Origin of the sequence: Halorubellus sp. JP-L1, from assembly GCF_011440375.1 — an archaeon.
Lineage (GTDB): Archaea > Halobacteriota > Halobacteria > Halobacteriales > Natrialbaceae > Halorubellus.
The window spans coordinates 227,722-1,116,958 of record NZ_JAAOIR010000001.1 but is presented as its reverse complement, the minus strand read 5'-3'; the positions used below and the strand labels follow the sequence as shown (position 1 = coordinate 1,116,958).

Annotated in this window: 878 protein-coding genes, 13 tRNA genes and 7 pseudogenes (2 of these 898 running past the window's edge); 469 read left to right on the top strand and 429 right to left on the bottom strand. The window is 68.2% G+C overall.

Translation table 11 applies throughout. From position 1 onward, the window contains the following. Positions 1–258: the 5' portion of an enoyl-CoA hydratase/isomerase family protein gene (locus tag G9C85_RS05555; protein WP_166037705.1), read on the bottom strand. Its footprint begins 540 nt before the window's first position; 258 of the gene's 798 nt are visible here — the first part of the coding sequence; it begins with the start codon at positions 256–258; its stop codon lies beyond the left edge, outside the window. 181 nt (positions 259–439) lie between these two features. Between G9C85_RS05555 and G9C85_RS05550 the strand changes: the two genes are divergently transcribed. The 9 genes from G9C85_RS05550 to G9C85_RS05510 all read left to right on the top strand — a co-directional run bounded on the left by G9C85_RS05550 (position 440) and on the right by G9C85_RS05510 (position 10,660). Beyond that, entirely contained in the window at positions 440–1,609 is a 1,170-nt protein-coding gene (locus tag G9C85_RS05550) for an ABC transporter substrate-binding protein (RefSeq protein WP_166037703.1), read from the top strand. Positions 1,610–1,611: 2 nt separating this feature from the next. Continuing rightward, positions 1,612–2,685: an FAD-dependent oxidoreductase gene (locus tag G9C85_RS05545; protein WP_166037701.1), complete on the top strand. Its 1,074-nt coding sequence runs from the start codon at positions 1,612–1,614 to the stop codon at positions 2,683–2,685. Between the two features lie 2 nt (positions 2,686–2,687). Next, a complete protein-coding gene (locus G9C85_RS05540) occupies positions 2,688–3,848 on the top strand; it encodes an iron ABC transporter permease (RefSeq protein ID WP_166037700.1) in 1,161 nt (386 codons plus the stop codon). A gap of 200 nt (positions 3,849–4,048) precedes the next feature. Further along, positions 4,049–4,864 (top strand): ABC transporter ATP-binding protein, encoded by an 816-nt coding sequence (locus G9C85_RS05535; protein WP_205254326.1) that lies wholly within the window; start codon positions 4,049–4,051, stop codon positions 4,862–4,864. A gap of 20 nt (positions 4,865–4,884) precedes the next feature. Then, positions 4,885–5,337 (top strand): hypothetical protein, encoded by a 453-nt coding sequence (locus G9C85_RS05530; protein ID WP_166037696.1) that lies wholly within the window; start codon positions 4,885–4,887, stop codon positions 5,335–5,337. 82 nt (positions 5,338–5,419) lie between these two features. Then, the gene (locus tag G9C85_RS05525) at positions 5,420–6,619 is read left to right on the top strand and encodes an ABC transporter substrate-binding protein (protein ID WP_166037694.1); all 1,200 of its coding nucleotides are present in this window, start codon (positions 5,420–5,422) and stop codon (positions 6,617–6,619) included. A 166-nt stretch (positions 6,620–6,785) separates the two neighbouring features. Beyond that, the gene (locus G9C85_RS05520) at positions 6,786–7,931 is read left to right on the top strand and encodes a sulfatase-like hydrolase/transferase (RefSeq protein ID WP_166037692.1); all 1,146 of its coding nucleotides are present in this window, start codon (positions 6,786–6,788) and stop codon (positions 7,929–7,931) included. Further along, the gene (locus G9C85_RS05515) at positions 7,928–9,079 is read left to right on the top strand and encodes a glycosyltransferase (RefSeq protein ID WP_166037690.1); all 1,152 of its coding nucleotides are present in this window, start codon (positions 7,928–7,930) and stop codon (positions 9,077–9,079) included. The genes G9C85_RS05520 and G9C85_RS05515 overlap by 4 nt, the downstream gene beginning before the upstream one ends. 201 nt (positions 9,080–9,280) lie before the next feature. Beyond that, positions 9,281–10,660 (top strand): sulfatase, encoded by a 1,380-nt coding sequence (locus G9C85_RS05510; protein ID WP_166037687.1) that lies wholly within the window; start codon positions 9,281–9,283, stop codon positions 10,658–10,660. A gap of 72 nt (positions 10,661–10,732) precedes the next feature. Here the strand turns inward: G9C85_RS05510 and G9C85_RS05505 are convergent, their stop codons facing one another. The 3 genes from G9C85_RS05505 to G9C85_RS05495 all read right to left on the bottom strand — a co-directional run bounded on the left by G9C85_RS05505 (position 10,733) and on the right by G9C85_RS05495 (position 14,606). Continuing rightward, positions 10,733–11,791, bottom strand: a complete 1,059-nt coding sequence (locus G9C85_RS05505) for a sulfatase-like hydrolase/transferase (RefSeq protein WP_205254325.1) — start codon at positions 11,789–11,791, stop codon at positions 10,733–10,735. A gap of 189 nt (positions 11,792–11,980) precedes the next feature. Beyond that, positions 11,981–13,543: an alkaline phosphatase family protein gene (locus G9C85_RS05500; RefSeq protein WP_166037685.1), complete on the bottom strand. Its 1,563-nt coding sequence runs from the start codon at positions 13,541–13,543 to the stop codon at positions 11,981–11,983. Positions 13,544–13,598: 55 nt separating this feature from the next. Beyond that, the gene (locus G9C85_RS05495; protein WP_205254309.1) at positions 13,599–14,606 is read right to left on the bottom strand and encodes a glycosyltransferase family 4 protein; all 1,008 of its coding nucleotides are present in this window, start codon (positions 14,604–14,606) and stop codon (positions 13,599–13,601) included. Here G9C85_RS05495 and G9C85_RS05490 point away from each other — a divergent pair. From G9C85_RS05490 to G9C85_RS05465, 6 genes are all read left to right on the top strand, one after another. Further along, complete coding sequence (locus tag G9C85_RS05490; RefSeq protein ID WP_166037681.1) at positions 14,532–15,626, top strand: glycosyltransferase family 2 protein; 1,095 nt, start codon at positions 14,532–14,534, stop codon at positions 15,624–15,626. The two genes, G9C85_RS05495 and G9C85_RS05490, sit on opposite strands and share 75 nt — an antisense overlap. A gap of 156 nt (positions 15,627–15,782) precedes the next feature. Then, positions 15,783–17,384 carry an alkaline phosphatase family protein gene (locus tag G9C85_RS05485; RefSeq protein ID WP_166037679.1) on the top strand — a complete coding sequence of 534 codons (1,602 nt, stop codon included), beginning with the start codon at positions 15,783–15,785 and terminating at the stop codon, positions 17,382–17,384. A gap of 83 nt (positions 17,385–17,467) precedes the next feature. Then, complete coding sequence (locus tag G9C85_RS05480) at positions 17,468–19,024, top strand: alkaline phosphatase family protein (RefSeq protein ID WP_166037677.1); 1,557 nt, start codon at positions 17,468–17,470, stop codon at positions 19,022–19,024. Next, positions 19,024–20,487, top strand: coding sequence for an oligosaccharide flippase family protein (locus tag G9C85_RS05475; protein WP_166037675.1), 1,464 nt, complete (start codon positions 19,024–19,026; stop codon positions 20,485–20,487). The genes G9C85_RS05480 and G9C85_RS05475 overlap by 1 nt, the downstream gene beginning before the upstream one ends. A gap of 137 nt (positions 20,488–20,624) precedes the next feature. Further along, the gene (locus G9C85_RS05470) at positions 20,625–23,450 is read left to right on the top strand and encodes an oligosaccharyl transferase, archaeosortase A system-associated (RefSeq protein WP_166037673.1); all 2,826 of its coding nucleotides are present in this window, start codon (positions 20,625–20,627) and stop codon (positions 23,448–23,450) included. Positions 23,451–23,861: 411 nt separating this feature from the next. Next, entirely contained in the window at positions 23,862–24,035 is a 174-nt protein-coding gene (locus G9C85_RS05465) for a hypothetical protein (protein WP_166037671.1), read from the top strand. Between the two features lie 11 nt (positions 24,036–24,046). Here G9C85_RS05465 and G9C85_RS05460 read toward each other — a convergent pair whose 3' ends face one another. From G9C85_RS05460 to glpA, 5 genes are all read right to left on the bottom strand, one after another. Beyond that, a complete protein-coding gene (locus tag G9C85_RS05460) occupies positions 24,047–26,089 on the bottom strand; it encodes a hypothetical protein (RefSeq protein ID WP_166037669.1) in 2,043 nt (680 codons plus the stop codon). 136 nt (positions 26,090–26,225) lie between these two features. After that, the gene (locus G9C85_RS19210; protein ID WP_166037667.1) at positions 26,226–27,371 is read right to left on the bottom strand and encodes an AAA family ATPase; all 1,146 of its coding nucleotides are present in this window, start codon (positions 27,369–27,371) and stop codon (positions 26,226–26,228) included. 15 nt (positions 27,372–27,386) lie between these two features. After that, a complete protein-coding gene (locus tag G9C85_RS05450) occupies positions 27,387–28,895 on the bottom strand; it encodes an anaerobic glycerol-3-phosphate dehydrogenase subunit C (protein WP_166037665.1) in 1,509 nt (502 codons plus the stop codon). Next, positions 28,892–30,334 carry a glycerol-3-phosphate dehydrogenase subunit GlpB gene (glpB, locus tag G9C85_RS05445; RefSeq protein WP_166037663.1) on the bottom strand — a complete coding sequence of 481 codons (1,443 nt, stop codon included), beginning with the start codon at positions 30,332–30,334 and terminating at the stop codon, positions 28,892–28,894. The genes G9C85_RS05450 and glpB overlap by 4 nt, the downstream gene beginning before the upstream one ends. Positions 30,335–30,337: 3 nt before the next feature. Next, positions 30,338–32,179: an anaerobic glycerol-3-phosphate dehydrogenase subunit GlpA gene (gene glpA, locus G9C85_RS05440; protein WP_166037662.1), complete on the bottom strand. Its 1,842-nt coding sequence runs from the start codon at positions 32,177–32,179 to the stop codon at positions 30,338–30,340. A gap of 339 nt (positions 32,180–32,518) precedes the next feature. Between glpA and glpK the strand changes: the two genes are divergently transcribed. Together glpK and G9C85_RS05430 are read left to right on the top strand one after the other, a co-directional pair. Continuing rightward, positions 32,519–34,063: a glycerol kinase GlpK gene (gene glpK, locus G9C85_RS05435; RefSeq protein ID WP_166037660.1), complete on the top strand. Its 1,545-nt coding sequence runs from the start codon at positions 32,519–32,521 to the stop codon at positions 34,061–34,063. A gap of 146 nt (positions 34,064–34,209) precedes the next feature. Continuing rightward, complete coding sequence (locus tag G9C85_RS05430) at positions 34,210–34,896, top strand: HAD-IIB family hydrolase (protein WP_166037658.1); 687 nt, start codon at positions 34,210–34,212, stop codon at positions 34,894–34,896. Between the two features lie 50 nt (positions 34,897–34,946). Here G9C85_RS05430 and G9C85_RS05425 read toward each other — a convergent pair whose 3' ends face one another. After that, positions 34,947–35,150, bottom strand: a complete 204-nt coding sequence (locus G9C85_RS05425; RefSeq protein ID WP_166038951.1) for a hypothetical protein — start codon at positions 35,148–35,150, stop codon at positions 34,947–34,949. A gap of 241 nt (positions 35,151–35,391) precedes the next feature. Here G9C85_RS05425 and G9C85_RS05420 point away from each other — a divergent pair, with 241 nt between their 5' ends. The 3 genes and pseudogenes from G9C85_RS05420 to G9C85_RS19205 all read left to right on the top strand — a co-directional run. Further along, positions 35,392–36,501, top strand: coding sequence for a GTP-binding protein (locus tag G9C85_RS05420; RefSeq protein ID WP_166037656.1), 1,110 nt, complete (start codon positions 35,392–35,394; stop codon positions 36,499–36,501). Between the two features lie 81 nt (positions 36,502–36,582). Beyond that, entirely contained in the window at positions 36,583–37,356 is a 774-nt protein-coding gene (locus G9C85_RS05415) for a VOC family protein (RefSeq protein ID WP_166037654.1), read from the top strand. A gap of 496 nt (positions 37,357–37,852) precedes the next feature. Then, positions 37,853–37,948: pseudogene (locus G9C85_RS19205) on the top strand (surface glycoprotein); the annotation flags it as partial. Positions 37,949–38,029: 81 nt separating this feature from the next. Here G9C85_RS19205 and G9C85_RS18800 read toward each other — a convergent pair. Further along, positions 38,030–38,308 carry a hypothetical protein gene (locus G9C85_RS18800; RefSeq protein ID WP_240148780.1) on the bottom strand — a complete coding sequence of 93 codons (279 nt, stop codon included), beginning with the start codon at positions 38,306–38,308 and terminating at the stop codon, positions 38,030–38,032. Between the two features lie 93 nt (positions 38,309–38,401). On the opposite strand from G9C85_RS18800, the gene G9C85_RS19200 reads away from it, so the two are divergent. Further along, positions 38,402–40,666, top strand: coding sequence for a BGTF surface domain-containing protein (locus tag G9C85_RS19200; protein WP_369680782.1), 2,265 nt, complete (start codon positions 38,402–38,404; stop codon positions 40,664–40,666). Positions 40,667–41,022: 356 nt separating this feature from the next. On the opposite strand, the gene dph5 is transcribed toward G9C85_RS19200, so the two are convergent. Then, entirely contained in the window at positions 41,023–41,826 is an 804-nt protein-coding gene (dph5, locus tag G9C85_RS05405; RefSeq protein WP_166037650.1) for a diphthine synthase, read from the bottom strand. 486 nt (positions 41,827–42,312) lie between these two features. Between dph5 and G9C85_RS05400 the strand changes: the two genes are divergently transcribed. Together G9C85_RS05400 and G9C85_RS05395 are read left to right on the top strand one after the other, a co-directional pair. Further along, entirely contained in the window at positions 42,313–43,299 is a 987-nt protein-coding gene (locus G9C85_RS05400) for a class I SAM-dependent methyltransferase family protein (RefSeq protein WP_166037648.1), read from the top strand. Positions 43,300–43,370: 71 nt separating this feature from the next. After that, a tRNA-Thr gene (locus G9C85_RS05395) sits at positions 43,371–43,442 on the top strand. An 86-nt stretch (positions 43,443–43,528) separates the two neighbouring features. On the opposite strand, the gene G9C85_RS05390 is transcribed toward G9C85_RS05395, so the two are convergent. The 3 genes from G9C85_RS05390 to udk form a co-directional block, all read right to left on the bottom strand. Next, the gene (locus tag G9C85_RS05390) at positions 43,529–43,918 is read right to left on the bottom strand and encodes a pyridoxamine 5'-phosphate oxidase family protein (RefSeq protein ID WP_166037646.1); all 390 of its coding nucleotides are present in this window, start codon (positions 43,916–43,918) and stop codon (positions 43,529–43,531) included. Between the two features lie 157 nt (positions 43,919–44,075). Continuing rightward, on the bottom strand, positions 44,076–44,342 hold the full coding sequence (locus tag G9C85_RS05385) for a hypothetical protein (protein ID WP_166037645.1): 267 nt from the start codon (positions 44,340–44,342) through the stop codon (positions 44,076–44,078). Between the two features lie 125 nt (positions 44,343–44,467). Further along, positions 44,468–45,190 (bottom strand): uridine kinase, encoded by a 723-nt coding sequence (udk, locus tag G9C85_RS05380; RefSeq protein ID WP_166037643.1) that lies wholly within the window; start codon positions 45,188–45,190, stop codon positions 44,468–44,470. 156 nt (positions 45,191–45,346) lie between these two features. Between udk and G9C85_RS05375 the strand changes: the two genes are divergently transcribed. After that, on the top strand, positions 45,347–45,961 hold the full coding sequence (locus G9C85_RS05375) for a DUF6663 family protein (RefSeq protein WP_166037641.1): 615 nt from the start codon (positions 45,347–45,349) through the stop codon (positions 45,959–45,961). A 107-nt stretch (positions 45,962–46,068) separates the two neighbouring features. On the opposite strand, the gene G9C85_RS05370 is transcribed toward G9C85_RS05375, so the two are convergent. Continuing rightward, a complete protein-coding gene (locus G9C85_RS05370; RefSeq protein WP_166037639.1) occupies positions 46,069–47,307 on the bottom strand; it encodes a PQQ-binding-like beta-propeller repeat protein in 1,239 nt (412 codons plus the stop codon). Positions 47,308–47,410: 103 nt separating this feature from the next. Between G9C85_RS05370 and G9C85_RS05365 the strand changes: the two genes are divergently transcribed. The 4 genes from G9C85_RS05365 (at position 47,411) to G9C85_RS05350 (ending at position 51,835) form a co-directional block, all read left to right on the top strand. Beyond that, positions 47,411–48,820: a hypothetical protein gene (locus G9C85_RS05365; RefSeq protein ID WP_166037637.1), complete on the top strand. Its 1,410-nt coding sequence runs from the start codon at positions 47,411–47,413 to the stop codon at positions 48,818–48,820. Between the two features lie 150 nt (positions 48,821–48,970). After that, positions 48,971–50,062 carry a fe2+ transport protein gene (locus tag G9C85_RS05360; RefSeq protein ID WP_166037634.1) on the top strand — a complete coding sequence of 364 codons (1,092 nt, stop codon included), beginning with the start codon at positions 48,971–48,973 and terminating at the stop codon, positions 50,060–50,062. Between the two features lie 129 nt (positions 50,063–50,191). Further along, the gene (locus tag G9C85_RS05355) at positions 50,192–51,187 is read left to right on the top strand and encodes a hypothetical protein (protein WP_166037632.1); all 996 of its coding nucleotides are present in this window, start codon (positions 50,192–50,194) and stop codon (positions 51,185–51,187) included. A 99-nt stretch (positions 51,188–51,286) separates the two neighbouring features. Further along, positions 51,287–51,835: a hypothetical protein gene (locus G9C85_RS05350; protein WP_166037630.1), complete on the top strand. Its 549-nt coding sequence runs from the start codon at positions 51,287–51,289 to the stop codon at positions 51,833–51,835. A 9-nt stretch (positions 51,836–51,844) separates the two neighbouring features. Here G9C85_RS05350 and G9C85_RS05345 read toward each other — a convergent pair whose 3' ends face one another. Next, complete coding sequence (locus G9C85_RS05345) at positions 51,845–53,029, bottom strand: phosphotransferase (RefSeq protein WP_166037628.1); 1,185 nt, start codon at positions 53,027–53,029, stop codon at positions 51,845–51,847. Between the two features lie 101 nt (positions 53,030–53,130). Between G9C85_RS05345 and G9C85_RS05340 the strand changes: the two genes are divergently transcribed. The 5 genes from G9C85_RS05340 (at position 53,131) to G9C85_RS18650 (ending at position 57,579) form a co-directional block, all read left to right on the top strand. Beyond that, the gene (locus G9C85_RS05340) at positions 53,131–53,691 is read left to right on the top strand and encodes a GrpB family protein (protein ID WP_166037626.1); all 561 of its coding nucleotides are present in this window, start codon (positions 53,131–53,133) and stop codon (positions 53,689–53,691) included. A 50-nt stretch (positions 53,692–53,741) separates the two neighbouring features. After that, positions 53,742–54,458, top strand: coding sequence for a carbonic anhydrase (locus G9C85_RS05335; RefSeq protein WP_166037624.1), 717 nt, complete (start codon positions 53,742–53,744; stop codon positions 54,456–54,458). 130 nt (positions 54,459–54,588) lie between these two features. Beyond that, entirely contained in the window at positions 54,589–56,145 is a 1,557-nt protein-coding gene (locus G9C85_RS05330; RefSeq protein WP_166037622.1) for a pyridoxal-dependent decarboxylase, read from the top strand. 122 nt (positions 56,146–56,267) lie between these two features. Then, positions 56,268–57,254, top strand: coding sequence for an arsenic resistance protein (locus G9C85_RS05325; RefSeq protein ID WP_193570596.1), 987 nt, complete (start codon positions 56,268–56,270; stop codon positions 57,252–57,254). Between the two features lie 49 nt (positions 57,255–57,303). Further along, positions 57,304–57,579, top strand: coding sequence for a hypothetical protein (locus tag G9C85_RS18650; RefSeq protein WP_205254308.1), 276 nt, complete (start codon positions 57,304–57,306; stop codon positions 57,577–57,579). Positions 57,580–57,699: 120 nt separating this feature from the next. Here the strand turns inward: G9C85_RS18650 and G9C85_RS05315 are convergent, their stop codons facing one another. Beyond that, positions 57,700–57,966 (bottom strand): chorismate mutase, encoded by a 267-nt coding sequence (locus G9C85_RS05315; RefSeq protein WP_166038950.1) that lies wholly within the window; start codon positions 57,964–57,966, stop codon positions 57,700–57,702. Between the two features lie 182 nt (positions 57,967–58,148). Continuing rightward, positions 58,149–59,078 (bottom strand): shikimate kinase, encoded by a 930-nt coding sequence (locus tag G9C85_RS05310; protein ID WP_166037618.1) that lies wholly within the window; start codon positions 59,076–59,078, stop codon positions 58,149–58,151. 162 nt (positions 59,079–59,240) lie between these two features. On the opposite strand from G9C85_RS05310, the gene G9C85_RS05305 reads away from it, so the two are divergent. From G9C85_RS05305 to G9C85_RS05295, 3 genes are all read left to right on the top strand, one after another. Next, entirely contained in the window at positions 59,241–59,975 is a 735-nt protein-coding gene (locus G9C85_RS05305; RefSeq protein WP_166037616.1) for an MBL fold metallo-hydrolase, read from the top strand. A gap of 283 nt (positions 59,976–60,258) precedes the next feature. Further along, positions 60,259–63,801: an MMPL family transporter gene (locus G9C85_RS05300; protein WP_166037614.1), complete on the top strand. Its 3,543-nt coding sequence runs from the start codon at positions 60,259–60,261 to the stop codon at positions 63,799–63,801. Then, complete coding sequence (locus tag G9C85_RS05295) at positions 63,802–64,575, top strand: TrmB family transcriptional regulator (RefSeq protein ID WP_166037612.1); 774 nt, start codon at positions 63,802–63,804, stop codon at positions 64,573–64,575. It begins immediately after the preceding gene. A gap of 539 nt (positions 64,576–65,114) precedes the next feature. Here G9C85_RS05295 and G9C85_RS05290 read toward each other — a convergent pair. The 5 genes from G9C85_RS05290 to G9C85_RS05270 form a co-directional block, all read right to left on the bottom strand. After that, complete coding sequence (locus G9C85_RS05290) at positions 65,115–66,182, bottom strand: mRNA surveillance protein pelota (RefSeq protein ID WP_166037610.1); 1,068 nt, start codon at positions 66,180–66,182, stop codon at positions 65,115–65,117. A 129-nt stretch (positions 66,183–66,311) separates the two neighbouring features. After that, positions 66,312–66,911 carry a hypothetical protein gene (locus G9C85_RS05285; protein WP_166037608.1) on the bottom strand — a complete coding sequence of 200 codons (600 nt, stop codon included), beginning with the start codon at positions 66,909–66,911 and terminating at the stop codon, positions 66,312–66,314. A 142-nt stretch (positions 66,912–67,053) separates the two neighbouring features. Beyond that, positions 67,054–69,252, bottom strand: coding sequence for a ribosome rescue protein RqcH (rqcH, locus tag G9C85_RS05280; protein WP_166037605.1), 2,199 nt, complete (start codon positions 69,250–69,252; stop codon positions 67,054–67,056). Positions 69,253–69,396: 144 nt separating this feature from the next. Then, a complete protein-coding gene (locus tag G9C85_RS05275; protein ID WP_166036126.1) occupies positions 69,397–69,621 on the bottom strand; it encodes a hypothetical protein in 225 nt (74 codons plus the stop codon). 165 nt (positions 69,622–69,786) lie between these two features. Next, positions 69,787–71,439: a tRNA uridine(34) 5-carboxymethylaminomethyl modification radical SAM/GNAT enzyme Elp3 gene (locus G9C85_RS05270; RefSeq protein ID WP_166037603.1), complete on the bottom strand. Its 1,653-nt coding sequence runs from the start codon at positions 71,437–71,439 to the stop codon at positions 69,787–69,789. A gap of 158 nt (positions 71,440–71,597) precedes the next feature. Here G9C85_RS05270 and G9C85_RS05265 point away from each other — a divergent pair, with 158 nt between their 5' ends. Together G9C85_RS05265 and panB are read left to right on the top strand one after the other, a co-directional pair. Further along, positions 71,598–73,193: a CARDB domain-containing protein gene (locus tag G9C85_RS05265; protein WP_166037601.1), complete on the top strand. Its 1,596-nt coding sequence runs from the start codon at positions 71,598–71,600 to the stop codon at positions 73,191–73,193. 122 nt (positions 73,194–73,315) lie between these two features. After that, on the top strand, positions 73,316–74,128 hold the full coding sequence (gene panB, locus G9C85_RS05260; RefSeq protein WP_166037599.1) for a 3-methyl-2-oxobutanoate hydroxymethyltransferase: 813 nt from the start codon (positions 73,316–73,318) through the stop codon (positions 74,126–74,128). A 24-nt stretch (positions 74,129–74,152) separates the two neighbouring features. On the opposite strand, the gene G9C85_RS05255 is transcribed toward panB, so the two are convergent. After that, a complete protein-coding gene (locus G9C85_RS05255) occupies positions 74,153–74,941 on the bottom strand; it encodes an alpha/beta fold hydrolase (RefSeq protein WP_166037597.1) in 789 nt (262 codons plus the stop codon). Positions 74,942–75,146: 205 nt separating this feature from the next. Here G9C85_RS05255 and G9C85_RS05250 point away from each other — a divergent pair, with 205 nt between their 5' ends. Together G9C85_RS05250 and G9C85_RS05245 are read left to right on the top strand one after the other, a co-directional pair. Then, positions 75,147–75,386, top strand: coding sequence for an Hsp20/alpha crystallin family protein (locus G9C85_RS05250; RefSeq protein ID WP_166037594.1), 240 nt, complete (start codon positions 75,147–75,149; stop codon positions 75,384–75,386). Continuing rightward, a complete protein-coding gene (locus G9C85_RS05245; protein ID WP_166037592.1) occupies positions 75,383–77,650 on the top strand; it encodes a CDC48 family AAA ATPase in 2,268 nt (755 codons plus the stop codon). The genes G9C85_RS05250 and G9C85_RS05245 overlap by 4 nt, the downstream gene beginning before the upstream one ends. A 598-nt stretch (positions 77,651–78,248) precedes the next feature. On the opposite strand, the gene G9C85_RS05240 is transcribed toward G9C85_RS05245, so the two are convergent. From G9C85_RS05240 to priS, 6 genes and pseudogenes are all read right to left on the bottom strand, one after another. Beyond that, a complete protein-coding gene (locus G9C85_RS05240; protein WP_166038949.1) occupies positions 78,249–78,878 on the bottom strand; it encodes a methyltransferase domain-containing protein in 630 nt (209 codons plus the stop codon). A gap of 210 nt (positions 78,879–79,088) precedes the next feature. Beyond that, positions 79,089–79,253, bottom strand: a pseudogene (locus tag G9C85_RS19330) (IS6 family transposase); the annotation flags it as partial. Between the two features lie 133 nt (positions 79,254–79,386). Further along, positions 79,387–79,992, bottom strand: coding sequence for a DJ-1/PfpI family protein (locus G9C85_RS05235; protein WP_166037590.1), 606 nt, complete (start codon positions 79,990–79,992; stop codon positions 79,387–79,389). Positions 79,993–80,046: 54 nt separating this feature from the next. After that, positions 80,047–80,511 carry a thioredoxin-dependent thiol peroxidase gene (bcp, locus tag G9C85_RS05230; RefSeq protein ID WP_166037588.1) on the bottom strand — a complete coding sequence of 155 codons (465 nt, stop codon included), beginning with the start codon at positions 80,509–80,511 and terminating at the stop codon, positions 80,047–80,049. A 150-nt stretch (positions 80,512–80,661) separates the two neighbouring features. Continuing rightward, positions 80,662–81,699: a hypothetical protein gene (locus G9C85_RS05225; RefSeq protein WP_166037586.1), complete on the bottom strand. Its 1,038-nt coding sequence runs from the start codon at positions 81,697–81,699 to the stop codon at positions 80,662–80,664. After that, a complete protein-coding gene (priS, locus tag G9C85_RS05220) occupies positions 81,696–82,871 on the bottom strand; it encodes a DNA primase small subunit PriS (protein WP_166037584.1) in 1,176 nt (391 codons plus the stop codon). Before priS ends, G9C85_RS05225 begins: the two co-directional genes overlap by 4 nt. A gap of 97 nt (positions 82,872–82,968) precedes the next feature. On the opposite strand from priS, the gene G9C85_RS05215 reads away from it, so the two are divergent. From G9C85_RS05215 to G9C85_RS05205, 3 genes are all read left to right on the top strand, one after another. Further along, positions 82,969–83,163: a hypothetical protein gene (locus tag G9C85_RS05215; protein WP_166037583.1), complete on the top strand. Its 195-nt coding sequence runs from the start codon at positions 82,969–82,971 to the stop codon at positions 83,161–83,163. A gap of 40 nt (positions 83,164–83,203) precedes the next feature. Next, the gene (locus G9C85_RS05210; RefSeq protein ID WP_166037580.1) at positions 83,204–83,428 is read left to right on the top strand and encodes a hypothetical protein; all 225 of its coding nucleotides are present in this window, start codon (positions 83,204–83,206) and stop codon (positions 83,426–83,428) included. A gap of 382 nt (positions 83,429–83,810) precedes the next feature. Continuing rightward, a complete protein-coding gene (locus tag G9C85_RS05205; protein WP_166037578.1) occupies positions 83,811–87,749 on the top strand; it encodes an integrin alpha in 3,939 nt (1,312 codons plus the stop codon). Positions 87,750–87,775: 26 nt separating this feature from the next. Here the strand turns inward: G9C85_RS05205 and G9C85_RS05200 are convergent, their stop codons facing one another. After that, positions 87,776–88,609, bottom strand: coding sequence for a class I SAM-dependent methyltransferase (locus G9C85_RS05200; protein WP_166037576.1), 834 nt, complete (start codon positions 88,607–88,609; stop codon positions 87,776–87,778). 86 nt (positions 88,610–88,695) lie between these two features. On the opposite strand from G9C85_RS05200, the gene G9C85_RS05195 reads away from it, so the two are divergent. Next, positions 88,696–89,343, top strand: coding sequence for a helix-turn-helix domain-containing protein (locus G9C85_RS05195; RefSeq protein ID WP_166037574.1), 648 nt, complete (start codon positions 88,696–88,698; stop codon positions 89,341–89,343). Positions 89,344–89,422: 79 nt separating this feature from the next. After that, the gene (locus tag G9C85_RS05190) at positions 89,423–90,127 is read left to right on the top strand and encodes an SDR family oxidoreductase (RefSeq protein ID WP_166037573.1); all 705 of its coding nucleotides are present in this window, start codon (positions 89,423–89,425) and stop codon (positions 90,125–90,127) included. A 37-nt stretch (positions 90,128–90,164) separates the two neighbouring features. Here G9C85_RS05190 and G9C85_RS05185 read toward each other — a convergent pair whose 3' ends face one another. Continuing rightward, positions 90,165–91,895 carry a histidine kinase N-terminal 7TM domain-containing protein gene (locus G9C85_RS05185; RefSeq protein ID WP_166037571.1) on the bottom strand — a complete coding sequence of 577 codons (1,731 nt, stop codon included), beginning with the start codon at positions 91,893–91,895 and terminating at the stop codon, positions 90,165–90,167. Between the two features lie 258 nt (positions 91,896–92,153). Here G9C85_RS05185 and G9C85_RS05180 point away from each other — a divergent pair, with 258 nt between their 5' ends. The 4 genes from G9C85_RS05180 (at position 92,154) to G9C85_RS05165 (ending at position 97,250) form a co-directional block, all read left to right on the top strand. Next, the gene (locus tag G9C85_RS05180) at positions 92,154–93,593 is read left to right on the top strand and encodes a sodium-dependent transporter (RefSeq protein ID WP_166037569.1); all 1,440 of its coding nucleotides are present in this window, start codon (positions 92,154–92,156) and stop codon (positions 93,591–93,593) included. A gap of 233 nt (positions 93,594–93,826) precedes the next feature. Then, complete coding sequence (locus G9C85_RS05175; protein ID WP_166037567.1) at positions 93,827–95,239, top strand: sodium-dependent transporter; 1,413 nt, start codon at positions 93,827–93,829, stop codon at positions 95,237–95,239. Between the two features lie 145 nt (positions 95,240–95,384). Continuing rightward, complete coding sequence (locus tag G9C85_RS05170) at positions 95,385–96,929, top strand: acyl-CoA carboxylase subunit beta (RefSeq protein WP_166038948.1); 1,545 nt, start codon at positions 95,385–95,387, stop codon at positions 96,927–96,929. After that, the gene (locus G9C85_RS05165; RefSeq protein ID WP_240148778.1) at positions 96,930–97,250 is read left to right on the top strand and encodes an acc operon protein; all 321 of its coding nucleotides are present in this window, start codon (positions 96,930–96,932) and stop codon (positions 97,248–97,250) included. It begins immediately after the preceding gene. A 36-nt stretch (positions 97,251–97,286) separates the two neighbouring features. Here G9C85_RS05165 and G9C85_RS05160 read toward each other — a convergent pair whose 3' ends face one another. Next, complete coding sequence (locus tag G9C85_RS05160; protein WP_166037565.1) at positions 97,287–98,549, bottom strand: PQQ-binding-like beta-propeller repeat protein; 1,263 nt, start codon at positions 98,547–98,549, stop codon at positions 97,287–97,289. Positions 98,550–98,639: 90 nt separating this feature from the next. Between G9C85_RS05160 and G9C85_RS05155 the strand changes: the two genes are divergently transcribed. Together G9C85_RS05155 and G9C85_RS05150 are read left to right on the top strand one after the other, a co-directional pair. Beyond that, positions 98,640–98,837, top strand: coding sequence for a hypothetical protein (locus tag G9C85_RS05155; RefSeq protein WP_166037563.1), 198 nt, complete (start codon positions 98,640–98,642; stop codon positions 98,835–98,837). 100 nt (positions 98,838–98,937) lie between these two features. Further along, positions 98,938–100,095 carry a phosphotransferase family protein gene (locus tag G9C85_RS05150; protein ID WP_166037561.1) on the top strand — a complete coding sequence of 386 codons (1,158 nt, stop codon included), beginning with the start codon at positions 98,938–98,940 and terminating at the stop codon, positions 100,093–100,095. 12 nt (positions 100,096–100,107) lie between these two features. Here the strand turns inward: G9C85_RS05150 and G9C85_RS05145 are convergent, their stop codons facing one another. After that, a complete protein-coding gene (locus G9C85_RS05145; protein ID WP_166037559.1) occupies positions 100,108–101,640 on the bottom strand; it encodes a cytochrome P450 in 1,533 nt (510 codons plus the stop codon). Positions 101,641–101,722: 82 nt separating this feature from the next. On the opposite strand from G9C85_RS05145, the gene G9C85_RS19195 reads away from it, so the two are divergent. Beyond that, the gene (locus G9C85_RS19195; RefSeq protein ID WP_166037557.1) at positions 101,723–102,382 is read left to right on the top strand and encodes a helix-turn-helix domain-containing protein; all 660 of its coding nucleotides are present in this window, start codon (positions 101,723–101,725) and stop codon (positions 102,380–102,382) included. Between the two features lie 90 nt (positions 102,383–102,472). Here G9C85_RS19195 and G9C85_RS05135 read toward each other — a convergent pair whose 3' ends face one another. Continuing rightward, entirely contained in the window at positions 102,473–103,312 is an 840-nt protein-coding gene (locus tag G9C85_RS05135; protein WP_166037555.1) for a bifunctional 2-polyprenyl-6-hydroxyphenol methylase/3-demethylubiquinol 3-O-methyltransferase UbiG, read from the bottom strand. A gap of 123 nt (positions 103,313–103,435) precedes the next feature. Continuing rightward, a complete protein-coding gene (locus G9C85_RS05130; RefSeq protein ID WP_166037553.1) occupies positions 103,436–104,065 on the bottom strand; it encodes an isoprenylcysteine carboxylmethyltransferase family protein in 630 nt (209 codons plus the stop codon). A gap of 85 nt (positions 104,066–104,150) precedes the next feature. Here G9C85_RS05130 and G9C85_RS05125 point away from each other — a divergent pair, with 85 nt between their 5' ends. Further along, positions 104,151–104,807 (top strand): helix-turn-helix domain-containing protein, encoded by a 657-nt coding sequence (locus tag G9C85_RS05125; protein WP_166037551.1) that lies wholly within the window; start codon positions 104,151–104,153, stop codon positions 104,805–104,807. 105 nt (positions 104,808–104,912) lie between these two features. Continuing rightward, on the top strand, positions 104,913–106,736 hold the full coding sequence (locus tag G9C85_RS05120) for an acetyl-CoA carboxylase biotin carboxylase subunit (protein ID WP_166037549.1): 1,824 nt from the start codon (positions 104,913–104,915) through the stop codon (positions 106,734–106,736). 27 nt (positions 106,737–106,763) lie between these two features. Here the strand turns inward: G9C85_RS05120 and G9C85_RS05115 are convergent, their stop codons facing one another. The 4 genes from G9C85_RS05115 to G9C85_RS05100 all read right to left on the bottom strand — a co-directional run bounded on the left by G9C85_RS05115 (position 106,764) and on the right by G9C85_RS05100 (position 110,200). Continuing rightward, on the bottom strand, positions 106,764–107,666 hold the full coding sequence (locus G9C85_RS05115; RefSeq protein WP_166037547.1) for an NmrA family NAD(P)-binding protein: 903 nt from the start codon (positions 107,664–107,666) through the stop codon (positions 106,764–106,766). A 406-nt stretch (positions 107,667–108,072) separates the two neighbouring features. Then, positions 108,073–109,353, bottom strand: a complete 1,281-nt coding sequence (locus G9C85_RS05110; RefSeq protein WP_166037545.1) for a hypothetical protein — start codon at positions 109,351–109,353, stop codon at positions 108,073–108,075. 171 nt (positions 109,354–109,524) lie between these two features. Continuing rightward, positions 109,525–109,599: transfer RNA gene (locus tag G9C85_RS05105), tRNA-Glu, on the bottom strand. A gap of 259 nt (positions 109,600–109,858) precedes the next feature. Then, positions 109,859–110,200 (bottom strand): hypothetical protein, encoded by a 342-nt coding sequence (locus tag G9C85_RS05100; protein WP_166037543.1) that lies wholly within the window; start codon positions 110,198–110,200, stop codon positions 109,859–109,861. 175 nt (positions 110,201–110,375) lie between these two features. Here G9C85_RS05100 and G9C85_RS05095 point away from each other — a divergent pair, with 175 nt between their 5' ends. Then, the gene (locus tag G9C85_RS05095) at positions 110,376–110,909 is read left to right on the top strand and encodes a hypothetical protein (protein WP_166037541.1); all 534 of its coding nucleotides are present in this window, start codon (positions 110,376–110,378) and stop codon (positions 110,907–110,909) included. A gap of 36 nt (positions 110,910–110,945) precedes the next feature. Here the strand turns inward: G9C85_RS05095 and G9C85_RS05090 are convergent, their stop codons facing one another. After that, positions 110,946–112,076, bottom strand: a complete 1,131-nt coding sequence (locus G9C85_RS05090; protein ID WP_193570595.1) for a site-specific integrase — start codon at positions 112,074–112,076, stop codon at positions 110,946–110,948. Positions 112,077–112,347: 271 nt separating this feature from the next. Continuing rightward, positions 112,348–113,574, bottom strand: a complete 1,227-nt coding sequence (locus tag G9C85_RS05085) for a hypothetical protein (protein ID WP_166037539.1) — start codon at positions 113,572–113,574, stop codon at positions 112,348–112,350. Between the two features lie 528 nt (positions 113,575–114,102). On the opposite strand from G9C85_RS05085, the gene G9C85_RS05080 reads away from it, so the two are divergent. Further along, a complete protein-coding gene (locus tag G9C85_RS05080; protein WP_166037536.1) occupies positions 114,103–114,474 on the top strand; it encodes a winged helix-turn-helix domain-containing protein in 372 nt (123 codons plus the stop codon). A gap of 133 nt (positions 114,475–114,607) precedes the next feature. Here G9C85_RS05080 and thyX read toward each other — a convergent pair whose 3' ends face one another. Then, the gene (gene thyX, locus G9C85_RS05075; protein ID WP_166037534.1) at positions 114,608–115,351 is read right to left on the bottom strand and encodes an FAD-dependent thymidylate synthase; all 744 of its coding nucleotides are present in this window, start codon (positions 115,349–115,351) and stop codon (positions 114,608–114,610) included. Between the two features lie 91 nt (positions 115,352–115,442). On the opposite strand from thyX, the gene G9C85_RS05070 reads away from it, so the two are divergent. Together G9C85_RS05070 and G9C85_RS05065 are read left to right on the top strand one after the other, a co-directional pair. Next, complete coding sequence (locus G9C85_RS05070; RefSeq protein WP_166037532.1) at positions 115,443–115,802, top strand: cupin domain-containing protein; 360 nt, start codon at positions 115,443–115,445, stop codon at positions 115,800–115,802. A gap of 113 nt (positions 115,803–115,915) precedes the next feature. Next, positions 115,916–116,500, top strand: coding sequence for an MBL fold metallo-hydrolase (locus G9C85_RS05065; RefSeq protein WP_166037530.1), 585 nt, complete (start codon positions 115,916–115,918; stop codon positions 116,498–116,500). Between the two features lie 39 nt (positions 116,501–116,539). Here the strand turns inward: G9C85_RS05065 and G9C85_RS05060 are convergent, their stop codons facing one another. From G9C85_RS05060 to G9C85_RS05030, 7 genes are all read right to left on the bottom strand, one after another. Then, entirely contained in the window at positions 116,540–117,355 is an 816-nt protein-coding gene (locus G9C85_RS05060) for an ATPase (RefSeq protein WP_166037528.1), read from the bottom strand. After that, on the bottom strand, positions 117,352–117,624 hold the full coding sequence (locus G9C85_RS05055) for a DUF5827 family protein (protein WP_166037526.1): 273 nt from the start codon (positions 117,622–117,624) through the stop codon (positions 117,352–117,354). Before G9C85_RS05055 ends, G9C85_RS05060 begins: the two co-directional genes overlap by 4 nt. Positions 117,625–117,729: 105 nt before the next feature. Beyond that, positions 117,730–118,341 carry a superoxide dismutase gene (gene sod / locus G9C85_RS05050; RefSeq protein ID WP_166037524.1) on the bottom strand — a complete coding sequence of 204 codons (612 nt, stop codon included), beginning with the start codon at positions 118,339–118,341 and terminating at the stop codon, positions 117,730–117,732. Positions 118,342–118,507: 166 nt separating this feature from the next. Beyond that, the gene (locus G9C85_RS05045; RefSeq protein WP_166037523.1) at positions 118,508–119,395 is read right to left on the bottom strand and encodes a UbiA family prenyltransferase; all 888 of its coding nucleotides are present in this window, start codon (positions 119,393–119,395) and stop codon (positions 118,508–118,510) included. Positions 119,396–119,621: 226 nt separating this feature from the next. Beyond that, a complete protein-coding gene (locus G9C85_RS05040; protein WP_166037521.1) occupies positions 119,622–121,085 on the bottom strand; it encodes a deoxyribodipyrimidine photo-lyase in 1,464 nt (487 codons plus the stop codon). 121 nt (positions 121,086–121,206) lie between these two features. Beyond that, positions 121,207–121,788: a hypothetical protein gene (locus tag G9C85_RS05035; RefSeq protein WP_166037519.1), complete on the bottom strand. Its 582-nt coding sequence runs from the start codon at positions 121,786–121,788 to the stop codon at positions 121,207–121,209. 176 nt (positions 121,789–121,964) lie between these two features. Next, positions 121,965–123,026: a phosphotransferase family protein gene (locus G9C85_RS05030; RefSeq protein WP_166037517.1), complete on the bottom strand. Its 1,062-nt coding sequence runs from the start codon at positions 123,024–123,026 to the stop codon at positions 121,965–121,967. A gap of 184 nt (positions 123,027–123,210) precedes the next feature. Here G9C85_RS05030 and G9C85_RS05025 point away from each other — a divergent pair, with 184 nt between their 5' ends. Together G9C85_RS05025 and G9C85_RS05020 are read left to right on the top strand one after the other, a co-directional pair. Next, a complete protein-coding gene (locus G9C85_RS05025; RefSeq protein WP_166037515.1) occupies positions 123,211–123,876 on the top strand; it encodes an SdpI family protein in 666 nt (221 codons plus the stop codon). A 41-nt stretch (positions 123,877–123,917) separates the two neighbouring features. After that, positions 123,918–124,622 (top strand): glycerophosphodiester phosphodiesterase family protein, encoded by a 705-nt coding sequence (locus tag G9C85_RS05020; protein WP_166037513.1) that lies wholly within the window; start codon positions 123,918–123,920, stop codon positions 124,620–124,622. A 30-nt stretch (positions 124,623–124,652) separates the two neighbouring features. Here G9C85_RS05020 and G9C85_RS05015 read toward each other — a convergent pair whose 3' ends face one another. After that, positions 124,653–125,042, bottom strand: a complete 390-nt coding sequence (locus tag G9C85_RS05015; RefSeq protein WP_166037511.1) for a secondary thiamine-phosphate synthase enzyme YjbQ — start codon at positions 125,040–125,042, stop codon at positions 124,653–124,655. 138 nt (positions 125,043–125,180) lie between these two features. On the opposite strand from G9C85_RS05015, the gene G9C85_RS05010 reads away from it, so the two are divergent. Next, positions 125,181–127,205, top strand: coding sequence for a BGTF surface domain-containing protein (locus tag G9C85_RS05010; RefSeq protein ID WP_166037510.1), 2,025 nt, complete (start codon positions 125,181–125,183; stop codon positions 127,203–127,205). Between the two features lie 142 nt (positions 127,206–127,347). Then, entirely contained in the window at positions 127,348–129,105 is a 1,758-nt protein-coding gene (locus G9C85_RS05005) for a PGF-CTERM sorting domain-containing protein (RefSeq protein ID WP_166037508.1), read from the top strand. Positions 129,106–129,221: 116 nt separating this feature from the next. Here the strand turns inward: G9C85_RS05005 and G9C85_RS05000 are convergent, their stop codons facing one another. From G9C85_RS05000 to G9C85_RS04985, 4 genes are read right to left on the bottom strand one after another with little or no spacing between them, the layout of a single operon-like run. Further along, entirely contained in the window at positions 129,222–131,222 is a 2,001-nt protein-coding gene (locus G9C85_RS05000; protein WP_166037506.1) for a SpoVR family protein, read from the bottom strand. Further along, positions 131,215–132,531: a YeaH/YhbH family protein gene (locus tag G9C85_RS04995; RefSeq protein ID WP_166037504.1), complete on the bottom strand. Its 1,317-nt coding sequence runs from the start codon at positions 132,529–132,531 to the stop codon at positions 131,215–131,217. The genes G9C85_RS05000 and G9C85_RS04995 overlap by 8 nt, the downstream gene beginning before the upstream one ends. Continuing rightward, positions 132,522–134,816 carry a PrkA family serine protein kinase gene (locus tag G9C85_RS04990; protein WP_166037502.1) on the bottom strand — a complete coding sequence of 765 codons (2,295 nt, stop codon included), beginning with the start codon at positions 134,814–134,816 and terminating at the stop codon, positions 132,522–132,524. Before G9C85_RS04990 ends, G9C85_RS04995 begins: the two co-directional genes overlap by 10 nt. Further along, positions 134,816–136,885, bottom strand: a complete 2,070-nt coding sequence (locus G9C85_RS04985) for a PrkA family serine protein kinase (RefSeq protein ID WP_166037501.1) — start codon at positions 136,883–136,885, stop codon at positions 134,816–134,818. Before G9C85_RS04985 ends, G9C85_RS04990 begins: the two co-directional genes overlap by 1 nt. A gap of 437 nt (positions 136,886–137,322) precedes the next feature. Here G9C85_RS04985 and G9C85_RS04980 point away from each other — a divergent pair, with 437 nt between their 5' ends. Continuing rightward, positions 137,323–137,796: a DUF5820 family protein gene (locus G9C85_RS04980; RefSeq protein ID WP_369680770.1), complete on the top strand. Its 474-nt coding sequence runs from the start codon at positions 137,323–137,325 to the stop codon at positions 137,794–137,796. A gap of 87 nt (positions 137,797–137,883) precedes the next feature. After that, complete coding sequence (locus G9C85_RS04975) at positions 137,884–138,591, top strand: SDR family oxidoreductase (RefSeq protein WP_166037499.1); 708 nt, start codon at positions 137,884–137,886, stop codon at positions 138,589–138,591. Positions 138,592–138,749: 158 nt separating this feature from the next. Here G9C85_RS04975 and G9C85_RS04970 read toward each other — a convergent pair whose 3' ends face one another. Both G9C85_RS04970 and G9C85_RS04965 read right to left on the bottom strand, forming a co-directional pair. Then, a complete protein-coding gene (locus G9C85_RS04970) occupies positions 138,750–139,016 on the bottom strand; it encodes a hypothetical protein (protein ID WP_166037497.1) in 267 nt (88 codons plus the stop codon). A gap of 244 nt (positions 139,017–139,260) precedes the next feature. Beyond that, positions 139,261–139,782: an Lrp/AsnC family transcriptional regulator gene (locus G9C85_RS04965; protein ID WP_166037494.1), complete on the bottom strand. Its 522-nt coding sequence runs from the start codon at positions 139,780–139,782 to the stop codon at positions 139,261–139,263. A gap of 133 nt (positions 139,783–139,915) precedes the next feature. Between G9C85_RS04965 and G9C85_RS04960 the strand changes: the two genes are divergently transcribed. Next, positions 139,916–140,365, top strand: coding sequence for a UPF0179 family protein (locus G9C85_RS04960; RefSeq protein ID WP_166037492.1), 450 nt, complete (start codon positions 139,916–139,918; stop codon positions 140,363–140,365). An 86-nt stretch (positions 140,366–140,451) separates the two neighbouring features. Continuing rightward, complete coding sequence (locus G9C85_RS04955; protein WP_166037490.1) at positions 140,452–141,270, top strand: hypothetical protein; 819 nt, start codon at positions 140,452–140,454, stop codon at positions 141,268–141,270. 127 nt (positions 141,271–141,397) lie between these two features. Here G9C85_RS04955 and G9C85_RS04950 read toward each other — a convergent pair whose 3' ends face one another. After that, a complete protein-coding gene (locus tag G9C85_RS04950) occupies positions 141,398–142,180 on the bottom strand; it encodes a succinylglutamate desuccinylase/aspartoacylase family protein (RefSeq protein WP_166037488.1) in 783 nt (260 codons plus the stop codon). A gap of 148 nt (positions 142,181–142,328) precedes the next feature. Between G9C85_RS04950 and G9C85_RS19190 the strand changes: the two genes are divergently transcribed. Next, the gene (locus G9C85_RS19190; RefSeq protein ID WP_166036125.1) at positions 142,329–142,631 is read left to right on the top strand and encodes a DUF5822 domain-containing protein; all 303 of its coding nucleotides are present in this window, start codon (positions 142,329–142,331) and stop codon (positions 142,629–142,631) included. A gap of 57 nt (positions 142,632–142,688) precedes the next feature. On the opposite strand, the gene G9C85_RS04940 is transcribed toward G9C85_RS19190, so the two are convergent. Next, the gene (locus tag G9C85_RS04940) at positions 142,689–143,228 is read right to left on the bottom strand and encodes an HAD hydrolase-like protein (RefSeq protein WP_166037486.1); all 540 of its coding nucleotides are present in this window, start codon (positions 143,226–143,228) and stop codon (positions 142,689–142,691) included. Positions 143,229–143,393: 165 nt separating this feature from the next. Here G9C85_RS04940 and trmB point away from each other — a divergent pair, with 165 nt between their 5' ends. Beyond that, complete coding sequence (trmB, locus tag G9C85_RS04935; protein ID WP_166037484.1) at positions 143,394–144,458, top strand: HTH-type sugar sensing transcriptional regulator TrmB; 1,065 nt, start codon at positions 143,394–143,396, stop codon at positions 144,456–144,458. 75 nt (positions 144,459–144,533) lie between these two features. On the opposite strand, the gene G9C85_RS04930 is transcribed toward trmB, so the two are convergent. The 3 genes from G9C85_RS04930 to G9C85_RS04920 all read right to left on the bottom strand — a co-directional run bounded on the left by G9C85_RS04930 (position 144,534) and on the right by G9C85_RS04920 (position 147,040). Further along, positions 144,534–144,677 carry a hypothetical protein gene (locus G9C85_RS04930; RefSeq protein WP_166037482.1) on the bottom strand — a complete coding sequence of 48 codons (144 nt, stop codon included), beginning with the start codon at positions 144,675–144,677 and terminating at the stop codon, positions 144,534–144,536. 133 nt (positions 144,678–144,810) lie between these two features. Continuing rightward, on the bottom strand, positions 144,811–145,662 hold the full coding sequence (locus G9C85_RS04925) for a translation initiation factor eIF-2B (RefSeq protein ID WP_166037480.1): 852 nt from the start codon (positions 145,660–145,662) through the stop codon (positions 144,811–144,813). A 70-nt stretch (positions 145,663–145,732) separates the two neighbouring features. After that, entirely contained in the window at positions 145,733–147,040 is a 1,308-nt protein-coding gene (locus tag G9C85_RS04920) for an MFS transporter (RefSeq protein ID WP_166037478.1), read from the bottom strand. Between the two features lie 132 nt (positions 147,041–147,172). Between G9C85_RS04920 and G9C85_RS04915 the strand changes: the two genes are divergently transcribed. After that, entirely contained in the window at positions 147,173–147,544 is a 372-nt protein-coding gene (locus G9C85_RS04915) for a hypothetical protein (RefSeq protein WP_166037476.1), read from the top strand. Positions 147,545–147,556: 12 nt separating this feature from the next. Here G9C85_RS04915 and G9C85_RS04910 read toward each other — a convergent pair whose 3' ends face one another. Then, entirely contained in the window at positions 147,557–148,069 is a 513-nt protein-coding gene (locus G9C85_RS04910) for an NUDIX hydrolase (RefSeq protein WP_166037474.1), read from the bottom strand. 106 nt (positions 148,070–148,175) lie between these two features. Between G9C85_RS04910 and G9C85_RS04905 the strand changes: the two genes are divergently transcribed. Both G9C85_RS04905 and G9C85_RS04900 read left to right on the top strand, forming a co-directional pair. After that, a complete protein-coding gene (locus tag G9C85_RS04905; RefSeq protein ID WP_166037472.1) occupies positions 148,176–148,403 on the top strand; it encodes a hypothetical protein in 228 nt (75 codons plus the stop codon). A gap of 111 nt (positions 148,404–148,514) precedes the next feature. Beyond that, positions 148,515–149,183 carry a hypothetical protein gene (locus G9C85_RS04900; protein WP_166037470.1) on the top strand — a complete coding sequence of 223 codons (669 nt, stop codon included), beginning with the start codon at positions 148,515–148,517 and terminating at the stop codon, positions 149,181–149,183. Positions 149,184–149,231: 48 nt separating this feature from the next. Here the strand turns inward: G9C85_RS04900 and G9C85_RS04895 are convergent, their stop codons facing one another. Beyond that, positions 149,232–150,053 (bottom strand): undecaprenyl-diphosphate phosphatase, encoded by an 822-nt coding sequence (locus G9C85_RS04895; RefSeq protein WP_166037469.1) that lies wholly within the window; start codon positions 150,051–150,053, stop codon positions 149,232–149,234. A gap of 123 nt (positions 150,054–150,176) precedes the next feature. Here G9C85_RS04895 and G9C85_RS04890 point away from each other — a divergent pair, with 123 nt between their 5' ends. Beyond that, positions 150,177–150,596: a hypothetical protein gene (locus G9C85_RS04890; protein ID WP_166037467.1), complete on the top strand. Its 420-nt coding sequence runs from the start codon at positions 150,177–150,179 to the stop codon at positions 150,594–150,596. Between the two features lie 109 nt (positions 150,597–150,705). On the opposite strand, the gene G9C85_RS04885 is transcribed toward G9C85_RS04890, so the two are convergent. From G9C85_RS04885 to aglF (G9C85_RS04860), 6 genes are all read right to left on the bottom strand, one after another. Beyond that, positions 150,706–151,317 carry a hypothetical protein gene (locus tag G9C85_RS04885; RefSeq protein WP_166037465.1) on the bottom strand — a complete coding sequence of 204 codons (612 nt, stop codon included), beginning with the start codon at positions 151,315–151,317 and terminating at the stop codon, positions 150,706–150,708. A gap of 63 nt (positions 151,318–151,380) precedes the next feature. Continuing rightward, a complete protein-coding gene (locus tag G9C85_RS04880) occupies positions 151,381–151,959 on the bottom strand; it encodes a metal-dependent hydrolase (protein ID WP_166037463.1) in 579 nt (192 codons plus the stop codon). A 231-nt stretch (positions 151,960–152,190) separates the two neighbouring features. Next, complete coding sequence (gene glmS / locus G9C85_RS04875) at positions 152,191–154,155, bottom strand: glutamine--fructose-6-phosphate transaminase (isomerizing) (RefSeq protein WP_166037461.1); 1,965 nt, start codon at positions 154,153–154,155, stop codon at positions 152,191–152,193. 2 nt (positions 154,156–154,157) lie between these two features. Continuing rightward, entirely contained in the window at positions 154,158–155,315 is a 1,158-nt protein-coding gene (locus tag G9C85_RS04870) for a sugar phosphate nucleotidyltransferase (protein ID WP_166037459.1), read from the bottom strand. Between the two features lie 118 nt (positions 155,316–155,433). After that, complete coding sequence (gene glmU, locus G9C85_RS04865) at positions 155,434–156,645, bottom strand: bifunctional sugar-1-phosphate nucleotidylyltransferase/acetyltransferase (RefSeq protein ID WP_166037457.1); 1,212 nt, start codon at positions 156,643–156,645, stop codon at positions 155,434–155,436. A 265-nt stretch (positions 156,646–156,910) separates the two neighbouring features. Further along, positions 156,911–157,663: a UTP--glucose-1-phosphate uridylyltransferase AglF gene (aglF, locus tag G9C85_RS04860; RefSeq protein ID WP_166037455.1), complete on the bottom strand. Its 753-nt coding sequence runs from the start codon at positions 157,661–157,663 to the stop codon at positions 156,911–156,913. A gap of 117 nt (positions 157,664–157,780) precedes the next feature. Here aglF (G9C85_RS04860) and aglM point away from each other — a divergent pair, with 117 nt between their 5' ends. After that, complete coding sequence (aglM, locus tag G9C85_RS04855; RefSeq protein WP_166037453.1) at positions 157,781–159,097, top strand: UDP-glucose 6-dehydrogenase AglM; 1,317 nt, start codon at positions 157,781–157,783, stop codon at positions 159,095–159,097. Between the two features lie 198 nt (positions 159,098–159,295). On the opposite strand, the gene G9C85_RS04850 is transcribed toward aglM, so the two are convergent. Continuing rightward, positions 159,296–159,772: a hypothetical protein gene (locus G9C85_RS04850; protein ID WP_166037451.1), complete on the bottom strand. Its 477-nt coding sequence runs from the start codon at positions 159,770–159,772 to the stop codon at positions 159,296–159,298. A 6-nt stretch (positions 159,773–159,778) separates the two neighbouring features. Beyond that, positions 159,779–161,182 (bottom strand): DUF4330 domain-containing protein, encoded by a 1,404-nt coding sequence (locus G9C85_RS04845; RefSeq protein ID WP_166037450.1) that lies wholly within the window; start codon positions 161,180–161,182, stop codon positions 159,779–159,781. A gap of 153 nt (positions 161,183–161,335) precedes the next feature. Here G9C85_RS04845 and aglF (G9C85_RS04840) point away from each other — a divergent pair, with 153 nt between their 5' ends. After that, positions 161,336–162,073: a UTP--glucose-1-phosphate uridylyltransferase AglF gene (gene aglF, locus G9C85_RS04840; protein WP_166037448.1), complete on the top strand. Its 738-nt coding sequence runs from the start codon at positions 161,336–161,338 to the stop codon at positions 162,071–162,073. Positions 162,074–162,396: 323 nt separating this feature from the next. Here aglF (G9C85_RS04840) and G9C85_RS04835 read toward each other — a convergent pair whose 3' ends face one another. Next, positions 162,397–163,332, bottom strand: coding sequence for an SDR family oxidoreductase (locus tag G9C85_RS04835; RefSeq protein ID WP_166037446.1), 936 nt, complete (start codon positions 163,330–163,332; stop codon positions 162,397–162,399). A 139-nt stretch (positions 163,333–163,471) separates the two neighbouring features. Here G9C85_RS04835 and G9C85_RS04830 point away from each other — a divergent pair, with 139 nt between their 5' ends. Then, a complete protein-coding gene (locus tag G9C85_RS04830) occupies positions 163,472–164,599 on the top strand; it encodes a glycosyltransferase family 4 protein (RefSeq protein WP_166037444.1) in 1,128 nt (375 codons plus the stop codon). A gap of 38 nt (positions 164,600–164,637) precedes the next feature. On the opposite strand, the gene G9C85_RS04825 is transcribed toward G9C85_RS04830, so the two are convergent. Further along, positions 164,638–165,843, bottom strand: a complete 1,206-nt coding sequence (locus G9C85_RS04825) for a glycosyltransferase family 39 protein (protein WP_166037442.1) — start codon at positions 165,841–165,843, stop codon at positions 164,638–164,640. Further along, entirely contained in the window at positions 165,843–166,739 is an 897-nt protein-coding gene (locus G9C85_RS04820; RefSeq protein ID WP_166037440.1) for a glycosyltransferase family 2 protein, read from the bottom strand. The genes G9C85_RS04825 and G9C85_RS04820 overlap by 1 nt, the downstream gene beginning before the upstream one ends. A 202-nt stretch (positions 166,740–166,941) precedes the next feature. Between G9C85_RS04820 and G9C85_RS04815 the strand changes: the two genes are divergently transcribed. From G9C85_RS04815 to G9C85_RS04795, 5 genes are all read left to right on the top strand, one after another. Further along, the gene (locus G9C85_RS04815) at positions 166,942–167,862 is read left to right on the top strand and encodes a glycosyltransferase family 2 protein (protein WP_166037438.1); all 921 of its coding nucleotides are present in this window, start codon (positions 166,942–166,944) and stop codon (positions 167,860–167,862) included. A gap of 158 nt (positions 167,863–168,020) precedes the next feature. Next, a complete protein-coding gene (locus G9C85_RS04810) occupies positions 168,021–168,782 on the top strand; it encodes an FkbM family methyltransferase (protein ID WP_166037436.1) in 762 nt (253 codons plus the stop codon). A gap of 6 nt (positions 168,783–168,788) precedes the next feature. Further along, positions 168,789–170,300 (top strand): oligosaccharide flippase family protein, encoded by a 1,512-nt coding sequence (locus G9C85_RS04805; protein ID WP_166037434.1) that lies wholly within the window; start codon positions 168,789–168,791, stop codon positions 170,298–170,300. 134 nt (positions 170,301–170,434) lie between these two features. Continuing rightward, positions 170,435–171,406 (top strand): NAD(P)-dependent oxidoreductase, encoded by a 972-nt coding sequence (locus G9C85_RS04800; RefSeq protein WP_166037432.1) that lies wholly within the window; start codon positions 170,435–170,437, stop codon positions 171,404–171,406. After that, positions 171,403–172,746 carry a nucleotide sugar dehydrogenase gene (locus G9C85_RS04795; RefSeq protein WP_166037430.1) on the top strand — a complete coding sequence of 448 codons (1,344 nt, stop codon included), beginning with the start codon at positions 171,403–171,405 and terminating at the stop codon, positions 172,744–172,746. Before G9C85_RS04800 ends, G9C85_RS04795 begins: the two co-directional genes overlap by 4 nt. A gap of 32 nt (positions 172,747–172,778) precedes the next feature. Here the strand turns inward: G9C85_RS04795 and G9C85_RS04790 are convergent, their stop codons facing one another. After that, entirely contained in the window at positions 172,779–174,191 is a 1,413-nt protein-coding gene (locus G9C85_RS04790; protein WP_166037428.1) for a sugar transferase, read from the bottom strand. Between the two features lie 246 nt (positions 174,192–174,437). Between G9C85_RS04790 and G9C85_RS19185 the strand changes: the two genes are divergently transcribed. From G9C85_RS19185 to G9C85_RS04755, 7 genes are all read left to right on the top strand, one after another. Beyond that, positions 174,438–176,750: an STT3 domain-containing protein gene (locus G9C85_RS19185; RefSeq protein WP_166037426.1), complete on the top strand. Its 2,313-nt coding sequence runs from the start codon at positions 174,438–174,440 to the stop codon at positions 176,748–176,750. Between the two features lie 148 nt (positions 176,751–176,898). Continuing rightward, positions 176,899–178,311: an FAD-binding oxidoreductase gene (locus G9C85_RS04780; RefSeq protein ID WP_166037424.1), complete on the top strand. Its 1,413-nt coding sequence runs from the start codon at positions 176,899–176,901 to the stop codon at positions 178,309–178,311. A gap of 92 nt (positions 178,312–178,403) precedes the next feature. Next, positions 178,404–179,675 carry an ABC transporter substrate-binding protein gene (locus tag G9C85_RS04775; RefSeq protein ID WP_166037422.1) on the top strand — a complete coding sequence of 424 codons (1,272 nt, stop codon included), beginning with the start codon at positions 178,404–178,406 and terminating at the stop codon, positions 179,673–179,675. Positions 179,676–179,682: 7 nt separating this feature from the next. Further along, positions 179,683–180,714, top strand: a complete 1,032-nt coding sequence (locus G9C85_RS04770; RefSeq protein ID WP_166037420.1) for a branched-chain amino acid ABC transporter permease — start codon at positions 179,683–179,685, stop codon at positions 180,712–180,714. Next, entirely contained in the window at positions 180,711–181,925 is a 1,215-nt protein-coding gene (locus G9C85_RS04765; RefSeq protein ID WP_166037418.1) for a branched-chain amino acid ABC transporter permease, read from the top strand. Before G9C85_RS04770 ends, G9C85_RS04765 begins: the two co-directional genes overlap by 4 nt. Then, complete coding sequence (locus G9C85_RS04760; RefSeq protein ID WP_166037416.1) at positions 181,922–182,776, top strand: ABC transporter ATP-binding protein; 855 nt, start codon at positions 181,922–181,924, stop codon at positions 182,774–182,776. Before G9C85_RS04765 ends, G9C85_RS04760 begins: the two co-directional genes overlap by 4 nt. Continuing rightward, positions 182,773–183,651: an ABC transporter ATP-binding protein gene (locus tag G9C85_RS04755; RefSeq protein ID WP_205254307.1), complete on the top strand. Its 879-nt coding sequence runs from the start codon at positions 182,773–182,775 to the stop codon at positions 183,649–183,651. The genes G9C85_RS04760 and G9C85_RS04755 overlap by 4 nt, the downstream gene beginning before the upstream one ends. Before the next feature lie 117 nt (positions 183,652–183,768). On the opposite strand, the gene G9C85_RS04750 is transcribed toward G9C85_RS04755, so the two are convergent. The 8 genes from G9C85_RS04750 to G9C85_RS04715 all read right to left on the bottom strand — a co-directional run bounded on the left by G9C85_RS04750 (position 183,769) and on the right by G9C85_RS04715 (position 192,522). After that, on the bottom strand, positions 183,769–185,001 hold the full coding sequence (locus G9C85_RS04750) for an AAA family ATPase (RefSeq protein WP_166037414.1): 1,233 nt from the start codon (positions 184,999–185,001) through the stop codon (positions 183,769–183,771). Between the two features lie 46 nt (positions 185,002–185,047). Beyond that, positions 185,048–185,923, bottom strand: coding sequence for a transcription initiation factor IIB family protein (locus G9C85_RS04745; protein WP_166037412.1), 876 nt, complete (start codon positions 185,921–185,923; stop codon positions 185,048–185,050). Positions 185,924–186,057: 134 nt separating this feature from the next. Then, complete coding sequence (locus G9C85_RS04740) at positions 186,058–186,750, bottom strand: P-loop NTPase (RefSeq protein ID WP_166037410.1); 693 nt, start codon at positions 186,748–186,750, stop codon at positions 186,058–186,060. Continuing rightward, positions 186,747–187,118: a hypothetical protein gene (locus G9C85_RS04735; protein ID WP_166037407.1), complete on the bottom strand. Its 372-nt coding sequence runs from the start codon at positions 187,116–187,118 to the stop codon at positions 186,747–186,749. The genes G9C85_RS04740 and G9C85_RS04735 overlap by 4 nt, the downstream gene beginning before the upstream one ends. A 65-nt stretch (positions 187,119–187,183) precedes the next feature. Next, positions 187,184–188,377 carry a hypothetical protein gene (locus tag G9C85_RS04730; protein ID WP_166037405.1) on the bottom strand — a complete coding sequence of 398 codons (1,194 nt, stop codon included), beginning with the start codon at positions 188,375–188,377 and terminating at the stop codon, positions 187,184–187,186. Beyond that, a complete protein-coding gene (locus tag G9C85_RS04725; protein WP_166037403.1) occupies positions 188,374–189,591 on the bottom strand; it encodes a potassium transporter TrkA in 1,218 nt (405 codons plus the stop codon). The genes G9C85_RS04730 and G9C85_RS04725 overlap by 4 nt, the downstream gene beginning before the upstream one ends. A gap of 96 nt (positions 189,592–189,687) precedes the next feature. After that, positions 189,688–191,979 (bottom strand): hypothetical protein, encoded by a 2,292-nt coding sequence (locus tag G9C85_RS04720; RefSeq protein WP_166037402.1) that lies wholly within the window; start codon positions 191,977–191,979, stop codon positions 189,688–189,690. A gap of 75 nt (positions 191,980–192,054) precedes the next feature. Continuing rightward, positions 192,055–192,522, bottom strand: a complete 468-nt coding sequence (locus G9C85_RS04715) for a hypothetical protein (RefSeq protein WP_166037401.1) — start codon at positions 192,520–192,522, stop codon at positions 192,055–192,057. 74 nt (positions 192,523–192,596) lie between these two features. Between G9C85_RS04715 and G9C85_RS04710 the strand changes: the two genes are divergently transcribed. From G9C85_RS04710 to G9C85_RS04655, 12 genes are all read left to right on the top strand, one after another. Next, positions 192,597–193,655 carry an ATP-binding protein gene (locus tag G9C85_RS04710; RefSeq protein WP_166037400.1) on the top strand — a complete coding sequence of 353 codons (1,059 nt, stop codon included), beginning with the start codon at positions 192,597–192,599 and terminating at the stop codon, positions 193,653–193,655. A 139-nt stretch (positions 193,656–193,794) separates the two neighbouring features. Then, positions 193,795–194,664 carry a hypothetical protein gene (locus G9C85_RS04705; protein ID WP_166037399.1) on the top strand — a complete coding sequence of 290 codons (870 nt, stop codon included), beginning with the start codon at positions 193,795–193,797 and terminating at the stop codon, positions 194,662–194,664. Beyond that, a complete protein-coding gene (locus G9C85_RS04700) occupies positions 194,661–195,119 on the top strand; it encodes a hypothetical protein (RefSeq protein ID WP_166037398.1) in 459 nt (152 codons plus the stop codon). The genes G9C85_RS04705 and G9C85_RS04700 overlap by 4 nt, the downstream gene beginning before the upstream one ends. Positions 195,120–195,128: 9 nt before the next feature. Then, complete coding sequence (locus tag G9C85_RS04695) at positions 195,129–197,060, top strand: type II/IV secretion system ATPase subunit (RefSeq protein ID WP_166037397.1); 1,932 nt, start codon at positions 195,129–195,131, stop codon at positions 197,058–197,060. 3 nt (positions 197,061–197,063) lie between these two features. Further along, positions 197,064–198,863 (top strand): secretion system protein, encoded by a 1,800-nt coding sequence (locus G9C85_RS04690; RefSeq protein WP_166037396.1) that lies wholly within the window; start codon positions 197,064–197,066, stop codon positions 198,861–198,863. Between the two features lie 120 nt (positions 198,864–198,983). After that, entirely contained in the window at positions 198,984–199,472 is a 489-nt protein-coding gene (locus G9C85_RS04685) for a hypothetical protein (protein ID WP_166037393.1), read from the top strand. After that, complete coding sequence (locus G9C85_RS04680; RefSeq protein WP_166037391.1) at positions 199,441–199,917, top strand: hypothetical protein; 477 nt, start codon at positions 199,441–199,443, stop codon at positions 199,915–199,917. Before G9C85_RS04685 ends, G9C85_RS04680 begins: the two co-directional genes overlap by 32 nt. Further along, positions 199,914–200,873, top strand: a complete 960-nt coding sequence (locus G9C85_RS04675; protein ID WP_166037389.1) for a hypothetical protein — start codon at positions 199,914–199,916, stop codon at positions 200,871–200,873. Before G9C85_RS04680 ends, G9C85_RS04675 begins: the two co-directional genes overlap by 4 nt. 49 nt (positions 200,874–200,922) lie before the next feature. Next, positions 200,923–205,197, top strand: a complete 4,275-nt coding sequence (locus G9C85_RS04670; protein WP_166037387.1) for a ComEC/Rec2 family competence protein — start codon at positions 200,923–200,925, stop codon at positions 205,195–205,197. Next, on the top strand, positions 205,163–206,038 hold the full coding sequence (locus G9C85_RS04665; protein WP_166037385.1) for a hypothetical protein: 876 nt from the start codon (positions 205,163–205,165) through the stop codon (positions 206,036–206,038). Before G9C85_RS04670 ends, G9C85_RS04665 begins: the two co-directional genes overlap by 35 nt. A gap of 338 nt (positions 206,039–206,376) precedes the next feature. Beyond that, on the top strand, positions 206,377–206,964 hold the full coding sequence (locus tag G9C85_RS04660) for an LUD domain-containing protein (protein WP_166037383.1): 588 nt from the start codon (positions 206,377–206,379) through the stop codon (positions 206,962–206,964). Further along, positions 206,961–209,150, top strand: a complete 2,190-nt coding sequence (locus G9C85_RS04655; protein ID WP_166037381.1) for an LUD domain-containing protein — start codon at positions 206,961–206,963, stop codon at positions 209,148–209,150. The genes G9C85_RS04660 and G9C85_RS04655 overlap by 4 nt, the downstream gene beginning before the upstream one ends. Positions 209,151–209,210: 60 nt before the next feature. On the opposite strand, the gene G9C85_RS04650 is transcribed toward G9C85_RS04655, so the two are convergent. Next, the gene (locus G9C85_RS04650) at positions 209,211–209,420 is read right to left on the bottom strand and encodes a ribbon-helix-helix domain-containing protein (protein ID WP_166037379.1); all 210 of its coding nucleotides are present in this window, start codon (positions 209,418–209,420) and stop codon (positions 209,211–209,213) included. A gap of 155 nt (positions 209,421–209,575) precedes the next feature. Here G9C85_RS04650 and G9C85_RS04645 point away from each other — a divergent pair, with 155 nt between their 5' ends. Further along, the gene (locus tag G9C85_RS04645) at positions 209,576–209,902 is read left to right on the top strand and encodes a hypothetical protein (RefSeq protein WP_166037377.1); all 327 of its coding nucleotides are present in this window, start codon (positions 209,576–209,578) and stop codon (positions 209,900–209,902) included. Positions 209,903–210,020: 118 nt separating this feature from the next. After that, the gene (locus G9C85_RS04640; RefSeq protein ID WP_166037375.1) at positions 210,021–210,872 is read left to right on the top strand and encodes a hypothetical protein; all 852 of its coding nucleotides are present in this window, start codon (positions 210,021–210,023) and stop codon (positions 210,870–210,872) included. A 38-nt stretch (positions 210,873–210,910) separates the two neighbouring features. Here the strand turns inward: G9C85_RS04640 and aglJ are convergent, their stop codons facing one another. Further along, a complete protein-coding gene (gene aglJ, locus G9C85_RS04635; RefSeq protein ID WP_166037373.1) occupies positions 210,911–211,981 on the bottom strand; it encodes an S-layer glycoprotein N-glycosyltransferase AglJ in 1,071 nt (356 codons plus the stop codon). A gap of 238 nt (positions 211,982–212,219) precedes the next feature. On the opposite strand from aglJ, the gene G9C85_RS04630 reads away from it, so the two are divergent. The 3 genes from G9C85_RS04630 (at position 212,220) to G9C85_RS04620 (ending at position 215,824) form a co-directional block, all read left to right on the top strand. Continuing rightward, entirely contained in the window at positions 212,220–213,200 is a 981-nt protein-coding gene (locus tag G9C85_RS04630) for an NAD(P)-dependent oxidoreductase (RefSeq protein ID WP_166037371.1), read from the top strand. Positions 213,201–213,237: 37 nt separating this feature from the next. Further along, positions 213,238–214,578: a nucleotide sugar dehydrogenase gene (locus G9C85_RS04625; RefSeq protein ID WP_166037369.1), complete on the top strand. Its 1,341-nt coding sequence runs from the start codon at positions 213,238–213,240 to the stop codon at positions 214,576–214,578. Between the two features lie 94 nt (positions 214,579–214,672). Next, the gene (locus tag G9C85_RS04620) at positions 214,673–215,824 is read left to right on the top strand and encodes a glycosyltransferase (RefSeq protein ID WP_166037367.1); all 1,152 of its coding nucleotides are present in this window, start codon (positions 214,673–214,675) and stop codon (positions 215,822–215,824) included. A 79-nt stretch (positions 215,825–215,903) separates the two neighbouring features. On the opposite strand, the gene G9C85_RS04615 is transcribed toward G9C85_RS04620, so the two are convergent. Continuing rightward, positions 215,904–216,293 carry a type II toxin-antitoxin system VapC family toxin gene (locus G9C85_RS04615; RefSeq protein WP_166037366.1) on the bottom strand — a complete coding sequence of 130 codons (390 nt, stop codon included), beginning with the start codon at positions 216,291–216,293 and terminating at the stop codon, positions 215,904–215,906. 3 nt (positions 216,294–216,296) lie between these two features. After that, on the bottom strand, positions 216,297–216,533 hold the full coding sequence (locus G9C85_RS04610; protein ID WP_166037364.1) for an antitoxin VapB family protein: 237 nt from the start codon (positions 216,531–216,533) through the stop codon (positions 216,297–216,299). A gap of 124 nt (positions 216,534–216,657) precedes the next feature. On the opposite strand from G9C85_RS04610, the gene G9C85_RS04605 reads away from it, so the two are divergent. Then, positions 216,658–217,389: a VOC family protein gene (locus G9C85_RS04605; protein WP_166037362.1), complete on the top strand. Its 732-nt coding sequence runs from the start codon at positions 216,658–216,660 to the stop codon at positions 217,387–217,389. A gap of 34 nt (positions 217,390–217,423) precedes the next feature. Here G9C85_RS04605 and G9C85_RS04600 read toward each other — a convergent pair whose 3' ends face one another. Together G9C85_RS04600 and G9C85_RS04595 are read right to left on the bottom strand one after the other, a co-directional pair. Continuing rightward, positions 217,424–218,635: a nitrate/nitrite transporter gene (locus G9C85_RS04600; RefSeq protein WP_394352717.1), complete on the bottom strand. Its 1,212-nt coding sequence runs from the start codon at positions 218,633–218,635 to the stop codon at positions 217,424–217,426. Positions 218,636–218,791: 156 nt separating this feature from the next. Beyond that, positions 218,792–219,091: a DUF5779 family protein gene (locus G9C85_RS04595; RefSeq protein ID WP_166037360.1), complete on the bottom strand. Its 300-nt coding sequence runs from the start codon at positions 219,089–219,091 to the stop codon at positions 218,792–218,794. Positions 219,092–219,262: 171 nt separating this feature from the next. Here G9C85_RS04595 and G9C85_RS04590 point away from each other — a divergent pair, with 171 nt between their 5' ends. Then, a complete protein-coding gene (locus G9C85_RS04590) occupies positions 219,263–219,718 on the top strand; it encodes a hypothetical protein (protein ID WP_166037358.1) in 456 nt (151 codons plus the stop codon). A 42-nt stretch (positions 219,719–219,760) separates the two neighbouring features. Here G9C85_RS04590 and G9C85_RS04585 read toward each other — a convergent pair whose 3' ends face one another. The 5 genes from G9C85_RS04585 to G9C85_RS04565 form a co-directional block, all read right to left on the bottom strand. Further along, positions 219,761–219,907, bottom strand: coding sequence for a hypothetical protein (locus G9C85_RS04585; protein WP_166037356.1), 147 nt, complete (start codon positions 219,905–219,907; stop codon positions 219,761–219,763). 144 nt (positions 219,908–220,051) lie between these two features. Beyond that, a complete protein-coding gene (locus G9C85_RS04580) occupies positions 220,052–220,195 on the bottom strand; it encodes a hypothetical protein (RefSeq protein WP_166037354.1) in 144 nt (47 codons plus the stop codon). Positions 220,196–220,355: 160 nt separating this feature from the next. Beyond that, positions 220,356–220,910, bottom strand: a complete 555-nt coding sequence (locus G9C85_RS04575; RefSeq protein ID WP_166037352.1) for a class I SAM-dependent methyltransferase — start codon at positions 220,908–220,910, stop codon at positions 220,356–220,358. A 103-nt stretch (positions 220,911–221,013) separates the two neighbouring features. After that, the gene (locus tag G9C85_RS04570) at positions 221,014–221,583 is read right to left on the bottom strand and encodes an NUDIX hydrolase (protein ID WP_166037350.1); all 570 of its coding nucleotides are present in this window, start codon (positions 221,581–221,583) and stop codon (positions 221,014–221,016) included. Between the two features lie 33 nt (positions 221,584–221,616). Continuing rightward, on the bottom strand, positions 221,617–222,624 hold the full coding sequence (locus G9C85_RS04565; protein WP_166037348.1) for an LLM class flavin-dependent oxidoreductase: 1,008 nt from the start codon (positions 222,622–222,624) through the stop codon (positions 221,617–221,619). 97 nt (positions 222,625–222,721) lie between these two features. Here G9C85_RS04565 and G9C85_RS04560 point away from each other — a divergent pair, with 97 nt between their 5' ends. Further along, positions 222,722–223,219 (top strand): cation:proton antiporter regulatory subunit, encoded by a 498-nt coding sequence (locus G9C85_RS04560; protein ID WP_166037346.1) that lies wholly within the window; start codon positions 222,722–222,724, stop codon positions 223,217–223,219. A gap of 23 nt (positions 223,220–223,242) precedes the next feature. Continuing rightward, on the top strand, positions 223,243–224,472 hold the full coding sequence (locus G9C85_RS04555; protein ID WP_166037344.1) for a cation:proton antiporter: 1,230 nt from the start codon (positions 223,243–223,245) through the stop codon (positions 224,470–224,472). Between the two features lie 25 nt (positions 224,473–224,497). Here G9C85_RS04555 and G9C85_RS04550 read toward each other — a convergent pair whose 3' ends face one another. Then, complete coding sequence (locus tag G9C85_RS04550) at positions 224,498–225,394, bottom strand: DNA-3-methyladenine glycosylase (protein ID WP_166037342.1); 897 nt, start codon at positions 225,392–225,394, stop codon at positions 224,498–224,500. 175 nt (positions 225,395–225,569) lie between these two features. Here G9C85_RS04550 and G9C85_RS04545 point away from each other — a divergent pair, with 175 nt between their 5' ends. After that, on the top strand, positions 225,570–226,172 hold the full coding sequence (locus G9C85_RS04545) for a DUF555 domain-containing protein (protein ID WP_166037340.1): 603 nt from the start codon (positions 225,570–225,572) through the stop codon (positions 226,170–226,172). A gap of 240 nt (positions 226,173–226,412) precedes the next feature. Here the strand turns inward: G9C85_RS04545 and G9C85_RS04540 are convergent, their stop codons facing one another. Beyond that, complete coding sequence (locus G9C85_RS04540; RefSeq protein ID WP_166037338.1) at positions 226,413–226,652, bottom strand: UPF0058 family protein; 240 nt, start codon at positions 226,650–226,652, stop codon at positions 226,413–226,415. A gap of 397 nt (positions 226,653–227,049) precedes the next feature. Between G9C85_RS04540 and G9C85_RS04535 the strand changes: the two genes are divergently transcribed. Beyond that, the gene (locus G9C85_RS04535; protein ID WP_166037336.1) at positions 227,050–227,454 is read left to right on the top strand and encodes a translation initiation factor IF-2 subunit beta; all 405 of its coding nucleotides are present in this window, start codon (positions 227,050–227,052) and stop codon (positions 227,452–227,454) included. 51 nt (positions 227,455–227,505) lie between these two features. On the opposite strand, the gene G9C85_RS04530 is transcribed toward G9C85_RS04535, so the two are convergent. From G9C85_RS04530 to G9C85_RS04510, 5 genes are all read right to left on the bottom strand, one after another. Next, a complete protein-coding gene (locus G9C85_RS04530) occupies positions 227,506–227,685 on the bottom strand; it encodes a hypothetical protein (RefSeq protein WP_166037334.1) in 180 nt (59 codons plus the stop codon). Between the two features lie 114 nt (positions 227,686–227,799). Further along, positions 227,800–228,789, bottom strand: a complete 990-nt coding sequence (locus G9C85_RS04525) for a transcription initiation factor IIB family protein (RefSeq protein WP_166037332.1) — start codon at positions 228,787–228,789, stop codon at positions 227,800–227,802. Positions 228,790–228,998: 209 nt separating this feature from the next. After that, complete coding sequence (locus tag G9C85_RS04520; RefSeq protein WP_205254305.1) at positions 228,999–231,413, bottom strand: PGF-CTERM sorting domain-containing protein; 2,415 nt, start codon at positions 231,411–231,413, stop codon at positions 228,999–229,001. Between the two features lie 370 nt (positions 231,414–231,783). Next, positions 231,784–232,173, bottom strand: a complete 390-nt coding sequence (locus G9C85_RS04515) for a hypothetical protein (protein WP_369680767.1) — start codon at positions 232,171–232,173, stop codon at positions 231,784–231,786. A 127-nt stretch (positions 232,174–232,300) separates the two neighbouring features. Further along, the gene (locus G9C85_RS04510) at positions 232,301–232,591 is read right to left on the bottom strand and encodes a winged helix-turn-helix domain-containing protein (protein ID WP_166037330.1); all 291 of its coding nucleotides are present in this window, start codon (positions 232,589–232,591) and stop codon (positions 232,301–232,303) included. A 196-nt stretch (positions 232,592–232,787) separates the two neighbouring features. On the opposite strand from G9C85_RS04510, the gene G9C85_RS04505 reads away from it, so the two are divergent. Both G9C85_RS04505 and G9C85_RS04500 read left to right on the top strand, forming a co-directional pair. Beyond that, a complete protein-coding gene (locus tag G9C85_RS04505; protein ID WP_166037328.1) occupies positions 232,788–233,954 on the top strand; it encodes a PLP-dependent aspartate aminotransferase family protein in 1,167 nt (388 codons plus the stop codon). After that, positions 233,951–235,222, top strand: a complete 1,272-nt coding sequence (locus G9C85_RS04500) for a M20 family metallopeptidase (RefSeq protein WP_166037326.1) — start codon at positions 233,951–233,953, stop codon at positions 235,220–235,222. The genes G9C85_RS04505 and G9C85_RS04500 overlap by 4 nt, the downstream gene beginning before the upstream one ends. Before the next feature lie 69 nt (positions 235,223–235,291). On the opposite strand, the gene G9C85_RS04495 is transcribed toward G9C85_RS04500, so the two are convergent. Together G9C85_RS04495 and G9C85_RS04490 are read right to left on the bottom strand one after the other, a co-directional pair. Then, entirely contained in the window at positions 235,292–236,038 is a 747-nt protein-coding gene (locus G9C85_RS04495) for an MBL fold metallo-hydrolase (RefSeq protein ID WP_166037324.1), read from the bottom strand. 64 nt (positions 236,039–236,102) lie between these two features. Beyond that, positions 236,103–236,387 (bottom strand): DUF357 domain-containing protein, encoded by a 285-nt coding sequence (locus tag G9C85_RS04490; protein WP_166037322.1) that lies wholly within the window; start codon positions 236,385–236,387, stop codon positions 236,103–236,105. Positions 236,388–236,474: 87 nt separating this feature from the next. On the opposite strand from G9C85_RS04490, the gene G9C85_RS04485 reads away from it, so the two are divergent. From G9C85_RS04485 to G9C85_RS04470, 4 genes are all read left to right on the top strand, one after another. Beyond that, a complete protein-coding gene (locus G9C85_RS04485; protein WP_166037320.1) occupies positions 236,475–237,446 on the top strand; it encodes a hypothetical protein in 972 nt (323 codons plus the stop codon). A gap of 91 nt (positions 237,447–237,537) precedes the next feature. Continuing rightward, the gene (locus tag G9C85_RS04480) at positions 237,538–238,872 is read left to right on the top strand and encodes an adenylosuccinate synthase (RefSeq protein WP_166037318.1); all 1,335 of its coding nucleotides are present in this window, start codon (positions 237,538–237,540) and stop codon (positions 238,870–238,872) included. 1 nt (position 238,873) lies between these two features. Continuing rightward, entirely contained in the window at positions 238,874–239,701 is an 828-nt protein-coding gene (locus G9C85_RS04475; RefSeq protein WP_166037316.1) for a sugar phosphate isomerase/epimerase, read from the top strand. 85 nt (positions 239,702–239,786) lie between these two features. Continuing rightward, the gene (locus tag G9C85_RS04470) at positions 239,787–240,695 is read left to right on the top strand and encodes a hypothetical protein (protein ID WP_166037314.1); all 909 of its coding nucleotides are present in this window, start codon (positions 239,787–239,789) and stop codon (positions 240,693–240,695) included. Between the two features lie 42 nt (positions 240,696–240,737). On the opposite strand, the gene G9C85_RS04465 is transcribed toward G9C85_RS04470, so the two are convergent. From G9C85_RS04465 to G9C85_RS04455, 3 genes are read right to left on the bottom strand one after another with little or no spacing between them, the layout of a single operon-like run. After that, positions 240,738–241,436 carry an HAD family hydrolase gene (locus tag G9C85_RS04465; RefSeq protein WP_166037312.1) on the bottom strand — a complete coding sequence of 233 codons (699 nt, stop codon included), beginning with the start codon at positions 241,434–241,436 and terminating at the stop codon, positions 240,738–240,740. Beyond that, positions 241,433–242,254 (bottom strand): inositol monophosphatase family protein, encoded by an 822-nt coding sequence (locus G9C85_RS04460; RefSeq protein ID WP_166037310.1) that lies wholly within the window; start codon positions 242,252–242,254, stop codon positions 241,433–241,435. The genes G9C85_RS04465 and G9C85_RS04460 overlap by 4 nt, the downstream gene beginning before the upstream one ends. Continuing rightward, positions 242,251–242,871: a GNAT family N-acetyltransferase gene (locus tag G9C85_RS04455; RefSeq protein ID WP_166037308.1), complete on the bottom strand. Its 621-nt coding sequence runs from the start codon at positions 242,869–242,871 to the stop codon at positions 242,251–242,253. The genes G9C85_RS04460 and G9C85_RS04455 overlap by 4 nt, the downstream gene beginning before the upstream one ends. A 142-nt stretch (positions 242,872–243,013) precedes the next feature. Here G9C85_RS04455 and G9C85_RS04450 point away from each other — a divergent pair, with 142 nt between their 5' ends. The 3 genes from G9C85_RS04450 to G9C85_RS04440 all read left to right on the top strand — a co-directional run bounded on the left by G9C85_RS04450 (position 243,014) and on the right by G9C85_RS04440 (position 245,845). Next, positions 243,014–243,892, top strand: a complete 879-nt coding sequence (locus G9C85_RS04450) for a helix-turn-helix domain-containing protein (RefSeq protein WP_166037306.1) — start codon at positions 243,014–243,016, stop codon at positions 243,890–243,892. A gap of 136 nt (positions 243,893–244,028) precedes the next feature. Next, on the top strand, positions 244,029–245,393 hold the full coding sequence (gene grxC / locus G9C85_RS04445) for a glutaredoxin 3 (RefSeq protein ID WP_166037304.1): 1,365 nt from the start codon (positions 244,029–244,031) through the stop codon (positions 245,391–245,393). A 164-nt stretch (positions 245,394–245,557) separates the two neighbouring features. Next, positions 245,558–245,845, top strand: a complete 288-nt coding sequence (locus tag G9C85_RS04440) for a hypothetical protein (protein WP_166037302.1) — start codon at positions 245,558–245,560, stop codon at positions 245,843–245,845. A 69-nt stretch (positions 245,846–245,914) separates the two neighbouring features. Here the strand turns inward: G9C85_RS04440 and G9C85_RS04435 are convergent, their stop codons facing one another. Continuing rightward, on the bottom strand, positions 245,915–246,592 hold the full coding sequence (locus G9C85_RS04435) for a 2,5-diamino-6-(ribosylamino)-4(3H)-pyrimidinone 5'-phosphate reductase (RefSeq protein ID WP_166037300.1): 678 nt from the start codon (positions 246,590–246,592) through the stop codon (positions 245,915–245,917). Positions 246,593–246,727: 135 nt separating this feature from the next. Between G9C85_RS04435 and G9C85_RS04430 the strand changes: the two genes are divergently transcribed. From G9C85_RS04430 to G9C85_RS04420, 3 genes are all read left to right on the top strand, one after another. Next, on the top strand, positions 246,728–248,005 hold the full coding sequence (locus G9C85_RS04430) for a Single-stranded DNA binding protein (protein ID WP_166037298.1): 1,278 nt from the start codon (positions 246,728–246,730) through the stop codon (positions 248,003–248,005). After that, positions 248,002–249,750 carry a hypothetical protein gene (locus G9C85_RS04425; RefSeq protein ID WP_166037296.1) on the top strand — a complete coding sequence of 583 codons (1,749 nt, stop codon included), beginning with the start codon at positions 248,002–248,004 and terminating at the stop codon, positions 249,748–249,750. Before G9C85_RS04430 ends, G9C85_RS04425 begins: the two co-directional genes overlap by 4 nt. A 127-nt stretch (positions 249,751–249,877) precedes the next feature. Then, positions 249,878–250,570 (top strand): metallophosphoesterase, encoded by a 693-nt coding sequence (locus G9C85_RS04420; RefSeq protein WP_240148818.1) that lies wholly within the window; start codon positions 249,878–249,880, stop codon positions 250,568–250,570. A 20-nt stretch (positions 250,571–250,590) separates the two neighbouring features. On the opposite strand, the gene G9C85_RS04415 is transcribed toward G9C85_RS04420, so the two are convergent. Then, complete coding sequence (locus tag G9C85_RS04415) at positions 250,591–252,456, bottom strand: hypothetical protein (RefSeq protein ID WP_166037292.1); 1,866 nt, start codon at positions 252,454–252,456, stop codon at positions 250,591–250,593. A 278-nt stretch (positions 252,457–252,734) separates the two neighbouring features. Here G9C85_RS04415 and G9C85_RS04410 point away from each other — a divergent pair, with 278 nt between their 5' ends. Beyond that, complete coding sequence (locus G9C85_RS04410; RefSeq protein ID WP_166037290.1) at positions 252,735–255,620, top strand: DEAD/DEAH box helicase; 2,886 nt, start codon at positions 252,735–252,737, stop codon at positions 255,618–255,620. 69 nt (positions 255,621–255,689) lie between these two features. Further along, on the top strand, positions 255,690–256,358 hold the full coding sequence (locus G9C85_RS04405) for a protein sorting system archaetidylserine decarboxylase (RefSeq protein WP_166037288.1): 669 nt from the start codon (positions 255,690–255,692) through the stop codon (positions 256,356–256,358). A gap of 257 nt (positions 256,359–256,615) precedes the next feature. Here G9C85_RS04405 and G9C85_RS04400 read toward each other — a convergent pair whose 3' ends face one another. Then, on the bottom strand, positions 256,616–258,835 hold the full coding sequence (locus tag G9C85_RS04400; RefSeq protein WP_166037286.1) for an AAA family ATPase: 2,220 nt from the start codon (positions 258,833–258,835) through the stop codon (positions 256,616–256,618). A 75-nt stretch (positions 258,836–258,910) separates the two neighbouring features. On the opposite strand from G9C85_RS04400, the gene G9C85_RS19075 reads away from it, so the two are divergent. After that, positions 258,911–259,045, top strand: a complete 135-nt coding sequence (locus G9C85_RS19075) for a hypothetical protein (protein ID WP_275690762.1) — start codon at positions 258,911–258,913, stop codon at positions 259,043–259,045. A 45-nt stretch (positions 259,046–259,090) separates the two neighbouring features. Here the strand turns inward: G9C85_RS19075 and G9C85_RS04395 are convergent, their stop codons facing one another. The 3 genes from G9C85_RS04395 to G9C85_RS04385 all read right to left on the bottom strand — a co-directional run bounded on the left by G9C85_RS04395 (position 259,091) and on the right by G9C85_RS04385 (position 262,179). Beyond that, positions 259,091–259,342: a hypothetical protein gene (locus G9C85_RS04395; RefSeq protein WP_166037284.1), complete on the bottom strand. Its 252-nt coding sequence runs from the start codon at positions 259,340–259,342 to the stop codon at positions 259,091–259,093. Beyond that, a complete protein-coding gene (locus G9C85_RS04390; protein ID WP_166037282.1) occupies positions 259,342–259,761 on the bottom strand; it encodes a DUF5796 family protein in 420 nt (139 codons plus the stop codon). Before G9C85_RS04390 ends, G9C85_RS04395 begins: the two co-directional genes overlap by 1 nt. A gap of 99 nt (positions 259,762–259,860) precedes the next feature. Next, positions 259,861–262,179: a DHH family phosphoesterase gene (locus tag G9C85_RS04385; RefSeq protein WP_166037280.1), complete on the bottom strand. Its 2,319-nt coding sequence runs from the start codon at positions 262,177–262,179 to the stop codon at positions 259,861–259,863. Between the two features lie 236 nt (positions 262,180–262,415). On the opposite strand from G9C85_RS04385, the gene G9C85_RS04380 reads away from it, so the two are divergent. Continuing rightward, complete coding sequence (locus G9C85_RS04380; protein WP_166037278.1) at positions 262,416–263,153, top strand: metal-dependent hydrolase; 738 nt, start codon at positions 262,416–262,418, stop codon at positions 263,151–263,153. A 159-nt stretch (positions 263,154–263,312) separates the two neighbouring features. Continuing rightward, complete coding sequence (locus G9C85_RS04375) at positions 263,313–263,900, top strand: hypothetical protein (RefSeq protein ID WP_166037276.1); 588 nt, start codon at positions 263,313–263,315, stop codon at positions 263,898–263,900. Here the strand turns inward: G9C85_RS04375 and cutA are convergent. The 3 genes from cutA to G9C85_RS04360 all read right to left on the bottom strand — a co-directional run bounded on the left by cutA (position 263,897) and on the right by G9C85_RS04360 (position 266,170). Beyond that, positions 263,897–264,280 (bottom strand): divalent-cation tolerance protein CutA, encoded by a 384-nt coding sequence (cutA, locus tag G9C85_RS04370; RefSeq protein WP_166037274.1) that lies wholly within the window; start codon positions 264,278–264,280, stop codon positions 263,897–263,899. The two genes, G9C85_RS04375 and cutA, sit on opposite strands and share 4 nt — an antisense overlap. Positions 264,281–264,305: 25 nt before the next feature. Continuing rightward, positions 264,306–264,512, bottom strand: coding sequence for an HEWD family protein (locus G9C85_RS04365; RefSeq protein ID WP_166037271.1), 207 nt, complete (start codon positions 264,510–264,512; stop codon positions 264,306–264,308). A gap of 77 nt (positions 264,513–264,589) precedes the next feature. Then, positions 264,590–266,170: a phosphoenolpyruvate carboxykinase (ATP) gene (locus tag G9C85_RS04360; protein ID WP_166037269.1), complete on the bottom strand. Its 1,581-nt coding sequence runs from the start codon at positions 266,168–266,170 to the stop codon at positions 264,590–264,592. 61 nt (positions 266,171–266,231) lie between these two features. Between G9C85_RS04360 and G9C85_RS18645 the strand changes: the two genes are divergently transcribed. From G9C85_RS18645 to G9C85_RS04350, 3 genes are read left to right on the top strand one after another with little or no spacing between them, the layout of a single operon-like run. Next, complete coding sequence (locus G9C85_RS18645; RefSeq protein ID WP_205254304.1) at positions 266,232–266,369, top strand: hypothetical protein; 138 nt, start codon at positions 266,232–266,234, stop codon at positions 266,367–266,369. A gap of 25 nt (positions 266,370–266,394) precedes the next feature. After that, positions 266,395–266,727 carry an EthD family reductase gene (locus tag G9C85_RS04355; RefSeq protein ID WP_166037267.1) on the top strand — a complete coding sequence of 111 codons (333 nt, stop codon included), beginning with the start codon at positions 266,395–266,397 and terminating at the stop codon, positions 266,725–266,727. Beyond that, entirely contained in the window at positions 266,724–268,424 is a 1,701-nt protein-coding gene (locus tag G9C85_RS04350) for a thiamine pyrophosphate-binding protein (RefSeq protein WP_166037265.1), read from the top strand. The genes G9C85_RS04355 and G9C85_RS04350 overlap by 4 nt, the downstream gene beginning before the upstream one ends. A 110-nt stretch (positions 268,425–268,534) precedes the next feature. Here G9C85_RS04350 and G9C85_RS04345 read toward each other — a convergent pair whose 3' ends face one another. Both G9C85_RS04345 and G9C85_RS04340 read right to left on the bottom strand, forming a co-directional pair. Further along, positions 268,535–269,290 (bottom strand): YihY/virulence factor BrkB family protein, encoded by a 756-nt coding sequence (locus tag G9C85_RS04345; RefSeq protein ID WP_205254303.1) that lies wholly within the window; start codon positions 269,288–269,290, stop codon positions 268,535–268,537. Positions 269,291–269,619: 329 nt separating this feature from the next. After that, positions 269,620–269,910, bottom strand: coding sequence for a hypothetical protein (locus tag G9C85_RS04340; RefSeq protein WP_166037261.1), 291 nt, complete (start codon positions 269,908–269,910; stop codon positions 269,620–269,622). Positions 269,911–270,045: 135 nt separating this feature from the next. Here G9C85_RS04340 and G9C85_RS04335 point away from each other — a divergent pair, with 135 nt between their 5' ends. From G9C85_RS04335 to G9C85_RS04320, 4 genes are all read left to right on the top strand, one after another. Continuing rightward, positions 270,046–271,017: an NAD(P)-dependent oxidoreductase gene (locus G9C85_RS04335; RefSeq protein ID WP_166037259.1), complete on the top strand. Its 972-nt coding sequence runs from the start codon at positions 270,046–270,048 to the stop codon at positions 271,015–271,017. A gap of 121 nt (positions 271,018–271,138) precedes the next feature. Next, positions 271,139–272,182, top strand: a complete 1,044-nt coding sequence (locus G9C85_RS04330) for a hypothetical protein (RefSeq protein WP_166037257.1) — start codon at positions 271,139–271,141, stop codon at positions 272,180–272,182. A 43-nt stretch (positions 272,183–272,225) separates the two neighbouring features. Then, entirely contained in the window at positions 272,226–275,234 is a 3,009-nt protein-coding gene (locus tag G9C85_RS04325) for a hypothetical protein (RefSeq protein ID WP_166037255.1), read from the top strand. A gap of 419 nt (positions 275,235–275,653) precedes the next feature. After that, complete coding sequence (locus tag G9C85_RS04320) at positions 275,654–275,863, top strand: pro-sigmaK processing inhibitor BofA family protein (RefSeq protein WP_166037253.1); 210 nt, start codon at positions 275,654–275,656, stop codon at positions 275,861–275,863. Between the two features lie 62 nt (positions 275,864–275,925). Here G9C85_RS04320 and G9C85_RS04315 read toward each other — a convergent pair whose 3' ends face one another. The 3 genes from G9C85_RS04315 to G9C85_RS19070 form a co-directional block, all read right to left on the bottom strand. After that, positions 275,926–276,570: an HD domain-containing protein gene (locus G9C85_RS04315; RefSeq protein WP_166037251.1), complete on the bottom strand. Its 645-nt coding sequence runs from the start codon at positions 276,568–276,570 to the stop codon at positions 275,926–275,928. Next, positions 276,570–277,301: an EthD domain-containing protein gene (locus G9C85_RS04310; RefSeq protein ID WP_166037249.1), complete on the bottom strand. Its 732-nt coding sequence runs from the start codon at positions 277,299–277,301 to the stop codon at positions 276,570–276,572. Before G9C85_RS04310 ends, G9C85_RS04315 begins: the two co-directional genes overlap by 1 nt. 73 nt (positions 277,302–277,374) lie before the next feature. Beyond that, complete coding sequence (locus tag G9C85_RS19070; RefSeq protein WP_275690761.1) at positions 277,375–277,509, bottom strand: hypothetical protein; 135 nt, start codon at positions 277,507–277,509, stop codon at positions 277,375–277,377. A 254-nt stretch (positions 277,510–277,763) separates the two neighbouring features. Between G9C85_RS19070 and G9C85_RS04305 the strand changes: the two genes are divergently transcribed. Both G9C85_RS04305 and G9C85_RS04300 read left to right on the top strand, forming a co-directional pair. Next, on the top strand, positions 277,764–277,976 hold the full coding sequence (locus G9C85_RS04305; protein WP_166037247.1) for a hypothetical protein: 213 nt from the start codon (positions 277,764–277,766) through the stop codon (positions 277,974–277,976). Continuing rightward, positions 277,973–278,458 carry a VOC family protein gene (locus G9C85_RS04300; protein WP_166037245.1) on the top strand — a complete coding sequence of 162 codons (486 nt, stop codon included), beginning with the start codon at positions 277,973–277,975 and terminating at the stop codon, positions 278,456–278,458. Before G9C85_RS04305 ends, G9C85_RS04300 begins: the two co-directional genes overlap by 4 nt. A 147-nt stretch (positions 278,459–278,605) precedes the next feature. On the opposite strand, the gene G9C85_RS04295 is transcribed toward G9C85_RS04300, so the two are convergent. The 4 genes from G9C85_RS04295 to G9C85_RS04280 all read right to left on the bottom strand — a co-directional run bounded on the left by G9C85_RS04295 (position 278,606) and on the right by G9C85_RS04280 (position 283,463). Further along, complete coding sequence (locus G9C85_RS04295) at positions 278,606–279,319, bottom strand: ABC transporter ATP-binding protein (protein ID WP_166038941.1); 714 nt, start codon at positions 279,317–279,319, stop codon at positions 278,606–278,608. Between the two features lie 79 nt (positions 279,320–279,398). Further along, the gene (locus tag G9C85_RS04290) at positions 279,399–280,157 is read right to left on the bottom strand and encodes an ABC transporter ATP-binding protein (RefSeq protein WP_166037243.1); all 759 of its coding nucleotides are present in this window, start codon (positions 280,155–280,157) and stop codon (positions 279,399–279,401) included. A 61-nt stretch (positions 280,158–280,218) separates the two neighbouring features. Further along, a complete protein-coding gene (locus G9C85_RS04285; RefSeq protein WP_166037241.1) occupies positions 280,219–282,222 on the bottom strand; it encodes an ABC transporter permease in 2,004 nt (667 codons plus the stop codon). Then, positions 282,222–283,463, bottom strand: a complete 1,242-nt coding sequence (locus tag G9C85_RS04280) for an ABC transporter substrate-binding protein (protein ID WP_166038940.1) — start codon at positions 283,461–283,463, stop codon at positions 282,222–282,224. The genes G9C85_RS04285 and G9C85_RS04280 overlap by 1 nt, the downstream gene beginning before the upstream one ends. Positions 283,464–283,745: 282 nt before the next feature. Between G9C85_RS04280 and paaK the strand changes: the two genes are divergently transcribed. From paaK to G9C85_RS04265, 3 genes are all read left to right on the top strand, one after another. Next, positions 283,746–285,038 carry a phenylacetate--CoA ligase PaaK gene (paaK, locus tag G9C85_RS04275; RefSeq protein ID WP_166037240.1) on the top strand — a complete coding sequence of 431 codons (1,293 nt, stop codon included), beginning with the start codon at positions 283,746–283,748 and terminating at the stop codon, positions 285,036–285,038. Positions 285,039–285,159: 121 nt separating this feature from the next. Next, positions 285,160–286,167, top strand: coding sequence for a helix-turn-helix transcriptional regulator (locus G9C85_RS04270; protein WP_166037238.1), 1,008 nt, complete (start codon positions 285,160–285,162; stop codon positions 286,165–286,167). A gap of 90 nt (positions 286,168–286,257) precedes the next feature. Beyond that, a complete protein-coding gene (locus G9C85_RS04265) occupies positions 286,258–286,689 on the top strand; it encodes a hypothetical protein (protein WP_166037236.1) in 432 nt (143 codons plus the stop codon). A gap of 49 nt (positions 286,690–286,738) precedes the next feature. On the opposite strand, the gene G9C85_RS04260 is transcribed toward G9C85_RS04265, so the two are convergent. Beyond that, a complete protein-coding gene (locus G9C85_RS04260) occupies positions 286,739–287,176 on the bottom strand; it encodes a hotdog fold thioesterase (protein WP_166037234.1) in 438 nt (145 codons plus the stop codon). Positions 287,177–287,380: 204 nt separating this feature from the next. On the opposite strand from G9C85_RS04260, the gene G9C85_RS04255 reads away from it, so the two are divergent. Then, on the top strand, positions 287,381–288,649 hold the full coding sequence (locus tag G9C85_RS04255; RefSeq protein ID WP_166037232.1) for a Xaa-Pro peptidase family protein: 1,269 nt from the start codon (positions 287,381–287,383) through the stop codon (positions 288,647–288,649). Positions 288,650–288,722: 73 nt separating this feature from the next. On the opposite strand, the gene G9C85_RS04250 is transcribed toward G9C85_RS04255, so the two are convergent. The 3 genes from G9C85_RS04250 to G9C85_RS04240 all read right to left on the bottom strand — a co-directional run bounded on the left by G9C85_RS04250 (position 288,723) and on the right by G9C85_RS04240 (position 291,436). Next, the gene (locus G9C85_RS04250) at positions 288,723–289,271 is read right to left on the bottom strand and encodes a PaaI family thioesterase (protein ID WP_166037230.1); all 549 of its coding nucleotides are present in this window, start codon (positions 289,269–289,271) and stop codon (positions 288,723–288,725) included. Positions 289,272–289,413: 142 nt separating this feature from the next. Beyond that, on the bottom strand, positions 289,414–289,953 hold the full coding sequence (locus G9C85_RS04245) for a GNAT family N-acetyltransferase (RefSeq protein WP_166037228.1): 540 nt from the start codon (positions 289,951–289,953) through the stop codon (positions 289,414–289,416). Positions 289,954–290,299: 346 nt separating this feature from the next. Beyond that, positions 290,300–291,436 carry a Xaa-Pro peptidase family protein gene (locus G9C85_RS04240; RefSeq protein WP_166037226.1) on the bottom strand — a complete coding sequence of 379 codons (1,137 nt, stop codon included), beginning with the start codon at positions 291,434–291,436 and terminating at the stop codon, positions 290,300–290,302. A gap of 110 nt (positions 291,437–291,546) precedes the next feature. Between G9C85_RS04240 and G9C85_RS04235 the strand changes: the two genes are divergently transcribed. Genes G9C85_RS04235 through moaC form a run of 3 tightly spaced genes read left to right on the top strand, consistent with a single transcriptional unit; the run spans position 291,547 to position 293,857 of the window. Further along, a complete protein-coding gene (locus tag G9C85_RS04235; protein WP_166037224.1) occupies positions 291,547–291,825 on the top strand; it encodes an acylphosphatase in 279 nt (92 codons plus the stop codon). Between the two features lie 54 nt (positions 291,826–291,879). Then, entirely contained in the window at positions 291,880–293,319 is a 1,440-nt protein-coding gene (locus tag G9C85_RS04230) for an NAD(P)H-hydrate dehydratase (RefSeq protein ID WP_166037222.1), read from the top strand. Continuing rightward, a complete protein-coding gene (moaC, locus tag G9C85_RS04225; protein ID WP_166037220.1) occupies positions 293,312–293,857 on the top strand; it encodes a cyclic pyranopterin monophosphate synthase MoaC in 546 nt (181 codons plus the stop codon). The genes G9C85_RS04230 and moaC overlap by 8 nt, the downstream gene beginning before the upstream one ends. A gap of 85 nt (positions 293,858–293,942) precedes the next feature. Here moaC and G9C85_RS04220 read toward each other — a convergent pair whose 3' ends face one another. Beyond that, positions 293,943–294,113: a hypothetical protein gene (locus G9C85_RS04220; protein ID WP_166037218.1), complete on the bottom strand. Its 171-nt coding sequence runs from the start codon at positions 294,111–294,113 to the stop codon at positions 293,943–293,945. A 420-nt stretch (positions 294,114–294,533) separates the two neighbouring features. Between G9C85_RS04220 and G9C85_RS04215 the strand changes: the two genes are divergently transcribed. The 3 genes from G9C85_RS04215 (at position 294,534) to G9C85_RS04205 (ending at position 295,895) form a co-directional block, all read left to right on the top strand. Continuing rightward, on the top strand, positions 294,534–294,896 hold the full coding sequence (locus G9C85_RS04215; protein WP_166037216.1) for a DUF555 domain-containing protein: 363 nt from the start codon (positions 294,534–294,536) through the stop codon (positions 294,894–294,896). A gap of 61 nt (positions 294,897–294,957) precedes the next feature. Further along, positions 294,958–295,509: a CBS domain-containing protein gene (locus G9C85_RS04210; RefSeq protein ID WP_166037214.1), complete on the top strand. Its 552-nt coding sequence runs from the start codon at positions 294,958–294,960 to the stop codon at positions 295,507–295,509. A 173-nt stretch (positions 295,510–295,682) separates the two neighbouring features. After that, positions 295,683–295,895: a hypothetical protein gene (locus G9C85_RS04205; RefSeq protein ID WP_166037212.1), complete on the top strand. Its 213-nt coding sequence runs from the start codon at positions 295,683–295,685 to the stop codon at positions 295,893–295,895. Between the two features lie 21 nt (positions 295,896–295,916). On the opposite strand, the gene purM is transcribed toward G9C85_RS04205, so the two are convergent. The 6 genes from purM to G9C85_RS04175 form a co-directional block, all read right to left on the bottom strand. Continuing rightward, positions 295,917–296,936, bottom strand: coding sequence for a phosphoribosylformylglycinamidine cyclo-ligase (gene purM / locus G9C85_RS04200; RefSeq protein WP_166037210.1), 1,020 nt, complete (start codon positions 296,934–296,936; stop codon positions 295,917–295,919). 317 nt (positions 296,937–297,253) lie between these two features. Then, entirely contained in the window at positions 297,254–298,129 is an 876-nt protein-coding gene (gene arsM, locus G9C85_RS04195; RefSeq protein ID WP_166037208.1) for an arsenite methyltransferase, read from the bottom strand. Continuing rightward, entirely contained in the window at positions 298,122–298,463 is a 342-nt protein-coding gene (locus tag G9C85_RS04190; RefSeq protein WP_166038939.1) for a metalloregulator ArsR/SmtB family transcription factor, read from the bottom strand. The genes arsM and G9C85_RS04190 overlap by 8 nt, the downstream gene beginning before the upstream one ends. Positions 298,464–298,641: 178 nt before the next feature. Then, a complete protein-coding gene (locus G9C85_RS04185; protein WP_166037205.1) occupies positions 298,642–299,268 on the bottom strand; it encodes a hypothetical protein in 627 nt (208 codons plus the stop codon). A gap of 133 nt (positions 299,269–299,401) precedes the next feature. Then, entirely contained in the window at positions 299,402–300,016 is a 615-nt protein-coding gene (locus tag G9C85_RS04180; RefSeq protein ID WP_166037203.1) for a metalloprotease, read from the bottom strand. Further along, the gene (locus G9C85_RS04175) at positions 300,013–301,719 is read right to left on the bottom strand and encodes a TraB/GumN family protein (protein WP_166037201.1); all 1,707 of its coding nucleotides are present in this window, start codon (positions 301,717–301,719) and stop codon (positions 300,013–300,015) included. Before G9C85_RS04175 ends, G9C85_RS04180 begins: the two co-directional genes overlap by 4 nt. A gap of 177 nt (positions 301,720–301,896) precedes the next feature. Here G9C85_RS04175 and G9C85_RS04170 point away from each other — a divergent pair, with 177 nt between their 5' ends. Then, positions 301,897–302,574, top strand: a complete 678-nt coding sequence (locus G9C85_RS04170; protein ID WP_166037199.1) for an MBL fold metallo-hydrolase — start codon at positions 301,897–301,899, stop codon at positions 302,572–302,574. Positions 302,575–302,641: 67 nt separating this feature from the next. On the opposite strand, the gene G9C85_RS04165 is transcribed toward G9C85_RS04170, so the two are convergent. The 6 genes from G9C85_RS04165 to G9C85_RS04140 form a co-directional block, all read right to left on the bottom strand. Continuing rightward, positions 302,642–302,908: an elongation factor 1-beta gene (locus tag G9C85_RS04165; RefSeq protein WP_166037196.1), complete on the bottom strand. Its 267-nt coding sequence runs from the start codon at positions 302,906–302,908 to the stop codon at positions 302,642–302,644. 2 nt (positions 302,909–302,910) lie between these two features. Beyond that, entirely contained in the window at positions 302,911–303,090 is a 180-nt protein-coding gene (locus tag G9C85_RS04160; RefSeq protein WP_166037194.1) for an HVO_2753 family zinc finger protein, read from the bottom strand. A 162-nt stretch (positions 303,091–303,252) separates the two neighbouring features. After that, complete coding sequence (locus G9C85_RS04155) at positions 303,253–304,455, bottom strand: tripartite tricarboxylate transporter permease (RefSeq protein ID WP_166037192.1); 1,203 nt, start codon at positions 304,453–304,455, stop codon at positions 303,253–303,255. A gap of 155 nt (positions 304,456–304,610) precedes the next feature. Then, positions 304,611–304,967: a 50S ribosomal protein P1 gene (gene rpl12p, locus G9C85_RS04150; RefSeq protein WP_166037191.1), complete on the bottom strand. Its 357-nt coding sequence runs from the start codon at positions 304,965–304,967 to the stop codon at positions 304,611–304,613. Between the two features lie 2 nt (positions 304,968–304,969). After that, positions 304,970–306,031: a 50S ribosomal protein L10 gene (locus G9C85_RS04145; protein WP_166037189.1), complete on the bottom strand. Its 1,062-nt coding sequence runs from the start codon at positions 306,029–306,031 to the stop codon at positions 304,970–304,972. After that, positions 306,028–306,669, bottom strand: a complete 642-nt coding sequence (locus G9C85_RS04140; protein WP_166037187.1) for a 50S ribosomal protein L1 — start codon at positions 306,667–306,669, stop codon at positions 306,028–306,030. The genes G9C85_RS04145 and G9C85_RS04140 overlap by 4 nt, the downstream gene beginning before the upstream one ends. Before the next feature lie 219 nt (positions 306,670–306,888). Between G9C85_RS04140 and G9C85_RS04135 the strand changes: the two genes are divergently transcribed. Further along, entirely contained in the window at positions 306,889–308,517 is a 1,629-nt protein-coding gene (locus G9C85_RS04135) for a sensor histidine kinase (protein ID WP_166037185.1), read from the top strand. A 115-nt stretch (positions 308,518–308,632) separates the two neighbouring features. On the opposite strand, the gene G9C85_RS04130 is transcribed toward G9C85_RS04135, so the two are convergent. After that, on the bottom strand, positions 308,633–309,118 hold the full coding sequence (locus G9C85_RS04130) for a 50S ribosomal protein L11 (protein ID WP_166037183.1): 486 nt from the start codon (positions 309,116–309,118) through the stop codon (positions 308,633–308,635). A gap of 168 nt (positions 309,119–309,286) precedes the next feature. Here G9C85_RS04130 and G9C85_RS04125 point away from each other — a divergent pair, with 168 nt between their 5' ends. Then, complete coding sequence (locus tag G9C85_RS04125) at positions 309,287–309,679, top strand: OsmC family protein (protein WP_166037181.1); 393 nt, start codon at positions 309,287–309,289, stop codon at positions 309,677–309,679. Between the two features lie 144 nt (positions 309,680–309,823). After that, on the top strand, positions 309,824–310,354 hold the full coding sequence (locus tag G9C85_RS04120; protein ID WP_205254302.1) for a DUF5799 family protein: 531 nt from the start codon (positions 309,824–309,826) through the stop codon (positions 310,352–310,354). Positions 310,355–310,385: 31 nt separating this feature from the next. On the opposite strand, the gene G9C85_RS04115 is transcribed toward G9C85_RS04120, so the two are convergent. From G9C85_RS04115 to G9C85_RS04080, 8 genes and pseudogenes are all read right to left on the bottom strand, one after another. Continuing rightward, a complete protein-coding gene (locus tag G9C85_RS04115; RefSeq protein WP_166037179.1) occupies positions 310,386–311,366 on the bottom strand; it encodes an isocitrate/isopropylmalate family dehydrogenase in 981 nt (326 codons plus the stop codon). Further along, on the bottom strand, positions 311,363–312,082 hold the full coding sequence (gene leuD, locus G9C85_RS04110) for a 3-isopropylmalate dehydratase small subunit (RefSeq protein ID WP_166037176.1): 720 nt from the start codon (positions 312,080–312,082) through the stop codon (positions 311,363–311,365). The genes G9C85_RS04115 and leuD overlap by 4 nt, the downstream gene beginning before the upstream one ends. Continuing rightward, positions 312,079–313,515 (bottom strand): 3-isopropylmalate dehydratase large subunit, encoded by a 1,437-nt coding sequence (gene leuC / locus G9C85_RS04105; RefSeq protein ID WP_166037174.1) that lies wholly within the window; start codon positions 313,513–313,515, stop codon positions 312,079–312,081. Before leuC ends, leuD begins: the two co-directional genes overlap by 4 nt. Further along, complete coding sequence (locus tag G9C85_RS04100; protein WP_166037172.1) at positions 313,512–313,895, bottom strand: hypothetical protein; 384 nt, start codon at positions 313,893–313,895, stop codon at positions 313,512–313,514. Before G9C85_RS04100 ends, leuC begins: the two co-directional genes overlap by 4 nt. Before the next feature lie 21 nt (positions 313,896–313,916). Continuing rightward, a complete protein-coding gene (ilvC, locus tag G9C85_RS04095; RefSeq protein ID WP_166037170.1) occupies positions 313,917–314,960 on the bottom strand; it encodes a ketol-acid reductoisomerase in 1,044 nt (347 codons plus the stop codon). Between the two features lie 164 nt (positions 314,961–315,124). Further along, positions 315,125–315,877 (bottom strand): annotated as a pseudogene (gene ilvN, locus G9C85_RS18775) (acetolactate synthase small subunit); the annotation flags it as partial. Then, entirely contained in the window at positions 315,874–317,727 is a 1,854-nt protein-coding gene (gene ilvB / locus G9C85_RS04085) for a biosynthetic-type acetolactate synthase large subunit (protein WP_369680766.1), read from the bottom strand. The gene ilvB and the pseudogene ilvN, both read right to left, overlap by 4 nt. A 409-nt stretch (positions 317,728–318,136) precedes the next feature. Beyond that, entirely contained in the window at positions 318,137–319,339 is a 1,203-nt protein-coding gene (locus G9C85_RS04080) for a LeuA family protein (protein ID WP_166038937.1), read from the bottom strand. 367 nt (positions 319,340–319,706) lie between these two features. On the opposite strand from G9C85_RS04080, the gene G9C85_RS04075 reads away from it, so the two are divergent. Both G9C85_RS04075 and G9C85_RS04070 read left to right on the top strand, forming a co-directional pair. Continuing rightward, on the top strand, positions 319,707–320,162 hold the full coding sequence (locus G9C85_RS04075) for a ferritin-like domain-containing protein (RefSeq protein ID WP_166037168.1): 456 nt from the start codon (positions 319,707–319,709) through the stop codon (positions 320,160–320,162). A gap of 67 nt (positions 320,163–320,229) precedes the next feature. Continuing rightward, positions 320,230–321,282, top strand: coding sequence for a S66 peptidase family protein (locus G9C85_RS04070; RefSeq protein ID WP_166037166.1), 1,053 nt, complete (start codon positions 320,230–320,232; stop codon positions 321,280–321,282). 58 nt (positions 321,283–321,340) lie between these two features. Here G9C85_RS04070 and G9C85_RS04065 read toward each other — a convergent pair whose 3' ends face one another. The 4 genes from G9C85_RS04065 to G9C85_RS04050 all read right to left on the bottom strand — a co-directional run bounded on the left by G9C85_RS04065 (position 321,341) and on the right by G9C85_RS04050 (position 326,404). Next, complete coding sequence (locus tag G9C85_RS04065; protein WP_166037164.1) at positions 321,341–321,793, bottom strand: acyl-CoA thioesterase; 453 nt, start codon at positions 321,791–321,793, stop codon at positions 321,341–321,343. A 337-nt stretch (positions 321,794–322,130) separates the two neighbouring features. After that, positions 322,131–324,188 (bottom strand): bacterio-opsin activator domain-containing protein, encoded by a 2,058-nt coding sequence (locus G9C85_RS04060; RefSeq protein ID WP_166037162.1) that lies wholly within the window; start codon positions 324,186–324,188, stop codon positions 322,131–322,133. A gap of 114 nt (positions 324,189–324,302) precedes the next feature. Further along, the gene (locus tag G9C85_RS04055) at positions 324,303–325,469 is read right to left on the bottom strand and encodes a cystathionine gamma-synthase (protein ID WP_166037160.1); all 1,167 of its coding nucleotides are present in this window, start codon (positions 325,467–325,469) and stop codon (positions 324,303–324,305) included. A gap of 71 nt (positions 325,470–325,540) precedes the next feature. Further along, entirely contained in the window at positions 325,541–326,404 is an 864-nt protein-coding gene (locus G9C85_RS04050; protein WP_166037158.1) for an SDR family oxidoreductase, read from the bottom strand. Positions 326,405–326,602: 198 nt separating this feature from the next. Between G9C85_RS04050 and G9C85_RS04045 the strand changes: the two genes are divergently transcribed. Further along, positions 326,603–326,884 (top strand): hypothetical protein, encoded by a 282-nt coding sequence (locus tag G9C85_RS04045; protein ID WP_166037156.1) that lies wholly within the window; start codon positions 326,603–326,605, stop codon positions 326,882–326,884. 406 nt (positions 326,885–327,290) lie between these two features. On the opposite strand, the gene G9C85_RS04040 is transcribed toward G9C85_RS04045, so the two are convergent. Together G9C85_RS04040 and G9C85_RS04035 are read right to left on the bottom strand one after the other, a co-directional pair. After that, positions 327,291–328,007, bottom strand: coding sequence for a hypothetical protein (locus G9C85_RS04040; protein WP_166037153.1), 717 nt, complete (start codon positions 328,005–328,007; stop codon positions 327,291–327,293). Positions 328,008–328,610: 603 nt separating this feature from the next. Beyond that, positions 328,611–329,384 carry a hypothetical protein gene (locus G9C85_RS04035; RefSeq protein WP_166037151.1) on the bottom strand — a complete coding sequence of 258 codons (774 nt, stop codon included), beginning with the start codon at positions 329,382–329,384 and terminating at the stop codon, positions 328,611–328,613. A gap of 177 nt (positions 329,385–329,561) precedes the next feature. On the opposite strand from G9C85_RS04035, the gene fen reads away from it, so the two are divergent. From fen to G9C85_RS04015, 4 genes are all read left to right on the top strand, one after another. Beyond that, positions 329,562–330,542: a flap endonuclease-1 gene (fen, locus tag G9C85_RS04030; RefSeq protein ID WP_166037149.1), complete on the top strand. Its 981-nt coding sequence runs from the start codon at positions 329,562–329,564 to the stop codon at positions 330,540–330,542. A gap of 108 nt (positions 330,543–330,650) precedes the next feature. Next, positions 330,651–331,115: a PH domain-containing protein gene (locus tag G9C85_RS04025; protein WP_166037147.1), complete on the top strand. Its 465-nt coding sequence runs from the start codon at positions 330,651–330,653 to the stop codon at positions 331,113–331,115. A 1-nt stretch (position 331,116) separates the two neighbouring features. After that, positions 331,117–332,928, top strand: a complete 1,812-nt coding sequence (locus G9C85_RS04020) for a PH domain-containing protein (protein ID WP_166037145.1) — start codon at positions 331,117–331,119, stop codon at positions 332,926–332,928. Positions 332,929–333,047: 119 nt separating this feature from the next. Then, positions 333,048–334,253, top strand: a complete 1,206-nt coding sequence (locus tag G9C85_RS04015) for a PQQ-binding-like beta-propeller repeat protein (protein ID WP_166037143.1) — start codon at positions 333,048–333,050, stop codon at positions 334,251–334,253. A gap of 50 nt (positions 334,254–334,303) precedes the next feature. On the opposite strand, the gene G9C85_RS04010 is transcribed toward G9C85_RS04015, so the two are convergent. Next, positions 334,304–334,969, bottom strand: coding sequence for a DUF4013 domain-containing protein (locus G9C85_RS04010; protein ID WP_166037141.1), 666 nt, complete (start codon positions 334,967–334,969; stop codon positions 334,304–334,306). A gap of 246 nt (positions 334,970–335,215) precedes the next feature. Between G9C85_RS04010 and G9C85_RS04005 the strand changes: the two genes are divergently transcribed. The 21 genes from G9C85_RS04005 (at position 335,216) to G9C85_RS03905 (ending at position 350,912) form a co-directional block, all read left to right on the top strand. Further along, positions 335,216–336,574, top strand: a complete 1,359-nt coding sequence (locus G9C85_RS04005; protein WP_166037139.1) for an ABC transporter substrate-binding protein — start codon at positions 335,216–335,218, stop codon at positions 336,572–336,574. Between the two features lie 40 nt (positions 336,575–336,614). After that, a complete protein-coding gene (locus G9C85_RS04000) occupies positions 336,615–337,616 on the top strand; it encodes a carbohydrate ABC transporter permease (protein ID WP_369680781.1) in 1,002 nt (333 codons plus the stop codon). Further along, the gene (locus G9C85_RS03995; protein WP_166037135.1) at positions 337,613–338,656 is read left to right on the top strand and encodes a carbohydrate ABC transporter permease; all 1,044 of its coding nucleotides are present in this window, start codon (positions 337,613–337,615) and stop codon (positions 338,654–338,656) included. Before G9C85_RS04000 ends, G9C85_RS03995 begins: the two co-directional genes overlap by 4 nt. Positions 338,657–338,717: 61 nt before the next feature. Then, positions 338,718–339,857: an ABC transporter ATP-binding protein gene (locus G9C85_RS03990; protein ID WP_166037133.1), complete on the top strand. Its 1,140-nt coding sequence runs from the start codon at positions 338,718–338,720 to the stop codon at positions 339,855–339,857. A 208-nt stretch (positions 339,858–340,065) separates the two neighbouring features. Further along, positions 340,066–340,149: transfer RNA gene (locus G9C85_RS03985), tRNA-Ser, on the top strand. A gap of 74 nt (positions 340,150–340,223) precedes the next feature. Further along, positions 340,224–340,751 (top strand): 30S ribosomal protein S13, encoded by a 528-nt coding sequence (locus tag G9C85_RS03980; RefSeq protein WP_166037131.1) that lies wholly within the window; start codon positions 340,224–340,226, stop codon positions 340,749–340,751. Next, positions 340,751–341,272 carry a 30S ribosomal protein S4 gene (locus G9C85_RS03975; protein ID WP_166037130.1) on the top strand — a complete coding sequence of 174 codons (522 nt, stop codon included), beginning with the start codon at positions 340,751–340,753 and terminating at the stop codon, positions 341,270–341,272. The genes G9C85_RS03980 and G9C85_RS03975 overlap by 1 nt, the downstream gene beginning before the upstream one ends. 1 nt (position 341,273) lies before the next feature. Next, on the top strand, positions 341,274–341,666 hold the full coding sequence (locus G9C85_RS03970) for a 30S ribosomal protein S11 (protein WP_166037127.1): 393 nt from the start codon (positions 341,274–341,276) through the stop codon (positions 341,664–341,666). Between the two features lie 5 nt (positions 341,667–341,671). Then, positions 341,672–342,418, top strand: a complete 747-nt coding sequence (locus G9C85_RS03965; RefSeq protein ID WP_166037125.1) for a DNA-directed RNA polymerase subunit D — start codon at positions 341,672–341,674, stop codon at positions 342,416–342,418. Positions 342,419–342,593: 175 nt separating this feature from the next. Further along, positions 342,594–342,678: transfer RNA gene (locus tag G9C85_RS03960), tRNA-Leu, on the top strand. 30 nt (positions 342,679–342,708) lie between these two features. Then, positions 342,709–343,059 (top strand): 50S ribosomal protein L18e, encoded by a 351-nt coding sequence (locus G9C85_RS03955; protein WP_166037123.1) that lies wholly within the window; start codon positions 342,709–342,711, stop codon positions 343,057–343,059. Beyond that, the gene (locus G9C85_RS03950; protein WP_166037121.1) at positions 343,056–343,496 is read left to right on the top strand and encodes a 50S ribosomal protein L13; all 441 of its coding nucleotides are present in this window, start codon (positions 343,056–343,058) and stop codon (positions 343,494–343,496) included. The genes G9C85_RS03955 and G9C85_RS03950 overlap by 4 nt, the downstream gene beginning before the upstream one ends. Then, the gene (locus G9C85_RS03945; RefSeq protein ID WP_166037119.1) at positions 343,490–343,885 is read left to right on the top strand and encodes a 30S ribosomal protein S9; all 396 of its coding nucleotides are present in this window, start codon (positions 343,490–343,492) and stop codon (positions 343,883–343,885) included. The genes G9C85_RS03950 and G9C85_RS03945 overlap by 7 nt, the downstream gene beginning before the upstream one ends. A gap of 12 nt (positions 343,886–343,897) precedes the next feature. Continuing rightward, positions 343,898–344,092 carry a DNA-directed RNA polymerase subunit N gene (locus tag G9C85_RS03940; RefSeq protein WP_166037117.1) on the top strand — a complete coding sequence of 65 codons (195 nt, stop codon included), beginning with the start codon at positions 343,898–343,900 and terminating at the stop codon, positions 344,090–344,092. Beyond that, complete coding sequence (locus tag G9C85_RS03935) at positions 344,092–344,292, top strand: DNA-directed RNA polymerase subunit K (RefSeq protein WP_166037115.1); 201 nt, start codon at positions 344,092–344,094, stop codon at positions 344,290–344,292. Before G9C85_RS03940 ends, G9C85_RS03935 begins: the two co-directional genes overlap by 1 nt. Beyond that, on the top strand, positions 344,293–345,498 hold the full coding sequence (eno, locus tag G9C85_RS03930; protein WP_166037112.1) for a phosphopyruvate hydratase: 1,206 nt from the start codon (positions 344,293–344,295) through the stop codon (positions 345,496–345,498). Continuing rightward, complete coding sequence (gene rpsB, locus G9C85_RS03925; RefSeq protein WP_166037110.1) at positions 345,495–346,271, top strand: 30S ribosomal protein S2; 777 nt, start codon at positions 345,495–345,497, stop codon at positions 346,269–346,271. Before eno ends, rpsB begins: the two co-directional genes overlap by 4 nt. 202 nt (positions 346,272–346,473) lie before the next feature. Continuing rightward, complete coding sequence (locus tag G9C85_RS03920; RefSeq protein ID WP_166037108.1) at positions 346,474–347,271, top strand: hypothetical protein; 798 nt, start codon at positions 346,474–346,476, stop codon at positions 347,269–347,271. Positions 347,272–347,484: 213 nt separating this feature from the next. Further along, entirely contained in the window at positions 347,485–348,489 is a 1,005-nt protein-coding gene (mvk, locus tag G9C85_RS03915; protein WP_166037106.1) for a mevalonate kinase, read from the top strand. Next, positions 348,486–349,238 carry an isopentenyl phosphate kinase gene (locus G9C85_RS03910; RefSeq protein WP_166037104.1) on the top strand — a complete coding sequence of 251 codons (753 nt, stop codon included), beginning with the start codon at positions 348,486–348,488 and terminating at the stop codon, positions 349,236–349,238. The genes mvk and G9C85_RS03910 overlap by 4 nt, the downstream gene beginning before the upstream one ends. Before the next feature lie 135 nt (positions 349,239–349,373). Then, the gene (locus tag G9C85_RS03905; RefSeq protein ID WP_166037102.1) at positions 349,374–350,912 is read left to right on the top strand and encodes a hypothetical protein; all 1,539 of its coding nucleotides are present in this window, start codon (positions 349,374–349,376) and stop codon (positions 350,910–350,912) included. An 18-nt stretch (positions 350,913–350,930) separates the two neighbouring features. On the opposite strand, the gene G9C85_RS03900 is transcribed toward G9C85_RS03905, so the two are convergent. Continuing rightward, positions 350,931–352,658 (bottom strand): YegP family protein, encoded by a 1,728-nt coding sequence (locus tag G9C85_RS03900; RefSeq protein WP_166037100.1) that lies wholly within the window; start codon positions 352,656–352,658, stop codon positions 350,931–350,933. A gap of 168 nt (positions 352,659–352,826) precedes the next feature. On the opposite strand from G9C85_RS03900, the gene cofD reads away from it, so the two are divergent. From cofD to G9C85_RS03870, 6 genes are all read left to right on the top strand, one after another. Continuing rightward, a complete protein-coding gene (gene cofD / locus G9C85_RS03895; protein WP_166037098.1) occupies positions 352,827–353,819 on the top strand; it encodes a 2-phospho-L-lactate transferase in 993 nt (330 codons plus the stop codon). A gap of 21 nt (positions 353,820–353,840) precedes the next feature. Next, entirely contained in the window at positions 353,841–354,605 is a 765-nt protein-coding gene (locus G9C85_RS03890; protein ID WP_166037097.1) for a tRNA-dihydrouridine synthase, read from the top strand. Positions 354,606–354,705: 100 nt separating this feature from the next. Further along, a complete protein-coding gene (locus G9C85_RS03885; RefSeq protein ID WP_166037096.1) occupies positions 354,706–355,566 on the top strand; it encodes a triphosphoribosyl-dephospho-CoA synthase in 861 nt (286 codons plus the stop codon). After that, positions 355,563–356,282: a DUF447 domain-containing protein gene (locus G9C85_RS03880; protein ID WP_166037095.1), complete on the top strand. Its 720-nt coding sequence runs from the start codon at positions 355,563–355,565 to the stop codon at positions 356,280–356,282. Before G9C85_RS03885 ends, G9C85_RS03880 begins: the two co-directional genes overlap by 4 nt. Before the next feature lie 81 nt (positions 356,283–356,363). Then, positions 356,364–356,558 carry a 30S ribosomal protein S17e gene (locus G9C85_RS03875; protein WP_166037094.1) on the top strand — a complete coding sequence of 65 codons (195 nt, stop codon included), beginning with the start codon at positions 356,364–356,366 and terminating at the stop codon, positions 356,556–356,558. Between the two features lie 180 nt (positions 356,559–356,738). Further along, positions 356,739–357,719, top strand: coding sequence for an aldo/keto reductase (locus G9C85_RS03870; protein WP_166037092.1), 981 nt, complete (start codon positions 356,739–356,741; stop codon positions 357,717–357,719). Positions 357,720–357,819: 100 nt separating this feature from the next. Here the strand turns inward: G9C85_RS03870 and G9C85_RS03865 are convergent, their stop codons facing one another. The 4 genes from G9C85_RS03865 to G9C85_RS03850 form a co-directional block, all read right to left on the bottom strand. Beyond that, the gene (locus G9C85_RS03865; protein WP_166037090.1) at positions 357,820–358,398 is read right to left on the bottom strand and encodes an NADPH-dependent FMN reductase; all 579 of its coding nucleotides are present in this window, start codon (positions 358,396–358,398) and stop codon (positions 357,820–357,822) included. A 72-nt stretch (positions 358,399–358,470) separates the two neighbouring features. Then, positions 358,471–359,250 carry a winged helix-turn-helix domain-containing protein gene (locus G9C85_RS03860; RefSeq protein WP_166037088.1) on the bottom strand — a complete coding sequence of 260 codons (780 nt, stop codon included), beginning with the start codon at positions 359,248–359,250 and terminating at the stop codon, positions 358,471–358,473. 61 nt (positions 359,251–359,311) lie between these two features. Further along, on the bottom strand, positions 359,312–360,016 hold the full coding sequence (locus G9C85_RS03855; RefSeq protein WP_166037086.1) for a DUF3267 domain-containing protein: 705 nt from the start codon (positions 360,014–360,016) through the stop codon (positions 359,312–359,314). Between the two features lie 75 nt (positions 360,017–360,091). Next, the gene (locus G9C85_RS03850) at positions 360,092–361,126 is read right to left on the bottom strand and encodes an A/G-specific adenine glycosylase (RefSeq protein WP_166037084.1); all 1,035 of its coding nucleotides are present in this window, start codon (positions 361,124–361,126) and stop codon (positions 360,092–360,094) included. Between the two features lie 164 nt (positions 361,127–361,290). On the opposite strand from G9C85_RS03850, the gene G9C85_RS03845 reads away from it, so the two are divergent. Then, complete coding sequence (locus G9C85_RS03845; RefSeq protein ID WP_166037082.1) at positions 361,291–361,611, top strand: hypothetical protein; 321 nt, start codon at positions 361,291–361,293, stop codon at positions 361,609–361,611. 83 nt (positions 361,612–361,694) lie between these two features. Here the strand turns inward: G9C85_RS03845 and G9C85_RS03840 are convergent, their stop codons facing one another. Next, complete coding sequence (locus G9C85_RS03840) at positions 361,695–361,841, bottom strand: hypothetical protein (RefSeq protein ID WP_166037081.1); 147 nt, start codon at positions 361,839–361,841, stop codon at positions 361,695–361,697. A 124-nt stretch (positions 361,842–361,965) separates the two neighbouring features. Between G9C85_RS03840 and G9C85_RS03835 the strand changes: the two genes are divergently transcribed. The 3 genes from G9C85_RS03835 (at position 361,966) to G9C85_RS03825 (ending at position 365,378) form a co-directional block, all read left to right on the top strand. Continuing rightward, positions 361,966–363,948, top strand: coding sequence for an ATP-dependent DNA ligase (locus G9C85_RS03835; RefSeq protein WP_166037079.1), 1,983 nt, complete (start codon positions 361,966–361,968; stop codon positions 363,946–363,948). Between the two features lie 136 nt (positions 363,949–364,084). Continuing rightward, positions 364,085–364,546 carry a hypothetical protein gene (locus tag G9C85_RS03830; RefSeq protein ID WP_166037077.1) on the top strand — a complete coding sequence of 154 codons (462 nt, stop codon included), beginning with the start codon at positions 364,085–364,087 and terminating at the stop codon, positions 364,544–364,546. 88 nt (positions 364,547–364,634) lie between these two features. Then, positions 364,635–365,378: an MBL fold metallo-hydrolase gene (locus tag G9C85_RS03825; protein WP_166037075.1), complete on the top strand. Its 744-nt coding sequence runs from the start codon at positions 364,635–364,637 to the stop codon at positions 365,376–365,378. A gap of 127 nt (positions 365,379–365,505) precedes the next feature. On the opposite strand, the gene G9C85_RS03820 is transcribed toward G9C85_RS03825, so the two are convergent. Further along, a complete protein-coding gene (locus tag G9C85_RS03820) occupies positions 365,506–366,603 on the bottom strand; it encodes a DNA topoisomerase IV subunit A (protein ID WP_166037073.1) in 1,098 nt (365 codons plus the stop codon). 2 nt (positions 366,604–366,605) lie between these two features. Further along, complete coding sequence (locus G9C85_RS03815) at positions 366,606–369,056, bottom strand: DNA topoisomerase VI subunit B (RefSeq protein ID WP_166037071.1); 2,451 nt, start codon at positions 369,054–369,056, stop codon at positions 366,606–366,608. A 363-nt stretch (positions 369,057–369,419) separates the two neighbouring features. On the opposite strand from G9C85_RS03815, the gene gyrB reads away from it, so the two are divergent. Both gyrB and gyrA read left to right on the top strand, forming a co-directional pair. Then, positions 369,420–371,345 carry a DNA topoisomerase (ATP-hydrolyzing) subunit B gene (gene gyrB / locus G9C85_RS03810; RefSeq protein ID WP_166037069.1) on the top strand — a complete coding sequence of 642 codons (1,926 nt, stop codon included), beginning with the start codon at positions 369,420–369,422 and terminating at the stop codon, positions 371,343–371,345. Continuing rightward, entirely contained in the window at positions 371,342–373,828 is a 2,487-nt protein-coding gene (gene gyrA / locus G9C85_RS03805; protein ID WP_166037067.1) for a DNA gyrase subunit A, read from the top strand. Before gyrB ends, gyrA begins: the two co-directional genes overlap by 4 nt. Positions 373,829–373,920: 92 nt before the next feature. Here the strand turns inward: gyrA and G9C85_RS03800 are convergent, their stop codons facing one another. Then, positions 373,921–374,343, bottom strand: coding sequence for an HIT family protein (locus tag G9C85_RS03800; RefSeq protein WP_166037065.1), 423 nt, complete (start codon positions 374,341–374,343; stop codon positions 373,921–373,923). 208 nt (positions 374,344–374,551) lie between these two features. Between G9C85_RS03800 and G9C85_RS03795 the strand changes: the two genes are divergently transcribed. Then, complete coding sequence (locus G9C85_RS03795; RefSeq protein WP_166037063.1) at positions 374,552–375,625, top strand: ferredoxin--NADP reductase; 1,074 nt, start codon at positions 374,552–374,554, stop codon at positions 375,623–375,625. 173 nt (positions 375,626–375,798) lie between these two features. Here the strand turns inward: G9C85_RS03795 and G9C85_RS03790 are convergent, their stop codons facing one another. Together G9C85_RS03790 and rocF are read right to left on the bottom strand one after the other, a co-directional pair. Beyond that, positions 375,799–376,614: a GIDE domain-containing protein gene (locus G9C85_RS03790; protein WP_166037061.1), complete on the bottom strand. Its 816-nt coding sequence runs from the start codon at positions 376,612–376,614 to the stop codon at positions 375,799–375,801. Between the two features lie 115 nt (positions 376,615–376,729). Further along, a complete protein-coding gene (rocF, locus tag G9C85_RS03785; protein ID WP_166037059.1) occupies positions 376,730–377,659 on the bottom strand; it encodes an arginase in 930 nt (309 codons plus the stop codon). A gap of 119 nt (positions 377,660–377,778) precedes the next feature. Between rocF and G9C85_RS03780 the strand changes: the two genes are divergently transcribed. Both G9C85_RS03780 and G9C85_RS03775 read left to right on the top strand, forming a co-directional pair. Beyond that, complete coding sequence (locus tag G9C85_RS03780; protein WP_166037057.1) at positions 377,779–378,195, top strand: hypothetical protein; 417 nt, start codon at positions 377,779–377,781, stop codon at positions 378,193–378,195. A 47-nt stretch (positions 378,196–378,242) separates the two neighbouring features. Next, positions 378,243–378,614, top strand: a complete 372-nt coding sequence (locus G9C85_RS03775) for a hypothetical protein (protein ID WP_166037054.1) — start codon at positions 378,243–378,245, stop codon at positions 378,612–378,614. 46 nt (positions 378,615–378,660) lie between these two features. On the opposite strand, the gene G9C85_RS03770 is transcribed toward G9C85_RS03775, so the two are convergent. Then, positions 378,661–379,596, bottom strand: a complete 936-nt coding sequence (locus G9C85_RS03770; protein WP_166037052.1) for an NAD(P)-dependent oxidoreductase — start codon at positions 379,594–379,596, stop codon at positions 378,661–378,663. Positions 379,597–379,738: 142 nt separating this feature from the next. Between G9C85_RS03770 and G9C85_RS03765 the strand changes: the two genes are divergently transcribed. Both G9C85_RS03765 and G9C85_RS03760 read left to right on the top strand, forming a co-directional pair. Beyond that, positions 379,739–380,272: an Rrf2 family transcriptional regulator gene (locus G9C85_RS03765; protein WP_166037050.1), complete on the top strand. Its 534-nt coding sequence runs from the start codon at positions 379,739–379,741 to the stop codon at positions 380,270–380,272. A 126-nt stretch (positions 380,273–380,398) separates the two neighbouring features. Continuing rightward, entirely contained in the window at positions 380,399–381,568 is a 1,170-nt protein-coding gene (locus tag G9C85_RS03760; protein WP_166037047.1) for an NAD(P)/FAD-dependent oxidoreductase, read from the top strand. 227 nt (positions 381,569–381,795) lie between these two features. Here the strand turns inward: G9C85_RS03760 and G9C85_RS03755 are convergent, their stop codons facing one another. The 7 genes from G9C85_RS03755 to G9C85_RS03725 form a co-directional block, all read right to left on the bottom strand. Further along, the gene (locus tag G9C85_RS03755; protein WP_166037045.1) at positions 381,796–382,617 is read right to left on the bottom strand and encodes a nucleoside phosphorylase; all 822 of its coding nucleotides are present in this window, start codon (positions 382,615–382,617) and stop codon (positions 381,796–381,798) included. An 82-nt stretch (positions 382,618–382,699) separates the two neighbouring features. Continuing rightward, positions 382,700–383,098, bottom strand: coding sequence for a cytidine deaminase (gene cdd / locus G9C85_RS03750; RefSeq protein ID WP_166037043.1), 399 nt, complete (start codon positions 383,096–383,098; stop codon positions 382,700–382,702). 83 nt (positions 383,099–383,181) lie between these two features. Further along, on the bottom strand, positions 383,182–384,243 hold the full coding sequence (locus tag G9C85_RS03745) for an ABC transporter permease (RefSeq protein ID WP_166037041.1): 1,062 nt from the start codon (positions 384,241–384,243) through the stop codon (positions 383,182–383,184). Further along, positions 384,236–385,423, bottom strand: a complete 1,188-nt coding sequence (locus tag G9C85_RS03740; RefSeq protein ID WP_166038936.1) for an ABC transporter permease — start codon at positions 385,421–385,423, stop codon at positions 384,236–384,238. Before G9C85_RS03740 ends, G9C85_RS03745 begins: the two co-directional genes overlap by 8 nt. 89 nt (positions 385,424–385,512) lie before the next feature. Next, positions 385,513–387,075 carry an ABC transporter ATP-binding protein gene (locus tag G9C85_RS03735; RefSeq protein ID WP_166037039.1) on the bottom strand — a complete coding sequence of 521 codons (1,563 nt, stop codon included), beginning with the start codon at positions 387,073–387,075 and terminating at the stop codon, positions 385,513–385,515. A 96-nt stretch (positions 387,076–387,171) separates the two neighbouring features. Further along, positions 387,172–388,191: a BMP family protein gene (locus G9C85_RS03730; protein WP_240148775.1), complete on the bottom strand. Its 1,020-nt coding sequence runs from the start codon at positions 388,189–388,191 to the stop codon at positions 387,172–387,174. Between the two features lie 274 nt (positions 388,192–388,465). Next, positions 388,466–389,839 carry a phosphomannomutase gene (locus G9C85_RS03725; RefSeq protein WP_166037035.1) on the bottom strand — a complete coding sequence of 458 codons (1,374 nt, stop codon included), beginning with the start codon at positions 389,837–389,839 and terminating at the stop codon, positions 388,466–388,468. Between the two features lie 192 nt (positions 389,840–390,031). Between G9C85_RS03725 and G9C85_RS03720 the strand changes: the two genes are divergently transcribed. After that, the gene (locus tag G9C85_RS03720) at positions 390,032–390,673 is read left to right on the top strand and encodes a recombinase RecA (protein WP_205254301.1); all 642 of its coding nucleotides are present in this window, start codon (positions 390,032–390,034) and stop codon (positions 390,671–390,673) included. A 223-nt stretch (positions 390,674–390,896) separates the two neighbouring features. Beyond that, a complete protein-coding gene (gene cysE / locus G9C85_RS03715; protein ID WP_166037033.1) occupies positions 390,897–391,496 on the top strand; it encodes a serine O-acetyltransferase in 600 nt (199 codons plus the stop codon). A 4-nt stretch (positions 391,497–391,500) separates the two neighbouring features. On the opposite strand, the gene G9C85_RS03710 is transcribed toward cysE, so the two are convergent. From G9C85_RS03710 to G9C85_RS03700, 3 genes are all read right to left on the bottom strand, one after another. Further along, entirely contained in the window at positions 391,501–392,634 is a 1,134-nt protein-coding gene (locus G9C85_RS03710) for an acyl-CoA dehydrogenase family protein (RefSeq protein ID WP_166037031.1), read from the bottom strand. Positions 392,635–392,709: 75 nt separating this feature from the next. After that, complete coding sequence (locus tag G9C85_RS03705) at positions 392,710–394,023, bottom strand: DHHA1 domain-containing protein (protein WP_166037029.1); 1,314 nt, start codon at positions 394,021–394,023, stop codon at positions 392,710–392,712. 92 nt (positions 394,024–394,115) lie between these two features. Then, positions 394,116–394,625, bottom strand: coding sequence for a multiprotein-bridging factor 1 family protein (locus G9C85_RS03700; protein WP_166037027.1), 510 nt, complete (start codon positions 394,623–394,625; stop codon positions 394,116–394,118). A gap of 212 nt (positions 394,626–394,837) precedes the next feature. On the opposite strand from G9C85_RS03700, the gene G9C85_RS03695 reads away from it, so the two are divergent. Next, positions 394,838–394,922: transfer RNA gene (locus tag G9C85_RS03695), tRNA-Leu, on the top strand. Positions 394,923–395,056: 134 nt separating this feature from the next. Here G9C85_RS03695 and G9C85_RS03690 read toward each other — a convergent pair. Continuing rightward, on the bottom strand, positions 395,057–395,632 hold the full coding sequence (locus tag G9C85_RS03690; RefSeq protein ID WP_166037025.1) for a hypothetical protein: 576 nt from the start codon (positions 395,630–395,632) through the stop codon (positions 395,057–395,059). Positions 395,633–395,755: 123 nt separating this feature from the next. On the opposite strand from G9C85_RS03690, the gene G9C85_RS03685 reads away from it, so the two are divergent. Then, complete coding sequence (locus tag G9C85_RS03685; RefSeq protein WP_166037023.1) at positions 395,756–396,328, top strand: DUF420 domain-containing protein; 573 nt, start codon at positions 395,756–395,758, stop codon at positions 396,326–396,328. A 43-nt stretch (positions 396,329–396,371) separates the two neighbouring features. Here the strand turns inward: G9C85_RS03685 and G9C85_RS03680 are convergent, their stop codons facing one another. The 5 genes from G9C85_RS03680 to G9C85_RS03660 all read right to left on the bottom strand — a co-directional run bounded on the left by G9C85_RS03680 (position 396,372) and on the right by G9C85_RS03660 (position 400,314). Further along, positions 396,372–396,911, bottom strand: a complete 540-nt coding sequence (locus G9C85_RS03680; RefSeq protein WP_166037021.1) for a GNAT family N-acetyltransferase — start codon at positions 396,909–396,911, stop codon at positions 396,372–396,374. A 117-nt stretch (positions 396,912–397,028) separates the two neighbouring features. Continuing rightward, on the bottom strand, positions 397,029–398,510 hold the full coding sequence (gene purF, locus G9C85_RS03675) for an amidophosphoribosyltransferase (RefSeq protein ID WP_166037019.1): 1,482 nt from the start codon (positions 398,508–398,510) through the stop codon (positions 397,029–397,031). Between the two features lie 293 nt (positions 398,511–398,803). Next, positions 398,804–398,977, bottom strand: coding sequence for a 50S ribosomal protein L37e (locus tag G9C85_RS03670; RefSeq protein WP_166037018.1), 174 nt, complete (start codon positions 398,975–398,977; stop codon positions 398,804–398,806). Further along, complete coding sequence (locus G9C85_RS03665) at positions 398,974–399,168, bottom strand: LSM domain-containing protein (RefSeq protein WP_166037016.1); 195 nt, start codon at positions 399,166–399,168, stop codon at positions 398,974–398,976. Before G9C85_RS03665 ends, G9C85_RS03670 begins: the two co-directional genes overlap by 4 nt. An 81-nt stretch (positions 399,169–399,249) precedes the next feature. Then, positions 399,250–400,314, bottom strand: a complete 1,065-nt coding sequence (locus tag G9C85_RS03660) for a M42 family metallopeptidase (RefSeq protein WP_166037014.1) — start codon at positions 400,312–400,314, stop codon at positions 399,250–399,252. Positions 400,315–400,460: 146 nt separating this feature from the next. On the opposite strand from G9C85_RS03660, the gene G9C85_RS03655 reads away from it, so the two are divergent. The 3 genes from G9C85_RS03655 (at position 400,461) to G9C85_RS03645 (ending at position 402,403) form a co-directional block, all read left to right on the top strand. Further along, positions 400,461–400,778 (top strand): hypothetical protein, encoded by a 318-nt coding sequence (locus G9C85_RS03655; RefSeq protein WP_166037012.1) that lies wholly within the window; start codon positions 400,461–400,463, stop codon positions 400,776–400,778. Between the two features lie 115 nt (positions 400,779–400,893). Beyond that, entirely contained in the window at positions 400,894–401,853 is a 960-nt protein-coding gene (locus G9C85_RS03650; RefSeq protein ID WP_166037010.1) for a zinc-dependent metalloprotease, read from the top strand. A 37-nt stretch (positions 401,854–401,890) separates the two neighbouring features. Next, a complete protein-coding gene (locus G9C85_RS03645; protein WP_166037007.1) occupies positions 401,891–402,403 on the top strand; it encodes a hypothetical protein in 513 nt (170 codons plus the stop codon). 30 nt (positions 402,404–402,433) lie between these two features. Here G9C85_RS03645 and G9C85_RS03640 read toward each other — a convergent pair whose 3' ends face one another. The 4 genes from G9C85_RS03640 to G9C85_RS03625 all read right to left on the bottom strand — a co-directional run bounded on the left by G9C85_RS03640 (position 402,434) and on the right by G9C85_RS03625 (position 404,339). Beyond that, positions 402,434–402,709, bottom strand: coding sequence for a hypothetical protein (locus tag G9C85_RS03640; protein WP_166037005.1), 276 nt, complete (start codon positions 402,707–402,709; stop codon positions 402,434–402,436). After that, positions 402,709–403,161: a hypothetical protein gene (locus G9C85_RS03635; protein ID WP_166037003.1), complete on the bottom strand. Its 453-nt coding sequence runs from the start codon at positions 403,159–403,161 to the stop codon at positions 402,709–402,711. The genes G9C85_RS03640 and G9C85_RS03635 overlap by 1 nt, the downstream gene beginning before the upstream one ends. 107 nt (positions 403,162–403,268) lie before the next feature. Further along, positions 403,269–403,823, bottom strand: coding sequence for a hypothetical protein (locus G9C85_RS03630; RefSeq protein WP_166037001.1), 555 nt, complete (start codon positions 403,821–403,823; stop codon positions 403,269–403,271). A gap of 96 nt (positions 403,824–403,919) precedes the next feature. Next, positions 403,920–404,339, bottom strand: a complete 420-nt coding sequence (locus G9C85_RS03625; protein WP_166037000.1) for a universal stress protein — start codon at positions 404,337–404,339, stop codon at positions 403,920–403,922. A gap of 204 nt (positions 404,340–404,543) precedes the next feature. On the opposite strand from G9C85_RS03625, the gene G9C85_RS03620 reads away from it, so the two are divergent. The 3 genes from G9C85_RS03620 (at position 404,544) to G9C85_RS03610 (ending at position 409,241) form a co-directional block, all read left to right on the top strand. Continuing rightward, entirely contained in the window at positions 404,544–407,288 is a 2,745-nt protein-coding gene (locus G9C85_RS03620; protein WP_369680765.1) for an AAA domain-containing protein, read from the top strand. Positions 407,289–407,392: 104 nt separating this feature from the next. Further along, positions 407,393–407,914, top strand: coding sequence for a DUF6789 family protein (locus tag G9C85_RS03615; RefSeq protein WP_166036998.1), 522 nt, complete (start codon positions 407,393–407,395; stop codon positions 407,912–407,914). A gap of 43 nt (positions 407,915–407,957) precedes the next feature. Beyond that, a complete protein-coding gene (locus G9C85_RS03610; RefSeq protein ID WP_166036996.1) occupies positions 407,958–409,241 on the top strand; it encodes a lactate racemase domain-containing protein in 1,284 nt (427 codons plus the stop codon). 15 nt (positions 409,242–409,256) lie between these two features. Here G9C85_RS03610 and G9C85_RS03605 read toward each other — a convergent pair whose 3' ends face one another. Continuing rightward, a complete protein-coding gene (locus tag G9C85_RS03605; protein WP_166036994.1) occupies positions 409,257–412,130 on the bottom strand; it encodes an ATP-dependent helicase in 2,874 nt (957 codons plus the stop codon). A gap of 350 nt (positions 412,131–412,480) precedes the next feature. Between G9C85_RS03605 and rpl7ae the strand changes: the two genes are divergently transcribed. The 8 genes from rpl7ae (at position 412,481) to G9C85_RS03565 (ending at position 417,728) form a co-directional block, all read left to right on the top strand. After that, a complete protein-coding gene (gene rpl7ae / locus G9C85_RS03600) occupies positions 412,481–412,840 on the top strand; it encodes a 50S ribosomal protein L7Ae (RefSeq protein ID WP_166036992.1) in 360 nt (119 codons plus the stop codon). Positions 412,841–412,847: 7 nt separating this feature from the next. Further along, a complete protein-coding gene (locus G9C85_RS03595; protein ID WP_166036990.1) occupies positions 412,848–413,072 on the top strand; it encodes a 30S ribosomal protein S28e in 225 nt (74 codons plus the stop codon). Further along, positions 413,072–413,278: a 50S ribosomal protein L24e gene (locus G9C85_RS03590; RefSeq protein WP_166036988.1), complete on the top strand. Its 207-nt coding sequence runs from the start codon at positions 413,072–413,074 to the stop codon at positions 413,276–413,278. Before G9C85_RS03595 ends, G9C85_RS03590 begins: the two co-directional genes overlap by 1 nt. Further along, positions 413,275–413,739, top strand: a complete 465-nt coding sequence (gene ndk, locus G9C85_RS03585) for a nucleoside-diphosphate kinase (protein ID WP_166036986.1) — start codon at positions 413,275–413,277, stop codon at positions 413,737–413,739. The genes G9C85_RS03590 and ndk overlap by 4 nt, the downstream gene beginning before the upstream one ends. A 137-nt stretch (positions 413,740–413,876) precedes the next feature. Next, positions 413,877–416,333 (top strand): penicillin acylase family protein, encoded by a 2,457-nt coding sequence (locus G9C85_RS03580; protein WP_166036985.1) that lies wholly within the window; start codon positions 413,877–413,879, stop codon positions 416,331–416,333. Further along, entirely contained in the window at positions 416,330–416,668 is a 339-nt protein-coding gene (locus G9C85_RS03575) for a hypothetical protein (protein ID WP_166036983.1), read from the top strand. Before G9C85_RS03580 ends, G9C85_RS03575 begins: the two co-directional genes overlap by 4 nt. A gap of 302 nt (positions 416,669–416,970) precedes the next feature. After that, positions 416,971–417,342, top strand: coding sequence for a helix-turn-helix transcriptional regulator (locus G9C85_RS03570; RefSeq protein WP_166036981.1), 372 nt, complete (start codon positions 416,971–416,973; stop codon positions 417,340–417,342). 98 nt (positions 417,343–417,440) lie between these two features. Beyond that, on the top strand, positions 417,441–417,728 hold the full coding sequence (locus G9C85_RS03565; protein ID WP_166036979.1) for a hypothetical protein: 288 nt from the start codon (positions 417,441–417,443) through the stop codon (positions 417,726–417,728). 120 nt (positions 417,729–417,848) lie between these two features. Here the strand turns inward: G9C85_RS03565 and G9C85_RS03560 are convergent, their stop codons facing one another. The 8 genes from G9C85_RS03560 to G9C85_RS03525 form a co-directional block, all read right to left on the bottom strand. Continuing rightward, complete coding sequence (locus tag G9C85_RS03560; RefSeq protein WP_166036977.1) at positions 417,849–418,976, bottom strand: methionine synthase; 1,128 nt, start codon at positions 418,974–418,976, stop codon at positions 417,849–417,851. Then, positions 418,973–419,971, bottom strand: coding sequence for a 5-methyltetrahydropteroyltriglutamate--homocysteine methyltransferase (locus tag G9C85_RS03555; protein ID WP_166036975.1), 999 nt, complete (start codon positions 419,969–419,971; stop codon positions 418,973–418,975). The genes G9C85_RS03560 and G9C85_RS03555 overlap by 4 nt, the downstream gene beginning before the upstream one ends. Positions 419,972–420,097: 126 nt before the next feature. Beyond that, positions 420,098–420,676 carry a HemK2/MTQ2 family protein methyltransferase gene (locus G9C85_RS03550; RefSeq protein ID WP_166036973.1) on the bottom strand — a complete coding sequence of 193 codons (579 nt, stop codon included), beginning with the start codon at positions 420,674–420,676 and terminating at the stop codon, positions 420,098–420,100. Continuing rightward, positions 420,673–422,163 carry a mechanosensitive ion channel family protein gene (locus tag G9C85_RS03545; RefSeq protein WP_240148774.1) on the bottom strand — a complete coding sequence of 497 codons (1,491 nt, stop codon included), beginning with the start codon at positions 422,161–422,163 and terminating at the stop codon, positions 420,673–420,675. The genes G9C85_RS03550 and G9C85_RS03545 overlap by 4 nt, the downstream gene beginning before the upstream one ends. 66 nt (positions 422,164–422,229) lie before the next feature. Then, complete coding sequence (locus G9C85_RS03540; RefSeq protein ID WP_166036971.1) at positions 422,230–423,063, bottom strand: 16S ribosomal RNA methyltransferase A; 834 nt, start codon at positions 423,061–423,063, stop codon at positions 422,230–422,232. Between the two features lie 117 nt (positions 423,064–423,180). Continuing rightward, complete coding sequence (locus G9C85_RS03535) at positions 423,181–423,744, bottom strand: DUF655 domain-containing protein (RefSeq protein WP_166036969.1); 564 nt, start codon at positions 423,742–423,744, stop codon at positions 423,181–423,183. A gap of 49 nt (positions 423,745–423,793) precedes the next feature. Beyond that, the gene (locus tag G9C85_RS03530) at positions 423,794–424,150 is read right to left on the bottom strand and encodes an RNA polymerase Rpb4 family protein (RefSeq protein ID WP_166036966.1); all 357 of its coding nucleotides are present in this window, start codon (positions 424,148–424,150) and stop codon (positions 423,794–423,796) included. A 1-nt stretch (position 424,151) separates the two neighbouring features. Next, positions 424,152–424,442 carry a 50S ribosomal protein L21e gene (locus tag G9C85_RS03525; protein ID WP_166036964.1) on the bottom strand — a complete coding sequence of 97 codons (291 nt, stop codon included), beginning with the start codon at positions 424,440–424,442 and terminating at the stop codon, positions 424,152–424,154. 1,394 nt (positions 424,443–425,836) lie between these two features. Here G9C85_RS03525 and G9C85_RS03520 point away from each other — a divergent pair. From G9C85_RS03520 to G9C85_RS03505, 4 genes are all read left to right on the top strand, one after another. Continuing rightward, on the top strand, positions 425,837–427,189 hold the full coding sequence (locus G9C85_RS03520; RefSeq protein WP_166036962.1) for a ribonuclease J: 1,353 nt from the start codon (positions 425,837–425,839) through the stop codon (positions 427,187–427,189). Then, positions 427,189–428,244 (top strand): geranylfarnesyl diphosphate synthase, encoded by a 1,056-nt coding sequence (gene idsA3, locus G9C85_RS03515; RefSeq protein WP_166036960.1) that lies wholly within the window; start codon positions 427,189–427,191, stop codon positions 428,242–428,244. The genes G9C85_RS03520 and idsA3 overlap by 1 nt, the downstream gene beginning before the upstream one ends. A 122-nt stretch (positions 428,245–428,366) precedes the next feature. After that, a complete protein-coding gene (locus G9C85_RS03510) occupies positions 428,367–428,984 on the top strand; it encodes a hypothetical protein (protein WP_166036958.1) in 618 nt (205 codons plus the stop codon). Between the two features lie 187 nt (positions 428,985–429,171). Continuing rightward, positions 429,172–430,896, top strand: a complete 1,725-nt coding sequence (locus tag G9C85_RS03505) for a glutamate--tRNA ligase (RefSeq protein WP_166036956.1) — start codon at positions 429,172–429,174, stop codon at positions 430,894–430,896. A 153-nt stretch (positions 430,897–431,049) separates the two neighbouring features. Here the strand turns inward: G9C85_RS03505 and G9C85_RS03500 are convergent, their stop codons facing one another. The 3 genes from G9C85_RS03500 to tmcA all read right to left on the bottom strand — a co-directional run bounded on the left by G9C85_RS03500 (position 431,050) and on the right by tmcA (position 434,674). Then, entirely contained in the window at positions 431,050–431,715 is a 666-nt protein-coding gene (locus tag G9C85_RS03500) for a hypothetical protein (RefSeq protein WP_166036954.1), read from the bottom strand. A gap of 82 nt (positions 431,716–431,797) precedes the next feature. Next, complete coding sequence (locus G9C85_RS03495; protein ID WP_166036951.1) at positions 431,798–432,283, bottom strand: DUF456 domain-containing protein; 486 nt, start codon at positions 432,281–432,283, stop codon at positions 431,798–431,800. A gap of 78 nt (positions 432,284–432,361) precedes the next feature. Further along, a complete protein-coding gene (gene tmcA / locus G9C85_RS03490; RefSeq protein ID WP_166036949.1) occupies positions 432,362–434,674 on the bottom strand; it encodes a tRNA(Met) cytidine acetyltransferase TmcA in 2,313 nt (770 codons plus the stop codon). A 90-nt stretch (positions 434,675–434,764) separates the two neighbouring features. Between tmcA and G9C85_RS03485 the strand changes: the two genes are divergently transcribed. Then, positions 434,765–435,205, top strand: coding sequence for a DUF5518 domain-containing protein (locus G9C85_RS03485; RefSeq protein ID WP_166036946.1), 441 nt, complete (start codon positions 434,765–434,767; stop codon positions 435,203–435,205). Positions 435,206–435,246: 41 nt separating this feature from the next. On the opposite strand, the gene G9C85_RS03480 is transcribed toward G9C85_RS03485, so the two are convergent. After that, the gene (locus tag G9C85_RS03480) at positions 435,247–435,726 is read right to left on the bottom strand and encodes a DUF309 domain-containing protein (RefSeq protein ID WP_166036944.1); all 480 of its coding nucleotides are present in this window, start codon (positions 435,724–435,726) and stop codon (positions 435,247–435,249) included. Between the two features lie 210 nt (positions 435,727–435,936). Beyond that, positions 435,937–436,194: a hypothetical protein gene (locus G9C85_RS03475; protein WP_166036942.1), complete on the bottom strand. Its 258-nt coding sequence runs from the start codon at positions 436,192–436,194 to the stop codon at positions 435,937–435,939. 398 nt (positions 436,195–436,592) lie between these two features. On the opposite strand from G9C85_RS03475, the gene G9C85_RS03470 reads away from it, so the two are divergent. After that, positions 436,593–436,676: transfer RNA gene (locus G9C85_RS03470), tRNA-Leu, on the top strand. 197 nt (positions 436,677–436,873) lie between these two features. Here G9C85_RS03470 and G9C85_RS03465 read toward each other — a convergent pair. Then, on the bottom strand, positions 436,874–437,140 hold the full coding sequence (locus G9C85_RS03465) for a hypothetical protein (RefSeq protein WP_166036940.1): 267 nt from the start codon (positions 437,138–437,140) through the stop codon (positions 436,874–436,876). Between the two features lie 124 nt (positions 437,141–437,264). Here G9C85_RS03465 and G9C85_RS03460 point away from each other — a divergent pair, with 124 nt between their 5' ends. The 3 genes from G9C85_RS03460 to G9C85_RS03450 all read left to right on the top strand — a co-directional run bounded on the left by G9C85_RS03460 (position 437,265) and on the right by G9C85_RS03450 (position 440,040). Then, positions 437,265–438,074 (top strand): inositol monophosphatase, encoded by an 810-nt coding sequence (locus G9C85_RS03460; protein WP_166036938.1) that lies wholly within the window; start codon positions 437,265–437,267, stop codon positions 438,072–438,074. Positions 438,075–438,198: 124 nt separating this feature from the next. Next, entirely contained in the window at positions 438,199–438,648 is a 450-nt protein-coding gene (locus tag G9C85_RS03455; protein ID WP_166036936.1) for an Lrp/AsnC family transcriptional regulator, read from the top strand. Between the two features lie 264 nt (positions 438,649–438,912). Then, the gene (locus G9C85_RS03450) at positions 438,913–440,040 is read left to right on the top strand and encodes a DUF63 family protein (protein ID WP_166038933.1); all 1,128 of its coding nucleotides are present in this window, start codon (positions 438,913–438,915) and stop codon (positions 440,038–440,040) included. A gap of 51 nt (positions 440,041–440,091) precedes the next feature. Here G9C85_RS03450 and G9C85_RS03445 read toward each other — a convergent pair whose 3' ends face one another. From G9C85_RS03445 to G9C85_RS03430, 4 genes are all read right to left on the bottom strand, one after another. Continuing rightward, complete coding sequence (locus G9C85_RS03445) at positions 440,092–440,274, bottom strand: hypothetical protein (protein WP_166036934.1); 183 nt, start codon at positions 440,272–440,274, stop codon at positions 440,092–440,094. A 163-nt stretch (positions 440,275–440,437) separates the two neighbouring features. Continuing rightward, the gene (locus G9C85_RS03440; RefSeq protein ID WP_166036932.1) at positions 440,438–442,216 is read right to left on the bottom strand and encodes a YcaO-like family protein; all 1,779 of its coding nucleotides are present in this window, start codon (positions 442,214–442,216) and stop codon (positions 440,438–440,440) included. A 75-nt stretch (positions 442,217–442,291) separates the two neighbouring features. After that, positions 442,292–443,668: an aspartate aminotransferase family protein gene (locus G9C85_RS03435; RefSeq protein ID WP_166036930.1), complete on the bottom strand. Its 1,377-nt coding sequence runs from the start codon at positions 443,666–443,668 to the stop codon at positions 442,292–442,294. Between the two features lie 151 nt (positions 443,669–443,819). Continuing rightward, complete coding sequence (locus G9C85_RS03430; protein WP_166036928.1) at positions 443,820–445,118, bottom strand: DUF4010 domain-containing protein; 1,299 nt, start codon at positions 445,116–445,118, stop codon at positions 443,820–443,822. 99 nt (positions 445,119–445,217) lie between these two features. Between G9C85_RS03430 and G9C85_RS03425 the strand changes: the two genes are divergently transcribed. Then, positions 445,218–446,519 carry an AI-2E family transporter gene (locus G9C85_RS03425; RefSeq protein ID WP_166036926.1) on the top strand — a complete coding sequence of 434 codons (1,302 nt, stop codon included), beginning with the start codon at positions 445,218–445,220 and terminating at the stop codon, positions 446,517–446,519. 3 nt (positions 446,520–446,522) lie between these two features. Here G9C85_RS03425 and G9C85_RS03420 read toward each other — a convergent pair whose 3' ends face one another. Continuing rightward, entirely contained in the window at positions 446,523–446,807 is a 285-nt protein-coding gene (locus G9C85_RS03420) for a PadR family transcriptional regulator (protein ID WP_166036924.1), read from the bottom strand. A 201-nt stretch (positions 446,808–447,008) separates the two neighbouring features. Here G9C85_RS03420 and G9C85_RS03415 point away from each other — a divergent pair, with 201 nt between their 5' ends. After that, the gene (locus tag G9C85_RS03415) at positions 447,009–447,299 is read left to right on the top strand and encodes an amphi-Trp domain-containing protein (RefSeq protein ID WP_166036922.1); all 291 of its coding nucleotides are present in this window, start codon (positions 447,009–447,011) and stop codon (positions 447,297–447,299) included. Positions 447,300–447,769: 470 nt separating this feature from the next. Here G9C85_RS03415 and tbsP read toward each other — a convergent pair whose 3' ends face one another. Together tbsP and G9C85_RS03405 are read right to left on the bottom strand one after the other, a co-directional pair. Next, the gene (gene tbsP, locus G9C85_RS03410; protein ID WP_166036920.1) at positions 447,770–448,588 is read right to left on the bottom strand and encodes a transcriptional regulator TbsP; all 819 of its coding nucleotides are present in this window, start codon (positions 448,586–448,588) and stop codon (positions 447,770–447,772) included. 305 nt (positions 448,589–448,893) lie between these two features. Next, positions 448,894–450,945 carry a hypothetical protein gene (locus G9C85_RS03405; RefSeq protein ID WP_166036918.1) on the bottom strand — a complete coding sequence of 684 codons (2,052 nt, stop codon included), beginning with the start codon at positions 450,943–450,945 and terminating at the stop codon, positions 448,894–448,896. A 195-nt stretch (positions 450,946–451,140) separates the two neighbouring features. Between G9C85_RS03405 and glyA the strand changes: the two genes are divergently transcribed. Both glyA and G9C85_RS03395 read left to right on the top strand, forming a co-directional pair. Beyond that, positions 451,141–452,397: a serine hydroxymethyltransferase gene (glyA, locus tag G9C85_RS03400; protein ID WP_166036916.1), complete on the top strand. Its 1,257-nt coding sequence runs from the start codon at positions 451,141–451,143 to the stop codon at positions 452,395–452,397. A gap of 226 nt (positions 452,398–452,623) precedes the next feature. Beyond that, positions 452,624–453,388 carry a hypothetical protein gene (locus G9C85_RS03395; protein ID WP_166036914.1) on the top strand — a complete coding sequence of 255 codons (765 nt, stop codon included), beginning with the start codon at positions 452,624–452,626 and terminating at the stop codon, positions 453,386–453,388. Positions 453,389–453,425: 37 nt separating this feature from the next. Here G9C85_RS03395 and G9C85_RS03390 read toward each other — a convergent pair whose 3' ends face one another. Continuing rightward, positions 453,426–453,695: a hypothetical protein gene (locus tag G9C85_RS03390; RefSeq protein WP_166036912.1), complete on the bottom strand. Its 270-nt coding sequence runs from the start codon at positions 453,693–453,695 to the stop codon at positions 453,426–453,428. Positions 453,696–453,937: 242 nt separating this feature from the next. Here G9C85_RS03390 and G9C85_RS03385 point away from each other — a divergent pair, with 242 nt between their 5' ends. Continuing rightward, entirely contained in the window at positions 453,938–454,831 is an 894-nt protein-coding gene (locus tag G9C85_RS03385; RefSeq protein ID WP_166036911.1) for a tetrahydrofolate dehydrogenase/cyclohydrolase catalytic domain-containing protein, read from the top strand. A gap of 21 nt (positions 454,832–454,852) precedes the next feature. Here G9C85_RS03385 and G9C85_RS03380 read toward each other — a convergent pair whose 3' ends face one another. The 5 genes from G9C85_RS03380 to glmM form a co-directional block, all read right to left on the bottom strand. Continuing rightward, complete coding sequence (locus G9C85_RS03380; protein ID WP_166036909.1) at positions 454,853–455,311, bottom strand: hypothetical protein; 459 nt, start codon at positions 455,309–455,311, stop codon at positions 454,853–454,855. 154 nt (positions 455,312–455,465) lie between these two features. Then, the gene (locus tag G9C85_RS03375) at positions 455,466–456,197 is read right to left on the bottom strand and encodes a TFIIB-type zinc ribbon-containing protein (RefSeq protein WP_166036907.1); all 732 of its coding nucleotides are present in this window, start codon (positions 456,195–456,197) and stop codon (positions 455,466–455,468) included. Between the two features lie 89 nt (positions 456,198–456,286). Beyond that, entirely contained in the window at positions 456,287–457,276 is a 990-nt protein-coding gene (locus G9C85_RS03370) for an ABC transporter permease (RefSeq protein WP_166036905.1), read from the bottom strand. A 477-nt stretch (positions 457,277–457,753) separates the two neighbouring features. Further along, on the bottom strand, positions 457,754–459,034 hold the full coding sequence (locus G9C85_RS03365; RefSeq protein WP_166036903.1) for an ATP-grasp domain-containing protein: 1,281 nt from the start codon (positions 459,032–459,034) through the stop codon (positions 457,754–457,756). 123 nt (positions 459,035–459,157) lie between these two features. Further along, positions 459,158–460,501, bottom strand: a complete 1,344-nt coding sequence (gene glmM, locus G9C85_RS03360) for a phosphoglucosamine mutase (protein WP_166036901.1) — start codon at positions 460,499–460,501, stop codon at positions 459,158–459,160. 307 nt (positions 460,502–460,808) lie between these two features. Here glmM and G9C85_RS03355 point away from each other — a divergent pair, with 307 nt between their 5' ends. The 8 genes and pseudogenes from G9C85_RS03355 (at position 460,809) to G9C85_RS03320 (ending at position 465,863) form a co-directional block, all read left to right on the top strand. Next, positions 460,809–461,543 (top strand): YhjD/YihY/BrkB family envelope integrity protein, encoded by a 735-nt coding sequence (locus tag G9C85_RS03355; RefSeq protein ID WP_166036899.1) that lies wholly within the window; start codon positions 460,809–460,811, stop codon positions 461,541–461,543. A 192-nt stretch (positions 461,544–461,735) separates the two neighbouring features. Continuing rightward, positions 461,736–462,119, top strand: a pseudogene (locus G9C85_RS03350) (hypothetical protein); the annotation flags it as partial. Between the two features lie 262 nt (positions 462,120–462,381). Beyond that, positions 462,382–463,431 carry a DUF1028 domain-containing protein gene (locus G9C85_RS03345; protein ID WP_166038932.1) on the top strand — a complete coding sequence of 350 codons (1,050 nt, stop codon included), beginning with the start codon at positions 462,382–462,384 and terminating at the stop codon, positions 463,429–463,431. 57 nt (positions 463,432–463,488) lie between these two features. Next, positions 463,489–464,097 (top strand): hypothetical protein, encoded by a 609-nt coding sequence (locus G9C85_RS03340; RefSeq protein ID WP_166036897.1) that lies wholly within the window; start codon positions 463,489–463,491, stop codon positions 464,095–464,097. Then, positions 464,094–464,759 carry a hypothetical protein gene (locus G9C85_RS03335; RefSeq protein ID WP_166036896.1) on the top strand — a complete coding sequence of 222 codons (666 nt, stop codon included), beginning with the start codon at positions 464,094–464,096 and terminating at the stop codon, positions 464,757–464,759. Before G9C85_RS03340 ends, G9C85_RS03335 begins: the two co-directional genes overlap by 4 nt. A gap of 48 nt (positions 464,760–464,807) precedes the next feature. After that, positions 464,808–465,008: a dodecin gene (locus G9C85_RS03330; RefSeq protein WP_166036894.1), complete on the top strand. Its 201-nt coding sequence runs from the start codon at positions 464,808–464,810 to the stop codon at positions 465,006–465,008. 43 nt (positions 465,009–465,051) lie between these two features. Next, positions 465,052–465,291, top strand: a complete 240-nt coding sequence (locus tag G9C85_RS03325; protein ID WP_166036893.1) for a hypothetical protein — start codon at positions 465,052–465,054, stop codon at positions 465,289–465,291. 86 nt (positions 465,292–465,377) lie between these two features. Beyond that, on the top strand, positions 465,378–465,863 hold the full coding sequence (locus G9C85_RS03320) for a cupin domain-containing protein (protein WP_166036891.1): 486 nt from the start codon (positions 465,378–465,380) through the stop codon (positions 465,861–465,863). 39 nt (positions 465,864–465,902) lie between these two features. On the opposite strand, the gene G9C85_RS03315 is transcribed toward G9C85_RS03320, so the two are convergent. The 3 genes from G9C85_RS03315 to G9C85_RS03305 form a co-directional block, all read right to left on the bottom strand. Next, positions 465,903–466,268 carry an iron-sulfur cluster assembly accessory protein gene (locus G9C85_RS03315; protein WP_166036889.1) on the bottom strand — a complete coding sequence of 122 codons (366 nt, stop codon included), beginning with the start codon at positions 466,266–466,268 and terminating at the stop codon, positions 465,903–465,905. A 385-nt stretch (positions 466,269–466,653) separates the two neighbouring features. Beyond that, complete coding sequence (gene hisD, locus G9C85_RS03310; RefSeq protein WP_166036887.1) at positions 466,654–467,943, bottom strand: histidinol dehydrogenase; 1,290 nt, start codon at positions 467,941–467,943, stop codon at positions 466,654–466,656. A 512-nt stretch (positions 467,944–468,455) separates the two neighbouring features. Further along, complete coding sequence (locus G9C85_RS03305; protein WP_166036885.1) at positions 468,456–468,671, bottom strand: hypothetical protein; 216 nt, start codon at positions 468,669–468,671, stop codon at positions 468,456–468,458. Positions 468,672–468,799: 128 nt separating this feature from the next. On the opposite strand from G9C85_RS03305, the gene G9C85_RS03300 reads away from it, so the two are divergent. Further along, complete coding sequence (locus tag G9C85_RS03300; RefSeq protein WP_166036883.1) at positions 468,800–470,476, top strand: lipopolysaccharide biosynthesis protein; 1,677 nt, start codon at positions 468,800–468,802, stop codon at positions 470,474–470,476. A 13-nt stretch (positions 470,477–470,489) separates the two neighbouring features. Here the strand turns inward: G9C85_RS03300 and G9C85_RS03295 are convergent, their stop codons facing one another. The 8 genes from G9C85_RS03295 to G9C85_RS03260 all read right to left on the bottom strand — a co-directional run bounded on the left by G9C85_RS03295 (position 470,490) and on the right by G9C85_RS03260 (position 477,483). Further along, positions 470,490–471,344 (bottom strand): hypothetical protein, encoded by an 855-nt coding sequence (locus G9C85_RS03295; RefSeq protein ID WP_166036881.1) that lies wholly within the window; start codon positions 471,342–471,344, stop codon positions 470,490–470,492. A gap of 108 nt (positions 471,345–471,452) precedes the next feature. Next, positions 471,453–472,367 (bottom strand): hypothetical protein, encoded by a 915-nt coding sequence (locus tag G9C85_RS03290; RefSeq protein ID WP_166036879.1) that lies wholly within the window; start codon positions 472,365–472,367, stop codon positions 471,453–471,455. A 132-nt stretch (positions 472,368–472,499) separates the two neighbouring features. Further along, the gene (locus tag G9C85_RS03285) at positions 472,500–473,399 is read right to left on the bottom strand and encodes a winged helix-turn-helix domain-containing protein (protein ID WP_166036877.1); all 900 of its coding nucleotides are present in this window, start codon (positions 473,397–473,399) and stop codon (positions 472,500–472,502) included. A gap of 238 nt (positions 473,400–473,637) precedes the next feature. After that, positions 473,638–473,832 carry a cold-shock protein gene (locus G9C85_RS03280; protein WP_166036875.1) on the bottom strand — a complete coding sequence of 65 codons (195 nt, stop codon included), beginning with the start codon at positions 473,830–473,832 and terminating at the stop codon, positions 473,638–473,640. 114 nt (positions 473,833–473,946) lie between these two features. Further along, on the bottom strand, positions 473,947–475,026 hold the full coding sequence (locus G9C85_RS03275) for a phosphotransferase family protein (RefSeq protein WP_240148771.1): 1,080 nt from the start codon (positions 475,024–475,026) through the stop codon (positions 473,947–473,949). An 81-nt stretch (positions 475,027–475,107) separates the two neighbouring features. Then, the gene (locus G9C85_RS03270; protein WP_166038930.1) at positions 475,108–475,686 is read right to left on the bottom strand and encodes an NAD(P)H-dependent oxidoreductase; all 579 of its coding nucleotides are present in this window, start codon (positions 475,684–475,686) and stop codon (positions 475,108–475,110) included. A gap of 154 nt (positions 475,687–475,840) precedes the next feature. Further along, positions 475,841–476,482, bottom strand: a complete 642-nt coding sequence (locus G9C85_RS03265; protein WP_166036873.1) for a halocyanin domain-containing protein — start codon at positions 476,480–476,482, stop codon at positions 475,841–475,843. A 182-nt stretch (positions 476,483–476,664) separates the two neighbouring features. After that, on the bottom strand, positions 476,665–477,483 hold the full coding sequence (locus tag G9C85_RS03260) for a GNAT family N-acetyltransferase (protein ID WP_166036871.1): 819 nt from the start codon (positions 477,481–477,483) through the stop codon (positions 476,665–476,667). 769 nt (positions 477,484–478,252) lie between these two features. Between G9C85_RS03260 and G9C85_RS03255 the strand changes: the two genes are divergently transcribed. The 4 genes from G9C85_RS03255 (at position 478,253) to G9C85_RS03240 (ending at position 483,220) form a co-directional block, all read left to right on the top strand. Further along, positions 478,253–479,026 (top strand): hypothetical protein, encoded by a 774-nt coding sequence (locus tag G9C85_RS03255; RefSeq protein ID WP_166036869.1) that lies wholly within the window; start codon positions 478,253–478,255, stop codon positions 479,024–479,026. A 272-nt stretch (positions 479,027–479,298) separates the two neighbouring features. Next, positions 479,299–480,651: a ribonuclease J gene (locus tag G9C85_RS03250; RefSeq protein WP_166036867.1), complete on the top strand. Its 1,353-nt coding sequence runs from the start codon at positions 479,299–479,301 to the stop codon at positions 480,649–480,651. Between the two features lie 116 nt (positions 480,652–480,767). Continuing rightward, positions 480,768–481,877 carry an alanine--glyoxylate aminotransferase family protein gene (locus G9C85_RS03245; protein ID WP_166036865.1) on the top strand — a complete coding sequence of 370 codons (1,110 nt, stop codon included), beginning with the start codon at positions 480,768–480,770 and terminating at the stop codon, positions 481,875–481,877. A 53-nt stretch (positions 481,878–481,930) separates the two neighbouring features. Continuing rightward, positions 481,931–483,220, top strand: coding sequence for a S9 family peptidase (locus G9C85_RS03240; protein ID WP_166036862.1), 1,290 nt, complete (start codon positions 481,931–481,933; stop codon positions 483,218–483,220). A gap of 65 nt (positions 483,221–483,285) precedes the next feature. On the opposite strand, the gene G9C85_RS03235 is transcribed toward G9C85_RS03240, so the two are convergent. From G9C85_RS03235 to G9C85_RS03225, 3 genes are all read right to left on the bottom strand, one after another. Beyond that, positions 483,286–484,335 (bottom strand): hypothetical protein, encoded by a 1,050-nt coding sequence (locus G9C85_RS03235; protein ID WP_166036860.1) that lies wholly within the window; start codon positions 484,333–484,335, stop codon positions 483,286–483,288. A gap of 94 nt (positions 484,336–484,429) precedes the next feature. Next, entirely contained in the window at positions 484,430–485,599 is a 1,170-nt protein-coding gene (locus G9C85_RS03230) for a zinc-dependent alcohol dehydrogenase (protein ID WP_166038929.1), read from the bottom strand. An 11-nt stretch (positions 485,600–485,610) separates the two neighbouring features. Then, the gene (locus G9C85_RS03225; protein ID WP_166036858.1) at positions 485,611–486,381 is read right to left on the bottom strand and encodes an SRPBCC family protein; all 771 of its coding nucleotides are present in this window, start codon (positions 486,379–486,381) and stop codon (positions 485,611–485,613) included. 406 nt (positions 486,382–486,787) lie between these two features. On the opposite strand from G9C85_RS03225, the gene G9C85_RS03220 reads away from it, so the two are divergent. The 3 genes from G9C85_RS03220 (at position 486,788) to G9C85_RS03210 (ending at position 488,344) form a co-directional block, all read left to right on the top strand. Beyond that, positions 486,788–487,150: a hypothetical protein gene (locus G9C85_RS03220; protein WP_166036856.1), complete on the top strand. Its 363-nt coding sequence runs from the start codon at positions 486,788–486,790 to the stop codon at positions 487,148–487,150. Then, complete coding sequence (locus G9C85_RS03215; protein WP_166036854.1) at positions 487,151–487,480, top strand: hypothetical protein; 330 nt, start codon at positions 487,151–487,153, stop codon at positions 487,478–487,480. It begins immediately after the preceding gene. A 462-nt stretch (positions 487,481–487,942) separates the two neighbouring features. After that, the gene (locus G9C85_RS03210) at positions 487,943–488,344 is read left to right on the top strand and encodes a carboxymuconolactone decarboxylase family protein (RefSeq protein ID WP_166036852.1); all 402 of its coding nucleotides are present in this window, start codon (positions 487,943–487,945) and stop codon (positions 488,342–488,344) included. An 85-nt stretch (positions 488,345–488,429) separates the two neighbouring features. Here the strand turns inward: G9C85_RS03210 and G9C85_RS03205 are convergent, their stop codons facing one another. From G9C85_RS03205 to G9C85_RS03185, 5 genes are all read right to left on the bottom strand, one after another. Then, complete coding sequence (locus G9C85_RS03205) at positions 488,430–489,692, bottom strand: NAD(P)/FAD-dependent oxidoreductase (protein ID WP_193570592.1); 1,263 nt, start codon at positions 489,690–489,692, stop codon at positions 488,430–488,432. Between the two features lie 37 nt (positions 489,693–489,729). Then, entirely contained in the window at positions 489,730–489,897 is a 168-nt protein-coding gene (locus G9C85_RS03200) for a hypothetical protein (RefSeq protein ID WP_166036851.1), read from the bottom strand. Between the two features lie 53 nt (positions 489,898–489,950). After that, complete coding sequence (locus tag G9C85_RS03195) at positions 489,951–491,324, bottom strand: NAD(P)/FAD-dependent oxidoreductase (protein ID WP_166036849.1); 1,374 nt, start codon at positions 491,322–491,324, stop codon at positions 489,951–489,953. Between the two features lie 161 nt (positions 491,325–491,485). Further along, positions 491,486–491,824, bottom strand: coding sequence for a hypothetical protein (locus tag G9C85_RS03190; RefSeq protein ID WP_166036846.1), 339 nt, complete (start codon positions 491,822–491,824; stop codon positions 491,486–491,488). Positions 491,825–491,963: 139 nt separating this feature from the next. Further along, positions 491,964–492,203: a DUF5816 domain-containing protein gene (locus tag G9C85_RS03185; RefSeq protein WP_166038928.1), complete on the bottom strand. Its 240-nt coding sequence runs from the start codon at positions 492,201–492,203 to the stop codon at positions 491,964–491,966. A 179-nt stretch (positions 492,204–492,382) separates the two neighbouring features. Between G9C85_RS03185 and G9C85_RS03180 the strand changes: the two genes are divergently transcribed. Next, on the top strand, positions 492,383–493,822 hold the full coding sequence (locus G9C85_RS03180) for a bifunctional UDP-sugar hydrolase/5'-nucleotidase (RefSeq protein WP_166036844.1): 1,440 nt from the start codon (positions 492,383–492,385) through the stop codon (positions 493,820–493,822). Positions 493,823–494,007: 185 nt separating this feature from the next. On the opposite strand, the gene G9C85_RS03175 is transcribed toward G9C85_RS03180, so the two are convergent. After that, a complete protein-coding gene (locus G9C85_RS03175) occupies positions 494,008–495,369 on the bottom strand; it encodes a hypothetical protein (protein WP_166036842.1) in 1,362 nt (453 codons plus the stop codon). 118 nt (positions 495,370–495,487) lie between these two features. Here G9C85_RS03175 and G9C85_RS03170 point away from each other — a divergent pair, with 118 nt between their 5' ends. The 4 genes from G9C85_RS03170 (at position 495,488) to G9C85_RS03155 (ending at position 497,754) form a co-directional block, all read left to right on the top strand. Further along, on the top strand, positions 495,488–495,877 hold the full coding sequence (locus G9C85_RS03170) for a dehydratase (protein WP_166036840.1): 390 nt from the start codon (positions 495,488–495,490) through the stop codon (positions 495,875–495,877). A 57-nt stretch (positions 495,878–495,934) separates the two neighbouring features. Beyond that, positions 495,935–496,345 (top strand): universal stress protein, encoded by a 411-nt coding sequence (locus G9C85_RS03165; RefSeq protein WP_166036838.1) that lies wholly within the window; start codon positions 495,935–495,937, stop codon positions 496,343–496,345. Positions 496,346–496,458: 113 nt separating this feature from the next. Beyond that, positions 496,459–497,130, top strand: a complete 672-nt coding sequence (locus G9C85_RS03160; RefSeq protein ID WP_166036836.1) for a class II aldolase/adducin family protein — start codon at positions 496,459–496,461, stop codon at positions 497,128–497,130. A gap of 84 nt (positions 497,131–497,214) precedes the next feature. Beyond that, complete coding sequence (locus G9C85_RS03155; protein WP_166036834.1) at positions 497,215–497,754, top strand: NUDIX hydrolase; 540 nt, start codon at positions 497,215–497,217, stop codon at positions 497,752–497,754. Positions 497,755–497,820: 66 nt separating this feature from the next. Here G9C85_RS03155 and G9C85_RS03150 read toward each other — a convergent pair whose 3' ends face one another. After that, complete coding sequence (locus tag G9C85_RS03150; RefSeq protein WP_394352715.1) at positions 497,821–498,825, bottom strand: mechanosensitive ion channel family protein; 1,005 nt, start codon at positions 498,823–498,825, stop codon at positions 497,821–497,823. Positions 498,826–498,946: 121 nt separating this feature from the next. Here G9C85_RS03150 and G9C85_RS03145 point away from each other — a divergent pair, with 121 nt between their 5' ends. Then, positions 498,947–499,690, top strand: a complete 744-nt coding sequence (locus tag G9C85_RS03145; protein ID WP_166036833.1) for a proteasome assembly chaperone family protein — start codon at positions 498,947–498,949, stop codon at positions 499,688–499,690. Positions 499,691–499,829: 139 nt separating this feature from the next. Here G9C85_RS03145 and G9C85_RS03140 read toward each other — a convergent pair whose 3' ends face one another. Then, positions 499,830–500,300: a DUF5793 family protein gene (locus G9C85_RS03140; protein WP_166036831.1), complete on the bottom strand. Its 471-nt coding sequence runs from the start codon at positions 500,298–500,300 to the stop codon at positions 499,830–499,832. 150 nt (positions 500,301–500,450) lie between these two features. On the opposite strand from G9C85_RS03140, the gene G9C85_RS03135 reads away from it, so the two are divergent. From G9C85_RS03135 to G9C85_RS03125, 3 genes are all read left to right on the top strand, one after another. Next, positions 500,451–501,020 carry a hypothetical protein gene (locus G9C85_RS03135; protein WP_166036829.1) on the top strand — a complete coding sequence of 190 codons (570 nt, stop codon included), beginning with the start codon at positions 500,451–500,453 and terminating at the stop codon, positions 501,018–501,020. Between the two features lie 234 nt (positions 501,021–501,254). Then, the gene (locus G9C85_RS03130) at positions 501,255–502,976 is read left to right on the top strand and encodes a type II/IV secretion system ATPase subunit (protein WP_166036827.1); all 1,722 of its coding nucleotides are present in this window, start codon (positions 501,255–501,257) and stop codon (positions 502,974–502,976) included. Positions 502,977–502,979: 3 nt separating this feature from the next. Further along, positions 502,980–505,196: a type II secretion system F family protein gene (locus tag G9C85_RS03125; protein WP_166036825.1), complete on the top strand. Its 2,217-nt coding sequence runs from the start codon at positions 502,980–502,982 to the stop codon at positions 505,194–505,196. Positions 505,197–505,264: 68 nt separating this feature from the next. On the opposite strand, the gene G9C85_RS03120 is transcribed toward G9C85_RS03125, so the two are convergent. Continuing rightward, positions 505,265–506,245, bottom strand: a complete 981-nt coding sequence (locus G9C85_RS03120; protein ID WP_369680763.1) for a hypothetical protein — start codon at positions 506,243–506,245, stop codon at positions 505,265–505,267. A 228-nt stretch (positions 506,246–506,473) separates the two neighbouring features. Between G9C85_RS03120 and G9C85_RS03115 the strand changes: the two genes are divergently transcribed. After that, positions 506,474–507,142, top strand: a complete 669-nt coding sequence (locus G9C85_RS03115; RefSeq protein ID WP_166036821.1) for a class I SAM-dependent methyltransferase — start codon at positions 506,474–506,476, stop codon at positions 507,140–507,142. A 182-nt stretch (positions 507,143–507,324) separates the two neighbouring features. Continuing rightward, positions 507,325–507,395 (top strand) — tRNA-Gly (locus tag G9C85_RS03110). A 299-nt stretch (positions 507,396–507,694) separates the two neighbouring features. On the opposite strand, the gene G9C85_RS03105 is transcribed toward G9C85_RS03110, so the two are convergent. The 5 genes from G9C85_RS03105 to G9C85_RS03085 all read right to left on the bottom strand — a co-directional run bounded on the left by G9C85_RS03105 (position 507,695) and on the right by G9C85_RS03085 (position 512,642). After that, a complete protein-coding gene (locus G9C85_RS03105) occupies positions 507,695–508,054 on the bottom strand; it encodes a hypothetical protein (protein WP_166036819.1) in 360 nt (119 codons plus the stop codon). Positions 508,055–508,159: 105 nt separating this feature from the next. Continuing rightward, the gene (locus G9C85_RS03100) at positions 508,160–509,119 is read right to left on the bottom strand and encodes a hypothetical protein (RefSeq protein ID WP_166036817.1); all 960 of its coding nucleotides are present in this window, start codon (positions 509,117–509,119) and stop codon (positions 508,160–508,162) included. 93 nt (positions 509,120–509,212) lie between these two features. Then, positions 509,213–510,616: an acyl-CoA thioester hydrolase/BAAT C-terminal domain-containing protein gene (locus tag G9C85_RS03095; RefSeq protein WP_166036814.1), complete on the bottom strand. Its 1,404-nt coding sequence runs from the start codon at positions 510,614–510,616 to the stop codon at positions 509,213–509,215. Next, positions 510,606–511,376: a trans-aconitate 2-methyltransferase gene (locus tag G9C85_RS03090; protein WP_166036812.1), complete on the bottom strand. Its 771-nt coding sequence runs from the start codon at positions 511,374–511,376 to the stop codon at positions 510,606–510,608. Before G9C85_RS03090 ends, G9C85_RS03095 begins: the two co-directional genes overlap by 11 nt. Positions 511,377–511,580: 204 nt before the next feature. Continuing rightward, entirely contained in the window at positions 511,581–512,642 is a 1,062-nt protein-coding gene (locus G9C85_RS03085) for a site-specific DNA-methyltransferase (protein WP_166036810.1), read from the bottom strand. Positions 512,643–512,787: 145 nt separating this feature from the next. Between G9C85_RS03085 and G9C85_RS03080 the strand changes: the two genes are divergently transcribed. Continuing rightward, positions 512,788–513,486, top strand: coding sequence for a GNAT family N-acetyltransferase (locus tag G9C85_RS03080; protein WP_166036808.1), 699 nt, complete (start codon positions 512,788–512,790; stop codon positions 513,484–513,486). 30 nt (positions 513,487–513,516) lie between these two features. Here the strand turns inward: G9C85_RS03080 and G9C85_RS03075 are convergent, their stop codons facing one another. The 4 genes from G9C85_RS03075 to G9C85_RS03060 form a co-directional block, all read right to left on the bottom strand. Next, positions 513,517–514,983, bottom strand: a complete 1,467-nt coding sequence (locus tag G9C85_RS03075) for an RtcB family protein (RefSeq protein WP_166036806.1) — start codon at positions 514,981–514,983, stop codon at positions 513,517–513,519. Positions 514,984–515,061: 78 nt separating this feature from the next. Next, the gene (locus tag G9C85_RS03070; protein WP_166036804.1) at positions 515,062–516,138 is read right to left on the bottom strand and encodes a DoxX family protein; all 1,077 of its coding nucleotides are present in this window, start codon (positions 516,136–516,138) and stop codon (positions 515,062–515,064) included. A 97-nt stretch (positions 516,139–516,235) separates the two neighbouring features. Beyond that, complete coding sequence (locus tag G9C85_RS03065; RefSeq protein ID WP_166036802.1) at positions 516,236–516,760, bottom strand: archease; 525 nt, start codon at positions 516,758–516,760, stop codon at positions 516,236–516,238. Further along, a complete protein-coding gene (locus G9C85_RS03060; RefSeq protein ID WP_166036800.1) occupies positions 516,757–518,034 on the bottom strand; it encodes a DUF502 domain-containing protein in 1,278 nt (425 codons plus the stop codon). Before G9C85_RS03060 ends, G9C85_RS03065 begins: the two co-directional genes overlap by 4 nt. A 288-nt stretch (positions 518,035–518,322) precedes the next feature. Here G9C85_RS03060 and G9C85_RS03055 point away from each other — a divergent pair, with 288 nt between their 5' ends. Further along, complete coding sequence (locus G9C85_RS03055) at positions 518,323–518,808, top strand: N-acetyltransferase (RefSeq protein ID WP_166036798.1); 486 nt, start codon at positions 518,323–518,325, stop codon at positions 518,806–518,808. A 186-nt stretch (positions 518,809–518,994) separates the two neighbouring features. Further along, positions 518,995–520,221 (top strand): acyl-CoA dehydrogenase family protein, encoded by a 1,227-nt coding sequence (locus G9C85_RS03050; RefSeq protein ID WP_166036796.1) that lies wholly within the window; start codon positions 518,995–518,997, stop codon positions 520,219–520,221. A gap of 28 nt (positions 520,222–520,249) precedes the next feature. Here the strand turns inward: G9C85_RS03050 and G9C85_RS03045 are convergent, their stop codons facing one another. Continuing rightward, positions 520,250–522,148: a PAS domain-containing protein gene (locus G9C85_RS03045; RefSeq protein ID WP_166036794.1), complete on the bottom strand. Its 1,899-nt coding sequence runs from the start codon at positions 522,146–522,148 to the stop codon at positions 520,250–520,252. 89 nt (positions 522,149–522,237) lie between these two features. Next, positions 522,238–524,148 carry an ABC transporter ATP-binding protein gene (locus G9C85_RS03040; protein WP_193570591.1) on the bottom strand — a complete coding sequence of 637 codons (1,911 nt, stop codon included), beginning with the start codon at positions 524,146–524,148 and terminating at the stop codon, positions 522,238–522,240. A gap of 131 nt (positions 524,149–524,279) precedes the next feature. On the opposite strand from G9C85_RS03040, the gene G9C85_RS03035 reads away from it, so the two are divergent. The 4 genes from G9C85_RS03035 (at position 524,280) to G9C85_RS03020 (ending at position 530,093) form a co-directional block, all read left to right on the top strand. Beyond that, entirely contained in the window at positions 524,280–525,056 is a 777-nt protein-coding gene (locus G9C85_RS03035) for an SDR family NAD(P)-dependent oxidoreductase (RefSeq protein ID WP_166036790.1), read from the top strand. Position 525,057: 1 nt separating this feature from the next. Then, entirely contained in the window at positions 525,058–526,059 is a 1,002-nt protein-coding gene (locus G9C85_RS03030) for a TIGR04024 family LLM class F420-dependent oxidoreductase (RefSeq protein WP_166036788.1), read from the top strand. A gap of 226 nt (positions 526,060–526,285) precedes the next feature. After that, on the top strand, positions 526,286–528,121 hold the full coding sequence (locus G9C85_RS03025) for a histidine kinase N-terminal 7TM domain-containing protein (RefSeq protein WP_166036786.1): 1,836 nt from the start codon (positions 526,286–526,288) through the stop codon (positions 528,119–528,121). Between the two features lie 271 nt (positions 528,122–528,392). Further along, positions 528,393–530,093 (top strand): thiamine pyrophosphate-binding protein, encoded by a 1,701-nt coding sequence (locus G9C85_RS03020; protein WP_166036784.1) that lies wholly within the window; start codon positions 528,393–528,395, stop codon positions 530,091–530,093. 39 nt (positions 530,094–530,132) lie between these two features. Here the strand turns inward: G9C85_RS03020 and G9C85_RS03015 are convergent, their stop codons facing one another. Continuing rightward, the gene (locus G9C85_RS03015; RefSeq protein ID WP_166036782.1) at positions 530,133–531,305 is read right to left on the bottom strand and encodes a tubulin/FtsZ family protein; all 1,173 of its coding nucleotides are present in this window, start codon (positions 531,303–531,305) and stop codon (positions 530,133–530,135) included. Positions 531,306–531,585: 280 nt separating this feature from the next. Between G9C85_RS03015 and G9C85_RS03010 the strand changes: the two genes are divergently transcribed. Beyond that, complete coding sequence (locus G9C85_RS03010) at positions 531,586–532,083, top strand: SHOCT domain-containing protein (protein ID WP_166036780.1); 498 nt, start codon at positions 531,586–531,588, stop codon at positions 532,081–532,083. Between the two features lie 15 nt (positions 532,084–532,098). Here the strand turns inward: G9C85_RS03010 and G9C85_RS03005 are convergent, their stop codons facing one another. The 3 genes from G9C85_RS03005 to folP all read right to left on the bottom strand — a co-directional run bounded on the left by G9C85_RS03005 (position 532,099) and on the right by folP (position 535,593). Continuing rightward, positions 532,099–533,484: an FAD-binding oxidoreductase gene (locus tag G9C85_RS03005; RefSeq protein WP_166036779.1), complete on the bottom strand. Its 1,386-nt coding sequence runs from the start codon at positions 533,482–533,484 to the stop codon at positions 532,099–532,101. 78 nt (positions 533,485–533,562) lie between these two features. Continuing rightward, positions 533,563–534,270, bottom strand: a complete 708-nt coding sequence (locus G9C85_RS03000; protein ID WP_166036777.1) for a 6-hydroxymethylpterin diphosphokinase MptE-like protein — start codon at positions 534,268–534,270, stop codon at positions 533,563–533,565. Positions 534,271–534,402: 132 nt separating this feature from the next. Continuing rightward, complete coding sequence (folP, locus tag G9C85_RS02995) at positions 534,403–535,593, bottom strand: dihydropteroate synthase (RefSeq protein WP_166036775.1); 1,191 nt, start codon at positions 535,591–535,593, stop codon at positions 534,403–534,405. Positions 535,594–535,745: 152 nt separating this feature from the next. On the opposite strand from folP, the gene G9C85_RS02990 reads away from it, so the two are divergent. The 3 genes from G9C85_RS02990 (at position 535,746) to G9C85_RS02980 (ending at position 538,374) form a co-directional block, all read left to right on the top strand. After that, the gene (locus tag G9C85_RS02990) at positions 535,746–536,360 is read left to right on the top strand and encodes a hypothetical protein (RefSeq protein ID WP_166036773.1); all 615 of its coding nucleotides are present in this window, start codon (positions 535,746–535,748) and stop codon (positions 536,358–536,360) included. 1 nt (position 536,361) lies between these two features. Beyond that, complete coding sequence (locus G9C85_RS02985) at positions 536,362–537,180, top strand: RNA methyltransferase (RefSeq protein ID WP_166036771.1); 819 nt, start codon at positions 536,362–536,364, stop codon at positions 537,178–537,180. Between the two features lie 63 nt (positions 537,181–537,243). Continuing rightward, entirely contained in the window at positions 537,244–538,374 is a 1,131-nt protein-coding gene (locus G9C85_RS02980) for a PQQ-binding-like beta-propeller repeat protein (protein WP_166036769.1), read from the top strand. A gap of 31 nt (positions 538,375–538,405) precedes the next feature. On the opposite strand, the gene gatE is transcribed toward G9C85_RS02980, so the two are convergent. The 3 genes from gatE to G9C85_RS02965 all read right to left on the bottom strand — a co-directional run bounded on the left by gatE (position 538,406) and on the right by G9C85_RS02965 (position 541,316). Continuing rightward, positions 538,406–540,277, bottom strand: a complete 1,872-nt coding sequence (gene gatE, locus G9C85_RS02975) for a Glu-tRNA(Gln) amidotransferase subunit GatE (protein WP_166036767.1) — start codon at positions 540,275–540,277, stop codon at positions 538,406–538,408. Between the two features lie 186 nt (positions 540,278–540,463). Next, positions 540,464–540,904, bottom strand: a complete 441-nt coding sequence (locus G9C85_RS02970; RefSeq protein WP_166036764.1) for a DUF4395 domain-containing protein — start codon at positions 540,902–540,904, stop codon at positions 540,464–540,466. Positions 540,905–541,082: 178 nt separating this feature from the next. Continuing rightward, complete coding sequence (locus G9C85_RS02965) at positions 541,083–541,316, bottom strand: transcriptional regulator (RefSeq protein WP_166036762.1); 234 nt, start codon at positions 541,314–541,316, stop codon at positions 541,083–541,085. A gap of 273 nt (positions 541,317–541,589) precedes the next feature. On the opposite strand from G9C85_RS02965, the gene G9C85_RS02960 reads away from it, so the two are divergent. After that, positions 541,590–542,807, top strand: coding sequence for a PQQ-binding-like beta-propeller repeat protein (locus G9C85_RS02960; protein WP_166036760.1), 1,218 nt, complete (start codon positions 541,590–541,592; stop codon positions 542,805–542,807). A 60-nt stretch (positions 542,808–542,867) separates the two neighbouring features. On the opposite strand, the gene G9C85_RS02955 is transcribed toward G9C85_RS02960, so the two are convergent. After that, positions 542,868–544,070 carry a PQQ-binding-like beta-propeller repeat protein gene (locus G9C85_RS02955; RefSeq protein ID WP_166036759.1) on the bottom strand — a complete coding sequence of 401 codons (1,203 nt, stop codon included), beginning with the start codon at positions 544,068–544,070 and terminating at the stop codon, positions 542,868–542,870. A 100-nt stretch (positions 544,071–544,170) separates the two neighbouring features. Then, positions 544,171–545,583, bottom strand: coding sequence for a class II fumarate hydratase (locus G9C85_RS02950; protein WP_166036757.1), 1,413 nt, complete (start codon positions 545,581–545,583; stop codon positions 544,171–544,173). Positions 545,584–545,717: 134 nt separating this feature from the next. Here G9C85_RS02950 and G9C85_RS02945 point away from each other — a divergent pair, with 134 nt between their 5' ends. Continuing rightward, positions 545,718–546,860, top strand: a complete 1,143-nt coding sequence (locus G9C85_RS02945) for an ArsR family transcriptional regulator (RefSeq protein WP_193570590.1) — start codon at positions 545,718–545,720, stop codon at positions 546,858–546,860. Positions 546,861–546,887: 27 nt separating this feature from the next. On the opposite strand, the gene G9C85_RS02940 is transcribed toward G9C85_RS02945, so the two are convergent. From G9C85_RS02940 to G9C85_RS02930, 3 genes are all read right to left on the bottom strand, one after another. Continuing rightward, a complete protein-coding gene (locus tag G9C85_RS02940; protein WP_166036755.1) occupies positions 546,888–547,766 on the bottom strand; it encodes a proteasome subunit alpha in 879 nt (292 codons plus the stop codon). Then, positions 547,763–548,491 carry a proteasome subunit beta gene (locus G9C85_RS02935; protein WP_166036753.1) on the bottom strand — a complete coding sequence of 243 codons (729 nt, stop codon included), beginning with the start codon at positions 548,489–548,491 and terminating at the stop codon, positions 547,763–547,765. The genes G9C85_RS02940 and G9C85_RS02935 overlap by 4 nt, the downstream gene beginning before the upstream one ends. A 235-nt stretch (positions 548,492–548,726) precedes the next feature. After that, the gene (locus tag G9C85_RS02930; protein ID WP_166036751.1) at positions 548,727–549,803 is read right to left on the bottom strand and encodes a hypothetical protein; all 1,077 of its coding nucleotides are present in this window, start codon (positions 549,801–549,803) and stop codon (positions 548,727–548,729) included. Between the two features lie 209 nt (positions 549,804–550,012). Between G9C85_RS02930 and G9C85_RS02925 the strand changes: the two genes are divergently transcribed. The 3 genes from G9C85_RS02925 to G9C85_RS02915 all read left to right on the top strand — a co-directional run bounded on the left by G9C85_RS02925 (position 550,013) and on the right by G9C85_RS02915 (position 552,175). Beyond that, a complete protein-coding gene (locus G9C85_RS02925) occupies positions 550,013–550,714 on the top strand; it encodes a DUF2270 domain-containing protein (RefSeq protein WP_166038925.1) in 702 nt (233 codons plus the stop codon). A gap of 138 nt (positions 550,715–550,852) precedes the next feature. Beyond that, entirely contained in the window at positions 550,853–551,908 is a 1,056-nt protein-coding gene (locus G9C85_RS02920; RefSeq protein WP_166036749.1) for an Mrp/NBP35 family ATP-binding protein, read from the top strand. Between the two features lie 3 nt (positions 551,909–551,911). Then, a complete protein-coding gene (locus G9C85_RS02915; protein ID WP_166036747.1) occupies positions 551,912–552,175 on the top strand; it encodes a hypothetical protein in 264 nt (87 codons plus the stop codon). Between the two features lie 54 nt (positions 552,176–552,229). Here G9C85_RS02915 and G9C85_RS02910 read toward each other — a convergent pair whose 3' ends face one another. After that, the gene (locus G9C85_RS02910) at positions 552,230–552,796 is read right to left on the bottom strand and encodes a heme NO-binding domain-containing protein (protein WP_166036745.1); all 567 of its coding nucleotides are present in this window, start codon (positions 552,794–552,796) and stop codon (positions 552,230–552,232) included. A gap of 165 nt (positions 552,797–552,961) precedes the next feature. Here G9C85_RS02910 and G9C85_RS02905 point away from each other — a divergent pair, with 165 nt between their 5' ends. Continuing rightward, positions 552,962–553,594, top strand: coding sequence for a uracil-DNA glycosylase family protein (locus tag G9C85_RS02905; protein ID WP_166036742.1), 633 nt, complete (start codon positions 552,962–552,964; stop codon positions 553,592–553,594). Positions 553,595–553,648: 54 nt separating this feature from the next. Here the strand turns inward: G9C85_RS02905 and G9C85_RS02900 are convergent, their stop codons facing one another. Continuing rightward, positions 553,649–553,867 carry a hypothetical protein gene (locus tag G9C85_RS02900; RefSeq protein WP_166036740.1) on the bottom strand — a complete coding sequence of 73 codons (219 nt, stop codon included), beginning with the start codon at positions 553,865–553,867 and terminating at the stop codon, positions 553,649–553,651. A 69-nt stretch (positions 553,868–553,936) separates the two neighbouring features. Between G9C85_RS02900 and G9C85_RS02895 the strand changes: the two genes are divergently transcribed. Then, the gene (locus G9C85_RS02895) at positions 553,937–554,698 is read left to right on the top strand and encodes a hypothetical protein (RefSeq protein ID WP_166036738.1); all 762 of its coding nucleotides are present in this window, start codon (positions 553,937–553,939) and stop codon (positions 554,696–554,698) included. Between the two features lie 40 nt (positions 554,699–554,738). Further along, a tRNA-Ser gene (locus tag G9C85_RS02890) sits at positions 554,739–554,821 on the top strand. 350 nt (positions 554,822–555,171) lie between these two features. Here the strand turns inward: G9C85_RS02890 and G9C85_RS02885 are convergent. Beyond that, positions 555,172–555,705 (bottom strand): hypothetical protein, encoded by a 534-nt coding sequence (locus G9C85_RS02885; protein WP_166036735.1) that lies wholly within the window; start codon positions 555,703–555,705, stop codon positions 555,172–555,174. Continuing rightward, positions 555,702–556,301 carry a hypothetical protein gene (locus tag G9C85_RS02880; protein WP_166036733.1) on the bottom strand — a complete coding sequence of 200 codons (600 nt, stop codon included), beginning with the start codon at positions 556,299–556,301 and terminating at the stop codon, positions 555,702–555,704. The genes G9C85_RS02885 and G9C85_RS02880 overlap by 4 nt, the downstream gene beginning before the upstream one ends. 511 nt (positions 556,302–556,812) lie before the next feature. On the opposite strand from G9C85_RS02880, the gene G9C85_RS02875 reads away from it, so the two are divergent. From G9C85_RS02875 to G9C85_RS02865, 3 genes are all read left to right on the top strand, one after another. Next, a complete protein-coding gene (locus G9C85_RS02875) occupies positions 556,813–557,319 on the top strand; it encodes a hypothetical protein (RefSeq protein WP_166036731.1) in 507 nt (168 codons plus the stop codon). Positions 557,320–557,434: 115 nt separating this feature from the next. Beyond that, positions 557,435–558,592, top strand: coding sequence for a signal peptidase I (locus G9C85_RS02870; RefSeq protein ID WP_166036729.1), 1,158 nt, complete (start codon positions 557,435–557,437; stop codon positions 558,590–558,592). A 48-nt stretch (positions 558,593–558,640) separates the two neighbouring features. After that, complete coding sequence (locus tag G9C85_RS02865) at positions 558,641–559,906, top strand: DUF5305 domain-containing protein (RefSeq protein ID WP_166036727.1); 1,266 nt, start codon at positions 558,641–558,643, stop codon at positions 559,904–559,906. Positions 559,907–559,958: 52 nt separating this feature from the next. Here the strand turns inward: G9C85_RS02865 and G9C85_RS02860 are convergent, their stop codons facing one another. Together G9C85_RS02860 and G9C85_RS02855 are read right to left on the bottom strand one after the other, a co-directional pair. Next, positions 559,959–560,600 carry a class II aldolase/adducin family protein gene (locus G9C85_RS02860; protein ID WP_166036725.1) on the bottom strand — a complete coding sequence of 214 codons (642 nt, stop codon included), beginning with the start codon at positions 560,598–560,600 and terminating at the stop codon, positions 559,959–559,961. After that, complete coding sequence (locus tag G9C85_RS02855) at positions 560,597–561,301, bottom strand: HAD family hydrolase (protein WP_166036723.1); 705 nt, start codon at positions 561,299–561,301, stop codon at positions 560,597–560,599. Before G9C85_RS02855 ends, G9C85_RS02860 begins: the two co-directional genes overlap by 4 nt. A gap of 222 nt (positions 561,302–561,523) precedes the next feature. Here G9C85_RS02855 and G9C85_RS02850 point away from each other — a divergent pair, with 222 nt between their 5' ends. Beyond that, complete coding sequence (locus tag G9C85_RS02850; protein WP_166036721.1) at positions 561,524–562,108, top strand: response regulator; 585 nt, start codon at positions 561,524–561,526, stop codon at positions 562,106–562,108. 24 nt (positions 562,109–562,132) lie between these two features. Here G9C85_RS02850 and citE read toward each other — a convergent pair whose 3' ends face one another. From citE to glmS (G9C85_RS02825), 5 genes are read right to left on the bottom strand one after another with little or no spacing between them, the layout of a single operon-like run. Continuing rightward, complete coding sequence (citE, locus tag G9C85_RS02845; RefSeq protein WP_166036719.1) at positions 562,133–563,170, bottom strand: L-malyl-CoA/beta-methylmalyl-CoA lyase; 1,038 nt, start codon at positions 563,168–563,170, stop codon at positions 562,133–562,135. A 6-nt stretch (positions 563,171–563,176) separates the two neighbouring features. Continuing rightward, positions 563,177–564,295, bottom strand: a complete 1,119-nt coding sequence (gene mch / locus G9C85_RS02840) for a 2-methylfumaryl-CoA hydratase (RefSeq protein WP_166036717.1) — start codon at positions 564,293–564,295, stop codon at positions 563,177–563,179. Positions 564,296–564,325: 30 nt separating this feature from the next. Next, entirely contained in the window at positions 564,326–565,597 is a 1,272-nt protein-coding gene (locus G9C85_RS02835; RefSeq protein ID WP_166036715.1) for a methylaspartate ammonia-lyase, read from the bottom strand. Further along, positions 565,587–567,095: a methylaspartate mutase subunit E gene (locus G9C85_RS02830; protein ID WP_166036713.1), complete on the bottom strand. Its 1,509-nt coding sequence runs from the start codon at positions 567,093–567,095 to the stop codon at positions 565,587–565,589. Before G9C85_RS02830 ends, G9C85_RS02835 begins: the two co-directional genes overlap by 11 nt. 4 nt (positions 567,096–567,099) lie before the next feature. Then, on the bottom strand, positions 567,100–567,534 hold the full coding sequence (glmS, locus tag G9C85_RS02825) for a methylaspartate mutase subunit S (protein ID WP_166036711.1): 435 nt from the start codon (positions 567,532–567,534) through the stop codon (positions 567,100–567,102). A gap of 150 nt (positions 567,535–567,684) precedes the next feature. Between glmS (G9C85_RS02825) and mct the strand changes: the two genes are divergently transcribed. Next, entirely contained in the window at positions 567,685–568,974 is a 1,290-nt protein-coding gene (gene mct / locus G9C85_RS02820; protein WP_166036709.1) for a succinyl-CoA:mesaconate CoA-transferase, read from the top strand. Between the two features lie 51 nt (positions 568,975–569,025). Here the strand turns inward: mct and G9C85_RS02815 are convergent, their stop codons facing one another. Continuing rightward, positions 569,026–569,304, bottom strand: coding sequence for a hypothetical protein (locus tag G9C85_RS02815; protein WP_166036707.1), 279 nt, complete (start codon positions 569,302–569,304; stop codon positions 569,026–569,028). 127 nt (positions 569,305–569,431) lie between these two features. Here G9C85_RS02815 and G9C85_RS02810 point away from each other — a divergent pair, with 127 nt between their 5' ends. Next, positions 569,432–569,755, top strand: a complete 324-nt coding sequence (locus G9C85_RS02810) for a DUF5785 family protein (protein WP_166036705.1) — start codon at positions 569,432–569,434, stop codon at positions 569,753–569,755. Positions 569,756–569,839: 84 nt separating this feature from the next. Here G9C85_RS02810 and G9C85_RS02805 read toward each other — a convergent pair whose 3' ends face one another. Continuing rightward, positions 569,840–571,711 (bottom strand): ATP-binding protein, encoded by a 1,872-nt coding sequence (locus G9C85_RS02805; RefSeq protein ID WP_166036703.1) that lies wholly within the window; start codon positions 571,709–571,711, stop codon positions 569,840–569,842. A 165-nt stretch (positions 571,712–571,876) separates the two neighbouring features. Here G9C85_RS02805 and G9C85_RS02800 point away from each other — a divergent pair, with 165 nt between their 5' ends. From G9C85_RS02800 to G9C85_RS02785, 4 genes are all read left to right on the top strand, one after another. Continuing rightward, positions 571,877–572,635: a GTP cyclohydrolase III gene (locus tag G9C85_RS02800; RefSeq protein WP_166036701.1), complete on the top strand. Its 759-nt coding sequence runs from the start codon at positions 571,877–571,879 to the stop codon at positions 572,633–572,635. Positions 572,636–572,759: 124 nt separating this feature from the next. Continuing rightward, the gene (locus G9C85_RS02795) at positions 572,760–573,347 is read left to right on the top strand and encodes a cyclic nucleotide-binding/CBS domain-containing protein (RefSeq protein WP_166036699.1); all 588 of its coding nucleotides are present in this window, start codon (positions 572,760–572,762) and stop codon (positions 573,345–573,347) included. Positions 573,348–573,587: 240 nt separating this feature from the next. Further along, positions 573,588–574,883, top strand: coding sequence for an ABC transporter substrate-binding protein (locus G9C85_RS02790; RefSeq protein WP_166036697.1), 1,296 nt, complete (start codon positions 573,588–573,590; stop codon positions 574,881–574,883). 405 nt (positions 574,884–575,288) lie between these two features. Next, entirely contained in the window at positions 575,289–576,386 is a 1,098-nt protein-coding gene (locus G9C85_RS02785; RefSeq protein WP_369680761.1) for a DUF4397 domain-containing protein, read from the top strand. Between the two features lie 117 nt (positions 576,387–576,503). Here the strand turns inward: G9C85_RS02785 and G9C85_RS02780 are convergent, their stop codons facing one another. The 4 genes from G9C85_RS02780 to G9C85_RS02765 all read right to left on the bottom strand — a co-directional run bounded on the left by G9C85_RS02780 (position 576,504) and on the right by G9C85_RS02765 (position 580,718). Further along, complete coding sequence (locus tag G9C85_RS02780; protein WP_166036695.1) at positions 576,504–577,328, bottom strand: ABC transporter ATP-binding protein; 825 nt, start codon at positions 577,326–577,328, stop codon at positions 576,504–576,506. Further along, positions 577,325–578,092 (bottom strand): ABC transporter ATP-binding protein, encoded by a 768-nt coding sequence (locus tag G9C85_RS02775; RefSeq protein WP_166038923.1) that lies wholly within the window; start codon positions 578,090–578,092, stop codon positions 577,325–577,327. Before G9C85_RS02775 ends, G9C85_RS02780 begins: the two co-directional genes overlap by 4 nt. Positions 578,093–578,193: 101 nt before the next feature. Beyond that, complete coding sequence (locus G9C85_RS02770; RefSeq protein WP_166038922.1) at positions 578,194–579,540, bottom strand: branched-chain amino acid ABC transporter permease; 1,347 nt, start codon at positions 579,538–579,540, stop codon at positions 578,194–578,196. Positions 579,541–579,599: 59 nt separating this feature from the next. Continuing rightward, positions 579,600–580,718 carry a branched-chain amino acid ABC transporter permease gene (locus G9C85_RS02765; RefSeq protein ID WP_166036694.1) on the bottom strand — a complete coding sequence of 373 codons (1,119 nt, stop codon included), beginning with the start codon at positions 580,716–580,718 and terminating at the stop codon, positions 579,600–579,602. Between the two features lie 413 nt (positions 580,719–581,131). Between G9C85_RS02765 and G9C85_RS02760 the strand changes: the two genes are divergently transcribed. The 7 genes from G9C85_RS02760 to G9C85_RS02730 all read left to right on the top strand — a co-directional run bounded on the left by G9C85_RS02760 (position 581,132) and on the right by G9C85_RS02730 (position 585,657). Continuing rightward, positions 581,132–582,352, top strand: a complete 1,221-nt coding sequence (locus tag G9C85_RS02760) for a phosphoglycerate kinase (protein ID WP_166036693.1) — start codon at positions 581,132–581,134, stop codon at positions 582,350–582,352. Positions 582,353–582,355: 3 nt separating this feature from the next. Beyond that, complete coding sequence (locus G9C85_RS02755) at positions 582,356–582,901, top strand: GNAT family N-acetyltransferase (RefSeq protein ID WP_166036692.1); 546 nt, start codon at positions 582,356–582,358, stop codon at positions 582,899–582,901. 7 nt (positions 582,902–582,908) lie between these two features. Next, positions 582,909–582,982, top strand: a tRNA-Thr gene (locus tag G9C85_RS02750). Between the two features lie 248 nt (positions 582,983–583,230). Next, entirely contained in the window at positions 583,231–583,377 is a 147-nt protein-coding gene (locus G9C85_RS02745; protein WP_166036691.1) for a hypothetical protein, read from the top strand. Further along, the gene (locus G9C85_RS02740; protein ID WP_166036690.1) at positions 583,374–584,462 is read left to right on the top strand and encodes a hypothetical protein; all 1,089 of its coding nucleotides are present in this window, start codon (positions 583,374–583,376) and stop codon (positions 584,460–584,462) included. Before G9C85_RS02745 ends, G9C85_RS02740 begins: the two co-directional genes overlap by 4 nt. A 221-nt stretch (positions 584,463–584,683) precedes the next feature. Continuing rightward, on the top strand, positions 584,684–584,971 hold the full coding sequence (locus tag G9C85_RS02735) for a hypothetical protein (RefSeq protein ID WP_166036689.1): 288 nt from the start codon (positions 584,684–584,686) through the stop codon (positions 584,969–584,971). 113 nt (positions 584,972–585,084) lie between these two features. Then, entirely contained in the window at positions 585,085–585,657 is a 573-nt protein-coding gene (locus G9C85_RS02730) for a hypothetical protein (protein WP_166036687.1), read from the top strand. Positions 585,658–585,935: 278 nt separating this feature from the next. On the opposite strand, the gene G9C85_RS02725 is transcribed toward G9C85_RS02730, so the two are convergent. Then, positions 585,936–586,274, bottom strand: coding sequence for a hypothetical protein (locus G9C85_RS02725; protein WP_166036685.1), 339 nt, complete (start codon positions 586,272–586,274; stop codon positions 585,936–585,938). A 164-nt stretch (positions 586,275–586,438) separates the two neighbouring features. On the opposite strand from G9C85_RS02725, the gene G9C85_RS02720 reads away from it, so the two are divergent. The 21 genes from G9C85_RS02720 to G9C85_RS02620 all read left to right on the top strand — a co-directional run bounded on the left by G9C85_RS02720 (position 586,439) and on the right by G9C85_RS02620 (position 606,695). Beyond that, on the top strand, positions 586,439–586,726 hold the full coding sequence (locus G9C85_RS02720) for a hypothetical protein (RefSeq protein ID WP_166036683.1): 288 nt from the start codon (positions 586,439–586,441) through the stop codon (positions 586,724–586,726). Then, positions 586,723–587,268, top strand: a complete 546-nt coding sequence (locus G9C85_RS02715; protein ID WP_166036681.1) for a hypothetical protein — start codon at positions 586,723–586,725, stop codon at positions 587,266–587,268. Before G9C85_RS02720 ends, G9C85_RS02715 begins: the two co-directional genes overlap by 4 nt. A gap of 2 nt (positions 587,269–587,270) precedes the next feature. Next, entirely contained in the window at positions 587,271–587,435 is a 165-nt protein-coding gene (locus G9C85_RS02710; protein WP_166036678.1) for a hypothetical protein, read from the top strand. 59 nt (positions 587,436–587,494) lie between these two features. Next, on the top strand, positions 587,495–588,211 hold the full coding sequence (locus G9C85_RS02705) for a hypothetical protein (RefSeq protein ID WP_205254298.1): 717 nt from the start codon (positions 587,495–587,497) through the stop codon (positions 588,209–588,211). Further along, positions 588,204–589,799 carry a hypothetical protein gene (locus tag G9C85_RS02700; RefSeq protein WP_166036676.1) on the top strand — a complete coding sequence of 532 codons (1,596 nt, stop codon included), beginning with the start codon at positions 588,204–588,206 and terminating at the stop codon, positions 589,797–589,799. The genes G9C85_RS02705 and G9C85_RS02700 overlap by 8 nt, the downstream gene beginning before the upstream one ends. A 3-nt stretch (positions 589,800–589,802) precedes the next feature. Next, entirely contained in the window at positions 589,803–591,596 is a 1,794-nt protein-coding gene (locus tag G9C85_RS02695; protein WP_166036673.1) for a phage portal protein, read from the top strand. A 191-nt stretch (positions 591,597–591,787) separates the two neighbouring features. Further along, positions 591,788–593,005 carry an XkdF-like putative serine protease domain-containing protein gene (locus tag G9C85_RS02690; RefSeq protein ID WP_166036671.1) on the top strand — a complete coding sequence of 406 codons (1,218 nt, stop codon included), beginning with the start codon at positions 591,788–591,790 and terminating at the stop codon, positions 593,003–593,005. Further along, the gene (locus tag G9C85_RS02685; RefSeq protein WP_166036669.1) at positions 593,005–593,937 is read left to right on the top strand and encodes a phage major capsid protein; all 933 of its coding nucleotides are present in this window, start codon (positions 593,005–593,007) and stop codon (positions 593,935–593,937) included. The genes G9C85_RS02690 and G9C85_RS02685 overlap by 1 nt, the downstream gene beginning before the upstream one ends. A 12-nt stretch (positions 593,938–593,949) precedes the next feature. Continuing rightward, entirely contained in the window at positions 593,950–594,255 is a 306-nt protein-coding gene (locus tag G9C85_RS02680; protein WP_166036667.1) for a hypothetical protein, read from the top strand. Next, positions 594,255–594,626, top strand: coding sequence for a hypothetical protein (locus G9C85_RS02675; protein WP_166036665.1), 372 nt, complete (start codon positions 594,255–594,257; stop codon positions 594,624–594,626). Before G9C85_RS02680 ends, G9C85_RS02675 begins: the two co-directional genes overlap by 1 nt. A 6-nt stretch (positions 594,627–594,632) precedes the next feature. Beyond that, complete coding sequence (locus G9C85_RS02670; RefSeq protein WP_166036646.1) at positions 594,633–595,457, top strand: hypothetical protein; 825 nt, start codon at positions 594,633–594,635, stop codon at positions 595,455–595,457. After that, the gene (locus tag G9C85_RS02665; protein ID WP_193570589.1) at positions 595,457–595,942 is read left to right on the top strand and encodes a hypothetical protein; all 486 of its coding nucleotides are present in this window, start codon (positions 595,457–595,459) and stop codon (positions 595,940–595,942) included. The genes G9C85_RS02670 and G9C85_RS02665 overlap by 1 nt, the downstream gene beginning before the upstream one ends. Further along, the gene (locus G9C85_RS02660; RefSeq protein ID WP_166036642.1) at positions 595,939–596,487 is read left to right on the top strand and encodes a hypothetical protein; all 549 of its coding nucleotides are present in this window, start codon (positions 595,939–595,941) and stop codon (positions 596,485–596,487) included. Before G9C85_RS02665 ends, G9C85_RS02660 begins: the two co-directional genes overlap by 4 nt. Before the next feature lie 34 nt (positions 596,488–596,521). After that, positions 596,522–597,451 (top strand): hypothetical protein, encoded by a 930-nt coding sequence (locus G9C85_RS02655; protein ID WP_166036638.1) that lies wholly within the window; start codon positions 596,522–596,524, stop codon positions 597,449–597,451. A 6-nt stretch (positions 597,452–597,457) separates the two neighbouring features. Continuing rightward, on the top strand, positions 597,458–597,967 hold the full coding sequence (locus G9C85_RS02650) for a hypothetical protein (RefSeq protein ID WP_166036636.1): 510 nt from the start codon (positions 597,458–597,460) through the stop codon (positions 597,965–597,967). Between the two features lie 133 nt (positions 597,968–598,100). After that, positions 598,101–599,369, top strand: a complete 1,269-nt coding sequence (locus tag G9C85_RS02645) for a hypothetical protein (RefSeq protein ID WP_166036634.1) — start codon at positions 598,101–598,103, stop codon at positions 599,367–599,369. A gap of 236 nt (positions 599,370–599,605) precedes the next feature. After that, a complete protein-coding gene (locus G9C85_RS02640) occupies positions 599,606–600,205 on the top strand; it encodes a hypothetical protein (RefSeq protein ID WP_166036633.1) in 600 nt (199 codons plus the stop codon). 3 nt (positions 600,206–600,208) lie between these two features. Then, the gene (locus G9C85_RS02635; protein ID WP_166036631.1) at positions 600,209–601,363 is read left to right on the top strand and encodes a hypothetical protein; all 1,155 of its coding nucleotides are present in this window, start codon (positions 600,209–600,211) and stop codon (positions 601,361–601,363) included. Positions 601,364–601,374: 11 nt separating this feature from the next. Continuing rightward, positions 601,375–602,040, top strand: a complete 666-nt coding sequence (locus G9C85_RS02630) for a fibronectin type III domain-containing protein (RefSeq protein ID WP_166036629.1) — start codon at positions 601,375–601,377, stop codon at positions 602,038–602,040. A gap of 524 nt (positions 602,041–602,564) precedes the next feature. Then, the gene (locus G9C85_RS02625) at positions 602,565–603,944 is read left to right on the top strand and encodes a hypothetical protein (RefSeq protein WP_166036627.1); all 1,380 of its coding nucleotides are present in this window, start codon (positions 602,565–602,567) and stop codon (positions 603,942–603,944) included. Between the two features lie 45 nt (positions 603,945–603,989). Then, complete coding sequence (locus G9C85_RS02620) at positions 603,990–606,695, top strand: fibronectin type III domain-containing protein (protein WP_166036624.1); 2,706 nt, start codon at positions 603,990–603,992, stop codon at positions 606,693–606,695. A 408-nt stretch (positions 606,696–607,103) separates the two neighbouring features. Here the strand turns inward: G9C85_RS02620 and G9C85_RS02615 are convergent, their stop codons facing one another. From G9C85_RS02615 to G9C85_RS02605, 3 genes are all read right to left on the bottom strand, one after another. Next, positions 607,104–607,346: a HalOD1 output domain-containing protein gene (locus G9C85_RS02615; RefSeq protein ID WP_166036622.1), complete on the bottom strand. Its 243-nt coding sequence runs from the start codon at positions 607,344–607,346 to the stop codon at positions 607,104–607,106. Positions 607,347–607,568: 222 nt separating this feature from the next. Next, the gene (locus tag G9C85_RS02610; RefSeq protein ID WP_166036620.1) at positions 607,569–608,219 is read right to left on the bottom strand and encodes a J domain-containing protein; all 651 of its coding nucleotides are present in this window, start codon (positions 608,217–608,219) and stop codon (positions 607,569–607,571) included. Continuing rightward, the gene (locus G9C85_RS02605) at positions 608,203–608,448 is read right to left on the bottom strand and encodes a hypothetical protein (protein WP_240148768.1); all 246 of its coding nucleotides are present in this window, start codon (positions 608,446–608,448) and stop codon (positions 608,203–608,205) included. Before G9C85_RS02605 ends, G9C85_RS02610 begins: the two co-directional genes overlap by 17 nt. Positions 608,449–608,635: 187 nt before the next feature. Here G9C85_RS02605 and G9C85_RS02600 point away from each other — a divergent pair, with 187 nt between their 5' ends. From G9C85_RS02600 to G9C85_RS02555, 10 genes are all read left to right on the top strand, one after another. Continuing rightward, on the top strand, positions 608,636–608,959 hold the full coding sequence (locus G9C85_RS02600) for a hypothetical protein (RefSeq protein WP_205254297.1): 324 nt from the start codon (positions 608,636–608,638) through the stop codon (positions 608,957–608,959). After that, positions 608,959–609,306 carry a hypothetical protein gene (locus G9C85_RS02595; RefSeq protein WP_166036618.1) on the top strand — a complete coding sequence of 116 codons (348 nt, stop codon included), beginning with the start codon at positions 608,959–608,961 and terminating at the stop codon, positions 609,304–609,306. The genes G9C85_RS02600 and G9C85_RS02595 overlap by 1 nt, the downstream gene beginning before the upstream one ends. Beyond that, positions 609,306–609,500 carry a hypothetical protein gene (locus G9C85_RS02590; protein WP_166036616.1) on the top strand — a complete coding sequence of 65 codons (195 nt, stop codon included), beginning with the start codon at positions 609,306–609,308 and terminating at the stop codon, positions 609,498–609,500. The genes G9C85_RS02595 and G9C85_RS02590 overlap by 1 nt, the downstream gene beginning before the upstream one ends. Beyond that, positions 609,500–609,781: a hypothetical protein gene (locus tag G9C85_RS02585; protein ID WP_166036614.1), complete on the top strand. Its 282-nt coding sequence runs from the start codon at positions 609,500–609,502 to the stop codon at positions 609,779–609,781. The genes G9C85_RS02590 and G9C85_RS02585 overlap by 1 nt, the downstream gene beginning before the upstream one ends. Next, positions 609,778–610,002, top strand: a complete 225-nt coding sequence (locus G9C85_RS02580) for a hypothetical protein (protein WP_166036612.1) — start codon at positions 609,778–609,780, stop codon at positions 610,000–610,002. The genes G9C85_RS02585 and G9C85_RS02580 overlap by 4 nt, the downstream gene beginning before the upstream one ends. Then, on the top strand, positions 609,999–610,340 hold the full coding sequence (locus tag G9C85_RS02575) for a hypothetical protein (RefSeq protein ID WP_166036610.1): 342 nt from the start codon (positions 609,999–610,001) through the stop codon (positions 610,338–610,340). Before G9C85_RS02580 ends, G9C85_RS02575 begins: the two co-directional genes overlap by 4 nt. Further along, on the top strand, positions 610,333–610,611 hold the full coding sequence (locus tag G9C85_RS02570; RefSeq protein ID WP_166036608.1) for a hypothetical protein: 279 nt from the start codon (positions 610,333–610,335) through the stop codon (positions 610,609–610,611). The genes G9C85_RS02575 and G9C85_RS02570 overlap by 8 nt, the downstream gene beginning before the upstream one ends. A 165-nt stretch (positions 610,612–610,776) precedes the next feature. Continuing rightward, on the top strand, positions 610,777–610,980 hold the full coding sequence (locus G9C85_RS02565) for a hypothetical protein (RefSeq protein WP_166036606.1): 204 nt from the start codon (positions 610,777–610,779) through the stop codon (positions 610,978–610,980). Further along, positions 610,977–611,258: a hypothetical protein gene (locus G9C85_RS02560; RefSeq protein WP_166036604.1), complete on the top strand. Its 282-nt coding sequence runs from the start codon at positions 610,977–610,979 to the stop codon at positions 611,256–611,258. The genes G9C85_RS02565 and G9C85_RS02560 overlap by 4 nt, the downstream gene beginning before the upstream one ends. Beyond that, entirely contained in the window at positions 611,258–611,488 is a 231-nt protein-coding gene (locus G9C85_RS02555; RefSeq protein ID WP_166036602.1) for a hypothetical protein, read from the top strand. Before G9C85_RS02560 ends, G9C85_RS02555 begins: the two co-directional genes overlap by 1 nt. Before the next feature lie 252 nt (positions 611,489–611,740). Here the strand turns inward: G9C85_RS02555 and G9C85_RS02550 are convergent, their stop codons facing one another. Further along, on the bottom strand, positions 611,741–612,463 hold the full coding sequence (locus G9C85_RS02550; protein WP_166036600.1) for a hypothetical protein: 723 nt from the start codon (positions 612,461–612,463) through the stop codon (positions 611,741–611,743). Positions 612,464–612,830: 367 nt separating this feature from the next. Between G9C85_RS02550 and G9C85_RS02545 the strand changes: the two genes are divergently transcribed. The 4 genes from G9C85_RS02545 (at position 612,831) to G9C85_RS02530 (ending at position 616,025) form a co-directional block, all read left to right on the top strand. Then, a complete protein-coding gene (locus tag G9C85_RS02545; RefSeq protein WP_166036597.1) occupies positions 612,831–613,496 on the top strand; it encodes a hypothetical protein in 666 nt (221 codons plus the stop codon). An 81-nt stretch (positions 613,497–613,577) separates the two neighbouring features. Continuing rightward, the gene (locus tag G9C85_RS02540) at positions 613,578–614,585 is read left to right on the top strand and encodes a Cdc6/Cdc18 family protein (protein WP_166036595.1); all 1,008 of its coding nucleotides are present in this window, start codon (positions 613,578–613,580) and stop codon (positions 614,583–614,585) included. Between the two features lie 676 nt (positions 614,586–615,261). Further along, the gene (locus tag G9C85_RS02535; protein ID WP_166036593.1) at positions 615,262–615,642 is read left to right on the top strand and encodes a hypothetical protein; all 381 of its coding nucleotides are present in this window, start codon (positions 615,262–615,264) and stop codon (positions 615,640–615,642) included. Further along, a complete protein-coding gene (locus G9C85_RS02530; protein WP_166036591.1) occupies positions 615,642–616,025 on the top strand; it encodes a hypothetical protein in 384 nt (127 codons plus the stop codon). The genes G9C85_RS02535 and G9C85_RS02530 overlap by 1 nt, the downstream gene beginning before the upstream one ends. A gap of 3 nt (positions 616,026–616,028) precedes the next feature. Here G9C85_RS02530 and G9C85_RS02525 read toward each other — a convergent pair whose 3' ends face one another. Further along, positions 616,029–616,331, bottom strand: coding sequence for a hypothetical protein (locus tag G9C85_RS02525; protein ID WP_166036589.1), 303 nt, complete (start codon positions 616,329–616,331; stop codon positions 616,029–616,031). A gap of 346 nt (positions 616,332–616,677) precedes the next feature. Here G9C85_RS02525 and G9C85_RS02520 point away from each other — a divergent pair, with 346 nt between their 5' ends. From G9C85_RS02520 to G9C85_RS02465, 12 genes are all read left to right on the top strand, one after another. Continuing rightward, positions 616,678–617,013: a PadR family transcriptional regulator gene (locus tag G9C85_RS02520; RefSeq protein ID WP_166036587.1), complete on the top strand. Its 336-nt coding sequence runs from the start codon at positions 616,678–616,680 to the stop codon at positions 617,011–617,013. Beyond that, complete coding sequence (locus G9C85_RS02515) at positions 617,013–617,240, top strand: hypothetical protein (RefSeq protein ID WP_166036586.1); 228 nt, start codon at positions 617,013–617,015, stop codon at positions 617,238–617,240. Before G9C85_RS02520 ends, G9C85_RS02515 begins: the two co-directional genes overlap by 1 nt. 2 nt (positions 617,241–617,242) lie before the next feature. Beyond that, the gene (locus G9C85_RS02510; protein ID WP_166036585.1) at positions 617,243–618,931 is read left to right on the top strand and encodes a hypothetical protein; all 1,689 of its coding nucleotides are present in this window, start codon (positions 617,243–617,245) and stop codon (positions 618,929–618,931) included. Further along, entirely contained in the window at positions 618,931–619,131 is a 201-nt protein-coding gene (locus tag G9C85_RS02505; RefSeq protein ID WP_166036584.1) for a hypothetical protein, read from the top strand. Before G9C85_RS02510 ends, G9C85_RS02505 begins: the two co-directional genes overlap by 1 nt. Continuing rightward, positions 619,131–619,907: a hypothetical protein gene (locus tag G9C85_RS02500; RefSeq protein ID WP_166036583.1), complete on the top strand. Its 777-nt coding sequence runs from the start codon at positions 619,131–619,133 to the stop codon at positions 619,905–619,907. The genes G9C85_RS02505 and G9C85_RS02500 overlap by 1 nt, the downstream gene beginning before the upstream one ends. Before the next feature lie 103 nt (positions 619,908–620,010). Then, on the top strand, positions 620,011–620,157 hold the full coding sequence (locus G9C85_RS02495) for a hypothetical protein (RefSeq protein ID WP_166036582.1): 147 nt from the start codon (positions 620,011–620,013) through the stop codon (positions 620,155–620,157). Continuing rightward, the gene (locus tag G9C85_RS02490; RefSeq protein WP_166036581.1) at positions 620,157–620,483 is read left to right on the top strand and encodes a hypothetical protein; all 327 of its coding nucleotides are present in this window, start codon (positions 620,157–620,159) and stop codon (positions 620,481–620,483) included. The genes G9C85_RS02495 and G9C85_RS02490 overlap by 1 nt, the downstream gene beginning before the upstream one ends. Continuing rightward, on the top strand, positions 620,473–620,952 hold the full coding sequence (locus G9C85_RS02485) for a hypothetical protein (RefSeq protein ID WP_166036580.1): 480 nt from the start codon (positions 620,473–620,475) through the stop codon (positions 620,950–620,952). Before G9C85_RS02490 ends, G9C85_RS02485 begins: the two co-directional genes overlap by 11 nt. Then, positions 620,945–621,235, top strand: coding sequence for a hypothetical protein (locus G9C85_RS02480; protein WP_166036579.1), 291 nt, complete (start codon positions 620,945–620,947; stop codon positions 621,233–621,235). The genes G9C85_RS02485 and G9C85_RS02480 overlap by 8 nt, the downstream gene beginning before the upstream one ends. Next, positions 621,228–621,530, top strand: coding sequence for a hypothetical protein (locus tag G9C85_RS02475; protein ID WP_166036578.1), 303 nt, complete (start codon positions 621,228–621,230; stop codon positions 621,528–621,530). The genes G9C85_RS02480 and G9C85_RS02475 overlap by 8 nt, the downstream gene beginning before the upstream one ends. Continuing rightward, positions 621,527–621,853, top strand: a complete 327-nt coding sequence (locus tag G9C85_RS02470; RefSeq protein ID WP_166036577.1) for a hypothetical protein — start codon at positions 621,527–621,529, stop codon at positions 621,851–621,853. Before G9C85_RS02475 ends, G9C85_RS02470 begins: the two co-directional genes overlap by 4 nt. Continuing rightward, positions 621,850–622,041 (top strand): hypothetical protein, encoded by a 192-nt coding sequence (locus G9C85_RS02465; RefSeq protein ID WP_166036576.1) that lies wholly within the window; start codon positions 621,850–621,852, stop codon positions 622,039–622,041. The genes G9C85_RS02470 and G9C85_RS02465 overlap by 4 nt, the downstream gene beginning before the upstream one ends. Positions 622,042–622,048: 7 nt before the next feature. On the opposite strand, the gene G9C85_RS02460 is transcribed toward G9C85_RS02465, so the two are convergent. After that, a complete protein-coding gene (locus G9C85_RS02460; protein WP_166036575.1) occupies positions 622,049–623,278 on the bottom strand; it encodes a tyrosine-type recombinase/integrase in 1,230 nt (409 codons plus the stop codon). Positions 623,279–623,525: 247 nt separating this feature from the next. Between G9C85_RS02460 and G9C85_RS02455 the strand changes: the two genes are divergently transcribed. Together G9C85_RS02455 and G9C85_RS02450 are read left to right on the top strand one after the other, a co-directional pair. After that, a complete protein-coding gene (locus G9C85_RS02455; RefSeq protein WP_166036574.1) occupies positions 623,526–623,933 on the top strand; it encodes a hypothetical protein in 408 nt (135 codons plus the stop codon). A gap of 283 nt (positions 623,934–624,216) precedes the next feature. Then, the gene (locus tag G9C85_RS02450; RefSeq protein ID WP_166036573.1) at positions 624,217–624,825 is read left to right on the top strand and encodes a HalX domain-containing protein; all 609 of its coding nucleotides are present in this window, start codon (positions 624,217–624,219) and stop codon (positions 624,823–624,825) included. 45 nt (positions 624,826–624,870) lie between these two features. Here the strand turns inward: G9C85_RS02450 and G9C85_RS02445 are convergent, their stop codons facing one another. The 4 genes from G9C85_RS02445 to G9C85_RS02430 form a co-directional block, all read right to left on the bottom strand. Continuing rightward, positions 624,871–626,892, bottom strand: a complete 2,022-nt coding sequence (locus G9C85_RS02445) for a PAS domain-containing sensor histidine kinase (protein ID WP_166036572.1) — start codon at positions 626,890–626,892, stop codon at positions 624,871–624,873. 196 nt (positions 626,893–627,088) lie between these two features. Beyond that, the gene (locus G9C85_RS02440; RefSeq protein ID WP_166036571.1) at positions 627,089–628,243 is read right to left on the bottom strand and encodes an acyl-CoA dehydrogenase family protein; all 1,155 of its coding nucleotides are present in this window, start codon (positions 628,241–628,243) and stop codon (positions 627,089–627,091) included. A 140-nt stretch (positions 628,244–628,383) separates the two neighbouring features. Beyond that, positions 628,384–629,895: a hypothetical protein gene (locus tag G9C85_RS02435; protein ID WP_166036570.1), complete on the bottom strand. Its 1,512-nt coding sequence runs from the start codon at positions 629,893–629,895 to the stop codon at positions 628,384–628,386. 108 nt (positions 629,896–630,003) lie between these two features. Continuing rightward, positions 630,004–631,662: a long-chain fatty acid--CoA ligase gene (locus tag G9C85_RS02430; RefSeq protein WP_166036569.1), complete on the bottom strand. Its 1,659-nt coding sequence runs from the start codon at positions 631,660–631,662 to the stop codon at positions 630,004–630,006. A 140-nt stretch (positions 631,663–631,802) separates the two neighbouring features. On the opposite strand from G9C85_RS02430, the gene G9C85_RS02425 reads away from it, so the two are divergent. The 3 genes from G9C85_RS02425 (at position 631,803) to G9C85_RS02415 (ending at position 636,414) form a co-directional block, all read left to right on the top strand. Beyond that, complete coding sequence (locus G9C85_RS02425; RefSeq protein WP_166036568.1) at positions 631,803–632,576, top strand: creatininase family protein; 774 nt, start codon at positions 631,803–631,805, stop codon at positions 632,574–632,576. Positions 632,577–632,660: 84 nt separating this feature from the next. Then, positions 632,661–633,758 (top strand): aminopeptidase, encoded by a 1,098-nt coding sequence (locus G9C85_RS02420; protein ID WP_166036567.1) that lies wholly within the window; start codon positions 632,661–632,663, stop codon positions 633,756–633,758. A 271-nt stretch (positions 633,759–634,029) separates the two neighbouring features. Then, a complete protein-coding gene (locus G9C85_RS02415; protein ID WP_166036566.1) occupies positions 634,030–636,414 on the top strand; it encodes a methyl-accepting chemotaxis protein in 2,385 nt (794 codons plus the stop codon). Positions 636,415–636,489: 75 nt separating this feature from the next. On the opposite strand, the gene G9C85_RS02410 is transcribed toward G9C85_RS02415, so the two are convergent. Further along, positions 636,490–637,152: an O-methyltransferase gene (locus tag G9C85_RS02410; RefSeq protein WP_166036565.1), complete on the bottom strand. Its 663-nt coding sequence runs from the start codon at positions 637,150–637,152 to the stop codon at positions 636,490–636,492. Between the two features lie 116 nt (positions 637,153–637,268). Between G9C85_RS02410 and G9C85_RS02405 the strand changes: the two genes are divergently transcribed. Continuing rightward, positions 637,269–638,579 carry a PQQ-binding-like beta-propeller repeat protein gene (locus G9C85_RS02405; RefSeq protein WP_166036564.1) on the top strand — a complete coding sequence of 437 codons (1,311 nt, stop codon included), beginning with the start codon at positions 637,269–637,271 and terminating at the stop codon, positions 638,577–638,579. Between the two features lie 51 nt (positions 638,580–638,630). On the opposite strand, the gene G9C85_RS02400 is transcribed toward G9C85_RS02405, so the two are convergent. Further along, positions 638,631–639,578 (bottom strand): mechanosensitive ion channel domain-containing protein, encoded by a 948-nt coding sequence (locus G9C85_RS02400; RefSeq protein ID WP_166036563.1) that lies wholly within the window; start codon positions 639,576–639,578, stop codon positions 638,631–638,633. Positions 639,579–639,671: 93 nt separating this feature from the next. On the opposite strand from G9C85_RS02400, the gene G9C85_RS02395 reads away from it, so the two are divergent. After that, positions 639,672–640,112 (top strand): dCTP deaminase, encoded by a 441-nt coding sequence (locus G9C85_RS02395; protein ID WP_166036562.1) that lies wholly within the window; start codon positions 639,672–639,674, stop codon positions 640,110–640,112. Between the two features lie 51 nt (positions 640,113–640,163). On the opposite strand, the gene G9C85_RS02390 is transcribed toward G9C85_RS02395, so the two are convergent. After that, positions 640,164–640,970 (bottom strand): BtpA/SgcQ family protein, encoded by an 807-nt coding sequence (locus G9C85_RS02390; RefSeq protein ID WP_166036561.1) that lies wholly within the window; start codon positions 640,968–640,970, stop codon positions 640,164–640,166. Between the two features lie 359 nt (positions 640,971–641,329). On the opposite strand from G9C85_RS02390, the gene G9C85_RS02385 reads away from it, so the two are divergent. Together G9C85_RS02385 and G9C85_RS02380 are read left to right on the top strand one after the other, a co-directional pair. Continuing rightward, positions 641,330–642,454, top strand: coding sequence for an NADH:flavin oxidoreductase/NADH oxidase (locus G9C85_RS02385; protein WP_166036560.1), 1,125 nt, complete (start codon positions 641,330–641,332; stop codon positions 642,452–642,454). 162 nt (positions 642,455–642,616) lie between these two features. Beyond that, on the top strand, positions 642,617–643,582 hold the full coding sequence (locus tag G9C85_RS02380) for a hypothetical protein (protein ID WP_166036559.1): 966 nt from the start codon (positions 642,617–642,619) through the stop codon (positions 643,580–643,582). Between the two features lie 49 nt (positions 643,583–643,631). Here G9C85_RS02380 and G9C85_RS02375 read toward each other — a convergent pair whose 3' ends face one another. Then, positions 643,632–644,195, bottom strand: a complete 564-nt coding sequence (locus tag G9C85_RS02375) for a thioredoxin family protein (protein ID WP_166036558.1) — start codon at positions 644,193–644,195, stop codon at positions 643,632–643,634. A 160-nt stretch (positions 644,196–644,355) separates the two neighbouring features. Between G9C85_RS02375 and G9C85_RS02370 the strand changes: the two genes are divergently transcribed. Continuing rightward, positions 644,356–644,856, top strand: coding sequence for a hypothetical protein (locus G9C85_RS02370; RefSeq protein WP_166036557.1), 501 nt, complete (start codon positions 644,356–644,358; stop codon positions 644,854–644,856). 19 nt (positions 644,857–644,875) lie between these two features. Here G9C85_RS02370 and G9C85_RS02365 read toward each other — a convergent pair whose 3' ends face one another. Further along, on the bottom strand, positions 644,876–645,601 hold the full coding sequence (locus tag G9C85_RS02365; RefSeq protein ID WP_166036556.1) for a hypothetical protein: 726 nt from the start codon (positions 645,599–645,601) through the stop codon (positions 644,876–644,878). Positions 645,602–645,701: 100 nt separating this feature from the next. Between G9C85_RS02365 and G9C85_RS02360 the strand changes: the two genes are divergently transcribed. From G9C85_RS02360 to G9C85_RS02345, 4 genes are all read left to right on the top strand, one after another. Further along, a complete protein-coding gene (locus G9C85_RS02360; RefSeq protein ID WP_166036555.1) occupies positions 645,702–646,196 on the top strand; it encodes an Lrp/AsnC family transcriptional regulator in 495 nt (164 codons plus the stop codon). A gap of 9 nt (positions 646,197–646,205) precedes the next feature. Beyond that, a complete protein-coding gene (locus G9C85_RS02355) occupies positions 646,206–647,354 on the top strand; it encodes a pyridoxal phosphate-dependent aminotransferase (RefSeq protein ID WP_193570588.1) in 1,149 nt (382 codons plus the stop codon). Between the two features lie 95 nt (positions 647,355–647,449). Then, positions 647,450–648,760, top strand: coding sequence for an enhanced intracellular survival protein Eis (gene eis / locus G9C85_RS02350; protein ID WP_166036554.1), 1,311 nt, complete (start codon positions 647,450–647,452; stop codon positions 648,758–648,760). 312 nt (positions 648,761–649,072) lie between these two features. Next, complete coding sequence (locus tag G9C85_RS02345) at positions 649,073–650,932, top strand: PAS domain-containing protein (RefSeq protein WP_193570587.1); 1,860 nt, start codon at positions 649,073–649,075, stop codon at positions 650,930–650,932. Between the two features lie 42 nt (positions 650,933–650,974). On the opposite strand, the gene G9C85_RS02340 is transcribed toward G9C85_RS02345, so the two are convergent. From G9C85_RS02340 to G9C85_RS02325, 4 genes are all read right to left on the bottom strand, one after another. Continuing rightward, the gene (locus tag G9C85_RS02340) at positions 650,975–651,457 is read right to left on the bottom strand and encodes a hypothetical protein (protein ID WP_166036553.1); all 483 of its coding nucleotides are present in this window, start codon (positions 651,455–651,457) and stop codon (positions 650,975–650,977) included. Positions 651,458–651,565: 108 nt separating this feature from the next. Further along, positions 651,566–652,138: a HalX domain-containing protein gene (locus tag G9C85_RS02335; protein ID WP_166036552.1), complete on the bottom strand. Its 573-nt coding sequence runs from the start codon at positions 652,136–652,138 to the stop codon at positions 651,566–651,568. A 110-nt stretch (positions 652,139–652,248) separates the two neighbouring features. Continuing rightward, positions 652,249–654,429, bottom strand: coding sequence for a phosphoribosylformylglycinamidine synthase subunit PurL (gene purL / locus G9C85_RS02330; protein ID WP_166036551.1), 2,181 nt, complete (start codon positions 654,427–654,429; stop codon positions 652,249–652,251). Between the two features lie 90 nt (positions 654,430–654,519). Next, complete coding sequence (locus tag G9C85_RS02325; RefSeq protein WP_166036550.1) at positions 654,520–655,182, bottom strand: helix-turn-helix domain-containing protein; 663 nt, start codon at positions 655,180–655,182, stop codon at positions 654,520–654,522. Positions 655,183–655,269: 87 nt separating this feature from the next. On the opposite strand from G9C85_RS02325, the gene G9C85_RS02320 reads away from it, so the two are divergent. From G9C85_RS02320 to G9C85_RS02305, 4 genes are all read left to right on the top strand, one after another. Beyond that, on the top strand, positions 655,270–656,127 hold the full coding sequence (locus G9C85_RS02320; RefSeq protein ID WP_166036549.1) for an SDR family oxidoreductase: 858 nt from the start codon (positions 655,270–655,272) through the stop codon (positions 656,125–656,127). Between the two features lie 113 nt (positions 656,128–656,240). Further along, a complete protein-coding gene (locus G9C85_RS02315; protein WP_166036548.1) occupies positions 656,241–656,927 on the top strand; it encodes a PHP domain-containing protein in 687 nt (228 codons plus the stop codon). Beyond that, the gene (locus G9C85_RS02310; RefSeq protein ID WP_166036547.1) at positions 656,852–657,910 is read left to right on the top strand and encodes an asparagine synthase-related protein; all 1,059 of its coding nucleotides are present in this window, start codon (positions 656,852–656,854) and stop codon (positions 657,908–657,910) included. The genes G9C85_RS02315 and G9C85_RS02310 overlap by 76 nt, the downstream gene beginning before the upstream one ends. A 79-nt stretch (positions 657,911–657,989) precedes the next feature. Continuing rightward, on the top strand, positions 657,990–658,859 hold the full coding sequence (locus G9C85_RS02305; protein ID WP_166036546.1) for a hypothetical protein: 870 nt from the start codon (positions 657,990–657,992) through the stop codon (positions 658,857–658,859). A gap of 50 nt (positions 658,860–658,909) precedes the next feature. On the opposite strand, the gene G9C85_RS02300 is transcribed toward G9C85_RS02305, so the two are convergent. Next, positions 658,910–659,875, bottom strand: coding sequence for a transcription initiation factor IIB family protein (locus G9C85_RS02300; RefSeq protein ID WP_166036545.1), 966 nt, complete (start codon positions 659,873–659,875; stop codon positions 658,910–658,912). Between the two features lie 264 nt (positions 659,876–660,139). Here G9C85_RS02300 and gatC point away from each other — a divergent pair, with 264 nt between their 5' ends. From gatC to G9C85_RS02280, 4 genes are all read left to right on the top strand, one after another. Then, the gene (gene gatC / locus G9C85_RS02295) at positions 660,140–660,418 is read left to right on the top strand and encodes an Asp-tRNA(Asn)/Glu-tRNA(Gln) amidotransferase subunit GatC (protein WP_166036544.1); all 279 of its coding nucleotides are present in this window, start codon (positions 660,140–660,142) and stop codon (positions 660,416–660,418) included. Continuing rightward, entirely contained in the window at positions 660,415–661,683 is a 1,269-nt protein-coding gene (gene gatA, locus G9C85_RS02290; protein ID WP_166036543.1) for an Asp-tRNA(Asn)/Glu-tRNA(Gln) amidotransferase subunit GatA, read from the top strand. The genes gatC and gatA overlap by 4 nt, the downstream gene beginning before the upstream one ends. A 281-nt stretch (positions 661,684–661,964) precedes the next feature. Beyond that, the gene (locus G9C85_RS02285; RefSeq protein WP_166036542.1) at positions 661,965–662,378 is read left to right on the top strand and encodes a hypothetical protein; all 414 of its coding nucleotides are present in this window, start codon (positions 661,965–661,967) and stop codon (positions 662,376–662,378) included. A gap of 110 nt (positions 662,379–662,488) precedes the next feature. Beyond that, positions 662,489–664,246 (top strand): fused MFS/spermidine synthase, encoded by a 1,758-nt coding sequence (locus tag G9C85_RS02280; protein ID WP_166036541.1) that lies wholly within the window; start codon positions 662,489–662,491, stop codon positions 664,244–664,246. 39 nt (positions 664,247–664,285) lie between these two features. On the opposite strand, the gene G9C85_RS02275 is transcribed toward G9C85_RS02280, so the two are convergent. Further along, positions 664,286–664,633, bottom strand: a complete 348-nt coding sequence (locus G9C85_RS02275) for a MarR family transcriptional regulator (protein ID WP_166036540.1) — start codon at positions 664,631–664,633, stop codon at positions 664,286–664,288. Positions 664,634–664,829: 196 nt separating this feature from the next. On the opposite strand from G9C85_RS02275, the gene G9C85_RS02270 reads away from it, so the two are divergent. Beyond that, positions 664,830–665,093: a HalOD1 output domain-containing protein gene (locus tag G9C85_RS02270; protein ID WP_166036539.1), complete on the top strand. Its 264-nt coding sequence runs from the start codon at positions 664,830–664,832 to the stop codon at positions 665,091–665,093. 20 nt (positions 665,094–665,113) lie between these two features. Here G9C85_RS02270 and G9C85_RS19180 read toward each other — a convergent pair whose 3' ends face one another. Continuing rightward, positions 665,114–666,202, bottom strand: coding sequence for a halocyanin domain-containing protein (locus G9C85_RS19180; protein WP_369680758.1), 1,089 nt, complete (start codon positions 666,200–666,202; stop codon positions 665,114–665,116). A gap of 145 nt (positions 666,203–666,347) precedes the next feature. Here G9C85_RS19180 and nirK point away from each other — a divergent pair, with 145 nt between their 5' ends. Further along, positions 666,348–667,433 carry a copper-containing nitrite reductase gene (gene nirK, locus G9C85_RS02260; protein WP_166036538.1) on the top strand — a complete coding sequence of 362 codons (1,086 nt, stop codon included), beginning with the start codon at positions 666,348–666,350 and terminating at the stop codon, positions 667,431–667,433. A gap of 29 nt (positions 667,434–667,462) precedes the next feature. Here nirK and G9C85_RS02255 read toward each other — a convergent pair whose 3' ends face one another. Further along, positions 667,463–668,215 (bottom strand): NRDE family protein, encoded by a 753-nt coding sequence (locus tag G9C85_RS02255; protein WP_166036537.1) that lies wholly within the window; start codon positions 668,213–668,215, stop codon positions 667,463–667,465. Positions 668,216–668,391: 176 nt separating this feature from the next. Between G9C85_RS02255 and G9C85_RS02250 the strand changes: the two genes are divergently transcribed. Further along, entirely contained in the window at positions 668,392–669,165 is a 774-nt protein-coding gene (locus tag G9C85_RS02250; RefSeq protein WP_166036536.1) for a hypothetical protein, read from the top strand. Here the strand turns inward: G9C85_RS02250 and G9C85_RS02245 are convergent, their stop codons facing one another. The 6 genes and pseudogenes from G9C85_RS02245 to G9C85_RS02220 form a co-directional block, all read right to left on the bottom strand. Next, a complete protein-coding gene (locus G9C85_RS02245; RefSeq protein WP_166036535.1) occupies positions 669,166–670,818 on the bottom strand; it encodes a class I adenylate-forming enzyme family protein in 1,653 nt (550 codons plus the stop codon). Beyond that, positions 670,811–671,854 (bottom strand): mandelate racemase/muconate lactonizing enzyme family protein, encoded by a 1,044-nt coding sequence (locus G9C85_RS02240; RefSeq protein ID WP_166036534.1) that lies wholly within the window; start codon positions 671,852–671,854, stop codon positions 670,811–670,813. Before G9C85_RS02240 ends, G9C85_RS02245 begins: the two co-directional genes overlap by 8 nt. Before the next feature lie 76 nt (positions 671,855–671,930). Further along, a pseudogene (locus G9C85_RS02235) lies at positions 671,931–672,881 on the bottom strand (1,4-dihydroxy-2-naphthoate polyprenyltransferase); the annotation flags it as partial. Positions 672,882–673,409: 528 nt separating this feature from the next. Further along, entirely contained in the window at positions 673,410–674,060 is a 651-nt protein-coding gene (locus G9C85_RS02230) for a hypothetical protein (RefSeq protein ID WP_166036532.1), read from the bottom strand. Positions 674,061–674,162: 102 nt separating this feature from the next. Continuing rightward, complete coding sequence (locus tag G9C85_RS02225; protein ID WP_166036531.1) at positions 674,163–675,578, bottom strand: PAS domain S-box protein; 1,416 nt, start codon at positions 675,576–675,578, stop codon at positions 674,163–674,165. A gap of 174 nt (positions 675,579–675,752) precedes the next feature. After that, the gene (locus G9C85_RS02220) at positions 675,753–676,652 is read right to left on the bottom strand and encodes a 1,4-dihydroxy-2-naphthoyl-CoA synthase (RefSeq protein ID WP_166036530.1); all 900 of its coding nucleotides are present in this window, start codon (positions 676,650–676,652) and stop codon (positions 675,753–675,755) included. A 141-nt stretch (positions 676,653–676,793) separates the two neighbouring features. Here G9C85_RS02220 and G9C85_RS02215 point away from each other — a divergent pair, with 141 nt between their 5' ends. After that, complete coding sequence (locus tag G9C85_RS02215; protein WP_166036529.1) at positions 676,794–677,870, top strand: J domain-containing protein; 1,077 nt, start codon at positions 676,794–676,796, stop codon at positions 677,868–677,870. A gap of 31 nt (positions 677,871–677,901) precedes the next feature. On the opposite strand, the gene menD is transcribed toward G9C85_RS02215, so the two are convergent. The 3 genes from menD to G9C85_RS02200 form a co-directional block, all read right to left on the bottom strand. Further along, positions 677,902–679,761: a 2-succinyl-5-enolpyruvyl-6-hydroxy-3-cyclohexene-1-carboxylic-acid synthase gene (menD, locus tag G9C85_RS02210; protein ID WP_166036528.1), complete on the bottom strand. Its 1,860-nt coding sequence runs from the start codon at positions 679,759–679,761 to the stop codon at positions 677,902–677,904. After that, complete coding sequence (locus G9C85_RS02205; RefSeq protein ID WP_166036527.1) at positions 679,758–681,107, bottom strand: isochorismate synthase MenF; 1,350 nt, start codon at positions 681,105–681,107, stop codon at positions 679,758–679,760. The genes menD and G9C85_RS02205 overlap by 4 nt, the downstream gene beginning before the upstream one ends. Before the next feature lie 107 nt (positions 681,108–681,214). Beyond that, entirely contained in the window at positions 681,215–681,811 is a 597-nt protein-coding gene (locus G9C85_RS02200; RefSeq protein WP_166036526.1) for a sulfite oxidase-like oxidoreductase, read from the bottom strand. A gap of 302 nt (positions 681,812–682,113) precedes the next feature. Between G9C85_RS02200 and G9C85_RS02195 the strand changes: the two genes are divergently transcribed. The 3 genes from G9C85_RS02195 (at position 682,114) to crcB (ending at position 683,261) form a co-directional block, all read left to right on the top strand. Next, positions 682,114–682,338: a ribbon-helix-helix domain-containing protein gene (locus G9C85_RS02195; protein ID WP_166036525.1), complete on the top strand. Its 225-nt coding sequence runs from the start codon at positions 682,114–682,116 to the stop codon at positions 682,336–682,338. A 171-nt stretch (positions 682,339–682,509) separates the two neighbouring features. Further along, positions 682,510–682,899, top strand: a complete 390-nt coding sequence (locus G9C85_RS02190; protein ID WP_166036524.1) for a CrcB family protein — start codon at positions 682,510–682,512, stop codon at positions 682,897–682,899. Then, entirely contained in the window at positions 682,896–683,261 is a 366-nt protein-coding gene (gene crcB, locus G9C85_RS02185) for a fluoride efflux transporter CrcB (RefSeq protein WP_166036523.1), read from the top strand. Before G9C85_RS02190 ends, crcB begins: the two co-directional genes overlap by 4 nt. A gap of 71 nt (positions 683,262–683,332) precedes the next feature. On the opposite strand, the gene G9C85_RS02180 is transcribed toward crcB, so the two are convergent. The 3 genes from G9C85_RS02180 to G9C85_RS02170 all read right to left on the bottom strand — a co-directional run bounded on the left by G9C85_RS02180 (position 683,333) and on the right by G9C85_RS02170 (position 685,572). Next, positions 683,333–683,500 carry a hypothetical protein gene (locus G9C85_RS02180; RefSeq protein WP_166036522.1) on the bottom strand — a complete coding sequence of 56 codons (168 nt, stop codon included), beginning with the start codon at positions 683,498–683,500 and terminating at the stop codon, positions 683,333–683,335. A gap of 82 nt (positions 683,501–683,582) precedes the next feature. Then, the gene (locus G9C85_RS02175) at positions 683,583–684,641 is read right to left on the bottom strand and encodes a sodium:calcium antiporter (protein WP_166036521.1); all 1,059 of its coding nucleotides are present in this window, start codon (positions 684,639–684,641) and stop codon (positions 683,583–683,585) included. Between the two features lie 52 nt (positions 684,642–684,693). Beyond that, positions 684,694–685,572, bottom strand: a complete 879-nt coding sequence (locus tag G9C85_RS02170; protein ID WP_166036520.1) for a hypothetical protein — start codon at positions 685,570–685,572, stop codon at positions 684,694–684,696. 152 nt (positions 685,573–685,724) lie between these two features. On the opposite strand from G9C85_RS02170, the gene hisF reads away from it, so the two are divergent. Then, positions 685,725–686,540, top strand: coding sequence for an imidazole glycerol phosphate synthase subunit HisF (hisF, locus tag G9C85_RS02165; protein WP_166036519.1), 816 nt, complete (start codon positions 685,725–685,727; stop codon positions 686,538–686,540). Between the two features lie 55 nt (positions 686,541–686,595). On the opposite strand, the gene G9C85_RS02160 is transcribed toward hisF, so the two are convergent. Beyond that, the gene (locus G9C85_RS02160; RefSeq protein WP_166036518.1) at positions 686,596–686,883 is read right to left on the bottom strand and encodes a DNA-directed RNA polymerase subunit L; all 288 of its coding nucleotides are present in this window, start codon (positions 686,881–686,883) and stop codon (positions 686,596–686,598) included. 140 nt (positions 686,884–687,023) lie between these two features. Between G9C85_RS02160 and G9C85_RS02155 the strand changes: the two genes are divergently transcribed. Further along, entirely contained in the window at positions 687,024–687,830 is an 807-nt protein-coding gene (locus tag G9C85_RS02155; protein ID WP_166036517.1) for a winged helix-turn-helix domain-containing protein, read from the top strand. 199 nt (positions 687,831–688,029) lie between these two features. Here the strand turns inward: G9C85_RS02155 and dph2 are convergent, their stop codons facing one another. Then, positions 688,030–689,076 (bottom strand): diphthamide biosynthesis enzyme Dph2, encoded by a 1,047-nt coding sequence (gene dph2, locus G9C85_RS02150; protein ID WP_166036516.1) that lies wholly within the window; start codon positions 689,074–689,076, stop codon positions 688,030–688,032. 26 nt (positions 689,077–689,102) lie between these two features. Beyond that, on the bottom strand, positions 689,103–689,657 hold the full coding sequence (locus tag G9C85_RS02145) for a hypothetical protein (protein WP_166036515.1): 555 nt from the start codon (positions 689,655–689,657) through the stop codon (positions 689,103–689,105). Between the two features lie 306 nt (positions 689,658–689,963). Here G9C85_RS02145 and G9C85_RS02140 point away from each other — a divergent pair, with 306 nt between their 5' ends. The 4 genes from G9C85_RS02140 (at position 689,964) to G9C85_RS02125 (ending at position 692,351) form a co-directional block, all read left to right on the top strand. Then, a complete protein-coding gene (locus tag G9C85_RS02140; RefSeq protein WP_166036514.1) occupies positions 689,964–690,359 on the top strand; it encodes a YlbF family regulator in 396 nt (131 codons plus the stop codon). 86 nt (positions 690,360–690,445) lie between these two features. Beyond that, positions 690,446–691,090: a triose-phosphate isomerase gene (gene tpiA / locus G9C85_RS02135; RefSeq protein WP_166036513.1), complete on the top strand. Its 645-nt coding sequence runs from the start codon at positions 690,446–690,448 to the stop codon at positions 691,088–691,090. A 61-nt stretch (positions 691,091–691,151) separates the two neighbouring features. Continuing rightward, positions 691,152–691,649: an HNH endonuclease gene (locus G9C85_RS02130; protein ID WP_166036512.1), complete on the top strand. Its 498-nt coding sequence runs from the start codon at positions 691,152–691,154 to the stop codon at positions 691,647–691,649. Positions 691,650–691,733: 84 nt separating this feature from the next. Next, complete coding sequence (locus G9C85_RS02125) at positions 691,734–692,351, top strand: toll/interleukin-1 receptor domain-containing protein (RefSeq protein ID WP_166036511.1); 618 nt, start codon at positions 691,734–691,736, stop codon at positions 692,349–692,351. Positions 692,352–692,393: 42 nt separating this feature from the next. On the opposite strand, the gene G9C85_RS18765 is transcribed toward G9C85_RS02125, so the two are convergent. From G9C85_RS18765 to dgoD, 5 genes are all read right to left on the bottom strand, one after another. Continuing rightward, entirely contained in the window at positions 692,394–693,314 is a 921-nt protein-coding gene (locus G9C85_RS18765) for a J domain-containing protein (protein WP_166036510.1), read from the bottom strand. A 76-nt stretch (positions 693,315–693,390) separates the two neighbouring features. Continuing rightward, a complete protein-coding gene (gene corA, locus G9C85_RS02115; protein WP_166036509.1) occupies positions 693,391–694,368 on the bottom strand; it encodes a magnesium/cobalt transporter CorA in 978 nt (325 codons plus the stop codon). Then, positions 694,365–694,532 (bottom strand): hypothetical protein, encoded by a 168-nt coding sequence (locus tag G9C85_RS02110; RefSeq protein WP_166036508.1) that lies wholly within the window; start codon positions 694,530–694,532, stop codon positions 694,365–694,367. Before G9C85_RS02110 ends, corA begins: the two co-directional genes overlap by 4 nt. 91 nt (positions 694,533–694,623) lie before the next feature. Beyond that, positions 694,624–695,445 carry an SDR family NAD(P)-dependent oxidoreductase gene (locus G9C85_RS02105; RefSeq protein WP_166036507.1) on the bottom strand — a complete coding sequence of 274 codons (822 nt, stop codon included), beginning with the start codon at positions 695,443–695,445 and terminating at the stop codon, positions 694,624–694,626. Continuing rightward, positions 695,439–696,587, bottom strand: coding sequence for a galactonate dehydratase (gene dgoD, locus G9C85_RS02100; protein WP_166036506.1), 1,149 nt, complete (start codon positions 696,585–696,587; stop codon positions 695,439–695,441). Before dgoD ends, G9C85_RS02105 begins: the two co-directional genes overlap by 7 nt. Before the next feature lie 122 nt (positions 696,588–696,709). Here dgoD and G9C85_RS02095 point away from each other — a divergent pair, with 122 nt between their 5' ends. From G9C85_RS02095 to G9C85_RS02045, 11 genes are all read left to right on the top strand, one after another. Continuing rightward, complete coding sequence (locus tag G9C85_RS02095) at positions 696,710–697,207, top strand: hypothetical protein (RefSeq protein WP_166036124.1); 498 nt, start codon at positions 696,710–696,712, stop codon at positions 697,205–697,207. Between the two features lie 104 nt (positions 697,208–697,311). Next, on the top strand, positions 697,312–697,797 hold the full coding sequence (locus G9C85_RS02090) for a YbaK/EbsC family protein (RefSeq protein WP_166036505.1): 486 nt from the start codon (positions 697,312–697,314) through the stop codon (positions 697,795–697,797). 141 nt (positions 697,798–697,938) lie between these two features. Continuing rightward, positions 697,939–699,102 carry a hypothetical protein gene (locus G9C85_RS02085; protein WP_166036123.1) on the top strand — a complete coding sequence of 388 codons (1,164 nt, stop codon included), beginning with the start codon at positions 697,939–697,941 and terminating at the stop codon, positions 699,100–699,102. Between the two features lie 164 nt (positions 699,103–699,266). Further along, the gene (locus G9C85_RS02080) at positions 699,267–701,363 is read left to right on the top strand and encodes an acetate--CoA ligase family protein (RefSeq protein ID WP_166036504.1); all 2,097 of its coding nucleotides are present in this window, start codon (positions 699,267–699,269) and stop codon (positions 701,361–701,363) included. Further along, positions 701,360–702,418: a phosphotransacetylase family protein gene (locus G9C85_RS02075; protein ID WP_166036503.1), complete on the top strand. Its 1,059-nt coding sequence runs from the start codon at positions 701,360–701,362 to the stop codon at positions 702,416–702,418. The genes G9C85_RS02080 and G9C85_RS02075 overlap by 4 nt, the downstream gene beginning before the upstream one ends. Before the next feature lie 161 nt (positions 702,419–702,579). After that, the gene (locus tag G9C85_RS02070) at positions 702,580–702,900 is read left to right on the top strand and encodes a hypothetical protein (RefSeq protein ID WP_166036502.1); all 321 of its coding nucleotides are present in this window, start codon (positions 702,580–702,582) and stop codon (positions 702,898–702,900) included. Further along, complete coding sequence (locus G9C85_RS02065; protein ID WP_166036501.1) at positions 702,900–703,289, top strand: hypothetical protein; 390 nt, start codon at positions 702,900–702,902, stop codon at positions 703,287–703,289. The genes G9C85_RS02070 and G9C85_RS02065 overlap by 1 nt, the downstream gene beginning before the upstream one ends. After that, positions 703,276–703,839 carry a hypothetical protein gene (locus G9C85_RS02060; protein ID WP_166036500.1) on the top strand — a complete coding sequence of 188 codons (564 nt, stop codon included), beginning with the start codon at positions 703,276–703,278 and terminating at the stop codon, positions 703,837–703,839. Before G9C85_RS02065 ends, G9C85_RS02060 begins: the two co-directional genes overlap by 14 nt. Positions 703,840–704,113: 274 nt before the next feature. Beyond that, positions 704,114–705,454 (top strand): S8 family serine peptidase, encoded by a 1,341-nt coding sequence (locus G9C85_RS02055; protein WP_166036499.1) that lies wholly within the window; start codon positions 704,114–704,116, stop codon positions 705,452–705,454. Between the two features lie 411 nt (positions 705,455–705,865). Beyond that, complete coding sequence (locus G9C85_RS02050) at positions 705,866–706,975, top strand: pyridoxal phosphate-dependent aminotransferase (protein WP_166036498.1); 1,110 nt, start codon at positions 705,866–705,868, stop codon at positions 706,973–706,975. Between the two features lie 87 nt (positions 706,976–707,062). Continuing rightward, complete coding sequence (locus tag G9C85_RS02045; protein WP_166036497.1) at positions 707,063–707,353, top strand: PRC-barrel domain-containing protein; 291 nt, start codon at positions 707,063–707,065, stop codon at positions 707,351–707,353. 30 nt (positions 707,354–707,383) lie between these two features. Here G9C85_RS02045 and G9C85_RS02040 read toward each other — a convergent pair whose 3' ends face one another. Next, positions 707,384–708,835 (bottom strand): DHH family phosphoesterase, encoded by a 1,452-nt coding sequence (locus tag G9C85_RS02040; protein ID WP_166036496.1) that lies wholly within the window; start codon positions 708,833–708,835, stop codon positions 707,384–707,386. 161 nt (positions 708,836–708,996) lie between these two features. Here G9C85_RS02040 and G9C85_RS02035 point away from each other — a divergent pair. From G9C85_RS02035 to G9C85_RS02025, 3 genes are all read left to right on the top strand, one after another. Beyond that, positions 708,997–709,070 (top strand) — tRNA-Lys (locus G9C85_RS02035). A 276-nt stretch (positions 709,071–709,346) separates the two neighbouring features. Then, complete coding sequence (locus tag G9C85_RS02030; protein WP_166036495.1) at positions 709,347–709,751, top strand: DUF5518 domain-containing protein; 405 nt, start codon at positions 709,347–709,349, stop codon at positions 709,749–709,751. Between the two features lie 157 nt (positions 709,752–709,908). Beyond that, positions 709,909–710,319, top strand: a complete 411-nt coding sequence (locus tag G9C85_RS02025) for a zinc ribbon domain-containing protein (protein WP_166036494.1) — start codon at positions 709,909–709,911, stop codon at positions 710,317–710,319. Positions 710,320–710,367: 48 nt separating this feature from the next. Here G9C85_RS02025 and G9C85_RS02020 read toward each other — a convergent pair whose 3' ends face one another. Next, positions 710,368–710,529, bottom strand: a complete 162-nt coding sequence (locus G9C85_RS02020; RefSeq protein WP_166036493.1) for a hypothetical protein — start codon at positions 710,527–710,529, stop codon at positions 710,368–710,370. A 146-nt stretch (positions 710,530–710,675) separates the two neighbouring features. Continuing rightward, complete coding sequence (gene guaB, locus G9C85_RS02015) at positions 710,676–712,175, bottom strand: IMP dehydrogenase (RefSeq protein ID WP_166036492.1); 1,500 nt, start codon at positions 712,173–712,175, stop codon at positions 710,676–710,678. 318 nt (positions 712,176–712,493) lie between these two features. Here guaB and G9C85_RS02010 point away from each other — a divergent pair, with 318 nt between their 5' ends. The 4 genes from G9C85_RS02010 (at position 712,494) to G9C85_RS01995 (ending at position 714,268) form a co-directional block, all read left to right on the top strand. Continuing rightward, the gene (locus tag G9C85_RS02010; protein ID WP_166036491.1) at positions 712,494–712,694 is read left to right on the top strand and encodes a hypothetical protein; all 201 of its coding nucleotides are present in this window, start codon (positions 712,494–712,496) and stop codon (positions 712,692–712,694) included. Next, entirely contained in the window at positions 712,691–713,725 is a 1,035-nt protein-coding gene (locus G9C85_RS02005) for a DUF5794 domain-containing protein (RefSeq protein WP_166036490.1), read from the top strand. Before G9C85_RS02010 ends, G9C85_RS02005 begins: the two co-directional genes overlap by 4 nt. 87 nt (positions 713,726–713,812) lie before the next feature. Next, complete coding sequence (locus tag G9C85_RS02000; protein ID WP_166036489.1) at positions 713,813–714,040, top strand: DUF5795 family protein; 228 nt, start codon at positions 713,813–713,815, stop codon at positions 714,038–714,040. A 48-nt stretch (positions 714,041–714,088) separates the two neighbouring features. After that, a tRNA-Trp gene (locus G9C85_RS01995) sits at positions 714,089–714,268 on the top strand. Between the two features lie 766 nt (positions 714,269–715,034). Here the strand turns inward: G9C85_RS01995 and G9C85_RS01990 are convergent. Then, a complete protein-coding gene (locus G9C85_RS01990; protein WP_166036488.1) occupies positions 715,035–715,391 on the bottom strand; it encodes a hypothetical protein in 357 nt (118 codons plus the stop codon). A gap of 539 nt (positions 715,392–715,930) precedes the next feature. On the opposite strand from G9C85_RS01990, the gene G9C85_RS01985 reads away from it, so the two are divergent. Further along, a complete protein-coding gene (locus tag G9C85_RS01985; protein WP_166036487.1) occupies positions 715,931–716,320 on the top strand; it encodes a hypothetical protein in 390 nt (129 codons plus the stop codon). An 893-nt stretch (positions 716,321–717,213) separates the two neighbouring features. On the opposite strand, the gene G9C85_RS01980 is transcribed toward G9C85_RS01985, so the two are convergent. Beyond that, positions 717,214–718,254 carry a site-specific integrase gene (locus G9C85_RS01980; RefSeq protein ID WP_166036486.1) on the bottom strand — a complete coding sequence of 347 codons (1,041 nt, stop codon included), beginning with the start codon at positions 718,252–718,254 and terminating at the stop codon, positions 717,214–717,216. A 324-nt stretch (positions 718,255–718,578) separates the two neighbouring features. On the opposite strand from G9C85_RS01980, the gene G9C85_RS01975 reads away from it, so the two are divergent. After that, the gene (locus tag G9C85_RS01975) at positions 718,579–719,397 is read left to right on the top strand and encodes a hypothetical protein (protein WP_166036485.1); all 819 of its coding nucleotides are present in this window, start codon (positions 718,579–718,581) and stop codon (positions 719,395–719,397) included. A gap of 349 nt (positions 719,398–719,746) precedes the next feature. On the opposite strand, the gene G9C85_RS01970 is transcribed toward G9C85_RS01975, so the two are convergent. Both G9C85_RS01970 and G9C85_RS01965 read right to left on the bottom strand, forming a co-directional pair. Beyond that, positions 719,747–720,958: an iron-containing alcohol dehydrogenase family protein gene (locus tag G9C85_RS01970; protein ID WP_166036484.1), complete on the bottom strand. Its 1,212-nt coding sequence runs from the start codon at positions 720,956–720,958 to the stop codon at positions 719,747–719,749. Next, positions 720,951–721,955, bottom strand: coding sequence for a ring-cleaving dioxygenase (locus tag G9C85_RS01965; RefSeq protein ID WP_166036483.1), 1,005 nt, complete (start codon positions 721,953–721,955; stop codon positions 720,951–720,953). Before G9C85_RS01965 ends, G9C85_RS01970 begins: the two co-directional genes overlap by 8 nt. A 164-nt stretch (positions 721,956–722,119) precedes the next feature. On the opposite strand from G9C85_RS01965, the gene G9C85_RS01960 reads away from it, so the two are divergent. Together G9C85_RS01960 and G9C85_RS01955 are read left to right on the top strand one after the other, a co-directional pair. Next, entirely contained in the window at positions 722,120–722,365 is a 246-nt protein-coding gene (locus G9C85_RS01960) for a hypothetical protein (protein WP_166036482.1), read from the top strand. Beyond that, positions 722,362–723,204, top strand: a complete 843-nt coding sequence (locus G9C85_RS01955) for a 3-keto-5-aminohexanoate cleavage protein (RefSeq protein ID WP_166036481.1) — start codon at positions 722,362–722,364, stop codon at positions 723,202–723,204. The genes G9C85_RS01960 and G9C85_RS01955 overlap by 4 nt, the downstream gene beginning before the upstream one ends. 87 nt (positions 723,205–723,291) lie before the next feature. Here G9C85_RS01955 and G9C85_RS01950 read toward each other — a convergent pair whose 3' ends face one another. Both G9C85_RS01950 and G9C85_RS01945 read right to left on the bottom strand, forming a co-directional pair. Then, the gene (locus G9C85_RS01950) at positions 723,292–723,954 is read right to left on the bottom strand and encodes an HAD family hydrolase (protein WP_166036480.1); all 663 of its coding nucleotides are present in this window, start codon (positions 723,952–723,954) and stop codon (positions 723,292–723,294) included. Between the two features lie 82 nt (positions 723,955–724,036). Continuing rightward, positions 724,037–725,218: a lycopene cyclase domain-containing protein gene (locus tag G9C85_RS01945; RefSeq protein WP_166036479.1), complete on the bottom strand. Its 1,182-nt coding sequence runs from the start codon at positions 725,216–725,218 to the stop codon at positions 724,037–724,039. Between the two features lie 166 nt (positions 725,219–725,384). Between G9C85_RS01945 and G9C85_RS01940 the strand changes: the two genes are divergently transcribed. Together G9C85_RS01940 and G9C85_RS01935 are read left to right on the top strand one after the other, a co-directional pair. Beyond that, a complete protein-coding gene (locus tag G9C85_RS01940; RefSeq protein WP_166036478.1) occupies positions 725,385–726,467 on the top strand; it encodes a GNAT family N-acetyltransferase in 1,083 nt (360 codons plus the stop codon). 36 nt (positions 726,468–726,503) lie between these two features. After that, positions 726,504–726,914 carry a VanZ family protein gene (locus G9C85_RS01935; RefSeq protein WP_166036477.1) on the top strand — a complete coding sequence of 137 codons (411 nt, stop codon included), beginning with the start codon at positions 726,504–726,506 and terminating at the stop codon, positions 726,912–726,914. 21 nt (positions 726,915–726,935) lie between these two features. On the opposite strand, the gene G9C85_RS01930 is transcribed toward G9C85_RS01935, so the two are convergent. Further along, on the bottom strand, positions 726,936–727,910 hold the full coding sequence (locus G9C85_RS01930) for an ornithine cyclodeaminase family protein (protein WP_166036476.1): 975 nt from the start codon (positions 727,908–727,910) through the stop codon (positions 726,936–726,938). Positions 727,911–728,009: 99 nt separating this feature from the next. Here G9C85_RS01930 and G9C85_RS01925 point away from each other — a divergent pair, with 99 nt between their 5' ends. Next, positions 728,010–729,194, top strand: coding sequence for an FAD-binding oxidoreductase (locus tag G9C85_RS01925; protein ID WP_166036475.1), 1,185 nt, complete (start codon positions 728,010–728,012; stop codon positions 729,192–729,194). Between the two features lie 254 nt (positions 729,195–729,448). On the opposite strand, the gene G9C85_RS01920 is transcribed toward G9C85_RS01925, so the two are convergent. From G9C85_RS01920 to G9C85_RS01910, 4 genes are all read right to left on the bottom strand, one after another. Beyond that, complete coding sequence (locus G9C85_RS01920; protein WP_166036474.1) at positions 729,449–729,655, bottom strand: hypothetical protein; 207 nt, start codon at positions 729,653–729,655, stop codon at positions 729,449–729,451. Continuing rightward, entirely contained in the window at positions 729,652–730,137 is a 486-nt protein-coding gene (locus G9C85_RS01915; protein ID WP_166036473.1) for an HTH domain-containing protein, read from the bottom strand. Before G9C85_RS01915 ends, G9C85_RS01920 begins: the two co-directional genes overlap by 4 nt. 311 nt (positions 730,138–730,448) lie before the next feature. Continuing rightward, complete coding sequence (locus G9C85_RS19065; protein ID WP_275690760.1) at positions 730,449–730,574, bottom strand: hypothetical protein; 126 nt, start codon at positions 730,572–730,574, stop codon at positions 730,449–730,451. 90 nt (positions 730,575–730,664) lie between these two features. Further along, complete coding sequence (locus G9C85_RS01910) at positions 730,665–731,318, bottom strand: HAD-IA family hydrolase (protein WP_166036472.1); 654 nt, start codon at positions 731,316–731,318, stop codon at positions 730,665–730,667. Between the two features lie 154 nt (positions 731,319–731,472). Here G9C85_RS01910 and G9C85_RS01905 point away from each other — a divergent pair, with 154 nt between their 5' ends. From G9C85_RS01905 to G9C85_RS19175, 3 genes and pseudogenes are all read left to right on the top strand, one after another. Beyond that, positions 731,473–732,288, top strand: coding sequence for an aldo/keto reductase (locus tag G9C85_RS01905; protein ID WP_166036471.1), 816 nt, complete (start codon positions 731,473–731,475; stop codon positions 732,286–732,288). Between the two features lie 103 nt (positions 732,289–732,391). Next, positions 732,392–733,861: a DNA polymerase IV gene (gene dinB / locus G9C85_RS01900; RefSeq protein ID WP_369680757.1), complete on the top strand. Its 1,470-nt coding sequence runs from the start codon at positions 732,392–732,394 to the stop codon at positions 733,859–733,861. Positions 733,862–733,926: 65 nt separating this feature from the next. Beyond that, positions 733,927–734,115: pseudogene (locus G9C85_RS19175) on the top strand (DnaJ domain-containing protein); the annotation flags it as partial. A 29-nt stretch (positions 734,116–734,144) separates the two neighbouring features. On the opposite strand, the gene G9C85_RS18755 reads toward G9C85_RS19175, so the two are convergent. Continuing rightward, positions 734,145–734,744 (bottom strand): hypothetical protein, encoded by a 600-nt coding sequence (locus tag G9C85_RS18755; RefSeq protein ID WP_240148767.1) that lies wholly within the window; start codon positions 734,742–734,744, stop codon positions 734,145–734,147. Between G9C85_RS18755 and G9C85_RS18750 the strand changes: the two genes are divergently transcribed. Beyond that, positions 734,743–735,363 (top strand): hypothetical protein, encoded by a 621-nt coding sequence (locus G9C85_RS18750; protein WP_240148766.1) that lies wholly within the window; start codon positions 734,743–734,745, stop codon positions 735,361–735,363. The genes G9C85_RS18755 and G9C85_RS18750 overlap by 2 nt on opposite strands. 21 nt (positions 735,364–735,384) lie before the next feature. Here G9C85_RS18750 and G9C85_RS01890 read toward each other — a convergent pair whose 3' ends face one another. Further along, positions 735,385–736,020, bottom strand: coding sequence for a uracil-DNA glycosylase family protein (locus G9C85_RS01890; RefSeq protein ID WP_166036469.1), 636 nt, complete (start codon positions 736,018–736,020; stop codon positions 735,385–735,387). Between the two features lie 123 nt (positions 736,021–736,143). Here G9C85_RS01890 and G9C85_RS01885 point away from each other — a divergent pair, with 123 nt between their 5' ends. From G9C85_RS01885 to G9C85_RS01870, 4 genes are all read left to right on the top strand, one after another. Next, positions 736,144–736,716: a peroxidase-related enzyme gene (locus G9C85_RS01885; RefSeq protein ID WP_240148765.1), complete on the top strand. Its 573-nt coding sequence runs from the start codon at positions 736,144–736,146 to the stop codon at positions 736,714–736,716. A gap of 207 nt (positions 736,717–736,923) precedes the next feature. Next, positions 736,924–737,514 (top strand): Lrp/AsnC family transcriptional regulator, encoded by a 591-nt coding sequence (locus G9C85_RS01880; protein ID WP_166036468.1) that lies wholly within the window; start codon positions 736,924–736,926, stop codon positions 737,512–737,514. A 160-nt stretch (positions 737,515–737,674) separates the two neighbouring features. Further along, on the top strand, positions 737,675–737,875 hold the full coding sequence (locus tag G9C85_RS01875; protein ID WP_166036467.1) for a heavy-metal-associated domain-containing protein: 201 nt from the start codon (positions 737,675–737,677) through the stop codon (positions 737,873–737,875). A 64-nt stretch (positions 737,876–737,939) separates the two neighbouring features. Next, positions 737,940–738,365 carry a plastocyanin/azurin family copper-binding protein gene (locus G9C85_RS01870; RefSeq protein ID WP_166036466.1) on the top strand — a complete coding sequence of 142 codons (426 nt, stop codon included), beginning with the start codon at positions 737,940–737,942 and terminating at the stop codon, positions 738,363–738,365. A gap of 190 nt (positions 738,366–738,555) precedes the next feature. On the opposite strand, the gene G9C85_RS01865 is transcribed toward G9C85_RS01870, so the two are convergent. After that, positions 738,556–739,695 (bottom strand): mechanosensitive ion channel family protein, encoded by a 1,140-nt coding sequence (locus G9C85_RS01865; protein WP_166036465.1) that lies wholly within the window; start codon positions 739,693–739,695, stop codon positions 738,556–738,558. Between the two features lie 176 nt (positions 739,696–739,871). Here G9C85_RS01865 and G9C85_RS01860 point away from each other — a divergent pair, with 176 nt between their 5' ends. The 4 genes from G9C85_RS01860 to G9C85_RS01845 all read left to right on the top strand — a co-directional run bounded on the left by G9C85_RS01860 (position 739,872) and on the right by G9C85_RS01845 (position 743,974). Next, positions 739,872–740,375, top strand: a complete 504-nt coding sequence (locus tag G9C85_RS01860; RefSeq protein ID WP_166036464.1) for a metal-dependent hydrolase — start codon at positions 739,872–739,874, stop codon at positions 740,373–740,375. A gap of 161 nt (positions 740,376–740,536) precedes the next feature. Further along, positions 740,537–742,306, top strand: a complete 1,770-nt coding sequence (locus tag G9C85_RS01855; RefSeq protein ID WP_166036463.1) for an acyl-CoA dehydrogenase family protein — start codon at positions 740,537–740,539, stop codon at positions 742,304–742,306. 181 nt (positions 742,307–742,487) lie between these two features. Next, on the top strand, positions 742,488–743,168 hold the full coding sequence (locus G9C85_RS01850) for a class I SAM-dependent methyltransferase (protein WP_166036462.1): 681 nt from the start codon (positions 742,488–742,490) through the stop codon (positions 743,166–743,168). Between the two features lie 113 nt (positions 743,169–743,281). Beyond that, on the top strand, positions 743,282–743,974 hold the full coding sequence (locus G9C85_RS01845) for a class I SAM-dependent methyltransferase (RefSeq protein WP_166036461.1): 693 nt from the start codon (positions 743,282–743,284) through the stop codon (positions 743,972–743,974). A 62-nt stretch (positions 743,975–744,036) separates the two neighbouring features. Here G9C85_RS01845 and G9C85_RS01840 read toward each other — a convergent pair whose 3' ends face one another. After that, entirely contained in the window at positions 744,037–744,819 is a 783-nt protein-coding gene (locus G9C85_RS01840) for an HAD-IIA family hydrolase (protein WP_166036460.1), read from the bottom strand. A 134-nt stretch (positions 744,820–744,953) separates the two neighbouring features. On the opposite strand from G9C85_RS01840, the gene G9C85_RS01835 reads away from it, so the two are divergent. After that, the gene (locus G9C85_RS01835; protein WP_166036459.1) at positions 744,954–745,973 is read left to right on the top strand and encodes a phosphotransferase family protein; all 1,020 of its coding nucleotides are present in this window, start codon (positions 744,954–744,956) and stop codon (positions 745,971–745,973) included. Positions 745,974–746,024: 51 nt separating this feature from the next. On the opposite strand, the gene G9C85_RS01830 is transcribed toward G9C85_RS01835, so the two are convergent. After that, positions 746,025–746,999: a Gfo/Idh/MocA family protein gene (locus G9C85_RS01830; RefSeq protein WP_166036458.1), complete on the bottom strand. Its 975-nt coding sequence runs from the start codon at positions 746,997–746,999 to the stop codon at positions 746,025–746,027. Between the two features lie 123 nt (positions 747,000–747,122). On the opposite strand from G9C85_RS01830, the gene G9C85_RS01825 reads away from it, so the two are divergent. The 3 genes from G9C85_RS01825 (at position 747,123) to G9C85_RS01815 (ending at position 750,828) form a co-directional block, all read left to right on the top strand. Next, the gene (locus G9C85_RS01825) at positions 747,123–747,902 is read left to right on the top strand and encodes a hypothetical protein (RefSeq protein WP_166036457.1); all 780 of its coding nucleotides are present in this window, start codon (positions 747,123–747,125) and stop codon (positions 747,900–747,902) included. An 85-nt stretch (positions 747,903–747,987) separates the two neighbouring features. Further along, positions 747,988–749,877, top strand: a complete 1,890-nt coding sequence (locus tag G9C85_RS01820; RefSeq protein WP_166036456.1) for a hypothetical protein — start codon at positions 747,988–747,990, stop codon at positions 749,875–749,877. An 81-nt stretch (positions 749,878–749,958) separates the two neighbouring features. Continuing rightward, complete coding sequence (locus G9C85_RS01815; protein ID WP_166036455.1) at positions 749,959–750,828, top strand: hypothetical protein; 870 nt, start codon at positions 749,959–749,961, stop codon at positions 750,826–750,828. A gap of 230 nt (positions 750,829–751,058) precedes the next feature. On the opposite strand, the gene sucD is transcribed toward G9C85_RS01815, so the two are convergent. The 4 genes from sucD to G9C85_RS01795 all read right to left on the bottom strand — a co-directional run bounded on the left by sucD (position 751,059) and on the right by G9C85_RS01795 (position 754,956). Beyond that, positions 751,059–751,928: a succinate--CoA ligase subunit alpha gene (gene sucD, locus G9C85_RS01810; protein ID WP_166036454.1), complete on the bottom strand. Its 870-nt coding sequence runs from the start codon at positions 751,926–751,928 to the stop codon at positions 751,059–751,061. Then, positions 751,925–753,079 carry an ADP-forming succinate--CoA ligase subunit beta gene (gene sucC / locus G9C85_RS01805; protein WP_166036453.1) on the bottom strand — a complete coding sequence of 385 codons (1,155 nt, stop codon included), beginning with the start codon at positions 753,077–753,079 and terminating at the stop codon, positions 751,925–751,927. The genes sucD and sucC overlap by 4 nt, the downstream gene beginning before the upstream one ends. A gap of 244 nt (positions 753,080–753,323) precedes the next feature. Beyond that, positions 753,324–753,854: a 50S ribosomal protein L16 gene (locus tag G9C85_RS01800; RefSeq protein WP_166036452.1), complete on the bottom strand. Its 531-nt coding sequence runs from the start codon at positions 753,852–753,854 to the stop codon at positions 753,324–753,326. 112 nt (positions 753,855–753,966) lie between these two features. Continuing rightward, positions 753,967–754,956 carry an ABC transporter permease gene (locus tag G9C85_RS01795; protein WP_166036451.1) on the bottom strand — a complete coding sequence of 330 codons (990 nt, stop codon included), beginning with the start codon at positions 754,954–754,956 and terminating at the stop codon, positions 753,967–753,969. Between the two features lie 274 nt (positions 754,957–755,230). Between G9C85_RS01795 and G9C85_RS01790 the strand changes: the two genes are divergently transcribed. Next, positions 755,231–756,496, top strand: coding sequence for an ABC transporter permease (locus G9C85_RS01790; RefSeq protein ID WP_166036450.1), 1,266 nt, complete (start codon positions 755,231–755,233; stop codon positions 756,494–756,496). Positions 756,497–756,551: 55 nt separating this feature from the next. On the opposite strand, the gene G9C85_RS01785 is transcribed toward G9C85_RS01790, so the two are convergent. After that, entirely contained in the window at positions 756,552–758,027 is a 1,476-nt protein-coding gene (locus G9C85_RS01785; RefSeq protein ID WP_166036449.1) for a Na+/H+ antiporter NhaC family protein, read from the bottom strand. Between the two features lie 279 nt (positions 758,028–758,306). Continuing rightward, positions 758,307–758,381: transfer RNA gene (locus G9C85_RS01780), tRNA-Glu, on the bottom strand. A 195-nt stretch (positions 758,382–758,576) separates the two neighbouring features. Between G9C85_RS01780 and G9C85_RS01775 the strand changes: the two genes are divergently transcribed. The 11 genes from G9C85_RS01775 to G9C85_RS01725 all read left to right on the top strand — a co-directional run bounded on the left by G9C85_RS01775 (position 758,577) and on the right by G9C85_RS01725 (position 769,651). Then, positions 758,577–759,317: a fumarylacetoacetate hydrolase family protein gene (locus G9C85_RS01775; protein ID WP_166036448.1), complete on the top strand. Its 741-nt coding sequence runs from the start codon at positions 758,577–758,579 to the stop codon at positions 759,315–759,317. 83 nt (positions 759,318–759,400) lie between these two features. Then, complete coding sequence (locus G9C85_RS01770; RefSeq protein ID WP_166036447.1) at positions 759,401–760,000, top strand: twin-arginine translocation signal domain-containing protein; 600 nt, start codon at positions 759,401–759,403, stop codon at positions 759,998–760,000. Next, positions 759,997–761,658, top strand: a complete 1,662-nt coding sequence (locus G9C85_RS01765; protein ID WP_166036446.1) for a GMC family oxidoreductase — start codon at positions 759,997–759,999, stop codon at positions 761,656–761,658. The genes G9C85_RS01770 and G9C85_RS01765 overlap by 4 nt, the downstream gene beginning before the upstream one ends. A 214-nt stretch (positions 761,659–761,872) precedes the next feature. Then, a complete protein-coding gene (gene hflX / locus G9C85_RS01760; RefSeq protein ID WP_166036445.1) occupies positions 761,873–763,156 on the top strand; it encodes a GTPase HflX in 1,284 nt (427 codons plus the stop codon). A gap of 107 nt (positions 763,157–763,263) precedes the next feature. Continuing rightward, the gene (locus G9C85_RS01755) at positions 763,264–764,268 is read left to right on the top strand and encodes an AI-2E family transporter (RefSeq protein ID WP_166036444.1); all 1,005 of its coding nucleotides are present in this window, start codon (positions 763,264–763,266) and stop codon (positions 764,266–764,268) included. 252 nt (positions 764,269–764,520) lie between these two features. Next, positions 764,521–765,639 carry a histidinol-phosphate transaminase gene (hisC, locus tag G9C85_RS01750; protein ID WP_166036443.1) on the top strand — a complete coding sequence of 373 codons (1,119 nt, stop codon included), beginning with the start codon at positions 764,521–764,523 and terminating at the stop codon, positions 765,637–765,639. Continuing rightward, positions 765,636–766,220 carry an adenylate kinase family protein gene (locus G9C85_RS01745; RefSeq protein ID WP_166036442.1) on the top strand — a complete coding sequence of 195 codons (585 nt, stop codon included), beginning with the start codon at positions 765,636–765,638 and terminating at the stop codon, positions 766,218–766,220. The genes hisC and G9C85_RS01745 overlap by 4 nt, the downstream gene beginning before the upstream one ends. Before the next feature lie 40 nt (positions 766,221–766,260). Next, positions 766,261–766,881 carry a CDP-alcohol phosphatidyltransferase family protein gene (locus G9C85_RS01740; protein WP_166036441.1) on the top strand — a complete coding sequence of 207 codons (621 nt, stop codon included), beginning with the start codon at positions 766,261–766,263 and terminating at the stop codon, positions 766,879–766,881. 48 nt (positions 766,882–766,929) lie between these two features. Further along, complete coding sequence (locus G9C85_RS01735; RefSeq protein ID WP_166036440.1) at positions 766,930–767,463, top strand: multiprotein bridging factor aMBF1; 534 nt, start codon at positions 766,930–766,932, stop codon at positions 767,461–767,463. Between the two features lie 95 nt (positions 767,464–767,558). Continuing rightward, on the top strand, positions 767,559–768,524 hold the full coding sequence (locus G9C85_RS01730; RefSeq protein ID WP_166036439.1) for a permease: 966 nt from the start codon (positions 767,559–767,561) through the stop codon (positions 768,522–768,524). 101 nt (positions 768,525–768,625) lie between these two features. Then, positions 768,626–769,651 (top strand): hypothetical protein, encoded by a 1,026-nt coding sequence (locus tag G9C85_RS01725; RefSeq protein ID WP_166036438.1) that lies wholly within the window; start codon positions 768,626–768,628, stop codon positions 769,649–769,651. Between the two features lie 161 nt (positions 769,652–769,812). Here G9C85_RS01725 and G9C85_RS01720 read toward each other — a convergent pair whose 3' ends face one another. Next, positions 769,813–770,463, bottom strand: a complete 651-nt coding sequence (locus tag G9C85_RS01720; RefSeq protein ID WP_166036122.1) for a zf-TFIIB domain-containing protein — start codon at positions 770,461–770,463, stop codon at positions 769,813–769,815. 149 nt (positions 770,464–770,612) lie between these two features. Here G9C85_RS01720 and G9C85_RS01715 point away from each other — a divergent pair, with 149 nt between their 5' ends. Next, positions 770,613–771,017 (top strand): hypothetical protein, encoded by a 405-nt coding sequence (locus G9C85_RS01715; protein ID WP_166036437.1) that lies wholly within the window; start codon positions 770,613–770,615, stop codon positions 771,015–771,017. A 7-nt stretch (positions 771,018–771,024) separates the two neighbouring features. After that, on the top strand, positions 771,025–771,648 hold the full coding sequence (locus G9C85_RS01710) for an METTL5 family protein (protein ID WP_166036436.1): 624 nt from the start codon (positions 771,025–771,027) through the stop codon (positions 771,646–771,648). Between the two features lie 968 nt (positions 771,649–772,616). On the opposite strand, the pseudogene G9C85_RS18745 reads toward G9C85_RS01710, so the two are convergent. Next, positions 772,617–773,225, bottom strand: a pseudogene (locus tag G9C85_RS18745) (rhomboid family intramembrane serine protease); the annotation flags it as partial. Between the two features lie 230 nt (positions 773,226–773,455). Beyond that, positions 773,456–774,289: an MBL fold metallo-hydrolase gene (locus tag G9C85_RS01705; protein WP_166036435.1), complete on the bottom strand. Its 834-nt coding sequence runs from the start codon at positions 774,287–774,289 to the stop codon at positions 773,456–773,458. A gap of 218 nt (positions 774,290–774,507) precedes the next feature. Between G9C85_RS01705 and G9C85_RS01700 the strand changes: the two genes are divergently transcribed. Together G9C85_RS01700 and G9C85_RS01695 are read left to right on the top strand one after the other, a co-directional pair. Next, positions 774,508–776,358, top strand: a complete 1,851-nt coding sequence (locus G9C85_RS01700) for an AAA family ATPase (RefSeq protein WP_166036434.1) — start codon at positions 774,508–774,510, stop codon at positions 776,356–776,358. A 93-nt stretch (positions 776,359–776,451) separates the two neighbouring features. Next, positions 776,452–777,357, top strand: a complete 906-nt coding sequence (locus tag G9C85_RS01695; protein WP_166036433.1) for a hypothetical protein — start codon at positions 776,452–776,454, stop codon at positions 777,355–777,357. A gap of 95 nt (positions 777,358–777,452) precedes the next feature. Here G9C85_RS01695 and G9C85_RS01690 read toward each other — a convergent pair whose 3' ends face one another. Then, on the bottom strand, positions 777,453–778,736 hold the full coding sequence (locus tag G9C85_RS01690) for an AI-2E family transporter (protein ID WP_166036432.1): 1,284 nt from the start codon (positions 778,734–778,736) through the stop codon (positions 777,453–777,455). A 1,087-nt stretch (positions 778,737–779,823) separates the two neighbouring features. Between G9C85_RS01690 and G9C85_RS01685 the strand changes: the two genes are divergently transcribed. Continuing rightward, complete coding sequence (locus G9C85_RS01685) at positions 779,824–780,282, top strand: DUF5805 domain-containing protein (protein ID WP_166036431.1); 459 nt, start codon at positions 779,824–779,826, stop codon at positions 780,280–780,282. Continuing rightward, complete coding sequence (locus tag G9C85_RS01680) at positions 780,279–781,355, top strand: tyrosine-type recombinase/integrase (RefSeq protein WP_166036430.1); 1,077 nt, start codon at positions 780,279–780,281, stop codon at positions 781,353–781,355. The genes G9C85_RS01685 and G9C85_RS01680 overlap by 4 nt, the downstream gene beginning before the upstream one ends. Positions 781,356–781,392: 37 nt before the next feature. On the opposite strand, the gene G9C85_RS01675 is transcribed toward G9C85_RS01680, so the two are convergent. From G9C85_RS01675 to btuC, 4 genes are all read right to left on the bottom strand, one after another. Beyond that, complete coding sequence (locus G9C85_RS01675; RefSeq protein ID WP_166036429.1) at positions 781,393–782,388, bottom strand: hypothetical protein; 996 nt, start codon at positions 782,386–782,388, stop codon at positions 781,393–781,395. Between the two features lie 42 nt (positions 782,389–782,430). Continuing rightward, positions 782,431–783,492 carry a hypothetical protein gene (locus G9C85_RS01670; protein WP_205254294.1) on the bottom strand — a complete coding sequence of 354 codons (1,062 nt, stop codon included), beginning with the start codon at positions 783,490–783,492 and terminating at the stop codon, positions 782,431–782,433. 59 nt (positions 783,493–783,551) lie between these two features. After that, positions 783,552–784,841 (bottom strand): heme ABC transporter ATP-binding protein, encoded by a 1,290-nt coding sequence (locus G9C85_RS01665; protein WP_166036427.1) that lies wholly within the window; start codon positions 784,839–784,841, stop codon positions 783,552–783,554. An 87-nt stretch (positions 784,842–784,928) separates the two neighbouring features. Beyond that, entirely contained in the window at positions 784,929–786,023 is a 1,095-nt protein-coding gene (gene btuC / locus G9C85_RS01660) for a vitamin B12 ABC transporter permease BtuC (RefSeq protein ID WP_166036426.1), read from the bottom strand. A gap of 60 nt (positions 786,024–786,083) precedes the next feature. Here btuC and G9C85_RS01655 point away from each other — a divergent pair, with 60 nt between their 5' ends. The 4 genes from G9C85_RS01655 to G9C85_RS01640 all read left to right on the top strand — a co-directional run bounded on the left by G9C85_RS01655 (position 786,084) and on the right by G9C85_RS01640 (position 789,191). Next, positions 786,084–787,304 carry a PGF-CTERM-anchored ABC transporter substrate-binding protein gene (locus G9C85_RS01655; RefSeq protein ID WP_166036425.1) on the top strand — a complete coding sequence of 407 codons (1,221 nt, stop codon included), beginning with the start codon at positions 786,084–786,086 and terminating at the stop codon, positions 787,302–787,304. Positions 787,305–787,379: 75 nt separating this feature from the next. After that, complete coding sequence (gene srp19 / locus G9C85_RS01650; protein ID WP_166036424.1) at positions 787,380–787,661, top strand: signal recognition particle subunit SRP19; 282 nt, start codon at positions 787,380–787,382, stop codon at positions 787,659–787,661. A gap of 145 nt (positions 787,662–787,806) precedes the next feature. Further along, positions 787,807–788,031, top strand: a complete 225-nt coding sequence (locus G9C85_RS01645) for an H/ACA ribonucleoprotein complex subunit GAR1 (RefSeq protein WP_166036423.1) — start codon at positions 787,807–787,809, stop codon at positions 788,029–788,031. A gap of 101 nt (positions 788,032–788,132) precedes the next feature. Further along, positions 788,133–789,191, top strand: coding sequence for a presenilin family intramembrane aspartyl protease PSH (locus G9C85_RS01640; protein WP_166036422.1), 1,059 nt, complete (start codon positions 788,133–788,135; stop codon positions 789,189–789,191). Between the two features lie 120 nt (positions 789,192–789,311). On the opposite strand, the gene G9C85_RS01635 is transcribed toward G9C85_RS01640, so the two are convergent. Further along, on the bottom strand, positions 789,312–790,310 hold the full coding sequence (locus tag G9C85_RS01635; protein WP_394352707.1) for an ornithine cyclodeaminase family protein: 999 nt from the start codon (positions 790,308–790,310) through the stop codon (positions 789,312–789,314). Positions 790,311–790,431: 121 nt separating this feature from the next. On the opposite strand from G9C85_RS01635, the gene G9C85_RS01630 reads away from it, so the two are divergent. Then, complete coding sequence (locus G9C85_RS01630; RefSeq protein ID WP_166036420.1) at positions 790,432–791,751, top strand: MFS transporter; 1,320 nt, start codon at positions 790,432–790,434, stop codon at positions 791,749–791,751. Positions 791,752–791,774: 23 nt separating this feature from the next. On the opposite strand, the gene G9C85_RS01625 is transcribed toward G9C85_RS01630, so the two are convergent. Together G9C85_RS01625 and G9C85_RS01620 are read right to left on the bottom strand one after the other, a co-directional pair. Continuing rightward, positions 791,775–792,203 (bottom strand): DUF3054 domain-containing protein, encoded by a 429-nt coding sequence (locus tag G9C85_RS01625; protein WP_166036419.1) that lies wholly within the window; start codon positions 792,201–792,203, stop codon positions 791,775–791,777. 145 nt (positions 792,204–792,348) lie between these two features. Continuing rightward, the gene (locus tag G9C85_RS01620; RefSeq protein WP_166036418.1) at positions 792,349–793,782 is read right to left on the bottom strand and encodes an aldehyde dehydrogenase; all 1,434 of its coding nucleotides are present in this window, start codon (positions 793,780–793,782) and stop codon (positions 792,349–792,351) included. Positions 793,783–793,993: 211 nt separating this feature from the next. On the opposite strand from G9C85_RS01620, the gene G9C85_RS01615 reads away from it, so the two are divergent. Further along, positions 793,994–794,506, top strand: coding sequence for a macro domain-containing protein (locus tag G9C85_RS01615; protein WP_166036417.1), 513 nt, complete (start codon positions 793,994–793,996; stop codon positions 794,504–794,506). Between the two features lie 30 nt (positions 794,507–794,536). Here G9C85_RS01615 and G9C85_RS01610 read toward each other — a convergent pair whose 3' ends face one another. Next, entirely contained in the window at positions 794,537–795,514 is a 978-nt protein-coding gene (locus G9C85_RS01610; protein WP_166036416.1) for an aldo/keto reductase, read from the bottom strand. 147 nt (positions 795,515–795,661) lie between these two features. Here G9C85_RS01610 and G9C85_RS01605 point away from each other — a divergent pair, with 147 nt between their 5' ends. After that, positions 795,662–796,177 carry a PKD domain-containing protein gene (locus G9C85_RS01605; RefSeq protein ID WP_166036415.1) on the top strand — a complete coding sequence of 172 codons (516 nt, stop codon included), beginning with the start codon at positions 795,662–795,664 and terminating at the stop codon, positions 796,175–796,177. Between the two features lie 18 nt (positions 796,178–796,195). Here the strand turns inward: G9C85_RS01605 and G9C85_RS01600 are convergent, their stop codons facing one another. The 4 genes from G9C85_RS01600 to G9C85_RS01585 all read right to left on the bottom strand — a co-directional run bounded on the left by G9C85_RS01600 (position 796,196) and on the right by G9C85_RS01585 (position 800,592). After that, positions 796,196–797,278 carry an ABC transporter permease gene (locus tag G9C85_RS01600; RefSeq protein WP_166036414.1) on the bottom strand — a complete coding sequence of 361 codons (1,083 nt, stop codon included), beginning with the start codon at positions 797,276–797,278 and terminating at the stop codon, positions 796,196–796,198. Position 797,279: 1 nt separating this feature from the next. Continuing rightward, positions 797,280–799,130, bottom strand: coding sequence for an ABC transporter permease subunit (locus tag G9C85_RS01595; RefSeq protein ID WP_166036413.1), 1,851 nt, complete (start codon positions 799,128–799,130; stop codon positions 797,280–797,282). Continuing rightward, positions 799,127–800,053 carry an ABC transporter ATP-binding protein gene (locus tag G9C85_RS01590; protein ID WP_166036412.1) on the bottom strand — a complete coding sequence of 309 codons (927 nt, stop codon included), beginning with the start codon at positions 800,051–800,053 and terminating at the stop codon, positions 799,127–799,129. Before G9C85_RS01590 ends, G9C85_RS01595 begins: the two co-directional genes overlap by 4 nt. A 125-nt stretch (positions 800,054–800,178) precedes the next feature. Continuing rightward, a complete protein-coding gene (locus tag G9C85_RS01585) occupies positions 800,179–800,592 on the bottom strand; it encodes a DoxX family protein (RefSeq protein WP_166036411.1) in 414 nt (137 codons plus the stop codon). Positions 800,593–800,730: 138 nt separating this feature from the next. Here G9C85_RS01585 and G9C85_RS01580 point away from each other — a divergent pair, with 138 nt between their 5' ends. The 3 genes from G9C85_RS01580 (at position 800,731) to G9C85_RS01570 (ending at position 803,259) form a co-directional block, all read left to right on the top strand. Then, the gene (locus G9C85_RS01580) at positions 800,731–801,096 is read left to right on the top strand and encodes a helix-turn-helix domain-containing protein (RefSeq protein WP_166038906.1); all 366 of its coding nucleotides are present in this window, start codon (positions 800,731–800,733) and stop codon (positions 801,094–801,096) included. Positions 801,097–801,212: 116 nt separating this feature from the next. After that, the gene (locus G9C85_RS01575; protein WP_166036410.1) at positions 801,213–802,208 is read left to right on the top strand and encodes a tyrosine--tRNA ligase; all 996 of its coding nucleotides are present in this window, start codon (positions 801,213–801,215) and stop codon (positions 802,206–802,208) included. 109 nt (positions 802,209–802,317) lie between these two features. After that, positions 802,318–803,259 carry a biotin--[acetyl-CoA-carboxylase] ligase gene (locus G9C85_RS01570; RefSeq protein ID WP_166036409.1) on the top strand — a complete coding sequence of 314 codons (942 nt, stop codon included), beginning with the start codon at positions 802,318–802,320 and terminating at the stop codon, positions 803,257–803,259. A 30-nt stretch (positions 803,260–803,289) separates the two neighbouring features. Here the strand turns inward: G9C85_RS01570 and G9C85_RS01565 are convergent, their stop codons facing one another. The 5 genes from G9C85_RS01565 to hflX (G9C85_RS01545) form a co-directional block, all read right to left on the bottom strand. Continuing rightward, positions 803,290–803,427 (bottom strand): hypothetical protein, encoded by a 138-nt coding sequence (locus tag G9C85_RS01565; RefSeq protein ID WP_166036408.1) that lies wholly within the window; start codon positions 803,425–803,427, stop codon positions 803,290–803,292. A gap of 63 nt (positions 803,428–803,490) precedes the next feature. Next, complete coding sequence (locus tag G9C85_RS01560; RefSeq protein WP_166038904.1) at positions 803,491–803,931, bottom strand: universal stress protein; 441 nt, start codon at positions 803,929–803,931, stop codon at positions 803,491–803,493. A 105-nt stretch (positions 803,932–804,036) separates the two neighbouring features. Beyond that, positions 804,037–805,059, bottom strand: coding sequence for an amidohydrolase family protein (locus tag G9C85_RS01555; protein ID WP_166036407.1), 1,023 nt, complete (start codon positions 805,057–805,059; stop codon positions 804,037–804,039). Continuing rightward, positions 805,056–806,294 (bottom strand): HD domain-containing protein, encoded by a 1,239-nt coding sequence (locus G9C85_RS01550; protein WP_166036406.1) that lies wholly within the window; start codon positions 806,292–806,294, stop codon positions 805,056–805,058. Before G9C85_RS01550 ends, G9C85_RS01555 begins: the two co-directional genes overlap by 4 nt. 77 nt (positions 806,295–806,371) lie before the next feature. Continuing rightward, positions 806,372–807,673: a GTPase HflX gene (gene hflX, locus G9C85_RS01545; RefSeq protein WP_166036405.1), complete on the bottom strand. Its 1,302-nt coding sequence runs from the start codon at positions 807,671–807,673 to the stop codon at positions 806,372–806,374. 233 nt (positions 807,674–807,906) lie between these two features. Between hflX (G9C85_RS01545) and G9C85_RS01540 the strand changes: the two genes are divergently transcribed. Beyond that, positions 807,907–808,242, top strand: coding sequence for an FUN14 domain-containing protein (locus G9C85_RS01540; protein WP_166036404.1), 336 nt, complete (start codon positions 807,907–807,909; stop codon positions 808,240–808,242). Positions 808,243–808,345: 103 nt separating this feature from the next. Here the strand turns inward: G9C85_RS01540 and G9C85_RS01535 are convergent, their stop codons facing one another. From G9C85_RS01535 to G9C85_RS01495, 9 genes are all read right to left on the bottom strand, one after another. Beyond that, a complete protein-coding gene (locus G9C85_RS01535; RefSeq protein WP_166036403.1) occupies positions 808,346–808,894 on the bottom strand; it encodes a hypothetical protein in 549 nt (182 codons plus the stop codon). A gap of 1 nt (position 808,895) precedes the next feature. Next, entirely contained in the window at positions 808,896–809,621 is a 726-nt protein-coding gene (locus tag G9C85_RS01530) for a ribosome assembly factor SBDS (RefSeq protein ID WP_166036402.1), read from the bottom strand. 46 nt (positions 809,622–809,667) lie between these two features. Beyond that, the gene (gene psmA, locus G9C85_RS01525; protein WP_166036401.1) at positions 809,668–810,522 is read right to left on the bottom strand and encodes an archaeal proteasome endopeptidase complex subunit alpha; all 855 of its coding nucleotides are present in this window, start codon (positions 810,520–810,522) and stop codon (positions 809,668–809,670) included. 3 nt (positions 810,523–810,525) lie between these two features. Next, the gene (locus tag G9C85_RS01520; protein WP_166036400.1) at positions 810,526–811,005 is read right to left on the bottom strand and encodes an Rpp14/Pop5 family protein; all 480 of its coding nucleotides are present in this window, start codon (positions 811,003–811,005) and stop codon (positions 810,526–810,528) included. After that, the gene (locus tag G9C85_RS01515) at positions 811,002–811,667 is read right to left on the bottom strand and encodes a class I SAM-dependent methyltransferase (RefSeq protein WP_166036399.1); all 666 of its coding nucleotides are present in this window, start codon (positions 811,665–811,667) and stop codon (positions 811,002–811,004) included. The genes G9C85_RS01520 and G9C85_RS01515 overlap by 4 nt, the downstream gene beginning before the upstream one ends. Before the next feature lie 44 nt (positions 811,668–811,711). Continuing rightward, positions 811,712–812,503 carry an RNase P subunit p30 family protein gene (locus tag G9C85_RS01510; protein WP_166038902.1) on the bottom strand — a complete coding sequence of 264 codons (792 nt, stop codon included), beginning with the start codon at positions 812,501–812,503 and terminating at the stop codon, positions 811,712–811,714. Positions 812,504–812,507: 4 nt separating this feature from the next. Further along, the gene (locus G9C85_RS01505) at positions 812,508–813,014 is read right to left on the bottom strand and encodes an RNA-binding protein (RefSeq protein ID WP_166036398.1); all 507 of its coding nucleotides are present in this window, start codon (positions 813,012–813,014) and stop codon (positions 812,508–812,510) included. An 18-nt stretch (positions 813,015–813,032) separates the two neighbouring features. Further along, complete coding sequence (locus G9C85_RS01500; protein ID WP_166036397.1) at positions 813,033–813,242, bottom strand: DUF1918 domain-containing protein; 210 nt, start codon at positions 813,240–813,242, stop codon at positions 813,033–813,035. Positions 813,243–813,367: 125 nt separating this feature from the next. Then, positions 813,368–814,048 (bottom strand): DJ-1/PfpI family protein, encoded by a 681-nt coding sequence (locus G9C85_RS01495; protein ID WP_166036396.1) that lies wholly within the window; start codon positions 814,046–814,048, stop codon positions 813,368–813,370. A 229-nt stretch (positions 814,049–814,277) separates the two neighbouring features. Between G9C85_RS01495 and G9C85_RS01490 the strand changes: the two genes are divergently transcribed. Next, complete coding sequence (locus tag G9C85_RS01490) at positions 814,278–814,838, top strand: NUDIX hydrolase (protein ID WP_166036395.1); 561 nt, start codon at positions 814,278–814,280, stop codon at positions 814,836–814,838. Positions 814,839–814,933: 95 nt separating this feature from the next. Here the strand turns inward: G9C85_RS01490 and G9C85_RS01485 are convergent, their stop codons facing one another. From G9C85_RS01485 to pyrB, 3 genes are all read right to left on the bottom strand, one after another. Then, the gene (locus G9C85_RS01485; RefSeq protein WP_166036394.1) at positions 814,934–815,770 is read right to left on the bottom strand and encodes a hypothetical protein; all 837 of its coding nucleotides are present in this window, start codon (positions 815,768–815,770) and stop codon (positions 814,934–814,936) included. 357 nt (positions 815,771–816,127) lie between these two features. After that, a complete protein-coding gene (gene pyrI / locus G9C85_RS01480) occupies positions 816,128–816,586 on the bottom strand; it encodes an aspartate carbamoyltransferase regulatory subunit (protein ID WP_166036393.1) in 459 nt (152 codons plus the stop codon). Further along, a complete protein-coding gene (gene pyrB, locus G9C85_RS01475; RefSeq protein ID WP_166036392.1) occupies positions 816,583–817,497 on the bottom strand; it encodes an aspartate carbamoyltransferase in 915 nt (304 codons plus the stop codon). The genes pyrI and pyrB overlap by 4 nt, the downstream gene beginning before the upstream one ends. Positions 817,498–817,641: 144 nt before the next feature. Between pyrB and G9C85_RS01470 the strand changes: the two genes are divergently transcribed. The 3 genes from G9C85_RS01470 to G9C85_RS01460 all read left to right on the top strand — a co-directional run bounded on the left by G9C85_RS01470 (position 817,642) and on the right by G9C85_RS01460 (position 820,538). After that, positions 817,642–818,493, top strand: coding sequence for a hypothetical protein (locus tag G9C85_RS01470; RefSeq protein ID WP_166036391.1), 852 nt, complete (start codon positions 817,642–817,644; stop codon positions 818,491–818,493). A 25-nt stretch (positions 818,494–818,518) separates the two neighbouring features. Continuing rightward, positions 818,519–819,145: a transcriptional regulator gene (locus G9C85_RS01465; protein WP_166036390.1), complete on the top strand. Its 627-nt coding sequence runs from the start codon at positions 818,519–818,521 to the stop codon at positions 819,143–819,145. 160 nt (positions 819,146–819,305) lie between these two features. Continuing rightward, positions 819,306–820,538 (top strand): digeranylgeranylglycerophospholipid reductase, encoded by a 1,233-nt coding sequence (locus G9C85_RS01460; RefSeq protein WP_166036389.1) that lies wholly within the window; start codon positions 819,306–819,308, stop codon positions 820,536–820,538. 27 nt (positions 820,539–820,565) lie between these two features. Here the strand turns inward: G9C85_RS01460 and G9C85_RS01455 are convergent, their stop codons facing one another. Beyond that, positions 820,566–820,871 carry a MazG nucleotide pyrophosphohydrolase domain-containing protein gene (locus tag G9C85_RS01455; RefSeq protein WP_166036388.1) on the bottom strand — a complete coding sequence of 102 codons (306 nt, stop codon included), beginning with the start codon at positions 820,869–820,871 and terminating at the stop codon, positions 820,566–820,568. A 118-nt stretch (positions 820,872–820,989) separates the two neighbouring features. Then, positions 820,990–821,958 carry a peptidylprolyl isomerase gene (locus G9C85_RS01450; protein WP_166036387.1) on the bottom strand — a complete coding sequence of 323 codons (969 nt, stop codon included), beginning with the start codon at positions 821,956–821,958 and terminating at the stop codon, positions 820,990–820,992. A 137-nt stretch (positions 821,959–822,095) separates the two neighbouring features. Here G9C85_RS01450 and cyaB point away from each other — a divergent pair, with 137 nt between their 5' ends. From cyaB to G9C85_RS01435, 3 genes are all read left to right on the top strand, one after another. Next, the gene (gene cyaB, locus G9C85_RS01445) at positions 822,096–822,692 is read left to right on the top strand and encodes a class IV adenylate cyclase (RefSeq protein WP_166036386.1); all 597 of its coding nucleotides are present in this window, start codon (positions 822,096–822,098) and stop codon (positions 822,690–822,692) included. A gap of 103 nt (positions 822,693–822,795) precedes the next feature. Next, positions 822,796–823,467, top strand: a complete 672-nt coding sequence (locus tag G9C85_RS01440; protein WP_166036385.1) for a GNAT family N-acetyltransferase — start codon at positions 822,796–822,798, stop codon at positions 823,465–823,467. A 139-nt stretch (positions 823,468–823,606) separates the two neighbouring features. Then, entirely contained in the window at positions 823,607–824,827 is a 1,221-nt protein-coding gene (locus G9C85_RS01435) for a methionine adenosyltransferase (RefSeq protein WP_166036384.1), read from the top strand. Between the two features lie 63 nt (positions 824,828–824,890). Here G9C85_RS01435 and G9C85_RS01430 read toward each other — a convergent pair whose 3' ends face one another. Both G9C85_RS01430 and G9C85_RS01425 read right to left on the bottom strand, forming a co-directional pair. After that, positions 824,891–825,370: a hypothetical protein gene (locus G9C85_RS01430; RefSeq protein WP_166036383.1), complete on the bottom strand. Its 480-nt coding sequence runs from the start codon at positions 825,368–825,370 to the stop codon at positions 824,891–824,893. A 2-nt stretch (positions 825,371–825,372) separates the two neighbouring features. After that, a complete protein-coding gene (locus G9C85_RS01425; RefSeq protein ID WP_166036121.1) occupies positions 825,373–825,945 on the bottom strand; it encodes a hypothetical protein in 573 nt (190 codons plus the stop codon). A 112-nt stretch (positions 825,946–826,057) separates the two neighbouring features. Between G9C85_RS01425 and G9C85_RS01420 the strand changes: the two genes are divergently transcribed. From G9C85_RS01420 to G9C85_RS01405, 4 genes are all read left to right on the top strand, one after another. Further along, on the top strand, positions 826,058–827,266 hold the full coding sequence (locus tag G9C85_RS01420) for a tRNA sulfurtransferase (protein WP_166036382.1): 1,209 nt from the start codon (positions 826,058–826,060) through the stop codon (positions 827,264–827,266). Between the two features lie 109 nt (positions 827,267–827,375). Then, positions 827,376–828,851: an HTTM domain-containing protein gene (locus G9C85_RS01415; protein WP_166036381.1), complete on the top strand. Its 1,476-nt coding sequence runs from the start codon at positions 827,376–827,378 to the stop codon at positions 828,849–828,851. Positions 828,852–828,932: 81 nt separating this feature from the next. Beyond that, the gene (locus tag G9C85_RS01410) at positions 828,933–829,424 is read left to right on the top strand and encodes a DUF5804 family protein (protein ID WP_166036380.1); all 492 of its coding nucleotides are present in this window, start codon (positions 828,933–828,935) and stop codon (positions 829,422–829,424) included. After that, positions 829,421–830,350: an alpha/beta fold hydrolase gene (locus tag G9C85_RS01405; RefSeq protein WP_166036379.1), complete on the top strand. Its 930-nt coding sequence runs from the start codon at positions 829,421–829,423 to the stop codon at positions 830,348–830,350. Before G9C85_RS01410 ends, G9C85_RS01405 begins: the two co-directional genes overlap by 4 nt. Before the next feature lie 26 nt (positions 830,351–830,376). Here G9C85_RS01405 and G9C85_RS01400 read toward each other — a convergent pair whose 3' ends face one another. Further along, positions 830,377–830,826 (bottom strand): hypothetical protein, encoded by a 450-nt coding sequence (locus G9C85_RS01400; protein WP_166036378.1) that lies wholly within the window; start codon positions 830,824–830,826, stop codon positions 830,377–830,379. 106 nt (positions 830,827–830,932) lie between these two features. Between G9C85_RS01400 and G9C85_RS01395 the strand changes: the two genes are divergently transcribed. Then, complete coding sequence (locus G9C85_RS01395; protein WP_166036377.1) at positions 830,933–831,244, top strand: hypothetical protein; 312 nt, start codon at positions 830,933–830,935, stop codon at positions 831,242–831,244. A 63-nt stretch (positions 831,245–831,307) separates the two neighbouring features. On the opposite strand, the gene G9C85_RS01390 is transcribed toward G9C85_RS01395, so the two are convergent. Continuing rightward, a complete protein-coding gene (locus G9C85_RS01390) occupies positions 831,308–832,324 on the bottom strand; it encodes a PLP-dependent cysteine synthase family protein (protein ID WP_166036376.1) in 1,017 nt (338 codons plus the stop codon). Between the two features lie 134 nt (positions 832,325–832,458). Here G9C85_RS01390 and G9C85_RS01385 point away from each other — a divergent pair, with 134 nt between their 5' ends. Next, complete coding sequence (locus tag G9C85_RS01385) at positions 832,459–832,848, top strand: thioredoxin family protein (protein WP_166036375.1); 390 nt, start codon at positions 832,459–832,461, stop codon at positions 832,846–832,848. Positions 832,849–832,888: 40 nt separating this feature from the next. Here G9C85_RS01385 and G9C85_RS01380 read toward each other — a convergent pair whose 3' ends face one another. After that, a complete protein-coding gene (locus tag G9C85_RS01380) occupies positions 832,889–833,311 on the bottom strand; it encodes a hypothetical protein (RefSeq protein ID WP_166036374.1) in 423 nt (140 codons plus the stop codon). A gap of 267 nt (positions 833,312–833,578) precedes the next feature. Beyond that, the gene (locus tag G9C85_RS01375; protein ID WP_166036373.1) at positions 833,579–835,756 is read right to left on the bottom strand and encodes a thioredoxin domain-containing protein; all 2,178 of its coding nucleotides are present in this window, start codon (positions 835,754–835,756) and stop codon (positions 833,579–833,581) included. A 166-nt stretch (positions 835,757–835,922) separates the two neighbouring features. Here G9C85_RS01375 and purD point away from each other — a divergent pair, with 166 nt between their 5' ends. Both purD and G9C85_RS01365 read left to right on the top strand, forming a co-directional pair. Next, complete coding sequence (gene purD / locus G9C85_RS01370) at positions 835,923–837,245, top strand: phosphoribosylamine--glycine ligase (RefSeq protein ID WP_166036372.1); 1,323 nt, start codon at positions 835,923–835,925, stop codon at positions 837,243–837,245. A 68-nt stretch (positions 837,246–837,313) separates the two neighbouring features. After that, on the top strand, positions 837,314–837,895 hold the full coding sequence (locus G9C85_RS01365; protein ID WP_166036371.1) for an acyltransferase: 582 nt from the start codon (positions 837,314–837,316) through the stop codon (positions 837,893–837,895). Positions 837,896–837,898: 3 nt separating this feature from the next. Here the strand turns inward: G9C85_RS01365 and G9C85_RS01360 are convergent, their stop codons facing one another. The 4 genes from G9C85_RS01360 to G9C85_RS01345 form a co-directional block, all read right to left on the bottom strand. Further along, complete coding sequence (locus tag G9C85_RS01360) at positions 837,899–838,687, bottom strand: mechanosensitive ion channel domain-containing protein (RefSeq protein ID WP_240148764.1); 789 nt, start codon at positions 838,685–838,687, stop codon at positions 837,899–837,901. Then, positions 838,687–839,499: a diadenylate cyclase DacZ gene (dacZ, locus tag G9C85_RS01355; RefSeq protein WP_166036370.1), complete on the bottom strand. Its 813-nt coding sequence runs from the start codon at positions 839,497–839,499 to the stop codon at positions 838,687–838,689. The genes G9C85_RS01360 and dacZ overlap by 1 nt, the downstream gene beginning before the upstream one ends. 299 nt (positions 839,500–839,798) lie before the next feature. Then, positions 839,799–839,882, bottom strand: a tRNA-Leu gene (locus G9C85_RS01350). A gap of 61 nt (positions 839,883–839,943) precedes the next feature. Then, positions 839,944–841,320 (bottom strand): sulfatase, encoded by a 1,377-nt coding sequence (locus tag G9C85_RS01345; RefSeq protein WP_166036369.1) that lies wholly within the window; start codon positions 841,318–841,320, stop codon positions 839,944–839,946. Positions 841,321–841,583: 263 nt separating this feature from the next. Here G9C85_RS01345 and G9C85_RS01340 point away from each other — a divergent pair, with 263 nt between their 5' ends. Beyond that, entirely contained in the window at positions 841,584–841,892 is a 309-nt protein-coding gene (locus G9C85_RS01340) for a transcription initiation factor IIB family protein (protein ID WP_166036368.1), read from the top strand. Between the two features lie 97 nt (positions 841,893–841,989). On the opposite strand, the gene G9C85_RS01335 is transcribed toward G9C85_RS01340, so the two are convergent. From G9C85_RS01335 to G9C85_RS01315, 5 genes are all read right to left on the bottom strand, one after another. After that, positions 841,990–842,478, bottom strand: coding sequence for a phosphopantetheine adenylyltransferase (locus G9C85_RS01335; protein ID WP_166036367.1), 489 nt, complete (start codon positions 842,476–842,478; stop codon positions 841,990–841,992). Positions 842,479–842,537: 59 nt separating this feature from the next. After that, positions 842,538–843,137 (bottom strand): helix-turn-helix domain-containing protein, encoded by a 600-nt coding sequence (locus G9C85_RS01330; protein ID WP_166036366.1) that lies wholly within the window; start codon positions 843,135–843,137, stop codon positions 842,538–842,540. A gap of 65 nt (positions 843,138–843,202) precedes the next feature. Then, positions 843,203–844,312, bottom strand: coding sequence for a glutamate--cysteine ligase (locus G9C85_RS01325; RefSeq protein ID WP_166036365.1), 1,110 nt, complete (start codon positions 844,310–844,312; stop codon positions 843,203–843,205). Between the two features lie 97 nt (positions 844,313–844,409). Next, complete coding sequence (locus G9C85_RS01320) at positions 844,410–845,051, bottom strand: fibrillarin-like rRNA/tRNA 2'-O-methyltransferase (protein WP_166036364.1); 642 nt, start codon at positions 845,049–845,051, stop codon at positions 844,410–844,412. Continuing rightward, the gene (locus tag G9C85_RS01315; RefSeq protein ID WP_166036363.1) at positions 845,048–845,923 is read right to left on the bottom strand and encodes an NOP5/NOP56 family protein; all 876 of its coding nucleotides are present in this window, start codon (positions 845,921–845,923) and stop codon (positions 845,048–845,050) included. The genes G9C85_RS01320 and G9C85_RS01315 overlap by 4 nt, the downstream gene beginning before the upstream one ends. Positions 845,924–846,115: 192 nt before the next feature. Between G9C85_RS01315 and G9C85_RS01310 the strand changes: the two genes are divergently transcribed. Next, positions 846,116–846,280, top strand: a complete 165-nt coding sequence (locus G9C85_RS01310) for a hypothetical protein (RefSeq protein WP_166036120.1) — start codon at positions 846,116–846,118, stop codon at positions 846,278–846,280. A gap of 31 nt (positions 846,281–846,311) precedes the next feature. Here the strand turns inward: G9C85_RS01310 and G9C85_RS01305 are convergent, their stop codons facing one another. Both G9C85_RS01305 and G9C85_RS01300 read right to left on the bottom strand, forming a co-directional pair. Continuing rightward, positions 846,312–847,127 carry a hypothetical protein gene (locus tag G9C85_RS01305; protein ID WP_166036362.1) on the bottom strand — a complete coding sequence of 272 codons (816 nt, stop codon included), beginning with the start codon at positions 847,125–847,127 and terminating at the stop codon, positions 846,312–846,314. 177 nt (positions 847,128–847,304) lie between these two features. Next, positions 847,305–848,327: a HAMP domain-containing sensor histidine kinase gene (locus G9C85_RS01300; RefSeq protein ID WP_275690758.1), complete on the bottom strand. Its 1,023-nt coding sequence runs from the start codon at positions 848,325–848,327 to the stop codon at positions 847,305–847,307. A 152-nt stretch (positions 848,328–848,479) separates the two neighbouring features. On the opposite strand from G9C85_RS01300, the gene G9C85_RS01295 reads away from it, so the two are divergent. Then, positions 848,480–849,529 (top strand): PAS domain-containing sensor histidine kinase, encoded by a 1,050-nt coding sequence (locus G9C85_RS01295; protein ID WP_166036360.1) that lies wholly within the window; start codon positions 848,480–848,482, stop codon positions 849,527–849,529. Positions 849,530–849,711: 182 nt separating this feature from the next. Here the strand turns inward: G9C85_RS01295 and G9C85_RS01290 are convergent, their stop codons facing one another. The 6 genes from G9C85_RS01290 to paaA all read right to left on the bottom strand — a co-directional run bounded on the left by G9C85_RS01290 (position 849,712) and on the right by paaA (position 853,386). Beyond that, the gene (locus tag G9C85_RS01290; protein WP_166036359.1) at positions 849,712–850,101 is read right to left on the bottom strand and encodes a hypothetical protein; all 390 of its coding nucleotides are present in this window, start codon (positions 850,099–850,101) and stop codon (positions 849,712–849,714) included. 440 nt (positions 850,102–850,541) lie between these two features. Next, on the bottom strand, positions 850,542–850,712 hold the full coding sequence (paaE, locus tag G9C85_RS01285) for a 1,2-phenylacetyl-CoA epoxidase subunit PaaE (RefSeq protein WP_166036358.1): 171 nt from the start codon (positions 850,710–850,712) through the stop codon (positions 850,542–850,544). A 1-nt stretch (position 850,713) separates the two neighbouring features. Beyond that, positions 850,714–851,187, bottom strand: coding sequence for a 1,2-phenylacetyl-CoA epoxidase subunit PaaD (paaD, locus tag G9C85_RS01280; RefSeq protein WP_166036357.1), 474 nt, complete (start codon positions 851,185–851,187; stop codon positions 850,714–850,716). A 33-nt stretch (positions 851,188–851,220) separates the two neighbouring features. Then, positions 851,221–852,093, bottom strand: coding sequence for a 1,2-phenylacetyl-CoA epoxidase subunit PaaC (paaC, locus tag G9C85_RS01275; protein WP_166036356.1), 873 nt, complete (start codon positions 852,091–852,093; stop codon positions 851,221–851,223). Further along, positions 852,093–852,437: a 1,2-phenylacetyl-CoA epoxidase subunit PaaB gene (gene paaB, locus G9C85_RS01270; RefSeq protein ID WP_166036355.1), complete on the bottom strand. Its 345-nt coding sequence runs from the start codon at positions 852,435–852,437 to the stop codon at positions 852,093–852,095. Before paaB ends, paaC begins: the two co-directional genes overlap by 1 nt. Before the next feature lie 4 nt (positions 852,438–852,441). Then, positions 852,442–853,386 carry a 1,2-phenylacetyl-CoA epoxidase subunit PaaA gene (gene paaA, locus G9C85_RS01265; protein ID WP_166036354.1) on the bottom strand — a complete coding sequence of 315 codons (945 nt, stop codon included), beginning with the start codon at positions 853,384–853,386 and terminating at the stop codon, positions 852,442–852,444. A gap of 100 nt (positions 853,387–853,486) precedes the next feature. Between paaA and G9C85_RS01260 the strand changes: the two genes are divergently transcribed. Then, on the top strand, positions 853,487–854,131 hold the full coding sequence (locus tag G9C85_RS01260; protein WP_166038898.1) for a helix-turn-helix domain-containing protein: 645 nt from the start codon (positions 853,487–853,489) through the stop codon (positions 854,129–854,131). Between the two features lie 59 nt (positions 854,132–854,190). Here G9C85_RS01260 and G9C85_RS01255 read toward each other — a convergent pair whose 3' ends face one another. Then, the gene (locus G9C85_RS01255) at positions 854,191–856,359 is read right to left on the bottom strand and encodes a histidine kinase N-terminal 7TM domain-containing protein (protein ID WP_166036353.1); all 2,169 of its coding nucleotides are present in this window, start codon (positions 856,357–856,359) and stop codon (positions 854,191–854,193) included. Positions 856,360–856,562: 203 nt separating this feature from the next. Between G9C85_RS01255 and G9C85_RS01250 the strand changes: the two genes are divergently transcribed. Both G9C85_RS01250 and G9C85_RS01245 read left to right on the top strand, forming a co-directional pair. After that, a complete protein-coding gene (locus tag G9C85_RS01250) occupies positions 856,563–857,993 on the top strand; it encodes an APC family permease (protein WP_166036352.1) in 1,431 nt (476 codons plus the stop codon). 2 nt (positions 857,994–857,995) lie between these two features. Further along, complete coding sequence (locus G9C85_RS01245; RefSeq protein ID WP_166036351.1) at positions 857,996–858,727, top strand: universal stress protein; 732 nt, start codon at positions 857,996–857,998, stop codon at positions 858,725–858,727. Positions 858,728–858,751: 24 nt separating this feature from the next. Here G9C85_RS01245 and G9C85_RS01240 read toward each other — a convergent pair whose 3' ends face one another. Both G9C85_RS01240 and G9C85_RS01235 read right to left on the bottom strand, forming a co-directional pair. Beyond that, positions 858,752–859,138: a PaaI family thioesterase gene (locus tag G9C85_RS01240; protein ID WP_166036350.1), complete on the bottom strand. Its 387-nt coding sequence runs from the start codon at positions 859,136–859,138 to the stop codon at positions 858,752–858,754. 95 nt (positions 859,139–859,233) lie between these two features. Then, complete coding sequence (locus tag G9C85_RS01235; RefSeq protein WP_166036349.1) at positions 859,234–859,971, bottom strand: queuosine precursor transporter; 738 nt, start codon at positions 859,969–859,971, stop codon at positions 859,234–859,236. 233 nt (positions 859,972–860,204) lie between these two features. On the opposite strand from G9C85_RS01235, the gene G9C85_RS01230 reads away from it, so the two are divergent. Beyond that, entirely contained in the window at positions 860,205–860,969 is a 765-nt protein-coding gene (locus G9C85_RS01230; RefSeq protein ID WP_166036348.1) for an enoyl-CoA hydratase/isomerase family protein, read from the top strand. 7 nt (positions 860,970–860,976) lie between these two features. On the opposite strand, the gene G9C85_RS01225 is transcribed toward G9C85_RS01230, so the two are convergent. The 14 genes from G9C85_RS01225 to G9C85_RS01160 all read right to left on the bottom strand — a co-directional run bounded on the left by G9C85_RS01225 (position 860,977) and on the right by G9C85_RS01160 (position 876,117). Further along, positions 860,977–861,810: an alpha/beta fold hydrolase gene (locus tag G9C85_RS01225; protein ID WP_166036347.1), complete on the bottom strand. Its 834-nt coding sequence runs from the start codon at positions 861,808–861,810 to the stop codon at positions 860,977–860,979. A gap of 51 nt (positions 861,811–861,861) precedes the next feature. Beyond that, entirely contained in the window at positions 861,862–862,734 is an 873-nt protein-coding gene (locus tag G9C85_RS01220; protein ID WP_166036346.1) for an amidohydrolase family protein, read from the bottom strand. Between the two features lie 81 nt (positions 862,735–862,815). Beyond that, positions 862,816–863,241 (bottom strand): hypothetical protein, encoded by a 426-nt coding sequence (locus G9C85_RS01215; RefSeq protein ID WP_166036345.1) that lies wholly within the window; start codon positions 863,239–863,241, stop codon positions 862,816–862,818. Between the two features lie 172 nt (positions 863,242–863,413). Next, on the bottom strand, positions 863,414–863,902 hold the full coding sequence (locus G9C85_RS01210; RefSeq protein WP_166036344.1) for a MaoC/PaaZ C-terminal domain-containing protein: 489 nt from the start codon (positions 863,900–863,902) through the stop codon (positions 863,414–863,416). A gap of 79 nt (positions 863,903–863,981) precedes the next feature. Continuing rightward, positions 863,982–864,587, bottom strand: coding sequence for a DUF5518 domain-containing protein (locus G9C85_RS01205; RefSeq protein WP_166036343.1), 606 nt, complete (start codon positions 864,585–864,587; stop codon positions 863,982–863,984). Between the two features lie 228 nt (positions 864,588–864,815). Further along, positions 864,816–865,520, bottom strand: a complete 705-nt coding sequence (locus G9C85_RS01200) for an ABC transporter ATP-binding protein (protein WP_166036342.1) — start codon at positions 865,518–865,520, stop codon at positions 864,816–864,818. Next, positions 865,517–866,281 carry an ABC transporter ATP-binding protein gene (locus G9C85_RS01195; RefSeq protein WP_166036341.1) on the bottom strand — a complete coding sequence of 255 codons (765 nt, stop codon included), beginning with the start codon at positions 866,279–866,281 and terminating at the stop codon, positions 865,517–865,519. Before G9C85_RS01195 ends, G9C85_RS01200 begins: the two co-directional genes overlap by 4 nt. Then, complete coding sequence (locus G9C85_RS01190) at positions 866,274–867,566, bottom strand: branched-chain amino acid ABC transporter permease (protein WP_166036340.1); 1,293 nt, start codon at positions 867,564–867,566, stop codon at positions 866,274–866,276. Before G9C85_RS01190 ends, G9C85_RS01195 begins: the two co-directional genes overlap by 8 nt. Next, a complete protein-coding gene (locus G9C85_RS01185) occupies positions 867,566–868,771 on the bottom strand; it encodes a branched-chain amino acid ABC transporter permease (protein WP_166036339.1) in 1,206 nt (401 codons plus the stop codon). Before G9C85_RS01185 ends, G9C85_RS01190 begins: the two co-directional genes overlap by 1 nt. Positions 868,772–868,835: 64 nt before the next feature. Then, on the bottom strand, positions 868,836–869,966 hold the full coding sequence (locus G9C85_RS01180) for an MFS transporter (RefSeq protein ID WP_166036338.1): 1,131 nt from the start codon (positions 869,964–869,966) through the stop codon (positions 868,836–868,838). Further along, the gene (locus tag G9C85_RS01175; protein ID WP_166036337.1) at positions 869,966–871,756 is read right to left on the bottom strand and encodes a hydantoinase B/oxoprolinase family protein; all 1,791 of its coding nucleotides are present in this window, start codon (positions 871,754–871,756) and stop codon (positions 869,966–869,968) included. Before G9C85_RS01175 ends, G9C85_RS01180 begins: the two co-directional genes overlap by 1 nt. Then, positions 871,753–873,789: a hydantoinase/oxoprolinase family protein gene (locus G9C85_RS01170; RefSeq protein ID WP_166036336.1), complete on the bottom strand. Its 2,037-nt coding sequence runs from the start codon at positions 873,787–873,789 to the stop codon at positions 871,753–871,755. The genes G9C85_RS01175 and G9C85_RS01170 overlap by 4 nt, the downstream gene beginning before the upstream one ends. 106 nt (positions 873,790–873,895) lie before the next feature. Beyond that, positions 873,896–875,263, bottom strand: a complete 1,368-nt coding sequence (locus tag G9C85_RS01165) for an ABC transporter substrate-binding protein (protein ID WP_166036335.1) — start codon at positions 875,261–875,263, stop codon at positions 873,896–873,898. A 296-nt stretch (positions 875,264–875,559) separates the two neighbouring features. Then, a complete protein-coding gene (locus tag G9C85_RS01160) occupies positions 875,560–876,117 on the bottom strand; it encodes a ribbon-helix-helix protein, CopG family (RefSeq protein ID WP_166036334.1) in 558 nt (185 codons plus the stop codon). A gap of 218 nt (positions 876,118–876,335) precedes the next feature. Here G9C85_RS01160 and G9C85_RS01155 point away from each other — a divergent pair, with 218 nt between their 5' ends. From G9C85_RS01155 to G9C85_RS01135, 5 genes are all read left to right on the top strand, one after another. Then, complete coding sequence (locus tag G9C85_RS01155) at positions 876,336–877,538, top strand: beta-ketoacyl synthase N-terminal-like domain-containing protein (protein WP_166036333.1); 1,203 nt, start codon at positions 876,336–876,338, stop codon at positions 877,536–877,538. Next, the gene (locus G9C85_RS01150) at positions 877,535–879,013 is read left to right on the top strand and encodes a zinc ribbon domain-containing protein (RefSeq protein ID WP_166036332.1); all 1,479 of its coding nucleotides are present in this window, start codon (positions 877,535–877,537) and stop codon (positions 879,011–879,013) included. The genes G9C85_RS01155 and G9C85_RS01150 overlap by 4 nt, the downstream gene beginning before the upstream one ends. Positions 879,014–879,188: 175 nt before the next feature. Then, positions 879,189–880,118 (top strand): 3-hydroxyacyl-CoA dehydrogenase family protein, encoded by a 930-nt coding sequence (locus G9C85_RS01145; protein ID WP_166036331.1) that lies wholly within the window; start codon positions 879,189–879,191, stop codon positions 880,116–880,118. Then, on the top strand, positions 880,109–880,921 hold the full coding sequence (locus G9C85_RS01140; RefSeq protein ID WP_166036330.1) for an enoyl-CoA hydratase/isomerase family protein: 813 nt from the start codon (positions 880,109–880,111) through the stop codon (positions 880,919–880,921). Before G9C85_RS01145 ends, G9C85_RS01140 begins: the two co-directional genes overlap by 10 nt. Before the next feature lie 373 nt (positions 880,922–881,294). Next, positions 881,295–882,983, top strand: a complete 1,689-nt coding sequence (locus tag G9C85_RS01135) for a hypothetical protein (RefSeq protein WP_166036329.1) — start codon at positions 881,295–881,297, stop codon at positions 882,981–882,983. A gap of 141 nt (positions 882,984–883,124) precedes the next feature. On the opposite strand, the gene G9C85_RS01130 is transcribed toward G9C85_RS01135, so the two are convergent. The 3 genes from G9C85_RS01130 to G9C85_RS01120 all read right to left on the bottom strand — a co-directional run. Continuing rightward, positions 883,125–883,784 carry a DUF6517 family protein gene (locus G9C85_RS01130; protein ID WP_166036328.1) on the bottom strand — a complete coding sequence of 220 codons (660 nt, stop codon included), beginning with the start codon at positions 883,782–883,784 and terminating at the stop codon, positions 883,125–883,127. Positions 883,785–883,868: 84 nt separating this feature from the next. Continuing rightward, entirely contained in the window at positions 883,869–885,362 is a 1,494-nt protein-coding gene (gene cysS, locus G9C85_RS01125) for a cysteine--tRNA ligase (RefSeq protein ID WP_166036327.1), read from the bottom strand. Between the two features lie 76 nt (positions 885,363–885,438). Then, positions 885,439–889,237: the 3' portion of a CAP domain-containing protein gene (locus tag G9C85_RS01120; protein ID WP_166036326.1), read on the bottom strand. The gene runs 2,120 nt beyond the window's last position; only the last 3,799 of its 5,919 coding nucleotides appear in the window; the start codon falls outside the window, past its right edge; it ends in the stop codon at positions 885,439–885,441.

The following is an 889,237-nucleotide window of genomic DNA, read 5'->3' as shown; positions in this document are numbered from 1 at the left end:
GGCGTCGAGCCGGCGCTGGTCGGTCTCGTCGCCCTCGAACGCGGCGAGGTCGGCGCCCGAGCAGAACGCGCTCCCCTCGCCCTCGAGGACGACGCAGCGGACGTCGCTCGCCGTCGTGGTGGCGGCGAGGGCGTCCTTCAGGTCGATGGCGGTGTCGACGTCCAGTGCGTTGTGCGCGTCCGGTCGCGCCAGTCGGACGTGAGCCACGCCGTCGGCGTGATCGATGTTCACGTGATCGAACTCCTCGTCGACTTGCATGGGAGTGGGTGCGACCGGCGGCGAGAAAAAGCCACCCGGTCCCGGTGCTCGGACGCGGCCGGCGGCGGGACGAGGTGACGCTGCGCCCCGACGGGAGTGGCGTGTTCGTGATACTCACGCACTGGTTTTGGCGTCCCTAAAAACCGCAAGCACTTTATTTGTTTAGGGCAGCCTAACTTCTATGACGGAGGATTCGGATGCAGAGCCACTACGACGTAACGTTCTGAAGATGGGCGGCGCCGCACTCACCGGCACCCTCCTGGCCGGCTGCGCGTCGAGCCTGGGAACGACCGACTCCACCGACGACGACACCACCACGGCCGGCGACGGGTCGACGACGACGGGCGAGAGCGACGACGGCCCGTACTCGGTGTCGATGGTACCGGTCGGCGACGTCGAGTTCGAGAGCGTCCCCGAAACGTGGGTCGCGAACAACGGCTCGTGGGCGGACATGGGCGTCGCGCTCGGCCTCGAACCGCCGAAGGGCCTCTGGCTCCCGAGCCGATACCACACGCAGTACTACGACGAGATTCCCGGCGTCAGCGTCGACAAGAGCGATATGACCGAGCTCTGGGGCGACAGCGGCCTCGGCAAGGAGCAGTTCTACGCGCTCGACGCCGACGTCCACGTGATGGACCCGAACTTCCTAATAAACCGTGGGCAGTGGAAGGAGAGCGACGTCGACGAGATCCGCGAACGGGTCGGCCCGATGTTCGGGAACTGCATCTACGCGCAGCACTACCCGTGGCACGAGGACTACCGGTACTACTCGCTGTACGAGGGCTTCGAGAAGCTCGCGCAGGTGTTCCAGCGCACCGAGCGCTACGAGGCGTTCGAGGCGATCCACGACGACTTCCAGCAGAACCTCGCGCCGGTCGTCCCGCCGGCCAGCGACGCGCCGTCGGCCGCGGTGCTCTGGGGCGTCGGCGACCAACCCGAGGAGTACTACCCCTACATCATCGGTGACGGAACGGGGTTCAAGCACCTCCGCGACCTCGGCGTCCACGACGCGCTCGCCGACACCGACATCAAGGACTTCCACGGGAGCCGCGGGTCCATCGACGTCGAGACGCTCCTGGAGGTCGACCCGGAGGTCCTCCTGCTGCGCGGGTACGAGGCCAAGACTGAAAGCGAGTTCCAGGACACCGTCGTCAGCTACCTCGAAGGGCACTCGACGGCGAGCGACCTCACGGCCGTCCAGAACGGCGACGTCTACCGCGCCGGTGGCCTCTACCAGGGCCCGATCACGAACATGGTCCTCACCGAACGCACCGCCGCGCAGCTCTACGGGCACGACGGCGAGCTGTTCGACCGCGAGCGCGTCGCCGACGTCGTCGACGGGAACCTCTGACGATGACGGACGACGCTGCGCGAGGCACCGACGACGCTTCCGGCGGCAGCGACGACGTGACCGCGGACGCGACCGCGCATCGCGACGTGGTCGTCGTCGGCGGCGGTCCCGCCGGGTCGGCCGTCGCGGTGTTCACCGCGCGGTACGGGCTGGACACGACCGTCTTCGACCGCGGGAACGGCGCGCTCCCGCGGTGCGCGTACCTCGAGAACTACCCCGGGTTCCCCGGCGGCATCGACGTCGACGTCTTCCGGGACCTGCTCGCCGCGCACCTCAAGGACGCCGGTGCCGCGCTCGTCCCGGACCACGTCGTCTCGGTCGAGCGCCCCGCGGAGGACGGGCCGTTCGTCGTCGAGACCCAGGACGATCGGCGGGTCGCCGCCGACGCGATCGTCGCCGCCGCCTGGTACGACGGGTCGCACCTCGACGGCCTCGACGACGACGAGATGTTCGAGGCCCACGAGCACCACGGCGAGGTCGAGGAGCGCTTCGACCCCGAGTACGCCGACGCCGACGGCCGCACGCCGATCGACGGGCTCTACGTCGCGTCGCCCGCCGGTTCTCGGAGCGCGCAGGCGATCGTCGCGGCCGGGAACGGCGCGCACGTCGCGCGATCGCTGCTCGCCGACCGCCGGCGCGACCGCGGGTACACCGGCGGGCTGGTTCCGGAGTACGACTGGGTTCGACGCGACGCGGAGTTCTCCGGCGAGTGGGCGGACCGCGACCGCTGGCGCGAGTGGTACGAGAACGAGACCGACGACGACGCAGACGTCTCGCCCGAACGCCACGAGGAGCTCCGCGAGGCGTACGTCGACGAGGCGTTCGAGACGCGAGTGACCGACGAGGAAGCCGAGCGGCGCGCCGAAGCGGGCCTCGAACGCTTCGTCGAGGTCGTCGGCCACGACCGCGTGCTGGACGCCGTCGACGACGACGCGATCCACGAGTACGTCGACGATACCGCGAGTTCCGAGGGCAGCGACGCCGGCGCGACTTCCGATGACAGCAACGACGACCCGGCTCGCGTAGACGACGACGCGACCTGCGAAGACGACGACCGGACGGAGGCGAGCGACTGACGATGGCGAGCGAGACCGCTCCGTCCTCGCGCGCCGCGACGGAGCGCGAGGGCTTCCTCGGGTGGGTCGACGGGTCGCTGCTCGCGCTCTGTGCCGCGAGCGTCGCGATCGTCGTCGCGAGCGGGCTCGTGCAGGTGAGCTTCGGGTCGTTCGACATGACGCTCGCCCAGGCATGGGGGGCCGTGTTCGACCCGAACGTTCTCCTGAACCCGGACGCCTGGCAGGCTTTCGTGTTCGGTGGCGAGGTACCGGAGATGAACCGGCGGAGCCTCATCGTGTGGAACATCCGGCTGCCGCGCGTGTTCGTCGCCGTCCTCGTCGGCATGAACCTCGCCATCTCCGGCGCCATCTTCCAGGCGGTGACGCGCAACGAACTCGCGAGCCCGTTCATCCTCGGCGTCTCCTCCGGCGCCGGCCTGATGATCCTCGTCACGCTCGTCCTCCTCGCGGGCACGACCATCGCCGTCCCGTTCCTGTTCGGCGGGTTCGTACTCACGCCCTCGGCGCTCCTGCCGGTCATCGCCTCGATCGGCGGTATCGCGGCGTTCGTCGTCGTGTACGCGATCGCGTGGAAGAACGGCACGAGCCCGGTACGGCTCGTGCTCGCGGGCGTCATCGTCGGCACGATCGCGCAGTCGTTCCAGACGACGCTGTTCTTCTTCGCGGACGACATCGGCGTCGTCCAGTCCGCGATCGCGTGGACCACGGGGTCGCTCACGGGCACGGACTGGGAGCAGGTCCGGATGGCGCTCCCGTGGACGATCTTCGCGGTCGGCGCGGCCCTGATCGGATCGCGCCAGTTGAACGTCCTCTTGCTCGGCGAGCGCACCGCGAAGTCCCTCGGGATGAACGTCGAACGCATGCGGTTCGCGCTCTCGGGCGTCGCGGTGCTCGCGGCGGCGGCGAGCATCGCGGTCGCGGGCATCGTCGGGTTCGTCGGCCTCGTCGTCCCGCATGTCGTCCGGAACGTCGTCGGGAGCGACTACCGACGGCTCGTCGTCGGCTGCGTGTTCGCCGGGCCGGCGCTCATGGTGGCCGCGGACGTCGGCGCGCGCCTCGCACTCAGCCCCGTCCAGATTCCGGTCGGTATCGTCACCGGACTGCTCGGCGGACCGTACTTCCTTTACCTGATGCGACGACAGGACGAGATGGGTGAGATCTGATGGGTCGATTCGGGATCTTCGGCGACGACGCGTCCGAGGGGGACGGCACGGACGAGCCGGAGGGCACAGCCGAGCGGAACGGCGCCGTCGAGCGGGACGGGGGCGACGGCGTCGGTGAATCGTCGAACGGCCGAACCGACCCCGACGTGGACGCCGCTCCGGACTCGGAGGCGAGTGCGTCCGGCGTCGAACGGACGACGATGTCGAAGGTCGACCGGTCGCCGACAGAGCTCGTCGGCGAGGAGCTCGCCGTCGGGTATCCGACGACCGAGGAGCCGGTCGTCGAGTGCGAGCGCGTCCTGCTGCCGGCGGGCGAGGTGACGGCGCTCGTCGGCCCGAACGGGAGCGGGAAGAGCACGCTCCTGAAGGCGATGGCCGACCAGCTCGCGCCCGAACGCGGCGGGGTCCTGCTGGACGGCGACGAGATCCGGTCCCTGGAGACGAAGACGCTCGCGCGCCGCCTCGGACTGCTCTCGCAGCACAACAAGGCGCCGGAGAGCCTCTCCGTCGAGGACCTCGCGTACCACGGCCGCTATCCCTACCGGGGGTTCTTCGAGTCGGTGACCGAAGCCGACCACGAGGCCGTGGAGCGCGCGATCGGGCTCGCGGGCGTCGACCACCTACGCGATAGCGAGATGAGCAACCTGAGCGGCGGTCAGAAGCAGCTCGCGTGGATCGCGATGGTGCTCGCGCAGGACACGGACGTCCTCCTGCTGGACGAGCCGACCAATCATCTCGACCTCCACCACCAGTTGCGCGTGATGGAGGTGCTGCGGTCGTTGAACGAGGACGCGGGCGTCACGATCGGGATCGTCCTGCACGACGTCGGGCAGGCGGCGCGGTTCGCGGACAACCTCATCGCGATGAAGGACGGCGAACTGTACGACTGGGGGCCGCCGCGGGACGTCGTCACCGAGGCGCTGCTCGCGGACGTGTTCGAGGTCGACGCCACGGTCGACTCGGAGAGCCCGACGGGCCCGCACATCTCGCCGCACGCGGCGCTCGACGGGGACTGACGGTGACGGGGGAACTGACAGTGACTGGACGACGGACCCGCGCCGCCATCGGCCGGTGGAGTCGTCGTGCGTCGTACGCGCTCGCAGGCGCGTACGGTGCCATCGTGGTGCTCTCGTTCGCGTTCGTCGAGTTCCTCGGGAATGCTCCCGGCGGCGTGCTCGGGTCCGCGGTTCTCGCCGGGGAACCATCGATGGCGCCGGTGTTCGTCGGCTACGCGCTCGTGCTCGCGTCGACCGTCGTCGTTCGCGCGCTCGCGACGCGGACCGGTGGGGACGTGGTGCTGGCGGCGTTCTCGACGCCGGTTTCGTTCGTCGGCGTGCTCGGCGTCGTCGAGTTCCACGCCGCCGTCGGCGGCGTGTACTGGGGCGGGCTCCTGTCGTTCGCCGCGGGGACGCTCCTCTCGGTGGTCGTCCTCGCCGACGGCGTTCTCGCCGTGGGTCTCGGGGTCTGGACCGGATCCGGTGGGGGATGAGCGAGCGAACCACCATCCTGCAAGGGTTTTAGGCTGGCCTAAAATCGAAACGGTCTTCAATGTTTAGGCGAGCCTAAAATACATGTCTCGGGACGACTCCGACCAGGGGGCATCGACGCGTCGCAACTACCTCGCCGGAACGAGCGCAGTTCTCGCCGGGGGACTGCTCGCCGGCTGTCTCACCGACGCCGAGGGCGGCGACGCCACGAGCGAGGCGGACGGGACGAGCGGCCAGTCGACGACGGACGCGACCGCGCGAAGCGATGCCGAGTCCTACACCGTCAGCATGGAACCGGTCGGGACCGTCGAGTTCGACGCCCCGCCAGAGCGATGGATCGCGTACGACGGCGGCTACGCCGACATGGCCGTCGCGCTCGGGCAGGCCGACGGCCTCGCCGGCATCGGCGGCATCGACCGCTACTACTCCGGCGTCTACGACGAACTCGACGGCGTCGGCGTCGACCGCGACGTGCTGGAGGCCCACCCCGAGGTCCGGACGAAGGAGGAGTTCTACGGGATCGACGCCGACGTCCACCTCTACGACCCGCAGATGCTCGTGAACTGGTTCGACTGGGACGCCGCGGACGTCGAGGAGGTCCGCGAGAACGTCGCGCCGTTCCTCGGGAACGTCATCTTCCGGCGCTCGGACGACTGGCACGACTACCGGTATTACACGCTCTACCAGGCCTTCGAGAGAGTCGCGACGCTATTCCAGGAGCGCGAGCGCTTCGAGGCGTTCGCGGACCTGCACGACGAGTTCGTCGCGGACGTCCAGTCCCGGCTGCCCGCGCCGAGCGAGCGCCCGGACGTCTTCCTCACCTTCGAGGGGACGGACGAACCCGAGACGTTCTCGCCGTACCGTCTCCGGGACGACGGTACCAGCAAGAAGCAGTGGCAGGACCTCGGCGTCGGCGACGCCCTCGACGGGACCGACATCGAGAACCTCAGCACCACGAACCGCGGCGAACTCGACTACGAGAACCTCCTCGAGATCGACCCGGAGGTCATCCTCGTCCGCGGGCACGAGCGCAAGACCGCCGCGGAGTTCCGCGACGTCGTGCTCGCGTACATGCAGGACCACCCCGTCGGGAGCGAACTCACCGCCGTCCAGAACGGTCGCGTCTACCGCGGCGGCTACCTCTACCAGGGCCCGATCCACAACCTCTTCCTGACGGAACGCGGCGCGAAACAGATGTACCCCGACGAGTTCGGCGACGTGACGGGCGACGACCGCCTGTTCGACCGCGATCGCGTCGCGAGCATCGTTCGCGGCGAGTTCTGAACCGACCGTCGACCGACCGGTAGCCCGACACGGACCTGCCCGTTAGCCCGACGAAGACCCGACCGAAGCGTTTTTTCGCGCGCGCCGCGTTCGCCGCCGTAACGACGACGCTCCCGTGCCACCGGCTCGCGAAGCCGGCCGGGTGCGTGCGATTTCATCCCCATCTATGACGCGAAAACTCCTCGTCACCGTCGACTCGCTGCGGTACGATCACTTCAGGCACTTCCCGGCGACGCGGGACTACCTCGAGTTCGAGCACGACCGCGCGTTCTCGACGTTCCCGGAGACGTTCGGGTCGTTCCCCGCGATAATCGGCGGTGAGTACGCGCTCCAGCGCGGCCTCAAAGACGGCACGAGCGTCGCGCGACGCGTCGACGGCCACAAGGTCGGCCTCACGACGAACCACTTGCTGTCGCCGAAGTACGGGTACGACGACGCGTTCGACCACTTCGAGTCGCCGAGCGCGAGCGAGGAGGGTATCGCGGGGTTCGTCTCGGACAAGCTCGAACTCGGCTCGACGCCGTACAAAGTCGCGGCGGCGGCCTGGAACCAGTTCGAGCGCGCTCGCTCGAAGGTCGTGAAGCTCGGGAAGTCCTTCCGCAGGGCTGACGACGTGATCGAGACGTTCTTCGAGGAGACCGCTGGCCACGACGACTGGTTCGGGTGGCTGCACTTCATGGAGCCCCATCACCCCTACGACCCGCACAGTTCGCCGGTGTCGCGGGATTACGCCAATCGCGTGAGTCGGAAGGCGATCTCGCATCGCGTGAACGGCGAGGAAGCGGACCTGGTCCGCGAGCTCTATCGGCGCGAGTGCGAGGAGCTCGACGTCGAGTTGCGGCGGCTCTGGGAGGGCGTCCCCGAGGACACCGAGGTCGTCTTCCTCTCCGACCACGGCGAACTGCTCGGCGAGGACGGCGTCTGGGGTCACCCCGGGCTCCTGCATCCGCTCCTGCATCACGTCCCGCTCGCGACGAAGAACGTCGACTGGGACTTCGGCGACGTCGCGAGCCTGATCGACGTCCCGGGCATGCTCGTCGGCGAAGAGCACGGCCTCGGGCGCGAGAACAGGGAGGTCGCGTTCGCGCTCTACGGCGACCGGCGGGCGGCGATGAACCGCGACGGCATCGTGAACTACGACCCCGACGCGGACGCCGGCGAAGACGCGTACACCGCGCGGGACCTGGAGGGGGGAGACGCCCAGATGGACGACGAACTCAGGGACGCGCTCGAGTCGTTCGACGTCGACGGCGGCATCACGCGGTACGACGCCGACGAGGAGACGCTCGCGGAACTCGGCTACCTCGAATGACCGACGGCGACGCCGGAGCCCTCCCAGCGCTCCCCGACGTCGACGCGGACGACGTCCTCGCGGACCGCTCGGTCAGAATCGTCCACGAGGGGTCGTGGCTGCATCCCGGCGGTGCGGGCAGGGTCGCGAAGGCGCTCGCGGACGCGTTCGACGCCCCCGTGACGGTCGGGCACACGCCCGAGCGCGAGTTCTGGGACGGCTACGACGTCGAGTTTCCCTTCCAGGAGCGCTTCCACGAGGGGCTCTCCTCGAAGCTGTTCCTGAACGACGCCGCGCGGCCCGTCTCGGAACTCCTTCGCGCCGCCGGTTTCCGCGGCCTCGACTTCGACGAGGACGTCGTGATCTCGAGCGGGACGGCCGCGAAGTGGTGGGTGCCGAGACACGACCAGCACCACGTCCACTACTGTCACGTCCCGCCGCCGCGGTTCTACGCGCGCCCGACGGACGGCGTCCTGGACTGGGCGAGCACGACGCTCGTCTCCGTCCTCGACCGGCACTTCGCGGACTACTGCACGGGGATGCTCGCGAACAGCGCGTTCACGCGCGAACGCGTCCACCGGCACTATCTCCGGGATCGCTCTGGCGTCCCGGTCGTGAACCCGCCCATCGACGTGGACCGGTTCCGGTACGCGCCCGCGGACGACGAGGACCCGTACTTCGTGATGATCGGCCGGCTGTCGGAGATGAAGCGGGCCGCGGTCGTCGCGGACGCGTTCGCGAGCGCGGACGCCCGCCTCGTGCTCGTCGGCGACGGCCCCCTTCGAAAGCGCGTCGCGAACCGCCCGAACGTGACGGTCCACGAGCGCCTCTCCGACGACGACCTCGCGGACCTCGTCGCAGGGAGCGTCGGCGGCGTCGCGTTCGCCCGCGAGGAGCACTGCGGGATGACGCCAAAGGAGTTCCAGAGCGCCGGCAAGCCCGTCGTCGTCCCGGACGAACCGAACCTGCGGAATCACGTCACCGACGGCGTCGACGGCGTCGTCGTCCCCGCATCGACCGCGGGCGTTCGCGACGGCGTCGAACGCGTCCTCGCAACGGACTGGGACCGCGAACGCATCCAGGCGACGGCCGCCGACTGGTCCCACGACGCCTTCCGCGAGCACGCCCGCGACGCCGTGGCGCGCGTCGTCGCCGCTGACGACGCCTGAATCGGCTGCTATTCGTCGTCGCGGACGAGGTCCGAATCGGCTGCTATTCGTCGTCGCGGACGAGGTCCGAATCGGCTGCTATTCGTCGTCGCGGACGAGGTCCGAATCGCCTCGAGGCGTCGTCGCGCCTCCGAACCCGCCAGCGAGGGCGCGAACGCCCCGAAGCGTCATTCTTTAAGCGGTCGCTTTCGTCTCACCGGTATGAACGTTGCCCTCGTCACCGTCGACTCGCTGCGCGCCGACCGGATCGCGTCGAGGGTGATGCCGGAGACGCGCGCGTTCGCGGACGACGCCGTCGAGTTCACGGAGGCCGTCGCGAACGGGCCGTCGACGCCCGCGTCGTTCCCCGCCATCCACGCGAGCCGGTACTTCGCGAGCATCGACGGCCTGGGCATCCCGCCCGCGGACGCCGGCGGCCCGATCCGCACGCTCGCCGAAGTGCTCTCCGACGCGGGGTACGCGACCGCGGGGTACACGGACAACCAGTTCGCGAGCGGCGCGTATCACTTCGACCGCGGGTTCGACGTGCTGCACGACGCGAGCAGCGACGGCGCGAACGTGAACGAGGTCAAGCAGTTCGTGCAGCGGAACCTCGACAAGGACGGCGCCGTCTTCCGCACGATCGAGCGCGTCTACACCCGCGTGGACGCGCTGTTCGCGACGGCCGGCGGTCGCGAGTTCGAGCACGAGCGCGCGGACTCCCTGAACGAGCGCGCGCTCGAATTCGTCGACGCCCGCGACGGCGAAGACGACGAGGACTGGTTCGCGTGGCTGCACTACATGGACGCCCACCACCCCTACGAGGCGCCCGCGGAGTACCAGCGGCGATTCCTCGACGACCCCCGGAGCGTCGGGGAGTGCCGGCGGCTCTCCCGGAAGGGCACGCATCACCCCGAGGAGGTCACCGACGAGGAGTGGGAGACGATCCGCTGCCTGTACGACGCGGAGTGCGCGTACGTCGACGACCAGTTCCGGGCGTTCGTCGACGCGCTCGAGGACCGCGGCGTCCTCGACGACACCGTCGTCGTGTTCACCGCCGACCACGGCGAGCTCGTCGGCGAGCACGGGCACGCCGGCCATCCGCCCGAGTTCTGGGAGGGCGTCGTCCGCGTCCCGTTTATCGTGCACCATCCCGAGCGGTCGGCGGCGACCGTCGACGGCCAGATCCGCCTCGTCGACACCGCACCGACGCTCGCGGACGTCGTCGGCGTCGATGCACACGACGACTGGGAGGGCGCGAGCGCGCTCGAGCTCATCGACGGCGACGTCGACGCCCGCGAGTGGGCGTTCGGCGACGTCGGGCGGTCCGTCGACTACGGCCGATGCTGTGCGCGCCGCGCGGACGGCTGGAAGCTCCTCCGGCACGCGGACGACGGCGAGCTCTGCTTCGACGTTCGAGCCACTCCCGACGAACGCCCCGAGGACGACCGCTCCGACGCGCCCGAGTACGACGCGCTCGCCGCCGCGCTCGACGACCACCAGGACCGGATGCGGCGCATGCGCGAGGGCGCAGAACGGGGCGTCGACGAGACCGACGAGATGGTGACCGAGCACCTCGAGGACCTCGGCTACCTCGAGTAACGCCGACCGACGCCAGTTCTATCCGCGAGAACCAGTCGATAGCGCTCGCTTCGCGAGGTCGGTGACCGCCGGCTATTCGAGGTACCCGAGTTCCTCGAGTCGGTCGCGGGTCGCGTCGTCGACGTCGATGGCGTCCTCGCCCTGAACGCCGTCGCCGTACCCTTCGAGTGCGTCGACGAGGTCCTCGGGGACGTGTTCGAGCGGGTCGCCCTCGGCGCCGTCGCCGACGTCGAACGCGAGCCGCGTGCCGGTGGCGGGGACGTCGACGAGTTTGCGGTCGTCGACCCAGACCGCGCGTTGGTTGTACCCGTAGGCAGTCTCCTCGCAGAGCGCCCGTTCAGTCCCGCGGGCTTCGTCGAGTGGAGCGGGCTCGAGATCGCCCGCGACGCTGGCGTCGAGCGCGTCGAGGACGACGGGGGCGACCGCGGTCAGTGAGACGACGTCGTCGTCGCACCCCTGGTCGACGTTCGGGGCGCGAATCCACAGCGGGACGCGCGCGACCGGCTCGAGGACGCTGTGGCCGTGGTCGGTCCCGTAGTAGCCGCGCGGGTCGTCGTTCAGGCGGCGTTCCAGGTCGGCGTGCTCCCAGAACGCCTCGCCGTGGTCGCCGCAGACGACGACGGTGTCGTCGTCGAGCGAATCGAGGAGCGCCGCGAGCGCGTCGTCAGCACCCCTAACGGCGGCATCGTACGCGCGGACGCGAGCGTCGCGGTACGCTTCGAAGTCGTCACCGTCGGTGGACTCGCGGTATCGCCAGTCCTCGAGGTCGTCCATCGCGGGGACGTCGAACGTCTCGCGGTGTTCGTCCGGGACGTCGAGCGGCGCGTGCGGGTCGCCGAGCTGGAGGTGACAGCACCAGCGGTCGCGGCCGCGCATCCAGTCGCGAGCGGCCGCGACGCGCTCGTCGGCGGCCGTGTACGTCACGGAGACGCGCTGGAAGCGGTCGCCGGCGGCCTTCTCGGCCATCGGGATGGCGGTGAACATCGCCGTGTCGTACCCCGCGGCCTCTAGGACGTCCGGGAGCATCGGCACGGATTCGCGCGGTCGCGTCGGGAACTCCTCGGCGGCGAGGTTCCGCGGGTCCGACTGCATCCGGCCGCCGTGCTCGTGCGGATAGCGCCCGGAGAGCAGCGACGGGATCGACGGGAACGTCCACGGCGACGGTGCCTTCGCGTTCGAACTCCCGATCGCGGCGCGCCCGCCAGTGTGCGACCCGGTGCTTGACCTCCATCCACGCGCTGTTCACGCGCGGGAATCGCTTGAGTGGGTTCATCGTTCGTGGGGAGTCACTGCTCGTAGGGAGTCGTCAGTCACTGGTGGTCATTCGAGGTACCCGAGTTCGCGGAGCGTCTCCTCGACCTCCTCGCCGGCGCCCCGATCGGAGGCGCCGATGGCGGACGGCGGCCCCTTCTCGACGTCGCGGTTGGCGGCGTCGCCGGCGAGGACGTCCCGGCGGACGTCGCCGTCGACGTCCTCGGGGACGGGGACGTCGAGGTAGTGCAGGAGCGTGGGTGCGAGGTCGTACAGGTCGAGGTCTGCGGTGCCCGAAGCAACGTCGTCGCCGACCCCCGCGAAGATGCCGGTCCGGCGGTGCGTCGCGAGCCACTCGGTCTGCTCTCCGAACACCGCGCCGCCGATGGACTCGGGTGCGTCGACGCCGGTGGTGTACTCGACGACGAGGTCCGGGCCCCGTTCGCGGTCGCCGGTGTAGACGCTCGCGGGGTCGTGGACGGCGCTCGCGACGGGCTGGCCGTCCGGCGTCTCCAGCGCCGCGATGTCCTCGGCAAGCTGCTCGCGGTACGACTCGGCGGCCGCCGCCGGGTCGTCTGCGTCGGCGAACGCGGCGTGGTTCACGTAGACGGGGCCGCGACCGAGCGAGATGGCTTTCGTCTGCGTCCAGTCGATGGCGGCGTCCTGGATGGCGACCCGGCCGCTCTCGCTCGGGAACAACCCTTGCACGGACTTCGGGACGAAGCGCTGGGCGAGACTGACGACTCCGAGGCGGTCGACGACGCGCTTCAGGCGCTCCTCGGTGAGGCCGACGGTTGACAGGAGCGTGCGCGTGCCGTCGTCCGCGAACGCGAGGTCGCCGCGCTCGGCGAGCCACTGGTTCGGGAGGAAGATCTCGTCGATCTCGATGAACCCGTGGTCGCTCATGAGAACCACCGCCTCGGTGTCGTCGCGGTCGAGCAGCGCGCCGAGGCACTCGTCGACGCGCTCGTAGGCCTCCTTCAGATGCTCGGGGTGGTCCCAGAGCCGATGCTGGAGGGTGTCCGTGAAGAACAGCGTCGCGTGGACGAGGTCGCAGTCGCGTTCGTCCGCGAGGAACTCGGCGGCGGAAAAGCGCTGGTCGAACAGCCGCTTCCCTTCGGCGACGAGTTCGTCCGGCGTCGCCTCGTCGAGCACGAGGTCGGGCTTCACGCGGTACTCCGGCACCGCGTCGAGGAGGTCCCGCTTCAGGCTCTCGGGGTTCGTGAGCGTCTTCCGTTCGTTCGCGGGACTGCCCGCGATCACGTCGACGCCGTCCATCTCGCGAGCGTCCGCCGGGTGCGTCGTCGGCATGTTGACGACGCCCGCGTCGACGCCGTGGTCGGCGAGCACCTCCCAGTACTCGCGGGACGTGAAGTCGCTCGCGTCGTTCGCCGAGAGCTCCTGGGCGTCGCGGTCGTACGCGTACCACTCGTAGACGCCGAGCTTCCCCGGCGTCTTCCCCGTCGAGTAGCACTTCCACGCGGGGAACGTCACGGGCGGGAGCGTGCTCTCGAGGTCGCCATCGACGCCCTCGTCGAGTACGCGCTTGAACGCTGGCAGGTCCCCGGCGTCGGCCCACGGCCGGAGGAGCGACCAGTCGGCTCCGTCGAGTCCGACGACGTAGACGGTCATTGCGAGAACGTGGACCGGCCGCGGGTTAAAGCTCTTCGAGAGCCTCGAACACGGACTACAGGTCGGCGAGCACGCGCTCGAACGCGTCGCGGAACGCCGCCTTCCGGGAGTCCGCGTCGAACCGCGCACCGCGTTCGCGGGCGACCGCAGCGAGTCGCCGCCGGTCGTCGACGTCGCGCTCGAAGTAGTCGACGACGCCGTCGGCGAGCGCCTGGGGCGTCGGGTCGACGACGAGCGCGTCGTCGATCGCGCGGGCCTCCGAACGCGTCCCCGCGCCGGTCGTGACCAGCGGCGGGACGCCGGCGCGCATCGCCTCGAGCGTGCTCACGGGGAACGTGTCCATCCGCGACGGCTGGACGAACAGCGCGGCCGGCCGGAACGCGTCCGCGAGCTCCTCGACGTACCCGCGCACCGTCACGCCCTCGGTGTCGCCGTAGGACTCGGGGTGGCCACCGCCGACGACGTGCAGTTCCGCGTCCGGGATGCGCTCCCGTACCTGCGGCCAGGCGTCGACGAGCAGGTCGACGCCCTTGTAGTGCCAGGGGCGCGCGACCGTCACCGCGACGTTCGAACCGATAGCGGGGTCGACGTCGCCGAGCGCGTCGTACGTCTCCGGTTGGACGAACGGATGCGCGACCTCGATGGGGGTGTCCGGGCCGACGACGGGCCGCGTGAACTCGGCGGCGAACTCGCTGACGGCGACGACGCCGTCGATGCCGCGTCGGCCGACGGCGCGGACGAGTGGCGTCCCGAACCGACCGACGAGCGACTTCAGGGCGGAGTCGCCCTCGAAGTCGCCCTCGCCGAGCGCGTACAGGCCGTGGTCCGCACAGAGGTAGATTATCTTCCCGCCGCGCGCGAACCGGCGGACGAGTGCGGCGTACAGCGGCCGCGACCCCTCCACGATGTAGACGTCGTAGTCGGGATACGTCAGGCCGTTCACGAGGTCAGCGACGACGCTCCCCGACAGCGGCCCGACCGACCGCGCGTGGTAGTCGACGAGGTCCGCCCCGACGGCCTCCGCGAACCCGCGATGGGCTGGGTGTGTGTCCTGGTGGAGCATGACGATACTGGCTTCCTCGGCGTCCATTACAACCCCCTTCGTCGTAGTGGTTTAAAAACAGTTTTCACCCGTACCTTCATTCTATCTATCAAGATGGGCGACTCCGAAGCGGCCTGGTCGAACTTCTCGCTCGCTCCCGAGAACGAACCCCTGGTCTCGATCGTCATCCCGACTCACTTGCGAGCCCCGAAGCTCGCCGCCACGCTCGCCGCCATCCACGCGCAAGATTACGAGAACGCCGAGGTCGTCGTCGTCGCCACCCCCGACGCCGACACCGAGAGAATCCTTCGAACGCCACTCTGCGACGAACTCGATGCGACCGTCGTCGTCCAAGAGACCAGCGGGGTGAGCGAAGCACGAAATATCGCGCTTGAGTACGCGACGGGCGACATCGTCGCATTCACCGACGACGACTGCGTTCCTCCGCCTGACTGGGTGTCTGGGATCGTCGCCGTCTTCGACGCGTACGACGTCGTGACGACCGGTGGAATGCAGCTTCCACACGAGCGAGTGTATAATCGATTTCCGGCGCGAGTCGACGAGTCACGAATTCTCCGGAACCAGCTCCCCCACCGCCGCGACCGCGACGATAACGGCGTCGCTGTGGGAGGCATGGAACTACGGACGTTCGCGACGTCGAACGTCGCCTATCGGCGCACAGCGATTGAAGAAACTTCGGCTAGCTTCGACGAAACGCTCCACCGTGGCGAGGACGCGACCTTCCAACGGACGGTCCTCGAGGCATACCCGGAAGGGAATGCGTTCCTCCCGATCCCAGTCTGGCACAACCGAGACTACACCCTCCGGCAGTTTCTCGACCAGCGGTACCGAAACGGCATCGCCGAATCTGGAACGCCGGACGGACGCTCGTTCATGGGAAGCATCGCTGGCATCGCCCTCGCACCGCTCTTGTTAGCTCGCTCGATCCATCGCGAGGACTCGCTGTCGACTGCCATCTGCGCCTGGATTGGAGACGTCACGGCTCGAATCGGTGTCGGAGTCGGGACGCTCCGGAATTGAATCTCCCCTCGATCGACCGGTGGTGTGTTCGTCGAAACGAATGACGGCGAAGTCCTAGATTGGCCCAATAGTCTTCGTTTTGAACGCTAGCGGTATTCGATCAGTAACGGCTAGAGAAAAGCAGCACTTAACCGTACCGCCGATTTTCTCGGGCATATGCAGACGCTCCTCGTGGGGCTCGACGCCGTCTGCTTCCCCGTCCTCGAACCCCTATTCGAGGACGGCGACGTCCCGAACCTCGAGGCGCTGTTCGCCGAGGGAGCGACGGGCGTCCTCGAGTCGCAGGTACCGCCGTGGACCGCGAGCGCGTGGCCGTCGCTGTACACGGGCGCGAACCCCGGAAAGCACGGCGTGTTCGACTTCCTGCGGTTCGACGGGTACGACTGGGACATCGTGAACGCGACCGACGTCCGCCAGCGCACGCTCTGGGAGTACGCCGACGCCGCCGGGTTGACGAGCGTCGTCGTGAACGCGCCCGTGACGAGTCCGCCGCCCGAGATCAACGGCGCGGTGATCCCGGGCTACCTCGCCGCGGAGTCGCCGCCGTGTCACCCCGACGGCGTCCTCAAGGACGTCCGCGACGAACTCGGGGACTACCGCGTGTACGCCGAGCGCGAGACCGGCGACGACGCGAGCGGCGAGCGGTTCGCTGACTACCTCGAACTGTGCCGGATGCGCGGCGAGGCGTTCCGATATCTGAGCGAGCGGTTCGACCCCGAGTTCGGGTTCGTGCAGTTCCAGAAGACCGACGCGGTCTTCCACGACTACCCGGGCGACCGCGAGAAGGTCCGGGACGTGTACCGCGCGGTCGACGAGCAGGTCGGAGCGATCCTCGACGACTGCGACCCCGACACGGTCGTCGTGGCGAGCGACCACGGGATGGGCGAGTACGACGGGTACGAGTTCCGCGTCAACGACTACCTTCGCGAGCACGCCGTCGTCGAGACCACGCGGGACGGCCGGGGCGTCCCGTCGTGGTTCCAGATCAAGGACGAGGAGTTGACGAGTTCGGAGGGCGAACGCGAGGACCACCCGTTCCTGGAGCGCCTCGCCGCCGCCGGCGCGCGCGTGGGCATCACGCACCAGCGCGGGAAGCGGTTCCTCGAACGGTTCGGGCTCGCGACGTTCGTCGGGAAGCACGTGCCCGTCGGGGCGGTGTTCGCCGCGACCGACGCCGTCGACTTCGCGACGTCGACTGCGTACCTCCGCTCGCCGTCCGAACTGGGCGTCCGCCTCAACGTGGCTGGCCGGGACCCCGAGGGCGTCGTCCCCGAAGGCGAGTACGAGCAGGTGCGCGCGGACGTGATAGATCTCCTCGAGCGCGTGGAGACGCCCGACGGCGACCCGGTGTTCGAGTCCGTCGTCCCGCGCGAGGAGCACATCCACGGTCCCTACGCCGAGGAGGCCGTGGACGTGCTCGCCGTCCCCACGGACTTCGAGCACTCGCTGTCCGCGCTCGTCGGCGAGCGATTCGACGCCCCCGAACCATGGAACCACAAGCTGGAGGGCGTCGTCGCCGTCGCGGGCGAGGGCGCGGACGCCGACGCGGACCTCGCCGGCGCGCACCTGTTCGACGTCGCACCGACCGTCCTCGCCACGCTCGACCTCGCCCCCGCCGAAGTGATGGACGGGAGCGCGCTCCCGGCGGTCGACGCACCGAGTCCTCGCGCGTACGACCCGTACGACGCCAGCGACCACGCCGCGACCGAGGACGCCGAAGTCGCCCAGCGGCTCTCGGACCTCGGGTACCTGGAGTGAACGCGCGCCACGGGGCGTGAGGCCGCGGTGTCGGGAACCGAGAGACCAAACCCCTTATAGACGTCCCACGCAACGCGCCAATTATGATACTCCTCGGCCTCGACGGCGCCACGTTCTCGCTCATCGAGCCGTGGGTCGACGCCGGCGAACTCCCGAACTTCGAGCGGTTGCTCGAGGAGAGCGCGTCCGGCGACCTCGAGAGCACGATTCCCGAGATCACCGTGCCGGCGTGGCCGTCGTTCGCGACCGGCCGCGACCCGACGACGCTCGACATGTACGGGTTCACGCACTTCAACCGCGACACGCGCGAGAACGACCTGAGCCACGACGAGTTCGTCCCCGGAAAGATGTGGGACGTCGTCGACGACCAGGGCGGGCGCTCGGTCGTCTTCAACATCCCCGGGTCGTACCCCTGGCAGTCGATCGACGGCACGATAATCGCCGCCGCCCCCGAGCACAAGGAGGCGTACTCGCATCCGCCCGAGGCCTGGGGCGAACTCACCGAGCTCGTCGACGGGTACCGCCTCCGGAACGACGAACAGGCTGGAACGCGCGAGTACGTCGACCGGAGCCTCGACCTCGTCGACAAGCGCTTCGAGGGATTCGAGCACTTCGTCCGAGCCGAGGATCCTGACCTCGCCGTCGGTCTCATCCGCGGCACCGATCGCATCGCCCATCACTTCTGGGGTCCGGATAGCACGCCGCCGGCGTCGACGGACAACGCCATCTTCGAGGTGTACCAACGCGTCGACGAGCACCTCGGCGAGTTCCTCGACGCCCACGGGGACGATGACGTCGTCGTGATGAGCGATCACGGGTTCGAGAAGGTCCGGCGGTTCTTCGCCCCGAACCACGTCCTGGAGGACGCGGGGCTGGTGTCCCTCGAGGAGTCCGGGGACTCGACGAAGGTCGCACTCGGGTCGCTCCGGGACTTGGCGAGCGACGTCCTCGGTCGCGTCGGCCTGCTGACGTTCGCCCGGAAGGTCGTCCCGGCGAGCACCGTCGCGGGCCTCCCGACGGGCGACGCGCTCGGCCTCGACAACGCCATCAAGACGGGTCGCATCGACTGGGCGAACACGGAGGCGGTCGTCGATCAGGGCCAGAAGACCGCGCTCGTGTACGCGCTCGCCGACGATCCGGACGTCGTCGACGACGTCTGCGAGCGCGCACGCGAAGCGCTCGAGACGGCCGCCACGGACGCCGGTCTCGACGTCAGGTTCGAACGCCTCAACCGCGGCGGCCCGCACACGCCCGACCTCGCGATGATAGTCGAGACGCCCGAGGTCCACGTCACCTCGCGGTTCGACGTCGACCAGTCCGTCGTCGACGCGGACACGAGCGGGCACGCACGCGAAGGCATCTTCCTCGCTCGCGGGCCGTCGTTCCGCGACGGTACCGTCGAGGGCGCCGAGATAACGGACGTCGCGCCGACGGTCCTTCACGCGCTCGGGTACCGACTCCCCGAGACGATGACCGGTGACGTCCTCGACGTGTTCGCCGACGACGCCGACGCCGCCAGCCGAGCGCCGGAGACGTACGCGTTCGTCGGCGCGGACGCCATCACCGGGGGCGGCATCGAGGACGAGGAACAGGAAGACGAGGTCAAGGACCGCCTGCGCGAACTCGGCTACCTCGAGTGATGAAGGTCGGCGCGGAGGTCTCCAAGCGGTTCGTGACGAACGTCCTCGGGTCCCTCGCGGGATTCCTCGGGACGCTCGTGTTCACGCGCCTGCTCGGGTTCGACGGCATCGGGACGTTCGCGATCTTCGTGAGCATCCAGATGATCGCCGCAAACCTCTCCAGCTTCGGGTTGTACACGGTACTCACGAAGCGCGTCAGCGAGGGCGACGACCAGGCGGCGTACTTCACGACCGGCGCGCTCGTCCTGCTGGGCGGCGTCGCCGCCATCACGGTCTTGCTCGTCCCGCTCCGGGGGTTCGTCGACGGCGTCGTCGGGCTGGACGTGGCGTTGATCGTCCCGCTCGGCGTCCTCACGTGGGGGCTGTTCCGGCTGTCGACCGCGTACCTGGAGGGCCAGCAGCGCGTCGCGCTCGCCGGCGCCATCGAGAACGGCCGGCACGCCATCATCGTCCCCATCCAAGCCGCGTTCGTCCTGAACGACTTCGGCGTCATCGGACTCGTCTACGGGGTCGTCGCGGGCCAGTTCGTGACGTTCCTCATCGCGTACTTCGGGTACGCGCGCGTCGTCCCGAACCTGCCGTCGCGTGCACTCCTCGGGGACTTCCTCGACTACTCGAAGTACGCGTACGTCCAGAACGTCTCCAGTCAACTGTTCAAGCACGCGGACTACATCATCATCGGCCAGTTCGCGGGCCAGGGTCCGACCGGCGTCTACAAGAACGTGTTCGCGCTCACCGAGGCCGCGATGCTGTTCTCCTCGGCGCTATCGCAGGTGACGTTCCCGCAGTTCTCCGCGCTCTCCGAGGTCGGCGACGACGCCGAGATAAACCGGCTGTTCGCGGCGCTGTTCACGTACGCGGGCCTGTTCGCGATCCCGCTCGTCGGCGGCGGTGCGGTCATCGGGAACGACGTCCTCCTGACGCTCTACGGCGAGAACCCGGGAACGACGACGATCCCGATCGTGGGCGTGGTCGGACTGGCGAACGTCCTCGTGCCCGTGCTCGCGGTCGCGAACCTCCTGAACGGCTACCGGAACGGCCTCGAGAAGTACTTCCTCGGGACGGGGAACCCGCGCGTGTACGCAGCGAGCGGCTTGCTCCTCATCCTCGTGTACGCCGTCACGGCCGTTCCGTTGACGATGGCGTACGACGCGTGGGGGGTGGCGTCGGCGACCGTGCTCGCGTTCGGGTCGAGCGTCGCCGCGATGCTCTACTACCTCGAACAGCCGGTGCCGCTGTCCTCGCTCGGGGACGTCGGGAAGGAGGTCGTGGCGATGGTCGCGATGACGGCGGTCGTGTACGTGCTCGTCGACGCGCTCGGCGCGGCCCACGGCGCGCTCCGCCTCGGGTTCGTGCTCGCGGTCGGCGGCGGGACGTACTTCGCGATCCTGCTCGCGCTCAGCGAACGCGTCCGCGTCGACGTCTTCGCCGTCTCACGCGACCTCATCGACGAGGTTCGATAAGGAGCGTGCGCGGCCACGCCCGTTCGTAACGGGCCAAGTGCGCGATCGACCCCGACGCCATCCTGCGGTCGCCCCGTCCCATCTCGCCAATCACCTTTTCATAAGGCTTATGCGCATTTCCCGGCGATGCACGGACAATGAGTAGCGAAACCGAGACCAGCCAGGAGGTCCTCGGCGAGTCCTCCGTGGTAGACCTCTTCCGGGAGTACTACCACGTCCCCGTCCTCGCCGCCCTCCTCGCGTTCATGCTCTGGCTGCGTGTCCTCCCGGCGGAGAACTTCATCCGACCGGACGGGATCTATTTCAGCGGGAACGACGCCTGGTATCACCTCCGAGAGACGTCGTACGTCGTCCACAACTGGCCGTTCACGATGCCGTTCGACCCGTGGACGCAGTTCCCCTACGGGGTCTCGAACTCGCAGTTCGGGACGCTGTACGACCAGCTCGTCGCGACGGCCGCGCTCGTCGTCGGTCTCGGCGACCCGAGCCAGCGGCAGATCGCGCAGACGCTCCTGTACGCGCCCGCCGTCTTCGGGACCGCGGTCGCCATCCCGACGTACTTCATCGCCCGGCGTCTCACCGGCCGCTTCGGCGCGCTGTTCGGCGTCGCCGTCCTCGCACTGCTTCCCGGCGTGTTCCTCAACCGCACGACCGCAGGATTCGCCGACCACCACGCCGCCGAGGTCCTGTTCCACGCGATCAGCGTCCTCGCGTTCATGGTCGCGCTCCGCGTCGCCGAGCGCGAGAAACCCATCTACGAACTCGCGCTCGACCGCGACTGGGACGCTCTGAAGGAGCCGACGAAGTACAGCGTGCTCGCCGGCGTCGCCATCTCGCTGTACGTCTGGGTGTGGCCGCCAGCGATCGTCCTCGTCGGCATCATCGGGACGTTCTTCCTGCTCGCGCTCGGCGCGAAGTACGCGGTCGGCTCCAGCCCGGACCACGTCGCGTTCGTCGGCGTCGTTTCCCTCCTGACCGTCGCGGTCTTCTCGCTCGTCGGCATCGACGAACTCGGGTTCTCCGCGAGTGCGATCTCGCTCCTGCACGTCCTCCTCACAGTCGGCGTCGCCGCCGGGTGTGCGTTCCTCGCGTGGCTCGGGCGGGCGTGGGACGACACCGACTTCGACCGGCGCCTGTTCCCGTTCTCGGCGCTCTCGCTCGCGCTGCTCGCCGTGCTCGCGTTCAGCGTCGTCCTCCCCGATGCCTGGGGGAGCATCCAGAACAACCTGTTCCGGACGCTCGCACTCGGGCAGAACGACACGACGCTCACCATCGGCGAGGCACAAGCGCTCGTTCCGCTAGAGGAGGGGTACATCCGACGACTGAATCGCGCGCTCGTCGGCTCGTACGGACTCACGTACCTCACGGGTATCGCGGGCCTGTGCATCCTCGCGTACCGTGCCGTCAAGGAACGCGTCCGCGCCGAGTACGTGTTCCTCGGCGTCTGGACGGTGTTCGTGTTCATGATGGCGCTCACCCAGCAACGGTTCAACTACTACCTCGTGCTGCCGGTGGCGGTCCTGAACGCGTACTTCGTCGGGTCGCTACTCGGCTTCGCCGAGATCGATAGCGACCTCGAACTCTCGGACGTCAAGGCGTACCACGTGTCCGTGGTGCTCGCCGCGGTCGTCCTCGTGCTCGCGCCGCTGGCGCCGATCGGCGGCATCGCGATGACCGGGACGGACGTCCACCGGCAGGTCGCGGGGAACCCGGACAACCCCCGCTCGAACGGTCCGGCGCCGCGGACGGTCACGGCGTGGGATTCGACGACGGACTGGATGCAGAACGGGACGCCGGAGATAGAGGGGCTCGAGAAGTACGGAACCTACGAGAAGACGGACGACTTCGAGTACCCGGAGGGAGCCTACGGCGTGATGTCGTGGTGGGACTACGGCCACTGGATCACGGTCCGTGGGGACCGCATCCCGCACGCGAACCCGTTCCAGGCGGGTGCGCGGACCGCGTCGAAGTACTTCCTGCACGAGAACGAGTCGAACGCGAACCTGCTGTTGGACGCGCTGCCGTCGCTGAGTCCGCGCGAGCCGAACGTCGACCAGTACGGGCCGGCGGACTACCGCGAGATGATTGTGAACCAGACCGCCCAGCAGCGGAGCGAGGACGTGCGGTACGTGACGATCGACCACCAGATGGCGACGCAGAAGTTCAGTGCGATCGCGACGTGGAGCGGTCCGCCGCGGAACGAGTACTTCACTCGGGAGCGTCAGAACGTCTCCACGCAGCAGGGGAACACCACGGTACCGTACACGGCGTTCAGTGACCGGTTCGAGGAGACGATGCTCTCGAAGCTGTACTACGACGACGCGGACGGCCTGGAGCAGTATCGGCTCGTGCACGCGTCGGAGCAGCGGCGGATGCTCGCAACGTACAGCATTCTCCGCCAGGGGCAGGTCGCCCAGCAGTACTTCTACCGTGACCTGGGGGCGATGAACGCGACGCAGTTCCAGCAGACGGCTCTCCAGTTCCAGTTCTCGCAGCAACTGGCGCTGCACGACGTCAAGTACACGCCGGCGGTGAAGACCTTCGAGCGCGTGGACGGTGCGAAGCTGACTGGGTCGGCGTCGCCGGGCGCGAACGTGACGGCGTCGGTGACGCTGAACAACACGCAGACGGGCGGGAACTTCACGTACGAGCAGACGGTGCAGGCTGACGAGGACGGCGAGTACGTGGTGACGGTTCCGTACGCGACGAACGACGAGGTGTCGCCGGCCGACGGTGGGACGGATTCGGTCGTCGAGGCGGACGGCGTGTACACGCTGGACGTCGAGGGCGGTGGCGTCACGACGGTCGCGGTGCCGGAGTCCGCGGTCCTCGACGGGGAGTCGATCTCGGTCGACACGTCGGGGTCGGGGAACGCGTCGGTCGCGTCGGGCGACGACGATGACGAGCCGTCTGAGAACGTGTTCGTGCAGTATCGGTCCGTGACGGAGCTGTCGGAGCAGTAGGCTTCGGTTGCCGTCGTGCGCGTAGCGTAGTCGAGGCCGCTCGTTTCGACGGCCGGCCGTGAACTCGCTTTTCTGTTGGTGTTGGTCGTGTGGGTGTCGCTGGGTGGTCGTTCGTCACGTGCGCTGCCCGCCAGGATGCGGCGAGTTGACGTGGGACGTGAGAGGGCAGCGTCCGCGGCGTCACGTGGTTTCTATTAGTCATCGCCGAAGCGAACTGCAACGACGCCGAGACGTGCTAGGTCCGATCGCCTGGGAACGACGTGGATGCGAATACTCTCGTATTCTTTTGCAAGAGGCCATGAGATGGTCGTCTTCGAAATCAAACTGAGGACCGACCACAATCATTAGTGGCTTTAGTGTAGGAAATCAATGAATACTTTCATACCAGTCCCCGAGATACGTTGTACCACGATGTCATTGATAGCGACTGTTCGACGGTGGTCACAGAACAACCCGCAGCTTGCGACGAGCCTCGCGAGCATGATGGTGCTCGGCGCGTTCGCCGCAGCCGGCGGCGACCTCGCGAACCTGAGCGGTAGCAGCTGGGATCCGACCGGTGGGACCACCGTCACGTCCGGGCCCTGACTAGTCGACGTCTAGTCGACGTCACTGGTCCCGAACTGATTGTTCAGCCGCCACTCCCCATTCACGATGACCGGGTAGGTCATCCAAGACAAGTACTCGTGTAGTTCGTCGTACGGCACCGAGTAGACGTCCGTCTGGGCGGGGACGACGTACGCGTCCGTCACCGAATCGAGCGTGACGTTCGCCTGCGACCCGAGCGGGTTGTAGTTCGTCGGGTACACGTCGAACCGAACGTCGCGCTCCACCCGGCCCTCGCCGAAGACCTCGCACACGAGCGGATTCCCGCCCGTGCTCTGTACCATGTCCACGGAGCCGTCGCCAACGATGACGTACTGCTGGCCGATCGTCGACGCGTTCGAGACGATGTCCGTCGCGGATCGAAGTGCGAACCCGAGGTTCAGGAGGTGCGCGAACATCCGTCCGATCTCGATGGCGTAATCGTTCACGACGTCGCCGAGCGTGCCCACGCCACCGAACGCGCCTCGTTCGACGAGCGCCATCGCTTGCGTGTGGGACTGACAGGCGTTCAGAAGGAACGTCTGGACGCTCACGCTCTCTAACTCGCGGACGTCGAGCTTTCCGTCGATGCACCGGAGGCCGTCTCGTTCGGCGTGCCCGATGTAGTGCAGGAAGTCGACGTCTGCCTCGACGAGGAACGTCTCGAGTGCGTCCGTGGACAGTCCGAACCGCGTCGTGACGTCGTAGGGGAGTTCGTCCCGGTCGCCGTACGCCGACTCGAGGGACGCCTGCTCGTCGAGCATGTGCGGGTCGTTACAGATGACGGCGATGTCGATGGAGCCGCCGCGTTCCGCGCGGTCGAGCTGGTTCTCGAACGCGGCCATCGTCGGCATCGACGCGCCCTGCGGGATGTGGTCGCCGAACCACGCGTGCTCGAGGGACTCTCCGGTGTCGTCCGGTTCGACGAACGTCAACTCGGCCCCGCCGTCGTCGTCACCGTTCGCGTCGCTCGTCGTGCGCGTCACCTCCGTTCCACGCGCTTCCCGGACGACGCCCATCTCGTCGGCGACGAACGGCAGGAACGTCGCCGCGTCTGACTTCCCGGGGACGTGTGCCGTCAGCGGCCACCTCGGGAGGTGTGGCTCGACGACGTCGTACGGCACCTGCGCGTACCGCCGTACGCGCTCGCCGAGCGAGCAGTCGTAGGTCTCCGCGAGGTCGAACGGCAGGTCGTCCTCGAGCATCCGCCGTTCGTGGAGTTCCACGGGGAACAGACCGACGGTGCGGACGACGCAGTCGAGGAGGAACTGCTGTTTGAGCGTGCGTGCGACGTGGTCCTCGAACGCGTCGCCGGTCCCCAGTTCGAGTGTGAACCCGTCGTCGGTGACGATGCGGCCCGTGTCCCCGAACCTGACGTCGGCGGCGAGGTAGTACGAGAGCGGCGCGACGGCGAGCACGTGCCGGTAGGACTCTGGCACCTCGATCGTGACGTCCGAGGGTGTCGGTTCGACCTGCGAGGGCACGCGGAACTCGTCGCCGAGTTCGACCAGTGGTGGATGTCCCCGGAGCGTCGGGAACGACCGCTCGGGGGAGGTCGTCTTCAGGGCGGAGGAGAACAGCGAGATGGCGTCGGCGAGCCCGCGCTCGTCTGGCGTCGTGACGATGGTGCCAGTCGGTCGTTCGTGGGTCGTTCGGGCGCCGACGTGTACGTGTTGTCGGCCCTGGAATGCGATCGCGAAGTTGTCGATGCCCTGTTCTATCGTGAACGGGGCGTGCGCGCGAACGTATACCTTGATCGGGCTGTGGATACCGATCTCGTAGGGGCCGCCGTCGCGCATCTCGATGCGGGATTCGGTCTGGAGTTCCGAGATGACCTCGCCGTCGGCGTCGTGGACGTGCACGTCCTCGCGCTGCTCGAACCGGAGTTCGCTGGTCTCGATCTCGACGGCGGCGTCCACGGGGAACCGGAAGTCGTCGGTCGCGGACGCGATCGGGCCGACCGGTTCGGGTGTGTCGATGCGGAGATGTCGCTGCTCCACGGGGTCGGTTATCTCGAGCCCGGGAGGCGTCGTCGTCGCCCGGAAGTCTATCTCCATGCTACACCCACCGCTTGCTGCCTTCCCGTTTCGAGGCCGCGAGGATAAAACGCTCGGGGGGTGTCAGGGGTCTGTCCACTGCGAGCGCGCTCGGTGTCGGCGGTCGTCGCGAGCGTGTCGGGCTCGCGGTGCGGGGTCAGGTGGTGGTGTGGAGCGCCGCGAACAGCCGGGGTGGGAACCGTGGCGTGACGGCGCTCGACCCGTCGTCCTCGGGCGTTCTGGCCAGCAGTCCGACGGTCGCGAGCTCGTAGAGGAATCGCGTGACCGTGCTCTCCGTGAGGTCGGTTCGGTCGGCGATGGCGGCCGCGGCCGCGGGAAGGGCTGGGGCGTCGTCCTCGAGTGCGACGAGCGTCGCGAGGACGCGCTGGCGGTTCCGGGGTTCGGCGAGTGCGCGTGCGACCGACACGGAGTCCGTCGGGAAGGCGGCGACGGCGGCCGCGACGTGGTGAGCGTGGACGCGCGCGGCGTCGTCCGCGTCGGCGCGCGTCGCGGCGCCGTACAGGAGCGCGAGCGCGTCGTGGGCGTTCCCGTCCGCGTGCCGGGCGATCGTGCGGGCGGTCTCGTGGTCGAGCGCGTTCGGCGCGAGGCCGGGGGACGCGCGCTCCGTGACGACTTCGACGAGCGTGTGCGTCCGGTACGGTTCGAACCGGACCGTGGACGTGGGGGGCGTCCCGGGGGCGAGCTGGTGCGCGTCGAGCGGTTCGCGGGTGACGTACCACGGGACGATCGCGGTGTCGTCGGCGAGCGACGCGACGACGCCGACGTCGAGCGTCTCGGGTTCGTCGACGTGGTCGACGGCGACGACGACCGCGTCGTGCCGGTCGACGACGTCGAGGAGTCGCTCGCCGAGTGCGTCGGTGCTCACGCCGCCCTCGGGGACGGAGTCCTCGCCGAGTGCGGCCAGCAGGTGTCGGTACGCCTGGAACTCGCTGTCGGCGTGCCGGCCGTCGACGCGGACGAACCGGACGTCGGTCGGCTGGCGCGCGCGCGTTGCGGTGCCGATCGCCTGGTCGCGATGCCAGAACGCGGCGTCGAGCGACTCGAACAGCGCGTCGACGACGGCGGTCTTCCCGACGCCCGGTGGGCCCCAGACCGCGGTCGGCTCGGGGACGCCGTCGTCGAAGACGACGTCGAGCGCGTCGAGTAACTGCTCGACGAGCGGGCCGCGACCGACCGGTTCGTCGGGGTGCGTGACGGGCGCGAGCGCGACCGGGTCGACGACGACGCCGCTCCCGGCGGTGGTCTGTCGTCGACGACGCGCGATCCTGTCGCGGAGATTCACTCGAACGCACCCACGTTACGACGCCTCGTCTGGCCCGTCGACCAGGACTGCTTCGAGTACCTCCAGGGGGTGTTCGATCTCGTAGCCGGTGCCGTGCTCCATCTGCATCGCGCACGTCGGGCACTCCGTCATGCCCGTCGTCGCGTCCGCGGCCGCCATGTGCTCGAACATCTCGTCCCCGATCTTCATCGACGTGTCGTAGTGCTCCGTCTTCCACCCGTACGTACCGGAGATTCCCGAGCACGAGTCGCCAACGTCCTCGGCGTCGACGCCGTCGACCCGGGAGAGCAACTCGACGGTCTGGCCGTCCAGCCCTTGGTTGCGGGCGTGACAGGGCGCGTGGTACGCGAACGAGTCGACGCCGACGTCGCTCGCGGTCACGTCCGCGGCCGCGAGTTCGCCGTCGAGGTCCTCGTTGATGCGGAGGTACTCGACGGCGTCGTACGTGTTCGCCGCCACCTTCGCAGTCCCGGGGATGGAGAATAGCTCGGGGTACTCTTGGCGGAGCGCCATCGAGCAGCTCGTGCACGAGCAGACGACGTCGACGCCGTCCTCGACGAGTTCGGCGAAGTTCTCGACGTTCACTCGCGCCGCTCTGCGGGCGTCCTCGAGCATGCCGTTCGCGAACATCGGCGTGCCCGAGCAGCGCTGGTCGGGGACGAGGACGGCGTACCCGAAGGACTCGTAGACGGCCACGAGCGCCTTCGCGACCGCGGGCGTGTTGTGGTTCGCGTAGTCGCCGTGGAAGTACGCGACGCGCTTGTCGGCGTCCGGGGGGTCGTCGCGCTCGCGGCGCGCGCGACGGGCGTTCTCGACGCTCGCGGCTTCGCCGCCGCGCTCGGCGTACCACTCGCGGAACGTCTCCGTCGCGAACGCGGGGAACTCGCGCTCGGCCGTGATCCCGAGGAGTCTCTCGTTGAGCGTCTGGACGAGCGAGTTCCCCAGCACGGCGTTCGTGAGTCGCGGGAACGTCGACCCGAGTCGCGCCATCGTCCCGTAGTTCGCGAGCAAGCGATTCCGCCAGTACGTCGCGCTCGTCTTGCTCACTTGCTCGTCGACGTACTGCGCGCGAGCGGTGTTGTGCATCTGACTCAGCGGGACGTCGCTCGGGCACGCGCTGTCACAGCGCATGCAGTTCGAGCACTTCGAGATCGAGTCGTCGACGTCGTGGTCCTCGCTGCGCTTGAGCCGCCACTGCTCGGGCCCCTGGAACTTCGGGCCGGGGAACGCCTCGTCGACCTCGGCGACGGGACAGGTCGTGTCGCACGTCGAGCACTTGTAGCAGTCGTCCGCGCCCGGCCGGAGGTCGGCGTCCTCCGCCTCGGGGAACACCTGGACGGGCTCGAACTCGCCGTCGTCGACGGCGGCCCCACCGTCGGTCGCGCGGTCGTTCCCACCGTCGGTCGCGGGGTCGGTCCAGTCGGCACCAGAACCGCGCCCGCCGGCCGCGCGGTTGGTGCCGTCGGCCGTAGAACCGTCGGCGTGCTGTGCGGCGTCGTCGTGTGGCTGATTGTCGTCGGTCATCGGTCTGCGCTCGCGTCGGTCGGCGTGGTGTCGGTGGTCGTCGTCGATTCCGCGGCGGCGGTTCGGCCGGCGGCGTAGCCCGTGGCGAGGCTCACGCCGCTCGCGGACTTCTCGGCGGCCGCGTCGTAGCCGCCGACGACGCCGCCGGCGGCGAGCACGTTCTCGTAGAGCGGGGTCCCGTCGTCGTCGAGCACGCGGCCGTCGGCGTCGATGCGGACGCCGAACCGGGCGAACGCGTGCGGGCCGAACGGGTCCGCGTCCGACCACGCGTAGCGGTCCGCGGGGTGGTCGACGGGACAGTCGAACACTGGTTCGTAGACGGCGTCGCGCTCGGAGTCGATGCCGCCGCCGACGAGGCCGCCGGTCGCGAGCACCACCGCTCGCGGTTCGAACGGGGCGCGCGACCCGTTCCGGTCGGCGTACACGGTCCCGATCCGGTCGCCGTCGACGTCGAAATCGATTATGGGAACGCCCGTCGTGACGGCGACGCCGGCCTCCCGGAGCGCGTCGCGGAGCCGGTACCGGAGGCGGAGCCCTGGGAGGCTCGGCGGCGCGGGCGGCAGTTCGAACACGGCCGCGTCGAAGTGCCCGGCGAGCGCCTCGCGCACCTGTCGGGGGCGGTCGCGGCCGAGGACCGCCGGGAACCCGACGCGCTCGACGCTCGCCGGATCGAAGCCGTCGCCATCGGAGCCGTCGCCATCGGAGCCGTCGCCGCCGGAGCCGTCGTCATCGGAGCCGTCGCCGCCGGAGCCGTCGCCGCCGGAGCCGCCTTCGTCGAGGCCATTCGCCGCGCGCTTGACGCGGTCGGCGAGTCGACGCCGCGCCTCCGCTTCGTCGGCGTCCAGCGCGTGCGCGAGCCGCGTCGCCTGGTCGGTGCCGTCGAGATCGCCGGGGAACGCGACCGTGACGCCCGCGACGTCGAACGGCACGTCGACCGCGCGGAGATGGGCAGCGATCCGGTCCGCGTCGACGTCCGCGTCGCCCTCGAACCCGACGAGGAGCATCGCGCCCTCGTCGCTCGCCAGTCCGGGCGCGACGCTCGCCGGGTAGCGCGCGGTCGGCTTCACCGTCCCGCCGACGGTCGGCACGAGCGCGTTCCGGTCCGTGTGCGATCCCCGGTACAGGTCGCCCACGGCGTCGTCGAAGACCCCGAGGCCGCCCCGGAGCGCGTCCGCGCCCACGACCCGGTACGGGTGCGACTCGGGGAGGGCCTCCACGGCCGCGAACGGATTCGGCGCCGGGTACTGGCCGGAATCCCCGCCCTCGCCTTCGTGCGGCGTCGGGTACCCGAGGACGTCGACGAGCCCGCTCGCCTGCTGGAGCGTGCTCTCCGAGTCGGTGACGACGCGGACGCTCGCGCCCGCGTCGCTCGCCGCGAGCGCCGCAATCATCCCCGCGAGGCCGCCGCCGACGACGAGCACGTCGTCGCGGATCGCCACGAGTCAGGCACCCCCGTCGTCGCTGGCGCGACGGCCGTCGTCGCCGGAGCGGCCGCCGTCGCCGACGGTGCCGTCGTCGAACGCGGCGAAGTCGACGTCGACGGGCGGCGGCGCCGACCCGGTCGCGTCGTCGCCGGGCGCGGAACCGTCCGCGCCCGTGGGGTGTCGGCCCGCCGGGTCGTGGTCGCGGTTCATCGTCGTCGCGTGCAGGAACGCGTTCAGCGCGGCTTGCGAGAGCTGTTCGCCCCAGAGCGCGTGCCGGTGGCCCTTCCAGCGCTCGTCGAGCAGTTCGTCCCACGCCGCGCGCGTCGTGTCCTCCGGGTACGTCGCCCCGAGGACGTTCGCCAATCGATGACAGCACAGCCCGCCCTGGCAGTTCCCCATCGACGCCCGCGTGCGGATGCGGACCGCGTTCAGGTCGCTGCCGGACTGCGCGATGGCGTCGCTGACTTCCGCGCGCGTCACCGCCTCGCAGTCGCAGACGACCGGGTTCGGGCCGTCGACGGACAGGACGTCCTCGGCGCGCGACCCGAGGCGCTGCCCGGAGCGGCGCGCGATGGGGGACTTCAGCCCGTAGTCGTCCATCGCCGCGTCCAACCGGGCGGGGTGCTCGCTCCCGGGGAGTGCCTCGTCGGCGGTCGAACAGGACGCGCGGACGCCGAGTTGGTCGCAGACGTGGTCGCTGATCTCCTCGGCCATCATCCGGTACGTCGTGAACTTCCCGCCGACGATGCTCGACATCCCCCGGAGGCCGTCCCGTTCCTCGTGGTCGAGCAGGAAGTAGTCGCGCGTGATGTCCGTCGGGTCCGTGCTCCCGACCTCGGGCGGTTCGTAGAGCGGTCGGACGCCCCAGAACGACCGGATCGTCCTGGCTTCGGAGAGGATCGGGACGAGCTCGGCGAGTTCGTCGATGACGAGGTCGACCTCCCAGCCCTCCTCGGGGTACTCGGCGGGATCCGCGACCTCCTCGTCGGTCGTTCCCAGTATCGCCGTGGTCTCGTGCGGGACGAGGATGTCCGCGTCGCCCTTCGGCCGACAGCGGTTCACGACGGTGTCGACCTGCCGGACGTTCATCACCGTCATCACGCCCTTCGACGGTCGAACCTCGACGTCGACGCCCGCCATCGCGCCGACCTGGCCCGCCCACGCGCCCGTGGCGTTCACGACGTACTCGGCGGTGATCTCCTCGCGCTCGCCGGGGACGCCGTGGACGCGGTTCCCCGTGCCGGCCCGGTGTTCGACCGCGACGCCGACGACGTCCCCGCGGTCCTCGTCCGAACCGCCGTCGGCCGTGCTCGCCGGGGAGTCGGTTCCGCCTTCGACGAGGACGTCGACGACCTCGGCGTGCGTCTCGATGCGCGCACCGTGGTTCTCGGCGTCGACCGCGTTCGCGACCACGAGCCGGAAGGGGTCGACGGCGCCGTCGGGGACCGCGATGGCCTTCTCGACGTCCCGGGCGAGATAGGGCTCGACCTCGCGGGCCTCGCGGCCGGTGAGGACCTCCGTCGGAATGTTACACTCGCGACAGCCCGCGAGCTTCTCCTGGAAGTACGATTCGTCGTCCTCGGGGCGCTTGACGAACAGTCCGCCGGTCTCCTCGACGCAGTGACTCGCGATCTCCCGGAGGACGCGGTTCTCCTCGATGCACTCGCTCGCGCTCGCCTGGTCGGAGACCGCGTACCGACCGCCCGAGTGCAAGAGACCGTGCATGCGTCCCGTCGTCCCGTGCGTGAGGTTGCCCTGTTCGACGAGGGTGACGTCGACCCCGCGGCGCGCCAGGTCGCGCGCCACGCCCGCGCCGGTCGATCCACCCCCGAGCACGAGGACGTCGGTATCGCGTGCCATCAGTTCACTCGGACCTCGTCCCCTCGCCACTTGGCTTTATCGTCGACGAACGACCTCCAGTAACTACCGGGATCGTTGCCATGCTTTCGACAGCGACGCGAACTCACTGTTCCTCCCTCTAGTGGCCGCTTAGAGTAGAATTACTGGATGGAACTCACCTAGAGCGGACGAACTGGCTGTGCGTGGGTACATCTATCACAGTACGGGTTGGGCAACGTTTATCACGATAGTCTCGGTTGTTTACGCTCGACACGGCACCGCCAGTAACGAGGCGCTGGTTCGTCTACGGACCGGTACGCGGAGGCATGGGACAGCGCCGTGGCCCACAGGGACACAACGATGACGGACACCACCTACGTAGGCGCCATCGACCAGGGAACGACCGGGACGCGGTTCATCGTCTTCGATCACTCCGGCCAGATCGCCGCGAACGCCTACACGAAGCACGAACAGCACTACCCCGAACCCGGCTGGGTCGAGCACGACCCCATGGAGATCTGGGAGAACACCAAAGTCGTCGTCCGCGACGCGCTCGACGACGCCGGCATCGGCGCCGACCAGCTCGCCGGCCTGGGAATCACGAACCAGCGAGAGACCACGCTCCTCTGGGACGCCGACACCGGCAAACCCGTCCACAACGCCCTCGTCTGGCAGGACCGCCGCACCACCGACCGCGTCGAAGCGCTCCAGGACGCGGGCAAGGTCGAGGCGATCCGCGAGAAGACCGGGCTCGAGGCGGACGCGTACTTCTCCGCGACGAAGGCCGAATGGCTGCTGGACAACGCCGACCCCATCAAGATGGAGCGCACGCGCCCGGACGACGTCCGGCAGCGCGCGAGCCGTGGCGACGTCCTTTTCGGCACCATCGACACGTGGCTCGTCTGGAAGCTCACCGGGAACCACGTCACGGACGTCACGAACGCCTCGCGGACGATGCTGTACGACATCCGGAAGACCGAGTGGGACGACGACCTCCTCGCCGAGTTCGACGTCCCCCGGGAGACCCTCCCCGAGGTCCGCCCGTCGAGCGACGACGACTACTACGGGTACACCGACGCCGACGGCTTCCTCGACGCCGAAGTCCCCGTCGCTGCCGCGCTCGGCGACCAGCAGGCCGCGCTCTTCGGGCAGACGTGCTTCGACGAGGGCGACGCGAAGAACACGTACGGCACCGGGTCGTTCTTCCTCATGAACACCGGCGAGGAAGCCGTGCGGTCCGACCACGGTCTCCTCACCACGATCGGGTTCCAACGCTCGGGCGAGCCCGTCCAGTACGCGCTCGAGGGCGCGATCTTCGCCACGGGCGCCGCCATCGAGTGGCTCGAGGACGTCGGCTTCGTCGACGACCCCGCCGAGACCGCCGAACTCGCGCGGCGCGTCGACTCCACGGACGGCGTGTACGTCGTCCCCGCGTTCACCGGACTCGGCGCGCCACATTGGGATCAGCGCGCTCGCGGCACCATCGTCGGCATGACTCGCGGCACGCGGAAGGAACACGTCGTGAAGGCGACGCTCGAATCCATCGCGTACCAGACCCGCGACGTCGCCGAAGCGATGGAGGCCGACTCCGGGATCGAGATGACGACGCTCCGCGTCGACGGCGGCGCCGTGAAGAACAACTACCTCTGCCAGCTCCAATCGGACATCATCGGAAGCGAGATCGTACGGCCCGAGGTCGACGAGACGACCGCGCTCGGCGCCGCGTACGCCGCCGGGCTCGCCGTCGGCTACTGGGACACCGTCGACGAACTCCGCGAGAACTGGCAGGTCGACCGCGAGTTCCAGCCCGCGATGCAGCCCGACGAAGCGGACGCGAAGTACGCGCGCTGGGACGACGCCGTCGACCGCTCGCTCGACTGGGCCGTCGACGACGGCGGTAGCTGAGCGAGGAGGCGCTGATCCACGTCACGTCCGCGGCCCTCCTCCGGCCGACGGAGTCCCGCGCGGATCGGTTCTGAAAGAGTTACCCGTCCACGGTCCGCAGCGTACGCCATGCTGCCAACGCCACCACGGCGCGGTGGAGGGACCGCATGAGTGGCCTTCCGCCGCTCGCCCTCGACATCGACGGGACGCTCACGCGACCGAGCGGGCACGGCGTCGACCCGCGCGTGTTCGATCCCGTCCGGGACTGGCCCGAACCCGTCGTGCTCGCCACCGGGAAGGCGTTCCCGTACCCGATCGCGCTCTCGGACTTCCTCGACGTCCCGCACCTCGTCGTCGCCGAGAACGGCGGCGTCGTCGTCGCCGGCGACGACGTCCACGTCCACGACGCCGGCGCGCGCATCGACGCCATCGCGGAGGCGTTCCGGGAACGCGGCGGCGACCTCGGCTGGGGCGACGCCGACCTCGTCAACCGCTGGCGCGAGACCGAACTCGCCGTCCGCCGGGACGCCCCCGCCGACCTCCTCCGCGACCTCGCCGACGAGTACGACCTCGCGTTCGTCGACACCGGCTACGCGTACCACGTCAAACCCCGCGAGGTCTCGAAGGGCAAGGCACTCGACCGCGTCGCCGCGCACCTCGACCTGGCACCCGAGGACTTCGTCGCCGTCGGCGACAGCGAGAACGACGTCTCGACGTTCGAACGCGTCGACCACAGTTACGCCGTCGCGAACGCCGACGAGAAGGCGAAAGCCGCCGCCACCGTCGTCCTCGACGACGCACACGCCGACGGTACGCTCGCCGCACTCGATGACATTCGAGCGAACGACGCGTAGTCCACGCGAACCCGGAACCACGACCGCGATCGGGGTCGGCGCGAGTGCAATCAGGCGATCGCGACGCCGTTTCGTGCGAGGAAGTCGCTCACGTCCTTGATGACGACCGGCGACCCGACGAGTCGACAGCGCTCGTCGTCGACGGGTGCGATCGAGACCATGAATCGGTCCTCGACGTCGGCCTCCAGGTCGGCGAGCGTCTCGCGCTCCAGGACGATCTGCGTGCTGTCGCGGAGTTGCGCCGGGTCGGGCATCTTCGAACTAACGGTGATGGCCATCAAGTATTAACGTGGCGAAACTCTCACGAGGCCGTCACGAGTTCGCACGACACGACCCCGCACGGCCACCGGGCCAGCGACGCCACCGCTCGCCCACGGACTCGCCCGGCGTCCCTACCCCAGGACTCGTGGTCTCCGCCGGTCTCCGGGACTGCGCTCGGGGGGACCGCGGCGAGTGAACAGGTTTTTCGGTTCCGCCAGCCGAGTCTCGATAACGATGGGGCTCGAAGACGAGATCGACGAGATCGAGGAGGAGATCCGGAATACGCCCTACAACAAGTCCACCGAGGCCCACATCGGTCGCCTGAAAGCGAAGCTCGCCGAGAAGAAGGAGAAGCTCGAGAACCAGTCGTCCGCCGGCGGCGGCGGCGGGTACGCCGTCGAGAAGCACGGGGACGCCAGCGTCGCCCTCGTCGGGTTCCCGAGCGTCGGCAAGTCCACGCTCGTCAACGCCCTCACGAACGCCGACAGCGAGGTCGGGTCCTACGAGTTCACGACGCTGAACGTCAACCCCGGGATGCTCGAGTACAACGGCGCCGACATCCAGATCCTCGACGTCCCCGGCCTTATCGAAGGTGCTGCGGGCGGCCGTGGCGGCGGGAAGGAGGTGCTGTCGGTCGTCCGGAGCGCCGACCTCATCGTCTTCGTCCTCTCGCCGTTCGAGATCGAGCAGTACCAGCGACTGCGCAAGGAACTGTACGACATCAAGATCCGCGTCGACCAGGAGCCCCCGAACGTCACCATCCGGAAGAAGCACAAGGACGGCATCCGCGTCACAAGCGCCGCCGACCAGGGGCTCGACGAGAAGACGATCACGGACGTCCTCCGCGAGCACGGGTACGTGAACGCGGACGTGAACCTCGGCGAGGCGCTCGACATCGACCGGCTCGTCGACGGCATCATGGACAACCGCGTCTACCTCCCCTCGATCACGATCGTCAACAAGGCCGACCTCATCGACCCCGACTACAAGGACACCGTGTTCGAGAACCTCCGCGAGCACGACCTCGATCCCGACGAAGTCACCTTCATCTCGGCGGAAGCCGAGAAGGGCCTGGACGCGTTCAAGGAACGCATCTGGGACGAACTCGGCCTCATCCGCGTCTACATGGACAAGCCCAATCGCGGCGTCGACTGGGACGAGCCGCTCGTCGTCCCCGAGGGATCGAGTATCGCCGACGCCCTCTCGAAGCTCGGCGGGGACTTCGAGGAGCGGTTCCGGTTCGCGCGCATCCGCGGGCCGAGCGCGAAGCACGACGGCCAGCAGGTCGGCGACGAGCACGTGCTCGAGGACGAGGACGTCATGAAGCTCGTCCTCCGGAAGTAGCGCTCGCCGACTCGACTTCGCCGGCCGAACTCGACTTCGCCGTCCGGTATCGTCTTGGGGCCGCCCGACCAAGCCACGGGCATGACGTACACGCTCGATCACGCGATGATGCGCGTCGAGGACCTCGAGGCGTCCATGGACTGGTACGCGACGCACCTCGAGTACGAGGAGAAGGGTCGCTGGGCGGCCGACACGTTCACGAACGTCTACCTCGGCCCCGAGGACCAGGGCGAGGACGCGGCCGTGCTCGAACTCACGTACAACCACGACGACCGCTCGTACGAGAGGGGTGACGCGTGGGGCCATATCGCAGTACGCGTCGAGGACGTGTTCGAGGCGTACGAGGAACTCATGGACGCGGGCGTCGAGGACTACCGCGACCCCGAGTCCTGCGGTGGGAGTTACGCGTTCGTGAAGGACCCGGACGGGCACGAGGTCGAGCTCGTCGAGCGCGACTACGGCGCGCGCTGGAGCCTCGATCACACGATGCTGCGCGTGGAGGACGCGGACGAGGCGATCGGGTTCTGGACGCGGAAGTTCGAGTACGAGCACACGGGCCGCTGGGAGAGCGACACGTTCGCGAACTACTTCCTGAAGCCCGAGGACGCGAGCGAGGAGGCGATGGCGGTCGAGTTGACGTACAACTACGACGGCCGCACGTACGACCTCGGCGACGCGTGGGGGCACGTGTGCGTGCGCGTAGACGACCTCCACGAGGCCTGGGACGAACTGATGGTTCGCGAGGCAGAGGACTACCGCGACCCCGAGTCCTGCGACGACATGTTCGCGTTCACCACGGACCCCGACGGCCACGAGATCGAACTCCTGAATCCCGCGGACGCACCCGGCGAGTAAGCTGCGGCCGGTTCGAGTCGCTTCTCTGGTCAAACGACTCCGGGGTTCCGTCGAACCTCGTCGACTCTCGCCGGTTTTGGTCGAAATCCATCGATTCACGCCAGTCAAGGGGCTGTCGACGACGGTACTTGCCGGTCACTCGGCGGTCTCTGGAGATGGGTTCGTTAGCCGGAACTGGCCAGGAGCCGGTCAGGTGGTGTTCACTCGCGACCGGGTTCCTTCGTCAGGTTTCGACGCACCGAACCATTCGTTTATATACCGCTCAGTGGGGTCGGGGTGCCGACCGACGAGGATCGGAACCGTGAGAAACCGGCACACAGAGCGTGTGTGAGGCCATCACACGAAACCCGATTCACCACAAGACATTTATAACAATGGGTCGTGCCTTTCTGTTGTACCCCTACCCATGGTGACAGTAGCGAGTATCGGTGCGCCCCGCAGGTCTCGGGCGACATCGAGAAAAGCTGGTGTTGCCGCCGAAGCGAAACAATAACACATGACAGAAGAAAACAACAAACTCCGCGCGCTGATCCTTTCAGTGCTCATGGTCACGTCTGTGTTCGCAGGCACCGTCGCCCTCGCGGGCACGGCTGCCGCCGCGAACAACGCGTCCATTAGCCTGAACACTCAGACGACGGAGGGCGAAACAACGACGTATACTACGGATGCAAACTTAGAATTGGACGATGACCAAACACTTCAGTACATCGAGGTCGACCTCGGTGATGCTGACGTCTCCGGTGTCGGTCCGGGAGACATTACTGTGACGACCACTGCAGACACCGATACCACGGCGTCTGACTTCAACGTCGTTCAGAACGATAGTGGGGTCGTCCGCATTGAGCTCGCCGACTCCCACGACAGTCTCTCCGACGGGAGTAACGTTCAGGTTGAACTCTCGAACGTTGTCAACCCGTCTGGTGGCGACCACAGCTACGAGGTTAACCTCCACGATACGTCCGGCTTCAGCGCGTCCGCGTTCGACAGCTGGAGTGGTACGTACAACACCCAGTACGCCTCTGGCTCCACCGTCTCCGGTGGCGACGTGGTCTTCCAGGGTCAGACCGCTACGTTCAGCGGATTCGACAATGACGCGACGGTTACCCTGCGTGAGAACACGTCTGACGACGGTTCGACGTACCGCAACGAGTACGAGGCCGACAGCACTGGTCAGGTTGAGTTCGACACGTCGGACTACGAGGGCGCCTTCGTCCTCCGCGGTCCGAATAACGAGGTCGGATTCGAGATCGTCGAGCAGACGCTCTCCACCAACCTCGATCCCAGCACGGTCGCTAACTCCGGTGTCGACGACACCGAGACGACCCTCGAGATCGACTCGAACCGCGCAGACAACTTCAACGCGTACGTTCTCTCCGAGAACCTCACGGACGACGAACTGCTGGCAATCTTCGACACGTCCACCACGGGATCCAGCGATGCAGACATCGACCAGGACGGTGACGCCAACGACGACGACGGTATCGTCGTGACCGACCTCACCCGTAACGACAACAACGAAGCAACCCTCAACTTCACTGACGTGGAAGCAGGCCCCAAGGACATCTCGTTCCTTGTCACGGACACGACGGCGTCCGACGAGGCCTCCGTCAACGTCAACGCGCCTGCTGAGGGCTCCGCAGCATTCGTTTCGCAGGCACTCTCCGACGAGCGCGGTGACATCGTCACCGTCAACGTCTCGATCACTGGCGACACGGACCGGGCAACCGTCAACTTCGGTGGCCCCGACGTTCGCTACACGGAGAGCGCAACCGTCGTTGACGACGACGACGACGGCTACGTCGAGTTCTACTGGAACACGCGGCTGGCCGGTACGGGTAGCTCGAACACCTTCCAGCTCCCGTCCGGTAGCGACGACCAGATCGCTAGCACCTCGCTCAGCTCGCAGTTCAGTGGTTCGAGTCAGTCTCTCGGCGCTGCCGAGTACCCCGTGAACGCCACGGTCGGCGGTGAAGAGACTGGCGTCGCAACCATCGTCATCAACAACCCGAGTAACGTCGAGCGCTCCATCACCTCGTGGACCGCACCTGAGGGCAAGAACGCTCTCAGCCCGGACTCCGACGACTACTTCGCGGACCACATCACCCAGGATAGCACCGTCGCGATCGAGGACGAGCTCGTCCTCGAGATCCAGACGGCTGGTATCTACGGTGACCTCGTCCCCAGTGCATCGTCTGACGTTGTCACCACGGGACCGTTCGACCAGATCAACGGTGCACAGCTGAACATCACGCAGACGGCTGACTCGACGCCTGCAAACACGCCGTCCGCAACGATCAACACGAGCAACAAGACCGCGCTCCTCTCGCCCAGCGACAACACGCTGTACATGTTCGTCGACACGGGCACGGACAACTTCTCGGTCTCCGACCGCAACCCGCGCCAGACGTTCAACGTCAACATGACGTTCATGAAGTCCTGGGCGTACGGGAACAGTCAGAGCTCGACGGTCTCGCAGGTCTCCGTCATCCAGCGTACGGGTGACATCGACGGCGCAGAGCCGAACTCGGAAGACCCGCTGACCGTCTCGCAGTCCGACTCCGCGGAGGTCACGGGGACGTCCTCTGTGGCGTCCGGCACGAACCTCACGGTGACTGCCCGCTCGTCCAGCGGTCAGAACCCGTTCCTCCGCCAGGGCACGGCCACGGTCCAGTCCGACGGCACGTGGACGACCACGCTCGACGTCTCGGACATCCCTGAGGGTACCAACTTCTCGGTCAGCCTCAAGGACGGATCGAACACGCTCGAAGCCGTTGACGCCCAGATCGGCGGTGCGTCCGACCTCCAGCTCGCGTCGCTCGACGCGCCGGAGACGGCCGCCCCCGGTTCGAACATCACCGTGACCGCCACGGTCGAGAACACGGGCGACTCCTCGGGCGAGACCGAGGTCGCGTACCAGTTCGACGGTGAGACGGTCGAAACGCAGAACGTCTCCGTCGACGCTGGTTCCACGGCCGAGGTCACGTTCGACTACACGGTTCCGGACTCCACCGGTGACTTCACGCACGGTGTGACGGTCGGTAACAACTCGGCTGTTACGGCCTCCATCACGGTGCAGGACGACGAAGGCACCACGACGACGGAGCCGACGACGACGGAGCCGACGGACGAGCCGACGACGACGGAGCCGACGGACGAGCCGACGACGACGGAGCCGACGGACGAGCCGACGACGTCGGAGCCCGAGGAAACCACCACTGAAGACAGCGGTGGTCAGCCCGGCTTCGGTGTCGCCGTTGCGCTCGTCGCACTCCTCGCGGCTGCGCTCCTCGCGACCCGTCGCGACAACTAACGCTCGCTAACCAACCGAGTTCTACTCGGTCTTCACGTTCGATTTTTCTTCGCGCGCTACGTCGACAGCGACGGCACTCCGCGCTCGGGTCTGCGGGAGTGCGTGGCCGACCGTGGCGTGCGATGCGAGTCTCCGACTGTCGACCGCCTTCCTCGTCCTTTCCAGCCGATGTTGGTGGTCGCGCTCGGGGTACTCGCGCGATCCGCCGGCGTCCTTCGCGGGTGTGCTCGCGACCGCTCACGGTCGTTCGCGGTCGCGTGCGCTCCCGCGCCAGAGCCGGTGGCTGTGGACTCGCTTCCTATCGGCTATCGGACTCTCGAGAAACCCGTCGCTGCAGTCGCGCCAGCGGAGCCGGTTCAGGCGACGTCCAGCTGGTCGCGTGGGGCGTCGGCGAGCGCTTCGAGGGCGTCGGCTTCGAGGAGGTGGCAGTCGCCGGGTATGACGAGGAGATGGAGTGGGTCGCCGAAGTCGCGGTCGGCGAGGTTCTGAAGGGTGTCCGCTTGGACGAGTGGGGTGGGGCTGCCGGCGCGGGCGACGACGACCGCGACGGTGTCGGGGTGGTGGGCGGCGAGTCGGCTGGCGGCGTGGTCGGCGGTCATGTACTCGTCGCCGTCGCGTTCGTCGGCGCCGGCGGTGTCGTCGCCGACCTTGATGTCGAGGAAGACGAGGGTGTGGAGGCCGCGCGCGCGGTTGTCCGTGATGGTGTCGAGGACGCTGTCGGGGACGTCGCTGCCGGCGTGCGCGTACTCGAAGGGGAGCGTGGTGGCTTTCCCGAACCGGTAGTTCTGGAGGCCGGTGAGGGAGGCGGCGGCGGTTTCGGCGGTGACGCCGTGGACGACGCGGGTGTCGATGCCGCGGTCGTGTGCGCGCAGTCGGAGGTCGGTGTGCGTGGTGGCGATCATGGTGTCGCCGGCGGTGCAGAACGCGACGGAGTCGCGTTCGGCGGCGTCGAGGACGCGTTCGGGGTGTTGTTCGACGTCGGCGCGTTCGAGCACTTCGATCTCGACGTCGTGGTGACGTTCGAGGTCGTCGACGGTCGCGCCGAGGAGTCTGCTCGTGTAGAATTCGACGTACGCGCGGTCGGCGTCCCGGAGGGCCGTTCGGCCCTCGACGGTGATCGAGCGTTCGTCGTAGAGGCCGAGTCCGATGAACGTGAGCATACCGACTGCTAGGCGTCGTCCGCGTTGAAGCCGTCGGTCCGCAATGGGTTCGATGCTCGCGGTCGGCTCCGTTCAGTCCCACCTCAGCAACGGCACTGTGGCCTCTCCCTCCCCAGCCGACGACTCGCTCGCCGTGCTCGCTCGTCGACCCTCGCGCGGTATCGACGCGACTGGCTCACCGCCGTTCGCCGGGCGCGACACCGCGCGCCCAGCAGGTCGTCGAACGCGCCGCGTTGCCAGCAATCGGGCCGGTCGAGCGCGCGCCGACGGCGCGCGCTTCGAGCAGGGGGCGGGCGGGGCGTGGTGCGGTGCGGTCGCTGTCGCGGGGACGGGCTGTGAGGTGGGACTGAAAGGGGCGCCGGAGATTTCTGGGCCGGTGACGGGGTGTCGGTGGCGTCGTCCGGGCGAGCGCGCTGGGGCGCTCTGGCTGGTACCGTGCGGGTCAGGTTCGTCAGGTTGAGGGTCGCGCGGCCCTCGAGTCGGGATATGGACGTGCCGTGCGTGCGCGCTGATCGGGCGGCGGGCGAGGAGACGCGGCGAGCGCTCGCTGCGGCGGACGCACTCGCGGCGGATCGCGAGATCGTCGTGGAGGACGATGTCATCTACATTCCCGTCGACGACGCGGACGCGGTTCCGTCGTCGTTCGAGGTGGTGCGTCGGGAGGTGCCCGAGCGGGAGACGCAGTCGACGCCGGCGGACGTGCTCGGGTTCGAGCCGAGTTACGAGCGCCTCGGTGACGTCGTGATAGTGGACGAGGACGACGACGAGCGTGCCAGGGAGCTCGCTGCGGGGATCGTCGAGTCGGACCTGCCGGTGGAGACCGTCCTGAATCGTGCGTCGAAGGTCCAGGGCGAGCTGCGCGTGCGCGAGTGGGACGTGCTCGTGGGCGAGTCGACGGAGACGACGCACCGCGAGTACGGCTGCGAGTACCGACTGGACCTCGCCGAGGTGTACTTCTCGCCGCGGCTCGCGACCGAGCGCCATCGCGTCTCGAGCCAGGTCGAGGCGGGCGAGTGCGTGTTCGACATGTTCGCGGGCGTGGGCCCGTTCGTGATCCCGGCGGCGAAGCGGGGCGCGACGGCGGTCGGCGTGGACCTGAATCCGATCGCGGTCCGGTACATGCGCGAGAACGCCGACCGCAACGGGGTCGCGGACGCGGTGACGGCAGTCGAGGGGGACGTCCGCGACGTAGTCGCGGGCGAGTACGCGGACTGGGCGGATCGGATCGTGATGAATCTCCCGCATAGCGCGGACGAGTCCCTCGACGCCGCAGTCGCCGCGGCGGGCGAGGAGTGCGTGATTCACTTCTACGACATCCAGCACGAGGACGACCCGTTCGGGCCCGGCGAGCGCGCGATCCGCGACGCGGCCGGGGACGCGTACGACGTCGTGGTGGAGAACCGCCACGAGGTGCGGTCGTACGCGCCTCACGAGGTCAACGTCTGCCTCGACGTTCGCCTCGTCTCCGGGTGACACGCCCGCGTCGATTCGCAACCCTTATTGGGGTTATCGCTCCTACGATTGAGTGCAGACAGACGCCGTCTGCCGGTGTAGCTCAGAGGTAGAGCGATTCCTTCGTAAGGAATAGGCCGAGGGTTCAAATCCCTCCACCGGCTTGCTATTCTGCTCCGTCGATCGTTCCTATTGGACGGTAGCGGTGCCGTTGCTGGCTGGTTCGTGAGTGTATGGGTGCGCGGTGTGGTCAGTACTCCCAGTACTGGTGGTCGGCGATGCTGATTCGGATGGGGACGTTGTCGTCCCAGGCGTCGGGTGAGGCGTCGTAGCGGTCGTTGATGCGGTCGTGGATCTGGTCGGCGTGGCCGGGGTCGTTGACAACGTGGGCGGTACCGTGGATGGTGAGGCCCCACTTGGCGTGGCCGTCGTCGTCTTCCTGGAGGGAGAGCGCGACGCGGGGGTTGGCCTGGACGTCGCGGAGTTTCCGGCCGGTGATGGTGGCTTCGACGTGGTCGTCGTGGTAGGTGAACCAGATGGGCGCGCAGTGGGGGGTGTCGTCGTGGCTGGTGGCGAGGTGCGCGATGCGCGGGCGGTCGGTGAGGTGGGCGACGGCGGCGTCTGGGAGGTCCGATGCCATGTCGCTGGTTGGGACTGGCGGCGTTTAGGTCGTGCGCCGGCGTTGGCGAGGGCGAACGCTGGTCGGTCGGTGGGTGGGTGTCGTGCGAGAACGAGTCGTGGCGAGCGTGCGGGAATCGAGCCGGCGTCGTCCGCCGTTGGTGGGTGTCGTGCGAGCGTTATTCCATGAGGTACCGGGCGCCGTTGACGACGAGGAGGATGGCGCTGATGATGAAGCTCATGAAGATGAGGGAGGCGATCATCCCGAACAGCACCTGGCCGAATCGGCCGCCGAGCCACCCCATCGTCGCGTTCGAGGTGATGATGAGCGCGAGCAGCCCGAAGCAGATCAGGACGAAGACCGCGAGCGGACGGATCCACGTGTTCTGGTCGAGGAACCCTTCCTCGTACTGCTCCCGCTTCGTCTGCTGGGATTGCGTACTCATAGCGAATGTTACTCACACCGAACGTGATAAGTGATGTGGAATCTCGAACTCCGCTCGCGCGCCCGCTCCCGTGCCCGCGCTAGAGCTCGCTCCCGCGCTCGCGCTCGCGCGGTGCGGTCGGCCGGTCACTCGTCGTCGTCGTCGCTGGGGGGCGTGACGGTCGTCCGGTCGGTGTCGGTGTCGGCGACGTCGACCGGGTTTCGCCCCCACTCGCTGGCGAGGTCGCGTGCGACGCCGCTGCGTTCGACCTCGACTTTCTCCGTGAGGAGGTTCACTGCGGTCTGGTTCGCGCCTTCGGGGATGATGATGTCGGCCTGGGACTTCGTCGGTGCGACGAACTGTTCGTGCATCGGTTTGACGGTGCCGAGGTACTGCTCGATGACGCCTTCGAGGTCGCGGTCGCGTTCGATGACGTCCCGGCGGATGCGTCTGAGGATGCGGACGTCCGCGTCCGTCTCGACGTACACGTTGAGGTCGAGGCGGTCGGTCACGCGGTCGTCGTAGAGCGCGAAGATGCCTTCGACGACGATGACGTCCGACGGCGTGACGTGGACGGTCTCGTCCTTGCGGTTGTGGATCGTGAAGTCGTACTGGGGCATCTCGATGGCCTGGCCCATGAGGAGGGCGTCGAGCTGTTCCAGAAGGAGGTTCCACTCGAACGCGTCCGGGTGGTCGTAGTTGACGTCCTCGCGTTCGGCCATCTCGAGGTGCGAGAGGTCGTGGTAGTAGTTGTCGATGGGGATGCGGGTGACGGCTTCGCCCACCGAGTCGGCGACTTCGCGTGCGACGGTGGTCTTGCCCGCGCCCGTCCCACCCGCGATGCCGATGACGAACGAGGGGATGGTCATTGCACGAGGAACGGGCGGGCAGCGCCTTGAGTGTGACCTTCTCTCGTCGAGGTACGACGGCAGACGCGCTCCGACGGCCGACGCGTTCCGGCGGCCGACCTGCGGGGGACGGCTCGACCCGCGCGGCTTAACCGTCTCGCGCGCGGAAGTCTCGGCGTGCAGGAGTCAACGGAGACGTTCCGCGTGTACGAGAGCGCGCATCGTGATGGAGGGGTGACGTTCGCGTCGGTGCCGGCTGACCCGACGAGCGACGATCCTGGCGCCTACGAGCTGACGGCGGTCGCGCTCGACGGGCACGCGGCGGCGGGCGTGGACGCGCTCGAGCCGGGGAACGTGGTGTCGGCGTCGCTGTCGTGGCAGACGGAGCCGCCGACGGTCACGGCCCTCGAGGTCGTTCGGGAGACGCGGTTCTGGTTCGCGCGCGAGGTCACGGGGTTGTTCGAGGCGGCGACGGAGACGTGGGCGACGGCGAAGCGCCGTGGCGAGGGCGTGAACTCGCGGGTGACGCGGAACACGGACGGCGAGGAGAACGGCGCGCTGTACGCGTTCGCGGAGCAACCGGGCGGGCGCGACCTGTTCGCGGAGTTCCGGTCGGGCGAACGCCCACTGGATCCGTTGCTCGCACGCGTCGACGCGGGCGACCGCGACGGCGGACCGCGGGACGTGTTCGTGCTCGACCCGGTCGACGAGCGCTGCGTGGTCGTGTACGTCGCGTTGAACCGCGACGGCATGCTGGCGTCGACGGTCCGGGACACGTACGACGTCGAGTGACCGACTGACTACTCGCTCCGTTCGCGGCCGCGGCTCACGCCGGTCGATCGACTGACTACTCGCTCCGTTCGCGGCCGCGGCTCACGCCGGTCGAGCGACTGACTGTTCTAGCGCTCGTGGTCGATGCGGCGGACGGTGCCGTCGGCGTAGAGGACGAAGATCTCCTCAGAACGGTCGCCGTCGACGTCGGCGGTGACGGGGGCTGCGAAGACGGTGGCGTCGTGGGTGACGCTCGCGATCGTCTGTCCGGTCGCGGGGTCGAGGACGGCGGTGGTGCCGTCGTGTGCGGCGACGACGATCTCCGCAGCGCGGTCGCCGTCGACGTCGCTCGCGACCGGTGGTGGCATCATCTGGACGGGTTCGCTCGCGACGGTGGTCTCCCAGACGACGTCGCCGGTCGCGGCGTCGAGGCGCGCGATGGTGCCGTCGCTGGCGGCGACGAACACGCCGGCGCCTGCGTCGTCGACGACGACGGCGGCGACGCTCGTCAGGTCGCTGCGGGTGGTCGTCCACTCGCGCTCGCCGGTGCCGTCGAACGCGAGCACGTGCCCGCTCGGGGTGCCGGCGTAGAACTCGCGGACGCCGTCGTCGTCGACGTCCGCGCTCGTCAGCCACGTCACGGCCCGGTCGTCGAGGCTGGTCGTCCAGTCGACGCCGCCGTCGGCGTCGTATGCGGCGACGCGACCCGTGCTGGTCGCGACGACCACCTCGACGCGTTCGTCGTCGTCGACGTCCGCGACGACGGGCGTCCCCCAGACGTAGCCGTCGTGGTCGGCGGTCCACGCGACGCCGCCGTCGGCGTCCAGCACCTGGAGGAGGCCGCGGGAGTCGACGACGACGACCTCGGGGGCGTCGTCGCCGGTGACGTCCGCGACGATCGGTTTCGTGTAGCCGTACGCGGAGAGGTTCCACGTCCGCTCGACCTCGCCGCCGGGGCCGTGTGCGACGACGCGGCGTTCGGTGGTGGTCGAGAGGACTTCGGTGGTGCCGTCGCGGTCGTAGTCGGCGACGGTCACGTCTGCGACGGCGTGCAGCGTACAGTTCGCCTGCGGGACGGGGTCGCGCCAGCGTTCGGTGCCGGCGTCCGCGTCGAGCGCGACGAGCGCGCACGCGTCGAGTTCGCGCGTCGAACTGATCGGTGCGAACGCGCGCGGTTCGCCGTCGACGGCGCCGACCGCGAGCTCGTGGTGGTTGTTGTCGGAGGGGACTCCCGAGTCGCTCGTCCACGTCACGGCGAGCGAGGCGGCGTCGTCGCCATCGACGAGGCCGTCGGTCGCGCCGAGGACGGCGACGCCGCCGAGGACGGCGACGACGAGGACGACGGCGACGGCGGTGACCGCTCGCATACCCTGCGGTCGGTCGGCCACTGGCTTAAGCGCCCGCTCTCTCCGGTGGCGTTCGACGTGCGAACCACGGGGCACTTGTACCGGCGATGGCGAGTATCGACCGATGCAGACTCGGCTCCGCCGGACCGCACTCGCCGTCGGTCTCGGCTCGCTCGCACTCGCGCTCGCGGGGACGGCGAGCGCGCACGGGGAGACGGTCGAGACGCCCCCGATCCCGTTCTTCGCGCTCGTGGTCGGCGCGGCAGTGGCGGTCGCGGGGACAGCGCTCGCGCTCGCCGTCGGGCCGGATCCGCCGACGGGTCGCGTCCGCCTCGGGTCCGTGCACGGGCGCACGGTCGGTCGCGCCACGCTCGCGATCCGGCTGGTGGTCGCGCTCGCGCTCGCGGCGGCGGTCGCGTCCGGCCTCACCGACCGGGGCGCGGTGACGTTCGCGGAGGTCCTCGTCTGGCCGGTGCTGTTCAAGGGGTCGCTCGTCGTCGCGGCGCTCGTCGGGTCGCCGTGGCGCGTCGTCTCGCCCTGGGAGATGGCGTACGACGCGCTCGCGGCCCTGGAAGGCGAGGACGTCGCGGTCTGGTCGTATCCCGAGTGGCTCGGGCGCTGGCCGGCGGTCGCGGGCCTCGTCGTGGTCGTCGGCGTCGTCGAGAACCTCACGGTCGTCCCGAACTCGGGTCGGCTGACCGTCGCGTTCCTCGCCGCGTACGCGCTCGTCGCCCTCCTCGGGGCGCTCGCGTTCGGACGGGAGGCGTTCGAGCGCGCGGACGCGTTCACCGTCCTCTACGACCTCGCCGGTCGGGTCGCGCCGGTCGCGACCGAGCGCGACGGCGAGCGCGTGGTCGTCTCCCTCCGCCCGCCCTGGGTCGAGAGCGCTCGCCCGCTCGCGGACGCCGGCACGGCCGCGTTCGTCGTCGTCGCCGTCGCGACCGTCACGTTCGACGGCGCCGTCGAGACGACCGCCGCGGCGCGACTCCTCGGCGCGCTCGCCGAACCGGCCGGCGCGTACGCCGGCGTCGTCCTCTACGTCGGGTTCCTCGCCGCGTTCATCGGCGCCGCGGTCCTCGCCCGCCGCGCCGTCACCAGGGCCGCCGCGTCCGCGAGTTCGTCCCGACTCGCGCAAGCTGACGGCGGTCGCGGCGTCCGCAGCGAGGACACCGCACCAGCGGGACGGGTCGGCCGGCACCTGGCCGCGACCCTGCTCCCCATCGCGGTCGCGTACGACGTCGCGCACAACTACCCATACGTGCTCGTGAACGCGACGCGCGCCCTCGAGCGGACGCTCGGCGCAGTCGGCGTCCCGGCCGCGTTCGACCCGGGGAGTGCGCTCGCGCCCGCGGCGGTGTGGACGACGCAGGTCGCACTCGTCGTCGTCGGCCACCTCGTCGCGGTCGTCGCCGCACACCTCGCGACCGACCGCGTCTTCGCCGACGCGAAGCGCGCCCGTCGCGGGCACGCGCCGCTGGCCGCGCTCATGGTCGCGTACACCGTCGCGTCCCTGTACGTCCTCGCCGCTCCCTGAACGCGGACGGACGCAGCGAGAACTGGGGGGACACTCGCCGGACGGTGGACGTCGCGAGAACTGGGAGGATGCGCTGCCGGACGGCGATCGAAACCGATGGTTCGATGGGCGAACCAAACCGTTTTTCTTTCCGAACAACTAGTCGCATGCATGGAACGACGCCGCCTCCTCCAGTCCCTCCCCGCAGTCGCTGGCGTCGGCCTCGCGGGCTGCCTCGATTCGGGCGGTGGCGGGACCGAGACGACGGCGACCGACGGCGACGAACCGACCGAGACCAGCGAGTCGACGACCGCGACGCCGGACGGCCCCACCGGTATCTACGTGCAGACGTTCATGGACAAGATGGTGTCCTCGGGCATGGGGAAAGCGGGCGATCTCCGGGCGATGCTGATGCTCTCCATCCCGCACGACTTCTGGAATATAAACGGGACGAGCGTCGAGAAGACGGCGGCGACCGACGCGGACAGCTTCCACCTGATGGCGACCGTGTTCGACGCGGCGACGAACACCGTCCTGCCCGCGAGCGTCAGCACGGAGGTCCTCCGGGACGGCGAGACGGTGACCCAGGAGGTCACGTACCCGATGCTCTCCCAGCGCATGGGGTTTCACTACGGCGCGAACTTCGAGGTCTCGTCGTTCGGCTCGTACGTCGCCCGCGTGAACTTCGAGGGGCTCGGGTCGACGCGCGGCGTCGGCGACCTCGAGGGCGCGTACGGCGAGGGCGTGACCGTCGAGATTCCCTTCGAGTGGACGCAGTCGGTCGCCGACCAGTTCAGCGTCCGCGACGTCGACGCGGGCGGGAAGGCCGGCGCGGTCAGACCGATGGGGTCGATGGACGCGCCGATGGGCGAACTCCCGGCACCCGACGCGCTCCCCGGGTCGGTCGTCGGGTCGAAGCTCTCCGACGGCGCGAACCTGGTCGCGGGCCGCGTCGACGGTGGCGGTCGGTTCGCCGACGGCAGCGACTACCTGTACGTCTCCGCGAGGACGCGGTACAACGGTTACGTCGTCCCGATGATGGGGCTCGAGGCGACCGTGACGCGGGACGGCGAGACGGTGTTCGACGACCGGCTCGCGCCCGCGATCGACGGCGAGATGGGCTACCACTACGGCGCGGCCGTCGACGCCGTCGAGTCCGGCGACGCGGTCGACGTGCGTGCGACGACGCCCGCCCAGGTCGCGCGACACGAGGGCTACGAGCGCGCGTTCCGCCAGCTACGGGCGGTCTCGTTCGAGGCGTGATCTCCATGACTGGCGTCCGCCGTCGACGCGGCCGGGACGTGCACGCTTCGACTCGCTGCCGCGGCCGGGACGGTCGGTCACTCGAAGCGACCCGACAGCCATTTGAGAATCCGCTCCCGAGGACCTCCCATGCGACGTAGCGTCGCGCCGGCCGTCGCCTGTCTCGTGGTCCTCGCGGCCCTCACCGCGATCCCGGTCGCCGGTCACGGGAACCACGTGACGACCGACGCGCAGGTCGTCGACGACCACGTCGTCGTCGAGCGGTCGTTCGTCCTCGCGGACGGGTACGCGGTCGTTCACCTCGACCAGGCCGGCCAGATGGGGCGCGTCCTCGGGCACGTCGAACTCTCCGCTGGCCCGGACGAGAACTACGAGATCCCCGTCGACGAGGAGTTCCTCTCGCAGGTCGACGGGGCGGCGACGGTGTGGGTGACGCTCCATCGATCCGACGGCGACGGCGAGTTCGAACCGAACCAGGATACGCCACTGACGGGCCTCCAGAACCAGCCCGCGGGCGTGACGGTTCCGATCCGCGTGAGCGACGACGGGAACGTGAACGTCGCCGCGAAGGACTTCTCCAGTCAGCGCATCGACTCGCCGTCGGTCACCGTTCGTCGCGTGGAGTCGAACGCGTCCGGGTTCGTCGCGGTCGAGTCCGGGAACGGGACTGTGGTCGGGACCGCGCCCGTGGAGGCGGGCGTGACTGAGAACGTCTCGGTGCCGCTCTCCGCGTCGTTCTACGAGGGGCTGGCGGAGAACGAGTCGGCGTCGCTCACTGCGACGATGTACCGCGACGACGGCGACGGCGAGTTCCAGGCGGACGCTGACGAGGTGGTTCGTGCGGGCGGGACGCCGGTCGCGTCGGAGTTCGGCGTGACGAAGGTCCGGAACGCGAGCCGGACGACCTCGGTCGTGGTGACGGCCACCGGGACGACGGTGCCGCGAACGACGACGGCGGCGACCGGTGGAGGGGAGTCGTCGGGGAGCGAACCCGGAACGGATGCGGCGTCGGGCTCGACGGACGGGAGCGGTGCGTCGGGCGGGAGCGGCGAGTTGCCCGGGTTCGGCGTCGTAGCAGTCTTGTTCGCTGCGCTCGCGGCGGTCGTGGCCGTTCGGATCCGCTGACTGCGCGGGACCCCTCGACGCGCCGACCCATCGACCCACCGCGTAACATTCGTATATTTTTGAGGAAAATTTAATACGGTGCGTGCTGTTCGTGTGGGCGTGATGGGTGAGCGCGAGGAGTCGTACGGGCGCGCCGGGTCGACGACGGACGAGCGCGTCGCGGTCGACCGCTCGTTCGACGCCCCAGCGACCGTCTTCGAGGGTGAGCGCGTGGACCCGGCAGTCGTCGAGGCGAGCGTCGACGCGCTCTTCGAGCAGTTCGAGGAGGACACGCCCGAGGAGGTGATGCTCGCGGACCGATTTCCGAGCGAGCGAGACGTCCTCCCGGATCCGCCGGCGTTCGACGAGTTCGCGACGGACGTCGACGAACGAGCGGGGCCGCCGGACCCGGCAGACGTCGTCGGGTTCGAGGACGCACCGGAGCCGAACGCCAGTACAGGAGTCGATTCGGACCCCGCTGCCAACCCGGATGCGGACCGCACCGCCGGTGGGGGCGCGGAGGCGGTCGACGAGTTCGAGTGGGTGACGGACCCGGTGGCGTCCGAGACGGTGCTCGCGGACCCGGAGGCGGCGAGGGCGTTCGCTGGCGACGAGCCCTCGGGGAGCGACGGGGTGCTCTCGCGGCTCCGGTCGTCGTTCCCGTTCTAGCGCCGGCGGTCAGTGTCCGGGAGCGGTCTCGACCGTGCTCCACGCCGCGTCGAGTCGTCGGTCCATCTCCTCGCGAACGTCTGCGGCGATCTCGTCGGTCGACGTCTCGAACTCGCGCTCCCACTTCTCGAAGAACCCGCTGACGCCGAGGTACGCGACGGCGTCGTAGATGCGGTGTCGGTCGTCGAAGCCGTCGGGGAGGCCGTCGGCGCGCTCGCGGTAGCCGTCGTAGAACGCGTCGACGTGGCGGTCGGTGCCGGGGTCGAACGTGGAGGTGACGAACTGACGGTTCGCGCGCTGCAGTTCGCGCACGGGGTCGCCGACGTGCGCGAGCTCCCAGTCGAGGAGGCCGACCGTCGGTGTTCCGTCGACGTCCGGCGCTGTCGCCGTTGCGTCCGGCGCTGTCGCCGTTGCGTCCGGCGCTGTCGCTGTTGCGTCCGGCGCTGTCGCTGCGGCGTCCGGCGCGCCCGCCGTCGCGTCGCGAACGAACGTGTTGGGCCGCGCTGGGTCGCCGTGGAGGAGCGCGGCCGGCGCTCGATCGAGCCGGTCGCGCCCGGCCTCGACGAGTTCGACGACGGCGTCGAAGTGGTGCGCGAACCGGCCGTCGCCGGCCTGTTCGCGCGTGAAATCGATCGTGTCGAGGAGGACGTCCGTCCACGCGCCGCGGTCGAGGTCGAGGCCGTCGGCGTCGCCGCCGACGACGTGCCCGTGGTCGTCGAATCGACAGGCGTGGACGCTGGCGAGCGTCCGACCGAGCCCGCGAGCGAGCGCCGCGCGTTCGTCGTCGTCGGCGTTGCGCCACGCTCGCCAGCCGACGACCGCCGGGGCGGCCTCGGCAGTCGCAGAGTGGACGCCTGCGGTATCCTCGGCAGTCGAACTGTCGACGTCCGCTGTCGCGAGGTACGGTCGGTCGCGGTCCAGGTCGCGTGCGAGCACGGTCGGGACGGCCGCGTCGGTGTGGGCGTTCGCGTACGAGAGCCCCGCCGCCTCGGTCGCGGCGCGAGAGCCGTCGCCGTCGACGGCGACCTTGAGGTACGCGCCGTCGCCGGCCGCGAACTCGACGCGGACCGTCCGATTGCCCTCGTTCCAGGAGAGTCCCGCCTCGCCGACCGTCGCCACCTCGCGGTCGGGGAACGCGGCTGCGAGCGCGTCCACCACGACGCCGTCGTCGTCGTCGATGTTCACTTCGGTCACGTGCGACCCGTCGCGTAGCGCCTGAAAGGCGTTTGCGGTCGTCTGGCACTCGTTCGCACGCCTCGGGAACGTTGAAGGACGGGGCCGCCCTCCGCTTACCAATGGTCGACTACGAAGCCGACGCGATCGAACTCGTCGAATCCGAGTTCGACTGCTGGCGCGACCGGTTCCGCGCGGAACGCGAACGCATCCGAGACGCACTCTCCGAGGCGGGCCTCGCCGACGCCGTCGTCCGCATTGAGCACGTCGGATCCACGGCCGTCCCGGACCTCGCCGCGAAGGACGTCGTCGACGTCGACGTCGTCGTCGCCGACGACGCCGTCGGTGACGTCGCGGGCGTCATCGCGGACGCTCTCGGCGGCACTCTACATCGGAACCACGACGGCTGGCATCCCGTGTTCCGCGAGCGCGACGGCCAGCGGTTCAACGTCCACGTGTTCGCGCGCTCGGCCGACGGCTGGAAGACGAGCGTCGCGACCAGGGACGTCCTCCGCGAGCACCACGGCCTGCGGGTGGACTACGAGCGCGAGAAGCGTGCGCTCGCCGCCGAGACCGACGACGTCGAGACGTACTCGCGGGGGAAGACGGACGTCGTCGAGCGGATCGTCGACCGCGCACGGACCGACGCCGACCTCGCGTTCGAGTTCGCCGTGCCCGAGTAGGGCCACCGCGGACCGCAGGAAACTATTCGGTTCGCGCTGAAGGCCTCCGCATGGCGAAACCGATCGTCAGTCTGCTCGACGGGAATCGAACGCACGCCGACGCGTTCGCGGACCGGTTCGACGACCTCCAGGACGCACAGCACCCGGACGCCGTCTCCGTCTGTTGCTCGGACTCGCGCGTCCTCCAGGACGCCCTCCTTGGGAACGACGAACCAGGGCGCGTGTTCACGGTCGGGAACATCGGGAACCGCGTCGTCCAGCGCACCGACGACGGCGAGACCGTCGTCTCCGGCGACGTCGTCTATCCGCTCGCGTACACCGGCACGGAGACAGCGGTCGTCGTCGGCCACACCGGCTGTGGCGCGGTGACGGCGACGTACGACGCCATCAGGGCCGAACGCGGCGACGCGGACGACGACCCGGTACCCGCCAGCGAGCATCCGCCGGGCGTCGAGCGCTGCATCGACCTCCTCCGGCCGCGCATCGAGCCCGGCGTCGACGAACTCCCGGAGGGACTCGACCACGCCGACGCCGTGAATCACCTCGTCGAGTACAACGTCGACCGGCAGGTCGACGCGCTCACAGAGAGCGCGGACGTCCCGGACGGCGTCGACGCGTACGGCGTCGTCTACGACTTCCAGGACGTCTACAGCGGTGATCGCGGCGAGGTCCACGTCGTCAACGTCGACGGGAAACGGGACCCCGACCGCATCCGCGACGCGAACCCCGAGATCGCAGAGCGCGTCACGCGGCGGTTCGCGTACTGACGGGTGACGCGGCGGTTCGGGTACGGGCGGTCGTTCGACTGCCCTCGGAACCACGGAGCGGCGGCGAGAGGTAACCAACCACAGCCATCGAGTGACAATCGTTAGCACATGCTGGGTGGTAGCTGCTGGTATGTCCTCCCAGTCCGGTCGACGACCCGGGGAACTCGACCCCGACGCATTCCGCGAGCTCGGGTATCGAGCGATCGACCTCATCGCGGACTACTACGGATCGCTCGACGATCGCCCCGTCTACGTGCAAGCCGACCCGAGCGACGTCGTCGCCGCGTTCGACGACCCGCTCCCCGAGTCCGGCGAGGACCCGAGCGCCGTCCTCGACGCCATCGAGGCCGACGTTCTCCGGTACGCGACGCACAATCCCTCGCCGCGGTTCTTCGGGTACGTCATGGGCGGCGGCCTCCCCATCGCCGCGCTAGCGGACGCGATCGCTGCCGCCCTGAACATGAACGTCGGCGGCTGGCATCCCGCCCCGTCGGCGACCGAGGTCGAACGCACAGTCGTCGAGTGGCTCGCCGACGCGATCGGGTACCCGACCGAGACGATGGGGCTCCTGACGAGTGGCGGGACGATGGCGAACGTCGTCGCCGTCCTGACCGCGTTCCGCGACCAGACGAACCACGAGACGCGACAGGTGGGACTTCAGGGCGAGGAGCGCCCGACGTACGCGCTCTACGTCGCCGACCACGAGTGTCACTCGAGCATCTATCGCGCTGCCGACATGCTGAACCTCGGTCGCGACGCCGTCCGCCTCGTCCCGTCGAACGACGACTTCACGATGGACGTCGACGCGCTCGAAGCGCGTCTCGACGCCGACGAAGCCGACGGCGACCAGCCGTTCTGCGTCGTCGCACAGGCGGGATCCATCAACGTCAGCGCCATCGACCCGCTCGACGAGATCGCCTCGGTCTGCGACGACCGCGACCTGTGGTTCCACGTCGACGGCGCGTGCGGCGCGGTCGGCGCGATGCTTCCCGAGCTCGCGGACCGGTACGCGGGCATCGAGCGCGCGGACTCCGTGACGCTCGACCCACACAAGTGGCTGAACGTCTCCTACGAGTGCGGTGCCGTCCTCGTCCACGACCGGGAGACGCTCGCCGAGACGTTCGCGATGGACGCGTCGTACCTCCGCGGGTCCGTCGCGGAGACCCCCGAGGAGTTCGACTACTACGAGTTCGGGCCGCAGATGTCCCGCGGGTTCCGTGCGCTCAAGGTCTGGGCGAGCCTCAAGCAACTCGGCGTGGAGGGCTACCGAGAGAACCTCCGCGGTGGCATCGCTCGCGCGGCGCACCTCGACGAGCGCGTGCGCGACCACGACGACTTCGAAGCGGTTCAGGAACCGAACCTGTTCATCTACTCGTTCCGGTACGTCCCAGCGGACCTCCGGGCCGCGCTCGACGACGCACGCGGCGACGAGACCGACCCCGGCGAGCCCATGGATCGCGTCCACCAGTACCTCGACCGCCTCAATCAGGCGATCGTCGACGAGGTCGTCGACAGCGGCCTCGCGTTCCTCACGACCACGACCGTCCACGACCGGCGGACGCTCCGGACCTCGATCTGTAACCATCGAACGACCGACGACGACGTCGACGTCGTGTTCGAGGCACTCGCCGACACCGGCGCGCGACTCGACGCGGACTGGCGACCGGAAGCGAGTCTACCCATCTGACGCCGTCGGCACACTCTCGACGGACGATGTCGTGACTCTGTCGGCCGTCCACCGTACCGAGCGAGACGGCACGTGACGGTGGAGCGACGATAGTTTACCGACGCGGCCGAAACGGGATGAGAATGAACGCGAAGCGGTGGCTCCAGCGACACCAGGTCGTCGTCTACGCGGGCTTCGTGCTCCTCGCGCTCGGCGTCGGCGTTGGCCGTCCGGGTTCGGCGCCGTTCGTCGAACGACTAGTCGACCCGGTGCTGGCGGTCCTGCTGTACGTCACGTTCCTCGAGATCCCGTTCGTTCGACTCCGTCGCGCGTTCCGGAACGGACGATTCGTCGCGGCAGCCCTGGGGATGAACTTCCTCGTCGTCCCCGTCGTCGTCTGGGGATTCACGCCGTTCCTGCCCCAGCGGCCAGCTATCCTCGTCGGTGCGCTCATGGTCCTGTTGACGCCGTGCATCGACTACGTGATCACGTTCACCGACTTGGCCGGTGGCGACGCCGAGCAGATCACCGCGACCACGCCCGCCCTGATGCTCGTCCAACTGCTGGCGCTTCCAGCGTACCTCTGGCTGTTCGCGGGGCCGGACGTCGCGGCGGTCGTCGAGCCACGGCCGTTCGTCGATGCGTTCCTGCTCATCATCGCGCTCCCACTCGCGCTCGCCTGGCTCACCGAAGCGTGGGCGGACCGGTCCTCGACCGGTGACGCCTGGCAGGCGACGATGGCCTGGCTACCGGTGCCGATGATGGGTGCGACGCTGTTCGTCGTCGTCGCGTCCCAGCTCCCCCGCGTCCGGAACTCGATCGAACAGATCGCGGTCGTCGTTCCGGTGTACGTCGCGTTCCTCGTCGTCATGCCGATACTCGGCCGGCTCGCGGCGGACGCCCTCCAGATGGATACCGGTGAGAGTCGGGCGCTCGTCTTCACGTCGGTCACCCGGAACTCGCTGGTCGTCCTGCCGCTCGCACTCGCGCTTCCGGACGCCTACCGACTGGCACCCGCGGTCGTCGTGACGCAGACGCTCGTCGAACTCGTCGGCATGGTCGTCCTCACGCGAGTCGTCCCACGCTGGCTCGTCCCCGAATCCCCCGAGGACGCGCCATCTCCGAGCTGATTCGAGTATTCTTCGGGCCGACTGGTGAACTATCCTTCTCCGAATGCGTATGTTCGACGTCGACGTACCAGTAGCCGTTGACGACGACGAACGAACCGACCTCGAACAGCGAGGACGCATCCACGGAGTCTCCATGACGACGATATATCACGGCGAACACGACAGCGTACTCGATTTCGGCGAGTTCCCTGGCCGCTGGGAGATCACCAGATCGAGGTCGAGCGAGTCCCACTCGAACCGACCGACGAGGAATGACTCTGGACGAAAGATAGAGCGGCTGAAAGCAGCGAGGTACTCAGAGCGGTTGTCGTACCTGCGTGTGTAACAGACCTGGTCGAATCTCCCGGCTGCTCGTCGAGTCACAAAATTCCCAAGGTGGTGTCGGGAATCGCCGCACCCGCATACTACTCCCTTGCTAGAACCCCCCTAACAACTGTTCTCTCGCCTACCGACTCTCTCTTTGTTCGACCTTGTTCAGTTCGATGAGTAGCCGGAAGATTGCCTTGACGAGGTTGGCGTCGACGTCGTACGTCTCGGCGTTCGCGCCGGCGCGGTCCATGACGCGCTGCTCCTGTTCCTCGTCGGTCGTCGGCAGGCCTCGTTCGTCCTTGACTTGCGCGATGGTGTCGGCGACGTACGTGCGGCGCGCGATGAGTTCGACGAGGTCGTGGTCGATCCCCTGGATCTCGTCGCGGAGTTCGTCGAGGCTCATCTCGTCGGGCGCTGGAATCTCGTCGCCGGCGTCGCGGTCGTCGCCGCCGCGGTCGTCGTGGTCGGTGGCGCCGCCGCCGCGGTCGTCGTGGTCGGCGGCGTCGCCGCCGCGGCCGTCGTGGTCGACGGCGTCGCTGCCGTGGTCGTCGTGGGTGTCGTCGTTGGTCTGGTTGGTGTCTCGTGTCATAGGATTCGTGCGCCGTCGCTGCGGGTGGTGGTGCGCCAGCAGTCGCCGTCGCGGTCGCGCCAGCGGGCGGCGACTGCGTCGATGTCGTCAGCGCCGTCAGTCGCGTGGTCGTCGCTGGCGTCTGGGTCGAAGACGGCGACGTAGCTCGGGCCGGTGCCGGAGAGGCTGGCGCCGGTGGCGTCGGGGAGCGCGTCGACGATGGGCGACGGGTCGAAGTCGAGGGCGGCGGTGAACGCGAGGCCGTTGACGGTCATCGCGCTCCCGTACGCGCCGGCGTCGGCGAGTTCGTCGACGAGGACGGCCATCGGGGCGACGCGCTCGCAGCGGTCGACGTCGGCGTCGGCGCTGTACGCGCGCTCGGGGGGCGTCCACACGAGGACGTCCCACTCGACGTCGTCGTGCGCGAGGAGTTCGTCCCGCCGGTTGTCGGTGCGGGTGAGGCCACCGAGCATGCTGGCGCTCGCGTCGTCGAACGCGCCGGTGACGGTGACGCCGGCGTCGCGCGCGGCCTGGACCCCGAGTCGGCAGGCGTCGAGCGGGTCGGGGTCGACGCCGAGCGCGCTCGCGGTGGCGAGCACGGTGGCGTTCGCCGCGGCGCTCGAGGACTTCAGGCCGGCGGCCATCGGGACGTCGCTCTCGGTCGTGACCTCGCCGCCGGTCGTCGCCGGGTCGACGCCGGCGTCCGCGCCCCAGCGCTCGACGGCGAGTTCGACGCAGCGCTCGACGAGCGCGGTGTCGGCGTCGGGCGCGCCAGCGACCGACCCCGAGATGCGGTCGTCGCCGTCGGTCGCTCCAGCGTCGCCGGCGTGGACGTCGAGTGCGACGCTCGCGGTGGTGTCCGCGTCGATGGCGAACGCGGCCCCGACGCCCGTCGCGAGCGCGTTCAGGACGGTCCCCGCCGCCGGTGCCGTGGCACGACCCTGCATACCCGACCGGACCCGGAGGACGCACTTGGGGGTTGTGGTGCGCGCGATTCCCGCCGCCTTCCCTCGGCTCGCAGGGCTCTCCTCGCAGTCTCGATCCGCCGGGAGGACTCGTGGTCGGTTCGAGACGACCGTTTCTTCCCGCTGGCGGTCTCCCCTTCCGGTATGCGTGTCACCTTCCTCGGCACCGGGAGCGCGATGCCGCTCGCGGACCGCCACCAGACCGGACTGCTCCTCGACGAGGACGGCCGGTATCTCCTCGTCGACTGCGGCGCCGGCGTCCTGCATCGCCTCGAAGAGACCGGCGTCGGCGCCGAGAACGTCTCGACGGTACTGCTCACGCACCACCACCTCGATCACGTCTCGGACCTCATGGCGCTCCTGAAGGCGCGGTGGCTCGCGGGCGAGGAGCACCTCGAGGTCGTGGGGCCGCAGGGGACGAAGGCACTCGTCGACGGATTGCTCGACGTCCACGACTACCTCGACGGGCGCGTCGACCTCTCGGTCCGCGAGGTCGGCGAGTACGAGTTCGAGGTCGTGGGGTTCGACGTCGACGCGCACCGGACCGAGCACTCCAAGCCCTGTCTCGCGTACCGCTTCGGCGACCGGTTCGCGTTCTCCGGGGACGGCGAGGCGACCGAGGCGCTGGCGGCGTTCGCGGAGGGCACCGCGGTGTTCGCGCACGACTGTTCGTTCCCGGACGCGGTCGACGTCGACAACCACCCGACGCCGACGCAGCTCGGCGAGGCGCTCGCGGGCCGCGAGTACGGGCGCGTCTACCTCACGCACCTCTACCCGCACACGGAGGGCGTCCACGAGGAGATGCTCGAGTCCGTCGCACGGCACTACGACGGCGACGTCCGGTTCGCCGAGGACATGCTCTCGGTCACGATCGAGTAGCGAGGGGCGCCGGTGGCGAGGGGGACCGGCGACGACGAACGCTGGCGACGACGAACGCTGGCGACGACGAACGCTGGCGACGACGAACCTGGCGACGACGAGCGCCGACGTTTCCTGGCGTTTCCCGTTGGTTCAAACCCGGACTGGGTTGTCCTTCGTTCACGCGCACTGGGACGAACAAGTTTATGAACGGTTCTCTGTTAGTAGGCGAGTAACAACACCACTGTCGTATGTTCCGTACACACACCACATCGTCGACGGATCGGTGGTCCGCGTGAGTCTGATGGACCGCGTTTCCGACGGTATCGCCGACCACACGAAGGTCGTCATCGTCGCGCTCCTGCTCGTCACCGCCGGCCTCGGCTCGCAGGCCGCCGCCGTCGAGTCGGACTCCGGCCTCGGGCAGTTCGAGAGCACGAACGACGCGGCGAACGCCTCCGAATACATCGACGAGACGTTCGTCGCGGACAACACGAGCACGACGAGCGTCCAGGTCATCGTCAGGAACCAGTCCCAGAACGGGAACGTCCTGACGAGGGAGTCGCTGCTCGCGTCCCTGCGCTACCAGCAGGAACTCCGGAGCAACGAGAGCATCAACCGGACGCTCGCGGCCGACCGCGGGCTGTTCGGCGTGTCGAACCTCGTCGCCATCACCGCCATCCAGCAGGAGAAGGCCGGCGACCTCCGCGAGCGCGGCGCGGAACTCGAGGCGCGCTCGGACTCGCTCAACGAGAGCCGGGAGGAACTCGAGGCACGCGGCGAGGCACTCAACGAGACCGGTCGCCTCCTCAAGGACGCGCTCGACACGCTCGCCGAGGACCCGAACGCGAGCGTCCGCGCGCAGTTCGAGCAGGTCGAGGCGAACAGTAGCGTCGAGCTCGACGACGAGGACTACGCCACGTTCGAGCGCGCCGCGACCGCGGTCCGCGAGAACCGCTCGGCGATCCGGCCGACCGTCGAGGACGGCACGGAGCGCGTGCTCGCGAACGAGACCGAGGCCATCCAGGAGCGCAAGGTCGCGCTGAACGAGACCGCCGGCCTCCTCAGGGGAGCGCTGGATACCCTCCGGGAGGACTCCTCGGCTGACGTTCGGACGCAGTTCGAGCAGGTGAACGCGAACAGTAGCGTCGACCTCGACGAGGAGGACTACGCCACGTTCGAGGACGCAGCCGAACAGCTCCGGTCGGCGACCTCGCGCGAGGAGGCCGAGGAAGCGTACCGGCAGGGCACCGAGGGCGTCATCGAGGACGAGGCTGCCGCGCTCGAGGACCGGGCCGCGGCACTGAACGAGACCGCACCGAAGGTCGGAGAGGCGCTCTCCGCGATAGCGTCGAACCCGAACGCGAGCGCACGCGAGCAGTTCGAGGAGCTGAACGCGAACACGAGCGTCGACCTCGGCGACGCGGAGTGGCGGGCGTTCAACGCCACCGCCGGCGACATTCGCGCGATCCAGGCCGACGTCGAGGCGAGCTATCGCCTCGGCACGCAGGGCGTCATCGAGGACGAGTCCGCGGCCCTGGAGGAGCGCGCGGAGGAACTCGAGGCCGAGGGCGAGGCGCTCCAGGAGGACTTCGAGGCGTTCCAGGAACGCCAGAGCGAGCTCCAGTCGTCGGGCACGCCGTCGCTAGACGCGCAACTCGAGCACGTCGAGTCGATGAACGAGAGCCAGGTCGAGAACGTGACGGAGACCGTGCTCTCGAACGGCGACGGGGCGTTCGCCGGGCAAGCGCTCGGGTTGATGCCCCAGGACTTCGAGCCGGGGTCGACGCGAGCCGAGGCGCGGATGCTCGTCGCCACCCTCGAGACCGGCTCGGACAGCCAGGTCTCGAACAGTCAGACCGTCGGCGAGAGCGTGACCGCCGTCCAGCTCGAGATGCAGGACGTCGCCCAGTCCGATAGCACGGGCGCTGGCGACGGCGAGGAGTACGTCGTCTTCGGGTTCGGGGTCATCTCCCAGGAGATCAGTCAGTCCCTGACCGACTCCGTGAACATCGTCGCGCCGATGGCGCTGTTGTTCGTCGTCCTGACGCTCCTGGTCGCGTACCGCGACCTGCTCGACATCGTCCTCGGACTGTTCGGCATCGTCGCCGTCCTCCTGTGGACGTTCGGGTTCATGGGCCTCCAGGGGATCTCGTTCAACCAGATCATGATCGCGGTCCCGGTCCTCTTGATCGGGCTGTCGATCGACTACGCGATACACATATTCATGCGGCATCGGGAGGCCCGCACCGACGACGACACCGTCGACGACGTCCGCGGATCGATGGGCGTGGCGCTCGGCGGCGTCGGTCTCGCGCTCACGTGGGTGACGGCGACGACCGTCATCGGGTTCCTCTCGAACCTCACCAGCCCGCTCCCGCCGATCCAGGACTTCGGGGTCGTCTCCTCGGTCGGTATCCTCGCCGCGCTCGCGGTGTTCGGCGCACTCGTGCCGGCGCTGAAGATCGAGGCCGACGAGTTCCTCGAGAACCGCATCGGGCTGGACCGCCGGAAGCGCGCGTTCGGGACGGGCGGCGGCCGGTTCTCGACCGTGCTGTCCGCGGGCGCGGTCGCGGCGCGGAAGGCGCCCACGGTCGTCATCGCGATCGCGCTCGTCGTCTCCATCGCGGGCGGCGTCGGCGCGACCCAGGTCAGCACGGAGTTCTCCCAGGAGAGCTTCATCGCGGACGAACCCGCCGAGTGGCTCTACCAGCTCCCGGAGCCGTTCAAGCCCGGCGAGTACTCCGCGAAGCAGAACCTCGACTACGTCAACGAGAACTTCCAGCGCGAGGACTCGCAAGCCCAGGTGCTCGTGCAGGCGAACGACAGTCGGTCACTGGACTCGCCTGCGGTCATGACGCGACTGAACGAGACCGAGACGGGCCTCGACGGGATGACGACCGCGTTCCGCGGGTCCAGCGGCGACGTCGCGACGCGGACGCCGCTGTCCGTGATGCGCGACACCGCCGCCCGGAACGAGTCGTTCAACGAGACGTTCCATGCGGCGGACACCGACGGCGACGGCGTCCCCGACGAGAACGTCACCGGCGTCCTCTCCGCGCTGTTCCGCGTGAACGAGGACGAGGCCAGTCAGTACGTCCATCGCGTCGAGACCGACGACGGCTACCGGTACGAGGCGATGCAGCTCGTCGTTCCCATCGAGGGCGGCGCGGACACCGGCGAGGTCACGACGCAACTGCAGGCCGTGGCGGCGACGATGAACGGCGACGGTGCTCGCGCGACCGCGACCGGCAGTCCGGTCGTGAACGAGATCGTCCAGCAGGAACTGCTCGACACCGTCATCCAGAGCCTCGTCATCACGCTCGTCGCGGTGTTCGCGTTCCTCATGATCGCGTACCGGATCCAGGAGGGGTCGGCGACCCTGGGCGCGTTCACGCTTCTCCCGGTCGCACTCAGCGTCTCGTGGATCCTCGGGACGATGTACGCCATCGGGATGCCGTTCAACGTCCTGACGGGGATGATCACGAGCCTCACTGTGGGGCTCGGCGTGGCGTACTCCATTCACGTCAGTGAGCGCTTCAACCTCGAACTCGAGCGGACGGGGAACGTCTGGGAAGCGATGGACCGCACCATCACCGGCACCGGCGGCGCGCTCCTGGGGTCGGCGGCGACGACCGTCGGCGGGTTCGGGACGCTCGCGTTCGCGATCTTCCCGGCGCTCCAGCAGTTCGGGGTCATCACGGGGATGACGATCGTGTACGCGTTCCTCGCGAGCGTGCTCGTGCTCCCGAGCCTCCTCGTCGTGTGGGTGAAGTACTTCGGTCCGGAGGCGGACTTCGCGGTGCCGTCGACGCGTGCGGAGGCGCCCGCGGGGGGTGACGATTGAATGGAGGACGGCGACGCCGTCGCCTCGCTGGAGCGACTCGGACTCACGACGTACGAGGCGAAGGTGTTCATCGCCCTCCAGAAGCTCGGATCGGGAACCGCACGGGAGACGTCGCGAGTCGCGGACGTTCCGCGGTCGCAAGTGTATAGCGTCACGGAGAGCCTCGAGGACCGCGGCCTGGTGGAGGTCCAGCAGTCGAGTCCGATGCAGTACCGGCCGGTGAGTGTCGAGGAGGCCCGGAACACGCTCCGGGAGCGCTTCGAGACGGAGTCCGATCGCGCGTTCGGGTACGTCGAGAGCGTCCGGAACGAGCGCGGCGGCGACAACGAGCAACAGGAGGCCATCTGGACGCTCTCGGGGCACGACCACGTCGCCGATCGCACGGCGGAACTGATCAGGGAGGCCGAGGAACGCGTCGTGTTTGCGGCGCGGTCGCCGGACCTCGTCGCGCCGGCCATCGAGGCGGCGCTCCGCGAAGCGGCAGCCGAGGGCGTCGCGGTCCGCGTCGTCAGCGTGAACCCGGACGTCCGAGCGCTGTTCGCGGCCGACGAGGACGTGGTCGCGACCGGGCCGGCGGACGCCACCATCGACTACGAACGCACCGGTCGCGCAGTGCTCGCCGACGGGAACGTCGTCCTAATCAGCGTGCTCGGCGAACGCGCGGACATCCCCGAACTCTCGACGGAGACGGCGTTCTGGACGGCGCGCACGAACTTCGCGACCGTCCTGCACGAACTCGCGTTGAATTCGCTGACGCCGCCCGAGACCGCCTGAGTCGCTCGCGGCGCGAGAACGCTCGCACGGATCACTCGCGGTGTGTGCGACGTCGGCCGATTCGGTACTCCACAACGCGTCTACTGGTCAGGAGAGAGGGGTGCGAGATGCCGCAGCGACGGAACTCGTTCGGGTCCTGGCGCCCGGGCGCTAAATGTGGGATCTGCGAAGTCGGGAGGCGGATGCTCCCCCTGGAGTGGCAGACGATACGGGGTTGGCAACGGATGGTGACAGCCTTGAGTGGGTGGTGACAGCCTTGAGGTGGGGGTGGGGAGGGCGTGGTCGATGGGAGCGGGTGGCGGCGTGTCGCTATAGCACCGCTGCCGCGCTGTGCGACGGCATGGGGAGTGGCCAGTGGTGACGCCGTGGCACGGATCCGGTCTGTCTGTCGACCCTGTTCGTCCGACCGCGTCCCGAACGACGGACTCCTGGTAGTTGTTCGTCACGCCAAAAGAGATAGGCCGGTCGCGTCCCGATCGATCCTGCCGGCAGCGCTCTCACTCGAGTCGGTAGCGCTCTCACTCGAGTCGGTAGCGCTCTCACTCGAGTCGGTAGCGCAGCAGCGCCGCGATGCCGCCGAGGTTCCGGAGCTGCTGGCCGGGCGGGAACTCCGAGGAGAACACGGTGACGTCGCCGCCCTGGCGTTCGACGCTCGTCACCACGTCGTCGACGTCGATCGCCCAGTCGCCGTCGGGGCCGCGTTCCACGCGGAGCTTGTCGTCGAGGACGAGCAGCCGCTCGACCGCGCCGTACTCCGCGGCCTCCGCGACCGCCTCCGGACCGTACGCGGCCTCGTGGCCCTGCGCGATTCGCTTCGTGAGTTCGTCGATGTACTCCGCTTCGCTCGCGATGCGCGTCTGCTGCTGGACGTCCTCGACCGCACCGCGCTTGAGGACCTCGTGGACGCCGCGGTCGCCAACGCCCGAGGTGTCCACCATCGTTATCAGGTCGGCGACCTCGGGGTACTCGTCCGCGATGTACTTGCGCGCGTCCTGCTTCGTGAACCCGGGGCCCGCGAGCACGATCGCGTCGACGTCCATCCGCGAGAGCGCCGCGCCGAGTTCCTCGAACAGTTCGTTCCGGCCGCGCGCGTACTCGCCCTTCCCCGTCGTCCCCGTGAACCGGCCGTTCTCGTCGGTCCCGTACTGCGCGACCGTGTGGATGTACGCCTCGCCCTCCTCGACGGTCGCGATCGCAACGTCCGGGTTCTCCGCGGCTTCCTCGGCCTCCTCCAGGCGCGCCTCCTGGTCGGGCTTCCAGACCTTCTCGACCTCGATCTCGTCGTGGTCCTCGACGTTCAGCGTATGATGGAACCCGAGTTGGTCCTCGCGCGACGCGTCCTCGATGACGCCCGAGACCCGGAGCCGGTTCGCGAACTTGTGGAACTCGACCTCCTCGACGTCGAGCGTCACGAACATGTGCTCGCGCTCACCGCCCTTGTCCCGGAGTTCCTCGTCGTCGCGCTGGATGCGCCGCGTCGTGTCGCCCGCGACGAGGTCCCCGGGCTCGAGGACGTACTGGAGGTGCCAGAGGTCGTCGAGGCTCTCCGGGACGAGCGTGATGCGCTCCCGGCCGCCCTCGACGCGGTACCGGTCCTTGATCTGCATGCACGTGGCTTGCCCCGGACGGTGTAAGTGTCCTGCTATCGGTCGCGCCGACGCCGCCCGACTCGCGCCCGAGCGGACTGGGAGTCCCGAAGCAGTCCGACGGAGACTACTCCAGGACCAATTTGTGCGCTAGAATCCCCATCGAATGCCAGACATCAGTGCGACGATGGTGACCATGAGGACGAGTTCGACCAGACTCAACATGCCGTACTTCTCGTTCAGCGAGGCAAGTCGCTCGTGGTCGGTCTCGTCGGCGGCGATCTCGTCGAACATCCCGGCCGTGAACTTGTGGAGCGGACCGAACCCGAGCACGAGGAGCGCGACTGCGATGGCGAGCGCCCCCCACAGTGACGGTGTCGGAGACGTCAAGAGCCCCATCATGCTGGCGAGCCCGATCCCGGAACCGACCGCGCCGACCGAGACCGGTTCCATGAGCAGATTCATCTTCGGGACGAACCCTTCGGCGAATTCGACGTTCGCTCCCTCGGAGAGTCCGCCCATGACGGGACCGAGCACGACTGCCCCGAGCACCGCAGTACCGAACCAGAATGCCCCGAGGAAGAGATGGACGGTGAACATGATTCGGACGTCGCTCGAGAGATACCCGAGGACGGGGAGGACGAGTGGAACGGCGACGGCACCGACCGCGAACGGTCGGGACGCCGCGTCGGCCATCAAGCGGTACCGCTCGCGCGTATTCGCTGGTCTGCGTGCGTTCGTCAGCGACATCGAACACCCCTCATCGTGTCGAACAACTCAAAGGTATCACACAAAAAAGTGGTTGCCGCGGCGATGCTAGCGAGCGCTACCAGCGCGAGGACGAACTCACCGCGGCCGTCGCACGTCCACCGTCGTCCCGCTTCGGTTCCCGTCAGTCCTCCTTGATGCGGCTGCCGCCGGGCGGCATGAAGTGCTGGATTCGGTCAGGGCTCGCGACCTTCCGCACGAACGACGTGTCCGCGAACCGCTCGCGGAACTCGCGGTAGATGCGCTTCGCGGCGTCGCCCTGCGCGAACTTCCCGGGTTCGACCTCGATCATCGTCTCCGTGCGTTCCGCGGTCGCCGCCGGCGGCCCGCCGACGACGCGCGTCGACGGCTCGCACTGGATGCCGACCGCACAGCCGACGGGGGTGTCCCGGAAGTACGTTCGGTCGCCCCGGACCGCGAACCCGCCCTTCTCCAGGTACTCGCCGGACTCGGGCGTCTTCGACACCTGGTCGCCGTCGACCATGTAGACGTCGCCCGCGTACACGCCGTTCTTCCAGACCGACGAGTACGTCACCGCGAACTGCGCCGCCTGCTCCAGGGTCGCCTCGGAGAAGTCGACGTCCCTCGCCTTCTCGCTCGGGTCCGTCGCCTTCAGTATCGTGACGGGGCCGCCGTGGGCCTGCGAGTGGAACACCTTGTCGCCGGCCTCGAGGTACTTCTTCACGAGTTCCTCGTTCTGGTCGGCGTTCCGACCGCCGATGACGAGGTAGCCGTCCGTCGTGTGGAACCACCGGAATCGCTCGTACCACTGTTCTTGCTGGCGGACCGGAATCGACGGGTCCGACAGCCAGTCGTGGTCGCCCTCGCCGTCCGCGTCCTCGCCGTCGCCGTCGTCGGCACCGTCGCCGTCACCGTCCTCGCCGCCTTCCTCCTGTCGGCGCTCGTACTCGCGCTTGCGTTCCTCGACGTCCTCGAGGTCCTCTCGCGTGTCCTCGATCGCCGCGAGCGCGCCCTCCTTCTTCTCCTCGACGCGCTTTGCCTCCTGGTAGAGCCGGTCCGCGTTGTGCTCGACGCCCTCGCGGACCTGCACGGTCACGTCGTGGTCGTCGAGTCGGAGCGTCACCGTCCCCTCGCTCCCGTCGACACCCACGACCGCCTCCGCGGCCGCGATGCCCTGCTCGGCGCCCTCCTCGAACCGCTCCGCGATCGCGTCCCACGGCACGTCGTCCTCGCGCGCCGATCGGACGGTCCCGAGGACGTCGTCGACGAGGCCGTAGTTCGCGTACAGCGACTCGGCCTGCTCGCGGTACGCCTCGGCATCTTCCTCGAACCCCTCGATCGCGCCCTCCTGCTGTTCGATGATCCGCTCGTACTTCGCGATCTCGCTCTCGAAGTCCGGCGCGTCGTCCCCGCCCGGTTCCCCGTCGCTCCCCTCGTCGTCCTGGCTGCGGTCGAACTCGTAGAAGTACTGGTCGACCGCGTCGGTGAACGTGTCGAACGCCTCCGCGACGTACTCGTCGCGCTCCTCGAGCGGGAACGGCGTCACGTCGACCACTCGACCCTTCCCGTCCGCGCCGCCCGCGCCGCCCGCGCCGTCACCGTCCGCGTCCGGGTCGGTCCGGTAGAGCCGCGGGTCGACGGTCGCGTCCGCGACGTCCTCGCGGAGCCGGTCGAGCGCGTCGTACACGAGCCGGTAGTCGTCCTCGGTCGCGTCCGCGACGTCCATCGTCTTCTCGACGCCCGCGCGACTACAGATCTCCTCCGCCCACAGCCCGCCGAGGTTGAGCTGGGTCGCGAGCGTGCGGACGACGTCCGTCGTCGAGTCGTTCATCTTCGCGACGAACGGCTCGAACTCGATCGCGAGCGGATTGATGCGCGACTCCGGGAACTCGTAGGTCGACCCCGGCGCGACCGTCCGCGATTTGAGGCGGACGGTGCTCAGGGAGTCGACGACCTCGTACGTCTCGTCGCAGACCGCGATATTCCCCTGCCCGAACAGCTCGGCGACGATGATCGTATCCTGGTCCTCGCGCTCGAACCGGAACTCGAGGATGCGGTCGAACTCGAACTGCTCGACGCCCGCGAAGTCCGCACCGGACAGCCTGTTGCGGAGCATCATCGCGAAGTTCGGCGGCCGCCCCGGTGCGTCGGGGACGTGCTCGGGGTCCGCGGCGTGCGCGCGCTTGACGTCACCGACCTCGATGATGAGTTCGACCCGGCCACGGTCGAAGTCCCGCATCTTCAGTCGCAGCAGATCGTCGCCGTAGAGGTAGGCCTTGTCGACCTTCGCGCCCTCGTACGCTCCGAACTCGGAGACGAGCGCGGCGAGGTCGACGCTGGAGAGCTCGCGTTTCGCGTCCATACCGGCGCGTACCGGTGGCTCGCGGAAAGACGTTCCGTTGTCGGGGCCGGCGACCGCCGCAGCGTCTCGGTCCCGGTTAGCGCGATCGAGTCGCTATTGCGAGTCGCGCCCGACTCACCACGGCGAGTCCGTGACGCGAGTGCCCTACTCGTCTCCGGTCCCGTCGGCGCCCGATTCCGATAGTCGCCCGTCCGGTGCGTTCAGGTCCCGCGCCGGCCCGCCGTCGTCGCTATCCCCGTCGCTCGCGTCCTCGGCCTCGTCCGGGTCGTCTGCCGGAACCAGATCGTCGACGTCGCGCTCGTACGCTGGTTTCGAGAGGAACTCAGCGATGCGCTCGCGGTCGCCGTCGTTCAGGCCAGGGTCAGACACGTTACTACCCTAAAACAGAGTTGGAGAGATAAGCAGCGTGTTGATTCACTTCCTCACAACGCCATCGATGAGTGACGCCTGCGTCGTGGCGCCATCGTAACCGACCGCCTCGATTGGACGTCAACCGTGGCGCTCCGGGTAGCTCCGGGGCCCAGAGCGTTGGTTCTACAGGTACTTGGAGACGTACGGGCCGTCCTGGTGGTAGCCGAGCTTCTCCCGGTAGTACTCGCGGACGCCGATGCCGGAGATGACCGATAGCTTGTCGAACCCGGCGTCTCGCGCCCGGTCCTCGGCTTCGGCGAGGAGTCGCCGGCCGTACCCGCGGTGCTGGACGTCCGCGTCCTCGCCGTCGTCGCCGACGCCGACCTGGTTCCCGTACACGTGGAGTTCGCGGACGATCGCGGCGTTCTGGAGCTCGCGCCGCACGGGGTCGTTCGGGTACCGGAGGCGACAGAACCCCACGAGGAGGTCCTGCTCGAAGTCCTCGAAGCTGATGAACTGCTCCGTGCCGCCCGCGGCCTGGTACTCGATGGTGTCGAGCTCGACGGTCTCCGGGTCCTCGTCGTTCATCCCGACTTCGCGGCAGCGGATGCACTCGCAGGTCCACCCGTGCTCGTCCATCACGTCCCACGCGAGCTGGCGGAGGTTCGACTTCCAGACGCCCGCGTCGATGAAGTCCGCGGGGATGTCCCGCTGCACGCGCTGGAGTCTGGTGTACCGCGGAATCTGGGACATTATCTCGGCGACCAACTCAGCGGCGTCCTCGTTCCCGAGCGGGTCGTAGTCGCCGCGCCGCCACTGGTCGTAGATGCGCGTGCCACGCACGACGAGCGTCGGGTAGATCTTGAGGTAGTCCGGCTTCCACTGCTCGCGCTCGAAGATCCGCCGGAAGTCCTCCAGGCACATCTCCTGGCTCATCCCGGGCTGGCCGGGCATCATGTGGAAGCCGACCTTGAACCCGGCGTCGCGGAGCCGTCGGTTCGCGTCGATGCTCGCCTGGACGCCATGGCCGCGGTGCATCTCGCGGTTGATGCGCTCGAACGTCGTCTGCACGCCCACCTCGACCTTCGTCCCGCCGAGGTCGAGCATGCGGTCGATCTGCTCGGGGTCGCACCAGTCGGGTTTCGTCTCGAACGTCGTCCCGATGCAGCGCACGTCTCCGGTCTCGTTCGCGGCGATCACGTCCTCGAGGTACGAGAAATCGGGGTCGGTCTCCGCGAAGCTCTCGCCCTCGGCGGGGTTCGGTTCGCTGTCGGCGTCGAAGTCGTTCATCGCTTCGAGCGCGCGCTTGACGAACCACTCCTGGTAGTCGTGACTCCGCGCGGTCATCGTCCCACCCATGAGTATCAGCTCGACCTTGTCGACGGGATGCCCGATCTCCCGCAGCTGGTTCAGCCGCAGCGTCACCTGGCCGTAGGGGTCGTAGTCGTTCTGTTCGCCGCGCGCTGCGGCGGGTTCGTGGCCGGTGTAGGACTGCGACGACGAGAACTCGCTCGCGGGCCCGCCCGGACAGTAGAGACACTTTCCGTGCGGGCACATGTGCGGGCTCGTCATGATCGCGACCGGCGACACGCCGCTGGCGGTCCGCACGGGCTTGCGCATCAGGACGCCCTCGAGTTCCTCGCGGCGCTCCTGGGGTGCGTGGTCGAGTATCTCGGAGTTCTTCGGGACCTTCGGCGCGGAGTGCTCCGAGCACGCCCGTAGTTTCGCGGACTCGACGTCGTCGCGTTCCAGTTCGCCGGCGAGGATGCGGTCGACGAGGGTCTCGCAGACCGCCCGGAACGCTTCGGTCTCGGTCGGGTCCGACGCTTCGCTCATCGCCGTAACGTCGTTCCGAGACGCGGTTAAGCGTGTCGTCTACGGGCGACCCCGGCGCGTGCGTGGGCGTTCGCCAGCACGTCGTCCGCGAGACGGTATGAATCGGTTATCGCCCGTCACCTCCGCATAACAAACTCGGTACTGGTCGTGGAACGGCCATGACCAGCGACGATTCGACGCGTGTCGCCGCCGTCGTGCTCGCGACGGTCGCGGTGCTCGCCGTCGCGACAGTCGCCGTCGGCGCGGGTGCCGTGGCCGACGGCTCGCCCGCGCCAGTGACGGACGCCACCGGCGACGCAGCGCCGTCACCGGACTGCGACGAAGACGACGAAGACGACGAAGACGACGAGGGCGACGGCTGGTGGGGCGACGACGACGAGGACTGCGACGACGAGGAAGACGAGGACGACGAGGACGACGAGAACGATGGCTGGTGGGGCGACGACGACGAGAACGACGAAAACGACGAAGACGAGGACGAAAACGACGAAGACGAGAACGAGAACGACGAGGACGAGAACGATGGCTGGTGGGGCGACGACGACGAGAACGACGAAGACGATGACGAGTGCGGTGACGACAGCTGGTGGGGCGACGACGAGTGCGAAGACGAGAGAACGACGGTCCCGGAGCCGACGGAGACGATGGTACCGACGACCGCGGAACGGACGGAAACGACCGCTCCGACGACCGCTGAGCCGACGGAGACGACCGCTCCGACGACCGCTGAGCCGACGGAGACGACCGCTCCGACGACCGCTGAGCCGACGGAGACGGCCGCTCCGCCCACGACCGCTGAGCCGACGGAGACGGCCGCTCCGCCCACGACCGCTGAGCCGACGGAGTCGACGACGCGGCCGCCGTCGACCGAACCGCGGACGACTGCGGCGAGTACGACGGCGTCGGCGGACTCCTCGGGCGGTGAGGAGGACTCGGACGCCTGGGAGGGGGTGACGGTACCGGACACGGTCGGGGTGCCGGTCACGACGACCGACGCTCCGCAGGCGGTGTTCTACGTGCGGAACGCGCGGACGTCGATGTCTGCGGTCCGGCCGAGCGAGACGCTCCTCGTGTCGGCGACCGTCGCGAACCGCGGCGACGGCGCCGGCGAGTTCGCGGCGACGCTCGTCGTCGACGGCACGGTCCGGCGGACGCACGAGGTGTCGCTGGCGGCGGGCGAACGCACGACGGTCCGGTTCCGGCTGTCGCTCTCGGACCTCGGACCGCACGCGGTCGCGGTGAACTCACACCGTGCGGGGACGGTATCGGTCGAGGCAGCCGACCGAGCGACGAGCGCGGAGTCCGGCCCGGTGTCGGTGTCGGCGGCGACGGTTCGCGCGGACTGGGTGCAGGCCGGACGCGAGACGGCAGTGTCCGCGGAGGTCTCGAACCCGACGGATCGCGTCGTCAGGCGCGCGGTTGCGGTGACGGTCGACGGCGCCGTCGTCGCCCGACGGACGGTCGTGCTCGCGCCCGGCGAGCGCACACGCGTCGTCGTGCCGTTCGAGGCGGTCGAGGGCGACGTCGCGGTCGACGGCGTTCCCGCGGGGCGGCTGTCGGTGAGTGCTGCACTCGGCGCCGAGGCTCGCGGCGACCCCCCAGCAGAGCAGCGCGACGACGGCGGTAGCGGGGGCGCGTTCCCGGTGTGGGCGGCGCTCGTCGCGACGGTCGAACTCGCGCTCGTCAGCGCGATCGTCGTCGCCGCCGGACTCGACCGTCGACGGTCCACGGGGCGGGGCGAGTCGAGCGACTGACCGTCCACGGTCCACGGAGCGGGACGAGTCGAGCGACTGACCGCCGAGGCGAGCCATTTAGTCCGGTGCGTTCGTGTGCCGATTCCAGTAGCGGTATAGTGACGCACGAACTACGCGCTCGTATGCGAACGACCGTCCGGGACGTCCTCCAGAAGGCAGGGGAAGAGCCGATCACGATGCTGACGGCGTACGACGCCGTGACGGCGACCCTCGTCGACGAGCAGGGCGTGGACGTGATCCTCGTCGGTGATAGCGTCGGGAACACCCAGCACGGGCACGAGACGACGCTCCCCGTGACCGTGGACCAGATGGCGGACCACACGGCCGCGGTCGCGCGCGGTGCGGAGGACGCGCTCGTCGTCGCGGACATGCCGTTCCTCTCCTACGGCGCGGACGAGTCGGAGAGCATCGAGAACGCCGGGCGGATGCTGAAGGAGTCGGGCGCGCACGCCGTGAAGTTGGAGTCAGGCGAGCACACGGTCGACCTCACCGAGCAACTGAGTCGGCTCGGCATCCCCGTGATGGCGCACCTCGGGTTGACGCCGCAGTCCGTGAACCAGCAGGGGTACGCGCTCCAGGGGACGAGCGAGGAAGCGGCGGACCGGATGGTCGAGCTCGCCCGAGCGCACGAGGACGCGGGCGCGTTCTCGCTCGTGCTGGAGCGCGTGCCGGCGTCGCTGGCGTCGCGGATCACCGAGGCGATCGAGATTCCGACGATCGGGATCGGTGCGGGCCCGCACTGCGACGGGCAGGTGCTGGTGGTGGACGACGCCGTGGGTCTCAGCGACTGGACGCCGTCGTTCGTGGAGGAGTTCGGGGACGTCCGCGAGGCGATGGCGGACGCCATCGAGGCGTACGCGGACGCCGTGGAGTCCGGGGAGTTCCCGGCGGCGGAGCACAGCGAGGGCGTCGAGGAACTGGACGACCTGTACTGAGCGCGAACCTGCCGGTCGCTGGACTTACTCGTTCTCGTCGACGCGATCGCAGAAGTCCGCGAGTGCGGCGTTGAACCCACGGGGGCGTTCGAGCATCGCGAGGTGTGCGGCTTCTTCGACGACCGCGACGTCGCAGTCTGGGAGTTCGCTCGCGAGGTAGTCGTGGTACCGCGGGGGCGTGAGCGCGTCGTGTTCGCCGACGATGGCGCGGCCGGGCGTCTCGATGTCGCCGAGCTGGTCGCGGACGTCGAACGTGTGCGCGGTGAGGAAGTCGCGTTCGACGACCGCCTGTCCGGTGTCGGTCATCGCGTCCCGGGAGACCTCGACGAGGCGCTCGTCGGGGTCCTCGAAGAGTCGACCTGGTTGGTGCAGCCAGTCGACGGCGCGCTCGAAGTCGTTCGCGAACCAGTCACGGAGGTCGCTGAGGACGGCGAGTTTCGCGCCCGTGCCGGCGTATACGGCGCCGTCGACGGCGAGTTCGTCGGTGCGTTCGAGCAGGCAGTGGAGGACGACCGCGCCGCCCAGGGAGTTCCCGCAGAGGACGCGTGCGTCGGTCGCGTTCGCGACGGCGACGACGTCGTCGGCGTACGCCGAGAGCGTCTCGTAGCCGGGGGACGCGTCGACGTCGGGGCTGTCGCCGTGTCCGGCGAGGTCGACGGCGACGACGGGGCGGTCGTCGGCGATGCGGGCCTGGGACTTCCAGACGCGGCGGGTGCCGCCGCTGCCGTGGACCAGGCAGACGGGAGCGCCGTCGCCGCCGCGGTCGAAGACCTCGTATGCTGTCTCGCGGCCCTGGTGGGAGACGGTCTGCATGCGTGTTGGTTCTCCGGGAGCGGGCATAAACCCCGGTTCCCCGACGGGGTTCGGGCGTCGGCATTTCGGTGGGCCGCTGTCGAGGCACTGACGGCCGGGAAAAGTCGTGTGAACTGCGAATCAACTCTTCTCTCTCTACCCATTCGCCCTCGTGCGATTAGTAGGAGAAAGATTTATATACTATAGTGACTAACTAGTAGTTAGGATGAATATTCAGCAGTTCACGGAGAACGACGCGAGATTCGCTCGGCGGTACGACTACGACGACGCGGTCGTCGTCGCTGCCGACCTCGACCTCACCGACGGGAGCGTCGACGTCCTCGAGGACACCGTCATCGTGGTCGGGCCCGAGGACGAACAGGTCGAACTCGCCGTCCCGTCGACGCCGACGCGCGCCTTTATCAGAAATGGCGTGCTAACCATCGAGATGGAGGCCAACGCATGAAACTCACGGTCAAACCCTTAAAGCAGAAGGACGCCGGGCGCGGGCTCGCGGCCATCGACCGGTCGTCCATGCAGGAGCTCGACCTGGAGAACGGCGACTACATCATCATCACCGGCAAGAGCGACGGCAAGGCCGTGGCGCGCGTCTGGCCCGGGTATCCCGAGGACCAGGGACGGGGCGTCGTCCGCATCGACGGTCGACTCCGCCAGGAGGCCGACGTCGGCATCGACGACCGCGTCGAGGTCGAGAAGGCCGACGTGAAGCCGGCAAAGAGCGTCACCGTGGCGCTCCCCCAGAACCTCCGCATCCGCGGGAACATTGGCCCGCTCGTGCGCGACAAGCTCAGCGGGCAGGCCGTCACCAGCGGGCAGACCATCCCGTTCTCGCTCTCGTTCGGTCCGATGGCGGGCAGCGGGCAGTCCGTCCCCCTGAAGGTCGCGAACACGGACCCGGAGGGCACCGTGGTCATCACGGACTCGACGGACGTCCAGATCAGCGAGAAGCCCGCCGAGCAGATCCAGGGCGCACAGGGCGGTGGCGCCAGCGCCGAGGGCGTGCCAAACGTGACGTACGAGGACATCGGTGGGCTCGACGACGAACTCGACCAGGTCCGGGAGATGATCGAACTCCCGATGCGCCACCCCGAGCTGTTCAAGCAACTCGGCATCGAGCCGCCGAAGGGCGTCCTCTTGCACGGTCCGCCGGGCACGGGGAAGACGCTGATGGCGAAGGCCGTCGCGAACGAGATCGACGCCCACTTCCAGACCATCAGCGGCCCGGAGATCATGTCGAAGTACTACGGCGAGAGCGAGGAGCAGCTCCGCGAGGTGTTCGAGGACGCGGAGGAGAACGCGCCCGCGATCATCTTCATCGACGAGCTCGACTCGATCGCGTCCAGTCGCGGCGAAGCGAGCGGTGACGTGGAGCGCCGCGTCGTCGCCCAGCTCCTCTCGCTCATGGACGGGCTCGAGGAACGCGGTCAGGTGACGGTCATCGCTGCCACGAACCGCGTGGACGCGATCGACCCGGCGCTGCGCCGCGGCGGCCGGTTCGACCGCGAGATCGAGATCGGCGTCCCGGACAAGGACGGCCGCATGGAGATCCTGCAGGTCCACACGCGCGGGATGCCGATGAGCGACAGCGTGGACCTCGACGAGTACGCCGAGAACACGCACGGGTTCGTCGGCGCGGACCTCGAGAGCCTGGGTCGCGAGGCGGCGATGAACGCGCTCCGCCGCATCCGCCCCGAGCTCGACCTCGAGCAGGAGGAGATCGATGCGGAGGTCCTGGAGGCGCTGAAGGTCACCGAATCGGACTTCAAGGACGCTCTGAAGGGCATCCAGCCGAGTGCGATGCGGGAGGTGTTCGTCGAGGTGCCGGACGTCACGTGGGAGGACGTCGGCGGCCTCGCCGGCACGAAGGAGCGCCTCCGGGAGACGATCCAGTGGCCGCTCGACTACCCCGAGGTGTTCGAGTCGATGGACCTGCAGGCCGCGAAGGGCGTCCTCATGTACGGCCCGCCGGGCACGGGGAAGACCCTGCTCGCGAAGGCGGTCGCGAACGAGGCGAACTCGAACTTCATCTCGATCAAGGGCCCCGAGCTCCTCAACAAGTACGTCGGGGAGTCCGAGAAGGGCGTCCGCGAGGTGTTCGAGAAGGCGCGGGCGAACGCACCGACCGTCGTCTTCTTCGACGAGATCGACTCGATCGCGACGGAACGCGGCTCGCGCACCGGTGACAGCGGCGTCGGCGAGCGCGTCGTTTCCCAGCTCCTCACGGAGCTCGACGGCCTGGAGGCCCTGGAGGACGTCGTCGTGATCGCGACGACGAACCGCCCGGACCTCATCGACAACGCGCTCCTGCGGCCCGGCCGCCTGGACCGCCACGTCCACGTCCCGGTGCCGGACGCGGAGGCACGCGAGAAGATCTTCGAGGTGCACACGCGGAACAAGCCGCTCGCGGACGACGTCGACCTGGCGTGGCTCGCCGAGCAGACCGACGGCTACGTCGGCGCGGACGTCGAGGCCGTGACGCGCGAAGCGAGCATGGCCGCGACCCGCGAGTTCGTGAACTCCGTCGACCCCGAGGAGATGAACGAGTCCGTCGGGAACGTCCGCATCACCCGCGAGCACTTCGAGCACGCGCTCGACGAGGTGAAGGCGAGCGTCACGGAGGAGGTCAAGGAACGCTACGACGAGATCGAGGAACGCTTCGGACGCGAGGAACCCGAGCCCGAGGCCGAGCCCAGCCGGACGTTCCAGTAGGACCGGGTCGAGTCGCCGCGTGCCGACTCCTCCCACAACGATCCGCCACGTCGGCCGTTCATTCTCGATCACCTTTGTTTGACGAAACAACCGAACGACACGTAGATCGGCTGGCAAGTACTCACGAGAAATAGGGAGAGTCCGAGTACAGTCGTCGCTGACAACGGAGACGCCTGGGACGATCTCCGGCGAGAACTTCGAGAAATCGACGGGAGGCCGGTGATCGAGTACCGCGAGTTCAACCCGCTCGACGCAGGACACGACGATCGGAGTTACGACACGACGTACCACGTCCGGTCGAATTCCGAAGTGGCGTCTTTCGGGCTCCACCGTCGTTTGGGTAGGATCTGTCGAGCACAAATCTGGGACGGACTGTTCCAAAAACTCGCCCACAGAGCTGCAGTTAGAAACGCCGAACAGAGTCTCTAACCCACAACTCCAGCCGTTCGAACGTGGGCCTGGACGTCAGAACTCGGGGCGTGATCGATCGACGGTTCGTTCTGTCGAGGAACGTCGACACGCATGGCGGGAACGCCGAGGCGCGTTCTCGTCGACCGTGCTTCGTCCCGGGTTCGATGTACCGGCGCAAGCGGGCGGTTCAGTGCTCTTCGTCGGGCACGCGTGCGACGGTCGTGATCGCTCTCGGGCTCAGCGGCGTCGCTCGCTGGATGGAGTGGTGGAACTCCTCGAATCCAGCCTCCCTGAACATGCGGTCGGCCTCGTCCTCGTCGTAGAACAGCATGATCGCGTCGGCGGCGCGTCGGAGGAGCGGATTGGACGGGCGGTCGGGACCGACGACGAGTACCTGGCCGCCCGGTTTGGCGACACGGCGCATCTCTTCGAGCCCCTGAACCGGGTTCGGCCAGTACTCGATCGATCCGGACGACCAGACGATATCGAAGGTGTCGTTCGCGAAGGGGAGGCGTTCGGCGTCGCCCACGTGGAACGTGACCTCCCCCTGCTTGCCGAACTTCTCGAAGGCCTTCTCCATCTGGTGAACGCTCTGATCGAGCGCGTGAACGGTCTCGGCGTGTTCTACCAGTCCAGCAGTGCCGAAGCCGGTCCCACAGCCGACGTCGAGGACCGCGTCGTCGTCGCCGAACTCCAGCCATCCCAGCGCTTCCGACCGCATGTCTTCGGTCCAGTTGATCCGGTTGATCTGGTCGTAGACGTTCGAGAGGTACTTGTAGAAGAACCGAGCATTACGTTTGTCTTCGAGGACGCCCATCATCTCGCGGATTCTGTCGGCCATCTACTATAAGTACCGATTCTGCGCGTCGAAGGGCGTCGTACGTCCCGTTTCCGAGTCGCCTCGATACGTTTCTCGTCGACCGTGACCCGCGACGGCGCCGCCGTCACCAGACGTTGGTGACTTCTAGTTGCCTGCACAAGAACTCCGTTCTCGTGAACGTCGTCGGGTCGCTCTATGTGTCGGCCGATGTCTCTTTCCAGTTCCAGACCGCCCGATGACGGCGGCGACACCAAACCAGTCCAGGACGGCCGCGACTTCACGGACCGTCAGTCCCATCGAGTGACGCCGAACCGCGAAGCAGCGTACGGGTGTCGGCGTGCGCTCGTCCTCCCAAACGCCTTGATTCTCGATGTCTACGCGTTCTCCGAGCCGAGCGTCGTGGACAGCACTCTCTGCGGCCTGCTCGCTTCTCGAACTCCCGCAACTGGACCGTGCCGGCGCTCGCGGATTCTCCCGTCCCGACATCGTGCCTGCCAGTGCGATTTCAATCGTGCCCGAAGTGGACGTCGCTGCTCGGTTCGTACTCCATCTCTCGCGTCACCTTGTCGGCGACGTCGCTATCGAACTCGCGGTCGACGAGGTGGACGGCGAGGTCGAGGCCGGCGGTGACGCCGCCGCACGTGAGGACGTCGCCGTCGTCGACGACGCGCGCGTGCTGGACGAGCGCGCGCGTCTCGCGGAGGTCGCGCTCGGCGTCGTGGTGCGTGGCCGCCGGTCGGCCGTCGAGGACGCCCGCGGCCGCGAGGAGCATCGCACCGGTACAGACGCTCGCGACGCTCGCGCCACGCTCGTGAGCGGCGGCGATGGCGTCGGGGATCGCGCCGCGCTCGTGCTCGCGACGCACCCCCGGACTGTCCGGGTCGGTCCAGCCGCCACCCGGCACGAGGAGTAGGTCGGGGTCGACGTCGTCGAGCGTCGCGTCCACCTCGACGCGGAGGCCGTGGCTCGCGGTCACGCGCTCGGCGGGTTCGAGCGTGCAGAGCGTCGTCGAGAGGCTCGCGCCCGCGTTCGCGGCGTTCTGGAACACCTCGAACGGCCCGACCGCGTCCAGTTCGTCGAACCCGTCGAACAGCAGGATGGCGGCGTTCATAGTGGGACGACGTGCGCCCGCCTCCTATCGGTTCCGCTATTCGAGACGGTTCCGCTATTCGAGCTCGTCGAGGTCAGCGAGGATCTCGTCCGCGTGCGCCTCGGGGTCGACGCCCTCGTACGCGAGTTCGACGCGGCCGTCCGGGCCGACGACGTACGTGTTCCGGAAGACGCCGTCGAACGTCTTCCCGAACATCTCCTTCTCGCCGTAGGAGTCGTAGAGCACGCTCACTTCGCCCTCGGGGTCCGAGAGGAGTTCGAACGGGAGGTCGTACTCGCCGGCGAAGTCCGCGAGGTCGTCGACGGGGTCGTCGCTGATCCCGAGGACGGCGACGTCGCGCTCGCCGTACTCGTCCCACCGATCCCGGAAGCTACAGGCCTCAGTCGTGCAGCCTTCGGTGTTCGCGCGTGGGTAGAAGTACACGACGACGCGCTGGCCCTCGTAGGAAGAGAGCGCGATGGGGTCGCCGTCCTGGTTCTGGAGTTCGAAGTCTGGTGCGTCCACGCCTGGTTCGAGCATACCCGTCCCCGAGCGGCGCGCGCAAAAGTGGATTTCGCTCTCGACCCGTCGAAACCAGCAGAAACTGCCGAGAACTGGCGTCGAAACGGCAGGAACCGATCGCGAGCGTCCGCGGAATCGGGTCGGCTCGTCCCGCTCGTCCGTCTCGCGTCAGTCGAGCCGTTCGGCCGCGTCCTGCGCGACGAGGACGTCCGCATTCTCCTCGGGGAGCGTGACGACGTCCTCGGCGCTCAGTCGGTACTCGCGTTCGTCGACGCCGAAGATCTCGCCGACGTCCTCCGTGACCCGGAGCGTCGCCCGCTCGCCCGCATCGCTCGCATCGGCCGCATCGCCCGCGCTCGTCGACGCCCCGGCTTCGCCTGCGGCATCGGCCGCCGCGTCCCCGGCGTCGTCGTCGACCGCGCCCTCGCTGGTCGCGTCCGTCGCCGCGTCGTCGCCCTCGCGGCCGGTGGCTGTGTCGGCCGCGTCCGCGTCGGTATCGCCGCCCATGAGGTCGGCCGCCGACACGCCGTCGGTCGCCGACTCGTCCGCGCCCTCGGTCGTGTCCTCGGTCGTGTCCTCGTCGGGGTCGTCCACGCCCGCGACCGCCGCCGCCTCCGACCGCCGCAGGTCGTCGTCGGTCGCCGACTCGCCCGCGTTCGGATCCTCGTCGGCGCCCGCATCCGAACTCGCGTCCGCGGCCGGATCCGCGTCCAGGCCCGCTTCCGGGTGCAGGTCCGCGTCCGCGGACGCGGCCGCCGACGTCGCGTCCGGCGCGCCAACGTCGCCCGCGTCAGCCGGCGCGCCCGGCGTCGCGTCGCCCGCGATGACGTCAAGCATGTGCGCCTTGTTCTCCTCGATGCGCGCCACGAGGTCCGAGAACAGCGCTTGCTCTTCGGCGGTCAATCCGTTCACGTCGTTCGGGTTCGCCATCTCCGCGGACACGAGACTCGCCTTCTTGACGATCTTCCCGAGCCGGCGCTCGTAGATCGCCTCTGCCGTGTCCTTCGCCGTCTCGATGTCGTTCGTGAGTTGCTGGACCTCCGGCGACCCGAACGGGTCCTCGGCCGCGTCCGCGGCACGCTCGCGTTCGGCCTCCAGCTCCTCGACGTACTCTGCGACGTCGCCGTAGAACGACTCCCGCAGCTGCTGGAGGTCGGACTTCTGTCGTTCCTTGCTCTGCGCGGAGCGGAGTTCGTCGATGTTCATTCTCGAGCTTTCTCGGCGCGTCCGCGAGCCATCGCGAAGATGCCCACGTATTCCGGTACGGACTGTGCGCCCGCCTCCAACCTAAATGTATCGCCGAGTAACTCGACGGTACCTGGGTCGTGCACGTCGACGTTGATCGTCTCGCCCGTGAACGTCTCCGGGACGGCGTCGACGAGCGGGTCGAAGTCCGCGACCTCGTCGCGCTCGATGCGCTCGACCGACAGGCCGGTGCCGCCGTGGAGGCTCCCGGGGAGCCGGATCAAGCGATTGATGTCCGTCGTCACTGGTTCGTCGATCGGCGCGGACTCCTCGCGGAACGTCTCCGCGGCGACCTGGCGGGCGAGCGTGAGGAATCGCCCGTGGACCTCGACGTTCCCGTGACGGATCTGGTCGTCGTTCCGCTCGAAGACGTCCACGAGCTTCGACGCCGAGCCCTCGCCGATGCCGTCGTAGGACTGGAGTCGCTCCATCGCGTCGTCTTCGTCGAGCGCGCGGACGTCGTCGACGAGCGCGAGGAGGTTGTCGTGCACGCGCTTCCCCCACCCGCCGGTCGTCGACAGCGTGCGCTTCTCCGTCGGGTTCTCCAGGCCCATGCCCGCAACGAGTTCGCGCTCCAGGAGCGCGTCCAGGTCGAGGTCTTCGGCGAGGACGTACTCGACGATCTCGCGACGGTCGCCGCGGTCGAGCGTGCGCAGGCCGTCGTCGCGGACGTGCACGTGGTAGCCGCGGCCGCCCGAGAACACGACGGTGAGGTCCTCGAACCCGAAGTCGGTCTCCAGTATCGAGAGGAGATCGAGCAGTTCGCCCTTGCACGCGGCGAGCATCTCGCCGTACGTGGTCTCGTCGGGGTCGACGCCGGGGAGGTGGTCGGCGTCGAGGTCGAACACGAGGTCCGCTCCCCGCCAGCCCTTCCGGCTCATCGAGCTCGCGCCGGGGTCGTCGTACGTCCCGGCGGAGAAGTAGACGTGCCGGGGGCGCTCGCGTTCGAGGAACCCCTCGAGGTCGCCGACGTCGAGCCACGACCGATGGCGGACCATCGTCGTCCCCGACCCCGACGTCCACGGGATGTGCCCCCACTCGCGCTCGTTCGGGGCCGGCGGCGGCGACACCGACGCGCGGCCGTAGTGGTCGCCGAAGCGACCCCGGAGGTACGCTCGCGTGCGCTCTTCCATCTCAGAGACCGTACAGGTGGTACCGACAAGAACCCACCGTTCGCCGACGGGTGCGGACTTCGAAGCGCTCTTGACCGACACGGTCGTCGCGCCCACCATGCATCCCAGCGAGTGGTCTCGAACGCGTCGCGTCCTCGTCGCGGTGTTCGCCTTCCTGACCGCGTTCGGTGCGTCGCTGGTCGCGTTCTCCCCGGACGGTCAGTCGCCCACGATCGCGTTCGTCCTGCTGGACGTGCTCGTCCTCTACGCGCTCGTCTTCCACCCCGAGTGGCTGCCCGGCGTCGATCCGTAGCGTCGACCCTCTCGGCGAGCGGGCCGCGGACTCGTCGAAAGTGAGCCTGCCCGTGGACGCGATGGTGACGGGCGAACGCGAGTTCTACGGGTCCTACGGCTGCCCGCAGGTCGAGTACGAGGAGATCTTCCGCATGATGGACACCGGCAAGCTCGAACCGGGCCGCATCGTCGGCGACACCGTCGCCCTGGAGGACGTCCCCGGCGTCGTCGAGAACCTCGGCGAGTACGACACCGTCGGCATCCCCGTCTGCACGACCTTTTGAAGCGACGACCGGACCCGAGCGCACCCGTTGCGACCGGATTCGACGCGGCCTCGAGCTTTGGTCCGTGAACGCGATCGGAAACGATACGGCCTCGAGCGTCGCGTCGGTGCATGCGGGCGGAGTCGACGCGGCCTCGAGCGCGGTGTTCGTGGTCGCGGGCGATCTCGACTGGCGCGAACGCGTCGTCGCTGCAAGCCCCGATCGTGTGGGGGAGTAACACGCCGTTTCTCCGGTGCGTGACGGCGTCTACGCTCGGCGCAGAATTGCCGTTTCGAGGCCTTTCAGGCGGTAGTAACGGTATTCATTGATTCGGAACCGGCGGCGTTACTTCGGGATTGACCTCTCATAACAAAGGGACTTTCCGTCGGAGGATAGAGACGAGATGCCAGGTAATACGGATCCATCCTCGCGAGAGGGCCGCCGCAAAGAGTGGCTGGCGGTCGCTCTCGCGTTCGTCACGGTGAGTAGCATGCTAGTGGCGGGTGCCGTACCGCTGCCAACAGCGGCGTCGGCCTCGCCACTCGAACGACCGAACGCCGACGGGGCGTCATCGGAGGCGACCGTCGGCGACGGCCCAAGTGCGTCCACGACCGGAGCGTCGGCAGTTCCCGCGGGCGTCTCAGGACTGATCGAGCTCGCGGACGCGAACACGACGTTCAGGGGAGCGAACGCGAGCGACCAGTTCGGGTCGGCCGTCGCCGAGGTCGGTGACCTGAACGGCGACGGCGTCGCGGACGTCGCGGTCGGCGCTCCACGGAACGACACTGGCGGCCCGAACGCCGGCGTCGTCTACGTGTTCTACGGGCCCGTGGAGCCGGGCGAGACGAACGCGAGCGACGCGGACGTGACGCTCTACGGCGACGCGGGCAACAGTCGCGCCGGCGCGGCGCTCGACGCCGCGGACGTCGACGACGACGACCAGACCGAGCTGCTCGTCGGCGCACCGCTCGACGACCAGGCCGGCGAGAACGCCGGCGCGGTGTACGTCGTCGACGTCGACGAGGACACGCCCGCGAACGCGTCGCTCGCGGACGCCACCAAGAAGTTCCTCGGCGCGAACGCGGGCGACCGCGCGGGGACGTCCGTCGCCGGCATCGGGAACGCGAGCGACGACGTCACCGACCGCGTGCTCGTCGGCGCGCCCGGGAACGACACGGCCGGCGAGGACGCGGGCGCGGCGTACCTCCTCGCGGACGCGACGGCGTCGACGGAACGGAACCGGTCGCTCGCGACCGCGAACGCGACGTTCACGGGCGTCGGCGACGGTGACCGCGCAGGGGAGTCCGTGTCGACCGCCGGCGACTTCGATGGCGACGGCGACCACGACCTCCTCGTCGGCGCGCCCCGGAACAACTCGACGGGCACGGACGCCGGCGCGGCGTACGTCCTGACCGACGACGACTTCGACGCCGAGCAGTCCCTCGACTCGGCACAGGTCACGTACACCGGCGCGCAATCGTTCGACCTCGCCGGGTTCGCGGTGGCCGACGCCGGCGACGTGAACAACGACACGTACGGCGACGTCGTGATCGGTGCGCCGTTCAACGACACGAACGGCGACCAGTCCGGCATCGCGTACGTCGTCCAGGGGTCGGCGACCGCGAGCGGGACGGTGAACCTGAGCGAAGCGGGCGTGGAACTCCGCGGGAACGGCGCCGGCGACCGCGCCGGCTGGGACGTCGCCAGCGCTGGATCCGGCGACGTCACGTGCGACCCGCACGCGGACGTGCTCGTCGGCGCGCCCGGGAACAACTCGACCGCGCCGCGAGCCGGTGCCGCGTACGTCGTCGCCGGCGACGGCGACTTCGGCGACGACCGGAACCTCTCGACCGCGCAGGCGACGCTCGTCGGCGCCGGCGAGGACGACCGCGCGGGCTACGTGGTCTCCGGCCTCGGTGACGCGACCGGCGAGGGGTCGAAGGACGTCGTCGTCGGCGCGCCGTTCAACGACAGCGCCGCCGGGGACGACGCCGGCGCGGCGTACCTCGTCAACGGGACGTGCGTCCCGGACGAGGAGGAGCCCGAGCCGGAGCCCGAACCCGAGCCGGAACCGACCGGCGACGTCGTGGACGTGACGTGCGACGAGGTCGTGGTCGAGGCGGCGAACGTCGACGCGGAGTCCGTCACGGTCGAGGTGTCCTTCGAGGACGGCTCGTCGACGAGCGAGTCCGCCGCGGTTGCGGGCGGCGAGTTCGACGGAGCCATCGCCTACGACAACCCCGACGAGAAGAACGTCACTGGCGTGACGCTCTTCGCCGGCGAGACCGGTGACGAGGAGCTCGACGACACCGGCCGCATCGACGTCACGTGCAGCGAACCGGAGCCCGAACCCGAACCGGAGCCCGCTGGCAGCATCCGCGACGTGACGTGTGACGACGTGAGCGTCGAGGCGAGCAACGTCGACGCGGACGCCGTCACGGCGAAGGTGTTCTTCGAGGACGGTTCGTCGACGACCGCGACGGAGTCCATCGGTTCCGACGGCGAGTTCGACGGTCGGATCTCCTACGACAACCCCGACGATAGGAACGTCACCCGCGCGAAGCTGTTCGTCGGGTCCGGGACGAGCGGCGAACTGCTGGACGACACCGGCCCGATCGACGTCACGTGCAGCGAGCCCGACCAGGAGCCCGAACCAGAACCGGAGCCCGCGGGTAGCATCCGCGACGTGACCTGCGACGCAGTCGAGGTAGAGGTGAGCAACCTCGAGAACGACGCGATCTCGCTGACGATCGAGTTCGAGGACGGGTCGACGACGCAGGTGAGCAAGGCCGTCGGCTCGGACGGCGAATTCAGCGGCGACGTCGACTACTCGAACGGCGGTGATCGGAACGTCACGAACGTCAAGCTCTACGACGGAGCCGGGAACGACGCGACGCTCCTCACGGAGACTGGGCCGATCGACGTCACCTGCAACGAGCCGGACCCGATCCCCGCAGGAAGCATCCGCGACGTGACGTGCGACGACGTGAGCGTCCTCGTCAGCAACGCCGACGAGTCCGATGTTACGATAAAGGTCGAGTTCGCGGACGGATCGTCGACGACCGCGACGGAGTCCATCGGTTCCGACGGCGAGTTCGACGGCCGGATCTCCTACGACAACCCCGACGACAAGAACGTCACGCGAGTCGTCCTCTACGACGGGTCGAGCACGAGCGACAGCATGCTCACCGAGACCGGCCCGATCGACGTCACGTGCACGCAGCCGGAGCCCGAGCCGGAGCCGGCGGGCAGCATCCGCGACGTGACGTGCGACGCCGTGACCGTGGAGGTGAGCAACCTCGAGAACGACGCGATCTCGCTGAAGGTCGAGTTCGAGGACGGCTCGACGACTCAGGTGAGCAAGCAGATCGGCTCTGACGGCGAGTTCAGCGGCGACGTCGACTACTCGAACCCCGAGGACAAGAACGTCTCGCGGGTCGTGCTCTACGACGGCGCGAACGCGAACGACCGCACGCGTCTGACCGTGATGGACGACGTCGACGTGACGTGCAGCGAGCCGGAGCCTGAACCTGAGCCCGATCCGTCCGGGTCGATTCTGGACGTGACGTGCGATGACGTAACGGTGGAGGTCGCGAACCTCGATGCCGACCGCGTGACTGCCGTCGTCCAGTACGAGGACGACTCGACGGAGACCGTCGGCGTCGAGACCGACGACGACGGGAACTTCTCGGGCGACATCGTGTTCGAGAACCCCAACGGCGAGAACGTCACGAACGTCAAAGTCTACGCGGGCACCGACACCTCCGGCGAGCTGCTCGACGACACCGGCGACATCGACGTGACGTGCAACGAACCGGAGCCGCCGGCCGAAGAGGAGTTCGAGGTGGTGTTCTTCGGCTGTGGGAACGTCGAGCTCTCCGGCGACGACGACGACTTCCCGGTCACGGTGCAGCTAGTGACGTACAACCCCGGTCAGGGCGAACTGACCGTCGGCCAGGAGCAGACGCTGGACGAAGGCGAACGACCGGGGAGTCCCGGGGGGATGCTCGTCGGCATCCTCACCGAGTCCCATGGCGACTACGTCAACCCCAACTTCGACTCGGACGGCGAGAACTGTAGCGGCGCGGCCGGGAACAACCCCGCCGAGGGCGACCCGGGCGACCCGACCGAAGTGTTCGACGACGACAGCGACGACAGTGACGACAGCGACGACAGCGACGACAGCGACGACAGCGACGATAGCGACGATAGCGACGATAGCGACGACAGCGACGACAGCGACGACGGTGACGAAGACGATGACGAGGAGAGCGTTGTCGTTGCCGAATCATTCGTTCCGAGCGTCCTGACCGGCGCACCCATGCTGTCGGCGGTGCACTGAGTCGGTCGGACTCGCGGGGCGTTCGCTCAGGCGTCGGATTCTTTTCTCGCGTGGAGGACGTAGCCGCTGCCGGCGTCGAACGTGTCGACGACGGTGACGTCGTCGAAGACGCTGCGGGTGGCGGCGAGCGTGTCGGCGCCGACGTGGTGGCTGACGGTCAGTGCGAGGACGCGCTCGAAGAGGGGGTTGAGCCAGCGGGTGCCGGGAGCGCGGAGGCCGCCGCCGTCGAGCGCGACGAAGCGGCCGCCGGGGGCGAGCGCGTCGTGGACGTTCTCCAGGACGGCCTCGGGGTCGTGCATCGTGTGGAGCGCGAACGTCGTGAAGACGGCGTCGTACGCGTCGTCGGGGCCGACGGTCTCGGTGGCGTCGGCGCGGGCGACGTGGACGTGCTCCCAGCCGTGGTCGCGTACGCGGTCGCGGGCGCGAGCGACCATGCCCTCGCTGTAGTCCACGCCGACGACGGCGCCACTCGATGTATCCGCGTCGGGGCGTTCGCACGCGACGGCGGTCGCGAGCCGCTGGAAGTTCCGGCCGTGCCCGCAGCCGAGGTCGCAGACGACCTCGCCGGGGCTCGCGTCGAGCGCGTCGAAGGCGACGTCGAACAGCGGTTCGGCGAGGTCGATCAGGGCCGCGTAGACGCGCGGGTGTCGACTCCACCAGTCGTACAGCTCCTGGCCGCGGTGGCGGTCGTCCGCGGCGGTATCTGGACCGTCTGCGGCGGTATCTGGGCCGTCCGCGGCGGCGGCGCCATCGCCGAGGTCGAGTCCGGCGGCCGCGAGCGCGGCCCGGAGGTCGTCCTGGTTCGCGAGCGTCGGGTCGTCGCGTGCGTCGACGGTCGGCGACTCGTCGGTGCACTCCATGTTCGAGTGGTCGGTACCGACGCGGGTGTTCGTTGCCGCGAACCCTATCGTCAGTTTAAGTACGTTCGGTGGCGTGTCGTCGGTTCGTGAAGTCCCTGCACGTGCGCATCCGGCACACCGCGGACACGATCAATCCGATGCATCGGTTCGTCTGCGAGTCGCCCGCGGTGGACCGCGAGGTGCTCGTGGAGGGGAAGACCGACGGCGACGTCCGCACGCTCCTGTTCTACGTCGATGGCGACCGCGAGGCGTACGAGGGGACGCTCGCGGAGCGCGGTGACGTCCTCGAGTACGACGTGACGCCGGACGGCCCGGACGCGTTCTTCCTCTACGTTCGAGCGCGGAACGACGACGCCGAGCGCGACCTGCTCGGGGCGTTCGAGCAGGACACCGTCGTCGTCGCCGGCCCCGTCGTCTTCCACCCGGACATGACGATGGAGCTCACGGTCGTCGGGCGCGCCGCGGACCTCCAGGCGGTCGTCGAGTCCCTCCCCGCGGCGATGGACGTGGACGTGACGCGCGTCGGCGAGTACGCCGGCTGGGACGAGCGCGGGTTGACGGACCGCCAGCGCGAGGCGTTGCAGGCGGCGTGGCGCGTCGGCTACTACGAGGTGCCGCGGGACGACGGCGTCGAGGCGGTGGCCGCGGAGATGGACTGCGCGGTATCGACGGCGTCGGACCTCCTGCGCAGGGCGGAGTCGACGCTCGTCGCGAACGCGCTCGACGCGCCCTGAACGATGTTGCGTGGACGGTTCGACCCCGGCGCGGTCGACGACCCCGAGGCATTTCACGAATCGGACCGTCCTGTAAGGTATGCCAGTCGAGTTCGACTTCAGCGAGCAGGTCGCGGTCGTGACCGGTGCGTCGGGCGCGCTCGGGAGTGCGGTCGTGGACGCGTTCCGGGACGCGGGCGCGACCGTCGCGGCCGTGGACGTGCGCGAGCCGAGTCACGAGGACGCCCTCTTGGACCCGGACGACGCAACGGCGTTCTACCAGGCGGACCTGACCGAGGAGGACGCCGTCGCGGACTGCTTCGAGTCGGTCGTCGCGGACCACGGGCGCGTCGACGTGCTCTGTAACGTCGCGGGGACGTGGCGCGGTGGCGACGACGTCGCGGACACGGACGTCGACGAGTTCGAGTTCCTGTTCGACGTCAATCTCAAGTCGATGTTCCTCGCGAGCAAGCACGCCGTCCCCCACCTCCGCGAGACCGAGGGCGCGATCGTCTCGATCTCGTCGCGGTCGTCCCTGGAGGGCGGCGAGGGCGACGGCCCGTATCGGGCGTCGAAGGCGGGCGTCAGGACGCTCACGGAGACGATCGCCGAGGAGGAACTCGGCGACGTGCGCGCGAACGCCGTCATGCCGAGCGTGCTCGACACGCCGATGAACCGCGAGATGATGGAGGCGAGCGACGATTGGGTGGATCCCGCGGACGTCGCGGACGTCATCTGTTTCCTGGCGTCGGACGCGGCGTCCGTGACGAGTGGCGCGGCCGTCCCCGTCTACGGCGAAGCCTGAGCGGGCACTGGCGGTCCCGAGGAACTGGCGAGCGCGCTCACGTCGACACTGCGTCGTCCGCGGTCCGGTCGGCGTCGGGAGCGCCTGGGCCGGCGTCGGGAGTGTTCGGGTCGGTGTCGACGCCGCGGAACTCGAATCGCGCGCCGCCGTCGGTGCCGTCGGTCGCGGTCACCGTCCAGCCGTGGGCGTCGGCGATGCGGTCGACGATGGCGAGCCCGAGGCCCGTGCCGTCGCCGCCCGTGACGCCCGTCTCGAAGAGGTCGTCGCGGACGTCCGGGTCGATGCCGGTGCCGTCGTCGGCGACGTAGAACCCCGCGTCGTCGAGGACGCCGACGGATACGGCGACGTCCGGCCCCCCGTGCTCGACCGAATTCCGGAAGAGGTTCTCGAACAGCTGGACGGTCCGGTCCGGGTCCGCGTGTAGGATGGCGCCGTCGGCGGCCGACGCGTCGAGCGTCGCGTTCGCGGTGTCGACGGTCGCCCACGCGCGCTCGGCGAGGTCCGCGAGCGCGACGGGTTCCGGGTCGGTCGACGTCTCGCCTTCGCGCGCCATCAGGAGGACGTCCTCGATGAGCGACTCCATGCGGTCGTGGGCCGCGTGCACTTCCGCGAACGCGTCCGGGTCCCCGGTCTCTTCGGCGATGTCGGCGTACCCCTTCGCGACCGAGAGCGGGTTCCGGAGGTCGTGGCTGACGACGCTCGCGAACCGGTCGAGGCGCTCGGTCTTCCGCTCGAGCTCCGTCCGGTACGCGTGCTGTTCGGTGACGTCGCGGACGACGAACACGCGCCCGGTCTCGTCGTCGTCGCCGAACGGCGTCGTCTCCACCTCGAGCGTCCGCGAGTCGTACGTGACGCGCTCTCGCGTGGGTGCCGTCTCGGGGTCCTCGAACGCGTCGAATGCGCCAGGGAGAACCGTGAATGCGTCCGCACCGAGCGCGTCCTCGTCGAGGTCGAGGAGGTCGCGTGCGCGACTGTTCAGGTCGACGATGCGGCCGTGGGCGCCGACGACGAGGACGCCGTCGGCGACGGCCTCCATCACGACGGGGCGTGCGACGGGCGTGACGTTCGACAGTTCGAAGCGATGGACGGAGAGCGCGAGGAGGATACCGGAAACGCCGAATCCGAGCGCGAGCAGGCCGTTGACGTTCTCGAAGAGGAGGAACTCGACGACGTCCGCGAGCCACGGGACGAGGATGGCGATCCCGACGGTCACGCTCTGCCAGCGGTACGTGTCGTTCGACGTGAGCGTCGTCTTGAGGATGAGGACGGAGCTCGCGGCGACGAGGACGTACGCGTACGCGACGTGAACCCAGAACCCCCACGCCCACTCGATGCTGCCGTCGTCGTACGCGGCCATGTCGACGTACTCGTAGAGGAGTTCGTGCCCGCCGACGCCGAACAGTTCGACGCCCGAGCCCTGGCTCGTGAGTGCGAGGAGCGCGATCGCGACGGGATGGACGGCGAGGACGAGCGCGCGTCGCCCCGCGAGGACGTCCACGTACCCGGCGTACCGGAGCGCGAACAGGAACAGGAAGGCGACGGTGAGCCCGGTCCCGAGGAACGTGATGGCCGCCCACTGGAGTCTCGGAGCGAGCGCCGTCGTCGTCTCGGCCGCGACGATGGCGACCAGCCAGAACGTGATCCCGGCGAGGATTCCGGTGAGCGCTCGCGACCCGTCGCTGTGCTGATTCCGCCAGGTGAGAACGGCGAGTCCGCCCGTCAGCACCGCCGACGCGGTGTAGACGAACGGCAGCAAGCCGTCTATCATTGGTCGTAGAATGGACTCGGTTCGTATGATGCTTCTGGCTGGGGACCCGAGGACCGCTCCAGTCGATCATGTGCTGACGTCCGGAACGGTTCGTTCGAGCGCGTTCGAGGTCTCGAGTGCCCCGTTCAAACTCGATGGTCGTTCTCGGCCGTCCAGTCCGAACTCGGTTGTGGTCCTCGATCGTTCTGGTATCTTCGCTCCAAGTGTCGGAAGAAACAACCGCCACGTTTAGGGCTCAGCCGCGGCGAGCGAAGAGAGATGGCGGAGAGAGAAACGTGGAGTAGCCGCGTCGGGTTCATCCTCGCCGCGGTCGGGAGCGCAGTCGGCCTCGGGAACATCTGGCAGTTCCCGTTCCAGGCCGCGAACAACGGCGGGGCCGCGTTCCTCGTCGTCTACCTCGCCGCCGTCTTCCTGATCGGGTTCCCCGCGCTGCTCGCGGAGTTCGTCGTCGGCCGCAACACCGAGAAGAATCCCGTGGACGCGTTCCGCGAGTACGCCGGTGGCTCGTGGGGCGTCGTCGGCGGCGCCGGCGTCTTCGTCGCGTTCTGGATCCTCTCGTTCTACAGCGTCGTCGGCGGGTGGGTGCTCCGGTACGCCGGAGGGAGTCTCACGGGCGCGTACTTCGGGGACCCGTCGGCGTACTTCGACTCGATCGCGGTCGGTCCGGGCGCGCTCGCGCTGCACTTCGTGTTCATGGCGCTCGTCGTCGGCATCGTCGCGCTCGGCGTCGAGGACGGCATCGAGCTCGGAACGAAGGTGATGGTGCCGAGCATCGTCGTCATCCTCGTCGCGCTCGCCGCGTGGGCGAGCACGCTCCCGGGCGTCGCCGACGGGTACGCGTACTACCTCGATCCCGACCTCGGGACGCTCGCGGCGAACCTCCCGGACGTCCTCCCGAACGCCGTCGGGCAGGCGTTCTTCACGCTCAGCCTCGGGATGGGTGCGATGGTGACGTACGCGAGCTACCTCGGCGACGACGACTCGCTGCCCGCGGACGGCGCCATTATCGTCGTCCTGAACACGGTCGTCGGCGTGCTCGCTGGCCTCGTCGTCTTCCCCGTCCTCGCCGCGGAGGGCATCGGGTTCGACACCGCGGGCACCGGCGCGGTTTTCGAGTCGATGGCGGCCGCGTTCGCGACCCTCCCCGCCGGCGGCGTCCTCGGGCTGTTGTTCTTCCTCGTCCTCCTGCTCGCCGCGCTCTCCTCTGCGATCTCGCTCCTCGAGGTCGTCGTTGCGTACGTCGTCGAGAACACCAGTCGCGACCGCAAGCCGGTCGCCACCGTCCTCGGCGCCGGGATCTTCCTGCTCGGTGCCCCGACCGCCTGGGGATTCTCGTTCAACGGCGTCGGCGCGCTCGACTGGTACAACGTTCTCGCGTACAACCTCTTCCTCCCGCTCGTCGGTCTCGGCGTCGCCGTCGTCGTCGGCTGGACGCAGGGCGCGCGTTCGACTCGCGAACTCGCGCGCGGCTCCGGCGGGAGCGAGACGCTCGGGCTCGCGTGGCTGTGGGCGCTCCGTACCGTCGTCGTGCTCGCGCTCACCGTCACGCTCGTCCTCGGCGTCAAGACCATCCTCGTGACCGCCGGCGTCCTCGACCCGGCGGTCCTGTCGTCGATGCCGGTCGTCGTCGCCCTCGCCGTCGCCATCGCGGTCGTCCTCGTCGGCGGTGCCCGGCGCGTCGCCGGCCACGGCGTCTGAGGCGACGCTCGAACCGGTTCGTCGACGATTCCGGACCGACGCTCGAATCGGTTCGTCGACGATTCCGGACCGACGCTCGAATCGGTTCGTCGACGATTCTTCACCGTTCGTTCGAGGAGGCGTATTCGTTCGTCCGGGAACCGTCAATACTGGCCGCAAGAACCGTGATAATCGAACGCTGACGAATCGCCGGTCCGTAACGTACTTTGGTGGGGGCGCGCCGTTGGGTACCAATGGCACGTGAATCCTGGACGGGTCGCATCGGATTCGTTCTCGCCGCCGTGGGGAGTGCGGTCGGCCTCGGGAACCTCTGGCGGTTCCCGTGGATGACAGCGGAGAACGGCGGGAGCGCGTTCCTCGTCGTCTACCTCGGTATCGTCCTCGCGGTCGGCGTCCCCGGACTCCTCGCGGAGTTCGTCCTCGGGCGTCGGTCGCGCAAGAGCCCCGTCGGCGCGCTTCGAGAGCTCTCCGGGTCGCGGAACTGGGGGCACGTCGGCCTCCTGAGCGTCGTCGCCGGCGTCGTCCTCCTCTCGTTCTACAGCGTCGTCGGCGGATGGATCCTCCGGTACCTCGTCGCGTCACCGACCGGCGCGTACTTCGACGCCCCCGGCGCGTACTTCGACTCGATCGCGTACGGCCCCGAGGCCGCCGCGTTCCACGTCGCGTTCCTCGCGGCGACCGCGGGCGTCGTCTACGGCGGCGTCCGCGACGGCATCGAGCGCGCCACGACCGTCATGATGCCCGTCATCGCGATCGTCCTCGTCGGGATGGCAGCGTGGGCGAGCGGCCTCGCCGGCGCCGGCGACGCCTACGCGTTCTACCTCGCGTTCGACCTCGCGACCATCCAGGAGAACGCCGTCGACGTCGCCCTCGCCGCCGCCGGACAGGCGCTGTTCACGCTCTCCGTCGGCGCGGGCACGATGATCACGTACGCGAGCTACGTCGGCGAGGACCGCTCGCTCCCCGCCGACGCAACCATGGTCGCCGTCCTGAACACCGGTCTCGGCGTGCTCGCCGGCCTCGTCGTGTTCCCGCTCCTGTTCTCGACGCCCGGCGTGGACGTCGCGACGAGCGGCCCCGGCGCGCTGTTCGTCGGCGTCGCCACCGCGTTCGCGACCCTCCCCTACGGCACGCTGCTGGCCGTCGGGTTCTTCGCGGTCGTCGCGCTCGCCGCGCTCTCCTCCTCGATCAGCATGCTCGAGATCGTCGTCGCGTACCTCGTCGACGAACGCGACCTCGACCGGAAGCGCGCGACAACCGGCGTGGCGGCGGTCGTGCTCGTCACCGGAGCCGCGAGTGCGTTCTCGCCGTCGCTTTTCAGTGCACTCGCCGGTCCCGTCGTCGACGTCGTCCTCACGACGGGCCTGCTCGCGTTCGTCGTGTTCGCGGCGTGGGTCGTCGGCGCGGACGCCGTCGAGGAGTTCGCTACCGGAACGCGGTACACGACGGGGCTCGGGGACGCCTGGCGCGTACTCATCGGCGTCGCGCTCCCGCCGTTCCTCCTGTTCACGCTCGGCGTCGGGCTCCTCGACGCGGCGGGCGTCGACGCGCCGACGTGGCAGGTCGCCGTCGCTGCCGTCGTCGTCGCCGCAGCCCTCGTCGCCGGCGTCGCCCGCCGACGGCCGAGCGGACCCGCCGAGCACTGACCGACGGTTCGAGCGCGGCAGTCGAACCCTGACTCGTAGTCGTTCGACGTCGACGATCGTCGTACCCGTTTCGGTGTGATTAACGGGAAACCTTTAGTCGCCGGTGGGCGTCGATTCCTCCAATGACTAGGTGGTCGCCGTGACGATGGAGGACCGCATCGAGGAACTCGAGGAAATGCGCGAGGAGGCGCTGCTCGGCGGTGGCGAGGACCGCATCGAGTCCCAGCACGAGAAGGGGAAGATGACGGCTCGCGAGCGCATCGAGTACTTCCTCGACGACGGGACGTTCCACGAGTTCGACCAACTCCGCACGCACAACGCCCACAACTTCGGGATGGAGGAAAAGCAGATCCTCGGCGACGGCGTCGTGACGGGCTACGGCGACGTCGACGGCCGGAAGGTGTTCGTGTTCGCGCACGACTTCACGGTGTTCGGCGGGAGCCTCGGCGAGGTGTTCGCGGAGAAGGTGACGAAGGTGATGGACATGGCGATGGAGGTCGGTGCGCCCATCGTCGGCCTCAACGACTCCGCGGGCGCCCGCATCCAGGAGGGCGTGAAGTCACTCGCGGGGTTCACGGACATCTTCCACCGGAACCAGCAGGCCAGCGGCGTCGTCCCGCAGATCTCCGCGATCATGGGGCCGTGCGCCGGCGGGGCGGTGTACTCGCCGTCGATTACGGACTTCATCTTCATGGTCGACGAGACCAGCCACATGTACATCACTGGCCCCGGCGTGATCAAGACGGTCACCGGCGAGGAGGTCACGCAGGAGGAACTCGGTGGTGCGGGGACGCACACGTCGAAGACGGGCGTCGCGCAGTTCCACTGCGACGACGAGGAGGACGCGCTCGACCGCATCAAGCGCCTCCTCTCCTATCTCCCGCAGAACAACGTCGAGGACCCGCCGCGCGTCGAGCCGTGGGACGACCCGGAACGTCGCCCGACGGAACTCAACGACATCGTCCCGGAGAGCCCCCAGAAGCCCTACGACGTGACGGACGTCATCTCGTCGACGGTCGACGAGGGGTCGTTCATGGAGGTCGCGGAGAACTTCGCGAAGAACATCGTCGTCGGGTTCGGTCGCCTCGACGGGCACTCGGTGGGGATCGTCGCGAACCAGCCGCGCGTGAACGCCGGCACGCTGACGGTGGACGCGTCCATGAAGGGATCGCGGTTCGTGCGGTTCTGTGACTCGTTCAACATCCCGATCGTGACGCTCGTGGACGTCCCCGGGTACATGCCGGGGACCGAGCAGGAGCACCGCGGGATCATCCGGCACGGCGCGAAGCTCCTGTACGCGTTCAGCGAGGCGACCGTCCCGCTCTTGACGGTCATCACGCGGAAGGCGTACGGTGGCGCGTACTGCGTGATGGCGTCGAAGAACCTCGGCGCGGACGTGAACTACGCGTGGCCGACGGCCGAGATCGCCGTGATGGGGCCGCAGGGCGCGGTGAACATCCTCTACCGGGAGGAGCTCGCGGAGGCGGAGAACCCCGACGAGCTCCGGGACGAGCTCATCGAGGAGTACCGCGAGGAGTTCGCGAACCCCTACACGGCGACGGACAAGGGGTTCCTCGACGACGTCATCGAGCCGGTGGAGACGCGTGCGCGCCTCATCGACGACCTGGAGATGCTGAAGACCAAGCGGGAGAGCCAGCCGGACAAGAAGCACGGCAACATCCCCCTGTAGATGACCGAGGACAAGCCAGGATCCGCGGCTGCGGCCGACGAGTCCGGGGATGCGTCGACGGACGTGGCGTCGCTGCTGTCGGCGCTGTCGATCCCGGCGGACGCGGACGACGCGGAGGCGGCGGCGATCGCGGCGGCCGTCGGTGCGCACCTCTCGGACCTCGAACGGGCGGCGGCTGCGGAGGGCGAGGCGACGTCCTGGGCGGGCGAGCGCTGGACGTTCGCCGGCCGCGTCCGCGGCCTCCAGGGCCGCGAAGCGCGCGTCCCCGACCGCGCGCCGCGGGACCCGTGGACGGCGAGCGCGCGCACCGACCGGTTCTGAGGCGGCGGTTCTCTATCTGTTCCTGTCCGTCGTCACTCACTCGACGCCGACGGTGTACCCGGTGTTGTCGAGTCCACCGAAGAAGGCAGTGTCTCCGACGAAGCAGAAGGGAGTGGGCTTCGTTGACGCTGATTCGACCGCAGCGCCTTCGTTGTTCAGATCGAACGCGCGAACCGCCTTCGAGTCGTCGACGACGACTGCGAAGCCCCGCCACCGTTTCGGTGGCGTGGTGACCTTCGCTGGCATCGTCTGCTTCCAGCGGAGCGCACCGGTCTCGCTGTCGAGGCTCACGACCCGGCCCGTGCGTGTTCCGAAGACCACCTGGTCGTGGTCCCGGGCGACGAGGCAATCGGTTCGATCGACAGTCTCGGGAAGCTCGGTGGTCTCCCACAGCGTCTCGCCCGACTCGACCGAAATCGCACGGTCCGAGCGGTCAGACGTGTAGAGTACTCCATCCGAGAGTGTCATGCCGCCGCCGAAGACACCACTTTCGCTGAGTTCGGCCATCTCGTCCCCGGTATCAGGGTCCAACAAGATGACTCGGTTGGACGTTCCCACGACGACGCCTTCGTCTACGCGCTCCACTCCCTCGATGAATGCAGCATCGAACGTTTCGTTCTGCCACATCACCGTCCCGTCCGTGGGGTCGACGCCGTAGACTCGCCCTTGGTTCTCGCCCTCGTAGTGCACGTCGTACGAGTTCGTTCCCACCACACAGAGGTTGGGAGCGGCGTCCACGAAAATCACCTCTCCGTCTACCGTCATTTCCCACTTTGGCGTCTCGCCTGGATCGGTCGTCGAGCAACAGTACAGTCTCCCCGTCGAGACGGAACTCTCTCCTTCGGCTTCGTCATAGCCGCCGAAGTATAACTGCGAGTCACCGATTGCCAGTTGCTCCTGCTCCATGTAATTGAGCCCACCTGCCGTTACGGTAAACAGTGACTTGCCGTTCGTGTCGACCCTGTCGACTCGACAGCCGTCCTCGTCCGACTCGATCAGGAAGAACGACTCGGCCGTCGATTTCGCGACGTCGCCCCCGAGTGCCGGCTTCCACTGCTGGCTCAGCGACAGTTCGACCACCTGTTGCTGGGTCGATTCCTCGGTTGTCTCGACCGTCTGCGTGTCGTCGCTCGCCGATGGGGCCCCTTCATCACGCGTCGAGTTCGTCGTCGGCTCTTCCTCATCACGCGTTGCATCCGTCGAATCGCTCGTCAGTCGTAAGCAGCCCGCCGTTCCGAGTCCACCGAGAGATGCACCCGCACACAGCAACCTCCGACGTGTCAGATCCGTGTCGGACATCCTGTGGGCGATATTACAGCCATCGCCTTCAATCCTATCGTCGACTGGGACGGCGGAAAGGTACTTCTGAGTCGCGGGTATAGTTCGAGTATGAACCCGAAGCGGACTGCGGTCCTCTGGTTCGCGGGCGGCCTGCTCGCGCTCGTCGTCGTCCTCGCACTCGAGGCGGGCGGCGTCGTTCCGCTGCTCGACTCCGAGCACGTCGTCGCAGTCGTCGGCGTCGCCGGTGCCGCGAGCGCAGTTCTCGGCGAGCGACGCTACCTCCGGCGTCGCGACGCGCTCCGCTAGCTCGGGGGTCGGCGACGGTACAGATCCGCTGCGATAGCGGCGTGCGCTCGCGTGCCACACCGTCGTGAGCCTTTTTGAACCGTCTCTCCTCGGTCGGCGCATGATCGACGAACGCCCCGACGTCGACGCCGCGGCACTCGAAGCCGCCATCGAACGCGAGCTCGACGTCGACGTCGCGAGCATCGACGTGCTCGCGGACGGCCTGAACCTCCTGTTGTCAGTGTCGACGCGCCCGGCCGACGACGCGGACGACGACGTGACGGACGACGCGGCCGACGCGGCCGACGCGGTCGACGACGCGTACGTGGTGCGAGCGCCGCGGAAGCTCCGGAACGCGAGCTACATGAACGACGTCCGCACGGAGTACGCGGTGATGGAGGCGCTCGCGGACGCGCCAGTGCCGACGCCCGAACCCGTGCTGTTCTGTGCTGACGCGTCCGTGCTCGACGAGCCGTTCTTCGCGATGACGCGCCTGGACGGCGACGTGGTTCCCCTCGGATCGGACCTCCCCGAGCGCTGGCGGACCCCCGCCGCTCGCGAGCGGTTCGGGGCGGTGCTCGTGGACGCGCTCGCCGACGTCCACGCCGTCGACGTCGACGCCTTCGAGGGAACGCTCGAGCCGGTCACGCCCGCCGAGCAGGTCGAGCGGTCGCGGGCGCGACTCGACGCCGCGACGAACGCGACCGAGCTCGACGTGCCGGCGCTCGACCGCGTCCGCGGCTGGCTCCGCGAGCACGCCCCGCCCGCGGACGACGTCGACCGGACGCTCGTCCACGGCGACTTCCGGCCGGGGAACGTCCTGTTCGCGGACGACGACGAGCCCGCGGTCGCGGGCGTCCTCGACTGGGAGACTGCACTCCTCGGCGACCCCCTGACCGAACTCGGCTACCTCCTCCTGCGGTGGCGCGACGCCGGGGACCCGACGCCGTCCCTCGACGACGTCGTCGCGCGCTACGGCGAATACGAGGACGCCATCGAGCACCTCCGACGGGTGAACGACAGGGGGTTCGCGCCGTACACGTCCGACCCCGGGAGTCCCTCGCGACGTGACCTCGTCGAGCGATACGAGGCCGCGAGTGGCCGCAACGTCGCGGACCTCCGGTTCTACGTCGCGCTCGCGGCGTTCAACCTGGCGACGGTCTGGGCGGACCTCCACCGGCACGCCGTGCTCGCCGACGCGCCCTCTGACCACCCGCCGCACGTCGAGCACCTCGCCGCCGTCGCGGAACTCGTCGTCGACGGCGACCTCGAGATATGACTCTCCGTCGGGTCAGCGCCGTTCGCGGGCGCGGATGCGGACGTCGCCGGGGTCGAGAGCGATCTTGACCGTCGGGTCGAAGCCGCCGACCTGCTCGAACTCGAGGCGGTTCGCGAGCGTCGCGAGCGCGAGGCGGAGTTCGAGGCGCGCGAACCGCATCCCAATGCAGTGCCGGGGGCCGCCGCCGAACGGGAAGAACGCGTACTCCGGGCGGTCCTCGCGGCCGAACGCGGCCGCGTCCACGTCCGCGTCGAGACCGGCGACGGTCGCGTCAGGGTCGAGACCGCCCACGGTCGCGTCAGCGTCGTCCAGCCAGCGCTCGGGACGGAACTCGGCGGGGGCGTCCCACCAGCGGTCGTCGCGGTGGACGTGGTACGTCGACAGCTGGAGGACCTCACCCGGGTGGACGCGGTACCCGTCGACGGTCGTCGGCGACTTCGCCTCGCGGTAGATCGTGGTCACCGGCGGGTAGAGCCGGAGTGCCTCCTCGACGACGGCCTCCGCGTACGAGAGCTGCGGGACGTCGGCGAACGACGGGTCCCCGCCGTCCAGGACGGCGTCGAGCTCGGCGTCGAGGCGCTCGCGGACGCGCGGGTGGCCGGCGACGAGCCAGACCGCGTACGTGAGCGCGGTCGCGGTCGTCTCGTGGCCGGCGAACAGGAACGTGACGAGCTGGTCGCGCAGCTCGTCCTCGCGGACGCCCGCGTCGTCGGCGTCGACGCCGTCTCCGTCACCGCCGTCGGCGACGGCCGCGAGCATCGTGCCGAGGAGGTCGTCGCCGAAGTCACCGCTCGCGTTCGCGTCGGCGCGCCGTTCCGCGACGAGGTCGTCGACGAGCGCGTCGAGGTCCGCCATCGCGCGGCGGTAGCGGTGCTCTGCGGGAAGCGGAATCCAGTCCGGGACGGCGAGGCTCGCGGGCGACGCGTAGTCCGAGATGGCGTCGGCGGCGGTCGAGACGACGTCGCCGCGCTCGTCGTCGAGGTCGACGTCGAGCAAGGTGCGAGCGAGCACGTCGAGCGCGAACCGGGCGTTCTGGTCGCGGAGCGCGACGTCGCCCGGGGTCGCCGTCCAGTCGGCCGCCATCGCGCTCGCGCGGTCGACGATGTCGTCCGCGAACCCCTGGACCGTCGCGGGCGTGAACGACCCCTGGAGGGCGTTCCGCTGGCGGCGCCACTGCTCGCCCTCGGTGAACGCGAGCCCGTCGGCGGCGATGATGGCCCCGAACTCGGTCTCGAACTCGCCCTTCCGGAACGCGTCGTTCCGGGAGACGAGGATCGACTCGATGGCGTCGGGGTCCGCTATCCCGACGAACCGTCGACCGAACGCGTCGTAGGAGACGACGTCGCCGCGTTCGAAGAGTCGTTCGCCGAAGTCGAGGGCGTCGCGGACGACCCCGAGCGTGCAGCCGACGACCGGGAGTCCGTCGACGTGGGGCGGCCGGCGCGCGTTCGAGACGGTGTCGGCGCGTCCGCGGTCGCTCCCGGACGCCGGTCGGTCGTCTTCCTCGCTCGAGCCGTCGACGGTCGCGTTCCTCGCGTCGCTCATGGTCGAACTGACGCAGGGACGAGCGGTGTCGATTGCCCCGAAGCACTGAACGCTTTTATTCGTGGTCGGGGTACGTCGACGCGTGCAATCCGCGGACATCACGCTCACGCTCCCGGAGTCGATGCAGCTACCCGTCCCGGACTGGGTGGACGACGACGTCGTGGACCGCGAGGAGGTCCTGTCCTGGCAGGTGCGACCGGACGAGGACGCAGTGTACTTCCTGTCGCTGGTCTCGGGCGACCTGGACGTCATCCGGGAGCTCGGAGAGGCGACGGACGTCGCGCGGACGGCCGACGTCACGCCGGTCGAGGGCGCGGACGCGTTCTACGTCTACGCGGAGCTACCGTTCCGCGACGCCGACAGCGCCCTCATGTCGACGTTCGACGCGCCCGGGCTCGTCGTCGTTCCACCGATCGTCTACACCGCGACCGACACCGTCCAGGTGACGGTCCTCGGTGAGGACGACGCACTCTCGGGCGTCCTCGACGGGCTCCCTGAGGCCGTCGACGCGACCGTCGACCGCGTCAGCGAGCACGGCCGCCTCGGCGGCGCGCTCGCCGGCCGCCTCACGCGCCGCCAGTTCCAGGCCATCGCTGTCGCGCGCGACGTCGGGTACTACGACGTCCCGCGCGAGGGCGACCTCGCCGCGGTCGCCGACGAACTCGACGTCTCCGAGAGCGCCGCGTCCACGCTCCTCCGGAACGCCGAACGCGCACTCGTGGACGCGGCGCTCGGTCGGTAGTCGGTCAGTGAACGCGGCGCTCGGCCCGTGGTCGAATCATCGACGCGGGGCTCGATCGGTCTCGACAGAAACTCGGACCCCTGACCGTCACTACGCTCGTGTGAGTACGAGAAAGTGCTCGCTGACGTCGGCGAGCGCCCGGTCGTCGCGGAACTCGGCGGCGACGGCCCGGGCGGCGTCGGCGACGTGTTCCAGCGGGTCCGCCAGTTCCTCGTGGAGCGCAGCGGTCGGTCCCTCGAGCGCGACGACGCGCTCCGGGTCGAGGCCGCCGGCCTCGAGGAGCGATTCCAGTTCGGCGACGCGGAACGCGTGGTTCTCGGCCCAGCCATCGCCGAGGTCGAAGCGCTCGAGGACGCCCTCGGTGAAGTCGCCGGTCCGCGCGTAGTGCTCCAGGACCTCGCTCCGGCCCGGGTGGGGGTCGTCGGCTTCGCCGAGGGACTTGAGCGCCCTCCGGACTCCGCCGACGCGGCCGATGACCGACACCGCGACGGGTGCGCCCGGCCGTGCGACCCTGTGCAGTTCCGCAACTGCCCGCTCTCGCTCGCGTTCGTCGAGGACGTGACTGAGGACGCCGCCGAGACAACAGACCGCGTCGAACGCGTCCGCCTCGTAAGGGAGGTCGCGGACGTCGCCGACCTGACTGTCGACTCGGTCCGCGACGCCGGCGTCGGCGGTCTTCTCGCGAGCGAGCGCGACGAGTTCGGGCGTGAGGTCGCAGTGCACGACGTCGTGGCCGCGGTCTGCGAGCCAGATGCTGTACCGGCCCGGGCCGCCGCCGGCGTCGAGCACGCGCCCACCGTCGGGGAGGGCGTCCTCGAGCGCGGCGACGGTGTGCTCCCATTCGAGGCGCTTCGGGAGCGTCTCGGTGAGGCGATCGAACTCGCGTTCGGCGTTCTCGGTGTAGTACTCGCGGGGGTCGAGGTCCGCCATCGATGTCGCGTTCGCGGACGACCGGAAAAACCGTTCGGGCGCCAACCGGCCGCCCTCGAGTTCCTCGCGAGAACGAGGAACGCGAGTCGAATCGATTGCAGTCGGCCGGCTCGGGTCGTCGCGTCAGCGCTCGCTGCCGGCGGCTTCGTCGCGGTGCTCGCCGCGGCCGAGGGCGGCGAGTTCGCGGAGCGTGTGGACGCCGACGAACCGCGGGACTCGATCGGCGTAGCGCGCGTAGGCGTCGCCGTACTGCTCCCGGAGCCACGGTTCCTCGGGGAAGGGGAGCGCGACCCAGATCGCGAACTGGACGGCACAGAGACCGAGGACGAGCGCGGAGTTCGCGACGAGGACGAACCCGGCGGTCGCGACCATGTAACAGACGTACTGGGGGTTCCGCGAGAACCGGTACCAGCCGTCCGTGCGGAGCTCCCCGGAGAGCCCCTTCGTCTCGTCCATCCCCAGGTCCAGCCCGGCGGCCATCGCCGCAGCGTACGACGGAACGAAGACGGCCAGCCCGACGTACAGGGACAGCGGGCGAGCGAGCCCCAGCGAGTTCCAGTCGAGGTATGTCGTGACGGCGATGCAGACCGTCAGCGTCTGCGCGACCGTCCACTGGAGGTAGTACCGCCAGTCCCGCTCGCCCGGCGGCCAGTACCGGCGCTCGGGGACGAGGACGCTCCAGGCGAACCCGGCGAGGTTCGTGATCCCGGCGACGACCCCGACCCCGAACGCGACGAGTGCGACGTCGACCATGCCCGGCCTTTCGCCGTCCCGACCGGTCAGACCGCTGCGGTAGTCGCTAGGTGATTGAAGTGGGTGGGGAGACGACCGTCGACCGATGAAGTACCTCGACGTCCGCCTCCGATTGCCGCGCGACCTGATGCATCCGATGGTCGAGTTCATCGCGGACGAGGACGTCGTCGCCTACGAGGAGCTCCTGACGTGGAACGTCCTCCCGGACCGCGACGTCGAGTACGAGCTCTTCTACGTCGTCGCCGACCGCGACCCGTACCGCGAGCAGGTCGCGTCCGTCGACTCCATCCGGTGGTTCGAGCTGACGCCGATCGATGGGGACTCGTTCTACGTGTACGTCTGCCAGGAGTCCCGCGAGGCGGACGCGGCGTGGCGCGAGGCGTTCGCCGCGCTCGACATCCTCGTCGTCCCACCCGTCCGGTACCAGGACGACGGGAGCTTCGACATCACGCTCCTCGGCGACGGCGAGAACCTGCGCGCAGTCGTCGACGGCCTCCCCGACGCCGTGGAGACGACGGTGCTCGAGGTCGGCGAGTACGACCGCCGGCATCCACGCGTCACGAGCGACGTCACCGACCGCCAGCTCGAGGCCGTGCGCGCCGCGGTCGACGCGGGGTACTACGAGCGACCGCGAGAGGGATCGCTCGCGGACATCGCCGACCGCCTCGGCGTCGCCGAGAGCACCGCGTCCACGCTCCTCCAGGAGGCCGAATCCCGCGTCATGCACGCGCTCGTCGGGTGAACGACCACGGACGCGCGACGGACGAGTCAACCGCCTGTCGAACTTTGGTTGACCGACTTTTAGCGTAAGAGTAAGGTGGCTACTCTGTGTCGATTCGCGCAAGAAATGTTCAGGAAGGTTCTCGTCGCGAATCGAGGGGAGATCGCAGTTCGCGTGATGCGAGCGTGCGAGGAGTTGAATATCTCGACGGTCGCCGTCTACAGCGAAGCGGACAAGAACGGCGGGCACGTCCGGTACGCCGACGAAGCGTACAAGGTCGGCCCGGCGCGAGCCGCCGACTCCTACCTCGACCACGACGCCGTCATCGAGGCCGCACAGAAGGCGGACGCGGACGCCATCCACCCCGGCTACGGGTTCCTGGCAGAGAACGCGCGGTTCGCGCGGAAGGTCGAGGAGACAGACGGCATCACGTGGATCGGACCGCGCGGCGACTCGATGGAGGAACTCGGCGAGAAGACGAAGGCCCGGAAGACGATGGACGCGGCGGACGTCCCCATCGTCCCCGGGACGACCGACCCCGTGACCGAGGTCGAGGAGGTCACAGAGTTCGGCGACGAGTACGGCTACCCGGTCGCGATCAAGGCCGAGGGCGGCGGTGGCGGACGCGGCATGAAGATCGTCCGGAGCGAGGACGAGGCCGCCGACCAGCTCGAATCGGCGAAGCGCGAAGGCGAGGCGTACTTCGACAACGACTCCGTGTACCTCGAGCGCTACCTAGAGAACCCGCGGCACGTCGAGGTCCAGATCGTCGCGGACGAGCACGGGAACGTCCGGCACCTCGGCGAGCGCGACTGCTCGCTCCAGCGCCGTCACCAGAAGGTCATCGAGGAGGGCCCGAGTCCCGCGCTCTCCCAGGAGCTCCGCGAGGAGATCGGCGAGGCGGCGCGACGCGGCGTCGCGGCGTCGGACTACGTGAACGCCGGGACCGTGGAGTTCCTCGTCGAGGAAGATACTGAGCGCAAGGCCGGCGAACTCCTCGGGCCGGAGACGAACTTCTACTTCCTCGAGGTGAACACGCGCATCCAGGTCGAGCACACCGTCACCGAGGAGCTGACGGGCATCGACATCGTGAAGTGGCAGATCAAGGTCGCGGACGGCCAGGAGCTCGCGTTCTCCCAGGACGACGTCGAACTCGACGGGCACGCGATGGAGTTCCGCATCAACGCGGAGAACGCCGCGAAGGAGTTCCAGCCGGCGACCGGCGGCAAACTCGTGACGTACGACCCGCCGGGCGGCATCGGCGTGCGGATGGACGACGCACTCCGACAGGGCGACAAACTCGTCACGGACTACGACTCGATGATCGCGAAGCTCGTCGTCTGGGGCAGCGATCGCGAGGAGTGCATCGAGCGGTCGCTGCGCGCACTCCGCGAGTACGACCTCGAGGGCGTCGTCACCATCATCCCGTTCCACCGGCTGATGTTGACCGACGAGGAGTTCGTCGCTGGAACGCACACGACGAAGTACCTCGACGAGCAGATCGACCGCGAGCGCATCGCGAAGGCCCAGGAGCAGTGGGGGACGGAGACGGTGCAGGCCGACGACGAGGACGTCGTGGAGCGCGAGTTCACGGTCGAGGTGAACGGGAAGCGCTTCGAGGTGGAGCTCGAGGAACGCGGCGGGATGGCGATCCCGACCGGGAGCGGCGGCGACGACCGGCCCGAGCAGGCCGGGCCGAGCGGCGGTGACGACGCCGGCGGTGGCGCGGTCGCCGGCGACGGCGCCGTCACCGCGGAGATGCAGGGCACCATCCTCGACGTCGAGGTCGAGGTCGGCGACGAGGTCGCCGCCGGCGACGTCCTGCTCGTGCTCGAAGCGATGAAGATGGAGAACGACGTCGTCGCCGACGCCGGCGGCACCGTCAGCGAGATCGCGGTCGAAGAAGGCGAGAGCGTCGACATGGGCGACTTGCTCGTTCGGCTGGAGTAGCGACGGGCCGCGAATCGCGGTCGGGACTTAGTTGGGGAGGGCTTCTTCTTCGTCGGTGTCGGGCGCCCAGCCGGTGCGCTGGAGGGCGTCGTACAGCGAGCGCGGGTGGAGGTCGAGGTCGGCGAGCGGCGCGGGGTCGAGTCGGTGGCCGCCGTTGGCGTCGAACCACGCGTAGCGTTCGGCGGTGAGGTCGCCGAAGCGCTCGCGCTCCCGTCGGTCGGTGACGTGCTCGGCGGTGACGTGGTGGCCGCGGACCTCGGCGAACCCGTCGGCGATCTCCGCGAGCGTGAGGACGTCGCCGGCGACGTCCACGTGGACGCCGTCGAACCGCCCGGGGTCGGCCATCGCGCTGGTGACGACGCTCCCGACGTCGTCGGCGTCGACGACCGCGAGGCGCGTGTCGGGTTCGACCGGCCAGGCGACGGTGCCGTCCGCGATGGCGTCGCGCTGGCGTTCGAACCGCTGCACGAGCAGGCCGGGTCGGACCACGGTGTACGAGAGGTCGACCTCGCGGAGGTACGCTTCGACGCGGCGCTTCCCGGAGAGCGCCTGTATGCCGTCGGCTCCGGGGCGGTCCGTGCCCATCGCGGACCCGTACACGAGGTGGTCGACGCCCGCGTCCATGGCCGCGTCGACGAACCCGCGGCCGCGGACCGCTTCCGTGTCGGCGCCGCCGTCGCCGGTCGCGGTGACGAGGAACGCCGCGTCGGCGTCCGCGAGGTGCGTGCGGTACGACGCCGGATCGTCGAGGTCGCCCCTGACGACGTCGACGCCGCGGTCGCGGAGGCTCGCGACGCTCCGACGAGCGTTGTAGGGATGTGGCGTCGACGCGGTGACGGCGACGTCGCCGACGGCGCCCGAGAGCAGGTGGTCGACGACGGCAGCGCCCTGCTCCCGAATCCCGTCGACGACGAACACGTCCCGTGTCATTGGTCGACGTAAGCGCCCTCAGAACGTAACTAGGCGGGTCGTACTCGCGGTAACTGCGGGTTTTTGCGACGAACCCCGAATGGAGCGATCGATGGCGAGAAGCCGCGCGTGCGGTCATAGCGAACGGGAATGACCGACTCTGGACCGAGTCCGCGACGGTTCCCGGCCGGTCAGGTCTCCTCGGCGTGGAACCCCTCGACGACTTCGATGTCGCTCTTCGTCTTCGCGAACGCCGCGAGCGACCGCTCGTCGCCGCACTCCGGGCGCGCCCACGCGGAATCCGGTTCTGGGAGATCGGGCGGTCGGCCCTCTCAGGCCGATTCGCACGACGGACGGTACAGGTCGACGAACGCCTCCTCCATACACGATCGTACCGTCTACAGCCTCTTCGGGTGAACTCGCGTTCTCACTCGACGAACGACCCGGCCGGATCACGACGGTCCCCTACCGGGTTCCGGAGTCGCCAGACGTCCGCCGTCGGATCGAGGTTCGACGGTTCCGCGCCGCGCTCCGTCAGGAACCCGGCGTGGTACAGCATCGCCTTCAGCTGGAACACCGTCGGCGAGTGATACACGGAACCGTCGGCGAGCGAGGCCACCTTGAGGTCGCCGTCGCGGTCGAGCACGCGCTCGCGAGCGCCCTCGGTTCCGCGTACGAACAGCTCGATCGCGAACGACGGATGGAGCGCGTGCAGGTACTCGACGACGTCGACGAGCGACGGCGACGCGATGCCGTCGTCGTGCATCGACTGGAGCTCCTCGACCAGCAACTGCGTCGCCGGATACGCCCAGAGCACGCGTCGCGCGAGCAGCCCCCAGCGCGGCGCGAGCTCGCAGAACCGCCGCTGAGAGCCCTTCCAGTCCGCGAACGCGTCCAGTGCCGCGTCGACCGACCCGTACTCGTCTAGCGCGAACCGCACCACCTCCCGGCCCAGCGGCGTCACCGACCGCCCAGCCGGCGCGTCGTCGACGAGCCCGAGGAACGCCGCTCCGCGAGCCGCATCCTCGGCCGCGCCCACGACCCGCTCGCCGACGACGTCCGCCGTCGACCGGTCGTGCGCGACCGCGAGCGCGTACCCGAGGTAGTTCTTCGGGTGATTCAGGCCGAACGACCGCTCCGCGACCCCCTGGGCGCTCGCCTGGAACCGGATCGCGGTCGTCTCCGTCGTCGTCCGCGTCCCGACCACGCGCGGATGCTCCAATGTCACCACGCCGCCGTCCGCGTCTACGCCGAGCACGCCCACGTTCAGCTCTCGCGCGAGCGACCGCGCCGACTCGGACACCGCCACCGACGGCGCCGCGACGAACGCCACGTTCGCCTCTCCGAGTCGATCGTGCGCCTGCACGACACCGCGACCGACGTCAACGCGCCCGCTCGCCGAGAACCCCTTCGCCTCCACCACCACCAGCGGCGGCTCCTCTCCGTGCCGAGTCACCCCCAGCAGGTCGTCGTCCAGGGACCCGACGCCCACGACGTCCGGGTACCCCGATCCGACGCGAACGTGATTGAACGGGGCCAGCACCTCCCGAACCCCCTCGTCCACGCGCTCGCCAGCCATCCACTCCTCGGTCGCGAACTGCGTGTCCGTCACCGCGTACCCCTCGCGTCCCTCCACCTCGGGGAACAGCCGGCGCTTCGCGTGCGCGAGCACCCGCGGCTCCGTCAACGCATCGGACGTGGCACTCATCTAGCAGCCCACCACTCGCCTCCAGCTGAAATGTCTACCGGGCACCCACGACACACAGGACGACGAACGGACGACCCGCGACAGCTCTGCGCTCCCCGCTTCGCATCCTCTCCGTCCGCGCTTCGTTCCAGCAAACCGGTCGCTATCGCTCGCGGTTTGGGTTGCAAAAAGTGCTCCGTCAGGGATTCGAACCCTGGTCCTTGCCGTGAGAGGGCAAGATGATTGGCCGGACTACACCAACGGAGCTTGCCTCGTCGTCAGGCCGGTATTCCCCGGTGGGAAGCGGCTTCACTCGACTGGATGTACCGGTAACATAAAAACCTCACTTTTTGGGTTCGCGGGCAGTTGCCATTCGCCGGAATGCCCTCGGGAGACGACTCGACGGAAGCTCTATTCTTAGATCCGGCCTCGGTCTTGCCTCCGTCTCGGCAATCTGACTGATTCGATCTCCTCGATGGAGCCAGATTGGAAACGGCCAACAAACCCTGTTATATAGACAAATCTATCAACTGTGGATTTTCACCCGTAGTGCAATTGCACTCACTGCAGCGCCTCCGTAGAGGAGTAAGTCGAGTCCACCAATAAACCGTGTCTGAAGAAAGAGTGGTAATGCTATGAAGATCCCGATACAAAACCCTGCTAAGTAGCCAAACGACCAGTATCTCGACTTGTCGATTGTTAATACTATACCAAGGATGGAGAACACCACCAAGCCCGAAAATAGATTCTTCGGGAGTAAGCCAGCTTCGACGAGTACTGGCACCACTTCTCCTATGAGGATTGCTACGATCAGAGTTTCGACTATTACCGAGACACCGCGCTCATAACCGTGTTGAATGCCTGGCATAATTATTCGGTCATTGTTCGGTCTTTCATTTGGATCATTATCCAGTTTCCACTTCAACTGGCAATAGTATAAACTCTAAAGATAGTTCAGCAACGAGATGGGTTGTGACAGTCATCATGGGTGCTCAACAAGGTCATGACAACCATCACGACCCGTCGCCCTTGGGGGGTTTAGAATGAACACCAAGGAACAGCTCTTGGAAAAGTACGACGGAGGAAATCAAGACACCAAACGGGAGATTATCAAACACCTCTATAATCACCCTGACATGGAACATGAACCGGAAACGATCTTCGAGGCGATTTCTGATGACTGTCGGGCCAGTAAGGTGGGGACGGTTGCTAACCAACTTTCTGACCTATCTAAAAAGGAAGAATCTATTGGAAAAGAAAAACGATTTTTCTATAAGTGGAATGGTCAGGGGCGTCGCCGTCCAAACCGTAGACTGCAGAATGTCCGAATCTCCATCTTCCAGTGGCTCGATTCGCTTAATATCTCGTTTGGGACGGCGATTATGGCGTTCATTATTTGGACTCTCGGGATGGCGAGTGCAGTCGGTAGCCTCATCGCTCTCTTTATTTCTGACCCGTTCCTCGGAATCTCCTTTCTACTCTGGTTCCACGTCGCAGGTTTGTTGACTATCCTTGGCTCCTCCGTAGTGATGATCTGGATTCCTCTGTATATACTCGACTTAGTCAGTGCGAAATAAATACTCCAAATTTCCTCGCCGTTTGCCGGAATAACGCTATCCGATTTTATCTTGTCCATCCCGAATCTGATTCTCATCCGGGTGATTGTACTTCATTGTAGTCTCTGTCCGTTTGTGTCGTAGAACTCGTTGAGCGTGCTTCAAGTCCTTCGTCTGAGCCAGGTGAGTTCCGACTGAATGACGAATCGCGTACCAAGACATTCGGCGGTCTTCGACCTCAATGCGTGCTTCCTCGCAGAGCTGAATTAGTAGATAGCGTAACGATGACGAGGCGTAGGGATTCGACTCCCGCGTGAGCCACATCGTATCGGTGTCGTCGTACTTCGGGTAGGCATCGCGCTCCGCGATCCATCGTTTCACCGCTTCGCCCGTTTTCCGGGTTAGGGGAACGTCCCAATGCTCCGTGTTCTTCGTAGAATCGTCAGCCGGAATAACGACTTTCGGATTCTCCGTATCTTCAACACGGAACCAACTCGTCTTCGCTCGCTCGACTTCTACCGGACGTAACCCAACGTCGAGACTCACCCAGATGAGGCTCGTGAACTTCCAACCATTCGCACGCTCGAAGTCAGCGGGGGTGATCTCGGACTTCGACTTCTCGAACCGGACTGCGAGGTGAGCCTTCCACCGGCTCCGCTCCTCCGGAGTCAGACTCTTGTAATGAGGGACTCCACGGTAATCCAGAGCTGCATCTCGCAGTCTCTCTCGCTCCTCGATGGAGAGATACTCCTGCGGTTTCGTACTGGACGGATCGTTGAAGCTGTACTGTGGGTCCCACTCCGTCCCGTTTCGCTCGTGAACTTGCCACTTGAAGTACCGCTTGAGCGTCTTGAATATCGAGGCGAGATAGTAGTCAGAGTAGTCTGTTTGGGTTCCGAGATGGAATAAGTAGTCGTCCGCGTGGTCGTGGGTGAAGGTCGAGGTGTATCCTTCCTCATCCCACACCCACCGCGCCCACACGTCGATGTGGTTCGTGCTCGTGTAGATGGTGCTCTGAGCGTATCCCTTGAGTCGCTCAGGATCTTTTCCGGCCGATAGCAGCCACTTCAACAGGGAACGAATTTCCTCCCCATAGTCCACTCGTTGCTTCTCGGAGAGTCGGCCTGCGGTGTCTTTCGTCATCAGGGGAATCCCCTGAACTTCGTCGATGTTTGGGTCGTTCGCCATTGTCTAACCTGTAGTTGCTCTTACTGGTTAGACACCCCGGCGCAGTCTTGCGATTACGCATTCAACGCAATCTACTCGCCAGCGTGTCTTGGCGACGAGGAAAACAACGCGATGCCCGCTGGCGATTTTGGCCCTTCCCACTCAGGCGAAATCGGCAGCGCCGTGAGAGGGCAAGATGATTGGCCGGACTACACCAACGGAGCGGTGTGCACGCTTAGATAGCGAGTGGTTACGTAAAACCGTTCCGTTTCCGTGGAGCCGTGTGTGGGTTTCACGTGTCGCCGTCGTCGTCGAACGGCGATCCGGCGACGTCTGGCTCGTGGCCGTCGAGACTCACGATGTTCTCGCGGCCGACGCGGAGCTTCGAGATGACGTCGTCGTCCTCCATGTCCGAGAGCAGCATGCTGACCTTCGACTTCGACCACCCGGTTTGATCCACGATGTTCACCTGACGCATCCGGCCGCCGTGCTCCTCGAGCAGCGACACGACGCGGTCCTCGTCCGTGAGGAGCTCCTCGTCCGCGACCGCGGGCGCCGCGTTCGACGCGTCGGGATCGCTCGCGCCCGAACCGGCTGCGCTCTCCGTGGTCGCGTCCGCAGTCGCGTCGGCGTCGTCCCCGCGGGAACCGTCGGTCGTGACGAGGTCCCCGCCGTACTCGCGGACGGCGAACGCGGCGACGAGGACGGCGACGAGCGCCAGGACGACCATCGGGAGCATCCCGAGGCCGTCGCCGCCGGCCGCGTCGTCCGTCCGCGACCCGGCGTCGGTGCCGTCGCCGCCGGGCGCGGTCGTCGATCCGTCACCGGGGGTGGTCGTTCCGGAGCCGGCGGGCACGAACGTCGCTCGCGGTCGCTCGTCCGAGAAGTCCTGCTCGCCCTGCCACGTGACGGAGTCGCTGCTCGGGAGCGTCTCGCCGGACGCGGACCCCGCTGGGTCGACGCGCTGGAACTGGAGGCCGGGCCCGTGCTGGAAGACGAGCGCCTGGTTCGGGCCGAGGTAGATGCCGCCGTCGAAGACGTCGCCGACGACGACGCTACCGTCGTCGCGGACGACGCCGAACGCGGACCACTGGAACGATAGCTCGACGATCCCGAGCGTGTTGAACTGCTCCTCGACGCGCGCGTCGCGAGTGAAGCTGGATGCGGTCATGTCCCGGCCCGTGGCGTTCCGGCCGGCGGCGGTGAGTGACGTCGCGCGCGACTGGAAGTTCTCGGAGAGGTCGGTGGACTCGTTCTCGAAGCGCTCGGCGAACGTCTCGAACTGCTCGCGCTCGCTCTGGTTCGCCAGGCGACGTTCGTACCTGATGGTGAACGTCGCGGTCCCGTTCGCGTACGGAGTGACGATGAACGTCGTACTGTCGAACTCCTGTGCGTTCACGTCCGCTTGGCTCCCGATCGTCGCGCTCGCGCTATCCGGGGCGTCCTCTACCGCGACGAGTCCGGCGACTGGTAGCGAGAGCACGAGCACGACGACGACGAGGCGACTCACCCGACGCATTCACACTCGCTTTCGGGGGGCGGTACAAAAGAACCTATGCCCTCGTCTCGTCGGTCGTTCGTGTCCGCCGACAGCTTCCCGGCGTCGGTTCGTCGTCATCCGTTCGAGTCCGACTCTGGTGGGATGCGCCGGCTGTTCGAAGTGGACGGCTCCTGGTGTTCGTCGGCGGTGTCGGGTCACGCGGTGACGGGTCACGGGCGCTTTGGGTGCCAGCGCTGGTCGTTCGAGTGGTGGTGTGGTCGAACCGAGGGGGAATGGGGGTCGCCCGCTCGCGAGGGGAGTGAGGCGGGCGATTCGGGGTGGGGATTCCGTCGTAGGTGGCAACGGGTTTGGGTCGCTGACAGGAGTGCGAGGTCGGTTACGGTTCCACGCGTCGCGTGGGGCGTCGTCCTCGCATCCTACTTCCACCTTGTAACTCCAACACCATAAAATCACCGATGGAAATTCGCAAGGACGATACGCCCGGTAGATTGCCATTAGATAGAAATAAAAGGAGGGACGTTCTATGTGTTAGGAAGGGACAACCCAATGAGACTCCGACGACCAACCGACTTCCTGATCCTCGAGGCGCTACAGGCACACGGCCGGAACGTGGCGACGAACCTGGCCGAACACACCGGCAAGAGCCGGAAGAACATCAACAGCCGACTCCCCGTCCTGGCGGACTACGCGCTCGTGGACAAGATCGGGCCCGCGAACCGCTCCGGGCTCTACGAACTCACGAAGAAGGGGAAGGTCGCGCTGATGTACCAGGACAAGTACGACGAGGTCGAGGACTTCGGCGAACTCGTCGAGGGTCCGCACGCGGCCGACGCACCCTCCGCCGCCGACGCCGACGCCGGCGCGGAGGCAGCGATGGTCCGCGGCGAGAACGAAGACGAGTTCGACGACGACGAATAGTCGCTCCTCGCACCGCACCGAAGCCACGGGCGCGTTCGGTACGTCCAGTCTCTCGATTTCCTGCCCGCGATAGTTCGCGGATCGATCCGCAGACCGAATGAGCTATCGCCGACTGACGACCCTGGAACCGTTCTCAGGGCGCGAGGCGGTTCTTCCGGTTCTTCATGTGTTCCTCGTAGTACGCGAACGTGATCGGGCACCACTCCGCCGCGTGGTCGAGCACGCGCTCGGTCATCTCGCGGATCTCCCACTGCGCGTCCGCGGCGGCGCGCATGTCGGCGACGTGCATCAGCATCCGCGCGTTCATCGACATCACCATGTTCACCTCGGTCCCGATCGGGAGCACGAACCTGGCGTCCTCCGGCGGCATCCCGAGGTCGAGCAGACGCTGGTACTCTTCGACGCTTCGACTCACGGACTCGCGGAACAGTTCCTCGCGTTCGGCGACCGTCTCCTCGTCGACCTGTCCCGTCGACTGGTTCCGACCGACCCAGTCCGGGTCGGTGGCCGACGGCGGCGTCACCACCATCTCGCCGTCGCGGACGTCGTCGGGGTCGACCTCGTCGAAGCTCACGTACCGCATCGACTGGACGTCGAAGCTCACGTGCCGGTGGCGCGTCATCTGCGCCATGCACGAGCGACTGATGCCCTTCACGGCGAACACCGCGTTCGCGTGCTCGAACGGCCCGTAGTGGCCGTGGTCGAGCAGGTGCCCGATGAGCGTCTCCTTCTTCTCCTCGAGCGTCTCTCCGTCGACGGTCGCCATCGTCTCCGCGAACGTCTGGTCGCCGACGAACGGCTCGCTGTAGTCGTTCCGCGCGCCCTTGCAGATGACCTCCTCGGGGTCGTCCGTCGCCTCCAGTAGTTGGACTTCCATCGGTTGCGTGAGTGGTCGCGGGCCGCCGACAAAACCCTTCCCTCATCGGTCACCGTCGACTTTCAAGGCAGCGGTCGTCGTACGTTATGGTATGTCGTACACGCACGCGGCGGCGTCGGACGTTGAATCGGTCATGGACCCGGACTACGGCGGGATGTGGTTCCTCCGGGACGCGCTCGCGACGGACGAACTGGGCGTCACCATCCTCGAACTGGAGCCGGGGGCGCGCGGGAAGGAGCACGACCACGCGGACGACGGCCAGGAGGAGGTGTACGTGTGCGTTCGGGGCGTGGTCGACGTCGACTTCGACGGCGGCGGCGACGACGGTGGGGAGACGGTGTCGCTCGCGACGAACGAGGCGGTGCGCGTGAGCGCCGACCAGACTCGCCAGCTCCAGAACCGGGGCGACGAAGCGGCGAAGCTCGTGCTCGTCGGGACGGCAGTCGAGTAGGCGGAGCGGCGAGCGGGCGCGGAGATGGGCTCGCGACCGCGGGGAGCGTCGGGACCGAGCGCGCCCTGGCCGGGACCGCAACGGGTAACGGCGCACCCGTCGTACGGCCGGGTATGATCTCGAATCTCGCGCAGGGCGTCCGTGCGTTCACGAGCAACGCGTTCCACGTCGCCGGCGAGCGGGACGTGCTCGTCGACGCGGGCGCGAACTTCGACGTCGTGGAACGCGTCGCGGAGGCGGGCGGCATCGACGCGCTCGTGTTGACGCACACGCACCGCGATCACGTCGGGAACCTCCCCGATGTCGTGGACGCGTTCGACGTGGACGTCTGGGGGTACGATACGGACCAGCCGGGCGTCGACCGCGCGATCGCCGACGAGGAGCGCGTGCAGCTCGGGGACGACGAGTACGTCGCGTACCACACGCCCGGACACAAGGACGACCACCTCTGCTTCCACAGTCCCGACGCCGGAGTGCTGTTCGCGGGCGACCTCGTCTTTCAGGGCGGCTCGTTCGGCCGAACGGACCTCGAGGAAGGCAATCATCCGGTGCTCGTCGACAGCATCGAGCGCATGGTCGACGTCCTCGACGACGACCTCGAAGCGATGCACACCGGCCACGGGCCCTCGGTCACCGACCAGCCCTACCGGCACGTCGAGGCGGCGCTCTCGGCGGCGCGCTCGGCAGGCGGGTTCTGAGGGCTCGTTGCGGTTGCGTCGACCGCGTTGCGATCGGTTTCAGGCGAGTGCGATGGAGACGAGGGCGTCGTACGCGAGCTCGTACGCGTCGGCGACGGCTTCGGGATCGGCGCGGTCGTCGCTCGCGAGCGCGGGCAGCGAGACGGTCGCCTGCGGGTCGCAGTGTTCGAGGACGTCGCCGGTGGTCTCCTCGAGTCGTCCTTCGCGAGCGGTCCCGCCGACGACCGACCGCGCTTTCAGGTAGCGGTCGCCGTCGTAGACGCGGGCACGTCCCGGGTCGACGACCGCGACGGCGTCGAACGCGACGTCCGCGAGCGGCACGGCGACGTCGCCGTAGGACTCGACGACGACGCGCTCGCACTCGCGGACGCTGCCCGCGACGCTCGACAGGGCGTCGGCGTGCAGGTCGCGCATGACGTCGTTGAACGCGGGCAGAGAGTCGACGACGGTTGCGTCCGCGAGCGGCAGGCGCTCGCGCGCCGAGGGCGGGACGTCCGCGTCGGCGTGCACGACGTACTCGTCCGCGCCGTCGACGGTGACGCGGTCGAGGACGAACTCGCGGTGACCCGCACCGACGAGGCCGCTTCCCGTTCCGTGACTCGGCCGCCAGAGCCGATGCAGCGGGTTGATCGCCTCCGGGGCCACGTCGCTCGCGCTCGCGGCCGCGAGCCGCTTCGCGTCCTTCCCGTACAGGCGACCGTCGTCGACGGCGCGCTCGTAGTCGTCGTGGTCGAACCAGTAGTCGTTCCCCGCCCGCGGCTTGAACCCGACCGCGTCGGCGTACGCGAGCAAGCCCGTGCTGAACGTCGTCTTCCCCGCGTCGACGCGGTCGCCGCCAGCGACCAGCAGCCTCATTCGGTGGTCTTCACGCCGTAGTACCCGGGTTCGTCGTCGCTGCGCGGGTCCGCGATGACGAGGTCGTCGCCGTGGTGGACGACCCACGGGATCGCCCAGTCGAGCAGCACCGCCTCGGTGGCCTCCTCGATGGCGGCGTCGGGCTCGAGGCCCTGCATGAGGCGCGCAATCTCGTACACGGTGTACATCTCGTTCGGCTCCAGCAGTTCTTCGGGCGTCGAGAAGTCGCACGGCAGGAGTTGGTCGAACTCGTCCTTCGGGACTGGCATACCCCCAGCTATGGTGACTGCCGGTGTAAACGGACTGGTCTGGGTGCGCGGTCGAGCGCGAAGAAAGTGCGGTGGTTTGTTCGACGTGCGCGAGTGGGACGCGACTTACTCGTGCTTGCCGACCGTCTTCTGGTACTGCTCGGCGACGTTGTCCCAGTCGATCACGTCGAAGAATCCGTCGACGAAGCTGCCGCGGTCCGGGCCGTAGTCGTAGTAGTACGAGTGCTCCCAGACGTCGCACGCGAGGATGGGGTGGCTGCCCCAGAGCGCGCCCTGGTCGTGCTTGTCGACCTTGACGTTGCGGAGCTGCTTGGCGACGGGGTCGTAGACGAGGAGCGCCCAGCCGCCGGCGGCGCCGGCTGCGGCCTCGAACTCGCCCTTCCAGCCCTCGTAGGAGCCGAAGTCGTCCTCGATGCGGTCGCGGAGCTCGCCCTCGGGCTCGCCGCCACCGTTCGGGTCCATGTTCTCCCAGAACAGCGTGTGGAGGTAGTGTCCACTGCCGTTGTGGGTGACGTTCCCGAGCGCGCCAGCGGTGGAGCCGTAGTCGCCGGAGGAGCGGTTCTCCGCGAGCGTCTCCTCGGCGGCTTCGAGGCCGTTCACGTAGCCCTGGTGGTGGGTGTCGTGATGCCACGTGAGGACCTGTTCGCTGATCGACGGCTCGAGCGCGTCGTAGTCGTACGGGAGCGGCGGCAGTTCGGGGTTGGAGTGTTCAGACATGAAATCTCACCTACGGTCTCACCAACTCGCGTAAGCCACTTAACGGTTTAGTCGGCGTATGATAACATGTGGCCCGCAACGGCGGGCGATACGGGCGAAGTACCACTCGCTCATGGCCGACCCTCGATCGCGACGCTCGTCGCTCGCGCTGCGCCAGACGATCGCGTCAGCCGGCGAGTGCGACGACGAGGAGGACGAGCCCGTAGTTCGCGTCCCGGAGCAGGCAGATGCGGGCGTCGTCGTAACCGCGGTCGACGCTCGCGGTGACGCCGATGGAGACGACGGTCGCGAACGCGAAGACGGCGCCGACGGCGACGGGGAGGACGCCGGCGGCGGTCCCGGCGGCGTAGAGCCCGATGGCGGCGACGTCGACGGCGTAGAGGAGCCGGCGCGTGGTGGGGACGCCGAAGACGACGGGGACGGTGTCGACGCCCTCGGCGCGGTCGCCGGCGACGTCGCGGACGTTCCGCACCTCGAACGCGACCGCGGTCTGGGCGAGGTAGAACGCGAAGGTGATGCCGGCGGTGGCGGTGAACGTGGCGTCGACCCAGACGACGGGGAGGGCGACGACGGGGAGCGCCCACGAGCCGGCGACGAGGAGCGTGCTGACGCCGAGGACGTCCTTGAGGCGGCGCTCTACGAGCGGGAGGTCGACGCTGTACGCGACGGCGGCGACGCCGGGGAGCGCGGTGAGCGCGAACGCCAGCGGGCCGGCGGTCGCGGAGAGCGCGAGCGCGAGCGCGACGGCGCCGGCGGTCGCGACGGTCAGCTCTCGCCGGTAGCGAGCCACGAACTGCGCGCGTTCGGGAGCGTTGACGGCGTCCTCGTCGTCGACGAGCTTGTTCGAGGCGTAGATCGCGAACGTCGAGAGTCCGCCGACGGCGACGGCGGGCGTGAGCGGGATTTCCAGGAGGAGAACGACGGTGAGTACCTTCGCCGCGCCGACGGCCGCGTCCACGACCGAGGCGTGGACGAGCGCGCGACCGACGGATTCGACCGTCGGGAGATCGAGGGTCGGGCCAACCTGCTGGACACGCTCGCGGGCAGATGACATACCGTAGATGATGGCCGTTGACTATTTAATAATTCCCTGACTATAACTCGTTCTATATAACGAATTCGGTCCGAAAACTGGGTTACGGGAAAGAGTCGAAAATATTGCCGCATCCTGACGGGTAGTCGTTACGTCTTCGACGAGCGAGTCCATCGCAGATCGCTCGCCGCGAGCGAACCCGGACGCTGTCGCGGACGAAGGTGGAGGGTCGTCGCGGCGATGGCGGTCAGTCGCCGCGGGCGGCCTCGTACATCGCGAGCGCCGACTCGCGGCGCTCGCCGTGGTCGACGATCGGTGCGGGATACCCGGGCGCTTGCCGCTGGCGCTCGCTCGGCGAGAGCTCCGGCCAGTCGTGGATCGCGGCCGCGTCGGCGTCCCGGAGCTCGGGCACGTACGTCCGGATATACTCGGCGTCGGGGTCGTAGTCCTCGCCCTGCGTCGTCGGGTTGAAGATCCGGAAGTACGGCTGTGCGTCGGTGCCCGTGCTCGCCGCCCACTGCCAGCCGCCGGCGTCGTTCGCGGTGTCGTGGTCGACGAGGTGCTCGCGGTAGTGCGCGTAGCCCTCGCGCCAGTCGACCTGGAGGTCCTTCGTGAGGAACGACGCGACGATCATCCGCACGCGATTGTGGACGAACCCCTCCTCGCGTAGCTGGCGCATGCCGGCGTCGACGACCGGGTACCCGGTCTCGCCGCGCTTCCAGGCCGCGAGCTCGTCGGGGTCGTCGCGCCACGCGATCTCGTGCGCGTAGTCCTTGTAGTTCTCGACGACGACTTCGGGGTTGTAGTGGAGGACGTGCGCGTAGAACTCGCGCCACGCGAGCTGGCTCCTGTACTCCTCGACGCTCTCGTAGTCGGCTTCGGTGTCGGCGAAGTCGCGCGCGGCGACGACCTCGTCGTGGACCTCGCGGATGCCGATGGTGCCCCACTTCAGGTCGACGGAGAGGTGGCTCGTGCAGTCCGCGGCGGGGTAGTCCCGTAGGTCGGCGTAGTCGTAGACGTCGGACTCGAGGAACGACGTAAGGCGGTCGCGGGCGGCGTCGGTGCCGGCCGCGGGGAGATTCGCGGTCGGCTCGTCGAACCCGAGGTCGGCCTGCGACGGGACGTCGCCGGGATCGATTGCATCCGCGTCGCTCGCGCCAGCGTCGACCGGATCGACGTCGACGTCGTCGGGCGACCAGAGCGCGTCCGGGTTGGGGGGGTCGTATGGGGCGTCCTTCTCGCGATCGCGCCACTTCTTCCAGAAGTACGTGTACACCTGGTAGGGCGTGCCGTCGTTCGTCGTGATGGAGCCGGGTTCGTGCAGGATCGCGTCCTCGAAGTCGGCGTGCGCGACGTCGGCGTCGTCGAGCGCGTCGCGGACGGCGGCGTCGCGCTCGCGGGCGAGCCCGGAGTGGCCGCGGTTCCAGACGACGCGGTCGGCGCCGACGGCGTCGGCGAGCGCGGGCAGGACGTCGCGGGGGTCGCCGCGGCGGACGACGAGGTCGCTGCCGCGAGCGCGGTAGTCTGCGCGGAGCGCCGCGACGGCCTCGCGCATGAACGCGACGCGGTTCGGCGAGGCGTGCTCGAGGACGGCGTCGTCGAAGACGAACACCGGCAGGACTCGCCCGCGGTCGTCGGCGCTGGTCGCGGCCGCGGACAGCGCGACGCTGTCGCTACACCGGAGGTCGTCCCGGTGCCAGTGCAGTTGCATACGGCTCCAGAGGACCCGGACCTCCCTTAGGGTGATGCCACACGCGTTGGGTGTGACTCGCGGTACCAGTCTGCGGGACGGCGATGCGTCTGGTTCGTGGCCACGTCGATCCCGCGGTGTGTCAGGGCGTCTTCCGGTCCGGTGGGACGACGCGGTCGGTGTTCGGGCTCGCGAACGGGTTGGTGCGGATGCCGGCGCCGAACCCGAGGAGCGCGGCGAGTGCGAGCACGGCCGCGCCCAGCGGCGGGTAGAGCGCGCCGGCGGCGACGATGACGGCCATCGCGAGGGTCCCCCAGGTGGCGTCGTCGCGGCCGCCGCGGGCGGCGACGAACTCGCCGAGCGCGACGAGTCCGATGCCGATCCAGACGACGGCGACGCCGACGAGCACGAACAGGACCGGCATGGCGAGCATCGAGACGACGTCGCTGCGCGCGGCGCCGTACCAGAGCGCGCCCACGGAGCCGGCGAATAGGCCGACGACGACCGCGCCGACGAGCGTCGTCGTCACGGAGTGCCGGCGCGCTTTCGCCGCTCCGCGAGCGCCGTACTCCGGGAACAGGCCGACGAGGACGGCGGCGAGTGCGACGGTCGCCCCCACGACCGCCACCGCTCGCGCCGCCGCCGGCAGCGTCCAGAACGCGTCCCAGTACCTCGCCCATGCGAGGATCGGTTCCACTCCCGCGTCGAGTGCGATTCCGTCCATTCTCCCCCTCGTCTTGCCTAATGCTACCACGCAACTTAGTTGTGGAGCATGAGTATGACGAATTCATCGCATCTCGGTCGGTAATACAAGGTGGAAATGGCTGATTCTGTCGGGGCGTCGACGGGCGAAAACCGCATAGAGCGGGGCGTCGCCGTCGATGGGGTCGGTCGAAGCGATTAGAGCGGGGCGTCGCCGTCGATGATGCGTTGGGCGCGGTCGGCGAGTGCGGGGACGGTGTCGCGCATCCTCGGGTAGAGGGGGTCGTCGGCGTCGCCCTGGAGATGGCGGGCGTAGAACATCTCGCCGAGACCGGCGAGTTTGTAGACGGCGAGTGCGCGGTAGAAGCGGTCGTGGTCGTACGCGTAGCCGGTGGCGTCCTCCCAGCGGGCGACGAGGTCCTGGCGCGTGGGGTAGCCGGGTTCGGCGACGAACGTCGGCAGGAACGCCTCGGCGACGGCCGGGTCGTCGTCCGGGTCGCGCCAGAACGACAGCAGCCACCCGAGGTCGGTTCGCGGGTCGCCGAGCGTCGACATCTCCCAGTCGAACACGCCGACGAGCTCGGGTGGCGTCCCGGGCGCGAACATGACGTTGTCGAGTTTGTAGTCGCCGTGGACGAGCGCGTGCGGGTGCTCGGCTGGTACGTGTTCCTGAAGCCACGCCATCACGTCGTACAGCGCCTCGACCTCGCGCTCGTCGGCGGTGGTGTCGAACGCCCACATGAGCTGCTGGCTCCAGCGCTCGACCTGCCGCTCGGCGAACCCCTCGGGGTGCCCGAACTCGCCGAGGCCGACCTCGGCCGGCTCGACGTCGTGGATCGCCGCGAGCGAATCCACGAGCTCCTCGCCGAGCCGACGGCGGTGCCCCGCGCTCGCGAACCGCTCGGGTTCCTCGTCCCTGACGACGTCGCCGTCGAGCTTCCGCATCAGGAAGAACTCCGCGCCGATCACGGACTCGTTGTCGCACGCCAGCACCGTCTCCGGGAGTGGCACGGGCGTGTCCTGGAGCGCGTCCATCACGCCGTACTCGCGGAGGACGTCGTGAGCCTTCTCCGCGGTCTCGCCCGCCGGCGGTCGCCGGAGGACGTACTCGTCGTCGCCGCGGGTCACGAACAGCGTCTCGTTCGAGTGGCCCGCTCGATGTCGCCGCACCGAGAACGCGTCGACCGCGCCGAGTTCGTCGTCGAGGAACGCACGGAGCGCGTCCTCGTCGACGAGCCGGTCCGCGTACGAGTCGGTCATGCCCGATTCGTCGGGCGGCGGTACCCTAAACCCTCGCCAACCGGCAGCAGCGTGCTAGCAGTTCACGCGCCGCGACGCGGTGCGAAGGACCGAGTGCCAGCGTGTTCCGGACTACGGCAGGACGGACTGCAGCGCGTGAAGTCGCGACGACCGGTTTATCGTCCGTCACGTTCGAGTCGCTCGTATGCGTTCGAGATTCCGACTCGTCGGTGGCCTGGTGCTGGTCGCCGTCGCGGCCGTAGCGAGCGTGCTCGCCCTCCCCGACCTCCCCGAGCGGACCGCCATCCACTGGGGGCCCGGTGGCTCGCCGGACGACTTCGCGTCGCCGGCGTTCGCCGCCGCGTTCGTCCCGGCACTCATGGTCGTCGTCCTCGCGCTCTTCGAGGGCCTCCCGAGGGTCGACCCGCTGAAGGAGAACTTCGAGGAGTTCGCGGGCGTCTACGACGCGCTCGTCCTCGCGACGCTCGGCTTCCTCGCCGGCGTGCACGGCCTCGTGCTCGCTTTCAACCTCGGGTACGGCGTCCCGATGGACGTGGCGGTCGCGGTCGGCGTCGGCGGCCTCTACGTCGTCCTCGGCGCCGTCCTCCACCGCGTACAGCGGAACTGGGCGGTCGGCGTCCGCACGCCGTGGACGCTCTCGGACGACGTGGTCTGGGAGCGCACGCACGACCGCGCCGGGAGCGCGTTCGTCGTCGCCGGCGTCGCGTCCGTCGCGGCCGCGCTCGCGGTCCCAGAGTACGCGACGCTCGTCGTCGTCGCGAGCGCGGTCGTCGTCGCGGTCGCCGTGTCCGCGTACTCGTACGTCCTCTACCGGCGACGACACCCCGAGGGCGAGCGGACGTCGCCCTGAGCGACCCAACGTACTTCTCCGGTCAGTTCGTGGACGGCATCGTGCAACTGGTCGCCCACCGCGGGTTCGCTCGCGAAGCCCCGGAGAACACACTCGGCGCTGTCGCGTCCGCCGCCGACGCCGGCGCGAACGCCGTCGAGGTCGACGTTCGCGCAGCCGAGGACGGCACGCCCGTCGTCGTCCACGACGCGACCGTCGACCGCGTCACCGACGGCTCCGGACCGGTCAGCGAGTACTCGCCCGGCGCGCTCGCGGCGATGGACGTCCTCGACTCCGGCGAGGGCGTGCCGACGCTCGACGCCGTCCTCGAGTGCGCGAGCGACCGCGGCCTCGCCGTGAACGTCGACGTCAAGGAGCCCGGGGTCGCGGCGGCGACCGTCGACGCCGTCCGCGACGCCACGCTGCCGACGGCCGCGGTCTGGGTATCGTCGTTCCACGCCGACGCCCTCCAGCGGGTCGCGGCCGCGAGCGAGGCCACTGACGGTCCCGAGATCGATACCGCGTACCTGTCGTGGACGCGCCGCGAGGACCCGGTCGCGGTCGCGCGCGATTGCGGGTGCAGTGCCGTCCACCCGCAGTACCGGACGACGATCGCGGGCGACCTCGTCGAGCGCGCACACGACGCGGGTCTCGACGTGTTCGCGTGGACGCTCGACAGCCCGTGGGTGGCCCGGGTCGTCGCGAACGCCGGCGTCGACGGCCTGATCGCCGACGTCGCGCTCGACGAGTACGCCGGACTGCGCTAGAATGGTCGGAGCGGAGACGACGATAGTCGGTCAGTCGCCGACGAACTGGACGCCGAACTCGCGCTTGCGCGGGCCGTCGCACTCGACGAACAGCACGGACTGCCACGTCCCGAGCTGGAGGTCGCCGTCCTCGACGGGGATCGTCTCGCTCGCGCCGAGGAGCGTCGCGCGGAGGTGCGAGTCGGCGTTCCCGTCGAGGCGGTCGTGCGTCCACCCCTCGTCGGCGACGACGTCCTCGAGGAACGCGACGACGTCTCGCCGCAGGCGGTGCTCGTCCTCCTGGAGGACGACGCCCGCGGTCGTGTGCCCGACGAACACCGTCGCGAGGCCCGACCCGTCCTCGGGGACGGCCGAGGCGACCTCGTCGGTTATCTCCGCGGTCGTCAGGGACGCGTCGGTCTCCAGCGTGAACGATTCCATCTCGACTCGGTCACTTGACGCGGTCGTCGGTTAAGCGTTCGCCCGCCACGACGCTGCGGGCGACGACGCGCCGTGGCCGGCGAGCGCGCGGCGACGGGTGACAAGACACTTATCTGGACGTGACGCAGGCACGGCGTGATGACTCGCTCCGCTCGCGGCGGGGTCGCCGTCGCCCTCGCCGCACTCGCGGTCCTCTCGCTTGCGGCACCCACGGCCGTCGGTGCGAACGGTGCCGGTTCCGCGGGGAGCGGCGCCGCCGACCTCGGCGGGACCGTCGAGGCTGCCGACGCCAGCCCCGTCGCCGACGGCGTCGCGGACCCGACGCTCTCGGTGCCCGACGCCGCGAACCGGTCGCGGAACCTGACCGCGTCCGTCTCGCTGCCCGCGGACGCGAACGGGTCGCGGACGTTCCGCGTCACCCTCGACCCGGTCGCCGGGGAGTCGGTCGCGGCCCGGAGCGTGACGCTCGCGCCCGGCGAGAGCGCGACCGTCGACCTCGGCGCGTGCCATCGCGCCCAGTCATACGTCGTTCGGCTCGCGACGCCAGACGGCGACGTCCTCGTCGCCGCCCAGACGGAGGTCCATCAGGCGAATCCGCTCGTCGCGCTCGCCGAGGACTCCCGCGAGATGTTCGCGGAGACGGTCTCGCGTAGCGAGACGTTGCGCGTCGACGCGCGCCTCCACCGGTGCGTCGACCGCGCCGCGTTCTCCCTCCGACCCGACGACGGCGGCGACTCCGGCCCGCTCTGGCGGGCGAGCGCGGTCGACGAGGACGACGACGGCCGGGTCGCGTTCGCGTGGGACGTCGACGCCGCGGCCGACACCGCGCTCGTCGCCGCCGACGGCACCGAGCTGTCCGCGGGCGTCGCCGTCGACCGACCTGTCCCCTACGGCGCGTACGAACTCGAGACGACGACCGGCGACGGCGAAGACGGGCGATCCGGTCGCGTCACCGTGTCGTTCGCGGACCCGGACGCGAGCGTCTACACCGCCGACGGGCGACTGTCGGCGACCGAGGCGATCGACGCGGCGCGCGACGGCGACCCCGTCCGGGGCGAGTACGCCGCCGAGGTCGTCGCCGACGACTGGGTGGTCCTCCGGGTGGACGTCGACGGCACGCTCGACTCGCTGCCCGCGGACGCGTCGCTCCTCGCACCCGCTCGCCACGAGAACGCGACCGTCCGCGCTCGCGGCGTGCGCGGCGGCGTCCACGGCGACCCCGCACCCGTCGACCTCGCGAACGCGACCCGTCGGTTCGACGCGGACGCGGGCACGCTCTGGTACGCGTACCGCGCGGACAGCGACCAGGACCGTACGCGGTTCGAGTACGTCGCGCTCGGCGAGTCCTGGAACGCGACCGCGAGCGCGGAGGTCGTCGCGGTCGACGCGGTGACTCTCGACCTGGACAGCGATGGTCGACTTTCGCCCGAGCACGTCTCGCTCGACGGCCACACCCCGCTCCCTGACGGGACGGCACTCTCCGTCGGCGTCCGCGTCGACGGCCGCGCCGTCGCGACCGACGAGGTCACCGTCTCGGACGGCCGGTTCGAGGCTGCACTCGACCTCTCCGGCGTCGCGAACGGGACGAACGCTACCGTCGTCGTCCGCGAGGACGGCGAGACGGTCCACGAGCAGGCCGTCACCGTCGTCGCAGAACCGGCGTTTACCCTGCGCGGCGTTCGGATCCCGGATGGGATCGCGGCAGACGAGCCGGTGCCGGTTCGCGCGTTCGTCCTGAACCGCGGAACGATCGCGGGGAACGCCACCGTCGCGGTCACGCTCGGGAACGTCACCCGCGAACGCACCGAGTCCGTCCCCGCCGGCGAGGACGCCATCGTCGAGGTGCGGTTCCCCGCGAGCGACGTCCCCGACGACGAGGCCGCGGTCGTCGTCTCGATGGGCGAGACGCGCGTCGAACGCACCGTGGAGTTCGACGAGGCCCAGCCGACCCCGCCCACGACTGGGTCGCCGACGACGACGCCGACGCCGACGGGGTCGGAGCCGTGGCCGACGCTCGCCGACGGCGAACGCCGTCCGGCGAGCGACCCGCTCCCCGGATTCGGGCCGGTCGCGGCGCTCGCCAGCCTCGCCGCCGCGCTCGCCATCGTCGCTCGCCGGATCAGTCCCGGCGCCGGCGCCAGCGCCGACGCCGACGGCGACTGAAGGCGGCGACGCGGTTCCGGCGCCATCTGACCGAGGGAGGTGATGCGGTTCCGGCGCCATCTGACCGAGGGAGGCGATGCGGTTCCGGCACAATCTGGCGGAAGCCGTGGGATTCATCCACGCAGCCACGAAAGCCACTCGCATGCGATGGGTGTGGGGGGTGCTGGCGGCGACGACGATGGTGGTGGCGGCCGTCGCGGGCGGCGCGAGCGCCGGTCTCGGCGCGGCGTCGCCGACGGCCGAGAGCGCTGGCGCTACGCAGACGGAGAGCCCCGCGGGGAGTGGGACCGGATCGAGCGCGGCGGGCACCGTCGAAGACCGACCCGGCGATCCGGACGACGACCTCGTGTCGGTCTCGACGAACGCGACGTACGGGACCGACGAGAACGTCCGCGTCACGGTCTCCGGCGAGCGAGGCCGCGTGTACGCGGTCTACCTCTACGACGAGAACGGCACGCGAACAGCGACGCGCCACCGGAACCTCGGCGGGGAGTCGCGGACGTGGTCGTTCGGCGACCTCGACGCCGGCTCGTACCGCGTCGTCGTCGTCGACGCCGCGACGGGCACCCAGGCGAACGCGACGTTCGGCGTCGGCGGCTCGTACGACCCCGGACTCGCCCCCGAGGTGACGGTCGACCAGCCCGCGGACGTCGTCACCGTCCCGCTCTCGCTCCCGAACGGGACGACGCGCGCGACGCTCGCGCTCGCGGACGACCGCGGCGACTACCGGGTGACGGCGACCGTCGTCGACCGCGACGGCGACGGCACGGTCGTGCTCGACTGGAACACGTGGTACGCGGGCCGCGGGCGGGTCTCGCTCGCCGCCCGCGGCGACGACGCTGTCGTCGACGCCGAACGCGAGCGCGACCTCGACGGGTTCCTCCGCGAGGCCGAGTACCACCTGACCGTCCGCGCAGGCGGACCGAACGCGACGGACGACGCCGCCGAGACGAACGCCGCCGCCGAGACGACCGATTCGAACGACCCGAGCGAGGTCGTCCGCGACCGCGGGGCGGTCGTCGTCGACCTGGAGCCGTTGCACACCTCCCGCATCGACGTGTACGAGGCACCGGACGCGGGGTCGCCCGAGGCGAGTCTCGCACGGGGCGTGTCGACGGACACCGTCGAGACCGACGAGTGGCTGTTCGCCGTCGTCCGCACCGAGGGCGTGTTCGGCGCGGTGAACGCCACGCGCGACCTCCGGTCGGTCGGCCCGGACCAGGTCGTGCTCACGATCCGGCCCGAGGACGGCGGCGACGCCGTGAAGCTCACCGACGCCGACCACGTCCACGTCGAGGAGGGCCGGATCGTCGTCGGGTTCGCGCCGGGGAACGACGCGCTCGACGTCGGCACCCAGTACGACGTCGACTTCCTGATCACGGGAGCGCACCCCTACCGCGGCGGCGACGAGACCAAGAGCGCGAACGTCCGCGTCGTCCCCGCCGGCACCGAACCCGACCGACCGGTCGTCGACGTCGCGTCCATCGACGCCCCCGCGAGCGTTCCCGCCGACGCCGTCGCGAACTTCACGATAACGCTCGTGAACCGCGGGAAGCGAACCGGGAACGTCCCTGTCTCCGTCGGCATCGGCGGACACGTCGTCGAGCGGAACGTCTCCGTCCCCGGGAACGGTCAGACCGTCGCCGTGCTCTCGTTCGACACCGGTCGCATCCTCGAGGGCAACCGGACGTGGGTCGTCGAAGCGAACGGCTCGCGGTCGACCGGGACCATCGTCGTCGGCGACGCGAACGCGAGCGACGGCCCGACGTTCGGCGACCGCGACCGCGAGAACGACGCGCTCCCGGGGTTCACCGGCGCGAGCGCGCTCGCAGCACTCCTCGCGGTCGCCGCACTCGCTCGGCGTCGCAGTCGCACTCGCGGTCGCTCGCCGTCGGAGTAGCGCGTGACCGCCGCTCGGCGTCAGCCGTCGCAGTAGTACGTGACCGCCGGTCGCCACCCTCCCAGTGCGAGAGACGATCCGACCGCGGGCGTCGCCGGCACGTCCGGCGGCGCCCCCTACGCGAGCCACTCGTCGGGTTTCGTGTCGTAGTCGACGTCGTCCGCGGCGAGGTGACTCACCTGCTCCCACGGCACGTCGAACTCCTCGAATCCCTCGCCGTCGAACCGGATGCGCTTGCCCTGCTCGGTCGGCTCCGGCTCCTTGTTCCGGCGGCGGGCGACCTCGCGGTCGTGGTCGCTCAGCTCCTTCACGATCGTCAGGAGGTTCACCGGTCGCCCCCAGAGCTCGAACACGCGCTCCAACACCTGTTTCGCTTGCTTCACGTCCAGCATCACGCCGTTGTACTGGTGGCCGAGCAAGAGCTCGTTCCGGTTGTCGAAGTTCCCGTCGTAGACGGCGACCGTCGGCTTCCCGAAGTTCGTGAACTGCAGCAGGAGCTTCTTCTTCACGTCCGCCGCGTCGACGCTCGCGACGCGATTCTGGCCGGTCGCGTGACTGAACTCGTACGTGAAGTAGTCGTTCGCGTCCACGAACTCCTGAGTGAGGAACTCGTCGAGGAACGTCACGTCGTTGTGACTCTGTCTGATCTCGCGCATCCGCTTCCAGCCCGCTCCGTAGTCGACGTCCGCGAGCGCTTCCTCGACGCTCCCGTAGCGCGCGTCGTCGAACAGGTACCGCCCGATCTGCTCGAGTTCGCTGTCGGTCGCGCTCGCCAGGAACGTCCGAGACCCGCGCTCGACGAGCGAGAAGTGCCGGCGCGCCAGCCCCGCCGTCGTCAGCACCTTCCACGGGTACTGCTCGACGTCCACGTCACCGGCCAGGGCCGCGTCGAGCGCGTCTCGGTCGACGTACTCGTCGGGGAGGTCCGCGAGGGCCGACAGCGACTCCGGCGTGATCCTCGCCAGCGCTTCCGGTGGTTCGAGCACGTCGAGGACGTCGTCGAAGTCGACGACCTCGTCGAGGTTCTGCCACGTCACGCCGTCGACCCGAAGCAGGTGCTCCAGGACCTCGCGGCGGTTCGTGCGGTTCTCGACGTACTCCCAGATCTCCATCCCGAGCTTGTACGGGTTCAATCCGGGCGACCCGAGGACGCGCGCCATGTGGTCCGCGTAGTTCAGGAACTCGTCCGCGGCCGCGAACCCCTCGTCGGTCATCATCAGGGATTCCCAGTACGCCGCCCAGCCCTCGTTCATGACCTTCGTCATCTTCTGGGGCGCGAAGTAGTACGCTTCCGCGCGCAGCATGTCGAGCAGGTCCGTCTGCCACTCCGTCATCTCCATCGCGCGCCCGGCCTCCTCGTCGAAACGCTTCCCGTGTTTGCGGAGGAACCCGAGCACGTCCTTCTCGGGCGTCTCCGGGAACGACGCCGGTTCGTCGTCGTCCGCCGCGAGGAACTCCTCGTCGAACACCTGGTCGCGGACCTCGTCGGAGAGGTCGAGGTCCGCGAGCTTGTCCTGGACCTCCTCGTCGACCGCCACCTCCTCGCCGTCGCCGTCGTCGTCGGTCTCGACGGGCGCGTACGGCTGGTGCTGGTCGATGTTGTCCTCGAGCACGAGCGCGTTGTCGATCCAGCGCTCGACGGCCGCCCGCTCGACCTCGGGGTCGCTCATGTAGTCCGCGATCGCGTTCGCGTGCCGCTCCAGCATCGCCGCCGCGTTCGCGTCGTCGCCGAACAGCCCGAACCACTCGTTGTTCGCGAAGAAGTCGCTGTGGGCCTCCACGTGCGTGATGACCGCCTTCTGGTCTGCGATCGTGTTCGACTCCTGCAGGAACGCGTGCGCGGGGTCGTCGTTGTTCACGATCTCGAACGCCTTCCCGCCCGCGTACTGGCCCTGCTTCTGCTGGCGGTCGTACTGCATCCCCCACCGCCAGTGCGGGTACCGGTGCTGGAACCCGCCGTACGCGATGAGCTCGTTCATCTCGTCGTAGTCGACGACCCAGTAGTTCACGTCGTACGGGTCCAGCCCGAGCTTCACCGCGAGGTTCCGGGCCTCCTCGACGGGCTCCGCGAGGTCGTCCGCGATCCGCTGCTTCGCGAAGCGGTCGCTGTCAGACATCGCCATCTCCCTCCGTGGAGAGGATGTCGTAGATCGCGTCCGTCACGTCCTCCGGACCGGAGACGTACGCGACGGCGACGTTGTCGCTGTCCCCGAAGTGACTCTGTACCTCCTCGGCGTGCGTCGCGTTGATCGCCGTCCCCGTCGGCTGGGTCTCGACGTACGCGTGCAGGTTCGCCGGAATCTGCTCCATGAGTGGTATCACGTTCTCCTCCGTGTCGTTGCTCGAGTTCTCCGAGTCGCCCGCCGCGAACACGTACCGGTTCCACTCGCTCCAGGGGTACTCCTCCAAGAGTTCGGCGGCGAGCTCGTACGCGCTCGAGATCTTCGTGCCGCCGCCGCTCCTGATGCCGAAGAACTCCTCGCGTTCGACCGCCCACGCCTCCGCGTCGTGCGCGATGTAGACGAACTCGGCGTTGTCGTACTTCCCCGTGAGGTACCAGTCCAGGGGCGTGAACACGCGCTCGACGAGCTCGCGCTTCTTCTCGCGCATCGACCCGGAGACGTCGCGGATGTTCACCACGACGACGTTCTTCTCCTTCTCCTCGACTATCTCCGGGTGCCGGTAGCGTTCGTCCTCCCGGCGGAACGGCACGTGCTTGATGCCCTCGCGCTTGATCTGCTGCTGGATCGGCTCCCGGTCGACGTTCGCCTCCACGTCCTCGATGCTCGCCCACTTCGTCTTCTCGTCGTCGGGAACGTCCGAGTACGCGTCGACGAGCCACGCCTTCGACACGGGAATGGACTCGCCGCGCGCCCACTCGAACGCCTTCTGGGGGCCGACGCCGTCGACCTTGAGGACCTCCTTCAGGTAGTCCTCGTCGAAGTCCATCGCCATCTTCCGCTTGAGGCCCTCCTTGAACATCCGCTCGAAGTCCAGCGTCGAGTTCGGCCCGGAGCGCGTCAGGTCCGTGTACGGGCCCTCCTTCTCCTCGACGACGCGCTTGCCCTTCGGGTCGAGGTCGAGCCCGAGCTCCTCGTCGAGTTCCTCCGCGAACTCCTCGGGGTCCATCTCGTAGTACTCGTGCTCGCCGCTCTCCTCGCCCGGGTCGCCCTCCTCGTCGCCGTCGCCCGGCTGGGGCTGGGGTTGCCCGACTGGGTCGCCGGGCTCGGCGCCCTCGCCCTGGCCGACGCCGCCCTGGTCGAGCTGGTCGTACTCGAACGCCGGGAGGTCCACGATCTTGATCGGGATGCGGACGTCGTCGCTCCCGCTCGCCCCGAGTTCGCCGTACTGGATGAACTCCGCGAGGTCCTCGCGGCGCTGTTCGCCGACGTCCCGGAACCGCTCGAGGTCGTCCTTCAGTCCCATCTGTAAGCCACCTGTCCCATGACGTGTCTGCTCGTGAGTTCCGCCGACGCCGCCGTGTAGCCGTAGTGCTCGACGAGCGCCTCGATCGTTCGTTCCTTGAGTCGCTCCGTCTCCGTCCCGCTCGGCGGGTCCTCCCAGTGGCGGGGGTCGAAGTCCTCGTAGGTGCGACGGACGTCGTCCCAGTCGTTCGACTCCAGCACCGCCTTGACGACGGGGATCGCGGTCAGTTCGACGTCGGCGACGCGGAAGTCTTCGCCTCGTTGCTCCCACGCGTACCGGTTCAGGGCCGTGATGACCTTCTCCCGGCGGAACGCTCGCACGTCCTCCGACGGCGACCCGCCAGGGCCGTAGTCGCTCTCGCCGAACTGCCCGAGGTGCTCGACCTCGAACACCTTCATCAGGAGCGGGTCGGGGTCGACGCGCTCACCGCGATCGTTCGTGATCGGGTCGTCCGTCTCCAGCGCGTACACGTGCTCGACGTACTCCTCGACGGTGGACTCGTCGACCCGGCGGTCGTGCATCATCGCGTCCAGGACGTCCGTCTCCTGCTCGCCGAACACGTGGTTCTTCACCTCGGCGACGCGGGACTCGAACTCCGAGCGCTCGCCCGCCGAGAACACGGGCGCCGTCGAGAGTCCCTCGACCATCGCGTTCAGGACGTCGCGGGGCATGACCACGCTCGCGACGTCGTACTCCGGATGATGTCGATCCCGTTCCTCGTGGAGGAGGTCCGCGAGCACGTCCCGCGTGAACGTCACTGGAATGCCGTGCTTGCCGTCCTCGGCGTCGTCCACGAAGTCGAAGTCCTCGGCCTCCAGGCGCGTGTCGCCGTCCTGGAGGTACCCGCGGTCGTACAGCATCGCCTTGTCGACGAGGTCGAGGTCCGACGGCAGGTCGCCGTCCTCGAGCCGGGAGACGACCGCGTACAGCGCCGCCGCCTCGATCGCGTGCGGCGCGAACTCGCGGTCGACGAGGTCCCCACCGCCGGTCTTCACCGCGACGACGACGGGCTCGCGGATGCGCTCGGCGAGGTCGTCGTACGTCGTCGCCGTCCACACCTCCGTCTCGCCGGTCAACTCGCGACGGATGAGCTCCGTTTCGAGGGAGAGGTTCGTCAGGTACCGGAACTCGTGCTTGTCCAGCCGGCGCTTCAGCGCCTTCAGCGGGTCCATCCCCTGGCGGTCGGCGTGCTGGTTCAGCGTCGCCTCCAGGTCCGGGTTCGAGATGATGAGGAGCTGCGTGTCGACGTCCATCCCGATGCCCTTGTCGAGCTTCACCGACCCCTCGTCGGGGACGTTCAGGAGCTTCTGGAGGAGGTCCGCGTGCTGCGCGGCGTCCTCGACCACCGTCAGGAGGCCGTTGCCCTGACTGAGGACGCCGTCGTAGGAGAACGCCTGCGGGTTCTTCCGCCCGCGCGAGTCGAGCTTCTGGAGCATCCCGCGCATCCACGACCCGACGAGGCGCTCCTTCGGACTGCCGTCGTCCTCGCTGTGGAGGATGCCGATCCCCTGCCCGACCTCCACGACGTAGTTCTTCACGCGCAAGTGCTGGGGGTCCGCGATCGCGCTGAACAGGTCGCTGCGGCCCTGTCGGCGATAGCGCTCCTCGAGCACGTCGTACGCCTCCCGCGAGAACGGGTCCAGCCGCTCCTCGACGCGCACCGGCAACTCCTCGCCGGCCTCGTTGACCGCGTCGAGGACGTCGCCGCGGACGGGGTCGGGGAACACCGAGAGCGGATGGGTCTGCACCGGGCTCTCGTACCAGTTCTCCTCGACGTCCGCCGCCGCGCTCGCGTCCTCGCCGTACGCGAGCCCGCGACCGCTCGCGCTCGCGCTCGCGACGTTCCACTCCAGCGTGTACCGCCGTCCAGCGGGCGTCTTCGAGTACTCGCGGAGGCCGTTCACGAGACACCGCTTCAGTTCGGACTTCCCGGTCGCGGTCGGGCCGTCGAACCACAGGATCTTCTCGTGCTTCCCGCGACCCGCGGCGATCGTCCGGAGGTCGTCGACGAACGCGTTCAGGATCTGCGTGTTCCCGAGGACCGCGTGCTCGCCGTCGTTGTGCGGGTCGTCGAAGAACCGGTATCGCTCGGTCTCCTCGCCCTCCTCGATCACGGTCCGCGTTCCCATCGACTCGATAGCCTCCAGGAGGTACTTCGACGCGTGACTCGCGACCGTCGGCTGCTCGAGCACGCGGTCGACGTACGTCGAGAGCGCCATCGGCTCCTCGTAGGTCGACTCGAGCTCGCGGTCGACCGCCGTGACGAACGCTTCGCCGTCCGTCATCAGTCCTCCATCTCGGATTTGGCGACCTCCGCGCCCGCGAACTCGAGGACCTCCTTCGCACCGCCACGCGAGTACCCCTGGTCCTCGAGCGCGTCGACCCACGAGTTCCGCTCGTCGTCGTCGCTCTCGTTGGCCGACACCAGCGCGGAGAAGTTGATGTTGTGCTTCTTGTCCTCCCAGAGCTTGCGCTCCAGCGCGCGACGCAGACGCTCGTTGTCCGTCGGGTCGAACGTGTCGCCGGTGCGCGCACGCCGACTCACCCAGTTACTGACCTCCTGCCGGAAGTCGTCCTTGCGGTCCTCGGGGATGTCGAGCTTCTCCTCGACGCTCCGGAGGAAGGTCTCGTCGGGCTCCTGCATCTGCCCGGTGAGTTCGTCCTCGACGCGGTCGTCGTCGATGTACGCCATCACGTGGTCCATGTACTTCTCGCCCTGGCGCTGGATCTCGTCGACGTCGTACGCGAGCGCGTGCCGGACGTCCTCGATCGCACGCTCCTTGTACTCCTCGCGCACCAGTTCGAGGTAGCGGTAGTACGTCTCGAAGTTCTCCTCGGGGATCGACCCGTGGTGCTCTAAGTTCTCCTCGAAGAAGTTGAACACCGTCAGCGGCGACAGGAACCCCCTGCTGCGGTGCTTGGAGTCCATGATCGCTTCCGCGATCTCGTCGCCGACGAACCGCGGACTGATCCCCTCCATGCCCTCGCCGATCTCGGCCTTCGCCTCCGCCTCGTCGCGGAGCTTCTTCACGTCGATGTCGTCCCCGTCGTCGATCTCCCCGTTGTATGCCTTGGCCTTCTGGAGCATCTCGACGGTGTCGTTGTCCGGCTCCTCGATCCGCGTCAACACCGCGAACAGGCCCGCCATCTCCATCGCGTGCGGCTCGATGTTGATGTCCGGAACGTCCGCGTTCGCGAGCATCTTCCGGTAGATCTGGGCCTCCTCCTCGTACCCGAGGACGTACGGGAAGTCGATCCGCTTCGTGCGGTCGTTGAACGCCTCCATCTTCTCGTCGCCCTTCTTGTCCTTGTACTCGGGCATGTTCGTCCGCCCGACGATCACCTGGTCGATGTCGATCCGCGGGTTGTTCTTCGGCTTGATCGTCATCTCCTGGGTGGCGTGCAGGAAGTCGTAGAGGAACTCGCGCTGCAGTTTGAGGAGCTCTTCGCCGGAGAAGAGGCCGCGGTTCGCGTTACAGAACGCGCCCGAGTAGTCGAACGCTCGCGGGTCGCTCTCCCCGTAGATCGCGATCTTCGAGTAGTTGACGTCCCCAGTGAGTTCGGTCTCGTCCTGGTTCTTCTTGTCCTTCGGTTCGAACGTCTCCAGGCATTGGCGCTTGTTCTCGTTCGCGACGAGCCGCACGACCTCGACGTGGTTCGCGAGGACGCTCTCGAGGTCGTCGTCGTAGTACGCGAGCAGTTCGTCCATGTAGAACTCGCTCTCGGGGTCGAGGCTCTGGTCGTTCCGGATGGTGTAGGGGGCGTCCAGGGCCTCGTTGAGGTCGGCGATGACGTCCTTGCGCTGTTCGTAGGGAAGGAGGACGAGCGGGTCCTGGTTCATCGGCGAGCGCACCGTCGCGTCCGCGGGGTCCTGGTCGTGGATGACGTCCGTGAGGTTCGTCCACCGGAACGTGTACATTCGGCCGTCGTCGGTGAGCGTGTAGTCCTCGAAGTACGCGCGCACTTGCTTGTCGAAGTGGCTCTTCCCGGACCCCACCGGTCCCAGCAAGAGCTTGATGCGGCGTTCTGGCCCGAGGCGTCGCGCCCCGGACTTGACCTTGTTGACGAACTCGTGGATGCTCTCGTGGATGACGCGCCCGAAGAACGTGTTCTCGCCGTCGTTCAGCGGGTCCTCGCTCGCGAGCTCGTACTCGACGACGCCGGCTTCCTCGTCGTACTCGGTGCCGTAGTGGTCGAACATGTCGGCGACGCGCTGGTGGGCGTTGCGCGCGACCTTCGGGTCGTCGTAGCACTCGTCGAGGTACCACTGGAAACTCCTGGTATCCCGCAAGTCTGCGGGCATCGACTCCTTGTAGTCCTGGCTGAGGTCGGTCAGTCTCGTGTTCTTGGTCATGCTATCGGGGGCGAGCGCGAGACCGCGTGGAGTCCCCCACACCTCCACTCGGAGTCCGCGCGCGCTGTGCTCGGTCGTCGACCGGTGCCGTCGTCGGTTCGATCGGGCGGCTGACTGTACGCCGACGCCTATCGTGGTCGTCGTTACCGTTTGACATGCTCGCCGGCGTGGCCGGCCTTCGAGGCGTGGTGCAACAGTGGCCGGGGCCGGCGAACGGGGGTGGGCAGGCGGTCGGTCGACCGAGTCGTACACTAACGTCTGGACTCCTCGGCAATAAGCCTGCCCCCAACAGTTATGTGCCGTCCGTCGACCCCATATAAATGCTACCGATTCCGTCCGGTGGGGGACGCCCGGTCAGCGGTCCACGCTTCCCCGCCGCGATCGCTGTCGCGAGCCGAACCGGGAACCCCTTACACCACCGCCCCCTACCCCGGTCCATGAGCGACCTCCCCGACCCGCCGTCGGGATGGACGGTCTGGAACGAGGACCCCGACGGCCGCGTCGTCCTCGCCTACCGCCCGGACGTCTTCAACACGACCGCCCACCCGCCGGAGTGCCTCCCGACGCTGTACCTCTCCCAGGGCCGACGCAACCACCGCCGCCCCGGCGTCGACCGCCCCGAGGCAACCACCGGCGACTGGTTCGTCCGCCTCTACTTCGAACCCGACGTCTCCCTCGACGAGACCATGCGTTACCCCGACCGCGACGCCGCCGTCGACGCCGCCTACGACCTCGCCGCCGACTTCGCCGCCGGCGACGTCGACCCGCGCGACACCTACCAGGTCCCCCGCCCCGACTACTTCGACGCGCTCGACGAACACACCGGAACCGACGAACGCGCCGATAACGACGAACGCGCCGGAAACGAGGACCGCGCCGATAGCGACGAACGCGCAGGCAGCGGAGACTGACCCACCGAGCGCGCCGCTACCGCGGTCACTGCAACGGCCTCCCACACCACCACCGAGTTTTACAGGGTCGCCGCCGTCGACCGACGCATGAACCAGCCAGACGACGTCGCGGTGGTGACCGGCGCGTCCTCCGGCGTCGGCGCGGCGACCGCTCGCGCGCTCGCCAGCGACGGGTACGCGGTCGCGCTCGCGGCGCGACGCGAGCACCGACTCGAGGACCTCGCCGCCGAGATCGAAGCCGAACGCGACGCGGACGCCCTCGCGGTCCCGACCGACGTCACCGACGAGCACGCGGTCGAAGCGATGGTCGACGCGACTCTCGAGGAGTTCGGTCGCGTCGACGTCCTCGTGAACAACGCCGGCGTCCTCGAGGGCGACTACGTCGCCGACGCCGACCCGGCGGACTTCCGCTCGCAGGTCGAGGTGAACCTCCTCGGGTCGATGTACGCCACCCGGGCCGCCCTCCCCGCGCTCCGCGACGGCGGGCACGTCGTGGGAATCTCCTCGATGAACGCCGACGAGCCGGCCGAAGGCGGGAGCGCGTACAGCGCGTCCAAAGCCGGGGTCAACGGATTCTACGACGCCTTCCGGAAGGAGATGGCCGACGACCCCGTCCGCGTCACCGTCGTGAACCCCGGCCCGATCCAGAGCGAGATGAACGACTGGAGCGACTGGGACGGCAGACCCCTCGATCCACGGGACGTCGCGGCAACCGTCGCGTTCGCGATCGGTCGACCGCAGCACGTCGAACTCCCCCGCCTCACCGTGAACACGACCGACAAGTTGTCGTCGTGAGGAACGCGCCCGCATCGCGAGAAGTGAACGGGTGAGGTCGTCGCTGTAATTGCCAGCCAGAAGCCGTCGCCGCAGTCACGACGGCGAGTCGGCGTCGATCTCGCGTTACTTTCCGACGCCACCGAGAAGCGGCTCCCGGACCTGGTCGAGCGCGTGGTCTAGGACGTCGTCCTCGCCGCGAGCGCGTCGAGAACGGACTGGAGTTCATCGAATCGAGTCCCCTGCCGTACTTCGCCCGAATCGGCGTTCCACGAGACGAGCTCCGACGACTGGAGTTTCGGGAGGTGCCGATGGTACATCTCGATTCCGAGCTCGTCGTCGGTCGCTGTCGGGTCCAGCGCTATCGCTCCGTCCGTCTCGTGTAGCGCGAGGAGGACTTGGCGCCGTCGTTCGTGCGCGAGTGCATTGAGTTGAGTGTCTTTCATTTGAAAGGAGGGTGTCCCAGTGGTCCCCGACTGGCGTCGTGAACGGAACCACTCCTCCTCGTTCTCGTTCGGGCACGAACGGGGATAAGGCTGGTTCGACAGCCCACCAACCGATACGGGATTCCGCAATTCTATCGCGAGAGATCCCAAAAGCCACAGGTATGACTGCTGAATCCGCACGAGTTCCATTGTAAATCTGCGGAAACCCGAACGACGGTCCTTTCCAGTTGATGACTCTTCGGGACTACTCGTCGCTCGTCGTCTCGGACGCGTCTGCCCCGTCGGCGGTCTCCCCGGCCTCGGAGCCCTGGAGGAAGAAGTGATTGAACGGCTGGACGTGACGCTGCCGCATCATCTCCGAACTCTCGATCTCCACGCCGATGTCGTGGATCGCGTCCGTGATACGGGTCACGTCCTTCGTACTCGTCCCGACGACGTCGACGTGGAGGTTGCGCCGTCCCGTAAGCATCTCGCGGACGTCCACGACGCCCTGGACTTGCCGGATCTGCTCCGAGAACTCCTGGAGTTGGGACGGCGACGCGGTGATGACGAACGTGAGCTGTAACGGCAGGTTCGCGGCCTCGTAATCTATCTCCGGATGATACCCCCTGATGATGCCGTCGGCCTCCATTCGATCGATGCGATTCCGAACCGTGCTCGCGGAGACGCCGGCGCTGTCCCCGATCTCCTGTGCGGTCTTGTTCCGCGCGTCCCGTTGCAAGAGAAAGAGGATGCTCCTGTCGACGTCGTCGAGGTCTCGCGCCATGAAGATAGATAGCACACCCCACGACTAACGTCTTCCCCGAACAGGAACTTGCCGACGATCTGCTCCCCCGGTTCCTCGCCGTCCGGTCAGCCGTGGGGACAGCCTGATACGCCTCCGCGGTGTACGGTCTGGCATGTCGACCGTCACGCTCCTCGGCTCTCGGCTCGTCGACGAGGGCACGGAGTTCGTCTACCAGGGCGAAGCCCCAGGCTGCGAGGGCTGCCCGTACCGCGACCAGTGCCTGAACCTCACGGCTGGCGTCAAGTACCGCGTCACGACGGTTCGGGATGGCGCGCAGACCCTCGACTGCGCGGTCCACGACGAGGGCGTGCGCGCCGTCGAGGTCGAGCCCGCGACCGTCGTCGCGAACGTCCCGAGCGCGAACGCGTACGCCGGCTCGAAGACCCAACTCGCCGGGGACTGCCCGTACACCGAGTGCCCGAGCCACGAGTACTGCGTGCCAGACGGCGCGGACTTCGACGAGGAGTACCGCATCGAGCGAACGAAGGGCGACCCACCACACGAGTTCTGCTACCTCGACCGCGACCTGACGATGGTCGAGTTCGAAGCCCCCGACGAGTGACCTGGCGATAGTCGCGCTCGCGGTTTCGGGGAGCTACCGCGAGCGAGACCCGATGACTTTTGGACTCGCCCGCGCGAGATTCCCGCATGACCGACGGGTCCGGCGACGAAACAGCGGACGGCGACGTGCCGGCGGCGGTGCCGCCGCGGCAGGTGCTCGCGGAGGACCTGGCGTCGATGCGGGACCTGCTGTCGCGAGCGAGCGCGTTCGTCGCCATCCCGGAGCCGAGCGTGCTCGTCGACGACGTCCGGTCGCGGCCGCCCCACGAGCGATTCCAGGCCGTCGCGCGCGACCACGCCGAGCGACTCGGCGCGACCGAGGTGACGCCAGCGGGAATCGAGGACCTCGTCGCTGACCTCCCAGTCGACGACCCGATGGAGCGCGCGACGACGTTCCTCGTCCGTCGCGCCGGCCGCCTCCAGGGCCGCCTGCTCGGCCAGCTCGCTCGCGAGCCCGAGCGACCGCGCGAGTACCTCGTGCTCGCGGTCGCCGCCGGCCACCTCCAGCGGGCCGCCGCGGACTGCCAGCACGCCTACGAGACCGGCGACGGCGACCTCGCCCATCACGCGAGCGTCGTCCTCGCGCTCGCCGCCGCGCTGTTCGCGCTCGCCGAGGACGGCCTCGGCGCGCCCGCCGACCGCGACCCCGCCGCCGCCGCGACCGACGACCCGCTCCCGGAGTGGTTCCTCCGCGAGGTCGCGCTCGCCGACCACCACCGCACGCTCGCCGCCGGCGACGACCCCGCGACCGACCCGCTCTCGCGCGACCGCGCCGACCTCGAGCACCTGCTCGTCGTCCAGGGTGCAGCGTTCGCCGTCACCGAACTCGACGCCGACCCGGCAGCGGTCGCGGAACTCGCGGACCTCCCCCTGGAGCACCTCGTGGGCGTCCTCGCGAGCGAGTGACGAGACTCGCGGATGCAGTCACTCAACCAACGGTTCCGGCGATGAGAGAGCAGTCGCTCAGCCGACGGTTCCGGCGATTAGGGAATAGTCGCTCAGCCGACGGTTCCGGCGATTAGGGAACAGTCGCTCAGCCGACGCTCCCGATGCGTTCGGCGGAGTACCCGAACACGTCCTCGTAGCCGTTCGCGGACATCAGCACCGGATAGAACTCGGTCTCGGCGACGCGGTCCTCGCCGTCGACGCTCGCGAACCGCGTGCCGGGCGCGACGCGCGTGAAGTTCTCGACGTGGACCTCGTGCCGGGACCCCGGTGCCTTCGCGACGCGCTCGAACAGCCGGTAGACGGGTACCTCCCGCGGTTGCGTGTCGCCGGGGAGGACGTCGAGCGCGGTGAGGAACGCGCGCGTCAGGCTGTAGGCGTTCTCCGCGGCCTGCTCGGACCCCTGGAGCCCGCACTCGACCTCGACGCACTCCGGCGCGGACGCGAAGATGCGGCCCTCGACGAAGTTCGCCGAGTCGACGAGCGCCGCGACCGGGAGGTGCGGGACGACTTCGCGCGCGAAGTCGTGGACGCCGTCGACGACCGCGAACGGCTCGCCGTGGCTCTGCGTCGAGTGCATCGCGAGCACGCGACAGCCTTCGAGTTCCTCACCGAGGCGGTACGCGAGCCGCGCCTCGTGCGTCTCGGCTTCGGGCGCACCGGGGAACGCGCGGTTCATGTCCTCGTCGACGTACCTGACGCCGCGCTCCAGCGCCAGTTCGTTCGCGACGACGAGCTTCGCGGGCTCCTTCACCGCTGGGTCCTCTTCGAGGACGCGTTCGATAGCGCGGACGCCACAGGGCTCGTCGCCGTGGATGGCCGCGACTACGGCCACCTCCGGGTCGCCGCTCCCGAGCGTCTCGACGCGCATGATTCGTTCGTTCGGAGTGCCCACACCCCGAAAAACCGTGCGGTCGGCGACGAAGCTGCCCGCGACCGCCCGAACTCGCCGTCGCGAGCCCGCGCGGTCGGTGGCCGGAATCGGCAGGTCCTTACTCGGGGCGTCCGAGTCGTCGGGCGTGAGCGGCGACGCCGACTCGGCCGATGCGACGACCACTGCGGACGGCGACAGTGCACTCGCCGACGCGAGCACCGAGCAGTCGGACGACGAGGCGTCGGTGGAGGGCGTGGACACCGAGCACGTGATGAACCTCACGTTCGTGCTCACGCTCCTGTTCGGCGTTCCGACCGTGGTCGTCCTCTCGCTGTTCGTCCCGCTCGACGGCTGGGGTGAGATAATCGGGTTCGTGGTCCGCGTCGGCGCCGCTATCTGGTTCCTGACGGCCGTCGGGCTGTACGTGCGGGAACGACTCCGGCTCTGAAATTCGCTCGCGGTCGAACGCTGGATCGCGCTCGCGCTCGCTCTACTCGACTGTGCCCTACTCGAGTGCGACGGCGTCGGCGTACGCGAACGCGACGCCGGCGGCCTCCGCGGTCGCCTCGTCGCGTTCGCTGTCGCCGACGAACACGACGTCCGCGGGAGCGAGGTCGAGGCGGTCGACGGTCGCGAGCAACGGCTCGGGGTGTGGTTTGCGGGTCGCGACGGTGTCGCGGCCGACGACCGCCTCGACGTCCGCGTCGAGTTCGTGGACGGCGAGCGCGTCGCGGGCGGCGGCCTCGCAGTTCAGCGTGCAGACGCCGACGGGCCGGGTCTCGGGAGCGAGCGCGTCGGCGAGCCGGAGTCGCGTCGAGGTGCGGGCGCCCTCGCACTCGTGGCGCGCGATCACCGCCTCCACGTCCGCGCCGAGTCCGTTCGCGTCCGCGTCCGCGAGGAGCCCCCAGAGGTCTCTCTCGCCGGGATCGACGCCCGCGTCTCGGTACGCGGTGGCGGCGTCGGCGCGCACTGCGTCCCACGCGACGTCCAGTCCCACGAGCGTCCCGTCGAGGTCGTACACCACGCCGTCGTATCCCGAGAGCACGCCCGGCCGTAGGTTCTCGGTCGTGTTACTCGTATCGGTGCGTCGCTCCGTCTCGGGCGGCTCCGCGCCAGCGAAGCATCACCCGCTCGAACGTACCCGCTTCCGAAACGCGGTGCTACTCGGATTTTAGTAAATGGTTTAATGCAGGAGGTCATCTTGCGGGACATGCCAAGCGACGACCTCCGCAACACCATCGAGCGAGTGGGGGACCGGTTCAACCTCGGCGAGTACGAGATCGACGCCTACCTCACCGTGCTCGAGCACGGCCAGCTCACCGCCAGCGAGATCGCCGACCGCACCGAGATCCCGCAGCCCCGCGTCTACGACACCGTGCGGTCGCTTTCCGACCGCGGGCTCGTCGAACTCCGCGAGTCCCGCCCGATGAAGATCATCGCGGTCGACCCCGACGACGCGTTCGCCGACGTCACGTCGTCGCTCGACGAGATGATCGACGAACTCGAAGCGCGCTACACCGCACCTGCGCGGGACACCGAGGCGGTGTCGCTCGTGAAGTCCCGGTCGACGATCCTGCGCTACCTCGAGGAGGTAATCGACGCCGCGGACTACGAGCTCGCGCTCTCCCTGACGCCGGACCTCCTCGAGCGGTTCTCGGACCTCCTCAAGCAACGGAACCACGAGGGCGTCAGCATCGAACTCCTCGTCACGCCCGCCGCGGGCGCACCCGACCCAGAGGAGTACGACTACGCGCAAGTCGCGACGACCGCGCGCGCCCGCCGGGGCATCACGACGCCCGTCATCGCCGTCGCCGACGGCGAGTACTCGATCTACGCCACCCAGGACGCCCTCCGCGACGACCAGGACCGCTACGGCGTCATCTTCAATCGCTCCGCGCTCGGGTTCCTCGTCTCCGGGTTCTTCGGGACCGTGCTCTGGACGACCGCCGAGGAGCTGTACGCCGACGGCGAGGACCGCCCGTACCCGCGCCGGTACGCGAGCATCCGCCGGTGCGTGAAGGACGTCGTCGCCGAGGGCGGCGAGTTCTACGCGACGATCGACGGCCGCGACGTCGAGACCGGCACGCCGAGAGTCGTCAGCGGGAAGGTCAGCGACGTCGCGTTCGAGACCACCGAGGAAGTCGCGACCCTCACCCTCACCGACGACGACACCGGCGAGGACGTCACGATCGGCGGGCAGGTCGCCGCGTTCGAGGACATCGAAGCCCACGAAATCCGTGTCGGACGGGACAGCCCGCCGAAGCAACTGGAGTAGCTGCCATCGCTGGTAGCGGTCGCGACGCTGTCGCTGTCGACTGTCCGGTCTCGACGGAGTGAGCGTTCGGCGCGGTCAGAGACCGATGACGTCGTCGAGGTCGACGTCGTCGACGTGACCGTCGCAGACGACGCAGCTGTCGATATAGTCGGGGGCCTGTCCGCCTTCCATGTGGAGGTTCCCGCAGTCGGTGCAGACGACTGGTTCGGCGTCGAGCATGCAGGCAGGACGACGCGGCTGGGGTAGTTCATTCTTGGGGGTTGATACCTCGGGTTGGAGTCACGGCTCCGTGTTCCGAAGTTCTTCGCGGAGTGCGATGGCGCGTTCCTCGAAGCGATCGCGGGGGAGGGCGTCAGGGCGAGCGAACGCCCTCGTCGGTGATCACCTCGTCGACGAGGTCGACGGGCGTGGCGTCGTACGCGGGGTTCTCGACGGTGAACCCCTCGGCGGGTTCGCGCATCACTTCGCTCGGCGACCGGAACTCGTTCTCGAACACGAACCCGTCGTCGATAATCTTCGCCGCGGACCCGACGACGACGACGGGGACGTCGCAGCGGTCGGCGACGGCCGCGATCGGGAACGTCCCGACGCGATTGTACAGGGTGTCGCCGACGATGCAGTCCATGCCGACGACGACGAGATCGCACTCGTCCATGTAGTAGCCGGCGGCGCTGTCCGCGAGCAAGTGCGGGTCGACGCGGTCGAGAGCGGCGAGCTGGCGCGCGGTCTTCCGGCCGAGGTACCGGGGGCGTGCTTCGGTGACGTACGCCTCCAGGAACTTCCCGCCCTGCGTCGCGGCCTCGACGGCCTCCAGGACCGTCGACGAGTAGTCGTGGGTGAGGATCGTCTGCTCGTCCTCGAGGTACGTGGCGGCGTTCTCCGCCGCAAGGTGTTTGCCGGACTCGACGGTGTCGACGACCCGCTCGATCGCGTCCGTCGTCGCTTCCTTCGCCGCCTCGACGTCGGCGAAGTCGCCGTCCTCGACGCTGTCGACGATCTCGCCCATCGCGTTGTGGAGGCTCGCGTGACTCGGGTTCGCTCGCTGGAGCGCCTGCGCGTTCCGGCCGAGCGCGCGCTCGTACTCCTCGACCGTCGCGAACTCGCGCTCGGTGAGGTCCGCGAGCGCGCGAGCGGCCTTCACGGCGACGACCGACGACGAGTGCGTCTGCATCTCCTCGATCTCTTCGACGGTCTCGTCTATCATGCCAGCATCGTCGCCCACGGACGGCATAGGCCTTTCCACCTCGCCGACGCCGCGCGGACTCGAACGCCGCCTACTGGCGCTCGGCGCTCGGGGTGCCCCTGGCTGGCGGGTTCGCGATGCGAGCGATGGCGGTGCTCGCGACGACGGCGATCGCGACCTCGAGGCCGCCGGCGACGAGGAACGCGGCGAGGAAGCCGTACTCGGCGGTGACGAGGCCGCCGACGAGGAAGCCGCTGAGCATCCCGAGGCTCCCGAAGACGTTGAATCCGCCCATCGCTGACGCGTTCTCGTTCGGCGGGACGACGTCGGTGACGAGCGCCATCGTCGCGGGGGAGACGAACGCGCCGCAGACGCCGACGGCGACGAGGAGCGCGGCGGCGACGACGTACGATGGTGCGAGGCCGACGGCGACGATGGCGACGCCGTAGAGGACGGAGCCGCCGACGACCGGCCGGTACCGGCCGATGCGGTCCGACAGCGAGCCGACGGGGTACTGGAGCGCGGCGAACGGGAGGAAGAACAGCGCGAGCGTGAGGCCGGCGGTCGCGGCGTCGATCTCGAACGCGCTCCGGAAGTACGAGACGCCGGCGAGCGCGAAGAACCCGGCGGTGAGGCGGTCGACGTACCCGAACGCGTACGGGACGAGGAGCACGGGGCGGCTGCGGACGCGGTCGACGACGGTGCCGACGGGGAGGCCGCCGCCGGTCGAGCGGTCCGGGACGGTCGCGGCGAGCGCACCGGCGGCGAGGAGGACGGCCGCTCCACCGTAAAGCGGGAAGAGCGGGTCGAGGGCGGCGAGCTGGCCGCCGACGACCGCGCCGAGCGCGGCGCCGAGGCCGATGGCGGTCCCGGCGGCGCCCATGTTCCGGCCGTGGCCGCCGCCGAGGTCCATGAGCATGGTGATCGCGAGCGAGAACGCACCGATGGTGAACGCGCCGCCGACCACGCGGAGGCCGAGCACGACGCCGAACCCGAGCCCGAGGCCGGGCGAGAGCGCGACGGCGACGTAGCTAGCGGCACCGCCGAGCGCGCCGAGAACGACGAACGGTACGCGGCGTCCGAGCGAGTCGCTGAGGAGCCCCCACGCGACCGCGAACGCGACGAACGCGCCGAACTCGGCGACGAGGAACCACGTCGGCGCGAGGATGCCCTCGCCGCCGCCGAGCGCGGCCACCGTCTCCTCCAGGCCGGGGTAGAGGAACACCTGCGAGACGAGGACGCCCCACACGACGAGGCCGAGCCTGGCGCGCTCACCGCGGGCCCCGCGGGTCCCCGACCCACCGTCGGCGCCCTCGTCTGGGTCCGCGTTCGCGTCGGCGTCGGGGCTCGCGTCCGGGGTCGCGTCCGCGTCCCCACTCGCGGCGACTCCGTCGGTCACGCGCGACGATACGCGTCGAACCCTCACCACGTTGTCGGTTCGCCGAGCACCCGCGGCGTTCGCCGACGGCCGCACCGACGACTCCCCGCGGGGGCCGAGCCTTTGGTCGTCCGGCTCCTACGACGAGGCGAGATGGTCTGGGTCACGTACCACTGCCCGTACTGCGGCGCGGTTACCGGCGTCGAACGCGACGCGTACCTGAACGACAAGTGCGTGACGCGCGAGCCCCTCGACGGCTGGACGTACGCGTCGACGACCGACGACGACGTCGAGGCAGCGGACGGCATCGAGTTCGTCTGCCTCGGCGACGGCGCCGACCCGGACGCGGTCGAGTCGTCCGAGTCGCCCCCGGACGCCAGCGGCGGCGGCGCGAACGACCCGCGTCCCGACGAGGACGGCTGCGGGCGGACGTTCTACCTCAGCTTCGTTCGGTACGAGGACGGGGAGGAGGTCGAGCACCGGACGCCGGACGTCGACCGGCCGCGGTTCGACTTCTCGCCCTGACGCCGCGCTCGGTCAGTCCAGGAACAGCCGGATGTCGTCGGCGAGCGGTCCGTCCTGGCCGGCCGGGACGGCGTCGAACCACGCCAGCGCGTCGTCGCCGTCATTGGCATCCTTTCCATCGTGGTCTGCGGCCGGAATCTCGCCGTCCACGTTCGCCGGGAAGACGACGTCGTACGTGTCCGCGCGCCGGGAGTCCTGGGCGTCGTCGACCACGAACGAGAAGTGGCGGACGCGCACGGGGTGGTCGAGCGCGACGGTCGCACCGAGCAGTTCGCCGAGGTCGCGACGGGCGGTCGCCGCCCAGTCGTCGCCGGCCGAAACGGTCGCCGCCGGGAGCGTCCAGCCGTGCGAGCCGTCGTCGTGACAGAGCACGCGTCCGTCGTCGTCGGTGATTCCGACGATCGCGTGACTGTCCACGTGCTCGCGGGTATCCTCGAACGTCGCGGCGTCGACCTCGTGCGTCCGATCTCGCCAGTCGACGGCGTCGTCGTTCAGGAGCCGACCGGGGTCCGTGAGCGAGTCCATATCCGTCATCTGGGCGCGTCACTGAAGAACCCCCGCCGCGGCGAGCGCCCAGGACCCCTGACTTTGCACCCGACGAACCCAAGTCTCTGCCAGCCGTTGGACCGGTATGCGCGACGACGTACTCGACGAGCAGCGAGAACTCGTGGCACTCCTCGAAGAACGCGACTGGGACGTCACCGAGGCGGAGGTGTCGGTGTACGAGTCGCCGTGGGAGGACGACGACGCCCCGGAGGCGACGCTCACGCTCACTGCCAGGAAGCCCTTCGGCGACCACGGCGGCGGCGACGAGGGCGACGACGGCGAGGACGACGACAACCCGTTCCGCGTCAAGTAGCCCGGCGAATCTTGGGCCGCGAGCCGCGAACGAGCGCGTCGGTCTGCAAGTCGCACCGTCGGCGGTGGCGTTGGCCCGCGGTTTATGGCGCTCCCGCCCCTAGCGGGTGGTATGCCACTGAAGAAGACGGGGTCCGCCGAGGCCTACGAGGTCGTCCGCGAGGACGACGACGGCTTCGGGTGGATCGCGCACCCCGAGGAGGGGATGCAGCGGGCGAGTCACGCGTTCGACACCGACGAGGGTGTGTACGTCGTCGACCCGGTGGACGTCGACGGCCTCGACGACCACCTCGCGGCACTCGGGGACGTCGCGGGCGTCGTCCTCACGCTCGCGCGCCACGAGCGCGACTGCGCGGCGGTCGCGAACCGACACGACGTCCCCGTGTTCGTCCCGGAGTTCTTCGGGTCGACGGACCTGGACGCGGAGACGGAGCCGCTCCGCGGCGTGCTCGCGCGCTTCGACGTCCGGCGGGTCCTGAACACGCCGTTCTGGAACGAGGTCGCGCTCTGGGACGCCGACTCGGGCGAGCTATGGGTGAGCGAGGCCGTCGGCACCGTCGACTACTACACGACCAAACCCGAGGAACTCGGCGTGCACCCGATGCTGCGTGCGTTCCCGCCACGGAAGCAACTCGGCGACCTCGCGCCGGGCGAACTCTACTGCGGGCACGGCGCCGGCATCACGACGGGTGCGCCGAAGGCACTCGAGGACGCGCTCGCCGGCTCGCGCAAGCGGATGGTCGGCCTGTACGCGAAGACGCTGAAGAACGCGCTCTCCTGACGACGGTATCGGCTCGCTGACTGCGAGCACCTACGTGACCGCGAGCACCTACGTGACCGCGAGCACCATGAGGCCGCCGACGACGGCGAGCGACCCGAGGCCGACGCAGACGAGCCAGAACGAGACGCGTTCGACGACGCGCATGAGGGCGTCGATGGTCGCGTACCCGACGACGGCGGCGACGACGAGCGCGGCGAGCGTCGCGGTCGGGTCGACGCCCGGGATCCCGCCGCTCTGGTAGACCTCGAGCGCGCCGGCGGCGAGCGCCGCGGGCACCGACAGGAGGAAGGAGAGCCGGAACGCGCTTTCGCCGTCGTGTCCACGGAACAGGAGTGCGCTCGCGGTCGTCCCCGACCGGGAGACGCCGGGGAGGATCGCGAGGCCCTGCATCGCGCCGACGAACACCGCGTCGACGGCGTCCGGCTGGGCTTTCGCGGCCTCGACGTCGGCGTTCGCGTACCGCTGGAGGAGGCCCGTGAGTATCAGGAGGACGCCGACGAGCGCGACGAACGCACCACCGGCGAGTTCGGAGACGACCGCTTTCAGCCCGGTGTACGCGGCGATGCCGACGACGCCCGAGACCGCCATCGCGAGCGCGATGTAGGAGGCGGTGGCGTGCTCGCCGAACGCGGTCGCCGGCCGCCACCCGGTGACGCCGTCGAGGACGTCGGCGAACTCGTCGCGGTAGTACGCGGTCGCGGAGACGGCAGTACCGACGTGCAAGAAGAGCGCGTAGCCGACGGCGTCGTCCGCGGACCGGCCGAGCGCACGCAGTGCGATCGCGACGTTCCCCTCGCTCGAGATCGGCAGCCACTCGAACACGCCCTGGACGAGACCGAGCAGGACGCCGACGACGAGTTCCCCAGACATACCGCGTCCTCGCACGGGGAGCCCCATAGCCCCCACGGTTCCGCCGGGAGGTCGAGGAGTGTCCGGGGGCGTCGCGAACCGATACCCGGTGGGCTTACCAGTCACCGCCGTCAACTGTCACTCGTGATATACGCGACGCGCGGGCTGCTGACGGTGCTCTGCGAGTTCGCCGCGGACGCGGAACCGGACACGGTGACCGCGAGCCTGGCGACCACCGCAGCGGGCGACCTCGAGGGCGACGTCGGCGACGCCGACCCCGACACGCCCGTCTTCACGGACTTCTACATGCCGGCGTCCGGCGAGAGCATCACCGCCGTCTTCGGCATGGACCTTTCGACGCCGTCGGCCCAGACCCAGGGCCGGTACGTCTCGCACCCGAAGGGGAACCCCGAGCTAACCATCGAGGACGACCTGCACGCGATCGTGTTCGTCGGCGTCCCGCCGTGGACGCCCGAGAACGTCGCCGCGTACGACCGCCGCAGCACGCCCCAAGAGCTCGTCGTCCTCGACGCCGAACCGCCCGAAGTGAGCGTCGGGGAGTAACGGCCAGCAGCCGGCTACGTCGCCCGGCTGGGGATCACGTCACGTCGGCTGGACGTCACTCCGGCCGCACGCCCGAGGGGTCCCGGCCAACGGAGACGCACCGTCCGCGTCAGGGGTCGGTCCTGGTGAGGCGGTCGGGGAGTCGCCCCGTGTCCTCCCTGTCGAGTTCGCGTTCGAGGTGTTTCAGGAACCCGAACAGCATGACGTAGTACCCGGCGATGCAGACGACGAGCAGTCCCGCTGGCTGGAGGATGCTCGGCGCTGTCGCGGGAGCCAGGGCGCTCCAGAGCGAGTCGTACTCGTAGATCAGGAGTGCTGTGGCGAGTGAGACGATGGCGTGGTGGTAGTACGAGACGGGTCGGTAGCCGTCGATGAGGATCGCTTCGTACTCGTCGACCTCCAGCAGCGGAAGGAGCGCCCAGATGACGAACGTGATGATCGAGACGAGCAGTCGAGTCAGACCGGTGAGGCTCGTGCTGACGAGGACGAACCCGAGCATGAGGATGCCGAGGTTCGCGCCGTGGAGGAAGTTGAACCGGCCGAGCTGCGGAACCCCGACCGCGTCCTGGGAGCCCGTATCGAGCAGGAAGAACAGCCCGACGAAGAACGGCGGGAGCTTCTGCTCGGAGATCGTCTCGAGGTCCAGCGAGCGCGCGATGCCACCGATCTCCACGACGACGACGAACAGCAGCGAGACGAACAGGGAGATGTCGACGGCCATACCGGTTCCTGGTCGTCGGCTGTCATCAACGTACGGGTCACCGAAGGCGTCCGCGTCGACGGGTCACAGTTTCTCCTGGATGAACCCGGAGAACGTCTCGTGGTCCTCGGAGATCCACTCCGTGATGCGGCGACGAACGAGCACGTAGACCGCGCTCGCTCCAACCAGCCCCGCGAGCACGCCGTCGAACCGCGACGGGAGGACCCACCACGCCAACGCGGCGGCGACCACCGCGACCGCGAAGTCGGTCTTCGAGCCGTCGTAAAACACTCGTCGAGGGCGAAGCCATCGCTGCCGAACGTGGTCGTACGCTGCCCGGTCGTCGCGTTCGAGCCACGGTCGCATCTCCTTGCCGCCGCCGAGCAGGTCCATCAGGCAATGGACCGCTGCGGCAGCAAACGCGACCGCGAGCACGACGACGATGGGGAGCGACACCGCGACGGCACCGACGCCGGTTACGACAGCGAGCGCGGAGTACGCGACCGGATAGTGGAGCGTCTTCCGATGCACGAACACCATGTCGCCGTCGGGGAGCGCGCCACCGACCGCGCCCGCGAGGACGAGCGTTCCGACGGGCCCGCCGCTGGCGACGGCCGCGGCTGCTCCCACGAGAACGCCGACCAGCACGTGCGTGAAGACCATCATGGTTCGGGGACTTTTCGCGGACTTGCGTGGTGTCTACGCTCGACGATACGGCCGGGCGTGTACTTGATTCGTTCGGCGGGTGGTCCTTCGTTCGGCGGGTCGTCCCGTGGGGAGTCGAGCGGAGACGAAAGCGGACGATTCCGGAGGGCCGCCGACGCTACGAACGCGCGCGACAGTCGGCGAACGCGGACGGCGTCGGCGAACGTAGACGCCGTCGGCGACGCGCAGTTACTCGACGGTGACGCTCTTCGCGAGGTTCCGGGGTTTGTCGATCGCGCGTCCGAGTTCGTTCGCGACGTGGTACGCGAACAGCTGGAGGCCGACGTTCGCGACGAGCGGTTCGAGCACGCCGAGGTCGGGGATGGGGATCTCGACGTCGAGGTAGTTCGCGGCGGCATCGTACGACGAGAATCCGATCACGGGTGCGCCGCGGGACTCGACTTCCTTGACGTTGTTCAGGGTCTCGCCGGGGCGTGCGCCCTCGGTGAGGACGGTGAGCACGGGCGTGTTCTCGGTGACGAGCGCGAGCGTCCCGTGCTTGAGTTCGCCCGACGGGAAGCCCTCGGCGTGCACGTACGCGATCTCCTTGAGCTTGAGTGCGCCCTCGAGGGCGACGGCGCTCCCGAGCTGGCGGCCGACGAAGAAGTACGCGTCCTCGTCGACGTACTCGGTCGCGACCGCTTCGAGGCGGTCGGAGGCGTCGAGGAGTTGCTGGACGGCACCGGGGAGTCCGCGGAGGTTCTCGAGGAGACGTCCGGCGCGCTCGGACGTGAGCGTCCCGCGCCTGCGGCCGACGTGCACCGTGAACAGCGAGAGAGCGGTGACCTGTGCGGCGAACGTCTTCGTCGCCGCGACCCCGATCTCGGGGCCGGCGCGGATGTACAGCGCGTCGTCGGCCTCGCGGGCGGCCGTCGAGCCGACCGTGTTCGTGACCGCGAGCGTCCGCGCACCTGCTTTCGCGGCCTTCCGCATCGCCGAGAGCGTGTCCGCGGTCTCGCCGGACTGCGTGACCGCGACCACGAGCGTCTCCCACGGGTCGCGTCCGCCCTGGAACTCGTACTCGCTCGCGACCTCGACGGTCACGCGAACGTCCGCGAACGACTCGAGGAGCCGGCGCGCGTACAGGCCGGCGTGATAGCTCGTCCCGCACGCGACGACCTGGATCTCGTCGACGTTCGCGAGGAACGACTCCGGAAGGTCGAGTTCGAGGTCGACGTCGCCCCCGACCTCGTCGATGCGGCCCGAGAGCGTCTGCCGGAGCGCGCCGGGTTGCTCGTGGATCTCCTTGAGCATGTAGTGGTCGTACCCGCCCTTCTCGGCGGCCTCGGCCTCCCAGTCGACGGTCTTCGTCTCGCGCTCGACGTACTCGCCGTCGCTGCGGACGTCGACGCCGCCGGCGGTGACGCGCGCCACGTCGCCGTCCTCGAGGTAGACGACGTCGCGCGTGTGTTCGACGAACGCCGTCACGTCGCTCGCGACGAAGTTCGCGTCCTCGCCGACGCCGAGGACGAGCGGGCTGTCCTGGCGCGCGACCACGACCTCCTCGCGGCCCGCGATCGTCACCGCGACCGCGTAACTCCCGCTCAGGCGGTCCACGACCGCCTCGACCGCCTCGACGAGGTCCACGCCCCCTATCTGGTCGTCAGCGACGGTCGCGTCGTCGGCAGTCGCGCCGTCGGGAGTCACGTCGTCAGCGTTCGCGCCGACCTGCCCGCCGTCGCTCGCGCGCCGCCGCCGCGCCGCGAGTTCCTCCTCGAGGAGATGCGGGACGACTTCGGTGTCCGTCTCGCTCGTGAACTCGTGGTCGTCGAGCTCCGCGCGAAGGTCGTCGTAGTTCTCGATGATGCCGTTGTGGACGACCGCGATATCGCCCGAGCAGTCCGTGTGGGGGTGCGCGTTCGCGTCCGTCGGCTTCCCGTGCGTGCTCCAGCGCGTGTGCCCGACGCCGGACGTCGCCGGGTGGTCGTCGGGCAGGTCGAGGTCGTCGATCACGCCCGCCTGCTTGAACACCGACAGGTCGTCGTCCTCGACGAGCGCCACGCCCGCGGAGTCGTACCCGCGGTACTCGAGGTTCCGGAGGCCCTCCGCGAGCACAGGCAGCGCGCGACCGTCGCCGGTCCCGCCGTCGGCGGCCGTGGTGCTCTCGTTCTCGGCGTCGATACCGCTCGAGACGTACCCGATGATTCCGCACATTGTTAGCCTCTCCTCACCTCGGTTCCGCTCGGAATCCGGCCGGAGACGGTACAGCCCGCCTCGACGAGCGCGTCGTCACCGACGACCGTTCCGGCCTGGAGCGTCGATCCGCCCCCGACGCGGGCGTTGTCGCCGACGACCGCACCGAGGGTCACGTCCTCGTACGCCGTCCCGTCGACGACGACGTCGCTCTCGCCGCCGACGACGGTCGCGTTCGGGCCGACCGTTGCGTTCTCCGCGATCACTGCGTCCCGAACGACCGCACCGTCGGCGACGTGCGCGTCCGCGAGCACGACCGCGTTCGACAGCACGGCGTTCGCGCCGACCGTGACGTTCTCGCCGAGCGAACACCCGCGCCGTACCGTGGCGTGCACGTCGACGGTCGTACCGGCGCCGACGTGCGTCGCGTCGGCGACGTTCGCGTCGGGGTTCTCCACGCCGAGCCGACGCCCGGCACCGCCGTCGAGGATGCTTCGCGTCACGCGCGTCACGTCCCAGAGGTGCGAGACGTCCTGCCAGGTGCCGCTGTACCGGACGGCGCGGACGCCGCCGTCCTCGACGTACGACAGGAGGGTGTCGGTGATCTTGCGTTCGCCCGCCTCGTCGACGTCGGTCTCGCGGATCGCGTCGAAGATCGACGGCTCGAACCCGTACACGCCAGCGTTGATGAGCTCCGAGGACGCCTCGTGGGGTTTCTCGGCGAGGGCCACCACGCGGTCTCCGTCGAGTTCGACGACGCCGTACGCGCCCGGGTCCGCGGAGCGAGTCACCGCCATCACGGGCGAGCCCTCGTACTCGAGCGCGTCGCAGACGCCGGTGATGCACGTCGGTTCGAGGATGCGGTCGCCGTTCAGGACGACGAACGCGTCGTCGACGGCGTCCTCGGCCTGCGAGATCGCGTGCGCGGTCCCGAGTTGCTTGTCCTGCACGACGTAGGAGAGGTCGACGCCCCAGTCGTCGCCGTCGCCGAAGTGCGTCTGGATGCGGTCGCGCGCGTACCCGACGACGAACACCACGTCGTCGATGCCCGCCTCCGCGATCGCCTCCAGCACGTACTCGAGCAGGGGCTTCCCGGCGATCGAGAGCATCGGCTTCGGACGACGGTTCGTCAACGGCTCCAGTCGCCGGCCCTCGCCGGCCGCCAGCACGACTGCCTTCACGCCCGCACACCTCCCGAAGTCACTCGACCGCCCTCCTTCGGCGTTCGTTCGGTGGTCTGCTGTTGGTCGCTAGCTGTCGCCTCGTCATTCGTCTTGGTCGTCAAACATCTGTTATCGGTCATAAATTTTCTCCCCGGTCGCGCGTCACGCTCTCTCCCGGTTTCGTCGTCGCGTCGACGCCGAGCTTCACGCCCGCGTTCAGGCTCGTGTCGATGCCCGTCTTCACGCCGTCGGCGACGACGACGCCGAGCTTCCGCCGGCCCGTGTCCACGCGGTCGCCCTTGACGCCCATGCGGACGTTCGCGTCGTCGTGCCGGAGGTTCGCGACGATCGTTCCAGCGCCGAGGTTCACGTCTCGGCCGAGGACGGAGTCGCCGACGTACGAGAGGTGCGGGACCGTCGCGCCACGCATCAGGATCGAGTTCTTCACCTCGACGGACGTCCCGACCTTCCCGTCTTCGCCGACAACCGTCGCGCCGCGCACGTACGCGTTCGGCCCGACCGTCGCCCCCTCCTGGATCACGACGGGGCCCTCGACGACGCTCCCCGTGCGCACGGTCGCGCCGGACTCGACGACGACCGACCCCTCGAGGGTCGCGCCGTCCTCGACCTCGCCTCGAATCTCGCGCTCTACGTCCTCGAGGAGTATCTCTTGAGCGTCCAGGAGTTCCCACGGCCGGCCGACGTCCAGCCAGTGCCCGTCGTGCTCGACGACGCGGAACGCGTGCCCCGCCGCGAGCATGCGCTCGATCGTCTCCGTGATCTCGTACTCGCCGCGCTCGGACAGCTCCGTCGCCTCCACGAACTCGAACACGCCCGGGTCGAACGCGTACAGCCCGAGGTTCGCGAGCGTCGACGGCGGGTCCGCGGGCTTCTCGACGATCCCCGTCAAGTAGCCGTCTGCGACGTCGACCACGCCGTAGTTCCGCGGGTCCGGGACGTCCATCGTCGCGATAGCGCTCTCGCCGTCGCGGGCCGCCGCCGCGAGCGACGCGACGAGGGCCTCGTCGACGACCACGTCGCCGTTCATCGCCACGAACGGCTCGTTCACCGACTCTCCGGCTTTCCCGACCGCGTGCGCAGTCCCCAGTTGCTCGTCCTGCTCGACGTACTCGACGGGGTGTCCGGCGTGTTCGATCCCGACGTGCTCGCGGATGACCTCGGCCTCGTAGCCCACCACGAGCACGTAGCCGTCCACGTACGGCGCGCACGCGTCGAGGACGCGCTCGACCATCGGCACGCCCCCGATCGGGAGCATCGGCTTCGGGCGACTGTCCGTCAGCGGCCGCATCCGCGTCCCCTCGCCCGCTGCGACCACCACCGCCTTCATGCGGTAATGGTCACCTCCTTACCAGCTGTCGTCCGCTGACCGACCAGGTCGTATCCCGCGTCGTCGTTCATATCCACACGTTCCGCCGTCGCCACAAAAGTCACACCCTTGCTGCCAGCGAGGGACGGGGTCGAACCAACTCCCCGACGGGCGTCGCGCCGGTCCACGCTCCAGCTCGAACCACGATGGTCGTCCGGGTGCAGGGTGCTGCTCGGGTCGGCGGCGACGCTGCTCGCGTCGCCGGTCGACGACTCGCGGGCCACGGTCAGTCGGCGGTCTCGGCGCGTTCCTCGGAGGCCGGGTCGACGTCGCCCGAGAGCAGCGCCTCCGCGCGGTCGCGGTCCTCCGGGTAGCCGACGTCCACGCGCCAGCCCTCCAGTCGGAGCGCGTCGATCGTGCGACCGCTCCGCAGCAGCAGGTCGATCGCGTCGCTGATCTCGTACTCGCCGCGGTCCGAGGGCTGGACGAGGTGGCAGGCGTGGAAGATCGCGGGCGTGAACGTGTAGAACCCCGTCATCACGAGGTTGCTCGGCGGGTCGTCGGGCTTCTCGATGACGTCCGTGATCTCGCCGTACTTGTTCGTGTCACAGACGCCGTAGCGGGAGGCTTCGTCCCACGGCACCTCCTCCATGAGGAACGCCGCGTCCGCGCGCGACTCCTGGTGGCGGTTCACGACGTCCGCGAGGTTCGCGTCGAACACGTTGTCCCCGAGCATCAGCATGAAGTCGTCGTCGAGGTACTCCTCGGCCTGGAGGAGCGCGTGCGCGATCCCGAGCGCCTCCTCCTGCTCCGCGTACGTGATCGGGATTCCCTCGTACTCGTCGCCGTAATACTCGACGATCTGCTCCTTCTCGTACCCCACCACGACCACGAACGCCTCGGCGTCGAGCGCCGCCAGTTCGTCGAAGCAATGCGAGAGGATCGGCTGCCCGTCAACCTCGACGAGCGCCTTCGGTTTGTCGTCCGTCAGCGGCCGCAATCTCGTCCCTTTCCCGGCCGCGAGTACAACAGCCTTCATACCCAACGCATGCCGGTCTCCCGGCATTACTACGCACTCGCTACTGGAGCGAAGGCACCACGACACCGCCCCCGTAGGAACGGTATAATTAACCGCCCGGCGGGGGTTCGAGGAGACATGCACGTGAGCGTCGTCGGGAGCGGCTACGTCGGGACCACGGTCGCCGCCTGCCTCGCTGACCTCGGCCACGACGTCGTCGCGATCGACATCGACGAAGCCGTCGTCGACGCGATCAACGCCGGTGACTCCCCGATCCACGAACCCGGACTGGACGACCGCATCGAGCGAACCGCCGGCGAGCGACTGCGCGCGACCACCGACTACGCCGCATTGCCGGAGACCGACGTGACGTTCCTCGCCATCCAGACGCCGTCGAACCCAGACGGCAGCATCGACACGAGCGCGCTCGAAGCCGCCAGCGAGATGACCGGCGACGCGCTCGCGAGTCCGCCCGAAGTCGACGGCAGTCGGTCCGTCGACGACCACGTCGTCGTCGTCAAGAGCACCGTCGTCCCCGGCGTCGTCACCGAGCGGCTGAAACCACGCCTGCAGGCCGAGGCCGGCGACGCTGTCTCCGTCGCCGCCAACCCCGAGTTCCAGCGCGAAGGCTCGGCCGTCGCGGACTTCCTCGACCCCGACAAGCTCGTCTTCGGAACCGAAGACGGCGACGAACGCGCACTCGCCGCGCTCCACGAAGTGTACGCGCCTGTCGTCGAGCGAGCGGACGGCGACGTTCCCGTCGTCGAGACCGACGTCCCGACCGCGATGATGACTAAGTACGCGAACAACGCCTTCCTCGCCTCGAAGGTCAGCCTCATCAACGACCTCGGGAACGCCTGCAAGGAGTTCGGCATCGACACCTACGAGGTCGCCGACGCGATCGGGCTCGACGACCGCATCGGCGAGAAGTTTCTGCGGAGCGGCCTCGGCTGGGGCGGCTCGTGCTTCCCCAAGGACGTCGCCGCAATCATCCACGCCGCGAAAGAGGCAGGCTACGACCCCGCGATGCTCGAAGCCGCCGTCGAGATCAACGACCGCCAACCAGAACGCATGCTCGGCCTCCTCGAGGAGCACGTCGACGTCGACGGCGCGCGCGTCGCGGTACTGGGGTTGGCGTTCAAACCCGGCACCGACGACGTCCGGAACTCCCGAGCGATACCCGTGATCGAGGGCCTCCGCGAGCGCGGCGCCGACGTCGTCGCGTACGACCCCGTCGCCACCGAGAACATGCACGAACACTACCCCGACCTCGAGTACGCCGACAGTGCTGTAGAGGCGCTCGACAGCGCCGACGCCGCACTCGTCACCACCGGCTGGGACGAATTCGAAGCGCTCGACGACGAGTTCGACGCGATGCGTCAGCGCGTCGTCGTCGATGGTCGACGGAGCGTCGAGCCCCGCGACGGCATGACGTACGAAGGCCTTACCTGGTGACTCATCTCGGGTTCGAGACGCGTCGTCGCCGGGTCGCATCGTGCCCGGATTAGGACAGACTGAATTTCGGTTGCTCGCGCCCTCGACCCATTCGAAGTTCGTCTCGATCACCGCCAGACTCCCGTGAACTCGCCGTGGGTGTCGACGTGAGCGCGTCGCGGCCGTCGAGCGTCCCCGGCGAATCAGAACTGGAGGGCGTCAGGGCCGCTCCCGATCCTCGCCGGTGTCGTCGGCCGACTTCGGGTCATCTTCTCCATGGTCACTCCCCGGGTCCGCTCGCGCTGGTGGTTCCGGGGGTGCCAGTATCGACGCGAGGACGCGACCGGGCTTCGTCTCCGCCGCCCGCTCCATCCCCCTGACGAAGGTTTCTGTCGCTCGCTTGATCGTGGACGCCTCCCAGTACGGCTGGAGGCACTCGATTATCGCGTCGAGCAGTCGAATGAACGGCCCTATCGTGTACGTCTCCCGCAGGTCGATGACGACGACGTCAGGTTCGGGTTCGGCCGTCAGCCAGCGATACAGGGACGATCCCCGCACGAAGTTCGCGACTCTCTCGACCACCCCGGTCCCCTTCGCGGCGGCGCTCGATACGACGCTCCCCACCCGCGAGTTCTCCACCACGGTCCCAGCAAACCCCCGGTCGCGTAAATCCTCGTCGGCCGTTCGTTCAGTCATGCGAACTCACAGGGAGGTGACCGTCGCGCGGATCGTGACCGTCCCGAGGTCAATGAGGACGGTGTCGCCGGCCCGGATCGATTCGCCCTTGAACGTTACGCCGTTGATGGACTCGCGCACTTGGAGGTCGGCCGTGATCGCGACGTCCTTCTCCACTGGGTGCTCGCGGAGGTAGACGTTCCCGTCGTCGCTCGTTAGTACGATGTCAGCGGGTTCAACCGAGACGTTCGACAGGCCCGCGATGGTCTCGCCGTTGACTCGCTCGGCCATTCCGGCTTCGAGACTGTTCGCGACGTCGGGCTGCGCGCTCTCGATTTCGAGCGTGACGGTCCGGGTCGTCTCCTCGCCGCGCTGCTCGAGTGCATTCTCGCGGACGACGCGACCCTCGAACTCGTACTCGTCCGTCCGGAACGGGAGCTGTGCGCCCTCGCGAACCACCTGTCCGGCGAACTGCGGTTCCGCACGCGGCTCGTACGTCACGTACGATACGCCCACGTAAACCAGCCGGCGCTCCGGGTTCCCCGTCCCGTACGCGTCGACGGACTGCACCGTCGCGACCGTCTGCCCGTTCACCTCGTACTCGTCGCCGACTGAGAGCGCTGACGCCTCGTCCGCGGACATCCCGGTTCGGAGGAGGACGTCTCGCTCCGAGATCGGGAGTTCACCGACGCCGATACGGAGGATCGAACCGCTGAGGGAGTACTCCTCGGTGTTCAACTGCACCGATTCACCGAGCCGGAGCGGCGTCGACCCGAACTGCGGTCGGTCACCATCTCGGTGGGCGAGCAGGTCGACCGCGACGATCACGCGGCGCTCGTTCGGATTATCGGTTCCATACAGTTGGAACGAATCGACGGACGCGATCGTCTGGTTCCCACGCACGACCGAATCGTTCGTCGACAGGCGCTCGGCCTCTTCGATCGAGAGCGTCCCCTCCAAGAGCACCGTCCGATTCACGAGGGCGAGCGTCGGGTCGCTTTCACTCACCGACGTGATGCGTCCTGAGGTACTGTACTCGTTCGTCGAGATCGAGAGTTGGCGACCGACGCGTGGTGGGTTGCCGTCGAAAGTGAATTCTGAATTCTCCGTTGCTGGACTCTCCAGCTCCACTCGTGCGAGTACGCGCTTGTCGTTCCCGTGATCGGTGACGTAGACGTCCGTCACGATCAGGCTCTCGCCGCCACCGTACCCCATCCGGTCGCCGCTCTCGATGAGATTGGCGACGTACGACTGCTGCGTCCCCAGGTCGACGGTCGCGTACCGGACCTCCGGTTCGGGTGGCTCTTCGCCATCTCCCCCGAGAACCAGGGCAGCACCAGCAGCCACCACGGCGAGAACGAGGAGCACCACGAGCGCGTCGACGACGTTCACGACGCCGAAGAGGTTCGCCTCGTCGTCGATCACGTCCATCCCTCCACCATCTGACTCATACTATCCAAGCGTGCAGAACAAACGGACAAAACCGTTCCGGAAAATCCTGCTCCTATCCGCAAGCACCGATTCTTTATCATAGACGTGAGCCGGAATGCACAAGTCGGGTCGATAGGTAACCGTGTTTAGACTATGAAAGCCGTCGTGCTCGCTGCAGGGGAGGGGACGCGACTCCGTCCGCTGACTGAAGACAAACCCAAGGGGATGGTGGAAGTCGACGGGAAACCGCTAATCACGCATTGCTTCGATCAACTCATCGACCTGGACGTCGACGAGTTCGTGGTCGTCGTTGGCTACCGCAAACAGGACATCATCAGTCACTACGACGACGAGTACGAGGGCGTCCCCATCACGTACACTCACCAGCGCGAACAGAAAGGGCTCGCGCACGCACTGCTCACGGTCGAGGAACACATCGACGACGACTTCATGCTCATCCTAGGGGACAACGTCTTCCAGGCGAACCTCGAAGACGTCGTTCGACGACAGCAAGAGGACCGCGCGGACGCCGCCTTCCTCGTCGAGGAGGTGCCGTGGGAAGACGCGGGCCGCTACGGCGTCTGCGACACGAACGACTACGGCGAAATCACCGACGTCATCGAGAAACCAAAAGAACCCCCGACGAACCTCGTGATGACCGGGTTCTACACGTTCACGCCCGCGATCTTCCACGCCTGCCACCTCGTCCAACCATCGAATCGCGGCGAGTACGAGATCAGCGAAGCAATCGACCTCCTCATCCAGTCTGGTCGAACGATCGACGCCATCCGCATGGATGGCTGGCGCGTCGACGTCGGCTACCCCGAAGACCGCGACAAAGCAGAAGAACTGCTCCAAGAGAACGAGAGCGCAGTCGAAGTGACCGATTGATTTCTGAAAATAATCTGTCATTCTTATCATTCGAGCACTTGACTGGAGGCCTCTTTAGTTCTCATAGGCTCCCGAACTTATCTTGAGTTTGAGGAGTACAGGCGTGTTCTGTATACTAAAATTTGGATTGTTGATATGAGATGCTTTTTTTGTATCTCTATGGGCTGTCTTCCGACTTCGTGATGGAGAGTTCGTGTTTGACTCTCCGTGAACAACCGTCGTAGGTGGTGTTGCCCCTAGCTGGTTCCCCTCTAGTGAAACCCAGACGGGATTCATTCATTGGTCGCACCACTTACGCTATCAGTCCATTCAGAACGGTTGCGTTACTCGTCCTGGTAGAAGGAAATAGTTCGCTCCAACCCTTCAGAGAAGTCAACAGTTGGCTCGTAGCCGAGTAGTTCTCTGGCCTTTGAGATATCTGCATGGGAGTGCCGTACGTCTCCAGGTCGCGGGTCGTCGTACTCGGGTTCAATATCGGTCCCCAAGAGGTTATTCAGGGTTTCGACGAGTTCGTTGATTGTCACTCGTCCACCACATGCGGCGTTGAACATCTCACCACTCACGTCACCCTCTGCTGCCAGAATATTCGCTTGAATCACGTTCTCGACGAAGGTGAAGTCCCGCGACTGTTCACCGTCGCCGTAGATGACGGGGCGTTCCCCGTCTAGCATGAGGTCGATGAACTTGGGAATGACTGCTGCATACTCTCCCTCGGGGTCCTGATGCGGGCCGAAGATGTTGAAGTACCGAAGTGCAACTGTGTCTATATCGTAGAAGTCGCTGGCTTGGAGTGTCAGGTTCTCGGTGTAGTACTTCGAGAGTGCATACGGTGATTCGGGACGTGAGTCCATTGTTTCGACCTTCGGTAACTGTTCGGTCGATCCATAGACTGAAGACGAGGACGCAACGACCACGGTATCGACGTCTGCGTTTCGCGCAGCATCTATCACTGTCGCTGTACCTGTACAGTTTGCGTCGGTGGTCGTCACCGGGTCCTCGACGCTCCGTGGAACGGACGGTACTGCTGCTTGGTGGAAGACGTAGTCGGCTCCGGCAGTGATCTCGGCCATGACGTCAGCGTCCCGGATGTCTCCCTCACGGAACGTATAGTCGGCTTCAGATTGGAGCCGTTCGACGTTTCTCGCTCGTCCAGTTTCGAGATTGTCGATACCACGTACGTCGTAGCCACGGTCGAGTAACGACTCGACGAGATTCGATCCGATAAATCCGGCAGCACCGGTGACGAGGGCTGTGGGCATAGCCTCCGATTCCGACGGCGGGGTCGTTAGTGTGTCGAATCAGGATAGCAGATATTCCACGCGAACCTCTATGGGTTGAGGATGGCGAAGATGGAATGACTCTTGTTCCTCACCCCATACTGCCAATCGTGTGAAAGCGATGTCTGAAGGAGAATCCCCTCGCGTCTTCCATCTCATCACGCGTTTGATTAAGGGTGGGGCTGAGGCGAAGACGACCGCCACCGTGCTTGGACTGGATGGATACGAGTTCACCGTCGGATATGGGGCGTCGTACGATCAGGAGCCGGTCAACCGATTCGAACGGAACGGAATCGAAACGGTGCAGTTCCCGTTGATACGACATTATAATCCCGTAACTGCTGTCCCTGCAACGATTTCGTTGGCGAGGTATCTCCGTCAGAGCGATTTCGATATCGTCCACACCCACAGCACTGAAGTAGGTATCATCGGTCGGTTCGCTGCTGCTATAGCTGGCATTCCCAATGTCGTCCACACCGTTCACGGTGTGCCATTCACCGATGACAGGAACGAGGTACTGAACCGGTTCGTTCTCTTCTGTGAGCGTGCTGCAGCGAACTATACCGATTGCATCGTCACGAACGCTGATGCTATCGCAGACGATTACCTTGAGCGCGGTATTGGAACGCCCGATCAGTATCGCACGGTCTACAGTGGAATCGATATCGACGCATTCGCCGACGCTGAGCCCGCGGAAGATCTACCTGGTGATCGACCGCGCGTCGTGATGGTCGCCCGGCTTGCGGACGGGAAAGGCCATGACGTGCTACTGGACGCTATCGACTCGTTGGGGGAGTGGGAGGGCTCGGTATGCATCGTCGGCGACGGCCCATTATACGACTCGTTAGCGCACGAGATCACGGAACGTGAACTGTCGGATCAGGTCTTCCTCACTGGGTACCGCGACGACGTCCCGCGAATCCTCGCCGCGAGCGACATCCTCGTCTTGCCATCGTTCCGAGAGGGCACACCCAGAGTAATCACAGAAGCGATGGCAAGCGAACTCCCCGTCGTGGCGACCGACATCGCTGGCATTCCAGAGCAAGTCGCTGACGGGGAGAACGGCTATCTGATTTCGACCGGCGATGTCGAGGCATTGGCCGACCATCTGGAACTATTGCTGAAAAATAAGCGTCAGAGAATGGAGATGGGTGAACGGGGACTTGAACGTGTCGAACAGCTCTCGGTTGACACTATGGTCAACAGTCTTGATGAAGCTTATCAAGACCTACTAAATAATCGGCTATGATTCTCTCAAAACTGGCGAGGAACCTATTCTGATCGACATCACGTAGAGGGCTCGCGCGTTTTACTTGAACGATGGCTCGAATAGGAGAAAGGCCATACGATTCTCACACGCTCCGAGAACCCGATACCGCCGAAGAGGAAGACGACCCAGAGGAACATCTGTCGGTGACGCATCCCGGTCCCGTAATTAGCAGTTCCCACCCCGTATAGAACGAGAGCAACGCCAAGTCCAACAAGTAAGGCGATTGTCGCTGGCCAATTTTTTCGGCCCAAAGAACGAATCCCCCACACTGCGAAGAGCGTATAGCAGATGCTGATTAGTCCCTCAAACCCGACGAGGAGGTCCGGAATCGTCTCAATCATCCACGGGAATGGTGCATAGAGGAAGTACGCACCGCCAATCCAACTGAACACACCGAGTTCGAGCACGGTCTGAGGGACGATCTCGGGGAGATATACAGCACGGCCTTTCGCCCGAAGTTCGCGGGTTCGGGCGAGGAACTCAACACCATCTCGTACGAATGGGAGGGCGACAATGAATACAGCGGACGAGAGGATGACACCAACTCCCAGCGATTGCTTCGAAATATACTCAGATTCGAAAGCATAAACCGCGAGTCCGGCCCCAATCGCTGATGCGTAGATGAAGACGTTGTCGCTACGTAGCAACAACGCGACGTGCAGTAGGCCTCCAGCCATTGCATAAGTGAGTAGTCGGGACCGTCGATTAGAAGGAATTATTAGAAGTTGGGCTGTGGTCGTTATCGCGAACAGGATGACGGCTTCTCGGAGGAGGGTACTGTGAACCGCGACGAAGCTTGGATAGAATATCATCGGGAGCGCAGCGAGAAACCCTGCCTGATGAGAGTGGTAGTATCGGGCGATAACGTACACGTTGTAAATGGCGAGGGCCCCTAGAAGCGCGTTTCCAAGTCGAGCGTAGAAGCCACTCGGGCCCGGAAGTAACCAGAATGGAGCAAGGAGTGTTCCCCAGAGTTCATAGATATTGACTGAAGTCAAGGGGATCAGAAACTGGGTTGGATCAACGGAACTCGGCGTATTCGAGTATGGATTTCCATTGCGTAACCCGAATGCAATCATTTCTGCATAATTTCCAAATTCGACAGCATCTCCAGCCGATTCTGGATTAAAAGCCGTGGCGGTAGTTAAAATTACTGAAATTATCCTCGCTGTTAGTGCTAATCCAAAACAATAGATTGCTGATTTAGCGGTTTCGTTGTTCATCAGTCTTCGGATGGATTGTTTAGTACTCCGAGCATAAACGACCAAATTATCCCTGCAACATCTTCAACAGATTCAATGCAGGCATTTCTTAGATAATTCACCCCTCGTTTGAACTGGCCCTCTCGGAGATACGCTTTGCCAACTACATAATTATGCTTGCAGATAACGCTATATCCCTCGGACTCAAGTTCATAGACTGTATTTGAGAACTTGTTCAAAAACTTCTCTTTCTCGCGTTTTATCGTGTCCCCGTCCACATAGTTTGATCGATGTATTATCGAAAGCTGCTCGTCAAAATAAGCTAACTTACCTCTACTTAATATTTCTACAATGAATGCCAAATCCTCATTGATATGGATGGATTCGTCAAAACCTCCAATAGATGTCGCGATGTTTCTTTCTATCAATAACGTTGACCCTGGATGAATTGATGCCCTGGTTGATAGAACTTCCTTGATCAATTCTGTGCCGCCCTCTTTTTTGCTGCCTGAATTGAAAACTGCCCCCGCAATTTGCTCAAGTACGTTTCTCCTTTTTTGCGTGACTCCACAGTATGCTGCTACCCAGGAATCAGGTTTCGAATTGAGATATTGAAGTTGATGTTCAAGTTTCTCTGGAACCCACTGATCATCAGAGTCCAAAAAGGCGATGTAGTCTCCGCTGGCGGCATTTATTCCTGTGTTGCGGGCAGCACTTCGTCCTCTGTTCACATCATGTTTTATACAACGTACCCTGCTGTCGTCGTAGCTCTCCACCCTTTCTACTGTATTATCTTCTGACCCATCATCAACTACAATGCATTCGAGCTCTTCGTATGTCTGTGCTAGCACACTGTCGACCGCCCTCAAAATATTCTTAGATTCATTGTACGCAGGAATAATAACACTCACCGACATTTTGTTGAGACAGTGGGTGTGTCTCAATAAGAATTCCCATTTGTGTTGGGCGTGATTTGTTGATGGAACAAAGTATATAAAATAGATATATAAACCAGGTGAGATATAGCTGGTGCGTTTTCTGGGGCGTCAGCTACCCCCATCGATTGGACCGCAGCAGTCATCGAAAATTATAATCTATCCCAACCCTATCTTTCTTTTGATGAATCCTTGTGTCTCTGTGATTATCCCTGTGTACAATCGGTTTGGTAAAGCACAAAGGGCAATCAATTCGGTTGCAAACCAAACCTACGACAATATCCAACTGATTATTGTTGATGATAATTCAGAAGGGGAAATTGAAGAACACATATCTATAGACAGTCAAAAGTTATCGGATACTAGTATATATAAACATTCTAAAAATAGGGGTGCGAATGCAGCAAGAAACACGGGGATAGATGAAGCATATGGCGATTATCTAGCCTTTCTAGACTCAGATGATGAATGGGAAGAAACCAAGATTTCTAAACAAGTAGAAAACATTTCAAGCTCTGAAGCGGAGTTCAGTTATACATGGGTCAAACAAGTTGATGAATCTAATAAATATAATTCAATGAACGCCCCGCGTGTCCACGGAAATGCTACAAAAAATCTTATAAATGGTAACGTTATTGGTACCTTTTCCTCTGTGATGGTGCAACACGGTGTGATCAAAATGGCTGGGAAGCCAAATGAGAGCTTACCCCTTTGGCAAGATTGGGAATGGTTTCTACGGTTGAGCAGGTGTACGGACTTCACTGGGGTAAAGGAGCCGCTTACAATACGTCATAACGAAGGCGAGCAAATTAGTGATAACTTCGAAGTGAAAAGAGATGAGGCATACCCCCAGATGTTGGATTGTTTAAAAGAATTCACATCGGAGGGGAGTGAGAGAAAAGAGGCGATTGCTAATTTGGATTATAGTCTCGGCTACTCCGCGTTATCTTCGCACCGATATCCAGAAGCTCGAAAATGGATAGCCAGAGCAATCAGAAAAGATCCAACAGTCGCTAAGTATTATATATATCTTTTATGTTCGAGTAGTCATTATCCCTTGCTTCAGAAGTGTAAAAGAAGCCTCGTCAGGATAATAAATAATTAAATATAATGGGATATCGTGTGTCTTATAAAGGGTCGAATCATGTTTGTGAATATTCGAAGAACTCTGTGAGTCCCATGTTGAAAATGAGGAATCCTCGATCCGGCCTGTTTGCTTGTTTTTAGAATATAATGGTATTAACCAATGAGCTGTAACTACACATGAGAACCGAACTTGTTTTCAGCCCAAGTGAGCTTCTACAACTCCTTTATTGGAAACTAAAATACTTGGTCTCAAGCGACAGTACCGAATATACAATTGGCGGAGAATCTGTTGCATTTATAACATCCTCTTATACTGAATTTATGCGTTTTATTGACCTCGTAGGCGAAGAACCCGTAGTTGAGGATTTAATCAACTCGATGAATAGAACTGATGTGTTCTATGATATTGGAGCTAATGTCGGTACATATACTTGTTTCGCCGCATCGAAATCACCCAAGGGGAGCGTAATCGCCTTCGAACCAGAACCAGATAACGCAACACGCCTCCGAGAGAACCTAACCCTCAATCATTTAGACGCCCAAGTATTTGAGGTTGCTCTCTCGGACAGAACTGGAACCGTTGATCTTGAACTCACAGGTGATCAAGCCGGTGAAGGCGAACACACTATCGTAGCAAGCGGGGCTGACTCAGACTCTATCGAAGTACCGACTATGAGAGGTGATGATATCATCAAGAAACGTAGCCTACCAGCTCCGAACATAATAAAGATAGATGTCGAAGGAGCCGAATTCTTGGTTCTACAGGGGCTTGCCAAGACGATCGAAGAGAGTTGTAGACTCATCTATGTGGAGGTTCATCCAACAAAGATGCTGAGTGGGTCCGAAGATCAAATAGTTTCGTTCTTGGAAAAGAGGGGCTTTGAGATTGAATACATCAACCAGCGTGGCGACGAACAGTTTTTACGGGCTTCGAAATAGAATTTAATGGTTCAAAGTCTCGTTCGTCGCTTCGCGTCAATACTTGGTGGACGGGTATCGTCTCTTCTATTAGGGCTGCTCATCACCCCTGTATTGGTTCGTCTCCTCGGTAGTAGCAAATATGGTGACTACGCGTTCTTACTGTCCTTGCTTGGCATCACGATGATTCTCGTAAATGCCGGTATCTTTGATGGAACGCGGAAATACATTGCCGAGAATCGCGAGACAGCAAATTGGACAGAGCATGTCTTGGGTTTCTACATCCGAGTCGCTGGAGTATTTGCGATTGTAGCAGCCATTGGATATGGAGTACTTGCATGGTCTCCACTCTCAACATCAGTCTTAGGACCACAGTTCGGAACATATCTGTATTTGACCGCCGCGCTGATTCTAGCCCAACAAGCATTCTCCCTCACACGTACCGGTCTAATGGGGTTGGGGTTAGAAAAACGAAGTGAACCACTGAAAGTCCTGCAGAAATTGCTGTTCGGTATTTTTGCTCTTTCTTTAGCGTATCTGAATTACGGAGTTACGGGAGTTCTCATCGGACACACCGCTTCAAGTATTGTTGTCACTATTATGGGCGGAGTGCTGATTTCGACAGAAATCAATGTCTCGGCGGTCTTCAAACGGATTCCTGCTGAATTTCCGCGACGTGAACTACTCTCGTTCAATGGGCTCAGTGTAGTTTTAATCTTATTGACTGCTTCGTTATATCATGTTGACATACTCCTGCTTCGAGTGTTAGTCGGAAGCCAACAAACGGGTTACTATCGTGCATCATTAGTCGTCGCAGAGTTTCTTTGGTTTGTTCCAAATACGCTCCAGATGGTACTACTCCATTCCTCGTCTGAGTACTGGACACAGGGAAAAGTGGACCAGATCTCGGAATTAGTCTCCCGAACGACCCGATATAATCTTTTATTCACGATGCTACTGGCTATCGGAATCGCTGCACTGGCCAGTGATTTTGTCCCCTTATATTTCGGTGCCGAGTTCCAGCCTGCAGTTCTTCCATTACTGTTGCTACTACCTGGGGCAGTTGGGTTCGCTCTTGCCCGTCCTATATTTGCTGTTGGTCAAGGAAAAGGCAGCCTCAGACCCTTGATTGGTGCGACAGGGAGCGCCGCCATCCTGAATATAGTCTTCAATCTCATTTTGATTCCTCGTTATGGAATAGCTGGAGCGGCAGTAGCTACCAGCATAAGTTATGGACTGATGATACTATTCCACGTGCGAGCAGCGCAGAGGATCGGCTTTAATCCTATCCGGAACCTGCGTCTCTCTAAAGTCTTTCTAGTGGTACTACTGGCCACCCCCGTTATTTTTCTGTCCTCCATCATGTTTGAATCCTCGATAAAATCCTTATTAATAGTACCTCCAACCGGTCTACTAGTTTATTCTGTAATATCCTTGAAAATTGGGGCTATAGAACCGGCTGAGGTAATACCCGTATTGAATAGGCTCCCAGAGCCGTTTTCACACCACACGAAAGGAATGATTCAACGTTTGGAGTAATCCAATTCGGTGGTACAGAATGTCAATCCCGATATTATCAACCAGTATTCATCCTTCCAACAAAGAGTCTCTTGACGGGGCGTCGTCAAGATAGTCAATGACTTGTAGTAGGGGAAACTGACCGTAGGTAGAACATGACGATTTTGGTGACGGGTGGCGCAGGATTCATCGGGTCACATCTTGTCGAGTATCTCCTGGTGGAGACCGGCGAGTCTGTGCTTGTACTCGATGATTTCTCGACAGGCCGTGAAGGGAGTCTTCCCGATTCGAATCGGCTGGAACTGGTCGATGGTGACGTCTGTGACCAGGAGTCGATCGAGGACTTGGTGGAACGGTCCAAATCGGTGTATCATCTCGCGGCTGCGGTTGGTGTTGAGAAGGTAGTCGACGAACCGCTGGATTCCTTGCGGACGAACGTGGAGGGAACGAGATACGTTCTCGATGCAGCTGCGGCGGATGGAACGCCGGTCTTCGTTGCGTCGTCGTCGGAGGTCTACGGAAAGTCGACCGCGATTCCCTTCGGGGAGGACGATGATAGAGTAATCGGTCCGACGTCCGTCCCGCGTTGGGGGTACGCGAACGCGAAGGCCCTGGACGAGTTCTACGCACTCGCTCATCACGACGAGAACGATCTCCCGGTCGTTATCGGACGCTTCTTCAATACTGTTGGTCCTCGTCAGATTGGAGAATACGGAATGGTCATCCCGACGTTCGTCGAGCAGGCTCTTGATGACGACCCTATCACGGTCTACGGCGATGGTACCCAGACGCGGACGTTCATGCACGTACACGAAACCGTCGAGGCCGTTCACGAACTGATGAACGAACCGGAAGCAAACGGCCGCGTATTCAACATCGGGTCGTCCGACTCCGTCAGTATCAATGACCTTGCTCAGCGGGTCAAGAACCTGACCGAGTCGGAATCAACGATTGAGCACGTTCCGTTCGAAGAGGCGTTCGACGAGGACTTCGAGGAACCAGACCACCGACAGCCAGATATCACACGGCTCCGAGATACCCTCGGGTGGACACCGGATAGCGACCTCGACCGGATTCTAGAGGACGTCATCGCTGAACGCCGGGACGATGTGGAGGTGTCCTCGTGAGTAACGAAACTCTCCTTGATAGAATCGCGAGCCGTGACGCGACGGTCGGTGTCATTGGACTCGGCTACGTCGGACTTCCTTTAAGTCTCTCGTTCGCTGAGAGTGGATTCGAGGTTAGAGGATTCGACATCGACGACTACCGGGTGGGTGAACTCGAGGCGGGGAGCAGTTACGTCGACGACGTGACCGACGAGCGACTCTCGGCTGCCCTTGAGAGTGGATTCGCGCCGTCGACCGAGGCGCGAATCGTCGACGATTGTGACGTGTACGTCATCGCGGTGCCGACGGGGATGAGCGGCGACGAACCTGATATGTCCGCGGTGGCAGCAGCGGCGAGGACGGTCGCCGAGCGCGCTGGCGCTCGCGAGACGCTCGTGGTGGTCAGCTCTACTGTCTATCCAGGAGCGACCAAGGAAGTAGTGCGCCCGATCGTGAAAGCCAGTCGAAGTGAGCTGACTCACTTCGCGATGGTCCCGGAGCGTCTGAATCCCGGTGGCGGGTACGAGTTCTCGGAGATTCCGCTCGTCGTGGGCGCAGACAGCGAGGAAGCAGGTGCCACGGCGACCGAACTGTTCGAAGCCGTCGTCGCGAGCACATACCCAGTCGATTCGACTGAAACAGCCGAACTCACGAAGACGCTCGAGAACACGTATCGGATGGTAAACATCGCGCTCGTGAACGAGCTCGTCGCGCTCGCGGAGGGACTCGATGCCGACGTCTGGGACGCGATCGACGCGGCGGCCACGAAACCGTTCGGCTTTCAGGCGTTCCGTCCCGGCCCTGGCGTGGGCGGTCATTGCATCCCGATCGACCCGCAGTTCCTGTCCTGGCGGGCCGAAGACCTCGGAATTGAACTATCGCTCCTCGATGGCGCACAGCGCGTCAACGATCGAATGCCGGAATTGGTAGCCGATCGAATCGAAAAGACTCTCACCGAGCGTGGAATTACCGTCGAAGATGCATCCATCCTCGCACTCGGAGCGGCCTACAAGCCGAACGTCGGTGACACACGGAACTCCCCAGCGCTCCAGGTCGTCGAAGAACTGTCGGATGCAGTCGACGTCACGGTCGCTGACCCGCACACCGATTCAAGCGAGGTTGCCCGAAAACTCGTTCGTTCCCCTTCATTTGATACGGTTCGTGCGGCAGATGTCGTCGTCCTCCTCGTCGACCACGACGAGTTCGACCTCAAAGCCGTCGGACGTGAGGCCTCGCTCGTCTTCGATGCAAAGAACGCGATGCCCGAAGACGTTCCCGCGGAAGTCATCACGCTCGGTGAACTTGACGCTCACGTGGAGAGCGACCTAACTCGAAAAGAGAATCGCGCCGAAACCCGATAAAGGTTCGACTACGGCGTATTCGCAACTTTCCCTCAGTTACCCTCCTCGCGGTCGCTTTTTGTGAGCGAGAGGACGTCTCCGAAGACCATCCAGAGTTGTCGAACGACGATCTTGAGGTCGTACCAGAATCCCTGGTTGCGGATGTACTGGAGGTCGTACTGGATCTTCTCGCGGGGGTTCTGGCTGTTGGCGCCGTTGATCTGGGCGAGTCCGGTGAGGCCTGGTTTCACGAACCAGCGTTTACGCCATTGTGCGGTCTCTGCTTCGAAGTCGGCTTCGAGTTCGGTTTGTGCTGGGCGTGGACCGACGACGCTCATGCCGCCGGAGAGGATCGACCAGAGTTGTGGGATTTCGTCGAGGTGCGTCGCGCGGAGGAAGTTCCCGAGGGGCGTCTCTCGGTTGCCGTCGAACGTCGTTCCGACCTCGCCCTCTGGGTCGGGCTTCAGCGTCCGGAACTTGTAGACGGTGAAGGTCTCGCCCAGGAGGTAGGTCCGGTTCTGGCTGAACAGGATTGGTCCGTTCCCTTCCAGTTTGATCGCGAGTGCGATCAAACCGATCACGGGTGAGAGGACGAGCAGTGCGGCACCGGCGAAGGCGACGTCGAAACCGCGCTTGAAGACGTAGTCCTGGATGTCCCAGGGTTCCACCTGAACGTCGACGAGGGTCCCGAGGTCCTCTTCGGCGGTGAGCACGGTATCTGCATGGTCTCGATGGACCTTGGCGGCGACGCCGTGTTCGTAACAGGCATCGAGCGCCCCGAAGAACTCCGCTCTGTCCGTGTGTTCGAACGCGAGCACGACCGTGTCGACGTCGTACTCGACGAGGACGTCCTCGATGCGCGAGAGCCCGCCGAGGCGTTCCAGTTCGACAGTGCCACCGTCCGCGACTGCGGTCGAGGGTGCTGCATACGCCTCTTGCTCGTAGGCGATCGTGGGGCAGAGATATCCGAGCAGTGGAATATCCACGTCTCTGGCCAGTGCTCCGACCTGTCTGGGACTGTCTCCGACGATAATCGCCCGTTCGCCACCGCTGGACGGTCGTCGCCGAATCCAGATGAACCAAGCAGGCAATGCAATCAGCAGGAGGGGTGCGACGCCGAGCAAGGTCAGGCGTGGAAGCCGGTACGTGTAGTCGAAGTAGCCGATCGCAGCGAGCGCGAACATCGCGACGACGACGCGCTTCTGGGCTAACGCGATGGTGTCGTAGATGCGCCGCGGGCGCGGTTTGTAGAGTGGAACGAACGAGGCGGTTACGACGGCTACAGTCGTCGCAATCTCGAAGATGCTTTCTACACCGGTCGGTGCGTCAGCATCGAGCCGATCGAGTAACGGAATCGAGCCGAGAATCGCCTGTACTGACGAACTGTTCACCAGCGCTACTGCGAGCGCAGTGAGCCCCACCACGCCGACCACGCTCGCCACCCGATACCGCCATCCCCCATTCATCGTCCACCAGCAAGACGCGAATCGTGTTAAACCCTCCGAAGGTGTCGGGAAGCCGACGCCTGACTACGTTTCCATCCAGAGGGCGCCCTGTCGGGTTCCTGAAGCGACGGATTGATTAACCGAGTCGGACAGGACTCGGGTATGGTTTCCGCCCGAGAGGTCCGTGAACTCCTCGACGAGCGACCGGACCTCGAACCGGCTCTCGAGGCGGTGCTGGAACCCGACCCGCCGTGGACGTTCGACGACGTGGACGTGGACTCGGGCAAATTCGGCGAACTGGTTTCGCGCGGACTCGTAGAGGAAGAGGACGACGGATATCGCGTTGCGGATCCCGCTAGCGTCGATCAGGCCCTCGATGGAGCAGTTAATGATTCTTCTGACTCTAGGGGCTTCGACATCGATATCTCGTGGCCTGAGCTGGGTCGGTTGGAACTCGCCGGACTGGTCGGGGCACTGGTGCTCGTCGTCGCACTCAGACTCGTCTCGTATCCCGCAGTCTTCCAGGACGACGCCATCGTTCTCTCCTCAAACGACCCGTACTACTATCGGTACTGGCTCGAGCAACTCTTGACCGACCCGGAGACGACGCTCACGACGCTTCCGCTCCGTGTTTCGGCGGGCGAACCGCTCATGCTCGCAGTACTGTGGTTTGCAACGATCGTCCTCGGCGGGACGACAGAGGTCGCCGGGAGCGTCCTCGCGTGGTTCCCAGTCGTCTCCGCAGTCGTGACGGCACTGATCGTTTACGCCGGAACGGTGACCGTTACCGACGACCGTCGAGTTGGTCTCGCGTCGGTCGCCATGCTTGCAGTCGCTCCAGCGCATGCCTTCCGGACGAGCCTTGGGTTCGCCGACCACCACGCGTTCGACTATCCGTGGCTTGCACTCACGCTCCTCGGGACGATATTGGTCGCGTCGTGGTCACGGTCGAACGAGAGAGCGCACGCGAAAGTCCTCGGTGGTGTCGCAGCGGTTGCGGTCGGTGTCAGCGCCCAGACGCTCGCCTGGGAAGCCGGCCCGCTTCTCGTCATCGCACTCGGGGCGACGATTGCAACGATGACACTCACTACAGCGTATCGAGGTGACTCCGTTCTCGCGTCCACCGGTCCTCTGGTCCTCGGGGTCCTGATCGCTGCAGGGCTCACGTGGTTCGTCCATACGGAGTTCGAGTGGCACACGACGCTCGTGGCGAGCGCACCCCTGCTGTTGGCCGCCGGCAGCGTCGGCGTCCTTATCACTGGAATACTGTGGAACCGGACTGACATGCACGTCGCCGGGTTGGTCGTCGTCGATCTGGTTGGAGTAGGCGTGGGCGCGTTCGCCCTTCGTTCGATGCGACCCGAACTCTGGGAGCGAATGTCGACGCAAGTCACCGAGCGATTGCTCGCCACTACGGAGATCGCCGAGTTCCAGAGTCTGTTCGGGAACTCAGCGGGCTGGCTCCTCCTTTTCGGGTTCCTGCTCTTGCTTGCGCTCCCCTACATGGTGTGGGCGTCTCGCCGGATGTTCGAGGATGACCGATGGACGCCGCTGGTCGTCTATGGCTGGTACTTCCTCGTACTCGCCGCGATCAGCGTTCGCTTCGCCGGTCAACTTTCCATCGTCGTCGCAGTCTTCGCCGGCCTCGGCTTCGTGCATCTCGCAGCGTGGATCGACGTCGCGCGACGACCCGCGCCGTTCACCAGCGACGTCGTCGATTCGATCGATCTGCCTGACAGACGACAGGCGTTCACTCTCGTCGGTCTCTTCTTGCTCGTTACAGGACTCAGCATCGTTCAGGTCCCGATCAAGACGAGTCAGATAACGTCGCCGAATAACGGCTACGATGCGGCAGCTTGGATGGCCGACTACAGCGAGGCCGAGGACATGGAGCATCCGGAGAACTACGTGTTCAGTCAGTGGGGCCACAATCGAATGTACAACTACTTCGTGAGTGGCGAATCCAGTTCGTATGGCTTCGCGCAGAGTAACTATAGAGACTTCGTCACGTCGACGAACGGAACAGAGTGGTTCGATAGACTCCAAAACCGTGTGGGATTCATCGTCACGACATCGGACGTCCTCACCAACGATTCTACGCTCGGCAATCAACTCCATCGCCACAATGGGAGTCGTTCGGGGTCGACATCCGGGCTTGCGAACTATCGCCTCGTGCACGTCGAGCGCGGTGGCGAGTACAAGGTGTTTACGCTCGTCGAGGGTGCCGAAATTCGTGGCGTTGCAGAGCCGAATTCGTCGGTGACGGTGCGGACGACGGTCGAGTTGGAGTCGTATTCGTTCGAGTACGTCCGCGAGACGCAGACGGATGCGAACGGGACGTTCTCGGTGGGCGTCGCTCAGCCCGGGACGTACTCGGTGGACGGGACTTCGGTGACGGTGAGCGAGGAAGCGGTCCGGAACGGGACGGTCGTCGATGCGACCGCGAACGCTTCGACGGCGGTCGAATCGCTGGGAAGCATCGAACCCAATGTACGTACGGTCGCGAGCGACAATTCACTACCGAGAATCCGTTGGAATCCTCTGGTTTCGACGGTTTCGAGACCAGACCGTGCCGAATAGCTGCCTCTCGATCGTCTATCGGTTTCTGGTCCAGCGGCTGTCTCCCTATGACGGTGAGGGATGCGTATCGAACGAGGTCGCGGCAAACCCTTACGCGTCTGTGGTTCGTCGCCTCCACTTATGATTCGTCTCCTCGGAGTCGGTCGGTATGACTGAAGGAACCAACGACTACGACTGCGCGTTCCTCGCGGACGTCCTCCCTGAGGACCGCGTCTCTTTCGACGACTCGCGTCGCGAGCAATTCGCGATGGATGCGAGCGTGCATGACCCGGTGCTCCCGGATGCAGTAGTGTGGCCGACGTCGACGTCGCAGGTCTCGGACGTCCTTTCGGCAGCACACGAGCGTGGGGTGCCGGTGACGCCGTGGTCGGGCGGGAGTGGGTTGGAGGGTGGTGGTATCCCGGTCGAGGGCGGCATCGTTCTGAACGTGAAGGAGATGGCGGGTGTGGAGGTCGAACCCGGTAATCTGCAGGCGACGGTTGGCCCTGGAATCGTCTACGACGACTTGAACGAAGAACTCGCCAAGCACGGCCTCCGGTTCCCGCCGGGTATCTCCAGCGGCGACATTGCGACCATTGGCGGAATGATCGCGACGAACGCGAGCGGGTTCAACGCGGTGAAGTACGGGGAGACGCGCGACCACGTCCGCAGGCTCGAAGTCGTCCTTCCCGACGGCGACGTCATCGAGTGCGGACGCGGCGTCGTCAAGACCTCCTCTGGCTACAGTCTGAAGGACCTGTTCGTCGGGAGTGAGGGGACGTTCGGCGTCGTCACCGAAGCGACCATCGCGGTGAGCGGCATTCCCGAACACGAACGCGCGGCGCTCGTCACCTTCCCGTCGCGCAACCAGGCGTGCGCGGCGGTCGCGGACGTCATCGGCGCTGGGCTCGTTCCGGCAGCGATCGAGTTCATGGATACGCTTACGGTCGAGCTCGTGAACGAATATCGTGACTCCGCAACCTTCACCGAACAGCCGACGCTCATCCTGGAGTTCCACGCGAACAACTCGGGGATCGAGGAGGACGTGGCGTTCGCGCGCGGGATCTGCGAGGACCACGACGCGGCGTCGTGGGACGCGCCGGGTGCGGGCGAGATGGACGCGGTCTGGAGCGCGCGCCGGGACGTGCTGCCGGCATATCGCGCGCACGGTGAGGACCTAGAGCCGGCGATGCTCGGGGACGTCGTCGTCCCGATCTCGAACTATCCGGAGATGGTGGAGGCGGTCGCGACGGCGAGCGAGGAGTTCGACGTCCTCACGCCGTGCGTTGGGCACGCGGGCGACGGGAACCTCCACTACGCGCCGCTGGTTCCCGAAGACGACGACGCGGCCCGCGAGCGCGCGTCGGAACTCCACGAGCGCGTGGTCGAGACGGCGATCGACCTGGGTGGGACGGCGACGGGCGAGCACGGCGTCGGGCTGGGGAAGCGCAAGTTCATGCGCCGCGAGCACGGCGGCGCGGTCGAGTTGATGCGGACGCTGAAGGACGCGGTCGACCCGGCGGGGACGATGAATCCGGGGAAGGTGGTTCCCGATCGAGACGACGCTGTGGACGAGGACTGAGTTCGACCCAGTCCCCGCTTCCGGTAATTTTCGCCAGCTAGCGCGCCGATGGATGGGATAGCGTTATGAAGGCGAGTGATGTTGCTTGCCCTATGGCAACGAATGACGGTCAGTCGCATGTGCGGAGGCGGACGGTTCTCAAGAGTGCGGGGGTCGCGGGCGTCGCCGGGATCGGGGGGCTGTCGGGCTGTCTCTCCTCGCTCTCGGGCGGCGACTCGGACGTGAACGAACTCTCGGTAGGGTACGCGACGTCGCTGTCGGGGCCGTTCGCGGTGTTCGGGCAGGCGGGCCTGGACGGCGCGCGCCTCGCGGCGAGCGACCTGGAGGAGGAGCTCGGCGTCACGATCGACGTCGCGACGGGCGACACGGAGGTCGACCCGGCGACGGGCCTCCAGCGCATCAAGCGCCTCGTCTCGGAGGACGACGTCGACATGACGATGGGTGGGGTGTCGTCCTCGGTGGCGTTGAAGATGGGGACGTGGGCGTCGGAGAACAGCGTGACGTACATGGCGACTGGCTCGCACTCGGACGCGATCTCGGGCGGGTCGTGCGCGCAGTACATGTACCAGCCGACGGCGTCGAACTCGATGCTCGCGAACACGATCGGCGAGCAGATGGTGGGCGCGGCGGACTCGTGGTACCTCATCTACTCGGACTACACGTGGGGCCAGACCGCGCAGTCGGCGGTGACGAGTGCGCTGGAGGACGGCGGGAAGGAGGTCGTGGGGAAGGCGGCGGCGCCGTTCCCGAGCGACGACTACACGCCGTACCTGAACGAGGCGGCGGACTCGGACGCGGACGGAATCGGCCTCCTCGTCGCGGGCCTGGACCTCCGGAAGGCCGCGAACCAGGCGATGGCGAAGGGCATCCAGGACGACTTCACGCTCGCGATGCACCAGCTCGAGGACGTCGTCTACTGGGGGCTGGACAAGGAGAACGCGGGCATCCTCGACACGGCGGGCCAGGTGTGGGGGCCGGCGGTCGACAACGACGCGAGCAACGAGTTCTGCGAGCGCATCGCGGAGAACTCCGAGACCGACCCGTACGTCCGGCACCTATTGGGGTACATGTCGATGGATCAGTCGGTGCGTGCGGCGGTGCGCGCGGACTCGACGGCCGCGGAGGACATGCGTGGCGAGCTCGTCGGGCACGAGGTCGAGTCCGACATCAAGGCGATCAAGGGCGGCGGCGACATGTACTGGCGGGAGAACAACCAGCTGGTGCAGCCGACGTTCAGCGTCGAAGCGCGCTCGCAGGACGAGATGACCGACGACCCCTACAAGAACTGGTTCCAGACGACGAAGACGTTCGCGGGCGACGACGTCGCGCGTTCGCTCTCGGAGACGGGCTGCAACCTCGAGTAACGAATCGATGAGCACGTCTTCGCTCTCCAGTCGGTCCCGAGAGTGGCTCGCGGGTGCGTCGCCGGCGTGGCTCGCGTTCGGGGTCGCGCTCGCCGCGGTGACGATCGCGGGGTTCGTCCACCAGCCGGGGCTGTTCGTCACGCAGGCCGTCGGCGGTCTCGTGTACGGCGCCATCCTCGTCCTCATCACGCTCGGGTTGTCGCTCATCCTCGGCCTCATGGGCGTGGTGAACTTCGCGCACGGGTCGCTGTTCATGCTCGGCGCGTACGTCTCGTACTCGGTCGTCGCCGCGTGGGGGCTTCCGTTCTGGGCGGCGCTCGTCGTCGCACCGGTCATCGTCGGCCTCGTCGGCGTCCTCGTCGAGGTCACGGTCCTCCGGCGACTCTACGGTTCGGAGCCCATCGTCGGCCTCCTCGCGACGTTCGGGTTGACGATGATGATCGACGAAGCCATCCAGTACCACTGGGGCACCACGCCACTGGGTTACTCGAAGCCGGCGGTGCTCCGGCAGAGCGTCGACCTCGGCGTCACGCAGGTCGCGTCGTTCCGCCTGTTCATGGTCGCGATCGCGACGATCACGGTCGCCGCGGTCTACGTCCTCATCTCCCGCACCGACTTCGGACTCACCGTCCGTGCGGGCGTCCAGGACGGCGAGATGACGGAGTTCGTCGGCGTGAACCTCCCCGTGCGGTTCACGGCGATGTTCTTCCTCGGGTCCGCGATCGCGGCGCTCGCGGGCGTCCTGCAGGCCGCCGAGTACGGGATGAACGCGCAGATGGGGCAGACGTTCCTCATCCTCGCGTTCGTCGTCGTCGTCGTCGGCGGCGTCGGCAGCCTCTTCGGGAGCGTCGTCGCGGGCATCGTCATCGGCGAGGCGACGTACCTCACGCCCGTCCTCCTCTCGGGGCTCGCCAGCTACTCTGGTATCGCGGCCGTGAACGTCTCGGGCATCCGCGGGCTCGTCCCCTACCTCGTGATGCTGTTCATCCTGCTCGTTCGCCCGCGCGGCCTCTTCGGCGAGGAGGGACTGCTCGAATGACCGACCACAACCCGGAGGCGGACGCGGCCACGGCCGACGCCACGAGCACCGACGCGGGGACGTCGGGTGCGACGGATTCGGCTCGCGACCGCGCAGTCGGCGAGTCCGCACTCGACGTCTTCCCCGACTGGGTCGGTCGCTACCGCGTCCCGATCGGTCTCGTACTGTTCGTCCTCCTCCTCCGCCCGGTGGTCGCGCTCCCGTTCATGCTCGGGTTCGAGAGCATCGCGTCGACGATTCTCATCCTCGTCCTGTTCGTCGCCGCGTTCAACCTCCTGTTCGGGTACACGGGCCTCCTGTCGTTCGGGCACGCGATGTTCTTCGGGTTCGGCATGTACGGCGCCGCCATCGCGATGTCCGGCCACGGTCCCGCGCCCGAACTCCCGTTCCTCGTCGGCGCCACCGTCGGCGTCGCCATCGCCGCCCTCGTCGGGTACGGTCTCGGTCGACTCACCGTCGGGAAGGGCGAGATCTACTTCGCGTTCCTCACGCTCGCCGCCGCCGAAGCCGTCTACTTCGTCGCGAACCGGGACCCGCTCGGGCTCACCGGCGGCTCCGACGGCATCTCCGGCGGCGCACAACCCGGCTGGGTGGAGTCGTTCCGCGGGGAACTCACCGTGACGCTCGTCGAGTGGCCCGACCCGATACTGGAGGTCGCCGGCTGGCTCGACGACTGGTACCTCCTCGTCGGGATCGTCTTCCTGCTCGGGATGGGCGCGCTCTGGCAGATCGTTCGCTCGCCGTTCGGCCGGTCGCTGATCGCGATCCGCGAGAACGAGAACCTGGCGCGCGCGATGGGTATCGACACCGCCCGCTACAAGGTGTGGGCGTTCACGTTCAGCGGCGCGTTCTCCGCCGTCGCGGGCGCGCTCATGGCGATCAACAACCACGGCGCGAGCCAGGAGTGGCTCGGCGTCTACACGAGCGGCGACACCGTCCTCATGGCGGTCCTCGGCGGCGTCCACTACTTCTTCGGCGCCGTCGCCGGCGTGTTCGTCTGGGAGTTCGTCGCGGACTACCTCACGGACTTCGCCGTCATCGACCTCGGGTTCGTCGCGTTCGACGTCTCCCGCGAACTGTCCCACTGGCAGTTCCTCCTGGGCGCCGTCTTCGTCGTCATCGTCCTCGTCTCGCCGAACGACGGCATCTGGGGGTACGTCCGCGCGTACGTCGGCCGCGCCACCCGGCGCGTCCTGGAGGTGGTTCGATGACGGACGCGACCGAGCAGCGCCAGGGCACGCCGGACGCAGCCGACGGCCAGCGCGCTCGCGACGAACCCATCGACCCCGCCGTCGAGCCGTCCGAGGCCGCGCTCGCCACGCGGGACCTCCGGCGGACGTTCGGTGAGGTCGTCGCCGTCGACGACGTCTCCATCGGCGTCGAGTCCGGCGAGCTCCGCGCGATCATCGGCCCGAACGGCGCCGGGAAGACGACGCTGTTCAACTCCATCATGGGGTCGCTCTCGCCGACCGCCGGTACCGTCTTCCTCGGCGGCGAGGACGTCACCGACCGCGACGAACACGAGCGGCCCCACATGGGGCTGGCGCGGTCGTTCCAGTCGAACGAACTCATGGCCGACCAGAGCGTCCTCGAGAACGTTCGCGTGTTCGTCCAGACCGCGAGCAAGGGCGCGTTCAGCTTCGACCTGTTCCGCGACCACCGCGACGTCGGCCGCGACAGGGCGCTCGAACTCCTCGACACGGTCGGGCTCGACGCGGACCCGGGCGCGCTCGCGAAGAACCTCAGTCACGGCGACCAGCGCCGCCTCGGCATCGCGATGGCGCTCGCCACCGACCCCGAGGTCCTCCTCCTCGACGAACCGACGTCGGGGATGAGTCCCGGCGCCACCAAGAACACCGCCGCACTCATCGAGCGCGTCCAGGAAGCCCTCGACCTGACCGTGGTCCTCATCGAGCACGACATGGACGTCGTGCTCTCGATCAGCGACCGCATCACCGTCCTCGACCGCGGCTCGGTCATCGCGACCGGCCCGCCCGAGGCCGTCCGGGAGAACGACGCCGTCCAGTCCGCCTACCTCGGCGGCATGCGGGAGGAACTATGAGTCACGACGACACCACCACGAGCGACGACACCACCGCGAACGACGCGACCACCGCGAACGACGCGGCCACGACGAGCGGCGATACTTCGAGCGGCGACGCCGCGTCGACCGAGTCGGTGCGTGCGAACGAGAGCGCGGTCGAGGCCGAGGCGCGCGAGACACCGCCGTCGTCGGTCCTCCGCGTCGACGGTCTCGACGCGGGCTACGAGACCGGCCAGGTGTTGTTCGACGTCGACGTCGACGTCCGCGAGGGCGAACTCGTGAGCCTCCTCGGCCGGAACGGCGCGGGGAAATCGACGACGCTCCGCGCGATCATGGGCGCGGACGAACCGACCGTCCTCGACGGCACCGTCAAGTACCGCGGCACCGACGTCAGCGACTGGCCGCCGTACAAGCGTGCGAACGCCGGGATCGCGCTCGTCCCCGAGAAGCGCCGGTGCTTCCCGCGCCTCTCGGTCACCGAGAACGTCCGGCTCGCGATCAATCACGCCGCGGACCCGAAGCCGCTCGACGACGTCCTCGAGCTCTTCCCCGAACTCGACGACATGCGCGCAAAGCACGCGCGGAACATGAGCGGCGGCGAACAACAGATGCTCGCCATCGCGCGCGCACTCGCCGCGAACCCCGACCTGATGCTGCTCGACGAACCGTTCGAGGGCCTCGCACCGTACATCGTCCGCCGGATCGAGGACATCATCGCCGACATCAACGACCAGGAGGACATCACGGTGTTCTTCGTCGAACAGAACGTCGCCGCCGCACTCGCCATCGCCGACCGCCACTACGTCCTCGACGAGGGCCGCATCGTCGACACCGTCACCAGCGAGAAACTCCGCGAAGACGACGAGTTCAGGCAGACCTACCTCGGCGTCTGAGCCCGACGGTCACTCGTCGGTGCCGCGATTCGACTCCTCCTCTGCGCCGTCGCGTTCGGATGCTTCCGCGTCCGTCTCGGCGACCCCGTCGGCGACTGACTCGAACTCGACGGCCGGTCAGAATCCGCCACCGGTCGTCCGTCGCTTCGCGAGGTTCAGCGTGCCGTTTGCGATCAGGCCATCGTCGCCGGGATCGACCAACAGCACGACGTCCGCGAACTGGTCGGTGAGCGCACGCATCTGCGGGTCGGCCGCCGGCTCGAGACAGTGCAGGACCGCGAGCCCGCCCATCTCCTTGATGTGCTCCGAGAGCGCGTTCAGGAACTGGCGGTACTCCGCCCGGCCCGCGCGCTCGAGCGAGGTCACCGAATCCACGACGAGATTCGAGTTCGCCGGCAGTTGCTCGACCAGCGAATCCGCCTCCGCGAGCGGGTCCTCGTCGAGCGACCGGATTGTCGGACTCCCCGTCTCGACCGCGGTCTCGTCGATCGCGTCCTTCACGAGCGCCTCCGACCGTTCCGCGGTCAGATACAGCGTCCCCCGGACGCTCGTCGCGCCGTAGAGTAGCGACTCCGACTGACTCGCCGGGGGAGCGTGCAGCGCAACGACCGTCCCTGGACCGAAACTCGACAGCACTCCCTCGCCCGCCTCCACCCGAACGTCACTGGCGTCCGGCGAGTCCTCGCTCTCGGTACCCGCAGCCTCCGTCTCGGGCGTATCGTCCTCAATCTCGACGATCGCCGCCACCGCAGCGTCGTACGCGGACGCAGCACGCCCATCCGAGAGCGGCGACTCGCACTCCGGGACCGTCGACAGCACGGGCGCCTGCAGGTCGACGTCGACGTCCTCGACCGCCTGCTCGCACTTCGTCACCACGACCCCCAGCACCGGCACGTCGAGCTGTCGCGCAACGTCGACCGTCTTCCGCGCGGCATCCACGCCACGGTTCGTCGGCGGCGTCGCGACGACCACACCGTCGGCGGCAGCGAGCGGGTCGATGACGTCGGGCCCCGACCCGGACGGACAGTCGACGAGGACGCGCGTCGACTCCCGACGCAACCCCTCGAGCGTCGACTGGAGGTCGATGACGTCGCCGGACTCCGCGCCCGGCAACACGTACGCGTCGTCCACGTTCGGGAGGCGTCGAGCGGTCGTCCGCCAGTCGCCGCCGCCGTCCACGTCCGCGATGGTCTGCGCTCGCGTCACGCCAGCAGTCACGTGGAGGTCCGGGAGCTGCCGGTCCGCGTCCACCGCGAGCGACTGCTCGCCGGCGCGAGCGAACGCCGCCGCGAGACCGAGTGTCGTCGTCGTTTTACCACTGCCGCCTTTCGCACACGCGATTGCGATCATGATTCTGTCGAGTGAGTGATCTGGTTCGAACCGGGATCGGACACGGTCACACCACCGCCTTCAGATCGGAGACCGTGGCTGAGATCGTCATTCGAGACACGTCAGCGAGGTCCGCGAGCGTCTGCTGGTTCACGTCGTCGTCCCGCTCCGCCGCCGCTTTGTAGAGGCACGCGGCCGCGACACCGCTCGGGTTCTTCCCGCCCATCCGACCGCTCTCAATCAGCAACACGACGTACTGGCGCGCGATCCGCTCGACCTCCTTGCAGACCCCGATCTCTGACGCGTACCGCGGCAGGTACTCGACGGGATCGATCGGCCCGATCGGGAGCCCGAGTTCCTGATTGAGGGCGTCGTACGCGGCTTTGAGTTCGTCGCGGTCCGCGCGCGACACCGCGACGATCTCGCCCATCGTTCGGGCGACCGACCGACTACGGCACGTCGCGTAGACGACCGCGGCAGCGAACCCCTCGAGCGACCGCCCACAGAGCAGGTCCGCGTCCTGCGCCGAGTCGAACAGCGAACAGGCCTGGTCCTCGATGCTGTCGGCGAGCGAGAGCGACGAGCGGATGCGTCCGATCTCCGTGTACGCGTACACGCGATTCCGTTCGGCTTTCGACGCGATCTGCGCTCGCTTGTGTTGCTTGCGCATCCGGACGAACTGCCGTTGTCGGTCGCCGCTGACGTCGCTCCCGCACCCGTACCCGATCTCGGTGGAGAGCCCGCGGTCGTGTCGGTTCCGTCGGCGCGGTGCGCCGGTACGGCGACGGTCCTCGTCGTCGCGCCCGTCGCCGCGACGCCATTCTGGCCCATGGTCGACGTTCGGTTCGTCCGAGACGATCCCGCAGGAGTCACAGACGAGTTCGTTGCCGTGGTCTCGGAGTCGCCCCTCGCACTCGGGACAGACAACCTCGGAGCGTTGCATGTAGATTATGAACTTCAAAACGGTACAGGGGAATATTAAATTTTATATTCTATATACAGATTTAATATCTCCTCTGCTGCCGGTTCTGGACGTTGCGACGAGGCTACAGCTTCGAGGAGGACACGGTCGCTCGATCACCGGGACGCCGACCTGATGTGTTCGCCACACCGAACGACCTCGGCAGCGACGTCGTCGAACGTCTCCAACCCATCGCAGTCCGGGGCCACGTGGTGAACGGGATGTCCGTCGTCCTGACTCTCGAAGATGGCGTCGTACTCCTCGAGCACGTGCGTCGGCGTCCCGATGCGTTCCTCCACGCGATCCGCGACGATGCCCGCAGCGTCCGACGTCGCCTTGTTCACGACGATGCACGCGATCGGCGTCTCCACGTCCATCGCGAGCTGGCGCGTCTTCAGCGCGTTCCAGAGCGCCGGCCGGTTCGCCATCGTCACCAGCACCGCCGCATCCGCACACCGCAACTGGTGACCGACGTCCCGAGCGAGGCCAGCGGGACAATCCACGAGCACGTACTCGAACCGCCGGTCGAGCAACGACACCGCGTTCTCCAGGTTCGAGACGTCCGCCGCGGACGCCCCGTCCAACGTTCGCCCACACGGCAGGACGTGGACGTCATCGAACTCCTCGACGGCCTCCATCGGGCCAGCACGCCCCGCGAGCACGTCGTGCATGTCCGGCCCGCGACCACGCGGCAGATCCGGCGTCGTCAGATCGCCGTCGACGACGACGGCATCGAGCGCCCGAGCGAGATTCAGCGAGACCGTCGTCTTCCCGACCCCACCCTTGCCGCCCGAGATAGCGACGATCATCTGTCCCGTCGAAGGACGGCACTCGGCGGCGCCCACTCGTCGAGCGACGCGAGCACCGCCTCAGCGTTCTCGGTCTCCGAACTCGAATCCTCGGCACGCTCCGTCGACACCACGCGAACCGGGTCCGCATCGGGAACGGCGGGCGTCGAGAACCCGACGCCACAACAGCGCCCGGGCTCGATCGTCTCGACCCACGTCCCGTTCTGCCATCGCGGGTCACGCATCCGGCCGGTAACCGGCGGCCACGTCGCTCCATCGAGCGCGTTCTCGATCGCGACGCGCTGCGGTGTACGACGCGTGTTCCGAACCGTCGCCCAGACGAACGTCACGTCGTCCTGCCGCTCGGTCGACGCCGTTACCTCTACCATACTATCTTTCGAACGCTATTGGTATATAAAATTCTACAGACGGTCCGGCGACGTCCCGCTCGCGCTCACGCGCTCGCCGGCTCGTCCGCTTCCTCGGGTGCCCCAGCCCGAGACCTCTCGGTCACGTCCGCTCGCTCCCCAGTGAGCGACCGAAGCTCCCGGGGCGTCCCCAGGAGGTACAGGTCGTCGCCCGCCACCAGCGTCTCGTTGTCCGCCGGCAGCCCGACGACGTCGCCATCGCGGACGAGCACCAGCACCGTCGCCGAGAGCCAACTGACGAACTCGCCCTCCAGTGGCCCGTCCGCCTCGACAGTCACCGACGACACCGTCTCCGGCGCGTCCCAGATGACGGAGACGAACTCGCTCACGTCGTCGATCGTGTCCGGTCGCGTCACCAACCGATACGTCTCGTCGCTATCGAACCCCACCGTGTCGTCCTCGGGCACGACGACCGTCGCCACGTCACCGTCCTTCGACCGGAACACGCCCGTCGCAACCAGCCGATTCCCGCTCTCACCGACCGCCCACACCTCAATCGGGTCGCCCGTCGTCGCATCCCCAGCAGGATCGCTCTCCACCGCGACCGCGGCCGTCCCCGGCGGGAGCGTCGACCCGATACCACCAGGTCGATTCCCGACCGCGAACCGATCCACGTCGTACGCCTCGTTCACCGAGACGTCGACGTGATCCACGTCGAAGTCGTCCTCGATGCGTCTCGTCATCCGATCCGCTATCTCGCCGACGGACAACCGATGCGGGAACCGCAGTTCCTTCCCCGAGAGCGCTCGACGCTCGGCGTCGTCTACCGCACGATACCCGTCGAGCGTCTCGACGGTCTCTGGTACCGTCACGGTCACGACGAGTCCGGCGGACGCCACGAGGTCGCCGACCTCGTCTCTCGTCTCGAACCGCGCGATCCCGTACACGTCCGCCGCGAACTGATCGCCGATGCGACGCCCCGCCTCCGACGCGACCGCGACGCCGAGGAACACTCCCAGGATGTACGACGCCGACGCGTAGTGCTGGAGCGGCGTCGAACCGATCACGGACGTCTGCAGGACCGTCTGCGCGGTCAGGGAGATGGCGACGAACGACACGCCGATGAAGACCGCCGGACCAGCCGGCATCGACCGCGTACTGTACGCGCGGTAGATGAACGCGATACCGAGCGTCACTACGGCCCCGTACAGACCGAACCCGAGGATGCGCAGCAGCGCCTCCATCGTCCAGTCGGAGACGATCGCGGCCGGTGCGATCATGCCTCACCTCCCGCTTCGGCGGTCGTCTCCTCGGCCGTTTCGGACGCCTCCATCGCGGTCTCCTCGGCCGTTTCGGACGCCGCCATCGCGGTCTCATCGGCCGTTTCGGACGCCGCCATCGCGGTCGCGTCGCCGACGAGGAACGCCGCGCGGCCCGGTACGAGGTCGTCCCCGGTCGGGTCGAACGACCAGCCGCCGACGCCGTCACGGCCGACGTCGGCCTCCACCGCGAGCGCGTACATGTCGACGGATTCGTTCGCGACGGCGTCGACGAGACCCGCGTCCAGCGTGACCTCTCGCACCGTCTCGCCCGCGCGCTTCAGGTAACTGAGCGCCTCGTACTCGTGACTCGTGTCGTTGGAGTGCGCGACGACGAGCGTCCCGTCGGCCTCGAGGAGGACGCGAGCGTCGGCGGTCGGGACGGCGACCGTCACCCGTCGCTCCGGACCAGACGCCGCCACCTCGCCGACGCTGACGACGGTCCCGGCGACGCTCGACGATTCGGCGTCGACGGACACGTGATCTCCCGGCGAGAGGTTCGTGGGCGCGAGCGCTGCGACCGACACCGCGCGATGCCCTTCGGGAACGCGTCGCGCCAGGTCCTTGGACTGCGGTGCCGCGTCGATCGTCGCTCGACCGCGGGCGTCGACGGAGACGGCGATCGCCGCCAGGTCGTGCGTCGACCGGAGGTCGTCCGCGAGCCGCGTCTCGATCTCCGAGAGCGGGAGGTCCGCGGGGAGCCGCCACGCGGTCTCCGAGAGCGACGCGGCGAGTTTCGGGCCGACGGCCGGGTAGCCGTCGAGCGACCCGACGTCGCCGGTCGGGCGGATCGTCACCTGTCCGAGGCCGTCGACGTCGTCAGCGGCTTCCTCGGAGAGCGTTCGTTCGCTACGGGACGCGTCCGCGAGGTCCGTCGGCATCCGATGGGCGAGCTTCTGGCCCTGGCTGTTCGCGTAGATGGTGATCATCACGACGACGAACGACGCGATGACGTACCGCGGAAGGTAGTTGACGTTCCGTTGCACGATACTCGCGAGGTACCCGAGCCCGCCGGCGAGCGGCAGCGTCAGGAGGACGGCTGCGAACTGCGGGAGCGATCGGTCCACGTACTGTTCGAGCGAGAACCCGATGAGGCCAGCGAGAGACGCTGGAACGACGCCCAGCACCAACCCGAGCGAGATGCCCACGAGTACCTCGACGGGAAGCGAAACCATATTCCACGTATATATTCTTTGTAATAAAAAACTATCGGGTTGCTGATCACAGGGTCCCGGGTCGACACCAGAGTGGTGGTGGCGTCGAACCCGAAGTCAGCGTCGACGGAACGCGACGACGACCAGCGCCAGCGCGGCGACGACGATGCCGAAACCGGGCGACCCCCCCGACCCCGAGTCGCCGTCGTCGCTGCTGTCCGCAGCGGTCGTCGAACCGCCGCTGGTTCCGCCGTCACCGCTCGTCGTGGTGGTCCGTGGTTCCGAGACCGAGAGTTCTGCGGTCTGGGACGCGTTCCCGGCGGTCATCTCGACGCTGGCCGACCCAGCGGACTCGACCGCTGTCGACCCCGAAACGGTCGTGGACGCGCCGGGGTCGAGCGTCACCGACTCCTCGACGACGACCTCGCCGCCGACCGTGACCGTGACGGGCGTCGTCGTCGCGACGCCACCGGTGTTCGCGACCGTCACCGAGAACGACCCGGACTCGCCAGCGACGATCGCGGACGGAACCGACGTCGATTCGATGCCGATCTTGGCCGGTTCGACGACGTTCGTCGTGGCGTTCGCGGTGCCGTTGACCGACGAGAACGCATGGGTGCGCGAGGTGCCGGCGTCCGCGTCGGCCATTGCCGACACCGTCACGGTCGTCGACCCCGGCGCGGCGGTGACCTGTTCGGTGACGCGCTCGCCGTCGACGACGTGCGTGACGGGAACCGCGACCGCGACGTCCGCGTCGTTCTCGATTGCGAGCTCGACCTCGTAGGATGCGCCCGCCGCGACGTTCTCGGGGGCGTTCGCGCCGGTGAGGGTGACGCTGTCGCGGTCGACGACGGTTACCGTTCCGGCGTCGGCGCTGCCGACGGCGAGGTCGTAGTCGCCGGTCTTGGTGGGCGTCCAAGCGAACGAGGCGTTCGCTCGCTCGTAGCCATCGACGGAGACCTGCGTGGCCGCGATCGAGCCGTCGGTGGCGTTCAGCGACACCGTTCGAACACCGCTCGCCCCACCCTCGTTCCTGGCTTCGAACGCGATGGCGGCCGTCGAGTCGTTCAGGACGGCCGTCGGGGCGTCGACGCTCGTGACGTCGACGTCGGCCGGATGAACGATATCGACGGTCGCTGAGTCGCTGAAGCCGGCGAGCGACGCGGTGACGTTGACGGTGCCGTTGTCGGTGCCGGCGGCGATGGCGCCCTGGCTGGTGGAGGCGAGCGAGTTGTTCGTCTCGAACTCGGCAGGCGCGGTGGCGGTGACCGTCCGACCGGATTCCAGGGTGAGCGTGACCGTCGCTGCGGTCTCGTTGCCAGTGACGAGCTGGTTCGTGCCCGGCTCGAGGTCGAGGGACTCGATCTGGAGGCGATGAACGGGATACTCGTCGGTCGCCACGAAGACGTCACCCCACGGGAGGCGCATGTTCTGGCGGGCGTTCGCGCCCTGCATCTCCGTCGCCGAGAGTTCGGTCACGACCTCGTCTCCGTCCAGGTCGACGGCGCCGTCTGACTGTCCGGAGACGCTCGGATTCCAGTAGTTGGCTTTGAACTCGCCCCGTTGCTGTCCGGCGAATGCACCGGCCCTGTATTCCTCGGACACGGAGACGGAGACCGCCGCGTAGTTCCGAACGACTTCGTCGTCCTCGTACGGATCGACGGAACCTGCGAGCCCACCGGACCACTTCTGCGCAGTGACCGAACCGATCGCGTAACTTCCGATCACTTCGCTCGCTGAACCGACGAGGCCGCCGACGTACTCGGTCCCCTCGGCGTGAACGTTCGCCGACGAGTAGCGGATACTGCTTGCGAAGCCGGCCACGCCGCCCACGTAGTCCTCCCCATCGACTCGTCCCTGGACGTCGACGTATTCGATGGAGTCGTCCCCCCAACCAACCAGGATGCCAACGTACCCTTCGCCCGTAACCGTCGCGTCGACGATCTGGACGTTCTCGAGAACTGTTCCGGAGCCCTCAGTGTTGGCGATGAGACCGACGAAGCGGGCACTGGGTCGATCGATGTAGAGCCCCGTAATCGTGTGATTCCGGCCATCGAACGACCCGGTGAACGGGTCTTTGGTCGTGCTGATAGGCTCGAACCCGCCACCGTAGTTCCACTCTTCGGTCGGGGTTGCGTCGATGTCGTTACCGAGCGCGTAGTGCGCCGAACGGTCCTCGTCCATCGCTTGCAGCTGCGTGAGATTCGTCACGACGTACGGGTCGTCCGCCGTGCCGAAGCCCTCCATCGCCTCGAACGCCGCGTCAAGGGTCGCTGCCGACGGCGCCGGGTTTTCTGTCGGTTGATTCGCCTGGTCCGTCTCCATCGCCAGGACCGGTGCCACCATCGACACCGTCACGAGCACGACGACAAAGAGGACGCGCAAACGCCGTAAATTTTCGCCTTTCATGTATCAACCACTAAGAAGTATTCTAATAAATTTCACGATAAAACTTCAGGGGTTAATAAGGGGTTGGCGAAACCCTTAGGGGTCGAGCACGACGACGCCGCCGTCGTCCTCGTCGTTCTTGTAATTCCCGTCAGATGGCGGAATGACCTCGATGATGATCTTCCCCTGGTTCTGTTTGTTCAAGTCGATATTATTGATCGTACTCGTCGTTATCTCGAACGTCCCAGTCCCAGTATTCGATATGTCCGTCGAACCCCCGGGGACCGTTGCCGTCCCACTCTTGATGAGGACGGTTGCGCCCTCGACTTTCTCGCCTTTCTCGTTCACGACAGTGACCGTTACGGTGTCGCCGTTGCTCTGCTGGACGACTTCGTCGCTCAACTCCGCACTGACTTCCTCTTTCTGGAGGCCGCCGCCGAAGCCGCCGAGCATGCCCATCATCAGCGTCAGGCTCGCGACGCCGACGACCAGGGCGATGATGAGGCGGATCGGGAGCCCTTCTATCGCTCGATCGTCCTCGCGCAGGGTGCTTGTCTTCCGCATAGTTCGATTCGTTTCGCCATCGTATTTAAAGTCTTAATGGAAAGATAGAAATGGGGCGAAATTTAGTATCGGGTGTGACGTTCGTACTTGGCCGCGGTGACGACGAGGACGACGACCGACCGACCGGGTACCTCGGGACGTACCGGGCGCTCGACGGGAGTAGCGGCGCACCGCTACACCTCGACCTTGACGGCCCGCACGCCTCGCTCGTCGTCGGGAAGCGCGGATACGGGAAGTCGTTCACGCTCGGCGTCGTCGCGGAGGAACTCGCGCGCGGCTACGGCGTCGCGCCGGTCGTCGTCGACCCGATGGGCGTGTTCACCACGCTCGCGGAGCCCGCCGAGGACGACGCGAACCCCGTGCCCGCGGACGTGATTTCGAACCCGTCGGTCACGCCGAACTCGCTCGACCCGCGCTCGTGGTGCGCGCTCCTCGACCTCGCGCCCGAGAGCGGCGCTGGCGGTCTCGTCTGGCAGGCCGCGCAGTCCGCGGACTCGATCGCGGGGATGCGCGAGCACGTCGCGCAGGCGGACGCGAAGGAAGCCGACGAGCGAGCGGCGAAGAACCACCTTGACCTCGCTGACGCCTGGGACGTCTTCGACCCCGACGGTCTCGACGCCGCCGACCTCGCGAGCTCGGCGGTGACCGTCGTCGACGTCTCCGGCCTGGATCACGCCCCGATGAACGCGGTCTGCCGCGGTATCGGCGAAGCGCTCTATCGGGCGCGCATCGACGAAGAGATAGAGCGACTCCCGTGGTTGCTCCTGGACGAGGCGCACGCGTTCTTCGACGGCGTCGCCGAGGCCGCCCTCGAGATGATCCTGACGCGAGGGCGCGCACCGGGCGTGAGTATCGTGATGGCGACGCAGCGGCCGAGCGTCGTCCCCGAGGTAGCGATCTCGCAGTCCGACGTCATCATCTCGCATCGACTGACGTCCACGACGGACCTCGACGCCCTCCGGTCCGCGCAACCGACGTACATGGACGGCGGGCTCGACGAACGGATGCCGACCGTACCGGGCGAGGTCCTCATCGTCGACGACGCGACCGAGACGGTTCACACGGCGAAGATCCGCTGGCGCGATACGCCCCACGGCGGGGACGATCCGAACGCGAGCGACGCGGACGTCTGATGGAACCGCTGCGGTCGACTCGATCCCATCAGTGGTTCGCTGCCTCCAGGGGTTTGCTGTTCGTTCCGCGTGGCCGCGTTCGCACCGTCGACGCCGGAACGAGTTGGACTTTAAATACGAAGGGCTGAGAAATAGAACCATGACCGATATCGACCGCATAGAAGAACGATTAACCGCCGTCGAACGGACCGTCGTCGACGGCGACTACGAACTGGACGAACTCGCGGACGTGGCTGCGTTGGCCGACCAGTTCGAGGAGGTCGAGGAACGCCTGGCCGAGGTCGAGGATCGCCTGGCGAAGCTCGAAGGTCGGTCGCAGGCTCTCGGCGGGTACGTGTCGAACGTCCAGTCGGTGAACGACGACGTGGCGGACCAGGCGAGTGCGGCGCTCGCGACCGTCGACCGCCTGGAGGACCGACTCGCCGAACTTGAGGGGGCACCGGGCAGCGACGGCGACCGTCGAGAACCGTCGAACGAGAGCGCAGGCGACCGGTCGACCGACGCCAACCGAACGCCGGACGCGTCGCGGTCCCGTTCGCCGTCGACCGCTGGGTCGTCCGTGTCGGACACCGTGGACGACCTCTTCCCGGAGGACGACGCGAACGCACGCAGTGCGGGGTCGGGGAACGCCACATCGCCCAGCCAGCCTCCCCACGCGTCGAACACCGGTCCAGACGAAGGTGGTCGGCGGACGCGGAACGACCGCGCCGACGACGCGGCCTCGCCCCGTCGCCCCGAACGCGGACCCGCGAACGGATCCACCGGTGGACAGCAGCCCCCGGACGCGACCGCGAACAGCTCCGTCGACGGTTCGAACGGGCACCGCGACGTCGCAGGCGACCGGTCGCGTGACGACCAACGGGAGGGTGCGGACGACCGAACCATCGAACAGCGGTTCGGAGAGGACGCGGAACGCGACGACGCTCCCGAAGACGGCACGACCACGGACGCCGACGCCGACGACGACGACGGTGGCTTCTTCGGGTCGCTTCGCTCGTCACTGTCGTGATCCGGACGATCCTCGCCGTCCTCATCACGGTCGCGCTGTTCGCGGTCGCAGTGCCGGCCATCGACCAGGCCGCCGGAGCGCGCGGCGACCAACAGGCGGAAGCGACGGCCGCCGAGATCGAACACGCGGCGAAGTCCCTGTACGTCGCCGAGGACGCACCGCCGGAGGGAGTGACCGGCCCGCGTCGACTCGTCTCGGTGTCGCTCCCGACCGACGGCCTGACCCTCGACCCGGTCTCGTCGTTCACCATCGAACCGGTCGCGACGAACCACACCGTCATCAGGTACAGCGTCGACGGCCGGCAGACGAAGGTCGTTCACGTCGAAGCGCCGCTGGTCGGCCCGGACTACGGGAGCATCGAGTACGGACAGATAACCGGCGAACACCGGTTCCGGTTGACGCTGGAACGCCACCCCGACGAGGGCTATCCGGTCGTCGTCATCGAACGCCTCTGATCGACATCCATGAGCGAGGAAGAGAACGCTTCTGACGATTCGTCGATGCTCGAACGCTTGGGCCTGAACGCGGTCGCGGACTGGTTCGGGTCGTCCGATTCGGCCGCGGACTGTGCGTGCACGGTCTCCATAGACGGCACGACGGCGCACGTGGACGCGAGCGATTGCGACGGCGACCTCGCGACCGCGGACGCCTGTCGCCGAACGGCCATCTCGGGGATGACCGAGCGGTCCATCGAGCGCATCTTCGTCGAGTCACAGGGCCTCCAGCATCGATACGCTGGCGATGGCGTGCGGGTGCTCTCCGCCGCTGCCGAATTCCACCGGCTCGTCGAGAACCGCGACGAACGGCTCGCGGAGCTCGTGCAAGTCGACCCGCTCGCCGTCGCGGAACGGATCGAGACGCGCGTCGGGCCGATCGCTGAGATCGGTCGCCAGTCCGGGCTGACGCGTGCGGCGGACGGCATCGAGAGCCTCGAAGCCGCACTCGACCCCGGGGTCGGGTTGAGCGTCGGGCACTACTTCGTCCGGCAATCCATCGACGACGGTGCGAGGCTCGAGGACATGGAGTCCCTCGACACCGGGAGCGAAGCCCGCGTGTACGAACGCCCGAACAGCGTTCCGCTGTACGCGGTCGACGTCGTGGACACGTCGCTGTCGGCGAAACAACGGACGCTCCTGCTCGAATGCTACGAAGCGATCGCGAACGGGAAAGTGACGGGTGAGCGGGCGGCGTCTCGCGCGCTGGAGTACGTGACGGACGAATCGGTGGAACCGCGCCTCGCTGCGGTCGTCTCGAAGCACACGCAAGGGTACGGCATCCTCGAGGACCTCTTCGCGGATCCGCGAGTCACGGACGTGTACGTGACGTCCCCCGTCGGCGAGAACCCGCTCCGGGTCGTGGTCGACGGGCAGTCGATGACGACGAACGTTCACCTGACGCCGGAGGGTGGCGGTGCGCTCGCGTCCCGCATCCGGAAGATAAGCGGGCGTGCGTTCTCTCGCGCGCAGCCGACCGTCGACGCGACGGCGACGCTGGACCGTGGGACCGGCGTCCGCGTCGCGGGCGTGAAATCCCCGGTCGCCGAAGGGACGGCGTTCGCCTTCCGCGAACAGGCCGAGGACCGGTTCACGCTCCCCGAGCTCGTCGCGAACGGAACGATGCCGTCGGAAGCGGCGGCGTTCCTGTCGGTGGCGATCCAGCGGAACGCCGCGGCACTCATCGCGGGGACTCGTGGTGCGGGGAAGACGACGCTGCTCGGAACGCTCCTGTACGAGCTGACGCCGGATACGCGAACGGTCGTCATCGAGGACACGCCCGAACTGCCGGTCACGCAACTCCAGAACGTCGATCGGGACGTGCAGGCGCTCCGGACGGGGACGGGAGACGGTCCGGAGATCACTGCGGCGGATGCACTCCGGACGGCGCTCCGGCTCGGTGACGGGGCGCTCGTCGTCGGCGAGATCCGCGGCGAGGAAGCGGAGGTGCTGTACGAGGCGATGCGCGTCGGTGCGAACGCGAACGCGGTGCTCGGGACGATTCACGGGGACGGCGCGGAGGACGTGTACGAACGCGTCGTCTCCGACCTCGGCGTCGAGCCGTCGTCGTTCGGCGCGACCGACCTCGTCGTGACCGTGCAAGCGTACAGGACGCCCGACGGCCGGAAACGACGGCTTTCCGCGATCGAGGAGGTGATCGTGGACGACGACGGTATCCGGTTCGCGCCGCTCTACGAGATCGACGGTGACCAGGCGGTGTCGACGGACCGCGTGGACCGCGGGAAGAGCCGGTTCCTGAACCGGTTGACGGGTCCGGCGGAGTCGTACGCGGACCTCCGCGCCGACGTCGCCGAACGCGCCGCGGAACTCGAGGACATCGCCGCGGACAGGCGGACCGCTCCGTCCGAGGTCGCTGCCGCGTACGCGACGCGAGGTCAGTGACCGATGTCCGGAACGGAGCGCACCGTCCGGTTCCTCGCGAAACTGTACCCATACGAGGTCGAAGCGAGCCAGGAGCTGATCGAATCGCTGGCGTTCGTCGAGTCGCCCGTGGACGCGAGAACCGTCGTCCGGAGCGGCTACGGTGCCGGCATCGTGACGCTGCTGGTGGTCCTTCCGCTGCTGGCGCTCCCGATTCCCCTCTGGGGCGTGTTCCTGTTCTCGTTCATTGCCGCTCTCGGCGCGATCCAGGTCGTTCACTCGTTCCCGCGTCTCCTCGCCGCGTTCCGGCGAACGCGAGCGCTCGGTGAGACGCCCGACCTCATCGGGCGGGCGGTCCTCCGGATGCAGATCCAGCCCTCGACTGAGACGGCGATTCGGTTCGCGGCGGAGACGGGGTACGGGCCGCTCGCGAAGAGCCTGCAGGCGCACATCGATCAGTCCCTCGGCACGGCCGAATCCGGACTGCTCTCGTTCGCGGACGAATGGGCGGAGGAGTTCCCGGCACTTCGCCGGTCCGCGCACTTGCTCTCCACCGCCGAAGACGCACCGGAGGGCGAACGCGGCCGGACGCTCGAACGGTCGCTGCACGCCGTGCTCACCGGGACTCGCGAGCAGATGGCGGACTTCACCGAGCAGATCCGTGGCCCGACGACTGCGCTCTACGCGTTCGGCGTGATGCTCCCGCTGGCGCTCGTCGCGCTCCTCCCCGCGATGCGTATGGCGGACATCCGGCCGGGTATCGGCGCGTACGTCCTGCTCTACGACGTCCTCCTGCCGACGATGCTCGTGGTGACGAGCGTGTGGTTACTGCAGCGGCGACCCGCTGCGTTCCCGCCGCCGCAAGTCACTCGCTCCCATCCGGACGTGAATCAGAACCTCGCGCTCATCGCGCTCGCCGCCGGCGGGTCCGCAGCGGCCGCGTTCGCGAGCGTGCAGGCGTTCGCCGTCGGGTACCTGGCACCGATCGTGGCACTGGGGATCGGGCCGGGAGTCGCACTCTACCTCTACTTCAAGCCGATCAAGTCGGTCGGCGATCACGTTCGCGCCATCGAGAAGCACCTCGTGGACGCGCTCTACCTCGTCGGCCGACAGGTGTCGGAGGGCGAATCGGTCGAAGCGGGCCTAGAGCAGGCCGCGGACAAGGTCCCGGCCGAGACCGGCGACCTGTTCGAGCAGGCTGCGGGCGTGCAACGTCGACTGCACGTCGACGTCGACGAGGCGTTCAACGGAGCGTACGGCGCGCTCAACGACGTTCCGAGTCCGCGAGCGAACGGGACGGCAGCGCTGCTGTCTATCGCGTCGAACGAGGGGAAGCCAGCGGGCCGGGCGGTGGTCGCGATGGCGGACCACCTGGAGGAACTCCAGGAGGTCGAGCGGGAGGCGAAACGACAGCTCTCGATGGTGACGGGAACGCTCGATCAGACGGCGTCGTTCTTCGGGCCGATCATCGCCGGTGCGACCATCGCACTGAGTAAGGTCATCGAATCGCGGAGTCAAGGTGCGAGCCTGTCGATGTCGGGTAGTGCGGAGGTCGCATCCGGGAGCGTGGACGCGGCGGGGCAGGCGGCGAACTCGGCGGGCGCGGCGAGTTCGCAAGCCACTGTGGCGTTCCCGACGGAGAGCCTGGCCATCGTCGTCGGCGCGTACGTCCTCATGATGTCCGTCATCTTGACGACGCTCTCGGTCGGTCTCAAGCACGGACTCGACCGGACGCTCGTCGGGTGCGCAGTCGGGAAGGCGCTGTTCACCGCGATGCTGTTGTTCACGGGGACGTTCCTCCTCACGAACGGCCTCATCGGTTGACCGGGCGTCTCGTCTGCTCGTCCCGGACCCGTCACAGCCGAGCGCCACCCGCGGCCCACTTATTATTATCTGGGAAAGATAGTATGTAAGTTTAAATAATTGCGGGCGTAGAAATCACTCATGGACTTCGAGGCGCCCGCCGACGGATGGTACGTCTTCATCGGCGTCGCCATCTTCAGTATCGCAGCGATGGGGCTGGCGCTCTCGATCCCCTCGACGCCACCACCGAACGCGAACGGCGTCGCGAACACGATCGACAAGGTCGGCGCACAACCGTACGGCGGCACCGCTCGATACGAACACGACGCCGACCGCTACTGGGTGAACCGAGACACCGTCGTCCTGAAGAACGACGGTGGGACGTCCCGCGCACTCGTCCGGTTCGGGACCATGGCACCGGCCTGGCCGGACGAGGATCTGGCCGCCGTCGTCCACGGCGATTCGCCGAAGGACGTCTTCGCAGACCAGGCCGCGTTCGAGGCCGCCGTCGAGGCCGCACAGGGCCACGTCCGCGATGCGGACGGACGCGTGTTCACGTCCGCGAGCGGGACGCTCGAAGTACGCAAGGTAACTTGGGGTGATTACTCTGTCATTCTCGTACTCGCCTGACGGAACGACCCGCGGCCAGACCGAACCGCTCGCCGCACTCATCGCCATCTCGACGATCGCACTCGCGATCGGCGTCTACGGCGGGTTCTTCACGGACGTGATGGACACGCGAACGGATCGGGACGTGAGCGAACCGACGCTCCAGAACGTCTGGCACACTATCGGTGAGGACTCGGTCTACACGGAGGGCGAACTTGCGGCCACGACCCTCCCGGACTCCGCAATCCCGACCCAGTACAACGTGTACGTGAACGTCACTGTCCTCGAAGACAGCGGCTGGGAGCAAGAGGAGGAAGCGCTGTACGGGTCGAGTGACGATGCGAGTTCGGTAACCGTCTCCGACCTCGTCGGCGTTGCGGACTTCGCGAGCCGCTCGATCCCCTATCAGACCGACGACGGGCGGGTGCGGAGCGCCCGCCTCAACGTGGTGGTGTGGCGCAAATGAGACCCGAGAACAGAGCGGTGAGTACGGTCGTCGACGTCGCACTCGCACTCCTCCTCGTCACCGCATCGATCGCGACGATGGTCGTCTTCCTCGGCGAGGACGATCAACCCACTGAGACCCGAAACCCCGACGAACTCGCACAGACGCTCTCCGCGACCACCATCACCGCCGAGTACTCGCTCGAGTCGCTCGAGAACAGTGACCAGTTCGAGGACGAGGAGTACTACGAGTACAGCCGACGGAATCACGGCACTGCAGTCGAACTCGTGGCGGACGCCACCGTCCGAAGCGTTACGTTCGACACCCCTGGCGACCGCACTCCCCTCAACGAGGGGAGCGAGCCGTACGTCGAAGCCGTCGAAGCGGGCGTAAACGAGCGCGTCACCGGCACGAACGAGAACGCGCACGTCGTTGCACTCTGGCGGCCGTACAACCGGTCGGACATCCAAGGTCGCATCGAAGCGGGGCCCACCCCGCCCGGCGACGCCGACGTCAGTACCACGACGATCCGCGTCGACAGCGGCATGGACCGGCTGACCGACGCCCGCATCGAGCGAGCGTACGATCGAGGTGGGAAACGGGCCGTCGCCACCCTCGTCGCCGAAACCATCGTCGACGGGCAGTTCCCACCGACAGCCACGCAGCTCGCCATCGAGAAACGCGGCTTCCAGGGGTCACTCGCCCGATACCGGTACAAACGGATGCGAAATATCCTGCAGTCGTACCCCGAGACGAGCAGTTTCAAGTATTCGACTGGGCCGTACGGTGCACCAGTGTACGAGCGCGACGTCGCAGACGCAGCGCAAGCGAACGAGGAGGTCGTCGACGAGCTCGAAGAGATCGTCCTCGAAGAGCTCGACGACAAGTACTTCGACGAGATGGATACCGTGACCGGGCAGACGCTCGCGGACGCCATTCAGACCGGACACGTCGTCGTCGTCGTCCGAACGTGGTGAACAGCATGCGAACGACTCCAACAGGACTACCGACTTCCCTCACCGACACATGAGTAAACGCCGCCGGAACACCATCACTATCGCATCGGACGACAGCGCGCGCGTGCCGTTCGCCATCATCGGCGTCCTGCTCCTTGTGAGTAGCGTCGCGGTCGTCGCCGTCAAGCAAACCCAGCCGGAGTCGACGGCCGAACAGTCCACGTCGACGGCGGAGGCGCTCCGACAGACCGAGGCCCTCTCTAGAACGGCCGTTCAGAGTGCTGCGAAGCAGGCGTTGAAGAAGGCAGCCAGGAAGCCGGTGACGGAGCCCTCCGACGGTCCAGCCGGCGAAGCGTTCGACGCCGGGTCCGCTGGGATGGACGATGATTCGTACGAGTACGACCGGCACGTCTTCCGGCGGTACGTCAAGCTCCGAATCTACCTCGCCGTGCAGGAGCAGCTGGCTTCGACCGGGCAGACGTTCCAGGGCGACGTCCGGACCGTGAGTTCGACGCCGGACGTCAGTTACTCGCAGGAGGAACTCGAGGCCGCGATCGATCGCGTGGAACTCACCGCCGGAATCGAGTCCGACGAGGACGACGTGGAGACGGGCGAGGTCGAGGTGACGGTCGAGGACGTCTCCGTCACCGCAATCAGGGAGGATGGGACGAAGGACACGCGGACGCGAGAGATCTCGCTCACGGTCCCGAGCACCGCGTTCGCACTCCACAACCGGACCGTGAAGTACGAGAAGCGACTCGACATGGGGTTCTTCGAGGCGGACGGCATGAACGGGTTCGGACGCCAGTTCGCGGCCCGGATATACCCGCTCGCCTACGCGAAGGCGTACTACGAGCGGGTAAACAAGGAATCGACGTTTGCCCCAGTCAAGGATGCCGAAGCGGACTTCCCGAGCATGGTCGAGAACTACGAGGCGGAGATCTTCGCGAACGATGCCGTCTACGGCGTTCAGAAGAACGTCTTCGGGACGAGCGACGAAGGTGCGAGGAACGCGATGGCCGGTGCCTGGACTTGCCTGTTCGCGCGCACCGGCGGGAAGCTCTTCGACCTGAAGAAGAAGATGAAGGACAGGTACGTCGAGTCGAGCCCGAAGGACCTGTGCCGAGCGACCCAGTTCATCGTCGGCGGCCCCAGCGGCGAACGCAAGAGCCTCACCGAACTCCTCGATGAGATCGGGGGTGGCGGGATGGCTGGAGAGGCACGCGACCAGTTGAACAAGCAAACGACGGTCCACATCCGCAACTTCTCGAACCCGTCCTACAACTGGGTGCTCAGTCGGAGCTACGAGTGGAAACAGAACGATCAGGATTGGTCGGAGGACGGAGCTGGTGACAGTCAGGAACCACCGAACAGCGACAAGGACGCCGTCTCCGGCGACAACGAGATGGAGATGCCGGACTCGAACTTCGAGACGGACGTTCTCGACAACATCATCGACCGGACGTACGAGGTCGACATCGGATCTGACGTCAGGACGTCCTCGAGCGGAAGTGAGAACCCCACCGTCACCACGCCGTCGTTCGAGGATTCGGAGAACTGGAGCGTCGACAGCGACAACAAGGTCCGGACGGACAAGTCCATCTCCGTCGAGAAGCGCTCGAGGATGGACGGTAGCGCGGACAGTTCGTGGCAGGACCTCCACACGGTCGCGGTCACGGTGGAGAAGTCGTACAAGCGGACGAAGGTGTGGGAGTACGACGGCCCGGAGGACCTGGGCCCGACCGAGACGCGGGAGTCGACGTCCTCGGTCACGTACGAGGTGGAGGTCACCACGAAGGCAAACCACAGCGAGCGGTCCATCATCGCCGACAAGGGCGTGTCGAACATCTACGAGGGTGGGCCTTCGGACGCAGACGGCCGGCCACCGCGGTACTTCGACGACGTCCCTGAGCGAGCGCTCACGACGGTCCTTTCGGTCGGAGGCGCGAGTTCCGTCGAGTCGGAGCTGGAGGACATCTCGCCGGAGGACGTTCACGGCGAGGGGGCCCTGCGGTCGAAGGTCGTCAACGACGACGACAAGATCGTCCTCGGTCCCAGTGAGCTGTTCGAGGACGGGGAGCGCGGGGAGGTCAGGGATTGGCTGCGGGCAGAGATCACGGAGACGAACGACCGCGTGAACAGTTCGACCGCGGATTGGGCGACGATGGAGGTCTCTCGGATGGACATGGCGACGGACGACGACGTGTTCTCGACGCTCAAACAGCGACTCAGGGACCGGCGGGACGCGATCGTGTACCGGGATTCGCGGACGGGCTACGACACGATCACGGAGAAGGCTCGCGCGGAGTTACGGCTCGTGTACGTTCGCCAGATGCGTCGGTGGATGGACGAGGTCGAGAGCCGCCGGAACGACGCTCGCGGGAACGTGAACCAGAATCTCTCCGATTCGGTCGAGGGAACGGAGAACGCGCTCACGGATGGGCTCCAGTTCGCGAACGGCGCGCTCGAGGATGCGCCGGACCTGGTCGGAACGTCGCCGCCCGGCGAGATCGGGAACTCAGACGTGTACGACGACGTGACGTTCCGCGTCGAGACCGCGCCGTCGTACCTGAGTCTGTCACCGGTGACGCGGAATACGGTTCCGGAGGTGCGGCCACGGGGTGAGACCGTCAGTGATCCGGAGAACACGTTCCACGCGTCGATGGCGGCCCGGAACAATGCATTGCTCCCGAATCCGGGCGCGCCGGTCGTGCCGTGGCCGAGCTTCTGGTACGTCTCCGTGAACAACGTGAACGTCCGCGTGAATGGCGAGTACGCGCGGTTCGCGGCGAGTGCGCGCACTGGCGGGCCGAGTGCTGAAAGTGCGACGACGTACGTCCGGCAACCCCAGCCCGTGCATCTCGAGATCAACGGGCTCCGGCATCGGGTCGGTCGGGTCGAAGCGGTCAACTTCTCGAGCATGACGTCGGTCGTGCTCGCGACACCGGGTGGGACGGTGATGCCGTACGGGAGTCTCGGCGCTGGTGACCGGGTCAGCGAGAAGCCCGGTGCGACGAAGCACGAGCTGACGGAGTGCTCGGTGACGTGGCCGTACGTCGGCCCCGGGTTCAGTCCGGAGAAGCAAGATCCCTCGAAGTGCGCGAACATCCCGAACGACGGCGGCACCACCGCCAGTAACGAGGAACTCCTCATCGGTGCACTCAGTGGCGACGGCGACGACATGATCGACCTCGCGTTCGGCGATGACGACGACTTCGAGACGAGCGCGTGCGACCTCCCGGACGAGGACGACGACAACAAGGTCCGCGCCAGCGTCAACGTGGCCGGTGACGCTGGCAAGCACGTGTTCAGCGACGTCGAACAGGTGCGCGTCCGACCAGCGGACGACGACGACGAGGATGAAACGGACGGCTGTCCAGACGAGCACTTCGACGTAACGTTCATTGATCTGGGGAAAGGGGATAGCGTACTCTTCGAGTACCAATCGAAAGACGGAGAAACGGAAACGATGCTCGTCGATGCCGGCGCGAACGCTCCCGCCCGGTACGAGGACGACCTCTCGAACACTCTCGCAGCGGAGATGGACGGTGAGGATCACACCATCGATCACCTCGTCGTCTCGCACAATCACTCGGATCACCTGAACCTGATAGACGACCTACTCGAGGACGAGGAGAACGACTTCGATATCGAGAACGTGCACTTCTCGGGGTCGTCGACCGGGAGCGGTACTGAAGCGGACATTGCCGAAGCGCTCGATGGGGAGGCGTCCACGGAAATCCTCCGAGCGGGGGACTCGATACGTTTCGGGGACGCCACTGCAAGAGTACTCAGGCCGGAAGGTACGGGTGACGTCGACGAGAAATCGGTCGTCATGAAAGTGATCTACGAGGATTTCACCGTCTTGACGACTGGAGACATACGTCAAGACCAGGAGCAAGCTCTGGTTGAGGAGCAGTATCTGGCGGACGTAGACGTACTCCAAGCATCGCATCACGGGACGAGCGCGGAGGGCGAAACGGTCGTCAGTGAGGAATTACTTGCTGCGACCACGCCCAAGAGCATCGTCATCTCGAACAGTAACAGGAGACGCCGTAATCAAGAGTTCGCACCGGATTGTGGCGTCTTCGACAGGGCGGAAGTAGCGGACATTCCCGTCTATTGGACGGCCGTTCACGAAGACGTCACGTTCGTCACTGGCGTCTTCGGTCCGGTTGTCGGACCGATGGATGGCGAGACGGCGCCGAGTGCACTCCGGGAAAGGCTCCCGTATCCCTGCGGAGACGACGAGGAGGCGATCTATCTCGTTCAGGACCAGCATCAAGTAGTATGGCCGAGCAGAGTGAAGTATGCGGATAGAGGTACGCACTCTGGGGTGGCTTGAGCAAACTCACGGTGACTTCAGGCGGTTCTGGACTGCCGAATGTGGGTCGTTCGACTTCCTGAACTCGATCGTCCCGTATCTCGGCCGCTACGATCCGGAGGCCCGGTATTATATTTCGGTGACTGTTTCAGATGCGGGGTTCGACGTGAGCGAGACAGTTGGCGACCACTACTCGACGGCAGTGCTGAACGCGGCGGTCGAAGGACCGGAACTGGCCCTCAGCGACCCTGACACCGCCCAGTCGGTTGGATACGTCGGGCTCGACTTCCTGCATCGGTCCTGGGCGGAACACGTTCGTGGGGACGGGTTACTACCCGAATCCGACCTCCAGGCGTGCATCGTTCTGGAGTACGACGAAGCGCTCACGCTCAGCGAGACGGAGATCACTCGGGCAGAGATAGCCGAGAAACGTGCGGCCACTGAAGAGCCGAGCCACTCCGGTTCCGCCGGTCGAGCTGATGAGTCGTCGGGCGGGGACCGCCGGTCTGGAGTGCGCCGGGTGCCGGGAACTGCCTTCGAGGTCGACTACGAGGGCCGGATATCGAACGAGGAAGCAGGGATGCTCGAGTTACCTGCAGGGATTTCGTCGGCATTCCCGCACGACGACGGACTCGTGGCTCTCGTTGGGGAATCCGATATCGAGAATAGGCGTGTGGAGGGGAACGTGCTGCGTCTCACGCGGGACTGCGAGGTCGACTGGTGGATGGACTCACTCCCGGATGAGTCCGGCCGCGTGACGTCCATCTGGTTCCTCGACGGTCGCCTCTTGGTGAGAACGTCGTCGGGGCCGGTGATCGAGGTCGACACTGCAAACGGGGCCGTCCTCGCGACCGACGTCTGAGGGTGGCATCCGAGCGACGGTGGTGCCGTACGGGAGTCTCTGGCTGCGCGACAGAGTGTCCCGGAGCAACGCCGGGGAGCACGAACTGCGGGGCCCCACGAACTGCGGGGCCCCACGAACTGCGGGGCCCCTCGAACGGCGAGTTGCTCATCGGCGACCAAATAGTTCGGTCGCGATCGGTTCGTTCCACCGGAGCGGTTCGATCGGGGGCGTCCGAACTCGGATTCCGCGAGTGCGCTGTCGGACCCGAAGATACAACGTGCCGACCGCGGTATGACCTATAGAATCCCTCGCAGTAGGGCGGCCGCTGGGGCGGGCGTCCGCGATAGATTACAACCATGACTGATTCAGCTATCGACCACTTGGATGCGTTCCGGACGTCGCTCGACGACGCGGGCGTGACGCACGAGACCGTCGGTATCGACGAGGCGACCGCCGCGATCGAGCGCGCTATCGAACCGCCTGCGGTCGGCGTCGCGTTGCACGTCGATGTATCGCTTCCCGCGGCGGTCGAGCGGGAGTTCGCGCCCGCGGCGCTGCAGGCGGCGCGGACGGGCGTCACGCCCGGGCGCCTCGGCGTCGCCGAGACGGGGTCGGTGCTGGTTCGGTCGACGGCCGACGCCGACGAACTCGTCTCGCTGTACCCGGACCGGCACGTCGCGGTCGTTCGCGCCGATGACGTCGTCGGGGACGTGTCGACGGCGACGGCGTGGCTCGACGACGAGGTCGCGGCTAGGGTCGACGCGGACGCCGACGGTGACGACGACGCCACCGCCGACGGAGACGACCCGGACGCGAACGCGGCGGGTGCCGGCCGCGACTCGCACGTGGTCGCGACGGGCGTGAGCGCGACCGCGGACATGGGTGCGCTCGTCGAGGGCGTCCACGGCCCCACGGAAGTACACGTCGTCGTCATCGACTCATGAGTTCGGAATCCAGGCGCGAGACGGCGGCGAAGATTCGTGCGCTCCTCGACACCGAGGGGCCGAACATCGAGGCGCAGGCACGGAACCTGAACGCGGGCCGGGTCGCCGCGACCGAGGACCTCGCCGAGTACGAGGACCTCCGGTCGCGCGCGAGAGCGATCAAGGAGGACGCGATCGCGAACGTCCCCGACCTCGTCGAGCGGGTCACCGAGGCGGTGGAGGCGAACGGCGGAACGGTGTACGTCGCCGACGACGCCGCGGACGCGAACGCGTACGTCGAGTCCGTCTGCGCGGACGCGGGGGCGGAGACGCTCGTGAAGTCGAAGTCGATGACGACCGAGGAGATAGACGTGAACGACGCGCTCGCCGACGCGGGCGTGGACGTCTACGAGACCGACCTCGGCGAGTTCGTCGTCCAGCTCGCCGAGGAGTCCCCGAGCCATCTGGTCGGGCCCGCGATGCACAAGTCCCGCGAGGAGATCGCGGACCTCCTCAACGACCACTTCGAGCCCGCCGAGCCCCTGGAGTCCGCCGCGGACATGACGGCGTTCGTCCGCGACTACCTCGGCGACAGGATCCGGGAGGCGGACGTCGGGATGACGGGCGCGAACTTCGTCGCCGCCGACTCGGGATCGATCGCGCTCGTGACGAACGAGGGGAACGCTCGGAAGTGTGCGGCGACCCCGGAGACGCACGTCGCGGTCGCGGGCGTCGAGAAGCTCGTTCCCTCCGTCGCGGACCTCGAGCCGTTCGTCCGACTGCTCTCGAGGGCTGCGACCGGGCAGGCGATCAGTCAGTACGTCTCCGTGCTCACGCCGCCCGTCGACACGCCGATCCCGGACTTCGACGCCGACGAGTTCGTTCCCGCGGACGCCCGCGACTTCCACCTCGTCCTGCTCGACAACGGCCGCATGGACATGCGCGAGGACGACGACCTCCGCGAGACCCTGTACTGCGTGCGCTGCGGTGCGTGCTCGAACTCGTGCGCGAACTTCCAGCAGGTCGGCGGGCACGCCTTCGGCGGCGAGACGTACACGGGCGGCATCGCGACCGGCTGGGAGGCCGGCGTCGAGGGCGAGGACGCCGCCGCGGAGTTCAACGACCTCTGCACGGGCTGTACGCGGTGCGTGAACGCCTGCCCGGTGAAGATCGACATCCCGTGGATCAACACGGTCGTCCGCGACCGCATCAATCGCGGCGCGGACTCCGGCGAGTTCGACGCGCTCGTCGAGGGCCTCACGCCCGACGAGGAACCCGCTGGTCTGGACCTCCAGAAGCGGTTCTTCGGGAACGTCGACGCGCTGGCGCGACTCGGGAGCGCGTTCGCGCCCGTCTCGAACTGGATCGCCGACACCCGGCCCGCTCGCGCCGCGATGGAGCGCGTGCTCGGCGTCGACCGCCGCCGCGACCTCCCGGCGTTCCGGCGCGAGACGCTCGTCGACTGGTTCGACGCCCGCGGCGGCCCCGCAGTCCCCGAGGGCGAGGCCGCACGGAGCGCGGTCCTCTACCCGGACACGTACACGAACCACGTCACGCCCGAGCGCGGCAAGGCCGCCGTCCGCGCGCTCGAGGCGCTCGACGTCCACGTCCGCGTCCCCGCCGTCCCCGGCTCCGGGCGCGCGCCGCTCTCGCAGGGCATGATCGAGACCGCGCGCTCGCAGGCCGAAGCCGTCAGCGACGCGCTCGCCCCGCACGTCGACGCCGGCCGCGACGTCGTCGTCGTCGAACCGAGCGACCTCGCGATGTTCGCCCACGACTACGAACGTCTCCTCGACGCCGACGCCGCCGACACGCTCGCCGACGCGAGCTACGAGGTCTGCGAGTACGTCTACGGCCGACTCGACAACGGCGCCAGCGCGGACGTGCTCGCCGAACTCGACGGCGACGTCGCCTACCACAGTCACTGCCAGCAACGCACCCTCGGCCTCGAAGCGCACACCGTCGCCGTCCTCGAGACACTCGGCGCGACCGTCCAGACGAGCGACGTCGAGTGCTGCGGGATGGCGGGGAGCTTCGGGTACAAGGAACAGTACTACGACCTCAGCGTCGACGTCGGCGAACCGCTCGCCGAGGACTTCGCAGACGCCACCCAGGTCGTCGCCAGCGGCACGTCCTGCGTCGACCAGCTGGAATCGCTCCTCGACCGCCCCGCCCCGCACCCGATCGAACTCGTCGCACCTCGCTGAACCGTCGCGGGCGACCGGACACTGCATCCCGTCGCGTCCTGCAGATCCGCGGATCCAGAGCTAATCGAGGTAGCCGAGGTCCTGGAGCTGTTCGGCGATCTCCTCGAACTCGGACTCGGTGAGCCCGCCGGACTGCTCGTGCTGGATGACGATGCTTCGCAGGAGGAATCGTACGAGGTCGCTCGTGGAGGAGAAGCTCGTGCCTTCGATGGTCTCGTCGACGCGGTCGGCGAGGTCCTTGGGGATGGAGACGGTGGTGTAGTCGGTCATGGCTTGGGTGAGGACGCGGAGGGTGAAGGGGTTTGCGTCCGCGGGTCGCGCGGTCTCGAAGCGGTTCGGTCGCGCGGGCGGGGCTGGATCATGGCTGTGGGAGCCGTCGGCGACGGGTGGACAGTTTCTTCTTGGTTCGTGCGATAGGGTGGGGTATGGGTATGCGGCCGCCTGCCGACGACGACGACGAGGAACCGGCGGTCGTGGCGTTCGGGATCGCCGCGGTCGACGACCGCCTGGACGGCTACGACGTGTCGTATCCTGCGACCGCCGACGAGATGCGCGAGACGGTGGGGCACGTGGAGGTCCCGTTCGACACGCGGGGGCACACCGTTCGCCTCGAGGAGGTGCTCGCGGACTGCGAGCAGTCCCGCTTCGAGGACGAACAGGACCTCCTGAACGCGCTCCATCCGGCGTTCGAGCGACGACGACAGCAGGGCGCGAGCGTCCTCGATCGCGTCCGGCGCGTCCTCCCGTTCTGACCGACGAACCCCGACGGCCGTGCGACGCGACTCGTGATCCATTCTACCGGCGGTTTCCGCCTCGCGTGTCGTGTCGGCCCCAGAACAGTTACGGAAGTCGACCGCAGAAGGGGACGTGATGAATCGACGGGCGATCCTCGCGAGCCTCGGCTCACTGTCGGTCGGCGGCTGCCTTCGACTCGCGGACGGCGCGTCGACGACGCAGGACGGGACGCGGTCCGAGGAACCGGACGTGGACACCGGGACGACCACGGGGCGGCCCGATCCTGCAGTCGAGGTGTCGACGGTCGACCCGCCCGCCAAGCTCGGTATCGGGACGACCGAGCAGGTGACGGTACGCGTCGAGAACCGGACCGAGGGCGTGTTCGACGGGGAGATCCTCCTCTTGTTCGACCGGGAGGTCCAGACGGCCGAATCCGTGACCGTGGCAGGAGAGTCGACCGTCCAGCAGACGATCACGTTCGAACTCGAAGCCCTCACGGAACGGACGGTCGAGGTCGAGGTCCGCGCCGCCGGGTTCCGGAAGGTGGTGTTCAGGCGGACGGTCGCACCCGCGACGTACGCCGTCCGCCTCGAATGGGGGGCAGCGGAGCAGAACAGCGCCGAAAGCTGGACGAGTATCAAATCGTTCAGATGCTACGAGATTCGCGTCGAGACCGAGTGGGAGACGCTCGCGGTCTACGACGTCGGTAACCCCGAAACGGAACCGCGATTCCTCACGGACACCGGGTTCGCAACAGAGGATACTCACGGGACCTTCCGTTGGTTCGGCGGCGGCGACACGGGGACGAGTATCGCGTTCGAGGGCGTCGACGTCGCAGACGCAGCCCGGCTCGTACTCGTTGGAACACCGGCGTCGGAACTCGACGAACTCCCCGTCGAAGGGTACGTCGGTGAGATCCAGACGGACGCGACGACGTGGACGAACGAGTTGCAAGCGCACACGCTCTCGCTCAGCCTCGAGGACTGACTTGGTCCCACGACAGTCGGTTCGGCTCGCGGAACGCGTTAGTCGTCGTTCGGCCGATTCTCGGACGGTTTCGCGGTGCTTCCGTCGGTGGTGCTCGCGGGTCTCTCCTCGGGCGCGTCGTCGCGGAGTGCATCGTCGACGTCGTGTTCGTGCGCTCCCGGTCGCCGGGTCTCGCTCGGGTCTCGGCGCGCGATGCGTTCGAGGCGCTGGCGTTGCTCCTCGTGAAGCGAGACGAGGAGGTCGGCGAGGACGCCGAAGATGAGGAACTGGACGCCGAGGATGAAGATGAATCCGCCAGCGGGCGCGAGCACCTCGTGAGAGATCCGGTTGACGAACCAGTCGTAGAGGACGTAGAACCCGATGACCGTCCCGAGGAGCGCGAAGACCCCGCCAACGGACCCGAAGTAGAAGAGGGGGTTGTGGGTCTTCGCGCGGAGGTAGAGCGTGAGGAGGATGACGCCGCCGTCGCGGAACGGCCGGAGGTTGGACTCGCTGGCGTCGGGGCGGGAGATGTACGAGACGTCGACGACCTGGACGCGCTGACCGTTCCGGCGGGCTTCGACCGCCATCTCGGTCTCGATCCCGAAGCCGTCCGCGTTCAGGTTCATTTCGCGGAACGACTCGCGCGTGAACGCGCGGTAGCCCGAGAGGATGTCCGCGAGGTGCTGGCCGTGGATGGCCGCGAACCCGTGATTGATCATGCCGTTCCCGAACTGGTTGAGTTTCGGCATCGCGCCGGCCTCCATGTCCGCGAACCGGTCGCCGACGACGTGGTCGGCGCGTCCCTCGATGACGGGTTCGACCATCGCGTGGGCGTCCTCGGGCCGGTACGTGCCGTCGCCGTCCAGCATGAGGATGTACGGGCGGTCCGTGTACGCGACGCCGTCGCGGACGGCCTGGCCCTTCCCGGAGCCGCGGCCGCCCTCCGTCTGCGTGATGACTTCCGCGCCGGCGTCGCGCGCGAGCGCTCGCGTCCCGTCCGTCGAGTGACCGTCGACGACGAGCACGTGGTCGAATCCCTCCTCGCGCATGCCGGTGACGACCTCCTCGACGGTCTCGGCCTCGTTGTACGTCGGCACCAGCACGCAGACGTCGTCGTACTCGCCCATTCTCTCTCGGTCATCCTCGCCACAGCGGGAAAAACCCCTAGCGTTCTCGCAGACGGTCCAAGACGGGTCGGGCGCTGGCAGGCGGAGTGGACTCGTCCTGCGGAAACGGACCCTCGGCCGGACCGTCGGTAGTGGCCCGTTCCAGTCGAGTAGTCGCTGCATAGGCGGCGACGGACGACGTGTTCCGTGCGGTAGATTCTCCATTACTTTGCGGGTTTCTCGCGGAGTGTGTCTCGAAATGGAGGTCCTCGTTACCGGCGGCAGTGGCTTCATCGGGTCGCATCTGGCCGAGCACGTGCTCGCGGAGACCGAGCACGACCTGCACCTCGTCGACGACTTCTCGACGGGCGATCGCGGGAACGTCGCGGGACTGACCGACGAGGCACGCGTCACCGTCGACGAGCTGGACGTCCGGAACGCCGCCGCGGTCCGCGAGGCGGTGGCGGACGCGGACGTCGTCTACCACCTCGCGGCCGCGGTCGGCGTCGAACTCGTCGTCGACGAACCGCTCCGGTCGCTACGGACGAACGTCCAGGGGACGGAGAACGTCCTGGACGCGGCCGCGGAGGACGGAACGCCCGTCTTCGTCGCGTCCTCCTCGGAGGTGTACGGGAAGTCCACAGCGGTGCCGTTCGGCGAGGACGACGACCGCGTGCTCGGCCCCACGACCGTCCCGCGGTGGGGGTACGCGAACGCGAAGGCGATGGACGAGTTCTACGCGCTCGCCCACCACGCGGAGAACGACCTTCCGGTCGTCGTCGGCCGGTTCTTCAACACCGTCGGCCCCAGACAGATCGGCGACTACGGGATGGTCGTCCCGACGTTCGTCGAACAGGCGCTCGCGGGCGACCCCATCACGGTGTACGGCGACGGCACGCAGACGCGGAGCTTCACGCACGTCGCGGACACCGTCCGGGTCGTCCACGACCTCATGACGACGCCCGACGCGATGGGGAAGGTCGTCAACGTCGGCTCGGCGAACCCCGTGAGCATCAACGAACTCGCCGAGCGCGTCCTCGACGTCACGGACTCGGACTCCCGCATCGAGCACGTGCCGTTCGAGACGGCGTTCGGCGACGACTTCGAGGAGCCACGGGACCGCGAACCGGACGTCTCCCGGCTCCGCGAGACGATCGGGTGGGCGCCCGACGGCGACCTCGACCGCATCCTCGCGGACGTCGTCGCGGAGCGACCTGAAGAGACCGAGGTGTCCGCATGACGACTGAACCCTCCCGCACGGAGACGGAGGTGCCGGCATGACGACTGGCTCGCTGCACGAAGCCATCGCCGACCGGTCGGCGACGGTCGGCGTGCTCGGCCTCGGGTACGTCGGGCTGCCGCTGAGTCTCGCGTTCGTGGACGCGGGGTTCGCGGTCCGCGGGTTCGACGTCGACCAGTATCGGGTCCGCGAGCTCCAGGCGGGCTTGAGCTACGTCGACGACGTCACGGACGAGGAACTCCAGCGCGGGCTCGAGTCCGGGTTCGAGCCGTCGGACGACCCGAGCGTGCTCGCGGACTGCGACGCGTACGTGCTCGCGGTCCCGACCGGGATGGACGACGCCCCGGACATGTCCGCGATCGAGGCCGCCTCTCGCACCGTCGCCGAGCAGTCCGGGCCGGGCGAGACGCTCGTCGTCGTGAGCAGCACCGTCTACCCGGGCGCGACCCGAGAGGTCGTCGCACCGATCGTCGACGACGCCAGGGACGCCCCGACCCGTTTCGCGATGGTCCCCGAGCGCCTCAACCCCGGTGGCGAGTACGCGTTCGGCGACATCCCGCTCGTCGTCGGTGCCGACAGCGACCGATCCAGAGCAATCGCCGAGGCCCTGTTCGACGCGGTCGTCTCCGAGACGTACCCGGTGTCGTCGACGCAGACCGCGGAGCTGACGAAGACCCTCGAGAACACGTACCGGATGGTGAACATCGGGCTCGTGAACGAACTCGTCTCGCTCGTCGAAGGCATGGACGCGGACCTCTGGGAGGCGATCGACGCCGCGGCGACGAAGCCCTTCGGCTTCCAGCCGTTCCGCCCCGGCCCGGGCGTCGGCGGGCACTGCACGCCCATCGACCCGCAGTTCCTCGCCTGGCGCGCGCGACGCGACGGCACCGAGCTCTCGCTCGTCGAGGGCGCACAGACCGTGAACGACGACATGCCGGCGCTGGTCGCCGAGCGCGTCGAACGCCTCCTCCGCGCTCGCGGCGTCGACCCCGCGGACGCCAGCGTCCTCGCACTCGGCGCGTCGTACAAGCCAGACGTCGGCGACGTCCGGAACTCGCCCGCGCTCGACGTCCTCTCGGCCCTCCCCGAGGAGGCAGCGGTCGTCGTCGCCGACCCCTACGTCGACGCGAGCGACGTCCCCCGGGAACTCGTCCGCGACGTGACGCCCGCCGACAGCGAGCGCGCGGACGTCGTCGTGCTCCTCGTCGACCACGCCGCGTTCGACCTCCACGCCATCGGCGACGCCGCCGACGTCGTGTTCGACGCCCGGAACGCGATGCCCGACGACGTCGCCGCCGACGTCGTCGCGCTCGGCGACCTCGGCGACGACCCCACGGCGGACAGCCGCGGCGAAGGCCTCCTCCTCGAAGGCGAGTGACCCGACCGGGTTCGCCACCATCGACGTGTGAGACGGTCGCGCCGTCGGACCGGATGCCGTCATCGTTTTGCCCCCCGCCGGGGAATCGAGGGGTATGAACTGGCTCGTCTTCGCTGCCGCGGTGGCGGTCGCGCTGACGCTCGCGCCCTACGTCGCGTTCGGCGTCCTCTACGCTATCGTCCGCCCGTCGGGATCCCCGGCGGCGAAGGAAGCCGCCGAGCCCGAGGTGAGCATCGTCCTCCCGACGTACAACGAGTCCGGGATCGTCGAGCAGAAACTCGAGGACGTCATGGCGCTTTCCTACCCGATGGAGAAGGTCGAACTCGTGGTCGTCGACTCCTCGGAGGACGAGACGCCCGAGATCATCCGGGAGTTCTTCGCGGACCGCGAGCACCCCGAGTTGAACCTCATCGAGGAGACCGAGCGACGCGGGCTCGCACCGGCGCTGAACGACGCGTACGCGGCCGCCGAGCACGAGATGGTGGTGAAGACCGACTGCGACTCGCTGCTCCCCGAGGACGTCCTCAGGGAGGCCGCGGCGAACCTCGCGGACGACGACGTCGCCGCCGTCACGGGCACGAACGTCGAAGTCCTCGGGGGGAGCGAGGTCGAATCCGGCTACCGCGGCGTCCAGAGTCACATCCAGACGCTCGAGAGCCACCTCGACTCGACGTTCATCTTCCACGGGCCGTTCTCCGCCTTCGAAAACGACGCCATCACGCCGATCGACCCGAACTCGCTCGCGGACGACACCGAACTCGCGCTCCGGATCCGTCGGCAGGGCCCCGAGAACAGGGTCGTGTTCGACCCCGCGGTCCGCTACAAGGAGGCGAGTCACTCCGCGTTCCGGAAGCGCCGCACGCAGAAGGACCGCCGCGGCATGGGCCTCATCCGGCTGCTCGCCCAGCACCGCGACGCCCTCGGCAAGCACGGCAACTACGGGACGGTCGTCCTCCCGTTCAACTGGTGGTTCATGATCGTCTCCCCGTGGCTCGTCATGCTCGACGTCCTCCTCGTCGGCGCCGCCGCCGCGTCCGTCCACGTCCTCGCCGGCGTCGGCGTCCTCGCCGCACTCGCCGGATTCGTCGCACTCGGCTCGCGGGACAGCCTCGGCCCGCTCGCCCCCCTCTACTCGCTGTTCGACACGCAGGTGTCGCTGTTCCGCGCCAGCATCGAACTCCTCCGCGGCAAGGGCGACGGCACCTGGGAGGTCGACGAGGAACTCCGCGAAGCGTTCGAGAACTGAGCGAATCGAGTGACTCCGTCGACGAGCCCCGGACGGCCTCCGCTCCGAACGTCTTCGTCCGAGAAGTCGAACGCTGGCCTCAGTACGTTTCGAGTTCGACGTCGAGTCGTTCGAAGTCGTCGACGTTCCGCGTCAGAACGGGTTCTTCGAGGACGGCGGCCGTTGCTGCGATGATGACGTCACCGTCGCCGACGGCGTTACCGTCGTTCATGAGTTCCCCCGAGAGTCGACCGGCTTTCCGCATTACGGCCGAGTCGGCTGGTTGGATCGGTTTCGAGGCGAGCACGTTCTCTATTTTCTCCCGTTCAGATCCGGGCTGGTTCGAGCGGGCGGCTCCGTAGTACAGCTCGAACAGCGTCATCGCCGAGAGCCGCTGCTGGACGAGATTTGACTCCAGTTCGCGAGCCTTCTCGACGGCGCCTTCGTCGCCGTTCATGAGGTCGATGAGGAACGACGTATCGAGGAGCACGTCCTAGGCCTCCCGCATCTCGTCGGCGACGTCTTCGAGTTCGTCGCTACGGCGTTCGCGTCGCTCGTCGACGGCGGCGCGCATCGCGTCGGCGTCGTCGTCGTCCAGGATGCCTGCGAGTTCGAGGAGCGACCGTTCCCCGGCGAGCCGGAGCACGACGTCCGAAAACGTCTCCCCCTCGCGTTTATGGGCCGCAAGCCGCTCGTAGGCGTCCTCGGATAGACGGATGCTTTTCGACATATGCATACGGTTGTATGCAGTCGCAGTTAGGCGTTTCGCCGCGGCGACCTGGAGTGTTCCAGAGGTTCGACCGACTCGATGTGATGCGCCGAACTTTCTTGCCGTCGTCGCTCGAAGTCGACGTATGCTCTCGGGGTTGTCGTGGCTGGCGCTGGAAGTGAAGGAGGTGCCGGTGGCGAGCGAATTCTACGCGGAGACGCTGTCGATGGGTGCGCTCGAGGACGCCGACCTGCCCGCGTCGCTCGCGCGCGCCGGCGAGCAGGCCGCGTTCGCAGCCGGCGACACCGCGCTCGTGCTCCGTCGGCCGAACGCGGTCCCGCGCGGCGGCCTGCACACGCACTACGCGATGTCGATCCCCTCCGAGGAGTACGACGAGTGGTGGGAGAACCTCGAGGCGGCGGGTTTCGACCTCGACGAACACGTGTTCGGGGACGCGCGGTCCCTCTATCTCTACGACCCGGACGGGAACTGCGTGGAACTCGGCCAGCAGGCCGTCGACGGTCCCGGCGTCGACGGCGTGTTCGAGGTCGTCCTCGAGGTCGCGGCCCTCCAGCGCGCGGAGTCGTTCTACGCCGACCTCGGGTTCGAGACCGTCGACGAGGGAGCGGGCCGGAAGCGCGTCCGCATGCACGGCCCGATGGCGCTCGAACTCTGGGAACCACACCTCGGGCTCGCGGACGCTCGCGGCGGCGTCCACGTCGACCTCGGGTTCGCGACCGACGACCCCAGCGAGGCGGTCGACGCGGTCGCGGACCGCGTCACCGACCGAGAGGAACTCGACGACGCCGCTGGGTCCTGCGGCGCCGTTCGCGTCCACGACCCGGACGGGCACGTCCTGACGTTCCACGCCGAGTGATCCACAGACCGGTCTCGCTCGACCACGCACCGGATTATACTTCGACGTCGGGCGCGCGCCACGCCAGGACGACACCGGCGAGCGCGACCACCAGACCCGCGAGGAACGCCGCCTGGTAGCCCGAGCGCTCGATGAGTTCCCCGGCGACGATGGGGGCGAGGAACGCGCCGAACAGGCCGACGCTCGTCATCGTCGAGATGGCGGTCGTCGTCACCTCCTCGGGGACGACTTCGGTCACGTACGTGAACAGGAGGCCGAGCGAGAGCTGGATCGTGAACCCGGAGACGACGGTGAACGCGACGACCGCGGGGACCTCTGCGATCGCGACGAACCCGACGAGCGCGGGCGTCGTCCCGAGGAACGAGAGGACGACGACGGGGCGTCGGGCGCCGCCGAAGAAGCGGTCGGAGAGGACGCCACCGCCGGTGCGTGCGACGACGCCGACCGCGGGGAACAGCGCGGTGAGGGCGCCGGCGAGCGCAAGCGAGACGTCGAGCTGGTTCTCCAGGTAGCTCGGGAGCCACGTGTTGAGGAAGAGGTACAGCGAGAACGCGAGGAAGGACAGCGTGGCGAGCGTCCAGACCGCGCGGTTCGCGAACACGCTCCGGAACTGCGCGCGCGACGCGGGTGGCGTCTCGACGACGTCGCGGAACGACTCGCCGGCGGTCGCGGCGAGGAACGTCGCCATGCCGAGGACGGCGACGGTCGCGAAGAACGGGAAGATCGCCGGCCACCCGAAAGCGTCGGCGACGAGCGGGGAACCGAACTGGCCGAACGCGAACCCGACGGGCGCGCTCGCGGTGAACGCGCTCACGGCGGTCGCGCGGACGTCGGCGTCGACGGCCTGCCCGACGACGTCAGCGCCCGCGTTCCAGAACACGACGTACGCGAACCCGCCGAGCGCGCGGGACGCGAACAGCGACCAGTACGACCCCTCGGTGGCCGCGACCCACCCCCAGACGCCGGCGACGAGGAGCGCGAGCGCGGCGGCGGTGACGGCGTTCCGGACGTCGAACCGGTCGAGCGCGACGCCGACGGGGACGCTCAGGACGACCGCGGTCAGGTACATCACGCTCACGAGCCAGCCCGCCGCCGTCGGTCCGATCTGGAGGCCGTCGCGGACGAGCGGAATCACGCTCGCGGGCGCGATCTCGTACGCGCCAGCGGCAGCCGACAGGACGAACATCCCGGCGACGAGCGCGATCGTTCGCACGTCGACGCCGCGGACTCGATAGCTATCGCTCACTGCGTTGACGTTCGGGGCCGACGATATAATACGACGGAAAGCGGCGGACGCGGCCGCGGTCGCGGGCGGCGCAGTCGTCGAGGGGGTCCGCGTCGCGGTGCCGTCAGCGGCGGCGGGCGTCTCGTGGCGGTCTGCGCTCGGGAAGCCGTCTGGCGTTCAGAGGTCGCTCGTGTCGATCTCGATGCCCGGCGGTGCGACGATGAGGAACCCCCGGAAGTGGACGAGTTCGCCGTCGTCCTCGCGGACGTCTCGCGCGAATCCGGCGGCGAGTTCGTTCACGTCGCCCTGGACGTCGAGCACGAGGACGTTCCCGGACATGACGGCGTCGTGCCACTCGCGGCTGGGCGTCGTCCCGTCGAGGACGCCCAATCGGATGCTGCCCGCCATCTCACCCTCCGCTTCCTCGTCTTCGAGGTGGTCCTCGACGGCCCGCAGGTCGAGGTCGAAGTCGCTCATACGCCACTCCTTGGTGGGCCGGAACTAAACAGTTCCGTCCACGCGAACGCCGGAACCGCCCGATTTCGTCCGTGAGAACGACCGTCGTCGGCCGGTCGTGCAGGCGAGTACGCGACCGACGCCGGTCGCTCGTGGAACAGGTTTATCGCCGCCGTCGCCGTCGTCCCCACTATGAGTCTCGACGTGGACGTCCCCGAGCCGCCAGAGCTGGAGTCCCACGACCCGAACGAGTACGAGGACGCCGAAGTCGTCGGCGACACGGACTATCGGCGCGACGAGATCGAGGGGTTCCTCGAGGACGGGGCGTGGGAGCGCGCGTTCGACGAGTGGAGCGACGACACCGGGATGGACGACGACGAGTACGCGATCGTCGAGGATCTCGGGTTGCTCGGCGAGTTCGACTTCTTCTGGGACTCGTACGCGGAGCGCGTCGGCTATCACGCGCCGGGCATCCCGGAGGACTGGAAGGAGCGGAACTATCACCCGGATATCGACTCGTGGGGCGTGGCCTCGAGCATCAACGCGTCCCTGACGGAACTCGGCCAGGTCGTCTGCGACGTCCTCAAGGCAGAGTACATCGACTGGGAGGGCGACTACGAGGAGCCCGACGACCTCCCGGACTTCTGACGACGCGGACTCCCTCGTCGAGCTGGGTCGCGCTGGCGGCCGCTACTCTCGCCCGGTGGCGACGCTGCGGGGGTCGCCTTCGCACAGCGGGTCCGAGCAGTCGTCGTCGGGGCCGTCGAGGCGCTCCCCGCAGCGCGAGCATTCGAACGCCTGTACCGTCTCGTCGGGAGCCTTGGTACGTTCGCCCATCTTTCCAGGATAGCTATTGATATCCACGGTAATAAATCCTGTTTCGGTGCGACATCTCGACACCTAGCGCTGTGTCCGGGCGACCGGTGCGCGCACTGGGGTCGGATCGACTGTCGGCGTCGAGTGGCGACTACTCTCTGCCGACTACTCTCTGGCGACGGCGATGTTCCGCGGCGTCCCGTCGCAGAACGGGTCGTCGCAGGAGTCCGCTTCGCTCTCGAGGCGCGCGCCGCAGCGCACGCACTCGTACTCGGCCCCGTTCGGCGTGTACGCGTCCGTTCGTACCATCGTGGTTGTGTGTGACTAACTCACGCAGTTAAGGCTCACCCTGAATGAACACCACATCCTCCAGAAGAACCCATATTGTTTAATGCTGTCCAAGGGTGGTGCCCGACCGTCCAGTTTTGCCCCGGGAAACGACGCTTGGCGGGACAGCTCAGGCGCTCGGTCAGGCCGACGCGACCAGTCGGTACGTCTCCGGTCGTTCGCTCCCGGCAACCACCTCGAACCCCGCCGTCTCGAGTGCGTACGCGGCGTCCTCGAGCGCGTACCGCTCGTCGGTCGGCGGCCCGTCCTCCCCGATGCCGGTCGCCGACCAGTCGACCGTCACCAGGCGCGCGCCCGATGCGAGCACGCGTCGCAGCTCCGCGAACGCGGCCTCGCTCGCGTACTCGTGGTGCGTCATCGTCGAGAACGCAGCGTCCAGCTCGCCGTCGCCGAACGGCAGGTCGTCGACCGCGGCCGTCACCGTCTGGACGTTCGCCGGCACGCCCTTCTCGCGGTACGCGTCGTGCATCTCCGACTGGACGTCGACCGCGTACACTGACCCCGCGAACGGCGCGACGTCGTCCGTGTAGAACCCGGTACCGGAACCGAGGTCCGCGACCGTCTCCGAGCCGTCGAGCGCGAGCGCGGCGACGAGCTCCTCGCGCGAACAGTACCGGTAGCGAGACGGGTCCTCGAGCGCGTCGGCGCGCTCCACGGGGAACGTGTGGAATCCCATACCGACGCTACCGCGGCGAGCGACAAGAACCCCGCTGTCGCGGCACCCAGACCGGCTCGCGACCTTGACCGACGACCCAGAGCAACGATGGCCGCAGGCGATCTCACTCCGCCGGTGGCGCGACGCGTGACCGGTCGCTTTCGAGGACGTCGCGCAGTCCCGGAGGGTAGAGAGGTTCCGCGCGCGCTTCGAGGTCGTCGAGCGTCGCCCACTCGGTCTCGTACGTGACGTCGGTGTCGTGCTCGACGCCGTGCATCGACCGTCTCGCGTACCGGTCGTCGTCCGTGAACGCGACCTCGTACACGAAGCAGAGCTCGTGGTTGCGCTCGCCGCAGAACTCGAAGCGGTTCTCGACGACGCCCGCGAACCCCTCGACGGTCACCGTCGCATCGAGTTCCTCGTCGTACTCGCGAACGACGGCCTCGGTGGTCGTCTCCCCGAACTCGACGCCGCCGCCCGGCGGCCGATGGAACACTTCGCCGTCGTCCTCGAACGGACCGAGGCGCGAGACGAGCAACTCGCGCCTCCCGTGCTCGTCACCAGTGCGGTCGCGCTCACCAGCACGGTCGCGCTCACCAGCACGGTCGCGCTCGCCCGCCTCGACCGTCTGCGGGTCGCGCCAGACGACCCCCAGGACCATCGGTCGAACGTCCCGCTCGTCGGCATCAGTCATGGACGCAGGCGAACGACAGCGGCGAGGAAGAAGTTATCGGAGTTCGGGCGCGACCTCGCTCCCGAGGCGGTCGATGCACTCGATCATCTCGTCGGTCCCGACGCCGGGGTGGTACGTGCGGAAGATGAAGTGGACGTCGTCGCCCAGCGCCTCCCGGTACGTCTCCAGTTCCTCGACGACCTGCTCGGGCGTCCCGTAGATCGCCTGCTCCTTGAGCTCCCGCTTGCGTTCGTCGTCGAGTTCGTCGACGGGCTCGCCGCCGAAGATCTCCGCGTACCGCCGCTGGATGTAGAAGTAGCCGTCCTTCATCGTCTCCCAGGCCTCCTCCTTCGAGTCGCCGACCCAGCCGTGCTGGAGGACGTAGTTCGTGAACTCGCCGTCGACGCCCTCGTGCTCGCGGACGTTCTCGATGTCCTCGACGCGCTTCTTCACGCCGCCGATGGAGAACTTCGAGGGCGCGCACCAGCCGTCGGCCTCGCGGGCCGCACGCCGCACCGCGGGCTTCGCGCCGCCGCCGAGCATGATCGGGACGTCGTTCCCGACCGGCTTCGGCGTCACGTTCACGTCCGAGTCGACGTCGTGGAACTCCGCGTCGTACTCCAACGGGCCCTCGCTCCACGCCGCCTTCAGGAGCGCGACCTGGTCGGCGAGGCGCTCCGCGCGCTCCTCGATCGGGACGCCGAACGCGTCGAACTCCGCCGGATTCGACCCGATCGCCAACCCGAGGGTCACGCGGTCGCCCGCGATGTTGTCCACGGTCGCGACGTCCTCCGCGAGCCGCACGCCGTCGTACAGCGGCGCGAGCGCGATGCACGTCCCGATCTCGATCTCCTCCGTCGCCGCGGCGAGCGCGCCCAGGCTCGGCATCGTCCCCGACAGGTAGCCGTCCTCCAAGAAGTGATGCTCCGAGACCCACACCGAGTCCAGGCCCGCGTCCTCGGCGGCGCCCGCGACGGTCAGCATCTCGTCGTAGAGCTCGTCCATCGAGCGGTCGTCGTCCGGCCGCGACTGACAGGTGAAAAGGCCCGTACCGAGTTCCATACGTCGACCTCGAACCCCGCCGACATTAAGGGTTCGCGACGCGGCGCCGGTGCCGAACTCGCACCAGATTCATACTACCCCGTCCGAATGAATCGATATGACCGTCTACGAGACCGACCTTCCGGGGGTCGGCAAGAAGTTCGAGGTGGAACTCGGTGGCGGGGAACGACTCGTCGTCGTCGTCCACAACACCGGGAAGCGCGAGGTGTTCCGGAAGGACCACCCCGACGCCGACGCGAACAAGGTCCTCGAACTCTCCGATCGCCTCGCGCGCACCGTCGGCTCCATCCTCGAGGGCGCGCACTTCCAGCCCGTCGAGAGCGACCGCGTCGAGACCATGCTCGCCGACGGCACGCTCCTCGAGTGGTACACGGTCGACGCGGACGCCGAACTCGTCGGGCAGACGCTCGCCGAAGCCCGGATCCGGGAACGCACGGGCGTCTCCGTCGTCGCGATTCAGCGCGAGGGCGACCTCGTCCCGTCACCGGGGCCGGATTCGACGATCGACGCCGGGGACACGCTCGTCGTCATCGGTGCACAGGGAGACGTCGACGACTTCGACGAGCTCGTGACCAGCGGTACCGTCGAGAACTGATGGGGGCCTCCACGTGATCGTTCGTGGCGAGTGAATTCGCCCTCCTGGAACTCGGCGTGCTGTTCGCGACGGTCGCCGTCGTCGGCGCCGTCGCGAGCCGCGTCAGACAGTCCGTCATCCCGTTCTACATCGCCGCCGGAATGCTCCTCAACCCGTACGTGAGTGGGCGACTCACGGCGTACTCGCTCGCGGAGACCGAGTTCGTCGCGCTCGGCGCGGAGCTCGGGATCGTCCTCCTCCTCCTGTTCCTCGGCCTCGAGTTCAACCTCCAGCGGCTCCTCGAGAGTCGAGACCGCATCGGGAAGGCGGGAACCGTCGACTTCGTCGTGAACTTCGGCGTCGGCCTCGTCCTCGGGTACGTCGTGTTCCGGGCGGCTCTCCCGGCGTTCCTGGTCGCTGGCGCGGTCTACATCTCGTCGTCGGCGATCATCTCGAAGTCCCTCATCGACCTCGGGTGGGTCGCGAACGACGAGGCCAGCCCCATGCTCGGCACGCTCGTCTACGAGGACCTCGTCATCGCCGTCTACCTCGTCGTCGCGTCGGCGCTCCTGCTCGGCGGCGGCGACATCGGGGACGCACTCCAGTCGATGGGGATAGCGGTCGGCTTCATCGTCGTACTGCTCGTGGCCGTCCACTACGGCACGCCGTTCTTCGAGCGCGTCCTCGACACTGGCTCCAAGGAGTTCCTCGTTCTGCGCGCCATCGGTATCACCGTCCCCGTCGCCGGTCTCGGGCTGGCGCTCGGCGTGAGCGAAGCGGTGACGGCGTTCTTCGTCGGGATGGCGTTCTCCTCGACCACTCACGTCCACGACATCGAGTCGATCCTCGAACCGCTCCGGGACGTGTTCGCCGCGATCTTCTTCTTCTGGATCGGGCTCGTCACTGACCCGTTGCTCTTCGGTGACGTCCTCTGGCTGATCGCGCTCGCCGTGGTCGTGACGACCCCGACGAAGCTCGCGAGCGGGTACATCGGCGGTCGGATCTACGACCTGGACGTGAAACGCTCGACGCGCGTCGGACTCGGGATGACGACGCGCGGCGAGTTCACGCTCATCATCGCCACGCTCGCGCTCTCGGGCGCCGGCACGACGCTCCCCGAGGACGTCGCGAACACGATCTACGCGTTCGCCGTCGGGTACGTGCTCGTGATGAGCGTTCTCGGCACGACGCTGATGCAGTACTCGGACGTGATCGAGGACGCCGTCGTCCCGCGCATCGAGGCGATGTCGAGCGAACGCGGCGCCGAGGAGTGACCCGCCCGTCGAGGGTCGTCCGCAGTCAGGCGGTCCGGAGGTGGTGGAAGACGTACGTCTGGACGTAGCCGGCGTACTGGCCGCCGAAGCGCTCGCGGAGCGCGCGCGACGTCTCCGCGTAGTTCCCCTTCTCGCAGTCGGGGTAGTGGTCGGCGACGACGGTCTGCATCCACGTGTCGAGCGGGATGGCTTCGAGGTAGTCGAGCGAGAACAGGAGGACGCAGTCCGCGACCTTGTCGCCGACGCCGACGAACCGCGTGAGGTACTCGCGGGCGGCCTCGTACTCGCGGCCGCGGGCGTCGGCGGGGTGGGCGGTGCCGTCGGCGACCATCTCCGCGGTCCGCTTCACGTACGGTGCGCGATAGCCCAGTCCGAGGTCGCGCAACTCGGCTTCCGTGGTCGCGGCGAGTTGCGCTGGCTTCGGGAACGCGTGGTACGTATCGCCACGGAATTGGACGGAGTCGCCGTAGGCGCGGGCGAGACCGCTCACCATCTCGTGGATGCGTTCGACGCGCATCTGCGTCGAGCAGATAAAGGAGATCAGGCAGCCGAAGGGCGGGTCGCGGACGAGCCGGAGCCCGGGGAACGCGGCGAGCGCGTCGTCGACGAGCGGGAGGTCCGGGGCGTCGGCGAAGATGCCGTCCAGGTCGTCGTCGAGCCGAAGCAGGCGTACGAGGCGGTCGTGCGCGTCGACCGTGGCCTCCCAGACGAGCGCGTCGTCGGTCTTCCGGACCCGCACCACCTCGCCGTCGGGCACCGCGTAGTACCACGGGTAGGCGTCGAACTGGCGGTCCGTCGTCACGTCGCCCGCGTACGCGCCGCCGTCCTCGCGCCGCCAGAGGTACGACTGGCCGCTCTCGAGCGTCGCGGCGAGGTCGACGCCGCCGGCGAGGTCCGCGAGTGGGATGCGCCCGGAGTGCATACCAGTCGGAGGGGGCCGTCCGTGTATCGGGCTTTCGGTCCCTCGGCCAGGTGCGGCCGTCGCCCGCGCCCACTTGAACGTGCCCGATCCGAGGCCGGAACCGCCCGCCGTCACGCGATACCGCCCGGGTCAACGCCAACCTTGATACCGGTGGCAGGTGTACGCACACCTAGCTATGGACTGCAGAGTCGTCGTCGAAGCGGCGGTACCCGTGTACGACGTGTCGACGGCCGACGAGGCGGTACGGATCGCGATCTCGAAGACCGGCGAGATGCTGAACCCCGACCTCAACTACGTCGAGATCAACATGGGCGAACGCGTCTGCCCGCACTGCCACGAGGACCTCGACCCGGCGTTCCTCGCCGCCGACGAGAGCCTCGTCGCGCTCGAACTCGAGCTGAAGGTGTTCAACGTCGAGCGCGAGGAGCACGCCTCCCGGATCGCCCGGAAGGAGATCGGCGGCCAGCTCGAGAACATCCCCCTGGAGGTGCTCTCCGTCGAGGTCGTCGAGGACGACGACGACTCGTCGAGCGACGAGGAGTCCTCGAGCACCGACGAGGAGTCCTCGAGCACCGACGAGGAGTCCTCGAGCACCGACGAGGAGTCCTCGAGCGACGAGGAGGCGTCGGACGACGACGATGTCTCGAGCACGACCACGGAAGAGTCCGTCGTCGACGACGTCTCCACCGACCTCGCGGACGGCGGATCCACGACGACCGACGCGGACGACGGTGGCGGCGAGGACGTCCTCCCCGAGTTCGAGGACCTGATCGAGTAACCGACCGCGCGCGACGACGTCCTGCATCGAACACCCGCCCTCCGCGTCCGAAGCGGAGCCCAACTGTGTTTGTCCGCGAACGAGTCGTAGCAACCGATTAATGCGAGATAGGTTGCGTCTTCGAGACGCTGGACCTCGCGCGCGGCCGCGCCAGTGATGCGTAGTGAGCGGTCGCGCTGGCGCGCGCAGGAGATGGCCGAGGCTGGTCGACGTGAGTAGCGCAGAACGCGACTGTGATCCTCAGTCGGCGGTCGGAGCGACCGTTTCCGTCTCCGGCTCGTCACTCATGTCGGACGTGATGCCACCTGCGAGTGCAAACACCGCCGCCTTGTGATCGGTTTTGGATTTGTGAATGGAGGTTGGTCGGATCCCGAGGGATTCGTATTCCTCGAGGTCGAGGTCGCCGTCGCTCCATGTGTCGTACTGTCCGGATACCTCGGCAAGAAGGCCGTGAAGGTGAATGAGCTCCTGCTTCTTCATAACCAAAACCATCTATCGGCCCCAGGGTTATATTATTATCCCGTGTCGCGTTAACACACCTCTCTTGAATACCCGGTGATATCGCGGGTAGCGGCCATGTGAAAATCTCGAATAGATTGAATTTAGGCCCATCGGTTCTGGAATCGAATCGGGCGCGCGAGGCCACTGGTCCGTGCCAGTGGCAATGGCGAGAGGGTCTTCGCGAGTCGGATCGAGAGCCGGGTCGGCGGACGCCCCAGTAGGAGGGACTAACCGCACAGTACGCGGTCCCTACCGGTCTGCGCCGGGGTCGGTTCGTGCGTTCGTCGCGCGCAGGATGGCGGGCGTCGTTCGCGCGCGGTCGGAAGTCGTGGTGGGAGTATGAAGATTTTTGGCTCGCTCGTCTCGTAGTGAGGGTATGGACTACGACGAGAACCTCGAGCGAGCGCTTTCGGAGACGCCCGACATCGAGGCGGCTAGCGACCGGTTCGACGTTCCCGACCCCGAGATCCGTCAGGAGGGCAAGCTCACGGTGTACGAGAACTTCCAGGCGACGGTCGACCGCCTGAATCGCGACGAAGACCACGTGATGCAGTTCCTCCAGAACGAGCTGGGGACGAGCGGGCACATCGACGAGAGCGGGCGCGCTCGCCTCAAGGGCGAGTTCCGCGTGGTCCGCATCGAGGAGGCCGTCGACGACTACGTCGAGGGGTTCGTGCGCTGCTCGGAGTGCGGGCTGCCGGACACCGTGTTCGAGCGCGAGGACGGCGTGCTCCTCATCCGCTGCGAGGCCTGCGGCGCGCAGTCGGCGACGGGCACCTGAAGGGACGGACTGTCTTTCTGCGTTCTCTCGAGAACGAGACCGCGGAGTCGGTCAGCCGAGTTGCTTGAGCGTGGAGAGGTCGTGGTCGGTGCGCATGAACTCGGCCGTCGGCCGGCTCGCGTGACAGTTCGGACAGTGGAACGTGTCGCCGGCACCGGGGAGGTCGTCGGGGGCGGTCTCCCAGTCCTTCGCGCACTCCGGGCAGAGAAGTCTCACGTACGTCTCGACCATGCCACTCTCTAACACTACCGGGCATGAAAAACTTTGCCGCCCGCGACCGCGCTCCGATCACCGCTCGCGACGTCGCCGTCGACAGTCACGCGCCCACTGCGAACGTGCTCCAGTTCAGGCGGCCGCCAGCCCCGCGTCCGAGGCGTCCAGGAGTTCCTTGTAGCGGTTGCGGATGGTGACCTCGCTGACGTTCGCGACGTCGCCGACCTCGCTCTGCGTGACCTTCTCGTTAACGAGGAGCGCGGCCGCGTACACCGCGGCGGCGGCGAGACCGACCGGGGACTTCCCGGAGTGTAGGCCCGCGGTCCGTGCGTCGTCGAGCAGCTGGCGCGCGCGTCGCTCGCCCTCGTCGCTGAGGCCGAGTTCGCTCGCGAACCGCGGCACGTACTGGGCGGGGTCCGCGGGCTGGATCTCGAGGTTGAGTTCGCGGACGACGTACCGGTACGTCCGCGTCAGCTCCATCTTGTCGACGCGCGAGACGAGCGCGATCTCGTCGAGGCTGCGGGGGGTGCCGGCCTGGCGGGCGGCGGCGTAGAGGCTCGCGGTCGCGACGCCCTCGATGCTCCGACCGGGGAGCAGGTCCTCGTCGAGCGCGCGCCGGTAGATGACGCTGGCGGTCTCGCGGACGTTCTTCGGGAGCCCCAGCGAGGACGCCATGCGGTCGATCTCGCCGAGGGCCTGCTTGAGGTTGCGTTCCTTCGAGTCGCGCGTGCGGAAGCGCTCGTTCCAGGTGCGCAGGCGCTGCATCTTCTGGCGCTGGTTGGACGAGAGGCTGTTGCCGTAGGCGTCCTTGTTCTGCCAGCCGATGTTCGTCGACAGCCCGTCGTCGTGCATCATCTTCGTCGTGGGCGCGCCGACGCGGGACTTCTCGTCCTTCTCGCTCGCGTTGAACGCACGCCATTCGGGACCGCGGTCGACGGCGTCCTCCTCGACGACGAGTCCACAGTCGCCGCAGACGGTCTCGCCGCGGGCCTCGTGGCTCTGGAGCGAACCGCCGCACTCGGGGCACGTTCGCTCGTCGACGCTCTCGGTCGTCTCGTCGACTGTCGTCTCATCCGTGCGGGCTGTACTGTGTCGTTCCGTCGTGGTTGTGGTGTCGGTCATGTGTGTTCCTCGAATCGGGTTGCGGTCGACTGCGGGGCGAGAAGATAGACGAGCCCTGCAGGACTGTTCCTCACCCATAGTAAGTGCGATAACTATATAAAAGTTTCGCCTTCTTTAAATACGGTAGTCCATGTATACTTGAATCCGTTGGCGGAGCGCGAAACGTTCAAGTAGGATTCGGTGTGGAGACCGATCGGATACGGTCGTGGTCAGCGACGGCGTGCGAGGAACGCGGCGCCCAAAAGCGCCAGCACGGCCACCACGACGCCGAACCCGGGCGAGCCGCCCGCGTCACCGTCGGCACCGTCGTCCATCGCGGTCTCGTCGGTCGTCTCCGCGCTCGTCGTCGCTTCGTCGTTCGTCGACGTCCCCTCGTCCATCCCAGTCTCCATCTCGACGCTGAACGTCACCTGACCGGCGGCAACGACGGCGCCGCCATCGGCGACGTAGGGCCCGTCGTTCGCGCCCTCACTGGAGACGAAGTCGTACGCCTGATTCGCGTTCGTGTCCTGGTGCGGCATCGCGACGAGCGTCGTGTCCTCCTCGACCGGCGAGTCGAGCGTGACTTCGACGTCCTCGTGCGTGCCCGCCTCCAGGTACGTGCTCGTGCCGCGGACGCTCTCGAACACCGCACCGTCCTGGAGGGACGCGTCGTGGATCGTCACGAACCCGCCCTTGTTCAGCGTCACCGAGTCGACGACGACCGTCTGGCCGTCGGACTCCTGCGCACCGAAGGACACGGTCGCCTCCGGCGTGACCGTGACCTGCGACGTCGTCACGACCGCACCGCCAGCGGCGACGTACGGGCCGTCTTCAGCGCCCTCGCTTGTGAGGAAGTCGTACTGCTCGTTCTCGTTCGTGTCGCGGTGCACCATCGGCACGATCGTCGCGTTCTCGCTCAGCGCCGAGTCGAGCTCGACCGTGACGTTCTCGTGCGTGCCCGGCCCGAGGTACTCGCTCGTGCCGCGGACGCTCTCGAACACCGCACCCTCGGTGACGGACGCGTCGTGGATCGTCACGAACCCGCCTTCGTGGAGCGTCACCGAGTCGATCGTCACCGTCGACCCGTTCGTCTCCTGGTCGCTCGTCTCGAGGACCGCCTGCACGCTCACGCGAGCCGTGTCGACGACCGCGCTGCCGTTCGCGACGTATGGGCCGTCGTCGCTGCCCTCGCTCGTGAGGAAGTCGTACTGCTCGTTCTCGTTCGTGTCGCGGTGCGCCATCGGGACGAGCGTCGCCGTCGACCGGACGGACTCGTCGAGCGTCACCGTCACTGCCTCGTGGTGACCGGCTTCGAGGTACTCGCTCGTACCGATCGCGCTCCCGAACGTCTCGCCCGCGAAGAGGGAACTGTCGTGGATCGTCACGAACCCGCCTTCGCTCAGGTCGACGTCCTCGACGACGACCGTCCGGCCGTCGCTGGACTGGTCGGCCATCGAGACGGTCGCGCTGACCGAGACCGTCCCGGCGTCGACCACCGCGCTACCGTCGTCGGTGTACGGCCCGTCGTCCGCGCCGTCGCTCGTCACGAAGTCGTACTGGTCGTTGCGGTTGGAGTCCTCGTGCGGCATCGCGACGAGCGTCGAGTCGTTCTCGATGGACTCGTTCAGGAGGACCTCGACCTCTGCGTGGTAGCCCGGCGAGAGCTTCGCGCTCGTGCCGGCGACGCTATCGAAGACCGCGCCGTCCAGGAGGCTCGCGTCGTGGACCGTCACGAAGCCACCCTTGGGGACGAACACGTCCTCCACGACGACGCGCTCGCCGCCGGTGGTCTGGTTCGCGAACGTCGCGGCCGCGGTGTCCGTCTGCACGACGGACATCGTATCGACGACCGCCGAGCCGTCGGCGTTCGCGTACGGCCCGTCTGCACTGCCTTCGCTCGTCGCGAAGTCGTACTCCTGGTTCCCGTTCGTGTCCATGTGGGCCATCGGAACGAGCGTGGCGTTCCGCGTCACCGCGCTCTGGAGGTTGATGCGGACGTTCTCGTGCACGCCGGCCTCGAGGTACGCGCTCGTGCCACGGATGCTGTCGAACACCGCACCCTCGGTGACGGAGGCGTCGTGGATCGTCACGAAGCCGCCCTCGGAGAGTTCGACGCGGTCGACGACGATGGCGCCGCCGTTGGTCGGGATGTCGGTCGCGGAGACGCTCGCGGACACCGTGACGTTCGCGGACGCCATCACGATGTCGCCGTCGGTCGTGTACGGGCCGTCGACCTCGCCGTTCGAGGAGACGAACTCGTACGCGCGGTCGCCGTTCGTGTCCCGGTGCGCCATCGCGAACAGCGTGTCGTCCCCGCTCAGGGGTTCGTCGAGCGTCACGGTGACGTTCTCGTGGGTTCCCTGCTCGAGGTACTCGCTCGTGCCGCGGACGCTCCCGAGCACGTCGCCGTCGCCGAGCGAGCTGTCGTGGATCGTCACGAAGCCGCCCTCGTCGAGCGTCACCTGGTCGACCGTGACCGTCGTCCCGCCGGTGGTGCCGCCGGAGAACTGCACCATCGCTTGCGTCGCGTCGTTCGTCGCGTCCTGTGCGTCGACTGCTGGCGTACTCACAGCCGTCGCCGTCGCGACCCCGGAGATCGCGAACATGCAGACGACCAGTAGCACGGGTATGCGTGACCGCATACTTCCTGCAACCACGACCCACTTAAAGAGGATATTCCGAACTACGGCCCGCCTCTCACCCAAATCTCTCCCGAAAGTCACCCCCGTCCCGCGTTTGGGCGCCGGAGGCGCTGGAACGAGGCTGCGACCAGTGGACCACGGCTGGCTTATAAACTAGCCGGTGCCAGGCCGGGGGCCTCCGGGTCCAAATTCGCGCTACCGGAGGAGATCGAGATACCGGTGCGCAAGCCTGATCTCGATCGGCGAGTACGCCATCGAGCCACCAACGACGCCATTGAGCCACCAACGACGCCATCAAGTCACCAACGACGCCATCGGGCCAGCGAGAACGCGAGAACGAGGCCGCGCTAGGGAGTGTGGTCGCGAGCGGTCAGTCCCACGTCACCCACGTCAGGAACGCGAGGCCGACGGCCTCCACGACGTGGAGCGCGAGCTGCCACTGCCAGACGACCTGGGGGACGAGGCTGTCGTCGTGCCACCACGCCGAGAGCATCGGATCGAGCAGGTAGTAGTACACCACGGCGACGTTCTCCAGGAGCAGGAGGCTCGCGAAGACGAGTAGCCCGAGCGTATGCTTCGAACGGAACTTCAGGTAGTTCCGCCCCCACACGTACGTCAGCGCCAGCAGCAGGACGACGTTCACGCCCGCTGCAACTTGCGCCACGGTTACCCAGAGCCGCATCTCACCCGCGACTTGCGCCACAGTCGTCAGGAGCCGCATCTCACCCGCGACTTGCGCGACGGGCACCCAGAGACTCATCTACACCACCATACCGTACTGTCGTGGATATACTCTTTCCCAATTTCGGCCACAGTCTCTCCCCTCTTCGTCGATTTCGTTGTGCGAGCGCCTCGACGGACGACCTCGCGGTGCGTTCTCGAGTCGTTCATGCGTCCACCTCCACGTCGACCTCCGTCGCGACCTCCTCGACGACGTGCCAGTGATCCCGGGACTGCTGGGTCGGGAGGTAGACGGCGCCGTAGTCGTCGCCGCTCTTCTTCACGACGTCGTTGTCCACGAGCACGTCGAGGTGATGCCGGACGGTCTTGTAGTCGAGGTCGAGAGCCTCGGCGAGCTGGTTGGCGTTCCGTGGTCGGTCGTCGATGGTCGCGAGCAGGCGAATGCGGTTCTCACCGCCTCGCGTGCCGGTCAACACGTACCACAGGACGCCCTCCATTCGTTCCCCTCGACTCGCCCCCACCACATGACTCTAACGACGGCGGGCGATTCGGGCGGAGAACCGTCGACCGTCTCCACGATCACTCTCGGCCGTTCCCTGGAGCACGACCGCGGGCATGCTCGACGCGTCGAGGGTCGCGAGCGGTTGCCGGTTCTGGCGGTAGTTATTAGCGCTCCTCGTGAGAGGATTGTGCATGGACGACCACCGCTTCGAGACGCGGGAGGTACACTCTCACGAACGCAGGGACCCGTATGGGGCGCTCATGCCGCCGATCTACGCGAACTCGACGTACGAGTACGCGTCGCCGACGGAGACGAAGGCCGGGTTCCGGTACTCGCGGGACGCGATGCCGACGCGGACGGCGCTCGAGGAGTCGTTCGCGAACTTCGAGGGCGGCGAGCACGCGAGCGCGTTCGCGTCCGGGATGGGCGCCATCGACGCCGTGTTCACGGCGACGCTCTCCGCGGGCGACCACGTCGTCGCAGCGAACAACCTGTACGCGGAGACCCACGACCTCCTGACGGACGTCTACAGCGAGTACGGCGTCGAGCTGACGCAGGTCCCGATCACGGACGTCGACGCCATCGCGGACGCGATGCGCGAGGAGACCGCGCTCGTGCACTTCGAGTCGCCGACGAACCCGATGCTGAACGTCGGGGACGTCGCGGGCGCGGCCGAGGTCGCGCACGAGTACGACGCGAAGCTCTCCATCGACAACACGTTCGCGTCGCCGTACCTCCAGCGGCCGCTCGAACTGGGCGCGGACCTCGCCGTGGAGTCGCTCACGAAGTACCAGTGCGGGCACTCGGACGCCATCGCGGGTGCGGTCGCGACGAACGACGCCGACCTGGCCGAGGAACTGGAGTACGTCCAGTACCGCCGGGGCGCCATCCCGAGTCCGTTCGATTGCTTCCTCGTCCTCCGGGGGATGAAGACGCTCTCGACCCGGATGGAGCGCCATTGCGCGAACGCGCGCGCCGTCGTCGACGCGCTCGTCGGGAACGAGCACGTCACCGAGGTGTACTATCCGGGCCTCGAGTCCCACGAGAACCACGACGTCGCCGCCGAGCAGATGGACGACTTCGGCGCGATGGTCGCGTTCGAACTCGACGGCGACGTCGACACCGTCACCGAGTTCGCTGCCGGCCTCGAACTCATCACGCTCGCGGAGAGCCTCGGTGGAGTCGAGAGCCTCGTGGAGGTCCCGGCGACGATGACTCACCAGGACCTCTCGTCGGAGGCGCTCGCGAACGCGGGCATCCCGGAGACGCTCGTGCGCCTGAGCGTCGGCACCGAGCACCCCGACGACCTCGTCGCGGACGTCGAGCACGCCATCGCCGCGGCGTTCGACGAGCGATGACGGGCGAACCCGGAGCGAGTGGCGGCGAGTACCCCGACGACGTCGCGGGCCTCGCGCGGGAACTCGTTCGCATCCCGAGCGAGAACCCGCCGGGCGAGGAGCGTGCGGTCGCCGAGTACGTCGTCGACTGGTGCGAGCACCACGGCCTCGACGCCGAGCTGGTGCCGACGCCGGAGGCGCCGGAGCGACCGAACGCGGTCGCCGTCGTCGGCGACCACGACGGCGCCGACGACGCTGGCGGTCCGACCCTCGTCCTGAACGGGCACACGGACGTCGTGCCCGCGGGCGACCGGGGCGCGTGGACGCACGACCCCTACGCTGGCGAGATCGTCTCGGCGGAAGGCGGCGGGGACGTTCGAGGCGGCGGGGACGTGCTGTACGGTCGCGGGAGCGCCGACATGAAGACGGGCGTGGCGGTCGCGCTCGCGACGGCGCTCGAGCTGGCGCCGCGCTTCGAGTCCGGCGATCTCGACGGTGCGCTCGTCGTGCACGCCGCCGCGGGCGAGGAGACCGGACTGCCGGGGACGCGAACGCTCGTCGACGAGGGGTACGGCGGCGACTGCGCGATCGTGCTCGAACCCACCGAGTTGCGCGTGGCGACGAGCGCGAAGGGCGTCGTCACGTACCGCGTCACCGTCCGCGGCGAGTCCGCGCACGCGAGCCACCCGGACGAGGGCCGGAACGCGCTCGACGGCGCCCGCGCGCTGTTCGACCGGTTCGACGCGTACGACGCCGAGGTGCGCGAGCGCGTGGACGACCTCGTCGGTCGCGGGTACGCGACCGTCACGAGCGTCGAGGGCGGCACGGACGGGAACATGGCGGTCGTGCCCGATGGCGTCGAGTTCCTGCTCGACCGGCGGGTGCTTCCCGCGGAGTCCATCGAGGCCGTCGACGCCGAGGTCGAGGCCGTCCTGGACGCTGCCGCGCGCGAGGACGGCGTCGACGCCGACGTGGAGACCGTGCAGTACTATCGCTCCGCGAGCATCCCGAGCGACCACGCGTTCGCCGAACTCGTCCGCGACTGCACCGGCGACCGTGCGCCGCGCGATCCGTGGGGGCTGGAGGCCGCGACCGACGCCCGCGAGTTCGTCGCCGACGGCATCCCCGCGGTCGTCTGGGGGCCCGGCAGCCTCTCGCAAGCACACACCGTCGACGAGCACGTCGACCTAGACGAGGCCAGGGACGCCCGCGGGGTCCTCGAGTCCGTCGCCGAACGCGTCCTCGATGGCGACCTCGACGACGCACTCGACGGCGACCTCGCGGACTGACGTCGTGCGCGCGATGTGTGACGTCGAGGGCGCGCGAGGCCGGTCCGGGACGCGTGCGAGGGTGCGCCGTCAGCGCGCCCGGTCGATGATCGCGTCCACGTCGCCCTCCATCGGATTCCCGTGCCCCGGCAGGAGCGTGACCGTGCCGAGACCGGCGAGTCGGTCGAGCGACGCCCTGGCGGCCTCGTGGTCCTCGTCGGCCGCGCCGAGCAGTTGCGGGCCGCTCTCTCGCCCGGTGAAGATGTTCCGCGTGGCCAGCACGTCTCCACAGAACAGGACGTCGCGGTCCTCGACGTAGAGCGCGCAGGACCCGGGCGTGTGCCCCGGCGCGAACAGCACGCGCGGTTCGCCGGGAACGGGCAGCACGTCGCCGTCCGAGATCGGTTCGAACTCCGCGACGGGGTCGATCGACGTGATGCCGTCGCGGACCAATTCGGCGGCGTACCGGAGGAATGCGGGCCGCCAGAGGTTCCGATAGAACCAGCCCGGCGCTCCGTCGGAGGGGTTCCGCAGGTGATGGCGGTCGTCGGGATGCAGGTAGACCGGGACGCCCTCGTCGGCCAGGCGTCTCGCGAACCCGACGTGGTCGGGGTCGCCGTGGGTCAACGCGAGCGCGGCGACGTCCTCGAACCCGTAGTCGTGCACTACGAGCCAGTCCTCGAGTTGCGGCCAGTGAGCGGGGAGGCCGGCGTCGACGAGGGTCAGGCCGTCGTCGGCCTCGAGGACGTACCAGTTGATGCGCCGGGTCCCGAACCGGTAGACGCCGTCGGCCACCCTGCGGTCGTCTCCGTCCCGAGCCGTCACTGTTCGTGCCATGCGTTACGTTCGCACGATAGGTACTTCATCGATTCGTCGCGCACCAGCCAGCGCAGCGGCTCGCTCACTGCGTGAACAGGTGGCCGTCGCGCGGGACGTCGAACAGGCCGACGCGGGCGCCCGCGTCGAGCCACGCGTGCCCGTAGGAGAACGCGGCGAGCGCGTTCACGGGGTCGTCGTTCGCGCGGAAGTGCTCGCCGTCGTCGAGGTACGAGGTCGCCATCTCCAGGCACTCCAGGGCGGCCTCGCCCATCGGCGTGTCCTCGGGCGCGCACACCTCGACCTCGTCGACGGCTTCGGCGAGCAGGTCGTGGTAGCGGTCGGTCTTCTCCTCGAGGTCCGCGGGCATACCCCGAGCGTCGACCGGCCGGGACGTAAGCGCGTCGCCTCGATGCAGGACAAGGCTTACGCGCCAGGCCCGCGACGCCGTGGCTACATGCTGCCCTCCGAGTCCCGCCTCCCCGCCCTCCTCGCCGTCCTCGCGATCGTGAGCCTCGCCGTGGCCGTCCCCGCCGCGTTCCCCGGACGGCTCGGGTACGGCTGCGGCGGCCCCCAGGGTGCGGACCTCGACCAGAACGTCCGCGGCCAATGGCTCGTCCTCCGCGGCGGTGAGACCGACGGTGGGTCGCCGCCGGTCGTCGCCCGGTACGACGCCGACTGGCGCGAACTCGCGCGGTACGAACTCGAACCGCCGGCGAACGCGACCGGCGACGACGAGGAGCTCCGTGCGACCGCACTCGTCCCCTCGGAGGACGGCTGGTGGCTCCTCACAGCGGACGACCGCGCGTACAGGTACGACCGGAACGGCTCGTTCACGGGCGGCGAGAGCCCGGCTGCGTCTGTCCGCGAGGGCGATGACCCGAGCGCAGCCGCCGCGCCAGAGGACGCCGTCGACTGGGAGATAGAGCAGTACGGCGACGCGACCGACGCCGAACGCGGCCCCGACGCGAACTACGTGCTCGCCCAGGACGGCACCGTCCTCGAGTACACGTCGAACTGGCAGTACACGGGCGTCACGCACGCCGTCTTCGCCGACATCGGCTGTTACGGCGAACGGCCGGCGTGGCCGTCGGCGTGGGAGCTCCTCGTCGCGTCGAGCGCCGTCGGACTGCTCGGCCTCGCGCTCGCGAGCGTCCTCGCACGCGACGACCTCCGGACGGCGGCGCTGCTGGCCGTCGGCGGGCCCGTCCTCGCCGGGACGTTCTCGATGTACCTCCTCCCGGACGCGGTCGGCACCGTCTACCGGCTCCCCGACGTCGCGATCGGCGTCGGCCTCCTCGCACCCGTCGCGTGGGCGGCGTGGACGACCCGCAAGGACCCGGTGGTCTCCGTGCCCGTCCTCGCACTCAGCGGTGCGGCGCTCGTCGCCGCGGGCGTCCGCTACGTCCTCGCGAGCGGCCTGCTCTGAGCGCTCGACGGATTCGAGTGCCGGTTCCGCCCCGTCGCTGTGAACCGCGCTTCACAGAACGGTTAATGAGCGTCCTGCCGTCGACTGTCCCGTGAACGCGACAGTGATCGGTTCCCAGTTCGGGGACGAGGGGAAGGGACGGATGACCGATATCTTCGGCGAGGGCGCCGACGTCGTGGTTCGATTCCAGGGCGGGAACAACGCGGGGCACACGATCACCGTCGGCGGGGAGGAGTACGCGCTCCGCCTCGTTCCGAGCGGCGTCGTCCGCGGGAAGACGGGCGTCGTCGGCAACGGCTGCGTCGTGGGCCTCGACACGCTGTTCACCGAGATCGACGCCCTCCGCGAGCGGGGACTGGACCCGGACGTTCTCGTCTCCGACCGGGCGCACGTCGTCCTCCCGTACCATCGCGTCCTCGACGACGTGGAGGAGGCCGCGAGGGACGAGGAGACGACCGCCGTCGGGACGACGGGGAACGGCATCGGGCCCGCGTACGCTGACAAGGCCGGGCGTCACGGAATCCGGGTCGGCGAGTTGCTGGACGCGGAGGCGCTGCGAACGCGCCTCGAGCACGTGGTCTCGCGGAAGCGCGCGTACGTCGAGGCCGCGTACGACGTCGAGACCGGCGACGAGTTCGACGTGGAGGGGCTGTTCGAGGAGTTCCGCGCGTACGGTCGGCGACTCGACCGCGAGGGCCTCGTCGTGGACGCGAGCTCGTTCCTCGCCGAGCGCGAGGACGCCGCCGTCCTCTTCGAGGGCGCGCAGGGAACGCACCTCGACCGCGACCACGGCGGGTACCCGTTCGTGACGTCGTCGAACCCGACCGCGGGCGGTGCGGTCGTCGGCTCGGGGGTCCCGCCGCAGGCGGTGGCTGATGGCGAGATAATCGGCGTCGTGAAGGCGTATCTCTCCCGGGTCGGGGCCGGCCCGATGCCGACGGAGTTCGAGGGCGAGGTCGCCGCGGAGATCCGAGAGCGAGCGGGCGAGTTCGGCACGGTCACCGGGCGACCGCGACGGATCGGCTGGCTGGACCTCCCGATGTTGCGGCACGCGGCTCGCGTCAACGGGTTCACCGCGATCACGCTCAGTCACCTCGACGTGCTCGCGGGCCTCGACGAACTCGTGGTCTGCGACGCGTACGAGCTAGACGGCGAACGCGTCGAGACCGTTCCGTCCTCGCCCGACGAGTGGACCCGCTGCGAACCCCGTTTCGAGCGGTTCGAGACGTGGGACGACCGGGACTGGATTGCCGTGGCCGAGGGGGGCTACGGGGCGCTGCCCGAGAACGCCAGGGCGTACGCGGAGTACGTCGCCGACGAACTGGACGTGCCGATCTACGCGCTCGGCGTGGGCCCGGGTCGCGAGGCGACGATCGTCCGAGAGAACCCCCTCGTGCAGGGACGAGAGCGCGAACTGGAGGCCTGAGATGCAAGTCCGAACTGGACTCAGCGTGCCCGAGGGGTACGGCGTGTCGTTCGACGACGCGGTCGAGATCGCGTCCCAGGCGGAGTGCGACTTCGTCGAAGTCCTCTTCGACGGGCGCGCACGCCCCGAGCGCGTCGACGCGACGCTCGGGGCCGCGCTCGACGACGCGGACGGCGTCGGGCTGGTCGCGCACCTCCCGTTCACCGTGCCGGTCTGGTCTCCATTCGACGCGCAACGGCGCGGCTGTCTGGAGACGCACAGGGCCTGTCTCGATGCCGCGGCCGCCCTCGACGCGGAGGCGGCGGTCGTCCACCCGTCCCACGCCGCGATGGGGGACGCGTACGACGAGCCGACGATCGTCGACGGCGTCCTCGAGTCGCTCACCGAACTCCACGCGTACGGCGATCGACTCGGCGTCGACGTCTGCGTCGAGAACGTCCAGTCCGGGCCGTTCACGCTCGACGGACTCGCGCGCGTCGTCGACGGGACGCCCGCCGGACTGGTCGTCGACACCGGGCACGCGCGGGTGTCGGGACACGGGGACGAGAGACTCGCCGAGTTCGTCGCCGACCACCGCGATCGAATCGAGCACGTGCACCTCAACGACACGCGCGGTCCGAGCGACGAACACCTCCCGCTCGGCGTCGGAACCGTCGACTTCCGCTCGGTCCTCGGCGCGCTCGGCCCGACGTGGACCGGCCGCCTCTGTGCCGAAGTGATCACCGGCGACCGCCGCGCCCTCGAACGGAGCCTCGACAGACTTACGACGTACGTCGCGGAACACCGAGACGAACGCGACTTCGAGACAGACGCGGAACGACGGGACTGACGCGGTCCCGAGACTGACGCGGTATCGAGACTGACGCGGTATCGAGACGGATCCGACACAGGACGATGTCGACCACCACGCACCGATGAGCGACGAGGGATTCGACCACGAGACGGCGTTCTCGCTCCTCGCGGACGAGACCCGAGTCCGGATCGTCGAGGAACTCGGGCACGCGACCGTCTCGCCGGACGCGGGCATCCCGCACCTCACGTACGCGGACCTGAAGTCGCGCGTGGACGTCCGGGACTCCGGGCGGTTCAACTATCACCTCACGAAGCTCCTCGGGAACTACGTCGCGAAAGGCGACGCCGGCTATCGCCTGCGGTGGCCGGGGATGGTGCTGTACCGGGCGCTCGTCGCCGGACTCCTCACTAGCGACGCCGACCTCTCGATCGACCGCTTCCCGACCGGCACGGACTGTCATCGCTGCGGTGACCCGGTCGAGGCGCACCTCTACGAGACGCTGTTCCGCGTCCGCTGCTGGTCCTGCGACGCGAACTACGCGGACATCTACGTTCCGGCGCAGGGGCTCGTCGACGAGACGCCCAAGGAACGACTCCGGACCGTCCACCGGCGGAGTCGAACCGTCCTCGACGCCATGACCGCCGGTCAGTGCCCGTGGTGTGCGAACGCGGTCGCCGTGGAAGTCCACGCCGGAGACGGGTCCCTGCCCTCTCTCCACGACACTCGCGACCTCGACGCCTACGCCATCCTCCGATGCACGAACTGCACCGGGTTCCACTACCTCCCTGTCTCGCAGGTCCTCCTCTATCATCCGGCGACGATCGCGTTCTATCACGACCACGGGGTGGACCTGTCCGCGATCCCGAAGTGGGAGCTCCGGTGGGCAGTCACGGACGCGACGACGGAGGTACGTGGCACCGACCCGTGGCGGTTCACCGTTCGCGTGCCGCTCGACGACGACGTGCTCGTCGCGGAGATAGACGACGACCTGGACGTCACCGCGACGCGAGTGGAGGAGAAACGCCGGTAGCGGGTCGCCGCCGCGGTCACGACGAGTGCAGCACCGCTGCAGTCACGACGAGAGGATCTCCGGGAGGTCCGCGAGCGATGACAGCGTGTACGTCGGCTCAGGGTCGTTCGCGCCCCGGCGTCCGTCGCCGAAGGGGACCCACGCGGTGTCGATGCCGAGTTCGTTCGCGCCGTCGACGTCCTTCGAGAGCGAGTCGCCGACTTTGAGGACCGAACCGGGGTCGACGTCCAGGCGGGCGAGGGCCAGTTCGAACGGATCGCTCGCCGGTTTCACTCGCGGCACGTCGCTCCCGTAGACGACCGCGTCGAACCGGTCGGTCAGGTCGACCGCTCGGAGCTTCTTCGCGTGCGTGTCCTCCGGGCCGTTCGTCACGACGGCGGTGGCGAGGTCGGTCGCCGCTTCGACCGCGGCCTCGGCCCCGGGACGGAGGGCGACCGCGTGGTTGTCCAGGACGTCGTTGTACGCCCGGACGAGGTCGCTCGCGGGCACGTCGGACCCGGTGGCCGCCGCCGCGGTCGCGAACACGCGGCGTTCGTAGCTCTCGGCGTCCAGCTCGGCGGCTCCTTCCCGGACGACGTCGGCGGCGAGTTCCAGCGTCTCGGGGCGACAGAACGGCTCGATGCCGACGTCGGCACACGCGGCCTCGAACAGGGCCGCGGCGTCCTGGACGTGCTCGACGAGGGTCCTGTCGAGGTCGAAGACGACCGCCTCGTACTGCCGCTGGGAAGATCGGGCCGTCATGCGCGGCCCTCCGAGACGCAGTCGAGCAAGCGCGCTTTCAGTTCCGGCGTCGTCGCCGCGACGTACGCGTCCCCGCTGGCGGCCGTGCACAGCCCGGCCTCCGCCGCGAACAGCTCGCCGAGGCGCTGCTCCTCGCGGTCGGGGTGATAGCAGTAGATGCCGTCGAGCCGGCCGCGAGCGAGCAGCGCCCAGTGAAGCGTCGGGCACCAGCTCTCCAGTCGTCGCTTGCACCGGGCCTCCACGAGCCGGTCGATCGACGCGGCCGCGTCGCGGCGGCGTTCGTCGCGCTTGACGTCGTGTCCGATCACGGACGCGACGGTGGCCGCGGCCGGGTCGAGGCGACGCCCCGAATCCGTCACCGATACCTGCCGACCGTCCCATCGGACCCCGTCCGTGACGCTCGCGACGTAGGTGTCGTCCGTCGCGGGGACGTAAATCGCGCCGACCACGGGACGGTCGTCCGAGAGGACCGTGGCGGCCGCGGTGAACGTCGGGAGTCCGGCTTCGAAGTTGTTCGTCCCGTCGAGCGGGTCGACGATCCACTCGAACCGGGAGTGGTCGCCGTGTCGCCCGGACTCCTCCGCGTATATCTCGTGCGTCGGGAACGCGTCGCGGACGACGGAGAGCATCGCGTCCTCTGACGCGCGGTCGGCGGCGGACTTGACGTCGTGCGCGAGGAACTCCGCCGTCGTGTCGGTTCCGAAGAGTTCAGCGAGGCGGTCGCCGCCCGCTCGAACCGCCTCGGTCGCGACCGATTCGAGTCGAGCGATCGGGACGTCGTCGAGCCTCGACTCGGCTCCGGGTTCCGTTCGCGTCATGCTGCCCCCGCGCCGCTCCACTCGGGTGCCAGCAAGCCGAACCGGTGCGCGTCCACGAACTCGGCGCGCGCGAACCGGGCGTCGCGAGCGGTGCCTTCGTGGTCGAACCCGAGCCGGTCGAGGAGGCGTTCGGAGGCGTCGTTCCCGTCGACCACCTCGGCTTCCACCCGGCGAAGTCCGCGCTCGTCGAACGCGTGGTCGAGGAGCAGCGACACCGCCTCGGTCGCGTACCCGGTCCCCCTGTACGCCTCGAAGAGCCAGTAGCTGAGCGTCCCCGACGTCCCGTCGACGTCGAACAGGTTCACCGCTCCAGCGATCGGCGTCTCCGGCCCGGAATCGGCCGTGGCTCCCTCCGCTGTCGTGCGTGCTGTTTCGCGTCCGTCTCGGTGCCGTTCCTCGCCGCACGGGCAGACGAAGAGATTGACGCTGGAATCGTCCGCGGCGACCGACTCGACGAACTCGCGAACGCTCGACCGCGTCCACGGCCCGTCGATCCGGAGGTCGTGCCGGAACGTCGGCTCGTTCCGGACGCGACCGAGGACGTCGAAGTCGCGGTCGCACTGTTCGATCACTCGCAGGACGACGTCCGTCCCCTCGAGGAAGATGTGGCCTGGCATGTCTGTCTTCGATAGAACGTGCTCGGCGACGCGGCAAGTTGATTTGGAGAAATTGGCTTCCCCCGCTCGCTGCAACGAGCCGATTCTCGCCGTTCGCCACCAAAGGAGGGCTTCTAAGACAGTCTGTCGTGTGCGTCCCCGTATGGGGCGAGAGGGCGAGAATCCGGACGGGAACGAGCGCTCCGGGGGCGCGAACGACGGCGACTCGTTCGGGCGACTCGCGAACGCGACGCGCCTGGAGATCGTGGACGCGCTCGCCACGGACGAGACCCCGCTCGACTACACGGCGTTGTTCGAACGGGTCTCGGTCGACGACAGCGGGCAGTTCAACTACCACCTCCGGCAACTCGTCGGCGAGTACGTTCGGAAGACCGACGAAGGGTATCTGCTCGACCAGGCGGGGCTGCGAGCGGCGAACGTGATCGCGTCGAGCTCGCTGGAACTCGGCGCGAACCGCCAGTTCCAGCGGATCGACTCGCGGTGTGGCGCCTGCGGGTCCGACGGGGTCGATATCGGGTATCGAGCGGGCGAGGGCGTCGTTCGCTGTCCCGACTGCGAACGACGCCTGACGCGGTTCGACTTCCCCCCGGCGGCCGTGGAGACGTACGCGCCAGCGGCGTTCGCGGACGCGTTCGCCCAACGGACTCGGTCGTACATCGGGCTGGCGGACGACGGCGTCTGTCCGTTCTGTGCGCACTCGATGTCGACCGAGGTCGAGCCGTCGGCCGCGACGCACCCCGACGCGGTTCCGGTCGTCGGGCGCTGCTCGGCGTGTCCCGCAGGAATCCGAGCGCCGGTCGGGCTGGTCCTCTCGAATCGCCCCCGGATCCAGTCGCTGGTCGCGGACTCGGGCGTCCCGTTCCGGGAGACGCCGTTCTGGGAGTTCGAGTGGTGTACGTTCGACGCTCCGGTGATCCGGAAGACGGATCCACTCGTCGCGGAACTCGGCGTCGACGTGGGCGACGAGTCGGCTTCGATATTGGTGAACGCGAACGTGGAGATACTGGAACTCGACCACTGACGGTACCCGACCGGGACCGTCCGCTGGTCGACGCCAGGGGCTCCGTTCGACTACGGATGCGTATAATTGACGGGGGTGCGGTAGACGCGCAGTCGAGCACAATCGTAAAAGCGGTCCGGCGAGTAGGACGACGTACATGACAGATTCGCCCCGCGTGGAGGTCTACACGAAGGAGAACTGTGGGTACTGCGAGAAAGCCAAGGATCTGCTCGACGAGAAGGGCGTCGAGTACGAGACGATCAACGTCACCGGCGACGAGGACGCGTTCGAGGAGATGGTCGAGCGCGCCGACGGCCGTCAGACCGCGCCCGAAGTGTTCATCGACGACGAACTCATCGGCGGGTGGGACGAGACGAGCGCCCTCGACCAGGAGGGGAAGCTCGACGAGAAACTCGGACTCGTGACGGATGGTGGGAGCGACGACGAGGACGTCGAGGAGCACCGGAAGATGATCGTCGCGGGCACGGGCATCGCGGGCCTGACGGCAGCGATCTACGCGGCGCGGTCGAACAACGACCCGCTCGTGATCGAGGGCGACGAACCCGGCGGCCAACTCACGCTGACGACGGACGTCGAGAACTACCCGGGGTTCCCGGAGGGCATCTCCGGCCCCGACCTCATCAACAACATGAAAGAGCAGGCGACGAAGTTCGGTACCGACACGAAGAACGGCATCATCGAGGACGTCGTCGCGGGCGACCCCGAGAACGGGACGCCCCATCGCGTCGAGATGAGCAACGGCGACGTCTACACCGCCGACTCCGTCATCGCCGCCTCCGGTGCGTCCGCGCGAACGCTCGGCGTCCCCGGCGAGGACGAGATGATGGGGTACGGGCTGTCGACGTGCGCGACCTGCGACGGCGCGTTCTTCCGCGACGAGGACATGCTCGTCGTCGGCGGCGGCGACGCCGCGATGGAGGAGGCGAACTTCCTCACGAAGTTCGCGGACACGGTGTACATCGCGCACCGTCGCGAGGAGTTCCGCGCCGAGGACATCTGGATCGACCGCGTCATGGACAAGGTCGACGAGGGCGAGATCGAGATCCTCAAGAACACCGAACTCACCGAGATCCACGGGTCGCAGGAAGGGGGCGTCGACCACGTCACGCTCGTCTCCCACCCCGACGGCCACCCGAAGGAGAAACTCGACGCGGGCGACGACACCGTCGAAGCGTACGAGATGGACGTCGGCGCGGTGTTCTACGCCATCGGTCACACGCCGAACACGGAGTACCTCGAAGGAACCGGCGCGGAGATGGACGCCGACGGCTACCTGAAGACCGAAGGCGGCTTCGGCGGCGGCCAGACGAAGACGGGCGTCCCCGGCATCTACGGCGCCGGCGACGTCGTCGACTACCACTACCAGCAAGCCGTCACCGCCGCCGGCATGGGATGCAAGGCCGCGCTCGACGCCGACGAGTTCCTCGAGGACCTCGAACGCGCCCGCACCAAAGCCGACGCCGACGCCGACGCCGACGCGACCGCACGGGCCGACGACTGACGGCGCAAAGCGGTTCACGTTACAGGAACGGCCGCCTGGAGGCGGCTGTATGCTTGCGGAGTCGGTGTGAGAAACGGCCGCCTGGAGGCGGCCGTACGCTTGCGGAGTCGGTAGTCTGCTCGCGGAGTCAGTAGGGTTTTCAGGCTGGTCGTCCTCCATCGGGTATGGCAGACGACGTCGAAACTATCACGGTCAGTATCGAGACGGACGAGGACGCGGACGAGGTCGAGCTCCCGAGCGGGCTCGTGGACGTCCTCGCGGAACAGGGCCAGTCGCCGTCGGAGGTCGTCGGCGACATCACGCTCCTGTCGTTCGCGTCACGCGCGCACCACCTCGTGCACCACGACGAGGGCGACAACCCCGAACTCGACGCGATCGAGCAGGAGACGATGGCGCTCTTCGAGGAGCGCTTCGGCGTCACGTTCGGCGAAGCGACCGGCCACCAGCACTAGCGCCCTCCAGACTTCTCCGTTCGCTTCGCGTCGCCGAGCGACGGTCGTCCCCGCAACGACTCCGTCAGCTCACTCGTTTGCGTCCTCGACGTCGTACGCGAGGAGGACGCCGTCGTCGACGCGGTCGACGTCCTCGAGTTCGAGGTCGACGAAGTCGGGTTCGCGGAAGCCGTCGCCGTCCGCGAGCGTCGGGGCGTCCCGGCCGCCGATCACCTTCGACCCGACGTAGACGGTGAGTTCGTCGACGAGGCCGGCGTCGAACAGCGAAAAGACGAGTTCGCCGCCGCCCTCGACCATGAGTTCGGAGACGCCGCGGGATTCGAGCGCGTCGAGGCCCGCGGCGAGGTCGACGCGCTCGCCGCCCGCCTCCACGACCTCGGTTGTGTCGGTCCCGAGGCGCGCGCGACGGTCGCCGGGCGCGTCCGCGCCGACGAGGACGTACGTCTGCGCGCTGTCGTCGACCACCGCCGCGTCCGGCGGCGTTCGAGCGCGCGAGTCCGCGACGACGCGCGCCGGCTGCGCGGACTCGCCGCGGCCCTCGCGCGCCGCGACGCGCTCGTCGGACCTCACGGTGAGACTCGGGTCGTCCGCGAGCACCGTCCCGACGCCCACCATCACCGCGTCCGCATCCGCGCGGAGCGCGTCGACGCGCTCGAAGTCGTCGTCGCCGGAGATCGCGACCTGCCGGCGCTCCCGACTCGAGAGCTTGCCGTCGACGCTCGTCGCCGCGTTCACCACCACGTTCATGCCCCAGCGTTCGCGGGGCGGTCGTAGGAGGGTTTCGGTGCGCTCCACGACCGCCATGCGTCTCGCGAAGGGCCGCCGCTCGAGAGGGACGCCAGCCACGAACCATTTATATCCGAATGGGGCGAAAGCGCGTGCATGAGTCTCGAAGACCGCGCCGAGGAGCTCTCCTCCGACCTCGGTGTCGACAAACAGGAGGTCAAAGAGGACCTGGAGAATCTGGTGTCGTACAGCGTGCCGATGGACGAGGCCGTGCAGAGCCTTCGCCGGAAGTACGGCGACGGGTCGAGCGGTGGCGGGAGCTCTGGCCCGACGGCGATGGACGTCGCGGACGTCACGACAGAGAGCGGGTCGGTCACGCTGACGGGTCGCGTGCTCGTTGTCGGTCGGCGCTCCATCCAGTACCAGGGCGACACGCAGACGATCTACGAGGGCGAGTTCGCCGACGAGACGGGGACGATCGACTTCACGGCGTGGAACGACTTCGGGCTGGAGACCGGGCAGACGCTCCAGGTCGGGAACGCGGGCGTCCGCGAGTGGGAGGGCGAACCCGAACTGAACCTCGGGGAGTCGACGAGCGTCAGCGTCCTCGACGACGCGCTCGAGGTCCCCTACGACGTCGGCGGGGACCGCACCGTCCGCGAGCTGTCGCCGGGCGACCGCGGCCGGAACGTCGAGGTGACGATCGAGGAGGTCGAGCGCCGAACCATCGACGGCCGGGACGGCGAGACGGACATCCTCAGCGGCGTGCTCGCCGACGAGACCGGACGGTTGCCGTTCACGGACTGGACGGCGAACGCGGCCATCGAAGCCGGCGGGAACGTCCGCATCGAGAACGGGTACGTCCGCGAGTATCGCGGCGTCCCCGAACTGAACGTGAGCGAGTTCTCGACGGTCACGGAACTCGACCGTGAGATCGAGGTCGGCGACGCAGTCGCCGCGGACAGCATCTTCGACGCCGTCACGGGCGGTGGCGTGTACGACGTCGAGGTCTCCGGGAACGTGATCGAGGTCCGGGACGGCTCCGGGCTCATCCAGCGCTGTCCGGAGTGCAATCGCGTCGTCCAGAACGGCCAGTGCCGGAGTCACGGGGAGGTCGACGCGGAGGACGACATGCGCGTGAAGGCGATCCTCGACGACGGCACCGCGACGACGACGGTCGTGCTCGACCGCGACCTCAGCGAGCGCGTGTACGGCGGCACCTTGGAGGACGCGAAGGAGCAGGCGCGGGAGGCGATGGACCAGGAGGTCGTCGCGGACGACATCCGCGAGGAGATCGTCGGCCCCGAGTTCCGCGTGCGCGGGCACCTGTCGGTCGACGAGTACGGCGGGAACCTGGACGCGAGCACGTTCGAGCGCGTGGAGGACGACCCCGCCGAACGCGCCCGTGCCTTCCTCGAGGAGGTGAGAGCATGACGGAGCTCCCCGGCAACCGCGAGACCGCGTACCGCGTGTTCGCGGCGGAGTTCGACGACGCGAACCTCGACTACCAGGAGGGCGAGGAGGAGCGCGCGCCGAACTACGTCGTTACGCCGACGGGCGCTCGCGCGAACCGCCTGTTCGTCGTCGGCGTCCTCACCGAGATCGAGGACGTGAACGACGACGTCCTGCGGGCGCGGATCGTCGACCCGACGGGCGCGTTCGTCGTGTACGCCGGCCAGTACCAGCCCGACGAGATGGCGGCGCTCGAACGCCTCGACCCGCCGGCGTTCGTCGCGGTGACGGGCAAGGCGCGGACGTTCTCGCCGGAGGACTCCGACCGCGTGTTCACGAGCATCCGCCCGGAGAGCATCAACACGGTCGACGCGGACACGCGCGACCGCTGGGTGGTCCGGACCGCAGAGCACACCGTCGACCGCGTCGGGACGCTCGCCGCCGCGGCCGAACTGGACGCGACCGGCGACGACCTCGAGGCCGCGCTCGACGCGCGCGACGTCCCCGCTGCGGCAGCGTCCGGCTCGGCGCTCGCACTCGACCACTACGGGACGACGCCCGCGTACCTCGCGGGCCTGTACGATCTCGCGGTGGACGCCGCGGAAGTCGTCGCGGGCGACCGCGAGGAGGTCGACGCGTACGACCGCTCGCCGAGCGACGCCGGCGACGGCACGCACACGTACGCCGACATCGCCACGGACCTCGGCGACGCCGTCGCTGCCGTGACCACGACTGACGAAGGCGCGGTCACGGCGGACGCACCCGAATCCGCTGCGAGCGCCGACGACGAGTCGAGTGCAGCAGCGACCGACGCGGACTCGACCGACGCGGTTTCGACCGACGCAGACGCGACGGTCGAGGGGTCCGAGACGGCGTCCAGCGTCGAGAACGACGCGGAGCCGGCGGCGGCCGACCCCGCCGACGCGGACGCCGCGGCGGATACCGAGTCAGAGTCCGACGCAGAACCGGAGGCTGCAACGGATGCGGTTGCGGAAGCGGACGCGGATGCGGACGCAGACGTAGATGCGGAACCGGATACTGGTGCGGACGCGGACGCCGGTGCGGAACCGGACACCGGTGCAGCCGCGGACGCCGGTGCAGCCGCGGATCCGGATTCGGACGCCGACGGGGACGTCGACGCCGATGCGGACGAGGGGGCGGGCGTCGGCGACTTCGAGCCGGGGAATCTCGGTGGCGAGGCGGACGCGACGTCGGACCAGATGTACGAATTCGACGAGGAGGAGCGCGAGGAGATCGAGGAAGAGTACGGGACGGAGTTCTCCTCGGGGAACGACGTGCCCGAGCCCGAGGAGAGCGATCTCGACGCGCCCGAGCCGGAGGACGTCGTCGCGGACGACGCGGAGGAGGGCGACGACTCGGACGCGGTCGACACCACGGCCGAGACCGAAGTCGCGGACGCGGCGGCGGAGGAGTCTGCCGTCGACGAGACCGACGACGAGAGCGTCGACGAGGCGGCCGAGGACGCGGCCAGCGACGACACGGCTGGCGACGACGCGGCGGACGCCGAGGACGTGGACCTGGACGCGTTCGTGATGGACGCGATGCGGGACCTGGCGGACGGCGACGGCGTCGAGCGGAGCGCGCTCGTCGAGCACGTCGTCGCTGAGACGGGCGCGTCCGAGGGCGACGTCGACGACGCAGTCCAGGACGCGCTGATGGGTGGGCAGTGCTACGAGCCCGACGACGGCGTCCTCAAACCGATCTGACGCGATGGCCCCGGTCGATTCGGACGCTGACGGTCCAGAGGCGGTCGACCCGGGTGCGGACGCCCAGGGTGCGGTCGAGCCGATTCCTGACGCTCCGGCGGCGGTCGTCCAGGCCGACGGCCGCCGAATGCTGGCGCTCGCGGACTTCCACGCGGGCATCGAGACGGCGCTCCGGTACGAGCGCGGCGTCAACCTCGACTCGCGCGCCGAAGCGCGTCGCGAGCAAGTGACGTCGCTCGTCGCCGAGCACGCGGTCGACGAACTCGTCGTCGTCGGCGACTTCATGCACTCGATCGGCGGCCCCGGCGGCGCGGAACGCGGCGAGATCGAGGTGCTCCTCGAATCGCTGCGCGTGCCCGTGACGGTCGTGAAGGGCAACCACGACGGCGACCTCGCCGAGTGGGCCGAGGTTGCCGTCACCGACCCGGGCGGCGTCCGCATCGGCGACGTCGGGTTCGCGCACGGCCACACGTGGCCCGCCCCAGAGGTCCTGCGGGCGGACGTCGTCTGCGTCGGCCACGAGCACCCGCAGGTCCGGCTCACGGACGAGGTCGGCGGGTCGCGCGTCGAGCGCGCGTGGCTCCGTGGCGGCCTCGACGCCCGCGCGTTCGCCGGCCAGTACGACGACGACGCGGGCCTCTCCCCGGGCTCCGTCGACGGCGACCTCGTCGTGTTCCCGGCGTTCAACGACCGCTGTGGCGGGACGTGGGTGAACGTCGACGGCCGCGGGTTCCTGTCGCCGTTCCTCCCGGACGCGCTCGTCGACGGCCAGGCGTACCTGCTGGACGGTACCAGACTCGGCCGCTACGAACGGGTCTAAGAGGAGGGGGGCGCGATCGGTCAGTCGACGTCGTCGCCGCCCTCGACCGCCTCGACCGACTCCGGCGGGTCCGGCATCGCGGTCGCGGACTCCTGGCGGCGCTCTCGCGCGAGCTCCTGGCGGACCGACACGAGATCGGATTCCAGCGCCGCGACGCGATCCCGTAGTTCGCGCATCTCCGCGCGCACCGCCGCGAGCTCCGACGCCGGAACCTCGACGAGGCGGTCCTCCGACTCGTCGCCGTCGGTCGGCCACGCCTCGGCGTCGTCGAAAGCAGCTCCCGGCTCGGTGTCGACGCCATCGAGCACCTCGTCGCCATGGTCTTCCCCTGCGTCTTCGGCCGTGGCGGCGTCGTCCAACGTTTCCGTCTCGACGTCGAACTCGAACGGGGCATCGTCGACGGCCGCCTCGGAGTCGGCGTCGTCGGTAGAGAGGTCGAACGCGTCGTCGTCGTCATCGGTTGCGTCGACAGTTTCCTCGTCGGCTCCGTCAAACGCGCTGTCGGCGGCGAAGTCCAGTTCGGTCGCGTCGGCCGCCTCGCCGTCGAAGGAGAGGCCGTCGGCGCTCTCGACGCTCGCGGGCACGAACCCGCCGTCCTCGCCGTCGCCGCCGTCGAACTCGTCGCCGTCGACGAGCTCGTCGATCGTCGGCTCCTCGCTCGTGTCCACGCCCGGGAGCTCGAGGTCCGCGAGTTCGTCCTCGAGCGCGTCCGTGTCGGTCTCGTGCTCGAACTCGGACTTGAGTTCGGAGAATCGTTCGCCGTCGGCGTTCAGGACGACCTCGACGTCCTCGCTGTCGGGCTCGATCGAGACCTCTTCGGTGCCGTCGCGGTCGGCGACCGCCGTCTCGCCCGCTGGTTCGGCGTCGATCCCGGTCGCGTCGTCGCGGTCGCCGACGAGCGGCGACACGAGGGCGTCGGTCACCTGGTCGCGGTCCGCGAGCGCGCCGAGGACCGCGTCCGTGCCCAGCGGCGTGACGACGACCGCGTCGACGGTCGCGCGCTCGTCGTCGCCGGTGACGCGGCGCGCGAGCACCTCGAACGCGTTCGCGAGCTCCTGCAAGAGGAGTGCGCCGCCGCCGCCGTGGTGGGTGTCCGCGAGCGCGGCGCGCAGGTAGACGTGGTCCTCGCCGACGTCGCCCGCACCGCGACCGCGCTCGTCGTCGGCGCCGGGTTCGCCGAGGAGGTCGTCGAGGTCCGCGTGCGTCGGTGCGGCGACCCGGCCGGTCCCGAGCCGCTCGACTGGGTACGTCCACGCGTGATCGCCCATCGTCGCCGCACGTTCGGGATCGTCGCCGCCGTCGAACCCGTCGCCGCCGTCGCCGTCGTCGCCGTCCACGCCGGGTGCGGGGAGTGCGGTGGCCGGCTCCGACGGTTCGGCGCGAGCACCCGTGAGTGCCTGCTCGACGTCGGCGCGGAGGTCGGCGAGCGCGTCGGGGCCGACGCTCCGGAGCGAGTCGTCGACCGTCGGCAGCCGCACCTGGTCGCCGACGGGCGAGAGCGACGGCGCGTCCGGGTCGTCCGTGACCGCGACGTCCGGTCGACCGAGGAGTTCGTGGACGCGACTCGGGTCGTCGATCCAGATGCCGTACAGGGTGACGACGGGTCGTTCGGGGTCGAGGCGCGTGGTGAACGTGACGCGGCCGTCCTCGAACGCCGTCCACTGGTCGGCGGCGAAGTCGGTGTGCACGCCGACCCGGCTCGGGTCGACGTTCGTCGGCAGTCGGTCGACGACGCGGACGCCGACCGGGTCGTCGCGGTCGCTCCGGATCTCGAACTTCAGTGCCGGGAGTGCGAGGGTGTCCAGGTCCAGTCCCTTCCGGACCGTCACCCCGTCACTGGTGGCGTCGACCGTGTGGTCGCCGTACCAGCCGGCTGACGCGTGCATGAATACTCCATCGGAGATACAGTGGTATAGGATTGCCGTTCGGTTGAATACAAGCCCTGGTTGAAACCAATGGTTATCGGGTTAGGCCGAAAGCATGAGTCGGCAAGCCGACCGCATCTGGCCGGTATCCGGTCGAGTGGAATCGCCAGCGGCGAGTCCGGCAAGCTCCGCTTGAACGCTCCCGTCGACGATCGGAGCCCGTTCAAGTCTCGCCTGAAGGGGCCGTCGACGCACCTCGGGGCGGGGCGCTTATGCTCGCGTGGTGGCTAGGCCCGTCGATGACAGCACGCGCGGGGTCGGCGTTCGACGCGCTCGGCGAGTCGGTCAGCGAGGCGCTCGCCGACCGCGGGTTCACCGAGCCGACCGCCACCCAGCGCCGGGCCGTCCCGCCCATCGCTGCCGGCGAGCACGCGCTCGTCGTCGCCCCGACCGGGACGGGGAAGACCGAGACCGCGATGTTGCCCGTCTTCGACGCGATCACAGCCGAGGACGCGTTCGGCATTCGCGCGCTCTACGTCACGCCGCTACGAGCGCTCAACCGCGACATGCGAGACCGCCTGGAGTGGTGGGGCGAGTACCTCGACCTCGACGTCGACGTCCGTCACGGCGACACCACGGACTACCAGCGCCGGAAGCAGGCGACGGACCCGCCGGACGTCCTCGTGACGACGCCCGAGACCGTGCAGGCGATGCTCACGGGTTCGCGGCTCCGGGAAGCGCTCGCCGACCTCGAGCACGTCGTCGTGGACGAGGTCCACGAGCTCGCGGCCTCCAAGCGCGGCGCGCAACTCGCCATCGCCATGGAGCGGCTGCGCGCGCTCGCCGGCGGCTTCCAGCGCATCGGCCTGTCGGCGACCGTCGGCGACCCCGAAACCGTCGCCGCGTTCCTCACCGGGAACCGGCCCTGTGCGGTCCGGCAGGTCGACGTCGGCTCCCAGCTCGACCTCCGCGTGTACGAACCCGAGATCGACGAGGAGGACGCGAGGCTCGCGGGCAAGCTCGCGACGACCGAGCGCGTCGCGAGTCACGTCCGCGCGATACGGGACCTCGTCGCCGAGAACGAGTCGACATTGATCTTCGTGAACACGCGCCAGACCGCGGAGGCGCTCGGGTCGCGGTTCACGGAGCTGGACCTCCCCATCGGCGTCCACCACGGTAGCCTCTCGAAGGACGCCCGCATCGAGGTCGAGGACGCGTTCAAGGCCGGCGACCTCGACGGCCTGCTCTGTACGTCCTCGATGGAACTCGGGATCGACGTCGGGCGCGTCGACCACGTCGTCCAGTACCAGAGCCCGCGGCAAGTGACCAGGTTGCTCCAGCGCGTCGGTCGCGCCGGCCACCGCAGCGACCAGGTCTCGCGGGGCACCATCGTGACGACGCGCGAGGACGACACGTTCGAGGCCGCCGCCATCGCCCGCCGCGCGAAGACCGGCGAGGTCGAACCGGCGGGCATCCACGAGGGGAGCCTCGACGTCGTCGCGAACCAGATCCCGGCGCTGGCGATGGACGGCGACCACGCCGACGGCGGCGCGGACGCCATACACGGACCCGGCACGGTCGGCGACGAGCACGACGGCGTCTCCGCCCGAGCGGCGTACGAACTCGTCGCGAGCGCCCAGCCGTTCGCGGACCTCTCCGAGGACGCGTTCCGCGACGTCGTCGAGGAACTGCACTCGAACCGGATCGCGTGGCTCGACGAGGCCGCGGACCGCATCGAGACCGCGGGCGGGTCCCGCCAGTACGTCTACCAGAACCTCTCGATGATCCCCGACGAGGAGACGTACGACGTCAACGACGTCGCCTCCGGTCGGCAGGTGGGGACGCTCGACGAGCGGTTCGTCGTGAACTTCGCCCAGCCCGGCGAGGTGTTCGTGCAGCGCGGCGAGATGTGGCGGATCGTCGAGGTGGACGACGACGACGGCGAGGTGAACGTCGCGCCGATCGAGGACCCAGCTGGCGAGGTGCCGTCGTGGACGGGCTCGGAGATCCCCGTTCCACCAGGGGTCGCCGGCGAGGTCGGCGAGATGCGCGCCGTCGCCGCGCCGCAGTTCGAGCGCGGCGCACCACGCGAGTCCGTCGCGACCGAGTTCGCGAACCGCTATCCGACCGACGAGAGGACGGTCGCGAGCGCGCTCGACCAGCTCGAACGCCACGCCGACGCGGGCGCGCCGATGCCGACGGATGACTGCATAGTAGTCGAACAGCACGGCCGCACCGTGGTCGTCAACGCCTGTCTCGGGCACAAGGCGAACGCGACGCTCGGGCGCGTGCTCTCCTCGCTGCTCGGCCAGCGCACCGGTTCGTCGGTCGCGCTCGAGACCGACCCGTACCGGATCGAACTCGAACTCCCGAGCGGCCTCGGCACGCCGGAGGTCATCGAGGTACTCGAGTCGACGGATCCCGAGCACGTCGAGGCCATCATCGAGCTCTCCCTGAAGCGCTCGGACGCGCTGAAGTTCCGGCTGAGCCAGGTCGCCACGAAGTTCGGCGCGCTCCGCACGTGGGAGGGCTCCACCGACGTCAGCCCCCAGTACCTGGTCGCCGCCCTCGAGGACACGCCGGTGTACGACGAGGCGGTGCGGGAGGTGTTCCACGAGGACCTCGCGGTCGAGCACGCCGGGCGCGTCCTCGAACGCGTTCAGTCTGGCGACCTCGCCATCGAGACGGTCGGCGAACGCACGCCCGTCGGGACCGCCGGCCACTCCTCGGGCAAGGAACTCCTCGCGCCAGAGAACGCGGACGCGAGCGTCGTCCAGACCGTCAAGGACCGCCTCCAGGACGACAGGGTGGTGCTCCTGTGCGTGCACTGCGGCGAGTACAAGAAGAAAACGAAGGTCCGGCGCGTCCGCGACCAGCCCGAGTGCGCGGAGTGCGGGTCCACGCGCATCGCTGCCCTCAGTCCGTGGGACGACGAGACCGTCCCCGCCGTCCGCGCCAGCGAGAAGGACGACGAACAGGACGAACTGACGAAGAAAGCGCATCGGCGCGCGAACCTCGTGCAGTCCCACGGCAAGCAGGCCGTCGTCGCGCTCAGCGCGCGCGGCGTCGGCCCGCACAACGCCGCGCGCATCATCGGTCAGCTCCGCGAGAACGAGACCGACTTCTACCGCGACATCCTCGCCCAGGAGAAACAGTTCGCCAGGACGCGGTCGTTCTGGGACTGATCGCGCGCGGCCGACGACTGACCACGCGCGACCGAAACGCCTTCCCGCGTGCCGCTCCCGGTTGCGGGTATGCGACTCGCGCCCGGTGCCTACGACTACGCGGCGATTCCGGCGGTGCTCGCGCTCGTCGCACTCGTCGCGTTCCCGCCGGCAAGCCTCGTCGCGCTCGCGCTCGCCGGGTTCGTCCTCCTGTTCTTCCGGGACCCCGAGCGGGTGCCCGTCGAGGGCGCGGCGCGGTCCGCCGCGCTGGCGGCCGCGGACGGCACGGTCTCCGTGATTCGAACCGAAGAGGACGACGACGGCCGTGAGCGCGTCCGCGTCGGCGTGTTCATGAACGTCACCGACGTGCACGTGAACCGCGTCCCGCTCCCCGGGACCGTCGCGGACGTCGAGCACGTCCCCGGCGGACATCTGCCCGCGTTCTCGAAGGAGGCAGAGCGAAACGAGCGCCTGCACGTCGACCTCGTCGACGAGAGCGCGCCCGCCGACTCCGAGCCGTACCGCGTCACGCAGATCGCCGGCACCGTCGCGCGACGCTGTCACAGCTACGTCCAGTCCGGGGACGCGCTCGCGCGCGGCGAGCGGTTCGGCCACATCGCGTTCAGCTCGCGCGTCGACGTCCTCCTCCCGCCACGATTCGGTCCCGAGGACCTCCTCGTCGAGGAAGGCGACGGGACGCGCGCCGGCCGGACCGTTCTCGCAACCGACCCCGCCGCACGCGTCAGCGACGACGACTGACGCCGCACGCATCGCTCCCCCTGGAAGTCACCACATCGAAGAGCCGTCGAGCGCCGCCGCTCGCGAACGTGGAATCGACGGGGTAGGCCGCCCGGGTCTCGTAGCGTTGCGTGTCAAATGCACGCGGGCAGTTCGCCGACCGGCCGTGCCGTCCTCTCATCGTCGGCGGCGTCGGTACAAGACACCACCGGTCTCCGGGTCACGACGGGCCGAGTCGGGAGACCGCGAGCGTACCGGGGGCCGCGAACCGACGTCGACTACCGGTCCAGTCGAGCGCGAGCGGCCTCGAAGTGCGCCGTCGTGATCTCGAGTTCGTCGGTCATCGCGTTCGCCTCCTCGGGCGACCGCCCGTCCGCGAGTTCGCGGATGGCGCGCATCGAGGCGTCGCGGACGAGCGCGTCCAGTTCCGCGCCCGAGAACCCCTCGAGGTCGGCCGCCATCGCGTCCGTGTCGACGTCCGACGCCAGCGGGCGACCCTCCGTGACGACGTCGAGGATGGCGCGCCGTCCGGCCTCGTCCGGCTCCGGCACCTCGATGTGCGTGTCCAGGCGACCCGGCCGCAGGAGTGCGCGGTCGATGGCCTCCTTCCGGTTCGTCGCCGCGACCACGACGAGGTTCGGGTTGTCGGCCAGCCCGTCGAGCTCGGTGAGGAGCTGGGAGACGACGCGGTCCGTGACGTCGTCGCCACCGCCACCGCCGCCGCCCTCGCGGGTCTTCGCGACGGAGTCGATCTCGTCGAGGAACACGATGGAGGGCGCGGACTGGCGCGCGCGATGGAACAACTCGCGGACCGCCTTCTCGCTCTCGCCGACGTACCGGTCGAGCAACTCGGGGCCCTTCACCTCGATGAAGTTCACGCCGCTCTCGCCCGCGAGCGCCCTCGCGAGCAGGGTCTTCCCCGTCCCCGGTGGGCCGTACAGGAGCACGCCCGAGGGCGGACTCGTGTTCGCCGCCTCGAACAGCGGCCCGTACGCGAGCGGCCACTCCACGGCCTCCTCCAGCGTCTGCTTGGCCTGGTCGAGTCCGCCGACGTCCGAGAAGTCGACGTTCGGTTGCTCGGCGACGTACTCGCGCATCGCCGACGGCTCCACCTCCGCCATCGCGCCGTCGAAGTTCGCGCGCGCCACGCTCGGGTCCTCGCTCCAGGCCTTCCGGGCCTCCCCCTCCGTCGGTCGATTTCGGATCGCGTGCATCGCCGCCTCGCTCACGAGCACGTCCAGGTCCGCGCCCACGAACCCGTGCGTGCGAGAAGCGAGGGTATCCAGGTCCACGTCGTCGGAGATCGGCATCCCGCGCGTGTGGACGTCGAGGATCTCCCGACGGCCGCTCTCGCTGGGGACGCCGATCTCGATTTCGCGGTCGAACCGGCCGCCGCGGCGGAGCGCCGGGTCGATGTCGTCCACGCGGTTCGTCGCGCCGATGACGACCACGTCACCGCGAGACTCGAGGCCGTCCATCAGACTCAGGAGTTGCGCGACCACGCGGTTCTCGACGTCGCCGTCGTCGTCGCGCTTCCCCGCGACCGAATCGATCTCGTCGAAGAAGACGATCGAGGGCGCGGTCTCGCGGGCCGTCTCGAACACCTCCCGCAAGCGCTCCTCGCTCTCGCCCTTGTACTTCGACATGATCTCCGGCCCCGAGACCGTGTGGAACGCCGCACTCACCTCGTTCGCGACCGCCTTCGCGATCAGGGTCTTCCCCGTCCCCGGCGGCCCGTACAGCAGCACGCCCCGCGGCGGGTCGATGTTGAGCTTCTGGAAGAGCTCCGGCTCCGAGAGCGGAAGCTCGATCATCTCGCGGACGCGCTCCAGTTCCTCTTCCAGCCCACCGATGTCCTCGTAGGTCACGCCCGACTGGGCGTCCTCGTCCGCATCCTCGTCGCGTGACTCCCAGCCCCCCGACGACTCGGCCTCGACGCCACCGCTGCTCGCCTCGTTCGCGCCCGGCGTCGGATCCGTGGTCGCGTCGAACGCCTCGTTCCGGACCTGGACGCTCGTGTGATTCTCGATGCGGACCGGGCCCTCGGGCGTCGTCTCGACGACGTGGAACGGCGACTGGCTGATGCGCTCCAGGCGGACGTGCTCGCCGACGGACACCGGCCGTCCGTCGAGGTCCCGCCGGACCGCGCGCTCGACGACGCTCGACGGCACCGCCCCCATCGACTCCGGCGGCGCGAGCGTCACCGCCGTCGCGTCGCTGATCTCTCGCGCCCGCACCGTCACGAGGTCCCCGACCTTCGCGCCCGCGTTCGTCCGCGTGTCCGCGTCGATGCGAATGGTGCCCGCGTCCTGGTCGTGGTCCGACGGCCAGAACTTCGCCGCCGTCACGTGCGACCCCTCGATGACGACCGTGTCGCCGCTCAGGATACCGAGCTCTCGGCGTGCAGCCTCCGAGAGGCGCGCGACGCCGCGGCCGGCGTCGCGCTTCTCCGCCGCCTGCACCGTCAACGTCACGCCGTCGTCGTCGTCCGTACTCATGCCTATTTTTTCTCGCCGTACTGCCTTGAATCGCTCGGGACAAACCACTTCACGGAGGCCGGCGTCGCTCTAGGCATGGTCAGCGAGACTGAACGTGACGGCGAGACGTGGTACGAGTGCGACGCCTGCGGACTCATGTTCGACGACCAGTCCGACGCGAACGCACACGAAGCGAACTGCGACGCCGAAGACCCCTCCTACATCCAATAAGCGACTCGCAGCCACTCTCGACTCCGGGGACCGATAGCTGCCCGTTCAGTCCAAGCGCTCGCGGTGCTCGGCCGCGAGCGACTCCGCTTGCTCGCGCGTCTGCGCCACCTCCCAGCGCACCTGGGTCGCCCCACGCGGCCCATAGGATAGCGCGTCCTTCAGTTCGTCCGGGAGCACGCCCCAGTCGACCTCGAGCACGTTCCCGTCGTCGTCGCCGATCTCGTACACGCCCAGTCGGTCCGGCGCCCCAGCGACCGTCGACCGGTCGAGCGAACGCCACTGCTTCGCTAGCGGCATCAAACGATCTCGTACGCGTGCTCGCTGATCTCGTCCTCCGCAAACACGAACACGCGACCGCGAGCGACCTCCGGGTCCGCCTCGACGACGGTCGCGTACGCCTCCGACCGCACCGTCACCCCCGGGAACAGCTCCTCCTCGTCGTCGCCCTCGAGGAGGACGCGACCGACGCCGGTGTCCTCGAGGATGTCGTCGTGCGTGTCGTGGTCGTTCACGTACACGAGCACGCCCTCCGTCTCCGTCGGGTCCGTCACGAGCACTTGCGTCAACTTCCCCGGCGGCGCCCGCACCGACCCCTCGGCCTTCTCCGGCGGGCCGTGATAGAACACGTTCCGGCCGTCCAGGTACTCCACGACGACCCCGTCCTCGTTCAGCTCCACGCCGAGCGTCGACGGCGCCACGTCGCCTCGAAAAGTCATACCACCACGTAGACGGCCGCACGCAAAAACGACTCCGTTTCGCCACGCCGTTCCACTCCGCCACGACGCTCGCGCCCGCCCAATCCGGACGCTTCCGCGTCAGGCGGGCTTGAACGTCTTCGCGATCGCGGCGATGACCGCGTTCTGGACCGCGTCGCGCTCGCCAGCGAGGTACTCGACGTGGCCCTCGCGACCACCGACCACTTCGATCCCGGCCTCGGGAACCGTCGACGCCGCCTGCTCGGCGACGCGACGCACGTCCAGGTCTTCGTCCGACCGCAGACGCATGTCGTCGCCACCCAGCCCGATGGTGACGACCGGTTCGTCGTACTCCTCGCGGAGCGTCCGGTGGAGTTCGTCCACGAGCAACGCCTCCGGCGGGAAGTCGAACCGGTGCGTGAACGCGTCCGTGTCCACGACCGCGAACGTCACGCCGTCGGCCGTGCGCTCGGTGAGGTTCCGGCGCGCCGTCTCGACTTCCTTGCGCATCTTCTCGCGGAACTGATCGCTCACGTGCCCCGAGAGGCCTTCACGGCGACCGAACAGGAGGTCGTCGACGAGCTCTCGCTTGTCCTTGTAGGACTGATAGAACGCCTCCAGCGCCATCGCCTGCCGGAGCTCCGTGACGTCGTCGACGTCGTAGTCGGCGTCGCGAGCCAGGTCCACGTACACCTCCGGGGTGTCCTCCCAGTAACTCACCGCGGGCAGGTGCGAGAGGTCCACGCGAACGTCGTCGTTGACGTGCGCCGCGACGTTCGCCGCGAGCGCCGTCGAGGACACCTCGTCGTCGACGCCCGCGACGTGCGGGTTCACGACCGCCGAGAGGTCGTCGAGGACGGCGTCGTCGGGGTACGTCGCGTCGATCGCGACGCGCTCGACGCCGTACACGTCGAGGAACTCGTAGCCCTCCTCGGACTCCGCGGTCGACCCGGCGTCGGCGAGGACGACGAGCGGGAACTGCTCGCCGTGTCGCTCGCGGTCGCCGAGCATGTCCGTCACGTCGTCGGTCGCCGCGTCCATCCCGTAAAACGGGTCGTCGAGCGGCCGGCGCTCGAAGAAGTGGTACTCCGCGTCCTCGCGCGCGTGCTCCTCGCGAACGAGCGGGAGGACCGCGCGCTCGATGGCCGCCCCGGCGACGTAGCCGTCCGCGGTCGCCGTGTGTCGAACGACGACCGGTCGGCCCGTGAAGACGGCCTGCCGGATGGTCGACGCCACGTCGCGGATCTCGCTCTCGACCGCCGCGACCGCGTCGTGGTCCGCGAGCAGGTCGACTTCGCCGGGATCGGCTTCGGCGGCGAGCGCGTCCGCGAGACGCGTTCGCACCACGTCGGCTTCCTCGCCCTCGAGCACGTCGAGGACTTCCGTCTCGATCTGGAGGTCGTCGTGGTGGCGCTCGACCTCGCCGTCGATGCGTACCACGTCGTCGACCTCGACGTCGGGGTACGCGCGAACGCCCGCGGACTCGAACGCCGCCGCCTCGACGACGTCCGACTCGTCGCGGACCTCGAAGACGGTCGGCCCGGACGTCTGCCGGATGCTCACGACTTCGCCCTCGACGCGCACGACCTGTCCGACGTCGTCCGCGACGTCGCCGAGAGCCGTCCGCGACAGCCCCTCGCTCGCGCTCTCGTCGGCTGTCGCTGCCTCGTCGCCCACCGGTGCGTCGTCCTCGTCGCTGTCGGTCGACTCGTCGTCCGTCGCGACGTCGCCGGACTCGGAAGCGCCAGCGTCCTCGACGGCCGACGTCGCCGTCACGTCGGACGTCGCTTCGTCGCCGGCACTCGGTGCGTCGTCTTCGTCGGCTGCGGCGTCGGCACTCGGTGCGTCGGCAGAGGTATCGGCACTCGCTTCGTCGGTGGCGACCTCGGACGTCGCTTCGTCGGTGGTCGTCTGGTCGGTGTTCTCGGCTTCGCCGGCACTCGGTGCGTCGTCTTCGTCGGTCGGTTCCGGCTGGGCGTCCTCCGAAGAGGGCGTGCGCGTCTCGGTGTTCCCCGAGCGCGACGTACTGTCAGAAGGGTGGTCGTCGTCCCCGTCGTCCCCTTCGGGGAGCTCGTCGCCCTGGGGCGTCTGGACGAGGTGGCCGCGGAACTCGCGCTTGCGCTGGCGGATCGACCAGCCGAGGTCGACGTTCCCGTTGTCGCGCACGTCCGTCACCTGCACGTAGACGGTGTCGCCCGCGTCCCAGTCGAGGGAGTCCAGGCGTCGGTCCAGTTCGCTCCGGTGCAGGAGGCCGGTGACGTGGTCGCCGATGTCCACGAACACGCCGAACTCCGCGTAGCCGTCGACGGTGCCTTCGTAGTAGCGTCCGGGCGTCAACTGTTCGGGGGAGTTGCCTTCGAACTCGAAGACGGCGTCCTCCTCGTGACTCGAACAGATGTGCCCGTCCACGGGCGTACCGCAGATGATACAGTTACCCATTTGCTCTGGTAGAGGAAACCCGGCCTAAAACTGTTGTCGAAACTCGCTCGCCGTCGTTCGTCCGCGTCGAACCCCGGTCGTAGCTGGCGCGCGGGCGGCAGGTGGCCCGCCCGCGACCGCTCGTAAGTGCCTGCGGGGACCGATCTGCGGGAGCCGAGGAGGGGGTTGGGGGTGGCCGAGTAGCGTCCCCCCCTCGCGAACTTTTACGGGACGTGCAGGCGTAGGTCAGTACGACTATGGAACTCACCTGGTACGGTCACTCCACGTTCGGCGTCGAACTCGGCGACACCAGCCTGCTCATCGACCCGTTCTTCGACAACCCGAAGACGGACACCGACCCCGGGGCGCTCGACCCCGACTACGTGCTCCTCACGCACGGGCACGCGGACCACGTCGGCGACGTCGACGCGTACGAGGGCGCGACGCTCGTCGCGACGCCCGAGGTCGTCGCGTACTGCCAGGACGAGTTCGGGGACTTCGACGCCGTCGGCGGCATGGGAATGAACCTCGGCGGGACCGTCGAGTGCGGCGACGCGTACGTCACGATGCACCGCAGCGACCACACGAACGGCATGGAGACGGGCTACGAGGCCTCCGGCGGGATGCCCGCAGGGTTCGTGATCTCGGACACGAAGCCGACGCAGGTCGCGGACGAGGACTCCGTCTCGTTCTACCACGCCGGCGACACCAGCCTCATGACGTCGATGCGGGACGTCATCGGGCCGTTCCTCGAGCCGGACGTCGCCGCGCTCCCGATCGGCGACCACTTCACGATGGGGCCGATGCAGGCCGCGGTCGCCGTCGACTGGCTCGACGTCGACGCCGCCATCCCCATCCACTACGACACGTTCCCGCCGATCGAGCAGGACCCCGAGGCCTTCGCGAAGGAAGTGAGGGCGACCGGGAGCGACGCCGACGTCGTCGCGCTCGACGGCGACGAGTCCTTCGACGTCACCGAGAACCTCATGGACTGAGCGGCCACCCACCTCGTTCTCCCGGTCGCTCGCGTTCGCCCTCGCGACCCGCCCTCTCACCACGGGAGTCAGTTCGCACGGGAGCGTGTGCCGAGGGGGTCCGGCGACGAAACCCCTAAGTAGCGACGGCCATTGAGACGGTGGAAACGGTGATTCTCTATGGAGCTACGTGTCGACGATACGGCGGCGGAGGACGAGGCGATCAGTACGCACAGCGGTCGGTCGTTCCGGCCGCTCGACCCGGAACCGGAGCAGATCGCGCTCGCTGACCTCGCGCACGGGCTCTCGAACGTCTGTCGCGGTGCGGGCCAGACCGCGTTCTTCTACAGCGTCGCGCTGCACTCGATCCACGTGACCGAGGAGCTCGCGAGCGCGGGCGAGAGCGACCGCGTGCAGTTCTACGGGCTCCTGCACGACGCGGCGGAGGCGTACGTCACGGACGTCCCCAGCCCCCTCAAGCGTCACCTCCCCGGGTACCGCGAGATCGAGGACGACATCCAGGCTGCCGTCTGGGCGGCGTTCGACGTCTCCCCGCCCAGCGACGAGCAGTACCGCGCGGTCAAGCGCGCCGACCGCGCGCTCGGCCAGTACGAACTCCCCGAGCTGTTCCCCCAGCAGACCTGGGAGGGCGAACGCCCCGATCTCGACTACGACCTCCGCGCCGACGCCCGCTTCGACGTCCCCCGACGCTTCGAAGTGATGGTGGCGGACCTCGCCGATCGCGCGAACGCGACCGTCCCGAACTAGTCGGGTCCCGACTGCTCGCTCGATTCTCCGCGGTCCTCCACGCTCTGGGACTCGGTCGCGTCCGCGACCCAGTCCGCGTACGCGGGAAGCATCCCCGATTCGTCGAACCGCTCGATGCAGGGCACGTCGTAGGGGTGGAGTTCCGCGATTCGCGCTTCGAGTGCGTCGTAGCGCTCGCTCGTTGTCTTCGCGAGCAGGATCACTTCGTCGTCGCGCAGGATGGCGTCCTCGCCGGTGGCGTCGCCGCCGTCGGCGTCGGTCCAGCGGTACGTAGAGCGACAGTCGACCCGGTTCACGCACGCGGCGAGGCGCTCCTCGACGAGCGCGGTCGCGAGCTCGTCGGCGGCCTCGGGCGGCGCGGTGACGTACGCGGTCGGCATCGTCAGTCGGACGCTCCGGACATCGTCACTCGATCGGGCGGAACGACCCGTCGATGTCCCACTCGTGCACGCAGTGGACGTCGCCGATCGCGTCCGCGTCGGCGCTATTGCCGTCCCCATTATCGTCTCGGTCGTCGCTCGCGACGCGCCACGTGTCGTGGCGGTCGTCCCAGACCTCCCGTCGTCCGCAGCGCTCGCACTCGCGTCCCTCCGGCTTGCGTAACTCGGTCATGTGCGACAATCGATCGTCCGAGAACTTGAAGCTTGACCGTGCGGCGGGGTTCGCGACGACCGACCCCCGCGAGTGAGTCAGTAGACGCCGTCGGCGACGTCGTCGTCGAGCGCGTCGAACTGCGCGAGGTACTGGAGGCGCTCCCGCCGCAGCTCGGTGGCCGCGCGCTCGTAGTCATCGACGTGGTCGGGGACGTAGAACTCGGAGACGTCGATGCCCGGGACCGACGACGGAATCTCGAGGCCCATGCGATCGTCGCGCGTCCAGTCGACGCTGTCGCGCGCGATCTCGCGGAGGAGGGTGACGGACTCCTCGACGCCGACGTCGACCGCGTCGTCGCCGGTGCCGACGCAGCCCGTGTTGAGGACGTAGCACTCGACGCCGAGTTCGCTGACGAGATCGCGGAAGCGATTCCCTTCCTCGCCCTCGCTCCCCATGATGAACGGGTTCGTGCCGACGACGCGGATCGCTTCGCCCGCGGCGTCCGGGTCGCCCGCGCTCGTCTGGATGGACTCGCCGAGCATGAACGCGACCGCGGCCTCGGTCTCGTCGAGCTTCGCGACCGGCGGCATCAGGGGGTTGCGCGTGATGAAGAACACCTGGTCGACGCCGTCGAGGTCGACGTCCTCGTCGGCGCTGTCGAGGTGCTCGCGCTGGACGACCGCGCGCGAGTTCGTCGTGTACCGGTCCTCGTCGAAGTGGACGGTGCCGTCGTCGTCGACGGCGACGTTCTCGAGGACCGCGGACTCGTGGGTCGCGGCGTCGTACAGCGCCGCCTGCTCGTCGCGGTCGAGGCCGATGGTCTTGATGAACAGGCCCTTGCCCTCGCTGCCCGCGACCTCGCCGTCGCGCGTGAGCGCGCAGACGTCGTCCTGGAGCATCGCCGCGGACTCGCCGTTGGCCTCGTCGAGCCAGCAGCTGTGCGCAGTCAGCGTCGACTTCCCGGTCGCGGATAGCCCGAGGAACACCTGGCCGACCGTCGCCAAGTCGCCCTCGTCCTCGCCGTCGGCGTCGTCCGCGTCGGCGTCGTCGGGCGACTGGCGGACGGTGACGCGCTTCGACCCGGCGTGCAGCCCGAGGCCGCCCTGGCGCTTCGCGTCGAACATGAACAGGCGGAGGAACGACTTCTTCGCCTCGCCCGTGTAGTCGCTCCCGACGACGGCGGTCACGCCCTCCTCGGCGAGCACGCGAATTGCTGTCTCGTCGGCGTCGGGGACCTGGACCGTGACGTAGTCCGGTTCGACGGGCTCGTCGGCGTCGACGGGCTCGAAGAGCTTCGCCCACGCGAGCGCGATTCGACCGTACGCCTTCGGGACGAACAGCCGGCAGACCGCGGCGACGTCCTCGTGCCGGCCCATCCGCCGGTCGAGGCACACCCACTCGCCGTCGCCGATGCAGTCCACGGCGTCCGCGACGAGCCCGTAGTCGGCCTCGTCGAACTCGTGGTCGACCGTGTTCCTCGTGCGGTCGGCGCTCCGCGACCGGTACTCGCTCACGTAACTGGGCGAGTCGTACTCGGTCGTGGTTTCGAGGTGCGTGGAGAAGGAGCGGAGTTCGTCGAGTGCTGGCGCGTAGGTCACGTTCGGTGTGGATTTCGGGTCGGGGAAGTCCGACCGTCGTGTCGAGGTCGCCGGGCGTTCCATCCCGATGTCTGACATCGTGATTGAGTAGATTGCGTAATGCCGTATAAACATGCTGCTTGTACTCGCTCCGTAACCGATGGCTTCGAACGATGCAGGCGTCCCGTACTCGCACCTGGCGGCCCAGGGCGGCCTCGAAGCGGTCTCGAAGCGACCCCGAAGTGGTATCGAAGCGTGCCTCGAACCGGTCGATGACTCCGGGAACCGTCACCTGTAAGTCATGCCCCTGCGTCGGTCTGTCCATGATTAAGCTTGTGAACATGCTCGTCCGCGCGGACGACCTGACCCACGAGGAATTCGTCGACTACTGGTACGACGAGCACGTCCCGCTCGCGAAGGGACTTCCCCACGCGAAGAAGTACGCGACGAGCGTCCCGACGGACCCGGACCGCAGCGAGTACGACGGCGTCGTCGAACTGTACTTCGAGGACATGGGCGACCTGCAGGCGGCGTTCGAGTCCGACGTCGGCGAGGCCGTACAGGCCGACCTCGCGGAGTTCGCGAAGCCCGACGAGGGGGCGACGCTGTACGTCGAGGAGACCGTCCAGTTCGACGACGAGTCGGAGGACCGATGAACACCGCCGAACGGGTCGTCGAGACGCTCGACGCGCTCGACACCGAGTACGTGTTCGGGTATCCGGGCGGGCGCGTCATCGAGCTGTTCGAGACGATCGCGCACGGCGACAGCGACGTGGAGGTCGTTCGGCCGCGCGACGAGCGCGAGGCCAGCCAGATGGCGGAGGCGTACGGGCGAATGACGAGCACGCCCGCCGTGCTCGCGGGCCAGGGTCCGTGGATCGGGAGTCTCGGGAACATGGGCCAGATGGAGGCGCGCCTCGCGTCGTCGCCGCTCGTGACGCTCACGGAAGCGAGCGAGCGCGGTGACTACTCGACGCTCGCGCCCTATCAGCAGTCCCGCGGCGACTACGGCGGCCTCTCTCTGCCGAAGATCCTCGACGGCGTGACGAAGGAGTGGTGGTTCCCGCGGTCGTCGACTGAAACTGTTCGGTCAGTACAGCTCGCGTTCAAGCACGCGACCGCGGGCCGGCCCGGCCCGACCGCGGTCATCCTCGACGGGGACGCAGTCAGCGACGACTATCCCGAGGACGCGGTGCCGCCGGTGTGGGACGACGAACGGCAGGTGCAGAACTGGCAGAGCCAGCCGACTGACCGCGACGTCGCCGCCGCCGTCGAGCACCTCGAGGCCGCGGAGAAGCCCGTGATAATCGCGGGCAACGGCGTGCACGCGGCGGACGCGTACGACGAACTGAAGGCCGTCGCGGACGCGTACGACGCAGTCGTCGCGACCTCGTACCTCGGGAAGTCGACGATCGCGGAGACCGACGAGCGCGCGGCGGGCGTCATCGGGTCGTTCGGCCACGAGGGCGCGAACCAGGTCGTGAGCGAGGCGGACGCGCTCCTCGTCGTCGGCTGCCGGATGAACCCGATGGACACGAACTGGCAGGCGGCGTCGTTCATCGACCCCGACGAGCAGACGATCATCCACGCGGACATCGACACGCGCAACGCCGGCTGGGTGTACCCCGCCGACGTCGGTCTCATCGGCGACGCCGCCGAGAGCCTGCGCGCGCTCGCCGCGACCGGCGACGGGGAGAGCGGCGAGGGCGGCGACTGGGCGCTCGACCGCGCGGAGGAAGCCCGCGAGGACTTCGCGGTCGAGAAGTGCGAGAGCGACAGCGTCCCCATCAAGCCCCACCGGGCGTGCAAGGCCATCGAGCAGGTCGTGGACGAGGACACCGTCGTCACGGCGGACTCGGGGAACAACCGCTTCTGGCTCCTGAACTACCTCCAGACGGACTCGACGCAGTCGTACTACGGCTCCGGGGGCGTCGGCGGCATGGGGTGGGCGCAGCCCGCCGCCGTCACCGCCGCGCTCCTCGGGCACGACGCGATCGCGGTCGCGGGCGACGGCGGGTTCACGATGACGATGACCGCCGTCGAGACCGCGGTCGACCACGACGTCGCGCCGACGTTCGTCGTCCTGAACGACACGAGCCTCGGGATGGTCCGCCAGATGGACGAGGACATCGCGGGCGTCGAGTTCCACGACACCGACTTCGTGAAGATGGCCGAAGGCATGGGCGGCCGCGGCGTCCGCGTCACCGAACCCGACGACCTCGTGCCCGCGCTCGAGAACGCGAAAGCCGCGAGCGAGCCGACGGTCGTCGACGTCCGCATCGACCGCGACGAGGACATGGCCGAACAGCTCGCGTCGTCGTTCTACAACGAAGTCGGCGGGCTGCACGAGTAAGGCGCTCGCGCGAGCGTCACCGTAGCGGTTCTCGCACGTTCCCTCGGGAACCCCGGTTCGATCGATGCGGGGAATCGAGGTGACGCAACGACCGCCGTTCTCCCTGGGGATTATTGTCTTCGGGACCTACGCGACGATCCCTCGCTGTCGTCCGTATCGGCAATTACAGTGTTCACGATCGCTCCGATCATGAGCACGATAGCGCCCAGATAGAAGCTCGTGAGGATGATGATGATCCCACTGAGAACGCCATAGAGCGCGTATCGAGGGGCATTAGCGGCGTACGCGCTGATTGCTGTCAGCAGGACGGTCCACCCGGTCGCGGCCGTCAGAGCCCCTGGGAGCGCCTCTGTAAGTGAAGTCACCACTCGCGATGGGGCATAATAGAGGGGGAGGAACGCGATCGTCAGCATGCCGAATTGAACGAACGGCTTGCTAGAAGAAAGAACTCGGCCGATCGGTACGAGCGCAAAAATCAGGTTCGTGAGGATTATCGCGACGACGACCAGGCCGAAGGAGCCCAGGATACTACTGGCATCGTGAAGCTGCGTGCGAAGTGATTCTCGGGGAGCACGTTCGACCCGGTTAACGACCGTCTGGAAGCCGATCACGATGTTTGCGCCGCTCCAGGCAAGCACGCCGACTGCGAACAGTGCCGCCCAGGCTCGCCCCGATGCGGTAACCAATGCCTCGGAGAGTAGCTGCTGGGCATCGGGGGTGAGAAAGTCGGGCGTGATCCCCTGGACCTCACTGACGAGTTGGTCGCCGATGAGAGCGACCACCAATATCAGGAGTGGGATCTGGGATACGAACGCATAGTACGCGAGCGCGGCCGCCGGATACTTGACGTGGTGCTCGTGAGTCATCCGACCTACAGTCAACGCGAATTCGAAGGCGCGGCTCACGCGTCTCATAACTCACCTACGAAAATTCAGCCAAAAAGTACTGTCTCGCTCCGACACTCCCAAACGACCTATACACGGAGCAGAACCAACCACATAGAGATAGTTGCTAGCGTTTTCAATCCAGGGAGTAGTGCTGAATAGGCCCTCGGTATCCGGTACTGCCTTCTCAACCCACTCGACGCCCAGATAGGACCAACGATGGATACGCACGCTGCCTATCGGCTCGTTCTCCGAGCAGATCGCCGTAATCATCCCGCGAAGAGGGCATTATCGACGTTCCTCTTCGAGGTCTAGAACGGAAGGAGCGACCGCACCATCCAGTACGGTCCCTCGATCTGGTTCTTGAGGAACCCCACGACGGTCCTGCGGGGTGCGCTCGCTGGCACGAGGTCGCTGGCGGCGTCGGCGCCGACGCGGACCAGATCGCCAGTATGCGTGCGACGACCGTTCTCGTCGGTGACGCGGAGGCAGACGAGCGCGTCCCCGGGCGTGCCGACGACGCGGTAGACGCCCGCCTGGACGGTCGCATCCGCGGGCGCTTCGACGAAGTCGCCGACGGCGACGCCGTTCGGGTCGACCATGTGTCGCCGTTCTCGCGTCACCGAGATAATGGTTGGCGGTCGAAGCGGCAAACGGCAGGGGCGAGGTCGTTCCGGCCCGTCGTCGGTTTCGCCGAGTGTGCAACCTTTTTCGTGCCGCTGGGTGAATCGACGACCATGAGCGACAATACTGTCCTCGTTACCGGTGGCACGGGATTCATCGGGTCCTACGTTGCGAAGGACCTCGTCGAGCACGGACACGACGTGGTCGCGTACGACCTCTCGACGGACGAACGCATACTCGAAAAAGTCGGGATCGCCGACGAGGTGGAGACGCGTCGCGGCGACGTCTCCGACCCGACGGACGTCGTGAGCGCGGTCGCGGACACCGGCACGACGCACATCGTGCACCTCGCGGCGCTCCTGACGAACACCGCCGAGGAGAACCCGCGCGCGGCGATGGAGGTGAACGTCGAGGGCACGAGCAACGTCTTCGAGGCCGCGCGGACGCTCGACGACCAGGTCGAGCGCGTCGCGTGGGCGTCGAGCGCGGCGATCTACGCGCCGCCACACCACTACGACGACGGCGGCGACTGGTGGGTGACTGAAGAGGACCTCACGTACCCGGACACGCTCTACGGCGCGACGAAGGAGTACAACGAGCACCAGGCTCGCGTCTACCGCGAGGAGTACGGCGTCAGCGACGTCGCGCTCCGGCCGACGGTCGCGTACGGCCCGTACCGCGAGACGGGCGGGTCGGCGTTCCTCGCGAACATCGTCGAGAAGCCCGCGCTCGGCGAGCCGTTCGAGGTCGACTACGGCACCGAGGAGATCGACTGGCAGCACGTCGCCGACATCGCGCAAGCCTTCAGGCTCGGGGCGTTCGCGGACGAGGACGACCTCACGCAGCGTGTGTACAACGTCCGCGGCGAACTCGCGAGCGTCCGCGAGGCCGCCGAGACCGTCGAGCGCATCGTGCCGGACGCGGACATCACGGTGAACGACGACGGCGAACTCCCGTGGACGCAGCGCCTCGACATGACGAAAGCCCAGGAGGACCTCGGGTACGAGCCCGAGTACGGGCTCGAGGAGGGCTTCCGGAGCTACATCAACACGCTCCGGAAGGAGAACGGCCTGGACGCCGTCTGAACTGGGTCTCTTTCTGTCCGGTTAGCGTTCCGCGTAGGGCCGCCCGATAGCGCGGGACGGCGCGCCGGTATCGAACACTGCCGGCCGTACTGGTTTGCGTGTCGCGACCGAACCGATCGGCATGGACCTGACCGAATCGAGTACGCGAGCGGAGTCCGAATCGGACGTCGGCAGCGAGGGGGCGACGGACAGCGGTGGGGGCTATCTCTCGACGCTACCGCGGTCGCTTTGGCGACGCGTCGACCCTGGCGCGGTAGCAGCTGTCGTCGGCGGCACGAGCGCCCTGCGCGGTCTCCGGGCGTTCCGGCGCGGCGACCGCCGGCGCGGCCTCGGGAGCCTCGCCCTCGGAGCGGCTCTCCTCGGGGTCGCGTTCGTCCAGGGGCGGCGGTCGCGCGACCATGGCGGGGGGTCGGGCGTCGACCAGACTGACGTGGTCGACACGGCCCCCGATGTCGACGCGGTCGCCAGCGAGGACGGCGACGTCGGCGCGGACGAACACGTCGGCGGCGACGCGGCCGAAGCGGTCGCGGATACGAGCCCGGACATCGAGGCGGCGAGTTCGGGACTCGAATCCGAGACCGACGACGAGACCGAGTCCAGCGGCGCGGACGCGTCGGGGGAGGCGAGCGACATCGGCGAGATGGACGAGTCGGGCGAATCGATCGAGCTGGGCGAACCGGGCGACGTGAGCGAGGAGAGCCGGTCGGGAACGACGGGCGACGCGGGTGACGCGAGCGAGGTCGGCGAGACGACGCTTCCCGATGACGCCGACCGCCTTGGCGAGGCGGCCTTCGACAGGCAGAGCCGAGAGGTCCCGGTGCCCCAGCGGGCGTTCAACCAGGGGTTCCTGTCGCATTCGGCCGAGGCGTTCTGGGGGATCCGGTCGGACGACGACGCGGTGCTGGTCTCCGGGGACTACGACGCGGTCGAGGCCGGCTCGGGAGTGCGGTACGTCGCGAGCAGCGAGATCGGCGCCGACGCCCGCGAACTCCCGATCCCGGACGCCGTCCTCGACCACTGGGACGAGGTGCTCCGCGGCGGGACCGCCGTCGCCGGCGGCGACGACATCCTGTTCGTCACGACCGAGGACCTCGAGCGCGACGGACTGCTGCGCGTCCTCCCGGCGGCGTGGGTCGACGAGTCGTTCACGCCGGGGACGCCCTGAGAGAGGGGTAACGACTTAGACGGCCGCCTCTGAATCGGGGGGCATGGCTACGGGTTTCGACATCGGGACGCGGGGGTTCAGGGTGGCACGCGGCGACCCGGCGACGCCGACGGTCTCGGAGACGTCACCACTGTATCTGCGAGTATCGGACGCGGACTTCCTGGAGACGGACCTCTCGAAGGCCGCGCTCTCGACGGTGCGCGTCGACGACGCGACGTACGTCGTCGGGCCGGACGCGACGCGAGCGGCGGCGGCCGTCGACCGGGACCCGGAGCACCTCCTCGAGCACGGCGTGCTCGCGGACCGAGAGGACGTCGCGGACGTGTTCGCCGCGCTCGCGTCGGAGTTCCTCGGCGAACCCCCGCGGAGCGCCGCGACCGGCGGCGACGGCGATGACGCCGACAGCGATGACGCGTCGCGGTTGGCGTACTCGGTACCGGGGACGATCGTGGACGCGGCCGTGCCGACGGCGACCCACCGGGAGGCCGTGCAGTCGGTGCTCGCCGGCCTGGGGTACGAGCCGACGCCGATCACGTCCGGGTTCGCGGTGGTGTACGACGCGCTCGCGGGGTCGAACCTCACGGGCGTCGGCGTCGCGGTCGGGGCGGAGTCGACGTCGGTGGCGCTCGTCTACTACGGCGTGCCGGTGCTCGCGTTCTCGGTCGCGAAGGGTGGCGACTGGGTCGCCGAGCAGGCCGCGACGGCCACCGGGGAGTCGGTCGACCAGGTCCGGGGCGTGCAGGCGCGGACGACGATCGAACCGGGCGCCGAGGGCGGCGTGGAGGGCGCGCTCGCTCGCGGCTACGACGCGCTCGTCGGCGACGTCGTCGACGCGACCGTGGAGGAGGCGACCGAGGGCGACGTCCGCGAGGGCGTGAGCGTTCCGGTGGTCATCGGTGGCGAGGCTGCCGTCCCCGGATTGGAGGTGCTCGCCGCGGGCCGGTTCGACGAGGGCGCGCTCGACCTCCGCGTGACCGAGGCGACGCTCGTCGACGACCCGGCGGTGAGCGTCGCTCGCGGCGCGCACGCGGCGGCGACCGACGGCGTGGACGCGTTCGAGGACGTGACGTGGGGCGCCGACGGCGGCTTCAGTGGCCGTGGCGACATCGACGCGTCCGACGCCGGGACCGCCGCGGGCGACGACGGCGACGATGCCGACGACGAAGACGAAGGCGACGGTAGCGGGACCGACGGCCCCGAACAGGCGACGCTCGCGGCCGCCGCGACCGCCGCGACCGACGCGACCGACGCGACCGATTCGACCGACGCGACTGACTCAATCGATTCGACCGACGACGCCGCCATCACGAAGCTCTTCGACCGCCTCGCGAACCGCGACGACGAGATTTCCGACCTACGTGACCGACTCGAGGACGTCTCCGATCAGCTCGCGGCCGTCTCCGCGGAGATGGCGACCGCCGACCGCGTCGAGACCGTCGAATCGGACGTCGACGCCGTCGCCGCCGACATCGACGCGGTGGAGGCGAACGTGGACGCGGTGGAAGCGAATGTCGACGAAGTGGAAGCGAATGTCGACGAAGTGGAAGCGGACGTCGACGCGGTGGAGGCGAACGTGGACGCGGTGGAAGCCGATGTCGACGAGACCGGCGAGCGCGTGACGGACTTGCGGGGAGAGCTGTCGGTGCTCGACGATCGCCTGGCGGACGTGGGGGATGCGCTCGACGACGTGGAGGCGGACCTGGCGGCGGAGATCGACGACGTGGAGTCGCGGATGGCGTCGGCGTCGACCGTCGAGGCGCTCGACGAGCGGACGGCTACGGCGGCGACGGTCGACGACCTCGAAGCGGACCTGGAGGCGACGCGAGATGCCGTCGACGCTGACGTGCAGGCGGTCGCGGACGACCTGCACGCGCTGGAGGGCGCGCTCGACGAGCTGGAGGTCGCGCTCGACGACCTGGCGGGCGACGTGGCGAGCGTCGACGACCGCATGGGCGAACTCGCGTCGACGACCGATCGCCTGGGCGACCGAGTGGACGACGTCGACGAGCGTGTGGCCGGCATCGACGACCGAACCGAGGCGCTCGCCGAGCGCACGAACGACCTCGAAGCCGTGCCCGCGCGTCTCGAGGACGTCGCCGACGACGTCGTGGCACTCGAGGACCGGTTCGCGGACCGCGCGGACGACCTCGAGGAATCGGTGTCGTCGCTCGCTGACCGCACGGACGCTGTCGAGGACCGCCTCGACGCGAACGAGGACTCGATTGGAGCGGTCGAGGACTCGGTGGGCGACGTCGATTCGCGCCTGGACGCGGTCGACGAGCGCGTGGACGACGTCGCGGCGGACGCCGAATCCCTCGAGGTGGACGTGGCGGCGATCCGGGAGTCGGTCGCGGCGGTGGACGAACGGGTGACGGCGGTGGAGTCGGCGGCCGACGACCACGCGACGGAGGCGGCGCTGGACGCGGTCGGCGAGGACGTCGCGTCGGTGCGCGAGCGCGTCGAGGACCTGTCCGCGTCGATGGTCGACGACGGCGAGACCGCGGACGCGGAGGCCGTCGAGACCGTCCGGGCGTCGCTGTCGACGCTCCGGTCGGACCTCGCGGACGCGACCGAGCGACTGGACGCGGTCGAGGCCGAGGCGAGCGACGCGCGAGAAGCCGCGGAGGCGGCGTCCTCCGAGGTGGACGCGGCTGCGGCGGACGCGGAGACTGCGTTGTCGACGGCAGAAGCGGCGGCAGCGGAGGCGGAGACGGCGGCGTCGGACGCGGATGCGGCGGCGTCGGACGCGGATGCGGCGGCGTCGGACGCGGCTGCGGCGGCGTCGGACGCGGAGACGGCGCTGGACGCGGTCGCGGACTTGCCGGAGTCGGTGGCGGCCGGCGACGAACTGGCGGCACTGGACGAGCGAGTGGTGGCGCTGGAGGAGCGCGAGTCCGGCGTCGGCGTCCGGGCGGCGCTCGCGAGCGCAGTCGGCGGCGGGGGCGTCGGCGCGGGCGCGCTCGGGATGGCGACGGGCGCGACGCTCGTCGGGGCCGGGTCGCTCGTCGTCGGCGCGCTCGTACTCGTCGGCGTCTGGGCGAGCGAACGCTAGGGCGTGAAGAAGCAGGGGCCGTCGTCCACACCGGGCCCGGGGCGGACGCGTGGCCGACGGACGGCGATCTGAGTCGTGGGCGGGTTCGTTCGTTATCGTTTGACGGCGGTGTCGTGCATCTCGCCGCCGCACTTCCGGCAGGTCCGTTCGACGTTCTGTGTCTCGCGACCGCACGCTGTGCACTCGTACCGAGACATCACCTGTGTCATATGGTAACAATCGTTTCTATTACTGATAAGGGTTGCCCTCGTATCCAGCATCGAAACGGCACCAACGATAACGAGGCCCCCTGGACGGTCCGCGCGGTAGCACTGAGATACCGGAACGCTCGGCGAACGCTTGCGGTCGCAGGCCGATAGCGTCAGGACTCGCGAAGACAACGGCTGGCTAACAAAGAGTGGGGCGGTCCAACTCGGGACATGGTCTCCGCACGCGCACTCGTCGTCAACGCCATCGTCGGCCTGCTCATCCTCTTCCTCGCGAACGTGCTCGGTCTCGGCGTCCAGATCTCGCTCATCACCCTCCTCATCTGTGCGATATTCGGCGTACCAGGAGCGATACTCGTCATCGTGCTCGCGCTGCTCGACGTCGCGTTCGCCGCGATGATCGTGCCCCAACTACCGGTCTGAGACGCCACGCGCCGTTCGAAAGCGACGCACTCCCCCCCGCGTGGAGATGCACTCCGTGCGAGCTAGTTCTGGGTCTGGCTGTACTCGTCGACCCACTCCTTGAGCGTGATGCCCATCGCGGCGTCCGTGATGGCGTTCGAGGACGCCGAGTTCGCGGACTTCACGAGCTCCGCCTCGAGCGTTCGCTGGGGTACCTCGCCGAGGAAGTGCGGGATCGCGCGCTGGACGCCGATGGGGACACCGACCTCGTGCGCGAGCGCGTACCCCGAGAGCGAGTGCGGGATTTCGTCGGTCGCGTAGCGCTCGCGGTCCGGGTCGACGAGCGTCTCCGCGGGGACGTGCTCGACGTACTCGTAGCACTTCCCGACGTCGTGGAGCAAGCACGCGGCGACGACGACGTCCACGTCGACGTCCGCGCCGTGGAACTCGCGCTGGACGCGCGCGGACTCCAGCGCGACCTTCGTCACGCCGCGGACGTGCTCGACGTTCGTGACGTCGTGGATGTTCCACGCGTACGGGATGTCGTAGACGTCCTGCCAGCCGCCGCGTTCCAGCGCGAGCACCCACGCCTCCACGACCCGCTCGCGGAGGTCGTCGTCGCCGATCTCCTCGAGTTCCGGGAACGCCTCGCGGACCTGCGCGTCGTAGTCCGGCGTGCCGCCGTCGTCGGCCGCCGCCTCGCTCGCCGGGGCGTCCTCGTCGGCCATCAGTACCCCTCGGCGTCGACCTCGTCCTTCTGGACGACCTCCTCGCCGATGAAGCGCGGGCGCTCGTTCACGGCGAGGAAGTTGTTCACGTCCTCGCGCGCGGCCGCGGCGACCTCGCGGGTGGGGTCGTAGTCGCGACTGCCTTCGCTGCCGAGGGCCTCGTGGAGGTCGTCGAGCGTCTCGAAGTAGAGCTCGGCGACGCCGTCGAACTCGGCGTTCTCCGGGTCGGTGGGGTAGACGGTCTGGTAGCGAACGACGCCCTCGATGTCCTTCGCGAGCGGACTGTGGTTGTCCTCCCAGTACTCGCGGAACTCGTCGTGGCTCATTCCCTCCTTGCGGACGAGGAACGCGGAGTGCTTGTAGAGACCGTCGGTGTCGCCGTCGACTTCGTCCTTCCAGACCTTCTCCTCGCCGATGAAGCGCGGGCGCTCGTTCACGGCGAGGAAGTTGTTCACGTCCTCGCGCGCGGCCGCGGCGACCTCGCGGGTGGGGTCGTAGTCGCGACTGCCCTCGCTGCCGAGGGCCTCGTGGAGGTCGTCGAGCGTCTCGAAGTAAAGTTCCGCGAGCCCGTCGAACTCGGCGTTCTCCGGGTCGGTGGGGTAGACGGTGTGGTAGCGGACGACGCCTTCGATGTCCTTCGCGAGCGGACTGTGCTCGTGCTGCCAGTAGTCCATGAACTCCTCGTGGGTCATGTCGTCCTTGCGAACCAGACAGGCGACGTGCTTATACATACGTTCGAGTCGACGCCCGGAGGCCCGATAAAATGCCGGGAAAGCGTCGTCGCTATCGGGTTCCTGCCGGGAGCTATCGCATCTCGGGGAGCGAGTGCGCGGTGTCGGACATCAGCCAGGCGTCGTCGTTCTCGGGGTCCTCGATGGAGATCGCGTAGAACGAATCCCGTCCGTCGTCCACGGTGATGTGGAACCCACGACTCGTCAATGCTCCCGACTCGGCGGGAGCGGATTCAGGGGTATTCACACCCCCTCTCAGGGACAGGCATTGATAACGACCACGATTTCGGCGTCTACCCCCGCGAGAGGGCCGCTATCGGTGCCCTTGGTCGGTTCAGGCTGGCGGTTTCGAGGTCGATGAGGGAACGTCCGAGGGTGAGCGCGACGCCGGCTGACTCCAGCGCACGTGCGTCGCCCCAGTCGACGCCAACTGTTAACCGCTCCCACGATGAAAGCCGTCGCATGTCGACCGATCCACCAACGGCGGACGAACCGGGTGCCAGCGCTGACGGTGAGCGCGCCGACGCAGCGGTCCTCGGGGGCCTGCTGGCGGACCTGCTCGTGCAGGACGCCGACCGGAACGAACGCGCACTCGACTCCGACCTGCACGACGACGTGACCGTCGTAGACGGGAACGAACCGACGTATCCCGCTGGTTCGGAGGGCGAGCGGTGACCCACGACACCCCGATTCGCGTCGAGCACGTCGGCATCGCCGTCGAAGAGTTCGAGGAGGCAGAGGCCGTCCTGCACGCGCTCGGCGCCCGCCAGTACGTCGACGACACCGGCCCGAACGACGACTTCCGGTGGGCGGGCTACCTGCTCGGGGACGCCTCACGGCTCGAACTCGTCACGCCCCTCAGCGACGACAACTTCATCCGCGATTTCCTCGACCGCCACGGCCCCGGCCTCCACCACGTCACGCTCGAGGTCGAGAACATGGACGCCGTGATCGCAGCGCTCGAGGCCGCGGACGTCACCGTCGTCGACCGCGCCCAGCACGAGACCTACGAGGAGGCGTTCGTCTCGCCCGCGAACCCGACGGGCGCGCTATTCCAGTTGATGCGGTACCGCGAGGGGTACGTAGAGAAGTACGACAGCCCCGACACGTACGTGAACGGGATGGCCGTCGCGAACGCGTTCGACGACCGGAACTGACGCTTCGATTGCGGCGCGAACGAGCGGATCGCTGGGCGAGCCCGCGCGATCGACGACGGCCGCGAGAGCGACTGCGGCCGGGACGCCCTTGCTGTCTCGAAGTAGAATTGACGGAGTCGAGTTGCGGTCGCGTCGACCGCGATCGCGTCAGTCCGCGAACGACACGCCGAGGTAGCGTTCGACGGTCTCGGTGTCGGCACGCAAGTCCTCGGGCGTGGCCTCGTGGACGATCTGGCCGTGCGCGAGGACGTACACGCGGTCGGCGAGGTCGAGCGCGACGCGGACGTTCTGCTCGACGAGCAGGACGGTGACGCCGGCGTCGCTCACCTCCCGGACGACTTCCTGGACGCGGTCGACGATGAGCGGCGCGAGCCCCTCGGTCGGTTCGTCGAGCATCAGGAGGTCCGATCCGGCGACGAGCGCGCGAGCGATCGCGAGCATCTGCTGTTCGCCGCCCGAGAGGTCGCTCCCGCGGTTGTGGCGCCGTTCGTCGAGGTTCTCGAACGTGTCGAACACCCACTCGAGGTCGCGGCGGTTGTCGGTGTCGGCGCCGCCGTAGCTCGCGAGTTCGAGGTTCTCCTCGACGGTGAGTCCCGGGAAGATGCGGCGTTCCTCTGGGACGAGTCCGATGCCACGCCGGGTCGTCTCCACGGGACCGATCCCGGTGACGTCGTCGCCGCGATAGTGGACGCTCCCGCTCCAGGGTTCGACCGACCCGAGGATCGTACGGAGCGTCGTCGTCTTCCCGACGCCGTTCCGGCCGACGAGCGCGACGATCTCGCCCTCGTCGACGTGCGCGTCGATGCCGTCGAGGACGCGCGTCTGGCCGTACCCCGAGACGAGATCGTCGAGTTCGAGCATGCTCACGAGTGGTCACCTCCGATGGCCGCGGTCGCGGTCGCGTCTGCGTCTGCGGTCGCATCTGCGTCTGCGGTCGCGGTCATTGGCCGTGCCCTCCGAGGTACGCGGCCTGCACGTCCTCGTCGTTCGCGACCTCCTCGGGCGTCCCCGTCCTGACGATGCTTCCGCGGTTCAGGACCGTGATGCGGTCGGAGACGTCCATCACGAGGTCGATGTCGTGCTCGATCAGCAACAGGGTCTGTTCGGCGAGGACGTCGTCGACGAGCGCCATCGTCGCCGCCGTCTCCTCGCTACCCATCCCCGCGGTCGGCTCGTCGAGCAGCACCACCTCCGGGTCGGTCGCGAGCACGAGCCCGATCTCGAGGCGACGCTGGTCGCCGTACGCGAGCGTCGACGCCTCCTCCTCGGCGACGTCCGCGAGCCCGACCTGTTCGAGGACCTCCTGGGCGTGCGCGTTCACGTCGTCGAACTCGGTCTTCGGGCGGAACAGCTGCGCGCCCTGACTCATCTCGCGGCTCGGGATCGACTGCGCCGCCAACCGGACGTTCTCCAGGGCCGTGAGGCCGCCGAAGACGTTCGTGATCTGGAACGACCGCCCGATGCCGCGGCGGACGCGCTCGTAGCTCGGGAGGTCCGTGACGTCCTCGCCGTCGAAGACGACCTCGCCCTCCGAGGCGCGGAGCGCGCCCGTGATGCAGTTGAACAGCGTCGTCTTCCCGGCGCCGTTCGGGCCGATGACGCTCCGGAACTCGCCGGCCTCGACCGCGAGGTCGACGTGGTCGACCGCGACCAGTTCGTCGAACCGCCGCGTCAGTCCGTGCGTCTCGAGGAGCGCCATCAGTCGCTCACCTCCGGTGGCGCGACCGCGGCGAGCGGTCGCGCGAGTCCGCTGTTGCGCATCAGTCGCTCACCTCCGTGTCGGTCGCCTCCGCGGTGGGTTCTCCGCCGCTGCCACCGCCGCCCGCGCCGAAGCGAGCGCGGAGCGTCGCCGGCAGCGACACGAGGCCCTCCGGAACGTAGATGACGAACACGACGAAGATGAGGCCGAGGATCCCCTGCCACTGCGAGAGGAACTCGCCGAGCAATCCGGGCGTCCCCTCGCCGAGCGTGAGCAGTATCTCCTTCAGGCCGAGGAACGCGCCGGCGCCGACCATCGGCCCGTACAGCGTCCCCATGCCGCCCAGTAGCGTCATCACGATGACTTCGCCGGACTTCAGCCAGAACAGGAAGCTCGGGCCGACGCCGAAGCTGTTGATCGTCGCGAGGCCGCCCGCGAGCCCGGCGAGGCCGCCGGAGATCATGAACGCGCGGCGCTTGTACGCGACCGTGTCGTACCCGAGGAACTCCGCTCGGTCCTCGGATTCGCGGATCGCCTGCAGGACGCTCCCGAACGGCGCGCGCATCATCTGGCGCGCGACCAGGTAGGAGACGACGACGAGTGCGAGCACGACGTAGTAGAACAGCTGGATGTCGCCGAGCAAGTCGACGCGACCGACCTGACCGATGCCGAGGCCGTACGTGGGGTCGTAGCCCGTGTAGAGACCGTCGCTCCCCCCCGTGGCGTCGAACTTCGTGACGGCGTTGTACGCGAGCTGCGCGAACCCGAGCGTGATCATCGCGAAGTAGACGCCGGAGACCCTGATGGAGAGGTAGCCGACGAACCACGCGATGGCGAGCGCGAGCACGATGCCGACGAGCAGCCCCACCCAGAACACGGGCGTGAGGTACAGCGTCACCATCACGGTCGCGTACGCGCCGACGCCGTAGAACAGGACGTGCCCGAGCGACACGAGGCCCGCGTACCCCATGACGAAGTCGAGGCTGAGCGCGAACAGCGCCCAGATGAGGATGTTGATGACGAGCGCGTTCGCGAAGTAACTCGAGTAGACGACGCCGATACCGAGCGGGACGAGCGCGAGCACGCCCACGAGCCCGATGGCGAGGTACCGCCGCGTCGAGTCGTCGAGGATGCCACCGCCGCCGCCGGTCAGCAGGTCGCCCTCCTCGCCGCCGTGATTCTGCCACTCGGGGTTCCCGAACAGCCCCTGGGGTTTGGCGAGGAGGATGCCGACCATGAGGAGGTAGACGACGACGCCCGTGAGTTCGTTGACGTACGTCTGCGTGAACGTCTGGACGATCCCGATGGTGAGGCCGCCGACGACCGCGCCCCGGAAGCTCCCGAGGCCGCCGAGGACGACGACGACGAACGCCGGGATGATGATCGAGTTCCCCATCCCGAGCGCGACCTCCTGCTTCGCGCCGAGGATGATGCCCGCGACTGCGGCGAGCACGCACCCGAACGCGAACACGAGCGTGTAGTATCGGTCGATGTCGATGCCGAGCGCGCGCACCATCCCGCGGTCCTGCGCCCCGCCGCGGATGATGATGCCGACGCGCGTCTCCGTCAGCGCGAGCCACGTCGCGAGCGCGAGGACGCCGCCGGCGACAATGACGAAGTAGTTGTACAGCGAGTACTGGAATCCCGCGATCGTGATCGGGCCGGCGAGCAGCGCCGGCTTCGCGAACGTCTGGGGCTGGGTGCCCCAGATGAGTTCGATGCCGTCGGCGATGACGAGCACCAGCCCGAACGTCAACAGGATGTGGTAGAGTGGATTCCGGCCGTAGAGCGGTCGGATGGTGACGCGCTCGACGAGCCCGCCGAGGACGCCGACGATCAGTGGCGCGACGACGAGCGCGATCCAGAACCCGCCGGTGACGCCGGCGAGCGCCGCGACGATTCCGACCGCGAGGTACGCGCCGAGCGCGTAGAACTCGCCGTGCGCGAAGTTGATGACGTCCATCACGCCGAAGATGATGGACAGTCCCGCGGCCAGCAGCACGTACACCATCCCGACGCTCAGGCCGTTCAGGAGCTGCGTGAGGAGCGCACCACCTGAGACCATTATAGCGAGCAGTTCGTGGAGTCACACGACGGGATGGCGTCCTCGCCGGAGAACTTCTCGATGAGTTCGACGTCGGCCACCTCGCCGGAGTCCGGTTCGACGTTCTGGCCGACCCAGACCGGATTCATCGCTTGCTGGTCGCACTCGCGGTAGCGGTTGTCGCCGAGGACGCTGTTCGTGTCCAGGCCGGCGAGTGCGTCCTTCACTTCCGTCGGGTCCGTCGAGTCGGCTTCCTTGATGCCTTCTGCGGTCATCCGGATGGAGTCGTAACCGACGCGCGCGAAGTTCCCGGGGGCGCCGTCGTCCGGGTACTCGCTCGTGTACGCGTCGACGAACTGCTCGTTCCAGCCCGTCGAGAGACTCGCGTTGTACCGGACGCCGCTGTAGATGCCGTACCCGGCGGTGCCGAGGCCGGCGCGCAGCGACTGGAACGACGCGGTCGTCGTGATGATGTCGATGTCCTCCCCGAGCCCGGCGCTCGCGGCCTGGTTCCCGAAGCGAACGAAGTCGCCGCCCGTCGACCCGACGACGAGGACGTCCGCGTCCGAGTTCTGGATCTGGGAGATGTAGGACTCGTAGTTCTGCGCGCCGAGTTCGGCGCGCGTGACGCCGACCTCGTTGAACTCGGTGTCCGAGGCCTCCATTCGCGACCGCCACTCGCGGAGGACCGATTGCCCGTACGCGTAGTCAGCGATGTGGAACCAGACGTTCGACCCGAGGTTCTCGAGCGTCCAGTTCGCACAGCCCTCGGCGATCTGTGCCGTGTTCGTCTCCGAGCGGAACACGTACTCGTTACAGCTCTCGCCCGTGATCGGGATCGCTGCCGCGCCCGGATTGTAGATGACCTCGTTCTCCTGGGCGAACGAGTTCAGGGCGAGCCCGACCTGGCTCGAGATGGCGCCCATGATGAAGTCCGCGCCGTCTTGCTCGACGAGCTGGGACGCGGCCTGCGTCGCCGTGGACGGCCCCGTCTCGGTGTCGCCGTAGACGCCTTCGATCTCGTAGTCGAAATCGTCGTCCTCCTGGAGGTGACTGATCGCGAGTTCGGCGCCGTGTCGCTGGAACGGCCCCAGCGACGAGTAACTCCCCGAGATGGGGCTGACGACGCCGTAGGTGACGGTGCCGCTGGCGCCACCGCCGATGTTCGAGAGACAGCCGGAGACGCTGGCGACGCCGGCGGCGCCGGCCGCGGCTAAGACGTCTCGTCTGCGAACGGTCCCGCCGGTCGCGTCCGCTCCCATGTCACCACCAGACCGATTGTTGTCAGCTGGCATGATATGCACTCAGTTGGGAGACGGCTAAAGCCTAGTCCTTTTTCTCACGAACTTTTACTCGAAAAACCGGCACCGCTGGTGATTTCCCGGCAAGTCCTGCGCGAGCGCCGACCGGCATCCAGACCTCGTAGTGTGCGCCCGCCCCCGACGAAGGCCCGTCGACGGCCGTCGATTTCCTGTCGGGCGACCAACCGTCGAGTTCCTGCCGCGGCATCAACCCTTTTACTGGCGGACGCAATCCGTTCATACATGGTCTACAACGACGTGGAGACGGCCAGCCGATCGGAGCTCGAGGAGCTCCAGACCGATCGTCTCCGTGAGACCGTGGAGCGCGTCTACGAGAACGTCCCGTGGTACCGCGACCACCTGGAGAACGCAGGCATCGCACCCGAAGACGTCGACACCATCGACGACGTCTCCGACCTCCCGTTCACGACGAAGGAGGACATCCGCGACAACTACCCGGACGGTCTGTTCGCGGTCCCACACGAGGACCTCCAGCGGATCCACGCGTCCTCGGGGACGACCGGGAAACCGAAGATCGTCGCGTACACCGAGGACGACCTGGGCGTCTGGCACGAGGTCATGGCGCGGTCGCTGTACGCCGCGGGCGTCCGCTCCGACGACGTCGTCCAGAACGGCTACGGCTACGGCCTGTTCACGGGCGGCCTCGGGTTCCACGACGGCGTCGAAGAACTCGGCGCGTGCGTCATCCCGACGGGTGGCGGGAACACGAGCCGCCAGATCGACATGCTCCGGGACATGGAGTCCGACGTCCTCTCCTGTACGCCCTCGTACTGTCTGTACCTCGACGAGCGCGCCGACGACATGGGCTTCGACCTCGCGGACCTCCCGCTGGAGCGCGTGATCATCGGCGCGGAACCGTTCACGGACCCGATGCGGAACGAGATCGAGGACGCTCTCGGCGTCACCGCGATCGACGTCTACGGCCTCTCCGAGATCATCGGCCCCGGCGTCTCCATCGAGTGCGAGGAAGCCCAGAACGGCCTGCACGTCTGGGAGGACCACTTCTATCCCGAGGTCGTCGACCCCGACACGGGCGAGGTGCTCCCCGAGGGCGAGGAGGGCGAACTCGTCCTCACGAGCCTCACCAAGCAAGCGTTCCCGATGATCCGCTACCGGACCGGGGACATGACGAGCCTGAACTACGACGAGTGCGAGTGCGGTCGCACCGTCGTCCGCATGGACAACGTCAGCGGTCGCGCCGACGACCTCATCATCGTCCGCGGCGTCAACGTCTACCCGAGCCAGATCGAGGAAGTGATGGTCGACATCGACGCCGTCGCCCCCCACTACCGCATCGACCTCTACCGCGAGGGGAACCTCGACACGCTCGAACTCACCGTCGAACACGTCCACGACTACGACGGCACCCACGAGGAACTCGAGGCCGAGATCGACTCTCGCCTCCGCGACGTCCTCGACGTCAAACCCGACGAGATCGAAGTCGTCGGCCCAGGCGTCATCGACCGCACCGAGGTCGGGAAAGTCAAGCGCGTCTACGACCACCGTGAAGACTAGCGTCTTCACGTAATCCCGTTCGCTGACGTTCACGGAACGAACGACGACCGTTTTCTTCGACCGCCGTGCCGTCGTCCCCTCCCGCCGTAACGCCTTCGGGGGACGGCGTTGAAGCGCGACCATGAGCGAGGACGACCCGACGACGTACGGCGGCCTATCGCCGGTTGCCGCGCTCTCGCTCGTCGGGAACGACACGCGCGCCGGCGTGCTCTGGGCGCTCTCGGAGGCCCGCGGGAGCGAGGGCGACCCGCCCGTCCTCTCGTTCAGCGACCTCCGCGACCGCGTCGCGCCCGAGATGCCGTCTAGTCAGTTCAACTATCACCTCCAGGAGCTCGTCGGCCAGTACGTCGAACGCCGCGAGGGAGTGGGTGGAGACCGCGACGGCAGTGGTCGAGACGGCGGCGACGCGGCGACGCTCCACGCCGACCGCGGCGCCGGGTACGCGCTCCGCTCGGAGGGAACGTTCCTGACGCGGCTCGTGCGCGCCGGCACGTTCACCGGTGAGGGCACGCGCGAGGGCATCCCCGTCGGCGTCGACTGCTACTTCTGCGACGAACCGCTCGCGGTCACGTACGAGCACTGGATCGCGGAGGTCCAGTGCGACGGCTGCGAGCACGTCTACGACCACAACTTCACGCCACCGGGCGTCCTCGCCGACGACCCCGACGCCGTCCTCGCGCAGGTCGCGGCGTTCAATCGCGCGCACCGGCTCGCGTTCGCTCGCGGCGTCTGCCCGCTCTGCGGGAGCGAGCCGAGCGCGTCGTTCGTCGACCCCGCGACCCTCCCGTATCCGCGCCCGGACCACCGAGAGGTGCTCGTTCACCGCGGCTGCGGTCACTGCGGGCACCTCGACTACCTCACCGTCGGCGAGACGCTCCTCCGCGATCCCGCCGTCGTCGCGTTCTGCTTCGCGCACGGCGAGGACGTGACGACGACGCGACTCTGGGAGCTCGAGTTCGCGATGACCGACGACGTCGTCGACGTCCGCGACCGCGACCCCTGGCGGGTCGCGTTCGCTCTCGAGCGCGGCGACGACCGCCTCGGGATCGTCCTCGACGACGACGTCGCCGTCGTCGACCGGACGTGGAACGGCGCCGAGCACCGTCCACCGAGTAGCGACCCGTTCTGAACGCGCCGTGGCGTATCAACGCGACTGTCTTTGTTCCCTCCTGAACTCCAAAGGCGTATCTTTATATCGTCGAGGGCTGGAATCTACGGCATGATGGACGAGCGGACGCGACGGGCCGGGGAGCGCGCTGCCGCCGCGCGGCGACGCGCGTTCTCGGTGGGCGACGCCAGGCCGGCGTCGGCGAGCCCGATCGGCCTCGTCCCGGTACTCCTGCTGTGTCTCGTCGGCGCGGTCGTCGACGCGTACGGCGTGCTCGCGTTCGACGCCGGCGTGGCGGTCGAGGCGGCAAGCGGCGGGCTGGCCGCGTTCGCGGTCGTCGCCGCGTTCGCGCTCGCCATCGGTCACTCGTGGGCGTGGACGATCACGTGGTTGTACCTCGCGGTGCACGTGTTCTTCGACATCCTCGCGGCGACGTTCGTCGGCCCGATCGCGCTCGCGGTGGCGGTCGTGTATGCGCTGGCGTTGACGTACGCGACGACGCGTCGCGTCGTCGAAGTCGCCGGGCAACAGTCTATGGAGTAGACGCCGCCGCGTAACGGTGCGCCTCGCGTGTCGCGCCGCGTGTCGACAGTCAGGCGTCGATGCGGTAGACGCGGCCGCGGAACGTCGCAACGCGTTCGTCGTCCGCGGTGACGACGACCTCGTACTCGGCGGTGCGACCGCTGACGTGGGTCTCTTCTGCCGTGGCGGTCAGGGTGTCGCCGACGTCGACCGCGTCCAGGTACGACATGTTCGTCTCGAGTGCGACCGCGGGGTCGCCGCGGGAGTTCGACGCGGCCGCGAACGCCGCGTCCGCGACCGAGTACACCGCGCCGCCGTGGGGCGTGCCGTGGAAGTTCAGGAGGTCCTCGGTGACGACGAGTTCCGTGACCGCGTGCCCGGGTTCGAGGACGGCGAGGTCGATGCCGAGCGTCTCGCAGTACGCGTCCCCGTCGATGCGCTCGGCGACGTCCGCGTCGACGTCGAAGTCGCGCTCGGAAGCGTCGTCGTCGTTCGCGCGTTCGTCCATGGTTCGCTCGACGACGCGCGACCCCAAAGCCGTGACGGCACCACCAGTCCTTGCGGCTTTCCCTCGACCGTGGGGCGAGTCGTTCTCGTGCGATTTCGGGCGTTCGCGTCGATGGCGTCAGGTGCGTTCGCGTCCATGACGTTTGGTGCGTTCGCGTCGATGGCGTCAGGTACTTTGATGTGCTCGTGGGTCGGGGTTTCGAGTATGTACGAACGCTCGTTCATGGAGGGCACCCGTGGGACGCAGGCCGTGGACTGGGAGGAACGCATCGACGTCAAGCGCATGCGGACCGAGCGCTACGAGAAGGCGCTCGACCGACTCCAGGACTCGCCGCTTGGGTCGATGCTCCTGGTGTCGGACCCGAACATCCGGTACGTGACGGGACTCGCGATGACTGGTGGGTCGGGCGCGGACCATTACACGCTGCTGACGGAGGACGGCGACGTCGTGCACTGGGACACCGCGGATCACGCGAGCAACCAGCGGTTCAACTGTCCCTGGTTGACGGACGTCCGGTACGCCGCGCCCGGGCTGGGGAACGTGCCGCGAGCGTCGGGTCGTGACTCCGCACGGGACTTCCTCAAGCAGAAGATGGCGGACCTCGTCACGGAGGCGATGGCAGAGTACGGGGTCGACGATGCGCCGATGGGGCTGGACGTCGGGAACGCGGGACTCATGGAGGCGTTCGACCGTAACGGCGTGGACGTGCGGACGAAGGAGTGTGTGGACCTGATGCACGACGCGCGGAAGGTGAAGACGCGCGACGAGGTCGAGTGCCTGCGGATGGTCGCGGCGATCTGCGAGGCGGGCTTCCAGCGGATCACGGAGACGGCGAAGCCGGGGATGAGGGAGTCGGAGGTGTGGGGCGAAGCGGTGCAGGAGCTCTGGCGCCATGGTGCGATGGCTCAGGGTGGATACGTCACTTCGGGGCCCAATACGTGGCCGAAGCACCAGGCGAACACGACCGACCGCCAGATGCGGCCGGGCGACATCGTGTACGCGGACTTCTACAACATCGGGTACCTCGGCTATCGGTCGTGCTACTACCGCACGTTCTCCCTGGGCGAGCCGACGCAGGCACAGAAGGACGCGTACGAGATCGCGCGGGACAACCTCTACGACGTCCTCGAGCGCATCGAGCCGGGCGCCACCACTGACGAGATCTGCAAGGGCTTCCCGGACATGGAGGGCGAGCACGCGGACTGGTACGACGCAGACGAGCACTGGCAGATGACGACGAATCACTGGGCGCACGGGCTCGGCCTCCAGCTCTACGAGCAACCGCTCATCTGGCGTGGTCTCAGCCCCGAGCACCCGATCGAGATCGAGGAGGGGATGACGATGGCGGTGGAGACGATGGAGCCCGCGGAGCGTCAGGGCGTCCGGGTCGAGGAGATGGTGGTCGTCCGCGAGAACGGCGTGGAGATCCTCAGCGAGTGGCCGGTCGAGGAGATCACGCGCATCGATCACTGACGGCAGTTCGAGACGCCACTGACTGACGGCAGTTCGAGACGCAACTGGGGAGGCGGTCGGGTCGGTGCGACTCTCAGTGGCTGGCGTGCGGCCAGTCGCTGGCGGCGTCGAGCGCGGGCGGGTCGCGCATCTCGACGGCGGTCGCGCGCGCTTCGACGGTCGGGTCGCCGCCTCGTGGGCGGACCTCGCAGACGACGTCGGTCTTCCTGCCGACGTCGCCGTCGATCCGGGCTTCGAGTTCGATCGGTCGGTCGAGGGGTGTGGGCGCGAGGTAGCGCGTCGTGAGTTCGCCCGTGACGTACATGCGTAGTGGGTCGTCGGCGAGCAGTCGGCGGCCTTCGGTGGCGTACCGGGCCGCGATGGCGGTCCAGATGACGTGGCAGTCGACGAGGCTCGCGAGCAGGCCGCCGTACGCGAAGTCGGGGTAGCCGGCGGCGTGCGTGGGCTCGGGGTCGAACGTCGCGAGGAGGGCGTCGCGGTCGGGTGCGGGGTAGCTCTCGAGCCCGAATCCGTCCGGGTTGGCTTGCCCGCAGCCGTAGCAGGTGTTGTCGGGCCACGCGGCCTGGACGGGGTCGTCTGGCGGGCAGACGTCGGCGAGCGAGCGCGGGCGTGAGTCGGTCACGTTGGGTGTGCGTTCGCGCGGTCGGGACTTGAGCGTTCGCCACGCTGGGTGCTGGTTCCGGGTGGGTGGTGGATGTCGCGACTGGGTCGTGAATGTCGGGGGGTGTGTCGTGGGTGTCGACGACGGTGGCGGTGGGGGCGTGCTAGATGTACGTGAGGTAGACGTGTTCGTCGTAGCCGTCGCCGCCGACGAGCGTGGTGTCGGTGGCGACGTGCTCGAATCCGAGGGCGTCGTAGAACGCGTTCCCTGGGGCGTTCCGTGCGAGCACCATCGCTTCGGCGCGGTCGCAGCCGCGGTCGCGGAAGGCGTCGAGTGCGGCGTCGACGAGACCGCGGCCGAGTCCGTCGTCGCGTGCGTCGGGGTGGACGTACGCGCGGAGGATGGTGCCGCAGTCGCCGTCGACGACGCCGTGGACGAAACCGCGGATTCGGACGCCGGTGACGTCCGCGTCCGATTCGGCGTTCGCGTCGTCGGTCTCGGCGACGAGGACGAGTGCGTCGCCGCGGCGGACGTCCGCGGCGAGCTGGTCGTGGCCGTACCAGGACTCGACGGTGTCGGTCACCGCTTCCCTGTTCACCACGTCCGGGTAGTCGCGTTCCCAGGTCGTCCGTGCGACGTCCCTGACGGCGTCGACGTCGTCAGGCGTCGCTTCGCGATACCTGGCACGCACGGGTACTGTCATACGTTACCATTCGACGGGCGGCGTCCAAAGTGTTACGACAACCTTTTTTCTTCCTCGGGTGGCCCTGCGGGCCACCACTCGTCGAAAAAACGTTGATGAAAAAATGCCGCTCGCGCTCTCCGAGCGCTCACGGTGGGTGCACTGGACGAATCCCGCAACCGCACCGCCGCCGCAACCACACCGCCGCCGCAACCGCGCCTCGCCCTCCCCAGCCGACTGCGCGCCGCGGCTCACTCCGTTCGCCGCGGTGCTCGTCCCTCACGCGGTGTCGGCTCGCCGGTGCGAGCACCGGCTCGCCAGCGCGCGCCAGCGACGTGGTCGAGTGCTCGCGTCGCTGCGGGTATCGTCAACCGCAGCGCCAGTCGCGCGGGGAGTCGTTGAGGCGCTCGCAGCCGTCGTCGGTGACGGCGACGAGGTCCTCGATGCGGACGCCGAACTCGCCGTCGAGGTAGATCCCTGGTTCGATCGAGAACACCATCCCGGGTTCGAGGACGCGGTCGTTCCCGGCGACGATGTATGGTGACTCGTGGACGTCGAGGCCGACGCCGTGGCCGGTCCGGTGGAAGAACGCGTCGCCGTAGCCGGCGGCCTCGATGACTTCGCGTGCCGCGGCGTCGACAGCCTGGGCTTCGACGCCGGGTTCGACGGCGTCGACGGCAGCCTGCTGGGCCTCCCGGACGACGTCGTGGACCTCGCGGAATCGCTCGGGTGGGTCGCCGGCGAACACGACGGTGCGCGTCTGGTCGCCGGGGTAGTCGTCGACGGTTCCGCCGAAGTCGAGCACGACCGGGTCGCCGCGCCCGATCTCGCGGTCGCCGTGCGTGTGGTGGGGCATCGCGCCGTTCGGCCCGGAACCGAGGATGACCGGGAACGCGACGTCGCTCGCGCCGCGCGCTCGCAACTCCTCCTCGATCTCGTCAGCGAGTTCGGTTTCGGTCGATCCGACGACGTCCTCGCCGCGCGAACGCAGCCACTCGCTGACGTCGTCCGCGACCCTGCCCGCTCGGCGGAGCGCGTCGAGTTCCGCGTCGTCCTTCCGCACCCGCACGTCCGCCACGGCCTCGCTCGCGAGCCCCCAGTTCGCGTCCGGGAGGACGCCGCGGAGGTCCTGCGTGAACGTCGCCCACATCGAGTCGTCGACGAGCACGCGCGGGACCTCGTCGACGCCCCAGAGCAGGTCGTCGAGCACGTCCTCGACGACCGAAAGCGGGTCCTCGTCGTCCCCGTACGCACGTACCGTCTCCACCCACGACTCCGCGCGAACCTGCGTCTCGTACAGCGTCGGGACGACGAACGCGGGGTCGCCCTCGCGGGGGACGAACAGGAACAGGTGGCGTTCCGCAGGGTCCTCCTCGAAGCCCGCGAGGTAGTGGAGGTTCGAACTCGGGAACAGGACCGCGAGGTCGGCGTCCGCGTCGCTCATCGCGGCCTGGACGCGCCCGGTTCGCTCGCGGAAGACGGCTTCGTCGAAGTGCTCGCTCATGCCCGAACCCTCGACCGGGCGGGGCTTCAGGGTTCCCAAGTGGGCGCGTGCGAGTGGGGACGGGCGCCGGCTGCCGAAGATTTAGGGCCGAGGACGATGGACCCTCGACCATGACCGACCGAACGCGAGCGCACGTGTACGTCTCCGGGCGCGTCCAGGGCGTGTACTTCCGGGCGACGACGCGCGATACCGCCCGCGAGCACGGCGTCGACGGCTGGGTGCGGAACCTCGACGACGGCCGCGTCGAGGCCGTCTTCGAGGGCGACCGAGACGACGTCGAGGCGATGGTCGAGTTCTGCCACGAGGGATCGCCGGCGGCGAACGTCGCGGGAGTCGACGTGGAGTGGAGCGACCCCGAGGGCGAGGACGGCTTCGAGATACGGCGCTGACCCCTGGGGCGTGCCGACCACTCCTTTTTCACGACGGCGGCCGAATCGTCGCGCATGATTGGAAGCGACCGGATGGCCGTCGTCGACGAGAACGCGGCGGCGCTCGGTGTCCCCCGGAAGCAACTCATGGAGTCCTCCGGGCACGCCGTCGCGCGCGTCGTCCGCGAGCACGCCGACGCCGGCGACCGCGTGGTCGTCGTCGCGGGGCGCGGGAACAACGGCGGGGACGCGTTCGTCGCCGCGCGATTCCTCGACGAGTACCACGTCACCACCGTCCTCCTCGGTCGCGCGGACGCGATCGGGACCACCATCGCTCGCGAGAACTGGGACGCGCTCCAGCGAGCGGAGTACGACACGAAGACGGTCGCGGACTCGACCACGTTCTCGCTCCCCGAGTGCGACGTGGTCGTGGACGCGATGCTCGGCACGGGCGTCACGGGCGCGCTCCGGGAACCGGAGGCGACCGCCGCCGAAGCCGTCAACGACGCGGACGCGACGGTCGTCTCCGTGGACGTCCCGAGCGGCGTCGACGCCGACACCGGCGACGCCGAAGGGGTGGCAGTCGAGGCCGACCACGTCGTGACGTTCCACGACCAGAAGCCGGGCCTCGAGGCCGTGGCCGCCGAGGTGACGGTCGCGGATATCGGGATCCCGGAGGCGGCGGAGACGTTCGTCGAACGCGGCGACCTCCGGGCGCTCTCCCGGCCGGAGGACGCGCACAAGGGCGAGTTCGGGCGCGTCCTCGTCGTCGGCGGCGGTCCGTACGCGGGCGCGCCGGCGCTCAGCGGGCAGGCGGCGATGCGCGCCGGCGCGGACCTCTCGTTCGTCGCCACGCCCGGTCGCGTCGCCGACACCGTCCAGGGCTACGAGGAAGGCCTGATCGTCCGCGAACTCGCGGGCGACCTCGTCCTCCCGCGGCACGTCGACCAGTTGCTCGACGAGGCGCTCGACGCGGACTGCGTCGTCATCGGCCCCGGCCTGGGCGCGTCGGAGGGCACGCTCGACGCCGTCCGCGAGTTCCTCGAACTCTACGACGGTCGCGCGGTCGTGGACGCGGACGCGCTCCAGGTCGTCCCCGACGTCGACACGGACGCAGACCTGCTCTGTACGCCTCACCAGGGCGAGTTCGCGGGGATGGGCGGCGAGCGGGCCGACGACTGGCGCGAGCGCGCCGAGAACGTCGAAGCCCTCGCGGCCGAGCTCGGGCAGACGCTGCTCGTGAAGGGCGCGCACGACGTGATATCCGACGGCGAGCGAACGCGCGTGAACCGCACGGGGAACCCGGGGATGACCGTCGGCGGCACCGGCGACGTGCTCGCGGGGATCTGCGGGGCGCTGTTCTCGACGCACGACGCCGCGACCGCCGGCGCCATCGGCGCGTACGTCAACGGTCGCGCCGGCGACGCCGTCGTCGACGAACAGGGATACGGGCTCCTCGCGAGCGACCTGCTTTCGGCCGTCCCGCCCGCGATGTGGGGTGACGACGATGCCTGAGGACGCGGACCGCGCCGGGGAGGACCCCGAGGCATCGGTCGAGACCGATGGGCCTGACGGGAATCGCGAGGCGCTCACGCACGTCGAGGACGGAGCCGCGAGCATGGTGGACGTCGGCGACAAGCCCGATACCGCGCGGCGAGCGGTCGCCCGCGGCCGACTCTCGCTACGTCCGGGGACGGTCGCGGCGGTTCGCGCGGACGAGGTCGAGAAGGGCGACGTGCTGGCGACCGCTCGCGTCGGCGCGATCCAGGCGGTCAAGCACACGTGGGAGACCGTTCCGCTCTGTCATCAGATCCCGATCACGAACGTCGACACCGAGTTCACACTCGAGGACGACGCCGTCGCGCTCTCGGTGGCGGTGGAGACGACGGGGAAGACGGGCTGCGAGATGGAGGCCGTCGAGGGCGTCACGACGGGACTGAACGTCGTCTTCGACATGGTGAAATCCCTGGAGAAGGACGACGACGGCGAGTACCCGGTCGCGGAGACGAACGAGGTGCGGGTCGTCGAGAAGGAAAAGCGGTCGCTCGAGTAGCAGCGGCGAGCGAACCGCGGGCTGGTCGTGGTGGCGTGGTCGAAGAACGAGTCGTGTCGGTCGTCGGTGTGTCCGGCTTTCCCGTTCAGGGCGCGGTTTGCTCGTAGGCGTGCTCGGTGGCGTCGACGACGCGGTGGATCGGGAGCGTGAACCCGAACCGGCTGGTCGCGAGTGCGACGGGGAGCAGCGCGATCCCCATCGCGATGGTGAGCTGGTACAGCGTGAACAGCGTGGCGGCGAGTGCCCGTTCTATCATCGAACTTCGACCGGACACTACCCGCACCAGTATATAAGCTTGGCGGGCGAGGCGGGCGTCGAACTGCGTGTGTTTGGCTGGCACGGGGCGTTGCAGTCGGGCGATTCAACTGGAGTTGTCTCCGGGGCGACCTGAGTGGGGCTCCGACCGTCACTTCGGGTCTCCAACCTCGTGCCAACCCGGGTCGTTTACCACTCGTCGCTGGAACCAACGCATAACTTACGCAATGATGCTCGAGGAGTATCGACGCGACTCGCGACGTTCTCACGACCGTCGGCGACCACCGTGGGAGCCAGCGTCGCTCGCGGGCGGGTGCGTCGCGTGCGAAAGCTAGACGCGGGAGGGTGTCTGGCACGCCAGCGCGGGTCGTGGGGCGGACGAACCGCAAACCTAGCCTTGCTCGAACCCACACGCTTTGGTATGAGCAATTACCTCGTTGCGATGGAAGCCGCGTGGTTGGTTCGTGACGTCGACAACGTCGAGGACGCCATCGGGGTTGCGGTCAGCGAAGCCGGGAAGCGACTGAACGACTCCGGGAAGGAGTACGTCGAGGTCAACGTCGGTGGGACGCAGTGCCCCGCGTGCGCGGAGGTCTTCGACAGCGCGTTCGTCGCGGCCGATACCGCGCTCGTCGGCCTGCTACTGGAGATGGACGTGTTCAACGCGGACAGCGAGGAGCACGCCAAGCGCATCGCGAAGAGCGAGGTCGGGGGTGCGCTCCGGGACGTCCCGCTGTCGGTCGTGGAGACGGTGCTGACCGAGGAAGACGAGGACGAGGACTGAGCGCTCCTCGGTCGAGCGCGACCGACAACACTTTTATTACCTCGGGTAATACTGTCGGGGTATGGAACTGCCGACGGACGAGGAACTCCGCGAACGCCGGGAGGACCTCGAACTCACCCAGAGCGAACTCGCCGACGCCGCCGACGTCTCCCAGCCTCTCGTCGCTCGCATCGAGGGCGGCGACGTCGACCCACGACTCTCGACTCTGCGACGCATCGTCGAAGCACTCGACGCGGCCGAGGGCGAGATTCGGCGCGCTCGCGACATCATGCACGAGGACGTCGTCGTCGTCCGCATGGACGACAGCATCGCCAGAGCCGTCGACATCATGGGCGAGGAAGGATTCAGTCAACTGCCAGTCGTCGACGAGACCGGGACGCCGGTCGGCATCCTCTCGAACAGCGACATCCGCGCGCACCGCCAGGACCACGACGTCGAGGAGCTCCCCGTCGCCGAAGTCATGAACGAGGGGTTCGCGACCGTCGCGCCCGAGGCGACCGTCGACGAGGTCGACAACTACCTCGACCACCAGGACGCCGTCATCGTCAAGGACGGCGGGTCGCTCGTCGGCATCGTCACCGACGCCGACATCGCCACGCACCTCTCGGTCTGAGGCGACCCGCGATCCCCGAGACGGTTCTCGGCGCGAGTCGACTGACTAACGTTGCGTCGCCGTCCTCCTTGCTGCGTCGTCCTCCCTGCTGCGTCGTCCTCCCTGCATCGTCGTCCTCTCTGCGGCGTCGAACGAACGCACCGCCTAAGTGTAACCAACGGTAATCTCTCGGTATGGTGTCCGAATCGACGATTCGAAACGCCGCCGGCCTCGCGATCATCGTCGGCGCGTTCGTCCTCCTCTACGCACTCGCGGCGACCGGCGACCTCACCCCGACGTTCGTCGCCAGCACGCTCCCGCTATTCGGTCTCGGCGCGGCGCTCGTCGTCGGCGGCGGCGTCGTCCGCAGGTACCTCCACCACCTCCACGGCGCGACCTCGAACTGACCGCCAGCGCCGTCGCCGCAGCTACAGTTCCATCCCGCGGACCGCGACGCAGTCGCCCTCCTCGACCTCCCCGATCACGCGCCCGTCCTCGGTCGCGTCCGCGAGCGCGTCCGCCTCCTCGGCGGGAACCGCCGCGACGAATCCCGTCCCCATGTTGAACGTCTCGTACATCTCCCGCGGTGCGACGTCGCCGAGTTCCTGGATGACCGCGAATACGTCCTGCGCCGGGAACGGGTCCGCGATCTCGTAGCGGTGGTCGCCCATCCGCGAGAGGTTCCGCCACCCGCCGCCGGTCACGTGCGCTGCCGCGCGAACGTCGTGCTCGCGCATCGGCTCCAGGAGGTCCGAGTAGATCCGCGTCGGCTCCAGGAGCACTTCGCCGACGGTTTTGTCGGGGTCCGCGGGGAACGGGTCGTCGTACTCGTACTCGGCCGTGATGGCTTTCCGCGCGAGCGTGAGACCGTTCGAGTGGATGCCCGAGGACGGCCACGCGACGAGCGCGTCGCCGACCTCGGCCTCGCCGTCGAACACCTCCTCTTTCTCCGCGAGCCCCGCGGCCGTCCCGGCGAGGTCCAGGCCGGAGACGACCTCCGGCATCACCGCCGTCTCCCCGCCCAGGAGCGAAACGCCCGCGCGCTCCGCGGCGACGCGCAATCCCTCGCCGACCTGCTCGGCGAACCCCTCGTCGGGTTCGTCGACCGCGAGGTAGTCCACGAACGCGACCGGCGTCACGCCCGCCGCGACGAGGTCGTTCACGTTCATCGCCATGCAGTCGATCCCGACCGTCGAGTAGTCCGCCATCGCCTCCGCGACGAGGAGCTTCGTGCCGACGCCGTCGGTCGCGAGCGACAGGAACTGGTCGCCGACGTCCAGCAGTCCGGCGTACTCGGTCTCGACGACGTTCCCGACCGCGTCGAGCAGGGCGGCGGTCGCCTGCTCGCTCGCCTCGACGTCCACGCCAGCGTCCGCGTACGTCATCCCCTCGCCGTCACCAGTCGATTTCTCTTCGCTCTCCCCTGGCTCCGTGGCGTCCTCGGTCATGCCTGAACGGCCGCGTGGCCGCCACATAGGTCCGTCGGAATCCCCGACTCCCTCGACTCCCCCTCGACTCCCTCTCCCCTCTCCCGACGCCGCTCGCGCGTCGAGCGGCCGAGAGACCGCGGTCCCATTCGATGCCGCGAGATGACGAGAACGCGGTGGCCGTCGCTCCGTGGTGTTAGAGCGACGGTGTAGGTCGGCGAGCGGGCCCGGCGTGGCGAACCACGCGGGCTGAAAGGAGCCCCCCGACCGTGCCGTCTACCTCCCACTCACCGACGTGCACGTAAAACGCCTCCGGTCGAGTGCGGACCTCGGTCGCTTCAGACCGGTTTGCGCGCCTCGATGGTGGCGGAAACCAGGTACTCGCCGAGGTCGCGGTCGGCGTCCCACTCGTCGATGAACTCGGTGCTCTCGGCCTTCGGCGCGATCTCGACGGCCTCGAACCCGGCGCGCTCCAGCATCACCTCGAGTTCGCCGACGGTGGCCGCACCGGCGACGCACCCGGTCACTGAGTCCGGGTCCATCCGGACGTCATCCGGGAACGGCGCAGTCTGGACGACGTCCGAGATGGCGACGCGACCGCCGGGCCGGAGGACGCGGTACGCGTCGTCGAACACGCGCTGCTTCTCGGGCGCGAGGTTGACGACGCAGTTCGAGATGACGACGTCCACGACCGCGTCCGCGATGGGGAGGTGCGAGATCTCGCCGAGGCGGAACTCGACGTTCTCGGCGTCGTTCTTCGCGACGTTCTCCCGGGCTTTCGAGACCATCTCGGGCGTCATGTCGACGCCGACGACCCGTCCGTCGGGGCCGACCTCGTCGGCCGCGAGGAAGCAGTCGAAGCCAGCGCCCGAGCCGAGGTCGAGCACGGTCTCGCCCGCGGACATCGCGGCGAACGCCTTCGGGTTCCCGCAGCCGAGGCCGAGGTCCGCGCCGTCGGCGACCGACGCGACGTCCGCGGCGTCGTACCCGACGCGTTCGCTCCCGGTCGCGTCGCCTCCCGCCGCCTCGGTCCTCGAGTCGTCCGCGTCGCCACCGCTACAGCACCCGCCGTCGCCGGTAGGCTCGACGCCGACGTCGCCACGGCAGTCTCCCGAGTCGGTAGCGATGGATTCGTATCGCTCGCGCACCATTTCGCGTACCGCCTCCGGGTCGCGGTCGGCGACCGACGTCGTCGTCGCGTCGTCGTCAGTCATCGCTCCCTCGGAGGTCGTCGAGCGTGTCCAGTAGGCGGTCGGCGGTCTCGGTCGGCTCGTAGTACCGCCACGACCCCTCCTTCCGACGGGTGACGAGTCCCGCCGAGTAGAGCCGGGAGAGCGCCTGACTGACGGCACTCTGGCTGACTCCCACTGCCGTCTCGAGGTCGCACACGCAGACGCCGTCCTCGACCGACGCGATCCGCCGGAGGAGCTCGTACCGCGTATCGTTCCCCATCGCGGACAGCACCTGGAGGTCCGACGCCAACGCGGCCGGGTCGACGTCGCCGGGCTGGACGCAGCAGGCGTCGGTCTCGTCCGATGGACCGGCCATCGTCCCATCGTTCGTCGCCGCATCGTCCGACTCGACGTCGTCAGTCGCGGGTTCGGCTGCATCATGAACCATATCAACGCTAGATTATACAAGCAATCACTAATACGTTTCGCCGGTGGTCGGCGTCAGGACTCGAATCGAAGAGCGTCGCTGGCGCGTCACCGGGCCCGGCGACTCGCTAGCCGTTCTGCGCGAACGCGAGGAGCGACGCGACGAACACCTGCTGCCAGACGAGCCACGCGCCGGCGACGACCGCGAGACCGCCGAGGCCCGTGAACGCGACCGCATCCCAGTTCGTCACCGCGAGCGCACACGCGAGCGTCTCGGCGAGGCATCCGCGCGCGAACAGTTCCCGAACGAACGCGCCGAGGTAGACGAGTACCGCACCGACTAGGACCGACCCGACGCCCGCGACCGCCTTCGCCGCGAGCTCCGCCCCCGTCGGTGGGTCGGCAAGAACCGCCGCTCGGGCGGCCTCGCGCGACCTCGCTCGCTGCGAGGCCACGGCAGCCGCGAGCGAGAGCAGTGCCGCAGGCGCGACGAAGATGCCGATGGACAACAGTCCGACGACGACGATCGCGGTCAGGGAGAGCGCCCCCAGCCACGCGAGCGGCGGTCGGTTCGTCCACGCGCCCACCGCGCCGACGCCGGCGACGATCACGCTTCCCACGACCCACGCCGCGAAGAACGCGTCCGCGACCGGGCCACTCCAGAGCAAGACGACCGCGGCGACGCTCGCAGCCAGGACGGCGAGTGCGCTCGCCACGCGAGCGAGGGTCGACGCCTCGAAACTCGAACGACTCATACCTGAGCGTTCGAGTGCCGCCGTGTTTACGTCACTCCCCGTCGGCGACGACAGTCGCTGTCGCTCCGAGCGCCGTCGTCGTTCCAGAAACCGCGGTCGTCCCGGACGCAATCGCCGCGAGTCCGGGCTGCGCTCAGATCACGATCGGGACGACGTTCGTGAACATGACGAGCGCGGCGAGTCCGCCCATCACGGCGAACGCGACCGCGAACACGCCGAGGTTCCAGTCCTTCACCGTCTTCCCGTCGAGCGGCCCGAAGGGAATCATGTTGAACCCGGCGAGGAAGGCGTTGATCCAGACGCCGAGGCTCGCGACCGTCCCGGCGACGCCGCCGGTGCCGACGACGAGGAACAGCGCGAAGAACGCGCCAGTGAGGACGAGATTCGTCACGGGGCCCGCGAGAGCGATGAGACCGTTCTCCTTCGGCGTGATCCGGCCGCGGTGGTAGACCGCGCCCGGTGCCGCGAACAGGAACCCGAGCATCGCCGAGAGGATCGCCGCGCCGAGCATCTTGTAGTCCGCGCGGAACTCTGCCGCCTGCCCGAAACGCTGCGCGACGACCTTGTGCGCGAGCTCGTGCAGGAGGAACCCGACGCCCGCGGTCAGCGCGCACATCCCGAGGAACGTCGCGACGACGGACGGGGACTCGAGGAACACCCCGCCGCCGAAGATGAAGATGACGAACGCGACCGAGAGCGCGACCCACGCCGCGCCGAGGTCCCGCAGTTCCGTCGAGGACGTCCTCATACGCCGACCACCCCGCGGACGATGCGGACACCGTTCTCGACGCCCTGCACGAGCAGGTCGAGGACGCCCTGAACGCCGCCGACCTCCGGAGCGAGCGCGGGAAGGACGACGACCGGGAAGAGGACGCTCGCGACGAGACTCCCGACGTTCGCCGCCGCGACCACCATGATCAGGCGGAACAGCGGCACGTCGAACATCCGCCCGATCACGTCGCGTAGCGGCGACTCGTGGTCGTTCAGGATCTCGTTGAGCGTCCCGATGTCCGAGACGTTCACTGGCTGCTGCTTCAGTTCGACGTACCCCGCGAACCAGCCGGGCGCGAGCAGGGGGTTGAGGCTCGTCATCCACGCGACCGCGCCCGCGACGCCCGCGCTCCGCCAGTGTCCGCCGGCGAGCTTCGTCAGGACGAACGCGAACGCGCCGTTGAACAGGAACCACGCCGCGAACAACCTGAGGAGGAAGGCGTCGTTCGCGCCGCCGAGGACGAGCAGGCCGAAGAACGCGACGAACCCGAGCGTGAGCAGGTACCCGAACAGCTTCCCGAGCGAGAACCGCGACCCGGACTCGGTGCCGACGAGGTCGTCCATCGGCGGGAGCGACGCCGGGTCGTCGAGGTACGCCTGGATGCCCGCGCGGTGGCCGGCGCCGACGACCGCGACGACGTCGTACCCCTTGTCGCGGAGCGCGACGAGGTTGTGCGCGATGTACGCGTCGCGCTCGTCGATGAGCGCGCTCGCACCGCCGGGGCTGAACTGGCGGAACTCCTCCATCATCACCGTCACCACGTCTGAGTCCGTCATCTGCTCGATGTCGAACTCCTCCATCTCCTCGTCGCTCCCGACGCCGAACGCGTCGAACGCGACGCCGAGCAGGACGCCGACGGCGACGCCGAGCCCGATGCCGACGAAGCCGCCGGCGAGCAGGTTCCGTATCGGGCTGACGAGCACGCCCGCGAGATACGGGTCGAGGACGCCCGTCACCGCGACGGCTGCGCCCACGCCGACGCCGACGGCCGTCGCCGCGAGCAGGCTCGTCCACTCGTCGAAGTGGTCGTCCGTCACGGTGAGTGCGGCGTATCCGACGACGCCCGCGACGAGACCGCCGGAGGCGATCGAGAGCAGGCCGGCGTCTGTGACGACGCCCGCGAGCGGGAGCCCGAACCCGAGTAGCGGCGCGAGGAACACACCGAGGACGAGACCGACCGTGATACCGACCAATCGTGGGTCGGCCGCGCCGAACGCGAGCCCGCTCGCGGTCTGTATCTTCTCGAAGACCGTCATGCGCTTCCAGAACCGCTGGATCGTCGTCTGGATGTCGCGGTCGACGAGCGCCACGCCGAGTCCGTTCGCCTCTGCGGTCTCGACGGCCGCGAGCATGTCCGCACCCGGGTTCACGTCGAAGCGGTCGCCGAGTCGCGCCTGGACGTAACTCAGCATCCAGTACGCGATGAACTGGAAGACGGTGTTCCCGGAGAGGAGGTCCGTCGGGTCGAGGTCGTCGGGCGTCTCTCCGCGCAACTGCCGGTACCGGCCCTCGTCGAGTTCGACGGCGACGACGTCCGGGTGGCGGTCCTCGATGGTCCGCTCGACCTCGTCGACGGACGCTTGCGAGACGTGCGCCGTCCCGAGGACGTGAACGCTCCCCTCGCCGTCGTCGGGTTCCGGGGCCGTCGGCCCGGGCGTCGGCGGCGCGGCTTCAGTCATCACCCCACGCTACCGCGTGACCTCATAAACACGTGTCGGACCGTTCCTCGCCCGCCTTCTCCGGGCGAACGCACGCCGACTGGATACTCTCGACCGCTCGAACGGTCGACGGGCTACCGACCGGATCGTGGGTTCGACGACCCGAACCGATACGGCCCGTGCGTGCGAACTGCCCGCATGGCTCTGCCAGCAGGCGTCCACGACCTCGCCGTTCGCTACGACGACCGCGACCTCGACCTCCATCCCGTCGCCGTGGAGACCGATCACGGCCTCGTCCTCGTCGACGTCGGCCTCCCCGGTGCAGTCCCCCGACTCCGGGAGGCCCTGGACGCGCACGGGTTCGCGCTCTCGGACGTCGAGACCGTCTTCCTCACGCACCACGACGGCGACCACGCCGCCGCGCTCGACGACCTCGAGGCCGAGACGGACGCGTTCGTCGTCACCCATCAGGACGAGGCGTCGTACGTCGACGGCCGCGAGCACCCCGTGAAGACCGACCCCGACGACGACCGGTACCCGCCGGTCTCGGTCGACCTGGAGCTCGTCGGCGACGAAACGTTCGACACCGCCGCCGGCCCGATGCGGGTCGTCGAGACCCCCGGCCACAGCCCCGGGCACTGCTCGCTGTACCTCCCCGAGGCCGGACTCCTCCTCGCGGGCGACGCACTCGTCGCCGACCACGGCGACGGCCGCCTCCACGGTCCGAAACCCCAGTTCACGCCCGACCGGGAACGCGCCCGCGAGTCCGTCGCATCGCTCGCCGACCTCGACGTCGACCAGACGCTGTGCTACCACGGCGGCCTCGTCGACGACGGCACCGACCGCATCGCCGCCATCGCCACCGGCTCGACCTGACGAAGGAACCGGGCGGGATGGATGGCGGTCGCTACTCGGGTGAACGAACGCGAAAAGCGGAGTCGGCCTAGATGCGGCCGACGTTCTCGACGCTGACGGACTCGACGCCCTCGACCTTCTCGAAGCCCTCCTCGACGGCCTCCGTGCCACCCGCGTCGTCGGGCACGATGACGGTCGGGAGGAGCGCCACCAGGCCGAACGCGACGTCGTCGCGCTCGACGCCGTTGATCTTCGCGCCCTCGGGGAGGGAGTCCTCGAGACGCTCCTGGAGGTCGTCCAGGTCGATCTCGGGGTCCTGCGGCATGACCTTGATCTTCGCGGCTACCTTCCCCATCGTTAGGGGCCCTCGAACCCGCAGTCCGGGCACTCGTAGAGGTTGCTCTGTTTCCGGCACTTCGCGCATCGGAAGATCAGGTGCCCGCAGTCGGGACACTTGAAGCGCGCGGCGTTCGTGCCTGCGATGTTGATGCCGCAGGAGACGCACCGGCGCTGCTCCGCTGATTGCGACTCGCTCATACAACACCCTGCGAGTCGTTTGGGTATAACGGTTGTCTTTCTCACCGACTCTTCCAGCATCCGGCGACCGCCAGGTCGCCGGTTCCGCGGGTCGGAATCGACTCCTCTAGCACCCGGCGACCGCCAGGTCGCCGGTTCGGGTGACGAGTCCCGCTGGTGCGGTCAGGGTCCGAACGCGATGGGGAGCGTGAGGACGGCCATGAGGTGGACGCGTTTGACGCCGAGGCGGGTGGGGAGGAGGCCGAGTGCGGTGGCGGTGGCGAAGAGACAGAGGCCGACGACGCCGGCGAAGGTGTAGGCGGCGAGGACGAGTGCGACGAGTGCGAGCGCGACGACGCGAGTGGGGTCGGCGTCGCCGACGACGGCGAGGTAGCGGTCGCCGACGGTGACGACGACGACGGCGCCGGTGACGCCGGCGACGAGGACGGCGCCGAGGAGGACGGGGAGGACGAGCGGGGCGTCGATGGTCTCGTAGGCGACGAGGACGCCGGTGCGTGGGGTGTCGAACGCGAGGAGCGCGAAGACGGCGAAGATGGCGTTGGCGGTGTTGACGCCGGAGACGGTGGCGAGGTAGCCGCGGTCGGTGCCGTTGCCGGGCGCGAGTGCGAGGGCGAGGACGGCGGCGACGCCGCTGGAGACGCCGGGGAGGTAGCCGACGGCGCCGCCGCCTGCGGTGCCGGCGAGTGCGGCGGCGGCGAGCGCGAGCGGCGAGCTCCGGAGGGCGGCGTCGCCCTGTGGTGGGACGCCGTCGCCGGCGAGCGCGTCGAGGAGGACGGGTGCGCCGAACAGGCCACCGAAGAGTGCGGCGAGGACGCTCTCGCCGAGGACGCCACCGACGTCGAGGTCGAGCGCGAGCGCGCCGAACCCCCCGGCCGCGGCCGCGACCATCACGGCGGCCGCGCGGTGGGGCCACGAGCGTTCGGTCGCCGCGAGCGCGAGCGTCGCCACGCAGAGCACGACCGAGAGGTGCGCGTTCAGCACTGGGACGAGCGTCCGCATCGCCTCGGTCACGGGCCAGGCCGCGACGAGCGCGAGCGCGCACGCGCCCAGGCTCCCGAGCGCCGACACCCGCAGCGCCTCGCGGCCGCGGCCCTCGAGAACGAGCCGATGCCCGGGGAGCGCCGTCGCCGCCATCGCCGCGTCCGGCACCCCGAGCGACACCGCCGGCACCACGTCCACGAACGAGTGCGTCACGCCAGCCGCGAGCACCGCCACGCCGACCGCGAGCGAACTCCCCGGCACCGACGGCGCCACGCCCGCCAGCGCGAGCGCGAACGCGTTCGCGTGCACGCCCGGCGTCAACCCCGACACGGACCCCAGACTCACCCCGACCACGACACCCACGGCGACGTCCACGCCCACCATTCCACGGCACTCGCCGCTCCCTCCCTCAAGAACCCACGCACCCACGGCTCACGCGAACCGTCGCCGGTCGACCGGTGTCGTCGCTATCGTGCGAACGCAGTAGCTACCCGGTATCGCGCGAAAGAAAGAACTGAATCTGGTCGTGACCGGCGCGTTCAGCCGAAGAGGTCGCCGAGGCCCTCGCCGCTGGCCTCCTCGTCCTCGTCGTCGTCGGCCGTGTCCGGGACGTCCGACGTCTCCTCGACGTCCTCGTCCTCGTCGTCGCCGCCCTCGTCGGCGGACTCGTCGCCACCCTCCGCGGCCGCGCCGCCCGCTGCGGCGCCACCGGCGGGGACTGCGGCCGCCTCGGCGACGGCCTCGTCGACGTCCACGTCCTCGAGCGCCGCGACGAGCGCCTTGACGCGGGATTCCTCCACGTCGACGCCGGCGGCCTCGAGCACGCCCGTGATGTTGTCTTCGTTGATCTCTTCGCCCGTCTCGTTCAGGATGAGTGCTGCGTAAACGTACTCCATTGTTAGTCTCCGAACATGTCGCCCAGCGCGGCGCCACCGTCCTCCTCGTCGTCGTCGTCGGAGTCCTCGGCGTCCGCCTCGGCGTCGTCTTCTTCAGTAGTCGATTCGTCCTCGGTATCCTCGGCTGGCTCGTCCGCCGCGGCCGCGTCGGCCGCGGGCGCCTCGACGTCCTGGAGGTCCTCCGGCAGCGCCTCCGGGTCGTCGACCTGCGCCGCGAGCGCACGCACCTGCGCGTCCGCCTTCGCGACGAGGTCGTCCGCGAGGTCCGGGCTCTCGATCGCGGCCTGCAGGCCCACGGACTTCGCGTCGCCCGTCGCCTTCGCGAGTAGGGTCGACGCCGTCTGCGCCGTCGGGTAGACGGCGTTGACGGAGAGGTTCCGTGCTCGCGCAGCGGCCGTCGCGACGTCGTCGCGGTACGCGTCGACGTCGATGTCCAGGTCCTCGGGGTCGAACATGACGCCCTCGGAGAACACGGCACGCAGGTCGAGCCCGACTTCCTTGGGCTCGATGCCGAGTTCGCTCAGGACGTTCGCCAGGTCGTCGGAGACCTCCTCCCCGGCCGAGAGGACCGTCGAGTCCTCCGTGACCTGGATGGAGCCCTCCATGATGCGTGCCGCCGCACCGACCTGCTGGAGTTCGCCGACGAACGGACCGGGGTCGACGCCGGTGTCGCCCTCGGGGATGACGACGTCGTTCGGCGCCACTTCGCCCGCGTTGATCGGTGCGGGCGTCTTCGACGCTTCCAGCGTCTTGTAGAGCGCGAACGGGTTGTCGTTCGTCCCGATGAGGCCGACCTGTCCGGCGATGTGCTCGGTCAGTTCCTCGACGCCCTCGTTGACCTCCTCCAACGCACGCACGAGGAGCGTGTTCCGGCTGACGCGGAGTTCCGTGTCCGGCCAGAGGTCCGCGCGCATCGCCTGGAGCTGTCGGCTGGGGATGCCCGCGATGTTGACGACACCGACCGAGTCGTAGGACTCGACGGTCTCGACGAGGTCCGCGACCTCCTCTCGCTTCCACTCGGGGAGGTTCTCCGTCTTCCGCTCCGCTTCGGCGCCGGCGCTCATGCCGGCACCTCCACGCTCGGTCCCATCGTCGTCTTCACGTAGATGGAGTCGATGTTGAGCGGGCCCTTCTCGAGGTTCGCCTCGAGACGGCGGATGATGACGTCGATGTTGTCACCGATGTCCTCGTCCGGCATGTCCTCGGCGCCGACGCGCGTGTGGAACGTGCGGCGGTCGCCGGAACGGAGCTGGACCGTGTTCTTCATTCGTTCGACGGTTTCGACGACGTCGTCGTCCGGACCGAGCGGGGTCGGCATCTTCCCGCGCGGGCCGAGGATCGTCCCGAGGTAGCGACCGACGTCCTGCATCTTCGCCTCTTCGGCGATGAAGAAGTCGGTCTTCCCGGCGAGGTCCTTCGCCGCGTCGTCGTCGTCTCCGAGGTCGGCCAGATCGTCGCCGTCGAGAACGTCGTCGGCGACGTCTTCGGCTCGAAGTCCCGTTTCGCCGTCTGCGATGACGACGATGCGGGTCTCCTGACCTGTGCCGGCCGGCAATACCACTGACTCGTCGATACGCTTCGACGGGTCGTTGAGGTCGAGGTCGCGCAGGTTAATCGCGAGGTCCACCGTCTCCCGGAAGTTCCGGTCGGGCGAATCCTCGAGTGCGCGAGAGACTGCATTCTCTATGTCCTGGTCTGCCATCGTTCACCTCCGTAGTACGCGTCGTGCTCCTACGGGTCAGTGAAACAGGCGAAGCCTGTCTCGCTTGGAACGTGACCCAACGGAGTCTTAAACCCGTCGAAGTACCGGACCCACGGGAGGACGTGACGGGCCCGGACGCCCCCTCTCGTTGGCGACGGCGGTCTCGGCGACTCGAACGCCCAGTGCGTTCTTTACCCCCTGTCGCGTGGTGTGGAGCAGATGCGTCTCCGGACGACCCTCCTGGGGCTGTTACTCGTACTCTCGCTCGTCCTCGGGAGTACGGTCTACGCGGGGTTCGCACTCCACAAGGATGACATCGTCGCGAGCGAGCGCGCGAGCGTGAACGAGACGGCGGCGACGGTCGCGCACGACCTCCACGAGGAGCTGGAGGCGCGCGAACAGGAGGTCCGCATCGGTGCGCAAGACGAACGCCTCGAGGCGCACGGCTCGGATCGACAGTCGACCGCGCTGGCCGGATTCCTGGCGACGTCGTCGTTCGACGGCGCGTCGGTCGTCGCCAGGAACGGGACGGTGATGGCGTTCGACGCGGAGCGAACGAACGCGACGGAGCGCGACCGCGTCCTCGGGTCGAACTTCAGCGACCGCTCGTACGTGCAGGGCGCGCTCGACGGCCGCGTGTACGTGAGCGACCCGATGCGGGCCGAGTCCGGGAACTTCGTCGTCGTCGTGAGCGCGCCAGTCCGGAACGGGACGGCGGTCGTCGGGACGCTGAACGCCGCAATCCACCTGCGGGCGCCGGACGAGGACCAGCAGTCGGTGTTCGCGGACCTCTCGCACCTCGGGGACGTCGGGCAGGCCATCGCGATCCGATCGGGCGGGGAGACCCTCTTCGAGACGGGGCCGGCTCCCGAGCGGTCGTTCCGCGGACAGGATCGCGTCGCGCAGACGAACTGGGTGGTCGCCGTCGAGCAGGACCGGACGGTAGTCGCCGACCGCATCCGGACGGTGTCGCTCGTGCAAGCGGGCGCGCTCCTGGTCGTCCTGTGTTCGGTCGGCGCGGTCGGGTACTGGACGTATCGAACGAACATCGAACAGATCGGGGAGCTGCGTGCGGGACTGACCGCGCTCGAGGCCGGGGACTACGACGCCAGCGTCGAACTGTCGGGGACCGAGGAGTGGGACGAGATCGGCGAGCGCTTCGATCACGTCGGTGCGCGCCTCGAGCAGCGCGAGAGCCAGTTGCGCGTCCTGAATCGCGTCCTCCGACACAACCTCCGGAACGAGATGAACGTCGTCCTCGGGCACAGTCAGTCGATCACGGAGTACGGAGCTGACCCGGAGACGCACGCGCGAGCGATCGAGTCCGCGGCTCGCGAGACGCTCGACATCAGCAACAAGGCGCGGATGATCGAGGACCGCATCCGGGAGGCGACCGAGAGCCGCGAACCGGCGGCGCTGTCGACGGTCGTCTCGGAGGCGATGGCGCTCGCGGACGGCCCGTCGACCGTCGACGTTGCCGTCGACGTGCCCGACGACGTCGTCGTGGCGGACGGCGACGCCATCCGGACGGCGCTCGCGGAGATCGTGGAGAACGCGCGCATCCACAGCGACCATCCCCCGGCCGAGCGCGACGTCGCGGTGCGTGCGTCGGCGTACGACAGTCGCGTCCGCGTGTCCGTCTCGGACAACGGCCCCGGCCTCCCCGCGATCGAGCGCCGACTCCTCGCGGGCGAGCTCGACGCGTCGCCGGTCGACCACGGCGAGGGCCTCGGCCTGTGGATCGCGCGCTGGCTCGTCGATCGCGCGGACGGCGACCTCTCCATCGACGTCACCGACGCCGGCACCACCGTCCACGTCGACGTCCTGACCGTCTACGTCGACGAGTGATCGACTGCGAGCGCGACTCGGCGGGCGTGATCGACTGCGAGCGCGGCTCTCTCGCTGGCTCGACGAAAGTCGTCACTCGCGGGTGCGAAGAGCGGAGTCAGAGAGACCGCGGTCGTCAGGCTTCGGCGTCGACGAACGTGTCGTCGTACTCGCCCGCGTCGATGCGTTCCTTGAACTCGCGGGGGTTCTCGCCCTCGATGGTCACGCCGAGGGACGTGCACGTGCCGACGACCTCCTTCGCGGCCTGTTTGGCGTCGTAGGAAAGCAGGTCGGTGAGCTTCTGCTCGGCGATCTGCTTGACCTGTTCGACGGTGAGGTCGGCGACGAACTCCTCCTGGGGTTTGCCGCTACCGGTATCGAACCCGGCTTCGTCCTTGATGAGTTCGGCGGTCGGCGGGACGCCGACTTCGATACTGAACGAGCCGTCGTCGTCGTAGTCGACGGTGACCGGCACTTCCGTGCCGTCGAAGGCCTCCGTCTGTTCGTTGATCTCGCTGACGACAGCCTGCACGTCCACGGGTGTCGGACCAAGCTCGGGACCGAGCGGCGGGCCAGGGTTGGCCTGTCCACCCGGAACGAGCACTTCGATGGTTCCAGCCATACTCGCAGGAAGTCTCGCACGAGTTTTAACAGTTACCTTTCGACGGCGACCTGTCGGCTCGCCACCACCGGCCGAACGTGGTGCGTGCGAGTTCTCGGCCCGTCCTGCGGCGTGACAGCGTTCCGCAACGGTAACGCTTACCCGGAGTCCGAGTGTAGTTGCGCGTGCATGTCCAAGGAAGTTCACTCCGTCTCCGAGGAAGGGTTCAGTACCACGAACGAGATCCGCGACTTCGAGACGACGATCGACGCGACGGGCGAGGACGCCCCGGACACACTCGAGAGCCTGCTCGCGGCGTACTCCGCGTGCTTCGTGCCGGCGCTGCGCGTCGCCGCCGAGCAGCGCCAGGCCGGCGAACTCGGCCACATCGAGATCGACGTGACGGGCGACCTGAACGAGGACGACAAGCTCGCCGCCGTCTCCTTCGACGTCTCCGTCGAGGGCGACGTCGGCGACAAGGCCGACGCCGTCGTCTCGCGCGCCGAGGAACTGTGCAAGGTCCACGACGCTCTGAAGACGGACCTCTACGCCGACGTTTCGCTCGAGGGCGACGCGTTCTAGACCGGTTCGCGCCTGGTCGACGCACGCATCGACGCGTTCGAACGCGACCGCGGTCGCCGCTATCCGTTCTCTCGGTTGCCGCTCTCAGTTCTCGCGGAGTCTCTGGGCGGAACCCTGATACGGGACGTCTGCGTACTTCGACGCATGACCGAGGAGTGGACCAACAGCGTCGTCGCCGAGCGGATGGCGGTCGACCAGGAGTTCAACGACCGCGTTCGCGCGTCGGAGTTCTCCAGCCAGGAGTGGAGTCTCATCATGAGTGCGACCGAGTACACGATCGACGAACCGTCTGATCCGGCGGCGGCGAGCATCGTCGTCGACCGGGAGGCGACGAACCTCGAGGCGATCATGCCCGAACTCGAGAACATTCAGGAGCAGATGAACGCCCTGGGCGGCGCGGGCGGCGGGCAGTCCGACGTCGGCGGCCAGAAGGGAGGCCTCTTCGACGGCGTGAAGAGCGCCCTCGGGATTGGCGGCGGTGGCTCGAGCGGGACGGACCACGATGCGCGCGCCCAGACCGCGCGCGAACTCGCCGGCGAGTACGGGCGCGAACTCCAGTCGCACCTGGAGTCGAAGGGGCGCTGGGAGGAGATCTGCGCGATCGCCGCCGCTGGAGCCGGTGGCGTCGCGGAGAGCGGGCGCGGCGACGGCGACGCTGACGAAGACTCGATCTGAGGGAGTCGACGGCGACGAAACGCGACCGGCGTTAGAGCTCGTCGAGGATCGCCGTGGCGACGGCCTCCGTACTGGCGCCGCCGCCGAGGTCGGGCGTCCGCGGGCCGTCCGCGAGGACGCCCTCGACGGCGTCCCTAACGCTCGCTGCTTCCCGGTCGTATCCGAGGTGTTCGAGGAGCATCGCGGCCGAGAGCACGGTCGCGCTCGGGTTCGCGATGCCGTCGCCGGCGATGTCCGGCGCGCTGCCGTGGACGGGCTCGAACAGGCCGTTCGCGTGGCCGACGTTCGCACTCGGGAGGAGGCCGAGGCCGCCGACGAGGCCGGCTGCGAGGTCAGAGAGGACGTCGCCGGCGAGGTTCGGACAGATGACGACGCCGTAGTTCTCGGGGCGCTGGACGAGGTGCATCGCGAGCGCGTCCATGAGCGCCTCGTCGAACTCGGCGTCGCGTGCGTCGGCGACGGCGCGCACGTTCTCGAGGAACCGGCCGTCGGTCTCGCGCATCACGTTCGCCTTGTGCGCGACGGTGACGTCGTCGTAGCCGTTCTCGGCGGCGTAGTCGAACCCGAACTCGGCGATGTCCCTCGAGGCGCGGTCGGTGACGACGCGCGTCAGCGTCGACACGCCCTCGGTGATCTCGTCCTCGATGCCGCTGTAGACGCCTTCGGTGTTCTCGCGGACGAACACGAGGTCCGTCTCGGGTTTGAGCGCGTTCGCGCCCGGGTGCGCGCGCGCCGGGCGCACGTTCGCGAACGAGTCCACGGCCTCCCGCAGCGGGAGGACGACGTCCGCGGCGGTGTCGCCGGCGGCGCCGAAGACGGTCGCGTCAGCGTTCGCCACCGTCTCGAAGGTCTCTTCGGGGAGCGCCTCGCCCGTCTCCGCCTTCACCGCGTCGCCGGCGTCGGCGTGCACGAACTCGAAGTCGCCGACGGCGTCGAGGACGTCCACGGCGACCGGCACGACCTCCTGGCCGATGCCGTCGCCGGGAACGACCGCGATGCGTTCCTCGCTCACGCGTCGCCCCCGTCGTTCGCAGTCGCGTCTCGACTCGCGATGCGCTCCCGAGCGTTCGCGACGACCGCGTCGTCGACGTACGGGAGGCTCTCGGCGGTGTCCGCGACCGCGGACGCGTTGCTCGCCATGAGCGCGGTCGTGTCCCAGACGCCCTCGACGAGCGCCTTCCGCTGGGCGTCGTCGACCGTCACGTCCACGGTCGCATCGCCGTACGTCACCGTCTCCGCGGCGACGTCGACGTCGATCTCGCCGTCCGGGTGGTCGTCGACCCAGTCCTGGAGCGCCTCGACGGTCGCCTCGTCGGCGGTCACCGTCGGGATGCCGAGCGCGAGGCAGTTCCCCGCGAAGATCTCCGCGAAGCTCTCGCCGACGAGCGCGTCGATCCCCCACCGCATCAGCGCTTGCGGGGCGTGCTCGCGCGAGGAGCCACAGCCGAAGTTCTTGTTCGTCACCATCACGCTCGCGTCCCGGAACCGGGCCTCGTTCATCGGGTGGTCCTTCTCCTCGTCGTCGTCCGTGAACCGCTGGTCGAAGAACGCGAACTGGCCGAGGCCGTCGAACGTCACGACCTTCAGGAAGCGCGCGGGGATGATCTGGTCGGTGTCGACGTCGTTCCCGCGAACGGGCACGCCGGTACCGGAGACGTGCTCGACAATCTCCGCGGGGCCGTCGTTCCGCGATTCGGCGGCGTCGCCGCCAGCGTCGCGCTGACTCATGCCTCGGTCACCTCCTCGACCGGCGTGGTCTCGACGTCGCGGACGTCAGTGACCTCGCCGTGGATGGCGGCCGCGGCGACCATCTGTGGGTTCATGAGGACGGTCTTGCCGTCCTTGCTCCCCATGCGCCCGACGAAGTTCCGGTTCGAGGAGGACGCACACGCCTCGTCGCCCTCCAGTTGGTCCTCGTTCATGCCGAGGCACATCGAGCAGCCGGCGTTCCGCCACTCGAAGCCGGCGTCGCGGAAGACGTCCGCGAGCCCCGCCTCCTCGGCGGCGCGCTGGACGCGCTGGCTGCCGGGGACGACGAGCGCGCGAACGTCCTCGTCGACTTCGCGACCCTGGACGACGCTCGCGGCTCTGCGGAGGTCCGGCAGGCGCGCGTTCGTGCACGACCCCAGGAACGCGACGTCGACCGGGTAGCCGTCCATGGTGTCGCCGGGTTCGACGCCCATGTGTTCCTGCGCGCTCCGTGCGGTGTCCTGCTTGTCCGCGGGCAGGTCCTCGGGCGCGGGGATGGGTTCGTCGACGCCGACGCCCTGGCCGGGCGTCGTCCCCCACGTCACCATCGGCGCGAGCGCGTCGCCGTCTATCTCGACGACGTCGTCGTACGTCGCGTCGTCGTCGCTCGCGATGGACTTCCAGTACGCCTCGAGTTCCTCGAACCCGTCGCCGCGGTCCGGGACGCGGTCGCGGCCCTCGAGGAACTCGTAGGTCGTCTCGTCGGGGTTCACGTACCCGGCGCGAGCGCCGCCTTCGACGCTCATGTTGCAGATGCTCATCCGGCCTTCCATGCCGAGCGCTTCGACCGCGGACCCGCCGTACTCGTAGACGTACCCGACGCCGCCGTCGGTCCCGAGCTTCCGGATGATCTGGAGGATGACGTCCTTCGCCTCGACGCCGTCGCCGAGGTCGCCCGTGACCTCGATGCGGCGGACGTCCTGCTTCTCCATCGCGATGCAGCCCGTCGCGAGCACGTCCCGGATCTGGCTCGTGCCGATGCCGAACGCGAGCGCGCCGAACGCGCCGTGCGTGCTCGTGTGCGAGTCCCCGCAGACGATCGTCTTCCCGGGCTGCGTGAGGCCCTGCTCCGGGCCGACGACGTGCACGATCCCCTGGTTCCCGGTGTCGGGATGCGAGAACTCGATGCCCGCCTCCGCGACGTTCGCCTCGAGCTCGCGCATCATCGTCTCCGCGGCGTCGTCGTCGAACGGCCGCGACTGGTCCGCCGTCGGCACGATGTGGTCGACGGTCGCGTGCGTCAACTCGGGGTACGCGACCTCCATGTCGCGCTCTTCGAGCATCCCGAACGCCTGCGGGCTCGTCACCTCGTGCACCAGGTGCAGGCCCACGAACAGCTGGTCCTGCCCGGTCGGGAGCGTATCGACGCGGTGGCGCTCCCACACCTCGTCGTACAGCGTCCCCTCGCTCATTCTTCGTCTACCACGTCGGCCGTGTCGCCGACGCGTTCGAACATGCGATTCCCGTGCCCGCCCTCGGGCGCTTCGTGCGATACGTCCTTCATCGGCGTCCCGTCCTCGGGCTCGGCGTCCTCGTCGAACGGCTCGTCGCCGTCCGCTTCGGTGTCGTCGAACGGTTCGTCGTCCGCGTCCGTGGCGTCCGGCTCGTGCTCGTCAGCCGGCTCGTGTTCGTCCGTCGGCTCGTCGGCGGCACCGCGTTCTCCGCCGTCGGCGACGATCGTCACGCCGTGCTCGAACACCGACCCCATGGACTCGTTCGTGTAGGGATTCGTGTGGCTGACTGCGCGCATCTGGGTCGATTCGTCGTCTCTCTCTCGTCGGTTTCGGGTCATGTTGGGGCTCTCTCCGCTCGGTCAGTCGTCCGCTGGCGCCGGATCGTTCTCCTGTTCGTCCGCCTCGTCGCTCCACGAGAACAGCGCGCGGAGCTCCTCGCCGACCTGCTCGATCTCGTGCTCTTCCTCGGCCTGCACGCGCTGCTCGAAGCTCGGCCGACCAGCCTGGTTCTCGAGGATCCACTCGCGAGCGAACTCGCCGTTCTGGACCTCCTCGAGGATCTCCTCCATGTTCTCGCGGACGCCCTCGTCGACGACGCGGTCGCCGCGCGTCAGCCCGCCGTACTCCGCGGTGTAGCTCACGGAGTGCCACATGCCGGCGAGCCCGTCCTCGTACATGAGGTCGACGATGAGCTTCAGTTCGTTCAGTACCTCGAAGTACGCCATCTCGGGGCTGTAGCCGGCGTCGACCATCGTCTCGAACCCCTGCTTGACGAGCGATGTGACGCCCCCGCAGAGCACGGCTTGCTCGCCGAAGAGGTCGGTCTCCGTCTCCTCCTGGAACGTCGTCTCGATGACGCCCGCTCGCGTGCAACCGATCCCCTTCGCGTACGCGAGGCCCTCCTTGGCGGCCTCGCCGGTCGCGTCCTGGTAGACTGCGAGCAGTCCGGGCGTTCCCTCGTCGCGCTCGTAGTTCCGGCGGACGATGTGCCCCGGCGACTTCGGCGCGACGAGCGTCACGTCCACGTACTCCGGCGGCTGGATCTGGTTGTAGTGGATGTTGAACCCGTGCGCGAACTGGAGCGTGTCGCCCTCGGAGAGCGCCGCTTCGATCTCCTCATACACCGCCGGCTGGACGGTGTCCGGGACGAGGATGGAGACGACGTCCGCCTGCTCGGCGGCGTCGTACGGCGTCGCGACCGCCAGCCCGTCGTCCTCGGCGACCGGCCACGAGTCAGAGGACTCGCGGAGGCCGACGACGACGTCGAACCCGCTCTCGTGGAGGTTCAGCGCGTGCGCGTGCCCCTGGCTCCCGTAGCCCAGGACCGCGATCGTCTTCGATTCGAGGTACGATTCGTCTGCGTCGTCGTCGTAGTAAACGTCGGTAGTGAATTCGTCGGTCATGCGTCGTGCGTATCTGCGGTCTCGTTCGATTCGCTGTTCGTCTCGCCGCCGGTGGCCGCGTCGGTCGGTTTGCCACCGTCGGTCGCTGCGTCGGTCGGTTCGCCACCGTCGGTCGCTGCGTCGGTCGGTTCGCCGCCGTCGGTCGCCGCTTCGGCCGCTTCCGTCTGACCGGTCGTCCCGGCGGGCGGCGTGCCAGCGGTCGCGTCCGCACCGCGTGCCTGCGCGGCAGTCCCGGTCCGCGTGATCTCGCGGACGCCGAACTGCGAGAGCGTCTCGATGGCGCCCTCGATCTTCTGGCGCGACCCCGTCACCTCGACGGTCACCGTCTGCCTGGAGGCGTCGACGGTCCGACCGTCGTACATCTCCGCGACCGCCGCGACCTCGCTCGGTGCGCGCGCGTCGACCTTGATGATCGCGAGCTCCCGCCGGACCGCGTCCGGCTCCAGCTCGCGCACCGAGATGACCGGAATCAGCTTCCGCAGTTGCTTCTCGACCTGGTCGATGCCCGGGTCGGGCTCCTCGACGACGACCGTGATCCGCGCACGGTCCGGGTCGTGGGTCGCGCCGACGGTCAGGCTCTCGATGTTGAACTGTCGGCGACTGAAGAGGCTCGACACCTCCGACAGCACGCCGGGTTCGTGCACGACGAGCACGCTGATCACGGCACGCCGCGGTTCGCGCTCCGCCTCGACCTCGGGATCGATGCGGATCCCCTGCGAGTTCCGCTTGCCGTGCGGCCGCGGTCGGTCCTCCGGCTCCGGTCCCGCGAGTCCCTCGCGGGTCGCGTCCGAGCGCGCTCGCGGCGCCACGGCCGCGTCGTGCTCGCCGGGCGAGGGCTGCGCGTCCGCCTCGCCGGTCGTTCGCTGCTCGTCGCTTCCACCAGCCGGATCCCGTCCGTCGGTCGCGTCGTCGCTCATAGCTGGTCCTCCGCCAGCGCGAACTGGCCGTTGTCCCCGCCGCTGGGAACCATCGGGTAGACGTTCTCCGCCGGGTCGACGCGGAAGTCGACGACCGCCGGCCCGTCGTAGTTCACGGACTCCTCGACGGCGTCCGCGACCTCGTCGTACGCCTCGACCGCGATGCCCTTCGCGCCGAACGCCTCCGCGAGCTTCGCGAAGTCCGGGCACCAGCCGTAGTCGCTCGCCGAGTGCCGGCCGTCGAAGAACGCGTCCTGCCACTGACGGACCATCCCGATGTACTCGTTGTTCAGGACCGCGACCGTGACGTCCAGGTTCTCGCGGACCGCGACGGCGAGCTCCTGCATCGTCATCAGGAACGACCCGTCGCCCTCGAACGCGATCACGGCCGCGTCCTCGTTGCCGTCGGCGTCCGCTGCGATGCGCGCGCCGATCGCGGCCGGGAGCCCGTACCCCATCGTCCCGAGGCCGTGACTGGAGACCCAGGTGCGAGGTTCGGTGTACGTCCAGTACTGCGCCGCCCACATCTGGTGCTGGCCGACGCCCGTCGTCACGATGGCGTCGTCGCCGGTCGCGGCGTCGTACGCCTCGACGACGAACTGCGGCTTCACGGGCTCGTCCTCGGGCGCGGCGTACTCCATCGGGTACTCGGACTGCCACTGCTTGCAGGTCGCGCGCCACTTCGTCGCCTTCGGCGCGGACTCCATCGCCGCGTCCAGCTGGTCGAGGACGGTCGCGGCGTCGCCGACGAGCGGGTGATCGGCTTCGATGTTCTTGCTGATCTCCGCCGGGTCGATGTCGACGTGGACGACCTCGGCGTCGGGCGCGAACGTCTCGATGCCGCCCGTGAGTCGGTCGTCGAACCGGCACCCGACCGCGATCAGGCAGTCGGTGTGGGTCAACGCCATGTTCGCGTACCCGGTGCCGTGCATCCCGCCCATCTCGAGGCTCAGCTCGTGGTCCTCGGGGAACGACCCGAGCGCCGGCATCGTCGTCACGACCGGAATCTCGTACTCGGTTGCGAACGCGCGCGCCTCCTCGGTGGCCTCGCCCTTGACGACGCCACCGCCGACGAGGAGCACCGGCTGGTTCGACTCCTCGACCGTACGCGCCGCGTCCGCGACGTCCTCGGCGGGCGCTCGCTCCTGGACGTGGTACGTGTCCGGGAGCGTAGGCGACCCCGGCTCCTGGTCGGTGTCGCCGTTCGTGACGTCCTTCGGGAGGTCGACGAGCGTCGGCCCCGGTCGGCCGCTGCCGGCGAGCGCGAACGCCTCGCCGACGTCGTCGCCGACGCGGTCCGAGCTCGACGCGAACGTGTTGTCCTTCGTGATCGGTGCGGTGACGCCGGTCGTGTCCGTCTCCTGGAACGCGTCGTTCCCGACGAACTCCGTCGGCACCTGCCCCGTCAGCGCGATCATCGGATCGGAGTCCATGTTCGCGTCCGCGATGCCGGTGACGAGGTTCGTCGCCCCCGGCCCGGACGTCGCCAGGCAGACCCCGGGCGTCCCGGAGACGATCCCGTACGCGTCCGCGGCGTGCGCCGCCGCCTGCTCGTGCGCCATCATGTAGTGCGTCATCTCCGAGTCGTACACCGCGTCGTACACGGGCATGATGGCGCCGCCCTGGACGCCGAACAGGTGCTCGACGCCGGCGTTCTCGAGCGACCGGACGACGGACTGCGCGCCCGTCCGGACCGGTGCCGGCGCGTCGGCGTCCTCGGACGACGGTTCGGTCTCGGCCGTCTCCGCGCCCTCGGCCGGCGGTTCCGTCTCGGTCGGCTCGGCGTCCGCGTCGGTGGCGTCAGCGTCGGTCGCGCCCGTCTCCGTGGCGGGCTGCACCGGCTCGCTCACGGCCGACACCTCCGTTCGGGCGTCGTCGCTGTCCGACGAGCCGGTTGGCTCCGTGGTGTGGTTGGCGAACGATACGGCCGATGGTACGTCTGATCTGTCGGGTGTGTTGCGGGCATCTGTCGTCGTGCTGCCGTGCGGACTCGTGGCTGGTGGTCGAACGATACGCGGGGTCGAGGAGGAGAGGTGGTAGGGGCGCTTACGCCCCTACAATACCGATAGTCCGGACGACAGCACCGTCGCTCGTGGCGAGACGCTCGCCCGCGACAGCGACGGTGGACTGCATGTACGTCGCTCTCAGAGCGAGCGAACGTAAAGCCTTTGCGGGGCCTGCAATCGTTACCGCCGATCGCGGCGGGCGGCGTCGCCCACCGGTCGCTGCCGGTGGGGGCTGCCGAACGGACCGCGGCGTTCACGCGCGAACCTCCTCGTCCTCTCGCGCGACGCCGACGTCGATCGCGAACCGCTCGACGTCCTGCATCGTCACGCGCTCGTCGTCCGCACCGCGGTCCTTGACGCGCCGCGTCACGGCCCGCACTTCGTCCTCGGTCGGGTCGAACCCGGCGTCGCGCAAGCGCTCGCGGACGCTGTGCGTCCCCGTGTGCTTGCCCATCACGAGCTCGCGGGTCGCGCCGACCATCTGAGGCGTCATGACGCCCGGCTCGAACGTGTCCGAGTTCTCGATGACGCCGGCGGCGTGGATGCCGGACTCGTGACTGAACGCGTTCGAGCCGACGACCGGCTTGTTCCCGGGGACGTCGATCCCGGACTTCGCCTCCACGAGCTTCGACAGCTTCGTGATGCCGGTCGTGTCGATCCCGGTGTCGACCTGGTACAGGGACTCGATCGCCATCACGAACTCCTCGTAGGCGGCGTTCCCGGCGCGCTCTCCGATGGAGTTCACGCTCACCTGCGCCTGGTCCGCGCCCGCCTCGATCCCGGCGATGGCGTTCGCGGTCGCCAGCCCGAAGTCGTCGTGCGTGTGCACGTCGATGCGCGCGGTCGTGTGCGCGTCGACGACCTCGATGAGGTCACCGAACCGCGAGGGCGTGGCGACCCCGCACGTGTCGGGGATGTTGATCCAGTCGACGCCGACGTCGGTGACGGCCTCGATCATCTCGATCAGGTAGTCCTCGTCGGTCCTGGTCGCGTCCATCGGCGAGAACATCACGCTCGTGCCGGTCTCGGCGACGCGCTCGACCGCCTCGATCGAGCGCTGCTTGACGTCCTCGCGCGTCGAATGCATCGAATCCTCGATCTGGACGTCGCTCGTGCTCGCGAACACGTGGACGATGTCCACGCCGGCGTCCAGTGCGGCCTCGACGTCCTCGTCGACGACTCTCGCCAGCCCACAGGTCTCTGCGGTGGTCGCGTTGGCGATGTCGCGGACGGCCTCGAACTCCGCGTCGGAGTTCACGGGGAACCCGGCCTCGATGACGTGGGTGCCCATCTCGTCGAGCGCCGCTGCTATCTCGCGCTTGTCCTGGTAACTGAAGGAGGTCCGCGGACTCTGTTCACCGTCGCGCAGCGTCGTGTCGAAGACGCGCGCGGCGTCGATCTCAGTCGTAGCGTCCAAAGTGCCCTTGAAGAACTCGATCGCCCTGACTGGTGTCAGAGCGGGACGTGTCGTTGGATGACATCGTACTCCCTCCCAGGGGGAAGGTGGTATTAAAGCGTTCCGCCCAGACAGTTCTTGCCGCCCCCACCCTTGCTCCCGTCCATGGACGGCGCTTGAGAAAACCGCCGGACGGCAGCGTATACATATGCCTTATATCTCCTTGGTCGCTACCGTGTGGTACGACTTCAGACCACGTCCGAACGATCGTGACGTACTTTCCTGCACTCGTCCGCTCTGACAACGAACCGTCGACGAGTTCGCGCGCACCTCGCGGGGCCGGCCGAGCGTCCCCGGTGACCTCCCCGTCGAGGCACGGAACAATGCTTGGTCGACCGTTAAGAGGCAGGCGGCCGTACGTTCGCGCATGGCAGATCAGGAAGTCGTTCGACTCCTCAAGAAGGCGTACCAGGACGAGATCGAGACCGTGATGAACTATCAGACGAACGCGATCGTCCTCGACGGCGTGCGCGCCGAGGAGATCAAGGAGAGCCTCCAGACGGACGTCCAGGAGGAGCTCGGGCACTCCCGGCAGCTCGGCGAGCGCCTGAAGCAACTCGACGAGGCGCCGCCGGGGAGCGCGGAGTTCGAGTCGACACAGGATAGCCTCCAGCCGCCGGAGGACTCGACGAACGTCATCCAGGTCATCGAGGGCGTGCTCGAGGCCGAGGAGGACGCCATCTCGACGTACCGCGCGCTCGTCGACGCCGCCGAGGAGAACGACGATCCCGTCACCGAGGACCTCGCCGTCACGATCCTCGCGGACGAGGAGGCCCACCGGAGCGAGTTCCGCGGGTTCCGCAAGGAGTACAAGCAGGACTGACTCGCACACCGTCACCGAGTGACAAGCCAGGGACACGACTATATTGCGCGGGCGAGACCGAGCGCACATGCCCGACTTCGTCACGCCGCCGCCGGTCGAACCCGGCGACAAGGTCGCGGTGATCGCACCCGCGTCGACGAACCCCAAATTCGCCAGTCACGTCTACGAACTCGGCCTGCAGCGGATGCGAGACGTCTTCGACCTCGAGCCCGTCGAGTACCCGACCGCGACCGCCGACCCCGAGTCCCTCGCCGACGACCCCGAGGCGCGCGCCGAGGACGTCATGGACGCGTTCAGGGACCCCGAGATATCGGCCGTCGTCGCGAACATCGGCGGCCACGACCAGATCACGGTCCTCCCGCACCTCGACCCCGAGGTCCTCCGCGACAACCCGACGCGGTTCTACGGGTGGTCGGACAACACGAACCTCCACACCGTCCTCTGGAACCAGGGCGTCGTCTCGTACTACGGCGGGTCGACGCTCCTCGAGTACGCGATGGACGGCGAGATGTTCGACTACACCGTCGAGTACCTCGGTCGCGCGCTCTTCGACGAGTCCATCGGCGACTGGGAGGAAGCGGACGTCTTCACCGACGAGGCCGGCGACTGGGAGAACCCCGACGCGCTCGAGGAGCGCCGCGACATCGAGGAGAGCGACGGTCGCACGTGGCGCGGCGGCGAGAATGCGGTGTCCGGTCGGATCTGGGGCGGCTGCTACGAGGTGCTCGTCGAGCAGTTCCTCGCCGACCGCTACCTCCCCGACGAGCGCGACCTCGACGGCGCCGTGCTCGCGCTGGAGACCGCAGAGGGCATCCCCGACCCAGAGTACGTGAAGGCGAACCTCCGCGCGCTCGGCGAACGCGGCCTCCTCCAGCGCTTCGACGGCGTCCTCGTCGGTCGCGCCGCCGCCCGCAGTCACGTCGAGGACAACCCGCCGGAGTGGCGCGCCGACTACCGCGAACGCCAACGCGACGCCATCACGAGCGTCTTCGAGCGCTACAACCCCGACGCACCGGTCGTCTTCGACTGCGAGTTCGGCCACACGTACCCGACCTGCCCGATTCCCATCGGCGGGGAGGTCGAGATCGATCCCGGGACGGAGACGATCCGACTTCCGTGACCGGACTCGCCCGCCCGGAGTCGACGAGCGACTGCAGTCCCGGCTCTCGACGGGCGATTCAGTCCTCGGCGTTCCCGTTGTCGCCCTCGAGCGCCGCAGTCCGCAGGCGCTCGCCCTGGTCGGACTCGACCGTCAGATTCGGGACCTCGACGGGATCGCCGTCCTCGTCGATCGCGACGAACACCATGTAGCTCTCCGTCGTGAGTTCGGTCTCGCCGGTGCGGAGGTTCTCGCGGAACACCTTCACGCGCACCTTCACGCTCGTCCGGCCCGCGTCGTACACGTACGCCTCGACGAGCGCCGCGTCGCCCTGCGGGATCGGTCGCCGGAAGTTCGTCTGGTCCATGCGCGCGGTCACGACCTGATGGCCGGCGAATCGCATCGCACTCATCGCCCCGACCTCGTCCATCCACATCATCACGTTCCCCCCGTGAGCGGTCTCCAGGATGTTCGCGTCGTTCGGGTTCACGATGTGCCGGTTCCGGATGTGCGTGTCCATCAGCGTGGGCATACGTCGCGTTCTCCCGGCGGTCAGTTGAGGATGTCGAACCCGTCGCGAAACGACCGCGTCCCCGACTCGGCGCCTTCGCTGAGGGAACGCGATCGGTGTCGTCGTCGCGGAGATGCGACGCACGCACACTACGTAGCTAGCGTCTAACTATAACCCCTCGCCGCTCGGGACTGTACTTGGGGGACGGCGTCGCCCCGCGCACGGACGATTACGATGCAGCCCCATCGACCTGTCGCGGGGGAGCGACCACACACGGGATGCCCACCACGCAACGGACTCGCCCTCCGCGCCGCCCACCGCTGGCTCGTTCGGCCACCACTCGCCACCGCGCTCGCGGTCAGTTCTCCGTGCGACTCGACTCGAACAGCGCGTCGAAGACCGCGCGTTCGGCCTTCCTGATGTGCCCGTGGAGCGTCGGCGCCGCGACGTCCAGCGAGTCGGCAACCTCCTCGGCGGTGCTCTCGCGCGGCCACCGGAAGTAGCCCGCGTGGTACGCCGCCCGGAGCGACTGCCGCTGGCGGTCGGTCAACTCGCTCAACGGGCCGTCCGCTGGCGCCGTATCGTCCATCGACCGGTCGCGTTCGCGCCGCGCGGCCAGCTCGAGCGTCGGGTGCTCGCGGCGGATCAGGCCCGTGACGCTCCGGACGTCCGCGCCCGCCGGCAGTTCGACGGTCACGTACCCGGCGCCGTCCGTGGCGACTTCGCCCGTGACCGCTGCACCCGCGTCCGACACCGTATCAAAGAACGACGAGTCGGTCAGCCGCAGTTGCACGCGCTTCCGGTCGGCGGCGTCGCTCACGACCGACGCCGCCGCGACCCGCTCCACGCCCTCGGCAGCGGCCACGACCGCCTCAGGGGTCGCGTCCGCGACCGCGAAGTACAGCACCCACTCCGACCCGGCGGGCACGTACCCGTCGAGTTCGAGCGTGCACGCGAGCGCGTCCGAGAGCCTGGCGGGCACGGGTCCGGGGTCGTCGTGCCGGAACTCGAGTTCCACCGCTGACTCCGCGTTCAGGAGCTGCTGGCTCTTGACGGCGTGAATGACGAACCCGACGGTCCGTCCGAGGACGTCGAACCCGGCCTGCTCGCGCTCTGTGAACGCGTCGGCGTCCGCGGCGTACACCGAGAGGACGCCGTACACGGTGTCGTCGTAGTGGAGCGGGACCGCCGCGACCGAGCCGAACCCGCGCTCGGCCGCCGCGTCCTGCCACGGCTCGAACGCGCCGTCGTCGACGGTCCCGACCTGGACCGCTCCCGTGCGGACCGCTCGCCCACTGGGGCCGCAATCCGTTTCGCTGTCGTGGGCGGGCACCGTGATCGCGTCCAGGTAGCCGTCGTCGTCGCCCGCGGACGTCCGCGGGACGATGCGTTCGCCGTCGATCGACCGCTCGCCGACCCACGCGAACTCGTAGCGGTCGCTCGACGCCAGTTGCTCGCAGACGCGGCGCTCGACGGCGTCGCGATTCGCGGACGCAACGAGCTCTCGCGTCGTCTCCAGGAGCAGTTCGTTGATGTGGTCGAGGGTCTCGAGTTCGTCGCGTCGACGCTCCAGCGCGCGCTCGCGGTGCTCGCGGTCGGTTACGTCGCGGATGACGCCGACGCTCCCGCGGTACTCGCCGTCGGGCTCGGGGTAGAGCCGGTAGTTCGACTCGAGCGTCCGCGGCCCCGCTGGCGTCTGAACGTCGGCCTTAACGGTCCCGGTACTGGTGTCGCCCTCGACGACGCGCTCGCGGATGTCGTCCGCGAGCGCGATCTCGTCCTCGTTCGCGAACAACTCCTTCACGGGCGTTCCAAGGAGCTCTTGCTTGGTCGTCCCGAACATCCTCGCGAGCGCTTCGTTCACGAACGTAAAGCGGAGGTCGCCGTCGAGCGCGTATACGCCGTCGAGGACGGTCCCGATGATGTTGTTCGCTCGCGCCAGTTCGTCTGCTGGGGCGTCGCCGGACGCCACCCCCGGAGCCGGCTGCGCGAGGTCGGGCGAGCCGGCGGGACCGTCCTCTGCCGTCCCGCGCTCCTCGTCCGCGTCGGCGTCGGCGACGTCTTCGGGACGGTCGGCGCGCGTCCAGACGACGTCGTTCCCCTCCGTCGCCCGCAGCGTCACCGTCCGGGCGGCGTCGTCCTCCCCGTCGTTAGCGAGCAGTGGCCCCGTCCAGGAGCCGTCCTCGCGTGCGGCGGCGACGGGCGTCCGTTCGCCGCGCGCCAGCGCCTCGGGGTCCTCGACCGCGAGGACCGTCTCCCAGCGAGCGCCGGCGAGGTCCTCGACGGGCGTCCCGACCGCCGCCGCGAGTTCGTCCGCGACGGCGGCGAACTCCTCCCCGGTCTGCACGGCGAGCACGCCGGGGACGGCGTCGAGGACGTCCACGAGGTCGGTCGTCGTCTCCACCGAATCGGCCATACCCACCTATCAATACGCACTCAAATAAGTTCGACGTGCGAAGACGGGTATCGCCAGCGACGTCACTGCGGCCGCAGAGAGCGCGACGCAGTGAACGTATCGGCCTCCCAGTGACTACTCGAGCGCGTACTCCATCGCCTGCTGGAGGTCGGCCTTGAGGTCCTCGACGTGCTCGATGCCGACGCTCGCACGCACGAGGCCGTCGGTGAGGCCGGCCGCGATCCGCTCCTCGCGCGGGATGGCGGCGTGAGTCATCGGCGCGGGCTGTTCGATCAGGGACTCGACGCCGCCGAGGCTCTCGGCGAGCGTGAACACCTGCGTCGAGGAGACGAACTCGCTCGTCGCCTCCAGCGAGGCGTCGAGTTCGAAGGAGAGCATCCCGCCGAAGTCGTCCATCTGGCGCGCGGCGACGTCGTGGCCGGGGTGGCTCTCGAGGCCGGGATAGTAGACGGTGTCGACGCGGTCGTGGTCGTCGAGCCACGAAGCAAGGTCGCGCGCGTTCTCGCAGTGGCGGTCCATCCGCACCGGGAGCGACTTGGTGCCGCGGAGGACGAGGAAGCACTCGAACGGCCCGGGCGTCGCCCCCACCGAGTTCTGGTAGAACCCGAACTGCTCGTCGAGGTCGGGGTCGTCCGTGACGAGCGCGCCGCCGACGACGTCCGAGTGCCCGCCGAGGTACTTCGTCAGCGAGTGCGAGACGACGTCCGCGCCGTGCTCGAGCGGCCGCTGGAGGTACGGCGTCGCGAACGTGTTGTCGATCGCGCAGATGGCGTCGTAGTCGTGCGCGACGTCGCTCGCGGCCTCGACGTCCACGATACTCATCAGGGGATTCGTCGGCGTCTCCAGCCACAGCAACTCGGTGTTCTCCTGCATGGCGGCGTCGATCTCGTCGACGTCGGTCATGTCGACGAAACTGAACTCGACGTCGTACTTCTCGTACACCTGCGTGAAGATGCGGTGCGTGCCCCCGTAGACGTCCTCGCCCGTGACGACGTGGTCACCGGATTCGAGGAGGTTCAGGACCGTATTGATCGAGCCCATCCCCGAGGAGAAACAGCGGCCGTACTCGCCGCCCTCCAGACTGGCGAGGTTCGCCTCCAAATCGGTACGCGTGGGGTTCCCGGTGCGGGAGTACTCGTACCCGCGGTGCTCGCCGGGCGCGTCCTGCTCGTACGTCGAGTTAGCGTGGATCGGCGTCATCAGCGCGCCCGTCTCCGGGTCGGGCGCCTGGCCGGCGTGGATGCTCCGCGTCTCGAACCGGAACGCGTCGTCGTCGTCCATGCGAGAGGCGTCGCGCGCCCCGCAGGTACCTCTTGCGTTCCCCGAACCGCCAGCGGCGCCCCGCTCGTCGTTCAGGTCGCCGACTCGTCGTCGGGATGAAGCGCACTCGTAGCGGACTCGTCTTCGGCCGTACGCGACTCCGACCCCGCTCCACTCGTCGCGCCGTCCGGAGTCGGCGGCGCGTCGAGGAACCGCCGCGTCCCCCGCTTCACGAGACCGGGGAACCGCTCGGCGACCGCGAGACCGATGCGCGTCTTCCAGTCGGCGTAGACGACCGGCTTCGTCGACTCCAGCTTCCGCGCGAGCTTCCGCCCGACGTCGGCCGGGTCGTCCATCGTGGATTCGGGGTACCCGAGCTCGACGGCGCTTCGCGTCCGCGCGAGCGCGGGATGCATCACGGTGCACGTGACGGACTCGAGCTGGAGCTCGAGGCGGAGCGAGCGCGCGTACGCCTCCAGCGCACCCTTCGTCGCCCCGTACCCCGTGAGTCCGGGGTTCCCGACGCGCCCGACGCCCGAACTCACGAAGTGGATCTTGCCCTCGCCGCGCTCGCGCATGTGCGGGAGGACGGCGTGGACGAGCCGGAGCGGCCCGAATACGTTCACCTCGAACTCCTCGCGGGTGTCCGAGAGCGACCGGTCGCGGACCAGGCCGAACTCGAATATCGCGGCGTTGTTCACGAGCACGTCGATGCGTCCCCAGGCGTCCATGACGTCCGCGACGCTCGACTCGACGTCCTCGTCGCTCGTCACGTCGCACTCGTAGACGCGGAGTTGCTGGCCGTACTGGTCGGCGAACGCGTCGAGGTTCGACGTGTCGACGTCGAGCGCCGCGACCCGGTACCCGTCCTCGAGGAGCGTCGCGAGCATCCCGCGGCCGATGCCCTCGTTCGCGCCCGTGAGGACGACCACTCGGCCCGTCGTTGCTGCTTCCATGAGGGTCTCTACGGCCGGACGACGCATTATCTTGTTTATAATTCTCGCGGGGCGAGGTACAGAGCCCCGTGCACCCGTGAGTTTCTTGCCGGTCGCCCGTGGGCTTCGGACCGTGACCGACGACGCGACTCACGCCCCGATCTGCCGCCCGACACACCGTAGTCGCGCCGACGCGCTGGGCGGGACGGAGGTGCGGCGATGACCGTCGAGAGGTTGGACGACGCCGTCGACGGCTACCACGACGTCGCCGACCAACTCAGCCAGTATCTCCTCTCGCACGCGAGCGAAGCGTGCGAGCGCGAGCGAGCGGCGACCCGCGACCTCGACTCCCTCGAAGCGTTCGAACGCCTTGTGCTCGAGGTCCTCCCCGACTACCACGTCACCGCGAACTGCTACGTCCCCGCCGGCGACGGCCCGCACCCCGCCGTCGTCCTCTGCGGCGGCCATCACCCGTTCCCGAAGGCCGACGGCCAGAACTAGCTGACCGGCGTCGAACTCGCCCGTCACGGCGTCGTCGTCCTGATCGTCGACCCACCCGGGCAGGACGAACGCACCCAGTACCCCGGCAACGTGCAAACCTAGGATTCCGAGTCCAGCGACGACGGCGTCCACCCCGTCTTCCACGGGTCGGGCGTGTACGCGCACTCGCGAACCGGCCAGCAGGCGGCGTACGCCGGCGCGAACGTCGCGAGCTGGTTCGTCCACGAGGCCCGGTGCGCGCTAGATTACCTCGCCGCGCGACCGCGCGACGAGCGCGGACGCGGCCTTCGACCCGCGCCTCGACCCCCGCGACGTCCTCGACTGCGACCTCCCGCGCGTCTGCGACGCACTCGTCGACGCCGACATCCGAGTCGATGGAATCCTGAATGCCGACGAATGAGTTCCTCTACGGCGTCCGAAGTGCGACGACTGAAGCCGTCGAGTTCGTTCGTGTGTCCGGCGGTCTGACGACGACCCTTCCCTCACCCATAACGATGGACGCATCGCCGACGAACGCCTCAGAGCCAGCGCCGAGCGCGACGACTGTCTCGTTGACGCGGACGAGTTCGAACGCGGCGTCGGTTGTCGCGTTCGTCTCGGCCATCTCGATGTGAGCTTGCATCGCGGACGAGAACTCGTCCGCTTCGCCTGGGTCGTCCCATCGAGTCACCCACACCCGGTTCGTCTCGGAACCGTTCCCGTATTTCACGACCGTGTCGTTACCCCAGCCGGTTGCAGCACGGTCTGCGCGCTCGTCGGATAGGTACGCTGTCAGGACTGCGTACGTCCAGAGCTCTCCCTGTCGGCGCAATCCAGTCGGCAGTCCCGCATTCGTAACCGTCCACTCGTCGGTTGCTCTGGGGGAGACCGACAGGGGACGCGCGGGTTCGGTTCCCGGATCGAGTCGGTGCCGGATCTGTTCCGTCGTCGTCGGTGGGCTCTCGTAGACAGCCGTAAGCTCCTCTGGCGAATCGATTCTGTCATCGATGTACCGGGCACCGACGCAATACGGACTGAGGTCGAGCTTCGTCGCTGGAGCGCCGGCGTCGTACGCCGCACAGGCTGACGCCTGCTGATTCCTGACCCCTTCGTACTGCGCCGCGTACTGCTGGGTCAGGTACACGGCTGCACCCTCTGTAACTGTTTGGCCGGCACCCGCCGACGATTCCACACCGACTCGTCTGACCGCCGCGTACGACTCGAGTTGGAACTGAATCGAGTGTACGTACTCGTGAACGAGCAGACTTCGAACGTCGCGTTGGCTCGATGCCTCCGTAACAGTAACTTCGATCACTCCATTCCGTTTCGCTCGTCCTCTCGTCGGCGACGCTTGCTCCCGCGTCGCGTTAGATACGCCTAGGACACGCGCGAACCGATCTGGCGTCGCACGCACTGGTCCGAGCGACTCTTCCCGACTCACCAAGATGGAGGGCCTGGTGGCCTCCACCGACAGGAGCGCTCTGACGTTACTGAATAGTTCACCTTCATTGACCCCGAGCGGTCCATCATCTCCCGGCTCGTGCTCCGTCGTTTCCGTACCCACTCCCCCGGTCGTAGTCGTATCCACACCGTCTGTCGTGGCAGTATCTACTTCCGAATATCCCTCGGTCGTCCTTTCGGATTCGACTGTCACTCGCTCCGTATCTTGCACTGGCCCCGTACAGCCAGCTATCACGACGAGGACCAAGACACTGAGAATTCCGAACTGATTCATCGACAGGTATTCTCAGCAGCCGAACCTCTCACAGGGGTCCCACCATGGCGTGCAAGCAGAGTTGAAGCTACAATCCTTTCCACAGCCACTCCTAATGGTGACGGTACAGGCCGGGCAGTAAACCCTTTTGGTCACACAGGTTCCGCTGTCAGGACCAGTGATTCCAGCGGCACAGATGTCTATGACGCAACCCTGGATCCGGGCCTCCTGCGTTCCGATTCTCTCCGTCTGGACGTCCTTCTCGCGCTGGGATTCTACCATCGTGGACACCTGTTCTTCATCCGAGATGAACCGGTACTCCGTCTGATGCTTTTTTACACCGTCTTGCACTTGAATGGTCGCTTGTGCTTTAAGCGGTTGTTCGATGAAGTATGTGTTGTCCTTTTCAGGCACGACAACGAGCTCTCCTCTTCGATCTTCATTTGTCAAGGTTACCTGAATCGGGGTCACGAATCCTCCCCCAGAGAATCGTTTCGTGACGACCACGCCTTGTCTGCCTTCGAACGCGTCTAGCGACTTCCGATTTGCCGCCACCCACTCCTCGTTAGTGAGAGAATGTACGTCGACGTCGAATTCCTCGAGGGTATCCTCTCGCTGAAGATGGGATAGGACGCCGGAAGCATGATCCCGGATGTAATCTGCCAGGTTGGGTGCCGATTCGACGTCCTCGCTCGAACCGGCGCTCACCGCTATGCTACTTGCCGCGATGACACCGGCGCTGGCAGCACTTGATTTCAAGAGCGACCTTCGCGAAGCATTCACCGTGCCATCTTTCTTATTCGACATCAATTGAAAAAACTATTAGTATATTTAAGTTTTAATATTTATAAAATTGTGTATTTTTCTCTCGTTGCATAATATTTCTAGGAAATGGGGCGGCTTAACTACGGTCCTATGACTTGAGGTCGGTTGACCACCACCCAGATCGGGTCGTCTTTATGGCCTGGGACCAATCCACTGACGATGGGCAATGCAGACCTGCGCGACCTCGCGACCATCGAGGAGGTCCCCTGGGAGTCCGTGGACCCGGGCGTGGTGGCGGTGGACGCGCACAACTGGCTGTACCGGTACCTGACAACGACGGTGCGGTTCACGAACGAGTCCGTGTACACGACCGCGGCCGGCGACGAGGTCGCGAACTTGATCGGGATCGTGCAGGGCCTCCCGAAGTTCTTCGAGCACGACCTGACGCCCGTGTTCGTGTTCGACGGCGGCCCGTCGGAGCTGAAGGCGGACGAGATCGCCCAGCGCCGCGAGGCACGCGAGGAGCTCGAGGACCAACTTGAGGACGCTCGCGAGGAAGGTGACGTCGCGGAGATCGCGCGCCTGGACTCGGCGACGCAGCGGCTCACGGACGTCATCCAGGAGACGAGCCGAGAGCTCCTCTCCCTGCTCGACGTCCCCGTGGTCGAAGCGCCCGCGGAGGGCGAGGCGCAGGCCGCGCACATGGCGGCTCGCGGGGACGCGGACTACGTCGGGACCGAGGACTACGACGCGCTCCTGTTCGGCGCGCCCGTGACGCTCCGCCAGCTCACGAGCAAGGGAAACCCCGAACGCATGAGCCTCCAGCGGACGCTCGACGACCTCGGGCTGACGCGCGAACAGCTCGTCGACGTCGCCATCCTCTGCGGGACCGACTTCAACGACGGCGTCCGCGGGTACGGCCCGAAGACCGCGCTGTCGGCCGTCCGCGAGCACGGCGACCTCTGGACAGTCATGGAGGCCGAGGACGTCGTCGTCGAGAACGCAGACCTCGTCCGCGAGCTGTTCTTCGACCCGAACGTCACCGACGACTACGCGTTCGACGCGACGATCACGCCCGACGTCGAGGCCGCGAAGGCGTACGTCACCGACGAGTGGGAGGTGCCCGCCGACGAGGTCGCACGCGGGTTCGAACGCATCGACGACGGCCTCACGCAGACCGGGCTCGACGACTGGACCTGAGGACCCCAGACCCGCGGTGGGGGCTCGCGCTCGAACCCGCGGTGGCGTCGGTTCGACGGCGGGTCCGAGGCACGCGTTTTCAAGTCACCGGAGCGAGACGACGGGAACATGGAGACTCTGCACGAGCGCGTTCGCGTCCAGTGGACGGTTCGCGCCGTCCTCGCCGCCGCCGTCCTCGCGGGCATCGCGTACGGCGCGACGGTACTGCTCGACGTCTCGCCGGCGACCGCCGTCGTCGCCGGCGTGTTCGTCGTCGTCGTCGCCGTCGGCGCGGTCCACGCCGTCCTGCTGTACGCTCGCTGGCGATTCGACCTGGAATCCGACGCGCTCTACCTCGAACGGGGCGTGTTCACGCACGTCGAGACCGCGGTACCGTACGTCCGCGTCCAGCACGTCGACACGCAACGCACGCCGCTGGATCGCCTGCTCGGCATCTCGCGCGTCGTCGTCTACACCGCCGGGTCGCGCGGCGCGGACGTCACCGTCCCGGGACTGACCGTCGACCGCGCGCGCTCGCTCCGAAACGAACTCCGCGAACTCGCCGTGGACGCGGAACCCGACGACGCCGTCTAGCATGACGATGGAACGCCTCCATCCGCTGTCCGCGGTCCTCCGCGTGGCGTCGTACGGCGCGAACGGCTTCGCCATCCCGGCGGTGCTGTCGCTCGTCGCTGGAGGGTTCGTCGAGGCCCGCGTCGGGGTCGGCGGCGGCGACCTCTTCGCCGTCCTCGCACCGGCCGGCCTCGTCGCTGGAGCGACGTTCGGCTACCTCTCCTACCGCCGGTTCGCGTACGAACTCACGCCGGACACGTTCGACGTCGCGTCCGGCGTCGTCGGCCGCACCGAACGCGAGATCCCGATCCGCCGCATCCAGAACGTCGACATCCAGCAGAACCTCGTCCACCAGCTGTTCGACGTCGCCGTCATCCGCATCGAGACCGCCGGCGGTGGCGGGACCGAGGCGACGCTGTCGGTCGTCGGCCTCGACGAGGCGCACGCGCTCCAGCGCGGCATCCGCGAACGCCGGGCGCGACTCCGCGCGTCCGACGACGGAGACGGCGACTCGACGACCGAAGGTGCGTCGGTCGCCGACGATGCGAGCGCCGCGGGCGACGTCGCGGGTGCGAGCGGTGCGACGGTCGCCGACGACGCGACCGCTATCGACGACGGAGCGGCCGCCACGCGAGCGAAGGACGAGGAGCGGTGGGATGGGGACCCGGACACCTGGGAGGGGGATTCGGACACCTGGGACGAGGACGCGGCTCCCGGCCGAGAGGGCGCCGAGGACTGGTCGGACGAGCGCGGCGAGTGGACGGCGGAGTCATACGAGCCGCTGCTCTCGCTGCGCGTAACCGACTTGCTCGTGCTCGCCGCGACGAACTTCCAGCTCGGCTCGCTCCTGTTCGTGCTCGTCGGGTTCCCGCTCGCGGGCGACCTCGCGACGAACGTCCTCCTCGCCGTGGCCGAACCCCTCGGCGGCCCCGAGAGCATCGACCCGAGTGCGATGACGGTCGACCAGTACGTCGTCCTCGGCGGGACCGCCGGCCCGCTCGTCCTCGTCGCCGGGTACGTCCTCAGCGCCGTCCGGGCTGTGCTCGAGTACTACGAGTTCGAACTCGGCCGCCGCGGGAACGACCTCGTGTACGAGCGCGGGCTCTTCCAGCGGTACTCCGGGTCGATCCCCACGGACAAGATTCAGACGCTCACGGTTCGCGAGACCGCGCCGATGCGGTGGCTCGGGTTCGCCGCGCTCGACGTGGAGACCGCCGGATACGGGAGCGGGTCCGGCGGCGGCGGCGGAACGCAGGCCGCGGTTCCCGTCGCCGTTCGCGCTCGCGTCACCACGCTCGCGCACGACCTCTTCGAGTACGACGACGTCGCCCTGGAACGGCCGCCCAAGCGCGCCCGCCAGCGGTACGCCGTCCGGTACGCGCTCGTCGTCCTCGCCGTCCTCGCGATCGCATACGGTGCGTCGGCGCTCCTCTCGGGGTTCACGCTCTGGTACGTCCCCGCCGTCGCGCTACTCGTCGTTCCCGTGGCCGCGCACCTGAAGTGGGTGCACCGCGGGTACGCGCTCACGGACGACCACGTCGTCGTCCGCACCGGGTTCTGGCGGCGACGCACGCACGTCGTCCCCTACTATCGACTGCAGACCATCGTCGGCGAGGCGACCGTGTTCCAGCGCCGCCGCGACCTCGCGTCGCTCGTCGCGGACACCGCCAGTTCCGCGACGCTCGCCCGGTCCGCGCCGACCGCGCACGACCTCGACGCGGACGACGTCAGCCGCCTCCAGCGCGACCTCCGCGACCGACTGCAGGCGCACCTCCGCGGCGACCGCCGACCGGTCGACACGGACGCGAGCGCGGACTCGAACGCGGACGCCTGATCCCTCGCCCGGTGGGGTTCCCGGAGGACGGCAGGATGGATCGTGCCGAGATGGATCGTGCCGAGATGGATCGTGCCGAATCAGTTACTGATTAGTCGAGGGAGCGTGGTACTCGATGCATGAATCGACGCAGTCTCCTCGCTGGGGTGGGCCTGTGCTCGCTCGCCGGTTGCCTCCGACTCGACCAGGCGTCGGGCACCTCGACCCGAGCGACGACCGCACGAACCGAGCGCGAATCGAGCACCGAGACCGTCGATGGCGACGCGGAGACGACCGAGACGGACTCGACGGAGGACGCGGAGCCGACCGAATCGAGCGATGCGATCTCGCTCGAACTGACGTGGCGGTTCTCGAACCAGTACGTCTCTCATCTCGCCGAGACCGACGACGCGTTCTACACCGTGCGCTCCGGAGGGGTCGAGAAGCGAGCGGTCGACGGGCGGCGACGCTGGCAGAAGACGGAGCTCTCGGAGTCGCGGCACGGTGGAAGCGTCGTCGCAGATGGCGACATCGCCGTGGTCGCACTCGAGCCATCGACGGAGTCGGAGGGCGTCCGCGTTATCGTGCTCGACGACGCCACCGGGGACGTCCGCTTCGAGCACGCCGCGCCGTCCGACGGCGACCACTACAGCGTCGGCTCGGTCGTGCTGACCGACGAGGTCGTCGTCGTCGCTACGCAGGGAAGCGGCTCGGGCGACGACCAGCGACCGCGCGTCACCGCGATCGATCGCGAGACCGGCGACGTCAACTGGCACGTCGACTTCGACGACGGGTTCGTCAGCGGACTCCTCCCGTACGAGAACCACCTGTTCGTCACCGTCACCGACCACGTCCTCGACGTCGACCTCGCCACCGGGACGACGAACCAGCGACACGACGTCTTCTGGGGGTTCTCCGAGCCGACGGTCGCCGACGGCACCGTCTACGGCGGGAAGGGCCCGTTCGAAGCGCGAACGCTCCCCGAGTTCGTCGAGGAGTGGAGCCACGAGCCTCTCGCGGACGTCAGCTCGCAGACGTCGCCGCTCGTCGCCGAGGGAACCGTCGTCTTCGGCACTGACGCCGGCCACGTCGTCTCGCTGAACCGGACCGATGGCGAGGCTCGCTGGCAGGACCGAGTGAACGGCAAGGTCGTCGGCGTCGAGCGCGTCCGGGACGCCGTCTGGGTGCTCGACGAAGCGGGGTACGCGTACGCGTTCGACCTCGACGACGGCACCCGGCTCTACGAGGAGCGCTTCGACGACGAACGACGGAGGATCGCAGCGATCGACGACGTGGTCGTCCTCGGGAACGAAGCGTACCGCGTCGAGCGCACCGCGGAGAACTGAGCGCGTCGATGGAATCGGAGGGGCCCGACGGCGTCGACCGACTGACTGGTTCAGCGTTCGCGGGCGAGGCGGACGCCGACGCCCCAGAGGTGCGCGGCGAGGACGACGCCGTACGCGACGACGAGGGACGCGATGACGGGCCCTGCGCGGTCGACCTGGACGGCGACGTTGGCGAACGCCGCCGTCAGTACGAGTGCGACGGTGCCGGCCATCCAGCGCGCGAAGTACGCGGCGTGACTGGCGACGGGGGCGATGCCGCGGGCGCCGAACGCGGCGCGGAACCCGTCGTCGGCGTAGCGGGCGAGCGCGATCGGGACGAGGAAGACGGCGAGCAGGAAGACGGCGAGGACGACGGTCGATCCGGCGTAGAGCACGAGCGAGTCGGAGAAGCCGACGTCGACCGCACCAGCGCGTTCGCTGGCGCCGTAGACGGTGACGAGGAGCGCGAGGACCGGCGGGAGCAAGTAGGTGGCGACGATCACGCTCCCCAGGATGCCTTGCGTGAGGAGTCCGACGGGGTCGGTCCGGATCGGTGGCGTCGCGTCCTCGCGCGAACTCGCGGCGAGGACGCGCACGAGGTACCCGAGGTAGGGAACGAGCGGCGCGACCGGGATCACGAACGAGACCATGACCAGTATCCACCCGACGACGACCGGCCACTCGCGGTCCTTGCCGGCGATCGGATACTCGAAGACGCCGAACCGATTGGGGCGCATCGTCACCCCCGTCGCCTCCCTCCCACGTATGCCCTCCGGTCGCGCACTCGCGACCGTTCCCTCGGTCCCGACGACTTGGCGAGCGATACGGCGCGCACACCGGCGAACGGTCTCGCAGTGTGATGGTCCGTGACTTCGCTTCCGTCCGGCGAATCCTCTCGAGGTTATAGGAGCCTATTACGGAACAACGTACACCCTATGCTTATAATCTATGCATAGTAAACATATACTGAGAGGTGTGAGAATATGACACAGCAAGACCGCGACGACGTCTCACGGCGTAAGTTCGTTGCGACGGCATCGGTCGCTGGCGCATTCGGGCTCGCCGGCTGCATGGGGAACGACGAAGGCACCGCAACCGACGGCGACGGCGGCGACGGTGGCGACGGTACCGACGGTACCGACAGCGACGGCGGCGACGGCGGCGACGGTGGCTCTGGAAACGAGCTCAACGTCCTCCACGGATGGACGGGGAGCGACGGCTCCAGGGCAGCCGAAGCGCTCGTCTCCACGTTCGAGGAGAAGCACCCGGACGTCCCGATGAACGTCGAACCCATCGGAGGGGGCGGGAACCAGAACCTCGACACCGTCGTCGCGAACCGACTCCAGGCGGGCAACCCGCCGAGCGCGTTCGCGAACTGGCCCGGCCCGAACCTCCAGAAGTACGAGGGCGTCCTCGGCGACGTCGGCGACGTCTGGGAGGAGAACGACTTCGCCGACGTCCACATCGAGGAAGCGGAGTCGCTCCACCAGATGGGAGGCACGTTCCGTGCCGTCCCGCTGGGCTCCCACCAGCTGAACTGCCTGTTCTACAACGTGTCCGTCGTCGAAGAAGCGGGCGTCGACCCAGACAGCCTCACCGACGTCTCCTCGCTGCTCTCCGCACTCGAGACCGTCGGCAGCGAGACGGACGCGGTCCCGATGACCCAGGCCATGAGCGGTACGTGGACGATCACGCAGCTCTGGGCGCAGGTCATGCTCGGTCAGGAGGGCTACCAGCCGTACATGGACTTCATCGAGGGCAACGGCTCCGAGAGCGCCGTTCGCTCCTCGTTCGAGACCGTCGCCGAGATCCACGAGAACCACATCTCGGACGACGCGTCCTCGCTCAACCTGACGACGTCCATGGAGAACATCGTCAACGGCGACGCCGCGTTCATCCACCAGGGGAACTGGGCCGCCGGCGCGTTCCGCGGCGCGGAGGACTTCGAGTACGACTCCGAGTGGGGGTACGTGCCGTTCCCCGGCACCGGGAACATGTACACGCTGCACTTCGACTCGATGCTCTACCCGAGCGACAACCCCTCGCCGGAGAACTCCAAGACCTGGATGGCGTACGTCGGCTCCGAGGACGCCCAGATCGCGTACAACCAGTACAAGGGGTCAATCCCGACGCGAACCGACGTCAGCATGGACGCGTTCGGTCCCTACCTGCAGGAGGCGGCCGAGCAATTCGCGAACGCCGAACACCGTCCGCCGACGCTCCAGCACGGCCTCGCGGTCCCCGCCAGCACGATGACGTCGCTCAACGACGTCATCTCGCAGAACTTCACGGGACCGTACGACGTCGACGGTGCGACCTCCGGGTTCATGGACGCAGTGTAGTCGCCGGATGACACCATAAATGACCGACATTCTTTCCGCGTTGCGACGAGCACTCACCGAGTCAGACGACGAGCGAGAGCCACGCACGGACGGCGGCGTCACCGCGGGCGGCGACCAGGGGCGCTCGGTCGGCCCCGTGACGCGCATCAAGGACCGATTCGAGGGACGCTTCGGGAGCGACTTCCTCGAATCCGCGCCGTTCTGGCTCCCGCCGTTCCTCCTGATGGCGCTGTTCGTGTACGGCGCCATCCTCTGGAACTTCTTCCTCTCGCTGACCGACTACAGCGGGTTCGGCGGCGCCGACTACTCCCAGCTGGACTTCGAGATGTACACGCGAGCGTTCGGGGACCCGAACGTCTGGAACGCCGTGACGAACACGTTCCTCCTCGTCGTCGGCTTCACGGTCGGCACGCTCGCGATCGGGCTCGTACTCGCGATCCTCATCGATCGCGGGATCCGGTTCGAGAACGCGTTCCGCACGATCTACTTGCTCCCGATGAGCCTCTCGTTCGTCGTCACCGCCCAGTTCTGGCTGTGGATGTACAACTACAACGAGGGGATCATGAACCAGTTCTTCGGGCTGTTCGGACTCGGCCCGTTCTCCTACCTCGGGAATCAATCGATCGCACTCTGGGCGGTCGTGTTCGCGCTCATCTGGCAGTTCTCGGGGTACGCGATGGTCGTCTACCTCGCCGGCCTCCGCGCGATCCCCGACGAGATGTACGAGGCCGCGAAGACCGACGGCGCCTCGACGTTCCGGATGTACTGGCGGATCATCATCCCCCAGTTGAAGGGTGCGACGATCAGCGCCGCCGTCATCCTGATGGTGTTCGCGCTGAAGGCGTTCGACTTCCTCTACTCGCTCGTCTCGGGCTACCGGCCGCCGACGGGCACGGACATCCTCTCGACGCTGATGGTACGGACCGCCTACTCGAACACCGAGTGGGCGTACGGTGCCGCGATCGCGATCATCCTGTTCGTGCTCGCGCTCGGCATCATCGGCCCGTACCTCGTCTACGAGTTCCGGAGGGACAACCTATGACAGAGATCGATCCGACGGACGACACCAGCGAGACCACGAAGACGGACGACGCGACGACGGCCGCGCAGGCCGACGGCGGGGATATCGACGCGCGCACGGACGGCGGGACGACCGCGGACGCCGATCCCGCGCCGGGCGTGACCGAGGACGCCCGCGGAGGACGCTTCCAGGTTGACCCCTCGCGCGTCGTCCTCTACGCCGTCCTCCTGCTCGTGACGGCGTTCTACCTGACGCCGCTGGAGTCCGGCGTCGTCACGTCGTTCAAGACGAACACCGCGGTGACGCAGACGTTCCCGTTCGCGCCACCGCTCGGCGACGGCTTCACGACAGATAAGTGGGCGACAGCGTTCGACATGCTCGGACGCGGCCTGCTCAACAGCGCGCTGTACGCCATCCCGGCGACGCTCCTCTCCGGCTTCCTCGGGAGCATCGCCGCGTACGGCCTCACGCAAGCGACCTGGAAGCGCCGGTACAAGGCGATCTTCCTGGCGCTGTTCGTCGCCGGCGTGTTCATCCCCTACCAGGCGGTGCTCGTCCCGCTCACGGAGTTCTGGACGAACGTCGTCAACCTCAACGACTTGCTCGGCTTCCTCTGGTCGTCGGGCATCCCCGAGTCGTACGCGAACCTGATCGAGCTCTCGCTCACGCACGTCGCGTACGGGATCCCCGTCTGTACCGTGCTGTTCCGGTCGTACTACAAGAACATGAGCGAGGAGATGATCGAGTCCGCGCGCCTCGACGGCGCCACGCTCCGGCGCGTCTACCGGCGGATCGTGCTGCCGCTGTCGACGCCGATGTTCGCGGTCGTCCTCATCTACCAGTTCACGCAGATCTGGAACGACCTCCTGTTCGCGCTCATCCTCGTCTCCTCGGCGACGAGCGAGGCCGCACCCGCGACGCTCGTGCTCGCGGGCCTCGGCGTCGACCTGTCGGGGACGAACTTCGGCCTCCAGATGGCCGGCGCGCTACTGACCGCACTCCCGACGATCGCGGTCTACGTCATGTTCAGCGAGGAGTTCTCCGAGGGGGTGGCGACGTGACCGAACGACCGAAGACGCCGCGGACCGACTGTACGGACGATCGAACACGGACGGTGAATCCATGACAGAACTCGAACTCGACTCGGTGACGAAGGTGTTCCAGGACGGCGACGACCACATCGTCGCCGTCGACGACGTATCGCTCACGCTCGGCGACGAGGAGTTCCTCGTCGTCGTCGGCCCATCCGGCTGCGGGAAGTCGACGACGCTCCGGATGGTCGCCGGCCTCGAGACGGTGACAAGCGGCGAGATACGGCTCGGCGGGCGGGTGATGAACGACGTGAAGTCCCAGCATCGGGACATCGCGATGGTGTTCCAGTCGTACGCGCTATACCCGCACATGACCGTACGCGGTAACATGGCGTTCGGGCTCGAGGAGTCCACGGACCTCCCGAAATCGGAGATCCAGTCCCGCGTCGAGGAGGCAGCGTCGATGATGGGCATCGAGGACCTCCTCGACCGACGGCCGCGCGAACTATCTGGCGGCCAACAGCAGCGCGTCGCCCTGGGTCGCGCGATCGTCCGCGACCCCGAGGTGTTCCTGATGGACGAACCGCTGTCGAACCTCGACGCGAAGCTGCGCTCGCAGATGCGGACGGAACTCCAGCGGATCCAGGAGGACCTCGGCGTGACGACGATGTACGTCACGCACGACCAGACCGAAGCGATGACGATGGGCGACCGGATCGCCATCCTCAACGACGGCGAACTCCAGCAGATCGCCACGCCCCTGGAGTGCTATCACGAGCCCGCGAACCGGTTCGTCGCGGGGTTCGTCGGCGAACCCTCGATGAACTTCTTCGAGATGACCGTGACCGACGGCCGCCTCGAGAGCGAGGCGTTCAGTTACCCGCTCGGCGCCGACCTTCGCGAGTCGATCGGGGACGCGAGCGAGGTCGTCCTCGGCGTCAGGCCTGAAGCGGTCGAACTCGTCTCGGACGCCACGGGCGCGCACGACTTCGAGACCGTCGTCGACGTCATCGAGCCGATGGGGAACGAGAACACGCTGTACCTGGACTTCGAGGGGTCCGACGAGACGCTCGTCGCGACCACCAGCGGGATGCGACGGATCGCGGAAGGCGACAAGGCGGTCGCTCGCATCAGCGAAGACTCGATCCACCTGTTCGACGGCCGGACGGGCGAGGCCCTCCACAACCGACCGATCGCGGGCGAAGAACCCGCGGACGTCGCGACCGACTGACTCGCCGATCCGTCCGGCGTCTTCGCCTCCGAGTCCGCTCCTCTGTCGTTCGGGTTCGCGCACCGAACGCCGACCACGCGACGGCGTGCGAAGCCGGCACAGGCGGCCGCCGTTCCGTGGGGCTTAAGTAACAGACCAGAGTATCCGTGAGTGCAATCGATGTAGGGGCGTCGGCCCCGAGTCCGCACAGGGCGACGATAGACAGCGAGTCGTGGTAGCCTAGCCTGGCCCAAGGCGCAGGGTTGCTAACTCTGTGGCGTAAGCCTCCGGGGTTCAAATCCCCGCCACGACGTCGGATTCCATGCCGCACCAGGCCGGCCGTGGAACCACAACCGAGAGTGCATCAGCACTCCATACACGCAACACATGAGCGAAGAACAACCACAGGGCGACACCGAGGACGACGAAGACCTTCGTTACTTCGTCCGAATCGGCCAGACAGACCTCGACGGGACGAAGTCCGTCGAGCGGTCGCTCATCGAGATGAACGGCATCGGGCGACGCACGGCGAGAATCATCGCCCACGAGGCTGACGTCGACCGGACGGCCACCTTCGGCCGCCTGGAAGACGATGAGATCGACGCCGTCGTCGAAATCGTAGAGAACTACGCCGAGGAAGTCCCCGACTGGCTCAACAACCGCCAGACGGCCTTCTACTCCGGCGAGACCACGCACGAGGTCGGGAACGACCTCAACATGGCTCGCCGCCACGACATCAACCGCCTCAAGATGATCGAGGCGTACCGTGGCGTCCGCCACAAGCGCGGACAGAAGGTCCGCGGCCAGCGGACGAAGTCCACCGGTCGTACCGAGGGGACCATCGGCGTCAACGTCGAAGAGATTCGCGAAGAACAGGCCGAGGAAGAGGCCGCAGCCGAGGGTGAGGACGAATAATGGCAACCGGAAAGAACACCAAAGCCTACGAGACGCCGAACCACCCGTGGCAGGGCGAACGCATCGCCGAGGAACACGGCCTTCTCGACACGTACGGCCTGAAGAACAAGGAGGAACTCTGGCGCGTGCAGTCCCAGCTGCGGTCGTTCCGCCGGGAAGCACGTGACCTGCTCGGGTCCGCACAGACTGCGGAAGCGGCCGAGGAGGCCGGACAGGAGTTCCTCGCGCGACTGAAGCGCATCGGCGTGCTCGACGAGGGCGACGAACTCGACGACATCCTGAGTCTCGAGATCAACGACCTCCTCGAACGCCGCCTGCAGACGGTCGCGTACCGCAAGGGCCTCGCGAACACCACCCAGCAGGCACGACAGTTCATCGTGCACGGGCACGTCACGGTCGACGGTGCCCGCGTCACGCGACCGTCGTACACGGTCGCCGTCGACGAGGAGGACGCCGTCGAGTTCGACGAGACGAGCGAGCTCGCGGACGAACTCCACCCCGAACGCGCGGAGGGTCAGTAACATGGCAGAACAGGAAGACGACAAGTGGGGGATCGCCCACGTGCACGCATCGTACAACAACACGGTGATGACCGTGACGGACCTCACGGGTGCCGAGACCATCGCGAAGTCCTCTGGCGGGACTGCCGTCAAGCAGAACCGCGACGAGGCGTCGCCGTACGCGGCGATGCAGATGGTCGAGAGTCTCGCCGACGAGATCCGAGCGTCCGGCATCGAGGGTCTCCACGTCCGCGTTCGCGGACCTGGCGGCAACCTCCAGAAGTCCCCGGGCCCGGGTGCGCAGGCCGCGATTCGCGCGCTCGCTCGCGAGGACTTCGAGATCGGTCGCATCGAGGACGTGACTCCCATCCCGCACGACGGTTCCCGTGCCCCCAAGGGCAAGGGCGGATTCTGACAAGCATGGACGAGGAATACGACGTCGAGTTCATCGAACACGAGGACCGCGCTGCGAAGTTCCTCGTACGGGGCGTCACGCCCGCGTTCGCCAACGGTATCCGTCGCGCGATGATCGCGGACGTGCCGACGCTGGCGATCGACGAGGTGCGCTTCATCGAGAACTCGTCGGTGATGTTCGACGAGCAGATCGCGCTGCGGCTCGGACTCGTTCCGCTGTCGACGCCGCCGAACGAGTTCGACGAGGACGACGTCGTGACGCTCTCGCTGGACGTCTCGGGTCCGGGGACCGCGTACTCGGGCGACATCCGGTCGTCCGACGAGATGGTCCAGCCGGCCGAGGCGAACGTCCCGATAATCGAACTCAAGGACGGCCAGCGCCTCGAGCTCGAGGCGGACGCCGTCCTCTCGGACGGGAAGGACCACGCGAAGCACCAGGGCGGCGTGTCCGTGGGGTACCGGAACCTCCAGCGCGTCGAGCCCGTCGGTGACCGTGGCGAGTTCGAGGACGCCGATCCCGAGATCTATCGGGGCGTCATCGAGGACGACGGCGAGCTGGTCGACACCGCCGAGTTCGACCACGACATCACGAACCGATACCCCGACCGGGAGGTCGAGGTGACGGACGTCGAGAACGCGTTCGTCTTCAGCGTGGAGACGGACGGCTCGATGTCCGTCGAGGAGCTGTTCGCGCGCGCCGTCGAGTCGCTCGACGTGCGCGCCGCCGAACTCGAAGACGCGGTATCGCTCTAAGGAACTATGACCCCTTCCAATCACACCCTGACGGTCGCACGAAACGCCGGTCGACGCGCGTCGACTGGCACCCGGAGTGACGACGCCGAACGCGGCGCCGTCGCCCGTTCGTGTGCCGTAATCGAAAGTGGTTTGAAGGGGGGCACGGAACTAGCAGGTGCCTACGAGGGCACGCGCAGGGATAGCCAAGTCAGGCCAACGGCGCAGCGTTCAGGGCGCTGTCCTGTAGAGGTCCGCAGGTTCAAATCCTGCTCCCTGCATCCGTTCTTCTCACATTCAGGAGGAAAGTCATGAGTAAGACGAATCCGAGGCTCAGCAGTCTCATCGCCGAGCTGAAGTCGGTGTCGCGGACAGATGACGCCGACGTTTGGAGCGACGTCGCCGAGCGCCTAGAGAAACCCCGCCGCACGCACGCGGAGGTCAATCTCGGGCGTATCGAGCGGTATGCGCAGGAAGACGAGACCGTCGTCGTCCCCGGGAAGGTCCTGGGGAGCGGCGCTCTCCAGAAGTCGGTCACCGTTGCAGCGGTCGACTTCTCGTCGTCCGCCGAGACGAAGATCGAGCAGGTAGGCGAGACGCTCCAACTGGAACAGGCTATCGAACAGAACCCCGAAGGCAGCAACGTGCGGGTGATCCGATGAACACGTCCGAGTTCGACGCGGACGTCGTCGTCGACGCCCGCGACTGCATCCTGGGGCGGGTCGCGTCGCAGGTCGCCGAGCGGTCGCTCGACGGCGAGTCGATCGCGGTCGTGAACGCTGAGGACGCCGTCATCACCGGCAGCGAGGACGACATCATGTCGACGTACCGCCAGCGTGCCGCGATCGGTTCCGATCAGGGACCGGCGACGATCAAGCGCCCGGACCGCATCTTCAAGCGGTCGATCCGCGGGATGCTCCCGCACAAGTCCGACCGTGGCCGCGAGGCGTTCTCGAACGTCCGCGTCTACGTCGGCAACCCGTTCGACGACGACGAAGGCGACGTCCTCGAGGGGACGTCGCTGGACCGCCTGTCGAACATCAAGTTCCTCCAGCTGTCGGAGGTCTCAGAGCAACTGGGTGCTAACGTCACATGGTAACGAACACGTCCGGAAAGAAGAAGACCGCTATCGCGCGAGCGACCGTCTCCGAGGGAGAGGGTCGCGTCCGAATCAACGCAAAGCCCGTCGAGCTGGTGGAGCCGGAGATGGCTCGCCTGAAGATGCTGGAGCCGTTCCGCATCGTCGACGGCGTGCGCGACGACGTCGACATCGACGTGTCCGTGCAAGGCGGCGGGTTCGCCGGGCAGGCTGACGCCGTCCGCACCGCGATCGCGCGAGGTATCGTGCAGCACAGCGGCGACGCGGAGCTCCGGGACGCGTACCGGGAGTTCGACCGGTCGCTGCTCGTGAACGACGTGCGCCAGTCCGAACCCAAGAAGTGGGGCGGACCGGGTGCGCGTGCACGCTACCAGAAGTCCTACCGCTAAGGTGATCGAGTCATGATGGTACCAGTCCGGTGTTTCACGTGCGGTAACGTCGTGGGTGAGCACTGGGAGGAGTTCAAGGCGCGGTCTCGCGAGGGCGACGAGGACCCGGAGAAGGTCCTCGACGAACTGGGCGTCGACCGGTATTGCTGCCGGCGGATGCTCGTGTCGCACAAGGACCTCGTGGACATCGTCTCCCCCTACCAGTGATGCCCGGGAAACAACGCTACAACCGGTACGAGAAGGCTCGAATCCTGGGTGCGCGAGCGCTCCAGGTGTCGTACGGTGCGCCCGTGCTGATCGAGACGGCGCAGACGGAGCCGATCCTCATCGCGGCCGAGGAGTACGACGCGGGCGTGCTTCCGTTCACGGTCCGTCGGGAGACGGGCAAGGGTCGAGGTGACGAGTAGATGACGCGCATCACGGACGTCCGACTCCGGCGCGTGCTCGATTCGCGCGGGAACGGGACGGTCGAAGCGGACGTGTTGACGGAGAGCGGTGGTTTCGGTCGGGCGGCGGCCCCGAGTGGGGCGTCGACCGGCGAGTACGAGGCCGTCGAGCTCCCGCCGCAGGAGGCGATCGCGAAGGCTCGCGAGCTCGCGGTGCCGCGCCTCGAGCGGTCGGTGTACGCCGGCAATCAGCGCGACGTCGACGCGGCGTTGCACGCGGCCGACGGAACCGACGACTTCGGCGAGATCGGTGCGAACAGCGCGGTCGCCATCTCGATGGCGGCGGCGAAGGCGGGTGCCGACGTGCTCGGTGCGCCGCTGTTCCAGCATCTCGGTGGGGCGTTCCGTGGTGCGTCGTTCCCGACGCCGCTCGGGAACGTCGTCGGTGGTGGCGAGCACGCTGCCGACGCGACGGACATCCAGGAGTTCCTCGCTGCGCCCGTGGGTGCGCCGAGCGTTCAGGACGCGGTGTTCGCGAACGCGGCGGTCCACGCCGAGGTCGCCGACTTGCTCGCCGAGCGCGGCGTCGCGTGCGGGAAGGGCGACGAGGGCGCGTGGGCGCCGAGCATCGAGGACGCGGCGGCGTTCGAGGTCGTCGACGAAGCGACGAGTACGGTCGAAGACGAGTTCGGGTTCGAGGTCGGTTTCGGGCTCGACGTCGCCGGTGCGGAGCTGTACGACGAGGACGAGGACGCGTACGTGTACGGCGACGAGACGCGCTCGACGGCGGAGCAAGTCGAGTACGTCGCCGGCCTCGTCGACGAGTACGACCTCGTGTACGTGGAGGACCCGCTGGACGAGGACGCGTTCGACGCGTTCGCGGAGCTCACTGAGCGAGTGGGTGATCGCACGCTCGTCTGCGGTGACGACCTGTTCGTGACGAACACGGAGCGCCTGTCGCGCGGTATCGACGCCGAGGCTGGGAACAGTATCCTCGTCAAACCGAACCAGATCGGGACGCTCACGGACGCGTTCGACGCGGTCGAACTCGCGGTCCGTGAGGGGTACGCGCCCGTCATCTCGCATCGGAGCGGAGAGACGGAGGATACGACCATCGCACACCTCGCCGTGGCGACCGACGCGCCGTTCATCAAGACGGGCGCGGTCGGCGGCGAGCGAACCGCGAAGCTGAACGAACTCATCCGAATCGCAGACGACGCACTATGACAGCACAAGACGACGAAGGGCTCGACGCCGCCGAAGACGAGATCGACGAGGAGCCCGCGGAGGGCGCCGGTCCGGCGGCCGAAGCGGCCGACGCCGAGCCCGCGACCGAGGAATCGACCGCCGACGCCGAGGAGGCAGAGGCCGAATCAGATGCTGGTCCCGCGCTCGACGACGACGTCATGGGGGACGAGGAGGCGGACCTCCTCATTCCCGTCGAGGATTACCTCGGCGCTGGCGTCCACATCGGGACCCAGCAGAAGACGAAGGACATGGAGCGGTTCATCCATCGCGTCCGCACGGACGGCCTGTACGTCCTGGACGTGGCGAAGACCGACAGCCGCATTCGGACGGCTGCGGACTTCCTGTCGAACTACGCGCCCGAGCAGATCCTCGTGACGAGCTCGCGCCAGTACGGTCGGTTCCCCGCGGAGAAGTTCGCGGAGGCCGTCGGTGCGCGCGCTCGCACGGGCCGGTTCATTCCGGGGACGCTCACGAACCCGAAGTACGACGGCTACATCGAGCCGGACGTGCTCGTGGTGACTGACCCGATCGGTGACGCGCAAGCGGTGAAGGAGGCTATCACGGTCGGTATCCCCGTCATCGCGATGTGTGACTCGAACAACCAGACGAGTAACGTCGACCTCGTCGTCCCGACGAACAACAAGGGTCGGAAGGCCCTGTCGGTCGTGTACTGGTTGCTCGCGAACGAGACGCTGGACCGCCGCGGTGCGGAGCCGGCGTACTCGCTCGACGACTTCGAGTCCGGTATCTGAACGCGTTTTTCGCTCGTTCGTCCTTTCGGTCGTTTTCGCGGCACTCGATCCCGAGTAGCGCTGGCGTCGTCGACCTCGACGCGGTCCCGTCGTCGGGCGACGAGTTGGCGGCGTCGGGCTGGGCTGAGTCCGGGGGACGCGGGTGCACCCAAACGTAGTAGGTCGGTATTTGATTCCAACTGGCCGTCGTCCGTGTTGTACGATGAGAGAATCCTATAGAACGATGTTCGTCGTCGCGATGACGATGTGCGTGGCGTTCGCCGGGTCGGCCGTTGCGGCGAACGCAGTCACGGAGGACGCGGCAGAGAACGTCCACGACGGCACGGTGTCGCCGGACGCGGTCGAGGGGTCGACGACGGTCGACCACACGGCGTCGTTCCACGTCGACGACGTGAGCAAGGACGGCGGCACGGATCGGTTCTACGTCGAGTTCCCGAACGACGCGAACCTCTCCGTGAACGGCGCGACGGTCACGAACCGCTCCGACGGGTCGTCGGTCGCGATCTCCTCGAGCGCCGAGGTCGTCGATGGCCCCGACGAGGACGGCGTGATGGACACGGTCGCGTTCGCCGTGAGCCCGAGCGGTAGCGGCAAGTCCGTCGACGTGAACGCGACGGTGTCCGTGACCGTCGAGTGGCCCGCGGTCGACGCCGACCGCTCGATGGCCCTCCACGCGGCCGTCGAGGATTCCTCGCTCGCGAACGTCGAGCGCACCCAGTTCGCGTCCGTCACCGTCGAAGCCGTCGACGATACCACGGAAGCGACCACGACGGAAGCGACCGCGACGACGGCGCCGACCACCACGGAAGCGACCGCGACGACGGCACCGACCACCGACGGGACGATGACCACGTCCGCGAACGGTGACGTCACCATGACCACGTCCGCGAACGGCGGCGTAGACGCCGGCGACGGCTCCGGCGGCTCGCCCGGCTTCGGGCTCGCCGTCGCCACCCTGGCGCTCGCACTCGCCGCCGGAATCGCACTGAGGCGGACCTGACGCGCGACCCGAACCGAACCACACACCTTCTTCGGTCGGGACCGCAGCCGCACCGCTGCTCGCGATAGACGACACCCCCGCAGCCTCCCGATGGTCGGGACCGCAGCCGCACCGCTACTCGCAGAGTCAGTCGACTGCCCCGCGGTCCCTCCCTGCGGTCGGGACCGCGGCCCTTCTCACAACACTCTTTTTCCCGGGTGCGAATTCCCGGGTATGGTAACTGCGAGTGCGCCCGGGAAGGTCTACTGCTTCGGGGAGCACGCGGTCGTCTACGGCGAACCGGCGGTCCCGTGCGCCATCGAGCGGCGAGCGACCGTGACTGTCGAGCGCCGCGACGACGACCGGTTGCGCGTCGAATCCGAGGACCTCCGCATCTCGGGGTTCACGGTCGAGTACGACGGCGCCGGTGGGAAGGCACCTGACGTGGACGCACCGACGCGCCTGCTGGAGGCCGCGACGGGGTACGTCGACGCTGCCATCGAGCAGGCGCGCGACGCCGCGGACGCCCCCGATGTGGGGTTCGACGTGCACGTCGAGAGCGCGATCCCGCTCGGCGCGGGCCTGGGGTCGTCCGCGGCGGTCGTCGTCGCGACCATCGCCGCGGCATCGCGCGCGCTCGACTGCGAGCTCGACGAGCGCGAGATCGCCGAGCGCGCGTACCGGAGCGAGCACGCCGTCCAGGACGGCGAGGCGTCGCGCGCGGACACGTTCTGCTCGACGATGGGCGGCGCCGTCCGCGTCGCGGGCGACGACTGCCGCCGCCTCGGCACGCCGGACCTGCCGTTCGTCGTCGGCTACGACGGTGGCGCTGGCGACACCGGCGAACTCGTCGCCGGTGTGCGCGCGCTCCGCGACGAGTACGACTTCGCGGCCGACACCGTCGCCGCGATCGGCGACGTCGTCCGTCGCGGCGAGACGCTCATCGAGGACGCGAACGCGGTCGCGAGCGAGGAGACCGTCTCGGAACTCGGTCGCCTGATGAACTTCAACCACGGACTCCTGGAGGCGCTCGGGGTGTCGTCGCGGTCGCTCGACGAGATGGTGTGGGCGGCCCGCGAGGCGGGTGCGGCTGGCGCGAAACTCACCGGCGCGGGCGGCGGCGGGTGCGTCGTCGCGCTCGACGCCTCCGACGCGACCGAGACCGCACTCGAACTGACGCCGGCGTGCGAGGACGTGTTCCGCGCCGAACTCGCGTCCGAGGGGGTCCGGTACGAATGATCGTCCTGAAGCTCGGCGGGAGCGTGGTCACGGAGAAGGACCGCGACGAGACCGTCGACGGCGCGTCCCTGGAGCGGGCGGCGGCGGCGATCGGGGCGTCGCTCGCGGACGGGGGCGCGGACGACGACCTCGTCGTCGTCCACGGCGGCGGGTCGTTCGGGCATCCCCACGCCGAGGAGTGGGGGGCGAGTACGACCGCGGGCGTGGACGACGTCCGCGCGGTCAACGCCATCCACGGGGCGATGACGACGCTGAACGAGTTCGTGCTCCGCGCGCTCCAGGACGCGGACGTCCCCGCGGTGCCCGTCCACCCGCTCTCGGCCGGGAGTCGCGACGCGGACGGCGAGCTTTCGCTCCCGAGCGAGCAGGTCCGCACGCTCGTCGACGAGGGGTTCGTGCCCGTCCTCCACGGCGACCTGGTCGCGCATGCTGGCGCGGGCGCGACCGTCCTCAGCGGCGACGAGATCGTGACGAGCCTCGCCGCGTCCCTCGACGCCGACCGCGTCGGCGTCTGCTCGACGGTCCCGGGCGTGCTGGACGCCGACGACGCCGTCGTCCCCGAGATACGGTCGTTCGAGGACGTCGCCGCGGTCCTCGGCGGGAGCGAGGCGACGGACGTCTCCGGCGGGATGGCCGGGAAGGTCCGCGCGCTCCTCGAACTCGGGTCGCCGGCGAGCATCTTCGAGCTAGATGCTCTCGAGGCGTTCCTCGACGGGGACCGGCCGGGGACGACCGTCGACGGCGCCTGACCGGGAACGGTCGACGGCGCCTGACCGTGGACGACCGTCGACGGCGCCTGCACGACTACTTCCTCCCGCGGGCGTCGCCGCGACCCGACGTGCTTCACCGGGGGTTTGATACGTCGGTAGCGTCTGCACTCGCGCATGTCATCCGGGGACCTCGCGACGCGAGTCGAGGACGCCCTCGCGGTCGACCAGGACGCCTTCCAGTCCCGGGTCCGCGAGGACGCCGAGGTCATCAAGGCGGAGTTGCACGACGGGACGTTCGACAACCCGCAGGCGATCGTCGGGTTCGAGTACGAGTTCTACGCCGTCGACGACGAGACGACGGCGTTACGACGCGTCCCGCGACGACTACTCGAGTTCATCGGGTTCGAGAAGGAACTCGGTCTGCACAACGCGGAGATGTCGACGAGCCCCCAACCGTTCAACGCACACGGGCTGCGGGCGCAGGAGTCGGAGGTACTCGCGCGCCTGCAGACGGCTCAGGACTGCGCGAGTGCGGAGGGAATGCGGCTCGTGAGCGACGGGATGTGGACGATCCCGCCCGAGGGCGAGACCGCGACCGGGTACCTCACGGACAGCGTCGACGACGGCGGCGTGCGGGTCGCGACGAACATGTCCGATAGCGCGCGGTACCACGCGATGGCGAACAGGGACGCCGCGGACGCCATCGCGGGGATGCGATTGGACGCACCGCACGTGAACCTCGACGCGGACACCGTGATGCCCGAGAGCCTCATCACGAGCATCCAGCCGCACTATCAGGTGCCCCACGCCGAGGACCTGCCGACGTACTTCCGGTACGCGCTCCGGATCGCGGGGCCGTTGCTCGCGGTCGGCGTGAACAGTCCGTTCTTCCCGCCGGACCTCTACGACGACGGCGTCGACGCGGAGACGCTGCTCGCGGACGCGTGGATGGAGCACCGCATCGGCGTGTTCGAGACCGTGCTGAACGCGGAGACGGGGACGACGGGGAAGGTCCGGTTCCCGCGGGACTTCGACGACGTGGACACCGCCGTCGACCGAATTGCGGCCGACGACACGCTCGTGCCGATGCCAGTCGAATCCTCGAACCGGTTCGACGACCGGTTCGCGGCGTTCCGCATGAAGCACGGGACGTACTGGCGGTGGGTGCGGCCCGTGTTCGGCGGGCCGACGCGGTCGTCGGCGAACGCCCGCATCGAGTTCCGCCCGATCGCGGGCCAGCCGACGGTCCGGGACGCCATCGCGTTCCAGGCGGTGTTCGCGGGCCTGATGGAGGCGCTCCCGAAGCTCGAGCACCCGGTCGCGGACCTCGACTGGGAGGTCGCGCGCGACAACTTCTACAGCGCGATGCGCGAGGGGCTGGCGGCGGACCTCGTGTGGATCACGAACGACGGGCAGACGGTCCGGAACACCGGCCGGATGTACGAGGACCTGCTCGCGTACGCGGAGGAAGGTCTCCAGATGCGTGGGTTGGACGAGGACGAGGCGGCGCGGTACACGCACCCGCTGAAGGCGCGGGTGCGGCGGCGGATGACGCCGGCGCGCTGGAAGCACGAGCGCGTCGCCGCGACCGTCGACGACGGCGCGTCGTTCGAGGACGCGGTGTACGACGCGCAGCGCTCGTACGTGGACGCTCAGCGCAAGACGCTCCTCGACTCGAGCTTCGCCGAGTGGCTCCAAGACGGCCGACAGTAAAGAGGTCCGCGCGGGCGTTCAGGCGGCGTCGCTCTCGGGCTCGTCGGCGGCGTCGTCCTCGGAGCCGCCAGTAGCGTCGCCTTCGACGGGCGCGTTCGGGGCGTGTCGCTTCACGCCGTTGACCGCGTCGACCGCACCGGATCGGCTCGCGTAGCCTTCGCCAGACGTGCCGAGGATGGTTCCGTTGCGGTGCCGGAGCCGCCAGCGGAACTCGCCGCTGCCGTCCTCGTGGACCTCGATCACGGCCGCGGCGATCGTGAGCCGGTCGGCCTGCGGGGCGAGGTCGCGGACGCGATCGATGGCGTCGGTCAGCGCGGAGCGCGAACTGTAGCCCTCGCCGGAGTCGGCGATGGGTTCGCCGTTCGCGGCGACGAGTCGCCAGCGGTGGCCGCCCGCGGCGTCGGTGGACGTCTCGAACCGGACGCCGCTCTCGGTATCGACCTCGGCGTCGCCGGTCGCCTCCTGGAACCGGTCGGCGGCGCGGCGCGCGTTCGACCGGCTGGCGTAGCCCTCGCCGGAGTCGCCGAGGATGTTCCCGTTACGGGCGACGAGTCGCCAGCGGTACTCACCGACGACGTCCTCGTACACCTCGATGCCCGCGGGGTCGAACTCGAGGTAGTCCGCGGGCGCGACGTACTCGCTCACCGCGTCGACGCTCTCGCGTGCGCCGGCCTTCGAGGCGAACCCGCGCGTCGCGGCCGCGATGATCTCGCCGTTGTCGTGCCGGAGCCGCCAGCGGTACTCGTCGTTCGCGTCCCGGTAGAGTTCGAACGACGCCGAGGGGTCTTCGGCGACGGGATCCGGGACGGGTTCCGGTTCCTCCTCGTCGCGCTGCCAGACGACGGCGGCACCGAGCGAGTTCCGCTTGACGCTTCGCATCCCGCGGCGCGCGTTCCGGTCGTTCGAGTACGACTCGCCGGAGGTCGCGATGATGTTCCCGTTCTGGTGGACGAGCCGCCAGCGCCACTTCCCGGCCTTGTCGCGATAGACGTCGAACGTCGCGGAACTATCCTCCAACGCTTCGACGTGCGCGGTCACCTCCGCGAGCGACGCCTCGGTCGTCTCGGCCTCGCTGCGTGCGTCCGCGGCACTCGCTTCGGCGGCCTCGGCCTCGCGGCGGGCTTCCGTCGCGCTGGCGTCGGAGGTCTCGGCGCGCTCGCGTGCCTCCTGGAGCGACGCTTCGAGTTCCTCGATCCGGCTCTCCCTCTCGTCGACGGTCTCCTCCAACGCCGCGATCGTGTTCGCGTCGGCCTCGTCGTCGGCGCGCGCGGCGTGGAGCCGTTCCTCGACGGCGAGCCGGGCTCGACTCTGCCCGACGGAGATCGGTGCGATCGCGCCCGAGACCGTGATCAGCGCCAGCCCGAGGGTGTAGACGAGGACGACGGTCTGCGCTCCGCTCGAGTCGAGCGCCCAGTCGGCGGGGAAGACGGTCGTGAACCACGCCATCGCGGCGAGGCACACGACGAGGCCGACGTAGACGAGGCGCTTCGCGTTCGCGTGGAAGGACTGGCCGACGACGAGGCCGGCGAGTGCCGCCGCGAGCCCCGATCCGGCGAGGAGGTACGCGATCCCTCGCGTCCCCGTTCGGCCGTCACCCATCGACGTGAGGAACAGCGCCATGCCGACGATGGCGGCGACCACCCCCACGACGAACAGCCAGTAGCCGTACACCTCGTCGCTCGTGAACGGTTCCCCGAATCGGTCGGCGTACGTCGACACCAGTACGTTACCACTTTCACTTGACATGGTCTCTGTTACCACTTCGCACGCAACTGGTATGAAAGCTCTGCCGCTGGCAGTCGTCGAGCCCCCGGCGTGGAGCGGTTCGCGGTCGTCCGCTCGCGGGAGGCGGTCGCGGTCTCGCGCACTGAATGGGCCGGAACCGTTTAGACGAGCGCCCGGGAACGGGCTGGCATGGTGACGTTTCTCTCCGGTGGCACCGGAACGCCGAAGTTGCTTGAGGGAGCCGCGGGCGCGTTCTCGCCGGACGAGACGACGGTCGTCGCGAACACGGGCGACGACGTCGAACTCGGCGGACTGATCGTGTGTCCGGACCTCGACACGCTCATTTTCCAGGGCGGTGGCGTCCTCGACCGCGACCGTTGGTGGGGGATCCGCGGGGACACGACGCGAACGCACGACGCGCTCATGGACGTGGCCGAGGCCGCGGGACTCGAGGGGGGTCCGCAGTTCCTCTCGGAGGAACGCCAGACGGAGGGGCGACCGCTCTCGCGGTGGCGTCGGTTCTCCGGCGTCGCGGAGTTCATGGAGATCGGCGACCGCGACCGGGCGGTGCACGTGACGCGAACGAGCCTCCTCGACCAGGGGTACACGCTCGCGGAGGTAACCGACGAACTCGCCGCCGGCTTCGGGCTGGAACTTGACTTGCTCCCGATGACGAACGACCCGGTCGCGAGCCTCATCCACACGCCCCAGGGCGTGATGCACTTCCAGGAGTTCTGGGTGGGGCGGGACGGCGAGCCGACCGTGGAGAACGTCGAGTTCCGCGGGTCCTCGAACGCCGAACCCGCACCGGGCGTACTCGACGCGCTCGACGACGTCGTCGTCATCGGGCCGTCGAACCCCGTGACGAGCATCGGGCCGATGCTGTCCGTGCCCGGCATCGGGGCGGCGCTCGAGGACGCGACGGTGGTCGCGGTGTCGCCGTTCCTCGGCGACGAGGCGTTCAGCGGCCCCGTCGCCAAACTCATGGACGCGGTCGGCGGCGAACCGAGCACGCAGGGACTGTCGAGTGCGTATCCGTTCGCGGACGCGTTCGTCGTCGACGACGAGGACGACGCGTCGTTCGACGTGCACACGGAGCGGACGGACGTCCGCATCGACGGCCGCGAGGACGCCCGGCGTGTCGTGGGGGCGGTGACGCGCGCCATCGACGCAGTTGAGTGACCGCACCGCGTAGCCAGCGCCGTGACCGACTCGTTCGTTCCTGGACCGTTCGAACCGCGGCTCGCGCTCGCGAGCCTCTCCGGCGAGTCCGACGCGGCCTGGGCACACCGGGGAGCCGACTACGCGGGTGCGGCGTTCCTCGGCGGCATCGCGCTCGACGAGCCGTCGCGCGAGGCGGCGCGCGCGCTCGTCGAGCGCGACAGGACGGAGTTCCTGCCCGCCGACCCGCTCTCGTGGATCGACGACCAGCTTGCGGCGCTCGCTGACGCGGACCTCCGCGCGGGCGTGAACGTCCGCGCGACGACGCCCGAACCGGTCCGCGCTGCTGCCGAAGCCTGCGCCGCCCACGACGCCATCCTGGAGGTGAACGCGCACTGTCGCCAGCCCGAGCTGCGGGCGGTCGGCTGCGGCGAGACCCTGCTCGCGGACACCGACCGCCTCCGCGAGTACGTCGCTTCGGCCGCGGCCGCGGACGCGACGGTGAGCGTGAAGGTGCGCGCCGAGGTCGACGGCGTGGACCTCGCCGAGACCGCCGCCGCGGTCGCAGACGCCGGCGCGAGCGTCCTCCACGTCGACGCGATGGACTCCGAGTCCGTCGTCGCCGACGTCGCGACCGCAGCGCCCGAGCTGTTCGTCGTCGCGAACAACGAGGTCCGGGACGCCGTGAGCGTCCAGGAGTACCTCGCGTACGGCGCGGACGCGGTCAGCGTCGGCCGACCGAGCACCGAACCCGTCGTCCTCGACCGCGTCCGCGACGCCCTCCGCGAGGCGCGCGTCGACGCGTAACACGGCAGGTTCGACCGCTCCGAACGCACGGTACCCGCCGGGGCGGCCAGTGCGGCCGCTACCCGGCGGACTTTTTCCGGTCGGCCGCGAACGCGCTATCGTGTACTCGACCGCCGCGAACGCGGAACTCGCGCTCCTCCTGGAGGTCGCGGGGACGCCCAAGCCGGGGAACGTCGACCGAGAGCGCGACCTCCCCGACCTGCGCTTCGAGCACTTTCTCGCGGGCGCAGTCGGCGCGCGTCCCGGTCTGGACGCGCTCGCGGACCCGTCCGTCGGCGTCGGCGAGGGATTCGAGCGAGCGGTAGCGGGGATGAGCGAACAGTCCGGCGGGAACACGCAGTTCGGCGCGCTCCTCGTCCTCGCACCGCTCGTCCGCGCCGCCGCGACTGGTCCCTGCACCCCGGGGCGCGCTCGCGAGGTGGTCGCGGCGACGACCGTCGAAGACGCCGCGGCGTTCTATCGCTCGTTCGACCACGTCGACGTGTTCGTCGGCGACCCGCCACCGGACGCCCCGGACCTCGACGTCCGCCGCGGGAGCGCGGCGGTGCCGGCGGTCCGCGACCGCGACCTCACGCTCGGGGACCTCATGGCGGAGAGCGCGGACCGGGACGGCGTCGCCGCGGCGTGGACGACCGGCTTCGAGCGCGCGTTCGACGCCGCCGACGACGTCGCGGCCGCGGACGGCCCGCTCGCCGACCGCGCGGCCGACGCGTTCCTCGCGCTCCTCGCCGAGGAACCGGACACGCTCGTCGCCGAGAAGCACGGCGACGCCGTCGCGCGCGAGGTCACCGAGCGCGCGAGCGACCTCCGAGAGGCGGGCGTCTCGGTCGCGACCGACCGGGACGCGGTCGACGCGTTCGCCGACGACCTCGTCGACCGCGGCGTCAACCCGGGGACGACCGCGGACCTCGTCGCCGGCGCGCTGTTCGTCGCGCTCGAAGCCCACGGGGTGAGGCCGTGAGCGACGACCGCGCGAGCGCGTCCGACGACCACTGGCCCGCGGACCTCCGCGGCGTCACCGAGACCGTCGTCGCGACGCGCGGCCCGAACGACAGCTGGAACCACGCCGCCCTCGGCGTGCACGCTCGCACACCCGACCCCGGCGATGGCGCGTCGAGCGAGAGGGGCACGACTGAACCCGACGATGGCGCGTCGAGCGAGAGGGGCACGACGGAATCGACCGAGTCGGACGCGGTGACGGCGTTCACGTACGGGCGGACGCGGACGTGGCGGAACTTCCACGCCCGCGGTGGCGGCGTCGTCCAGTTCACGATCGACCCCGTGGACTTCGCGGAGGCCGCGCTCGGCATCCACGAGACCGACGACGCCGTCCTCGACTCCGCGGACGCCTGGGTTCGCGTCGAGGCGACGCCGATCGACGCGACCGACGAGGACGGGACGCGCGTCGAGACGTGGCGGCTCGACCCCGTCGAATCCGAGGAACGCCGACGCGTCGTCCCCGTCGTCAACCGCGGGCACGCCGCCGTCGTCGACGCGACCGTCGCCGCCTCCCGCATCGGCGTCCCCGGGTTCGACGACGACGCGCTCCGCGAACGACTCGACCGCGCCGTCCAGGTCGCCGCGACCTGCGGCGGGCCGCGCGAGCACGAAGCCATCCGCAGGGTCGCCGCGCTCGCCGACGACTGGACGCCCACGCCAGACCTCCCCGGGGACTGATCGGTCAGCACTGACACGAGCCACCTGGAGTCCCCGCGGGAGAACGAACCCTTTTTGGGGGCGAACGGGGAACAAATCGGTATGGCCATCAAACCCGACTACGTCAAGAAGACGGGTACTATCCTCCTCGACCAGTACCCGACGGCGTTCACGACCGAGTTCGAGACCAACAAGCAGAGCGTCCAGAAGCTCACGAACATCGAGTCCAAGGGCGTCCGCAACCGCATCGCCGGCTACGTCACGCGCAAGAAGAACACCGCCGCGGCCGAAGCCTGACGACGGACCTGACTCCCGCACTCGCCTCCGTAGCGGCCGCACTCTCTCACTGCGTCCGCGGACCACGTACGCTGGCTCCACCGTTCACACACGCCGGATTCGGCGACGGGACGCTTCCCTCCACTCTGAGGCCCTGCCGCTGTCCCAATCCTTAGGCCCCGTGCCCGCTACCGTTGAATCATGGACGAACGACCGCTCGGGACGACGGGCGAGACGGTGACGGAGGTCGGACTCGGGACGTGGCAGATCGGCGGCGACTGGGGCGACGTGCCCGCGGACACCGGCCGCGAGGTCGTCCGCACGGCGCTCGACGAAGGCGTAACCTTCCTCGACACCGCGGACGTCTACGGCGACGGCCGGAGCGAACGACTGATCGCGGACGTGCTCGCCGAGCACGACGCCGACCCGTTCGTGGCGACGAAGGCCGGTCGACGACTCGACCCGCATCGCGCCGCGGACTACGACCTCGAGCACCTCCGCGAGTTCGTCGACCGGTCGCGCGAGAACCTCGACGTCGACGTCCTCGACCTCGTCCAGTTGCACTGTCCGCCGACTGACGTCTACTACCAGCCGGAGACGTTCGACGCGCTGGAGGCGCTCGTCGACGAGGACCGCGTCGCGAACTACGGCGTCAGCGTCGAACGCGTCGAAGAGGGCCTGAAGGCGATCGAGTACGATGGGGTCGAGACCGTCCAGATAATCTTCAACCCGTTCCGGCAGCGCCCCGCCGAGCACTTCCTCGACCGCGCCGCCGACGCCGACGTCGGCGTCATCGTCCGCGTTCCCTACGCGTCCGGCCTCCTGACGGGCGCGCTCTCCGCGGACGACGAGTTCGCGGAGGACGACCACCGAAACTTCAACCGCGACGGCGAGGCCTTCGACGTCGGCGAGACGTTCGCGGGCGTCCCCTTCGACGTCGGCCTCGACGCCGTCGACGAACTCCAGTCCCGCACCGGCGTCGACGACCTCGCGGCGTTCACGCTCCGCTGGATCCTCGACCACGACGCCGTCACGACCGTCATCCCGGGGACGACGACGCCCGCGCACGTCGAGTCGAACGTCGCCGCCGCCGACCGGCCCGCGCCGACCGACGACGAACGCGACGCCGTCGCCGCCGTCTACGACGAGTACGTCCGCGAGCACGTCCACCACCGCTGGTAGCGAAGCCACGACGCTATACGCAAGCAGTCACCTGGCGCCACCGTTCCGCGGCGTCTCGGAGCAGTCAGCGGGCGCGTCTGTCCGCGGAGTACCGGGGCAGTCAGCGAGCGCCGACGTTCTCCTGGCTCTCGAAGCTGTGCGGGTCCGGTTCGATGTTCGCGTACTGGACCGCGCGCCGGCCGAGCGTTCGCACGCGCTCCTCCAGGCCGTCGTCGACGAACGCGCCGTCCTCGAACGCCCGCGAGGCCTTCGGGATCGCGGCCTGATGTGGAATCACCCACGCGTCGAGCGCCCGGCACACCGACCGCAGGTGCTCGAGCGCGGTGACGGGGAACCCGCCGCCGGCGACGGCGAGCAGGCCGACGGTCTTGTTCTCGAACTCGTCGAACCCGCAGTAGTCGAGCGCGGTCTTCAGCGGCGACGAGTACGACCCGTGGTACATCGGCGAGCCGAGGATGATGGCGTCCGCGTCCCCGACCGCCGCGCGGAGCGCGTCGGCGTCGCCGGCGTCGTCGTCGTCCGCGTCGAACACCGGCAGGTCGAGCGCGCGGAGGTCGACGAGGTCCGTGCTCGCACCCACGTTCTCGGCCGCCGCGAGCGCAGTTTCGAGCGCCGTCCGCGTGTGGCTGTCCTCGCGGAGACTCCCGCAGAGCGCGACGACGTGCACGTCCGATGGCATACTCGACCCGACGCGGACCGGCGTCAAAAAACCCCGTTCACCCGGAGGAGGTCGACGCCCCCTGTCGTCGGGCTACAGCGGGATCGGGTCCGCGCGCTCGAACTGTTCGTCGACGAAGTCCCGCGCCCACGCGACGGCGTCGGGCGCGTCGTTCGTCACGACCGCGGACAGACTCGATCCGTCGTGGACGCCCATCGCCACGACCGGCCCGGCGTCCCCGCGTTCGAGGACGACCACGCCCGCCGTCGGTAGCGTCTCGACGCGATGCACGGTCACCCGCCCGGTGCTCGCGGCGCGCTCGATGGCGTCCCGGTGCGTCGTCGTCAACTCGGTGAGCGCCTCGTCGCTGAACGCCAGTTCGGCCGTCAACTCGCCCGCAGTGACGCGGCGCTCGAACGCGTCCACGTACGCGCCGTACGCCGCCGGCGAGAACCCCCTGGCGTACGTCGCCTCCTCGACGAGGTCGACGAACGCCATGATCGGTCGGTCCGGTGCCGACACCGACGCCCGGACGACGTCCGCGTCCGCCAGGAACACGGGCGGCGCGAACTCGCGCGACGGCAACTGCGACACGACGTCGTGGCATTCCCAGAGCGCCTCCAGTCGCGCCGTGAACGCTCCGTAGACGTCGAGCGCCACCTCGCCGCACGTCGTCAGCTCGATGCCGTCGGGACCGCGCTCGGCGAGTCCGCACGACTCCAGCTGGCGGACCGCGCGGTCGACCGTCGACCGGGCGACGCCGAGTTCCCGGACGAGCGCCGGCTTGTCCCGCGGTCGTTCGTCGAGCGCCCCCAGGATCTCGCGTCGCCGGGTCAGCGTCCCCACGAGGTCGTCGCGCTCACCCGAATCCATACCACCCACACTCGGCGGACGGTCCTTACGCCTTACGGCAGTTCGCTCGAATCGTCACAGGTCACGACCGTCGCGTCTGCCGGTTCTCGTCCTCGCCCCCGCCCCGGTAGAAGACGTAGCTGTGCCGCGCGTCGCTGTCGTAGAGGAGGACGTCGCCGGGCATCCGGAGGAGCGTCGCGACGAGGTAGAGGTCGCCCGCGGCACCGGTGGTATTGAACAGGAGGCCGACGAACGCGACGAACGCCACCGTCGGGTTCGGAACGAACAGGGCTGCGACCAGGATGGCGTCGATGACGACGAGCGGGGCGGCACCGACGAGGAGGTTGTGGTCCCGGCGCTGGAACTGGTGGAAGGCGGCGGCGTAGAACGCGCCCATTCCGACGAGGACGCCGTAGGACACTTCGTAACCGAGCAACCGATACGCGAGCCCGTGCACGAACTCGTGGAGCGCGGTGACGGCACCGACGCCGAAGAGGAGTGCGAGCGCGAGCACGCCGAGATCGGTCGTGAACGTCACGCTATCGGCGGTCTCCTCGATGGCGACCGCGGCCGCGAGCGCGTCCGGCCCCTGCGCGACGTACAGCAGCCACCCGAAGAGGGCCAGCGAGAAGACGGTGAGGGCGGCGACGAGGGCGACGAGGCCGACGAGCGGATACCGGAACTCGACGGGGTCGGCGTACCCCGGTGGCGTCTCCGGGAGCAGCGTCGCGTCCGGGTCGTGCTCGCTCTGAACGGGCGTGCCTCTCGGCCCCTCGAGCGACGTCATATTCCCGTCGTCACGGAGCGAGGACTAATCGTTGGCGGCGCCGACGGCGGTCTCGTACCCGCTGTCGACCGGCGCTCAACGAGCGAGGTGCGCGGTCACCTGGTCGCCGTCCGTCCGGAGGTCGACGAGGCCGTCGTCGTCGAGGTCCGCGAGGAGGCCGTGGAGCCAGTCGCGACCGTACGTTCCGCCGGCTCCCCCATCTCCGTCGGCCTCGCCGGGCACGTAGTCGACGCGGATCCGTGGGCCGAGTTCGTCGAGCGCGAGCTCGCCGTGCTCGCCGAGGACGTTCACGACGCGCCCGCGGAACTGGCGGCGACTCCCCTCGAAGCTCGGCTGGGTCGGGACGTCGGGCGCGGTGAAGTCCCCGGTCTCGTACGCGTGACACCACGTCCGCCACGGACACCCGGCCTCGTCGCAACTCGGCGTCTTCTCGCACGCCACGCCGCCGAGCTCCATGATGGCGTTGTTCCACACCCGGGACTCGCCCGCGGGCATCAGCTCGCTGGCCGCCGCCTCGAACGCGTCGTCGTCGTCCGGCACGTCGAACGCTCGGTACAGCACGCGCTTGACGTTCGTGTCCACGACCGCATCTCCCTGATTGAACGCGAAGCTCGCGACCGCGTTCGCGGTGTACGGGCCGACGCCCATCAGTTCCTGGAGGCCGTCGGGCGTCGCCGGGAACTCGCCGTCGTGCTCGGAAACTACCTGCTGGGCGGCCTCGTGCAGGTACTTCGCGCGGTTGTTGTACCCCAGGGAGTGACTCGTCCAGAACCCGACGACGTCGCCGCGGTCGGCGGCCGCGAGCGCGTCGACGTCCGGCCACTCGTCGAGGAAGTCCGCCCAGGCGTCGACGACGCGGTCGAGCTGGGTCTGCTGGCTCATCACCTCGGAGACGAGAATCTCGTAGGCGTCGTCGGTGCGACGCCACGGGTAGTCGCGGTGGTCGGCCTCGTACCACTCGACGAGCGCCGCCCGCACCGCGTCCACGTCGTCCGGGAGCGCCCACGCGTCGCCCTCGGTCGCCGTTCCCGAATCCGCGTCGCGTTCGCCGTCGCCTGGAGCTTCCGCGTCGCGTTCGCCAGCGGCGTCGCCGCCGTTGCCTGCCGTCATCGGTCCAGATTCGGGAATCGACGGACAAGGGCGTGCCGGTCTCGGGGCGCCATCTGGGCGATCGCGATCGCGGCTTGGACTGCGAACGCGCTCGCGCCTGCGAACGCTTGCGACTCCGTCGCCGAGGCGAAAGGCGTAGGCGTCCCGCGCACCCACTACGGGGCATGACGCTCGACGACCTCGCCGACGACGTGGCCGAGACCGCGGACGACCTCGAGACCGAGACGTTCCACCTCGACGCGGAAGCGCGCACCGAGCTCGCGATGCTCGCCGCCGCGTTCGACAACGACGAAACGAGCGCGCTCCTGGAACGCGCCGTGCACGCGCTCTTCCAGACGACCGTCGAGACCGGGAAGCTCGACTTCCACCTGCGCGCGAACTACGACGTCACGTACGACGAGTACCTCTCGGGGATGACCTACGACGAGATGACGGGCGGGGCGACGTACCCGACCGACGACGGCGACCGCCGCTACCAGTTCTGACTCGCGGGGCGACGGCTCGCTCCCGCAACGGCTCGCTCCCGCAACGGCTCACTCTCGCGACAGCCCGTACTCTCGGAAAGCGGTCACATGTGCTCTTCGTCCAGTACCCAGCCGATCGCGCGCTTGTAGTACGTGAACATCTGCCTGACGCCTTCGTGGTTCATGTTCTCGTCCTCCAGTTGCTCGGTGAGGAACTCGTACTGCTCGCGGATCTCCGCCTCGTCCTTCATGCAGGGCGATAGCAGCGCCGAGGACAAAAGTCCAATCACGCTCCAGTCGTGGGGCTCCGGTGCCGCCGCAGTGGGTCACTCGAAGCCGCGATGCTTTTTGACCCCCCGTTTGTAGAGGGGTGCGATGGAGTTCGCCGCGTTCGCCGACCGGGCACGGGCAATCGAGGAGACCGACGCGGACCTCGCGGTCGTCGCGGCCGTCGCAGAGCTGTTCGCGGACGCCGACGACGACCTGGCGACGGTCGCACGATACGTGCAGGGCCGTCCGTTCCCGGCGTGGGACGACCGGACGCTCGCGGTCGGGCCGTCGCTGTGTCACGAGGCGCTCGCGCGCGCCGCCGACCCGAACGTCGACGCTGACGACGTCGAGGACCGCCTCGCGGACGTCGGCGAGATCGGCGCGGTCGCCGCCTCGCTGGAGTTGGGTGGCCAGCAGGGACTGAGCGCGTTCGGCGCGGGCGGCAGCGAGGACCTCACCGTCGCCGAGGTCGGCGCGGAGTTCGAGGCGATGGCGGCCGCCACGGGCAGCGGAAGCGAGGGCAATCGACGCGACCGCCTGTTCGGCCTGTTCAACCGCGCGAACCCGACCGAAGCACGATTCCTCGCGCGCCTCGTGCTCGCGGAGATGCGCATCGGCGTCGGCGAGGGCACCGTCCGCGACGCCATCGCCGGCGCGTTCCTCGCCGACGACTGGCCGAGCGCGCCCGACGCCACGGAGGCAGCGGCCGGCGGCGCTGGGACCGAAGACGACGACGCAAATGCGGACGCTGACGACGGCGGGGTCGAGCAACTCACGCTCGCTGACGCTGCCGCGACGGGCGACGGGGACGAGGGAGGGGACGACGACGAAGACGACGACGAGGGAGGCGACGAAGACGAGGGTGCCGGCGAAGACGAGGGAGCCGACGAGGCTGGAGGAGCGGCCGAGGACTCGACTCCGGCGGCGGTCGAGCGGCCGCCCGCGGACGCGGTGGCGGCGGTCGAGCGCGCGCTCCAGGTCTCGAACGACTGCGGGCGCGTCGCGGAGGTCGCGCGCGAGGAGGGCCGAGAGGGCCTGGAACGGATGGAACTGGAGGTGGGACGGCCGGTGCAGGCGATGCTCGCGCAGGCGGGTGCGGTCATGGACGTCGTCAAGTCGTGGGACGGCGTCGCGGTGGAGACGAAGTACGACGGCGCGCGCGTCCAGGTCCACCACGACCCGCGCGGGGAGACGCGGCTGTTCTCGCGGAACATGGAGGACGTCACGGCGGCGCTCCCGGAGATCGTCGACTACGTGCGGGCGACCGTGGACGTACCCGTCATCCTCGACGGCGAGGTGATCGCGGTCGACGACGGCGACGTCCTGCCGTTCCAGCGCGTGCTCGAGCGGTTCCGCCGGAAGCACGACGTCGCGGCGGCTCGCGAGGACGTCGCCGTGGAACTGCGTGCGTTCGACTGCCTGCACCACGACGGCACGGACCTGCTCGACGCGCCGCTCCAGGACCGCCGGCGGCGTCTGGAGCACGCGATGGACGGCGCGAGTGCGACGTACGCCGTGATGTACGACCCCGACAAGATCGACGCGTTCGAGGCGGCGGTGCTCGATGAGGGCCACGAGGGCATCATGCTCAAGGACCCGGACTCGACGTACTCCGCGGGCAAGCGCGGCCAGGAGTGGCTGAAGCGCAAGCCCGACGTGGAGACGCTCGACGTCGTCGTCACGGGCGCGGAGTGGGGCGAAGGCCGCCGTGCGAACGTCTTCGGGACGTTCGAGGTGAGCGTGCGCGTCCCCGACGACGACGGTCGTGGGGACGCCGGGGACGGTCGTGCGGACGCAAGCGACGGGTCGCGGTACGCGACGATCGGGAACGTCGCGACCGGGATCACGGACGCGGAACTCGACTCGCTCACCGAGCGCCTCCGCGAGCACGTCCGGACCGAGGACGGCCAGACGGTGACGTTCGACCCCGCGGTCGTCTTCGAGGTCGGCTACGAGGAGATCCAGGCGTCGCCGACCTCGGAGTCGGGGTACGCGCTCCGGTTCCCGCGGTTCGTCGCCGTCCGCGAGGACAAAGCGCCCGCGGACGCGGACGACCTGGCTCGCGTCGACCGGCTCGTCGAGGACTGAACGACTCGTCGAGGACTGAACGACTCGTCGAGGACTGAACGACCCGTCGGGGACGACCGTACCACGGCGTGAGCGACCACCGGACACGGCCACAATCATAATGTGGTCCGCTGCCGGCGTTCATACCTATAGACGCATGAGTCCGGGGGATTTCGTCGACTCGCGCTCGCCGGGGGACGAGCGCGTCGACACCGACCGCAGCCCGCACCGCACGGCCGCACGCAGGCTCGAACGCGCGTTCGCGCGGCACCTCGATCGCGACAGCTTCGCCGACTGCGCTCGGGTGGTGGTCCACGACGGGCCGGCGGGACGGTACGAGTACGTCGACGGCGTCCACTACGTCGCGGACGTCGCGGACGACGTCCGCGAGCGCGTCGAGGCGTTCGTGCACGAACGCGACCTGGAAGTCGTGATGGACGGCCACGCCGGCGTCGCGTTCGGGTACGACGATCCCGCCGCGGCCGCCGACGTGCACGTCGCCGGCGCCGTCGTCGCCGCAGCGTTCGACCTGTCGTTCGTCGACCTGACCGACGTCGTCGAGGTGCTCGACGCCACGACGCGCGTCTCCTGGACGGAGCCAGGACCCCAGACCGCCTGAGTCCTGGCGGAGTCACCGGTCGACTGGCGCCTGCGTCCTCGCGTCGGCGTTCGACACGTCTATCCTCCCGACCCGACTACTGGCGTGCATGACCGTCTCGCACGACTCCCTCGAACTCGACTGGCTCGGGTACGCGACGCTCCGCATCGCCAGCGACGACGCCGTCGTCTACGTCGACCCCGGCCGCTACGGCGTCCTCACCGGCGAGTGGACGCCCGACACGCCCGGCGTCGCGCACCCGCCAGCGACCGACTACCGCCCCGAGGACGGCGACGTCGTCTGCGTCACGCACGACCACCACTACGACCCAGACGGCATCCGGCGCGTCGCGGGCGAGGACGCGACGCTCGTCGTCTTCGACGGCCTGAACACGCACCGCATCGACCGCGTCGACGACCGCCCGGTCGACCTCGACGTCGACGTCCGCTGGGTGGACGCCGAAGCCGACTTCGCGGTCGGCGAACCCATCGTCCGGACCGTCCCTGCGTACAACACGCCCGACGGCCACACGCGGCCGAACGGCGACCCATACCACCCCGAGGGCCGCGGCTGCGGGTTCCTCCTCACGCTCGACGACACGACCGTGTTCTGGCCGGGCGACACGGACGTCCTCGACGGCCACGCCGAACTCGACGTCGACGTCTTCTGTCCGCCCATCGGCGGGAGCTTCACGATGGATCGTCACGAGGCCGCCGACCTCGCCGAAGCCATGGCGCCGGACCTCGTCGTCCCCATCCACTACAACACGTTCGCCGCGCTCGAAACCGACTCCGCGGCATTCGCGGACGAGCTCGACGACCGGGGCGTCGCGGTCGAACTCGACGAGGACTAACTGACTGCGGAGCATACGGCGACCACGAGGTCGCCGTTTTCGTGCTGTGGTTCGGTGGCGAGCGCGATCGGTGAGAGAGCGTGCTGAGAGAGACGAAGTAGCGGGTGGGGGCGTCTTCGCGGGGGCTTCAGATGACGTCCATGTCGTCGAGCCGAGACGGCAGGTAGGTGTCCGTCACGAAGTCCAGGCCGCGGGCGGCGAGCGCCTGCTGCTCGGCTTTCTTCTCGATGTCGAGCTGGAGTTCGATCTGTTCGGTCCAGAACTCGTCCTGGAACCGCGGGTCGTCCAGTTCGCTCTCCAGCGCGTTCACGTCCGAGTCGCTTAGGGGGTCCGTCGGGAGGTCGTACTCGACGATGTCCTCGGGCCGGATGCCGACGAACTCCGCCTCCGGCGTCGCCAGGTACTCCGAGAGGTGCGCGGACTTGATGGAGCCGTAGGACACCGACCCGAAGATGCGGTACGACCACGGGTCGCTGTCAGTGAACACCACGACCGGTAGCCCGAGTTCGTCGTGCAGTCGCTTCGTGATGCGCCGCGTCGCTCTCGCCGGCTGGCCCTTCAGGTGGACGACGAGGCAGTTGTACTCCGTGTCGAACCCGTTCTCCACGAGGCGGTCCCGCATCCCACCGGTCTCCACCGCGAGCACGAAGTCGATGTCGTGGTCGAGGAACTCGATCGTGTCCGGGTTGTTCGGGATCTGGTACCCGCCCTCGCCGACGTCCTTCTGGCAGTGGATGACGCGCTCCCCGCGACGCGTCTGCTCGCGGAGTTCGAGCGGGCCGATGAGCGTCGCGCCGGACTCCTCGGGCCGCATGTGGAAGTCCTCGCGCTTCACGTCGCTCACGATCTCCAGGTCCTCCACGAGCTTGTTCGACTCGTCCTGCCCGTTGAACTGCGCCTCCTCGTTGTCCCAGGACTCCGACAGGTAGTAGAGTTCACGCAGCGTCGACGAGCGGTCCTCCTCGAGCTGGCGCGCGAGGAACTCGATCGTGTACGCCGCCTTCAGGAGCTTCCGCGCGCCACGCACCGAGTTCGCCGACCGCGTCGACGTCCGGTCGCCGTACACCCAGACGTGCTTGTCCTCGTCGAACACGATGTTGCTCTTCGTGCGCGTCGGGAGCGTCATCTCCGGGATCTCCCCGCGCTCGAACTGGTCGTAGAACTCCGCCGCCAGGTCCACGAGCTTCTCGCGGGCCATCGCGTTCGAATCTGTAGCGTCACTCATTGTCAGTCACTCACCGTCAGCTTCGGTCCCTCGACCGCCGACACCGACAGGTCCAGGGTCGCGTCCGTCTCGACCGTATACGTGAGGCGAGCCTCCTCGCCCGCCGGCACGTCCGGCGACCACTTCACGAACCACTCGCCGTCCATCTCCACGACGGTCGCCCCGTCGGTCACGTCGCGGGGCTCGCTGTCCACGATGTCCGTCACGTCCGGCGACTCGTTCCGGTCCGAGTGGTTCTCCACGACGACCGTCACCGTCTGCTCGTCACCGTCCGCCACCACGTCGCGCTCGACGAGGACGTTGTTCATGATGCGCGCCAGGGCGTCCCCGATGTCCGGGTTCGGCCGCCCCGTCACGTCCGAGACCTTCTGGGCCATGACGGGGAGGATCTCCCCGAGGACGTTCTGCTTCTGCTTTCGCTTCCGCATCGACTGCTGCTTGTTCAGGTAGGACTTCAGTTCGCGAGCGGCCTCCCGCACCGCGAGCTCGATCTCGTCCTCGATCTCCTCGACGCTCGCAACCGCGTCCTTCGACTCGCTCGTGAACGGCACGTTCGTCGACGCGACGTGCACCATGATCACCGCCGGCCCGGTCGGGACCCCGGTGCCGCCGGGCTGGTCGAGGTTGTAGTTCCGCCACCCGATGCCCTTGATGGTCTCCGTGATCGCGCAGCCGCCGCGCTTGTACACGAGCGGTACGCGGTTCGCGTACCGCAAGAGGTCCGCCTGTCCCTCCGCCTCGATCTCGCCGCCGTACGCGATCCCGGCCTCGACGACGAACGGGTCGCCGGCGTGGACCTCCGCGTCCCGCGACGACGCCGAGTAGAACTCCGCGTCGTACTCCTTTCGCAGCCCGGCCTCGACGAGCTCCGCCGAGATCGGGGAGAGACACGACGTCGGCGGGGCGATGATGTCCGTCGCTCGCATCCCCGCAACCAGCTTGCTGGTCGCGTCGCGGTCCTCGGCGAGCTCGCGAGCGAGCGGCGGGTCGTCGCTCACCGTCCGCATCACGCGCCAGAACGCGTCCGTGACGTTCTCGCGCGCCGTGTCGCCGAACGTCGCGTCCTCGCGGTCCTCCGTCATGTCCGCCGACCGGTCGACGAACTCGCGGACGTCGTCGCGCGTGAATCGACCGCGCCACGCGTCCGCGTCCTCGGGCTCCGGGACGAACTTCGCCGCGAGCCGCTCGGCGAACGCGCGGATCGTCTCGTCGTCCTTCCGCGTCGACGTCGCCTCGTCGGCGAGCGCGAACGCGTCCGAGATCAGGCGCTCGTTCGCGGCCTGATCGGGCTCGTCCGGGTCGAACCCCGTGATCGCGCGCCACGCCGCCTCGACGGCGTTCTCGCGCACGGTCTTCCCGAAGTTCTTCCCGTGATCGGCCTCGACCGCGTTCGCCTCCTCGGCGACGAACCGCTCGACGTGTTGGTAGGCGACGCGGTCCATCTCGTCGACGCGCTTCGCGACCGCGTCCGCGAACGCCGCCGTCGCGTCCGCGCCCTTGTTCGACACCGCTCCCGACACCGCACGCGCGACGTCGCCGTCCTCGTGGGCACGAGGCGGCGTCCACGACATCTCCCGGCCGTAGTGGCGGTCGCGGAACTCGTCGATCACCTTGTCGGCGGTCTTCTTCCCGACGCGCGTGAACTCGTTCTGGAGGAACCCCGACACCGAGTGCGAGTCCGTCGCCGACAGCATCTTCAGGACGTTCCCGAGCTCGACCCCGTGGGGGTGAGGTTTGATCTCCTCGGTCTCCGCGGGGAGCTCGTCGGTCGCGCGCTCGAACTTGAAGTGCTCGCGGGGCTCCTTCAACTCGAGTCTCGCGTGCGGGTTCACGACCGCCGTGTGCTTCACGTAGTCGTGGAGCTGCTGGCGAGCGCGCATGTTCCCCTCCATCTCCAGTTCGATGCGCGTCCCGTGCGGGCGGTCCCAGGACGTCGTGCCCTCGTCGCGGATCTCGGGCTCGTTCGTGTCCGTGTCGATGACGAGCTCGAAGTACTGCGCGGTGTCGCTGCCCTGCGTGCGACTCGTCACCTTCGCCGGCTTCCCGGAGGTGAGCTGGGAGTACAGGACGGCGGCAGAGATCCCGATCCCTTGCTGGCCGCGCGCTTGCTCCCGGGCGTGGAACCGGCTCCCGTACAGGAGTTTCCCGAATATCTTCGGGATCTGTTCTCGCGTGATGCCCGGTCCGTTGTCCTCGACGACGAGCCGGTAGTAGTCCCCGGCCTCCTCGATCTCGACGTAGATGTCGGGGAGGTGCCCGGCTTCCTCGGTCGCGTCGAGCGCGTTGTCGACGGCCTCCTTGACGGCCGTGACGAGCGCCCTGGCGCCCGAGTTGAACCCGAGCATCTGCTTGTTCTTCTCGAAGAACTCGGCGATGGAGATGGCGCGCTGGTTCTCCGCGAGCTCCGCGGCCATCCCCTCGTCTTCGCCGAGTGACGACTGGAACGAGGTCATTCTGTGACTGCCCTTACCCCCTCGGGGATTAAAAGCCGTTCCCTACCTCGGTGAAAGTGAAACGTACGACGCGGCGATCGCGAATCGGGCGGGCGGGGACGCGGACTCGAGTCGCAGGTCGTCGCTCGATGAACGAGGCGCCCGCTCGTCGACTACTGGTACCTGGCGCCCCGACACGTCAGATGTCGAGAACGACGAGCGTCCGTCGTGGCGACCGGCGACCCCGGGCCAGATTGCCGTCGGCGCGCATCGTACGGAACCGGCTCCCTGCGTGGCGTTCGAACGCTGACTCCCACGCGCGTGGGCGAGCGCGCACACGGTACTTTTATCAGTAGCAGTCGTCTATGCGAGAGCAGGTATTACATGTCCGAGGAAAGTGACTACAGCGCCGGGCAAATCCAGGTCCTCGAGGGCCTGGAGGCCGTTCGGAAGCGTCCGGCGATGTACATCGGCTCTACAGACTCTAGAGGGTTGCACCACCTGGTGTACGAGGTGGTGGACAACTCCATCGACGAGGCCCTGGCCGGGCACTGCGACACCATCGACGTGTCCATCCACGAGGACGGCTCGATCACCGTCAGCGACGACGGCCGCGGCATCCCCGTGGACACGCACGAGGAGTACGACCGGCCGGCCCTCGAGGTCATCATGACCGTCCTCCACGCGGGTGGGAAGTTCGACAACAAGTCCTACCAGGTCTCGGGTGGCCTGCACGGCGTCGGGGTGAGCGTCGTGAACGCGCTCGCCGAACGCCTCGAGGTCGAAGTCAAGCGCGAGGGCGTCGTCTGGCGGCACGCGTTCGAGCGCGGCGAACCGCAGGGCGACATGGAGCGCGTCCGCGACATGCGTGCCGACGAGGACAACGGGACGAGCATCCAGTTCTGGCCGGACACCGACATCTTCGACGCGACCGAGTACAAGTACTCGACGCTCGCGAACCGGCTGCGAGAGCTGGCGTTCCTGAACTCCGGCGTCGCCATCTCGCTGTCCGACGAACGCGACGAGAGCGGCGAGACGTTCGAGTACGAGGGCGGCATCCGCGAGTTCGTCGAGTACCTCAACGAGACGAAGACGCCGCTGCACGACGACATCATCTACTTCGACGACGAGGAGGCCGTCGACGACGGCGTCATCCAGGTCGAGGTCGCGATGCAGGCGACCGACGAACTCCAGGGGTCGATCCACGCGTTCGCGAACAACATCAACACGCGCGAGGGCGGTACGCACCTCACGGGGTTCAAGACCGCGCTCACGCGCGTCGTGAACGACTACGCGACGGACCAGGGGATGCTCGGGGACCTGGACGAGAACCTCAAGGGCGAGGACATCCGCGAGGGGCTCACGGCGGTCATCTCCATCAAGCACCCGGACCCGCAGTTCGAGGGGCAGACGAAGACGAAGCTCGGGAACGGCGAGGTACGCGGGGTCGTCGAGTCCGCGATGCACGAGAACCTCGATACGTACTTCGAGGAGAACCCGAGCACGGCGAAGGTCATCGTCTCGAAGGCCGTCGAGGCGGCGAAGGCGCGCAAGGCCGCGAAGAAGGCCGAGGAGCTCACTCGACGCAAGTCCGCGCTGGATTCGACCAGTCTCCCCGGGAAGCTCGCGGACTGCCAGACGAAGGACCCCTCCGAGGCGGAGCTGTTCATCGTCGAGGGCGACTCCGCGGGCGGGAGCGCGAAGCAGGGTCGGAACCCCGAGTTCCAGGCGATCCTTCCCCTCGGCGGGAAGATCCTGAACGTCGAGAAGCATCGGCTCGACCGCGTGCTTGAGAACGAGGAGATCCGGAGCATGATCACGGCACTCGGGACGGGCGTCGGCGACGAGTTCGACGTGGACAACGCCAGGTACGAGAAGATCATCTTCATGTGCGACGCCGACGTCGACGGTGCGCACATCCGCACGCTCCTCCTGACGTTGTTCTACCGCTACATGCGACCGCTCGTCGAGGCGGGGTACGTGTACGCGGCCCAGCCGCCGCTGTACCGCATTCGGTACAACGGGAACACGTACGACGTGATGACGGAGGCCGAGCGCGAGCGCGTCGTCGAGGAGAAGTGCAACGGGAACCCGACGCAGGTCCAGCGGTTCAAGGGCCTCGGGGAGATGAACCCCCAGCAGCTCTGGGACACGACGATGGACCCGGACAACCGCGTGCTGAAGCAGATCACGATCGAGGACGCGGCGGCGGCGGACAAGATGTTCTCGGTGCTGATGGGTGACGCCGTCGGGCCGCGCAAGCAGTTCATCAAGGATCACGCCGCCGAGGCGGAGTGGGTGGACATATGAGTTCGGAACCAGCCGACGACCCCGACGTTCCGGCCGACCGCGTGAAGCACGTCCGCATCGAGGACGAGATGGAGCAGAGCTACATCGACTACGCGATGAGCGTCATCGCGGGTCGCGCGCTCCCGGACGTCCGCGACGGCCTGAAGCCCGTGCATCGCCGGATCCTGTACGCGATGCACGAGATGGGCGTCTCCCCGCGCTCCTCGCACCGGAAGAGTTCCTCGATCGTCGGGGAGACGATGGGTGACTACCACCCGCACGGGGACCAGGCGATCTACGACACGCTCGTCGGGATGGCCCAGGACTTCTCGATGCGGTACCCGCTCGTCGACGGTCAGGGGAACTTCGGGTCGATGGACGGCGACCCGGCGGCGGCGATGCGGTACACGGAGGCGCGGATGGCGCCGATCGCCGAGGAGTTGCTCGCGGACATCGAGAAGGACACGGTCGACTTCACGCCGAACTACGACGACCGCCTGACGGAGCCGGACGTCCTCCCTGCCGCGTACCCGAACCTCCTCGTGAACGGGAGTACGGGGATCGCGGTCGGGATGTCGACGAAGATTCCGCCGCACAACCTCGGGGAGGTCGTCGACGCGACGATCGACCTCATCGAGAACCCCGACTGCGACGTGACGGACCTCATGGAGCACGTGAAGGGGCCGGACTTCCCGACGGGCGCGAACATCGTGGGGAAGAACGCGGTCCGGAAGGCGTACGCGACGGGCCGTGGCCGACTGCGCGTTCGCGCAGAGTACGAGGTCGAGGAGTGGAAGAACGGGCGGGAGCGCATCATCGTGACCGAGCTCCCGTTCCAGGAGAACAAGGCGCGGATGGTCGAGCGCATCGCCGACGACGTGAACGAGGGCAAGATCGAGGGGATCACGGACCTCCGCGACGAGTCCGACCGGAACGGCGTGCGCGTCGTCATCGAACTGAAGCGCGGCGCGAACGCCGACGTCGTCGAGAACAAGCTCCTCGAGCATCACCTCGAGAAGACGTTCGGCGTCATCAACCTCGCGCTCGTCGACGGTCAGCCCCAGGTCCTGAGTCTGAAGGAGACCCTCGAGCACTACGTCGAGCACCGCAAGGAGGTCGTGACGCGGCGCTCGCAGTTCGAGCTCGACGAGGCCGAGGATCGCGCGCACATCCTCGAGGGCCGACTGAAGGCGCTGGACAACATCGACGACGTCGTCGACCGCATCCAGGACAGCGAGGACCGCGACAGCGCGAAGGAGAACCTCCGCTCGGCGTACGACTTCAGCGAGGCGCAAGCCGAGCACATCGTCCGGATGCAGCTCGGGTCGCTGACGTCCATGGAGCGCGCCGAGATCGAGTCCGAGTACGAGGACGTCATGGACACCATCGAGTACCTCGAGTCCGTGCTCGGGAGCGAGGAGAAGCTCCTGTCGGTCATCGTGGACGAACTCGAGGCCGTCAAGGACGAGTACGACGACGACCGACGGACGAGCTTCGTCGAGGACACCGGGACGGTGACTCACGAGGACCTCATCCCCGAGGAGGAGGTCGTCGTGGTCGTGACGGAGGACGACTACGTGAAGCGGATGCCCGTCGACCAGTTCGACGCGCAGAACCGCGGCGGGAAGGGCATCATCGGCGCGGACGTCAAGGAAGGCGACAGCGTGTCGAAGGTGTTCCGCGCGAACACGCACGACTACGTGCTCGCGTTCACGAATCACGGGCAGGTCTATCGCCTGAAGACCTACGAGATCCCGGAGGTCTCCCGGACCGCGCGCGGCAAGTCCGCGGTCAACCTCCTGAAGCTCGACGACGGCGAGGAGATCACGGCGGTCGTGACGACCGACGACTTCGAGGCCGAGGAGTGCGTGACGATGGTCACGAAGAACGGGTACGTCAAGCGGACGACCGGCGAGGACTTCTCGAACATCCTGACGACGGGCATCATCGCCGCGGACCTCGGCGAGGACGACGCGCTCGTCGACGTGGAGGTGACCGACGGCTCGAAGGACCTCGTCGTCGCGACCGAGGACGGGATGACGATCCGGTTCGACGAGCAGGAGGTGCGGACGATGGGTCGGAACGCCAGGGGCGTCCGCGGCATCGACCTCGAGGGCGACGACCGCGTCGCGGGGCTCGTCGCGACCGACCACGACGACGAGAAGAGTCTCCTCACCGTCACGGAGAACGGCTACGGGAAGCGCACGCGCCTCTCGAACTACCGCCAGCAGGGCCGGTACGGGAAGGGCCTCATCGACATCAAGACAAACGAACGCAACGGGCGCGTGACGAGCGTGAAGGCGGTCGCGGACGACGACGACCTCGTCGTGATGAGTGACCGCGGCCAGATCATGGTCACGCACGCCGCCGACGTCAGTCTCGTCGGCCGGAACACGATGGGCGTCACCATCATGGACCTCGACGACGGCGACAACGTCGCGAGCGTCGACGTCCTGCCCGCGGCGACCGGCGCGGCCGACGCGGTCGACGCCGACGACGACTGAGCGAGCGAGCACCGCGGTCGCTCGGGCGGTGTGGTCCTCCAATGGACCCCGGCGCGGCGTCCGACTCGTTGGCACCCAGGGATGCGTTTCGGTCAGGAGCGACCCGCTAGCTCGTCTCGAACCGTTGCAGCGACCTCCCGTTGGGTCGTCTCGTCGGCGGGCTCGGCGTTCCACCCCAGAGACAGCGTATCGTCTTCGTATCGCGGAATCACGTGGACGTGAGCGTGAAAGACGTCCTGTCCTGCAGCGACGCCGTTCGACTGAACGACGTTGAAACCGTCGAGCTGGTAGACGGATTCGAGCGCACCTGAAACGCGATGCACGGTTTGAAATACCGCTCCCGCGAGGGGCCTCGGCGCGTCGGTTAGCGTCTCGTAGTGGGGCTTTGGAACGACGAGCGTGTGCCCGCGAGCCGCGGGTTCGATATCGAGGAACGCGAGCGTCTGCTCGTCCTCGTACAGCCGGTACGCGGGCGATTCCCCGGCGACGATGCCGCAAAACACGCAGTCTGACATGACTGGCACGTTCTCCGCGCGACGGAAAACGCTACGGGCTCTCGGCCGGCGCCGTCGTGGGGTGTCCCGCGCGCGGCATCGAACGTCCGTTTCGGTCGAGACTCCGACCGACGGATTCGTCCGGGGACGACCGTCCCGTCGCCCGTCGCGACGTCGCGGTCGCTCGTCGCCCCGGTGTCTTTTCTCCCCTGCCCGAGTATCCCCGCGCATGGACGTCCCAGAGCACCTCGGGCACCACGAGGCGGCCGAGGAGTTGCCGCTGGTGACGGAGTCGGCGGTGGTGACGGCGGTCGAAGCGATGGACCGCAACCGCACGGCGGATATCGAGAACGCCGTCGGGCGCATCCTCGACCGGAACGACGCGAGCGACTGGTATCGCGACCCGGGGCGGGGAGCGGACGAGGGCCTGCGGAGCGAGCGCGTCGACTGGGACGACCTCGTCGGTCGCGCGACCGACGCCGGGTTCCCGGACGACGACGTGGACGCCCTCGCGGACCTCGCCGTGCGCTTCCAGCGACCGTACCCGTCGCTCCTCCGGGTGCGCGTTCGACTGGACGACGACGTCGACCTCTCGTTCGCGCCCGGTCAGTACGCGACCGTGACGTTCGACGGCCACCCGCGGCCGTACTCGATCGCGAGCTCGCCGACCGCGGACGAACTCGAGTTCTGCATCCGTCGCGTCCCCGGCGGTCGTCTCACGACCGACATCTTCCAGTACCTCGACGTCGGCGACGAGGTGACGATCCGCGGGCCGAACGGCGAGATGGTACTCGGGGCGCCCTCGACGCGCGACCTCGTCTTCCTCGCGACCGGGACCGGCGTCGCGCCCTTTGCGAGCATGATCGACTACGTGTACGCGACCGACCGGCACGTCGTCGACGGCCACGAGCGCGACGTCTGGCTGTTCCTCGGCGCCGCGTACGAGGACGACCTCGCGTACCGCGAGGCGTTCCGCGACTACGACCGCGAGCGGGACGGCTTCCACTTCGTGCCGACGCTCACGCGCGAACGCCGCCTCACCGACTGGCGCGGCGAGACCGAGTACGTCCAGCGCGTGCTCTTGAAGTACGTCGACGACGACGCCGTGGACGCGAGCGCGCTCCCGGCGAGACTGGCGGCGTACGCGAGCGCCGATCCGGCGTTCGACGTCGACGCACGCATCGACCCGGGCAACGTCGACGTGTACGCGTGCGGGATCACAGCGATGGTCGACCAGCTCGTCGACGCGACGCGCGCCGTCGGCGTCCCCGCCGAGCGCACGCAGTTCGAGGGGTTCGGGTGACCGCCGCCGCGCGAACGACCCCTCCAGGGGCGAGGAGTCACGCGAGCGTGCTGTAGAACAGGACGAGTGGAATCCACGAGAACAGCCCGCCGAGGACGAGTCCGCCTCGTAGGTGTCCTCGAGGACGAGGTCCGCGCCCGTCGGGTCGACGCCGACGCTCCCCGTCCCGTCGCTCACGCACCGACCATCGAGTACACGACGAACGCGGGGACGGCCGCGAACACCGCGCCGAACGCGACCGCGCCGATCCCTCGCTTGAGGTACCGCCACTGTGCCTCGCCCTCGCCCGCGTCCGCGACGACGAACGGCCGTCCGAGCACGCCGCCCAGGACGCCACCGTCGCCGCCGTCAGCGATCGACGGCGTCGCACCGGCCACGGCGGTCGCGGTCTCCGCGACGCCCGTGACGAACGTCTCCATCCCCGGATCCAGACGGCGTTCCGTGAACCGTTGTTTGTCGCCCGTCGCGAGCGAGAGCGGCCCGAGGTCGAACGACCCCGTCTCGTGGTCGAGGTCGTCGCGACCGTCGACGAACGCCCGCACCCGCTCGGGGAGCTCCTCGTCGTGCCCCACGACCACGCGGTAGTCCCGCTCGAGGGAGAGACTCGACTCGGCGGGGTCGACGCCGACGGCGCCGGTATCGTCGGCGACCCGGAACGGGACCGACTCCGTCCCGGTCGCTCGCGTGTGCCAGTTCGAGCCGTCGTCGTCGTGCTGGTACTCCTCGACCTCGAACTCGTACGCGAGACAATCCTCGCCCGAGAACGGTGCCTCGAGCGTCCGGTCGCCGTCCTTGGCTTCGCCCTCGACCTCGACAGCACCGGCGTCGACGCTGTGAACGTCCGTCGGCGTCGTCGCCTTCATCGTCGCGTACGTCCGGAGACTCAGCAACCCGTACCCAACCATCGACAGCCCGACGAGGAGGAAGACCCCCAGGAACGCGAGCGGGAGGAGTTCCACGCCACCGAACTGCAGGACTACTCCGAGCATGCCGTCGAGTGACGGCATCCCTCGTCATAGACCTAGGGGCACGATATCGGAGACGAATCGGGGCCGCTCTCGCGATCGGGGCGGTTCGGGAGACGTCTCGAGAAACGGGGTCGGCCTACCTGCGGCCGAGGATGCGCTTGCCGAGCGCGCTCGCGGCGAGTTCCGTCGCCAGCTCGGCGGTCTCGTTGTGCTCGTCGAGGATCGGGTTCACCTCGACGACCTCCATCGACCGCAGCGAGTCGTGCTCGCCGTCGTGCTCGGCGACCAGTTCCAGCGCGTGGTGGGCCTCGCGGTACGTGACGCCGCCGCGGACGGGCGTCCCGACGCCCGGCGCCTCGTTCGGGTCGAGCCAGTCGAGGTCGAGACTGACGTGCACGCCGTCCACGCCGTCGCTCGCGATCGACATCGCTCGGTCGACGACCTCGTCGATGCCGTGCTCGTCGATGTCGCTCATCGTGAACGCCGTCCCGGCGCTCTCGCGGACGGCCTCGGCCTCCCGGTCGTCGACGCTCCGCAGCCCGACCCAGACGACGTTCTCCGGGTCGAGTCGCGGCGCGGTCGCCCACTCGACGCCCTCGAACTCGTCGTTCCCGAGTGCGGCAGCCAGCGGCATCCCGTGCACGTTCCCGCTCGGCGACGTCGACGGCGTGTTCATGTCCGCGTGCGCGTCGAACCACACCGTCCCGACGTCCGCGTCCGCGGCCGCACCGCGGAGCGACCCGATCGCGACCGAGTGATCGCCACCGATGACCAGCGGGGTCGCCCCGTCTCCGATGGCCGCGGCCACCTCGTCGGCGACCTGGTGGCTGACCGCCTCGACCTCCTCGACGAACTTCGCCCGCCCCTGCTCGGGCACGCGCTTGTCCGCGTCCTGGGTCTCCGCCGGCGGCGCCGTCACGTCACCGACGTCAACGCACGCGACGCCCGCCGCCTCGAGTTGCTCCTGGAGGCCCGCGTACCGTATCGCGGACGGCCCCATGTCGACGCCTCGTCGATTCGCGCCGTAGTCCGACGGCGCCCCGATGATGCGCGCTTCCTCGCTCATGCGCCAGCGTACTCGCGGTCCCCGTATCAAACGCCCGGTTGCGAATCCGGGAGACGAAAGCGGTCGTTTGACCGAACGAGTTACTTTAGTGGTCGGTCCCGGTACGTCGTCGCATACCGATGAGCAGACAGTACGAGGGCTGGCGGTACGCGCCGCTACGGTTCGCGGTGTGGGTGCTCGCGGTCGTCTACCTCGGTCGGGTCCAGTACGACAACACCCTCTGGGACCTCAAGCAACTCACGGTCGGCCGCGTCCTCGTCCGCACGACGTGCATCGGTCTCGTGCTCGCGTTCGTCTACTGGAACGTCGCAATCGTCCCGCCGCGCGTCGCGGCAGTGCTCTGGACCGGCGTCGCCCTCATGTACGGCGCCGTGTTCGCGCTCTACGTCGTCGTCGAGACCGGCGTCGACTACGTGGACGCCGCCGACCCCCTCGACCGCCGTGCAGCAACCCGGGCCATCGACCCCGACGAGAAGCAGAGCGACGTCGTCGGCGGCTACCGGTTCGGCGACATCGCGGACGAGCGCTCCGACTAGCCATCTCGTCACAGCGCTTAATCCGACAGCCATCCTCTATCCGCTCGATGCCGACGTTTCGCGAGTACCGCGGCTGGGAGTACGCCCCCCTTCGCTTCGTCGTCTGGGTACTCGCCGCCGTCTACCTCGGTCGCGTTCACTACGACAACACGCTCTGGGACCTCAGGCAACTCTCTGCCTTCGAGGTCGTCGTCAAGACCCTCTCGATCGCGGTCGTGCTCGCGTTCGTCTACTGGAACGTCGCGCTCGCCGACCCCGACGTCGTCGCGATCGTCTGGGCCGGCGTCGTCGTCTTCGGCGCGAAGGTACTGCTCGTCCTCGGCGTCGTCCGTGCCGGCACCGCGCTCGCGGGCCGCCGACAGTTCGCCGACCGTCGGCGGTTCGAAGCCGCCAGCGGACCGGACGACGACGGCGAGTAGTCGCCCCCGCCGCCACCACCGGCCCGTGGTCTTCGCGTGCCCGCAGTCAGTTCTCGAGGTACGGCTCGCAGACGAGCTCCATCCCTTCGCGGAACGACACCTGCGGCTCCCAGTCCGTCGCCGCCTGCATCTTCGAGTAGTCCGCCATCGTGTGATGCACGAACACGTCCTCGTCGATCGGGTTCTCGACGTGCTCCGGCTGGACGTCCGTCCCGAGCACGTCGTTCAGGGTGTCGACGATCTCGTTCGCGGTGTACTGCTCGCCCGTGCCGAGGTTGTAGATGCCCGTCAACTGGTGGTCGGCGGCCGCCTCGCAGCCGCGGACGACGTCGCTGACGTGCGTGAGGTCCCGCGAGTGCGTGCCGTCGCCGTAGACGACCGGCGACTCGCCGTTCGCGACGTCGTCCGCGAACTGCGCGACGATGTTCGCGAACTCGCCCTTGTGCGCCTCCGCACCCCGGTAGCCCTGGTAGACCGAGAAGAACCGCATGCCCGCACACGCCATCCCGTGGTAGTTCGCGAAGTACTCCGCGTACCGCTCGCGGGCGAGCTTCGACGCCTCGTAGCCCGTGTTCGCCTCGACCGGCATCGACTCCGGGGACGGCTCGTGGCGCGACCCGTAGATCGACGACGTCGACGCGTACACGACGGTGTCACAGCCCGCCTGCCGGCACTGCTCGACCGCGTTCGCGAACCCCTCGACGTTCACGCGAAGGCCCCGCAGGAGGTTCTCGCGGGAGTCCTCGTGCATCTTCAGCGACGACAGCGCCGCGAGGTGGAACAGGACGTCGACGTCCTCGACGGGCAGGTCGTCGTCGAGCACGCTCGCTTCGACGTACTCGACGGCCTCGTCGAGGTTCTCGGGCGTCCCGAGGTAACCGTCGTCGAGCGCAACTACGTCGTTGTCCGCGGCGAGGTAGTTCGCGAGGTTCGAGCCGATGAAACCCCCGCCGCCGGTGACGAGGACGCGTTTGCCTTCCATGTGACCGAGACCACCGGCGACCGACTAATCGGTGTCGCTTGTCGTCGACCAAAGCGATCGTCGTCCGGGCGCGCCTGAAAAAATCGCCCCATGGCCGCGCCGTCCCCACGGTTTTAAGGCCGGACGTGACCTACCTGCCTGCATGTCGTCGATCGAGCTCACCCCGAGCCAGAAGAACATCCTGCAGGCGCTCATCAACCTCCATCGCGAGAAGGAGGACGCCATCAAGGGCGAGGACATCGCCCAGCAGGTCGACCGGAACGCCGGCACCATCCGGAACCAGATGCAGAGTTTGAAAGCCCTCCAACTCGTCGAGGGCGTCCCCGGCCCGAAGGGCGGATACAAGCCGACGGCCGCGGCCTACGAGGCCCTGGAGATCCAGCAGATGGACGAACCCGCCGCGGTCCCCATCACGCACGAGGGCGAGCCGATCGAGGACGTCATCGTCGACGAGATCGACCTGTCGTCGGTCCACCACCCCGAGCTCTGCCGGGCGGAGATCCACATCCAGGGGTCGGTGCGGGACATCCACGAGGGCGACGCGGTGACGGTCGGGCCGACGCCGCTGTCGAAGCTCCGCATCGAGGGGACCGTCGACGGGAAGGACGACACGAACAACATCATCATCCTCCGCATCGACAGCATGGTCGCTCCCGCGGAGGAACCCGAGCACTAGCCCGGCGACGATCGATTCGGCTCGCGTCGACCGGTCGCCTGCAGACTCGGTCGGCGGGGTGACAAGCAATCGCACGACGACGCGCGTTTCAACACCTTTGTACCCGAGGGTTACCGACGTGCCGATATGGCTACGAACGTCACCGTACTCGGCGCCGGCTACGCTGGCGCTGGTGCGGTCTCGGAACTCCAGAACCGCGCGGGCCCCAACGTCTCGATCACGTGGATCGCGGACGTCGACTACCATCTCGTTCTCCACGAATCGCATCGCATCGTCCGCGACCCCTCGGTCGCCGAACACATCAAGATTCCCGTCCGCGAGATCGCGGACCCGAGCACGGAGTTCGTCCAGGGCGAGGTCACGAACCTCGACGAGGACGCCCGCGAAGTCGAACTCGCGAACGGCGACACCGTCGACTACGACTACTGTCTCGTCGCACTCGGCAGCCAGACGGCGTTCTTCGGCATCGAAGGCCTCGAGGAGCACTCGCTCACGCTGAAGTCCGCCGACGACGCGATGGCGATCCACGACGCCGTCAGCGACGCGGCGACCGACGCGACGCGAAGTGACCCGGCGGACGTCGTCGTCGGCGGCGCCGGCCTCTCGGGCATCCAGACGGCCGCGGAGATCGCCGAGTACCGCAACGAGAAGCGCGCGCCGCTCGACGTCCACCTCGTCGAAGGCCTGGACTCGATCTTCCCCGGGAACGACCCCGAGGTCCAGGGCGCGCTCCGGAAGCGCCTCGAGAACCTCGACATCAACATCCTCACGGGCGAGTTCATCGGCGAAGTCGACGAGGACACCGTCTACATCGGCGACGACGCCGAGATGGACTACGACGTCCTGCTCTGGACGGGCGGCATCACGGGCCGCGACGCCCTCGACGAGACCGACGTCGACAAGGAACACAACCGCCTGCAGACCGGGCAGGACTTCCAGACGACGGACGACCGCGTGTTCGCGATCGGCGACTCCGCGCTCATCGAGCAGCCCGGCGAGGACCCCGCACCGCCGACGGCGCAGGCCGCCTGGCAGGCCGCCGACGTCGCCGCCGAGAACGTCGTCCGCGCGATCGAGGGCCGCCGCCCGAAGACGTGGGTGCACGAGGACAAGGGTACCGTCATCAGCGTCGGCGACAAGGCCGTCGCGCACGACGTGCAGGCGTTCGGGATCAGCGCGCCCGTGACGACGTTCGGCGGGTTCCCCGCGAAGAACCTGAAGAAGGCGATCGCCGCCCGCTGGATCGCGGACGTCTCCAGCTACCAGCGCGCACTCAGCGCGTGGAGCATGCTCTAGCTCGCCCGCGACACGACGCGACGCGTCCCTTCTTATTCCGACGGTTCAAGTGCGAAGCCGCGGCCAAAGCCCGCGTGTCCTGACGACCGAGGCTGGGAGGGCCGAGGCGGGTGCGCGGCGACCCCTCCCAGCGACAGCCGCTCGCCGCCTGTTCGCCAACTCTCGATGCGCCACGGATCGATCAACGGAGATCCGAACCGTTCGACGGCCAGCGCCCACGGCCGGGGTCAGTCCAGGTCCAGGCCGGGATGCCAGTGGTCGACGCCCGCCTCGGCCTTCGCGGCGTCCATCTTCCGGAGGAGCTTCACCGCGAGACTCGCCGTCTCCGCCGCCCTGGACTCGCCTTCGGTCCGGAACTCGCCCGTGACGCGGTTCGCGTACACCGAGCAGATGGCGCCGGCGCGCAGGTCGTAGACGTTCGCGAGCGTCAGGATGGCGGCGGCCTCCATCTCGATGTTCTTCACGTTCGCGTCCTGGAGCGCCTCGACGAGTTCGGTCGAGCCGGCGGCCTCGAACCCCTCGAAGCCCGGGCGGCCCTGGCCGGCGTAGAACGAGTCCGCGCTCATCGTCAACCCGGTGTGGTAGTCGTAGCCGAGGCGTTCGGCGGCGGCCACGAGCGCCGACACGACCTCGTGGTCCGCGACCGCCGGGTAGTCCTCGCGGACGTACTCGTCGCTCGTGCCCTCCTGCCGGACCGCGCCGGTGGTGATGACGAGGTCGCCGACCTCCATCTCCGGCTGGATCGCACCGCAGGACCCGACGCGGACGTACGTCTCCACGCCGACGCGCGCGAGTTCCTCGACCGCGATCGCGGCGCTCGGGGATCCGATGCCCGTCGACGTCACCGAGATGTCCGCGCCCTCGTACCGACCGGTCGCGGTTCGGTACTCGCGGTGATAGGCCCGTTCCTCGTGGTCGTCCCAGAGGTCGACGATCTTGTCGACGCGCTCGGGATTCCCCGGGAGGAGCACCGCGTCGCTCACGTCGTCGGGGCCGACCTCGACGTGGTACTGGACGTCCGCGTTCGGGTCTTCGCTGTCGTCGGTCATACCACGCACGTAGCCGTGGCGCGTTCAAAAGGCTACTGCGACGGCGTCGCACCCTGGCGGTGCCAACTGTCGCGTCGCGGTCCTACTTCCCGAGGGTCTCGCGCGTGATCGTCTCCGGGAGCAAGTCGCCGAGCGCGTGCTCGCGGACGCCGTCCGCACCGGCGTCGCAGAGCACGCGGAACTCCTCGTCGCAGAACTCCGCGAGCGTCTGCCGGCACATCCCGCACGGCGTGACGGCGTCGCGTTCGCCCGAGGACACCGCGAGCTTCGCGAACGACCGATGGCCGTCCTTGAGTGCTTCCGCGATCGCGACCTCCTCGGCGTGCAGGCTGTTCGAGTAGTTCGCGTTCTCGAGATTACACCCGACGTACACCTCGCCGTCGGCGGTCTCGATGGCGGCTCCGACCTGGTACTCCGAGTACGGGACGTAGGCTTCCGTCTGTACGTCCCTGGCGGCGTCGAGGAGTGCGTCGTCGTCCATGCGTCGGAGAACCTCCGCCAGCAGCAAGTAACCACCCGGTTCGACCGCGAGATCGGTGTGGCCGAGGACTACCGTGACGGCGGTCAGTCGTCGCCGGACTCGTAGTGGTCGCCGGCGGCGTCGGGGAGTCTGGTCTTCCCGACGAGCGCGAGCACGACGATCACGGCGACGAACGGCACCATCTGGACGAGCGACGGGGAGATGTTCAGTTCCGAGATCTGCTGGACGCGGAACTGGAGCGCGTTCAGGCCCGCGAACAGGAACGACGACAGGAACGCGCCGATGGGGTTGTAGTTCCCCATGAGGTACGCGGTGATGCCGATCCAGCCGCGGCCGGAGACCATCGTCTGGCCGCTCCCGATGAACTGGCCGACCTGACCGAGTGCGAGTCCGGCGCCGCCGACGCCCGAGAACACGCCCGACAGCAGGACGCTCGCGTACCGGATGCGACTGACGTTCACGCCCGCCGTGTCGAGCGCCTTCGGGTTCTCGCCGCTCGCGCGGACCCAGCGACCGAACGCCGTTCGATTCAGGACGAACCACGACGCGGGAACGGCGAGCAGCATCAGGTACACCGTCGGGTTCGAGTCGAACACCGCCGGGCCGAGCACGGGAACCTCGACGAGACCGGGCACGACCCAGTTGTTCAGGGTCGGCACCGCGGGACTGTTCACGGAGTTCCAGACGATCTGGCTCGCGAACGGCGCGAGACCGAGTGCGACCAGCCAGACCGCGAGCCCCGCGATGATCTGGTCGGCCTCGTACCGGATGGTGACGACCGCGAACAGTCCGGCCAGCAAGGTGCTCGCGAGGATCGCGGCGATGAACCCCGCCCAGGCGGCGGTCGTCGGTCCGACGGACCCCGCGAGCCCCCACGCGACCGCGATCGACGTGAACGCGGACGCGATCAGGAGCCCCTCGAGGCCGATGTTGATGACGCCGGACTTCTCGGCGAAGATCCCGCCGAGTGCGGCGAACGCGATCGGGACCGAGAGTCTGAGTGCGGCCGAGAACAGGCTGGTGTCGAACTGTGCGGCGAGCGCGACCACCCACGGGACGGGGACGAGGAACGTGAACACGAGGCCGGCGAGCACGACGAGCGCGCCGATAGCGCCACCGGCGACGTACGCGGTCCGGTTACGCATCGTCCTCACCTCCGTCGGTCGCGACCGGACGATCCGCGTCGGGTCCGAACGACGTGTAGCGGGCGAGCATCCTGAAGAACTCGGGCATCGCGACGAAGAGGATGACGAGTCCGCGGAGCACGCCGACGAGCTGTTTCGGGACGCCGAGACTGAAGTCGATGGAGAGACTCCCGGCCTTCATCACGCCGAACAGGAGTGCGGCGGGGAGGACGCCCAGTGGGTTGTTGCCCGCGAGGATCGAGACCGTGATGCCGTCGAAGCCGAGCGCTGGGATGCCGGTCCGGTACCGCGACATCACCATGAGGACGTACACTGCACCGCCGAGCCCCGCGAGTGCGCCCGAGAGCGTCATGCTGGAGACCACGAGGCGCTTGGCGTCGACGCCGGCGTAGTCCGCGGCCGTGGCCTGCACGCCGCTCGTCCTGAGGTCGTACCCGAACGCGGTGTTCGCGAGGACGTAGTACGTCCCGCCGACGAGCGCGAGTCCAAGCACGAGTGCGACGACGGAGAACTGCGCGCCCTCGAAGAACGGCAGGACGGGTGTCAGGCGAGCGGCTTCCGGAATCGCGACGGTCTGTACGCTCCCGCTCTCGGGGTCCTGGTAGTACGTCGAGATCAGGAAGAACGCGAGGTTCGTCGCGACGAAGTTCAGCATGATGGTCGTGATGACTTCGTTCGCCTCCGCGTACGCCTTCAGCGCACCGGGGATGGCGGCGTAGAGGCCGCCGAAGACGGCGCCGACGACCAGCGCGAGCGGGACGAGTACGAGCGTCCCGACCGGCCCGGTCGGCGCGAACGGGGCGGCGAAGATGACCGCGAGCGCGGACGCGAGCCCGCCGAGGACGAGCTGTCCCTGCGAGCCGATGTTGAACAGGCCGGCGCGGAACGCGACCGCGACCGACAGGCCCGTGAAGATCAGGAGGACGGTCTCCTTCATCACGAGCGCGACGTTGAACCCGCCGACGAACGGGTCGACGAACAGATAGTAGTACACGAGGAACGGATTGTAGCAGGATCCGAGGAACCTGCCGCCGGCGCAGTCGACGACCAACCCGGAGAGGTAGACGAGGACGCTCCCGACCAGAACGGACGCGACGAACGCCGCGACGCTGATGTAGATGCGTTCCTTCGCGCTCGCCGTCACGATCTTCGACGCCGCGGACTCCGACCACGACGGGATCTCGCCCGAACCAACGTCCGTCTCGTCCTGCGTCGTCTCGCCGTCGACGTCCGTCTCGTCCGGCGTCGTCTCGTCGTCGTTTGCGTCGGTCACGCGACGTCACCCCCGGGCTGGGGCGGGTCGACGCTCTCGACGCGCTCGCCACCCATCAGGAGCCCGAGTTCCTCCTCGGTCGTCGACGCCGGGTCGACGACGTCCACGAACTCGCCGTCGTGCATGACCGCGAGGCGGTCCGAGAGCGACTGGACTTCGTCGAGCTTCGAGGAGACCAGGAGGACGGCTTTCCCGCGCGCTCGCAGGTCGAGGATCCGTTCGTGGATGAACTCGACGCTCCCGATGTCGACGCCGCGCGTTGGGTGGGACGCGACGACGACGTCGGGGTCCTGACTGAACTCGCGGCCGACGATGAACTTCTGCTGGTTCCCGCCCGAGAGGCTCTTCGCGCTCGCACTCGGGTCCGGTGGGCGGACGTCGTACTCCTCGATGACGTCCGCGACGTGCCCGTACGTGCCCTCCCAGTCGATGCGACCGCTCGGCGCGAACTCCGGGTCGTGTTGCTTCCCGAGCAGGCCGTTCTCCACGAGGTCGTAGTCCATCACGAGCCCGCGCTCCTGGCGGTCCTCGGGGACGAACGCCATCCCTCTCGCGATGCGTTCCCGCCGGGACGCGTCCGTGACGTCCTCGCCGTCGAACCGCACCGTCCCAGAGACGACGTCCCGTAGGCCGGTGACGGTCTCGACGAGCTCGCTCTGCCCGTTCCCGTCCACGCCAGCGATACCGAACACCTCGCCCTCGTGGACGTCGAACGTCACGTCGTGGACCGCCGGAATGCTGCGGTCGTCCTCCACGCGCAGATCCGAGATCGACAGCGCGGGGTCGCCGCGCTCGACGGGATCCTTGTCCGTCGAGAGGAGGACCTCGCGACCGACCATGAGCTCCGCGAGCTCCTCGCGACTGGTCGCGTCCGCGTCGACCGTCCCGACGTTCACGCCGTCCCGGAGGACGGTTATCTCGTCGGCCGCGTTCATCGCCTCGTCGAGCTTGTGCGAGATGAAGATTATCGTCTTCCCTTGTGCGGTCAGCTCCTCGAACACCGCGAACAGCTCCTCGACCTCCTGTGGCGTCAGGACCGCCGTCGGCTCGTCGAGGATGAGCACGTCTGCGCCACGGTACAGCGCCTTCAGGATCTCCACGCGCTGCTGTTCGCCGACGCTTACGTCCTCGACCGATGCGTCCGGGTTCACGTCGAACCCGTACGTCTCCGCGAGGTCGACGACCGCTCGCCTGGCGGCGTCGCGGTCGACCGCGAGGCCACCCCACTTCCGGGGTTCGTTCCCGAGGACGACGTTCTCCGTCACCGTCATCGGGTCAACGAGCATGAAGTGCTGGTGGATCATGCCGACGCCCGCGTCGATGGCGTCCCGCGGCGAGTCGAAGGCCATCGCCTCGCCGTCCAACCGCACGACGCCCTCCGTCGGCTGGTAGAGGCCGTAGAGGACGTTCATGAGCGTCGTCTTCCCCGCGCCGTTCTCCCCGAGCAGGGCGTGCACCGACCCTTCCTCGACCCGGAGGTCGACGTCGTCGTTCGCCACCACCCCTGGGAAGCGCTTCGTGATGCCGTCGAGGTGCACGGCGAGAGCGCCGTCGCTCACTCGCAGTCACCTCCGGGGACTCCCGTATGGGCGCTTCCCTGCCTGCCCGTCGTCGTGGATTCGGTCATGAAAGTGAGAGGTTGGTTGCCCTGGCGTTCAGGCGTCGTCCGGGTTCGTCGGCACCGAGATGTCGCCGTTCACGATGCCGGACTTCGAGTCCTCGAGCGCGCTCTTCACGTCGGAGGGGATCTCCGACTCGAGCGTCTGCCCGAGCACCGCCTCGACGCCACCCGCTTCGAGACCGAGCGCGCTCACTTCGCCGCCCGCGTGCTCGTCGTTCACGACGTTCTCGACGCTCGTGTACACGGCCGTGTCGACGTGCTTGACCATGCTCGCGAGGATGACGTCCTGGTACTCCTCAGCGCTCTTGGACTGGTCGGAGTCGACGCCGATCGCGTACCGACCCTGCTCCTGGGCCGCACCGAACACGCCGGTCCCGGTCCCACCGGCGGCGTGGTAGACGATGTCCGCACCGTCCTCGTACATCGAGAGCGCGATCTCCTTGCCCTGCGCGGGGTCGCTCCACGAGCCGGCGTACGCCGAGCGAACGTCCACGTCGCCAGCGTGCTTCGCGCCGGCGATGAAGCCCGCCTCGAACTTCTTGATGAGGGAGTTCTCCATCCCGCCGACGAAGCCGACCGTCGCCGCGTCCGTGTTCGTCGACGCCTCCGTCGCGTCGCCGCCACCCGTCGAGAAGTCACGCTGCGTGAGCAAGCCCGCGAGATGCCCGACCTGGAACGACCCGAGGTGCTCCTTGAACACGTAGCTCGCGACGTTGTCCTGCTCGACGACCGCGTCGACGATCATGAACTGCTGGTCGCCGTACTGGTCGGCGTTCTCCGTCAACGCTTCCGCTTGCGCGAACCCGATGCAGGACACGAGGTCGTAGTCGGGACTCGAGGACTCCGCGAACCGCCGCTGGAGCGTCGGGAAGTCGCTGTTCCCCGAGGGCTCGGCGCCCTGGTAGTTCATCTCGTACTCCTCCTGTGCCTGGTCGACGCCCTGCTTCGCCATGTCGTTGAACGCCTTGTCGCCGAGGCCACCGAGGGCGTACACGACCGCCACGTTCGTCCCGCTCCCGCCACCGCCGCCGAGCGTCGACAGACACCCCGCCATTGTTGCTGCACCGATGCTCCCCGCGCCCGCCAAGAAACGCCGCCTGTTCGAAGGCATTACCTCCAATTCATGCATGATGCCGAATTAAACCCGTCGGAACGGCCGCCGATGGTTGCGACTCCTAACTGTATATTTATACTGGATTAAAATATAAAAACCAGATGCGTGCTTGTGAGAAAAGTATCTGGTGTGGCACTCGTTGGACTGCTGCCTCGACTACGTCGCGTGTTCGACCGCTGCCTCGACTACGTTGCGTGTTCGACCGCTGCCTCGACTACGTCGCGTGTTCGACGGCTGCCTCGACGACGTCTCGGGCACGCTCGACGAGCGCGTCCACGTCGTCGGCCTCGGCGTAGAGGCGGACGTACGGCTCCGTCCCGCTCGGGCGGACGAGCACCCACGATCCGTCCGGGCGGTCGACGCGGACGCCGTAGTCCGTGTCCACGACACCCTCCGGGAACGCCTCCGGGAGCCGCTCCTCGAGGGTCGCCATCGCCGGTGCCTTCGCGTCGTCCGGACACGACACGCTCACCTTCCGGTACGGGCGCTCCGTCACCGGTGCGCGCAACGCCGCGAGACCGCCCTCGCGAGCGACGAGCGCCGACAGCACGCCCGCGCTCGCGACGCCATCGATCCACCCGCCGAAGGCCGTGTGGACGTGCTTCCACGGTTCCGCCGCGAACGCCACCGCCGTGCCGTCGTCGCCGGCCGCACGCTCCCGGGCGATGCCCTCGTGGAGCGCACCGAGTCGAACGCGCTCGGTGCGCCCGCCCGCCGCCGCGACGCGCTCGTCGATGCGACCCGACGCGTTCGGCGTCGTCACCACCACCGGGTCCGGGGCGACGCTCTCCGACACGTAGTGCTCGGCGAGCACCGCCAGCACCGTGTCCTCGTGGACGACGTCGCCCCCTGGCGTCAACACGACGATCCGGTCCGCGTCCCCGTCGTGGGCCAGCGCCAGGTCGACCTCCGACGCCGCCACGAACCGCGAGAACTCCGCGAGCGTCTCCGGCGTCGGCTTCGACGGCCGCGCCGGGAAGTGTCCGTCGACGTTCGCGTTCGTCGCCCGGACGTCCGCACCGAGCGCCCCGAGGACCTGCGGCGTCGCGACGCTCGCCATCCCGTTCCCGCAGTCAACCGCGACCGTCACGCCCGCAAGCGGCTCCTCGGCACCGTCGGCGACGGACTCCCGAACGAACCCCGCGACAGCGTCACGGTACGGCCCCAGCACGGACCCGTCTCGGCCGTCGCCGAACGCGTCCCAGTCCGCGAGCGCCGGCCCGGACTCGACGCGGTCGGTCACGCGCGCCTCGCCCTCGCCGTCGTACTCCTCGCCGTCCACGAACAACTTGATGCCGTTGTCCGCTGGCGGATTGTGACTCGCCGTCACCATCACGCCACGGCGGCCTCGCGACGCGAACGCGAGCGCCGGCGTCGGCACCTCCCCGACGCGCTCGACGTCGGCACCCGCACTCTCGAGCCCGGACTCGACGGCCGCGGCGAGCGCCGCCCCCGTCTCGCGGCCGTCCCGACCGACGACGAACGACGACCCGTCCGCACCCGCGGCCTGCCCGACCCGTAACGCCAGTTCCGGCGTGACCGACGTGGCCACCGGGCCACGGATGCCAGCCGTCCCGAACAGTGTCATGCCACGGGCTTTCGTCGGCCAGCACTTAGATGATGGCATCCGAGCGCCCTCGACTCACCCGTTCCCAGTGGATTCGAACGCGGTATCCGTTCCGAGCAGCGTGGGAAGACTCCCCGTGGGTTTATACAGCCGTACGCGCTACAGGTGAGCAATGCAACGGGGCGTGGTGGACGGCGAACTCGGTGGTGGGACGTGTACGCCGTAGCGGACTCGCTCCCGGTCGCGGAGGCCCGTCCCGGGACGAACCTCCTCGTGATGGGGCCGCCGATGACGGGCAAGTATGACCTGCTCTGTGACGTCCTCGCGGACGGCCACCGACAGGGAGACGCCGGCCTCGTCGTCACCACTCAGCACAGCGCCAGCCGGCTCCGCGAGGACGTCGGGAGCCGGGTGGCAGACGACGCGGACCCGACGCTCGGCGTCGTCGACTGCGTCTCCCAGGAGCGCGGGATGGGACAGGACGAGAACCCGCTCACGCGGTACGTCTCATCGCCCGGCGACTTCACCGGGATCGGGATGGCGTCATCGAAGCTCCTCGAGCGCTTCCAGAACCAAGATTATCAGACGCGCGTCGCCCTGGACTCCATCAGTCAGCTCCTGATGTACGCGGACGTCAAGACCGTCTTCAGGTTCCTCCACATCCTCACCGGCCGCATCAGCGCCGCCGACGGACTCGGGTTCGGGACGCTCGACGCGGACGCCCACGACGACCAGACCGTCAACACGATCCGACAGCTGTTCGACGGCCTCGTCGAGACCCGCACCGGCACGACCGACCGAGAGTATCGCGTCCTCGGTCTGCCGGGCGGCCCGACCGACTGGGAGCCATTCTAGCGCCTGCCGGCGATACCGTCCGTTCGTCGCTCTTGCCCGGAACCGATTCGCTTTAGGCCGTGGCCAGGCGACGCCACGGTATGCTCGAGGCCGCCATCGAGGCCGACCGCATCGACGTCGAACAGCCGTCAGGCTCGACGACTCGGTGCCGTCGGTGCGGCGGCCGTGTGACGTCCGCGAGCGCGACCCCGTCCGGTGACATGCAGTCGTCGCGTGATTCGCCGTGACCGTCCTCGGTCGCCTCCGCGACGTCGTCGCTCGCGTCCGCGAGGACGTGACCGCGGTCCACGACGCCGACCCCGCGGCGAAGTCCCGACTCGAGGTCCTCCTGTGCTATCCGGGCCTGCACGCGGTCTGGGCGCACGCCGTCACGCACGCCGTCTGGACCGCGGGCTTTCACCTGTCGGCACGAGTCCTCTCGCAGGTCGTTCGCTTCCTCACGGGCGTCGAGGTGCATCCCGCCGCGACCATCGGCGAGCGCGTCGTCGTCGACCACGGCATGGGCGTCGTCGTCGGCGAAACCGCTGAGATCGGCGACGACGTCCACATGTACCACGGCGTCACGCTCGGCGGGAACTCGCCCGAGCCCGTGAAGCGACATCCGACCGTCGAGGACGACGTCACCATCGGCGCGAGCGCGACCATCCTCGGCGACGTCACCGTCGGCGAAGGCGCACGCGTCGGCGCCGGCGCCGTCGTCACCGACGACGTCCCCGCCGGCGCGACCGTCGTCGGCGTGCCCGCCGAACGCGTCGACGAATCAACGGACTCGGACGCCGGCGAGACCGACTCGCCGTCCGACCGCCAGCCCGCCCACGACTGACCCGTCAGTCGAGCAGGTGGCGGGCGATGATCTTCTTCTGGATCTCGCTCGTCCCCTCGTAGATCGTGAGGATCTTCGCGTCCCGGTAGAGGCGTTCGACGGGGAAGTCCGTCGTGTACCCGTACCCGCCGTGGATCTGGACGGCCTCGTTCGCGACCTCGAGCGCGCTCTCGCTCGCGAAGTACTTCGCCTGCGACGCCGCCATCGCGGTCGCCTGTGGGTCGCCGCTCGCCTTCTTCCGCGCCGCATCGTACGTGAGGAGCCGACCCGCCTGCACCTTCGTCTGCATGTCAGCGAGCTTGTGCCGGATCGTCTGGATGTCCGAGATCGGCTCGTCGAACTGCTCGCGCTCCTGGCTGTACTCCAGTGCCAGGTCGAGCGCGGACTGCGCGAGCCCGACCGACTGCGCGCCGATCGCGACGCGACCACCGGTCAGGATCGAGAACGCCGCCGAGAGCCCGCGGCCCTCCTCGGTGAGCTGGTACTCGGCGGGGATGCGCGCACCGTCGAACTCGAGGCTCGTCGTGTCGCTCGCGCGCAACCCGAGCTTGTCCTCCTTCTTCCCCACGCTCAGGCCGTCGACGTCCTTCGGAACGAGGAACTGCGTGACGCTCGCCGGGTCGTCGCGGTCCGTCTTCGCGAACAGGATGACGACGTCGCTACGTCGCCCGTTCGTGATCCACTGCTTCGTCCCGTCGATCACGAACTCGTCGCCCTCCTTCCGCGCGACCGTCGACATCTCCGCGGGGTTCGACCCCGCCTGCGGCTCGCTGAGCGCGAACGCACCGACGGGTCGCCCCGTCGCCATCTCCGGCAGCCACTCCTCGCGGACGTCCTCGTTCCCGAACTCCGCGATGCACGACGTCGCCAGCCCGTGCACGCTGAGTGCCGTGGCGACCGACAGCATCCCGTACGCCAGCTCCTCGTTCACGATCGCGTACGTCACCGGGTCCGCGTCGTACCCGCCGTACTCCTCGGGCACCGTCAGTCCCGTGAGGTCCATCTCCGCGAGCGCGTCCCAGACGTCCTCGGGGAACGACTGCTCGGCGTCGCACTCGCGGGCCACCGGCCGGAGCTCCTCGACGGCGAACTCGCGGACGACGTCGCGCACCGCCTCCTGCTCGCTCGTGAAATCCATACCGTCGCTTCGTGCGGTCCCCGAAAAAATTGCCCGGTTCCACCGGGCCGTCGTCGCGGTCGAACGCGGTGACGGTCACGCGCGGTCGCGGAACCAGTCGACGACGCCGTCCGGGTCGACGCTCAACCCGCCGCCCTGCGCGAACGTCGGACTGCCGCCACCGCCGCCGCCGAACTCGTCTGTCGCGCGGTCGACCACGTCGCCCGCGTCGACCGTCGCGTCCTCGGCCGCCGCGGCGACGACGAACGTGCTCCCGGCCTCGCCGACGAGCACCACGACCGCCGCGCGCGACCCCGCCGCCTCCCGGGTCACCGGCTCGACGTCGTTCGCGTCCACGCCCTCGACGGTCCCGACGAGCCACCGCTCGCCGTTCCGCTCCACGACCGGGAGCTGGTCGAGGCGCGCGTCGACGGCGCGACGCTGCGCGGCGGCCGCCTCCTCGCGCAAGTCCTCGACCTCCGACTGGATTCGCGCGACCGCGTCCGGGACGTCCCCGACGCCCACGCCGAGCGTCCGGCTCGCGTACAGCAACGCCCTCTTCTCGTCGGCGCGACGCGCGACCGCACGCGGCCCGACCGCGAACTCGACACGCGTCATCCCCTCGCCCGGATTCGACCGGTCCAGAACCGTGATCGGGCCGACCTCGCGCGTGTTCCGGACGTGCGTCCCCCCGCAAGCCGCGACGTCCCACGCCTCGCCAACTGGCTCGCCGGCCGCCGCCTCCGCGGCCCCGACCGTCACCACGCGCACCGCCGCGTCCGCGCCGAACACGCCCTCCTCGGTCTTCTCGTTGAACACGATCCCGTCGCGCTCGCGCGCCTCCTCGGTCGACAGCGTCTCCCAGGAGACGTCACGGGACTCCCACACCGCCCGGTTCGCGTACCGCTCCAGGTCGACGAGCACGTCGTCGTCGACGGTCGTCGACGTCACGAAGTCCACCCGTACTCGATCCGCGTCCGTCGGCGTCGACCCCGTCTCCACCGCCGATTCTGAACTCGTATCCGAGGCCGGGTCGCGGTCCGCGGCCGCGCGGATGTCGAACCCGCCGTAGCCGAGGTCGTCCATGCACCGTCGCGCCGCCCCGTAGAGCACGTGACTCGCGGTGTGCGCTCGCATGCAGTACATGCGTCGCGTCCAGTCGACGCGACACAGCACCGACTGGCCCTCGCGGAACGACGGCGCGTCGTCGAGCGTGTGCACGACGTCGCCGTCTTCGACCTGCACGTCCACGACGCGACGGTCCCCCAGCCGCCCGCGGTCGGCGGGCTGGCCGCCGCTCTCCGCGTAGAAGAACGTCTCGTCGAGCCGCACCTCCCGGTCGTCGACGTGCTCGACTGTCGCCTCGAAACTCGTCGTGTACGGTTCCGCGGCCGCGCGCTGTACGGTCATCGTCCAGAGACGAGTCCCGGAACCAGCAAAAGCACTTCGGCGACGTACCCGCACCGTCCTCGCTACCCCTGGGCGGTCCGACGGCGACGTCGCTACTTCTCGGAGATGTCGACGTCGAGGAAGTCCTCGATCGCCGCGACGAGGCCGCCGCCGATGCCGGCCTGGGTCGCGCGACCCTGCTCGACGGCGATGATGTCTGCCTCCGTCGCGCCGAGTTCGTCCGCGAGTTCCTCGCGCTGGAGGCCGCGCTCCTGGCGCGCATCGGTCACCGTCTTCCCGTAGTCCTGACGGAGGTAGGGGAGCGGGTCGTCGTCGTAGTTCGTTCCCTCCTCCTCCCAGTGGCCGGAATCGGAGTCCCAGACGTCGTTGGCCTTCGCGGCGTTCTGGACCGCGCGCCGCTTCCGGTCGGTCTCGCTGTCGCCGTCACTCCCGCTGGAGTCGGTCTTCGTCTCGGTGTCGTCGTGGGGGGCACAGGACGTACACACGTTCAGTTTCGCGCCCGCGACGTTCGCCAAACTGAGGTTCTCGCTCGCCGCGCCACAGAGCTCGCACGTGTCGCCGTCGCCGCCACCCGACGAACCACCCGTCGAGTACTTCGCCATACCACTCCTTACCCACCACGGCATTTCAACCCCCCGCTTCGGGCGACCCCTGCGCGCCACTCGCGTACCCCCGCCAGTCGCCGTCACGGGGCTGCGTTCGTCGGTGCGCGCTCTGCCCGACGACGGCGTGCGAATCCTCGCCACCGCGCCCGGAAAAGAAAGGGCTTTTATTCGTCCCCCGGAAACGAGGGAGTGCGTACAAGACACAGCGAGCGTGGGTAGCCAAGCTAGGCCAACGGCGCAGCGTTGAGGGCGCTGTCCTGTAGAGGTCCGCCGGTTCAAATCCGGTCCCACGCATCGCTTGACCCCGAAGGGGGCAACGGTACCGAGGCGGCTTCGCCGCCGAGGTGAGGCGATGCGGGTGCTCTCCCTCGTGGACAGCACCCACGCACATTCCTTTCCGACGCAACTATCGACCAGCGGTTGCTCCTTCAGGGGTCGCGCACGAGCGCGGTTCCGGCGGCGAACGTGACGATGGCGCCGGCGACGCCGAGTGCGAGCACCTGCCAGTCCGTGGCGAACGCGGTTCGAGCGAGGTAGAACCTCGTCGTGCTCAGTACGATGTGGCCGGGGCCCTGGACGGTCGGGAGCCAGTGCGTGAGGGCGTCGGGGAGGACGGTGACGAGGACGCCGGACGCGACGCTCAGTCCGGCGACGACCTGGAGGACGCGACCGTAGGTCCCGGCGCGTGCGGTGCCGTCGTACAGGCGTTTGGCCATCACCGCGTACGCGACCGGAAAGCCGACGAGGACGACTCGCGTCGCGACGAAGCCGACGACGTCGACGCCGCCGAAGTGCTCGGCGATCGTCGGGAGGTACGTCAACGACCGAAGCAGGCTGAACGCGCCGAGGAGCGTCGCGACGGCGAGGAACGCCGCGACCGCGCGGTGGAGCGGGGTGGCGACCGGTGGGACGGCCTCGCGACCGTCGGAAGCGTCGTTCGCGCACGCCGTGCAGTACGTTCCGTCGCCGTCGACGTCCGCGCCGCAGGCGGCACACGGAGGCATGCTCGAGTCTTTGCTGTTCGCTGACAAAATCCCGTCGGACCGACGAGACCCCTCGAGTTTCTCAAGCGTCTCGAGTCGACGGAGACGGCAAGCGGTAAACCGACTCGGTCCCGACGGTCGGGCATGGAAGGGACGGTTCGCCGGAATCTTCGCGAGGTGACCGCGGTGCTGTCGCTGGTGTCGCTCGCGCTCGTGTTCGCCGCCGCACGCCAGGTCATCCCGACTGCGGTCTTGCCGGGTGCGCCGGCGTGGTTGCTCGACGCGATTCCGCACGCGAACGCGGCGATCAGCGTCGTCGCCGTCGTCTGCATCCTCCTCGGCGTACGCGACGCGAGAGCGAAGCGGTACGACCGGCACCGCAAACTCATGCTCGCGGCGTTCGCGCTGTTCGTCGCGTTCCTCGCGCTCTACCTCTGGAAGGTCGCGCTCAAGGGCCCGCAGTCGTTCCCCGGCACGGGCGTCGTCGAACTCGCGTACTTCGCGATACTCGGCGTCCACATGTTGCTCGCGATCGCCTGCATCCCGCTCCTGTACTACGTCCTCCTGCTCGCGTGGACGCACCCAGTGAGCGAGATCCCAGGGACGAGCCACAAGGCGGTCGCGAGGGTCGCCGCGCCCCTCTGGGTGATCTCGTTCGTCCTCGGGACCGTCGTCTACGTCCTCCTGTACCTCGTTCCTCCCGGGTTCTACGGCTGACCGCGGCCGGCGACGGCGATTCGCCGACGGTGCGTTCGCTGGCTTACCGCTGGGCGCGCCACTGGTCCTTGGTCACGGCGTAGACGTGCTGGGCCTGCTGTTCGCCGTCGACGAACGCCGCCTTCGGGACGGTGCCGACGTGCTCGAAGCCGACCGAGGACAGCAGGGCGTTCGACTTCTCGTTCATGTCGTAGGCGTGCGCGCGGAGGCTCTCCATGCGGCGTTCGTCGAACAGGTAGTCGACGAACGTGCTCGTGGCGTCGGCGCCGTACCCCTGCCCGTGCGCGTCGGCGGCGAGCCACGCGGACAGGTACGCGTGCCCGTGGCGTTCGTCGAGCCACGGTGTCCCGAGGACGCCCAGGGGTTCGCCGTCGGCGACGACGAGGAGGTCGAACCTGTCGTCGCCGCCCGCGACCTCCTCCTCGATCCACTCCTCGTGGTGCGTTCGATTCCGCGGCTCCGCGACACCCAGTGGAACGCGGACCGCCGGGTCGTTGATGGCTTCCGTGATGAATTCGGCGTCCTCCGTCTCGATCGTGCACAGTTCGACGTCGTCGCCCTCGAGAAACGTTGCGCCGGGCATACCGGGGACGTCTCCTCGGCGACGCATAAACCACCGTCTAGGTGTGGTATCGAGTGACGAACGGCACGGGGTGGGGTAGGTCGACGTCGTCGATCAAATCACCCGTCCGCCGGTGCGTCAGTCGTCCGCCGGCGCGTCGATGCCGTCGATGACGGGGCGGGAGACGTCGCGGTCGGTCGGCTCCCCCTCGATGTCGTAGGGATACTCGCCGGTGACGCAGCCCAGGCAGAGGTCGGCGCGCGAGGACTCCAGTGCGTCGCTGACCGCGTCGATGGATAGGTACGCGAGCGAGTCAGCGGCGATCGCGTCGCGGATCTCCTCGGTGGACTTGTCCGACGCGATGAGTTCCTCGCGCGTCGCCATGTCGATGCCCATGTAGCACGGCGCGACGATCTGGGGTGCGCCGACGCGCATGTGGACCTCCTCCGCGCCGCAGTCCTTCAGGAGTTCGACGAGTTGCGTGGACGTGGTGCCGCGGACGATCGAGTCGTCGATGATCGTGACGGACTTCCCCTCGACCGTCGACTTGATCGGGTTGAGCTTCAGGCGGACGGCGCGTTCCCGCTCGCCCTGGGTCGGCATGATGAACGTCCGTCCGACGTACCGATTCTTCATGAGGCCCTCCGCGAACTCGGTGTCCGCACCGTCCTCGTCCGCGGCCTCCGCGTACCCGCTCGCGAACGCACGCCCCGAGTCCGGCACGGGCATGACGACGTCCGTCTCGATGCCGGACTCCTCCCAGAGGTTCCGGCCGAGCTGGCGGCGGACCTCGTAGACGAGCGAGTCGTCGATGACGCTGTCCGGTCGCGCGAAGTACACGTGCTCGAAGAAGCAGTGCGCGGTGTTGTCCTGCTCGACGAGCTGGTACGAGTCGAACCCGCTACCGTCCTCGTGGAGGACGACGAGCTCGCCCGGTTTCACGTCTCGGACGAGCTCGCCGTCGAGGGTGTCGATGGCGGCGCTCTCCGAGGCGAGGATGTAGCCGTCCTCGAGCTCGCCGATGCAGAGCGGCCGGTTCCCCTCGGGGTCGCGGACGCCGAGGACGGTGTCGTCGTGCATGATGGTGAGCGAGTACGAGCCGTGGATGCGTCCCATCGTGCGCTTGACCGCGCGAACGAGGTCCTCCTCGAGGAGGTTCCGCGCGAGGTCGTGCGCGATGACCTCCGTGTCGCCGTCGCTCGTGAACGCGTGCCCGAGGCCGGCGAGTTCGTCCCGGATCTCCTCGGCGTTCACGAGGTTCCCGTTGTGGCTGAGCGCGAGCGACCCGCTCTTGAAAGACACCGTGAACGGTTGCGCGCAGGACTTGTCGACGCTGCCCGCAGTCGGGTACCGGACGTGCCCGATGCCCGCGGCGCCGTTCAGGGACTCGATGTCTTCGGGCGTGAACGCGTCGCCGACGAGCCCCATCTCGACGTGGTCGTGCTGCTGGAAGCCGTCGTGCGTGACGATGCCCGCGGACTCCTGACCGCGGTGCTGGAGTGCGTACAGCGAGTAGTAGAGCGGTCGTGCGGCCGCCCGGTCGGCGAGCGCGACGCCCACCACGCCGCACTTCTCTGTCGGACCCTCGGAATCGGGGGTTTCGCCCCGCCCGTCTGTCATGGGAGACACTCAGGCACCGGCCACCAAAAAAGGACGTGATTGTGGTCTAAATCAGGACAGAACCCCAGGAAGTATGCACGAACGTGAGCAAATCTGCTGCGTCCTCGTGCCGCGTCCACCCCCGATAGCGGCTCACGTTCGACCCAGAGTACGCGACGGCGCTACCGTCGGCATACTAGCTGGAGAACTCGGAGAATCACCTGGCACGGTCACCGACCGACGTTGAACGACGCAGTCGCTGGGTCGACGAGGTCGAGAGAAGGGACCGGAGGTCCGGTCGAGAACGCGAGTCGTTATTCGCCGGCCTTCGACTGCCACTCGTAGTCCCGTCGCTTCGCGGACGTCCCGAAGCCACAGGACGAACACTCCTTCTTCTTCGTGTGGTAGGACTTCTCGCCGCAGCGGCGGCACTTCGTGTGCGTCTTCGTGTTCTTCTTGCCTTGCGAGGGGGTTCCTGCGCCAGTCATGGAGTTATCGAGACGACGTTATCGCCACGGATAATCGTTGTGTTGTCGTCCGACTCGATGACCAGATTCATGTGCTGGTCGTACCCCGTCAAGGTACCCTCGTGCTCCTCGCCGTCCTTGAGTCGCACACTGACCGTCGTCCCCACGGCCGCGTCGAGCACGTCCAGGGGTCGTCCGCTCTCGTCGTCCATACACCAACCGGGTCGTAGCGGTTCCTTAAACGTACCGGGTCGGCGACGCATCCCACCCCGATACGGCGCGGTCGATGCGAGTCAGACGTCGACGGCGAAACTCTCGCGGTCCTCGACGAGTTCGGCGAACGCCGCGAGGAGGTCCGCGACGGCTTCCACGTCCGTCGTGTCCACGACCTCGACGGGCGTGTGCATGTAGCGGTTCGGGACGCTGACGTTCAGCGACGGGACGCCGCCACCCGAGACGTAGAACTCGTCGGTGTCCGTGCCCGTCGTCAGGCCCGCCGCCTGCAACTGGACGTCCACGTCAGCGTCCGCACCCGCCTTCCGCGCGAGCTGGGAGACCACGGGATGGTTCGCGCTCCCGCGACCCACCACGGGGCCGTCGCCGAGCGAGACGTCGCCCGTCTTCGCCGTCGGGGACTTCGGGTAGTCGCCCGCGTGCGTCACGTCCACGACGAGCGCCGCGTCCACGTCCAGTCGATCCGTGACCATCATCGCGCCCTTCTTCCCGAGCTCCTCCTGGACCGTACTGACGGCGTACACGGTCGCGTCCACGCCCGCCGCCGCGGCCCGCCGCAGCCCCTCGATGGCGGTGTACGTCCCGACGCGATTGTCGAGGCCGCGCGCCGCGATCTTGTCGCCGACGAGCCCCTCGACGGTCGAGGAGAACGTGATCGGGTCGCCGACCTCGACGAGTGCCGCGGCCTCCTCGCGGTCGTCCGCGCCCACGTCGACGATCTGCTCGTTGATGTCGTCGTACTCGTCGCCGTCCGGATCCCGGAGGTGGATGGCGGTCTGGGCGACCACGCCCGACACCGCGCCGTCGCTCCCGTGGATCGTGACGTGCTGGCCCTTCGACACCGTGCGGTCGCTCCCGCCGATCCGCCCCAGGTGGACGAAGCCGTCGTCGTCGATGCGGCGCACGATGAACCCGATCTCGTCGCCGTGCCCGGCGAACGCGACCGTCGGCCCGGTCGCGTCCTCGTTGTAGACCGCGATGGCGTTCCCGTACGCGTCCGTTCGCACGTCGTCGGCGTACTGTTTCGCGTACTCCACCCACACCCGCTGCCCGCGGGTCTCGTAGCCCGACGGGCTCGGCGTCTCGAGCAGTTCCGTGAGGAACGCCCACCGTTCGTCGTCCATGCCAATTCGGTTCGTCGGCGGGGACTTAACACCCGGGAATCCCCGCGTCCCGACTCTGACCGGCCCGCGCCGCGCGGCGGGTGCGTCGCCGCCGACCCAGCGACCGTGGGGGAACCGATAAGTGACGACTCCACGAACGATACGGTATGTCAGACCGCAAGCTGACGTTCTTCGAGTTGCACTTCGACGGCCCGCTCCGCATCGGCCCCAGCTTCGGCGACGACCCCGCGCCCGAGTTGGACGCGACCGACGGCGAGGGCCGCGCCGAGAAGCACGTCTCCATCGAGTCCGGCGTCGACGCCGACGACGAGGGCGGCGCACCCGTCAAGGGCGCCATCGTCGGCGTCCTCCTCCTCGTCCTCCTCGCCGTCGCCGCACGCGTCCTCCTCGGCGGCGACGACGACGTCGACGACGTGGAGATGGTCGAGCTCGAGGACGACGACGACGTCGAGATCGCCGACTGAGTCCGGACCCGGCTCGGGCGGCTCCGTTCGCGGACTGTGGGCACCCCTGGCGACCGACCGCCCACGATACCGAGAGACTGAAAGCGTTTACGTGTGCGCGTCGTACGGTTTCGACATGAACCTGTTTCGGAGCGTCCAGGCCGTCGCCGGCGCGTCCGGTGACGGCGCCGTCGACTGGCGAGCGGTCGCGGACGCGGCGAAGGCCGCGACCGAGCCCGGCGACGTCTCGCTGTCGGCCGACCAGAAGCGAGCGTACGCGACCGACGTCCGCGACGCCCGCGACCGCGTGAGGGACGTCGCTCGCATCGACTTCGACGTCCCGGACACCGTCGAGATACAGCACCGCCACCACTGGGTCGACGCGAACGTCGACACGTTCCGTCGCGTCCTCGAACCGCTCGAGGCCGAGGAGCTGACGGCGTTCCCGGGCGTCGCCCGGACCGTCAACACGGGAACGATGGCCGTGATGTTGACGTTCCTCGCGAAGAACGTCCTCGGCCAGTACGACCCCCTCCTGCTGGCGGGCGACGACGACCCCGATCACGCGCTGTACTTCGTGCACCCGAACATCGAGCGCGTCGCGGACAGCCTGGACGTCGACGCACCGCGGTTCCGGCGGTGGATCGCGTTCCACGAGGTCACGCACGCCGCGGAGTTCGGGGCGGCGCCGTGGCTCTCGGGGTACCTCGAGGACCGCGTCGAGTCCGGACTCTCGGACCTGTCCGGCGGCGGGTTCTCGACGCGGGCGTTCCGGGAGATGAACGCGGCGATGACGGTCGTCGAGGGGTACGCGGAACTCCTCATGGATCACGCGTTCGACGACGAGTACGCGGACCTCCGCCGGAAGGTCGACGAACGCCGCGGCGGCCGCGGCCCGATCGCGAAGCTCGCACGCCGCCTGCTCGGCCTCGGATTGAAGCGCAAGCAGTACGAGCGCGGGAAGGCGTTCTTCGAGCACGTCACCGACGCCAGCGGTCTCGACGCCGCCGGCCGCGTCTGGGAGGGCCCCGAGAACCTCCCGAGCGACGACGAACTCGACGACCCGGCCGCGTGGCTCGCTCGCATGGGATACTGACCACGACCGATGTACTGGTACGGTCTCCGCCCCTGACATGGACCGACAGGCCGTCGGCATCGCGGACACCGACGCGTCACCAGATCGATCGGTCGGCATCGACGTGGACGTGGTCGAGCAGCCATCGGCGGCGTCGCCAGCGATCGTCCGCATCGGGTTCCGGAACGATGCACTCGAGACTCGGCGGTTCTCCTTCGGCGCCGTGGTCCCGTTCGGGCCGCTGTCGAACGGTGGTACGGACCAGCCCCAGGTCTCCCTGGTTCCCGTCGGCGAGACTCGCGGTGCCGGTCACTATTGCGACCGGATACCTGACTCGCCGGGCTCGACCGGCTGGCGGATCGAGGGGGACGTACTACGCCTCATGAGCGAGACGATCTGTCGCCTCCGATCCGGCGAGACGCTCGCTGGAACCTACGGGCTCTTTTGGCATCGCCCGCCGTCGGACCCGCCCCGGTCGATGGAGTTCCGCTTCGAGGCCGAATGGCGGGAACTCCACGAAGACCGGACAAGGAGCGAGTACGCGTGGGGATTCTCGCTCCGGGTCGAGTAGCCTGGCTCGAACTGGCAGGCCACTACTGGCTCAGTCGAACCGCTCTCGCTTCTCGAAGTCGTCGGACTCGCTCCGGTCGCGCTCGCCGCGCCGCGAGGTACTGTTGTGGAACGTCCACACGAGGTAGTACCAGAGCCCCAGCCCCACCAGTCCACCGCCGACGGTCGCGCCGGCGACGACCGCGAACGACGCGTCGGCGTACAGTGCGACGAGCGCGCCGGAGGCGGCGACGAGGCCGACGACGAACGCCTGGAGGCGGGACATCCCCAGATCGCGGTCGGCCTCGGAGAGCGACGGCCCCACCATCAGACCGCCTGCGCGGCACTCACGTGCAGTTCGAGGAACAGCCACTCGCCGCCGCGCTCGACGAGCGTCCCGCTCCAGCGCGTCTCGTGCTCGTGACGCGTTCGCGACTCGTCGCCACCGTCGTTCCCGTCGCCGTTGGCGTCGTCGCCGTCCGTCGACGTCCACGCGAGGGCGACGTCGTCGTTGAACGTCGCGCACCCTGGCTCGCCCTCGACCGCTGCCAACCTCGACTCCTCTCCCGCCTCGACGACCGAGAGCCCTCGGCTGTCGACCGTCCAGTCCTCGGTGGTGCGGGACTGCTCGCGCAGCCCCTCGGCCACCGCGTCGTACCCGTCGTACGTCGTCGAGATGGCGGCTTTCCAGGTGTCCGGCGACTCGACGAAGTACGGATACAGGGGTTCGCCGCGACGCAACGCCTCGTAGTACTCTCGGATGGCGTCCTCGGCGCTCATGTACGACGCGAGGGCCGGTGCGGGTATCAAACCCTCGCTTCGGGCACCGCGAGCGCTCGGCCAGTGGCGCTCGCGACAGAGTGCGAGCGACCGCTGGCGCTCCCGGCCTACATGAAGCCCTTGTCGACCTCGTCGGTCTCCACGAGGTCGTCCAGTTCCGCGTTCAGGACGTCCTCGGCCTCCTCGAACGTCGTCGCGAGTTCGTCGAGGCCGTCCGGGCGGTCGTACTGGTCGTACTCCATCGGGCCGAACGCTGGCGAGTCCAGCGTCTCCATCACGTCGTCGAAGAAGTCCCCCGGCGTCGTCGGCGCGTCCGCGTGCGCCTTCACGACCTCCTCGAGCGCGGTCGCCTTCTCCTTCGCTTCGTCCTCGTCGATACCCTCCGATGGTCCCTGGACGGCGAACCGGCCCGAGCCGTCCGTCGGGAGGTAGCTCCCGATCTCGTCGTCGAGACTCCGCGCGACCTGCGACCCGACGCCCTTCACCTCGAACGGATTCTTCGCATAGGTCTTGAGCTGGAACATTCCGCTGTCGGGGTGACCGAGGTAGAGGTCCTCCCCGAGGCCGTTCGCGCGGTCGCCGGCGACCGCGCGCCAGCCGTCCGGGTCCACGTTCGACTCCACGACGTCCTCGACGATGTCGTCCCAATCCCGAACCCGCATGCGTCGACGTACCCGCTCGCGCGGCAAGTGCGTATCGGTCGTGCGAGTACGCCGCGAGGGAGCCGGTTCGACGAACCCGTCGACCAGCGGGACGCGCTACCTGACGACGGTGACCGGGACCGGCGACCGCCGGAACACTCGCTGCGCGACGTCGCCGACGAGGAGCCTGTCCGCGAGCGTTCCGCCGTGGCTGCCGATCACGATCGCATCGTACTCCTCGGCATGGTTCAGGATGGCGCGAGCCGGTGACCCGACCTGGACCCTCGTGCCGACGGTCGCGTCGTGCTCCGCGGCGATCGCTTCCGCTCGTTCGAACACGGGTGCGGCCTTCTCTTCGGCCGCCTCCTCGAGGTCGTCGGCGAGCGCGAGCGTCGTCGCGGCGCCCCACATCGGCCCGGGTTCGCCGGCGACGTGCAGCACCGTGACGTCGGCCTCGGGGTGGTTCTCCAGGGCGTACTCGAGCGCCCGCTCGGCCATCTCCGAGTCGTCCATCGGGACCAGGATTCGAGCGATCATACCCTCGCTACGGCCGGCAGCGTGATAATTCGACAGGTGTCTCGGCGGCGGAACGAACGCGCGTCGCGCTCGCCGACGTGGAGCGATGGTCGTGGAAGCCCGCGGCGGTGCACCTCGTCGAGTGCGGAACGCGAACGCGACTGTCCTGGGGGTCGGATTCCGGGAACCGACACCCCTAACCCGGTCGCTGCCGTGCCATCGAGCGTGACAGACGCGGGCCGCGACGTCGTCGAGGGAACGATCACGAGCGTCGGCGACGCGAAGGAGGTGTCGACGCAGTACGGCACGTCCGACCTCGCCGAGGTGACCGTCGAGACCGACGCCGGCGAGGAGCAGGTGACGTGCTGGGGGAAGTGGACGGAGACGACGGCCGTCGCCGAACCCGGCATGCGGTTGCGGGTGACGAACCCCGAGGAGCGCGAGTACCAGGGGGAGACGAGTTACTCGACGACCGGGGACTCCTACGTCGTGCTCGAGCCGCAGTTCCTCGTGGACGTGACTGACGTCCGCGAGTACGTGCAGTGCCCGCGCATGTACTACCTGAACAAGCTCTCCAGCGCACCCCTCAAGTATCCCGTCATCAAGGGGACGATCGTCCACGAGGTGTTCGGCGACCTCCTCCGGGGCGTCGAGTTCGACGCGGCGGTCGACGACCGCGTCGAAGAAGCCGGGCTCGACCTCGGACTGCTCGGGATGGACGCCGACGAGGTGCGCGAGGAGGTCGCGGAGAACGCGCGAGCGATCGACGCGTGGCTCTCGCAGGGCAAACTCAGCGACGAGGACGAGTGGCGCTCGGAGATGACGCTCATCTCGGAGACGTTCGGCATCAAGGGACGCGTGGACGCGGTCCGGAACGGGATGCCCGTCGAACTGAAGACCGGGAAGCGACTGAAGAGCGACCCGCGGTTCGAGGACAAGATCCAGGCGGCGTCGTACGCGCTCCTGCTCGAAGAACGCGGCGTCGACGTGGACACGGCGACCCTGCTCTACACGAAGAACGCGGCGCTCGACCGCTCGGAGTTCTCCGGGGACTTCTCGCCGGCGAAGGAGTTCAGCGTCGGCGACGGCCTCACGAAGTACGTGGTGCGGTCGCGGAACGCGATCGCGGCGTTCGAGTACGACTTCTCGGTGCCGACGGGGTACGAGGCCGACGCGGTCTGCGAGTACTGCTTCGAGCAGGACACGTGCCGCGTCGTCGCTGGTCGCCTCCAGCAGGAGGCGAAGGCCGGCGAGATCGGGCGGGCGCTCCCCGACGACGAACTCGCGTACTACGAGGAGACCTATCGCGCGATCGAGGAGGAGCGCCGCGAGACGCACTGCGAGTACGCGAAGCTCTGGGAGCAGACGCCCGCGGAGCGCGCCGAGGACGACCGGGCGCTCGTCGACCTCGAGTTCGAGGCAAAGCGCGAGCGCGCGGACGGTCGCTGGGAGCTGCGAGCGCGCCGGACGAGTCCGGCGGTGTCGAAGCTCCGCGAGGACGACCTCGTGCTCGCGAGCGACGGCGACCCGATCCGGGGCAACGCGGAGCTGGCGTACATCGAGCGCCTCGGGGACGACGAGGTCGTGCTGAGTGCGGACGAACCCATCGAGGTGTCCCGCATCGACGTCTACCCCTCGGAGTTCTCGGTGGCGCGGATGCAGGTCGCGCTCCACGACGCGCTCCTGAAGGGCGACCCGGACCAGAAGGACGTCCTGTTCGAGCGCCGCGAGCCCGCGTTCGACTCGGAGCGCGCGCTGCCACCCGAGCGAGCGGTCGCCTCCGACGGCCCGCCGGGCGAGAGCGGCGAACCGGCGGAGGGCGGCGAGCCGGAGACGTTCGTCCCGAACAACGACGCGCAGGACGAGGCGGTGCGGAAGGCCGTCACCGCGGAGGACGTTGCGCTCGTGCACGGGCCGCCGGGGACGGGGAAGACGTACACGATCGGGCAGGCCGTCCGGGCGATGGTCGCGCGCGGCGAGCGCGTGCTGCTGTCGGCGTTCACGAACCGCGCGGTCGACAACGCACTGGAGGCGCTGGCCGAGCAGGGGTTCACCGAGTTCGTCCGCGTCGGTACCGAGTCCGGCATCCGCGAGGACATGCTCGAGCACAGGTTGGAGACGCGCGGCGACCCCGAGGAATGCGCGGACCGGCTCCAGGACGCGCAGGTCGTCGCGGCGACGACGGCGACCTGTGGCTCCAGGGTGATGCGCGAGCAGTCGTTCGACGCGGCCCTCGTCGACGAGGCCGGCCAGCTCACGGAGCCGGACGCGCTGGCGGCCGTCAATCTCGCGGAGCGGTTCGTGCTCGTCGGCGACCACCAGCAGCTGCCGCCGGTCGTGCGCGCCGAGAACCGGCTCCAGGAGTCGCTGTTCGAGCGGCTCGTGGAGGCGTACCCCGAGGCGGGCGTGATGCTCACCAAGCAGTACCGGATGAGTCAGCGCATCCAGGCGTTCGCGTCCGCGGAGTTCTACGACGGCGAGCTCCGGCCGGCGACGGGCGAGGTCGCCGCGCAGCACCCCCGTCAGCTCGTCGACCTCGACGGCCTCCCCGAGGCGTTGCGCGACGGCGTGGCGTTCCTCGACACGCCCGGTGACGGCGGCCGGAATACGGACGCGGTGGAGGCCGAGCGCGTCGCCGAGGTCGTGTCGTCGTACCTCGGGGCCGACGTCGACCCCGGGGACGTCGGCGTCATCGCGCCGTTCCGCGCGCAGGTCGCGGAGATCACGCGGCGCGTTCCCGAATCGGTGACGGTCGACACCGTCGACCGCTTCCAGGGGTCCTCGAAGGAAGTGATCGTGGTGTCGTTCGTCGCGTCCGGCGACCTGGAGTCACCGATATTCGAGGACTACCGGCGCGTGAACGTCGCGCTGACGCGAGCGAAGCGCGCGCTCGTCCTCGTCGGCGACGCGGACGCGCTCGCGACCGACCCCGTGTACGGCCGAATGGTCGACTGGGCGGACGGCGTCTAGCGGGCGAGACGCCCCGTTCGACCGGTTCGAGAGTCCTTCGTGGTGTCGTTCGCCGAGCGAACGTGTGAGGTTCTTTTATGAGCATGGCGCGCGTTAGCACGCCCATGGCAAGTGATAACGCAGGACACGACGATGCGGCCATGGACGACCCGTCCGTGGAGGAGTCGTATCCGACGCCGGAGGCCAACGAACTGGAGCGCGCGCTCGGCGGCATCGCCGGCGGCATCGTCGGCACGATGCTCATGATCGGCGTGCTGTTCATCGTGAACGCCACGCTCACGCCAGGCATCGACGTGTTCGGGACGCTCGCCGAACTCGCCGGGGTCGGCAACACGCCCGCGATCGGGCTCGCGCTGTTCCTCGGCGCCGGCACGTTCGCGTGGCCGCTCCTGTTCGTCACCCTCGGCGCGTACCTCCCCGGCGCGACCCGACCCCAGCAAGGCATCGTGTTCGCCGCGATCCTCTGGACCGGGTTCATCACCGCGTTCTACTCGCACTACGCCGGGTTCGATCTCGCCGTCTTCGTCGTGTTCTCCGTCGTCACGCACCTCGCGTACGGCTGGGTGCTCGGGTTCGTCTCCGCGCGGCTCACCGGCCAGTACGAGGCCCCCGAGATCGCGGTCTGAGACCGTCGCCGTCCTTTTTACTCGTCCGCGCCGACCGTCCCGCATGGAGCTCCCACTCGGCGATGGTATCGTCGCCGTCTCGCTCGATTCGGTCGACGCGACCGTCGCCCGCGCCCCAGGCGCCGACTCCGTCGACGTCGAGAGCGCAACGGGGAACGCGCTCGCCACCCCGCACGGCCCGCGCCTCCGCGAGCGCGCCGACCCCGAGGACTCGGTCGCGGTCGTCGTCACGGACGGTACGCGCGCCGCCCCCACCGACGTCCTCCTCGACGGCCTCCTCGCCGAACTCGACGCCGCCGGCGTCGCCCGCGAGCAGGTCGCGGTCGTCGTCGGCCTCGGCCTCCACCGCCCGATGACCGACGCCGAACTCGACGCGATGCTCGGCGCGAACGCCGACCTCGCCGCGAACCACGACCCCGACGACGTCGTCGACGTCGGTGCGGTCGACGGCGTCCCGATCGAACTCGCTCGCACCGTCGCCGACGCCGACCTCGTCGCGGCCACTGGCGTCGTCGAACCCCACCAGTACGCGGGGTTCTCCGGCGGCGCGAAGACCGTCGTCGTCGGCGCCGGCGGCGAGTCACAGATCCGGTACACGCACGGCCCCGACCTCCTCGCGCGCGACGGCGTCCGCCTCGGGCGCGTCGAAAACAACCCCTTCAGGGGGTTCCTCGACCGCGCCGGCGACCTCGCCGGCCCCGACTTCTGCATCAACGTCACGAAGGGCCCCCAGGGCGTCCTCGGCGTCGCCGCCGGCGACCCACGGGCCGTCGTTCGCGACCTCGCCGCGACCGCCCGCGACGCCCTCTCGGTGCCGATTCCCGACGCCGACGTCTACGACGCCGTCGTCGCCGGCGTCGGCGCACCGAAGGACGCGAACCTCTACCAGACCACCAGAGCCGCGACGTACGTCGCCCTCGGCGACCGCAACCCGCTCGCCGACCCCACCGACTCCGAACGCGAGACAGGGACGCACAGCGGCGAGCGTGCGCGCGGTCGCGTCGTCGTCCCCGCGGAACTCCGCGAGGGCGCGGGCGAGGGCACGGGCGAACGCCGCTTCCACGACTGGCTCTCGAACGCCAGCGACGCCGACTCGCTCTACGAAGCAATGAAGCAGGGATACGAACCCGGCGCGCAGCGCGCGTTCGTCGTCGCGCGCGTCCTCCGCGACCACGACGTCTCCGTGACGAACAGCCAGCATCCCGACGTCGTCGACGACTGCCTCATGCACGCCAGCGAGTCGGTCGAAGCCGCCCTGGAGCCAGGGGCGGACGTCCTCGTCGTCCCCGACGCACTGAACACGCTCCTCGTCCGCGAACGCGACTGACCCGTTCGGGGCCCGCTACCGGCCTGCGGTCGGCTCCGTCGCCCCGTCCTCGCCCTCGATGTCCTCGACGACGCGCTCGTGGAACTCCTGGAGGACCGCGGACTCGTCCTCCGCGAGCACGACGTCGCTCGCCATCAGCGTCGCCAGCCCGAACGCGCGCGGCGACGGCGAATCCACCCGCACGTGCGACACCTCGACGTCGCCCTCCAGGACGCCGCGCGCGAACGCCTCGATGCCCGCCACGTGGAGCTTGTCCTCCAGTATCTCGCGGTACGTCTCCTCGATCACCGCGAAATCGTTCAGGTCCTCCGCGAACCCGAGCAGCATCTCGCTCGAGACCTGCTGTTGCTTCGCGGACTTCTCGTAGCCCTTGTAGCGCTTGAGAATCATCAGCGAGCGCGTCGCGTCGATGCGGAAGTACCGCTGGAGGAGGTCCGTCCCACCGACCGCGTCCCGGAGCGTCGACCGCACCGAATCCGGGTCGAGGCTCTCGACGATCCCGACGAGGTCGACCTTGCGGTTCAGCGGCATCTTCAGCGTGAATCCGTCGTCCGCGACCGCGACCGTCACGTTCGCGTTCGTCTCCTGGGCGACGCGGTACGCGAGCAGCCGCGAGAAGCCGTCGTTGAACCGCCGCCCGTAGTTCGAGTGCACGTAGTAGTGGCGCTCGTAGGCGTCCCGGTCCTTCGCCTCCTCGATCGCGAGCCGATTCGGCGTGCTCACGCTCTCCGCGCCCGCGTACCGGACCTGCTCGTCGTACATCCGACCGAGCGCGCGCACCGCGTTCTCGTCGATCGGCATCTCCCGCAGCCAGTGCCGGACCGCGGGCGGCCCGCCACGCTCGTACTTCTCCAGCAGCGTCTCCTGGAACGCGAGCACCTCGCAGCCCAGGTCGTACGCGAGCGGCAGTCGCTCGCTGAACCACGACGGCACCGTCGGGGAGGAGGCAGTAGGATCGACGTACACCTTCGACCCGCGCCGGTACCGGTACTCGAAGTTCGACCCGCCGAGCACGAACACGTCCCCCGAGTCCAGCGTGTCAAGGTACGACTCGTCGAGTTGCCCCACCCACTCGTCGCTCGACCGCGTGAAGACGTCGCACGCGAACGAGTCCGGGATCGTCCCGATGTTCGTCATGTAGATGACCCGCGCGAGCCGGCCGCGCTTGCCCATCAGGGGCGTACCCGGCTCGTAGTCGTCGTAGTGGTGCTCACCGCCGGGCTCGTCGTTCTCGTCCCGCCACACCTTCGCGTACACGTTCTTCTCCTCCAGCCCGCCGTAGTCCGCGGTGAGGTACCGCATCAGTTGCTCCCACTCGTCGTCGCCGTAGTGCCGGTACGGATACGCGCCCTGGAGGACGCGCCGGATATCCGCCTCCGGGCGGATCTCGGCGATCGCCATCCCGTACACGTGCTGGGCGGCGACGTCCTGGCACCGCTCGGGGACGTTCACGGAGTCGACGAATCCCTCCATCGCCTTCTTCAACATAACCGCGCACTCGACGAGTTCGTCCCGGTCGAGCGCCACGACGCGACCTTTCACGGTCTCCCCGACGCGATGCCCGGCGCGCCCGACGCGCTGGAGCATCGCCGCGACCGACTTCGGACTCCCGACCTGCACCACGAGGTCGACGTGCGGCATGTCGATCCCCAGCTCCAGGCTCGTCGAGGACGTCACCACGTCCAGCTCGCCCTCTTTGAGCTTGCGCTCGACCTCCTGGCGGACGTCCTTCGAGAGGCTGCCGTGGTGGCACGCCGAGTTCCCCTCGTCGTACTCGTCGTAGCGCTCCCGGAGGTTGTGCAGGACGCGCTCGGCGCCCGAGCGCGTGTTCGTGAACACGAGTGTGTTCGTGCTCGACTGCACGTGCTCGTGCAGCGACGCGTAGAACTCGCCCGTCACGACGTCCCGCGGCGTATGCACGAGGTCGTCCGTCGGACACTCCAGTTCCAGGTCGAACTCGCGCGCGAACCGCGCGTCCACGATCTCGTAGTCCCGCGGCACGCGCTCGCCGACGAGACCGGACCCGCCATCGCTCTCGCCGTCGTCCGCGTCGCCACCGCTCTCGCCGTCGCCTGCGTCGCCACCGTTCTCGCCGTCGCCCGCGTCGCTGTCGACGGCAGCGCCGTCGACGGGCTCGTACCCGACGAGGAACTTCGCCATCTGGCTCAGGGGCTCGATCGTCGCCGAACACCCGATGCGCGTCGGCGACCCGTCCGCGAGCGCTTCGAGTCGCTCCAGGCTCACCGACAGGTGCGTCCCGCGCTTGGATTCCGCGAGCGAGTGAATCTCGTCCACGACGACGTACTCCACGGTGCGGAGCTTCTCGCGGAACTTCGGCGAGTTCAGGAGGATCGCGAGCGTCTCCGGCGTCGTGTTCAGGATGTGCGGCGTCTCGCCCAGCATCTTCTGGCGGTCGCTACTGCTCGTGTCCCCGTGCCGGATCGCGTGGCGTATCTCGCCGACGTCCTCCCCGCGCTCCTCGGCGATGCTCGTGATGCCCGCCAGTGGCTCCGCGAGGTTCCGGTGGATGTCGTTCGCGAGGGACTTCAGCGGCGACACGTACAGGCAGTACACCGAGTTCTCCAGGCCCTCCTCGCGCTCTCGCTCGCGTTCGAAAAGCGCGTCGATGATCGCCGTGAACGACGCGAGCGTCTTCCCGCTCCCCGTCGGCGCACACACCAGCGCGTTCTCCTCGTCCCTCACCAGCGGGATCGCCTCCTTCTGCGGCGGCGTGAAGAACCCGCCGTTCTCCGGGACGAACTCGCCGAACTCCTCGACCCACCACTGCCTGACCGACGGCGACAGCGACGCCAGCACCTCCGCGTCGTCGACGTCCACCGCGTCGACGTCGACGTCCGTCACGGCCTCCAGCAGGGGAAGCGGCCTCATTCAAGCCACCCTCCGGGCCGAACACGGAAGAACGTCACGTCGCACGCACCCGCCCGAGGCCACATCCCACCAGCCCGAACGAGCCCTCACTCCACCAACCCGCACGAGGCCGGGAAATCGCGGGACGAACCACCCGTTCGAAACGTGAGAGGGCGCCCCACGGCAATCGACGATTGAACATCCTTATAAGGTGTGCCCAGCAAATCACGAGGTACACCCTACGCGGGGTTGATGATGCTCCTAGCCTCACAGGACGAGGGCCGGACCGCCCAGCTGGACCGGCCCAAGCGGACGATCGAGTCCGCGACGGCAGGGGAGCGCGAGCCCACGCGTAGAACAGGTGAACAACCATGCCAGTCTACGTCAACAAAGAAGTCCCAGTCGACCTCCAGGACGACGCCCTCGAGGCGCTCGAGGTCGCACGAGACACAGGAAGCGTAAAGAAAGGAACGAACGAGACGACCAAGGCCGTCGAACGCGGGAACGCGGACATCGTGTACGTGGCCGAGGACGTCCAGCCCGAGGAGATCGTCATGCACCTCCCCGAGCTCGCCGACGAGAAGGGTATCCCGGTCGTGTTCGTGGAGACCCAGGACGACGTCGGGCACGCCGCCGGCCTCGAGGTCGGCAGCGCTGCCGCCGCCGTCGTCGACGCCGGCGACGCCTCGGACCAGGTCGACGACATCGCCTCGAAGCTCGAGGACCTCTGAGCCGGCCATGAGCGCAGAAGAAACAGAGAGCGGCTCCACGCCCGCGGAAGTTATCGAGATCGTCGGCAAGACCGGCATGCACGGTGAAGCCATGCAGGTCAAGTGCCGGATCCGCGAAGGCGAGAATCAGGGTCGCATCATCACGCGAAATTGCCTCGGTCCGGTCCGCGAAGGCGACGTTCTCCAGCTGCGAGAGACCGCCCGCGAGGCCGACTCCATCGGAGGGCAATAATGCCGCAGACTCGAGACTGTGACTACTGTGGGGACGACATCGAGCCCGGTACCGGGACGATGTTCGTCCGCACCGACGGTTCGACGATCCACTACTGTAGCGCGAAGTGCGAGAAGAACGCCGACCTCGGCCGCGAACCCCGCGACCTCGAATGGACGGAGGAGGGTCAGCGCGACGGGGGGCAGGGCGAGGAGGACCAGGAATGAGCGAGCTCGAGCGGACGTTCGTCATGGTCAAGCCCGACGCGTTCGCGCGCGGGCTCGTCGGGACGGTCATCTCCCGACTGGAGGACCGTGGCCTGAAGCTCGTCGGGATGAAGGTGGAGCTCCTCGACGAGGAGACGGCTCACGAGCACTACGCCGAGCACACCGACAAGCCGTTCTTCGACGACCTCGTCGACTTCGTGACGAGCGGTCCCGTCGTCCCGATGGTCTGGGAGGGCCAGGACGCGACGCGGCAGGTGCGCCAGATGATCGGTGCGACCGACCCGCTCGAGGCGGACGCTGGCACCATCCGCGGTGACTACGCGCTCGACCTCGGCCGGAACGTCGTGCACGCGGCAGACCACGAGGACGAGGGTGCGAACGAACGCGAGATCGCGATCCACTTCGACGAGGACGAACTCCTCTCGTACGAAGCCCACGACGAGACCTGGCTGTACGAGTAAGCCACGTCGCGTCTTCTCGACGTTCTCTCGATTCGGTAGCGGCGGCTGCGTCGGTGGTTTCGAGCGGTCGCCTCGTGGCCGCCACCCACGCGACGTGCGGGTGAAACTATTAGTGCGTGGCCTGTTTTCGTCTCGCCGTGACGTCTGATACGACGCGGCGTGCGCTCCTGTCCGCGGTGCTGGGAGCGGGCGTCGGGGGGATGGCGCTGTCGGACGCGCGCGAGGTGCTCGCGGACTTCGCGCCGCTGTCCGGGTCGCTCTGGGACGCCGAGGGGCGAGCTATCGAGGGCGATGTCGAGTCGCCGTACGGGCCGGCGTCGGTGGCGTACGACGACCGTGGCGTGCCGCACGTGACCGCCGCGGACGAGCGGGCAGCGTACTACGCGGTCGGGTACGTACAGGCGGCGGATCGGTTGTTCGAGATGGACCTCCTGCGGCGGGTGATGCGCGGGACGCTCTCCGAGGTGGTCGGCGACGTGGCGGTGAACTCGGACCGTTTCAACCGCCAGATGGACTTCGCGCGGGCCGCCGAGGTGACGTGGGAGCGCGCGAGCGACGGGCCGACCGCGCCGGCGAGCGAGGCGTTCGCCGAGGGCGTGAACGCGTACCGCGAGACCGCAGCGCGGCCCGTCGAGTTCGAGCTATTGGACTACGACGCGGACCCGTGGACGCCCGTCGACTCCATCCTCGCGCAGAAACAGATCTCGTGGGGGCTCACGGGGAGCTTCGCGACCCTCCGCAGGGCCGCGGTCGGGGACGCGTTCGACCGGGAGACGGCGGAGGCGCTGTACCCGCTCCCGGACGCGAGCAATCACGACGCGCCGATCCTGCGGTCGGACGACCGCGAACCGAACCCGCCGGGCGGCACGGACGGTCGAGCGATCTCCGCCGCGACCGGGGGTTCGGGCGACCCCGTCGACCCCGGCCTCGTGTCCTGGCTGGAGGCGTTCGAGCCGCCGGAGGGAATCGGTTCGAACTCGTGGGTCGTCGGCGGGGAGTACACGGCGTCCGGGGATCCGGTGCTGGCGAACGACCCGCACCTCGACCTGCGGGTGCCGCCGATCTGGTACGAGCAGCACGTCGTCGTCGAGGGAGAGCGCGACGTCCGCGGCGTGACGTTCCCGGGCGTCCCGTTCGTCGTCATCGGTCGGAACGACGCCGGCGCGTGGGGGTTCACGAACACCGGCTACGACGTCATCGACTTCTACACGTACGAGACCCGGAACGACGGGCGCGAGTACCGGGACGGCGACGAGTGGCGGGAGTTCCTGACGCGCGAGGAGACGATTCCCGTCGCGGACGGCGAGGACGTCGCGGTCCAGGTCGAGAAGAGCGTTCACGGCGCGGTGCTCTCGCGTGGGAGCGACGGGGACTCGCTGTCCGGGACGACCGGTCGCGTCGGCGTCCAGTGGTCGGGGTTGTCCGCGACGCGGACCGTCGAGTCCATCTACGAGATCGGGCGGTCGACGGGCGTCGACGACGTCCTCGACGCGCTCCCGAAGTTCGACGAGCCGACCCAGAACTTCGTGTACGCGGACCGCGACGGACGGACGCTCTTCTACACGACGGGCAAGGTCCCGATCCGGACGACCGACGGCAACCCCGTCGCGGGCACTCGCGTGTTCGACGGGTCCGCGCGGGAGGGCGAGTGGGAGGGCTTCGAGCCGTACGCGGCGACGGACTGGGCGACCGCGAACGTCGTGCCGTTCGACGAGAAACCCCACAGCGTCGACCCGGGATACCTCGCGACGGCGAACCAGCGGATCGTCGACGACCCGGCGCACTACCTCTCGGAGGGGTACGCGCCGCCGTTCCGCGGGGCGCGCATCTACGAGCGCCTCGACGAGCGCGCCGACAGCGGCGAGCCGATGACCGCCGAGTTCCTCCGGGACCTCCAGCTGGACGCGGTCGACCGTCGCGTCGACCACCTCGAACCGCTCCTCGAGGACGCCCGGAGCGAGGTCGCGGGCGACGCTCGCGAGGCACTCGATGCCGTGCTCGCGTGGGACGGCGAGACGAGCACCGACCGGCGCGAACCGCTCGTGTTCGCGTTCTGGGCGCGGAAACTCGGCGAGCGCGTGTTCGACGCGCGGTTCGAGGACGCGGGCCTGGACGTGAACACGCCGAACGACTGGGTGCTCGGCCGGCTCCCGGCAGACAGCGAGTGGTTCGTTCCCGAAGACGGCAGTGACCCCGATCGAGGGGTGGTTGCGGCGCGAGCGCTCCGCGACGCGCTCGAGGCCATCGAGGCGGCGGGGTACGAGACCTACGGCGACTACAGCACGACCGCGCTCACGCATCCCTTCGATCAGGGGTTCCTGAACTATCCCGAGTACGCGACGGACGGGTCGCCGACGACGGTGAACAACTTCCGGCCGGAATCCATGCGCGGGAGTTCCTGGCGGCAGGTCGTCCCCGTCGGCAACGACGCCCCGGACGCGGCGGCCGTCCTCCCCGGCGGGAACGACGGCGACCCGCTCTCGGCCAACTACGCGGACCAGCTCGAGGACTGGGCGACCGGCGAGTTCCGCGAGTTCTCGCTCGCCGTTCCCGACGACGTCGACGTGGAGTTCACGGAGGGCGACGGCGAATGACGGACCTCGCGACGGAACTCGGCGCGACGCTCTCGAACCCGCGACGAGTGGGGTTGACGGCGCTCGCGGTCGTCGTCGGGGTCGCGCTCGCGACCCTCCATCCGCTCGGGCTCGTCGCGGGCGGTGCGCTCGTCGCCCTCCCCCAGCGCTCGCTCCCCCGGGGACTGCTCGCCGGCGTCCTCTTCGGCGGCGTCGTCCTCGCCGTGTTCCTCGTCGACCTGGCCGCCGCCGGCGCCGCCGGCGGCTTCCTCCGGTTCGGGCTCCCGCGGAACGTCGCGATCGCGACCGGATTCGGACTGCCGACGTTCGGCGCGCTAGCGCGGGGCCTGCGGTAAGCGGGGGGCGGTGACGCCGAACTCGGCGCGCTAGGGAGAGGGCTGGACTGGATGCGGGCGGTGGCGTCGACGGTGTCGGTTCCCGATGGTGGGTGTGGCGCGAGTGTCGTCGGTCAGTCTTGAACTGTCGGGATGGACCATTTCGTCGAGTTCGTCGATTCGTGGCCTCTTTCGAACCCGCTGAGCGGTCCGCTGCCCACCACGAGAGGTCCGTCGAACGCCTCGAGAGCATCGGGTTCGACCGGGTCGCTTTCGACCCCCAACCTTTACATTAGCGCACGCTAATATTAGAATGTGCTAAAATGGATGTGGACGAACCCGATACCGTGACGACGGACGACCAGACCGACGCCCCGAGCGACTGCTGTTCGGTCGCAGAACGGCCGTCGACGCAGGCGGTCGCCGAGGACGTCCAGACGCTCGCCGCGCTGGGGAACGACACCCGATACGAGGCGCTCCGGATGGTCGCCGACGCCGACGCAGACGGCGTCTGCGGATGCGACCTGGAACCCGCCCTCGGCGTCAGCCAGGGCGCGGTCAGTCAGGCGCTCTCGAAGCTCCACGCCGCCGGACTCCTCGACCGCCGAAAGGAGGGCCGCTGGCGCTACTACACCGCCACCGAGCGCGCACGGCGCCTCCTCGACGTCCTCGAGGAGACCAGAGACGCCGACTGACGCCGTAAGCGCGCACTGCACCGCCCGCCACCACGACCGACCGCCGACCGAACTCCACCCAGAATCGACTCCCGACCGACCCCACCCAGACCGATTCCATGTCACAGCCGCCACTCGACCCACGCGACCGCCACACGTACCGCAATCCGACCTGGCGCGGCGTCCTCGTCGCCTACGGACTGCTCGCCGCAGTCCCCGCGAGCCTCTGGCTCCTCACGCACCCACTACTCGGCGCCGTCGCCGTCGCCGCCTTCGGCGGACTCTCCGTCGCCAGCCACCGCACCTTGGAGCTGTATCGCTGCGTCCAGACCTGCGGTGGCTTCGCGCTCGACCTCGGCGATAGCGTCCAGATCTGCGTCGGCCAGCCAGCCGCAGTGAACTGCTAGCCGCGCGGCGACCCGCTCCGTCTCTTCGACCTGCGCGCCAGCACGACCAGCGTCGCCACTGCGGACGGAGCGTTCGAGTAGAAGCGAACCGGCGCCGGGAGCGACCGACCGTTCCCCGGGTCAGTCGTCGGCGCTTGCCGGGGCGGCGTCGACCTGGATTTCGCCGGCGTCGAGTTCGGCCTCGAGCTCGCGCGCGGCGGCGACGAGGTTCGCCATCTTCTCGTAGGCGACCTCCCGGGGGAGGAGTTTCAGGCCGCAGTCCGGGGAGACGACGAGTTGCTCGGGCGGGACGACTTCGAGGCCCTTGCGGATGTTCGCCTTGATCTCCTCGACGGTCTCGACCTCCGCGACGTGTGCGTCGACGACGCCGAGCGCCAGGTCGGCGCTGAACGCGGGGTCCTTGAACACGTCGAGCTGGTCGTAGTCGCCGTTGCAGAGTTCCAGGTCGAACTCGTCGACGGGATACTCGAGAATTTCGGGGTAGATCCGCGAGTAGTCGCCGTAGCAGACGTGCAGACCGACGCGGACGCCCTCGGGGATGTCCGCGACGATGTGCTCGAGACACTCGCCGACGATCGCGTGGTCGTCGGGCGTCGTCGCGAGCGCCGGCTCGTCGATCTGGATGTAGCGCGCGCCGGCGTCGACGAGCTTCTGGATCTCCTCGTTCACGAGGTCCGCGAGGTCCACGGCGAGACTCTCGAGGTCGTCGTACGCCTCGTTGAACGACCAGTTCGCGAGCGTGTACGGCCCCGTGATCGGGACTTTGACGGGACGGTCGGCGACCTCAGCGGTGAACTCGTACTCGTCGACGAGCCACGTCTCGTCGTACTCGACCTCGCGCACGACGGAGGGCTTGTCGAAGTAGTTGTGCCCCCAGACCTTCACGGGGCCGTTGAACTCGTAGCCGTCGATGCGGTGCGCGAAGAACTCCACCATCTCGTTCCGGCGCATCTCGCCGTCGACGACGACGTCCAGGCCGGCGCGCTCGTGCTCGTTAGTGATGAGCCGGCTCGCGTCGTCCTTCGCCTCCGCCCACGCGTCCTCGTCGAAGTCCGGGAGCTCCTCGGCGTGCTCGCCCTGATGCTCGCGAGGCTTCGTCGTGTCGCCGCCCTGGTAGAGCTCGCGGGCGCGGTCGAGCCACTTCGGCTTCGGGTAGCTCCCGACGACCGTCGTCAGGAGGAAGTGCTCGTTCTCGTGACCGGTGGGCCGGAACTGGTCCTTGCCGACGTCGGCAGTCGGTTCGCTCATGCTTCCACCTCCGAGAGCGCGACGGCGTCACCGAGCACGTCGAGCTTCGCCTCGTACTTCGGGTACGGCAGGTAGAACAGTTCGGTGTTCGTCGTCACGTACGTCGTGTCGAAGTCGGCGCTGACGGCCTGCTCGTGCACCCAGTCCACGCGCTCGCGGACGGTGTCGGGGTCCTCGACGAGCGTGTTCTGGCCGTCGACGAGCCCGAGCGAGACGTCGTCGGTGGTGCCGTACTCGTTGATGTTGTAGAGGTTGTCCTCGTGATTCGAGACGAAGTCGTACCCGATCGCGTCCACGTCCGCGTCGAGGACGTGCGCGTGGGTCTTCTCGTCGAGTGCGCCCCAGTACGGCTGGACGACGACGTCGGCGTCGACGGCGTCGGCGACCGTCGTGAGCGCCTCCGGGACGTCGCCGGCGACGTCGTCGCCGGGGGCGTTCTCGACGAGCGACGGCTCGAGGAGGTACAGCGTCTCCACGTCGGGGAAGGCGTCGGCTTCGCCGGCGAGGAACTCGGCGATTGCGGCGAGGAACTCGGCGTCGTCGCCGTAGTGCTCGTCGGTCGCGAGGTCGGCGAGCGAGTACGGGCCGGGGAGGACCGCTTGAACCGACTGCTCCGTCAGTGCAGAGAGCGCGTCGAGTTCGGCGGCGACGTCGCCGGAGAACGAGAGCTCGCTCTCGACGACTGGCTCTCGGTAGAAGTTGTTGTTGTCGTAGTAGCGGACGATGCCGCGCGTCTCGACGTCGTCGTGGACGGTCAGCGGGTGCGCGAGCATGTCGTCCCAGCGCAGCTGGCCTTCGACGACGCGGTCGAGGCCGGCGTCGGCCTGCGAGTCGAGTACTTCGCCGCGAGCGGTCGCGTACGCGTCCTGGACCGCGTCGGGCTCGCTGCCGTCGACGAGGTCTTCCTTCTGGTGGCCTTTGAGATCGGAGAGGTCCGACTTCGCCCAGTCCGGGAGCGGGAACAGCCCCGGTGTGGTGGCGACGAGTTCTGTCATGCGTGATACCGCGTAGGAAATGCGGCTGTTTAATATTTTCTATCCCTACTAATGAGTGTCAGTAATCACGCGCCGTGTGAACGGTCGTCTGGGCCGCCGGGAACTCGCCCGCGTTGGGACCTGCGGTCACGCGGGCACGAGCTTCAGCACCGACAGCGTCTCGAAGGGATAGGACTCCTCGCGGAGCGCCACCGCCGAGAACCCGCGCTCGCCCGCGAACGCCACCACCTCCTCGACGCCGGTGAGACTGCTCACGAGCACGAGCGCGAACCCGTCGACGGCGAGCACGCGCCCGACGGTGTCGAGGAACGGCTCCACGACCGCGCGGCCGTCCTCGCCACCGCTCAACGCGCGCTCCATCCAGTCGTCGCGCGCCGCCGCCGCATCCTCCGGGAGGTACGGCGGATTGAACAGCACCACGTCGAACGCACCGTCCCGGAACGGCGAGACGAGGTCCGCCCGCACCGCCGGGAGGCCGCGCTCGCGAGCCTGCCGCGTCGCGTGCGGGTTCAGGTCCGAAGCGATCACGTCCGCACCCGTCTCGTCGCGCACGCGCTCGGCGACCCACCCCGATCCCGTCCCGACCTCCAGCACGCGATCTGCCGACTCGACCTCCTCCTCCGCGACCGCCGCCAGGAGCGCGGAGTCCTCCGCCGGCTGGTACACCGCCGTCTCCACGCCGCGACGCTCCGCCAGGTCCGTCACGACGACCCCCCGCCGGACTCGGGACTCTCGCCCGACTCGCCACCATCGCCCGACTCGCCACCATCGCCCGACTCGCCACCATCGCCCGACTCGCCACCCTTGCTCGACTCGCCGTCGCTTCTCTCGCGTCCGTCGCCCGCATCCACGTCCCCGCTCTCGTCGTCGTCCGCGTCAGCGGTCGCACCGTCCCCACGTGCGCTCGTGAACGTCATCGCGAAGTCGCTCGCGTCGAGCCCGAATCCGCCCGACGACGCCCCGGATACGCCGGGCGTCGGCACGTCCTCGTCGCTCGGCTCCACGACGGCGTCTGGGTCCGGGTTCGCGTCGACGTCCGCGTCGACGGCAGCCTCGTCGTCGTCCGGCACCGACTCGGTCGCCTCCGCGTGCCGGAACCCACCCGCCTCCGCGCGCCCCGACAGCTCGCGCTGCGGGAACGGAATCTTCACGCCCGCCTCGTCGAATCGCGCCTTCACCGACTCGACGACCGCAGTCCGAGCGCGCCACTTCCGGCGCGCGCTCGGCTTGTCGATCCAGAACCGACAGCCGAGGACGATCGCCGACTCGCCGAACTCCTTGACGACGACCTGCGGCGTCGGCACCGACAGTATCTCGTCGAGGTCGTCCATCGCCTCCCCCGCCAGCGCCGTCGCCGTCGAGACGTCCGCGTCGTAGTCCACGCCGACCTCCACCTCGATGCGGAGTCGGCCCTTCCGCGACCGGTTCACGACCTCCTGGCCGCTCACGATGTCGTTCGGGATCATCACGTACTCGCCGTCGAACGTCTGCACGCGCGTGTTCACGATCGAGATGTCCGTCACGATGCCCTCGCGCCCGCCGATCTCGACCCAGTCCCCGATCTCGAACGGTCGCGCGAACATCAACACGAACCCCGCGAGGACCGCCCCGAGCGTCTGGCGGGCCGCCATCCCGACGACGATGCCGAGGAAGCCGGCGCCGACGAGCAACCCAGTCAGGTCGACGCTCCACAGCCCGAGGACGACCGAGATCGCGCTCACCCAGAGCGTGAACTGGACGACGCGGTACGTGATCTCGACCTCGTGCTGACCGAACGCCTCCCGGCGACGCACGAGGTTCTCCACCAGCCGCCGGCCGGCGCGCGACAGCAGGTGCGTGACGACGAGGATGACGAACGTCGCCGCCAGCAGCGGCCCCGTCCCCTCCTCGGGCGCGACCCCGGCGATCGCTCGCTGGACGTCGTCCGCGAGCCGCCACACGCCCAAGGTGACGCCGACCGCGGCCGCGAACGTCGACCCGACGACGACGACCGTCAGGACGTCCGCCGCGAACTCGCTCGTGCGCTCCCGGAGCCACGCCTGGACCCGCGAGGACACCCACCCGATGCCGGCCAGTACCGCGAGCGCCGCGAGCGTCACCGCCGTCCGCATCGGCGTCGTCTCGAACGTCTCCGAGAGCCCGTTCAGGGCGTCGACGAGCTGGGCCACGATCGTCGGCTCGGCCGCCGTCATTCGTCGTCACCCGTCATCAGTCGTCACCAGTCATTCGTGGTCACCATCTTTCGTCGTCACCCGTCATCAGTCATTGCGGCCGACGTCGTCGGCGAGCGTCGCGAGCGCCGCGAGCCGCGACGGCGAGACCTTTCCGGGACGCATCCCCATCAGGTCCTCGTCGGCGGCGTCGACGACCGCGTCGCCGTCGTCCAGTCCCGAGATGTGGACGGTGTTCCGCACGGCGTTGCGCATCGTCTTCCGGCGCTGCGTGAACACCGCCTTCACGAAGTCGAGGAAGAAGTCCTCGTCGTCGACCGCGTACTCGGGGTCTCTGGGCGTCGCGCGAACCACCGCGCTCTCGACGGCCGGCGGCGGCGAGAACGCCTCCTTCGGGACCGGCTCGACGATCTCGACGTCCGCGTAGTGCTGTGCGGACACCGACAGCCGCCCGTAGTCGTCCGTGCCCGCATCGGCCACCATCCGCTCCGCGAACTCCTTCTGGAACATCAGGACGAGCGGGCGCTTCAGGGGGAGCAGTCGGAACGCGATCTGCGAGGACGCCCCGTACGGGAGGTTCGATACCGACGCCGAGAACTGCGGGAGGTCGACGTCGAGCGCGTCGCCCTCGACGACGGTGAGGTCGCCTGCGGCGATCTCGTCGGCGAACTCCTCGCGGAGGAAGGCCGCGAGCTCGGGGTCGCGCTCGATCGCCGTGACGCGCTCGCACTCCGCGAGCAGTCGCGCGGTCAACGCGCCGTTCCCGGCACCGATCTCCAGGACGTGCTCGCGAACGCCCTCGCCCTCCGGCAGGTACGACGGCAACCGGTCGAGCACGCGGTCGTCCACGAGGAAGTGCTGGTCGCGATTCGGATCCCCACGCACGCCGGCACGAGCCAGTAAGCCCTCGGGGTCTCTCATCGATTACCCGCCCGTAACACGCCCGACCGGGTAAACCCAGCGGGACGCACTCGACGACGCACGCGAGAGAACCAGTCCCGGAGGACCGCGAGTGCGCGTTCGTCGTAGGTGCCTCCGTCAGGCGTCCTCGTCGCGGCCGACGAACGTCTTGTACTTCAGGTCGTCCTCGCGGATCTCCTCGAGAATGCGCTCGACGAGCACCCCCGCGGGGTCGTGGAGCCCGGCGACGCGGTCGTCGAGGTCCGCGAAACTCTCGAACGGCTTGCGCTTGCGTTCGTCGAGGATGCCGTTCCGGAGCTTCTTCCCGATCCCGGGCAGGAGATTCAGCTGGTGCAAGCGGAGCGTGATCGGTTGCGCGTCGTTGTAGAACGCCACGAACCGGTCCTCCTCGTCCTCCACGAGCTCCGCCACGATGTACTCCAGTTCGGACTGCGCGCTCGAGGACACGTCCTCGTACTCGATCGGGTACACGCCGCGCACGCCCTCGCCGGGCGGTTCGACGACGAGTTCGTCGTCCATCCCGACGTCGGGCGTGTCCTCGAACACGACCTCCTTCAGCGTGAAGTCCATGACGTCGAGCGCGTACGCCATCGGTCGAGAACCGTGCCGACCGTCCGAGCGGCCGTTCGGGAAGATGTCGAGGACGACCGCGACCCGCTCGTCGTCCGTTGAATCACTCATGATACCAGCACGTACGACGACGACGTATTTAAAAGATGGCGGCGGGGACTCAGACGTACTTCGCGATGACGTTCAGGATCTCGTCGAGTTCCTCGCCGTCGAGCGTGTACCGCTGCTTCGCGTACACCGACCGCAGCTCCGTGCGGTCCTCCGGCAGGAGGTTCGCGATCTTGTACGCCGTCGCCTCGTCGACCTTCTCTAGCGTCTGGAGTTCCTCGACGAGTTCGAGGGACTCCTCGGGGTCGAGCACCGTGAAGCGGTTGACGTGCTCGATGGCGCGCGCCAGCTCGTACCGCATCTCGCGGTCCTCGTCCAGCGCCCGGTCGGCCTCCACCTCGTCGAGCAGTTCCTTCGTCTCCGCGAACGTCAGGAACTCCTCGTCGAGCTTCTCCTTGAATATCGTCATCCTACTGCTGGGCCTTCAGGTGCGCGGCACTGGCGATGATGGTCTTCTCCTTCCCACCGTCCGTGATGGCGACCTTGAACGCCGCGCCCTGTTTGCCCTCGACCTCGCCCGTCAGTCCGTGGAAGCGCGGGTGGAACCGGCCGTCTGCCACCGAGGGGTCGATCTTGAGGTGGACCTTCTGGCCCTGCTCGAACTCCTGGATGGCTCGCTGGGGGGCGGACGTGCCCCGGTCTCGGGGATTGTTCTTCAGCTTGTTCCGTGTCTTCTTGCGGGGGCCGTGCGAGTTCGGCATAGTCGTACGAACCAGTTCCCGCGTCGGCGTTATAAAACGCACGTTCCTCGGATCAGGGGGTGTGACCGAATCAACGGCATTCGAGGAGCGGCTCGTCCCCCCACGAGCTACAGAGCGGCGGGACCATTGAACGCCTCACGACGTAGAACATTTCGAGGATCTCGTAGCGAACCGCCTGGTAGGTGGAGCGTGCGGAACCATCTTTTTCCGCCTCGGGTTCCCTCGCTCACTCCGTTCGCAGCGGGAACCGCTCAGCGCAAAAACATGGGTGAAAAAGACCGGACGACTCGCTCCCTGCGGTCGCTCGCGTCCGGTGAACCGCCTCGCTCGCAGTCGCTCGCTCGGCGGATGCACTTGTGGTCGGTAGTTCAGCTGTATATAGGACGCCGCTCCTGACAGGTTCCGTTTCGGTCACATCGTTCGGGTATGGAATTCTCGTCTGCTGTCGTGGATTGGTGGTGCGAACGATTTCGGCCAGAATGCCCTGCTCGCTCGATCTTGTTCGCGGCATTCGGCCGGTTACACGCCACGAGGCGACTACGACGCTTCGCTGGCCGGGACCCCGCTGCGCTTCTCGCTTCGCTGTCGACGGAGGGAGCGCGTGCGCTCTTTCGTGATGACGGACGGTGGCTTGCCCCCGTTCGAACCAGGGTGCTTGCGGGGTCCGGGCAGGGTCGAGCGGTGGGCGCTGTGCTTCTACCCCACCGCACCAGCACCGCGACCGCACCGCAGCCTCACCCTCCCCAGCCGACTCCCGCGACGACTCCCTCCGGTCGCCGTCGGGGTCGTCCCTCGCACGATATCAACGGGACGGCGCTCACCTTCGTTCGCACCGTCCCGATACCGCGCGCCAGTGCATCGTCGAAAACTACTCGCCGCCAGCAACCGGGCCGGTCGAAGCACGCGCCAGCTGGCGCGTGCTTCGAGCAGGGGAAGGGCAAGGTCCGGTGCGGTCGCGGATGGAGTGCGGTCGCGGGTGCAGTGCGGTCGCGGGTGCAGTGCGGTCGCGGGTGCAGTGCAGTCGGGCGGGATTGAAAGGGGCGGCGCGCTCGACGGAGCTCTCTGGGTGGTCGTGTTCGAGGATATGTCGCGTGCCACCGTCGAGGTTCTGGGTGTCCGTCTGCGGAGACAGTCGCGGGCGGCTGATACCGTCGAGGCAACCCACGGTCTTTTTAGGGTCCGAGCGTCATGGTTCAGTCACCAATACGCCCGCGGGCAAGTGCTGCGTCCGGAGTCGGACCCGCTGCCGGCCGACTTCCGACCGTCGACGGACGTGGCATAGCGGGTTGCACGCCGACGCGCTGCAAGACGCCGGGGCCACTGCAATCGGACAATCGCGGGTATTTACATACAGGAGTCGCCCGTCGTCGCGACGGGCTTTCGGTGCAACAGCCATGGAAATCGAAATCGCCACGATCGGCGGCTACGAGGAAGTCGGCCGCCAGATGACCGCCGTACGGGCCGGGAACGACGTCGTCGTGTTCGACATGGGGCTGAACCTGTCGAAGGTCCTCATCCACGACAACGTCGAGACCGAGAAGATGCACAGTCTGGACCTCATCGACATGGGGGCGATCCCGGACGACCGCATCATGAGCGACCTCGAGGGCGACGTGCAGGCGATCGTGCCGACGCACGGCCACCTCGACCACATCGGCGCGCTCAGCAAGCTCGCGCATCGCTACGACGCGCCGATCGTCGCGACGCCGTTCACGAACGCGCTCGTGGAACAGCAGATCGAGGGCGAGCAGAAGTTCGGCGTCGAGAACGACCTCGTGGAGATGGAAGCGGGCGAGACGATGTCGATCGGCGATTCGGGGCAGGTCGAGCTCGAGTTCGTGAACGTCACGCACTCGATCATCGACGCCATCAACCCCGTGCTGCACACGCCCGAGGGCGCCGTCGTGTACGGGCTGGACAAGCGCATGGACCATACGCCCGTCATCGGCGACCCGATCGACATGGATCGGTTCCGCGAGATCGGTCGCGAGGGCGAGGGCGTGCTGTGTTACATCGAGGACTGTACGAACGCGAACAAGAAGGGCCGAACCCCGAGCGAGGCGACGGCGCGACGGCACCTCAAGGACGTCATGTACTCCGTCGAGGACTACGACGGTGGGATCGTCGCGACGACGTTCTCCTCGCACATCGCGCGCGTGAAGAGCCTCGTCGAGTTCGCGAAGGACATCGGGCGCCAGCCGGTCTTGCTGGGTCGATCGATGGAGAAGTACTCGGGGACCGCGGAGCGCCTCGGGTTCGTGGACTTCCCGGACGACGTCGGGATGTTCGGGCACCGCAAGAGCGTGGACCGGACGTTCAAGCGAGTGATGAACGAGGGCAAGGAGGACTACCTCCCGATCGTCACCGGTCACCAGGGCGAGCCCCGCGCGATGCTGACGCGGATGGCCCGCGGCGAGACGCCGTACGAGCTGGAGGACGGCGACAAGGTCATCTTCAGCGCACGGGTCATCCCGGAGCCGACGAACGAGGGCCAGCGTTACCAGGCCGAACAGCTCCTGGGGATGCAGGGCGCGCGCATCTACGACGACATCCACGTCTCCGGGCACCTGAACCGCGAGGGCCACTACGAGATGCTGCAGGCGCTCCAGCCCCAGAACGTCATCCCCGCCCACCAGGACATGAGCGGGTTCAGCGGGTACGTGAACCTCTGCGAGGACCAGGGGTACAAGCTGGGTCGTGACCTCCACGTCACCCGGAACGGGAACCTCATCCAGCTGGTCGAATGATGACGGACGCGAGTTCGCGGGAGGAGGCGGTGCTGTCGGCGGTCGAGGCGCGTCGAGAGCACGTCAACGACGCCATCACGGAGGAACTCCCGATAAAGCGTCCGGAGCGCCTCTACGAGGCCTCGAGATACCTGCTGGACGCGGGCGGGAAGCGCCTGCGGCCGACGGTGCTGCTCGCGGTCGGCGAGGCGCTGACGGACGTCGACGGGCTGTCCGCGGACGTCGACTACCGCGAGTTCGAGGACGTCACCGGCGAGCCCGTGGACCTGATGGCGGCGGCGGTGAGCGTGGAGACGATCCAGTCGTTCACGCTCATCCACGACGACATCATGGACGACGACGAACTCCGGCGTGGCGTGCCGGCGGTCCACGAGGAGTTCGGGCTCGATACGGCGATCCTGGCCGGTGACACGCTGTACTCGAAGGCGTTCGAGATCCTCACGCAGACCGGTGCCCCTGCCGAGCGGTCGGTGGAGGCGCTGCACACCCTCGCGTCGACGTGCACGAAGATCTGCGAGGGCCAGAGTCTCGACGTGGCGTTCGAGCAGCGCGGCGACGTGGTGCCCGAGGAGTACATGGAGATGATCGAGCACAAGACGGCGGTGCTGTACGCGGCGTCGGCGGCACTCGCCGGGATCGTGCTCGGTGCGGACGAGGAGACCGTGGACGCGCTGTACGGGTACGGACTGGACGTGGGGCGTGCGTTCCAGATCCAGGACGACGTCCTCGACCTGACGGTGCCGAGCGAGCAGCTCGGGAAGCAGCGCGGTTCGGACCTCGTGGAGAACAAGCAGACGCTGATCACGGTGCACGCTCGCGAGCACGGCGTGGACGTGGATTCGCTCGTGACGACGGACGACGTCGAAGCGGTGACGGAGGCCGAGATCGACGACGCCGTCGACCGATTGCACGAGGCTGGGAGTATCGAGTACGCGAACCGGACGGCGATCGACCTCGTCGAGCAGGGGAAGGCGCGTCTGTCCGTGCTGCCGGAGAACGACGCGCGGACGCTGCTGGAGGATCTCGCGGACTACCTCATCGAGCGCGACTACTGAGCGCGTTCGGGGTTCGGTCGTGTGGTGTCGCGTCGTCGTGCGTTCTCGGCGTCGTTTCGAGTCCTGAGTCGAACCGTGATTCTGTACTCGCTTCTTTTTGGGTATCCGTCGTAGTGTGGGGTATGCCAGGGGACGAGACGACCACGGGTGAGGAGGAACCAACCGCCGAGGAGCACGCGGCCGCCGAGGTGGTCGACGACGAGGCAGTCGACGGCGAAGCGGTCGACGGCGAGGCGGGTGACGACGGGTTCCCGGTGTCGCGTCGGAAGGCTCTCGTCGGCGGCGTCGGGCTGTTCGTCGGCGCGGGCGTCGGTGCGACGGCGACGTTCGCGACGAGCGGCGACGACGAGGTGCGGAAGGTCGAGCCGAACAGCGACGGGAAGGGGACGCTCGGCGAACTCCGGTGGATCCTCGAGGAGAAGCACGCGCTGGCGGTGACGAGCATGGTGCGCGACGATGATACGGTGCGGCTCGCGTACGAGTCCGCTGCGTCGTCGAGTTCGGAGTCCCGCCGAGAGATCGGCGCGGTCATCTCGGCGTACGGACTCATCGTCGCGAACGACGGCCCGACGAAGACGCTGTCGGCGGACATCGCGCGAGCGTTCGAGGATCAGGCGACGAACTATCACGTGCAGGCGACGTGGGTGAAGAAGTGGCGGTCCGGCGACCTGTCGAACGCGGGCGTCGCCCAGCGCGTGTTCAACACCCGGACGTTCCCCGAAGGCGCCGGGCCTGGATAGCGCGACCGGTTCGAGTAACGCCGGGCCTGGATGGCGCGACCGGTTCGAGTAACGCCGGGCCTGGATGGCGCGACCGGTTCGAGTGAGGCGTGCCGGCGGACCGTGCGAGCTGAGTGGACTGCGCGGGGAGGTGGGTTATCGCGGAACATCGGCGCGGTTTTTACGTGGCCGCGAGTACGCTGGCGTAATGGACGAGGAACTCCGCGAGCGTGTGGAGACGGCGGCAGAGACGGCCGCGCTGTTCAACGCGGTCAAGCACGAGAGCGACGCGGCGGTCGGCGCGGTGATGGGGCCGTTGATGGGCGAGAATCCCGCGTTCCGCGAGCACGCCGACGACGTCCCCGGCGTCGTCGGTGGCGTCGTCTCGCGCGTGAACGAGATGAGTCACGAGGAGCGCGTCGAGCGCCTCCAGGAGCTCGCGCCCGAGCGCTACGACGAACTGACGAGCGAGGACGAGGATGACGACGGGCCGCTGCCGGACCTGCCGAACGTCGACGCGTACGACGAGATTCGGATGCGGTGTGCGCCGAACCCGAACGGCCCGTGGCACCTCGGGAGCGCCCGCATGCCGGCGGTCATCGGCACGTACAAGGAGATGTACGACGGCTGGATGCTGGTCCGGTTCGACGACACGGACCCCGAGACGAAGCGCCCGGACCTCGACGCGTACGACGAGATCCTCGAGGCGGTCGACTACCTCGGGTTCGAGCCCGACGAGGTCATGAAGGCCAGCGATCGCGTGGAGACGTACTACGAGCACGCTCGCGACCTCGTCGATCTCGGTGGCGCGTACACGTGCTCGTGTACCGGCGAGGAGTTCTCGGAACTGAAGAACGCCGGCGAGCCGTGCCCGCACCGGGACAAGGACCCGGAGACGACCCGCGAGGAGTTCGAGGCGATGGTCGACGGCGAGTACGGCGCGGGCGAGATGACCCTGCGCGTGAAGACCGACATCGACCACAAGAACCCGGCGCTCCGGGACTGGGTGGCGTTCCGGATGGTCGACACCCCGCATCCGCGTGAGGAGGCCAAGGAGTACCGCTGCTGGCCGATGCTCGACTTCCAGAGCGGCGTCGACGACCACCTCGCGGGCGTCACGCACATCGTGCGCGGCATCGACCTCCAGGACTCCGCGAAGCGCCAGCGGTTCGTATACGATTACTTCGACTGGGAGTACCCGGAGGTCGTCCACTGGGGGCACGTCCAGATCGACGCGTACGACGTGAAGATGAGTACGTCCACGATCAAGCAACTCGTCGCCGAGGGCGAACTCGACGGCTGGGACGACCCGCGCGCGCCGACGGTCGCGAGCGTCCGCCGACGCGGCATCCAGGGTGAGGCGCTCGTCGACGCGATGCTCGAACTCGGGATGTCCACGAGCGACGTGGACCTCGCGATGTCCTCGGTGTACGCGAAGAACCGCGAGTACGTCGACGACGACGCCACCCGGCGGTTCCTCGTCCGCGACCCCGTCGAACTCGATATCGACGGCGAGCACCCGGAGCGCGCGCACCCGCCGCTGCACCCGGACCACGAGGAGCGCGGCGACCGCGACATCCCGGTTGGCGACGCGCTCGCGCTCGAACCCGACGACGTCCCGGAGGCCGGCGAGCGCGTCTGGCTGAAGGGCCTCGGGTGCGTCGAGTCCACGGACGAGGGCCTCGCGTTCACCAACGACGACCTCTCCGTCGTCACCGACGGCGACGTCGACGTCGTCCACTGGGCACCTGCCGACGGTCCAACCGTCCGCATGCGAACCATGGACGGCGACGATCACGGCGTCACTGAACCCGGGCTCGCCGACCACGACGTCGACGACGTCGTCCAGTTCGAACGCGTCGGCTACGCACGAGTAGACGACATCGAGTTCGACGGCGACGCCGACGTTCAGACGTACTTCGCACACCCCTGACGCAGGAGCAGGGCACCGACGAAACTTTTCTCGGCCGGGTCTCCGACGAGCGAGTCGTTTTCAGGCAGTCCTGTCGCCGCTCGAAACGTAGTCAGGCAGTCCTGTCGCCGCTCGAAACGGTGTCAAGCAGTTCTGTCGCCGCTCGAAACGGTGTCAGGCAGTTCTGTCGACGCTCGCTGGGTCGAGATAGCGAATGGCGCCGTCGGCGGGCGGTTCGAGCGTCCAGCCGTCGCCGTCGCGGTGGAGGACGCCGACGACCGCGACCGCTTCGTCGAGGGGGACGGTGCGGATGCGGTACGTGCGGCGTGTGAGGCCGGGGAGCGTGCGCCCGGAGAGGAGGCGGGCGAGCGCGGAGCGGTCGGCGTCGTGCGCCGTGAGCGAGTCGACGGTGGTGGCGTCGAGGTCGTCGCGGTCGTCCTCGATGCGGCGGTGTTGGGTGCGCTCGTCGTCGATTACGATCGCGCGCGGGTCGCGTGGGGCGACGCGGACGTCGTGGCCGTCGACGTCGAGCGCGAACGCGGTGCTGGCGCGGACGGTGGCGACGTGCCCGAACGGGCTTCCGACGTCGACCTCGTAGGCGACCGCGTCGTTCCCGGTGAACGGCGTCGAGAGCGGCGCCTCGCACGACGGCGTGCCGACGACTGCGACCGGCTCGCCGGTCGATTCGAGGGCGTCGGCCGACGAGACGGGTCGCGTCGGCTGGACGACCGGGGGCCGGTTCTCGCCGAGCGCGAACAGCGCGAGGAGGACGAACGCGAGGGCAGCGACGGCCGCGAGCGCGAACGCGTTTCCGACGAGGAACTCGAGGAACGTCGTCATTTTCGGTCGTGCCGACGAGGGCGTCGCGGTCGGGGCGTTCGGTTGCGTGTCCGAGAGCGTCGCCGTCGCGGGCTCTCGACCGTCATACGGCGAGTGCGAGCGCGAACGTGGCGAGCATCCCGAGGGTGAGCGCGACCTGGACCACGATGCTCCCGAGTGCGCCGATCGTCGAGTAGACCGTGGCCTTCGTCGCGTGCTGGGCGTCCTCGCGGTACGCTTCGACGAGGAAGACGGTGGCTGCGAGCCCCAGGATGACGCCGAGCGGCCCCCAGACGAAGAACATGACGACGCCGACGATACCGCCGAGGATGCTGGCGGTCCAGGACGCGCCGCCGTACTTCGCGGCGAGGCTCCCGGAGAGCCAGTCCGCGAGGACCGCGACGACGCCGACGATGCCGAGTGCGACGAGCGTGACGACGCCGACGGCGTTGCCGCCGCCGAAGGCGTACACGAGGACGCCGGCGAGGGATACGAGCGGGCCGGGGACCGACGGAACGGCGCTCCCGACCACGCCGGCGACGAGGAGGAGCACTGCGAGGACGGTCACGAGGTCCAGTCCGAACAACATGCCACGTGGTAGCGCGAGAGCGCCGAAGAACGTTCCGGTGACTCGCGACTCGGCAGGGCGACGACTTCTGGACTGGCGTCAGTCCCGGTAGCGGTCGCGGTCGGCGAGCGCGTCGTCGGTGCCGTACGCGTCGACGAGCGGCACGAACGCGTCGCCGAGGCTCCGCATGCACGCGCCGGGCGAGACGTACTCGAGGGCGTCGGCGACCGTCGGCCACGACCGGGCCTGGAGGACGCGCCGGACGAGCAGTCGTTCCTCGCGGTCGGTGAGTGCGCCAACCGTTCCGTCGGGGTCGACGAGGTGCTTCACGGCGAGGTCGCGGAACGGCGCGGGTGCGACGTCGAACAAGCCTGGGCCGTAGGACGCACCGACGACGGTCCGCCACGCCGCCGGGCCGAGGTCGACGTCGACGTCGGCTGGGCACGCGCGCAGCGTCGCGCGGACGACGTCCGGGTCGGCGTCGTCGAGCGCGTCCGAGAGCACGCTCGGGACGCGCTCGGCGAACCACTCGCCGTGGCGTTCGAGGAGTGCGTGCCCGGCGTCGCTCGTCGGGTCGAGGACGATCGCGGAGTACTCGCCGCTCGCGTCGTTCCGCGTCGTCGACAGGTGCACGCTCCGGTAGCCGTTCTCGCGCCAGAAGTCGACGAGGCCGGGCGTGGCGCCGAACCCGGAGCCGAGCCAGTCGACGTCGTCGCCGACGGCGTCACGGATCCGGTCGAGGAGGTGCGAGGCGAGGCCGCCGCGGCGGACGGCGTGGTGCGTGGCGATGCGGACGACGCGGTAGCCGACGGTTGCGGCGGCGGCTTCGTCGCGGAGCTGGCTCGTGAGGACGTCCGGGAGCATGTTCCCCTTCACGCGCCCGCCTTCGTACATGTTCGCGCGGAGGCCCTCTGGGAGGTCGCCTTCGCGAGCGAGGAGCGCGACGCACGCGACGTGGCCGTCGTGGACGAGTGCATGCACGGAGAGGTTCGGCGCGTCGAGCAACCTTGCGAGGTCGTCGGGCTCGGTCCGGTAGTGCGCGAGCACGAGCGACCCGAACGTCTCCCGGAGCAGGTGCTCGTCGGCGAGGAGCTCCTCGGCATCGAACTCGCGGTACGCGACCGACTCCGGGGTTGCGTCGGCGACGAGGTCGTCGACGGGCGGGCGGGCGTCGAGGAGGAGCGCGCGGAACGCCCAGACTTCGACGGGGTCGCCGGCCGCGTACCGGATGGGGTCGACGAGCCGGACCTCGGTGACGTCGTGCCGGGCGTCCTCGAGGCGACCGCGGAACCGGACGTCGAACCCGCGGCCGGTGCCCTCGTAGCCGTGGACGGTCGTCGCGTACGCCACCCGGTCGGCGTCGAGCGTCGCCTCCAGGCGCCGGACCGGGACGGTCGCGGCCTCGTCGACGACGAGCACGTCCCCGTCGGTCGGGGACGCGACCACGTCCGCGACGCTCGCGAACCGCACGCTCCCGCCCGAGGCGTCGTCCATAGTTTCACGAGCGGCGTCGGCGACGAGGTGGTACTCGCCCGGGTGGTCGCCGTCGGCGTCGAGCGCGTCGAGGAGTTCGCGGGCGCGCTCGAACACCTCGCGTGAGCCCCGTCGTTCGGCCGCGGTCACGACGACGTCCTCGCCGCGCGCGGCGAGCGACCCGGCGGCCAGCCCCGCGGCGCTGGACTTCCCGCGACCGCGGTCGGCCTCGACGACGACCGCGGCCTCGTCGTCGAGGAGCGATTCGAGCGCGTGCACGGCGTCGGCCTGGTCGGTCGTCCGGCAGGCCTCGTACGCCGCCGCCGGGAACCGAGCGTCCGCGGGTATCGTCACGTCGGCCGCCGGCCGCGCCGGTGGCGGAGCAGTCCGCCCGTCGGAGACGAGGCGGTCTGACCCAGCCTCGGAGTCAGGGTCGCCGACGGCGACGATGCCGACGCCGCGGTGCGCGCGCGCGAGTGCCACCAGACGCTGCCGGAAGTGCCCGGTCACGTCTTCGAGTCCGAACGGCGGCACCGCCAGTCCCTCGTCGAAGCCGTCGCGGCGGTCCGGCCACTCGCCGATGGGGGGTGCGAGCACGAGCAGGAGGCCGCCGCCGTCGACGACGCCGGCGACTCGTCCGAGCGCGTTCGGTCGGAGCGCCTCGTGGCAGTCCAGTACGACGACGTCGCGCGTGCTGCCGAGGAGCGACCCCGCCTGCCGTTGAGGGACGTGCTCGCCGGGCAGGAAGTCCACGGGGCCGACGACCGTCGTCCCGGCGACGCCGACGTCGAGGGCGTCGACGGCGTCGTGCGCTCGCTCGCGCGTTCGCTCGGCGCTCCCGGCGAGGACGAGCACGCGTCGCTCGTTCGCACGCTCGGCCTCCGCCCGCAGTGCTCGGGCGACCGACCGGACGTCCACCGCGTCGTCGTCCGCGTTCATACCCTGGTCGTCGGGCCGGCGCGTCAAGTTCGTGTCCATCCACCGGTGGCCGCCCAAACCGATAAGTGGCGAGTTGACATATTGCGGACGATGCACTCCTCGGGGAACACGTTCATGAACGCGGTCGTGGGCGCGGTGGTGTCGCTCGTGCTCGTCGTCGTCCCGCTGTCGCCCGCCGTCGGCGGCGCGACGGCCGGCTACCTCCAGCGCGGGTCGCTGCGGGACGGCGCGAAGGCCGGCGTCGTCACCGGTCTGTTCGTCTCGTTCCCGCTGTTCGTCGCCGCGACCGCACTCGCACCGATCGCGTTGTTCGCACCCGCCGGCGTCCCGTCGATCCCGATGAACGCGCTCGCGTTCGTCGGCCTGGTTGCCGTCATCGTGCTCGCGTACGCAGTCGGCGGCGGCGCACTCGGCGGCGCCGTCGGCGCGTACCTCGGCGCCGTCCGCGACGACGCCGCCGCGAGCGCCGACCGCGACTCGACGACGACCGTCGGCGGCGTCGACGACGCTGGCACCGCCACCGACGACTGATCCCACCGTCGACGACTGCTCCCGGGACCGCATTCGCGCGACTACTCGAGCGCTTCGGCGTACGCGTAGTCCGCGTCCGTCGCCTCGACGGCCGCGCCGTCGAGTCGGATCTGCCAGCCTTCGACGACGGTCGGGTCCGAGAGCGCGTTCGTCATCGTCGTCCGCACGTCCAGCAGTTCGACGCCGTACATGTCCCTCGGCAGGCCCTGGAAGTACTGGAGTGCGGTGCGGAACAGCGACCGCATCCCGTCGTCGTCCTCGAAGTCGACGTGCTTGTAGGTGCCGGCGGCGACCTGCACCATCCCGTGTAGGAACATCGACTCGCGGGACCCGCGGCCGTAGTTGTACCACTCGTCCTCGAAGCAATCGTGGGAGTCGTGGTACGCGCCGTCGTTGAAGAGCCCCACGCCGTGCTCGACGGCGCGTCGGAGCGTCGCGTGCTCCCACCCCGTCTCGGGGTCCCACCCCGTCGGGTTTCCCACCGGCGCCTCGATCGACGGGTCGTTCGTGTGCTCGTCCATACTCGTCCCCACGGCCTCCCGTGGGGAGAACCTTCGCCTCGCGCGCCACCGGGTCGTTCGGGATTACTCCGACGAATTCGTGGAAGCGACGGATACGGTCGGGGGCGAACGACTCGACGAATAGAGCGTCCGTTCCCGGCGCGCGCGGGGTCGTAACGTCGCGTTACCGCCCGGCGTAGGGGCGTCGCGGCGGTCGCGATTGCGGTCGATTCAGGCCGTCTCGGAGACGGGCGACCTCGGCGAGCGGAACAGCGCGATGAGGCTCCAGATGACGCCGGTCGCGAACGCCCCGACCGCGGACAGCACCATGTCCATGGTGAAGAACGCGGACCCGTAGACGAGTCCGATCGCCGCCGACGGCGCGGCCGTCCCGAGCGGGACCGACGCCATCTGGTCCTTCAGCGTCGGTAGGAGGACGATAATCCCGAACGCGCTCCCGGCCATGAACACGAGGTCCTGCCACATCATCGCGACCCTCCAAACGAGAACTTACTCGAATACGTGTTGTCTACCATACTCGGTTCGAAGCCGCTGGCGTAGAAAAGTGTTACTACCTGGAGCATTTGGTATGGCGTCGCAAGACGCGATAGAACCGACTCAGAAAGCCCCATACAAGGAGTAATCGAATTAGGACCGAATGAAACTCTGAACGTATCAGAAGAACCCATATAGGTAACGACTCGTCGTAACCGGTCGAAGCAGCGGAGCAACTGACAGCGTCTGGTCGGCAATAGGTAGCGTCTCGGGGGAGCCGCCCCGTCGCGACGCGGATGGAGGGTGCCGTGGTCGGGTACGACGAGTCCCGTCGTCGACGCCGGTGAAATCGTAGCGTTAAACCGTCACCGACGCCTCGTCGCGAACTGCGTGCGAGGGTAGCCAAGCTAGGAAACGGCGGCGGACTCAAGATCCGCTCCTGTAGAGGTCCAAGGGTTCAAATCCCTTCCCTCGCATCGCGCCCGCCGTCAGGCGGGCAAGATGCACGGGGAAGCGGTTTGAATCAGGGAGCAGCTCGCTGCGACCGTGGTTCAAATCCCTTCCCTCGCATCGCGCCCGCCGCGAGGCGGGCAAGATGCGGGAGGGCGCTCTGGGAGCGCTCTTCCCTCGCAAAACTACTCACTGGTGCTACTCGGCGAGCGACGGCTGGCGGTCACTCGTCGGTTGCGCGATCGACGGCGGTGACGTCGCCGACGACCGTCCAGCCGTCTGCGGTCTCGCGGGCGACGAGGAGGGTTTCGTCGTCGTCGCCGTCGACGATCCGGTGCGTGGTGCCGTCGTCGGTCTCGCCCTCGGCTTCGAGTTCGTCCTGGAAGAACTCGGCGTGGTGCATGGCGAGGTCGAGGGTGGTGTCGTCGGCGAACGTGAGCGTCACCGGTTCCGGTGCGACGTTGTAGAGGCGCTTGGCGAGCGTGTTCATGCCTGGAGTCTCTGTGCGAGGCGTAAAGTCGCCGTCGGTCCCGGCGGCGGCGCAGTCGTCGAGCACGCCGTCTCCGGGCGGGGGAATCGGTGGGTCTTTTGGCGCGGCTCCCCGCAGTGAGTGCATGACCGAGGACGCTCGCGCCCGCGCCGATGTCGCGCTCGCCGCCGCTCGCGCCGGTAGCGCCGTGGCGGAGTCGCGGTTCCGGACGGACATCGACGTCGAGACGAAGGACGGGAAGACGGACGTGGTGACGCAGGCCGACCGCGACGCGCAGGCGGCGGTCGTCGACGCGATCCGCGAGCGGTTCGACGCGGACGCGATCGTCGGCGAGGAGGACGACGAACTGAAGTCGGTGCCCGAGGAGGGACCGGCGTGGGTCGTCGACCCGATCGACGGGACGAACAACTACGTGCACGGGATGCGGTTCTGGGCGACGAGCGTGGCAGCGGTCGTCGACGGCGAACCGGTCGCGGCGGCGACGATCGCGCCGGCCCTGGGCGACGCGTACGTCGTCGGTCCCGACGGCGTGCGTCGGGACGACACCCAGATATCGGTGGCGGCGGAGACGGACCCGGAGCGCCTCGCCGCGGTGCCGACGATCTGGTGGGACTTCGACCGCCGCGAGGAGTACGCGGCGGCGTGCCGGGCGGCCGTCGAGCGGTTCGGGGACGTCCGCCGGTTCGGGTGCGCGCAGCTCGCGCTCGCGTCAGTCGCAGAGGGTGCGGTCGGCGGGACGTTCACGAACGTCGCGGCGAACCCGTGGGATACCATCGCGGGCGTCCACCTCGTCCGGGAGGCCGGTGGGCGCGTCACGGACCTCGAGGGCGAGCGCTGGCGGCACGACTCTCGAGGGCTGGTCGCGTCCAACGGCGCCGTCCACGACGCGGTGCTGGCGGCCGCGCGCGAGACTGACGCCGCGCGCGACGACTGACGCGTCCGCGAGATCCGACGGGTCGAACGGGACGGAACGAGTCGTCGATTCGACGAGTGCTCGCGGCCAGCGGTGAGCGTTCGCCGCCAATCACTTGTACCGTGGCGACGAACCGTCGGCAGTCATGGAGCTCGACGAGACGGACCGACAGATCCTCCGCATCCTCCAGGAAGACGCCCGGACGCCGTTCTCGGAGGTGGCCAGGCGCATCGACATGTCGAGTGCGACCGTCCACGACCGCGTGAACCGCATGGAGGACGCCGACGTCATCGAGGGCTATCACGCCAAGGTCGACCCGCGGGCGGTCGGGTTCGGGGTGTCCGCGATCGTCGGCCTCCGCGTCGAACAGGGCCGGGAGAAGGACACGCTCGACCGCTTGCAGGCGATCGACGGCGTCCAGGAGATCCACTTGACGACCGGCGAGTGGGACGTGATGGCGCGCGTGTACGCCGCGGACGCCGACGCGCTCCGCGAACTCATGTTCGAGGAGATCGCGCAGATGGACGGCTTTTCGCGCTCGCAGACGATGGTCGTCCTCGGAACCGAGCACGACTCCGAGGAACTCCCGGTCTGAGGGCCGCGAGCCCGCAGGCGCCGCGCCGTCGCCCGGAGCGGTCGGGTGCCAGTGACGCGAGAGACCGGAAGGATGAAACGCCGGCCACCGTTTTCTTCGGGCATGACGAGTGACGACTCCAGCGACGGGGACGGTCAGTCGCCCGACGGTGGCACGCCGTCGGTCGACGACGGCGTCGACGTCGCGGACTCCGACGCCCCCGAGGACGCCGATCCCGGCGACACCGATCCCGGTGGGGGCGTCCTCGACCGGCTCGGCGTGACGATGGGGCAGGCGTGGGCGGTGGCCGTCGGCGCGCTGCTCGCGGTGTTCGGCCTCGGATCGATCGTGTTCCCGCGAACCGTCTACGCGAACTTCGTTTGGCACTACTTCTGGGGGCCGGTGTACGCCGACGCCCACGGCTGGTCGTACGCGGCGTGGGCGGACGGCGAACAGGTGCGGGTGTCGTCGTCGGACGTCGCGAGCGGCATGGGGCCGGTCGCCGAACCCGGCTACACGATCTACTCGGAGGTCGGGTACGCCGTCATCCTGATCGTGATGCTGGTCGGCGTCGCGCTCCTGTTGCGCCGCCTCGATATCGAACGCTACCGGAGGCTGTTCTACGCGCTGTTCCCGTTCGTCCCGCTCGGTGGCGCGCTCCGCGTGCTCGAGGACGCGAACAACGTGTTGCCCGCGGAGGCGAGCGCGTTCGCGCTCGACTACCCCGCGAACACGCTGTTCATCAGTCCCCTCATCTACTTCACGATGTTCTTCCTCACCCTCGCCGCGCTCCTGGTCGCGCTCTGGGTGCATCGGAACGGGTACGCGGACACGTACGAGTACCCGCTCGCCGCGATGGGGACCGCGATGCTCGCCGCGACGCTCGCGGCCATCTTCGCGCTCGCGTTCACGACCGAGGGACTGTCGCCGCCGCGACTCGAGTTCTATCCGATCATCACGGTCCTCACGCTCACGTTCGCGACCGTCGCGACCGGCGGCACGTGGGCGCTCCTCGAGCGGTTCGCGCCCGAGGTGAACGAGGGCACGGGCTACATCGGGCTCGTCATCATCTGGGGGCAGTCGGTCGACGGCGTCTCGAACGTCATCGGCCTGGACTGGTACGACGAACTCGTCCCGGTCGCGACCGCCGACCTCGACCCCAAGCACCCCGTGAACAAGTTCGTGCAGGACTTCACGGGCCAGGTGCTCCCCGAGTCGATCACGGCCGTGACGGGCGACGCGTGGACGTTCCTCCTGGTGAAGCTCGTCGCAGCGGTGTTCGTCGTCTGGGTGTTCGACGAGGAGATATTCGAGGAGAGTCCGCGGTTCACGTTCATGCTCCTGCTCGCGATCCTCGCGGTCGGGCTCGGACCGGGGACGCGGGACATGCTCCGCGCCACCTTCCTCGTCTGAGCCTCGGGGGCGTTCTCGTCCGAGAGCGTTCTCGAGGCGCGGTCGCTCGCGTCAGCTCGCTTCCTGACCGATGACCTCGAGCGCTTCGTCCGGGTAGTGGCGGCTCCCGCATCGCTTGCAGGTGGCGACGGGGACCGGGCCGGTGGCGTCGACGTCGAGTTCTTCGGGTGGAATCGTCTCGCGCGCGAGCGGCCCGTCGCAGTCCGCGCACGGGAGGTCGTACTCGGTCGTCATACTCGCACCTCTCTCTGGGAGCGGGCGTGCATCGGGAAGAACACCGTGGTACGTTCTACCACTACCCGGCGCTTAAATCTAGCGCCGTCGCCCACGCGAGCCGCTGGAACTCGACCAGGTCGCCGCCGACACTCGACCGCGCGAGCGACCGGGACCGGACCAGTCAGGGATAGGGGTGGTGGCGGCGGTCGAGTCGCGGCTCGAACCCGAGCGACGCCGGGACCGTCCGGGCGCGCTCGCCGAACGCGGGGTCGTCCGTGAACAGCGGTTGCGCGCCGGGGACGACCACGCGGACCGCCTCGAACCCCATCTCGTCGACGTCCCGCGTCGTCACCCTTGCAGCGTACGGCGTCAGCCCGGCGTCGACGACGGCGTCCACGAGCGCGTCGACCCTGGCCTCGCCCGACGGCACCGCGTCGGGGCCGACGCTCCCAGCCGGCACCGGCCCGGACGCGTCCAGGAACGCGCTCGCGGCCTGCGGGAAGTCCGCGAACGCCCCGATCGCGCCGTCCTCCGCGCTCGCCGTCGACCGCCCCATCCCGCGCAGCTCCATCCAGTTCTGGAGCGCCTCCGCGAGCGCGTCCGTCGCCGCCCGCTCCGGGTCCAGTGCCGCGTCCGACCCGACCGCGAACTGCGGCCAGTCGCCGTCCTCGCGATGCACCGCGACGGCGACGACGGGCACGTCCACGTCCTGCGTGACGAGCAGCGCCGTCACCTCCAGCCCCTCGCTGCGCGCTCGCTTCGCCAGCGTCCGGTACCCTTCGGCGTCGACGCGCAACTCCAGGGGCTCGAACGTCGAGTACCACGCGAGTATCGTCGCGTCCCGTTCGACGACCTCCGTGAGCCCGGCCGCGAGTGCGTCCGCGCCCGACGAACCGAGCCCGAGCCCGGTCGTGATCGCGGTCGCGTAGCGCTCCTCCGGCGGCGGGAACTGGACGAGCTCCGCCGCGAGGAACCGCTCCTCGCGGGCGTCGAGGTCGACGCCGGGCACCCACCGGATGGGGTCCTCGGGGTCGACCGCGGGCGCGTCGGCGTCCCGCACCACGTCGCCGGGCGTCACGCCACCGTCGACGACCGCCGGCGGGGCGGTCTCGAAGTCGCCGGCGTCGTAGACGCCAGCGCAGTACCGCTCCAAGCCCTCGCCGAGGGCCTTCATGAACGCCGCGTTCCAGTCCGCGTCCACGCCCGCGCTCTGTGGTGCCGCGCGTGCCGCGGCGAACGCCGACGTGTCGCAGGTCCGCGCCAGGTAGTACGGCGCCGGGTACGACTCCGCCTCGCCGACCTCCGCGACCAGACCGACGCGCTCGTCGAGGCCGCGCTCGGCGGCCGCGAGCGCCACGTCGAGGTCGGCCTCGCGATAGTCCGTGCGAACCCGCCTGTCGCGCTCGTCGTCGTCGCAGCCACAGCCGGGCACCGGCAGGAACTCGCGCTCGGCGTGGGGGAGCTCGAACACGGCTCCGAGGACCGCCGACTCGCTCGCACCGGACGACTCGCCCGCTTCCGACGATTGCCCCGCTGCGAGCGACGCCGCTTCCCGTCCAGCGAGCGCGCCAGCGAACCGCGACGCGCTCGCGTCCAACGATCCCTCGTCGTGGGCGTCGCCGTTCGTGCCAGCTTCCGGCGACCGGTTGGCCGCGACGCGCGACGCGAGGCACTCGAAGCAGCCCGTCTCGGGACCGAACCCGGAGACCGCCGCGTCCACGTCCGCGAGCGCGTGCCCGCCGACGCCACCGAGCTCGACCGCGAGCCACGTCGCACCGGTCGAGAGTGCCGCGTCGTTCGCCGCCGCGAACGCGCTCGCGCCGACCTCGTCCACGACCACCCCGAGGTCGGCGTCACCCACCGCGTCCGCGTCCGCGCGCTCGACGTCGCAGTCCACGTCCGCGAGCGCCGCCGCCACCGCGTCCACCGCCGGTCCATCCCCGGCGAGCAGTACGTGCATGCCTCACCACTCGCGGGAGGAGGGGAAAAAGCCGACGAGTCGGCTGTCGCGACGGGCCGTTCCCTCGCTGTCGGTCTAGGAGACGTCGCTCGCGTCGCTGGTCGCGAGCGGTGCGTCGCGGCCGGCGGCGTCGACGGCGTCGAGGAAGATGTCGGCGCCGAGTTCGATCTCGCGCTCGGTGACGTCCAGCGGCGGGAGGAGTCGGAGGCTCTTGTACCCGCAGCCGAGCGTGAGGAGGCCGCGGCCGAGCGCCTGCTTGACCACTTCCTCGCGGCGGTCCTTGGTGTCGAACTCGACCGCGAACATGAGCGCGCGCCCGCGAACGTCCGTGATGCAGTCGGGGTCGGCGTCCGCGACGAGTTCGCGGAGCTGGCGGCCGCGTTCGCGCGCGTTCTCGAGGAGTTCGTACTCGTGGATGGCGTCGAGCGTCGCCACGCCCTGGGCCGCGGAGATGACGTCGCCCGCCCCCCACGTCGAGGAGAGCCGTCCCTTCTCCTCGGGGAAGACGTCGGAGTTGGCGACCGTCGCGCCGACGCGCAGGCCCTTCGCGCTCGTCACGACGTCGGGTTCGAGGTCGACGTGGTCGATCCCCCACATCTCGCCCGTGCGGCCGAGCCCGGCCTGGATCTCGTCGCTGATGACGTGGATGCCGTACTCGTCGCGGATGCGCGCGACGTCCGCGACGAAGTCGTCGTTCGGGACGCGGTACCCGCCCTCGCCCTGGACGGGTTCGAGGATGACGTACGCGACCTCGCTCGGGTCGACGTTCCCCCGCTCGGGGTGGAGTCTGTCCGCGAGGACGTTCCCTCCTGGACCGTTCGTCTTCCAGCCGCACTCGCACTCGTCGGTGCACGAACAGTACGGGACAGACATGATGCCCGGCACCTCGGGGTAGCCCTTCCGGTGCACGGTCTTCGAGCGATTCAGGCTGAGTGCGCCGAGCGTCCGGCCGTGGAACGCGCCCTCGAACGTGACGCCTCTATGGGCGTCCCGGTCCTGGTACGCGACCTTGATCGCGTTCTCGACCGCTTCCGCGCCCGTGTTCGACAGGAAGACGGTGTCCATGTCGTAGTGATCGAGCGCGCTCGTGATCCGCTCCATCAGCTGCGTCGGCGTCGCGTGCTCGGGGTCCTCGGGCGGCCAGCCGGCGCTCGCGTAGAAGTCCTGCCCCGCGATCTTCGAGGGGTCGAAGACGTCCAGCCCCTCGAGCTGGTCCATGATCTTCGGGTTGTTGTACCCGAGCGGTGCCGCGGCGACGTGACTCGTGAAGTCCATGAGGACGTTCCCGTCGACGTCGACGCAGAACGGGCCCTCGGACTCGGCCGTGACGTCCCACACGAAGTCGTAGACGTACGTGCTCGGCGCGGCAAACTGTTGATGAAAGTCGACCCATCGTTTCGCCTTCTCGCCCGGCATCGAATCGACGTCGGGCACGGCCGTCTCTCGGTCCATATCTCCAGTATGGAAAAGAGGTGTTTAAATTGTCCGTTACGGTTCGCGCGAACGTTGCCACAGGAGTGCGGGGCGTCGCGCGGTCGACCGACGACGAGAGTGCGGCGGCGTCGCGCGGTCGACCGACGACGAGTGCGGCGGCGGTGCCGGGTCAGACGATGACGAGTGCAGCGGCGGCGCCGGCGGCGGCGAGCAGGCCGGTGGAGTACGTCGCGACGCGGTGGGCGAACTCGCGGTTCGGACTCGTCCACGTCAGGAGGCTCTTGACGCCGATGGAGGAGGCGGTCGCGAGGAGGACGGCGAGCACCGTCGCGGGCTCGTCGATGGTGCCCGCGCGGAACAGGAGCACGGCCGAGGTCGTCGCGCCGGCGGAGGACACGAGTCCGGTGACGAACGCGGTGGCGACGAACGCGCCCGCGCCGACCTGTGCTTGCGCAACGCTCCCGACGACGAGGACGACGAGGAACACCGCCCCGAACCCGAGCACGTACCGGAGACTGAACGGCGATTCGAGGTCGATCTCGACGGTCTCGGACCAGTCGGCGGTCGCTGCGGCGATGGCGAACGATCCGACGATAACCACCACGAGCGGGACGATCGCGCCGACGAGGACGCCCGCGGAGAGCGTGAACGCGACGGCGATGACGAGGTTGCGGCTGGCCATCGCGGCGTTCGCGAGGAGGATGGCGGCGACGGCGTACGTCGTCGCGTTCTCGTCGTCGCGGACGTGATCGAGCATCGTTCCGACGACCGCGGTCGAGGACGCGAGGCCACCGAAGAATCCCGTGATGGCGATGCCGCGGCCGCCGTACGTGAGGACGACGGCGTAGTTCACGATGCCGATGCCGGCGACGGTGACGACCATCAGCCAGACGATCTGTGGTTCGATGGCGATCGGTTCGAGGCCAAGTGGCGGGTACGAGAACTCGACGGTGCCGGATGGTAGCAGGGGGTAGACGACGAACGCGAGGATGGCGAACTCGGTCGCGGAGCGGACCTCTTCGCGGGAGAGGTTGTCGGCGAACGCGTGGAGTTCGCGCTTGAGGACGAGGAGGAGCGAGGAGATGACGGCGACGGTGACGCCCTCGAGGACGTACCCGCTCGCGACCATCGCGCCGACGCCGTACGCGACGAGCATGGAGACGGACGTGGTCAGCGAGAGTCCGGACTGGTCGTCGTCGACGAGGCCGCGGACGGCGAGGAGGACGCCCTGGGCGATGACGAGGACGCCGCCGACGACGACGAGGGAGGTGCCGTACGCGAGGTCGTCGGCGAGGAGGGCGAAGACGGCGCCGAGGAGGGCGATGAGGGAGAACGTTCGGACGCCGGCGGACTTCTGGGACCACTCGCGTTCGAGTCCGAGGAAGAGTCCGAGCGCCGCGGCGAGCACCAGTCGAACGACCGGACTGGACAGGGGCGCCTCGGCGAGCTGCAGGACGAACCAGTTCACTCTATAGACTATATATCTCTTCGGCGTTAAGGGTTCTGCCTGCGACGGCCCCTGCGGCCACGCGGAGGTTATTTACATGGTGCGAGTGCTGTATGGGCCATGCTCGGTGGGATCGACGTCAGTCGCTCGCGCGCCCAGTGGGTGGTCGCTGGACTCCTGCTCGCCCTGACCATCGCGTTCGTCCTGTACTCGTTCGTCGGCACGTTCGTGTTCGGGCTCTTCATGTACTACGCGACCCGGCCCGTCTACCGGCGACTCAAGCGCCGCGTCCGGCCGCCCAGTCTCGCCGCAGCGATCGCCATCTTCACGCTCGCACTCCCGTTCGTCCTCCTTGCAGCGTACACGATCGCCATCGGCCTCCAGGAACTCAGCGCGTTCACCGGACAGCTCCGTGCGAACAACACCACGTTCGGCCAGTACCAGGGTGTCCTCCAACCGTACTTCGACGTCTCCCAGGTCGCGGAGAACCCCGCGACGCTCGTCGAGGACAGCGCCGGTAGGGAGGCGATCCAGCGGATCGTCGTCGAGAGCCAGCAGTACCTGTTCTTCATCGGGAACGCACTCCTGCACCTGTTCATCATGGCTGCACTCGCGTTCTACCTCCTCAGGGACGGCAGTCGGCTCTCGCAGTGGACGAAGGCGAACTTCGGCGACGACCGCGGCGTCATGGACGCGTACTTCCGCGCCGTCGACCGCGACTTCTCCTCGATCTTCTTCGGGAACATCCTGAACGCGTTCATCACCGGTATCATCGGCACGCTCGCGTACAGCCTCCTCAACGTGTACGCCCCCGGCGACCTCTTCGTCCCGTACGCTGCACTCGTCGGCCTGCTCTGTGGCGCCGCGAGCCTCATCCCCGTCGTCGGCATGAAACTCGTCTACTTCCCCGTCACCGCGTACCTGTTCGTCCGCGCGGCGATGACGGATGCGACCGGCGTCCTCTGGTTCCCCGTCCTCTTCTTCGCCGTCTCGTTCCTCGTCGTCGACGTGATCCCCGACCTCGTCCTCCGCCCGTACGTCTCCGGTCGGAACCTCCACGTCGGCACCGTGATGTTCGCGTACATCCTCGGCCCGCTCCTGTTCGGCTGGTACGGCCTGTTCCTCGGGCCGGTGATCCTCGTCCTCGGCGTGCACTTCGCGCGGCTGGTGCTCCCCGAACTCCTGCACGACGAGCGACTCCAGCCGTACGCGGTCGACCCGACGTACTTCGCGGGAGAAGCGGGACCGCAATCGACGACCGTCGGTAATGCGTCCGCTCGCGAAGCGACCATCGAAGGAGAGTCGGTCCGTGAAGCGTCGGCCCAGGGGGAGTCCGCCGTCGAAGATGCCCCCGCGGACGTCGCGGACGTCCCGGTCGACGACGGCGCCGGCTCCGTCCCTGGCGGGAACGACGACGCCTGACAGCTACTCGGCCTCGTCGGGTACGTACTGGGCTTCCCACTCTCGTCGCGCATCGATCTCGCGACTGCCGCGTCGCGTCAGCGAGTAGAAGTTCGTTCGACGGTCGAGTTCGCCCTTCTCGACGAGGCCCTTGTCGACGAGCGTGTCGAGGTTCGGGTAGAGGCGCCCGTGATGGATCTCTTTCTCGTAGTACTCCTCGAGTTCTTCCTTGATAGCCAGTCCGTGTGGTTCGTCTGCCCCCGCGATGACGTACAGCAGATCACGCTGGAATCCTGTCAGGTCGTACATCTATCTACCTACGATAACCGATTATTGTCTGAATTTAATAAACATATCGGCCTCGGTCGCACAGAACGCCTCTCAGGCGCTATTACCGCTGGTTAGGGGTGGCCTCTGGGAGTGGCCGAACTGGCAACCCATTGGACGTATCAACTGAACTAATACTACGCCGAGGGAGGTATTATCCTGCACCGGCGCGTACACGTCCACATGCCAGAAGAGGTACTCTTCGAGACCGAATCGCACATGAGCCGCGAGGACATCGCCGCCGTCCTCCGGAACGCCGCCGACAAACTCGACGCAGGGGACGCCATCACCCTCAGCGCCGGCAGCGACTCCATCACGGTCACGCCACCCGCCACGCCCGAGTTCGAGGTGAAGGTCGAACGCGAGACCAGCACCGGCGCCGACACCGGCGAACTCAGCGTCGAATTCGAACTCGAGTGGGACGAGAACCAGAGCGGGAGCGACGGCACGGACGGCACGCTCAGCGTCGAGTAACCCACTCCTACCGAACCCCTTCGGGACACGACGGTCGAGCGGTCGCAAGTGCCGCATGGTCGAAGGCTCGCAAGTGCCCGCATCGACGTTCACGCGTTCGAGAACAGAGCAGTCGCTGGTCGAGTCGTGATCGTCGAAACAGGAAAGCAGGGCACGCGGGGAAAAACCGCGTGCCCGCTTGCCGCCCTGATTGGTCCCCGCTGACGCTTCGGCCCTCCAAGCGAAGCGTCACTTAGGCCAAGCCCCCACATGATATTAAAAGTACCGACCACGCCCGGTACCACGGGGTCGTCGGTCCGTCGAAACCGCCGGACGCGACCACCGCCTCAGCACCTCCCATCCGGACGAACTCGATCGAACGCACTGGCACGTCCCTGGACGCACACCACACGACTCGCGCCACGGCCTGCGCGGAGGAACGCAGTCGCTTTCGGCCGTGGCGAGAGCGGAGAAGTCGAGAGAGATTCGGACTAGTTGAGGATGGACTGCGCGACCGTCGCGAGCTGGCCGTTGTCGGCGTTCCGCAGGCGGTCGTCGCCGATCTTCAGGCGCAGGCGCGGTCGACCGACGTCGATCGGCACCTTCTCGGTGTCGATGAGGCCCATGTCCTCGAGCTTCGTCTTCGTCCGGGAGAACGTCGCCTTCGACGCGATGCCGACGTCCTCGCCCCACTTGCTGATGTCGTAGAGCAGCGCCTCGTTCTTCGCTGCGACCAGGAGCGAGATCGTGACCTCGTCGAGGCCGTCGCCGTCGCCGCGAGCCGTCTCGAGCGACGCGAGGATGTTGTCGAAGTCCTCCTCGGCTTCCGGGGAGATGTCGGATTCGAGCGTTTCGCGGACGCGACTGATCGGCGGCGTGCGGAGCGTGAACGCTTCGGCGTCCTCCCACTCCGTCATGTACGCGTCGTAGGCCGTCGTCACGAACTCCTCGTCGTCCGTCGAGAGACCGCCGACGCGGTTGCCCGCGCGGACGAGCGCCACGACCTCGTCCTCGGTGACGAGCAGCGAATTCTCGGGGCTCTCCTCGATCGTGCGCAGTTCGAGCGCGTCCTGGTGGATGAGGTCCGCCGCGTTCGACGCCACGATGAAGTCGTCCATGACGTCCTTCAGCGTTCGTTCGTCCGCGAGCATGCGCACGTTCGGCAGGTCGCCGTCGAACGAGGTGGCGACGCGGACGAACTCCTCGATCGCGTCGGCCGACGGGTTAACCACGACGAGGTCTCCCGTGGTATCTTCCAGCACGGTGCGGAGGATATCGTCAATTTGTTGGTCCAGTAAATTCGAACTCATGCGTCTACCGAACACAACGCTAGTATCGTACTTAATTTTGTTGGCTAATCTAACCGCAATACTGCCGGTATCGGAAAGGAATCCGCTGACGGCGTTTGTGAGTCGGCGGTCGTGCGAGACCCTGGCAAAGGTATAAGTCCCACTGGGAGCGTGTGTACCGACGACAGATGCGAGGCGCTCGAGCGAACGCACGTGTGGCAGCGAACCGCGACGGAACCACGCTCGACGGGTCGTCGAGCCCGTACACCGGCCCCTAACCCCGCAACGGCCACGCCGTCGACCACCGCGCGCCAGTCTCTCGAAAGTCAGGTCGATAGCTGTGCGGCCAGGTCGTCCGACCAGTAGAACTCCCCGTCGAAGATGACTGACGTATCCGCGCGCGCGAGGAACTCGACGGTCGTCCGTCGGTCGAGAGCGAACTCGGCGGTGTTCCCGCACAGGTACGAGTACTCGTTGTCCGCGACGTACGGGTGATAGTACGCGCCGATCTCGCGGATCGAGAACTGGTCGAACTGGAGGAAGAACCGGTCCTCTGAGAGTCGTTCGAGTTCCGCGGTCGTCGGCATCCGGTTCGTCGTCTGACTGAGCGTGTGCGTGCCGTCGCCGACGACCGCGTAGTCCTTCCCCATCATGATTCGGCGTCGCGCGATGCGGAGCGCGCGCTCGAAACTGAAGCCGTGGATGAGCAGGCGCGCGAACGCCGACCCGACTTTCACTGCGTGGTCGTTCAGGACCTGCGTGAACGTCACGCCGCCCGTCACCGCACCCTTCTCGACGAGCGCCATCCCCTCGTGGAACGACCCGCACGCGTTCAGGAAGAACGTCTGCGTGTTCACGACATCGAGGACGCTCACGGACATGTATCCGTCCGGGCACCGGAGTCCGTCTTCCTCGCAGTGCCCGATGTAGTGAACGAAGTCGTTCTCGCTCTCGAACACGCTCGCGAGTTCGTCCGTCGACAGCTCCTCGTACACGTCGACGGTGATCGGGAGGTCGTCGCTGCCCTCCCGGTAGATCCGCGCGACGTCCGCGTGCTCCTTGTCCATCTCCTGGTCGTTCAGGACGACGCTCACGATCGTGTCGTCGTGCTCGCGGTCCATGTACGACAGTCGGTTCCGGTACGCCGACGGCGTGGACTTGAACACGTCGATCGGGACGCCGTCGGCGAGCCAGCCGTGGACGCGCCCGCCGCGGAGTTCGGGTTTGACGACGTCGACGCTCGCCACCTCGCCGGGACCCTGCGAGCGGTAGAAGTCGTCGAGCGAGCGCTCGACGAGTTCCGAGCCCTCGAGTTCGCTCGTCTTCGGCGGGAAGACGAGCGACAGCGAGTCCAGGAGGAACGGAAGCGTCTCCACGTACCTCGGTTCGGGGTCGACGTACGTCGAGAGGTGCCAGTCCGGGAGCCGGTGTTCGACCGCCTGGAACGGCACGTCGAGGTACGTCTCCAGTCGGTCGACGGGGTCGGCGTGGTAGAGCGCGTTCCCGTCGAGGTCGAGCGCGTCCAGCAGGCTCTCCTCGGCGAGGTTCGTGCCGTACGGCCCGGCGTTCCGGACGAGGCAGTCGAGGAAGAACGCCTTCCGGAGGAGTCGTTCGACGTCGCTCTCCAGTCGCGGCATCGACGACAGGGACCGCCGGATGCCGGCGCTTGGCGCGCAGAGCTTCGGCCGGTCGACGCCCGCGGTCTGGACCTCCGCCTGGAGGTAGTACGCGAGCGGCGCGGTCGTGTACAGCGTCTCGTAGTCCGGCGGGACGAGCAGTTCGATGCCGACGTCGGGGGTCGCGTCGCGGACGTCGTCGGGGACGTCGAGCGCGTCCCCGATCTCGACGAGCGGCGGGTGCCCGCGCAGCGTCGGGTACGTGCGGTCCGCACCCGTGGTCTTGTGTGCGCTCGAGGCGTGCGTGACGGCCGCGGCGAACCCCGACGGCGTCCCGGGGACGGTGACGGTGTCGGTCGGGCGCTCGTGTCGACTCCGGAATCCGAGCGTCATCTCGCGACGCTCCGGGAACGACACGACGACCTGCTCGAAGTCCGGAGTCTTCGAGACGGAGAGTGGGCCGTCGACCTGGAGGTACGTCTTCACGCTGGCGTCCAGGTCGAGGACGTACTCGCCGGCGGGGAGCTCGAGGGGGCCGGTGTCGTTCTCGAGTTCGTACGTCGCGTCGCTCGCTTGCGAGGCGACGTAGACGACGGCGATCGGGAAGCGAAGCTCGGTGGCTTCGCAGTCGACGGTGACGTCGACGGGGCGCGGGATGGTGGTGTCGCTCGCGCGCACCGAGAGGTCCGGCGAGGCGACGCGGAGTTCGGTGTTGGCCGCGTCGACGACCGTGAGTCCGTCACTGCGCACCCGCCACTCCATGCTCGTCGGTACGTGACTGCCGGGGCCAGTTAGGTGTATCGGGCCCGTCACGAGACGGCGTCCCGACGCCGGTTCGCGGTCGCTTTCGCGGGGGATGGCCAGCGCCGCCGAACGCGGTGTGTGCGTGCGTAACGTAGCTCGGGCGTTCTGGCCGTCAAGGGTACACTTATGCGGGCGCCGGTGCGGGTTTCTGGTATGGACTACGACCGCGTTCGCGAGACGGATCCGGATGTGGCGGCGGCGCTCGATGGGGAAGTGACGCGACAGCAGGAGTCGCTCGCGATGATCGCGAGCGAGAACCACGTCTCCGAGTCGGTACTGGAGGCACAGGGGAGCGTCCTCACGAACAACTACGCGGAGGGGTATCCCGGCAAGCGCTACTACGGCGGGTGCGAGTTCGCGGACGACGTCGAGCAGCTCGCGATCGACCGCGCGAAGGAGCTCTGGGGTGCGGAGTACGTGAACGTCCAACCGCACTCGGGGAGTCAGGCGAACATGGGCGTCTACCTCGCGGTGCTGGAGCCCGGCGACAAGATCCTGTCGCTGGACCTCACGCACGGCGGGCACCTGAGTCACGGCCACCACATGAACTTCGCGGGCAAGCACTACGAGGTCGAGCAGTACGAGCTCGATGAGGAGTCCGGGCGCCTGGACTACGAAGCGATCCGCGAGCACGCCGAGGAATTCGACCCGGACGTCGTCGTCTCGGGGTACTCGGCGTACCCCCGCGAGGTCGACTGGGAAGCTATCCAGGACGCCGCCGAGGCCGCGGACGCGTACCACCTCGCGGACATCGCGCACATCACTGGCTTGGTCGCGGCGGGCGAGCACCCGAACCCCGTCGGTATCGCGGACTTCGTGACCGGGTCGACGCACAAGACGATCCGCGCGGGACGGGGCGGCATCATCATGTCGAGCGACGAGCACGCGGACGCGATCGACTCCGCGATCATCCCCGGCATGCAGGGCGGGCCGATGATGCACAACATCGCGGGGAAGGCCGTCGGCTTCGGCGAGGCGCTCGAGCCGGAGTTCGAGGAGTACGCGGCACAGACGGTCGCGAACGCGAAGGCGCTCGCGGACGGCCTGCGCGAGCGCGGGTTCGATCTCGTCGCCGACGGCACGGACAACCACCTCGTGCTCGTCGACCTCCGCCCGAGCCACCCGGACACGACGGGGAAGACCGTCGAGGAGGCCCTCGAGGACGTCGGGATCGTCCTGAACGCGAACACGGTCCCCGGCGAGACGCGGAGTCCGTTCAACCCGTCCGGGTTCCGCGCCGGCACGCCCGCGCTGACGACGCGCGGGTTCGGCGAGGACGAGATGCGGACGGTCGCGGACTGCATCGCGGACGTCGTCGACCACCCCGACGACGAGGACGTGCGCGGCGAGGTCGCGGAGATCGTCAACGGCCTCTGCGAGGCCCACCCGATCTACGAAGACCTGGCCTGAATCGACTGCTCGCCCGAACGGCATCTCGACCGAATCGACTGCTCGCCCGAACGGCATCTCGACCGAATCGACTGCTCGCCCGAACGGCATCTCGACCGAACCGACTGCTCGCCTGAACGGCATCTCGACCGAATCGACTGCTTTCGGAAAGCTCGGCTCACCTTGGCGTGGCAGGATTCTAACGGGTGGATACAGTCTTTTCTCCGCTGCGGCCGTAGCGTCGCGTATGAGGCGTTCGTCCTCCCGGCGGTGGTTCGTACTCGCAACCACGGCTTGCGTGGGTTCCTTCGCGGGTTGCGTCGACGCGGACGGCGACGATCCAGGTGGGTCGGGCGCTGACGCCGATTCGACGACCGGTACCGACGGGACGGCGACGGTGACGTCCGAGGGCGGCGCGGCCGGTGCGACGACGACCACTGAGGGCGAGGGTACCGACGGCGATTCGACGACGAGCGACGGCGGTTCGACGGCGAACGACGACGACTCGACAGGGAGTGACGCCGATTCGACGACCGACGACGAATCGGCGGCGACCAGCGAGACCGACGAGGAGGCGTCGACGACGACCGACGAGGGAGCAGAGACGGCGGACGGCGGCGGGACCCGGACCAAGGCCGACCTCGACCTCCAGGAGGCGAACGTCACTGGCGTCGAGATCGAGGAGCAGGGCGGGGGCGAGATCCTGTTCTCGGTGACGCTGTACCACGACGACGACGGCGAGGACGGGTACGCGAACTGGTGGACGGTGGAGACGCTGGACGGCGAGGAACTCGGGCGTCGCGAACTCCTGCACGAGCACGGTACCGGCGAGTTCACGCGGGAGCAGACGATCTCGGTCCCCGACGACGTCGACTGCGTCGTCGTCCGCGGTCACGACCAGATGCACGACTACGGCGGGCAGGCGGCGATCGTGTCGGTGCCGTCCGGCGAGACCCGGTTCGTCGACCAGGGTCAGAAGCGGAAGTCGTTCGCGGACACGTACTGTCCGTGATCGAGAGCAGTTCCGGTGACGGTCGGTGGGGTGAGAGTCAGCGGTTGCGACCGTATCGGTTCCAGCCCATGTCGCGACGGACGCCGCTCCAGACGCGTCCTGCGTTCCAGACGACGGCGATTAGGACCACGCCAGGGACGACGACGTAGATTGGTGGGAAGAGCGCGAGCACCTGGCCGGCGGTGGTCGATTCGGCGGAAAGCAGTTCCTGGAGTGCAGTCGGTCGCTGACTGACGAGGTAGAGGACGCCGATCACTGCGACGACGCCCGTCGTCGACGCGAGTGTCGACAGTGGGCGCGTGAACACACGGCGGGTGCGCCGACGCAGGGAGTCGCGGAACCGACCTGCCTCCCTGGACGTACGTCGAGCCTGTCGCCGTACCAGCCAGGAGGCGAGTCGTCGTATCATGCGACTCGAACGCACCGCCGGCGCATAACTGTATCGTCGCCGACACGGACGATGCACACATTTGCATATATTTGGAGTCTGAGTGGGTGTTTTGAGCACGAATCCGAGGGTTTTAGGCGTGGACTGCCGTGGTGTCGACCATGACAGACGTCATCGACGGGAACGCGCTCGCGGACGAGATATTCGACGGCGTGGCAGCGGCAGTCGACGAGTTCGAGGCCGAGGGCGTCACGCCGGGGCTGGCGACGGTAATCATGGGCGAGGACCCCGCGAGCCAGACGTACGTGAACATGAAGCACCGCGACTGCGAGCAGGTGGGCGTGAACGGCATCCACGTCGAGGTCGACGGCGACGCCAGCCAGGACGAGCTCGTCGCGACCGTCGAGGACCTGAACGACCGCGAGGACGTGCACGCCATCCTCGTGCAGACGCCGCTCCCCGACCACGTCGACGAGCGCGAGGTCATGAACGCGATCGACCCGATGAAGGACGCAGACGGCTTCCACCCCGAGAACGTCGGGCGGCTCGTCGCGGGCGAGGCGCGCTTCAAGCCGTGCACGCCCCACGGCGTCCAGCGGATGCTCGCGCACGCCGGCGTCGAGACCGAGGGCGCGGACGTCGTCATCGTCGGTCGCTCGAACATCGTCGGGAAGCCGCTCGCGAACCTCCTCGTGCAGAAGGCCGACGACGGAAACGCGACCGTCACCGTCTGTCACTCCCGGACGAACGACCTCGAGGCGAAGACGAAGGCGGCGGACGTCGTCGTCGCCGCCGCGGGCGTCCCCGAGTTCGTCACGGGCGACATGCTCACCGACGGTACCGCGGTCATCGACGTCGGCATCAACCGCGTGGATGCAGACACGGAGAAGGGCTACGAGCTCGTCGGCGACGTCGAGTTCGAGAGCGCGAGCGAGAAGGCGTCGGTCATCTCGCCGGTCCCCGGTGGCGTCGGCCCGATGACCCGCGCGATGCTCCAGTACAACACCGTCAAGGCGACGCGACTCCAGACGGGCATCGACGCGACGCTCCCGTGAACGAGGCCGCTACAATTCGTTCTACTCGCCGAAGGACCCAACGAGCCATCCCGCGACTGCCAGCATCACGAGTCCAGCAGCGGCGGTGACGAGGACTGGCGTCGTCTGGGACGTGCCAAGGAGGACGCTGAGGGCGAACAACAGCGATAGAACGCCCACGATCGAGAGGGCACCGGCGACCCCGACCCGCCAGCGAGGGACGTCTCGCGCCAGACCGCTCAGTGCGTGAGCGACGGTCGCACCCGCCACCCCGAGCGCGAGGAGATACGCGGCGAAGAGGAGATCGTAGTGGTCCCCTGCCGATCCGAACGCGACTTCTAGCAGGTCGAATCCGACGATGAGGAGATATCCTGGAATCTGGAGTGGCTGAAACTGGACACCGACGGCGAGTCCGTAGAGACCGACGAGCACTCCGGTCGCGATACCGGTATCGCGGACGAAGGTCCGGGCGCGGTTCCCGATGGATTTCGCGGCGCTCATATCCGATCCTTGCTGTCATCGCAGCAAAACGTCACCGGCTGTCGGGAACGACACCGCCTGTCGTGAACGATATCGCGCTCGAACCTGCAGCTCGTCGCCTCCAGCCGACGCCCAGTGAAGACATCTAACGGCGGAGAACTCGCTATCCTGGCGGTCAGTCGCGGAGTCGGCGGAGGCGTTCGGTCGCGGTCACGACGGCGTCCTCGTCGCCGTCGCGGAGGTACGCGTTCAGTCCGCGGGCGGCCTCGTAGAGCGCGTCGGCGTCGTGGGGGTCGACGTCGCCCTGGAGCGCCTGCATGCGCTTCTGGTGGCTCTCGAGGCCGGTGAGGACGTCGGTCGCGGCCGGAGCGAGGTCGCGGTCGGTGGCTTCGAGCCAGTCCCGGACGTCTCGCCGGTACCGTTCGACGACGGCTGCGGTCGCGAGGCCGCGGGCCGCTCGCATCGACTCTGGGACCTCGCTGGCGTCCGGGCGATCGCCGGCGTCGGTGCCCTGCAGGAGCGAGAGGAGGTAGTACTCGACGGCCGACTCGTCGTCGAACGACTGCGTGCGACCGACGACGTCGACGGCGTTCGCGAGTTCGCGCGCCGCGATGCGGCGGCCGTCGAGTTCGACGAGGTCGCCGGCGTGCACGAACCCGTTCCCGCGCACGAACTCGCGGCACGCCGCCTTCACGACGTCGACGGCCTCGTCGCGCGGTCGGTCGTCCCACGCCGCGCGCGCCTCGGTCAGGTCGAACTCGGCGGGCGTCGTCGTGTGGAGCGCGCGGTCCTCGTCCAGGCCGACGCTCCGCATGCTCCCGCAGTCGGGGCACGCGACCGATCCGGTGTCGTAGTACGACCACCGCCGCTCGCACTCCGTGCACTCTCGCTCGCCGCGTATCTCCATGCCCGCCGGTTCGACCGGCAGGCGCAAAGGACCTCCGCCTCGTCGCCGGTCACGGAGATGGATTCCGCGGCCGAGGACCGCGGCGCGCCTCAATCCGTGTCGACGCGTGGGTCGACTGCGCCGAGGCCGACGTCCTGGAGGAAGTTCGCGACCACGCCGACGGCGGCGACGAGGACGACGATGCCCATCGTCGTCGAGACGTCCCGTGCCTTCACGGCGAGGATGCCGAGGTTGCCGATGCCAGGGAGCGCGAACACGAACTCGAGGACGAACACGTGCACGACGAGGATCGTCACGAGGTCGTCGAGGAACAGCGTCAGGAGCGGGAGCGCTGCGTTCCGGGCGACGTGGGCCATCACGCGCCACTCGCTCGCGCCCTTCGCTCGCGCGAGCGTCACGAAGTCGGCGGAGACGTATTCGAGGCACTGGGCGCGCGCGTACCGGACCTGGCTGCCGACGAGCGCGATCGTCAGGATGGTCGCGACGACAGCGAACTGGATCATCGCGTCGACCGTCCAGATGTCGAAGGGAACGCCGGGCACGTAGTACTTCCCCTCTGGCGTGCCGAGCGTGAACTCGACGAGGCCGAGTTCCGCGGAGAGCACGACGAGCGAGAGCTGTGCGAGCACGAAGCTCGGGACGCCGAACGCGAGGTAGCCGACGGACTGGACGAGGCGGTCGACGTACCCGCCGCGTTCGAGCGCGGCGTACGCGCCGAGGACGACGCTCGCCGCGAACCCGACGACGACCGCCGGAACGACGTACACGAGCGTGTACGGCAGGTGTCGTTCCAGGAGCGTCGCGACCGGTGGGCCGACCTCTCCGACCCGACTCACGGAGCGCCCCCAGTCGAGCGTGAGGAGGTTCCCGAGGTACGCGACGTAGCGGTCGAACAGCGGCTGGTTGCCGTTCTTCGCCGCTATGAGCGCCGGGATCTGGTCGGCGTTCACGTTGTAGTAGTTCAGGATGGCGGGCGCGGGGTCGGGGACGTTGACGACAGCGACGAAGACGGCGGTCAGTACAGCGTAGAAGGAGAGCGCGGCGACAGCGGCGCGCTTGAGGACGTACGTTCGACTCACCGTCTCTCACCGCCTTCGGGCTCGGCCACCCCGTTCGGTTCCGTGGGAACGCGACGCATGTCATGCCGCTGCGTCCGCGCCCCCTAAATGTGATACGAAGTGTCAAACGTCTCTTTGAGACATCGGCCAGCCGTGGACCGCGCCTGCCGGTGCGCTCCGACGCTTCCGTCGTCCGCGGGCCATCGGTCGTCCCCGCTGCGCCTGCCGGCGCGCGCTTCGAGTCTCGATTCGAACGTCGAAGCCGTTCGTGGGTTCAAGGAGCTGGTTCGCGACGTTCGAACTGCGGAGGACGTACCGTCGACCGCGCACGCCACGGGGGTGGCGGGCGGACAGGCTTGGATTCGCTTCGGCGACTCGGCTCGACGCGGCGGAGGACGCCGCCGCAATTCTCGCGTCGACCACGCACAGCGAGCGACCAGACCCCGCAGCGCGTTTCGCGACAACGGTGCACGGCGAGCGACGGCCGCGACGTCGTTCTCACCTCGATCGGCCGTCTCGGTCGTCGCCGGGTAAGACCACGCGGGCGGTGCGCTCGAGGAGCTGGGCGAACGGCCGCGGGTCCGAGAGCGAGAGCACGTCGAAGTTGGGTGCCGCGACGAGCGAGACGAGGACGGCAACGGACGCTCGGGCGAGCGACGGCGGCGTGGCGTGGGGGTATCGGTCCCTTGCGACGCTCAGGAGGTAGCTGCCCTCGCCGAGGAGCGCGTGGCAGCCGACGCCGGCGTCGTACTCGTCGGTGGCGACGCCACCGTCCGTCGCTCCAGGTGGTTCGCTGTCGACGGCGACCGGGCCGACGCCACCGTTTGGTTCGTCGGTCGCGAGCAGCCAATACGCTCGTGGGAAGTCGACGCCGGCCGCGACCGCGAGGGGGATCGACCCCCAGAACCGCGGGTTCACCTCCAGGAGCCGGTACGTTCCGTCGCGGGCGTCCCGGCGGAACTCGACCATCGCCGGGCCGTGCCACTCCAGCGCGTCGAGGACGCGACGGCCGGCGCGCGCGAGCTCGGGGTCGCGGTACGACTCCCGGTAGACGCTCGCCCCGCCCGCGTAGGAGTAGCTCCGGACGCGTCGATGCTGGAACGTCCGCACGGGCCGCCCGCGGTCGTAGAGCGCGAAGAACCCGAACTCGCCGTCGGACGGGACGTACCGCTGCGCGATGGGTTCGTGCCCCATCTCCGCGACGAACGCGTCGACGGACGGCTCCGTCCCGCCCTCGAACACCGCCGCGTCCAGCCGACGGGTTCGTCCGTCCTCGACGACGACCGTGTACCGGGGTTTGACGACGTACCGGTCGTCCCAAGCGTCGAAGTCCCCGACGAGGCTGGTGTCGGGCATCGGGACGCCCGCGGCCGCTGTGCGCTCGAACAGCCGACAGCGGTCCTGCGCGAGCGTCATCCGTTCGCGGCCCGGCCACGGCGTGCCGACGTGCTCGGCGAACTCGTCGCGGCGCGTGGACAGCACGTGCGCGTCGGCCTCCGTCAACGGCACGACCGTACGGACGTTCGGTCGTCGCGCGAGTTCGAGGAGGGCGTCGCCGTACCCGGAGACGTCCTCGCGTGGGTCCGGGACGATATGGGACTCCCCGCAGTACCGCGAGGCGAACGTCGGATGCCGTGGCTCCGTTGCGGCGACGACGACGCGGACGCCGTGGCGACCGAGCGACCGCACGACGGCGAGTGCGCTCCCGGTCGTGCCGGCCGGCACGACAACCGCGTCTGCGTCCTCGTTTCGGGAACCGGTACGCGTCGGTTCGGGCATTCGTCAGTTATTGTGACGTACATACACATCGTTATCCGTCGTCCTATTGGCTGCGTTCCCGGATAACGACAGCCTACTGACGCGTCGCTGGCATCCAACTCCCGATCGCCGAGTGGAGCATCGTTACGGCTCGCTCTCGAGCGCCGCGACGGCGTCGTCGAGGTACGCCCTGGCCCTGGCGGCGAGGGCGTCGCTCCGGTCGGCGTCGCGCGCCTCCGCGGTCACGCGGACGAGCGGTTGCGTCCCGCTGGCGCGCACGAGGAACCAGCCGTCGTCGGTGTCGACGCGCACGCCGTCGCGGTCGTTCACGCGCCCCGGGTCGTGGTCGGCGTGGACGGCGTCGGCGACGTACCGCATGACCGCACGCTTGTCGTCGACCTCGACGCTGTCGCGGCACGTCGGGTACGTGGGGACGTCCGCGGCCAGCTCCGCGAGCGGGCCGTGGTCGGCGACGAGCGCGCCGAGTCGCACCGCCGCCAGCGGTCCGTCCGGGCACTTCGTCTGGTCCGGCCAGATCCACGCGCCGCTCATCTCGCCGCCGAAGACGACGTCGTCGTCCTCGGTGCGTTCGGCGACGAACCCGTCGCCGACCTTCGTGTGGACGAGGGACGCCCCGACCTCTGCGAGCGCGTCGTCCACCGCGAGACTCGTGTTCAGTGGTGCGGCGACGACGTCGCCCTCGCCGGCGGCCGCGGTGGCGAAGATCGCCAGGAGGACGTCGCCAGGAAGGAACTCTCCGTCGGCGGTGACGGCCATCGTCCGGTCGGCGTCGCCGTCGTGCGCGATGCCGAGGTCCGCGTCGGTCGCGGCGACGAGCGCTGACAGCGACCCACAGTGCTCGGCGGTCGGCTCGCTCGGCCGGCCCGGGAACGTCCCGTCCGGCTGGGCGTTCAGCGTCTGGACGCTCGCACCGAGCCGGTCGAGGACGGTCGCCGTGACGCCGCCGGCACCGTTCCCGACGTCGACGACGACGGACAGCCCCGCGAGGTCCGCGTCGACGGCCGACTGGAGCGCTCGCACGTGCCGCTCGGTCGCATCGTCGAGTCGGGACTCGGTCCCGAGCGCGTCCGCCCCGACGAGGTCGTAGTCGTCCTCGCGGACGCGGCGCGCGATCGCGTCCTGCTGGGCGACGTCGAACGCCCGCCCCGTCGCCGTCCAGAGTTTGAGGCCGTTGTCCGGCGCCGGATTGTGCGAGGCGGTCACCGATACGCCCACGTCCGCGTCCGTCCAGCCGACGGCGCGCGCGACCGTCGGCGTCGCCGCCTGGCCGACGCGGACCACGTCGGCGCCGCCCTCGCGGAGCCCTGCGGCGACGGCGTCCGCGAGCATCTCCCCGCTCTCGCGCGGGTCTCGCCCCACGACCACGCGCTCGTAGCTCTCTGCGGCCACCGCACGCCCCACCGAGAGCGCGAGCGCGCACGTCACCTCGTCGCCGACGCGACCCCGAATCCCACTCGTTCCGAACATGCTATCGCGTAATCGCGTCCGGCAGGTAGTTATGCGTGGCGTAGCACCGCCGCCGTCGACCGGTCGGCACCGCCTACGCACCGCGACGGCCCCGCGAGTAACGGGATCGTACCCAGTCGACTGGCAGCGAATGTGTTACGGTACCAGACGAATAACGACTTTCTTCCCCGGACGAGGGTACACTGATGCCAGACGCTTCGTCCGACGAGCGGTCGCCGACCGGGTGCTGGCTCCGGGCGTCGACCGCCCCGTCGACCACGACCACCACCAGGGGTGTCGCTTCGGGCGTTCACGCCCGTGAGCGGTCGTGAGCGCGCCCTCGGAGACGGTCGAGCGGGCGCGTCGCGCGGACGTGACGTTCGTCGCCGCCGCCGTCGCGTACTACTGGCTCGGGTCGCTCGTCCCCGTGGCCGTCCTCGCGTTCGTCGTCGTCCAGGTCGCGTACGGGAGCGTGCTCGCGGACTGGTCGGTCCAGCAACTCGAGATCGCGCTCACGCCCGCCGGCCAGGACCTCCTCCATCGCGCGCTCCTGGACTCGACCGGCGCGACGGGACTCGGCGTCGTCGGAACCGTCGGCCTCCTCTGGGGGTGGTCCCGTCTCTACCGCGCGCTCGAATCCGCGTTCGAGCGCGTCTACGAGACCGACCACGAGGAGAGTCTGCCCGCGCGCGCACTCGCCGCGTGCGTCGTCGTCCCCGCGATCTGCATCGGGATGGCGCTCGCCGCCGCCGGCGTCGTCTCGACGTTCACGGGCGTCGTCTGGGACGCCCTGCTCGTCGTCGCGGTCGCGTTCGCGCTGTTCCCCGTGTTCGTGACGCTCCCACCGGAACGCCCCGGTCTCCGCGCCGCTGTCGCGGGCTCCATCGCGACCGCCGTCGCGTGGTCGCTCCTCCGGTACGCGTTCGACCTCTACGCGACGTACGGGACGTTCTCGCTCGCGTACGACCTCCTCGGCGGCGTCATCTTCGTCCTCACGTTCCTCTACCTCGGCGCGCTCGCGCTCCTCGTCGCCGTCTCCCTCACCGCGACGCTGGATTCGTAGAGCATCCCGGGAACCGCGACGCCCGGTGCGCGAGAAACGGGCGGGGGTCGCGACGACCGGCGAAACCTGCACGACCACCAGGCTTTTTGTCCCTCGGTCTCGCTCGTACGGACGCAATGACACGGAGTTCCCAGGCTCCTGGTCGAGAAATTCTCCGACGGTAAGCCGACCGTCGTAGCCGACGACCACGACCTGTCCCTGTGCGTCGGCGACGAAACGCACGACCTGAGCCGCGACGAAGCAGCACAGTTACGCGACGCGTTGTCGAACGCTCTCACGCGCACCACCGAGTACGTCCACACGACGGGCACGCACCGCGAGGACGGCAAGTACGTGGTCGCGCGCCGCGGCGCGGACTCCGCGGGCCACGAGAAGGTGTTCGAATCCTTCGAGGCCTGCGAGCGCCGCTACGACCGCCTCCCCGAGTCGTTCACGGCCGAGGACGTCGGCCGGAGCGGACTCACGGGCGGGCGTCGACACATGCTCGTCTGGCACTACGCCGAACATCCCTCGTTCGACTGCGAACTCGCCTCGCGACAACCGCTCACCGTCGAGAAGACCGGCGACGACGCGAGCGGAACGCCCGAGTCGGAAGACGCGCCCGAGTCGTCGAACGCGACCGAGTCGACCGACTCCGCGGACGCGACCGAGTCGACCGACGACGACCACATGGGGGTGCTACCCGCGGACGACTGAGGACTCCGGGCGCGGCAGCGACCACGTCCGCGCCCGCCCGAAGACCGCCACTCCCGGCCTATCGACCGATCCGCGATTAGCTTCCGGGACGACAGGGCTTTTGCCGGACTGCCGCGTGCCGTCGCGTATGTCACGGAAGCACATGGGGAGCGACGACCTGGAGCAGTCGAGGGCCCGACCGCGAGACAGCGACGACCTGGAGCAGCCGAGGCCCTCGACGTTCTCGATCGTCGCTCGCGACCCGGAGACGGACGCGGTCGGCGTCGCCGTCCAGTCGAAGTTCGTGAGCGTCGGGAGCGTCGTCCCGTTCGCGAGCGCGGACGCCGGCGCGGTCGCGACGCAGTCGTTCGCGAACGTCGCGTACGGCCCGGACGGCCTGGAGTTGCTCCGGGACGGCCACGACGCCGAGTCGGTCGTCGACGAACTCACCGAGGCGGACGACGCGGCCGAGGACCGCCAGGTCGGCGTCGTCGGCCAGGACGGCTCCGTCGCGGCGTTCACGGGCGACGAGTGCTTCGACGTCGCCGGCGACGTCCAGGGCGAGGGGTACACCGTTCAGGGGAACATCCTCGAGAACGACGAGACGCTGCCCGCGATGGCCGACGCGTTCGAGTCGACCGACGCCGGCCTCCCCGAGAAGCTGCTCGCGGCGCTGCACGCCGGGAACGACGCCGGCGGCGACTCGCGGGGCGAGCAGTCCGCCGCGATGTACGTCGCGAAGCCCGACGGCGGGTACGACGGGAAGAACGACCGCTGGATCGACGTGCGCGTCGACGACCACGAGCACCCGATCGACGAACTCGAGCGCGTGTTCAGGATCTACGACATCACGCTCCTCTCGCGCGAGGAACCCGACGACGTCCGCGAACTCGACGGCGAGGTCGGCCGCGAGGTCGCCGCGACCCTCGCCGACCTCGGGTTCTACGACGACGACCCCGAACCCATCGCCGACGAGGGGTTCGGTGACGCCGAGCGCGAGGCGCTCGAGGCGTTCCGCGGCATGAACAACTTCGAGAACCACGATTTGGCAGTGATCGAGGACGCGCTCGCTCGCGGCTGGCGCGACGCCGCCGAGGACGCCGATGCCGACAGCGATGCCGATGCTGACGCCGACGGCGATGGCGCGGCCGACGGAGAGTCGCGGATGATCGAGGCGATCTGGCACGGCCTCCAGCGCCTGGACCGAAAGTAGCGACCCGTCGACGACCGTGAACGTACCTTTTTGAGTGGTGGCCAGCAAGGGGCGTCCATGAGTGACGACGCCGCTGGCGGTTTCGACGACGACCTCGCCGGGCTGTTCGAGGATCATCGCGTGAACGCGGTCCTCGCGTGGCTCGTGATCGGGGCGGTCGTGGCGAGCGCCGCGACCGAGCTCGCGCTCGCGGACCTCACGTCGGCGCTGTTCGCGGTCGTCGTCGCCGGACTCGCCGTTCTGCCCGCGGTCGCGTACCGGAATCCGCGCATCATGCTGCCGTGGGAGGTCCTCGTCCTGGCGGCGCTCCCGGTGCTCGGCCGGCTGTTCGCGACGGTTCCGATCACGGAGGCGCTCGCGACGTACCTCGCGGTCGCCGCGGTCGCGCTCGTCGTCGCCGTCGAACTCCACGTGTTCACCGCGGTCCGGATGACGCTCGGGTTCGCCATCCTCTCGGTCGTCGTGTTCACGATGGCGGCCGCCGGCGCGTGGGCGGTCGTGCGCTGGGCGATATTCGGGCCGACGTTCGTCGCGTCGAACGAGGCGCTCATGATCGAGTTCGTGTACTCGATCCTCGCGGGCGTCCTCGCCGCGTTCGTCTTCGAGTTCTACGTCAGGCGGACCGCGAACCTCGACCGTCTCCCGCCGGAGGTGAGTCGGCGATGAGGATCCGCGACCGCTTCGGGATCTCCGAACGCACGCAGGTCAAGGTCACGCGCCTGATGGAGCTCGCGCTCGTCGGCCTGCTGTTCGTCGGCGTGTACGAGCTGAATCCGGGAATCGTCGTGAACTGCGCGGTCGGCCTCCTCGTCGTGCAGCTGCCCGCGATCGTCGAGCGCGACTACGAGGTGCCGATGGACGCCGCGCTCACGCTCTGGATCACGACCGCGGCGTTCCTGCACGCCCTCGGGACGGTCGGGCTCCCCGGGATGGAGAGTTCGTTCTACCGCACGCTACCGGTGTGGGACGACGTCACGCACGCGCTGTCGGCGAGCGTGGTCGCCGCGGTCGCGTACGCGACGGTGCGCGCGTTCGACGAGCACTCGGAGTCGATCTCGCTCCCGCGGAAGGTGACGTTCGCGTACGTGCTGGCGTTCACGATGGCGTTCGGCGTCGCCTGGGAGGTCCTCGAGTACGCGATCACGCTCGCGACGGGCGTGGTCGGCGTCGACACCGTCCTCACGCAGTACAGCGTCGAGGACACCCTCGGCGACCTCGTGTGGAATACCGTCGGTGGCCTGCTCGTCGCGCTCTGGGGCCACCTCTACCTCACGGACGTCGTCGGCGCGCTCCGCGAGCGCCTCGCCACCAATTCTCGCGAGGCATGATACCACGCCCCTAGGCTTACGTCGGCCGCGGTCGACCACCAGAACGCGATGGTATTCAAGAAGATCACCCTGATCGGCACCAGCCCGGAGAGCTTCGACGCCGCGGCCGACGACGCGATCGAGCGCGCACAGGACACCCTCGACAACGTCCACTGGATCGAGGTCGAGGAACTCGGCGTCGAGGTCGCGAGCGTCGAGAACCGAGAGTACCAGGCCGAGGTCGTTGTGGCGTTCGAACTCGAGGGCTGACCGCCACCGAAGACTCTTCTCGGTCCACACGGAATCGAGAGCCGTGTCCGGAGTCCCCAATCGCAGCGACGTCCTGCTCGCGGCACTCGTCCTCCAGGGTGCGATGGTCGTCTGGTACGTCCCGCACCTGGCCACTGACTTCGCGACCGGTGCGTCCGATCTGGTCGCGCGCCTCGTCGCGGTCGGGACCGGCCTCGCCGCGATCAGAATCATCTACTACGCACGAGACGGGTCCGACGGCGACTCGTCGCGACGGCCCGGCGACGGGCCGCGCGGGCGGTGACGGCGCGGGCCGCCGCGGACCGCTCCGGCGCGGTGTCGACCGGCGGACCCGAACTTCTTTCGCGAATCTCCGCGAACCGCCCGCGCATGGAGCCAGTCGACGAGAGCGACCTCGAGTGGGAGGAGTTAGAGCGCGGCGACGCGGCGTTCCGACGGAAGCGCCTCGCGGACGCCGCCGGCGCCGGCGACGACCTCGGCTGTAGCCTCTACGAGCTCCCGCCAGGGAAGCGCTCGTGGCCGTACCACTACCACACCGCGAACGCCGAAGCGATCTACGTCCTCGACGGCGACGGCCTCGTTCGACTCGGCGACGACGAGTACCGCGTCTCCGCTGGATCGTACGTCCATTGCCCCGCAGCGCCCGAGGGCGCGCACCGCGTCGTCAACGACGGCGACGACCCGCTCCGGTACCTGATGGTGTCGACGATGGACGAACCCGAGATCATCGAGTACCCCGACAGCGAGAAAGTCGGCGTGTTCGCCGGGTCGCCGCCCGGCAGCCGCGCGGACCGCAGCGTCCACGGCTACTTCAGGACCGACGACGCCGTCGACTACTGGGACGGCGAAGAGTGAGAAGCGAGCACGCGAGTAAGAGCCGCAGTCGGCGAGCGATCAGGTCCGGAACGATTCGCCGCAGCCGCACTCGCTGACGACGTTGGGGTTCTCGACGTGGAACCCCTCGCCCTGGAGGCCGCCTTCGTACGCGAGGTGGCTGCCCTCGACGTAGTCCAGACTCGCGGGGTCGACGAACACCCGGAGGCCGTGGTGGTCGAACACCGAGTCCTCGTCGGCGGGCTCGTGCTCGAACCGCATCCCGTAGGACAGGCCCGCGCACCCGCCCTGTTTGACGAACAGGCGAAGTCCGGACTCCTCGACGTCCATGCCCTCGCTCTCGATGAGCGAGAGCGCCTCCTCGGCGGCCTCCTCGCTCACGGTGAGACTGCCACCCGGTTCGGCAGACGCGCTTTCCGTACTCATGGTCGTACAACGGACGGGGAGCGAGTTAAGGCTGGCGTACAACCTTTTTTCTGCGTCGGGTGGCCCTTCGGGCCACCACTCCTTGAAAAAACGTTGATGAAAAAAAGGCCGCTCGCGCCCGCTGGGCGCTCGCGGTGAACCGGCGGCGGAGCCGCCGGACACGGGACATCGGCACTACCGTGACGGCTCAGCCACCGCGACGGCACCGCGACCGCTCAGCCACCGCGACCGCCCTGCGACCAGCCCTCGTCCTCCCCAGCCGATTCGTCCGGCGGCTCCAGTCGGTCGCCGCCGGACTCATCCCTCGCACGGTATCGACGCAGCCGCGCTCGTCGTCACTCGCGCGCTGCGTCACCGCGCGCCGAACGGGGTGGTGGTCGCGGCGTCAGTCGCCCTCGGCGCGGTCGAGTCGCTTGCGGACGCTCTCGGCGTGCGCTTCGAGGCCTTCGGCTTCGGCGAGCGTCGTGATGGTGTCGGCGAGGTCGCGGAGCCCGGTGTCGTCGAGGCGCTGGACGGTCGTGGAGCGAACGAACGCGTCGACGCTCAGGCCGCCGTGGCGCTTCGCGCCGCCGTTCGTCGGGAGGACGTGGTTCGTGCCGGAGGCGTAGTCGCCGGCGGCCACCGGAGTGTTCGGGCCGAGGAAGACGCTCCCGGCGTTGTCGACGCGGTCGAGGAGCGATTCGTCGTCGTCGGCCTGCACGACGAGGTGTTCGGCGGCGTACTCGTTCGCGAACAGGACGGCTTCGCTCATCGAGCGCGCCAGGAGAACGCCGGAGGCGTCGTTCGCGAGCGCGTCGCGGATCGTGCTCTCGCGGTCGCGTCCGTCGACCTGGGCTGCGACGGCGTCGACGACGTCGTCCGCGAGGTCCGCGTCGTCGGTGACGGCGACGACGCTCGCGTCCGGGTCGTGCTCGGCCTGCGCGACGAGTTCGGCGGCGACGAGTGCGGGGTCGGCGGTGTCGTCGGCGAGCACGAGCACCTCGCTCGGGCCGGCGAGGAAGTCGATGTCGACGTCCCCACGGACTTCGGCCTTCGCCGCCGTCACCCACTTGCTGCCCGGTCCGACGACCTTCTGGACGCGCGGCACGCTCTCCGTGCCGTACGCGAGCGCCGCGATGGCTTGCGCGCCACCGATGCTGTACACTTCGTCTGCGCCCGCAGCGTGCACCGCGGCGAGCGTCGCTGGATTCATCTCCTCGGCGGGTGGTGTCGCGACTGCGACCTGGTCGACGCCAGCGACCTTCGCCGGCACCACGCCCATGATGGCGCTCGATGGATACGCTGCCGTGCCACCGGGTGCGTAGACGCCGACGCGCGAGAGCGGCCGGAATCGTCGTCCGAGTTCGCGCCCCGGCGAGAACTCCTCGCGCCAGTCCTCGGGGACCTGGCGCTCGTGGAACTCGCGGACGTTCGCGACCGCCGCGTCGATCGCGTCCCGCACGTCGTCGCTCACGCGGTCCTCGTACGCGCGCTCGGCGTCGTCGCCGACGTCGAGGTTCCCGACGGTCACGTCGTCGAACTCCTCGGTGAACTCGCGAACTGCGACGTCGCCCTCTTCGCGCACGCGCTCGACCACCTCCCGTACCGCGTCCCGGGCGCCCTCGACGCCGGCGTCGCGTTCGAACAGCGCCGCGCGTCGCTCGGTCCCGAGGTCCGCGATCTCGTTGACGTCCATGCCCGAGCCTTCGCCACCCCCGCGAAAAGGCGTTTCCTTCGCGCGGCCCGCCGTTGGGGTCGCCCAGGCGTCGCCGCTCTCGGTGGGGAGCGACGGCCCTGGCGTGCCGTCTCCCACAGGTGCGAGTTCACTCGATTGGAAGAAGATGCGGGTCGAGCGGCCGGTCGCGCTCGAGACGCCGTCGACGAGTCGTCGCGATGCCGTGATCGCGACGACAGGCACCCGACCCAGAGGTCGGCTCGCTGCGGCGTCCTCGACGGGACGCCCGCCCGGGGGGGAGGGTCGGACGTCCGACGCCGAGGCCATGCCCGTGGTCGGGCACGACGCGGACCGCTCGCTGCATTTTGCAAAACGAACGAGCTTAACTAAAGCCTATTGCTTACGGAAATCTATGGTGCGGTCGTCCGCCACTCGGGGCCCACGACGAACGCAGGCCACCACTCCGGCCAGTATCCACGACGAGCGCACGCCGCCACTTCAGTCGGTATCCTCGCCAATGCCTCGCAATCTCTTCAATCAGTGTCCTCGACGCCGGAGACGAACGTCGTCCACACCGACGACGCGAAAAGCACCACCACGAGCGCGAACGCGACCAGGCCAAACGGCGCCGCGAGCAACTGCGCGGTCCGGAACCCGAACGCGAGCCGACCGAACCCAAGGGTGACGAACGACGCCAGCACGCACCCGAACGCGACGAACGCGAGCACGACGAACCGGTTCCGATCCATGCACTCGAATCGACGCGGCGCGACCAAGTCCGTTTCCGTTCGACCGCGACTCGACCGCTAGCGATTACCACGAGACGCCGTCTCTAGGCATCACTGGACTTATTCCGGAGAGTACGGAAGGGGGTGGCGTGACCGCGGACGCGACCGACGACGAGCCCGCAGCGCCCTCCAGCCCCGACCCCCGCGACGACGGCGACGACGAACGCGCCGCCATCGTGAGCGACGGCGACGACGAACGCGCCGCTACCGTGAGCGACGGCGACGTCGAGGCGCCGACGGACGCGCTCGTCGAGTCGCGCCTCGAGGACGCGCTCGAACGCGTCGCTCACGGTGCGACCGTCTCCGTCCCCGGCATCCTCGCCGAGCGCGGGCTCTCGGTCGCGTTCACGGCCGTCCTCACGAACGGCCTCGGCGCGAGCGCGTACGGCGTGTTCGCGCTCGCACGCCGCAGTCAGTCGTACCTCCTCCACCTCGCGTTCGGGTTCAAGAGCGGCCTCAGTCGGTTCCTCCCGAACGCGGCCGACGACGCCGAACGCGACGCGCTGATCGCGTTCGCGAGCGTCCTCCTGCTCGCCGTCTCCGTCCTCTTCGGTGCCGTCCTCTACGTCGCCGCGCCGACCGTCGCCGGCCTCGTCGACGTCGGCCGCCCCGGCCAGTTCGAGACGCTGTTGCGGGTGTTCGCCGTCGGGATGCCCGCGATGACGTGGCTGTTCGCCGTCGGCGAGGTGATGCGCGGACTCGAGGCCGTCGGGCCGCTCACGCTCACGATGCGCGTCGGCTTCCCGCTCGCGCAACTCGCGGTCGGTGGCGTCGGCGTCCTCGTGTTCGACGACGCCGTCCTCGTCGCGGTCGGCGTCGTCGCCGCGTACGGCGTCGTCGGCGTCGGCGCGATGGCGTGGCTCGCACGCGACCGCGGCATCCGCCCGCGACTCAGGGGGCCGGACGTCCGCGCGCTCTGGCACCGGTACGTCGCGTACACGCTCCCGCTGTTCGTCGGCGGGTTCGCGACCGTCACCCAGCGCCTCGGGTTCTACCCGCTCATCGCGTGGTTCCTCACCGGTCTCGCCGGCGGCGTGTTCGCGGTCGGGGTCCTCGTCGGCTCGCTCGTCCGCCTGCCGCTCATGGCGATCAATCAGTTCATCCCGCCCGTCGCGGCGGAACTCAACGAGTCCGGGCACGCCCGCGCACTCAGCCGACTCTACCACGTCACGAGCCGGATGGTGCTCGTCGGCGTCACCGGCCTCTCGGTCCCCGTCGTCGTCTACCGACGCGACGTCATGGCGGTGTTCGGCGACGCGTTCGTCCCCTACGCCGACCTCCTCGCCGGATTCGTCGTCGCGCAGTACGTCGCGTGCGCCGCCGGGAGCGTCGGCATTCTCCTCGCGATGACGGACAACCAGCGCGCGCTCCTCGTCGTCAACACCGCCATCACCGCCGCGCTCGTCGTCGTCGCCATCCCGCTCACCGCCGAGTTCGGTCTCCCCGGCCTCGTCGGGACGTACGTCCTGATGCTCACGCTCAACAACGCCCTCGAGGTCGTCGTCCTCTACCACCTCGAAGGGCTCCAGCCGCTCACGCGCCGGCACGGCTACACGCTCGTCGCCGCCACCCCGCTCGCAGCCGCCGCCGTCGGCGCGCGCGAACTCCTCCCTGGAGCCGCGGGCATCGCCGTCGGCGTCCTCGTCGGCGTCGCCGCGTACGCCGCCACACTCCGCTGGTTCGGGTTCACGCCCGTCGAACGCCGCCTCGTCGGCACGCTCGCCGACCGCTACCGCGGCGCGCTCGACGGCATCGTCGTGAGATGAGGACCGCGAGCGGTCACTCGAACAGCGTCAACGGTATCGTATGCTCGCCGTCGCGTTCCCACGTCCGTTCGGCGACCTCGAGGCCACTCATCCGACACACCACGGGGAGCGAGTCGATCGTCTTCGCGAGATGCCCGGTCAACCGCATCGTCGTCGCCGCCTCGAGGTCGACGTCCTCGAACCCCATGACGGTTCCACGGGCGCTCCCACCGAACCAGCGGCTGACGTCTTGTCGCTGCTCCGGATTGAACCGGTACGTCCCTCCGTAGAACGTGAGGCCTTCTTCGGGGCCACCGACGTTGTAGGTCGCGAGCGTCCCGGTCGGCGACTCGATGGCGATCTCGTAGCAGACGTACGACCACGCCCGCGTTCTGTGCGACGGCGAGTAATCGGCCCCCCACTCGAGCGCGAGGGGGGTCGTGGGCGTTCCGAGCGTCTCCTCGAACACGACCTCGCGGCGGTCCGATGCGCGCAACTCGACGGAGACCGTCCGTTCGCCGACGTCGAGCGCGTCCACCGGGACCACGGCCGTCGTCTCCGCTCCCGCGTCGACGGTCACCGACTGCGTCGACTGGACCTCGCGGTCGAACAGCAACAGCAATTCGCCGTCGAACGACGTCGCCGCGCTGTTGTCTATGTGGACGGTGATCTCGCCAGCTGTCGCGCTCCCTATCTGTTCGGTCATCTCCGCCGACGCGACCAGCTCGGATGCAGTCGTCGTCACCTCCGCGGTCGACGCGGGCGCCGTAGTGATCGACTCCCCCCGAACCGTCGACTCGCCAGTGCTCGTCCCCCGGCCGCCCTCGAGCCGGAGACACCCCCCGACCACCGTCGGGACCAGCGCCCCAAGCACTCCCCTTCGTTTCATTCGTAGGTAGGTACCAGCCTCGTGACCTAAAAGTTCCGTCCGTCCGTGCTCGGGGACGGGACGGCTGACTCGCAGCGAGCGGACCGCTCGCTCGAGCGTGCGGCGACGCTACTGGTCGACCGCGATGGAGACGACGTACTCGTCCGTCGATTCGGTCCAGGTCCGCTGATCCGTCTGGCGGTCGCCGACCTCCGCAGTCACGGGCATCTCGTCCGGCTCCGGTGATACGTGCCCGACGAACCGGAGCGCGTCCGCGTTCGCCAGGAGGCCCTCCTCGAACCCGACGACGGTCCGCTGCTCGGGGCCACCGAACCAGCGCCACTTCTCGCCGTCGTTCTCCTCCGGGTCGTACGTCCCCTCGAGTCGCCTCGGTTCGTCCTCGATCACGCCGACGTCGTACGTCTCGATGGCTTCCCCGGCGCGTTCGAGCACGAGCTCGCGACAGTAGAACGCGAGCCTGCGGTCGTCCGTCGAATCGGAGTCCGGGTCGTCGCTGGGCACGTACGACGCACCCCAGTCGACCGTGACGGCGTGTCGCGCCGGGGGGAGAGACCCGTCGACGAGCACCTCCTCCGTGGACGCGCCCGTAACGACCAATCGCATGGAGTGGGTCTCGAGGGACTCGACGGTCAGATCGAACGCGACGGTCGCCGCGGTCCGAGATCTGAGCGTGACGGATTCGATGGCTCGCAGCTCGCCGTCGAGACGCAACTCGATCTCGCCGTCGAACTCGACGTCACGGTCGTTCTCCACGCGAACGGCGATGCGCTGCGTTCGACCCAGGACGAACGGCTCGGGTGCCTCGACGACTTTCGCGTACACGCCCGGTTCGCGGGTGGCCTCTACCGACGACTCCGTCGAGGCCGCGTCCGCGTTGGTCGACGTCGCCGCGGTGGTCCGCGACGCGGTCTCGATGCTCGCCGACGCCCCCGTGTTCGTGGCCGTCCCTCCGGAGTCAGTCAACCGGAGGCATCCCGCGAGCGACAGCGACACCAGTCCCCCGACGACGCTTCGTCGCTTCATCGCCGTGGACAAGCGCCCCCGTGACCCTAATCCTTCCGAACGAACACCTCACGGAACCGGTTCGAGGTCGAGTCGGTGCCCCTCCAGCGGTGACTGCCCCTGCCTTCTCACCGGCAGTTCCCGCACTCTGCGTCAGTCTCCGACAGGTTCCCGACGCAGGTCGCTCACGGTCGCGTCCGACTCGACGGTCGCGACGACGCGCTCGCCCTCGTGCGCGACGACGACCCGGAGCCGGGGCGGGTCGTGCGAGACGACGTCGACCGACGGCACCGGGACGTCCTGCCAGACCGCCCACGACGGCTGGCGGTGCACGTCCAGTCCGTGCTCGTACAGGAACCCCTCGACGGCGGGATGCATCGTGACCGGCGTCGCTCCGCCGGTCCGGACGCGGTCGCCACAGCGCCCGCACGCGAACTCCAGGTGCGCGGGCTGCCCGGCGAACGCCCCGTCCTCGGCGTCGCCCACGACGACGCGCCCGGTCATCCGTCCCGCGCACGTGTGACAGAACCCGGCGAGGACGCCGTCGACGACGTGCAGCATCCACCGGTCGAACGCGAGCGGTAACGCCGCGCCGTCGAACTGGTCCAGACTCCCCGGCGGGAACGAGAACTCGTTGAACCACTCCCCGCAACTCGTACAGGACGTCGACACCGTCTCGTCGGCGTACGACGCCTCGATCGCGGCCCCGCAGAACGGGCACGCGCCGTCGACGGGCAGCGAGTCGACGGTCGCGTTCGCCGTGTACGTCCCGGCGTGCATCGCGCCGACGATCTGTCGCCCGGCGTACGTCAACTCGTAGCCGTCCGCGGCCTTCCGGACGAAGGACCCGACGAGCTTCCGGAGGTGGTAGTTGAACTGCCCGGAGTCCTCGGTGCCGACGCGCTCGCGGAGCGCGGAGAACGACAGCGCGTCCTCGGGCGCCTCGCCCATCGCTCGGAGGATGGCGATTCGCGTGTCGTCGCCCAACAGGGCGAACGTCTCCTCGGGCGACCGACGCCGGATCGCGGCGGTCGTACTCGTCGTCTCGTTCATGCCGAAGAATCGTCGGGAGACGATATCTCGCTATCGGTGAACTCGCAACCGCACGCTACCGATTCGCTCCGAGTACGGAATCGTCGATAGCGCGTCGCTCCGAGTCGAACCTCGGCGCTCGCGCTGTCGAGTGATAGTGTGTGTGACGAGTGTTACCCCGTCAGAACGGAATCGTCGTCGCCGCGAATCGCCTTCGAAACCGCATCGAACGACACCGACGGCGGGTCGGAAACCGAGTTTAAAGTCGCGTCAGGTTCGTCGCACGCGGACCCTTGTCCGCCTGCTCGATGCTGAACTCGACCTGCTGTCCCTCTTCGAGGTCCGGGCCGCCGACGTCTTCCATGTGGAAGAACACGTCGTCGTCCGCTTCGTCCGTCGAGATGAAACCGTAGCCGCCAGTGTCGTTGAAGAAATCAACTTCGCCTTCTGCCATTGCGACCGTACTGAATGCCGGGGGACCATTAAGACTTGCGCGAGACGCGCTACCACGACCACAGGCGGGGCGTCGGCCGAACGGAGTTGTTGCTCTCGTCCCGGGAGCGTGCGGTTAGATGCGTTCGTGGACGAACTCGCGGTGTTCGGCTTCGACGGCGTCGCGTTCGGCGGGCGTGGCGTCCCGGTACCAGAGCGGGAGACAGGCCATCGCGCCGAGGCGCGCGCCGAACTCGTAGGCGGCTATGCGGTCGCGGACGGCGTCGGTGAACGCCCAGTCGTCGCTGCGGGCGTCGCGGTACGTACGCCGGAACAGGTCGCGGCGCGCTTCGAGGGTCGACTCGTCGGGGTCGTCCGCGTCGAGGAGGTGGAACTCGGCGTTCGCGAGGTTGTTCGCGGGTTCGCGCGCGCTGAGGTTCGCCCAGTCGAGGACGGCGTTCGTCGCGCCGGTGTCGGGGTCCACGAGGAGGTTCCCGTACCGGTAGTCCCAGTGGCAGTACGTCGGTGGATCCGGTTCGGAGAGCGCTCGCACGGTCTCTTCGACGTGCGCGCGGAGGTCGTCGGCGAGGTCGGCGAACCGCCGGGGGTCCTCGGCGAGTTCGGGGAAGTAGCCGCCGTCCTCGAGCGCGTCGATGGTCTCCATGCAGTCGTCGTGGAGCTGCTCGCGGTCGTCCTCGTACCGGGGGTGGTCGTCGGTGTCGAGCACCGCGAGGTCGCCGTCGTGGACGCCGACGGTGCCGACCGCGGGAAGCGGCCCGCACTCGTGGAGTGCCGCGAGGTGCTCGGCCGCGGCCTCGATCACGCGTCGCTGGGCGGCCGCCGAGAGCGCGCTCGCGTCGCCCTCGTACGTCTCGCCTGGGACGTGCTCGGCGAGGTAGAACGGCGCGGGGAGGTCGTCGTGGGCGTCACAGAACCCGTACACGTCCGGGACCGGGATCTGGGTCTCGCTGGCGACGAACTCGAACAGGCGCGGTTCCGAGCGAGCGACCTCGGGGTCGACGAGGTCGGCGGTCGTCGCCTTCAGGACGACGCGACGGTCGCCGGTCGGCGTCTCCACGTCGAGCGTCGCGACGAAGTCCGTGCCGTGCTCGCTACGCTCGACGCCGCGCACGGTCCACGCCGGCCGGAGCGCGGCGACCATCTCGCGCACCGTCGCGTCGTCGACCGCTCCACCAGGTCCCTCCGCGTCGGTCATGAGAGAGGGAGGCGCGGCCACCGGCAGAAACCTTTGGGTGCCTCGCGACCCGCTGGCATGCAACACGCCACCGTGGGCCTGTCAGTCGCCGGTCGCTGGCGCGCGCCGGATTTCCGGGTGCTCGTCGACGCGCGCGTAATCGACGACGTCGCGGCCGAGTTGCTCGACGCGGGCGGCGACATCGTCGTCGGCGATGCCGTCCGCGCGAACCGTCGAGTGCGAGGACGGGACGGCGACCTCGACGGGGAGCGTCCACGCGTTCAGCGTGCGGGCGACCGTGCGGAGGTGCGCGAGCGCGCTCCCCGGGAAGGTCCCGCCCGCGACCTCGAGGAGGCCGATGGTCTTCCCGGCGAACTCGTCGCGTCCGAGGTAGTCCAGTGCGTTCTTGAGCACGCCCGAGTACGACCCGTGGTAGTTCGGGGTGCCGAGGACGATCGCGTCCGCGTCGTCGACGATGTCGCGGAGCGTCGGTGCGTCGCCGGCGTCGCCGTCGTCGGCGTCGAACGGCGGGAGGTCGTACGCGTCCAGGTCGACGAGGCGCGTCTCCGCGCCGCGTTCGCGGGCCGCGTCGAGCGTCGCGTGGAGCGCGACCCTGGTCTTGCTCGCGTCGCGTCGACTGCCACAGAGCGCCACCACCGTCGGTGCGTCCTCACTGAGCATCGTCATCGTACTCGTCGTAGCACGGGAACCGGGAAAAGCGGTCCCTGAAACGCGTTCCTGTATGATTCCTGAGATTCCCGCGTGAGGTGCGCGAGCATCGCGACGGGGAGCGCACGCATCGCGACGGGGAGCGCGGGCGCGCTCGCTCGATGGCTCACTCGACCGCGACGCCGCCCTTCATGCCGACGGAGAGGTGTGGCTCGCAGTGATAGAGCGCGACGCCGGCGGAATCCATCGTCTGCTCGAACGTCTCGCTGTCGCTCTCGACGGGGTCCCCGGAGGAGAACTCGTAGTCGGACGCGTCGATCTGCTCGCCGGGTTCGGCCTCGACGTTGTGCGCGCCCCCTTCGCCGGTCCACTCCCACGTGACCGTCGTCCCCGTGGAGACGACGACCGCCGGCGGGTCGAACGCCAGTCCGTTCTCGCCCGCGCCGACGGCGATCTCGAGCGCGTCCGCGTCGCGCTCGTCGACGACCGACCCGTCGTAGTTCGGGGCGGCCGCGCCGACGCTCTCGGTCGTCAGCCACTCGTCCAGGTCCGGGTACTCCGACCCGGCGACTCCGTCGCCACCGTTGCCGTCGGTCCCGGTTTCGTCCCCGTCACCGTCGGTCTCGGTGTCGCCGGCGTCCGTCTCGGTGGCGTCACCGGCACCGTCGCCATTCTCGGCCCCGCCATCGTTTCCTTCCCCGTTCCCGTCACTGGGGCCGGAACAGCCGGCGAGGCCGATGGTACCCGCTGCTGCGCTCGCCCCGAGCGTTCGCAGAACCGTGCGACGTCGTACTGGATCGTCCGACATACGTCGACGGACGCTCCGACGGGGAAAATAGCCCACAGAGCGTTCATCGCCATACACGACCGCTACCGGAACCCGACGATGCCCTTCGGACGCTCGCGCGACGATCGTTCACGGGGACGAGCCGTCCCCGTCGCGACCCGTAACCCCTTGCTACCACTGGTCGATCAACTTTCCGTCGCGAGTTACTCCAGCCAGATCGCGAGCTGGGCCTCGTCGACGAACGCGTCGTCGATGCAGTAGTGGTCCTCGCGCGTCGACTCGACCGCCCAGCCCGCGTTCTCGAGGAACGCGATGGCGCGTTCGTTCGACGCCGGCACGTTCTGGTACACCTTCCGGAGCCCGCGGTCGCGCGCCCAGTCCAGCCCGTGCTCCATGAGCGTCGACCCGATACCGTGCCCGCGGTACGCCTCGAGGACGCCGACGGTCAGCTGTGCGGTGTGGTCCATCATCGGCACCTGCACGGCCTCGACGTGCAGCCACCCGACGATCTCGTCGTCGACGGTCGCGACGAAGAACACGCGGTCCTCGCGGTCGTTCTGCCTGAGCAATACCTCCTCTCGGGTCACGTCCGACGCCAGCCGCGACGCGACGACGTACTCGTCCGCCACGGCGATGGTCTCGACCACGTCGACGATGCCCTCGATGTCCTCCTGTACTGCGGCGCGCACCGTCGCCTCGGCGTCCTCGATGCCGTCGTCCTCGACGTCCTCGACCGTGACCGTCGTCGCGTCGGCCTCGACGGGGTGCGCGACCCTGAGCTTCCCGTCGCGCTCCGCGAGGTAGCCCTCGTCCTCGAGTCCGGCGACGTGCTCCGCGAACACGCCGGGCGGCATCGGGATTGACGGGTCGAGTTCCGCGCCCGAGCGCGCCGGCTTCGAGTTCGACGGCGCCTGGACGAGGAGGTTCCGTCGCGCCGTCTCCGGGTCGACGGCGCCGTTCCGTTCGACGTACTCGTAGATCTGTCGACGCCGGTCGCTGTCGAAGTCCGTCGTGGAACCCATGTCACTAGCCACCACATCGACGAGGAAAGTTCTTCGTCCCCTTCTCGAACGGTCGACGTCGAAGGCGCGACGGTACCGACTCGTTACCGCGCGATCGGCGACGCCGAACAGCAGGTTGGTCCGCGCCGGCCGCACCGGACGGACCGACGAGTCGTGCAGTCCCGCGATGGCTAGCGCGGGTCAACGGTCTCCAGCAGCGACGCACTCGCGCGCTGCGGTGGCGTTTCCAGCCCTCGGCCACGTGGGCTTCATCGGGCGACTCGCCTCGTACTGGGTGGACGCCTCGCTACTCGTCCAGGGACACGCCACGGTTGCACTGGGCACCGCTTAGTGCTTGGGGTTTCAACCGCTGGCTCCGCTCGCTCTCTGCGCCGATCGGTTCCCCGGTCGGCGTCCGCCGACGCGTGCGTACTGGACGCCGATGAGCCCGCACCGACTCGAACGAAAGCGGAGCCTGCACCGACCCGAACGAAACGTATATACTCCGACCGGCGATAGTTTCGGGGAGAAACCGGGCGTGTCCCGTCCTTTCTCCGGTAGCCCATCGGTGGGCTCGCGGCCCGGCGAGCTCATCTCTCTGCGACGTACCGCTTCGATCGCCGGTCCGCTCCGGTGGCGGTGGTCTCCCGCGACGGGACTCGAACACACGTGTCCACCACTCATGACCGACCCACGCTCACGTCCGTCGACCGATCGAATCGAACTGGCCGCGCGTCGCACGTCGACCGACTCCGCGGGACGCGTCCTCGCGGACGGAGGTGCGTGACCGATGCCGTCCGACGATCGCGCTCTCGAAGCTCTGCCGGTCGTCTCCCCGGACAGTCTCCCGAACACGCTCGCCGACGGCCAGACGCTGCTCGTCGCCTGCCCCGGACGCCCCGCCGAATTCGCGTTCGGACTGCAGGCGCTCTCGCACGTGGTCGAAGCCGACGACACGGCCGTCATCGTGACCACGGCCGAGAGCGCGAGTCGCGCCATCGAGACGTACGACTACTTCGCGGCCCATGCGGCCGACGCGACCGACGCGGCCGATGCCGCCGATGCGACCGATGCGTCCGATTCGGCCGACGCGGCCGATGCCGCCGATGCGACCGATGCGTCCGATTCGGCCGACGCTCACGACGCGAACCTCGAGGTCGTCGACACGGCGTCTGAGGTCCAGTCGCTCGACGCCGTCTACGACGAGGTCCCGACGATCTTCACGCCCGCGCCCGGCGACCTCGAACGGCTCGCAGTCGCGCTCTCGGACCTCACCGACCACCCCATCGCGGCCGACACCGACCGGCACCTCGTCGTCCGCTCGCTGACGCCGATCCTCGAGTCGACACCCACCGAGCGCGTTCGCGCGGTCCTGGAGCGGCTCGTCGGCATGCGAACGAACGGCGGCGTCTGCCTGCTCGGCATCGACTACACCGCGCACGACCAGGCGACCGTCGACGAGATCGCCGCGCTCGCAGACGGCGTCCTCTGGCTCTCGCAGCCGACACCGGGGACCGTCGACGTCGAGTACGGGCAGCCGGTCGACAGACACCGCACGCGCTGACTCTCGCTGCGACCCCCTCGATCCAGCGACCGAGCGCCATCGGGGGACGCCAGCGACGGTCGCTCCTCGACGAACGCTTCCGGATACTACTTACGTCGGGGTGCGTTACGTGCACGTAACCGTAACGCGCGTCGTCCCCGAGAAGGACGAGGTGAGGCAACTGTCGACGCCGGACCGAACCGGCCGCTGACGCTGTGCTCGTTCGTCCTGCTCTCCTCCCCACAGGCGATCCCGAAACGGGTTCTGGGATAGCGTCGAGCGGACACATACCTATGGAAATCGAAATTGCGACAATCGGCGGCTACGAGGAAGTCGGTCGGCAGATGACTGCGGTCCGCGCGGGCGAAGACATCGTCGTCTTCGACATGGGCCTGAACCTGTCGAAGGTCCTCATCCACGACGACCTCCGTACCGAACAGATGCACAGCCTGGACCTCATCGACATGGGGGCGATCCCGGACGACCGCGTCATGAGCGACCTCGAGGGCGACGTCAAGGCGATCGTGCCGACGCACGGCCACCTCGACCACATCGGCGCCATCTCGAAGCTCGCGCACCGCTACGACGCCCCCGTCGTCGCGTCGCCGTTCACGATCGAGCTCGTTCGCGACGAGATAGAGGACGAGAACAAGTTCGACACCCAGAACGACCTCGTGGAGATGGAAGCGGGCGAGACGATGACGATCGGCGATTCGGGGCAGGTCGAGCTCGAGTTCGTGAACGTCACGCACTCGATCATCGACGCCATCAACCCCGTGCTACACACGCCCGAGGGCGCCGTCGTGTACGGGCTGGACAAGCGCATGGACCATACGCCCGTCATCGGCGACCCGATCGACATGGAACGGTTCCGCGAGATCGGTCGCGAGGGCGACGGTGTCCTCTGCTACATCGAGGACTGCACGAACGCGAACAAGAAGGGCCGCACGCCGAGCGAGAGCGTCGCCCGGGAACGACTGAAGGACGTCCTCTACAGCGTCGAGGACTTCGACGGCGGAATCGTCGCGACGACGTTCTCCTCGCACATCGCGCGCGTGAAGAGCCTCGTCGAGTTCGCTCGAGAGATCGGCCGCGAACCGATCCTGCTCGGTCGATCGATGGAGAAGTACTCGGGGGCCGCGTCGCGACTCGACGGCGTCGACTTCCCGGACGTCGAGATGCAGGGTCGCCGCCAGGGCATCGAGCGGACGTTCCAGCGCATCATGAACGAGGGCAAGGAGAACTTCCTGCCCGTCGTCACCGGCCACCAGGGCGAGCCCCGCGCGATGCTGACGCGGATGGGTCGCGCGGACACGCCGTACGAACTGAGCGAGGGCGACAAGGTCATCTTCAGTGCGACCGTGATCCCGGAGCCGACGAACGAGGGCCAGCGCTACCAGTCCGAGAACCTGCTCGGGATGCAGGGCGCTCGCATCTACGACGACGTCCACGTCTCCGGCCACCTCTCGCGGGAAGGCCACTACGAGATGCTGCAGGCACTCCAGCCCCAGAACGTCATCCCCGCCCACCAGGACATGAAGGGCTTCTCGGGGTACGTCGACCTCGCGAGCAGTCAGGGCTACAAGCTCGGCCGCGACCTCCACGTCACCTCGAACGGGAACATCATCCAGCTCGTCGAAGAGTAAGTATCCCGTCGGAGGCCGCCGCTCTCGACGCCGTCGCTGGCGGTCGCCACATGGGCCGGTATCACAACTACCATGCGCCCCGGCGACGCAGGTCCGCGTAGTAGGTGGCACCCCACATGGAGAAACGCGAATACGCCGAGGACTACCCCGAGAAGACGCTGTACATCCCCGGTCCGACCGAGGTGCGCGAGGACGTCATCGAGGAGATGGCACAGCCGATGTTCGGACACCGGATGGACCGGATGACGGACCTCTACACGACCATCGTCGAGGACACCAAGGCGTTCCTCGGCACGAACAACGACGTCGTTATCCTCACGGCTTCCGGCACCGAGTTCTGGGAGGCGTCCACGCTCAACCTCGTCGACGAGAACATCCTCGTGCCGACGTGCGGGAGTTTCAGCGAACGGCACGCGAACGTCGCCGAGCGCCTCGGGAAGGACGTCGACCGCCTCGAGTACGAGTGGGGCGACGCCATCAAGCCGGAGGACGTCCGCGACGTCCTCGAGTCGAGCGAGAAGCAGTACGACGTCGTCGCGACCGTGATGAACGAGAGTTCGACGGGCGTCCGCAATCCGATCGAGGAGATCGGTGACGTCGTCGCGGAGTACCCGGAGACGTACTTCGTCGTGGACGCGGTCAGCGCGCTCGGCGGCGACCACGTCGACATCGACGCGCACGGCATCGACGTTATCTTCGCGTCGTCCCAGAAGGCGTTCGCGATGCCGCCGGGGCTCGCGGTCTGCGCGGTCAGCGAGGAGGCGTACTCGCGCGAGGTCGGGAAGGACTCGGCGTCGTGGTACGGCGGCTTCCAGCGCACGATCGACTACTACGACCGGAAGGGCCAGACGCACTCGACGCCCGCGATCCCCGTCATGCTCGCGTACCGCGAGCAGATGAAGCACATGCTCGAGGAGGGCCACGAGGAGCGAAGCGAGCGTCACCGCGAGATGGCGGAGTACACGCGCGACTGGGCTCGCGAGCACTTCGATACGTTCCCCGAGGCGGGCTACGAGTCCCAGACGGTGTCCTGCATCGAGAACACGCAGGGGATCGACGTCGCCGCTACGATCGAGGGGGTCAGCGAGGAGTACGACTACGTCTTCTCGAACGGCTACGGCAGCCAGCTCGGCGAGGAGACGTTCCGGATCGGGCACATGGGCGAGCACGACCGGGACTCCATCGAGAAGCTCACGGACGCCATCGAGGACGTCGCCGGCCTCTGACCGGTCCCGTCCAGCAAGTTATTTGTCCACCGTCCGATGAGTTCCAGGGTGGGATGACACGAACGCGCAAGTCGACGGAGACGGTGCGCGAGTTCGCGACGCTGTTCCTCGACGGTTCGTTCGAGGACGCCGCTGCATCACTCAGCGACGACGGCCGCGACGCCGTCGTCGACTCGTTCCCGGCGGAGTTTGGCGAGGCGGAGATGGACGCCGCGGACGCGCTGGAGGCGTACTGGTTCGGGCTCCACAGCCTGTACGGCGACCCCGAGGGCGTGGACGCGTCGGTCGTGGACGACGAGGCGACCGTCGAGTTCGCGTTCGCGGACGGCACCGAAACCGCTACCGTCTGCGTCGCCGACGACGGTGTCGCGGGGTTCTCGTTCGACCCGAGCTACGAGCCGCCGGCGTACGCCGACCGGGATGCGTTCACAGAGCGCGAGACCACCGTCGACGCCGGCGACGTCGAACTCGACGGCGTCCTGACGGTGCCCGAGGGCGAGGGGCAGTTCCCGGCGGTCGTACTCGTCCACGGCGCCGGCATGCACGACCCCGACGGGGGCGACGGGGCGTACAAGCTTCTCCGGGACGTCGCGTGGGGGCTCGCGTCCGAGGGCATCGCCACGCTCCGGTACGCGAACCGGCAAGCCGAGCACGAAGTCCCCGACGACGAGTACACGCTCGACCGCGTGGTCGTCGACGACGCCGTCGCAGCGCTCGACGCGCTCGCCGCTGTCGAGGGAGTGGACGACGACGCACTGTTCGTCGCGGGCCACAGCCAGGGCGGGATGGCCGCGCCTCGCATCGCAGAGCGCTACGGCGACGTCGCCGGTATCGTGAACCTCGACGGCCCTCCGCGTCCCATACTCGACCCAGAGGACGCCGACATCATCAAGTACGAGTTCGACCGCGACGGCGACCTCGACGAAGAGCAGCAGGCGCAACTCGAGGAGGACCGCGAGACGTACCGGCGACTCAACGCCGGCGAGTTCGACGACGACGAGACCCTCATGGGTCGTCCCGGGTCGTGGTTCCGGAGCCTGCTCGCGTACGACCCGACCGCCACCGCGAGCGACCTCGACGCTCCGGTGTTCGTCGCGAACACGCACGTCGTCGACCCCGACGAGAAACCCGAGATCGACGCGTTCCTCCGGAAGAACCACGAGGGCTGGCGGACGGCCGACCTCCCGGCCGGCAGCCGTGTCGAACTCTACGAGGGGCTCTCTCACCTGTTGCAGCCTGCGCACGAGCCGTGGACGCCCGTCAGCCTCTACTTCGGCGGGAACGTCAGCGAACGCGTCGTCGCGGACGTCGCGGAGTGGATCGACGCCGCCGCGACGCGGTGAGTACCGGCAGCAGGCGAACGCCAGACGACGGTGGCGACGCCGCGATCGGACGACCGCGGTCTGCCTCAGTCCCAGCCGAGTCCGCGCGGGTCCGGCGGCGGCGCGAGCGGGCTCTCGGGGAGGTCGCCGCTCGGGTCGGGGTCGTTGTACGCCCTCGGTGCGACGTCGTTCGGCGAGTCGGGATAGAACAGGGACGCGAACGCGTGTAGGTGCTCGCGGCCGACGTCGAGCTCGAACTGGCCGCCACCGAAGCAGTCGATGTCGTGCCCGCGGCAGTAGTCGAGCGTGTCCAGGAGCGCCTCGACGGATCCGAACCGCGAGGGCTTGATGTTCAGCCACTCGGGCTCCCATGGGAGGTCCTCGACGGTCTCGACGCTCCGGATCGGGTAGTCCCACGTGACGCGTGCCTCCTCGCCGTCGAACACCGGTCGCGTCTCGTCGGTCAGCGCCGGGTCCTCGACGAGCGCGTCCGGGAACCCGTCGACGACGCGCTCGTAGAGGTCGGGGTCGGCGGGCTGGTCGACGGTCGTTCCGTGGTACTGGCCCTTGAGGTCGAGGGTGCGGACGGCGCCGGTCGCCGCGAGGCGGTCGACGACGGCGTCCGTCCAGTCCGAGGTCGGGTCGAGCTTGAACTCGAGGTCGGGGTTGCGGTCGAGCCACGCCAGGACGCGGTCGCCCGTCGGCGGGTCCTCCAGGCGCGTACTGACCACGAACCGCACGGGATCGTACGTCCTGTCCAGTCGCTCGGCGAGGTTCGCGTCCGCCTGTCGGAGTGCGAGGTCGAGTGCCGCGCTCTCTACCGCCCACCGTCTGTAGTTACGGAACACGTCCTGGTCGGGTTCGGTGCCGAAGAAGAGGTCGAGATCGTCGACGTGCGCGGAGAACTCGTCGAACGCGTACTCGCCGGCGACGTCGAGCGGGTCGGCCTCGGCGTGGAACGCGTCGTGCGCGTCGGTCTCGTACGTGACGTCCTCGCCGCGGCCCGTCTCGCCGTCGCCGTGCAGGACGACGACGGTCGTCGTCCGCGTGAACCCGCTGGACGTGTCTCGCTCGTACCGCTCGAGGTCGTAGTCGTCGATCCGGAGTTCGAGGTCGGCGACGGCGTCGTAGGTCATCGTGTAGGCCTCTACGACTGCCGGCCACAAGAATGTGGCATCGACGGCGGTCGCGGCCGGGTTCCGGTCGCCTCGAGGCCACGAGGGCGGATCGCTACGGCGTCAACACGACCTTGATGCAGCCGTCCTCCTTGTCGTTGAACTTCCGGTACATCTCCGGGCCGTCCTCGAGCGACGCGCGATGCGTCACGACGAACGACGGGTCGATATTCCCCGACTCGATCTGGTCCAGAAGCGGGTCGAGGTAGCGCTGGACGTGCGTCTGACCCGTCTGTATCGTCAGCGCCTTGTTCATCATCGCACCGATCGGGACGTTGTCGGCGCGCCCGACGTAGACGCCGGGGATCGACAGCGTGCCGCCCTTCCGACAGCACTTGATCGCTTCGCGGAGGACGTACGGTCTGTCGTCCTCGAGCTTCGCGCTCCGCTTCACGCGGTCGGTGGCGTCGACGACGCCCGTACCGTGCGCGTCCGTCCCGACCGCGTCGATGCAGCGGTCCGGGCCGCGACCGCCGGTCATCTCCATCAGGCGGTCGTAGACGTCCTCGTGCTCGTAGTGGATGGTCTCCGCGTCGCCGTGCTCGCGCGCCATCTCGAGACGTTCGGGCCAGCGATCGATCGCGATCACGCGATTCGCGTCGAACAGCCACGAACTCTGGATCGCGAACTGGCCCACGGGCCCGCACCCCCAGACCGCGACGGTGTCCTCTGGTTCGATCTGGGCGTTCTCCGCCGCCATGTACCCCGTCGGGAGGACGTCCGAGAGGAGGAGCACCTGCTCGTCGGGGAGGTCGGCGTCGACCGCTATCGGGCCGACGTCGGCGTACGGCACCCGGAGGTACTCCGCTTGCCCGCCGGCGTACCCGCCCATCATGTGCGAGTACCCGAACAGGCCGGCCGGGGAGTGGCCCATCATCTTGCGAGCGATCTCGGCGTTCGGGTTCGAGTTGTCGCACAGCGAGTAGAGGTCGTTCTCGCAGAACCAGCACGCGCCACAGCTGATCGTGAACGGGACGACGACGCGGTCGCCGACTTCGAGGCTCTCGACGTCCGGCCCGACTTCGACGACTTCGCCCATCGGCTCGTGCCCGAGGATGTCTCCCTCGCGCATCGACGGGACGTTGTCGTTGTAGAGGTGGAGGTCCGAGCCACAGATCGCGGTGGCCGTGATCTCGATTATGGCGTCGCTTGGGTTCACGACCTCCGGCCTCGGGACGTCCTCGACGCGGACGTCTCGCTTCCCGTGCCACGTGAGCGCTCGCATCGTCGCGTCGCTCACACCAGGTCACCCGACCCGCGACCCGAGGGGTTCCGTTCTCGCGTCGGGATCTCGTCGCTCTCGGCGAGGCTCTTGAATCGGTCCAGGGCGGTGGCGACGAGCGCCTCGGGGACCACGTCGAGTCGCTCGAGTGCCGCCGTCCCGAGCGCACCGCCCGGGGGGTGGAACTCGACGGCGAGCGTCACGACCGTCCCCCGGCCGCCGGACGCGCGGTGGAAGCGGATCGATCCTTCGTTCGGGACCGTCGCGTCCGCGGGCGTCTCCCAGCGGATGCGCTCTCCTGGCTCGTCCTCGACGACGTGCGTCTCCCACGTGAACTCGCGGCCACGTGGGCCGTCGACGCTCCAGCGGAGGCGGTCGTCGCCGAGCGGCGTCACGTCCGCGAAGTGCCCCATGATCTCGGACAGTTTGGTGGGGTCGCGCCAGAGCTCGTGGAGCTCCTCGGCCGACCTGTCGACGGTGACCGAGCGGCTGGCCTTCGTTCCATCCGGCGTCTCGTCCCAGCCCTCGGTCCCGACTTCGTGGCTGGATCCGGACTCGGTCGGCGACTCGGCGCGGAGCAGTCCGCGGAGGCCGCGGGCCACCAGGCCCGCTCCCGCGAGCGCCATCGCCGCACCCCGAAGCGTCCGCCGTCTGAGGCCGGCGAGGAGCAAGGCGCTGCCGAACGCGACGGACGTCGCTCGCCTCGCGAGTCGGCTCTTCGATGCGCCGTCCGTGCGATCGGACGTGCTCCAGTGCCCGCCCTCCGGCGCGTGTCGGTCGGTCATCTGCCCCTCGCTACCCGTCGTCGGACGTTCGTGTAGTGACCGTCGGCTTCCGGTCGCCGGACTGTGCAGTGAGCTACCATACGGCGTGCACTCGTCGGCGGAGAAAACCGATTCTGCCTGCAACCGCAGGCGAAGGCGCTGCCGCACTCGTCGCCGGGGGACCAGGGAGCCCTCGATGACGGCGATCGGCGCTGTCGCGCGCAGCGTCGGTTGTTCGCCCGGAACACTACCGGGTGAGAATCTACTACTGAACCGCGTCGGGGTCGAGCCCCGAGGCACTCGCCTTGCCCATCTGTAGAGGTGGTGAAAGTAGACCGGAGTCAATACTGGGCAAGTTCCGGTATACTTCCGATCGAGACTGAAGCACGTCAGTACATTGATTACGTTGGCACTCCAAGTACATGATATGCCCGTTCGCATCGAGGAGTTCGAAACCGGGAAGCTCCCAAGCGGCCCAAGCGTGCCGGAACAAGTGATCGCATATTTATATGCAAATCGGGACCAAGCGTTTACCCGCTCGGAAATTGCCACCGGCATCGGCGAGGATCCGAACACGGTCGGAACGGCCCTCTCACGGCTGAAGCAGCGCGATCTCGTCAGACACAAGGGAGAGTACTGGGCGATAACGAACGACCTCGAACGGGTGGCGGACGCGTATGCCCTCCACTCGACTACGGAACGGTTCGACGATGACGATGGAGGAATCGACCCCGACGAGTGGGACGCAGTCGCTCCGGACGAACCGCATCCCAGCGAACGAAACGAATAGATGGACCCGGAACGAGGAGACGTCGTCAGGAGTTCGGATCCGTTCAAACTGGGCGAAGACAGTCAACGGCCGTGGCTGATAGTCAACAACGAATCGCATCCATTCGGTGACGAACAGTACGTTGCTGTCGCAATCTCGACGAAGGAGTACGGCGATTCGGTTCCTTTGCAATCCGACGTTTGGAAAACCGGTGGTGTACCGCGGGAATCGTTCGTCTCTCCGTGGGCGGTTCACTCACCCCGTATCGAAGACCTGGTTGCGTGGCAGGGCCGGGTCACGAAGGAGTTCGTCGATACCGTCGTCGACACGGTAGAGACGTATCTTCAGTGACGGTAGAATGTTCGCCCGGAACACTAACGACCGACGTCATCCCTGGCGGCGTGCCGAGTCTGCCGGGAAACCCTCGTGCCGGGCGGGCCGTACGCGGCCAACGAGCACTCTCGTGCCGGATGTCGCGTGCCCGGGTTCTCCGCACCGTCATCGCACCCGGTTGCCGGGTCTACTGGGGCGGGGACTGAGGCACGCGGTCGTGAGTTCGCCGTCGTCGCGGTAATGTCTTGCGGGAGCGTGCGGTCGTCGAATAGTCGGCGTCCTCCCGTCGACACCGCGTCGACTCCTCGGCGTCCGTAGAGTGGGTGCAATTCGTCGGGTTCCGCGTCGTCGCTGGTAACGAAACCGGTCGTTCCTCTCAGGTACCGCTAAGATATCTCGTGCGAGACGTTGACACGGGCGTCGCTGTTCGTCGACGACGAGCGACGAGGACGAGACGCCCACGGACGAGAGAAACACACCATGGTATCCGAGCACACACGCAGCGAACTGGAAGAGTACATCGGACAGGTCCCGAGCTTCATCGAGGCGCTCCCCGAGTCGGCGGCGGACCACGCCTGGGGGATGATGCGGGACCTCGAACTGTCCGAGACCGACCTACCGACGCGAGAGAAGGCGCTCGTCGGGCTCGGGGCCGCGGCGGCCATCCAGTGCCCGTACTGCGTCCACTTCCACCGGGCGGAGTCGAAGATGGAGGGCGTGACCGACGACGAGCTCTCTGAAGCGATCGGCGTGGCGAGCACGGTCAGGTACTTCTCGACGGTCCTCCACGGCACCGAGATCGACATGGACGAGTTCGAGCGCGAGACCGCGGAGATCGTCGAGTACGTCGAGCAACAACAGGCAGCACCGGGCGACGACTGAACCCACCGCGGTACCTTTTTCCACCCCGGTCGCGGACGCCTCCCGAAACGCCCACACCGAGCTCCGTCGAGTTGCTGGTGCTCCCTCACTGGGCTCCGTCGAGGTGTCGGTACTCCCAGTCGTCCGTCCACGCGCGGTACGCTCGCCCGAGCATCGGCCTGCTCCCGAGCATCCGTGCGACCAGGAGCGGGTGGCGCGCGAGGCGCGCGAACGCCTTCCGCGGGCTCCGGTCGACGTCCTCCACGTCGATGCCCGAGACCGCCTGCATGACGCCGGAGAGGATGTCCGGTCGGCCGTCCTCGAGCGCGCCACGGACGACGTACGCGAGCCGGTACTCGTCGCGGAGCCGCGAATAGAGGGCCTCGTGGTACGAGGCGAGCGAGTCCGTCGCCGCGTGCACGGCCGCGAGGTACGCGGACTCGATCGCCTGCGAGATCCCCTTCCCCGTGAATCGGTTCGCGATCCCTGCCGCGTCGCCGACGCGAACGACGTTCCGCTCGGGCAACCACGCCCGCGACGGTTCGAGCGACGGGCCGCGCGGGATCGTGTAGACGTTCGCCTGCTCGCGCGTCGGCACCGGCCAGTCGTTGCGCTCGCACGCCGCCTCGAACGCCGCCATGTAGTCGTCGGGCTGTCGATCCTGCGCCCACCCGATCCCGACGTTCGCACGCGACTCGGACTTGGGGAACACCCACGAGTACCCGAGGTAGTTCTCGAAGACGATGCGCGAATCCGGGTAGACGTCGGCGAAGTCGCCCTCGACGTCCGCGTTCAACGCCGTCATCGCACCGGCGTACTCGCTCGTCCGCCCCTCTACCTTGCTCGCCATCGAGGGTTGGCCGGTCGCGTCCACCACGAGGTCCGCTGTCCCCTCGAACTCGCGGAACTGCGCCTTCGTCACGCCAGTCCCGTCGCGGACGTCGACGCCGTCGTCCCGGAGTCGCTTCGCCCACGCTCGCTCGACGAGTCCGCGGTCCGTGACGTACGCTCGCGACGCCGGAAACCGCCCCGACCCCGCGAGCGACCGATCCGTCTCATCGCCCGTGAACACCTGCACCTCGAACGCCGGCGTGTCGTTCGCGAACCCGTTCTCGGGCGTCTTCGCGAGCGGAATGCGCGTCACGTCCGTCATCGCCTCCCCGCAGTTCACGCGCTTCTCGTCGAACCGCTGGCGCTCGTAGAGCGTCACGTCCCACTCCAGGCGCGAGAACGCGTACGCCGCCGCGAGCCCCGCCATCGCGCCCCCGACGACGACTACGGACCGCTGCCGGTCGCGCTCGACTGACTCCGCACCAACCTCCTTCGCGAACGCCTCGAACGGGTCCCCCGAGTCGCCTCCCTGCGTCATTGTCCGCCCGTTCGAGCGCCCGTACTAAAACACGTCGTCACGCGGCACGCACCGGCTCGGTCACCATCAGTCGGTTCGCGGCACGCACCGGCTCGGTCACCATCAGTCGGTTCGCGGCACGCACCGGCTCGGTCACCATCAGTCGGTTCGCGGCACGCACCGGCTCGGTCACCATCAGTCGGTTCGCGGCACGCGACGCCGCCACCGTCGTCGCCGGTTTTCCAGCAGAACGAGTCCACGACCGTCGACGAGGCCCCGTCAGATCACGTACTCGTCTTCGGTGATCTGGACGTAGCCGTCCTTCTTCAGCGAGCGCTTGCGCCACTTGTACTTCGCGAGCAACTTCAGCGCGCCCGGGCCCGCCGTCAGGCGCCGCGCGAGGAGGCTCCCGTCCGAGCCGTCGCCGAGCATCCGGCTCGCCACGCTGAACGTCCGATCCCAGTCGTCGGGCTCGTACTCCCCGACGAGGTCCGCGAACGCGACGTTCCGGATGAGCTCCGTCCCGATCGCGCGCTTCCACTCGTCGTTGTACCGCTCCAGGGCGTCCGTCGCCGCGAGCTCGCCCGCGATCTTCCCCGAGCGCACCGCGACGTGATAGCCGCCCTCGTGGAACGCGCTCGTCGTCCCCATCGCGCCGCCCGCGACCGCGATGCCGGCCTCGACCGGCGAGTCGATCGGGCGCGTCGACGAGATCGGGTACGTCTCCGTCCCCCCGGACTTCCCGCGGTCCTCGACTCGGGGGAACTCCTCCTCGATATCGTACTCGTCGCCGTACACGCGCTCGAGGAGTCGGGTGACGTACTCGCCCGCTCTCGGGAGGCTGTCGTCCTCGGGGTCGAGCAGTCGGTACGCGCTCGGGTTCTCGACGTCGTCGAGCGTCATCCCGATCGGCATCGTCAACCCGACGCGCGCGACGTTTCCGTCGTTCGGGAACACCCACGGGTACGCGGTCTCGCCCGGCATCCACCCCCACCAGAACTTGAGTCGGTCGTCCTCGAACGCGCCCTCGGGGAACTCGCGGTGCTCCTGGTACGCGATGTGGTTCGCCGTCGGCGGCGACATCACGTCGCTTGCCGCGCGGTGCTCGGGGAGGAACGAATCGAGGACGCCCATCGACACCTGGCGCTGCGGGCCGTCCGCGAGCACGACGTACTTCGCCTCGACGTCCTCGCCGTCCGCCAGGTGGACGGTGTGGCGGTACTCGGCGTCCAGATCGGTGTCGACGCCACGCACGGAGACGCCAACGTCGTACGTCGCTCCCGCTTCCTCGGCTTGCTCGCGGAGGAAGTCGTCCATGCGGGCGCGCTGGAACGTGTACCCGAACCTGTCGTAGGAGGACTCGATCCCGGTCGCGTACATCGTCGCCGTCTCCGACGGCCCGATGAACTCCACGCAGTCCAGTTCCTGGAGGACGACGCCGTCGGGCAGGTCGTCGGGGTCGATCCCCATGATGTCTATCCAGTAGTCGAGCATCCCCGCTGCGTCCGTCGAATCCGGCCCGAGGCCCTCGCGGTCGGCACGCGGCACGCCCTTCTCGAGGAGCAGGGCGTCGGCACCGTTCCGCGCGGCCTCCCAGACCGCACTCGTGCCCGCGGGGCCCCCACCGACGACGGCGACGTCGACACGCTTCATACGCCACTACCGGATGGGCCGGGATAATAAACGGTCCGAACCGCGGCCGCACGAATCGCGCCGACGCAGTCGCTATCGACCGCGCATTCGGTGACGAGCAACAGTCGGGAATCGCGATGGGCCGGAACCGCGATGGGCCGGGGCCGCGATGGGTCGGTTAACTACCGGAGCGGGTCCTGTGGCGGGTGGATGACGTCGTAGCCGCCGTCCGTCCCCGCGGCCGGGTTCTCGTCGACGGAGACGATCGCCCAGTCGTAGTCGGGCTTGTCCGAGAGCAGCTTCTCTCGGAGCGAGTCGGCCGTTCCCTCGGGCGTGACGAAACAACGGAGGTCGCCGCCGGTGGGGGTCTCTGGCACGTTACGCGTCGGGTTCACGTGAACCGTCTTCCAGTCTCGTTCGGCGCGGAACTCGCCCGGCGCGTCGGTCACGTCGTAGCCGAGTCCGCGGAAGATGGTCTTTGCGCGTTCGTGCAGGTTCTCGGTCGTACTACCAGAGACCATTCGTTACGTGTTATCACGCACCTCGTGCTTAAAGTTATTGTATAAACAGGTCGTCGATTTCAAAGGCGTAGCGGGCGGTCCGACGCCGCCGCTGGGCGTCTCGCGTCCGACAGGAACCCGCGTCGACTCTACCGGGCGGTCACTCGTGGGCGGCGTCCCACTCAGTCGGCTTCCGGAAGTTCCCGCACTCGTTGCACTGGATGCGACCCATCGAGTCCATCGCGTTGTCGAACGTCGAGCAGTTCGCACAGAACCAGCCGTACTTCTCCTCCGCGTCGGCAGTCCGGTACGCGACCATGAACGGCGCCTTCGACCCGCGGTCGCCCTCCTCGGTCGAGACGTACACCGTCTCGCCGTCGTCGGTCTCCCTCGACTCCAGTTCCATGTACGACGCGAGTGCCCGCCGGTGCTTAGGTCTGTTCGTCCAGCTTCGCCCGCCTGCGAACGGCCCTCCCACGACCGCAACTGGTCGCGACCGAGGCGACTGCGTCATCGCACCGCGGGACGACGTCGGAGTCGATACTCTCAAACCTGACGAGTGCGTCCGTTCGCATCCGTATGCCTGCGCGTCTCCTCCACTACTCCGACGTCGAGAACGCCTTCGACGACCCCGAGCGAATCGGTCGTCTCGCCGGCCTTCTGACCGACCTCGACGGCGACGACGCCGTCGTCGTCGGGAGCGGCGACAACACCGCGCCCGGCGTCCTGTCGCTCGTCACCGAGGGCCGACACTCGCTCCCGTTCTTCGAGGCCGTCGGCGCCGAGTTCGACACGTTCGGGAACCACGACTTCGATTACGGCCCGGACGCCACGCGAGCGCTCGTCGCGGACAGCCCGCAGACGTGGCTGACCGCGAACGTCCACGAAACCGACTGCACCGCGTACGACGGAGCGACCGACGGTGGGGACGCACCTGCCGGGACCGCGGACGCGCCGTACTTCGCGGCCGAGCACACCGAACCGTGGGTGGTCCGCGACGTCGACGGCGTCCGCGTCGGGTTCTTCGGGGTGACGACGCCGGCGACGAACTCCATCAACCCGAACGCGACCGACGTCGGGTTCGCGGACCCGATATCGGCGGGCGTCCGGGCCGCCGAGGCCTGCCGTGACGCGGGCGCGGAGTACGTCGTCGCGGTCTCGCACCTGGGCACGGACGACGACGACCTGGCGGTCGCGGCGGACGTGGACGTCGTCCTCGGCGGGCACGTCCACAGCGAGGTCGTCGAGCGCGTGAACGGCGCGGTCCTCCTCCGCCCCGGCGTGAACGGTCACGTCGCGTACGAGGTCGAACTCGCCGAACTCGGCGACGACGGCGACGGCAAGCGCGTGGACGTCACGCGGCACGTCGCCGCTGACGCGCCCGTCCACGAAGGCGTCGCGGAGGCGATGCGCGACCAGATGAGGGCGGCGGACCTCGACGAGGTCGTCGCGCACGTCGCGGACCCGATCGAGCGCTCGCACACGGCGGCGTTCCGCGGCGAGAGCCGGATCGGGAACTTCGTCGCGGACGCGTACCGGTGGGCTACCGGCGCGGACGTCGGCCTCCAGAACTCCGGCGGCGTCCGCGAAGGCGACCCGCTCGAGGGCGAGGTGACGATCGCGGACGTGATGAGCGTCGTCCCGTTCCAGGAACCCGTCGCGACCGCGGAGCTCACGGGCGCGGAACTGCGCGAGACCGTCCGGCAGGCCAGCGGCGCGAACCTCGCGTTCGGCGAACCGGACTGGTGGCACGCGCACCTCTCGGGCGCGAGCGTCGTCTGGGACCGCGAGCGCGACGAGATCGTCGCGCTCCGCGTCGACGGCGAGCCCGTCGACGACGACGCCACGTACACGCTCGCCACGACCGACTACCTCTTCCACACCGACCACGAGTTCCCCGCGCTCGACGCCGACCACCGTCTCGACGTCGGCGACGTCCAGTACGAAGTTCTCGCCGCGTACGCCCGCGAGAACGGACTCGACCCGCGACTGGAAGGGCGGGTCGCATGGTCGGACTGACGTACTGACTGAATAGCATCCGCCGGCCGCCAGGCCGGTGTTTCCGCGCCCGCCTCTCTAACGTACGCCGGCCGTCAGGCCGGCGTTTCCACTCCTGACTCTCTAGCATACGCCGGCCGCCAGGCCGGCGTTTCCGCTCCTAAACCGCTGGCGTCCGGCTGCTGTCAGCCTGCCGACGGGGTGGTTCAGGGGCCGTCGACGATGCGCTGGTAGAGCCTGGGGTGGTGGTGGAGTTTGGCGCGGCCGAGGAGTGCGTAGAGGTAGGCGTTCAGTCGTTCCTTCCAGATGGGGTCGCGGTAGCTGTCGGCGAACCCGACTTTGGCGACCTGGAGGTCTTCGATGGCGCGGCCGGCCTGCTGGGCGAGGAACGGCGGTGGGGAGTCGCCGAGGGCGTCCTGGTAGGTGCTGCGGGCGCGGCGCTTCTCGGCGAGGACGTGTCCGGAGTCGAAGCCGGTGGTTGATTGGTCGACGACGAGGTGGTCGACGGCGAAGTCGTGCGCTCGCCAGTCGACGATGGCGGTGGCGAGCGCGAGGGTCGTGGTGGCGTGCATCGAGGCGTCGACGTCCGTCTCCCAGGGGACCGGGATGGCGGCGTCGAAGCACGAGCGGGCGAGGTGGGCGTGCGCGAACTCGTAGGGGCCGTGCTCGTCGGCGTCGTCGAGGCCGTAGCGGGCGCGGACGTCGTCGCGCGACGGGCGGTCGGCGAGGGTGGTGCGGAATGCGTCGGCGACGCGTTCGAGGTGCGCGGCGTAGGGCGTGGGGTCGTCTCCGAGGCGGTCCTGGAGGTGCTGGGAGTAGCGTTCGGCGTTCGACGCGCACACTTCGGCGAGGTGGACGTCGGCGGTCAGCGACCCGACGGCGTGTGCGTCGAGGTCGCCAGCCGGCGGACCGTCGTCGTCGTCGACGCCGTTCGCGGCCGCGGCCGCGTCGCCCCACCCGGCGTGGTTCTCCGCCCGGAGGGTCTCCGTCTCGATGCGGTGATACCACGCGAGGTCGACGCCGGGGTCGTCCACGTTGTACGGGTCCAGGGCGTCGCGGACGGCGGCGATGCGGTCGCGGACGGCGAGCGTGCGATCGGCGAGCGCGGGGACGTCCGTCTGGTCGAGTCTCGCCCGAGCGAATCCGAGTTCCTCGGCGGCGAACTGGAGGCCGTACGTCGCGTCGAACAGCGCGTCGTTGTAGTTCCCGTCCTCTAGTTCCTCGCGAGCGGTCTCCAGCCAGCCGCCCGCGCCGGTGTTGTGCCGGTCCGTCTCTACCTCCGGCCAGAGCGCTTCGGCGCTGGCCGCGACGTCGGCGAGACGCTCGATCACGCTGCGGGCGTGCGCTTCCGTTACGGTCGGTTCCCAGTGCGCGGCCACCTCTGGCGGCGTCGGGTAGTGCTTCGTCGCCTCGTCGGTCAGGGCGTCGGGGAGCGCGGTCGGTGCCGTCGCACCGACGGCGACCGTGCCGCCGGCGCCGAGGCCGCAGAGTGCGGCGAGGAATCGGCGTCGGCTCCACGAGGAGGGGTCGGGGAGCGACACGTCGGGGAGGGAACTGTCGGGGACCATGCTGTCGGACGGCCGTTGCGACGGGCTCGGCATAAGTTCGGTGTTCGATGCCCCCGTGACGGCGGTCGGGACGGGACTGGCCGTGGGTTGATGAGCGAACGCGCCGAAGCACGACCTGATGTCGTCCAGACCGACGGAAGGCGAGACGCGGACGTACGAGCGCACGTTCACGAAGGGGGACGTCGAGGCGTTCGCGGACGTCTTCAGGGACACCCAACCGCGGCACACGGAACCGGACGCGGACGGTCGACTGCTCGTACACGGGTTGTTGACGGCGACGCTCCCGACGAAGATCGGGGGCGACCTCCGCGTGCTCGCCGAATCGATGACGTTCGAGTTCCGCCACCCGGTCTACACGGGCGAGCCGGTGACGTGCACGTGGACGTTCTCGACCGTCGAGGCACGACCGGAGCGGTTCGACGTCTCAGTCGAGGTCCGCTGCGAGAACGACGCTGGCGACATCGTGCTGTCGGGCGTCCTCGATGGCCGAATAGCGAAGTCGACGTGACCGATCGGCGAGGTCGAGACCGAAGGTTTAGGTCCGCCCCGACGTACCGTATCGACGATGACGCGCGTCCTCGTGCCGGTCCGGTATCCCCTCTCGAATCACTCGAAGCGGACGCTCTCGGCAGCGGTCGACCTCGCCGCGGAGCGCGACGCGGCACTCACCGTCCTCCACGTCAACCTCTACCAGGACGGTGGGAGCGTGACGCGGTCGGACCTGAAGGCTGCGGCGGAGCGTGCGGTCGACGTGGACGTCGACACGCGCTACGTCGTCCGGAAGGGGTTCCTCGTGGAGGAGACCATCCTCGACGAGGCGGCTGCGGAGGCAGCAGACGTCGTGGTCATCGGCACGAAGCAGGCTGGACGCTGGCGGCGGATGCTCCGACGACTGTTCGACGACCCGGACGTTGACGCGTACCTCCGCGAGCACCTCGACTGCGAGGTCGTCACAGTCTCGCACGCGGACGCCTGAGGTCGAGCGCGTGATGCGGTCCGTCGCCGCGCCCTCCCCGCCTATCGCCACGGAACTTTGCTTCGCTGACATGCGGGGGAAGCGTTAACGTCCCGCCGGTCGAACCGCCGCGCGTGACCACCCGACGCGACCTCGTTCGCGCCAGTCGCGCCCTCTCACAGACCGGGATTCTGGACGCGTTCGGACACGTCTCTGCACGCGACGGCGACCAGGTCGTACTCCCGCCGGCGGTCCCCCCGGCGCGCGCAGACCGCGAGGATCTCCTCCAAATGGACGTCGCGGGTCGCATCGTCCGCGGCGACGGTCGCCCGCACGACGAACATCCCCTCCACCGCCGAATCTACGCGGCCCGGGACGACGTCGGCGCGGTCGTCCACCACCACGCCCCCGCCGTCCTGCCGTTCGTCAGCGCCGGCATCGACCTCCGACCAGTGAGTCGCCTCGGAACGCCGTTCCGAGACCCCGTCCCCGTCTTCGACGACTTCGACGCGGACGACGGCCACCTCGTCACGACCGACGCGGAGGCCGACCGGCTCGCTGACGCGCTCGGCGACGGCCTCGCGGTCCTCCTGGCGGGCAACGGCGCTGTCGTCGTCGGCGAAACCGTCCGCGAAGCCACCGTCTTCTCGTGGTACATGGCCGCGAACGCCGAGGTCCAGTACCGCGCCGCACACCTCGGCGAGCCCCAGCCGGCTGGCGACGAGACGGCGCTCGCCGAGACCGCGGCGAACTTCACGAGCGCCATCGCCGTCGACCGCGTCTGGTCGTACCTCACCGGCGAATAGACCACACTCGCCCGGCGCCGGACAGTACCTCCCCGTGTGCTCCGCATCGGTGCGTTCAGTATCCACCCGGTCGAAGCGTCGCGCATGACCGGGTTCGAGGGGTACGCGGGAGCGTCGGACCCGCGAGAGAGTCACGGGGACCTCCTCGAGGAGTCGAAGTTCGAGGCACACGACGCGGAGACGTACCGCGAGTACGCCGACATGGAGGCGTTCCGCTCGGGATGGGTGGCGACGGGCGTCGTCCTGGACGACGCGGGCCGCGTCCTGCTGGCGTACGACGCCGACGACGACGTGTGGCTGCTCCCCGGCGGCACGCTCGAGCGCGACGAGTCGCTCGTCGACGGACTCGTCCGCGAGGTCTGCGAAGAGACTGGCGTCGCCGTCGACCCCGTCCGACCGCACGCCGTCAGCGAGTACCGCATCGAGAACGCCGCAGTCGACGACGAGTGGACTGGCTTTCGCGTCGCGTTCCTCGAAGCGACCGCGACCGACGCGACCGTCGGCGACGACCTCGGCGTCGACGACGAGCACATCACGCGCGCCGACTGGTTCCTCGACCTCCCCGACGTCCTGTTCAACGACGCGTTCACGCGACGACTCGTCGACTACGTCCGCGAGGAGTAGCGACTCCGGCGAGTGGCGTCCGCGAGGAGTAGCGACTCCGGCGAGTAGTCCAGGAAATCCGGCCGCTCAGGGTTCCTCGCCGGGCGGGAACTCCTCCCGAGGGAACTGGCCGGCGGCCGGCTCGTCGCGTTGCGAGACGTTCAGTTCGCCGCTGGTGTCGTCGAACACGACGTGACTGTGCGGGTACGCGATCTCGACGTCCGCGTCGGAGAGCGCCGACCACACGTTCGTCTGGACCTTCGACCGGAGCGTCAGGAGCTTGTACGGCTGCTTCGCCCAGTAGCGTAGCGTCAGGTGGACGCCGTGATCGCCGAACTCGTCGATGTAGCACGTCGGCGCGGCCGGATAGCGCGCACTCCCGATACGGATGTCCGGGCCGCCCGTGATGACCTCGTCGACCGCGCGTGCCGAGGACTCCATCAGATCTCGCGCCTCGTCGAGGTCGCCCTCGTAGGTCACGACGACGGTCAACTCCAGTCGCGTCCGCTCGTCCTCCGCGGAGTAGTTGATGACGTCGCGGTCGCGGATCGAATCGTTCGAGATGACGATGAACGTGTTGTCGAGCGTGAAGATCTTCGTGTACCGGATGGTGATGTCCTCGACGAACCCCGTCTGGCCGCGGTCCGCGAGCTCGATCATGTCGCCGATCTCGTACGGCTGGTCGGCGAGCACGAAGAACCCGTTGATGATGCTCCCGACGATGGGTGCGAGCACGATACCGAGCACCGCCGAGAACACCGTCACCGACAGGAGGATGTCGCCCGCGCGGAACCCGACGAGGCCCGCCGCGACCGCGACGCCGAGTAACACCACCACGAGCTGGACGAGCCGCAGGACGGTTCGCGTGACGCTCGGGCGCTTGATTCGGCGTGCGATCGTCCGGCCCGCGAGCCGTACCGCGAGCTTCGAGACGGACCACGAGAGCACGAGGACGACGACCGCGAGCGCCCAGCCGAGCGCCTCCGGCGGGAACCACCACGGAAGCTCCACGCCTACCCAGTCGGCGATCGCGTTGCCCGTCGACCCGCCGTCCGTCGCCGTCTCGTTCCCGGTCTGCCAGCCCGTAGTCACGTCCCAGTCCTCACGTCCACCCACGATAAAACGCACGGCGTCGATGCGCCGTCGCGACCACGGCGTCGCTCCAGGTTGGGTCTCCATCGGGACTAAGCCCTCGCCGACCGAACCGTCACGCATGACGACCGACGACACCGAGGCGTTCTCGGTCTGCGACGAGGGAGCGGACGTGAACCACGTCGTCGCGGGCTTCGCGACGTTCGGGCTCGCCGGCCTCACGGCCGTGGACTACCTCCGGGAGCGACTCGACCTGGAACCGTGCGGGTACGTCACGACCGACGCACTCCCCGCGATCACGCCGTTCGAGAACGGGCGGCCGCATCACCACACGCGCATCCTCTCCCGGCCGGACCTGGACGTCGCCGTCCTCCACGGCGGTCTGTTCGTCCCGCCGAACGCCGCGAACGACTTCTCGCGAGCGATCCTCGACTGGACCGGCCGCAAGGACGTCGACGAGGTCGCCGTCCTCAGCGGCGTTCCGGTCGCGCACGGCCCCGACGACCATCGGACGTTCCACGTCGCGACCACGGACTACCACGAGGCGCGTCTCGCGGACCTCGACCCGGCGGTCCCGCCGATGGCGAACGGCTACCTCGACGGCGTGAACGCCTCGCTCGTCGAGCGCGGCATGCGGACCGACCTCGCCGTCGGCGTGTTCGTCACGCCAGTCCACGACCGCGTCCCCGACGCCGACGCCGCCATCCGGCTCGTCGACACCATCACGTCCGTCTACGACCTCGACGTCGACACGAGCGCGCTCGAGGAGTTCGCGGCGGACGTCGAAGCGTACTACGCGCGACTCCACGAGCGCCTCGAGGAACTCCCCGAGGAGGACCGCGTCGAGGACCGGATGTTCATGTAGTCCACGTCGCATCGCACGAAGCAGCCGCTCGCTACTGCGTCGCTCGGAGCAGTCGCTCCAGAGGCACTCGTCGCGACCGAACCAGATCCGAAAAGACTGTTCCAGAGAACGCAAACCGCGTGATTGGGCGGGCTCGAACTCAGAGCTCCACGCCGCTCGGGATGAGCGAGTGGTTCCGGAGGAGGTTCCCGTCGTTGTCGTACACGAGGAACGTCGACTTGTCGTAGGAGACGAACGCTTCCCCGTCGAGTTCGATGTCCACGCAGTACTCGCCGTCGTCGCCCGCTTGCTCGCCGTACCGGCGCGCGGCCTTGATGAACTTCAGGACGTCTCCTGCCTCCTCGTTCAGTTCGATGATGAAGTCGCCCGTGAGGCGGTTCGTGACGCTCACGACGCCGCTCGCGTCGTCGGCACCGGCCTCGTCCTGGTACCGGAACGCCACGTCCGTCTCGCCCGCGTCGAGCGGTTCGCCGTCCGGTCGTGTGAGGCGCTCCTCGAGCGTCGCTACCGGCCCCTCGAAGTCGATCGATACCGTCGGTTTCGAGGGCTCGCCGCCGTCATCGACCCAGTCGACGTTGCTCACAGCCAACGTGAAGTAGTCGCGCCTCATTCCACGGTCGACCCTACGATAGCACGCGGTATGAACGTAACGCCCCGCGCCGACTCAACCGGGACCGCAAGCGTGTTCCGCGCGGACCGAGCCCGCCTCCTCGACGACGGCATCCGATACGTTTTACTCGCCGCCGCGTCGGGAGTGTGTATGGTCTGGGTGAAGTCGGAGTACGCCGAGGAACTCGCGGTCCTCTTGACGTGGCTGGCGGCGCTCGTCCCGTGGTCGATATCGTACGGGTCGTTCGCCGTCACGAGCTCGCAGGACCTCACGCTCGTCATCCTCCGATTCCCGTTCGTCGCGATCCGATACCAGCTCGGCGTACAGCTCATGAGCGGCACGGACGTCAAGACGCCGGTCGGCTTCCGGCAAGAGGTCGTCAGCGCAGGCGGGAACGCGAGCGCACAGATTCCGGGGTACGACCTCTGGCTCGTCGGCGTCGCCGTGCTCGCCGTCGCCCTCCTCGTCTCGTTCCTGCTGTACTTCGAGGTGGACGCACTCGACGACCTGCCCGTCGACCCCGTGCGCCTCCAGGGTGCGCTCCTGCTCGCTCTCTCGCTCTCCCTCCTCGGGTCGTCGGCGTACCTGTTCACCACGCAGGCCGCGCTCTTCGTGCCCTTCGGCGTCCTCCTCCAGCTCGCGTTCGGCGTCATCCTCCTGCGCGCCGACCGCGCCGTCGACGAGGACGCCGCCGACGTGGACGCCAGCGCCGACGCCTGACCGGACATAGCGCCGACGCCTGACCGGACATAGCGCCGACGCCTGACCGGACATAGCGCCGACGCCTGACCGGACACAGCGTCGCCGTCGGACCGGACACAGCGTCGCCGTCGGACTGGACGCCGGCACCGATGGTTCACTCCTCGCGGCAGCTTCGATTCTCGATGCCGCTGGCCACCTGATTTAAGTCAACGGTCCACTTACGGTCTCGAAACCCCTCTCTGCGGAGCTACGATGTCTGGACATCCACACGAACGTCGCGACGACGCCCCCTCCCACGAGCGGATCGAATCCGACGCCTCGAAGGAGCCGGAGACGCGCCTTGCGTCCCTGAAGCGCCGCGTCGTCCGGACCGTCCAGATGCTCCGCGGCACCACCATCGACCACGCCCGCTACGACCCCGGCGAGCACGGGCGGCTCGTGAACTTCGACGGCCTCGACGGCTACGAGGAGCTCGAACGGTACTGGGTGAACCCGCCGTTCGCGTTCGTCTCCGTCAACCACGACGTCGACGCGAACGAGCACCTCTACTACGTCGTCGAACCCGAGCTCACCGAGTACGAGCACGCGCTCCTCGAGACGCTGTTCGAGGACGTCCGCGACCCGCTCGTCTACCGTCGCGACATCGACGAGGCCGACACCGAGGCGGTGCTCGACGAGGCGCTCCACGAGCACCTCGAACGGTACGGCGCCGAGGTCGACATGACGAGCTACTACAAGCTCTACTACTACCTGTGGCGTGCGTTCCGCGGGTACGGGAAGCTCGACCCCGTGATGCACGACCCGCACGTCGAGGACATCTCCTGCGACGGCTACGACCTCCCGCTGTTCGTCTACCACGACGAGTACACGGACATCGAGACGAACGTGAAGTTCGACCAGGAGAGCCTCGACAACTTCGTCGTCCGACTCGCTCAGCACTCCGGGCGGCACATCTCCATCGGCGACCCGATGGTCGAGACGACGCTGCCCGACGGCTCCCGTGCCGAACTCGCACTCGGCGAAGAAGTGACGCCGAGAGGGTCGGCGTTCACGATCCGGAAGTACGCGGACGAGCCGTTCACGCCCATCGACCTGCTGGACTACGGGACGTTCAACATCGACCAGATGGCGTACCTCTGGCTCGCGATCGAGCACAACAAGAGCCTCATCTTCGCCGGCGGGACGGCGTCGGGGAAGACCACCTCGATGAACGCCATCTCGATGTTCATCCCGCCGCGCTCGAAGGTCCTGAGCATCGAGGACACCCGCGAGCTTTCGCTGTACCACGACAACTGGCTGTCGAGCATCACGCGCGAGCGCCTCCACGAGGGGACGGACGTGACGATGTACGACCTCCTGCGGAGCGCGCTCCGGCATCGCCCGGAGTACATCATCGTCGGCGAGGTCCGCGGGGAGGAGGCTATCACGCTCTTCCAGGCGATGAACACCGGGCACACGACGTACTCGACGATGCACGCCGACAGCGTCAGGACCGTCATCAACCGGCTCGAGAACGAACCGATCAACGTCCCGCGGTCGATGGTCCAGAGCCTCGACGTCCTCTGCGTGCAGACGCTCACGCGGATGGACGACGAGCGCGTCCGCCGGAACAAGACGATCGCGGAGATCGAGGGCATCGACCAGCGGACGGGCGAACTCGACTACTCGACCGCGTTCAGTTGGTCGGCCAACGACGACCAGTTCTCCTCGTCAGGTAGCGGGCTCCTCGACGAGATCCGCGCGGACCGCGGCTGGAGCCAGGAGGAACTGCTCACCGAACTCCGGAACCGTCGGCGGTTCCTGGAGTACCTCTGGGAGCGCGACATCACGGACTACCGGCGGTTCACGGCGCTCATCAACGATTACTACGCGGACCCCGAGCGCGCGCTCGCCCGCATCGAGGACGTCGTCGATACCGACTCCCGGGATGGAGAGGACGACGGACTGGACGTCTCGCTCGCAGAGGGCGACTGAGCGATGTCGTGGGCGAACTGGATCCCGCTCGCAATCGCCGTCGTCCTGGTGCTCCCCGTGGCGCTCGCGCCGTACTCGTCGTACGCGAACCGCATCGTCAGTCGGTTCGCGCTCGTCGGGTTCGGGTCGTACGTCGAACGCATCGACCGGAAGAAGACCCAGCGCAAGAACACGCTCCGGGCGGCGCACCTGCCGACGACGTACCGGATCTACGCGGCGAAGACCGTCTTCTACAGCGCGGTGTTGGCGATCGTCGGCTCGATGTCGGGGATGTACGTCATCTGGGGGACGTTCGGGTTGCTCTCGATCGACGAGGCGACGATCCGGTCGACGCTCCCCCAGCAACTGCACGTGCTCGCGGACTTCACGGGCCTGCCGAGCCTGACGATCTACGAGCTGTTCGTGCTGATGCTCGTGACGAGCGCGACCGTGGGCCTCGTCTTCGGCGGGTTGACGTACTGGCTGCGGTGGTGGTATCCGTCGTATCGGGCGGACGAACGGGCGCGTCGCATCGAGGCGTCGCTCCCGCAAACGATCGCGTTCGTGTACGCGCTCAGTCGCTCCGGGATGGAGTTCCCGAAGGTGATGCGCATCCTCGCGGCGAACAAGGCCGTCTACGGGGACGCCGCGGACGAGGTGAACGTCGCGGTCCGGAACATGGACATGTTCGGACAGGACATGATCTCCGCGATCCACACGATGGCGCATCGAACGCCGAGCGGCCAGTTCAAGGAGTTCAGCGAGAACCTCGCGAGCGTCCTCCAGTCCGGGCGGTCGCTGTCGTCGTTCCTCCAACAGCAGTACGAGGACTACCAGGAGGAGGCCGAGAGCCAGCAGGAGAAACTGCTCGACCTGCTCGCGACGCTCGCCGAGGTGTACGTCACCGGGCTGGTCGCCGGGCCGCTGTTCCTCATCACGATCCTCGTCGTCATCGGGATCGCAGTCAGCGACACGCTCCAGCCGCTACAGGTGCTCGTGTACGTCATCGTTCCGAGCGCGAACCTCCTGTTCATCATCTACCTGCTGTCGGCGACGGACACCATCAGTCAGATACAGCGCATCGACGACGTGCAGGCGCCCATCGAGAAGATGACGGAAGTCAGGCGCGCGGAGTCGACGCGAACCGACGGCGGGACCGGCGCCAACGGCGACACCGACACCGTCACCGGCGCCAACGGCGACACCGACACCGTCACCGGTGGCCCTAGCGACACCGACACCGTCACCGGCGCCAACGGCGACACGGGCGTCGTTGACGCCTCCGCGGGCATGGAGCGCCTGCGCGAGTACCGACGACTACGGTGGCTTCGGGCGCGCCTCGGGAGTCCCGGTCGGACGGTGATCGAACGGCCGGTGACGCTGTTCTGGGTGACGGTCCCGATCGCGCTCCTCGTGACGGCGCTCCGGTTCCCGGAGACGCTCGTCGACGGCCAGGTGTCGATCCGCGCGTTCGACGACCTGCTCGTGCAGGGGACGCTGTTCGTCGTCGGGACGTTCGCGATCGTCTACGAGGTCCATCGGCGTCGACTGGAAGCGATCGAGTCCGCTGTTCCCGACCTCATGGATCGCCTGGCGAGCGTGAACGAGGCGGGGATGACGGTCGTGCAGTCGATCGAGCGCGTTCGTCGGAGCGAACTCGGCGCGCTCGACCCCGAACTCGACCGGGTGTGGCGCGACATCGAGTGGGGCGCGGACGTGGAGACGGCGCTGAAGCGCTTCGAGTCTCGGCTTCGCACGCAGATCATCTCGCGGGTCGTGACGCTGACGACGAAGGCGATGAACGCGAGCGGGGACCTGTCGACGGTCCTCCGGATCGCCGGGTCGCAGGCGAAAGCGGACCGTCGCCTCAAGCAGCGCCGGCAGCAGGAGATGTTGACGTACATGGTCGTCGTCTACGTGTCGTTCTTCGTGTTCCTGTTCATCATCGGCGTGCTGTCGACGGTCCTCATTCCGAACCTCCCAGACGGCGGGACGAGCACGGCACTCAACCAGACTGGTGGTGGGGCGACGGGCGCGGGCGTCGGCGGCATCGGCGGCGTCGGTGGCGGCGGCGTGAACACGGAGGCGTACACGCTCCTGTTCTTCCACTCGACGCTCCTCCAGGGCGTCCTGTCCGGGCTCATCGCGGGCCAGCTGGCGACGGGCGACGTTCGCGGCGGCGCGAAGCACGCCGCGGTCCTCCTCGCGATCGCGTACGGCGTCTTCCTTCTCCTCCTCTGAGTGCAATCTCGTGCACTGCTCGCCCGAGCACGATCACCGTCCCGTCGGGGTGAGTGCGGTCCTCGCGCTCAGTCCTCCTCCAGGACGTCGTCTCCGCCGACGGAGTCCCCCTCGACGGAATCCTGCGCGGACGACATCCAGTCGTCGACGTTCTCGGCGACGTAGTCCTGGCCGCCGAGGCCGACGGCGAGACCGATACCGATGGCGAGCGCGAGCGCGAGTGCGCCGAAGAACGCGACGACGAACGCGGTGAACAGGCTCGTGAGGATGGCGATCTCGAAGCCGATCGCGGCCAGCGCGATCGTCACCGTGATGTAGTAGATGAAGACCTTCACGGCGAGGCTGGCGAGGCGTATCGAGCGACCGTCGCCCATATCGAGGACGGCGTCGCCGACGAGTTCGGCGACCCAGATGCCGACGAGGAGCACGAGCAGTCCGCCGGCGAGCGCGGGCAGGTAGCTCACGAACGTCTCGAGGAGCTCCGAGAGGGCATCGACCTCGAGGATGTCGGCGACCGCGAGCAACGTCAACAGGTAGATGTAGTACGTGACGAGCAGGCCGACGATCCGACCGAACTCGCCTTCGGTGTCGCCCATGCGTTCGAGGGGAGTGCCCGTCAGGTACGAGCCGATGTCGAACCCACCGACGAGGTCGGCGACGACGTCGCCGACGATGCGGGCGACGACGAACCCGACGACGAGGACGACGAGTGCGCCGAGCACCACCGGGAGGAATTCGGCGAGGTCGGTCAGGATCTCGGTGAGCTGTGCGATCTGGAGGACGTCGGCGGCCGCGACGAGTGCGACGAAGTAGACGTAGTACGAGACGATCTTCCCGAGTGCGTTCGCGGCGGTATCGCCGTCGCTACTGTCCTCCATCGCCGTCCCTTCGGCGTAACTGCTGAGTCCGATCCGTTCGACGATTCGCGTGACGATGCCGCCGAGGACGCGGCCGACGACGTAGCCCACGATGAGGATGAGGAGTGCGGCGACGACCGACGGGAGGTACTCGATCGCGTCGGCTATCGCCTGATCGATCGCGTCGCTCACCTGCAGTACCGGGGTTACGGATGGTACAAGAGTCATGCAACTGAAATAGCGACGGACGAACGTATTGTTAGTCGGTCGGAAAGGCAGGTAACTCGCCTGTACTCGGTCCCTTCGGGCACGTCCGGTCTTCTAAAGGTGGTTCTGTGGCTGCGAGTTGCACTGCGATCTTCCCAGATGGCTGCGGACGCTACCGCGAGCGTTATGGGCGTCGTGGGCGGACGCCTCGTCATGGATCGGTCCCGGGGGCGAACGCGCGACGTGTACGACCGGATCGCGGATCACTTCGCGTCGACGCGCGAGTACGCGTGGCCGGAGGTCGAGTCGTTCCTCGACGGGCGGTCGGGTTCGCTCGGTCTGGACGTCGGGTGCGGGAACGGCCGGCACGCGCAGCAGCTCGCGGAGTGCTGCGAGCGCGTCGTCGGCGTGGACGCGAGCCGCGGCCTGCTCGCCGCGGCCCGTGAACGCGCCATCGACCGCGGGTACGACGACCGGCTGGCGCTCGCCCAGGGCGACGCGAGCCGCCTCCCGGTCGCGACGGACGAGTTCGATCTCGCGGTGTACGTCGCGACCCTCCATCACCTCCCCGACCGCGAGTCACGCGTCCGGAGTCTCGACGAACTGGCGCGCGTCCTCGCTCCCGGTGGCGTCGGCCTCGTGAGCGCGTGGTCGACCGCGCACGATCGGTTCGAGGACGCGGACGCAGACGACGAGACGGGGTTCGATACGTTCGTCGACTGGACGCTTCCGGGCGGCGAGACCGTCGAGCGATTCTATCACGTGTACGCGCCGGCCGAGTTCGAGACGGATCTGGAAGCGAGCGCGCTCGGCGTCGAGACCGCGTTCGTCTCGAGCGGGAATTGTTACTCGGTCGTCACCTTCGAACGGAAAACGTCATAAGGCCTCGGACGGAACGATTTAGTGCGCACACCCGTTGGTGTGGGACCTACGCGTCCCGGTGGGCCCTCGCGCACGGCTCCCGGGACACAGCGCACCCTGCGCTGTTCCGTACCGTAACCATCAAATGCGAGCAACGGCTCCGTCGAATCGGACGCCGACGACGGGGTCGGCGACGACCGCACGCGCCGGTGGTCTAATGGCAAGACCTTGGCCTTCCAAGCCAATGATCCGGGTTCGATTCCCGGCCGGTGCATACCGCTCGGAACGAAGGTGACGAGCGGTTGCAGCAGGCGGCGGATCGAAGCCTACCAGTCGCGCGGAGCGAACGTGAGCGAGCACCTCTGGTTTCGGTTCGATTCCCGGCCGGTGCATCTCGTCTCGAACGATTGTGAGAGACGAGTCTGCACCACGCCGGCGAATCGAAGCCTGCGAGTCGCAGCGCCCGAGAGTAGCGAGGGCGACCGTCTCGATTCGGTTCGATTCCCGGCCGGTGCATTCCTCCCGCACACGCGAGCGAGGAGTGACGGCGATGGGGGGAGTGCGTCGCGGTTCTCAGTTCGCTCCCGGCGTAAAGGTGAGGATGAGTGTGCTGTAGGCGCCGGTCGTGGTCTTCGTGGTCTCGGGGTTGCCGTCGGCGTAGAAGGTGGCGGTGAGTTCGGCGTTCTGCCGTGGGCCCTTCTTGATGCTCGCGCGGACGTTGCTCGGGAGTGGCTGGGTCCACTCGATGGTCGTCTCGCCCTGGCCGTTGACGTTCTCGGTGCCGTCGTCGGTCCTGATGGTGCCCGACCAGGAGTCGGTGGTGTCGAGTTCGAGCGTGATGGTGTCGGGTTCGGGCGTTTGCTCGTTCGTACAGCCAGCGAGTACCGCCACGGCGGCGCTAGTGGTGGTCGCGAGGAGGAGTCGGCGTCGCATCGGATCTCGTCCCGAATAGCGAGAGTGGTGACATATTAGTGGTTCGGTCGTGGGTCCCGGGGGAGGCGTACGGTCGCGGCTGCCAGCACGATTCGAGGTCGTGGGCTACAGTTCTTGGAACGGGACGCGTCGGATGTCGAGGCCGCCGGTCGGTTCGACGAGCACGCACAGGGGTGGGTCGTCCCACGTCGGTTCGCGGTCGAGCGTCCAGTCGGCCGAGTCGTGGGCACCGTTTTCGAGCGTCGCGGTGATGCGGTAGGTTCCCTTCCGGTACGTGACGCTACCCTGCTGGACGGCGTCGGTCGTCCCGACGAAGTACTCCTCTGCGAGGACGTCCGTCGCGCCGCTCTCGTCGAGGTAGTCGACGTCGACCGTGACGGTGTGCGCGTCGGGGTGGAGGTTGTACGCGCGGAAGGCGGCGTCGCCGCCCTCGCAGATTTCCGCGAAGTTCTCGCTCGGGTCGTCGCTCGCGAACACGTCCTCGCAGTCGCCGTAGTAGTCCTCGTAGCGACCGACGCGGACGACGAGGTCCGCGCTCACGTGGTAGAGCGCTGGCGCCTGTCCCCAGTCGGCGTGGACGCCGTCGGCGTAGTTCGCGTACCCCGTCGTCGTCGCGAGCGCGTAGTGGCCGCCGTGGGCGGCGCGGTCGTACTGGGACTTTGCGGACACCGAGAGGTCCTCGACGTCGTCCTCGTGGAGACTGTTGTACGTGCGAGCGTGCTCGAACGCCTCGACGAACTCGACGGCAGTAGCCCGGTCGGGGTCGCTCGGTCGGCTCGGGTACGACTCGGGCCCGTCCGGGGCGTCCGCGTACGTTCCCGAGTCGGTCACCTCGCGCGTCGTCTCCCGGGCCGTATCGGGCGGGGTCGTCTCGGTGGAGGTCGTCGTCTCGGCGGGCCCGGAGTCGGGCGTCGACGGATCGGTCCCGATGGCGTCACCGAGACAGCCGGCGGTCGACGCCGCGGCCGCGCTCGACGCGATTGCGGCGAGCAGTCGCCGCCGCGACCGGAGGGCTCGTTCGGTCAGCGCCGCAGGCGTCGAGGGATTGGAGGGCGGGGAGGGCATACACGACCGTGCTGCTCGTACGGCCGGCATAGGTCTTGTGTGGCGCGTCAGCGGGTTCGAGGGCGTCGTCGATGGGGGCGGCGGTGCGTCGCGTCAGCGGGGGTCGGCGAGCGAGCGCTCGAACCGCTCGAGGACCCGCGGCCAGGCGGCGGCCGCGGCGCTGGCGGCGTCCTCCGGCGTACCGCCGAACGCGACAGGGACGTCGTCGTGTGCTGGCCGCCACGTCGTCGGGTCGTTCGCGACGCCGATAGCGTGCCCGGCGTCGTGATAGACGTCGTGCTCGTACTCGCGCTCGTATCCGAGAGCGTCGAGGCGAGCGAGCAGCATGTTCCCGAACGTGGCGGCCGGCCAGTTAGCGTCGTCGCTCCCGGAGAGCCAGAGGAGGTCCGCGCTCGCGTCCTCGAAGGGGACGGTCGCGGCGTCGCGTTCCTCGCGATCGGCGGCCTCGAGCATCTGCGTGAACAGCTCGCGGCCGACCGTCGCGCCGTCGCGCTCGGACTGGAACGTCGTCGGGGGAGCGCGGCGGCGGTCGACGTAGGGGAGCACGTCGCCGTCTTCGGTCCAGGATCCGGTGTCGCCGCCGAAGTACCGGACGTGGCCCCCGGAGTCGGCGACCACGGCGTCGACGGCGTCGTCGCGGACCGCGAGGTGGAGCGCGAGCTGGGCGCCCATGGAGACGCCCCAGATGCCATAGCCCGTGCTCCGGACGACGTCGCGGTCACGGAACCAGTCGATGGCCTCCGCGACCCGTTCCAGTGGGACCTCGCGGGGCGCCTCGGGGAAGTCGTCCGCGCCGAGCCAGCGGCACGCGAACGCCGCGAACCCGTGGGCGGCCAGGAGCGCCGCTGTGGCCTCGACGGACTGTCCGCCGGAGCCGTGGAGGACGACGACGGCGGGATGCGGGCCGTCTCCAGCGGGCTCGAACCACCCGTCCGGGTGGCCGGCCGCCGGCGCGTGACGTTCGACGTCGGGGTCGGTGTGGTGGACGGTCGTGGTAGCGCGCGCCAGCGGTTCGGCTTCCGTGGCGGTCGCCGCTGCGTCGGTCGCAGCGTCATCGTCCGTGGGTCGAACGGTCCATTCGAGATCGTGACTCCCCGTCGGCGTCCAGTCGAACGCGCGAGACGCGTCGCTCTCTGGCGCGAGCGACCAGACGAGCCCCATCGGGTCAGCGGGCGCGCGTTCGACGGTCGGCGCGTCCGGGTCGACGGTCGGCCGGCCGGCGTACGAACCGGCCTCAGGTGCGGTCGTCTCGAGGTCGACGACGCCGTCGTCGTCGGCGACGAACGTCCCCGTCGAGCGCCACTCGCCCGCTCCATCGCTCGTCGTCAGGTCGATGCGGACCCTGGCCTCGGGCGAGAGTCCGGTGACGCGCGGGACGAACCGCTCGTCGCGACGGACCGACGCGGGGACCTCGATCGTCGGCGTCGTCGGCGCGACGTCGTCGTTCCGATCGTCGTCGCCAGTGGCGCCAGCAGCGGTATCGCCATCAGTCGTCATTCGTCGCCCTCCGCGGTCGCGTCCTCGGGTTTCGGGAGCCAGACAAGGGGGCGTGGCGCCACGCCCAGCGTTCTTCGGGCTTCTCCGCGAACTCCCAGAAGCTCCGCGGCCAGGCGCCGGTGGCGTCGTGGATGGCGTCGTACGACAGCGTGCTCCTGCCGTCGAGGACGAGTCGCCAGCGGCGCTCGAACTCGGCGCGGTCGAACGCGTCGAGGTCCTTGCCGTGGCCCGCCGGGTCGTCGAGGACGCCCTGGAGGTGCCTGGAGAACCCGTCGTTGACGTACCCGAGGACGAGGTGGCCGCCGGGTTCGACGGCGTCGTAGAGCGCGCCGAGCGCGCGTGCGGAGTCCTCGACGTACGCGAGCGTACCGTAGCAGAGCACGCACTCGAACCGTCGGTCGGGGTCGAACGTCGGGAGGACGCCCTGCTCGAAGTGCGCGTTCTCGATGCCCTCGTCGGTCGCGCGCTCGCGGTTCTCGTCGACGATGGATCGTGCGGCGTCGTATCCGTGGACGGTCGTCTCGGGGAAGGTGTGGGCGACGTCGAACGCGACGACGCCGGGGCCGCAGCCGACGCTCACGAACGAGTCCGGGACGCCCTTCGCGTCGAAGAACGCGTCGAGGAGGTCGCGGACGTGGTGCGTGCTCGGCGTCGCCGACTCGCGCTCGGCGTCGTCGGCGTCGCGCCAGAACGTGTTCCAGTCGATGGTCTCGGGGTGGGTGTCGTCGCTGCCGTTGGATGGCTCTCTTGTCTCTGTCATGTTGACGTGGTGGTGACTGGTCGGACGTGGCGGTGCGTCGCGGAGATCGTCGGGTTGTGGGGGTCCTGCGTCGACTTCAGGGGATAGCAGTCGCTACCGGAAAAGAATTACCATATTAATTCACTTACTACTTCACTTACAACTTCGCACGCTGGGGATTTATATCTTATGGAGTGGTGGACCGGTGCCCGCCGAACCGACGCGTCAGGGGTCGTGAGGAGCGTGCTCGACGCGGAATCGTCGGTCGGTCGAATCGGACGCATCGGTCACGTCGGTTACGGACGCGGCGTCGTACAGTCGCAGGTCCGTCTCCTGGCGGGTCCGCACGGGGACGTCGTAGTGCTCGTTCACGTATCCGAGGTCCTCGCCGGACGCCCGCCGCTCCGCGACGAACTCGCGGTGCGCAGCGAGACGGTCCGCGTTCACCTCCCGGGACACCACCGGTGCCTCCGTCGCCCGGTCGTCGAACGCCGACACGAACCCGCGGTCGCGCTCCACGCCCACCGACGACCGGCCCGCGACCATCGCCGCCAGGCTCGTCGTCCCCGTCCCCCAGAACGGATCGAGGACCGTGTCGCCGTACACCGAGTACATAGAGACGAGTCGATACGGTAACTCGAGCGGGAACGCGCCCGAGCGCTCCCGGAGTGCGTCGTCCGCGAGGGTCTGGCGCTCCCCGCCCACGTCCGTCCACACGTCGCTGAACCACCGGTTGCGTTCCTCCCAGAAGTACGCCGATTCGTAGCGCTGGTCGTCCCCCGGCGGGAACGACCGCCGCCCGCCGTTCCGGAACACGAGCACGTACTCGTGCTCCAGGGTCACGTACGCGTTCGGCGGCACCATCCCGCTCCCCATGAACTTCGCCGCCGAGTTCACGGGCTTGCGCCACAGCACCTCCGGGAGCGGGTCGAACCCGAGGTCCTGGAACGCGTCCACCACGCGGGCGTGGTTCTGGTACACGCGGAATCGATCGCCGACCGACCGCGTCGCGTCACCGACGTTCACGCACGCGATCCCGCCCGGGACGAGCACGCGCTCGACCGCCGCCCAGACCTCGCGGAGGACGTCGTGCATCGCCTCGAACGCCACCTGCCCGTCGCCCGCATCCAGCGCGTCGCCGATATCGGGGTCGAGTTCGGCGAACACGTCGTCCCACATCTCGATCATCGGGTACGGCGGCGACGTCACGACCAGGTCCACGCTGTCGTCCGCGAGCGCAGACAGGTCGCGCGCGTCGCCGACGTGCACGCGATGCGTCGTCTCCATCACTCACTCACTCCAGACGCCACACATATAGGTGGTTCTCCACGACTGCGCCCCGGCGGCGGCGCTCCGACGACCACGCGAAGCCGTCGTCGCGGCCGCGGGCGCGGACGAAAGCCACAGGTCGCTGGCACCACTACCTCCTCGCGTGCACTGCGAGGTCCTCGGGTGGCCGCCGGACGGCCCGACGCTCCGCCTCGACTACCGCCGGTTCGGGTACGCCGGCAAGTTCGTGATGTCCTCGACCGGCAAGGCGGTGTGTCACGACCGTACTCGGCCGGTCGCCGAGACCCACGACGATCCCGCGGACGCGTTCGCCGACCGCGACAGCGACGACTACGCAACCGGCGTCCTCGCCGCCGTCGCGTTCAACGAGGACCGCACCGACTCCGCCACCCTCTGGCTGCGGTACGTCACCGTCCGCAACGACCGTACCGGCGAGGGCCTCGGGCCACGACTGCTCGCGTTCGTCCGCGACGAAGCACTCGCCCGAGGCTACGACCGTCTCCGCATCGCCGTCAACAACCCCTACAGCTACGAGGCGCTGTACAAGACCGGGTTCGCGTACACCGGCCGCGAGACCGGCATCGCCGAACTCGTCCTGGAACATCCCGCGCCGGCCGTCCTCGACGACGGCGACAACGGCGACGACGGCGACAACGGCGACAACGGCGACAACGGCGACGATGCCGACGATGCCGACGACGGGTACGACGGCGACGTTGGCGCTATCGAACGCTACCGCGAGGGCCTCGACGTCTTCGACGCACGGGTCTCCCTGAGCGTCGCCGAGCGCGAGTTCGTCGCCAAGAAGCGAGCGCGCGGTCCGCCCGACGTCGTTCGCTGACTCGCAGCTCGTGGTGCGCGGCCCGAGCCCTCACCCCTTGATGTTGCAGACCGGGAACGTCCGCGCGACGCGATCCCCGATGCCGAGTTCGTCGCTGACGCGCACCACCTCGTCCACGTCCTTGTACACGCCCGGCGCTTCCTCCGCGATCGTCGCCCCCGACTGGGCCTTCACGTACACGTGCTGTTGCTCGCGGAGTTCGGTCTGGACGTCGCCGCCCCAGTAGTCCTGCTTCGCCTGCGTCCGACTCATCAACCGGCCCGCGCCGTGAGCGGTCGAGCCGAACGTCTCCGCCAGCGAGTTCTCGCCGCCTCGGAGGACGTAACTGCCAGCGCCCATGCTCCCCGGGATGATGACGGGCTGGCCGACGTCGCGGTACGCCGGCGGCAACTCGGGTCGACCCGCGGGGAACGCCCGCGTCGCACCCTTCCGGTGCACGAACAGCTCCTTCTCCTCGCCGTTCACGTTGTGCATCTCCTTCTTCGCGATGTTGTGTGCGACGTCGTACAGGAGCTCCATCTCCATCGCCTCCCAATCCCGGTCGAACACGTCCTCGAACACCTGCCGCGTCCGGTGCATGATGAGCTGGCGGTTCACCCACGCGAAGTTGATGCACGCGCACATCGCGCCGTAGTAGTCCTCCGCGAGCTGACTGCCCGCCGGCGCCGCCGCCAGGTCCTTGTCCGGCAACTGGTCGACGAACCCCGAGTGGCGCTTCTCGATGTCCCGCACGTAGTCCTGACACGTCTGGTGGCCGAGCCCGCGACTCCCGCAGTGGATGAGCACCACAACCTGGTCCTCCTCGAGCCCGAACTCGGCCGCGACGTCCTCGCGGAACACGTCCGTCACGCGCTGGACCTCCAGGAAGTGATTCCCCGACCCCAGCGACCCGACCTGGTTCCTCCCGCGCTCTTTCGCCTCCTCGGGCACCTTCGACGGCTCCGCGTCCGGTCGCTTCCCCTCGTCCTCGCAATGTGCGAGATCCTCCGGGACCGCCCAGCCCTCCGCCAGCGCCCACTCCACGCCACCCTGCAGGATGCGGTTCACGTCCGCCACCGACCCCTCGAAGATGCCGCCACCGCCCAGGCCGCTCGGGACGTTCTCGAACAGCGCCTCGACGAGTTCCTCCTCCTTCCCACGGACGTCCTCGTATGAGAGGTTCGTCCGCATCATCCGCACGCCACAGTTGATGTCGAAACCGACCGCTCCAGGCGATATGCAGCCGGTTTCGGCGTCCGTCGCGCCGACGCCGCCGACGGGGAACCCGTACCCCTGGTGGCCGTCGGGCATGCAGAGCGCGTACTTCTGGATGCCGGGGAGGTGCGTCGCGTTCTTCAACTGCTGGAGGGTCAGGTCGTCGGCGATCTCGTCTAGAAGGGCTTCGCTGGCGAGGACGCGCGCCGGCGCTCGCATCCCCTCGCTTTCGTCCTGGGGGATCTCCCACACGTAGTCCCGGACTTTGTGGAGCGTGATGCCGTCGGCGTCGTACGTGGTCATGCGTCGAGGTTCGCTCGCGGCGGCGGAATAGGTTTCGACGTGTTGGCGTCGGGGCGTCGACGCACGCGGCGTCGGCGGTTACGCGTCCGGGTCTTCGGGCGATGCCGATCGCGTTCGGAGCAACTCGTCGACGGAGAATGGGCCCGCGCCGGTGATCACGAGCGCGGACGCGAGCCCGAACAGCGAGAGGTGCGCGAGTACGGGGTCGTCGGGGAGACCGAAGAGCGTGAGCGTGAACAGCACGAGCGAGAGGCCGGCGGCCGCTCGCGTGTAGAGGCCGACGGCGAGGACGACGCCGACGGCGATCTCGGCGAGAGCCGCGCCGACCACCCAGAGTTCGGGCGCGACGGGGACGATCGCGGTGAGGTCGTACTTCGCGACGACCGCGAGCGCGTACCCGGGATTGAGGAGTTTCTCGACGAGGCCGAGGTAGACGAACGCGCCGGCGAGCGAGAGCCGGATCGCGACCGGCGCGTACGGTTCGGCGGGCGCGACGCGTTCGCGGAACCGCGTCGCGAGGGCGTGGACGGGGTCGACGCGCGCGTACGTGCTGTCGTCGTCGGACGCGACGCGTTCGAGGACGTCGTCGGCGCTCGGACGACCGCTTCCGACGAGGACGAGCGCGAGGAACCCGCCGACGTACTCGAACTGGAGGAGGAGGACGGCGTCGACGGCCACGCCGGCGAGGTAGAGCAGGAGGCCGACGGCGGCGACGAGCCGCGTCGCGAGCCCGAACAGGAGCAGGAACCCGAGACCGATGAAGAGGAGGCGGGCGTCGCTCTCGAGGAGCGGCGTGAAGTAGTAGCCGGAGAAGCCGGCGCCGACGAGCGGGATACCGATGGCGAGCCGCAGCAGCCACGGGAGGAGGTCGCGGTAGTCCGCCATCGCGTCCGCGAACACGTCGCGGTCGCGCTGGAACGGCCTGACGCGGCGGAACGCCAGCAGCCCGGTGGCGGTCGCGAGCGCGCTTCCGCCGACGATTGCGGCGTGAGCCGGGACCGCGAGCGTCGACGCGACGAACGAGACGATCGAGCCGACGTCCGCCGGGTCGTCGACGACGTACCGGACGTGCGCGCTCGCGGTCCCCGCGAGCGTCGTTCCCGCGAGTGCGACCCCGAACAGGAGCGCCGACAGTCGCCGCTGAACGCTGGCCATGGCCCGGCTACGGACTGCATCGCCCTAAGCGGTCCGCGGTTCGCGGTACCGAACCACAGGTATCGGCTGCGCGATTCGGTCGGGCGTGTGCGCCCGATTAGACGTCGAAGACGACGTACGCGTACCACTCGCCGTCGCGTTCCTCGACGACTATCTCCGAGTACGTGACCGCCTTGACCTCTCGCGCGTCGACGTCCGCGAGCGGGACGCCCCGAGCGCTCGCCGACACGCGGTACGCGCCGGTCTCGCCGTCGCCGCCGTCCGCGTCGCTGCCGCCCGCTTCGTCGTCGTCCGCGTTGCTGCCGCCCGCTTCGTCGTCGTCCGCGTCGCTGCAACCCGCTTCGCCGTCGGGGACCGTCACCGTCGCGTCGTTGTCGACGGGGAGAACGAGCCTGACGTCGCGCTCGTAGATGAGTCGCCCCAGGTAGTCGTAGAGCAACCCGTCGAGCGACTCTGCCTCGATCTCGACTTCGAAGGTCTCGCCGCCGGCCTCCGGGATGTCGTCGCACATCGCGGCGGCGAGCCCGTCCCCGACCGCGCCGAACACCGCCGATGGCGACGACCCGGTCGCCTCCACCGCGACGTCAGCGGTGTGCTCGCGCAGCGAGAACGACCCCGTCATCGTCCTTCCCCCGCGTCGTGGTCGGCGTCCGGTCGCGGCGACCGCCAGCGCGCGTTCGCGCCCGGCTCGTATTCGTCCTCGAGGTCCTCGACGGACTCCACGTCCCCGTCCGCTGCTCCCCGCTCGCCATCAGCACCCGGAGCGGCGTCGGCGTCATCGGTCGTGGGGGCGTCCCCGTCGGGTCGCGTCTGATCGCGCCACCGGCTCGCTGGCCGCCCCCGCGTGTCGACGTCCGACGGCGTCTCGAAGTCCCGGCCGAGCGACCCGTCGGCGCTGTCCGCCGCCACCGTCGACGGCGTGTCGTGCTCCTCGCCGAGCGTCCCGTCGCCAGCGTCGCCCTCGACCGCATCCGGCGTGTCGTGGTCGTCCCCGAGTGTCGTCTCGTCGCCGTACTCCTCGACCGCCGACGGCACCGTCTCTTCGTCGGCGGAATCCGGTTCCGCGTGCGATTCGTACGCACTCCGGCGGTCCGCCGCCGACGCACTCTCGCGGGACCGTCCGTCGCCGGAACTGCTCGACGCCGCCTCCGCACCGGCCACGACCTCTGAGGACGCCCCCAACCGTTCCAGTTCGTCCGCGGACAGCCCCGACTCCCCGGCGCTCCCCTCCCTCGGCCCGCCCGTCGCCACGCCGCTCGTCACGACCGTACGAATGCCCTCGTCCACCGTCATGTCCACGTCCATCACGCGACCCGTCGGCACGTGCACCAGGTGCCCGCCCATCACCGGGTTCGGCGCGAGCGGCAGGAACAACGTCACCAGGTCGTCCCGGCCCGCCGCCGTCTGCAGCTCCGGCGCCGACTCCGCCGTCAGGAATCCCAGCGTGTACGCGCCCTCGTGCGGGAACTCCACGAGCTTCACGTCCCGGAACGACTGCTCGTCGCTCTCCATCATCACGTCACTCATCTCACGGAAGCTCTCGTAGATCGCCCCGAACCCCGGAATACGCGCCAGCCCACCGTCCACGTACGCGATGAACGTCTCCCCGTACCGGAACTGCGTGACGAACCCCACGACGAACACCAGCGCCAGCAACAACCCGATCGCCACCCCGAACATCACCGGACTCGCCCCCTGCTCGCCTGTCGGCGCAACCACGATCACCGTACTCAGGTAATCGACGACGTACTGCACGATCGTCGCGAGCACGATCAGCGTAATCACGAACGGCACAACCACCGCCAGCCCTCCGATGAACGCATCCCGCACGTAATCTACCGCGCTCCGCCCGGCCTCGCGCGGCGACGCGTACTCCTCGGTCGGCGACGACTTCATTGTCACCTCGAACAGCGCGAACGACGAAAGGAGTTGGGGGGATGCAGTTAGGCCCCCACCTTCACCAACCCCGAACCCAGCACTCGTCCACGCACGAACCGACGACGACCCAGCGTCCTGGCGGACGCCGTATGCTGGCGGAGTCGGGAGGAGTGAAACGGCGTCCTGGCGGACGCCGTATGCTGGCGGAGTCGGGAGGAGTGAAACGGCGTCCTGGCGGACGCCGTATGCTGGCGGAGTCGGTGCTGCCGATGGAATTATACCTGTGTGACTCGGAGTGCCATCCTAGTGAGCGTCAACGTCGATACACGCGTCGTCGGTCCCGGGAATGACGATCTCGTGACCGACGCGTGGGAACTCAAAGAGCAGATTCGACGGGCCGAAGGCGTGCTCAAGCAGCGCCGAGACTTCTTCACGGACGCCTACCGACGGTCGACGGTGCAGGCGATCGTCGAAGACGGCTTCGAGACCAGACTCCTCGGGTTCGTCGCCGTTCGCCGCGACGGCTACATCCTCTTCCTCGCCGTCGACCCCGAGCGTCGCGGGGAGGACATCGGGAAGAAACTCGTCGCGCGCGTCGCCGACGACCACCGCACGGTGACGTGTCACGCGCGAACGACGAACGAGAACGCCCTCCAGTTCTACGAGCACCTCGGGTTCGAGGTCAAGCGCCGCATCGACAACTACTACGAGGACGGCGGCGACGCGTACTACCTCAAGCTCGGCGACGACGGCGGCCTGACGACGCGCCTCCAGGACATCCTCCGCGGCTGAGAACGCGGCAGTCTCCCGTAAGCTCCTTCGACAGTCCCGACTGAAATCGGATGCCTCCCTGCGCTCGGCTAAGCAACCGCCTCCCGTGGCGCGTTGCCAATCGACGGCTGTGGTCGCCCCGGAAACGCCCGACAATGTGCCACCGGTTGCCACAGCGTTTAGGCGGCGGCGTCCGACGGTCGACGCATGGACTACGACGACCCCGAGCGCGGACGCGAGGTCGCCCAGCGAGCGCGCGAGTTCGTGCGCGAGGAAGTGATCCCCGTCGAGCGCGAGCACCTCGGCGAGACGAACGTCCCGGACGACGTGATCGCGGACCTCCGCGAGGCGGCTCGCGAGTACGACGTCTACGGCCCGCAGCTCCCCGAGGCGTACGGCGGGCTCGGGATGGACTTCCGCGCGATGCTCCCGGTGTTCGAGGAGGCGGGACGGAGCCTACTCGGCGGTACCGCGATGCGGTGTGCGGCGCCCGACGAGGGGAACATGCACACGTTAGAGCACTTCGGGACCGACGAGCAGAAGGAGCGATGGCTCGCGCCGCTCGCGCGCGGCGATATCGACTCCGGGTTCTGCATGACCGAGCCGATGCAGGGCGGCGGCTCGGACCCGAAGATGCTGCGGACGACCGCGGAGAAGGACGAGGACGCCGGCGAGTGGGTGCTCTCGGGCCACAAGTGGTGGACGACGGGCGGGAGCGAGGCAGCGGTGTTCCTCGTGATGGCGCGCACGAACCCGGACGCGCACCCGTACGAGGGGACGAGTCTCGTCATCGTCCCGCGGGACGCCGACGGCGTGGAAGTCGTCCGGGACGTCCCGCACACTGGCGGCGAGCCCGTCGGGTCGAGTCACGCCGAGGTGAAGTTCCACGACGTCCGCGTCCCGCTCGAGAACACGCTCGGCCCAGAGGACGGCGGGTTCGCTGTCGCGCAGGCGCGTCTCGGGCCGGCGCGACTCACGCACTGCATGCGGTTCGCGGGGATGGCCGACCGCGCGCTCGACATCGCGACCGCGTACGCGAGCGAACGCGAGGCGTTCGGCGAACCCCTCAGCGAGAAGCAAGCGTTGCGCCACGAGATAGCGGACCACCGGACGCGCCTGCACGCCGCGCGAACGATGATCCGGCACGCCGCCGACGGGATCGCCGACGGCGAGGAAGCACGGATCGAGGTCGCGATGGCGAAGACGTTCACCGCGAACGTCGCCCAGGATGCCGTCGACACCGCCGTCCAAGTGTGTGGCGGGAACGGCATCGGGAAGGACCTGCCCTTGGCGGACTTCTACGAGAACGTCCGCGCGTTCCGGATCGTCGACGGCGCCGACGAAGTCCACCGGCGCTCGATCGCCCGCTGGGCGTTCGACGACCCCGACGCGAGCGAACTCGCGGGCATCACGCGGTACGACGACGACTGCTGACCGCCGCCGTCGAGCGAGAACTCCGGAACTATTCTCTCCCGGACCGGGAGTCGGTCGCCGAGGCGCGCTGGCGCGGTGATCCGTCGGTCTCCACCTCGAACCGCGCACCGCCGGCGTCGCTCTCCGTACACGACACCGACCAGCCGTGGGCTTGTGCGACCTCGCGGACCACTGCCAGCCCGATCCCGGTGCCGTCGTCGCAGTTCGTCACGCCGAACCCGAACAGGTCCTCGCGTTGCTCGGGCGGGATGCCCACGCCGTCGTCCGCGACCGCGAACCCGTCGTCGGTCACGTCCACGCGGATCGTCGACGTCGTCTCGCCGTGCTCGACCGCGTTCCGGAACAGGTTCTCGAGGAGGCGTCGGAGTCGCGACCGGTCCGCCTCGACGACGCCCTCGCCGTCGAGGACGACGTCGACCGCGGCGGGGAGGTCCGCGGCGCTCTCCGCGGACGCGACCACGGCCGACAGCGACACGGGCTCGCGGTCGACGTCCGCCTCGCCGTCGCGTGCGAGCGACAGGACGTCCTCGATGAGTTCCGCCATCCGGTCGTGCGCGTCCGCGATCTCGTCGAGCCGCGGGTCGTCGACGTCCTCGGCGAGCAGTTCGCGGTAGCCGGTCGCCACCGACAGCGGCCCGCGGAGGTCGTGACTGACGACGCTCGCGAACTCGTCGAGCCGGTTCCGCTCTCGCTCGAGCGCTCGCTCGCGTTCCTTCAGGTTCGTGATGTCCGTACTGATACCGCAGACGCCCCGCGGATCGCCGTCGTCGTCGAACAGCGGGACCTTCACCGAGTAGTACGTTCGGCGGCCGCCGCCGCGGTGAGCGTCCTCCTCGACTTCGACGGGCTCGCCCTCCTCGATCGCACGCTGGTCGTTCGCGCGCACCTCGGCCGCGACCGCGTCGGGCTGGAAGTCCCAGTCGGTCCGCCCGACGAGCTCGCCCTCCTCCACCTCCTCGACCTCCCGGAACCGGTCGTTGACGAGCTGGTACCGGCCCTCGCGGTCCTTGATGTAGACGATCGCAGTCGTGTTGTCGAGGATCGCCTGGAGTTGCTCGGCGGTGCGCTGGTGCTCGCGCTCCCGCTCGATGCGCTCGAACGCGCCCTCGACGTGCGTCGCGAGGAGTTCGGTGAGTTCCAGGTCGGACTCGGTGAACGCACCGGGGGCTTCGGCGATCGCCTGGAAGACGAAGTCGTCGCCGACGGGAACGGACACCGCGGAACGGAACGACGACTGGTCGGGTGCAGCCGTCTCGTCTTCGAGGGCGTCCTCGACGAAGAACGACGTCCCCTGCTGGTAGGTCGCACCGAGGACGCCCTCGTCGAGCGCCGGTCTGGCCCCGGGGTCGTAACTCCCGTCGCCGACCGGATGGAAGCCGTCCGACCGGGCCTCGTAGAGCCCGAAGACGGAGAATTCGAGGATGTCGTCGGCGGCGGAGAGCGCCGCGTCGACGACTGCCTCGCGCGATCGTGCGCTGGCGATGACGGCGGCGTTCTCGTGGAGCTGTGCGGTCTTCTCGCGAGTCCGCTTCAGTTCCCGTTCGGTGCGGGCGGCGTCGGCGGCCTTCTCGACGCGGTTCGCGAGGAGCGCGTACTGCTCGCGGCCGCCCTTCTGGAGGTAGTCGGTGACGCCGGCGGAGACGGCGTCGGCCGCCACCGCCTCGCTACCCTTCCCCGTGAACAGGACGAACGGGAGGTCCGGGTGCTCCTCGCGGACGGTCCTGAGGAAGGAGAGGCCCGTGTCCTCCTCGAGGTCGTGGTCGCTGACGACGCAGTCGACGTCGTGGGCCGCGAGCACGTCCAGTGCCTCGTCGGCGGTGCTCGCGGTCCGCACCGAGATGCGGTCGCTCTCGCGCTCGAGGAAAGTCTCGGCGAGCTCCAGGAGGCTCCGTTCGTCGTCGACGCAGAGCACCTGGACGTCGGTCATACCAGTTGCACTCGCTCACGCCCTCCAAGAAAACTTCGGTTCGCTGGCGTATCTCTTCGGCGAGCGTCGCGCTCGAAGGTCACCGGAACTCAGAGCAAGTCGTCGTCGGGGTCGTCGAGTTCACCGGTCTGGACGCTCCACAGCGTCGCGTACCGGCCGTCGGCGGCCAACAGCTCCTCGTGCGTGCCGCGTTCGACGACGCGCCCGGCCTCGAGGACGACGATCCGGTCGGCGTCCTTCACGGTCGACAGCCGGTGCGCGATCGCGAACGTCGTCCTGTCGGCGGCGAGTTCGTCGAGACTGGACTGGATGCGGAGTTCGGTCTCGGTGTCGACGTCCGAGGTGGCCTCGTCGAGCACGAGGATCGGCGGGTCCTGGAGGACGACGCGAGCGATCGCGAGCCGCTGGCGTTGGCCGCCCGAGAGCTTCACGCCGCGTTCGCCGACGCGCGTGTCGTAGCCCTCGGGGAGGTCGGTGATGAACTCGTGGGCTTCGGCGAGTTCGGCGGCGCGCTCGACCTCCCCGCGGTCGGCGTCGAACCGCCCGTAGCGGACGTTCTCCGCGATGGTGCCGTCGAAGAGGAACGAGTCCTGGCCGACGTACCCGACGTGCCGGCGGAGCGACGACAGCGTGACGTCGCGGACGTCGCGGCCGTCGACCTCGACGGCGCCGTCGTTCACGTCGTAAAGTCGCATGAGGAGCTTGAGCGTCGTGGACTTCCCGGCGCCCGTGGAGCCGACGAGCGCGACGGTCTCGCCGGGACTGGCGTCGATGGAGACCCCGCGGAGGACGGGCTGGTCCTCGCCGTCGTACGAGAACGTCACGTCGTCGTACGCGACGTGGCCGTCGACGTCCTCCATGTCTATCGCGTCCTCGCGTTCGGTGACGTGCGGCGGGACGTCCATGAGCCCGAACACGCGCTTCCCGCTGGCCTTCGCGTTCTCGTACCAGTCGACGATGTTCGACACCTGCGAGAGCGGTTCGACGAACCGCTGGGTCATGAACACGAAGATGACGAACTCGCCGACCGACAGGTCGCCCGATAGCGGCCCGGGCGCCCCCTGGAAGATCCAGAGGCCGCCGACGAGGAACGTCGTCGCGAACGACAGCCCGGCGAGGAACCCCATCCCTGGTCGGTAGAAGTACGAGAGCACGAGGATCGACATGTTCGCGTCGTAGAGTTCGCGAGAGGCGCCGCGGACGCGCCCGGTCTCGTGGGCTTCGGTCCCGGTGGTCTTGACGAGCTGGATGCCAGCGAGGCCGTTCTCCAGGCGCGTGTTCAGGTCGCCGACGGCTTGCCGGACGCGCCGATATCGAGGTTCGGCCTTCCGCATGAACCAGAGCGTGAACGCGCCCATGAGGGGGACGAACAGGAGCGTGACCGCGGCGAGCTGGGCGTTGTAGAAGAAGAGGATGCCGGCGATGCCGAGCACCATCACGACCAGTCGGAGCGCCTCCGAGAGCGCGTCGTCGAGGAACGTCTCGAGGTTCGAGGCGTCGTTGTTCAGGATGCTCATGACTTCCCCGGTCTCCTTGTCGTCGAAGAACGACATGTCGAGGTCCTGCATCGCGCTGTACGTGTCGGTGCGGACGGCGTGCATGACGCTGTGCGCGAACGTGTTCATCGTCACGCCCCACACCCAGCGGGCGGCGGTGCCGACGAGGAACGCGCCGGCGATGAGCCAGACGGAGAACCAGAACTGTTCGACCTGCGTCGATGGAAGCCACGCGGGCGGGACGAGCGGGAGCGCGTACCGGTCGGCGCCGTCGGGCGAGAACACCGCGTCGATCGCGGTGCCGAGCACGACCGGCGGGATCAGGAGTGCCGCGCGGGAGACGAAGTTCGAGAGGATGCCGGCGAGCAGCCACGGCCACCGCGGGATGCCGTACTCGCGGAACAGGCGCGCGAGGGGTCGGTCGACGTCGACCCGGTACGCCTCGAACGGCGTCTCGTCGTCGGGATTGGCCACGTTGCCCGAAGGCACCGGGTCGGACAGCATATGGCCTTCGATTCGAAACGCCACGTCCATCGGTTCGCGTCGTCCCGAGCACTCGATCCGGCCTGCCCCGAGAGTATGAACAGACAACGCATTGCAAATTACTTTGGTGCTGGATGCCGTCGGTGTTCCACATGTCGACAGGTCAGTTCAGCGTGGACGGCGACGTGGCGATCGTCACCGGGTCGTCGTCGGGTATCGGGCGAGTCATCGCCGAGCGGTTCGCGGACGACGGCGTGGACGTCGTCGTCTGCTCGCGGGAGATGGAGAACGTCGAACCGGTCGCGGAGGGGATCGAGGACTCGGACCGACCGGGGAGCGCGCACGCCGTCGAGTGCGACGTCACCGACCGCGACGCCGTCGAGGCGCTCGTGGAAGCGACCGTCGAGGCGTTCGGTGGCGTCGACGTCCTCGTGAACAACGCGGGCGCGTCGTTCATGGCGAACTTCGAGGACATCAGCCCGAACGGCTGGGAGACCATCGTCGAGATCAACCTCACCGGCACCTACCACTGCATCCAGGCCGCCGAGGAGCACCTGAAGGACGCCAGTGGGTCGGTCATCAACCTCTCCTCGGTCGCGGGCCAGCAGGGCGCGCCGTGGATGAGTCACTACGCGGCCGCGAAGGCGGGCGTGGAGAACCTCACGAAGTCGCTCGCGTTCGAGTGGGCGGACGACGACGTGCGCGTGAACGCCATCGCGCCCGGGTTCGTCGCCACGCCCGGCGTCGCCAGCCAGATGGGCGTCACCGCCGACGAGGTCGACCGCGACGAGGTGAAGCGCCGCATCGGCGTGAGCGAGGAGATCGCCGACGTCGCGCAGTTCCTCGCCTCGGAGGCGTCGTCGTACGTCGTCGGCCAGACGATCACGGCCGCTGGCGTCCCGGACATCATGGAGAGCCCGGAGGTCTGACATGACGGAGTATCACGTTCACTTGCCGGTCGCGGCACAGGACTCCGTGCAGGACTTCGTCGACATGGCGGTCCGCGCGGAGGAACTCGGGTACGAGGCGGTCTGGCTCCCGGAGACGTGGGGTCGGGACGCCGTCACGATCATGACCTGCATCGCGCAGGCGACCGACGAGGTGCTCGTCGGGTCCTCGATCATGAACGTCTACTCGCGGTCGCCGGCGCTGCTCGCCCAGACCGCGGCGACGCTCCAGGAGGTCTCCGACGGTCGATTCCGCATGGGCATCGGTCCCTCCGGTCCCGCAGTAATCGAGGGCTGGCACGGCATCGACTTCGGGAATCCGCTCCGGCGGACGCGCGAGTACGTCGAGATCGCGAAGACGGTGCTGCGCGGCGAGGAACTCGACTACGAGGGCGAGTACTTCAACCTCAGCGGGTTCCGCCTGCGTTCGGACGCCCCGGAGCCCCGACCGAAGATCGACGTCGCCGCGATGGGACCGAAGGCGGTCGAACTCGCCGGGCGGTTCGCGGACGGCTGGCACGCCATCCTCTTCACGCCCGAGGCGATGGCCGACCGCGTCGCGGACTTCGAGCGCGGTACCGACCTGGGTGACCGCGACCGGAGCGAGCAGGACGTCACGCTCTCGCTGACGTGCTGCGCGCTCGAGGACGGCGAGCGCGCTCGCGAACTGACCGCCCAGCACGCCGCGTTCTACGTCGGCGCGATGGGGACGTACTACCGCGACTCGCTCGCACGGCAGGGTTACGAGGACGAGGCGCACGACGTCGCCGCGAAGTGGATGAACGGCGACCGCGAGGCCGCCATCGACGTCTTCAGCGACGAGATGCTCGACGACTTCACCGCCGCCGGCACCCCCCAGCGCGCCCGCGATGAACTCGGGAAGTTCGCGGACGTCGACGGCGTCGACAACGTCAGCATCGGGTTCCCGCGCGCCGCCTCCACCGCGGAGATCGACGCGACGCTCGAGGCGTTCGCGCCAGAATGACCGAGGCGTTCGCGCCCGAGTGACGGTGCGGCGGACGCGGCCGTGATCGATCGGCGACTTCGGGCGCGGTCGGCGACTCCGGACGTGACCGCCCGGCGACCGCCGGTCGTTCTTCGACCCGACGAATCCCGCCGCGTCATCGCCGATATCCATCGGTACTCCCGGCTCTACCGACGAAACGGCCGGAACCTTAACGCATCTGTGGTCGGCAGGTCGCGGTAGACTCGTGGGTACCGTGGGTGGGGTCCCGATCCTCAGCGTCGTGCTCGCCGTCGCCACAGTCGCCACTGGATTCCTCGCGTCCGTCGGGTATCGACGCCGCGACAGCCCGGGTTCGCGCACGTTCGTCCTCCTCGCCGGAACGATGTCGGCGTACACGGCGATCTACGCGGCGAGCCTCCCGGTCACGGCCGGGCCGCTCCGGGACGCGCTCGGGGCCGCGCAGTGGTTCGCGATCGCGCCACTCCCCGTCGTCTGGCTCCTGTTCGCGCTCGAGTACGCCGGGCGACGCGAGTACCTGACGCGACGCGTCGGCGTCGCGCTCGGCGTCGTTCCCGCGATCACCGTCGCCGCTGCCGTCGCCCACGCGATGCCCGTCCCCGAGTCCCTCCTCGTCTCGCAGTTCGGGGACCTCTTCTACCCGACAACGACAGCGACGGACTGGATGGGGCACACGTTCGTCTCGCACGAGCACGGCCCGCTGTACGGGCTCTACCTTGCGTTCTCGTACGTCTGCTTCGGGACGGGCGTCCTCGTCCTCTTCGAGTTCGTCGTCCGGTTCGATCGCCTCTACAGGCACCAGGCCGCGAGTCTCGTCGTCGGTGCGCTGTTCCCGTGGGTCGGGAACGTCCTCGCCGTCCTCGGACACGTCCCCGTCCCGGGCCTGGACCTGTTGCCGTTCACGCTCCCCATTACCGCCGTCCTGTTCGCGAACGCGATGTACCGGTACGACCTGCTGGACTTCGCGCCGGCGACCCGCCGCCGCGGCGCGTCCGCGGTCGTCGCCGACATGCGCGACGCCGTCGTCGTCGTCGACGACGCCCGCCGCGTCGTGGACGTGAACGCGGCGGCGTGCGAGCGATTCGACGTCGATCGCTCGCACGCCCTCGGCAACCCGCTGTCGGCCGTCGCCGACGTCACGCTCGACCCCGACGTGGACCTGTTCGAGATCGAGACCGACGGTGCCGTCCACGAGGTGACGGTGTCGCCCGTCCACGACCGGTACGGGGCCGTCATCGGGCGGACGCTCGTGTTCCGGGACATCACCGAGCACCGGGACGCCCAGCAGCGTCTGGAGGTCCTGAATCGCGTGCTCCGGCACAACCTCCGCACGGAGGTGAACGTCATCTCGGGGTACGCGTCGCTGGTCGAACGCGAACTCGACGCGCCGGACGCGGCGATGGCCGCGGAGATCGCGACCGCCGCCGGGACGCTCGACGAGATCGGCCAGAAGGCCCGGGAGGTCGAACGCATCATGTCCCGCGACGGCGACGCGGACACCCACCTGTTGTCGGACCTCCTCGACGACGCCGTCGAGCGCGCGATCGACGAGCAAGAGTCGGTCGTCGTCGACGTGGACGCGCCGTCCCGGCCGGTTCGACTGGACGTGGACGCGGTCGTGTTCGAGGCGATCGTTGCGGACCTCTTGGACGCAATCGCGCACTACGGAGCCAGCGACAGCGACGGCGACGTCGTCTCTCTGTCGGCGCGCGTCACGTCGACGAACCTCACGGTGCGGGCGAGCGGGGAGGGCGACGGCATCCCGCCGTCGGAGTACGAGGTGGTGCGTCGCGGCGAGGAGACGCCGCTGGACCACGCGAACGGCCTGTCGCTGTGGCTCGTGAAGTGGGGCGTCCGGTCGCTCGACGGCGAGGTGCGGTTCGACGACGACGGCGACGCGGCCATCGAGATCGACGACTGCATCGTCGACGCCGAGACGACCGCCCGCCACGCGACCAACGATGGGGACGGTGGGTCGACGGACGGCGTCGACGGCGAGCTGGCGGACGGCGTCGGTGGCGAGACCGCGGCGGCAGGCGCCGGTGGCGGAACAGAGCAGTAGGCCGAGTCGGCGTCCACGACGACACGCCGTCGGACGCGGGTCGATGGGCGTCGTGACCACGGGCCGCCGGTCGCTACGACCGCGGGCCGCCGATCACTCCGAGTGTTGGGGTTCGGGTGCGAGGCGAAGGTGTCGACGCCGGCGGCGACGACGATGCCGGTGCCGGCACCGTACGCGATGCCGCGACCGAGGGCGCGTACCCGACGAACCACGAGCGGGCGCGTTCCCGACGGACCAAACCGCTTAGGGGGAGGCCCGCCTCGTCGGAGCCATGAGCGAATACACGGGCGCGGACCTGTTCGTCGACGCCCTCGAGACGTACGGCATCGAGCACGTGTTCGGGAACCCAGGAACGACCGAGCTACCGGTGACGCGGGCGCTCGCGGACGGCGACGTCGAGTACGTCCTCGGCCTGCACGAGGACGTCGCCGTCGGTGCGGCCGCGGGGTACGCGAGCACGCGCCTGGCGTACGCGGACGAACTCGACGGCCTGCCGGCCGGCGTGGTGAACCTCCACGTCGCACCGGGGACCGCGCACGGCCTCGGGAACCTCTACGACGCGAGCATCACGGGCGCGCCGCTGGTCGTGACGGCGGGCGCGCACGGCCGCGGGTTCCGGCACGAGGAACCGATCCTCGAGGGCGATACGGTCGCGATGACCGAGGAGTTCACGAAGTGGAGCGCGGAGGTGCTCGACGTCGAGGCGCTCCCGACGATGCTCCGGCGCGCGTTCCGCGTCGCGTGCACGCCGCCGACCGGTCCCGTCTTCCTCGCGCTCCCGCTGGACGTCATGCGCGCCGAGACGGACGCCCGCCCCGAGGACACCGGTGGCATCATCCAGAATCCGGGGCGAGGCGACCCGGCCGCTCTGGAGGAGGCCGCGAACCGGGTCGTCGACGCGAACGACCCCGTGCTCGTCGTCGGCGATCACGTCCCGCGGCACGCCGCGCACTCAGCGGTCGACCCCGTCGCGGCCGCCGTCGCGTTCGCGGAGGCCGCCGGCGCGCGCGTCCACGGCGAGATCCTCTCGAGCGAGGCCTCGTTCCCGACGGACCACGACCAGTGGGTGAGTCACATCCCACCGAGCGAGGAGTTCGCGCAGGCGCTCCTCAACACCGATACCATCGTGTTCGCGGGGACGTCCACGAACACGACGCTCTGGGACCACGACGAACCGCTCGTCCCCGGCGACCCGACGTGCGTCCACCTCGCTTCGGACCCGTGGGAGGTCGCGAAGAACCAGCCCGGGACGGGCGTCACCGGCGACCTCGGGCACCTCCTCGCGGACCTCGCCGAGCGCGTCGACGCGCGCCTCGACGAAGCAGAACGAGAGAAGCGACTGGACGGCGTCGCGGCGATGAAGACGTTCGCAGAGTCGAAGGTCGCAGAGCTCGCGTCGAGCGACGTCGACGACCCGCGGCCGTCCAAGCCCGACCTCGTGGACGCGCTCCGGGCGGTCGCCCCTGACGCGTACGTCGTCGACGAGGGCGTCACCGCGAAGTACGCGCTCCTGTCGCGCTGGGACTTCGAACCCGGCGACCTCACGTCGAACAAGGGCGGTGGCCTCGGCTACGGGCTCCCGGCGAGCGTCGGCGCGGCGCTCGCGGAGTCGATGCGACCCGAGCGCGAGCGCCGGGACGTCGTCGGGTTCGTCGGCGACGGCTCGTACATGTACTACCCCCAGAGCGTTCAGATGGCGGCGAGCCTCGGCGTCGACCTCACCGTCGTCGTCGTCGACAACCGGAACTACCGCATCCTCAAGGAGAACCAGCGCGCGATGTTCGGCGACGACGAGGACGAGGCCGACTTCGTCGGGATGAACTTCGACCCGCCCGTCGACGTCGCGGCGAGCGCTCGCGCAAACGGTGTCGACGGCCGCGTCGTCGACCCCGACGCGGACCTGGAGGGCGCGCTCGCGGACGCCATCGATTCATCGGGACCGGTCGTCGTCGACGTCCCCGTCCACGACTGAGGTCGGGCCATCGAACTACGGGAGGGTCGACCGGCGGACTCAGATGGGGTCGAGTTCCCCGGCGTCGTCCGTGATGAGGTCCTCGATGGCGTCCTCGCGTTCGTCCTCCTGGGCCTCCATGTTCCCCTTTGCGTCCACCGCCCTTCCCTGGAGTTCGTCGACGCGCCGGACGTCCGTCGGGTTCGACAGCACGACTACGGCCGAGAGCCGGTCCGCGTTCGGCTGCGGGCTGTCGCCCGCGAGGACCTCCATGCTCCCGGTCTCCTGCTCGACCCACTGGCGCGCTCGCTCCAGGCCCTTCCGCGAGAACTCGCCGGAGGGACCGGCGACGACGACGAGCGACCGCTCGACGGAGGAGACGTCCGCCGGGCACGTCAGTCGCGACTGGATGGCCTGCCGGACGAGGCCACTCACCTTCTGGGCTGCGTCGACGTCCTCCGCGTCGCCGTTGCGCTTGAACCGCGACAGCAGGCCCTTGGACTCGACGGTCCCAGGCGACAGCTCCGTCTCCGCGTACGCGATCGTCGACACGCCGCCGGTCGCGAGCGTCCGCCGGACGTCGCTCGCGTCCATCGCGTTCTCCGCCACCTCGTCGCCGACGTTCCCCGCGGCGAACAGCGTCCCGAGTCGCTTCGCGAGCTCGCGGTTCGTCCGTTCGTAGCCCGCGCCGACGGTGTCCTGGCTCCCGCGCCACGCGTCGTTGTCGAACACCAGGACGTTGTCCGACGCCTCGACGAACGACTGGAACGACCGCGCCGCGTTGAACGCCGCTCGACCACCCTCTTCGTCGCTCGGCAGGACGCCGAGGCCGTACACGGGTTCGTCGAACTTCGCGCGGAGGCCCGACGCGAGCACCGGCGCACCACCGCTCCCGGTGCCACCACCGAGGCCCGCGGCGACGAGGAACGCGTCGACGTCGTACAGCGGGATCTCGTCGAGCGCGCGCTCGATCTCGTGGAGGTCCTGGCGCGTCACCTCCGCGCCAAGGTCGGGGTCCGCGCCGACGCCCTGGCCCTTCACGCGCTCGTGGGTCTGCCCGATGAGCATCTGGTTCTCGGGCGGCACGTAGTCGAGCTTCGCGAGGTCCGTGCGCGCCGAGTTGATCGCGAGCGCCGCCCGCACGAAGTCCAGGTCCGTATCGTGCTCGTGGTACAGCAACTCGTCGACGATCTTGCTGCCAGCGTTCCCGAATCCGATGAGCGCCAGTTTCATGCCGTAATACAGCGCCCAGGGACCGGTTAGTTACAAGCGCATTATCGGCCGCGGGCGGCGGTCGCCCCCTCGTCGCGGCCGGTCGTTGCACCCCGTCGGCCACCGGCGGGTTCGACCCCTCGAAGACTCCATCTCGCGCTGGGTACGACGGCGTTTCGTGTCGCCGGGCCGCGCCCTGGCAGCGATAAGCTCTTCCTAGAGTCGGCAGTGGGATGTCTCTCGGACCAGGATCGGGTTCGTGAGGAGTACAAATTTCACCCCGGCGAAACTACAGTCGCGCATGAGCGAGCACGGGAACGAGGCCGTCGACGACGACGGCGAGGACCTCCTCGAGACCCTCCCCGCCATCATCGCGGTCGCGACGCTCGGCATCGGTGCGACGACGGCGATTCTCGGTCTCGGCGAGGTGACGGCGATCGTCTTCGTCGTCGGCTGGCTGCTGTTGACGCCGCTCTCGGCGATCCTCGGCGAGACGACGGCCGTCCGGAACTTCGTCTCCGGCGCGACGAGCGGACGCGCGACGCGGTCGTCGACCGAGAGCGAGCGCGAGCGAGGCGAGGACGCCGCCCTCGAGGAACTGAAGGGTCGGTACGCTCGCGGCGAGCTGGACGAGGCGGAGTTCGAGCGACGCACCGCCACGCTCCTCGAGAACGAGTCCATCGAGGACGTCCGGTCCCGCGTCGAACGGACCGCCGACGCCGGGAGCCACGACGGCCCAACCGAACGCGAGCACGCCGCCGACCGCGACGGCGAGCGGGAGCCGGAGTACGAGACGTGAACGGGTCGCTCGCGGTCAGTCCTCGTCGAATATCTTCCCGGGATTCAGCGTCCCGGTCGGATCGAGGGCGTCCTTGATTCGTTTCATCGCGTCGACCGCGCCCGGTCCGCGCTCGGCTTCGAGGTACTCGCGCTTCCCGCGGCCGATGCCGTGCTCGCCGGTCGACGTCCCGCCGAGTTCGATGGCGCGCTCGACGATGCGGCGGTAGACGTCCTCGCCCGTCGCGACCGCCTCCGGATCGTCTTCGTCGACGAGCACAGAGTAGTGGACGTTCCCGTCGCCCGCGTGCCCGAAACAGGGCATGACGACGTCGTACTCGTCGGCGAGGTCCTTCGCGTAGCGCACCATCGCGCCGTACTCGCTGATCGGGACGGTGACGTCGCCGGGGTGCAGCGGCGTCAGGTTCGGGTCGTAGCTCCGGATGGCGAAGGCCAGGTCGCGCCGGGCCTGCCAGAGGTCGGCCATGCCCTCGCCGTCGGCGGCGACCTCGAACCGGAGCGGGTCGTGCGCGTCGAACACTTCCCGACAGTACCGGACCTCCTCGTCGACGCCGTGGTCCGCGTGGAACTCGACGAACACCGTCGGCGCGTCCGGGAGGTCGACGCCCGCGTACGCGTTCGCCATCCGCGCGCTCGTCTCGTCGACGAGCTCGATCTTCGCGACGTCGACGCCGGACTGCACGGCGTCCGTGACGGCCGCGGTCGCGTGGTCGAGGTCGGGGAACACCGCGCGACCGCCCCGGATCTGGCGCGGCCGTCCGTCCAGCTCGAGGGTCGCCTCGGTGACGACGCCGAGCGTGCCCTCGCTCCCCGCGACGAGTTCGGTGAGGTTGTAGCCCGCGCTCGACTTGATCGCGCGCGTCCCCGAGTCGACGACGGTGCCGTCCGCGAGCACGACCTCCAGGCGAACGAGCCAGTCCTTCACTTCGCCGTACTTCACGGTCCCCATGCCACCGGCGTCGGTCGCGATCATGCCACCGACGGTCGAGATGTCGCCCGACGACGGGAGCGGCGGGAACCACAGGCCCTCGACGCCCGCGCGCTCGTCGACCGCGGACCCCATCACGCCCGGCTGGACGTCCATCTGGAAGTCCCCGGGCCGGACGTCGAGGATCGAGTCCATCCGCGTCAGGTCCATGCTGATGCCCGCCTCGACCGGGACCGCGTTCCCCTCCAGGCCGGTCCCTGCAGCGTACGGCGTCACGGGGACGCCGCGGTCGGTCGCTGCCGCCAGCACCGAAGAGACGTCGGCCGTACTCTCCGGGTAGACGACGGCGTCCGGTGCCACGCCCTCGCCGTCGGGCGTCCCCCAGTCCGCCGCGTGACTCTCCAGGGTCCCCGGCGACGTCGACACCTCGCCCTCGACCGCCAGGTCATCGAGGAAGGACACGTCGTGATGCATGCTATCGACCGACGACCGCCGGGGTCGTAGGACTTGTCCCCGACGCGCGGTCGCGACGACGACGGACCGGTGGCGCGGTCACGGCCAGAAGTCGAGGTCGAGGTCGTCGCGGTGGCCGTCGAGGACGTCGAAGTGGACGCGGTCGCCGAGGCGGTCGCGGCGGTCGCGTTCGAGCACGGCGAGCAGGCGCGTCGCCCACGCGAGCTTACGCGCCTTTGTCGGATCGACGGCGTCGTCGTCGAGGTCCCAGCCGGGGAAGGACAGCGAGCCCGCGCCGACGTGGTCCGCGAGGTACGCCGCCCGGTCGCCGTCCGTGAACCCGCCGACGTTCGCGACGCCGTCGACGGGCGCGGCCTGCGTCGTCCCGAGCACGTGCTCGCGGTCGCACTCCGGGACGACCGACCGCACCGCGGGGACGTTGTCGCCGTGTGCGTGTACCGCCGTCGGGACGGCCGCCGCCGACAGCGACGGCGCGAGCTCCGGCGTCGCGTCGAGGTCCGTCACGTACCCGTCGACGGCGACGTCGTGCTCGCGGAGCACGCCCGCGGCCGAGGACACCGCGAGCACCGCCTCCGCCTCCTCGACGGCGTCCAACTCCGCCGACAGCGTCGGCCCCGGAGCGACGACGGCGACCTCGCGACCCCCCAAGACGGCCTCGAAGTCCGCGAGCGACCCACCCGGCTCCAGCCCTACGAGGACGTCCCGCGCGCGCTCGTCGCTCGCCCGCCCGAACCCGAAGTCCGCGAGGATGGATTCGTACGCCGGCTCGAACTGCTCGAAGTCCATGGCTGACGCTAACGAGCTGGCGTCAAGATAATCCGTTGGTGTGGGCCGGCCGAGCCTCCACGTGTACCCCTACCCGTGAGGCCCTACCGGCGTCCACCCATCCATTTCAACCCCTCCGGCATAAGTTTTCTCTTAGTAGCCGGATGTCCGCGTTCGAGAGAGAATAGACGCGAGAGCACCGTCAGCGTCCCGTTCCCCGGCGGAAAGCTGCTCGAAGGCGGCGACCGACCCCGCGAGCACGCATCCGCCCCCAGTAGTCGGAGCATACCCGACTCCGGCGTCGGCCGCGGCCGCGGCGAGCGCCGCCGCGGTATCGTCGTCGACGCCGTCGACGGCGTAGATGCGAGCGACCGACTCGGCCGCGATCGCGGCGTCCACGCCGAGGCGTTCGGCGTGCCGGCGCGCCTCCGCGGGCGTCGTCACGTCCAGTTCCTCCACGACCGGATCGCCGCCGCGAGCGCGGTCGCGCGCGAACTCGCGACCGACCGCGACCGCGTCCACGGTCTCCCGGACGTCGTGCGTCCGGACGACGTGCGCGCCGCGCTCGACCGCCATCGACGTCGCCGCGAGCGACGACGCGAGCGCGTCCGCCGTCGACCGACCCGTCAGGCTCCGCAGGAAGTTCTTCCGGTTGATCGAGACGAGCATCGGCCGCCCGAGCCCGCGGAACTCGCGCAGGCGCCGGAACGCATCCCGGTCCTGCTCGATCGTCTGCGCCTCGGACCACCCGCCGAACGCCGGGTCGACGATCGTCTTCTCCGTCAGCCCGTTCTGCTTCAGGGCCTCGTACACCATATCGACGTAGTCCGCGCGTTCCGCCCACGCCGCGCCCTTCCGCTCCGCCCACGGCGTCTCCTCGACCGCGCCCGGCCGCTCGAGGTCCGGCGGACTCGCCATCTTCGCCACCGCCACGTCCCTGGCCTCGCACACCTCGGGGAGCGCGGGGTCCGCGAACCCCGCGATGTCGTTCACCATGTCGAACCCGGCGTCGAGCGCCGCCTCGGCGACCTCGGCGTACCGCGTCTCGATCGACCAGACCGCGTCGCCGGACGTCGACTCCAGGGTCTCCACCGCCGTGTCGAGCCGCGCTAGCTCCTGCTCGGCGGTCAGGACGTCGAAGCGCTTGTTCGCGGACTCCAGGCCGACGTCGACGACGTCCGCGCCCTCCCCGATCAACTCCTCGTCGACGTACGCCGCTGCCTCGCCCGGGTCGTCGAAGACGCTCGGGTCGTACGGCGACTCCTCGCTCACGTTCAGTACGCCCATCACCCGCGGCGGGTGGTCGTCCCCGATGCCGAGGCCCGCGGCGTCGACGCTGTCCATACCCCGAACCGGGGGCCGTTCCACCAAAAGCGGACCGTTCGACGCACCCGCACCCCACCGGGTCTGCGCTCGACGCACCGCACCGAACGACTGCGCGGCCGCTGGACCGGAAGACGCGGGCCTTTTGCCCGTCCGCGTGCTACGGGCGGGACATGAGCAAGGTGAGCATCGGGCTCCGCGGGTGGCGCTTCGACGAAGACGAGGTGTTCACCGACGACGGGGACGTCCGGCCGTTCGACGAGATGCGCGAGGACACCCGCCGACGGCTGGTGCGCGTCGGCGTCATCTACGGGTCGCCGTGCGACGCGTGCTGGCTGATCCACGGCGACGACGACCTCGAGGCGTGCAACGAGTCGACGGTCGTCTACGGCGAACCGCTCGCCGAAGTGACCGTCTGCGACGAGCACGAAGCGGACTTCCTCTACTGGTTCCGCGAGGACGACGGCATCGAGCACGCCGAGACCGACCGGTTCGAGGACGCGTTCCACGAGTGGTTCGCGGCCGGGAACCGCGCGCCCGAGGGCTACGGCGGCGTCGAGTACGTCGAGACCGACCCGCGCTCGCTCCCCGAGACCGAGATGCCCGACCCCGACGACTACGACGAACTCGGGACGCGCGAGGTCGTCGAGCAACGCATCGACCTCCGCACCGGCGAGATCGACGACGCCCCCGACCCGCGAGAGGACGCGGGCGAGGACGACGACGACGAGGACGACCTCGACCTCGACGATGCGGACGTCGACCTGGACGCGGACTACCCCTCCTGAGATGAGAGACGACGACGCACCCGCAGGGGACGCACCCGTCGGCGACGCGGACGCGACCGACGCGGGCGACGCACCACCACTCCACGGCTCGAACGCGCCGGCGGTCGCAGTCGTCGGCGCGCAGACGCCCGGGAACGTCGGGACGATCGCTCGCGCGATGAAGAACTTCGGCATGACCGAGCTCCTGCTCGTCGATCCGCCAGAGGACGTCTGGGACCCCGACGGCGTCGCGTACGGGTACGCCGGCCACGCCCGCGAGGACGTCATGCCGGGTGCGAGAGAGGTCGACCTCGACGACCTCGTCGAGAACTACTACACCGTCGGCTGTACGGCGACGACGAACGAGGACTGCCGGAGTCACGTCCGCTTCCCGTTCTACACGCCCGCGGAACTCCCAGAGCACCTCGCTGGCGTGGACGCGGACGTCTGCCTCGTGTTCGGCCGCGAAGACCGGGGTCTCGACAACGCCGAACTCGAGCGTCTCGACGCCGTCTCCTCGATCCCAGCGAGCGCCGACTACCCCGTCCTCAACCTCGGACAGGCGGCGACGGTGACCCTGTACGAGATGCGGGAGGCGACCGTCGCGGAGACCCAGCACCCCGACCGCGTCCGCGAACGCGCCAGCGAACGCGAGATCGAGCGCCTCTACACCGAGTTCGAGAGCGTGCTCGACGCCATCAACCACCCCGACGCGAAGCGCCAGAAGACCACGCGGATGTTCCGGCGCCTCCTCGCTCGCACGCACCCGACCGAGCGCGAGGTGTCGACGCTCACCGGCATCCTCCGGCGCGCGAGCGAACGCCCCGAGCGCGACGACTGACGCACCGAGACGGTCCCTCGCGAGCAGAAAGCTTTCACCGTACCCCTCGGTACACTCTCGTCAATGCGCCGCCGAGCCCTCCTCCAGACCACTGGCGCCCTCCTCGCCGGCGGCCTCGCAGGCTGTAACGCGCTCGACCCGGGCGGATCCATTCCCCGCGACGGTGCCGTCGGGCGTCCGCCCGACCGCTCGTGGCCCCGCCCGGGCTACGATCCAGAGAACAGCCGGTACAACCCCGGTGCGGTCGTCCCCGACGACCCAAGCGAGGCGTGGACGCGGACCATCTCGTTCTCGTTCGGCGATCCCGTCGTGGCGGACGACGCCGTCTTCGTCCGCGACCGCGACAGCGTGCGCTCGCTCGCGGTCGACGACGGCAGCGAACGCTGGAGTGCGCTCGCTCACACCGCGCCGGTCGTCGAGGGGAACGCCGTCGCCGTCGGTACCGGCGGCGACGTCGTCCTCTACGATCGCGCGGACGGCAGCGAGTACGACCGCTTCGCCGGCGACCAACCGGTCCGCGGTCCGCCAGCACCGCTCGAGGACGGCGCGTACGCGGTCGCTCGCGGCGAGCACGTCGGCGTCGTCGGCGACCCCCACGACGACGACGGCGGCTGGAATCGTCGACTGTTCGGCACCGTCGACGGTGGCGTCTCCACGCGCGACTCCACGTACCTCGTCGCGGCGACGGAGGCCGGAGAACTCGCCGTCCTGAACCCGGAGGGAACCGGCATGGGCCGGTACCGGTTCGAGGGCGCCGCTGCGACCAGACCGATACTCGAACCCCAGTTCGACCACGTGCTCGTGCAGACCGGTCGCGGTGACCTCCACGCCCTCGCGACCGACCCGGACGGCGACGACTGGACGACGGACGCGAACGGGTCGCACGCGGTCGCGTACGCCGCCGGCTACTGTTACGTCCCCCACGCGGACGCGGTCGCGGTCGTCGACGTGGAGACCGGCGACGAAGCGTACCGCCAGCCACTCGACGGCACCGTCACGTCACTCGCCGTCGCTGGCGACCGCGTCCTCGCACCGACGACCGCCGGCACGGTCCACGCACTCGACCGGTTCGACGGGAGCGAGCGCTGGTCGCGCGACGTCGGCGAGACCGCGTATCGAGTCGTTCCCGGGGCCGAACGACTGTTCGTGCACTGCCTCCGCGACGGCACGTCCACGCTCGCGGTCTACGAGTAGGAACGGAGCAGAACGGAACCGTCCGGGAAGCTCAGGTGCGCGCCTGGATCTCCTCGCGCAAGACTTCACTCACGAGGTCGCCGTCTGCCTTCCCGCGGAGTGCGCCCATGCACTCGCCCATGAGTGCGGAGAACGCACCCATCCCCTGCTCGGCGACCTGGTCTTCGTTCCGCTCGACGACCTCGACGACGGCCTCGCGGACCTCCGCCTCCGCGACCCCGCCGAGGTCCTCCTCCTCGACCGCCTGCTCGGCGGACCACTCGGGGTTCTTCGCGAGCGCACGCAGGAGGTCCTCGAGGCCCTCGTTCGGGACGTCGCCCGCGTCGACGAGCGCGATCGCCTCGCGGAGGTGCACGTCGGTCAGGTTCGCGACCGGGACGTCGTCGCGACGGAGCGCCGTGAGCGTCGACTCGAGCGTCGTCGCGGCGAGCGTCGGGTCCACGGCCTCGTCGTCGACGAGCGCCTCGAACAGCGGCATGTGTTCGCCGTACGCGACCTGCTCGGCGACGCCCGCGTCCAGCCCGTACTCGTCCTGGTAGCGCTCGACCTTCTCCGTGAGGAGCTCGGGTTCGTCGACGTCGCTCGGGTCGAGGTGTACTGGCGGGACGTCCGTCTCCGGGTACATCCGCGCCGCACCGGGAAGCGGCCGCAGGTACCGCGTGGTCCCGTCCTCGTTCGCGCCCCGGGTCTCCTCGGGGACGCCCTCGAGTGCCGTGCGGGCGCGGTCCGCCGCCGCCTCGACCGCATCCTTCGCGACAGCAGCGTCCGCGGCGACCATCGCCACCGCGTCCTCGCTCGCCGCGTCCACCGCGTCACGGAGCGCCGCGACCTCGTCCTCGGTGACGCCGTACGCCGGCAGTTCGTCCGTGTGGAAGATGCCGCCCGCGCCGTGGCGCTTCGCGTGATCGCTCAGCTCCGTCCCGAGCCGCCGGTCCGGCTGGATCTCCTCGCCGACGATCCCGTCGAACCCTTCGAGGCGGACCGCCCACACCTCGCCGCCCGCGTCGAGCGCACCGCGGACGACGCCGCTGTCGGTGTCCGCGAACGTCTCCGTCACCTCGACCGCGTCGCCGACACCGGCGTCACGTTCGTGCAAGCGCTCTCGGAGGTCCAGGAGCGCGACCTGCCGCCCGACCTCGTTGCGCACGATGTCGTCGATGTCGTCCAGGCTCTGCACGCCCTTCACCTCGACGCGCGCACCGTCCGCGATGGAGATGTTCACGTCCTGCCGGATCGTCCCGAGCCCGCGCTTGACGTGCCCCGTCGACCGGAGGAGCATCCCGATGCGCTCGGCGGCCTCGCGAGCCTGCTCGGGCGACGAGACGTCGGGCTTCGTCCCGATCTCGACGAGCGGAATCCCGAGCCGGTCCAGCGAGTACGTCACGCCGTCCTCGCGCTCCTCGACGCGCTGCGCGGACTCCTCCTCGAGCATCAGATCCGCGACGCGAACCGCGCCCTCGCTCGTCTCGATCTCGCCGTCGGTCGCGACCTGCATCGACCGCTGGAACCCGCTCGTGTTCGAGCCGTCCACCACGAGCTTGCGCATCACGTGCGCGACGTCCACCGGCGTCATGTCCATGAGCTGCGCGATCTCGAGGACGACCGAGAGCGCCTCCGCGTCCACGCGCCCCGGCGGCTCCTCGTCCTCCTCGACGAGACACGTCGAGTCGTACGCGAGGTACTCGAAGACGCGATCGACCTGGCTCTCCTCGAGGGCGGCCTCGTCGATCTCGCCGAGTTCGCTCTTGGTCGGGTGCAGGTACCGTTCGAACGAACGCACCGATTCCTCGGGTTCGCGCAGTTCGGTCGGGCACGAACAGAACAGCTTCGTCGCCGTGTCCAGCTGCTGGTGTATCTCCAGGCCGGCGACGAGTCCGAGCTCGTCGTAGTCGTACTCGGTCATTACGCAACCGTCCGCGTCCGAGGGGTAAAAAACCGTCCAGTTCGCGGCCGAGGCCGAACGCAACTGGCGTGATTCGGAGTCGTTCGCTTCCGGTTCCGTCGACCGGCCGATGCGTCCGCGGTCGATTCAGACGCCGCCGATGCGTCCGCGGTCGATTCAGACGCCGCCGATGCGTCCGCGGTCGATTCAGACGACGCCGGCGCGCCTGAAGAACCCGACCTGCTCGTAGAGCCGGCAGCCCAGGCAGAATCCCGTGGTCGCGCCGAGGGCGGCGAGGACGGCGACGACGACCACGAGCGCGTACCCGACGACCGCGACGCTGCCGCCGAGGAGGACGAGCGGCAGGGAGACGGTGGCGAACGTCGCGCCGACGAGCTTCGCGAACCGATGCGGTGCCGCGGGCTCGCGGTCGTCGACGGGTCCGACCAGCGGGACGGCGAGGCGACGCCAGAGCGTCGCCCACGCGTCGACGCGCCACCCCGTCGCGACGGCGGTCCCGAGCACGACGGCGAGCACCGCGACGGGGATTGGGTTCGCGAACGCGACGGCGACGCCGGCGAGGGTCGCCGTCAGTGCCTGTCCGAATCGTGGCGCGCGAGGGTCGACCAGCGCGAGAGAAGGGGTCATCGACGTAGGTCAGGGAACGAGGCCGCAAGAGGAGTGGTCGGTCGTGCGGCGCGGACGCACGAGCGAGGCCCCGGGTCGTGACTGGGACGCCGACCGAAAGCGATGGTCGGTCGCCGACGATACGGCCGCGGTCCGTCCGGTCGAACCGCGGCGGGTTCCGACGCTCGGTTCGCGACGGCTACTGCGTGGCCGCGCGGATGTCCTCGATGCGCTTTATCTCCTGGCCCATGCCCTGTCCCTCGCAGTCCTCGGTCGGGCACGTGTAGTGCCAGCCGTCTCGCGTCGCCGCGGACTCGCTGAATCGCTGCCCGCATACCTCGCAGAAGAGGTCCGCTCGCTCGCACTTGTCTCGGTGGAGTTCGAGTGCGAGCTCTGTGGCGAACGTCTCGTTGCAGTCACGACAGGTGTGCATGCGTGATACATCAAACCCATCCCCCATAACACCCGTGGATTGTTCGGGTCTACGACGGCGTTCGGTTACGTATCGTAAGTCGACGCCGTCGCGTGGGTATGACCCACACGTGGCTCCTCCGAACTCTACTTGAATCTTTCGCCGCCACCGGTTCGCGAGGGCGCCCGAAGCCCCCGACCAACGAGACCCCTTGTCGGCGTCCGAACAGCCCGATGGTCAGCGAACGCGTCGGAACCCCAACCGTTAGGACGGTCCGGTTCGGCGTTTCCGTCAATGCGACGCCGACGCCTCCTCGCCACGATGCTCGGAGCCGGTACCGCGGGCTGTCTGGAACTCGAACAGGGCGACGCCACCACCTCGAGCGCGTTCACCACGGGCACGACCGCCCGGACCGAACCGCCGACCGACACCGCCACGTCGACGCGGTCGGACGCGACGGAACCGGAGCCCGAGGAGACGACGAGCGAACCGCGCGAGTACACCGAACCTGCGTGGACGTTCGAGCCCGACGAGGAACTGGGCCGCTACCCCGTCGTCGCCGACGGCACCGTCTTCACGGGCGGCCGCGGGACGGCGTACGCGTTCGCGGTCGACGACGGCGAACAGCAGTGGGTCGTCGAAGACGCGAAGGCCATCGACAGTCGTCGACGCGGGCTCGTCGCCGACGACGCCGTCGTGTACGTCGACGCGAGCGACATCGTGGCGCACGAGACGGCCGACGGAAGCGAGCGTTGGGCGTTCGGCCACGGCGCGGAGACCGGCCCCGCGTTCGACGGCTCCAGCCTGTACGTCTACGGCGTCGACTTCGGGCAGAAGCTCGCGTCCGTCGATCCCGCGACGGGCGCGACGGAGTGGACGGTCGAACCCGAGCAGGGACTCACCGCGACTCGGTCGCTCGCCCTTCAGGACGACGTCCTCGTCGGCGCGGACTTCGAGGGGACCGTCCGCGCGTTCGACGCGACGACCGGCGACCCCCTATGGACGTACCCGAAACCGAAAGCCGACACCGACGTTACGGACGTCGCGACCGACGGCTCCAGCGTCTTCGTGGCCTACAGCAACAGCACGAGAGGCGGCGCGGGACCGCTCGTCGCGCTCGATTCCGCCGACGGCTCGGTTCGCTGGTCCCAGCACGAGGACGGCGAGACGCTCGACAGTTCGCCCGACCTCGTCGTCCACGACGGGACGCTATACGTCAGTCACAGGTCACTGCACGCCGTGAACCCCGACGACGGACTCACGAAGTGGTTCAACGAGGACGTCCACGGGATCGTCACGCCAGGCGACGGGAGGCTCTACGTCGGTTCGGGCGGCCACGACGGCGTCGTCCTGTACGCCCTGAACCCCGAGACTGGGCGCGTCACCAGCGAGGTGCACGCGGAGTACGCCGAGGCGTGGGGGCTCCGACCCGCGATCGTGGACGACCGCGCGTACCTCATCGAGACGACCGCCGACGGCAACCGGCTCGCAGCGTACGACCTCCCCGAGTAAGGTCGTCGCGGCACGCGTGTTCAAAGCAAGCACTTCGCCCCCGAATTACTCGGCGCGAGGTCAATCGACGACGTCGAACGCGCGTACCGCCGTGGGAGACGGCGCGACGAACAGCGTCCCGCTGTCCACTTCGAGTCCGAACAGGCCGTTCGTCTCCGCCGTGAACCGACCGATAATTTCGCCGTCGCCCGTCGCTGCGCCGACCCGATGCACCGCGTTCTCGGTCCCGAACCACACCGCGCCGTCGGCGACGGTGACGAGTCCGCCTCTGCTCTCCGGGACCTCGTAGAACCACACACCCTGGCCAGTCTGGGAGTCGATCGCGGCGAGACCGCCCTCCTGTGCCGGGACGTACAGGACGCCGTCTCGTCGCACCGGCGGCTGGCCCGGGGACCGACCCTCGAACCGCTCGGCACCGTCGGGCAGCGGGTACTCCCACTCGATGTCGCCGGTTGCAGCGTCGAACGCGATGACGCGCCGGTAGACGGGAACGTACGCCGTTCCGTTCCGAACGAGCGGCGTCATCGCGGTGTGGCTCTCCTCGGACAGCCACCGTCGCGTCCCCGTCTGGAGGTCGTGACACTGGATGCTCGGTCCGCCGGTCGTCCCGAAGACGACGGCGCCGTCCCCGGGCGGGGAGAGTTCGCTCACCGGGTTCTCGGTCTCGACCCGCCAGCGCTCCGTCCCGTCGGCCGCGTCGAGGCACACGACCGCGGCGCCGCCCCCGCGCTCCTCGCCGAAGACGACCGACGACGACCCCGCCCGGATCGCCGAATCGAGGTCCGTGCCGTCGTACCGCCAGCGCTCCTCGCGGCTCGCGAGGTCGATCCCGACGACCGATCCGTCCCGGGTGCCGACGAAGAGGCCGTCTCCCTCGACCGTGAAGTCACGGACCCGGTCGGGGTACGGCTGCCACCGCTCGAACCCCTGGGCGCGATCGAGCGCCACCACCTCCTCGTTCTCGACGAAAACGCCGTCGTCGTGTAGCGCCATCCCGCTCACGTACTCCGGGCCCGTCCAGCGGCGTTCGAGCGCGTCCGCGTCCGCGAGCAGCGGTGCATCCGGCTCCGCCGTCGTCTCCGTCTCCTCGGCCGTCTCGGACTGCGCCGTCCCGCCCCGCGTCGTCGTGGTCGACTGCGTCCTCGTCGAATCCGCGGTCGTTCGCGTGGCCGTCCGGCGCGTGCTCGTGTCCTCGCCGGCGAGCCGCAGACACCCCGACGTGCCCCCGATGCCCAGCAGTGCCAGCATACGACGTCGTCTCATCGTTCGACCACTCGACACGACACCGCTAAAAGGTTGGTTGTCCATCAGCCGGCGCCGGGCGATCGATCGTTCCTCGACCCCGTCTCGATCCGCCGAGCGCTCAGTCGTCGCCGAGGATGACGCGCTCGGTCATCGCGACCGGGTCGAGGACCTCCTCGGCCTCGGCTTCGCTCAGGTAGCCCTTCTCGACGACGACTTCCTTCACCGTCTTCCCCTCCTTGAGCGCGGCCTTCGCGACCTCGCTCGCCTTGTCGTACCCGATCGCGGGATTGAGCGCGGTGGCGAGCGCCATCGACTGCTCGACCTGCGCCTCGCAGTGTTCCTCGTTCGCCTCCAGCTTCGCGACGAACTTCCGCGCGAACACCTCGCTCGCGTTCGCAATCAGCTCGGCAGACTGGAGGAAGTTGTGCGCGAGCACGGGCTTGTAGAGGTTCAGGTCGATCTGGCCCTCCGCCGCACCAGCGGCGACCGCGGCGTCGTTCCCGACGACCTGCTTGTGGACCTGGTTGACCGCCTCCGCGACTACCGGGTTGATCTTCCCCGGCATGATCGACGACCCGGGCTGGTTCTCGGGTTGCTCTATCTCGCCGAGACCGTTCCGTGGACCCGAGGCGAGCAATCGCAGGTCGTTCGCGATCTTGTTGAGGCTCCCGGCGACGGTGCGGAGCGCGCCGTGGGCCTCGCTCATCGCGTCGTGCGCTGCCTGGGCCTCGAAGTGCGAGTCCGCCTCGCGGAACTGGACGCCCGTCTCCTTCGTGATGTACTCCGCGGCGAGTCCCGGGAAGTCCGGGTGCGTGTTCAGTCCCGTCCCCACCGCGGTCCCACCGAGTGCGAGCTCCGCGAGGTGCTCGCGGACGTTGTCGACGCGCACGAGCCCCTTCTCGACCTGCGTCCGGTAGCCGTCGAACTCCTGGCCGAGCAGGATCGGCGTCGCGTCCTGGAGGTGCGTGCGGCCCGTCTTCACGACGTCGTCGAACTCCTCGGCCTTCTCGTCTAGGTGCTCGCGGAGCGTGTCGAGCGCCGGGATGACGTCCTTTTCGACGGCCTCGAGGCTCGCGATGTGCATCGCGGTCGGGATGACGTCGTTGCTCGACTGCCCGTAGTTCACGTGGTCGTTCGGGTGGACGACGCGGTCGCCGACCTCCGCGCCCGTGATCTCGGCGGCGCGATTCGCGATGACCTCGTTCGCGTTCATGTTCGACGAGGTCCCGGATCCCGTCTGGAAGACGTCGACGGGGAACTGGTCGTCGTGCGCGCCCGCGATGACCTCGTCCGCCGCCTCGACGATCGCGTCCGCCTGCTCGTCCTCGAGCAGGTCGATGTCGCGGTTCGCCTGCGCCGCGGCCTTCTTCACGACGCCGAGCGCGCGCACGAACCGCCGCCCGAACGTGATCCCGGAGATGGGGAAGTTCTCGACCGCGCGCTGGGTCTGGGCGCCCCAGTACGCGTCCGCCGGTACCTGCATCTCGCCGAGACTGTCCCGTTCCGTGCGGTAGTCCTCGTCGTCTGCCATACGCGAACCGTCGACTCGGCGCGCGTAAAACCCATCGGTACGGCGGCGTCGCGCCCGCTCGCCGCTCGCAGCGCGGCGGTGCGTTCGGTGCCGCGGACACCAGACCTATGCCTTCGACCCCCGAGTCTGAAGGTATGACCGACGAGGCGGTCCCCGACGCCAGCGAGCCAGCGTCAGCGGACGCGTCCGCGTCGACGCGAACGGACCGGGTGGACGCGACCAGCGACGCGTTCCAGGCCCTCGCCGGCGACCCGCGAGTGCGCGTCCTCGCGGCGCTCGCCGGCGCACCCGACGGACGGGCGACGTTCACCGAGCTGTTCGAGGCGACGGACGTCGACACCACCGCGGGGTTCGCGTACCACCTCCGGCAGCTCGACGACCGGTTCGTCCGGAAGATACCCGAAGACGATGGGGACGGCGACGCGTACGCGCTCACCGACGCCGGCCGCCGCGTCGCCCGGGCGATCGAAGCCGGCGCGTACACCGACCGCGTCGACGAGGACCCCGTCCCGCTCGACGAAGACTGCCCGCTCTGTGCCGACCCCGTCGGCCTGCACGCGTCCGTCGCCGACAACGTCACGCGCGTCGCCTGCACCGCCTGCGGGCGCGACGTGCTCGCGCTCCCGTTCCCGCCGAGCGGGTACGCGACTCGCGACCCCGAGACCGTCCCGGAGGCGGTCGACCGCCACCACCGGCGACGGATCGCGAGCTTCGCCGACGGCGTCTGCCCCGACTGCGGCGCCCCCGCCTCCGGCCGCGTGGAATCCGCGCCGAACGCGCCCGACGAAGCCAGCGGCGGACCGGACGAGGTTGCGGACGCCGCGAACGCCGCGGACGCCGACCCCGTCGAACGGCACGCCGTGCGGGCGTCGTTCGCGTGCGACGCCTGCAGCGCCGACCTCTCCTGTCCGCTCTCGTTCGTCCTCCTCGACCACCCTGCGGTCGTCGCCGCGTACCACGAGCGCGGCGTCGACGTCCGCGACCGCCCACTCTGGACCGTCGGCGTCGACTGGCGCGAGCGCGTCCTCAACGACGACCCCTGGTGCGTCCGCACGACGCTCCGAAATCCGAACGACGATGACGACGATGACGAAGACGACGACCGCGACCTGCTCGCCGCGTACGTCGGCCGGGACTGCACGGTCGTCGACGTCACCAGGCTCGACGACGCCGCGGACGCCGGAGTGAGCGCCGAGGACGACGGCCGCATCACCGCCGACGCCGCGAACGACGACGCCGCCGACGAGTCGACCGCCGACGACGGCACGGCCGCCTGAACTCGTCGAGAACGCTTCCTGCGTTCCTCAGGACGCCCGCCGAACGCCAGCCTCGTCGAGCGCACTCGCCCGTTCGCCCTCGCCGAGCGTCCGATACCCCGAGTCGTCGACGACCGCGAGCGAGACGTCGCTCGGCGCGAACCCGTCGTCCTCGACGGTCGACGCCAGCCCGGTCAGCGCGAGGTCTCGCGCCCCGAGGACGTCCAGGCCGGGTTCGTAGTGCGCTTCCAGGTGACTGCGGGCCGCGTCAGTGCCGCCGCCGATCGCGGTCGCGTGCCACTCGCTCGGCGACCCCGACGGGTCGACCTCGTAGAGTCGTACCGCAGCGTCGTCGGCCCCCTCGGGCGAGCCGTCGCCGTGGTCGTCACCGTGGTAGTCAGTAGATTCGGCGCCGCCATCCACGAGGTGGTCAGTAGCGTCCACGCCGAGGTCGTCAGTAGATTCGGCGCCGCCATCCACGAGGTGGTCAGTAGCGTCCACGCCGGCGACGAGCAATCCCGCGCCGAACGGCCGCGTTCCCCCAGCCTGCGTCGCCTCTTGGACGTGGTCCGCGATCGCGGTCGCGAGCGGTTCAACGTCGACGGGCTGGTCGTACCGGAGGCGTTCGGTCTGCGCGCGCCGCCGAGCGAAGTCGACGATGCGGCGACCGTCCGCGACGTGGCCCGCCGTCGCCGCGCCGAGGCGGCCGTCGAGGTCGTGGAGCTTCTCGACGCTGCCGTCCACGAGGAGCGACGAGCGCGTTCGCGCGTCCGCCGCGAGCACCACGCCGTCGTCGCCGCGGACGCCGACGACCGCCGTGCCGTTCCGGACCGCCTCGCGAGCGTACTCGACCTGGTAGAGCCGGCCGTCCGGCGAGAACACGGAGACGCCGCGATCGTACGCCTGCCGGTCGCTGCCACCGTTCATCGCCGTCCACCTCCAGTCCGGGCGGCGACGGCGTCGCGGTCGACGACCTCCACGTCGACGCCGTCTGCGGTGACGGTCGCGACGTGCGCGCCGTTCCCGCTCGCGGTGTCGCGCTCGCTCGCCGCCGCGACCGCGTCGAGCGCCACCTCGCGTCCCGTCTCGGCGTCCGCGACGTTCTCGGCCGCGCCCTCCAGTACGCCGTACGCGACCTGCATCCCGCTCCCGGCCGCGCCGTACCTCGTCGGGACCACGCCGCCACCGCCGTCGAGTTCGTAGATGGAGGAGCCAGTGGAGTCGACGCCGCCGAGGAGGAGCTGTGCGGGCACGCCGCGGACGAGGTTGCCCGCGACCGACGCCAGCGCGTTCATCGACATGTCCTCGCCGCGCCGGGCGGCGTACAGGTCCGCCTCGGCCTCGAGCGTCCGCACGAGGTCCTGGACTGCACCGACGGACCCGGACATCGCGAGCGCCGCCGTCGAGTGCACCGGGAGTACCTTCTGGACGGCCTTGTTCGCCGTGAACCGACCGCCGAGGCTCGCGCGCTGGTCCGCCGCGACGACGACCGCGTCGCCGGCGGCGAGCGCCACCGTCGTCGTCCCGGTCTCCAGCACGCCGCCATCTCTCGAGGTCGCCGTCTTCGGCCCGTCGGCCCGGGTCGGTTCGTCCTGCGAAGGGAGCTCGAACGTCGTCCTGTCCGCCAATCGCTCGGTCGTTCGGTCGAGCATACCGGTACCAGGACCCGGCCGAAGAAATATGTTATCTAAAATATATTTTAGCCGGTGGCGACAGCCCCCGCCAGCGATCGTCGTACTTCAGACCGGGAACCTAGGCGACGACACCGCCTGGAAGCACCCAGTGACTCCTCGGACGACCACCTCGGCGCTCCAGCAGGCGCGTCGTCCGTCATATCCGCGATCGCCACCACGCTCCCACCGCAGTTCCTTCGAGTCGTTCGCGTCTCTACTCGTCGTCCTGGAGCAGCTTCGAGTCGTCGTCGCCGCCGAGGACGAACGGACCGGCCGCCAGGGTCTTAATCGAGATAGTGGCCGTCCGTAGCACGTACGCCGAGAACAACGTGTACGGAGCCATCCCGACGACGTACGCGAGTCCGACGAACCAGATGATGGACGGGATGAACAGGAGAGAGAAGTCCGGCAACAGCCCCGCTCGAATCGAGAGGATGGCGTACGCGATGAAGACAATTGCGGGAAATGAGACGACGAGCAATGCACGCGAGAGGTTCGCGAGCTCTCGCTTGAAGTAGAGCGTCTTGAAGTACTCCCGACCGATGGCGAAATATTTGAGAGTTGTGATGAGGTCGTCGACCTTCTCCAGTTGACTCTCCGTGAGCGTATCCTCGTGTCGAACCCGAAGCTGGCGGACCGCGTAGACCTGTCGCGAATAATCGTACTGGATTCCGGCGAAGAGCACCTCCGACGTCCCGAACGCCCCGCTCTCCAGACGCTCCTCGACGTCTCCGACCTGACGGACGATGTCGTCCCTGATGAGTTCCATCTGACCGTGGAGCGGCTCGTTCTCGTCAGAAATGCTCTCGTGTATCTCTCGAGCGTTCGCCCGAATCGCGTCGAAGATCACCTCGAGGAACTCCGCCGGGCGAACCGGACTGACGTCCGAGTTCATATGCGCCCTGACCGAATCACGGAACGAGAACGTTTCGTCGATCTCCTCTTCCTGTTCACCGAGCGCCGTAATCTCCTGGGACAGGACGATCGAGTTCACCGACACCGCGATCGACACGAGCAAGATGACACCGCTGAAGAGCGCGACGAGGATCGTCTGCACGACCTGTTCCTCCGTGAACAACGTCACGAGTTCGTCCGGCCAGAGGACGCCGCTCCCGAGGAACCCGAGCCCGACGAGGACCAGCGCGACCGCGGAGACCGCCCATCGATTCCCGTTGACCAGTATCCATCGCGACAGGGGATTCGATTCGATAGATATCGGACCGCTTTCTGGTTCGTCCGACCGTCGTTCACGCGGGCCGGAAGACTCGCTCTGCGTCTCTGTATTCGGCATGATATACCTACGATGGCACACTAGAAAAACGCCGATGAAGGGACCAGATAACCCGCCGATGACAGTCGTTACATCGAACACGAATGTCACATACTGACACGTACGGACCCGACCGGCGAACCGAGGTCGGCCCCGCTGGAAGGGCTCGGCCTAACGACACGAGACCCGCCTGTGAAAGTGCTTTGACAGACGGCCCCGTATCGCTCTGTATGTCAGATGACGGGTCAGGCGACTCGGACCTGCGCGAGGAGGCCGAACTCGGCGAGGAGATGGCCGACCACAGCACGGAGATGAGCTCGATACTGGGCGACGCCTATCGCGGCGAACTGGACCGGGAGACGACGTGGCGCTCCCGCCTCGATCAGACGACGACGTGGGGAGTAACGGTCGTCGCTGCGATTCTCACGTGGGCATTCTCCAGTGCCGACAACCCACATTACATCCTCCTCATCGGGATGCTGACCGTCTCCCTGTTCCTGTTCATCGAAGCGCGACGGTACCGCGACTACGACGTCTACCGGTCGCGGGTCCGGCTCTTCCAGCAGAACTTGCTCGCCGACGCACTGGACCCGACGGCGGGGGTGGAACACGAGGACTGGCGGGGCAAACTCGGTCGAGACTACCGGATCCCGACGCTGAAAGTATCGATATGGGAGGCAATCGCGAACAGACTTCGGCGAATCTATCTCCCGCTGCTATCCGTGTTGCTCGTCGCTTGGCTGTTCCGAATCACGACGTTCGCGCCGGACGAGAGCCCGCTGGCGACTGCCGCAATCACGGTCGTTCCGGGAATCGTCGTCGTGGTCGCCGTTGCGCTCTTCTATCTCGCCGCCATCGGCATCGCCGTCTGGCCCCGGGACCGAGAGGCGAAAGGCGAGTTCAGGGCAGGCGACCCGGGCGACTGGAAATAGGCTCCGTCTCACCGGGGAATCCGTCGCAACGCCGGCGAGGGATTGGGCGAGGGAAGACGACTGCGGGCGTGAACACGGAATCGTAACTCAGCGGCTGGTAACACAACCCTTTTCGCTCGGTCGCCCCGACGAACGCGCATGGACGCAGCCGCCATCCGCGACCGGCTCCGGGACGTCACGGACCCGGAACTCGGCGACGACATCGTCTCCCTCGGGCTCGTCAACAGCATCGATGTCGACGAGGACTCGATCCACGTCGACCTCGCGCTCGGCGCACCGTACTCGCCGTCCGAGACCGCAATCGCGGACGCCGTCCGCGACGCCATCGGCGACGTCGACCGCGACGTCTCGCTCTCCGCGAGCGTCGACACCGGGCTCGCCGAGTCCGACGACGTCCTCCCGAACGTCGACAACGTCATCGCCGTCGCCTCCGGCAAGGGCGGCGTCGGCAAGTCGACGATGGCCGTGAACATCGCCGCCGGCCTCTCGAAGCTCGGCGCGCGCGTCGGGCTGTTCGACGCGGACGTCTACGGCCCGAACGTCCCCCGGATGGTCGACGCCGAGGAACCCCCGCAGGCGACGCGCGACGAGACGCTCGTCCCGCCCGAGAAGTACGGGATGAAGCTCATGTCGATGGCGTTCCTCGTCGGCGAGGACGACCCCGTCATCTGGCGCGGCCCGATGGTGCACAAGGTCCTCACGCAGCTCTGGGAGGACGTCGAGTGGGGGCACCTCGACTACATGATCATCGACCTCCCGCCCGGAACGGGCGACACCCAGCTGACGCTCCTCCAGACCGTCCCCGTCACCGGCGCCGTCATCGTCACGACGCCCCAGGAGGTCGCGCTCGACGACGCCCGCAAGGGCCTCGAGATGTTCGGGAAGCACGACACGAACGTCCTCGGGATCGCCGAGAACATGGCGACGTTCAAGTGCCCGGACTGCGGCGGCGAGCACGCCATCTTCGGCGAAGGCGGCGGCGAACGCTTCGCGGACGTCCACGAGATGCCGTTCCTCGGGAGCGTCCCGCTCGACCCCGCCGTGCGAACCGGCGGCGACGAGGGCGCGCCGATCGTCCTCGACGACGACAGCGAAACGGGAGCGGCGTTCCGCGAGATCGCGCGGAACGTCGCGAACAACACCGGGATCGTCCGCCGCCGCGAACACACCGCGCGCAACCCCGCGAAACGGTAACCGATGACCGACGACGACGCACCCGGACGGGACCCGGACGTCGAGGGTCACGCCGACGACCTCGAACCGGACCCCGAGCGCGCCGCCCTCTTGCGCGAGGTCGCCGAGGACGTCCGCGGCGACAGCTCCGAGTCCGAGCAGCTCGCGAACGTCCTCTACCGGACGAGCGACATCTACGACCCCGACGAGGACACCACGCCCGAGGAGGTCGTCCAGAACGTGAAGTTCATCCTCGAGGTCAAGGAACGCGGCGGTCTCGGTCGCTGACTCACTGTCGCCATCGTTATCGACTCTCTGGTGCGCCCGCGAGCTGTCGTTCCGTCAGTCCGCGGCCGCTCGCTCGTTCGGGACGCGACGGACGACGAGGTCACAGTGCGGGTCGCCCTCGAGCTGACACGTCTCGTGCGCGATATCGTAGGAGTCCCCGTAGAACTCGCCGACGCCGTCCACGATGCCCTCCGCGAGCATGCAGAGCTCGCGGTCCGAGCCGTAGCGGACAACGGCGACGTCCTCGTCGACTCGCTCCGCCTCCAGCTCCGGTGGCGTGAACTCGGAGAGCCGCTTCGCTCGCAGCGCCTCGTGGACGTACGTCTCCACGTTCGCGAGCAGGTCCAGCCCCGACCACTCGCCTTCCACGTGTACGCCGTACGTCGAGACGAGCGGCTCCACGATGAACCGCCCGAACTCGTAGAGCAGATCGCCCTCGTCCTCGCCGGACAGCGCGGACGCCGCCGCGACGAGCGCGAGCGCCTCCCCGTCGTCGTACTCCGACACGGGAACGTACAGTTTCCCGTCGAGCCCCGCCTCCGCCTGGATCGCCCGCCACGTCGACTCGTCGTACGTCTCCACGACGAAGTCCTTCATGGCCTTCATCACGATGCCGTGCATCTATCACGGGCCTCGGCACCCGAACGTGAACAACTGGATACCAAACACGATAGGTCCGGTCGGGAACCGACGAACGGACGTGAACGTGTTCGCTTCGACGCCCTCACGACGCAAATCGACGGGCGACCACGAGGACTTATCGGCCGGACCCGCCAACGTGCTCGCGTGGACGCGAACCAGCTCGACGTCTCGAACCCCTTCGGCATGGACACCGACTGCGAGAACTGTCCCGCGCTCTGCGAGACGCGGACGAACGTCGTCCACGGGTACGGGGACGTCGGCGCGGACTTCGCGTTCGTCGTCGACGCCCCCGGCCCGGGCGCGGACGCCTCGGGCATTCCGGCGTTCCACGACGCCGGCGGCGACCGCTTCCGGCGCATCCTCGAACGCTGCATGCTCTGCGCGAGCGCCAGCCCGCCCGAAGCACCCGAGCTCTCGAACGCGTACGTGACGTCCATCGCCAGATGTCATCACCCCGAGCGCGACCCGACCGACGAGGAGGTCGGGAATTGCGAGCCGTACCTGAACGCCGAACTCCGCATGATCAACCCCGAGATACTCGTTCCCGTCGGCGACCGCGTCCTCTCAGAGCTCGCCGTCGACTACACCACGACCGACGCCGACGCGCTCTCAGTCGACGAGCACCACGCGACGAGCGTCCGCGGCCGCGGGTTCGAACTCGCACCGATGCGCGACCCCGCCGAGATGACGGAGGCGAACGCCGACGAATTCGTCGCGTTCTTCGCGGAACTCATGGCGTCGGACTACCGCCAGACGAAGGGGCGACGCGAACGCTGACCGGCACCGGGTCACGTCACGGCCGCGGTGAGAATCGGAGCGTCCGCCGGCCGGTCACCAGTACGGCGTGGATCGCCTGTACGCCGCTGCGGCACCCGCGGCCACGACGAGCGCGGCGATTGCGGCGACGGCGGCCAGTCCCGCGCCCGACGCGGCCAGCGACATCGTGAAGTCACCGGCAGCGAACGACCCGCCGACGCCGACGAGCGAGCCGACTGCGAGCGCCGCGACGACGAGCACTCCGAGGAGTCCGAGGAGTCGAAGTCGAGTCATGGTACACCGTACCCCCACCGACGGCTTAAGAACGGCGGGTTGAAGGCGCCCGCGACCCGAGGCGGGTCCATGACGCTCGTCGCCGTCCTCGCCGACCCGCCCCGGCCCGGACTCGTGCTCGACTCGCTCGTCGACGACGCACCCATCGACGCCAAGGATGCCGCCGACCTCTACGAGGCGAGCCTGCTCGATACCATCGCGGCCAGCGCGAACTCCGGCGCGAAGACGCTCGTGAACTACCGGAGCGACGACACCCTCCCGGACGAGCACGTGACCGACACGCCCGCCGAAGCCGAGGTTCGCGCGCTCGCGAGCCAGGTCGTCGACTTCGACGGCGACGACGTCCGGTTCGAGGTCCAGGTCGGCTCGACGTTCGACGCGCGCGTCGGCAACACCGTCACGCACCTCCTCCGGGACGACCCGGACGTCTCCTCCGTCCTCGCGGTCGACGGCGTCGCACCGCTCATCGGACGCGGAGACGTCGACTCGACGTCGATGAAGCTCCGCCGGTCACCGGTCGTGCTCGGGCCGAGCGACGACGGCGCGGTCTGGGGGGCGGCGTTCGGCGACCTCGTGGACTTCGAGGGCGCGTACACGCCGCCGGCGCTCGAGACGCTCACGCAGCGCGCCGTCGACGCCGGCCACGACGTCGACTACGCGCCCACGTACCCGCGCATCGACACCCCGTCCGGACTGCGCGCGACCGTCGCACAGATCCGCGCGCGCCAGCACGCCGACCGCATCGTCCCCGAGCATACTGCACAGATAGTCGACGACCTCGGGCTCGCCGTCCGCGACCGCGGCGACGGCCCCGAAATCGTCCGCGAGTAACCGACAGGTCTTAGGACGCCCTCGGCGAATCCCCGACCGTGGTGGGATGGCAGAGCGGCCCATTGCGCCTGCCTTGAAAGCAGGTGGCGTCATGCCTCCTGGGTTCGAATCCCAGTCCCACCGCCTTTCGTCGACCGAACACGAGGAGTGATAGCGACGTTTCTCGGTCGACGAAAGTGAGACGGCTGGGATTCGAATCAGGGAGCACGCAGCGCCGAGCGACAGCGAGGCGTCGTGCGACCGTGGTTCGAATCCCAGTCCCACCGTCGTTCCTCCGAACACATTGCGCCGAGCGACAGCGAGGCGCATCGTGAGGAGGAACGACTGGAATCTGGATTCGAAGCCTGTGAGTCGCAGCCCGCGCAGCGAAGCGAGCAGGACCGTCTCACATCGGTTCGAATCCCGGTCCTACCGTCTACTTTCGTGAGCACCGGCTCTTTTGGGATCGGGGAGCGGTACTCGCTGTCGAGTGTTCAGTCGGTGGTGTCGTCGCAGGACGCGTTGCGTTCGAGGACGACCGTCATGGAGTCGCTGCGGCCGTCGACGTGGACGGTGTCGCCGCAGGTGGCGTCCTGGAACGTGGTGGTCGCCGAGTCGCCGGGTTCCAGGGGGTCGGTCGGGGTGGCGAGGGTACGCGTTCGGTCGCCGTAGTCGACGGTGACTGCCGTGAGTGCGGTGCCGTCCGGGAATCGGTTCGTGATGGTGACGGTGAGCGAACTGCTGGCTGCAGTCTCCTGGTCGCTGGTGGCGGGTTCGGTGCCGGTGCGGGTCGCGGTCTGGGTTCCGGTATCGGTCCCGGTTGTGGTACCAGCACTGGTCGGTTCCTGGGTCTGGCTCGTGGTGTGGGTGACGTACGAGACGTCGACGCCGAGGGCGGCGTTCGCGTCGTCGGCGACGTCGATCGAGACCGGGCGGTCGGCGACCGTCGTCGAGAACCCGCCGGTTCCGACCGTGGCCGCGAGCGCGACGACGGCCGCCGCGACGACCACCGTCCCGCGGTGGGTCACCCCTGCTTCACCTCGGCCGGCTCGTCGCGGGCGCCGAGCCGCATCCGATAGTAGTTGTCGTAGAAGTGCCCGATCGACGAGACGAGGAGGGCGACGACGATGAACGTCGCGACGACGACGGGCGACACCCACGAGAACGGCGGGACGGCGAGGAGGACGCCCGCCATCGCGACCGTCGCCAGCAGCGAGAACCCGAGGTAGTACAGCCCCCACGGGATGTCGCCGCCCGTCAGCGAGTCCACGTAGAAGTTCTCGCGAGCCGCGCGTTCCGAGAGCGACACCGTCCCCCGACGGGCGTCGTAATCGATGAAGCCGTACTCCGCCATCTTCGACAGGTGGAACTGCCGGAGCGCGTTCCGCACGCGCTTTCGCTCCCGATGGTCGAGTTCGGCCGCCGGTTTGTCGTACTCCCAGCTCGCGACGCGCTCGGCGAGCTCCGAGACCGACAGCGGTTCGTCGGACTGCTTCAGCGCGTGAATGACGAAGCGCCGTCGCTGATTGCTCAACATCTCCAGGATCGCGTCGCGGGTGAACGAGGTGCTCTGCGCGGCCTCCGCCTCCGACGCCTCCCCGGACGCCGACGACGTCGCCGTCATCGCTCGCACACCCCCCGGGTGTCGTTCCGTCGCCGACCGCCGTTCCGGTGCGTTCGTGCCAGCTGACCCATTGCGAGCGACACCACGGACGGTGCCCAAATTGTTATAGGCAGAATATGTCGACCGGTGCCCTGTATTCGTGTGACTACGAGTCACAGTCGGATAGGGACTATTCGACGTCGGCCAGCGTCCCTCGGTCGGTCCTGTATCCACGACGCTTACCGGACGCTTCCCAGCAATTGACGCGGTACTCCAATCGTCACCAAACGCCGATAGCGCGCCAGTAACCGACACCTGTTGCGGCGACAAAGGCCGTCGGGGAAACGGGCGCACACACCCAGCCCTCGCCTACAAACACCCTCTGTCCGGGCGCGGTGACCGTCACCGGGCTACAGCATCCGTTCATAACAATGTCCCTGCCGAGTGGGTGTTGAACCACGCGCTCGACCGAATGCGGCCCGCAGAAGCGGCGGGGGGCTCGGGGGCGCGTACGACTACGAGGGATACAACTATGGATCGACGCAAATTCGTACTCGGTATCGGATCGCTCGCCGCGGGCGGCGCGGCCGCAATGGGAACAGGCGCGTTCAGCAGCGCACAGATCAACGACCGCGCCGTCGAGGCGAGCGTCGTCAACGACAACTCCGCGTTGCTCAGACTGAACCCGTCCGTCAGTCAGCATGCCACCCAGTCTGGTGGCAAGCTCAAGGTCTCCATCCAGGATCTCAGCCAGGACTCGGAGTACACCTTCAAGCAGCTCTTCCGGATCCACAACGACGGTGGCAACAACCCGGTCGAGATCTCTGCGAGCATGAGTGGCGGACTCAGTAGTGCGGTCAACGACGCGCGGGCGTATGGTCCGCACGTCGTCGACGGAACCAGTTTGATAAGTGATTCCGTGACGATCGCTCCAGGAGAGTACGTGGACGTCGGTGCGACCGTCGTCACCACCGACGGTGTCGGGTCCTTCGATGGGGGCGGCGACTGGGCGTTCACGATCCACGCGGACGAGGCCTAATCGTTAACCACACCGACCCGCCGACGGGCGCTGGCCGCGTTCGGAGGGAGGCGGCCCGGATATCGCAGCGTCCCGTCTTCGTCATCGAACATCGGCCGTACCAGCACCTATCCGAATGCTCCGACGAGTCGCCGAACGTGCCGCTATCGCCCTGCTGAGCGTCGTCGTGATCTCGCTGGTCGTCGGTTCGATGTTCGGGCAACCCGTGCTGTTCAGTTACGTCACCAGCGACAGCATGGCGCCGACGCTCGATGCCGGCGATGGATTCGTCGCCGTACCCGTGCAACTTGACGATTCGATCGAAGCCGGCGACGTCGTCGTCTTTCGGGCGGTGGAGACCGGCGGCGGCGGACTGACGACGCACCGCATCGTCGGACGCACCGACGAGGGATTCGTGACGCGTGGCGACGGCAACGCCGTCACGGATCAGGATGCGGGCGAGCCACCCGTGAAGCACGAACAGGTCGTCGCCACGGCCTGGCGCGTCGACGGCGACGTCGTCGTGATTCCAGCACTCGGGACCGTCGTCGAGGGAACTCGATCGGTGCTCGTGCAGGTGCAGGCTCTCGTCGCGGGGATGCTCGGAGTCCAGGGCGTCCAGACGCCACAGTTCTTGAGTTACGCGTTCTTCGCGGTAGCGTTCGTCTGGTACGTCCTCGGGAGGGCAGTGGGTCGCCATGCGAGAGAACGATCCCGATCTATTCGGCGAGCGACGGGTATCGACGCTCGGTTGTACGTTGCCGGCGTCGTGGGGCTGGTCGTACTGGCGGCGACCGCGACCATGTTGGTTCCCGCGGGGCCGACCGAGTACTCGATCGTCAGCGCGGACTACGAGTCGGAGCGCCAGACCGTCGTTCAACGGGGTGGCTCGGTGTCCGTGACCCACGCGATCGGTAATAGTGGGTTCTTGCCGGTGGTGTCGTTCCTCGAACCGTCGGGCGACGGCGTCGACGTCGAGCCACGCGAGACAGCGATTCCGGCGCGAGGCGTGGTGAATGCATCGGTGACGCTCCACGCACCGCCGGAGACGGGGTACTATCGCCGCTACGTCACCGAACATCGATACCTCGCGGTGTTGCCGCAGTCGACGATTCGCGCGCTCTATCACGTCCATCCGTGGGTGCCGATCGTCGTCATCGACGCGACGATCGGCGTCCCGTTCTATCTGGCCGGTGTCAGGCTCGTGGGTCGCGAACGATTGCGGCGGCGGGCTCGCGAGTCGCCGGAATCCGTAACGGCGCGACTGCGGGGCTACCTAACGAGTCTGTACTGATTTCCAACGGTCGGATAACTAAACGTGCGAACCGCCAATGGGGGGTCGATGACCGACCAGTGGTTGCGTGTTCGCGCCCTGTTGGATGCGCAGTTCGTGCCCGTGGTAGTCGCGCTCTTGGTCGTCACGCTCGCTGGAACTGGGGTAGCCTATGCGACGCTGGTGGATCCCGGAACCGAACAGGTGGAGCGGACTGCGTCGACGTGGGGGACGGAGAGCGAGTTCTCGCATCGGGCGGTCGTGACGGAGGCGAATCCGCTGTTCGACGTCGGGTCGACGCTCTCGAATCGCTCGACGTACTTCGCCGCGGTGTCGCCGCGGTTCGAGGGCGAGTACCGGTTCTCGTATCGGGCGAGCGAGCGCGGCGACGTCGACAGCGACGTGGAACTGGCGGTGGTGATGCGTGGCGTCGACGAGGCGGAGCGTGGCGGGAACGTCACGGTGCTCTGGGAGCGCTCGCGGCCGCTGGAGTCGACGACGCGCGAGTCCCTGGAACCGGGGGAGACGGTCGCGGTTCCGTTCTCCGTGAACGCGACGGCGCTCGCGAGCGAGAGCGAGGCGATCGAGGAGGGGCTCGGGGAGCCCGCCGACGGGACGCAGCTGTTCTTGCGAGCGACCGTCCACGCGAACGGGTCGGTGAACGGGGAGCCAGTGGACCGGGCGGCGACGCATCGGCTCGGGTTCGCGTTCGACGACGGAACGTACCGCGTCGCGGGAGCAGGGCCGGAGACGGAGTCGTTCGAGCGGACGGAGACGGTCGCCCGCGAACGCTCTTTTGGGCCACTTCGGACCCTGGGCGGACCGCTGCTGGTGGTCGTCGGACTCGCGGGCCTCCTCGGTCTGGCCATCGCTCGACGCCGTGATCTGCTGGCGCTGTCGGCAGCCGAACGCGAGTACCTGACGTACGTCGACGACCGCGAGCAGTTCGACGAGTGGATCTCGACGATCCGGCTCCCAGCGCAGGCGTTCGAGCTGCCGGAGGCGGAGGCGTCGTCGCTCGGGAGTCTCGTCGACTTCGCGATCGATACGGACAACGGCGTGATGGAATCCCCGGACGAGGACGCGTTCTACGTCGTGCACGACGGCTACCTGTACGCGTACCGGCCGCCGGTCGACGACGTCGAGGAACCGGAAGATGGTGCCGGGGGACTGGTGGCCGATACCGACGCGCCCGGGGAGGTCGTCGAACAGTCGGACGAGGCGACGGCGACGCACCCTCGCGTGGACGGGAGTGGCCTCGACCAGTCGGTCGTGGACGACCTCGCGGCCGAGGGAGCGCCGTCCCCTTCGTCGGACGACGGTTCGGAGGGGTAGCGTCGGCGGATACGACCCACGAGCAGCAGTTCTCTCGTGCGACCGGCCCAATTCAGGCGTCGCTCTGCCCGTAGGATTCGAACTTTTCGAGGACGACGTCGAGCTGGTCGTCGGTGAGTTCGTGGGGGTCGCCACCGACGCTCCGGGCGCGCAGATAGAGTTCGCAGAGAGATTCGACGTGGACGGTGTTCTCGATGGCGGTCGGGAGGTCGGGGCCGGTGACGACGAGGCCGTGGTTCTCGATGAGCGAGGCAGTCGATTCGGCGTCGCGCATCGCGTCGACGGCGTTCCGCGCGAGCGCTTCCGTCCCGTAGGGCGCGTACTCGGCGACGGGGACGCGCTTGCCGACGGCGACGATCATGTAGTGGATGGGTGGCAGTTCGTCGTGGCGGGTCGCGAGCGTGGTGGCGTACGGCGAGTGCGTGTGGACGATGGCACCGGGTTCGTCGAACCGGTAGATGTGGCGGTGCATCGGGACCTCGCTACTCGGGTCCATGTCGCCGTCGAGGTGCTCGCCGTCCAGGGAGACGACGGGGACGTCGGGTCGGTCGAAGCTGTCGTAGGGGACGCCCGTGGGCGTGATGGCGAACGCGTCGCCGTCGCGAACGGAGAGGTTCCCGGTGCGACCGGGCGTGAGCGCGGCGAGTTCGGGCGCGTGCGAGACGACGGCGTCGCGGGCCGCTTCGAGCGTCATAGTACCACGTCGGTTACGTCCCCGAAGTCGTGAATGTGGTGGTCCGGGCGTTGCTGGCCGGCGAGTGCGTCGTACTCGCGTCCGGGGTCGAGCAGGACGGTCTCGAGGCCGACGGCGTTCCCGCCCTCGACGTCGCTCGCGGGATCGTCGCCGACGAACGCGGCGTCGCTCGGCCGACAGTCGAGTTGCGCGAGCGGGTACGTGAACATCACGCTGGAGGGCTTCTCGCGCCCGGTCTCCTCGCTCGTCAGGAGGAGGTCGACGTGCGGTTCGATGCCGAGGTGATGGATCTTCTTCAACTGGATGCGCGTCGTGAGGTTCGTGACGATGGCGACGGCGACGTCGGCGTCGTGCAGGTCACGGAACACCCTCTCGACGTCGTCGTAGAGCTCCATCTCGTGGACGTACGCGTCCCAGTACGCTTCGCCGAGTTCGAGCGCGTGCTCGGACCTGTGGGTCTCCGCGTGGATCTGGATGGCGTGCTTGAAGTAGAGGAAGCGCTCGTGTGCGCTGGCCGTACCCGCTAGTTCGCGCTTGGTCGCTCGCCGGCCCTCCTGGTAGAGGGTTTCGAAGGCCTCGCGGTCGAAGTCGTACCCGAGTTCGTGCGCGGTCCGCCACGCGGCGCGCTTCCCAGCGCGATTGCACTCCGGGTACGGGTAGAGCGTCCCGTCGAGGTCGAAGAGGACGGCTTCGGTCGACATGCCGGGGGGTTACTCGGACCGCACCATTACGTCCTTCGACCGGCGGTCACCCGCGAACGCGGTCGCGCCCGCCCGGCCTGCGCGGCCCGGGCCGCCCGCGCGGCCCGCGCAGCGCGTTCGCTCGTCCGCGGATTCGCTCCGGCCGATCGCTCGTTTGATGTAACGATTCGGTTTCGCGTGGTAAGGGCCACTTACTTGCCGATTGGTGCGTTACACGACCACATGGAATCCGGGGGTGAGGACGTGTCGGGTCGGGTCGTCGTGGTGGACGACGAGGAGCGCGTGGCGGACGTCTACGCGTCGTTCCTCGCCGGCGAACACGCGGTCGAGACGGCGTACACCGGCGAGGAGGCGCTCGACGTCGTCGACGACGCCGTCGATCTCGTGCTCCTGGACCGGCGCATGCCGGGGATGCACGGCGACGTCGTCCTCGAACGCCTCCGCGACCGCGGCTACGAGGGCCGCGTCGTGATGGTGACGGCGCTCGATCCCGGTTTCGACGTCGTCGACATGGAGTTCGAGCAGTACGTCTGCAAGCCCGTCGGGCGCGACGAACTCCGGACCGTCGTCCGTCAGGAGTTGCTGCGCGCGAACTACGACGACGCCCTCCAGGAGTACCTCCGCCTGCAGTCGAAGTACACCGCGATCTCGGAGGACCACCCGGACCCGGCCGCGATCGAGGACGAACGCGTCCAGGCGCTAAGAACTCGTCTCGACGAACTCCGCGACGGCCTCCTCGACACGCTCGTCGAGCACGCCCGTCTCAAGTACGACGCCGACGATGCCGACGACGGCCGCACCGCCTGACTCGAGGCGACCCGACGGAGTGGCCTATCGTCGCCAGTCGGTGTCGAGTTCGAGCGCGCGGGAGAGCAGGTCGTCGTCGTACACCTCGCCGGTCTGGTCGGGGTGGCGCGCGTGGATCGTCCGGACGGCCTCGACGGTGTTCGCGAAGTTCTTGAACGTCGCCTCGTCGACCATCTGGCCGTCGACCGTCACCGCCCCAGTCCCCTCTGCCTTCGCCGCGTCGAACCGCTCGATCTTCGAGACGTCGCGCTCGAGTTCCTCGACCGTCGGCATGTGGACGCGATTCGCCTGCACGGTCTGCTTCGGGTACAGGCTCCAGGAGCCGTCGAGGCCGACCGCGGCCTCGCGCTCGACCTGGTCGGCGTACGCCGGTGCGTTGTAGTACGTGACGCCGGCGCGTTCCGCGAACAGCTTGTCGAACGGGCCGCCGATGGCGACGACGTCGTTCGCGCTCGCCTCGTTCGAGAGCGCCTCCAGCAGGCCGTCCCAGCGCGGGCGGTCGCCGTCGATCGCGCGCCCGCCCAGTTCCGCGGTGTAGTCCACGGGCCCGAAGATCATCCCCGCGAGTCGGCCGCTCTCTCCGAGCATCGCGATCTCGCGGAGGTCCGAGCGCGCCGCCGCGGTCTCGACGATGACGGAGAGTTCGAGCGACCCCTCGGGGAGGCCGGCGTCGGCTTCGGCGCCCGCCAGGACCTCGAGTGCGCGCTCGACGTCCGCGACGCGGCCGACCTTCGGGACGACGACGCCGGTGAGGGTCTCGCCGACCTCCTCGACGAGCGTCCGGATCTCCGTCTCGCCCTGGCTCCGTAGGCGTTCGTCGTCGTACGCCCACTGGACGCGCGGCCAGATCTCGCCGGGGAACTCGACGCCGCCCGCGAGGCGGTCGACGGTGTTCTCGAGGCCCTCGGCCTTCATGTCCGGTGCCGTCCCGTCCTCGATGTCGGGGACGAGCCAGTCCGGCGCCTGGAAGCCGGTGGCGTCGAGCGCGGAGTCGAGGTACTTCGCCGTGTTCTCCTTGGGGACGGCGGCCGGTGCGGTCTGGAAGGTGCGTGCGATTCTCATATAGCTTCAGTTGGGTGTCTGCTGGCTGGCGGTTCGCTTCCGAATGCGTGCGGTTCGAGTCCCCGAGTAGACGGGTTCGTCGTCCTGGTCGAACGCGACGTGCTCGAACTCGACGGTGCCGTACCTGTCGTCGCCGTCGTCGTCGCGAGCGTCGCGGACGCGCGTGAAGCAGTAGACGGTGTCGCCGGGCGTGACGAACGCGTGGAAGCGCTCGTCGTCGAACCCGACCTCGCGCCACGTCGCCTCGTCGCTGCGGGCGTGCCCGAGCGCGGTCGAGCGCGTGACGTCGCCGTACGCGACGAGGTCGCCGCTCGGCGAGTCCGCCATCACGTTCGCGTCGTGGTGCTGCTTCGCGGTGTTCAGCGTCATCAGCGGCAGCTGGCTGACGGTGACGGCGTCCATCGTTCGCCCGCGCTCGTGCCGGTACGCGACCGCGGCGTCTCCGCCGTGTTCGTCCTCGACGGCGGCGAGCGCGACGGCGAAGTCCTCGTAGTGCTCGCCGTCGGGTTCGACGAACGTCCCCGGCAGTCCGAGGTCCGGCGAGGACTCGCCTTCGGCCTGGTCGTCGTTCTTCGCCTCCTGCTCGCCGCCGTCGCTCGCGGGCGGGTTCCGGCGCGGAATCATGTTCGTTCGCTCGTAGGACAGCAGCGGGTCGCCCGTGTCGGCGTCGACCCCCGTCGTCTCCCACGTGACGATGCCGTAGTCGGGGCGCGAGGACGACGTGGCGGTGTCGAGCACTTCCGAGCGAACCCGGAGGTTCGTCCCGAGCGGGACGCCGTGCTCGTGGAAGCGGAGGTTCGTTCGGCCGAGGAAGTACCCGCCCTTCTCGGAGAGGTCCTCGACGGTCGGGCCCATCACGGCCGCCGTCAGGTAGTCCGGGTGCGCGGGCACGTCGTCGAACCCCCTGGATTCGGCGGCGTCGGGCCGCCAGTACGCGGGGTCGTGGTTCAGGGTCTGGCCGGCCCACGTCTCGCTCGCGTGCCGCGTGAGCGTCAACCCGGGGGCGTGATCGAGTTCGTCGCCCACCGCGAAGTCCTCGAAGCAGTTCCCCTTCGGTCTGGTCGCGGCGCGGTCGAGCGCCGCACGGAACGTCTCGTCGTCGGAGAGATCGAATTCGTCAGTCATGTCGTATCCATCATCTATGTGGTCTCGAAGTCAGTCGTCCGCGGTCGCGGTCGTCGTGCGGCTCGTTCGGTCGCGAGCGAGCGCGCGCCGCATCTCGTTCTCGACGACCATGTAGCCCTCGTCGAACCCCATCCCGGGCTTGGCGAGCACCTGCGCGGCGTCCGTCGCCAGCGCGACGTGCGCGCACGCCCGAGCGCTCGTGACGGTCTCGTTGCACGTCCCGCCGAGGTACGCGCGGACGTCCGTGCCCTCGCAGTATTTGACCGCCTCTCCGGACCGCTGGATGCCGCCGAGGTCGGGGGTCTTCACCTGGACGACGTCCGCCGCGCCCGCGTCCACGAACGCCTTCACGTCCGCGAGGGTGTTACACCACTCGTCGGCGACGAGGTCCACGTCGACGTCGGCGTCCGCGAGCGCGTCCCGCAGTTCGGTCATCGCGTGGATCTGTTCGGCGCGGCCGCCGACGTCCATCGGGCCCTCGATCTGGATCGGGTGCTCGCCCGCGGCGTCCGCGAGCTCCTGGAAGTAGTCCACGACCGCGGTGCGGTCGTACGGTGCGCCGAGGACGTCGCCGAGGACGCCGTAGACGTCGAGGTGGATCCGCGGCCGGTAGTCGTCGTCGCCGAGTTCGGTCGCGCGCTCGACGATCCAAGTGACGTACTCGCGGAGTCCCTCGCCGTCCTCGCCGAGTTTCTCGACGCTGTTGAACAGCCCGTGTGGGAGGACGGGGACGCCCTTGATGAGCATCTTCTCGGCGTTCGCGTACCGGTCGTCGCCGGACTGCCCGAACACGGGCACGGGCTCGGTCGCGGGCGTCGTCCCGAGGTGGGCGGCGAGCGTTCGCGCTCGCGGCTCCCGGTTCGCGTGCGCGGCCGCGGCGAGCAGCGCCTGCGAGACGCCGTACCGGACCGCCGTGTGTAGCTGCTCGCGCTCGCCCTCGCCGGGCATCGCCGCGAGATCCGCGACGTTCGTCCCGAACTTGGTCGCGTCCCGGCCCTCGAACGCGTCCGCGACGCGGTCCGCGACCACCGGCCGATAGCGCTCCGCGCGGAACAGCGGATCGCGGCCGCCGGCACCCGAGTACTGGACCGCACAGCAGTCCCCGGACACCGTCGTTCCGTCGCTCAGGTCGAGTTCGACGGTCAGGGCCTCGCCGGCCTCGCGTACCGCGTCGAACCCCTGCGTGACCGGTTCGCCGTCGTACGCGAACCCGTCCTGGGTCGCCCCTTCCTTGATCGCGCGCTGGTCGTCGAAGTAGAACCCCGAGACGGTCGGGACGGCGCGAACGCGCTCAATCCGCACGCGACTCACCTCCGTCGGCCGCGCCGGTCGCGTCGTCCGCTGTCCCGTCCTCGTCACGCGTCCCGCTACCGTTCGGGTTCGGGCGCCCGATGAGGCGGCCGTCGCTGATGGCGTCGACGTCGTCCGCGACCATCGCGAACGACCGCTCGCGGCCCTCCGTGCGAGCGCGTTCGTCGAGGAAGTTCCCGTGGATCTCCTTCAGGTCGTCGCTCACGTCGAGGTCCGCGAACTCGAAGATGCGGACGCGGCCGTCGTCGTCGCGCGCCGGCAGGACCGCGCCCATCGCGGCGTCGCTCGGCGCGAACGGGACGTCCAGCGCACCCGCTGCGAACGCGTCGACGACGCCGAGCGCGACGTCGCCGTCGCCGTAGTGCTCGACGGTCTCGACGAGCTCCATGGCCGTCCGCTCTATCAACTCCTGCTCCTCGTCGACGCCGTCGAGCGCGATCGCCTGCTCGCGAACCATATCGAGCATCTGCCGGGTCGTCCGCAGCCCGGCGGCGTTGGCCTCCTTCGTTGGGACGCCCTGGAACTCCTGCGGGCTCTTCGTGATGACCTTGTCCGGCTCCGCGACCGCCGCCGTCGTTCCGCCGAGCCCGATGACGCCGTTGGCTCTCGCTTCGTCCGGCGGGAACCCGCCCATCCACTCGTGGAACACCGTTGTCACCTCGACGCTATCCGGGAGGTACGACTCGCCGAGGCTCTTGAGCGCGCGCAGGGCCGCGACGTCCTGCACGAGGTTCCCGACCTGCCCGTACCCGAGCGTGAGCGAGCGGACGCCCTGCGTGGCGGCGAGCTTGCCCTCGACGAGCATCACCGCGATCGCGATGCTCGGCGGGACCAGGGTCCCCGTCAGCGGCCCGAACGGCTCGCGGTTGATGGTGACGCCGCGTTCGGTGTACGCGCCCGCGAGCCGGTCGACGAACTGCCAGTGCTCGATCGTCTCCGCGAGGTCGTCGTCCTTGCAGTAGGGGATGTTGTAGCTGATCGGGCCGCCCTCGAAGCTCTGGAACCCGCCCGCGAACGTCACCGCCGCGAGCAAGCGTGCGTCGGGCGTGCCGTGTCGGACCTCGATGGGCGCGTCGAGCGCGCGGATCAGGTCGCGACAGCCCTCGACGCCGTGATTGACCGCCGGGAACCCGTTGAGCGCCGCCTTTCCCGTGTCGCGAGCCTCCTCGAGCCCCGTCTGGGCCTTCTCGTACTGGTTGTCGCGCGTGTACGAGTCGATCGTCGTCGGCAGGAGGTCCGCGTTCCCCTCCTCCTGGAGGTGAGAGAGGAGCGAGATCTGTTCGTCGAGGCGGGCGACGCCGGCTCGCGGCTGGAGGAGCGGTCGGTCCGCGGACTCGAGGACGTCCGCGAACCGCTTTTCGTCGGGCAGGGACTCGTGGAACTCGATCGCGTCCTCGAAGTCGACGTCTGCGCCCGTGGGATAGTTCCCCCTGATGGCCTCGTCTGTGCGTCGCAACTGCTCGGCCGGGATGCGTTCGTCGCGCAACATCGACTCAGGCCGTGACCCGTTCGGTGTCGCGTTCGCTGTGCGAGCAGTCCCGTTCGAGCGCGCGGATCGCCTCCTCGGGACTGGTCTCGCTGTCGAAGACGCGATCGAATCCCATCTCGCGGAACGTCTCCCGCGTCTCCGCGAAGTCGTCCTGGCCGACGGCGAGGTTGCCGCCGATGTAGGTGACCGAGTCGACGTCGTGGTCGCGGAGGGTCTCGTGGAAGCCGCGGCAGTCCTGCTCGGCGTGCCCGTAGAGCGAGGAGACGAGTACGGCGTCGGCGTCGTGGGCGGCTGCGGACTCGGCGAACTCCTCCTGGGAGGACTGGACGCCGAGGTTGTGAACCTCGAACCCTGCGGCCGAGAGGGCCTGTTCGAGGATGGTGATACCGACGACGTGCGCGTCGGACCCGATGACACCGAGTGTGACTGTCGCGGGCATGTACCCAGAGAGTACGATGAACAATAGTTAAAGATAATGGTCTATCATGATAATATTCCTTATACACGTTGAAGCGTGGGTGTGGTAATAAACCACACCTTCATTATCAATAGGGAAGGTTTTTGCCTGGGGCCGTCGTGCGAACCGGCCATGCCAGCAAGCGACGTCGACGACGGAGCGGCCGCGGACGGCGATTCCGACGGCGAAGCCGCCGCGGATGCCAGCCACGACGCCGCCGCGGACGCCAGCCACGACGGCGGCGACGGCCCGCTCTCGGACCTCCGCGTCGTCGACCTCACGCAGGTGCTCGCCGGCCCGTACTGCACGATGCTCCTCGCGGACCTCGGCGCGGACGTAGTGAAGGTCGAACGGCCCGGCGGCGACCTCATCCGCTCGAACCCCCCGCACGTCGGCGACGCCGCCGACGAACCCTACGGCGGCTACTTCCAGAGCGTCAACCGCGGCAAGCGCAGCGTCGAACTCGACCTCGGCGACGATGCCGACCGCGAGGAGTTCCTCTATCTCGTCGAATCCGCGGACGTCGTCGTCGAGAATTACCGCGCCGGCACCATGGAACGACTCGACTGCGAGTACGAGACCCTCAGGGAGGTCAACCCGGAGCTCATCTACGCGAGCATCCGCGGCTTTGGCGACCCGCGCACGGGCGAGACGCACAGGCAAGGCCAGCCGAGCTTCGACCTCGTCGCGCAAGCGCTCGGCGGCGTCATGGAGATAACGGGCCAGGAAGACGGTCCGCCGACGAAGGTCGGCCCCGGCATCGGCGACCTCTTCACCGCCGTCCTCGAGGCCGTCGGCATCCTCGCCGCCGTCCACCGCCGCGAACGCACCGGCGAGGGGAGCTACGTCGACACCGCGATGTACGACGCGATGGTCTCCATGTGCGAGCGCGCCGTCTACCACTACTCGTACGACGACGACGTCCTCACGCGTCAGGGCAACAGTCACCCGACGCTGTTCCCGTACAACGCGTTCGAAGCGAACGACGGGTACGTCGTAATCGCCGCGTTCTCCGACGGCCACTGGCGCGCGCTCTGCGAGGCGATGGACCGCCCCGACCTCGCCGCCGACTACCCCGACGCCGCCAGTCGCGTCCGCGCCCGCGAGGACCTCCGCCCCGAAATCGCCGCGTGGACCCGCGAGCACGACGCCGACGACATAGTCGACCGCCTCGACGGTCGCGTCCCCGCCGCCCCCGTCCAGGACGCCGCCGACGTCTTCGACGACCCGCACGTCGCCGACCGAGGGATGCTCGCCGACGTCGCCCAGCCCGGCGCCGACCGCGATGTCACCGTCGCCGGCTGCCCAATCAAGTTCGGCGACGCACCCACCGGCCCCCGCGGCCGCGCCCCGCTCCTCGACGAACACCACGAGGAACTGCTCGGCGACCGCGAACGCCCGCGCGCCAGCGGCGACGACTGACGTCGCGCGCCCGACGGGACCGACCGCGGACCGCTCGCCCTCGAGACCGATTCAGACCGCGTCTCGGTCCACGAACTTGTAGAAGCGACTCGCGTCGTCCGTGGGCTCGTAGACGAACGCGAGGCGCTCGCGCTCGAACGTCGCGAAGAACTCGCTCCAGGTAATCGCCGCGAAGCGATCGGTGTCCGGGAACGTAAAGCGGAGAACGCCCTCGGCGTTCGGACCCGCCCGCGCCGGCGTCGCGTCGCGCGCCGCTGCCCAGCGGCGGATCGCCTCGTGGTTCGTCGTCGCGTCCCCCTGTCCGCCGGACGGCAACACGGTCCTCGACATCGTACCTCGACGTACTGCGCTCACTTCCCCAAGTCACACGCCAAATCCAATAGGGACCGATGCGCCGCGGGCCGCCAGCGCGCCGGGGAGAGAAACCCTTTTGCGCCTCCCATCCGGACGTTCGGGCATGACAGACTGGCCGCACGACCCCGACGGCGACGAGGGCAGCGAGGGCATGCGGAAGTACGGGATGGCGATCCTCGCCAAGCGACTCGACGAGGACGAGGACTTCCCGCTGACGGCCGCGGCGTTCGTGGAGGAACACGGCGACGAACCCGTCCGCCTCAACCACAAGCGGATCGTGAGCGTCGCGGACGTCTTCGAGCACGTCGACAAGGGCGAGTTCGACGACATCGTGGACTTCCACAAGACCGTCGGGCGCGCGATGCGCTCCGGGAACTTCTGGGAGTACCAGCCCAAGGCGGGCGAATCGAACGTCAAACACGCCTAAACGCGGTCTCTCGTCCTCCGTTCGGCGCTTCGCCGCCCAGCGTGGCCTCCACCCAGCGTGGCCTCCACCCAGCGAAGACGCCGGCTACTCCGTCCCGGGCCGGTCGACGCCACGGAACTCGAAGCGCGCACCGCCCGATTCGCCGTCAACGATCGACACCGTCCAGCCGTGCGCGCTCGCGACCTGCTCGACGATCGCGAGCCCGAACCCGGAGCCGTCCGTCGCGTTCGTGTACCCCGTCTCGAAGACCGCCTCGCGCTCGCTCTCCGGGATGCCGTGACCGTCGTCCGCGACGTAGAACCCATCCCTCGAGGGGAGGTCGCCGACGCGGACCGTCACCGCGTCGCCGACGTGATCGAGCGCGTTCCGGAACAGGTTCGCGAACACGTCCACGAGCCGGCCGACGTCCGCGAGTACCGGCGTCGTCTCCTCGACGACGAGCTCGGCGTCCGGCGTGGGAAGCGACGCCCAGGCGCGACGCGCAGCCTCGCCGGGGACGACCGACGACGTCTCGGAGACGACGTCCCCCGACCGTGCCAGGTCCAGGAGATCGTCGACGAGCGACCGCATCCGCTCGTGGGCGGCCGACACCTCGTCGAGACTCGCCTCGTCGCCCGTCTCCCGGTAGTTCACGAGGTGGCCCTCCGCGACGTTCAGCGGATTCCGGAGGTCGTGACTCACGATGCCCGCGAACTCGTCCAGGCGGTCGTTCTGCCGCTGGAGCGCGCGTTGACGTTCTTTGTTCTCCGTGATGTCGGTATAGATCCCGTACACTTCGTCCGCGCGACCGTCGATCGGGATGACGTGCAGGATGAAGTCCCGGACGCCGTCCGCGGCCGTCCGCTGCACCTCGCGCGCCACCGCCTCCCCGTCGGCCTCCACGTCGAGGAACGCGCCGACGTCCGACCCGTTCGGGGCCTCGACCACGGTCGAGAGCGCCCGTCCGCGGACCGCGTCCTGGTCGCAGTCGAACGTTCGCGCGAACGCCGCGTTCACCGAATCCACCGCGAGCGTCCCGTCATCGCCGAACGACGCACGAACCGCCGGGTCCGGGACGTTCTCGAACAGCGCCGCGAACCGGTCGCGTTCCTCGCGGAGGTCCTGCCGGTTCCGCACGCGCTTGAGGCTCTCCGCGACGTGTGCGGCCAGCAACTGCGCGAGTTCGAGGTCGTCGGCGTCGAACGCGGCCGTCTCCTCCGCGACCGCCTGGAACACGCCGACGTCGCTCACCGGGACCGTGAACCCCGACCGGTACGTCATCTCCGCCGGGTCCGCGTCCGTCACCTCGCTCAAGTCGTTGTTGATCGTCGCCTTGCGCGTCCGGGCGACTCGAGCGGCGACGTTCTCCGCGTCGATCGCCACCTCCTGCGCGCCGCCCTCGGGGAGCCCCGAGGACTTCGCGACGGGGACGAGCCGGTCGTCGCGGATCACGTCCAGCAGGCACTGGTCGAACTCGAGGACTTGCTCGGCGGCGTCGATCGTCCGCTCGTACACCGCCGCCTCGGTCTCGCACGCCGCCAGGTCAGTCGCGACGTCGTGCAGGGTCTCGATCTTCTCGCGCGTCCGGTCGACGCCGCCGAGTTCGTCCGCGAGCACGTCCACGACGTTCGCCGCGGCGTCGGCGCCGTCCTTCGAGACGTACGCACTCGCGCCGGCGACCGTCGCACGCGACGCGACCGATTCCGATCCGCCGTCCGTGTAGACGACCACCGGGACGGTAGATCGGTCGCGGATGTCGTCGACGAGCGCCACGCCGTCCGCGAACGCGTCGTCGGAAACGTCGTACTCCGTCACCACTCCCACCGGTGGATTCTCCGCTTCGAGTGCGTCCACGGCGGCACTCGCCGACGTCGCGCGCTCGAACGCGACCGACGTCGCTCGGTCGTCGCTCGCGACTGCGAGGTCGTCGACGACACCCGGCTCGTCGACGACCAGGATCCGGGGACGCTCCGTCATGTGATTCTCGAAACGTACGGGGTCGTCCTACAAGTATACCCCGGCCACGGCGCCGCACGCGGCGTTCGCATGGAAATCACCGACTGCTTCGCACTCGCCACTCGCGTCTCGCGGACGTTCCGTTTAGGGTGACTTAAGCCACGGGCTCCGTTAGACCACGCCAACGTGACGAACACACAGGTCACTCTCTTCCAGATCGACAACTACGGGCCCTGGACGGTGACGCCGGAACCGCGCCGCGAGGTCGACCTCCAGACGCTCCAGTCGCGACTGTACGCCGATCTCTCGCAGTTCGTCGGGAACCGCGACGGCTACGTCTTCTTCACGCGCTTCGACAACATGGTCGCGGTCACGAACGGCCTCGACGAGGCCGACCACGAACTCCTCCAGGAGTCGGTGCGGAACCGCTACCCCGTCACGCTGAGCGTCGCCGTCGCCACCGGCGTCACGCCCGCGCAGGCGCTCGCGGACTCCACAGCACTCGTGCAAGAGGAGGGGAGCGCGCAGGACAAGTCCCGGCGCGAGGTGCTCGCCGGCCGAACGGTCGGCGACGAGCACCGTCGCGACGACGACGTCCACGTCGCGCACTTCGACGTGAACGACGCCACCGAGAAGTACACGGACGAACTCGACGCGTTCGAGGTGTTCACGCACATCGAGCAGGGGTACGCGTCGCTCATGCGAGAGCTCTACACCGAGCACGACGCGCTCGCGTTCTTCGTCGGCGGCGACAACGTCATCGCCACCTGCCCGGACATGGACGAGCGCGAGTACGAGGCCGCCATCGAGCACGTCCGCGAGGACGCCGACGTGGAACTCAAGGTCGGCGTCGGCTCCGGCCCCACCGCGCACGAGGCCGGGATGGACGCCAAGCACGCGCTCGAGGACTGCCGCGCCAAGAACACGACCGTCGAATTCCACTGACGGCGATCGACGGCGATCGGCGGCGATCGACGCAGCTCCGGGTCGACGCCCATACGAATTCCGGTGGTGCGTGCTTAAGTCTGCTGGAGGTACCTTTTAGAACGACCGTGCCAATCGTTCACGTATGAACGCGGACGTGTCGATTCGTGACGTGGCAGCCCGAAACTTCGTCGGCGTCACGGAGACCGACTCCGTCAGTGGCGCGGCGAAACTCATGTACGACGACGACGCCAGTAGCGCCGTCGTCCTCCGGGGCTCCGAGCCCGTCGGCATCGTCACAGAGCGCGACGTCGTCGGCCTCGTCGCCGAGGACGGCGACCCGACGAACACGGAGGTGAGCGTCATCATGAGCGACCCCGTCGTCACCGTCGACGCCGCGGAGTCCCTCGACGTCGCCGCCGACCGCATGGGCTCCGAGACGATAAGGCACCTCGTCGTCACCGACGACGACGAACTGTTCGGCGTGCTCTCCGCGAACGACGTCCTCGGCGCTCGCGCCGCCGGCAGCCCGACCGGCAGCAAATCCGGTACCGAGCCGACCGCTGGCGACCTCATCCAGAACGGCGGCATGGAGCTCGTCGACGACCGGAGCACGCCCGGCGCGGACGCCACGTACGATCCCCAGAGCATCTGCGAGGTCTGCGGCGCGCTCTCGGATTCGCTCACGGACCGCAACGGCCAGCTCGTCTGCGACAACTGCGTCGACGTCTGACCGGCGACGTCCGCCAGTCGACGTCCGATCGCCGGAGTCGAATCGTCGCCGCGGAACCGCGACGACGGGCGCTCGCTGGCCGCAATGGAATTCGGTCCCTGCACCAGTTCACGTCGGTGAGTTTACCAGACACGTGCGTACGCGGTTACAACCCTAGATAATTCGTGCTCCACGAACCCCCGCACGGCCCGTGGTTTTCGGGGGTCAGACTTATTACACCGGGGTTTGTAATCGTGTCTCATGGCACGGAACGTGCGAAGACGTGACGTACTGAGTGGCATTGGAGCGGCTGGACTCGCGAGCACCGCCGGCTGTATCGGTGGGCTCGGTGGCGGCGGCGGTGGTCCGGACATGCTCACGGTCGTCGGCTACCCAGAGGACGGCATCCAGCTGTTCCGGGACTACTACAGTTCCTACAGCGACGACACCGACATCCTCATCCCGGACGGCCTCCGCGACGGCGACCTCCCGGGTCAGGTCGGGAACGACATGAGCAACATCACCGGGACCGCACCGGCAGCGGGCGGCCCGAACCAGGAAGCGTACACGAGCCTGTACGAGGACGAGTACGGCGAATCGCCCGGCGTGTTCTCCTCGCAGTCGTACGACTCGACCGCGATCGGCATCCTCGCGAACGCCGCAGCCGGCGAGAACTCCGGGCCGGCGATCCGCGACCAGATGCGGAACGTGTGCAACCCCGGCGGGATGGAGGTCGGCCCCGGCAACTTCGTCGAGGGCGTCGAGGCGGCCGCGAACGGCGAGAACATCAACTACCAGGGAGCGTCCAGTTCGACTAACTTCGACGAGAACGGCGACCCCGCTTCTGCCGCGTACGCGACGTGGGAGTTCGTCGAGGGCGGCGGTACGGAGACGACCGGAACCTCGAACTTCGAGGGCTCGAACCCCGACGGTGCCGGGCCGTCGGCCGACGAGATGCCCGGCGGTATGGGTCGCGAGATCATGGTCGGAATCCTCCTGCCGGAGACGGGCGCGCTCGCATCGACGGGCGAATCGATGATCAACGCCGCACAGATCCCCGCGATCCAGGTGAACGACGCCGACATCGACCTCACGGTCGACACGCAACTCGAGGACACGGAGACGAACTCCCAGTCCGGTGTCTCCGCGGCGAACTCCCTTGTGAACGCCGGGTACCCCTACATCTGTGGGACGGCGTCCTCCGGCGTGAACGTCCCGGTGAGCCAGGAGGTTCTCATCCCGAACGAGATCGTCGGCTGTTCGCCATCCTCGACCGCGCTGTCCGTGACGAACCTCGAGGACAACGACTTCATCTTCCGGACCGCGCCCTCGGACCGCCTGCAGGGTCGCGTCATGGCCCAGCTCGCGTCCGAGGAGCTCGAAGCCGAAACCTGCTCGACGCTGTACGTCAACAACGACTACGGCCAGCAGCTCTCCGAGCGGTTCTCGGGCGTGTTCGAGGACGAGTTCGACGGCGAGGTCTTCCGTCAGACCGCGTTCAACCAGGGCGAGTCCTCGTACAGTTCCGTCGTCAGCGACGCGATGAGTTCGCAGTAGACGCGCGACGACTCGACGCACCGAATCCCGTACTTCTTTCGACCGCTGGTCTCCAGGAGCGACGGCCTCGCCGAGTACGCAGCCCTCGCACGCCCCGAGTCTTCAGGTGCGGTCGCTGTCGAGGGATCAGCGGTCGCTGTCGAGGGACCGTGGCTCGATACGGTCGCGTTACTCGCCCGTTCGGTCCGGACGAGATAGTCGCAGCCCTGGACTGGTGGCTGAGCGAAATCCCTCGTGAGGGTGGAATGAACGGCGCGTTACCGACTCGCGTTCGACCGCGGGGCGCGGGCGCACGAGACGGCGTTACACCGCATCTCTGGTATCGGTCACTTATGCTGGAGTGCTCGAAATCGGAGTCCGCCTTATCGCTCTATAACAAAGGTAGCGCCGTTCTCTGTCGTACGTGTGCTATCGACACCAACGTCACGGAAGTTACTGATCATACTGATCGCCGTCGGACTCGTCGGCAGTAGCGTCGCGTTCGCGACGACATCGGCGCCGTCGAACGCCGACGCGAACCAGGTGACGCAGGTCGGCGAGACCCAGGATTCGACGTTCGTCCGCGTGCTGCACGCCTCGCCTGACGCGCCGGCGGTCGACGTGCGCGTCGAGAACGAGACCGTCGCGTCGAACGTCTCGTTCGGGACGGTCAGCGAGTACCTCGAACTCCAGGCGGGGACGTACAACGTGAGCATCGTTGCCGCGGAGAACGCGAGCACGGTCGTCTTCGATGACGAGGTGGCGTTCGAACCGCGGACCGTGACCACGATCGCTGCGTCCGGGGAGATTAGCGAGGGCGCGAACACGTCCTTCGAGCCCGTCCGCTACCAGGACGATGCGTTCACGCCCGCGAACGACACGAGCGCGATCAGCGTCGTCCACCTCTCGCCGGACGCTCCGGCGGTCGACGTGACGGCCGCGAACGGGAGCGTCGTCCTCGCGGACAACGTCACGTTCCAGAACGGCTCTGACTACGTCGCCGTGCCGGCGGGGAACTACACGGTCGAGATTCGGCCCGCGACCGCGACCGACGACGGACCGGTCGTCTACTCCGCCAACGTCTCCCTCGACGCCGGCGAGGCGTACTCCGCGTTCGCCGTCGGCTACCTGAACGTCGAGGATGCGCCCGCAGAGACGCCGTTCGAGGTTCTCGTCACCGAAGACGCCACCTTCTCGCTCCAGCTTCCCGGCGAGGACGAACCGGCGAACGAGACGACGACCGAGGAGGAAACGACCACCGAAGACGCAGAGACGACGACCGAGGAGGAAACGACCACCGAGGAAGCCGAGACGACCACTGAGGAAGAGACGACGACCGAAGAAGCTGAGACGACCACTGAGGAGGAAACGACGACCGAAGAAGCAGAGACGACCACTGAGGAAGAGACGACGACCGAAGAAGCAGAGACGACCACTGAGGAAGAGACGACGACCGAAGAAGCAGAGACGACCACTGAGGAAGAGACGACGACCGAAGAAGCTGAGACGATCGTCGAGAACTGAACGGCGATTGCATCGCGACCGGAGTCACCGCGTCGAGGTCGCGAACTGGCAGTCGCCGCGCCGTGGTCGCGGCGTGGGACGGCTCCGTTATAGTCGCCGCGAACGGCGGCTGAACTGCTATCCGCCGAGGAAGTCCTGGCGGACCTGCGGGTCGTTCAGGAGCGTCGTCCCCTCGTCCTCGTAGCGGTTCTTCCCGTCGACGAGCACGTACCCGCGGTCGCAGCGACTGAGTGCCTCCTTCGCGTTCTGCTCGACCATCAGGATCGCCGTCCCGGCTTCGTTGATCTCGTCGATCTTGTCGAACATCTCCGCGACCAGGTCCGGCGCCAGTCCGGCCGACGGCTCGTCGAGCAGGAGCAGCTCCGGGTCGAGCATGAGCGCGCGCCCCATCGCGAGCATCTGCTGTTGACCGCCCGAGAGCGTCCCCGCCTTCTGGGTCTGGCGCTCCTCGAGGATCGGGAAGCGCTCGAACACCTCCTCGAGCGCGTCCTGGGGGACCTCGTCGAGGATGTACGCGCCCATCTCCAGGTTCTCGCGGACCGTCAGCGTCCCGAACACGTTGTCGTTCTGCGGGACGTACCCGAGACCCAGGTGGATGATGTTCTCCGGCCGCATCGCCGTGATGTCGTCGCCCTGGAACTGGACGGTTCCACCCATGTGGCTCGTCAACCCGAACACGGACTTCATAACCGTCGACTTCCCCGCGCCGTTCGGGCCGACGATCGTGACGTACTCCTCGTCGTTCACGTCCAGGTCCACGTCCGTGAGGATCTGGAGGTCGCCGTAGCCGGCGTCCAGGTTGCGAACGGAGAGGATGCTGTCCTCGTACAACGTGACGTCCGTCGCCGCGTTCGTCCCGGACGTCGAGTCCGCGGGCGACCCCGCCGGCTCGTTCGCGTTCGCCGGCTGGTCCGTCGCGTCCGCGGTCGCGTCGTCGCTCATACCTCACCTCCGAGGTAGGCCTCGATGACGTCTTCGTTGTTCCGGACGTGCTCGGGCGTCCCCTCCGTGAGGATGCGACCCTGGTGCATCACGATGACTTTCTCGCAGTTCTGCATGATGAGGTCCATGTCGTGCTCGACGATGAGGAACGTGTACCCCTGGTTCCGCAGTTCGTGGATGTGCTCCAGCAGCCGTTCCTCGAGCGTGGGGTTGACGCCCGCGAACGGTTCGTCCAACAGCAGCATCTCCGGGTCCGTCAAGAGCGCTCGCGCGAGCTCGAGGAGCTTCCGTTGCCCGCCGGAGAGGTTCCCCGCGTACTCGTTCGCGAGGTGCTCGATGTCGAAGAACTCGAGCGTGTCCCACGCGCGCTCGAGGATCTCCGACTCCTGAGCCTTCACGTCGTCCCTGGAGAACACCGACCGCCAGAGCGACTCGCCGCGCTGGTGCATCGGCGCGACCATCATGTTCTCGAGGACCGTCATCTCCGAGAGTTCGCGTGCGATCTGGAACGTCCGCACGAGGCCGCGTTCGGCGACCTCGTACGGCTCCAGCCCCGTGATGTCCTCGCCGTTGAACTCCACGACGCCGGAGTCCGGCGTGTACGTGCCCGTGATGCAGTTGAACGTCGACGACTTCCCCGCACCGTTCGGCCCGATGAGACCCGTCATGCTGCCCTTCTCGATCTCGAAGCTGGCGCCGTCGACGGCGGTGATGCCGCCGAACGTCTTCCGGAGGTCCCGAACCTTTAGTGGGACGTCAGCCATGTCCGCCGTCCCTGAGGCGGCGTCGAGTTCGACGTCCGACTCGGCGTCCGGGACCGTCACGCTACCGTCGCCGTCGGGCGCGTCGGAGGACTCGGTGTCGCTCACTGCTCTTCACCTCCGTCCGTCGCGACCTCTTTCTGCTTCTTCCCGGGCCGCCCGAGCGGGATGCTCGCCGCGGCCTCCTTGCGATGACCGAGCAAGCCGTCGGGGCGCCGGTGCATGAGGACGATGAGGACCGCGCCCATCAGGAACAGCTGGAGTTGCCGGATCGAGTCCAGCGTGTACATGAGCAGCGGGAAGACGTCCCCGCTCGTGCTGATGGGGAGGAGCGCCTGCCCGAAGCTCGACGGTGCCGGCGGGTTGCCGAGCACCGTCTCCACGATGTTCTTGAAGTACCGCGGTCCCTGGAAGAGGAACGCGGCGAAGATCGCGCCACCCATGACGCTCCCGGTGTTCGACCCGGCACCGCCGATGATGAGTGCGATCCAGATGTAGAACGTGATCCGTGGCCGGAACGTGTTCGGCGTCACCGACCCCTGCGTCCCGAACCAGAGGATGCCGATGAGGCCCATGAGCGCACAGCCGACCATGAACGACTTGATCTTGAAGACGTTCGTATTCTTCCCGAGTGCGTTCGTCACGTCCTCGTCCTCGCGGATCGCCTTCAGGACGCGACCGAACGGCGAACTCCCGATCCGCGTGATGAGGAGGTAGAAGCCGCCGAGGACGACCAGGAGGAACGCGGCGTACGCGAAGTTGTCCACGACGGGCTTTGGATTCGTCGGGATGTAGTTACTGACGAACCCGACGATCCCGTTGATGTACACCTCCTCCCAGAGCCACCCGGATTGACCGAACACGAAGTCGAACGGGTAACTCAGGGTGCGAACGAAGATCTCGAGCGGGTCGCCGTAGTCGAGGATGAGGCCGTCACCGCCACCGAGACCGACCCGGTAGCCGGCGACGTCCGCGCCGCTCAGGGTGTCCGAGAGCAGTGAGAACCGGACGATCTCCGAGAGCGCGATCGTGACGATCGCGAGGTAGTCCGCGCGGAGTCTGAGTGCGGGCAGCGCAGTGATGAGGCCGAGGATCGCTGCCGCGGCCATCCCGCCGGCGATCCCGACGATCAGCGGCAGTCCGAAGCCGCCGACCTCGGCGGCGCTCGTCCCCGACCCGAACACGGGCTTGGAGAGGACGCCGGTGATGTAGACGCCGGTCGCCATGAACCCGACGATACCGATGTTGAACAGGCCCGTGTACCCCCAGTGGAGGTTGAGGGCGAGTGCCGCCATCGCGAACACCGCGATCCAGAACGTCAACTGACCGATCTGGTTCATGAGCCCGCGGAACGGGAGACCGATGACGACGCCGCCGATCAGGTAGAGCGCGAACACGCCGACGAGGAGCGTGATGAGCATGTTCGAGTCGTTCCCGAAGTCGATGCCCATGACGACGGCTCGCTGCTCCTCCTCGGACTGCCCGTACCCACCCCCGTCTTCGGTGTCGCTCATGCTGTCGACCTCCCTGAGAACAGCCCCTGTGGACGGACGACCAGGACGAGGATCATGACGACGAACGCGGCAGCGCGCGCGAACCCGGACGGGATCCAGATGACGGCCGTCGACGCCGTGAGGCCGATGACGAGGCCGCCGAGGATCGCGCCGTAGACGGACCCGATGCCGCCGAGGATGACCGCTGCGAAGATGAGCAGGAGCAGCAGCCAGCCGTCGTTCCAGCTCAGGGTGCCCTTCCAGAGCACGAACATGTATCCCGCGATGCCGGTGAGGCCGCCGCCGATGATCCACGTCGAGCGGACGACGCGCTCAGTCGGGATGCCCGTGATGCGGGCGAGCGATTCGTCGTCGGACATCGCACGCATCGCCTTCCCGAGCTTCGTGCGCTGCAGGAGGACGTGCACGCCGAGCATCAGTCCGCCCGCGACGAGGACGAGGAAGCCGTCGTGGAGCGTGAGCGGGACGGTACCGTCGAGGACGAGCGGCCGGATGCCGGGGACGCTCCCGGCGGCGGTCGTGCCGCGCGTGCTCGAGTCGAACACGAACAGGATGAGGTACCGGAGCGCGAACGCCACGCCGATGCTCGTGATGAGCAGCGGGATGCCGCCGGCGTCGCGTATCGGCTTGAACATGAACCGGTCGATGAACAGCGCGAGGCCGATGGTGAGTCCGCCGGCGACCAGGAGCCCGACGAGGACTGCGATCGGCGTGTCGACGACGTTGATGCCGAGCGCGCCACCGAAGACGGAGCCGCCTGCACCGACGAGCGCGAGCGAACCGATGTTCGCTTCGGCGCCGAATCCGCCGGCGATGAGGTACGTTACGGACCAGCCGGAGAACGCGCCGGCGGTGATGTAGTCACCGTGCGCGAAGTTCGCGAAGTTCAGGATGCTGTACGTCATCGAGAGGCCGATGCCCGCCAGGCCGATGACGAGCCCCCGCATGAGGCCGTCCTTGACGAGGCCGATGACGCCGGAGATGGCGAGGTCACCGGTGACGAGCTGGCGTAGCATGTCCAGCAGCAGGACGACGCCGATGAAGACGAGCGCGGCTGTCATCGGCTTCTCGAGGATGAGCTCTCTGCCTCTGGTTACCGATTCGGATGCTCCCATGTGTGTGTCTTACAAAGAATGCGCGACAAGGAGATAGTTAAGTCTTGCCCGACCTATCAGGAAAAGCGCATAGCTGGTGGCTGTGAGTGCGGCGCTTTTCGAACTCCGGCCCATTCGATTCCGCCCGCTTACTACGTCGGGTTTCTGACGCCTGCCCGGTGGCTGCGAGGCGGTCACGACAGCCGCTCCTGGACAGGACGTATCAGATTCAGACGAGATCTCTCGACGGTCCGTCGAACCGACCGTCGGCAGCGAGACGCCCAGAACTGCCGAATACCCCCACGAAGGACCCGTACGACCGCCGCCGTCACCGGTCGTTCGTTCAGCGTGCTGTCACACCCCTCGGTAGCTTCTGTCATATCCCCTGGTCGAACAAAGAAAGGTCTTTCACCGGCCCCCGCGGAACCCCAATCATGCCGTTGGAGACCCTGGACGACGCCACCCTCGACGGTGCCGCCGTCGCGGTCCGCGTGGACGTGAACAGTCCACTCGAAGCGGACGGCGCGCTCGCCGACGACGCGCGCCTCCAGGCCCACCACGACACGCTCGCAGAGATCGCCGGCCGCGGCGGCCGCGTCGTCGTCCTCGCCCACCAGGGTCGCCCTGGCGGCGACCAGTTCGGGCGACTGCGGCCGCACGCCGACCGGTTCGACGACCTCCTCGACGCACCCGTCTCCTACCTCGACGCGACCTGCAACCAGCAGGCTCGCGATCGCGTCGACGCGCTCGAGGCCGGCGAGGTGCTCGTCCTCGAGAACACGCGCTTCTACAGCGAGGAGTACATGGAGTTCGAGCCCGCGGCGGCGGGCGACACGCACCTCGTCACCGGCCTCGTTCCCGTCCTCGACTGTTACGTGAACGACGCGTTCGCGGCCGCGCATCGCTCCCAGCCGTCGCTCGTCGGGTTCCCGCAGCACCTCCCGAGTTACATGGGTCGCGTGATGGAGGCCGAGATCGACGTCCTCGGGAACGTCGACGAGACGCCGCGCCCGCGCGTGTACTTGCTCGGGGGCGCGAAGGTGAGTGACTCCATCGACGTGGCGTGGGACGTCCTCGAGTCCGGGATGGCGGACTCGGTCCTGACGACGGGCGTCGTCGGGAACGTCTTCCTGCTCGCGGACGGCGTCGACGTCGGCGACGCCTCCTCGGACTTCATCTACGATCAGGGGTACTGGGACGAGATCGATCGGGCGGCGGACCTCCTCGATGCGCACGGGGACGCAATCCGGTTCCCGCAGGACGTCGCCGTGGAACGCGACGGCGAACGCCACGAACTCGGGTTGAACGCACTCCCGGGTCGCGAGGACGAGGCGGCGATGGACGTCGGGAGCGAGACGATCCGCATGTACCGCGACGTCCTCGAGTCTGCGGAGACCGTCGTCCTGAACGGGCCGGCTGGCGTGTTCGAGGACTCGCTGTTCGAGAACGGAACGCGAGAGCTCTACGCGGCCGCGAGCAACCCGACGTACAGCATCGTCGGCGGCGGCGACACCGCGGCGGCCATCCGGAAGTTCGACCTGGAGGGGTTCGATCACCTGTCGACGGGTGGCGGTGCCTGCCTCCAGATGTTGACGAACGGCGAGTTGCCGGCGGTCGAGGCGCTCCGTCACGCACCCGCGGCGCGTGAGGCGTAGCGGATGCGCGTCGAGCGGGCGCAGACAGCCGACCTGACGGCGCTCGTGGACGCGTGGGTGGCGCTCGCGGCGGAACAACGCCAGCACGGCTCGCACTTGCACGCCGCAGCGAACCGCGACCGCATCCGCGAGTCGATGGCGCATCACCTCGTCGAGGACACGTGTCTGGTCGCACGCCCTGGATCGGGTGACGTGCTGGCGTCCGGATCGGGCGACGACGCCGAGGACGGTGCGTCGCTGCCGGACGTGGTGGGGTTCGTGACGTTCGCCGTCGACCCGGACGGCTACGAGATGGACGTGGACCGAGGTGCGGTCGAGAATCTCTACGTCGCGAGCGAGTGGCGTGGTCGGGGCGTCGGTGCGAGGTTGCTGTCGGCGGCGGAGGCGGAACTCGCGTTCCGTGGCGTCGAGGCGGTGTCGCTCCAGGTGCTCGCGGCGAACGACCGCGCGCGATCGTTCTACGAGCGCGAGGGCTACGGCGACCACCGCGTCGTCGTCGAGAAGCGACTCGATGTCGAAACGGATACAAAGGGCAATGACGGAGAGTGAATCACGCGCCAGGAGAGCATGGGCGGTTCATGCACTCGACTTGTAATCGAGACTTCGGGGGTTCGAATCCCCCTCCTGGCTTCTCTCGTTCTGCTTACAATTCAACGCGGCATCTCGAGAGAAAACGCCAGTAGGAAGGCATTACGGGCCTGATGAATCACATCACGCAATAGATAGTTCTCAAGCCGTCACCAGCCGGAGCGGGGTGGCCGCATGATCGAGTGTCCCGCCTGTGGCCACCGAGGCGACTGCTGTTATCGCTGCGAAGACTGCGGGAATGACCTCGTCGACGAAACCAGCACCACGACCGCCGAGCAGGAGGTGCCCCGATGAGCGCCCGTACGGGCTGCACGCCAACGATGGTCTGCCCCGACACCGGCCGGATCATCGCACCAGGCTGGCGGCTTCAGGACGCCCGCGTCGAGTGTCCGCACTGCAATCGCGTCCACCGCCTGGACGAGGTGGTCGCCCGATGACGTTCAGCATAGACTTCGACCCGGCCGTCGACGACGAGACGCCCCTGGAGGCGTGGGAGCGTCGCGTCGACAGCAGCAAGGTCAAGCTCACCCCGGAGACCACGGTCGAGCAGATCGCCGACGCTTACTCCGACGTCGACGACGCCACCGCCGAGCGCCTCGTCGGGAGGGCAATCCAGAACGCCCTCGCGTCCGGCGACACCACTGGCGTCGTCCTCGAGGACTTCCCCGCCGTCGACGACGTCGACGTTGATACCACTGAGGACACCACGAACGGCGCCGAGGACGATTCGTCCGACGGAGACGTCCCGTTCCACAAGCGCCGCGAACAGGAGGCACCCGACCCAGCCCCTGAGCCGGAGCCAGTCGAAGCGGACCAGCAGCCAGCGTCCAGTCCAAGCCCAGGGGATGAGGCCCAGGATGAGACGTCCGAGGACCCGGCGTCAGAATCGGACGGCCAGGCCAACCAGGGCGAACTCCGGGAGCGCGTCGACAAGCTCGAATCGCAGGTGACGGAGCTCGCCGCGCTCACCGATGCCCTCCACAAGCAGAATCGCCAGCTCGCCCAGGTCATCGTCGGCGAGGACACCGTCTCCACTGCGGTGGACGCTGATTCGATGACTGACGTGTGGACGCGCTCGCGTGACCTCGACGAGCGCGTCACGGATCTCGAGCAACGTGTCGCGATGGTCCGTAGCGATGGGAGCGGGACCGCCGACGATCCCGACGGGCGGGCACGGATCATCCGGCAGACGCTCTACAACAAGGCGTCCAGCAAGGACTCTGGCGAGGCCACCCTCACGCGAGACGGCGTAGACTCGCGTCTTGGCGGCGGTCTCCACCGCGACACGGTCCTGGACGCGATGAAGCGTGCCGCGGACGGACACGACGCGTCGAGCGACCACGACGAGCTCGGTTATCGCCCGATCAACGGGGCGACGTCGCTGGAGCCAGTCGAGAGCATCCAGTTCGTGCGTGGCGAGCGCCGGAACCAGCAGAGTTGCGTGGTGATGGATCTGTCTGATGCGACGGGTGGAGAGGTGCGTCAGAATCTGACGACGAAAGATAGCGAGGAGGGGGCCTAACAGATGCCTCGATCACGGGTCGGGAAACCTCCGCCTCTCGACATGCTCTAACCTCCACCCAACCACTCTCTGTAAACATGTGTTCGGTAGCGGTGGGTGCGTTAGCGAGAGCGTAGCGGAGCGTCGTGGAATCGACGCGTCGAGCTGGTGACGCGGACGTTCTCCTCGTCGTCAGATTCTGACGCAAACTCACGCGGATCGAGACAACCCAGCAACCCCAGATGCCAGCGCCCAACACCACACACGACCACGAGATCATCCAGACCGTCGAGGAGCTGTACGCCGACCCCGAGAACCGCGACCGTGCCGAGGGCGGCGTCGCCCCACAGACCGTCGCATCCCACCTCGGGATCGCCCACGCCACCGCGACCGACCGTCTCCGCGACCTCACCAAACAGGGCGACCTCGAGCAGTGCGACGGACTCGAACCCGGCACCATGCGCCCGCGGAAGAGCTACGCGCCCTCTGAATCCCCCGACGGGGGAGGGGGGAGAACTGGGGGTTCCTAACGCTTATGCCACACAATCCACCATCATCTGGTAACGACGCACCGACACAGTCCGTCGTCGAGGCCACCTGTGACGCGGCGGGCTCCCAGATAGCCCTGCGTCCGTTCTCCGAGATGTCAACGACCACCACCAGCCAGCAGACCGCACTCACCGAGTTCGTGCCCGAACCTTCAAGTCTCGGCTTCGAGCCCGACGAAGCGTTCGACGAGCTCGTCCTCGACGAGCCCGACGTCTGCAACTCGTGCTTCGCCGTCATCAAGCGCGACCACCGCCGTGTCGGCGCCGGCCAGAGCGGGCACGACGAAGTCGAGCACGGCGAGACCGGAGCCCGCCTCCGCTTCAACACCGACAACGAGGACGACGACGGGATGGAAGACCTCGTCCTAGAGGCAACCGGCACGCACGGCGAACTCTCGACGTACCCCCCGCGGACCGTCTGCGGAGAGTGCGGCGCGATCGCGGGCCGGTCACCCTCGGAGACGCTCTCCCGACGGGAGGCACTCGCGCGTGTGTCCACCCTCGCCCGGCGCCTCGAGGAGCATGGGCTCCTGGTGTGCGAGCGAGCGATGCGAACGGCCGTCCGTCACGGCAAGTCCCTGGACGAGCACGCTGGCAAGGACATGGACATCTTCCGGGCGGCCGCTGCGCTCGGCATCAAGCACGGTCGCGGACTGGCATCCCGATGACGGCCACGCGTGGCTTCCACATCGCACGGCCCGAGGGCTACTGACCGCTCCCGCGATCGAGGCAGGCGGCCGCGGCGAACCATCATCCCTGGACGTCGGGTTCGCATGTCACGACACGCGACCGCTTCTTCACAGGACCAGCTGCCTGCCACGGGTCGGCAATCGACTGGGCGTCGCACTTGAGTGGCGCTGCCCCGGGGATAACCTGGGATGCGACCGCGAGAGACCGCGACGCGCGGTGAAACCCCGCGCCGGCCATTCCGGTTTTGGAGAATTTGTTACGGATTCCGGTCTGGACGCTCGATGACTTTCGCAACTGAGGTTATCGCCCTGAAATCAGGCGGTTCGTCAGTAATCTCAACAACCCCTTCATCGGCGTCATACCTGACATATTCGGCCTCGCTGACTCTCGGGAGGCTATCGTGGTGTAACTCCACCTTTACATCCCGAAACTTCTCCTCGGTGATGGGCACTTGCCCTGGATCCGCCTCCCACTCGCCGACCTGTGCTGCTAGATCCCCTACGGAAACCGGGCCCTCCTGCTCCTCAAGGTAGTAGAGGGCGTACCGGCACCGTTCTTTGCTCAGGAGGTCAAAAAGCTGGTCCAGCGAGGTCATCCCCCATAATAGATCACCCAGAAGCAAAGCGGTTGTGACTTACTGACACCACCATAGTACCCGGACCGAGACCGGACACCGCCCGAGACTCCTTCTCTGATCATGGCTTCCACCCCTGGGCGGCAGGCGGTTCAACTCCGCCTCCGGGCCTGACGGATGCGACCATGTCCACGCACAGACCAACCCTCAAACAAGAGCTCGCCGAGTACAACTCGCGCCTCGACTACTGCCTACGGAGCCGATACCGGATGACGCTCAAGACGTTCAAGACCCTGAAGGCACTCGTCCAACTGGTCGGCGCCATCGCCGGCATCTACGCGATGCACCTCGGCGCCGACCCCATGACAGCCTTCGCGATCACCGGCGCCATCATCGTCGGCCCCGAATCCATCGAGTACCTCATCGAAGGCCAAGGCCCCACCCAGAACAACGACGACGGAGACAGATCGTGACCCCCGCGGACGTCCTCATCTGGCTCCTCGCCCACCCCGACCTGACGGCGACCGTCGCGACCGCCCTCGCCGGGAGCGCCGGCGCCGCCCGCCACTACCGGAAGACGGGGCGCGTCCCCCTGTCGAGTCTCCCGTGGCGCGCCCTCCGCCGGCTCGGCTACCACCTTCGCCGGCGCTTCTTCAGCACGCCGAAGCCCCCGATAGATGCCCTCGGCGCCATCCAGGGCAACCTCGAGGACGTCCGAGTGGCGCTCGGGCAGCAGTCCTACGAACCAGGCTGGCTCCTCTCCTATCACTACAAGGGCGAGGATCTCAACGCGCGACGCTACTTCTACGACCCCAGCCTCGAGTACCCACACCGCCAACTCCACATCCGAGGCTGGGACCGCGGCGACCACGTCGCGATCGACGCCCACGAGGAACCCGCACCACTCCAGCACCCACGAGCACACCTTCGCGAAGTCGACATGCAGGACGCCACCGCCTGGGTCACCGACGCCTACGACGCTGGGAACGGCCTCGACCCCCGCGGCTTCCAGTAACCATGTGGGAATGCTCACTCCGCCTCGTCGAGGACTGCCGCGAGAGCGGGCTCTTCGACGCACCCCACTCGGTCGACGGCGAAGACGCCTGCGGACCCTGCGCGACCGAGGCGAAACGCCGCACCAAGGACGCCGAAGCCGACCTCCCCTGGCGGATCACCGGCTGACTCGAGAGCCACTTAAAGTATAAGTCCAGTCAGAACACCCCAGAACACTCTCCCCTACCATGTCAACCCGCGACCGCCGTGTCACGCTCGCCCTCAAATGGCACTACCTCGACAACCTCGACGTCAGTGACATCCAGGAGCGCTTCGAGGCCGAGGGAATCGGCTCCTACGCGGCATCCACCATCCGCGGCTACCTCAACGAGGAGCCGAAGGAGGCGGTCATCGAGCAGATCGAGAAGGAGAACGCGGACGTCCGCCTCCAGGTCGCCGAGCGCGAGGAGCGCATGTACCAGCGCGCTCGCGACGCCGAAACCCAGGCCACCGAGGACGAGCCGATCAAGCGCGTGGTCCCGCAGACCCAGCAAGTCCCGCTCGACGCCGACGGCCCAGTGAAGGCGCCGGGCTGGGAGCGCGTCGACCCAGAGGACGAGGATTACCTGGAGTGGGCGGAGCCCCGGGACGTCATCATCCGGTTCACCGACGAGCGTCGCCAGGTTCATCCTGGCGAGTCGATGCCGGTGAAGGCGATCGACGGGTCGCCGAAGTACACGAGCGAGTTCTGCGGGGTGCGTCGCGACCAGCCCGATCTCAAGGGGCAGGCGATGGCGCGCCAGGAACAGAGCTCGCACCTCGAGGCGAAGGCGGACGTCCTCGGCGTCTACCAGACGGACATCAACATGCAGGTGGACGGCGACGTCGATCACTCCGTGGAGCTCCCCGAGGAGACTGCCGCGGCCATCCGCGAAGCAACCCTCCAGGAGGACACCAATGAGTAGCACAGCCGGCGACCCCTCGCAGACGGAGGTGGAGCTGTCGCGTGCGGAGATCCGCGCGGCGTACAACCCCTTCGAGCACGGGTGCTGGCTGGACTTCGCGAACAAACTCACCCAAGGCTACATGCAGGCGGAGTACGACGACTGGAGTCCACTCGGCGACCACCACGAACAGTGGCTCCGACACCTGGCCGGCGAGGCCGACGTCGACGGCGACCTCGCACTCCTCTGTCACCGCGACGGCCTGAAGACCACGATCATCACCGCGTTCGCGGTGGCGTGCCTCGAGTACCTCGACGGCTACCGCGTGATCTGGGCGATGAACACGATGGATCAGGCCTACGAGAAGGCCGACCGCGAACTCAACAAGTTCATCGACCGAAATCCGTGGCTGCTGAACCTCAACAAGCCCCGGGACACGGACTCGAAGAAGACCAAGGAGTTCGCGAACGGCTCATCGCTCACGACGGGCTGGCTGAAGGGCGCAATCGAGGGGGCCCGCGCGCATCTCCTAATCCTGGACGACATAATCAAGGAGCAGGGTGACGGGGAGACCGAGAGCGTGCTTAACTGGGTGGACGGCGTCGCCCAGCCGATGGTCAAGGACGACGGTCGCACCGTGATGGTCGGCACCCGGAAGCGCCCGGACGACATCTACAACCACTACCGCGACTACGAAGGCTACGCGCTCCGCGAGTTCCCCGCCATCCTCGACACGTGGGACCAGGAGTTCCGAGAAGACGACGACTGGCAGGCCCGCCGCCCCGATCCCGCGTACTACACGGAGGTCAACAGTCCGTGGCGCGACGGGGAGACGCTCCAACTCCTCTGGCCTGAGGCTCGCGGCCCAGAGTGGCTCGCGGACAAGCGCACGAAGATGGCGGACTACCTCTTCTGGCGCGAGTACACCCTCACCATCCAGGGCGCGAGCGGGAACCTCATCGAGAAGAGCGACGTCGACCAGCTCGTCGACGACGACGGCTGCTCGATCCGTGGCCGCGAACCTCCACGGGAGCTGACGCCTGGTGCCGGCGAGGCGACCGTCGTCGCGCACGACCCCGCGCAGAGCGACACGGGCGACCTGGCGGCGTTCGTCGCGTTCCGCGTCGGTCGCGATGGCCGCCGACGCCTCCTGGACGCCCACGCCGCCCAAGGCATGCAGCCCAGCGAGATCCGCGCGACCCTGATGGACTTCGACGACCGCTTCGACCCGGCCGTGGTCGTGATCGAGTCGAACGGGATGCAGCAGTACGTCGCGAACGACGCCGTCGAGTTTAGTCCGTCGCTGCGCGCGAAGGTGACCGGCATCCCCACCACAGGCAGGAAGCACTCGTGGGAGAACGGAATCCCGCGATTGCGGACGCTCGTCGAACAGGGCGGAATCCAGTTCTACCGCGGCCACGGCCCGACCGAGGACTTCATCCAGGCCGCACTCTCGCTGACCCTCCAGGGTGGGCGGCTTGAGGGGCACACGCCGGACTACATCGCGGCCTGGTACATGGCCGAGCAGGGAATCCGGCGCCTCGAGGAGATCGGCGCGCTCGACGGCGCCGATGACGACGCGGACGATACAGGGGTTTCAGGGATCTAATCCATGACTGACGACATCGAAACTGGCGCATACAGCGAGGGGTCGTACCGGTCGATCACCAAGGACGTCGCGGCGAAGGCCGAGGAGACCCAGCAGCTCGACGATAAGTACAAGGAGAAGATCCGCGGCGGTGCCATCCAGCCGCCGTTCTACCCGCCGCAGATGGCGCGACTCCTCGAGATCAACCCCACGCACGCGAAGTGCTGCTTCTCGAAGTCTCGGAACGTCGCCGGCTACGGCCTCGAGATCGTGCCGCATCCCGACGTCGACGAGCCCGACGAGAGCCAGCGCCAGATCGCCGAGGACTTCTGGCATAACGAGGACTCGACGTGGCAGGTCGGCCCTGTCGACTCCGAACGCTCCACGCCCGCGGACGTCCTCGAGATGGCGTGGACTGACTACGAAGCGATCGGGTGGCTCTCCATCGAACTCCTTACCAGCACGGACGGAACGCCGACCGGGCTGGCGTGGGTGCCCGCGATGACCATCCGCCGCCGTCGCGATAAGCCCGGATACGTGCAGCTGCGGCGGAACCGCCTCCAGTACTTCGGGAACGCCGGCGATCGCTACGAGAGTCCGGGGGCGTTCGTCGACAGCGAGACCGGTGAGAGCGGGCGCTCGGTCGCGAACCCCGCGAACGAACTCATCTTCAAGCGCAACCACAGTCCGCTCTACACGCACTACGGCGCGCCCGACATCGTCCCCGCAATCCCTACCGTCCAGGGCGACGACGCGGCCCGGGAGTTCAACATCGACTTCTTCGAGAACAACGCCGTCCCCCGGATGGCCGTCATCGTCGAGGGCGGCGAGCTCACCGAGGGCGCCCGCAAGGACATCCACGACCTCCTCCACGGGATGAAGGAGGAAGATCACCGGACAGTCGTCCTGGAGGCGGAAAAACTCCTCGAGGACACGGGCCAGATCCGGATGGACGAGGACGCGGACGACCTGAAGATCCGCGTCGAGCCGCTGACGGTCGGCATCAACGAGGACGCGAGCTTCCAGGAGTTCCGCGATCGCAACGAGCACGAGATCCTGAAGACCCACGACGTCCCGCCGATCGAGGCCGGCCAGATCAAGAGCGGGGCGTTCTCGACGGACGCGGAGGCCCAGCGCAAGGGCTACATCGAGACGGTCATCCAGCCGAAGCAAGACCAGTTCGCACAGCTCCTCTACGAGACGGTCCACGACGCGCTCGGCGTCACCGACTACACGATCGAGTTCCAGACGCGCGGCGTCGACAGCCGACTGACGGACGCGAACGTCGCCCAGACACGCATCGCGGCCGCCCGTGGCGCGATGACGGTGAACGAAGCCCGCGCCGAGCTCGACCTGGAGCCGCTCGACGACGAGGAGATGGGGGAGACGCTGCTCGCGAACATCGAGGACACCAGCACGGATCCACGCCGCGACCCGAATCGAGCGAAGTCCCTTGAGGCGGTGACGCCGCCGGAATCGAACTCGCTCGGGAAGCGCACGGATGTCACGTTGAAAGGCCAGGTCGAGACGATGCAGTTCGACTCCTCGAATCTCCGCGCCGGGCTCTACGATCGGTCGTCGAACGACCTCTACATCAAGTTCCGGCGCGACGAGGGCATGGACCCGATCTACATCTACCGGTTCGTGACGCCGTCGACGTGGGAGGAACTCAAGGACGCCACGTCGCACGGGAGCTACCACTACCACAACATCCGGATGGCGTACCCCTACGAGCGCATCGGGATGGGCGAGTGGCCCCAGACCGGGCGCGCGGCGCCATCCGAGAACGCCACCGTGAGGCGGTTCATCGAGACGTAGCTGGCGGCTGCCGATGACCCAGGGAGATCCCCGACTCCCCTGAGCGAGGCTCGACCGGGAGCTGATTCATGACCGACAACAGCGACAAAGAGCGCAGCGAGAAGCGCGGCGTCCTCGCCACCGGTCGAGCCCGGAAGACAGAGGACGCCGTCGCGGACGCTGCCGACGACGAGGACAGTGAGGACTGACACATGACCGAGCAGAAGAGCGAACAGCTCACCAAGCGCGTCGCGTTCAAAGAGGCCGACGACGACCGCCAGATCGCGACCGGCGTCGTGATGGTCCCCGACAAGGTGGACCTCCAGGGCGACTACGAGCGCCCCGATACCATCCGCGACCTCGCGGAGGGCTTCATGACGCGCCTTTCGAGCGGCGACTCCGAAGGCGGTGTGATGCACGCGGCCTTCCCGGACCACTCGACGCTCGTCGAGAACACCGTCCTGGACGAACCACGCGAGATCGGGGGCGAAGACGTGCCCGCCGGCGCGTGGGTGCAGAGCTGGAAGTTCGACGATAGCGAGCTCTGGACGCTCGTCCGCGACGGCATCCTCTCGGGGTACTCGATCGGCGCGAACCAGGTCGAGTGGAGCGACCCCATGGCACAGGACGACCTCCCGGACGACGTTGCTGTCGCAGAGGGCTATCCTGAGGACGAACCGGTCTGGGAGCTCGAGGATGCGGCCGTCGGTGAGGTGTCGGCGGTCGACATCCCGGCAGTGCCGGACGCGGAGATCCTCCAGACCAAGGACGCGACCGAGAAGCGTGTCGCAGACTACCTCGGCGACCGTGAGGGCTTCATGGCGGAGATGGCCGAGCGTGGCCACTCCGACGGCGAGGCCGAGCGCCTCTGGAACTACCTCCAGCGCGCCGTCGACGAAGACGTCGACGTCGACAGCGTCGACGAGGAGTCAGCGGGCTGGATCGCTCGCGCGAAGGCGTTCTTCACGAAGGGCCCCGGCGCGCCCGCCGGTAAGACGGACAGTGTGACAGACGAGACGGCCGCCACGGATGGCGGCAGTTCTGACGGTGGCAAAGACGCCGCCGACGAAGACATGACGAACGACGAGAACGAGCCCCCTGAGTGGGCCAAGGACCTGCAGGACAGCATCGAAGCAAACAGCGAGCGGATCGAGGACGCCCTCGAGGCCAGCGACGACGACGGCGGTGAGAAGAACGCCGGCGGTGAAGGCGAGGAGGGCGGCGAGAAGGACGCATTCGCCGAGGCCCCGGAGTGGGCGAAGGCGCTCAAGGAGGAGACCGAGAAGAACGCCCAGCGGATCGACGACGTCGCGATGGCGTCCGGCACCAGCCAGCAGATCGACGGCGCCGGCGCGAGCCAGCCGTCCAACCGGAAGTACTCGAGCGACTGGGACAAGACCCTCGGCCTCCCCAACGGTGGTGACGCCTGATGTCGGGCGAGCGCATCTCGAGCGAGCGGTCGCTCAACAAGGTCACCACGAGTGACTTCAGCGGTGGCGGTCTCCTGAACCGCCAGCAGTTCGACGAGTTCTTCCAGATCGCCCAGGACTCCGCGCAGATCATGGACGATGTCCGCTTCGAGCGCCTGAAGGGCCCGAAGCAGCAGATCGACCGCATCGGCGTCGGCGAACGCCTCCTCCGGGAGGCCACCGAGGCCACCGCGGGCTCGCTGAACACGCCGAGCACGGAGTCCATCGACATGGACGCAGTGAAGATGGAACTCCCGTGGGAGGTCTCGATGGAGACCGTCGAGGACACCATCGAAGGCGAGGGCACCGCGGACATCCTCGTCGAGAAGTTCGCCCGCCAGTTCGGTGTCGACTCCGAGGACCTCGCGTTCAACGGCGACACCACGAGCGGCGACGCGTTCCTCTCGATCAACGACGGCTGGATCAGGGACGCCGAACAGCAGGGGCCGGCGGCGAACGTCGACCATCAGAACGCGACCATCGACAAGTCGGTGTTCAACAACCTGATGACGTCGCTGGACGCGAAGTACCGCCGGAACCCCGAGGACCTCGTGTTCATCACGAGCCTCAACCAGAAGCAGAACTACAAGGACTACCTCACCGACCGGTCGACGGCGGCCGGTGACGCGATGCTGATGACGGGCGAGGAGCCGACGCCGTACGGGCGCCCGATCGTCACGCCCGTCGGGTTCCCCGACGACCGTGCGATGCTCACCACGCCCATGAACCTCGTCTGGGGCGTCCACCGTGACGTCAACATGCGCGTCACCCAGGAGGGCGAGGCGGTCGTGAAGCGCGACCTCTACGGGATCTACAACCTGCTCGCTCGCACCGACTACAAGGTCGAGGCCGCCGACGCGGTCGCGCTCGGCCAGAACATCGCGACCAGCTAACGAGGGTGACAGATGGGAACCACCGTAACCCGTGACGACCATCGCTGGGTCGGCAACCAGCGGGAAGTCACGGCTGACGTCACCTTCGACGCATCGTACACCAACGGCGGTGAACCTCTCTCGGCGAGCGACTTCGGGCTCTCGACGATCGAGAACCTCACCATCGAGTCCGCGCTGACCGACGGCGGGCTCCCCGTCGAGTGGGACGACGACAACGAGGTGCTGGTCGTCTACGACGGCTCCCACAGCGAGCAGGCCGCTGGTGCGGCCGCCGTCGACGGTGAAGTGGTCCGCGTGCGCGTTAAGGGGCGGTCCTGATGGCGCGCGTCCGCTACACTGGGAACGCTCGTCGGTACCGACTCACGAACAGCGATGTCGACGTCCACGAGGACGATCCCGAGGTCGATGTCGACGAGGAGACTGCGTCGTACCTCCTGGAGGAGACCGGGCAGTTCGAGCGCGTCGACGAGGCCGGGACAGCGGACGACGATGTCCACGAGGAGGACGGCCCGCCAGACGCTGCGTCGGCGCCGATCGACCCGAGCGACTATACCGTGGGCGAGCTCGAAGCCCAGATCGACGACGCCGACTACAGCGACGACGACCTCACCGTGATCCGCGCCGCGGAGGCCCAGGGGAAGAACCGGAAGGGTGTGCGTGGCGCCCTCGACGTACGCCTGGAGGACTAACCAGCGATGCCCACGGGGTACTGTACGGTCGACGATGTCCGGCGAGCGCTCCAGGAGACCGTCACCGAGTTCGACAGCGGAGCCTGGGGGGCTTCCAACCATCAGGTCGTCGTCGACGCGATCACCGGCCAGACCGAGTGGGTCCAAGAGTCCACCCACCGGCACTGGTACGAATCCACGGAGGTCTCCGAGGACGACGAGAACGTCCTCCCCTCCGGCCCGCTGACGCACACCGAGGACGAGCAGGACATCCCGACGCGCGCGTTCCTGACGACCACGGAGACCGACCGGTCCAGTTACTACCCGCCAACGTGGGTCGACTACGACCCCGACGACAACCCCGACCCGAACTACGGGGAGATGGACGGACTGTCTCCACAGCAGCACCGCGGGCCGTTCACACGCGTCTCGCTCTTCCGGCGAGACGTCCAGACACTCTCGGAGCTGTTCGTGCTCTCGTCGACCGGCTACGAGGACTGGGTCGCCAGCGACGACTACACGGAAGGGAAGGCCGGCGACTACTACCTGCACGTCGACGGCTCCTCTGGCCTGACGCAACTGTATCTCGACACGAACAGCCTGGACTCCGACCTCGAGAATTACGCGGGGGCTGTGCTGGCGACGTACGACTATGGCATCGAAGGCATCCCACAGACAGTGCGACGGGCCGTCGCGTTCCGCGCTGGGTCCGAGTTGCTGATGGACGATCAGGCCGCACTCGGGATCCCCGAGAACAGCCAGCTGGTGGCCGCCGAGTCGAAGAAGCAGGCGATGGAGGATCGTGCCAGCGAGTTGCTCGAAATCCATCTCGCTGATAGCGGGGGTCCGTGATGGCGACGCTCGAACGCGGCTTCGAGGACGATCTCCGCGAGGCCGTGATGGACGACGTCGAGGCGACGCTCGTCGGCGAGGAAGCGAACCTCGTCTACGAGTTCGTCGAGCTCGTCCACGCCAGACTCCGGTCGTACGGTGAGCGTCACGGCTACGACGTCGAGTCGACGATCGACTCACTCGGACAGCCCGAGGTCGACCGGTCCGAGGGGCGGATCGAAGTCACGATCGGGTGGGAGTCCGAGCAGATGGCGCGCTGGGAGTTCGGCACGAGCGACCACACGGTCGAGGGCGACCCCCTGAGCTTCGTCTGGCACGACCCACCCCAGTGGGTGCGCGAGGAGTTCGATCAGGCCCGCGGCGGTGGGGGCCAGTTCGAGTCGGGGTACCGCGTGTTCCTCCAGGAGACCGAGCCATCGGGGATCGAGGAGTCGCGCGCGATCCGTGACGCCCTGAACGGCCTCCGTCGGGTGATGCAGGCGTGACAGCCCCCGACGTCGAGTGGGTCCTGAATCGTCTCGGCGCCGTCGTCGATAGCGTCTCGACGGACTACTCGCTCGCCACGGAGTTCAACGAGGACCCCGTCCGGCTTCGGCGCGTGGATCGGGACAACAGCCGGCTCTACGACGGCTCGGACACCCTCGACATGAGCGAGCCGCTGCACAAGCGCCAGGGCGCGCTCGAGGCGGGCTGCTACGTCGGCGCCGCGAACGTGGACGTCGCGCAGTCCCCGATCGGGACCGAGTTCGACCTGGACGTCGAGCACGTCGTCGGCGTCCGCCTCGAGGGCCTCCACGCCTCGAAGGCCGGGCACGTCGACCCCGAGGGGGCAGACGGCGTCCCGTGGGAGGTACTCAAGCAGCGCGTCCGATCGGCGCTGTACGACCAGCGGACGTGGCCCGACGCCGGCCATGCGAGCGTCGACTTCACGCACCTGATGCTCGCGAACCAGGCGGACACGTCGAGCAACTGGCGCGACTTCTATCGCTGGGACGTCGACGTCGTCTTCAGCGGCTTCGAAGCACTATGAGTTACGTAACCACCAGCACTGACGGAGGTACAGCATGACGGGCGCCGGCTCCGCGAGCCTGGCGTTCGCCCTCGAACAGAGCTTCCTCGGCGATCTTCGCGACGAGGACTCCGACGGCAACACGGACTACTACAAGTTCGGCCGGAACCCCCAGCTCGACGAGCTCGACCTGGACCGCCAGCTCGAACGCCTCGTCGAGGACGGCGTCGTCGAGTCGGTGGACTCGATCGCCGGGAAGGTCGATGGCGCCGTGGGCGTCACGGCGGTCGTCTCGAAGGACACCTTCGGGGAGGTCCTCGACTGGGTGTTCAACGACGGCGGCACTGCGTTCACGGACGGTCTCGCCCAGACGGGGCGGATCTTCGCCGGGGTCGACTACATCGGCGGCACCTGCGAGCGCGAGCTCGAGGGTGTTACGCCCGTGGACTTCGAGATCGCGTACGACGACGAGAACAACACCGTCACGTACAGCGTCTCGTTCCTCTACGCGGACGAAAGCAACGACTCGACGATCGACCCGACGAGCATCACGGGGCCGACCGACGGGAACGACGTCCCGTTTCACGGCTTCAGCCTCGACATCGACGGTACCACCGTCTCCAAGCTCTCGACGACGACCCTGTCGATCTCGAATATCAGTCGCTACCAGTGGGGAGCGAGCGAGATCGCGGAGGAAGCCGTGATGGCGCGCCCGGAATCGACGCTCGACGCGACCGCCATCTTCAGCGGGCCGTCGCGGCTCGAACTCGCGTACGGCGGGAGTGGCTCCTCGTCGCCGCAGGCGTCGATGTCCTCGGTCACTGGGACCGTCACGCTCTCCGTGGGCGGGTCGGACGTCGCGACGTTCAGTCTCCCGAAGCTGAAGCCGGCGACGTACTCGTGGTCGGACCTCATCGGGGAGGCCGACCTCACGGACCCGACCACGTTCCACGTGAACGGTGGCGTGTCCGTCTCCACGCCCTAACTCACCATGCCCCGGAAGACCCGCACGATCGACGTCGGAGAGAAGCACGACGAGCTCGACGCGCGCCTCGACGAGCTCGCCGAACAGACCGCGGCTGGCGACGCCGATCAGGACACGCTCCAGGAGGCGACGCGCATCGAGACGCACCGGGACGCGCTCGCCGAGGTCGCACGCGAGCACGGCGAGGACGCCATGATCACAATCGGGGCGCTCACCGCCGGCGAGTACGGTCGTGCCGAGGACTACATAAAGGCCTCCGTCGACGACGACAGCGACGCTGCCGACGGCGTCAGTCGGATTGTGTTCGTCGCGACCGGCCTTCAGGACGCTCCGTTCCTCGAGTCCGGTCAGAGTCACGAGGAGACGATCGCCGTCGTGAGCGATCAGAGTCCGGCGCTCGTGCAGTTCCTCGAGGCCGAGATCAACGAGGTGACGACGCCTGATGCGGGAAACTCGAAGAGCTTCGCCGAGTTGCTCGCGGAGAAGCAACGCCAGACGACGTCGACCGACGAGTGACCACGCAGTACGCCTGCGCTCTCCTCATGTCCGATGGGCATGATCCGCGCCAGATTCGCGAATACCGGTGGCGGGACGTCGAACGCTACCTCGCACTGAAGATGCTCATGCCAGATCTGGGAGGTGACCTCCTGTGACTGAGTTCGGCACGAAGGCCGTCCTGGACCTCGAGGTGAGCGACGCCAGCATCCGGAACGCACGCGCCGAGATTGAGGACGAACTCGGTGGCGTGTCGGTCGACGTCGACACGTCGACGTCCGGCCAGCTCGCCTCGAGCGCGAATGGGCGTGCGTCGAAAGAACGGGCGATGAGCCGCCAGCTGCTCTCGGACCAGGCGGACTCGGCGGAGTCGATTGCGGCGGACTCCGACGACCTCGTCGAGCTCGCGCACGACCGGAACGAGCTCCTCGAGGAGCTCGTCGAGACCGCTGCAGGTGGAGGTGCGGGAAGCTCGCTTCGTCCTCGGAGTGGCAGCGGTGGTGGCGGTGGTCTGCTCGGGGGAGGGATGCTCCTGGGTGCTGCGGCTATCGTCGGCGCCCTGACGTCGTTTTCGTGGCCGGATCTCCCGTCGCTCGAGATGCCGGATGCGCCGAAGATCAGGATTCCAGACGGCAGCGCGTTCCCTGATCTCGACGTTGTCGACAACCCGCCGAAGCTGGATGTGACGCCGGATCTCCCAGCGCTCGGGATCGAGGAGCCTGATTGGCTCCCAATCACCGTCAACCTCCCCAGTGGCGACGGGAGTGGGTCGGGTGCGACAAAGTTGGCAGCGGCAGGCGCTGCTGGTGGTGGACTCGCCCTACTCGCGAAGGCACTCGGCGGAAGTGCGTCAAGCGGCCTTGGAGCTTCAGCAAGTGCTACGGCTGGAACCGGATCGCTTCTCAGTGTTCTGGGTATCGCGGCGCCGGCGGTTGCGGGGTCACAGATGCAAGCGCCGTGGAAGGCAGGCGACGAGAAAACCCCTCGGAATAGCGTCCTGGGTCAGGGCACGATGACGTTCGGGATCAAGCCGCCGAATCTGGTGGAGATGTTCGGCGGGAATGGTGACTCCAATGGGACTCAGCAGCGCGTGAACCCGACAGGGCAGGCGCAGGAACGTGCACAGGCGAATATCCCGTCGTTCCTCACGTCAGGCTACAGTCGCGGGACCGTCGACACCATCCGCGAAGCCCGGCAGAGTAACTCGGACGTCTACCGGGACGACATCCGGCGTCGACGCACCGGCGCGTTCGGTGGGAACCGAGCTCGTGAGTCTCGAGAAAGCGGGAACACGACGATCGACGTCACGAACAAGATCACCATCGATGCCCAGAGCCTCTCGAAACTCGAACGCGAGCTAAAGCGTGAGATGGAACAGGTGCGTCGCGACCTCGAACGCATCAAAAACTCCAGACGAGTCTAATCCGCTTCGCGTTTTCGCATGTTGTCCCATTCACCTACCCCCAGCCCGAGAGCGGAGGATATTAGGCCAATTCCGGCACCTTCGACCCCCCACCACGAGTAGAACAGTAGCGTCACCCCCACAGCTGCTAGAGTATATATTAGAAGTCTGATTGGACGGCTTACGGGCATACTTGCCGAGGTCGGCCGCCCGGTTGATAAATCTAAGCGCAAAGCCAGACAGCACTCCCTTAAAAGATGACCTACGTCAACCCGACCCTTACCATCCCGGACGCCAAGATCGACGGCCAGACAGTCACAGGAAAGTTCGTTTTTCCTACCAATGTTCGGTATGAGATTGGTGCCGAGGTCGACCCAGTCATCCAGGACTCCGGCACGATCCGCGCAATTTCCAGTCTCGTCCTCGACTACCTCGAGGGCGACGACGACGTCAGCCTCGGCGAAAGCAACCGACAGCAGCTCTCCCTCGACAAAGGCCTCGGCCTCCACACCGTCACCTTGGACTTCCAAGGCTACACTGGGAGTCCACACCAGTGGGGCGACACCGGCAACGGCGGCACCACCACCGACGCCACGAGCGAAGATATTCACGCACAAGTCTCAGTTCTCGACCGCTACCTGATGAAGACCGAGATCGACTCGGGAAACCCCGCAACACTCGAGATCGCCGAATACTCGGAGCCTGGTCGCTACGAGCCACTATCCGTGGTCGTTCGCGACCCGAACTTCACGTTCGACTCCGTCGAGGAGTCCAGCGTCTGGGACGGCTCCATGACGTTCGTCGAGACCCTCGACATCGAGTCCTACACCTCCGGTACCCCGCAGTCACCCCAGTAACTTATGCCTGAGACACTCCAGTTTTCGACGCTCGTCTTCCCACAAGCCGGGCGTGACCGGCAGGAGCGCTCGAATCGACAGAACATCGCCGCGGAGGGCGCGCTCGCTGGCGGCGCCAGCATCGTTGAGGACATCTCGAGTCTCCCCGGCGAGCAGACGCTGAGCGGGGCCTACCTCGGCGACTACGCCAAGAAGCAGACCGACGAGCTCGACGAGCTCGTGAGCTCGCCGGACATCGGTCCGATCCCCGTGTTCGCGCCAGACGGCGAGACGTCGCTCGCGGGCTACTACGTCCTCGAGAGTGGCCGGACCAACCCGGAGACCGCGCAGAGCGACAGCCTCCAGCGGTTCGACGTCGGCCTCACCCAGAAGGGCACTCGGAACAAGCACTGGCGGATGGTCGCGACGAACCCCACTCAGGTCCAGAACGACTTCGGGAGCACGCAGGCGTCGCGCGTGGCCGTCCCGGGTGCGGCGTCGAAGGTGCAGTGGGTCGATCGGGAGACGGGCGAGACGGCGCTCGCGAGCGGGGACGTCGTCGCGACCGCCAGCGGCGAGTGGGCGGACGTCGACCTCTTCGACCCCTACACCGACGACCCGCTCGGCGCGTCGGAGCCGGCGCTCATCTACGATGTCCCGTACGACGTCGAGGAGGGCGTGGACGTCCGCGTCTGGGATACCCGCGGTCACGACTCGAAGCTCGACAGCGACGGTGACGTCCAGTGGTCGAAGGTCTTCTCGCCGGACCACGACTACTCGGGAAATCTCGTCGCGGACACCGGGCGGCTCCGGGTCACGTTCGACGAAGAGGGGTCGCCCGGGATCAGCGCCCAGCGCTGGAACGCGGTATCGGAGGCCTGGGAGAGTGTTAGTCCGAGCACGACCGATTGGGAGGTCCTGGACGTCGACGTCGTCGGCATCGGCCTAGAACGTGTCGACGCGTACGTCCTCTTCAGCAACTTATCGACGGGCGACATCTTCGCACTTGATGCCGCGATCAAGCGCGGTCTCGAGGATGTTCTCTGGACAATTCCCGGGAACTCGTCGGGGCCAGTTCCCTCGGGGCTTGATGACCTCCTGGACCCGACCGCGTCGCCGCGCGTCATTGACGCGTCGGAGTCGAAGCAGCTGCATTCGCGTCGTAGCACTCGCGAATAACCCCTGTCCTCATGCCTACTGCACCCAGTAATCTGGCGGCCAGTCGCGGCGGCATCGGCGAGATCGCCCTCGCCTGGACGAATACCGAGACCTACGAAACCGTCGAAGTGTATCGTTCGGCGACGCCGGGCTCGGTTGTCGACGACTACGAGCTCGCGGAGGTCGTGGACGGCACGACGGAGGCGTACACGGACACGGACCGCCGTGACGGGGAGCGCCTGTACTACCGCGTCGCTGGCGTTACAAACGGAACACGGTCGACGCTTTCGAATGAGGCGGACACAGTCACGAGACTCCCGACGCCGATGGACCTCGCTGCCGCACCGGGATCAACCTCGATTGACGTGTCGTGGACGACGAATCACGACGCTGGGTGGACGCGAGTTGAGTACCGGCCGTCAGACGTCGACACCTGGACGCAGGGCCCTACCGTCGACGTCGACGACGACTCCACGGCCACCCTCACTGGGCTTCGAACTGGCGAAGAGTACAAAGTTCGCGCCCTTGCGATCACCGAGCACCTCGAACGGGTCGACGGCACGCTTTACGTGCTCGCTGGCGAAACTGAGCCGGTTGTGAACGACGATAGCACTGAGTTCTATGCCCAGATCGTGTGGGAAGAAACTGGCCAACTCGTCATCGAGGACGCCGCTACTATCGGCCTCACGGAGATATAATGATCCACTGCATTGACCTTCGGAACGAGAATGGTACAGTTGCCGGCGGGGCAGCGGTGGGGCCGTCTGCGGTGTACTCTGGAGAAGCGGTGGCCGTTCACGTCAAAGAGACATTGCTTATGGGCGAACCTTTTTACCAATTGGTAGGTACAGGTCACTATGCGAAATTCGGTATCCCTTTCTCGGCGGACGCTTTTGGCTGTTACTGGGACAAGTGTTGCCGTCGCGGTTGCCGGATGTAATGAAACGGAGAGCCAAGTCTCGAGTACTGAAGCGACGGTGTCAACTAAGCCACAATCTCCTACAGAGACACTCGACATCACCGCCGACAATACAACCACCGTATCGACGAAATCCACGTCGGCACAGCCAACATCGGCTACGAGAACGCAATCAAACGATCTCGTAATCCAAAATGGCGAGACGAAAATTGGTTCGTCAGAGTTCTACGAGCGTATCGTGTGGGAAGCAACTGGCCGGCTCGTCATAGAGAACGGCGCTGGCATCGGCCTCACGGAGACAGAATGACTAACGACATCGAACTTCGGAACGAGAACGGCAAGATCGTCGGCTACGACAGTAATGGAAACAAGGTCCCCGTTACCTTCGAAGACGGAGCGTTTGATTCGGTAAGTACAGACGAAGCATCGGTCGGATCGTCGCCAGTAAGTCGCCCGGTCGTGTCGAACCAAAATACCACCGTTTACGTCGACCCAGTCAACGGCAGCGACACCGGCGATGGGACTCAATCAAATCCAATCGCGACAATCCAGGAAGCGGTCGACCGGTGCCCGATTTACCTGCGCCATCAGTACACGGTCGATCTGACAACGTCGCCATCTCTCCCGGTGACGTACGATGAGGATGTCCTGATTGACTCGGTTATCGGGACTGGACAAGGAGGTATCAATGACAGCTTGGCAGATGAGGCAGGCCCGGTCGTAAACCTGCTACTTGACGGGGATAGCGACACCCCCAGCAACGTCGAAGTCGGGAGTATAACTGTCGGTAGCTGTGTCGGCACGGCTACCCCCAGGATTGATGGCGTTCACATTCTTCGGGAAGGCCCTTATTACGAGGAGCTGAATGGCATTGCGTTTTACGGAACAGAAGAGGGGTCAGTCTGGAACGTCGAATTTGACGGCGGGACGACGTTCACGCGCGGTGTACTGGCGTACGCGTCGGGTCTTGATGTCAGGGATGTGGATGTGTCCAACTGTGACATCGGACTGTCCTCCAAGCGAGGAGGGCATATCCAATGTCAACGAACCACCGGAAACGCGAACGAAAAAGCGCATAATGCAACCGAATCCTCGACGATAATTATCTCCGAGAGTTCTGCATCTGCTCCCGATCCCCCTGGGTCGTGGTTTGGGTCGACTGCGTACGACATCGATAACCGGCGTCTATATCGAGATTCCCAGCGAGAGCGGAACTGGTACAGCCTGTTCACAACGACCGATACTGACGATACGACCACGTTTGACGTCGACACCGGGTCCCTACCAGAATCACCTGAAGCGATGCTCGTCGATCTATACTTAGAGACGCCCAGCACATCGTCGGGAACTGTCGATATGCGGGTCAATGGTGTAAGTGCCTCGGACTACCTATATACGGACATATCCGGAACGACGAGTACCGGGGAGAGCGAGATTAAGCTTGGTGGATTCGGCGGAAACGAATCCGCGTATGGGCAGTTGCTGGTCTCGTCTGCAAATTCGATTCTATCAGGTGACAAGTACGTCAGCGTCGCCCAGTCGAACGGGTTCAGCGCGGGGAGCGATACGATGCAGGTTGCGAAATTAAACAGACTCCAACCAGAAGTCGACAGTCTGAGAATTTGGTCGAACACGGACATGGTAGGGCGCATGGACGTCTACGGATACACATTCGGAAAGTAGTGAAGCTCACTGAACAGCTGTCCCATTCCTCAATACTACTTAAAAATGCCAGTTACAACTCAAACAGAGCTACCGGGCGTCCAGAACCTACGAGCAGATGCCTCAGAATCGAGTTTACTCACCGCCCTCGTCGACGACACTATCACGCACGGCACGTACCGCTGGCAGTACCGTGTCTACAACTCCGGCGACGACTGGACGGAACTCGGCACTACTGACCACGATACCAACGACCTGGCCATCACGGGGCTGACTGTCGGCGAGGAGTACGCGATTCGAGCCCGCACCGAAACCGAACACGCAATCACGGCGTACGTAGAAATCTCACCGGTCAGATTGATTGCCGGCCCTACCGACCTCTCCACAGACACCGTGACGGCATCAAGCGTCGACCTCTCCTGGACGGACAACACCACCACCGAGGATGACTACGTCCTGCTGCGCGCTCGCGAGTACGCCGATGGCTTCGAACCGTACCGCGAGCACACCGTCCTCGCCCCCGACACGACGGCGTACACGGACACCGCGCTGGTGCCGGGCGAGACGTACCGGTACAAGGTCCGCGTCCGGACCGAGCACGTCTTCGCCGACAGCGGCGTCGAGGAGATCACGGCGGGGTCGATCGGGCTCGAGCAGGGCCGCGTCCCGGCGAGCGGCTGGCACGTCGAGCTCGAGCATCCCGACGGGCGGACGGTGCGGCCGACGGTCGCGGGCGACCCCGAGCGGTCCCCCGCGTTGAACGGTCTGCCGACGGTGCGGATCCCCGTGGAGGACGACCGGGACTGGACCGCGTCGGGGTGGGAGCAGGCCGCGATGCGCGTCTGGCACGACGGCAGGCGGGAGCCGATCGACGAGGTCACGGACATCGACGTCGACGTCGGCGAGGCGACGGCCGTCCTGGAGGGCGTCGGCGGCACCGAACTCGAGCAGACCGTGGAGGTGTCGGTCGACTCCCAGCCCGGGCACGACCTCGCCACCGACCTCATCACGGACAACACGCCGTATGCGGCGAACGTCGACGACCCCGCGTCGAACAGTCAGGGCGAGACGCTGATGCAGGCCGCGGACTCCTCGGCGGACTTCTCGGGCGTGACGACACTGTCGTCGACGGACCCGGTCGTGATCGAGGGTGGCGAGCTGGCGCTCGCGCAGTCGTGCTGGGTGACCGAAGGCGAGAACGCGACCGTCCAGGGCGGCGGGAACATCCCCCTGAGTGGGGCGTCGAACGGCGCCGTCCACCAGCTCGACGCCGCCGGCGAGTACCTGGAGCTGGACTTCGATGTCGACTACCGCGTGCCCGCGTCAGCGATCGCGGTCGCCGTCCGGATGTGGGAGGATAGTGGGTCGCCGGCGTGGACGGCGTACTTGAACGGTGACCCGATCGACACCGTCTCGGGTGGCGTCGGGATCAACAAGGACTGGGACTTCCTCGACGGGTCGACGTTCGACGGCGACGGCTACGACGGCCCGGACCTCACCCCGGGCGGGAACCCGCACACGTTCCGCCTCGAGGTCGACTCTGCTGCCTCCGACGAGGAGTTGTTCGTGGACGTCATCGCGCCCCACGACTCCCGATTCTCGTACACGTTCGACAACACGCTCGATAGCAATGACGCCCTCGCGGGGCCGGAGAAGAAACCCGACGAGTTCGATGTCGTGTTCGATGTCGCGACGAGTGTGTATTCCGTGACGGACGGCCGTGTGGTTCTTGAGATGGATGACGTATCGGGTGCACAGGCAGTTGCGGCCTCGAACGACGGTGGGTCGACGTGGACGGAAGCATCCAACACCGAGACTCTCGACACAACGTTCGGGAGCGCTGGCAGCAGCATCCGTGCTCGGGTGACGCTATCCAGGTATGGTTCGTCGTCGACGACGCCGACGCAGGGGACGCAGGGGCAGGCGATCGACTCCATCAACGTCTACGCCGAGCTCGAAGACATCCCAGTCGTGGAGAACCGGCGCCTCGAGGGGAGCCTCGTCGACGTCCTCTCGGAGATCGCGCGGGACGGCGACTACATCTGGGAGTACCGCCGCAACGCGGACGGCACCGAGAGCGTGGAGTGGACCCAACCCGGCCAGCGCTCGGGCGAGCTCCGCGGCGCCGTCACGAACGCGAGCGTGACGAAGCAGACCGGCCAATTCACGACGAAGGCGATCGTCGAAGGCTCCGCGCAGCAGCGGAGCGGGGAGCGCGTCTCCCTCCCCCACGGCACGTGGGTCGCGCTCGATCACGACCGAGTCAAGCCTGGGAAGGAGGCGGTCCGTGACCCGAGTACGGGCGACGAGTACACGCGGGGGGCGGACTACGAGATCGACAACCTCGACGGGGAGCTGAAGGCGCTCTCGTCAGGGTCGATCACGGACGGGCAGGAGGTGGCGGTCGACTACCCGTTCGAGACCCGCGGCGAGTACGCGAGTGGGCAGTGGTCGGGGGATGCGCGCGAGCTCACGAAGCAGACGTTCCCGGGGTTGACGACGGATCGGGCGTGCCAGCAGGGTGCGCTCCGGATCGTTCAGGAGACGAGCGAGCCGCTCTGGGAGGCCGAGGTCACGGTCGAGAATCAGGTCGGGTGGCGGCTCGTCGAGGCGATCAACCCCGACGTCCTCCCGGGCGACGAAGCGCTCGAGGTGTGGTCCGTGGAGGCGTCGCCGCAGGGCGTCCGGCTATTCCTGGGCTCGCGGCCGCGGCTGTCGGAGGTCGTCGATCGCCTCGAGCGCCGGGTCGAGGCGACGAGCCGCCGTGTGTAGTGTCGTCGGTTGAAGTTGTGTGAGGGGGTTACTGACCAGCCTAATATCTTTGTGCCCAGGCTTAACCCCATTCGCATGACTGTTCCTACTGGTGAGACCAGGGCCGTCGCTCCCAAATCCCAGATGGGGACAGGCCCACCACGACTGACTGAGTAAGAGCTCCCTAGGGGGAAACAAGACGGCCCACCTCTCACCGGCCTACAGAGGCACCCCACCCCCAAGCCCCATTTCCGGTCGGAGGGACCTGACATGGTAGCCTCCGACCGTTTTCTTTCGAGGTCTATAGCCCTGGGTCGGAACGGACTCGAGCGACGGGTCGAGGCGACCAGCCGTCGGGTGTGAATTCGGTTTGAGGTTACTCTTCGTACAGCAGTTTCACTCGGGCGTCGAGACGGTGGCAACGATCTCCTATTCGGGGGAACAGTCCGCGATTTCAGAGATACTGACCGTTCCGTCGTTTTGAACAATCACCTTCTGCCCAGCGTACTGAAATTGGATTACTCCTTCATCTAAATCATCCACTATCGCATCTAGTGCTTCAGGATCAACAGAATCATACAAGGGAGGTAACTCCAACGTCTCGACGCCCGTCTGCGCTGATACGGACTGAAGAACCCGCATGGTAACGGAGAGGCTGTCTGTAGTTGCCATAATCCGCGTTGAAAACTTGTGGAGATAAGCGTATCGGAGACCCACCGCGATTACCAAGACTGATATTTGGATAGACCTGAGCAAGTCATATGGATACCTACTCACCAAATTTGCTCCATCAGCTCTGAAATGAACCTCAATAAGCAAGATTTCCAGCAGTAGGTCCCAGCGTTCTGGACCAGAACTAGCCCCAGTAGCTAGTTAGCCGGGGAGAGATCGGCGTCAGTCGAGCAGAATGGATTCCGCTTTCCGCACTCGCGCAAACGTCTCCCGATCAGGGACTTCCCCGCTATCGGGATGGTGCTTCCGACTGAGGCGACGCACACTCGCCTCGACGACGTCCGGATCCGTGTCCGCGGTCACGCCGAGCACCTCGCGGGCCTCCGCTTCCGGCATCCCGTTTGACGACCGAGCGAGCGGCGCCGCGACCGCATCGGGCTCGCCATCGGCGGGCGGGAGGCGGGCGGTCGCGAACTCGCTCTGTCCAGTGCGGACCGGTCGGTCGTCCATCTTCCGCTTCTCGGTGAGGTAGAGCCCGAGCGCACGGGCGTTGTCGCGGAGACCAGTGTAGTGGTCGGCGGCGATCGCGTACTGTTCGCCATCCATCGACCAGCGCACGACGATCCCGGGGTCGTCCGGGCTCGCGTCCGCGTACGGGCGGCCGTCTCGCTTGCGGTGTGGGGCGGCGGTACTGATCCGGTAGTCGTCGACGTCGAGGCGGTCCTCGAGCTCCGTCTCAATCCCGGAGAGCGCCGAGGCGAGCGTCACCGAGAACTTGCTCGTGGACGCGCGTTCGCCGTCGGATGTTCGATCGAGCGTGGGTGGCCAGTCGATCTCGCCCCCCGTCCGGTCGATCTTACTCGGACTCGGCATCTTCACCACCGTTGCAGACGATGTCGCGGAGTTCGTCGCCGAGGTCGCCGTGGGCGTCGAGGGCTTCGAGGTCGCCCTCGAGGCGGTCGAGGCGCTTTCGGATGCGGCTGATGGTCTGGTATCGGTAGTCGTCGCTGATGTCTTCGTCTTCGCCGGAGATGATCTCGCGTTCGCGGTCGGTGAGGAGTGCACGGCGGTCGGCCATGACACTGGGTTGTGCGTCGCCCATACAGTATCTTGTGTACCCTGCTGCCAAAGGGATTGCGGATATACTGTCAACGTTGCGGCTATGATGCTAACCTTTATGGATATACAGCATAGTGTATACTATAGGAGGCGCGGGACGCCGGTCGCAGAAAGGCCGGGGCGTGCTGGAACACGCCCGACCGCGCTTCTTCACAGGAAGTGAGGAAGCAATGTCAGCTACGAACCCCCAACAGAAAAACGGTATCGCATCGACCCAGCGCCAGGTCACGCAGGACGTCGTCGACCAGATCGCGCGCTCGTTCACCCTCGGCACTGACGCCGAGGGCTACACGCACCACTACTACCGGCCCGCCGACGCCGTCGTCGTCTTCGACGGCCGCGAACTCGACCACGTCGAGCACCTGGACGGCCGCCGGCTCGAAGCCTGGGAGCGCTACATCGAAGGCAAGCGCGGGTGGCGGAGTCACGGCCCGCACAGCGAGATCGGGATCAGCGAGGACGACCGCCGGAAGCGCAACGGAGGCGACGACTGATGCCCGAGCACAACACCGAACTCGGACTCGAGGGCGTGCAGACCGAGCCGATGTCGGGCGGGATCGCGTTCGACCTCGTCACGCGCCAGCCGCTGTTCGTCGTTCGCGAGGTCGCGGACGGCCTCGCCGAGTACCACGACGAGGAGGACTTCGATCTCCTCGGGTACAAGACGCATCCGTACCTGCCGGTGCGTGCGGACGACACCGTCTACGAGTGCGTCTACCTCTCCGACATCACAATCGACGGCGTCCACACGTGGGGAGACACGCAGACGTACGACTTCCCGCGCGGCCGCCTCGCGCACGTCCCGATCGAGCAGGCCTGGAGTACCGGAGGTGACGACTGATGGGGCACTACACGTGCGACCGCCCCGGCTGCGAGACCGAGTACACCGTCGGCGAAGACGAACCGACCGACGGCATGTTCGTCTCCTACTCGGTGAGCCCGCACGACGTCGACGACATCGACAAGCGCGCGTTCGCACTGTGCGCGGGCTGCGCTCGCGGCCTCGAGGCCGCTCTCCCGGAGGGAAGCGACTGATGCCCGCGCACCTACCTGAGTACGAGATGAGTGCGGCGACGCGCGACCAGCTCGCGAGCGACCTCCGCGAGGCGACCGACGGCGTCGACAACGACATCATGTACCTCCTGGAGCTCGTCGCGGACAGCCTCGAGAACGAGAGCGCGTTCGAATCCGACCGTCAACGCCTCCAGTGGGCGGTCTCCCAGCTCTGCCAGGAGACCGACTTCGTCCCCGTCCTCGACAAGGTCGCCGCTACCGATGAGATCTCGCCCGGGTGCCAGGAGGTGCGTGAGCTATGACTCCTGCGCCACGCGGCACGTTCGCAGTCACGTTCGAGGAGCCTCGCGGGCCGAAGAAGCGCCTGCGGTTCACGCGCATCGAGCGTAGGACGCCAGGCACGTGGTGGCAGACCACCGAAGAGTTGACCGGGTGTGGGTGGCGGATCCTGGACCGCGAGCGCGTCGACGACGTCAGCCTCGAGATGGACGCTCCAGCGGTCGCCACGGGGCCCCAGCCATGAGCGCCACCACCAGCGGCGGCGACACGAACACGATCGTCGCAGTCACCGAGCGCGACATCCGCGCCGCCTGCGAGTACCTCTTCGTACACTCCCTCCGGGACACGCCCGGGTGCTATCACGTCTACGGCGAAAGTGGCGCGCAGTACTTCGTCGACCTCCGCAGCGGGATGTGCACGTGCGAGGATGCGCAGTACCGGTGTCCCGACGGTGGGTGCAAGCATCGGCGGCGCGTCGAGTTCGAGCTCGGCGAGCGCGAGATCCCCGGTTGTATCAAAGAGCACGATATGGATCCGCGGCTCGTCGACGCGCTCGACAGTGTGGTGGGTGAGGATGCCTGAAGTGTTCGCGGACGACGTCGACCAGGACGAGGTCTACGTCGTGAAGGGTGGCGGGGAGCACACGCGGTATCACGTCGACGAGGACTGCGAGCCGCTCCAGCGCTCGCACCGCGGGTCGAAGGCGGTGCCGGTGACGCACCGGGTGCTTCGCGGCCTCGAGCTGTGTGGATCGTGCGGGAGCCCGGCGGAGCGGGCCGGGACGCGGCCGACGCTCGCGGCAACGCTCCGGAACGACTACAGCGCCGACGACATCGGAGGCCACAACGCATGACCGACCAGACTGCTACATCTACGAGCGGCACCGCAAATTTTACCCCTTTCCGAAATAGCATCAGTGAGTTAGGCAACATGTCTGAGGGGGCGTGGGAACTCCCCCCACTCTGCCCCCTCCCACGTCCTGTAGACGGTGAACGCGTAGCCGTGGGTGGTGATTGGTATGTCTGAGGACGGAACTTCACGGTTCGTTCCCACCGGTCGGTACCTGGTCGTCTCCGATGGCGGGGCCGATGAAGGGCGAATCGAAGCGGGGCCGTTCGACAAGGTCACAGCCGCGATCAAGGAGAAGAATCGACTGAACCGCGAGAGCCACTGGATGTGCTCCTACGCGGTCGACCACGAGATGAAGGAGGTCGACCGATGAGCGATTGCGACCGATGCGGCGCGTGGCTCGACGACGTTGAGCGCGGCGACCCGAGTGGACTCTGCTTTGACTGCAAGGGCGTCGACGAGAGCTGGCCCTGGAACCCCTGGCGCTGCGATGCCTGCGGCTGGTTCACCGGGGCGGCGCACAACGGGGTGGAACACGACTGCTCCGAGGAGATTCCCGGCGAGCAGACGACCTTAGTTGCGGCTACGGACGGCGGTGAACGGTCTGGTAAGTCCACACCGGGACCTGACCAATTCGGGGGTGGCGAGTGATGGTGCTCGGAGAGGCGCGCGAGCTCTCGTTCGCACATCCGAACACGGAGTTCTACCTGCCGAGCTATCCACGGACGTACTCGAGTGCGGGTATCCACAATGGGGAACCGACCGGCGAGGTCGTCTGCGTCGCCTGCTGGGAGAGCCACATGAACGTTGACGAAATCGAGCACGAATCGACGTGCCCCCAACGCCACGTCCATTCGCGATACTACCGCAGCCAGCAGTAACCATTCGCGTCTATTTCGTAAAGACGGCCTTCAGCGCAATTGCGCCGACGACCAGCGATCCGACGAGAGCGACGGTATTCGCGCTCTCGCTCGTGGTTGTCACTTCGGGCTTGCCGTATGGCGGTAAGACGTCCAGTGTTGTTCTCTTCAGGGTGTATCACCTCCGTTTGCTATCCGAGTAGATGGCCGCGAGGTACTTGTATGGCGATGAAGGGGTGGACCCTGAGAGAGGATCCCTGTGCTACTCGTGGTCTATTCGTCTGGGATGTAGGCGTGTGGCAACACTTCGTCTACTATGAAGTGCGCGAACTCGCTGCTGGTTATGTCACCTCCGCTCTGATCTCTGTAGATCTCGACGTACCCGCTCTTCGTGAGCGTCATGTAGAGGCGCCGGTCACGCCATTCGAGGTTCTCGTAGCTAGTCTGAACCCTCGAATCTCCAATTCGCTTGGTCAGGCTATCTGAGCCTGCGTTGGGGCCTGATGCTCGAATCGACGATAGTTGGCCCTCCGTATCTGGACCGATAACGTCTCGCAGAGTGGCCTCTGAATGCTCGCGGGCGAAGGACTCGGTGTCGATTCTTGCTTCCATAATGTTCGACCCCGTGATCTGTTCGAAGATGTTTCGCGCTGCTGGCGATCCCGTGCTTCGCGGAATCCAGGCTTCGCCTTTGATGTAGAGGAACGGCGTCTCGTTGATCTGCCGTTCTTTCCGTTCCTCGTCGACCTCGAGCTTCCCGGTCTCAGTGATTCGCTTGGTCTTGATATCGACCAGCTCTTCCCGGTAGATGGTCCCTTCGGCGAAGGATGGGCCATCGAGAGAGGTCTGGAATCCGTCTGACCGTGGGTCGAGCGTCGATCGTAGTTTGTGTTCGTGTTCGATTCGTTCGAGGGGAGAGTTCGGACTCGTGAACCCGTCCCCAGGCGTCGTGACGAGGTTGATAGCTCCAGCTTTCATGGATATCTGTTGCTGCAATGGGGTGGACGCCTGCGGTGGGCCACTTGGCCTAAACGAACAGGTCCGTTTAGGGTAGGTGAGCACGTAACCCTGTATGCAGGAGCATCGGTGAGCTCCACCCCGCGGTTCTCCGACGCGGGAGGAACACTCCATCCGGATCTTTGGAAGGGTCCTCGGCTGGGGGGTTTCTCCCGGTCGGGGGCTTTCTACGGTCGGTACCAGACTACTCGTGCAATAGTATCTGGTTCGTGTGTGTTGCTGTATCTCTTTATATGCAGCCAACAAGTATTAAAGGGCACACTTGGATTAATCGAAATAGAAGAGAGTTGGGCTACTCCAAATCACCATACGACACCGGTTTCGTGAAATAGCCCGAACTTCATCCATGGCGAAGTCCGATACCGAGAAACAAGCCTCCGACTCGAAGGCCACCGATGGCGAGTTGATCGATTTAATCATGCGTGCAACGAAGGACGACGATCCTCCAGCGCTGTTGACCTCCCAAATCAACGAGATTGGGGAATACGATTACTCCAGTACTGGCTTGAACAACCGTCTGGAGACGCTCAACGAGCAAGGCGTTCTTGGTCACCAGAAGGCTTCCGGAAGGCACATGTGGTGGATTGGGGAAGGAGACAAATCACCCGAAGGACTCCCCTCGTTAGAGGATTTAGTTGAGTATGAGGAACTCGACCCAGAGAAATTCTCGGAGGATAAAGGCCGAGAGATAGCTCAAACTGTGATTCCGGGCTACGAATCTACCTACTGGGACTCATTAGAGTCACTCGGAAATCAACTCATGTTCCTCGGAGTAGGACTTTTTGCACTATCTATCTTACTCGCAACAACCTTCTCTCAAGATGTCCCAAATATAGTATCAGGAGTCGTAGTCTGGTTTGCTCTGGCCAGTCTATTTGGTGCTTTCTTGGGGAAGCTTGGAGGGGGTATAGGAGAAATATTCTACCAACGAGGGAGGTTTTCGGCTGAACCCTTTGACGGCCAAAGACCTATCCTCTATCTTTTAAGGAGTTTACGTGATCGTTTCACGTAGCAAACTCTACCTTTTGCACACCTCTGCACGGTTCGCACACCCCCCACTGGGCTTATACCATCACACGGTGACACCCTCGGTATGCAGATCGACTCGCGCGTCCTCGACCACCGCGAGATCCCGCGACAGGAGCTCGTCGTCCACCGAAGCGACGAACTCGCGACCCTCCGCCAGCTCCTCAGTCGTGCCGAAGAGGGCGGCACGCCGTCATCCATCTACCTGCTCGGTCCCTCTGGTGTCGGGAAGACGATGACCGCCCAGGTATCGCTCCGGCAGGCTCAGGAGCGAGCGAGCATCACTTCGGCGTTCGTGAACTGCTGGCGTTACTCGTCGAAGCGTGACGTCCTCCTCGAGGTCGTCGACGACACGCACCCCAAGGCCGTGCATGCGTCGTCGACGCCAGTCGCGGAGCTCCAGCAGCGCCTCGACGACGACCCCGGCGAGCCTCGGATCGTGATCCTCGACGAGGCCGACCAGCTCCAGGAGCCGGGCGTGCTCTACGATCTCGTTGATGCGCCGCGGACGGGCGTGATCGCGATCGCAAACACGGAGGGCGCGCTCCTCCAGGGCGTCGACGACCGCATCCGATCGCGGTTCGCCGCCGCGCACCGCCTGGACTTCGAGAACTACGCAACAGCGGAACTCGTGGAGATCCTCGCACGCCGCGCCGAGTACGGCATCGACCGCGGGGACGTCCCGGAGGGTGTCCTGGATGAGCTGGCGCAGGCGGCGAACGGTGACGCTCGCATCGCGATCGCGGCGCTGCGGGTCGCCGCTGAGAGCGCGATCAACGCCGATCGGGGCGAGGTGGCTGCGGTAGACGTCGAGGACGCAGTATTAGAGGCGCACGAATTGGTGCGCGCCGAGCACTTGGAGCGGATCAACGACCACCAGCGCGCGCTGTATGACGTGATCGTTGAGCAGGGGCGTGTGCTGACGGAGGCGTTGGTGGGTGAGTACCAGAGTCGGGTTGCGGATCCGATGGCGCGGCGGACCGTGATGAAGCATCTGGGGAAGCTCGAGGAGTACGGCCTGGTCGGGAGCGTTCACGAGGGCGGCGGGAAGGCGTGGTACCAACGGAGTACTTAAGATTTGTGCTGAGGGGTGACATACCGAAGAGTTGAGAACTGTTTTGTAGGTGGCATCTGTCGTATTGGGTGGCGAAAGCCCGGGGCCGCCGAGCTGGGTGGTCTCGTATTAAAGCAAGACATGAGGCTGACAACAGAATCAGACACGATGACCAACACCCGTCTGGTGTTGGTGGTTGGAACGATTCTCGCAGTCGTCGGCCATCCGATGGGCGAGCCCCTTGTGGCGCTCTCGATCGGGTCGATGTTCGGGACGACTGTGCAGTAGGAGGCCGGGCCACCGGCCCCTACTCATCCGCTCTGACTTACCGCTATCTGTGAATCTTCCATAGCAAGACATGAGGCTGGCAACCTGTTTCGGAGGTTGCAAGCCACCGGCCTACGCAGGCTGACAACTGTCAGACACTCGATCTCACCTTATCGAGAGGATACAATATCGAGTGACATACAGCTGTGCACCATGGGTAGGCCCAGGTGCAACCCAGAGTTCTCAACCGAACGGCAAAAATCTTGCGCTGGCACCAGAGTTACCCCACTCGTTCGAACACTCTCGCCCGTGGGGTAACAATTATTTGAATCCACCTCGAGACGCCGTTTCACGTCTTGTTTCGGTGGTTCGCATGGTTCGCATACCCCCTGAACGGGCTAAGTGGTCGCCACGCAACACTCCGGTTGCAATGGGAACTGCACCACGACGTCGACAGCAGCGCGATGGATTGGCAGGGCTGCCGCTCGCTGCGGCGGCCGACACTGAGACGCTCAGCGGGCGCGACCTCCCCAGTGGGTGCCCGTACGACTGGGTGAGTGTCGAGAGTCAGGAGGACGAGCACGTGTTCCGGGTGCGCGTCCGCTCGGCGTTCGAGTCCTGGGAGGTTCAGGTTCCGATTGGGCCGGGCGCGCATGACGGCGGCCTTGAGGACGCGTGGATCCAGGACCCCGGCGGGTACGAGGACCAGCCGCTCGCGGAGTGGGTCGCGTGCGCGCTCATTGTCGCGGAGCTCGCGTCGACGGACCGATCGTTCGACTGGCTGGCGCTCACCAGCGGGGGTGGGGCGTGATGTCCGAGTCCGACGATTCGCGGTCTCATCGCCAGGAGCTCATAGCGGGCCCGGAAGAGCAGGACGAGGACTCCAAGAAGGGGTTCTCGGGTGTGCGGTTGCGGCCGGCGCGAGCGCGCGAGCTCGACGAGCGCCAGCTTCCGACGGCGTGTGATGTGGAGCGCGTGCGCGTGGAGGTCAATCAGCGTGGCGACCAACTCGCGGTGCGGGTGCGGACGCTGCGGGACTCCTGGACGATTGAGGTTGCGCGAGAGAGCGCTCGCGTCACATCGCAGGGGAACTATCGGCCGGGTGTCCCGCCGTGGGTGGCGACGTTGCTCACGGATCTGTCGATCGATCGGACGATGGACTGGCGAGAACTGACCACGGGCCAGAACGAATAGATGTCAGGACTCGGGCTCCAGGGTCGACGCGTCCAGCTCCTCATCGAGATAGGCCTCGCCCTGCTCGGTGATTCCGTACAAGCCTTCGTCGACCATGTAGAGGAGTCCATACTCGGCGAGTTTCCTGCACCGTTGACCTGCCCACTTGCGCCCGATGTCAACCCGCGGGACCATGCCTTCCCGGCTAACCGCTTTCGGAGTCAGATTGCCATCATCGCGAATCGACTCCAGTATACGGTCGTCGGCTTTGGTCATCCAGTCCGCGGACTGACGCATGTCATCGGTTGCTGGGTGGGCAGTACTCATAATTCCCGTGTAACGAGCACCAATATGACCCATCGGGACTTTATCCTTCTCCTACTGGAACCAGCACCGTGCGTCAGTAAACGCTACCTACCCGCTGGGTAACTTATTTGTGCCTGGGGGGTAACCATACAGGTGGAAGCCACGCAACGCGCCGCTATGGGGGTAGAACGAAAGATGCCCCGGGTGCGCCAACACCCGCGGCGTGGCTTCCCACCCTGTCGTCCCGATCTGGGACGCGCGAACGAGAAGCCATGTCAACGAACGTCCACGGCCTACTTAAGATTCAGGCCACGACCCGAGCAGTATCACAGTCCAGTAACCAGCCGCTTCCCGGAGGTGCGGGCGCATGAGCGCCGACACCAGAGGCGGCGCCGACCCCGGCCCCAGCCCGACCGGCGCGGATCTCACGAAGTTCCAGACGCGAATCCTCCTGGTCCTCCACGAGGACCCCGACTACGGACTCGGTATCAAGCGCGCCCTCGAGGAGTACTACGGCAAGGAGGTCAACCACGGCCGGCTCTACCCGAACCTCGACCAGCTCGTCGACGCCGACCTCCTCGAGAAGAGCGAGCTCGACCGCCGGACGAACCAGTACGAACTCACCACGCGCGGGTACGGCGTCATCGAGGACGAACTCGACTGGATGCACGACCAGATCGACGGCGCCGGAGGTGACGCCTGATGTCCGAGCAATTCGGCAACCACCAGGACCGTTCAATTTTACCGAACGGTGGCGAGGTCGAGATCGAAGGCTTCGACGACGTGCGCGTATACGACCGAATCGAGTTCCACGGCCGGTTCGTCCACTGCATCAATAAGCAGGGCTATCAGCTCGACGTCTGGCCCGCCGACCGCGTCCGTGGCATCAACACGTACACGAAACACCTCGAAGACGAGGGGTGGTGGTAGCGATGTCGACCGACTCTTCCCCGGAGTATTCGCCGCTCGGTCGCGCTCGCGACGACCTCGAAGCACGCCAGCGCCAGGTCGCACTCCTGGAGCTGCTCGCCGACCGCGGCATCCAGCTCCGCGAGGCCTCCATCAGCAACGAGTCCGACACCGACGGCACGCCCGTCTACCTCGACGTCGTCGTCCCCGCCGGCGGCCTTCAGGACGTCGTCGACCCAATCCCGAGCGCCCAGGAGCGCGGGCTCGTCAACAAGATTGTCCCCAGTCCCGTGACGCCCGAGGAGGCTGTGGACTTCCTCGATGACTACGTCGCCGAACTCGACTCCGGACTCGACACCCTCCACGAGGACGTCCTCGACCTCGAGGAGCGCCTCGACGACCTCGATACCGGGCACGAGGCCGATCGTCTCCGGGACATCGAGTCCAGCATCCAGGGCCTGGAAGCACACGTCGATGCGATCTCGAAGCGCTGCGACCACCTCGACCAGCGCCTCGACGACGCCACCAGCGACCCCCTCGACGACATCAACCCCGGCGCCGAGACCGCGGACACCCCCGTCGACGGCCCCACGGACGAAGATGTCGAAGAGGCGATCGACGACGCCACCGTCGAGGAACGGAGCACCGAGGACCGTGGCGACCTCGAGATCGACACCGTCGACGAGGAACTTGATGGTCTCGAGACCGTCGACAACACCCCCACCCACGACAGCGACGCTGGAGAAGCTGACGACGACTCCGTCTCGAGCACGCCCGAGGCGGAAGCTGAGGGCGAGCGGACGAAGCCTGAGATCGTCGCGGACATCATCGACGAGCTCGGCGTCGAGGAGTCCAGCCCGTGCGTCAACTGGACCAAGGGTACCTGGGAGACGCTCGCCGACAGGCTCGACGTCGACCGCGAGGACGCCGACACGAAGGACGACGTCATCGGGGCCATCCACGACACACTCGATCTCGACAGCTCACGGAGCGGCGCCCCACTCAAGGACGACGCCCAGATCATCCTCGACGCTCTCCAGGACGACTCCAGCGAGGAGGACAATGTCGAGGACACCGCCGAGGGAAGGGACCCCACGGTTGCAAGTGGAGAAGACGCGGACGAAGCGACGTCTGACACCACCGAGTCCGCTGAACACGAATCCGAGGAGACCGACGACTCAGACGCCCCGGAGTCCACGATGTACGCTCCGAAGGAGGAGATCCTCGACGACGTCTGTCTGGCGCTCGGCGTCGCACCGCCCGAGAACGACTCGGGCACGGTGACGCATCGCGTCGCGCGCGACATCGCCGCCAAGCTCGACGACCGAGACCCCGACTCACTCCAGCTCAAGGACAAGCATGCGCTCTTCAGCATCATCGGGAACACCGTTCAGCTCGGCAACTGGCGCGGACGGAAGCCCGACCTCGAAGCCGTCCACGACCAGGTCGTTCCCGAAGCCCGCCAGTCCGGCGAGATGACGTTCGAAGAGATCGCCGCCGAGGCCGACATCCCCGCGTGGATGGACGAAGCCAGCTTCCACGTCGCCGCCGGCGACGCCGACTCGATCCGCGAGCTCGCTCACGATATCGGCTGGGAACGCGACCTCGACGACCTCCGCCGCATCACCTACTTCGCCGGCGCGTACGACGGCCTCCCCGAACCAGAAGCGAAGACGGACGCGAAGTACGCAGTCGCCGGAGGTGGTGCGTGATGCCGTTCGGACTCGTCCTCGGCCGTACCCTCGAGCGCGACGAGAGGACGCCCGACATCCCAGAGCTCCGCGAGCATCCGACGACCGGCGGCCGCACGATGTTCACGCCCACTGACTCCGACCCCGACTTCCCCGTCGAGGCGCTCGAGGCCGGCGAGTGGTTGAGTGGTCCGACCGTCGACCTCCGGGGGTGGGCGTGATGCAGGCAGGCATCCTCGGTATCACTGACGACCTCATCGACGAGCCCGCCGTCACGACCGGCAAGAAGGGCGGTGGCGTCACCATCGCGAGCGAAGCAATCACGTATCTGAGTGGAGAGACCGAGATCTACGAAGGTACCGCCGCTGGACACGTCGACACGACGAAACAGTTCGTCGAGACCGCCGTCAGCAGCGACGGTGACATCATCGACATCTTCACCTCCAGCGAGCCGGCACGACGCGAAGTCGCGGTGGACTTCACCGCCGACCTCACCGCGGACCCTGGGTTCGTCGCGGTCTCCAGTACGGACGGCGAGTTCCTCTGGGAGCACCTGTCTGCCGCGAAGGATACGTGGATCGAGCGTGCCGTGATCGACTTGAACTCGTTCGCTGGTGCGCTCGAAGACGAAGACGCGGACGTCTGGCAGGTCGGCGAAGAGCAGGCGAGCGAGAACGGGTACGTCAGCATCGACTACCACGACGCCGCCCACCCACCCTCTGGCGGGAGTCACGTCGTCCAGCTCGGATTCGTCTACCCGTGGAACAGCACGGTCGTCCGCGGCACCATCACCGAGAGCGGATACGTCGCCGTGTATGCCGGCGCCACCCAGGCTGCGACGTGGGGGCGCTGGCTCCGTGAGGAGGTCCTTCCCCACGTTGCTCTCCCCGAGGGGCCGACGTGCGATCGTTGCGGGAACGAGCCAGAGCGCGGCCTCAAGGACGGTCTCTGCATCGTCTGCCGAGATCGGGCTGACGAAGACGGGAGTGAGGCCTGATGCCGGGCCCCGACCTCGTCGACGTCACCCGAACCGGTGACGGCATCCAGTTCCAGTTCCAGTTCGGCCTCACCATCCCCATCCTGTCGAAGCGAGGTGGATCATGAGCGCGGAAGACTTCCGCGACCAACTCGACCGCGCACTCGAGACCGCCGTCGCCGGCGACGCCGACCTCGAGGACGTCGAAACCGCACTCGACGACGCGAAGGGACGCCTCCAGCAGGTCCGCGCACTCCGAGGTGAGGCGTGATGTCCCTCGAGCGATTCGAGCACGCACAGGAGCTCGTCGAGGGCGCCATGCAGGGCCCAGAATCACACGAGCCGGGACTCCGTCTCCGACTCTGTCACGCCAGGTCGCGGCTGGCGTGCCTGTCGGACAGCGAGCGCGGGACACCTATCACGCGCGAGCGCTGGCTCCAGGAGGCCGACGAGTTCCTCCAGGAGGCCGACACGCTCGCCACCCACGAGGGCATCACGAATACGATCCGGGACGCTCAGCAGCTCCTCAAGGACCCCGTCATCTGCGAGCGCGCCACCCGAATCCACGCCGACGGAGGACAGCACGATGCCGAGTGAGCAGACGACGGACGCTATCTCACGCGAGTGGCCGTCATCCGGGGACCACGACGGGACCAGAGTTTTCGCCACCCCGAACGGCGCGAACTACCACGATGACCGCGACTGTTACCACCTGGACGACCGGACCGTCGTCGGATGGGACAAGAGCGCAGCGTGGTACAAGGGATACGACCCCTGCGGTGACTGCGCTACCTGGCCCGATCACTGTGTCAGCACCGACGGCGGCACGCCCGCAAGCGATACCTACCAGAACCCGCTGGAGAAGATAGCCGGGAAGACCGAGGTCGAGACGGAGTGCACCAGTCCATCCTGCGCCTGGACGGACACAGTCGAGCTCGACGAACCGGCTACGCTCGACGAGTACGGCGAACGGATCACGCTCCCGGGATTCCGCTGGGAGTGCCCGAAGTGCGGGAACCCGCACGAATTCGTCATCGAGGGCGCGGTGGTGAGCAACCTTGTCTGAGCACTCTGCGGACGGTGCCGAAGACGAGTCGGTAGATGGTCCGTTGTGGTGTCCCTGGTGTAAGGCCGTAATCGCCATCGACGGAGAACTCGTCACAAGCGAGGGAGGAGCCTACTGGCACGCCTACGACCACCGGGACAAGGGGAGCCACGCTGTAACCGTCATGGAGGCCTTCGAGGTGCTGGATACGGTCGAGACGGAACAGCACAAGATTTCGCCGCCATCCAGCGGGAACAGCCGTTCAGTGGAGACAGGGGCTGAACGGGAGGCCGAGGATGTCTGAAGACCTCCAGATCCGACAGATGTGCCAGGAGTTCCTCGATGGCGAGATGCGCCAGGACGAGTTCGTCGGCTGGTTCATCGAGTACGCCGCCTGGAACTGGTCGACGACGTTCTGGTGTCACGTCATGCGGCCGAAGTCGAATCACGATCACGTCGGCGACCACATCGAGACGACGAGAATCGGTGGTGACGATCGTGCGGCCAGCCCGTGGACGGGCCCGATCGTGCTGCTCGCCGCGATTACCATCCTCTGCGCTGTCGGACTCACCATCGCCTCAGGAGGTGTCCCGGCGTGAGTCGCGTCCAGGACTACGGCACCTGGGAGAACGTCCCCGATCCGGTCGTCACCAAGCACGCCGCCGATCGCTGGGATCAACGCACCCCACCCGACAGCGTCAGCCCAGAAGCCGCGTGGACGGAGGGCTGCGAGATGCGGCTCGAATCCCGAACCGAGTTCCGGTCGATCGACGAGGCTCGCTACCACCAGCCCACGGAGACCGTGCTGCTGCGGTACACGAGCGTCATTCGAACCGTCCTCGCCGCCAGTGGCCCCGAGAGTACGCGCATCGTCCGCGATGCCGTCGCGAACCAATTCCAGACCGACCTCGACCCATCATGAGCACAGCCCACACCCCAGACGACAGCACCACCGACGAGCCCGACCCTCGCGAACGCCGGTTCAACGCGCTCGAAGCAATCGAGGACGAGCTCCGAGAGATCGCCGCACTCAACGCTCCGTTCTCGGCGCGCGCCCAGGCCGCACTCGACGACCTCGAGGACTACCGCCAGGAGGAGACCGATGAGTAACGAGTCTTCAGTCGTCGCTGTCGAAGCTGATGCGGAGGCCGGGGACGTCGTCGGTGGTCTCCTTGATCTGCATGATGGCCTCAGCGGCTTCGGGATGCTCGGCGATCGTTTGCATCATGTCCTGGTCCTGCTCGGCCGCCTCCGCGTGCGCGTCGTGGTCGATAGCCTGCCCGCACCACATGCACCGACTCTCGCTCGCGGGCGTCTCGCGGTCACACCGCGGGCAGGGGACCGGCGCGAACTCGTCGTCGGTCTCGTCCTCCGCGACCTCGAGGCCCATCATCGCAGCGTACTCGTCGCCGACGTCGTCGTCGAAGATCCCGGTGTAGCGCGCGACTGCGTCCGACCCGTGGACGCGGCCCTGGCGGCGCTCGATGTGGCGTGCGTTCATCCCCTGTCGGCAGAGCCACGCAAGGTTGCTCTTCCGGAAGGCGGTGGGCGTGACGGTCTTCTCGACGCCAGCGCGCGCGGCGGGGCGCTTGAACATGTCGAGGAACGCGTTGTAGGAGAGCGCATCCGGATTGGAGAGCTTCGACCAGATCGGGTCGTCGCCGCCGCCAGGGTGCTCGGACAGCCAGCGGTTCACGTGCGGCGTCGCCGGGATCAGGTCGACCGAGCGCTGGCCGGTCTTCCCGTCGACGCGGACGGCGAGCCCGTGCTTCGTGTCGCTGATGTCGCCGACGGTGAGGTCCTTGAGTTCGCCCCCACGCAGACCGGCGTCGAACTGGAGCGCGATCGCGGCCTTGTCGCGCGCGTTCCGGCAGTGCTGGAGCATCGGCTCGACGTCGTCCTCCCACCGCAGCATCATCTGCGGGTCGGGGCTCGGGTCGTAGTCGTTCGGGAGCGTCGAGGACACCCAGTCGATCGACGCCGGGGGGTCCTCGCCGTTCTCGTCGGTCGTTCGTCGCCCGAAGACGCGGAGTGCGACCCGGTAGTCCTGGTTGGTCTCCGGGCTGGCGTCGAGGTCGTACTCGGAGTGGATCCAACGGACGACCTCCTCGGCCGCCTCCCTGTCCTCGAGCGTGTCGGCGAGCGAGGCCGGCGCGTGCTCGGCGATCCTGGTGAGGTGCCGGAGGAGCTTCTCGTGTCGGTGATGCCCGTAGCTCTCGCGAAGCAGGTGGAGCTGGTCGCTGAACTCGATGAGGACGTCGACGTCGCGATCGTCGTCCACGTCGCGTTCTCCCTCGCGGATCTTCCGTCGGAGTGTGTCGACGGCGCGTTCGGGGTCGCTGACCATATCCTTGCCATTATAGGATGGACGTTAAGCATTTGGTTCAAAGCCCCCTCCTGGCTTGTCGCTCCGAACGACGGTGCGGAGTGTTCTGGCTCGTCGCGTTGGCTGGTGGGAGGGGCGCGGTCGTGGTTGTTCGGGGGTCGGGTGGTCGTGGTTCGGTAGTGGGCAGTTCGTGGTCGTATTTCGGAAATCACGTGCTAGGTGACGTTGGGCGTAGGTTTTTTCGGCGTGTAGTGCGCTCCCGTGTAGTATGGCCGTGACGGACCCTGTTGACGGGGAGGCCGTGATCGAGTCCTGGAACGGCGCGTTCCGGGCGTTGTCCGCGGAGCCACGGCGGCAGATCGTGGTGTCGCTCCTCGAGGCGCCCGAGGGGCGTGAACTCGAGTTGCCGGAGGCGGCGAATCCGCCGTTCATGTTGCTCGACCCGGAGGAGTTGTGCGTCGAACTGGTGCACGAGCATCTGCCGATGTTGGCGGCGCGGTCGTACGTGGAGTGGGAGCGCGAGCCGCTTCGCGTGCGTCGCGGGGAGTCGTTCGACGAGGTGGCGTCGATACTGCGGTCGTTGATGGATTGCGCGGATTCGATCCCCGACGGGATGGTCGATGGTTGTCAGCGCCTCGAGGAACAGCGGCGGTATCCGTCGGACACGTCGCCGTAGGCTCGACGTGGCGGCCTCGGTCAGGTCGCCGTGGTCTGCGGTCGAGTCGTCGACTGCTGGCCGGGCCGGCGGTTGCGCACCGAGTCGTGTCGGTCGCGGTGACGTCTCGCGTTGCGTGAACTGTTCACGTGGGGGACGCGTTCGGTCGGTGTGGGCGACCGGGACGACGTGCCCGGCCCGTTCCCGGCGACGTCGTCGCCGGCACTTGTCCACGCCGCATGAAGTATCAGAAGTTAGGGCAGTGGTCGCGGCATTTATGAATCATTGACTCATTGGGTCGAACGTGGCAGCCAACGACGGACAAGAGGGAGGTGGTCCACCCGGGTCGGGACTCGAGGTGCTCGTCGTGGACGACGAGTCCCGGCTAGCGGACCTGTTCACCGCCTGGCTTACGACCGAGTACGAGGTGGAGGCCGCCTACGACGGCGAGTCGGCGCTGGAGCTCATGAGCGAGTCCGTCGAGGTCGTCCTGCTGGACCGGCGGATGCCTGGCCTCTCCGGCGACGAGGTGTTGGCGGAGATCCGCGACCGCGGCTACGACTGCCGCGTCGTGATGGTGACCGCGGTCGACCCCGACTTCGACATCATCGAGATGGGGTTCGACGACTACCTCGTCAAGCCCGTGTCGAAGGACGAACTGATGGACGTCGTCGAATCCATCCGCGGGCGGTCGACGTACGAGACGGACATCCAGGAGTACTACGCGCTCGTCTCCAAGAAGAGCCTGCTCGAGTCCGAGAAGTCAGAGCGCGAGCTCGCGGACAACGACGAGTACCAGGACCTCACGGAGCGCGTCGACGAACTCCGCGGGCGCGTCGACCAAGCCGTCGATGGGATGGAGGACCACGACGACTTCGTCGGCGCATTCCAGGACCTCCCCGGCGAACAGTAGTCGGGAACGCGACGCAGCCGCGTTCACGCCGCTTCGACACTCGACTCAGACTGCTTCGACGTCCGTGAACTCGAAGCGTGCACCGCCGTCATCGTTCTCGACGACGTCGACGTGCCAGCCGTGCGCGGACGCCACCTCTCGGACGACCCACAGCCCGATACCGAGTCCGTCGTCCGACGTCGTGAACTCGGAGTCGAACGCGTGCTCGCGGATCTCCGCGGGCATCCCCGGGCCGTCGTCGGCGACGTAGAACCCCGTCGACGAGGCGTCGTCGCTAGTTCCGAACCTGAACCCGCCGGCGCGATGCTCGATGGGGCCGACGGTGACGGTGACGTCCCCGCCGCCGTGCTCGATCGCGTCACCGGACTGCGTCCGGTTGCTCGTGGAACCGTGTTCCACGCTGTTCCGGAACAGGTTCTCGAACGACCGGAGGAGGCGCGACCGATCCGCCCCGAAGTGCAGGTCGTCGTCGACTTCCAGGGTCGCGTCCTCGGTCTCGACGTTCGACCACGCCTCCCGGGCCAGTCCCTCGAGCGTCACCGGTTCGGTCTCCGTGACCGTCTGGCCCTGTCTCGCGAGCGCGAGGACGTCACCGACGATGTCCTCCATCCGGTCGAGGCCGTCCCCGACGTGTTCGAGGTACGCCGCGACCTCCGGCGAGGCAGCTTCGCGAGCGAGGTCGAGGTAGCCCTGGGACACCCCGAGTGGATTCCGGAGGTCGTGACTGACGATGCTCGCGAACGCCTCCAGGCGCTCGTTTTGGCGTTCGAGCTCTCGCTCCCGGCGCTTCCGTTCGGTGATGTCGCGGACGACGCCGACGGTCCCGCGTAACTCGTCGTCGAACGGCAGCAGTGCAATCTGGGCCTCGCCGGGGTAGGGGTCGCCGGTCTTCGGGATGACCTGGACTTCCTTCGTCGCCGCGGTCATCCGCTCGGCTTCGTACATCTCGCGGACGAGCTGTCGGCCGGCGTCGACGGCCTCGTCGTCGAGGACGATGGAGATGTGTTCGCCGAGCAAGCCTTCGCGCGAGTACCCCGTCATCTCCATGAGGCCGTTGTTCACGGTCATGAAGTGGCCGTCGGAGTCGAGCGCGTACATGCCGTCGCCGACGGTCTCGACGAGGCGCTCGTAGCGCTTCAGGGTGCGTTCCTGCTGGTCGATACGCCCGCGGATCGCCATCGTGTCCAATACGTACGACACTGTCCGGGATATCTCCTCGATCCCGGAGACCGCCATGTCGTCGAACCCGTCGGGGTCCCGCGAGTACACGCCGAGGATGCCGTACAGTTCGTCCTCGACGTACAGCGGTGCGACGATGGCGCTCTCGCATCCGTAGTCGCTCGCGGCCTGCGCCCACGGGACGGTCAGCGAGTGATCGGTGACGTCCTGGACGACCTGTACCTCGCGCGTTCGGAGCGCCCGGTCGACGACGCCGCCGGTCCCGACGGGGAACGTCGTGCTCACCGGCCAGTCGTCGATGCCGGCGGTCACCCAGGGGACGACCTGGCCCTCGCCGCGGTCGTACTCGCCGATGAACGAGAACGCGTACCGGCCGCCGAGCGTCAACTGCTCGCAGACCGCGGCCTCGATGTCCATCGGGGACTCCGCGTCGACGAGCGCGCGCTTGACGTCGCGGACGACGTCCTCGGGCCGGTTCCCGCCCGGCGGGCCGGCGTCGCTCCCGCCCGGCGTCCTGACGACGGAGTTCGCGACCCAGCCCGCGAACGCGTCGTCGCTCCCCGGTTCGCCGATGCCGTCGAGGTACTCGACGACTTCCATGATCGCGGCGCCGTCGCCGCGGTCGGTCTCGTACTCCGAGAGCACGAGCAGCGTCAGCTCCGGGTGGCGTTCGCGAGCGGCCTGGAGGATCGCGGGGGCCGCCTGGACGGTGTCGACGTCCGTCACGACGCAGTCGGGGTCGTCGGCGGCGAGCTGGTCGATGATGCCGTCGAAGCCGGCGGCGGTCTCGACGTCGACGTTCGGGTACGACCACTCCAGGGGTGCGGCCAGTCGGTCCCGCAACTGTGCGTCGTTGCTGATGACGAGGACGGCATTCGTCGCGGTCATCTGGTCAACTCTCCGGTCGGACCACTGGCGGGCGATGGTCCACGCTACCTATCTCCTCCCTTCACCAGAACGCGTAATAATGCTTGTCGTTGTAGCGAACAGTCGCCGAGAACGCGGGCGCACTCGACGGTTCGAATCTATCGCTGCGTCGAGGCGCAGGTGTCAGGTGCTGGGCCGCTGCGTCGAGGCGCAGGTGTCAGGTGCCGGGGCGCTGCCCGTAGACGAGGTTCCGCTGGACTTCGTTCGCGCCCTCGTAGATGACGGGGATGCGGACGTCACGGTACACTCGCGATATCCGTCGGTCGGTGAACACGGAGCGGCCGCCGTGGAACTGCATGCCGCGTTCGGCGCAGTCGACGGCGGTCTCGGTCGCTCGCGTCTTCGCCATCGCCGCCCAGTACCCGGCGTCCTCGTGGTTCTGTACCTTGTCGGCGGCTCGCCACGTGAGCGCTCGCGCGCTCTCGAAGTCCATGAGCATGTCCGCGAGTCCGTGCTGGACGGCCTGGAACTCGCTGACTGGGCGACCGAACTGTTCGCGTTCGTGCGTGAACTCCCAGGCCTCCTCGATGGCGGCGGCGGCGAGCCCGAGGCCGTGGCCGGCGACGACGACGCGACCCATGTTGAAGAACTCCGCGAGCATCAGGAACCCGTTGCCCTCGAACCCGATGAGGTTCTCCTCGGGGATGCGTGCGTCCTCGAGCGTGATGTGCGCTTGCTTCGAGGCACGGAATCCCATCTTCTCGGGGACGTGCTCGGCCTCGTACCCGTCGACGTCCGTCGGCAGGACGAACAGCGAGTGGTTCCCGTAGCGGTTGTCGGAGTCGTCCGTGCGCGCGTACAGCGTGATCCAGTCCGCTTCGACGCCGTTCCCGATCCAGTACTTCTCGCCGTTCAGGACGTACTCGTCGCCGTCCTTCTCGGCGGTCGTGTCCACGCCCGAGAGGTCGCTGCCGGTGTCGGGCTCGGAGACCGCGAGCCCAGAGATCTGCTCGCCCTCGGCGACGGGCCGGAGGTACTCCTCCTTCTGGTTCTCGTCGCCGTGGTCGTAGAGTATCTCGCACCCGAAGCTCGCGAGCTGGAGCGTGAGCGCGATGCCGGCGTCGGCGCGATAGAACTCCTCGGTGAGCGCGAGGATCTGGTGGATGTCTAGGCCACGACCGCCGTACGCCTCGGGGATGTCTTGCGCGACGAGGTTCGCGTCCTGGGCCGCTTCGAGGATCTCCCAGGGGTAGTCGCCGGTCCGGTAGTACTCCTCGGCGTTCGGTGCGACGTGCTCCGCGGCGAACTCCCGGGCCTCCTGCTTTACGTCCCGGGCGGCCTCGGGAACGATGCTATCGTCGAGAAGTTCCATGCTCCGGCTTCGGGCCTCGGATACAAATAGCGTGGGGCGAACTGACTGGGGAGCGTACGGCGACCGTGAGGTCGCCGTTTCAGGGGCGAACTGACTGGGGAGCGTACGGCGACCGTGAGGTCGCCGTTTCAGGGGCGAACTCAGTCGACCGAGACCCGGTACGTCGCGCCTTCGAAGCCGAACGTGGTTGCGCCGACGACCGACGCGAGCCACGTCCTCGCGCGGTCGATCGTGGCTGGCTCCGCGTGATACAGTACGGAATCGACGCGCTCGCCGTCGACGCCGTCGCGGAGGAGCGCGACTGCGCTCCGGATGGCCGCGCACTGGAGGACCTGTTCGCGTACGGGCCGTGGCGCGTCCGAACTCCCGTTGCGGGCGACGCGAACCGACGCCGGCGCGGACTCGTCGGCGGTGGTGTGGGCGTGTGCGGTGCCGTCGCGGACGTCGACGTGGTCGATCGCGTCCGCGGTGTCGAGTGGGGGTTCGTTGCCGACGACAGTGAGGAGTGCCGCCCGCGGCCCGCTCTCCACCGACTCGCTGCTCGGGCCGGCGTCGGTGCTGGGGCCGGGGTCGCGGCCGGGGATCGTCATCGAGAGCGGGTACCCGACGGCGTACCGGCCCTGTCCGAGTCCGCCGACCGCGTACCGGGTGCCGGCGTCGGGAGCGTCCGGGTCGGTGTAGAACTGGAGGGCGAGCGTCGACGTCTCGCCGGGGAGAAGTCTGCGTCGTGCTGGCCCGCCGGTCAGTGGCGCGATGGGGTACCAGGACCCGGCGTCGAGCTTGTAGAGCGTCCAGGCGCGTTCGTCGACCGTGACGGCGCGACGCAGGTGGTTGTGGAGGTCGAGCGTCGTCGTCGCGCTCGGCAACCCGACCTGTTCGGCGTCGGGCGCGACGTACAGCCGGTGGCCGGCGTCGTGGTACCAGTGCGTCGTCTCGAACCCCGGGAGGCCTGGAACGGACGCGTCGGCGTACGCGGACTCCTCCGGTCGCTGGACGAAGAAGGGAGCGACGTGGAACGACCAGCCGGCGTCGGCCTCGAACCGGTACTGGTCGGGCTGGAGGCACCGGTCGTTCGCCCACGGCGTCACGAGGTAGTACTCGCGTTCGAGGGCGTCTCCTGGCTCGAGCGTCCTGCTCCCGGCCGTCGGTTCGTCTGGGCCGACCGGGAGCCGGGGGCGCCAGCAGCCGCGGTCGCGCCGAACGAGTTCGTCGAACTCGACGCCCGCTCGGCGCGGAACGACGTAGAGCCGGCGACCGCCGTCGGCGGTCGCGCCCTCGTACGTCGAGAACGGGGGCGTCGCACCGACGGGTACGTCGACGGATCGGTCTGCGGTCTCGCGGACGGCCACGCGGAGGTAGACGGTCGCGGGCGCCTCGCGCGACGGCGGATTCGCGAACCCGAGCGTTACTTCCAGTCCGTCCGGAACGTCCTCGGGCGTCGTTACGGCGACCTCGTGGTCGTCGGTTCCAGGGACCGCGAAGCCCCGCGAGAGCGAGCTCGGGTCCGCGTCGAAGCCGAGGGTTGTCGTCGACGCCGTGGTCTCGGAGACGTCGAACGTCCCCCTCTCTGGGTCTTCGGACTCGAGGACCGAACACCCCGCGAGGGTGGAGGAGCCTGCAGCGACGGCGGCGAGGAGGGCACGGCGACGCATGCAGGGGCGTTCGGCGTGAAGGACAAAAAGCCCGGGTTTGTCCGCGGACGCCGCGCCCCAACTCGGCTGCGGCGACGAACGGTCCGCGGCGTCGTGGTTCGAACGGGTTCAGTCGTCCTCGGGCGCGGCCTCGTCGGGGACCTTCCCCTCGACGAGGCTCTCGTCGGCGTACTCCTCGCGCAGCACCTTCTTGTTGAACTTCCCGGTCGCGGTCTTCGGCACCTCGTCGATGAACAGGACGTCGTCGGGCACCCACCACTTCGGGTAGTCCGCCTCGATCGTCGACAGCGCCGCCTCGCGGACGGCGTCCTCCTCGGCGCCCTCCGACGGTACGACGAACGCGACCGGCCGCTCCTGCCAGCGCTCGTGGGGCACTCCGATGACGGTCGCCTCCGCGACGTCGTCGACCGCCATCAGCGCGTTCTCGAGTTCGACGCTCGAGATCCACTCGCCGCCGGACTTGATGACGTCCTTCGCCCGGTCGACGATCTGCACGTACCCCTCCTCGTCGACGGTGACGACGTCGCCGGTCTTCAACCAGCCATCTTCGAAGTCCTCCTCGTTCGCCTCCGGCCGCTCGAAGTACTCCTGGGTCACCCACGGGCCCTTCACCCAGAGCTCGCCGAAGTCCTCGCCGTTCCACGGCACTTCGGACCCGTCGTCGCCGACGACCTTCATCTCCAGACCAGGCACGAGGAGGCCCTGCTTCGCGCGCTTCTGGTACTGCTGCTCCTTGCTCCACTCGTCCATCCCCGGCTTGAGGTGCGCGGCGGTTCCGAGCGGGCTCATCTCCGTCATCCCCCACGCGTGCAGGACGGTGACGTCGAACTGCTCGTCGTACTGCCGGATGACGGACTCGGGTGCGGCGGACCCACCGATGACGATGGTCTCGAGCGACGACAGGTCGACCTCGTTGTCCTTCGCGTACTCGAGCAGCCCGAGCCAGAGCGTCGGGACGCCCGCGGTGACCGTGACGTCCTCCTCCTCGATGAGTCGCGCGACGTCCGCGGGCTCCGGCGACGGCCCCGGATAGACGTGCTTCGCGCCGGCGGCCGTGCACGTGAACGGGAGCCCCCACGCGTTTACGTGGAACATCGGCACGAGCGGCATCACTACGTCCTCAGCTCCGAGGTCGAGGCCGGACTTCGGGAGCGTCGCCATCGTGTGCCCCCACAGCATCGACTGCGTGTACTCGACGCCCTTGGGCTTCCCCGTCGTCCCGCTCGTGTAACACATCCCCGCGGGCTGATCGCCCGGCAGGTCCGGCCAGTCGTACTCGGTGTCGTAGCCCGCGACGAAGTCCTCGTAGCTCGTGACCGGCTCCAGGCTCGTCTCGGGGACCTCGCTGCTCGTCACGACGAACTGGGAGACGCCGTCGAACGCCTCGTCGTCGGCCGCGCCCTCGAGCTTCTCGAGGAGCGACGGACTGACGAATATCACCTTGTCGTCAGCGTTCTCGACGATGTACTGGATGTGGTGGTCCGGGAGCAGCGGATTGATCGTGTGCAGCTGTGCGCCCATGCTGGGCACGCCGAAGTACGTCTCGAAGTGCCAGTGGTCGTTCCAGCAGAACGTCCCGACGCGGTCGCCGCGCTCGACGCCGGCGTCGTCGAGCGCGTGCGCCAACTGCGCGACTCGGTCTGCGTACTCCGCGTACCCGTACCGCTTCTGGCCCTCGAGCGTCCGAGAGACGATCTCGCGGTCCGAGAACAGCTTCGATGCGCGCCACAGGAACGGTCGAAGGGTCTGCGATGAGCCTCCTGGCATATCTCGCCAAACCACGGGCAGGTGCTTGTGCTTTGCCCACAACTGGCGAGGGTGCCAGGATGCGACGGCCTCCGTCCTCGACGCGCGCGAGGGTCCACGATGGCACAAGTGCTATGTCGTCGGCGTCCCCTCCGGGCCGTATGTACCTGCCAGACGAGACGTGGCCCGACCTCGGTGCGTACTTCGACCGGGAGTCGCTCGCGCTCGTCCCCCTCGGCTCGACCGAACAGCACGGCCCCCACCTCCCGGAGTCCACGGACCACACGATCGCGGAAGCGCTCGCTCGCGAGGCCGCCGACCGCGCCGACTATCTCTGTACCGCGCCGGTGCGAGTGGGCGTCAGCACGCATCACATGCAGTTCCACGGAACGACGAGCGTCGACCCGCCCGCGTTCCGGGACTACGTCGAGAGCATGACGCGGAGCCTCACCGAGCACGGCATCGACCGCGTCGTGTACGTGAACGCCCACGGCGGGAACATGCAGCACCTCCGCGAGGTCGGCCGCCGGCTCCGCGAGGACCGGGCCGCGTACGCGGTCGAGTGGATGTGGGACGAGTCCATCCCCGACCTCGTGAACGACCTGTTCGAGCACAACGGCCCGCACGGCGGCCCGAAGGAGACCGCGATGATGCTCCACCTCGACCCCGCAAACGTTCGCGAGGACCGCCTGGAGGACGCACGCGACGGCGGACAGGTCCACCTGGAGGACGGCGAACCGACCGTGCACGGTGCGCGGAACTACTACGACGCCATCGACAACTCCGAGAACGGCGTGTTCGGCGACCAGACCGACGCGACCGCCGCGAAGGGCGCGGAACTGTTCGACGCCGCCGTCGACGAACTCGTTTCTCTCTGCGAGTGGCTCGACGCGAAGCCGTTCGACGACCTCATGGCGAAACCGCACGTCGACTGACCCTGCCGCGCACGCGATTCGCGTCGGCTCCCAACTGGTCCGTGTTTCGAAACGAATATCACGATTCTCCGGTCAGGTTCGGGTATGGACGACCGCCTCCACGAACACGCGGAGATCATCGTCGAACACAGCACGCGCGTCGAACCGGACGACTTCGTCCTCGTGAACGCACCCATCGAGGCCGAGGACCTCGGCGTCGCGGTGATGGAGAAGCTCGGCGAGATCGGTGCGACCGCGTCCCTGAACCTCGGGTCGAGTCGCGCGAGTCGCGCGTACCAGCTCGCGAAGGACGTCGACGAGTGGGAGACCCCCGAGCACGTGCTCGCGATGGCGGAGAAGACGGACGTCTCCATCTCCATCCGCGGCGACTCGAACACGTTCGAGTCCAGCGACGTGCCGCCGGAGACGAACCAGGCGCGACAGCAGGAGATGCGGCCGCTGATGGACGAGATGATGGACAAGCGCTGGCTGCTCACGCAGTACCCGGCGCCCGGGAACGCGCAGGACGCCGAGATGAGTACGGAGGGGTACGCGGACTTCGTGTTCGACGCCGTGAACAAGGACTGGGAGGCCCAGGAGGCGTTCCAGGAGAACATGGTCGAGATCCTCGATCCCGCCGACGAGGTCCGCATCGTCTCCGGCGAGACGACGGACGTGACGATGAGCGTCGACGGGAACCCGACGAAGAACGACTGGGCGGAGCACAACCTCCCCGGCGGCGAGGTCTTCACGGCGCCGAAGCCCGAGAGCGTCGAGGGCGAGGTCCTGTTCGACATGCCCGTGATGGTTCAGAGTCGCGAGATCACGAACGTCCGCCTCGTCTTCGAGGACGGCGAGGTCGTCGAGCACTCCGCGGACAAGAACGAGGAGGTCCTCACGAGCGTGCTCGAGACGGACGACGGCGCGAGGCGCCTCGGCGAGCTCGGCATCGGGATGAACCGCGACATCGACCGGTTCACGTACAACATGCTGTTCGACGAGAAGATGGGCGACACCGTCCACATGGCGATCGGACGCGCGTACGACGACACCGTCGGCGAGGACAACGAGGTCAACGAGTCCGCGGTCCACCAGGACATGATCGTCGACATGAGCGAGGATTCGCGCATCGAGGTCGACGGCGAGGTCGTCCAGCGCAACGGCACGTTCAAGTTCGAGGACGGGTTCGACGACGAAGCCTGAGGCGGACTCGCGGTCGGCTCTTTTCTTCGGCGTGGTGCGGTCCGTCTGTGTCGGTGCGCGCGACTACTCGGGCGACGAGTGCCGAGCGCAACGACTGGGAGCGACGTTTCGTACGATGCCTCTCGGCGTGTATTCAGCGTTGGATCCTGGAAAGTTCGACACATGCAGGGTAGAATATACGTACTTCTGGACTCGAATATATTTGGAAGGCTCTCCCATACGGCGCTCGAACCACGTACGTATTTCAATTGGGGCTCTCTTTGCGTCGGCGATGACCCTGATTCGGCGTCTGGTGCCCGACGTGCTGGCGAGTAGTCTCAGACGGAAGTTCCTGATCGCTGGCGTTATCGTCCTGGTCGTACTCGGCGGCATCGGCGGCGCGGTCTACGGTGCCGTCAGCCAGAACCTGAGCGAGGACGTCCAGGCCGAATACGAGCAGGACGCGGCCGTCCAGAGCCAGCACCTCGACGCGACGCTCTCGGGACTGGAACGACGTGCGGTGACGTTGACGAAGACGCGACCCGTCCAGAACGACGTTGACGGCGACTCGGTGGTCCTCTTACGTGGAGCGGAGGAACCGTCCTACGTCGCCGCAGCCATGTACGTGAACTCGACGACCGGCGAGACGTACGCTCGCGCCGGCCAGGACTGGGGGCTGTTCCGGTCGAACAGCACCGACCTGACCGACGAGTGGGCGACCACGGTCAGGGAGACGCAGGGCGAGACGCCCGGCGAGGTCGGGATGTCGGAGCCGACGACGCTCCGGGAGGACGTGCCGCCCGTCGTGCTCGTCTCCACGCCGGTCAAGAACCACCCGGAGCGATCGATCGTCCTCGTCGTCGAACTCGAAGCGCTCTCCGAGAGCGTGCTCCCGGCGACGACCGACGGGTCGTACGTCGTCGTCGGCGACGACGGCCAGACGGTGCTCTCGGACGACGCGAACGACATCATGGCGTCCGACGAGCTCGTGACCGCCGGCCTGGACCTCTCGGAATCGTTCGATCGGGCGACGAACGCGAGCGGCGCCCCGAAGGTCGTCGGCGTCGCGTCCGTCTCGAACGCTGACTGGTACGTGACGCGGCGAACGACCGCGGAGAGCGCGTTCGCCGTGCAGTCGTTCGTCGAGTTCGGCGTCGGCGGGATGCTCGTCGCGCTCTCGCTGGTCCTCGGCGTCGTCGGACTGACGCTCGTCCGGAACACGGTCTCGGGCATCTCGGACCTCTCCGAGCACGCGCGTCGCCTCCGCGGGGGCGACCTGGAGTCGCCAGTCGAGGTCGACCGCCGGGACGAACTCGGCGAACTCGGGGCTGCGTTCGACGAGATGCGCGTCTCCCTCGACGACCAGATCACGGCCGCCCAGGAGGCCCGCGACGAGGCCGAATCCCGTCGTCGGGCGGCGGACGCGTTCTCCGAGCACCTGCAGGCGACCGCGGACGATTACAGCGAGACGATGGACGCGTGCGCCGACGGCGACCTCACCCGGCGGCTCGCGGGCTCCGAGGAGAGCGAGGCGATGACGGCGGTCGCGACGTCGTTCAACGCCATGATGGACGACCTCGAGGAGACGGTGCGAGCGACCCGCGAGTTCGCGTCGTCCGTCGAGACCGAGTCCGGGAGCGTCGCGACGTCGACGGACGAGGTCAAGACGGCGAGCGCGCAGGTCACGGAGTCCGTCCAGGAGATCTCGGTCGGCGCGGACGAGCAACGCGAGAAGCTCGAGGCGGTGAGTACGGAGATGGAGGGACTCGCGACGACGACCGAGGAGATCGCGGCGTCAGCGAACGAGGTCGCGGACACCGCCGAGCGGTCGGCGACCGTCGGCCGCGAGGGCCGGGACGCCGCGGAGGACGCGATCGAGGGGATGCGCGAGATCGAGGGCGAGACAGAGGACGCGGTCGCGGAGATCGACGCGCTCGAATCCCAGATGCGGGAGATCGACAAGCTCGTGGAGTTCATCTCGAACGTCGCGCACCAGACGAACATGCTGGCGTTGAACGCGAACATCGAGGCGTCGCGCGGGAGCAGCGGCGACGGGAACGACGACGGGTTCGCGGTCGTCGCCAAGGAGGTCAAGGAGCTCGCCGCGGAGGCGAAGGACGCCGCGGAGGACATCGAGGAGCGACTGGAGCGCATCGACGAGCAGACCGAGCGCACGGCCGCGCAGGTTCGTGACGTGAACGAGCGCGTCGCGGAGAACGCCGATTCGGTGCTCGCGGCGGCGTCGGCGCTCGACGAGATGGCCTCGTACGCGGAGGAGACGAACACGGGCGTCCAGGAGATCTCGGCGGCGACCGAGGAGCAGGCCGCGAGCACGGAGGAGGTCGTTGCGATGACGGAGGGCGCGACCGAGATCTCGAACCGGACCGCGTCGGAGGCGGAGACGGTCGCGGCGGCCGCCGAGGAGCAAACCGCGAACCTCTCGAGCGTCTCCGACAGCGCGGACCGCCTGAGTGTGCGGGCGTCTGACCTCTGGGACGCGCTCGAAGCGTTCGAGGTCCGCGACGACGACGGCAGCGTCAGGGACGGCAGTCAGGGCGACGACGACCGCGACGGAGACGACGACCGCGACGGCCAGGGGAGTCCGGTCGAGGCACCAGCGCCGAGCCCGTCGCCGGACGGTGGCACAGGGCCGTTCGAGTGGTCCGGCGAGGAGTGAACCGGTTCCGTCGTGTGATTCGGCGAATCGTGAATCGACTCCCTCGCGTGGTCTGTTGAGAAGTGATCCCGGTCGCTACGCGACGCGGTAGCTGACGGCGATGCCTTCGCCGAGGGGGAGGACGACGGTCTCGAAGGCGTCGTCGTCGCGGACGGTTCGCAGGTACTCGGCGATGCCCTTCGTCGCGTCGCTCGCGTCCGACAGAGACTCGTCGTCGGCGAAGTGCGCGAGGAGCGCGTCGAAGTCGATGATGCCGGCGGACATCGCGTTGTCGGCGACGACGACGCCGCCCTCGGGGACCTTCTCGCGGACGGCGCGGAACGCGTCGGCGTAGCGCTCCTTCTGGTGGTCGACGAGGACGACGTCGAACGGGCCGTCGTAGCGCTCGACGGCCTCCATCGCGTCGCCGTGCTCGTAGCGCGCGAGGTGGTCGTAGCCGCCGCGACGCATGAACTCGCGGGCCTCGTCGAGTTCCTCGGCGTCGAACTCCGTGAGCACGACCTCGCCGTCCTCGGGGAGTGCTTGCGCGAACCAGTACGCGCTATAGCCGAACCCCGAGCCGAACTCGAACACGCGCTCGGCGTCGGCCATCCGGGCGAGCATCCTGAGCTGGCCGCCGACCGCGGGCCCGACGTGCGGGAACCCCATCTCCTCGGCGTGCGCGTCCATCTCGCGAGCGAGCGCGTCCGGTTCGGGCGCGGTCGCCTCGACGAACCTGGTGACGTCAGCGAAGTCCATGCGAGAGCGTGGGGTCGACGGGACCGTAAGCGTTCCCTCGGCGTCCGGGCGCCGTCCTCGTACGCACCGAGTCTTCCGCGAGAAAGCATTTACCACGCGTTCGTCAAGTGTCGTGCATGCCCTCCACGAACAGACGACGGTTCCTCGCCGCCGCCGCGGCGCTCGGCGTCGCCGGGTGCGTCACGCACGGCGACGGCGTCCCGACCGGCACCGAGACCACCCACGGGAGCGCGACGTCGACCGGAACGCGGTCGCGCGTGACGAGCGAGAACCCGACGACGTCCACGACGACGTACCGAACCACCGGGTCCGACGTCGACGAGCGCGTCGACGCGAAGCCGCCCGGCGACCCGGCGCTCCCGACCGACGGCGGCGACTGGCCCCAGGAAGGATACGACGCCGCACGCACCGGCTACTGGCCTGACGGCGACCCGGTCGAAGGTGTGGACGCGTACTGGACGCTCGACGCCGGCGGCGAAGGTGCGGTCGTCGACGACAGCGTGGTGAACGTCCACGGACGCGCGGACGGCCAGCCGCTGACGGTCCGGGACCCCGGAACCGCCGAGGTCAGGCGCGCGTCGTCGCTCGTCGAGTACGGCGTGAACAGCTCGCCCGCGGTCGCCGACGGCGTCGTCGTCGTGACGACGTTCATCGAGGCGTTCGCGTACGACCTCGAGACGGGCGACCTCGCGTGGCGCGGCCCGGAGATGGACGGCATCCACGGTGCGCCGACGGTCGCAGATGGGACGGTATACGTCGCTTCGGGCGGCTACCAGGGCGTCCCGGCGCAGGTGCGCGCGTTCGACCTCGCGGACGGGACCGAGCGCTGGCGTCGGGAACTCGAGACGACGCGGACGGGGAGCGTCGCGGTCGGTGGCGGCGTCGCGTACGTCCAGAGCCGCGACGGCCTGCACGCCTTCGACGCCGAGAGCGGGAATGTCGTCTTCGAGCGTTCGGACCTCCGGAACGGCTCCTGGGTCGACCCCGTCGTCGGCGACGACCACGCGTTCACGGTCGACGACGACGACCTCGTCGCGGTCGACGCCGGCAGCGGCGAGGAGGCCTGGCGGGTGAACGACGCAGACTTCTCCGGGACGCCCGTGCTCGCCGACGGCGAACTCTACGCCGGTACCGACGGCGACGTCGGCGCGTACGCCGCGGCCGACGGCTCAGAGCAGCGAACGTTCTACGGTGGGAAGCCGCTCGCTCGCGTCGACGACGTCCTCTACGTCGCCAACGACCCACGCGGTCGAATCCAGGCGGTCAGCGTCGCCGACGGCGACGACCAGATGCTGTGGTCGTACACGACGCCGGAGGTCCAGATCAGCGACACCATCAACCGCACGGTCTACGGCATCACGCCGCTCGATGGCGCGCTCTGGGTGCACGCCGCTGACGGCGTCCACGGGCTCGCCCCGCCGCAGTAGCCACGGCCGGAGTCGAGTGCGGCGTCGAGCGACCGGAGCGGCGTCGGGGCGTCACCGCGGTCGACCGACCGGGTAGCTGACGCGGTCCGGATTCTCCTTGTACCGGTCAAGGATGCGCGCGTACAGTTCGTTCCGCGTCGCCTGCACGCCACGTGGCCTCGTGAGGAATCGCACGCGCAACTCGACCCAGGATTCGGACTGCGAGACGTTCACCGACGGCCTGGACTTCACCTCGAGGTCGACGGGCGAGTCCGCGATGCGTTCGCGGTGCCGTTCGACGCGCGCGGCCATCTCGTCCCCGAGGTAGTCGTCCGCGACCGCTTGCGCGACCTCCCGTGCGTACTCGAGGTCCGTCTCGTAGGAGAGCTGGATCGGGAGTTCCGCCCAGACGAACGGGAACTCGTCCTGCGTGTAGTTGAACACCTGCGAGTCGAGGACGACCGCGTTCGGGACGGTGACGGTGCGTCCCGACGGCTGGTGGGTCGTCACGAGGTCGCCCTGGACCTCCCAGAGCGTCGTCACGAGGAAGCTGACGTCGACGACGTCGCCCTTCGCGTCCTCGATGCGGACGCGGTCGCCGACCGAATACGGGCGCTTGGCCATGATGTACACCCACCCGATGACCGAGAGAATGGGCGTCTGGAGCGCGAACGTCACCGCGAACCCCGCGACGCCGAGACTGAACACGACGCCGAGCCACTGGTCGGTGAGCGCGCCCGCGACGCCGACCGCGCCGACGAGACCGAACGCCAGCCGGAGCAGGTTCCTGACGTCGTGGATGCGTCGCTTGTCCGTCGCCCACCGCGCGACGAACTGCGAGACGAGCACGTAACTGCCGTACGTCGCGAGCGCGACCGCGAACGCGATCGCCCCCTTCAGCGTCCACGCCTTCAGCACCTCGTTCGCCGTCGACACCTCCCACGTCCCGCTGAGGACGTTCGCTCCGACCGCAATGAGGGCGGCGACGAGCAGTGACCCGTACCCGACCGATCGTTTCACGACCGCACCCTCGGCGTGGTCCCACAAAGGCCTTCGCCCCGAGCGGGGGCGCCGCCGTGGGGCTTTTTGACGCCGCCGCTCGAACGGGCGCGTATGCAGGAACTCACCGACGTCGTCGACGGACTGCTGCACCCAGAGACGCAGGTCCACGACCGTGGCGTCGACCTCACCGTCGCAGGCATCCACGAGGTCGCCGCGCCGGGACGCATCGACTTCGGCGGCGACGAGGTCGCGGAGGCAGACCTGGAACCGTGCGACGTGACGCGCCGGAACCCCGACGACGAGTACCAGTGGTGGCACCTGGAGGCCGGCCAGTACGTCGTCCAGTACAACGAGTTCTTCGTCGGCGACGACCCGATGCACCTGCAGGCCCGGAACAAGGTGCTCGCTCGCGGCGCGTCGCATCCGTCGCTGCGCGTGGACGATCACTTGCCACTCGTGCCATTGAGCGTCGGCGGTGCAGGCATTCGCATCAAGGAGAACGCACGCATCTCGACGCTTCGGCCCCTCTCGAACGAGTCCGGCCCGGAGTGAACTCCAGGGACGGATTCGCCGTCTTCACTTCCGCAAAACTCGCTCACTCACTCACTCGCCGGCCGCGTCGACGAGCGCACGCACCCGGTCCTCCGCGACCGGCGCGTCGACGTCGCCGTCGGGCTTGAACGCCGTCCCGACGATCGCGCCGTCCGCGACCGCGAACGTCTCCGCGACCGACGCCTCCGTCACGCCACTTCCGACGAACAGCGGCGTCTCCGGCGCCACCTCGTCGAGCGTCGCCCGGACCGCGGCGAGCGTGTCGGCGTCAGCCGGCCGCCCCGTTCCCGACCCCGACACCACCACGCCGTCGGCCAGCCCGCGCTCGACGACGTCCGCGACGCGCTCCGCGAGCGGCCGCCCACCGTGCGGCGTCGCGTGCTTCACGTCGACGTCCGCGAGCACCGCCACGTCCGCGTCCAGGCGCTCGCGCTCCCGCATCGTCTCGAACGCCCGTCCCTCGATCACGCCCTGGTCCGTCACGCTCGACCCGACGTGGACGTTCACGCGCACGAACGACCCGCCGGCCGCTGCGGCCGCCGACAGTGCCGCGTCCACGTCGTTCCGCAGGACGTTCACGCCGACGGGGACGTCCACGGCCTCGACGACCGCTCGCGACAGCACGCTCACGTCGGCGACCGTGTGCGACGGGACCTCGTCCGGGTAGAACGGCGCGTCCCCGAAGTTCTCCACGAGCACCGCGTCCACGCCACCCGCCTCCAGCGTCCGCGCGTCAGTCACCGCACGCTCCCTGATCGACGCCCGGTCGCCGTCGTAGCGCGGCGACCCCGGGAGCGGCGGCAGGTGGACCATCCCGACGACCGGCGACTCCGTCCCGAATCGCGTCTCCACGTTCATACGCTCCTTCGCGCCGCCCGAATCAAGACCGTTCGGCTTCGCGCAACCGCCGACGATCGACCAGCGTCGACCCGCACCGAGGGTTCAAGGCGGATGCCGCGGCGACGGTCGACGATGCACTGAGCGGTCGCGTGCGTCGGTCCAGGCGGGAGCGCCACCTGCCGACGCACGAACGCGGACGGGTGGCCTGCCCGCCAAGCACTCGCTAGCGACAGCGACCCACAGTCGCAGGACTCGCACGACCGAGGGGAGCGCGACCCATCGCTCGCGCGAGCCGGCAAGACGGCCGCGTCGAGCGAGCCGGCAAGACGGCCGCGTAGCGCGAGCGTTTTTCCCTCGGCCGCGGTAGACCGTACTCGATGACCGACCTCTTCAGCGACCTCGAGATGCGAGGGACGACCGCGCGCAATCGCGTGATGGTCTCCCCGATGTGCCAGTATTCGTGTCCCGACCGCGACGGCGTCGCGACCGAGTGGCACCGACAGCACCTCGAGTCGCGCGCCGTCGGTGGCGCCGGCATCGTGATGACCGAGGCGACGGCCGTCCGCCCGGACGGCCGCATCAGTCCCCAGGACCTCGGCCTCTGGAGCGACGCGCACGCCGACGCGCTCCGGCCGATCACGGAGTTCTGCGAGGAGTACGGTGCACTCTCGGCCATCCAACTCGCCCACGCCGGCCACAAGGGCAGCAAGCGCCCGCCGTGGGACGACTCCGAACCGCTCGGGCCCGACGGTCACGGCTGGATCGCACCGTCGCCCTCGGCCGACGCGTACCCGTGGCGCGCCGGCGACGACGAACGGAGCGACGAACCGAACGCGAAGCGCGTCGAGACGATGTCGACGAGCGACGTGGAAGCGCTCGTCGAGGACTTCGCTCGCGCCGCCGAGCGCGCCCGCGACGCCGGGTTCGACGTTGCAGAGGTCCACGCCGCGCACGGCTACCTCCTCCACGAGTTCCTGAGTCCGGTGACGAACCGCCGCGAGGACCGCTACGGCGGGTCATTCGACGCCCGGACGCGTCTCGTGCGCGAGGTCTGCGAGCGCGTCCGCGACGTCTGGCCGGACGACCAGGCGGTGTTCGTCCGGTTCTCCGCGACGGACTGGCTCGACGACCGCGAGTCCTGGACGGTCGACGACACCGCCGCGCTCGCCGCCGATCTGGCGAGCGACGGCGTCGTGGACCTGGTCGACGTGTCTTCTGGCGGCCTCCACCCCGACCAGTCGATCCCGTCGACCGGTGCGAACTACCAGGTGCCGTACGCCGAACGCGTCGGGGACGCGGTCGGCGACGACGCACTCGTCGGCGCGGTCGGGGGCATCACGACGCCCGAGCAGGCGGACGCGATCGTCCGGAACGACCGCGCTGACCTCGCTATCGTCGGTCGCCAGCACCTCCGGGACCCGTACTTCGCGCTACACGCCGCCGAAGCTCTCGACCGCGAGGACGCCCTGGAGTGGCCGCGACAGTACCGCCGCGCAGTCTAATAGAACGCTGACAGTTGCGGTTCTGCGACCGACTATCGAAGTTCGCCGACCGACTGCCTCGCCCCGGAAACTGCCAGTGCCGACTCCACTGCGTCGGAATGGTTGCGGGACTGTGAGGAGGAGTAACTGTTATTCGGTCGCCGTGGCAATGGTGAACATACGATGCTCTTCGCCCCTCCGGCCCTCACGCGCGTGTCGCAACAGAACATCGGGGCGACTGCCGAAGCGTGCGTCGCGGACGGTCTCTGCGTTCCCGCGGACGTCCTGACGCAGGGACTCGCGCTCGCCGCCACGCTCGCGTTCGCCGTCGCCGTCCTGATGGCCCTCTCCCGGCTCTACGACGCCGCCGACGCGCTCGCCGCCGAACGCGAGCGGACGCGCCTCGAACGGGACGCGTTCGCGACGTTCGTCGACAGCGTCGCCAGTATCGACCCCCAGAATCCCGGCCTCACCGACGGTGGGCCGACAACGGTCGACGCCGGGCACGGCGGGACGCTCTCGCACGTCGTCGACGCCTACCGCGACACCGTCCTCGCCGTCCCCCACTACGACGACGAGTACGACGACACGCTCGCGGAACACATGGCCGCGGAGTTCGGCGACGACGTCGCGCTCGCGGTCCGCAACGGCGCCATCCTCTCGCCACAACTCCAGCAGACGCTGTGTGCGCGCGGCACGCAAGCGAAGCAGCGCCGAGACCGCCTCCTGTCCGCCATCGACGCCGAAGACGACTCTCTCTCGGCGTGCACGCGGACGCTCCGTGAGATCGACGACGACCTCGACGCCGTCGAAGCGGACGTGGCCGCCGTCGATCGAGTCGTCGATGACGCGACGACCGGCGCCGACGCCGACGTGCCAGCGTCGACTGTCGACCGCGAGGACCTCGTCCACGACTGGCACACCGTTCACGGGAGACGCGAGGAACTCGTGTCGCTCCTGGAGTCGCGACAATCAGCCATCCACGAGCAACGACACGTCGTCGGTCAGGGCGACGGTCCGACCGCGCTCTACGAGTACGTCTACGACGCGTTGCCGTCGAGCTACCCCGTGCTCTCCGTCGGAACGCACCTGCTCGAACGAACCCGGTCGTTGCGACGGAACGTCTCTCGGTCCCTCGTCCGGCACTGACTCGCAACCGAAGACGAGTCGTCTGCGTTCGCCGCTCGCCCGGCCGGGTTCAGTTCTCCGTCCACTTGATCGAACAGCCCTGCGACGGCTTCCAGTCGACGTCCACGGGTTCGTTCGCGAGGATGGCGTCGATGGCCTCGCGCACCTGGTATCGCGTCGGGTCGTCGTCGGGGTTGAGTGCGTCGTCGAGCCGGCCGTGGTACGCGAGCCGGAACGTCCCGTCGTCGTTCTCGAACAGGAACGGGTCCGGGGTGCAGACCGCGCCGTAGGCCTCGGCGACGGCCTGGGATTCGTCGCGGAGGTACGCGTCGTACGCGACGGTGCCGTCCTCGACGAGTTCCTGCATGCGCTCGAACGAGTCGTCGGGGTACTCTTCGGCGTCGTTCGGGTTGATGCCGACGACGGCGACGTCGTCGTACTCGGCCGCGAGTTCGTTCAGGAGGTCGAACTTCGCCTTCGCGTACGGACAGTGGTTGCACGTGAACACGAGCAGCAGTGCCTCGTTGCCGGCGAACGAGTCGAGGGTGTACGTCTCGCCGTCGGTACCCTGGAGCTCGAAGTCGATGGCCTCGTCGCCCGCGCCGAGTTCGGACTCGGATTCCTTCAGAACCATGTCCGTCCGTAGACCGTCGGGGGGTTAAGAACTGGCGTTCGCGATACCAGACCAATCCGCGAGTCGGGTGCGTCTCTCCGCGTGGCAGTGAGGGACCGACGGGGCCCGCCGGTTCCACGAAGCGTCCACGCTTAAGGGGACTGGGGGGATACGTGGGGGTATGCCGACCATCGACGTATCAGACCAGCAGCAGGCGTTCTTGCGTGCGTTGCGGGACGAACTCCAGAACGAGGTCCAGTACGGTTCGGTGCGCGAGCAGGACGCGCTCCAGTACCTCATCGACCACTTCGAGGGCGGCGGCGAGCTCGACGTGGACGCCGACGTCGAGGTGAACGCGGGAAGCGTCGAGGACGAAGCGGACGCGAGCGCAGACGGTGGTACGGTCACCGCCGACGCCTCTGCGGACGCCGGTTCGGACGTGGCCGCCGACGAGGACGCTGACGACGACGGTGGGTCCTCGAGCGGGCCGACGCCGTCCGCCGAAGGCGACGACGACGACCGCCTGAACGCGATGATGAACTTGCTCGACACGCACGACGAAAAGTGGCGGGAGGCCTCGAAGGAGGACGCCCGGTACGAGGTCGACATGCCCGACGGCACGACCGAGTACGTGCAGACGAAGGACGACGTTCGCGCGCACATATTCAAGAACTACGACTGATCGGTCGCCGTGGTATCGTTCAGCGTTCGACGTCGTCGGGCGTGATCGTGACGTCGAACTCGTCGCCGATTACGATGCGAGCGACGGCGCTGTCGGGCACGCCGCGGTCCTCGGTCGGCGCCCTGACGAGGACGAGCTTGTCGTTTTCGGCCTGCAGCGGCCCGAACGCGGGCGCGTCGAGTCGGAGTCGCACGCGGTCGCCGTCGCGGTCGAAGCGCGCGAGCGAGAGCCGCTGACAGCAGCTGTGCTCTCGGAACTGGACGGCGACGACGTGCTCGCGCGAAAAGTCCGTGTCCGCGAGGAACCGACGCGCCTCGGACGTGAGTTCGCGCTCGTCGACCGTGGTTCGCCAGGCGTCGGTGAGGACGGCGACCGCCGCGTCGAGCTCGTCGTCGACGGGTTCGAGGGCGTGCCCCCTGCCGTCGTCGCCGCCGTAGTTCGTCGACAGGAGCGAGCAGTCCGCGCACGCCGGAGCGCGCGGTCGCTCGGTCGTCGTCGGGTCGGCCTCTGTGGTCGATGCGTCCGTCTCGGAGGACGCTCCGTCGGTCTCGGACGTCTTCGCGCGAGTTTCCGACGTCGTACTCGACCGGGTCTGGGTGGTCAGCGTGCGCGTTCCGGGATCGGTCGCGTCCGACGTTCCGTCGTCGTCGAGGGTCTGGCAGCCCGCGAGGCCGACGGACGTCGCGGTGAGCGCGGCGAGGACGCGCCGGCGATCGACGGTTTGTGGAGGGCGATTCGCTGGCATCGCGCTCGACTGCGCGGGCCGTCGGTAAGTGCCTTGAGGGGGCGCCGCGAGTGCCGCCGCGGAAGTAACCCTTAACCCGGTCCCCGGTGGTCGTTCGTGTATGACTGCGAGTGCGCGAGACGCCTTGCTCGATTCGCTCCTGGAGAACGCGCGGTACTCGACGGCCGACCTCGCACGGATGACGGGCCTCGACGAGAGCGACGTGGAGGCGGCGATCGCGGACCTCGAAGAGGATGGCGTCGTACGCGGGTATCGCGCGGTCGTCGACTGGGAGTCCACGGACCGCGAGCGCGTCCGCGCCGTCGTCGAGGTGAACGTGGAACTCGACCGCGAGACCGGGTACGGCGACGTCTCGCGGCGGCTCGCGGGCTACGACGCAGTCGACACCCTCCGGCTGGTCTCGGGTGACTACGACTTCCACGTGGAGGTGATCGGCGATTCGATGCGGGACGTGTCCGCATTCATTGCGGACGAGATCGCGCCCATTCCAGCCGTCACGCAGACCGTGACGCACTACGCGATGACGACGTACAAGGAGAGCGGCGTCGACTTCGGCGACGGCGACGACGACGACCGCCTCTCGGTCAGTCCCTGAGGTGACCAGATGGGCATCCAACTCTCGGAGCGCGTGCAGGCCGTGCCGCCCTCTGGCATCCGGAAGTTCTTCGAGCTCGCCGAGGAGCGCGACGACGTCATCTCGCTGGGCGTCGGCGAACCCGACTTCGCGACGCCGTGGCGCGCACGGACCGCGGCCGTCGACTCGCTCGAACGCGGCCAGACGAGCTATACGGCGAACCGCGGGATGCGGGAACTGCGCGAGGCGATCGGCGAGCACGTGGACGCCGAGTACGACCTCGAATACGACCCGGACGAGGAGATCCTCGTCACGGCCGGGGCGAGCGAAGCGGTCGACCTGGCGTTCCGCGCGTTCGTGAACCCCGGCGACACCGTCGCGGTCGCGGAGCCGGCGTACGTGTCGTACGCGCCGGGCGTGACGTTCGCGGGCGGCGAAGTGCTGCCGGTGCCGACGTACGAGCGCGACGAGTTCCGACTGACGCGCGAGGCCCTCGAGGCGTCGGGGGCGGCGGACGCGGAGGTGCTCGTCATGTGCTTCCCGAACAACCCGACGGGGGCGACGATGGAACTGGAACACCTCGCGCCGGTCGCGGAGTTCGCTCGCGAGCACGACCTCACCGTGATCAGCGACGAGATCTACGCTGCACTCCAGTACGAGCACGAGCACACGAGCATCGCGACGTTGCCCGGAATGGCTTCGCGGACCGTGGTCGTGAACGGGTTCTCGAAGGCGTACGCGATGACTGGCCTCCGCCTCGGGTACGTGATGGGTCCGGCCGAGGCGATAACGGGCATGAACCGCATCCACCAGTACGGGATGCTGTCCGCGCCGACGACCGCCCAGCACGCGGCGCTCGAGGCGCTCGAGCACTGCGACGACGCCGTCGACGAGATGACGGCGGCGTACGATCGCCGCCGGCAGTTCCTCCTCGCGCGCTTCGAGGAACTCGGGATCGAGTGCTTCCGCGCGAAGGGCGCGTTCTACGCGTTCCCGGAGGTCCCGACGGAACAGACCGGCGACGAGTTCGCGGAGGACCTGCTCGAGGCGGAGGGCGTCGCGGTCGTCCCCGGGAGCGTGTTCGGTTCCGGCGGCGAGGGCCACCTGCGCGTGTCGTACGCGACCGGGATGGACGAGCTCAGGGAGGCGACCGACCGCATCGAGCGATTCCTCGACTGACGGTCGCGGACGGCTCTCGCACTCGGTCGCGGCGAGCGTGCGACCGATTCACAACGTTCGGGAAGGTTCTTGAGGGCGCCGGTCGCTTCTCGGGTATGGAATCCCCCGATATGGAGTACCGCGAGATCGACCCGCCCGACGCGCGCGTCACGGAGATCGCCCGGTACGCGTTCGACGCGCAGTCCGGGCCGTTCGACCCGGACGAGTTCGACCCCGAGGACGCGCCGGAGGCCGTCGGCGGCCAGCGCGGCCTGTTCGACGGCGACGACCTCCTCGCCGTCTGCGGGCACTACTGGTTCGACGTCGACGTCCGCGGCCGACGCGTCGCCGCGCCCGGCCTGTCGATGGTCGCGTCGCCGCCCGAGCACCGCCGTGGTGGAAACGTCCGTCGACTCCTCGAGCACTCGCTCGAAGAGTACCGCGAGCGCGGCGACCCCCTGAGCTTGCTGTGGCCGTTCTCGACGCCGTTCTACGGCCAGTACGGGTGGGCGACCACGAACCGGTACGCGGTTCACGACGTCGACCCGGCCGCGCTCTCGTTCGCGACCGATTCCGACGCGGCCGACGCCGTCCAGTTCGAGCGCGTCGACGCCGACGACTGGGACGTCATCGACGCGGTCGACGACCGGACGTGGACGCAGACGCTCGCCGTCGACCGCGGCGAGGCGTTCTGGCGGCACCGCGTCTTCGAATCGTGGGGGACCGACCCGTTCGCGTACGTCGGATACCGCGACGGCGACCCCGTCGCGTACCTCACGTACACCGTCGAGGACGGCGACGACACTCGGCTGAGCGTCTCGTACTTCGGGGCGGTCGACCACGACGCCGTCCTCGCCGTGCTGTCGTTCTGTCACGCGCACGACTCGCAGGTCGACGCTGTCAGGCTGAAGACGCCCGTCGACTGGGGGCTCACGTACCTCGTCGAGAACCCCGACGAGGTCGAGACCGACCTCCGCACCGGTCCGATGGGGCGCGTCGTCGACGCCGTCGACGCGCTCGAAGCCGTTCCGACGGAAGCCGTCGGCGCGTTCGATGGCGTCACCACGGGACCCACGGACGCCCACGTCGTCCTCGACGTCGCGGACCCGCTCGTCGACTGGCACGACGACCCGATCGCGCTCTCGATCGGCGACGACGCGACCAGCGACAGCACCGCGGAACGCGCCCCCGACGCTACCCCCGACGTGGCGCTCGACATCGGCGCTCTCACGCAACTCATCCTCGGCACGCGCACCGCGAGCGACCTCGCACGCACCGGCGACCTCGCACGCACCGGCGACCTCGCGGCCGCAAGCGGTGCCGCGGGGGACGACGCGCCAGCCGACGAGTCCCCGGGCGCGGACGTCCTCGCAGCGCTCGACGCGACGTACCCCGAATCCGACGTCTGCATGCTCCAGTTCTTCTGACCTCGGACGCGGACCCGGCGAGCGGGACGCGCCGACTCGGCCACGAGAGTCAAGTACCTCACCCCGCCTACGTCGAGACGACCAGATGAGTCCCCCGCCCAGCCCCGGGCCTCACCCCACTCGCGAGGCGTCCGCCGACGCCACAGCGCACCCCGCCCTCACCGTGCGCGCTTCCTCCCCGGCCCCCTCCCCGCGACCGACGAAAACGACACGACGAACGAACTCGACACGACCGACGAACTCGATACGACAGAAGCGTCCGGCGCACCCGCCAGAGCTTCTGTACCGTGTCGCGCGAGGTGGCGCTCCTCGATGAGCGAATCCCCCATCCCCGACCCGACCGAACCCGTCCTCGATCGCGTCGAGGACGTATTCTTCGCGCTCGACACCGACTGGCGGTTCACGTACCTCAACGACCGCGCCGAGTCCCTGCTGTGGCGCTCCCGAGAGGACCTCCTCGGGCGCGTGATGTGGGACGAGTTCCCCGAGACCGTCGAGACGCAGTTCCCGGAGAGCTTCCACGAGGCGATGGAGACCGGCGACCCGGTCGCGTTCGACGTCTACCACAAGCCCCTGGACACGTGGTTCGAGGCGCGCGCGTACCCCGGCGAGCACGGCCTCAGCGTCTTCATGCAGGACGTCACGGAACGCAGAGTACAGAAGCGGCGGCTCGACGAGCACGCGCGCGTCGTCGAAGCCGTCAACGACGGCGTGATCGTCGTCGACGGCGACAACCACGTCGCCTCCGTGAACCGGGCGATCGAGGACGCGCTGTCGACGGACCGCGAGCACCTCGTCGGCGAGCACGTCGACCGGCTCCACGACATCGCGGCCGTGGACGCGCAGGCGACGACGGACCTCGGGCAAGCGATCGAGGCGATCCGTCGCGGCGACACGAGCTTCGAGCGGTTCGAGCTCGCGTTCGAGCCCGAGCACGGCGAACAACGAATCGGCGAGGTCCGCATGGTCCCCCTGGACGAGAGTCGCGTTCGCGTCGCGGGCGTCGTCCGGGACGTCACCGACCAGCGCGAGTACGAGCGCGTCGTCGAGCGGCTCCACGACGTCACGCGCTGGCTGTTCCAGGCCGAGGACGCACCCGAGATCTGCTCGGTCGCGACCCACGCCACCGGCAAACTGCTCGGCCTCCCGATCTCGGGCGTGTGGCTCCTCGACGACGAACGCGGCGTCATGGACCCGATCGCGGCGACGGCGGGCGCGCACGAGGAACTCGGCGGGCTCCCGCAGTTCCCGGAGGGCGACGGCCTCATCTGGGAGGTGTATCGCGACGGCGAACCGAGACTGTTCGAGGACGTCCACGAGCACGAGCGGCGGTTCAACGACGACACGCCGCTGCACGCGGAGATCATCGCGCCGCTCGGCCCGCACGGCGTCGTGATGACGGGCGCGCTCGAGGCGGACGCGTTCGACGAGACGGACCTGGAGCTCGTCAGTCTGCTCGCGGAGAACACGACCGCGGCACTCGATCGGATGGACCGCGAGCAGATGCTCGCCGAACGTCGGAAGAGTCTCGAGGAGCAACGCGAGCGACTCGGCGCGGTCGCGGACATCCTCTCCGAGGACCTCCAGGAGCACCTGGAGACGGCCGCCGACGACCTGGCGGCGGTCTCGGCGACCTCGGAGGCGGCGCCCGCGGAGACGCTGTCGCGCGCCGAGGCGCTCGTCGACGACATCCTCGAGTTCGCGAAGGACTCCGCGACGCTCGGGTCGCGGGAGTCAGTCGGGTTCGAGGACGCGCTCGCGGACGCGCTCGACGGATCGCTCGCGGACGACATGACGGTGTACCTCGAGTTCCAGGGGTCGCTGCGCGCGGACCGCGATCGGTTCGTGCACATGCTGGAGACGTTCTTCAACGACATCCACAGTCGCGCGAACGGCGGGGGCGCGACCGTCCGTATCGGCCCCGAGCGCGGTCCCGAAGGTCGACCGACGGGATTCTACATCCTCGACGACGCCGAGGAGATCCCGGAGACGGAGTTCGATCGCGTCTTCGAACCGCAGGGGTCGAGCGACGCCGGGATCGGGCTCGGCCTCCCAGTCGCTCGCCAGGTGGCGCAAGCGCACGGCTGGTCGGTGGACGTGACGACGGGCGATCCAGGCGGCACGCGGTTCTCGCTGACGGGCGCGCCGACGTTCACCGTCGACCGCGAGTGACGAGCCAGTACCCGGCTCCGTTAGGGCCCGCCCGCGACGCGTTCATCGGGCGAGGGAGACGAAGTCGACGCCAGCGGTATGCAGGTGGACGCCGATGCCGTCTCGCGGCCCTCCGCCGTGCCAGTTCGTTCGCCCTTCGCGCCCGTCTGCGGTCTCGACGCTCAGCACGCCGCGAGCGCTTGCGAGGTCCACGTCCTCGAAGGACCACCGCGCCGCGGGCTGTCCCGCGACCGCCGCTCGCAGCGACACCGTCTCGCGGAAGCGCGGCAGGACCCGGTGCGGGCCGAAGACCGCGAGGTACGCGGTCGCGCTGCCCGGCCCGTCGTTGACGACTACGAGGTCGGGCGGTGACCGCCACCACTCCGGCGGCTCGTTGCTCCCGGACCGTCGACGCGACCGGTCGCTGGCCGTCGCCGGTCGAGTTGTGGACTCGCTCGCCGCCCGGTCGGTGGCGCGACCGAAGCTCGCACAGCCCGCGAGTGCGATCCCCAGCCCGACCGTGACGGCGCGCCGACTCGACGGCATACATAGACACACGTTACCAAGAACCAAACGTATTGCGAACTGCGGTCGGCCCGACCCTCCACCGGGGAACGACTCTAGCCGACCGCCACGAGACGGAGTCGATAGCCGTCAGGTCTTCCGCGAGATGTCCCGGACGACGCGCTGGTAGGCGTCGTGATTCGAGAGCTCGCTGATCGTGTCGTCGACCTTCGACCGCATCACCGCGAGTCGATCCTCCAGGCGACGGTACTCCTCGCTCGCACGCAGCTCCGCTTCCGTCTTCTGGGAGTCCAGTAGCGCCTTCTTCGACGCGAGCGCGAAGAACTCCTGGAGCTGCTCGTCGTACGTCGACCGGAGGAGCAACTGGTCGACCGTCGACAACAGGTCGTCCTTCGACACGGGCTTGACGAGGTAGTCGTCGAACCCCATCTCGATGATGTCGAAGTCCGGCTCGACCGCGGTCACCATCGCCACGCGCGTCTCCAGGTCGCGATCCCGGATCGTCGACAGGACCTCGTCGCCGGACAGGCCCGGCATCCGCCGGTCCAGCAGGACGATGTCGACGGTCTCGTCGATCGCCTCCAGCGCTTGACTGCCGTTGTAGGCGGTCTCGACGTCGCAGGCCTCCCGGAGCCACGCGGCGTACAGGTTCGCGAGGTCGGGTTCGTCCTCGACGATGAGTACCGTCGGTTCGTTAGGCATCCTCTCCCCCCGCGGTGGAACGCATCGACTCGTAGTTCAAACTTCTCCGTCAAGTAGTTGACGGGGCCAGCTCGGCCCTCGCCCCTGGCAGCGGCCGCGTCGCGACCGCGTCAGTCGAGTTCGCGCTCGATCGTCGCGCGCAGCGCTGCGATCTCGTCGACGTCGTACGACAGGTCCGTCCAGGACATCGAGACGTCGAGCGTCGGGTCGCGCTGGCCCTCGCCGACGCGGACGACCGGTGCGACGCCCGCGAACGCCTCGCGAACGCGCTCGGGGTCGGTCGTCTGCACGAGCGCACGCCCCGTCTGCTCGTGGAACAGCCACCCGACCTGTTCGCCGACCTCCGAGAGCCCGCCCTGCTCGGGCACGGTCGCCCGGATGCCGGCGTCCTCGTGCACCATCTCGGCGAGCGCGACCGCGAGCCCGCCGTCGCTCACGTCGTGGGTCGCCTCCACGTGGTCCTCGCGTGCCACCGCAGCGAGCAACTGCACGAACGCACTCGCCTGCGGGGGGACGTCCGGGAACCGGTCGCTACCGCCCTGCTGGTTCAGGTACTCGCTCCCGCCGAGGCGAGCGGTCGCGTCCGCCTCCGCGAGCACGCGGTCGCCGACGAGCAGGAGTTCGCCCTCTGCGCTCGCCGCCATCGTCGGCGCGTCGTAGCCGGGCTTCGTGCCGACCATCGCGAGCGTCGGCGTCGGCGGAATCGGCCCCGTCGGCGAGTCGTTGTACAGCGAGACGTTCCCACCGACCACCGGGACGTCCAGGTCCGCGCACATGTCCGCGAGCCCGTCGACGATGCCCTTGAAGCCGCCGTAGACGTCGGGCTTCTCCGGGTTCCCGCCGTTCAGGCAGTCGACCGCGGCGAGCGGCCGCGTCCCCTTCGCGGCGAGGTTCGTCGCGTTCTCCAGCGCCACCGCGCGCGCGCCCTCGTACGGCGCGACGCTCGTCCAGTTCGGCGCCGCACCCGAGGAGATCGCGACGCCGACGCCCGCCTCCCGGACCGCGACGATGCCCGCGTCGTCGCCCGGCCGCAGGCTCGTCCGCACGCCGACCTCGTGGTCGTACTGGCGGTACACCCAGCGCTTGCTCGCGGTGTTCGGGGACGAAACGACCGCCTCGAAAGCTTCCGGGAGGTCGACCGTCGGCAGGTCGCGCTCGGGCTGAGTCGGTTCCGTCCACTCCAGGTCGTTCATCGGCGCGCCCTCGCCGAGGAAGTGGGCGTCCACGTCGACCACGGTCTCGCCCTGGAACGTCGCGACGTAGTTCTCGTCGGTGACCTCCCCGATGACCGAACAGCCGACGTCGAAGCGCTCGCAGACCTCGCGCACGCGCTCGACGTTCTCCGGCTGGACCTCGTACACCATGCGCTCCTGGGATTCCGCGAGCAGGATCTCGAGCGCGTTCATGTCCGGCTCGCGCTGGTGGACGTCCTCGAGGCGGACGTTCGCACCGAGGCCGCCCTTCGCGACGAGTTCGCTGGACGCACCGCCGAGGCCGGCCGCGCCCAGGTCGCGCGCGGACTCGACGAGGTTCTCCTCGACGAGCACCTCGTTCGTCTCGATCAGGAGCTTCTCCGAATAGGGGTCGCCGACCTGGACGGCGGGGCGGTCCTCGGTCTCCGCGTCCTCGCTCAGGTCCTCGCTCGCGAACGACGCGCCACCGAGTCCGTCCCGGCCGGTCGCGTTCCCGACGAGCAGCAACTCGTTCCCCGGTTCCTGCGCGATCGCAGTGATCAATCGCTCGTCGTCGGTGAGGCCGACGCAGGCGACGTTCACGAGCGGGTTCCCCTCGTAGTCGCCGTGGAAGTCGACGCTCCCCGCGACCGTCGGCACGCCGATACAGTTCCCGTAGTGACTGATGCCCTCGACGACGCCCTCGAAGAGGTACTTCGAGTGCTCCGCGTCGAAGTCGCCGAAGTACAGCGAGTCCGCGAGCGCGATCGGGTACGCGCCCATCGACATCGTGTCCCGGACGATGCCGCCGACGCCGGTCGCGGCGCCGTCGAACGGGTCGACGTAGCTCGGGTGGTTGTGGCTCTCGATGCCCAGCGTCACGTACGTGTCCGAGTACCCCTCCCCGTCGGGGTCCGGGAGCGCGACGACGGCCGCGTCGTCGCCCGGACCAACGACGACCTGGTCGCCCTCGCTGTCGAACGCGGAGAGCAGGGGTCGCGAGGAACGGTAGGCGCAGTGCTCGCTCCAGAGGTTCTCGAACAGCGCCGCCTCCGCCGGCGTCGCCGCTCGTCCAAGTTCCTCCTCGACGAGTTCGCGGTCCGAATCGGCGAGACTCATTCACTTCGGTGTACATCGACCCCCAGTAAATGCGTTTCCATGTCCACGAACGTGTGCATCGGCCGCGAGCGCAGCGCTCGGTTCTGGCGACTACGTGCGAGCGAGCGCGGACCGCAGGAGCGTCGACTCGGCCTTCCGGAGGTGCTCGGCGGCCGTGCTCGGCGCGCAGTCGAGTGCCGCGGCGACGTCCTCGTGGGTCGCCTCCCGCGGGACCTCGTAGTACCCGAGTTCGAGCGCGATCTCGACGGCGCGGCGCTGGCGCGTGGAGAGCCGCGCGTCCACGAGCGAGTGGATGGACCCGAGCGACCCGACCGCCTCCACCTCGACCGAAAGCGGCGCGGGCGTCCGCTCGACGAGCCCCTGTAGTTCGCTCGAGGGGCCGAACGCGGACAGCGTCACCGTTCCGTCCCCGTGGTAGACGACCGGTGGGACGACCACGACGCCGCCGTTCTCCAGCGGGTCGAGCATCGCCCGCAGCCCCGGCGTCGCCTCGTCCCGGACGTACGCGTAGAACGCGTCGTCCGTCACCGGTTCCAGCGCGTAGTCGACGACGACGGCGACGTCCGCGACCGCGTCCTCGAACGCCTCGACGTCGCCCTCGACGTAGTGGAGGATGCCGAACCCGGACGGGGAGAGGTTCCACTGCATCGCCGTGGCGTACTCGACGAACGACGCGTTCGCCACCACGTCGAACATCGGGTGGATCTCGGCCTCGCGACCGTTCGCCGTCAACGTGACCCTGACCGACTGCATCTTTCACCGTTCGTCCACCAGGCACTTGAACCCACCAGAGCACTCCGGCAGTCGACACTCGGTCCCCGAGCGCGAACGACGAGTTACATGGTTCGCACGCTCGTCACCGGCGCCACGGGAACGCTCGGCGCCGCGCTCGTCCCGCGACTCCGCGAGGCCGGCCACGACGTCAGAGCGACCAGTCGCTCGCCACCCGCGGACGGGAGCGGATTCGAGAACGAGGACCTCGTCGAGTGGGTCGCAATGGACCTCGCCGACGGCACCGGCGTCGCGGACGCCGTCGCTGACGTCGACGTCGTCGTGCACGCGGCGACGGCACCGACCGGCGACACCGAGGCCGTCGACGTCGACGGCACCGAACGGCTCCTCGACGCGGCGACCGAGGCGGGCGTCTCGAACGTCGTCTACCCGTCCATCGTCGGCATCGAGGACGTCCCGTACTCGTACTACCGGCACAAGCTCGCCGCGGAGGAACTCGTCGAGGCCGCGGCCGTCCCGACGACCGTCGTGAGGGCGACGCAGTTCCACCAGTTCCTCGACGAGCTGTTGGGACTGGTCGCGCGCTCGCCGGTGTGGCCGCTCCCCACGAAGTTCCGCGTGCAGCCCGTGGACGCCCGAGCGGTCGCGAACGCAGTCGTCGCGAACGCCACGCCGGAGGCGCGCGGTCGCGTCCCGCCCGTCTGCGGGCCCGAGGTGCTCTCGGTCCGAGAGATCGCTGCCGCGTACCGCCAGGCTCGTGCCCTCCGGCGGCTCGTGGTCCGCGTGCCGATTCCGGGCGCCGTCGCGAGCGCGTTCCGCGCCGGCGACGCCACCTGCGGACCGTCCGGCGACGACACCGACAAAATCTCTGCGGACGACGCACCCGGTCCGACGTGGGGGGCGTGGCTCGCGGAGACCTACGGCGCATCCCGGAGCGCGTCCGCCTCGCGGACCTCCACCACGTGAGGCCGACGTCGCCGAGAGTGGGTCGCGTCCGCGAACCGAACTCGACGTCGCGCCACTCGTCCCGCCGGGCGGTAACCGAGTTGTTTTTTACTGGCCCCAAGTAACGGTCACGCGTGCTATCGGTCGAGTTACACACGCACTCGGCGATGAGTTACGACGGGCGAGACCCCGTCGAACTCCTGCTCGAGCAAGCCGAGGCCGTGGGACTCGACGCCATCGCCGTCACGGACCACGACGAGATCGACGCGAGCCTCGACGCCGCCGCGAAGGCCGGCGAGTACGGCCTGATCGGCATCCCCGGCATGGAGGTGACGACGGCCGCCGGGCACGTGCTCGCGCTCGGCGTCCGCGAGCGAGTCCCTCCGGGGTTGTCCTTCGAGGAGACCCTCTCGTACGTCCGGGAACTCGGCGGGATCGCGGTCGTCCCGCATCCGTTCCAGGAGTCGCGGTCGGGCGTGATGGCGAACATCGACCGGACGACGCTCGCGACCGCGGACGCGATCGAGGTGTACAACTCGCGGCTCCTCACGGGTCGCGCGAACCGGCAAGCCGACCGGTTCGCGCGCGACTTCGAACTCCCGCGGACCGCGGGGAGCGACGCGCACATCTCCGAGATGGTCGGCCAGGCGGTGACGAAGGTCGACACGGGCGGGGAGCGCACGGTCGACGCCATCCTCTCGGCGATCCGCCGCGGCGACACGACCGTCGAGGGCAAGCGCACGCCGTGGCGCATCAGCTTCCGGCAGGCCGCCGGCGGCGCGAAGCGCCGCGTGAAGAACCGGATCGCCGAGTTCCTGTGACGCCGGACGACGCTCCAGACGACGTCGCTGCTCCCGGAGACGATAGCGACGACGGGGAGTCCGGCACGCTGGACGCGGTCGCCGCCGTCGAGCGCGCGCTGGCGCGTCCCGCTCCGGACGCGGTCGCGGATCGCGAGCAGGCCGTCGAGAGGGTGCGCGAGGCGATTCGTGCGGCCGCGGAGGACGTACCGAGTGGTGACGCGGACGATGACGCCCGCGGCGGCGCCGACGGGAGCCTCGCGGTGGCGTTCTCCGGGGGCGTTGACAGCGCGCTCGTCGCCGGTCTGTTCGACGCGCCGTGTTACGTCGTCGGGTTCCCGGGGAGTCACGACGTCCGGGCCGCCCGGTCGGCTGCGCGAGCGATGGACGTGGACCTGACGGTCGTCGAACTCGACCACGACGCGCTCGCCGACGCCGTCCCGCGGGTCGCGCGCGCCATCGGCCGCGAGAACGCGATGGCCGTCCAGATCGCGCTCCCGCTCCTCCTCGTCGCCGAGCGCGTCGCCGCGGACGGCCACGACCGGCTCGCGGTCGGCCAGGGTGCGGACGAACTGTTCGGCGGGTACGCGAAGGTCGCGAAGGCGCCGACGGACCCGCGCGTCGACGCCGACACCGTTCGCGGTGCGCGCGACGAGATGCTGCGGACGCTCACCGACCAGCTCGACCGGGACGTCCGCGCGCTCGACGCCGCCGACGTCGCACCGGTCGCGCCGCTGCTCGACGAGCGCGTGATCGACGCCGCCCGCTCGCTCCAAGGCGACCTCCTCGTCAGTGAACGGGGCGAACGCAAGTTCGCGCTCCGGCTCGCCGCCCGCGAGTGGGTGCCCGACGGCGTCGCGTTCCGCGAGAAGAAGGCCGTCCAGTACGGGAGCCTCGTCGGCCGCGAACTCGATCGGCTCGCCCGCCAGGCCGGGTTCAAGCGCCGCGAGGACGACCACGTCACCGCGTACGTCCGGAGTCGGCTCCGGGACGGAGACCGCTGAGTTCCGCAGGTGCGAGTCGGTTCCGGCGACCCGACCCGCTGACGAAACGCAAATGGTACTCCCGCCCACGAGTCCGACCGTGAAGCGTCACTACGTCGCCGCCGTCGTCCTCCTCGTCGGCGTCCTCGCGCTCGGTGCTGGACTCGCCCCGTCGGTCGGCTGCGACCGAACGTACGCGTTGGACGCGACCGCCGTCTCGTCCGGTGAGACGTCCGACCAGACGTCCGCCGACGGGTCGGTCGTGAACGCGAGCGCGCTCCCGGCCGACGTCCGCGGCGCGGTGAACCGGACCGTCGCCGGCGAGCGCGCGACCGTCACGCGGGCCGCGTACAAGACGCATCTCGAGGACCGCAACGTCCGGTTCGAGGGGACGACGTACGAGACCGACCTCGTCGTCGTCGAGGCCTGTGGCGGGCTCCTCGAGGACGTCCTGTTCGTCGCTGGGGCCGCCGCGACGACCCTCGGTGCGCTCGCGGTCGTCCTCCTCTGGCTCTACCGCGACGACCTCGGACCGCCGCTCACGGTCCTCCACTACGCGGCCGCGGCGGCGCTCGTCGTCGGCGCCGTCGTGTTCACGGGTGGCGTCGCCGCGCCCGCTGGCTGCACGGACAACTACGCGCTGGAGACGAGGGAACTCGTCGGCGAGAACGCCACCGACGAGCGGGTCGTCGACGCGTCGTCGCTCCCGTCCGCACTCGCGGACGTCGCCGAGCGCGCCGTCGAATCGAACCAGACCGCGTTCGTCGACCGCGCCGCCTACCGCGAGCACCTCGAGAACCGGAGTCTGCGGTACGACGGGACGGTCTACGACGCCGACCTGGTACTCGTCCAGGACTGCGGCGGCGGCCTCGACGACGCGCTCCTCGTCGTCGGACTCGTCGTCGGGACGATCGGCGCGGTCGCGCTCGCGCTCCTCGTGACGTTCGACCACGGCGAGAAAGTACTGTAGGTCGTCGCATCGACCGGCCGTCCTCGAGAAGACGAAACCGGGGGGGGCCGCTAGACGGGTTGTGCGGCTTCGAGCAACTCGTGGTAGCGGTTGCGGATGGTGACCTCGCTGATGTTCGCGACGTTCGAGACTTCCTTCTGGGTGACCTTCTCGTTGGCGAGGAGGCTGGCGGCGTAGACGGCGGCGGCGGCGAGACCGACGGGGGACTTCCCGGAGTGGATGCCCTCGCGCTTGGCGGCGTCCAAGAGTTCGCGGGCGCGGCGTTCGCCCTCGTCGCTCATCGTGAGTTCGCTCGCGAACCGCGGCACGTACTGGAGGGGGTCCGCGGGTTCGATCTCGAGACCGAGTTCGCGGGCGACGTACCGGTACGTGCGCGCGATCTCGTCCTTCTCGACGCGGGAGACGTTCGCGACCTCGTCGAGGCTGCGCGGTGTGCCGGCCTGGCGGGCGGCGGCGTAGAGGCTCGCGGTGGCGACGCCCTCGATGCTACGACCTGGCAGGAGGTCCTCGGCGAGTGCGCGCCGGTAGATGACGCTGGCGGTCTCGCGGACGTTCTTCGGCAGGCCGAGCGCGCTGGCCATGCGGTCGATCTCGCCGAGCGCCTGCTTGAGGTTGCGTTCCTTCGAGTCGCGCGTGCGAAAGCGCTCGTTCCAGGTGCGCAGGCGCTGCATCTTCTGACGCTGGTTCGAGGAGAGGCTGTTGCCGTAGGCGTCCTTGTTCTGCCAGCCGATGTTCGTCGACAACCCCTGGTCGTGCATCATGTTGGTCGTCGGGGCGCCGACGCGGGACTTCTCGTCCTTCTCGCTCGCGTTGAACGCGCGCCACTCCGGGCCGCGGTCGACGGCGTCCTCGTCGACCACGAGCCCGCAGTCCGCGCAGACGGTCTCGCCCTGGGCTTCGTCGCTTACGAGCTGCCCCTCGCACTCGGGGCACTCCAGTACGTCCTCGCTTCGCTCTTCGTGCTGCTCCGAACGCGCTGGTTCGGTCTCGCGGCGCCGGATGGTGGTATCTGTCATCGTGGATGGGGGAGGGTGAGCCGATTGGAAAAACCGAGGCTCTCTGTATACCGTCCTCTCCATGACGACTTAAACGCATTGGCCAGATACGTAGGAATCTTCGTGAATCCTCAAACGAAACTATGTTTCGATGAAGAATTGTCGCATACGGGGTCGTTCGTTCGGCTGGAATCGGTCACTCTCTCCCGGTTGGTCGCGTCCAGCGACCCCGTTCTCGGGGTCGGTATCGAAACCCTTACTCCGCACAGCGGAGTGGGTTCGGGCATGAGCGACGACGTCGCCACTACAGCAGACGTCCGGCACGTCGCGGAGCTGGCGCGCGTCGACCTGGACGACGACGAGGTCGACGACTTCGCGGCCCAGTTCGCGGACATCCTCGAGTACTTCGACGCACTCGACGAGGTACCGGACGTGGACCGCGACCCCGACCTCGTGAACGTGATGCGACCCGACGAGGTCCACGACTGCCTCGACCGCGAGGACGCCCTCTCGAACGCGGACGGAACCGAGGACGGCCACTTCAAGGGGCCGAACGTCTCATGAGCGAGAACGTCTTCGTCACCGAGGACGTCGTCGAGGGCGCCGACGACGGGCCGCTCGCTGACACGACCGTCGCCGTGAAGGACAACATCTCGACGGAGGGCGTGCGGACGACCTGCGGGTCGGAGATGCTCGCGGACTACGTGCCGCCGTACGACGCGACGGTCGTCTCGCGGCTGAAGGCCGCGGGCGCGACCATCGTCGGGAAAGCGAACATGGACGAGTTCGGGATGGGGACGACGACGGAGACGAGCGCGTGGGGAGCGACCGAGAACCCGGTCGCGCCCGGGCACGTCCCCGGCGGCTCCTCCGGTGGGTCCGCCGCGGCGGTCGCGGCGGGCGAAGCCGACGTCGCACTCGGCTCGGACACGGGCGGCTCCATTCGCTGTCCGGCCGCGTGGTGCGGCGTCGCCGGCATCAAGCCGACGTACGGTGTGGTATCCCGCTACGGCCTCGTGGCGTACGCGAACTCGCTCGAGCAGATCGGGCCGCTGGCGCCGACCGTCGAGGAAGCTGCGGCCGTGCTCGACGTCATCGGCGGCCCGGACGCGAAGGACGCGACGACGCGCGACCCCGAGCGCGACGAACCGTACGCGAAAGCAGCGGACGGCGACGTGGACGGGATGACCGTCGGCGTCCCGACGGAACTCGTCGAGGGCGCGGACGAGGGCGTGGTCGAGACGTTCGAGGACGCGCTCAACGACCTCCGCGCGCAGGGCGTCGACGTCGTCGACGTCGGACTCGAGTCCGTCGAGTACGCGGTCCAGGCGTACTACGTCATCGCGATGTCGGAGGCTTCCTCGAACCTGGCGCGGTTCGACGGCGTCCGGTACGGGCATTCCGGCGGCTACGACGGGAACTGGAACGAGGTCTTCGGGGAGGCGCGCGAGGAAGGGTTCGGCGCGGAGGTCAAGCGCCGCGTGCTCCTCGGGACGTACGCGCTCTCGGCGGGCTACCACGACAAGTACTACAAGCAAGCGCAGAACGCTCGCGCGTGGGTGAAACAGGACTTCGACGCGGCCTTCGAGGACGTGGACGTGCTCGCGAGTCCGACGATGCCGGTGCCGCCGATGGAGCTCGGCGAGAGCCTCTCGGACCCGCTCCAGATGTACCTCGCGGACGCGAACACGGTCCCGGTGAACCTCGCGGACCTCCCCGCGGTGTCGGTGCCCGCGGGCGAGACGGACGGCCTTCCCGTCGGGATGCAGTTCGTCGCGCCGGCGTTCGAGGAGGCGACGGCGATCCGCGCGGCGAGCGCGCTCGAATAGTCGCGCCACGGTTGAGTCGCCCTGGCTGCATGAACTACCATGCCGTCTCAATCATCCGATGCGAATCGCGCTGTAGCGAACGGACCTGAGGGCCGTGACAGTTATGCGGTCGGTTCGTTCGCCCGACCGAGACCGGCGACACGCCCCGAACCCGCCGTCGGACCACTGAAACCCCCGGCATCCGGACGACTCACGTCTCGAAATCGAGCGAAGGACTAAATGGGTTCTCCCGGTACTGACGTACTGGAGCCGACCCCTCCACGCAAAGAGGTGACAAAACAATGAAACTATCGAAGGATACCGACGTCGAATTCGGCGAATTCTCCCGCGCGTGCGACCTCGTCGAGGCGTACTTCGGCGACCTCGTCGACGACGTCGCCCTCCACGCCCCGGTCTCCCGTCGGCAACTCGTCGCCGTCCTCGCCCGCGCACAGCTCTCCGGCCGCGAGTACGGCCCGGACGAACTCGCCGACCTCGGCGAGGAACTGCACCAGTCCAACGACGAGACCCTGTACTGGCTCGACGACCAGTTCTGGTCCCGACTCCGCCGCGAACACAACCTCTCGCCAGACGAGGGACGGGCCGCCCGCGAAGTCCATCGTCGCATCATCGAGGCCATCGACGGCGACGTCTCCTACTACAATCGCGACCGCGACCCGTTCGTCCTCGTCGAACGCACCACGCCGACCGCCTGACGACGAGCCCGCACGGACGCCCCGCTTCCCCGTCGATTTCTCGACGCAACGGCCGATTCGACCCCGCCGCTTGTCCTAGAGTTAACTCCACGCACCCCGTCGCTCCGGATATGCCAGACGGTCCCGTCCTCGAGCGGGTTCGGCCGACGAAGCCCGAGCTCGCGGTCGTCGTCTCCGGCGTCACGAGCATGGGCCTCGAGATACTCGCCGGGCGGATGATCGCGCCGCAGTTCGGGAGCAGCATCTACACGTGGGGGAGCATCATCGGCGTGTTCCTCGCCGCGCTCAGCTACGGCTACTACCGCGGCGGGAAGCGAGCGGCGCGGCGGGCGACGAACGGCCGCATGGCGCGCGTGTTCCTCCTCACCGCGGTGTACGTCGCGGCGCTCATCGTGCTCGGCGACGCGCTCGTGCGCGGCCTCGGGACGGTCCCGCTCCCGAGTCGCTTCGCATCGCTCCCGGCGATCACGCTCCTGTTCGGGCCGCCGACGTACCTCCTCGGGTACGTGAGTCCGTACGCCGCAGAACTCTCCGAGAAGGACGGCCTCGGGGCGGCCTCCGGGCACGTGTACGCGCTCGGGACCGTCGGGAGCATCGTCGGGGCGTTCGCGACCACGTTCGTCCTCATCCCGTCGCTGGGCGTCGAAGCGATCGCGTTCGTATTCGGCGTCGTCTCCGTCGCGACCGCCGTCGCGCTCCACCTCCCGGGGTTGACGCGCGAGAACGTCGCCGCGACCGGGTTCGCGCTCGCGCTCCTCGTCGCCGCCATCGGCGGCGGCGCGGCGGGCCTCTCTATCGACGGCGCGGTCGTCTACGAGACGCAGACGCCGTACCAGGAACTCCGCGTCGTTGACCGCGGGGACACGCGCACGCTCTACCTCGACGGCCAGAAGCACAGCGCGATGGACAAGTCCGCGCCGAACCGGCACGTCTTCGACTACACGCGGTACTTCCACCTGACGATGCTCATGACAGACGACGTCGACAGCGTCCTGTTCGTCGGCGGCGGCGGGTTCACTGGCCCGAAGCGGTTCGCGAACGAGTACGACGCGACCGTGGACGTCGTCGAGATCGACCCCGAAGTCATCTCGGTCGCCGAGGAGTACTTCCGGCTGGAGGAGTCCGACGACCTCCGCGTGTACAACGCCGACGGCCGCGAGTACCTCCGGCAGACGAACCGCACGTACGACGTCATCGTCCTGGACGCGTACAAGAAGGACAAGGTACCGTTCCAGTTGACGACCCAGGAGTTCATGCAACTCGCGAGCGACCGCCTCGACGAGGACGGCGTCCTCCTGACGAACCTCATCAGCGCGCCGAGCGGCCCCGCCTCCGAGTTCTACCGCGCCGAGTACAAGACGATCGACAGCGCGTTCGGCGCTGTGTACACATTCCCGACCGTCGGCGGCGCCGTCGTCCAGAACGTCGAGGTCGTCGCGACGAAGAACGAGACGCGCCTCGACGAGGCGGCGCTGCTCGCGCGCAACGACCGCCGCGACATCGGGATCGACCTCGAAGGCGAGATCCGGAACTACCGCGACCCACCGAAGACGAGCGACGTCCCGGTTCTCACGGACGACTACGCGCCCGTCGACAGCCTGCTCGACCCGATGGTCGGCCAGCAGTACGTCGTCCAGGAGACGAACGACACGAACGCCACGGCCGGGAACGAGACGAACGCGACGACCGAAGCGAACCGGACGACCGAGGCGGATCCGACACCCGAAGCGAACCGCATGGCCGAGGCCACCCCGGCGACCGATTCCCGCGCGGCACCGGTCGGTGGAGTCGACGCTAGCGGGCGGGTCGACGGTGACGCAGAACGGATGCGGGTACGACGGGACTCGGCGTCGTCGGCGTCGGCCTGACTCGCTACGCGGTTGTGGACGGCGTCGTGTTGACGGCGGTCACTCTTCGTACGCGAGGTTCATGATCCACTGCGAGAAGGCGTCGCTATTCCCGTTGACTTCCTCTTCGCCGATGAACGGCGAGAGCATGTCCCCGGCCATCAACAGCGAGAACTCGAGGTCGCGCGCGGTCGGCGAGATGTAGTACGTGTTGTGCCCGTTGTAGATGGTGTCCTCGCGGTCGACGAGGCCCTTCTCGACGAGGCTCTCGACGACGCGCGAGCCCTTTCGCGAGGAGACGCCGAGTTCCTTCCAGAAGTCGCTCTGGTGGATGCCTCCCGTCTCACGGACGAGTTCGAGACCCGCGCGCTCGTCGTCTGTGAGTTCCTCCTCTGCGGCGACGCTCACGCGCACCACCTCGGCGACTGGTGTCCGGACATGGATTCGTTGGAACGAAGTAGCGGACGCGGCATAAATGTCACCTTCGCGGGTCGCCACTCGCGTCGCGGATCCTTCCTGCTTCGACACCGTATAGAGCCGTTACTATCGCCCGTCAGATACCTGTCTGACTGAGGCTTAAGCCCCGTCGGTGGAATGGCGAACCATGGCAAGCACGACGGAGTCGGTGACCACGAGAATCGTACGGAGCGTCGCAGACGCAACGGACAGTGACGCGCTCGAACTGCCACCCCTGTACGACGCGGTCGACCCCGACGGGCTGGAGACGCTCGTCGAGGGGATGGCGGAGGGCGCCGTTGCGTTCACCTACGCGGACCGGACCGTCACCGTGCGCGCGGACGGCCACGTCGACGTCGACGAGCCCGCACCCGAGGTCGGCGCGTCGACCCGGACGGCGGTCAGCGACTGACGACCACGGCTGGGGTAGCGTCAGGACGTGCGGCCCGAGTACGCGGAGTCGTCCCGGGAGTCGTCACGGCGCGGTACCGTCTCCCGGTCGAACGGCGCGTCTTCGTCGCCCGGCCGGTACGACCGTCCCACGGGCGGACGACCGCCGACGCCGCGTGCGACGAGGAACACGTAGAACGCGATCGGCGAGAGGACCGCGGCGAGGAGGCTGCCGCCGACGCCGAGGACCTCCGGCCCGACGGTGATGCCGGCGGTGCTGTACTCGCCGACGACGACCGCGCCCTTCATCCCCGCGCCCTCGTGCGGCGTGCAGCGGTACTTGCTGATGCCGGCACCGTCGAACGTAACTGCGTACGTGTGGCCGGCGTCCGCGGCGGCCTCGGACGCGAAGTCGCCGTCGGCGTCCGCGACGTCGTGCGTGCCGCCGTCGCCCGTCCACTTCCAGACGACGGTCGTCCCCGGGTCGACGTGGACCGCGGGCGGGTCGAACGCGAGCGCGCCGCCGTTGCCCTCGGCACCGACCGAGACCGCGACCTCGTCAGTGCCGCGCGCGTCCACGGTCGACTCGTAGTTGTCCACGTCCGCGAACCAGTCGCCGTAGTCCGGCTCCACGCTATCGGCTGCGGTGCCCGCAGGGGCGTCGCCGACGACGACCGCACCCTTCATCCCAATCGCCTCGTGGGGCGTGCACGAGTACGTCGTCGTTCCCTCCGCCTCGAACGTGTGCTCGAACGTCGCACCCGCTTCGTCCGTGAGCGGCGACCCAAACGAGTCGTCGGTCGCGGCGACGTCGTGCTGGCCGCCGTCGCCCGTCCACTCCCAGACGACGGTCGTTCCCGGGTCGACGCGGATCGCCGCCGGTCCGTACCCGAACGCGCCGCCGTTCGCGTCCGTCCCGACCTCGACCACGACCTCGTCGAGGCCCGTCTTGTTCGCGACGCCGTCGTAGTTGTCCGCGTTCGCGAACCACTCCTCGAGATCCGGTTCGGTCTCGCTGGCGCCGACCGCCGACGGCCCGGTCGCGAGCGCACCCGCCGTCGCGCTCGCCCCGACCGCACCGATGAACGCCCGCCGGTCGATGCCTCGCGTTGATGAGTCAGTAGGGTGCACTGTCGTTCACGTCTCGAACGAGGCGACGCGTCGAGATAACGACGGGACGTCCTTCTCATTCCGTTAGAACGCTTCTCACGGCCAGGAAACCGTCGAGGTGGTCTATCTGTGTGCTGCGCCAAGTACGAGTCGAGGACACAAGCCAATGACTCAGACCACGACGCGACGGCGGTTCCTGCAAGGGGTCGGCGTGACCGGTGCGACGGCGCTCGCCGGCTGCACCATCGGCGGGGTACAGCGCGACGACCTCACCGCAGTCCCGACCTCGGTCGGAGAGGAGTCGCTGTCGGCGGCCGAGTCCGTGGACGTCGACCGCGTCGCCGCGGACCCGCGGGACGTCCCCGCACAGATCGACCGCGACGAGCCCGCGACCGTCGAGGTCGAACTCGTCACGAAGGAGGTCGTCGCGGAGGTCGAGGACGGCGTCACGTTCACGTACATGACGTTCGACGGCCAGATCCCGGGCCCGATGGTCCGGACGCGTATAGGCGACACGGTCGACCTCACCATCCGGAACCCGGAGAGCAACTCGATGGCGCACAACGTCGACTTCCACGCGACCCGCGGCCCTGGCGGCGGCGCGGAGGCGACGATGGTCGCGCCCGGCGAGACCGAACGCCTCCGGTTCGAGGTGACGTACCCGGGCGCGTTCGTCTACCACTGCGCGGTCGCGAACGTCGACTACCACATCTCCGCGGGAATGTTCGGTCTCATCGTCGTCGAACCCGAGGACGGCCTCCCCGCGGTCGACCACGAGTTCTACCTCGGCCAGCACGAGGTCTACACGAAAGGGAGCGCGGGCGAGGAGGGCCACCACGAGTTCGACTTCGCGTCGATGGCCGCGGAGGACCCGACGTACGTCCTGATGAACGGCGAGAAGTACGCGATCACGCCGGACACGCACGACGAGATGAACGTGCAGACGGGCGACACCGCTCGCGTGTTCTACGCGGTCGGCGGTCCGAACCTCACGAGTTCGTTCCACGCCATCGGTTCGGTCTGGGACGAGGTCTGGGCCGAGGGCGCGCTCGCGAACGACCCGCAGCGGTACGTGCAGACGCTTCCGGTCGCGCCCGGGAGTTCCTGCGTCACGCACATGTCGTTCCCGGTGCCGGGCGACTTCAAGCTCGTCGACCACGCGCTCTCGCGGGTCGCGCGGAAGGGCGCCATGGCCGTCGTCCGCGCAGAGGGCCCCGAGGACGACGAGATCTTCGACCCCGACCCGAACTGACACCCGGGCGAAACCGTTCTCTTTGTGCGTCAGTTCTCGAAGGAGGCGCTCACGCGCTCGTAGTCGGTCTCGCACGGCGGACCGTCCGCGAACCAGTACGCGAACGCGTCCCCGACGCGGACGAGCGACGACGACCGCGTCCCGTAGCCGTCGCCGTGCACGCACACGCCGTAGTCGTGGTCGCGGAGGACCGCGGCGGCGCGCTCGCGCCACTCCTCGGCCGTCTCCCCCGGTCGTCCCCGGAGTTCGTCGTGGACCGCGCGAGCGTTCTCCGCCTGTCGCTCGCCGTACTCGCGCCTCTCGTTGGGAATCTCGAAGTCGTCGACTTTGCCGACGTTCACGACGACGTGCACGCCGGGTTCGAGGTGCTCGACGGCGAGCGCGCCGTCCCACTCGAGGTAGTTGCAGTCGTCGGCGTCCGCGACGACGAGGTTGAAGCCGTCGTACTCGTCGTGCGCGACCGCGTCCTCGACGACGGCCGTCGCGGCCGTGGCGGACCGCTCGGCGAGCGCGTCACGGACGAGCAGGCCACGCGAGCGCTCGCCGGCGAGGTCCGCGTCCGTCCAGCGGTTCGTGATGCCGACGAACACGCCGTCCTCGTTCGTGCCGATCCACGTCCCGCCGGCGTCCTCGTCCCGCGGCGCGACGACGGCGGGGTCGCCGTCGTCACCCTCGATTAGAGCGGGACCGACGGACGGTCGGTCCAGCGCCTCGTCGCGATTCGCCGCGACCACGAGCGGCGCGTCCTCGAACGCGCGCCACGCGAACGTCAACGTACACACGACCGCGAATAGACGCGCGAGCGACTTAAGCGTGGAGCGTGGGTCGACACCGACGACCCGTGCCCGTCGACGGCTGCCGGGTCGACGGAGAACCGTTCGTCTGCTGGCGCTCGCGACGGACCAGCAGTCACGACAGCGACCTGAAAGCACTTATCGATGGTCTCTGACTCCAACGTGTGAACGTCGCCCGTCCCGCGCTCGTCGCCCTCCTCGTCGGTCTCGCGCTGCTCGGCAGTCCCGCCCTCTTGCTCCAGTTCCAGGAACCGAGAGAGTGCGCGAACCACGTCGACCCGGCGAGTGACGCCGCGGACGTCGCGGCAGACGCGCCGGTCCTCCAGTACGACGAGTTGTCCCCGAACGCGAAGCGCGCGTTCGACCGAGCGCAATCCGGTTACGGCTCCGTGACGGTCACCGGCGACGCGTGCCCCGAGGAGTTCGAGTACGGCGTCGACCGGAGCCAGTACGTCGTCGTCGAGGACGACACGCGGTACGTCCTCACGACCTACCAGAACGACCTCCTCCCCGAGGTGCCGATCGCCGCCGGCGTCCTCGCGTACCTCGGCGTCGCACTCGTCGGACTCGCCGTCGGCGCGCGATCCGACCCCGATGCGCGGTTCTCGGCGTGGGCCGGTGCCGTCGGGGCGACGGCGCTCGTCGCGGTGACCGCGGCCGTCGTCCTCGACCAGCAGCTGTGGCTCGCGCTCGGCTGGACGGGCCTGGTGACCGCCGGCACGCTCGTCGGCGCCGGAGCGACGCTCCCGCCGCGCACCGCCGGCGTCCTCGGTGGTGCCCTGGCGGTGCTCCCGGCCGTGGTCGGCCTCCCGCTGGCCGGCGTCAGCGTGGTCTTCCTCGCTCCGGCGATCGTTCCCCTCTTGTTGGTCGGGACGGGCGTCGCCGCACGCCAGCTCGGAGCCGCACTCCAGGCGGAACTGTCGCCCAGCGACGGATAGTCAGTCCTCGCCCACTCGCTCCCGGACCGCGTCGCGGTCGACGGTGCCGGACGCCGTCCGTGGAATCGAGGCTGCGAACGCGACGGTCTTCGGGACCTCGTGGTCGGCGAGGGCGTCGCTGACCGCGTCCCGGACTGCTTCGGCGTCCCGCTTCGCTTCCTTCTCGGCGTTCGCGTCCGCGTCCGCGTCGTGGACGACGAGTGCGACGACGCGCTCGCCCCACTCGGGGTCGTCGAGGCCGACGACGGCGGCGTCCGCGACCGCCGGGAGCGCCCGGAGGGCGTCGGCGACGACGGCGGGCTGGACGTTCTCGCCGCCGGTGACGATCATGTCGTCGACGCGCCCCGTGACGTACACCTTGCCGTCGGCGTCGCGGTACCCGCGGTCGCCCGTGTGGAACCCGCGCCCGGAGAACGCGTCGTCGCGACCCGCGTCCGCGTCGTCTGCGGCGGCGTCGTTCCGACCTGCGTCCGCGTCGTCTGCGGCGGCGTCGAGGTAGCCGGGCGTGACGGTCGGCCCGGAGACGACGAGTTCCCCGACCTCGCCCGGCGAGACTGCGTCGCCTCCGGCGTCGACGACGTGGACGGTCGTGTTCACGAGTGGCTGACCGACGGTCTCCGGGTCCGCGAACGCCTGCTCGGGGGTCGCGGTCGCGATCTGGGACGCGGTCTCGGTCATCCCGTACGACGGATAGACCGGGACGGCCGCGCGCTCGCAGCGCGCGAGGAGGTCGGCGTCGGCGGCCGCGCCACCGAGGAGGACGTACCGGAGCGACGAGTCCGGTCGCCAGTCCGCGTCCAGAAGTCGCTTGAGTGCGGTCGGGACGAGCGAGACGCCGGTCGCGTCGTGTGCCGCGAGCGCGTCTGCGGTCGCGTCGACGTCGAACTCGCGCTGGAGGACGACCGTCGACCCGTAGAGCGCGCAGCGGACGACCGGTGCTATCCCGCCCATGTGGTACGTCGGGAGCGGCGACAGCCAGCGGTCGCCGCGCGCGACGCCGAGCCGGAACGCGGACGCGGTCGCCGACGACACGAGGTTCCCGACGGTCAGTCGGACCGCCTTCGGCTCTCCGGTCGACCCGGACGTCATGAGCGTCACGGGCACGTCGTCGCCTTCGACCGCGTAGGATGCCCGCCCGGTCGCGCCTGGTTCCGACGCGTCGGTCTCCGTCCGCGTGAGGTCCTCGAGCGCGCGGACGACGAGGTCTGCGAGCGTGGCCGCATCGTCCACTGCGTCGGTGGCGAGCGACCGGGCGTCAGCGTCCGCGAGGAGGACGTCGACGTCCGCGCGAGCCAGCTGGTCGGCGAGGTCAGCGGGCGGGAGCTGGACGGAAAGCGGGACGAGTTCCCGGCCGGTCCGCCACGCGGCGTGCAGGAGTGCGACCACCTCGGGTCGCGGGTGCGAGAGCACGCCGATGCGCGCCGGTCCCGCAGCGTCCGAGCGGTCGCCGCCGAGAGGGTCGTCACCGGCGAGCGTCGCGGCGACGCGCTCGACCCACGCGTCGAGTTCCCGGTACGTCCACGACTCGCCGGTCGGCGCGTCGACGAGCGCCTCGCGCTCCGGGGTGGCGTCGGCGCGCGCCCGGACGAGGTCCGTCGTCGGCCACGACCCGCCGGCCGGTCGCTGGCCGGCGTCTGCGTCGCCGTCAGGCATCGTCGTCCTCCCAGACCGCATGGACGCCCAGGCCGGCCTCCTGGGGCACGCGGACGGAGCCGTCGTCGACGAAGCACGGGTCCGGTCCGAGGTCGGTCGACAGCCAGTCTCCGGTCGCGAGGCCACAGGACAGGACGCCCGCGAGCGACGCGGCGACGTGGACCGCGCCGGCGCGCGCGACGACGGCGTCGATCGTCGTCGTCACGACGCTCGCGACGTTCTCCTCGCGCGCCTCGACCGCGGCGCGGCGCGCGCGCTCGACGCCGCCGAGCGCCATCGGCTTCAGCACGAGCACGTCCGCCGCCCCGGCGTCGAGGACCTGCTGGACGGAGTGCGCTGCGAGCGTCTCGTCGACCGCCACGCCCACCGGGCCGCCGCGGAGCGCGGCCATGCCGGCGAGGTCGTCCGCCGGGAGCGGCTGCTCGACGTAGCGCACGCCGGCGTCGGCGAACCCGGAGAGCGCGCGCTCTGCTTCCTCGCGGTCCCACGCGCCGTTCGCGTCAGCACGGAGCGAGACGTCGTCGCCGACGGCGTCCCGGACCGCGCGCAGGCGCTCGACGTCGCGCTCGACGCCGCGCGTGCCGACCTTCACCTTCACCGTCTCGTAGCCCTCCGCGACCGCGCGCTCCGCGGCCGCCGCGGTGTCGTCGGGTGCGGCGTCGCCGACGGTGGCGTTCACCGGCACCCACTCGCGCTCGCTCCGTCGCCCGAGCAGCCGGTAGAGCGGGCGGTCGTGCTGCTTCGCGCGGAGGTCCGCGAGCGCGAGCGCGACCCCGTGACGCGCGGCCGGGTTCCGGTCGAGGTCCGCGCGCAACGCCGCTTCGTCGTCCTGCAGTCGCGAGACGGCGTCGGATAGCGCTCCCCGACACTCGGCGTGGGACTCCGTCCACTGCGCGAGCGGCGTCGCCTCCCCGAACCCCTCGTGCTCGCCGTCGCTCACGCGAACCAGGAACCCCTCGCGGTCCGTGATCTCGCCGTTCGCCGTCGCGAGCGGCCGCGACAGCGACACCGCGAACTCGCGGAACTCGGCGTCCATCTCAGACTCCCCCCGCTGCGTTCGCGAGGTCCGCTGCAGCGACGAGGTCGGTCGCACCCGAGAGGCCACCCTGGCCCGCGACAACGAATCCGGCCGCGAACAGCGCCGCGTACAGCGCGAGCAGCTGCCCGGTGCGTTCCAGGGCGGGATTCAGTGCGTCGCCGCCGGTCTCGTTCGTGACGGTGCGGGCGACGGAGACGGCGAGGGGGACGGAGAGCATGGGCGCGAGCACCGTCGGCGAGAGCCCGCGGCCGACCCAGAGGTAGAGCGGCGTGGCGTACGCGAGCGCGAGCAGCGCGAGGAACTCGGCGCGCGCGAACGCGTACCCGAACGCGACCGCGAGCGTCGTCTTCCCCGTCCGAGCGTCCTCCTCGCGATCGCGGACGTTGTTCACGACGAGGATGTTCGTCGAGATCGCCGCGATGGGGAGGCTCGCGAGGACGGCGAGTCCGAGCGCGGGCAGTGGCGGCAGGCCGACTGCGAGCGGGCCGTAGCCGACGGCGTCCGCAGCGACGGCCGCGGCCTGGACGTAGTACGTGCCGGTGACGGCGACGAGTCCGAAGAACACGAACACGAACGCGTCGCCGAGGCCGTTGTACCCCAGCGGGTACGGGCCGCCCGTGTACGCGACGCCGCAGACGACGCTCACGATCCCCACGACGAGGATCGGGACGCCGCCGACGTAGACGAGGTAGGTTCCGGAAAGGACGGCGAGCGCGAACGTCACGAGCATCGCGCGCTTGACTTCAGCCGGTTCGATGAGGCCGCCCGCCGTGACTCTCGTGAATCCCTCGCGGTCGGCGGTGTCCGCGCCCTGCACGGCGTCGTAGTAGTCGTTCGCGAAATTCGTCCCCACCTGGATGAGGGCCGCGCCGACGAACGCTGCGATCGCGGGCAGCGCCTGGAACGCGCCCGCCCAGGCCGCGACCGCCGACCCGACGACGACCGGCGCCGCCGCCGCCGGGAGCGTCTGCGGCCGCGCCGCCATCACCCACGCCTTCCGTCGCGAGACCGCTTCCGTACTCATTACGTCCGTCTCCGGGGCGCTCGCACCAAAACGTTGGCCTTCGACGCCGGGCAGTCACGGCCGTTCGTCCCGCGGTCGTCCGTCCTGCGGGAAGTCGATCGCCGCTCCGAGCGTGGTCCGCCAGTCAGCGCGTCAACAGCCGCGGTACGGGTGATACGTTCGTCGGGCGACGGCCGCTATGGTGGCGACGACGAGCACGACCCCGGCAGCCAGGAGGAGTACCGCCGCCGTCCGGGCTGGTCGGCCTGCCGGGCGTCCCCGTCGGTGGTGGCGCCCGCGGTCGTCGGATGCGCCTCGCGATTCGCTGCTCCGCGCGTCCCCAGTCGCGATTGTTCGTCCCATGGTGGTGATCTGGTGGCGTTCGCGACGACGATGGCGATGCCGGGGCGACGACTCGGCGATTCGAACACCTAGCTGAGAGACGACGACAGTAATGTTAACACTTACCATGGACTTGAGGGTCCGGGAGGGACGCGCGTTGCGTGAACCGACGGTCGGCGCCGGCAGCGTAGACACCAGTCGTCGGCGTCAGTCGTCGGCGTCCCAGTCCACCCACAGCCAGCCGGTGGTCTCGATACCGCGCTCGTCGTCGCTGCACGGTCGATCCGTCCCGGGGTCGTACTTGCCGTTCCCGTTCACGTCGAGCATCGCGACGACCGCGTACCGCCCCGTCCCGCTGTCGTCGTCGACGGGAACGCCGGCACCGTCCGCGGTGACGCTCTGCTCGTACTGGACGTGATCGTACCCCACGGCGGTCTCGTTCTCGAACCCGACGAAGAGCATGCTCTGGTTCCCGGGCACCGTCCAGCCGACGCGGAGCTGGCCGTCCTCGTCCCAGAGCATCCCCTCCTGGCCGGTGCCCCAGTAACTCACCCAGGCGCCGTCGCACGCGACGGGGTCGGGGAGGTCGGCGGCGAGGTCCGGCGCGTCACCGGGGTCGGCGTCCCACACGCGGACGTCGTTCCGTTCGCTGGTCCCGTCGCTCGACCCAGTGTCGCTCGAGTGACGGTCGTCGTTCGTCGTCCGTTCCGTGTCCGGCTCGCTCGTGTCCGCTCCGGTCGAGTCCGTGGAATCGGTCGCGTCCGTACCGGCACCGAGCGGTCCGGTCAGACAGCCAGCGGTCGCGACGAGCGCGACGGCCGCCAGGACCGCGAGCGCCGCGTTGGAGGGCAATCGCATACGCGTTCGTTCCGGCGAGTCGGGTAAGTGCCTTCGGCAAGGTGAAACGACGATAGCACCGACTCGGGAGACGGGAGACCCGCCCTCGGTCACGGGAACGCCTCACGTCGAACCGATCGCGACGCCCGAGATCTCGAATCGCGCACCGCCCGACTCGCTGTCGGTCACGACGATCGACCAGCCGTGCGCCTCGACGACGTCCTCGACGATGGCCAGCCCCAACCCGGTGCCGTCGTTCGTCGAGACCCCGGCGTCGAACACGTCCTCGCGTGCCTCGACCGGGATTCCCGGGCCGTCGTCGGCGACGTAGAATCCGTCCCCGTCGTCGAGGTCGCTGACGACGACGTGAGCGTCCCGGCGGCCGTGCTCCAGCGCGTTCCGCACGAGGTTCTCCAGCAGCTGCTTCAACCGGTTCGGGTCGGCGCGCAGCGTCAGCGCCGACTCGACCGCGAGCGTCGCCTCCGGCGTCGCCACGTTACGCCAGCAGGCCTCGGCGACCGACGCGAGCGCGACCGGTTCCACGTCGTCGACGCGCTTGCCGGCGCGCGCGAGCGTCAGCAAGTCCTCGATCAGCGCGTCCATCCGATCGAGCGAGACGGCGATCTCCTCGAGGTCCGCGTGATCGATCGCGTCCCGAACCAACTCGAGTCGACCCGTGGCGACGTTCAGGGGGTTCCGGAGGTCGTGACTGACCATCGACGCGAACGAGTCCAGTCGCTCGTTCTTGCGCTCGAGTTCGCGCTCACGTTCGCGGCGCTCCGTCACGTCTCGGACGACGCCCATCACGCCGTCGTACGCGCCGTCGTCCGTCGTCAGCACGACGAAGTGGACGGCGACGACGATCCGATCGCCCGCCTTCGTCACCATCTCCATGTCCAGGATCTCGCTCTCCCGGTCCTCGTCCGCCAGCACTTGCTGAATGACGCGCTGACCGCGTTCGAGCTCGCCGTCGACCAGCGGGCGAGAGCCGTGACTGCCGATGAGTTCGGCGCGCTCGTAGCCGAGCATCTCCGCGAACGACTCGTTCGCGTACACGAACTCGCCGGTCGCATCCAGCCGGTAGAGGCCGTCGCGGGCGGTCTCAACGAGCGCTCGATACATCTGGTGGCCGTCGTCGTACGGTTCGGTGCTCCGGACGGTCGAACGGACCTTCTCGAGGAGGAACGCGTTCTCTCCGCCGGCGGACGTCTCGACTATCGTCGTCGCCTTCGAGACGAGTTCGTCCGGTAGTACGCCGTCGCCCCTGGCGAGGAGGATGACGGGACACCCGGGGGCGAGCGCCCGGACGTCGTCGATGAACCCGGACCCGTCGTCGGTCAGGAGCGACCCGTCGACGACGACGCAGTCCCGCGTCCCCGACGCCAGCACGTGCCGCGCCGTCTCGAGACTCCTCGCGTGATCGAACCGGAGGTCGTCGGGTTCGCCCTCGGCCTCCGCGTCGGTACCGGCCGCGATCGTCGGTGTGGGGGCGACGACCAGCACGGACGACGCGCCGTCAGCCGTGCCATCATCCCTCACAGTTAGCGCTCACTAGCCGAGCACTTCATCCCTCGCCGACATAAATCACACCGTTAACTCGCGATCTGAAGACGGTCGCTCGAGGGACCCGCGGGCGGCGAACCGCGGACAGCGACGGCGGTCACGGCGACGACGGCGACGACGGCGGCGACGGCGACGAACCCCGACGGCTGGCTAGTAGTGGTACTCGAAGTCGCCGAACTCGGGGTCGCGGTCCTCGTTGAACGCGTCCCGGCCCTCTTGCGCTTCGTCGGTCTGGTACGCGAGCCGCGTCGCCTCGCCCGCGAACACCTGCTGGCCGACCATGCCGTCGTCGGTCGCGTTGAACGCGTACTTGAGCATCCGCATCGCCGTCGGGCTCTTCCCGAGCATCTCCTCCGCCCAGTCGAGCGCGACGTCCTCGAGGTCCTCGTGCGGGACGGCCTCGTTCACCATCCCCATGTCGGCGGCCTCCGCGGCGTCGTACGTCTTCCCGAGGAAGAACACCTCGCGGGCCTTCTTCTGGCCGACCTGCTTCGCGAGGTACGCGCTCCCGAACCCGCCGTCGAAGCTCGCGACGTCCGGGTCGGTCTGCTTGAACTTCGCGTGCTCCGCGCTCGCGAGCGTCATGTCGCAGACGACGTGGAGGCTGTGCCCGCCACCGACCGCCCACCCCGGCGCGACGCAGACGACGGGCTTCGGGATGTGCCGGATGAGTCGCTGGACCTCGAGGATGTGCAGGCGCCCCGCGTCGCTCGCCGTGTCGCGGTCGGCGTCGTCCTCGCGGTACTCGTAACCGTCCGCGCCGCGGACGCGCTGGTCGCCGCCCGAGCAGAACGCCCATCCGCCGTCGTCCGGGCTCGGCCCGTTCCCGGTGAGGAGCACGCACCCGACGTCCGTCTGGCGCTTCGCGTGATCGAGCGCGCGGTAGAGTTCGTCGACGGTCCCCGGGCGGAACGCGTTCCGCACCTCCGGCCGGTCGAACGCGATGCGGACCGCGCCGACGTCGGTGCCGCGATGGTACGTGACGTCCCTGAACTCGTCGTTCAACGCCGTCGCCTCCCACCGATCCGGGTCGAAGAGTTCGCTGACCATACCGGACCTGACCCGCGGCGCGCACTTGGAGGTTCGCGTCTCGACCCGGCCCCGTGTCGGGGCTCCCTTGGTGACCGGATTGCGGTGGATCATGGCCGCGAACGTTTTTCTCGATCCGGCCCCACCGTCCACCAAGCAGCGATGGCCGAGACGTTCTACGACGTCCTCGGGGTCGAGCGGACCGCGACCCAGGACGAGATCGAGGCAGCCTACCGCGAGCGGGTCAAGGAGACCCATCCCGACCTGAACGACTCGCCGGACGCGACCGACGCCTTCCAGCGCGTGCAGGCCGCGGAGGACGTCCTCGGGGACCCCGACGAGCGCGCTCGCTACGACCGCCTCGGCCACGCGTCGTACACGACTCACGTCGCTGGCGGCACCGGCGGCGACGGCAGTCGCTGGGACGTCGGTTCGGACCGGCGCGCGGACGAGGCCGGACGGTCCGGAACGGCCACCGCCGACAGCGGTGCAGGCGCGGATGACGGCGGCGCAGATGCTGGCGGCGCGGAGGCCGGCGGTGCGGACGCCAACGGTGGCGTCGGCGCGGACGACCGCTTCGGGTTCGACCCGGGTGCGTACGACCGGACGCGGGCGCGTGCGGGCGACGGCAACCCGAGCGAGCGGAGTTACGACGTCGGCGGCGAGAGCGTCGACGGCGCTGGTGGCAACGGTGCAGGTGGCGACGGCGCTGGCGGCGACAACACTGCTGCCGGTGACGGTGGTACGTCCGCGAGCGCGACGAGCGCGGACGGCTATCGTGAACGAGCACGACGGAGCGCACGCGAGTGGTCGAAGGAGAGACAGCGCCAGGGCCGCGGGTCGACCGACGGCGACGACGACGGCGGTTACTCGGTGCACGACTGGGACGACGAGGAACTCGACACCAGCCGTGTGTCCTACGAGCTCCAGGGGAGCGAGGCGGTCGTCGTCGGCATCATGTTCGTCCTCTACCCGTTCGTCGCGTACTCGGCGGTCTCGCCGCAGTTCTCGCTGTTCGTGAACGTCACCGTCGCCGTCTGCGCGCTCGCGCTCACCGGCTACCTCCTGACGATGCCCCGCATCGGGTGCTACGTCTTCGGCGCGTGGAGCGTCATCGCACCCGCCGTCCTCCTCGCCGTCCCCGGACTGGAGGTCCTCTCGCTCCTCGGACTCGTCTTCCTCGGCGGCACGTGGATTCCCTTCGGGTACAGCGTGCTGTTCATGCGAGTGCTGCGGTAGGCAGAGCGCACCCCTGGACAGGGCCCAATCGCTACTGGGCGTCGAAGTCGTCGACTTCGGCCCGGACGGTCTCGCGAGCGCGTTCCGTCGCGGCGTCGCGGGCGTCGTGGCTCGCGGCCGCGTCGAACCCGACCTCGAGGACCGCCGTCCCCGCCGTTCCGAGCACGCGCTCGTACGCGTCGGCGAACGCGTCCGGTGCGACGCGTTCGAACGCGAGGTCGTAGAGGTCGCCGGTCGCCGCGAAATCCATGCCGTGGGGAGTCTGGAACTGCTCGGTGAACGGCGGTTCGAACTCGGCGATCGGGAGTTCGTGGAAGATGCCGCCGCCGTCGTTGTTCACGACGACGATCGTCGCGTCGACGCCGCACCGCGAGAGCGAGAGCAGGCCGTTCATGTCGTGGTAGTACGCGAGATCGCCCGTGACGTACACGAGCTCGTCGCTCGTGGCACTCCCTGCTCCGAGCGCGGTGGAGGTGACGCCGTCGATGCCGCTCGCGCCGCGGTTCGCGACCACGGTCACGTCCGCCTCGCTGGCGGCCGCGAACCGGTCGGCGTCCCGGACCGGCATCGAGTTCGAGACGACGACCGTCGACGGGTCCGGTGCGCCAGCGACAACGTCCGCGAGCACCTCGCCCTCGAACGCACCCACGGAGACGTCCACGCGTGCGCTCGCGACCCCATCCGAGAACGCCTCGTCGAGCGCGAGCGCCCGCTCGGTCGCGGATCGCTCGCCGCTCTCGCGTTCACTGACTGCCCCCTCGAGGCGCTCGGCGAGTTCGCGGGCGACGTGGACCGGGTCCGCGGCGACGAGCGTGTCCGTCGCGAACTCGGCGTCCCGCCACTCGCCAGCCGGGTCGACGAGCACCTGCTGGACGTCCCGTTCCGCGAGTGCCTTCCGGAGCGGCTTCGACGTCGGCGACGCCCCGAAGCGGAGCGCGACGTCCGGGTCGACCGCGTCCAGGAGCCCGTCGACGTAGCCGTCGTATCCGCCGACGACCGGTGCGTCCGCGACGTGCGGGCCGTACCGGACCGTCGAGAGCACGTCCGCGAGCACCGGGAACCCCACAGTGGCGCCAAGGCCCGCGACGGCTGGTGCGTAGTCCTCGCGAGCGACGTCCACCGGGTCCGCGGGCCCGGCGACGACGACGCCCGTCTCGGCGTCCGCGACGACGTCCGCGAGCGCGTCGAGTCGCGCCGCGGAGAGCGTCGGTCGCCCCGCCTCCGTGCGGACGAACGGTCGTCGCTCCCCGTCCTCGAAGCGCCCGGCCGACGCACGGTCGTCGCCCTCGTCCCATCCCTCCGGGACGTCGCCCGGTACGTCCGTGGGCTCCAGTGGCTTCCGGAACGGACAGTTCAGGTGCACTGGCCCCGCTGGCGTCCCGCGCGTCTCCGCGAGCGCTCGCGCCGCGTCCGTGCGAAGCCGCTTGAGCTTCCGCGGCGTCGCCTCCGGTTCCGGCAGGTCGCGGTACCAGCGGACCGCGTCGCCGTAGAGCTTCTCCTGGTCGACGGTCTGGTTCGCGCCCGAGTCCCGCAACTCCGGCGGCCGGTCCGCAGTCAACGCCAGCAGCGGCACGCGCGCCTGACTCGCCTCCAGTATGGCGGGATGATAGTTCGCTGCAGCCGTTCCGGACGTGCAGACGAGCGCCGTCGGCTCGCCCGTCCGCCGGGCGCGACCGAGCGCGAAGAACGCCGCCGCGCGCTCGTCGAGCACCGAGAACGCGGAGAGGTCGTCGCGGTCAGCGACCGCCACCGTCAACGGCGTCGACCGACTCCCCGGCGACACCACGACCGCCTCGAGACCGCCCGCCGCCAGTTCCTCGACGAGCGTCTCCGCCCAGAGTACGTTGCGATTCGGATACCCGTCGCCGGGTTCGTCGCCGTTCGCCGTCATCGGAACTCCTCGAGCAGCGGCCGGTACTTGAGTTGGATCTCGTCCCACTCCTCCTGGGGGTCCGAGTCCCGCACGATGCCGTTGCCCGCGAACAGCGTCGCCCGGTCGCCGCCCGCCACGCCCGAGCGGATCGCGACGAGGAACTCGCCGTCGCCCGTCGCGTCGAACCACCCGACGGGGGCGGCGTACCAGCCGCGCTCGAACGTCTCCACGTCCCGGATCGTCGCCGCAGCGGCTGCCGGCGGCAGCCCGCCGACCGCCGGCGTCGGATGCAGCGCCTCGACGATGTCGAGCACGTGCGCATCCACGTCCAGTTCCGCCGAGATCGGCGTCTGGAGGTGCTGGATGTTGTCGAGCTTGCGCACGCGCTGCTCTCCCTCGGCGACCGCGCCGAACCCGGCGAGTTGCTCGCAGATCGCGTCCACGACGAGACGCTGCTCGTGCTGTATCTTCTCCGAGTCGACGAGCGACTGCGCGAGCTCCGCGTCCGCTTCGGGCGTTCCGCCCCGGCCGACGGACCCCGCGAGCGCCTCCGTCTCGACGCGCCGGCCAGTTTGGGCGACGAGGCGCTCGGGGGGTGCGCCGAGGAACCCCCCAGTCTCGGTCGGCTGGACGAGGAAGCGATAGCAGTTCGGGTACGTCCGCCGGAGCCGTTCGAGGACGTCCGGGAGGTCCACGTCGCCGCGGAGGTCGACCTCCAGCGCGGTCGCGAGCACGACCTTCTCCAGGTCGCCGGCGCGAATGCGCTCGGTCGCGTCCGCGACCTGCGTCGTCCACGCGTCCTTCGACGTCGTCCGGCGCGTCGCCGCGACTCCCGGTGCGTCGCCGACGGGTCGCATCTTCGGGAGCGCCGCAACCGCGTCGACCGCCTCGTCGAGCGCCGCCTCGACGGCGTCGGCATCGGCGTCCGGCCCGTACCGGTTCACGGTCACCCACGTCCCGTCGTCGGTGCGCGTCAACTGGATCGCCGGCAGGACGAACGACGCCGCCGGGAACCCCGACCAGGAGCCATCCGGGACGTGATCGTCGCGGAACGCGAACCCGCCCACGAATCGCGGGCGGGGCGCGCCCTCGGCCGCGCCGTTCGCGTCGACGTCCGCGAACACCGCGTCTGCACGGTTGCGCACGGCGTCGAACCGGCCGGGGCCGTCCGCGGTCAGTTCAACGGCGACGCCCGCGCCCGCGAGTTCCAGCCCGCCCGGGCTCGCCCACTGGAGCCGCGGCGGCGCTCGCGACGCGAGGAACGCCCGAAACGAGACGTCACCCACCTCGCGGCTGCGACTCACCAGACGCCCGGCGTCCCGACCCACCTCGCTCGAGCGCCCGCCGCTGCCCGCTCGTTCCATCGCACCCAACTCAGGGACCGGCCCTATAAAGGGTGTTCATATCCGAGACGCGGAGCCGACGGTATCACACGCGCAAGGTCTAAAGCGCTGCTCGGTCGCGGCTCGAATCAGGCGTACCGTTCTTCGTTCCAGGGGTTCGCGGTGTTCGAGTACCCGCGCTTCTCCCAGTACCCGCGCTCTGGTTCGGTGAGGAACTCGACGCCGTCCACCCACTTCGCGCCCTTGTACGCGTACCGGTGGGGCGTGACGACGCGGAGCGGGCCGCCGTGCTCCCTGGGGAGGTCGTCGCCGTCGAACGCCCACGCGAGCAGCACCTCCTCGCGCATGCAGTCTTCGAGCGGGAGGTTCGTCGTGTAGCCGTCGAGGGCGTGGAACATGACGTGGACCGCGTCGTCGTGGACGCCCGCGAGGTCCGCGAGCGTCGGGAACGTCACGCCCGCGAACTCGCAGTCGAGCTTCGACCAGCCGGTGACGCAGTGGAAGTCCTGGCGCTGGGTCTCGCTCTCGACGCCCTGGAACTCCTCGAGCGAGAAGGATAGTTCGTCGTCGACGGCGCCCCAGACGTCCAGCGAGTAGTTCTCGGGGTCGTAGTTCGGCGTGCCGCTCTTCGAGAGCACGGGGAACTTCGACGTCTCGCGCTGGCCCGGCGGTACGCGCTCCCCGTCGAACTCCTCGTGGATGTCCGTGACGTCCCTGACAGTCATCGCTCTCTGGTAGCGCGTCGAGGACCGTAGGCGTGACGGACCGTTCGTCGTCGCGCGGACGACTGCGAGCGCGAGCAGATCGACCGACGGCGAGTGGGGGTTGCACCGAACGATGGCCACGCGTGGTCGCGGGTTCCCGACGCTTGTTTGTCAGTTCACGGTTACGGCCCGGTGGACAGCGTCGGTCGTCACGGGACGCGACTGCCGAGCAACCCGCGATCGCGGCCCTGAAGCGCCTGACCGCGGCGGATTCACGTCCCCAACAGGCTTAAATACCCCCTTACCGATAGCCCCAATTACTGATGCCCAAGGTCGAGATAAACATCCCCGAGCATCTCGAGATGCAGATCACGCAGATGGTCGAGCAGGGCGAGTTCGTCAACCGGGACGAGGCCATCGAGGACCTCCTCGCCGCCGGTCTGAAGGCGTACAAGACGAGCGGGCCGATGGACGACGAGGACGAACGCCTCGAGTCCGGGTTCGAGGACGACGGCATGATGGGTCACGACGACGAGTACGTCTTCTAACCCGCTCCGTTCTCTCCTCTACTCGCGTCCTCCCCGCGCTCGCCACGCACACTACCGAGTACGGCGAATCGGCTCCCGTCTCGTCTACTCGCAAGCACGGCCACTCGCGCTCGCCCTCGGTTGGTGAGCGACCCGCCGGATTTTTGCACTCCCGATGTGGAGTGGCGGTCGATGACTGACGGCCACCCGCTCGCGTCCGTCGAGACGTACGCGCTCGTCGCACTCGGCGGGTTCGCCGGTGCGAACGCGCGGTACGGCGTCGACGTCGCCGTCGGAGGGCTATCCGCGACGCTCGCCGTGAACGTCGTCGGGAGCGCGCTCCTCGGCTTCCTCCTGTACGAGGAGGCGTACCTCGGCGCGTTCTCCGGTCGGATGCGGACCGCAGTCGGCACCGGGTTCCTCTCCTCGCTCACGACGTACTCGACGTTCGCCGTCCAGACGTACCAGGCCGCGCCGCTCGTCGCCGCCGGGAACGTCGCCGGGAACTACGCGCTCGGGATCGGCGGCGTCCTCCTCGGCCGGCACGTCGCGCTCGCACTCGCACGGAGCGTGGAGGCGTGAACCCGGCCGTCCTCGTCGGTATCGGTGGCGCCCTCGGCGCGGTCGCTCGACACGCGGTCTACGAGCGCGTCGACGACGCCGACGCCGCCATCCCGCACGCGACGCTCGCGGTGAACGTCCTCGGGAGTCTCGTCCTCGGACTCGCAACCGGCCTCGGCGCCTCCGGCGTCGTCGGCGGTGACGCGCTCCTGTTCGTCGGCACCGGCGCGTGCGGCGCGTTCACCACGTTCTCCACGTTCGCGTTCGAGACCGTCGACCGCGCCGCTCGCTCGACGCGGGCCGCGGCCGCGAACGCACTCGGGACGCTCGCACTCGCACTCGCCGGCGCCGCACTCGGGTTCTGGCTCGCCACGCTCGCCTGAGCCGTCTATCGGAGCCATCCAGTCGGCGGCGCAGTCGCTACGCGGTCGAGTTCCGGGAAGCGAGCGCCAGCCTACAGGAGGAGGCCGAGGCCGAACGTGAGCAGGAGGCCGACGACGAGGACGATGGCGCCGTACGCGACCTGCGACGTCGAGTAGTCCTGCATCGGTGACGTCACGCGGTCCAGTCCCTCCACGTGCTCGGGGGTCTCGTCGACGTCTCCCGTGGGAGTCTCGGTCATATGCGAGCGTTCTCGCCGCCGTCACTTCACGGTTACCATCCACGGCGTCGCGTCGCGGGCACCAACCCACTCCGGCGTTCCGTCAGGACCCCCGTGGGACTGGAACCGGTGACAGTCCGAGGATGCCGAGGACGAGCCAGGCGATGAACACGATGTACGCGCCCAGCAGCGCGTACGCTTCCAGCTCCGAGAGGTGGAGGTCGGTCCGCAGGAGCGTGAACAGGACGATGGTCGCGACCGTGAGCGCAGTCATCATCGGGACCGCGACGACGAAGTCGACGACGACGACGTCGCCGACGAAGGCCGCGACGACGATACCCGCCGGGACGGCGACGAGGAGGTCGAAGATGTTGCTCCCGAGGACGTTCGCGAGGCTCGTCGTCGCCTCGCCGGCCTTCGCCGCGCGGATCGAGACCAGTGCGTCCGGGAGGCTCGTCCCGGCCGCGATGACGGTCATCCCCCACACCCAGAGCAGGCCTGGCGAATACTGTCTCGCCGCGAACGTGATGCCCGAGACCATCGCCTCGACGGCGAGTACGATGCACGCCAGACTCACGGCGAGCAGCCCCCACTGCGCGAGGACGTTGAGGTCCGCGGGCGGGGTTACGGCGTCGTGGTCGCTCGTGTCCTGGTACTGGATGAAGAGGTAGAGCACGTACAGGAGGATGGGGAGGACGGCGAGTCCGGGCGTCACCTCGCCGAGGAACTCGCCGCCGGGGACGCCGTTGTAGATGACTGCGAGCGAGAACGTGATGAGGATGACCGCGACCGAGAGCATGTAGAACTGCGCCTCCTTGAAGACGATGTCGCGACTCGCCGTCATCTCCGACTCGGCGGCGAGACTCGAGAGCGCCGGGATGACGAGGACGTTGAAGATCGCGGAGCCGACGATGGCGCCGACGCCGAGGCCGAACTCGCCGTGAAGCCACGTCGCGACGACCGCCGACGACAGCTCCGGGAACGACGACCCGATCGCGACGACGATCGCGCCGTGGACGATCGGCGGGAGGCCGTAGTACAGCGAGAGGTTCTCCGCGGAGTGCTCCAGCCACGCGCTGGCCTTCCAGATGACGGCGGTGGCGGCGAGGACGAACGCCGCCGCGACCGGGAGGGAGTTCACGAACGGACTCAGCAGCGACATTACGTGTCCGTGGTCGCCCGAACTGTGCTTGAAAGTTCCCGTTCGGGACGCGTCAGCGCTCGTCGAGGAACTCGCTGGTGCGCCGGGACACCGCCGACCGGAACGCGCCGAGGTCGAACCCGGCGCCGTCGTCGCCGGAGAGCAGCCAGTCGTGGGTCTCGCGGTAGATCGCCGCCAGGAAGCGGTCGTAGACGGTGTCGAACGAGATCGGTCGGTCGCGGGCGGCGACCGACTGGACGACGCGCTCGAAGCGCTCGCGCGTCGCCGCCCGATCGGCGGCCGCCGTCGCGTCCGTTGGCGCATCCGTCGGCGCGTCTGCCGTCGCAGCCGTCGGCGAGACGGCCCGCTCGACCCCGCGCTCTATGGCCGGGTTCGGAATTGCGAGGCGCTCGCCGGTCTTCTTCCGGAGCACGACGCCCGCGACCGGGCCGTCGTACCACGCCGACCTCGGCATCGACGGCGACGCGGCGTCGTAGTCCCTGACGTGCACCTCCTTCTCGAGGACGTTCACGGGCTCCAGTCCGAACTCCGCGAGCGCGCGCTCGGCCGCGTCCACCGCGAGGAATCCCTCGCGGTCGGCGTCCCACGCGTCGACCCAGAGCACGGACGGCGTCCGCGCCCAGTCGTACGGGACGCCGTCGTACTGCGTCGCGACGCCGAAGAACACGACCGACTCGACGTCCGCGACGGCCGCGCGGAGCGCGTCCACGTCCAGGTCGTCCCTGATCGACTGGACGGCGTGCCGGTACCGCAGCGGGACCTCGTCGGGGTCGAGGACGCGCCGACGCGTCCCGACGCGGAGCGCGCCCGACGCCTGGACCTGGACCCGAATCAGTTCACCCGCGACCAGCTCCTGCACCCAGAGGTGGCCGGCCTCGAAGAACGCGGGGTCGGCGTCGTCGACGCCCGGCACCGCGGGATAGCGTTTCATCTCGATACTCCCACCTCCACGCGCAGCGCACTTGTATCCGCCCACCGCACGAGCGGGGTGCGACCAGTGAGCGAACCGCGAGCGTCGGGGCGGACCGCGATCGCCGAGCGGACCGCTTTTGTCCGACGGCCTCCGAGGAGTACGCAGTAACCGTGACTCTCACGAAGCGCGTCATCCCCTGCATCGACGTGGACCTCGACGACGACGGCAACCCGGCGGTGTACACGGGCGTGAACTTCGAGGACCTCGAGTACACCGGCGACCCCGTCGAGATGGCAAAGCGGTACAACGAGGCGGGCGCCGACGAGTTCGTGTTCCTCGACATCACCGCGAGCGCCGAGGGTCGCGAGACGATGCTCGACACCGTCTCCGCGGTCGCCGACGAGGTGTTCATCCCGCTCACCGTCGGCGGCGGCATCCGAACGAAAGCAGACATCAAGGAGACGCTGCGCGCTGGCGCGGACAAGGTCTCGATCAACTCCGGCGCGATCGCGCACCCCGACCTGATAAACGAGGGTGCGCGAGCGTTCGGGAGCCAGTGCATCGTCATCAGCGTCGACGCTCGCCGCCGGTTCGACGACGACGGCGAGCACTACGTCGACGTCGACGGCGAGTCCTGCTGGTTCGAGTGCACGGTCAAGGGCGGCCGCGAGGGCACCGGACTCGACGTCGTCGAGTGGGTGCGCGAAGCCGAATCGACGGGTGCGGGCGAGCTGTTCGTGAACTCGATCGACGCCGACGGCACGAAGGACGGCTACGACATCCCGCTCACGAAGGCCGTCTGCGACAACGTCAACACGCCAGTCATCGCGTCCTCGGGCTGCGGGAGCCCGGACGACATGTACGACGTGTTCGCCGACGCCGGCGCCGACGCCGCACTCGCCGCCTCCATCTTCCACTTCGACGAGTACAGCGTCGACGACTGCAAGCGACGGCTCGCAGAGCGCGGCGTCCCCATCCGACTGTAAGCACTCGCAAGTCCGGGTGCGAGAGCGCGACCGCAGAAGCGAAGAGAGCTCGTCCTCAGGCGGTCGCGTCGTCGAACGCGTCCGTGAGCGCGGTCGTCTTCTCGCGAATGGAGCCCGCGGCGGCCTCGAGCGCCTCCAGCGGGTCCGCGTCGCCCTCCGTCTTGACAGTCAGGATCGGTTCGGTCTGGCCACCGGACTGCTCGGGGTTCACGTCGTACGTCGCCGCGGCGACGTCCTCGGACTCGAGGAGCGTCCCCTTCAGGACGTTCATGAACGTGTGGTCCTCGCCCGCGATCTCGATGGAGAGCTCGTCGTCCGTGTTCTCGATGACCCGCAGTTCCATACACCCTCGTACCCACGACGCGCGTTTACAGGTTTCGGAACGCACCGCCGTTCGCCAGCGAGTCGGGCCCTCCGCGTAGTCGTCGACTCGACCGAGCCGTCGGCCGAACGTTTTTGCCCGGCCGGAGCGAACTGAATGCAATGACGACCGACGCGCTATCCTTCCTCGCAGACTCGCGGGTCCGCCCCCGCTTGCTCGCCGCACTCCGAGAGTACGAAGCCGCGAGACCGAGCGACCTCAGGGACGAACTCGGAGTGTCGAGAGCGACCGTCCACCGGAACCTCTCCGCGCTCTGCGAACGCGGCTGGGTACACCAGGGCGACGACGGCTACGCCGTCACCACCGCCGGCGTGCTCGTCCACGAGACGTTCGACGCGTTCCGCTCGGGCATGCAGACCGTCGAGACCTTCGAGGGTCTCCTCGAGGCGATCCCCGCCGACGGCGTCCCGCCGCTCCCCGTGCTCGCGACGGCGGACGTCGTCACGGCCACTCGAGACAAACCACACGCGCCCGTGATGCGGTACGTCGAGGAGCTCACCGCGAGCGACACGACGACCGTCCAGGGACTGACGCCGGTGCGGAGCGAGATGTTCGACCACGGCCACGAGGAGTTGCTCGATGCGGGCGTCGAGACGGAACTCCTCCTGCCAGTGGACGTCCTCGAACGCCAGCGCGACGAGGGTGGCGAAGAACTTCAGACGGCAATCGCTCGCGACGGCTTCTCCGTGTACGCACTCGAGGCCGACCCCGGGTTCGGGCTGACGGTGACGGAGGACCGAGCGTTCGTCGGCGGGTACGGACCGGACAATCAGTTGGTCGCGCTCGCGGTGTCGACCGACGACTCGTTCGTGTCGTGGGCAGCCGACACGTTCGAGTCGCTCCGGTCGAACGCGAACCGCGTTTCGGGTCGGGGGGCGGAGGTAGAGTCGTCCGTTCGACCCGATTGAGACGGCTATCAGGGCGGATTCCAGCGTCGGGACCCCGGCCGTGACGCGGGGGCAATGCGTCCTGGCCGGCGGCGTCTAGACCAAAGAGGGGATGCTGGAAGTATGTACGCCCCGAGACGTGTAACACCCCCTGCAACAGTCGTGGTGGGGGGTTGCGTCGACGACCGCGGAACGGCCCCAGCCGTCGCGGTCTCGGCGACTACCAGGTGCCGTGGAACGTGTCGAAGGATAGCTCCTCGAGTGGCTCGTTGCCGACCGCGATCTCGTACTCGCCGGGCGTGAGCATCGGCTTGTGGAACTGCGGGCCGTCGTCGGTCGTGATGCGCGGACAGCCCGTGTTCACGAACGCGTCCATGTCGAAGTTCCGCAGCCGGTCCGGCGTCACTTCGTCCATGGTGATGAGGTACGCGTCGTCGTTCTCGTCGATGATCTTCTCGGCCTGGTCGAAGCGTCCCTGGCCGATCTTCGTGCAGAAGATGACGCCCCACTTCTCGGCGTCCATCGCCCGATGCACTGCGCCGTAGCGCTGCTTGAGGAATTTCTCCGTGTCCGCGACGGTCACGACGTTGTTCACGGGGTCGGCGATGACGACCGTCTTGTCGGGGTGTTCCATCGCCAGCCCGAGCGGGTGGAACTTCCCGCCGCCGACGTAGAGGATCTGGTCCGCGTCGACGTCCGCGCTCGCGTAATTGCAGCCCAGGACCTGTCCCTCGTGCGTGAGTCGGTCGTCGCCGCGACGCACGTGGACGTCGTACCCGCGGTCCTCGAGCCACGCGCGCATGTCGTCGAAGAGGTTCATGTGCTGGGCGGTCGTCACGAGCCCGACGTCGGGGTCGTCGTCGGGGTCCGCGAGCTCGTCGAGGGACTCCTCCATGATCGGTTCGACGTCGACGTTGGAGAACAGCGGGACGTAGATGATCTTCTCGGACTCCTTCATCGGCGAGTGCCCGAAGTGCACGAACACGTCCGTGCGACGCATGAGGAACGTGTCGAGGTCGCACGCGCCGTAACACGGCTGCCCGGAGAGCATGATCGTGACGTCGTCGGGGACGAGCGCGCGCAGGTCGTCCGCGACCGCCGGCCCACGTCGCTTCAGGCCCTCGGGGAACTGGAGCCCGACCTTCTTCGCGTCCCGTTCCTCTATCGCCTCGACGATCCGGTCGAGTTCGTAGTCCCACTCGCGGTCGTGCTTGAGGGACATACCCGTGTTCCGGAGGTCGCCCTCCGAATACGAATCCTGACTCATTGCACCGTCGTAACCGGCACGGACGGTTAACTCGTGCGGTTCCCGGAGTCGTCGAGGTTCGTGGCGGTGACGGCGCGGAACGCGGCCGCCCAGTCGCTCGCGGAGAACCCGGACTGGACGTCGCGTGCGTCGCGAGCGAGTCCGGCGACGCGTTCGGCGAGCGCTTGCGATCCGTGGTCGCTCGTCGCGGCCGCGGCGGCGACCGCGGAGAACTCCGCGACGCGCTCCGTGTACGTCGCCCGTTCGACGGCGCTGTCGACGGCGTCGCCGACCACCGTCGGCGTACAGCCGACGGGGAGTCGCTCGTCGGGGACGGCGTCCACGTCGATGTCGTCGGCTGCGAGGAGGACGTTCGGGCGGACGACCCCGGGCGGCGTCGTCGCGTCGAGGACGAGGCTCGGCACTTGCCCGGGGTAGTCACCGACGAGGACGGCGTCCGCACCCCGGATCGCGTCGACGGCGCGGATGCCGTCGTCCGCGGTCCTGACGTCGTGGTCGCGCTCCGCGAGTACGTCTTCGATTCGCTGCCGGCGCTCCGTCGGCGGCATGGCAACGAGGACCGTCCCGTCGTGTTCCCCCATCCTATGGATTTCCCGTAACGGCTACCCGTATTCAATTGCGTCTTCCGTTCAGTCGGTTCATGCACCGTTCAAACCGTTCAATCGGCGGTTGAACCGGCTACAACCGGAGAATCCGGTCACCGTGCTGTGCCAATACATCCCAGGGAGGGGAGTCGTTCGGCGGTCGCCGTCTGGGACGGGACGGGTCTCGTCGGTCCAGCCGGCCGTTGTAGTCGAGCGATGCCCTGGACCCGGGCGTAGCGCCTGTGGGTCGCAGCGAGTCGCCCGTTCCGGCAGGTTGAAACGCGTCCGGTCCAAGACTCGAGTATGAGCGTAGAGACCGACCACGAGTCGTCGACGACCGAGAGCGTGGAGGCGCTCGGGCGGGAACTCGGCGCGGCCATCACGGAACTCCCCGAGTACGAGCGCTTCGAGGAGGCAAAGGCCGCGGTCGAGGCCAGCGAGGAAGCCCAGTCGAAGATCGACGAGTTCGAGGACATCCGTCAGGAGTTCATGCTCGCGCGCCAGACCGGCGAGGCGACGCAGGCGGACCTCCAGAAGGTCCAGGCCGCCCAGTCGGAACTCCACGAGATCCCCGTGATGGCGGAGTACCTGGAGGCCCAGAACGAACTGGACGCTCGCCTGGAGGCGGTGAACGAAGCGATCAGCGACCAGCTCGTCGTCGACTTCGGCGAGGAAGCCGGCGGCTGCTGTCAGGACTGACCGCGCCCGGGACGGTCGGCCGCTCGGACAAGGTCGAGTTCGCCGAACTCCAAAGGTACTTTTCGCTGCCCGCCGCCGGTTGGAGTATGTTCGTTCTCGTGAACCTGAAGGCGTACCCGTGTGACCACCTCGAAGTCGCTCGTGCCGCGGCGTCGGTCGCCGACGACACCGGCGTCCGCGTCGGCGTGGCGCCCCAGACCGCGCACCTGTCCGCGGTCGCGGACACCGGCGTGGAGACGTGGGCCCAGCACGTGTCGCCGAACGAGCACGGGAGTCACACCGGAAGTGCGCTCGCGGAAGCGGTCGCTGACGCGGGCGCGACGGGGACGCTCCTGAACCACAGCGAGAATCGACTGAAGCTCGCGGACGTCGACGGCTCCGTGCGCGCCGCCGAGCGCGCCGGTCTAGAGACGTGCGTCTGCGCGAACAACCCGCGACAGATCGGCGCGGCGGCGGCGCTCGGCCCGGACGCAGTCGCGGTCGAGCCACCGGAACTCATCGGGTCGGGAACGCCCGTGAGTCAGGCCGACCCGGACGTCGTCACGGGCGCCGTCGAGGCGGCTGCGGCGGTCGACGAGAGCGTCGACGTCTACTGTGGCGCCGGCATCTCCACCGGCGAGGACGTGACGTCCGCGAACGACCTCGGTGCGACGGGCGTCCTGCTCGCGAGCGGCGTCGCCAAGGCCGACGACCCCGAAGCGGCCCTCCGCGACCTCGTCTCCGGCACGTAACGAGATATTTCCACATCTTTCGTAGAAAAAATTAAGCCACTCGGGTGCGTTCGTTCGGTCGATGGAGACCCAGGACGTTCTGTCTCGACTCAAGCGGGCGACCACCGAATGCGTTCCGAGTGCGCGTCGTGGCCGGGGCACTACCGCGAACGGGTCGCTCGTCCGCGGCGAGTGCTGTCACAACTGCGGCGCGGACAGTCTCTCTGCGGTCGTCCGTCGACGACTCGTGCCGGACGAACCCGAAACTGACCGGAACCGGGTCTCGCTCTGCGAGCCCTGTCACGCCGACGCCCCGACGGCCGACGACGCGGGTGGCGACGACGCACCCCACCAGTCGACGTCCCATCGACGATGCACGCATGCCACGACTGCGGTCGACGCCGAAGCGATCCACGAGCGCGACGACCGACGCTGTCGGGGCTGTGGCGTCCGGGAACGCATCGTCGTCGGCGACGACCTCCACCTCCACGCCGTCGTCCCCCTCTCCGAGAGCGGCTACCGGCACGCCCGCAACTACGTCAGCCTCTGCCCGACGTGTCACCGGAAACTCCACGCGTGAACGATCGAGCGTCGACGCCGACTCGTCGGCGAGCGACAGACGCGCGAGAACAGACCTATTAGGCCCCGCCCCAATTCGGAGACCATGCTGAACGAGACCGTCTACGTCACGCACGGTCCCGCGGACCTCTCGCTCGCCCAGGACCTGTTCTCGACGGTCCGGAACTTCCCGTTCACCGTCCACGTCGCCATGGAGGAGCTGGAGTCCGGTCGCGCCCGGAGCGAACTCGAGGGCCGGATCGCGAACGCGGACGTCGTCGTGGCGCTGTTCACCGAGGACGGCGCGACCGATCCGTGGCTGAACCAGGAGGTCGGGTACGCGGTCGCGAAGGGCGTCCCCGTCCTCCCCGTCTACGAGGACCCGACGCTCCGCGGCGGGTACGTCGCGGACTCCGAGGGCGTGGAACTGGAGCGCGAGGACCTCCCCGTCACCGTCTTCAATCTCGTCTGTCGACTCCGCGCTGCGCTCGCACCGCTGGGCGCGCTCTCGGTCCCGAACTGGTTCCTGCGATTCCCCTGCAGCCTCGAGGGCTGCGACGGTACCGTCACGATCGAGATCGAGCGCAGCCAGAAGGAGCTCTGGCGGATGCACGAACACAACCAGCCGGTCCGCGAAGACTGCGGGACGTGCGGGTCGACGTACTTCTTCGACGCCGGCACGTTCGGGTTCCTCCACCGCGAAGACGGCGCGCTCCCCGAGTGACGGAGCGAGCGACGACCGGCCGGCCGTACCGGACGGGGACAGTCAATCTGTCAAGCGTTCGTACGCGCGCTGGACGCGCCGGAACGCCTCGCGGCTCCCGCCGTCGCTGTCCGGGTGGACCGCCTTGATCCGTGAGAGGTACGCGTCACGAACCACCGCTTCCGCTCGGCCGGGGTCGACGTCCAGTACGTCGTACGCCTCGGCGCGACGCATCCGGACGTCCCTGACGACGCCGTTCCGTCGTGCTCGATCCTTGCACGGCGGACAGAACTCCTCCACGCGGTCGTGGACCGTCACCACCTCGAACAGCTCGACGTCCACCCAGTCCCCGCACTGCTCGCAGATCGACGGCGACTCCACGAGCGCCGTCTCCGCGTCCTCCTCGATGGCGGACTCGGGGCGTGCCCCGGCGTTGGAGTCGCCGGTCGTCGAGTCGTCGCTTGCGGTCGAGCGCTGTGCGTCGGCGTCGTAGTCTGGTTCGTTCGTGGTCGTACGCGCCGCTGCGCGCGCGTACTTCGCGCACTCGTCGCAGCACGCGACGGTCGTCCCGTCGTCGAGCTCCAGCGCCACCATGTCGCTCACGTCGAACGGCTCCTCGCAGCCCGAGCACTCGCCGCGGTGGCCGTCCACGTCGGTCCGACGGGACATCGACGCCGCGTGCTCGCGGCAGTCCTCGCAGACCGCGACCGTCGACCCGTCGGGGAGCGACATCGTCTCGAACTCGTCGACGGCGTCCGTCGCACCGCAGCCCTCGCACTCGCCGCGCTGGCGAGCGACCGCGCCGGGTCTCTCGCCGTCGAGTTCGCCGGTCCCGAGTCCGTCGTCGGCGACCGATTCCGCGTGCTCGCGGCACTCCGGGCAACAGACGGCGTGCTCGTCGCCGGGGACCGACACCGCCGTCAGGTCCTCGACGGGGATGTCGCGACCACAGCCGTCACAGCCACGTCGGTCCACCACAGCCATCACCCACTAGTTGCGACCGACCCTACATTAGTTTTCAGTATCGAACCCCGGGGATTAAGCCGAGTCCAGTCGCGGGTCACAGCCAGCCCTCACGGCGGAAGTACGCCACCATCACTATCGTCACGCCAGCCATGCCGACGAGAACCGACGGGTAGCCGAACGTCCACGCGAGCTCGGGCATGTTGTACGGCGAGTCCGAGAAGTTCATCCCGTACACGCCGACGACGAACGTCAGCGGGAGGATGATCGTCGCGACCACCGTCAGTCGCTTCATCACCTCGTTCGTCGACATCGACAGCGAGTTCAGGTAGATGTCGCGTGCACCCGCGACGAGGTCGCGGTACGTCTCGACGAGCTCGACGAGCTGGATGACGTGGTCCTGGACGTCCCTGAAGTACTTCTCGGTGTCGTCGGTGACGAGTTCGACGTCGCCGCGCGCGAACGCCGCGAGCGCGTCCCGCGTCGGCCAGAGCAATCGCCGAGTGGCGAGGAGTTCCCGTCGGAGGCTGTTGATGTCCTCGAGGGTGTCGATGCCTGTGGCGCCGACGATCTCGTCCTCGACGGCCTCGATGTCGGACTCTATCTCGTCGAGCACGTCGAAGTACTCCTCGACGAGCGCGTCGAGGACGCGGTACGCGAGGAAGTCCGGGCCGCGCGACAGCAGCCGTTTCTCCTCGCGGGTTGCGGCGTCCCAGACGCGACCGACGGCGGAGAGCGTGCCCGTCGAGAGCGTGACGAGCCAGTCCGGGCCGAGGAAGACGCCGACGGTCTGATCGGAGAGCTCCTCTTCGAACGTCGTCTCGCCGCCGCGGAGTCGCGCGCTCTTGACGAGGAGGAACACGTGGTCGTCGAACTCCTCGACCTTCGGGCGGACGCCCCCGCGGACGTCCTCCAGTTCGAGGTCGTGGATGCCGAACGTCTCGCAGACGGACTGCATCTCCTCGGGCGTGCCGTCGGAGACGCGCACCCACGTCGTCCCGGTCGCTGCCTTCCCCGCTCCTACGTCGGCGTGCTCGTCCACGCCCTCGGGCGTGAGGACGTGCGTCTGGATCACGCCGTCTCACCGCCGGCACCGCCCGCGACGGCGGCGAGCGTGATGCCGACCATGACGCCGGTCAGCGAGAACGCACGGCCTGGGTACGGCGCGAGGACGCCGACGACGTAGCCGGTCACGCTGGCCGCGGTGAGTGCGACCCCGGCGGCGAACGTCCGATTCATGCCACTGTGGAGACACCCCGGCGAGAAAAACGTTGGCGCATCGCCCGCTCGGTCGTCGGCGCGTGCTCACCTCTTGGCCGTCGACGCGTGCTCAGTCCTCCGCGGCGTAGTCCGGGAGGGTGTCGTCCTGCATGACGACGGTGCGGCCGCCGTCGACGACGAGCGTCGACCCCGTGACGAACCCGGCGTCGTCGCTCGCGAGGAACGCGACGGCGGCGGCGACGTCGGCGGGTTCGCCGAGTCGGCCGACGGGGTGAGCGTTCTCGACGTCGCGCCGACGGTCGTCGGGGAGCTCCGCGGCGGTGCGGTCGACGAGCACCCACCCGGGGTTCACCGAGTTCACCCTGACCTGGGGGCCGAGGTCGAGCGCCATCGCTCGCGTCATCCCGTCGATGCCGGCCTTGACGGCGTTGTACGGGAAGTGGTCGGGCATCGTCGAGACGGCGTGGTTCGAGGAGACGTTCACGACCGCGTCCGGGTCGGCGCGCTCGACGGCGTGCTTGACGGTCAGCCAGTACGCGCGGAAGTCCGTCTCGACGACGTAGTTCCAGTCCTCGAGGGTCGCGTCGGTCGTGCTCGTATCGGTCTGGACGCCCGCGTTGTTGACGATGACGTCGACGCCGCCGAAGCGGTCGACGGTCGCGTCGACGAGCGCGGCGATAGCGTCGGGGTCGCGGAGGTCAGCCTGGACGAACGCGGCGTCGCCGGCGTCCTCGCGGTCGCGGACGTCGTCGACGACGGTCTCGCCGGCGTCGGCGTCCAGGCCGTTCACGACGACGTCCGCGCCCTCCGCGGCGAGCCGGTGGACGACGCCCTCGCCGATGCCCCTGGTGGAGCCGGTGACGAGCGCGGTCCGCCCCTCGAACCGGCGGCCGTCGCTTTCGAGGCCCGGAATCGGCGTCGGCGTCACCATTCTGCCACGCTCCCGTCCTCGTGCCGCCACACGGGATTGTGCCAGTCGACGCTTCCCGCGCGCGCCTCGACGACCTCGCGGTCGACCTCGATGCCGAGCCCCGGCCCCTCGGGTACGGGGAGGAAGCCGTCATCGAACGCGAACACGTCCGGGTCGGCGAGGTAGTCGAGGACGTCCGCGCCCTCGTTGTAGTGGATGTCGAGGCTCTGCTCCTGGATGAGCGCGTTGTGCGCGACCGCGTCGACCTGCACGCAGGACGCGAGCGCGATCGGCCCGAGCGGGCAGTGCGGGGCGAGCGCGACGTCGTGCGTCTCCGCCATCGCCGCGATCTTCGCGACTTCCGTGATGCCGCCGGCGTGACTCAGGTCCGGCTGTATCACGTCGACCGCACCCGTCTCCAATACGTTCCGGAAGTCCGAGCGCGTGTAGAGGCGTTCCCCGGTCGCGATCGGCGTCGACGTCTGGGCCTGTATCGCGGGGAGCGCGTCGAGGTGCTCGGGGAGCACGGGCTCCTCGACGAAGAACGGCTCGTGCTGTTCGAGTTCAGCTACGAGGCGCTTCGCCATCGGCTTCGACACGCGCCCGTGGAAGTCCACGGCGACGTCGACGTCCCGCCCGACGGCCTCCCGGACCGTCCGCAGTCGGTCGACGGCTGCGTCGACGGCGCTCGGCGAGTCGACGTGCCGGAGTTCAGCGGTTGCGTTCATTTTCAACGCGTCGTAGCCCGCGTCGACCTTCGTTGCCGCGGCGTCGGCGACGTCTGCCGGTCGATCGCCGCCGACCCACTGGTACACCTGGATCTTCTCGCGGACGGGCCCGCCGAGGAGCTCGTACACCGGGGCTTCGAAGTGCTTCCCGCGGACGTCCCAGAGTGCCTGGTCGATGCCCGCGATGGCCGACATGAGGACCGGTCCGCCGCGGTAGAACCCGCCGCGGTACATCGTCTGCCAGTGGTCCTCGACCGGGAGCGGGTCCGCGCCGAGCAGGTACGCGTTCATGAGCTCCTCGACGGCCGCGCGAACGGTGTGCGCGCGTCCCTCGACGACGGGTTCGCCCCACCCAACGACCCCGGTGTCGGTCTCCACGCGGAGGAACAGCCACCGCGGCGGAACCTCGTACAGGTCGTAGTCGACGATCTTCATGGCCCGGACTTCGCGCACGCCGCACTTGGCGTTGCCGGCGCCGGCACCGTTCCGGGACGGCGACCGTCGGACCACGGTGGGCCGTCGTCACGTTCAAGCCCCGGCGCGAGCGACGTGCTGGCGTGACCGAGGACGACGCCGACGACGCCGGCCGCGCCGTCGACCCCGACCGCGAGGCTGCCGACGACGCCGACGCCAGCGCGATTGCGGACGTGGTCGAGGTCCGCGTTCGCGAGGAGCACGCGGCGTTCCTGGACGCGGTCGCGACGGCGGGCCGCGTCACCGCGGCGGCCTGGGATGGGGCGACGGCGGACGACCGGCGCGCGGTCGTCGACCCCTTCGAGCGCGTACTCGCTGAGACGGGGACGCTCGACGCCGCGACCGTTGTCCTCGCGGACGCGGTCGACGCGGCCGGTGGCTCGCTACGAGCCGACCTCGTCCCGAAGCCGCCGTACGTCGTCGTCACCTCCCGCGGACTCGTCCTCCGTGCGACCACCGACGTCGGGCGCGTCGTCGTCGCCGTCGCCCCCTTCGCGGTGGAACGCGACCCGGTCCGGTACGCGCTCCGCGACGCCGACGCGGCCGACCTCCTGGACGTCCGCGTCCACGCGAAGGCCTGACCCACCGGCCAGCGACGTGGCGCTCGCGCCGCCGCCGGCGCGGTCCCGTCCGCAGTTCTGCCACTGCGCGAGCCTTTTTGAACCCTCGGCGAATTCGAGCGCTCATGCACGAGCGCGCCGCAGACTTCACGCAGCGAGCCACCGACGAGCACGGCCTCGACCTGGAGACGACGGAGTTCCCCGAAGGGACGAAGACCGCGGAGGACGCCGCGGCCGCGGTCGGCTGCGAGGTCGCGCAGATCGCGAGCAGCATCGTCCTCGTCGCCGGCGACCAGCCCGTGGTCGTCGTCACGAGCGGCGCGAACCGCGTGAGCTTCGCGAAGCTCGCCGCCGAACGCGGCGTCGACGAGAGCGACGTCCGAATGGGCGACGCCGACGAGGTCAGGAAAGCGACGGGGTACGCCATCGGTGGCGTCCCGCCGTTCTGCCACCACGGCGACGACGGCCCCGTCCCCACCTATCTCGACGAGACCCTCACCGAGTTCGACACCGTCTGGGCCGCCGCCGGCACCCCCGAGGCGGTGTTCCCCATCGATCCCGACGAGCTACGCGAGTGCGCAGACGCGGTCGTGCTCGACGTGGCGGAGTAGGGTCTCGACGTGTCGGAGTAATGTCTCGACGCCGCGGAATCGGATTGTCGTCGACCACCACGTCACGCTCGCGACGTGTCGAGAGTATCTGACGCGAAATGACATCTATTTACGTTCCGGGGGTCTCAGATACGACGGATAATGTCGGACGAGACGAAGATGACGAGACGGGTGCTGTTGGGGAGTACGGCTGCAGTGGCGACCGCACTCGCGGGGTGTGCGAGTGGCGAGGGAACCGCGACGACGATCGACACGGCGACTGACACGGAGACCGCGACCGAGACGGCGACGGCGACGGACACCGCGACCGCGACGGAGACCGAGACTCGGACGGAGGAGCCGACGACGCTCGAGAACTTCGCGTATCCCGACGGGGCGAGTCGGAGTGGCATCGTCGGGACGGAGCTCTTCGGGACGCATCGGTCCTCGATCGTCGACGCCGGTTCGGCGGCCCTCGGCGAGGACCGAGCGACCGATCGGGACGGACGCACGTCCTCCGCCGAGTTCGCGAACGCGTACAGCGCCGACGGGATCAGTCGGGTGAAGGAATCAGGCGACCTCACCGAGACGCTCTGGTCGGCGGCCAGCGAGGACGCCGGGTACGTGCAGATGGACACCGGGTTCGAGCAGGCGTACCGGATCGACAACGAGACGCCCGACCCCCAGGAGGTCCTTCGACTCTCGCAGTTCGAGGGCCTCCTCGTCGGGGGCGAGTGGGGCGAAGCGACGGGGCTCGCCGAGAGCGAGAACGGCGAGCACGCCGTCTCGTACGAGTCCACTGGCGTCGCGAACGAAGAGCGCCTGCTGTCTGTCTTCTTCGGCGAAGATGTGAGCGAGTTCGAGGCGAGGGTCTGGGTTTCCGAAGCCGGGTACGTAGACGAGGTCACGTACGACGTCACCGTCGAACGAGGCGATCGGACGGTCCAGCAGAAGTCGACGGTCACCGTCAGCGCACTCGGCGAGACGACCGTCGAGGAACCGGCCTGGGCCGGGACAGCCCGAGAGCGCGGTGTGCGGTTCAGTGCCGAGAGCACGGACGGGGGGCGACTCGTCGCACTGGAGCTGACCAACGGCGACGTGTCGAGCGGGGTCGCCGTCAACCTGTCCGCTCGCCGGTTCGCACGCGGAGAACTCGCAGAGACCCTGACGGAGGGCGACACCCTGTACATCGGGCTCTCCGAGAGCGGCGAGTTACTGAACGGCGTGAACGAGCAACCCAGCGGCTCGACGAACCTCGGCGACTTCGCGTTCGTCGCGCTCCGCGACGGCGACTTCCGGCTCTTCGAACAGGACGTCCAGCTCTGACCTCGAGAGAGTCACGGTGGGGCGCGTTGGGCCGTCCGACGTCGGCGGGCAGAGCGGACGACCGTCGGTCGGTGGGGGCGCCGACGCTCCCCGTCGACGTGGTCGTTCCCGTTTGCTGACGCCGACGCCCACATTTATCAGAACGACGGTCGTCGATTCGACCGATGGGACGATTATCTGCCGTCTTCGCGCCGGAGCGGGTCGCGGTGGTCGGGGCGACCGACCGCGAGGGCTCGGTCGGCCGCGCCATCCTCGAGAACCTCGACGACGGGTTCGTCGGCGACGTGATCGCGGTGAACCCGAACCGCGAGTCCGTGCTCGGGCACGAGTGTTACGACGCGCTCGTCGACGCGCCACCGACTGACATGGCGGTGGTCGTCGTCCCGCCGCAGGTCGCCGTCTCGGTCGTCCGGGACGCGGGCGAGGCGGGCGTGGACGCCGTCGTCGTGGTCACAGCCGGGTTCGGCGAAGCCGGTGGCGAGGGCGCGGCGCGGGAGCGAGAGCTCGCCGCGGTGGCTGCGGAGTACGACCTCGACCTCGTCGGCCCGAACTGTCTCGGCGTGATGAACACCGGCGTCGACATGAACGCGACGTTCGGCCCCGAGATGGCGCTCCCGGGGAACGTCTCGTTCATGAGCCAGTCCGGGGCGTTCATCACCGCCGTCCTGGACTGGGCGAACGACGAGGGGATCGGGTTCCGGGACGTCGTCTCCCTGGGCAACAAGGCGGTACTCGACGAGACGGACTTCGTCGACAACTGGGGCGCCGACGAGGAGACCGACGTCGTCATCGGCTACCTCGAGTCGATCAAGCGCGGCCGCGAGTTCGTCGACACCGCTCGCGAGGTCACGAAAGACACGCCCGTGGTGCTCGTGAAGTCCGGGCGTACGGACGCGGGCGCGCACGCCGCGTCCAGTCACACCGGCGCCATCGCGGGGAGCGAGGCCGCCTACGAAGCCGGGCTCGAGCAGGCGGGCGTCCTCCGCGCCGACAGCGTCGAGGAGCTGTTCGACTGGGCGCGCGTCCTCTCCGACCAGCCGCTCCCGGACACCGACGGCGTCGCCGTCGTCACGAACGCGGGCGGACCGGGCGTGCTCGCGACCGACGCCATCGGCGACGCCGACCTCGACCTCGCGTCGTTCGCCGACGACACCATCGAGACGCTGTCGTCTTCGCTCCCGGAGAACGCGAACGTGTACAATCCCGTGGACGTCATCGGCGACGCGGACGTCGAGCGGTTCCGCGAGGCGCTCGACGCCGTGCTCGGCGACCCGAACGTCGGGAGCGCCGTCGTCGTGTCCGCGCCGACGGCCGTCCTCGAGTTCGGCGACCTCGCCGAGGAGATCGTCGCCGCGCAGGACCGCCACGACCTCCCGGTCGTCGCGTGCCTGATGGGCGGCGAGCGCTCCGAAGCGCCCGCGGATGCGATGAGCGAACACGGCATCCCGAACTACTTCGACCCGGCACGAGCGGTCTCGGGCCTGGACGCTCTCAGCGACTACCGTCGCATCCGCGAGCGCGAGTACGACGACCCGGCGGACTTCGACGTCGACCGCGAGCGCGTCCGCGAGATCCTCACCGAGGCCGCGGACCGCGGCGAGCACCGCATCGGCATCGAGGCGATGGAGATCCTAGACGCGTACGGCATCGACACGCCGACCGGCGCGGTCGCGAAGAGCCCGCACGATGCCGAGGACGTCGCACGCGAGATCGGGGGGCCGGTCGCGATGAAGATCGTCAGCCCGGACATCCTGCACAAGTCCGACATCGGCGGCGTGAAGGTCGGCGTCGACGAGGGGGACGTCCACGACGCCTACGAGGACCTCGTGACGCGAGCGCGGAACTACCAGCCGGACGCGAACGTCCTGGGCGTACAGGTCCAGGAACTGCTCGACCTCGACGACGCCGTCGAGACCATCGTCGGCGTGAACCGCGACCCCCAGTTCGGGCCGCTCGTCCTGTTCGGCCTCGGCGGCATCTTCGTCGAGGTGATGGAGGACACGAGCCTCCGCGTCGCACCCGTCGGCGAGACAGAGGCCAGGGAGATGACCGAGGAGATACAGTCCGCGCCGCTCTTGCGGGGCGCACGCGGCCGCGACCCCGTCGACGTCGACGCGGTCGTCGAGACGATTCAACGGCTCGCACAGCTCGCGACTGACTTCCCCGCGATACTCGAACTGGACGTCAACCCGCTCGTCGTCGCGCCCGACGGCGCGACCGCCGTCGACCTGCGACTCACCACGGACCTGGAGGAACTATGACCGACTCGCTACTCGTCACCGGCACGGAGGACAGCATCGGGAAGACCGGCGTCGCGCTCGCGCTCGCGCGCCTCGCTCGCGAGGACGGCGCGTCCGTCGGCTACATGAAACCGAAGGGCACGCGCCTGGAGTCGAACGTCGGGAAGACCCTCGACGCCGACCCCATGCTCGCGCGCGAACTCCTCGACCTCGACGAGGAGATGCACGAACTCGAGCCCGTCGTGTACTCGCCGACGTTCGTCCAGCAGGCGATCCGCGGCCGCGAGATCGGCGACGACGTCGCCGACCGCGTTCGCGAGGCGTACGAGGGCATCGCCGCCGACCGCGACCTCGTCGTCCTCGAGGGCGGCGGTGGGCCGGCGACGGGGAGCGTCGTCTCGCTCACGGACCGAGACGTCGCGGAGATCGTCGACGCGCGCGTGCTCGTCGTCGCGAAGTACGCGGAACCGTGGGACGTCGACGAGACGCTCGCGTACGCCGAGTCGCTCGGCGACCGGCTCGCAGGCGTCGTGTTCAACGCCGTCCCCGACCAGGCGTACGACGAGCTCGAGACGGACGTGCTCCCGTTCCTCGAGGGTCGAGACGTACCCGTCCACGGCGTCGTCCCGCGCGTGCAGGAGCTCGCTGGCATCACTGTCGGTGAGCTCGCGGACGAACTTGGCGCGACGCTCCTCACCGACGTCCCGACGGACGGCTACGTCGAGCGGTTCAGCGTCGGCGCGATGAGCGCGGACGAGGCACTCCGACAGTTCCGGCGGACGCGCGACGCCGCGGTGATCACCGGCGGCGACCGGAGCGAGATCCACACCGCCGCGCTGGAGGCTCCCGGCGTGAAGTGCCTCATCCTCACCGGCGGTCACCGACCGTCCGGCGCCGTGCTCGGGAAAGCAGCCGAGAAGGGCGTCCCCGTCATGAGTGTCCAGTCGGACACGCTCACCACGGTCGAACGCGCCGACGCCGTCGTCCGCTCCGGGCGAGCGCGCGACGAACGCACCGTCGACCGCGTCCAGGAACTCGTCACTGCACACGTCGACACCGACGCGATCTTCCACTGAGAGTCGCCCGCGTCGACACCGGCGCGGTCTTCGTCCGAGAGCTGCTCGCGTCGCCCGAAGAATCGATCGGCCCGCTGATAAATTCTCCACGCCCAAAGCGTTTTCCACCCCGAGGTTGTCGTACCGCCAGTGACAGCGACGACGGACGGAGGTGGGCAGTAGTGATGGCGTTCGCCGACTCCTACTGGATACTCGTCCAGTTCCTCTCGCTCCTGAACATCGTCGTCCAGGTGGTCGCGATCGTCCTCTCGATCGTCGCCGTCCGCGGGTTCCGCGGCGCACCGATCAATCGCGTCCTGAAACCACTCCCGGTCGTTTTTGCGTGCATGATCGTCGTGAACATGCCGTGGGCGTCGTTCTACCTGTTCGAGGTGCCGTCCGCGAGCGCCGTCTACGCGGTCGTCTTCTCCGTCGGCGTCCTCGCTGCCGTGATTTCGGCGTTCCAGGCGACGATGCTCCTCACCGAGCGGAGGGACCTCTGATGGGTATCGTCGACCTCCTCGCATCGAACCCCTACCAGGTTCTCGGCGCGATCCAGATCGCGGCGTTGCTCGCCGCGAGCCTCCTCCTCGTCTACCCCGTCGTCGCGTACGCCCGGAACGTCGCGTACACCGAGGGGTTCGTCGGGCTCGCCGTCGGCTTCCTCCTGTTGACGATCGCGAACGCCTTCGGACTCCTCCTCGAGCACGACGTCCTGGCGCCCGGGCTCGACTCCCCGGTCGCCGTCGTGAGCATCGTCAACCTCGGCGCGTCGGTGTCAGCGACCATCGGCATCTACCACTTCGCACGGCAGTTCATCGACACGAGCGACGACGCCTTCGAGAGCACGCAGACCGAGCACACTGGAGGGTTCGACGATGCCGACGACTAGCGACCCCGACCAGCGCGAGCCCGAGGCGTTCCTCGACGTGCCCGTCGGGACGCAGGCGCTCGTCCTCACGCCGTCGCTCCGGTCCCCGCTCTCGCTCCTTCCACAGTCGGCGTTCGAGAACCTGCTCGTCGTCTCGACGACGCGCTCCCCGAAGAAAGTCGAGCAAATCGTCCGCGAACGCGGCGGCGACCCGAACACGGTCGGAGTCGTCCCCGTCTCCGGGTCGCCCGTGGACTACGACGGCCCGCTCTGGACGACGTCCGTCGTCCACCCGAACGACCTCTCGGGCATCTACGAGCGCTTCGAGCGCGGCACGAACCACGTCAAACCCGACGTGGGATGGGTGGTGTTCGACAACGTGAACGTCCTCCTGATGTACGCAGAGCGCTCGAGCGTCCAGAACTTCCTCGACTCCGTCGCGACGACCGTCCGCCGCCGGAACGCGACCGGTGCGTACGCGCTCGTCCGCGACGCCGTCACGGACGACACGCACGCGTCGCTCGCCGCGAGCTTCGACGCTGAACTCGACCGCCGGACCGACGGCTTCTGACCGGGACGACCTCCGGAACCGCGCGTTCGTCTCGGCGTCTCTCCGGCTAGCGTCCCGCTCGAACGCGGTCGCGACGACGCACCGTATTTAAATGAACGAAGATATGTGAAAATCACGTACCGTCAACGATGGTGAGGACCGTTCGCTGCACTGGCGCGGAAGCGTCGCAAACTGTTGATCGAACGGTCCTTGTTCTTCAGCGATTCGACGGCATCTTGGAACAACTCGTCATATACCGGAAAATATTATAGGAAGAAGTTCGGTACTACGAGGCATGGTAGACAGGTCCAGACGTGACGTGATGAAGGTCGGTGGGGCACTACTCGGAGGAATCGCCGTGGGGTCGACCGTCACCGCCGCCGAATCGACGAGCCGGTTCTTCCTCGAGGCGAAGAACCGGAGCGCGAGCGACGTCGAAGCCGCTGGGCTGGACGTCGTGTTCGACCTCTCCGATGCCGGCTACTTCGTCGTCGAGGGCGCCGAGAGCGACGTCGAGCGAACGGAAGGCAAGTACGCACCCGACGTCGAGGTGTCCTTCGACGGCGCCGTCGAGCGCGTCGACGCGGACGTGGACGCCGCGTCCGCGACGGACGAACCGCTGTACGGATTCCAGTGGGACAAACAGGTCCAGGACGTCCCCACAGCTCATGAGAAAACTCGCGGCGAAGGCGCTCGCGTCGCCATCATCGACAGTGGGGTCGGTGCCGGCCACCCCGACCTCGAGCACGCGGTGAACGAGGACCTCTCGCAGAACTTCACCGGCGACGGGCTCGGCGCCGCGAATCCGGCCGGCGGTTACCACGGAACGCACGTCGCCGGTATCGTCGCCGCGAACGACCGGAACGAGACAGGCGTCGTCGGCACCGCGCCGGGGGCGGAAATCGTCGACTGCCGCGTGTTCTCGCCGAGCTCGAGCGCCTCGTTTGCGAGCATCCTCGCCGCCGTCGCGTACAGCGCCGAAATCGGCTGTGACGTCGCGAACCTCTCGATCGGCGCGTACCCGGTCCCGCGCCAGGGGGAGGGCTCGTTCTACGGCAAGGTCGTGAACAAGGTGATGACGTACGCGAACAGCCAGGGAACGCTCCTCACGATCTCCACGGGGAACGACGCGGCGGACCTCCAGCACGACAAGAACGTCATCAGCCTCCCCAACGAGGGTGCGCAAGCGGTCGGCGTGTCCGCGACTGGCCCCGTCGGGTTCGGTTGGGGCGACGAGGGACTGGAGGAGGAACCGAATTCTCCTGCGAACTACACGAACTACGGGACGAACGCCGTCACCGTCTCCGCGCCCGGCGGCGACTACGACCCCGACGCCCAAGCGAACGAGGTGCCGGGCTGGCACTACGACCTCGTCCTGAACGCGATTGCGGTTCCACAGTTTGCTGACGACGGCGAGTATCTCGGCGCAGCCTACGACTATTCGTGGGTCGCGGGCACGTCGATGGCGGCACCGCAGGTCGCTGGCGCCGCCGCGCTCGTGAAGTCGAAGGCCCCGGACCTGAACGCGAACCAGGTCGAGAGCCGCCTGAAGCAGACCGCGTCCGACGCACCCGGCGGGAAAGAGTATCACGGGAGCGGATTCGTGAATCCCGTCGGCGCACTCGAGGACCTGTAGCCGACCGAGCCCTGGTCAGGAGTCTCGCCGGGACGTCGTCGCGGAATCGTACTTCTGCGGTCCGTTCGTCGAGTCGGAATCCCCGGACCCGTCGAGTCGTGACTGAACTGTCGCTCGAGGATAGACGTCACCAAAAAGCGGGATATCCCGCCCGACGTCGGGCTCGGGCAAAGCCCGACGTCGACTGCCGGCATGTCAGAGGCACCCGGCACCTATTCATTTCGGGCACAGAGTCTTAATCCTACGGGGCGGGTCGCGCATCGACGACCGGTCGACGCACTTGTGTCTGACGGCCCTTTAAGTACGGGCGGGGTGCTGTGCGAACATATGTCGCGGGGCTCGACGGCGGCATATCGGGACCGCGTCCCGAGCCCCTCGGGTTCTTTACCGAGGCCTGCGCACGCTCGGGGTGTGTTCGAGCAGCTATCGTACCTGTCCTGGATCGAGGGACGGCCGGACGCGGTCGCTCACGACCTCGCGTCGAGCGACCTCCGCCCCCAGACTCCCTCGCCGGGACCGGTCCCCGACCGACTCGCCGCCGTCCCTGACCCGCCCGCGGACACCGACCTGGACGCGCTCGTCGCCGACGCCTACGACGTCGCGCCCGAGAACGTGCTCGTCACAGCGGGCGCGACCAACGCGAACGCACTCGCGTTCGCCGTCGCCGCCGAGGGCCGTCCTCGCGTCACGGACCACGACGGAGGCGGCGACGATTCGTCGCAGCGCGTGCTCGTCGAGAAACCCGGCTACGAGCCCCTGACCGGTACGCCTCGCGGATTCGGCGCGCGCGTCGACCGCTTCATGCGGCCCCAGGGCATCCTCGACCCCACGCGCGTCGAGGCCGCCGTCACCGAGCGGACGGCACTCGTCGCGATCACGGACCGCCACAACCCGACCGGGCGTCGCGCCGACCGCGACTCGCTCGATGCGACCGTCGACGTCGCCCGCGACGCCGACGTCCCGCTGCTCGTCGACGAAGTGTACGCGTCGTTCACCACCACGGCAACCGACGGCCCGCTCGGCGGCCCGAGCGTCGCCGGTACCGACGGCGTCGTCGTCACCGGGTCGCTCACGAAGTTCCTCGGGTTCGGCGGACTCCGCATCGGCTGGCTCGTCGCCGACCACGAGTTCGTCGCCGGCACCGAACGCGTCCAGCAGCACCTGCCGAGCGTCGCCGAACCCAGCGTTGCGCTCGCGAAGCGCGCACTCGCCGCGCACGACGACCTCGCCGCCGACCGCCGCGAGCGCATCCGTCACAACCACGACCACCTCGCGTCGTTCGTCCACGACCGACCCGCGCTCTCCGGGCACGTCCACGACGGCGCGACGTACGCCCTTCTCACCCACGACGACGTCGACGGCGACGAACTCGCCGAGCGCGCACTCGAGGACGACGTCCTCGTCGTCCCCGGCCGCTTCTTCGACCGGCCCGACGCCGTCCGCGTCAGCCTCGGCCGCCCCACCGAGCACGCAACTGCCGCGCTCGACGCCTTCGCGCTCGTCCTCGACGACCTCGACTGACCGAACCCGCCACCCAGACCGGTATCCGCGGACGCGTCCGGGTCTCGACGACCAACATATAAGACCCGCCACCCCGAGTGACGACGTATGGATACGACCCCACAGGAGATCACGTCCGTCGTCGGACGGGAGGTGTACTCGAACAACGGCGTCTACGTCGGCGAAATCGAGGACGTCAGACTCGACATCGAACGCGAGACCGTCACCGGGCTCGCACTCTCGGGACTCAACACGGACATCTTCGGGAACGCGATGGACGGCACCCGCGGCATCATCGTCCCCTACCGGTGGGTTCGCGCCGTCGGCGACGTCGTCCTCATCAACGACATCGTCGAACGGTACCGCGGCGCCGAGGAAGAAGAAGAAGCCGTCGCCTGATTCTCGGTTGTAGGACCAGTCGAGTCGACGCTACGACCCGTTGCTGGACTCGCCGCTCTCCACGCCCATTGCCTCGAACAACTTCCGCTTCACGGCCTCCTCGGTCAACTGTAGGAGCGTGTCGCGGTTGTCGTCGTTCGTCTCGATCCCCGTGAAGATACCGAGCGGGATCTCCGCACTCGCCTGCGTCGAGTGCCCGGCGGCCTCGCCGATGTCTCCGTACGCGTCGCCGAGCATCTTCCCGATGTTCATCCGGATGTCCTTCGATCTAGCGGCGAGATAGATGCGGTCCTCGCCGATCCCGAACACCGCCGTCGTCGTGATCCCCTCCAGGTTCAGGAGGTGCTGGGCGGCCTGGGCGAGCGCATCGCGGTCGCGGACGAACCCGGCGTTCGACACCAGGTGGCTGCCCTGAACCTCGCGGGACTGGATCGCTTCCGCGAGCACGTCCAGGGTCTCCGGACTCATGCTCGGGGACTCCACTTGCTCGAGGAGGTCGTGGTTCGCGAACGGGTAGAGGTACGCCGCCGCGGTGAGGTCCGCGGGCGTCGTGTCGCGCTTGAAGTCCAGGGTCTCCTCTCGGATGCCGTAGAGGAGTGCGGTCGCGACCGCTTCGTCGACGTTCATGTCGAACTCCTGGATGTACTTCGTCATGATCGTCGACGTGGAACTCATCGCCGGCCGGATGTCGACGAATTCGGCGTCGTACTCCTCCTCCGGCTCGTAGTGATCGATGAGAACGTCGACGTTCAGGTCGACCATGTTGCCGGACTTCGCGTGGTCGACGAGCGCGATCGTGTCGTACTCGTCGTGGTCCTCGACGTCGGCCCAGTTCAGGAGTTCGATCCCGAGCAGGTTCACGAACGCCCGGTTCTCCTGGTGGCCGATGTCGCCGAGATAACAGATGTCGGCGTCCACGTCGAGCGTCGCGGCGATCGCCTGCAGCGCTGCGGCGCTCGCGATCGCGTCCGGGTCCGGGCTATCGTGTGTCAGGATCGCGACGCGGTCGTTCGTCGCCGACAGCACGTCGCCGAGCTTCCCTGCCTTGAACTCGAGTTCCCCGGACTCGAGGCTCCGCATCGCGGCGTCCGCGATGACGGCGGAGGGATTGATGACGACGTCCGCGCCGAGCTCGGTCAGTTCGTCGCCGCTCACGGGGTCGCTCGCGCGCACGACGAGGAACTGCTCCTCGTTCCGCTGGCGGATGTGCTCGACCGCGCGCTTGTTCGCCTCCACGTCCGAGGACATGATGAGGACGACGTCCTGGTCGCTGACCTCCTCGGCGACGTGCTCGTCGCTGATGTCCGCGACCTGCGCGTTCAAGTCCTGGTCGCGCAATGCCTCGACGCGTCCCTCGTCCTTGTCGACGATGAGGACGTCCTTCCCCTGTTCGACGAGCTCCTCGGCCACCGCGTGCCCGACGCTCCCACACCCCAGGATCGCGTACTTCGACATCGAGGAGATCGTGACCCCGGTACTCATGTATCCCTCACCTGTCTCCGCCGTCACTTAACCCTCTCGGACGCGAGACGTCCACCGAACGAGGGCGGTTTTCGCCCACCGGCGACCGTGCGACGCGAGCACGCACGCCCACGGAATGAAAACCCTTTTTAACGACACACCGCAATCACCGAGTGCATTCGGGGCCGGTAGCTCAGTTAGGCAGAGCGTCTGACTCTTAATCAGACGGTCAGGGGTTCAATTCCCTTCCGGCCCGTTCTACCGCGACGCAACACGACGAGCGGAGCGAGTCGTCTGCGTCGCGGTCGACGCCAGGAGGGAATTGAATCAGGGAGCAGCTTGCTGCGACCGTGGTTCAATTCCCTTCCGGCCCGCTTCTCCTGGTGCGACCCAGCCCGCGAGCGTAGCGTGAGCCCAGGGGCGGGCGGAACTGGCTGCGTGGCGGGTACGTGGACGTTACCCCGGCAATCCGTCGGCTACCGGAATCGACTCGTCAAATACGACTTTTTGCGTTCGGAGTCGCGTCTCTGGTATGCGTATCGATTGGATGGCCGTTCTGGCTGGTATCGTCACGACGATCGTCGTCGGCGCGGTCGGTGGGGCTGCGCTTCCGTTCACGGACGCGTCGCTGCCGGTCGTCGGCGCGGGGTTCAGTGGCGTCGTCGGTGGGGCGGTGGCGGGCTACTTGACGGGTGCTGACTACGGGAACGGTGCGCTCAACGGGGGGTTGTCGACGGCGCTCGGTGCGATCCTGACGGTCGCGTTGCTCGCGCTCGTCGGGCTGTTCGTGAATCCGCTCGCGAGCGTCGGCATCGTCGTGTTCGGATTGTTCTTCGTCGCCGCCGCCGCCATTCCCGGTGCGATGGGTGGGCTCGTCGGCGCGTGGGTGCAGGGTCGCACCGGCGAGCGACGGGCTGAGGAGCCGACGGCGCGCTGACGGCCCCCGGCATCCACAGCAGTCGTCTCCTTGCTCGCTCCCCCGGGCCGCCTGTGGTGACCACTTGGCCTCGGTTGGTTTCCTGAAACCCACGATTTCGGGTCGCTCGGCCCCAGTAACGAAAGGTTGAGGTTCGATGCGTCCGGAGTCGGCGGTGATGACTGACGATGGGTTCGCGGGCGGAATCGGTGATCGACGACTCGTTGCGACGGCGACGCTACTGTCGCTCCTGGCACCGGGACTAGGACACTTCTACCTAGGGCGGTGGAGTCGCGGAGCGGTCTGGGCGGCCGGGACGCTCGGCGTGTTCGTCGCAGTCGCGTCGGACGCCGTCCTCGGCGCGACCATAACCGGCGGTACTGGCCTCCTACTGGGGAGTGGGACGACCGAACTCGTCATGCTGGGTCTCGGCGCGTTCGCCGTCGGCGCGCGCGTGTTCGGTGCAGTTGACGCGTGGATCGCCGTTCGTCGACGCACTCGAGAGGGAGTCGTTCGGTGTTCGTCGTGCGAGCGCGACGTGGACGCCGACCTCTCGTTCTGTCACTACTGCCTGGACGACGAGCGGTGAACGACCAACTGGTCGAGGCCGAACTGGGGACGCGGTCGGGTGTCCGAATCAAGCGATTTCGCTGATGCGTTCGCTCCCGCACTCCGGACAGAAGCTGTAGGCGGCCTCGAGATCGCTGTCACAGAAGTCACAGCGGTACTGGACCGTGCGGTCGGGTTCGTCGGCGGTACTCCCCCCGAGAGCTCGCTTGATGGAGTCGATGACGCTCATGCTACGCTCGCATTACGACCGGAAGTGTGTTAATTGTTATCTCCACCCACTCATGGCGTGGGCGTAGGAGTCGTCGGATCAGATAGTCGAGGAGCCGCGACGAGGACGACCGGCTTCGGTCGAGCCTCGTCGACGGGTGAGACGAATCAGTCGCCGTCGGGACTGTAGTTCGGCGCCTCGTCCGTGATTACGACGTCGTGTGCGTGACTCTCCGCCTGACCGGCCGAGGACACGCGAACGAACTCCGAGCGTTCCTTGAACGCCGGGATCGTCTCCGCGCCGACGTACCCCATCCCGGACTGCATGCCGCCGGCGAGCTGGTGGAGTTCGTCCCGGAGCGGGCCCTTGTACGGCGTCGCCGCCTCCACGCCCTCGGGGACGTAGTCCTCCTCCTGCTCGGGCTCCTCCTTGAGATAGCGGTTCTCGTCGTCGCCGGACTGCATCGCGCCGACGCTCCCCATCCCGCGGTACTGTTTGTACTTCTTCCCGTTCATCTTCACGACCCGACCCGGGGCCTCGAGCGTCCCCGCGAAGTACGACCCGAGCATGACCGCGTCCGCGCCCGCCGCGATCGCCTTGATCGCATCGCCGGAGTACCGGATGCCGCCGTCAGCGATCACGGGCACGTCGTGCTCGCTCGCGACGTCCGCGACCTGGGCGACCGCCGTGATCTGGGGCATCCCCGCCCCCGAGACGACGCGCGTCGTACAGATCGAACCCGGGCCGATGCCGACCTTCAGGCCGTCCGCGAACCCGACGAGGTCCTCGGCCGCCTCGCGCGTCCCGACGTTCCCGACGACGACGTCCGCGTCCACGGAGGCCTTGATGTCGCGCGCGCCGTCGACGACGTTCAGGTTGTGCGCGTGCGCGCAATCGATGAAGATCACGTCGACGTCTGCATCGTCGACGGCCTGCGCGCGCTCGGTCTCGAACGGCCCGACGGCCGCGCCGACGCGGAGACGACCCTCGTCGTCGCGCGCCGCGTTGTCGTACTCGCGACGCTGGAGGATGCCCTGCATTGTCAGCAGCCCGACGAGACGCTCGTCCCCGTCGACGATGGGGACGCGCTCAATTTTGTGCTCGTACATCAACTCGAGTGCTTCGCGCGCACTCGTGTCCTCGCTAGCTGTGACGACTTCCTCGGTCATCGCTTCGGCGACCTCGTCCTGCTCGCCGACTTCGAGGTACGGCCGGATGTCCGTCCCGGAGATGATGCCCAGGACTTCGTCGTCGTCGTTCACGACGGGCGCGCCGTTCACGCCCTCGCGAGCCATCATCTCGTCGACCTCCTGCACGGTCTGCTCGGGGCGTGCCGTGACGACGTCGCGGATGATGAGTTCGTCCGCGCGCTTTACCCTCTCGACGTGCCGTGCCATCTCCTCGACGTCGAGGTTCCGGTGGACGACGCCCAGGCCGCCGTGACGCGCCATCGCGATAGCGAGGTCCGCCTCCGTCACCGTGTCCATCGCCGCCGAGAGCACGGGGACCGGCAGCTGGACGTTCTTCGAGACCTTCGACGTCAGGTCCGCCTCGTCGGGTTCGACGCGACTCTCCTTGGGTCGAAGGAGGACGTCGTCGAACGTCAAGGCCTCTGGTACGCGCAGTTTCTCCGAGAATGTGCCGCCGTCGGGAACGTCGTTCGCCATGTAAACCGTCCGGTCGGCCCGAACTAAAGGTTTGCGAGACGCGAGCCCCCATGGAACGAAGTCCCACGGGCCTGTCAGATGGTCGCGGATAGAACTGGCCGCGCCGTCGAGTGCGCGCGACCCGCGTCGCGTCCGCGATCGACTTCGCGGTCGCCTCCCCACCCCCGCAGAACCCGGTTCTGCTAATGATTCTACGGAAGAAAACGTGAATGGGATACGCACCCAAGCCAAGGTATATAAAGCCTCCAAACGTCTCGTTGGAGTTTGCGGGCATGCCTCACACAACGCTTAATGCCAGCACCCCATTGTGTGTCGTGTATGCTGGCTACGAACTTCGCCGCATCGGGCATCGCCGGGCAACTGTCGAACGACTCGACTGCCCAGTTTACAATCCCGATGCAGCTCGTAGCCAAAGCCCTCCCGTTCGGATTCCCGCGAGCACTCACCGCCGACGCCGCCGTCACTCGCTCGCAATCCACCCGCTCGGGCATGGGTGACGCCCCGTACGAACATCGATGAGCACGTCCAGGCACCCCATCGCACTCCGCCTGGAGAACGCCGTCGGTGGCGACGCGAAACTCCTCGCCACCGTCATGGCGCTCCCGCTGCTGGACGGCATCTTCCCCGCGCTCGTCCTCGCCGGCGCACTCGAGGAGACCGCCGGCCCGTTCCCCGTCGTCGGCGCCATCCCGATCGGCGTCGTCCAGGTCGGCCTCCTCGTCTTCGGCGGGAGCGCGACCGTCGCGGTCGTCCTCGCCGAGATGGACGGTACCCGCATGGAACGCGTCCGCACCATCCTCCTCGTCGGCGGCGTCCTGACCGCCGGCGCCGCGCTCGAAGCAGCGATCGCGCCGACGCTCGCGAGCGTCCTCACGCTCCACGTCTTCGAGCGGTTCGCGGCGCTCGTCATCGTCGCCATCGCCGCGAAGACCGCGAGCGCTCGCATCGGCGAGTACCTCCCCCGCCCCGGCGTCATCGTCGGCGCGGGCCTCATCGCGAGCCTCGACCTCTCGAACCCGACGCTCGAGCCCGTCGCGAACACCGAACTGATCTGGCTCGCCGCCGGCAGCGCCATCGCCGGGACCGCGTTCGCGCTCCTCACCGCGCTCCTCGCGCCGCACCTCCGCGCGCGGATGGCTATCGACCGCTTCCGGTTCGGGAGCGCCGTCGCCCTCGGCCTGCTCGCGCTGTCCATCCTGCAGCTCCCCGTCGGCTCCGCGCCGCTGCTCGTCATCGCCGTCACCGCGCTGTTCGCGTTCGAACCCGACGCCGGATCCGGCGTTCCCGACGAGCACGCTGTCGCCGCGACCGACGACGTCGTCGCCGCCACCGACGGCGGCAACCGCGAGCCCGACGCGCTCGGCGACGCCGTCCACGACCCACCGACCGACGAATCGCTCGACGAACCGGCCGTCGACGAACCGCTCGACGACGTGGCCGAACGCGAAGCCGGCGAGCACGAAGCGGACCACGCCGACGAGGCCGCCGAGACCAGTGGAGACGACGAAGACGACTCCCCGCTCGACGTCGACCGCGAACCCTGGCTCTGAGCCAGGAATACCCTCGACGCCACAGATTCGAGCGTCGACGGCGTCGAGACGAGAACCCTTACCTTCCACGCCCCACCACCACCCAGTATGCCAGCCAACCGCGTCGTCCAGGGCCGCATGGTCACCGCCAAGAAACTCGCCGAGATCGTCGAAGACGGCGACGTCATGGAAGCCGAATCCATCGAGGACGCTGACCGCGACTGCCCGGACTGCGGCGAGAACGTCGTCAAAGTCACGTACATGCCGAGCGTCACCGAACTCGTCACCGGCTACAAGTGCCAGGAGTGCGACTGGCGCGACGCCGACCGCTCGTAACCCGAATCGAAACCCCTTTACTGGAAACCGGCTAACCAGAGAGCGCAAGGGGCTGTGGCCAAGCCAGGCATGGCGACTGACTCCAGAGGCCACGCGCCCGGGACGAAACTCCAGCTGATATACCGAGCGACCGACTGATCATCGCGTCGCGACGACGACCCTCTGGAGTTCCGAGGCGCACACACCGGAGATATCAGTCGATCGGGGGTTCAAATCCCTCCGGCCCCATACCCTTACTCCCAAACTCCAAAACCACCAGACGGCAGTGGCCCGATGTTGATATACCGCTCTGAACTACTGGTTTCACCGTCGATCTGAGTGGGTAAGGGGTACAACCCCCACGCCGTATAGCGGTCTTCTCGATACACGCTATCGGCAGTAATTGCTGCATCTTGAGGGGTGGAGTCGTTCCCGATCGATGCGTTCAGATGTTCTGGTAGATAAGAGAAAGTAGCTCGCAAGTTCCTGGTCGGCCTGCGCGGGCCCTATCTCGCACGCTCGATGTACTAAAGTACGCAATCTTATTACAGACTATAGATCCCACGTCAGGAGGACCTCCATTCTACAGTAAGAATAGAGTGATAGGGTATAAATGGGGGTCCGGTCAGGCGTCTCCAGTTGGCCGCGGAAGTGCATACTCGCGCGAAAACGAGGAGTGGCACTGGGACGTACTGTTCGCGGTGACAATCCGGCGTGGTTCTTCGGCGTTTCTCAGCGTTGGCTGACTCTGCGTGGGTTTCGCAAAGATACTCTGCAATCGTGACTTCATAAAGGCTCAAACGGCTCGATGGGCTGGTCTTGACTACGGACGAACTCCCTATCGACGACCTCCCGTGACAGAGTGCTTCATGGACGGTCGGCAAGACCTCGCAGAGTAGGACGGCGACAGTCGCTTGCTCAATGGGTGGGACGTTCTGATAGATACAGTGGGGTAATCTGGCAACGATAGGTCCCAGGGACGACTCGTCCATCGGAGTTGGGCTTGCAACATTCTTCACGGAAGGACTTGGTCTCGGACTCTGAGCGAACTTATCCGATAGTAATAGTCCTGGCTTTTGATGTAAATAGAGTCCGGGTTCTCTCCGGTCTTCTCCCTGTATGGCTCCAGTCCCTTATCGACGATAGTACCGAGCAACTGTGCGAAGAATTTTGCATTCGTACACGTTGCAGCACTCTCATGTACGAGACTATAGCGGACAATTGCCTTGACCTCCTGGTCAAGTTCGGTGAACTTTACTACTGCAGAATTCGAGTCCACAGATTCAACGGGGTCGGCCAATTCGAGCACCGCAAGCAAGTAGCCAGATTCACACTCCCTCTCCTCATGTAACCAACCTGGCGGGTCGTTCACGGTGTGACTCGGCGGAGTATCGGGAGAAAATCCCGTTGTGCACCCACCTATTATCGGCATTGCCATCCCCACGGAAAGGATAAACGAGCGACGAGATTTTCTCATGGGAAATATTGAAAGTAGATTGTAAAGTATTTTCTGCAGATTCGCAGTCGCTCTTGTTCTCCCTTATAACTATCGTTCAACTGACTAATGTGGCTGCGGTCCCAACCAATACGCAGACCTACTGAGCAGATGTTTCACTCCGAGTTAGCTGGTGAGAACCTGCCTCGATGCGGTGAGACGTTCTGGTAGGTACAGGTGACCTACGAATCGCTCAGTACAGACAAAGCACTTACCGGTAACAACCTTCAAGGCGAGTAATGCATCGTCGAAGACTACTCTCTCTTGTCGCGGGTGTACCGCTTTTTTCTGGCTGTGTAATCCCTTCGTTTCCAACGGATACTGTCCTCAATAACCGGAATCCACCATCGCGTGATGAGTTACCGACGGAATCACGACCCCCCGCTGAGCAACCGCCGGGCGCGACCGAAGACACAGTGCATTCACTCGACTATCCGACGAAGCCTACGTCGTACGATGATCAGTCGCTCCAGACATTCGTCGAATCCCATGAACGTGCCTACCGTCGCAACACCTTGCTTGCCAGGTGGGGAAGCGGACTCATCGCCCAATCCTGCTACTTCGACTGGACGGTCACACTCGAAACCGATGAACGCGCTGGCCTCGGTCGGTGCCAGTACACATACAATGAGACTTATGAATCCGGCGACGACCTCGTCACCGGTGACTCTCCAACGACCGTTGTGACGTACTACGTGGACGACTCGCTGATTGCCCGTGCAGAGAAAACCGGGGCTGCCAACGAACGTGACACACTCGACCCCGATCCGTGGGAATCGGGGGTCGTCCTCGAACCTTCCGAATGAGCGAAGACTCTGGAATATGACCGATCGAATCGTTCCATTCGCATGTCTACGTATCGGATGGTTCGATTCGGATGTGCAGAAATAAAGAGAGGTGTAGAAGACGAACGCGATGGAGTACGGAACATGTGTCACACAACATCGAGTTCACAGTTCCCTTTGCTCGAAGCGTTTCTTCTTCCAGCAGTGACCCGACTCTCCCATCCGGTCGAGGAGGTTGCGTCGATATTCCACGCGCGCCTGGTTCGTACTTCCATCGTTGTTTCGGCGCACTTGCGACATTCGTCGGGACGGTCGTACTCCATACCGCTGTTGACTACCCGACAGTGACCGTTGACAGTGAGAGGGCCAATACGAGCACCCTGCAGGACTGACTCCGAGCTGACGGGGGTACTGTGCCCGATGAGACAGTCAAGACTCATGCCGCCTCGATGAAGTTGAACACGACAACTGTGACTGCGACGACCTCCACGACGACTTCCCCTGCGCGGAGTGTTTCATCGAGGGGAGGAAAGACTTCGACGAGTAGGACGGCGACCCCTGCCCGCTCGATGTGTTGGGACGTTCTGGTCGATACAGGCGAGGTACTGCTCACTCCTGTTTCGGAGATACCTTTATAGAATCGCTGAGATTACAGGAACTATGGCATTAGATGACCTTATCGCCAAGATACTGGTTTATGGAGTACCAGTCCTCGGTATCGGAGCGGTCTTAGCTGGCATCATTATGTATATCGCGGCACCTGAGGTGGGTCAGGCAGGACGGATTTCGATGATTACGTGGGGTATCGGTTATCTATTGGTACTCCAAGGATTGACCTCGATATTCATCGGTATTAATTCCCTATCCGAGTGATAGATACGCAGGCTGTATTGAGCGATTCGCGTTTTATTTTGCTATAACAAGTCGATGTATTCCTTCCGACCTTCTCGCTCTTGCTCCTTCGTTCGGGCGTCGTAGTGCTTGTCCAAGACGGGCACAGACACATCGACACGCTCACTCAACTTTTCCTTCGGCCAGCCCCGGTTAATGTGGTAGGTTATCGAACCGCGACGGATGGGGTGAAGGGAGACGGACGATGGACAGCTCGGTGCCTGATCGACGGACTGGGCGGCGTCACAGTCGTTGATCACTCGGTCGTGAGGACAGCCGTTCGTCGGAACGCATGGACGGGTGACCGGCACGAGCGTTTTGTAGGCGCGTTGGCGAGGCACTCGGCTATTGATCGTCGTGAACAGTGGGTCGCGGCCGTACTCGTCTTCGACGTTTTCCCGTTTCCCCTCGATGTAGTCCACCAGCGTCTTTCGCACCGACTCGGAGATTGTCACGTCTCGCTCACCCGAGTTTGCGTTCTTCAACGCCGTTCCCGCTGACTTCCGATTTCGGAACTGGAGGATCGACTTGTCCCGCGTTTGTACGAAGTCGTTCTTGTCCAGAGCGAGCGCGCCGCTAATACGACAGCCCGTATGCCACAACGTGTGGAATAGAGCGTGATTCCGACTGCCGTACTCGTAGGTCTTCAGATACCGGAGTACGTCCTCGGCGTGATCAAGCCGGAGGGTGTCGTCACTCCGCGCCTGTTCGTTTGAGAGGTTTGGGACGGTCATTTTGTCGGCCAACCCCTGCTCGACCAAATCGGCGGATTCGCACCAGCGAACGAAGACGCGGAGGTGCTTCACGTTGTTATGGAGAGTGACGATCTTGATGTTCTCGCTCCGGCGCTGTTGCTTCCAGCTCTCGATGACGTACCCGGATATGTCTCCAGTTGTTTCGATCTCGTGTTCCTCGCAGAACTCGATGAAGTGTTTCGTGGGAAATCGGTATGCACGAACGGTTGAGTCCTTGACTACGCCCTTCTTGGATTCGAGGAACTGGCGTCGTGCTTGTCGAGGGCTATAATTCACGGCTGGATTTTCAGAGAGGTTAGGATCTGACATTGTGGTGTTATGTTTGACTGATACAGCCGACGACCGATAACCGACCGCGTTGGTCGCACGACCGCGTCAATCCACCAGAAGGAGCCGGTCTACGGTACGGAGGCGAGCGCAGCGATCCGGGGGTTCAACATCCCTCCGGCCCCACTTTCTGCGGCTCACATCGTTAACTACCCAAGCTTGATCCAAATTTAGTCATCACGTCCTGCGAGCAATTCACTTGTTAGTCTTGATGAGGACTGTCAAAGCATTCGGTCCTTCATCAATTACGGCCTATATGATTTTGACAGCTAACGATTAAGTGGACTGGCAAATAGCACAGTATATGTGTCTGAATCTGAACTTTCGGGTTTTTTTGACCGCTCTTCAAGCCTTTTCACGATATTGGGTGTATTTGGTGCAATATCGGTCTACTTCACTCAATTGGATGTAAACAGCCAGTGGCGACGGCTTGGAATAGTATCTTCTCTGATAATATTTGTGCTCACTTCAATTGCTGTGCAACGAAGCATTCCTCCGGAATCGAGCCATAGACAGCCATTTGACTATCTCATTAATTCTCAGCATAAACGAAGCAGTCTAATTGTATTCTACGTCGCATTTTGGGGATTAGTAGTCTCAATCTGCGCGATAGTCGTTGCCTATTCCGACACCCTGATTTTCCTACTACAGTTTGTGTTTACGATTCTCGGTGTCGGCATCGGAAGGGTTTGGTCAACCAGAAAATTCCCGGACCGGACGGTCCAAATCACAGACGACCCAGACTTTGTATACGTTGCTGCAGATATTATAGCCGGAGGTCTACAAGCAATCGCGATTGGAGGGGGTTCCCTTCTTTTGGCTTGGGAATTGGGACTCATCCCCTTCGAACAACTGGTGAATTTTCGGATTGAATCCATGTGGCTGGCAGCGTTCATTGGACTAATGTCCGGTATTATGGTCGCTGGTGGTGCTTATATTTTCAACTTCTCTATGTTGGTCGGATTTAGATTTCTCTACAGAGGTTTCCCCGAAGAGATAAGCGAGAATTTGCCACGTTTCACCATCCATAACGATATTCGAAAAACAGATAAGAAAGAGATGGAAAACTCCTCAAAGGCAACTGAAAGGGACTTTCCTTCCGATCCTATGGAAGACTCCTACTAGGCCCCTCCCAATTACCCATCAAAGGCACTTCCCACACTGGGGTGCGAGCCGGTAGCCATCGTCGATGACCAAAAACACCAAGATGTCCCTCGCTTCGAGCGCGAGAATGGGGTTCGCGAGGAACTCCGATCACTGCTCGTCGGTCATTCCTGCCCAGACAACTTGGAGGCCGCCGAAGTTAATGTTGAGTTTGAACTCGCCGTAGTCGACGTCGCAGTCTTGCGTCTAGGTGCTGTCGAATTACTGGATAGCGAGGCCGCTGCTACGGTAGGGGTCGATCACGTAGAATTCGCAGATGCCGAACTGGTCGGGAAGAGGGCGTAGTCGTGGTGACGGGGTGTAATCAGGGTCAGTACGCTGCATTGAGCAACTGAACGATTTCGTCCTGGGTTGCGTCAAGGCCGTTGGGCGCATTCTCCATGAACGAGTCGCCGAGGACGTGCTGAGCGACGGTGTCGAATTCGCTTCGATCGGGGCCGTCGACGTCGCGGAGTCTGGAAGCCAATCCGAGTGCGTCCCGGATTTGTTCGACGGCGTGGACGATGGCGTCGTCGTCCGCCGAGTCCTCTACGTCGAACGCCTCCACCAATAGTTCGCGTCCGGCGTCGACTTCTTCGAGGAGGTACGCGATGGCGTGGGGAGCGATGATGGCGTGGGCGGCGCCCTGCTGGACGTCGTACGTCCGGGTGAGTGCGTGCCCGAAAGCGTGGACGAGCGAGAGCGTGGTGCCGTCGGGCCGCGAGATCCCGTACTGTGCGAGGAGGATGCCTTCGAGGACGGGTTCGACGTCCGCGGGCGTGACGGGGTCGCTGCCGAGCGCTGGGAGGGCGTCCTGGAGGACGGCGAGCGAGCGCGTCGCGGTCGCGTCCGTGATCGGGGTCGCGTTCCGCGCGTACGTCGACTCGAGGGCCTTGTCGAAGCCGTTCATCGCGGACGCGGCGAGAATCGGTCGTGGTGTGGTCGCGACGAGCGCGGGGTCGTGGAACACCGCGTCCGGCATCAGCGCGGGATGGCCGATGCCGCCACCAGTCTTGGTCTCGACGAGTCCGCTCTCGGGACTGGCGGTGATGCCGGCGACCTGCGAGAGCTCCGCGCCCGCGAGCGTCGTCGGCACCACCGCGAGCGCCGGGAGGTCCGCCTCCGGGACCGCAATCGTCCCTGACTCCGCGAACTCGTCGCTGACGCCGTCGCGGTCGCGCTCGGTCGCGGCGAGGACGCTCGCGACCGACGCGACGTCGAGGCTACTGCCGCCGCCGAGGGCGACGAGGCCGTCCGCGTCGTGCTCGGCCATCGCGTCGACGACGTCGTACGCGGTCGCGAGTCGCTTCGCCGGCGTCGTCTCCGCGAACACGCCAGCCAGCCGGTCGCCGAGCCCCGCCGTCACGGGGTCGATCACCGCGGGCGTGTCGCCGACGGTCCGTCCGGTGACGACGAGCGCGCGCTCGACGTCGAGCGAGTCCAGTTCCGGCGCGAGGTCCGCGACCGAGTCCTCGCCGAAGCGGAGCACGCCCGGCCGGTAGTCGAACCGGAACGACCTCCCTGCGGCCGCGCGCTCAGTCATGGCTCTCCGGGAGCTCGAACGCGGGAAGCTGGGACTCGATGCGCTCGCGCTGGTCCTCGAGTCGGTCCGGGAGCGTCAGCCGACTCCCGAGTTCGTCGACGGACTCGTCGACCGCGAACCCCGGGCCGGTCGTCGCGATCTCGAAGAGGACGCCGCCGGGTTCCCGACAGTAGATCGCGTGGAAGTACTCGCGGTCGATCGGCTCGGTCGCGTTCAGTCCGATGTCGGCGTACGCCTCGCGGTACGCCTCCTGTTCGTCGACGCTCTCGGCCGCGAACGCGACGTGGTGGACGGTCCCGGCACCCATCCGGCCGCGCGAGCGGTCCGTCTCGACGAGGTCGACGATCGACGCCGGCCCGCCGGCTGCGCTCCGGTACCGGTGGCGGTCCGCGCTCGTCGAGGTGGCGCCCTCGCCGCGGGAGTCCGTGCCCGCCGAATCTGGGGCGGTCGCCTCGTGCTCGTACCCGAGAACGCCCTCGAGGACGCGCGCGGTCGCGTCGACGTCGGCGACGGCGAGCGTCACGCCGTAGAATCCGCGGAGCTGGTGCTCGACCGGAACGGGTCCGTCCGCCCACGGCGTTCCGGTCCCTTCCGCGTCCGGGTCGGCGACGAGTTCGATGCGGATGCCGTCCGGGTCGTCGAACCCGAGGACGGTCGCGCCGAAGCGCTCGGCGCGCTCGACGGCCACGTCCGCGTCGGCGAGCCGTTCGGTCCAGTACTGGACGCTGTCGTCGGGAATCAGGTACGCGACCGTCTGGGTCTGACCGGCGCCGAACTCGCCGTCGCGGCCGTCCTCGCCCCACGGGAAGAACGTGAGGTTCGTCCCCGGCGTCCCCTCGCCGTCGCCGAAGTAGAAGTGGTACGTGCCGGGGTCGTCGTGGTTCACGGTTCGCTTCACGAATCGGAGGCCGAGCGTGTCGACGTAGAACGCGGCGTTCGCCGTCGGGTCGCTCGCGATCGCCGTGACGTGATGGAGACCACTCGTATCGGGAGTCACACCCACGGGTAGGGGCCGCGGTCGCTTAGGCGTGGTGCGGACGCCGACGCCACCGAGTGACACCGACGTCACCTGGCGTCGACGCAGTCCTCTGGCGACGACGCCGGAACCTGGTGGCGCGGATGCCCGCAAACGGTTACGGGCCAGCGACCCAACGAACCCGTATGACGTGCCCATTCCTCGAGTACCGGTCCGCGTCGGGCGACCGGTCGTTCGACGTCGCTCGCGCGTACTGCACCGCAGCCTCGGCGTTCGTGCAGCCGATGCGCGCCGACATCTGCAACGACCGCTACGACCTCCAGCACGACCGGGACTGCGAGATCTACCGCGAGCACGCCGACGAAGCGACTGCTGGAAAGGCGGCTGGTGGCGCGGAGGAGCCGACCGTCGACGCAGACGAGGACGCATGACGTACGACGACTACCTCGCTGGCGAGCCGGTGATCGTGACGGCCGCGCTCACGGGGGGCGTGCACGGGAAGGAGGCGAACCCGAACCTCCCGGAGTCGCCCGACGAGATCGGGCGCGCTGCCGCGGCTGCCGAGGCGGCGGGAGCGGCGGTCGTGCACGTGCACGCTCGCGAGCCGAACGGCGAGCGGTCGTTCGCGACGGAGCGCTTCCAGGCGGTCGACGACGCGATCCGCGAGCACGCGGACGACGTCGTGATCCAGCACTCCACGGGAGGCACCGCAGCGCCCGACGACGTCCGCCATCAGCCCCTGCGGACGGATCCGCCGCCGGAGATGGCGAGTCTCGACATGGGGCCGCTGAACCGCTACGATCACCTGACGAGCGAGAACACGCGCGCGCTCGTCGACTCCCTGCTCGCGGAGATGCGGGAACGCGGCGTCAAGCCCGAACTCGAGGTCTTCAACGACGGCCACCTGAACGAGGTCCACGGCCTCCTCGAGCGCGCCGACGTCGCGGATCCGCCGTACGCGACGCTGATCTTCGGCGGCGGCACGCTCACCCCACCGCGGCCGGAGAACCTCCTGCACGCGATCAGGAACCTCCCGGAGGGCGCGACGTTCAACACGCTCGGCTTCGGCCGCCACCAACTCCCCTTCGCGACACTCGGGATCCTGCTGGGCGGACACGTCCGCGTCGGCCTGGAGGACAACGTCTACTATCGACGCGGCGAACTCGCCGAGAGCAACGCGCAACTCGTCCAGCGCGTCGTCGACGTCGCCGAGACCCTCGGTCGGCCCGTCGCGACGCCCGACCAGGCCCGCGAGATACTCGGGTTGTAGCGAGTGCACCGCGATATCAGCGGTCTATAGCTATCGCTCGCCGTCGGTTCGCGCTCGCGGTCGAGTCTGTGGGAGGCCGTCGTTGGGTTAGTTACAGATCTGGTGGAGGTCCTCGAGTTCCTCGATGATCCACGTCGGCCAGACGTTCAGTTCCCAGTTCCGCCGGTGCGGGCGGCGGATGAACGCGGAGTCCATCCCGGCGCGTTCGGCGGCGGTGATGTCGGACTCGTTGTCGCCGATGAACAGCGCCGAGTCCGCGTCGGCTTCCAGGTCGGCGAGCGCGCGCTCGAGGTAGTGGGGGTTGGGCTTCCGGCGGTCGAGGCTCTCGATCGTCGCTTCGCGCCCGTACGCTGCGCCGAATTCGACGGGGACGTCGAAGTGATCGAGGAGGAAGTCCACGGTCTCCTGCTGGTTCGAACTCACGATGCCCATCTCGACCTCGAGGTCTTGGAGGACGTGCAGGTCGTCGTAGAACGTCTTCCGGCCCGCGCGGGCCTCCTCCTGCTGCGCGAGACTCAGCCGTCGGTCGCGCGTCCGCCAGAAGATGTCGGGGTCGATGTCGTAGTGCTCGCAGACGACGCCAACCTGTTCGGGGGTGGCGCCGATCGTCATGTCGTCGACGTGGTCGGGGTCCGGGTCGGTCACATCGAACAGTCCGAACGTCTCTTCCGTGGCGTCACGGAGGACGTCGAAGCTCGTTCGACCGACGAGGACACCGTCGTTGTCGAAGACGACGGTATCGTAACTCACGTCGAAGACAACAGTCGGTGGCTTTATAAGTGTTTCACTCCGGACAGCTCGTCGCGCGAGCCACCCATCGCTCGACCCGTCCTCAGGGTGCGTCGCCGTCCGCGTCCGTCTCGTGCAGGGTCTCGTGGATGCCGAGGACGAGCGCGGGCACGACGACCATGAACAGGTGCTCCTCTATCGGGATGCCGAGCAGCATCACGCCCGTTCGCATCGGGATGGCGAACACGCCGACCTCCAGGGTGTACCAGTCCCAGACGTACGCGATCGGGTAGAGGACGACGACGGTCGTCGCAGCGCGACGAGCGGCGTCGCGGCCGGCGCGGACGAGGAGGCCAGCGGCGAGTGCGCCGAACGCGACCTCCGTCGCGAGGTACGTCCACGGCCCGAGCACCGTGATGTCCGGGAGCGCAACCCCCGCGAGCGGTCGGAAGTAGACGGCGGCGACGAGGCCGGCGAGGAAGAGGTACGCGCCGCGGACGAGGAGCATCGTCGCCAGATCCGGGGGCGCGCGAGCGGCGTAGGCGGCGACGACGACGAACGCCGGTATCGCGAGTGGCGCGCTCGCGGGCACGACGCCGTCGACGGCGAACGCGAGCACCGCGAACAATCCAGCGCCGACGAGGCCGTACGCGAACCGGCGCGCGCGCTCCCGGCCGAGGAGGACGCCGACGGTGCGCTTGTCGATGGACGCGTCGTACGCCACGTCGGTCAGGTCGTCGATCACCTTCACGCCCGTGAGCACGAGCAGGAAGACGACCGCGAACGCGAGCGCCGCCGCTTCGAACGCGCCGGTCTGGGCGTGGTTGCTGCCGACGATGACGAGTGCGATGCCGACCGGGTACCCCATCGTCGCCCCGACAGGGTTCGTGTCGAGGACGGGCGCGTGCAGGAACCCGATCACCCACGTCGGGGCGAGCACGAGCGCCGACACAGGACCGACGGTCGACCAGAGGACGACGATGCACGCGAGGAACCCGACGGCGGCCGCGACGAGTGCAAGCCGACACCCGCCGGGCGTCAGGGGGTGGTCGTCGTCCTCGCCACGGAGATGGAAGTCGACGTAGCCGTCCTTGACGTGCGCGGTGTACACCGCGAAGAACGTCGCGACTGAGACGACGACGAGCGTCGGGACCGAGAACGTCCGCGCGAGCGCCGCCCCGAACCACGCCGCGGCGATCGGTGGGAGCATGAAGACGGGATGGACCTGCGACGCGTACGCACGCAGGTCCGCGACCGGTCCCGTCCCATGTCGAGCGGCACGCATATGTTGTGTGTTAGTTCACCACGTGGATAAGGGCTAGGTTTGCGGGGACCAGGCGGCCGTCACGGTCCGGCCCGACGGGAACCGAGCGAGTCCCCGCGGACGCCCCGACCGCTGGCGCGTGACAGTCTGGCAAGCCTTTTCAGGGGGCTTCTCCAAGGGGTCTGCAATGCCTATCTCTCCGCCGATCCAGGGAAGCGACCTCGAGACGCTCCCCGACGACACCGATCTCGTCGAGGAACTCGCCTCCCGACCCGACGTCGAGACGGTGCTCCCGAAGTTCGTCGGCGACGCCGACACCGGCCGATTCGTGACCTCGTTCTTCGTCGTCAAGGGCGAGACGATGACCGTCTACGCGCGCCGCCGCGACGGCGACACCGTCGACTTCGAGCAGGTCGCCTCGGGCGAGGTCTGCGAACCCGTCGGCTGGGTCGGGACCGTCTGGAACCAGACCCTCCAGTTCGCCGGCGACGACGTCGCGACCGTCGTCGACCTCCGCGAGCGCGCCGCCTACGAGAGCCACTGGCTGTTCGCCGGCCGCGACCCCGAGGAATCCTTCGAGGACTACCGCCTGGACCCGCTCGCGCACGAACCCACCGGGTTCGTCGAGTGCGAGCACACGCCCTCCGGCGAGAACGACCCCGTCCCGAACCTCGGCATCGACGTCTCCTCGTGCAGCCAGTGCGACGCCCCCCTGTTCGTGATGGGCGGCGGCGAGGGCACGCGCTCGATGGAGGTACTGAACGCCGTCCACATCGGCGAGGCGTTCGGCGACGACGTCATCCGCGGGTTCCGCGTCGTCCCAGACGGCCCCGTCAGCCCGAAGGAGGAGGCCCTGTACGTGCTCTCGCACATGGCGAACAACGAGAACCCGTCGCTCCCGCGGTACGCACGCGGCGGGAAGCAGGCCCTCATCTTCCTCGTCGGCGACCAGATCGTCGGGTACGCGACCTGGCAGCACACGGGCCCGCACGTCACGCTCGACGGCATCTACGTCCTCCCCGATTACCGCGGCGAGGGCGGCCTCGCCGAGACCGTCGTCCAGGGGTTCTACGACGAGGTCGAGAACGACGAGTACTTCGTCGAGACGCCGAACGAGGCCTGCGAGCGCGCGCTCGCTCGCGCCGGCCACCTCGACACCGGCGTCGCCACGCCCGTCGCGACGCTCGCCTGCCGGGACACGACCGACGCGTCCGAACCGGGCGCGATCTACAACGACCCCCGACCGCGCCAGTTCAACCCCGTCCAGTGACTCGACACTGACCGATTCCACCACCTGGACTCTCGCATGCCTCGACTCCCGCTCTTGCCACGGTTCGTTCGCGTCGGCGCGCTCCTCGCGACGCTCGCCGTCGTCGTCTACTTCTCGCTGCTCGACGCGCCCACAACTGGCGCGCCAGTCGGCCCCTGGTACGACAAGCAACTGCACTTCGCGGCGTACGCCGCGGTGACGGTCGCCGCCGTCGGTGCGACCGCCGAAGCCCGCCATCGACCTCGCGAGCGAGTGCTCGGCGTCGTCGCGTTCGCGGTCGCGTTCGGCGTCGCCATCGAACTCGCGCAGTGGCCGCTCGCCGGCCGCTACGCCTCCTGGGGCGACGTCCTCGCGAACGCCGTCGGGACGCTCGTCGGGACCGCCGCGTTCTGGATCGAGGCCCGCCTCGGGTACGCGACCAACCTCGGCGAGGCCTGGACCGACTGAGGGAGCGCGGGCTCCGGCAGACTACAGCGGGACGCGTTCGCCGACGTCCTGGTCGCGAGCGCGCTCGTCCACCCACGCCGCCGTCGCGGCGTCCAGCACCGCCGAACCCACGCTCTCGACGACGACGAGTTCGTCCGACGCCACCCCTGGGTCGTCGAACGAGTCCGCGAACGGCCGGAGTTCTTCGATGGACCGCCGTCCGGCGAGGTCGCCGGTCTCGACCGCCTCTTCGGGCACGTCCGCGTACAGTCGACTCGCGCGTTCGACGGTCGCGGCGTCGAGCTCGCACATCGCTTCGGTGTACGCGCCGACGGCGACGACCACGACGCCGTCCGGGCAGTCCGCGGCGTCGAACACGGGCTCTGTGCTCGTCGTCGCCGTCACGACCGCGTTCGCACCGTCGAGCGCGTCCGCGGGCGTGCTCGCCGCGCGGACGTCCGCGTCGAGCAGGTCTGCGAGGTCGCTCGCGCAGGCCGTCTTCGAGTCGCTCGGCGAGTACACCGCGACGGACGCGAGGTCGGTCGCGGCCGCGACCGCCCGGGTCTGCCAGCGCGCCTGCGTCCCCGCACCGAACACCGCCAGATGAGCTGGCGACTCCCCGAGGTGCGCGACCGCCAGCCCGCCGATGCAGCCCGTTCGCGCGTTCGTGATCGTCGTTCCCCCGAGCAGCGACTCGGGACGGCCAGTCGCCGCATCGGTCAACAGGACCTGCGCGTGCACCGTCGGCAACCCGTGGTCGGGGTTCTCCTCGTGGACGCTCGCGAGCTTCGTCGCGTACCGCTCGGCGCCGTGAACGTACGCCGGCATCGCGAGCCCCGTCCCGAGCGCGCGCCCGGGGTCGGCGTCGTCGAGGCCCGTTCCGACCGGGAAGTGCGGTCGCTCCGGTCGCTCGACCGCACCGGCGCGCTGCGCGCGGAACGCGTCGGCGACGACCGGGAGGAGCGCCTCGAGGTCTAGCAGGTCGGCGACGGCGGCGTCCGATATGACGCGAACCATACGTCGACGATGCGATGAACGACGTTAACGGTTCTGTAGCGCCGGGCTACCGGAGTGGTCGCGTGAAGGTTTAACTCGGCACCGGTCCGTCCATCTGGCATGAGAGTGGTCGTGATCGGCGGCGGCATCGTGGGGCTCGCATCGGCGCACGCGCTCGCGACCCGGGGCGCGGACGTCGTCGTCTGCGAGAAGCATTCGCTGGGCGCCGGCAGCACGGAGCGGTCCGCTGGCGGGATCCGAACGCAGTTCTCGACCGCGGTGAACGTCCGGCTCTCCATGGAGAGCATCCGCGTCTGGGAGTCCTTCGAGGACGAGTTCGGCGTCGACATCGCGTACCGGCGCGCCGGCTACCTGTTCCTCGCGCGCGACGACGAGACCGCGGCCGCCTTCGAGGCGAACGTCGAGATGCAGAACCGACTCGGCGCGGCGAGCGAGCTGCTCTCGCCCGACGCCGCCCGCGAGCACTGCCCGGGTCTCGACGCCGACGAGTTCGTCGCCGCCACGTTCTGTCCGACCGACGGGTTCGCCGACCCATACCTCGCCCTCCAGGGGTACGCGCAGGCGTGCCGGGACGTCGGCGTCGACGTCCGCACGCACACGCCCGTCGAGGCCATCCATCGCGAAGGCGACGGCACGGCCGACGGAGCGGACGACGACGCTGGCCGGGTCGTCGGCGTGGAGACCCTCGACGGCCGAATCGACGCGGACGCGGTCGTCAATGCTGCCGGCCCCTGGGCCCAGCGGGTGAACGACCTCGCGGGCGTCGACCTACCCGTCTCCCCGAGGCGCCGCCAGGTCGCCGTCGTCGACCCGGAGACGCCCGTCCCCGCCGACGTCCCGCTGACGATCGACCTCGACACGGGCGTCTACTTCCGACCGGAACGCGACGGCGCGGCCATCGTCGGCGGGCACTTCGCGACCGAGGATCCGCCCGCTGACCCCGACCGGTTCTCGACGACCGCCGACACCGACTGGACCGTCACCGCCGTCGAGCGCGCCGCCGACTGCGCGAACTACTTCGGTCCCGAAACCCGCATCAAGCGCGGCTGGGCGGGCCTCTACGCCGTCACGCCCGACCATCATCCGATCGTCGACGAACCCGCGCCCGGGTTCGTGACGGCGGTCGGGTTCTCCGGGCACGGCTTCCAGCACGCCCCCGCGACGGGCCGCCTCGTCGCCGACATCGTCCACGACGGCGCCCCCGGCCTCGAAGACGCCGACGCCCTCGCTGCCGACCGCTTCCACGGCGACGACCACACCGTCGAGGAACGCAACGTCGCCTGAGCGCCTCCCGCACCGACCTCGGGGCCACCAGCAGCGAGGATCCCTCGGTCGCGCTCGCCGTCGGTCGACCGACTGCAGCGGTTGGAAACGCGGCCAGTAGGAGAGGCGGGCGTCTCGGACCAGCGGTCGCGCGACGACCCCGGAGACGGTCAGTCGTCGTCGACCCCGGTAGATGGTCAGTCGTCGTCGACCCCGGAGACGGTCAGTCGTCGTCGACCCCGGAGACGGTCAGTTGTCGTCGACCCCGGAGACGGTCAGTCGGCGTCGACGCGGGGTTCGGGAATCGAGGTCGTGAGTCGGTCCTCGGGGACGAGCATGAGGAGTTCGCCGTCGCCGGTGTCGACGAGCTCCTGGTCGGTGTCGGTCCGCCAGAGGCACGACCGCCACGGGCCCTCTTCGAGGTTCTCGACGACCTCCGAGGGCGTGTACCGGCGGCCGTTGGAACCGACGTAGATCGTCATGACTCGGCGAGGACCCGCTCCGGTACGTCGAGCGACGCCTCGAGGGCGTCCAGGCGGGCTTCGACAGAGACGACGCGTCCGTCGTCGACGTGGGGCGTGACCCGCGCGACGTCGTCGACGGCGTCGTACTCGACGAGCGTGACCGTCGGGAACGTGAGGACGCGTCGCGCTTCCTCGAAGCCAATCGAGCACTCCTCGGAGATGGGGAGGTACGGGCCGAGGTCGACGCCCGTCGAGACGGCCCACTCCCTGGCGTCCATCACCGTCTCTCTGAGTGCGCTCCCGCCCGGGCTGTCCGCGGCGACGCCCGAGAGCGACAGGCGGTCGGGGACCATTCGCGTGCGGACGTCCGCGAACGCATCGACCGAAGTCGTCCGCTCGCGAAGTCGCTCCTGTCGGTCGCCGCCGCCCCCCGGGACGTCGGCTCGCATCCACAGTTCGGCCGTCCGTCCACCGTCGTCCGCTGGTGTCTGGCGCGTCACGTTCGTCTGAGAGAGCGGAGACCATCAAAAACGTTCCTACCGTTGAGAACGTTCGCATCACAGACAGGCGTAGCCTATCGTGCCAGTACGATGCGATTACTACCCATCCATAGATTCCATACGACCGCTGGCCCCCCGCCGTGGTCCAGGGATATTGGCCGACTGTCACGGTAGGCATCGCTGTCGTTACAGTTCATGTAGAATTCGCACGATCCGCCAGGCAGTTCCGTGTGAGAGAAAGACAAGCAAACCCTCGCGCCGTTCACGTCTTCGACTGTTCGGCGAGTCGAGAGCGACGAGAATCGGCGGTCTCAGTCGTCGGCCGGCGCGGGGCCGTCGTCGTTCACGGTGCCTCGCTCCCAGACGTTCGTGACCGATTCGCCGTTCGGTGGCGTGTGGGAGACGTCCTTCATCGAATCGCTGTTGCGGTCTGCCATCGTGCAACTCAGTAGCACATCTCCCGTACTTAACGCTGTCGGGGGGATAATTATAACAAACTGTACCACTGGCATGACCTAATATACCTATTATATCTCGAGGAGGTCGGGGATGCGGTGGAGCGAGTCCAGGTCGTACGTCGGCACCGGATCCGGTTCGAGCGTGCGATTGTGTTCGCGGCGGACGAGCGCCGAGTCGACGCCCGCCGCCACCGCCGCCCGCACGTCCGACGCTTTGTCGCCGACGTACAGCGCCGACGACGCACCGAGGTCCGCGAGCGCGCGTTCCAGGTAGTGCGGTTCGGGCTTCTTCCGACGGACGCTCTCCATCGTCGGCTCCCGCCCGTACCACGTCTCGAAGTGCCCGTGGAGGTCGTGCGCCTCGAACAGGTGATCGATGGTCGCGTTCTGGTTGTTCGACACCACGCCGAGCGGCACGTCCAGTTCGTCGAGGACGGAGACGTCGTCGTACGTCGGCTTCCGTCCTGCCTCCGTCTCCCGGCACTGGAACGTACTGAACTGTTCGTCGCGCTCCCGCCAGAACGCGTCGACGTCCAGCCCGTGCCGGTCGCACGTCTCCGCCACCCACGTCGGATCGACGCCCGCCACCATGTCGTCGAGCGTCTCTTCGCTCGCGTCAACGCTGAACGACTCGAACGCGGCCCGCGCGGCCTCCCGGAGTACGTCCCGGTCCGTTCGCTCGGTCAACACCCCGTCGTTGTCGAACACGACTGCGTCGTACACGCCCGACCCAACGGCCGCCAGCACTTCACCGTTTCCGCCCCGCGCCCGACCAGGGTCCCCCGGCGAACGGTCCCCGGACCGAGCCCGCTCGCTCGACGCGGCGTTCCCGTCCTCGACGACAGAACACATTACGGAGGCGCTCGAACCACGAGTTATGGAGCACGTCCCCGTCGGCGACGACGACGTCCCCGCCATCGGCCTCGGCACCTGGAAGCTCACCGGACAGACTGCGTACGGCACCCTCAAGACCGCACTCTCCCTCGGGTATCGACACGTCGACACCGCGCAAGCCTACGAGAACGAACGCCACGTCGGGAACGCGATCGCGGACGGCGACGTCGACCGCGACGACGTCTTCCTCACCACGAAGGTCCGCCCCGACCGCTACGAACCCGGCGACCTAGCGGCTTCCGTCCGCGAAAGTCTCGACCGCCTCGACACCGACTACGTCGACCTCCTCCTGCTGCACTGGCCGAACCCGCTCAGCGACCTCGACGCCACCCTCCGCGCGATGGCCGACCTCGTCGACGACGGGGCCGTTTCCCACGTCGGCGTCTCGAACTTCAGCCGCCGCCAGCTCGAGAAGGCGATCGCGCGCAGTCCCGTCCCGATCGCCACCAACCAAGTGCAGTTCCACCCATTCAAGCCACAGCGCGAGCTCCTGCGCTTCTGCCAGGACAACGACGTGATGCTGACCGCGTACAGCCCGCTCGCGCACGGGGCCGTCCTCGACGACGACCTCCTCTGGGCGATCGGCCGCCAGTACGACAAGACGCCCGCACAGGTCGCACTCCGCTGGGCGACACAGCACCGCGGGGTCTGCGCCGTCCCGAAGTCCCAGTCCCGCGAGCACCTCGCACAGAACCTCGACGTCTTCGACTTCGCACTCGACGCCGACGAGATGGAACGCATCGCCCGGCCCTCCGGCCTGAAGACCGCCGAGACGATGCTCCGGGGCATGCTCGGATGACGGCCACCCCCGCCGGAGTTCGACGCCGAAGGCACGATTTCACTTTCACTCCGGACCCGGAGGATTCGAGACGGTCGAGCCCGAACGGCCCATAGACCCACTCGTGCCAGACGACGTGACGCGACTGCCGGGCGCCGGCCCGGTCGAGAACGGTCCGCCCGACCAGATCGTCCTCCACGTCGACATGGACTGCTTCTACGCCGCCTGCGAGCGCCTCCGCGAGCCCGCTCTCGCGGGCGAACCCGTCGTCGTCGGGATGGGGTACGAGCCCGGCGACGACACCGGCGCGGTCGCGACGGCGAGCTACGAGGCCCGCGAGTTCGGCGTCGACTCCGCGATGGCGATCACGACCGCGCTCGAGCGCCTCCCGCGCCGGCAGGACGCGGACCCCGACGACCCCGACGTGCCCGACCCCGACGAGACCGGGCTCTATCGACCAGTCGACCTCGACCACTACCAGGCGGTCGGCGCGCAGGTCAAAGAGATCCTCCACGAGTGCGCGGACGTCGTCCGCGAGGTCAGCATCGACGAGGCGTACCTCGACGTCACCGACCGGACGAACTGGGACGTCGTCGAGGGGTTCGCGCGCCACGTCAAGCAGCGCGTTGCCCGCGAGGTCGGTGTCACCGCGAGCGTCGGCGTGGCGCCGACGATGAGCGCCGCGAAGGTCGCGAGCGACCACGACAAGCCCGACGGGCTCGTCGTCGTCCAGCCCGACGACCTCCGCGAGTTCCTCGCGCCGCTCGACGTCGAGGACGTTCACGGCGTCGGCCCGGTGACTGCGCGCGCGCTCGGCTCGGAGAGCATCGAGACCGCGGGCGACCTCGCCGCGGCCGACCGGGACGCGCTCGTCGAGCGGTTCGGGGAACGCGGCGGCGAACTCCACGACCGCGCTCGCGGGCACGACCACCGCGCGGTTACGCCCAGGGGCGACCCGAAGTCGTTCTCGCGGGAGTCCGCGTTCGGTTCGCCGGTCACGGACGCGACCCCGAAGCGCGAGCAGATTCGGACGCTCGCCGAGGCCGTCGCCGCCCGCGCCTCTCGCGAGGGCGCGCTCTACCGGACCATCGGCGTGAAGGCCGTCGAGCCGCCGTACGACGTGAACACGCGCGAACGCTCGCTCCCCGGCCCCGTCGACGACCCCGACCTCGTCGAATCCGCCGCGCTCGACCTCTTCGCGGAGTTCGAGGACGTGCCCGTGCGGAAGGTCGGCGTCCGCGTCGCGAACCTCGCGTTCACCGACCGCGACCAGCCCTCGCTCGACTCCTTCGGCGGCGACGCCGACGGAACCACCAGCGACGCGGACGCGAACGACGACGACGACGTCGACGGTGCTGACGCGAACGGCGATGACGACGCCGACGGTGCTGACCTGAAGGACGACGACGACGCCGACGGCGTCGACGTGACGCTCGGGGACTTCGAGCGCGTGCAAACCGACGACGAATCAGCGGACGGACACGAGAGCGCGCGCGAGGACGACGAAGTCACTGGCGAGTCGGAGTCCCAGACGGACGCGAGCCACAAGACAGATACCCTCCCGCCTGGCCAGCGTTCCTTGAGGGACTTCTAGCCCAACACCAAGCATTGCAAATATAAACCCCGCACTCGTTCCCGATACCAACACCCCCCACCTCCATGACCGACGACTTCGACTTCTACGACCTCCTCGAGATCGACGCGGACGCGGACCAGGAGGAGGTCAAGGACGCGTTCCGGACGAAGGTCCGGGAGTACCATCCCGACCTCAACGACGACCCGGACGCGCCCGCGCAGTTCACGGCGGTGAAGAAGGGCTACGAGATCCTCAAGGACCCCTCCGAGCGACAGGCGTACGATCGGCTCGGACACAAGGACTACGTGGCAAAGCGCACGTCGGGCATCCCGGACCCGAGCGCGTGGCGGACGGACGACGACGCCCGAGCCAGTAGCGGCAGTCGGTCGACGACCGCCAACGGTGGCGCTACGACCGGTTCCGGGTCGTCGACGTCGCGATCGACGAGTTCAGCCTCGCGTTCCTCGACGAGTTCGTCGAGCTCCTCGAGTTCGTCGGGGTCGTCGGGTTCGTCGAGTTCGTCGTCGAACCGCCGGTCGTCCGGGAGTTCCTCGTCCTCGTCGAACCGTCGGTCGTCGCGCAGGTCTTCGTCGTCGGACGCCTCGGGGAGCGGGTCCTCGAACCGGACGCGTCGGTCGTCGTCCACGTCGAGTTCGTCGTCGAACGGCGGGACGTCGAACCGTCGTGCGACCGCGAGTTCGGCGACGGGAGCCGGTCCCGCCGGTGCGAGCGCGGCCGGGACGTCCGGGTCGTCGACGCCGTCGGGGTCGGCGACTCCGTCTGGGTCGTCGACGAGCACGGACTCGACGATCGGAACGGGCTCGGAGTCGACCGAGTCCTCGTGGACGGACAACGCGCTGTTCGAGTGGTGGCGCGGCCTCCAGCTCGGGTGGCCGCTCATGCTGACCGCGACGCTCCTGTTCGTCGCCGGTGCCGCCCACTGGGCGTACGCGAACCTGGGCGCGTTCCGGTCGGTGGCCAGCGCGGTCGCGTCGGCGGGCACGGACACCGCCGCGCTCAGGGACGCGCTCGTCGCGCGCCGGGGCGTGCCGACGCTGTACGAGTTCGTCCGCGGCACCGAGCTCGTCGACCCCATGCTACCGACGCTCCAGTGGTACGGCGCGCTCGCCGGGAGCGTTGGTGTCGTCGTCCTCGCGTTCGGCCTCTACCGCGCCGTCTGGACGACGCATCCGTTCAAGTGGGTGACGATGAACGAGACGCTCGGCGTCGGCGCCGTCGCCGCGGCCGCGGCGGCCGTCTACGGCGGGCCGCTGCTCGCGGGCGCCGTCGTCCTCCCGTTCGTCTTCGCGGTCATCGTCAGGCACACGCGCGCGGCGTACAAGTTCAAGCCGACGTACGGGTACGTCCTCGGCGTGAGCGTCCCGCTCGCGACGCTCGGCGCGGAATACGTCCGGCCGTCGCCGCCGCTGGCCGTGGACCTCGCGGCCGTCGTCGTTCCCGTTCTCACCGTGCTCGTCCTCCTGTTCAGCGCGTTCGTCCGCCCGAAGCTCTTCGGGTGAAGAGGCCGTCGAGGAGTCGATTCAGCCGACGAGCGTCGCGACGCCCTTCGTCTGCCGATAGTCGCGGTGCCTGATGGCGTCCAGTCGGTCGACGAGCGCACGCCCGTCGCCGTCGGTCCACTCGGCGGGCTCGCGGACCGGCACGACGAGGAAGCCACGTCCGCGAATCTCGGTCGCGTGCAGCGCCGCGTCGTCGACGTCGGGGCCGACCTTTCGTCGCTGCGTCGTGTACTCGCGGAGGACGTGGTCGATCGCGCGCTCGCCGACCGGGAGGAGGATGTGCGCGTTGATCGCGCGCAGCTCGGTATCGAAGTACCGCTCCAGGTCCGCGTACGCGGCGGGACTCGGGTCCCGCGGCCGCCGACCCATGAACAGGTAGCTCAGATAGCAGTTCCGCATGGTCGGGTCCGGGGCGTCGTCCACGGCGACGAACTCGGTGTCGCGGAGGACGTCGAGCAGTCGCTCGCCCGCGACCGACCCCGTGAACGGGACGCCCGTCTCGTCGCCGCCGTGGACCGCCGGCCGGTCGCCGACGACGTGGAAGTCCGCGTTCGCGTCCCCGTACCCGTAGACCGCCGCCGGGTCGTCGTCGCCCGCGAACCGGTCGGGGACCACCAGCCCGAACGGATTCCGGACCCTGTCCGTGACGTTTCGCACGCCACAGCGTAGGCGACGACCCGGCAAAACGTTCGCGGTCGCGCCACCGCTCGTCACCGACCGCACGACCCGAAGCCGACGGAGAGGGCTGGTTTCTTGTGCCGTCCCCGCGACGCGTCGAGCATGACAGACGACGTCCCGGCGATGACTCGATTCCCCGTTCCGGACCGCGACGACCTCCCCGAGGACCTCCAGGAGCGGATGACCGACGAGGAGGAGGAGGCGGGCTTTCTCGCGAACGTCTTCGCGGCGTTCGCGTACCGGCCCTCGCACTTCCGCGCGTTCTTCGCGTACTACGACGCACTCACCGAGCACACCGAACTGGAGCGCGAGGAGATCGAGATGATCGTCGTCGCGGTCTCGGGCGCGAACGACTGCTACTACTGCAACGTCGCCCACGGCGCGCTGGTCCGCATCTACGCGGACGCGCCGCTGCTCGCCGACCAGCTCGCCTCGAACCACCGGATCGCGGACGTGAACGACGCCCATCGGGCGATGCTCGACTTCGCGGTGAAGCTCACGGAGGACCCCGCGACCGTCGAGGAGGAAGACGTCGAGGCCCTCGAGGACCACGGGTTCTCGCGACGTGCGGTATGGGACGTCGGGAGCGTCGCCGCGTTCTTCAACCTCTCGAACCGGATGGCGCACCTCGCGGACATGCGGCCGAACGCGGAGTTCCACGCGCTGGGTCGATGACCGCCTCGACGATACTGTCTGCTACCTGGTAGAACGTCTCGTCGACGGCGTTCGGTGTCCGCTCATCGGTATCTGCCCAGTTCTGGGGCAAGGACCGGAACCGCTAGGCTGCGTCGACTGGGATCCACCCCCACGAATATTTACGAGGGGCTCGTTTTTCAAACTATGTCGAAACTTGTATAGCCGAAAACCATATCGTATTCAGACATGCGCGACTTGGACGACACCGACCTCGACATCCTCCGACTGCTCGTCGAGGACGCCCGCCGCCCGTACAGCGAGATCGCGGACCGCGTGAACGTCTCCCCGCCGACGGTCTCCGACCGCGTCGAACGGCTCGCGGACCTCGGCGTCATCAACCGGTTCACGATCGACATCGACCGGTCGTTGATCTCTCGTGGCATCCCCGTGCTCGTCGAACTCGACCTGGCGCCGGACGCCGACGACCGCGTCGCGAAGCGGCTCGCGGACGCCGAACCGGTCGAGCACGTCTACCGAACCGCCGAGAACCGCATCGTCGCGAACGCGACGGTCCCTGCGGGCGACGTCCGGAAGACGCTCCGCCGGATCGTCGACATGGAACTCGTCGAGGACGTCGACGTCAGTCTGCTCGAGGAGTACACGTGGGATCCCCAGGTCGCGGACGGCGAACTCAGCCTCTCCTGCGTCGAGTGCGGGGACGCCGTGTCCCACGAGGGCGTGACGACGCAGTTCGAGGGCGACCTGTTCCACTTCTGTGGCGACGACTGCCACGCGACGTTCGAGGACCGGTACAGCGGACTCCCGAACCAGACGTGACGACTCCCTCGCACTGAAGCGCGAGACTTCCCGACAGCCCTCCACCGATACCCTCCACGATTCCGGACTGCTCCAGCGACTCGCTCGCCGCATTCCGCTGGACTCGCGGGCGCTCCGCGCGACCAAAACTGTTCTAACCCCGGCACGTGGAGTGTGGGCCATGAGCACGACACTGCGCGTGACTGGTATGACCTGCGACGGCTGCGAGGACATCGTGGAGACCGCACTGGAGATGGCGGACGGCGTCGACACCGCGACTGCGGACCAGGAGGCTCAGGAGGCCACCGTCGAGGGCGACGCGAGCGTCGAGACGCTCATCGAGAAGGTTCGGCTCGCTGGATACGAGGCCGAGGCCGCCTGAGACGCCGGTCGTCGCCGCTGGCGCACGTCGCCGGGTTTACGTCATCGACCGCGTAGGTTCGACCATGAGCGAGAAGGGCGACGACGAGTCGAGGGCGCTTGGACGACGAACGGTGCTCGGGACGGCCGCGGCGCTCGGTGCGGCGTCGCTCGCGGGCTGCTTCGCCGGTGACGACGACGGGGAGGGCACAACCGCCGACTCGAACGCGGTCGTGGTCGGGCCGGGCAGCGAGTACTCGTACGCGCCCGAGGAGGTGACGACGTCCGTGGAGGAAACGATCACGTGGACGTGGGACTCCCCGAACCACAACGTCGTCGTGCGAAGTCAGCCCGAGGGCGCGGGCTGGGAGGGGACCGACGGCGACGCGAGCACGACCTACGGCGAGGACCACGTCTACGAGTACGCGTTCGAGATGCCCGGAACGTACGAGTACTACTGTCAGCCCCACGAGGGCCTCGGGATGGTCGGGACGGTCGTCGTCGAAGAGTGACGGTCGGTGGGGGCCGGATTCGACTCCCGTGAGGGGAGTGGGTTCACACTCAGAGGTCGACGCGGTTCAGGTACCAGAGCGCGACGTAGGCGACGCCGCCGATCGCGAACAGGACGACGGGGATGACGAACGGACCGAGGACGTCGTAGGCGGCGTCGAGCACACCCGAGGCTGCGGCCCGGAGGTCCTTCTATCGTTCGGCGTCCCCGCCATCGGCGACGGGAGCGTCCGCGGTCGCCGAGTCCCGTGAGTCCGGTGCGCTCGACGCGGCAGCGGTCGGTCGCACGTGGACGTCGCGCTGCGGGAACGGAATCTCGACGTTCGCGTCGTTCATCGCGTCGTACAGCCCCTTGTTGAGGCGGTGGATCGCCTTCGCGCGCTTCACGGGCGTACTCACCCAACAGAGGAGTTCGTACTCCAGAGCGGAGTCGCCGAACTCGCGGAGGCGCATCCGGGGCTTCGGCGAGTCGAGCGTGAGCGACTCGTCGAGCGCGACGTCGACGGCGAGGTCTTCGAACGCGTCCAGGTCCGTGCCGTAGGCGACACCGAGGGGGACGCGGATGCGGCGACGGCGCTGTGGCGCGGACTCGTTCGTGATGCTCGCGGAGTTCAACACGGAGTTCGGGACGGTGACCATCACCTCGTCGCGCGTCAGGAGCGTCGTCGACCGGATGCCGACGCGGACGACCGTCCCGGCGTCGCCCGTGTCGAGCACGATGTAGTCGCCGATCTTGTACGTGTCGTCGAAGTACAGCGCGAGCCCACCGAAGAAGTTCGCGACGGTGTCCTTCGCCGCGAACCCGACGGCGATGCCGGCGATGCCGGCCGCCCCAAGCAGGGGCGTGATGGCGATCCCCCAGATGGTGAGGACGAGGAACCCGGCGCCGAGGAGGACGACGAGCGTCCAGACGTTCGAGAATATCGGGGCGAAGTCGTACTTCCCGGTCTTGTCGACTTCCTCGACGCTCCGGTTGACGATGCTGTTGAGCGCGTACGCCCAGACGAGGACGATGACGGAGGCGACGGGTTGCTGGAAGAACGCGGCGAGTTCGTCCTCGGCGACGACCGTTGGACCGGTCGTCTGGACCTGCGTGAGGACGTAGACGCCGCCGAGGGCGGCGGTGACGACGAGCGGCCACCTGAGTTCGGCGAGGACGATGTCGTCGAACGCGCTCCCCGTGGACTTCACGAACCGGCGGGCGAGGCGGAGGACGACGAACTCGAGGACGAGCGCGGCGGCCAGGGAGACGACGAGAACGAGGATCGTGCGTTCGACGAGCCCGTACCCGGCGAGGGACTCGAGGAGCGCGTCGAGGAGCGAGAGCGTCATGCGGTCCGTACGTCGTCACCGAGCATAGCCGTTTACAGTTCGTGGTCGGTTCGTGCCCGCATCCAGTCCGTCTACTGGCGCCGGCGTGCGTCGTCGGCTGCGTCGTCGTCCCGTTCGGACGCTGGCTTCCTCGACCTCGTCCGAGCGTACTTCAGGGAGTACGCGCAAGGTTCGGCGTGTATCAGCTCGGTCACTACGGAGTGTCTCTGCTGCTGTACGCGCCGGTCGGGCTCGCGCTCGCGTTCGGCGACGAAGGCTGGCTGGCGGTCCTCGGCGGCGCTGGCGTGCTGGCTGTCGCCACGCTCCCGGACGTCGACCACCGCATCCCCGGCGTCAGACACCGCGGCGTCACGCACACCGTCCCGTTCGCCGTGCTCGTCGGCGTGGCCTTCGCGGGCGGCGTCCTCGCGCTCTGCCAGGCCGGTTCCGACCCGCTCCCGGCGACCGAACTCGTCGGGTCCGTCGCGTTCGCGTTCGCCGTCGGCACGTTCGGCGTCCTCGCGCATCTCGCCGGGGACGCCCTCACCCCGATGGGCGTCCCGGTCCTCTGGCCGCTCTCCGATCGACGGTACACGGTCTCGCTGACGCGGGCCGACAGCCCCCTCTGGAACGTCCTTCTGTTCGCGCTCGGCGTGCTCGCGACCGCGACGGCGGGATACCTCGCGGTCCAGGTCGGGTAACCCCAGTCGGGCACGTAACCCCAGTCGGGCGCGTAACCTCGGTCGATCACCTGACTCTCAGTCGGTGGCATGACGCCACCACGCCGCGGCCGATCGAACGACCGACGTACACGTGTCACACGGTGGGAACTCACTTGGCGCTGGCCGCCGTGGTCTCGGCCATGACCGGGTTCGACTACGCCGACCTCGACCGGGGCCGGCACGTCAACTACTACGCGCACGACCCGACGCTCCAGCGGGCAGTCGCTCGCGTCCTCGACGGCGACGACCACGCCGACGCCACCGAGCGACTCGACGCGTTCGGCGAGCACGTCGGCCACACCATCGCGGACCACGCGGACTACGTCGACGACCACGGCCCGGAACTGCGGACGTACGGCGACCACGGCGACGTCGTCAACGACGTCCGGTACCCCGCCGAACTCCACGAGGAGGCCCGGCTCACGTACGAGTCCGGGACGGTCGCGGACGTCTTCGACGCCCCCGACGGCCGAGACGATCCGCTCCCGTTCACGCATCACTTCGCGATGGGCTACCTCCTGTCGATGGCGGACGCCGGCCTGTACTGTCCCGTGTCGATGACCGCTGGCGTCGCACTCGTCCTCGACAAGTACGGCGACGGCGACGTCCACGACGCGCTCTACGCCGAGACGACGAGTCGCGACTACGACGCGCTCTCCGAGGGCGCGATGTTCCTCACCGAGGAGCAGGGCGGGAGCGACGTCGGCGCCACCGAGACGGAAGCCGTTCCCGCCGGCGACGGGACGTACCGACTGACGGGCGAGAAGTGGTTCTGTTCGAACATCGACGCGCAGGCCACGCTCGCCCTCGCTCGCACGCCGGACGCGCCAGAGGGCACGAAGGGCCTGTCGCTGTTCGTCGTCCCGCACGAACTCGAGGACGGCACGCTCAACGACCAGCTCTATCGGCGCCTGAAGGACAAACTCGGCACGATATCGGTGCCGACGGGCGAGGTCGAACTGACTGGCGCGACCGGCTACCTCGTCGGCGAGGAGTCCCGCGGCTTCGCGTACATGACGGACATGCTGAACCTCGAGCGGCTCGCGAACGCCGCCGCCTCGTGCGGGATACTCGCGCGCTCGCTCTTGGAGGCGAAGGTCCAGGCCGCGAACCGGGAGGCGTTCGGGAACCCCATCCAGGAGTACCCGCTCATGCGCCGGGACCTCGTCGACATGGCGGTCGACCACGAGGCCGCGACCGCGTTCGTGTTCGACGCTGCGGATACGTTCGACACGCGCGAGCGCGCCGACGACGACGCCGTCGCGAACGAGGCGTACCGCCTGATGCGCGTGCTCGTCCCGATCGCGAAGTACCGCACGGGCCGGATGGCGGTCGACACGGCGAGCTACGCGATGGAGATCCTCGGCGGGAACGGGTACGTGAACGACTTCGTCACGAATCGATTACTCCGGGACGCACAGGTCCTCCCGATCTGGGAGGGAACGTCGAACGTCCTCTCCCTGGACGTCCTCCGGGCGCTCGACCGCGAGGACGCCCACGAACCGCTCCTCGAACGCATCCAGTCGTATCTGGACGCGGCGACCCACGACGCGCTCGCCGAGACCGTCGACGTCGTCCGCGACGAGCACGCGGACCTCGGCGGCGCGCTCGCGCACCTCGCGGCCCTCGACGCCGACGAGGCACAGTTGCAGGCGAAGGACCTCGCGGACTACGTCTTCGACGTCTACACCGCGAGCCTCCTCTGCGAGATGGCCCAGCGCGACCTCGAAGACGGCGACGGCCGCCTCGCGCTCGTCGCCCGCCGCTTCGTCGACACGCACCTCGGCGACGACGACCAGCGCGGCATCACCGACGACGACCGGTTCGCGCTCGACCGCTTCGACGCCGTCGTCCGCCACCACGCCGTCGACCCCGACGACATCGTTGCCGCGCACGCTGCCGACGATTGATCGCGAGCGCCAGCGACCCTCGCGCGGTCGCCACCGGCTCCCCGGGGGCGCCAACGATTCCCCGAAGGCAGCAACGACCCTCCGGCGGGCGACAGACGACGGCGACCGCGGCCTGTTCTCCCGTGCCAAACACTCGCACATCGGGAGAAGACACTTGCACTCGGCCGCGGTTCCTCCGACAATGACGACCAGCGACGACGACGCCCTCGCCCAGCGCACCGCGGTCAGGCGCGGGTACGACGACCTCGCCGACGCCTACGCCGCCGAACGAGACGAGAGCGATCACGCCGCGCTCCTCGATCGCTTCCTGACGGACGCACCCGACGGCCGCGTCCTCGACGCCGGCTGCGGCGCCGGTCAGCCCGTCCTCGCGCGACTCGCTGACGACCGCCCCGTCGTCGGGATGGACTTCTCGACGGCACAGATCGAGCGGGCTAGCACTGTCGCTCCCGGTCGCGTCGCCCAGGGCGACATGACTGCGCTCCCCTTCTCGGACGACGCGTTCGCCGCCGTCGCCGCGTTCTACTCCATCATCCACGTCCCCTTCGACCAACACCAGGCAGTATACGAGGAGTTCGCACGCGTCCTCGAACCGGGCGGGACGCTCCTCGTCACCGTCGGCGCCGAGGACTGGAATGGTCGGAACGACGACTGGCTCGACACCGGCACCGCCATGGAGTGGAGCACCTACGGGGCAGAAAAGAGCCGCGAACTGCTCGACGACGCCGGGTTCGACGTCTACGACGTGGTCGGCGTCGTCGACACGGTCCAGGACGGCGACGCGCCCGACGAAACCCGCATCGTCGACCCCGACGCCGAGGACGCCGGCCACCCGTTCTGCTTCGCGCGACTCGCGAACTGACGGCATCGCTGCCCCGCGACGAGACCTCGCTCCGGCGGCCCGGCGCACTCGCAGCCGACCACCCACGTCACTTTGGCGGAACACCCATGCCGTCGGGGTACCCTCAAGCGACTGTGCACTTCGAGGACGACCGTCCGCAGCCGTCGGTCCGCAGCCCCGACTGCGGCGACCCCGGCGACTCCAGCGAATCCTCGGATCCCGCCACCGGCGAATGGGGAACGCGCGAGGACGACGCCCTCCTGGCGCGACTGCGCGTGGACGCCGCGGACGGCGCAGTGCTGGACGCGGGCTGCGGGAACGGGCGGCCAGTCCTCGACGGCCTCGCTCCCGACCGGCCCGTCGTCGGCGTCGACGCCGCCACCGGCCAGGTCGCCAGAGCGGCCCGCGTTGCGCCCGGTCGCGTCGTCCAGGGAAACATGACCGCGCTCCCGCTCGCCAGCGACGCCGTCGCGGCCGTCACCGCGTTTCGCTCCGTCATCCACGTCCCGACCAGCGAGCACGAAACGGTCTACGAGGAGTTCGCTCGCGTCCTCCAGCCCGGCGGCGTCTGCTACGTCACCGTCGGCACGGAGACGCGGGCCGAGCCGAGCGACGCGTGGCTGGACGGCGGCGAACCCATGGAGTGGACCGTCCTCGGCCCCGACGAGAGCACGCGCCTGCTCGAAGCCACCGGGTTCGACGTCTACGACGCCGTCGGACTCCGCGACTCGGTCGACGCCAGCCGCGACCGCGCGAACGGTCGGCTCGTCGACGCCGACCATCCCGACGCGGAGACGGTCGTGCTGCTCGCGCGGCTCCCGGGATGACGGTTCGAATGGCCAGCTGGGTACGGATTCTCGTCCGACGAGGTCGACCGACCGTTCGAGGCTCAGAGCAGGTCGCGGACGCCGGTGACCGCAGCGAACACGTGGTCGGGCGTCACGTCGCTCGCCGCCGCGTCCGCCCGCGTGGCGACGCCGGTCTCGACGAGGACGGTCGTCGCGCCGGCCCGTTCGCCGAACGCGACGTCGGTGTCCAGGCGGTCGCCGACGACGAGCGCGTCCGCGGGATCGCAGCCGAGCCGGTCGAAGACGAGGTCGCGAGTGAACGGATGGGGCTTCCCGAGGACCGCGTCCGGGCGGCGCTCGGCGACCGCGGCGACGGACTCGACGACCGCACCAGACCCGGGGACGAGGCCCTCGTCCGTCGGAATCGTCCTGTCCGGGTCCGTGCCGACGAACCAGTCCACGCCCCTCTCGAACGCCCGGAGCGCGCCCGCGAGTCGGTCGTACGTGAACTCGCGGTCGATCGACGCGACCACGCCGTCCGCCGCCGGCGGCTCCGAGACCACGCGCAGGCCCGCGTCGGCGACCTGCTCGTGCAGACCGCGCTCGCCGACGACGAACGCCGCATCCCCGGCGTGCTCGCTCGCTAGGAACGCAGCCGTCGCCGACCCCGACGTCACCACCTCCTCGGCGGCCGCGGGAACGCCAGCGTCGGCGAGCTTCTCCACGTACGACGCCGGCGTCCGCGTCGGGTTGTTCGTCACGAACGCCACCCGCGCGCCCGACTCCCGGACCGCCCGCACCGTTTCCGCCGCACCCGGGATCGGCGTCGTCCCGCGCAGGATCGTCCCGTCTACGTCGAACACGACCCCATCGAAGTTCGGCATCGCCAGACGCTTCGGGCGACGGGAGCGTAAGCGCAGGGGTCGCGGCGAGCGAACCGACCACCGCGGTCGCGTTCGACCGGCACGGACGGTGAGCGACCGATACGCATACTTGAGTCGACATCGAACGCGCTCGCATGCCCTCCGTCTCCGCGTCGCTCGGTATCGACGACGTCCGTCGCGTCCTCGAGCGCGTCGACGTCGTCGACGATCCCCATTCGCTCCCGTCGACCGCGGTGACGCACGTCGGCGACGGCGTGAACGACGTGTTCGTCGTCGATCCACCGGACCAGGGAGCCGCGCGATTCGTTCTGAAGGTCGGGACGCTCTCGTCGGCCGCGAACCTCCGCGGGGGCGTCGCCGCCGCCCGCGTCCTCCGCGCGTATACGTCCCTCCCCGTCCCGCACGTCCTCGCATTCGACCCCGGCGACGGCGAGCAACCGCCGGCCGTCGCCACGACGTACTGCGACGGCACGCCGCTCGCTTCGGGATTCGACGACGTCGAGAACTTCACCGACCCCGCCGCCGTCTCGCTCGTCGGCGAAACCGTCGACGCGCTCGACGCGATTCCGCCCGAGGCCGCGGTCGGGTACGGGTCCGTTCGAGCCGTCGAATCGGTCGACGACGACCCGCAACTCGTCGCGACCCACGACGACTTCGACGACTGGCTCGTCGGCTACGCGTCCAAGCACTTCGAGTCGCCAGCGCCACACCCGGCCCTGGAGCGCGTCGCGCCCGACGCCCTCGAGTACCTCGAATCCAACCGCGATCGCCTCCCGTCCGACCCGTCGCCCTCGGTCGTCCTCACCGACTTCTCGCCCGGGAACCTCCTCGCGCCCGACGGGCGACCCCCCGCGTCCGTCGACGACCTCTCGGGCCTGATCGACCTCGAACGCGCCAAGATCGGGCCGGCGACGTTCGCCGCGGTGAACCTCGAGTACCTCCTCACGAACGAACTCGACGACCCAACGCCGGTCCAGGAAGCCCTCTACGACGAACTGTCGTTCGGACCAGACCTGCCGCTCCGTGACCTCTACTGGTTGGTCGCGCTCAGTCGACCCGTCAGCGGGCTCGCGACGTGGGAAAACCCCGAGAGCCCCGAGTTCGACCGACGCGCCCGCGCCGTCGCACGCTCCATCGACGCACTCGTCGACTGACGCGGGACGCGGATGCGTGCGAGACGGTCGTCCCGCGTTGCGTTCGACGACTCACTCGAGCACGACGCGCTCGCCGGCGTCGGCGCTCTCGTATATCGCGTCGACGACTTCCATGTTCGCGACCGCCTCCGCGCCGCCAGTCTCCGGCGTCGCGCCGGACGCGACGCAGTCCGCGAAGTGCTCGACCTGCGAGCGGTACTGGTCGCCGGCGTCGAACGTCTCCACGACCTCGCGGCCGTCGGTCCCCCACCGGAGTTCGACGGTGTCCGTACTCGGGTTGAACGCCCCCGCCGGAGCCTCGAGCCAGCCGTTCTCGGCCTCGATCCGGTACCGCTGGACTTCGTGCGTGTCGAACGACGACGACACCTGCGCGGTCGCGCCGTCGTACTCGAGGGTGGCCGCGACGTGCGTGTCGACGCCGCAGTCCCGCGAGTCGACGGTCCGCGCGGACACTGCCGACGGCTCGCCGAGGAGCGTGCGCGTGACGTTCACGGCGTAACACCCGACGTCCATGAGGCTCCCGCCGGCCAGGTCGGGGTCGAGTCGGATGTCGTCCGGGCGACCGCGGAGCGGGAACTGGAACGTCGCGAACGCACCGCGCACGTCCTCGAGCTCCTCGGAGACTATCTCGCGCGCTCGCCGCGTTCGCGGATGATACCGGTACATGAACGCCTCCATGAGCGTCACGCCCGCGTCCTCGCAGTGCGCGACCACGTCGCGGGCCTCGTCGGCGTCGACCGCCAGCGGTTTCTCGCAGAGGACGTCCAGACCCGCGTCCGCGGCCGCCTTCGTCCACTCTGCGTGTGCCGCGTTCGGGAGCGGGACGTAGACCGCGTCGAGCTCCTCGTCCGCGAGCAGCGCCTCGTAGGACCCGTACGCGCGCTCGATGCCGAGGTCGGCGGCGACCGCTCGCGCGCGCTCCTCGCTCCGGGACGCGATGGCTACGGCCTCGTGCTCGCTCCGCTGGATCGCCGGTATCACCGCCTTCACGCCGATGTTCGCCGTCGAGATGATGCCCAGTCGCATACCGACGACCACCACGCGAGCGAAGTTAACGTCCCGGGTCGACCCCAGATGACTAACAAAGTGAGAGAACTCGATGGGGAAAATTTAACTTCTCACGGTACAGGTTTGTTAGCCAGTACCCCGATGTCCGAACCCACCAGCACCAGTCCCGAGGCCGGTCGGTCGGACACGCTCGACGTCGAGGACCTGTTCGGCACCGACGACACGGACGTCTCCATCGACGACGAAGCGTCCGACGACCACACGACCACGCCCGACACCGCGACGACGCCCGGGCCGGAGGACACGACCGCGAACGAACTGTTCCAGCAGCTGCGCGACGAACACGACGACGACGACTCGGCGACCGCCGTCACCGACGTCGCCGGGGAGTCCCCAGAGGACATCATGGCTCGCGCCGACGAGGAGGAAGCGCACGTCGACCAGATCGACGACGCCATCCGCGCCGACGAGCGCGCACTCGACGACCTCCTGCTCACCGAACGCCGCGAAGCCGACGGCTTCCTCTGGGTCGAGACCGAGGACGACGCCGAACGCACCGCCGACGTCTCGTCGCTGTTCGCGACCGGCGACGACGAGGCGTCCGCCGACACTACCGTCGACGACGCGACCGCGATAGACGACCCCGCCACCGGCAGGGACGACTTCTCGCTGTCCGACGACGCCGGGTCCGGTTCGTTCGAGGAGCGCGCCGCGACGTTCGACGACGTCGACCTCGACGACGCGGCAGTCACCGACGGCGAGGACCCCGACGACGCGGCGGTCACCGACGACGAGGACCCCGACGCGACCGTGGACGAACCCGACACGTCCGGGGCGTCGGACGAGAGCGCGGACGAACCCGACGACGACGGGGAGAAGGGCGGGTTGGCGTCACGGATTCGGTCGATCCTCACCGGGTAGCGAGCGGTCGGTCCTCGCCAGCGTGCGAGCGATGGTTCGGGGGTCAGGTTTAATTCCTTGCCGGAATATTGGTCCCGTATCGTAAATGACGGGTAACTCAGCGCTCTCTGCGTACGTCGAAATCTGTCGCGGTTTTGGACTATCGAACGACGAGATTCGGGCGATTCACGCTGGGGGCGAGGTCCCCGACGACGTCGACCCGCGGCGAGTCGTCGCGTCGGCCCTCCCCGACAACCCGTCCGCGTCGGCCGTGCACGCGGCGCTCTTGAAGGTCCTCTCGAACTCCTCGCGCGGCATCGACGCCCCACGAGAGTACGAGCAGAGCGAGGTCGGCGCACAACTCGACGCCGTGCTCTCCGCGATCGGCGGGTCGGTCTCGATCACCGACGCGAACGGTGACGCGCTCGCCGCAAGTGGCGCGAATCCGAGTCCGTGGACGGTCGAGGTCGCGGACCCGTCGGGGAACGTGCGCGACCTCTCGTTCTCCTACCCCGCGCACGACCTCGGCGACTCGAACTATCCCGCCATCGTCGACGCCATCGAGACCGCCGTCCTTGACGGCGCCCCGCTCACGTTCGTCCGCCTGGCGGACGACGACCGCTGGCGGTTCGTGCTCGTGAACGAGTCGAACCTGGACTCGCTCCGGTCGAACCTCGGCGATCGCGTCTCCTTCGCCGGCGGCCCGCTGCTGTCCGCCGACCAGGTCGACGCTTTCGTTCCCGACGACCCGGCGCCCGACGCCGCCGCCGACGCCTCCGACGACCCCGACGAGATCTCTCAGGAGGAAGAGGAGGAAGCGATCGGGAACCTCCTGACGACCGACGAGAGCATCGACGACATCCTCACGACGGACGACGAGCCGGACGAGTCCGACCCGGAACCGGACAGTCCGGTCGACGAGAGTCTCGACGACGTCTTCGCGTCGATGGAGAACGACATCGAGGAGGGCGGCGAGCCCGTCGACGCCGACGCCTCTCCGTTCGAACCCGCGGAGCCGGAACCGACCAGTCCGGAACCGACCAGTCCGGAACCGACCAGTTCGGACCCCGAACCCGCGTCGGCGGAACCTGCGGCCGCAGAGCCCGCCAACGGTGCCACGGCCGATGCAGGACCCGGCGACACGGATTCGGTCGACGCGGAGCCGACCGACCCCGAACCGGCGGCGGCGGAAGCGCCGGAACCGGCTGCGGAGGAGGCCGTTGCCGCCGAGCCCGCAGACGGCGACGCCGTCGAGGCGTCGGCCGGGGAAGCGGCAGACGGCTCGACGGATGCGGAACCCGCCGCGACCGAGGAGGAGCCTCAGGAACCGGTGGCCGCCGGGGCGGCGGACACGGAACCGGCTGCGGCCGAGACGGACGAGCCGGACGCGGCTGCGCCCGTGGACGAGGAGCCGGACGCGGTCGATGCGACGTCGGAACCGATAGAAGCGGACGCTCCGGAATCACCGGCCGCGGAGGGGGAAACGACGGAACATCCGCCCGAGGAAGCGGATGCGACGGAAGCGGCTTCCCCAGGGGCAGAACCGGAATCGACGGAGACGGAGCCGGAACCGGTGGAGGCGGAGCCGGTGGAGACGGAACCAGTGGAGACGGAGCCGGTGGAGGCGGAGCCGGCGAGTGCGGAGTCATCGGATGCGGTCGAAGCGGAGTCCACCGATGCAGTGCCGGCAGAGCCGGCGGATGCAGAACGAGCAGAGCCGGAGTCGGCCGATGTCGAAGAGGCAGAGCCCGCAGAGACCGACCCAGTCGACGTCGAGGGAGCAGAGCCCGTGGGAGCCGAATCGGACGACGTCGAGGAGGCTGCGCCCGCCGCTGCCGAGTCGGACCACGTGGAGGAAGCAGAGTCGGCGACGGTCAGCGCGGCGGCATCGTCGGCGGACGGGAGTGCGGACGCGGCGTCGGCGGGTGGTGACGACGGCGGGTCGTCGAAGGGCGCGTTCGGCCGGTTCGCGGCGTGGCTCAAGGGCCTGTTCTGAGGGCGTTCGGTTCCGATCTGGTCCCTGCGACGTCGCTCCGTGCCAGGAACTTTCTTGGTGGGGCCTGCTGGACGTGACAGTATGAGCGACGACGCAGCCGACGAGACCGCCACCGACGCATCCGAGGGACGCGACGACGAGGCGGACGCGCGCGCCGAGGAACTCGCCGGAGCCGCGGGGGACGCGTTCCGCGAAATCGCAGACAGCGGCCCGAAGACCCACGTCTCGGAGCGCTCCGTCGACGACGACGTCGCGGCCGCATCGGACTCGCCCGGTGGCGGGCCGCGGACGCACGTGAGCGAGGAGAGCGTCGACGACATGCTCGACGACATCTTCGACGGCGACGGTGGTGACGAGCCAGTACCCGACCCCGTCGAGCGAACGCGCGAGACGACGAACGATACCTCGTCGAGCGAACGCGCGGAACCGGGTGTCGACGGCAACAGTCAGGACAGCAACGATTCGGTCGACGACTCCGTGGAATCCACCACCAGCGACTCGGACGCGGGCGGCTCCGGCGACTCCGCCGCGACTACCACGTCCGACGCAGACGATACCGACGGCGTGGACACCGAGGGCGCCGGAGCGGGTGACCGGGACGCCGACGTGGACGAGGAGCCGCTATCCGCCGAGGAAGTGGCGCAGGCGCTCGCGGACGCGGACGCCGACGATGGAGAGTCGTTCGGGCGGCCGACGACGGAGGGGAACGAGGCGTTCGAGGACTCCACGGACATCTCGGAGGTCGACCTGGACGCCGACGACGTCGCGGTCGGCGGGTCGACGACGAGCGGGTCGTCGAGCACCGCCGGACCGCTCGCTGGCAGCGGACTCGACGCCGACGCGACCGCGGACGCCGACACCGACGGGACGGCTGCGAGCGGGTCGAACGAGGACACTGACGACGAGCCCAGTGGGTTCTTCGCGCGTCTCAAGGCCTGGCTGTTCGGGTGAAGTCTCGGCCACGACCGCACAGCACAACTCGGCGACGGAACGCCTTTCTCCGCGATCGCCGCGAAATCCCTCTTCGACGCCCAGGAGCCGCGGCTTCACTCGCAGCGGTGGTCTCCCGGGGTGGGTCGGTTCGAGTCTCGACCGCACCGTCGCTACCGAGTGCGAAGCGTCGAAAGAACGAGACCGGGGTCCGGGTCGGACCGGACGGAGTCCGGGCCCGCGTCGAAGCGTTACAGGAAGTCCTCGATGTGGTCGGCGACCTCCTCGGGCGTGTCGCCGACCGGGACGCCCGCATCGTTCAGGGCGTCGATCTTCGACTGCGCCGTCCCGGTACCGCTCCCGGAGACGATCGCGCCCGCGTGACCCATGCGCTTGCCCGGCGGCGCCGTCCGGCCCGCGATGAAGCCCGCGACGGGCGTGTCCATGTGCTCCGCGATGAACTTCGCGGCCTGCTCCTCGTCCTCGCCACCGATCTCGCCGCACATCACGACCGCGTCCGTGTCCTGGTCGGCCTCGAACGCCTCCAGCGCGTCGATGAAGTCCGTCCCGATGATGGGGTCGCCACCGATGCCGATCGCGGTCGTCTGCCCGATTCCGCGGTCGGTGAGGTTCGAGACGACCTGGTACGTCAGCGTCCCCGAGCGAGAGACGAGCCCGACGTTCCCGGACTCGAAGATGTTCCCGGGGAGGATGCCGAGCTTCGCCTCGCCCGGCGTGATGATGCCCGGACAGTTCGGGCCGATGAGGCGCGTGTCGACCTCGCCCAGGCGCTTGTTCACTCGCGCCATGTCCTGGACGGGGACGCCCTCCGTGATGGCGACAGCCAGGTCGATCGGCGCGTCCAGCGCCTCGAAGATCGCGTCCGCAGCGAACGCCGGCGGCACGAAGATGACGCTCGCGTCCGCGTCCTCCTCGCGCGCCGCCTTCTCCACGGTGTCGTAGACCGGGACGCCGTGGACCTCCTGCCCGCCCTTCCCGGGGACCGCACCGGCGACCACGTTGGTGCCATACTCGATCATCTGGCCGGCGTGGAACTTGCCCTCGCCGCCCGTGATACCCTGCACGATGACTCTCGTGTCGTCGTCGACGAATACGCTCATTGCTGGCTCACCTCCTCTGCGTTCTCGACTGCACGCTGCACTGCGTCCTCGAGGGTCTTCTCGACCTCGACCAGGTCCTCGTTCAGAATCTCCATGCCCTCCTCCCAGTTCGTGCCCGCGAGCCGGACGACGACCGGTTTCGGGATCGTGTCGAACTGCTCCAGGGCCGTGTTGATGCCGCGTGCGACTTCGTCGCCACGCGTGATGCCCCCGAAGATGTTGAACACGACGCTATCGACGTTCTCGTCGCTGAATACCATGTCCAGCGCGTTCGTGACGCGCTCGGCCTTCGCACCGCCGCCGATGTCGAGGAAGTTCGCGGGCTTCCCGCCGTAGTGGTCGACGAGGTCGAGCGTCGTCATCACCAGGCCCGCACCGTTCCCGATGATACCGACGTTCCCGTCCAGACGCACGTAGTCGAACCCGTACTCGTCGGCCTTCTGCTCGAGTTCGTCGCCGCCGGCGTTCGCCTCGTCCTCCATCTCCTCGAACCGCGGCTGGCGGAACATCGCGTCCTCGTCGATCTTCATCACGGCGTCGGCCGCGACGACCTCGCGGTCGCTCGTCACCATCACGGGGTTGATCTCGACCTCGGTCGCGTCGCTGTCGTCCCAGAGTTCGTAGACGGTCTGGACGATCTTCGCGACGTCGAGCGCGACGTCCGCCTCGACGCCGGCGTCGTAGACGGCCTTCCGCGCCTGGAACGGATGCATCCCGTACACGGGGTCGACGTGCTCGCGAACGATCGCGTCCGGGTCGTCCTCGGCGACCTGCTCGATGTCGACGCCGCCCTTCGTCGACACCATCACCACGGGCTTGCCCTCGCCGCGGTCCATCGTCACGCCGACGTACAGCTCGTTCACGAAGTCGACGGCGCCCTCGACGAGCACGCGGTCGACGGGGATGCCCTTGAGGTCCATCCCGATGATGGATTCCGCGGCCTCGCGAGCCTCCTCGGCATTGTCGACGAGCTTGATGCCCCCTGCCTTCCCACGTCCACCGACCTGGACCTGGGCTTTGATCGCGACCGGGTATCCGATGTCGTCGGCCGCGGCTACCGCCTCGTCCACCGTCGACGCGAGCGTCGACGGCGGTGTCGGGATGCCGGCGTCGGCGAAGACCTGCTTCCCTTGGTATTCCTGAAGCTTCATGATGTAACTCGTCTCGAAGTACCGACAGCCGCGAGTTAGTAGTATCGAAACGGGCGAGCGTTCGCGCACGGCGACGGGACCGTCGTGGACGACTCGTGGGATCCGTCGCGGACGGCTCGTGGGATCCGTCGCGGACGACTCGGTGATGTCGCTGGCGTCGGTCGCGAGCGCCACGGCTCAGGGTCTTCGGCGTCGGCGTCGTGACGGACGGGGACGTCGGTAGGAGTGCCGGCGTCGCGCGTCCTCAGGAGACGAGGAGTTCCTCGCCGCGTTCGACGTCGATGCGACACGGCGGGCTGATCTTGTTGTACGCGCGCCGGAACGCCTCCTTGCCGGCGGTGGCCTGGTCGACGTCGCAGTACAGCGTGAACAATCGCTCGCCGTCACCGATGCGTGCGGCCGTGCCGACGACCTTCCCGAACGCCTGGCGCATCCCGTCGGAGACGCGGTCCGCGCCCGCACCCGTCGCCTGCTTGTTCTCCCGGATCACGTGGTGCGGGAACTTCCGCAGGATCATCTTGTAGTTGCCCTCGCCGAGCTCCTTGATGAGGTGCCGGTTCGCCGAGAGGCGCGCGGCCTCGAGGCTGCCGTGACGGATCTGGAGCTCCTCGTCGACGCGCAGACTGATCTGGACGGGATAGTCCTCGGGATCGCTCTGCGCGTCGCCCATCTTGTGCTGTGCGATCTTCGACCCAGGGATGCCCGTGATGTACTCGCGCCGCGTGTACGGCGGCTTCGAGATCTCCCGGTACATCGACGCCGGCTTCTCGCTCATGACTCCACGAACTCGGAGCGCGAGGAAAACGATTTCGTTTCTCCCCCCGCCCCAGTGGGCCGACGAGCGACGTCGCGGCGCGATGGCGACCGCGCGACGATCCGGCGAACGGTCAGTTCGTCTCGGTTCGGGGATCGATCGCGCCGAGGCCGACGTCCTGGAGGAAGTTCGCGACGACGCCGAACCCCGCGATGACGATCGTGATCCCCATCACGAACGGGAGGTCGCGCTGCTTGACGGCGACGATACCCATCTGGCCGATGCCGGGGACGTTGAACACGAACTCGAGGACGAACACGTGCACGACGAGCACCGTCACGAGGTCCGCGAGGAACATCGCCATCAGCGGCAGCGCGGCGTTCCGAGCGACGTGGGCCATCACGCGGTACTCGCTCGCGCCCTTCGCTCGCGCGAGCTTCACGAAGTCAGCGGAGACGTACTCCAGGCACTCCGAGCGCGCGTACCGGAGCTGTCCGGCGACGAGCGAGACCGCGAGGATAGCGGCGACGACCGCGAACTGGAGGAGGTGGTCCACCGTCCAGATATTGAAGAGCTCGCCGGGCGTGTAGACCCGCGAGCTCTGCCGACCGATCGTGAAGTCGAGGATGCCGTACTGCTCCTCGAGCGCGAACAGCGCGAGCTCCGCAAAGAAGAAGTTCGGGATGCCGAACCCGAAGTACCCGACCGACTGGACCACTCGGTCGACGTACCCGCCTTTCTTGATTGCGGCGTAGACGCCCAGGCCGATGCCGCCGGCGAAGCCGACGACGACCGCCGGAACGACGTAGACGAGCGTGTACGGGAGGTGTTTCGCGAGCACGTCCAGAACTTCCGGGCCGCCGCGACCGAAGCGCCCCGTCGTCTGTCCCCAGTCCAGCGTCGTTATGTCCCAGAGGTACCCGACGTAGCGCTCCAGGAGCGGTTCGTCGTACCCCTTCGCGGCGAGGAGCGTCTGGATCTGTTCCTCGCTCCCGCCCTGGTACGCCAGCAGGGCCTTGTTCGGGTCCGGCGCGAGCGCCATGAAGAAGAACGCGAGGGACAGCACGGCGTAGAACGAGACGACGCCGAACATGGCGCGGCGCGCGACGTACTGTCGATTCACGACGGAAGCACCTCGGTCCGGCGGGTCACCGTGAAAGCACCTCGGTCCGGCGGGTCACCGTGAAAGCACCTCGGTCCGGCGGGTCACCGTGAAAGCACCTCGGTCCGGCGGGTCACCGTGAAAGCACCTCGGTCCGAGGTCGGACGCACTCGCCCCACTGCATTGGTCGGACGTGGACGCGACGAGACCATATACCGTTCGATGACCAAAGTCAGTGTTTGACACACTGATGGGTTTTTCAACGAGTGCGCCGACGAGTCCGGTAACTACTGGCATGACTGACGTCGACGACCACGCGACGACGGGGACGCCCCCTGATTCGGCGACGGAAGCGACCGCGATCGCCGAGTTCGAGACCGTGGACTGGGACGCGATCGAACCGTCCAGGCGGTCGCTTCGCGCGCGCACGCTCGTCTTCCTCGTCGGCGTCGCCGTCCTCTCGGCTGGCGTCCTCTACGACTACTTCGAGATGCCCCCGAAGCAACCGCTGTTCGAGGGTATCGGCCCAACCACCACGCTGTTCGGCCAGCGGCTCCTCCCCCTGTACTGGGACGTCAGGGGCATCGAGTGGCTGTTCCTAGCGTCGATCCTCGCGTTCGCGTGCTTCGCGGTCGTCCCGCTCGCGAAACAGCCGCGACTCACCCGGTTCTACTGGGAGCGCCTCCGCCGTGACCGATTCGCGACCGGGTCCCTGTTCTTCCTCGCGGCCGTGTTCGTCCTCGGCGTCGTCGGCCCAGTCCTCTACCCGCCCACGATCGACACGGCCGTCCAGAGCCAGCCACCCGCGTTCACGAGCACGCCGATAAACTACTACGTCTCCGACTGCGTCGGCTCCGCGGCAGGCGAGCGCTGCCACGGCACCCTCAGGTACCCGCTGGGGACGAACGCGCTCGGGAAGCCCCTCACCGCGCTCACGATCTCGGGGATGCGCGTCGTCGTCGAGCTCGCGTTCGTCACGTCGCTGTTCATCGTCCCGCTCGCCACCGCCGTCGGCACCGTCGCGGGCTACTTCCGCGGGCGCGTCGACACCGTCCTCATGGGGTACGTCGACGCCCAACAGACCGTGCCCGCGTTCGTCGCGTACCTCCTGCTGGCGTTCTGGGGGCGGTCGCTGTTCCTGTTCGTCCTCGTCTTCGGCCTGTTCTCGTGGGGCGGCATCGCGCGCCTCGTGCGCAGCGAGACCTTGCAGCGCCGCGAGGACCAGTTCGTGCTCGCCGCGAAGAACGCCGGCGCGAGCGACTGGTACGTCATCCGCGAGCACATCCTCCCGAACGTCTCCAATACCGTCGTCACCGCGATGACGCGCATGATCCCGCTCCTCATCCTCCTCCACACCGCCGTCGCGTATATGGGCATGAACAGGATCATGAACGAATCCTGGGGCGAGACCATCGCGAACGGCTTCAACGGCCTCCAGGCCGCGTTCCCGCAGGTCTGGTGGACGCCCGTCGTTCCCACCGTGTTCCTCGCGCTCACCGTCATGGCGTTCGGCGCACTCGGCGACGGCCTCCGGGACGCACTCGACCCGCGGCAGGCGTAGTCGTCGCGGCCGTCTCACCCGGACGAGTCGACGGTGACGAGTCGACGGTGACGGGTCAGTCGTCAGCCACGGCGGGAGACGACTGGTCCGCCTCCGCTGGCGTCGTCACGAACCCGCGACCGACCAGAGTGCTCGCGAAGAGGACGAGCGGCGACAGGAACGCGAAGAAGTAGTACGGCGCGAACCCGGCGAGCCCCCACGCGCCCGCCCAGGGGGCGACGCCGAGGACGCCCGCCATGTAGACGCCGCCGGCGTGCCACGGGATGAGCGCGCCCGTGGGCGTTCCCGCGGATTCGATGGCCCGGGAGAGGTCCGCGGAGTCGAGGTCGTACTCGTCGTAGAGGTTTCGGAGCGTCATCCCCGGGACGACGATGCTCATGTACTGCTGTGCGGAGAAGACGTTCACGAGGACGGCGGAGGCGCCGGTGCTCGCGACGAGGCTCCGGCGGTCGGAGACGAGGGATGCGACCTCGTGGGCGAGCACGGCGAGGACACCGGTGCGCTCGAGCAGGCCACCGAGCGAGAGCGCGAGGACGACGACGGAGATCGTCCACGCGGAGCCGGCGAGGCCACCACTCGCGAGGAGGCCGTCGACGACCTCGACGCCCGTCTCGGGGCTCGTTCCGTTCAGGAACACCGTCCACGCGGTCGTGAAGTCGACGCCCTGGACGACCACGCTGGTGGTGGTGCCGGCGAAGACGCCGGCGACGAGCGTCGGGAGCGCGGGGTAGCCGGCGAGCGCCAGTCCGAACGTCACGGCCAGCGGCACGAACACGAGTAGGGAGAGGTCGTACGCGCCGCCGAGCGCGCCCTGGATCTCGGCGACTTGCCCGGCGGGAATGGCCCCGCCGGCGCGCAGTCCGAGGGCGGCGTAGAGCGCGACGGAGAGGCCGAACGCGAGCAGGGTCCCGTTGCGCATCCCACGGATGTGGTCGTAGAGGTCGGTGTCGGTGACGGCGGCGGCGAGGTTCGTGGTGTCCGAGAGCGGCGACTGCTTGTCGCCGGCGTACGCGCCGGAGAGGATGGCGCCCGCGGTCATCGGCACCGGGATGCCGAGGCCGGAGCCGATGCCGACGAATGCGACGCCGAGCGTCCCCGCCGTGGTCCACGAGGACCCGATGGCGAACGCGACGACCCCGGCGAGGACGGCGGTGACGGGGAGGAACACGGTTGGCGTCAGGACCTCAAGTCCGTACTGCATGAGGCCGGGGATGGTGCCGGCGGCGATCCACGTCGCGATGAGGGCGTAGATGACGAACAGGAGGAGTATCGACTGGAGGCCCGTGAGGAGGCTCTGCGCGGCGCCGTCGTAGAGGTCGTCCCACGAGTAGCCGAGCCAGTACTTGCCGACGAGGCCGGTCAGGACGACGCTCCAGAGCAGCGGCGCGTGCGGTGCGAGCTCGAGGTAGCCGGATCCGATACTCAGGAAGAGGACGATGCCCAGCACGGGAACGAGCGCCTGCCGAAGGCTCGGACGCCGCTCGGGGTCGATGTCCTCGTACGCGAGCGGTTCGAACGAGAGCGATGACACACCCAGAACAAATAACCCGAAGTTATTAAGTAGCACGATTTTATGCGCAATGAGCATGTAGTGTGGTGCCTGAACACACGCTACTGACTCTCAAGCAGGCCCCAGCTGCTGCTTTCCGGCGAACACTCACATCCCCGAGCAACCGTCCGATAGCATCACGCGGCGAACCGGCCCCACAGTGCAGCCTCCAATCCGAGCGATAGGGAGGGCTCAAATCCAGTACAGATTCTACGGCGGACGGGCGACTCGCTATGCTCGTCGTCGTTGTCCGCCGTAGAATGCTCCGTCTGGGATTTGAACCCAGGTCATCGGCTCGAAAGGCCGAAATGATTGGCCGGACTACACCAACGGAGCGCGTATCTGGCTATTCCGGTGGCCAAAATTAAAGGGTTTCGTTCTGTACCGCCGCGCCCCCGCGTCGTCCCCGAGAACAGTTCGCACGACAGCGACCGGAACGCCGCTCGTCGACGACCGGCGTCGCGGCCGTCGACCGGGCGAGGATTCGCTTCTTCCGGAACGCCTACGACGGCGACGCCCGACGGATGGCGTATGAAGCACGTTCGATTCCGCGATCCCGCAGGCGCAATCCGTCGCGGGACCTGGCACGACGACGGCACCGTCTCGTTCGCCGACCAGCGCTACGACCGAGAGGCCGTCGACGTCCTCGCGCCGACCGAGCCGTCGAAGGTCGTCTGCGTCGGCCGGAACTACGTCGAGCACGCCGACGAGATGGACAGCGACGTCCCCGACCGTCCGCTGCTCTTCCTCAAACCGCCGAACGCGGTGGCGAGCCACGGGAGCGACGTGCGGCTGCCCGCGGGGAAGGACCGACTGGACTTCGAGGCCGAACTCGGCGTCGTCGTCGGCGAACAAGCGAGCCATCTCGACGTCGACTCGGCGATGGACGCCGTCGCCGGGTTCACGTGCGTGAACGACCTCTCGAACCGCGACGACCAGCGCGAGGAGACGAACTGGGTGCGAGGGAAGGCGTTCGACGGCGCCGCCCCCATCGGCCCCGTCGTCGCGACGCCGGACGAAGTCCCCGACGACGCGTACGTTCGTTCGTACCTGAACGGCGACCGCAAGCAGGACGGCTCGCTCGACCAGATGGTGTTCTCCGTGCCGGAACTGCTCGCGGAGATCACGACGTACCTCACGCTCGAACCGGGCGACGTCGTCGCGACCGGCACGCCCGCGGGCGTCGGCCGTCTCGAGGACGGCGACGCTGTCCGCGTGGAGGTCGAGGGCGTCGGCGCGCTCGAACACACCGTCTCGGTCCCCGGCGCCTGACCGGCCGCCTCGGTCGTTGCGTGCGAGTCGGCGACCGCGAGTGGCAAGACTCAAGTTTTTAGGCTTGCCTAAGACGGGTGAACATGGAGTTGACGCGCCGGGACGCGATGGGGGCGCTCGCGGCCGCAGGCGTCGCCGTCGGCGCGAGCGTCGTCGCGGACCGCTGGATGGGCGAGGACGCGGATCCGCCCGAGTTCGACGAGCACGCGCTCGCGACGACGATCGCGGTCGGCCGCGCTGTCTACCCGAGCGACGTGGAGAACGTCGAGTCGTTCGTCCGCACGTACGCGCTCACGCGAAGCGAGGACGACGACGCGTACCGCGCGGGGATGGCCGACGCCGTAGCCGCGCTCGACGACTACGCGCGCGAGTGGCGGGACGCGGCGTACGTCGACCTCGGGCCGGAGACGGCCGAGACCGTCCTCCACGAGATGGGCGTGGACGTCGAGGACCCCGACCCCGAGGGCGTTCCCGCCGAGCGCGTCCGGTTCTACCTCGTGAACGAACTCCTGTACGCGCTGTACACGACCGATACCGGCGGCGCACTCGTCGGCGTCGAGAACCCCCAGGGGTACCCCGGCGGTACCGACAGCTACCAGCGCGGCCCGAATCGGTCGCAGGAACTCGAAGGCGGTGGCGACTCGACCCGACAGAGCGAGTTCGCTGGTGGGGAGGACGCATGAGTCCGGCGTCGAGCGGCGATGGCGCAGGGACCGGCGACGTGGACGACGGCGGGGTGGGCGACGGTCGGGATCGGCGTGCGAGCGAGCGCGTGGACGTCTGCGTCGTCGGCGCGGGCCCGGCGGGTGGCCTCGTCGCCGACCGCCTGGCGAGTGCCGGCCACGACGTCGTGGTCCTCGAAGCCGGGCCGCGGTTCGACCCGGCGGACCGCGTCGCCCAGGTCGAGCGCGCCATCCGGCCGAGCTATCACCCGGACGAGGTCTGGGAGATGGGCGGGGAGCGCGACGCGTACACGTCGAGTGGCGAGAAGGGGTACCCGCTGAACGCGGCGCGCGTGAAGGGCGTTGGCGGGTCGACGTTGCACTGGCAGGGGATGGTGTTCCGCCTCCACGAGCGCGACTTCGACGAACACGCGCGCGCCGCCGGCGTCGACCCGTGGCCGATCGCGTACGACGACCTGCGGCCGTACTACGCGACCGCCGAGGACGAACTCGGCGTCGCCGGGACCGCGGGCGACAACCCGTTCGCGCCGCCACGCGAGGACCCGTACCCGATGCCGGGGTTCCCGCCGTCGTACTCGGACTCGCTGTTCGCCGAGGCCTGCGACGCGCTCGAAGTCGCGATGCACACGGTGCCGAACGCGCGGAACTCCGAGACGCGGGACGGCCGACCGGCCTGCCAGGGGTGGGGGACGTGCAAGCCGGTCTGCCCGAGCGGCGCGAAGTACGACGCCACCGTGCACGTCGAACGCGCCGCGGAGGTGGGGGCGCGCGTCGTCGACCACGCGCCCGTCCAGCGTCTCGAACACGACAGCGGCGGTGACGCCGTGACCGCGGCCGTGTATGCGACGCCCGACGGCGAGGAGCACCGTCAGGAAGCCCGCGAGTTCGTTCTCGCCGCCGGCGGCGTCGAGATACCGCGCCTCCTCCTACTCTCCGCGAGCGAGCGGTATCCGCGAGGGCTCGCGAACACATCGGGACTCGTCGGGAAGTACTTCCACGAGCACCTGTTCGCGGGGATGGGCGGGACGCTCGACGAACCCACCAGACAGAACCACGTCGGGTTCCTGACGAGCGAGACCCACCAGTTCTACGACGACGCCGACGCGGACCGCGGCCCGTTCAAGCTCGAATTCCTGAACTACGCCGGCCCCAGCCCGGTCGAACTCGCGCTCGGCGCGGACTCGTTCGGCGACGACCTCCTCGAGGAGTTGCGAGCGAGCTACGGGAACGCCATCGCGATGGGCGGGCTCGCCGCGCAACCCCCTCGCAAGGACAACTACGTCGGACTCGACTCCTCGACCACGGACGACCACGGCAACCCCGTCCCGGACGTCCACTGGTCGATCGGCGACCGCGCACGAAGCACCATTCGGGCCGCCAACGAGAAACAGCGCGATATCCTCGACGAACTCGGCGCGAGCGTCGAGTGGACCGTCGGCCCCGAGAACACCGGCCCCGCCTTCCACCACATGGGGACGACGCGGATGAGCGACGATCCCGAAGCCGGCGTCGTCGACCCCCAGTTGCGCACGCACGACCACCGGAACCTCTCGATAGCGTCCTCCTCGACGTTCGTCCACGGCGGCGCGCTCAACCCGACGCTCACCATCGCCGCGCTCGCGCTCAAGTGCGCCGAGCACGTCCACGAACGACTCTGATGTCCGTGGGAGGTCCTCCCAAGGCGACCATAGGACTAAGACGGGTGGCGGCGCACGCTATGGCATGACGCTCCTTTCTCGTCCCCGCTGACCGGGGACCGAGCGCGGGCCGGCCCCCGGCGGCACCGACTCCCGGTATCGCCACTGGACCGCCCACGGACCGCTCGTATGCGACGCGACCCGCCCGCGTCGACGCGACGGTCGAAACCGACGTATGCAAGAATCACACTCACGACTCGACGGTAGCGAAGCGATCGTCGTCGCGCGAAGCGAGACGGACCGACCGGACCCGACCGAGATAACGCGCTTAGCGGAAGCCGCGGGGTTCGCGGTCGCCGACGCGGTCACCCAGCGGCGCCGCGAGGACCCCGGGACCTGGATCGGCCGTGGAAAGGCCGAAGCACTCGCCGAGCGCGCTCGCGACCTCGGCGTCGACGTCGTCGTCTTCGACGGCGGCCTCGACCCCGGCCAGTACGCCGACCTCGTCGACCTCCTCCCCGACGGCGTCGAGCCAGTCGACCGGTACCGACTCGTCCTCGACGTGTTCGCCGACGGCACCGGCGACGAACGCGCCGCGCTCCAGGTGGAGGCCGCGCGGCTCTCGTACGTGCTGCCGCGACTCAGACGCATCACGAAGGTATCGCAACTGTCGAAGGCCGTCGAGAAGGGCAACCCCATCCTCGACGTCGAGGCCCGCATCGACCGCATCGAGAACCAGCTCGCCGATATCGCGGAGCGCGCCGCGGAACGCCGCGAATCCCGGCGCGCGAGCGGCCTCGGCCTCGTCGCAATCGCGGGGTACACGAACGCCGGGAAGACGACGCTCCTCCATCGGCTCGCCGACGACCTGTCGCTCGCGGACGCCGACGCCGAGCACGCGGACCTCACCGACTCGACGCCCATCGAGGATCGACTGTTCGTCACGCTGGAGACCATCACGCGCCAGGGGACGCTCGACGACCTGGACGTCGCGTACACGGACACCGTCGGGTTCGTGGACGCGCTCCCCCACGACCTCGTCGAGTCCTTCAGCGCGACGATAGACGAGGCCGCGAGCGCGGACGTCACGCTACTCGTCGTCGACGCGACCGACGACCCGGAGCGCCTCCGCGAGAAGGTCTCGACGTCCGTCGACGCCATGGGTGACACCGAGGGCCCCGTCGTCGGCGTCCTGAACAAGGTCGACGCCGTCGACGGCCAGACCGCCAGCGCGGAGCGACGAGACACACTCGCCGAGTTCGTCGACGACGTCGTCGCGGTCAGCGCACTCGAGGGCACCGGCGTCGAACGGCTCGAGGAACGCGTCCGGGAGGCGCTCCCGACCGAGACCGCGACGCTTTCGCTCCCGAACGACGGCGACGGCCACCGACTGCTCTCCTGGCTGCACGACCACGCGAGCGTCGACGCCGTCGAGTACGGGTCCACCGTGACGGTCCGACTGAGCGCCCGACCGAGCGTCGTCGAGCGGGCACGCGCTCGCGTCGCCGACCTCGGGTAACACCCGCTCCGATACCCGCCAGAGACGGCTCAGTCCCGACCCTCTTTCCGTGATCGTCTTTCACATGGCGGCTGAACGCATTCCGTCCTTCGCGGACAACGACTTGCATGGACGCTCGGACGGCGTTTGCCTGGGTGCTCGTCGCTGTACTGGCCGTGACCACCTGGTTGATCATCCAGCCGTTCCTCGGCTGGCTCCTCTTCACCGGGCTCCTCGCGTTCGTCCTCCTCCCAGTCCATCGCCGGCTCGCCGACCGGGTCGGGGAACGACCGTCGGCCGGGCTCCTGACCGTGCTCGTCGTCGTCCTCGTCGCGATTCCCTTCGGTGTCGCCCTGAACGCGCTCGTGGGGAGCAGTCTCGACCTCACCGCGCTCGTCGCCGAGTTCCGCAGCCCCGACGACCTGGAGCGCACGCTCGAACGATCCGTCGGCGTCTCGATCCCGCTCGGGTCGTGGCTGAGCGCGGCGAGCGACAGCCTGGCGGGATTCCTCAGGAATCGCGCGTCCGGCATCGTCCAGACTGGCTTCCATACCGTCGTCGGCATCCTCCTCCTCCTGCTCGTGCTCTACTACCTCCTCGTGGACGGCGAATCGCTCGTCGACTGGCTCCAGCAGACGAGTCCACTCGACGCCGAGGTGAACGACGTCCTGTTCGACTCCGTCCACGACACGACGTGGGCCGTCCTCAAGGGCCACGTGCTCGTCGCGTTCGTCCAAGGGTTCGTCGCCGGCATCAGCCTCTTCGTCACCGGCGTCCCCAGGGCCGGCCTCCTCACGGTCGCGATGATGGTGCTCGCCATCGTCCCCATCATCGGCGTCGCGCCCGTCCTCGCCGGTGCGATCCTCTACCTCTTCGCCGACGGCCAGGTGCTCGCTGCGGGGTTCGTCTTCGTGTGGGGGTTCACGGCGGTCGCGGTCACCGACGACTACCTCCGCGCGTACGTCATCGAGGAGGAGTCGGGGCTGCACACCGCCACCGTCCTCGTCGGCGTCACCGGCGGCACGTACCTGTTCGGCGCGATCGGGCTCTTCGTCGGTCCGATCTTCATGGGGCTGTTCAAGACGACCGTCGAGGTACTCGGCGAGCACTACGACGTCCGCGACGACAGGTGACGGGACGGGGAGACTGCGAGTCCGAGTGCGGACGCGACGACGCCACCAACGAGGTCGTATCGGCCACCTTGCGAGGACGTCAGGGACGGAACCGGTCTTGCACCCACCGACGCCAATTTCGTATAGCGACTTACCATTTATCCGGCAGTTCTCGGGCACTATAGTGGTCGGATTCCCAACCGTTATTGTCCGGTTCGACGCCCGATGGTCGGTTTGGCAACGCTCAAGGGCCGCCGGAACCCCGTTCCGAGCATGCAACCACGGGACCTCTCCGCCCACGTCCCCTACGAGGCCGGACGCGGGATCGAGGAGGTCGCACGGGACCTCGGCATGGAACCCGGCGACCTCGTCAAGCTCGCGTCCAACGAGAACCCATTCGGGCCGCCCGACGACGCCGTCTCGGCGATCAAGCGCGCCGCCGAGCACGCGGCGTCGTACCCGAAGGCAGCGCACACCGACCTCACCGACGCGATCGCCGACCGCCACGGCGTCGAGCCCGCGCAGATCTGGCTCGCCAACGGCGGCGACGGCGCGCTCGACTACCTCGCACGCGCTGCGCTCGACCCAGGCGACGACGTCCTGGTACCGGACCCCGGCTTCGCGTACTACGGGATGAGCGCGCGCTTCCACCACGGCGACGTGGAGTCCTACGAGCTCTCTCGGCCCGAGTTCGCGCAGGACGCCGACGTCGTCTGCGACCAGTACGACGGCGAGCGCGTCGTCTACCTCACCAGTCCGCACAACCCGACGGGGGGCGTGTTCGAACTCGGTGACGTCGTCGAGATCGCCGACCGGACCGACGAGGAGACGCTCGTCGTCGTCGACGAGGCGTACGTCGAGTACGCCGACACCCAGAGCGGCGTCTCGCTCCTCGGCGGCGACGGCGCAACCGAGCACGCGTTCGCCGAACGCGACGACGTCGCGGTCCTGCGGACGTTCTCGAAGGCGTTCGGGCTGGCCGGCGTCCGCCTCGGGTACGCCGTCGTCCCGCGAGGATGGGCGGACGCGTACGCGAGAGTAAATACACCCTTTGCGGCGAGCGAACTCGCGTGTCGCGCCGGCCTCGCCGCACTCGACGCCGACGAGCACGTCGAACAGAGCGTCGAGACCGCTCGATGGTCTCGACAGTATATGCGTGACGCACTCGACGCGCCGGTCTGGGAGAGCCAGGGGAACTTCGTCCTCGTCGACGTCGCCGACGCCCGCGGCCCGGAGAGCGCCAGCGCCGTCGCGAGCGAACTCCAGGAACGCGGCGTCATCGTCCGGGACTGCACGAGCTTCGGCCTTCCCGGCTGCATTCGCGTCACCTGCGGGACCGAGAGCGAGACCGAGCGCGCAGTCGACGCGATCAACGAGGTGCTCGCGGAGTGACCGGCAGCGACGACCCGACCCGCGTTGGCGTGACTGGGACGCCCGGCACCGGGAAGTCGACCGCGACCGACCGGTTCCGCGAACGCGTCGACGCTGGCGAGTACGCCGGCATCGACAGCGGAAGCGTCGACGTCGTGCACCTGAACGACGTCGTGCAGGACGCGGAGCTCTACGACGACGTCGACGAGGAACGGGACAGCGTCGTCGTCGACCTGGACGCGCTCGCCGCGTGGGTGGACGACCACGTCGGCGCGACCGACGCGAGCGTCGTCGTCCTCGACTCGCACCTCGCACATCACCTCGCGCTCGACCGCGTCGTCGTCCTCCGGTGTCATCCCGAGACGCTGGCGGAGCGACTCGCCGACCGCGGCGAACCCGACGCGAAGGCCGTGGAGAACGCCGAGAGCGAAGCGCTCGACGTCGTCCTCGGCGAGAGCGTCGACGCCCACGGTACCGACTCCGTGTACGAGATCGAGACGACCGACCGGACGCCAGAGGCCGTCGCGGACGCCATCGCCGCCGTCGTCGGCGGCGACCGCGAACCCAGCGCCGGCACCGTCGACTACATCGAATACCTATGATCCGACCGCGACCAGCCTCGAACGCGGTGAGTCCGCGCCGATGACCCTCGACCAGCTCCGCCCCAAGATAACGCGCCTCCTCGACCCGTGGGTCCGCGCCGCGCAAGCGCTCGGACTGAGTCCCGACGGCGTCAGCGTCGTCGCGTTCGCGCTCGCGCTCGCCGCCGGCGGCCTCTACTGGTACGCCGGGCCCGCAGTCGCGGACGCCTCGCTCGCGTACGCCGTCGGCGCGGTCTGCGTCGCCATGAACGGCTGGCTGGACGTCGTCGACGGCGCGCTCGCCCGCGAACAGGACGTCGCGAGCGACGGCGGCGACCTCCTGGATCACGTCCTCGACCGGTACGCCGACGTCGCGATCATCGCCGGCCTCGCTGCCGGCATCGACCGGTACGACCTCGGACTCGCCGCCGTCACCGGCGTCCTCCTCACGTCCTACCTCGGGACGCAAGCTCAGGCCGTCGGTCTCGACCGCGTCTATGCAGGCGTCCTCGGCCGTGCAGACCGTCTCGCGCTCGCCGGCGTCGTCGGTCTCGCCGTCGCCGTCTACCCAACGCAACTGTACGGGCTGACGCTCGTCGGCTGGCTGCTCGTCGTCTTCGCGGTCGTCGGACACGTCACCGCAGTCCAGCGGTTCTGGGGCGCCTGGTCGCGGCTGGAATAGACCGCCGGGGGGCGCATGTTTTATACGCGGCCGCGAGTAAGGTCGGGTATGGTTCAGTGCGAGATGTGTGGTGCCGATACGTCGGACCCGAAGACGGTGAAGGTCGAAGGCGCCGAACTGGACGTCTGTTCGGAGTGCGCCGACTTCGGAACGGAAGTGAAGACTCAGCAGAAATCGAGCACGTCCACGAAGTACTCCACGGGGTCCTCGTCGTCGAGCTCTTCCTCGTCGAGCGGTCGCTCCTCCGGGTCGTCGGGCTCCTCGAGTGGGAGTCAACGCCGCCGGGACATGTTCGACGACATGGGCGAACTCGCCCAGGACTACGACGAACGGATTCGTCAGGCTCGCGAGAAGAAGGGCCTGAGTCAGGCCGATCTCGCGAACGAACTCAACGAGAAGGCGAGTCTCATCCGGAAGATCGAGCGCGGCGACACGCTCCCGAGCGATAGCGTCCAGTCGAAACTCGAGAGCGGACTCGGCATCGACCTCGACGCCGGCGGGTCCTCTGCGGAGGACGAGGACTGGGACGGCGGGTCGTCGACGACGACGACGCTCGGTGACGTCGTCAAGCGGAAGGATTAGAGAGTCGCCGACGGCGGGACGTCTGACGCCGTCTTTTTTCAAGTTCCGAACTGTTAACCAAACAATCATGGCAGTGGGGGGTGTACCAATAGGCAATGCCTACCGAGGACATCGAGGAGGACGAGTCCGCGGGCGACGTCCCGGACAACGTCCTCTACGACCTCTACGAGCGATACGTCGGCGAACCCGAGGAGGACACGGACGTCTACCTCGGGTTCGGCCTGTTCTTCACGGGCGTCGGGATGGGCGTCCTGGCGCTGGTGCTCACCGTCGTTAGCTTCGGCGTACTGGAGCACGGAACGGACGCGTACTGGCTGTGGTCGGAGTACGCGTTCGCGACCGGGATGCTCGCGTTGCCGGCGCTCATCACGGGCGTCGTCGTCCTCCTGCCCGTTGAGGACCGCGCGGTGTACGCCGCCGGAACGGGTGCCTTCATCAACCTGATTGCCGTCGGCTGGTTCTGGACGGCGTACCCGGGATCGTGGAACGAGGGCGGGACGGGGACGACGCTCGCCGTCGTCGGCCTGTACGCGATCGGGCTGTTGCTCGTCGTCGGGTCGACTGGCGCGGCGCTCATCGCGGACCAGCTGGAGCGCCACCAGCAACCGGGGCCTGCCGACATCCAGCCGATGGAGGAGGACGAGGACGAAGACGACACCATTTCGGACGCGGAGATCGAGGCCGACATCGAGGACGCGATGTCGGACGTCGAGCTGTCCTGGGGTGGCGTCGAGCGCTCGGAGAACCGGAACCTGAGCTTCAGTTCGGACGCGGACATGGAGGGGACGACGCTCTCCGGTGGGATGGCGAAGACGACGCGGTCCTCGGGCGTCGATTCACAGATCGATTCGCTGAAGGCGATGAAGGGCGGCGAGAAGAAGACGGCGCGCTCCGAGTCGACGGTCGACGACCAGACGTCGAAGCTGAAGGAACTCCGCGAGCGTCGGAAGCGCGAACAGGCGGAGAAGGACGCCGCAGCTGGCGGCAGTGGCACCGGGGGTGTCGCGGCGAAGAACGAGGGCGTGTGGACCCGCGTGAAGCGAGCGTTAGGACTGGCCTAGTCGCCCGCTGGGGCTTCTGGTAGGCCATAATTAATACTAACACTCTACCTGTTGAAATAAATTCACATAGTTTTATTATCCGATGGGGTACATGGGCAAATATGGCTAAAGGCCTAGACGTCGGCACGATGAACATCCTGTCCGCACAACAGGATGGTAGCGACACGGTTTTCGTCCAGCAACGAAACTCCTTCGTGGAGATCGAGTACTCCGACATGGCCGAGCAGATGCTCAGCCGGTCGGAAGTCCTCCACATCCGAAAGGACGACAAGGTGTACGTCGTCGGTGACGACGCACTGAACTTTGCAAATATCTTCAACAAGAACACGCGGCGCCCGATGAAGCACGGGATCCTCTCCAGTCAGGAGAAGTCCGCGATCCCGATGATGAAGCTCATCATCGAGCAGGTCGTCGGCGAACCCAGTTATCCCGACGAGAAGCTCTACTTCTCCGTGCCCGCGGACCCGATCGACTCGGAGCTCTCGACACTCTACCACCAGAAGACGATCGAGAGCTTCCTCGACAACATGGGGTACGACGCCGAACCCATCAACGAGGGGATGGCCGTCATCTACAGCGAGCTCGCGGACAACAACTTCACGGGGCTGGGCATCAGCTTCGGCGCGGGCATGACGAACGTCTGTCTCGCGTACTACGCGGTCCCGGTCATGAAGTTCTCCGTCGCTCGCGGTGGCGACTGGGTGGACGAGCAGGCCGCGCAGGCGACCGGAACGCCCGTGGACAAGGTCACGAGCGTCAAGGAGAGCGACTTCGAACTGGACTTCACGACGGACGTCGGTGGCGTCGAGGGCGCACTCTCGATCTACTACGAGAACTTGCTCGATTACGTCATCCAGAACGTCGTCAAGGAGGTCGACGAGGAGGACATCGAGGAGGGCCTCGACGTACCGGTCGTCGTCACGGGCGGGACGTCCAGCCCGAACGGGTTCGAGGCGCTGTTCCGCGACCACCTCGAGGACGCGAACATCCCGTTCTCGATCAGTGGCGTCCACCACGCGAGCGAGCCCCTGTACTCGGTCGCACGCGGTGGCCTCGTCGCCGCGCGCTCCGACGAGGACGTCGACGAGGACGAGCAGGAAGCCGAAGCGGCTGCGGCGGACGAGTAAGCCTCCACGACGCCGCGTCGACTGAGACGACGGGTCGGTCGTGACGTGCCGGTCGCTGCGACGTCGCGGTCTCTTTCCGCATTTTCGACAGCGCGTAGCGACGCGACGACGATGAGTCCTGAGTACGTGGAGAAACCCGGTCGGTGGGACGATGCGGTCGATCAGGCGGCTTCGGGTTGGGCGTCTTCCTCGATGCCGTCGTTCGAGTCGTCCGCATCGACCTCGCGCTCGCCGTCCTGGTCGTCCTGTCCGTCGGCCCCATGCGAGGCTTCCTCGCCGCCGGTATCGGTCGCTCCGTCGGAGTCGTCCTCGTTGACCATATCGGCCGATTCGTCGGGGTCGTCCCTGCCGCCGGTATCGGTCGCTCCGTCGGCTGTCGCGTCGCTCGGATCATCGTCGGTCGACGCGACGTCGTCTTCGTCCGCTTCGGGACGTTCCTCGACGCCGTCGTGTTCGACGGGGTCGTCTTCGTCGTCGGGTTCATCGGTGTCGGCGGCGTCGGCTTCTGTGTCGGCGTCGGCGTCGGCGGGGACCCGGTCGACGATCGGTTCGGGTTCGCCTTCGGGTTCGTCTGCGGGGACGGGGACGGAGTCGCGGACGCGTTCGAGGTTGCGCACGGCGTCGTCGTTGCCGTTGGCGGCGAACTTGGCTTCGAAGCGCGTGATGGCGTCGTGCCAGGATTCGAGTTTCGCCGGTTTGCTCCGGTGCTCCACGTCGACCCCCACCCACCCACAGGAGTCACAGCCGTACGCTTCCCCGTCTGCGAGGGCGTAGTGGCTCAGGGGAGAGCCACAGCGTGGGCAATCGTTCATACAAGAACGTTCAATGCCGCAATAATAAGTGTGTTCCATTCTCTCACGGGTCGGTAATCCGTAACTGAATCGACCGAGACACCTGCTCAAGAATTACTACTGAGCATAAACAAAGTCTTTTGTATACCCAGTATGTATGCAGTGGTAGAATGAGTGCGAGTCCCACGCCCAACGTCGAACGGACCATCGAACGCTGTCGCCCCGAAGACGTCACTCCAGTCCGCATCGAAGCGGACACGCTCGAATCGACCGCGCCAGAGTACCTCCGAGACCTGAAGCGCGAACTCGCCACCGAGGGGTACGCCCCGTCCGCGCTCGACATCCGGGCGTGCTTCGACGACGACTGCTCGCTTGCCACGCAGGACGAAGCCGACCGCATCCGCGGCCACGTCCGCGCCGCCGCGTTCCTCGGCGCGAGCAGCGTCACCGTCACGTGCGACAGCGTCCCGGACGCCGAGAAGGTCCGGCCCGCGCTCGCCGCCTGTGCCGAACGTGCACGCCGCGAGGGCCTCGCGTTCGAACTCGACGCACCCATCACGCTCGACGACGAGTAGTCGAGCGATGGGAACACGTCGCGCGCTCGCACGCCGGCTCGGCGTCGTCCAGGACTTCCAGGACCCGACCGCGTCTCTGGAACAGTACGCAACGTCCGCCGAAGTCGCCGCCTCGCTCGTCCACGTCGCCGACGAACGCGGCGACTTCGCGGACGCGAACGTCCTCGACCTCGGCGCCGGCACCGGAATGCTCGCACTCGCCGCCGCACTCCGCGGCCCACGTCGCGTCATTGGCGTCGACGTCGACCCCGCACCGCTCCGAACCGCTCGCGAGAATGCCAGTCGAGTCGGTGCGACCGCCGAGGTCGAGTGGGTCGTCGGCGACGCCACCGACCTCCCACTCGACGTCTCCGACGTCGTCGTCCTCTCGAATCCGCCATTCGGCGCACAGGACGGGAACGAGCACGCCGACCGCGCGTTCCTCGACCAGATCGCGGCCGTCGCGAGCGTCTCCTACACCGTCCACAACGCCGGGAGTCGCGAGTTCGTCGAGTCCTACGTCGCCGACGCCGGCGGCGAGGTGACCGACGCCTTCGCCGTGGAACTGGACGTCGACAACCAGTTCGAGTTCCACGACGCGGACCGCGCGGTCGTAGACGCGGAGGCGTACCGGATCGACTGGTCGACGTAGACCAGGTCGGCGGGACCGGGACCGATCGCAGACGCGCGATTCCGACCGTACTGCTCTTTCGTGAACACCTTCACGCGCGTGTGGTTCACGACGGCGTACACGTGCCGGCCCGCTCGGTCGAACGTGATGCCGGCGACGGTCACGTTCCCGTCCGCCGACGGCATGCCGGCGCGCGCGAGCGTCGAGTTGTTCCGCGAGACGACGACGTCGAACCCGCCCGCGGCCGGTGCGACGCTGACGTTCTTCCCGTCCAGTATCGGTTCGGCGGTCGCCGGGTCGGCCGTGAACGCGAGTCGAGGCCGATCCTCGGGGTGCTGGAGCCACACCTTGTACGTGGTTCCCCCGCCCTGCGTGGACCAGCCGCGGCGGATCGCCCGCACTGAGTCGCGCCACGTCACGCCCCCGACGCCGACCTGTCGCTGCCCGCGGAACGCGAGTTGTTGCTTCGAGACGACGGGATACCAGACGCCCCTGGCTTCGCTGACGACGATGACGCCCGACGCGGTGACGTTCTCCGTCGGCAGGTCGACGAACGGGACTTCGACGGCGGAGACGAGCGAGTACTCGGTGTCCTCGGCGTACGTGACGGTGTAGTCCCGGACGTCGACGGGGTTCTCGCCGGGGACCGAGTCGGTCTGTGCGGTGTTGAGCTTCGTCGGGAGCGCCATGCCGGCGACGATGCCGAACACGACGACGAGCGCGACGAGCGAGAGCGTCCGCCACGTCGAGCCGGTGCCCTCGAGCGCGCGTAGCGGGTTCGCGGTGCCGTTGCCGCGGCTGGCGACGGCGGCGGCGACGAGCGTCGCGAGCAGGAACACGGCGACGACGCCGGGTGCGCGGAACAGCACGAACCGGTCGCTGGACTCGATGAAGTAGATCGCCCAGAGGGACTTCGAGATCCCGAAGAAGAGCACGCCGGCGTACAACCTGAGCGCGGACGGCCCTTCCTTCCGGCGACTGAACACTGCGGCGGCGGCGACGACGCCGAGGAGGAGGCCGAGCGCGTGCCCCTGGATGGCGATGCCCGCCCACCACGGCGCGGACGGCCCGGACGGGGAGACCGAGGCCGTTACGATGGGATCCTGGAGCGCGCGGTATATCGTGCTGAGGAGTCCCTGGCCGCCGAGGGCGAGGACGATCGTGGTCATCGGATACCGGACGAGTGCGAACCCGGCGAACGCGAACACGACGCCGGAGAACCCGATGACGGGCCCGAGCCCGAACGCCGCCAGGAGGACGCCCCCGACGAGTACGGCGGCGGGGAAGACGACGAGCGCGCGCACGAACGGGTTCGAGGTGGCGCTCGCGAACGACTGGGACCCGCGCTTCGTCGGGAAGTGCCCGTACGCGTACTCGGCGAGGCCGCCGAACAGGACGGTCCCGATGAGGTTCCCGACGAGGTGGCCGGGCCCGACGTGCGTGAACGACGCGAACGCGACGCCCGTCGGGTAGAACCACGACCACGACCGGAACGGGATCGTGACGGGGTCGTGCCACTGCGCGATCCCGTCCTGAACAACGAGGTACGACAGCAGGACGAGGCCGGTGACGACGAGCGTCCCCCACGGGACGCCCATCACGAACCGCGACCGGAGCGTCTCGCCCCACGCACCAGCGGGACGGTCGATGCGTGCCACGACCACGATCGATGCGAGAACCACGAGGAGAACCGCGAGCGCGAACGCCACCGAGAGAACCGAGGCCATGTCCCGACAGGAAGGCGGGGAACGACAAAAGTACTCCCCGACTCGCGGGCGACGCCGACCGACTGACCGGCGGGCTTCGCTTCCGAACGCGAGCGGGCGGGCTACAGGTCGACGCGGTCGCCGATCTCCGCGATTTCGAGCGAGCGCGGGTACGCGAAGGAGTTCGCGTGCCTGTGGAGCACCGTCGGGTCACCCGTGAGGCCCTTCCACATGTCCCAGTGACTCGGGAGGAGGCGGTCGATCTGGAGGTCGTTCGCGGCTTCGATCACCTGGTTCTCGTCGTTGTACCAGCGCGTGCGCTTCGGTTCGCGCGTCTCCTTGTCCGGGATCTGGCCGACGGTGCCGAACGCGAGCACGCCCAGGTCGACGTCGTACGCGTCGCCGACGCGCTCGAACTCGTCGCTGGGCTTGGTGTCGCCGCCGTGGAAGAACGTCCCGGCGTCGTGCTCGATCACGTAACTCACTGGCTGGGTGGCGTCCGGGTCGTGCGCGACCTCGACGTGGACGGTGAACTCGCCGACGTCGAAGGTGTCGCCGACGTCGACTTCCGAGAACTGGTCGTCGTCCACGTCGTAGTTGGCGGGCCAGTCCTCGTCCTCGCGGGCGACCGCGAGGCTGTCCGCGGGCGCGTACATGCTCGCGCCGGTGTTCGCGAGGATGGGTGCCTGCGAGGGCCCGTGGACGTGGTCGGTGTGCTCGTGGGTCGCCAGCACCGCGTCGGCGACCTCGACGTCCGCGGGGTCGAAGGGAACGGGAATCATGCGGATCGTCCGCGGCGGGTCGCCCAGGCCGACGTACGGGTCGACGAACAGCGTCGTTCCCTCGGCGCCCTTCAGGACGAAGCCGTTACAGCCGAGGTACCAGACCGCGACGCCGTCGGGGTCGGCGTCGGCGATCGCGCGCGGCAGCCAGTCGCTCCAGTCGCTCGCTGTCATACTCGAAGCCTCCGCGTGGCCGCGTCAAGAGCGTTGGGTCTCGACCCCGAGACCCGTCGACCGCCAGCCCGACCGCCTGACCGACCGGCTGCCGGCGGTCCCCATGCAACGCGTAGTCGATGCATACTCCAGCGAAAGCACGGGTGGGACGACACGCGTCAACACGCCACCCTCGACCCCCGTTTCCTTTATGGTGGTGCTGTGGATACGGTTGGGGTATGAGTAGTCAGGTCGACCCGGACGACACGGTGGCGGTGTCCGCGGATGGCATCGCCGTCGAGAAGTCGTTCGCGGCAGACGAGTTCCCCGTACCCGCGATTCGATTCTCCATCACGTCGAACCGCGACGAAGCCGTGACCGTCCGCGTCCACGAGGACATCCCGTCGGACTTCCCGATGGACGGCGTGGGCTTCCACCCGGATTACGACAGCGACAGCTGGACGGCGTTCCAGGACCACCACGTCGAGTACGAGCGCACGATCGAACCCGGCGAGGAGGTCGTCACCGTCTACGGCATCCGCATCGAGTCCCAGGGCGACGTCCCCCAGTTCCTCACCGAACCGACGGTGACGGAGGTCGACGCCGACGCCGAGGACGCCGCCGACGACGGCGAGGCGGCCGAGGAGAACGCGATCGACGACATCGTCGGCGACGACTCGAACCAGGTCGTCAAGGACATGATCGCGGGAGAGAGCGACTCCGTCCCCGGCCTCGAGGACGACGCCGACGAGGAAGCAGCCGACAGCGACGACGAGCAGGCCTCCGCGATCGACCTGGACCTGGGGAGTGCCGAGGAGCAACTGGACGCCGGCGACGATTCGGCGGCCGACGCCGACGAAACCGCGGGCGACGACGAGCCCGAGATCGAACTGGACATCGACGACTCCGACGAATCCGAGTCGGACGACGACCTCGACCTCGGCGACTCCGAGACCGACGAAGATCTGGACCTCGGCGACTCCGAACCCGACGAAGATCTGGACCTCGGCGACTCCGAACCCGACGAAGATCTGGACCTCGGCGACTCCGAGGCGGACGAGGAAATGGACGATGAAGCCGAACGTGCCGCCGCCGAGGGCGAAGAGGACGCCGACGACGGCCTCGACTCCGACGTCGAAGAAACCGTCGAGGCGGACGAGCCGGCCGAGTTGGCCGCCGAACCCGGGGCGGATTCCGTCTCCGAGACCGACGCCGAACCCGAGACCGGTGACGAGGAACCGGTGGACGCGGCCGCGGCGCTCGCCGCCCAAGTACGCGAGGACGACCTCGACGAGGACGACCTCGCCGTCATCCGGGACGCGGTCACGCCCGATACCGACGAGAGCGCCGCGAGCGAGGAGCCCGAGGCGGCCGACGCGACCCCGGAGTCCGTCGCGAGCGCGCTCGCGGACGAACTCGAAGCGGGCGACGTCGACGAGGAGACCCGCACGCGACTCCGGGAGGCCCTCGACGTCGACGTCGACGGCCCCGACGTCGCAAAGGTCGAACACCTCCAGTCCCGCGTCGAGGAGATCGCCGCGTACACGACCGCGCTGGAGGAGTTCCTCGACGACGAGGGCACCGCCCAGCAGCTCTTGGAGGAGTACAGCGACGAGGTGAGCGCGCTCCGCGACGACGTCCAGTCCATCCAGGGCGCCGTCGGCGAGCACGACGAAGCCATCGAATCCATCGAGACGGACGTCGACGAACTCGGCGACGAGAGCGCGGAAGCCCACGACCGGCTGAACGCCCTCGACGCGGACGTGAACGCCCTCGAAGACGACCTCGAAGCGACCGCCAGCGAGTTCGAGACGACGGCCGACCAACTCGAAGCGACCGCCGACGACCTCGAAGCGACCACCGACGACCTGTCCGCCGACGTCGACGCCGTCGAGACCCAGGTCTCGGACCTCGAGACGACCGTCGACGACCACGTCGACCAGTTCACCGACCGCGTCGCCGACGTCGAAGGCGACGTCACCGAACTCGACGACGACGTCGACGAACTCCGCGACGACGTCGAGGCGCTCGACGAGGACGTCTCCGAGATCCAGGAGTGGCGCGACCAGCTCGGCGAGATGTTCTCCTAGCGGTCGCCGTCGACCGGTCTCCCCGTACTCGACTCGCGGCGGTTCGCGCGGGAAACGCAATCTGTTTACAGTCGAGCCGATACCTCACGAGTGATGACAGCGACCGTCTCCGTCGCGGTCCCGCGCAAGGGACGGCCACTCGAGGCCGTCCTGGAGCGGCTCGCGGCCCGGACCGGCGACACCGACCTCGCCGACGACGTGATCTCGACGCTCCGCTACGAGAAAGCGATCACGAAGGGCGCCAAGCGCGAGCATCGCGACGTGTATCAGCGCCTGCGGGCGTACAGCGACATCGAGTCGGCGACGGCGCCCGAGTACACGCTCCTCCGGGACGACCGCGAGGGATTCCCGCGTCGCGTCGTGTTCGACAGCGTGACGTTCGCGACCGACGACCTCCGGATTCGACTGGTCGGTCGCGAGGAGCCGTTCCGGTCGCTGCGCACGCACTCGTTCGCGCTCGGGTTCGACAGCGCCGACCTCGTCCTCGAGGAGGTCGTCGGCCTGACCGCCGACCCACTCGAGGATCTCTCCGGCGTGAACGAACGCATCGACCCGCACGACACGGACGTCCGCGTCGTCACTGGCCTCGGCGACACCGTCTACCACACGCTGATGGGGACGCCCGACGCCATCGACGCCGGCGGCGGGTCGCCGCTCGACCGCGAGTTCCTCGCGGACTACGCGGGCGACCTCTGCATCTCGCCGCGCTACGAGCGCCTCGTCGAGGCCGTGCTCGGGACGGACGTCGTCGAGGACCTGACGTTCACGTACGCCGCCGAAGACCGGGAGGAGGAGGCCGCCATCGCGGCGTCCGGCCTCGGCGTCTACCTCACGATGAGCGGGTCGACTGCGCGCGACCACGGCCTCGAACTCGGCGAGCGCCTGTTCCCGAGCGAGACCGTCCTGATGGCGAACACGGCCGAGACCGACGACGCCGCCGAGCGCGCCATCGACCTGTTCGAGACGTCCGACCTCGACTCCGAACTCGTCGTCCAGTAGCCGCCTGCGCTATCGACTCCTCGACCCTGACCGAGCCCGTCTCAGTACCTCTACCTCGAGCTACTGCCTCGAAGGATTCCGACGCGCACGCACGGTCACCCGTCGCTGGCGTGCTCGTCGCCATCTCTGGGGGAGTCGTCACCCGTGTCGCCGGGTTCGGGCCGTGTCTCGTCGGTCGCGTCCGCGGTGGCGTCGGGCGTCTCGTCGGCGTCGTACGGTGCCTCCGCGCCGGACGCCGCGTCCGGCGTTTCGGTTCTCGCACCTTCGGGGTCAGTGCCGAGCGTCATCGCGTCCGTCGGCTGCGGGGAGAACGGCAGTCCGTTGAGGAGGTCGCCGAGGATGACGTTCGCGAACTGGACGACGACGACGAGGAAGAACGGGCCGAGGAACAGGCCGTACCAGCCGAACAACGCCGTGCCCAGGATGTACGCGAACAGGACTGCGCCCTTGTGGAGGCTCTGTCCGGAGATGTACGGTCGGACGATCGACTGCGGGACGATGTCGAGGACGAGGAACGACGCGACGAGGAACCCGAGGGGGTATACGAGGAGGGCGCCGTCGGCTCTCGCTGCCTGCCAGCCGAGGAACGCGGCCGCCGGGACGTACACGAGCTTCCCGACGACGAGCGGCACGAACGTGGCGAGGCCGGTGAGGAGCCCGAGGAGCGTCGGGAACGGGAGGGCGACGGCCGACGGCGCGATCAGGTTGTAGCCGTTGTACATGAGGATGGCGGCGATCGCGACGGAGATGACTGTGAGGACGTTCCCGAAGTAGACGACCTCGAGGTCGGCGTCGATGCCGGAGACGAAGGAGTACGCGGCGGTGTCGCGGCCGCCGACTTCGGTCGTGAACCACTCCCGAACGCGGTCCCCGTCCCGGTAGAGGAAGAACGCGAACGTCAACGCGAGCGTGAAGTGGAGGAGGACGTTCGAGAGTATCGCGAGCGGGCCGAGCACCGCGTTGAGGCCTTCCTGGACCTGTGACAGTTGGTCGACGCGCTGGAGGGTGCTCGGGATGCTCTGGAGGGCGTCGGCGACGGACTGTTGGTTGCCGGGGATCCGGTCCAGGAGGAGGGAAACGGCGTCCGGGCCGAGCGTGGCGGCGATCTCGGTGTACGCGACGTAGCCGGCGTAGGCGATGATCGAAAGCGTCGGGATGACGATGAACAGGAGCGTCACCGTCGCGGCGAGGTCGCGCGAGTCGAGTGCGTCCGTGAGGTGCTGGAAGATCGGGAGCGCTCCGTAGTAGACGAAGAGGCCGAAGACGAACGTCCCGACGAACGAGTAGAGAAACAGGACGACGATGGCTGCGACGAAGGCGCCGACGAGCCACCATCCGAGTCGGCGTCGGTCGAGCGGGAACGGCGGCTGGGTCGCCATATAGAATCGTCCCAGAATTCGCAGATAAAGATGCTGCAGGCGATACTCGTCTCGATGGGGTTCGACGGGCACACCCGCCCCCAGGACGTGCTGGAAGATATAGCAGTATGGGATTTACGAGGGGCGTGTGGACCGTCCGGTCGCTGCAAGAATCCACGACAACCCGACCTCACCTTCAGATATACCAGTCGAGCGGACTCGACAGGGGCCGAACGAACCCGACAAGAGACGAGCGGACTCGACGGAACCACATCGCGAACGATCACAGATGTGTCGTCGCCGCCGCTGCCCCAGGCGGACGACCGATAGAACCGGGCCTGAAAGGCCCGGCAGCGCGTTTGAACGGGGTCGATGGGATGGTCGGGAGACTTCTTGCCAACGGCATCCCTGAACCGCCTCTGGCCCCCTCGTTCGGTGCAACGCATTCGCAGGTCGAGGACCTCGATTCTTGAAGTACCACGCCCGCCACTCTACGACCCAAGTCTCCCTGAAATCCCGAGGCCCCATATCCGGACGTGGGCCATGCAGAGTCGACACCGTAGTCGGTCGAGATATCTGATTCGTTATGAATCCAGTCCGCGAGCTGAGAGGGGAGAGTGCATCCCGTCCGTGCAGACCCGGCGCTGAATAGGGCCACGCAGACACGCCACGACCGATATTAATATCCGCTATAGCGGCACCACAACGCCAAGATAGCAGTGCTACAGCAAGAGATGTTGCACTCTGCCGGTGGTGTTTCTGGTGCCAACAGCGAGCATAAGGTCTTTTATCTCTTACTGTGGCATTAGATACTTGTGGGTGGGGTTCGAGGGGTCGAGCGTGACCGAACGTGGACGTCCTCGTGGGTGGGGGATCGAACTATCAGATACAGATAATAGTCCGGACCTGCCGTTTCGGTGGGGTCCAGTCGGCCTCGAGCAGGGTGCAGCGTGTCCGTTCGCGACCGACGGGTACGATGGCGTGTTCGACGGACGGTATGGGCTCCAATCGGCCCCCTGGAACCCCCGTTCGTGCAACCCCGTCTTCGAGGCCCGAACCCCAGGGGTTGCGGGCTCGAAACCGGGTTCGATCCCGCGGGGTGAGCGCGATGAGTGAACCCGACGTCGACCGGACGGTCGTGAAGACGTACGTCCCGCGCTACCAGAAAGACGAGTGGGTGGCACACGCCCAGGCCCTCGGGATGAGTCAGAGCGAGTACGTCCGGACGATGGTGCAGGCCGGACGGCGAGACTTCGCGGTCGACCCGTTCCCCGAACGCGACGGCGACCAGGGGACGGGCGAGGGGCGTTCGACTCCGGACGACGGCGACGGCAGCGACGCCGGTGACGGGAGCGAGTTCGAGGACCGCGTCTTCGAACTCCTCCGCGAAGAGACACGGTCGTGGGACGAGCTCCTTGAGGCAGTCACCGACGACGTCGAAACCCGGCTCGAGGACGCGCTCCAGGCGCTTCAGGCGGACAATCGAGTAGTGTACAGCGGCCGAAACGGCGGCTACCAGGCCGTCGCGAGCGACCGAACCGGCGGTTCCGGGGCGATCGAGGAATGAGCGAGACGAACGCGGACGCGGATCCGGACGCTGCGGCGGGCGAGCAGGACCTCATCGACCGATACCTCGAGGATCAGCGCTTCCACGGGAAGTCCGAACGGACGCGTGCGTCCTACGAGCGCGTCCTGCGGGAGTTCGAGGCGTTCCTCGCGAACCCCGAGCGCGGCCCAGGCGGCGAGGCCGCGACACCGTCGAGTGCGGATCGTCGCGAGTGCATGGCGTGGGTGCACGAGATGCGCAACGAACGCGCACCGAGTACGGTCGCGTCCTACGCGTCCTACGTCCATCGGTTCTACGCGTACATGAGTCAGGTCGGCGAGCTCGCGGAGAACCCGATGTCGCTCGTCGTCGAGGAGATGGACGAGGCGATCGACCCGGATCCGACGCGACGCGACCTCTCCCTGGCGGACGTCCGCGGGTTCGTGCAGGGCATCCGGCATCCGCTGGAACGAGCCGTCGTCGTGACGCTCCTGAAGACGGGGCTGCGCGTCGGCGAGTGCTGTAACCTAGACCTGCGCGACCTCCACCTGCCGGATTCGGACGCGAGAGCGGCGTTCGACGTCGAACCGCGCGTTCACCTCCAGGGTCGCGGGGCGTCGATCTTCGTTCCGGCGGAACCCGTTCGTGGGGCGGTCGTGAACGGCGAGGAGCGATACGAATCCAACAAGCGAAAGCGCGACACCGTGGTGCCCGTCGACGCGGAACTCGAGCGGGTACTGGCGGCCTGGCTCGCGATTCGACCGGACGCCAGGTCGCCCGCAGAGCCGCTGTTCGTCGACACGAGCCAGGACTGGGGCGCTCGACTGACCGCGTCCGGCGTCCGGTCGTTCGTCACCAGGCACGCCAGGGACGCAGGCTGGTACCGGACCGGTGGCGGGGCGAGCGAAAACGTCACTCCCCACTACTTCCGGCACTTCTTCACCACGCACCTCCGGGACCGCACCGGCGACCGCGGCGTCGTGAAGTACCTCCGCGGGGACGTCGCGAGCGACGTCATCGACACCTACACGCACGACTGGGGATCCCGAATCAGGGACGTCTACGAGTCGAATATTTATTCGATCTTAGAGTAATAGTGCGTCCGAAGCCAGTCTCGTAAACCATATTCCGCTATACGAAAACAGTCGGTCTCGGTCGAGGAGCAGTTCCGGGACGAGAGCGCTCGAAACCCGTGGAATGGGACGTACGGGCGTCGAATCCAGTAATCGAGGTTCGGCGAGAGTAGTCCGCATCGGTGGCGTCCGCATTTGTGACGTTCGCATCGGTTGCGTCCGCATCGGTGGCGTTCTCGGGCACCCACTCGGGGGGAGTGACGGTCGTCGCATCGACGGCGTGGAACTCGACGCGGACGTGGACCGTTACGTTCCGTCCGTCGACGTCTTGCGTATCGTATCGGTAGTCGTAGGTGAGGATGCGGCCGGACTCGGTGACGGTGAGTGCGTGCGCGACGTCCTCGTCGGTCGTGCCGGCGCGAACGCTCTCGTTCGCGTACATCCTGTACACGTCCCCGTCCACGGCCGCACGGGGGGCGTCGACCTGAACGACGTCGGTGACGTTGGTCTCGTAGAGGCCGTCGAGGATCTCGTCGATACCGGTCTCGTTCTGTGCCGCCGGGGGGACGACCTGGCCGACGGACGAACGGAGCCTGACCTCGTCCGTGTTCGGGCCGACGTACCGCTTCCAGACGTGCGTTCCGTTGGCGTACGTCCGAACGGTGGACTGTCGATCGTCGCTGTAGTTCGCGTGTGCGACGGTGCGGTACCGCGAGTGGTCGCTCGCAATCGTCGACGTGCGGGTGGACCGGACGACGATACCGCTCCGGTTCGTCATCTCAGTACTGATCGAGACGGTGTAGGAGCGCTCCGCGAGTGCGCGGCGGTGCGCAGACGCCAGGACGTCGGGGTCGGGGGCGTGGTCGCGGGCAGCGTCGAACGCGACGACGGATCCGTTCCGGACGGCTTCCCGGGCGGTGCACTCGGAGTCGTTCACGTCGAGCGCGGTCCGGGTCTGACGATTGTCGGAGAGCGCGCTACAGCCAGCGAGTGCGACGACGGCGCAGCCTGCGAGTGCAATTACTACGAGCGTCTTCGACGACGAAGTCCTCATACCACGGCATTCAGTCCACGATGCAAACTCTATTGGGATAAGTCAAACGCGCGCCGAACGTAACCCAGGGGGCGCTTCGATGCATCGCGCACGCCGCGTCGAGAGACCGGCTGGCGTCGTGAACGGTGCTGCAAGTGCGCTGGCGTCGGTCGCGTGGAACGCTGCACCGTCAACGGGTCCGGTCGTGGACGCGACGGGATCGGTGTCTTCGTCGACGTGTGCGTCGTTGGCGGGAGTTGCATTCCCGGGCACCCACTCGGGGCGAATGACGGTCGCCGTCCCGACGTCGCGGTACTCGATGCGCGTCGACGCGTGGATCCTGTTCCCGTCTTGCTCGTACGTGTACTCGTACGCGAACTCGATCACGCGTCCGGATTCGGTCACGAACAGCGTGAACGACGCGTTCGTGGTCTCGTTACCGTACGGGTTCGGCATCCTCGTCTCGTTACCCACGACCTCGAAAACGGGGGCGTCGACGCCGCTCGGCGTGGTATCGAGCTTCGTGACGTCGGTGACGTTCATCGCGAGCAGGCCCGACCGGAGCGCGAAGGGAGCGACCCGCATCACGACCTGGGACGGCGGGAGGCGGTCACCGGTCGGGCTCCGGAGGACTCGGGGTTCCTCGGCCCGTCGATCGTTTTCGAACTCGCGATCCCACGCGTGCGTCCCGTTCGCGTAGACCTGCTGGCGGACGCTGTCGTTCTGGAGCGCGGAGTAGCGATCCTGAACGAACGTCGACCGGTTCCGTCCGAACGTCGTCGTCCAGTTCTGGACCAGGCGACGGCTGCCGTTGACGTACGTCTCTCGGTGCGCGTACTGGACGGTGTAGGAACGGCCGAGGAGACTGTCCTCGTGAGCTTCTGCGAGCGCGAACGGCTCGGGCGCGGTGTCCTGGAGGGGGTCGAACGCGATTACCGGTGGTCCGTCGACCGGGCCGTCTGGCGTCGTCGGTTCGTCCGTCGACGTGTCGGTGACGTCGAACGCCTCGCGAGTGGTGCTCACGCCACCGAACGTGGCGCACCCCGAGAGGACGATGAGGGCGGCGACTGCGAGTGCGGGGAGCGTCCGGGACACGACCGTGAGTGCGTCCGCCAGATAAATCACGTTTCGGTGTATCGACTCGTCGCGACGATTCGACGGAGCGGGTCGGGACCGCGTCGCGGTCACTCGTCGCGTCGAGTTCGGTCGTAGCTACCGGTGCGCTCGGGGCCGTCAGCGACCGTGGAAAGCCGGTCGCGAATATCGTCGACGACGATGACCCGGTCGTCGGCGATGCCAGCACCGAGGTCCTCGATTGCCACGCGCTCGAGGTCCGTAGACGCGTCGTCGTCGCCGAGGCGCGATGCGTCGTCGTGGGGGAGGATCGCGTCGGGAGTGACGAGGAGTCGCGTGCCGTCGGGGAGTGCACGGAGGGCAGCGTCGGGGACGGTGCCAGCGGCGAGTGCGACGTCTGCGGCGGTCGCGTGTTCCACGACGGCGCGACGGCTCGCGTCGTCGACGCCCTCGAACGCCGGAACGGTGACGACGGGTGCGTCGACGCCGCTCGCGGCGGTCGCGACGGCGTCGCCTTCCGGGACGGGGCCGGCGGTGACGGTCGCTCCGGCGGCGGCGAGAGTCGTCACGACGCGTCCGGCGTCGGCGCCGGTCCCGGCGACGTGGACGTGGGCGTCGAGCGTCCAGCCGGGATCCGAGAGTGGCGTGACCGCAGGCGTCCCAGTGACGGGGTCGTCGACGACCGCTGCGTCGGCGTCGAACGCGTCCGCGACCGTCGTCCGCTCGAGCACGCGCTCGGGTGGGCCGGCGGCGAGGACGCCGCCGTCGGCCAGGAGTACGAGTCGGTCACAGTAGCGAGCGGCGAGGCTGAGGTCGTGGATGGCGGCGACCGCGGTCCGACCGTCGTCGACGAGGTCAGCGACGAGATCCAGCGTGCGGATCTGGTGGTTGACGTCGAGGCTCGCGGTCGGTTCGTCCAGCAAGAGCACGGGCGCCTCCTGGGCGAGCGCTCGCGCGAGGACGACGCGCTGGCGTTCCCCGCCACTGACCGCCTGGATGGAGTCGTCGGCGAACCGCGCGACGTCGGTGCGCGCCATCGCGCGATCGACGGCGTCGCGGTCCTCGACGCTGGCGCGCTCGAACCGGCCGCGGTGCGGGGTGCGACCCATGTCGACGACGTCGCGCACGGAGAAGTCGAACGCGAGCGTGGTGTCCTGTGGAACGATGGCGATGCGGCGACTGGATTCGCGCGCACCGAGTCCCACGACGGGATCGCCGTCGACCGTCACGACCCCGCTGTCGGGCGAGAGCACGCCGGAGAGACAGCGCAGGAGCGTGGTCTTCCCGGCGCCGTTCGGGCCGACGAGGCCGACGAACTCGCCGTCGTCGACCGCCATCGAGACGTCCGCGAGTACCTCGTGGTCGCCGAGCGAGACCGTGAGGTCTTCCACGCGGATCATACCGACTGCACCTCCAGGTCGGCGGTGCGGATCATACCGACTGCACCTCCAGGTCGGCGGTGCGCAACGGTGCTGTCGGGGCGCAGGTCATAGTTCGTGCACCTCCCTGCGACGGAGGAGGAAGAGGAAGAACGGGGCGCCGACGGCCGCGGTGACGACGCCGACGGGGAGGGCGGCGGCGGTCGAGCGCGCGAGGGTGTCGGTGGCGACGAGGAAGATCGCGCCGGCGAGTGCGCTCGTCGGCAGGAGGACGCGGTGGTCGGGCCCGACGACGAGGCGGACGACGTGCGGGACGACGAGGCCGACGAACCCGATGATGCCGGCGACGGCGACGGCGGCGGCGGTGACGACGCTCCCGAGCGCGAGCAGCACGCGCTTGGTGCGTTCGACCTCGATGCCGAGCGTCCGTGCGTCCTCCTCGCCGAGCAGGAGGACGTTCAGGTCCCGGGAGAACGGGAGGAGTGCGGCGAAGAGCACGAGCACGACGGGTGCGGCGACGGCGACGTCGCCCCAGGCGGCGTTGTTGAGGTCGCCCATGAGCCAGTAGATCGCGCGGCGGATGCTCTGGCCGGAGTAGATGAGGAGGAAGGAGACGACTGCGCCGAGGAACGTCTGGATGGCGACGCCCGCGAGCAGGAGGGTGGCGACGGGCGTCCGGCCGCGCTCGGTCGCGATCGCGTACACGAGGAAGGCGGCGACGATCGCGCCGACGAACGCGGCGGTCTGGATGCCGACGCCGGCGGGGAGGCCGAGTGGCGCGGTGACTGCGGTGACGGCCGCTGGTGCGGTGATGGCGGCGACGGCGCCGAGGGCGGCGCCGGAGGAGACGCCGACGATGCTCGGGTCCGCCATCGGGTTCCGGAAGAACCCCTGCATGACGGTGCCGGCGGCGGCGAGCGCGAACCCGACGATCGCTGCGAGGACGATGCGCGGGCCGCGGACGCCGACGACGATGAGTTGCTGGGTCCTGTCGACGTCGAACGCGAAGGGGTGAGCGAGGGCGACGTCAATTCCGCCCTGGAGCGTGACGCCGACGGGGACGGGCGTGGCGTTCAGGAGCGCCTTCGCGACGGTTCCGTAGGGGATGGTGACGGGCCCGACGGTGGCGGCGCCGGCGACCGTGGCGAGGAGGCCGGCGAAGAGGGCCGTCGAGTACGCGGTCGCGGTTGCGCCCACTCGCATGGATACCAACTCTACTTGCTTTAGCCAAATACTTGTTGCATAAGCGTGGACGTATCCACGATGACACGCACGCAAGCAGCCTGTTCCGTTCTCTTCGCGCTCGCGCTCGTCGCCACGCCCGTCGCCGGGGCGGTCGGCGCGTCGACCGGGAGTGCGACGGAATCGCTCGCCGACTCCGGCGCCACGCACGCGTCGGTCGGTGCGACCGCAGCCGAACCCTGCTCGTACCCGCTTTCGCTCCGCGACGCCAGCGGGTCGACCGTCGAAGTCTCGGAGGAACCCGAGCGCGTCGTCACGCTCGGGCCCGCGAGCGCCCAGACGATGTGGGAGCTAGACGCCCAGTCGAAGGTCGTCGGCGTCACGCAGTTCGCCGCGTACCTCGACGGCGCGACCGCGAAGGCGAACGTCTCCGGCGCCGGCCAGACGCGCATCTCCGTCGAGAAGGTCGTCGCGCAGGACCCGGACGTCGTGCTCGCCGAGAACGTCACCGACCCCGAGACGGTGTCCGCGCTCCGGAACGCCGGCGTCACCGTCTACTACTTCAACAACTCCGAGAGCGTCGACGACGTCTACGACAAGGTCGCGAGCACCGGCCGCCTCGTCGGCGAGTGCGACGCCGCCGTCGAGTCCGTCCGCTGGATGAAAGAGGAGATGGCGATCGTTCAGAACGCCACCGAGGGCGAGGAGCCCCGGAACTTCCTTTACTCGCTGTACGGGTACACCGCCGGCGAGAACACGTTCATCCACTCCGGCCTGACCGCCGCCGGCGGGAACAACCTCGCCGTCGGCGTCGTCGAGTTCCCGCCGAGCGGGTACGCGCCCATCAACCCCGAGACGGTCGCGAACCTCAGCGTCGACTGGATCGTCTACCCTGGCACCGAGGCTGCGATCCCGAAGAACGCCGCGTGGAACCAGACCACCGCCGTCCAGGAGGGGAACCTCGTCGCGGTCGACCGCAACCAGATCAGTCAGCCCGCGCCCCGCGTCGCCCTCGCGGTCCGGCACCTCGCGAAGACGTGGTACCCCGAGTCCTACGAGGAAGCGAACGAGAGCCTCCGCGGGACCGTCCAGGTGAACGCCGACATCTACGCGCACCTCGAGACGGAGCCCACCGCGACGACGTCCGACGACGGCGATAGCACGGACGACGACGCGCAGACGACCGGCGTCGCCGGAACGACGACGGTGACCGACGACGGCGCCACGCCCGGCTTCGGGCCGGTCGTCGCACTGCTGGCTGCCGCAGTCCTCGTCGTCGGCGCGCTCGCACGCCGCGACTGAATCACCGCCTTCCAGTCCCTTTCTCCGACCCGCGATTCCGGAAAGGTTGTAAGTCAGCCGACCGGACCGGCGGGTATGGTCGAGAACGTCCTCTATCCCGCGTACTTCGACGCGGAACTCTCCCGAGCCGACGGCCGGCGCGTCCCCGTGGACCTCGCGGTCGCCGACCCCGAGGTCGACGAGATCGCGAAGGCCGTCCAGCAGGTCGGGTACGACGTCATCGTGGAACGAGACCGGAACTACAGTCGCGAGAGCCACCGGGAGCGAGGCCGCGTCCTCGTGAAGAACCCCGACGCCGACGCGAAGAACGACATCGTCCAGGCAGCCGCGGCCTACGTGAACGCGCTCCGAGAATGACGCCCACTCTCGGGGTCGAGTCAGTACGGACGCCCGCTCTCGGGGTCGAGTCAGTACGGACGCCCGCTCTCGGGGTCGAGTCAGTACGGACGCCCGCTCTCGAAGAGCAGTCGGTACGGACGCTCGCTCTCGAGGTGGAGTCAGCATGAAGCGCGTCGGCGAGGTCGTCAGGGTCGCGCAGGGGCTCGCGATCGCTCGCGCGAGCGACGACGACCCGCCGCGCATCGGCGCGGGCGTCGTCGACGAGAACCTGGACGAGGTCGGGCGCGTCGTCGACGTGTTCGGCCCCGTCGGCCGGCCGTACGTCGCGGTGACGGCCGACGACGGGCGGCCCGCGCTCCTCCTCGGCGAGAAACTGTACGCGCGCTGAGTACGGCGCCGGCCGGTCGCCGAAACCGGGTCGACGCCCGTGACTCGATGGCGGCGACGCGAAGGGAAACGTACTCCCGGCCGCAGTTGATACTCGCGGGCATGGAAGCCCGTACGCGCGTCTACGCCGCCGTCGCGTTCACGATGGCGCTGTTCCTCGGCGTCCAGCTCGGTGCCCTGATGCTCGTCGAGCCGCTGGAAGCCGCGGACAAGGCGTTCACGCAGAACCCCGACAGCATCTCGAACTCGATCGTCTACGTCGCCGCGATACTCGTGATGACGGCGCTGATGCTCGCGGCGTTCAAGTACGACCTTGACTGGATCGTGCGCGGGTTCGTGGTACTCGCGAGCGCCGGCCTCGCCTGGCAGGTGTTCGACGTCCTCGTCCCGAGCCCGTTCGGGCTCGCTCTCGCGGCGCTCGTCGGCGTCGCCCTCGTCGCCTACCCGGAGTGGTACGTCATCGACACCGCGGGCGTTCTCATGGGCGGCGCCGCCGCCGGCCTGTTCGGCATCAGCTTCGGCCTGCTCCCGACGCTCGTCCTCCTCGTCGTCCTCGCCGTCTACGACGCGATATCGGTGTACGGCACCGAGCACATGCTCGACCTCGCCGACGGCGTGATGGACATGAAGGTCCCCGTCATCCTCGTCATCCCGACCACGCTCTCCTTCTCCTTCCTCGACATGGAGTCACCGGATAGCGTCGACACGAGCGACGACGACGCGGAGCCGGCGGCCGACGGCGGCGTTGCGGACGGCAGCGTTGCGGACGCCAACGCGACGGAAGACCGCGGCGAGACAGACGCCGAAACGACTGACGGCACCGACGCGCCCGAGGACGACGACGTCCTCCAGCGCGACGCGTTCTTCGTCGGGCTCGGCGACGCCGTGATGCCGACGATCCTCGTCGCGAGCGCCGCGCACTTCCACACCGCGGTCCCGAACGGACCGCTCCCCGACCTCGGATTGCCGCTGGTCACGGCGAACCTCCCCGCGCTCGGCGCGCTCGTCGGCACCCAGGTCGGGCTCGTCGTCCTCCTCTGGATGGTCCTCAAGGGGCGCGCGCACGCCGGCCTCCCGCTCCTGAACGGCGGCGCCATCGCCGGCTACCTCGTCTGCGCGCTCGCGAGCGGGCTCTCGCTCTCAGCCGCGCTCGGCCTCTGAGGCGAGAACCGTCTCGAACGCGAGACCGAACCGGCGACCTCGGGGGTCGCCGGATGCTTGCGGAGTCGGTTCCAGCCGGGAACCGGCGACCGAGTGGTCGCCGGATGCTTGCAGAGTCAGTTACTCCCCCGTGAGTGCCTCGCTCGCGGGCAACCAGTCGACCTCGGTGCCGAGGTCGTCGTCGCGCTCCATCGCGCGCTCGTAGAGGAGGTACGCGCCGGCGACGGTCTCGATGCCGGTCCCGCCCGAGTCGAAGATCGTGATCTCGTCGCGGTCGGCGCGGCCGTCGGCTTCGCCCGCGACGATCTCACCGAGTTCGGCGTGGACGTCGCTCTCGTCGACGACGCCCGCCTCCTGCGCGGCGATGAACGACCCGGCGTCCTGCTGGACGCGCTCGCGGAGGTCCGGGACGTACGTGCCGCGTTCGATCGTCGTCTCGTCGAGCTCGCGCTTCTCGGGGTGGTACTGGCCCATCGCCGTGACGTGCGCGCCGTCTTTGAGGTCGTCGCCGTCGAACACGGGGTCGGTCGCCGTCGTCGCCGTGATCACGACGTCCGCGCCTTCGACGGCGGCCGAGGGCGACGCGACCGCGGCGACCGCCGGGTCCAGACGGTCGTTCATCTCCGCGGCGAACGCCTCGCGGTTCGCCTTCGTCGGCGAGTACACGTCCACGCTGTCGAAGTCGCGGACGGTCGCGGCGGCGCGCACCTGCCCGCGCGCTTGCGCACCGCTCCCGATGACGGCGAGGCTGCTGGCGTCACGGCGCGCGAGCGCGTCGACGCCCACCGCGCCGGCCGCACCGGTCTTGAAGGGATTCATGCTCGCGCCGTCGACGACCGCGAGCGGCTCCCCGGTCTCGGCGTCGAACAGCGGCGTCGCGAACCACGCGTCGCGCGCCTCGAACCCCGCCGAGTACATGTACCCGCCCATCGCGCCCGTGTCCGGGAGGACGGCGGCGTACGAGAACAGCATCCCCGGCGGGTCCTCGTTCCGGAGCGTGGTCCGTGGTTTCGCTGCGGCGCCCTCGCCGCGCTGGCGATAGCCCTCGCGGACGGCGTCGACGAACGCTGCGGGGTCGGCGAGTCCACTGACGTCGTCGCTCGAGAGGAAGACTGTCACGTTCGACACCTCGAAGCGGATTCGCAAAAAGGAGGGGGTACGTGACGGGACGCTCGCGTCGACGACGCGAGCGTTCGCCCCGACCGGTGGGCTCTTGCCGGACACGGCCGTTCGCGGAAGCGTGGACCGGAACGACCGCGCCGTCGTCGGGTTGGCGACCGTCGGGCACGCGAGCGTGCACACGTTCGAGCTCGCGATCCCGCTGTTCATCCCGCTCTGGCTCGCGGAGTTCCAGCGCCTCGACCTCGGCGTCGCCGCAGTCCCGTTCGACGCGGCGGTCGCCGGCGTGCTCGTCACCGTCGGCTACGGCCTGTTCGGCGTCGGCGCGCTCCCCGGCGGCGTCCTCGCGGACCGCGTCGGCTCGAAGCGCCTCATCGTCGCGTCCCTGTTCGGGATGAGCGCCTCGTTCGTCGTCCTCGCCGCCGCACCCTCGGTGCTCGCGGTCGGTGCGGCACTGGCGTGCTGGGGCGTCGCCGCGAGCGTCTACCACCCAGCGGGACTGTCGATGCTCTCGCGGGCGGCGACCGAGCGCGGCCGCGCGTTCGCGTACCACGGTATCGCGGGGAACCTCGGCATCGCACTCGGGCCGTTCGTCGTCGCCGTCGCCCTCGTCGTCGCGGACTGGCGGACCGTCGCCCTCGCACTCGCCGCGCCCATCCTCGTCGTCGCCGCGCTCGCGACCCGGATCGACGTCGACGAACGCGCAGCCGTCGGCAGCGACGGCGACGGCCAATCCCACGAGGCCACCGCGAGCGACGGCGGCGCGGAGATCGACTCCGAGACGACCGATAGCGGGGGAGCGGACCGGACGTCGAGCGTCGAGTCGTTCGCGGACTTCCGCGTCGGGTCTCGCGAGCTGTTCGTCGGCGGGTTCGCGCTCATCTTCCCCGTCGTCGTCGCGTCGGGCCTCTACTATCGCGGCATCCTCACGTTCCTCCCGGAGGTGCTGTCGACGTACGACGCCTTCGCCGCCATCGCCGTCGGGGACCTCTCGCTGGAGACGTACCGGTACGCGTACGCGGGTCTGCTCGCGGTCGGCGTCGTCGGCCAGTACGCGGGCGGTCGCGTCAGCGACCACGTCCGGCCGGAGCGTGCGCTCGCACCGGCGTTCCTCGGACTCGCCGTGCTCGCCGTCCTCTTCCTGCCGGCGGTCGCCCTCGGCGTCGGGCCGTTCCTCGTCCTCGGCGGCCTCCTGGGGGTCGCGCTGTTCTTCGTGCAGCCGCTCTACCAGGCCGCCGTCGCCGACCACACGCCGCCCGGGACGCGCGGCCTCTCGTACGGCTACACGTACCTGGGCGTGTTCGGCGTCGGCGCACTCGGTGGCGCCGTCGCCGGCGGCATCCTCGAGTACGCGAACGCCGCGGCGCTGTTCGCGACCCTCGGCGCCGTCGCGCTCGCTGGTGCCGTCGCGGCGTTCACGCTCGCGCGCCGAGGAGGCTGACTGCTATCGTGCGGTCGCTGCGTTCACGCTCGCGCGCCGAGGCGAGTGACCGCGAGGAGTCGAACGCTACAGAGCGCGAGGAGTCCGAATCCCGTCATGACGAGCGCGAACGAGAGCGGTGCGTTCCCGGCGAGGTACTCGGTGCCTCTGAGGGTCAACCCGACGCCTGCGCCACCGATCCACGCGCCAGCGGTCAGTTTCAGTGTGTCGACGCCGCCGGCGAACGCGCGGTCGCCGTACGCGCCGACGAGCGTCGCGACGAGGACCCACCCGAGCAGGAACGGTGCGGCGGTCGCGAGCACCTGTCCGGGGTTCCCGACGACGTCGACGCCGTGGCGGATCTCGCCGACGAGGACGAGGACGAGGATCGCGAGGACGTCCACGGCCGCGAGCCCGCCGACCGCGGGCAACGGCACCGACTCCGCATCCAGTACGCGAGCGAGTCCGGTCATCGTTCGCACGTACGACTGGCGGGCAAAGGCTCTCCCGGTTCCAGCGACGCCGACGACGGTCGCGGTGCTAGAGGCCGCTCGCAGCGCTCGCCGCGCGCGAATCTGAGACCGAACTGCGAGAACGGGTCGCTCGAAAGCTCCCGGCTCAGAGGATGATGCTCTTCTTGCGGACGAACGCGTGGATGCTGGCGTCGATGCCTTCGCGCCCGATGCCGGAGTCCTTGTTCCCGCCGAAGGGGATGTCGCCGAGGCCGTGACTGGGGGCGCCGTTGATGCGGACGCCGCCGGCGTCGATGGCGTTCGCGACCCGCATCGCGCGGTCGTGGTCGGCGGTGAAGACGGCCGCGTCGAGCGCGAGGTCACCGCCGTTCGCGACCTCGAGCGCGTCGGCCTCACTCTCGAACGTGGTGACGGCGGCGACCGGTCCGAACTGCTCCTCGTGGACGACGCGCGCGTCGTGCGGGACGTCCGCGAGCAGCGTCGGCTCGAAGAAGTTCCCGTCGTGACTGCCGCCGCGGACGAGCGTCGCCCCCTTCTCGACGGCGTCGTCGACGAGTTCCTGCACCCACTCGGCCTGGTCCTCGCTGATGAGCGGTCCGAGCGCGGTGTCCGGATCGAAGAGGTCGCCGATCTGCCAGTCGTCCATCTGCGAGTCGATCTTCGCGACGACCTCGTCGTGGACGTCCTCGTGGGCGAGCACGCGCGACACCGCGGAACAGCGCTGCCCGGCGTACTTGAGCGAGCCCTTCGTCGCGGCGGCCGCGGCCGCGTCGAGGTCCGCGTCCGGGAAGACGACCTCGGGCGCGTTCCCGCCGAGTTCCATGTGGAGGTTCACCATCCCGGACTCCTTGGCGACGTGCTTGCCGGCGCCCGAGGAGCCGGTCATCGCGATGGCGTTGACGCGGTCGTCGCCCGAGAGGACGTCGCCGACGTCGCTCGCGGTCCCGGCGACGTAGTTGAACGCGCCGTCGTGGGGGAGGTCGACCTCGCTGATCACTTCCGCGAGGATGGCCGCGGCGATCGGGGTCTTGCTCGCGGGTTTCAGGACGACGGCGTTCCCGGCGGCGAGCGCGGGCGCGACCTGGAGCGCGGTCGTCGCGAGCGGGTAGTTGTACGGCGTGATGCAGAGGACGGCACCGATGGGTTCGTGCTTGACGATGGCCTCCCAGCCCTCGTGGCCGCTCGTGGTGCCCTCGCGGTACTCGCCGTTCATGTGGCGGATCTCGCCGGCGGCGCGACGGAATCGCGTGGCGGCGGAGTCGACCTCGCCGCGCGCGCTCGAGATCGGCTTCCCGGCTTCGCGCACGATGACCTCGGCGAGTTCCTCCTCGCGGGCCTCGAGGCCGTCCGCTATCTCGTGCATCCACTCGGCGCGTTCGACGATGGTGGTCTCGCGCATCGCGGCCTTGGCCTCTTCGGCGGCCGCGAGCGCGTCGCGGGCCTGCTCGGGGCTGGCGGCGGTGACCTCGGCGAACGTGCCGCCGTCGGCGAGGTCGGTGACGGACAGGGTGTCGTCGCCGTCGAGCCACTCGCCGGCCACGTAGATGCGGTCTCGGCGCTGTGCAGCGGTGGTTCCCATGCGAATACCCAGCACCCCCAGGGCAAAAAGATTTACTCACAGGTGAAGAAATGTACCTTGGCGGTAGTGAACGCTATCCCAGTCGCTCTCTCGTCACTGTACGACACATGCCGGGTCGAGACGTCTGGGTTCCCCGTCGGCGTCCGGCGAGTACCGACGGAACCGAAACGCAGTGCTAAGGACTAACACGCGCAGCGACTAAAGCGCATCCATGGAGTTCAGCGTCGTCCAGGGTGACATCGCCGAACAGTCGGCGGACGCACTCGTCAACGCCGCGGGTACGAGTCTCCGGATGGGAAGCGGCGTCGCGGGCGCGCTCAGACGCGCCGGCGGCACCGAACTCGACGCGGGCGCACGCGAACGCGGCCCCGTCGACCTCGGCTCGGCCGCGGTCACGGACGCGTACGCGCTCGACGCGGACGTCGTCGTGCACGCCGCCGCGATGCCGCACTACGGCGACGGCCGGGCGACCGCCGAGAGCATCCGGTCGGCCACCCGGAACGCGCTCGCCGCCGCCGACGACCGCGGCTGCGAGTCGCTCGTGATACCGGCACTCGGTTGCGGCGTCGCGGGATTCGACCTCGAGGACGGTGCGCGAATCGTCGCCGAGGAGCTACGCGCGTTCGAGCCCGGCTCGCTGGAGGACGTCCGGTTCGTCGCGTACAGCACCGACGAGTACGAGACGATCCGCGAGGTCGTCGACGCGACGCGCGGCGACGGCTGAGAGAAAACGCCACCGACGTCGACGAATCAGTTAGTCGTGGCCGGAGACGCGAACCGGCTCGTAGGGCTCCTCGAGGTACGCGACGTCGCTCGCGGAGAGGTCGACGGACTCGAGCGCCTCCACGGCGTCCTCGAGGTGCTCGACGCTCGTCGTCCCGACGATCGGCGCGTCCACGGCGTCCCGCTCGAACAGCCACGCGAGCGCGATCTGAGCCATCTTCACGCCGTGGTCGGCGGCGAGCTCCTGCACGCGCTCGTTCACCTCGACGCCACCGCCCTCGTCGTATGGGTGCTGTGGGACGAACTCCTCGTTCTCGCCGCGGGTCGTCGTCTCGAACTCGTCGTGCGGTCGGGCGAGCCAGCCGCGAGCGAGCGGACTCCACGGCAGCACGCCGACGTCTTCCCGCTCGCAGAGCGGGTGCATCTCGCGCTCCTCCTCGCGGTACGCGAGGTTGTAGTGATCCTGCATCGTCGCGAACCGCTCGAGTCCCAGCCGGTCGCTCGCGTGCAAGGCCTCCGCGAACTGGTGCGCCCACATCGAGGACGCGCCGATAGAACGGACCTGCCCGCGGCGGACAGCGTCGTCGAGCGCGCGCAGCGTCTCCTCGATCGGCGTGTCGTCGTCCCAGCGGTGGATCTGGTAGAGGTCGATGGTATCCATCCCCAGTCTGTCCAGGGAGTTCTCGAGTTCCTGCTCGATCGCCTTCCGGGAGAGTCCGCCGCTGTTCGGGTCGTCCTCGTCCATCTGGAAGTAGCACTTCGTCGCGACGACCGCTTCGTCGCGCTGCCCCTCGAGTACCTCCCCGAGCACGCGCTCGGACTCGCCGCCCGAGTACATGTTCGCGGTGTCGAAGAAGTTGATGCCGAGGTCGAGCGCGCGCTCGACGAGCTCCCTGCCCTCCTCGGGTTCGAGCACCCACGGCCGCCAGTCGCTCGACCCGAAACTCATGCAGCCCAGGCAGATCCGCGAGACTTCGACGCCGGTCCCGCCGAGTGTCGTGTACTCCATGCTGGCCGGAACGACGGCCGGCCACAAAGGCCTACGCCCCGCGGCGAGCGAACGCACGCGTCGCGGTCGGTCCCAGCGAAGACGACGCTGAATCCGCGCACGGTTCGTGTCGACAGGTAGAAGTGAACGGTCGTCGGATTCGAGCACATGCGCCGACCGCTGGCCGCTCTCGCCCTCCTGGCCGTCGTTGCGCTCGCGACGGCCGGCGTCGCAGCGAGCGCGTCCCCGACGAACGCCGCCGCGACCGAGTCGACGGGAGCTACCGACGAGAACTTCAGCGTCACCGTGCAGACGCCCCAGACTGTCGCGTCGAACGTCACCATGAACTTCTCCGTGGACGTCACCGGCGCGGACGGGAACGTCACCGCCGAGTGGACGTTCGAGGGATCCGAGAAGAAGGCGGGGACGACCGTCCAGCACGTCTTCGACGACGGCGGGAACGCGACCGTCGCCGTCGTCGTCACGGACGAGTCCGGCGAGACCGTCACGCGCGAACTCGTCGTCGACGTCGTCGAGTACGGCGACGACGACGAGTCCTCCTCGAATCCGCTCGAGAACGTCGCCACCATCGCGCTGTTCGGCGCGCTCCTGGGTGGCGTCCCCCTCGTTCTCCTCCTGTTCGTCGTCCCGAAGGCGATGGAAGTGATCACCGACGCGCTCTGACGACGGCGTCGCTGCCGACTACAGCGTCTCCGGGTCGAGTCGCGCGACGAACCCGCGGACTGCGGCGTACGCGAGCAGTCCCAGGATCCCGTAGGCGGCCGCGAGCGCGAACGTCGTCGCGCTCGTCGTCCCGATGGCGAGCCGCGCGACCGTGTTCGCCGGATGCTCCGGGAGGACCCCGCCGAACGTCGCCGCGCCGATGATGCCCGTCGAGTACAGGAACTGCGCCTGCCGGCGGTCCGACGACCAGAGCGCGATGCCGACGCCGACGGACACCACCGCCAGGGACAGGCCGGCGACGAGCACGACGAGCACGGGGACGTTCGACACGGGCGTCCCGTTCACGCCGAGCAACGCCAGCCACGCGAGCGCCTGCAGGGGCGCGAGGACCGCGGTCGCGAACAGCTTCGCGTCGACGATGTCGCCGATCGACACCGGCGCGACCCGCAGTAGTTCGAGCGTGCCGCGCTGGGACTCCTCGGTGAGCGAGTCCACCGCGATCGAGCCACTGATGAACACCGGGAGGAACACGAGGAGCGGCACGAGCACGGTGTACGTGAACCCGTAGTACGGACTCCCCGGGGACTTCACGGGCACGTGCAGCGGCGGCTGGGCCAGCTCGTCGCGGTGCTCGAGCCGCAGTCGATGCTCGAGTTCGTCCATCGCCTCGCGTATCTGCACCACCGCGATCGTCGTCCGCACGTTCTCCTCGGGAACGACAGCACGCACCCCGATCGTCCCGTTGACGGTCTCGTTCGTCACCAGCACGGCGTCCACCTCGCCGTCCTGGAACGCGTCCTGAGCCGTGGCCGCGTCCACGTAGCGTTGGACGGCGACGCCCTCGTTCTCGCCGAGTACCGCCGCCACCTCGTCGCTGCCCTCACCCGTCACGCCGACGCCGAGCTGGTAGTCCTGGCCGGCGCCGGGGTCGTACAGGGAGACGAGGCCGACGACGAGGAACGACGAGAACGACGCGACGAACAGCTGGATGAGCAGGGCGAGGACGATCGTCTTCTCCGAGCGCAACGCCGCGAGCTCGCGCTTCGCGATCGCGAGTCGTGCGCGACCCGAGCCGGAGTCGCCGTTCGATCCGTCGCGCATCTCAAGCCACCCCCGACTGGATCCCGATGACGACGGCGTTGTACGCGAGGTGGACGAGGACCGCGAGGGCGAACGCGAGCGCGTACGCGGTCCGGCCGCGTCGCGCGCCGAGCGCGGAGATGGTGGCGGTGAGGACGTGCAGTCCCAGCGGGAGGAAGAGGAGTGCGACGACGACGAGCGGCGACGCGTCCATCGGAACGGTCGTGAACGCGACGCGGCCGTACTCGACGTTCCCCATGCCCACGAGCTGGACGACGAGCGTCGCCTTCTCCGCGAGGAAGAACCCGAGTCCGCTCGCGACGCCGACGCCGACAGCCGCCAGGTTCGTGTCCGCGAACCGCCCGTGCGTGAACCCGGCGTAGCCCGCGACGCTCTTCGCGAGTTCCTCGACGACCGCGATCGACGCGAGGAGCATCGGGAGCGCGAACGCGGCCGGGATAGGGAAGACGACGGCGATGAAGAGGAGTTCTGCGACGAACACGAACGGGAGGGTCGCCATCGTCACGAGCGCGACGCTCCGCTTCGAGTGTACGAACGTCGCGACGGCGTCGAGCGCCTTCGCGGCGAGGCGCTTCTGCGTGAACATGTCCTCCTCGCGGTAGACGCTTGCGCTGACCGCGAACAGCGCGAGCGACGCGAGGTAGAACGGCCCCGTCGAGTAGAGGTACTCGACCGCGGTGTAGCCGACGTCCCGGAGGTGTCGGACGACGAGCGTGAGCGGACTGATGAGCGCGATCGGCGTGACGTCCGAGAAGATCGCGGGCACGAACACGTACGCGGTGAGGAACACGGAGACGGCGATTGTGACGAACGTGAGTTCCTTGAACGACCGCGCGAACATCCCGCCGACGAACGTCGCCGCGAGGAACAGGAGCGCGATCGGGGTGACCGCGGCGAGGATCGGCGGGACGGCGGCGAGCGAGTACGGGTCGCCACCGACGACGACCGCAATGGCCCCACAGACCGCGAGCAGACCTGCGAAGTACGGGAGCGTCTTCCCGGCTATGATGTCGCCGCGCGTGACCGGTGCGACGAGCAGCAGTTCCCCGCGGCGGTTCACGCGCTCGTCGACGATCGTACTCCCGTACGCCTGGACGACGAAGTTCATCGGGACGATGAACAGGAACGCGAGCACGAGCGACTGGAACGGGAACGGTGGTGCGATGTCGCCGGGCGCGCCCGACTGGTCGCTGCCGCCACCACCCGTGCCGACGCTCGGCGCGCGGACCTTCCCGTCGCCGCTGACGCCGCCACCGACGCCACCGCCGGCACCGCCGCTGTCAGTATCCCCGCCACTATCGTCGCTTCCGGTATCCCCGCCACTATCGTCGCTTCCGGTATCCCCGCCACTATCGTCGCTTCCGTCGTCCCCACCGCCGTCGACGCCCGGGAACTGCTGGACGACGCGCTCGACGTACTGGAGCGAAACGGTCACGGGGAACGCCGCCGACTCGCTGGCATCGCCGCGCCGGACCTGCTCGGCCATCCGCCGGTCGTTGTACGTCCGGATGGCGCTCCGCAACTCGTCGTACGCCGCCGCCCCCTTCCGCGTGTCCGCTCGCCGGAACTGGCCGTTGCGGACGACGACGGACACCTCCTCGCCGAGTTCCGCGTTCGGCGACCCCGCGACGAGGCGCTCGTGCTGCCGGACGACGTCGTAGTAGGGGCTGGACTCGTCCACGCCGACGCGGTAGATGCCCGAGTCGAGGCTCGCGTCCGACACGACCGCCGGCCCAGCGACGGCACCGAGTGCGAGCAGGACGACCGCAAACGCGATCGTCGTCCGGTCGAGGGTCCCCGCGCTCCTCGTGACCTCCCAGCGCGCGATGCGCAGGGTCTTCCGTATCCTCACGTCTCGACCTCGCGCGTCGGTCGCTCGCGGTCGGGTTCGCGCGCGTCCTCGACGCGCTCCCCGGCGATGTCGAGGAAGATGTCCTCCAGGCTCGGATCTTCGGTCTGGATGTCGACAACGTGCCCGCCGTCGGCCTGGGCCTCCCGGCGCACGCGCTCCACGGCGTCCATGTCGGACACGACGACCTCGTAGTGGTCCGCGTCGTCGTCGTGCGCCGCGTCCCGCACCGGGACGTCGGTGTAGACGTGGTACGCGCTCTGTCCGTGCGCCTCGCGGATCTCGTCGAGCGACCCCCTGGCGATGACGTCGCCGTCGTTCATGACGATGAGGCGGTCGCAGATCGACTCGACGTGGTAGAGGTTGTGCGCGCTGAAGACGACGGTCTTCCCCTCGTCGGCGAGCTCGCGCGTGAACTCGACGATGTAGTTCGTCGTCAGCGGGTCGAGACCCGAGGCCGGTTCGTCGTACACGAGGACGTCCGGGTCGTTCACGAGCGACCGCGCGATCGCGACCTTCCGCTTCATCCCCTTGCTCATGTCGCCGATGGGGCGCTCGCGGTGCTCGAGGTCCAGTCGGTCGAGGGCCTCGTCGATGCGGTCTCGCGCGACGTCCCCGGGGACGTCGTAGAGGTCCGCGAAGAACTCGAGGTACGAGTCCGCGGTCATCTCCTCGTACAGCGGCGATTCCTCGGGGAGGAACCCGAGGTTCCGCCGCATGTCGAGGGACCCAGCGGACGCGCCCGCGACCTCGACGTCGCCGCTCGTCGGTTCGACGAGGCCGGCGAGCATCTTCAGAGTCGTCGTCTTCCCTGCGCCGTTCGGGCCCACCACCCCGAACACCTCGCCGGCGTCGACCTCGAACGTGCTGCCGTCGACGGCGACGAAGCCGTCGTACTCCTTCCGGAGGTCGTCCACCCGAATCATTCGTTACCTCGTGCCAGGATTTGGTTGCAAGTTAACCTTCCGGGCAGTTCGACGTTCGATTCGAGCGCGAAAATGGGATGAACAGTGGGTGAACCGGTCGGTAGTCCGGAGTGGGGTCGGTGCGTCTACAGTCCGAGACCGGCCGCGAACGCCCACTCCTGGCCGGCGATGGCGAGCACGAGCAGCGACGCGCCGAGGAGTCCGACGTTCTTCAGGAAGCCCGTCATCTCGTCCTGCTTCTGGTCCTCGGGGACCGCCCAGAAGTCGTGCATCATCGGCGTCGCGACGACGAAGAACGAGGCGAGGGCACCGGCCGCGAGGACGGGGTACAGTCCCGCGGCGAGGAGGACGCCGCCGAAGACGAGCTGGCCGCCCGAGAACAGGACCGCGAACCGCGGCACCGGGACGCCCTTCGCCTCGGCGTACGCCGCCATGCCGTCGGTCTGCATGAAGTGATTGAGGCCCATGAACGCGAGGACGCCCCCGAGGAGGACTCTGCCGACGAGGAGGGCGACGCCCTCCGCTCCGGTGATGGCCATCAGGCCGACACCTCCGTGGTCGTCGCGTGCCGGTCGTCTACGTTCCCGTCGAACCGCATGTGTGGTTTCGTCACGTTACCTGGTTCGCCACCGAACCACTTAACCACTCGCGGACGCAAGCGTAACCAGGTGACATCGATGTCCTCAGATACGCAAGCGACGACGGTCGCCGCCGCGGACGACGCAGACGACGACGCGGGCGCGTGCCCGGTCGTCGAGACCATCCAGCAGATCGGCTCCGAGTGGCGCCTCGTCGTCCTCCACGACCTCCAGGGCGGCGAGAAGCGGTTCAACGAACTGAAGCGATCGACCGACGCGAGCTCGCGGACGCTGAGTCGCGTCCTCGACGACCTCGCGGACCTCGACCTCGTCGAGCGCCGCGTCGAGAGCGACGCCCCCATCGCGACGTACTACAGCCTCACCCCGAAGGGCGGCGCGCTCTGCCCGGTGTTCGACGAGATCGAGGCGTGGGCGGGCGACCACGTCGAGAGCTGTCAGGACTGACCGCACGCGCCGCGCGCTACCGACTGCCGTTCCGTCGGCCCACCTGGCAGGACCGGCGTCGGAACGGTTCACACAGGTTGGGAAGGTTCAAAACGCCCGCGCGAGTTCCCTCCCGTATGGATACCTACGACCTGATCACGCGGAACGCCGAGGAGGTCGTGACCGAGGACGAACTCGAAGCGCTCGCGGCCGACCCCGACGGGAAGCGCGTCTACGTCGGCTACGAGCCCTCGGGCGTCCTCCACCTCGGGCACCTCCTCACCGCGAACATGCTCATCGACCTCCAGGACGCGGGGTTCGAGGTCGTCGTCCTCCTCGCGGACGTCCACGCGTACCTCAACGACAAGGGGACGTTCGACGAGATCGAGGCGACCGCCGAGGTCATGCGCGAGCAGTTCCTCGCGTACGGGCTGGACCCCGAGCAGACCGAGTTCGTCTACGGGTCGAGCTACCAGCTCGACGAGGAGTACGTGCTGGACCTCCACCAGATGGCGACGTCGACGACCCTGAATCGTGCACAGCGCGCGATGGCGGAGATCCAGGGCGGCGAGACCGCGAAGGTCAGTCACGTCGTCTACCCGCTCATGCAGGCGCTGGACATCGAGTACCTCGACCTCGACCTCGCGGTCGGGGGCCTCGACCAGCGGAAGGTCCACATGCTCGCTCGGGAGGAACTCCGCGCGCTCGGGTACGAGAGCCGGCCCGCGATCCACACGCCGATCCTCGCGGACCTGACGACGGGCGTCGGGAAGATGTCCTCGAGCACGGGCGTCGCCATCAGCATGGAGGACTCCACCGAAGACCTGGAGGAGAAGGTCAACAGCGCGTACTGTCCGCCGTCCCGCGATCCGGAGCCGACCGACGACGGCGAGGAACGCAAGAACCCCGTGCTGGAGCTGTTCCAGTACCACGTGTTCCCGCGGTTCGAGGAGGTCGTCGTGGAGCGCCCCGAGGAGTACGGCGGCGACCTGACCTACGACGACTACGAGACGCTCGCGGAGGACCTGGATTCGGGCGAGCTCCACCCCGCGGACGCCAAGGGCACGCTCGCTGCGTACCTCGACGAACTCATCGCACCGGGCCGGGAGCGCCTCCAGGAACTCCGCGACTGATCCGGGTCGGCCCCGGTCGCTGCGGGTCTCGCGCCGGAGGCGCGCAGACGGCTGTGTCGGCACCGCCGAGACCTCCCGATTTTTCTCGGGTGAGCGCGAACGCGAGTGCATGAACGAGACGCGACGACGCGTGCTGGACGCGCTCGCTGACGGTCCCGTGACTGGACCGGCGCTCGCGGACGCCCTCGACGTGTCGCGCGCGGCGGTCTGGAAGCACGTCGAGGCGCTCCGCGAGGAGGGGTTCGTCGTCGAGAGCACGGACGACGGCTACGTGCTGGAGTCGGTCGCGGAGTACGGCGGGCTCGCGCTCGAGTACGGCCTCGACGCGCCCTACGAGGTCGAGTACCACGACGCGATCGGGTCGACGAACGACCGTGCCCGCGAACTCGCTGGCGAGGGCGCGAGCGACGTCGCGGTCGTCGCCGCGGAACAGACCGGTGGCCGGGGACGACTCGACCGCGAGTGGACGGCGCCGCGCGGCGGCGTGTACGTCAGCGTGCTCGTGCGGCCGGACGTGCCACCCGCGCAGGCCCCGGTGTTCACGCTCGCCGCCGCGGTCGCGACCGCGAACGCCGCCCGCGAGGTGGGCGTCGACGCCGGCATCAAGTGGCCGAACGACGTCCTCGTCCCGACCGACGACGGAGACACCCGGAAACTGGCGGGCATCCTCACGGAGATGGAGGGCGAGGCCGACCGCGTCTCCTGGCTCGTCGTCGGCATCGGCGTGAACGTCGACGTTTCGACTGCCGAATTACCACCTGACGCGACGAGCGTCACTGTCGAAGGCGGCACCGCCGACCGACGTGCGTTCGCCCAGCGCGTCCTCGAGGGGTTCCACGTACTCACGTCCGGCGACCCGAGCGACGTCCTCCCGGCGTGGCGCGAGCGCGCGCTCACCCTCGGCCAGCGAGTGCGCGTCGACACGCCCGGCGGCGTCGTCGAGGGCGTCGCTCGCGACGTCGAGTTCCCGGGCGCGCTCGTCGTCGAGACAGACGACGGCGACGTGCGCGTCACGGCCGGCGACTGCGAGCACCTCCGATCCGCCGAGTGAGAACGAACCAACAGTTTGACTGACAGACCACTAACGCCGGAGGACGCCGACGAGGAACGGGATCGAGGCGAGGGCCGCCAGCCCCCCGAGGAGGACGTTGAAGTACCCGAATGCGAGGACCATCGCGACGACCGTGAAGACCACGAGCGCCTTCTGCCGGGCGTCCATCACGACGCACCCACCACGATTTTCAGAACCGTCACTCGGACGCCGCTTAAACCGATTGGTTCCTCACGCGTCGCCGCCGACGCGGACCGTCAGCACCGGGACCTTGCTCGCGCGCACGACCCGTTCGGCGACGCTCCCGAGGAGCAACCGGTCGATGCCGCCGCGCCCGTGCGTCCCCATCACGATCAGGTCGATGCCGCCGTCCTCCGCGTAGTGCACGATCTCGCGGCTCGGCGACCCGTCGACGACGACCGTCTCCACGTCGACGCCCGCCGGGTCCGCGAGCTCCTGGACGCGCTCCAGGGCTCGTTCGCCCTCCTCGCCGAGCATGTCCCGGATGTGCTCCCAGGACGTCTCCATCGGCATGCTCGAGTAGCTGGCGGTGTTCACGACGTACAGCGCGTGCAGGGTCGCGTCGTGCGCTGCCGCCAGGTCGACGGCGTGTTCGACCGCTCGTTCGACGCCCGGCGAGCCGTCGGTCGGCACGAGGATGTGGTCGTACATCGACACTCATCTAGTGGTACGATACCATCCGACAAGAAACCTCGCCGTGAATCGCGTCGCGATCGCCGCCAGCGAACGCGCGATGCGAGTACTCGCTGCGATTGCTCAGAGGACGATGCGCTCGACGTCGTCGACGGTCGCTCGGCGGACGACGCCGCGGACCACGTCGTGGACGCCATCGAGGTTGTGCGAGTCGCCGTCGAGCACGAGCAGTTTCGCCGGCCGACCCTCCGCGATCACGCCGCAGTCCAGGCCCGCGATATCGGCCGCGTTCGACGTCGCCATCGCGAGCACGTCCCGGGCCGGTAGCCGCGAGAGCTTCGCGGCCCACTCCATCTCGCGGAACATCGACGGGGCGTTCAGCATCACGTTGTCCGTCCCGAGCGCGACCGTCGTGTGCTCGGCGAGCGCCCGCAGGTCCGGCAGGCCGACGCCCGTCGCCGCGTTCGACCGCGGACACGCAACCACCGGCGTCTCGCTGTCCGCGAGGCGCTCCAGGTGCATCTCCGTCGCGTGAACCATGTGGACGACGAAGTCCGGGTCGAGGTCCAGCGCCGGATGGATGTCGGTCTCGTCGACCTCGCCCGCGTGGATGCCGAACAGCTTCCCCGCCCGTCGCGTCGCGTTCCGCTCGCGGTCGAAGTCAGCGTCGTTCGCGCCGCTCGCGCCGAATCCGTCCGCGCGCTCCATCGCGTCCACCGTCTCTCGCCCGAGGACGACCGACTCGACGTCGCTGTCCGCGCCGGCCGCCTCGATGGCCTCGACGCCCTCGACGCCCCCCTCTCGGAACTCGACGTGCGCCGCCGTCCCCGCCCGCGCCATGTACGAGAGCGACCGCGACATCCCCGCGACGAGTTCCGCCCGGCTCGCCTGCCGGAGCAGGCGGTGCTTGAGGCCGTCCGGGGGCGCGACGAGTTCCTCCAGACTCAATCCCTCGCCGGCCTCCTTCGCGATGGAGTCCCCGATGTGCGTGTGCGCGTTCACGAACGCCGGTAGCACCACGGCGTCGCCGTCGACGTCGGCCACCTCGACCGCTCGAATGGTGCCGTCCTCGACGACGACCCGACCCCGGATCGCCTCGAACTCGGGGCCGCGGAGGATCGTGCCCTCGATCGTCTCCGCGGTCACGACCCACCACCACCGAACGACCCGAGCGTCTCCTGCAACCCGGTGCGGACCTCCGTCACGAGCGCGCCGTCGAGGTCGAGGCCGAGGACGTCCGCCGCCGCCGACCCGACCGCGTCCGTCTTACCGGCGGGCGCGTACACGCCGAGGCGCCACTGCGCGCGGTTCGCCGCCCGGAGCGCGTCCACGAGCGGCGACTGCTCGTGGAGCACTCGCGCCTCGCCGTTCACGAGCACGCGCGTCGACGACTCCGTCATCGACGGCTCGCCGGGAACGTCGAGGACGACGTCCGTCTCGTCCACACCCGTACGCTCCGCAATTTCGAGTTCGTACCCGCGGACGTCCGCGTGATCGAGTTCGAGCAAGCTCGCGGGCGTCTCCTCGAGTTCCGCCCAGAGCGCGCGCTTGTGGAGGTCGCGCTCGTCGAACCGGCGCGCGAACTCGGCAGTCTCGGATTCGTTCCGGAGCGCGACGAGGAACCCCGGGTCGTCCATCCGGCGGAGCGCTTCGGCGTCCACGTCCGTCGACTCCAGCAACCGTTCGGCGGCCCGCCGCAGCATCGTCTTCGAGATCCGCGTCACGTGATGGTTGTACACCGTCGGGATCATCAACGCTCGCGCCACGAGCAGGCTCTCCGCAGTCTGGACGTTCCCCTCGTCGAGCACGAGGTCGTCGTCCGCGTCGAACGTCAACTCGCGAACGAGCCGCCCGTGGTCGATAGTCCCGTACGGCACGCCCGTGTGATGGGCGTCCCGGACGAGGTAGTCCATCCGGTCGACGTCGAGTTCGCCGGAGACGATCTGGCCGTACTTCCCGTCGCCCGCGACGAGGTCCGCGACGCGAGCCGGCGACAGGTCGTGGGACTTCAGGACCGCGCCGACCTCGCCGCGCTCGAACAGCTCGTGGACGTCGTCGTGGTACTTCCCCGTCCGTCGATGCGTGAGCGGTTCGAGGTTGTGACTGAACGGCCCGTGCCCGACGTCGTGCAGGAGCGCCGCCGCCTTCACGCGCTTGGCGTTCCGGCCCTCGACGCCGAGGTGCTCGAGCGCCTCGCACGCCAGGTGGTACACGCCGAGGCTGTGCTCGAAGCGCGTGTGGTTCGCGCTCGGATACACGAGCGACGACGTCCCGAGCTGGACGATATGGCGGAGCCGCTGGACCGCCGGCGTGTCCAGGAGGTCGCGCGCGACGCCACCGACCTCGATGTGGTCGTGCACGCTGTCCTTGATCGTCTTCATGCCCGTCGCTTGCGCGCCCTCGTACAAAAAGCAGTAGAATCGTTCGGACCGCAAAGCGACTCGGCCGGAAAGGCGATTCAGACGGCGCCCTCGACCGCCCCCAGCTCCGCCGCCCGCGAGCGCGCCTGCTCGACGACCGCCGGCCGTGCCTCGAAGTCCACGACGACGTCGTCGTCGCCGTACTCCACGTCGTCGACGTTCGCCTCGTCGTGCAGCCACGACACGACGCTCATCGTGTCCTCCGTCATCGGGAGCACGAGCCGCTCGCGCTGCCAGTCCGGGAGTTCCTCGACGATGCGGGCCTCGAGCGCCTCCAGGTTCAGGCCCTCCTTGCCCGATACCGCCACGGGGTTCGGTGCGAGCGCCGAGATGGCCTCGCGCTTTCGCTCCAGTTCCCGGTCGTCGACGAGGTCGGTCTTGTTCAGGACCGTCACGATCGGCGCCTCGTTGCGCTCGTAGAGCGTGTCGTGACACGTCACGAGCTTCTCGCGGATCGCCTCCACGTCCTCGCTCACGTCCACGACGAGGAGCACGAGGTCCGCGCGGTAGACGGAGTCGAGCGTCGACTTGAACGACTCCACGAGCCAGTGGGGCAGGTCCGAGATGAACCCGACCGTGTCCGTCAGGAGCACGTCCCGGCCGTCGACGTCCGCGCGACGCGTCGTCGTTCCGAGCGTCGTGAACAACTGGTTCTGGCTCTCCGCGGTCGTGTCCAGGTCAGGGTGGAGGTCGTCGTTCTCGTCGACGTCGTGGTCGACCGCCAGCCGACGCAGGAGCGTCGACTTCCCCGCGTTCGTGTACCCCGCCAATGCGACCAGGTCGAACCCGGACTGTCGGCGTCGCTCGCGGCGGGACTGCTCGGTCTGCTCGATTCGCTCGAGCTCGTCCCTGATGCGCGAGATCTGGTTCTTGATGTCCTGCTCGCGACTCTCGTCGTACTCCCCGAGCCCCATGAACCCCGGGTGCTCGTCGCGCTTCGCGAGACTCGTCTTCGCCTCCGCGCGCGGGAGCTCGTACCGGAGCTCGGCGAGCTCGACCTGTAACTGGGCCTTCCGGGTCTGTGCCCGCTGCCCGAAGATCTCGAGGATGAGCGTGAACCGGTCGAGCAACTCGACGCCCTCGGGGAGCTTCCCGCCGAGGTTGTACGTCTGGTACGGCCCGAGGCTGTTGTCGAAGATGACGACGCTCGCGTCGCTCGCACGGACCGTCGCCGCGAGCTCGTCGGCCTTCCCCTCCCCGAAGTGCATGGCGGGGTCCTCTTTTCGCGTCTGCGTGACCTCGCCGACGACGTCGTACCCCGCCGCCTCGGCGAGGTCACGGATCTCCTCGAGCGACGCCGTTCCCGAGTCGACGCGCTTCGCGACCACAGCCCGCGTCATCGACCCACCTCCGCCCGTCGTAGACGCCACGCTACTCGCGCCGTCGCGTCGACGTGTTCGCCTCGCATCTCAAGCAGGGCCGGCCGCCACCTCGATTGCGCGAATCATGCCTCAACGTAGGGGACGCCCACCCTTCAATCCGTCCCCGCGACCCCCACCACCAGTCCGGTCGCGTCAGGCGGCCGTCGACTCACGCCACAAACGCCTTATGGCGGCGGCGAGGACAAGGGGGTATGGACCCAATCGCCCTGCAACTGCAAATAGACCCCAAGCAACTGGGCATCGAATTCGGGACCGGTGGCGTCATCGGTGGCATCATCGGGTTCGCCGCGAAGAAGATCGCGAAGATCATCGCCGTCATCGTCGGCCTCGAACTGGCGCTGTTCAAGTTCCTCGAATCCCGCGGCATCCTCACCGTGGACTGGGAGAAGCTGTCGAACGGCTTCCTGCAAGCGAGTCAGGACGCTGCCTCGGGCGCCCCGCCGTCGTGGGTCCAGACCATCCTCTCCACGCTCTCCATCGGCGCGGGCTTCACCGGTGGGTTCCTGCTCGGCTTCCGGAAGGGATAATCGAGCACGCGACCGACCGACAAATCGACCGACAGAACCCTCCTCTTCCTCCATTCGCGATCTTTCCTCTTCGAGCAATCACCGGCGACGACGTCGAACGCCGCTAGCGTTCGCCGAGCCTATCGTCGCGGGGCCCGTCCCGATCCGCGTCCTGTTCGAGGTCGAACATGCTCCTCGCTCGGTCACGGTCGACGTCCGCCTCGACGACCCGCGGCAGATGGGGGTCGCCACCGAGGAAGACACCGAGCCCGGCGACGCTGCCACCGGCGACGATCGAGAGCAAGAGCGATCCCCGGAAGATCCCGTAGGCGGTGACGCCCCCGGCGAGCACGACGACGAGCGCCGTCCGCAGCTGCGAGCGCTTGCGGGCCTCGACCTCGTGCGCTCGCACGATCTCGCTCCCGCGACCGGCCTCCACGGTCCGGTACGTCGTCTCCAGTTCGGCGTCGAAGCCGAACAGGAGGGCGCTCACCGCGACGGCCACCGCCGCGCCGATGGCCGCGAGCAACAGTCGTCCCCGCACGAGCCCGACGGCGAGCAGGACAGTCGCGACCACGGCCGTCGCCAGCGACACCATCCGTCGTCGCTTCCGGTCTTCCGGCGAGAGCGACGCGGGTTCGTCGTACGCGAGGACGTCGACGCGCTCGCCCATGCTAGCGCGTCTTGATGTCGTCCTCGTCCTTCACGATCTGGGTCTCGGCCTGCCCGCTCGTGACGTCGTTCACCATGTCGTAGAAGTCGTTCTGCATCCCCGCCGGGAACGTCAGGACGCCCACCCACCCGCCGTCGTTCGTCCACTCCTCCTCGGAGAGGTCGCCGTACTGGCGGATCTTCGCCTGCGCGCTCCCCGCGTAGTCGGCGGGCACCTTCACCGCGACCGTCACTTCGTCGAACCGGATCGGGATGATCGGGCGGAGCTGCTCGAGCGCGTCGTCGACCTGACTCTCCACGGGCTCCATCGGGTCGACCTGGAACCCCGCCTCCTCGAGCGCGCTCTCGATGCGGTCCGGCGGATGCGGCGCGTCGTCCATCTGGGGGTTCACCGCGTTCCGCGCGATCTGGTTCACGAGCTGCTTGTGCTTCTGTTCCTGCATCTCGCGGCGCTGCTCGGCCGTGATCTGGATCTCGCCGCGCTCGATGACTTCCGGGATGATCTCCATCGGGTCCGTCGTCCCGAACACCTCCTCCAGGTCCGCCTCTGCGGGCCGGTCGCCGCGGCTCGCGTTCTCGTAGACGTCCTCCGCCGCGATGACGTCCTCGAGGTCGCCGTCGAACTCGCCGCGCTTGATCTCCAGGGCCGCGTCCGGGTCCACGAGGACCTCGAACCGCGTGCCGTGGGACTCCAGTCGCGCCGTCACCGCTTCGTCCAGTGAAATCATACCCGGAACTTACGCGACCGTGCTTAAAAAGGTGTGTCCCCGTTCCTCACTCCGTGCCCGAATCCGGGCTATCGTCGTCGCCCACGGACTCGGTTTCCGCCTCGTTGGACGCCTCGTCCGTTCCGTCAGCCCCCTCGTCCGTCCCGTTGGACCCTTCGTCCGTCTCGTCGGACGGTTCGTCGTCGAGGTCCGCCAGGTACTCCGCGACCTCGCTCTCGGCGAGTCTGACGACGCGCTCGCTCTCCGCGTCGACGGTGACGACCGCGACGCCCTCGGCGTCGAGCGCGTCCTCGCTGGGCGCTCCGATCGCGCGGATCGCGAGCGAGATGGCGTCGTCGAGGTCGCCGTCCGCGTCGTAGTGCTCCTCGAGGAACGACTGGACTTCGGCGCGGTTCGCGCCGACCGCGACCGCCTGCCACTCGTAGGCGGTCCCCGACGGGTCGGTCTCGAACAGTCGCGGGCGCCCGTCGCGGTCGACGCCGGCGACGAGCATCGCCACCCCGAACGGTCGTGCGCCACCGATCTGCGTGTACCCCTGCACGAAGTCCGAGAGGTGTCGGGTCGCGGTCGAGACGCCGATGCGTTCCCCGTACCGGAGTCGGTTCACTTGCGCGTCCCGTCGCGCGTAGTCGACGAGCCGACGGCCGTCCGCGACGTGGCCGGCGGTCGCGACCGCGAGGTGCGCGTCGAGTTCGTGTATCTTCTCGACGCTCTCGCCCTCCATGAGCGGCGACCGGGAGCGCTTGTCGGCAGCGAGCACGACGCCAGCGTCCGTCCTGACGCCGACCGTCGACGTCCCGCGCTTGACGGCCTCCCGCGCGTACTCGACCTGGTAGAGCCGGCCGTCCGGCGAGAAGAGCGTGATGCCGCGGTCGTACGCCATCTGGTTGGTGTCCTGCATGGGTCACTCCACGTCGTCGACGGTCGCGTACGCTCGCCGGCCGTCGGCGTCGACCGCGAGGCGGTCACCGCCGACGACCGCCGATCGCGTCGCTCCCTCGAAGACGACCTCGCGGCGCTCGACCTCGTCCGACGGGCCGTCCACGTACTTGTCCTCGCACGCCCGGATGGTGCCGGAGACGCCCAGAATCGAGATTGCGGACGTCGCGTCCCCGACCGACTCGATGCACGCCAGGGCCGCACGGAGCGGCTCGACGTGGTCGCGGCGCGCACGAACGACCGCGCGGCCGTCGCCGTCCGCGAACTGGAACCGGACGACGGTGCCGTCGGCGTCCGCGCTTCCCGCGTCACCGAGGAGGTTCTGGGCGGCGTACCAGAGCTCGCGCTGGAACGCGCCGCGGTCGAGCGAGACGTCCGGGTCGGTCTCGATGCCGACGGCGACGTAGCGCCACTTCGGCCGCAGGTGCTTCGGGAGGTGCTTCATGCGTCCTCGCTCGCTCCGTCTTCGACGCCGGCGAGGTCGACGAGGGCTGGGAGGTCGTCGCCGACGAGCACGCCGACCTGGTCGTGGACGGCGGTCGCGTCCGTGAGCGCGAACCCGGCGTCCGTGTACGCTTCCGCGAGCACGCCGACGGTCGCGGGGTCGTCGACCTCGGGGGAGTAGAACGGCTCGTCGGGGTCCGGGAGGCCGAAGAACATCACGTCGCCGAGCACGAACCGGTCCGGGTCGAGCGCCGCGACCGCCCGCAGGGCGTCGCGCTTCTCGTCGTCCGCGAGGTGATGCATCGCGAAGTTCGACACCACCACGTCGACGTCCTCGTCGACGTTCGGCTCCCGGAACCGACCCTCGTCGAACGAGACGTTCTCCAATCCAGCATCGGCAGCCTTCTCGCGGGCCTCCTCGAGCATCCCCGCGCTGATGTCGCGGCCGATCACTCGCCCCGCGTCCTCGGCGAGCGACAGCGCGATCGCGCCGGTCCCACACCCCAGGTCGAGCACCGTCGCGTCCTCGTCGACGACCGCGCGCGCCGCCTCGACGACGAGCGAGACGCACGCCCGGTACTCGTCGGTGTCGTTCTGCTGGTCGTCGTAGGATGCGGCCATCTCGTCGAATCGCGCCGCGTGCTCCTCGATCGGTCGCTTCATGACACGACGTTCGACGGCCGACGACAAGAACGCCCCGGACTCCCCTAGCGGTCCACGCCGCCGATCGAGTCGGACCCGTCGTTCCGGTCTGCGTACCGCCCGCGCCGAACGCCCGGTTCGACGAAGTCCGGATGCCGGACCTCGCGGGTTCGCGCGACGATGTGGCCCCACTCGCGGAGACCGTCATGGATCTGTTCGCGCGAGAACCCGATGGTCTCGCCGACCGCGGCGAGCGCCCGCGGCCCGCGAAGGTGCCGGTGACTGGTCCCGACTGCACTCACGACGTATGGGGCGTCGTACTGCTCCACGAGCTCGCGGAGCTTCCGCAGGTCCGAGAGCGCCTGCACGCGCCGGCCGCCGGTCGCCCGCAGGACGTTCGCGAAGTCGAACTCGAGGCGGACGCCGTGCTCGGCCGCCGCCTTCGCGAGCACGTGATTGACGTCGCCGTCGCCACGCATCGGGTGCGCGAGCACGTCCACGCGGTCCTGCTCGACCGCGAACCGATTCATCCGGTTCGAGCCGCCGTGGACGAGCAGGACCGTGTACTTCGGGCGGTAGTTCCCGACGTACCCGCTGGCTTGCTCCGGCGAGTCCGCGCGGACCTCCAGGCCGTCGACGACGTCGAGGTCCGCGGTCTCGCTCACCGCCTCGAGGTCGACGTCGCTCCGCGCATCGCCGTGGTTCCGTACGACGAGCCCGTCGTACCCGAGGTTCGCCGCGTGCGCCGCACACCGCCGGACCGAGGACTCGCCGTCCGGCCGAGCGTGTACGCCTTCGTAGAATCCGACGTCTCGACCGGTCCCATCGCCGCCGGTCGAATCACCGCCGCCCGTCATCGACTCACGCCCCGTCGGCGTCGTCTTCCTCGGCATCGGTCTCGTCATCTTCCTGGTCGGGGTCGGGAACGCGGACCTCGTGGGCCTCCAGGGCCTCCAGGGTCTCGCGAGCGTTCTCGACGGCCTTCTCGCGCTTGGCCGGGTACGCCTCGACCTTCGCGCGGAACGTGATGCCCTCGCCGCGAGCGGTCTCGCCGTTGAACGCCGCCTGCTTGTCGAGGTGCAGGAAGAACTCGGTGTGCTCGGTCACGCGGTCGTCGAGTTCGTCGACGAGCCCGCCGAGGTCCGGAAGGTTCGCGAGCCGCGACAGCGCGTACCGGACGTCGTCCGCGTTCTCGATGCGCGCCGACAGGATGTCGATGCGGTCGCCGTGATGGCCCTCGCTCTCGGTACGTTCGACCTCGACGTCCGCCGGCAGGAAGTGACGGAGCGCCTGCTCGACGCGCTTCGCGTCTTCGGTGGCGTACGCGAACGTTCGCACGTCGACGTAGTGGAACGGAACGGTCGGCATAGGCGCTCCTCGCGGTCGCTACTCCTCGTCCGTTTCGTCGTCCGAGTCGCCCTCGACGAGCTCGAGGGAGTCCTCGGGGACGCCCGACTCCTGGCCGTCCTCGAAGCTGATGGTGTAGTTCGCGTCGCCGAACATGGACTCCATGACCTGCGTGATGGTGCCCTCCTCGCCGTCGTACTCGCTGTGCTCGTCGTGCAGGATGACCGCGTCGTCTTCCTCGAAGCTCATGGCGCGAACTTCCCCCGGCGCCAGTAAAAAGGACTCGATACGGCCGGGCGGCGGCTCGCCGCCACTCGCCAGCCCGCGCCCGTCGAAGCGAACCGGACCGCGGCGCGGTCGGCGCTAGTGGGCTCTCAGTCCTCAAGTTCGGAACGCAGCACGTCGGCGGCCTCGGACGAGGAGCCGGGGCCGCGCGCCGTGACGAGGTCGCCGTCGACGGTGACGCTCGCGTCAGCATCGAGTTCGGCGTCCCAGTTCCCGCCGGCGGCGACGACCTCGTCCTCGACCCAGTAGGGGAGTTTACGGCCGTCGGGCATCCGGTCGTCGTCGTCGACGATGTCGTCCTCCCACGCGTTCGGGAAGCCCGTGACGTCGCGGCCGTCGACGAGGAACGAACCGTCGTCCGTTCGCGTAAATGCGAGGATGCCGACGGCGTGGCAGACGACGAGCGCGAGGCCGTCCTCGCCCGCGACCGCCTCGCGGAGTGCCTTGCGCGCGCTCCGGTCCTGATTGACGTCCCAGACGGTGCCGTGACCGCCGGGGAAGACGACGGCGTCGTACTCGCTCGCGTCGACCGCAGCGAATGGCTCGGGGTCGTTCAGGTCGGGGTCGTTCTCGTGGACGTCGACGACGTGCTCGGCGGTATCCTCGCCGACCTCCTCGGGGTCTATCGAGCGTTCGTCGACGACCGGCGGGTTCCCGGTGGGCGTCGTCACGTCGACGTCGACTCCGGCGTCCTTGAGCGTGGTGAGTGGTTCGACGCACTCCTCGGCCCAGTAACCGTCCTCGCTGACGAAGAACAGTGCTCGTGGCATTACCTGGAAGGACGGGTCCCAGCGGGAAATGAAGTCGGCCTGCGGTCGAGCGTGCCGCGACCGTCCGCGACACCGGACTGGGCCCGAACTGCATCGAGAGCGAAGCGCCTTTGGGGGCCGTTCGCATACGTTCGTGTATGATTCAGTCCCACGTTCGCCTCCCCCTCCACGCGTCCGGCGACTCGGCGAAGACGACGACGACGGCGTCCGGTCGGCCTGCAGCGGGACGATGCCGGTAGACGACCTCTGGTTCCTCGCTGACCGAGCGAGCCAGGTCGGCGAGCGCGCGTACCACCGCCTGGACGACCGCCACGAGGAGTACCTCGCCTGCGATCAGTGCCGCGACGTCTGCCGCGAGCAGTTCGAGCGCGTCGCCCAGCGCGTCGCGGACTCCGGCACACCCTACGGAGCGCACACTGTCGTCTACCGCGACTGCGGGGACCTCCTGCTCGTCTACCACGAGGGCGTCGACAAGTGGGTGGTGCCCGGCGGCGGCGTCGAGCCCGAGGAGTCGCTCAGGGAGGCCGCGGAACGCGAACTCGCGGAGGAGGCCGGCGTCGTCGCGGACTACGAGGGCCTCGCGCTCCTCGGCCGCGTCGAGGTCCGGCACGGCTCGTATGCCGTCTCGGGCGCGCTCCCGGTGTTCGCCGCGCGAGCGCGAACGCACGAGCCGTCGGTCTCGGACCCGGACGGCGAGATCTCGGCCGCGCGCTGGTTCGACGTCCTCCCCGAGGACACGCGCGACCGCGAGGACCTCCGGCAGTGGCGCGACCGCGCGCTCCCCGCCTGAGCGGGTGCTCGACGACCGCGACACCCACCACCGTTGCAAGTGAAGAATCGGAGAGGGCTCGAGGACGCACCACCGGTTCCGTCGCGGTAGTCGCCCTACTCTGGCGCGCCGTGCGTCTCGCCGTCGCGCGCGTCGGCCTTCATCCGGCGGAGCGCGGCCTGGGCCTGGCTGGCGTCGTACCCGAAGTAGACGCCGTCCGCGTACGCGTCCGCGACCTCCGTCGCGTGAATGAGGTCGTCGACGTCGACGTCGACCGCGTACAGTTCGATGCCGAGGTCGACGCCGTCCGGAATCCGGGACCGGAACCCCTTCGCGATCGTCTCCAGCCAGTACGTCGTCCCGTAGTGCGTGTCGTACACCGGCACGACGAACTCGTCGACGTATTCGGCGATGGCGTCCACGTCCAGGCCCGCGCGCTCCTCGAGGTGCCCCGGGTACGGGTCCGGGTAGAGCGTGAAGTACACGCGCCCCGGGACGCGGTCCGTGGCTTCGGCGACGAACTCCGTGATCGTCGCATTGCGCCACGTCCACCAGTCGTCGTGCTCGCTCTCGGCGAACGCGTTCTCGCAGTGCTCACAGTAGCAGTACTCCGCGCGCGGGAACCCCACGTCGTCCAGTCGGACGTCCGGGTTCGCCGCGGCCGCGTCCGCGATCATCTCCAGCAACCCCTCGCGGTACGTCTCCCGCGACGGACAGACGTACCCCCAGTCGAAGTACGGCTGCTCGCGCGTCGCCCGCTCCCCGTCCTCGCTCACCGGCACCAGGTCCGGCTTCGCCTCGCCGGCCGCGGTGTCCCCGAAGCACGAGATCATGTTCACGCCCCCGGCCTCCGGCTCCACCGCTCGCCCGGTCACGTCCTTCACCTCGTAGAACGCGCGGTCGAACGACGGCCAGTCGAGCTCGGGTTCGTTCCGCGTGACGACGCCGTACATGCCACTCACTGGGGGACGGACGCAGGAAAACGGTTCGGAAGCGGACCGGTCGACGCGACCGGCCGCGGTCGGCCGACCGCCCGGTGGTGGTCGACCGACGGCGTGGGGTCGGCGTTACTCGGCGTCGTACTCGACTTCGACGGTCTCGGACCCGCCGGAGAGGGTCTTGTAGAGGAGGGCGATTGCGACCACAGCGACCAGGAGCTTGAGCTTCTTGGACATATCAACACGTTCGGTCCCTGACTATTTATGGTTTTCTGACCCGCCTTCGTTCATCGGTGGGGACGCGCGAAAGAACCGGCAATCGATGGCGAATTACAGTGAGACGCGCCGGCCGCCAGGACTGGCCGAGAGTGGTCAGTCCGCGATGAGGTCGGCGAGGTCCTCGCGGACGATCGTATCGCAGTACTCGCAGCGTACGCCGTCGCTCAGGACTTCGAACGCCGTCTCGACGGGTTCGTCCGCAGTCGTGATGCAGTTCCGGTTCGGACACTCGAGCACGCCCGTCACGCGCCCGGGGCGCTCCACGCGGTGCTTCTCGGCCACGTCGTAGTCGCGGACGATGTTCACGGTCGCGTCCGGCGCGATGATCGAGAGCACGTCGAGTTCGTCCTGACTGAGTTCGCGGCCCTCGACCTTCACGACGTCCTTGCGCGCGAGCGCGTCCGACGGAACGTTCATCCCGATCGAGATCTCCTCGCCGCCCGAGCCGTCGATCCCGAGGATCGCGAGCACGTTCAACGCCTGGCCGGCGCGAACGTGATCGATCACGGTCCCGCTCGAGATCTTCGAGACGCGGAGTTCCTTCTCCGTCATCGCTCTCCCTCCATGAGCAAGTCGAGCAACGCCATCCGAACCGGGACGCCGTTGTGCGCCTGCTCGAAGTACTGCGCCGCGTACGACTCGTCGACCTCGGGTGCGATCTCGTCGACGCGCGGCAGCGGGTGCATCACGGTCAGGTCGTCGCTCGCCGCCTCCAGGGTCGCCTCGTCGATCCGGTACTGGCCCGCGACCTTCTGGTACTCGTTCTCGTCCGGGAACCGCTCGCGCTGGATGCGCGTCACGTACAGGACGTCGAGCGACGGCAGGACCTCCTCCAGTTCCGTGTGCTCGCGGACGGACGCACCGGCCTCGTGGAGGTCGTAGCGAACCGACCGCGGGAGCTTCAGCGACTCCGGACTCACGAAGTGCTGGTGGGCGTCGAAGTTCGTGAGCGCGGTCGCCAGCGAGTGGACGGTCCGCCCGTACTTCAGGTCGCCCATGATCCCGATCGTGAGGTCGTCCAGGCCCGCGGTCTCCCGGATCGTGTACAGGTCGAGTAGCGTCTGCGTCGGGTGGTGACCGGCGCCGTCGCCCGCGTTCACGAGCGGCACGTCGACGTACTCGCTCGCCATCTTTGCCGACCCCTCGAGTGGGTGCCGGAGGACGAGCGCGTCCGCATATCCTTCGACGACGCGGACGGTGTCCGCGAGGCTCTCGCCCTTCTTCACCGAGGAGGAGTCGACGCTCCCCATGTCGACGACGTCGCCGCCGAGGCGCTTGATGGCGGCCTCGAAGCTCATCTTCGTGCGGGTACTGGGCTCGAAGAAGCACAACCCGAGCAGTGTCCCCGCGTTGCGTTCCCGAGCGGCCGACGGGTCGGCGTCCAACTCCGCGGCCCGGTCGAGGACCTCCTCGACGTCCTCGCGCGAGAGTTGTCTCGCCGTGAGCAGGTGGTCGTGACGCATTACATGAATCCACCGCCCCCCGGCCCTTGAATCAATCCGTTCGAGATGGCGGTCGTCCGGACGGTCTCGGATCCGCCAGCCGCTCGGCTGGTTCCCCGGTCGGCTGGCGTGGGTTGAAGTGCGATGGGGCGGCGACGAGGCGGTATGCTCGCGATAGCCGGCGGGAAGGGCGGGACCGGGAAGACGACGACGGCGCTCGCGCTCGCCCGTGAAATCGCACGTACGGCCGCCCCGGCGACCGCCGTCGCTGGCCCGGACCGCGGCCGGCGGCGACAGCGCGATCGGGCTCCCGTCGTCGTCGTGGACGCTGACGTCGACATGCCGGACGTGCACGCGATGACGGGCGTGGAACGGACGCCGACGGTCCTCGAGCGTCCACGTGGCGTCCCGACCCCAGACCTCCCGGGAGTCCGGGTCGCGCCCGCCCCACCGGCCGACGCGACAGACTCGTTCGTGGACGTCCTCCGTGCGCTCGCGGCGGACGACGCGGATCCGTCGGGTGCGACCGCGGACGCTGCGAGCGCGCCCCAGCCTACGGGGGGCGTCCTCGTGGACGCACCGTGCGGTGCGGGCCCGGATGCGGCTCGACCGCTCGCGCTCGCCGACGGCGTCGTGCTCGTGACGCGACCCACGGCCGCCGCAGTGCGGGACACCGCGAAGACGGCGGCGATGGCGCGCGCACTCGACACCCCCTTGCTCGCCGCGGCAGTCGTCGGCGCGACCCCGGAGGACTCGGTCGAAGCGGAGGACTCGATCGCGGCGGAGGACTCAGTCCCGGCGGAGGACTCGATCGCGACAGAGGACTCGTCCACGGCGGAGGAGAGCCCGGGCGCCGAAGTCGACGCTACGCCCCGGCGGTCGCTCGCGGACGCACTCGACGTCCCGACCGTCGTCCCCATCCCGTGCGTCGACGGCGATCCGTTCGCGTCGCACGCGCACCGCGAGAGCGTGGCACGCCTCGCACGGACGATTGGCGGCCGGCAGACACCTTTTTAGGGAGCGACGGCCAACGGAGGGGTACATGGCGGGTCGGCTAGAGACGGGCATCGAGGTTCTCGACCGCAAACTCGACGGTGGGTTACCGCCGGGTACGATCGTCGCCCTCACCGCGGAACCGGCCAGCCAGTCCGAACTCATCCTCTACGAACTCACCGCCGCCAGAGGCAGCCTCTACCTGACGACGGAGCGCTCCGATCAGGCCGTCCGGGACGCGATCGAGAAGACGAACGCGCCCGTCGGCTCGCCGACGGTCCGGGACATCTCCGGGAGCGAACCGCTGGATCAGGCGAACCGTCTCATCCGCGCACTCCCCGAGGGCGCGAACCTCATCATCGACACCGCGAACGTCCTCGAGCGCGGCGACCGGAATCGCTTCCGGAACTTCATGACGGAACTGCAGACGCACATGGTGAACACGGGCTCGATCGCCATCATGCACTGCATGAAAGAGCAGACGCCGCCGCCGAATCGGTCCTCGACGAAGCACATGTCGGACGTCGTCTTCGACCTCGAGACGGCCGTCCGCGGCAGCGAGCTCGAGAACCGCCTCACCGTCCCGAAGTTCCGCGGCGGAACCGCCCTCAAGGAGTCCATCAAACTGGAGCTCTCGGACGAGGTCGCGATCGACACCAGTCGCGACATCGCGTAGCTCCCGATTTCGGCACGGAGAACGCCTCGAATACCGAGATCTGTGCGTGGAAGCCAGCGAGACGTGTCCGCGTTCGAAACCAGCACAAATTACACGTCTGGAATTGAACGGGTTGACAACGACGACGAACATCGACCAATTCGATGACACCAACCCTATCATGACAGACACACACGACGTGGTTATCGCTGGTGCAGGCCCCGCCGGTGGGCAGGCGGCTCGAGACCTCGCGTCACGCGGATACGACGTGGTCGTCCTCGAGACCGAGAACGAGGACGAGTTCCCGAGCCGGAGCAACAAGTCGACCGCCGGGACGTTCCCGTCGACGATGGCATCGTTCAACGTCCCCGACGAGGTCGTGATGAACTTCACGGACGACGTGATCCTTGAGTCGCCGAACGAGCACTATCGCCGCCACCAGCCCGGCGCCGTCCTGGAGTTCGCGGACTTCAAGAACTGGCTGGTGGACGAGGCCGTCGCCGACGGCGCCGAGTATCGGTTCGACGCGCGAGTATCCAAGCCCATCACCGAAGGCGGCGAGTGCGTCGGCGTCACGTACAACGGCGACGAGGAGGTGTACGCCGACATCGTCATCGACGCCACCGGGCCCGCGGCACCGCTCGCGAAGGCGCTCGACGTCTGCAGCCTGAAGCGCGAGAAGCAAGCGATCGGTATCGAGTTCGAGTACGAGAACGTGAACGTGGACGCCGAGGGCTACGCGGACCTGACGGACGCGATGATGCTCCGGCTCGACCACGACATCGCTCCCGGCGGGTACTCGTGGATCTTTCACACGGGCGCGGACACGGCGAAGGTCGGCGTTTGTTACATCCAGAACTCGAGTCACCGGAAGAACTCGAAGTCCGGATTCACGATCGACGACTACCTCCAGTACTGGGTGGACACCGACCCGCGCTTCGAGGACGCCGTCAAGCTCGAGGGCAAACAGCACCGGGGCTCGGCGCACGTCCAACTCCCCGATCGCATGAGCACGGACAACTTCATGGCGATCGGCGACACCGTCCCGACGGTGGACCCGCTCTGGGGCGAGGGCATCGACAAGTGCATGCGGTCGGGCCGGGTCGCCGCCGCGACCGCGGACCGGGCGCTCACGGATAGCGACCGCGACACGACCGCGGACCAGATGCGGGTGTACGACGAGCTCTGGCACGGGCGCGTCGCGCCGAAGGTGAAGACGCGACTGTTCATGACGGAGATGCTCTACCGGGCATCGGATGACCGCTACGACGCGCTCATCGGCGACCTGCACCGGTACTCCAAGGAACGACTGGACTCGGTGAACGCCGGCAACCCGATCGACATGCTGCGGATGCTGAAGCTCGAAGACATCTCGATCCTCGCGTCGACCGCCCGCGACTGGTACCGGAGCTGAGGCGGGACTCGGGCCGTCGACGGGACGTCAGTCGCCGGAGCTCGGGTCGCCCGTCTCCTCGATGCGTCGTTCGTACTTCGCGAGCGCTTCGTCGAGCGCGGCGTCCGCGTCCACGTCGAGCGAGTTCGCGAACGACAGCAGGCTGAACAACGCGTCCCCGACCTCGTCCCGGGCGACGTCCACGTCGCCGTCGCCGACGCCGTACTCGGTCGCGTCACACGCGTCGGCCGCGAGTTCACCGACCTCGGCCGCCAGGTCCAGGAGTTGGTACTCGGGTTCGCCGTCCATGTCGTGTTCGTCGTGGAACTCGCGTACGCGGTCCTGTGCGTCCATGCAGATCGCGTCGCCACCGTCGCCCGAAAGCGTTCTGGAATCGAACGACGGAGCGTCCGCACTCGTGGACGTCGTGCGTCGCTACTGGCGGACGGAAAACGAAAAACGGAGGACGGCGTTACTCGTCGTCGAGTTCCGCGGCGATCTCGTCGGCGTCCACGTCGGCTTCCTCGAGCGCTTCCTCGACGGCCTCGGCGTCAGCGCCCTCGCCGCCGCCCATGCCACCCATCATGCCGCCCATGCCACCCATCATGCCGCCCATACCGCCGCCGTCGATGATCTCCTGGACGACCACGCGGTCGACGTCGACGTGACTCATGATCTGCTGAGCGACCTGCTGCTTGCCGAACATCCACTGCTGGTTCATCTGGAGCTGCGGGACGCTCTCGACGTACAGCGAGCGCTTCTCGACGGTCTCCGTCTCGAACTCGGGCTCGGCGTCCTCGTCCGCGTCCTCGTCGGGCTCGACCATCGTCTCCTCCTCGACCTCGTCCGTGTCGATCCACATCTCGGGCGCGATGTCGAAGAACATCTCGAACAGGCCCGAGGCCTTCTCGACCTCGTCCGTGACGACGTCGACGATCTCGTAGTCGTACTCGACGTCGTCGCCCGCGAGCGGGTGATTGAAGTCGACGCGAGCGCGCCCACCGATGATGGTGTTCACGAAGCCGTCCTCGCCGTCGATCTGGACCTGCGCGCCCGGATGACGGTTGTCCTCGGGGATCTTCTCTGCGGAGATCGTGCGGACGTCGTCCTCGTCGTACTCGCCGAACGCCTCGGCGGCGGGGACGACGACGGTCCCGGTGTCGCCGACTTCCTTCCCGCGGACGTCGTCCTCGACGCTGTCGAAGATGTGGCCTTCGCCCAGGACGATCGTGCGCGGCGCGAACTCCTCGCCCTCCTGGTCGATGCCCTCCTCCTCGGCGACCTCGGCGTCGGTCGTGTCGACGAGCTGGTCGTTCTCGACGGTGCGTGCGGTGTAGGCGAGCTTGACGAAGTCCCCGTCCTGCACGCCCTCGGTCTCGTCTGCGTCGGCCTCGTCGGCCTCGGCCGGTGCGTCCTCTGTCTCGGCTTCTTCTTCGGTCATACCACATACGTCTCTCGACCCGCATTTAACAACCACGTTTTCGACCCGCGAGCGGGAGTGCCGCGAGACGGGAGCGCTGAGCGACGCGTCGCCGTGGAACGACCACGCTTTAGTCCCGGCGAGACCCCGTGTTCGGCATGTACGAGGTCGAGATGAAGGTCCGGGCGGACCACGACGTCGTCCGCGAACGACTGGAGGAGCGCGACGCGTCGCTGTCGGGGATCGCGTTCCAGGAGGACACGTACTACGACGCGCCGCATCGCGAGTTCGCGGAGACGGACGAGGCGTTGCGCGTGCGCCGAGAGGCCGACCTGGGGGCTGACGCGCCTGCAAGCGTGGACGCGGTCGCGAGCGCACTTTCGGACGGCGAGTTCGAGTCCAGGGTGACGTACAAGGGTCCGCTCGTCGAGGCGGCGTCGAAGACGCGCGAGGAGTTCGAAACGCGCGTCGACGACGGCGACACGATGGCTCGCGTGTTCGACGCGCTCGGGTTCTCGCCGGCGGCGACGGTCGCGAAGCGCCGCGAGTTCTGGACGCTGTCTGCCGTGACGGTCACCGTCGACGACGTCGACGGCCTGGGGACGTTCGTCGAGGCGGAGGTCGAGAGCGACGAGGACGAGGTCGACCGGGCACGCGAACGCGTCGCGCGGACTCTACGAGACCTCGGGCTGGATCCCGAGGAACAGATCCGGACGTCCTATCTCGGTCTGCTGCTGGACGCAGCGGACGACTGAGAACCGACCGCGCCCGCCATCGACGCGACGACCGACGGCGCGGTCGAGAACCGGCGGTCGGGGGAATACTGATTGCGGTTGCGTCCCGAGGACCTTGATAGCGATGGTGGACCTCGGCCTGCATCGGCTGCGGCGGTCGCGGCCGGGACGTGCACTCGCGGCCGGACTGTCGCGACTGGGCCTCGCCAGGACGTCGATGGTCGTGTACGCGAGACCACTCGGGTCGACCGACGAGGAAGCGGCTCAGTTCGACGACGTGCCGTCAGCCGTCGACGAGATGCCACTCGACGCGACGCGTTCCGGCGAGACGCCACCCGACGTGACGCTCGATGTGGTCCGTGCGAGCGAACTCTCGATTCGACCGAGCCCGGAGTTCGAGGACCTCGCGCCGTCGGACTTCGTGGTCCTCGCTCGCGACGCCTCGGCGCCGGAGTCCGTGCACGGGTGGGTGTTCGTGACCCTGGAGCGGCCGGTGTCGGTGACGGAGCTTTCGACGACGGTCCGGTTCGACGGCGCGTACCTCTGGGGGCTGTTCGTGGCGCCGAGCGAGCGCGAGCGTGGGGTCGCAACGGTGCTCCTCTCGCGCGCGGTCGCGTTCGCGGGGTCGGACCGGGTCGAGGCGGCGTACGCACTGGTGGCAGCGGAGAACGCGCCGTCTCGGCGAGCGTTCGAGACGGTGGGGTTCGAGGCGGTCGACGAGGTGTCGTACCAGCGGGCGTTCGTCTGGGAGCGTCGTCGCGGGTCGCTCCACGCCGACCGCGAGTACAGCACCTAGCCCGCGACCGATCGCAACATCCACCAGACGACAACATTCACCAGACGGCAACATTCGCCAAAAAATTACTCCCAGGCATGATCTGACCACTGGACGTTTCCGCAAGTTATAGAACCTGTGATAGGCTACGATTGCGGTAATGACAGACCGCAATATTCGCGTGGAACCCATCGACCGACAGGCGGTCGAGGACCAGGAGGTCGAGATCGTCGAGCGAAAGGGCCTCGGGCACCCGGACTCCATCTGCGACGGCATCGCCGAGAGCGTCTCGCAGGCGCTCGCACAGACGTATCTCGACCGAGTGGGGAAGGTACTGCACTACAACACGGACGAGACCCAGCTCGTCGCCGGGAACGCCGCGCCCGCGTTCGGCGGCGGCGAGGTCATCGAACCCATCTACGTTCTCATCGTCGGTCGCGCGACGAAGGAGTACGAGATCGAGAACGGTGAGGTCCTCCACATCCCGACCGAGCCGGTGGCGCTCGACGCGGCTCGCAGCTACATCGACGAGCACTTCCCGGAACTCGAGTTCGGCACGGACGTCGTCGTCGACGTGAAACTCGGCGAGGGCAGCGGCGACCTCCAGGAGGTCTTCGGCGAGGACGGCGCGACCGTCCCGATGGCGAACGACACGAGCTTCGGGGTCGGACACGCGCCCCTCACCGAGACCGAGACCATCGTCGAGGAGGCCGAGCAGCGCCTGAACGGCGAGTACCACGACACGAACCCCGAACTCGGCCAGGACGTGAAGATCATGGGGAAGCGCGAGGGCGACGTCATCGACATCACGGTCGCGGCGGCGATGGTGGACTCGTACGTCGCTGACCTCGAGGAGTACGCGACCGCGGTCGAGGGCGTCCGCGACTTCGTAACCGAGGTCGCACACGAGCACACCGACCGCGACGTGAACGTGCACGTCAACACCGCGGACGACCTCGACGAGGGCTCGATCTACCTCACGCACACGGGCACGAGCGCGGAACAGGGCGACGACGGCAGCGTCGGCCGCGGGAACCGCGCGAACGGCCTCATCACGCCGAACCGCTCGATGTCGATGGAGGCCACCTCGGGGAAGAACCCCGTGAACCACATCGGGAAGATCTACAACCTCCTGTCGACGCGCATCGCGGAAGCGGTCGTCGCCGAGGTCGACGGCATCCGCGACCTCCGCATCCGCCTCCTCAGCCAGATCGGTCGCCCGATCGACCAGCCCCACGTCGCCGACGCGCACGTCATCACGGAGGACGGCGTCGCCATCAGCGACGTCAGCGCCGACGTCGAGGCGATCGTCGACCGCGAACTCGCTGACGTTACGGACGTCACGCGCGCCGTCATCGACGGCGAACTCTCGACGTTCTGAGGCGGATCCGAGTCGACCGCTCGGCGGATCGACTGCGACGCGACTCCGACCCAGATCTCGTCCTCAGCAGGTGTCGACGCTCGCGGTGAGGTCGCCGTCCGCGGTCACGGCGAGCGTCGCGTCGCCGTAGCACTGGTTCGTCCAGAGCACCGTCGACGCCGACCCGTCCTCGAGTTCGAGGGTGCACTCGTAACTCTGGATGCCGCGGGGCTCGGCGTCCTCGAGCGTGTACACCGCCTCGTCGAATCCAGGTTCGATCGTCCGCCGTTCCGTGTACACGTCCAATCCCGTGCTACGTTCCGTCGTCGAGTACGTCACCCGATGAGGGTCGTCGTCCCGGTTCGCGAGCACGAGGAGGTGGTCCGCGCTCGCGCGTTCGACGTCGTGGCGGCTCCGGTTCGACCCGTCGACGGTCGTCGGCTCGCGGACCCCGGACTCGGTCGTCGTCGACTCGGAGTCCCAGGGGAGGCCCCCGGCACAGCCCGCGAGGCCGACGCTCGCGACCGTACTCCCGACCGTCCCGAGGAGCGTTCGTCGGTGCATGGTCAGCAAATCGAGTAGCCGACGGAGAGGCCGCCGTCGTACTCGCGAGTCACGGCGGCGTCGCCGTAGCAAGCGCTCGTCTCGATGGTCTCGGCAGCGGTCTTCCCGTCGGACTCGGCGCTCACCTCGAACGGCTCGACGCCGTCCGGGTTCGCGTCCGCCAGGTTGTAGGCCATCTCGGAGCCGTCGGAGTCGAGTTCGTGCTCGGACTCGTGGACGACCTCGCCGGACTCTCGTCGCCGGACAGTCACGCTGAGCGTTACGGCTTCGTCGTAGTTGTTCGCCACGATGACCTCGTGGTCGGGTTCGGGTTCGTTCATCCCCCAGCCGTCGGTCGTCGCGTCGCCCGTCGTCTCGCCGTCGGTCGTTCCGCCGTCGGTCGGCTCGCCGTCGGTCGTCCCGGACGCCGTGCCGGTTCCCGGCGGCTGCTCGGTGTCGTCCGGTAGCGTCCCGGTGGGTCCGTCTGTGCCGTCGTCGGTCCCTGGGTCAGATCCCGTGTCGTCGAGGCAGCCGGCGAGACCGACGACTGCGACGAGCGTGCTCGCGCCGGTGGCGAGGAGGGGGCGGCGTTTCACACCGGAACATCCCCGTGGGCTGGTAAGTGCTTTCCGTGAGGCGCGGGCGGTGGGCGCGACCGCCTGACGCGGACCGACACGCGTTTTGGCGGGCGAAGAGTACGGCCTCCCAATGCAACTCCCTGGTGCGGACGTCGTCCTGGTGCGCCACGGCGACCTCGGCTCGAAGTCGCGCGGCGTCAAGCGGGACATGGAGCACCGGCTGGGGGAGAACCTCCGCACGATCCTCGACGACCGCGACCTCGCGGGCGACGTGGAGTTGACGTGGTCGCGACCGCGGGTGCACACGACCGAAGGCGACGCGGCGGCGGTCGCGCGGGCCGCCGCTGACACGTTCGGCGTCGTTTCCGCGAGCCCCGCGCTGACGGTCGAGTCGGACCTGGACGCGATCTCCGACGCGCTCACCGAAACCGCTCGCGAGGTGTACGACGCGGGCGCGTTCGCGGTCGACGCGCGCCGGAGCGACCGCTCGCTCGCGTTCGACAGCGAGGACGTGCAGCGGGAGGGTGGACAGGCGATCTGGGACGCGGTCGCAGACGCCGAGTCGGACGGGTTCGAACCCGAAGTCGACCTCGACGACCCGGACGTCAGGTTCGGCGTGGAGGTCCGCGAAGAGGCGACGTTCGTCTACACCGAGACGGTCGAGGGCGTCGGCGGGCTCCCGCTGGGGACGCAGGCGCCGCTCGTCGCGCTCGTCTCCGGTGGCATCGACTCGCCGGTCGCCGCGTTCGAGGTCATGAAGCGCGGCAGTCCGGTCGTCCCCGTGTACGTCGACCTCGGGGACTACGGCGGCCCGGACCATCGCGCTCGCGCCGTGCAGACGGTGCGGGACCTCTCGCGGTACGCGCCGAACGTCGACCTGACGACCTGGGTCGTGCCGGGTGGGGACGCCGTCTCGCGACTCGTCGACGGGATGGACCGCGGCCGGATGCTGAGCCACCGGCGGTTCCTGCTCGCGGTCGGCGAGGCCGTCGCCAAGCGATCCGGGGCGGCGGGCGTCGTCACCGGCGAGGCCATCGGCCAGAAGTCCAGTCAGACCACGCGGAACCTCGCCGTCACCGACGCCGCGACGACGCTCCCAGTTCACCGACCGCTGCTCGCCTGGGACAAGCACGACGTCACCGAGCGAGCCCGCGAGATCGGGACGTTCGCGGACTCGACGATCGACGCCGGCTGCAACCGGATCGTCCCCGACGAACCCGTCGTCGCCGGCAGCCGCGACCAGATCCGGGCGCTCGAACCGGACGGCCTCTTCGAGTGGGCCGCGGAGGCCGTCGCGGACGCCGAGCGCGTCCCCATCGGCGACGACGGCGAGGACTGAGTGGGCCACGCGGTCGCTCCGAGTGACGCGGTTCGCCGACGCGATCGCCGTCGGTGGACGGGTACACAAGACATTTCTCCGTGCTGGTGGTCGATACGGCAGAACCCGAATGACCGCCGCGTCGCGAATCCGATGGGCGCTCGCCGACCGGTTCTCGGTGGACCGGCGAGCGCTCGCCGCGTTCCGGGTCGCGCTCGCATCGATAGTCCTCCTCGACCTCGCACTTCGGCTCCCGGACGCGACGGCGTTCTACACGGACGCGGGCGTCCTCCCGCGTTCGCTCCTCCTCGAACTCTACCCGACCCTCGGCCGGCTCTCCGCGCACGCGCTGTTCGGCGGGCTCTGGTGGCAGCTCGTTCTGTTCGCGGCAACCGTCGTCGCCGCGCTCGCGATGGCGGTCGGGTACAGGACGCGGCTCGCGACCGCCGCGACGCTCTTGGGCCTCGTCTCGCTCCAACTGCGGAACCCCGTGCTACTGAACGCCGGCGACTCGCTGCTCAGGCGGCTCCTCCTGTGGAGTCTGCTCCTCCCGCTCGGTGCGCGCTGGAGCGTCGACGCACGCTCTCGCGGGCAGCCCACTGGCGTCGACGCCGATGGTCCGGCGAGACGGGTCGCGTCGCTCGCCGCCGCGGGCCTGCTCGTCCAGGTGCTCGCGGTGTACGTCGCCAACGCAGTTCTCAAGGCCAGGGGGGACGCCTGGCACGCCGGCACCGCGGGCCGGTACGCGTTCGGGATGGACGCCGTAACGGTACTCCTCGGCGACTGGCTCGCCGGCCAAACGCTGCTCCTGACCGCCGGCACGTACGCCTGGCTGGTCGTGCTCGCGAGCGCGCCCCTGCTCGTGCTCGCGACCGGCCGTCGCCGGACCGGGGTCGTGGCCGCGTTCGCCGCCGGCCACCTCGCGATGGCGCTCACGCTTCGCCTCGGCGTCTTCCCGCTCGTCTCCATCGCCGCCCTCCTCCCCTTCCTCCCGTCGTCGGTCTGGGATCGCCTCGAGCGCACGGTCGACTCGCGAGTGATCGGTTCCCGGTTCTTCGAGCGAACCGTCGACCGCCTGCCCGCGACCGGGCGCGGTCTCCTGCCGTCGGCGGTCCGCGATCGCGGCCCCGGTTTCGGTCGTGCGGTCGCCGCTTGCCTGCTCGCGTTCGTGCTCGTCTGGAACGCCGCCGGCATCGGTTTGCTCGCGCTCCCGCCCGCCGCGACCGACACCGTCGACCCAGAGGAGCGTCGCTGGGACATGTTCGCGCCCGAGCCTCGCGCCACCGGCGGCTGGTACGTCACCGTCGGCACGACCGACGGCGGCGAGCGCGTCGACGCGTTCGCCGGCACCGACTCGCTCGAGCGGCCGTTGGACGTCGACGCGACCTACCCGAGCCATCGCTGGTACGTCTACCTCACGCACCTTCGGGATTCTCCGGCACCCGATCTCCGCGAGCGCTTCGGCGCGTACCTCTGCGAGCGCTGGAGCCGCCAGAACGGCGGGTCGCTCGCTCGCGTGAACGTCACGTTCGTCGCGAGCACCGTCCGGCTCGACGGCCCCGATCGCGTCGACCGGATGCCGTTCGGAGAGACGGCCTGTGGCTGACCGACGGGGACGAGAGTCGAGTGCGACGAACGAGGGTGGCAAGCCGAAACGGCTTACCGTCGTCGTCCCCGAGGAACGCCCGTGACAGAGGTCTGTTTCGTCGGGGACGCTGACTGCGACCTCCAGTACGAGTTGCTGTCGCGGGAGACGGCGCGCGAAGCGCTGTCGACGTACGACCTGCGCCAGCCGTTCGACAACGCCATCGCGCTGTCGACCGTGAGCCTCGGCGCTGCGGTGTCCCTGTGCAACGACCTGAACTGGTACGTCGTCCGGTTCGTCGACGACGTGCTCGTGCGCGAGCCGAGCGTGGACGACCTCGAGTGGCTGTCCCGCGACCTGGCGACGAAGGTCCGCGACGGCGCGGTCGACGGCCCGGAGACGGGCGAGTTCCTGAAGGTGTACGGCCTGAAGCAGCCAGAGCCGACGCCGGAGGACCCGAACCCCGGTGGGCCGCCGTCGCTCGTCGAGCCGCTGTACGTCGCCCGCCAGGACGGCGAGATACCCGAGTACGACCTGCGTGACGTCGACGACACGGTCGTCGTCCGGCTCTCCGAGGAGGAGTTCACCGTATGATCCCCGACGACGAGCGCGCGAACGCCGTGGGAGCGGACGGGGAGGGGACGGACGAGTCAGTCGACGGTGACGACGGGCCGGCGAACGTCGGGTCGGGCGTCGCGGTCGTCGACGGCCGCCAGATCGCGTATCGTCGCGCCGGTTCGACGGGACCGCCGCTCGTACTCTTGCACGGCGCGGGCGTGGACGACGCCGGCCTCTCCTGGGAGCACGTCCTGCCGGCGCTCGGCCGCGAACACCGCGTGTACGCGATCGACTGGCCGGGCCACGGCGACAGCGACGACGCGCCCGAGCACTCGATCGACGCGTACCGGCGCGTGCTCGCCGGCGTCCTCGACGACCTCGGCCTGGAGTCGGTCCGGCTCGCCGGCATCTCGCTGGGGGCCGGGGTCGCGCTCTCGTTCGCGCTCGAGTCCCCCGAGCGCGTCAGCCGGCTCGCCGCGCTGTCGAGCTACGGTATCGGGGAGTCCATCCCGGCGGGGTCGCTCTGGTACGCGCTCGCGAACCTCCCGGGCGCGAACCAGGCGGGCTACGCCGCGATGGGGACGTCGACGTTCGCCGCCCGGAACGGGCTGTCGCAGGTCGTTCACGACGTGAGCGCGCTCGACCCGTCCTTCGTGGAGGCGTTCCGCGAGCGCGCGAGTCGACGCGGTGCCGGCGCGGCGTTCGCCGCGTTCCAGCGCAACGAGATCGGTCCTTCGGGGCGGGTCGCTACGAATCTCGCACCGCGACTGCCCGACCTCGCGGTCGAGACGCTGTTCGTGCACGGCCGCGACGACCCGCTATTCCCCGTCGAGTGGGCGCGCCGTGCCGCGGAGCGCGCGCCGAACGCGACGCTCGTGGAGATCCCGGCGTGCGGGCACTGGCCGACTCACGAGCATCCCGAGGTCGTCGTCGACGCGCTCTCGGACTTCTTCGCGGACTGATTCGCGAGCGGCCTCGGGGTCTGCGCTCACTCCCGCAGGAGCGATATCCAGCCGGCGGTCGACCAGCCCGTGAGTGCGCCGAGTACGACGGTGAGTCCGAAGGTCGCGAGCAGCGCGTTCAGACCGAGGACGCCCGCTGCGACGACGCCGCTCGCGAGCCGGACGAGGAAGCCCGCCGAGGAACCGTAGACGACGGGGTTGAGCGCGAACGCGAGCGTCGGCGAGACGAGACCGACGACGGCGCCGACGGCGGCGCTCCGGCGGCGCGTCCGCACGCCGGGGCGTTCCGCGCCCCGCCACCAGAGGACGGTCGCGGCGAGGAGGACGCCCGCGGTCGCGGAGAGCACGAAGTCGAGCGGTGCGACGAACGCGGTCGAGAGGGCACCGACCGCGAGCACGGACGCGAACCCGACGACGGCGTACCAGGCCCCGATCGCGAGCGACCACCCGAGTTCGTGCGCGGTGTCCTCGTGCACGCGACGGCGTTCGCCGGCCCCGCAAAGAAGCGTTCTGGTTCCCCACGACGGATTCGACCACCCGAATCACCCCAAGACGTTTACACGTCCCTCGAGACGTGGGGGTATGTCCGAACCCGAACCCGACGCCGAATCGGTGCTCCTCGACTCGCCGGTGGACTTCGAGACAGCCGTCGCGTACGCGCTCCAGCCGACGATGCGTCGCCTGATCATCGTCTACCTACTCGGAAGCGTCCTCACGACGGTCGGCCTCTCGCTGTTCGTCGATCCCGGATTCCTCGGGTTCCTGGTCGAACTCGTCGTCAGCATCGTCGGCCTCGTCCTCGCCGTCGTCGGCGCAGCGATGCTGTTCGGCGGCCTGATCGGTGCGGCGTTCAAGGTCGTCACGGACGCGAACCGACTCGCGAACGAACGCTGACTCGGCGACGACGGCGGCGGCGGCGCAAGCTCCGAGTTCACGAGCGGACGAGCATCGGCCGACCTACGCGGCGTCGTCGAACAGCCCCGTCGACAGGTAGCGCTCCCCGGAGTCCCAGAACACGGTGACGACGAGCGGGCAATCCGCGCCCGCGTCCCGGTCGGCGCCCACGACTCGCCCGCCGTCCGTCGCGTCCCGTTCCGCGAGCGGTTCGCGGGGCTCGCCGTCGCCCGCCGGCGGGCAGTCCACGTCGGGTTCGGCGATGCGTTCCGCGACGCGCTTCGCCGCGACGTTCGTCGCCCCAGAGGACTGCCCGACGAGGATGCCCTCCTCGCGCGCCAGCCGCCGGCACTCCGCCTCCGCCGTCTCGATGTCGACCGTCTCCACCTCGTCGACCAGACTCCGGTCGAGGTTCGGACTGACGAACCCCGGCCCCATCCCCTGGAACTCGTCCTCGCCGCTCTCGCCCGTCGACAGCACCGCGTTCTCCTCGGGTTCGACCGCCACCACCGTCATCTCCGGGAACTCCTCGCGGAGCCGGCGCGCGTTCCCCGAGAGCGTCCCGCCCGTGCCGACGCCCGCGACGAACGCGTCGATCTCCCGGCCCTCGACCTGCTCGATGATCTCCTCGGCGGTCGTCCGGTAGTGCGCTCGCGGATTCGCCTCGTTCTCGAACTGGTGCAACTGGACAGCGCCCCGCTCGTGTTCGATCTCGTCCGCGCGCTCGCGCGCCGCCTCGATCTCGCCCTCGACGAGTTCGAGGTCCGCACCGTACGCGCTCATCACCTGACGGCGCTCCGGCGACTTCGACGCCGGCATCACGATCGTACAGTCGTACCCGCGCGCCGCGCACACCATCGCCACGCCGATCCCCGTGTTCCCGCTCGTCGGCTCGACCACGCGATCGCCCGGCTCGAGTTCGCCCGCGCGCTCGGCTGCTCGAATCATCTCCAGGGCCGGCCGGTCCTTCGCGGACCCCGCCGGGTTCGCCGACTCCACCTTCGCCGCCACCGTCGCGCCCCGCGGGCCGTCGACCGCCACCAGCGGCGACCCGATGGTTCCGAGGATGCTCCGCTTCATATCTCCCCGTTCGCCCTCGCCGGTTTTACGGTGTCGGTCACCGGCAGGGCGTGACGCTACCGGAGGCGTTCGCAGGTTGTGGCAGTCTTCGCTCGCGTCGGAACCGTCAAAGCCCCAGCGTCGGTAGTGGTCGTATGAGCGAAGCAGAGCAACTGGAGACGATGCGGCCGAACCCGGCTTTCGCGCCGGCAGCGTACGAGGACACCGTCGCGACCTGGGAGGCCGTCGCGGACGACGTCGTCGTGAAGGTCTGGGGCGGCGACTGGTGCGTCGACTGCCGACAGCAACTCCCGGACTTCGGCGCGCTGCTCGACGCCGCGGGCGTCGACGACGTCGAGCACTACCCCGTCGAGCGCGAGGACGGCGAGAAGGTCGGCCCCGGTGTCGACGAGTACGGCATCGAGTTCATCCCGACGGTCGTCGTCGAGGACCGCGAGACCGGATCGGAACTCGCGCGGTTCGTCGAGGACGCACGCAAGCCGGTCGCGGTCGAACTCGCCGAAGCGCTCGAAGCACGCGCCTGAATCACGGCACGTCTCGGGCCCCAGTCGGTACGTTCCGCTCTCAGGGCTCGATGCAGCGACCCGGCTTCTCCTGCGTCGACACGTAGACGTCCTCCGTCTCCACCGAGAACCGGACGTCGATGTCGCCCGTGCAGTGCCGATAGCGCTCGGGTCGGTCGACCGTCACCGTCGTCGAATCCCCGGACGTAGAGACGACGAGCGTGAACTCGCCCGACCCCTGTAGCCTGAGGACGCGCGCGAACGACTCGTTCGCCGCCAGGTCGCGCTCGAGGACCGTGTTCCCGTTCCGCAGGAGCGTGACCGACACCGGCGTCGTTCCCTCGCCGATCGCACGCACCTGGACGTCGTGCGTGCGCGGCGGGTCGCCGGTCGGCGTCGGGTTCAGGTCGATCGCGGCGCCCGACAGCAACGCGTACCCGAGGAGGCCCCCGACCAGCAGCGCTCCGAGGAACGTTCGCTTCACGACACGAACAGGGACGCAGCGACGCAAAACCGTTGTGGCTGTCCACGGGCGAGACGGCTCCCCCGCACGGGATTCCGGCGCGTCGCGGCCGACGTGGCGACCGCGATGCCACAGTATGCTCGGGGACAGGACCGGAAACGGCGGCCGAGCGGCCGCCGTATGCTTGGGTGACAGGACCGGAAACGGCGGCCGAGCGGCCGCCGTATGCTTGGGGAGTCAGTACCGGAAACGGCGGCCGAGCGGCCGCCGTATGCTTGGGGAGTCAGTTCAATCGAAGAACGCAATCGCGTCTTCGAGCGAGGCTGCGGGCGGCGAGCACGCGAACGACCGGCAGGCGTACGCGGTCGGGCCGTCGCGGGCGTCGCGATCCGCCCAGATGGGCGGGGCCGCGTCGAGTTCGAGGGCGTCGAGCCACGCCGCGAGGCCGTCGGCGGTCGCCGGGCGCTGGGCGACGACGCGTCGCGGGAGGTACGTCGCGGCGAGCGTCTCGCGGAACTCCGCGGGCCGGTCGTCGCACGCGAGCGTCAGTTCGGCGTCGCCGCTCCGGTACCGGTCGCCGACGAGCGCGAGCGACGGATGCTCGACGGGACTGGCCTCGATCCGCGACCCGTGACGTTCGAGGACGGTCTCGACGACGGCCTCGTAGCGGTCGTCGGTCGCGAAGTGCGAGAGCGAGAGGAGGACGTCGCACGCCACGCCGAGGCTGGAGGGCGTGGACTGGTCGCGGACCTCCTGCGGACGGACGACGAGGTCCTCGCCCGAGTCGGGCGTGAAGAACACGCTCCCGGCGTCGGCGTCGTAGAACTCCTCGTGGACGACGTCCGCGAGGTCGCGCGCGAACGAGAGCGACTCGACGTCGCCGGTCGCCTGGTAGTGGTCGAACGCGCCGCGAGCGAGGAACGCGTAGTCCTCCAGGTAGCCCTCGCCCTGGACGTCGAGCGATCCGTCGCGATGCTCGTCCAGTGAACCGTCACCGTCGACGGGGACGGCGCGCCGCGAGAGCCGCTGGGCGTCCTCGTCCCAGAGGTGTTCGCGCACGAAGGCGAGCGCGTCGCCCGCGAGGTCGGCGTACGCGTCGTCCTCGAGCACGATCGCGCCTTCAGCGAGTGCGCTGATTGCGAGGCCGTTCCAGCCGGCGAGGATCTTCGCGTCGCGACGCGGCCGCGGTCGCTCGCTCCGTGCGTCGAAGACGGCGTCGCGAGCGCGCTCGAGGCGGGCACGGACCGCGTCGGCGTCGAGGTCGTGGGGCTCGGCGAGTTCCGCGACGGGCTTCGAGATCGTGAGGACCGTCCAGTCGTTCTCGAAGTTCCCGGACTCGGTGACGCCGTAGCGCTCGCAGAACAGGTCCGCGTCCACGGGGTCGCAGTCGTCGCTCGCCGCGACCGCGTCCGCGACGCGCTCGGGCGTCCACACGTAGAACGCGCCCTCCTCGTGGTCGCCGTCGGGCGTCTCGCTCTGCGCGTCGAGCGTCGCGTACAAGCCGCCGTCGGGGTGCCGTAGCTCGCGCTCGAGGAACGCGAACGTCTCCTCCACGACCGTCGCGTATCGGTCATCGTCGTCGAAGACCTGGTGGCCCGCGAGGTAGAGTCGTGCGAGTTCGGCGTTGTCGTACAGCATCTTCTCGAAGTGCGGGACCGTCCAGTCGCGGTCCGTGCAGTACCGGTGGAAGCCGCCGCCGACGTGGTCGTAGAGGCCGCCGTCGGCCATCGCGTCCAGCGTCTCCCGGGCGACGTCCGCGTACGACTCCCCGCCGGTGTCGTGGTGCGCGCGCAGGAGGACGTGCAATCGCGCTTCCTGGGGGAACTTCGGTCCCTGGTTCCCGAACCCGCCGTGCTCGCGGTCGGCGCTGCGCTGGATGGCACCGGCCGCGTCCACGAGCAGGTCGTCGCCCGGCGCGTCCGCGCCCGCGGAGGGCACGTCCTGGAGGCGGTCCCGTGCGGCAGCAGTCCACTGGTCCGCGCGAGACTCCATCTCCCGGCGGTCCTCGTCGTCCTGCCAGGACTCCGCGATGCGCTCCAGGAGACCCTCGAACCCGGGCATGTTCCGACGCGGTTCCTTCGGGAAGTACGTCCCGACGTAGAACGGCTTCCCCTCCGGCGTCAGCCACGCCGAGAGCGGCCAGCCGCCGCGTCCCGTCACCGTCTGGCAGACCGTCATGTAGATCGAGTCGACGTCCGGGCGCTCCTCGCGGTCGACCTTGATCGGGACGAACTGTTCGTTCAGGAGCGCGGCGACGTCGTCGTCCTGGAACGACTCGTCCTCCATGACGTGACACCAGTGACACGCCGAGTACCCGACCGAGAGGAAGATGGGCTTGTCCTGCTCGCGCGCGGCCTCGAGCGCGGCGTCGTCCCAGGGCTGCCAGTTCACGGGGTTGTCGGCGTGCTGTCGCAGGTACGGCGACGCCTCCTCGTCGAGGCGATTCCGGTCCGTTGGCGCAGTCATGCCCGGAAGTTCGTTCGGCGGCCGGAAAACGGCGTCGGGGTCGGACGCGACAGCGGCGGTCCGTCGCGTCGCACGAGCGAATCCGCCCAACAAGCAACCACGTTCGTGCATACCTTCGCTCGATGGAAGGACAAACTTTACAGCGTCTTGCGTACCGGGTTCGCGTATGAGTGAGACCGTCCTGCTCGTCGGTGGCGGCGGCCGCGAGCACGCCATCGCCCGTGCCGTCGACGAGGCCGAGGAGCCCGCGACCCTGTACGCGTGCGCGAGCAACCGCAACCCCGGCATCGCGCGCCTCGCCGAGGAGTTCGAGACGCTCGACGAGAACGACCCCGACGCCGTCGTCGACTACGCGCTCGAGGTCGGCGCAACCATCGCGGCGATCGGTCCAGAGTCGCCGCTCCAGGCGGGCGTCGTCGACGCGCTCGAAGACGTGGACGTGTACGCGTTCGCGCCGCGCGAGGAGGACGCCCGCATCGAGACGGACAAGGCGTTCCAGCGCGAGTTCATGGAAGCCAACGAGATCCCGGGCCGCATCGACTACGAGACGTTCGACGACGTCGACGATGCATGCAACTACGTCGAGTCGTACGACGGCGACGTGGCCGTGAAGCCCGTCGGTCTCACCGGCGGGAAGGGCGTGCGCGTCACCGGCGACCAGGTCACGACGGACGAGGCCGTCGCGTACATGCGCGACAGCGACTGGGACGACTGGGTGGTCGAAGAGCGCCTCGTCGGCGAGGAGTTCACCGTGCAGGCGTTCGTCGCCGGCGACGACGTCCTCGTCTCGCCCGCGGTCCAGGACCACAAGCGAGCGTACGAGGGCGACGAGGGCCCGAACACGGGCGGGATGGGGTCGTACTCGGACGCCTCCTTCCAGTTGCCGTTCATGACGGAGGCAGACAGCGTCGAGGCGCTGCGCATCCTGGAGGCGACCGTCGACGCGCTCGAGGACTACCGCGGCGTCCTCTACGGCCAGTTCATGCTCACCGCCGAGGGCGTGAAGGTCGTCGAGTTCAACGCGCGCTTCGGCGACCCGGAGGCGATGAACACGCTCCCCGTCCTCGAGACGGACTACGTCGAACTGATGCAGGCGGCGCGCGACGGCCGCCCGCTCCCCGAACTCGAGTTCGCGGAGCAGGCGACGGTCTGCAAGTACGCCGCGCCAGAGGGCTACCCAGTCGACCCCAAAGCCGGGACGAAAGTCGCGGTCGACGAGGAGCGCGCACGCGAAGTCGCGAGCGACTACGACGGCGACGCGCTCCTGTTCTACGCGAGCGTCGACGAACGCGACGACGGCATCTACACCACGACCTCGCGCGCGTTCGCCGTCGTCGGCGTCGCCGACACCATCAGCGACGCCGAAGCCGTCGCCGAAGCCGTCCTCGACGAGGCCGGCGACGAGGGCCTGCACGTCCGCCACGACGTCGGCACCGACGCACTCGTCCAGGCCCGCATCGACCACGTCCAGGAACTCCGCGGGAACTGAGGCCCCGGCGCGGGACGAACGACCCGATTCGGGATGGTTTCAAGACCCACCGTGGGCTACGGAGTGACGTGAGCGACGACGACCCTGCCGGCGACGACGAGCGTGCGACCGACGAGGCGACCCCGAGGCACGACCGCGTCCGCGGGCATCCGACGCCGGGGCCGCTGAACTCGCTCCAGCACTGGACGAGCGCGAAGTCGCCGTTGCGCGTCGCGCTGAACTACGTCGTCGTCTGGCTCGTGCGGGTCTCGCCGAGCCTGAAACTGAAGAACTGGCTGCTCGCGCGCATCGGCGTCACCGTCGGCGACGGAGTGTCGTGGGGGCTGGAGGCGACGCCGGACGTGTTCTGGCCCGAGCACATCACGATCCGCGACCACGCGATAATCGGGTACGACGCGACGCTGCTGTGTCACGAGTTCCTCCAGGAAGAATACCGCGTCGGCGACGTCGTCGTCGGCGAGCGCGCGATGATCGGCGCCGGCGCCATCGTCCTCCCCGGCGTCGAGATCGGGGACGGCGCACAGGTCGCCGCGAACTCGCTCGTCACGCGCGACGTCGAACCGGGCGCGACGGTCGCTGGCGTTCCCGCACGCCCGATGACCGACGACGAGTCGACTGTCGAAGGTACCGAGACGGCAAAGGAAGAGTAGCGATTACCGCTCGCGCGCCACGCCTTCGCGGAGCACCTTCCGATTCGGGACGACGTACTCGGTGTCGTCGTCCTCGACGCGCGTCACGAACAGGTCGACCTCCTGGACCACGCCCGCGCTCTCGCCGATGCGGATGCGATCCCCGATGCTGTAGGGCTGTTCGAGGAGGAGGTAGACGCCGGCCGCGCCCGAACGCAGGAAGTCCCAGAGCGCGACGACGCCGAACACGATGATGCCGAAGAAGTACAGGAACAGGAGCACCAGGAGCGCGACCGTCGCGACTCCGATCTGACCGAGCGAGATGAGCGCCGCGACGTAGAGGACGCTGTACCGGACGATGCGCGGGAGGAACGCTACCTCGGGGAGTTTCACGCCACGCAAGTGCTCGCTGACGACGAGCTCGGCCCTGTCCGCGACGACGAACCCGACGATGAGGACGAGGATCGCGACGAACACCTGCGGGACCATCTGGACGACGATCCGCCAGAACAGCGCCGTGTCCAGGTTCAGTACCGTCACCGCGCCCAGGATGGCGACGCCGAACACCGTCCACCCGAACAGTCGCGCGAGCAAGTCGACCGTCGACGTCCCGAGGCTCTGCGCGCTCCGTTCGAACGACATCCCCTCCACGGCCGTGTCGACGCCCGCCGCGACCAGCACGCGATACGTCAACCGGCCGACGAAGAACCCGAGGAGCGCGCCGATGAGGACGACGAACAGGACCTGCCCGTACGTCTCCCAGGGAAGGTTCTGCAGGAAGTCCGGGGCGTTCTCGAACTGCATGACGACCATCAGTAGTCCTCCGGGTCGATCTCCAGCACCAGTTCACCACCCTTGAACGCACGGACGAGGCCGTCGCTCTCGCTCAACACGATCGCGGTCGCGTTCGTGTCCCGCGTCACCGCGCCAGCGGCCATGTGCCGCGTCCCGAGCCCCTTCGGGATGTCGACGCCCTCCGCGGACGGCTCCAGGTAGCGGTACGCGCTCACGATCTTCCCGGAGTCCGAGATGACGAACGCGCCGTCGAGCCGCGAGAACTCCTTCAGCATCACGTTCACGATCGGGTCCCCGACGTGCACGTGACTCTTCTCGAACGGATTGTACGAGAGCGGCCGGGACTTGTTCATCACCTTCCCCGCGTCGCCGACGACGAACAGCGCGCCCACCGGCTCGCCCTTCTGGCCCTTCTTCCCGAGCTCCACGACGAGCTCGAGGACGTTCTTGATGACCGACGCCTCCGCCCGCGATCCCGCGAAGAGGTCGTAGACGCCCGTCCGGACGTCCTCGTCCGCGCGAATCCGCGACACCGTATCCGGAGACCCGTCGAACACGCTCGTCGCACACACCACGACGTCGCCCCCGTCGATGTACCCCTGTTCGAGCGCGCCCTCGAGCCCGAACTTCACGCGCTGCGTAACGTCGTCGAACTCCAGGGGGAGGTCGACGAACGTCTCGGCACCGACCGAGTTCTCCGTCGACACCACGACGACGTCCGTGTCCTCCACGTCCTCGAACCGCTCGAAGTACGAGCCGCTCGGCGAGAACAAGAACACGGCATCGACGTCCGCGAACAACCCGTCGAACAGCTCGCCGATATCCTCCATCGGACAGACAAAACCGCCCACGCCTCAAAAAGGCTTTTGCAGCGTCCGACACCCGTCAGACGAGAATCACGAGACCGCCCATGCGTCGATCGCGACCCGACCGCGTCCCAATCACGGGACCGGATTCGAACCACGGTCGCAGCGAGCTGGTCTCTGGTACAAGTCCACACCAGCTTCTTCCTCACTTCACTCACTCAGTGCGCGGGACCGGATTCGAACCACGGTCGCAGCGAGCTGCTCCCTGCTTCAAATCCGGACGCTGCGCAGTCTCCGCTCTCACCTGCGTTCGAGCGGAGAAGTGCGCGGGACCGGATTTGAACCGGCGGACTCCTACGAGACAGCGTCCTAAGCGCTGCGCCGTTTCCTGGCTTGGCTACCCGCGCTCGGTCACTCGTCGAGGGTTCGTCCCCGACAGCCGAAATACGCCGACGGGCCTTTATAAGCTTATTCTTCTTTGAGTTCCATGTAGCCGAGCGCTTCGAGCTGCTCGCGGTCGACCTCGTCGTCCGGCGACCGGGGCTGTTTCGTTCGTCGTTCCCGAATCCGATCCGGAATCTTTGCTCGAAGCGTCTCCGACATCTCTGGGTGCTCGTCCACGCAGTCGACCTGTTCGGCCGGGTCGTCCCGGAGGTCGTAGAGCCGCTCGTGGTCGTCGTTCGTGATGTACTTCCACTCGTCGGTACGGACCGCGACCGCCGGCTTGGCGTCGTTCGGCTGGCCGAGCGAGAAGACGGTCCGCGACGGCCCCTCGAACAGGTGAGTGCCGTCGAACGACGACGTGTCGGCGTCGTCGAGATGGAACTCACAGATCGTTGGCGCGAGATCCAGCAGTTCCCGACCGTCCGCGATTCGGTCATCCGCGTCGATGCTCGGAGCCTTCACCACCAACGGCACGTGCGTCAAGACGTCGTACGGGTAGTTCCGGTGGTAGAAGTTCCCGTGTTCGTGGAACTCTTCGCCGTGGTCGCTCGAGAACAGTAGATTCCCGTCCTCCCAGATCCCGAACCGCTCGAGGCCGTCGAAGAGGCGTTCGAGGTGCCGCGAGCAGTATCGGAGGTCTGAGTCGTAGCTATCCCGCATCAGGTCGCGTTCTCGGTCGGTGACCTCGTCGGGTCGCGTCCCCGCCTTCTTCATGAGGGCCTTCATCTCGTCGACGTCCGTCGGCGAATCGAGGTACGCCGGGTCGTCGTCGTGAACGCCGTAGGGACGGTGCGCCTCCATGTAGTGAACCCACAGGAAGAACTCGGAATCGGCGTGGGATTCGAGCCACGACAGCGCTCGGTCAGTCACCTCTTCGGCGCTGGTGTACCCGAGATACTGGAATCCGCTCCCCCCGAAGAACTCGTTGTACGGGCGCTTGAGGAGTTCGTAGAGTCGTTCCATCCCGGACGCTTGCAGGGCTCGGCTCAGTTTCGTCGCCGGGCGATTGATCTGGTACGTGATCCGCTCGGAGATCGCTCGCTCCTGGTTGGCTTCCTCGTGAAACTCGTCCCGGCCGAGATCGATCGTCTCGTCGAACCCGAACCCGCCGTCGACGAGACCGATGCCGGTCTGCGTTCCGACGACCGCCGTATCGATTCCCTCGCTCGAGAGCGTGGACGCTATCGTCGGCAGTTCGTCCAGGTGCTCGTACGCCAGGTGACGCGACGTCTGAAAGGATGGAATCGATATCCGCGTGTACGCTCCGTTCGCGAACGCGTTCTCGAACACCGTCCCCGAATCCGTCAGGCGGTCGAGAGCCGGCATCGTATCCCGTTCGTACCCGTACTGACCGAGGTGGTCCGCCCGAAGGGAATCGACGGTGACGAGTAACGTCTGCATGGACTGTCGATTGGCGCGATATCCTAAAAGAAGACACGATTTGGACAACTGGCCGAACCCCGTCCAGAGCGACCGCTTTGACGAACGAGCGCGTCGGCAGCGACGGCCGGATTCGGAAGTGCGTCCGTCCGCGGTCGAGTCTATCCCTTCCTCCTGGCCGACTCGCTACGAATCGCACGTGCGACGAGTGCAGGACGCGCAGGCTCCACGAACGCGCCGGCTCGGACGCGAAGTTCAAGAGTCAGGGGACACAAGCTGTCTGCGTGTACCGCGCGAGCGATCGAGTGGACAACGAGGCGTGGATTCGAGAGCTCCAGGAGGTCTGCGAGCGCCTCGAGTTGGCGTCGGCGACGCGGTCGACGGCGACGGACCTGTTCCTGTCGACAGCGCCGGACTCGGACCGATCGAAGCCTGCGGCGATCGCGGCGAGCGTGTACGCCGCCGCGCTCCTGGAGAGCGACGAGCGATCCCAGACCGCGGTCGCGGACGCCGCTGGCGTGTCGCGGTTGAGCGTCCAGCAGCGCTGGAAGGACGTCCTCGAAGAGGCCGGATTCGAACCGCCGACGTGGTGACGGCCACTACGAACTCGGCGACCGCCACAGCCACGACGAACTCGGCGACCGCCACAGCCACGAACGGCTTCGCGACGACTGCGAGCGCGGCGCGCGTCTAGCGGGACGCCGGCCGGCCGTCGCGGTCCGGCGTCATGGTCCCGTGCTCGTCGATCTCGCCGTTCACGATGCGCGTCGACGAGATGACGTCGCCGTCGTCGGCGATGACGTGGTCCACGACGACGATCTGGAGCGGGTCGACACCCGATTCCTCGCGGATCTCGTTGATGCGCTCGCCGGTCGCCTCGGTCTCCGGGGAGACGACGAGTGCGTCGAACCGGGGTTCCGTCGCGATCCCCGTCGGCTCGGTGAGTTCGAGGATCTCGAAGTCGCGGTCCGCCGCGTCGGCCAGCGGCGCGAGTTCGGACTCGAGGTCGCGTTTGCGTTCCGCGAACGACCGCACGTAGCGGTCGACGTGCCGCGTCTTTGGCGCGAGTTCGTCGCTCGTCAGTCCCACGGTCACGTCCCCGAGTTCGAACGCACGCTCGAAGAGCGCACGATGTCCGTCGTGAACTGGGTCGAACGTCCCACCCAGCGCAACATCCATGTCCGTTCAGTCGACCGGGCGCGTCATAAATGGATTGAATCCCTGGACCCCGGAGGCCGTCACTCCTCGGGAGTGTCGTCGTCGCGGCCGCCCGAGTCGTCGACGCCGTCGAACGCGTCGTTCGCGCCCTCATCGCCCTCGCTGTCGGACGCGTCGTCGGCGTCGTCAGCCAGCGTCGACGGTCCGTCGTCCGACTCGACAGTGATCGTCACGGGTTCGTCCGTCGTCTCACCTGAGTCGACGACGTCCTCGTCGCGTTCGAGCAGGTCGTCGAGGTTGAACACCGTGTTCAGTTCGTCCTGGACCTGGCCGACGACGCCAGAGACGAGGTCGCTCGGGGGGATGGCCGTGTACTCGTACGGGTTGTTTCCCGCCCCCGACGCGGAGCGCTTCTCGCGATTGACCTTCCCTTCGTCGTGGAGTTCCGCGAGCGCCTCCCGGACCGTACTCGGGTAGAGCCCCGTACCCTGCGCGATCTCCTCGCTCGTCGACGCGGGTTCGGCCTGCAGGTAGATGTATATCTTTGCGCGGGTCTCCGTGTCGAGCACCCACGACAGGAGGTCGACGATGCCGGAGTCGAACCCCTCGATGGCCTTCTGTCGTCGCGTCGACTCGTCGTCGTCGTCCGCACCCGGTTCTGTGACGTCGTCCCTGGACATGACCTTTCGATGAGGACACAAGTGGCACGCGGTTAAAAACCCATTGCCTGGCGGTCTGCGAGCGCTCAGGCGTCCAGTCGGAGCGACTCGCAGAGCGCGTCGAACCCAACCGACTCGAGCACGTGACGCTGCCGTTCGGCGCCGCTCTCGGCGTCCAGCACGTCGCGGATGCCGGTGACGCCGAGGCGGTCGCATTCGCGGTCGACGACCGACGGGAACGACACGGTTCCCTCGCCGTCGAGCGCGACGAACTCGGCGTCGTGGCCGTGCCGGAGCGCGCGCCACTTGTTCTCGTCCAGGATCTCGCGCCGATGCTGGTGCGGATAGCCGTCGCCGCGAGCGTCCCAGGGGTCGGCGAGGTCCGCGTAGCGCTCGCGGAGGTCTTCGACGAGCGCTGCGGTGTACTCGACGAACGCGAGGACGACCCCGGGGTCGGCCTGGCCGTCAGGCGCCCGGACCTCGACGGTGCCGTGCCCGGAGTGCGGGCGGACGTCGTACCAGAGCTCGCCGCGGTCGCGGATGCTCCCCGAGTCGACCATCCGCGCCTCGAACGCCTCGAAGTCGTCGTACCCGTCGAACGCGGTCGGCATGCCCGTGTTCGGGAGCGCCTCGAAGATCTTCGCGCGCGCAGACGCCAGGCCGGTGTCGTAGCCGTCCCAGAACGGCGAGTTCGCGGACAGCGCGAGCATCGGCGGGAGGAACCAACGGAGTTCGTTCGCGATCCACGTCGCCGCGTCCGCGTCGTCCACGCCGACGTGCACGTGCAGGCCGGCGGTCGTGTTCCTGTGCTGGGGGTACTGGATGCGGTCGAGCTGACTCCGATACCGGGGCTTCTCGGCGTGCTCGAGTTCGCGCCACGTCGCCGCCGGATGCAGGCCCGCGCCCGCGATCCTGTAGCCCTCGCTCGCCGCGAACTCGACGAGCGCGTCCCGCACCGCATTCAGGTGCTCGCGGGCCTCGGCGAGGTCCGCGGACTTCGGCGTCTGCGTCTCCACCACGGTCTTGAACAGTTCGTGGTCGAGGCGGCCCTCGAGGAGCGCGGGCGGGTCGGCGTCGTACACGAGCGCGTCGCTCCCGGACACCGGCCGCCCGGCGTCGTCGACGACGAAGAACTCCTCCTCGACACCGAGCGTGCCCGAATCCTCGAACGCCTCGCGCGACCCGCGCTCGTCCATCGACGCCACGTTGGCCCGCCCGCGGTTTAAGGAGTGCGGAGTCGGCAGGTGGTCGCACGCGAGCGCACGACGATCGCGGGCCGCGGGGGTCGTCGCGTCACTTCGGCGACGCGACGACGGCGAGGTGGTCGTCGTGGTACGGTTCGAGACTCGCGGTCTCGAGGACGTCGTATCCCTCCCGGAGGTCGTCGAGGACGGCGTCGAACACGTCGTCGGGGTCGCCGGTGACGTCCTCGCTGCGGGCCTTGATCGCGAGCGCGAGCCGGCCGTCGTCGGCGAGGAACTGGCGATTCCGAAGCGCGACGTCGGCCTGCCCGCGCGTGGCGACGTCCTGCACGAGGAGGTCGCAGTCCGCTTCGACGACGTGCGCGTACTCGCGCGGTTTGCGGGCGTCCGCGAGCAGCGGGAACAGGCGGTCGCGGTCCGCCGCGACGCGGCAGAGGTCCCGGACCGGTCGGGGCGCGAACTCGACGGCGTACGTCGGACCGGCGACGTCTGCGACGTGACTCGCCGTCGTCCCAGCGGCCGCACCGAGGTAGAGGACGGTCGCGTCGGCGGCGAGGCCGGGATCGAGGCCGACCGCGTACGTCGCGGCGAGCTTCGACCGGGTCGCGTCCCACGCCCGCCACTCGCCGTCGGTCGCCTCCGGACCGACTGCGGGCCCGCGCGTCGCGAGCGTCTCGCCGTCCCCGAACTCCCGTCGCTCGACGCCCGCCGGGAGGTCGACGCCGTCGGTCACGCCTCGTCACCTCCGTCGTCGGTAGTATCAGCTGGCATCTCGTCGCCGGTGCGGGCGCGGATGGTCGCGATGCGCTCGTCGAGCTCCGCCTCGATCTCGGGCTTGCGCTCGCCGCTGTAGTGGTCGATGCGGGCCGCGATGGCGAGCTTCCCCGCGAGCGCTCGCGACGCGGACCCCCGATTTTCGGGGTGCGTGCCGCGGACGTACTCGTGCGTGTAGATGATGCCGTGCTTCGGGGACGAGGCGCGGCCGCGGAGGTGCGCGAACAGCGCGTCCTCCGCCCCGAGCACCTGCACCGTCCCGCTGGGCTGCTTCGCGAGCGACTCCAGGCTCCCCGCGAGCGACACGAGCCGCGCGGCGAGTACCGGCCCCGCCATCGATGCGAGGTTCGGCGCGACCGTCGGCGCCTGCTGCTCGACGAACGCCCGCAGCGACTCCGCCTCGGCGTCCAGGTCGACGACGCGCTCCGCGAGCGAGACGGCACGCTCCTCCGCGGGCGTCTCCGGTTCCCGGTCCGCGACCTCGCGCGCCAGCGGAACGCCCCCGCCGGTCGCGTCGAACAGGCCGCCGGCCCACTCCGCCGCACGCTCCGCGAGTTCGTTCGCCGTCCGCGCGCAATCGTCCATCGCTCGGACCGCATGCACGAGCTGCTGGTCGTCTGCGCGCTCGCGTTCGACCGCCTCGGCGCGCGCCGCCGTCACGGTCGCCTCGTGGAGCGCGTCGTAGTACGAGTCCTCGTCCGACGCGAATCCCGCTTCGATCGCTCGCATCGGCCAGTCCGCGGGCTCGTCGGCCGTTCCATCCCGGACCGCCGCTGACGCCGCGTCGACGTCCCCCGGCTCGCAGTCGACGAACCACCCGTCGTCGGTCATACGGGCACCTCTCGCCGCCAGCAGGTTAACGCCCCCGACTCCACGCGACGCCACGACCCCCTCATTGCCGTAACTCTCATATCGTCCTAGCGCACTCCAGGGACGTCCAGCATATGCCCCCGGAAAGTTTATGCGCATGAGACCCCCGGCAATAGGTATCACCGCGCGGGCCACAGCCCGCACGAAACCCCAATGGACAGCACGAACGACGGTGACACGACCGCAGACCCGCCCGAGATAGCAAACCGGTTCAACGCACGCGACGCCGAGAACGGCAGCGTAGAGATCTACGACGAGGAGAACGAGAACGCGTGGATCCGCTCCGACTACACGCTCGAACTCGGGCGACCGTCGTAAACGCCACCGACCACGGCGACCGATTCCTTTCTCACCACGACGCCGGCAACAGGACGTAGCGGAGCGTGAACAGCGAGTGCGTCTGCACGACGACCAGCGGCTCGTCCGGCCCCGTCTGGAGGACGACGTCGCCGTCGAGTGCGCGCGCGAGCGCCGCCAGGTCCGCGCTGTAGCGGTTCGCGACGTCCGGCCCCGTCACCTTCCCGTCCAGCGTCGTTCTCGCGTGCGCGAGCGAGAGCTCGCTCCCGACGTCCAGCTCGAACCGCCCGTCCGCGACGACGACCGGATAGCCGTCCACGGTCTCCGCCAGTTCGACTGCGTCCGCGAGCCGCTCCAGTTCGCCCGCCGTCGTCTCCACGAGCGTCGGCGCCCGCGAGCCGTCCTCCAGCCGGAACCGGTCCGCGTCGTCGAACCGCGACGGCAGCTCCGTCGTCACCTCCCCCAGTATCTCCGGGCCGTGCCGGCACGCCACCTGCACCGTCTCCGCGTCCGTCCGGAACTCCAGCGTCCCAGCGAACGCATCCCCCGGATCGCCCAACAGTACCACGTCCACGTCGTCGGCCTCCAACCACTCCAACCACCCCAGCGCCGCCTCGATGTCGAAGATCGCGACCGCCGGCTCGTCGATATGCAACGACACCCCGTCGAACGCCCCGTGCTCGACCGTACAGTACGCCGCCATCGACGTCTCGCGCTTCCCAGCCGGCGTCTCCACTCGATCCGCCGTCACCCGAACCAGCATCTCGTCGTAGTACACCCCATCCCCGGTCCCCAACGCCGCGAGGTTCACCATCTCCCGGAACCCCGCCCGACTCCCCGACAACGTCGCCAACGGCTCACGCGTCATACCAACACGCACTGCACCCAACTGACAAAAGTAATGCGCCTCACAGATAGACGCTCTCCCGCCCCAGGATTGCAGAGAACAACCTCCACACCATCTCTTGAAAGACCTCAGCGATCGATAGATACAGGAAAATGTCTTACCGATAGAAGATTACCAACAAGCAGTCGTCGGCTGAATTCACTCATGGGGTGTTACCCCAGTGATCTCGAATCGGGCCCCCCCGGACGTAGCATCGGTCACCTCTATATGCCACCCATGAGCGGTGACAATCTCTTGAACGATGTTAAGCCCGAGACCGCTATGTGATTTGTCGTCGCCACTCGTGCGTCCGCTATCGAATACCACGTCTCTTCGCTCTACATCAATACCAGACCCGTCGTCTTCAAAATAGAACCCCCTCTGGGTATCTAGAGCACCAACATGTACGCCGACGGTAGGGCCGCCATGGGAGATTGCATTCCGTATCAAGTTCTCAAAAAGGTTCCTCATCAATCCGGAATCAGCCTCGAGAGTCAGTTCGTCCTTCACGTCGAGTGTCGCCGCCTCCGTCGGAACGGTCAGCCAGGCCGATTCCACAAGTGACCGAAGAGTCGTGCGTTCGACGTCATTCAGTGTCGTCGTTCGAGCTAACACATGTGCGTCCTCCATTATGGTATCCATGCGAGTGAGCGCCCGGCGAATCTCCGAAAGCGATTCCTGGGACGCTGTACCCTCGGCCTGAAGTTCGTCGAGGTGCCCGAGTGCAACGTTGAGGGGGTTGCGGAGATCATGCGAGAGGATACTCGCGACCATCTCAAGGCGCTCAGTCTTCTCTTCAAGTTCGATCGTCGTTTCCCGCTCGCCGGTCACTTCCTGCGTCACCAGTACGCCAAATGGTGCCCCATCAATCGTAACTGGTCGAGTCTCAATGTGATGGATCTGGTCGTCGTAGGTCATATCGAACGAACGTGAGTCGCCTCCGAGTGTCGCCCGAAGTTCTGGTTCGAGTTCAGCGCCGGCTGACTCACCAAATAGCTCATTGATCGTTTTCCCTTCCATATCTGTGGCTTCCCGCTTCGAGAAGGGGAGAACGTCAGGCCCGACCATTCGATACCGCAGATCAGTATCGAACAGCACCAGTACTCCATTCGGGAAATTCGAGACGAGAGTCTGGGGATAAATAGGGTGAACCGAAAGGTCCGACGGAGAACAATCGTTCATGGAATCACTTCGCTCACGAACGGGAAAAGTGCGATGGCAGAACCGGGAGACTGAGAACCCGGAAACTTACCAAGTTACGGCCTTTCCGTCTCTCCTCAGCGAGTTTGCCTCGATAGCAATCACTAATTAGCGCGTCTACTTCTGGTTTTTATATGACTAATAGAGACGAAGTGCACCTGCCGCCCATCTTGGAGGGTTTCGATATAGGGGTCCTTCTATTTGATCCGGAACGAGGGGCAGTTCTGGAGGGGAACCGGCCGGTCGAAGACCTCTACGGATATTCTCTCGATGAACTTCGAACGATGAACGTCGAGGATTTCACGGCACCATCAACGATGCTCTCAAAGGAGGACGTTCTCGCTCGGATAGAAAGGGCCGCTGGCGGTGAATCACAGATCTTCGAGTGGCAAATCAAACGGGCAAACGGCGAGTTCCGATGGACTCGGTTCCATCTCCGCTCGGTTACCATCAATGACGCTGAGTATGTCGCTGCGAAGGTGGAAGATATGACCGAGTATCGAGCACGTGAGCGCCGGCTCGGACTGTTAAGTCGAATCGTCCGCCACAACCTCCGAAATAGGACGAACGTGCTACTGGGCTATGCGGACAGGATCAAAACTGCTGTTGAAGACGAATCACTCGAAGAGGAGATAGAGACAATTATCGAGATCACGACTGAAGTTGGAACGCTCAGTGACTCAGTGAAGCAACTTGAAGAGATTGCTGAACCCGACGCGATGGAGCGTGAACCGACGAATCTTCGACGGGTCGTCGAAACGGTCGTCGAAGAGAGTCAAGAGGAATACGCCGATTTCGGGGTGAGCATTGAGGGTCCAGCTGAGATCTTCGTCATCGCTGATCGGGGCTTCACCTATGCAGTTGAGCATGCTGTTCGGAACGCCATCGAGCACAACGATCAGGACATTCCGAGCGTCTCTATAACATTACGTGAGGATTCTGTAGAAGAGTATTGCGAGGTTCGAATCGCTGATAACGGACCTCGTATTCCGGCTGAAGAAATCGAGGTACTACAGAAAGAAGTGGAGACGAACAGTACGTATCACGGTTCCGGGGTCGGTCTCTGGATAATGCAGTGGTGCATCAGTGCTCTGGGCGGTGAACTTCGGTTCGAAGAGAACACTCCTCGAGGAAATATCGTCTCGATGGTATTGCCGAAAGCTAACAGACAATCCGCGCAATAGTTACGGTTCAATCGCGGAATCTTCTTGAAATAAGTCAATGATATCGAACTCCTCTACTCCGAGAGGAAATCCACTAAACCGCCTAAGACGCAGACAGAGCGCATGTTTCGGTCACTATATCGGTACTTGATATGAGATCATATAGTCCGCAAGTACAGGGCGTGCAATGAGCGGCGACCAAGTCAGTCCGCGCCAGTCATCTGCTGCAGAATCTTACAGTTGGTGATCAGCGAGGAGGGGATCTCGTCTTTGGCTTCGAGTACTGACTCGATAAAGAACGCTGGTTCTTCGAAATGGGGGCCTCGCTGCACACAGAACGGGTCGCTCTCCCAACGAATGTATCCGGCGTCCGCGAGCTTTGGGAGGTGGTGGTGGCGCAACTGAAGAGTGAATCTCTCAGTCCCCATCGATTGATTCGGTGACTCTGCCGCCTCAGGTAACGCAAGCCGACGCTCATGGGGTTCATCCAGCAACGAACGAATAATCTCTCGCCGCGGTTCGACAGCAAGTACAGTAAATACTTGGTCCCATCCCTCGGCCCAATCCCATTCGTCAGGCGAGTCGGATGTCATATCCAATCTTAGTGCTTACACACCATCATTGTTATGGCATCTCACAGTCAAACTTATCCGTAGATTTAGTCGCATTGATTCGGACTGATAGAGATAACGTTCCTAAAATGAACCTGAGATTTGTGGGATACGTAGTGATCAATTCGCAAGTCTGGTGAACGGATAGTTCGCAGAGAATCAAGAGAATGAAACAGCCTAGCGACCCATGCCTCCTCACATCACAGGAACCGACGAGCGCGAGGCGTCAGCATACACGTGCGATTAGTTCCAAAAAGACACCGGAACCGCTACCGCACCGCAGGAAACGGCGGCCAAGAGACCGCCGTATCCTAGCGAGTCAGTTCCCGCAGGAAACGGCGGCCAAGAGACCGCCGTATCCTAGCGAGTCAGTTCCCGCAGGAAACGGCGGCCAAGAGACCGCCGTATCCTAGCGAGTCAGTTCACTCGAACTTCTCGAACGGCTGCTCGCAACTGTTACAGTAGTGCATGGACCGGCACAGCGACGGCCCCTTCGGGTGTTCGCGCTCGGTCTCAGTCGACCCACAGTACGGGCATTCCGCGCCCTCCACCTCGCCGCTGGTCTGGACGGACGGGTCGAGTCGACGACTCATGTCAGACGCTCAGTCCGAAGTCGTTCAGGTCGGACTTGCCCTGTTCGGTCACCATCTCGAGGCCCCACGGCGGGTTCCACACGAGCCGGAGCGAGACGTCGTCGACGCCGTCGACGCTCGCGACGCGCTCCTCGACGTCGCTCATCAGCATCTCCCTCGCTGGGCACCCCGAGTACGTCAGCGTCATGTCGACCTCCGCGTGGCCGTCCTCGACGCTCACGCCATAGAGGAGCCCGAGGTCGACGATGCTCACGGGCATCTCGGGGTCCTCGATGTCGTACAGTTCGTCCCAGACCGCGCGCTCGACGCCCTCCGCGTCGGCGCCCGTTGCCGGCAACTCCTCGGTGTTCGGCGCGTCCACGTACTCGTACTCGGTGTACGCGCACGCCGTCGCCGCCGGCTCCTCGCAGTCGTCTGGTGATGCCTCGACGTCCGTCGGGACGTCCTCCGGTTCGTAGGGTACGTCGCTAGCCATCTTGTGGGGTCTCTCTATCGTCGTGGACGAAGCTCAGGCCTCGTCCGGGTCCTTCATGATGCGGTTCGCCTCGTGGCGGTCGAGCTCGCGGTACGTGTTCGTGAACTCCTCCTGGAGGTCGAACCACGCGTCGGTGTGCGAGCGGTCGCGACCGACGTCCGCGGGGAGTTCGAACTCGCTGTGGTGGACGTCGTACTGCTCGGGGAGTTCCGCGTCCCCGACGTCCAGCCCGAGGTCTTCGAGGTACGGGACGACGACGTCCAGCCACTCCTCGCGCATGACGTCGAGGGACTTCGAGCGCAGCCCGAGGTCGTCGATGCGGTCCTCGACGGTCTCGTCCGTCGGCGCGAACAGCGTGAGCGCGTACGGGAACAGGTCGTCGAGCGCGCCCTGCAAGCGCTCCAGGCCGTCTTTCTCCTCGGCGAGACGCGCCATCCAGTTCTCCGCGTGCTCGCGGTGGTAGTCCTCCTCCTGGATGATCTTCGTGATGCGGTCGCGGATCCGCGGGTACGTCGAGTCCTCGAGCGCCTCCAGGCGGATGTACTCCGCCTGATCGTAGAGGTACGTGCGGAGGATGACGTCCGCCCAGTCACCGGTCTCGAACGGCTGCTCGACGAGCGTGCTGTGACGCCACTCGTCGGCGTCGCGCTCCCACACGAGCTCGCTCTCGGTGTACTCGAAGTCCTCCAGTAGGTCGTACCAGAGGCGAGCGTGCCCGAGTTCGTCCTGCGCGATGTTCGCGAGCGCGAGGTCGGACTCGAGGGTCGGCGACCGCACCTGCCACTCGGTGTACCGTTCCGCGGCGACGAACTCGTCGTCCGCGAGCCGGTACAGGAGGTGCTCGACGGCCTCTCGCTGGTCGTCGCTCAACTCGCCGGGTGCCGGAAGGCTCTCCTTCGCCGCCATCAGTCACCACCCTGTGCTTCTTGCTTGTCCTGCTGGGCCTTCCGACGGCGCTCGGCCTCGACCTGCTCGTTGGTCGAGTCCGCGACTTCCGACGCCGCAGCTTCGAAGTCGTACGTCGACGCCCACCGATAGGACTTGTCCGTCGTGCCGCCGAACTTCGCGTCCTCCGTGTCGACCTCCCCGATCTCGGGCTGGGGGGCAACCCAGAGGCTGTTCGTCGGCTTCCGGCGCGCGTGCTGTACCTCCGCGAACATGAGCGCCATCTCGCGGTCCGGCGCGTGGACGTTCCCGCAGTGCTCGTGGTAGTCGCCAGCGTTCTCCTGGCGGAATACTTCCCAAATCATGGTCTCAGTCCGCGGCCTGCTGTTTGCTCGCGCCCATCGCGCGCTGTTCGTGCTCGTCCATGACCTCGCGCACCCACTCGACGGCGTCCTGCGCGGCCTTCCGGCCGTCTATCTGCTGGATGCTGCCCTCGTAGTCGTTCTTCGCGATCGTGAAGAACTCGTCCCAGTCGAGATCCTCCTCGACGACCTCGTACGTGCCGTCGTCGTTCTTCCGGATGCGGGGCTCGTCGGGGATCTCGAGGCCGTACTTCTCGGCCTTCGGGATGTACGCGTTCAGGAACGCGTTCCGGAGTTCGTCGTTCCCCATCTGCTTGAGGCCGACTTCGCTCGCGAACCCGTGGTGCGTGGACTTGTCGTTCGTCGGACCGAAGAACTGGATGATGCGCGGCCACCACTCCTCGAACGCCTCCTGGGTGGCTTCCTGTTCGGCCTTCGAGCCCGTCATGAGCTCGTGGAGGATGGCTTCGCCGTGCTTGACGTGGAAGCCCTCCTCGAAACAGACCTTGTCCATCGCGTGCGCGTACGGCTCCCAGCTCGTGCGCTTGAGCGTCGCCTGCCGGCGCATCGCGGCGCCGTCGACGAAGAACGCGATCATCGGCGTCTCCACCCAGTCGCTCATCGGGTAGTGGAAGCAATTCAGGAACTTCCCCTTCCCCTCTGCGAGCTCGTCGAGCATCTGGTCGCGGGACTTCATGCCGAGGGACTCGGCGGCCCGGTAGAGCAACTGGCCGTGCCCGATCTCGTCCTGGACCTTCGCGGAGCACGCGAGCTTCCGGTCGAGGCTCGGGGCCTCGCGGATGAACGGTCGTTCGAGGTACGCGCCCATGATCTCGGAGTTCGCGTGGAACTGGATCATGCGCGTCGCCGCTTTCCGGTACTCCTCTGGCATGTCGTCCTTGGGGCTGAACTCCCGCGGGCCAGCCCGTCGCTTGACTTCCTCGATGTCCATAATGATTCATCACATCGTAGGCACGCCAGCACCATACCCGTACACCACTACATGTGCGGGCCTTAAGTGGCCGTGGGTGCAACTGTCTCACGACCAAGTCGTGATCTCCGAGTGCCTCGTCGTCGAGTTCCGCGTCACCGGCGACGACTGTCCGCTGGCCGCCGCGACCCGCGAGACCGGGACGGTCGTGGACGCGAACCCCCCACAGTTGCGTCGTGACGGGAACGCCCTCCTCCAGTGTTCGACGGGCGCCGACGCCGCGGACGCGCTCGCGTCGACGCTCGACGACGACGACCGCCTCCGGTACCTCCACGCCGCGGGGGCGGGGGACCGCGTGAACTTCCGGTGCCTCTCCAAGCACCCCTGCGTCGTGCAGCGACTCACCGACGCCGGATTCATGGTGGAGTCGATGCAGTACGACGACGGCGAGGAGCGGTACACGGGCGCGGTCGTGGGGCGCGACGTCCTCGACGGCGTCATGGCGGCCGCGGGCGAGACCGTCGGCGTGACCCTCCAGCGCATCTACCCCCTGGGTTCGGAGGACGACCAGCCGGTCGCGGAACGCTGGCCGTTCACGACGGCCCAGGAGGAAGCGATGCGGACCGCCTACGAGATGGGGTACTTCGACGTTCCCCGAAAGGTCGACGCGAGCGAGGTCGCCGCGGCACTCGGCGTCAGCAAGTCCGCGTTCCTCGAACGGCTCCGCCGCGGCCACGCCGCCATCTTCGACCAGTTGTTCGGATAGCCCGAGACCTGGGAGTCGGTCGATGGGCTCGGCAGAACGGCCTCGCAGGAAGCGGCGAGTCAGTCGTCGACGTGCTGGCCGTCCGCGTCCGACACCTCCCCGCCAGTCTCGCTCTCGCTGCCGAGGTCGACGACGAACCGTGCGCCCCCGGCGTCGCTCTCCTCGACGGCGACGGTCCAATCGTGCGCGTTCGCGATGGTTTCGACGATCGCCAGCCCGAACCCGGTGCCGTCCTCGGTCGAGGAGACACCGGACTCGAAGATGGACTCGCGTTCGGCTTCGGGAATGCCGACGCCGTCGTCGGCGACAGCGAACGCAGCGATCGGCGGTTCGCCGTCCGCGGCGGCATCGTCGGCGTCGGTATCGTCGGCGTACTCGACGTCGACGCGAACCGCGACGGCGCTCCCACCGTGTTCCACGGCGTCACCGGACTGCGTCCGGTTGCTCGTGGAACCGTGTTCCACGGCGTTGCGGAACAGGTTCTCGAGGAGTCGCTGGAGTCGCGACCGGTCGGCGCGGATCGTCGCACCGGTGTTGGCGTCGAACGTGGCGTTTCCGGTGGCGACGGAGTGCCAGGCGTCCGCCGCGACCGAGTCGAGGTCGAGCGTGGTGACGCCCTCGACGGTCTCCGCTTCGCGAGCGAGCGCGAGCGCGTCGGCGATGATGTGCTCCATGCGCTCGTGGGCCGCCGCCACCTCGTCGAGCGCGCCCGGTTCGCCGCGGCGGGCGAGTTCGAGGTAGCCGTTCCCGACCGTCAGGGGATTCCGGAGGTCGTGACTGACGACGCTCGCGAACTCGTCGAGGCGCTCGTTCGTCCGTTCGAGCTCGCGCTCCCGGCGGTTGCGTTCAGTGACGTCCCGCGAGTTCAGGACGATGCCGTCGACGACGGCGTCGTTGAGGAGGTTCGACGCGAACGTCTCGAACACGCGATAGGAGCCGTCGGCGTGCCGAATGCGGTACTCGAGGCGCGTCTCGTAGCCGGGTTCCTGGACGCCCTCTTGGAACTCGGCGACGATCCGGTCGCGGTCCTCGGGGTGGAGGCGGTCGCGGCCCCGACGCCCGACCCACTCGTCCTGGTCGTACCCGAGGAGCGATTCGATGGCGGGACTGTCGTACTTGATGCGGCCGTTGGCGCCCAGGACCGTGATCACGTCCGAGGAGTTCTCGATGAGGCGCTGGTAGCGCTCCTCGACGCGGCGGCGTTCGGTGACGTCCCGGAGGAGCACGAGACGGCTGCCGTCGTCGTCCCCGCGGAGCGCTTGGACGTTCACGTCGAAGTACTGGGTGCCGTCGTCGGTCTCGACCGCGACCTCTTCGGGCGGTCGCGTGCCGGCGACGAGCGCGGGCCGGAGGAACGGGAAGGCGTCGGTGGCGGTGGCGCCGACGAGGCCGTCGTCGTCGGATCGCCCGAGCGCGGCGACCGCGGGGTTCGCGTCGACGATGCGGCCGTCGGCGTCGACGACGACGACCGCGTCCTGCATGTTCTCGATGACGGTGTCGCGAGCGATCGGGGAGATCGTCAGGAGGCCGTGCCTGGACACGGCGTACCAGAGCGGGAACACCGCGAGACCGAACCCGACGACGGTCAGGTCGACGTTGTTCCCGGGGCCCTGGCCGAGGAACCAGACGACGTTGATGAGGAACGGGAGGGCGACGCCGACGATGACGGCGATCGACTGCGAGCGGAACACGCTCTCGGAGCGGACGGAGGCGTGGACGAGGAGCGCGATCGCCGCGAGGATGACGAGGTAGGACACCAGGACGTGCGCGGTGGCGGCCGGACCGAGCGTCCGTTCGATCTGGACGACGCCGTCGACGGTCTCCGTGCCAACGGCGGTGACGTAGAGGTCGTGGTAGCGTGGACTCGTGAGGAGGAGCGCGAACGCGGCGAGGGATTCGAGAACGAGCGGTCCGAACGTCCACCTGCTCACCCACCGGTCGTTATCGGTGTACGCGAGCGCGAAGGCGAGGAGGGCGACCGTCGCGCCGACGGCGGCGACGAACTGCACGACCAGCATCACGCGCTTGAGGCCGAGCGTCGTCGCACTGAGTTGGAGGACGTCCCCGACCCCCCAGACGGCGATCGAGAGCGTCAACGCGACGAAGGCACGGACGAGGAGGTCGTCCAGGTCCCGACGGCGGATCGCGACGATGTACGCGAACAGCGCGAACGAGAGCGACGCCGCGATGGCGGTCGGGATGACGTACGGCGTGTACTGCCATGCCATGTGGACCGGTCTACAAGCTAACGGACCCGCGCTGGCATGAGTGTATTGGGCGCCACGTTGGCGATTCTCAAGGTGGACTGGGTCCAGCAGACTCCCGAAAGCCGACGGTCGTACCGGATGGCGAGTCGTGCGGCGAGCGAGACCGGAAGCCCGCTACGTTTGCACCCCCGATTTTATCTGATCGCTGAAACAATACGGCGCGCATGGACGAGCACTCCGTCGACGTCGAGACCACGGGTCGCAACGTGGATGGGGAGGTCCCGGCGACGGAGCCGGACGCAGTCACGGACGACGCGACCGTCCACGACGACGACGTCCAGCTCGAGCGGACGATCGGACTCGGCGGCGGCCTCGCGATAGGGGTGGGGACGATGATCGGCGCCGGCATCTTCGTCTTCCCGGGGTTGGCGGCGGACGAAGCGGGGCTGGCCGCGACGCTCTCGTTCGCCATTGGCGGCCTCATCGCGCTGCTGGTGGCGTTGCCCACGTCCGAACTCGCGACGGCGATGCCCCGGAGCGGCGGCGGTTACTACTTCATCTCGCGCGGGATGGGGACGGCGTACGGCGCGATCGTGGGCCTCGGCCTCTGGCTGGGGCTGATGTTCGCGTCCGCGTTCTACCTCGTCGGACTCGGCCACTACGCGAGCGCCGTGCTCGCCGAACTCGGGGTCGGCCTCCCGTTCGACCCCGTGATCGCGATCGGACTGCTGTTCGGTGCAGCTCTGACCGCCCTTAGCATCGGCGGCACGGAGAACACCGCGAAGCTCCAGAACGCCGTCGTCGGCATCCTCCTCGTGGTCCTCACTGGCTTCCTCACGTACGGCGTCCTGGACGCGGTCGGCGTCTTCGGTCGATCGAGCGCCCCCGAGGAGTTCTTCTCCAGGGGGTTCTTCCCGGTACTGGAGACCGCGGCGCTCGTGTTCACGTCGTACCTGGGGTTCGCGCAGGTCGCGACCGTCGCTGGCGAGATCAAGAAACCGGGCCGGAACCTCCCGCTCGCGATGGTCGGGTCCGTACTCGTCGTCACCGTCTTCTACGTCGTGACGATCTTCGTCGCGACGAGCGCGTTCGGCGCGGATCGACTCGGCGAGTTCGGGGAGACCGCGATGGTCGAGGTCGCCCGCGACCTGCTCGGGCTCCCGGGCGCGGTCGCGATCCTCGGGGCCGGACTGCTGGCGACGTTCTCCAGCGCGAACGCGTCCATCCTGAGCGCCTCCCGAGCGGTGTACGCGCTGAGCCGCGACGCCTTGCTTCCCCGGAAAGCGAGCGAAGTGAACCTCCGGTACGGCACGCCACACGTCGCGCTGCTCGCCGCCGGTGGCCCGATCCTCGTCCTCGTCGCGACCGGCGAGACCGAAGTGCTCGCGGAGGTCGCTTCGTTCCTCCACCTCGTCATGTACGGACTGATGTGCGTCGCCCTCATCGTCCTGCGACGCCGCAATCCGGACTGGTACGACCCGAGCTTCCGCGTGCCAGGCTATCCGGTCGTCCCGGCGGTCGGCGCGCTCGCGAGCTTCGCGCTCATCGTGTTCATGGGCTTCTGGTCGGTCGTCATCGGCAGCGTCGTCATGCTCGCGGCGTACCTCTGGTATCGTTATTACGCTGCGGACGTGATACTCAAAGGAGACGTCTAACAATGTCGGACCGACCATCAGTCCTCGTCCCGCTCCGCGTGCTCGAAGGGGAATCAGTCCCCGAGGGCGTCCCCGACCTGCTCGCGAACGCCCACGTCGTCCTGCTCGGATACCACGTCGTCCCCGAGCAGACCGCGCCAGGGCAAGCCCGGATGCAGTTCGAGGACCGCGCGCGCGAGCGCCTCGACGACTACGAGACGCTGTTCGAGGACGCGGGCGCGACCGTCGAACGACGGCTCGTGTTCACCCACGAGGGCCAGAAGACTATCGACCGGACGATCGAGGAGCACGACTGTCTCGCGGTGCTGGTTCCGAACGCCACGGCGGCCGTCGATGACGTCCTCGTCGCCGTCCGCGGCGCCGTCGGCATCGACCGGCTCGCGCGCGTCGTCGCCGGTGTGTTCAGCGAGACCGAGGCCTCGGTGACGCTCTACCACGTCGCGGACGACGACGAGACCGACGAGGACGCCGAGACGCTCTTCGACGGTATGCAGAATCGACTGGCGGACCTCGGGATGGACGCGTCGCGGGTCGAGACGCGCGTCGAACGCGAAACTGACGCCCTCGACGCCATCGTCGACGCGGCCGACGAGTTCGACGTCGTCGTCATGGGCGAGACCGACCCATCGCTGTCGACGTTCGTGTTCGGGATGCCGTCCGACCAGGTCGCCGACCGATTCCTCGGCCCCGTCCTCGTCGTCCAGCGCGAGTCGCCGAAAGACACCCGTGAATGAGAGGCGTCCTCGGCGTCGCGAGCGTTATCCCGTCTTGTAGACGCCGCGGGCGTCGGCGACGAGCGCGTCGTCCTCGACGGCGTACACCTCGACGTCGACGGTCCCGACGTCGCCGCCGACGCGGACGGTGTCCGCGACCGCGCGCAGGTCGCCGGTGCCGGCGTCGAGGTAGTCGATCCGCATGTCGATCGTCGGCACGGGCTGGTCGACCTCGGAGACGAGCGCGGCGCCGCCGACGGTGTCCGCGAGCGTGAACGTCACGCCGCCGTGCGCCATAAGCCGGTCCGCGTTCCAGGAGAGCTCCTCGCGCATCTCCAGGTATCCTTCCGCGTGCCCGTCCGCGGCCTCGGTCACTTCGATGCCGAGCAAGTCAGCGAACGGCATCTCCTCGAAGAACGACTCGATGTCCATACCTGGTCTCGGAGCGGCGTCGAGTTAAAACGTGGTGGGTTCGCTGCATCTATCGGGCCGGCCCAGCGGGAGCGACGGCCGGTCGCTCGATGCGGTCAGCGCGTCGCGGGGTCGACGGGCTCGCTGCCGTCGCCGTACTCCTCGACGAGGCCCACGACGAGGTAGACGAACGGCGTGTCGACGACCGCGACGAGGAGCTTGAAGAGGTACTGGCCGACGACGAGCGCGAGGATGACCGACGGCGATCGGCCGGCGCCGATCCCGAGGACGGCGGGCGCGATGGCGAACGCGACCGTGACGAAGATGACGGTGTCGATGGCCTGACTGGTGGCGGTCGACCCGATGTTGCGCAGCCAGAGGTCGTCGCCGTCGGTGTAGTCGCGGAGCCTGTGGAAGACGTAGACGTCCCAGTTCTGGCTGACGACGTACGCGAGCAGCGACCCGAGGACGACGTTCGTGCTCGCGCCGAGGACGGTCGCGTACGTGCCAGGGTCGACGGGCTGGTCGGGGAGCGCGGGCGCGGCGATGGTCGACCAGACGAGGAGGAGGACGACGAAGTTCAACGCGAACCCGACGTTCACCACGACGGTCGCGGCCCGTCGACCGTACAGTTCGGAGTAGCAGTCGCTGGCGAAGAACGTGAGCGCGTACGCGAGCGCCGCGCCGGGAAGGACGAGCGCGCCACCGGCGACCGGGAGTTCGACGGGTAGCCCGAACATCAGGAGTTTGCTCGCCGTCAGCTGTGCGGTCGCGAGTGCGGTGACGAACAGGCCGATGAGCGCGACCTGACCGACGCCCGCGCCGTGGCCTTCGCGGACTGGTGCCGTGTTCATGTCGAACTGTGGTCGGTACGGGATGCTTTTGAGCATTTCCATCCGCTTCCCTCAATCACACCCTTAGAGCACCGAGCGATCCCACGGGTATTCTCGAGTGGGCTCGCGCCGTTGCGAACCGCTCGGCGTGCCTCGGCCGGTGCTCTCGGACGGGCCTCCGTGCCAGTGTACTCGACGGCCGATTCGTGGACGACCCCCGAACAATTAAGCACCGATGGAGAGTTCAATTCGATATGCGCATCGAGGACGACGACGGCGTTCGCACTATAACGTTCGACCGACCAGGAGCGATGAACGCGATGGACATCGAGGTCGCCGAGTCGCTCGCCGACGCGGTCGACGAAACCACGCCCGATGAACACGACGCGGTCGTGATCACTGGCGACGACCCAGCGTTCTCCGCTGGCGGCGACATCCAGGCGATGAAGGAGCGCGAGGAGGGCCCTCACGAGGCCTACGAGCGCGTCGCCGAGTCGTTCAACCGGACGGCTGCGACGATCATGCAGTCGCGGGTGCCGGTCGTCGCGAAGGTCAACGGCGACTGCGTCGGCGCCGGGCTCGCGATCGTCGCCGCCTCGGACTTCGCGTACACGGTCCCGGACGCGACGTTCTCGTGCGCGTTCGTTCGGATCGGACTCATCCCGGACACTGGTGCGACGTTCACGCTCCCAAAGCTCCTCGGGCTCCGGACCGCGAAGCGCCTGACGATGACCGGCGAGTTCTTCGACGGCGAGGAGGCCGCCGACATCGACCTCGTGAACGAGGCCGTTCCCGAGGACGACCTCGACGACGCCGTCGACGAGATCGTCGGTAAACTCGGCCGTCGTCCGACGCGGACGGTCGGGATGACGAAGCAAGCGATCCACGAGAACCTCGACAACGACTGGCGGAAGGCCCTGGACTACGAGAACCACATGCAGGTGCAGGCGTACATGATGGACGAGCACGAGGAGGGCGTCGACGCGTTCCTCGAGGGACGGGACCCGGAGTGGGACTGACCGTCGCTCACGGCTCCTCGTAGAGGAATCGAGTGACTGCGCCGTCGAACGCCAGCGGATGTTCGAGGACGGCGTCGTGCCCGACGCCGTCGAGGAGCGCGAGCCGGCCGTCGGCGAGTCGCCGCGTGGCGTCTCGGAACGCGCGCTCGTCGAAGAACGGGTCGCGAGTGCCGCCGACGACGAGCGTCGGCACCGCGACGTCGTGGAGTGCGTCCCGGCCGTCGTGGTCGAGACTCGCGTCGATCGACGCCTCGAAGTCCTCGGGGTGGTCGGGCGCGGCGACGAGGTCGTAGCCGACCGCGGCGACCTGGAGCGCCCGCGCGGTCGCACCCGAGGCGACGAGGCCGTAGGCGTCAGTGTAGATCGGCCGCCAGCGATCGTGTCTGGCGAGTGCGCGCCAGCGCTGGAGGCGCTCGCGGCCGGCTGCGGAGAGTTCGGTGCCGGCGAGCCCGAGCACCGCCCGGTCGACGCGATCCGGGCGGGTGGCGGCGAGGTGCTGGACGACGAACCCACCTAGCGAGAGACCGAGGAGGTCGACGGCGTCGACGCCCTCCGCGGTCGCGAGCGCGTCGATCGCGGGCTCGTAGCGGCGCGCCATCGCGGCCGTCGACCGAGCCCCGCCGAGGCCGTGCGGCCGCGAGAGCATGTAGACCGCGTGCCGGTCGCGGTACCGGCGGAGGTAGATCGCCATCAGGCTCGCGAACCACCGGGCGTCGCCGACGCGCTTCAGCGGGTCGTTCAAGCCGGGGACGACGACCAGCACGCGCTCGGCGTCGGCCCGGCCGGCGACGCGGACGTACGAGTGGCCGTGGACGCTCCCGGTATCGACGAGTCGATGCACTGACGACGCGTTGCGAGCGCAGCGAGAAAAGCGAGTCGGGACGCGGCCGAGTCAGAGGCCGAGGAACTCCTCGGCGTTCTCCCAGAGGATCTTCCGCTGGACCTCCTCGGCGTACTCGAGGCCCGCGAACTGCTCCATCCACTTCTCGGGGTCGAGCATCGGATAGTCCGTGCCGAACATGACCTTGTCCTTGAGGACGGTCTTCGCGTAGTGCAGGACCTGGTCGTCGATGTACTTCGGCATCCACCCCGAGAGGTCCATGTAGACGTTGCCCTTCTGCTGGCAGATGGCGAGCTGTTCCTTCTCCCACGGGAACGCGGGGTGCGCGATGAGCATCTGGAGGTCGGGATGCTCGGCGGCGACGTCGTCCAGCAGCATCGGGTTGCCGTACTTGATCTTCAGGCCGCGGCCACCGGGCGCGCACGCGCCGAGCGTCGAGTTCCCGCCGTGGAAGACGCACGGCACGCCCAGGTCCTCGATCGTGTTCCAGAGCTCGTCGTGCTCGGGGTCGCTCGGGTCGAACCCCTGCGCGATCTGCTGGAACTTGAACCCGGAGAGGTCCAGGTCCTCGACGCACCGGATCGCCTCCTCGACGCAGTCCTCCTTGAGCGGGTCGACGGAGCCGAACCCGACGAAGAAGTCGTCGTGCTCGTCCCGGACCTCGGCGACGTAGTCGTTCGGCACCGGCGGGTTCCCGGTGTTCGTCTCGGCGTCCCACCCAAGGAGGACCGCCCGCCCGATACCCGCTCGCTCGTACTCCTCCCGCATCTGCTCGTAGTCGTTGGGCACCATCTCCTTCCCGAAGCGCTCGGCGGCGTCCTGCATCATCTCGCCGCCGGCGTCGAACAGGAACTCCTCGGTCGGCTGGTGCGCGTGCGTGTCGATCGCTCGCGGTTCGTCCGCGAGCACGTCCGGGAGACTCATGCGGTAAGCTGGGACTGCCACTCGCAAAAACGTACCCATCGCGCGAGCCAGTGCGCCGACGGCACTCGGTTCGTCGGTCGGTCAGTCCGAGCGCTCGCCGCCAGCGTCCCTATCGCCAGCCGGGTCCGCCTCGGCGTCGGCGCGCTCGGCGCGTTCGATGGAGAGCGACGCGGCGGCGACGACGAGTTCGACGACGAGGAAGGCGCCGACGGCCGCGCCGAGGCCGCCGAAGAACGCGCTCGTCGCGACGAACGCGACGAGGAGGACGGCAAGGGCCGCCGCGCAGGCGCCGACGGTCCACGCGACCGCTCGAAGGTGGTCGTCGTACTCGGGCCAGGACCGCGAGTACGCCCGCGGTACGGATACCCCGAGCACGAACATCGCGACGAACCCGAGGTTCCAGTTCGCGAGGACGTCGCTGACGACGTAGCCCGTCGGGATGGCGATGGCGATGCCGGCGACGACGACGGCGAACCGCGTCGACGCGAGGTACGACCGGACGTCCATGCCGCATCGTGGCGGGCCGGTACGCAAAACGCTTCCCGTTCGTCGCGACTACTCCATGGGAGCACTCCGACTCGCCGGAGGAGCGTGCTCGTCGTCGCTCGCTCGGTCGCGGCCCGCGTCGAGAAGTCAGGCAATCGACGCGCTCGGCTCGGCTCGGCTCTCGAGTGACGATTCAGGGCATCTCGGGGTCGTCGCCGTACGCAGAGCGCTTCTTGAACATGAACTTCATGTCGCCCTCCAGGAGGACTTCGTCGTCCTGGTTCCACGTGGTGCCGTCGACGACGACGAGCCCGGCGTCCTCGCGGGACTCGAACTCCTTCCGGTCCGTGACCTCGAACTCCGCGGAGATCGTGTCGCCGATCGTGAGCGGGTTCGGAACGTCCATGTAGTTCATGCCAAGGAAGGCGATGACGGTGCGTTCGACGAACCCGCAGCGCTGGACCATCCCCGTGGTGAGGATGAACGTCATCGGGCCGTGACCGATGCGTTCGCCGTACGGGCCGTCCTCGCTGTACTCGGCGTTCGTGTGGAGTTCCGTCCAGTCGTCCGCGAACATCGAGTGGAAGACGAAGTCCGATTCGGTGACTGTTCGGCCGACGCTCTCGAAGGTCTTCCCGACCTCCATGTCCTCGAAGTAGTGCGGTTCGTAGCTGTAAGCCATACCGGCCGTTCGCGGGGGGTCGTGAAAAACGATGGTGGTCAATCCCAAATGCTGTCGTCAACCGAGGTCGAGTACTCGGTCAGAACTGAGTGTCGTCGCTTCGCGTGTCGTCACCTTGCGTGTCGTCGCGGGCGTCGCTCCCCCACTCGTCGTCGCCGGCGTCGTCCCCGTGACTGGTGTCGTCAAGGCGAGCGGTCGAGTCGTCCCCGTGACCGGTTTCGTCGACGCGAGTGGTCGAGTCGTCGCGGTGGCTCGTCGTCTCGGCGTGACGGGTTCCGCTCCCCTCGACGATTCGGCTCTGGTAGAAGCGCACGCCGAGGTATCCGCCGAGCGCGCTGATCCCGACGGTGTAGAGGAGGCCGACGAAGACGACGAACATCGCGATGAAGAGGAACGCGATGCCGCTCGCGCCCCCGTCGAATATCGCGATTCCGAAGAACGGGATGACGATGAGCCCGAGCGGGAGGGAGATGACGAGCCCGGAGAGCCCGCCGACCTTCGCGCCCTGCATCGGATCGTCCCTGACGAGCCAGCCGGCGAGCGCGCCGCCGAGGACCGGTGAGAACGGGACGAAACTCGTGAGGATCGAGACGGCCGCGCCCGCGAGCGCGATCAGGAGCGTGCTGTCGCCCGTGATGTCCTTGATCGCCTGTAACGGGTCGTCGGAGCGGTGTGACTGGCTCATGCCGTTCCATTCATCGCTCCAGTATTTAAACTATGGTGTCGCCCGAGGCGGGCGTTGACGCATTCAGCCGGGTGTTCGAGTGCGCCGTCCCTGACGAGTGCGCCGTCCGTAGCGAGCGCGCCGTCCGTGGCGAGCGCGTCGTCGGTAGCGAGCGTGTCGTCGACGAGGTGAGTACGAGGTCGACGAGACCGCAGATCGGAGCCGCCCGGACTCCTGGCCGGGGTCGAGTCAGCCGCCGAGGAACCGCTGGCGGACCTCCTCGTTCTGGAGGAGGTCGGTACCGGGACCCTCGAAGCTGTTCTCGCCGTTGACGAGGACGTACCCGCGGTCGCAGCGCCGCAAGGCCTCCTTCGCGTTCTGCTCGACCATGAGGACGGCGGTGCCGCCGTCGTTGATCTCGTCGATCTTGTCGAACATCTCGTCGACGAGGTCGGGCGCGAGGCCCGCGGACGGCTCGTCGAGCATCAGGAGGTCGGGATCGAGCATGAGTGCGGCACCCATCGCGAGCATCTGCTGTTGACCGCCGGACATCGTCCCGGCGCGCTGGCGCTCGCGCTCGCGGAGGATCGGGAACCGCTCGAACACGTCGTCGAGTCGGTCCTCGGGGAACTCCTCGAAGATGTACGCGCCCATCTCGAGGTTCTCCCGGACCGTCATCCGCGGGAACAGGTTCTCCGTCTGCGGGACGTACGCGATGCCTTCGCGGATGATCTCCTGGGTCCCGAGCTCGTGGATCGGACTGCCGGCGAAGTCGACGGTGCCGCCCATGAGCGTCGTGAGGCCGAACACGGTCTTCATCGCGGTGGACTTCCCCGCGCCGTTCGGGCCGACGATCGTCACGTACTCGCCGTCTTCGACGGACATGTCGACGTCCGCGAGGATCTGGAGGTCGCCGTAGCCGGCGTCGACGCCGGCGAGTTCGAGGAGGCTCATAGTTCCTCCCCCAGGTACGCGTCGACGACCCGCTGGTCGCTCCGGACCTCGGACGGCGGTCCCTCCATGAGCTTCTCGCCCTGATGCATGACGACGACGTGATCGCAGTGTTCCATGATGAGCTCGATGTCGTGTTCGACGAACAGGAACGTCAGCCCCTGCGATTCCAGTTCGTGGATGCGGTCGAGGATCTTCCGTTCGAGCGTCGGGTTGACGCCCGCGAGCGGTTCGTCGAGCAGGACCATCTCGGGGTCCGTGAGGAGGACGCGCGCGAGCTCGAGGAGCTTGCGTTGGCCGCCGGAGAGCGAGCCCGCGGGCTCGTCGAGCAAGTGGTCGAGTTCGAAGAACTCCGCCATCTCGCGGGCCTGCTGGCGCGTCCGGCGCTCGTCGGTCGCGAAGTCGCCGCCGCGGATCCACGCGCGTGTCAGTGACTCCCCGGACTGGCCGCGCGGCGCGAGCAGGAGGTTCTCCCGGACCGTCATGTCCGCGAGCTCGCGCGGGATCTGGAACGTCCGCACGAGGCCCTCGCGGACGATCGCTGGCGTCCGGTTCCCGGTGACGTCCGATCCCTCGAATTCGACGGTGCCGGCGTCGGGTTCCAGGTAGCCGCTGACGCAGTTGAAGAACGTCGTCTTCCCGGCGCCGTTCGGGCCGATGAGGCCCGTGATGCCGTGGTCGACGGTGACGTCGATGCCGTCGAGCGCGGTGATACCGCCGAAGGACTTCCGGAGGTCGGTCACCTCCAGGAGTGGGTCAGTCATCGCTCTCACCTCCGAGCGCCTCGTCCGGGTTCGGCGCCGGCGCGTCGCTCTTCGGGAGCGAGACGTCGTAGTCTTGCTCGCCGAGGACGCCCTCGGGGCGGTAGTAGAGGATGACGATGAGGATGACGCCGATGAGGATGAGTCGAGCCGCCGCGAGCTGGACGGCGTACTCCGACGGGAAGTAGTCGTTGAGGAACTGCGTGCCGCTGTTGATCGCCCAGAACACGGCGGTGCCGAGGACGACGCCGGCGTTGTTCGCGGTGCCGCCGATGATGACTGACGCGAACGCGAAGAACGTGATCATCGCACCGAACTGGTCGGGACTGATGAACCCGATGTGGATCGTGTACAGCGCACCGGCGGCGCCCGCGAGCGCGGAGCCGAACAGGAGCGCCTGGATCTTGTACCGGAACGTCTCCTTGCCGAGCGCGCGCGGGACGTCCTCGTCGTCGCGGACGGCGCGGAGGACGCGCCCGTACGGGCTGTTGATGGTGCGCTGGCACCACCAGTAGCCGGCGGCGAGGAACGAGAGCGAGAGCAGCATGAAGAACCGGTCGTAGTCGAGGCCGCCGTTCGGGCCCGCGTTCGGGTCGAACAGGAACGTCACGTTCGTCTGGAGTGCGACCACGGCGTTCGTCGCGCCGAGCAACGGCTGGACGAAGTACCAGAGCGAGAACGCGACGGCCACCGCGACCGCGAGCGCGCGCTGGCGACCGCTCGACCGGCGGACGTACGCGGCGAGACGGTACGCGGCGTACCCGAACACGAGGACGCTGAGGCCGCCGAACACGACGAGATTCGTGGTGAACGAGCCGAGTCCGAGCGGGAACAGGCCGGCCGCGGGCTCGTGGATCGAGCGGATGCCGAACGGGCCGTTGAACAGCCAGACCTCGCTCAGCACGACCTCGTTCAGGATGGTCGCGATCCCGAGTGCGGTGATCGCGAGGTAGTCCTCGCGGAGCCGGAGCGTCGGGACGCCGACGAGCAGCGAGACGAACGCGGCGGCGAGCATGCCGACGGCGACGCCGAGGAGCCAGCCGGCGATCGCGCCGCCCGGGACGCCGCCGAGGAGCGCGGGGAGCGCGTACCCGCCCAGGCCGTCGTAGCCGGTCACCTGGGCGGGCATCGTGACGACGGCGGTGACGTACCCGCCGACCATGAAGTACGCGACGTGCCCGAAGTCGATGAGGCCCGTGAACCCGAACTTGAGGTTCAGGCCGAGCCCGAAGAGGCCGTAGATCGCGATGAACGTGACGAGCGAGACGAGGAAGTCCGAGAGCGCCATCAGACGTCACCCCACAGGCCCTCGGGTTTCACCATGAGGACGAGGATGAGGATGACGAACGCGATCGCGGTGCGGTACGTCGCCATCCCGGATGGGAGGAGGTAGACGCCGACGTCCATGCTGACGCCGATGACGAGCGCGCCCGCGGCGGCGCCGTACGGCGACCGGATGCCGCCGAGGATGACGGCCGCGAAGACGGGAAGCAGGAGCGTGAACCCCATGTTCGGGTTGAGGTTCGACGCGTTCCAGCCGGCGAGGACGCCCGCGAGCGCGGTGAGGAGGCCCGCGATCACCCAGACGACGAGCTGGACGCGGTCGACGTCGACGCCGCGGACCTCCGCGAGGTCCATGTTGTCGGCGGTCGCGCGCATGCCCTTCCCGAGCCGCGTCTGTTTCAGGACGAGGTTCAGGAGGAACATGGCGATTGCGACGACGACGACGACGGTGACGTCCTTCCGGCTGGTACCGATGCGCGTCGAGAGGACGGCGTCGGTCCCGGCGGGGTCGAATCGGGCGACGTACCCGATCGCGAGTATCGTCGCGAGCGCGCCGAGGACGCCGAGGACGCGCGGCGAGACGAGGTGCTGGGTCCGGTAGCTGGCGTCCGTGGACCGCCACCGGTACGTGCCGTAGCCGACGGCGACCGCGGCGGCGAGCGCGCCGACGACCAGCCACCACGGGTAGCCCCATTCGCCGACGACGGCGATCTCGCCGGCCTGTCGTTGCGTGCGCTGGATCGTGAGGCCGGCGCCGGTGAGGTAGAAGTCCCAGTTCACGTCGAGCACGGTCGCGGTGTCGTAACTGATGTTGCGCGACCCGGCGACGAACAGGACGACGTTCTGGAGGACGAGCGCGAGGCCGAGCGAGATGATGACCATCGTGATGAGGTCGGCGTCCTTCGACCTGAACCGGCGGAATATCGCGAGCTCGTAGAGGCCGCCGAACAGCGAGCCGACGACGAGCGCGAACCCGGCCGCGAGCAACAGCGAGACGGCGCCGCCGGGGAGTCCGGGGAGGAACGCGATCTCTCCGGGTCGGTTGACGACGAGCGCGAGGTACGCCCCGATCGTGATCATGTCGCCGTGCGCGAAGTTCGGGACCTCGGCGATCGAGTACACGAGCGACAGCCCGATCGCGCCGGCGGCGATGATGCTGCCGGTGACCAGTCCCTGTGCGAGCGCGTCGAGTAGTCCCGTGCTTACCATGCGATATCCTCCTCGTCGTCCCGAAGATTCGTGGGCGAGTCGTCGGTTGGCGTCGTGTAGTTGGTCATATCTGGCGAACCATCGTATAGTACGTGGCCGCTGCGGCGACCGCGTTCAGCGTCCCGAGGACGAGGAACGCGCCGGCGTAGCTCCCCGTCGCTTCCCGGATCGTGCCGGTGATGGGCGGGAGGGCGACCGCGGCGACGTTGCCGACGGCGACGACCGTCGCGAGCGCGGTCCCCTCCGCGTCCGTCGCCTCCGCGGCGAGGTTGTAGACCGCCCCGAAGGGGATCGATACTGCGAGCATCACGACGAACGGGAGCACGACGAGCGCGGTCGCGTTCCCGGTGACGGCGAGTGCGCCGAAGCCGACGGCAGCGGCCCCGGTGCTGGTGGCGACGAGTCGTCGATCCGAGAGCGCGAACCGCCACGCGGTCTCGCCGCCGACGAACCGCCCAGTGGTCGCCGCGCCGAGTACGATCGCGTTCAGCGACGCGAGCACGCCGAGGTCGTCGAAGTACGCGGTGACGAACGTCGAGAGCGTGACGTACGACCCGATGACGGCGACGTAGCAGGTGGCGGCGAGCAGGACGACGGGATGCAGGACGACGCCACCTGCCGCAACGGTCCCCGTGGGCGCGGTCCGGGCGTCCGAGAGGGAGTGCGCGCAGACGGCGAGTCCTGGGATCGCGACGACCGCGCCGGGTGCGTGGAGCGCGAGCCACCCGAACCGTTCGACGAGCGTCGGCGCGAACAGGAACCCGAGCATCCCGCCGAACGTCAGCAGTCCACCGTAGACGCCCTGCTGGCGGGTGCCGCTCGTGCCGTCCGCGAGCCGCGAGATGTGCGTCGCGCCGACGGACAGCAGCAGACCGCCGGCGAACCCCCAGAGTCCCCGGAGCGCGAGGACGACCGGGAAGGACGTCGAGAGGTCGAGCGTGAAGGCGAGCGCGACGTGGGCGACGCCGCCCGCGAACAGGACGCGCGTCGACGTGTGCTCGCCCACCCACCGGGACGCCGGCCGCTGGACGACGACGAACGCCGCCAGCGGCGCACTCATCAGCAGCCCGAACTCGGACAGTCCGATGCCGAGTCGCGCCGTCAGCAGGTCCGGGAGCGCCGCGTACGCGAACACAACGTAGCCGACGCTCGCGACGAGCACGTGCGGGACGTACCGGAGTGGATCTCGGGGCATCAGTCATCGTCGCCCCCCGTGGCGGCGCCGCCCGACGGATCGTCTGTCGGATCCTCGGTCGGATCGTCGTTGTCCGCGTTCGCGTCCAGGTCGACGCCGTACGCGGCGCGCGCCGCGGTCGCGGACACCTTCTCGTGGCGGACGTCGCGGCGGACCGCGTCGGGGTCGCGGTCGTCGGGGTCGCCGTACCCGCCTGCGCCGGGCGTCCGGATGCTCACGGTCGCGCCCGCCGGAAGCTCGTGCGTCGACTTCTGGGGGAGGCGAACGGTCTCGCCGTCCTCGGTGGTGAGTTTCGCCGCGCCGGACTCGCCCGGGTCGCCGCCCTCGAGCCCGTACGGCTGGTGCTGGTGGCGGTCGGCGAGGAGACTGAAGTGCGCCTCGTGGTCGCGGACCTGGATGTCCCGTCGGAGGCCGAGGCCGCCGCGGAACTCGCCCGCGCCGCCGGAGTCCTGGCGGAGTTCGTACCGGCGAACGCGGAGCGGGTACGCGGTCTCCAGTACCTCGACGGGCGTGTTCATCGTGTTCGACATGTGGACGTGGACGCCGTCCATCCCGTCCTTGCCCGCGCGGCCACCGAAACCGCCGCCCTGCGTCTCGTAGAACGCGTACGGCGAATCGCTCCGGGGGTCGGTCCCGCCGAACGTGACGTTGTTCATCGTCCCCTGACCGGCCGCGGTGACGCGCTCGGGCGCCTGCTGGGAGAGCGCCCCGAGCACGACGTCCGTGACGCGCTGGGACGTCTCGAGGTTCCCGCCGACGACCGCCGCCGGCGGATTCGGGTTGACGATGCTGCCCTCGGGCGCCTGCACGTCGATCGGCCGATAGCAGCCGTGGTTCGGGGGGATGTCGGGGTCGGTGACGCACCGGATCGAGTAGTACGTCGCCGACGCCGTGACCGCGAGCACCGCGTTCACGGGACCGGCCGTCTGGGCTGCGCTCCCCTCGAAGTCGACGGCGACGCCGTCCCCGTCGACCGTGACCGTCGCCTCGATCGGGAGGTCCTCGTTGCCGACGCCGTCGTCGTCGAGGACGTCCCGGAACGAGTACGTCCCATCGTCGAGCGCCTCGATCTCGGCGCGCATCCGCGACTCCGAGTAGTCCTGGATCTCCGCCAGGGCGTCCGTGAGGGTGTCGCGGCCGTACTTCTCGACGAGTTCGAGGAACCGACGACGCCCGGTCTGGTTCGCGGCCTCCTGCGCGCGCAGGTCGCCGCGGCGCTCGTCGGGCGTCCGGACGTTCGAGAGCACCATGTCGAACACCGCGTCGTTCGCCTCCCCGCCCTCGAAGAGCTTCACGGGCGGGATGCGGATGCCCTCCTGGTAGATCTCCGTGGAGTCCGCTGCGACGCTGCCCGCGCGCGCGCCGCCGACGTCGGCGTGGTGCGCGCGGTTCGCGGCGAACGCGACGAGTTCGCGGTCCCCGTCGCCACCGCGCTCGGCGTCGTCGCCGCCGTCGCCACCGTAGAAGATGGGCGTGACGAGCGTGAGGTCCGGGAGGTGCGCGCCGCCGTAGAACGGGTCGTTCAGGAGGATGCCGTCGCCGGGTTCGAGCGTCTCCGGCGGGAACCGGTCGATGGCAGCGCGCACCGAGAACGGCATCGCGCCGAGGTGGACGGGCATGTTCTCTGCCTGACTGATCATCTCGCCGTCCGCGTCGAACAGCGCGCACGAGCAGTCGCGTCGCTCCTTGATGTTCGGCGAGTACCCAGTCCGGATGAGGTTCGCGTTCATCTCCTCGCAGAGCGCGATGCACGCGTTCCTGATGACCTCGAGCGTGACGGAGTCGGTCATGCGTCCACCTCCACGAGCAGCGTCCCGTACTCGTCCACGCTCGCCGTCTGGTCTGGGTGGACGACCACGGTGCTCTCGGGTCCGGCGACGATCGCCGGCCCATCGAAGCTCGCGCCCGTCGGGAGCGACTCCCTGTCGTAGACGCGCGTCGAATGCGAACGACCGTCGTAGACGACCTCGCGCGTCTCGCGGACGGCGTCGTCGACCGAGCCGTCGACGGGTTCCGGGCGGAGGTCGGGCGTCTCGACGACGCCCCTGGCTCGCATCCGGACGGTGACGAGCTCGACGGGTTCGTCCTCGTAGGCGTGCCCGTAGCGCTTGCGGTGCTTGTCGTGGAACCGCTCGACGACCGCGTCGAGCGTGTCGTCGTCGACGTCGCCGTCTGGGACGGGCACTGTCAGTTCGAACGACTGCCCGGCGTACCGGAGGTCGACGGAGCGCTCGAACACGACGTCGTTTCCGGTCTGGCTCTCGTCGGCCAGCCTGTCGAGGCCGCGCTCCCGGAACTCGTCGAACGGCGCTGCGAGCGTCACCGGTTCGACCTCGGTCCACGACCGGACCTTCGAGGTCGAGAAGTCGTAGAGGACGTCGCTGATGAGGAGTCCGAGCGCGGACAGGACGCCCGCGGTCCGCGGGACGACGACCCGCGGGATCTCGAGCTCGCGCGCCAGCCCGGCGGCGTGCAGCGGTCCCGCGCCACCGAACGCGACGAGGCCGAACTCGCGCGGGTCGTAGCCGCGCTCGACGGAGACGACGCGGAGCGCGCGCGCCATGTTCGCGTTCGCGACGTCGAGGATGCCCTGTGCGGCCTCCGCGACGCCCATGTCGAGGTCGTCCGCGACGTGCTCGGTGATCGCGTTCGCGACCGCGTCTTCTGGCGGCGACTCGTCGAGGAACCGCGACGGGTCGATGCGGCCGAGTATCGAGTGCGCGTCGGTGATCGTCGGTCGCGTCCCGCCGCGACCGTAGCAGACGGGGCCGGGTTCCGCGCCCGCGGACTTCGGGCCGACGCGGAGTGCGCCACCTGCATCGATCCACGCTACCGACCCGCCGCCCGCGCCGACCGTGTGGATGTCGATCATCGGGACCGACACGGGATAGTCGCCGACCTCGACGTCCGTCGTCACGAGCGGGTCGCCGCCCTGGACGAGCGAGACGTCGCAGGACGTCCCGCCCATGTCCATCGTGATGCAGTCCTCGATGCCCGCGAGGCCCGCGACGTACGTCGCGCCCTGGACGCCGCCCGCTGGCCCCGAGAGGAGCGTGTTGACGGGGCGGTCGCGCGCGGCCTCGGACGTGATGATGCCGCCGTTTGACTGCATGATCTTCAGGTCGGCGTCGACGCCCTCCTCGGCGATCCGCGACCCGAGCCGACTGATGTAGCTGTCCATCACGGGCTTGAGTGCCGCGTTGAGCGCCGTCGTGAGCGTGCGCTCGTACTCGCGGATCTCGGGGAGGACCCGAGAGGACAGCGAGAACGACGCGTCGACGCCCTGTGCTTCCAGTAGTTCCTTCACTCGCCGCTCGTGCGCGTCGTTCTCGAACGAGTAGAGGAGCGACACGGCGACGCTATCGACGTCCGCGAGGTCGTCCGCGAGCGCCTCCACGCTCGCCTCGTCGAGCGGCTCGTGGACGTCGCCGCGTTCGTCGAGTCGCTCCGCGACCTCGTATCGGCGGTCGCGCTCGACGACCGGCGTCGGCTTCTCGGCGTCGAAGTCGTAGATGTCCGGTCGCGCCTGCCGGCCGATCTCGAGGACGTCCCGGAACCCCTCGGTCGTGACGAGCGCGGTGTCCGCCCACTCGCCCTCGAGGACGGCGTTCGTCGCTACGGTCGTCCCGTGCCCGAAGAACGAGACGTCCTCCGGGTCGATCCCGTACGTCTCCGCGACGCCGTCCAGTCCGTTCAGGACGCCGCGTTCGGCTTCGCCGGGCGTCGAGGGCGTCTTGTGGACGTGGACGCTCCCGTCCGCGATGGTCACGAGGTCGGTGAACGTCCCGCCGATGTCGACGCCGACCCTGGCGTCCTCGCTCACGTCGCTTTCACCTCGATGGTCGTCTGTGGGTTCGTGGCTGTCTGTCGGTTCGGTTGTGCAGTAGCTGAGAGCATGTGTATAGATGGGATGACGGTGGTGGCGCTGGCTAGACGAGGTCGTCGGCTGCGATCACTTCCTGGTCCTGGAACTCGCCGTCGACCACCTCGACTATCACCATGTCGCTGGCGACGTCGCCGTTGTCGTCGAAGTCCACCGTGCCGCTCGGGCCGCTGTAGTCGATCTCGGTGCCGTCGTCGATCGCGGTGACGCCGTCCTCGAAGGCGCCGTAACTGACCTCGTCGCCGGGCGGATTGGAGACGTTCCGCATCTGCTCCTTGACCGCCGACGAGTCGGTGCTGCCCGCGGCGTGCACGGCGAGCGCGTACGAGACGAGCGAGTCGTACGAGTTCCACGAGTACGGCGAGAACACGTCCGCGTCCGGGTACTCCTCCTCGTAGTCGCTGACGAAGGAGTCCGTCGCGTCGCCCGTCGGGGGCTTCGTGCGCACGCCGTACATGCCTTCGAGGACGTCCGCGCCGACGTTCGAGATGACGTCCTCAGAGAGCATGCTCGTGTGGAGCACCCAGTTCCCGCCGTAGCCGCCCTCGTTCCACTGGCTGAGCATCGTCGTCCCGGACTCGGGGTAGCCCGCGAACGCGATGTACTCGGGGTCGTCGCTGAACGCCTCGGAGAGCACCTGGTCGTAGCTGGACTGCCCGGAGCTGAATCCGACGGTGGCCGTCGTCTCGCCCTCGAAGTTGTCCTCGAACGTGTTCGCGAGCTCCTTCCCGAAGTCGTTGTTCACGTAGACGACCGCGGCGCTGGACGCGCCCTCGTTCTCGACGATGCGCGCCATGACCTTCGCGACGAACCGGTCGTTCGTGCGCGTCCTGAAGACGAGGTCGTCGTCGTCGAGCGTCGAGATGCTCGGCGAGGACGACGCCGAGTTGAGGTGGATGACGTCGTTCGGGATGGTCACGGACTGCGCGATGCTGATGGTGACGCCCGACGAGACGGCGCCGATGAGGGCGTCGACGTCGTCGGTGTTGACGAGCTTGTTCGCCGCGTTCACGCCTTGCGTGGTGTCGGTCCCGCTGTCCTCGTCGTTCACCTGGAACTCGCGGCCGAGTGGCCCGCCGGCGGCGTTGATGTCCTCGACGGCCATCTCCATCGCGTTCAGCATCGGTCCACCGAAGTCGCTCAGGTCCCCGGAGAACGGGATGTCGGCGCCGACGACGATCGGTTCGGACGACCCGCCGTCGCCACCGTCTCCGCCGTCTCCACCGTCGCCGCCATCATCGCCGTCGCCGCCGTCGCCGCCATCATCGCCGTCGCCGCCGTCGCCGCCGTCGTCGTTCCCCTGTACCTCGTCCTGGTTCAGACAGCCCGCCAATCCGGCCGCGCCAGCTGCGCCGCTCAGGCGCAGGAAACGGCGACGGCGCAGTTTCTCCACGAAGGAATCGGTATCTCCCATGACAAGCCATTACAATACACGGTACGGTATATAGACTCTTGTTACCGAGTAACACCCAGAATCGGGCTGGTGTTACGCCGTATGAAGACGTGTGAACTCCTCATACGAAACGGCCGACCCACGCGTTCGACGAGACGGTGGATCGACGAGACGGTGGATCGCCGAGCCGACAGAGAAGACGGCGTCGTGGCGTTCCAGGCGTGGAGACGTTCGAGACTACCCTTCTCGAGGTCTCGGTCGTCACACCTCTTCCATCGAAGGCTCGTCGTCACGCCTCCTCGATCGAAGTCTCGTCCTCACGCCTCCCCGACCGGGTGTTCGGTCATCATGACCTTCGTGTAGCCCTCTTCGATCTCGATGTCGAACGGCAGGCGGACAGCACTCCCCTCGATGAACCGCGTCATGAACCACCGGATCTCCTCGGACGGGAAGACGACGTGATAGCGGTTCTCGTCGCTCCGCCGGACCGAGAGGAAGCCGCAAAGCGACAGCCACTCCAGCATCTCGTCGAGGCTCTCGAACTCGTCCTCGTACTCGCGAGCGTGGTACGCCGACACCTCGTCGGCCGCCTCCAGGAACTCCTCGGCGCGACCGCCCTCCTCGTCCGAGACGAAGTCGAGGAAGCAGTGCAGGAAGTCGACGTCGAGCAGGACGTGCTCGCCGCCGGATAGCATCTTGTGGTAGTCCTCCAGCTTCTCGCTCGCGTCGGTCGTCGCCGCCTGGAAGTTCGCCGCGTAGAACGTCAGCGCCCGCCGAACGAGTTCGCTCTGTCCCTGCCCGGTCCGTGTGGTCACGTCCTCCAGGGCCTCCATGGCGTCGTCGTCCAACGAGACGGTGATGCGCGTGTTGCTCATGGGGAGTACTGGCAAGGAGGACGCTTGTATGTCACGGCAATCGGACACCGTCGCGACGTGACCGTACCGACCGTCTCGATGCCGACGATCCGACCGTCTCGAAGCCGACCCCCCGACCGTCTCGAAGCCGACCCCCCGACCGTCTCGAAGCCGACGACCCGGACCGTAGCGATGCCGGTGCGCGAACTTACTTCACGCGTCGCGTCCGACCTTTCCCCATGCGAGATGCCTACATCGTGGGCGCGGGCCAATCGGACTACGGCTCGTTCCCGGAGGAGAGCTACCGGTCCCTGTTCGAGACCGCGTACGAGGAAGCCGTCGAGAGCGTCGACGGCGACGTCGACCCCGAGGCCGTGGACGAGGCGGTCGTCGGGACGCTCGGCGTCGGCGGCCGCCAGATCGGGCTGTCGGGGCCGGCGGTCACGGAGCACGTCGGCCTGCACGGCGTGCCGACGACGCGCGTCGAGAACGCGTGCGCGGCGTCGGGGTACGCGGTCCGACAGGCGGTTCAGGCGGTGAAGTCGGGGATGGCGGACCTCGTGCTCGCGGGCGGCTACGAGGTGATGACGGACGCATCCGGCGACGCGACCCGGTACTGGCTCGGCGTGAGCGGCGAGACGGAGTGGGAGCGCCTCTCCGGGACGACGTTCGCGGGCGTGTACGCGCAGATGGCGAGCGCGCACGTCGCCGAGCACGGCACCGACCCGGACGCGATGTCGGAGGTCGCGGTGAAGAACCACGCCCACGGGGCGAAGAACCCGCACGCCCAACTGGGGTTCGAGTGCACGCTCGAGGACGCGCGGGACGCGCCGATGGTCGCGGACCCCCTGACGCTCTATCACTGCTGTCCGACGACTGACGGTGCGGCGGCGGTCCTCGTCGCGAGCGAGGACGTCGCGAGCGACCTCGCCGACGAACCGGTGCGGGTCGCGGGCGTCGGTGCGGCGTCGGACGCGGTCGGATTGTTCCAGCGGGACACGTACGCGGGCGTGCCGGCGTCAGCGATGGCCGCCGAGCGCGCGTACGACCGCGCGGGAATCGACGTCGACGCACCGGATGCGGTGACCGAGGCCGTGGACTTCGCGGAGGTCCACGACTGCTTCGCCATCGCGGAGCTCATGGCGTACGCGGATCTCGGGTTCTGCGCGCCCGAGGAAGCAGGCGACTTCGTCGCGGACGGCCGGAGCGACTACGGCGGCGACGTCGTCGTGAACACCTCCGGTGGCCTGAAGTCCAAGGGGCATCCGATCGGGGCGACGGGCGCCGGGCAGGTCGTCGAGGCGTTCGCGCAACTCACCGACGCGGCGGGCGAGCGACAGGTCGACGACGCGCAGCGCGGCGTGACGCACAACGTCGGCGGGAGCGGCGGTGCAGCGGTCGTACACGTTCTGGAGCGGGCGCCGGAGGTGAGCGCGCGATGACCGACGAAGCATCTCGGAACGGGATTCGCGCGGTCGGGACGTACGCGCCCCGACATCGACTGGAATCGAGCGAGATCGAGGACGCGTGGGGGTCGGTGCAGGCCGCCGGCGTCGGCGAGAAGGCCGTGCCGGGTGCGGACGAGGACGCGCTCACGCTCGGCTGGGAGGCGGCGACGAACGCGCTCCGGGCGGACGGCGTGGACGCGGACGCGGTCGGGTTCCTGGCGTTCGCGACGACGACGCCACCGGTCGAGGAGGAGGACGTGTCCGTCCGCCTGGGGTCCACGCTCGGCGTCCCGTCGGACGCCAGGCACGACGTGTACGAGGGGAGTACGCGAGCGGGAACGCGCGCGCTCGCGGCTGCGTTCGACGCGGACCTCCCGGAAGGGTCGGTCGCGCTCGTCGTCGCAGCGGATTGTCCACAGGGCGAGCCGGCGTCCGCGGAGGACCAGGCCGCGGGCGCTGGCGCGGCGGCGTTCGTCGTCGTCCCGGACGGTCCCGGGGTAGCGGTAGCCCGCGGTTCGCACGTCCGCCCGAGCCCGGGAACGCGGTTCCGCGAGCGCGGGAGCGAGGACGTCCAGGGCCTGGGCGTGACGACGTACGACCGGGCGGCGTTCCGGGAGACGCTCGCGGGCGCGGTCGACGACCTCGACGACGGAGCATTCACCGAGGAGGGCGACGTCGACGTCGACGCGGCGGCTGTGCAGGCGCCCGACGGCGCGCTCCCCTACCGGGCCGCGAGCGCGCTCGGCGTCGACAACGACGCCGTCCAGTGCGTCGCGACCGTCCACGACGTCGGCGACACGGGCGCGGCGAGCGCGCTCCTCGGACTGGCCGAAGCCATGGACGACCCCGAGGTCGAGCGCGTGCTCGTCGCGGGGTACGGGAGCGGTGCGGGCGCGGACGCGTTCGTCGTACGAACTGGCGGGGCGGTGCCGGCCGCACTCGCTGTCGACCGCGAGGACGCCGTCGAGGTGTCGTACGCGGAGTACCTCCGGTTGCGCGACGAGGTCGTCGAGGGACCACCGGACGGCGGTGGAGCGTACGTGAGCGTCCCGTCGTGGCGGCGGACGCTCCCCCAGCGCCATCGGCTCGTCGCTGGTCGGTGCGAGGCCTGCGGCGCACTCGCGTTCCCGCCGGAGGGCGCGTGCGTCGACTGCGGCGCGCTGGCCGGCTACGAGGACGTCCAGCTACCGGGGACGGGAACGGTGGAGGCGGCGACGAGCATCTCGCAGGGCGGTGCACCGCCTGAGTTCGCCGTCCAGCAGCAACGCGGCGGCGACTTCGACGTCGTCGTCGTCGCGTTCGACGCCCCCGAGGGTGACGAGACCGTGAGCGCGCCGGCGCAGGCGACGGACGCGCCCGCCGGTGCGGCCGACGTCGGCGACGACGTCACGGCGGCGATCCGCCGGATATACACGCAGGAGGGCGTCACCCGCTACGGGTTCAAGGTCCGGCCGGCCGGAGTTCGCTGAACGAGACGGGCTCGGCTACGGCGTCGGACGCGTCCTGCTCGTCCGACGGAATCGTCTCGATGCGGCCCGCGGCGGTGCGGCCGTGGAAATACTTGTCGCGACCGAGAGCGCAGCGCCGCGTTCGTGGCGATGCCGACGGGCAACGCTTACCTGCCCGGCCGTCTCCGTTTCTCTCATGCGAATCAGTGTACTCGGAGCAGGCACGATGGGCCACGGCATCGCGCAGGTCAGCGCGATGGCCGGCCACGACGTCACGATGCGGGACATCGAGAGCGGCATCCTCGAGGACGGCCTCGACGCGATCGAGGCGAACCTCCAGGGCGGGGTCGACCGCGGGAAGGTCACGGCCGACGAGAAGACGGCGGCCCTCGACCGGATCGACACCACGACCGACCTGGACTCCGCCGTGGCCGGGGCCGACCTCGTCGTCGAGGCCGTCCCGGAACAGATGGAGATCAAGCAGTCCACGTTCGAGGACGTCGAAGCCGCCGTCGACGACGACGCGATCATCGCGTCGAACACGTCCTCGCTCTCCGTCACGGAGATCGCGAGCGTCCTCGACGATCCCAGTCGCGCGATCGGCCTTCACTTCTTCAATCCCGTGCACATCATGGGGCTCGTCGAGGTCGTCGTCCCCGAGCAGGCGAGCGAGCGCACGGTCCGGTTCGGGTCGGACTTCGCCGAGGACCTCGGGAAGGAGGCGGTCGTCGTCCGCGACACCGCGGGGTTCGCGTCGTCGCGTCTCGGCGTCGCGCTCGGCGTGGAGGCGATCCGGATGCTCGAGGAGGGCGTGGCCAGCCCGCGCGACATCGACGCGGCGATGGAACTCGGCTACAACCACCCGATGGGCCCGATCGAACTCGGCGACGTCGTCGGCCTCGACGTCCGCCTGGACATCCTCGAGCACCTCCGGGAGGAACTCGGCGAGCGCTTCAAGCCGCCGCAGTCGCTCCGCCGGAAGGTCCGCGCGGGCAAGCTCGGGAAGAAGACCGGCGAGGGCTACTACGTGTGGGAGGACGGCGAGGTCGTGGGCGTGAGCGAGGACGCCGCGGCCGCCGGCCAGGCGAGTAGCGACGACGGTTCGGAGGGGCCGGTATGGGAGTAGTCGACGCCGCTGACGATTGCGACCTCGTCGCCGCGTCCGTCGGCGAGCACGCCGAGTACGTCGCGACTGTCACGCTCGAACGACCCGACAAGCGGAACGCGCTGAACGCGCAGTTGCGCCGCGAACTGAAGGACGTCCTCGACGCGGTCGAGGCCGACGACGACGTCCGCGTCGTCGTGTTGACTGGCTCGGACGAGTCCGACGCGTTCGTCGCGGGCGCGGACGTCTCCGAGCTCCGGGAACGGAACGCGGTCGAGCAGCGCGAGGCGTCGAAGCGACCGCGCGTCTACGAGTACGTCGACGACCTCGAGAAGCCGGTGCTCGCGCGCATCAACGGCCACTGTCTCGGCGGCGGGAACGAACTCGCGCTCGGGTGCGACGTTCGGATCGCGAGCGCGGGGGCGAAGCTCGGCCAGCCGGAGATCAACCTCGGCATCATGCCCGGCGGCGGCGCGACCCAGCGGCTGCCGAGACTAGTCGGCGAAGGCCAGGCGATGCGGTTGGTTCTCTCCGGCGAGCTGGTCGACGCGGAGGAGGCGGCGGACATCGGGCTGGTCGACGAGGTCTGCGATGAGGGCGAGTTGGACGAGCGCGTGTACGAACTCGCCGGGCGGATGGCCGAGAAGAGCCCGCTGGCGCTCGAACTCGCGAAGGATGCGGTGCAGGCGGGGTCGCGGATGGACCTGGAGCAGGGCATCGAGTACGAGGCGGAGCTGTTCGCGCTGCTGTTCTCGTCAGTGGACAAGGACGAGGGCATCGACGCGTTCTTCGAGGACCGGGAGCCCGAGTGGACGGGCGAGTGACGAATTCGCGCGTTTCAGGCCCCGATTGAACGGGGCGACCCATCGTTCAAGCCGCGATTTCTGTTTGGTTCTCCAGCAGGAACGGGCCCGAATCGGCCCCTGCGACAAACCAATGGTAATATTCACTGGTTAAAAGGAGGCCAAAACCACTATAGACCTAATACAGGCATCCTTGCATGGTAACTATCTATGTGTTTTTGAACGTTATCATAATATTATTTTGGAACGTGTTGCATCGTTACGTCATACATTTGGTAAGGGACGCTTTCTAGGCACACTATGCAACACGGATCCCCTCGGGGCAGGGATGCCAGCGAACGACGCGCGGAGGTGAGGAGGAGTGACCGGTGAGAGTCGATCACAGACGTCGGTCATGGCCGTCGTCCTGATGATCGGGTTGGTCGCCGCGGCGTCCGTCTCGCTGTTCGTCGTCGGGGCAGCGACGATCGACCAGTCACAGAACAACGCACAGGAGACCCAGGTCGAGAACACGTTCCGCGAGTTCAACAAGGACGTCTCCAGCGTCGCGTTCGGGCGCCAGAAGTACCGCTCGATGAACTTCGACGTCCAAGACCAGACCGCGGCGTTCAGGCAGGAGGACACCGGGACGATCCGCGTCGAGGTCGGCGATAACACAACGAAAACAGTGTCGATCGGCGCGCTGGTGTACGAGAACAACGGCGAGACCATCGCGTACCAGGCCGGCGGCGTCTGGCGTAACACCGGCAAGGAGTCGCGGATGGTATCGCGGCCCCCCGTCGAGTACCAGAACGGCTCGCTGACGTTCCCCATACCGGCACTGGATGGTGATGAGCAAGTTCGGCCAGGCGAACTGAACATCAACAAACGCGGTACAAACTCCTCGAGCAGCAACAACAGCTTCGTGAAAGGCGAACTCGTGACGCTGCACATCACGAGCGAGTACTACATGGGCTGGGCGGAGTACTTCCGCACGCAAACGAACGACGTCGCCGTCTCCGTCGACCACTCGCCCCCAGGCGACAAGGGAACCGTGAAGGTGAAGCTCGGACAGCCAGTCGCGAACGGGGACTTCCAGAAGGGTGTCATGGCAACCGGCGGTGAAGATGGTGATATTTGCGTCAAAAACAAGGAGTCACCCGACTCTATCGCTGCTTCAGGAGAAGTTTACGATTGCAAGAATGGGAATGATGTCGACGGCGAGGAGAACGCCGAGTCCGACCTGTACGAACTCGATACCGCCATCGAGCGGAAGGTGAAAAACGCAAGTGAGGTCGTGGACGATGATTCAGATGACTCCATCAGCGAACACGATATCGTTGATGACGGAGACATTACCACTGCTGGCACGTACTTCGATTCCAACGGTTTCAAACTGTCCAGTGAAAGAGAAATCGACGTTTCGGACGGTAACGTGACGTTGATCATCGACGGTAATATGTCAATCGATGGTGGCAGCCTCGACGTTATTGGCACCAATACTGAGAATGTGGTTCGAATATATACGACCGGGAACTATAGCCAAAATAATGGCGAAGTCGGTGCAGGAAGTGCAAAACACCTCCAAATCTACGGCACCTCTGAAATGCTCGCAGTGTGGCAAAATAGTGCTACGTTCACCGGAACCATCTACGCTCCTAGAAACGAACCGGCTTTGGAACGGTGGGACGGAGGTGGTGAGGCTAACCCTGTAGCTCCGACTGGCTCAAGTAATTGTAACGGCTGGGACATGTGCATCTCGACGGGCTCAACGGAGTTCAAGGGAGCAATCGTTGGCGGTCCGACAGCCATGCAACAAGGAACGACTGTCACGTACGACAACGAGCTAGCAGGAGTGAAACCAACACTCGAGCTCGAGGACGGCGTGCTGCCGCCGCCGATCACGTTCCTGAAGGTGGCCGTGCACGAGATCGACGTGAACAACAGCGGCTCGAACAGTCTCGCGGCACCGACCGGTCTCGGTGCGTCGTCGAGCGTGGTTTCGCCGCAGTCCGCGAGCGCGACGACGTTCGACGCTGAGAGTCCGTCGGTCGCACGCGCTGAAGCAGCCCCGGCGCGGCGAACGACGGTCCTCGACCGGTAATCCGTTTCGCGCCACGACGACTGCTTCTGCTCGGATCCTCTCCAGCGATGAGCGTTACGTCGAGAAGCGAGAGCGGTCGGTAAAAGACTCCTGTCTGGTCGCGGCCGAGTTGCGTGCGAGGTGGAGGAGGCGGCCGTCGAACTACTCGGCGGACTCGTCGCTAGGGTGGTCGACGTTCCGCATCATGCGGAGCACGGTCTCGTACTCGCCGTCCATCGCCTGCGGGTAGACCGCCATCGCGACGACGTAGTCGCCCTCGTGCTTGACCGGTTCGCTGACGACGACGTAGACGTCGACCTCCTGGCCGTCGAACGTCGCGGTGCCCTCGAACTGGGAGACGTTCGTCTCCTCGCCCGCGACGCGGACCGTCGTCGAGTTCACCTCGTCACCGACGGTCAGGCCGTCGTACTGACCTTGCATGCGTTGCGCGAACTCCTTCGTGCCGAGTTCGGAGAGCGGGTTGAACGACTGGCCGAGGACGCTGACCTCCGGCGAGGAGAACGTCGCGAACACCGCCGCTTTCTGGTCGACGAGCGGGCCGACGCTCACGGTCTTGTGGTACTCGACCGCCCAGTTCGTCACCTCGACGGTGCGCTCCTGGTCGGCCGCCGAGAACGTCCGGTTCACGCTGACGTCGCGCGTGTCGGTCTTCTCGTACTGGGCGTCGCTCGCCGTCGCATCGTCGACGACCGCCGGGGACGCCTCCACGGACGTGGTCCCCGAGAGGAAGCCGAGGCAGCCGGCTGTCGCGAGCGTCGATACGAGTGCGAGCGCGACGAGCGCCCGTCTATCGAGATGCATACCCCACCGCAAACACCGCCGGGTCTTAAAGGACCGGTCAAGGAGATTCGGGTGCGGCGCGGACGTGGACGCTCCTGTTCGCGCTCAGAGTCGGTACGAGGGGCCGTCGTCGGTGTCCTGTACTTCCACGCCGAGAGCTTCCAGCTCGTCGCGGAGTTCGTCCGCGCGCTCGTAGTTCCCGGCGTCGCGCTCGCGTTCGCGAACGGAGAGGACGAGGTCGACGACGTCGCCGGCGAGGTCGGCCTCGCCGTCGGGTGCGGCGTCGAACGCGAACCCGAGGACGTCCCCGCCGAGTTCCTCGAACGCGTCCACGGCGTAGTGGAGCGCGCGGTAGTCGTACTGCTCGCGGCCGTCGACGTGCTCGTGGACCGCGCCGACGAGTTCGAGGAGCGCCGTCACCGCCTTCCGCGTGTTGAAGTCGTCGTCCATGCCGTCCTCGAACGACTGGCGGGCGTCCGCGACCGCGTGCCGGAGGTCGACGTCCTCGACCTTCGTCCGCGCCGCTTCGCTGTCGCACGCCTCGATAGCTCGCTCGTACCCGCGCTCGAAGCGCTCCCAGCGCTCCTCGGCCTCCCGCAGCGTCTCCTCGCCGTAGACGGCCTCGTTGTGGTACGCCGTCGACACGAGGAACATCCGGAGGACGTTCCCGCCGACCGCGTCCAGGGCCTCGCCGACCGACCAGTAGTTCCCGAGGCTCGAACTCATCTTCTCGCCCTTCGTCTGCAGCAAGCGGACGTGCAGCCAGTAGCGCGCGAACCGCTCGTCCGTCGCCGCCTCGCTCTGGGCGATCTCGTTCTCGTGGTGCGGGAACACGAGGTCTTGCCCGCCGACATGCACGTCGATCGAGGAATCGAGGTGCGTCATGCTCATCGCCGAGCACTCGATGTGCCAGCCGGGCCGACCCCGTCCCCACGGCGACTCCCACACCTGACCCTCCGGCGGTTCCTCGCCGTCGGCCTCGCCGGGATGGTCCGGCTTGCGGTGCTCGTGGACCGCGTCCGCGGAGACGCCGTTCGCCTTCCAGAGCGCGAAGTCCGCCGGATGCCGTTTCTCGCCGCGCTCGTCTGGGTCGCCTTGCTCCTCGATCTCGTCGACGGTCTGGTTCGAGAGCTTCCCGTAGTCGGGGAACTCGGTCACGTCGAAGTAGACGGAGCCATTGGATTCGTACGCGTACCCCTTCTCGACGAGCGTCTCCACGAGGTCGACGATCTCGGGAACGTGCTCGCTCACGCGCGGGTACACCTCCGCGCGCTTGAGGTTCAGCGCGCGCATCTGGCCGAGCATCTGCTGGATGTAGTGCCGGGCGACCGCGGCCTCGTCCCCGCCGAGGTCGGGGTCGCCGGCGCGCGCGACGATCTTCTCGTTCACGTCCGTGAAGTTCTCGACGTGCCGGACGCCGTACCCGAGGTACTCGAGGTAGCGATGCATGACGTCGGCGGCCACCCAGAGGCGAGCGTGCCCGACGTGCGCGGGGTCGCTCGTCGTGAGCCCGCAGGCGTAGAGCAGGACGTCGTCGGGGTCCTGGGGCTCGAAGACCTCGCGCTCGCCGGTCAGCGTGTTCGAGACGTGCAGGGTCATTACGGGTCCGTACCCCCGGGATGCAAGAAAAGGACTCGGTCTCCGCCCGTCGGAAGCCCTCCGCGGGGGTGCTCGGTCAGCGTCGAGTGCGACCGAGCAACACGCCGAACAGCCCGAGCAACGCGAGCGATGCAGGCCAGACACCTCTCGGAGCTGCATCGTCGAGGTCGTCCTCGGTCGTCGTGAAGGGCGACTCCGACTCGGTCGTCGGCTCGGTGGCGGGTTCCGTCGTCGTCGGTTCAGTCGTCGTGGGCTCCGTCGTCGTCGCCTCAGTGGTCGTGGGAGCAGTAGTCGTCGGCTCCGTCGTCGTTGGCTCCGTGGTCGTCGGTTCGGTCGTCGGCGGCTCCGTCGTCGTCGGCTCCGTCGTCGTGGTCGTCGGTTCGGTCGGCTGGGTCTCGTCGCAGAAGTTCTGCGTCGCGAGTAGCGAGACCTGAGAGCGACCGAGGAGTCCCTCGGTCTCGCCGCCGCCGACGAAGGTGTCGTTGATGCTGTCCGTCGTGAAGTAGACGCCGATGCCCTCGCTCTCCCAGTCCGGGTCGAGGACGTTCGCGCGGTGCTCAGAGGAGTTCATCCACCAGGAGACGACGGCGTCCGCGAAGTCCTCGTTCGTGGTCGGGCCGCCGATCCCTTGGATGTTCTCGCCGTAGGCGCTACAGGCACCGTCGTCCACGACGCTACTGTACCGGTCGAACGGGCCTTCGCCGTCGGGATTGACGTGCTCGAAGAAGTCCCGGTCGGCCATGTCCGCACTGTGTGCGCGCGCGACCGACGCGAACGTGTCGTTGAACGCCAGCGGGTCGAGTCCGTTCTCCTCGCGGACCTCGTTGATCTGCTCGTGGATCAGGCGTTCGATCTCCTCGGAGTCGACGAGTTGCGGTTCCTCGACCCCGTGGGCGCCGATTGCGGGATTCAGCCAGAATATCGACCGGTTGGGGTCGTCGGGGTCGAACCCGTAGCGGTCGGCGTCGACGAACCCGGGGTCGGACTGGTTCAGTGGGTCCGATGCCGCGGCGACCTCCTCGCCGTCGGTCAGCGCGTCCAGGTCGCTGTCGGGGTGGAGCGGGTCGGTCTCGCGCTCGACCTCCTCGCCGTCGTCGAGGCCGTCGCCGTCGGTGTCAGCGCGCGTCGCGTTCGTCCCCAACTCGGCCTCGCGCTCGTCGATCAACCCGTCGCCGTCCGAGTCGACCGGTGCGCCGACGAGTTCGATCGACAGCGTCTCGTTCCCGTTCAGGGGGACGAACCGCCCGTCCTCGCTCGTCGCGTTCAGCGTGTAGTTGCCCGGTGCGAGTCCGCTCACGGTCGCGTTCACTCCGGGATCGACGGTCGTGACGTTGACCGTCCCGGACTCGTTCGCGACCGTCACGGTCGCGGCCTGCTCGTTCGGGTTCTCGACGCTGAACGTCTCGTTTCCGACGACCACGACGAGTGATTCGAGCGCCGGTGCTTCGGGTTCTTCGACGGTGAATTCGAACGTCTCGTTGCCGTCGACAGGAACCGCTCGGTCGTCCTCGGTCTCGGCCGTCGCGGTCCAGTTTCCAGGCGCGAGGTCGGTCAGGTTCGCAGACCCGTTGGCCGCGACGTCGAACGTCTCGCTGATACCCGTCTCGTTCGTAGCAGTGACAGTGACGTCGACCTCGTTTGGGTTCTCGATGGCCAGCGTCGCGTTGTTGACAGTCGCGTTCAACGATTCGAGCGCCGGCTCTTCCGGCGCTTCGACGGTGAATGCGAACGCTTCGTTGTCGTTCACCGGCACGGGTTCGTCGTCTTCAGTCGACGCCGTCGCCGTCCAGTTGCCGGGTGCGAGGTCGGTCAGGTTCGCAGACTCGTTGGCCGCGACGTCGAGTGTCTCGGTCGTGCCGGTCTCGTTCGTGGCGGTGACGGTGACGTCGACGTCGTTCGGATTCTCGACCGTGAGCGTCGCGTTGTCGGCGGTCGCGTTCAGCGATTCGGGTGCCGGCTCCTCCGGCGCCTCGACGGTGAACGCGAACGTCTCGTTGCCGTTGACGGGGACTTGTCTGTCGTCCTCAGTCGTCGCCGTCACGGTCCAATTGCCGGGCGCGAGGTCGGTCAGGTTCGCGGTGTCGTTCGCGTCCACCGTCAGGGTCCGGTTCGCGTCGGTCTCGTTCGTGGCGTTCACGACGACCGGCAGGTCGTTGGGGTTCTCGACGGCCAGCGTCGCGTTCTCGACGGTCGCGTCGAGGGACTCGAGTTCCGCCGGTGGCTCCGCCGCCACGGAGAACGCGAAGGTCTCGTTGCCGTCTATCTCGAGCGACCGGTCGTCCTCGGTCTCGGCCGTCGCGGTGTAGTTCCCCGCCGGGATTGCTTCGAACGACGCGGCATCGGTCGCCGGGACGTCGAGCGTCTCGGTCGCGCCGCTCTCGTTCGTCACGGTGACGGTGACGTCGACGTCGTTCGGATTCTCGACAGTTAGCGTGGCGTTCTCGACGGTGGCGTTCAGCGATTCGAGCGCCGGCTCCTCCGGTGCGTCGACGGTGAATTCGAACGTCTCGTTCCCGTTCACCGGCACGGCTTCGTCGTCTTCAGTCGACGCCGTCGCCGTCCAGTTGCCGGGTGCGAGGTCGGTCAGGTTCGCAGACTCGTTGGCCGCGACGTCGAGTGTCTCGGTCGTGCCGGTCTCGTTCGTGGCGGTGACGGTGACGTCGACGTCGTTCGGATTCTCGACCGTGAGCGTCGCGTTGTCGGCGGTCGCGTTCAGCGACTCTATGGTCGGTTCGTCGGGTGCTTCGACGGTGAAAGCGAACGTCTCGTTGCCGTTGACGAGGACCTGCCCGTCGTCATCGGCGGTGGCGGTTGCGGTCCAGTTTCCTGGAGCGAGGTCGGTCAGATTTTCGGTGCCGTTCGCACCCACCGGCAGGGTCCGGTTGGTGCCGGTCTCGTTCGTGACGGTGACGGTGACGTCGACATCGTTCGGATTCTCGACGGTCAGCGTCTCGTTCTCGACGGTCGCGTTCAGCGGCTCGAGTTCCGCCGGTTCGTCTGGTGTTTCGACGGTGAACGCGAACGTCTCGTTGCCGTCGATGGGGACCTGCCGGTCGTCCTCGGCGACCGCCGCCGCGGTCCAGTTGCCGGGCGCGAAGCCGGTCAGCGTCGCGGTGTCGTTCGCCGAGACGTCGAGCGTCTCGTTCGCCCCGGTCTCGTTCGTCACGGTGACGAAGACGGCGAGGTCGTTGGGGTTCTCGACGGTCAGCGTCTCGTTCTCGACGGTCGCGTTCAGCGGCTCGAGTTCCGCCGGTGGCTCTTCGGCCTCCTCGACGGTGAACGCGAACGTCTCGTTCCCGTTGACCCGGGCCGTCGCGTTCTCCGCGCCGGTCGCGGTCAGCGTGTAGTTACCGGGCGCCAGGTCCGTGACGGTCGCGATCTCCCCGGTGGAGACCGCGAATGACTCGACCGTTCCCGTCTCGTTGGTCAGGTTCGCCGTCGCGTTCACCCCGGAGGGGTTCGCGACGATCAGCGTGTCGTTCTCGACGGACGCGGCGAGGGCCGCCTCGACGGGGTCCGACGCGATGGAGACGTTGAAGGTCGGCTCGCCGTTCAGGGGAACAGGCTCTCCCGCGTCGGCGTCGGTTTCGGCCGTGAGGGTGTAGTTGCCGGGGTCGAGTCCGAGCGTCGCAGTCTCGTTCGCGGGCACCGTCTCGTTCCGGGCCGCGTCCGCGTCCGCGTCGTCGGTCGCGGTGACCGTCACGGGCGCGTCGTTCGGGTTGGTGACGGAGACGTTTCGCTCGCGCTCGACGACCGTCAGACTCTGGGCGACCGTCGGGCACTCGTCGACGGCGACGTCGAATTCGGTCTCGTTCTCCTCGCCCAGCGGAACGGTCGTCCCGTCGCCGGTGCTCGCCGTCAGCGAATACTCGCCG

What these genes read in the sequence shown, in the direction of transcription:
- arsM (WP_166037208.1), bottom strand. Translation starts at nt 298,129, where the DNA reads ATGACTGACGACGACGCGACGACGACGTCGGTCGCCGACCGCGACCCG.
- G9C85_RS03870 (WP_166037092.1), top strand. Translation starts at nt 356,739, where the DNA reads ATGGACGAACGACCGCTCGGGACGACGGGCGAGACGGTGACGGAGGTC.
- G9C85_RS03485 (WP_166036946.1), top strand. Translation starts at nt 434,765, where the DNA reads ATGCACTCCTCGGGGAACACGTTCATGAACGCGGTCGTGGGCGCGGTG.
- G9C85_RS04825 (WP_166037442.1), bottom strand. Translation starts at nt 165,843, where the DNA reads ATGAACAACGAAACCGCTAAATCAGCAATCTATTGTTTTGGATTAGCA.
- G9C85_RS04230 (WP_166037222.1), top strand. Translation starts at nt 291,880, where the DNA reads ATGATTGGAAGCGACCGGATGGCCGTCGTCGACGAGAACGCGGCGGCG.
- G9C85_RS02655 (WP_166036638.1), top strand. Translation starts at nt 596,522, where the DNA reads ATGACGGGCGCCGGCTCCGCGAGCCTGGCGTTCGCCCTCGAACAGAGC.
- G9C85_RS02485 (WP_166036580.1), top strand. Translation starts at nt 620,473, where the DNA reads ATGCCGAGTGAGCAGACGACGGACGCTATCTCACGCGAGTGGCCGTCA.
- G9C85_RS01870 (WP_166036466.1), top strand. Translation starts at nt 737,940, where the DNA reads ATGAGCGAGAAGGGCGACGACGAGTCGAGGGCGCTTGGACGACGAACG.
- G9C85_RS05305 (WP_166037616.1), top strand. Translation starts at nt 59,241, where the DNA reads ATGCGTGTCACCTTCCTCGGCACCGGGAGCGCGATGCCGCTCGCGGAC.
- G9C85_RS05200 (WP_166037576.1), bottom strand. Translation starts at nt 88,609, where the DNA reads ATGGAGTGCACCGACGAGTCGCCGACCGTCGACGCACGCGACGACCCG.
- G9C85_RS03790 (WP_166037061.1), bottom strand. Translation starts at nt 376,614, where the DNA reads ATGCTCGGAGTAGTCCTGCAGTTCGGTGGCGTGGAACTCCTCCCGCTC.
- G9C85_RS01665 (WP_166036427.1), bottom strand. Translation starts at nt 784,841, where the DNA reads ATGATCCGCGTGGAAGACCTCACGGTCTCGCTCGGCGACCACGAGGTA.
- paaB (WP_166036355.1), bottom strand. Translation starts at nt 852,437, where the DNA reads ATGATTTGGGAAGTATTCCGCCAGGAGAACGCTGGCGACTACCACGAG.
- G9C85_RS01215 (WP_166036345.1), bottom strand. Translation starts at nt 863,241, where the DNA reads ATGGACGTCCGGTCGTACCTCGCGTCGACGCGGTTCGCCGTCGTCGTC.
- G9C85_RS05390 (WP_166037646.1), bottom strand. Translation starts at nt 43,918, where the DNA reads ATGGCATCGGACCTCCCAGACGCCGCCGTCGCCCACCTCACCGACCGC.
- G9C85_RS02495 (WP_166036582.1), top strand. Translation starts at nt 620,011, where the DNA reads ATGAGCGCGGAAGACTTCCGCGACCAACTCGACCGCGCACTCGAGACC.
- G9C85_RS05540 (WP_166037700.1), top strand. Translation starts at nt 2,688, where the DNA reads ATGGCGAGCGAGACCGCTCCGTCCTCGCGCGCCGCGACGGAGCGCGAG.
- G9C85_RS02775 (WP_166038923.1), bottom strand. Translation starts at nt 578,092, where the DNA reads ATGGCTGACGTCCCACTAAAGGTTCGGGACCTCCGGAAGACGTTCGGC.
- G9C85_RS03635 (WP_166037003.1), bottom strand. Translation starts at nt 403,161, where the DNA reads ATGAGCGCCGAGGACGCCATCCGAGAGTACTACGAGGCGTTGCGTCGC.
- G9C85_RS05090 (WP_193570595.1), bottom strand. Translation starts at nt 112,076, where the DNA reads ATGGCGAACGACCCAAACATCGACGAAGTTCAGGGGATTCCCCTGATG.
- G9C85_RS01155 (WP_166036333.1), top strand. Translation starts at nt 876,336, where the DNA reads ATGCGAGATGCCTACATCGTGGGCGCGGGCCAATCGGACTACGGCTCG.
- G9C85_RS03215 (WP_166036854.1), top strand. Translation starts at nt 487,151, where the DNA reads ATGGACCCGGAACGAGGAGACGTCGTCAGGAGTTCGGATCCGTTCAAA.
- glmU (WP_166037457.1), bottom strand. Translation starts at nt 156,645, where the DNA reads ATGAAGGCGGTGGTGGTCGCAGCGGGCGAGGGGACGCGGATGCGGCCG.
- G9C85_RS04625 (WP_166037369.1), top strand. Translation starts at nt 213,238, where the DNA reads ATGACGACTGGCTCGCTGCACGAAGCCATCGCCGACCGGTCGGCGACG.
- G9C85_RS02490 (WP_166036581.1), top strand. Translation starts at nt 620,157, where the DNA reads ATGTCCCTCGAGCGATTCGAGCACGCACAGGAGCTCGTCGAGGGCGCC.
- G9C85_RS05535 (WP_205254326.1), top strand. Translation starts at nt 4,049, where the DNA reads ATGTCGAAGGTCGACCGGTCGCCGACAGAGCTCGTCGGCGAGGAGCTC.
- G9C85_RS04595 (WP_166037360.1), bottom strand. Translation starts at nt 219,091, where the DNA reads ATGAGCGACTTCGACCTCGACCTGCGGGCCGTCGAGGACCACCTCGAA.
- G9C85_RS03770 (WP_166037052.1), bottom strand. Translation starts at nt 379,596, where the DNA reads ATGGAAGGCAAACGCGTCCTCGTCACCGGCGGCGGGGGTTTCATCGGC.
- G9C85_RS01740 (WP_166036441.1), top strand. Translation starts at nt 766,261, where the DNA reads ATGACCCTCGACCAGCTCCGCCCCAAGATAACGCGCCTCCTCGACCCG.
- G9C85_RS01360 (WP_240148764.1), bottom strand. Translation starts at nt 838,687, where the DNA reads ATGGTCGTCATGCAGTTCGAGAACGCCCCGGACTTCCTGCAGAACCTT.
- G9C85_RS02590 (WP_166036616.1), top strand. Translation starts at nt 609,306, where the DNA reads ATGGGGCACTACACGTGCGACCGCCCCGGCTGCGAGACCGAGTACACC.
- G9C85_RS02445 (WP_166036572.1), bottom strand. Translation starts at nt 626,892, where the DNA reads ATGACCGCGACGAATGCCGTCCTCGTCATCAGCAACGACGCACAGTTG.
- G9C85_RS01820 (WP_166036456.1), top strand. Translation starts at nt 747,988, where the DNA reads ATGACGGGTAACTCAGCGCTCTCTGCGTACGTCGAAATCTGTCGCGGT.
- G9C85_RS05110 (WP_166037545.1), bottom strand. Translation starts at nt 109,353, where the DNA reads ATGAGTGCCACGTCCGATGCGTTGACGGAGCCGCGGGTGCTCGCGCAC.
- G9C85_RS01825 (WP_166036457.1), top strand. Translation starts at nt 747,123, where the DNA reads ATGTCCGAACCCACCAGCACCAGTCCCGAGGCCGGTCGGTCGGACACG.
- G9C85_RS02565 (WP_166036606.1), top strand. Translation starts at nt 610,777, where the DNA reads ATGTCTGAGGACGGAACTTCACGGTTCGTTCCCACCGGTCGGTACCTG.
- G9C85_RS03520 (WP_166036962.1), top strand. Translation starts at nt 425,837, where the DNA reads ATGGAAATCGAAATCGCCACGATCGGCGGCTACGAGGAAGTCGGCCGC.
- G9C85_RS02615 (WP_166036622.1), bottom strand. Translation starts at nt 607,346, where the DNA reads ATGGCAACTACAGACAGCCTCTCCGTTACCATGCGGGTTCTTCAGTCC.
- G9C85_RS03665 (WP_166037016.1), bottom strand. Translation starts at nt 399,168, where the DNA reads ATGGACGACGAGAGCGGACGACCCCTGGACGTGCTCGACGCGGCCGTG.
- G9C85_RS04190 (WP_166038939.1), bottom strand. Translation starts at nt 298,463, where the DNA reads ATGGCCGGTCCATCGGACGAGACCGACGCCTGCTGCGTCCAGCCCGGC.
- G9C85_RS04355 (WP_166037267.1), top strand. Translation starts at nt 266,395, where the DNA reads ATGATTAAGCTTGTGAACATGCTCGTCCGCGCGGACGACCTGACCCAC.
- G9C85_RS04425 (WP_166037296.1), top strand. Translation starts at nt 248,002, where the DNA reads ATGACGGAGCTCCCCGGCAACCGCGAGACCGCGTACCGCGTGTTCGCG.
- G9C85_RS01185 (WP_166036339.1), bottom strand. Translation starts at nt 868,771, where the DNA reads ATGGTAAGCACGGGACTACTCGACGCGCTCGCACAGGGACTGGTCACC.
- G9C85_RS02530 (WP_166036591.1), top strand. Translation starts at nt 615,642, where the DNA reads ATGTCCGAGTCCGACGATTCGCGGTCTCATCGCCAGGAGCTCATAGCG.
- G9C85_RS03940 (WP_166037117.1), top strand. Translation starts at nt 343,898, where the DNA reads ATGATGGTACCAGTCCGGTGTTTCACGTGCGGTAACGTCGTGGGTGAG.
- G9C85_RS02000 (WP_166036489.1), top strand. Translation starts at nt 713,813, where the DNA reads ATGCCAGCCAACCGCGTCGTCCAGGGCCGCATGGTCACCGCCAAGAAA.
- G9C85_RS01605 (WP_166036415.1), top strand. Translation starts at nt 795,662, where the DNA reads ATGCGCCGACCGCTGGCCGCTCTCGCCCTCCTGGCCGTCGTTGCGCTC.
- G9C85_RS02925 (WP_166038925.1), top strand. Translation starts at nt 550,013, where the DNA reads ATGTCAGATGACGGGTCAGGCGACTCGGACCTGCGCGAGGAGGCCGAA.
- G9C85_RS01690 (WP_166036432.1), bottom strand. Translation starts at nt 778,736, where the DNA reads ATGGCGACCCAGCCGCCGTTCCCGCTCGACCGACGCCGACTCGGATGG.
- G9C85_RS02230 (WP_166036532.1), bottom strand. Translation starts at nt 674,060, where the DNA reads ATGCGATTGCCCTCCAACGCGGCGCTCGCGGTCCTGGCGGCCGTCGCG.
- G9C85_RS04360 (WP_166037269.1), bottom strand. Translation starts at nt 266,170, where the DNA reads ATGTCAGACATCGGGATGGAACGCCCGGCGACCTCGACACGACGGTCG.
- G9C85_RS05155 (WP_166037563.1), top strand. Translation starts at nt 98,640, where the DNA reads ATGAACCCGAAGCGGACTGCGGTCCTCTGGTTCGCGGGCGGCCTGCTC.
- G9C85_RS04375 (WP_166037276.1), top strand. Translation starts at nt 263,313, where the DNA reads ATGGAGCTACGTGTCGACGATACGGCGGCGGAGGACGAGGCGATCAGT.
- G9C85_RS02665 (WP_193570589.1), top strand. Translation starts at nt 595,457, where the DNA reads ATGGCGACGCTCGAACGCGGCTTCGAGGACGATCTCCGCGAGGCCGTG.
- G9C85_RS01395 (WP_166036377.1), top strand. Translation starts at nt 830,933, where the DNA reads ATGTCCGAACCCGAACCCGACGCCGAATCGGTGCTCCTCGACTCGCCG.
- G9C85_RS04905 (WP_166037472.1), top strand. Translation starts at nt 148,176, where the DNA reads ATGCGCGACGACGTACTCGACGAGCAGCGAGAACTCGTGGCACTCCTC.
- G9C85_RS02910 (WP_166036745.1), bottom strand. Translation starts at nt 552,796, where the DNA reads ATGCACGGCATCGTGATGAAGGCCATGAAGGACTTCGTCGTGGAGACG.
- G9C85_RS03330 (WP_166036894.1), top strand. Translation starts at nt 464,808, where the DNA reads ATGGTATTCAAGAAGATCACCCTGATCGGCACCAGCCCGGAGAGCTTC.
- G9C85_RS02440 (WP_166036571.1), bottom strand. Translation starts at nt 628,243, where the DNA reads ATGGAACTTCTCGACGATAGCATCGTTCCCGAGGCCGCCCGGGACGTA.
- G9C85_RS03660 (WP_166037014.1), bottom strand. Translation starts at nt 400,314, where the DNA reads ATGGACGACGAACGGTGGGCGTTCCTCACGGAACTGCTCGAGACGCCG.
- G9C85_RS05400 (WP_166037648.1), top strand. Translation starts at nt 42,313, where the DNA reads ATGGACGTGCCGTGCGTGCGCGCTGATCGGGCGGCGGGCGAGGAGACG.
- G9C85_RS03690 (WP_166037025.1), bottom strand. Translation starts at nt 395,632, where the DNA reads ATGCCTCCGTGTGCCGCCTGCGGCGCGGACGTCGACGGCGACGGAACG.
- G9C85_RS01455 (WP_166036388.1), bottom strand. Translation starts at nt 820,871, where the DNA reads ATGGACGCACAGGACCGCGTACGCGAGTTCCACGACGAACACGACATG.
- G9C85_RS04715 (WP_166037401.1), bottom strand. Translation starts at nt 192,522, where the DNA reads ATGCGGAAGACAAGCACCCTGCGCGAGGACGATCGAGCGATAGAAGGG.
- G9C85_RS04455 (WP_166037308.1), bottom strand. Translation starts at nt 242,871, where the DNA reads ATGCCAGGCCACATCTTCCTCGAGGGGACGGACGTCGTCCTGCGAGTG.
- G9C85_RS05190 (WP_166037573.1), top strand. Translation starts at nt 89,423, where the DNA reads ATGCCAGTCGAGTTCGACTTCAGCGAGCAGGTCGCGGTCGTGACCGGT.
- bcp (WP_166037588.1), bottom strand. Translation starts at nt 80,511, where the DNA reads ATGCTCGAACCAGGCGTGGACGCACCAGACTTCGAACTCCAGAACCAG.
- G9C85_RS03475 (WP_166036942.1), bottom strand. Translation starts at nt 436,194, where the DNA reads ATGATGTGGCAGGACCTCGTGTTCATGGCCGGGAGCGCGTTCGGGATT.
- G9C85_RS05135 (WP_166037555.1), bottom strand. Translation starts at nt 103,312, where the DNA reads ATGGCGGACCTCGACCCCCGCGAGTACTACACCGAGAACGCCGAACGC.
- G9C85_RS02770 (WP_166038922.1), bottom strand. Translation starts at nt 579,540, where the DNA reads ATGGGCATCGACTTCGGGAACGACTCGAACATGCTCATCACGCTCCTC.
- G9C85_RS01800 (WP_166036452.1), bottom strand. Translation starts at nt 753,854, where the DNA reads ATGAGCGAGAAGCCGGCGTCGATGTACCGGGAGATCTCGAAGCCGCCG.
- G9C85_RS02010 (WP_166036491.1), top strand. Translation starts at nt 712,494, where the DNA reads ATGCTGGCTACGAACTTCGCCGCATCGGGCATCGCCGGGCAACTGTCG.
- tmcA (WP_166036949.1), bottom strand. Translation starts at nt 434,674, where the DNA reads ATGAACGCGGACGACGACGCGGTGGACGTCCGGTCGGTCGCCCGAGCA.
- guaB (WP_166036492.1), bottom strand. Translation starts at nt 712,175, where the DNA reads ATGGCGAACGACGTTCCCGACGGCGGCACATTCTCGGAGAAACTGCGC.
- G9C85_RS01385 (WP_166036375.1), top strand. Translation starts at nt 832,459, where the DNA reads ATGAGCGAAGCAGAGCAACTGGAGACGATGCGGCCGAACCCGGCTTTC.
- G9C85_RS02630 (WP_166036629.1), top strand. Translation starts at nt 601,375, where the DNA reads ATGCCTACTGCACCCAGTAATCTGGCGGCCAGTCGCGGCGGCATCGGC.
- G9C85_RS02765 (WP_166036694.1), bottom strand. Translation starts at nt 580,718, where the DNA reads ATGGGAGCATCCGAATCGGTAACCAGAGGCAGAGAGCTCATCCTCGAG.
- G9C85_RS04730 (WP_166037405.1), bottom strand. Translation starts at nt 188,377, where the DNA reads ATGATCGCACCGGCCGCGATCGTCTCCGACTGGACGATGGAGGCGCTG.
- G9C85_RS04760 (WP_166037416.1), top strand. Translation starts at nt 181,922, where the DNA reads ATGACGGACGCGACCGAGCAGCGCCAGGGCACGCCGGACGCAGCCGAC.
- G9C85_RS05180 (WP_166037569.1), top strand. Translation starts at nt 92,154, where the DNA reads ATGGCGGAGAGAGAAACGTGGAGTAGCCGCGTCGGGTTCATCCTCGCC.
- G9C85_RS04740 (WP_166037410.1), bottom strand. Translation starts at nt 186,750, where the DNA reads ATGATCGTCGCTATCTCGGGCGGCAAGGGTGGGGTCGGGAAGACGACG.
- G9C85_RS03040 (WP_193570591.1), bottom strand. Translation starts at nt 524,148, where the DNA reads ATGCTGTCCGACCCGGTGCCTTCGGGCAACGTGGCCAATCCCGACGAC.
- G9C85_RS04035 (WP_166037151.1), bottom strand. Translation starts at nt 329,384, where the DNA reads ATGTCGAATAAGAAAGATGGCACGGTGAATGCTTCGCGAAGGTCGCTC.
- dacZ (WP_166036370.1), bottom strand. Translation starts at nt 839,499, where the DNA reads ATGGAGGATATCGGCGAGCTGTTCGACGGGTTGTTCGCGGACGTCGAT.
- tbsP (WP_166036920.1), bottom strand. Translation starts at nt 448,588, where the DNA reads ATGAGTTCGAATTTACTGGACCAACAAATTGACGATATCCTCCGCACC.
- G9C85_RS04630 (WP_166037371.1), top strand. Translation starts at nt 212,220, where the DNA reads ATGGAGGTCCTCGTTACCGGCGGCAGTGGCTTCATCGGGTCGCATCTG.
- G9C85_RS04410 (WP_166037290.1), top strand. Translation starts at nt 252,735, where the DNA reads ATGACAGCACGCGCGGGGTCGGCGTTCGACGCGCTCGGCGAGTCGGTC.
- paaC (WP_166036356.1), bottom strand. Translation starts at nt 852,093, where the DNA reads ATGGCGGCGAAGGAGAGCCTTCCGGCACCCGGCGAGTTGAGCGACGAC.
- G9C85_RS04685 (WP_166037393.1), top strand. Translation starts at nt 198,984, where the DNA reads ATGGACTTCGAGGCGCCCGCCGACGGATGGTACGTCTTCATCGGCGTC.
- G9C85_RS02320 (WP_166036549.1), top strand. Translation starts at nt 655,270, where the DNA reads ATGGTTCGCACGCTCGTCACCGGCGCCACGGGAACGCTCGGCGCCGCG.
- leuD (WP_166037176.1), bottom strand. Translation starts at nt 312,082, where the DNA reads ATGAGTCAGCGCGACGCTGGCGGCGACGCCGCCGAATCGCGGAACGAC.
- G9C85_RS03705 (WP_166037029.1), bottom strand. Translation starts at nt 394,023, where the DNA reads ATGACCGTACAGCGCGCGGCCGCGGAACCGTACACGACGAGTTTCGAG.
- G9C85_RS02390 (WP_166036561.1), bottom strand. Translation starts at nt 640,970, where the DNA reads ATGAACGTGGAGACGCGATTCGGGACGGAGTCGCCGGTCGTCGGGATG.
- G9C85_RS05010 (WP_166037510.1), top strand. Translation starts at nt 125,181, where the DNA reads ATGACTCGCTCCGCTCGCGGCGGGGTCGCCGTCGCCCTCGCCGCACTC.
- G9C85_RS02580 (WP_166036612.1), top strand. Translation starts at nt 609,778, where the DNA reads ATGACTCCTGCGCCACGCGGCACGTTCGCAGTCACGTTCGAGGAGCCT.
- G9C85_RS04535 (WP_166037336.1), top strand. Translation starts at nt 227,050, where the DNA reads ATGGACTACGACGAGAACCTCGAGCGAGCGCTTTCGGAGACGCCCGAC.
- G9C85_RS02915 (WP_166036747.1), top strand. Translation starts at nt 551,912, where the DNA reads ATGACCGACGACGACGCACCCGGACGGGACCCGGACGTCGAGGGTCAC.
- G9C85_RS03640 (WP_166037005.1), bottom strand. Translation starts at nt 402,709, where the DNA reads ATGGTGGGGCCGTCGCTCTCCGAGGCCGACCGCGATCTGGGGATGTCC.
- G9C85_RS01680 (WP_166036430.1), top strand. Translation starts at nt 780,279, where the DNA reads ATGAGCGAGACGAACGCGGACGCGGATCCGGACGCTGCGGCGGGCGAG.
- G9C85_RS03165 (WP_166036838.1), top strand. Translation starts at nt 495,935, where the DNA reads ATGACGCGCGTCCTCGTGCCGGTCCGGTATCCCCTCTCGAATCACTCG.
- G9C85_RS02970 (WP_166036764.1), bottom strand. Translation starts at nt 540,904, where the DNA reads ATGACCCCTTCTCTCGCGCTGGTCGACCCTCGCGCGCCACGATTCGGA.
- G9C85_RS02735 (WP_166036689.1), top strand. Translation starts at nt 584,684, where the DNA reads ATGCCAGCGCCCAACACCACACACGACCACGAGATCATCCAGACCGTC.
- G9C85_RS03630 (WP_166037001.1), bottom strand. Translation starts at nt 403,823, where the DNA reads ATGCGGGTTCGGGATTGGGACGACATCGTCGAGGACGTCGTGGAGTCG.
- G9C85_RS01960 (WP_166036482.1), top strand. Translation starts at nt 722,120, where the DNA reads ATGACGTGCCCATTCCTCGAGTACCGGTCCGCGTCGGGCGACCGGTCG.
- G9C85_RS02880 (WP_166036733.1), bottom strand. Translation starts at nt 556,301, where the DNA reads ATGACGGCGACGTCGTCGGCGTCCGGGGAGGCGTCGGAGGCGGAGGCC.
- G9C85_RS02385 (WP_166036560.1), top strand. Translation starts at nt 641,330, where the DNA reads ATGACCGACCTCTTCAGCGACCTCGAGATGCGAGGGACGACCGCGCGC.
- G9C85_RS03240 (WP_166036862.1), top strand. Translation starts at nt 481,931, where the DNA reads ATGACACGAACGCGCAAGTCGACGGAGACGGTGCGCGAGTTCGCGACG.
- G9C85_RS03855 (WP_166037086.1), bottom strand. Translation starts at nt 360,016, where the DNA reads ATGACGTCGCTCGAGGGGCCGAGAGGCACGCCCGTTCAGAGCGAGCAC.
- pyrI (WP_166036393.1), bottom strand. Translation starts at nt 816,586, where the DNA reads ATGACGGAGAAGGAACTCCGCGTCTCGAAGATCTCGAGCGGGACCGTG.
- G9C85_RS05515 (WP_166037690.1), top strand. Translation starts at nt 7,928, where the DNA reads ATGACCGACGGCGACGCCGGAGCCCTCCCAGCGCTCCCCGACGTCGAC.
- G9C85_RS03255 (WP_166036869.1), top strand. Translation starts at nt 478,253, where the DNA reads ATGCCGTCCGACGATCGCGCTCTCGAAGCTCTGCCGGTCGTCTCCCCG.
- thyX (WP_166037534.1), bottom strand. Translation starts at nt 115,351, where the DNA reads ATGGAAGTCCAACTACTGGAGGCGACGGACGACCCCGAGGAGGTCATC.
- G9C85_RS01585 (WP_166036411.1), bottom strand. Translation starts at nt 800,592, where the DNA reads ATGGCCATCACCGGAGCGGAGGGCGTCGCCCTCCTCGTCGGCAGAGTC.
- G9C85_RS04220 (WP_166037218.1), bottom strand. Translation starts at nt 294,113, where the DNA reads ATGATAGAACGGGCACTCGCCGCCACGCTGTTCACGCTGTACCAGCTC.
- G9C85_RS02960 (WP_166036760.1), top strand. Translation starts at nt 541,590, where the DNA reads ATGCGACGCCGACGCCTCCTCGCCACGATGCTCGGAGCCGGTACCGCG.
- gatA (WP_166036543.1), top strand. Translation starts at nt 660,415, where the DNA reads ATGAGCGAGAACGTCTTCGTCACCGAGGACGTCGTCGAGGGCGCCGAC.
- G9C85_RS05085 (WP_166037539.1), bottom strand. Translation starts at nt 113,574, where the DNA reads ATGCGTCGGGTGAGTCGCCTCGTCGTCGTCGTGCTCGTGCTCTCGCTA.
- G9C85_RS02965 (WP_166036762.1), bottom strand. Translation starts at nt 541,316, where the DNA reads ATGCACACCTGTCGTGACTGCAACGAGACGTTCGCCACAGAGCTCGCA.
- G9C85_RS05425 (WP_166038951.1), bottom strand. Translation starts at nt 35,150, where the DNA reads ATGCCCGACCCGGCGCAACTCCGCGACAGCACGCAGATCGTCCTGGAG.
- G9C85_RS04815 (WP_166037438.1), top strand. Translation starts at nt 166,942, where the DNA reads ATGAATCCTTGTGTCTCTGTGATTATCCCTGTGTACAATCGGTTTGGT.
- G9C85_RS04910 (WP_166037474.1), bottom strand. Translation starts at nt 148,069, where the DNA reads ATGGACTCGCTCACGGACCCCGGTCGGCTCCTGAACGACGACGCCGTC.
- G9C85_RS02460 (WP_166036575.1), bottom strand. Translation starts at nt 623,278, where the DNA reads ATGGTCAGCGACCCCGAACGCGCCGTCGACACACTCCGACGGAAGATC.
- G9C85_RS02355 (WP_193570588.1), top strand. Translation starts at nt 646,206, where the DNA reads ATGGGCATCCAACTCTCGGAGCGCGTGCAGGCCGTGCCGCCCTCTGGC.
- G9C85_RS05115 (WP_166037547.1), bottom strand. Translation starts at nt 107,666, where the DNA reads ATGACACGGGACGTGTTCGTCGTCGACGGGATTCGGGAGCAGGGCGCT.
- rpl12p (WP_166037191.1), bottom strand. Translation starts at nt 304,967, where the DNA reads ATGGAGTACGTTTACGCAGCACTCATCCTGAACGAGACGGGCGAAGAG.
- glyA (WP_166036916.1), top strand. Translation starts at nt 451,141, where the DNA reads ATGGACTACGACCGCGTTCGCGAGACGGATCCGGATGTGGCGGCGGCG.
- G9C85_RS03180 (WP_166036844.1), top strand. Translation starts at nt 492,383, where the DNA reads ATGCCTGCGCGTCTCCTCCACTACTCCGACGTCGAGAACGCCTTCGAC.
- G9C85_RS02205 (WP_166036527.1), bottom strand. Translation starts at nt 681,107, where the DNA reads ATGGAACGAGCGGGCAGCGGCGGGCGCTCGAGCGAGGTGGGTCGGGAC.
- G9C85_RS01580 (WP_166038906.1), top strand. Translation starts at nt 800,731, where the DNA reads ATGTCCTCAGATACGCAAGCGACGACGGTCGCCGCCGCGGACGACGCA.
- G9C85_RS04100 (WP_166037172.1), bottom strand. Translation starts at nt 313,895, where the DNA reads ATGACCCGAAACCGACGAGAGAGAGACGACGAATCGACCCAGATGCGC.
- G9C85_RS01535 (WP_166036403.1), bottom strand. Translation starts at nt 808,894, where the DNA reads ATGGGCGAGCGCGTCGACGTCCTCGCGTACGACGAACCCGCGTCGCTC.
- G9C85_RS03100 (WP_166036817.1), bottom strand. Translation starts at nt 509,119, where the DNA reads ATGCCCTCCCCGCCCTCCAATCCCTCGACGCCTGCGGCGCTGACCGAA.
- G9C85_RS02215 (WP_166036529.1), top strand. Translation starts at nt 676,794, where the DNA reads ATGGCCGAGACGTTCTACGACGTCCTCGGGGTCGAGCGGACCGCGACC.
- G9C85_RS05175 (WP_166037567.1), top strand. Translation starts at nt 93,827, where the DNA reads ATGGCACGTGAATCCTGGACGGGTCGCATCGGATTCGTTCTCGCCGCC.
- G9C85_RS01955 (WP_166036481.1), top strand. Translation starts at nt 722,362, where the DNA reads ATGACGTACGACGACTACCTCGCTGGCGAGCCGGTGATCGTGACGGCC.
- G9C85_RS04585 (WP_166037356.1), bottom strand. Translation starts at nt 219,907, where the DNA reads ATGGGCGAACGTACCAAGGCTCCCGACGAGACGGTACAGGCGTTCGAA.
- G9C85_RS01195 (WP_166036341.1), bottom strand. Translation starts at nt 866,281, where the DNA reads ATGACTGACCCACTCCTGGAGGTGACCGACCTCCGGAAGTCCTTCGGC.
- G9C85_RS05525 (WP_166037694.1), top strand. Translation starts at nt 5,420, where the DNA reads ATGTCTCGGGACGACTCCGACCAGGGGGCATCGACGCGTCGCAACTAC.
- G9C85_RS04065 (WP_166037164.1), bottom strand. Translation starts at nt 321,793, where the DNA reads ATGCCCACGCTGATGGACACGCACATCCGGAACCGGCACATCGTGAAC.
- G9C85_RS04690 (WP_166037396.1), top strand. Translation starts at nt 197,064, where the DNA reads ATGTCCGGAACGGAGCGCACCGTCCGGTTCCTCGCGAAACTGTACCCA.
- G9C85_RS01345 (WP_166036369.1), bottom strand. Translation starts at nt 841,320, where the DNA reads ATGCAGACGTTACTCGTCACCGTCGATTCCCTTCGGGCGGACCACCTC.
- G9C85_RS05265 (WP_166037601.1), top strand. Translation starts at nt 71,598, where the DNA reads ATGACCAGCGACGATTCGACGCGTGTCGCCGCCGTCGTGCTCGCGACG.
- G9C85_RS19075 (WP_275690762.1), top strand. Translation starts at nt 258,911, where the DNA reads ATGGTCAGCGAGACTGAACGTGACGGCGAGACGTGGTACGAGTGCGAC.
- G9C85_RS02300 (WP_166036545.1), bottom strand. Translation starts at nt 659,875, where the DNA reads ATGACAGATACCACCATCCGGCGCCGCGAGACCGAACCAGCGCGTTCG.
- G9C85_RS05055 (WP_166037526.1), bottom strand. Translation starts at nt 117,624, where the DNA reads ATGCCAGTCCCGAAGGACGAGTTCGACCAACTCCTGCCGTGCGACTTC.
- G9C85_RS04965 (WP_166037494.1), bottom strand. Translation starts at nt 139,782, where the DNA reads ATGGCGCGAGACCTCGACGACGTCGACAGGAGCATCCTCTTTCTCTTG.
- G9C85_RS03460 (WP_166036938.1), top strand. Translation starts at nt 437,265, where the DNA reads ATGACCGAGGACGCTCGCGCCCGCGCCGATGTCGCGCTCGCCGCCGCT.
- G9C85_RS01565 (WP_166036408.1), bottom strand. Translation starts at nt 803,427, where the DNA reads ATGGACGCCCGGCAGAAGGCGCTCGTGGTCTTCACGGTCGTCGCGATG.
- G9C85_RS02180 (WP_166036522.1), bottom strand. Translation starts at nt 683,500, where the DNA reads ATGACCGAGACTCCCACGGGAGACGTCGACGAGACCCCCGAGCACGTG.
- G9C85_RS05450 (WP_166037665.1), bottom strand. Translation starts at nt 28,895, where the DNA reads ATGACCGACGACAATCAGCCACACGACGACGCCGCACAGCACGCCGAC.
- G9C85_RS05170 (WP_166038948.1), top strand. Translation starts at nt 95,385, where the DNA reads ATGGAGGACCGCATCGAGGAACTCGAGGAAATGCGCGAGGAGGCGCTG.
- G9C85_RS03995 (WP_166037135.1), top strand. Translation starts at nt 337,613, where the DNA reads ATGACAGAGATCGATCCGACGGACGACACCAGCGAGACCACGAAGACG.
- G9C85_RS05340 (WP_166037626.1), top strand. Translation starts at nt 53,131, where the DNA reads ATGGTCGACTACGAAGCCGACGCGATCGAACTCGTCGAATCCGAGTTC.
- mch (WP_166036717.1), bottom strand. Translation starts at nt 564,295, where the DNA reads ATGACTGACGAATTCGATCTCTCCGACGACGAGACGTTCCGTGCGGCG.
- eis (WP_166036554.1), top strand. Translation starts at nt 647,450, where the DNA reads ATGGAATCCCCCGATATGGAGTACCGCGAGATCGACCCGCCCGACGCG.
- G9C85_RS01415 (WP_166036381.1), top strand. Translation starts at nt 827,376, where the DNA reads ATGACCGCCGCGTCGCGAATCCGATGGGCGCTCGCCGACCGGTTCTCG.
- G9C85_RS01530 (WP_166036402.1), bottom strand. Translation starts at nt 809,621, where the DNA reads ATGATTTCACTGGACGAAGCGGTGACGGCGCGACTGGAGTCCCACGGC.
- G9C85_RS03030 (WP_166036788.1), top strand. Translation starts at nt 525,058, where the DNA reads ATGACGGAGTATCACGTTCACTTGCCGGTCGCGGCACAGGACTCCGTG.
- G9C85_RS05365 (WP_166037637.1), top strand. Translation starts at nt 47,411, where the DNA reads ATGCAGACTCGGCTCCGCCGGACCGCACTCGCCGTCGGTCTCGGCTCG.
- G9C85_RS01720 (WP_166036122.1), bottom strand. Translation starts at nt 770,463, where the DNA reads ATGAACGATTGCCCACGCTGTGGCTCTCCCCTGAGCCACTACGCCCTC.
- G9C85_RS04315 (WP_166037251.1), bottom strand. Translation starts at nt 276,570, where the DNA reads ATGGCCGACGAGGACGCCCCGGCGAGCGAGGCGGCGGCCGACGACGGC.
- hisD (WP_166036887.1), bottom strand. Translation starts at nt 467,943, where the DNA reads ATGGACGTCAACGAGATCGCGGACCTCGGGACCGAGCGACGCGCGGCG.
- G9C85_RS04460 (WP_166037310.1), bottom strand. Translation starts at nt 242,254, where the DNA reads ATGACGCGAACGGAACCCGGAGCCGAGTCGAGGCTCGACGACGTCCCG.
- G9C85_RS04495 (WP_166037324.1), bottom strand. Translation starts at nt 236,038, where the DNA reads ATGGCACGAACAGTGACGGCTCGGGACGGAGACGACCGCAGGGTGGCC.
- G9C85_RS02635 (WP_166036631.1), top strand. Translation starts at nt 600,209, where the DNA reads ATGCCTGAGACACTCCAGTTTTCGACGCTCGTCTTCCCACAAGCCGGG.
- purL (WP_166036551.1), bottom strand. Translation starts at nt 654,429, where the DNA reads ATGAGTCTCGCCGATTCGGACCGCGAACTCGTCGAGGAGGAACTTGGA.
- rpsB (WP_166037110.1), top strand. Translation starts at nt 345,495, where the DNA reads ATGACAGCACAAGACGACGAAGGGCTCGACGCCGCCGAAGACGAGATC.
- G9C85_RS03680 (WP_166037021.1), bottom strand. Translation starts at nt 396,911, where the DNA reads ATGCCCGGCGCAACGTTTCTCGAGGGCGACGACGTCGAACTGTGCACG.
- G9C85_RS02955 (WP_166036759.1), bottom strand. Translation starts at nt 544,070, where the DNA reads ATGAGACGACGTCGTATGCTGGCACTGCTGGGCATCGGGGGCACGTCG.
- G9C85_RS01165 (WP_166036335.1), bottom strand. Translation starts at nt 875,263, where the DNA reads ATGGGAGATACCGATTCCTTCGTGGAGAAACTGCGCCGTCGCCGTTTC.
- G9C85_RS05045 (WP_166037523.1), bottom strand. Translation starts at nt 119,395, where the DNA reads ATGTCATCTGCCCGCGAGCGTGTCCAGCAGGTTGGCCCGACCCTCGAT.
- G9C85_RS03560 (WP_166036977.1), bottom strand. Translation starts at nt 418,976, where the DNA reads ATGAGCGAACCGACTGCCGACGTCGGCAAGGACCAGTTCCGGCCCACC.
- G9C85_RS02985 (WP_166036771.1), top strand. Translation starts at nt 536,362, where the DNA reads ATGAGAGACGACGACGCACCCGCAGGGGACGCACCCGTCGGCGACGCG.
- G9C85_RS04210 (WP_166037214.1), top strand. Translation starts at nt 294,958, where the DNA reads ATGGAACTGCCGACGGACGAGGAACTCCGCGAACGCCGGGAGGACCTC.
- G9C85_RS04540 (WP_166037338.1), bottom strand. Translation starts at nt 226,652, where the DNA reads ATGAAGAAGCAGGAGCTCATTCACCTTCACGGCCTTCTTGCCGAGGTA.
- G9C85_RS04810 (WP_166037436.1), top strand. Translation starts at nt 168,021, where the DNA reads ATGAGAACCGAACTTGTTTTCAGCCCAAGTGAGCTTCTACAACTCCTT.
- G9C85_RS01570 (WP_166036409.1), top strand. Translation starts at nt 802,318, where the DNA reads ATGAACGAGACGCGACGACGCGTGCTGGACGCGCTCGCTGACGGTCCC.
- btuC (WP_166036426.1), bottom strand. Translation starts at nt 786,023, where the DNA reads ATGCGAGTGGGCGCAACCGCGACCGCGTACTCGACGGCCCTCTTCGCC.
- G9C85_RS03395 (WP_166036914.1), top strand. Translation starts at nt 452,624, where the DNA reads ATGAGGCGTTCGTCCTCCCGGCGGTGGTTCGTACTCGCAACCACGGCT.
- gyrA (WP_166037067.1), top strand. Translation starts at nt 371,342, where the DNA reads ATGAGTTCGGAACCAGCCGACGACCCCGACGTTCCGGCCGACCGCGTG.
- G9C85_RS03265 (WP_166036873.1), bottom strand. Translation starts at nt 476,482, where the DNA reads ATGTCGGACGATCCAGTACGACGTCGCACGGTTCTGCGAACGCTCGGG.
- G9C85_RS03335 (WP_166036896.1), top strand. Translation starts at nt 464,094, where the DNA reads ATGAGGATCCGCGACCGCTTCGGGATCTCCGAACGCACGCAGGTCAAG.
- G9C85_RS03710 (WP_166037031.1), bottom strand. Translation starts at nt 392,634, where the DNA reads ATGGATTTCACGAGCGAGCAGGAGGCGGTGCGCGACGTCGTCCGCGAG.
- G9C85_RS01520 (WP_166036400.1), bottom strand. Translation starts at nt 811,005, where the DNA reads ATGAAGCACCTCCCGAAGCACCTGCGGCCGAAGTGGCGCTACGTCGCC.
- G9C85_RS04620 (WP_166037367.1), top strand. Translation starts at nt 214,673, where the DNA reads ATGAACTGGCTCGTCTTCGCTGCCGCGGTGGCGGTCGCGCTGACGCTC.
- G9C85_RS02860 (WP_166036725.1), bottom strand. Translation starts at nt 560,600, where the DNA reads ATGACGCTCGAAGCGGCCCGCGACGCCGTCGTCTCGCACGCGCCCGAA.
- G9C85_RS04500 (WP_166037326.1), top strand. Translation starts at nt 233,951, where the DNA reads ATGACGGGCGAACCCGGAGCGAGTGGCGGCGAGTACCCCGACGACGTC.
- G9C85_RS02345 (WP_193570587.1), top strand. Translation starts at nt 649,073, where the DNA reads ATGAGCGAATCCCCCATCCCCGACCCGACCGAACCCGTCCTCGATCGC.
- G9C85_RS02695 (WP_166036673.1), top strand. Translation starts at nt 589,803, where the DNA reads ATGACTGACGACATCGAAACTGGCGCATACAGCGAGGGGTCGTACCGG.
- G9C85_RS02795 (WP_166036699.1), top strand. Translation starts at nt 572,760, where the DNA reads ATGAACGCGGACGTGTCGATTCGTGACGTGGCAGCCCGAAACTTCGTC.
- G9C85_RS04400 (WP_166037286.1), bottom strand. Translation starts at nt 258,835, where the DNA reads ATGAGTACGGACGACGACGACGGCGTGACGTTGACGGTGCAGGCGGCG.
- G9C85_RS03615 (WP_166036998.1), top strand. Translation starts at nt 407,393, where the DNA reads ATGGCAAGTGATAACGCAGGACACGACGATGCGGCCATGGACGACCCG.
- G9C85_RS01145 (WP_166036331.1), top strand. Translation starts at nt 879,189, where the DNA reads ATGCGAATCAGTGTACTCGGAGCAGGCACGATGGGCCACGGCATCGCG.
- G9C85_RS01755 (WP_166036444.1), top strand. Translation starts at nt 763,264, where the DNA reads ATGGACGCTCGGACGGCGTTTGCCTGGGTGCTCGTCGCTGTACTGGCC.
- G9C85_RS03175 (WP_166036842.1), bottom strand. Translation starts at nt 495,369, where the DNA reads ATGGTCCCCGACAGTTCCCTCCCCGACGTGTCGCTCCCCGACCCCTCC.
- G9C85_RS04145 (WP_166037189.1), bottom strand. Translation starts at nt 306,031, where the DNA reads ATGAGCGCCGGCGCCGAAGCGGAGCGGAAGACGGAGAACCTCCCCGAG.
- G9C85_RS05415 (WP_166037654.1), top strand. Translation starts at nt 36,583, where the DNA reads ATGACGTACACGCTCGATCACGCGATGATGCGCGTCGAGGACCTCGAG.
- G9C85_RS02760 (WP_166036693.1), top strand. Translation starts at nt 581,132, where the DNA reads ATGCCGTTGGAGACCCTGGACGACGCCACCCTCGACGGTGCCGCCGTC.
- G9C85_RS04525 (WP_166037332.1), bottom strand. Translation starts at nt 228,789, where the DNA reads ATGACCGACACCACAACCACGACGGAACGACACAGTACAGCCCGCACG.
- G9C85_RS03435 (WP_166036930.1), bottom strand. Translation starts at nt 443,668, where the DNA reads ATGGACCGAGAGACGGCCGTGCCCGACGTCGATTCGATGCCGGGCGAG.
- G9C85_RS01290 (WP_166036359.1), bottom strand. Translation starts at nt 850,101, where the DNA reads ATGACATCCGACTCGCCTGACGAATGGGATTGGGCCGAGGGATGGGAC.
- G9C85_RS01930 (WP_166036476.1), bottom strand. Translation starts at nt 727,910, where the DNA reads ATGGTTCGCGTCATATCGGACGCCGCCGTCGCCGACCTGCTAGACCTC.
- G9C85_RS02940 (WP_166036755.1), bottom strand. Translation starts at nt 547,766, where the DNA reads ATGAACGGTGGCAGCGACCGGCAGGCGTACGATCGCGGCGTCTCCGTG.
- G9C85_RS04885 (WP_166037465.1), bottom strand. Translation starts at nt 151,317, where the DNA reads ATGGCCGTCGACATCTCCCTGTTCGTCTCGCTGCTGTTCGTCGTCGTC.
- G9C85_RS04695 (WP_166037397.1), top strand. Translation starts at nt 195,129, where the DNA reads ATGAGCGAGGAAGAGAACGCTTCTGACGATTCGTCGATGCTCGAACGC.
- G9C85_RS02065 (WP_166036501.1), top strand. Translation starts at nt 702,900, where the DNA reads ATGGGTATCGTCGACCTCCTCGCATCGAACCCCTACCAGGTTCTCGGC.
- G9C85_RS04135 (WP_166037185.1), top strand. Translation starts at nt 306,889, where the DNA reads ATGCGTCTCCGGACGACCCTCCTGGGGCTGTTACTCGTACTCTCGCTC.
- G9C85_RS02380 (WP_166036559.1), top strand. Translation starts at nt 642,617, where the DNA reads ATGCTCTTCGCCCCTCCGGCCCTCACGCGCGTGTCGCAACAGAACATC.
- dph5 (WP_166037650.1), bottom strand. Translation starts at nt 41,826, where the DNA reads ATGCTCACGTTCATCGGACTCGGCCTCTACGACGAACGCTCGATCACC.
- G9C85_RS03765 (WP_166037050.1), top strand. Translation starts at nt 379,739, where the DNA reads ATGTCGTCGATCGAGCTCACCCCGAGCCAGAAGAACATCCTGCAGGCG.
- G9C85_RS01875 (WP_166036467.1), top strand. Translation starts at nt 737,675, where the DNA reads ATGAGCACGACACTGCGCGTGACTGGTATGACCTGCGACGGCTGCGAG.
- G9C85_RS05355 (WP_166037632.1), top strand. Translation starts at nt 50,192, where the DNA reads ATGCGACGTAGCGTCGCGCCGGCCGTCGCCTGTCTCGTGGTCCTCGCG.
- G9C85_RS05160 (WP_166037565.1), bottom strand. Translation starts at nt 98,549, where the DNA reads ATGTCCGACACGGATCTGACACGTCGGAGGTTGCTGTGTGCGGGTGCA.
- G9C85_RS01880 (WP_166036468.1), top strand. Translation starts at nt 736,924, where the DNA reads ATGCGCGACTTGGACGACACCGACCTCGACATCCTCCGACTGCTCGTC.
- G9C85_RS05070 (WP_166037532.1), top strand. Translation starts at nt 115,443, where the DNA reads ATGTCGTACACGCACGCGGCGGCGTCGGACGTTGAATCGGTCATGGAC.
- G9C85_RS02125 (WP_166036511.1), top strand. Translation starts at nt 691,734, where the DNA reads ATGCTGAACGAGACCGTCTACGTCACGCACGGTCCCGCGGACCTCTCG.
- G9C85_RS02270 (WP_166036539.1), top strand. Translation starts at nt 664,830, where the DNA reads ATGGCAAGCACGACGGAGTCGGTGACCACGAGAATCGTACGGAGCGTC.
- G9C85_RS03725 (WP_166037035.1), bottom strand. Translation starts at nt 389,839, where the DNA reads ATGACACTGTTCGGGACGGCTGGCATCCGTGGCCCGGTGGCCACGTCG.
- G9C85_RS02410 (WP_166036565.1), bottom strand. Translation starts at nt 637,152, where the DNA reads ATGGACTTCGCTGACGTCACCAGGTTCGTCGAGGCGACCGCGCCCGAA.
- G9C85_RS04845 (WP_166037450.1), bottom strand. Translation starts at nt 161,182, where the DNA reads ATGGACGTGATCGACGACGAGGCGAACCTCTTCGGCGTCGTGAACGTC.
- G9C85_RS04235 (WP_166037224.1), top strand. Translation starts at nt 291,547, where the DNA reads ATGACCGACCGAACGCGAGCGCACGTGTACGTCTCCGGGCGCGTCCAG.
- G9C85_RS01375 (WP_166036373.1), bottom strand. Translation starts at nt 835,756, where the DNA reads ATGACTGCGCCAACGGACCGGAATCGCCTCGACGAGGAGGCGTCGCCG.
- G9C85_RS03210 (WP_166036852.1), top strand. Translation starts at nt 487,943, where the DNA reads ATGGTATCCGAGCACACACGCAGCGAACTGGAAGAGTACATCGGACAG.
- G9C85_RS03755 (WP_166037045.1), bottom strand. Translation starts at nt 382,617, where the DNA reads ATGACCGACGACAGCGAAGACCCGAACGCGGACGTCCAGTACCACGTC.
- G9C85_RS01295 (WP_166036360.1), top strand. Translation starts at nt 848,480, where the DNA reads ATGACTAATAGAGACGAAGTGCACCTGCCGCCCATCTTGGAGGGTTTC.
- G9C85_RS02415 (WP_166036566.1), top strand. Translation starts at nt 634,030, where the DNA reads ATGACCCTGATTCGGCGTCTGGTGCCCGACGTGCTGGCGAGTAGTCTC.
- G9C85_RS04215 (WP_166037216.1), top strand. Translation starts at nt 294,534, where the DNA reads ATGAGCAATTACCTCGTTGCGATGGAAGCCGCGTGGTTGGTTCGTGAC.
- G9C85_RS03170 (WP_166036840.1), top strand. Translation starts at nt 495,488, where the DNA reads ATGTCGTCCAGACCGACGGAAGGCGAGACGCGGACGTACGAGCGCACG.
- G9C85_RS02920 (WP_166036749.1), top strand. Translation starts at nt 550,853, where the DNA reads ATGGACGCAGCCGCCATCCGCGACCGGCTCCGGGACGTCACGGACCCG.
- G9C85_RS03775 (WP_166037054.1), top strand. Translation starts at nt 378,243, where the DNA reads ATGCCGACGTTTCGCGAGTACCGCGGCTGGGAGTACGCCCCCCTTCGC.
- G9C85_RS03295 (WP_166036881.1), bottom strand. Translation starts at nt 471,344, where the DNA reads ATGAAACGAAGGGGAGTGCTTGGGGCGCTGGTCCCGACGGTGGTCGGG.
- G9C85_RS19065 (WP_275690760.1), bottom strand. Translation starts at nt 730,574, where the DNA reads ATGGCAGACCGCAACAGCGATTCGATGAAGGACGTCTCCCACACGCCA.
- G9C85_RS18755 (WP_240148767.1), bottom strand. Translation starts at nt 734,744, where the DNA reads ATGAGCGGCCACCCGAGCTGGAGGCCGCGCCACCACTCGAACAGCGCG.
- G9C85_RS01945 (WP_166036479.1), bottom strand. Translation starts at nt 725,218, where the DNA reads ATGCGTGCCGCTCGACATGGGACGGGACCGGTCGCGGACCTGCGTGCG.
- G9C85_RS03445 (WP_166036934.1), bottom strand. Translation starts at nt 440,274, where the DNA reads ATGACGACCGAGTACGACCTCCCGTGCGCGGACTGCGACGGGCCGCTC.
- G9C85_RS02830 (WP_166036713.1), bottom strand. Translation starts at nt 567,095, where the DNA reads ATGTTGCGCGACGAACGCATCCCGGCCGAGCAGTTGCGACGCACAGAC.
- G9C85_RS02575 (WP_166036610.1), top strand. Translation starts at nt 609,999, where the DNA reads ATGAGCGCCACCACCAGCGGCGGCGACACGAACACGATCGTCGCAGTC.
- G9C85_RS03860 (WP_166037088.1), bottom strand. Translation starts at nt 359,250, where the DNA reads ATGGATTCGGGTGAGCGCGACGACCTCGTGGGGACGCTGACCCGGCGA.
- aglF (WP_166037448.1), top strand. Translation starts at nt 161,336, where the DNA reads ATGAAAGCCGTCGTGCTCGCTGCAGGGGAGGGGACGCGACTCCGTCCG.
- G9C85_RS02240 (WP_166036534.1), bottom strand. Translation starts at nt 671,854, where the DNA reads ATGGACGCCGAGTTCCGCGAGTTCGCGGTGTCGCTGTCGCGGCCGCTC.
- G9C85_RS01830 (WP_166036458.1), bottom strand. Translation starts at nt 746,999, where the DNA reads ATGCGACTGGGCATCATCTCGACGGCGAACATCGGCGTGAAGGCGGTG.
- G9C85_RS02725 (WP_166036685.1), bottom strand. Translation starts at nt 586,274, where the DNA reads ATGACCTCGCTGGACCAGCTTTTTGACCTCCTGAGCAAAGAACGGTGC.
- G9C85_RS05205 (WP_166037578.1), top strand. Translation starts at nt 83,811, where the DNA reads ATGCCAGGTAATACGGATCCATCCTCGCGAGAGGGCCGCCGCAAAGAG.
- G9C85_RS03140 (WP_166036831.1), bottom strand. Translation starts at nt 500,300, where the DNA reads ATGAGGCGCGACTACTTCACGTTGGCTGTGAGCAACGTCGACTGGGTC.
- G9C85_RS02155 (WP_166036517.1), top strand. Translation starts at nt 687,024, where the DNA reads ATGACGACCGACGCGCTATCCTTCCTCGCAGACTCGCGGGTCCGCCCC.
- citE (WP_166036719.1), bottom strand. Translation starts at nt 563,170, where the DNA reads ATGAGAATCGCACGCACCTTCCAGACCGCACCGGCCGCCGTCCCCAAG.
- G9C85_RS01505 (WP_166036398.1), bottom strand. Translation starts at nt 813,014, where the DNA reads ATGCCGACCGTTCCGTTCCACTACGTCGACGTGCGAACGTTCGCGTAC.
- aglJ (WP_166037373.1), bottom strand. Translation starts at nt 211,981, where the DNA reads ATGGGCGAGTACGACGACGTCTGCGTGCTGGTGCCGACGTACAACGAG.
- G9C85_RS03845 (WP_166037082.1), top strand. Translation starts at nt 361,291, where the DNA reads ATGACGCTCGACGACCTCGCCGACGACGTGGCCGAGACCGCGGACGAC.
- G9C85_RS03525 (WP_166036964.1), bottom strand. Translation starts at nt 424,442, where the DNA reads ATGCCGAACTCGCACGGCCCCCGCAAGAAGACACGGAACAAGCTGAAG.
- G9C85_RS03535 (WP_166036969.1), bottom strand. Translation starts at nt 423,744, where the DNA reads ATGAGTGATTCAACGGACGACGAGCGGGTCGCGGTCGTCCTCGACATC.
- G9C85_RS04345 (WP_205254303.1), bottom strand. Translation starts at nt 269,290, where the DNA reads ATGACTCACGAGCACCACGTCAAGTATCCGGCGGCCGCGCTCGCGTAC.
- G9C85_RS01245 (WP_166036351.1), top strand. Translation starts at nt 857,996, where the DNA reads ATGTCGGACCGACCATCAGTCCTCGTCCCGCTCCGCGTGCTCGAAGGG.
- G9C85_RS04185 (WP_166037205.1), bottom strand. Translation starts at nt 299,268, where the DNA reads ATGAGTCGTTCGAGTTTCGAGGCGTCGACCCTCGCTCGCGTGGCGAGC.
- G9C85_RS03835 (WP_166037079.1), top strand. Translation starts at nt 361,966, where the DNA reads ATGGAGTTCGCCGCGTTCGCCGACCGGGCACGGGCAATCGAGGAGACC.
- G9C85_RS04120 (WP_205254302.1), top strand. Translation starts at nt 309,824, where the DNA reads ATGACCGAGGAGTGGACCAACAGCGTCGTCGCCGAGCGGATGGCGGTC.
- G9C85_RS03260 (WP_166036871.1), bottom strand. Translation starts at nt 477,483, where the DNA reads ATGGGTTCCACGACGGACTTCGACAGCGACCGGCGTCGACAGATCTAC.
- G9C85_RS01230 (WP_166036348.1), top strand. Translation starts at nt 860,205, where the DNA reads ATGCGCATCGAGGACGACGACGGCGTTCGCACTATAACGTTCGACCGA.
- G9C85_RS04725 (WP_166037403.1), bottom strand. Translation starts at nt 189,591, where the DNA reads ATGGTTTCGCTTCCCGTCGAGGTACTCGTGGGCATCTCGCTCGGGTTG.
- G9C85_RS01610 (WP_166036416.1), bottom strand. Translation starts at nt 795,514, where the DNA reads ATGGAGTACACGACACTCGGCGGGACCGGCGTCGAAGTCTCGCGGATC.
- G9C85_RS04240 (WP_166037226.1), bottom strand. Translation starts at nt 291,436, where the DNA reads ATGAGCGAGCACTTCGACGAAGCCGTCTTCCGCGAGCGAACCGGGCGC.
- G9C85_RS03530 (WP_166036966.1), bottom strand. Translation starts at nt 424,150, where the DNA reads ATGACGATATTCAAGGAGAAGCTCGACGAGGAGTTCCTGACGTTCGCG.
- G9C85_RS04660 (WP_166037383.1), top strand. Translation starts at nt 206,377, where the DNA reads ATGACTGATTCAGCTATCGACCACTTGGATGCGTTCCGGACGTCGCTC.
- G9C85_RS04365 (WP_166037271.1), bottom strand. Translation starts at nt 264,512, where the DNA reads ATGACCGAGTTACGCAAGCCGGAGGGACGCGAGTGCGAGCGCTGCGGA.
- G9C85_RS04405 (WP_166037288.1), top strand. Translation starts at nt 255,690, where the DNA reads ATGCGACTCGCGCCCGGTGCCTACGACTACGCGGCGATTCCGGCGGTG.
- G9C85_RS02425 (WP_166036568.1), top strand. Translation starts at nt 631,803, where the DNA reads ATGTACCTGCCAGACGAGACGTGGCCCGACCTCGGTGCGTACTTCGAC.
- G9C85_RS01175 (WP_166036337.1), bottom strand. Translation starts at nt 871,756, where the DNA reads ATGACCGACTCCGTCACGCTCGAGGTCATCAGGAACGCGTGCATCGCG.
- G9C85_RS03830 (WP_166037077.1), top strand. Translation starts at nt 364,085, where the DNA reads ATGAGTCCGGGGGATTTCGTCGACTCGCGCTCGCCGGGGGACGAGCGC.
- G9C85_RS05295 (WP_166037612.1), top strand. Translation starts at nt 63,802, where the DNA reads ATGGAGGACGGCGACGCCGTCGCCTCGCTGGAGCGACTCGGACTCACG.
- G9C85_RS04465 (WP_166037312.1), bottom strand. Translation starts at nt 241,436, where the DNA reads ATGACGGCCCGATCTTCCCAGCGGCAGTACGAGGCGGTCGTCTTCGAC.
- G9C85_RS02570 (WP_166036608.1), top strand. Translation starts at nt 610,333, where the DNA reads ATGCCTGAAGTGTTCGCGGACGACGTCGACCAGGACGAGGTCTACGTC.
- G9C85_RS03380 (WP_166036909.1), bottom strand. Translation starts at nt 455,311, where the DNA reads ATGAGCGCCGCGAAATCCATCGGGAACCGCGCCCGGACCTTCGTCCGC.
- G9C85_RS05520 (WP_166037692.1), top strand. Translation starts at nt 6,786, where the DNA reads ATGACGCGAAAACTCCTCGTCACCGTCGACTCGCTGCGGTACGATCAC.
- cysS (WP_166036327.1), bottom strand. Translation starts at nt 885,362, where the DNA reads ATGACCCTGCACGTCTCGAACACGCTGACCGGCGAGCGCGAGGTCTTC.
- G9C85_RS03250 (WP_166036867.1), top strand. Translation starts at nt 479,299, where the DNA reads ATGGAAATCGAAATTGCGACAATCGGCGGCTACGAGGAAGTCGGTCGG.
- G9C85_RS04175 (WP_166037201.1), bottom strand. Translation starts at nt 301,719, where the DNA reads ATGACTGAAGCCGCGCCGCCGACGCCCGGGCCGACGGCCCCGGAACCC.
- G9C85_RS03565 (WP_166036979.1), top strand. Translation starts at nt 417,441, where the DNA reads ATGTCACAGCCGCCACTCGACCCACGCGACCGCCACACGTACCGCAAT.
- G9C85_RS05215 (WP_166037583.1), top strand. Translation starts at nt 82,969, where the DNA reads ATGCATCCCAGCGAGTGGTCTCGAACGCGTCGCGTCCTCGTCGCGGTG.
- G9C85_RS03455 (WP_166036936.1), top strand. Translation starts at nt 438,199, where the DNA reads ATGGAGCTCGACGAGACGGACCGACAGATCCTCCGCATCCTCCAGGAA.
- G9C85_RS04165 (WP_166037196.1), bottom strand. Translation starts at nt 302,908, where the DNA reads ATGGGGAAGGTAGCCGCGAAGATCAAGGTCATGCCGCAGGACCCCGAG.
- G9C85_RS03440 (WP_166036932.1), bottom strand. Translation starts at nt 442,216, where the DNA reads ATGCACGTACTGCTCGCCGGGGATGGACCGGCGGTGGACGCGGTGGCG.
- G9C85_RS05300 (WP_166037614.1), top strand. Translation starts at nt 60,259, where the DNA reads ATGGACCGCGTTTCCGACGGTATCGCCGACCACACGAAGGTCGTCATC.
- G9C85_RS04045 (WP_166037156.1), top strand. Translation starts at nt 326,603, where the DNA reads ATGACCGTCGAGAGGTTGGACGACGCCGTCGACGGCTACCACGACGTC.
- glpA (WP_166037662.1), bottom strand. Translation starts at nt 32,179, where the DNA reads ATGGCACGCGATACCGACGTCCTCGTGCTCGGGGGTGGATCGACCGGC.
- G9C85_RS03405 (WP_166036918.1), bottom strand. Translation starts at nt 450,945, where the DNA reads ATGGAGTGGCGGGTGCGCAGTGACGGACTCACGGTCGTCGACGCGGCC.
- G9C85_RS03905 (WP_166037102.1), top strand. Translation starts at nt 349,374, where the DNA reads ATGTCATCCGGGGACCTCGCGACGCGAGTCGAGGACGCCCTCGCGGTC.
- G9C85_RS03595 (WP_166036990.1), top strand. Translation starts at nt 412,848, where the DNA reads ATGAGCGCAGAAGAAACAGAGAGCGGCTCCACGCCCGCGGAAGTTATC.
- G9C85_RS03290 (WP_166036879.1), bottom strand. Translation starts at nt 472,367, where the DNA reads ATGAAGCGACGAAGCGTCGTCGGGGGACTGGTGTCGCTGTCGCTCGCG.
- mvk (WP_166037106.1), top strand. Translation starts at nt 347,485, where the DNA reads ATGGTAACTGCGAGTGCGCCCGGGAAGGTCTACTGCTTCGGGGAGCAC.
- G9C85_RS01240 (WP_166036350.1), bottom strand. Translation starts at nt 859,138, where the DNA reads ATGGACATCGAGTCGTTCTTCGAGGAGATGCCGTTCGCTGACTTGCTC.
- G9C85_RS02815 (WP_166036707.1), bottom strand. Translation starts at nt 569,304, where the DNA reads ATGTCGAGGACCGTGTTGCCGTCCGGCGGACAGGGGGACGCGACGACG.
- G9C85_RS02740 (WP_166036690.1), top strand. Translation starts at nt 583,374, where the DNA reads ATGACGTTCAGCATAGACTTCGACCCGGCCGTCGACGACGAGACGCCC.
- G9C85_RS05245 (WP_166037592.1), top strand. Translation starts at nt 75,383, where the DNA reads ATGAAACTCACGGTCAAACCCTTAAAGCAGAAGGACGCCGGGCGCGGG.
- G9C85_RS03345 (WP_166038932.1), top strand. Translation starts at nt 462,382, where the DNA reads ATGGGGAGCGACGACCTGGAGCAGTCGAGGGCCCGACCGCGAGACAGC.
- G9C85_RS01150 (WP_166036332.1), top strand. Translation starts at nt 877,535, where the DNA reads ATGACCGACGAAGCATCTCGGAACGGGATTCGCGCGGTCGGGACGTAC.
- G9C85_RS02620 (WP_166036624.1), top strand. Translation starts at nt 603,990, where the DNA reads ATGCCAGTTACAACTCAAACAGAGCTACCGGGCGTCCAGAACCTACGA.
- G9C85_RS05015 (WP_166037511.1), bottom strand. Translation starts at nt 125,042, where the DNA reads ATGGAATCGTTCACGCTGGAGACCGACGCGTCCCTGACGACCGCGGAG.
- G9C85_RS03285 (WP_166036877.1), bottom strand. Translation starts at nt 473,399, where the DNA reads ATGAACGAGACGACGAGTACGACCGCCGCGATCCGGCGTCGGTCGCCC.
- G9C85_RS05495 (WP_205254309.1), bottom strand. Translation starts at nt 14,606, where the DNA reads ATGCTCCACCAGGACACACACCCAGCCCATCGCGGGTTCGCGGAGGCC.
- sucC (WP_166036453.1), bottom strand. Translation starts at nt 753,079, where the DNA reads ATGAAGCTTCAGGAATACCAAGGGAAGCAGGTCTTCGCCGACGCCGGC.
- G9C85_RS01465 (WP_166036390.1), top strand. Translation starts at nt 818,519, where the DNA reads ATGGCGGGTCGGCTAGAGACGGGCATCGAGGTTCTCGACCGCAAACTC.
- G9C85_RS02720 (WP_166036683.1), top strand. Translation starts at nt 586,439, where the DNA reads ATGTCCACGCACAGACCAACCCTCAAACAAGAGCTCGCCGAGTACAAC.
- G9C85_RS04160 (WP_166037194.1), bottom strand. Translation starts at nt 303,090, where the DNA reads ATGAGCGAGTCGCAATCAGCGGAGCAGCGCCGGTGCGTCTCCTGCGGC.
- G9C85_RS02560 (WP_166036604.1), top strand. Translation starts at nt 610,977, where the DNA reads ATGAGCGATTGCGACCGATGCGGCGCGTGGCTCGACGACGTTGAGCGC.
- G9C85_RS05185 (WP_166037571.1), bottom strand. Translation starts at nt 91,895, where the DNA reads ATGATAGACGGCTTGCTGCCGTTCGTCTACACCGCGTCGGCGGTGCTG.
- G9C85_RS04645 (WP_166037377.1), top strand. Translation starts at nt 209,576, where the DNA reads ATGGGTATGCGGCCGCCTGCCGACGACGACGACGAGGAACCGGCGGTC.
- G9C85_RS18650 (WP_205254308.1), top strand. Translation starts at nt 57,304, where the DNA reads ATGTTCGACGTCGACGTACCAGTAGCCGTTGACGACGACGAACGAACC.
- G9C85_RS01575 (WP_166036410.1), top strand. Translation starts at nt 801,213, where the DNA reads ATGGATACCTACGACCTGATCACGCGGAACGCCGAGGAGGTCGTGACC.
- G9C85_RS04970 (WP_166037497.1), bottom strand. Translation starts at nt 139,016, where the DNA reads ATGAAAGACACTCAACTCAATGCACTCGCGCACGAACGACGGCGCCAA.
- G9C85_RS04750 (WP_166037414.1), bottom strand. Translation starts at nt 185,001, where the DNA reads ATGATCGCAATCGCGTGTGCGAAAGGCGGCAGTGGTAAAACGACGACG.
- G9C85_RS04440 (WP_166037302.1), top strand. Translation starts at nt 245,558, where the DNA reads ATGGCAGACGACGTCGAAACTATCACGGTCAGTATCGAGACGGACGAG.
- G9C85_RS02025 (WP_166036494.1), top strand. Translation starts at nt 709,909, where the DNA reads ATGACTGACGATGGGTTCGCGGGCGGAATCGGTGATCGACGACTCGTT.
- purD (WP_166036372.1), top strand. Translation starts at nt 835,923, where the DNA reads ATGAGTGAGACCGTCCTGCTCGTCGGTGGCGGCGGCCGCGAGCACGCC.
- G9C85_RS01470 (WP_166036391.1), top strand. Translation starts at nt 817,642, where the DNA reads ATGCTCGCGATAGCCGGCGGGAAGGGCGGGACCGGGAAGACGACGACG.
- G9C85_RS03980 (WP_166037131.1), top strand. Translation starts at nt 340,224, where the DNA reads ATGAGCGAAGAACAACCACAGGGCGACACCGAGGACGACGAAGACCTT.
- G9C85_RS01885 (WP_240148765.1), top strand. Translation starts at nt 736,144, where the DNA reads ATGACAGACGACGTCCCGGCGATGACTCGATTCCCCGTTCCGGACCGC.
- G9C85_RS02160 (WP_166036518.1), bottom strand. Translation starts at nt 686,883, where the DNA reads ATGGAACTGCGGGTCATCGAGAACACGGACGACGAGCTCTCCATCGAG.
- G9C85_RS04530 (WP_166037334.1), bottom strand. Translation starts at nt 227,685, where the DNA reads ATGGTCGAGACGTACGTGAGACTTCTCTGCCCGGAGTGCGCGAAGGAC.
- G9C85_RS05255 (WP_166037597.1), bottom strand. Translation starts at nt 74,941, where the DNA reads ATGCAGACCGTCTCCCACCAGGGCCGCGAGACAGCATACGAGGTCTTC.
- G9C85_RS01405 (WP_166036379.1), top strand. Translation starts at nt 829,421, where the DNA reads ATGATCCCCGACGACGAGCGCGCGAACGCCGTGGGAGCGGACGGGGAG.
- G9C85_RS02020 (WP_166036493.1), bottom strand. Translation starts at nt 710,529, where the DNA reads ATGAGCGTCATCGACTCCATCAAGCGAGCTCTCGGGGGGAGTACCGCC.
- G9C85_RS03650 (WP_166037010.1), top strand. Translation starts at nt 400,894, where the DNA reads ATGAACCTGTTTCGGAGCGTCCAGGCCGTCGCCGGCGCGTCCGGTGAC.
- glmS (WP_166037461.1), bottom strand. Translation starts at nt 154,155, where the DNA reads ATGTGCGGAATCATCGGGTACGTCTCGAGCGGTATCGACGCCGAGAAC.
- G9C85_RS03315 (WP_166036889.1), bottom strand. Translation starts at nt 466,268, where the DNA reads ATGAGTACGGAAAGCGCGTCTGCCGAACCGGGTGGCAGTCTCACCGTG.
- G9C85_RS03500 (WP_166036954.1), bottom strand. Translation starts at nt 431,715, where the DNA reads ATGACGACGTTCCTCGAGTTCCTCGTCGGAAACGCGTTCGCGCTCGCG.
- G9C85_RS02875 (WP_166036731.1), top strand. Translation starts at nt 556,813, where the DNA reads ATGGATCGACGCAAATTCGTACTCGGTATCGGATCGCTCGCCGCGGGC.
- G9C85_RS03655 (WP_166037012.1), top strand. Translation starts at nt 400,461, where the DNA reads ATGTCAGACCGCAAGCTGACGTTCTTCGAGTTGCACTTCGACGGCCCG.
- G9C85_RS04415 (WP_166037292.1), bottom strand. Translation starts at nt 252,456, where the DNA reads ATGCACGCGTCAGCCGGCTGGTACGGCGACCACACGGTCGACGCCACC.
- G9C85_RS02710 (WP_166036678.1), top strand. Translation starts at nt 587,271, where the DNA reads ATGTGGGAATGCTCACTCCGCCTCGTCGAGGACTGCCGCGAGAGCGGG.
- G9C85_RS01715 (WP_166036437.1), top strand. Translation starts at nt 770,613, where the DNA reads ATGAGTGCGAGTCCCACGCCCAACGTCGAACGGACCATCGAACGCTGT.
- G9C85_RS04800 (WP_166037432.1), top strand. Translation starts at nt 170,435, where the DNA reads ATGACGATTTTGGTGACGGGTGGCGCAGGATTCATCGGGTCACATCTT.
- G9C85_RS04435 (WP_166037300.1), bottom strand. Translation starts at nt 246,592, where the DNA reads ATGAACGTGGTGGTGAACGCGGCGACGAGCGTCGACGGCAAGCTCTCG.
- G9C85_RS03075 (WP_166036806.1), bottom strand. Translation starts at nt 514,983, where the DNA reads ATGACCACGTACGACGCCGACGGCATCACGCTCCACAAAGTCCGGGAC.
- G9C85_RS03225 (WP_166036858.1), bottom strand. Translation starts at nt 486,381, where the DNA reads ATGACCGACCGACACGCGCCGGAGGGCGGGCACTGGAGCACGTCCGAT.
- G9C85_RS02280 (WP_166036541.1), top strand. Translation starts at nt 662,489, where the DNA reads ATGCCAGACGGTCCCGTCCTCGAGCGGGTTCGGCCGACGAAGCCCGAG.
- G9C85_RS03510 (WP_166036958.1), top strand. Translation starts at nt 428,367, where the DNA reads ATGCCAGGGGACGAGACGACCACGGGTGAGGAGGAACCAACCGCCGAG.
- G9C85_RS01835 (WP_166036459.1), top strand. Translation starts at nt 744,954, where the DNA reads ATGCCCTCCGTCTCCGCGTCGCTCGGTATCGACGACGTCCGTCGCGTC.
- G9C85_RS05470 (WP_166037673.1), top strand. Translation starts at nt 20,625, where the DNA reads ATGAGTAGCGAAACCGAGACCAGCCAGGAGGTCCTCGGCGAGTCCTCC.
- G9C85_RS03005 (WP_166036779.1), bottom strand. Translation starts at nt 533,484, where the DNA reads ATGCATCACGACGTGTCCTTCCTCGATGACCTGGCGGTCGAGGGCGAG.
- G9C85_RS02375 (WP_166036558.1), bottom strand. Translation starts at nt 644,195, where the DNA reads ATGGTTCTGAAGGAATCCGAGTCCGAACTCGGCGCGGGCGACGAGGCC.
- G9C85_RS02640 (WP_166036633.1), top strand. Translation starts at nt 599,606, where the DNA reads ATGACCTACGTCAACCCGACCCTTACCATCCCGGACGCCAAGATCGAC.
- glmS (WP_166036711.1), bottom strand. Translation starts at nt 567,534, where the DNA reads ATGCCCGCGACAGTCACACTCGGTGTCATCGGGTCCGACGCGCACGTC.
- G9C85_RS03135 (WP_166036829.1), top strand. Translation starts at nt 500,451, where the DNA reads ATGGTCTGGGTGAAGTCGGAGTACGCCGAGGAACTCGCGGTCCTCTTG.
- G9C85_RS04020 (WP_166037145.1), top strand. Translation starts at nt 331,117, where the DNA reads ATGACGATGGAACGCCTCCATCCGCTGTCCGCGGTCCTCCGCGTGGCG.
- G9C85_RS04755 (WP_205254307.1), top strand. Translation starts at nt 182,773, where the DNA reads ATGAGTCACGACGACACCACCACGAGCGACGACACCACCGCGAACGAC.
- G9C85_RS01510 (WP_166038902.1), bottom strand. Translation starts at nt 812,503, where the DNA reads ATGACGGGCGGCGGTGATTCGACCGGCGGCGATGGGACCGGTCGAGAC.
- G9C85_RS03275 (WP_240148771.1), bottom strand. Translation starts at nt 475,026, where the DNA reads ATGACCGACGCGGAGGGACCTGGTGGAGCGGTCGACGACGCGACGGTG.
- G9C85_RS02670 (WP_166036646.1), top strand. Translation starts at nt 594,633, where the DNA reads ATGCCCACGGGGTACTGTACGGTCGACGATGTCCGGCGAGCGCTCCAG.
- G9C85_RS04835 (WP_166037446.1), bottom strand. Translation starts at nt 163,332, where the DNA reads ATGCCCACAGCCCTCGTCACCGGTGCTGCCGGATTTATCGGATCGAAT.
- hflX (WP_166036445.1), top strand. Translation starts at nt 761,873, where the DNA reads ATGCAAGAATCACACTCACGACTCGACGGTAGCGAAGCGATCGTCGTC.
- G9C85_RS02080 (WP_166036504.1), top strand. Translation starts at nt 699,267, where the DNA reads ATGGGACGATTATCTGCCGTCTTCGCGCCGGAGCGGGTCGCGGTGGTC.
- G9C85_RS01620 (WP_166036418.1), bottom strand. Translation starts at nt 793,782, where the DNA reads ATGGGAACCACCGCTGCACAGCGCCGAGACCGCATCTACGTGGCCGGC.
- G9C85_RS02935 (WP_166036753.1), bottom strand. Translation starts at nt 548,491, where the DNA reads ATGCTCGACCGAACGACCGAGCGATTGGCGGACAGGACGACGTTCGAG.
- G9C85_RS04980 (WP_369680770.1), top strand. Translation starts at nt 137,323, where the DNA reads ATGAGCGACCTCCCCGACCCGCCGTCGGGATGGACGGTCTGGAACGAG.
- G9C85_RS02195 (WP_166036525.1), top strand. Translation starts at nt 682,114, where the DNA reads ATGCCCAAGGTCGAGATAAACATCCCCGAGCATCTCGAGATGCAGATC.
- G9C85_RS01850 (WP_166036462.1), top strand. Translation starts at nt 742,488, where the DNA reads ATGACGACCAGCGACGACGACGCCCTCGCCCAGCGCACCGCGGTCAGG.
- G9C85_RS01140 (WP_166036330.1), top strand. Translation starts at nt 880,109, where the DNA reads ATGGGAGTAGTCGACGCCGCTGACGATTGCGACCTCGTCGCCGCGTCC.
- cyaB (WP_166036386.1), top strand. Translation starts at nt 822,096, where the DNA reads ATGTACGAGGTCGAGATGAAGGTCCGGGCGGACCACGACGTCGTCCGC.
- G9C85_RS03070 (WP_166036804.1), bottom strand. Translation starts at nt 516,138, where the DNA reads ATGGCCAGCGTTCAGCGGCGACTGTCGGCGCTCCTGTTCGGGGTCGCA.
- G9C85_RS04880 (WP_166037463.1), bottom strand. Translation starts at nt 151,959, where the DNA reads ATGGTCTTCACGCACGTGCTGGTCGGCGTTCTCGTGGGAGCAGCCGCG.
- G9C85_RS03115 (WP_166036821.1), top strand. Translation starts at nt 506,474, where the DNA reads ATGGATCGGTCCCGGGGGCGAACGCGCGACGTGTACGACCGGATCGCG.
- G9C85_RS04900 (WP_166037470.1), top strand. Translation starts at nt 148,515, where the DNA reads ATGCCACTGAAGAAGACGGGGTCCGCCGAGGCCTACGAGGTCGTCCGC.
- G9C85_RS03125 (WP_166036825.1), top strand. Translation starts at nt 502,980, where the DNA reads ATGTCGTGGGCGAACTGGATCCCGCTCGCAATCGCCGTCGTCCTGGTG.
- G9C85_RS04640 (WP_166037375.1), top strand. Translation starts at nt 210,021, where the DNA reads ATGAATCGACGGGCGATCCTCGCGAGCCTCGGCTCACTGTCGGTCGGC.
- G9C85_RS02200 (WP_166036526.1), bottom strand. Translation starts at nt 681,811, where the DNA reads ATGACTGTCAGGGACGTCACGGACATCCACGAGGAGTTCGACGGGGAG.
- G9C85_RS02980 (WP_166036769.1), top strand. Translation starts at nt 537,244, where the DNA reads ATGCGCCGCCGAGCCCTCCTCCAGACCACTGGCGCCCTCCTCGCCGGC.
- G9C85_RS02950 (WP_166036757.1), bottom strand. Translation starts at nt 545,583, where the DNA reads ATGGCAGACGACGAGGACTACCGCACGGAACGGGACAGTCTCGGCGAG.
- G9C85_RS01735 (WP_166036440.1), top strand. Translation starts at nt 766,930, where the DNA reads ATGGTTCAGTGCGAGATGTGTGGTGCCGATACGTCGGACCCGAAGACG.
- G9C85_RS03625 (WP_166037000.1), bottom strand. Translation starts at nt 404,339, where the DNA reads ATGATCGCTCGAATCCTGGTCCCGATGGACGACTCGGAGATGGCCGAG.
- cofD (WP_166037098.1), top strand. Translation starts at nt 352,827, where the DNA reads ATGGTGACGTTTCTCTCCGGTGGCACCGGAACGCCGAAGTTGCTTGAG.
- G9C85_RS03760 (WP_166037047.1), top strand. Translation starts at nt 380,399, where the DNA reads ATGGCTACGAACGTCACCGTACTCGGCGCCGGCTACGCTGGCGCTGGT.
- priS (WP_166037584.1), bottom strand. Translation starts at nt 82,871, where the DNA reads ATGGAAGAGCGCACGCGAGCGTACCTCCGGGGTCGCTTCGGCGACCAC.
- tpiA (WP_166036513.1), top strand. Translation starts at nt 690,446, where the DNA reads ATGTTCGTTCTCGTGAACCTGAAGGCGTACCCGTGTGACCACCTCGAA.
- udk (WP_166037643.1), bottom strand. Translation starts at nt 45,190, where the DNA reads ATGACCATCCCCTCGTTCGTCATCGGCATCGCGGGTGGGACGGGCGCG.
- G9C85_RS03060 (WP_166036800.1), bottom strand. Translation starts at nt 518,034, where the DNA reads ATGAAGTCGTCGCCGACCGAGGAGTACGCGTCGCCGCGCGAGGCCGGG.
- G9C85_RS04550 (WP_166037342.1), bottom strand. Translation starts at nt 225,394, where the DNA reads ATGCACTCCGGGCGCATCCCACTCGCGGACCTCGCCGGCGGCGTCGAC.
- G9C85_RS01775 (WP_166036448.1), top strand. Translation starts at nt 758,577, where the DNA reads ATGAAGCACGTTCGATTCCGCGATCCCGCAGGCGCAATCCGTCGCGGG.
- gatE (WP_166036767.1), bottom strand. Translation starts at nt 540,277, where the DNA reads ATGACCGAGTACGACTACGACGAGCTCGGACTCGTCGCCGGCCTGGAG.
- rqcH (WP_166037605.1), bottom strand. Translation starts at nt 69,252, where the DNA reads ATGGACGCGAAACGCGAGCTCTCCAGCGTCGACCTCGCCGCGCTCGTC.
- G9C85_RS04340 (WP_166037261.1), bottom strand. Translation starts at nt 269,910, where the DNA reads ATGGTCGACCCGAACGGCGTCGCCGTCGGCGACTTCGTCGAAGCGCCC.
- G9C85_RS03900 (WP_166037100.1), bottom strand. Translation starts at nt 352,658, where the DNA reads ATGTCAAGTGAAAGTGGTAACGTACTGGTGTCGACGTACGCCGACCGA.
- G9C85_RS03190 (WP_166036846.1), bottom strand. Translation starts at nt 491,824, where the DNA reads ATGGTCTCTGGTAGTACGACCGAGAACCTGCACGAACGCGCAAAGACC.
- G9C85_RS01685 (WP_166036431.1), top strand. Translation starts at nt 779,824, where the DNA reads ATGAGTGAACCCGACGTCGACCGGACGGTCGTGAAGACGTACGTCCCG.
- G9C85_RS03270 (WP_166038930.1), bottom strand. Translation starts at nt 475,686, where the DNA reads ATGCTCAGTGAGGACGCACCGACGGTGGTGGCGCTCTGTGGCAGTCGA.
- G9C85_RS03305 (WP_166036885.1), bottom strand. Translation starts at nt 468,671, where the DNA reads ATGGATCGGAACCGGTTCGTCGTGCTCGCGTTCGTCGCGTTCGGGTGC.
- G9C85_RS05385 (WP_166037645.1), bottom strand. Translation starts at nt 44,342, where the DNA reads ATGAGTACGCAATCCCAGCAGACGAAGCGGGAGCAGTACGAGGAAGGG.
- G9C85_RS01655 (WP_166036425.1), top strand. Translation starts at nt 786,084, where the DNA reads ATGACACGCACGCAAGCAGCCTGTTCCGTTCTCTTCGCGCTCGCGCTC.
- G9C85_RS05465 (WP_166037671.1), top strand. Translation starts at nt 23,862, where the DNA reads ATGTCATTGATAGCGACTGTTCGACGGTGGTCACAGAACAACCCGCAG.
- G9C85_RS04960 (WP_166037492.1), top strand. Translation starts at nt 139,916, where the DNA reads ATGTCGACCGTCACGCTCCTCGGCTCTCGGCTCGTCGACGAGGGCACG.
- G9C85_RS04015 (WP_166037143.1), top strand. Translation starts at nt 333,048, where the DNA reads ATGAATCGACGCAGTCTCCTCGCTGGGGTGGGCCTGTGCTCGCTCGCC.
- G9C85_RS04050 (WP_166037158.1), bottom strand. Translation starts at nt 326,404, where the DNA reads ATGGAAGCAGCAACGACGGGCCGAGTGGTCGTCCTCACGGGCGCGAAC.
- G9C85_RS04130 (WP_166037183.1), bottom strand. Translation starts at nt 309,118, where the DNA reads ATGGCTGGAACCATCGAAGTGCTCGTTCCGGGTGGACAGGCCAACCCT.
- G9C85_RS04335 (WP_166037259.1), top strand. Translation starts at nt 270,046, where the DNA reads ATGAGCGACAATACTGTCCTCGTTACCGGTGGCACGGGATTCATCGGG.
- G9C85_RS01235 (WP_166036349.1), bottom strand. Translation starts at nt 859,971, where the DNA reads ATGAACACGGCACCAGTCCGCGAAGGCCACGGCGCGGGCGTCGGTCAG.
- G9C85_RS01325 (WP_166036365.1), bottom strand. Translation starts at nt 844,312, where the DNA reads ATGGACGAGCGCGGGTCGCGCGAGGCGTTCGAGGATTCGGGCACGCTC.
- G9C85_RS01220 (WP_166036346.1), bottom strand. Translation starts at nt 862,734, where the DNA reads ATGAGTCTCCCGGACGTGCTCGCGGACGAACCGCGAGCGATCGACACG.
- G9C85_RS03505 (WP_166036956.1), top strand. Translation starts at nt 429,172, where the DNA reads ATGGACGAGGAACTCCGCGAGCGTGTGGAGACGGCGGCAGAGACGGCC.
- G9C85_RS03570 (WP_166036981.1), top strand. Translation starts at nt 416,971, where the DNA reads ATGGATGTGGACGAACCCGATACCGTGACGACGGACGACCAGACCGAC.
- G9C85_RS04830 (WP_166037444.1), top strand. Translation starts at nt 163,472, where the DNA reads ATGTCTGAAGGAGAATCCCCTCGCGTCTTCCATCTCATCACGCGTTTG.
- G9C85_RS18750 (WP_240148766.1), top strand. Translation starts at nt 734,743, where the DNA reads ATGCTGACCGCGACGCTCCTGTTCGTCGCCGGTGCCGCCCACTGGGCG.
- G9C85_RS04325 (WP_166037255.1), top strand. Translation starts at nt 272,226, where the DNA reads ATGGCTACGGGTTTCGACATCGGGACGCGGGGGTTCAGGGTGGCACGC.
- G9C85_RS04060 (WP_166037162.1), bottom strand. Translation starts at nt 324,188, where the DNA reads ATGGCCGATTCGGTGGAGACGACGACCGACCTCGTGGACGTCCTCGAC.
- G9C85_RS03365 (WP_166036903.1), bottom strand. Translation starts at nt 459,034, where the DNA reads ATGCCCGAACCGACGCGTACCGGTTCCCGAAACGAGGACGCAGACGCG.
- G9C85_RS04075 (WP_166037168.1), top strand. Translation starts at nt 319,707, where the DNA reads ATGGCAGATCAGGAAGTCGTTCGACTCCTCAAGAAGGCGTACCAGGAC.
- G9C85_RS05120 (WP_166037549.1), top strand. Translation starts at nt 104,913, where the DNA reads ATGTTCAGGAAGGTTCTCGTCGCGAATCGAGGGGAGATCGCAGTTCGC.
- G9C85_RS05330 (WP_166037622.1), top strand. Translation starts at nt 54,589, where the DNA reads ATGTCCTCCCAGTCCGGTCGACGACCCGGGGAACTCGACCCCGACGCA.
- G9C85_RS04280 (WP_166038940.1), bottom strand. Translation starts at nt 283,463, where the DNA reads ATGGGAGCGGACGCGACCGGCGGGACCGTTCGCAGACGAGACGTCTTA.
- G9C85_RS03095 (WP_166036814.1), bottom strand. Translation starts at nt 510,616, where the DNA reads ATGACGACTGATGGCGATACCGCTGCTGGCGCCACTGGCGACGACGAT.
- folP (WP_166036775.1), bottom strand. Translation starts at nt 535,593, where the DNA reads ATGGACAGCGTCGACGCCGCGGGCCTCGGCATCGGGGACGACCACCCG.
- G9C85_RS04580 (WP_166037354.1), bottom strand. Translation starts at nt 220,195, where the DNA reads ATGGTACGAACGGACGCGTACACGCCGAACGGGGCCGAGTACGAGTGC.
- G9C85_RS04975 (WP_166037499.1), top strand. Translation starts at nt 137,884, where the DNA reads ATGAACCAGCCAGACGACGTCGCGGTGGTGACCGGCGCGTCCTCCGGC.
- G9C85_RS01935 (WP_166036477.1), top strand. Translation starts at nt 726,504, where the DNA reads ATGCCTCGACTCCCGCTCTTGCCACGGTTCGTTCGCGTCGGCGCGCTC.
- G9C85_RS04665 (WP_166037385.1), top strand. Translation starts at nt 205,163, where the DNA reads ATGCGGATAGAGGTACGCACTCTGGGGTGGCTTGAGCAAACTCACGGT.
- G9C85_RS04655 (WP_166037381.1), top strand. Translation starts at nt 206,961, where the DNA reads ATGAGTTCGGAATCCAGGCGCGAGACGGCGGCGAAGATTCGTGCGCTC.
- G9C85_RS01200 (WP_166036342.1), bottom strand. Translation starts at nt 865,520, where the DNA reads ATGAGCCTCCTCGAACTCGCCGGCGTCGACGCCGGCTACGGCGACCTC.
- G9C85_RS01730 (WP_166036439.1), top strand. Translation starts at nt 767,559, where the DNA reads ATGCCTACCGAGGACATCGAGGAGGACGAGTCCGCGGGCGACGTCCCG.
- G9C85_RS01925 (WP_166036475.1), top strand. Translation starts at nt 728,010, where the DNA reads ATGAGAGTGGTCGTGATCGGCGGCGGCATCGTGGGGCTCGCATCGGCG.
- G9C85_RS03645 (WP_166037007.1), top strand. Translation starts at nt 401,891, where the DNA reads ATGGACCGACAGGCCGTCGGCATCGCGGACACCGACGCGTCACCAGAT.
- G9C85_RS05420 (WP_166037656.1), top strand. Translation starts at nt 35,392, where the DNA reads ATGGGGCTCGAAGACGAGATCGACGAGATCGAGGAGGAGATCCGGAAT.
- G9C85_RS02680 (WP_166036667.1), top strand. Translation starts at nt 593,950, where the DNA reads ATGGGAACCACCGTAACCCGTGACGACCATCGCTGGGTCGGCAACCAG.
- aglF (WP_166037455.1), bottom strand. Translation starts at nt 157,663, where the DNA reads ATGAAGGCTGTTGTACTCGCGGCCGGGAAAGGGACGAGATTGCGGCCG.
- G9C85_RS04380 (WP_166037278.1), top strand. Translation starts at nt 262,416, where the DNA reads ATGGAACTCACCTGGTACGGTCACTCCACGTTCGGCGTCGAACTCGGC.
- G9C85_RS02370 (WP_166036557.1), top strand. Translation starts at nt 644,356, where the DNA reads ATGCCGACCATCGACGTATCAGACCAGCAGCAGGCGTTCTTGCGTGCG.
- hflX (WP_166036405.1), bottom strand. Translation starts at nt 807,673, where the DNA reads ATGACGCGGGCTGTGGTCGCGAAGCGCGTCGACTCGGGAACGGCGTCG.
- G9C85_RS05060 (WP_166037528.1), bottom strand. Translation starts at nt 117,355, where the DNA reads ATGAGGCTGCTGGTCGCTGGCGGCGACCGCGTCGACGCGGGGAAGACG.
- G9C85_RS05130 (WP_166037553.1), bottom strand. Translation starts at nt 104,065, where the DNA reads ATGGTCGACGTCGCACTCGTCGCGTTCGGGGTCGGGGTCGTCGCCGGG.
- G9C85_RS04565 (WP_166037348.1), bottom strand. Translation starts at nt 222,624, where the DNA reads ATGGAACTCGGTACGGGCCTTTTCACCTGTCAGTCGCGGCCGGACGAC.
- G9C85_RS04780 (WP_166037424.1), top strand. Translation starts at nt 176,899, where the DNA reads ATGACTGAAGGAACCAACGACTACGACTGCGCGTTCCTCGCGGACGTC.
- sucD (WP_166036454.1), bottom strand. Translation starts at nt 751,928, where the DNA reads ATGAGCGTATTCGTCGACGACGACACGAGAGTCATCGTGCAGGGTATC.
- G9C85_RS04955 (WP_166037490.1), top strand. Translation starts at nt 140,452, where the DNA reads ATGACCGACGGGTCCGGCGACGAAACAGCGGACGGCGACGTGCCGGCG.
- G9C85_RS02510 (WP_166036585.1), top strand. Translation starts at nt 617,243, where the DNA reads ATGTCGACCGACTCTTCCCCGGAGTATTCGCCGCTCGGTCGCGCTCGC.
- G9C85_RS01485 (WP_166036394.1), bottom strand. Translation starts at nt 815,770, where the DNA reads ATGTACGGCGTCGTCACGCGGAACGAACCCGAGCTCGACTGGCCGTCG.
- G9C85_RS01205 (WP_166036343.1), bottom strand. Translation starts at nt 864,587, where the DNA reads ATGAGCCAGTCACACCGCTCCGACGACCCGTTACAGGCGATCAAGGAC.
- G9C85_RS02045 (WP_166036497.1), top strand. Translation starts at nt 707,063, where the DNA reads ATGGATACGACCCCACAGGAGATCACGTCCGTCGTCGGACGGGAGGTG.
- G9C85_RS02060 (WP_166036500.1), top strand. Translation starts at nt 703,276, where the DNA reads ATGCCGACGACTAGCGACCCCGACCAGCGCGAGCCCGAGGCGTTCCTC.
- G9C85_RS03575 (WP_166036983.1), top strand. Translation starts at nt 416,330, where the DNA reads ATGACGGACCTCGCGACGGAACTCGGCGCGACGCTCTCGAACCCGCGA.
- G9C85_RS03990 (WP_166037133.1), top strand. Translation starts at nt 338,718, where the DNA reads ATGACAGAACTCGAACTCGACTCGGTGACGAAGGTGTTCCAGGACGGC.
- G9C85_RS03130 (WP_166036827.1), top strand. Translation starts at nt 501,255, where the DNA reads ATGTCTGGACATCCACACGAACGTCGCGACGACGCCCCCTCCCACGAG.
- G9C85_RS03420 (WP_166036924.1), bottom strand. Translation starts at nt 446,807, where the DNA reads ATGTACGACCTGACAGGATTCCAGCGTGATCTGCTGTACGTCATCGCG.
- G9C85_RS03195 (WP_166036849.1), bottom strand. Translation starts at nt 491,324, where the DNA reads ATGAAGCGTGTCGACGTCGCCGTCGTCGGTGGGGGCCCCGCGGGCACG.
- G9C85_RS01435 (WP_166036384.1), top strand. Translation starts at nt 823,607, where the DNA reads ATGACAGACCGCAATATTCGCGTGGAACCCATCGACCGACAGGCGGTC.
- G9C85_RS03910 (WP_166037104.1), top strand. Translation starts at nt 348,486, where the DNA reads ATGATCGTCCTGAAGCTCGGCGGGAGCGTGGTCACGGAGAAGGACCGC.
- G9C85_RS01390 (WP_166036376.1), bottom strand. Translation starts at nt 832,324, where the DNA reads ATGAAGCGGAGCATCCTCGGAACCATCGGGTCGCCGCTGGTGGCGGTC.
- G9C85_RS01705 (WP_166036435.1), bottom strand. Translation starts at nt 774,289, where the DNA reads ATGACAGCGAGCGACTGGAGCGACTGGCTGCCGCGCGCGATCGCCGAC.
- G9C85_RS01490 (WP_166036395.1), top strand. Translation starts at nt 814,278, where the DNA reads ATGCCGGTAGACGACCTCTGGTTCCTCGCTGACCGAGCGAGCCAGGTC.
- G9C85_RS02145 (WP_166036515.1), bottom strand. Translation starts at nt 689,657, where the DNA reads ATGGGGGAACACGACGGGACGGTCCTCGTTGCCATGCCGCCGACGGAG.
- G9C85_RS04575 (WP_166037352.1), bottom strand. Translation starts at nt 220,910, where the DNA reads ATGGGATTCCACACGTTCCCCGTGGAGCGCGCCGACGCGCTCGAGGAC.
- G9C85_RS02780 (WP_166036695.1), bottom strand. Translation starts at nt 577,328, where the DNA reads ATGAGCGACGACGCGACCGCGGACGCGACGGACCAGCCGGCGAACGCG.
- G9C85_RS01135 (WP_166036329.1), top strand. Translation starts at nt 881,295, where the DNA reads ATGGCCGTCGTCCTGATGATCGGGTTGGTCGCCGCGGCGTCCGTCTCG.
- G9C85_RS01210 (WP_166036344.1), bottom strand. Translation starts at nt 863,902, where the DNA reads ATGGCTTACAGCTACGAACCGCACTACTTCGAGGACATGGAGGTCGGG.
- G9C85_RS04255 (WP_166037232.1), top strand. Translation starts at nt 287,381, where the DNA reads ATGTACGAACGCTCGTTCATGGAGGGCACCCGTGGGACGCAGGCCGTG.
- G9C85_RS02945 (WP_193570590.1), top strand. Translation starts at nt 545,718, where the DNA reads ATGACCGACGAGGCGGTCCCCGACGCCAGCGAGCCAGCGTCAGCGGAC.
- G9C85_RS04485 (WP_166037320.1), top strand. Translation starts at nt 236,475, where the DNA reads ATGCTGCCCTCCGAGTCCCGCCTCCCCGCCCTCCTCGCCGTCCTCGCG.
- G9C85_RS02075 (WP_166036503.1), top strand. Translation starts at nt 701,360, where the DNA reads ATGACCGACTCGCTACTCGTCACCGGCACGGAGGACAGCATCGGGAAG.
- glpK (WP_166037660.1), top strand. Translation starts at nt 32,519, where the DNA reads ATGACGGACACCACCTACGTAGGCGCCATCGACCAGGGAACGACCGGG.
- G9C85_RS01310 (WP_166036120.1), top strand. Translation starts at nt 846,116, where the DNA reads ATGGACAGCACGAACGACGGTGACACGACCGCAGACCCGCCCGAGATA.
- G9C85_RS04895 (WP_166037469.1), bottom strand. Translation starts at nt 150,053, where the DNA reads ATGTCTGGGGAACTCGTCGTCGGCGTCCTGCTCGGTCTCGTCCAGGGC.
- G9C85_RS05100 (WP_166037543.1), bottom strand. Translation starts at nt 110,200, where the DNA reads ATGCCAGGCATTCAACACGGTTATGAGCGCGGTGTCTCGGTAATAGTC.
- G9C85_RS04385 (WP_166037280.1), bottom strand. Translation starts at nt 262,179, where the DNA reads ATGGGTAACTGTATCATCTGCGGTACGCCCGTGGACGGGCACATCTGT.
- G9C85_RS04005 (WP_166037139.1), top strand. Translation starts at nt 335,216, where the DNA reads ATGACACAGCAAGACCGCGACGACGTCTCACGGCGTAAGTTCGTTGCG.
- G9C85_RS04570 (WP_166037350.1), bottom strand. Translation starts at nt 221,583, where the DNA reads ATGACTGATGCCGACGAGCGGGACGTTCGACCGATGGTCCTGGGGGTC.
- G9C85_RS05310 (WP_166037618.1), bottom strand. Translation starts at nt 59,078, where the DNA reads ATGCAGGGTCGTGCCACGGCACCGGCGGCGGGGACCGTCCTGAACGCG.
- G9C85_RS04720 (WP_166037402.1), bottom strand. Translation starts at nt 191,979, where the DNA reads ATGAAAGGCGAAAATTTACGGCGTTTGCGCGTCCTCTTTGTCGTCGTG.
- G9C85_RS02895 (WP_166036738.1), top strand. Translation starts at nt 553,937, where the DNA reads ATGACGCTCGTCGCCGTCCTCGCCGACCCGCCCCGGCCCGGACTCGTG.
- G9C85_RS05270 (WP_166037603.1), bottom strand. Translation starts at nt 71,439, where the DNA reads ATGAGCGAAGCGTCGGACCCGACCGAGACCGAAGCGTTCCGGGCGGTC.
- G9C85_RS02430 (WP_166036569.1), bottom strand. Translation starts at nt 631,662, where the DNA reads ATGCCAGGAGGCTCATCGCAGACCCTTCGACCGTTCCTGTGGCGCGCA.
- G9C85_RS01160 (WP_166036334.1), bottom strand. Translation starts at nt 876,117, where the DNA reads ATGAGCAACACGCGCATCACCGTCTCGTTGGACGACGACGCCATGGAG.
- G9C85_RS01590 (WP_166036412.1), bottom strand. Translation starts at nt 800,053, where the DNA reads ATGATTCGGGTGGACGACCTCCGGAAGGAGTACGACGGCTTCGTCGCC.
- G9C85_RS03540 (WP_166036971.1), bottom strand. Translation starts at nt 423,063, where the DNA reads ATGAGAGACCCCGAGGGCTTACTGGCTCGTGCCGGCGTGCGTGGGGAT.
- G9C85_RS01940 (WP_166036478.1), top strand. Translation starts at nt 725,385, where the DNA reads ATGCCTATCTCTCCGCCGATCCAGGGAAGCGACCTCGAGACGCTCCCC.
- G9C85_RS04545 (WP_166037340.1), top strand. Translation starts at nt 225,570, where the DNA reads ATGGACTGCAGAGTCGTCGTCGAAGCGGCGGTACCCGTGTACGACGTG.
- G9C85_RS05500 (WP_166037685.1), bottom strand. Translation starts at nt 13,543, where the DNA reads ATGACCGTCTACGTCGTCGGACTCGACGGAGCCGACTGGTCGCTCCTC.
- G9C85_RS04350 (WP_166037265.1), top strand. Translation starts at nt 266,724, where the DNA reads ATGAACACCGCCGAACGGGTCGTCGAGACGCTCGACGCGCTCGACACC.
- G9C85_RS04515 (WP_369680767.1), bottom strand. Translation starts at nt 232,173, where the DNA reads ATGAGTCTCTGGGTGCCCGTCGCGCAAGTCGCGGGTGAGATGCGGCTC.
- G9C85_RS04140 (WP_166037187.1), bottom strand. Translation starts at nt 306,669, where the DNA reads ATGGCAGACCAGGACATAGAGAATGCAGTCTCTCGCGCACTCGAGGAT.
- G9C85_RS03545 (WP_240148774.1), bottom strand. Translation starts at nt 422,163, where the DNA reads ATGACGGCGGCCGAGCCGACGATCGTGGCCCAGCTCGTCGACGCCCTG.
- G9C85_RS01330 (WP_166036366.1), bottom strand. Translation starts at nt 843,137, where the DNA reads ATGTCCAGGGACGACGTCACAGAACCGGGTGCGGACGACGACGACGAG.
- G9C85_RS04310 (WP_166037249.1), bottom strand. Translation starts at nt 277,301, where the DNA reads ATGTATAAGCACGTCGCCTGTCTGGTTCGCAAGGACGACATGACCCAC.
- G9C85_RS01865 (WP_166036465.1), bottom strand. Translation starts at nt 739,695, where the DNA reads ATGACGCTCTCGCTCCTCGACGCGCTCCTCGAGTCCCTCGCCGGGTAC.
- glmM (WP_166036901.1), bottom strand. Translation starts at nt 460,501, where the DNA reads ATGTTCGGAACGAGTGGGATTCGGGGTCGCGTCGGCGACGAGGTGACG.
- G9C85_RS05430 (WP_166037658.1), top strand. Translation starts at nt 34,210, where the DNA reads ATGAGTGGCCTTCCGCCGCTCGCCCTCGACATCGACGGGACGCTCACG.
- panB (WP_166037599.1), top strand. Translation starts at nt 73,316, where the DNA reads ATGCGAACGACCGTCCGGGACGTCCTCCAGAAGGCAGGGGAAGAGCCG.
- G9C85_RS03065 (WP_166036802.1), bottom strand. Translation starts at nt 516,760, where the DNA reads ATGACGGGGTCGTTCTCGCTGCGCGAGCACACCGCTGACGTCGCGGTG.
- G9C85_RS01920 (WP_166036474.1), bottom strand. Translation starts at nt 729,655, where the DNA reads ATGACGATCTACGTCGGTTCCAACGGCCGCCGGTACACGCCCTCGGAG.
- paaA (WP_166036354.1), bottom strand. Translation starts at nt 853,386, where the DNA reads ATGGACATCGAGGAAGTCAAGCGACGGGCTGGCCCGCGGGAGTTCAGC.
- G9C85_RS02690 (WP_166036671.1), top strand. Translation starts at nt 591,788, where the DNA reads ATGACCGAGCAGAAGAGCGAACAGCTCACCAAGCGCGTCGCGTTCAAA.
- G9C85_RS04070 (WP_166037166.1), top strand. Translation starts at nt 320,230, where the DNA reads ATGCCCGACTTCGTCACGCCGCCGCCGGTCGAACCCGGCGACAAGGTC.
- G9C85_RS02030 (WP_166036495.1), top strand. Translation starts at nt 709,347, where the DNA reads ATGCGTATCGATTGGATGGCCGTTCTGGCTGGTATCGTCACGACGATC.
- G9C85_RS02540 (WP_166036595.1), top strand. Translation starts at nt 613,578, where the DNA reads ATGCAGATCGACTCGCGCGTCCTCGACCACCGCGAGATCCCGCGACAG.
- G9C85_RS01255 (WP_166036353.1), bottom strand. Translation starts at nt 856,359, where the DNA reads ATGGCATGGCAGTACACGCCGTACGTCATCCCGACCGCCATCGCGGCG.
- G9C85_RS04475 (WP_166037316.1), top strand. Translation starts at nt 238,874, where the DNA reads ATGCAAGTCCGAACTGGACTCAGCGTGCCCGAGGGGTACGGCGTGTCG.
- G9C85_RS04670 (WP_166037387.1), top strand. Translation starts at nt 200,923, where the DNA reads ATGAGTAAACGCCGCCGGAACACCATCACTATCGCATCGGACGACAGC.
- G9C85_RS02810 (WP_166036705.1), top strand. Translation starts at nt 569,432, where the DNA reads ATGACAGACTGGCCGCACGACCCCGACGGCGACGAGGGCAGCGAGGGC.
- G9C85_RS03730 (WP_240148775.1), bottom strand. Translation starts at nt 388,191, where the DNA reads ATGGCGGGGTGTCTGTCGACGCTCGGCGGCGGTGGCGGGAGCGGGACG.
- G9C85_RS03045 (WP_166036794.1), bottom strand. Translation starts at nt 522,148, where the DNA reads ATGACCGACGTCCAGGTGCTCTGCGTCGACGACGAACGGAGCCTCCTG.
- G9C85_RS05460 (WP_166037669.1), bottom strand. Translation starts at nt 26,089, where the DNA reads ATGGAGATAGACTTCCGGGCGACGACGACGCCTCCCGGGCTCGAGATA.
- G9C85_RS01765 (WP_166036446.1), top strand. Translation starts at nt 759,997, where the DNA reads ATGAGTCCGGCGTCGAGCGGCGATGGCGCAGGGACCGGCGACGTGGAC.
- G9C85_RS01675 (WP_166036429.1), bottom strand. Translation starts at nt 782,388, where the DNA reads ATGAGGACTTCGTCGTCGAAGACGCTCGTAGTAATTGCACTCGCAGGC.
- hisC (WP_166036443.1), top strand. Translation starts at nt 764,521, where the DNA reads ATGCAACCACGGGACCTCTCCGCCCACGTCCCCTACGAGGCCGGACGC.
- G9C85_RS03865 (WP_166037090.1), bottom strand. Translation starts at nt 358,398, where the DNA reads ATGCCATCGGACGTGCACGTCGTCGCGCTCTGCGGGAGTCTCCGCGAG.
- G9C85_RS05250 (WP_166037594.1), top strand. Translation starts at nt 75,147, where the DNA reads ATGAATATTCAGCAGTTCACGGAGAACGACGCGAGATTCGCTCGGCGG.
- fen (WP_166037149.1), top strand. Translation starts at nt 329,562, where the DNA reads ATGGGCAATGCAGACCTGCGCGACCTCGCGACCATCGAGGAGGTCCCC.
- G9C85_RS04290 (WP_166037243.1), bottom strand. Translation starts at nt 280,157, where the DNA reads ATGGCGCTCCTCGAGACGCACGGACTGACGCGGCGGTTCGACGAACTG.
- G9C85_RS04675 (WP_166037389.1), top strand. Translation starts at nt 199,914, where the DNA reads ATGAGACCCGAGAACAGAGCGGTGAGTACGGTCGTCGACGTCGCACTC.
- G9C85_RS01970 (WP_166036484.1), bottom strand. Translation starts at nt 720,958, where the DNA reads ATGACTGAGCGCGCGGCCGCAGGGAGGTCGTTCCGGTTCGACTACCGG.
- G9C85_RS03840 (WP_166037081.1), bottom strand. Translation starts at nt 361,841, where the DNA reads ATGAAGGACGAGGCGGAGATCCGCGAGCAGTACGAGTTCCTCACCGAG.
- G9C85_RS03935 (WP_166037115.1), top strand. Translation starts at nt 344,092, where the DNA reads ATGCCCGGGAAACAACGCTACAACCGGTACGAGAAGGCTCGAATCCTG.
- G9C85_RS01840 (WP_166036460.1), bottom strand. Translation starts at nt 744,819, where the DNA reads ATGCCGAACTTCGATGGGGTCGTGTTCGACGTAGACGGGACGATCCTG.
- G9C85_RS02990 (WP_166036773.1), top strand. Translation starts at nt 535,746, where the DNA reads ATGAGCAAGGTGAGCATCGGGCTCCGCGGGTGGCGCTTCGACGAAGAC.
- G9C85_RS02140 (WP_166036514.1), top strand. Translation starts at nt 689,964, where the DNA reads ATGAGCGTAGAGACCGACCACGAGTCGTCGACGACCGAGAGCGTGGAG.
- G9C85_RS02245 (WP_166036535.1), bottom strand. Translation starts at nt 670,818, where the DNA reads ATGCCTGACGGCGACGCAGACGCCGGCCAGCGACCGGCCGGCGGGTCG.
- G9C85_RS02360 (WP_166036555.1), top strand. Translation starts at nt 645,702, where the DNA reads ATGACTGCGAGTGCGCGAGACGCCTTGCTCGATTCGCTCCTGGAGAAC.
- G9C85_RS01540 (WP_166036404.1), top strand. Translation starts at nt 807,907, where the DNA reads ATGGACCCAATCGCCCTGCAACTGCAAATAGACCCCAAGCAACTGGGC.
- G9C85_RS01700 (WP_166036434.1), top strand. Translation starts at nt 774,508, where the DNA reads ATGAGTAGTCAGGTCGACCCGGACGACACGGTGGCGGTGTCCGCGGAT.
- G9C85_RS03555 (WP_166036975.1), bottom strand. Translation starts at nt 419,971, where the DNA reads ATGACAGAACTCGTCGCCACCACACCGGGGCTGTTCCCGCTCCCGGAC.
- G9C85_RS02055 (WP_166036499.1), top strand. Translation starts at nt 704,114, where the DNA reads ATGGTAGACAGGTCCAGACGTGACGTGATGAAGGTCGGTGGGGCACTA.
- G9C85_RS01440 (WP_166036385.1), top strand. Translation starts at nt 822,796, where the DNA reads ATGGTGGACCTCGGCCTGCATCGGCTGCGGCGGTCGCGGCCGGGACGT.
- G9C85_RS01430 (WP_166036383.1), bottom strand. Translation starts at nt 825,370, where the DNA reads ATGCACCGACGAACGCTCCTCGGGACGGTCGGGAGTACGGTCGCGAGC.
- G9C85_RS05240 (WP_166038949.1), bottom strand. Translation starts at nt 78,878, where the DNA reads ATGGGCGTCCTCGAAGACAAACGTAATGCTCGGTTCTTCTACAAGTAC.
- G9C85_RS03020 (WP_166036784.1), top strand. Translation starts at nt 528,393, where the DNA reads ATGAGCGAATACACGGGCGCGGACCTGTTCGTCGACGCCCTCGAGACG.
- paaE (WP_166036358.1), bottom strand. Translation starts at nt 850,712, where the DNA reads ATGAGTCGTCGACTCGACCCGTCCGTCCAGACCAGCGGCGAGGTGGAG.
- G9C85_RS02365 (WP_166036556.1), bottom strand. Translation starts at nt 645,601, where the DNA reads ATGCCAGCGAATCGCCCTCCACAAACCGTCGATCGCCGGCGCGTCCTC.
- G9C85_RS01615 (WP_166036417.1), top strand. Translation starts at nt 793,994, where the DNA reads ATGGAGTTCAGCGTCGTCCAGGGTGACATCGCCGAACAGTCGGCGGAC.
- G9C85_RS04270 (WP_166037238.1), top strand. Translation starts at nt 285,160, where the DNA reads ATGAGCGAGGACGACCCGACGACGTACGGCGGCCTATCGCCGGTTGCC.
- G9C85_RS02465 (WP_166036576.1), top strand. Translation starts at nt 621,850, where the DNA reads ATGAGCACAGCCCACACCCCAGACGACAGCACCACCGACGAGCCCGAC.
- G9C85_RS04560 (WP_166037346.1), top strand. Translation starts at nt 222,722, where the DNA reads ATGACCGTCTACGAGACCGACCTTCCGGGGGTCGGCAAGAAGTTCGAG.
- G9C85_RS02175 (WP_166036521.1), bottom strand. Translation starts at nt 684,641, where the DNA reads ATGTCGCTGCTGAGTCCGTTCGTGAACTCCCTCCCGGTCGCGGCGGCG.
- G9C85_RS02555 (WP_166036602.1), top strand. Translation starts at nt 611,258, where the DNA reads ATGGTGCTCGGAGAGGCGCGCGAGCTCTCGTTCGCACATCCGAACACG.
- G9C85_RS02285 (WP_166036542.1), top strand. Translation starts at nt 661,965, where the DNA reads ATGAAACTATCGAAGGATACCGACGTCGAATTCGGCGAATTCTCCCGC.
- G9C85_RS04850 (WP_166037451.1), bottom strand. Translation starts at nt 159,772, where the DNA reads ATGACTGAACGAACGGCCGACGAGGATTTACGCGACCGGGGGTTTGCT.
- G9C85_RS01560 (WP_166038904.1), bottom strand. Translation starts at nt 803,931, where the DNA reads ATGTACGACCACATCCTCGTGCCGACCGACGGCTCGCCGGGCGTCGAA.
- G9C85_RS18765 (WP_166036510.1), bottom strand. Translation starts at nt 693,314, where the DNA reads ATGGCTGTGGTGGACCGACGTGGCTGTGACGGCTGTGGTCGCGACATC.
- rpl7ae (WP_166036992.1), top strand. Translation starts at nt 412,481, where the DNA reads ATGCCAGTCTACGTCAACAAAGAAGTCCCAGTCGACCTCCAGGACGAC.
- G9C85_RS03155 (WP_166036834.1), top strand. Translation starts at nt 497,215, where the DNA reads ATGACCGGGTTCGAGGGGTACGCGGGAGCGTCGGACCCGCGAGAGAGT.
- G9C85_RS03975 (WP_166037130.1), top strand. Translation starts at nt 340,751, where the DNA reads ATGGCAACCGGAAAGAACACCAAAGCCTACGAGACGCCGAACCACCCG.
- G9C85_RS03465 (WP_166036940.1), bottom strand. Translation starts at nt 437,140, where the DNA reads ATGAACACGCTCGCCAAGCGCCTCTACAACGTCGCACCGGAACCGGTG.
- G9C85_RS04775 (WP_166037422.1), top strand. Translation starts at nt 178,404, where the DNA reads ATGGCAACGAATGACGGTCAGTCGCATGTGCGGAGGCGGACGGTTCTC.
- G9C85_RS02110 (WP_166036508.1), bottom strand. Translation starts at nt 694,532, where the DNA reads ATGAATCGGACGTTCGCCGCCGGGGTCGCACTCACCGCGGCCAGCGTG.
- G9C85_RS01725 (WP_166036438.1), top strand. Translation starts at nt 768,626, where the DNA reads ATGGCTAAAGGCCTAGACGTCGGCACGATGAACATCCTGTCCGCACAA.
- G9C85_RS03205 (WP_193570592.1), bottom strand. Translation starts at nt 489,692, where the DNA reads ATGACGCAGGGAGGCGACTCGGGGGACCCGTTCGAGGCGTTCGCGAAG.
- srp19 (WP_166036424.1), top strand. Translation starts at nt 787,380, where the DNA reads ATGGTCGAGAACGTCCTCTATCCCGCGTACTTCGACGCGGAACTCTCC.
- G9C85_RS02130 (WP_166036512.1), top strand. Translation starts at nt 691,152, where the DNA reads ATGGAGACCCAGGACGTTCTGTCTCGACTCAAGCGGGCGACCACCGAA.
- G9C85_RS03085 (WP_166036810.1), bottom strand. Translation starts at nt 512,642, where the DNA reads ATGGAGACGACGCATCGCGTGCACGTCGGCGACGCGCGCGACCTGTCT.
- G9C85_RS01695 (WP_166036433.1), top strand. Translation starts at nt 776,452, where the DNA reads ATGACAGCGACCGTCTCCGTCGCGGTCCCGCGCAAGGGACGGCCACTC.
- G9C85_RS02595 (WP_166036618.1), top strand. Translation starts at nt 608,959, where the DNA reads ATGCCCGAGCACAACACCGAACTCGGACTCGAGGGCGTGCAGACCGAG.
- G9C85_RS03780 (WP_166037057.1), top strand. Translation starts at nt 377,779, where the DNA reads ATGAGCAGACAGTACGAGGGCTGGCGGTACGCGCCGCTACGGTTCGCG.
- ndk (WP_166036986.1), top strand. Translation starts at nt 413,275, where the DNA reads ATGAGCGAGCTCGAGCGGACGTTCGTCATGGTCAAGCCCGACGCGTTC.
- G9C85_RS04490 (WP_166037322.1), bottom strand. Translation starts at nt 236,387, where the DNA reads ATGCCCGCGGACCTCGAGGAGAAGACCGACCGCTACCACGACCTGCTC.
- G9C85_RS03235 (WP_166036860.1), bottom strand. Translation starts at nt 484,335, where the DNA reads ATGACCTACGACGCCGTCGCCGACCTCGAACTCCGGATCGACGACTAC.
- G9C85_RS02475 (WP_166036578.1), top strand. Translation starts at nt 621,228, where the DNA reads ATGTCTGAAGACCTCCAGATCCGACAGATGTGCCAGGAGTTCCTCGAT.
- G9C85_RS03495 (WP_166036951.1), bottom strand. Translation starts at nt 432,283, where the DNA reads ATGTTGTTCGGACTGGACCTCGTGACCGTCCTCGCAGTGCTCCTCCTC.
- G9C85_RS01305 (WP_166036362.1), bottom strand. Translation starts at nt 847,127, where the DNA reads ATGACGCGTGAGCCGTTGGCGACGTTGTCGGGGAGTCGGGCGGGGTTC.
- G9C85_RS04010 (WP_166037141.1), bottom strand. Translation starts at nt 334,969, where the DNA reads ATGCGCCCCAATCGGTTCGGCGTCTTCGAGTATCCGATCGCCGGCAAG.
- G9C85_RS01315 (WP_166036363.1), bottom strand. Translation starts at nt 845,923, where the DNA reads ATGACCGACGACGGGTGGTTCGTCGACTGCGAGCCGGGGGACGTCGAC.
- G9C85_RS01450 (WP_166036387.1), bottom strand. Translation starts at nt 821,958, where the DNA reads ATGACCGAAGAAGAAGCCGAGACAGAGGACGCACCGGCCGAGGCCGAC.
- G9C85_RS03090 (WP_166036812.1), bottom strand. Translation starts at nt 511,376, where the DNA reads ATGACAGAGACAAGAGAGCCATCCAACGGCAGCGACGACACCCACCCC.
- G9C85_RS02900 (WP_166036740.1), bottom strand. Translation starts at nt 553,867, where the DNA reads ATGACTCGACTTCGACTCCTCGGACTCCTCGGAGTGCTCGTCGTCGCG.
- G9C85_RS03920 (WP_166037108.1), top strand. Translation starts at nt 346,474, where the DNA reads ATGAGAGAATCCTATAGAACGATGTTCGTCGTCGCGATGACGATGTGC.
- G9C85_RS01300 (WP_275690758.1), bottom strand. Translation starts at nt 848,327, where the DNA reads ATGAACGATTGTTCTCCGTCGGACCTTTCGGTTCACCCTATTTATCCC.
- G9C85_RS03590 (WP_166036988.1), top strand. Translation starts at nt 413,072, where the DNA reads ATGCCGCAGACTCGAGACTGTGACTACTGTGGGGACGACATCGAGCCC.
- G9C85_RS03700 (WP_166037027.1), bottom strand. Translation starts at nt 394,625, where the DNA reads ATGGCGAAGTACTCGACGGGTGGTTCGTCGGGTGGCGGCGACGGCGAC.
- G9C85_RS02685 (WP_166036669.1), top strand. Translation starts at nt 593,005, where the DNA reads ATGTCGGGCGAGCGCATCTCGAGCGAGCGGTCGCTCAACAAGGTCACC.
- G9C85_RS01130 (WP_166036328.1), bottom strand. Translation starts at nt 883,784, where the DNA reads ATGCATCTCGATAGACGGGCGCTCGTCGCGCTCGCACTCGTATCGACG.
- G9C85_RS01250 (WP_166036352.1), top strand. Translation starts at nt 856,563, where the DNA reads ATGGACGAGCACTCCGTCGACGTCGAGACCACGGGTCGCAACGTGGAT.
- G9C85_RS03415 (WP_166036922.1), top strand. Translation starts at nt 447,009, where the DNA reads ATGCCAGAAGAGGTACTCTTCGAGACCGAATCGCACATGAGCCGCGAG.
- G9C85_RS03220 (WP_166036856.1), top strand. Translation starts at nt 486,788, where the DNA reads ATGCCCGTTCGCATCGAGGAGTTCGAAACCGGGAAGCTCCCAAGCGGC.
- G9C85_RS01180 (WP_166036338.1), bottom strand. Translation starts at nt 869,966, where the DNA reads ATGCCCCGAGATCCACTCCGGTACGTCCCGCACGTGCTCGTCGCGAGC.
- sod (WP_166037524.1), bottom strand. Translation starts at nt 118,341, where the DNA reads ATGTCTGAACACTCCAACCCCGAACTGCCGCCGCTCCCGTACGACTAC.
- eno (WP_166037112.1), top strand. Translation starts at nt 344,293, where the DNA reads ATGACGCGCATCACGGACGTCCGACTCCGGCGCGTGCTCGATTCGCGC.
- purF (WP_166037019.1), bottom strand. Translation starts at nt 398,510, where the DNA reads ATGACAGACGGGCGGGGCGAAACCCCCGATTCCGAGGGTCCGACAGAG.
- G9C85_RS03685 (WP_166037023.1), top strand. Translation starts at nt 395,756, where the DNA reads ATGGAAGGGACGGTTCGCCGGAATCTTCGCGAGGTGACCGCGGTGCTG.
- cdd (WP_166037043.1), bottom strand. Translation starts at nt 383,098, where the DNA reads ATGGACGACGACGCACTCCTCGACGCCGCCAGGGACGTACAGACGGAA.
- G9C85_RS04155 (WP_166037192.1), bottom strand. Translation starts at nt 304,455, where the DNA reads ATGGTGGGCGTGGACGTCGCCGTGGGTGTCGTGGTCGGGGTGAGTCTG.
- G9C85_RS04390 (WP_166037282.1), bottom strand. Translation starts at nt 259,761, where the DNA reads ATGACTTTTCGAGGCGACGTGGCGCCGTCGACGCTCGGCGTGGAGCTG.
- G9C85_RS04735 (WP_166037407.1), bottom strand. Translation starts at nt 187,118, where the DNA reads ATGGTAGAGGTAACGGCGTCGACCGAGCGGCAGGACGACGTGACGTTC.
- G9C85_RS04320 (WP_166037253.1), top strand. Translation starts at nt 275,654, where the DNA reads ATGGTCTCCGCACGCGCACTCGTCGTCAACGCCATCGTCGGCCTGCTC.
- G9C85_RS01600 (WP_166036414.1), bottom strand. Translation starts at nt 797,278, where the DNA reads ATGCGCGACGGATCGAACGGCGACTCCGGCTCGGGTCGCGCACGACTC.
- psmA (WP_166036401.1), bottom strand. Translation starts at nt 810,522, where the DNA reads ATGCAGGACACCAACCAGATGGCGTACGACCGCGGCATCACGCTCTTC.
- G9C85_RS02090 (WP_166036505.1), top strand. Translation starts at nt 697,312, where the DNA reads ATGCACGAGCGCGCCGCAGACTTCACGCAGCGAGCCACCGACGAGCAC.
- G9C85_RS01460 (WP_166036389.1), top strand. Translation starts at nt 819,306, where the DNA reads ATGACAGACACACACGACGTGGTTATCGCTGGTGCAGGCCCCGCCGGT.
- G9C85_RS03450 (WP_166038933.1), top strand. Translation starts at nt 438,913, where the DNA reads ATGGGGCAGGCGTGGGCGGTGGCCGTCGGCGCGCTGCTCGCGGTGTTC.
- G9C85_RS05225 (WP_166037586.1), bottom strand. Translation starts at nt 81,699, where the DNA reads ATGAACATCGACGAACTCCGCTCCGCGCAGAGCAAGGAACGACAGAAG.
- G9C85_RS05485 (WP_166037679.1), top strand. Translation starts at nt 15,783, where the DNA reads ATGCAGACGCTCCTCGTGGGGCTCGACGCCGTCTGCTTCCCCGTCCTC.
- G9C85_RS03820 (WP_166037073.1), bottom strand. Translation starts at nt 366,603, where the DNA reads ATGAGTGACGCTACAGATTCGAACGCGATGGCCCGCGAGAAGCTCGTG.
- G9C85_RS02650 (WP_166036636.1), top strand. Translation starts at nt 597,458, where the DNA reads ATGCCCCGGAAGACCCGCACGATCGACGTCGGAGAGAAGCACGACGAG.
- G9C85_RS03480 (WP_166036944.1), bottom strand. Translation starts at nt 435,726, where the DNA reads ATGGACGAGCACACGAACGACCCGTCGATCGAGGCGCCGGTGGGAAAC.
- G9C85_RS03035 (WP_166036790.1), top strand. Translation starts at nt 524,280, where the DNA reads ATGTCGACAGGTCAGTTCAGCGTGGACGGCGACGTGGCGATCGTCACC.
- G9C85_RS04915 (WP_166037476.1), top strand. Translation starts at nt 147,173, where the DNA reads ATGGTCTGGGTCACGTACCACTGCCCGTACTGCGGCGCGGTTACCGGC.
- G9C85_RS03375 (WP_166036907.1), bottom strand. Translation starts at nt 456,197, where the DNA reads ATGGAGATACGCGGCGAGCGAGAGTGCACGGAGTGCGAGCGGCGGTGG.
- G9C85_RS02865 (WP_166036727.1), top strand. Translation starts at nt 558,641, where the DNA reads ATGACCGACCAGTGGTTGCGTGTTCGCGCCCTGTTGGATGCGCAGTTC.
- G9C85_RS03745 (WP_166037041.1), bottom strand. Translation starts at nt 384,243, where the DNA reads ATGCGTAACCGGACCGCGTACGTCGCCGGTGGCGCTATCGGCGCGCTC.
- G9C85_RS04650 (WP_166037379.1), bottom strand. Translation starts at nt 209,420, where the DNA reads ATGACCGACTACACCACCGTCTCCATCCCCAAGGACCTCGCCGACCGC.
- G9C85_RS04430 (WP_166037298.1), top strand. Translation starts at nt 246,728, where the DNA reads ATGAGTCTCGAAGACCGCGCCGAGGAGCTCTCCTCCGACCTCGGTGTC.
- G9C85_RS04790 (WP_166037428.1), bottom strand. Translation starts at nt 174,191, where the DNA reads ATGAATGGGGGATGGCGGTATCGGGTGGCGAGCGTGGTCGGCGTGGTG.
- leuC (WP_166037174.1), bottom strand. Translation starts at nt 313,515, where the DNA reads ATGAGCGAGGGGACGCTGTACGACGAGGTGTGGGAGCGCCACCGCGTC.
- G9C85_RS03970 (WP_166037127.1), top strand. Translation starts at nt 341,274, where the DNA reads ATGGCAGAACAGGAAGACGACAAGTGGGGGATCGCCCACGTGCACGCA.
- G9C85_RS05480 (WP_166037677.1), top strand. Translation starts at nt 17,468, where the DNA reads ATGATACTCCTCGGCCTCGACGGCGCCACGTTCTCGCTCATCGAGCCG.
- G9C85_RS04265 (WP_166037236.1), top strand. Translation starts at nt 286,258, where the DNA reads ATGATGGACGAGCGGACGCGACGGGCCGGGGAGCGCGCTGCCGCCGCG.
- G9C85_RS02405 (WP_166036564.1), top strand. Translation starts at nt 637,269, where the DNA reads ATGCCCTCCACGAACAGACGACGGTTCCTCGCCGCCGCCGCGGCGCTC.
- G9C85_RS02170 (WP_166036520.1), bottom strand. Translation starts at nt 685,572, where the DNA reads ATGAAACGCTATCCCGCGGTGCCGGGCGTCGACGACGCCGACCCCGCG.
- G9C85_RS03230 (WP_166038929.1), bottom strand. Translation starts at nt 485,599, where the DNA reads ATGCGAGCGCTCACGTGGCACGGGAAGCGAGACGTCCGCGTCGAGGAC.
- G9C85_RS04205 (WP_166037212.1), top strand. Translation starts at nt 295,683, where the DNA reads ATGGTGTCCGAATCGACGATTCGAAACGCCGCCGGCCTCGCGATCATC.
- paaK (WP_166037240.1), top strand. Translation starts at nt 283,746, where the DNA reads ATGGTCTACAACGACGTGGAGACGGCCAGCCGATCGGAGCTCGAGGAG.
- G9C85_RS02625 (WP_166036627.1), top strand. Translation starts at nt 602,565, where the DNA reads ATGACTAACGACATCGAACTTCGGAACGAGAACGGCAAGATCGTCGGC.
- G9C85_RS03950 (WP_166037121.1), top strand. Translation starts at nt 343,056, where the DNA reads ATGAACACGTCCGAGTTCGACGCGGACGTCGTCGTCGACGCCCGCGAC.
- aglM (WP_166037453.1), top strand. Translation starts at nt 157,781, where the DNA reads ATGCACGTGAGCGTCGTCGGGAGCGGCTACGTCGGGACCACGGTCGCC.
- G9C85_RS04925 (WP_166037480.1), bottom strand. Translation starts at nt 145,662, where the DNA reads ATGATAGACGAGACCGTCGAAGAGATCGAGGAGATGCAGACGCACTCG.
- G9C85_RS04990 (WP_166037502.1), bottom strand. Translation starts at nt 134,816, where the DNA reads ATGACGGACGGCGAAGCGTTCGTCACGGCGGTCGACCGCGAGCTCGAG.
- G9C85_RS02585 (WP_166036614.1), top strand. Translation starts at nt 609,500, where the DNA reads ATGCCCGCGCACCTACCTGAGTACGAGATGAGTGCGGCGACGCGCGAC.
- G9C85_RS02105 (WP_166036507.1), bottom strand. Translation starts at nt 695,445, where the DNA reads ATGGTGACGCCGACGCCGATTCCGGGCCTCGAAAGCGACGGCCGCCGG.
- grxC (WP_166037304.1), top strand. Translation starts at nt 244,029, where the DNA reads ATGACAGATTCGCCCCGCGTGGAGGTCTACACGAAGGAGAACTGTGGG.
- G9C85_RS01855 (WP_166036463.1), top strand. Translation starts at nt 740,537, where the DNA reads ATGACCGGGTTCGACTACGCCGACCTCGACCGGGGCCGGCACGTCAAC.
- G9C85_RS04245 (WP_166037228.1), bottom strand. Translation starts at nt 289,953, where the DNA reads ATGACAGTACCCGTGCGTGCCAGGTATCGCGAAGCGACGCCTGACGAC.
- G9C85_RS05550 (WP_166037703.1), top strand. Translation starts at nt 440, where the DNA reads ATGACGGAGGATTCGGATGCAGAGCCACTACGACGTAACGTTCTGAAG.
- G9C85_RS03800 (WP_166037065.1), bottom strand. Translation starts at nt 374,343, where the DNA reads ATGTCAGACTGCGTGTTTTGCGGCATCGTCGCCGGGGAATCGCCCGCG.
- dgoD (WP_166036506.1), bottom strand. Translation starts at nt 696,587, where the DNA reads ATGAAGATCGTCGACTACGACCTGTACGAGGTTCCGCCGCGGTGGCTG.
- nirK (WP_166036538.1), top strand. Translation starts at nt 666,348, where the DNA reads ATGACTCAGACCACGACGCGACGGCGGTTCCTGCAAGGGGTCGGCGTG.
- G9C85_RS04170 (WP_166037199.1), top strand. Translation starts at nt 301,897, where the DNA reads ATGGCTCTGCCAGCAGGCGTCCACGACCTCGCCGTTCGCTACGACGAC.
- G9C85_RS02520 (WP_166036587.1), top strand. Translation starts at nt 616,678, where the DNA reads ATGAGCGCCGACACCAGAGGCGGCGCCGACCCCGGCCCCAGCCCGACC.
- G9C85_RS04470 (WP_166037314.1), top strand. Translation starts at nt 239,787, where the DNA reads ATGAGCGACGAGGGATTCGACCACGAGACGGCGTTCTCGCTCCTCGCG.
- G9C85_RS01335 (WP_166036367.1), bottom strand. Translation starts at nt 842,478, where the DNA reads ATGGATGTTGCGCTGGGTGGGACGTTCGACCCAGTTCACGACGGACAT.
- G9C85_RS04505 (WP_166037328.1), top strand. Translation starts at nt 232,788, where the DNA reads ATGGACGACCACCGCTTCGAGACGCGGGAGGTACACTCTCACGAACGC.
- gatC (WP_166036544.1), top strand. Translation starts at nt 660,140, where the DNA reads ATGAGCGACGACGTCGCCACTACAGCAGACGTCCGGCACGTCGCGGAG.
- G9C85_RS04285 (WP_166037241.1), bottom strand. Translation starts at nt 282,222, where the DNA reads ATGGTCTCAGGTGGTGCGCTCCTCACGCAGCTCCTGAACGGCCTGAGC.
- G9C85_RS03670 (WP_166037018.1), bottom strand. Translation starts at nt 398,977, where the DNA reads ATGACTGGCGCAGGAACCCCCTCGCAAGGCAAGAAGAACACGAAGACG.
- G9C85_RS01495 (WP_166036396.1), bottom strand. Translation starts at nt 814,048, where the DNA reads ATGCCACGAGCACTGTTCTTCGTCAGCGAGGACGGTTACTGGGCCGAG.
- rocF (WP_166037059.1), bottom strand. Translation starts at nt 377,659, where the DNA reads ATGAGCGAGGAAGCGCGCATCATCGGGGCGCCGTCGGACTACGGCGCG.
- G9C85_RS03145 (WP_166036833.1), top strand. Translation starts at nt 498,947, where the DNA reads ATGACGACCGACGACACCGAGGCGTTCTCGGTCTGCGACGAGGGAGCG.
- G9C85_RS04930 (WP_166037482.1), bottom strand. Translation starts at nt 144,677, where the DNA reads ATGCTCGACGCCGAACCAGTCGTCTGCACCGACTGCGGGAACCTCCAC.
- G9C85_RS04125 (WP_166037181.1), top strand. Translation starts at nt 309,287, where the DNA reads ATGTCCAAGGAAGTTCACTCCGTCTCCGAGGAAGGGTTCAGTACCACG.
- G9C85_RS04055 (WP_166037160.1), bottom strand. Translation starts at nt 325,469, where the DNA reads ATGGACGACGACGACGCGTTCCGGTTCGAGACGCGGAGCATCCACGCC.
- G9C85_RS01420 (WP_166036382.1), top strand. Translation starts at nt 826,058, where the DNA reads ATGCAACTCCCTGGTGCGGACGTCGTCCTGGTGCGCCACGGCGACCTC.
- G9C85_RS04395 (WP_166037284.1), bottom strand. Translation starts at nt 259,342, where the DNA reads ATGCCGCTAGCGAAGCAGTGGCGTTCGCTCGACCGGTCGACGGTCGCT.
- G9C85_RS02700 (WP_166036676.1), top strand. Translation starts at nt 588,204, where the DNA reads ATGAGTAGCACAGCCGGCGACCCCTCGCAGACGGAGGTGGAGCTGTCG.
- G9C85_RS02730 (WP_166036687.1), top strand. Translation starts at nt 585,085, where the DNA reads ATGTCAACGACCACCACCAGCCAGCAGACCGCACTCACCGAGTTCGTG.
- G9C85_RS04705 (WP_166037399.1), top strand. Translation starts at nt 193,795, where the DNA reads ATGACCGATATCGACCGCATAGAAGAACGATTAACCGCCGTCGAACGG.
- G9C85_RS02085 (WP_166036123.1), top strand. Translation starts at nt 697,939, where the DNA reads ATGTCGGACGAGACGAAGATGACGAGACGGGTGCTGTTGGGGAGTACG.
- G9C85_RS01815 (WP_166036455.1), top strand. Translation starts at nt 749,959, where the DNA reads ATGAGCGACGACGCAGCCGACGAGACCGCCACCGACGCATCCGAGGGA.
- G9C85_RS02505 (WP_166036584.1), top strand. Translation starts at nt 618,931, where the DNA reads ATGCCGTTCGGACTCGTCCTCGGCCGTACCCTCGAGCGCGACGAGAGG.
- G9C85_RS03340 (WP_166036897.1), top strand. Translation starts at nt 463,489, where the DNA reads ATGAGTGACGACGCCGCTGGCGGTTTCGACGACGACCTCGCCGGGCTG.
- G9C85_RS02870 (WP_166036729.1), top strand. Translation starts at nt 557,435, where the DNA reads ATGCTCCGACGAGTCGCCGAACGTGCCGCTATCGCCCTGCTGAGCGTC.
- G9C85_RS01550 (WP_166036406.1), bottom strand. Translation starts at nt 806,294, where the DNA reads ATGAAGACGATCAAGGACAGCGTGCACGACCACATCGAGGTCGGTGGC.
- G9C85_RS04950 (WP_166037488.1), bottom strand. Translation starts at nt 142,180, where the DNA reads ATGCGCGTCGAGACGCTCGGGAGCGGCGACCCGGAGGTGGCCGTAGTC.
- G9C85_RS01905 (WP_166036471.1), top strand. Translation starts at nt 731,473, where the DNA reads ATGGAGCACGTCCCCGTCGGCGACGACGACGTCCCCGCCATCGGCCTC.
- G9C85_RS04305 (WP_166037247.1), top strand. Translation starts at nt 277,764, where the DNA reads ATGTCGACCGATCCACCAACGGCGGACGAACCGGGTGCCAGCGCTGAC.
- G9C85_RS04765 (WP_166037418.1), top strand. Translation starts at nt 180,711, where the DNA reads ATGACCGACCACAACCCGGAGGCGGACGCGGCCACGGCCGACGCCACG.
- G9C85_RS01790 (WP_166036450.1), top strand. Translation starts at nt 755,231, where the DNA reads ATGACTGACGTCGACGACCACGCGACGACGGGGACGCCCCCTGATTCG.
- G9C85_RS03425 (WP_166036926.1), top strand. Translation starts at nt 445,218, where the DNA reads ATGCTCGGTGGGATCGACGTCAGTCGCTCGCGCGCCCAGTGGGTGGTC.
- G9C85_RS02500 (WP_166036583.1), top strand. Translation starts at nt 619,131, where the DNA reads ATGCAGGCAGGCATCCTCGGTATCACTGACGACCTCATCGACGAGCCC.
- G9C85_RS03000 (WP_166036777.1), bottom strand. Translation starts at nt 534,270, where the DNA reads ATGGACTTCGAGCAGTTCGAGCCGGCGTACGAATCCATCCTCGCGGAC.
- G9C85_RS03050 (WP_166036796.1), top strand. Translation starts at nt 518,995, where the DNA reads ATGGACTACGACGACCCCGAGCGCGGACGCGAGGTCGCCCAGCGAGCG.
- G9C85_RS02005 (WP_166036490.1), top strand. Translation starts at nt 712,691, where the DNA reads ATGAGCACGTCCAGGCACCCCATCGCACTCCGCCTGGAGAACGCCGTC.
- G9C85_RS02675 (WP_166036665.1), top strand. Translation starts at nt 594,255, where the DNA reads ATGGCGCGCGTCCGCTACACTGGGAACGCTCGTCGGTACCGACTCACG.
- G9C85_RS02515 (WP_166036586.1), top strand. Translation starts at nt 617,013, where the DNA reads ATGTCCGAGCAATTCGGCAACCACCAGGACCGTTCAATTTTACCGAAC.
- G9C85_RS04510 (WP_166037330.1), bottom strand. Translation starts at nt 232,591, where the DNA reads ATGGAGGGCGTCCTGTGGTACGTGTTGACCGGCACGCGAGGCGGTGAG.
- G9C85_RS01770 (WP_166036447.1), top strand. Translation starts at nt 759,401, where the DNA reads ATGGAGTTGACGCGCCGGGACGCGATGGGGGCGCTCGCGGCCGCAGGC.
- G9C85_RS01645 (WP_166036423.1), top strand. Translation starts at nt 787,807, where the DNA reads ATGAAGCGCGTCGGCGAGGTCGTCAGGGTCGCGCAGGGGCTCGCGATC.
- G9C85_RS02525 (WP_166036589.1), bottom strand. Translation starts at nt 616,331, where the DNA reads ATGAGTACTGCCCACCCAGCAACCGATGACATGCGTCAGTCCGCGGAC.
- G9C85_RS04610 (WP_166037364.1), bottom strand. Translation starts at nt 216,533, where the DNA reads ATGTCGAAAAGCATCCGTCTATCCGAGGACGCCTACGAGCGGCTTGCG.
- G9C85_RS05335 (WP_166037624.1), top strand. Translation starts at nt 53,742, where the DNA reads ATGGCGAAACCGATCGTCAGTCTGCTCGACGGGAATCGAACGCACGCC.
- G9C85_RS03320 (WP_166036891.1), top strand. Translation starts at nt 465,378, where the DNA reads ATGGAGCCAGTCGACGAGAGCGACCTCGAGTGGGAGGAGTTAGAGCGC.
- G9C85_RS03945 (WP_166037119.1), top strand. Translation starts at nt 343,490, where the DNA reads ATGGTAACGAACACGTCCGGAAAGAAGAAGACCGCTATCGCGCGAGCG.
- G9C85_RS05325 (WP_193570596.1), top strand. Translation starts at nt 56,268, where the DNA reads ATGAACGCGAAGCGGTGGCTCCAGCGACACCAGGTCGTCGTCTACGCG.
- G9C85_RS05005 (WP_166037508.1), top strand. Translation starts at nt 127,348, where the DNA reads ATGCGATGGGTGTGGGGGGTGCTGGCGGCGACGACGATGGTGGTGGCG.
- G9C85_RS03015 (WP_166036782.1), bottom strand. Translation starts at nt 531,305, where the DNA reads ATGAAACTGGCGCTCATCGGATTCGGGAACGCTGGCAGCAAGATCGTC.
- G9C85_RS03795 (WP_166037063.1), top strand. Translation starts at nt 374,552, where the DNA reads ATGGACGTCCCAGAGCACCTCGGGCACCACGAGGCGGCCGAGGAGTTG.
- G9C85_RS02790 (WP_166036697.1), top strand. Translation starts at nt 573,588, where the DNA reads ATGGCACGGAACGTGCGAAGACGTGACGTACTGAGTGGCATTGGAGCG.
- G9C85_RS03965 (WP_166037125.1), top strand. Translation starts at nt 341,672, where the DNA reads ATGGACGAGGAATACGACGTCGAGTTCATCGAACACGAGGACCGCGCT.
- G9C85_RS02335 (WP_166036552.1), bottom strand. Translation starts at nt 652,138, where the DNA reads ATGCCTAACGAACCGACGGTACTCATCGTCGAGGACGAACCCGACCTC.
- G9C85_RS02600 (WP_205254297.1), top strand. Translation starts at nt 608,636, where the DNA reads ATGTCAGCTACGAACCCCCAACAGAAAAACGGTATCGCATCGACCCAG.
- cutA (WP_166037274.1), bottom strand. Translation starts at nt 264,280, where the DNA reads ATGCCGACCGCGTACGTCACCGCGCCGCCCGAGGCCGCCGACGAGCTC.
- G9C85_RS04260 (WP_166037234.1), bottom strand. Translation starts at nt 287,176, where the DNA reads ATGGACGAACGCGCGAACGACGACGACGCTTCCGAGCGCGACTTCGAC.
- trmB (WP_166037484.1), top strand. Translation starts at nt 143,394, where the DNA reads ATGCCAAGCGACGACCTCCGCAACACCATCGAGCGAGTGGGGGACCGG.
- G9C85_RS02855 (WP_166036723.1), bottom strand. Translation starts at nt 561,301, where the DNA reads ATGTCGACCGAAGCCGTCCTCTTCGACCTCGACGGGACGCTCTACCCG.
- G9C85_RS02705 (WP_205254298.1), top strand. Translation starts at nt 587,495, where the DNA reads ATGTCAACCCGCGACCGCCGTGTCACGCTCGCCCTCAAATGGCACTAC.
- G9C85_RS03610 (WP_166036996.1), top strand. Translation starts at nt 407,958, where the DNA reads ATGGAGCTCCCACTCGGCGATGGTATCGTCGCCGTCTCGCTCGATTCG.
- G9C85_RS04745 (WP_166037412.1), bottom strand. Translation starts at nt 185,923, where the DNA reads ATGCAACGCTCCGAGGTTGTCTGTCCCGAGTGCGAGGGGCGACTCCGA.
- G9C85_RS01515 (WP_166036399.1), bottom strand. Translation starts at nt 811,667, where the DNA reads ATGAAGCGACCGATCGAGGAGCACGCGGCGCGATTCGACGAGATGGCC.
- G9C85_RS02610 (WP_166036620.1), bottom strand. Translation starts at nt 608,219, where the DNA reads ATGCCGAGTCCGAGTAAGATCGACCGGACGGGGGGCGAGATCGACTGG.
- G9C85_RS03955 (WP_166037123.1), top strand. Translation starts at nt 342,709, where the DNA reads ATGAGTAAGACGAATCCGAGGCTCAGCAGTCTCATCGCCGAGCTGAAG.
- G9C85_RS02545 (WP_166036597.1), top strand. Translation starts at nt 612,831, where the DNA reads ATGGCGAAGTCCGATACCGAGAAACAAGCCTCCGACTCGAAGGCCACC.
- G9C85_RS05025 (WP_166037515.1), top strand. Translation starts at nt 123,211, where the DNA reads ATGCGTTCGAGATTCCGACTCGTCGGTGGCCTGGTGCTGGTCGCCGTC.
- G9C85_RS03815 (WP_166037071.1), bottom strand. Translation starts at nt 369,056, where the DNA reads ATGACCTCGTTCCAGTCGTCACTCGGCGAAGACGAGGGGATGGCCGCG.
- G9C85_RS04820 (WP_166037440.1), bottom strand. Translation starts at nt 166,739, where the DNA reads ATGTCGGTGAGTGTTATTATTCCTGCGTACAATGAATCTAAGAATATT.
- dph2 (WP_166036516.1), bottom strand. Translation starts at nt 689,076, where the DNA reads ATGAGTCAGGATTCGTATTCGGAGGGCGACCTCCGGAACACGGGTATG.
- moaC (WP_166037220.1), top strand. Translation starts at nt 293,312, where the DNA reads ATGCCTGAGGACGCGGACCGCGCCGGGGAGGACCCCGAGGCATCGGTC.
- G9C85_RS05065 (WP_166037530.1), top strand. Translation starts at nt 115,916, where the DNA reads ATGATCTCGAATCTCGCGCAGGGCGTCCGTGCGTTCACGAGCAACGCG.
- mct (WP_166036709.1), top strand. Translation starts at nt 567,685, where the DNA reads ATGCCAGCAAGCGACGTCGACGACGGAGCGGCCGCGGACGGCGATTCC.
- G9C85_RS02435 (WP_166036570.1), bottom strand. Translation starts at nt 629,895, where the DNA reads ATGCGTCGCCGTGCCCTCCTCGCCGCCGTCGCTGCAGGCTCCTCCACC.
- G9C85_RS02605 (WP_240148768.1), bottom strand. Translation starts at nt 608,448, where the DNA reads ATGGGCGACGCACAACCCAGTGTCATGGCCGACCGCCGTGCACTCCTC.
- G9C85_RS05150 (WP_166037561.1), top strand. Translation starts at nt 98,938, where the DNA reads ATGATCGACGAACGCCCCGACGTCGACGCCGCGGCACTCGAAGCCGCC.
- G9C85_RS02220 (WP_166036530.1), bottom strand. Translation starts at nt 676,652, where the DNA reads ATGGTCAGCGAACTCTTCGACCCGGATCGGTGGGAGGCGACGGCGTTG.
- G9C85_RS04295 (WP_166038941.1), bottom strand. Translation starts at nt 279,319, where the DNA reads ATGCTCGAACTCGACGATCTCGTCTCGGGGTACGGCCAGACGCGCGTC.
- G9C85_RS02930 (WP_166036751.1), bottom strand. Translation starts at nt 549,803, where the DNA reads ATGCCGAATACAGAGACGCAGAGCGAGTCTTCCGGCCCGCGTGAACGA.
- G9C85_RS04605 (WP_166037362.1), top strand. Translation starts at nt 216,658, where the DNA reads ATGCTCTCGGGGTTGTCGTGGCTGGCGCTGGAAGTGAAGGAGGTGCCG.
- G9C85_RS05290 (WP_166037610.1), bottom strand. Translation starts at nt 66,182, where the DNA reads ATGCAGATCAAGGACCGGTACCGCGTCGAGGGCGGCCGGGAGCGCATC.
- pyrB (WP_166036392.1), bottom strand. Translation starts at nt 817,497, where the DNA reads ATGCGTCACGACCACCTGCTCACGGCGAGACAACTCTCGCGCGAGGAC.
- G9C85_RS05285 (WP_166037608.1), bottom strand. Translation starts at nt 66,911, where the DNA reads ATGTCGCTGACGAACGCACGCAGACCAGCGAATACGCGCGAGCGGTAC.
- G9C85_RS02535 (WP_166036593.1), top strand. Translation starts at nt 615,262, where the DNA reads ATGGGAACTGCACCACGACGTCGACAGCAGCGCGATGGATTGGCAGGG.
- G9C85_RS04985 (WP_166037501.1), bottom strand. Translation starts at nt 136,885, where the DNA reads ATGACCAAGAACACGAGACTGACCGACCTCAGCCAGGACTACAAGGAG.
- G9C85_RS05360 (WP_166037634.1), top strand. Translation starts at nt 48,971, where the DNA reads ATGGAACGACGCCGCCTCCTCCAGTCCCTCCCCGCAGTCGCTGGCGTC.
- idsA3 (WP_166036960.1), top strand. Translation starts at nt 427,189, where the DNA reads ATGACGGACGCGAGTTCGCGGGAGGAGGCGGTGCTGTCGGCGGTCGAG.
- G9C85_RS05030 (WP_166037517.1), bottom strand. Translation starts at nt 123,026, where the DNA reads ATGACCGACTCGTACGCGGACCGGCTCGTCGACGAGGACGCGCTCCGT.
- G9C85_RS05125 (WP_166037551.1), top strand. Translation starts at nt 104,151, where the DNA reads ATGAAGTACCTCGACGTCCGCCTCCGATTGCCGCGCGACCTGATGCAT.
- G9C85_RS03825 (WP_166037075.1), top strand. Translation starts at nt 364,635, where the DNA reads ATGACCGTCTCGCACGACTCCCTCGAACTCGACTGGCTCGGGTACGCG.
- G9C85_RS05035 (WP_166037519.1), bottom strand. Translation starts at nt 121,788, where the DNA reads ATGGACGGAATCGCACTCGACGCGGGAGTGGAACCGATCCTCGCATGG.
- G9C85_RS05165 (WP_240148778.1), top strand. Translation starts at nt 96,930, where the DNA reads ATGACCGAGGACAAGCCAGGATCCGCGGCTGCGGCCGACGAGTCCGGG.
- G9C85_RS01980 (WP_166036486.1), bottom strand. Translation starts at nt 718,254, where the DNA reads ATGTCAGATCCTAACCTCTCTGAAAATCCAGCCGTGAATTATAGCCCT.
- G9C85_RS02850 (WP_166036721.1), top strand. Translation starts at nt 561,524, where the DNA reads ATGGAATCCGGGGGTGAGGACGTGTCGGGTCGGGTCGTCGTGGTGGAC.
- G9C85_RS04520 (WP_205254305.1), bottom strand. Translation starts at nt 231,413, where the DNA reads ATGCGGTCACGCATACCCGTGCTACTGGTCGTCTGCATGTTCGCGATC.
- menD (WP_166036528.1), bottom strand. Translation starts at nt 679,761, where the DNA reads ATGACGGCGAACGGCGACGAACCCGGCGACGGGTATCCGAATCGCAAC.
- G9C85_RS04420 (WP_240148818.1), top strand. Translation starts at nt 249,878, where the DNA reads ATGCTGGCGCTCGCGGACTTCCACGCGGGCATCGAGACGGCGCTCCGG.
- G9C85_RS04450 (WP_166037306.1), top strand. Translation starts at nt 243,014, where the DNA reads ATGGGGCGAGAGGGCGAGAATCCGGACGGGAACGAGCGCTCCGGGGGC.
- G9C85_RS05315 (WP_166038950.1), bottom strand. Translation starts at nt 57,966, where the DNA reads ATGAGCCTCGACGAACTCCGCGACGAGATCCAGGGGATCGACCACGAC.
- G9C85_RS01500 (WP_166036397.1), bottom strand. Translation starts at nt 813,242, where the DNA reads ATGAGCTTCGAGGAAGACGACGCGGTCATCCTGCACGACGAGCACAGC.
- G9C85_RS01710 (WP_166036436.1), top strand. Translation starts at nt 771,025, where the DNA reads ATGGGAACACGTCGCGCGCTCGCACGCCGGCTCGGCGTCGTCCAGGAC.
- G9C85_RS04770 (WP_166037420.1), top strand. Translation starts at nt 179,683, where the DNA reads ATGAGCACGTCTTCGCTCTCCAGTCGGTCCCGAGAGTGGCTCGCGGGT.
- G9C85_RS03850 (WP_166037084.1), bottom strand. Translation starts at nt 361,126, where the DNA reads ATGACGGCAGGCAACGGCGGCGACGCCGCTGGCGAACGCGACGCGGAA.
- G9C85_RS03605 (WP_166036994.1), bottom strand. Translation starts at nt 412,130, where the DNA reads ATGAGGCCGCTTCCCCTGCTGGAGGCCGTGACGGACGTCGACGTCGAC.
- gyrB (WP_166037069.1), top strand. Translation starts at nt 369,420, where the DNA reads ATGTCCGAGGAAAGTGACTACAGCGCCGGGCAAATCCAGGTCCTCGAG.
- G9C85_RS05000 (WP_166037506.1), bottom strand. Translation starts at nt 131,222, where the DNA reads ATGTCTGACAGCGACCGCTTCGCGAAGCAGCGGATCGCGGACGACCTC.
- G9C85_RS05235 (WP_166037590.1), bottom strand. Translation starts at nt 79,992, where the DNA reads ATGAACGCCGCCATCCTGCTGTTCGACGGGTTCGACGAACTGGACGCG.
- paaD (WP_166036357.1), bottom strand. Translation starts at nt 851,187, where the DNA reads ATGGCTAGCGACGTACCCTACGAACCGGAGGACGTCCCGACGGACGTC.
- G9C85_RS03245 (WP_166036865.1), top strand. Translation starts at nt 480,768, where the DNA reads ATGGAGAAACGCGAATACGCCGAGGACTACCCCGAGAAGACGCTGTAC.
- purM (WP_166037210.1), bottom strand. Translation starts at nt 296,936, where the DNA reads ATGACCGAGGACGCCACGGAGCCAGGGGAGAGCGAAGAGAAATCGACT.
- G9C85_RS02805 (WP_166036703.1), bottom strand. Translation starts at nt 571,711, where the DNA reads ATGACGGAGCGTCCCCGGATCCTGGTCGTCGACGAGCCGGGTGTCGTC.
- G9C85_RS02340 (WP_166036553.1), bottom strand. Translation starts at nt 651,457, where the DNA reads ATGCCGTCGAGTCGGCGCGCCGTCACGGTCGGGCTGGGGATCGCACTC.
- G9C85_RS02395 (WP_166036562.1), top strand. Translation starts at nt 639,672, where the DNA reads ATGCAGGAACTCACCGACGTCGTCGACGGACTGCTGCACCCAGAGACG.
- G9C85_RS03385 (WP_166036911.1), top strand. Translation starts at nt 453,938, where the DNA reads ATGACAGACGTCATCGACGGGAACGCGCTCGCGGACGAGATATTCGAC.
- G9C85_RS03280 (WP_166036875.1), bottom strand. Translation starts at nt 473,832, where the DNA reads ATGGCAGAAGGCGAAGTTGATTTCTTCAACGACACTGGCGGCTACGGT.
- G9C85_RS03010 (WP_166036780.1), top strand. Translation starts at nt 531,586, where the DNA reads ATGAGCGAGCACGGGAACGAGGCCGTCGACGACGACGGCGAGGACCTC.
- G9C85_RS03875 (WP_166037094.1), top strand. Translation starts at nt 356,364, where the DNA reads ATGGCCATCAAACCCGACTACGTCAAGAAGACGGGTACTATCCTCCTC.
- G9C85_RS02190 (WP_166036524.1), top strand. Translation starts at nt 682,510, where the DNA reads ATGACTGACGGCCACCCGCTCGCGTCCGTCGAGACGTACGCGCTCGTC.
- G9C85_RS02455 (WP_166036574.1), top strand. Translation starts at nt 623,526, where the DNA reads ATGGCCGTGACGGACCCTGTTGACGGGGAGGCCGTGATCGAGTCCTGG.
- G9C85_RS02325 (WP_166036550.1), bottom strand. Translation starts at nt 655,182, where the DNA reads ATGCAGTCGGTCAGGGTCACGTTGACGGCGAACGGTCGCGAGGCCGAG.
- G9C85_RS05095 (WP_166037541.1), top strand. Translation starts at nt 110,376, where the DNA reads ATGAACACCAAGGAACAGCTCTTGGAAAAGTACGACGGAGGAAATCAA.
- G9C85_RS18645 (WP_205254304.1), top strand. Translation starts at nt 266,232, where the DNA reads ATGGCTTCGAACGATGCAGGCGTCCCGTACTCGCACCTGGCGGCCCAG.
- G9C85_RS02040 (WP_166036496.1), bottom strand. Translation starts at nt 708,835, where the DNA reads ATGAGTACCGGGGTCACGATCTCCTCGATGTCGAAGTACGCGATCCTG.
- G9C85_RS05370 (WP_166037639.1), bottom strand. Translation starts at nt 47,307, where the DNA reads ATGCGAGCGGTCACCGCCGTCGCCGTCGTCCTCGTCGTCGCCGTCCTC.
- G9C85_RS04025 (WP_166037147.1), top strand. Translation starts at nt 330,651, where the DNA reads ATGGAGACTCTGCACGAGCGCGTTCGCGTCCAGTGGACGGTTCGCGCC.
- G9C85_RS01625 (WP_166036419.1), bottom strand. Translation starts at nt 792,203, where the DNA reads ATGACCGGACTCGCTCGCGTACTGGATGCGGAGTCGGTGCCGTTGCCC.
- G9C85_RS05510 (WP_166037687.1), top strand. Translation starts at nt 9,281, where the DNA reads ATGAACGTTGCCCTCGTCACCGTCGACTCGCTGCGCGCCGACCGGATC.
- G9C85_RS04995 (WP_166037504.1), bottom strand. Translation starts at nt 132,531, where the DNA reads ATGGGACTGAAGGACGACCTCGAGCGGTTCCGGGACGTCGGCGAACAG.
- G9C85_RS05145 (WP_166037559.1), bottom strand. Translation starts at nt 101,640, where the DNA reads ATGAGCGACGCGAGGAACGCGACCGTCGACGGCTCGAGCGAGGAAGAC.
- G9C85_RS05475 (WP_166037675.1), top strand. Translation starts at nt 19,024, where the DNA reads ATGAAGGTCGGCGCGGAGGTCTCCAAGCGGTTCGTGACGAACGTCCTC.
- G9C85_RS05080 (WP_166037536.1), top strand. Translation starts at nt 114,103, where the DNA reads ATGAGACTCCGACGACCAACCGACTTCCTGATCCTCGAGGCGCTACAG.
- G9C85_RS03105 (WP_166036819.1), bottom strand. Translation starts at nt 508,054, where the DNA reads ATGCGACGCCGACTCCTCCTCGCGACCACCACTAGCGCCGCCGTGGCG.
- G9C85_RS01640 (WP_166036422.1), top strand. Translation starts at nt 788,133, where the DNA reads ATGGAAGCCCGTACGCGCGTCTACGCCGCCGTCGCGTTCACGATGGCG.
- G9C85_RS04805 (WP_166037434.1), top strand. Translation starts at nt 168,789, where the DNA reads ATGGTTCAAAGTCTCGTTCGTCGCTTCGCGTCAATACTTGGTGGACGG.
- G9C85_RS02755 (WP_166036692.1), top strand. Translation starts at nt 582,356, where the DNA reads ATGCGCGTCGAGCGGGCGCAGACAGCCGACCTGACGGCGCTCGTGGAC.
- G9C85_RS05545 (WP_166037701.1), top strand. Translation starts at nt 1,612, where the DNA reads ATGACGGACGACGCTGCGCGAGGCACCGACGACGCTTCCGGCGGCAGC.
- G9C85_RS02745 (WP_166036691.1), top strand. Translation starts at nt 583,231, where the DNA reads ATGAGCGCCCGTACGGGCTGCACGCCAACGATGGTCTGCCCCGACACC.
- G9C85_RS02420 (WP_166036567.1), top strand. Translation starts at nt 632,661, where the DNA reads ATGGACGACCGCCTCCACGAACACGCGGAGATCATCGTCGAACACAGC.
- G9C85_RS04330 (WP_166037257.1), top strand. Translation starts at nt 271,139, where the DNA reads ATGGACCTGACCGAATCGAGTACGCGAGCGGAGTCCGAATCGGACGTC.
- G9C85_RS04590 (WP_166037358.1), top strand. Translation starts at nt 219,263, where the DNA reads ATGAGTCTCGACGTGGACGTCCCCGAGCCGCCAGAGCTGGAGTCCCAC.
- ilvC (WP_166037170.1), bottom strand. Translation starts at nt 314,960, where the DNA reads ATGACCGACGAATTCACTACCGACGTTTACTACGACGACGACGCAGAC.
- G9C85_RS05040 (WP_166037521.1), bottom strand. Translation starts at nt 121,085, where the DNA reads ATGCAACTGCACTGGCACCGGGACGACCTCCGGTGTAGCGACAGCGTC.
- G9C85_RS01190 (WP_166036340.1), bottom strand. Translation starts at nt 867,566, where the DNA reads ATGGCGCTCTCGGACTTCCTCGTCTCGCTCGTCACGTTCATCGCGATC.
- G9C85_RS04180 (WP_166037203.1), bottom strand. Translation starts at nt 300,016, where the DNA reads ATGAGGACGTCCTCGACGGAACTGCGGGACCTCGGCGCGGCGTGGGTC.